This window comes from Massilia sp. FBCC-B171 (assembly GCF_059134155.1).
The window spans coordinates 4,442,210-5,364,955 of record NZ_CP101443.1; the positions used below are offsets into that span (position 1 = coordinate 4,442,210).

The following is a 922,746-nucleotide window of genomic DNA, read 5'->3' on the forward strand; positions in this document are numbered from 1 at the left end:
ATCGTCATGGCGTAGCCCACGCGTTACAACATCGGCGTGATCGAAACGCCTCAGGCCGGCGGCAGGTCGCCCTTCTGCACCACGATCGGATCCCGCGTCCCGGTCCATTCGCTCATGAGCGAATAACCGACCGCCAGCAGCACCGGCCCGATGAACATCCCCACCACGCCGAACGCGATCACCCCGCCCAGCACGCCCAGCAGCGTCAGCAGGAAGGGCAAGCTGGTGCCGCGGCTGATCAGCATCGGCCGCACCACGTTGTCGACGCCGCTGATCAGGAAGGTCCCCCAGATCACCATGAAGATGCCCCAGCCGGTACTGCCCTGGCCGAACAGCCAGATCGCCGCCGCGCCCCAGATCAGCGGCGGACCGAACGGCACCAGGGAGGTCACGAACACCATCACCGACAGCAGCGGCACTGCCGGCACCCCGGCCAGCGCGAAGCCGATCGCCGCCAGCAGCGCCTGGGCCAGGGCCGTGCCGAGCAGGCCGTACATGACGCCGCGCGTGGTCTGGCTGACGATGTCGGCGACCGACTCGGCGCCCTCGCCCATCACCTTGGTCATCATGCTGGACGTCACGGCGATCAGCGAGTGGCCGTCGCGGTAGACGAAGAAGCTGACAAAAGCGGCAAGACTCATCTGAAGCACGCCCGTGCCCAGCACCAGGCCACCCGTCATCAGCGCATGCCGCGCCGGCTCGAGCATGCGCTGGGCCAGCGCCAGCATCTGCTCGCGGCTGGCAATGAGTTCGCGCAGATAGGTATCGATGGAGCCGCCGATGAAGGGCAGGTTGCGCACCCAGCCTGGGGGCAGCAGTTCGCCATGCTCGAGCGCGTAGCGCATTTGGCCGAAGGTGGTGGCGACGTCGTCGGCCAGGTTGTAGGCGACGGTCGCGAGTGGGATGATCACGAGCAGCGTGAGCGAGAGCGTCATCGTCAGCGCCGCCAGCGTGCGGCGCCCGCGCATGGCGCGCAGCAGCCGCAGGTAGAGCGGCCAGGAAGAGATGACGACGGCGACCGCGAACAGGATCGCCGGGAGAAAAGGCTTGAGGACGAACAGGCAGCCCAGCGTCAGCAGGACGACCGTGGCGATGCGGGTGTAGTTTCTGCCGGCGCGTGGTTCCATTCCAGGCGTGATGAGTTGTCTTTACAGGACAATCATAACAGCTGGCGCAGGTCGTGGACGATCGGCGCGGGACCTTGTCCATGACGCAGGAACAGACGCACGCGTCCATCCTTGTCGAACACATAGCTGCCGGCCGTGTGGTCCACCGTATAGCTGCCCGGCTCCTTGCCCGGCACCTTGGCGACGAAGACCTTGAATTCCTTGGCGGTGGCCGCCGTCTGTTCCGGCGTGCCGCGCAGGCCGAGGAAGCGCTTGTCGAACGCCGGCACGTAAGACGCCAGCAGTTCCTGGGTATCGCGCTCCGGGTCGAGCGTGACGAACAGCACCTGCACTTCGCTTGCGGCCGGTCCCAGTTCCTTGAGCACGGCGGCCATTTCGGCCATCGTGGTCGGACACACGTCCGGGCACTGGGTGTAGCCGAAGAAGAGCACCACCAGCTTGCCCTTGAAGTCGGCCAGGGTGCGCGCCTTGCCGGTATGGTCGGTCAGCGAAAAGCCCTTGGCGTAGTCGAGACCGGTCAGGTCGGTGTTCTGGAAGGCGGCCGGCTTCGAGGAGAGCTTGTCGCAGCCGGCGGCCAGCAAGGCCAGCGCGAGCATGCCGGCGGTGATCAGTCGTTTCATGTCGGACCCTGCGAATTAAAACCGAAAATAATGGTCGACCAGGAGCGCCGCGAACAGCAGCGACAGATACAGGATCGAATAGGCAAAGGCCTTACGCGCGGCCTGGTCGGAATAGTGCTTGTGCACGCGCCAGCTATGGCGCAGGAACAGCAGGTTGAGGACGATCGCCGCCGCCAGGTAGATCAGGCCGCTCATGCGCACCGCAAAGGGCAGCATGGTGGTCGCGAACAGGGCCAGCGAATACAGCCAGACCTGCTGGCCGGTATAGTCCATGCCGTGCGTGATCGGCAGCATCGGCAGGCCCGAGCGCGCGTAGTCGTCGCGCCGGTACATGGCCAGCGCCCAGAAATGCGGCGGGGTCCAGACGAAAATGATCAGGACCAGCAGCCAGGCCTGCATCGGCACTTCGTTGGCCACGGCCGCCCAGCCCAGGGCCGGCGGCATCGCGCCGGACAGGCCGCCGATGACGATGTTCTGGGGCGTGGCCGGCTTCAGGTAAATCGTATAAACCACGGCATAGCCGACGAAGGTAACGAAGGTCAGCCACATCGTCAGCGCGTTGACGAAGGCGTACAGCACGAACATGCCCAGGCCGCCGATGATGGCCGAGAAGACCAGGGTCTGGTTGCGCGTCAGTTCGCCGCGTGCGGTGGCCCGGCGTGCGGTACGCGCCATGCGCGAGTCGATCTCCGCTTCGATCAGGCAGTTGACGGCAAAGGCGGCGCCGGCCAGCAGCCAGATGCCGGCCGTGCCGGCAATGAGCACGCGCCAGCCGGGGAAGCCGTCGGTTGCCAGGAACATGCCGATGATGGCGCAAAACACGGCAAGCTGGGTCACCCGGGGCTTGGTCAGCGTCCAGTACTGGGAGATGCGGCTCGTCGGTTGGAGGGCGGTCTGGGTGGTCATCGATACGAATTCGCGGGAGCGTGGACTTGCGCGGGGGTGCGCTGCGACACGTCGAGCAGGTGCTTGACCTTGTAGTTTAACATGGTCACCAGCAGGACGAGGAGCGCCGCCCCTGCGTTATGCAACACAGCAATGGCGAGCGGGAAGTCGAAAAAGACCGTCGCCACGCCCGTGAACAGCTGGGCCAGCAGCACCAGCGCGATCAGGCCGCCGGTGCGGCGCAGCGCCGGCTGGCGGCTGGCGCGCCAGGCAGCCAGGCCCAGCACCAGCGTCACCACAATCGCGAAATTGCGGTGCACCCAGTGGATTGCCACCAGCGCCGAGAATTGCAGGTAGTGGCCGGCCGCCGTCTTGCCCAGTTCGCGCCACAAGGTGAACCCGTGTTCGAAGTCCATCTCCGGGATGAATCTGCTGTCGCACAGGGGGAATTCGTCGCAGGCCAGGGTCGCGTAGTTAGTGCTTACCCACCCGCCGAGCGCGATCTGCACGGTCAGTACCACGGCGGCGACCAGCGCCAGCGTGCGCAGCGCGCGCAGGCCGGCCAGGTCCGTGCCCGGCGCCGGCGGCTTTAGCAGGAAGTCCTCGCGCCCGCCGAGCCAGGCAAGCATCGCCAGCAAGCCCATGCCCAGCAGCAGGTGGATGGTGACGATCACCGGCTGCAGTTTCAGGGTCACGGTCCAGGCCCCGAAGGCGCCCTGCACGCAGACGAACAGGAACAGGGCTACCGGCAGCGCCGGCGCAAAGGCCTCGCGGCGGGTCTTCTTCCACTGGCGCAGCGACTGGAACATCAAGGCCATGATCAACACGCCGATGCCCATCGCCAGGTAGCGGTGGATCATCTCGATCCAGGCTTTGACTTTGGTGACCGGCCCGGTCGGCATCAGGGCCTCGGCCGCGGCGATCTGCTCGTGCGCGATGAAGGGATTGGCCGCGCCATAGCAGCCCGGCCAGTCCGGGCAGCCCAGGCCCGAATCGGTCAGCCGCGTGAAGGCGCCGAACACGATCAGGTCGAAGGTGAGGAAGGCCATGATCCAGACCAGCTTGCGGTATTTGTTGGCGTCCGACGACAGCCAGACCATGGTCAGCGGAATGCTGGCGATGAAAATACCCATCAGCGCCAGCTGGAACAGGGTCGACGCGTTCATGTTCATGGTTTGCTCACCCTCGGCTCAACCGATCGCCGAGGCGCGCAGCAGCTTGGCCAGGTCCTTGTGCACCTTGCGCGGGTCCGGGTCCTTCGGGAAGCGCATCATGAGGTTGCTGCGCGGGTCGATCAGGAAGATGTGGTCGTCGAGCTTCGTGCCGATTTCGACCGGCAGCCAGCGCGAGAGCTGCTCGCGCGGCACGCGCAGCATGTGCATGTCGTCGTACTGGCGGACGACCATGGTGTCGACCGGCTCGTTGTCGGTAATGAGCCAGACACGCTCCACCCGTTCCATGTTCTTGCCCTGCATGGTGCGCAGCTGGCGCATCGCGAACAGCTGCTTCAGGCAGGCTTCGTCGCAGGCACCACCGCCCACCTTCACCATGATCCACTTGCCGGCGTAGTTTTCCAGGGTCTCCGGGCGGCCGTCGAGCGTGGTGCTCGTCATCTTCGGCATCGGGTGCGCGCGCTGGTCGATGAAGGCGCCGTAATTGGTGCGCCCTTCCGGCTTGATGACGTAATAGGTCACGTACGATGCAATGATCGGCGCCGCGCATATCAGCAGCAGGACCAGCAATTTGAGACGCCCATGCCAGCGGGTCTTGTCCGACACTCCCTTAACCACCTTGTTTTCTTCCACTTCGAAATCCCGTAATCACAAAAAATAAGGCGGCCATCAATGCCAGCGCATACCACTGGAACGCGTAGCCGCGGTGTTTGTCGACGCCCGTCGCCGGGGCCGGCCAGTCGCGCACCAGGCCGTCGCCCTGCTCCGCTCCCGACTGCTGCACGAAGAAAGGCTGCAGCGCCAGGCCGCTGGCCTGCGCCACCTCATCGACAGTCAGGTTCTGCACGAGCGCACCTGGTTTCAGCGCACCCGGCGTACCGAGCTGCATCACGTGACCGGCGCTGAGCGTGGCCACCCCTTCGATCGTCGTCGGCCCGGCCGGCGTCGCGAAGTCCGGCAGCTTCCCGTACTCGCGCGCATCGCGCGGCAGCCACCCGCGCAGCACCAGCACGTTCTGGTTGGCGCCTGCTATTTTAAACGGCATCGCCAGGATGAAACCGGCCCGTCCATTCAATGGCCGGTTATCGAGGAACAGCGGCCAGGCCGCGACCCACTCGCCGGTCACCCGCACCCGCCGATATTCGATATCCACCGGCAAACCACCACCGCTCCCCAACACCACCGGCGCGATCGCTCCACGCTCGACCAGGCGCGCGGCGATGCTCAATTTTTCCTCGGCCCGCCTCGTCTGCCAGTTCCCCAACAAAACCCCGAGCACGACCAAGGCGACCGTCGCCACAAATGGTATGACCCTGAACCGGAACGCCATTACAATTAACCCTTACTCCACTGCCGGCCAGAACATGAAAATCTTCGTCGCCATCGCCTTCATCCTGATCATCGCCAGCCTCGGCTCGGCGCTGTTCTTCCTGATGAAAGACAAGGGCCGCAGCAACCGCACGGTGCACGCGCTGGCGATGCGCGTCGGCCTGTCGATCACGCTGTTCCTGATCCTGCTGGCTTCCTACAAGATGGGCTGGATCCAGCCCACCGGTATTCGCTGATCACTTAATCCTCAGATGTGACAAGGGACAGCCACCGGCTGTCCCTCGCTATCCCAGCCTGAATCAAATTACAGCCAGTACACGACCACGTACAAACCCAGCCACACCACGTCGACGAAGTGCCAGTACCAGGCGGCGCCTTCGAAGCCGAAGTGGTGGTCCGCCGTGAAGTGCCCGCGCAGCACGCGGTACAGGATCACGGACAGCATGATCGCGCCCAGCGTCACGTGGAAGCCGTGGAAACCGGTCAGCATGAAGAAGGTCGAGCCGTAGATGCCCGAGGTCAGCTTCAGGTTCAGTTCCTGGTAGGCGTGCATGTATTCATAGACCTGGAAGCCCATGAAGATCGCGCCCAGCAGGATGGTGGCGAACAGCCAGAACGCCGTGTTGCGGCGGTGGCCGGCGCGCAGCGCGTGGTGCGAGATCGTCAGCGTCACGCCCGACAACAGCAGCAAAGCCGTATTGATGGTCGGGATCGGGAACGGGCCCATCGTATTGAACGAATCGACCACGCCGGCAGGACCCGTGTTGCCCCAGTGGCCTGCGAAGTCCGGCCACAAGACCTTGTGGTCGAGATCGGCCAGCCAGGGCATCGAGATCGCACGGGCGTAGAACAGCGCGCCGAAGAAGGCGGCGAAGAACATCACTTCCGAGAAGATGAACCAGCTCATCGACCAGCGGAAGGACGAATCGATGTTACGGCTGTACTGGCCCGATTCCGACTCCTTGATGGCGTCGCCGAACCAGAAATACAGCACCACCAGCATGGCCACGATGCCGGCCAGGCAGACAGCAGGTCCCCAGGAGGCGCTGTTGACCCAGCCGGAGGCGCCCAGCATGGTCACCAGCATCGAGATGCCGCCGGCCATCGGCCACATGGAGGGGCCCGGCACGAAATAATGCGGCGCGGTCTTTGACACACTCATCTTCATCTCCTGGATCGTTTTTCTAATGCGTTAATTTAAAAGCTAAAACTTCTACTGCGAGACTGCCAATTTCACCAGGAACAAAAGCACGCCGATGAAAATCGCCAGGCCCAGCAGCGCCGCCACAATGACGTGGAACGGGTTCAAATTGACTGCGTCGTCCTCGTAATCGCGCCGCTTGCGCACGCCGAAGAAGGACCAGAACACTGCCTTCATCGACGATAAAAACGAGGCCTTTCTTTTCGGCGGCTCATTCGCTTCCATCAGTTCGCCGCCACCGCGCCCGAAATTTCGAAGAAGGTGTACGACAGCGTGATGTTCTTTACTTCCCTCGGCAGCTTCGGATCGATGAAGAATACCACCGGCATCTGGCGCGCTTCGTTCGGTTTCATCATCTGCTCACGGAAGCAGAAGCACTCGACCTTTTTAAAATGCGGCGTCGCCGACTGCGGCGCGTAACTCGGGATCGCCTGCGCTTTCACGGCGCGCGCCTGGGTATTGACCACCTCGTACACGACGGTGGCCAGTTCGCCAGGATGCACCTGGATCGAGCGCGTGGTTGGACGGAAGCGCCATGGTCCCTGCGCATTGCCGTCCAGTTCCACCGTGATCAGGCGCGTCTTGTCGACCTGGGTATTTTCCGGACGCTCGACCGTGCCGTCCTGCTGCGTCAGCACGTTAATCCCGAGCACCTCGCACATCTGGCGATAGACCGGCACCAGCGCATAGCCGAAGCCGAACATCGCCACCGCCACCACCACCAGCTTGCCGAGGGTGGAGCGGTTCAGGCGCAGGCGCTCATTTGGCGAATAGCTCATTACATGAACCAGAGCCGCTTGACGATCACCGCCGCGAAGAAGAAGGCGGCGATCACGCACAGGGCCAGGGCAAGCTTGCCGTTGTTTGGACCCTGATTCTTCTTGTGCGCGTTCATCACTTCACCAGCGGCGGGTTCTCGAAGGTGTGGAACGGCGCCGGGCTCGGCACGGTCCACTCCAGGCCTTCCGCGCCTTCCCATGGCTTGGCGTCGGCTTTCGGGCCGCCCTTGATGGTCGGCAGCACGACTGCGAACAGGAAGTACACCTGCGACAGGCCGAAACCGAAGGCGCCCACCGAGACCAGCATGTTGAAGTCGGTGAACTGGATGGCGTAGTCGGCGTAGCGGCGCGGCATCCCTGCCAGCCCGAGGAAGTGCATCGGGAAGAAGGTGATGTTGAAGGTGATCAGCGACAGCCAGAAGTGCATCTTGCCGCGGCCTTCCGGATACATGTGGCCGGTCCACTTCGGCGCCCAGTAGTAGAAGCCGGCGAACAGCGCGAACAGGGAACCGGCGACCAGCACGTAGTGGAAGTGCGCCACCACGTAATAGGTGTCGTGCACGATGATGTCGATCGGGGTCACAGCCAGGATCAGGCCGGTGAAGCCGCCCATCGTGAACACGAAAATGAAGCCGACCGAGAACAGCATCGGGGTCTCGAAGGTCATCGAGCCCTTCCACATCGTGGCGACCCAGTTGAACACTTTCACGCCGGTCGGCACCGCGATCAGCATGGTCGCGTACATGAAGAACAGCTGCGAAGTCACCGGCATGCCGGTGGTGAACATGTGGTGCGCCCAGACGATGAAGGACAGCACGGCGATCGAGGCGGTCGCGTAGACCATCGAAGCGTAGCCGAACAGCGGCTTGCGCGCGAAGGCCGGCAGGATCTGCGAGACGATGCCGAAGGCCGGCAGAATCATGATGTAGACCTCGGGGTGGCCGAAGAACCAGAAGATGTGCTGGTACATGACCGGATCGCCGCCGCCGGCGGCGTTGAAGAACGAGGTGCCGAAGTGGCGGTCGGTCAGGGTCATGGTGATGGCGCCTGCCAGGACCGGCATCACGGCGATCAAGAGGAAGGCGGTGATCAGCCAGGTCCAGCAGAACATCGGCATCTTCATCAGGGTCATGCCGGGCGCGCGCATGTTCAGGATGGTGACGATGATGTTGATCGAACCCATGATCGACGAGGCACCCATGATGTGCATCGCGAAAATCGCCATGTCCATGCCCGGGCCCATCTGGGTCGACAGCGGTGCGTACAGGGTCCAGCCGGCTGCGGTGGCGCCGCCCGGTGCAAAGAAGGAACCGGCCAGCAGCAGGGCCGCAGGCGGCAGCAGCCAGAACGAGAAGTTGTTCATGCGCGCAAAGGCCATGTCCGACGCGCCCACCTGCAGCGGGATCATCCAGTTGGCGAAGCCCACAAACGCCGGCATGATCGCGCCGAACACCATCACCAGGCCGTGCATGGTGGTGAGCTGGTTGAAGAACTCGGGACGGAAGAACTGCAGGCCGGGCTGGAACAATTCGGTGCGGATCATCAGCGCCAGCACGCCGCCCGAGAGCAGCATGATGAACGAGAACCACAGGTACAGGGTACCGATGTCCTTGTGGTTGGTGGCAAACAGCCAGCGGCGCGCGCCGGTCGGCATGTCGTGGTGCGCGTGGTCGTGGCCGTGATGGTCGTCGTGGGCGTGGTCGAGAGTGCTGGTAGTCATGTCAGTATCCTGGAATTCCGTTACTTGCTACGTGCAGCCAGAATTTCGGCCGGTTGAACGATGTTTTCCGCAGCCTTGTTCGACCAGGTATTGCGGGTATAGGTGATCACCGCTGCAATGTCCGAGTCCGACAGCTGCTTCCAGGCCGGCATGGCGCCCGGGTAGGCCGGCGTATCCTGGCCCTTGAGCAGGACGTCGATCTGGTGGACCTTGTCGCCGTTGACGACTTGCGAACCGTCGAGCGGCGCGAACGCGTTCGGCACGCCCTTGCCGTTGGCCTGGTGGCAGGCCACGCAGTTGGCGGCGTAAACGGCTTCGCCCTTGGTTTTCAGTTCGTCGATGGTCCAGACCTTGGTCGGATCGTCGGCCAGCGCAGCCATTTTCTTCTTCTCGCCCGTGACCCAGGCAGTGTAATCCTCGGCGGAGACAACGCGCACGACGATCGGCATGAAGGCGTGGTCCTTGCCGCACAGCTCGACGCAGTTGCCGCGGTAGACGCCGATCTTGTCGGCCTTGAACCAGCCGTCGCGGACGAAACCGGGAATCGCATCCTGCTTGATGGCAAAGGCCGGAATCGTCCAGGCGTGGATCACGTCGTTCGCGGTCAGGACCATGCGGATCTTCTTGCCGACCGGGACGACCATTTCGTTGTCGACTTCGAGCAGGTAGTTTTCGCCGCGTTTTTCGGTATTGACGACGCCGGGCTCGCCGATCTGGCTGCGCGGGGTCGACAGGTTCGACAGGAAGCTGATGCCCTCGCCTTCGCCTTTCAGGTAGTCGTAGCCCCATTTCCACTGCATGCCGGTGGCCTTGATGGTGATGTCGGCGTTCGAGGTGTCTTTCAGTGCCACGACCGTCTTGGTGGCAGGCAGGGCCATGCCGATGACGATCAGGAAGGGAACGATGGTCCAGGCGATTTCGACAGCGGTCGATTCGTGGAAGGTGGCCGGTTTGTGGCCGAGGGATTTGCGGTGCTTGAACACCGAGTAGAACATGACGGCGAAGACGCCGAGGAAGATGACGATGCAGACCAGCATCATCGCGTTGTGCAAGCCGTAGATGTCAGCGCCGATCCCAGTCACCGGAGTTTGCATGTTCAACTGGTGTTCCACCGGCCGCCCCGTGATTTCCGGCGCTGCCAGTGCCGGGATGCTGGTCAATACTGCCAGACCGAGCACCATGGCGTGAAGTCGCTTTGCATATGTCATGAATTGTCCCCAACCACCCAAAATAAGAATATTTTTAAACGGTCAGCAATTTCCATGAACGAAACGCCGCCGCTCCGAAACCAATGCAAGCTGGTTCCCGGCGGCGCGGCTTGTAGACGCGCAACGGGTTGAAACCATGCTCGCCCACCAGCAACTGCAAAAACACACTGGGGGGCGCGAAACTTGCTGATGTTGCTTTTCTTTCTAATTGTTCCATCTTTACGCCCCGTTTTTCAACGCTTATAGGGCCTGGGACGAAAAAATAGTTATTGATTATACTCAAATCGCTAATTTTTATTCAAGGAAAATCCTTGCCACGGCTGTGTTGTTTCGTGCGTTATGGCATCGAGCGTTGCTGTAAAGGCCTTGCTGTGGGAGCAACACCGTGCTAGCACACTTGTTGCCGATGGCACCGGATCGGCATCACGTGCACGTCCCCTTAGGGTGGACGACCGTACCATCGCCGTGTACACGGCCACACGTTTGAACCAGATCAGCATACGTAACTGCTGAGAAAGCATCATTTTTCATTCTACGAAAAGGTGAAAAATGAACAAACGTGATGCTTTTGTGGCACTACTTGCATCCCTGGCTTGCTCCGCCTCCGCCCAAGTTGGGTTCGCTCCAACAAAACCAGAACCAATACCACCAGGGAAATCGGGAGCTTCCAAGCTCACTCCCGCGCCAACGCCCATCGCACCTGCGCCAGGGTCGATCAAATTTCGGGGGGTCTGAAAGGCTGAAACCGAAACCAAGACCACCCATCTTCAACTATGCACCGCAGCTGGGTGTCGCACCTGACAGCAGCAAGCTGTTTGGCGCCATGGCTCCTCCTTGGAAGCATGCTCGAAAACCGGCTCCTGCATCCGGCGTGCCTTGCCGAAGCAGACGGGCAAGCCGATTGCCATCACCAGAGGCCGGTTCCTCGACGAACGACTGGCTCCGGTTAGCGCAGTCGTCGTGTCCAACAGGCGTTACAGCTTGTGCTACCTGCCGACCTTGAAGAACACTGCGGCGTTTGAATGCTTCCCGATCAAAGCACCGATCATCAAGGGAGGCCGCATCAAGGCCATCGAGAACCCGAAGCTCAAAACATACCTCGATATCACCATCGACGACAAGTACCTCAAGTCGATGAAGCCCGGGCAAGCGCAGGCTGCGACTGCAAGCTTCATGCGAGCACTGGAAGAAGCACAGACCAGAGCTACTAAGCTACTATCGCAGCGCGCCATTCGCCACACGGCAATCAACGCGGCTGCCAAGAAGCAAGGCGGCAAAGCGACGCTCGGCCTCCAACGGCCCATGCTCGCTGACAGCGGAGGTGGTGACGGCTACTGCCACGACTACGGTTATTGCGAAGGCGGCGCCGGCGACAGTGGCGGAGGTGGCTACTGGCCCGACGAAGTTCCTGCGCCAGACGACGGCAGCGGAGACGACTGGGGAACTGAATCGGGAGAAACATTCCCTGATGGTAGCGCTGATGGCGGCGGGTATCCCGATACTCCCGATGCGGTTCCAGTACCAGGCCCCGGCGGAATTCCGATCCCGATTCCAGTTCTGCCAACGCCCGGGGGCTGGAATTGCTGGGGTGAACCTGGCGCGCAGATCTGCGAAGGCACGGCCCCAGCGCCGGATCCGAACACCACTGACCCGGAAACGGGACAGCGGCTGCCGCCGAGCCAGCCGCCTACTTCGATATGCGACTATGCGCCATTCAGCTGGGTCTGTGGCCGGTTCGAGCCGGCGCCGGCGCCCGTGGCGCCACCACCGCTGGAAATCATCGACCCTCCGGTCCGGCCTGATCCCATCACGCGTGATGCATGGGAGGAGAAGCAGTATCAGATGGACCTCGACGACTGCGACGCCGACAAAATGCGTGACGAGGATCAGCTCTGCGGCCTCAGATACACTCTTCACGGCGGGTCTATCCACGACGACATGGTTGAACAGGGGGTAAAGTTAACCCCGGGCGAGCGCAAGAAACTCAAGGATGCCAAGAACGAGTACAGCGCCTGCCTGAAAAAAGTAGCACAAGAATGGTCAAATTGCCGCGGAAGGGCCGCAGCGAAGTGGCCCTGATCGCACATTAACTTTTACGACAAGGAGATTGCCATGCGAGAAGGAGTACCGTACATCGCTTTCCACTTCGAGGAAGGTGATGATGCTCTGCATATGACCTTGCTTGACCGAGGTCGTCTGGCGCGTGGCCTGGTATTCGAGGACACTTTCGGAACGCTCGAATCTTTCAATGAGAGAGGATTGGAGGAATCAGCAGCCATGATTGGCAAGATGGTGCTCGGGGTGCTGCAGCGCTCGAACACCGAAAAGTTCGCGGCCTACCCGAACCTCATCATCGAAACACGGCCGATGTCGCCAGAACGTATAGCGGCGATTCTGGCCGAGGTCGAGGCGGATGCAAAGGCCGAGGCCGACGGCCGGGAGAAGGATGACAAAGCGTAAGTCGTAAGCACAGGCAGAAGGGAGTTTGGCTTCCTCCTACTTTCGTTACGCCGTCACGGTTTGCGCGGCCGGAATTGCACGATGGACTCCCCTGCCGCCGTCGTTTTCGGCACCGGCCGGAACGCGTGTCCATAAATTACCTCGAAAGTCAGCGCGATCTTGCCGTCCGCGCCGCGCGTCGCCTCCAGCGCGTCAACCATGCGCTGCCAGGCCGCGCGCCCGATCAGGCCGCGGCGGCGCGTGGCCAGCGGATTGCCGCCGATTGCGCGCACGTCCGCCAGCAAGGCCTCGACCGTGCCGTAGGTCACCGTGATGCGCTCGGCATCCATGACGGGCGTCGAAAAGCCAGCTTCCACCAGCTGGTCGCCGAAGTCGTGCATGTCCACAAAAGGCAGGGTATGCGGCGTTTCGTCGAGCGCGGCGAAGGCCGTGCGCAGCTCCTTGAAAGTGTCTGGTCCGAAATTCGAGAACATCAGCAGCCCGTCGACGCGCAGCACGCGGCGCCATTCGGCGAACACACGGTCGGGCTGGGGATGCCAGTGCAGCGCCAGGTTGGACCACACCAGGTCGATCGAGTTCGGCCCGAACGGCAGGGTACCGAAGTCGCCGCACAGAAGATCGACGCCGGCCTTGGCCGGCATCAGGCGGCTGAGCATCTGGTTGAGCGCACCGAGTGCCGGCGCCGCGGCCCGGGCGCCGGCCAGCATCGCGCTGGAGGCATCGAGCCCGACGATCTGGGCCGCCGGATAGGTCTTTTGCAGGGTCCCCAGGTCGGGCCCGGCGCCGCAGCCGGCGTCAAGTACGCGCTGCGGCACGATTTTGACCAGGCTCAGGCGCTCATGCATGCGTTCGGCGACCTCGCGCCGCAGGAAATCGGCGCCTGCCACGCGCTGTGCTTGCGCAAACAGCGCGCGCACGCGCAGCGCGTCGATCGGCGCGCTCATTTTCGATGGAGTCGAGGGAGAAGCCATTGTTCAGTTGCGTTCAAATGAGATAATGGCGGGAGTGTACATGTTCGCGGAGACTTGAGCCGATGGGATCGTTCACGCTGCACTGGCCGCGCGCGCTGATGCGCACGCTGCTGCCCTCGCTGTTGCCGTCGTCCTGCGCGCTGTGCGGCGAGCTGGCGCATGAGGCCGTGTGTGCGCCCTGCACGCTGCGCTACGCCGGCGCCGGCGGGCCGCGCTGTCCCTGTTGCGCCAACCCGCTCGGCCTGGGCGAAAGCGCCGGACAAAGCTGCGCCGCCTGCCTCGCCGCCGCGCCCGCTTTCGAGGCCACGGTGGCGGCGGTGGACTACGCCGCGCCGCTCGACGGCCTGGTGCTCGGCCTGAAATTCGGCGCGCGGCTGCCGCTCGCGCCCTGGTTCGCGGGCCGCATGCGCGACGCCCTGCTGGCGCAATCGAACTGGCCCCTGCCCGAGTTGCTGTGCCCAGTCCCGCTGGGGCCGCGCCGGCTCGCCGAACGCGGTTTCAACCAGGCGCTCGAGATTGCCCGGCCCCTGGCGCACATGACCGGCCTGCCCCTGCAACCGCGCCTGGCCGTGCGCGCGGTCGAGACGGCGGCCCAGTCGGGCGTCACCCCGCACGAACGGGCCCGCAACATCCGCGGCGCTTTCGCGCTTTCGCCCGGCATGGCGGAACTGATCGAAGGCCGTCACGTCGGCGTCGTCGACGACGTCATGACGAGCGGCCACACCCTGAACGCGCTGGCCGCGACACTGAAGGCGGCCGGCGCGGCGCGCGTGTCGAACCTGGTGTTCGCGCGCACGCCGCCCCACTAACGCGCCTGACAAAACCACCATGGCTGCGTTGCAACGCCTCGCCGTACCAATGTACTGTCTTCGGCGTTGCGCCTTGCCCTGACAATTTTGTCAGGCGCTTTACAATGAATGGAGTTTGAATGTTTCACGTCGTATTGGTCGAACCGGAAATCCCGCCGAATACCGGCAACGTCATCCGCCTGTGCGCCAACACGGGCGTGCAGCTGCACCTGATCGAGCCGCTCGGCTTCCCGCTCGACGACGCCAAGATGCGCCGCGCCGGGCTGGATTACCACGACTACGCGACGATGAAGGTGCACAAGAACTGGGAGGCGTTCATGGCCGATACCCAGCCCGACCCGGCGCGCATGTTCGCGCTGACCACGCATGGCTCGGCGCCGTTTGCCGATGCCGCTTTCGAGCCGGGTGACGTGTTCGTGTTCGGCCCGGAGTCGCGCGGGCTTGCGCCGGCCTTCCGCGAGACGTTCCCGCCCGCGCAACGCATCCGCCTGCCGATGATGCCGGATAACCGCAGCCTGAATTTGTCGAACACGGTGGCGGTGGTGGTGTACGAGGCCTGGCGCCAGAACGGGTATGCAGGCGGCGTGTGAGCGGGCAAGGGTCGGTTAGCTGGAAACGCATGGCGGTCGGAAAATCGGCATACTGTCGGACACCACCCTATCATCGATGCGTCCGCATGCCTGGCACGGGCACGTCATCACCACGTTCAAGAAGGATTAAACGATGCGCTCCTACCCGCCGGACAGCCCGCAAGCCGTATCCCGACTACTCGTTCTGACCGTCATTGCCGACGGTGGCGGCTCGCCGCTCGAGATCGCCGCCTCTTACCGCCTGGGCATTCTCGACCAAGCGGGCATTGCGGAAGAGGTGTTCGACCAGGTGCTGCATGAGATGCGCGCCGATCTGATGACGACCCCCGACGGTCTGCTGAAGGTCGAGAAGGAAATGATCGACCAAATGCTGGCCGAGATCGTGCAACCCGACCTGCGCCTTCGCGTCTGGAAGGCCATGTGGCAAATGTCCTACGCGGACGAGAAGCTGGCCGATGGCGAGCTCGCATTACTCCTGCTGGCAACGAATACCTGGGGAATCAAATCGGGCGCTGACGGGGTGGCGACAATCGGCTGAGAAGCCGTCACACCTGTTGGCCGCCCGCCAGGCAGCAACAACAAAACGGCCGATCAAACGATCGGCCGTTTTGCATTGCAGGACGATGGCTTACACCATCGGCGGATCGGTCTCGCGCGCGAACGAACGGTGGCCCGCCAGCGCTTCCTTGAAGGCATCCAGGCTGCCGTCGATCAGCAGCGCCGGATCATCCGAGCCATCCGGCAGCGTTGCCGGAACCATCGCCTTGGTCAGCAAATCGGCGCCGCTGCCCAGGGCCAGGATCGGCTTGCAATGGCGATACTGCTCGCGCAGGAAGTCGATTGCCTGGGCATTGCGCGCCAGCAGGTCGGACGACTTGTCGCCATCGGGCACGATCACCGCGTCATACATCACCGACGGACCGGCTTCGAGCGAGATCTCGACGTCCAGCGGGTCGCCCGCGCTGGTTTTCACTTTGCCCAGCATGTTGCCGACCAGGCGAGGCACGGCGCCATCCTTCAGGAGCGCCGAGTACAGCTCGCGCACTTTCTTGCCGTCGACACCATGCGCCACCAGGATCGCGACGCGGCGGGTACGGATGCCGGTTTCGCCTGGACGCGCCAGCAAGGACAGCGCCGGCGACGGTTCGTAGGCCGGAATCGGGTTCGGGCTGGCCAGCGGCAGCGGCGCCGGCACGTCCATGCCCAGGCCTTCGGCCACTTTCGCCACCAGCCCATCGTCGACATTGGCCAGCAGGGCCAGCACACGCTCGCGCACGGCGAGCGTCTGCACCCGGCTCAACTCGAAGCGGAAGGCGTTGGCGATGTGGGTCTGCTCGGCTGCGCTCTGGCTGTGATAGAACAGGCGCGCCTGGCCGTAATGCTCGGCGAACAGTTCAGGATTGCCGCGTACCTTGTCTTCGCTGGCGAAGGTTTGCGGGAAACTGGTGAAGCCCATTTTTCCGGCCTGGAACGGGCAGCCGCCACCGAGCGAATTCGGCTCGTAATTGACGCGGCCGCGGTTGATGGCCTGGCGGTGCATGCCGTCGCGCTGGTTGTTCTGGACCTGGACGATCGGCGAGTTGATCGGGATTTCGTGGAAATTGGCGCCGCCCAGGCGGCTGATCTGGGTGTCGAGGTAGGAGTGATTCCGGCCCTGCAGCAGCGGGTCATTCGAGAAATCGATGCCCGGCACGATATGGGCGGTACAGAAGGCCACCTGCTCGGTTTCGGCGAAGAAGTTGTCCGGATTACGGTCCAGCACCATGCGGCCGATCGGGGTCACTGGCACCAGTTCTTCCGGGATCAGCTTGGTCGGGTCGAGGATGTCGAAGGGGAAGGATTCGGCCTGCTCTTCGGTGAAGACCTGGAAACCGAGCTCCCATTCCGGGAAATTGCCCGATTCGATGGCTTCCCACAGGTCGCGGCGGTGGAAGTCGGAGTCGGCGCCGGAAATGCGCACCGCTTCGTCCCACACCAGCGAGTGCGTGCCCTGCTTCGGCGTCCAGTGGAACTTCACGAAGCGCGACTCGCCGGCTTCGTTGATCAGGCGGAAGGTGTGCACGCCAAAGCCCTGCATGGTGCGGTAGCTGCGCGGGATGGCGCGGTCCGACATCGCCCACATCAGCATGTGCGCGATTTCCGGCGACAGCGAGGCGAAGTCCCAGAAGGTGTCGTGGGCAGTGGCGGCCTGCGGCATGCCGTGATGCGGTTCCGGCTTGGCGGCGTGCACCAGGTCCGGGAATTTCATGGCGTCCTGGATGAAGAAGACCGGGATGTTATTGCCCACCAGGTCCCAGTTGCCTTGTTCGGTATAGAACTTGACCGCAAAGCCGCGCACGTCGCGCGCGGTGTCGGTCGAACCGCGTTCGCCGGCAACCGTCGAGAAGCGCACGAAGACCGGGGTGCGCTTGTCCTTGGCGGAAAACAGGGTAGCGCGCGTCAGCTCCGAGAAATCGCCATACGACTCGAAGAAGCCGTGTGCGGCCGAACCGCGCGCGTGCACGACGCGTTCGGGAATGCGCTCGTGGTCGAAGTGGGTGATCTTTTCGCGCAGAATGAAATCTTCCATCGCGGTCGGTCCGCGCAGGCCGATTTTCAGCGAATGCTGGTTGTCGGCAACCGGCACGCCCTGATTCGTGGTCAGCACCTGGTTGCTGGAGTCGACGCGCACGCGGTCGAGCGGCGCCGCGCTCGGATTCTGGCCGACCGGCGGCTCGCCGCTGCCGACTTTGTCGGAGGCGATGATTTCGGTGCTGGTGCTGCCGGTAGCGGCCGGCGTGGACGGCTGGTGATGGTCGCCTTCTTGCGGGGTGCGCGACGCGTCGCCGTACTCGCCCGGCTTGTTCGGATTGAAGGGCGCGGCGGCGGCCAGCTGCTTTTCGGCGCTGGTTTTTTCCAGCAGGCGCTCGGGCACTGCTTCCTTGCTGCCAAGGGTGGAAGGCGGCGTGCTGACGGACGGCCCTGCCACGGTGCTCAGTACGGAGCCGGCGCCATCGGTGGAACCGGGTTTGTTTTTGCTTACAGGCATTCTATCCTCGCTGGTTGATCAATTGTCTTGAATTCAACAAAGACCTTAACCGACCAGCGGCGGGCGCTACGTTAGCCAACTAACAGAAACCAAGAGGTACCGATCAATAGTGCCTATTCCAGCGATAGCGTTTCGCTAACACGCGGAGCCATCGGCGCGCAGGCCGCCGCGCTCGTCCGCTTCCTGCCGCCACATCACGCGATTCCTCCCGCCCTGTTTGGCTCGGTACAGCTGCACGTCGGCTGCCTCGAACAGCGCGGCCGAGCTCTCGGGTTGCGCCGGGTCGAGCGTGGCGCCGCCGATGCTGGCCGTGACGACGGCGGCGGCGCTCGATCCGGCGTGCGCGATCATCAGCTGGGCCACCGCTTCGCGCAGCGTCTGCACGATCGTTTGCGCCTGGAGGGCGTCGGTGTCGGGCATCAGCAGTACCAGTTCTTCGCCGCCGTAGCGCGCGGCCAGGTCAGCCGGGCGGCGCATGTGCGTGCTGGCCAGGCGCGCGACGGCGCGCAGGGCGCGGTCGCCGGCCGGGTGGCCGTACAGGTCGTTGAACTGCTTGAACGAGTCGATGTCGAGCAGGGCCAGCGACAGCGGCTGGCCGCTGCGGCGCGCACGCTGCCATTCGAGGTCGTAGACGTCGTCGAAACGGCGCCGGTTGGCCAGCTCGGTCAGGCCGTCGACGTGGGCCAGGTGTTCGAGCAGGCGGCGCTGGCGTACCAGCTGCAGGTGCAGCGCCACGCGCGCCAGCACCACGGTCGCATTGAAAGGCTTGGCGATGTAGTCGGAGGCGCCCATCTTGAGGCCGGCCGCCTCGTCCTCGGGATGGTTCAGGCCCGAGATGAAGATCACCGAGATGTGCTCGGTCGGGGCGGCGGCGCGCAGGCGGCGCAGCACGTCGAAGCCGCTCATGTCGGGCATCATCACGTCGAGCAGGATCAGGTCGGGCACATGGCGCGTGGCGCGCTCGATGGCCTGGGCGCCGTTTTTCGCCAGCAGCACGGTGTATTCGGGCTGCAGCAGCTCGCACAAGACATCGCGGTTGATTGCGTCGTCGTCGGCGATCAGGACTTTCTGCGGTTCGGCGGGCGTCATGCGGTTTCCTCCAGGTTCAGGCCGAGCTGGCGCGCCAGTCCTTCCAGCGGCGCGACGGCGGCCGCGTATTCGAGCTCGCCCACGGCATGCGCGACCTGCGCCAGCAGCGCGCCATGCGCGCTCTCCGGCAGCAGCGCTTGCAGCTGCGCCAGGGCGTCGCAGGCGCGCGCATCGTCGGCCGCCAGGTAGGCGGCCAGCCGTTCGAAGACGGCCGGCAGTGCATCCGTTGATACCGGCGGCAGGCCGCGCGCGGCGGCCAGCGGCGCGATGCCCGCCAATACCGTATCGAGCGCGGCGATCAGGCCGGGCACCAGGGCGGCCGCCTGTCCGTGCTCACCGGCGCGGAGTAGTTCTTCGAGTTGCTGCGCATCGGCTGCCAGCGCGTGCGCGCCGATATAGGCCGCGCTCGACTTCAGGTTGTGCGCCAGAGCCAGCAGAGGCGCGGTGTCGGCGCAGGCCAGCGCCGCGGCCAGCTGCCCGGGCGCCGCGCGGTATTCCTGCACGAAGCTGCGCACGCGGCGCAGCAGGCGCGCATGCTGGTGCTCGACGCCGAGCAGCGCCGCTTCCCAGTCGACGCCTGCCACCTGCGGCAGCAAGAGCGTGTCAGGGCCAGGGGATGCCTGCGGATCCGGCGCCGGCACGGCGCCTCCGGCCAGGCGTGCCGGGTCGATCCAGGCCAGCAGGGTGCGGAACAGGACATCCGGGTCGATCGGCTTGGCGATATGGTCGTTCATGCCGGCGGCGAGGCTGCGTTCGCGGTCGCCCGCCATCGCGTAGGCGGTCATGGCGACGATCGGCAGCGCAGCGCGGTCCTGCATGGCGCGGATGCGGCGCGTGGCGCTCAGGCCGTCGACCTCGCTCATCTGGATGTCCATCAGGACCAGGTCGTAATCGAACTGCCGCACCATCTCGACCGCTTCGCCGCCATGGGTCGCGACGTCGACCTGGACCGGCGCCGCGGCCAGGAAATCGAGCGCCACCTCGCGGTTGTTGGCATTGTCCTCGACCAGCAGGATGCGTGCGCCGCGCAGGGGCGCCAGGCGGCGCGCTTCGAACTCGCGCCAGCCGGGTGCGCCGCGCTGCGCACGTTCCGGTGCGGCCAGCACGCCGGGCGCGCCCTCCTCCTGCCCCAGCGTGACGCTGAAGCTGAAACTGCTGCCCATACCGGGTGTGCTGGCGACCGCGATCGCGCCGCCCATCAGTTCGACCAGCTGCTTCGAGATGGCCAGGCCCAGGCCCGTGCCGCCGTACTTGCGCGTGACCGAGTCGTCGCCCTGGCTGAAGGACTGGAACAGGCGCGCCAGCTGGCCGGCGTCCATGCCGATGCCGGTGTCGCTGACGCAGAAGCGCAGGGTGACGCCGCCGGCGCCGCGCGCGCCCACGTCGACCGCGACGGCGATCTCGCCGCGCTCGGTGAACTTGACGGCATTGCTGGTGAGATTGATCAGCACTTGCCCCAGGCGCAGCGGATCGCCGACCAGGCGCGCCGGCACGTCCGGTCCCACCCGGAACACGAGCTCGACGCGGCGCGCATCGAGCTTGAGAGCGGTCAGGCTGGACAAGCGTTCGAGCAATTCGTTGAGGTCGAAGCCGACCCGCTCGAGGCGCAGCTGGCCGGCTTCGATCTTCGACACGTCGAGGATGTCGTTGACGATGCCGAGCAGGTGCTCGCCCGCACCCAGGATCTTGCCGAGGTAGTTGCGCAGTTGCGGCGCCGGGTCGGCCATCAGGCCCAGGCGGCTCATGCCGATGATCGCGTTCATCGGGGTGCGGATTTCGTGGCTCATGTTGGCCAGGAAGTCGGACTTCAGCCGCGTGGCCGCTTCGGCGCGCAGCATGGCGGTGCGGATTGCGCGCGTGCGCAGGCCGAGCACGCGCATGAAAATCACCATGTCGATCGAGGTCGCGAACTGCAACGCGTGCATGGTCCAGAAATTGGCCGGCAGCGCGCCGGCATAGGTGCGGCTCAGCACCAGCGAACCCACGAAGGTGAGCGCCCATCCGCCGAGAAAATAAAAGCCGACCGGGTCGCCCCCGCGCGCGCGCTTCCAGGCCCCCGGCAAGCCGAGCAGCATCGGCATGATGCCCAGGGTGCTGGCGACGGCCACCATCTGCGCGCCGTCGATCGCATCGCACCCGAAGGCCAGGGCAGCGAGCGCGCAGAGGGCGGCGCCGGCTTTCATGAGGCGGCTGAAGGTGTGGTCCTTGCCGGGTCGCGCCAGCGCCTGTTCGACGAAGAGGTAGGCGCCGCACGAGGACATCAGCGCGGCCAGGCCGCCGGCATGCAGGTTCAGCCAAACGTTGTTGCCCCAGGCGTACTGGCTGCCGACCCCGAAAACCTCGGCCGACAGCAGGGCCATCCCGACCAGCATCAGGGCATACTTGGCGAACAGCGGCTCGCGCAGGTTGACGGCCTGGCCCAGGCTGTAGAGCAGCAGGCACAGGGCCAGGCCCAGCAACAGGCCCTGCAGCATCTGCTCGTGGACGGCTTCGGCGTGAAAGACCGAGGGCGTCGAGAAGCGCAGCGGCAGCACCATGGCGCCGCTGGTCTCGATGCGCAAATAAATCTCGTGCCGGCCCGGCGCCAGGTCGAGCAGCATGGCCGGCGTGCGCACGCGCTGCACGTTCGGCGCCACCGGCTGCAGGTTGCCGGCCAGCGCGCGCTGGCTCACGCGGCCAGCGCGCGTGACAAACAGCTCGACCTTGTTCAGCAGTGCGTAGTCGATGTGGAGGATCCAGGCCCCCGGACCGCCCTCTGCCACCGTTACCGGAATGCGCAGCCAGACCGGATGGTGCTGCACGCCGAGCGTGGACCGGGCCGAGGCAGGCGCGGCAAAGCGCTGCGGGGCCGCCAGCATGGCCTCGATGCCGAGCGTGCCGCCGGGGTCGGCCAGCATGGTCAGCGCGGGCCAGGCTTCGACGCTGCCGGTGCGCGCGTCCAGCACCAGCGCTGCGGAAGCGGCGGCTGAGCGCGGCAGGAGCGCCAGCAGCAGCGCGAGCAAGACGAAAGCGCAGGCTGCGCGCAGCCCGGCAAACGCCTTTGTCAGCATGCAGCCGCCGCGCCCGTGCCGCCTTTTGCCGGCTGCGGCCTGAAGCGGCGTTCGATGGCCCTGACCCAGCGCGGAGCCTGTGCATCGCTGTCCCAGTCGCGCACGGCGGCGTCGACCTGGCGCAGCAAGGCGTCGGGCAGCTCGAGCGGACGGGCCGGATCAAGCATGTAGCGCTGTGCCAGGCGGTAGCCGAGGATGCGGCCGGCCAGGCGCCCGGCCGACAGTCCAGGGACGACGCGCGCCGCCGCCATTCCTAGTGCGAACAGGGCGCGCGCACGCATGCTCACCCGGCCGTCCAGGCCGAGGATGCGGGTCGTCGCCGGACCGCACAGGCGGCGCGCCAGCAGGATCGGAACCGCTTTGCGCGAGCGCGTGCCGATCTCGTCCTGCAGGGCGTGCATCAGGCTTGCGCCAAGCGCCGGGCGCGGGTCGGCGATTTTTCCGTAGGCCGGCGCCGCGCCCTTGCGTGCGGGGGCCGCGTAGCGGGCAGCGGCGCTGGCCTGCGCCTTGTGCTGCAGGCGCGCGAACTGGGTCGCCGCGTCTTTCATTGTGGCGCTCAGCAGCGCCTCTTCGATGCCGAGCAGGTGGCCGGCCACGTTCCAGGCATGCAGCCAGGCGCCCTCCTCCTGTTTATTCAGGCCCAGGCCCAGGCGGCGCAGGCTGCGCAGGAACACGTAGTGGCAGGTGAGCAGCGCATAAGCCTGCTCCTGCTGGTTGCGCGGCAAGCCGTTGGCGCGCACGTTCCAGCCCTGCGCGAACAGGACGCGGTAACGCTGCGGGCCTTCGGGCAGCAGCGGGTGGATCGCCGCGCCATGCGCCAGCGCCTCGGCCGGGTTGCCGCGCACGACCAGGTGGCGGATCAGGGCATTCGTGAGGCGCGCCTTGAGCAGCTGGGCCAGGCCGGCGCCGGCAGGGTCCAGCATGCCGCCCTGCAGCAGCACTGCACACTGCAGCGCCATTGCCGCGCGCAGCCGCTCGTCGAGCGATTGCGCCAGCGGGTCGACGGCGACATCGGCTTCGGGCAGGACGGCGCAGGCCAGCAGCGTGGGCGAGAGCAGGCCGATCTCGGCGAACACCGCCTCGGCGCAACCGATCTTGCCGGAGTCCGCCCAGGCGGGCAGCTGGCGCGCCTGGCGCACGTAGTGTTCCAGTGCCGCGGCGATCGGCAGCGGCGTGCCTTCGGCGGCTGTCCAGCCATCGAGCGCGGCGTTGGTCGTCCAGCTGGCCAGCGCATCCTCGACCAGGGCGACGGCTTCCCAGCGCGGCAGCAGCAGCGTGCCGGCCGTCTCGCCGAGAATGCGGTCGATCGTGTCGTCGGCCAGCGGATCGGCGCGCAGGCGCGGGTCGGCGGCGGAGGGTTCCGCCATGTCCGCGCTCACGCCGGCCTCGCCGGACGCGGTGCTGCCGCGGCAGCGCTCCAGACGATGGTTGCGACGGCAACCGCCAACGACGTGCGGTTCGACCGAACCTGGCGGTTGGACATGCATTCCCCTATTTATTCGATGTAGACGTTAACTGAAGAGTTTATCAGTTCGTGCCTCGGGGAAACAGTCTCTTGAAGCGATAGCGTGGGCGGCGAACAACTGTTCAGCGTGTGCGATATGAATGTAATAAGGCTTTATTCGCTATGCATGAATGCGGTGCATAACGCTACCGCGCCCACTGCAGCGCCTGGATATACGCGGCGCTGTCCGAGATCGAGTTGTGCCCTGCCCTGGCGATCACCGTCCGGGTCGCAACGCCTTGCCTGAAGCGCGCGAACAGCCGCGCCGTGCTGTCGGCGGGAATGATCTCGTCGTGTTCAGCCGCCACGATCAGGGTCGGGACTTTTATTTGCGGCGCATGGCGCAGCGAGTCGTAGCGGTCTTGCAGCAGCCAGCGCACGGGAAAATACGGGAACTGGCTGGCCGCGAGCGCCGCCAGGCTGTCATAGGGGGTGACCAGCACCAGCTTGTGCACAGGCCGCTGGCTGGCCACCTGCAGGGCGATGCCGGTGCCGAGGCTGCGGCCGATCACGAGCACCTCGGCGTGCTGGGCGGCGACGCGGTCGAACAGCAGCAAGGCGTCGGCCACCAGCGCCTGCTCGCTCGGCTTGCCGGTGCTGCCGGTGTAGCCGCGGTAGTGCAGCAAATAGAGGGCGTGCTCGGGGAAGGCTGCGTCCAGCAGGGGCAGGCTCATGCTCACGTCTTCGCCGTTGCCGCCCAGGTAGACGATGGCCTTGCTGCCCGGGTGGGGGCGCTCGGACACTTTTACGACTGCCCCGGGTACCGCCATGGTCGAGGTGTTTGGTGCCTGGATCGCGGCCGTGGCGGGAGGAAAATAGATGAAGCTGCGTTGCGCGAGGAACAAAGCGAGGCAGGCGCAGGCGTAGACGGCCAGGATGAAAAAGAGGAAGCCGAGGTTTTTTTGCATCGCCTTGGCAGGACTGCTGCGCTTCAGCTTTCGCCGTCGTAGTAGAACTCGCGCAGTTCCTGTGCACAGCGGCATGCCGCAGCCAACTTCGCCGCCCAGTGAACGGCAGCTTCCCTGGACGGCAGTTCGAGGACGCAAAAGCCCCCGTCAAACTCTCTCGTCTGGCGGTAGGTCTCCGTTCGGATACTTCCGTCCGCGGCAACCATGACCGGCGCGATGCCGGCGTTGATTCCGCCGCCAAACACATAGACGCCGGCCGCTTTTGCCTCCCGAATCACCGCGCGCGAAGCGTCGCTCACGGCTGGCATGTCCTCGGCCGGAACCTCCATGGCACTGGCCGGAAATGAAATGAGAAATTTTGTCATGATCGATCGCCTCAGGCTGTCGGCGCCGTCCACACCAGGTTCCACAGGTGGCCATCCAGGTCTTCGAAACCCTGGTCCACCATGAACCCGTGGTCCTCGAGCGGATGGGGAATGCGGGCGCCGGCGGCGGCCGCCCTGGCGATCAGGCTTTCGAGCTCCTCGCGGCTCTCGCAGCTAAGGCACAGGACCAGTTCGTTGGCTTGCCTGGCCGGCATGAGCGGCTTGTCGATCAGCGACTGGAAGAAGGGCTCGGTCGTGAGCATGACGTGGATGCTGTCCTGCGCAATGATCAGCATGGCCGCGTGCTCGTTGCTCACTTGCGGATCGAGCCGGTAGCCGAGCGCGGAGAAAAAGGCCTTCGATTTGTCCAGGTCCTGGACGGGCAGGTTGATGATGATTTGTTTGTTCACGGTATCTCCAGGTCGAATGAATGGGCTGTCCCATCCTGACGACGATCGACGGCATCCAAAATCGACACGGCGACTACAATTTCACAATCACCCTGCCCGCACCTTGGTCAACAGCTTGGTCGTCGAGCGGTCATGCTCGAAATCGATCGCAATCGCCTGGCCGCCGTAAGCGATGACCGCCTGCCCTTCCGGAATGGCGCTCATCTCGTAGTCGCCGCCCTTGGCATAGATTTCCGGACGCGCCTCGAGCACCGTTTCCAGCGCAGTGTCTTCGTCGAATTCCACGACCAGGCTGACCGATTCCAGCGCCGCCAGCACGGCCATGCGGTCGTTCAGCGTGTTCAGGGGCCGGTCATCGCCCTTCCCCAGTCGCTTGACCGAGGCATCGGTATTCGCGGCAACCACCAGCGAAGCGCCCAGCTCGCGCGCCTGGGCCAGGTAGGTCACGTGGCCGCGGTGCAGGATGTCGAACACGCCGTTGGTCAGCACCACGGGTTTCGGAAGAGCGGCGACGCGCGCCTTGAGCTCGGCGCGCGAGCAGATTTTATTTTCGAAATTCGGCATGGTGGTTCAAGTTGGGTTGGCGGGATCCTGCGGCTCTTCTTCGAGCATCATCGACAGCTCCGACGTGTTGGTGGCGCGGCCTTCGTCGAGCTCGCGCCGTTCGCCCGACAGCTTGATCTGCAGGCGCAGGCCGTTGGCCGAGTCGGCATTGCGGATCGCTTCGTCGTAGCTGATATGCCCATTGTTGTAGAGCTCGTACAGCGCCTGGTCGAAGGTGCACATGCCCAGTTCGCGCGACTTGTGCATGATCTCCTTGATGCTGTGGAAATTCCCCTTCAGGATCATCTCGCTGATGGTCGGGGTGTTCAGCAGGATTTCGATCGCGGCCTTGCGGCCCTTGCCATCCTCGGTGCGCACCAGGCGCTGCGAGACGATGGCGCGCAGGTTGGCCGACAAATCCATCAATAACTGGTTGCGGCGCTCTTCCGGGAAGAAGTTGATGATCCGGTCCATGGTCTGGTTGGCGTTGTTCGCGTGCAGCGTGCCCAGGCACAGGTGGCCGGTCTCGGCAAAGGCGATCGCGTGCTCCATCGTCTCGGTGTCGCGAATTTCGCCGATCAGGATCACGTCCGGCGCCTGGCGCAGCGTGTTCTTCAGGGCGTTGTGCCAGGAATGGGTGTCGACGCCGACTTCGCGGTGCGTCACCAGGCAATTCTTGTTCTTGTGGACGTATTCGACCGGGTCTTCCACCGTGATGATGTGGCCGGCCGAATTGCTGTTGCGGTAGTCGATCATCGCCGCCAGCGTGGTCGATTTACCGGACCCCGTGCCGCCAACGACCAGCACCAGGCCGCGCTTGGTCATGACCACGTCCTTCAGTACTTCGGGCAGCTCGAGCTTTTCGAAGTTCGGAATTTCCGAGGCGATCGTGCGCACCACCATGCTGACGCTTTGCTGCTGCACGAAAACGTTTACGCGGAAACGGCAAACGTTCGGCAAGGAAATGGCGAAGTTGCACTCCATCTGCGCTTCGAACTCGGCGCGCTGGCGGTCGTTCATCAGGGACAGCGCGAGCGCGCGCGTGACTTCGCCCGTCAGGCGCTGCTGGCTCATCGGTTTCATCGCGCCCTGGTGCTTCATGCTGGGCGGGAAGTCGGCGGAAATGAAGAGATCCGATCCGCCCTGCTGGTGCATCACGGTGAGCAGTTTCTGGATGTAGGCGAGGGCTTCGGCCGGGCCAAAGGGTGTAGACATGCAAGCCTTTCTAATCGGGCAGGCGATTATTCACTGTCGATATCGCCCGCGAGGCAATTATATCGACTAAGATTCTGGTTAAAATACTATTTCTCGGCTGACCACGCCGAGCATGGCAGGATTATTATTGCACCGTTGCAATTTAACTGACCATCTTCCTATGACACTCACCGAGCTGAAATACATCGTCGCCGTCGCGCGTGCCAAACATTTTGGCCACGCCGCCGAATCGTGTTTTGTTGCGCAACCTACCCTCTCGGTCGCCATCAAGAAGCTCGAAGACGAGCTCGGCGTGACCTTGTTCGAACGCGGCGGCTCGGAAGTCTCGGTGACGCCGGTCGGGGCCCAGATCGTGGCCCAGGCCGAACGCGTGCTCGAGCAGACGGCCGCGATCAAGGAGCTGGCCAAGCAAAACAAGGATCCGCTGGCGGGTCCTTTGCGTTTGGGCGTCATCTACACGATCGGCCCCTACCTGCTGCCGCCCTTGGTGAAAAACCTGATCGACAACGTGCCGCAAATGCCGCTCATTCTTCAGGAAAATTTCACCGTCAAATTGCTGGAACTGCTGCGCCAGGGAGAACTCGACGCCGCCATCATGGCCCTGCCCCTGCCCGACCACGGCATGATGATGCAGACGCTGTACGACGAACCCTTTGTGGTCGCCACGCCGCGCACCCATCCCTGGTCGAAACGGCGTGAAATCCCGGCCGACGATTTAAAAGCGGAAACCATGCTGCTGCTGGGCAGCGGCCACTGCTTCCGCGACCAGGTGCTGGAAGTCTGCCCGGAAATGGCGCGCTTCTCGTCGCCGGGCAATGGCATGCAGCGTACCTTCGAAGGCTCGTCGCTGGAAACGATCCGCCACATGGTCGCCAGCGGCATCGGCCTGACCGTGCTGCCGCGCGCCTCGGTGCGCGACATGGAAGATCCGCACGGGCTGCTCGCCTTCGTCCCCTTCGCGGCGCCGGCCCCGTCGCGCCGCGTGGTGATCGTCTGGCGCAAGAGTTTTACGCGACGCGCGGCGATCGAGGCGGTGTGCAATGCGGTGGCGCAGTGCGATTTGCCGGGGGTGGATATGCTGGCGCTGGACAAGGCGGCCTGATTTTTTGATGGGCGCCTCTCACGCCTGACGCATCTGGAGGGACGTAGGGTGGGCGGGTCTCCCGCCCACGCGTTCAACGGGCGCTACGTTACTGCGATGTGTGCCACTGCGCTGGCTACACTGAACGCGTGGGCGGGGAACCCGCCCACCCTACATCCGGTAAAATCGCTGTCTTGTACACAATAATTCTTGCGCGACAAGAAGCGACTCATGAACAAGCTGGCGCTCTACTTCCGGCTGGTCCGCGCTGACAAGCCGATCGGCATTCTCCTCCTGCTCTGGCCCACCCTGTGGGCGCTGTGGATGGCCTCCGGCGGCAAACCCGATCCGATGATTGTGGTGATCTTCGTGCTCGGCACCGCCCTGATGCGCTCGGCCGGCTGCGCGATCAACGACTACGCCGACCGCGATTTCGACAAGCACGTCAAGCGCACGGTCGACCGGCCGCTCACCTCCGGGCGCATCAGGAGCTGGGAAGCAGTCATGGTCGCGGTCGTGCTGGCGCTCGTTTCCTTCCTGCTGATCTTGCCGCTGAACACGCTCACCAAGCAGCTGTCGGTGCTGGCCGTCATCGTCGCCGGCACCTATCCCTACTTCAAGCGCTTCTTCGCCATTCCCCAGGCCTATCTCGGCATCGCCTTCGGCTTCGGCATTCCGATGGCTTTTGCCGCCGTGCAGGACACGGTGCCGGCCGTCGCCTGGTGGCTGCTGGCGGCGAATGTCTTCTGGGCCGTGGCCTACGACACCGAATACGCGATGGTCGACCGCGACGACGATATCAAGATCGGCATCCGCACCTCGGCCATCACCTTTGGCCGTTTCGACGTTGCCGCCGTCATGCTGTGCTATGGCGTCGCCCTCGCAATCGACCTGGTCTGCGGCTGGCTGCTGGGCCTGCGCTGGTGGTTCGTTGGCGGCGTCGTCGTCGCGGCGGGCATCGCGCTCTACCACTACACCCTGATCCGCGACCGGGACCGGATGCGCTGCTTTGCGGCGTTTCGCCACAACAATTGGTTGGGTGCGGCACTATTCTGCGGTGTCGCGTTAGACTATGCATTAGGATAATATTGTCCGAAATGCACGACCTGTTGCGGCCGCGTGGCCGCGACCCACACTCACATGAAGAGGACCACCCCATGATGGAAAAAATCCCGACCCAGACCGGCGCCCGCGATCAACTGATGGCCGACCTGAAAACCGTCATCCAGGACGCCGAAGCCTGGCTGCGCCACGGCAGCTCGCTGACCGGCGAAGAGCTGAAAAACGCAAAAGCCAAGTTCGAAGGCGCCATCACCAGCGCCAAGGAAGGCCTGGCCAACCTGGAAGTGGTCGAAAAGTCGAAAGCCGCCGCCAAGGCCACGGATACCTATGTCAAGGACAATCCGTGGAAGGCAGTGGGCATCGGCGCCGCCGTCGGCGTCGTGCTGGGCATGCTGATCAATCGTCGCTGATGGTGCTCACCGAGACGGTCGGCCGCATCGGCTCGACCCTGGTCGCCATGGTGCGCACGCGCCTGGAGCTGGCTGCCGTCGAGGCGCGCGAGGAAGCGCAAGCAGTGCTGGGCTATGCGGCCTGGACGCTGCTGGCGGCCTTCCTCGGCGCCTTTGCGTTCCTGCTGGTTGCCCTGTTCGTGATCGTGCTGTTCTGGGACGAACACCGGCTGCTCGCCATTGGCGCCATGGCCGGCGTGTTCGCGCTGGCAGCGCTGCTGATCCTGGCGAAGGTACGTGCCGGCTTTACGGCACGCGGCCCGATGCTGGCCGCCACGCGCGCGGAACTGGGCAAGGACATCGCCTTCATCCAGGGCACGGGAGCGCAGCATGAACAGTGAAACGACGCCTTTGGCGGTACGCCGTGCCCACCTGGTAGCCGAATGCGCGCGCCAGCGCGGCGACCTGGCCGATGAACTCAATCTGTTGAAGGCGCCGGTGGAACGGATCAGCGGCGCGGCGGGCTTCATGCGTACGCACCGCAAGTCCCTGCTGGCCGGCGCCGGCGTGGTGCTGGGCGTGATGATTGCGCGGCCCAAGCCGGTGCTCGCCGTTGCCGCCGCCGGTACCTCGCTGTGGCAGCTTGCGCAGCGCGCGCTGCCGATGGTGCAGAGGATGCTGCCGACGGTGCAGCGGATGCTGCCGATGGTCAGGGAGCGGCTAGGAAGATGATCGCAGGGTGGACGGGTCCCTCGTCCACCCTGGCTACTCATCCTTTCCTAACTCGTCGCCAAGCTCGCGGCCACGTGCAGCGGCCGCCTTCATCGCCGCGACGATCGATTCCTTTACCTGTGACGCTTCCATGCTGGTAATCGCAGCATGTGTCGTGCCGCCCTTCGAGGTCACGCGCTGACGCAACACCTCCAGGGATTCGCTTGACTGCGCCGCCAGCTCGGTGGCGCCGGCAAACGTGGCCAGTGCCAGCTGCTTGCCCTGCTCCGCGCTGAGACCCATCTCGATCGCCGCCGCCTGCATCGCTTCCAGAAAATAGAAGACATAGGCCGGGCCGCTGCCCGACACCGCCGTCACCGGATCGATCAGCGCTTCATCATCCAGCCACACGGTCTGCCCGACCGCGCGCAGCACGCTGTCGGCAGCGGCGCGCTGCGCTTCGCTCACGCCTTGCAAAGCCACCAGCCCGGTCACGCCCATGCCGATCAGGGCCGGCGTGTTCGGCATCGCGCGCACGATCGCCTGGTGCCCGCCCAGCCAGCGCGCCAGGTCGACGCCGCGGATGCCCGCCGCGATCGACAGCACCAGCGGCCCGCCCTTCAAATGCGGCGCCAGCTCACCTGCGACTTCGCGCATCTGCTGCGGCTTCACGGCCAGCACGATGACGTCGGCGCCGGCCACCGCAGCGTCGATGGCGCCGGCAGTCGTGGCGCCGTAGTCGGCGGCCAGGCGCGCCAGGGCGTCCGGATTGCGGTCGACGACGTGCACCTGCGTGCCTGAACCATCCTTGACCAGCCCGGCGATCAGCGCCGTTGCCATATTCCCGCCGCCGATAAATGCGATCTTCATGTATGTCCCTTAGTCGTAATTCCGTGCACCGAAAATGGCGCTGCCGACGCGCACGATGGTCGCGCCTTCCAGAATGGCCGCTTCCATGTCGCCCGACATGCCCATCGACAGCGTGTCGATCTTCAAGCCACTCGCACGCAGCGCGTCGGCCAACGCGCGCAGTTTGGCAAAGGCGGCACGCTGCAAGGCCGGGTCGGATTGCGCTTCGGGGATCGCCATCAGCCCGCGCAATGCCAGGTTCGGCAGCGCCGCGACGGCGCGCGCCAGCTCAGGCAGTTCGGCGGGCGTGGCGCCGCTCTTGGTCGCCTCGCCGCTGATATTCACCTGCAAGCAGACGTTCAGCGGCCCCAGCTCGGGCGGACGCTGTTCGGACAGGCGCTGGGCGATCTTGAGGCGCTCGACGGTGTGGACCCAATGAAAACTGGTGGCGATCGGCCGCGTCTTGTTGCTCTGGATCGGACCGATGAAATGCCATTCGACGGGGGTTTCCAGCTGCGCCGGTTGCGCGCGCGCCACGGCGGCGATCTTTTCGACGCCTTCCTGCAGATAGTTTTCGCCAAAGGCGCGCTGCCCGGCGGCGATGGCTTCCAGTACATCCTCCATCGGGAAGGTCTTCGATACGGCAAGCAGCTGGACGCCCGAACGGGGCCTGCCGGCGGCCTGTGCGGCGGCGGCGATTGTCGCTTCGACAGCTTGCAAGTTGGCGGCGATTGTGGACATAATCGTTTTCTATGGGAAATATTCGAGGTGGCGCGAGGAAGCGCCCTTCACCGCTAAGGGATTATAAATGGACATCTCCGAATTACTCGCCTTCTCGGTGAAGAACAAGGCTTCCGACCTGCACCTGTCAGCCGGCCTGCCGCCGATGATCCGCGTGCACGGCGACGTGCGCCGCATCAACCTGCCGCCGCTGGAGCACAAGGACGTCCACGCCATGATCTATGACATCATGAACGACGGCCAGCGCAAGCAGTTCGAAGAGATGCTCGAAATCGACTTCTCGTTCGCCATTCCCGGTCTCGCCCGTTTCCGCGTCAACGCGTTCAACCAGGAACGGGGTGCGGCCGCCGTGCTGCGCACCATCCCGTCGAAAATCCTCTCGCTCGAAGAACTCAACGCCCCCAAAATCTTCGCCGAACTGGCGCTGCGTCCGCGCGGCCTGGTGCTGGTCACGGGCCCGACCGGCTCGGGCAAGTCGACGACCCTGGCGGCGATGGTCAACCACCTGAACGAAACCGAATACGGCCACATCCTGACGATCGAGGACCCGATCGAATTCGTGCACGAGTCGAAAAAATGCCTGATCAACCAGCGCGAAGTGGGCCCGCACACCCTCTCCTTCAGTAATTCGCTGCGCTCGGCGCTGCGCGAAGACCCGGACGCCATCCTGGTCGGCGAGCTGCGCGACCTCGAGACCATCCGTCTCGCTTTGTCGGCGGCCGAAACCGGCCACCTGGTGTTCGGCACCCTGCACACCTCGTCGGCGGCAAAAACCATCGACCGTATCGTCGACGTGTTCCCCGCCGAAGAAAAAGAGATGGTGCGCGCGATGCTGTCCGAGTCGCTGCAGGCCGTCATCTCGCAGACCCTCCTGAAAACCAAGGACGGTTCCGGCCGCGTGGCCGCGCACGAGATCATGCTCGGCACCCCGGCAATCCGCAACCTGATCCGCGAAGCGAAGATCGCCCAGATGTATTCGTCGATCCAGACCGGCAGCAATGTCGGCATGCAGACGCTGGACCAGAACCTGACGGACCTCGTGCGGCGCAATGTCATCTCGGCCGCCGCCGCCAGGTCCGCCGCTAAAATTCCTGAAAACTTCCCGGGTTAAGCCATGGAACGCGACCAGGCTTCAAAATTCATGTTCGACCTGCTGCGCCTCATGGTCAGCAAGGGCGGCTCGGACTTGTTCATTACCGCGGGCTTCCCGCCGGCGATCAAGATCGACGGCAAGATGACGCCGGTGTCGAACCAACCCCTGACCGCCACGCACACCTCGGACCTGGCGCGTTCGATCATGAACGACAAGCAGACCGCCGGCTTCGAGCTGACCAAGGAAGCGAATTTCGCGATCAGCCCGGGCGATCTTGGGCGCTTCCGTGTCTCGGCCTTCGTGCAGATGAGCAGCGTGGGCATGGTGCTGCGCACGATCACGACGCAGATCCCGAAATTCGAAGACCTGGCCCTGCCCTCCGTGCTGAAAGACGTGGTCATGGCCAAGCGCGGCCTGGTGATCATGGTCGGCGCGACCGGCTCGGGCAAATCGACGACGCTCGCCGCCATGGTCGGCTACCGCAACGAGAACAGCTACGGCCACATCATCACGATCGAAGACCCGGTCGAATTCGTCCACCCGCACCGCAACTGCGTCATCACCCAGCGCGAAGTGGGTGTCGACACCGACAGTTTCGAAGCAGCTTTGAAGAACTCGCTGCGCCAGGCGCCGGACGTGATCCAGATCGGCGAGATTCGCGACCGCGAGACGATGGAGCATGCAATCGCATTCGCCGAGACCGGCCACCTGTGCCTGGCCACGCTGCACGCGAACAGCGCCAACCAGGCGCTCGACCGCATCATCAACTTCTTCCCCGAAGAGCGGCGCCAGCAGTTGCTGATGGATTTGTCGCTGAACCTGCGCGGCCTGGTCTCGCAGCGCCTGATCCCGAAGAAGGAAGACAAGGGCCGCGTCGTGGCGATGGAAATCATGCTCAACTCGCCGCTGATCTCGGACCTCGTCTTCAAGGGAGAGGTCCACGAGATCAAGGAGATCATGAAGAAGTCGCGCGAGCTGGGCATGCAAACCTTCGACCAGGCCCTGTTCGACCTGTACGAGGCGGACAAGATCAGCTACGAAGATGCGCTGCGCAATGCCGACTCGGTGAACGACCTGCGCCTGAACATCAAGTTGAACGGCAAGAACACGAAGGACCGCGATTTCTCGAGCGGGACCGAGCACCTCGGCCTCGTTTGACGCGCGTGCGGGGTGATACCAGTTGTCTTGGTATCATCGCTGCATGAACGTTTTCGACTTCCAAGCCACGGCGCTCGACGGCGCCCCCACCGACCTGGCGCGCTACCGCGGCAAGGTGCTCCTGATCGTCAACACCGCCAGTGCCTGCGGCTTCACGCCCCAGTACAAGGGGCTCGAAGCGGTGTACCGCCAGTTCCACGAGCGCGGCGTCGAAGTGCTGGGCTTTCCCTGCAACCAGTTCGGCCAGCAGGAGTCCGGCAGCGAAGTAGAGATCGGCGCCTTCTGCGAAAAGAACTACGGGGTGAGCTTCCCTCTGTTTTCGAAAGTCGACGTCAACGGCGCGAATGCGCACCCGCTGTTCCGGCACCTGAAAAGCGAAGCGCCGGGCCTGCTCGGCACGCAGCGCATCAAGTGGAACTTCACCAAATTCCTGGTCGGGCCCGATGGCCACGTGCTCAAGCGCTACGCGCCGCAAACCAAGCCCGAGGCGATCGCCGCGGATATCGAGCAGCTGCTGGCGCACTGAAAAACAAAAAGCCCGCACGAGGCGGGCTTGTTCGGCATGGCCGGGCTTACTTGGTCTGGGCAGTTGCCGAGACGGTGGCGCCGTGGGTGCCGGTGTGGGCTTCGGCTGGCGGCTTGACCGACGACTTGACTGGCACTTTCGTTTCCGCCGCGGCGTCGGCTTTCACTTCGGCCTTGGCAGCGTCCTTGGCTTCCTTGTCCGCTTTCGCAGCCGCCTTGGCGTCGGCCTTGCTGACCTTCTTGACCAGCTTGCCATCGGTCTGGGTGCTGGCCTTCAGGTCCTTGTTATCCACGAACGCGGCTTTCGGCGTCTTGGCATCCACGCTCGCTTGCGCGGCTGGGGTTGCCGAGACGGCAGGCGTTGCAGACGTTGCCGACGTGGTGGTGGTTTGTGCGAAGGCAGCGGTAGCGAACAGGCCGGCGATCAGGGCAGCGGTGATTTTCTTCATGGTGTAGCTCCTCGTTTGGTTCTCGGTGGTTGTCTGGCAGTGCACGTCTTGCATGTCACTAAGCCTTCAACGCCGACCGTCCCCAAGCTGTTGACGAACTTAACAATCCCTTACATTCGTGGCATTTGCTTACAAGTAAGGCAACGCTTCACGCTTGCGCGGCAGCGGCCTACGCCACGTTCACCCCCATCGCCCGCACGATCTCGGCGGCCTGGCGCGGCGAGATGGTCGCGCCCGCGAACAGCCTGGCGTTGACGAGCTTGACGCCGCCGAGGTCGGCCTCGCGCAGGTCGGCGCCTTCGAAGCGCGTGTCCTTGATGTGGGCTTCGCGCAGGCTGCCGCCTTCGAAGACGGCATCGCGGAAATCGCAGCCCGACAAATCGGCATCGGCGAAATCCAGGCCCACCAGGGTCAGCTTGCGAAACGACATGCGGCGCAGGTCGGCGCCGATCAGCAGCGAGTCTTCGAAGGCCAGGCCGAGGTAGCTCACCTGCTCGAAGGCTGCGCCGGTGAGTTTGCAGCTGCGGTACAGGCAGGAAGCGAGCTTGGCGCGGCGCCAGCTGGTGTTGTTCAGGTCGGAGGACTCGAAGCGGGCGTCGACCAGGTCGGCCGACTCGAAGTCGGCGTGGCCGGCGCGGCAGCGCTGCCAGCGCGTGCGCGACAGGTTGGCGGCATAGAACGAGGTCTCGCCCAGGGCGCAATTGAGAAAGCTGCTCTCCTGCAGGTCCAGGCGCGAGAGGTCGGCGCCGGACAGGTCGCAGTCGTCGAAGACGAGCATGGCGCCGTCCTTCAGCAGTTGTTCGATGCGGGCGCGGTCAATCGACTCGCCGCTCAAGGTGATGGTGGGGCGTGTCATGGGTAGTTTGAAGAGGATCAGCGCGTCTGGATCTCGGCCGATGCGTGGACGACGCAGCCGCGGTTGACGTTTTCCAGGAAGCGGATGGCCTCGGCCATCAGGGCCGACGCCGGCACCAGGCGGTTCAGGCCAGGTTCGCTCGCCACGCGGTCGAGGCCATAGGCAAGCGCGCGCGAGACATCGCGGCCCTGGCGGCCGTCGCTGTTGTAGAGCGCATCGTAGACGCCGACTTCTTCCCACAGCGGGACGAAGCCGGGGGTGGTGGAGTCCTCGAAGACGACGACCGGCTCAGGGCCTCCTTCGTCGCGCACGAGGCGGAAGACTGAACTCATTAAGTGTGCGGGTGGATTGGGTGGGACGAAATGCTATCACGGGTGGGCGAGACGCGTCGTCACCCCACCCGAGCGCCCTCTAATCCCGCAATGCCCGATCAATCAACTCGATCCAATGCGTCACCGGCGTCTCCGTCCCCGACTGCAAATGCGTCATGCACCCGATATTCGCCGAGACGATCTGTTTCGCCCCCGTCGCCTCCAGGTTGGCCAGCTTGCGGTCGCGCAGTTCGTGCGCGATCTGCGGCTGCAGCACCGAATAGGTGCCGGCCGAGCCGCAGCACAGGTGGCTGTCGGCGCACAGCACGACGTCCACGCCCGCTGCGCGCAATACGCCTTCGACCTTGCCGCGGATTTGCTGGCCGTGCTGCAGGGTGCACGGCGGATGGAAGGCGACGCGCTCCGTGATCTTGCCGCGCATCGCAACGCCCAGCTGCTCCTCGAACTCGGGCAGGATCTCCGACAGGTCGCGCGTGAGCATCGAAATGCGCCCCGCTTTCGCCGCATAGGCCGGGTCGTGGGCCAGCAGGTGGCCGTATTCCTTGACCGTCACGCCGCAGCCCGAGGCCGTCATCACGATCGCCTCGACCTGTTCCACATACGGCCACCAGGCGTCGATGTTGCGGCGCATGTCGTCCAGCCCGCCCGCCTGGTCGTTCAGGTGATAGCGCACGGCGCCGCAGCAGCCGGCTTTCGGCGCCAGCACCAGCTGCACGCCGAGCGCGTCGAACACGCGTGCGCTGGCCGCATTGATGTTCGGCGCCATCGCCGGCTGCACGCAGCCGTCCAGCACCAGCATCTTGCGCGCGTGCGACCGGGTCGGCCAGTGGCCGGCCGGGCGCGCGCGCTGCAGCTTGTCCTGCAGCTCTTTCGACAGCAGCGGGCGCAGCGCGGTGCCGGTTTTGAACGCCGGCTTGAACAGGCTGGTCCTCGGCAGGAATTCCTTGAGCATCGTCCGCTTGATGCGGTCCCCGGCGGGGCGCGGCACGCGCTCGTCCACCACGCGGCGCCCGATGTCGACCAGGCGGCCGTACTTCACGCCCGACGGACAGGTCGATTCGCAGTTTCGGCAGGTGAGGCAGCGGTCCAGGTGCAGCTGGGTCTTGCGGGTCGGCTCGGCGCCTTCGAGCACCTGCTTGATCAGGTAGATGCGCCCGCGCGGGCCATCGAGCTCGTCGCCCAGCAGTTGATAGGTCGGGCAAGTGGCGGTGCAGAAGCCGCAGTGCACGCAGGCGCGCAGGATCGCTTCGGCCTCGTCGCCGTCCGGGGTGCCCTTGATGAAATCGGCCAGATTGGTTTGCATGCTAGAACATCCGTCCAGGATTAAAAATGGCCGCAGGGTCGAAGGCCGTCTTGAGGCGCTCGTGGATGCGGGCGACGGCGGGCGCCAGCGGCTGGAACACGCCGCCAGTCTTGTCGCCGCCGCGGAACAGGGTCGCGTGGCCGCCGGCGGCGCGCACGCTGCTGCGGATGGTATCGGCTTCGCCGGCGGGCGCACGCAGCCAGCGCTGTGCCCCGCCCCATTCGATCAGCTGGTCGCCATTCATCACGATGGCGCTGGTGGTGGACGGCACCGACAGGCGCCACAGGGGCGCATCGCCCGCGAAAAACGCGTGGCGCTGCTCGCGCAGATCGGTCCAGAAGCCGGCAGCATCGGTTACCACCTGCCCGCCGAGCGAACGCACGGCGGCGTCGACCGCGGCGCGGGCGCCGGACAGGCGCAGGGTGAGCACGCCCTGGTGCCAGCAGCTGCTTGACACCGGCAGCGGCTGGCCGCCCCAGACGTTGAGCATGCGGATTGCCTCGATCTCGCTGGTCTCGAAGCGCAGCGTCGCTTCCAGCACGGGACGCGGCAGCACCTTGACGGACAATTCCAGCATCAGCCCGAGCGTGCCCATCGAGCCGGCCAGCAGGCGCGACACATCGTAGCCGGCCACGTTCTTCATGACCTGGCCGCCGAAGTTCAGTACTTCGCCCTGCCCGTCCATGATCTTCGCGCCCAGCACAAAGTCGCGCACGCCGCCGCTGCTGGCGCGGCGCGGCCCGGACAGGCCGGCGGCGATGGCGCCGCCCAGCGTTGCGCCCTCTCCGAAATACGGCGGCTCGAAGGCCAGCATCTGGTGCTGCGCGGCGAGCACGGCCTCGATCTCGGCGAGCGGCGTGCCGCAGCGCGCCGTGATCACCAGTTCGGTCGGCTCGTAGTCGACGACGCCGGCGTGCGCGCGCGTGTCGAGGATTTCGCCCGTCAAGGGCCCGCCGTACCAGTCCTTGGTGCCGCCGCCGCGGATGCGCAGCCCCGTTTTATCGGCAGCAGCCTTGCGGACCTGCTCCCTGAATTGTTCAATCGCCTGCATGGTATGAAAACTTTCTAGAAGCGCGGAAGGTCCGGGAAGGGTACGGCCCCGTGGTGCACGTGCAGCTTGCCGAATTCGGCGCAGCGCTGCAGGGTCGGGATCGCCTTGTCGGGGTTGAGCAGCATGGGCACGTCGAAGGCCCGCTTCACCGCGAAGAACATGTCCAGTTCCGGGCGCCCGAACTGCACGCACATCGAATTGATCTTTTCCATGCCGACGCCATGCTCGCCGGTGATGGTGCCGCCCACTTCGACGCACAGCGCCAGGATCGCCGCGCCGAAGGCTTCGGCGCGATCGAATTCGCCGGGCTGGTTCGCATCGAACAGGATCAGCGGGTGCAGGTTGCCGTCGCCCGCGTGGAACACGTTGGCGCAGCGCAGGCCGTAGGTCGTTTCCATCTGCTCGATCCCGGTCAGCACCTTGGCCAGGTGCTTGCGCGGGATGGTGCCGTCCATGCAGTAATAATCGGGCGAAATGCGCCCCGCCGCCGGGAAGGCGTTCTTGCGGCCGGACCAGAAGCGCATGCGCTCGGCCTCGGTTTGCGAGACCGCGATCGCACTGGCGCCGGCCGCTTCCAGCACTTGCGTCATGCGCTCGATCTCTTCGGCCACCTCCAAAGGCGTGCCGTCGGCCTCGCACAGCAAAATCGCGGCGGCGTCGGTGTCGTAGCCGGCGTGCACGAAGGGCTCGACCATGCGCGCTGAGGTGCGGTCCATCATTTCCAGGCCGGCCGGGATGATGCCGGCCGCGATCACGCTGGCCACCGCATTGCCGCCGGTGACGACGTCATCGAAACTGGCCATGATCACCTGGGCCGCCGCCGGCTTCGGCACCAGCTTTACCGTCACCTCGGTCACGATGCCGAGCATGCCTTCCGAGCCGATGAAGACGGCCAGCAGGTCCAGGCCCGGCGCGTCGAGCGCTTCGCTGCCCAGTTCGATGATCTCGCCCTCGATGGTGGCCACGCGCACGCGCAGCACGTTGTGCACCGTGAGGCCGTATTTCAGGCAATGCACGCCGCCCGAGTTCTCGGCCACGTTGCCGCCGATGGTGCAGGCGATCTGCGAGGACGGGTCCGGCGCGTAATACAGGCCGTACTGGGCCGCCGCCTCCGAAATGGCGAGATTGCGCACGCCGGGCTGCACGACCGCCGTGCGGGCGTAGTCGTCGACGCGCACGATCCGGTTCAGGCGCGCCGTCGACAGCACCACGCCGTCATGAATCGGCAGCGCCCCGCCCGACAGGCCGGTACCGGCGCCGCGCGGCACGATCGGCACCTTCAGTTCGCGGCAGACGTCGAGGATCGCCAGCACCTGCTCTTCGTTCAGCGGCAGCGTGACGACCATCGGCAACTGGCGGTAAGCGGCCAGGCCATCGCATTCGTAGGGACGCGTGTCTTCCGGATCGGACAGGACAACGCCCTCCGGCAACCGTGCACGCAGGGCAGCCGCCACTTGCCGGCGGCGTTCGATGGGGACTTCAAGGAGGGCGCTCATCCTCCGATTGTAAGCACAATCACATCGATTTGTCGTATCCTCGGGCTATCTTTTTTTCAAGGCAGGACATCATCATGGGTAATCGACTCTCCAAAATCGCCACGCGCACCGGCGACGACGGCAGCACCGGCCTCGGCGACGGCAGCCGGACCGGCAAGGACAGCGCCCGCATCCACGCCCTGGGCGAAGTCGACGAGCTCAATTCCTTCGTCGGCCTGCTGCTGTGCGAAGACATGCCGCTAGAGCTGCGCGAAGAGCTGGTCTCGGTCCAGCACGACCTGTTCGACCTCGGCGGCGAGCTGTGCATCCCCGGCTACCAGATGATCAAGGACGAGCACGTCGCGCGCCTGGACGGCCTGCTCGAGAAGTACAACGAAGACCTGCCGGTACTCAAGGAATTCATCCTGCCGGCCGGCTCGCGCGCAGCTTCGACCGCCCACGTCTGCCGTACCGTCTGCCGCCGCGCCGAGCGCGCCATCGTCGCGCTGTCGAAAGAAGACACCATCAACCCGCAGCCGCGTCAATACGTGAACCGCCTGTCGGACCTGATGTTCGTGCTGGCGCGCGTGCTGAACCGCTTCGCCGGCGGCAGCGACGTGCTCTGGAACCACGAGCGCCAGCGCGGCTAGGGCGTGCCGATGCCAGGCAGTACCAGCAGCACGACCAGCACCAGTACCGTCTTCGGGGTCCGTTTCTACACGGCGGGCAGCAAGTGGCCGACCAACCCTTTTCGCTTTCGCGGCGAGGGCGAGCTCGCCATCGAGCCCGATTTCGTGTTCGTGCGCGGCGCCAGCCAGCGCTCGTTCCGCATGCCCCTGCGCGAAGAGCACAAGCTGCGCCGCGTCGACATCGTCAACGCCTATGCGAGCGGCCAGGATGTCTGGTTTGACGTGCTCGGCGTGAAGGGCGACATGACGATCGGCTTTTCCGCGCCTGACCGCGAGACGGCGGCGCGCATCGTCAGCCTGCTGCCCACGCGCCAGCTTGAAGCCTTCGTGCGCGAGCACGAGGAAAACGAAGTCTTCCACGACCGGATCGATTACTGGAGCCCGTCCACGCCCGTGATCTGGGGCCTGCTGGCGGCGAACATCGGCATTTTCGTGCTGATGTGGCTCGCCCTCAAGCACTTCAAGTCCGAACTGGTGGGGCCGCTGCGCCAGTTGTTCGCGCTGCAGCCGAACGCGTCGGCGATCCTGCACGCGCAGCAGTTGGTCGAATGGGGCTCGAACGTCGGGCGCCTGACGCGCGGCGGCCAATGGTGGCGCCTGGTCAGCTCGATGTTCCTGCACGGGAGCTTCTGGCACCTGCTGTTCAACATGCTGGCGCTGTGGCAGGTCGGGCGCCTCACCGAGCGCATCTTCGGCAGCACGCGCTTCGCCGCCCTCTACCTGATCGCCGGCGTCTCGGGCAGCATCGCCAGCGTGCTGTGGAATCCGCACGTGAACAGCGTCGGCGCCTCGGGCGCGATCTTCGGCATCATCGGCGGCCTGCTGGCCTTCCTCTCGCGCCCCAACAGCGGGGTGCCGCCCACGGTCGTCTCCGAACTGCGCTCCTCGCTCGTGCCGTTTTTGCTCTTCAGCCTGTGGATGGGCTTCGTGTATCCGCACACCGACAATGCGGCCCACATCGGCGGCCTGGTCGGCGGCTGGCTGGCGGGGCTGCTGCTGGCGCGGTCGATTCATTTGCCGGAACAGCGGCAGGGCTAAGACCCGTAGGGTGGGCGGCTGTACCTGGACGTATGCTGCCCGCTGCTTAAACGCCGCCCACGCGTTCAACCACATATTGAAACCCCGCGACGACTCGCATGCTGGTTGAACGCGTGGGCGGCGCTTGCGCCGTTGATAAACTGGCCGTTGGGTATAGCCGCCCAGCCTACACGTCTGTGCATCGCCAGCGGCAGAATGAACGCTGCCACACCTCCCCTCCCCAATCATCGAAAATTTCGATTGAACATCCGCAAATATTCCGTTTTCCATATCGTTTGGAGCCGGACATAATGACTCCATCGCATCAACGACGACGCAGCACCGGGCAGCAAGCGCACGCCTGACTACTTCGACGCCTTCGATGCTTCAGCTAAATGGGGAGCGAAGAATGTACCTGATTTCACTTGGCGCCGGCATCCTGGCCGGCCTGCTCTACGGCCTGATCAACGTGCGTTCGCCGGCGCCGCCGGCCATTGCCCTAATCGGTTTGCTGGGCATGCTGGTCGGAGAACAGATCGTGCCGGTGGCAAAACGCATGATCGATGGCGCGCCACTGACCAGGGCCTGGTTTGCCGGCGAATGCCAGCCGAAGATCACCGGCGTTCCCCACGATGCCAAAGACGATGCCGCCAATGACCGCGGTCACGGCTGAACCGATATTTCACCCGCCGCGGGATGCGCGGCCAACTACCTGAAGGAGCACACCATGAACAACCCTAAACTCGAAGTCCTGACCCCGCATAACTCGCAGCTGATCATCATCGACCATCAGCCGCAAATGGCCTTCGGCGTGCAATCGATCGACCGCCAGACCCTCAAGAACAACGTGGTCGGCCTGGCCAAGGCCGCGAAAGCCTTCGGCATCCCGACCGTGATCACCACCGTCGAGACCGACTCCTTCTCGGGTAAAACCTATCCCGAAATCCTGGACGTCTTCCCCGACCACCCGATCCTCGAACGCACCTCCATGAACTCCTGGGACGACCAGAAAGTGCGCGACGCGCTGGCCGCCAACGGCCGCAAGAAGATCATCGTCGCCGGCCTCTGGACCGAAGTGTGCAACACCACCTTCGCCCTGTGCGCCATGCTCGAAGGCGAGTACGAGATCTACATGGTGGCCGACGCCTCGGGCGGCACCTCGAAGGATGCGCACGATTTCGCGATGCAGCGCATGGTGCAGGCCGGCGTGGTCCCGGTCACCTGGCAGCAGGTACTGCTGGAATGGCAGCGCGACTGGAAGAACCGCGACACCTATGACGCCGTGATGAAGATCGTCACCGAGCACTCCGGCGCCTACGGCATGGGCGTCGACTACGCCTACACGATGGTGCACAAGGCCCCCGCCCGCAACCAGGGCAGCAACGAAGTGCTGGCGCCAGTCCCTGCACCCGTTCGCTGAACACCACGAGGAGCGAACATCATGCAAACCCAGTCCACCCCGAACAGCGCGCCGGCCCTCATCCTCATCAACGGCAAGTTCGCCACGCTCGACCGCGAACAGCCGCAGGCCACTGCGGTGGCGATGAAGGATGGCCGCTTCCTCGCCGTCGGCGACGTCGAGCACGTGATGCGCTTACGCGAAGCGGGCAGCCAGGTCATCGACCTGAACGGCCGCACCGTGATCCCCGGCCTGAACGACTCGCACATGCACCTGATCCGGGGTGGACTGAACTACAACCTCGAGCTGCGCTGGGAAGGCGTGCCCTCGCTCGCCGACGCGCTGCGCATGCTCAAGGACCAGGCCGAGCGCACCCCGCACCCGCAATGGGTGCGCGTGGTGGGCGGCTGGAGCGAATTCCAGTTTGCAGAGCGGCGCATGCCGACGCTCGAAGAAATCAACGCTGCCGCGCCCGATACGCCGGTGTTCATCCTGCACCTGTACGACCGCGCCCTGCTCAACCGCGCCGCCCTGCGCGCCGTCGGCTACACGAAGGACACGCCGAACCCGCCGGGCGGGGAGATCCAGCGCGACGCTGCCGGCAATCCGACCGGCATGCTGATCGCCCGTCCCAACGCGATGATCCTGTACGCGACCCTGGCCAAGGGCCCGTCCCTGTCGCGCGACTTGCAAGTGAACTCCACGCGCCAGTTCATGCGCGAGCTGAACCGCCTGGGCCTGACCAGCGCAATCGACGCCGGCGGCGGCTTCCAGAACTTCCCGGACGACTACGCCGTCGTCGAAGAGCTCGACCGCAACAATCAGCTCACCATCCGCATCGCCTACAACCTGTTCACCCAGAACAAGGGCCGCGAGCTGGAAGACTTCCAGCGCTGGACCGGCATGGTGAAACCCGGCGAAGGCAGCGATTACTATCGCCACAACGGTGCCGGCGAAATGCTGGTGTTTTCGGCCGCCGATTTCGAAGACTTCCTCGAGCCGCGCCCCGAACTGGCGGCCGGCATGGAAGACGAACTCGAAAAAGTGGTGCGCCACCTGGTGGAAAACCGCTGGCCTTTCCGCTTGCATGCCACCTATGACGAGTCGATTACGCGCATGCTCGACGTCTTCGAGAAGGTCAATCGCGAGATCCCATTCAATGGCCTGCACTGGATGTTCGACCATTGCGAGACCATCAGCGAGCGCAATATCGAACGCGTGAAGGCGCTTGGCGGCGGCATCGCGATCCAGCACCGCATGGCCTTCCAGGGCGAGTATTTCGTCGAGCGCTACGGCGCGCAAGCGGCGAGCGCCACGCCGCCGGTGAAGCACATGCTGGCCAGCGGCGTGCCGGTCGGCGCCGGCACCGACGCCACCCGCGTGGCCAGCTACAACCCGTGGACGGCGCTGTACTGGCTGGTGTCGGGCCGCACGGTCGGCGGCCTGCCGCTGTATGGCGAGAACGGTTTGCTGGCGCGTGAGGTCGCGCTGGAGCTGTGGACCTCGGGCAGCGCCTGGTTCTCGAACGAGCAGGGACGCAAGGGCCGGATCGCGCAAGGCATGCTGGCCGACCTGGCGGTGTTATCAATGGATTTCTTCAGCGTCGACGAGGAGGCGATCAAGTCGATCGAATCGGTGCTGACGGTCGTCGGCGGCCAGGTCGTCTACGGCGCCGCCGAGTACACGAGCCTGGGGCCGCCGCCGATTCCGGTGCTGCCCGAATGGTCGCCGGTGCAGAAGGTGCCCGGCCACTACCGCGCGGCCGCTCCGCAACAGCACATCGCCCTGCCGCACCAGTGCAGCGGCCCGTGCGGCGTGCACGCGCACAGCCACGACCGGGCCCGCAAATCGACTGTTCCGGTACGCGACTTCGGCGGTTTCTGGGGTGCTTTCGGCTGCAGCTGCTTCGCGTTCTGACCATGAAGACCCCACAATTCCAGCGCCTGCAAGGCGCCAGCCTGGGCTTCCTTGCGGGCTATGTTGACACCCTCGGCTTCATTGCCCTGTTCGGCTTGTTCACGGCCCATGTCACCGGCAACTTCGTCCTGATCGCGGCGGCCCTGGCCGATCCGGCGCAGACACCGTCGCTGCTGAAACTGCTGGCCTTCCCCGCCTTCATCTTCGGCGTGGCCGCGGCCAGGCTGGTGGTGGCCGGCTGCGAGGGACGCGGCACGCCGGCCATCCGGCCGGTCTACCTGCTGCAGCTGGTCCTGCTGCTGGGCTTTATGGCCTGCGGCATGCTGGCCGAGCCGCTTGGCGGCCAGACCGGATCGCTGGCCTTCGCCTCCGGCCTGCTGGGCGCCGGCGCGATGGGCGCCCACAGCGCAGCGAGCAAGCTGCTGCTGGCCAACCTGGCGCCGACCTCGATGATGACCGGGAACGTCACCCAGCTCGTGATCGACACCGTCGACCGCCTGCGCGGCACCGCCGATGCAGCCACCCGTGCGCGCTGCGCCAAGTTCTTCTGGCCGGTGCTGGCCTTCGCCCTGGGCTGCGCCGCCGCCGCGTTTGCCTACCGCGCCTTCGGCTTCGCCGCGCTGGCCCTGCCCTGCGCGATCCTGTTCTGGCACATGTGGCTGCCCGAGCCGGAACCAGCATGAACAAGAACCGCCTGGAAGCCTTCAGCGACGGCGTCATCGCGATCATCATCACGATCATGGTGCTGGAACTGAAGCCCCCGCATTCGACCGACGCCACCGGCCTCGCCGATGTCCTGCCCGGCTGGCTGCGCTACGCGCTCAGTTTCGTCTACGTGGGGATCTACTGGGTCAACCACCATGCGCTCCTGGCGCGCGTGGCGAAGGTCGACCACGCCGTCCTGTGGGCCAACCTGCACCTGCTGTTCTGGATGTCGCTGATCCCGTACGTCACCGCCTGGGCCGGCGAGCATCCGATGGCGCCGGTGCCGGTCGCGCTGTATGGCGTCGTGCTGCTGCTGTGCTCCGTGTCCTTCCTGCTGCTGTCGTGGCGGCTGAACGCGGAAGCGGGGACAGGTCATGCGGTCAGCTGGGGGAGCCGCAAGAATCGGGTGTCGATTGGGTTGTATGCGTTGGCGGTGGGGCTGGCGCTCGTGTATCCGCCGCTGGGGGCGGTGGTGCACGTGGTCTTGGCGGCGATTTGGCTGATGCCGGAATCGGGCAAGGAAGGCGGCTAGCGGCGATTCGGCGTGCTGTATGCAGCCGACCGATATCCGCTATGTGTCACCGCCCCTCCAGGACATCCAGGGTGTGCCGGGCGATCATCAGCTCTTCGTTCGCGGGTACCACCCACACTGATACCGCGCTCCTTGGCGCGCTGATGCGCGCAACGCCCCTGCCCGGATCCGCATTTGCCGCCTGGTCGAGTTCCACGCCCAGCCAGCGCGCGTCGCGGCACACGGCCGCACGCAGCGCGACGCTGTTTTCGCCTATGCCGCCGGAGAACACCAGTGCGTCAAGGCCACCGAGCGCCGCCGCCATCGAACCGAGCTCGCGTCCGATCCGGTACACCATCAGGTCGATCGCCAGCCTGGCGCGCGGCGAGTCGCTTGCCTCAAGCTCCCGCATGTCGGCCGAGATGCCGGACACCCCCAGCAAACCAGAGCGGAGGTAAAGCAGGTCCTGGACCGCCGCCACATCCATCCCGAGCTGGTCGATCAGATAGAGCACCACGCCCGGATCGACCGCCCCGCAACGCGTCCCCATCGGCAAGCCGTCAACGGCAGTGAATCCCATCGAGCTGGCGACGCTGCGCCCTGAATCCATCGCGCACATGCTGGCGCCATTGCCGAGGTGCGCCGCCACGACTTTGGCGCCGGCCAGCGCCGTGTCTGCCTCCGGCAAGCGGCTGGCTATGTATTCATACGACAGGCCGTGGAAGCCATAACGGCGAATACCACGGTCGGTGATGTCGGGCGGCAGCGCAAAGGCTTGCGCGAGCGCGGGTTGCGAGCGGTGGAAGGCGGTATCGAAGCAGGCAACCTGCAACACCCCTGGCGCCATCTGCATCGCCGCCCGGACCGCCGCCAGGTTGTGCGGCAGGTGCAAAGGCGCCAGGGGAATCAGCTCCTCCAGCTCGGCAAGGACCGACTCGTTCAGCTCGACCGGTCCGCTGTACACGGAGCCGCCATGCACGATGCGATGCCCGACCGCGCGCAGACCCTCTCCGCTGCTCCTGGCATCGAGGAAGGCCAGCAAGGCCGTCATGCCCGCAGCGTGATCGAGCGCTTCCGGCCAGGACTGTTCGTGAACGGGGCGCTGCGCTGCGTCCTGGACCAGGAAACGTGTCGGCCCGCTGAACAGGTTCTCGATGCGTCCCTTGAGCAGCAATTCGGTCGCGCCGCTCCCGAACAGGGAGAACTTGATGCTGGAAGAACCCGTGTTCAGTACGAGGATGTGGTCGGCGGCCATCGCGTCAGGCGCCCAGCAGACGTTCGCCCGCCAGCTTTCGATGTGCGACCAGTACCGCGACCGCGCACGAAGCGAGCCGGGTGGCCACCGAGTCCGAGCGGCTTGCCAGGATGATCGGCACGCGGGCACCGAGCACGATGCCGGCGGCGCCCGCCCCGGCCATGAAACTCAGGCTTTTCGCCAGCATATTGCCGGCCTCGAGGTCAGGGGTGACCAGCACGTTGGCACGGCCGGCGACAGGCGACACCAGGTTTTTGATGGCAGCCGCTTCAGGGTCGATCGCATTGTCCATCGCCAGTGGCCCGTCCAGCAGGGCGCCCGTGATCTGCCCGCGATCGGCCATCTTGCACAGCGCCGCAGCGTCGAGCGTGGCCGGCATCTTGGGATTCACCGTCTCGACCGCTGCCAGGATGGCGACGCGCACTTCTGGGAACCCCAGCACATGGGCCAGGTCGATGGCGTTTTGCACGATGTCGACCTTGTCGGCAAGGGTGGGAATGATGTTTACCGCCGCATCCGTGATGATCAGCGGTTCTTCGCGCCCCGGCACCTCCATCACGAAGCAATGGCTCAGGCGCCGCGCGGTGCGCAGGCCGGTAGCGCTGTCGACCACGGCGCCCATGAGCTCATCCGTATGCAGGCTGCCTTTCATGAGCGCCTCTGCCTGCCCTGCCCTGATCAGTTCGACGCCACGCGCGGCCGAGGCGTGACTGTGCGGCGTATCGATCAACTCGAGCATACCGATGTCGAGCTTGGCCTCGTCCGCGGCGCGCAGGATGCGGGCGCGCGGCCCGATCAGGACGGGAACGATGAGTCCGATTTTGAAAGCGTCCAGCGCAGCTTCGATCGACGACCTGTCGCAGGGATGCGCTACGGCGACGCGCACGGGTCCGACGCGGCGTGCTGCGTCGATGAGGCGGTCGAACTGAGGGTGCGGATTCGTCATTGATACTCCCAAGGGTATGAATGGCGAGGATAACAGTAATGCTGACACAGGCATGGCTGCAGTGTGCCGTACGAGGCCCGGAAAGCCCGGAGTCAGAGGCCCGAGGTCAGGCCTGATATTTGGACACGACGCGTCTTCACCTCCCGGCGTCAGCAGTTGGTTGAATGCGCAGCCGGAAGCAGACGCTCGCCCCTGAGCCCATGCAGTCGCTATAAGCGTGGCGATGCAAGGCTTACAATACGGGACGTGACCACAATCTCGCTACCGAGTGCCAACTCCTCAACCCGCCTGGTTACTGTCTCAAGATCCTGTTCCGATGCACCTCCCTCAAACTGGATCTCGAGATTAACGGAACCATGTTCTGCTGTGGAAGTAACCTCAGATACCCGAGGAAGCGTAACAAGAATGCGTTCCAGCGGATCGATCACGGCCTTTTCCAGACGTTCAGGAAACTGTTCAGTTACCAGGTAGCGAACAGCCACAACAGCGGGCTTTGGCTGATCTGCATACGCGCTTCCACCGCCCGCCAGCATTGCCGCAGTCAAAACAGACGTTGCTTTTAATTTCATTGAACACCTCACATAGATGGTTGAATGTCCGATCATGGCCGCTTCTGCTAATTCGGTAGCGTCCGCTTGCGACCCGAAGCGGACCTTCAACTGCCGAATAATGAGGTGATATCTCGCCACCGGATTGTCTGAGGAAGCTCGTGACCTTGCAAGAATGCGATAAAAGCTTCAATGACAAGCGGGGCAGATATCCACTCGTCGGCTCGGAGCTCTACTTGGCCACCACTGAAGGCAAGGATGGTACCGTCCGGATGTATGCCGCGTGGCGTTTCCAGATATGCCCGGAAGTGCTGCGCACTTGCCACAGCTCGCCTTTCAAGCAGACAGGTTAGCCCTCCGCCGGCAACCTGCAGGTAATTCCCGTGCTCATCGGTGAGCGACGCAAAAGATGACGGGCCATAGGAGCGCAACTTTGTGATCGCAGCGCTTACCTGAGCCGTAGTTGGGTCTTGCTTGGGGGCCTTTTTCTCCACTTCAAATAACACGACACCTCCTACAAACTGTTCGACGCCAGCGTCCGCTTCTGGCCGATACCCGACGGTCAGAATGCCTCAGTGTATGGCGATGTTACTCACAGGACAAGCAAGAAGTGCTGTTAGACGCAGCCCTGGTTCGTTTCGGTCGCAAGCACGTAGATTGTCGGTGTACAGACTGTCACAAGTTGACCATCTCGTGCATGAATTAGTGCTGGCCGGTGAAATTGGCCTCGGCGTAATCGTCGAGGAAGCAAGACTGGTGAAAAATCGATGCTGCCGTTTGGCGCCATCGCGCAATTCTGCGCCTGGAACGGCCGGTAGCGCCGGTTGAACACGCGCACGCGGGCGTAGTCGATGGCATCGCGAAACAGTAGCGAGGCCATGGCGATTTCACCTGCGGTGGGGGGGCGCCAGCGCTGCACATGCAGGCGGCGAACAGGTTCTGCATCCATCGGTTACTTTTGCAAAGTCGAGAGGCTTGGCAAGCTTCACTCAGATTGCGCGGATACCGTTTGAAAAGCTTCTTCGAGAACACTACCGCGTCACAGACGCCCTTCATAAAGAGTGTTGCGCTCACCGGTTGAATTCGCAACCCAAAGCGGACGGACTACGGACAACCCAACAAAGCCCGGAACTACTCAACATCCACATGAGCCCTCAATAGGGATACGTTTGCTTGCTGAGGGCGTCGATACCACTAACGTACCCGCATAGGCAGCTCCCTCACATTCGGACTCTGCCATGCAATCTCTCGTCAGCTGCTTACACGAGACCGTCGCGATGATTCCCTGTCTTTCAAAAATCCATACGGCCGTATCGCCGACCCCGTTCGCACCCTTGAGCCGTTTATCACGTTTTGCCGACAGTGGAATACGCTCGGTGATCCCATTAATCTTTATGTAAGCGACCTCTTCCGGCAGCGCCCAGGCGATCACCGAAGCAATATGGCCTTGCGATCGCGTAGTTTGCTCGAACGAACAACTACACCCCGCCAATTCCTCATCGAAATGAGAAGGCAATACGGATATCAGAAGTGGATTGGAGGCTGAGGTCGGTTGCGCGGCGGCCAAGGTTGAGAACAGTAGAGAAACCACGATTCCTGCGAGGATCAACATAGCGTCTGTCTCAAAAAAATTTCGAAGTACCGATGTCTACTCTTGGCCGGTTGCAGACGCTACCAAGATTACTACAAACCTGCTGCTCTCCTCAGTCGTGGCCGAGCGCGCGTCCAGGGCAGGTTGAGGCGGAATTGTCTACTGCGCAAAAATTTCAATGGTAGCCTGGTCGTCAAAGCGCCTTGTCCCGTCTGGCAGCGTGACCAGGCTGCCCCGGATGAGGACGTACTCGTTGCTCTCTTCCCACTTCGAAATCTGCTCATTCGCCTGTTCCGAAATCTGCCAGCCATAGCGGATCGGATAATACTCGTTACCATTTACAAAATCGGTCCTACCTCCAGCCGCGTCGTGGCCGAATTCAAGGCGACCAGTCAACTCCACTTTGTGCCGGGTTGTGCCACTCAGCTTTTCCATTGCCGATTTTTCTGTCGCCTCCGCTGAAATAGTCAGCACCGGCCTTGCAAGATTCGGCTTGAAGGGCGGTAATCCTCGAAGACAAATTGAACCACGTGCCCTAGGAGAGGTTTGATCGGATGGGGTGGTGATATGAGCCATTCGCTAACATCAGCGTGGGGTTCCACATCTCCGATAGGCGGAATATTCACTATGCTCTCCTGATGGGTACTCTAGATTCTCTGGACGTATGGCCGCTTCTGGCCGAAAGTAGAAGTCGGTTGCAGCCCAGTGTACGAGTAATCTCAGCCTCACGACCAGCCATAGTTTTGTTAGCAATATGGCGTTCAGGACCCCGACCATCCCTTTTTAATACCCCAGCAAATTCTGCCGAATCCTCACCAAATGCTCCATCATCAATAACCGCCCGCGCTCCTCATCGCGGTCCTTCAGCGCATTCACCAGCGCCCGGTGCTCCTGCTCATACACCTCGCGCCGCTGCGGCGTCAGGCTCTTCATTTTCAGCGATCCCCAATCCCCCTGCTCGCGCACCTTGTTCATGAGGTGGAAGACCTCCTGAATGAAGGTGTTGTGGGTAGCGTCGGCAATCGCCTGGTGCAGTGCTCCGTCCCAGACCTCGAACTGCTCCATCGAGTCGGCCTGTTCGGCGCGGGTGCAGCACTCTTCCATGCGCAGGAAATCGGCGCTGGTGCCGTTGCGCACGACCAGCTGGGCGATCATGGGTTCGATGACCATGCGCGCTTCCATCAGCTCGGCCGGGCTGGTGTGCATGCCGGGCGCCTCGGTGGGAGTGGCTGCGAGCAGCGCGCCGGCTTCCTTCGATACATAGGTGCCGCTGCCGACCGTCTGGGTGATCAGGCCGCGTTCCTTGGCTTCGGCCAGGATCTGGCGCACCGCGGCGCGGCCGATCTGGTAGGTCTCGCTCAGGGCGCGTTCGGTCGGGAGCTTTTCGCCGGCACGCCAGTGGCCGGAGCGCATGTTCGCCAGCAGTGCTGTACGGAGCGCAAGGGCGCCATTCGAATCTTTCATCAGGTCTGCTTTACGGTGTCGATTGGTTCAATTTTAAACCAATTTTTCCTTTGACGGGTGCCTATCTCTCGTTGTAAATTGGTTTTAGAGACAAACCATTTAAAACCAAAGCGAGGATCAAATGCGCATAGCAACCATCGAAGTCAACGACGAATCCCGGGTCGTCATCGTCGACGAGGCCGGCGAACAGTATCAGGAGATTGCCGGGTTCAAGGGCGACATGCTCGACCTGATCAAGGCCATGCGCGACCCGGCCAAGCAGCTCAAACCCGTCGGCGCGGCACAGCCGCTGGCAGGCATGCGCCTGAAGGCGCCCTTGAGCCGGCTCGACCGCAACCTGTTCCTGGTCGGGAAAAACTACCACGAGCATGCCAAGGAATTCAGCGGCTCGGGTTTCGATTCGTCGGGCCAGGTCACGCCATCGGCGCCGAACGTGTTCACCAAGCCGGCCAGCACCATCGTCGGGCCGCATGACGACATCCAGTCCCACCCGGCAGTGACGCAGCAGATGGACTACGAGGCCGAACTGGCCGTGGTCATCGGCGAAGGCGGCCGCGGCATCCGCAAGGAAGACGCCTATTCCCACGTCTGGGGCTACACGGTCGTCAACGACGTCACCGCGCGCGACCTGCAAAAGCTGCACGGCCAGTGGTTCCTCGGTAAGTCGCTCGACACCTTCTGCCCGATGGGCCCGTGGATCGTCACGGCTGACGCCATCGATCCGGCCAATACGCGCGTGCAGTGCTGGGTCAACGACGAACTGCGCCAGGATGCGAATACGGCCGACCTGATCTTCGACATTCCCACCCTGATCGAAACCATCTCCGCCGGGATCGAACTGCACCCGGGCGACGTCATCGTCACCGGCACGCCGGTCGGCGTGGGCATTGGTTTCAAGCCGCCCAAATTCCTGAAGGCCGGCGACGTGGTGCGCATTTCGATCGACGGCATCGGCACGATCAACAACACGGTCCGCTGAGCCCAGCGCCGCTTGAACCAACCGAATTCAAAGTGAGAGCACGATGAAAAAAATGCACTTCATGAAAATGCCAGTCCTGGTCGCCGGATTACTGTGTGGCGTCGTTTCGAACCTGGCCGGCGCCGCCGATGCCTGGCCTTCCAAGACCATCACGATGGTCGTCCCCTTCCCGCCCGGGGGCGTCGCCGATACCGTGGCGCGTCCCGTGGCCGCGGCCATGGAGCGCCATCTGAAACAAAGCATCATCATCGAAAACAAGGGCGGCGCCGGCGGCGCGATTGGCATGGGACAAGTGGCGCGCGCCACGCCGGACGGCTATACCATCCTGCTGGCGCTGTCCTCGATCTCGATCATTCCCGAAGCCGACAAGATCACCGGCCGCAAGCCGCTGTACCAGATGGCGCAGCTCAAACCCGTCGCCCGCTTCACCGCCGACCCGACCGTGCTGGTGGTGCGCGCCGACAGTCCGTGGAAAACGATCGCCGAGTTTGTGGCCGCCGCGCGCAGCAAGCCGGGCGCCTACAGCTTCGGCTCCTCGGGCAACTACGGCACCATGCACGTGCCGATGGAGATGCTCAAGTCGGAAGCGAAGCTGAACCTGCTCCACGTGCCCTACACGGGCGCCGCGCCGGCTGTGATGGCGCTGCTGAGCGGCCAGGTGAATGCCTTATCGACCGGGCCGGCCAGCGTGGCCCAGCACGTCAAGGCGGGCAAGCTGCGCGTGCTGGGGCATTGGGGCAACGAGTCGCTGGCCGCCTTCCCTGGCGTGCCGAGCCTGAAGGAGGCGGGCCATCCGGTCGAATTCGCGCAATGGTCCGGCTTGTTCGTGCCGGCCGATACGCCGGACGCGGTGGTCGCCAAGCTGCGTGAAGCGGCGCGCGTGGCCGCCAACGATCCGCAGGTGCGCCAGACCATCAGCTCGGCGGGCAGCCCGCTGCAATACCTCGACACGCCGGAATTCCAGGCCTATATCGCCGAGGATTCGAAGAAGCTCAAGGAAGCCGTGCACAAGATCGGCAAGGTCGAATAGGCCTCAAAGCGAAAACACCCCGCAAGTCTCGCGACTTGCGGGGTGCACGGTGATCACTGCATTGAGCGCAGGCTTGCGCCGGCGGTCAGGCAAACACCTGCTTAGAACTTGGTGTTGTACTCCACCGTGAAGCGGCCATACCGTGGCGTCTGGGTCGACAGGACACGGTGGTAGCTGTCCAGCAGGGTCTGGGTCGAGCCGCTGTTGAGCTGTTCCTGGATCGACTGCGGGGTCTGGCGATTCGCGATGTTGAACACGTCGATTTTCGCAGACAGGCCTGGCACGAAGGCCGGCATGTAGGCCACGTTCAGGTCGACGCGGGTCGTCCATGGCAGACGGCCTTCCGAACCGCGTGGAGCAGGACGGCCGAAGCAGGTGTCGTAGTACGAACCATAGCTGTGTGCGGCCGGCACGGTCGGGTCGGCGCCGAGGCAGTTCTTCGGACGGCCCGATTGCGCCAGCATGTTACCGCCCACCATCCACTCAGGCGTGATCTGGTAGAAACCAAACGCCTTCAGCTGGTGGGTGCGGTCGTTCGGCAGCGGGCCGTACTTGCCGCGCATCAGCTCAGGCTTGTCCCAGCTGACCGTGTGCGACACGTCGAGCTGACCGATATCCGACTGGGTCTGGCCTTCGGTGTTGCCGTAGTTCTTCGACCAGGTGTAGTTCACCTTGCCGTACCAGCCATTGCGCAGCGGGTGCTCCAGGAACACGTCCACGGCCTTGTAGGTACGCTTGGTTTCGTCGAAGCCCAGGTCGGCTTTGCTCAGCTTGACTTCCGTCAGGTTGGTGCCGGTGTTGGCGAAGTCGACCAGGAAGGTGTTGTCCTCACCCGGATTGAAGGCCGCGCAGCCGAAGCCGGTCCACTTCGACGTGTTCACGCCCGGGTTACGTGCCAGCCAGGCCAGGAATGGACGGTTGTCGCACATGTCGTCGATGGTCGACTTCAGGGTGCGGTAGGTCGCACGAACGCCGAACGAGAGGTCAGGCGTGAGCGCGCGCTCGAAGCCCAGCGTCAGCTCGTCCTGGTAGGTCGGCTGCAGGTTTTGCGCGGCGACGGTCTGCGGATGCTTGACCTGGAAGTACTCGTTGTTGGTCGAGAACGGGGCCGGCACCAGGGCCACCAGGCCTTGCGGGGCGCCGGTGGCTGGGTCGACACCGGTGTAGGTGAAGCTCTGGCTGGTGAACAGCGAACGCGATGCGCCACGCACCGAGATATTGGTCGGCACCTGCACGAAGTAGCGGCCGGCGCTGCCGAACACTTTCATCGATGCGTCGCCGTTGACGTCCCAGGCGGCCGAGAAGCGCGGCGCGATCTGGTCCTTCATGTCCATGAACTTCTGCTTGTCGCCGTTGCGGTTCTCGAACTGCTCGTTACGCAGGCCCAGGGTCAGCAGCAGGTTCGGGGTAGCTTGCCAGCGGTCTTCGATGTACTGCGCCGACTGGTCGGAATAGGCATCGGTGATCGAGGTGAACTTGGTTTCGGTCACGTAGTAACCCTGGGCGCCGTAGCCGCCGCCGCTGGCCGGTGCGACGACCACGTTTTGCAGCGGAATCGCGGTGGTGGCCGGCTGCGAGCTGCGGCCGTAGGCCCACAGCCCGCCGCCTGCGCGGAACAGGCCGGCGTCTTCGGAACTGAGTCGGTTCTCGTCGATACCGGCGCGAATCGTGTGGCTGCCCAGCTTGTATTCCAGGTCCAGACGTGCGGACTCGACCGTATCCTTGCCGCCCGTTACTGGAACGTTGCCGCTGACAGGATTCGGATTCACATAGTTGGCGGCGATGGCGGGGACGCGGTTCGCGGGCGCGGACGTCACCTGGTACACGTTCGGGTTCACGCCGGCGTAGCTGCCGTAGCGGTTCTCGTGCTTCGTGGTCGAGCGGCCATACAGGGCCAGCAAGGTCAGGTTCTCGGTCAGGTTGCCGGTGTACTTGGCGATGTTGACGATGCCGCCGACTGGCGTTTCGTTCTGGAAGTTCTTGTAGTGTTCGCTGGCGCCGGTGGTGCCGTTGCGCGCACCGTTGGCGTAGTTGAAGCCGGACAAGAATTTATCCTTCTTCGACGTGTCGCCGAAACCGGTGTACTCGAGGCGGTGGTTATCGTTGATGTTCCAGTCGAGCTTGACCAGGTAGCGGGTGGTATCGGTCTGCGAATTTTCCCAGCCGCGGATGCCCGACGAGGTGTTGGTACGCAGGCCGTTGACCGCATTCGTGCCCTCGAAGTCGGTGCGCGACGACTCCAGCGAGCCGAAGAAGAACAGCTTGTCCTGGACGATCGGACCGCCGACGCTGACGCCGACCAGCTTGCGATCGGTCTCGTTTTGCGAGCGCAGGCGGTACAGGGTCCCGTCCGTCGCAACCGTGTTGCTGCCGCCGACGACCGGATAGCGGATGTCTTCCTGGCTGGCCGACAGCTGTTTCGGCTCCCACTGCACGACGCCGCCCACTTCCCAGCGGTTGGTACCGCTCTTGGTGGTGATGTTGGCAACGCCGCCGACCGAACGGCCGAATTCCGCGCCGAAGCCGCCGGTCAGGATCTGGGCCTGGCCGATCGCGCCGAAGGGCAGTTCCATGTAGCCCAGCTGGGTCAGCGGGTTGGTGACCGGGAAGCCGTTGACGTAGTACGAGTTTTCCGACACCGCGCCGCCGCCGAAGCTGTTGGCGCCGCCCGGGTAGCGGTTGTCGCCCTGGGTCGTGTTCGGCGCAATCAGGACGATCGATTCGACGTTGCGTGCGATGGGAAGTTTTTGCAGCTGGGCGGCAGTAAAGGTGGCGCCGTTGTTGGTATTGGTGACGTCGATCGCGCGGCGGCGGCCGGTAAACCTGGACTTTCTGGGTTGTGAAGGCAGCTTCGGCGCCCTGGCCGATCAGCACCTCAACTTTGCGGGTATCGATCACCTTACCGTCGCGCACCAGCTGGACCGAGTAGCGGCCAGGCGGCAGCGAGGTTGCCTGCTAGCGGCCGTTGTTCTCGACCGAGGTCGTACGGCGCAGCTTGGTGTCCAGGTTCTCGATGACGACCGTCGCGCCGGCAGGGCTGTCCACCGCGCCGAACACATTACCTGTCGTATTCGACTGGGCCAGCACCGTCGAACTCATTCCCAAGCTCAGTGCGGTCACGCCAAACGCCAGCGTGAGCGCACGAGCCAGTTTTGTCTTTGCTGCCATAAAAATCATCTCCCAATATTTTTTTTGAGCCAGCCGACAAGTCGGCAGACAGTCTCTTTTTCCCCAGGCCTGCCCCACGCGTATGCATGACACAAGGGAATAAATAATTGTATTTACAAAATGCACTAAAAACCACAAGGTTTAGAAGAAGGAAATATTTTTGAGTGAGTATGTGTGATGGGTATCGGCGTAGTTGTTTGTATATACGTGGTCATTTACGTATCGATCGCAGCGTTTTCGCCGAAAATCACACCGGGCGGGCGTATTGACACGCCGGCGAAAGCGTTGTTCTTGCGCAACATATTGATGGCATATTGTTATTTTATTGCTGAGTTTTTCGGGGAAATTGACGCAAGCACTGGACAGCATCAGCCGGGCCGGCCCGACCTGCCAGCAGGTACACTGTTGAGCGAGAAATGAACAGAAGCGCACAGCGTAAAGGATCAGCCTTGAACGACTTCATCGGCATCTACGACGATGCCCTCACGCCGCAGCAATGCGACGCCATCCTGGCCCGCTTCGAGGCCAGCGACAAGGTCGCGCGCGGGCGCACCGGCAACGGCGTCGACACCGGCAAGAAGGACAGCTGGGACCTCACCATCGGTCCCCACCCCGAATGGCATGACGTGGGCAACCTGATGATGGGCGCCGTGGCGCAGCATCTCGCCACGTATATCGACCAGTACCGCGCGCTGGTGCTGGGCGCGCTGGCGCCGATGGTTGCGCATCCGCAGACCGGGCAGCCGGTGGCGCTGTCGCTGGAGAATTTTGACGAATGCGGCAGGCCGCACCTGGCGGCGCTCTTGCAGTCGATGTACCGTTGCGGCCCCATCAACCTGCAAAAATACCTGCAGGGAACCGGCGGCTACCACCACTGGCATTCCGAGATTTATCCGCAAAACGCCAGCTGCGAGACCCTGCACCGCGTGCTGCTGTTCCAGTTCTACCTGAACGATGTGCGCGAGGGCGGCGAGACCGAATTCCTCTACCAGGAGCGTAAGGTGGCGGCGCGCAAGGGGCGCCTGATCATCGCGCCGGCCGGCTTCACGCATACCCACAAGGGGCATGTGCCGGTCAGCGGCGACAAGCTGATCGCGACGTCCTGGATCCTGTTCCGCCGCGCCGAAGAATTGTTCGGCAAGCCAGCAGGCTGAGGGCGGCAGGCAGGTTTGCCGTTTCCCAATGAAAAAAGCCGGTCAGCTTCGCTGACCGGCTTTTTCCGCTGCCCACTGTCGTTAGACAGGGCCAGCAGTATGCGAAGCCTGATTACGCCTTGGTAGCGCGCTTGCGGCTCACGACGCCGGCGCCCAGCAGAGCGATACCGAACAGGGCCAGCGAACCTGGCTCTGGCACTTCAGCCAGCTTGAACTGACCGTTGTTGCCAACGAAGAAGTGACGCGGGGAATTCGTGCCTGCATCAGCTGCGCAGTAGCCGCTGAATTCGCAAGCGATTTCCGACACCTGGTTCGCGGTCGGCTGCGAGATGGTGTTGGCGTTGGTGAAAGCGAAGGCCAGGATCGATTCCATCGACAGGTCGTCGCCGTTTTCACGGAAGAAGTAGCCCGAATCCAGCGAACCCATGTCGGCGCGTGCCAGCACGGTGACTTGACCGTTGTTGGTTGGCGAGCCGCTTGCATCGACCATGCCGCCGCCGCCAGCCATCACGGTGAAGGTAGCGATTTCGTTGCCCAGGTTGGCGCCGTACATGCCGGTGGTGCTGCCGTACTGGCCGTTCGTTGGGTTCTGGTACATGCGGATGGTACCGCTGCTGAACGTGAAGGCGCCGCTGAAGTTACCGCTGCCGGTCGCTTCGAAGGTTGCGGTGATGTTGCCGCCAGTGAAGTTCACTGGGAACAGCGCGCCGTTGCTGTCAGCCTGGACGATGTTGAAGGCAGCGTGCTCGGTGAACGAGAAGCTCGAACCGCCGGTTGGGTTGATCTGGATGAAGGCGCTGCCGTTCACGTCCAGGTATTCGTTGACTTGCTGACCAGCGGAGAAACCGGTGCCGACTGGATTGAAGACCCAGTCATTCATCACGGTAGCAGCGTTAGCGGCGCCAGCGAAGGAAACAGCAACAGCAGCGGCGCAAGCAAGTTTTTTCAGAAATTTCATATTAAGCTCTTATTCGTTAAAGCGATTGAGGGGACAAGTAAGCATGTATTAGCAATATGCGTGCCACATACAACAATCTCTTTAAAATCAAAGACTTAACTAAATAATATATATTGCATTTGAGTATTATGTAAAGAATCCCGATTAATTTATCCTATTAACCGATGATAATTCAGTAATTAAAGTGTCCCAATGCAATTAAACATTTCCCTGATTAATTAAGAAATGCATCCCAATCCGGCGTATCGCCGATTCTTTCGAGCAAGTAATCGATAAACACGCGGGTCTTTTGCGGCAGGAAGCGGTTCTCCATATAGATAGCGTAGAGCCGGTCGCCGAAAGGACCGAGCGGCGCGGCCTCCGGCAGCAGGTGCACGGCGGCCCCGCCGGCGATATCGTCGCCGACTATATAGGTAGGCAACAACGCGATGCCGACGCCGCCCAGCATCGCCATGCGCAGCGACTGGCTGCTGTTGGCCGTCAGGGCGCTCTCGAAGCGCAGCTGCTGCTTCGCGCCGTCGATCATGAAATTCCAGCTGCCCGCCCGCGACTCGCCGAAGGCCAGGCAGCGGTGTTTCTCCAGCTCGGCGATCGACGCCGGCCGGCCATGCCGTGCCAGGTAGGCGTTCGAGGCCACCAGCACGTGCCGCAGGCGACCGACCGGGCGCGCCACGGCGCTGTTCAGGGTCACTTGCGGCGTCAGGCGCAGCGCGACGTCCATGCCCTCTTCCACCAGGTCGACCACGCGGTCGGACAGGTGCAGCACCACGTTCACTTCCGGGTAGCGTTCCATGAAGCCGGGCAGCAGGCGCGCCAGCTGGGTATTCCCGAAGGCCATCGAGGTCGTCACGCGCAGGGTGCCGGCCGGGCCGTTCTGCATGCCGGCGATCGCCGCTTCGATGGCCCGGCCCTCGTCGATCATGCGCACCGCGTGGCGGTAGATCTCGAGACCGGCTTCGGTCGTGCCGAGGCGCCGCGTCGAGCGGTTCAGCAGCTTCGTTTGCAGGGCGCGCTCGAGGCGGGTGAGCTGCTTGCTGATGTTGGCCTTGGTCGTGCCCATCTGGCGCGCGGCCTCGGAAAAGCTGCCGCTGTCGACAATGCGCACAAAAGCCCAGAGGTCGCTGAAGTCGCGGGGCTGTAGTTCTCTCATGCTAGTTCACTCATGGTATCCAATCCGGAAACAATGTATTGCTCAGTTGGCACATTGTATCCAATTCGCCAACGGACTAAGCTCGAACGATCGACAACGAGAGAGACCACCATGACCACCCTCAGCCTTCCCGCCACGCGCAACCTGCGCGCCGGGCTGTTTTCCTTGCCCGTCCTGTTCGTGCTGCTCTGGAGTACAGGCTACGTGGTCGGCAAGATCGGCCTGCCGTATGCCGGCCCCTTCACCCTGCTCTTCCTGCGCTTTGCGGTGGCGGCGCTGGTGCTGCTGGTGGTGGCGCTGATCACGCGCGCGCCCTGGCCGTCCAGCGCGGCCCAGGTCGGCCACCTGGTCGTGGTCGGCCTGCTGTTCCAGGCCTTGCAGTTCGGCGGCTTGTATACAGGCTTGAAGCTGGGCGTCGGGGCGGCCGTGTCGGCCCTGATCGTCGGGACCATGCCGATTTTTACGGCGCTGGGCGCCAGCGTCTTCCTCGGCGAGCGCACCGGCGTGCGCCAACGCATCGGCCTCGCGGCGGGCCTGTGCGGCGTCGCGCTGGTGGTAGTCGAGCGGATCGGGACCGGCTCGGCGGGCCTTGCCGGCTACGGCGCCTGCGTGCTGGCCCTGGCCGGCATCACGCTCGGCACGCTGTACCAGAAGAAGTTCTGTACCGGGATGGACTTGCGCACGGGGAGCTTCGTGCAGCTGACGGCGGCCAGCGCGGTGGCCCTGGTGCTGGCCCTTGGCGTCGAGGATTTTGCGGTGCGCTGGACGCCTGGGCTGCTGTTCGCAACGGCCTGGCTGTCGATCGTCAATTCGATCGGAGGCTTTAGCCTGCTGTTCGTCATGATGCGCAAGAACGAGGCGAGCAAGGTGGCGAGCCTGTTCTACCTGATTCCGGGCGTGACCGCCTTCATGGGGTATGCGGTGCTGGGCGAGCGGCTGGGGTGGCTGTCGGTGGCGGGATTCGTGGTGTGTGCGGGGGCGGTGTATGTGTGTACGCGGGGGCGGTGACACGTAGGGTGGGCGGGTTCCCCGCCCACCCTACGTCCCTTCGTTTACGTGTTGTTGACTACAAGCCGTGGCTCCCCCGCCGCGCCGAAGCGCGCGCGGATCGATGCGGCGATGCCCTTCGCATCCAGCCCGACCGAGGCCAGCAGCGCCGCAGGGTCGCCCTGGTCGATGAACTTGTCGGGCAAGCCCAGGATCAGCAGCGGCTTGACGATGCCCGCAGCGGCCATCGCTTCGGCGACGGCCGAACCGGCGCCGCCCATGGTCGTGCCCTCTTCCACGGTGACGAAGCAGGCGTGGTCCTCAGCGAGCTTCTTCACCAGTTCGACGTCGAGCGGTTTCACGAAGCGCATGTTGGCGACCGTCGCGTTCAGGTCGGCGGCTGCGCCCAGGCTCGGCGCGACCATCGAACCGAAGGCGAGGATGGCGATGTCCTTGCCCTGGCGTTTGATTTCACCTTTACCGAGTTCGATCGAGCTAAGCTCTTCGACGATCGGCGTGCCGACGCCGGCGCCGCGCGGATAGCGCACCGCGGCCGGGCCGGGATAGTGGTAGGCAGTCGTGAGCATCTGGCGGCACTCGTTCTCGTTCGACGGCGCCATGACGACCATGTTCGGGATGCAGCGCAGGAAAGGCAGGTCGTAGTTACCCGCGTGGGTTGCGCCGTCGGCGCCGACCAGGCCGGCGCGGTCGAGCGCGAAGGTCACGTCCAGGTTTTGCAGGGCCACGTCGTGGATCAGCTGGTCGTAGCCGCGCTGCAGGAAGGTCGAGTAGATCGCGACGACCGGCTTCATGCCTTCGGTGGCCAGGCCCGCGCCGAAGGTCACCGAGTGCTGCTCGGCGATGCCGACGTCAAAGTAACGCTCCGGGTACTGCTGGTGGAAGCGCACCATGCCCGAACCCTCACGCATGGCCGGCGTGATGCCGACCAGGCGCGGGTCGATCGCAGCCATGTCGCACAGCCAGTTGCCGAAGACTTCGGTGTAGGTGATCTTGCTCGGGCTGGTGGCCGGGATGATGCCCTCGGTCGGATTGAACTTGCCCGTGCCGTGGTACAGGATCGGCTCCGCCTCGGCCAGCTTGTAGCCCTGGCCCTTTTTGGTGACCACGTGCAGGAACTGCGGGCCCTTGAGCTTCTTGATGTTTTCCAGCGTCGGAATTAACGAGTCCAAGTCGTGCCCATCGATCGGGCCGATGTAATTGAAACCGAATTCCTCGAACATCGTGGCCGGGACCACCATGCCCTTCGCGTGTTCTTCCAGGCGGCTGGCCAGTTCGCGCAAGGGGCCGGGCAGCACGCTTTTGCCGACCGTCTTGGCGGCGGCGTAGAACTGGCCGCTCATCAAACGCGCCAGGTAGCGGTTCAGGGCGCCGACCGGCGGCGAGATCGACATGTCGTTGTCGTTCAGGACCACCAGCAAATTGCAGTCTTCCTCGACGCCCGCATTGTTCAGCGCTTCGAAGGCCATGCCGGCCGTCATCGAGCCGTCGCCGATCACGGCGATCGCGTGGCGGTGCTCGCCCTTGATGCGGGCGGCGGCGGCCATGCCGAGCGCCGCCGAAATCGAGGTCGACGAGTGGGCGGTGCCGAAGGTGTCGTATTCGCTTTCGTCGCGCTTCGGGAAGCCCGACAGGCCGTTCAGCTGGCGCAGGCTGCCCATGCGGTTGCGCCGGCCCGTGAGGATCTTGTGCGAATAGGTCTGGTGGCCCACGTCCCAGACGATGCGGTCGTGCGGCGTCTCGAACACGTAGTGCAGCGCGATGGTCAGTTCGACCGTGCCCAGGTTCGAGGACAGGTGGCCGCCGGTTTTCGAGACCGAGTCGAGCAGGAACTGGCGCAGCTCGCTGGCCAGGGGCGTGAGCTGGCTGCGCGAGAGCTGGCGCAGGTCGGACGGGTCGTTGATGGTTTCTAGCAGTTTCATTTATGCCTTCCGCTGCACGATCAGGTCCGCGAGTTCGCGCAGCCGCAGTGCTTGTTCTCCAAATGGCGCCAGCGCATCATGCGCGTCGCGCCGCAATTGCTGCGCCAGTGCTTGTGACTCTTCCAGGCCGAGGATCGACACATAGGTCGGCTTGTTGTCGGCCGCATCCTTGCCGGCGGTTTTGCCCAGCGTGGCCGAATCGGCCGTGGCGTCGAGAATGTCGTCGACCACCTGGAAGGCCAGTCCCACTGCCTTCGAGTAGGCGCCCAGGGCTTCGAGTTCCGCTGTGCTCAAATCCTTGCCGCACATCGCGCCCAGCAGCACCGCGGCATGCAGCAGCGCGCCGGTTTTCAGCTGGTGCATGCGCTCGAGCTGTTCCAGGTTCAGCGCCAGGCCGACGCTGTCCAGGTCGATCGCCTGGCCGCCGCACATGCCGCCGGAACCTGCCGCTTGCGCCAGCAGGCGCAGCATGGCGACCAGGCGCGCCGGGGGCAGCGACGCGCCGTCCGCCAGCGTTTGAAATGCCTGGGCCTGCAGCGCGTCGCCGACCAGCAGGGCGGTCGCTTCGTCGTAGGCCACGTGCACGGTCGGCTTGCCGCGGCGCAGGGCGTCGTCGTCCATGCAAGGCATGTCGTCGTGCACCAGCGAATAGGCGTGGATCATCTCGAGGGCGCAGGCGGCACGCGCCAGCGCAGCGGCGTCGGCATTGAACAGCGCGCCGCTGGCATACACCAGCAGCGGGCGCACGCGCTTGCCGCCGCCGAGCACCGTATAGCGCATCGCTTCGTGCAGCTTGAACGGCACCTGGTGCGCGGCCGGCAGGAAGCCCGACAAGGCATCCTCGACTTCGGCCTGCACGCTCGTCATCCAGGCTGCGAACGGCAGCATCTCCGTCATTGCATCGCCTCGCCTGCGCCGTCGGCGCTGAAGGGTTTGAGCATGTCGCCCTCGAGTACCTTGACCTGGGACTCGACTTTTTCGAGCTGGGCCGCGCAATACTTCACCAGCTCCGAACCGCGCGCATAGGCAGCGACCGAGGCTTCCAGCGGCAACTGGCCGCCTTCCATCTGGGTGACGAGCTGGGCCAGCTCGGCCATTGCCTCTTCAAAAGAGGCTGGGGCCGTCGCCGCTCCCGCGTTAGTAATATTTGCCATAATGTCTTATTCTGTTGGGCTGGCGATTCCCATATGCGCTTAGGGTGCGCCGCAGGGGAATCTAATCGCGTATTTTAAAACAATCCACACTCCAGGGGTGGCCTGCGCGAATGCAGAGTTTCTTAATAGGTAAGTTCCTCTACATTCCAACTGTCTGCATTTCCATGAAAACGATGCGATTTCGGCACGACCTGTGCCATTCCTCCCCACAATCTCGCGACGGACCGCGACGCTAGAGCTCGTCAGGAGATATAATCTCCGGTTCTGTCCGAAATACCGTATTTCCTTAACTAAAAATACTGGTCTTTGGATTCTTTCTCTTCCTTGCGGTGATGCTTTTATAAAGGGGGGTTGGGATGTCCGATCTGGCTACCCACGCCAAGCTGGCGCGCTCCTGCGCTCAGCTTCCGGTAAATGTATATTTTGACAATGCGCTGTTGCAGCGCGAAATCCAGCAACTCTTCCAGAAGGGCCCGCGCTACGTCGGCCATGAACTGATGGTGCCGGAGACTGGCGATTTCGCGACCCTGCCTTCCGAAAACGAAGGCCGTATGCTCGTGCGCAACGCCAACGGCATCGAGGTGCTGTCCAACGTCTGCCGTCATCGCCAGGCGCTGATGTTCAATGGCCGCGGCAACGCCAACACCATTGTCTGCCCGCTGCACCGCTGGACCTACGACCTCAAGGGTGAGCTGATCGGCGCCCCGCATTTCGCGGAGACGCCCTGCCTGAACCTGTCGAAGACGCCGCTGCAAAGCTGGAACGGCCTGCTGTTCGAGCAGAACGGCTACGACGTGATGGACAAGTTGAATAGCATGTCGGTCACCAAAGACCTCGACTTCTCGGGCTATCTGTTCGACCACGTCGAAATCCACGAGGTCGATTACAACTGGAAGACGTTTATTGAAGTCTACCTGGAGGATTACCACGTCGAGCCCTTCCACCCGGGCCTGGGCAACTTCGTCAGCTGCGAAGACCTGACCTGGGAATTCGGCCGCGACTACAGCGTGCAGACCGTGGGCGTGAACCGCGGCCTGCAGAAGGCCGGCTCGCCGACTTATAAAAAGTGGCAGGAGCAGGTGCTGAAGTTCAACGGCGGCCAGGCGCCGAAACAGGGCGCGATCTGGCTGACGCTGTATCCGAACATCATGGTCGAGTGGTATCCGAACGTGCTGGTGGTGTCGACCCTGTGGCCAATGGGGCCGCAAAAGACGCGCAACGTGGTCGAGTTCTATTATCCGGAAGAGATCGCCCTGTTCGAGCGCGAACTGGTCGAAGCCGAACGCGCGGCCTACATGGAAACCTGCGTCGAGGACGACGAGATCGCCCAGCGCATGGATGCCGGACGCAAGATCCTGTTCGACCGCGGCGTCAACGAAGTCGGCCCTTACCAGTCGCCGATGGAAGACGGGATGCAGCACTTCCACGAGTGGTACCGCAGCAAGATCGATTTGTAGGCGACATGCCGACGCGTGGCCCCGACCGGGGCCACGCTGCATTTCGGCGCCCGCGCTTCCCTGCTTTCCGCCCCCCGGCCCTGCGCGCCACCGCAAGCTGCTGTATCGTCTATCCAGTTTTTCAGTCACCCCAGGAATGTAATGCCTTCACTTTGGATGCTGTTCGCCAGCTTCGCGTTTGCCGCCATGGGCGCCGGCGTGAAGCTCGCTTCCGAGTTCTACACCACCTCCGAACTGCTGTTCTACCGCGGCCTGATCGGCGCCGTGATCCTGTTCGCCCTGGTGCGCCACCGCGGCGGCACCTTCCGCACCACCTTCCCGAAAGAGCACCTGTTCCGCAGCGCGGTCGGCGTGACCTCGCTCTGGCTCTGGTTCTTCGCCATCGGCAAACTGCCGCTTGCTACCGCCATGACGCTGAACTACATGGCGCCGATCTGGATGGCCGCCGGGCTGTTCGTCGCCGGCTGGTGGTCGCGCACCAGTACCGTCGAATGGCCGCTGGTGCTGGCCGTGGGCGCGAGCTTCTTCGGCGTGACGCTGGTGCTGCAGCCGGCGGTCGAAAGCAACCAGTGGCTCGGCGGCCTGGCCGGCGTCTGCTCCTCGGTGATCTCGGCGATGGCCTATATGCAGGTGCGCAAACTCGGCCAGATGGGCGAGCCCGAATACCGGGTCGTGTTCTATTTTTCGCTGACGACCATGCTGGCGGGTCTTGCCGGCGTGCTGGCCGGCGACGGCCAGGCAACCGGCATGCCCTTCCATGGCCACACCACAGGCAGCGCCCTGCTCCTGCTGGGCATCGGCGCGGCCGCGCTGATGGCGCAGATGGCGATGACGCGCGCCTACCGGGTCGGCAAGGTGCTGGTGGTGGCGAACCTGCAGTACACCGGCATCGTGTTTTCCAGCCTGTGGGGCCTGGCGCTCTGGGGCGACCGCTTCAACTGGACCGTCTGGGTCGGCATCGGCGTGATCCTGGCGTCCGGCATCGCGGCGACGTTCTACAATACGCGCAAAACGGCGCGCGGCGCCGCGCTGGAAAAGACCGACCCGATCGCAAGCGAACTGTGAGGAGCAACATGTACACGACCTTGATTTCCGCCCCTGACCTTGCCACACACATCGACGACGCCGGCTGGGTGATCGTCGACTGCCGGCACGACCTGGTCAACCTGGCCTTCGGCCGCGAAGCCTACGCCGCCGGCCACCTGCCGCATGCCGTGTTCGCGGACATGGAAACCGAACTGTCCGGCGCCAAGCGTGGTGAAGACGGCGCCTTCCGCGGCCGCCATCCGCTGCCGGAAAAGGAAGCGCTGGCGGCGGTGCTGCGGCGCTGGGGCGTCAACGACGGCACGCAGGTTGTCGCTTACGACGCCCACGGCGGCATGTACGCGGCGCGCCTGTGGTGGCTGCTGCGCTGGCTCGGGCATGAGGCCGCGGCGGTGCTCGACGGCGGCCTGCCGGCCTGGCAGGCGCTGGGCCAGCCCCTGTCGTCCGATCCGCCCGAGCCGCGCAGCGCCGGCACCATTACCGTGCGCGCGCCTTTCGTGCCGACGGTGACAGTGGCCGAGGTGCTGGAAAATATCGAGACCGAACAGCGCACCGTGGTCGACGCCCGCGCGGCCGACCGTTTCAGGGGCGAGAACGAAACGATCGATCCGGTGGGCGGCCATATCCCGGGCGCGAAGAACCGCTTCTTCAAGGACAACCTGCACAACGACGGGCGCTTCAAGGCGCCGGAGCAGCTGCGCGAGGAGTTTGCAGGCGTGATCGATGATCCGAAGGACGCGATCATGCAGTGCGGCTCGGGGGTGACGGCTTGCCACAACTTGCTGGCATTGGAGGTGGCGGGGATGCCGGGGGCGGCCTTGTATCCGGGGTCGTGGAGCGAGTGGAGTGCGGATCCGAAGCGGCCGGTGGCCAGGGGCGAGGCCTGAGTCATGGAACGAAACACGCGACAGCGCAAGGCAGTCCACCAGTGCATCCTCGATGCCGGGCGTCCACTCGCCCCGCAGGAAATCCTCGAACACGCGCAAGGCGTGGTACCGGGCATCGGCCTGGCGACCATCTACCGCAGCATCAAGTCGATGCTCGAGGCGGGCGAGATCATCACGGTGTCGCTGCCGGGCAGCAGCGACCGCTACGAGATCGCCGGCCACCATCACCATCATCACTTCCATTGCCGGTCCTGCGACCGCGTTTTTGAAGTGCACGCCTGCCCTGGCGACATGCGAAAGCTGGCGCCGGACGGCTTCGCGCTGGAATCGCACGAATTGACCTTGTACGGCCTGTGCAGCGATTGCCGGCCCGGAGCCGCATCGGCCTAGTGGCCGCTTGCGCAGCGCCTGCAGAAGGCGTGATTGCGCCGGTGCGCCGCCAGCAGCAGCAAGCTGCTGGCCACCGCAAGCGCCGTCTCGAAGGCATGACCCAGGCGCGGGCCGGCCACCAGCACTGCCACCAGGAAGATGGCCAACCCGCTGCCGCCCAGCAGCAGGGGTGCCGGATCGCGGTGGGCCAGGTAGCCCGGCACCAGCGCCAGCAGTACCGGCACGGTGACGCCCAGCAACAGCGCGTCATGCAAGGCGTGGTGCTCCCCACCCAGCCCGAGCAGGGGAAATGCCGCCAGCAGCAGCGGCATGGCCAGGCAGTGCACCAGGCACAAGGCCGACGCCGCCATGCCGGCGTAATCGGCGACGCGGATCAGCCCTCGCATCAGAAGATGAAGCGCACGCCGGCCGTCAGGTTACGTGCCGTCAGGGGCGCCGCGCGCTTGATGAACGAGGTGTGGCTGAAAGCCAGTTCGTCGGTCAGGTTGTTCAGGCGCGCATAGAGCTGGGCCGGCACGCCGCCGATGCGGGTCGTGTAGTGGGTTCCGATATTGAGCATGTTGTAGCCCGCCGTCGGCGTTTCGAAGGCGGCCACGTCGTCCTGGGTGCCGACGCGGTACAACTCGGCCATGCCGTGCCAGGCCTGCCAGTGCGCATTCACGCGCGCGCCGATGCGGTGCGGCGCGATGCGCGGGATGTTGCGGCTGCCGGCGCCGCCGTCGACACCCTGGTCGAAGCGCGCGCGCACATAGTCGCCGAACAGCGTCGCTTCCAGGTTCGGCGAGAACTTATGGCGCACCTCCCCTTCCAGGCCGCGGAAAGTAGCGTCGCGCTGCGCGTACTCGACCAGCTGGAAGCCGTCGTGGTTGTCGAGCGTGCTGGCGTAGATGTAATCGCCCATCTTGTTGTGGAAGGCGCTCAGCGAGAAGGTCGTGGCGCCGGCGAACTTGCGCAAGGTGAGGTCGAGGTTGTTCGAGGTTTCCTTGTCCAGGTTCGGGTTGCCGATCTCCCAGGTGCTGGTGGCCAGGTGGGCGCCGTCCGCGTACAGCTCTTCGGCCGTCGCCAGGCGGTGGCTGCGCGCCACCGAAGCGCGCAGCGAATAGTCGGGGCTGAACTTCCAGACGGCGCCCAGGGCCAGCGAGGTGCCGCGCGCGCTGGTATCGCTCTGCGATGGGCTGTCGACGGCGATCTTCTGCCACTCGTGGCGCGCGCCGGCCTCGAAACGCCAGTCGCCCAGCTTGTACTCTTCGGTGAGGAAGACGGCATGCTTTTTCGTGACCGTCGGTGGCACGTAGGCTTCTTCGCCGGCGGTATTGAAATCGCGGTGCGAGCTCTGGGCGCCAAGCACGCCGCGCCAGCCGCCGAGCGGCACGTGTTCCAGTTCGACGCGCGCGTCGCGCCCCTTGTTGAAGAAGCTGGTGGCGATGACGCCGTCCTCGATTTCGTCGTGGCGATAATCGGTCAACGATACACGCAGGCGCGCCCTGGTAATGCCGGGGACCGGATTGCGCAGTTCGCCGCGCAGGTCCCAGCGGTCGCTGTCAAGCTTGACGATCGGGACGTCTTCGGTCCCGTGCTCATGCCCATGCTCCTCGCCTTCATGGCCGTGTTCCGCCTCGTCCCCATGGCCCCCGCAATGCAGGTGGTCGCCATGCGGGTGGCAGCTTCCGAATTCGTGATTGTGGCCCGGGATGCCGTATTCGTTACGCTCCTTGGTAAACGCCGCGCCCAGGAAGCCGCGCTCGCCCACCCAGGACAGGCCGACGCTGCCCGACTCGGATTGCTTGAAACTGCCACCGACGCGGCGCCCCTCTTCCCAGCCCTCGCCGACACGGTAGGCGCCGGCGTCGCGCTTGACGCCCTCGGCATGGATCGCCAGGTTGCGGCCAAGCGCCCCGGTCGCCTCGAAGGCGCCGGTCTTTTCGCGGGCGGCCGAATTGGCGCGCAGTTCCATGCTGCCTTCGAACGCCTTGTCCGGCTGCCGGGTCGGGATCTTGCGGTCGATGATGTTGACCACGCCGCCCACCGCCCCGCCGCCATAGGCCAGCGCGGACGGACCGCGCAGCACCTCGATCCGTTCGGCCAGTACCGGCTCAAAGGCCACGGCGTGGTCGGGGCTGATCGTCGACGCGTCCTGGATCTCTGCTCCGTCCGACAGGATCTTCACACGCGGGCCATCCATGCCGCGAATCACCGGGCGGCTGGCGCCAGCGCCGAAATGGCTCGAGGTGATGCCAGGCTGGTTGTTCAAGGTCTCGCCCAGGGTCGATTCACGTGCCCGCACCAGCTCGCCTCCGGAGAGCGAGGTGACCGGCGTGATCATGTCGTCTTCCAGCAAGCCGAGTGCACTGGCCGAGATCACCACCGTCGGAATGCTGTCCGGATCGGTATGCGGCCTGGCGGTGCCCGACTGGGCGTGGGCGAGCGGCGCGCCGAACGCGCACAGGAGCGCCAGCGTGAGGGGAGTCGGTTTGCAGGTAGGAAGGGGCATGTTGAAGGTCCTTGTCGTGGAGAGTTGCGCATGGCGCCGGCAAAAGCACATGGCCGCGGCCGGATTTGATAATGATAATCCATTATCATTAGACGCTCAAGAGCTGTTCTGCCCGCCTGCGGCTGCCGCATGCCGGCCGATGATCACGTTGTTGGAGCCTGGAGATGACCCGTCTTGTATTTACCGGTGCGCACGCGCACCCGCACGGCGCCGGATACGCGCACGCGCACGCCATGAGCGACCTGCAGCAAGAAGTTATTTGGTGGACAATACTGGCTTATCTGGCGCTGTTCGCCGTGGCGATCGGCGCGCTGCATTGGCAGGCAAGGAAAACCGCCAGGAAGAAGCCGGCCAAGCGCCGGCGTGGGAGGAAACGCCGCTGATACGTCGTGGCAGGCTGGACGGGCAGCCTGGCGCCTAGCGCGCGGTCAGGAACAGGACGATGATGACGCCCAGCGCGATCAACAGCACCTGCGGCACCGAATCCTTCACCGTCGCCCTTCTCTGCATCTGCGGCATCAAATCGCTCACCGCGATATAAATGAACCCCGACGACGCGAACACCAGCACGTAGGGAATCAGCCCGCTGGCGCGATCGAGCGTGTAATACCCGAGCAAGCCCCCCGCCACCGACAACAGGCTGCACAGCAGGTTGAACACGTAGGCGCGCATGCGCGAGAAGCCGGCGTTGAGCAGCACAATGAAATCGCCGATCTCGGTCGGGATCTCGTGCGCGACGATCGCCAGTGCGGTGACGATACCGAGCTCCGGGTTGGCCAGGAAGGCCGCCGCGATCAGGATACCGTCCGTAAAATTGTGCATCCCGTCGCCGATCAGGATCATCCAGCCCGATTTGCCTGCCTCGCGCGCATCGTGGCCGTGGGCGTGGTGGTGGCCGTCGCCCTCGTGATGGTGCGAGTGGCGCAGCAGCGCCAGCTTCTCGAGCAGGAAGAAGGCCAGCAGGCCGGCGAGCAGGGTCGCGAACAGCTTGTGCGTGTCGGCGCCCGATTCGAAGGCCTCGGGCAGCGCGTGCAGCAGCGAGGTCGAGAGCATGATGCCGACCGACAGGCTCACCAGCCGCTCCACCATTTTGGAGAGCAGCGTGAACGAGAATACAGCCGCGGCCGAGATGCTGAGCGCGCCGGCGACCAGGGTCGCCAGCAGGATGGAGATGAGAATCGGGTCGATGTGAAGCCTCTTGTTCTTCTGGGCGTGGCAAGCCGGGCATTGTACAGCGCCCGGCTTGCTTGCGCGCGTGTGCGCTTTGCTTACACGACGCCGTGCGTCCGGAACCAGTCCAGGGCGCGCCGCCAGCCATCCTTCGCGTCAGGCTCGTTGAAACTCGGACGGTAGTCCGCGTGGAAGGCGTGGCCCGAATTCGGATAGACCTGGAAGGCGGACCCGCTATTGCCCTTATCGAGCGCGGCGCGCATCTTCTCGACCGAGTCAAGCGGGATGCCGGTGTCCTTGCCGCCGTACAGACCCAGCACCGGCGCCTTCAGGTTCTGCGCGATGTCGATCGGGTGCTTCGGCGAATTAGGGGTAGATTCGCCCACCAGGCGCCCGTACCAGGCCACGCCGGCCTTGACCTTCGGGTTGTGCGCCGCGTACAGCCAGGTGATGCGGCCGCCCCAGCAGAAACCGGTGATCCCGAGTTTTTCGGTGTCGCCGCCGCGCTGCTTGGCCCAGCTGACGACGGTGTCGAGGTCCGACATCACCTGCGCGTCCGGGGTCTTGCCGACGATGTCGCGCATCAGGTCGGCGATGTTCGGTACCTTGCTTGCATCGCCCGCGCGCACGAACAGGTCGGGCGCGACGGCCATGTAACCCTGCTTGGCCAGGCGCCGCGCCACGTCCTTGATGTATTCGTGCACGCCGAAGATCTCGGAAATCACGAGGATCACCGGCGGATTGGTTTTACCTTCGGGCTGGGCGCGGTAGACCGGCACGTCCTGGCCGTTGACGACGATGATGTGGTCTCCGCTCGACAAGCCCGTGACGTCGGTCTTGACCAGGGTTTGCGCCTCGACCGGCAGCACCGCGGCCGCGAAGCCGGTGCCGATCGCCGCCTTCAGGAATACACGGCGGTCGACGCCGTCTTCGAAGCGGCTGGCGCCTGCCAGGCTGCCGCCGTCTTGTACGAGATCCTTCATGTGCATCCCTCCGGTCGTTAATTATCAGGATGATTATCTTACCGCGACATCGTGCCCTGCGCATGGGCTCACTGGTGCGTCGACGCGGCGAATGAGAATTCGATTGCCAAGGCGGTGGTATGGGCTGAAAATCGGGTGCACGAGTAACGCTACCATTGAGCTCCTGGAACGGAAGGTCTGCCATGTTTGAAAGCTTCAAACACTTTTTCGCACACGACAGCGGGCACGATGCCGCCACCCTGGCGCCCTTCGACGAAGACGAGGTCGTGCTGCTCGATGCCGAGGACCTGGCCGACGGCGGCATCCTGCAGGCCTTCGAACAGCTGCATCCGCAACTGCGTCAATACAATGCGGCCGATATCGACGTCGCCGAAGAATACGACGCCGAGACGGGTGCCTACACCGTGCTCGCCGACGGCAAAAGCTATGTCATCCGCGGTCCCCAAGCGCGCGGCGACCTCTGGGTGCTGGCCACGATCGCCTTCTTCGACATCGTCAATGCCGGCCTGGCGCAGGCGGACCACAAGTTCTACGCCCTCTACGGCGGCAACGACCTGGCTGGCGTCTTCCTGTCCGACGAGCAGTTCCATGCGGCGCGCCGCAGCATCGAGCGCCACGCGCACTGGCCCTGGATGCCGGTCAACCGCGCCCCCGATTACGGCTTCCCCTACGACGAAGACAAGCCGGACTGAGTCACCACTTTCTCCCGTTTCATGCTGGCCACATTGTTTCTTGATTTATCGCAATATTTTGTGACCTGCGGTAAGATCGATCCAAACAATAAATACACCGCTGGCATAATAATTCGGGGGACAGGATGCGTTTTTTCAAGCCGCTCACAGCGCATATCAATGCGCTGGCAAGGCAATTGCACGGCCAGTTGCCGGGCGCGGTGACGGTCGATCACGCGCACAGCATCGACATCAAGGGAACGCCGACGCCGGTGCTCAGGAGCGGCTCCTCCGTCCTGAACCTGGATTTTTCGCTGCCTGACGCATTTCAAAAGAAAACAGGCGCGACCTCGACCTTCTTTGTCCGCGTGGCGCAGGACTTCGTGCGCGTCACCACCTCGGTCAAGCGCCCGAACGGCGAGCGTCCCCTCGGCACCCCGCTCGACCGCGCCCATCCCGGCTACAAGGAACTGATGGCCGGCCGCGCCTATGTCGGCTACGCCACCTTGTTCGGCACCCAGTACATGACGCATTACGACCCGATCTTCAACAACAGCGGCAGCGTGATCGGCGTGCTGTATGTCGGCGTCGACGTGGGCGGGATGCGCCAGCTGCCGGTCTCGGTCAAGCTGGCCCTGATTGCCGCGCTGGCGGCCGGCGCTGCCGGTGCCGCCGGCATCTGGCTCATGACGGCGCAGGCCCCGGCCATGGAGCAGGCGGGACTGCGCCTGCAGTACCTGTTGACCATGCTCTGGCCCCTGCTCGGGCTGGGCGTGCTGGTCGACCAGTGCGTGCGGCGCATGGTGACCCGGCCCTTGGTCCAGGCGCGCGAAGCGGCGCAGAAGCTGGCCCAGGGCGACCTCTCGGCCCAGATGCACGTGGCGCGGCGCGACGAGATCGGCCAGCTGATGCAGGCCATCAATGGCATCAGCCAGGGACTGGCCGACATCGTCGGCAAGGTACGCAGCAGCTCCGACAGCATCGCGCTGGCCACCGGCGAGATCGCCAGCGGCAATGCGGACCTGGCCACGCGTACCGAAACCCAGGCCGGCGCGCTCGAGGAGATCGCATCGAACGTCGAGACCATCGTGGTGGCGGTGCGCGCGAACAGCGAGCGCTCGTCCCACGTGACGGCCCTGTCGACGTCGGCGGCGGACGAGGCGGCGGCGGGCGGCAAGGCGGTGGCGGAAGTCGCCGGCAAGATGACGGCGATCCGCCAGGCCTCGGCCAATATCGCGGACATGATCGGCACCATCGAGGCGATCGCCTTCCAGACCAATCTGCTGGCGCTGAACGCCGCGGTCGAAGCGGCGCGCGCCGGTGAACACGGGCGCGGTTTTGCGGTGGTGGCCTCCGAAGTGCGCGCCCTGGCGCAGCGCAGCGCCACAGCCGCGCGCGATATCGGCGCCGTGATCAAGGTCTCGGTGGCCGAGGTCGATAAGGGCAGCAAGCTGGCCGACCAGGCAGGCGTGGCCATGACCAGCCTGTTAGAGTCGGTAAGCAGCGTGGCCGGGATCATGGCCGAGATGAGTGCGGGCCGCCAGGCCCAGACCAGCAGCATCGAAGAATTGAACCAGTCGGTCGGCAGCCTCGACGACATGACCCAGCAGAATGCCGCACTGGTCGAAGAAGCGGCGGCGGCCGCCGAAAACCTGCACCGCCGCGCCGACGAATTGTCAAACGTGGTGCAGGTCTTCAAGCTGGGGCGCTGACCAAACTGATTACGGGGTCAGCGTGAAGTTCACCGCCGTCTGGTTCTGCGCAGCGATGCTCACCGCATCGACACCCTTGGCGGCGTAGCCAGTGGCCGATGCTTCGACCCGGTAGCTGCCCGCGGTGACGCCGGCGGCAGGCGCCAGCACCAGGGGACGGGCTGCGCTGTAGGCCACATACTGCGGCGCGGCGACAGGCAGGTTGGCGATCGTGTAGGCGCCGCCGGCCAGGTCCGCACCCTGGTATTTAATCGTCACCGGGCCGGCGCCCACGGTCTGCTTCGCTGCGACATAGGCGACTTCCGTGGCGCTTGGCGGCGTCATGGTCACCGTGCCGCCGATGCTGCCCATGGTGCCGGCGGCGAGCGTCAGCGGTGCGGCGGCAGTCGAGAGCGAGGTGGTGCTGGTGGTCGATGCGACCGGCACGGCGCCGATCACGGCGGCGGCGCTGTTGTCGGCCGTGATGACGACGTCGTAATTGCCCGGCGCCAGGCGCGACAGGAAGAATTCGCCGGTGCTGGCGTTCGGCGTGGTCGCGCTGACGATGGTGCCGTTCTGCTGCGCCGATACCGTCACGTTGCTGCCCAGGAGCGTCGGGCTGATCACGCCCGAAATGCCATTGATCGCGCTCGGCAGCATCTTCACGACGGGCTTGAGCGCAAAGGCGCCCTTGCCGCGCGTGACGACGGATTTGCAGGCGTCGAAGTCGATCACGACGTCGGCGCGCGCGCCCGCTTCGACAGTGAAATTCCCCACCAGCTTGATGCCGCTCTGGAGCGCGCTCGGTGTTTCCAGCGCCTGTTCGGTTTTCGCGCCGCTGACGACGACGGTGTTGGCCGTGCCGCTGGTGTTGGCGTCGAGCACCAGGCGCAGCTGGTTGTACTGGCCGGCTTCGAGCGTCGTCTGGCCCAGCGTTTCAAGCACGCCGTTGGTCAGGTTCAGCAGGTTGACCTTCTTGGGCGTGGCCAGCGTGATGTCGGTCCAGCCGCCATCGCCCTCGCCTGCCGTGCCGCTCTTGTTGACGCGCACCTTGGTGACGGTGACGTTGACGGCGTCGAAGCCGCAGGCCGGCGCGTCGGTCATGGCCACGCTCAAGGTACCCATGGTCGACGCCGGCGCAGGACCCGCAGCGCTGCCGCCGCCGCCTCCGCCGCCGCAGGCGCTCAGGCTTGCCGCGACGATGGCGCCGCCAAGAAGAAGATGGGAACGGATGGACGTGGAATGCATGGAAGACCTTTCAGAAAATGGACCGCCCGGTGGGGCGCTGAAAGGACAATAACATTCCACATGGCAACATTATGTTAGCCAGCCAACCTTGAAACGTTTCATTACAACTGAAACATTTAACCGTTGTCTTTACGCAACTTTACAATAGACCATTAATCGCCGGCACTGACCGAGCCGATCCCCTGCACCGATTTATTGACGGTGCGCGGCTTGCCGTAGTAACTCAGGCTGCCCATGCCCTGCACGTTCGCATCCAGCCTGTCCTTGGCATACACCTTGACGTCGCCCACGCCCTGGAAGCGGATGTCGGCGTTGTTGGCGATCAGGGCCTTGGTATCGACTTCGCCGACGCCTTCGGCCGTCATCTTGAGCGACTTCACCTGGCCATTGACTTCCATGCGGCCGGCGCCGCGGTAGTTGACGTCGAGGCGCTCGCCGCGCACGTTATTGAGCAGGATTTCGCCCGCGCCTTCGGCATCGAAGGCGCGCAGCTGGGCCACCTTGATGACGATGCGGTTGTCGCCGACATTGTTGTTCAGGGTCTTGTCGCGCATGCGCAGGCGCAGTTCGCCGTTCACGACTTCGCTCGTCAAACCGTTGATGAACTTGTCGCTGCCGCGTACCAGCACCGACTGCTGCCCCGCGCCGGCGTCGACCGTCACGCTGAACGGGCCCTGCGCCTTGATCGAAGTGAAGGGTGCGGCATTGCGCACCTGGTCGGCGCCATGGGCGGCGCCGGCGGTCAAGGCGAGAGCGAGAACGACTGGGAGGACGGGAGTGAAAGTGCGCATGGTGATTTCCTTTCGTGAGAATGAAACCATCCTAGCGCCAGGTGCGCCGCAAGGGGGCCGTTTTGCGATGGACTGCAATATTGGCCCCCTGGACGCGCGATTCGCGGGTCCCTTGCCTCAAGCCTCGGCGGCGAGCAGCGCGGCGATCGCCTGCCCGACTTCGCCCGTGCTCGCGCTGCCGCCCAGGTCCGGCGTGCGCGGACCGTTCACGAGGCAGGCTTCCATGGCGCTGACGATGGCGTCGTGGGCGGCGGTGTAGCGCGCATCGCCCTGCCCCAGGAAGTCGAGCAGCATCGCACCGGACCAGATCATCGCGATCGGGTTGGCGATGTTCTGGCCGTAGATGTCGGGCGCCGAGCCGTGCACCGGCTCGAACAACGAGGGGAAGGTGCGTTCCGGGTTCAGGTTGGCCGAGGGCGCGATGCCGATCGTGCCGGCGCAGGCCGGGCCGAGGTCCGACAGGATGTCGCCGAACAGGTTCGAGGCCACCACCACGTCGAAGCGTTCCGGCGAGAGCACGAAGCGGGCCGCGAGGATGTCGACGTGGTACTTGTCCCATTTGACGTCGGCATAGTGTTCGCCCATGGCGGCCACGCGCTCGTCCCAGTAGGGCATCGAGATCGCGATGCCGTTCGACTTGGTCGCCGCGGTCAGGTGCTTTTTCGGGCGGCGCTGGGCCAGGTCGAAGGCGTACTTCAGGATGCGGTCGGTGCCGTGGCGGGTAAAGACCGCTTCCTGCAGCACGATCTCGCGGTCGGTGCCTTCGAACATGCGCCCGCCGACCGAGGAGTACTCGCCTTCGGTGTTCTCGCGCACCACATAAAAATCGATGTCGCCCGGCTTCTTGTTCGCCAGCGGGCAAGGCACGCCGGGCATCAGGCGCACCGGGCGCAGGTTCACGTACTGGTCGAACTCGCGGCGAAATTTCAAGAGCGAGCCCCACAGCGAAATGTGGTCGGGCACGGTGTCGGGCCAGCCGACGGCGCCGAAGAAAATGGCTTCGAAGCCGTCCAGCTGGGCCTTCCAGTCATCCGGCATCATCTTGCCGTGCTGCGCGTAATAGTCGCAATCGGCCCAGGCGAAGGTGGTGAATTCGAGATCGATGTCGAAACGGCGCGCTGCTGCCTCCAGTACGCGCAGGCCTTCGGGCATGACTTCCTTGCCGATGCCGTCGCCGGCGATGACTGCGATTTTATGGGTTTTCATGGGGCTGTCCTGTGTGGTCTGAATGGATAGCGTCAGGATAACCAATTACAGCGCGTTTATAATCATGCCAAATGTAGTCTCAGACAACACGAATCATGATGAATCAACTGGAAAACGCCGACCTGAGCGTCTTTGTCACCGTCGTACGCACGGGCAGCTTCGCCGCAGCCGCCGAAGCGCTGGGCATGTCGCCGGCCTATGTGAGCAAGCGCATCGGCATCCTGGAGGAGACGCTGGGCGTGCGCCTGTTCCAGCGCACCACGCGCCGGGTCGTCATCACGGGCGAAGGCGAACAGGTATATGCGCGCGCCCTGGCCATCCTCGACCAGCTCGACGAACTGTTCGATGAAGTCTCGCAGCAGCGCCGCGAGCCGAGCGGCCAGGTGCGCATCTGCAGCAGTTTCGGCTTCGGCCGCAACCTGGTCGCGCCCGTGATTGCCAAGCTGGTCGCGGCCTATCCCGGCCTGCAGATCCGCTTCGAAGTCTTCGACCGCCTGGTCGACACCGTGGCCGAAGGGTTCGATCTCGACGTGCGCGTGGGCGACGAGATCGCGCCGCAGCTGATCGCGCGGCGCCTGCTGGCCAACCACCGGATCCTGTGCGCGGCGCCCGCCTACCTGGCGCGCCATCCGGCACCGAAAAACCTGCAGGACCTCGCCGGCCACCAGTGCCTGCCGATCAAGGAGCGCGACCATCCCTTCGGCGTCTGGCGCCTGCGCGGCCGCGACGGCGAGGAAACGGTGAAGGTATCGGGTGCGCTGTCAACGAATCACGGCGAGATCGCCCTGCGCTGGGCCCTGGACGCCGCCGGCATCGTGCTGCGCTCGCGCTGGGACGCCCAGCCCTACCTGGACGCGGGCACGCTGGTGCAGGTGCTGCCGGAGTACACGCAGGAAGCCAATGTGTGGGCTGTGTATCCGCAGCGTTTGGCCAGTTCGGCCAAGGTGCGGGTGTGTGTGGAGTTTTTGGAGAAGCACCTGGGAGGGACGTGATGTCGCTCCGCTCGGGCGCGCGATGATGCGTCTGTGCGTTGAACGCGTGGGCGGCGTCCCCGCAGCGTGGCCGCAAACATGCGAGTGGAGCCGCCCACCCTACGTCCCTCCGGCACGAGACGATGGTTTTCGTAGGGTGGGCTCTCCGAGCCCACGCGGTACACCATCCCCGCCATCGAAACGCCCGACCTAGTGCGCCTCTTCCCAATTGCCGCCGACGCCCGTCTCCGCCACCAGCGGCACCTTGAGCGTCGCCACGCCCGCCATCAACTCGGGCAGCTTCGCCTTCACCAACTCCAGCTCCGACTCAGGCACTTCCAGCACCAGCTCATCGTGCACCTGCATCACCATGCGCGTGGCCAGCTTGTCGGTCTCGAGCCAGCCTTGCACCGCGATCATGGCCAGCTTGATCAGGTCGGCCGCCGTGCCCTGCATCGGCGCGTTGATCGCGGCGCGTTCGGCGCCGGCGCGGCGTGGGCCGTTCGGGGAGTTGATCTCGGGGAGCCATAAACGGCGGCCGAACACGGTCTCGACATAGCCGCGGGCCTTGGCGGCCACGCGCGTCTCGTCCATGTACTGCTTCACGCCCGAGAAGCGCGCGAAATAGCGCTCGATGTAGCTGGCGGCGGCGGCGCGTTCGATCTGCAGGTTCGCGGCCAGGCCGAAGGCGCTCATGCCGTAGATCAGGCCGAAGTTGATGACCTTGGCGTAGCGGCGCTGCTCGGAATCGACTTCGTCCGGCGCCACGCCGAAGATCTCGGCGGCGGTCGCGCGGTGGATGTCGACGCCTTCGGCAAAGGCGCGCAGCATCGCTTCGTCGCCCGAAATATGGGCCATGATGCGCAGCTCGATCTGCGAATAGTCGGCCGAGACGATCTTGCAGCCCGGTGAGGCGACAAAGGCTTCGCGGATGCGGCGCCCCTCTCCGGTGCGCACCGGGATGTTCTGCAGGTTCGGATCGTTCGAGGCCAGGCGCCCGGTAATCGCCACGGCCTGCGCATAATTGGTGTGCACGCGGCCCGTGTTCTGGTTCACCATCTTCGGCAGCTTGTCGGTATAGGTCGACTTCAGCTTCGACAGGCTGCGGTGTTCCAGCAGCACCTTCGGCAGCGGGAAGTCCTCGGCCAGCTTTTGCAGCACTTCCTCGTCGGTCGACGGCGCGCCGGTGGCGGTCTTCTTGATCACGGGGAGCTGCAGCTTGCCGAAGAAGATCTCGCCGATCTGCTTGGGCGAGCCGAGGTTGAACGGGCCGCCGGCCATCTCGTAGGCCTTGGCTTCGAGTTCGACCAGGCGCGCACCGAGTTCGCGCGACTGCGCATTGAGCTTTTCGGCGTCGATCAGCACGCCGTTGCGCTCGATCTTCTGCAGCACGATCTGGGTCGGCAGCTCGATGTTTTTATAGATATAGGTGAGGCCCGCATCCTTTTCCACGTGCGGCAGCATGGTCTGGTGCAGGCGCAGGGTGATGTCGGAATCCTCGGCCGCGTATTCGGTCGCGCGTTCGAGTTCCACCTGGTCGAAGCAGATCATGTTGACGCCCTTGCCGCAGACGTCCACGAAGGGAATCGTCGTATAGCCCAGATGGCGCATCGCCATCGTGTCCATGTCGTGCGGCTTGTGCGACTCGAACACGTAGGACTGCAGCAGCGTGTCGTGGACGATGCCTTGCAAGGTCACACCATGGTTGTTAAAGATGTGCATGTCGTACTTCAGGTTCTGGCCCAGCTTCGGCTTGGCGGGATTTTCCAGCCACGCGCGCATGCGCTCCAGCACCTCTTCGCGCGGCAGCTGCTCCGGCACGCCGGCATAGCGGTGCGCGACCGGGATGTAGGCGCCCTTGCCAGCCTCGACCGAGAGTGAAATGCCGACCATCTGCGCCGTCATCGGGTCGAGCGAGGTCGTTTCGGTGTCGACCGAAGTCAGCTCGGCCGCTTCGGCCAAAGCCAGCCATTTGTCGAGCTGCTCCCAGGTCGTCACCAGTTCGTAGTCGCCCTTGATGATCGGCATGCCAGGCAGCGTGTCCTGGGCGCCTTCCGGCGAATTCATGGCCGGGCCGCCGTTCGGAGCGCCGCCCTGGGACAGTTCGCGCAGCATCGTCTTGAAACCGTAGCGCGAGAAGAAGTCGCGCAGGGCGTCCTTGTCTTCCGGGCGGGCGACCAGGCTTTCCTCGATCGAGACGAGATGGCCCATCAGTTCGCAGTCGGTTTTCACGGTGATCAGCTGGCGGCCCTGGGGCAGCCATTCGAGCGCCGTGCGCAGGTTTTCGCCGACCGCGCCGCCAATGCTGTGGGCGTTCTCGATCACGCCGTCGAGCGAACGGTGCAAGGCCAGCCACTTGAGGGCCGTCTTCGGGCCGCATTTGCTCACGCCCGGCACGTTGTCGACGGTGTCGCCGATCAGGGTCAGGTAGTCGATGATGCGGTTGGGCGGCACGCCGAATTTCTCAAGCACGCCGGCTTCGTCGAGCTTTTCGTTGCTCATCGTATTGATCAGCATGACCTTGTCGTTCACCAGCTGGGCCAGGTCCTTGTCGCCGGTCGAGACGATGGTGTTCATGCCCTTGGCGGCGGCCTGCACGGCCAGGGTGCCGATCACGTCGTCCGCCTCGACGCCTTCGACCATCAGGATCGGCCAGCCCATGAGCCGCACCACCTCGTGGATCGGCTCGATCTGCTTGGACAGATCGGTCGGCATCGAGGCGCGGGTTGCCTTGTACTCGGGGTACATGTCGTCGCGGAAGGTTTTACCCTTGGCGTCGAACACGCAGGCGATGTAGGCAGCCGGATAGTCGGCGCGCAGGCGGCGCAGCATGTTGACCATGCCGTGCATCGCCCCGGTCGGGTGGCCATCCGGACCGCGCAGGTCGGGCAGCGCGTGGAAAGCGCGATAGAGGTAACTGGAACCGTCGACGAGCAGCAGGGTATTTTGCATAGGAATGTTGGGTGAAGCCGGCAATGAGCCAAAGTGACAGGCATTATCGCAGAATCCGGCATGGAAAAAGCACAAGGCAAGCGCGGCGCGCCGGGTCAATATGGCGTCGCGGGGCGAAGATGACCAGCACACTTTTCACAGCGAAGCACTGTGTTTGTTACAATGGTTCAAACGATCCTAGGTGACCATCATGCTGCGCACATTCCCCCGCTTGACCCTGTCGATCGCGCTGCTTTCCGGCGCGGGTGCAGCGTATGGACAAACGACGGCGCCAACTGCGCCGCAACCGGCGCCGCAAGCCGCGCCCACCGGGCAGACGCCGGCGACCGAACGCATCGAGCCGCAAAGCGAAACGCCGGCCACGGCCATCGAATCGCGCCGTGGCACGCAAATCCGCGAAAAGCGCGACAACCGCGGCCAGGTCACCGAAGTCGAAGTCCAGAGCGGCGCCAGCCGGTATGTCATGAAATCGGGGCAGCCGGTCGGCAATGCGCAGGCGGGCGACGCCCAGAGCAGCGGCATCCGCGCGCCGCAATGGCAAGTCATGGAATTCGACCTGAACGGCAAGAGAAAAGCGGCGGCCGATGCCGAAGCGGCAGCAGCCGCGGCCGCAGCGGGCGCCACCCCTGCCGCGCCGGTCACTGCGTCGGCGAACGCTGCGGCTGCGGCGAATCGGGCTCCTGCTACGGGCAATATTCCCGCAGCAACGGTCCCGATGACGAAGCGCGCCGACATTCCGCCACCGCCGCCAATGCCGTCCACCCGCTAACCGCCGACCAGGCCGCCGCCAGGCGGGCGCATGCGCCCGCACGCCCAGACCCCTCACCGATCCCCGCATAATGGCAGTTTTCACCGCAGTCACACTGGATGAGCTCACCCAGTGGATGGAGCAGTTTCCCCTTGGCCAGGCAGTGGCGCTCCAGGGCATCGCATCCGGCATCGAAAACAGTAATTTCTTCCTGACGACCGAGCGCGGCGAGTATGTGCTCACCGTCTTCGAGAACCTGAGTTTCGAACAGCTTCCCTTCTACGTGCAACTCATGCGCCACCTGGCCGAGCGCGGCATCCCGGTGCCGGCGCCGGTGGCGAGTGCCGCGGGCGAGCTGGTCGTGTCCCTGCACGGCAAGCCGGCGGCCATCGTCAGCAAACTCGACGGCTGCTCGCAGATGGACCCGCAGCCGGCGCATTGCGCCGAAGTCGGCGCGATGCTGGCGCGCATGCACCTCGCCGCGCGGGACTTCCCGCTGCAGCAGCCAAACCTGCGCGGACTCGACTGGTGGCAGGCGACCATGCCGCAGGTGCTGCCGTATTTGTCGCCCGAGAATACGCGGCTGTTGCAGGACGAGGTGGCGTTCCAGACCGCATTTGCTGCCGGCCCTGTCTATGCGCAGTTGCAGCGCGGCCCGGTCCACGCCGACCTGTTTCGCAATAACGTGATGTTCGTCGGCGAACGCCTGACCGGCTGCTTCGACTTTTATTTTGCCGGCGTCGACACCTGGCTGTTCGACCTGGCCGTGACGGTCAACGACTGGTGCATCGACCTGGCCAGCGGACAATTGATTGAGGCGCGAGTGAATGCGCTGCTGGCGGCCTACCGCGCGGTGCGGCCGTTCACGACTGAAGAAGAGCACGCCTGGCAGCCGATGCTGCGCGCCGCGGCGCTGCGCTTCTGGCTGTCGCGCCTGTATGACTTTTACGTGCCGCGCGAAGCAGAAATGCTCACGCCGCACGATCCCACCCATTTCGAGCGCATCCTGCGCGAACGTATTGCCACACCGGCACCGAGTCTGGCTCACCAAGAATGAATAACATGCCCGCAATTACCGGCTGGAACTGGCTGAAGGAAGGCACCGGCCTGTTCCGCAAACAGCCTGCCGCCCTGACCACGCTGCTGTTCGCCAATATCCTGTTCAGTCTTTTGATCAGCGCCGTGCCCTTTCTGGGCAAGATGGTGGCCGTGGTCCTGATCCCGTCGTTCTCGATGGCCTTCATGAAGGCCTGCCTGATGATCGAGAACGGCGAGCGCGTGACGCCCGCCGTGCTGCTGACGGGATTCAAGAAGCCCGTGTTCCCAGCCCTGGCCAAGATCGGCCTGATCTATCTCGGCGCTTCGCTGCTGCTGACCATGCTCACCAAGGTGGCGATCGACCCGAGCTTCTGGCAGCAAGTGTCGCAGCCGGTCGATCCAAACGCGCCGCCCCAGGTGCAAGCCTCCGACCTGCTGGCCATGCTCGGCATTTTCATCCTGGACGTGGCGGTGCTGATCGCGCTGGCCTTTGCCGCGCCTCTCACCTACTGGCAGAAGATGAGTCTGGGCAAGGCGACCTTCTACAGCTTCTTCGCCGTCCTGAAAAACGCACGCGTCTTCATCGTGCTGCTGCTGGCGTGGTTTGCGATCTTCTTCGGGGTATGCTTCATCGTCGCGCTGGTGCTGGGCGGCTCGAGCATGGCGCGGGTGGCGATCATGTGGCTGATCTTCCTGTTCGTGCTGCTCTTGCAGTGCGCGATGTATGCGGGGTATCGGCAGATTTTTGGCAAGCCGGTGGATGTGGGTAGCGGCAAGGTCAACCTCAACAAGTAGGGTGGGCACTCCGTGCCCACGCGAAACGCGCCGCCGTGTTAACGGTGTTAAAAACGTTTCGGGTCGATCATGGCACGCCGCATCACAATGCGTACCGATCAGCCAAAATTCCGCCAACACAGCGCATCGTTCCGCGTGGGCACAGGGTGCCCACCCTACGAAGCCTACCGCGAAATCCGCTCCAGCTTCGCCACCGACAAATCCAGCACCTTCATCCCGGCCGCGCCGAAATTGATCTGCGCACGCGCCGCCCCTGCCCCGCCTTCGATATTCACGATCACGCCTTCGCCGAACTTGGCGTGCGCGACGGACTCGCCGATGCGCCAGCCGGAGCCGTTGCCGCTTGATTTCTGCGTGATCTGCTGGGCGATCTTGTTGTCGCTGCCGGCGTTGCGGAAAGTGGCGTCGTCCCAGGCGGTGGCCGACTTCTTGTTGCCGAACCAGTGGCTCTGCACGCGCGGCGACAGCCATTTCAGGGCTTCTTCCGGCAGCTCGTCGAAGAAGCGCGACTTCATGTTGAAGCGGGTCTGGCCGTGCAGCATGCGCTGCTGGGTAAAGCTCATGTATAAACGCTTGCGCGCGCGCGTGATCGCCACGTACATCAGGCGCCGCTCTTCGTCGACGCCGTCAAGCTCGCGGGCGCTGGTTTCGTGCGGGAACAGGCCTTCTTCGAGTCCGGTAATAAAGACTGCGTCGAATTCCAGGCCCTTGGCCGAGTGCACCGTCATCAGCTGCATCGCGTCCTGCCCGGCCTGGGCCTGTGCGTCGCCCGCTTCCAGCGACGCGTGCGCGAGAAAGGCGGACAATGGCGACATCACCGTCGGCAGCGGCGCGTCGGCATCCATGATTTCGATGCCGTCCTGGTAAACAACCGCCTCGCCTGCCTGCACCGTCGCGGCCGGCCCGAGGTGGGCGGGCGCGAACTGTCCGAAACCTTCTTCCTGCACGAACTGGGTGGCCGCGTTGACCATCTGCTCGAGGTTTTCGATGCGGTCGGCGCCTTCTTTTTCGTTGCCGTAGTGCGTGAGCAAATTGCTGCGCTCGAGCACGACGCGCACCATTTCAGGCAGCGCCAGCTGCTGGGTCTCGAAACGCGCGCCTTCGATCAGCTTCACAAAAGCGCCGAGCGAAGTGCCGGCCTTGCCCGTCATGTAGGGCACGGCCGCATACAGCGAGACGCCATAGGTGTCGGCCGCCATTTGCAGCTGCTCGATCGAGCGCACGCCGATGCCGCGCGTCGGGAAATTGACCACGCGCAGGAAGGCTGAATCGTTGTGCGGATTGTCCATCAGCTGCAGGTAAGCAATCGCGTGCTTGACCTCGGCGCGCTGGAAGTAGCGCAGGCCGCCGTAGACCGTGTAGGGAATGCCGGCAGCGAACAGCGCGTGCTCGATGACCCGGCTCTGCGCGTTCGAGCGGTAGAGGATGGCAATTTCCTTGCGCGCCAGGCCTTCGCCCATCAGGCTCTTGGCTTCCTCGATGATCCACTGCGCTTCTTCGAGATCGGACGAGGCTTCGTAGATGCGCACCAGTTCGCCCTGCCCCGCATCCGTGCGCAGGTTTTTACCGAGGCGCTTCGTGTTGTTGGCAATCAGGTAGTTCGCGCTGTCCAGGATGTGGCCATGCGAGCGGTAGTTCTGCTCGAGCTTGATCAGGTTCTGGACGCGGAAATCGCGCTCGAAGGCCGACATGTTGCCGACGTTCGCGCCGCGGAAGGCATAGATGCTCTGGTCATCGTCGCCGACGGCGAATATGGCGCCGCCGACCTGCTCGCCATGGCCGGCCAGGAGTTTCAGCAGGTTGTATTGCAGGTCGTTCGTATCCTGGAACTCGTCGACCAGCACATGCTTGAAACGCATCTGGTAGTGCTGGCGCAGCGGCGCATTGCGCGACAGCAGCTCGTAGGAGCGCAGCAGCAGCTCGGCGAAATCGACCACGCCTTCCTTCTGGCATTGCTGGTCGTAGAGCTCGTACAGCTCGACCATCTTGCGTTCGATCGGGTCGTAGGCTTCGACCTGGCTGGCGCGCAAGCCCTGGTCTTTTGCGTTGTTGATGAAGTACATCAGGTTCTTGGCCGGATATTTTTCATCGTCAACGTTCGCCGCTTTCAGCAGGCGCTTGATCATCGACAGCTGGTCTTGCGAGTCGAGGATCTGGAAGGATTGCGGCAGCGCGGCGTCGCGGTAATGCGTGCGCAGCAGGCGGTTGCACAGGCCGTGGAAGGTGCCGATCCACATGCCGCGCGTGTTCACGGGCAGCATGGTCGACAGGCGGGTCAGCATCTCCTTCGCCGCCTTGTTGGTAAAGGTCACCGCCATGATGCCGGCGGGGCTTACCTGCCCGGTGGACAGCAGCCAGGCGATGCGGGTGGTCAGTACGCGGGTCTTGCCCGAACCGGCGCCGGCAAGGATCAGCGCGCTTTGCGAGGGCAGCGTAACAGCTGCCAATTGTTCGGGATTAAGGTTGTGAAGGAGATTCATGCGGCCATTATACCGCCGGGATTTACTGTATGCCCATCCAGTCTCGCGCAGAAAGTCTGCAGTGGTGAAAGAAAATTTCAGAAACAATAAATGGGTGAAATATTATTTCATCGAATCAGCCTGGCTAATGTCGGCCTCCCTTCTCGTCCCGCAGCGCATCGATGCCGACCCCGGCAATTTTATGCTGATCGAATATCGTCTAATTTCCATCTAAAAATTAGCAACCACATCCCATCTTGCGGCAATTACCAGTAACTCATCAGTATCCTAGCGTGCGTCACCCGTTCAAAAATTCGCTTAACTTATAGACAAATATCGGCGCCGCAGTGCGCCTATGTCGATGCGTACTTCAAGCCAGCGGTGCCATGCACGCTGTTGTGGCGTGTACGCCGCCTCATTGTAAAAGGAGAAATCTATGTTGAACCGAGTCGTGACTGTCGCCGCACTTGCAGTTGGCGGAATGATGCTGTCGAAACAAATGAAGAAGAACCGCACCCAGAATGGTGACTCGTCGATCATCGAATCGATCGAACTCAACGTTCCGGTGCGCACCGCCTACAATCAGTTCACCCAGTTCGAAGACTTCCCGCAGTTCATGAAAAGCGTGAAGGAAATCCGCCAGCTCGATGACAAGCGCCTGCACTGGAAAGCCAATGTCGCCGGCGAAGACAAGGAATGGGATGCGGAAATCACCGAGCAGATCCCGGACAAGCGCATCGCCTGGCGCAGCATCGGCGGCGTGCACAATGCCGGCGTGGTGACCTTCCACAAGATTTCCGACAACGTCACCCGCGTGACCCTGCAAATGGATTACCAGCCGGACGGCGTGCTGGAAACCATCGGCGACGCGCTCGGCGCGGTGCGCATGGAAACGCGCGCCAACCTGACGAATTACAAGGAAATGCTGGAGAAGCGCGGCGCCGAAACCGGCGGCTGGCGCGGCAAGATCGACCAGCACTGATCTGCGTCGCGACGTAGAGCGTGTGAAAAAAACGCCAGGGCAAGGCGCATCGTCGAAGACAGTACACTCGTACGGCGAGACGATGCAACGCAGCCATGGCGGATCTTTTCACATGCTCGTAGGGTGGGCGGCTCCACCCTACCCTTAGCACAGACGTAAAGTGCGCGCCGCCCACGCGTTCAACGCACGTATGAGCCGGCGCAAAGTTTCACAAGATCACGCCGCTTCCCTTACCAAACCCGGCAACGCTTGACCGCCGCCATCGGCTGCCCCGGCTTGCAGCTGAACGCCTTTTCGAATTCCGGCATGTTCACCACCACCCCATTGACCCGGTACTTGCCCGGCGAATGAGGATCGGTCACGGCCGTCACGCGCAGGTTTTCCGGACGATCGTTTTCGCAAGCCCATTGCGCGTAGCCGACAAAGAAGCGCTGCTCGGGCGTGAGGCCATCGCGCAGCGGCTGGGCCTGCTGGGGCATGCTCGCCATCTGCGACTGCCAGGCCATCCAGCCCAGGATCACGCCACCCAGGTCGGCCACGTCCTCGCCCAGCGTCAGCTTGCTGTTGATCTTGATGTTGTCGACCACGGTGTACTTCGCATACTGGTCGACGATGCACTGGGCGCGTTCCGTGAATTCCTTGCCGTCCTTCTTGGTCCACCAGTCCTTCAGATTGCCCTTGGCATCGAACTGGCGCCCCTCGTCATCGAACGCATGGGTCAGCTCGTGGCCGATGGTGCCGCCCGTGTTGCCATAGCCGGGCGCGTCATCCATCTTCGGGTCGAACAGCGGCGGCTGCAGCACGCCGGCCGGGAAATTGATGTCGTTCATCTGCGGATTGAAATAGGCATTCACCGTCGGCGGCGTCATCAGCCATTCGCTGCGGTCGAGCGGTTTGCCGATCTTGGCCAGCTGGCGCCGGTTCTCGAACAGGGTGCCGCGCACGACGTTGGCCGCGAAGTCGTTGCCGCGTACGTCGTATTGCGAATAATCGCGCCAAGTGTCCGGGTAGCCGATCTTGTTGACGATGGCGTCGAGTTTTTCGCGGGCGCGCTTCTTGGTCGCCGGGCTCATCCAGTCGAGCGATTCGATATCCTTGGCCATCGCCTCTTCCACCTGGCGCGTCATGTGCAGCGATTTCGCCTTCAGTTCCGGAGAAAAAGCGCGGCTGACGAATTCCTGGCCCAGCGCTTCGCCCAACTGGGCGTCCACCAGCTGCACGCAGCGTTTCCAGCGCGGCTGCTGTTTCTCGACGCCGCGCAGGGTCTTGCTGAAGAAAGCGAAATGCGGCTCGTCGAACTGGGGCGACAGGGCCGGCGCCATGGCCTCCAGCACATGCCAGCGCAGATAGGTCTTGATGGCGGCGAGGTCGGCAGTGGCCAGCTGCTTGCCGAAGGCGCGGAAGAATTTGGGCTCGGTGACATTAAAGGTAGTCAAGCCCGGCTGGCCGATCTCGGCCAGGTAGGTCTTCCAGTCGAAGCCCGGCGTCATGCGCTGCAAGGCGTTCAGGTCGGCCTTGTTGAAGAGTTTATACGGGTCGCGCTTCTCGACGCGCGTCAGCGTGGCCTTGGCCAGCGCCGTCTCGATGCGCAGCACCGTGGCCGCCGAACGTTTCGCCACCCGCGGCGATTCGCCGATCAGGGTGAACATGGTCGTGATGTGGGCCAGGTATTTGGCGCGCAGCTGCTTCGAGCGCGCATCGTTCTTGAGGTAGTAGTCACGGTCCGGCAAGCCCAGGCCGCCGCCGCTGGCAAAGGCGATCACGCGGGTCGAGTCGGCAAAGTCCTGGTTGGCGCCGAAGCCGAAGAAGAAATCCTCGCTCGACAAGGTCAGGTGCAAGGCAGCGAGCAGGCGCGGCAGTTCGCGCTTCGAGCCCAGCGCATCGATCTGCTCAAACCAGGGCTGCATCGGCGCCGCGCCGCGCTGCGCGATCGCGCCTTCGTCCATGCAGGCGCCGAAATAGTCGCCGATCTTTTGCTGGGTGCTGCTGCGGCCTTCCCTCTGTTTCGCCAGGCCGTCCAGGATGCCCCACAGGTAGCGCTGGTTGTCCTGGGCCAGCTTGCTGTAGACCGACCAGCGTGCCTGGTCGGCCGGGACCGGGTTGTTCTTCTTCCAGCCGCCGCAGGCGTACTGGTAAAAGTCGACGCAGGGGTCGGCCTTCTTGTCCATCGCGTTGACGTCCAGGCCCGGGGTGTAGGGGAAAGTCGTGGCCGGGCGTTCCGGCGGGGTGCTTTGGGCGGCAGCGAAGGTGGCGGCGCAGGCGAGCGCGCCCGAGACGGCAAGACGGGTGATCTGGTGCATGGATGAGCTTCCGGAAAGTGATGCCCCATGCTGACATAGAAGCATTGCCGAAGGCAATACAGATCAGCGCGGGCGAAGCTGAGCTCGCTTCAAGTATCATCGGGCAACCATCACGCAAGCCACGCCATGCCGCAACTGATCAAACTCACTTTCCTGTTCGCCCTCACGGCCCTGGCCGAGATCGTCGGCTGCTACCTGCCCTGGCTGGTGCTGAAGCAAGGCAAGTCGCACTGGCTGCTGCTGCCCGCCGCCCTGTCGCTGGCGCTGTTCGCCTGGCTGCTGACCCTGCATCCGAGCGCCGCCGGCCGCACCTATGCGGCCTATGGCGGCATGTACATCGTGGTGGCGCTGCTGTGGCTGCGCTTTGTCGACGGCGTGAGCCTGAGCCGCTGGGACGCGGCCGGCGCCGCGCTGGCGCTGGCCGGGATGGCGGTGATTGCCCTGCAGCCCCGCGCTTAGTCGCCGGGCCCTTCGCCGGGCATGGTGTCGGCCATCAGGCGCAGTTCTTCCGGGGTCAGGTCTTCCGGTTTCTTGTTCGACAGGCCGTCGAAGCCGTCGTGCGACGCCGGCCCGCCCTGCTCTTGCTGTTGATCGTCCTGCGTGATTTTTTCTGTGCTCATGCGCTGCTCCTTTGCCATGGATTGAACGCGCCCAGTCTGGCACAGGCGCGCTTTCCATGGCGCCGCACAGCCCGTTTAGAAACCTGGACCACCCGGCCCGCCACCGCCGCCGCCGGGACCGCGCATGCCCGGTCCGCCGCCCTGGCGCATCTGGCGCTGGCCGTTGCCGCCGAAACTGCCAAAGCGGTAGGACAGGCCGACGAACACCGTGCGTCCGTCGAAGCGGCGGATGCTGGTCTGGCGCAGGCGGTCGGTCTCGGTGATCACATCCATCTTTTGCGAATCGAAGATGTCGTTGACGTTGACCACCAGCGACAGCGCCGGCGTCAAGGTACGCCGGTAGTTGACATCCGCCGTGGCCGAGGGCTCGCGATAGCCTTCGCCGAGCAGGGTCTTGCCCTGGGCATTGAGCATCAGCTGGAACTGGTTGTTGCGATCAAACTGGTAGCCGATGCGGGCGCGGCCGCTGAGCGAGGTCGCGGAGCGCTTGTCGCCGCCGGTGGTGCCGAGCACGGTCTGTTCGGAATAACCGAGGTTGCCGCTGGCGTTGAGGCTGAGCTTTTCGCTCAGCTTGCCGCCGAAGGAAAATTCCAGGCCGCCGGAATTGCTGCTGCCGGCGTTTTCGCGCGTGGTCAGCAGGACGTTGTTATCCAGGAAGTAGCGGCGCTCCGAGATCAGGTCGGTATCGCGCCGCGCGTACAGGCGCACATTCGTGTCGACCTTGCCGAGCTTGGTCTCCATGCCGAGCTCGAGCGAATCCGAATTGCTCGGCTCCAGGTCCGGGTTGCCCGAGGAAACGTTGAACTCGTCCTGGTAAATGACGAAGGGATTCAGGTCCCCTGCACCGGGACGGCGGATGCGGTGCGCGTAGCTCAGGCGCCAGGTGGTGTCGTCCGACCAGCCATAGGTGATGAAGGCGCTCGGAATCGCGTCGAGATAGTTGGTGCGGGCACGCAGATTGGTGGTCGCCTGGAACATGTCGACATCGGTGTACTCGGCGCGCAGTCCGCCCAGCACGCCCCACTGGCTGTTGATGCGCCACTGGTAGGAGGTGTACAAGGCGGCGGTCGTCTCGTCGAGTTCGAAGCGGTTGGTGCGCCCTGTATTGATGCGTTCGGCCAGCGTGGCCGCGTCGACGTCGAGATAGGCGTTGTCGAACACGCTGCTGGTGCGCGCCAGCTTGTAGCCCATTTTCAGGATGCCGCTCCCGCCCGGCAGCTCGTAGTCGCCGGTCAAGTCGGCGATCCGGGTCTCGGTCAGGTTGTCCTGGCGCGTGCGGGCGGCCTGGGCATTGAACGGGCGTACCGCGTAGTCGGTGGCGTTGCGGCTGTCGCCCTGGTTTTCCGCGCTGGACAGGCGCAGGTCCATCTTGAAGACTTCGCCCTGCGTATCGCCCTTGTGGTCGAGCCGCGTCGACAGGCTGTAGTTGCGGTTGCTGCCCTCGCGCCGGGCCATGCGCAGGTAGTCGCTGTCGACGATGTTGGCGGTGTTCGTGCCCCGATAACGCTCGCTGGAGACGGCATCGTTCTCGCTGCCCGATGCCATCAGCGCGACGGCCACCACATCCTTGTCGCCCAGGTTGTAGCTGAGCGATCCATTCACGCCGACGGTCTTGTTTTCCGTTTCGCTGCTGGACGCCTGGGTGCTGCGCGCCACGGCGCCCGTGACCGGATCGATGCGCTCGCGCACCGTCTCGCCGGTCGAGCCGCGCTGGTCGCTGCGCACGAACACGCCGCCCTGCGCGCTCATGCGCCCGGTCGTGTAGCTGCCGAAGCTGTTGGCGTTGTAGCGGCCCTCGGTGCCCAGGTTGGCATTGACCGAGCCGAAGCCGCCGGGCGTGCGGTCGCGCCGCATCACCAGGTTCAGGATCGGCCCGCCCCCGCCCTCGTTGCCGAACTGGGCGCCCGGATTGTTGATGACCTCGACCGATTCCAGGTCGGCCGCCGGCAGCGCGCTGATGGCGGCGGCACGGTTATCGCCCTGCATCATGGCCGAGGGCTTGCCGTCGACATAGATCTGGACATTGCTCTTGCCGCGCAGCGTCACGCCGCCGTCGGCATCGACCGCCACCGACGGCACCTTGTTCAGGGTGTCGGCCACGGTGTCGTTCGAGCTGGCCGGGTCGGCTTTCACGTCGTAGACCTGGCGGTCGATCCGGTTCGAGTTGCGCTTGGTGGTGACGGTGACGGTGGCCGGGGTGTCGGGCGTGGACTGGCTTTGCTCCGGCGCCGGAACCTGCACCGGGGCTGGCGGCGTTTGCTGCGCCGCGGCCGAGGCGGAGACGATCAGGGTTCCGAGAACGAGCGCATGCAGGGGATGGAGGCGCGGCAGGACAGGCGAGAACGATGAACGTTGGTGGGCGGGCATGAGGGCGTCGGCATTGCAGAGTTGATCAACTGCAATTGTCGCACGCCGGGCCGCGCCGAATGTCTTGATTGTGGTAACAGCTTGTTTCAGGCGGCGCCGCTCAGGAGACGGTAGCCGACCCCGGTTTCGGTGAGCAGATAGCGCGGCTGGGCAGGATTGTCTTCCAGCTTGTGGCGCAAGTGGCCCATGTAGATGCGCAGATAATGCCCATCCTCGGCATGCGACGGTCCCCACACCGAGCGCAGCAGCTGGGGCGCGGTCAGGACCCGGCCCCCGCTTGCCGCCATGACCGCCAGCAGGCGGTATTCGGTCGGGGTCAGGTGCACCGCCACGCCCCCTTTCGTGACGCGCCTGTCCTTCAGGTCGAGCGTTACGTCGCCGAAGTGCAACAGTCCCGCGTTGCCGGAATCGGGCTGGCGCCGGCGGCGCAGGGCCGCCCTCACCCGCGCCTGCAGTTCACCGACGCTGAACGGCTTGGTCAGGTAGTCGTCGGCGCCGGCGTCGAGGGCGCCGATCTTGTCGGCTTCGCCCGTGCGCGCCGACAGCACGATCACCGGCACGCCTGACCACGTACGTACCTCGCCGATGAAGTCGATGCCATCGCCGTCGGGCAGGCCAAGGTCGAGGATGACCAGGTCGGGCTTGCGCGTCCCGGCGTCGATCAGGCCGCGCTTGACCGTGGCCGCCTCGTGCACCTGCCAGCCCTCCTCTTCAAGCGCGGCACGCACGAAACGGCGGATCTGCGGCTCGTCTTCGACCAGCAGGGCCAAGGGTGCGGAATCTGTCATGAAAGCGTGTCCGGTTCGATGTCGAGGTCGGTCGTGGCGGGTGGCTGACCCAAAGGAAGCATGATGATAAACGAGGCGCCGCCAAGCGCCGACCTGGCGTAGCTGATCCGGCCGCCATGCGCCTCGACGATGGCGCGGCAGATCGCCAGTCCCAGTCCCACCCCGGTCCGCGCCGACTCGCTCTCGCCGCGTGTGAATTTATCGAACATCTCTTCTTCGCGTCCCGGCGGGACACCAGGGCCGTCGTCGGCCACCGTCAAGGTGGCCCAGTCCCCGTGCAGCGCGGCCGCGATGTCGATGGCCGAGCCGGGCGGCGTATACTTGGCGGCGTTCTCGAGCAGGTTGCACAGCACCCGTTCGAGCAGCACGGCATCGAAGCGCACCAGCGGGAAGTCCGCCGGAATGGCGGTCGTGACCGTGTGGCCGGCCAGCGGCGCGGCGCACAGGCGCAAGGCCGTGCCGACGGCCTCTTCGAGCGCCTGCCACTCCAGGTTCAAGCGCACCGGGCCGCTCTGGAGGCGCGCCATGTCGAGCAGGTTGGCCACCAGGGCACCCATGCGCAATGCCTCGTCGTGCAGCGCCTGGGCCAGTACCAGCTGCGAATGCGGCAGGGCCGGCTTCGCGCGCGCCAGCGATTCGGACAGCCCGACCAGCAGGGTCAGGGGCGTACGCAGGTCGTGCGAGAGCGCCGCCAGCAGGGAGTTGCGCAGGCGTTCGGTTTCGATATTGACCAGCGCTGCTTGCGCCACATCGATGTAATGCACCCGTTCCAGCGCGATCGCCGCCAGCGCAGCGAAGGTGTCGAGCTGCTCGCGTTGCTCCGGAATGAGGATCCAGCGCTGCCTCTCGGGCGCGATGGCCAGCACGCCCCGGGTGCGCATTGGCGCCACCAGCGGCAGGTAGAACAGGGGGCTGGCCGGCAGGGTGCCGGTGCCCAGCCCCGCACTTTCGGCGTGATCGTAGGCCCATTGTGCGATCCCAAGGTCGGGCGCGTCCATACCCGTAGCAGGCGCCGGCGCCTGCAGCCGGTCGTCCGGCCCCGGTACCAGCAGGAGCGCCTTCGCGCGGAAGGTGCGCCCGACGAAGTCGCGCGTGGCCTCGACCACCTGCTCGGTCTGCAAGGCCCCGGACAATTCCCTGGCAAATTCGTACAGCGCGCGCGAGCGCCGCTCGCGGTGCGCCGCGACCTGGGCCTGGAAGCGCAGCCCCGCCGTCAGGTGGCCGGTGATCAGGCCGACCGCCAGCATCACGCCGAAGGTCACCAGGTACTGCAGGTCGGAGACGGCAAACGAAAAACGCGGCTGAACAAAGAAAAAGTCGAAGCAGGCCACGCCGACGCAGGTAGCCACCACCGAGGCCGCGCGCCCGAGACGCACCGCCACCAGCACCACGACCAGCAGGAACAGCATCGCGATATTGGCCAGGTCGAGGTAAGGCAACAGCGGCGTGGCCAGCAAGGCCGTCGCCAGGCTGGCGGCGGCAGCGGCGGCGGCGGCGCTCCATTGACGCCGGCCCCAGCGCGGCGCCGGCGCGGCGGCCGCCGGCGCGGCGCGCACGGCCGCGCCGGACACCGCGCCGACTTCGATCAGGTCGATATCGGGCGCCATGGCCGCAATGCGCCGTCCGTGCGGCTTGCGCCAGTGCCAGACGGCGCGGCCACCGCCGCGGCCGAGGACGAGCTTCGACAGGTTGTGCTCGCGCGCGTAATCGACGATGGCAGCGCCGACGTCGGCCCCGGCCAGCACCGCGGTCCTGGCCCCCAGGTCCTGGGCCAGCTTGAGCGTGAGGAGCGTGCTTTCGCGCCGGCCGGACGGCAGGCGCGAAAGCGGCGGGGTTTCGACATAGACCGCATGCCAGTCGACGCCGAGCTGCCCGGCCAGGCGCGCGGTCGCGCGCACCACATGCTCGTTGCCGGCTCCCGGACCGACGCAGGCGAGCAAGGCGCCGGCGGTCTTCCAGACCGTGTCGATCGACTGCTCGACACGGTAGGCGCGCACGTCGTCCTCGATGCGGTCGGCGGTGCGGCGCAGGGCCAGTTCGCGCAGCGCGATCAAATTCCCCTTGCGGAAGAAGTTGCGCGCCGCCCGTTCGGCCTGGGGCGCGCCATACACTTTGCCGCCCTTCAGGCGCGCCAGCAGTTCGTCGGCCGGGATATCGACAAGCACCACTTCATCGGCCGCGTCGAAGACGGTATCGGGGACGGTCTCGGCAACGCGGATGCCGGTGATGCCGCCGACCGCATCGTTCAGGCTTTCCAGGTGCTGCACGTTGACCGTGCTGAACACGTCGATGCCTGCGTCGAGGAGTTCCTCGACGTCCTGCCAGCGCTTCGGATGGCGCGAGCCGGGCACGTTCGAATGCGCCAGTTCATCGACCAGGATCAGCGCAGGACGCCGCGCGAGGGCGGCGTCGAGGTCGAATTCGGCAAGCGACTTGCCGCGGTAGCCGATCTGCGCCAGCGGCAGCAGTTCCAGCCCGTCGAGCATGGCGGCGGTATCGGCCCGGCCATGGGTCTCGACCACGCCGACCAGGGGCGGCCGTCCTTCAGCCTGCAGCTTGCACGCGGCGGCCAGCATCGCCCAGGTCTTGCCGACCCCGGCCGAGGCCCCGAAGTAAATGCGCAGGCGCCCGCGCGCACTCCTGCGTTCCTGGTCCTGTACCTGGGCCAGCAGCGCATCCGGATCGGGGCGTCCGTCGTCGTTCGGGGTCATCGGCAGCTTGCTCCTTGGGAGGTCAACGCGTCTCCAGCGGCTCGCCGTCGAGCGCCAGGTTCAGGGCCAGGACATTGACCCGGGCTTCGCCGAAGAAGCCCATGACCTGCCCGGCCGTGTGTTTCGCCACCAGTTCGTCGATCTGGGCACGTGGCATTTTACGCGCTGCCGCGACCCTGCCGGCCTGATAGCGGGCGGCGGCCACGCTGATCTCCGGATCGAGTCCGCTGGCCGAGGACGTGACCAGGTCGACCGGCACCGGCGCCGTGTTCCCGGGATCGAGCGCGCGCAGGGCGGCGATCCGGCCCTCCACGGCTGTCTTCAGGGCCGGATTCAGCGGCCCCTGGTTGGAGCCGGAACTGCCGGCGGCGTTGTTGGGCATCGGCCCGGTGGCCGACGGCCGGCCCCAGAAATAGCGCGGCGATGTGAACGACTGGCCAATGAGCGTGGAGCCGACCACCTTGCCGCCCCCCGCGACCAGGCTGCCGGCGGTTGCTTCGGGAAAGGCGACGCGGCCGATGCCGGTGACCGCTCCCGGATACAGGCCGCCGACGATCAGCGTGAGCGCGCCGAACAGCACCAGGGCGGGACGCAATAGGGATGTCATGATGGTCTTCCTTTAAACGAGATGGAGTGCCGACAGGACCATGTCGATCAGCTTGATGCCGGCGAACGGCAGCACGATGCCGCCCACGCCGTAGATGAGGATGTTCCGGCGCAGCAGCGCAGCCGCGCCGATGGCGCGGTACCGTACGCCTTTCAGGGCAAGCGGAATGAGCACGATGATGATCAGGGCATTGAAGATGACGGCCGACATGATCGCCGAGTCCGGGCTGCTCAAGCCCATGATGTCGAGCGCTTTCAGCTGCGGGTAGGTGCCCACGAAGGCGGCCGGAATGATCGCAAAATACTTCGCGATGTCGTTGGCGATCGAGAAGGTGGTCAGCGAGCCGCGCGTCATCAGCATCTGCTTGCCGATTTCGACGATCTCGAGCAGCTTGGTCGGATTCGAATCGAGGTCCACCATGTTGCCCGCTTCCTTGGCGGCCTGGGTGCCCGAATTCATCGCCACCGCGACGTCAGCCTGAGCCAGGGCCGGCGCGTCGTTGGTGCCGTCGCCGGTCATCGCGACCAGCCGGCCCTCGCCCTGGTAATCGCGAATCAGCTTGAGCTTGTCTTCGGGCGTCGCCTCGGCCAGGAAATCGTCGACGCCGGCTTCAGCGGCAATCGCGGCCGCCGTCAGCTTGTTGTCGCCCGTGATCATGACCGTCTTGATGCCCATGCGGCGCAGCTCGGCGAAACGCTCCTTGATGCCGCCCTTGACGATGTCCTTGAGTTCGACCACGCCCATCACGCGGGCGCCATCGGCCACCACCAGCGGGGTGCTGCCGCGGCGCGACACATCGTCGACCAGGCGTCCCATCTCGGCCGGATACGGCATGCCGAGCGCTTCCACATGCTTGCGCACCGAGTCGGCCGCACCCTTGCGCACCTGGCGTTCGCCGATGTCGACGCCGCTCATGCGGGTATTCGCGCTGAACGGGATGAATACGGCATGCAGCGCGCCCATCTCGCGTTCGCGGATATTGAAACGCTGCTTGGCCAGCACCACGATCGACCGGCCCTCCGGCGTCTCGTCGGCCAGCGAAGCCAGTTGTGCGACATCGGCCAGCTGCTGCTCGGTCACGCCGGGCGCCGGGAAGAAGCCGGCGGCCTGGCGGTTGCCGAGCGTGATGGTGCCGGTCTTGTCGAGCAGCAGGACGTCGACGTCGCCGGCCGCCTCGACCGCGCGGCCCGAGGTGGCGATCACGTTGGCGCCCATCATGCGGCTCATGCCGGCCACGCCGATCGAGGACAGCAAGGCGCCGATGGTGGTCGGGATCAGGCACACCAGCAGCGCGATGAGGACCGTGACGCTGACGGGCGAACCGGCGCCGGCCGCCGCGACGCCGAACAGCGAGAACGGCAGCAGGGTCACGGTCACGACCAGGAACACGATGGTCAGGGCCACGAGCAGGATGGTCAGCGCGATCTCGTTCGGGGTCTTCTGGCGCTTGGCGCCTTCGACCATCGAGATCATGCGGTCGAGGAAGGTTTCGCCTGGATTGACGCTCACGCGCACGACCAGCCAGTCCGACAGCACACGGGTGCCGCCGGTGACGGCGGAAAAGTCGCCGCCGGACTCGCGGATGACGGGCGCCGATTCGCCGGTGATGGCGCTCTCGTCGACCGAGGCCACGCCTTCGATGACCTCGCCGTCGATCGGGATCACGTCGCCCGCTTCGACCAGGATGACATTGCCCTTGCGCAGATCGGTGCCGGGCGCCGGCAACCAGGGCGTGCCGTGCTTGGGCGTGGCCAGCTTCTTGGCCATCACCGCCGTTTTCAGGCCGCGCAGCGACGCGGCCTGGGCCTTGCTGCGTCCCTCGGCCAGGGCCTCGGCGAAATTGGCGAACAGGACGGTGAACCACAACCAGACCGAGATCGCCAGGATGAAGCCGCTGTCGGCCGCACCGGGGCCGGCCAGCGACAGGACAACCATCAGCGTCGTCATGATACTGCCGACATAGACGACGAACATGACAGGGCTGCGCGCCTGTGTGCGCGGATCGAGCTTGCGGAAGGCGTCGCCGATCGCCGGCCCGACCAGGCTGGCGTCGAACAGGGTCAGCGCCTTGCGTGGCGCGGCTGCCGGCGGCAGGCTTTTTGCTTGGGACATCGTGGACTCCGGGGCCATGTATCGTTACTCCGTGTAGAGCTGCAGGTGTTCCACCACCGGGCCCAGGGCCAGGGCGGGAACGTAGTTCAGTACGCCGACGAGCAGCACCACCCCGACCAGCAAGCCGATGAAGACCGGTCCGTGGGTCGGCATGGTGCCCGGGTTGGCGGCCAGGCGCGGCTTGGCGGCGAGCGCACCGGCGATCGCCAGGATCGGCACGATCACCGCGAAGCGCCCGAACCACATGGCGATGGCCAGCATGGTGTTATAGAAAGGCGTGTTCGCGGACAGGCCGGCGAACGCGCTGCCGTTGTTGTTGGCGGCCGAACTGAAGGCGTACAGGATCTCGGAAAAGCCGTGCGCACCGGGATTGGCGATGCCGGCCTTGCCGGCGTCGAGCGAGACGGCGATCGCCGTGCCGGCCAGCACCAGTACCGGCGTCACCAGCACCGCGATCGAGGTCATCTTCATCTCGTAGCTGCCGATCTTCTTGCCCAGGTATTCCGGGGTGCGCCCGATCATCAGGCCGGCGATGAAGACGGCCAGGATGGCGAACACCAGCATGCCGTACAAGCCCGAGCCGACTCCGCCAAACACGACTTCGCCCAATTGCATCAGCAGCATCGGCACCATCCCGCCGAGCGGCGTGAAGGAGTCGTGCATGGCGTTCACGGCCCCGCACGAGGCAGCGGTGGTGACGGCGGCGAACAGGCTCGATGCCGAAATCCCGAAGCGCGTTTCCTTGCCTTCCATGTTGCCGCCGGCCTGGAACGCGCCGGCCGCCTGGTCGACGCCGAGTGCCGCCAGTTGCGGATGAACGCTTTGCTCGGCGCCCATCACGGCCAGGGTGGCGGCGACAAAGATCAAGCCCATCGCCGCCAGCACGGCAATGCCCTGGCGGATATCGCCGACCATGTGCCCGAAGGCGAAGCACAGCCCTGCCGGAATGAGGAAGATCGCCAGCATCTGCGCGAAGTTCGACAGCGGGGTCGGGTTTTCGAACGGGTGGGCCGAATTGGCATTGAAGAAGCCGCCGCCATTGGTGCCGAGCAGCTTGATCGCTTCCTGCGAGGCGACCGGGCCCATGGCGATCGACTGCGTGGTTGCGACGGTGCTCTGCATTACGGGCGCGCCCTGCGCATCCTTCACGGCCTGGCCATCGGCGCCGGTGGCGGGCACCGAATAGGTGACCGGCTCGACCAGCTGCACTTCCTGGTAGGCCGAGAAATTCTGGATCACGCCCTGCCCCATCAGGAAGACGGCCATCAGCAGCGACAGCGGCAACAGGACATACAGCGTCGAGCGGGTCAGGTCGACCCAGAAGTTGCCGATCGTGCTGGCCGAGCGCGCGGAAAAGCCGCGGATCAGGGCAAAAGCGACGGCCATGCCGGTGGCGGCCGAGAAGAAATTCTGGCCGGTCAGGCCGAGCATCTGGGTCAGGTAGCTCATCGTCTGTTCGCCGCTGTAGCCCTGCCAGTTGGTGTTGGCGACAAAACTGACCGCGGTATTGAACGAGGAATCCGGGCTGACGTTGCCGAGCGCCTGGGGATTGAGCGGAAGCCAGGCCTGCAGGCGCTGGAGCGCGAACACGAACAGCGCGCCGATGCCGTTAAAGACGAGCAAGGCAAGGGCATAGCCCTTCCAGCCCATGGTCGATTCGGGTGCCACGCCGGCAGCCCTGTAAAGCAGGCGCTCGATGCGCGCCAGCCAGTGCAGGCCCGGCACGGCGCCGCCGTCGCCGACGCGCGCAAGAATCCGGCCCAGCGGCCAGGCCAGCGTCAGCAGCACGGCCAGGAAGGCGCACAGCAGCGCCACGGATTGCATGGTCATCACAGCTCCTCCGCTTTCAGCAAGGCGCGGATCAGGTAGGCCAGCAGGCCGGCGGCAACGAACGCGCCGATGTACAGGATGTCCATCACTTGCCTTTCAACTTGTCGCAGCCGGCCGCGAAGGCCCAGGTCAGTGCGAAAAACAGCGCCAGCGCGCCGATAAAGATTGCGTCCATTTCACCCCTCTTGTGTGATGTTCTGCGATACGGCAAGCCTAGCGCTCGCCGCCTAAAGATTTTGTAAAAATGCGCGCGGCCGATGTAAACGCGGCGTAAAAATCAGAAGGTTTTGCTAAGCGTGACGACCAGGGCCGACTTGCCGAGGAACTTGCCGTTGGCAGGCGACGCATACGCCGTCTTGCCGGCATCGGTGCCGATGTAGGCGAGCGCGCCGGTCAGCACGCCGAAATCGCGGGTCAGGCCAATTTTCCAGTCGGTGTAGCTGGCCGCGGCGTTGTTGGCCACGCGCTGGTGCCCGGCATGCAGGTTGACGACCAGGCTGCCGCCGGCCTCGACATTGGCCGCCAGGTCGAGGTAGCCGCTGTTCTTGCTGTCGACGAAGCCGAACAGGTTGGTGACGGCTTGCGAATATTTGAGCAGGGCCGGACCGAAGGACAGCTGCGCATACAGCTCGGTCGTGTCGGCGCTGGCGAAACCTGGCACGCCCGAAAGGCCGTTCGAAGGATAGACATAGGTCAGCACCCCAATGTCGTAGCCGACGCCCTTGCCCAGGTCGCCGCGCTTGCCCGCGTACAGGTCGATCTCGATATCGCCGTCGCCGCCCGCATCAGTGGTCCATTTGATCGTCGAGGCCCAGGCGCCGGCATACAAGCCGGACGCGTTGTGGACGAGGTCGGCGCCGGCCTGGAGGGCAGGCCCAAGCCGGGTTTGCGAGATGCCGCGGTAGCGGTAGTCGCTGGTGAGAGCGGCATTAAAGCTCAGGTCCGTCGCTGCCTTCGCTTCGTCGGCCAGCGCATGGCCGGCGGCAAAGAAGGTCATCAGGATTGCAGCGGGTAAGGTCGTTTTCATGAAGAGACTCTCTAACGTACATGTTGAGGAAACCGGGTTTTTCGGCCAGAACTTGTTCGAGCGGAGCATCGCCAGCCGGCGCAAGGGCGTGAGGCAGCAGGCGTCCTTCGGGGATGTCTGATCGACCCGGAGAAGCGTATCAAGCCAGCCGTAAAAATTTTCTAAAAAGCCTGGGGGGAGATGTAAACGCGGCGTAAAAATGGCGCCCGGTGCCGGGCGACTGGCCAGGTTGATTGCGCCGTCAAAGAGCGCAGGTGCGGAAGCCCGCGAACACGTCGTCGCGCCCGGGCATGAAGAAATTGCGGAAATGGGCAGAGCGCAGGCGTGCTGGCGTCGCGAACGAGGCGCCGCGCAGGCCCTGGCAATTGCCGAACGACGGCGCCGAGTATTCTCGGTAGCGGTCGGCAGCGAAACCGGCATACGGCAGGAAGCGCGAGGCCGTCCACTCCCATAGCTGGCCCCAGGAAAAGCCGGGGGCGCCCGACACCGCAGCATATTCCCACTCGTGTTCCAGCGGCAGGCGCCGTCCGGCCCAGCGGCAATACGCTTCGGCCTCGTACAAGCTGACGTGCTGCACCGGCGCGGCGGGATCGAGTGCGACGGGGCTGCCGAAGCGCAGCGTCGTCCATTCTCCTTCTGTCACGTCCTGTTCCCAGTAGCGCGGCGCAACGCGCCGGCTGTGCGCCAGCCATGCACGGCCGGCTTCGCTCCAATAGCGTGGGCTCTGGTAGCCGCCCTCGCGCACGAAGGCAAGATAGGCCGTGTTCGACACCAGGCCGGCGTCGATCGCGAACGGGGCGACATGGCAAACGGCCGGCTGCCGCTCGTTGTCGAAGACAAAACCGCGCGACTGCTCGCCGCCGAGGAGCAGGCTGCCGCCGGCAAGGGCGATCTCGCCCGCGCTCCCGACGCCGCCTGCCGCACCGGCCGTGAGCGCGCCGGATACGGGCGGCGCGGCGCCGAGGGTCTGCAAGGTGTACAGCAGGGCTTCGCCGTGCATGTCTTCGTGCGCCAGCACCAGGCGATAGGGGTAGAGCGAGGCGTCATCGTCGCCGCTGCCGGCAAGACGGGCGCGGATCGCGTCCAGCACCTCGCGGCAATAGGTTTTGAGCGCGCTTGTGGCGGGAAGATCGAGCGTCCAGCGCGCCTCGTGCGGCACCGTGCCGGAGTCGAACCAGTCGTCCGCGTGCGCAAGCCGCGACGGGCCGCTGGCCTCGTCCCGCTGGGTGCCGCTGGCCTCGCGCAGGACGAACCACTCGGCGAACCAGGCGATATGCCCCAGTTCCCACAGGGGCGGGTTCAGGATGGCAAGACGCGGCAGCCGGACCGGCTGGTCGTAGCCGGCCGCCGCCAGGGCGTCGTACAGGGCCAGCGTACGCTGCCGCGCGTCCTGCAAGGCGGCATCCAGGGCGCGAGGCCCCATCCGGCGAAACGATGCATGGTGATCTTTCATGCACCTATTTTACGGCCTGGACAGCTGGGGTCAGGTCTGACATTTAGACACGAGCTCTGCAGCATGTACGCTTCAGGCCGTGTCCGAATGTCAGACCTGACCCCTGCCCGCGGCCCCATCCGGCGAAACGATGCATGGTGATCTTTCATGCACCTATTTTACGGCCTGGACAGCTGGGGTCAGGTCTGACATTTAGACACGAGCTCTGCAGCATGTACGCTTCAGGCCGTGTCCGAATGTCAGACCTGACCCCTGCCCGCGGCCCCAGGGCGCGCGGCCCCATCCGGCGAAACGATGCATGGTGATCTTTCATGCACCTATTTTACGGCCTGGACAGCTGGGGTCAGGTCTGACATTTGGACACGAGCTCTGCAGCATGTACGCTTCAGGCCGTGTCCGAATGTCAGACCTGACCCCTGCCCGGGAGGCGTGAAGATCAGCTGCGTTTCGGCGCCGGCCGCGCCTTGCCGCCGGCGAGGGCCTCCGTGATGATGCCGCGCGTGGTGCGGTCGGCCTCCTTCTGCTGGGCTTCCATGTGCTCGCCCAGCGCTTCGATCTTCTTGCCCAGCGCTTCCATGGGCTTGCCGGCCTCCTCCATCTGCTTGCCGAGGGTTTCCATCTTCGTGCGGTTCAGGGTCACCGAGGCCAGCGCCATCTGGTTGCCGTACTTGCCCATGACTTCGCCATGGCGGCCCATTTCCTTGCCGTGCTTTTCCATCTCGGCGGCGGTCTTTTCCATCGGCGCCCAGGCCTGGCGCACGCGCTCGAGCAGCGCTGCGTCCTGCACGATGTATTCCTTGCCGTCCTTGCGGAACCAGAAGAATTCGCCCTCCACGGCGCGCTTGATGGCCGCCATCTCTGCCTCGCGCACGTTGTTGCCGCTGATGTCCAGGCGTGAACCGGCGCGCACCAGGGCGTAAGGGTCGCCGCCTTCGACGCGGTGCATGCCGCGCACGGCCTGCACGCCGTCCGACGGCGGCGCGGCGTGCACGCTGAGCAAGGGGGCGACGCAGGCGGCAGCAGCGGCGCTCAGCAGGAGCGCGTTACGGATGGTGTGGGATGCGAACATGGTGTCCTCCAGAAGCCGATTGGCGATGGAGTGACTGTAGAAGAACAGAGTGCCGCCTGCCCGCCCGATGCGACGAACGGTCGCTTTCGCGGAACAGGCGACAAAAACAACGCGGATTACTTAATAGACCACGACCGAGCGAATCGACTCGCCCGACTTCATCAGATCAAAGCCTTCGTTGATGCGTTCGAGCGGCAGGTGGTGGGTGATCAGGTCGTCGATGTTGATCTTGTTTTCCATGTACCAGTCGACGATCTTCGGCACGTCGGTGCGGCCGCGCGCGCCACCGAAAGCGGAACCCTTCCACACGCGGCCCGTCACCAGCTGGAACGGACGGGTCGAAATTTCCGCGCCCGCCTCGGCCACGCCGATGATGATCGACTGGCCCCAGCCCTTGTGGCAGCACTCGAGCGACTGGCGCATGGTGGTCACATTGCCGATGCATTCGAAACTGTAGTCGGCGCCGCCGTCGGTGATCTGGACAATGCTGTCCACAACGTTCTCCACCTGGCTCGGATTGACGAAATGCGTCATGCCGAACTTGCGCGCCATCGCTTCGCGCGCCGGGTTCAGGTCGACCCCGATGATCTTGTCGGCGCCGACCATCTTCGCCGCCTGGATCACGTTCAGGCCGATACCGCCGAGGCCGAACACGACGACGTTGGCGCCCGCTTCCACCTTGGCCGTGAAGATCACGGCGCCGATGCCGGTCGTGACGCCGCAGCCGATGTAGCAGATCTTGTCGAACGGCGCGTCGCTGCGCACCTTGGCCAGCGCGATCTCCGGCACCACGATGTAGTTCGAGAAGGTCGAGGTGCCCATGTAGTGGTAGATCGGCTTGCCGTCGATCGAAAAGCGCGAGGTGGCGTCCGGCATCAGGCCGCGGCCCTGGGTCGAGCGGATCGCCTGGCACAGGTTGGTCTTTTGCGACAGGCAGAATTTGCACTGGCGGCATTCCGGCGTGTACAGGGGGATGACGTGGTCGTCTTTACGCAAACTGGTCACGCCCGGGCCGACGTCGACGACGACGCCCGCGCCTTCATGGCCGAGGATGGCCGGGAACAGGCCTTCCGGGTCGGCGCCCGAGAGCGTGTAGTAATCGGTGTGGCAGATGCCGGTGGCCTTGACTTCGACCAGTACCTCGCCGGCCTTCGGGCCTTCGAGCTCGACTTCTTCGATCGTGAGCGGCTGGCCCGCTTTCCACGCAATGGCTGCCTTGGTTTTCATGGGGTTTCCTGTGAAGTGGTATGAAAAGTGTTTGCCATCATACCAAGCGCAGGAAAACAACGTCGCCTATGCACTCCGCAAATTTGCTGCACATGCACAATGCCCGGGGCCAAAAATATATCACTAAATAAACCACCTATACCGTTTTCAACTGTGCACGTGTGCAACATTGCAACACGGCTGAGCACGGTTGATTTGTCAATTGCCCATACATACATTCCGTGACTACACTGATCTCAGCCGGTGCAGTTGCCTCACCCACGGCGAACAATGCGTTTATAAAAAACGTGCACGCGAGCTCAGAATCGCGGCATTTCAATAGGCTTTTATACGGAGAAGTAAACATGGTTCAGCGTACCGCTCGTGCTTCAAAGACCTTCCGCCTCTGCCTCGCCGCTGCCGCGGTCGGGATTCTCTGCAATACCGCCAGCGCCGCTCCTGTGGTCGATTCGGACACCACCCGCGTCATCGTCAAATTCAAGAAGGGCCAGAAAGCGCTGCTGAAATCGCTGGTCGGCAATCTCAAAGGCAAAGTGAAGCATGAGATCTTCAATGAAGATGCCATGGCGATCGAAGTGCCGCGCGCGGCCCTGAAAGGCCTGGAAAACAACCCGAACGTCGAATACATCGAAGAAGACGCGAAGCGCTACCCGCTGGCCCTGACCAGCCCATCGACCGGCACGCCCTACACCGCCGGCCAGCTGGTCCCATACGGCATCAAGCAGGTGCAGGCCGACCTGCTGAGCGACTCGGTCGCCGCCAACCGCAAGGTCTGCATCATCGACTCGGGCTACGACCGCAACCACGAAGACCTGTCGGCCAATAACGTCACCGGCGAGTACGACGCCGGCACCGGCTGGTGGTACACCGACGAGAACCACCACGGCACCCACGTCGCCGGCACCATCGCCGCGATCAACAACAGCGGCACCGGCGTGGTCGGCGTGAATTCGAACAAGCAGCTCAAGCTGCACATCGTCAAGGTCTTCGGTCCGGACGCCTGGGCCTATTCGTCGAGCCTGGCCTCGGCTGCCAACAAGTGTAAAGCGGCAGGCGCCAACGTGATCTCGATGTCGCTGGGCGGCTCGATGTCGAACAACACCGAGAAGAACACCTTCGCTTCGCTGGAAACGGCCGGCATCCTCAGCATCGCCGCCTCCGGCAACGACGGCAATACCCGTGCCTCCTACCCTGCCGGCTATGCCAGCGTGGTCTCGGTCGGCGCGGTCGACGAGAACAAGGCCTGGGCCACCTTCTCGCAGTACAACAGCAAGGTCGAACTGGCCGGTCCCGGCGTCGGCGTGCTCTCGACCGTCCCGATGGGCAGCGGCCAGGAAGCGGTCCTGTCGGTCGGCGCCAGCACCTATGCACCGGGCGCGATGGAAGGTTCGCCGGTCACCACCGCGACCGCGCCGCTGGCCGATTTCGGCATCGGCGACAAGGTCAACACCGCCGTCTCGGGCAAGGTCTGCCTGATCGCCCGCGGCACGGTCGACTTCGCGGTCAAGGTCAGCAACTGCCAGAACAGCGGCGGCGTCGGCGCCGTGGTGTACAACAACGTGGCAGGCGCCTTCGGCGGCACGCTGGGCACCGTCGTGACCAACATCCCGTCGGTCACCGCGACCGATGTCGATGGCACCGCGATGAAGGCGCAGCTCGGCCAGAGCGCCACCGTCGGCATCAAGGCATCGAACTACGCTTACTTCGACGGCACCTCGATGGCCACGCCGCACGTGTCGGCCGTTGCCGCCCTGGTGTGGAGCTACTTCCCGACCTGTACCGGCAAGCAGATCCGCACCTCGCTCGGCAAGAGCGCGCTGGACCTGGGCACCGCCGGCCGCGACACCAAGTACGGTTTCGGCCTGGTGCAGGCGAAAGCTGCTTACGACCGCATCAAGTCGCTGGGCTGCGGCATGTAATGCGGTAGCAGGTGGAATGTAGAAGAGGACGCCTCGGCGTCCTCTTTTTTTTATGGCGGCGACAGCGCCTTATTTCGACGACGGCTGCATCGTCAGGCCGATCAGGCGCGCCACCACCGAGGCCAGGTACATCAGGCCGACGAACATTTCGATGCTGGCCAGCGAACGCGCGTGCACGGTGAGCGGAATGACGTCGCCGATGCCGGTGGAGGACAGCAGCGCGAAGCTGAGGTAATTGAGTTCGGTCCAGGTGCGCGGCAGTTCGGGGTTCACCGCCGCGCCGAACGAATGCGGCGCCAACGCCTGCACCACCATGTACAGGTGGGTGAAACCCCAGGCCAGCAGCGTGAACGTGGAGCCGGCGGCGTACAGCTCGTCGGTGGTGACGTGGCGGTCGGCCAGCATGTAGGCGATCAGGCTCGCCGCGGCATAGAAATAGAAGACAGCCTCGATCGCCGAGGACCAGACCTGCAGGTAAGGCAAGTCGAAGAACATCTGCGCCGTCAGAAGGGCGACGATCGGAATAGCCATCGCCACGCTAAACCAGGTATGGCCAGGCGTGCGCCGCACCATGCGGATGGTGAAGGTCAGGATCACGATGCCGAAGGCGTTGAAGGCCACGTGACCGAAACGGGTCTGTTCGAGGAAGGGATACAAGAGCATGCCGAGCAGCTGGGCCAGCAACAGGATGGCCGACGGGTGGCGCCGGGTACGGACGATCAGGCGAAGCAGGCGCATCGTTGTCTCAATAAGAATGGTCGATCCGCTATTGTATGCACAAGCGCGGCGCGCGCGCGGCACGCAGGAGCCTGGCATGAAAAAACCCGCCTCGCGGGCGGGTTTCAGGGGGCGGCGTTGCGCAGCGTTCTCAGGCTGCTACCGCGTCGATGACGCCCATGTCTTCCGACGACATCAGGCGGTTGATGTCGACCAGGATGATCATGCGTTCGTCGACCGTGCCCAGGCCCACGACATAGTCGGTGTTCAACGAGGTGCCCATGTCCGGCGCAGGCTTGATCTGCTCGGCGGTGAGCGTGATCACGTCGGAGACCGAATCGACCACCATGCCCACCACGCGGTCCTGGATGTTCAGGATGATCACGACGGTGAACTGGTTGTAGGTCGGCTCGCCGAGCTTGAACTTGATGCGCATGTCGACGATCGGCACGATGGTGCCGCGCAGGTTGACCACGCCCTTGACGTGTTCCGGCGCGCTGGCGATGCGCGTCACCGATTCGTAGCCGCGGATTTCCTGCACCTTGAGGATCTTGATGCCGTATTCCTCGTTGCCGAGTTTAAAGGCGAGCGCTTCGAGCACGCCGTCGTTCATCAGCATGTTGTCCATGGTAGTGAGTGAGTACTAAAGAAGAGAATACCGGGATTATATATTTTTGCCGTACAGCAATAAATAGCGAAGCGTCCCGAAAGCCTGTTTTGTCTCGCTCCTGCAACGAGACCTCATGCTGGCCTTGGTCGGTCGAACAAGGCCTTCATCCTTCGCGCTGCGTCTTCCGGCGCCGGGTCGGCATAGATGCTGGTGATGGCCGCCACCATGTCGGCCCCGCGCGCCACCAGCGGCCCGGCGTTGGTGGGCGTCATGCCGCCAATGACGACCAGCGGCAGCCTGAGTGCCGCGCGCGCCGTCTCCAGCAGCGCCGGCGGCGTGACGAAATCATAGCGTTTGACGGGAGAAGGATAAAAGCCGCCGAAGGCTGCGTAGCTGGCGCCCGCCGCCTGCGCGGCCTGGGACAGCGCCAGGTCGCCGTAGCAGGAGGCGCCGACGATTTTTGTGGGGCCGAGCGCCAGGCGTGCCTGCGCCAGCGCGGCGTCGGCGGCGCCCAGGTGCACGCCGTCGGCGTCGATGCGCATGCACAGCTCGACGTGGTCGTTGATGACCAGCCGGCGGCCGTAGCGCCGGCACAGCGCCAGCAGCGCCGTGGCCTGCTCCAGGCGCAGGCCGGGCGCCGCGTCTTTCTGGCGGTACTGCACCAACACCGCGCCGCCGCGCAGGGCGGCGCCGGTTGCATCGAGCAGGCGGTCGGTATCGACCCAGTTCGGGGTGACGAGGTATAAGCCGCGCATGGTGTTCCTTACAGGGTGGGTTGAAGGAAGCGGCGCGGAATGCGCTGCCCCGCTGCGATCGCGAACGACTGGGCCAGCGCGGCATGGCAATAGGCCTGGGCCGCGCCGAGGGCGCCGAGCATGTCCTCGCCCAGCGCCAGCCGTCCGGCCAGGGCGGCGGCCAGGGTGCAGCCGCTGCCGTGGAACTGGCCCGGCAGGCGCGGCCAGCGCCAGCGCTGCACCAGCTCGCCGTCGCAATACCAGCGGTTGACGACGAAGCTGCCTTCGCCATGGCCGCCGGTGATCAGGAGGTGGCGGCACGGAACCTCGCCGATATCGCAGGCTTCCGGTTCGTTCGGCAGCGCGATCGTGGCCAGCGCCAGCAGCGTGTGCACGCTGCCCAGCGGGTCGCCGGTGCCGAGGGCGTCGCCGCGGCCGCTGGCCAGGATCGGGTCGAGCACGATCGGCAAATCCGGATCGCGCGCACGCAAGCGCTGCAGCAGGCCGGCGATGGCGCGCGCATTCTCGCCGCTGCCCGGAATGCCGATCTTGACCGCGCGGATGTCGCACACGCCCATCAAGGCCTCGGCCTGGCGCAGCACGAGGGCGGTGTCGACCGGGGCCACGGCGTGCACCCGGTTGTTGTCCTGCACCGTGAGCGCGGTGGCCACCGGCATCGCATGGGCTCCTTGCGCGGCGACCGCCAGCACGTCGGCCGCCAGGCCCGCCCCGCCGCCGGGATCGAGCCCGGCGAAGACCAGTACGCAAGGCGTGCTCACGTCACCGTCCCTGCGACCGGCGACGAAGGCGAGGCCGCGAAGCGCCTCGGCATGCGCCCGGCCAGGCGGGCTTCGCGCCCGGCCTGCACCGCCAGCTTCATCGCGCGCGCCATCCGCACCGGGTCTCCGGCACTGGCGATGGCCGTGTTCATCAGCACGCCGTCGCAGCCCAGTTCCATGGCGATGGCCGCATCCGAGGCCGTGCCGACGCCGGCGTCGACCAGCACCGGCACCGTGGCCTGTTCGATGATCAGCGACAGGTTCCACGGATTGAGGATGCCCATCCCCGAGCCGATCAGGGAAGCCAGCGGCATCACGGCCACGCAGCCGATCTCCTGCAGGATGCGCGCCTGCACCGGGTCGTCGCTGCAGTAGACCATCACGTCGAAACCGTCGCGCACCAGCGTCTCGGCCGCGCGCAGGGTTTCCGGCATGTGCGGGAACAGGGTTTGCGGGTCACCCAGCACCTCGAGCTTGACGAGCTTGCGCCCGCCCAGCAGCTCGCGCGCCATCTGCAGCGTGTAGACGGCGTCCCTGGCGTTGTAGCAGCCGGCGGTATTGGGCAGGATCGTGAAGCGATCGAGCGGCAGCACGTCGAGCAGATTCGGCACGCCCGGGTCCTGGCCGATGTTTACGCGCCGGATCGCCACCGTCACGATCTCGGCTTCGGCGGCCAGGGTCGCTTCGCGCGTTTCGTCGAGGTCGCGGTACTTGCCGCTGCCGACCAGCAGGCGCGAACGGTAGGTCTTGCCTGCGATGGTGAGTAAGTCGTGGTTCATTGTCGTCTCCAGTTAGCCGCCGCCGATGGCGCGCACGATGTCCACCCGGTCCTGGCCCGCCAGCAGCCGCTCGCTCCACTGCTGGCGCGGCACCACCTGGCGGTTCACGGCCAGCGCCAGCGCCTGGCTCCCCATGCCGAGCGCACGCACCAGGTCTTCCAGCGTCTGGCCTTGCGGCAGGCGGTAGGGCGCGCCATTGAGTTCGATGTCGAGCATGGTCATACCTCGCGGTACAGCTTCGCACCGCCGCGCACGAACTCGATCGCCTTTTCCTGCATGCCCTGCGCCAGCGCCTGGTGTGCGTCGATTCCCCCTGCTGCGGCGTAGGCGCGCACTTCCTGGGTGATCTTCATCGAGCAGAAATGCGGGCCGCACATCGAGCAGAAGTGCGCGACCTTGCTCGATTCCTTCGGCAGCGTGGCGTCGTGGAAGGCGCGCGCCTTGTCCGGGTCGAGCCCGAGGTTGAACTGGTCTTCCCAGCGAAATTCGAAGCGTGCTTTCGACAAGGCGTTGTCGCGGATCTGCGCACCCGGATGGCCCTTGGCAAGGTCGGCCGCGTGGGCGGCGATCTTATAGGTGATGATCCCGTCTTTCACATCGCCCTTGTCGGGCAGGCCGAGGTGCTCCTTCGGCGTCACGTAGCACAGCATGGCGGTGCCGTACCAGCCGATGTGGGCCGCGCCGATGCCGGAGGTGATGTGGTCGTAGCCGGGCGCGATGTCGGTGGTCAGGGGCCCGAGCGTATAGAACGGGGCTTCTTCGCACTGTTCCAGCTGCAGGCGCATGTTTTCGCGGATCAGGTGCAGCGGCACGTGGCCGGGTCCCTCGATCATGGTCTGCACGTCGTGCTTCCAGGCGATCTGCGTGAGTTCGCCGAGCGTTGCGAGTTCGGCCAGCTGGGCTTCGTCGTTGGCGTCGTAGATCGAGCCGGGCCGCAAGCCGTCGCCCAGGCTGAAGGCGACGTCATACATTTTCATGATGCCGCAGATCTCTTCGAAATGCGTGTAGAGGAAGGACTCCTTGTGGTGCGCCAGGCACCACTTGGCCATGATCGAGCCGCCGCGCGACACAATACCTGTCAGGCGTTTCACCGTCATCGGCACATACGCGAGGCGCACGCCGGCGTGGATCGTGAAGTAATCGACGCCCTGCTCGGCCTGTTCGATCAGCGTGTCGCGGTAGATCTCCCAGGTCAGGTCCTCGGCCTTGCCGTTCACCTTTTCCAGCGCCTGGTAGAGCGGCACGGTGCCGATCGGGACCGGGCTGTTACGGATGATCCATTCGCGCGTCTCGTGGATATGCTTGCCGGTCGAGAGGTCCATCACGTTGTCGGCGCCCCAGCGGATCGCCCAGGTCATCTTTTCCACCTCCTCGCCGATCGAGGAGGTCACGGCCGAGTTGCCGATGTTGGCGTTGATCTTGACCAGGAAATTGCGGCCGATGATCATCGGCTCGCTTTCCGGATGGTTGATGTTGGCCGGGATGATGGCGCGCCCGCGGGCCACTTCCGCGCGCACGAATTCCGGCGTGATCTCGCCGGGAATGGCGGCGCCGAAGGACTGGCCAGGATGCTGGCGGCCCAGCAGTGCGGCCGTGCGCTGTCCCATCGGCCCGCTTTCCTCCAGCTGCGCCAGGTACTCCTTGCGGCGCAGGTTTTCGCGCAGGGCGACGAATTCCATCTCGGGCGTAACGATCCCCCGGCGGGCGTAGTGCATCTGGGTGACGTTGGCGCCCTCTTTCGCGCGCCTCGGCTTGCTCTGCAGCTCGAAGCGCAGGGCGTCGAGGCTGGCGTCATTCAGGCGCGCAGCGCCGAAGTGCGAGCTCGGACCAATCAGCTGTTCGGTGTCGCCGCGCTCGGCGATCCAGTTGGCCCGCATCGGCGCCAGGCCGCGCCGGATGTCGACCTGCACGGCCGGATCGGTGTAGGGACCCGAGGTGTCGTAGACAAAGACCGGGGGATTGGCCTCGCCGCCGAAACTGTCGGGCGTGTCGCTCTGCGCGACGGCGCGCATCGGCACGCGGATGTCGGGGCGGCTGCCTTCGAGGAAGACCTTGGTCGAATTGGGAAACGGTGCGATGGCGGCCAGGTCCACCGTGGCGGTGGCGGCGTCGAACTTCAGTGGTGCATTCATGCGGCTCCTTTGGGCAGGAGCCAGCAAAGGAGTCGGAGAAGACCGGCGACGCATGCGCGCCGCCGGTGGAACATCTCGAAGCTTCCCTTCGCTGGCATTATCCAGATCAGGTTCAGAGGGTATTTCTCACCCGCGCATCAAACGATGCGCAGGACCCCTAGCGTGTGCTGCCATTTCGGCAACGGGCGAATTATAGCCCGTGCTGCGGTTTTGGCAACCCCCCACGTCCGCATACCCGCCCTCCTCCTCTATAATGGTCCTTTCGTACATTCAAACGCCATCACATCATGGAATTAGCCAAGTCTTTCGAGCCCGCCGACATTGAACAATACTGGCGCGCCGAGTGGGAACAGCGCGGGTATTTCGCCGCCACCATGGACGCCGACAAGCCGGCGTTCAGCATCCAGCTGCCGCCGCCGAACGTGACGGGCACGCTGCACATGGGCCACGCGTTCAACCAGACCGTGATGGATGGCCTGACCCGTTACTACCGCATGCGCGGGTTCAATACCGCCTGGATCCCGGGCACCGACCACGCCGGCATCGCGACGCAAATCGTCGTCGAGCGCCAGCTCGACGCCCAGAAGATTTCGCGCCACGACCTCGGCCGTGACGAGTTCATCAAGAAGGTCTGGGAGTGGAAGGAACAGTCGGGCAACACGATCACCGGCCAGATGCGCCGCCTGGGCGCCTCACCCGACTGGCAGCGCGAATACTTCACGATGGACGAGACGCGTTCCAAGACGGTGTCGGAAGTCTTCGTGCGCCTGTACGAGCAGGGCCTGATCTACCGCGGCAAGCGCCTGGTGAACTGGGATCCGAAGCTGGGCACCGCCGTCTCCGACCTGGAAGTCGATTCGGTCGAAGAAGACGGCTCGATGTGGTACATCCAGTACCCGATGGCCGACGGCTCCGGCAGCCTGACGGTGGCCACCACCCGTCCTGAAACCATGCTGGGCGACGTGGCCGTGGCGGTCGACCCGACCGATGAGCGCTATATCCACCTGGTCGGCAAGATGCTCAAGCTGCCGCTGACCGGGCGCGAGATCCCGATCATCGCCGACAGCTACGTCGACAAGGAATTCGGTACCGGCTGCGTGAAGATCACGCCGGCGCACGACTTCAACGACTACGCCGTGGGCCAGCGCGCGGGCCTGGCGCCGATCACGATCATGACGCTGGACGCCAAGATCAACGAGAACGGCCCGGCCCAGTACCAGGGCCTGGACCGTTTCGCCGCGCGCAAGCAGATCGTCGCCGACTTAGAGGCGCTCGGCCTGCTCGAGCAAGTCAAGCCGCACAAGCTGATGGTGCCGCGCGGCGACCGTACCGGCGTCGTCATCGAGCCGATGCTGACCGACCAGTGGTTCGTCGCCATGACGAAACCGGCGCCGGAAGGCACCTTCAATCCCGGCAAGTCGATCACCGAAGTGGCGCTGGAAAAGGTCGCCAATGGCGAGATCAAGTTCGTGCCCGAGAACTGGAGCACGACCTATAACCAGTGGCTGGGCAACATCCAGGACTGGTGCATCTCGCGCCAGCTGTGGTGGGGCCACCGCATCCCGGCCTGGTTCGACGAAAGCGGCAACATCATCGTCGCGCGCGACGAGGAAGAAGCGAAAGCCAAGGCCGCAGCACAAGGCATCACCGGCGAACTGCGCCGCGACGAAGACGTGCTCGACACCTGGTTCTCGTCGGCGCTGGTGCCCTTCTCGACCATGGGCTGGCCCGAAGAAACGCCGGACATGAAGATGTTCCTGCCCTCCTCGGTGCTGGTGACCGGCTTCGACATCATCTTCTTCTGGGTCGCGCGCATGGTCATGATGACCGCGCACTTCACGAATAAAGTGCCGTTCGAGACCGTGTACGTGCATGGCCTGGTGCGCGATTCGCAGGGCCAGAAGATGTCCAAGTCGAAGGGCAATACCCTCGACCCGATCGACCTGATCGACGGCATCGACATCGAGTCGCTGGTGGCGAAACGCACCGCCGGCCTGATGGACCCGCGCGCCGCCGAGAAGATCGCGAAAGCCACGCGTAAAGAGTTCCCGACCGGGATCCCGGCCTTCGGCACCGACGCCGTGCGCTTCACGATGGCGAGCTACGCTTCGCTCGGCCGCAACATCAATTTCGACCTGGGCCGCGCCGAGGGCTACCGCAACTTCTGCAACAAGCTGTGGAACGCGACCCGCTTCGTGATGATGAACACGGAAGGCAAAGACTGCGGCAAGCCGGATGACGCCGACCTGTCGCAGGCCGACAAGTGGATCATCTCGCTGATGAACCGCGCCGAGCTCGAAGTGGCGAAAGGCTTTGCCGACTACCGCTTCGACAACATCGCCAGCGCCATCTACAAATTCGTCTGGGACGAGTACTGCGACTGGTACCTGGAAGTGGCCAAGGTCACGGTCCAGCAAGGTACGGAAGCCCAGCAGCGCGCCACGCGCCACACCTTGCTGCGCGTGCTGGAAGTGATCCTGCGCCTGGCGCATCCGATCATTCCGTTCGTGACCGAAGCCCTGTGGCAGGCGATCGCGCCGATGGCCGGCAAGACAGGCGACTCGATCATGCTGCAGCCCTACCCGATCGCCAACGAAGCGCTGATCGATGAAGGCGCCGAAGCCTGGATGGCGCAGCTCAAAGACCTGACCAATGCGACGCGTAACCTGCGCGGCGAAATGAAGCTGTCGCCGTCGGTGCGCGTGCCGCTGATCGTCGAGCCGGGCAACGACAGCGACCGCGCCAACATGCAGGGCTTTGCGCCCTTCATCGCTTCCCTCGGCAAACTGGCGGAAGTGCAGATCGTCGAGGCCTTGCCGGAGTCGCCGGCGGCCGTGTCGATCGTCGGCACGACCAAGCTGATGCTGAAGGTGGAGATCGACGTCGCCGCCGAACGCGAGCGCCTGTCGAAGGAGATCGCGCGCATCGAGGGCGAGATCGCGAAAGCCAACGGCAAGCTCTCGAGCGAAAGCTTCGTCGCCCGCGCGCCGGCGGCGGTGGTCGCGCAAGAGAAGGAACGCCTGGCGAACTTCTCGGCCACGATCGAGAAGATGCGCGAGCAGCTGGGCAAACTCGCTGCGGGCTGATCCCGCTGCACACGAAACGCGGCCCACTGGCCGCGTTTTTTTTGACCTGACCTTATCGGGAGGAACACCATGATCCGGGACCACATGTACGTGCTGGCCGTCCACGACCTCGACGTGTCGGAGGCGTTTTACCGCGACGCCCTCGGCTTCACGGCCCAGGACATGGGCGACCCGGGCTGGCGCATGTTCGTGCGCGATGGCTGCCGCATCATGGCGGGCCGTTGCGAGGACGCCATGCCGCCGGCCGAGACCGGTTTTCATTCCTGGTTCGCTTATCTCGTGGTCGAGGACGCCGATGCGGAGCATGCGCGGGCGGTGGCGGCCGGCGCCGAGATCACGAAGGCGCTGCGCGACGAACCCTGGGACATGCGCGAATTCGGCCTGCGCACGGCCGATGGCCACCGCCTGATGGTCGGTCACGAGCTGCCGGCCGCCTGAAACATCCGGCAACGTTTTTATCGCCAAGGAGCACGCAGGGTTTGCTACACTGGCCCTAACGCAACCACAACAACGGAGACACACCATGCGAATTCTGATCAAAGCCGGCCTGCTGGCCACCATGCTGTTCGCTGGCGCCGCCTGGGCGCAAAATACGTCGCCGATCGGCCTCTGGAAGACCATCGACGACGAGAGCGGCAAACCGAAGGCGCTGGTGCGCATTACCGAGGAAAACGGCGCTCTGCAGGGCAAGATCGAAAAGCTGTTCCGCGGCCCGAACGAAGACCAGAATCCGAAGTGCGGCGAGTGCAAGGATTCGCGCAAGGACCAGCCGCTGGTCGGCATGACCATCGTCTCCGGCCTGAAAAAGGACGGCAACGACTACACCGGCGGCGAGATCCTCGACCCGGCCAAGGGCAAGGTCTACAAGAGCAAGGCGACCCTGCGCGACGGCGGCCAGAAACTCGAAGTGCGCGGCTATATCGGCGCCCCGATGTTCGGCCGTTCGCAAGTCTGGCAGCGCGAGCAGTAACCAGTTCCTGATCCATCGAAGCGGCCCGGGTGGCCGCTTTTTTTATTTCGCTATTTCGATGACCCTATTCCAAAGCTATCTGTTCCTGGGCCTGGCCATCGTGGTCGAGGTGATCGCCACCACGGCCCTGAAAGCCACCGACAATTTCACGCGGCTGTGGCCAAGCGTGCTGACCGTCGTCTGCTACGCCGCCTCGTTTTATCTGCTGACCTTCAGCCTGAAGGTGCTGCCGACGGGGATTGCATACGCAATCTGGTCGGGCGTGGGGATCGTCCTGATTTCGATCGTCAGCTGGGTCGTCTACCAGCAGCGCCTGGACCTGCCGGCCCTGCTCGGGCTCGCGCTGATCATCGCGGGAGTGCTGGTAATTAACCTGTTTTCCAAAAGCGTCGACCACTAGCGCTAGACGATCCGGGTGATTTTCGTCATCCGGATCGTGTGCTGCTGCTCCTTGCCTTCGGCCTGCCAGCGCTGGAGCGCTTCCAGGGTCGATTCGTCGATGCGGCGCCAGCTGAAATGGCTCGGTGCGTTGACCGGTTCGAAGTCGGCGAAGTCCTTGCCGATGCGCGTGGCGCGCCAGGTGAAGTCGCCCCAGGTCGAGCGCACCTCGCCATCCTGGAAGGTGATGTGGCTGCCGTCGGTATGCTGGTCGAATGCTTCGTCCGGGAAGCGGCGCGAGCGGAACATGCCCGGCTCGGGGCGGTCGTACTGTTCGTAGAATTCGGTGCCGTCGGCACTCGTTCCCTTCCAGTAGCCTTCAAGGAAATGAAGCTGGGCGAAATCGTCGAAGCTGAACATGGGGGTCTCCCTGGTGGCAATTGGCGTCAGCCGTCCGGGCGCGGCGCGCGGCGCCGGTCGCAGGTACGCTGCTGGGCCGGCGAACATAACACCCGCAGTGCCACCTTGCGCGGTACCCCGACGAGCTGCATGAACTCGAGCGCGGGGGACATGCCATCCGTGCTGAGCAACTTCAAGGCGTCGTCGACCCGCGCTGCCAGATAGGCATTCGCGCGCGGATCGGAATTGGCGCTTCCAGACATTCAATAGCCTCGCTACATCCACCTACTAGCGGCATCCTAGCAAACGACGGCGGACGTGGCGCGCGCTTGGCGTGCGCGAAAGAGTTTGGCGCGCCTCAAGCCGAGCCGGCTTGCGTCTCGTCGCCAGCAAAGCCGACGGGCATGCGCGGCATGGTCACCGTGAAGGTCGTGCCCTCGCCCTCGGTCGATGTCAGGCTGAGCTTGCCGCCGTGGGCATGGATGATTTCGCGTGAGATGAAAAGGCCGATGCCAAGGCTGGTGCGTTCGGTGTAGTCGCCGCTGGCACTGCTGACGTTCGCCGCGATGCGTACCATCGGATCGAAAATGCTCGACAGTTTGTCGGCTGCGATGGCCGGGCCCCGGTTGTTGACCGCGATGGCGAGGTCGCATTCGTCGGCCGTGACCTGCACCGTGACGGGCGTGTCGGGACAGCCGTACTGGATCGCATTGCCGACCAGGTTGGACAACACCTGGGCGATGCGGCTGTCGTCGAAGATGGCATCGAGCTGCGGCGGCACCAGCAGGTCGATCTGCTGCTCCGGATGAAAGGTGCGCAGTTCGTTGACCATCTCTTCGCAGACGGCCACCAGGCTGCCCTGCTTGACCCGGATCGGAATGCCGGGTCCCAGGTGGGTGCGCGTGAAATCGATCAGGTCGTTGATCAGCTTACTCATGCGCTTGCCGCTGTTGAACATGCGCGTCGCAACGAGCACATATTTTGGCGGGATGTCGGTGGCCTGCATCAGGAAACTCGATCCGGTCACCACCGTGCCCAGCGGATTGCGCAGGTCGTGGCCGAGGATGGCCAGGAACATGTTCTGGGACTGCTTGACCATGTATTCGTAGCGCGCCACCGACTCGGCGAGGGCCTGGTCGACCGCTTCGTTAAAGCGGGTCACGTCGGCCAGGTGCACGGGCTGGGTATCCCCGATATCGGCGGCCCAGAGCGTCAGCACGCTGGTGCGCAGGGCGCGGTATTCCGAGACCAGCTGCACGACGGTATAGCCCGACAGCAGGCGCGCTTCGGCGTGGGTTTCGGCGGCGGTGTCGTTCTCGCCCCGCTTGCCCAGGCCCTTCGACTTGGCGGCGCGTTCCGGCGCCGATTGCGAGGTGCCCAGGTCTGCCGCAAAAGCGGCCAGCATCTGGCGCGCATGGTCGCGCAATTCAATATCGTCCATCGTCAGTGCCGGCGGCTCGATGGTGCGCGCGAAATCTTCCCAGGCCTGGAGTATTTTCTCCATATTGTCGTGGATAAAGCTGCCGAGTCGGGATGTTTTCATTGTCATTAAAACCTTTGCGTTTTCCGCTTCAACGAAATTCGCATCGCACGGCTTCCGGATACTAACAGCCATTCCGGCTTATTTATTCTTGACCCCGTAAACACGACGCTTGAAATTAAATCCGAAATCATTAGGATATTTGGAAAAAGCCCTGTATCTTCCATCTCGCACTACATCAAGTCGTTGTTATTGTTGGTCTTTCTCTCCCGCATCGCCTCTCGGCAGCCTGTTTGATTTCCTCCCGTTACACCCTCTCTGGTCGAATGTGCATCCCGGGCGCTGTTGCCCATGCAAATTTAAAGGAAATGTAAATGACTACTCAAACCGGCACCGTCAAATGGTTCAATGATGCTAAAGGCTTCGGCTTTATTACCCCTGACGCAGGCGGCGGCGATTTGTTCGCGCACTTCCAGGATATTCAATCCGAAGGCTTCAAAAGCCTGGCCGAAAACCAGCGCGTCTCGTTCGTGCGCTCGACCGGTCCTAAAGGCGAAAAAGCCGGCAGTATCTGCGCTATCTAATCGACACGATTAAATAATCGGCGCGCACCACGCAGATAGCGCGGGCGAGGCTGAAGCAAAAAACCCGCCATCGGCGGGTTTTTTGCGTTGGGGCTGGGCGATTCACTCGGACAGCTTCTGCATTTCGAGGGCACGAACACGGTCAGCAGGAATGAAATGGACGCCCCCACCTCTACCGCATAGGCGAAGTCCGCGAGTCGGTAGGTTTGGCTGACGGGTGAACCACCGGCAGCCGGTGGTATCTGAAGCTGTTCCAGGGGAAGCATTCCGCTATCCCGTTGAGCCGGAGGGGCCAGATCATGAAAGCGACGGACAAGCAGGTGGTCGGTGTCGACATCGCCAAGAACGTGTTCCAGGTGTACACGGTAGACAAGGGGACCGGGGAGGTGTTCAACAAGCAGATCAAGCGCGCAAAGTTCCTGGAGTGGTTCGCCAACCGCGCGCCCTGCCTGATCGGGATGGAAGCATGCGGCGGGTCCCAGCATTGGGCGCGCCAGCTCCAGGAGATGGGACACGAAGTGAAGCTGATGGGCGGCAAAATGGTCAAGGCGTTCGTCTGCGGGAACAAGAACGACGCGGCCGACGTTTATGCAATCTACCTGGCCGTGCAGCAGCCGGGCATAAAAGCTGTGGCGGTCAAGACCGAAGGCCAACAGGCGATCCTGGCACTGCACCGCATCCGCGAAGGCCTGGTGAAGGCGCGTACGGCGACGATCAACGCGTTGCGCGGCCTGCTGGCGGAATACGGCGAAGTGTTCGGGAAGGGACGAAAATCGTTCGACGAGGGCATAAAAGAGGCGCTCGAACGGCTGGCGGAACGGCTGCCGGCGCCGCTGATCGATGCGCTGCGCGACCAGTGGAACGAAGTGGCCCGGCTGGACGAGCGGATGGCCAATATCGAGCGATCGTTGCAGGGATGGATGCGCCAGGACTCCGCCGCGAAGGCCATCGCCGACATCCCAGGTGTCGGCTTGATCACCGCTACCGCGGCGGTGGCCACCATGGGCGACGCCAAGGCGTTCCGGTCTGGCCGTGAGTTTGCGGCCTATGTCGGCCTGATACCTGGCCAGACCGGGAGCGGGGGCAAGGTGAAGTTGCTGGGCATGAGCAAACGTGGCGACACCTACCTGCGCAAGATGATCATAAACGGCGCGCGGTCGGTGGTCGAGCACAGCAAAACACCGAGTCCGTGGCTGCAGCAGATCAGCGCGCGACGGCCATACAACGTGGTCGTCGTGGCCGTGGCCAACAAGATCGCGCGCACGATCTGGGCGATGCTGGCCCACGGGCGCAAGTACGACAAGGAATATGTCAGCTCGATGCCGCAGGCAGCGGCAACGACGTGAGACGAATCGATTTTTTGAAAGGATGGCACGTCACCAGTTGCGACAGGTGTAGACAGCGATGACAGACAGGTTAGACCGGGACCCATCAAGCCTGACGAACCGTCTGGGCTAACAGCCCGCAGCAGGAATGAGGCGTGGGTCAGCGGATTTCATCGGGGCCAGCGGCGTCCGCCGTGCAAGGCCGGATATAGAACTGCGACTTTCCTCGTCTGAACAAAGCTGAAAATACCTTGCAAAAGGGGGGGCGTCCATATAGACGGTTCGGGGCAGGAAGAGAACGCTGCACACTTCTGCGCACGTTTTCGATAGCAGCACTTCCAGCGTCCCCAGGCTTCATCGCGCGCTTAGGCGTCGCCGTTATTCCTGGCCGTGCTGCGCACCAGCGCCAGGATCACCAGCGCAAACAGGGCGCTCACCACCGCGGTCGCTTCGCGTCCCATGCCGGCGGCAATGCCGACGGCGGCCGTGAGCCAGACGCTGGCGGCGGTGGTCAGGCCTTTGATGTCGTTCTTGTTGTTTTGCTTGAGGATGGCGCCGGCGCCGAGGAAACCGATGCCTGCCGTCACGCCCTGCAGGACGCGCGACAAGTCCTGGATGCTCATGCCGGCCTGCAGCGGAATAAGCACGAACAGGGCCGAGCCGAGCGAGACCAGCATGTGGGTGCGCAGGCCGGCCGAGGCGCCGACCGACTCGCGCTCATAACCGAGGATCCCGCCCAGCGTGATCGCCACCAGCAGCCGTACCACCAGCCGGGTGATCGATTCGACGTCGCCCAGGTCCGAGAATTCCTGCTGTATTGTCATCCAGCTTTGTTGCCACCACACGTAGTCGCTCCTGTCAGATTTCCGAAGATCATGACAGATTAGCGGGCTCGGCGGCGCACGGGGCGGCCCGGCGCCCGATCTCAGCTTGGGGTCTTGCGCGGCGCGTGGCGCGCCAGGTGGCGGTCGAGCGAATTCGCGAACTGCTGGCGGTCGGACTGGCTGAAGGCGGCCGGGCCGCCGGTGTCGACGCCGCCACTGCGCAATTCCTCCATGAAGGCGCGCATCGTCAGCTGCTGGGCGATGGTGTCCTTGGTATAAAAATCGCCGCGCGGATTGAGGGCGAAGCCGCCCTTCTCCAGCACCAGCGCCGCCAGCGGGATGTCGCCGGTAACGACCAGGTCGCCCGGGTTCAAGCGCTCGACGATCTCGGCATCTGCCACGTCGGCGCCGCTGGGCACCTGCACCGAGCGGATGAATTTCGAACCCGGTACGCGCAGCAGCTGGTTCGCCACCAGCGTCACCTGGATTTGCGTGCGTTCGGCGACGCGGTAGAGGATGTCCTTGATGACGGCGGGGCAGGCGTCGGCGTCGACCCAGATCTCCATCACCGCAGCGGGTCCCACAAGTCCCCGGTCGGGCTGATGCGCGGAGCGGCGACGCCGAAGTGCATGTACGCCGCCGGCGTGGCGATGCGCCCGCGCGGCGTGCGCTGCAGATAGCCCTGCTGGATCAGATAGGGTTCCAGCACGTCTTCGATGGTGTCGGCCGCTTCGCCGATGGCCGCGGCCAGGTTGCCGATGCCGACCGGCCCGCCGCCGAATTTAAACAGCACCGCTTCCAGCAGCTTGCGGTCCATGACGTCGAAGCCGACCGAGTCGACGTCGAGCATGATCAGGGCCAGGTCCGCGATCTCTTTCGTGATCTGTCCATTGCCCTTGACTTCCGCATAGTCGCGCACGCGGCGCAGCAGGCGGTTCGCGATACGCGGCGTGCCGCGCGCGCGCAGGGCGACTTCATGCGCGCCCTCCTGATCGATCGGGGCTTCGAGCAGCGCCGCGCTGCGGGTGACGATCTTGGTCAGCTCGGCGACGTTATAGAACTCGAGGCGGGCGACGATGCCGAAGCGGTCGCGCAAAGGATTGGTCAGCATGCCGGCGCGCGTGGTGGCGCCGACCAGGGTAAAGGGCTGCAGGTCGAGTTTTACCGAACGCGCGGCCGGCCCTTCGCCGATCACGATGTCGATCTGGTAATCCTCGAGTGCCGGATACAGGATCTCCTCGACCACCGGCGACAGGCGGTGGATCTCGTCGATGAAGAGCACGTCGTTCGGTTCGAGATTGGTCAGAATGGCGGCCAGGTCGCCCGGGCGCTCGAGTACCGGACCCGAGGTCTGGCGCAGGTTCACGCCCATCTCGCGCGCAATGATGTGGGCCAGCGTGGTTTTACCCAGGCCCGGCGGGCCGAACAGGAGCGTGTGGTCCAGCGCTTCGCGCCGTTTGCGGGCAGCGGAAATGAAGATTTCGAGCTGGCTGCGAATCTTTTCCTGGCCGACGTATTCGTCGAGCTGCTTCGGGCGCAAGGCGCGCTCGATCGCCTCCTCGTTGGGCGAGCTTGGGGCGGCGTCGATGACCCGCTGCTCGGTGAAATTGTCGGTCTGGATGCTCATGGATTATCTTTGTAAAACAGGTCAGGCCTTGGACAGCGCCTTCAGGGCAAACTTGATGCCGTCCGACACGGTCGAACCGGCCGGCAGGTTCTTGATGGCCAGCAGTGCTTCCTTGTCAGAATACCCCAAAGACTGCAGTGCGTTGAGCACGTCGGACTGGGTATCGTCGCGCGGCGCGCCGCCGACGATGCCGAGGTCGGCGCCGATCTTGCCCTTCAGTTCCAGCAGCAGGCGCTCGGCGGTCTTCTTGCCGATGCCGGGCACTTTCACCAGGCGACCCGATTCCTGCAAGGTCACGGCTTGCGCCAGGTCGGCCACCGTCATGCCGGACAAAATCGCCAGCGCCGTGCGCGCACCGACGCCGGTGATCTTGATCAGCTGGCGAAACAGCGCGCGCTCGCTGGCGCTGCCGAAGCCGAACAGCAAATGCGCATCCTCGCGGATCGCCTGGTGGGTGAACAGCACCACCTTTTCGCCCGTATGCGGCAGGTTATAAAAGGTGCTCATCGGCACGTCGACTTCGTAGCCGACGCCCTGGCAGTCCACCAGCAGTTGCGGCGGGTTCTTTTCCAGCAGAATTCCGGAGATGCGACCAATCATGGTGGACCTTTCTTTTAATTAGACGAGACGGCCGTTCTTCATGCGCAGCGTGGTCTTTTGCGGGCTGAGCACGTTGAGCAGCGCCAGCGTGTCGTGCGTGTGGGCGTGGCAGATGGCGACACCGAGCGCGTCGGCCGCATCGCTCCCGGGCAGCCCCGGCAGTTTCAGGAGGCGCGCGACCATGTCCTGCACTTGCGGTTTGGCGGCCTTGCCGGTGCCGACGACGGATTGCTTGATCTGGGTGGGCGAATATTCCGCGACTTCGAGATCGGCGCCGACCAGCGCGCAAATCGCCGCACCGCGCGCCTGGCCGAGCAGCAGGGTCGACTGCGGGTTGACGTTGACGAACACTTTTTCGATGGCCGCGCACTGCGGGCCATAAATGGCGACCACTTCACGCACGCCGTCGAGAATGATCTTCAGGCGCGGCGGCAAGGCGCCTTCCAGGCCGGACTTGATGGTGCCGGAGGCGATATAGCGCAGTTTGCTGCCGTGTTTTTCAATAACCCCAAAGCCGGTGGTGCGCAGGCCCGGGTCGATGCCGAGGATAATCATGGACGAATGTTATACCGGCCAGCAACGTTCGTGGGAAAAATACTGTGTAAAAACACAGGTAGGGTGGGCACTCCGTGCCCACGCGGAACGATGCGTCGTGGTAACGCGACAATGATTGACTCGATAACGCATCGATAATCGGTCTGCACGATTATCACACGTGCGTTGAACGCGTGGACGGGGAACCCGTCCACCCTACAAATCAATGACGGAAGTGACGCGTGCCCGTGTAGAGCATGACGACACCACGCTCGTCCGCCGCGTCGATCACTTCCTGGTCGCGCATCGAGCCGCCCGGATGAATGACGCAGGTCGCACCGGCATCGACCACGACATCGAGGCCATCGCGGAACGGGAAGAAGGCATCCGACGCCACCGCAGAACCGGCGAGCGACAAGCCGGCGTTCTGCGCCTTGATCGACGCGATGCGGGCCGAATCGATTCGGCTCATCTGCCCTGCCCCGACGCCCAGCGTCATGCCGTTAGCGCAGAAGACGATCGCGTTCGACTTCACGAACTTGGCCACGCGCCAGGCGAACATCATGTCCTGCAGCTGCTGCGGGGTCGGCTGCTTCTTGCTCACCACGCGCAAGTCGCCAATGCTGACGTTCTTCGCGTCCGGCGCCTGCACCAGCAAGCCGCCGCCGACGCGTTTGACGTCGTACGGGTTCTGGCCCTTGCCGAGCGAAATCTCCAGCAGGCGCACGTTCTGCTTGGCCGCCATGATTTGGCGCGCTTCCGGCGTGAACGATGGCGCGATCAGCACTTCGACGAACAGCTTGGCCAGCGCTTCGGCCGCGCGGCCGTCGACTTCGACGTTGAAGGCGATGATGCCGCCAAAGGCCGAGGTCGGGTCGGTCTGCAGGGCGCGGGTGTAGGAATCCAATGCGTCGGTGCCGATGGCCACGCCGCACGGGTTGGCGTGCTTGACGATCACGCAACCAGCAGGTTGCGCAAAACCGCCCAGCGATTTCACACACTCCCAGGCCGCATCGGCATCGGCGATGTTGTTGTACGACAGTTCCTTGCCCTGCAGCTGGCGGTAATTCGCCAGTGCGCCATCGACCGTGACGATGTCGCGGTAGAACGCCGCGCCCTGGTGCGGGTTCTCGCCGTAGCGCATGTCCTGCACTTTTTCAAAGGACATGTTGATGGTTGCCGGATAGCTCGAGCGCGTCGCGTGCTGCTTGTCTTCGCCCAGGCTGGTCAGGTAATTGGTGATGGCGCCGTCGTATTGCGCGGTGTGCGCGAAGACTTTCTTGGCCAGGCGGAACTTGGTGTCGTAGCTCACCGCGCCGGCGGTCGCGCCCGTGCCCTTCATTTCGGCCAGCACCACGCCATAGTCGCTCGGATCGCACACCACGACCACGTCGCGGTGGTTCTTGGCGGCCGAGCGCAGCATGGTCGGGCCGCCGATGTCGATGTTCTCGATCGCGTCTTCCAGCGAACAGTCATCCTTGGCGACGGTCGCCTGGAAGGGATACAGGTTGACCACGACCATGTCGATCTGCGGAATGCCGTGCTCTTGCAGCTTGGCCACATGCTCAGGGAAATCGCGGCGCGCGAGGATGCCGCCGTGGACCTTCGGGTGCAGGGTCTTGACGCGGCCATCGAGCATTTCCGGAAAGCCCGTGTAGTCGGCCACTTCAGTCACCGGCACGCCATTGTCTTGCAAGAGCTTGGCGGTGCCGCCGGTGGACAGGATATCGACGCCGAGTGCGGACAGGGCGCGCGCGAAATCGAGCACGCCGGTCTTGTCGGAGACGGAAATAAGAGCTTGTTTGATCATGGGGTGGCCACAGTTGATGAGAATTCGGTACGGATTCCCGGCGCGCCATGTTGGCCGCGCCCACGCGGCCACGCGTGCCGGTGAAGCTTAGAGCAGTCCGTGCTCTTGCAGTTTCTTGCGCAAGGTATTGCGGTTGATGCCCAGCATCTGGGCCGCATGCGACTGGTTGCCGTCGGCGCGCGTCATCACCACTTCCAGGATCGGCTTTTCGACCGTCATGACCATCATGTCGTAGATGTTCGTCGGCTTTTGCTCGCCCAAGTCGTTGAAATAGTCCTCGAGGCTTTTCTGGACAACTTCCTGGATACTCTCTTTGCTCATGTCTGCTGCTTCATCCTGGTTAGTGATTGCTCCGCCAGTTGTGCCGGCGGTGTCCCCAAATCGTTTTTGTAGTTTTACGTGCTTTTGTTATTTACGCTGCCATCGGTTCGACGGCAGGAACTGCGGGCCGGTATTGTAACCGTTCGCCATGACGAAGTTGCGATTCAAAAAAATTATCGACGGCCGCGAGCTGCTCGGCGGTCGTTTCCAGCAGGTTCATCCGCTGACGGAAAACTTCTCCGCCCGGCAAATCCTCGACATACCAGCCTATGTGCTTGCGCGCGCTGCGCACGCCGATGTAGTCGCCATAAAAGGCGTAATGCGCCGGCAGGTGTTCGTTCATGAGCGCGCGCACTTCTTCCACCATGGGCGCCGGCAGGTGTTCGCCGGTGCGCAAATAATGGTCGATCTCGCGGCAGATCCAGGGCCGGCCCTGAGCCGCGCGACCGATCATGATGGCGTCCGCACCCGTGTAGTCCAGCACAAATTTCGCTTTTTCCGGCGTCGTGATGTCGCCATTGGCGACGACCGGAATGCCGACCGCCGCCTTGACGGCGCGGATCGTGTCGTATTCGGCCTCGCCCTTGTAGCCGTCCGCGCGCGTGCGGCCGTGCAGGGTCAGCATCTGGATGCCGGCCTGTTCGGCCATGCGCGCAATGGTCAAGGCATTCTTGTTTTGGCGGTCCCAGCCGGTGCGGAATTTCAGCGTCACCGGCACGTCCACCGCCTGCACCACCGCGTTCAAGATGCGCTCGACCAGGTCTTCGTGCTGCAGCAAGGCCGACCCGCACCAGCTGTTGCACACCTTTTTCACGGGGCAACCCATGTTGATGTCGATGATCTGGGCGCCGCGCTCGACGTTGTGACGTGCGCAGTCGGCCAGGTCTTGCGGGTCGGCGCCGGCGATCTGCACCGCTTTCGGCTCCATCTCGCCCTCGTGGTCGGTGCGGCGGCTGGTCTTTTCGCTGGCCCACAGGCGCGGATTGGAGGCGGCCATCTCGGACACGGCATAGCCCGCTCCGAGCTGTTTGCACAGCTGCCGGAACGGACGGTCGGTCACGCCCGCCATGGGGGCGACGAAGACGTTATTGCGCAGTGTATAGGGGCCGATTTGCACAGCGGAACCAGGTAAAGAATGGATGGGAACCCGCTATTTTACCTGAACTACTGCTCAAATTAAGGGCAATATTTTTCCGAAACTGTCGCGCACGGGATAATCCGGTGTGGACAGAAGGGAAAGGAATGCTTTAGGGGCTTACCCGGCAGGCATGCGCAGACCGGGGAATCGGCTGCGCATGCGCGGGGTTGCGTTCAAATATCGTCGAGGACGGCTGGCTGCAGATGAGCCACTTCGCCCCAGCTGACCAGTTCGAATTGTCCGTCGCGCACGATAAACCGGTTGATGCTGGCATTGAGCACCTTGAAGTCGCGCGGGGTGTCCAGGGACAGGCCGAGCGCGGCGCGGTAGATGCACTCGAGCACGCCGCCATGGGCGACGATGGCCAGCGATTGTCCAGGATTGTCGGACGCCCAGCCAAGGATGGCGCTGGTGACCCGCTCGTAGAATTCCCGGAAGCTTTCGCCGCGGTTCTGCCCTGGCGGCAGCTGGGCGTCGACGTCGCGCGCCTGCCAGGCAGCAAACTCTTGCGGGAAACGCTCGGCAATGTCGGCGTACAGCAAGCCTTCGAAGCCGCCGTAGCAGCGCTCGCGCAGGCGTCCATCTATATAGAGGGGCAGGCCGCTGACCTCGCCGAGCGCCTTGGCGGTCTGGCTGGCACGCGACAGGTCGCTCGAGACGAGCAGGTCGAAGTGTTCGCCGGCCAGGCTGGCGGCCAGGGCGCGCGCCTGGCGCTGCCCTTCTTCGTTCAAATCGATATCGAGGTGGCCCTGCAGGCGGCGCTCAAAGTTCCAGGCAGTTTCGCCATGACGGATCAGTACGATCCGGGTCGGGGTGTCGTTGTGCATGCGTTTTCAAAATCGCCCGCGGCTGCGGGCGTAATCATGTGGAAAGCGTGGGCGCGATCGCGGGATTGAGCGAATAAACCCCGAAGATCTGCGCTTCGTCGAGGATGTGGCCGGTCAGCGCCAGCCGCGCTTCGGCGCAGCTGAAGCTGCCGTCGAGCGGAAACTCGGGAATGTCGAGTGCGTAGATTGTAAACACATAGGTGTGAACGCGCTCGTCGTTCCATGGCGGACACGGCCCGTCGTAGCCGAAATACTCGCCGGCCATGCCGGGGTCGGCTGCGAACCAGCCGGTATAGTCGTTCACGCCCTGGCGCAGCTGGTGCTCGGTACCGTTCTTGACGAGGAAGGACACGTTCGGACCGCTCTTGCCGCCGGGTGTGACCTTGTCGGAGAACTGGCCCTCGCTGATGGACTTCAGGCTGGCCGGGATGTCGACCAGCGCCCAGTGATGGAAATCGGCGCGCTTGAGCGACTCGGGCACGCTCCTGCCCTCCTTGTTGACGTCGGTGCCGTCAGTGGGGGCGTCGACGTCCACGCAGAGGATGACGAGCGACTGGGTGCCGGCCGGCACGTCGTCCCAGGCAAGGTGGGGATTGCGGTTGCTGGACAGGCGCACATGCGCCGCCGGATCGATGACCGCGAACGCACACTCGGGTGGAATCGCCCCGCCCTCGGTAAACGAATCACTCCAGATCTTCATCTTCGACTCCACTGGGCCTCCCTCTTAAGTATTGACCGCGCGCTGCGGTACGGGTTTCAACGCGAAACAACGACAGGATCAACACGCAGCCAGATGGTGACCGGACCGTCGTTGGTCAGGCTCACTTTCATGTCGGCGCCAAATTGACCGGTTTCAACTTTGCCATGTCGCGCCCGCGCCTGGCGCACGAAATAATCGAACAGGCGGCGGCCATCGTCGGGACTGGCCGCGGGCGAAAACGAAGGACGGGTGCCGGAGCGGGTATCGGCCGCCAGCGTGAACTGAGGCACGAGCAGTAGCGCGCCTTCCGTATCGGTGACGCTGCGGTTCATCTTGCCGGCCTCGTCCGAAAACACGCGGTAGCCGAGCAGCTTGGTGAGTAAAGCGTCGGCCTCGCGCTCGGTGTCGCCCTTTTCGGCGCACACCAGCACCATCAGGCCGGCGTCGATCGCGCCGACCGTGGCGCCGTCGACCACGACGCCGGCGTGGCTGACGCGTTGCAGCAGGCCGATCATCCGGTGAAATTCACGCGGGCGAACTTGCGCTTGCCAACCTGCATCACGAAACTGCCCGCTTCGACCTTCAGGTTTTTGTCCGACACCACCTCGCCGTCGATGCGCACGCCACCCTGGTCGACCATGCGCATGGCTTCCGAGGTCGAGGCGCACAGGCCGGCCGCCTTCAGCAGCTGGGCCACGCCCAGCGGCGCGCCGGACACCGCCACTTCCGGCACGTCGTCCGGGACGCCGCCCTTCGAGCGGTTGACGAAGTCGGCCAGCGCGTCGGTGGCCGCCTGCGCCGAATGGAAGCGGGTCACGATTTCCTGGCCCAGCGCCACTTTGGCGTCGCGCGGGTTGGCGCCGCCTTCGACGGCTGCCTTCAATGCCGCGATGTCCTCGAGCGAACGGAACGAGAGCAGCTCGAAATAGCGCCACATCATCGTGTCGGAAATGCTCATCAGCTTGGCGAACATGGTGTTCGGCGCTTCGGTGATGCCGATGTAATTGTTCTTCGACTTGGACATCTTCTCGACGCCGTCCAGGCCTTCCAGCAGCGGCATGGTCAAGATGCACTGTGGCTCTTGCCCGTAGTCCTTCTGAAGTTCGCGTCCAACCAGCAAGTTAAATTTCTGATCCGTTCCACCTAGCTCAAGATCCGATTTCAAAGCGACCGAATCGTAGCCCTGCATGAGCGGATACAGGAACTCATGCACAGCAATGGGAGTCCCACTCTTGTAGCGCTTGGTGAAGTCGTCGCGTTCCATCATGCGGGCAACGGTGTAGCGCGAGGCCAATTGAATCATGCCGCGCGCGCCGAGCGGGTCGCACCATTCGGAGTTGTAGCGCATTTCGGTGCGCTCGGCGTCGAGCACGAGGGAAGCCTGACGGAAATAGGTCATGGCGTTTTCCTCGACCTGTTCGCGGGTCAGCGGCGGGCGCGTCACGTTGCGGCCCGACGGATCGCCGATCATTGAGGTGAAGTCGCCAATCAGGAAGATCACCTGGTGGCCCAGGTTCTGGAGCTGGCGCAGCTTGTTCAGCACCACGGTGTGGCCCAGGTGCAGGTCGGGTGCGGTCGGGTCCAGGCCCAGCTTGATGCGCAGTGGGGTGCCGGTCTTTTCCGAGCGCACCAGCTTGTTTACGAATTCGCTTTCGATCAGGAGTTCGTCGACGCCGCGTTTGGTGATGGCGAGCGCTTCCTGGACCTTGTCCGACAACGGCAGTTGGGTCTTGGAAACAGAGTTGTTAGTACTGCAAGACGCGGAGTCTGTCATAAATTCTTTGTAGGAGTTTGGCTAAAACGGTTGTAGGACGCGATATTTTGGTACAATGCTCGATCCCATCAATCTTGCCGCATGAAAACTTTTTAAAACAACAAGAAAAATAGTGGTCCTAAGTTCAAGCGGTAAATTTTAACTGATTGCATGAACCCAATCCAAAAAATCACCAATAGCAGCCTGTCCCGCCTGACGAATATGAGTCGCAAGACCCGTGTCGTCAGCGCCGGCGCCCTGACCCTCGCACTGTGCGCTTTCGGCGCCGTTGCGACGGCGCCAGTCGCCCAGGACGACAGCGACGTCAACGTCGTGTCGGTCGCGGAGACCCTGGCCCTGCCCAACCTTTCCGACCAGATCGCCGCCCTCCAGCAGGACGAGCAGGAATTCATTCACGAAGAGCGCGTCCGTTCGGGCGACTCGGTGGGCACCATGCTCAGCCGTCTCGGCGTGAACGATGCCCAGGCGCAGAATTTCATCCGCTCCGACAAGCTCGCCCGCCGCATCCTCTCGCTGAAAAACGGCAAGCGCCTGCAGGCCGAGACCGACGAGAACGGCCAGCTGCTGTCGCTGCGCGCCACCCTGGCCGACAAGAATAGCGCGCCGATGACGCTCACCATCGCACGCGATGGCGACGGCTTCAAGGCTTCCCAAGCCCCTGCCAAGCTCGAGCGCCGCGTCGAAATGCGTTCGCGCGAGATCAAGAGTTCCTCGCTGTACTCGGCCACCGACGCGAACGTCGACGGCGGCTCGATCCCGGATTCGATCGTCGGTGAAATCGTGCAAATGTTCTCGACGAACATCGACTTCCGCGGCGACCTGAAACGCGGCGACCGCTTCAACGTCGTCTACGAAACCTTCTGGCTCGACGGCGAACTGGTGAAGACCGGCCGCATTCTGGCAGGCGAATTCATCAACCGCGGCACCAGCCACCAGGCCGTGTGGTTCGAAGACCCGGTCACCAAGCAAGGCGGCTACTACAGCCTCGACGGCAAATCGCTGAAAAAAGCCTTCCTCAAGTCGCCGCTGGAATTCTCGCGCGTCTCGTCGGGCTTCTCGAACCGCGTGCACCCGATCTCCGGCCAGTGGAAAGCGCACAAGGGCATCGACTACGCAGCCTCGACTGGCACCCCGATCCGCGCCGCAGGCGACGGCACGGTCGAGTCCGTCGGTGTCTCTGGCGGCTACGGCAACATGGTCGTCATCAAGCACTGGTCGAACTACAGCACCGCCTACGCCCACATGAGCCGTTTCGGCAGCGGCCTGCGCAAAGGCGCCAAGGTCAGCCAGGGCCAGGTCATCGGCTATGTCGGCTCGACCGGCTGGTCCACCGGCGCCCACCTGCACTATGAGTTCCGCGTCGCCAATGTTGCACGCGATCCGAACACGCTGAAGAACCTGATGGCCGCACCGCTGACCAACGGCGAAATGGCCCGCTTCAAGATGGCTGCCGCGGAAATGAACCACCGCTTCTCGCTGATGACCCCGGGCGGCAACGCCATGGCCGCCCGCTAAGCGCACCCTGCTCCCATCAACGCCTTCCGTTGCTTAACCGCACGGAAGGCGTTTTTACGTGGGTCTCGATTATGATGGGCACATGATGACTTCTTCCCTCTTTATTGGCCTGATGTCGGGCACCAGCCTCGACGGCGTAGACGGCGTCCTGGCCGATTTCGCAGGCGGCGCGATCCGCACCCTCGAAGCCGCCTTCATCCCCTTCCCGCCCGCCCTGCGCGCCGAACTGATGGCGCTGCAGGCAAGTAGCCCCAACGAGATCGAACGCGAAGCCATCGCCGCGAACGGCCTGGCGCAGGCCTACGCCGCCTGCGTCGAGGCCTTGACGCTGATCGCCCCGGGTCCGGTGGCGGCCGTCGCCGTGCATGGCCAGACCGTGCGCCACCGGCCCGAACTCGGTTTTACGCGCCAGACCAACAACCCCGCCTTGCTGGCCGAACTGACCGGTATCGACGTCATCGCCGACTTCCGCAGCCGCGACGTCGCCGCCGGCGGCCAGGGCGCGCCGCTGGTACCCGCCTTCCATGCGGCGGCCTTCGGCGCCGCCGGCACGACGCGGGTGGTGGTCAACATCGGCGGCATCGGCAATATCAGCGTGCTGCACGGCGACGGCCGCGTGACGGGATTTGACACCGGGCCGGGCAATGTCTTGCTCGACGGCTGGATCGGGCGCCACCAGGGCAAACAATACGATGCCGACGGCGCCTGGGGCGCGAGCGGGACGGTCGACGCCGGCTTGCTGTCGGCACTCATGCGCGAACCCTATTTCCACCAGCCAGCACCGAAGAGCACGGGACGCGACCTGTTCCACATGGAATGGCTCGATGCCCACCTGGCTGGTTTTACCCACGTGGCCGCGGCGGACGTGCAGGCGACGCTGACCGCGCTCACGGCCGAGACGATCGCACGCGCCGTTCTCGACGAGGGCGTGGCGGTGGATGCGGTCTATGTCTGCGGCGGCGGGGCCTATAACGGCGCCCTGCTGCGGGCGCTGGCGGCTGCGCTCGGCGGGCAGGTGCCGGTGGAATCGACGGCGGCGCTGGGGATTGCGCCGAACCGGGTCGAGGCGCTGGCCTTTGCCTGGCTGGGATACCGGTTCACGCAGCGCCAGCCGGGGAATATGCCGGCGGTGACGGGAGCGAAGGGCCCGCGTATTTTGGGCGCACTCTACCCCGCCTGAAACGCCGTTCGTAGGGTGGGCACTCCGTGCCCACGCGGAACGACGCACCGCCATGAGCGCGGTTCCTGAGGCGCTATCCCGTCATCAGGTCACCCGTCTCGGAAGGCGTACATAGCGGTAGAAGTAGCGTTAACACGACGCTGACTTTCGCGTGGGCACGGAGTGTCCACCCTACCTCGACGTCAGGGGCTAGGACTCGGCCAATAGGTCCAGCGAATCCGTCCCGTACGAGTTATCGATCACGCACAGCCAGTTCCCATCGGATTCACAGCGGAAAACATAGGTCGCACGGCGGGCGACGTGGACGCTCTCGCCCTGCTCGTCGCGGTAGTCCAGCAGCGTTTCCATGATCACCAGGGCCGTGCCGGCCCCTTCGACCACCTCCATCCTGCCCTGCTTCACCACCAGCGTGTGGCGGAAATGCGCGGCAATCCTGATGAAGGCCTGGCGGATGTCGTCCCTGCCGCGCACGCTCAAGCCCGGCTTGATGACCAGCGTGGCGTCGTCGGCATAGAAATCCATCAGGGCGTTGAAGTTGCCCGCCGTGATGGCGGCATCGGCGGACTGGATCAGGGCTGCGAGGGGGTGGGATGGCATGCTGGTCTCCTGTGTGAATGAAGAGACGGGCATGCAGCAGAACCCGCCTCGTGGGCGGGTCGCTGATGAACGAGCTAAGCCGCCATTGCTGGAATGGCGGCAATCATGCGAGTCGAGGACAGGCGGCGCTTGTTCATGAATAAATAGTAAAGCAGCCCAACGCCGGCAGCAAGCGCACAAAAAACAAATCCGGGCATGGCCCGGATCTGATCTCAACGCCCGGTCAAGCCGGGCTGTACGTCAACTTATGCCGAGAACGACGAACCGCAGCCGCAGGTGCTGGTGGCGTTCGGGTTCTTGATGACGAACTGGGCGCCTTCGAGGTCGTCCTTGTAGTCGATTTCGGCGCCGACCAGGTACTGGTAGCTCATCGAGTCGATCAGCAGTTGCACGCCGTTCTTCTCCATGGTGGTGTCGTCTTCGTTGACGATTTCGTCGAAGGTGAAGCCGTACTGGAAACCCGAACAGCCGCCGCCCTGCACGAAAACGCGCAGTTTCAGGTCGGGATTGCCCTCTTCTTCAATCAATTGCGCCACTTTTTGAGCGGCGCTATCGGTGAAGACGATGGGGGTCGGGATGGTGTCAAAGTCAACTACTTCGGCCACTGCAGTCATGGATAAACTCCTGATTGGATTCAAATTTATTCCATTATAGACTGTTAGTGACGGTCACGCTTCCGATGCCTCCGCCACTGCCAGGTGAAACACCGGTTCGCCGCTCGGCTGGTGTGTCAGCTTGCCGGTTACCAGGGCCCCGCCATGCATTTCCAGCAGTTTGTAATGGACATCTCCATGAATGCGGCCTTTCGGCTGTAATTCAAGCAGTTCCGTCGAATGGACCGACCCGGCGATGAAACCGTTCACCACCAGGTTGGCGCAGCGCACTTCGCCCTCGATGCGCGCATGCTCGGAAACGATCAGCACGCTGTCGTTGCCCTCGCTGGCGATCACGTTGCCGTGTACTTCGCCATCGATGCGCAAGCCGCCGCTGAAGCACAGGTCGCCCTCGATCCGGGCGGCGATGCCGATCAGGCTGTCAATTTCGCTTTTCGCGTTGCGACCAAACATGGTGGCACCCCTGTGAGATAGATGAATTGATCGTAAAAACCGATCAGCGCACCGGTCAATTTACCGTTCTCAACGGTTGCCACCTTGATCTAGCTCTTATCAGACAATGCACAAAGGAAACTTCAGAAGGCGCCTGTTTTTCGCGTAGTCGGTTTCCTGCAACGCCGCTTACGGCAACAGGGCAATCTGCTGCAAACCAGTGGTCTCGTCAAAGCCGAACATCAGATTCATGCACTGCACGGCCTGGCCGGACGCACCCTTCACCAGATTGTCCTGCACCACCAGGATCACGACGGTGTTACCGCCATCCGGACGGTGGAGCGCCAGGCGCAGCATGTTCGAGCCGCGGGTGGAGCGCGTTTCCGGGTGCGAGCCGAAGGGCATGACGTCGACGAAAGGCGCATCCTTGTAGGTTTCCTCGAACAGGGCCTGCAGCTGGGCGTCGTCGACGTCCTTGGTCAGGCGTGCATACAGGGTCGCGTGCATGCCGCGGATCATCGGCACCAGGTGCGGGGTGAAGATCAGGCTGACTTTGTCGTCCGTAAACCGCTGCAGCTGGGCCGAGGTTTCCGGAGTGTGGCGGTGGCCGGCCACGCCGTAGGCCTTGAAGTTGTCGCTCGACTCCGAGAACAGCGTGCCGATCTCGGCCTTGCGGCCGGCGCCGGACACGCCCGACTTGGCGTCGGCGATCAGGCTGCCGGCGTCGATCAGGCCGGCCTTGAGCAGGGGGACGAAGCCCAGCTGCATCGTGGTCGGGTAGCAGCCCGGATTGGCGATCAGGCGCGCCTTCTTGATGTCCTCGCGGTTCAGTTCCGGCAAGCCATACACGGCTTCCTCGATCAGTTCGGGCGCCGTGTGCTCGATCTTGTACCACTTTTCAAAGCTCGCACGGTCCTTCAGGCGGAAGTCGGCAGCCAGGTCGATGACCTTCACGCCGGCTGCCAGCAGGGCCGGCGCTTGCGCCATGGCCACGCCGTGCGGGGTGGCGAAGAACACGACGTCGCATTGCGTCAGGTCGGCCTTGTCGGGCGCCGAAAAGGCGAGGTTCACGCGCCCGCGCAGCGACGGGAACATGTCGGCCACCGGCAGGCCGTCTTCCTTGCGCGAGGTAATCGCGGTCAGCTCCACGCCGGGGTGAGTTGCCAACAGCCGCAGCAATTCCACGCCCGTGTAACCGGTTCCGCCAACGATGCCAACTTTGATCATGTTCTTTCCTTTGAATATGGTGATAGTAAAACGAGGTGCAATTTTAACAGTCTGACCAATAACCGGTGCCGGGGACGTGCTGCCCGGCCCATGCAAAGAATATTTGCATCGCTGGCCAATCTTGCAAATATTCTGTGCAAGCCGGACAGGCGTAAAAAAAGCCACCCGAAGGTTAATGCCAGTCAGTTAAGCTGACTGGCATTTTTCATTGGAAACTTGGATCTGGGCTGTTTGACGACTCTGGGATAGGAGCGCCTTCGGCGTTCTGGCAAAAGATAAGCGCGTGCCTGCTCACGCAGCCATGCCAGGCGCCTGGGGAAGGTGCCTGGCGTTTGCAAAGGCCAGTGATACAGGGCCGTGGTGATGGCCAGGGCCAGCCACTGGAAACTCAGGCGCTGTGGCGGGACGTGCAGTTCGTCGGCCATCTGGGCGATTTCATGACGTAGCAGGTTGTAGGCGATGAGCGTGCCCCAAACTTCCTGGCGTACCAGCGTAGGCAATCTGCTACGCAGGGTCGTCATGTTCTTTTGCATGCCCTGCTTAATTTCCCTGAAGCCCAGTTCAATCTCCCAGCGCTGCGTGTAATGCGCCACGATCTCGCGCGCCGGAAAGCGGTGCGCATCGCACAGGGAGGTAAGGTACTGCCGCGGCTCTCCGCCGACCATGCACTTGATGAGCCGCGCTTGCCAATGCGACGGCAGGTCCGGCCGTTGCCTGCGTGCCTGTGGCGACACTGAAAAGCTCACCAGACAGTCGTCGGGGGCAAATTGGCATATCACCTCATAACGCAATCCCGCTCTGGCCCGCATAAGCCAATGCCTTTGTTCACCTGCATGCTGCCAGTCCAGAAGAAGGGCTGCAGAGAGATAGGCACGATCGAAAATCGTCAACGATTGATCCGGTACCTTGTGCATGAGTGACTTGGCAAAGCTCACCTCCCCCGTACCGTAATCACCAAACTCGGTTGCGCGGATCAGATGGGTGTAGGTATCCATCAAGCAGACTGCACGTAATTGAGGCCAGGCGCCATTGCTCTTGTCGTTGAAACCCCGCCCAAATTTCTCACAGTTGGCCGGCGTATCGGGAAGCGACCACACGACACCATCAACGGCATAGCTTCGCAGCCCATGAAAGAGACCATGTTCAGGTATGGCAGCGCTTGTCCAGCAGCTTGCCAAGCGTTCGAATAGCCATGCCATCGGTGCTTCACCCAAGCGTTCGCGGCCTGCCACTGCGGCACTGGGAACGGGTGCATTTGGCATTGGCCCATCGGCCAGATCAAGTTGCTGGACGATATGCCAGATTGGTTCGTTACGAAACAGGGCCAGGCCGATGACCAGCCAAACCATGCGCTCAGCCGGCAGGCGCCGTCGGCGCAACGACACGGTTCCGGTTTGTTGCAAGGCTTCGTCGATCCAGGCCGGATCGATCAGGCTGGCGAAACGCTCGAACTCATGCGGTGCCAGCTCAGCCGCATAGTCCATGTCAAATTGAAGGGCCATAATAAAAAACGGATTCACGTTGATCGTGAATCCGTTTTAGCTCAAACCGCCGGCTGGTCAATGCCTTAAGTGACTGGCATTAACCCGAAGGTGGCTTTCTTGTCCAGCAGTAAGCAGTCCGTAGACTGCTTGAAACGAATTAACGCTTCGAGAACTGCTTCGCGCGACGTGCTTTACGCAGGCCGACTTTCTTACGCTCGACTTCACGGGCGTCACGGGTAACGAAGCCGGCACGTGCCAGATCGCCCTTGAGGCCTGCGTCGTAGTCGATCAGAGCGCGGGTGATGCCGTGACGGACGGCGCCAGCCTGGCCCGACTCACCGCCGCCGTGCACGTTGACCTTGATGTCGAAACGCTCGACGTTGCCGGTCAGTTCCAGCGGCTGGCGAATGACCATCAGGCCGGTTTCGCGCGAGAAGTATTCGTTCGCAGGCTTGCCGTTCACGATGATCAGGCCAGAGCCGGCTTTGATGAACACGCGAGCGACTGCACTCTTGCGACGGCCGGTGCCGTAGTTGTAGTTACCGATCATGTCAGTTCCTTAGAGGGTCAGTGCTTGTGGTTGCTGAGCTGCGTGTGGGTGCGAACCTTCCGCGTACACTTTCAGCTTCTTGATCATTGCATAGCCCAGTGGGCCCTTCGGCAGCATGCCTTTGACAGCTTTTTCCAGGGCACGGCCCGGGAAGCGCTGTTGCATTTTCAGGAAGTTGGTTTCGTAGATACCGCCCGGGTAGCCCGAGTGACGGTAGTAGGTCTTGTTGGTGGCTTTCGTGCCGGTCACACGCAGTTTGCCTGCGTTGACGACGACGATGTAGTCACCGGTATCGACGTGCGGAGTGAATTCTGGTTTGTGTTTGCCGCGCAGTCGGAGTGCCACTTCGCTGGCAACACGTCCGAGGACCAAGTCCGTCGCGTCAATCACGAACCAGTCGCGCTGGACTTCATGGCCCTTAGCGGAAAAAGTTTTCATGTTGACTTCCTAATAGGTAAATTGCTCAAATGGTGGTTCCGCAATGGTTACTGCGGACTCTGCCTTATTGTCTTTTCCAGAGCAAATGGAAAGCCAGCGATGATACTGCATTTCACTGCCATGGGTCAAGGCGCCGCTGCGAGTCCTGTCGCATCCGCACCCGGCTGTTCAGTATTTCAGGCCGCTGAGATGACATGGAACAATCAATCTGTTGCGTACGAGGCTAGACTCGGCTCAATCATTCTCAAACGAAACGAGTTGTTGACCGGCGAAACGGTAGCAAATTACTATTGGTCAACTATCTGAGGAGTCTTCGTGAAAACACGTTTCATCCCGCCCGCCCTGCTGGCGCTGCTGTTTTCGGGCGCCGCCGCAGCCGCCGCTCCTGCGGCACCGTCCGCAGCCCGTACCTGCCACCTGCCCGGGACCGAAGGGGCACTCAATTGCCACTCCGTCCCGGTGCCGCTCGACTACGCCAGGCCCGCCGGCGGCAGCCTGAAGATCCACGTCGCCGTCGCGCCGGCGTTTCGCGAAGGCGCACGGGGCGATCCGCTGTTCGTGCTCGCCGGCGGCCCCGGCCAGGGCGGCAGCGAAGTGATCCGGCTGCTCTCGGCCGCGTTCAGCCGCGTGCGCGCCACCCGCGACATCGTCTTCATCGACCAGCGCGGGACCGGCTTGTCGGGCAAGCTCGAATGCAAGGACGTGCCCGGCCAGGAGACCATGAGCGAGGCCGCACTCGAAGCCGAGGCGCATCGCTGCATCAGCACCAGCAAGGTCAACTTCGCCGCCTACACCACGGCCAACGCCGCACGCGACCTCGAGGCGGTGCGGCGCGCGCTCGGCTACCCCAAGGTCAACGTCTACGGCGTCTCCTACGGCACCCGGCTCGGCCAGGCCTATGCGCGCGCCTACCCGGGCAGCGTGCGTTCGCTGATCCTCGACGGCGTGGCCGCCCCCGACCAGGTCATCCCGGCCGGCGGGCGCGATGCCCAGGCCGCGCTCGACAAGCTGTTCGACCACTGCGCCCGCGATGCAGGCTGCAAGAAGGCCTATCCGAACCTGCGCGCCGACTTCGAGAACCTGGCCGCGCGCGCCGAATCGGGCATCAAGCTCTCGCTCACCGACCCGCGCACCGCGCAGCCGCTCAGCTTCACCATGAGCGGCGCGCGCTTTAACGGCACCGTGCACAGCATCTTGTATTCGCCGGCCGACGCGCGCCGCCTGCCCTTCCTGATCCACAGTGCCGCGCAAGGCCGCTGGGAGCCCTTCGTCGCGCGCCAGAACGTGGTCGGCGACTTTGCCGGCGACGGCGGCAATGCGACCCTGCTGTACCTGGCCATCGTCTGCGCCGAGGATGTGCCGCGCATGACCCCGAGCCTGATGAAGGACGACGCCGCCATGCTCACGCGCCCGCTGGTCGACCGCATTCCGGCCATGTGCAAGCACATGAAGGTACCCGCCGTCCCCTGGGTCGCGCCGACCATGATCGAGGCGCCGGCCCTGCTGCTGTCGGGCGCGCTCGACCCGATCACGGCGCCGCGCCGGGCCGAAGCGGCTGCGCGCCACATGCGCAATGCACGCCACCTGGTCGTCGCGAATGCCGGCCATAACGTGTCGCAGCTCGGCTGCACGCCGCGCCTGCTGCGCACCTTCCTCGACAACCCGGGCGCCGCGCTCGACGCCAAATGCCTGGCCGAGATCCCGCCCCCGACCTTCCAGCTCGGCAGCGCCGGGCCGCAACCCTGAATCGAGCCTCCCCATGATCGAAGTCCACGATGTACGTAAACAGTTCGGCGAGGTGCAGGCGCTCGGCGGCGTCAGCTTCAGCGCGCGCGACGGCCAGATCACGGCCCTGCTCGGGCCGAACGGCGCCGGCAAGACCACCCTGCTGCGCACCCTGGTGGGCCTGCTCAAGCGCGACCACGGCAGCATCGCCGTCGACGGCGTCGACCCGGAAACCGATCCGCTGGCGGTGCGCCGCAACATCGGCTTCCTGACCGACCAGTTCGGCCTCTACGAGCGCCTCTCGACGCGCGAATACCTGAGTTATTTCGGTGAACTGAACGGCATGGGCGGCGCCGCACTGAAGGCGCGGATCGACGAAGTCTCGGAGCTGCTGTCGATGGACGACATCCTCGAGCGCCGCACCAAGGGCTTCTCGCAGGGCCAGCGCATCAAGGTGGCGCTGGCCAGGACGCTCCTGCACCGCCCGCGCAACCTGCTGCTGGACGAACCGAGCCGCGGCCTGGACGTGATGAGCACGCGCGCGCTGCGGCGCGCCCTGACGGCGCTACGCGCCGACGGCTGCTGCGTCATCATGGCCACCCACGTGATGCAGGAGGTGACCGCCCTGTGCGACGACGTGATCGTGATCGCCAAGGGCCACACCGTGGCCCAGGGCACGCCGCTCGAGCTGTGCCGGCGCACCGGCATCGAAAACCTGGAAGACGCCTTCGTCAGCCTGGTGGGCGAAGAAGGGATTGCCGCATGAAGCCAGCATTTGTCACCATCTTCATCAAGGAAATGCGCGAGACCCTGCGCGAAAAGCGCACCATCGGGCTGCTGCTGCTCGTGACGCTGATGTACCCGGTCCTGACCGGCTTCCTGATGCAGCACCTGATCGACCGCTCGACCCGGGCCGAGCGCGAAGGCATCGAGCTGACCGTCATCGGCGCGCAGAAGGCGCCCACGCTGATGGCCCAGCTCAAGCAGAAGAACATCACCGTCACCGAGAGCGCGGCGCTGGACGATGCGGCCATCGAAGCCCTGCTCCACAAGGGCAAAGTGGCCGGCGTGCTGCGCCTGTCGGACAAATTCACCGACAACTACACGGCGATGCGCCCGGCGCGCGTCGAGCTGTGGTACGACTCCGCGGCCGAGAAGAATGCGCAGCGGCGCGAGGTCGAGGAAGTGCTCGACGCCTATGCCGCCAACGTCGCCAGTGCGCGCCTGCTGGCGCACGGCGTGTCGCCGGCGGCGCTGGCGCCGATCGAAGTGCAGCGCTACGACACCGGCACCAACGCCTCGCGCTCGGCCCTGTTCATCGGCAGCATGCTCAGCATGCTGTTCTTCCCTGCCTTCTTCTGCGGCATGTCGGCCGCGGTCGACAGCACCGCCGGCGAGCGCGAACGGCGCTCCATGGAAGTGCTGATGGCGCAACCGGCGCGGGCCTGGGAAATCGTGGCCGGCAAGTGGCTCATGGCCGGGGCGCTCGCCATCTTCGGCCTGACGCTGGAACTGATCCTGATGCACCTCGTGCTGTCCTGGATGCCGCTCGAGGAACTGGGCATGTCCTGGGCCCTGACCTGGTCCGACGTGGCCATGGTCTGCATCGTCGCACTGCCGCTGTCGCTGCTGGCGGCGGCCCTGCAGATCGCGCTGGCGATGAACGCGAAGTCGTTCAAGGAAGCGCAAAGCCTGCTCAGCATCGTGCTGATGCTGCCGCTGCTGCCCGGCGCGGTCGTCTCGATGATGGACCTGAAAACCGCGACCTGGATGTATGCGGTGCCGATGCTGTCGAACCAGACGCTGCTGCGGGAAATATCGAAAGGCGTGGAGATCAGCGCCCTGCCCTACGTGCTCACCTTCTTCAGCGCGGCGCTGCCGGCGCTGGCCATCGTGGCTTTTGCCAGCTGGCGCATGAAGAGCGAGCGCTACGTGCTGGCGGTGTAAACGCAGGCAGCGATGGCGCCCTGACGAAAACAGCCCTGCCCGGCGAACCGGTCAGGGCTGTTTTACAATACCTGCCAACCTGTCACCCGCGGAGAATCACACATGGAAGTCAAAGTCAGCTGGAACGGCCCCTCGGGCATGAGTTTTCGCGCCCAGACCGGGTCCGGCCACATGGTGGCGATGGACGGCGCGCCCGAGGGCGGCGGCCACAACCTGGCGCCGCGGCCGATGGAAATGGTGCTGCTCGGGACCGGCGGCTGCACCGCCTACGACGTGGTTTTGATTTTGAAGCGCGGACGCGAGGACGTGATCGGCTGCGACGTCACGCTGCAGGCCGAGCGCGCGGAGGTCGACCCGAAGGTGTTTACCAAGATTCATTTTCACTTCATCGTCACGGGCCGCAAGCTGAAACCGGCGGCGGTCGAGCGCGCAGTGAAGCTGTCGCACGAGAAGTACTGCTCGGCCTCGATCATGCTGGCGGCAACCGTCGAGATCACGCATTCGGTTGAGATCGTCGAAGCGGCGTGATCGCGGTTTTACAACCCACGACGGCCGCGTTTATAAATAATACGCCGTCGTCGTCATCACCTTCGACATCGCCCGCATCGCCAGCTTGACCGGCACCGGCATCTCCGCCGCGCCCAGCGCCTGGGCGGCGTTACCGTGGGCGACTTCATCGACCCGCATCTGCTCGACGATCGCACGCGACTTGGCGTCCCCGGCGGGCAGCTGCTCGAGGTGGGCGTTCAGGTGGGCTTCGACCTGGCGCTCGGTCTCGACCACGAAGCCCAGGCTGCGCGCGTCGCCCAGTTTGGCGGCCACGGTACCCATCGCATACGCGCCGGCATACCAGAGGGGATTGAGCACGCTCGGCTGCGAGCCGAGTTCGGTCAGGCGCTCTGCGGTCCAGGCCAGGTGGTCTTCCTCTTCGCGGCCGGCCTGCTCGAACTGGACACGCATGCCAGGGCTCTGGGCGTGGCGCGCCTGCGAATCGTAGAGCGCCTGGGCGCAGACTTCACCGACGTGGTTCACGCGCATCAGGCCGGCGCTGTGGCGCTGCTCGCGCTCGTCGAGCTGGCAGTCGACCGCGTGCGCCGCCGGGTTGGCGCGGGTGGCCGAGGCCACGCCGCCGACCACGCGCAAGGCCTTGTCGAAGCCGACGATCAGGTCGTCGAGTGGACTGATGAAACGGTTGGCTCGCATAGGATCCCTGAATAGTCGCGGTAAAACCACATTATATGCGCCGTGCAGGCGGGTTGCCGCGCGCCTGCTGGCCCGGGCCGGGCGTCGCGCCCTGTTCCCGCTTTTCGACACCCTGGCCGGCGCATCGCGCCGTGCGTCGCACCGGACAGCCCGAGTCAGCCATTAGGGCATACAATGCACTCGTCAAAAAAGGCTTGGCGGAAATGAAAGTAATCGCCATGCAAAAGTTCATCTGGAGTCCGCATGGAATTACGCATCCGCAATCTGTCCAAGACTTACGCCAACGGTGTCGTGGCGCTGGACAAGGTCACGCTGAACATCCCGCCCGGGATGTTCGGCCTGCTGGGGCCGAACGGCGCCGGCAAGTCGACCCTGATGCGCATCCTCGCCACGCTGCAGGAATGCGATGCCGGCTCGGTCTTCGCGGGCGACATCGACGTGCTCGACGAAAAGGACGAGGTGCGCCGCATGCTCGGCTACCTGCCGCAGGATTTCGGCGTGTATCCGAAGGTCTCCGCCTACGAACTGCTGGACCACTTCGCCCAGCTGAAGGGCATCGCCGGCAAGGGGCGGCGGCGCGAAGTGGTCGACGGCCTGCTGCAGCAAACCAACCTGTTCGAGGTGCGCCACCAGAAGCTGGGTACCTTCTCGGGCGGCATGCGCCAGCGCTTCGGCGTGGCGCAAGCCCTGATCGGCGACCCGCAACTGATCATCGTCGACGAGCCGACCGCCGGCCTCGACCCGCAGGAGCGGGTGCGCTTCCATAACCTGCTGTCGGACATCGGCGCCGACAAGACCGTGCTGCTGTCGACCCATATCGTGTCCGACGTGGCCGACCTGTGCGCCAACATGGCGATCATCCACAAGGGCCACGTGCTGCTGTGCGGCGAGCCGGCGCGCCTGATCGACGACATCGAAGAACACATCTGGGCGCGCTTCATCGACAAGGCCGACCTGCCGCTGTTCCAGAAGCAGCACACGGTGATCTCGACGCGCCTGCGCGCCGGCCGCACCCTGATTCACGTGTATGCCGAGGGCGACCCGGGCATGGGCTTCGAGGAGACCCGCGCCAGCCTCGAAGACGTGTACTTCGCCACCATCGCCGGACGCCACGACTTCCAGGCCGGGAACGGCTGACCGATGCAGGCGCTTCTTTCCATTGCCCGTTTCGAGCTGAGCGGGCGCTCCAGGCAGGTATCGACCTGGGTCTGCTTCTTCGCCTTCGCCGCCCTGACGGTGCTGTGGACGGCTGCCGCCGGCGGCGTTTTCAAGGATACCGTCGTCGCTTTCGGTTCGCGCGTGCTGATCGACGGGCCGCGCCAGGTGGCCCTGTCCGTGGCCTTCCTCGGCTGCGCGGCGGTGGTGGTAGTGGCCGCGATCATGGGCCGCGCCGTGCAGCAGGACTTCGAGCACGGCATGCACCACTTCTTCTTCAGCGCCCCGATTCCGAAGTACAGCTATGTGTTCGGACGCTTCCTGGGCGCCTGGATCACGCTGGCCTTCGTCTTCGCCGCCATTCCGCTGGGCGCCTGGCTGGGCAGCCTGCTGCCGGGGATCGATCCCGACCGCGTGGGCGCGGCCAGCCTGCACGTCTATCTGCTGCCCTGGCTGTTCACGCTGCTGCCGAATTTGTTCATTTTCGGCGCCATCTTCTTCGTGCTGGCGGCGCTGACGCGGCGCATGCTGCCGGTCTACGTGGCCAGCATCGTCCTGATGGTGGGCTATACGGTCGCGCCTTCGCTGGCGCGCGACTTCGACTACAAAACCCTGGCCGCGCTGATCGACCCCTTCGGCACCACGGCGCTGGTGCGCCTGACCGAATACTGGCCGACCGCCGAACGCAACGCGCGCCCGGTGCTGCTCGAAGGCGTCTACCTCGCCAACCGCCTGATCTGGTGCGGCTTCGGCCTCGTGGTCCTGCTGCTGGGCTACTGGCGCTTCCACCTGGTCGGCCTGCTGGAGACGCGCGGCAGCGACCCGCGCGGCCAGGGCGAGCCGGCGCCGACACTCTCGCAAACGGCGGTCAACACGCGCGAGCAACCCGACTTCGCGCGCCGCAGCCTGGGCGCGCTCCTGGTGCGCGAAGCGGCGCTGCACCTGCGCCAGTCGGTGGCAACGCTACCCTTCGCGCTGATCGCGCTGGTGGGCATGGCCCTGCTGGCCGTGAGCAGCTTCGACCTCGGCCAGCTGCACGGCGCCTTCACCTGGCCGCAAACCTGGCAGATGCTGGAGCTGATGCGCGAGGTGTTCGCGGTGTATATCCCGGTCGTCACCATCTTCTACGCGGCCCAGCTGGTCTGGCGCGAGCGCGATGCGGCGACCTACCAGCTGTTCGACGCGCTGCCGGTGCCGGGCTGGCTGGCGCCGCTCTCGAAAACGCTGGCGCTGGTGGCGCTGCAGGCCCTGCTGCTGTTCCTGGCCATGCTGACGGCGATGCTGTGCCAGCTCGTGCGCGGCTATTTCGCGCTCGAGCCGGGACTCTACCTGCAAACCCTGTTTACGATCCTGCTGCCGGAATACGCCCTGCTGGCGCTGCTGGCGATCGCGGTGCAGGCGCTGTGCAGCCGCAAATACCTCGGTTACGCGGTGTTCGTGGCGATCGGCGTGGCTTCGTTCGCGCTGCGCGGGCGCGGCTTCGATCATCCGCTGCTGCACTACGCCGCCTTCCCCGAGCTCGACTATTCAAACATGAACGGCTATGGCCACCACCTGCTGCGCGAGCGCATGCTGGCGCTGTACTGGGGCGGTGCGGCCCTGATGCTGCTGGTGCTGACGGTGGTCCTGTGGCCGCGCGGCGTGAACGCCGAACTCAAAAGCCGGCTGCGCATGGCGCGCCGCAACCTGACCCTGCCGGCCCTGGGCGCTTTCGGCGCGGGCCTGCTGGTCTTTGGCGCGACCGGCGCCCTGCTGTGGTACGAACTGGACGTCGCCGGCAACTACCGCAGCGCGCACGCCGAGGAGCTGCGCCGCGCCGATTACGAAACGCGCTACCGCCGCTTCGCGCAGCTGCCGCAGCCGCGCGTGACCAACGTCGACCTGCAGGTCGATCTGCATCCGCGCAGCCGCGTGCTGGCCGTGCAGGGCCACTATCAGCTGCAAAACCAGACCGGCGCAGCGCTGTCGGACCTGATCCTGCACCAGCAGCCGGGCGTCGACCTGGTCACCCGCCTGTCGCAGCCGGCCCGGCTCGTGAGCGCCGACCGCAAGCGCGGCTTCTTCCACTACCGCCTGGCCACGCCCCTGGCGCCGCAGGCGCGCATCGCCCTGGCTTTCGACCTGAGCGCCGCGCCGGGCGGCCTGCTCGGCATCGGCAGCGATACGCCGGTGGCCGGCAACGGCAGCTTCTTCACGCACGAAGCGCTGCCGCGCATCGGCTACCAGAATGCGGTCGAACTGACCGATACGCGCGACCGCCGCCGCCACGGGCTGGCGCGGCGCGCGCCGCAGCCGGCCGCGCCGATCGAACGCATCGCCTTCAGCGCCATCGTCAGCACCACGCCCGACCAGGTGGCCGTGGCCCCGGGCACCTTGGAGCGCGAGTGGATCGCCCAGGAGCGGCGCTACTTCCATTACCGCTCCGAGGGCGCGGTCCCGAACGAGTACGCGATCGCATCGGCGCGCTATGCGGTGCGCAACGAGCGCTGGCAGGACGTCGCCATCGACGCCTATTTCGACCCGGCGCATGCCGACAATGCCCAGCGCCTGGTGCGCGGCGCCGGCGCCGTCCTCGACTACGGCACGCGCCAGTTCGGCCCCTACGGCCAGCACGACCTGCGCCTGGTCGAGACGCCGCGCGGCACGGGGCCGTCACGCGGCTTCCCCGGCATGCTGGCCCTGCCTGAAAACGGCGCCTTCATCGCGCGCTTGGACCCAGGCGCGGGCGGCAGCGCCCGCGGCAGCATCGATTACCCGTTCTACATGGGCGCCTGGACCACCGCGCACCAGTGGTGGAAGCGCCAGCCCGGCGGCGCCCTGCTGGCCGATACCCTGGCCGAATACACCGCGCTGATGGCGGTGCGCGCCAGCAGCGGCGCGCCCGCGATGCGGCGCTACCTGCGCGAAGACCAGCGTGCCTACCTGCTTGGCCGCGCGCTGGCCACCCGGCGCGAACAGCCCCTGACCGGAACCGTGGACGAGCCCTGGCTGCGCCAGCGCAAGGGAGGACTGGCGCTCTACCTGCTGCAGGACCTGCTGGGAGAAGAGCGCGTGAACACGGTGCTGCGCGGCCTCGTCATGCAGGCCGGCGCCCGGGCGCCCGACATGGCGGCGCTGGCCGCCGCCCTGCGCGCGGCGGCGCCGCCCGACAAAGCCTATCTGGTGCGCGACCTGTTCGAGGACATCGTGCTGTACGAGAACCGGGCCGATAGCGCCAGCGCGCGCCTGCGCCCGGACGGCAAGTACGAAGTCACGCTGCAGGCCAGCGCCGCCAAGGTGCGCGCCGGCGCCCCAAACGAGCAAAACCTGGCGCTGGCCGACTACATCGAGTTCGGCGTCGACGACCGCGCCGGCAACCCCTTGGCACGCGAACGGCGGCGCGTAAGCAGCGGCGTGCAGACCATTACCTTCGTCGTGGCGGGCCGTCCGGGACGCGCCGGCATCGATCCCGACTATAAACTCATCGACAAGAAGCCGACGGATAACATGGTAGTAGTCGACAACCGTTAAAACTCACGATATCATCGAGTTACTATTTCAGTGGGGTTTATCGATGTCGACCATGCTTGCCGAAGTTTGCGAAAAAATTCAGCTCCTCAATGCCGAGGAAAAGCATGAGGTGCTGCGCGTCCTGCTCCAGGATATCGACGGTCTTGCCGACCAGGATGCCGACGAGGCCTGGCGCGACGAAGTCGTGCGCCGCGTGAAGGCGATCCGTAACGGCGAAGCCGCTATCCGCGCCCTGCAAGACTGGCAGGAGTGAGCTGCGGCGGCGTACGCGCCGCTTGCACGCTGCCAGCGCTACCCTGATCGGGTAACGGTATAAACCGAATACCAGGTAACCGAGCATAAAAAAACCGCGACCCGAGGGCCGCGGTTTTTTTCGTTGGGGACCGCAGTCTCCCGCGGTATCCCCTATATTACTTCTTCGCGGCTGCGCGCTTGGCCGGCGCTTTCTTCGCCGCCGGCTTGGCTGCGGCTTTCTTCGCGGCCGGCTTCTTCGCTACCTTGGCCGCCACGGCGACGTCGCCGCCCTCGCCTTCAGGCGCGGCCTCAAGGGCTGCGGCCTTGCCCTTGGCGGGCGCCTTGGCCTTGCGCTCCTCGAACTCGAAGCTGATCTTGCCGTCCTTGGCGCGCGCCAGGTAGGCCTTGAACGAGCGGCGCGTGCGCTGCGACACGAAGCCCGGCAGCAGGTCGGTCTTGCCGTCGTTGAGCAGCTTGGCCATCTGCTCGGGCAGGATTTCCTGCTGCAGGATGATGCGCCCGCTACGGAAGTCGCAGGTCTTCGGCTTGGCCACGCTCTTTTCGCAAACATAGGCCAGCGGCATCTCGTAGACGCCGCCGAAGCATTTCGGGCAGGGGCCGAGCGCGGTCTGGCCGGTGAAGTCGACGCCCTCGCCGTCTTCTCCGCCTTCCTGATCCTGGCCGAAGTCGAATTCGAGCTTGAAGTTGCTGATGTCTTCATCGCGCACGATGCGCAGGATGGCCGCGAACGGACGCCCCATTTTCGAGCGGAAGCCCTGCAGCGGTCCGATGGTGCGCTTTTCCAGCAGTTCTTCGACCTCATGGATCTCGAACTGGCGGCTGCCCGGCGTCTTGCTCATCGAAAATTCGCACTTGGTGCAGGCGAAGCGGCGGTAGTTTTCCTTGACCACGCCGGCGCAGTTCGGGCACGGCGTCGTCAAGGTGGCGTAGTCGCCCGGAATCGTATCGTTGCTGTACTCCTTGGCGCGCTTGACGATGATTTGCGTCATCTGCGCAATTTCGAGCATGAACTCTTCGCGCGAGATTTTGCCCTTCTCCATCTGCGACAGCTTGTATTCCCATTCGCCGGTCAGTTCCGGCGCGGTCAGCTCGTTCACGCCCAGGCCGCGCAAGAGCGTCATCAGCTGCGACGCCTTTGCCGTTGGAATCAGCTCGCGTCCTTCGCGAATCAGGTATTTCTCGGTCAGCAGGCCCTCGATGATGGCCGCGCGCGTGGCTGGCGTGCCGAGGCCTTTACCGGCCATCGCATCGCGCAGCTCGTCCGAGTCGAGCAGCTTGCCGGCGCCTTCCATGGCCGACAGCAAGGTTGCCTCGCTGTAGCGCGCAGGCGGCTTGGTGACCAGGCCGTTGGCGGTGATTTTATCCGTCAGCACCTTCTCGCCCTTTGCGACCGGGACCAGCGTGGCGCCATCCTTGTCGTCGCCCGTGGTGTCCTTGCCGTAGACGGCGAGCCAGCCCGGGTTGGTCATGACCTTGCCTTCGGTCTTGAACTGGTGGCCCGTCACTTCGGTGAAGCGGGTCGTGACCAGGAACTCGGCCGGCGGGAAGAACACGGCCAGGAAGCGGCGCGTGACCAGGTCGTAGAGCTTTTGTTCCGGCTCGGACAGGTTTTTTGGGGCGACACCGGTCGGGATGATCGCAAAGTGATCCGAGATCTTGGTGTTGTCGAAGATGCGCTTGTTCGGCTTGACCCAGCCGTTCTTGCTGACCTGCTTGGCGAATTGGTTGTAGTTATTGGTGTCGGCCAGCGCGGTCATCGTTTCCTTGACGGTCTGGATGTAGTCTTCCGGCAGGTGGCGCGAATCGGTACGCGGGTAGGTCAGCACCTTGTGCTTCTCGTACAGGGCCTGGGCCAGGCCCAGCGTGTTCTTGGCCGAGAAGCCGAAGCGGCCGTTGGCCTCGCGCTGCAGGCTGGTCAGGTCGAACAGGGCCGGCGCCATCGAGGTGGTCGGTTTCGATTCTTCGGTGACCACGCCCTGCTTGCCGCGGCAGGCGGCGGCGATCGAGTCGGCGGCGAGCTTGCTCCACAGGCGCTCGGCGCGCTTCTCGGGATCGTTCTCGTCCTTCTTGAATTTCTGGTCGAGCCAGCGCCCTTCGTAGACGCCGGCGGCGCAGACGAATTCGGCGCGCACTTCCCAGTAGTCGCGCGAGACGAACTTCTTGATCTTCTCTTCGCGCTCGACCACGATCGACAGGGTCGGCGTCTGCACCCGGCCTACCGTGGTTAAGTAGAACCCGCCCTCTTTCGAGTTGAACGCGGTCATGGCGCGGGTGCCGTTGATACCGATCAGCCAGTCCGCTTCCGAACGGCAGCGCGCGGCGTCGGCCAGCGGCAGCATCTCTTCGTCGGTGCGCAGCTGCTTGAAGCCTTCCTTGATCGCGTTGGCCGTCATCGACTGCAGCCACAGGCGTTTCACGGGCTGCTTGGCTTTCGCATTCTGCGCGATCAGGCGGAAGATCAGTTCTCCTTCGCGCCCCGCGTCACATGCGTTGATGAGGGCGGTGACGTCCTTACGCTTGATGAGCTTGTTCAGCACCTTCAGGCGCGACTCGGTCTTCGCGATCGGGTTCAGCGCGAAATAAGGCGGAATCATCGGCAGGTGGGTAAAGCTCCACTTGCCGCGCTTGACGTCGTATTCCTCGGGCACCGCGATTTCCAGCAGGTGGCCGACGGCGGACGAAAGGACGTATTCGTCGGATTCGAAATACTCATCGTGCTTGGTGAAGCCGCCCAGCGTCTTGGCGATGTCGTTCGCGACTGACGGCTTCTCGGCGATGATGAGGGTTTTGGTCATAGGGTTTCTCGTCGTGCTTATATATTAGGTGTTTGGCCTGCGCATCATACATGCTTTGGCGGCGGGGCCGTGGCCATGGCCAAGTGTCTTAGTGGTAACAGTCCTGAATGAGCGGCCAATGATAAGCGCGTTATTGTGCTGTTCGCAAGTAGCCTCTGCACCTGCGTTGTGCGGCGCGACATCGACAGCCTCACGATTGCACGGTCGTGGCGCATGCGCAACGATGCGTTTCTCACGTCCAGCAGCGTGTCCGTCGCGCGCATCGCACATGAATCGCTTGCAATTAGATAGCGCACGACATAAAGTGCGCCCATGACAAGCAAATCCGCCAAGACCGACGCCCTGCTGCGCCTCGACAGCCAGCTGTGCTTCGCCCTCTACTCGGCCAACCTGGCCATGACCAAGGTGTACCGGCGCCTGCTGGCCGACCTGGGCCTGACCTATCCGCAATACCTGGTGATGCTGGTGCTGTGGGAAGCCGATGGCGTGACGGTTTCGGCACTGGGCGAGCGTTTGTTCCTCGACTCGGCCACGCTCACGCCCCTGCTCAAGCGCTTGCAGGCAGCCGGCCTGGTGCTGCGCGAACGCGGCGTGGACGACGAACGCCAGGTGCTGGTCAGCCTGAGCGAGGCCGGCCGTGCACTGCGCAGCAAGGCGCGCGCCGTGCCGGAGAATGCGTTCTGCGCCACGGGCTGCAAGCCGGACCAATTGCAGGCGATCCGGCGCGACCTGGAACAGTTACGGGCGCGCCTGGCGGAACATACGTAACGTAGGCAGTGCATCTATTAATTAACTGAACTTATGAAATACGCGCATTTATATAGTGCGCGATTTAATCGACAGCGATCTATCGTGGTAAGGCGCTGTCCTCTTGTTCCCACGACCTTGGAGAAAAACATGTCCCTCGAAAAAACCTTGTATGTCGCTCACGCAACTGCCACCGGTGGCCGGGACGGCCGCGCCGTCTCGTCCGACCAGCAACTCGATGTCGCACTGGCCACGCCGCGTGAACTCGGCGGCGCGGGCGGCGCAGGCACCAATCCGGAACAGCTGTTTGCGGCCGGCTATGCCGCCTGTTTCATCGGCGCATTAAAAGTCGTGGCAGCAAAAGAAAAGGTGGCGCTCCCGGCGGATACCTCGATCGCGGCCGATGTCGGCATCGGTCCGATTCCAAACGGCTTCGGCATCGAAGTGACACTCAATGTCTCAGTTCCAGGCCTGGCGCGCGAGCTGGCCGAATCGCTGGTGCAAAAAGCGCACGTGGTCTGCCCGTATTCGAACGCCACGCGCGGCAACATCGACGTGACGCTCAATATTGTTTAAAAGATTTTGACTGCGGGCATTACTACAACCGCGGTGCACGAAAAAAAACCTGCCGCAATCGGGCAGGTTTTTTTATTGTCCTTGCCGGCGGGCGGCAGGTGCGATTCTTTAATGCAGCTGACGGGGAATCTGCTCGTCGTCGGAACCGAACAGGTCGTCGAAGATCAGTGCGTCCGGCTCCTTGTTCTGGCTCCACATCATCATCAGGACAATGATCTTCAGCTTGCTCAGGGTGACAGGCGATTCGTCCACTGCCAGTGCGCGCTCGATGACGATCTCGCGCTGCAAAGGCGTGAGCAGCTTGGCGCTCTCGAGGAACTGGATGAAGCCGATCGCGGCGCTGCCGAGTTCGTTATATTCCTCGTCCACGTAATAACGCGTGCCGGTAGAGGCGACCACGTCTGCCAGCTCTTCGCCGGCCATTTCGGTAAGACCCGTAAGCCAATCGATGGCCTCGCAGATCTCGAAGTCGTCGAAACCGACGGCGGAGAGTTTGCGTGCCAATGCAGCCGGCTCGGGGCAGGCTTCGGGACGATAGTACGTCTCGTAGAGGTAGACCAGGATGTCGAACATAGTGACGCTACTGTAGCAGCTAAGCTCGTACAGGTACAAGCTTGCTGCGTGCGTGCGCAAGCGGGGAACAGAAATCGTCGTTTTTCGGCCTTATCGGTTCATATAGGCTTGTGAGTAATTATCGATATGATGCGCTTTTTTAACATCCCATTCATCTGGCATATAAGCGCCTGAGAAAGCCCTCAGGCAAGGCGCATCGTCGAAGACAGTACGCCAGTACGGCGAGACGAATGCAACGCAGCATGAGGGCTTTGTCAGGTGCTTTAAGTGTGAACGCGCTGCACTTTTCCGCCTGGTAAACGCTCGATCATGCCCGCCATTTCAAGTGCCAATAAGCCCATGCTTAATTGACCGATATTGCTGCCGCTGCGTTCCAGTAATTCGTCGACATCGAGCGGTTCGTGTCCGAGTTGCATGAGCAAATCGGTGCAGTCTGTTTCAGTTGGCAATGCATCAGGTGATGCAGCCGATGACGGCGGCAGGAATATCAATGGCGACACGTGCATCGCTTCGAATATTTCGCCCACTGTTTCCACCAGCCGCGCACCATCGCGGATCAATTGGTGGCAGCCCTTGGCCAGCGGCGCATGGATCGAGCCGGGCAAGGCGAACACCTCCCTGCCCTGTTCGCCCGCCACGCGTGCGGTGATGAGGGAACCCGATTGCGCCGCCGCCTCGACCACCAGTACGCCTGAAGACAGTCCGCTGATGATCCGGTTGCGGCGCGGGAAATTGCCGCTGGTGGGAGGCGTGCCGAGCGCGTATTCGCTGACGATGCAGCCCTCATTGGCGATGCGTTCGGCGAGCAGGCGGTTGCGCGCCGGATAAGACAGATCGGCGCCGGTGCCGACCACGGCGATCGTCGAGCCCGCACCACGCAATGCGCCCTCATGCGCCGCAGCATCGATGCCAAGCGCGAGGCCCGACACCACGCACACGCCGGCATGCGACAGCGCTGTCGCAAAGGCCTGCGCATTGGCTTTTCCCTGCACCGTGGCATTGCGGCTGCCGACGATGGCCAGCGCCGGGCGCGCGAGCAGATCGATGCGCCCTCTTATATAGAGGAGCAGGGGTGGATCGGGAATATTCGCAAGCGCCTGCGGATAGGCGGGGTCGCCCAGCACCAGCACATGGTGCGAAGGGTCGTCGAGCCAGGCAAGCGTGGCGTCGATCAGTGCGCGTGTGGTGCTTGACGGCGGCGCAGACAAGCTGCATGCCAGTGCGGGGCCGGCGTGGGCGGCCAGCGCCGCATGGCCGGCTTGAAAGATGGCGCGCGGCGAGCCGAAGGCGCCGAGCAGCAGGTGCGCGGTGCGCAGCCCCACCCCGCGTGCGGCCTCGAGGCGCAGCCAGTCGGTGAGATGGTTGACGCGGCTGGCGGGGATGGGGTCCGTGTCCTGCACGGTGGATTTACTCCGGTGATTTCGCCACGTCGCCGACTTCCACCGGCGCCGTCACTTGCATGATCAGGCCGTACGAAACGCGCCCGAACACTCGGAAGATGAACAGGCTGCCATACTGCTCATCGGGTAGCTTGATGGTCGGTTGCTTCATGCCGAAGAAGCCTTTCCTCGCTCCCGGATCGGCCACCGTCTTCCCGAAATGATAGAGCTGCAGTACCGAGCCGACATCGAGTCCGTCAATCGAACCGCGGTTGACAGTGACGACCTGGCTCTGTCCGGCGTGGGTCACGCCGGCGTAAATCGACATCACGCGCGCGTCAATGACGGAAGCCGGCGCATGCGGCATGTAATTGCGCACGGCCGGCGGCGGCGCCGGGATCAGGCGGTCGCCGACACCCATTTCGGTCACAGAACTCGAGACCAGCATGGTGTGCACGTCGACGCCGGGTACCGCCGCCTTGACCAGCTTGGCGGTGCCGACATAGGTGGCCTCGTGCGCCAGCACGGCGCCGGTCGTTGGGTCGCGCAAGGGACCGCCCGGACGGAAGACCTGGAATTCGGTTGCGCCCTGCAAGTTGCCACGCACATACACCTTGTCGCCGGTGCCCAGATACAGGCGGCTTTCTCCGGAGGCGGCGATGCGCGGCGCGCCTTCGAGGGCATCCTTTTCGACCACCAGCGGCTGGGTAAGGAAAGGTTCGATCACGTTCGCGGGAATCGTGTCGATCGCGCCGCGCTCCAAACCTTCGCTCCTGACCTGGGGCGACAGGCGCAGCACGGGCAGCCCGCCGTCGCCATCGCCGCTGCCGGGTTTGGTCAGCGAGAGACGGCCGCGCACGCGGTCGAAATACACGATCTGGCCCGGATAGATCCAGTGCGGATTGCGGATTTCTTCGCGGTTCATGCCCCAGACCTGGGGCCAGCACCAGGGGTGCTCGAGGAAGGCGCCGGAAATATCCCACAGCGTATCGCCCTTGACGACGCGATGCTGGTCAGGGGCATTTGGCTTGAAGCTGCATTCAGCGGCCTGGACGGGGCCGGCCACAACACACGCGAAGAGCGCCGCGGCTGCAGCGCGGGTCGCGACTGTGCTAAAATTTTTCATTGAAGACGTCCGTAAAATGCGGCATTGACAACGGAATTGCTGGCTGTGCCCGTCATCCTGGCCAGCCGCGGCGCAAGAGAACAGCACGATGGTCACTCCCTTCCCGCACTGCGGATCGAAAAGGGTTGCCCTACTGAATCAAATTCTGCACATAAATCCACGAACTAGCAAGACAAACCGCGTCTTGCCAGTTGGGCGATGTGTTGCATTCCTGCTCCTCTGCCGTGCTCAATTGGCCGATCTACGGCACGTTCCCAGACAAACCTTATATAACTATTACTGAACACGCTGATATGGCCCTCCTGAACATCCTGCGCTATCCCGATCCTCGCCTGCACAAGGTCGCCGTGCCGGTCACCGAATTTGGCGAGCGCCTGGCCACGCTGGTGGCCAATATGGCCGAGACCATGTACGACGCGCCCGGCGTCGGCCTGGCCGCGACCCAGGTCGACGTGCACGAGCGCGTGGTCGTGATCGACACCACCGAAACGCATGACGAGCTGCTGGTGTTCGTCAATCCCGAAATCACCTGGGCCAGCGACGAAAAGCAGGTCTACGACGAAGGCTGCCTGTCGGTGCCGAACGTCTACGACGGCGTCGAGCGCCCGGCGCGCGTGAAAGTGCGCGCCCAGGATGTCAAAGGCGCATTCTTCGAGCTTGAGTGCGAAGGCCTGCTGGCCGTCTGCATCCAGCACGAGATGGACCACCTGATGGGCAAGGTCTTTGTCGAATACCTGTCGCCCCTGAAGCGCAACCGCATCAAGGCCAAGCTGCAGAAGGAAGAGCGCGGCCTGGAACGCGAAGCGGCCCTGAAGGCCGCCGGCCGCCGCTACTAAGGCGCCGATGAAAGTCGTTTTCGCCGGCACGCCGGAGTTTGCCGCCTGCGCCCTGCGCGCCCTGATCGATGCCGGCATCAAAGTCCCGCTGGTACTGACCCAGCCCGACCGCCCGGCCGGGCGCGGCATGCAGCTGCAGGCCTCCGCAGTCAAACAGGTCGCGCTGGAACACGGCATCGAGGTGCTGCAGCCGCTGTCGCTGCGCACCGACAGCAAGGATCCGCAGCGCGCGCTCGAGGCCAGTGCCGCGCATGAACGCCTGCTTGCGCTCGACTACGACGTGATGGTGGTGGCGGCCTATGGCCTGATCCTGCCGCGCAGCACGCTCGACATCGCGCCCTGCATCAACATCCATGGTTCCCTGCTGCCGCGCTGGCGCGGCGCCGCCCCGATCCACCGCGCGATCGAAAGCGGCGACGTGGAGACGGGCGTGACGATCATGGGCATGGAAGAAGGACTCGATACGGGCCCGATGATGCTGATCGAACGCGTGGCGATTGCCGACCTCGACACCACCGGCAGCCTGCACGACAAGCTGGCCGCGCTGGGAGCGGGCATGATCGTCGAGGCCCTGCGCCGCCTGGAACAGGACGCGTTGCCGTCCGAGCCGCAGCCGGAACAAGGCGTGACCTACGCGGCCAAGATCAGCAAGGAGGAGGCGAAGCTCGATTTCACGCTGCCGGCAGTCGATCTGTGGCGCAAGGTGCGTGCTTTCAATCCCTTCCCCGGTGCCCAAGGCAGCGTGAACGGGACCGTGATCAAGATCTGGGAAGCGCAACTGGCCGAAGGCAGCGGGCAGCCGGGGCAGGTGTTATCGGCCGATGCGCAGGGCATCGTGGTTGCCTGCGGCATGGGTGCGCTCCGTCTGCAGCAGTTGCAAAAACCGGGCGGCAAGCGCCTGGCGGCGGCGGAGTTCCTGAAAGGATTCCCGCTGGAAGGTCTCAGCTTCGCTTGATCAGTAATGAAAAACGCGCCCATCGGGCGCGTTGTCACAACTGGCGCAGGGTTCAGTCCCCGTCCAGCTCCGCCGTGCGCTGGGCATCCATATGCTCACGCAAGACCTGGTTGATGCGGGTCTGGTATCCCGGGCCGGCGCCCTTGAACCATTCCAGCATGTCGACGTCCAGGCGGATCGTCACGATCTGCTTGGCGCCCGCCGGCACTGCTTTTGGCTCTGCAACCATGGTATGGCTCTGCATCGAAGACTGGTCCCAATCTGGTTCGTACTCTTTGTTCATGCTATCCATCCCGTTCAAATCTGCCACGTTCTCATGGCCTGTGCTTTTATTGTCGTCGCTGTATGTATCCGTAAAATTGCTAAACGGGCAGGTTTTGTAACGCCGTGTAACAAGGGGATGCATAAACACATAACGATACAATCTTCCCAGGCTTGACCCAGGCGGGCGGGATAGCACGGCATTGACGTATAATTTCAGACCGCCCTTCCCGTGCCAGCGCCTTGCGCACACCTCTTGCCCGCATCCAGAAAGTGACCGATGACTGCCCCCACCTCCTCCCCATCCCCGATCGAAATCCAGCTGCGCGAGATCCTGGCGCGCCGCATCATGATCCTGGATGGCGCCATGGGCACCATCATCCAGCAATACAAACTCGATGAAGCCGCCTACCGCGGCGGCCCCGCGGGGCGCTTCGCTCACTTCGCCGCGCCCGCGGACAGCGGCGCGCGCGAGCTCTTCGTCAAGGGTAACAACGAGTTGCTGTCGCTGACCCAGCCGCAGATCATCCAGGAAATCCACGAGCGCTACCTGGCGGCCGGCGCCGACCTGATCGAAACGAATACCTTCGGCGCCACCAGCGTGGCCCAGGACGATTACCACATGGGCCACCTGGCCCATGAGATGAACCTCGCGTCCGCCAGGCTGGCGCGCGCCGCCTGCGACAAATACACCAGCGCCGACAAGCCGCGTTTCGTGGCCGGCGCCCTCGGCCCGACCCCGAAGACGGCCTCGATCTCGCCCGACGTCAACGATCCGGCGGCGCGCAACGTCACCTTCGACCAGCTGGTCACGAGCTACCACGAGCAGGTAGCGGGCCTGGTCGAAGGCGGCGTTGACGTACTGCTGGTCGAGACCATTTTCGATACCCTCAACTGCAAGGCGGCGCTGTTCGCGATCGACCTGTACTTCACCGAGCACCCGGGAGTGGTGCGCAAGCCGATCATGATCTCGGGCACCGTCACCGACGCCTCGGGCCGCATCCTGTCGGGCCAGACCGTGCCCGCCTTCTGGAATTCGGTGCGTCACGCAAAGCCGCTGACGATCGGCCTGAACTGCGCACTGGGCGCGGCGCTGATGCGCCCCTACGCCGAAGAGCTGTCGCAAATCGCCGATACCTTCGTTTGCATCTACCCGAACGCCGGCCTGCCCAACCCGATGAGCGACACCGGCTTCGACGAGCTCCCTAGCGACACCTCCGCGCTTCTGCGCGAATTCGCCGACGCCGGTTTCGTGAACATCGCCGGCGGCTGCTGCGGCACCACGCCCGAGCACATCGCGGCCATTTCCGAACTGCTGTCGACGGCCAAGCCGCGCGCCCTGCCGGAAATCCCGACCGCGCTGCGCCTGTCGGGCCTCGAGCCCTTCACCGTCGACGAATCGTCGCTGTTCGTGAACGTCGGCGAGCGCACCAACGTCACCGGTTCCAAGGCCTTCGCCCGCATGATCCTGAACGAGCAGTTCGACGAGGCCTTGTCTGTCGCACGCCAGCAGGTCGAGAACGGCGCCCAGGTCATCGACATCAACATGGACGAGGCGATGCTCGACTCGCAGGCGGCCATGACGCGCTTCCTGAACCTGATCGCCTCCGAACCGGACATTTCGCGCGTACCGATCATGATCGACTCCTCCAAATGGAGCGTGATCGAAGCGGGCCTGAAATGCGTGCAAGGCAAGGCCATCGTCAACTCGATTTCGATGAAGGAAGGCGAGGAAGAATTCCTGCGCCAGGCGGGCCTGTGCCGCCGCTACGGCGCCGCCGTGATCGTGATGGCCTTCGACGAGCAGGGCCAGGCCGACACGTTTGAACGCAAGATCGAGATCTGCGCGCGCGCCTACAAGGTGCTGACGGAACAAGTCGGCTTCCCGCCGGAAGACATCATTTTTGACCCGAACATCTTTGCCATCGCCACCGGCATCGAAGAACACAACAACTACGCGGTCGATTTCATCAACGCGACGCGCTGGATCGTGCAGAACCTGCCGTACGCGAAAGTTTCGGGCGGCGTCTCGAACGTGTCGTTCAGCTTCCGCGGCAACGACCCGGCGCGCGAGGCCATCCACACGGTGTTCCTGTACCACGCGATCCAGGCCGGCATGACGATGGGGATCGTGAACGCGGGCATGGTCGGCGTCTACGACGACCTGCCGGCGGAACTGCGCGAACGCGTCGAAGACGTGGTGCTGAACCGCCGCGACGATGCCACCGAACGCATGATCGAGATTGCCGGCAGCCTGAAAGCCGGCGGCGGCAAGCAGGAACAGAACCTCGAATGGCGTAACGGTCCCGTCGAAAAACGCCTGGCGCACGCGCTGGTGCACGGCATCACCCAGTGGATCGTCGACGACACCGAGGAAGCGCGGCAGGCCGTATTAAAAGCCGAAGGCCGCCCTATCCACGTGATCGAAGGCCCGCTGATGGACGGCATGAACATCGTCGGCGACCTCTTCGGCCAGGGCAAGATGTTCCTGCCGCAGGTGGTCAAATCGGCGCGCGTCATGAAGCAGGCCGTGGCCCACCTGATTCCCTTCATCGAAGAAGAAAAGGCGCGCGAAGAAGCGCGCACCGGCATCGTCGCCAAACCGAAGGGCAAGATCGTCATCGCCACAGTCAAGGGCGACGTGCACGACATCGGCAAGAACATCGTTTCCGTGGTCCTGCAGTGTAATAACTTCGAGATCGTGAACATGGGCGTGATGGTGCCCTGCTCCGACATCCTGGCCAAGGCCAAGGCCGAGAACGCGGACATCGTCGGCCTGTCGGGCCTGATCACGCCTTCGCTGGAAGAGATGGCCCACGTCGCGCGCGAGATGCAGCGCGACCCGTGGTTCCGCGAGCGCGGCATTCCGCTGCTGATCGGCGGCGCTACCACCAGCCGCGCCCACACGGCCGTGAAAATCGCGCCGCATTACGACGGCCCGGTGATCTATGTGCCGGACGCCTCGCGTTCGGTCGCGGTCGGGCAGTCGCTGCTGACTGAGGAATCGCGCCACCAGTACATGGCCGAGATCAAGCTCGACTACGAACGCATCCGCGAGCAGCACGCCAATAAAAAGGCGCTGCCGATGCTGACGCTCGAGCAGGCGCGCGGCAACAAGGCCAAGCTGGCCTTCGCGCCGAAGAAACCGAAGTTCATCGGGCGCCGCGTCTTCAAGAATGTCGAACTCGCTACGCTCGCGCGCTACATCGACTGGGGTCCGTTCTTCCAGACCTGGGACCTGGCCGGCCCCTATCCTGCCATCCTGAGCGATGACGTGGTCGGCGAAGCGGCCTCGAAAGTGTTCGAGGAAGGCCAGGCCCTGCTCAAGAAGATCATCGACGGACGCTGGCTGACGGCCAATGGCGCGATCGCCCTGCTGCCGGCCAACAGCGTGCGCGATGACGACATCGAGATCTATACCGACGAATCGCGCGAGAAGGTCGCCTTCACCTGGCACGGCCTGCGCCAGCAGGGTGTGAAGCCCGTGGTCGACGGCGTGCAGCGTCCGAACCAGTGCCTGTCCGACTTCATCGCGCCAAAAGAATCGGGCGTGGCGGACTACATCGGCATGTTCGCCGTCACGGCGGGCCTCGGCATCGAGAAGTACGAGCAGCGCTTCGAAGAGGCGCACGACGACTACTCGTCGATCATGCTCAAGGCCCTGGCGGACCGCCTGGCCGAAGCCTTCGCCGAATACCTGCACGAACGCGTGCGCACCGACCTGTGGGGCTATGCCGCCGGCGAAGAGCTGAGCAACCCGGATTTGATCGCCGAAAAATACGTCGGCATCCGCCCGGCGCCAGGCTACCCGGCCTGCCCGGAGCACACGGTCAAGAAGGAGCTGTTCGAGACGCTGCAGGCCGAGGAAATCGGCATGCAGCTGACCGAGTCCTACGCCATGTACCCGGGTGCGGCGGTGTCGGGCTTCTACCTGGCCCATCCGGAATCGAAGTATTTCGTGGTCGGCAAGATCGGCGACGACCAGGTCGTCGACATGGCCCAGCGCCGCGGGATGGACAAGAGTGAAGTCGAGCGGCACCTGGCGCCGAATTTGTCGTAAGGGTTAGCGCGCCGCTGTACGCATTGTCGTAACGTTCGCAGCAGGCCGTAGGGTGGGCGGGTTGTTCAGCACAGGGACATAGGTAACACTTGTCTAGAGACATAGGTAACACTTTTATGATCATTGCACAGCCTACAAATGGAGTGTGCGATGCCCTGGAAAGAGAGTAACCAAATGTCTTCTCGACTCGAGTTTGCGATGTTGGCGGCAGAGCCCAACACGGACATGCAGGCCCTGTGCCTGTCTTTCGGCGTCAGCCGAAAGACAGGCTACAAGTGGCGCAATCTCTACCTCGAACACGGCAAGGAGGGCCTGAACGACCGTTCCAGGCGTCCGTTATCAATGCCCCGACGCTGCAGCGCCAGAGTCGAGGAACAGGTATTGGCATTGCATAAGAGGTACCCGTGCTGGGGAGCGCGCAAGTTGCGTGCCTTGCTGCCTGACGACATTGCGCCGCACCCAAATACGATTGCCGCGATCCTGCGTCGGCATGGTTGCCAACTGGTGCCGCAATCCGATCGAACCAGGCCGGCAACGAAGCGCTTCGAGCATGAGGCGCCTAACCAGCTTTGGCAAATGGATTTCAAAGGTCATTTCGCATTGACCGATCCACGTGCCGGCCGTTGCCACCCGCTGACTGTTCTGGACGACTATTCGCGCTTTTCCATCGCATTGACTGCCTGCTCGGGCGAGACTGGCGACGAGGTGCGCAGCGCGCTGACGCGGGCATTTCAGTTGTATGGGCTACCCGAACGAATTACCTGTGATAACGGCCCGCCATGGGGAACGTCAGGACACGAGACCTTATCGCGCCTGGAAGTCTGGCTCATTCGTCTTGGAATTCGCGTCAGCCATAGCAGGCCGCTTCACCCGCAAACCCAGGGCAAGGACGAGCGCTTTCACCGTACGCTCAAGCGCGACTTGCTCGCACGCTTCGGCTTCAATTCGATATCGGCATGCCAGGTCGCTTTCGATGAATGGCGTGACCAGTACAACCTGATACGCCCCCACGAAGCCTTAGGACAGAAACCACCGATTACGCGATACCATCGCAGTGCCAGGGCTCTTCCGGCTCAGCCACCGGCTATTGAATACGACCATGAAGACATCGTGCGCCGGGTCCGGCAACATGGCCAGCTCACCTTCAAAGGACACGACTACTTCGTCGGCGAGGGTTTAACAGGTGAGCACGTAGCCATCCGTCCAGCCAACGAAGACGGGCTCTTCCAAGTGATTTTCTGTAACCGAGAGGTCACCCAAATTCAACTTACAAGGCGCTAAAATTTAACCCGGCAGTGTCACCTATGTGTCTAGACACCTGTTACCTATGTGTCTGTGCTATACACGGGTTCCCCGCCCACGCGTTCAACCAGTACCAGAACAGCCGAGCGGGCATTTCAAACGTGATTTGAACGCGTGGGCGGGGGACCCGCCCACCCTACGTCCCTCCGGCGAGCGCTCTGTCCGTTTACACCATGAACTTCCTGCCTGCGCCATTGCCTAATTCACATGGGATTTGTCCCATATTGAAGGAGACAGTCATGGCTATGCATCTCTCGACCCGGCGCTGGCAGGACCAGGTCATCCTGCTGCTCGGCGTGTGGCTTTTCGTGTCGCCCTGGGTGATGGGTTACCCGAGCGATTCGCCGCCCGCCGTCAACGCCTATATCGCAGGCGCCATCATGGCGGTGCTCGCCGCCTTTGACCTGTACAAGACCTATGCCTGGGCCGTGTTCCTGAACATCATCGTCGGCGTCTGGGTTGCGGTCTCGCCATGGCTGGTCGACGTCATGCGCGACCTGCCGATGAGCGCCAGCCTGCTGATCGTCGGCCTGCTGACCGTCGTACTCGGCTTGTGGGAACTGCGCACCGACCCCGACCTGCATCAGCAGTGGGCCGGCACATCGTAAGTCACATCGGCGCGCCGGACCTGGCTTGCCCGGGTCCGGTGGTGTGAAGGGCCGATCCGCCTACAGCGCGCTGCGGACGACCTGTCCGCTCCATTCGAAGGCGGCCATTTCCAGCTCCACCAGGTCGTCGCCGCTGTTGGCCAGTTCCGACAGGGCCGGCAGCATGTCGTCGCCCTCTTCCATCCGCTCGAACGATTCGGCCAGGCGCAGCAATTCGCCGAAGAAGCCGCTGCGCCGCAGCAGCGCGCTCGACACTTCGTCGCTCACCGGAATTTGCTCGACCAGGTCGGCCATCGGCACGCAGAACAGCGTGTCCATCAGCGACATGATGCCGACCGTGAAGGCCATGTCGGCCACGTGGCGCTGGCCCGGACGCAGGCGCCCGGCGAGCAGCTCCATCAGGCGCGCACGGGTACTGGCCAGCATCAGGAGCGGGGTCTGGGTGTGGCCGTGGTTGCCCGGTTCGGCATACAGCATGATCTGCAGCCAGCGCTGCAGCTGGCGCCGGCCGACCACGATCAGGGCCTGGCTCAGCGAATCGATGCGCTGGCGCAGGCCGGCGGCCGGGGTGTTCACGATGCGCAGCAAGTTGATCGACAGCGTCACGTCGCGCTTGATCGCACGCTCGATCGCGCTGTTCTCGGCGTCCGACATGACCATGTTCATCAGGTCGACGACGGCCAGCTGCGAGGGCGACAGCTTGCGCCCCGCGATGACCGACGGGCGCGCAAAATAAAAGCCCTGGAAGTAGTCGAAGCCGAGGTCGAGGCAGGTCTTGTATTCGGTCTGGCTCTCGACCTTCTCGGCGATCAGGCGCTTGCCTGTTCCGCGCAGGCGCGGCACCAGCGACAACATCGTCACCACCGGCATGGCGCGCAGGTTCACTTTTACGTAGTCCAGCAGCGGCAGCAGGCGGCCCAGGCGGCTGCCGTGGGCGGACGCTTCGGCGGCGAATTTGAAACCGTGGCCAGACAGTTCCGCCAGGCGCCAGAGCACCGGTTCCGTCGCTTCGACCGAGCCGACCAGTTCGAGCACGGTGTTCTCGCGCGGCAGGAAGGCGAAGATATCGCTCATCAGCACTTCGGTGTCGACGTTCAGGAAGGCGACCGCATCGCCCACCGCGCGCGGCAAGCCGAGCTGGGCCGCGTGGGCCAGCACGGCGGCCGTGGCCGACAGGTCCGAGTCGATCTCGGCGCGGTTATCCGTCGTATGCCGGAACAGCAGCTCGTAGGCAAACAGGGCCTGGTTGCGGTCGAGCATAGGCTGGCGCGCAAGATAGAAATTACGCAGCTGCAAAGGCTGGGATGCCTGGTCTAGGCTGGCGGTATCGGTCATCGCGGTCCCGTGGTCACGTTCAAGCCGCCCACTCTACTCCATTCTCAGCAATTAGTGGATTTTCGGCATCACTTTGTCGCTAAAAAAGATGCCTAGAAGCTAAAAAGGTGCACCGTCGATGAATACCAGCAGTTCGCCGGGCGCAAAAGCGGTCCAGGTCTCGTTGGTGGTCAGGGGTTCGGTCACGATGATGGCGACCCGGTCCTTCGGTGTCGTCACCTGGGAAAAATCGACCGACAGGTCTTCGTCGGACAGGCGGGCGGTCACGAACGGGTACTGGCGCACCACGTAACTGAGCTTGGTCGAGCAATGCGCGAACAGGGCCGTGCCGTCGGAAAGCATCATGTTGAAGGTGCCGTAGGCAGCGACGGCGCCCACCAGTTCGCCCAGCGCCGCGCGCAGGGCCGGCAGCGGCGGCGGACTGTCGCCGAAGCGGCGCCGCAGTTCCTGCAGCAGGAAGCAGAAGGCATGCTCGCTGTCGGTGGTGCCGACCGGGCGGAAGGCGCCGTCGAGCTGCGGCTTGAATTCCTTCAGGTCGCCGTTGTGGGCGAACACCCAGTAGCGGCCCCACAGCTCGCGCACGAAGGGATGGCAGTTCTCGAGCGCGACATGGCCCTGGGTGGCCTTGCGGATATGGGCAATGACATTGGTCGACTTGATCGGATAGCGCTTGATCAGCTCGGCGATCGGCGAGTCGATCGCGGCCTGGTGGTCAACGAAATGGCGCACGCCGGCGCCTTCGAAGAAGGCAATGCCCCAGCCATCGTGATGGGTATCGGTACGGCCGCCGCGGTGGGCGAAACCGGTGAAGGAAAACACAATGTCGGTTGGGACATTGCAGTTCATTGCGAGGAGTTGGCACATGGCAGGAAGCTTACCATGCCGCCGGGGTAGAACGAGGCGCAGGGCGGACGCAGCACAGGCTAATGCCCGTGCCTGCATCCTGTTGTGTCCCTGGCCGTCTGTTGGATTAATCCTCCAGCTAAAAGGATGGGCTTAGTGCAGCACCACCGGCTGGTTCATCATCGTGTCGTAGGAGCCGAGGAAATCGTCGATTTCTTCCATGGTGGGCTCGCTGGCGATGAGGTTGTTGACGTCGCGGCGGAACGATTGCGCCAGTTTGCCGCCAATGAACGCTTCGCGGCGGCCGGCCTTGTCGACGATTTCGTAACCGCCGAAGCGCAGGGCTTCGAGGTCGCGATCGACGCCAAATTCGACCACGCTGTATTGTTCGCTGTTGTAGATCATGTTCATGGTGACTCCTTCTCTCTAGCAGAGTGTGTACCGATCGCGCGGCGGCGGGCGACTGGCTTTAACTTAGTGAAGAGGTGGGGCTCGCCGGACCAATTTCAAGAGTGCAGGTCGGGCGTGAAAGCCAGCAGTTGATCGTATGGCGGGCTGGTTAACCATGATCGCAACTGATCCAGATGCGCAGTGTCCGCGACGCCGATGAAGAGGCGCGCCGGCCGCTGGCGCAACAGACGATTTAATGTAACACGCATCACCAGATTTCCCGCGCAGCACAGGCAACCGGGCGCGATGCGCGAGATCAGCAGTTTGTCGGAATTTTCCAGGACCAGCTTGCCGTCCGGGAGGCCCTCGAGAATGATGGCGGCGCCGTCGTCACGGGGCGTAGCGGGGTCTTGCAGGGCACGGGCGATGGCCGCCTCGCGCGCTGCCGCGCTGGGGCCAAGCACGAGTGCCGTAGGAATTGGATGACGCAAAGAGGAGCCGGATGAGAACGGTCCGGCGCCCCCGGGGGACGCCTGACCAGGCTGGTTCATCCGCCGCGCTTGCCGAGCTTGCCCGGTTCGACGCCGAGCTGCTTCAGCTTGCGGTACAGGTGGGTGCGCTCGAGGCCCGTCTTTTCGGCCACGCGCGTCATGCTGCCGCCTTCGCGGCCCAGGTGGTGTTCGAAATACATGCGCTCGAAGGCATCGCGCGCCTCGCGCAGCGGCAGGTCGAACGAGAGCGTATAGCCCTGGGTTTCGCCATGGCCGATGACGCCCACGCGCGCGCCGTTCAGGGGCGCCGGCACGGGCTGGGCCGCGTACATCGGGTTGCTGATCGGCGCCGCCTCGACGACCGGCGCCGGCATCGCCGGACGCGGCGGCGGCACTGGGGCGCGCGCCACTTCCTGGGCACGCGTCAGGCCCTGCTGCACGGCCTTGAGCAGCTTTTGCAGGGCGATCGGTTTCTCGAGGAAATTGAGCGCGCCGATGCGGGTGGCCTCGACGGCGGTGTCGATGGTGGCATGGCCCGACATCATAATCACCGGCATGGTCAACAAGCCATCGCGCTGCCATTCCTTGAGCAGCGTGACGCCGTCGGTATCGGGCATCCAGATATCGAGCAGGACCAGGTCAGGTGCGCCGGCGGCGCGCGCTTCGCGTGCCTGTTGTGCATTTTCGGCCAGCGTGATTGCGTGGCCTTCGTCTCCCAGAATTTCCGAGAGTAGCTCGCGGATGCCCATTTCATCATCAACTACGAGTATGTTTGCCATCGTTTTCTTCCGTCTCCGCCCGCGTTTAACAGTTCACTGCAGTTGTGATTCGAGTCGTGATTCTATGCCTGATTTACAGTTCAGCCAAGTTTGCCTCTTGTGCTAACTTTAACAGCAAAATGAATACCGACGCGCCACTTCCGTCCGGACGGTTCTGAACATCAATCCGGCCGCCGTGCTCGTCGATAATCTTCTTCACCATCGGCAAGCCGAGACCCGTGCCGCGCGCCTTCGAGGTGACGTACGGTTCAAACGCCCGCGCCAGGATTTTCGGCGCGAAACCGGGGCCGTTATCGAGGATCGCCAGGCGCACGGCCTCGCCTGCCGTGCCGTCGGCGCCGGTGTAGCGGATGATCTCGGTGGCCACATCGATGCGCGGCGCGCCGGCATCCGGGCCGCGGTCCACCAGTGCATCCTGCGCATTCTGCAGCAGGTTGTGGATCACCTGGCGCAGCTGGGTCGGGTCGCCCATCACGTGCGGCAGGTTCGGCGCCAGCCTGGCGTGGATGATGTCGGAGGCGTCCTCGGCCAGGTAGAGGGTCAGGATTTCGCCGATCAGGGCATTCAGGTCGAGCGGTTCGAGCACGGCCGGCGGCGTGCGCGCGTAGTCGCGGAAGTCGTCGACCATGCGCTTCATGGCGTCGACCTGGTTGACGATGGTGGTCGTGGCGCGCGCCAGCAGGGCCGCGTCCGGCGCGTCGAGTTTGCCTTCCAGTTTCATCTGCAGGCGTTCGGCCGACAGCTGGATCGGCGTCAGCGGGTTCTTGATTTCGTGCGCCAGCCGGCGTGCAACCTCGCCCCAGGCGACCGAGCGCTGGGCCGAGATCACGTCGGAGATATCGTCGAACACCACGATGAAGCCGCTGCCCACCCCCACCGGCAAGCGCGAGCCGCGCGCCAGCAAGGTGGTGTCGTGGTCCTCCCCTGCCGCGCGGCGCGGGATTTCGATTTCCTGCTGCCAGTGGGTGCGCTGGCGCGCGGTGCCGGCGGCCGACTGCGCGCTTTGCGTCGAGAAGGCGCGCGTGACGGTGGCGGCGAAATTTTCCAGGCCCTCGATTTTCGACAGCGGCCCGTTCAGCTGGCACTGCTCCATCTGCAGGATGCGGCAGGCGGCGTCGTTCGAATTGACCACCGTGCCTTCGGCGTCGAGCACCAGCACGCCGGCCGACATGTTCGCCAGCACCGACTCCAGGTGGGCTTTGGCGCTTTGCAGCGCGGCGCGGTTGCGCTCGACCGCACTCCTGGCCTCGAACAGCTGGCCGGTCATGGCATTGAAGGACTGGGTCAGCGTGCCCAGTTCGTCATTGGTCTCGACGATCGGACGCGGAGAGAGGTCACCCTCGGCCACCGCCTGCGTGCCTTCGGCCAGCACCAGCAGCGGCTGCGCCAGGTTCCCGGCGATCAGCACCGCGCTGCCGATGGCGCCGAAAATGGCCAGCAGCAGGGTCAAGGTCAGGGTTTCGATGTACATCCGGCGCAGGCCGGTGCGCGCCACCGAGCGCTGCTGGTATTCGCTGAAGGCGCTCCGCAGCACCTCGGCGTTCGAGGCCAGGTTCACCGGCACCGTCTGCATCAGCTGCAGGTAGCGCGGCGCGGCGCCGGGCGGTTCGGGCACGGCCATCACCACGCGCAGGCGCAAGCCCGTGGCGGCGTCGAGCGCACTGGAGTTGGCGCCGTTTGAATTCTCGCGGAAGTCGAGTTCGATGCCGCCCTCGGCACGCGCATAACCGCCGGGCATGACGGCCTGGCGCACCATCTGCGGGTTCGGCAGGTCGCTGGTGAGGTCGGCGCGCCGGTCCTCGCTGGCGCTGGCCACGAGCTTGCCGGTGGCGTCCAGCAGGAGCGCGCTTTGCATGCCGTCGGTGGTCGAGACCAGCTGCGAGAGCGTCAGCTGGGCGCCGCTGTCGTCCTGGCCGGACAGGGTCGCGGCCACGGTCTGGCTTTTCGCGGACAGTTCGGCCAGCGACTCGTCGAGCGCCGCATGGCCCAGGTTCAGGCCCGATTGCAGGGCCGCCTCGATCTTCACGTCGAACCAGGATTCGATCGAATGCGAGACGAACTGCACCGACACCATGAAGATGACCAGGCCCGGCAGGATGCCGATGCCGGCGAACAGCAGCACCAGTCTCGCCATCAGGCGCGAGCCGAAGCGCTTGGCCTTGTAACGGGAATACAGGCGGCCGAGGGCCACCACCACCAGAATCAGCAGCAGGAACGCGATCGTCGCATTCAGGCCGAGCAGCCAGGAATAGTAGCGGTCGAAGAAGCCGGAGTTGTCGGAGGCCGAGGCAAGCAGGAACAGCAGGATCGAGACGACCGCCCCGCCGACTACCAGCGCATAGCGCATGGCCTGATTCACGCCTTACTCCGCACGGTAGGTGAAGGTCTTCTTGTTCGAGGCGAGGTGCCAGTCGGAGTTACTGAACGCGTTGACCTGCAGCGGCTTTTGCAGCAGGTCGCGGTTCATGTACATGCGCAGGGTGACTTCGTAGCTTTCGCCGTGTTTCAGCGCGCCCTTCGGGGCGATCACCCAGCGCCCGGGGCGCCGGATCTGGAACATCGCTTCGTCCAGGGTCTGGAAAGTCTGCTGGACGCTGCCGCCCATCGACACGTAGTACTGGCGCAGCAGCACGTCATAGGAAATGCTGACGGTGCGCTTGGACGACACGGCGCGGTCGTCGCGCCACCACCAGCGCGGGCGCGTGAGTTCGATTTCGGTCGTGAAGTAGAGCTTGACGCCATGCTGCAGGGCGTCTTCCAGGTCGCGGTTCAGGTCGAACGCATAGTTGGCGCCGAGCCGGTAGCCCTCGTCGGTAGACTCGATTTTCGCCAGCGTGATATCGATCCCGTCGGCCGCCTGCGCCGTTGCGCACGCGAAGACCAGCAGGAGCTGGCAAGCGAGGAGGCGGAAAAATCGTAAAGTCACAAGGGGCCGGAACCTAAGTAAATTGAGCTATGGTGCGATGAGCATATTGTGCGGGAACGTTACGCCGGTCTCTTCTGGAACAGAGCGTAAAACAGTCCATCATGATCGAGCCCGGCGCCGCTGGAGGGAAGCAGCTGCCCTGGCGCATCGAGGCGGACGGCGTCGTTGTGGCGCGCCGCGAACGCGGCCGCCTGTGCCTCCGATTCCTGGGGCCAGAGCGAACATGTCACAAACAACAATTTACCATCGGCGCTTAGCATCTGCCAAAGATTGTCGAGTATCTCACTGGAAAGTGTTGTAAGTTGGCGTGTGTCGGTCTTGCGGCGCAGCCAGCGAATGTCGGGGTGGCGCCGCACGATGCCGGACGCGGTGCACGGCACGTCGGCCAGGATGCGGTCGTACAGCTGGCCGTCCCACCAGTACTGCGCCTGCGCCGTACCCGTCACCAGCGTGGCCGAGAGGCCGAGCCGGCCCAGGTTGTCGCCCACGCGCGCCAGCCGCTGCGCATCCGAGTCGACCGAGGTGAGCTGGACATCGGCCATTTCCAGGATATGGCCGCTCTTGCCGCCCGGTGCGGCGCAGGCGTCGAGCACGCGCATGCCGTCTTTCAGGTCCAGGAGCGCAGCCGCCAGCTGGGCGCCGGCGTCCTGTACCGACACCAGGCCTTCGTGGAAGCCGGGGATCTGCGCCACGTTCGTCGCCTGCTTCAGGCGCAAGGCTTGCGGGCCGACCAGGTCGGCCGCGATGCCCGCCTCTTCCAGCAGGCGCAGGTAATCCTCGACGCTGGTCTTGCGCGTATTGACGCGCAGGGTCAGGGGCGGCTGGCGGTTGCCGGCCGCGAGGATCGCTTCCCAGTCGCGCGGGTAGGCCGCGCGCGTGGCGTCGATCCACCATTGCGGATAATTCCACTGCGCCAGCGGCTGCTGCAGGGCCGTCGCCACGAGCTCCTCGCGCTCGCGCAGGAAGCGGCGCAGCACGGCGTTCACCATCGCCTTGGCGTGGGCCAGGTCAGGGTGCTTGCTTGCCGCCGTGACGGCCTGATCGACGACGGTGAACGGTTCGTAAGTCGCCTTGTCGCCCTCGGGCGGATCGAGCAGCACCAGCGCGCACTGGATCAGGCCGACCAGCATCGGCACGTCCGGCGCCTTGGTCGTCATCAGGCCGAGCAGCGTCTCTGCGCGGCCAAGGCCACGCATCGTGCGGTAAGCCAGGTCCTGGATCGCGCCGCGGCTCTGCGGCGTCACCTCGAAGGCGGCAAACACGTTCGACAGGGCCTGCGGCAGCGCGGTGCCGGCGCCCACCTGCGCCACGGCGCTGGCTGCGCCCAGCATGGCCAGGGCCAGCGAGTCGCCCGGCAGGTTAGGCTTGAACGCCTGCTGGAACTGGGGCTTGACCTCGTGGGCCGGGCGCGCGGCCGGCGCGCTCTGGCGTGGCGCCGGCTTCGCTTCAGGCTGCCGCTGCGGCTTGGCCGCCGGTTTCGCCTGCGCCTTCGGCCGGGCGTACTGGGCAGCCGGATTCCCGGCGGGCTTGGCTGGCTTGGGGCTGGCGGCCTTGGGGGCGATGGAGAGCGTGCGGCGCTTGTCGGTCATGATGGCGGTCGTGCAGGAAGAAAGTGCGCATTCTACCGGTTACGCCTTTGGCCGAGCTTAAAAGCGTCTGAGAAACCGTCATGGCGGCGTTGCATCGTCTCGCCGTACTAGCGTACTGTCTTCGACGATGCGCCTTGCCCTGACAGTTTCTCAGGCGCTTTACACTACGGCGCAGCCGCTGCTGCCGGGCCGTGTTCGGCGCTGCAGCAAACCAGTATAATGAAGCTCTGTTTTCCCGTGGCCGCGCCACCGCCTCACCGAACTTACCGAATACACCCATGCTCGCTCAACAAAAACAAGAGATCGTTGCCCTCTTCCAGGCCGCCCTCGCGCCGATCGTCGCCGGCACCGATCTGACCCCGAATATCGTTTTGGAGCGCCCGCGCGACCCGAGCCACGGCGACGTCGCCTGCAATATCGCCATGCAGCTGGCCAAGCAGCTCAAGACCAACCCGCGCGAACTGGCCACGCGCCTGGTCGCGGCCTTGCTGGCCGACCCGCAGGCCGCCGGCCTGGTGGAAGCGGCCGACGTTGCCGGTCCCGGCTTCATCAACCTGCGCGTGGCCGCCGGCGCCAAGCAGGCGGTCGTGCACACCATCCTGCAGCAGGGCGAGGCCTACGGCCGCGGCAGCGCGGGCGAAGGCCACCACGCGATCATCGAATTCGTCTCGGCCAACCCGACCGGCCCGCTGCACGTCGGCCACGGCCGCCAGGCGGCCCTCGGCGACGCGCTGTCCTCGCTGTTCGAAGCGCAAGGCCATCAAGTCACGCGCGAGTTCTACTACAACGACGCCGGTGTGCAGATCGCCACGCTGGCCAACTCGGTGCAGGCGCGCGCACGCGGCTTCAAGCCGGGCGACGCGCAGTGGCCCGAGTCGGCCTACAACGGCGACTACATCGCCGACATCGCCAACGATTTCCTGGCCGGTAAAACCGTGTCCGCCAGCGATGGCGAGCCGGCCACCGCCAGCGGCAACGCCGACGACCTCGAATCGATCCGCCGCTTTGCCGTGGCCTACCTGCGCAACGAGCAGGACCAGGACTTGCAAGCCTTCGGCGTGAAGTTCGACAATTACTACCTCGAGTCCTCGCTCTACGCCGACGGCAAGGTCGAACACGCGGTCCAGGCCCTGGTCGACGCCGGCGTCACCTATGAACTCGATGGCGCGCTCTGGCTGAAAACCACCGACTACGGCGACGACAAGGACCGCGTGATGCGCAAGTCCGACGGCACCTATACCTATTTCGTGCCGGACGTGGCTTACCACATGCAGAAGTTCCGCCGCGGCTTCGACCAGGCCATCAACATCCAGGGCAGCGACCACCATGGCACGATCGCGCGCGTGCGCGCCGGCCTGCAGGCGGTGAACATCGGCGTGCCGCAGGGCTACCCTGATTACGTGCTGCACAAGATGGTCACCGTCATGAAGAATGGCGAAGAAGTCAAAATCTCCAAGCGCGCCGGTTCCTACGTCACGGTGCGCGACCTGATCGAATGGTCGGGCAATGGCGACATCACGCGCGGACGCGATGCGGTGCGCTTCTTCCTCATCTCGCGCAAGGCCGACACCGAATTCGTGTTCGACGTCGACGTCGCCCTGAAAACCTCGGACGAGAACCCGGTGTATTACGTGCAGTACGCCCATGCGCGCATCTGCTCGGCGCTGGCCAACTGGGGCGGCGATGAAGCCCAACTGGCGAACGTCGACCTGTCGCTTCTGAACACGCCGCACGAGGCGAGCCTGCTGTCCAAGCTCGCCGCCTACCCGGAAGTGCTGCAGCGCGCCCAGGCCGAGCTGGGACCCCACCAGGTCGCCTTCTACCTGCGCGAACTGGCCGGCGAACTGCACAGCTACTACTTCGCCCACAAGTGGCTGCTGGACGACGACGAAGCCCTCAAGCTCGCACGCCTGGCCCTGGCGACCGCTACCCGCCAGGTGCTGCGCAACGGCCTGGCCCTGATCGGCGTCTCGGCGCCGAACAAGATGGAACGCGCTCCCGCCGACGTACAAGACGAACCCCAAGCATAAGCCAGGTAACCATGACCGCCATCCTTCGTTTCCCTTCGCGCCAGCGCGGCAGCACCCTGACCGGGATCATCATCGGCCTGATCATCGGCCTGGGCATCGCGGTCGTCGTGGCGCTGATGATCACCAAGGGCGCTTCGCCCTTCACCGACCGTTCGAACAAGATGGGCCGTCCGGCCGACCTCGAACCGAGCCTCGCGAACGACCCGAACAAGCCGATGTACGGCAACCGCGACGCCGCGCGCGAAGCGGCCAAGCAGCTGGCCGAGCGCGAAGCGAAGAAGGCGGCCGACCAGGCCGCCGCTGCCGCGGCACCGCGCGCACCGGCGCGTGCGCCTGCCGCAGACGTCGATCCGCTGGGCCAGGCGATCGCCGGCATGAGTGCTGCGAGCGAGCCGAAACAGGCCGCCGCGCCTGCCGCGCCGGCGCCGGCCGCGGCCCCTGCCGGCGCACCGGCCGCGCCCGCCGCATCTGCGGCCGGCGGCGACGACAAGTACATCTACTACCTGCAGGCCGGCGCCTTCCGCGAAATGTCGGACGCCGAGAACACCCGCGCCAAGCTGGCCCTGCTCGGATTTGAAGCCGCGATCAGCGACCGCGCCAGCGACAGCGGCACGCTGCACCGCGTGCGCCTCGGGCCCTTCAGCCAGGTCGAAGCCGTGAACAAGGCGCGTGCCAAACTCCTCGATAGCGGCATCGATGTCGCTATTGTCCGTAACCAGAAATAAGGAAAATTCGATGCAACTCGTCCGCCGTTTGCTGTGCACTGCTGCCCTGTTGACCTTGAGTGGCGTGGTCTGTGCCGCACCTGTCGCGCCGAAAGAAGGCGTGCACTACCAGGTGCTGCCGCAGAAACTCGAGACCCCGAGCGGCAAGCAGGTCGAAGTCATCGAGTTCTTTGCGTATTCCTGCCCGCATTGCAACGTGTTCGAGCCGCTCCTGGCCGACTGGGTGAAAAAGCAGGGCAATAACATCGTGTTCAAGCGCGTCCACGTGGCGGGCGGCGCGCGCGCGCTGCCGCAGCTGCGCCTCTACAGCACGCTCGAAGCGCTGGGCCTGGTCGAGCAGTACCACACTAAACTGTTCGCCGCCATGCACCAGCAAGGCGTGCGCTTCGCCGACGACGAGGAAGTGCTGAACTGGGTCGCCAAGGCCGGCATCGACCGCGCCCGTTTCACGGAAACGTATCGCTCGATGGGCGTGCAGTCGCGGGTACGCCGCGCCGCCAGCATGATGAACGACTACAAGATCGATCATTGGCCGATGGTCGCCATCGATGGCCGCTTCATCACCTCGCCTTCGATGGCGAACCCGGAAGAGTCGCACAGCCATGGCCCGGGTGGGCACAGCGAACTCGAACAGCAGCAAGTGGCCCTGCAGGTGATGGACGCACTGGTGGCAAAAGCCAAAGCGGACAAAAAATGACCGCGGCGGCTCAAGCCGACCGGGTCTTCATTACGGGCGCCTCGAGCGGCATCGGCGCGGCGCTGGCGCGCGAATACGCGCAGCGCGGCGCGATCCTCGGCCTGGCCGCACGGCGCGGCGAGCTGCTCGAAGCGCTGCGCGCTTCCCTGCCCCATCCCGAACGTCACCGCTGCTATGCGGTCGATGTGTTGGACCATGCCGCGCTCGCCGCGGCGGCGCGCGATTTCCTCGCTACTACCGGCGGCGCCGAGATCGTCATCGCCTGCGCCGGCATCTCGCACGGCACCCTCACCGAGCGGCCTGAAGACCTGGCCGTGTTCGAATCCGTGTTCGCCACCAACGTCAACGCCACCGTCGCCACCTTCGCCCCCTTCATCGGCCCCATGAAAGCGCAAAGCGGCAGGCGCCGCCTGGTGGCGATCGGCAGCGTCGCCGGTGTGCGCGGCATGCGCGGCGCCGGCGCCTATTGCGCTTCAAAAGCGGCGGTGCACGCCTACTGCGAATCGCTGCGGCTCGAACTGAAATCTTCCAGCATTCGCGTCGTGACGATCGCGCCCGGCTATATCGATACGCCCATGACCCGCAACAACCGTTTTCCCATGCCCTTCCTGATGCCGGCCGAGCGCTTTGCCGCCAGCGCGGCGCGCGCAATCGCACGCGGCGACAGCTACCGCGTGCTCCCGTGGCAGATGGGCGTCGTCGCCAAGCTGCTGCGCGCCCTGCCCAACAGCGTCTTCGACCTGCTGTTCGCACGCGCGCCGACCAAGCCGCGCAAGGAGGCCGCATGAACGGCGCCGCGATTGCCGCGCTGGCGAACGTGGGCGTCGACGTCGAGGTCGTTGAAGAAACCGGCTCGACCAATGCCGACCTCTTGCAACGCGCCGCGACGCTGGGCGCGCCGCTGCTGCTCGTCGCCCGCAACCAGACCGCCGGGCGCGGGCGGGCCGGGCGCAGCTGGCTGTCCTCGAGCGAAGGCTCGCTCACCTTTTCGCTGGCCTGGAAATTTGACGGCGGCCTGCCGCGCTTGAGCGGCCTGCCGCTGGCGGTCGGCGTCGCACTGGCCGAGACCCTGGAGCGTCTTGGCGTGCAGGTCGGCCTGAAATGGCCGAACGACGTGCTGCGCGATGGCGACAAGCTGGCCGGCATCCTGATCGAAACCCAGGCGGCGCCCGCCGGCGGCGTGTGGGCCGTGATCGGCATCGGCCTGAACCTGGTGATGCCGGACGAACTCGAAGCCCAAATCGGGCGCAGCGTGGCCTCGCTCCCCTGGCTGGCACGGATGGACCGCGATGCCCTGCTGGCGGCACTGCTGGCCGGCCTGGCCGGCGCGCTGCGCGAATTCGAACACGCCGGCTTTGCCGCCTTTGCCGCGCGCTGGAACCGGCGCCATGCCTGGCAGGGCGAGCTGGTCACCATCCTCGATGGCGGCGCCGTGCTGCACGAGGGCAGTGCCGCCGGGGTCGACGACGCGGGCCGCCTGCTGCTCGATACGCTTGACGGGCGCATCGCGGTGCTGGCCGGCGACGTGTCGCTGCGCGTGAAAGGCGCATGATGCTGCTCCTGATCGATGCCGGCAATACGCGCGTGAAATGGGCCCTGGCGGCGCCAGGTGCGCCTGCCGGCGAATGGCTTTCTGTTGGCGCGGCCCTGCATGCCGAGCTCGACGCAGCCGCCGCCGGCTGGCACGGCCAGGGCGTGACCAATGCGCTGGTCTCGAACGTGGCCGGCGCGGCCGTGCGCGCGCGCCTGGCCGCCCTCCTGCAGCCGATTCCCACCGAGTGGTTTGCTTCGAGCGCCCGGCGCGCGGGCCTTAGCAACGGCTACCGCGAACCCGAGCGCCTGGGCTGCGACCGCTTCGCCGCGGCGATCGGCGCGCGCGCGCTGGCGCCGGGCCAGGCCCTGGTCGTGGCCACCTGCGGCACGGCGACCACCGTCGATGCGGTATCGAACGACGGCCGCTTCATCGGCGGCATGATCCTGCCCGGCCTGGCGCTGATGGCCGGCGCACTGGCAAGCAATACGGCGCAGCTGCCGCAGGCCCTGCCCGGGGCCGCGCCGCCGCCGCAGTTTGCCGACAATACGCATGATGCGATCGTGTCGGGCTGCCTGTCGGCCCAGGCCGGCGCGATCGAACGTGCAGTCGCCGCCCACGACGGGGCGCTGTGCATCCTGTCGGGCGGGGCCGCGCCGTATATCGCACCGGCGCTCAAGTGCGCCTATCAATTGGCCGATAATATCGTGCTGGTCGGGCTGCACGCGGTAGCGCTGACGGAGACGCCAATGGGAGACACCACTTGTTGAGATTCGTATTCTGGGCTTTGCTGTGCGCGAACGCGCTGCTGTTCGCGTATGGCCGGGGCATGCTGGGCAGCCTGGAGCTGGAAACGCGCGAACCTTCGCGCCTGCGCAACCAGCTCGCCGCCGACAAGCTCGTCCTGATGACGGGCGCGCAGGCGCAGGCGATTGCGGCAGCCGCCGCGCCGGCCGAGGCGGCGCTGGAGGCGCCCGTGGCTGTACTGCCGGCGGTCCCGGCGCCGGCGGCGGCCTCGCCCGCCGTGGCCTGCGTCGAAACCGACGCGTTTACCGCCTTCGATGCGCGCCGCTTCGAAACGCGCCTGGCGCGCCTGGACCTGGGCGCGCGCCAGACGCGCCTGACGGTGCCCTTCCAGGAAGTGAGCAGCTATATGGTCTACCTGCCGCCGCAGGGCGGCAAGGAAGGCGCCGACCGCCGCACGCTCGAGCTGCGCGAACGCGGCATCACCAACTCCTTCGTGATGCAGGGGGAGTCGCCCTTGCGCTGGGCGATTTCGCTGGGCGTGTTCAAGACCGAGGCGGCGGCGCGCACCGAGCAGGCGCGCCTCGCCAAACAGGGCGTGGCCAATGCGCGCATCCTGCCGCGCGGCCCGCAATCGCAGCGTTTTGCTTACCGCTTCCGCGACATCGATGGCGAGCTGCGCAACCAGATCGTCGAGGCCGGGCGTGGGATGCCGGCGGCAGTGCTGCATATTTGCCGGTGAGGGTTTCCGGCGCTTGCTTCCCACGGGCGCCATCCAAAGGGACGTAGGGTGGGCCTCGGCGGCCCCGCGGCCTCCCGCCCACGCGTTCAACAGGCGTTAATTCACCCTACCGCTTCACTACAATCGGCTTCAACCCAAGACCCGACGGCAGCGCCTTCGCCGCCTGCTGCGCTTCCGCGCGCGACCCGAAGGGCCCGCCATACAGGCGATGCACCGAGCCCGACGGCGCGACTTCGAGATTACCGACTGCGACACCCGCGTCGGCCAGCAAACGGCTCATTTCCTGCGCCTTGTCGGCACGGCCGTAGGCGCCGAGCTGCAGGTAAAAGCCAGCGGCGGGCGCGGTCTGCACCACGGCCGCGCTATCGCCCTGCACCCGGTCCTCCAGCATCAGCGAAGCAATGTCCGGCGGCGCCGGCGTCACGTTCAGCGTTTGCGCCTGCGACGTGGCGGCGCGGCGCACGGTGGCGAGGCGGCTCGGGTCGTTCGGGAACAGGCGCTCGAGCTCGACTTCGTGGCTGCCCTTGCCGAGCAGGCCGAGTTTCAGGGCCGCCGTGTACGAGACGTCGACGATGCGGCTGGCGTGGAAAGGCCCGCGGTCGTTGATGCGCACGATGACCGACTTGCCGCTGGAGACGCTGGTGATGCGCGCATACGACGGGATCGGCAGCGTGGGGTGCGCGGCCGTCATCTTGTACATGTCGTAGGGCTCGCCCGAGGAGGTGCGCTGGCCGTGGAATTTCACGCCATACCAGCTGGCCACGCCGCGCTGCGTAAACGGTTCTTCGTGCAGGATCGGGTTGTAGGTCCGGCCGAACACGGAATACGGGCGGTTGGCCCACTTCGCGTAGGGTTCGGCGCGCACGATGGCGTCGGGCACCAGTTCCAGGCCGGGCGGAATGTTGCGTCCCGGGCCGTCGTCCTTGTAATAGCCGCCGCGGCCGGAGCCGGCCGCCGGCAGCGCCACGTCGTCGTGCTTGGCCGTGACTTTATGGTTCCAGGGCAGCGGGATCAGGCTTTTGTGTTCGCCAGTCGATCCGCATCCGGTCAACAATGCCGCAAGGGCAATGACCGCTGGGAGATGTCTCGGAGCGGTCATCGCATCCTACTCCTATCAAGTCTGCACCAGTTTCCGGTGCCGTTGTATGCTCATCAATATACCAGTGCCGAGACCCAGCGTGATGAACGCGGTACCGCCATAGCTCATGAAAGGTAGCGGAACTCCCACCACGGGCAGGATCCCGCTCACCATGCCCATGTTGACGAAGGCATACGTGAAGAAAATCATCGTGATCGCGCCGGCCAGCAGGCGCGAAAACATGTTCGGGGCATTCGCGGCAATCATCGCGCCGCGCCCGATCAGCAACAGGTAGATTACCAAAAGAAATAGGTTTCCGACCAGCCCAAATTCTTCCGAGTACACCGAGAACAGGAAGTCGGTGGTCTGTTCGGGCACGAATTCAAGCTGGCCCTGGGTGCCCTGGGTATAGCCCTTGCCCGTCACGCCGCCCGAGCCGATCGCGATCACCGACTGGATGATGTGGAAGCCCTTGCCCAGCGGGTCCGAGGTCGGGTCGATCAGGGTCATGACGCGCTCGCGCTGGTAATCGTGCAGCATCGACCAGGCCACCGGCATGCTGGCCGCGGCGGCCACCGCCAGCCCGATCAGCACTTTCCACGACAGGCCGGCCAGGAAGATCACGTAGAAACCGGAGGCGCCGACCAGCAGCGCGGTGCCGAGGTCGGGCTGTTTGGCGATCAGCACGAACGGAATCAGGAGCAGCACGGCCGCCACCAGGAAGGACTTCCACTCGCCGACCTTGGCGCGCTGCTGGAAGTACCAGGCGATCATCAGCGGCGTGGCGATCTTCATGATCTCGGACGGCTGGATGTCGATGCCCAGGTGCAGCCAGCGACGTGCGCCCTTCTTGATGATGCCGAACATGGCCACCGCGATCAGGAGCGTGATGCCGACTGTATAGATCGGCACCGCCAGGCGCATCAGGGTCTGCGGCGGGATCAGCGAGGCCACCCACATGACGACAAAGGCCAGCATGAAGTTGCGCATCTGCGATTCGACCCGGCCCGGGAACTCGGCGCCGGCCGAGGACATGGTGATCAGGCTGGTGGTGGCGAGCATGAACAGGATCATCGCCAGCGGCCAGTCGAAAACGGTGAAATACGGCTTCAGGCGGCGGCTGAGGGAACGCCGCTCGGGATAATACGCCATCTTCTGACTCCTAGTGATGGGCCGGTGCGGCCGGCTTGACGGGAACGGCGCCGGGTTTCGGCGGCACCGGACGCTTGCCGAGCAGGTAGTAGTCGAGCGCCTTGCGTGCGATCGGCGCCGCCGAGGCCGCGCCGAAGCCGGCGTTCTCGACTACCAGCGCGATCGCGATGCGCGGCTTGTCGGCCGGTGCGAACGCGGTATACAGCGCATTGTCGCGGTGCCGCTCGTCGATCGCGCTGGCGTTGTACTTCTGCCCTTTCAGGCCGATGACCTGGGCCGTGCCGGTCTTGCCGGCCGAAACATACCCGGCGTTGGCGAAGGCGCGGCGGCCAGTGCCGTTGGCATCCTGGGTCACGCCGACCATCGTGCTCTTGATGAAGTCGATATTCGCCTGCTGGAGCGGAATGCGGCGGCTTTCCTTCGGCACGGTCAGGGTGCGCTGGCGCGTGGCGCCGTCCTCGATCAGCTTGACCAGGTGCGGCTTCATGACCACGCCGTTGTTGGCCAGGTTAGCCACCGCGTGCGCCAGCTGGATCATCGAGTAGTTGTTGAAACCCTGGCCGATGCTGACCGAGATGGTGTCGCCGCCTACCCACTTCTGGGCCGCGCGGTTACGCTTGAAGCGGTTCGCCTTCCACTCTTTCGAAGGCAGCACGCCGGTCTTTTCGTGGTCCAGGTCGATGCCGGTCGGCTCGCCGAAGCCGAATGGGCGCATGAAGGCGGAGAGCCGGTCGACCCCCATCTCGTTGCCGAGCTGGTAGTAATAGGTGTCGCAGGACTCAACCACCGACTTGTACATGTCGACGAAGCCATGCCCGCCCGGCTTGTCGTCGTTGAAGCGGTGCCCGCCGAGCATGAAGAAGCCCGGGTCGCGGATCCCATCGGACGGGCGACGCAGGCCCAGCTCGAGCGCCGCCAGCGCCATGAAGGGTTTGAAGGTCGAGCCGGGCGGATAGGTGCCCGACAGCGGACGGTTCATCAGCGGCTTGTCGAGCGAGGTATTCAGTTCGTTCCAGCTCTGCGTGTCGATGCCGTCGACAAACAGGTTGGGGTCGAAGCCCGGACGCGACACATAGGCCAGCACGTCGCCGGTTTCGGGCTCGATCGCGACGAAGGCGCCGCGCTGGTCGCCGAAGGCTTCCTCGACCACCTTCTGGAGTTCGATATCGATCGACAGGATCAAATTGCTGCCCGGGACAGGCGGGCGGCGCGCCAGCGTGCGGATTGCGCGCCCGCCGGCCGAACGCTCGACCTGCTCGTAGCCGGTGGTGCCGTGCAGGTGGCGTTCGTAGCGCTTTTCCAGTCCTTCCTTGCCGATGTGGTCGGTGCCGTTGTAGTTGGCGGCATCGTCGCCTTCGGCCAGGACTTCGGCTTCGCGCTGGTTAATGCGGCCGATATAGCCGACCACGTGCGAGGCGACTTCACCCAGCGGGTACTGGCGGAACAGGCGCGCCTGGACTTCGACGCCCGGGAAGCGGAAACGCTGGGCGGTGAAGCGCGCGACCTCGTCGTCGGTCAGGCGGGTGCGCAGCGGCACGCTGGCGAAGGTGCGCGACTCTTCCATCAGGCGCTTGAAACGCTTGCGGTCCTTCGCCTCGATCACCACCAGCTTGGCCAGCTCGTCGATCACCGAGTCCATGCTGGCCTGCAGTTTCGACGGCGTGATCTCGAGCGTATAGGCCGAGTAGTTGCGCGCCAGGACGACGCCGTTGCGGTCGACGATCAGGCCGCGGTTCGGCACGATCGGCACCAGCGCGATGCGGTTGTCTTCGGCCTGGGCGTGGTATTTGTCGTGCTGGATCACTTGCAGCCACACGAAACGGGCCACCAGGATGCCGAAGCAGACGAACACCAGCACCAACAGCACCGTCAGGCGCAGGCGGAAGTGGTGGATCTCGCGGTCGCTGTCTTTAATTTCGGTCATTGCACTGCCAGGGACATCAGATCGGGCGCGTATGGTCGCGGTCGACAGCGCGGCGCTGCGGCGCCAGCAGCAGCCAGGTGATCACCGGCCACAGGGCGACGGCCACCGCGCTTTCGATGAAGTGGAGCCAGCCGGTGAAACGGCCGGTGGCGACGACATGGACCATGGACTGGATCGCCTGCGCCAGCAGCAGCAACGGGAACACATGCATGGCCTGGGTCAGCACCGGGAACCACAGCACGCGGCGGTGGATCATCGTGGCGACATACGACAGCAGCGTATAGGCCAGCGCGTTCTCGCCCAGCAGCGTGGCGTCGTGCACGTCCATCAGCAGGCCCATGCAGAAGGCGACGCCGATGCCGACTTTGCGCGGCTGGTGGATGCCCCAGAAGACCAGCACCAGCGCCACGAAATCGGGAGCGCCGGTCCACTGGCCCCAGGGCAGCAGGTTGAGCATGAAGGCGCAGGTCAGGCTGAAGGTGATGAACAGCGGGCTGACCGGCAGCAGGATGTAGTTCGGACGTCCGCGCATCACGCGTCCTCCTTGCGGGGTGCCGGTGCGGCCGGCGGGGTGATGGCGGCCGCGGGCGGCGTTGCCGGGCGCGCGTTGCGGGTAGTGGCAGGCGGCGTACCGGCGGCCGGCGCTCCGGCGGCCGGCGTTCCTGTGGCCGGTGCTGCGGCAGGCTGCGTTGCGGCTGGCGCCGCTCCGGTTGCAGCCGGCGGATTTACAGCCGGCTGCGCACCGGCGCCGGCGGGACGTACGGCCGGGGTGCCTGCGCCATTGACAGCTGCGGCGCCGGTGCCGGCCGGCGTGTTGGCGCCCGGCTGGGTCGGCAAGCCTTGCGCCGGCAGCGGCGAGGCCGCGAGCGGCGGCGCCGGCACCGGTTCCATCTTCGGCAGGTTGCGGCGGCTGGCGCCATGCGCGGGCGGCGCCGGCGGCTCGGCCGGACGCGGTGCGCGCGCCACGGTCGACATCACGATCAGGAGCTGGCGGTTGCGGTCGACGCCGCCGAGCGGCTGGCAGACCACGCGGCCAAAGGCGCCGGCCGCGACTTTCTCGACCTGGGTGACCTTGGCCACGGCCAGGCCCGCCGGATACATGCCGTCCAGGCCCGAGGTGACGATCACGTCGCCGACCTGGATGTCGGCGTCGGGCGCGACGAAGCGCAGGTCGAGCAGGCCCGAGCGGCCGCGCCCATAGGCGATGCTGCGCAGGCCCGAGCGCAGCACCTGCACCGGAATGGCCTGCTCCTTGTCGGTCAGGAGGGTGACTTCGGACGTGAACGGGAACACGCGGGTGACCTGGCCGATGACGCCGGCGTTATCGATCACCGGCAGGCCGAGCTGCACGCCGTTACGCAGGCCGCGGTCGAGCACGATGCGGCGGGTCGAGGGGTCGCGTGCGTCGTACAGGATCTCGCCCATGATCGACTGCACCGGCAGGTGCTCGCGCGCGTCGAGCAGGCGCCGCAAGTGGGCGTTCTCGGCCATCTGGAGCTGGGCCTGCTGCATCGATTGCGCCTGCGCCACCTGGTGGTTCTTCAGGTCGCGCAGTTCGTTCTGCAGGCTCGAGAGCGAGGAAAAATAGCCGCCCATGCTCGACACCGCATCGCGCGGCATGAGCGCCGCCATTTGCAGCGGATAGAGTACGGTGGCGGCGACCTGGCGGACGGTGCCGAGGACATGCATGCGCGCGTCGACCAGCAACAGCAGAAGCGAGACCAGCGCGAACACCGTCACCTTCACCCGCGCGGAGGCGCCCTGTTTGAAAAGCGGCGGAGGACTGTAATCCATGAATTTCAGTGTTGACGGCGTGAATACGAGTACTTAAGCCGCGGACAATCAGCGCAGGCAGGCAGCCGGCATTGCACCGGCCACCCGCCCAGGGTCTTTCACCAGAGGGCCGTGGACTGTTTTATTCGTACGAGAAGATCGAGCCCAGCTTGTCATTGTGTTCCAGCGCCATGCCCGAGCCGCGCACCACGCAGGTCAGCGGGTCTTCGGCCACCAGCACCGGCAGGCCGGTCTCTTCCATCAGCAGGCGGTCGAGGTCGCGCAGCAGCGCGCCGCCGCCGGTCAGCATCATGCCCTTCTCGGCGATGTCGGCGCCCAGTTCCGGCGGGGTCTGCTCGAGCGCGTTCTTGACGGCCGAGACGATGTTGTTCAGCGGGTCGGTCAGCGCTTCGAGGATCTCGTTCGACGAGATCGTGAACGCGCGCGGAATGCCTTCGGACAGGTTGCGGCCCTTGACTTCCATTTCCTTCACTTCCGAACCAGGGAAGGCCGAACCGATGGCCTTCTTGATCGCTTCGGCGGTCTGCTCGCCGATCAGCATGCCGTAGTTGCGGCGGATGTAGTTGACGATGGCTTCGTCGAACTTGTCGCCGCCCACGCGCACCGAACCTTTGTAGACCATGCCGCCCAGCGAGATGATGCCCACTTCGGTCGTGCCGCCGCCGATGTCGACCACCATCGAGCCGGTTGCTTCCGACACCGGCAGGCCGGCGCCGAGGGCCGCGGCCATCGGCTCTTCGATCAGGAAGACCTGCGAGGCGCCGGCGCCGAGCGCCGACTCGCGAATCGCGCGGCGCTCGACCTGGGTCGAACCGCAAGGCACGCAGATGATAATGCGCGGCGACGGACGGAAGAATTTCGAGTCGTGCACCATGCGGATGAACTGCTTGAGCATCTCTTCGGTGACGGTGAAGTCGGCGATGACGCCATCCTTCATCGGGCGGATCGCCTCGATATTGCCCGGCACCTTGCCGAGCATCTGCTTGGCTTTCTTGCCGACCGCCTGGATCGTCTTCTTGCCGTTCGGGCCGCCCTGCTGGCGGATCGCGACGACCGATGGCTCGTCCAGCACGATGCCCTGGCCGCGCACATAGATCAGCGTGTTGGCGGTACCCAGGTCGATGGCCAGGTCGTTCGAGAAGTAACTGCGTAAAGAACCAAACATGTGTGTCCTGATGCGCGAAACCGCGCCTAAACTATTGATCGGGAGTCCTCGCCGCGTCGGCCCTGCCTGCGCCCGGCGGTCTTTTAGTACAACCTGTCTGGGACAGGCTCTTGGTGCAGTGGCCGCGCTCATTCGGCGCCGACCACGCATTAGCCCGCCATTCTACCTTATAATTTGCCGATTAAACGCTGAAAACAGGGGGTTTTACCCCCTAGTTCATGAAGCGAGATCGACGGTATTAGCAAGGTTTTATCGACCGTAGCACGCTGTTCAACAGCGCGTACCGCCATTCCGTTATTCGCACAACCACATTTTGAACGCGGCGCGCGCCGCGCTGATTGCCATGTCCCTGACTCTTTCAGACGTAAAACGGATCGCCAACCTGGCGCAGCTCGATATGGACGAGGCCCACGCCGAGACCGCGCTGGGTGAATTGAACGGCATCTTCGCCCTGGCCGAACAGATGCAGGCGGTCGACACCACCGGTGTTGCGCCGTTGTCGCATCCACTGGCCGCAATCCTGTCCTCGCTGCCGCTGCGCCTGCGCGAAGACGTGGTCACCGAAGAAAACCGCCGCGACGACTACCAGGCGCCTGCGCCGAAAGCCCAGGACGGCCTGTACCTGGTGCCGAAGGTCATCGAGTAACCCCGCCTCCACGAGACGCATTCACGAAACGTAAGCACCATGCATAACAAGACCATCAAAGAACTGTCGGCGCTGCTGCATTCGAAGCAGGTGTCGAGCGTCGAACTGACCCGCCACTTCCTCGACCGCATCGCCGCAAGCGGCCACAACGCCTTCCTGCACGTCGATCCGGCCCTCTCGCTGGCCCAGGCCGCGGCTGCCGATGTGCGCCTTGCGGAAGGCACGGCCGGCCCGCTGACCGGCGTGCCGATCGCCCATAAGGATATCTTCGTCACGCGGGACTGGCGCACGACTGCCGGCTCGAAGATGCTGGCCAATTACGTCAGCCCCTTCGACGCCACCGTCGTCGACCGCTTCAACGCGGCCGGCATGGTCACGCTGGGCAAGGTCAATTGCGACGAATTCGCGATGGGCTCGGCCAACGAGAACTCGGCCTTCGGTCCGGTGAAAAACCCGTGGGACGCGCTGGCCGTGCCGGGCGGCTCGTCGGGCGGCTCGGCCGCCGCGATCGCCGCGCGCCTGGCGCCCGCCGCGACCGCCACCGACACCGGCGGCTCGATCCGCCAGCCGGCAGCGTTTTGCGGCGTCACCGGCATCAAGCCGACCTATGGCCGCGTCTCGCGCTTCGGCATGATCGCCTTCGCCTCCTCGCTCGACCAGGGCGGCCCGATGGCCCAGACCGCCGAAGACTGCGCCCTGCTGCTGAACGAAATGGTCGGCCACGACGAGCGCGACTCGACCAGCCTCACGCCTGACCAGGGCAATCTGCACGAAGACTTTACGCGCGACCTGGACAAGCCATTGAACGGCCTGCGCATCGGCGTGCCGAGCGAATACTTCGGCGAAGGCCTGGCCGCCGACGTCGAAGCCGCCGTGCGCGCCGCGCTCGAGCAATTCGTGGCCCTGGGCGCGGTGCTGGTCGATATTTCGCTGCCGAAGACGGCGCTCTCGATCCCGACCTATTACATCATCGCTCCGGCGGAGGCCTCGTCGAACCTGTCGCGCTTCGACGGCGTGCGCTACGGCCACCGCGCCGGCGAGTACAAGGATCTGCAGGACATGTACAAGAAAACGCGCGCCGAAGGCTTTGGCCGCGAAGTCCAGCGCCGCATCATGGTCGGCACCTATGTGCTCTGCCATGGCTATTACGACGCCTACTACGTGCAGGCGCAAAAGATCCGCCGCCTGATCGCCGACGAGTTCCAGGCCGCCTTTGCCGGCAAGTGCGACGTGATCATGGGCCCGGTTGCGCCCACCGTTGCCTGGGACGCGGGCTCGAAGACGAACGACCCGGTCGCCAACTACCTGGCCGACATCTTCACGCTCTCGACCAGCCTGGCCGGCCTGCCCGGCATGTCGATCCCGTGCGGTTTTGGTGCCGGTGACAAGAACGGCAAGCGCCCGGTCGGCCTGCAAATCATCGGCAATTATTTCAGCGAAGCGAAGCTGCTCAACGTCGCCCACCAGTACCAGCTGGCGACCGACTGGCACCAACGCGCCCCTGACGGGGTCTAACGTCCACGCGCGCACAGAATACAAAGAGAGAACACCATGCAATGGGAAGTCGTCATCGGTCTTGAGAACCACGTCCAACTCACGACCAATTCGAAAATCTTCAGTGGCAGCTCGATCCAGTTCGGCGCCGAGCCGAACACGCAAGCGAGCCCGGTCGACCTGGCGCTGCCGGGCGTGCTGCCCGTGATGAACAAGGGCGCCGTCGAGCGCGCGATCCGCTTCGGCCTGGCAGTGGGCGCAACCATCGCCCCGCAGTCCGTCTTCGCGCGCAAGAACTATTTTTACCCCGACCTGCCGAAGGGCTACCAGATCAGCCAGTTCGAAGACCCGGTGGTCCAGGGCGGCACGATCACCTTCGGCTACGAGAAGGATGGCAAGCTGGAGACGAAGACCGTCAACCTGACCCGCGCCCACCTGGAAGAAGACGCGGGTAAATCGCTGCACGAAGACTACGCCGGCATGACGGGCATCGACCTGAACCGCGCCGGCACGCCGCTGCTCGAGATCGTCTCCGAGCCGGAAATGCGCAGCGCCGCCGAAGCGGTCGCCTACGCAAAAGCCATGCACTCGCTGGTCATGTGGCTGGGCGTCTGCGACGGCAACATGCAGGAAGGTTCCTTCCGCAGCGACGTCAACGTCTCGGTGCGCCCGGTCGGCCAAAAGGAATTCGGCACACGCTGCGAAATCAAGAACCTGAACTCCTTCCGCTTCATGGAAGAAGCCATCCACTACGAAGTGGCGCGCCAGATCGAGCTGATCGAAGACGGCGGCAAGGTCCAGCAAGCGACGCGCCTGTGGGACCCGGACCGCAAGGAAACGCGCTCGATGCGCTCGAAAGAGGATGCGCAGGACTACCGCTACTTCCCCGACCCGGACCTGCCGCCCCTGATGATTTCGGAAGACTGGATCGAGCGCGTGCGCGCCGACATGCCGGAACTGCCGGCAGCGATGCGCGCACGCTTCACCGGCGACTACGGCCTGCCGGAGTACGACAGCCTGATCCTGACCTCGTCGCAGCCGATGGCGAACTACTACGAAGCCGTGGTGGCGAAAGCCGGCAAGGAAAATGCGAAGACCATCGCCAACTGGATGATGGGCGACGTGTCGTCGACCCTGAACCGCGAAGGCGTCGAGATCACCGAGTCGCCGGTCGAGGCGTCGCAGCTCGCGCTCTTAATCCGCCGCATCGCCGACGGCACGATCTCGAACAAGGCCGGCAAGGAAGTCTTCGCCGCGATGTGGGAAGCCAAATCGCTGGACGAGAACCTGGCCGACCTCGTGATCGAACAGAAGGGCCTGAAGCAGATTTCGGACACGGGCGCTCTGGAAGCGATCGTCGACGAGGTGCTGGCCGCGAACGCCAAATCGGTCGAGCAGTACCGCGCCGGCAAGGAAGCGGCGATCAACGCGCTGATCGGCCAGGCCATGAAAGCCTCGAAGGGCAAGGCGAATCCGGCGCAAGTGACGGAGCTGCTCAAGAAGAAGCTGGCGGGTTGATACAGTCTGGCTGAACAAGAAACCGGAGCATGCTCCGGTTTTTTATTCGCAGGCGCATAGTGCATTTTTGCCTATTTCGGAATATCAGAAAATTCAAGAAATCAAGTCGTGATAAGCTCAATGTTTCGTAATTTAAGAAATTCGTGACATTCCTTAGTGTTTTTAGTGAAAATTTCGGAATTTCGGAAATATCTTAATGTCGGTGCGTATAATCGATTATATTTTCTGAATTTCCGAAACAAGGCCACCATGGAATCGACGCCTACCCTTCTAACAGCGCCGCATACACTAGGACCAATAGTACGTCAGCGCCGACGTGCACAGCATTTGCGAATCGATGACGCCGCAGGACTTCTTGGCGTGTCGGTCGACCTGATGTCGCGGCTCGAAAATGGCCAAGGTAGCGTCCGTCTGGACAAGGCAATGGCTGTCCTTGACGGGTTAGGCTTGGCGTTGCTCGTCGTACCAAAGGAGCATCCCTGGGCGCGCCGCTCCCACGCGATGCCCGTGCCACGGGCATCTGGAGAAACCGAGTGAACCTGGTGCTCGAAGTCTTCGCTGGAGAGCGCCCAATGGCGACCATTGGACATGATGCAATTCCGGATACGTGGTCTCTGACTTACCTCGATAACTGGCTTGAGGCTCCCGACGCTTACCCCTTGTCGCCGTCGTTACCGCTGACCCCAGGCGAGCGCGGCTACGATTCACATTCGATCAAGCGCTTTATCGAGCACTTGCTGCCTGAAGGGAATGCACTCGATGTCGCCATCAAGGCCAATGGGCTAGCGAAGTCCAACGTGTTCGGCCTGATCCATGCGCTCGGCACGGAAACCGCCGGTGTATTGCGCTTTCGAGACGCGCAGGCTGCGATGGACGCCCATGTCGCGCATGAGATGCGGGAAATCCCGGTTGAGGAACTCGATGCGCGCATTGCCGGCCATGACATACCGTTCATGGTCTGGGACGGCAAGGTCCGCATGTCGGTCGCGGGCGTGCAGGACAAGCTTCTGGTCTATATCGACGCTCCGCTCGACCAAGGAGGGCGCGTGTTCCTGGTCCAGGGCCCACGCCTTGCATCGACGCATATTCTCAAGCCCGACTTTGGTCATCCGAAAATGCCGCATCTCGCGATAAACGAAAACTTCTGCATGACGCTTGCGCGCCGCATTGGCTTGCCGGCCGCCGAAGTCCAATTACTGCGCACGCCTCGTCCGGTGCTTGTCGTCCGCCGTTTCGATCGCATCCTCCACACGCAGGATAACGACGTGCGCGTCGAGCGGCGACACATGATCGACGCTTGCCAGGCCTGCGATCTGCCAGTCAGTTTCAAGTACGAGCGTAATTATGGGAAAGGTGAAGCAGTACGCGACATTCGAGAAGGCATGAGCTTCGAGCGACTGTTCGGTCTTGGCGAACTGACAGGCAATAAGGCTCAGGCAAAGCTGACGATGCTGCGCTGGGCACTCTTCCAGTTCCTGATCGGGAACAGCGATGCGCACGGCAAAAACTTCTCGTTTTTTGTCGGTCCTGGGGGCTACCTCGAACCAACACCCTGGTATGACCTGGTCAGCGCAGTCCAGTATGCGCATTTCGATACCGACCTGGCAATGGCATACGGCGATGCGTTCACCTACGACGAGGTCACGCCATTTGCTTTGGCCGACTTTGCCATCCGCTGCGGCATCGACCGCAGACTGATGCAGCGCGAGGCACAACGCATGGGAGATGCTGCCTCCAGGGTGGCTATCGAACTGGCGTACGCCAGTAACTACCGAGACGAGGAACTTGCCTTTGTCGTCCTTAATCTGGTGGAGCTCGTCCGCCGCCAAGCGAAGCGCCTGGCGGAACTTGCGCGCGCAGCGGTGAAGGTTCCTGCCGAGTTACTTTGATCGCTTTATGGAGTGCAATCAGATCCCGTAGCGCGCCCGATACGCTGACACCGCATCCTTGTGCTGCCCCAGCTCCGCGCCCGCGCCCTCACCCGACAGATAGGTGAACAGGTCGTCCAGGTTGGCGATCGAAATGACGGGAATCCCGAATTCTTTCGCCACCTGCTGCACTGCCGAGCCCTCCGACAGCGCGCCCTCCTGCCCCGAGCGCTCCATGCGGTCGATGGCGATCAGCACGGCGGCCGGTTCGGCGCCGGCGGCGCGGATCAGGTCGACCGATTCGCGCACCGAGGTGCCGGCCGAGATCACGTCGTCGACGATCACGACCTTCCCCTGCAGCTTGGCGCCGACAATGGTTCCGCCTTCGCCGTGGTCCTTGGCTTCCTTGCGGTTGTAGGCGTAGGAGGTATTGCGGCCCTTGCCGGCCAGCGCGACAGCGGTGGCGCTGGCCAGGGTGATGCCTTTATAGGCCGGGCCGAACAGCATGTCGAATTCGACGCCCGAGTCGAGCAGGGTCTGGGCATAGAATTGCGCCAGCTGGCCCAGGGTGGCGCCGTCGTGGAACAGGCCGGCGTTGAAGAAGTAAGGCGACTGGCGCCCGGCCTTGGTGGTGAACTCGCCGAACTTGAGCACTCCCGTCGAGACCGAAAAAGCGATAAACTGTTGGCGCAAATTGTTCACGATGACCCCACATTAAAAAAGTGGCTGTATTTTAATCCCCGGACACCGCCAGCGCCATCGCCGCGTCCGCCGGGCCGCGCCACCCTTCTCTTCGATCCCATGCCACGAATTATTTCCGCCAACCTGAACGGCATCCGTTCGGCCCACAAAAAAGGCTTTTTCAACTGGCTCGCCACGGTCGACGCCGACTTCATCTGCGTGCAGGAACTCAAAGCAGTGGAAGCCGACATGACCGAGGAATTCCTGCGTCCGCACGGCTACCACGGCCATTTCCACTACGCCGAAAAGAAGGGCTATTCGGGCACCGGCGTCTACAGCCGCGTAGCGCCCGACAACAAGCGCATCGGCTTCGGCTGCCAGGAATTCGATGCCGAGGGCCGCTACACGCGCTGCGACTTCGGCAACCTGACCGTGATCTCGGTCTACTGCCCGTCGGGCTCGTCCTCGCCCGAACGCCAGCTGGCCAAGTTCCGCTTCATGGAAGTCTTCCTGCCGCACCTGCAGGAATTGAAAGCCGAAGGCCGCGAAGTCGTCATCTGCGGCGACTGGAACATCGCGCACAAGGAAATCGACCTGAAAAACTGGAAGAGCAACCAGAAGAACTCGGGTTTTCTCCCTGAAGAACGCGCATGGATGACGCGCCTGTTCGACGAGCTGGGCCTGGTCGACGTGCACCGCGTGGTGGCGCCGGATGCGGCAGATTACACCTGGTGGAGCAACCGCGGCCAGTCATGGGCGAAGAACGTGGGCTGGCGCATCGATTACCACGTCGCGACCCCTGGCATTGCAGCCAAGGCGCACACGGTGGCGGTCTACAAGGATGAGCGTTTTTCGGACCACGCGCCGCTCATCATCGATTACCACCTCTGATCGCTAGGGCCAGTCCAGCGTGCGTTCGCTCGTAAACGTGCGCTGTGCACCCGTCAGCGGATCGTCAAAACTGATCGAGCGCGCCAGCAGCTGCAGCGGCGCCGAAAAGTCGTCGCCCTTGCAGGGCAGCGCGACCGGATAAAACGCGTCGTTCAAAATCGGCGCGCCGAGCGAGGACAAATGCAGGCGCAGCTGGTGCTTGCGGCCGGTATGCGGGTGCAGGCGGTAGCGCACGATGTCGCCGCGCCGTTCGAGTACCTCGATCAGGGTCTCCGAGTTCGGCTCGCCCTCCTCTTCCGTCATCACAAAGAACTTGTCGCCGTCGACCATCCGGCTCCTGTAGGTGAAGGGGAAGTCGCGTCCGGCAATCGGGCCGGCCAGCGCCTCGTACACTTTTTTCACGACGCGCTTCTGGAACATCGACTGGTACTTACCGCGCGTCTCGACATTGTGCGAGAAGATCACGACGCCTGCCGTTTCGCGGTCGAGGCGGTGGATCGGGGTCAGGTGCGGCAGTTCGAGCTGGGCTTTCAGGCGCACCAGCAGCGTCTCGTGCAGGAAGCGCCCGGTCGGGATCATCGGCAGAAAGTGCGGCTTGTCGACCACCAGCAGGTGGTCGTCCTGGAACAGGATGCGTTCCTTGAACGGGATCGGCGTCTCGGACTCGTCGAGCTCGCGGTAATACCAGATGCGCATGCCCTGGCGGACCTGGCTGTTGGCCGTCAATGGCGTGCCGGTCGCGTCGACCACTTCGCCGCGCTGCAGTCGCGCGGCCCAGGAATCCGCCGGCACGTCCGGGAAGCGCTCGGCCAGGAAGCGCAGCATGCCGCCGGGGCGCGTCTCGGTCAGCCACAGGTAGCTGGGCGCGACGCCGCCGCGTACCGGCAGCGGCACGAAAGCATTCGCGTCTGCCTGCCGTCCCATTTATCTCAGTGCGACGTTGGTGCGATATTCCGGCAAGCGGTTCACCGTGGTGCCCTTGGCGCGCGCGTACAGCGGCAGCAGCACGTTCATGTGCTTTTCCATGTCCCTGATGCGGGTTTCGCCGCCCGGGTGGGTCGACAGGAACTCGGGCGGCGCGCCCTTGTTCAGCATCGCCATCTTGCGCCACAGCGCAATGCCGGCGCGCGGGTCGTAGCCAGCACGGGCGGCGATGTCCAGGCCCACCAGGTCCGACTCGCGCTCTTCGTCGCGCGAAAATTTCAGCACCACGCCCTGGCCGATCATGCCGGTGACGGTATTCGTGATGCTCGGGTCGACCCCGAAGATGGCCGAACCGAGCGCACCGGCCACGCGCGCGACGCCCGAGGTAATGCCGGACTTGGCCATGCGCTCGCGGCCATGCTCGCGCAGCGCGTGGGCGATTTCGTGGCCCATGATGGCGGCCATTTCGTCGTCGGTGAGTTTCAGCTGGTTGATGATGCCGGTAAAGAAGCCGATGCGCCCGCCTGGCATGCAAAACGCGTTGACCTGGGGATGGTCGACCAGGTTGACCTGCCATTTCCAGTCCTTGGCCGAGGCGTTCCAGCGCGGCGTGTGCGGAATCAGGCGCTGGGCTACGCCGCGCAGGCGCTTGACCTGCGGATCGGTGGCCGGCACCAGCGCGCCCTTTTGCTGGGCCTGCGACATCATCTGCTGGTACTGCTGGGCCGCAGCCTCGTTGAGCTGCGCCTCCGGAACCAGTACGCGCACGCGCGAGAGCGGCTTCACGACGATGCCGTCCTGGACCACTTGCTCCTTCTGCGCGTGTGCCTGCTGCAGCGGCATGGCGCCGAGGGCGGCGATGACCGCGATGGACGCGGCAAGTTGTTTCATGTTTTTCATGTGAGTGGCCGGTGTGCTGTTTTTGTCAACAACATCGTCGCAGAAAAGGGCGGATGGGGTACGCACGATATGGGGGAATCGCAGTATCAGGCGCGCCTGGCCTTCTTGCGCAGCCTGAACACCGCCAGGCTCCCGCGCAGATTCGGCAGGAAGGTCACCGGCTTGCCGTCGGCCAGCGCCACATATTCGATTACCTCGAGCCCGCACTCTTCCGCCAGCTCCTTGAAGTCGACAATGGTCGCGCAGCGCACGTTCGGCGTGTCGTACCACTGGTAGGGCAGCGAGCGCGACACCGGCATCCGGCCCTTCAATAGCGCAACCCGGTGCGGCCAGTAAGCGAAGTTGGGGAAGGAGACGATGGCCTCGGCGCCCACGCGCACGATGTCGCGCAGCAGCGCTTCGACGTGCTGCATCATCTGCAGCGAGGACAGGCAGAGCACCGTGTCGAAGGAGTTGTCGCCAAACAGGCCCAGGCCCTGCTCCATGTCGTGCTGGATGACGTTGATGCCGCGGCGGGTGCTCTCCAGTACCTTGTCGTCGGCGATCTCGATGCCGTAGCCGGTGCAGCGCTTGCCCTTTTCCAGGTAGCGCAGCATGGCGCCGTCGCCGCAGCCCACGTCCAGTACGTGCGCGCTGTCGCCTACCCAGTGGGCGATGAAGGCCAGGTCGGGGCGCAAAGCGTTCAGGTCGTCGAAATTCATGCCGTCTCCCCTGCAGTGGCTTCCCAGATGCGGTCGTAATAAGCCCGCACAACGCCCATGTAGCGTGCGTCTTCCAGGAGGAAGGCGTCGTGCCCGTGCGGCGCGTCGATCTCGGCATAGGTCACCTGGCGCCGGTTCGAAATGAGCGCTTCCACGATCTCGCGGCTGCGCTCGGGCGAAAAACGCCAGTCGGTACTGAAGGAGGCGATCAGGAACTGGGCCTGTGTGGTTGCCAATGCGCGGGTCAGGTCGCCGCCGTGCTCGCGCGCCGGGTCGAAATAGTCGAGCGCCTTGGTGATCAGGAGGTAGGTATTGGCGTCGAAGTATTCCGAAAACTTGTCGCCCTGGTAGCGCAGGTAGGATTCGATCTCGAAGTCGACGCCGAAGTCGAATTTGTAGTCGTTCGTCTCGGCGGCATTGCGCAGTTTGCGGCCGAATTTTTCCGCCATGTCGTCGTTCGACAAATACGTGATGTGGCCGACCATGCGCGCGACCTTCAGGCCGTTCTTCGGCACGGTCTTGTGCTCGTAAAAATCGCCGCCGTGGTAGTCCGGGTCGGTGAGAATTGCCTGGCGCGCGACGTCGTTGAAGGCGATGTTCTGGGCCGAGAGCTTGGGCGTGGAGGCGATCACGATGCAGTGGCGCAGGCGCTCGGGAAACTTGATGCTCCACGAAAGGGCCTGCATGCCGCCGAGCGAGCCGCCCATCACGGCGGCGAATTGGTCGACGCCGAGGCGGTCGGCCAGGCGCGCCTGGGCGCTGACCCAGTCTTCCACTGTCAGCACGGGGAAGGCCGCGCCGTAGGGCTTGCCGGTAGCAGGATTGACGTGCATCGGGCCCGTCGAGCCGAAGCAGGAACCGAGGTTGTTCACGCCGATGACAAAGAAGCGGTCGGTGTCGACCGGTTTGCCCGGTCCCACCATGTTGTCCCACCAGCCGAGGTTTTTCGGCGCATCGGCATAGGTGCCGGCGACGTGGTGCGAAGCGTTCAGTGCGTGGCAGATCAGCACCGCGTTCGAGCGCTCTGCATTCAATGTGCCGTAGGTTTCATACATCAGCGTGTAGTCGGCAAGCTGCGCGCCGCTTTGCAGCAGCAGCGGCTCGGCGAAATGCATCGCTGATGGTGAAACGATTCCAATGGATCCCATGAGACTTTCTTTGACTGTGTAGATGGCGGCACGCCCGGCCGCGCTGGTACTGAATTTCTGCTAATTGCGCTGGAGCTGTTCGACCGCTTCGAGGATCTCGCCCGGCTCCATCGAGCGCATGATGCGCCGCATTCGGGGCGCGATCCGGGTCAGGTCGGCGTTCAGGATTTCCTGCTTCACCGACAGCAGCTGGGCCGGATGCATCGAGAACTCGCGCAGGCCCATTCCCAATAACAAGCGCGTCAGCCTGGTGTCGCCCGCCATCTCGCCGCATACCGCGACGTCGATGCCCGCCTTCCGGCCGGCCTCGATCGTCATGCCGATCAGCTGCAAAATCGCCGGATGCAGCGGGTCGTACAGGTGCGCCACTTCGTAATCGACGCGGTCGATCGCCAGCGTGTATTGAATCAAGTCATTCGTGCCGATCGACAGGAAGTTCATGCGCCGCACGAACATCGGCAGCGCCAGCGCGGCGGCCGGGATCTCGATCATGGCGCCCACTTCCACCGCTGGGTCGAACTTGATGTCCTGTTCGCTCAGCTGCGCCTTTGCTTGCTCGAGCATGTTCAGGGTCTGGTCGATCTCGAAGGCGTGCGCCAGCATCGGGAACAGGATGCGCACCTTGCCGAAGGCGGACGCGCGCAAGATCGCGCGCAGCTGGGTCAGGAACAGCTGCGGCTCGGCCAGGCAGTAGCGGATCGCGCGCAGGCCGAGCGCCGGGTTCAGGGCCGTGTGCTCGGTCGGGTCGAGCGGCTTGTCGGCGCCGACGTCGAGCGTGCGGATCGTTACCGGGCGGCCCTTCATCGCCACCACGGCGCGCCGGTACTGCTCGAACTGTTCGTCTTCGTCGGGGATCTGCAGGCCGGGGGCGCCGCGGCCCATGAACAGGAATTCGGAGCGGAACAGGCCGATGCCGGTCGCGCCGGCGTCGAGCGCATGCGGGCAGTCGTCGGGCAGCTCGATGTTGGCCATCAGCTTGATGGCGGTGCCGTCCTTGGTGACGGCCGGCGTCTTCTTCAGCTTCTGCAGGCGCTTCCTGGCCTTGGTCAGCGCGAGCTGGCGCGCGCGGTACTGCTCCAGCACCAGCGGGCTCGGATTGCAGATCACGACGCCGGCGTCGCCGTCGACGATGATCCAGTCGTCCTGCTCGATCAGGCGCGAAGCCTGGCTCATGCCGACCGCCGCCGGGATGTCGAGCGAGCGCGCGACGATGGCCGTGTGCGAGTTCTGGCCGCCGACGTCGGTGACGAAACCGATGAAGGAACGGTCGCGGAAGGCCAGCATGTCGGCCGGCGAGATGTCGTGGGCGACGACCACCATTTGCGGCGCATAGCCCTCGTCGCCGGCCAGCAGCGGCGGCACCGACAAGGCGGTGCCCATCAGGACTTTCAGCACGCGCTCGGCGACCTGCTGGATGTCGTGCTTGCGCTCGCGCAGGTAGGCGTCTTCGATCTCGTCGAACTGGCTCGACAATTCGTCGATCTGGGTCACCAGCGCCCACTCGGCGTTGTAGTGGCGCGTGCGGATGATGTCGAGCGGCGCTTCCGAAATCATCGGGTCGGACAGGATCAGCGCATGGACGTCGATGAAGGCGCCCAGTTCGGTCGGGGCGTCCTTTGGCAGGTCGGTCCACAGCTCCTGCAGGTTGCGGTGCACTTCGGCGATCGCGTCCTTCAGGCGTTTGACTTCCGCTTCGATCTGCTCGACCGGAACCAGGTAGTGCTTGACGTCGAGCGCGGCGGGCGTGAGCAGGTGCGCGCGCCCGATCGCGATCCCGCGCGAGACGGGGATGCCATGGAGCGTGAACGACGCCATCGAGGGTCCCGAACGGTAGCGGCCCGATTCCGGCATTACTCGCCTTCGCCGAACTTGTCGTTGACCAGGCCCGAGAGCGCCGTAATGGCGTCGTTCTCGTCCGGACCATCGGCTTCCAGCGTGACTTTCGCGCCCTTGCCGGCAGCCAGCATCATCACGCCCATGATCGACTTGGCGTTGATGCGGCGGCCATTGCGGGTGAGCCAGACTTCGCTTTTGTACTTCGCAGCCAGTTGCGTGAATTTGGCGGAGGCGCGGGCGTGCAGGCCCAGTTTGTTGATAATTTCAAGTTCTTGTTGAATCATGTTCTCGTTTTCTTTTCAATCGTCAGAACTGCGCGTCCCACTACAATCCGGTGTGGAGTGCCTGAAAAAGCCCTCAGGGCAAGGCGCATCGTCGAAGACAGTACGCTAGTACGGCGAGACGATGCAACGCCGCCATGAGGGGTTTTTCAGACACTCCTAACCGGGGCCTACTCTGATCCTGTTATCGACGCGCACCGCGCCATTCTGGGCGCCCGCCAGCGCCATCTCCACCACCACGTCGAGCGTGTCGCGCCGGTAGGTGATCGCGCGCAGCAGCATCGGCAGGCTGATGCCGGCGATGACTTCGACGCGCCCGGCAACGGCCAGCGAATTGCAGCAATTGGCCGGCGTGCCGCCCTTGATGTCGGTGATCACCAGCACGCCGTCGCCGTCGTCCAGGCGCACGATCGCGTCGCGCGCGCGCAGGTTGACGGCCTGCGTGTCTTCATCGGCCGCAACGTCGATCGCTTCGAAGCGCTCGGTCGGCCCGCGAAACACGTGGGCCACTGCCGCGATGAATGCCTGGCCCAGCGGTGCGTGGGTCAGGAGCAAAATACCTACCATGTTATTTCCCTGTTGCCTGCTCGACCGCGTCGATGAACATCGCCGCAACGTCGAAACCGGTCTGGTCGGTGATCTCCTGGAAGCAGGTCGGACTGGTGACATTCACCTCGGTCAGGAAATCGCCGATCACGTCCAATCCTACCAGTAAGAGGCCTCGCTCGGCCAGCAGTGGCCCGAGGGCCTCGGCGATCTCGAGGTCGCGCTCGGTGATCGGCTGGGCCACGCCGATGCCGCCGGCCGCCAGGTTGCCGCGCACTTCGGTTCCCTGCGGGATACGGGCCAGCGCGAACGGTACCGGCTTGCCGCCGATGACGAGGATGCGTTTGTCGCCCTTGACGATCTCAGGAATGTATTTTTGCACCATAATGGTGCGTTTTCCGTTGTCGCTCAGCGTTTCGATGATCGCGCCCAGATTCATCGCGTCCGATTTCACGCGGAAGATGCCGGTGCCGCCCATGCCGTCGAGCGGCTTGAAAATCACGTCGCCGTGCATGGCGTGGAAGGCGCGCAGGCGCTTTTCCGACGAAGTGACCAGGGTCGGCGACGTAAACTGGCTGAACTGGCCGATCGCCAGTTTTTCGTTATGGTCGCGAATGGCCGACGGGCGGTTGAAGACGCGCGCGCCCTGCTTTTCGGCGAGCTCCAGCAGGTAGGTGCCGTAGACATATTCCATGTCGAAAGGCGGATCCTTGCGCTCGATGATGGCGTCGAAGCTGGACAGGCGCAGATCGCGCGCTTCGTCGGCCCGGTACCAGACATCCTGCTCGCCGGTGAGATGGATGCGCGCCACCTCGGCGCTGACCACGCCCATCTCCAGCGCCATGTGGCGCTGCTCGAAGAAGTAGAGCTCATGGCCGCGCCGCGCCGCTTCGCGCATCATTGCGAAGGTCGAGTCCTTGTAGATCTTGAAGCCATCGAGCGGATCGGCGAGGAAGGCGATTTTCATGGAGGGTCCTGTCTGGGTAATGCCCTTGATTTTAGCCGGAATCCCATATTCGCGCGGGCGGCGGGCCCGGCCGGATGATTCCTGCAAGCACATAGTGCTGATGAGCAAATTGCGCGCGATCGTCGAAACGCCTGAGCGTCCGCAAACCGGGGCGCGGTTGCCTGGGCGACGATTCTGCCATGAGCGCTCAATTCGACCAAAAAGCGGAACAGGACCGCATCGCCGGCGTGTACCGCGGCTGGCATAGCGGCGCCGCCCTGGCCCGCTATGCCTGGCACCGGCCCGACATCGTGTACCAGCACGCCATGCGCATGCGGGTGCTCTCGCGCGTGCTGGCCAGCACCGTCGGCACCGATCTCGGCAAGGTGCGCGTGGTCGACGTCAACTGCGGCAGCGGCGCCTTCCTGCGCCAGCTGATCGACTGGGGAGCAACGCCGGCGCATCTCACCGGTACCGAAATGCAGCAGGAGCGCCTCGACCTGGCGCGCCCGCGCTCGGCGCCCGAGGTGAAATGGCATTGCGGTTCGCTGAGCTCTCTGCCGGCTGCCAGTGCCGACCTGGTCAGCGCGCACACCGTGCTGTCCTCGCTATTGGAGCCGGAGCTGCGCCAACGCCTCGCGGCCGACATGTGGCGCGTGCTCAAACCCGGCGGCTGGTGCCTCGTGGTCGACTTCCGCTACAACAACCCGCGCAATCCGCACGTGCGCAAGGTGACGCGCGCCGAGCTCCACGGCTACTGGCCGGGACACCGCCCGCACTACCAGACCATGCTGCTCGCACCGCCCGTCGGCCGCGCACTGGCCGCCCTGCCCGCGCTGGTGAGCGAAGCGCTGGCCGGCCTGGTGCCGCCGCTGCGTTCGCATTTCATTTATATGGTGCAGAAGGAGCGTTGACCGCGGGGACGGGCCTGAAAAATCGTGTGCGTGCTTAGTGGGGCTGTTGCCTGTGCGGCTAACGGGGTGTTTGATCCGCGTGGGCATTCATGCCCACGCGGAATAAAGAAACCATCAGCCGCACAGGCGACAGCCCCACCAACCCAAAAGAAAAGGGACCACTTGGCCCCTTTCCCTGCATCCGCCACCCGCAGCGGCAAACAATCAATAGACTTCCGGGTTCGGATCAGTGCGTTCCATCTCCAGCGAAGCCGCCAGCAAACCCAGGCGCGCCACGACGCCGTACACATAGAACCGGTTCGGCGCCGCCGTGCCCGGTTTCGCCTTCAGGTCCGGCACCGCGTGCTGCTGGGCAAACGCCAGCGGCACGTATTGCGAGCCCGGCGCGTTCAGGTTCTGGTCGATGCCGCGCTCGGCGTGCACGCGATAGAAACCGCCGACTACGTAGCGGTCGATCATGTAGACCACCGGCTCGGCCACCGCGTCGTCGATCTTTTCGAAGGTCGGCACGCCTTCCTGCACGATCAGGTCGGTTACGGCCACGCCATCCTTGATCACCGACATTTTCGCGCGCTGCTTCAGGGACAGGTCGCGTACTTCGCTCGCGTCCTTCACCGTCATCACGCCCATGCCGTAGGTGCCGGCGTCGGGCTTCACGATCACGAAGGGCTTTTGCTCCTTCATGCCGTATTCCTTGTACTTCTTCTTGATCTTCGAGAGCAGCGCCGAGACCGCGTCAGCCAGCGCTTCGGTGCCCTGGTCGTGCTCGAGGTCGATCTCGCCCACCTTCGCATGCAGCGGATTGACCAGCCATGGGTCGATGTCGATCAGCTTGCCGAACTTCTTGGCCACCTCGTCGAACGCCTTCAGGTGGTTGCTCTTGCGGCGCACCGCCCAGCCGGCGTGTACGGGCGGCAGCAGCGACTGTTCGTGGATGTTTTCCAGGATCGAGGGAATGCCCGCCGACAGGTCGTTGTTCAGCAGGATCGTGCACGGATCGAAGTCGGCCAGGCCCAGGCGGCGGCCGTTGGCGGAGCGCACCAGGGGTTCGACCACCAGCATGTTTCCGTCCGGCAGCGCCAGCGGAGTCGGCTGGGTGACGTCCGGCGACAGCGAACCGAGGCGCACGTGCAGGCCGGTCTGGCGGAAGATCTGCATCAGACGCGCCACGTTTTGCAGGTAATGCGGATTGCGCGTGTGCGTTTCCGGAATCAGGAGCAGGTTGCGCGCGTCGGGACAATACTTGTCGATCGCCGCCATCGCCGCCTGCACCGTCAGCGGCAGCATCTCGCTGGCCAGGTTGTTGAAGCCGCCCGGGAACAGGTTGGTGTCGACCGGCGCCAGTTTATAGCCGGCATTCCTCAGGTCGACCGAGCAATAGAACGGCGGCGTATGCTCCTGCCACTCGAGGCGGAACCAGCGCTCGATCGCCGGAGTGGCGTCGAGGATCTTTTTTTCTAAATCGAGCAGCGGGCCGGTCAAGGCGGTGGCGAGGTGCGGAACCATGAAAGTGGACGTCCTTATTGGCTTCTTGGCGATGAATGCCCGTATCTTGGGGCAACGAGCCCTATTTTAAAGGCTTCTGCTGCACTGCAAAAACAAAAAAGGCGCCCCGCAGGGCGCCCTTTTATGCTGAACGGGTCGCGGTGTTACGAATGGTACGCCGATTCGCCGTGGCTGGTAATATCCAGGCCCTCGCGTTCCTGCTCTTCCGGCACGCGCAGTCCGATCACGATATCGACCAGTTTGAAGGCGATGAAGGCCACGACCGCCGACCAGACGATGGTCACGCCGACCGCCTGGGCCTGCACCCAGACCTGGTGGCCGATCGAATACACGTCAGCCGAGGGTTTGTTGGTGACGTAATCCCAGATGCCCTGCCCGCCCAGTTGCGGCGCGGCGAACACGCCGGTCAGCAGTGCGCCGACGATGCCGCCGACACCGTGCACGCCGAACACGTCGAGCGAATCATCGACACGCAGCAGGCGTTTCAGGCCATTCACGCCCCACAGGCAGACGATGCCGCCGACCAGGCCGATCACCAGCGCGCCCATCGGACCGACGAAACCGCAGGCCGGGGTAATGGCCACCAGGCCCGAGACGGCACCCGAGGCGGCGCCCAGCATCGATGGCTTGCCCTTGGTGATCCACTCGCCCATGGTCCAGGAGACGGTCGCGGCAGCGGTGGCCAGCAGGGTGTTGATGAAGGCCAGCGCGGCGATGTCGCCCGCTTCCAGTGCCGAGCCGGCATTGAAGCCGAACCAGCCGACCCACAGCAGCGAGGCGCCGATCATGGTCATGGTCATCGAGTGCGGGGCCATCGATTCGCGGCCGTAGCCGACGCGCTTGCCGATCACATAGGCGCCGACCAGGCCGGCCACTGCCGCATTGATGTGCACCACGGTGCCGCCCGCGAAGTCGAGGGCGCCCTTCTGCCACAGCCAGCCGGCGTCGGCGGTCACGGTTGCCAGGGTGGCGGCGTCGGTGATCGCATCAGGACCGGCCCAGAACCAGACCATGTGGGCGACCGGGATATAGCCGAAGGTGAACCACAGCACCACGAAGGCCAGCACCGCGGAGAAGCGCACGCGCTCGGCGAAGGCGCCGACGATCAGGGCGCAGGTGATGGCGGCAAAGGTGCCCTGGAAGGCGACGAAGATGAACTCGGGGATCATCGTCTCCTTGCTGAAGGTGGCGGCCATGCTGAACACGCCCGCGGCCGGATCGTAGATGCCGTTCAGGAAGGCGCGGTCGAACCCGCCGATGAAGGCGCTGCCGCCGGTGAAGGCCAGCGAATAGCCGTACAGGCACCACAGCACGATGATGATCGAGAACACCATGAAAACTTGCAGCAGGATCGACAGCATGTTCTTGGCGCGCACCAGGCCGCCGTAGAACAGGGCCAGGCCCGGGATCGACATCATGATCACGAGCAGGGTGGCGACGAACATCCAGGCGGTATCGCCCTTGTTGATGGAAGGGGCGGCCCAGGCCGGCAGTGCAAGACCCAACGCCAGTGCGGCGCCCAGGATTTTTGTCATTGTTCGATTCATTTTGAAATCCCCTTACAGTGCGTCGTTGCCGGTCTCGCCGGTACGGATACGGATGACCTGGTTGAGGTCGGACACGAAGATCTTGCCGTCGCCAATCTTGCCGGTGCGCGCGGCGCTCTGGATGGCGTCGATGACCTGGTCGACGACGGCGTCGTCGACGGCCGCTTCGATCTTGATCTTCGGCAGGAAGTCGACCACGTACTCGGCTCCGCGGTAGAGCTCGGTATGGCCCTTCTGGCGCCCGAAGCCTTTGACTTCGGTGACCGTCATGCCCTGCACGTTAATTTCCGACAGCGCCTCACGCACTTCGTCGAGCTTGAAGGGCTTGATAATGGCGGTAATCAGTTTCATCGCATGGCCTCTTTCAGAAAGTTTTTGAGATGGAAATCACTGCCGCCGATTTGCCCAGGTTGCGGCCGGTTGGGCTCAGATACGCGTCGGTGTCAGCCTTGACCCAGGCCAGCGCGACGCTGGCAAAGCCCAGGTCCTTGGTCAGGCCGATCTTGTAGTCGTTGTATGACAGGGCGCCATTGTTCTTCACGCGCTGGCGGCCGGCATGCAGGTTCAGGGTCAGTCCCTCGACGGCCGTGATCGGCAGGTTCAGGCCCACGTCCAGGTAGCCGCTCTGCTTGCTGTCGACCGTGCCGAACAGGTTCGTGGTCGCATGCGAATACTTCACATAGGCAGGACCGAAGCCGAGCTGGCCGTAGAGCTCGAAGGTGTTCGCGTTCGGATTGAGGTCGTTCGATGGATACCAGTAGTACAGGCCGCCGACGTCGTAGCTGATCTCGCTTGTCAGCTGCCCGCGCTTGCCGGCGTAGACGTCGACTTCGACATTGCCGTCGCCGCCCAGGTCCTTGGTCCACTTGATGGTCGAGAGCCAGGTGCCGACATACAGGCCGCTCGGGCTGTGGGTATAGTCGGCGCCGCCTTGCAGGGCCGGGTCGAAGCGGGTCTGCGACAGGCCGCGGTAGCGGTATTCGCTGGTCAGCGCCGCGTTGTAGCTGAGCTGGTGCTCGGGAGCCGGCGTCTCTTGCGCCTGCGCGCTGCCCATCATTGCCAGCGCTAACGCTGCACTACCTGCAAACTTGCTCTTCATGACGATTCCCCTTGTTTGGATGGATGTGGTGTCTCGGTTAGCCTGAGTTGCAGCTTTATTCATCCTGTAGCAGAATGCGTGCCAGCTCACAGGGGCATCTCATGTGCTTGATTTTTCGCCCACCTGCCCCACTTTCGTAGGTAATCAACAAAATTGAGTGCGCGGCGCCGCGAAAACCGGCCGCCATGCACTAAACGAGGTCGCCGCGCACCACCGTGGTGCGCCGCCTCGCTGACCAGGACTGATGGACATGAATAATTTCTTCAATGACTTGCAAGGCAAGATCAACCAGGCGATGGACAGCGCGCCTGCCAAGGACATCGAGAAGAACGTCAAGGCGATGATGACCCAGGGCTTTTCCAAGCTCGACCTGGTGACGCGCGAAGAATTCGACATCCAGGCCCAGGTGCTGGCAAAGACGCGCGCAAAGCTCGAAGCGCTCGAGCTGCGCGTGGCCGAGCTGGAAGCGCGGCTGACGGAGACGGCTCCCAAGCTGTAATTGCGCTGCCGGTGTAGTCTCTTTAGAGGCGGCGCCATGAATGCAACAGACAAACTGCTCGGCACGGTCATGCCTCCACAAGAGGTCTCGATTGACGTGCTGCGCGAGAAATATGCGAAAGGCGACGAAACCACGGTCGCCGACGTCCGCCTGCGTGTAGCCCGCGCCCTGGCTGCGCGCGAGGCGCCCGAACGCCGCGCCGAATTTGCCGAGCGCTTCCTCTGGGCCCAGGAACAGGGCTTCGTTCCCGGCGGGCGCATCAACTCCGCCGCCGGCCTCGACCTCAAAGCCACCCTCATCAATTGTTTCGTCCAGCCGGTGGGCGACTCGGTCACCGGTGTCGAGGATGGCCTGCCCGGCATCTATACGGCGCTGGCCGAGGCGGCCGAGACGATGCGCCGCGGCGGCGGGGTTGGCTACGACTTCAGTGCCATCCGCCCTTTCGGCGCCGTCGTCCACGGCACCCGTTCGCGCGCTTCCGGCCCGGTCTCGTACATGGAACTGTTCGACGCCTCGTGCCGCACGGTCGAATCGGCCGGCGCCCGGCGCGGCGCCCAGATGGGCGTGCTGCGCATCGACCATCCCGACATCGAACGCTTCATCGCCGCCAAGGACCGCGGCGCCCTCTCCAATTTCAATATCTCGGTCGGCGTCAGCGACGCCTTCATGCACGCGCTGGAAGCCGATGCCCAGTTCCCCCTCGTGCACCGCGCCGAACCTGGCGAAGAACTGATTCGCGCCGGCGCGCGCCAGACCGACGACGGCCTCTGGGTCTGGCGCGAGGTGCGCGCGCGCAGCCTGTGGGACAGCATCATGGCCTCGACCTATGACCATGCCGAGCCGGGCGTGCTGTTCATCGACCGCATGAACCTGGAAAACAACCTCTGGTACTGCGAGCAGCTGCGCGCCACCAATCCCTGCGGCGAACAGCCCCTGCCCGCCTACGGCTGCTGCGACCTCGGCTCGGTGAATCTCACCTGCTTCGTCGACCAGCCCTTTAGCGGCGACGCCCGTTTCGACTTCGAACGCATGCGCGAGGTCGCCGCCGTCGCGGTGCGCATGCTCGACCTGGTGCTGGACGCGACCGAATGGCCGCTGCCGCAGCAGGCGGCGGAAAGCCAAGCCAAGCGCCGCATCGGCCTGGGCTTCCTGGGCCTGGGCAGCGCCCTCGTCATGCTGGGCCTGCGCTACGACGCGCCCGAAGGACGCGCGCTGGCCGCGGCGATCGCGCAGCACCTGCGCGACGCCGCTTACGCCGCCTCAATCGACCTGGCGCGCGAAAAAGGCGCCTTTCCCCTGTTCGATCCCGAGCGCTACCTGGAAGGCGGCTTCGTCACGCGCTTGCCGCAGGCGCTGCGCGACGCGATCCGCCAGCACGGCATCCGCAACTCGCACCTGCTTTCGATCGCGCCGACCGGCACCATCGCGCTGGCCTTCGCCGACAATGCCTCGAACGGCATCGAGCCGGCCTATTCCTGGACTTACCAGCGCAAGAAGCGCATGCCGGACGATTCGATGCGCGCCTACGAGGTGCAGGACCATGCCTGGCGCCTGTACCTGCGCCTGTATCCCGAGGCCAGGCCTGGCGGCCCGCTGCCGCCGCCCTTCGTCACCGCCCTGCAAATGAGCGCCGACGACCACCTGCGCATGCTCGAAGCGGTCCAGCCTTTCATCGACACCTCGATTTCGAAGACGGTGAACGTCCCCGCCGATTATCCGTACGCCGATTTTCGCGGCCTCTACCTGGAAGCCTGGCGCGCCGGTTTGAAAGGGCTCGCGACTTACCGTCCGAATACGGTGCTGGGCAGCGTGCTCGGTATGGTGGCCGCGAACGACAACCCCGGCGGCCCCGATGAAGACCCGCTGCGCAAGCGCTTCGAGGGCCGGCCGCTGGGCGAACTCGATTCGGTCACCTCGAAAGTCGAGTATTCGACCCAGGAAGGCCGCAAGACCCTGTACCTGACGGTGAGCTTCATCCGGGCCGCGGGCGTGGCCGACGGCCTGCCGGTGACGATCGAGCGCCCCTTCGAATTCTTCATGCCGGCCAACCAGCGCAGCGACGGCCAGCAGTGGATCACCTCCTCGATGCGCCTGCTGTCGATGCTGGCGCGTGCCGGCGGGCCAATCGCCAAAGCCCTGGCCGACATGCGCGAGGTGGTCTGGGAAAAGGGACCGGTACGCTGCGGTTTTCTCACCCGCGAGGATGGCATCCAGGTGCCCGTGTTCCACGATTCGGAGGCGGCGGCGGTCGGCTTCATGCTGCAGCGGATTCTGATCAAGCGTGGTTTCCTCGACGCGCAGGGGAACGGGGTGCCGGTAGCGCAGCTGGCGCGCCAGCTGGCCGCGCGCAGCGCCCTGGTGGACGCCACCCCCGCCGATGGGCCGGCCATGCCTGATGTTGCGCAGCCCACGAGCGTGGGCGCGAAATGCCCGGAATGCGGCGCCCGGGCGCTGCACAAGGCGGAAGGCTGCACGCGCTGCGACAACTGCCAATATGTCGGGGAATGCGGCTGAGTTGTCGTTCCAGCGGGCCGGTGCGGTGATACCATCATGGGATCCGCCGACCACTACCGATGTAAATGACGACCGACCAAATTTCCTGCGCCCCCGGCAGCGCCAGCAATGAAGACCTGATCGCGCTGTTCGAGCACGAGGGGGTGACCGACCTGCTGGTGTTCGATGGCGCGAGCTCGGTGGCGGACGCCGACTATGTCGACCCGGTGCAAGGCGACGTCGCCTGGTTCGTGCAAGCCTTCGCCGCGGCGCTGGCGCAGGCGATCGCGCCCGATGTCACGCAAGGCAGCGCGGTGCGCATTGCGGCCGATTCCGTGCGCCAGGCTTGGGATGCGCAGGCCGGCGCGGCGGCGGTTCCCCTGTACGCCCATCCGCTGGCCGCCCTCACCTGGATCCGCATTCACGAGAACGGCGACCATCTCGCGCTGTCGCTTTACTGCCTGGGCGACTGCAAGGTCTTTGCCCTCGACGCCGATGGCGCCGTGCACGACCTCGATCCGTATGTGAACCCGCACGAAGCGGTGCTGCTGGAAGCCATGGCCTCGCTGGGCCTGGCGAGCGTGAGCGATCCGGTGCTGCGCCGCGCGCGACTGCTGCCGATGCTGCGGGCGCGGCGCGAGTTCCAGCACGGCGCGGCGGCGCCGGAAGTGCTGTGCCTGGCGCCGCAGGGCGCGTTCAAGGCGCGCGAATATCGGCTGCGCCTTGCGCGCGATGCGTCGGTGCTGGCGATGACCGATGGCTTTTACCGGCTGGTCGATCCCTATGGCCTGCATTCGATCGAACAACTGGCGCAGCGCTGCCGCAGCGAAGGGCTGGCCGTCCTGATGGACGAGTTACGCGCCTTCGAAACAGCGCGCGCATGCGGCACGAGTGCGGTAAAAAGCGCCGACGATGCCTCGGCGGTATTATGGACAGGCCGTCCTATCACTGAAGGAAACACATGATGTCGTTTGATTGGCGCAGCGCGCGCCGATATCGCCTTGCGGCCGCGGCCTGCTGCGCGCTGGGCCTGGCCCTGCCCGGTGCCGCCCGTGCCCAGGACACCGGCCAGGCGCTCGAAGCGCGGGTCGTCGTCGTCAATGTCGAGCGCCTGCTGGTCGACTCGAAGCGCGCCCGCGCGTCGGCCGCGAAGATCGAGGCCGAGTTCGCACCGCGGCGCCAGCAGGTCCAGGCGCAGTTGCGCCAGTTGCGCGAGATGTCGGAGAAGCTGGCGCAGGATTCCCCGCGCCTGGACGACCGCGAGCGCCTGCTGCGTTCGCGCGCCGTCGGTGAACTCGAACGCACCGTGCGGCGCGCGCAGGAGCGGATCAAGGACGACTTCGCCGAACGCAGCGCATCCGAGCGCGCCGCCCTCGCCACGCGCATCCACAACATCGTGCAGAGCCTTCCCGCCCGCCAGGGTGCGGACGTGGTCCTGACGCGCACGGTCTGGCACCGCGCGCAGATCGACGTCACCGACAAGGTGGAAGCGGTGCTGGACCGGTAAGCGTGGCGCCTCGCGCCTATTTTTACCCGGATATTATTGCGCTTTTATTTTTATCCGGGTAATATCTCCGCATGCGCTGCCATTCGGATGCGCGACTTCAGGAGAATTCCATGCTGCCGAGCCACTGCATTGCCTTTGCCGGAACCGAGCTGCTGGCCAAGGGCGAACTCGTCGACGTTGTACGCGCCGTCAAGGCGGCGCTCGACCAGGGCACCGACCGTTCGGTCGCGCTGCTCGATGCCGCCACCAGCCGCCCCGTCGAGATCAATTTCACCGGTACCGAAGAGGAAGTCTTGCAGCGCATCCCGCGCCCCCCCGTGCGCAGCGCCGGCCGCCCCAAGCTGGGCGTGGTCCCGCGCGAAGTGACGCTGCTGCCGCGCCACTGGGAATGGCTGGCCGGCCAACCCGGCGGGGCCTCGGTGGCGCTGCGCAAGCTGGTCGAACACGCCTCGCGCGATGCCCGCGATGCCGACACCATGCGCGAAGCGCGCGATGCGGCGTATCGCTTCATGCATGAACTGATGGGCGATGCGGCGGGCTTCGAGGAGGCATCGCGGGCGCTGTTTGCGGGCGATGGCGAACGCTTTGCCACGCTGGTGGCGGATTGGCCGCCTGGGGTGCGGGAGCATTTGCTGGCGCTGGCCGGGCCGGCGTTCGGCGCCGCGCACGCCCCATAAAAAAACGCCCGGCCAATGACCGGGCGTTTTGCATGACGCAGGTGCGGCCGCGTTTTACTTCACGCCGCTGCCTTCCTTGCCCGCCTTCTCGAAGTCGCCCGCCGCAATGAAGGAGACCGCCGATGGCTTGATGAACTCGCGCATCGCTGCGTTCACCTGGGCCAGCGTGAGCTTGCGTACCTGCTCTTCGACCGCGCCATCGAAGGCCATGGTGCGGCCCAGGGTCAGGTAGTCGGCCAGGGCGCCGGCAAGGGCTTCGTCCGAGGTGCGCGAGACTTCCTCGCCCTGCAGCCAGCCCTTCTTGGCTTCGGCCAGTTCCGCTTCGGTAAAGCCCTCGCTGACGGCGCGCTGCAGTTCTTCGCGCAGCACCGCTTCGACCTTGGCCGTGTTTTGCGGGGCGCTCATCGCGTACGCAATCCACACCCCGGCTGGATCATGCTTCGGCACGCTCAGCTGCGAACCGACGCCATACGACAGGCCTTCCTTCTGGCGGATGCGGTCGGCCAGGCGCGAACGCAGCGCGCCTCCGCCGAGCATGTAGTTCGCCATCACCAGCGCGGGATAGGCTTTGGCATCGTCCTTCATCGGCATCGGATGCACCGCCAGCAGGAAGCTGCTCGCCTTGTCCGGCGTGTCGAGCGCCAGCTTCTGGCCAGTCACCAGCTTGACGCTGCTCGGCACGCGCACGAACTTCTGCTGCGCCTGCCAGCCGCCGTACAGGCGTTCGACCTGCGCCTTGAGCGCGGCCGGATCGAAGTCGCCGACCGCGGCGAAGGTGGCGTTGTCCGCGCCGTAGAAGGCGGCGTGGAAGGCCTTGACCTCGTCGACCGTCGCCGCTTTTTGCGCGGCCAGCCGCTCCTGCAGCGTCAGCGCATGCTTGACGTGGCCTTCCGGCGTCGTGTCGAGCAGGCGCGAGAGCGCGGCGCTGGCCTGCGGCGTCGGCTCCGGGATCGACTGCTCGGTCGCATTCACGTTCGCGCGCTGGTACTCGCCGAATTCAGTCGCCGCAAAAGCAGGCTTCTTGAGCATTTCCGCCACCAGGTCCATCACGGCCGGGAGATTTTCGCGGGTGGTCGTGACCGATGCGCTGAGGTGTTCAGCGCTGCCGGAGATGCGGTGCTGGGCCTTGAGCTTGTCGAACATGTCCTTCAACTGCTGGCGCGATTTGTCCTGGGTGCCATAGCTCAGCAGGCCGGCCGCGAAGTTGCCGGCGGTGGCCTTGTTGCGCAGCGCTTCTTCGGTGCCGAAGCGCAGCCGGATCGTCGCCGTCACGAGACCGCCCTTGGTCTTCTTCGGCAGCAGTGCGCCCTTCAGGCCATTAGCCAGCTTGAAGCGCTGGGTACGCGCTTCGATGTTGGCAGGGCTCGGGTCGAACACTTCGCCCTGCGCCACCACTGCCCGGCCCTTGTAGTCCTTGACCAGGGCCGCGACGTCGGCCGTGCCAGGCACCGTGGTGCGGTCCGCGCCATCGGTCGGGACAAACACGCCCAGGGTGCGGTTCGAGGCCTTCAGGTATTTTTCGGCCGCTGCCTGCACGCCCTTGGCATCGGTCTTTTCGACCTGGTCGCGGTTCACGAAGAACAGGCGCCAGTCGCCGGCGGCCATGGCTTCGGTCAGGGCGATCGTCAGGCGCGCGCTGTCGTTCATCGCCAGCTCGATGTTCTTGCCGATCGCCTGGCGCGCGCGCGCCACTTCTTCTTCGGTGACGGGATTGGATTTCAGGTCTTCCAGCACCTTGAGCAGCGCTTCCTGGGTCGGCGCCAGCGGCTGGCCCTTCGGCACCACCGCGCCGAAAATGCGGTAGCCGGGTTCGAGGTTGCTGACGGCGGAGACGTCGAGGCGGGTCGCCAGCTTGCTTTCGACCAGGGCCTTGTGCAGGCGGCCGGACGGCGCATCGACCAGCACGCGGGCCAGCACTTCGAGCGCCGCGGCGTCCGGGTGCCCGCTCGGCGCGACGTGGTAGCCGGCGCCGACGAACTGGGTGCCGCCGGAGCGGCGCACGGTGACGGAGCGTTCGCCGTCCTGTACCGGTTCGAGCGTGTAGGTCGGCTGGATCACGCGCGACGGTTTTGGAAGCTTGCCGAACAGGGTGTTCACCTGGGCCAGCACCTTGGCTTCGTCGAAGCGGCCGGCCACGATCAGCACCGCGTTGTCCGGCTGGTAGTAATGCTTGTAGAAGGCGCGCAGGCGCGGAATGTTCACCTGTTCGATGTCGGAACGGGCGCCGATGGTCGACTTGCCGTAGTTGTGCCAGTCGTAGGCAACAGCCTGCAGGCGTTCGGTGGTGACGTTGATCGGATCGCTCTCGCCGATCTCGAACTCGTTGCGCACGACCGTCATCTCGCCCTTGTTGGTCTTCGTATTCCACAGGTCGTCCTGCGAAATCGGGGCATTGACCATGCGGTCCGCTTCCAGCGCCAGCATGGTGCGCAGGTTGGCGTCGTTCGCCGGGAAGGTGGCGTAGTAATTGGTGCGGTCGTACCAGGTGGTGCCGTTGAAGTCGGCGCCCAGCCCGTTGAGCACTTCGACCGGGCTTTGCGTGCCCTTCTTGACGCCGAAGTTATTCGTCGGCTTGAACAGCAGGTGTTCCAGCAAGTGCGCCATGCCAGTCTCGCCGTAGTTCTCGTGACGCGACCCGACCATGTAGATCATGTTCGTCGTCAGGGTCGGCTTGGAGGCGTCCGGGAACAGCAGCACGCGCAAGCCGTTGGCCAGGCGGTATTCGGTAATGCCCTCCACCGATGCGACCCGGGCCGGGCCTTGTTGGGTGGCGGATTTGGCCTGGACCGGCTTGGATGCGGCGGTCGCTCCTGCAGCAAATACCGGCGACAGGATGCCGGCACTGATCATCAACGCAACGAGAGTTTTCAATTGTTTGTATCCCGATTTATTTATACATATGTAGAAAACGGTTAGTACACCGTTTATTCTTTTATGGATCGGCGGAATATGCATATATGCGATGCACATAGGCATAACCGTCCCGCTCCCTAATTTGAATTTGAACAATGAAGCCCGGCTTACTGGAAGTCAATATCAAATTGAACTATGCGAATGGGCTTACAAGAAAGATACATCGACGCCAGCAGCGTGGCGATTTGGTGGATGGTGGTTACAACGCTTGAATATGGCCGGTCGTTACGTGCCGAAATGCGATTGCTGCCTTTATTTGACAGCACCGCCCTGCTCGCTCGCGTCGTCCTGGGCAGTGAAGCGTCTGACGTAATCCCTGGCCCGCATTTCCGCCTCAGTCACCCTGTCTTCCGGCAGCCGACCCAATACCCGAATCATGTCGTTTCTCGCACGCGTCATCACGGCCCTGTCTTCCTCGTCCTGCGCTTCGGACTGCATGCCAGCCACTGCACATCGATACCACGCGTAGGCTTCCACGACATCGCGCTCGGGCGGTAGGCATATACGCCAAGGTTGTATTCGGTTTCGCTGGACCATGCCGGTCCTTGCAGCATCAGGAAGCCGGCCAACAGTACGACACATCTTTTCCAGGCTTGCATGGTCGGGCTTTCCGCGACGTGGATATTGACGAGCATGATGCCTCAGTCGCCAGGCGCTTGGCAATCGGCCATCCTTCGTCGATGCGCCCTGGCCTGATGCGGCACTTTCATGGCCTTGGTCCATCGCCCTGCGCACGCCTGCTCAGCCTCAAACCGCAACCGCATCCCCGCCCTACCATGTGGCCTTGCCTCCTCCTGCAAAGGCCCCAGATGAGTTTAGCCGTCCTGAGAAGCCGCGCCCTGGCCGGCATGGAAGCGCCCGCCGTGAGCGTCGAAGTGCATCTTGCCAACGGCCTTCCCGGCTTAACGATCGTCGGGCTACCTGATGCCGAGGTGCGCGAAGCGAAAGACCGGGTGCGCGCCGCCTTGCAGAACGTCGGCTTCGAGATGCCGTCGCGGCGCATTACCGTCAACCTTGCGCCGGCCGACTTGCCGAAGGAATCGGGCCGCTTCGATTTGCCGATCGCGCTGGGCATCCTGGCCGCGTCCGGCCAGATTCCCGCCAAGGAACTTGATTGCTACGAGTTCGCGGGCGAGCTCTCGCTTTCCGGACAATTGCGTCCGGTTCGCGGCGCGCTGGCGATGACCTTTGCGATCGGGCGCGGCAGCGTGGACAAGCCGCGCGCCTTCATCCTGCCGCGCGCGAATGCCGACGAAGCCGCGCTGGTGGCCGACGCCGCCATCTACCCGGCCGACACGCTGCTGCAGGTGTGCGCCCACTTCGCGGCAAGCGACGCTGGCGCGCGGCTCGAGCGCTACCGCAACGAGCGGCACGGGCAAGCGGCGCGCTATCCCGATTTTTCCGACGTGAAGGGCCAGCAGCATGCCAAGCGGGCTCTCGAGATTGCCGCGGCCGGCAACCATTCGCTCTTGCTGATGGGGCCGCCTGGTGCAGGCAAGAGCATGCTGGCGGCGCGCTTTCCCGGCTTGCTGCCGCCGATGACGGACGAGGAAGCACTCGAGGCTGCCGCCGTACAATCGCTCAACGGCAGCTTTTCAGTCGAGCGCTGGCGCGTGCGGCCGTTTCGCAGCCCGCACCACACGAGCTCGGGCGTGGCCCTGGTGGGCGGGGGCGGGGTTCCGCGTCCCGGCGAAGTCTCGCTCGCGCATTGCGGCGTCCTGTTCCTGGACGAATTACCGGAGTTCGACCGCAAGGTCCTCGAGGTGTTGCGCCAGCCGCTCGAATCCGGGCGCATCACCATCTCCCGGGCGGCGAACCAGGCCGATTTTCCGGCGCGCTTCCAGCTCATCGCCGCGATGAATCCCTGCCCTTGCGGCTGGCAGGGCCATCCATCGGGCAAGTGCCACTGCACCAATGAGACTGCCCTGCGCTACCGCGACCGTATTTCCGGTCCTTTGCTCGACCGCATCGACATGCAGATCGAAGTGAACGCCATGTCGCCGGACGCGATGAGTGCGCGTGCCGACGGCGAGAGCAGTGCCGGCATTGCCGAGCGGGTGGCGCGTGCCCATGCCAGGCAGCTCGAGCGCCAGGGCAAGCAGAACGGGCGCCTGAACACGCACGAGATCGAACGCCATTGCGCGCTCGACCCGCTGGGCGAGCGGACGCTGCGCTCGGCCATGTCGCTGATGAACTGGTCGGCGCGCGCCTATCACCGCGTGCTGAAGGTGGCGCGCACGATCGCCGACCTGGCCGGCGCGCCGGCGATCGGGGGCGCGCACATGGCCGAAGCGGTGCAGTACCGGCGCGGCTTGCAGGAACGCTGAGATGTGCTCAGCTAGCGCCCGGGCAGCCGCCCTGCTACCATCGATCCATGCAAAAACGATTATTTTGTGCGCTGCCGTTTGCTGTCGCGCTGTTTCTCTCCGGCTGCAACCCGACCTATAACTGGCGCGACTACAGCAGTACCGATGCGCCCTACCGGGTCATGTTCCCTGCCAAGCCGGCGACGCACACGCGCAGCGTCGACCTCGATGGCATGCAGGTGGACATCACGATGACGGCCGCCGAGGTCGAAGGCGTGATCTTCGCCGTCGGCACCGGGGTCGCACCCGACGCGGCGCGTGCCCAGGCGGCAGTCGGCGCCATGAAGACGGCACTCGTGCGCAACATCGGCGCCAAGGTCGAGCGCGAAAGCGCGGCCGCCACCGGCAGTGACGCCGCCGTCGACGTCGATGCAGTGGGTACCGCGAATGGCCAGCCGATGAAGCTGCGCGGCCATTTCGAGGCGCACGGCACGCGCTTCTACCAGGTGATCGTGATGGGCAAGGCGAATGCCATGTCGTCCGAACACACCGACCAGTTCATTTCGTCGTTCAAACTGCTGTGATGGCGGCGGGTCCTGCGCTGGTACTGACCGGGCTGAGCAAGCATTTCGGACGGCCGGCAGTCGATGGCCTCGACCTGACCGTGAAGCGCGGCGAGTTGTATGCGCTGCTCGGGCCTAACGGTGCGGGCAAGACGACGACCTTGCGCATGGTTGCCGGTTTGCTGGCGCCCACTGCGGGCCGGATCGAGGTGCTGGGTATCGACCTCGCGCTCGACCCGGCTGCGGCCAAGCGCAGGATGGCGTATTTGCCGGACGACCCGATGTTGTATGGGAAGCTCAAGCCCGTCGAATACCTGGAATTCGTCGCCGGACTGTGGGGCGTCGATGCCAGCTCGGCCGAGCCGCGTGCGCGCGAGCTGCTCGCCTGGCTCGACCTGGACAAGCACGCACATGAACTGACCGAAGGCTTTTCGCGCGGCATGAAGCAAAAGCTGGCCCTGGCAGGCGCGCTGATCCACGCGCCGGAGCTGCTCATTCTCGACGAACCATTGACCGGGCTCGATGCCGGCGCCGCGCGCCAGGTAAAGGATCTGCTGCTGTCCCACGTGGCCGGCGGGGGCACGGTGATCCTGACGACGCATATCCTGGAAGTAGCCGAGCGGCTGGCGCAGCGGATCGGCATCATCCAGCATGGGCGGCTCATTGCCGAGGGCACACTCGACGAGTTGCGCGTGGCAACGCCCGGCGCGACGCTGGAAGAGACCTTCCTGCGCCTGACGGGGCCGGGGTGAAGCTGCGGCCCGGCTCTACGCTCTGGCTGCTGCGCCACGAACTGCGCTTGTTCTGGTTCACGACCCTGGCTGCGGGCAAGGGAGGCGCGCCGCGCAAGGCGAACTGGCGCGTGCTGGGCGGCGCCCTGCTGGTCTGGCTCGGCCTGCACGCCGCGGTATTCGCCCTGCTGCGCGCCGTCGGCCCGGCCGGCGGTCTCGCGCCGCAGCAGTTCGTGGTTGTGGTGAGCGCGCTCCTGCTGACAACCTTCCTGTTCATGTTGTCGAGCGCCTTGAAGGCAAGCGTGGAGACCCTGTTCGACCGGGGCGACCTTGACTTGCTGCTGTCCTCGCCCCTGCCTTCGCGCAGCATCTTCGGCGTCAAGCTGGCCGGCATGGCCTTTGGTGTGGCCGGCTTCTACCTGTTCTTCCTGACACCCTTCGCGCACGCAGGCCTGGTGCTGGGACAACTGCGCTGGCTGTCCATCTATCCCGTCCTGTTCGCCATGGCGGTGCTGGCGGCCTCACTGGCGATGCTGCTCACGCTGACGCTGGTGCGCCTGCTTGGTGCGCGCCGCACCCGCGTCGTGGCCCAGGTGCTTGGCGCCCTGGCCGGGGCCTTCCTGTTTCTGCTGTCGCAAGCCGGAACCCTCATGTCGCAGGAGAACGGTCCGGCGACCTCGGCCATGGCGCGCGTAATGGCGGCAGCGCAGTCGCTCGATGCGGGCAGCGCGCTGCTGCTGCCGGCGCGCGCGGCGCTGGGTGACGCGGCCGCGGTTGGCGTCATCGCAGCCATGGGCGTGTTCGCGGCGCTGTTGACGGTTCACTCGACGCACCGTTTTTTCGTGCGCGGCCTGCAGCTGGCGGCGGGCAGCGCGCGCGTGTCCAGGCGCACCGGCGCGGTACCCTATCGCTTCGACCGCAGCCTGGCGGCGGCCGTCATCGTCAAGGAGTGGCGCCTGGTCCGGCGCGACCCGCACCTGATCTCACAAGTACTGCTGCAGCTGCTGTACCTGCTGCCGCTATCCCTGATCGTGTTCCGGAAGGATGCCGTGCAGCTGTGGGCCGTTGCGGGCGGCTTGACGATGCTGGCCGGCTCGCTCAGTGCCTCGCTGGCCTGGATTATCTTGCTGGCGGAAGATGCGCCCGACCTGCTGCAAGGCGCGCCGGCAAAGGCCGGCACGGTACGCAGGGCGAAACTGGCCGCCGCCGTGCTGCCGGTGTTTGCACTGCTTGCCCTGCCGCTGCTGTGGTTGACGGTGCGCGCGCCACTGGCCGGCGCCTTGACGGTGGCGACCGTCTGCGGCGCCGTGCTGGGCGCGGCGCTGGTCAATAGTTGGACGGGGCGGCCGGCAGTGCGTGGTGAATTCAAGAACCGCAACAGCCGCAGTGTTTCGACGCGCCTGCTCGAACTGTGCAGTCTGCTCTCCTGGGGGGCGCTGGCGCTGCTCCTGCCGCGCGCGTTCACTGCCGCACCGATCGGTATCGGCCTTGCCGGCGGCCTGGGCGCCGCCGCAGCGCTTGCGCTCGGGTCCCTGGTCCTGGCCTGGCTGCTGCGACAACGCATGCGCTAATAGCGTGCGCAAGGTGACCGCACTCCCCACTCGTGTTATCGTTTAGTTATGACGAAAAACCACGAGGCCTCATTATGTTAATCACTTTCAAAAGTAGAGCGTCCCCCGACGTGATGATGTACCAGGATCACGCGAAGCGCATTCTGGACCTGCTCAACAAGGCGCCGGAGATGGGTGTCATCACCTCGGCGGAAGCCGAGCGTGCCGTGGCATTGCTCGAGCACGAGATCGAAGAAAGCCGCAAGCACGCGCCGACTGAAGCAGTCGAGCAGGACATCAAGGCGCATCGCGGCGAGGACGACGACGATCCGGATCACGAGCAAGTGCAAATGGTCACCTTCTCGACGCGGGCTTACCCGATGCTCGAGATGCTGCGTGCTGCGCGCGACCACAAGTGCGACATCCTCTGGGGTGTGTGACCCTCGTCCCATCGGTGGAAGCAGCTCCTGATTACTTCCATGCCCTCACGATCGTGACGGCCGCTACATGACGAAAAGCCCGCCAGCGCAGTGAACTGACCCCCAAAAGTTGGACACAACTTTTGGGGGTTTTTCATGACGAAATACGATGAGCAACTCAAGCTCAAAGTCGTCCGCGAGTATCTGCACGGGACGATGGGGTATCAGCGGCTGGCCGAGTTGCACGATGTCCCACGCAAGAGCCTGGAGACTTGGGTGAAGCTGTACCGCGCCCATGGGGCTGATGGGCTGAAGAAGAAGTTCAGCCATTACAGTGCACAGTTCCGACTTGAAGTGATACAGCGCATGCGGGCCGATGAGCTTTCTAATGCGGAGGCTGCTGCGTTATTCAATATTCGCAGCGCTGGATGCATCGGACGATGGAAGCGCTGTTATGATGCGGGCGGTCTAGAAACGCTGACGCCGCGCAAGCGCGGCCGTTCAAAGAAAATGCCTCAAGTGCCGGATACAAAAACAGAAGCGCTGCCTGATGCAGCTGGCCGTACCCATGAAGAGTTGGTCGCTGAGGTGAACCAGCTGCGCATGGAGGTAGCTTACCTAAAAAAGTTGAGAGCCTTGGTTCAAGCGCAGCAACAGCAGCGGACGACAACGCGCAAAAAGCGCAAGTAGTCATTGAACTGAGGCGACACTTCCCTCTTGCCGGCCTGCTGAAGCTGGCTGGTTTGGCGCGCAGCACCTTCTACTATCAACAGAAAATAGCTCAGACGGGCGATAAGTACGAAGCCTTGAAAACGCAGATCGGTACGCTCTTCGCCCGCCACAAAGGGCGCTATGGCTACCGGCGCGTGACGGCAGCCATTCGACAGCTTGGTACGAAGGTCAATCACAAGACGGTGCAAAGCCTGATGGGTAAGCTCGGCCTGAAGTCACTGGTTCGACCCAAGAAATACCGCTCGTACAAAGGAGAAGTGGGCAGTGCTGCGCCAAATGTTCTGCAAAGGCGCTTCGAGGCCACGTGCATCAATCAGAAATGGGTGACTGACGTCACCGAGTTCAATGTGGCCGGCGAAAAATTGTATTTGTCCCCGGTCATGGATTTGTACAACGGCGAGATCATCGCTTTCGAGACCGCCAAGCGGCCTGAATTTAGCCTGGTAGGCAGCATGCTCAAAAAGGCGCTGAAAAAGCTCAACCCGGGAGACCAGCCGATCTTGCATTCGGACCAAGGGTGGCAGTATCGAATGTCGGCCTACCAACGGGCCTTAAGGCAGAAGAGCGTCGAGCAGAGCATGTCACGCAAGGGGAACTGCCTGGACAACGCCGCCATGGAAAGCTTCTTTGCCGTGCTGAAGTCGGAGTTTTTCTACCTGAACAAATTCAGCAGCGTCGACGAACTGCAAACCGGTCTCAAGAACTACATCCGCTACTACAATTACGACCGCATCAAGATGAAGCTAAAAGGGCTGAGTCCTGTTCAATACAGAACCCAGCCCTTTGCAGCTGACTAGATTTAACCGTCCAACTTTATGGGGTCAGTTCACAGCTGCCGGGCTTTTTTCACGTCACCTGCCATGCGGACACCAGCACACGTCCACGGTGCGCTGCACAGCCCTACTCTTGCCGCTGCTGTCGGTGACGGTAAGCTTGACCGTGTACTTGCCGGCTTTGCGGTACACGTGCTGGCCGCTCACGCTGCCGCTTCCATATTTTTCGCTCACGGCGCCCGTTTCCTGGCTACCGTCACCCCAGGACCAGCTGGCCTTGTGGACATCGTTGCGGTCGACGTCCGTGAAGTTGGCCGAGAAGGAGAGCAGGCCGTTAACGCAGGCGGTTCCAGTCGAGGTAAGCGGGCCCAGCACCGGCGCCTGATGGGAAGCGGGCGCGTTCGGCACCAGCAGGACCAATCCCGCGTTCGAGTTGGCAACGATCGAACCGTTGTCGGAGATGACGCGTGCCTCGAACGCCCTGAAGCCTGGAGGCGCATCGGAAATGCGGGTATTCAGGTCGACGACGCCAGTGGCGCGCGTCCACACATAGGCACTCGAATCAATGCGGCCGACCACCTGGCCGTGCGCATTCACGTCGTTGGCGTTGGCGCTGAACAAACCGAGCCCGATTTCAATGAGGCCGTGCTCCCGGGTCCAAACGAAACCATGCGTGAAGAAAGCGCCACTCATTCTGCCGACGATGTTGCCGATGACCGTTCCCTTGTCGTTAATGTGTGTGGCGTTCGAGCGAATGCCGGTGCCGGTGCCGAGGTCATGCAACCCTGTTTTGGGTGTCCACAAAAACGCATGCTCGGGTCCGCCCGGCACAAGCGGCGTAGCGCCGACGATATATTCCCGCCTCATTCACGTCGTTCGCTTGCGAAGCCGCGCTCGGCAAGGTGCCGAGCGGGCGCATTCCCTCGGCCGCCGTCCACCTGAACGCAATACTCATGGTGTTATCCAGCCCTGGACCAGTGCGCGAAAAGCCAACCACTGTGCCGGATTCATTGAGTGCAAGGGCGCGTGACCGTCCGCCGAGATTGCCGAGATTGACCAGGCCGGTTCGCGAAGGCCACAAGACGGCGTAATGTTGATTGCGCTCAACGTCTAGCAAGGCCTCGCCGGCGATTTGCCCCTTTTCATTGATCGCGAGACCGAAAGAACTGCCCTGGGGCGATGTATCAAGGTTGACCAGGCCGGTCGCCAGGCTCCAGCGGAATGTGCGGTCTTGAGACCGGCCGGTGACCTGTCCGCGATCGTTGAGCGCCTGGGCATCGGTATCTGGTCCGCCAATGTCGTGAAACGTATTACCGTCGTAGAATCTGGCACGCGAGACATTCGTGAACTCCGTGAATGCCACCTGCCCTTTGGCATTGATAGCGAGTCCGAAGACGAGTTCATTCGATAAGGGGATCACCCTATACGTTGTCGCCGGTAAAACAGGCGACGTAGAGGGGGCCGCCATTGCCGGCGCTGCCAGCGCTGCCAGGGCGTAGCTGAACAGCGCAGTAAGTAAATGCACGAGGTTTCGCTGCCAGAAATTGCCTTTGGCGCGAATGCCGGTATGTATGCACATACCTTCCTCCGTAGTTAGCACAGGACACATTTTCGACCTGGATTTATTGGAGAAGACCAGGCAAATGTGTAAGCCCAGACTATGCCGAAGGCATAGCCGGCCACTGGCTTAGCTCAACAGCCATGCAGGCATGGGCGTCTTTCGAGCGCGATTTTTACGGCAGGCGGGAAGGATGCTGATGAAGTGGATCTCAAACATGAAAACGCCATGCGAAGTCCACTACTGGAATTTCATTTCGCTATCTGTACTTGGAGCAAGCCAAAAAAAATCCATGCACCAGAAACCATGAGGCGAAAAAAAACCCCCATCTGCACTATGCGCGATCTTGAGCGCGCATAGGCTGGTGGGGGTTTTTCTCTACAACATATAACTAGCCTGACGATAACCTACTTTCACACTGGTTGCAGCACTATCATCGGCGCAAAGTCGTTTCACGGTCCTGTTCGGGATGGGAAGGGGTGGGACCGACTTGCTATGGTCATCAGGCATAACTTGTACGAGCTGTGTTCGCTGGTGCGAACAAGGCTCTGAATCTGGAAGAAGTAGGTTTTTGGTAGTCGTGCATATCAACAAACAGCACTGTAATCTTACTTTTATAACCTGCTAAGGTTATAGGGACAAGCCGTACGGGCAATTAGTACTGGTTAGCTTAATGCATTACTGCACTTCCACACCCAGCCTATCAACGTCCTGGTCTCGAACGACCCTTCAAGGAGCTCAAGGCTCCGGGAAATCTCATCTCAAGGCAAGTTTCCCGCTTAGATGCTTTCAGCGGTTATCTCTTCCGAACTTAGCTACCCGGCAATGCCACTGGCGTGACAACCGGTACACCAGAGGTTCGTCCACTCCGGTCCTCTCGTACTAGGAGCAGCCCCCTTCAAATTTCCAACGCCCACGGCAGATAGGGACCAAACTGTCTCACGACGTTTTAAACCCAGCTCACGTACCACTTTAAATGGCGAACAGCCATACCCTTGGGACCGGCTACAGCCCCAGGATGTGATGAGCCGACATCGAGGTGCCAAACTCCCCCGTCGATATGAACTCTTGGGAGGAATCAGCCTGTTATCCCCAGAGTACCTTTTATCCGTTGAGCGATGGCCCTTCCATACAGAACCACCGGATCACTATGTCCTACTTTCGTACCTGCTCGACTTGTCGGTCTCGCAGTTAAGCACGCTTATGCCATTGCACTATTAGCACGATGTCCGACCGTACCTAGCGTACCTTCGAACTCCTCCGTTACACTTTAGGAGGAGACCGCCCCAGTCAAACTGCCTACCATGCACTGTCCCCGATCCGGATAACGGACCAAGGTTAGAACCTCAAACAAACCAGGGTGGTATTTCAAGGATGGCTCCACGAGAACTGGCGTCCCCGCTTCAAAGCCTCCCACCTATCCTACACAGATTGGTTCAAAGTCCAATGCAAAGCTACAGTAAAGGTTCATGGGGTCTTTCCGTCTAGCCGCGGGTAGATTGCATCATCACAAACATTTCAACTTCGCTGAGTCTCGGGAGGAGACAGTGTGGCCATCGTTACGCCATTCGTGCAGGTCGGAACTTACCCGACAAGGAATTTCGCTACCTTAGGACCGTTATAGTTACGGCCGCCGTTTACTGGGACTTCAATCAAGAGCTTGCACCCCATCATTTAATCTTCCAGCACCGGGCAGGCGTCACACCCTATACGTCCACTTTCGTGTTTGCAGAGTGCTGTGTTTTTATTAAACAGTCGCAGCCACCAGTTTATTGCAACCCGTTCATCCTTCCACAGTAAAGTGGTCAAACTACAAGGGCGTACCTTTTCCCGAAGTTACGGTACCAATTTGCCGAGTTCCTTCTCCCGAGTTCTCTCAAGCGCCTTAGAATACTCATCTCGCCCACCTGTGTCGGTTTGCGGTACGGTCTCGTATGACTGAAGCTTAGAGGCTTTTCTTGGAACCACTTCCGATTGCTTCGCAGCATAAAGCCGCTCGTCCCACTCCCTTGAATTCCGCGCCCGGATTTGCCTAAGCGCCTTCTATGAAGCAGAAACTGACTATTCCAACAGTCAGACAACCTTCCGCGATCCGTCCCCCCATCGCATCATACGACGGTGCAGGAATATTAACCTGCTTCCCATCAGCTACGCATCTCTGCCTCGCCTTAGGGGCCGACTCACCCTGCTCCGATGAACGTTGAACAGGAAACCTTGGGCTTACGGCGTGGAGGCTTTTCACCCCCATTATCGCTACTCATGTCAGCATTCGCACTTCTGATACCTCCAGCATCCTTCACAAGACACCTTCGCAGGCTTACAGAACGCTCTCCTACCATATCCAATAAAGGATATCCGCAGCTTCGGTGACTGGCTTAGCCCCGTTACATCTTCCGCGCAGGACGACTCGATCAGTGAGCTATTACGCTTTCTTTAAATGGTGGCTGCTTCTAAGCCAACATCCTGACTGTTTTAGCCTTCCCACTTCGTTTTCCACTTAGCCAATCTTTGGGACCTTAGCTGGCGGTCTGGGTTGTTTCCCTCTTGACGCCGGACGTTAGCACCCGACGTCTGTCTCCCAAGCTCGCACTCATCGGTATTCGGAGTTTGCAATGGTTTGGTAACTCGCAATGAGCCCCTAGCCATAACAGTGCTCTACCCCCGATGGTGATACTTGAGGCACTACCTAAATAGTTTTCGGAGAGAACCAGCTATTTCCAAGTTTGTTTAGCCTTTCACCCCTACCCACAGCTCATCCCCTAATTTTTCAACATTAGTGGGTTCGGACCTCCAGGGCGTGTTACCGCACCTTCATCCTGGCCATGGGTAGATCACTTGGTTTCGGGTCTACACCCAGCGACTGTCGCCCTGTTCGGACTCGATTTCTCTACGGCTCCCCTATTCGGTTAACCTCGCCACTGAATGTAAGTCGCTGACCCATTATACAAAAGGTACGCCGTCACGGAACAAGTCCGCTCCGACTGTTTGTATGCACACGGTTTCAGGATCTATTTCACTCCCCTCCCGGGGTTCTTTTCGCCTTTCCCTCACGGTACTGGTTCACTATCGGTCGATTACGAGTATTTAGCCTTGGAGGATGGTCCCCCCATGTTCAGACAGGATTTCTCGTGTCCCGCCCTACTTGTCGTACGCTTAGTATCACCGTTCGGATTTCGTGTAAGGGGCTATCACCCTCTATGGCCAACATTTCCAGGTTGTTCCACTATCCAATCGACTATCACGTACAGGCTCTTCCCATTTCGCTCGCCACTACTTTGGGAATCTCGGTTGATTTCTTTTCCTGCAGCTACTTAGATGTTTCAGTTCGCCGCGTTCGCTTTGCATGCCTATGTATTCAGCATGCAATGACCTAAAAGGCCGGGTTTCCCCATTCGGAAATCTGCGGATCAAAGCGTGTTTGCTCGCTCCCCGCAGCTTATCGCAAGCTACTACGTCCTTCATCGCCTGTAATCGCCAAGGCATCCACCATGTGCACTTATTCGCTTGTCCCTATAACGTTAGCTCCTGGCGACTAACCAGGAAGCGTTTATAAGAATAAGAGTACAGCTTGTTGCATGTTTGCTGATTTGTACTACTACCCTGAGCACGCGCTGTCGTGCGTACTCAATAAAACTTTACTTCTTCCAGATTGTTAAAGAACAGAACAACAGTTAATCTCGAAAAGACTAAACGTAAATCTAACGACTTAAGTTTAGGCTTTTGGTGGAGGATGACGGGATCGAACCGACGACCCCCTGCTTGCAAAGCAGGTGCTCTCCCAGCTGAGCTAATCCCCCTTGGGTATGCCAATAACTTGGTAGGGCTGGTTGGACTCGAACCAACGACCCCCGCGTTATCAACACGGTGCTCTAACCAGCTGAGCTACAGCCCCGAAACTGTGTTCTTTGTTCAACAGTCGATAAGTGTGGACGTTTAATGATGAGACTTTCGTCTCCGGTGCTACTCTAGAAAGGAGGTGATCCAGCCGCACCTTCCGATACGGCTACCTTGTTACGACTTCACCCCAGTCACGAATCCTACCGTGGTAAGCGCCCCCCTTGCGGTTAAGCTACCTACTTCTGGTAAAACCCGCTCCCATGGTGTGACGGGCGGTGTGTACAAGACCCGGGAACGTATTCACCGCGACATGCTGATCCGCGATTACTAGCGATTCCAACTTCACGCAGTCGAGTTGCAGACTGCGATCCGGACTACGATACACTTTCTGGGATTAGCTCCCCCTCGCGGGTTGGCGGCCCTCTGTATGTACCATTGTATGACGTGTGAAGCCCTACCCATAAGGGCCATGAGGACTTGACGTCATCCCCACCTTCCTCCGGTTTGTCACCGGCAGTCTCATTAGAGTGCTCAACTGAATGTAGCAACTAATGACAAGGGTTGCGCTCGTTGCGGGACTTAACCCAACATCTCACGACACGAGCTGACGACAGCCATGCAGCACCTGTGTTACGGTTCTCTTTCGAGCACACCTCGATCTCTCGTGGCTTCCGTACATGTCAAGGGTAGGTAAGGTTTTTCGCGTTGCATCGAATTAATCCACATCATCCACCGCTTGTGCGGGTCCCCGTCAATTCCTTTGAGTTTTAATCTTGCGACCGTACTCCCCAGGCGGTCTACTTCACGCGTTAGCTGCGTTACCAAGTTAATTAAAACCCGACAACTAGTAGACATCGTTTAGGGCGTGGACTACCAGGGTATCTAATCCTGTTTGCTCCCCACGCTTTCGTGCATGAGCGTCAATCTTGACCCAGGGGGCTGCCTTCGCCATCGGTGTTCCTCCACATCTCTACGCATTTCACTGCTACACGTGGAATTCTACCCCCCTCTGCCAGATTCAAGCCTTGCAGTCTCCATCGCAATTCCCAGGTTGAGCCCGGGGCTTTCACGACAGACTTACAAAACCGCCTGCGCACGCTTTACGCCCAGTAATTCCGATTAACGCTTGCACCCTACGTATTACCGCGGCTGCTGGCACGTAGTTAGCCGGTGCTTATTCTTCAGGTACCGTCATTAGTAGGAGATATTAGCTCCCACCGTTTCTTCCCTGACAAAAGAGCTTTACAACCCGAAGGCCTTCTTCACTCACGCGGCATTGCTGGATCAGGCTTGCGCCCATTGTCCAAAATTCCCCACTGCTGCCTCCCGTAGGAGTCTGGACCGTGTCTCAGTTCCAGTGTGGCTGGTCGTCCTCTCAGACCAGCTACTGATCGTAGCCTTGGTAGGCCTTTACCCTACCAACTAGCTAATCAGATATCGGCCGCTCCAGGAGCATGAGGTCTTGCGATCCCCCACTTTCATCCTTAGATCGTATGCGGTATTAGCGTAACTTTCGCTACGTTATCCCCCACTCTTGGGTACGTTCCGATATATTACTCACCCGTTCGCCACTCGCCGCCAGGTTGCCCCGCGCTGCCGTTCGACTTGCATGTGTAAAGCATGCCGCCAGCGTTCAATCTGAGCCAGGATCAAACTCTTCAGTTTAATCTCTGTTTGTTGGCATTGCTGCCACCGCTATTGCTAGCGGGTCGCTCACTCAAAATACTGACCGCTATCTCATTGCTGAGACAACGTATTTCTTTTTTTGTGAACATTTGATAATTTAAGTAATCAGTGACCGAAGTCACTGGCACCTTCATCAAACGCCCACACTTATCGACTGTTAATTTTTAAAGAACTTGTTTGGAACTGCCTTGCTGTGTTCTGCGAATCGTTTTGTTCGTCAGCAGCAGAGGAAGAAGAGTATGAAGCTTTTCATGATTCTCGTCAACCTCTTTTTTGCTACACCGCAGAATTTTGCGGTTCCTTCTGTCAACACAACTACTTGATTTCGTTGTCGTTTTCAGCAGGAGGCGAACTATAGCAAAAGCGATTGCATTTCGCAAGAGGGCTGCGACGATCCCTTACCCTGCTCCTGTTCGCGCGCCATCCGGTGGGTGATGTCGAGTCCGATACCGCGGTAGCCGGCGAATGCGCTGGCACTGTCGAAGATCGGTTCGCAGCTCACCTGCATGTACTGGACGCTGCCGTCGCTCAGCGTGCGGCTGTAAATGAAATCGAGGAAGGGCTCGCGATTGGCGATTTTTTCACCCAGCTCGGCGCGCTGCTGCACATTCCAGCCGGCCGCCTCGAGCTCCTCCACCGTCGCGTTGTGGCCAATACCAAGCATCTCTTCGACCGGACCGGAGAACTGGGTCAGCTTGCCGCTGGCATCCTGCTCCCAGTACCAGTCGGACGACAGTTCGGTAAAGCGCTGGAAACGCTCCATGCTCTCGCGCAGCTCGGCCGTGCGCTCGAGAACCTTTTGCTCGAGCACGAGGTTGTGGTCGCCGAGCTTGCGATACAGCACGCGAACCTCGAGCATGTTGCGAATGCGGGTCTGTATTTCCACAAAGTCGAAGGGCTTGCTGACGAAATCCTTCGCGCCGGCCTGGAGGGCGCGCAGCTTGTGGGCCGGCTGGGCAGTCAGCACCAGCACCGGGAGATAGCTTTCGGCCTTATCCTTCTTGAGCGCCTCCATGACTTCGAATCCGTCCATCTCCGGCATTTGCAGGTCAAGCAGGATCAGATCGAACTGCTTCTCCGCATGCAGGCCGGCCACTTCACGCGGCTCCTGCGTGGTCGTAATGTTGGTATAGCCCTCATTGCGCAGCATCAGTTCAAGCAGCGTGACATTGGCTTCCTGATCGTCGACGATCAGGATGCTGGCGTTGAGTAACTCGGAGACTTCTATCATGGCGTTTCCTCTGTGTGCTGGGGTACTGGGCTAGCCAGTCGTGCGGGTCGACCTGAGTCGTGTTCGGCTGCGTGATGCAATGCGACGTCAAGCGCGTCCATGAACTCGCGTACACGGATAGGCTTGGTGAGATAACGGAAGAACCCTGCCTCGAGCCCCTTTTCAATATCGCGCGGGACCGCGTTGGCAGAGAGCGCCAACACAGGGATATGGGCTGTCAAAGGATCGTCGCGCAATACCTTGAGTGCGCCATAACCGCTCATGCCGGGCAGGTTGATGTCCATGAGGATCACATCGGGCAAGTAGGCGCGGGCCAGTTCGATGCCGAGGTAAGCATCGATCGCCGTGACCAGTTTCAGGTCGCCGCGGCGTGCGATCAGCTGTTCGATCAGGGCCAGGTTGGCGGGATTGTCTTCGACGTATAACAGCGTCGGCTGTTCGTGCGCGTCAGGCGTCAGCAACTGGCGGCGCTCCAGCACCGCTTCCTCGATGTTTTCAAGTGCCGGCACCTGCGCCGACGCGAACTCCACCCAGAACACCGTGCCGACTCCGACCGCGCTCTCGACGCCAATCTGCCCACCCATCAGTTCGACGAGCTGCTTGGTGACGACCAGGCCGATGCCGGTACCCTCCTCGCCGCCATCTTCCTGGCCGAGTCGGTTGAAAGGCTGGAACAGCAGCGCCAGCTGGTCCGCCGACAATCCCGTGCCCGTGTCCTTGACGCAGATGCGGACACGGTCGCTGCCGCGCGCCATGCACTGGACGATGACACTGCCCCCGCTGGCGTTGTACTTGATCGCGTTGGACAACAGGTTGATCATCACTTGCTTGACGCGCGTGCGATCGGCGTGGATGTAGAAGACCTTGTCGAAACTCGGGAAGGTCATGGAGATGCCACGCTTGCTTGCCTGGGGCTCGATCATTCCCTTGCAGTCCTGCAGCACGTCGGTCATCGACATCGGCTCCTGGGACATCGTCACCTTCCCCGACTCGATCATCGCCAGGTCGAGAATTTCGTTGATCAGGCGCAGCAAGTACCAGCCGCCTTTCAGGATCTGGTCGATCGAACGCTGCTGGCGCGCCGGTGGCGCCGGTACTTCGGACGCCATCAGCTGGGCAAAGCCCAGCACGGCATTGAGCGGCGTACGCAGCTCATGGCTCATGCTCGACAGGAATTCGGACTTGGCGCGGTTGGCCTTCTCGGCCGCTTCACGCGCGGCCTGCAGCTCGGCATTGGTCTCCTGTTGCGCGTGTTCGAAGTGCTTGCGCTCGGTAACGTCGCGGGCGGCGGCAAACACACCCTGCAGTTTGCGGTCGCGGTCGTGAAAAGTGGTGGCATTGAACGACACCACGGTTTGCTTGCCGTCGCGTGCCAGTGCCGTCAGTTCGTAGTTGGTTACTTTGCTTTCGTGCAGTACCCGCGTGATCGCTTCATCGGCACGCTGGGGCTCGGTAAAACAGCTCATGAAGGGCGCGCCGATGAGCTCGTCCCGGGTGCGCCCGGTCAGCATTTCCATTTGCTGGTTGACGTCGCTGATGGTGCCACGCGGATCCGTCGTGATCAGCGGGTCGATATTCGATTCGATCAGCGAACGGGTATAGAACTGCTGGTCGCGCAGGCGCTGGTCGAGCAAGGCCTGTTCGGCTTCCACCTGCTTGCGCGCCGTGTTGTCGGTGCCGATCAGCAGGAAGCCGATCAGCCGGCCATCCGGGCCATGCAAGGCCGTGACCGATACCAGCGCGGGCAGGCGCGTGCCGTCTGCGCGCAGATAGGTCAGGTCGTAAATGTCTTCGATACCGCGCATGGCCTTGTACACCAGGGCTTCGAAGCCGGGACGGATCGTCGTGGTGAACTCGTCGCTGAGCGCTCCCGCCCGCACGATCAGCTCCTGGGCATCCGAAATATCGGCAGGCGTGAGCTTGTCGACCACGTCGGCGGCGCGATAGCCCAGCATGCGCTCGGCGCCGACATTGAAGATCTGGATCACGCCCTGCGCATCGGTCGCGATACTTGAAAAATTCACGCTGTTGAAAATCGCGTCCTGCAAGGCGCCGGCTTTCATCAGCGGCACTGCCGCCGCTTCCCGTGCCGCCTGCAGGCGTGCCTGGCGCTTCGCGAGCAGCAGCAAGCCGCTCAGAAAGCACAGTAACAAGCCGATGCTGGAAAGGATGAGCACAGCGAGGCGATCGCCGCTGTCCTCGTGCAGGAGGGCGAGCACACCGACCCACAGCAAGACCAGCAAGGTCGCGGAGAAGCCGATCGCGACCAGCCGCTCGCTCGAATAATTTTTAATGACCGACATGACCTTGATCCGATGATCGAACAATGAGCGCCACCCTGGCGCGACAGGTGGCGGCGAGCCGCGCCTCAGGCCGTGCGGGCAGCAAGCGGCGCAGGCTGGCGATTGCGGACGTCCGACAGCAGGCGGCCAAACTCTTTCTTCACCACGCCGTAGCATTCGCACACATGCTGCTCGAGGCCGGCGCGGTCGAGCACCGTGATGTGGCCGCGCCGGTAACTGATATGGCCACGTGCCTGCAGGCGCCCGGCGGCTTCGGTGACGCCCTCGCGGCGCACGCCGAGCATGTTGGAGATCAGTTCCTGGGTCATGGTCAGTTCGTGCGACCCCAGGCGGTCGAGCGTCAGCAGCAGCCAGCGGCACAACTGCTGTTCCACCGTGTGGTGGCGGTTGCATACCGAGGTCTGCGACATATGGGTCAGCAGCGCCTGCGTGTAGCGCAGCAACAGGCGCATGACCGGGCCGGCGCGGTTGAATTCTTCCATCAGGATGCGCACCGGCAGGCGATAGCCATAACCGCCGGTCTGGATCACGGCCCGGCTTGGGGTACTGCCGCCGCCCATGAAGAGTGCCACGCCCAGCATGCCTTCGTTGCCGACGCCGGCAACCTCGGACGAACCGCCGTTTTCCAGCAGGTAGTGAAGCGAGATGATCGCCGTCGTCGGGAAGACAACATAGTCCAGTGTGCCGCCGGATTCGCACAGCACATCGCCGAGGCGCAGCGGTATCGATTCAAGATGAGGAGAAAGGCGGTCGAACTCGGCGTCGAGCAAGGCAGCGAGCAGGTGGTTTTGGTTTGGGTCTTGCATATGTGGCATTTGGTAATTTTCTTGCTGACTCGCTGCAGATAGCCGGAAAGGGTAGCACGGTTAGATGTAAACATTTTTTATATCTTGCGCTCTGGAAAATATCTGTCGCAATGCGTTGTGTATCGGTTGCTATGCGCGCTACCGAACGGAGTGCGAGATGCCGAACGGTAATAGTTCATCCCGGAAGCGCTGAGGCATGCGCCCTCCCATGTTTTTACCTGTCTGCATAAACCCATGCGGGCAAGCGGCGAAAACGGTACCCAACACGAAAGTAAAAGATGAATATCTTGAAACGCTACACAAACATACTGCTCTGCTCCGCCGGATTTATCGGCGCCGCGCTCGTCGCCGGTTGCGGCGGCGGCGACCAGGGCCGTGATCCTATCCTCGGGGTTCCTGCTGCGAACCTTGTCAGCATCGCGGTAACGCCTGCAGCCCCGTCGGTGGCAATTGGCCTCACCCAACAATTTACTGCAACCGCCGCCTATTCCGACGGCTCGGTGCGCGATGTGACCCGCAGCGCTGCCTGGACCTCGGCAACGCCTGCAGTCGCTACTGTCAACGCTGCCAGCGGGATCGCTGTCGGCGTCACCCAGGGCAGCGCGGCCATCGCGGCTGCCTTCGAAGGCAAGACGGGCAACACAACCCTGACCGTCGTTCCTGCGGCACTCATGTCGCTGGCAGTCACGCCGGCAACGACGACCTTCCCCGCCGGCGCCACACGCCAGCTGGCTACGTTCGGCACCTATTCGGACGGATCGGTGCGCGACGTGACGGCCAGCAGCGCGTTTGTGTCCGCCACACCGGCGCTGGTTGCCGTCGGCAGCACCGGCCTGATGACCTATGTGTCTCCGGGTACCTCCACCATCACCGCCACGTTTGCCGGCAAGACCGCGCTGGCGACGGCCACGACCAACACTGCCACCCTGTCGAGCATTGCGGTGATACCTGGAAACGCCTCGGTTGCCATCGGCGCCGCGCAGCAGTTTGTCGCGATCGGTACCTTCTCGGATAACTCGAACGTGGTCATTACTAACACCGCTACCTGGACCTCGGCAGATACCGGCATTGCTACCGTGCTGGGCACTGGTGCGGCAACCGGCGTCACTGTCGGCACGACCACCATCACGGCCAGCAGCCGCGGGCAATCTGCCAGCGCAAACCTGACGGTGACGGCGACTGCGATGCCACCGGTCTCGGCATCGATCGACCTGCGCAGCGCAGCGACCTTCGGCGTGCTGGCTGGTACCTCGCTGACCAACAATTCGGGCGGCACGACCTTTGTGACCGGCGACGTCGGTTCGCCTTCGCAGACCACCGATCCTGTCCAGGCGGCTGGTTTCACGAACTACAAGTCGGGCGCCGTGCTGGCCAACGCACTGGCCGACCTGCAGACCGCGATTACCGATGCCGAAAGCCGCATCTGCGACGTCACTTTCGCCGGCGACATCGACCTCGGCGGCCTGGTGCTCGCTCCAGGCGTGTATTGCTACAGCGGTGCGATCAGTGTGACCGGAACGCTGACCCTGAACGGTCCAGGCTTGTTCCTGTTCCGTACGGCACTGACGCTCAACACCACGGCCAACTCGACCATTGCCCTGACCAACGGTGCGACCGCCGACAACGTGATCTGGGTGCCGGTTGGCCCAAGCACGCTGGGCGCCAACAGCGCCTTCAAAGGTTCGATCCTGGGCAAGTCCGCCGCCATTACGGTGGGCGACAACACCACGCTGCTGAACGGCCGCGTGCTGTCGGGCGCTGCTGTCACCCTGCGCAATAACCAAATCACAAAATAATCCGGCTTATCCGAGAAAAACAGGATCATGAAAACTTCAATCAAACTCGCGACTCTGGTCGCCCTCGCCTGCGCGACCATGATGACGGCCCAGGCGGCAAGCCCGGAGACGGCACCCGCAGATGCAACTTTCATCAATCCCGACTGGGCCAACAGCGCCTGGTACATGGGTGCAGGCGTGGGCCAGTCACGCGCGAATATCGATGAGGCGCGCCTGCGCCGCAGCCTGAGCGCAAACGGCGCCAGCGTGACCAGCTTTACTGCTGACGAGCGCGAACTGGGCGTCAAGTTGTTCGCCGGCAAGCAACTGAACCGGTATTTCGCGGTTGAAGCCGGATATTTTGACCTCGGCAAGTTCGATTTCGCAGCGACGACGTCCGGCAACGGCGTACTGCGCGGCGAAGCCGGGTTCCGCGGTGTGAACCTGGACCTCGTTGGCCAGCTGCCGCTGACCGAACGCCTGTCGCTGCTGGGCCGCGCGGGTGTGCAGTATGCAAGGACTACTACGCACTTCAGCGGTAACCGCCTCAATGCGGTCAGCAATCCGAATCCGGCGCGTGAAAGCCGGGGCAACGCGAAGGTCGGGCTGGGACTGGAATACAAGCTGAGCGAAGCATTGGCAGTGCGCGGGGAAGTCGAGCGCTATCGCCTGAATGACGCGGTCGGTAACCGTGGCGAGGTCGACCTCGCCTCCGTCAGCCTGGTCTACAAGTTTGGCCGTCCTCCGGCCAGGGCCTACATTGCACCGGCGGCGCCGGTCGCTGTCCAGGAAGAAGCGCGCGTTGTTCCGGCAGCCCCTGTCGCGCAACCGACGCCCGTGTCGGAAAAGGTGTCGTTCGCAGCCGAGGCGCTGTTCGATTTCGACAAGGCGGTCGTCAAACCGGATGGCAAGGCGGCGCTCGACGATTTGATGGCGAAGCTGCAGGGCATGAACACCGAAGTCATGATCGCCATCGGACACACCGACTCGGTCGGCTCGAACGCCTACAACGAGAAGCTGTCCTTGCGCCGTGCCGATGCGGTCAAGGCTTACCTGGTATCGAAAGGACTGGACCAGGCGCGCTTGTACACCGAAGGCAAGGGTGAAGCCCAGCCGATCGCCGACAACACCAGCGCCGAAGGCCGCGCGAAGAACCGCCGTGTGACGATCGAAGTGGTCGGCACCCGTACCGTTACCCGTTAAATCAGCCTTCCTTCAAAAAACCGCCCGGCGCAAGCCGAGGCGGTTAATGAGATGGTCACCCTCCACCCTATAAGTTACTAGACTTGTAGGGTGTTGTTCTTTCTGGACGGAGGCCATCATGCAAGACGTCACGCTCATCGGCATCGACCTCGGCAAGCACAGCTTTCATGTGCATGGCCAGGATCGCCAAGGTAAAGCCCTGCTGCGCAAGAAATTCAGCCGCAAGCAGCTGATCGAGTTCCTTGCCAAATTCCATGTTTGCACAGTCGTGATGGAAGCGTGCGCCGGCGCCCATCACATGGCCCGGTTGCTGGCTGGTTACGGCCATGAGGTCAAACTGATCTCGCCGCAATTCGTGCGTCCCTTCGTCAAGAGCAACAAGAACGACTTCATCGACGCCGAAGCTATCTGCGAGGCTGCCTGCCGTCCTTCCATGCGTTTCGTGACACCGAAAACCGAATCCCAGCAATGCCTGTCGGCACTGCACAGGGTGCGCGAAACGCTGGTGCGCGAGCGCGTCAAGGCAAGCAACCAGATTCATGGATTTCTTCTCGAGTTCGGCATTAGCCTGCCGGTCGGCCATGCCGCGATTCGACATCTGCCTTCCGCGCTGGCGGAGCAAGCTCTGCCAGCGCGGCTGGTGGCCTTGCTCGAGCGGCTACACAGCCATTTCAAATATCTCGACGAGCAGATCGCCGATATCGAGAAGGAGCTGGGCCGGCAACTGCAGGACGACGACCTGGGGCAGCGCCTGATGTCGATACCGGGCGTGGGTCCGATCACGGCCAGCGTACTTGCTGCCGAAGTGGGCGATGGCAAGCACTACCACTGTGGCCGCGACTTCGCCGCATCGATCGGCTTGGTGCCGCGGCAGTACAGCACGGGTGGGAAAAATAGCCTGCTCGGCATCAGCAAACGCGGCGACAAGAACATCCGGCGCCTGCTCGTGCAATGCGCCCGAGCGTACATGCAGCGCCTGGAGCGCCAGACCGACCGCATGGCGCCTTGGGTACGCTCCATGCTGATGCGTCGGCACTCGAATGTCGTTGCCTGCGCCCTGGCCAACAAGCTGGCGCGCACGGCCTGGGCGATCGCTGCACATCACACGGAATTTAAACGACAAGAGGCCGTCATGCCATCATGACGGCCTCTTGCACTTGCTTTTGAACACCTACCTGGTTTTGCGACTGCTGAAATTGGATGACGTGAACGGCACACCGGCCTGACGGATAACCTGACGAAAAATCCGGCTCTTGCAAGCCGAGCGGTTTTTTAGGACCGACAGGCGCGACTCTCATCGTGGCGCGGAGCAAGTCTCCAAACAGACGCCGGATAGATTTGAGCAAGCCACTACATCATACAAAAATCAGGGTTGCAAAAAGGAGGGTGACCATAGATTTTTACGTCGCCAGGAAACAGATAGTTTTTATTTATCGAAACAGTAAAATCAATTTGCTTTCGTGCGCGGATGAGAATCACTATCATTGGCTCCTGAGTGTCGAGGACGGGAGCAGTGATGATTACCGCAGCAAAAAGAGTCAGCCAGGTTGCCACCCACATGGGCATTGCCTATGCGCTTGCCTACGCGCTGACCGGGTCGGCAGCCTTGAGTGGCCTCGCAGTGCTGGTCGAACCGGTGATTAATGTGTTGCTGCTGCCCCTGCATGAAGCGGCGTGGGCGCGATGGGGCGGCAAGGCAGCCAATGCAGGCGCGCGTTACCTGGTCCTCGCGGCCGAAAAATTCAGCCAGACGGGACTGCATGCGGGCGTCGCCTTCGGCGTCATGTATGTCGCGACCGGATCGGCAGCGCTGGGTGGCATCGCCGCGCTGCTCGAACCGGTGTGCAATGTGCTCGTGTTGCCGGTACACGACCGCCTGTGGGACAGCTTCGCACGCGGCGTCCAGGCCAGTGGCTGCGCCCCTATCGCCACATGACGAAGGGGAGCATTCCCCACGCGGCAAGCACGATCGTCCATTGCGTCACAGCGAGCAAGGCGGCGCAGTCGAGCGCCGGGCGCCGGATCGTCGCGGGCCGCATCAAGAGCCGTACTTGGCCATACACCATGGCTGGAAGCAGCGCAGCGGTAGCAAAGGCAAGCAGTCCGCTCGCCATGGTCAGGTCGCCCAGGGCCAGGAAGGACTGGCGGAGAAAGAATGGGATAGGAACGAACAGCAGGAGCGCTGCCACCAGGGGCAGGCTGAGCGTGCTCGTTGTCCGTAAGCGGCCGCGCACCAGCAGCCACCCTCCCCTCACCAGGACATACAACAGGCCGGCGACGCCCAGCGCGGCGCTGCTCCACAGCCACAGCATCGTTGCGAGCGGCACCTTGCGGTAGGTGCGCAGGCCGTCGCTGAGCCGGCGTTCGCCGTCGACGGTGAACAGGACATGCGAAGGCGCGATCCGGCCGCCGGCCTGGAACAGCATGCCGCCGGCCGGGCGCAGACTGGCGTGCTTGCCCTGCAGCGGCGCGAGCTGGAGCAGCTTGCCGTCCCAGCGTACGTCGACAGTGTTGAACACGGTATCGACCCAGGCCAGGCTGGCCACCGCATTCCATGCGGGCACGTAGATGCCGTTCCAGTCCGCGATTCCGTCCGGCGGTGGCGGCGCAATACCCGGCTCCCCCGGCCGCGCCAGCCGCAGCGCGCCGATCAGGGGTTGGTTGAGCTTGTCGTAATCGGCTTCCTCGACGTCTGCATTCACCGCGACAAAAAATGCCTTGCGCTCGCGTGGATACAGGCAAAACATCGCGCGAAAGCCGATGCTGGTGCCGGGGTGGCAATCGCCGATGACCTGATGGCGGTCGCGCGTCGCCAGCGCGAGGCCGTGCCCGACAGGCAAGCCGGCACGCGCGGCGTCGGTACCATGTGCGCCGCCCAGCAGGGCCAGCAGCTGGGCGGCGATGAAGGGCCGGCCTGCGACTGTGCCGTCGCCCATCAGAAATTGCGCCAGGCGTCCCATGTCGGCCGCGGTCGTCGTGAACTGGACAGGTGGCCGCGCGTAAATCGGAACGGCCGGCTGGGCAACGCCATTCTCGAAATGCCCCATCGCCAGGCGCGGATCGGCGCCAGGGCCGGTCTGGACCGTAAACGCGAAGGTACTGTCCGTCATTCCGAGCGGCTGCAGCAGTTCGGTATCGAGATGGTGTTCGTAGCGGCTGCGCGTCACCGCCTCGATCACCATGCCCAGCAGGTGGTAACTCATATTCGAGTAGGCGTAGCGCGCTCCCGGCCGCGAGCTGATGGTCAGCGGTGATGCGCCCAGCGCTGCCGACAAGGGCGTGTCGGCACCTGCGCGCAAGGTGAACATCTGATAGAAGCGGAAGTTTTCGACGCCCGCCGTGTGCTCGAGCAAATGGCGCACGCGAACCGGATCTGTCGCCGACCACGGATTATTCAACTGTAGCGCCGGCAGCAGGGTCGCAAGCTCGGCGTCGAGCGAGAGCTTGCCGGTGCTAACCAGGCGCAGCACGCCGGTGGCCAACACGGTTTTCGCCACGGAGCCGACGTGGACGCGGGCCGTGCGCGTCATCGCCTGGCCCGTGTCGGCGTGTTTCACGCCTGCGGCGCCAGTCAGGATGCCGGCGTCGGGCGTCACCAGTGCCCACACCGCGCCATTGAGTTTTTCTGACTCGAGTTGATGGGCCATCTCGGCTTGCAAGGTCCCGCCGGAATCCAGCTGACTGGCCGGACCGGCGGCTGCGGCGCGTGCCGGCCAGGCGGCCCCGTGTACCAGCAGCGTGAGCAATAATGCGGTGAGCAATGCGCGACCTGCCGCTCTGGTGGACATGCTGTTCCTTATCTCGTCTTCAAGCCTGCAATCCTAAGGCGATGAGCGAAAAAGGGAACGGTGTTTACGATGAAGCGCAGAATGGCGCGGCTGAGATGCGGCTGGGCATGCAGGCCTGAATCGGCCGCCCAAAGCAAAAAACCCCACCAGGATCACCTGGTGGGGTTTTTCTTATAACTAGCCTGACGATAACCTACTTTCACACTGGTTGCAGCACTATCATCGGCGCAAAGTCGTTTCACGGTCCTGTTCGGGATGGGAAGGGGTGGGACCGACTTGCTATGGTCATCAGGCATAACTTGTACGAGCTGTGTCCGCTGGTGCGAACAAGGCTCTGAATCTGGAAGAAGTAGGTTTTGGTAGTGGTGCGTATCAACAAACAGCACTGTAATCTTACTTTTATAACCTGCTAAGGTTATAGGGACAAGCCGTACGGGCAATTAGTACTGGTTAGCTTAATGCATTACTGCACTTCCACACCCAGCCTATCAACGTCCTGGTCTCGAACGACCCTTCAAGGAGCTCAAGGCTCCGGGAAATCTCATCTCAAGGCAAGTTTCCCGCTTAGATGCTTTCAGCGGTTATCTCTTCCGAACTTAGCTACCCGGCAATGCCACTGGCGTGACAACCGGTACACCAGAGGTTCGTCCACTCCGGTCCTCTCGTACTAGGAGCAGCCCCCTTCAAATTTCCAACGCCCACGGCAGATAGGGACCAAACTGTCTCACGACGTTTTAAACCCAGCTCACGTACCACTTTAAATGGCGAACAGCCATACCCTTGGGACCGGCTACAGCCCCAGGATGTGATGAGCCGACATCGAGGTGCCAAACTCCCCCGTCGATATGAACTCTTGGGAGGAATCAGCCTGTTATCCCCAGAGTACCTTTTATCCGTTGAGCGATGGCCCTTCCATACAGAACCACCGGATCACTATGTCCTACTTTCGTACCTGCTCGACTTGTCGGTCTCGCAGTTAAGCACGCTTATGCCATTGCACTATTAGCACGATGTCCGACCGTACCTAGCGTACCTTCGAACTCCTCCGTTACACTTTAGGAGGAGACCGCCCCAGTCAAACTGCCTACCATGCACTGTCCCCGATCCGGATAACGGACCAAGGTTAGAACCTCAAACAAACCAGGGTGGTATTTCAAGGATGGCTCCACGAGAACTGGCGTCCCCGCTTCAAAGCCTCCCACCTATCCTACACAGATTGGTTCAAAGTCCAATGCAAAGCTACAGTAAAGGTTCATGGGGTCTTTCCGTCTAGCCGCGGGTAGATTGCATCATCACAAACATTTCAACTTCGCTGAGTCTCGGGAGGAGACAGTGTGGCCATCGTTACGCCATTCGTGCAGGTCGGAACTTACCCGACAAGGAATTTCGCTACCTTAGGACCGTTATAGTTACGGCCGCCGTTTACTGGGACTTCAATCAAGAGCTTGCACCCCATCATTTAATCTTCCAGCACCGGGCAGGCGTCACACCCTATACGTCCACTTTCGTGTTTGCAGAGTGCTGTGTTTTTATTAAACAGTCGCAGCCACCAGTTTATTGCAACCCGTTCATCCTTCCACAGTAAAGTGGTCAAACTACAAGGGCGTACCTTTTCCCGAAGTTACGGTACCAATTTGCCGAGTTCCTTCTCCCGAGTTCTCTCAAGCGCCTTAGAATACTCATCTCGCCCACCTGTGTCGGTTTGCGGTACGGTCTCGTATGACTGAAGCTTAGAGGCTTTTCTTGGAACCACTTCCGATTGCTTCGCAGCATAAAGCCGCTCGTCCCACTCCCTTGAATTCCGCGCCCGGATTTGCCTAAGCGCCTTCTATGAAGCAGAAACTGACTATTCCAACAGTCAGACAACCTTCCGCGATCCGTCCCCCCATCGCATCATACGACGGTGCAGGAATATTAACCTGCTTCCCATCAGCTACGCATCTCTGCCTCGCCTTAGGGGCCGACTCACCCTGCTCCGATGAACGTTGAACAGGAAACCTTGGGCTTACGGCGTGGAGGCTTTTCACCCCCATTATCGCTACTCATGTCAGCATTCGCACTTCTGATACCTCCAGCATCCTTCACAAGACACCTTCGCAGGCTTACAGAACGCTCTCCTACCATATCCAATAAAGGATATCCGCAGCTTCGGTGACTGGCTTAGCCCCGTTACATCTTCCGCGCAGGACGACTCGATCAGTGAGCTATTACGCTTTCTTTAAATGGTGGCTGCTTCTAAGCCAACATCCTGACTGTTTTAGCCTTCCCACTTCGTTTTCCACTTAGCCAATCTTTGGGACCTTAGCTGGCGGTCTGGGTTGTTTCCCTCTTGACGCCGGACGTTAGCACCCGACGTCTGTCTCCCAAGCTCGCACTCATCGGTATTCGGAGTTTGCAATGGTTTGGTAACTCGCAATGAGCCCCTAGCCATAACAGTGCTCTACCCCCGATGGTGATACTTGAGGCACTACCTAAATAGTTTTCGGAGAGAACCAGCTATTTCCAAGTTTGTTTAGCCTTTCACCCCTACCCACAGCTCATCCCCTAATTTTTCAACATTAGTGGGTTCGGACCTCCAGGGCGTGTTACCGCACCTTCATCCTGGCCATGGGTAGATCACTTGGTTTCGGGTCTACACCCAGCGACTGTCGCCCTGTTCGGACTCGATTTCTCTACGGCTCCCCTATTCGGTTAACCTCGCCACTGAATGTAAGTCGCTGACCCATTATACAAAAGGTACGCCGTCACGGAACAAGTCCGCTCCGACTGTTTGTATGCACACGGTTTCAGGATCTATTTCACTCCCCTCCCGGGGTTCTTTTCGCCTTTCCCTCACGGTACTGGTTCACTATCGGTCGATTACGAGTATTTAGCCTTGGAGGATGGTCCCCCCATGTTCAGACAGGATTTCTCGTGTCCCGCCCTACTTGTCGTACGCTTAGTATCACCGTTCAGATTTCGTGTAAGGGGCTATCACCCTCTATGGCCAACATTTCCAGGTTGTTCCACTATCCGATCGACTATCACGTACAGGCTCTTCCCATTTCGCTCGCCACTACTTTGGGAATCTCGGTTGATTTCTTTTCCTGCAGCTACTTAGATGTTTCAGTTCGCCGCGTTCGCTTTGCATACCTATGTATTCAGTATGCAATGACCTAAAAGGCCGGGTTTCCCCATTCGGAAATCTGCGGATCAAAGCGTGTTTGCTCGCTCCCCGCAGCTTATCGCAAGCTACTACGTCCTTCATCGCCTGTAATCGCCAAGGCATCCACCATGTGCACTTATTCGCTTGTCCCTATAACGTTAGCTCCTGGCGACTAACCAGGAAGCGTTTATAAGAATAAGAGTACAGCTTGTTGCATGTTTGTTGATTTGTACTACTACCCTGAGCACGCACTGTCGTGCGTACTCAATAAAACTTTACTTCTTCCAGATTGTTAAAGAACAGAACAACAGTTAATCTCTAAAAGATCAAACCTAAACCCGATGGCTTACGTTTGCACTTTCAGTATTTCGGTACCGAATGAATGGTGGAGGATGACGGGATCGAACCGACGACCCCCTGCTTGCAAAGCAGGTGCTCTCCCAGCTGAGCTAATCCCCCTGGGTGTGACTGGTAGGGCTGGTTGGGCTCGAACCAACGACCCCCGCGTTATCAACACGGTGCTCTAACCAGCTGAGCTACAGCCCCGAAACTGTGTTCTTTGTTCAACAGTCGATAAGTGTGAGCGCTTGATGACTGGTCAGTTAAGACCGGTGCTACTCTAGAAAGGAGGTGATCCAGCCGCACCTTCCGATACGGCTACCTTGTTACGACTTCACCCCAGTCACGAATCCTACCGTGGTAAGCGCCCCCCTTGCGGTTAAGCTACCTACTTCTGGTAAAACCCGCTCCCATGGTGTGACGGGCGGTGTGTACAAGACCCGGGAACGTATTCACCGCGACATGCTGATCCGCGATTACTAGCGATTCCAACTTCACGCAGTCGAGTTGCAGACTGCGATCCGGACTACGATACACTTTCTGGGATTAGCTCCCCCTCGCGGGTTGGCGGCCCTCTGTATGTACCATTGTATGACGTGTGAAGCCCTACCCATAAGGGCCATGAGGACTTGACGTCATCCCCACCTTCCTCCGGTTTGTCACCGGCAGTCTCATTAGAGTGCTCAACTAAATGTAGCAACTAATGACAAGGGTTGCGCTCGTTGCGGGACTTAACCCAACATCTCACGACACGAGCTGACGACAGCCATGCAGCACCTGTGTTACGGTTCTCTTTCGAGCACACCTCGATCTCTCGTGGCTTCCGTACATGTCAAGGGTAGGTAAGGTTTTTCGCGTTGCATCGAATTAATCCACATCATCCACCGCTTGTGCGGGTCCCCGTCAATTCCTTTGAGTTTTAATCTTGCGACCGTACTCCCCAGGCGGTCTACTTCACGCGTTAGCTGCGTTACCAAGTTAATTAAAACCCGACAACTAGTAGACATCGTTTAGGGCGTGGACTACCAGGGTATCTAATCCTGTTTGCTCCCCACGCTTTCGTGCATGAGCGTCAATCTTGACCCAGGGGGCTGCCTTCGCCATCGGTGTTCCTCCACATCTCTACGCATTTCACTGCTACACGTGGAATTCTACCCCCCTCTGCCAGATTCAAGCCTTGCAGTCTCCATCGCAATTCCCAGGTTGAGCCCGGGGCTTTCACGACAGACTTACAAAACCGCCTGCGCACGCTTTACGCCCAGTAATTCCGATTAACGCTTGCACCCTACGTATTACCGCGGCTGCTGGCACGTAGTTAGCCGGTGCTTATTCTTCAGGTACCGTCATTAGTGGGAGATATTAGCTCCCACCGTTTCTTCCCTGACAAAAGAGCTTTACAACCCGAAGGCCTTCTTCACTCACGCGGCATTGCTGGATCAGGCTTGCGCCCATTGTCCAAAATTCCCCACTGCTGCCTCCCGTAGGAGTCTGGACCGTGTCTCAGTTCCAGTGTGGCTGGTCGTCCTCTCAGACCAGCTACTGATCGTAGCCTTGGTAGGCCTTTACCCTACCAACTAGCTAATCAGATATCGGCCGCTCCAGGAGCATGAGGTCTTGCGATCCCCCACTTTCATCCTTAGATCGTATGCGGTATTAGCGTAACTTTCGCTACGTTATCCCCCACTCTTGGGTACGTTCCGATATATTACTCACCCGTTCGCCACTCGCCGCCAGGTTGCCCCGCGCTGCCGTTCGACTTGCATGTGTAAAGCATGCCGCCAGCGTTCAATCTGAGCCAGGATCAAACTCTTCAGTTTAATCTCTGTTTGTCGAGGACACTGCTGCCCTCGAATCCGTCCCACTGGTCCGGATTCGCTCACTCAAAATACTGACCGTTATCTCATTGCTGAGACAACGCTATTTCTTTTTTGTGAACATTTGATAATTTAAGTAATCAGTGACCGAAGTCACTGGCACCTTCATCAAACGCCCACACTTATCGACTGTTAATTTTTAAAGAACTTGTTTGGAACTGCCTTACTGTGTTCTGCGAATCGTTTTGTTCGTCAGCAGCAGAGAAGCGAGAGTATGCAGTGTTTCGTTTGCGTCGTCAACTTCTTTTTTTTCTACTTCGTTGCTGTTAGCAAAGAAATTACGTATCTAACACCTTGATTACGTTAACCTTTTGCAGACAGCGCCGAAGCGGACGCGAATTATAGCCAAGGCCTATCCGGCTTGGCAAGTGCTTTTCACCGCGCATGCATAATGTTTCTCTCCCGCCTCAAAAACGATAACGACCGGCAAAAAACGGGCGATCACTGCGGCATTCGTTTCCGCATGCGACGACACCGTTGACGCGGTAAAACTGCCACCGCCCGCCAGGGCCATCGGCAACATCAGCTGGTCCGCCAGGTGTTCGCCGACCGCCGCATCGGAGGCGCGATATTCCAGCGCCTGGCCGATCGCCTCCTGCGCAACGGCCTCCGCCCTTAGCGCCTTGGCGCCGAATCCTGCAAACACTTCGGTGACCTGTTCATGCTCGAGCGTGATCAGCACTGCGTTGCCCGCCCCCTGCTCACCGGCGAGGCGATGCATGCGCAGCTGCGCTTCTTCCCATCCCATCGCGGTGCCGATGCAGCCGAGTTCACGCGTGCCGACACTTGGCGGCAGCCCTGCGACAAAAGCGTCGGCGTATCCGGCGACGAGCCGGCCCCGCTCGTTTAATACGATCTGCCGCAGCTGCGCACAGGGCTTGACGGTCGCGACAACTTCGCCTCCGCCTGCCGGATAGAAGCCATAACGAATTAATTTGACGTCGACCTCCGCACCCATGCGCGCCAGCAGTGGAAGATATGCCTGCTGCAGGAACTGGACCGGGGGCGCCATCACATTGTGGGTGCCGCCTGTAATGCGGATGGTCGATGGCTGCTCCGCATACAGCAAGGCCAGCACGATCGTTTGCAGCACAAGCGTGCAGCTGCCGGCCGTGCCGATGGCGAAATGGTAGTCGCCGCCCTTCACGCGGCCCGGAATGAAACCCAGTTCCGATGAACCGAGTTCCGCCCCCGTGACCGTCGCACCGGATATCCGGGCGGCCGCCTGCACCGCCACCAGGTGCTGCCGCATCAGTCCTGGTTTCGCGCGGTTCGCACGGATGCGGGTGATCCGGAATGGCTGCCCGGTGATCATCGACAGCGCAAGCGCGCTGCGCAGGATCTGGCCGCCGCCTTCGCCGGCGGCGCCATCGAGTTCGATCATCGTCCCTCCTTCTTCTTGTTATTTTTGGGTGCGCAGGGATCAGCCCTTCACGCACACTACCTGCTTGAGCGTGTGGACGACTTCGACCAGGTCGCGCTGCGCGTGCATCACCGCATCGATATCCTTGTAGGCCATCGGGATCTCGTCGATCACGTTGGCGTCCTTGCGGCACTCCACGCCTTCGGTCGCCTTGACCTGGTCCGCCAGGGTGAAACGGCGCTTGGCTTCGGTGCGGCTCATGGTCCGGCCCGCACCATGGCTGCAGCTATTGAAGCTCTCCGGATTCCCTTTACCGCGCACGATAAAACTCTTCGCGCCCATCGAACCCGGAATGATCCCCAGCTCGCCGGCACGCGCCGAGACCGCACCCTTGCGGGTGACCAGCACGTCCTTACCGAAGTGGCGCTCCTTCTGCACATAATTGTGGTGGCAGTTCACCGCTTCCACATGCGTCTCGAAGGGCTTCTTGATTACCGTGCGCACGGCGGCGATCAGGTTCTGCATCATGACCTCACGGTTCATGCGCGCGAACTTCTGCGCCCAGCTCACCGCTTCGATGTAGTCGTCGTAATGCTGCGTTCCTTCGGACAGATAGGCCAGGTCGCTGTCGGGCAGGTTGACGAAGTGACGGCGCATGTCCTCTTTGGCCAGCTCGATGAAATAGGTGCCGATTGCGTTGCCGACGCCGCGCGAACCCGAGTGCAGCATGAACCAGACGAAGCCGACTTCATCCAGGCAGACTTCGACGAAGTGATTGCCGCTGCCGAGCGTTCCGAGATGGCGGTAGTTGTTCGTGTTGCGCAGCTTGGGCGTCTTCAGGCAGATCGCATCGAACTCGCCTTTTAACTGGGTCCATGCGGCATCGACCGGCGCCGGCGGGTTTTGCCAGGAGCCTTCGTCGCGGCCGCGGTGGCCGCGCGTCTTCGGCGACATCCCGTGCGGAATGGCGCGTTCGATCGCGCTACGCAGGATTCCCAGACTGTCCGGCAAGTCGTTTGCGCTCAGGGTCGTCTTCGCGGCCATCATGCCGCAACCGATATCGACGCCGACCGCCGCGGGAATCACCGCGCCGAGCGTCGGCACGACGGTGCCGATGGTCGAGCCTTTGCCGAGGTGGACATCCGGCATGACGGCGATGTGCTTGTACACGAAGGGCATCTTCGCGGTATTGGCCAGCTGCTGCTTGGCAGACTCTTCCACCGGCACGCCTTGCGTCCACATTTTCACGCGGCTTCCGTCGGGGATATCCATGACATCGTAGGTTTGCTTGTTCATCGTTTTCATTTTTCTGAAGTGGAATGGCCGCGCCATCGGGTTCATCATCGTCTCGTTGCTGCCTACTCTATTGCAAGCGGCGTGCCAGGAGCGGCGGCTTGCCTGCAGCTTGCACCAAGTGGCTGATTTCGCGGGGATTTACGACATTTGCGGAATTTTCTCCTCGTCTCGACCGGAATACGATTTGCTGATAAGTTATCCAGCTATATAAATATTTATATGAATATGAAAAAGAAGAAAATCGTCGTCCTCGGTTTCATCGGTACCAAGCTCGACAATTACCGCGGCCAGTCGCGCTGGGACAAGTGGCGGCCCAGCATCGCGTTGACCCAGCAGCCCGATGTCTCCATCGCCCGTTTCGAGCTGATGTACAACGGGAATGTGGAGAGTCTGGTGAACCAGGTCGCTGCCGACATTGCCGCGGTGTCGCCGGAAACGCAGGTCGTCGCGCATGCGCTCGAGATGCGCGACGCCTGGGATTTCGAGGAAGTGTATGGCGCGCTGTTCGACTTCGCAAAAGCCTATCCCTTCGATCCGGACAACGAGGATTACTGGATCCACATCACGACCGGCACCCACGTGGTCCAGATCTGCCTCTTCCTGATGACCGAAGCGCGCTTCTTTCCCGGCCGCCTGGTGCAGACCTCGCCGCCGCGCTCACCGGGTGCCGGCACGGCCGGCAGCTATGCGCTGATCGACCTCGACCTGTCGCGCTACGACCAGATTGCCCAGCGTTTTACGCGCGAGCAGATGGAGGGCGTGGCCTTCCTGAAGTCGGGCATCGCAACCCGCAATCCGGATTTCAACGCCATGATCGAGGAGATCGAGCGCGTTGCGATCCGTTCGCGCGCGCCCATGCTGCTCATGGGCCCAACCGGCGCCGGCAAGTCCTTCCTGGCGCGCCGCGTATATGAACTGGAAAAAGGCGCGCCACCAGGTCGACGGCCGCTTCGTCGAACTCAATTGCGCGACCCTGCATGGCGACGGCGCGGCGTCGACCTTGTTCGGACATATCAAAGGGGCGTTCACAGGCGCGGCCTCGGATCGGCCAGGCCTGCTCAGGAGCGCGCACAAGGGCGTGCTCTTTCTCGACGAGATCGGCGAACTCGGCGCGGACGAACAGGCGATGCTGCTCAAGGCGATCGAGGAGAAGCGCTTTCTGCCGGTCGGCAGCGACAACGAGGCGCAAAGCGACTTCCAGCTGATCGCCGGCAGCAACCGCGACCTGGCGCAGGAAGTCGTGGCCGGGCGTTTTCGCGAAGACCTGTACGCGCGCATCAACCTGTGGACCTATGCCCTGCCCGGCCTGCGCGACCGGGCCGAGGATATCGAGCCGAACCTCGATTACCTGCTTGCCCAGTACGGCGCGGAGAACGGCCAGATGGTGCGCTTCAACCGCGAAGCGCGCGCACATTACATGCGCTTCGCCCGTGCCCCCGAAGCGCTGTGGACGGGGAACTTCCGCGACCTGTGGGCATCGGTCACGCGCATGGCGACCCTGGCGCAGTCGGGGCGCATCACCGAAGCGATCGTCGACGACGAGACCGCGCGCCTGCAGCGCTTGTGGCGGCCGCATGCGGGACGTAGCGGTCCGGACGAGGTCGTGCTGGAAGACTTGATCGGCGCGGAGGCGGCCAGCCGGCTCGACCTGTTCGACGCCATGCAGCTGCAGGCAGTGGTCAAGGTCTGCCGCCAATCGAAAAGCCTGTCGGATGCGGGCCGCAAGCTGTTCGGCGTATCGCGTGGCGCCAAGAGCAAGCCGAACGACGCGGACCGGCTCAAGAAATACCTGGCGCGCTTCGGTCTCGGCTGGGACCAGCTGTTCGCCTGAGAGGAACTGCCGCGTTTTCTGACTGTCGTATGGTAGCCAGCAGTATGTGCGGGCGCGACGAACATGCCAGAACTGGGCGGCACTTGTCCATCCGAGGTTCCGTTAATCGGGGGGAATGCGAGGACGGCGAGTGCTCGCCCAGCCCATAAGCAAAAGCTCGAGACGAAAAAAAACCCCCATCTGCACTATGCGCGATCTTGAGCGCGCATAGGCTGGTGGGGGTTTTTCTCTACAACATATAACTAGCCTGACGATAACCTACTTTCACACTGGTTGCAGCACTATCATCGGCGCAAAGTCGTTTCACGGTCCTGTTCGGGATGGGAAGGGGTGGGACCGACTTGCTATGGTCATCAGGCATAACTTGTACGAGCTGTGTCCGCTGGTGCGAACAAGGCTCTGAATCTGGAAGAAGTAGGTTTTTGGTAGTGGTGCGTATCAACAAACAGCACTGTAATCTTACTTTTATAACCTGCTAAGGTTATAGGGACAAGCCGTACGGGCAATTAGTACTGGTTAGCTTAATGCATTACTGCACTTCCACACCCAGCCTATCAACGTCCTGGTCTCGAACGACCCTTCAAGGAGCTCAAGGCTCCGGGAAATCTCATCTCAAGGCAAGTTTCCCGCTTAGATGCTTTCAGCGGTTATCTCTTCCGAACTTAGCTACCCGGCAATGCCACTGGCGTGACAACCGGTACACCAGAGGTTCGTCCACTCCGGTCCTCTCGTACTAGGAGCAGCCCCCTTCAAATTTCCAACGCCCACGGCAGATAGGGACCAAACTGTCTCACGACGTTTTAAACCCAGCTCACGTACCACTTTAAATGGCGAACAGCCATACCCTTGGGACCGGCTACAGCCCCAGGATGTGATGAGCCGACATCGAGGTGCCAAACTCCCCCGTCGATATGAACTCTTGGGAGGAATCAGCCTGTTATCCCCAGAGTACCTTTTATCCGTTGAGCGATGGCCCTTCCATACAGAACCACCGGATCACTATGTCCTACTTTCGTACCTGCTCGACTTGTCGGTCTCGCAGTTAAGCACGCTTATGCCATTGCACTATTAGCACGATGTCCGACCGTACCTAGCGTACCTTCGAACTCCTCCGTTACACTTTAGGAGGAGACCGCCCCAGTCAAACTGCCTACCATGCACTGTCCCCGATCCGGATAACGGACCAAGGTTAGAACCTCAAACAAACCAGGGTGGTATTTCAAGGATGGCTCCACGAGAACTGGCGTCCCCGCTTCAAAGCCTCCCACCTATCCTACACAGATTGGTTCAAAGTCCAATGCAAAGCTACAGTAAAGGTTCATGGGGTCTTTCCGTCTAGCCGCGGGTAGATTGCATCATCACAAACATTTCAACTTCGCTGAGTCTCGGGAGGAGACAGTGTGGCCATCGTTACGCCATTCGTGCAGGTCGGAACTTACCCGACAAGGAATTTCGCTACCTTAGGACCGTTATAGTTACGGCCGCCGTTTACTGGGACTTCAATCAAGAGCTTGCACCCCATCATTTAATCTTCCAGCACCGGGCAGGCGTCACACCCTATACGTCCACTTTCGTGTTTGCAGAGTGCTGTGTTTTTATTAAACAGTCGCAGCCACCAGTTTATTGCAACCCATTCACCCTTCCACAGTAAAGTGGTCAAGCTACAAGGGCGTACCTTTTCCCGAAGTTACGGTACCAATTTGCCGAGTTCCTTCTCCCGAGTTCTCTCAAGCGCCTTAGAATACTCATCTCGCCCACCTGTGTCGGTTTGCGGTACGGTCTCGTATGACTGAAGCTTAGAGGCTTTTCTTGGAACCACTTCCGATTGCTTCGCAGCACAAGGCCGCTCGTCCCACTCCCTTGAATTCCGCGCCCGGATTTGCCTAAGCGCCTTCTATGAAGCAGAAACTGACTATTCCAACAGTCAGACAACCTTCCGCGATCCGTCCCCCCATCGCATCATACGACGGTGCAGGAATATTAACCTGCTTCCCATCAGCTACGCATCTCTGCCTCGCCTTAGGGGCCGACTCACCCTGCTCCGATGAACGTTGAACAGGAAACCTTGGGCTTACGGCGTGGAGGCTTTTCACCCCCATTATCGCTACTCATGTCAGCATTCGCACTTCTGATACCTCCAGCATCCTTCACAAGACACCTTCGCAGGCTTACAGAACGCTCTCCTACCATATGCTTACGCATATCCGCAGCTTCGGTGACTGGCTTAGCCCCGTTACATCTTCCGCGCAGGACGACTCGATCAGTGAGCTATTACGCTTTCTTTAAATGGTGGCTGCTTCTAAGCCAACATCCTGACTGTTTTAGCCTTCCCACTTCGTTTTCCACTTAGCCAATCTTTGGGACCTTAGCTGGCGGTCTGGGTTGTTTCCCTCTTGACGCCGGACGTTAGCACCCGACGTCTGTCTCCCAAGCTCGCACTCATCGGTATTCGGAGTTTGCAATGGTTTGGTAACTCGCAATGAGCCCCTAGCCATAACAGTGCTCTACCCCCGATGGTGATACTTGAGGCACTACCTAAATAGTTTTCGGAGAGAACCAGCTATTTCCAAGTTTGTTTAGCCTTTCACCCCTACCCACAGCTCATCCCCTAATTTTTCAACATTAGTGGGTTCGGACCTCCAGGGCGTGTTACCGCACCTTCATCCTGGCCATGGGTAGATCACTTGGTTTCGGGTCTACACCCAGCGACTGTCGCCCTGTTCGGACTCGATTTCTCTACGGCTCCCCTATTCGGTTAACCTCGCCACTGAATGTAAGTCGCTGACCCATTATACAAAAGGTACGCCGTCACGGAACAAGTCCGCTCCGACTGTTTGTATGCACACGGTTTCAGGATCTATTTCACTCCCCTCCCGGGGTTCTTTTCGCCTTTCCCTCACGGTACTGGTTCACTATCGGTCGATTACGAGTATTTAGCCTTGGAGGATGGTCCCCCCATGTTCAGACAGGATTTCTCGTGTCCCGCCCTACTTGTCGTACGCTTAGTATCACCGTTCAGATTTCGTGTAAGGGGCTATCACCCTCTATGGCCAACATTTCCAGGTTGTTCCACTATCCGATCGACTATCACGTACAGGCTCTTCCCATTTCGCTCGCCACTACTTTGGGAATCTCGGTTGATTTCTTTTCCTGCAGCTACTTAGATGTTTCAGTTCGCCGCGTTCGCTTTGCATGCCTATGTATTCAGCATGCAATGACCTAAAAGGCCGGGTTTCCCCATTCGGAAATCTGCGGATCAAAGCGTGTTTGCTCGCTCCCCGCAGCTTATCGCAAGCTACTACGTCCTTCATCGCCTGTAATCGCCAAGGCATCCACCATGTGCACTTATTCGCTTGTCCCTATAACGTTAGCTCCTGGCGACTAACCAGGAAGCGTTTATAAGAATAAGAGTACAGCTTGTTGCATGTTTGCTGATTTGTACTACTACCCTGAGCACGCACTGTCGTGCGTACTCAATAAAACTTTACTTCTTCCAGATTGTTAAAGAACAGAACAACAGTTAATCTCGAAAAGACTAAACGTAAATCTAACGACTTAAGTTTAGGCTTTTGGTGGAGGATGACGGGATCGAACCGACGACCCCCTGCTTGCAAAGCAGGTGCTCTCCCAGCTGAGCTAATCCCCCTTGGGTATGCCAATAACTTGGTAGGGCTGGTTGGACTCGAACCAACGACCCCCGCGTTATCAACACGGTGCTCTAACCAGCTGAGCTACAGCCCCGAAACTGTGTTCTTTGTTCAACAGTCGATAAGTGTGGACGTTTAATGATGAAGCTTTCGCTTCCGGTGCTACTCTAGAAAGGAGGTGATCCAGCCGCACCTTCCGATACGGCTACCTTGTTACGACTTCACCCCAGTCACGAATCCTACCGTGGTAAGCGCCCCCCTTGCGGTTAAGCTACCTACTTCTGGTAAAACCCGCTCCCATGGTGTGACGGGCGGTGTGTACAAGACCCGGGAACGTATTCACCGCGACATGCTGATCCGCGATTACTAGCGATTCCAACTTCACGCAGTCGAGTTGCAGACTGCGATCCGGACTACGATACACTTTCTGGGATTAGCTCCCCCTCGCGGGTTGGCGGCCCTCTGTATGTACCATTGTATGACGTGTGAAGCCCTACCCATAAGGGCCATGAGGACTTGACGTCATCCCCACCTTCCTCCGGTTTGTCACCGGCAGTCTCATTAGAGTGCTCAACTAAATGTAGCAACTAATGACAAGGGTTGCGCTCGTTGCGGGACTTAACCCAACATCTCACGACACGAGCTGACGACAGCCATGCAGCACCTGTGTTACGGTTCTCTTTCGAGCACACCTCGATCTCTCGTGGCTTCCGTACATGTCAAGGGTAGGTAAGGTTTTTCGCGTTGCATCGAATTAATCCACATCATCCACCGCTTGTGCGGGTCCCCGTCAATTCCTTTGAGTTTTAATCTTGCGACCGTACTCCCCAGGCGGTCTACTTCACGCGTTAGCTGCGTTACCAAGTTAATTAAAACCCGACAACTAGTAGACATCGTTTAGGGCGTGGACTACCAGGGTATCTAATCCTGTTTGCTCCCCACGCTTTCGTGCATGAGCGTCAATCTTGACCCAGGGGGCTGCCTTCGCCATCGGTGTTCCTCCACATCTCTACGCATTTCACTGCTACACGTGGAATTCTACCCCCCTCTGCCAGATTCAAGCCTTGCAGTCTCCATCGCAATTCCCAGGTTGAGCCCGGGGCTTTCACGACAGACTTACAAAACCGCCTGCGCACGCTTTACGCCCAGTAATTCCGATTAACGCTTGCACCCTACGTATTACCGCGGCTGCTGGCACGTAGTTAGCCGGTGCTTATTCTTCAGGTACCGTCATTAGTAAGAGATATTAGCTCCCACCGTTTCTTCCCTGACAAAAGAGCTTTACAACCCGAAGGCCTTCTTCACTCACGCGGCATTGCTGGATCAGGCTTGCGCCCATTGTCCAAAATTCCCCACTGCTGCCTCCCGTAGGAGTCTGGACCGTGTCTCAGTTCCAGTGTGGCTGGTCGTCCTCTCAGACCAGCTACTGATCGTAGCCTTGGTGAGCCTTTACCTCACCAACTAGCTAATCAGATATCGGCCGCTCCAGGAGCATGAGGTCTTGCGATCCCCCACTTTCATCCTTAGATCGTATGCGGTATTAGCGTAACTTTCGCTACGTTATCCCCCACTCTTGGGTACGTTCCGATATATTACTCACCCGTTCGCCACTCGCCGCCAGGTTGCCCCGCGCTGCCGTTCGACTTGCATGTGTAAAGCATGCCGCCAGCGTTCAATCTGAGCCAGGATCAAACTCTTCAGTTTAATCTCTGTTTGTTGGCATTGCTGCCACCCTTATTGCTAAGGGGTCGCTCACTCAAAATACTGACCGTTATCTCATTGCTGAGACAACGCTATTTCTTTTTTGTGAACATTTGATAATTTAAGTAATCAGTGACCGAAGTCACTGGCACCTTCATCAAACGCCCACACTTATCGACTGTTAATTTTTAAAGAACTTGTTCGGTACTGCCTTGCTGTGTTCTGCGAATCGTTTTGTTCGTCAGCAGCAGAGGAAGAAGAGTATGAAGCAATTTCTGTTTCTCGTCAACTTCTTTTTTGCTACACCGCAGAGTCTGCGGCCCTCGTTGCATCTTCAACTACTTGATTTCGTTGTCGTTTTTCCGAGGAGGCGAATTATAGCGAACCGGGTGCGATGTTGGCAAGGCCCGTTCTGAACTTTCTACAACAGCCAGTCAATGGGCAGGATGGACAGGATCTTCACCCCTGCCCGCTTCCAGATGCTGGTTCCCGGTTCCGCGTCATGGCGCAGGGTTTTACCGTCGGCGCGCTCGATCCAGAACAGCCTGCCCGCTTCATCGAGGCGCACCTCGTAGGCCCGTTCCGGTATGCGGGTGTCCAGCACCTGGCTTAATTGCTGCGCCATGCGCGGGCTGTCGATCACGAAGCCCATCTCGGTATTCAGGTCGATCGAACGCTGGTCCATATTGAACGAGCCGACAAAGACACTGCGGCCGTCGACGCCGAAGGTTTTGGCATGCAGGCTCGACGCGGAACTGCCAAAGCGCCCGCGCCCGCTGTCGGGAAGGTCGGCGCCCCAGCTGCGCCGCAGCTCGAACAGGGAAACACCGGCGCGCAGCAGGTCGTGACGCCATTTTGCATAGCCGGCATGAACCACAGCGACGTCGGTCGCCTCCAGCGCATTGGTCAGCACACGGACCCTGGCGCCGCTACGGGCGAGATCGACCAGGGCTTGGGCGCCGTCTTTACCCGGCACGAAATACGGCGACACCAGGTCGAGCTGATGCGCGGGCCTGCCCCACAGGCGCCGCAGCTTTACTGCCAGGCGGTCCTCAGGCCTGGAGGTGCCGGCCGCTTTGGCCGGATCGTCGCTGACGAGCCTGACCGTGTTCCACTCGAGTGGCGCCTGTCCCGCGTTGATCTGCGCGACAAACGCGGAGCTGCGGATCGCCTCGATATAGCGCTGCGCTTCAGCCTGGCCGCGCAGTTGCGCCGCGCGCCCGGCCAGAGCGCCGCCCGGCTCGGCGTCGCGGGCGTCGACCAGGTCTGCTACCGGATAGGCGGAGGCGCTGTTCCAGTAGCGATCGAAATCGCGCGAGGTCTCAGGCACCACCGGCCCGACCGCGAGCACGTCCAGGTCGACAAACAGCACGTCGCCCGCCGCGCCGAAATACTCGTCGCCGATATTGCGGCCGCCGACGATCGTCGCCTGGTTGTCGGCCGTGAAGGATTTGTTATGCATGCGCCGATTCAGGCGGCTGAATTCGAACACGAAGCCCAGGCTGCGCCAGGCACGGGTGCTGAACGGGTTGAAGAGCCGGATCTCGATATTCGGTTCGGCATCGAGCGCGGCCAGCATGGGATCGAGCCCGGCGGTGTTGTTATCGTCCAGCAGCAGCCGCACGCGCACCCCGCGCGCCGCCGCGCTGCGCAGCTCGTCGAGCAGCAGCACGCCGGTGAGGTCATCGCGCCAGATATAGTATTGAACGTCGAGACTGCGCTCGGCGCTGCGCGCCAGCAGCACGCGCGCGGCAAAGGCGTCGCGCCCGTCGGGCAAGGACAGCACACCCGAGCGTTCCGGATGCGCCGCGGCCAGCGGCGCGATCGCCTGCCCCAGCCGGGTGCTGCCGGTGTCGGCCAGCGCCTGCGTGACGGTGCGCTCCCCTGGCGGCGGCAGGGAGACGCAGCCGGCGCCTGTCGCCACGACGATGACGAGCGCCGCGCCCCCTCTCGAGAAGGCCCGGGCGCGCATCGCTTACATGCCTTCGAAGTTGGCTTTGCGCTTGGCGAGGAAGGCGGCCATCCCCTCCTTCTGCGCGGGCGTGCCGAAAGCGGCGTGGAAGAAGCGGCGCTCGTAGCGCACGCCTTCGGTCAGCGTCGTCTCGAACGCGCGGTTCACCGAATCCTTGATCGCCATCGCCACCGACACCGGCATCTCGGCAATGGTCGCCGCTACTTTCAGGGCCTCTTCCATCAGCTGCTCGGCCGGGAAGATGCGCGACACCAGGCCGGTGCGTTCCGCTTCCGCCGCATCGATCATGCGCGAGGTCAGCAGCATGTCCATCGCTTTCGATTTGCCGATCGTGCGCGGCAGGCGCTGGGTACCGCCCGCGCCTGGGGTCACGCCGACCTTGATTTCGGGCTGGCCGAACTTGGCGCTGTCGGCGGCGATCAGGAAGTCGCACATCATCGCCAGTTCGCAGCCGCCACCCAGGGCATAGCCGGCGACCACGCCGACGACAGGTTTGCGCACGTTCAGGATGTGTTCCCAGTTGCGGCCGATGTAATTGCCCGGGTAGGTGTCGGCATACGTGTAGTTGGCCATGGCCGCGATGTCGGCGCCTGCCGCGAAGACCTTGTCGCTGCCGGTCAGGACGATGACATTGACCCCTGGGTCGGCATCGAACTTGTAGAGCGCGTCGCCCAGTTCGTTCATCATGTTGTCGTTCAGCGCGTTCATCGCCTTCGGGCGGTTCAGGCGAATCACGGCTACCTTGCCGTGGTTTTCGATCAGCAGGTCTGCGTATTCCATGGGGCACCTTTATATATAGGGATTGATCAGTGCCGCGATTGTAGCGCCAACCCGGCCAGGAAAGGCAGGTATCATTGCGTTTTAAGCAAGTTCGCAACGAGTCCGCCATTTCGACCCTCCGCCACACATTGATTCGCATGACGGCAGACGGGCTGCTGCGCAGCGCCGACTTCCGCCGCCTGTGGCTGAGCAGCACGCTGACCCAGTTCGGCTCCCAGATCACGCTGCTCGCCCTGCCGATCTGCGCGGTGTTGCTGATGCATGCGACACCAGCCCAGATGGGCACCCTGGCGGCGCTCGAATCCCTGCCCTTCCTGCTGCTCGGCCTGCCCTCGGGCGTGCTGCTCGACCGCTGCCGGCGCCTGCCGATCATGATGTTCAGCGATGTAATGGTGGCCACCGCCCTGGCCAGCGTGCCCCTGGCCTGGTGGATGGATGCGCTGACCATCCACTGGCTGTACGCCGTCGGCTTCGTGCTGGGCACCGGGCTCGTCGTCGGCGGCAGTGCCGAGCAGGTGTTTCTCACCTTTGTCGTCGGACGCGAGCGCCTGGTCGATGCCCACGCCAAGATGGCGGGCACCGAATCAGCCGCGCGCCTGCTCGGGCCCGGCATGGCGGGCGCCATGGTGCAGCTGCTCGGCGCGCCGGTCGCCATCCTGTGCAACGTGGCCGGCTTCGTCGTCTCGCTGGCGAACCTGCGCCGGATCCGCGCGCGCGAACCGCAGCCCGTGCCGTCGAACACCCACCCCCTGATCGATATCCGTGAAGGCCTGGCGTTTGTGTGGAACCAGCGCGTGCTGCGCACGCTCGCCTGGACCGCGGGCAGCTGGCATTTCCTGTTTTATGGCTACCTGGCCCTGCACGTGCTGTTCGCGACGCGCGTGCTGGGCATGACGCCCGGCGTGATGGGAACGGCGCAAATGCTGGGCGGCGCCGGCATCCTGGCCGGCTCGATCCTGATCAAGCCGCTCTCGAAGCGCTACGGCACCGGACGCGCGATCCTGGTCGGCCTGTGCGTCTCCGCATTGGGCTTCGCGCTGATGCCGGCCATTCCCGCCAGCCTGTTCGGCAGTCCGGCGCTGACCGCGCTTGCCTACGGCATCGTGGTCTTCCTGCTCGACTGCGGCGCGACCCTGTTCTTCGTTCCCTACATCGCCCTGCGCCAGCGCGTCACGCCCGACGCCGTGCTGGGCCGGATGGTGGCGACGATGCGCTCGCTGACGGTGGCGACCGCCCCGCTCGGCGCACTGGCGGCCGGCGCGCTGGCCGAGCGTTTCAGCGTGCGCACAGGGCTGGTGTGCGTGGCGGCAGGCGCCGTTCTGCTGGCGGTGGCGGCCGTGGCCGGCACCCGCCTGCGCCATGTAAACGATTGAGCGCGTTTATTTAGGCAGCAGCACCCAGGTCGAACCACGCTGCTTCATGCGCCCCGCATACTCGGCCGCATTGCCGCCAAAACCAAAGAAGAAATCGGCGCGCACCGCGCCGCGGATGGCGCCGCCGGTGTCCTGCGCCATCATCAGGCGCTGGATCGGGGCGCCGTCGGACGGATGCGTGGTCGACAGGAACAGCGGCGCCCCGAGCGGCACGATCGTTGGGTCGACCGCCACCGAGCGCTCCGGCGTCAAAGGCACGCCCAGCGCGCCCTTCGGCCCCACGTTCGGGTCGGGCAGGCGCTCTTCGCGGAAGAAGATATAGCTCGGGTTGACGTTCAGGAGTTCCTGGCGCCGCGCCGGATTGGCCGCGATCCAGGCCTTGATGCTTTGCGCCGATACGCCATCGGCCGGCAGCTGGCCCTGCTCGACCAGCCAGCGGCCGATCACTTTATACGGATGGCCGTTCTGGTCGGCGAAGGCGATGCGCACGGTCTCGCCGCTCTCGTCGATACGCACCCGGCCCGAGCCCTGCACCTCGAGGAAGAAGGCTTCGACCGGATCGTCGACCCAGACCAGCTCCTTGCCGGAGAGCGGCGCGCGCTCGATCTCGGCGCGGGTGCTGTACGGGACCACGGTCTTCCCGACCAGGCGCCCGCGCAGGCGCATGTTCTTCAAGTTCGGATAGGCCGACGCCAGGTCGACCGTAATCAAATCGTCCGGCACCCGGTACAGCGGGGTCTGGAAAGCGCCGCCGCGTTTGCGCGCGCCGCGCAGCATCGGCTCGTAATAACCCGTGATCAGGCCGGTGTCGGCGCCATCGGGCATGCGCATCTGGTTGGGTACGAAATACGTCTCGAAATAGCGGCGAATGGCGGCGCTATCGCCCGTATCGACACTTGGCGCCGCCGCGCAGGGCGCCGTCCACTGCGGCTTTTTCGCCAGCACGCGGCAGGAGGCCATGAAGGCCGGCCAGGCCTGGCGCAGGTCGTCCTGCTGCCAGCCGGGCAGCGATTCGAAGGAGACCGGGGTCATCGGCGGCGTTGGCGGGGGCTTCGGCAAGTCGGCAGGAATGCCGACCGGGCCGACCGGCGGCGGCATCACGATGTCGGGCTGTTTCGACGGCTCTGGAACAGGCTGGGGCTTGGGGGACGGTGCAGGCGGCGGCGTGCCGCAGGCGGCCAGCAACAGGGCCACAAGAGAAAGCGAAGCAGGTACACTGCGGCGTATCGTTTGCATAAGGAAGTCTATGTGGATCTTGATGTTGGAAGCGGGCGTGGCATTCTTCCTGCTCGTGTTTATCGTCTGGTGGACGATGTTCCATGGCCGTCCCGAGGAGCGCAAGCGGCCCCTGCGCGAGGAAAAAACGCAGCAGCAGGAGCCACCGCGCGAGCCATAAACATTAATGCAGCATGCTCGGCACGTTCAGGACAAACTCCGGAATCTTCACCTCGAAGCGGTGCCCGTCCTCGGCCACGCAGAAGTACTCCCCGTGCATCGAACCCTGGGGCGTGGCCAGCGGCGTGCCGCTCGAGTATTCGAACTGCTCGCCCGGCTTCAACAGCGGCTGGTGGCCGACCACGCCCAGGCCCGCTACTTCCTGCGTGCGGTTGCTGGCGTCGGTGATCACCCAATGGCGCGAAATCAGCTGAGCCGGGACCTCGCCGGTGTTCTTGATGTTGATTGTGTAGGAAAACAAATATTCGTCCTGGTCCGGCTTGCTTTGCTCGGCCAGGTATTTGGTGCGGACGGTGACAGTAAAATCGTAGGCAGCCACGGCTTCCCTCTTCTATTATTGGTAGTGACGCGTATGCGCAATGAGGCATGATACCCCGTGCGGCAAAAGCGGGCTGCGCGCCTCCATCGCGGCTCGGCGTAAAATAGCGGCTTCAACCCAACCGCACGGCCACTTCATGACCACCTACCGCATCGCTCCCAGCATCCTGTCCGCCGATTTCGCCCGCCTGGGCGAAGAAGTCCGCAACGTCGTCGAGGCAGGCGCCGACATCATCCACTTCGACGTGATGGACAACCATTACGTGCCGAACCTGACCATCGGCCCGCTGGTTTGCCAGGCGATCCGCCCGCACGTGCAGGTGCCGATCGACGTCCACCTGATGGTGAAACCGGTCGACCGCATCATCCCCGACTTCGCCAAGGCCGGCGCCAACATCATTACCTTCCACCCGGAAGCGTCCGAGCACATCGACCGCACCCTGCAGCTGATCCGCGACCACGGCTGCAAGGCCGGCCTCGTGTTCAACCCGGGCACGCCGATGCACTATCTCGAGCACGTGATGGACAAGATCGACATGATCCTGATTATGTCGGTCAACCCGGGCTTCGGTGGCCAGTCCTTCATCCCGGAAGCGCTGAAGAAGATCGCGATCGCGCGCCGCCTGATCGACGAATCGGGCCGCGACATCATGCTGGAAGTCGACGGCGGCATCAAGGCCGAGAACATCGCAGCCGCCGCCGCCGCAGGCGCCGACACGTTTGTGGCCGGCTCGGCCATCTTCGGCAAGCCCGACTATAAAGCCGTGATCGACGCCATGCGCGCCGAACTGGCCACGGTCGGGAAGTAAGGGTGCGTCCCGGCGCCGCGGCGATCAAGGCCGCCATCATCGATCTCGACGGCACGATGCTCGACACCGTGCCGGACTTTGAACTGGCCCTGAACGGCATGCGCGCCGGCTTTGGCCTCGCGCCGATCACACAGGACGTCATCACGCCCATGGTGGGTAAAGGCTCGGAAAAGCTGATCCGCGACGTGCTCGCGCTCGACTTCGGGCAAGAGCGCATCGATGCCGTCTTTGACGAGGCGATGGCCGCCTACCAGCGGCATTACCTGGCGATCAATGGCGAGCGCAGCGTGCTGTACGCGGGCGTGATCGAGGGACTGGAAGCCATGAAAAACATGGGCCTGCGCCTGGCCTGCGTGACCAACAAGCCGATCGCCTTTGCCACGCCGCTGCTGGCGCAGAAGGGCCTGGCGCCCTACTTCGAGCTGGTCTATGGCGGCGACTCGCTGCCGAGGAAGAAACCGGACCCGATGCCCCTGCTGCAGGTCTGCGCCGATTTCGACCTGGCGCCGCCGCAGGTGGTGGCCATCGGCGACTCCTCGAACGACGCCGAAGCAGCGCGCGCAGCACGTTGCTTTGTGCTCACAGTGCCATATGGTTATAACCACGGAAGGCCTGTGCAAGACATCGATTCCGATGGTATAGTTAATTCGCTACTAGATGCTGCCGAGCTCGTTCGTGCGCACAACAGCACCGAAAACTAACTCATCTATACATGTTCTCCATTAAAAAACTCTCCGTCAACCAGACCGGCGCCCCTGAGGCCTGGGTCTGGCGACGCTGGCAATCCTGGGCTAACTGAACCCACTCGATTGCTGCCGGCTGCACACGCATCCGGCAGGTTTTTTAGACTACCGCCGCCCATCCTCCAACTCGAACGCTGGCGGCCCGGAGAAGAACATGACCGAACTCGAATTCAAATCGCTGGCCAACCAGGGCTATAACCGCATTCCGCTTATCGCCGAAGCCTTTGCCGATCTCGAAACGCCGCTGACCCTGTACCTGAAGCTCGCGCAATCCCAGAACACCGGCAAGAACACCTTCCTCCTCGAGTCGGTCGTCGGCGGCGAACGCTTCGGACGCTATTCCTTCATCGGCCTGCCGGCGAAAACCCTCTTGCGCTGCAGCGGCAACCTGACCGAAGTCGTCACCAACGGCTTTGTCGTCGAAAGCCATGAAGGCAATCCGCTCGACTTCATCGAGTCCTTCCAGGCGCGCTTCCGGGTCGCCCTGCGCCCTGGCCTGCCGCGTTTCTGCGGGGGCCTGGCCGGCTACTTCGGCTACGACACGGTGCGCCACATCGAGCGCAAGCTGGCCGGCAAGGCACCGAAGGACACGCTCGGCCTGCCCGACATCCAGCTGATGGTGACCGAGGAACTGGCCGTCATCGACAACCTCTCGGGCAAGCTCTACATGATCGTGTATGCCGACACGGCGCAGCCGGAATCGTTTTCGAAAGCACGCCAGCGCCTGAAGGACTTGCGCGTCATGCTGCGCCGTAGCGTCGACGCGCCGGTGACGACTGCTTCGGTGCGTACCGAAGCCGTGCGCGAAACCTCGAAAGAAGACTACCTGGCGGCGGTGGCCAAAGCCCATGAGTACGTGATGGCCGGCGACCTGATGCAGGTTCAAATTGGCCAGCGCATCCGCAAGCCCTATGTCGATTCGCCGCTCTCGCTGTACCGCTCGCTGCGTTCGCTGAACCCGTCGCCCTACATGTATTACTACAATTTCGGCGACATGCAGATCGTCGGCGCCTCGCCCGAGATTTTGGTGCGCAACGAGACTTCGCCCACGGGCGAACGCAAGGTCACGCTGCGCCCGATCGCCGGCACCCGCCCGCGCGGCGCGACGCCGGAACGCGATACCGAGCTGGCCGCCGAGCTGCTGGCCGACCCGAAGGAAATCGCCGAGCACGTGATGCTGATCGACCTGGCGAGGAACGACATCGGCCGCATCGCCGACACCGGCACGGTGAAGGTCACCGACCGCATGGTCATCGAAAAATACTCGCACGTGCAGCACATCGTCTCGAACGTCGAAGGCGCCCTGAAAGGCGGCATGTCGAACCTGGACGTGCTGCGTGCGACCTTCCCGGCCGGTACGCTCACCGGTGCGCCGAAAGTGCGCGCCATGGAAGTGATCGACGAACTCGAACCCGTGAAGCGCGGGATCTACGGCGGCGCCTGCGGCTATCTGTCGTTCGGCGGCGAGATGGACGTGGCCATCGCGATCCGCACCGGCGTGATCAAGGACGGCAACCTGTATGTGCAGGCCGCGGCCGGCATCGTTGCCGACTCGGTACCCGAGCTGGAATGGCAGGAAACGGAAGCCAAGGCGCGCGCCGTGCTGCGCGCGGCCGAGCAAGTGCAAGACGGTCTGGATGGGGAGTTCTGACATGCTGCTAATGATCGACAACTACGATTCCTTCACCTACAACATCGTCCAGTATTTCGGCGAGCTTGGTGAAGAGGTGCGTACGGTGCGCAACGACGAAGTCACGATCGAGGAGATCGCGGCCATGAAACTCGACCGCATCTGCATTTCGCCCGGCCCGAAAGCGCCGGTTGACGCGGGAGTGTCGGTCGAGGTCATCAAACATTTCCAGGGCAAGCTGCCGATCCTCGGCGTGTGCCTCGGCCACCAGGCCATCGGCGAAGCCTTTGGCGGCAAAATCGTGCGCGCCAAGCAGGTCATGCACGGCAAGACCTCGATGATCGCGCACACCGGCGAAGGCGTCTTCAAAGGCTTGCCGAGCCCGTTCACGGTGATCCGCTACCACTCGCTGGCGATCGAGCGCGCCTCGCTGCCGGCCTGCCTCGAGGTGACCGCCTGGACCGACGACGGCGAGATCATGGGCGTGCGCCACAAGGAGTTCGACATCCAGGGCGTGCAGTTCCACCCCGAGTCGATCCTGTCGGAACACGGCCACGCGCTGTTCAAGAACTTCCTCGAAGGCTGCTGAGCGTCGTAGCGGCGCGCCCTCGGGCGCTACGCGAAGACGCGGCCCTGAATCCACCATTATTGGAACCACCATGCCGATCACCCCACAAGAGGCGCTGCTGCGCTGTATCGAACACCGCGAGATCTTCCACGACGAGATGCTGTCACTGTTCCGCCAGATCATGTCGGGCGAGATGTCGCCGACCATGGTCGCGGCCCTCACCATGGGCCTGCGCGTGAAGAAGGAAACCATCGGCGAAATCACGGCCGCCGCGCAAGTCATGCGCGAATTCTCGACCAAGGTGCCGATGGCCGACACCACCCACCTGCTCGACATCGTCGGCACCGGCGGCGACGGCGCGCACACCTTCAATATTTCGAGCGCGGCGATGTTCGTGGCGGCAGCGGCCGGCGCGCGCGTGGCCAAGCACGGCGGGCGCAGCGTCTCGTCGTCCTCGGGCAGCGCCGACCTGATCGAAGCGCTTGGCGCCAACATCGACCTGAAACCCGAGCAGATCGCGCAGTCGATCGCCCAGACCGGCATCGGCTTCATGTTCGCACCGAACCACCACGCGGCCATGAAGCACGTGGCGCCGGTGCGGCGCGAGCTGGGCGTGCGCAGCATTTTTAATATTCTCGGGCCGCTGACCAATCCGGCCGGCGCGCCGAACATCCTGATGGGCGTGTTCCACCCCGACCTGGTCGGCATCCAGGTGCGCGTCCTGCAGCGCCTCGGCGCCCAGCATGCGATGGTGGTCTGGGGCCGCGACAACATGGATGAGGTCTCGCTCGGCGCCGGCACCCTGGTCGGCGAACTGGTGAACGGCGAAATCCGCGAATACGAAATCCACCCGGAAGACTTCGGCATGCCGATGATCGCCAGCCGCAACCTGAAAGTGGCGAACACCGAGGAATCGAAGGCGCGCGTACTCGAAGCCCTGCGCGGCGAGCCGGGACCGGCCTGCGACATCGTGGCCCTGAACGCCGGCACCGCCCTGTATGCCGCGGGCGTGGCCGCATCGATCGAGGACGGCCTGGCGAAAGCGCGTGCGACCATCGCGTCCGGCGCGGCCCTGGCCAAGCTCGAACAATTCGTCAACGTCACGCGCCAGCTGGGCGCGAGCGCATAAGAAGCTTAAATATGTCCGACATCCTGAACAAGATCCTCGCCGTCAAAGCCGATGAAGTAGCGGCCGCCAAAAAATACCGCGACCTGGCCAGCCTGCGCCGCGAAGTCGAAGGCGATGCCGTGCTGCGCGCCGACATCCGCGGTTTCGAAGCGAGCCTGCGCAAGACCATCGCCGCCGGCCGCGCCGGCGTGATCGCAGAAATCAAGAAGGCCTCGCCCTCGAAAGGCGTGCTGCGTGCGGATTTCAAGCCGGCGAACATCGCCGAAAGCTATGCCGAAGGGGGCGCTGCCTGCCTGTCGGTACTGACCGACGTGAACTTCTTCCAGGGCAGCGTCGACTACCTGAAGCAGGCACGTGCGGCCGTCGAGCTGCCGGTGATCCGCAAGGACTTCATCATCGACATGTACCAGGTGTACGAAGCGCGCGCGATGGGGGCCGATGCGATCCTCCTGATCGTCTCGGCGCTCGATCACGGCCTGATGGCCGAACTCGAAGCCTGTGCTCAGGAACTTGGCATGGATGTGCTGGTCGAAGTACATGACGGCGATGAGTTGACCGCGGCCCTGAAACTGAAAACGCCGCTGGTCGGCATCAACAACCGCAACCTGCGCACCTTCGAGGTGTCGCTCGACACCACCATTGGCCTGTTGCCGCGCATCGGCAGCGAGCGGCTGGTCGTGGCCGAGTCGGGCATCCTGGGGGTGGAAGACGTAGGGCGCATGCGCGAGGCGAACGTGCACGCGTTCCTGGTGGGCGAGGCGTTCATGCGAGCGCCGGACCCTGGCGCCGAACTTCGACGATTATTCGACTGACATGACAACCACCATCCGCACCCGGGCCGCTCTCCTCCTTCTACTGGCAGCCTTGGGCGGATGCAGTGTTGTCCAGCCCGTCGCTTCCTCGGCCAAGCGCCTCGTCACCGCCATTCTCCCTACCCCCAAAACCGAAGCGCCCGTGGCGCCGCCCTCGGCCAGCCTGGACGCCTACAAGGCCGCAGTGGCGCAGCACGTCATGCGCGCCAACAGCGGCCAGACCTTCAGCGGACAATTGCCGCCCATGCTGCCGGCGATCGTGGTGGTGAATATCACGGTGGGCGAAGATGGGGAGTTGCAGGATGTCGCCGTGCAGCGCTCGCGCGACCCCGATGCGTCGAAGGTGGCGCTGGCATCGATGCGCCGCACCGGCCGCCTGCCGCGCCCGGAGAGCCTGCTGGCCACGAACATGAATGCGCTGACGTTTTCGGAGACCTTCTTGTTTGATCACCAGTACCGGTTCCAGTTGCGGAGCCTGGCTGGGCCGCAGTGAATGGGTCGTCGCCGTTAGTGGGGCTGTTGCCTGCACTGTTCGTGGGGCCTTGAATCCGCGTGGGCACGGAGTGCCCACCCTACGGGATACGTGGCGCCAGCGTAACGTAGGGTGGGCACCTGTGCCCACGCGAACGTTTGCACCGTGTTGACCGATAAACGCGGCGATGACGCCATCACCCCGGACACGTTATCGCGGATCATCCGCACACGGTGCCATGTACGCAATCAACCCGCGCTCGGCCGCGGCAAGGCCGACGACTTCTTCCCCGCCACCGCCTGCGACAAGGTCACGCCCGGCACCCGGTCGCCCTGCAGCGTGAGGTCAAACGCCATCAGCTCGTCGCGCCGGAAGGCGTGCACCGTCAGCTTGTCGCCCACGCGGTAGCGCGACAGCAGCGCGTCGACATTGGCCGGGTTGCCGTTCACGCGCAGGCCGTCGATGGCGATCAGGATGTCGAGTGCCGACAGGCCGGCCTGGTGCGCCGCGCCGCCTTCGTGCACTTGCGTCAGTTTGGCGCCGAGCGGGTCGCGCCCGATGCCGGCGTCCAGCGAAGGCTTGCCGCTCTTGCGCTCGTCCGCCAGCTTCACACCAAACGGCGCGAACAGTTTAGCCAGCGGCAGGTCGTCCGTGCCGCGCACGAATTTGTCGAACAAGGGGCGCAGCTTCAAACCGCTAACTTCGTCGAACAGCGCTTCGACTTCCTGCTCGGTGACGCCGCGGCCGGCGCTCGGATAAAAATCGCGTCCGTAGCGCTGCCACAGCGCGCGCATGACGTCGTCCAGGGTCTTGGCGCCGCCGGTCCTGGCGCGGATCGTCAGGTCAAACGCCAGCGCGATCAGGGAACCCTTGCTGTAATAGCTGATGATGGCGTTCGGCGAATTCTCGTCCTGGCGGTAGTACTTGCTCCAGGCGTCGAAGCTCGAATCGGCCACGCTCTGTTTCAAACGCCCGCTGCCGCGCAGCACGCTGCCGATGGTTTTGCCGAGCAGCTTGAAATAGGTCGGCTCGCCGATGATCCCAGCGCGCACCAGCATCAGGTCGTCGTAATAGCTGGTAAAACCTTCGAACAGCCACAGCAGCGGCGTATAGCCCTCGACCTGCAAATCATAGGGTGCGAACACGGCCGGCTTGATGCGCTTGACGTTCCAGGTGTGGAAGTACTCGTGGCTGCACAGGCCCAGGAATTTCAAATAGCCCTCGCCCGGCTCGCCTGGCTGCGGGGTCGCGCTGCACGGCAGGTCGGCACGGGAGCAGATCAGGGCGGTCGAGGCGCGGTGTTCCAGGCCGCCGTAGCCGTCGCCCACAGCCATCGTCATGAAGACATAGCGATCGAGCGGCGCACGGCGCGTTTGCGGCTCGAAGAAGGAAATTTGCGCTTCGCAGATCGCTTTCAGGTCGGCCTGCAGGCGCGCCATGTCCAGGTTCGGCACGCGGCCGGTGATGACGATGTCGTGGGGGATGCCATGCGCCTTGAAGCTGGCCAGTGCGAAGTCGCCCATTTCGACCGGGTGGTCGATCAGTTCGTCGTAATTGGCGGCGACATAGGTGCCGAAGCCGTAGCGCTTCGCACCCAGCTCCTGCATGGCGGTGGCCACGCGCCAGGTTTTGGCGGCCGGGTCGCCCGGGCGCTGGATGTCGACTTCGTGCGCGCCCTCTTCCTGGCCGAGCACGCGCAGGAAGACGCTGGTGCCGTTGAAGAAGCCATGGGTCTGGTCGAGATGGGCGGCGCGCACCGACAAGTCCCAGGCATAGATTTCGTAGTGCAGGGTCAGCGGCGCGTCGACGGGCGCCGCCTGCCACGAGTGCTTGTCGAGTTTGGTGAGCGCCACCGCGGCGCCATTCGACTCGGCCCGGATGCGCACGATGTTGCGCGCGAACTCGCGGATCATGTAACTGCCCGGGATCCAGGCCGGCAGCGCGAACACCTGGCCATCCTGTGCCGGTGACGGCACGGTGACGGTCACGTTGAACAGGTGGCCGGCCAGGTCTTTCGGGACGATGGTGTAGTGGATCGCGGGCTGCTTTTTCTGGGCTGTTTTTTTCATGATGGCGAAGTGAGTCGGGCGATTCTCGTAGTGTAACGGATTCGCTCTCGTTAAGACCCATAGGGTGGACGGCTCCACCCGGATATGCGGACAGACGCAGCTCGGACGCCGCCCACGCGTTCAACGCACAGTTGCATTGTCGCGAGGATGCCGGAGCCGGTTGAACGCGTCGGCGGCGCGAGGTGTCGCACCTGATCGAATATCCAGGTGGAGCCGCCCACCCTACGGGTACGCCGGATGCTATGCCAGGTCGGCTGGGGTGTCGATATCGCGCAGGATGCCGGGGTCGTTCACGGCGATTTCCGTCACCGGCGCCGACTTGAGCAAGGCACGCGCGCCGTGTTCGCCGCGCAGCGCCAGCAGGGCCGGCAAGTGAGCGGCGCCAAACGCAACCGGATTGCCGCGCCGCCCTTCGAATACCGGTGCGGCGATGTCCGCGCCGCTGCCCAGCGCATTGAGCAGCGCGCGCAGCGTCGCCGGCGCCACATACGGCATGTCGCCCAGCGCCACCAGCCAGCTGTCTGCCTGCGGGAGCGAATGGGTAATGGCCTGCACCAGCGAGGCCGCCATGCCGCTGTCGGCATCCTCGCACAGGGTGACTTCGCAGCCGAGCGCGCGCAGGGCCTGCGCCACGCCGCCATCCTGCGGCGGCACGACGGCGATCACACGGGGAAGCACGGCCAGCAGATGGCGCGCGCTGGCCACGACAACGGGTTCGCCGCCGGCGAGCGGCTGCAGCAGCTTATTGCGCTGGCCGAGCGGATCGAAGCGGCGCCCGCGTCCCGCCGCCAGCAGGATGCCGACGGCATTCATGCGCGGGGACCCGGCTCAGGCAAGCGTACTGGCCGCATCCTTGATCGCGGCGCGGATGCGCTGGTAGGTGCCGCAGCGGCAGACGTTGCCGCTCATGGCGTTGTCGATGTCGGCGTCGCTCGGTGCGCGGTTGGTGCGCAGCAGCGCGGTGGCGCTCATCACCTGGCCGCTCTGGCAATAGCCGCACTGCGGCACGTCGTGGCGGATCCAGGCCTCCTGCACGATCTTGCCGACCGCATCCTCGCCGATGGCTTCGATGGTCGTGATCTTCAGGCCGGCCGCACTCGAGATCGGCGTGATGCAGGAGCGCACCGGCGCGCCGTCCAGGTGCACGGTGCAGGCGCCGCACAGGGCGGCGCCGCAGCCGAACTTGGTACCGGTCAGGTTCAGGTGATCGCGCAGCGCCCACAGGATGGGCGTGGCCGGGTCGGCGTCGACCTGCGTAGCGCGCCCGTTGATGTTCAGCTGGACCATGGCCGTGGGTTTATTTGATCGAGTCGAGCTTGGCTTCCAGCGCCGGCAAATCGACCGCGCCCGGGATGCGGGTGCCGTCGGTGAAGAAGATCGCCGGCGTGCCCTGGATTTTCAGTTTCTGGCCCAGTTCGACGATTTTCTGGTTCGGGGTCTCGCAGTTGGCGGGCGTCGCTGCCGGCACCTTTCCGTTGATCATCCAGTCGTCCCAGGCCTTGACCCGGTCCGGTGCGCACCAGATGTTCTTCGACTTCGTGAACGAATCCTCGGACAGGATGTTGTACATGAAGGTGTAGATGGTGACGTTGTCGATGTCCTTGAGCGTGGTCTGGCGCAGGCGCTTGCAGTAACCGCAGTTCGGGTCTTCGAAGACGGCGATCACGCGCTTGCCGTCGCCCTTCACCTGCTTGAGCGCGGAGGCCAGCGGCAGGTCGGAGAACTTGATCTTGTTCAGGTCATCGATGCGGGCCTTGGTGATGTTGCGCGAGGTTTTCGCCTCGTAGACCTGGCCGATGAACAGGAATTCGCCCTTCTTGTCCGCATACAGGATGTCGCCGCCGATGCGCAGTTCGTACAGGCCGCTGTAGGGCGTGGCGGTGATCGTGTCGATCTTGGCGCCGCCCAGGCGCGGCTCGATGTTCTTGCGGATATTTGCTTCGACCGTATTTTCGGCCCCAACGCACGACGCCATCAGGCCGGTCGCCGCGAGCACGGCGATCTTGGTTTTCAACATCACTATTAATTCCTTAAAGATTACGGACGACCGAGCGCGTGCGCCATCAGGCGACGCTTAACGAAGGGCAACTTATCGAGCAAGTTTAATCCCAAATTGCGGGCAACGCGCAAGGGTTCGAGGTTGGCGCCGAACAAACGCTCGAGTCCGTCGGTCGCCAGTTGCATCAAAAACACATCTTCCTTGCGGGCACGTGCATAGCGCGCCAGCACCCGCTCGTCGCCGATGGCGCGGTGTTCCTCGCGCCCGGCCACCACGCGCAGCAGGTCGACCACGTCGCCGAAGCCGAGGTTCATGCCGTGTCCCGCCAGCGGGTGCACCGCGTGCGCGGCGTCGCCGATCAGGGCCACGTGCGGGGCGGTCAAGGCATGCGGGCGCACCAGCGCCAGCGGCACGGCCTTCACGGATTCAGGCTGCAGGGGTTTCAGGGTGCCGAGCGCCTCGTCGGCATATTCGCCCAGGCGCACCGCGAGCTCGCCCATCGATTCTTCGATCAGGGTCGCGGCCAGGGTTTCCGGCGCCGACCAGACCAGCGAGACGCGCTGGCCCGGCAGCGGCAGCAGCGCGATGATGCCCTCGCTGCAGGTGAACCACTGGTGGGCGACGCCATGGTGCGGCTTTTCGCAGGAAAAATTCGTGACGATGGCTTTCTGGTGGTAGGGCCGGTAGTCGATCCCGATGTCGCACTGCCCGCGCACCCAGGAATCGCGTCCGTCGGCGCCGATGACGAGGGCCGCGTCGATCCGGCGCCCGTCTTCCAGCGTGACCGCCGCCCCTTCCGGGCCACAGGTCAGGCGCGTCCCGCAGCCTTTGACGATCTCGACCTTGTGGGCGAATTTCAGGGCCGCGTCGAGCGCGCTGTTCAGGTTGCTGTCCTCGACGATCCAGGCCAGCGCGCCGGTATGCGCGCCGAAGGCGTCGAAGCCGAGGCTGCCCCCATTCTTGCCGTCGCCATTGACCGCCATCGCATCGACCGGCGCCACGCGGCTTGCATCGAGCGCATCCCATACCTTCAGCGCGCCCAGCAGGTCGCGCGCGGTATGGTTCAGCGCGTACACGCGCACGTCCCAGGGGCGTTCGCCGCCAGTGGCAGCGGCGCCCTCGTTCTGCGCGGCGGCCGGGTTGGGAACCAGCAGCGTGACGCTATGCCCGGCCTGGGCGAAGCCAAGCGCCGCCGTCTTGGCGATGGCGCCATTGCCGACGATGCAGACGTCGCTTGTAGTGTGTGCGGTGGAGGAAGTGGAGGTCGTCATACGAGGCATTATAGCGGCATGTCCTGCACCTATTTGGCTTGCGCGGAACGCAGCGCCGGAAGAAAGTTGCAGCCGGGACTTGCAGAGCCGCCGCCGGCTGGCTATAATCGTGCCTCTCTTGGCCTGGTAGCTCAGTTGGTAGAGCAGAGGATTGAAAATCCTTGTGTCGGTGGTTCGATTCCGCCCCGGGCCACCAAGAATTCAGTAATACATCAAAAACGCCAACCCATGCAGGTTGGCGTTGTCGTTTCCGGACTCCACAGTCCTGATGTCCATCCAATTTGACTCTGCAGTGGAGCCCGGCGATACTCGCTGCTCCTCGATTGCTGAGCTGCACGATGCACGCCCTCCATCGGTCCTGATCCGAAATAAACCTGGAGTCAGCATGCCCCCTGTATCAGTTCCCATGATTACGAACGATGCCGTCATCCTCGGCATGATTGCCGTCATTCTCGGTAGCGTGCTGTGGACCGCATCGCGCCCGGATGGTTTCTGGAAAAAGTTTTACAGCTATGTACCGGCCCTGCTGCTGTGCTACCTGTTGCCTTCGCTGCTCAACACGCTGGGCGTGATCGACGGCGCGGCCTCGAAGCTCTACCCGATGGCGCGCGACTACCTGCTGCCCAGTTCTCTCGTGCTGCTGTGCGTCGCGATCGACTTCAAGGCGATCGTGCGACTTGGCCCAAAAGCGATCATCATGTTCCTGACCGGCACCGTGGGCGTCATGCTCGGCGCCCTGGTGGCGTTCGAGGCAATGCGCGTGATCCATCCGGAATCGGTGGCTGGCGACACCTGGCGCGGCATGACCACGGTGGCCGGTGCCTGGATCGGTGGCGGCGCCAACCAGGCCGCCATGCGCGAAGTGTTCAACGTAGAGGCGACGATGTTCGGCCAGTTTGTGGCGGTCGATGTCCTGGTGGGCAATCTGTGGACGGCGGTGTTACTGTTCCTTGCCAGCCGTTCACAGGCCTTCGATCGCTGGACTGGCGCCGACCTCACGGCGCTGAACCGCTTGCGTGACAGCATCGAACAATACCAGGCGCAGCACGCGCGCATCCCGACCGTGAACGACATCATGGTCATCCTGGCGATCGGCCTGGGCGCGACCGGCCTGTCGCATTTCCTGAGCCAGCTGCTGGTCGGGTGGATTTCATCGCTGCCGGCCGAGTGGCGCCTGCAGGACTACAGCCTGACCTCGGGCTTCTTCTGGATTGTCGTGATCGCCACGACCATCGGCCTGCTGCTGAGCTTTACGAAGGCCCGCACTTTTGAAGGTGCCGGTGCCTCACGCATCGGCTCGGTGATGCTGTACGTGCTGGTCGCGACGATTGGCATGCAGATGGACCTGAGCGCCCTGGTCGATCGTCCCTGGCTGTTCCTGCTGGGCCTGATATGGATTGCTTTCCACGGCGGACTGATGATTCTGATGGCCAAATTGATCCGCGCACCGCTGTTCATGATGGCGGTCGGGTCGCAGGCGAACATCGGCGCGGCTGCCTCGGCGCCGGTGGTTGCCAGCGCCTTCCACCCTGCCTTGGCGCCAGTCGGCGTGCTGCTGGCCGTGCTCGGGTATGCGCTGGGCACCTACGGCGCCTACATTACGGGTATCTCCCTGCGGGCGATTGCCGCCGGTTGACCGCGTCACCGTCCGCATTGCCGCACTGCATGCGACCGACGCGTGACCGGAATCTACTGCAGCGGCGCGCTTTGGTACACTCCCGGGCCTTGGCCTGGTAGCTCAGTTGGTAGAGCAGAGGATTGAAAATCCTTGTGTCGGTGGTTCGATTCCGCCCCGGGCCACCAGGAATGTCTAAAAAAAACGCCAACCTTGCAGGTTGGCGTTGTTCATTTTCACTCCTGTTTCATGTGCCTGCCCCCCGGTCAGCCCGCGGCCGGGTAGCTATAGGTCGAGCCGATCCCGAGTGGAATATCGAGTGCCCAGAAGCCGAGCAGGAACAAGGTCCAGACCACCAGCAAGCTGAGCGAGTACGGGAGCATCAGCGCGATCAGGGTGCCGATGCCGGTCGACTGCACATATTTGCGGCAGAAGACGATAATCAGCGGGAAATAAGGCAACAGCGGCGTGATGATATTGGTCGAGGAATCGCCGACCCGGTAGGCGGCCTGCGTCATGTCCGGCGACACACTCAGCTCCATGAGCATCGGCACCATGACCGCGCCGATCAGGGCCCACTTGGCGGAAGCCGAACCGATGAACAGGTTCACCGTGCCCGACAGGAGCACGATGCCCGTCAGCGTCACACCCATCGGAAACGCCATCTCCTTAAGCCACAATGCGCCCTTGAGCGCGATGAGCGCCCCCAGGTTCGACTGGCCGAAGGCATAGATGAACAACGCACAGAAGAAGGCCATGACGATGTAGTAGCCCATGCCGCTCATGGCGTGGCTCATCCCCTTGACGATGTCGCGGTGGCTTTTCGCGGTACCGGCGGCGTAGCCGTAGACCACCCCGGGAATCAGGAAGAAGATGAAGATGAGCGCGACGATCGACTGCATCAGTGGCGCCGAGGAATGCGTCAGTTCGCGCGTGTCCGGCGAGCGCCAGGCCGAACCTTCCGGCAGGACGGACCACACCAGCAGCGCCAGGCTGGCCAGCATGGCGACACCGGCCCAGCGCAACCCCTTGATCTCATTCGGCTGCAAGGCATCCATCTTGGGCAAGCCGGCAGGATCGCCGTCGACCAGCGTTTTTTTCAGGCGCGGCTCGATGACCTTGTCGGTCAGGACCCAGCCGACAAGAATCACCAGGAAGGTCGACGCCGTCGTGAAATAGTAATTGTTCAGTGGGTTGATCACGATCGACGCGGCGGCCGGGTCGGACGAGAGACGTGCGGCAACTTGGGTCAGGCCGGCCAGGAGCGGGTCCAGGCTCGACGGAACAAAGAAGGTGGCGGAAAAGCCGCCGGACACGCCGGCAAAGGCAGCCGCGATACCGGCCAGCGGATGGCGTCCCGCGGCATAAAAAATCACGGCGCCGAGCGGGATGACCAGCACGTAACCGGCATCGACGGCGACATGGCTCAGTATGCCCACGCCGATCAGGACCGGGGTGAGCAACACCTTCGGAGTGACCGCCAGGATCTTGCGCAGGCCGGCATTGATGAAACCCGTATATTCCGCCACGCCCAATCCCAGCATTGCCACCAGCACCACTCCCAGCGGGGGGAAGGTAACGAAGATGTTGACCATTTTTGCCGTGAATTCGGTCAGTGCTCTGGGCGCCAGGAGGTTTTTGACCTGGATCGCCGCGCCCGTGCGCGGATCGATCTCATGGAAAACCAGGCCGGACATGGCCCAGGAAAGGGCCCAGACCAGGGCCAGCAGCAGTGCGAACAAGATCGCCGGATCGGGCAGCTTGTTGCCGGCCCTCTCGATGAAATTCAGGATCCGGTTCAATCCGCCCGGTTTCTGTGCAGTCACTTGTGTTGTCATCATATCCTTTGCGTGACAGACGCGTCCTGTCGGCAGTTCGCTCGATCGCAGCAGGCAGGCGGCGCCGAGGCACAGCCGCTCTGCTGTTACTTTCTGAACATATGTTACTCACAAGCTGTGCTAACGCAAAGCTTTCTTACAACGCAAGCAGCGGCCGGCCCAGCCGGTCCACCCCCGGTCGCGAAAATGAGCGGGGATGGCGTTGTTGTTCTGGACGAGGATTCCTAACGAACGCAGTCGTTGTGCCCGCTGCGGTAGGCTTGCACCATACGCACGCCCGTGCGATAGGAGGATCGACCATGCATCACATTCGTTGCGGCACCGGCAAGCCTTTGCTACTACTTCATGGCCTTGGCGGCCATTGGCAGAGCTGGAATCCCATTCTGGCTGATCTCGCCACAAAACGCGAAGTCATCGCGGTCGACCTGCCCGGCTTTGGCCAGACGCCGAAATTGGCCGGTGAAACCTCGATCCGCACCCTGGCCGATGAGACCGCCGCCTTCCTCCATGCCCAGGGCTTGAGCGGCATCGATGCAGTCGGCAGCTCGATGGGTGCGCGGCTGGCGCTGGAGCTGGCGCGGCGCGGTGGGAGCGTCGGCGGCGTGGTAGCGCTTAATCCTGGTGGTTTCTGGCAGGGGTGGGAGCGTCACGCGTTCTTCAGCTCGATCTACCTGTCGATCCGGCTGCTGCGCCTGCTGCGGCCGATATTGCCGGCGGTCTGCGCCAATCCGCTTGGCCGCGCTTTGTTGCTGGCACAATTTTCCGCCAGGCCGACAAAGCTGGACCCAAGCACCGTGAGCGATGAATTGTGCAGCTATGTGGCCTCGCCGGCCTTTGATGAACTACTGGCCCAGCTCGCCTACGGTGAGGAGCAACTAGGGGCGCCGCGCAACAGCATCGCGCATCCGCTCGTCATCGGCTGGGGACGGCGGGACAGGGTCTGCTTCCCGCGCCAGGCCAGGCGCGCGCTGGCCTTGTTCCCGGATGCCAAGCTGCACTGGTTCGATCGCTGTGGCCATTTTCCGCACTGGGATGCGCCACGGGAGACCGCACAGCTGATTCTGAGTGCGCTTGCCGGTGCGTCAGTCGGGCTCTCGCACGAGGTCCATGGAGATCTTCCCGAACAATCCTCAAGCCTGCTGCTGCCAGCATCCACCGGCCTGGCCTGCTAGCCTGTTCGATCGTACGTAAAACAAAAACGCCAACCCATGCAGGTTGGCGTTTTCGTTTCTGTCATTCTTTTCTTTCCCTGAATTCGCCCTCAATCACCGTGTCGTCAGCACGTTGGGGAGGCTGTTTGCCAGTGAATTTGAAAACGGACGACAAGATTCGATCGAAAATCTTGCGCCTCAGCCAAGGGAAAGTGAGAACAAACGCCGTCACGAAACCTGTAAATGCCGCGGGCACATAGTCGCCTTGCGACAGGAAATGCAAGAGGCAGAGTGCGAGGATGCTGACGATGAGCGGCCGGCGCACAGGTTTCGGCAACAGGCCCACAAGGCGCAGCTTGCCATTGCGGATCGCGGGAAATCGCGCGAAAAGAGCGCCGAGCAGCAGTCCGGCGATGAAGCGGCTGGTGCCGAGATATTCAGCCAACACGCCGATGACAAGGAAACCGGTGTAGGTCATCGTGCTGGCCAGGGCTGCCAGCACCAATACGACGACTGCCAAGGTCAGCCTTGGCATACGCAAGGCCGCTGTGATTAGGTAAGGTAGGATTTGTGTACTCCTGCAAAAATGGGACGGGAAGGCTGCTGCGAATTCTAACAGCGCGCTCCCCTGCCTTAGTTTCCACCCTGCGCCTGCGCCATCTCGAGTGCGGGCAAGGTCACGGTCAGGAAAGACGACACTTGCCCGATCAGGTCGGCGGCTTGCTGGCGCACCTGCCCCATCTGCAAGATCGACAGCTCCGCCTGGCGCACCGCCTGCTGGATCAGTGTGCGGCGCTGAATGAGCGCGTCCGACACCGTCACGTCCAGCGCGCCGCCGGCGAGTTTCGCCACCACGGCCAGCACCGCCCCATGCAGGCTCAGGTTCCGCGCCGACTCTTCCAGCTCGCGCATGGCAACTTCGCTGTCGGCCATGAGCTGCAGGAGCTGGGCCCGGCTAGCGGTCAGTGCCGCCTTGAACTGGGCCGGCGAGGTCTTGCGGCGCAGCAGCCGATCGAACATGCCCGTCGGCGCCCGGGTGCTCTCGAGCGCGTCGTCGAGCAGGGCCGGCACCGCCATCTGCGCAAATTTCAAGACCAGCTCGGTGATCGGCTCGAGCAGGGCGGCCTGTTCCATCAGGGGCGCCTCCGCCCACCCAGTCACCAGCGCCAGCCTGACCGGCAGGATGCGGCGAAACAGGGCAGCCAGGCGCTGCTCGGCGTGTTCGAACAATACGGGATAGTCGACGGCGGCCGTCGCCAGGGCATCGCGCACCGCCGGATGGTCCTCGCTCTCGAACAGCGCTTTGGACACGGTTTTCGGGGTGACGCCGGCGAGGTCAGGCGCTGCGGGCAGCGCGTCGAAGGACAGCGGCTTGGGCGCGCTGCTGCGGGCCGGCGGCGGCGCGGAATCCTGCGCGTCGCCGAAGTCGAACACCCGCGGCACGGCCGCACGCTCGCCTGGCGCGGGAGCAGGCTCCGGCTCCGCGCCGAAATCGAAGGCCTTGGGCGTCTGGTTCGTCATCGCTTGGGCGGCCGTGGGCGCCGGGCTGCGCGGCAGGAGCGCCTGGCCGTTCTCAGACGGTGCCGCCGAGTTTACGGATGAAGGTCGCCAGGTTCAGCTTGAAGCCGGCGCCGACGGCCTGGAAGCGCCACTCGCCATCCTTGCGGTAGAGCGAGCCGAACTGTAGCGCGGTCTTGTCCGAATAGTCTTCGTCCAGGTCGTACTGGGCGATCACTTCGCCGGTGTCGTCGTTGTACACCTTGACGTAGGCATCGGTCACGCGGCCGAAGGTCTGCTTGCGCGCTTCGGCCTCGTGGATGGTGACCACGATCGGCATTTCCACGACGGCCGCGTCGACCTTTGCCAGGTCGACGGTGATGACTTCGTCGTCGCCATCCTTGTCACCCGTGCGGTTGTCGCCCGAGTGCACCACTGCCCCATCGGGCGAAGTGGTGTGGTTGTAATAGACGAAGTGGGCGTTGCTGATCATGAGCGGATGGTCGCTCGCATCCTTCTTGCACAGGAATACCGACGAGTCGAGGTCGAAGGCCTGGCCTTCGGCCGCGTTGACCTTCCATCCGAGACCGATACGAACACGCTTCAAGCCCGGGGCGGTTTTTTCCAGATTGATGCGATGGCCAGTTTCGAGCGTCGTCGACATGGACTTTCCTTGTATGGTGAGAATGGTATTTTACGATGCAGACGGCGAGAAGCGCTCGATGAGCTCGCGTTCCAGCGCCTGCAGTTTCGGCAGCTCTTCCTTGCGGCGCTGCTGGCCTTCGTTCGAGATCTGCTCGAGCTTGTCGAAGGCGGTAATGAGCTGCGTCTGGACGTGCTGGGCGGTTTCCAGGCTGACCAGGGAACGCTGCTTGGCGCGCGCCACGGTCTCGGTATTTTCCAGCAGCATGTCGGCCTGGGCGCGGAAAGCCGCGTCGGTGGCGTCGTAGGCGGCATTCGCCACCGCCGCGCTCTGCTTGGCTTCGAGTTGCAGCAAGTACAGCGAGAAGACGTTGCGCCAGGCCGGAATCGACACATTGACGATGTCGGTGAACGTGTCCGTCAGCGCCCGGGCATTGTCCTGCGACAGGCGGATTTGCGGGACCATTTGCGTGGCCATCAGCATGGCCCGGCGCAGATCGTCGATGCGCTTTTCGAGACGCTCGAGTCGGCGCTTGAGTTCAGTCGACTGCTGCGCCTCGAAGGCATTGCTTGGGGCCGTCTGCTGCGCGACCGCCTGCCGGAGTTTCTCGGCCCAGGCTTCGCCCTTCTTCACATCGGCGTCCAGTCCCTGGTAATAGATTTCCAGGCCCTTGAACATCTCGTCGAAATCCTGGATGCGGCCGCGGTGCACGCCAGCATGACGCGTCATTTCCGACACCAGCGTGTCCATCCGCGATTCGACCACCTGGTACTGCGACAGCATCTTTTCCTTGACCGAGCCGAACATGTTCGTGACGCGCGAGAGCAAGCCGCCCGAACGCAGCTTGGCCGGGTCCAGGCCCTTGGAGGTGGCGATCAGTTCGTTCAGCTGCGTGCCGAACACATCCGCGTCCGAAGCGCGCACGGTGCCGAGCAGCTTGGCCGACACCTTCGCCACGGCCGCGCCGGTGTTGCCGCCCAGGGTCTCGATGGCCTTGTCGTCGATACCGGAGATATCGGCACGGACCAGGGGAGCCGCGCTCGCTTCAGGACGCGCTGCCGGCAGCATGTCCGGCGTCAAGGCAGGGTCGAGCAGCGGCGCCATGGCAGGCGCGGGCGCCACAGGCTTCGTGGATGCTGCGTTCGCTTCTTCGTCGGAGGAGAACAGCGGTTTCATGAGATTCTTTCAGGTTGAAGTATCAAAAGCTTACCACTGAACAATCTTTCTGAGCGAGTAAGACATCGCCGCCACGGCTGATTTTGACAAGGCCGCGTGACCTGCGTTCAGTATAACCAATCCCACATCGCCATTTCATGTGAACCGGAAGGTGCAGCCACCGCCGCACAGCCGATGCGCCCACGGAAGCAGGATGCACCGGCAACAACGCCACCGCGGGGGTGGCGTTTTTTATGCTTACTTGGTGACGACCTTCAACTGCTTAACCTCGAAGCTCGATTCGCCAAAGGTCTCCTTGTCGAATTCCCCGGTCAGTTCGACCAGCGTGTTGTGGTCGACGGTCACGCCCGCCGGGAAATGCTCGGCCTCGATTTCGACGGAGATCTTGCCGCTGGCGTCGGCAAATTCATAGTCGTCGCCGCCCTTGTGGCTGACCAGCTTGCCCTGGAGGCGCGCGTACTGGTCGTCCTTGCCCTTGTCCAGCAAGTCCTTCGCCTTCATCAGCGGCACGCTGGTCGGGCCGGTATAGCCGGCCGGGGCCGCCTTGTTCGACGGTCCCGTGTAGGCGCCGGTCTGGGCGAGGGCGAAGCTCGATGCGATCAAGAGGGTCGTGATGCCGGAGATCTGGAGGATGCGTTTCATGGTCGGTCCTTTGTCGTGATGGGTGGATGTCCGCGCGGTTGACCGCAGGTACAGACGCATTACACCTCCCGGACATTAACCCGATCTTAAGGCCAGTCGAGCGTTACTCCCAGCCCGCGCCCATCGAGTCCGGGACCGAAGGCAAGCGCGATACCGTGCAGGTCGGCGATGCGCTGGACGATCGACAGGCCCAGTCCGCTGCCGCCCTCTTCCTGCCCCAGCACCCGGAAAAAACGTTCGGTCAGGCGCTCGCGGCTGGCGGCGTCCACGCCGGGGCCATCGTCGCGCACGGCGATCCGGTCGTGGCCGGCATGGCGGCGCGCTTCCAGCACGACCCGGCTGCCCGCGGGACAGTAGCGCAAGGCATTGCCGAGCAGGTTGCGCAGCATGATGCCGAGCATCTGCGGGTCGGCCCGCAGCTCACCCAGCTCGCAGTGAAGGGACAGGGCGATGCCGCGCTGCGCCGCCTCAGCGGCATATTCATCCTGCAATCGCGCGAACAGGGGCTGCAGCGCCACCGTTTGACTGCCCAGCTGGGCGCGCGCCAGCGGATCGAGGCGCGCCAGCGTGAGCAGGCTGTCGACCAGCGCCGTCAGGCGGCCGATGTCCTGGCGCAGCTTCTGGAAGGGCTCGGCCAGTGCGGGGTGCTGGCGCTGCAGCAGCTGCACATGCATGTGCAGGCCGGCCAGGGGCGTACGCAGTTCGTGGGCGGCGTCGGCAGTAAAGCGGCGTTCGGCCTGCAGCGCCGTGTCCAGGCGCCCCAGGACATCGTTCAGGGCGCCGACGATGGGCAGCAATTCGCGCGGCTGCCCGAGCGTCTCGACCCGGGCCAGGTCGTCCGGGGTCTTGGCGCCGATCGCCGCCGCCGTGCGGCGCAGCGGTTTCAAAACGTGTCCGATCAGCCACCAGCACACCAGCGCCAGCAGCAGCAGGAAGCCCAGCGCCGGCAGCCACAGCACTTCGGCCAGCTCTTCCAGGATCTCGAAGCGCTTATCGGCTTGCTGGCCGACCTGCACTTCGAAGCGGCGCGCCTCGTCGCGCACGACGAACACGCGCCAGCGCTCGCCCTCCACGTCGAGATCAACAAAGCCATGCTCGTCGTCGAAGCCGCTCACGAAGGGATCTGCCGGCGCGCCGCTACTGCGCTGCAGCACCCGGCCGGCGGCCACGACCTGGTATTGCATGTCGACCTTGCGCACCTCGTCGCCCCCGGGCGGCGGCAGCGGCGCCAGCAGGCCGCGCGTGTCGAGGTCGGTAGTGGCGGCCATCAGCATGTAGGCCGATTCTTCCAGGGCATCGTCGAAGACCTCGCCCGTTTCCTGCCAGGCGATCACGGTCAGCGTTCCCAGGCTGCCCAGCCACAGCACCGTGCTGGCGGCGAGGATGGCGGCCAGCAGGCGCCGCCGCAGCGACCAGGGCGCCGCCTCAGGGCGCTGCATCTTCTCTCAAACGGTAGCCGAGGCCGCGCACGGTGACGATGCTGTCGCTGCCGAACTTCTTGCGCAGGTTATGGATATATACCTCGATGGCATTGCTTTCGACCTCTTCGCCCCAGCCATACAGACTTTCCTCGATCTGGCTGCGGGTGACGATGCCGTTCTTGCGCAGTAATAAAGCGTAGAGCACGTGGTATTCGCGGGCGGTGAGCGCCACCGGCGCGCCATGCAGGCTGGCCTGGCGCGTCTCCACGTCCAGCGCGATGCCGGCGTGCTGGAGCGCATTGCTGGCCTGGCTGGCGCCGCGCCGCACGGCGGCCCGGATGCGCGCCGACATCTCTTCGAGTTCAAACGGCTTGACCAGGTAGTCGTCGGCGCCCAGGTCCAGCCCTTCGACCCGGTCGGCCAGCGCATTGAAGGCGGTGATCAGGATCACCGGCACCGTATTGCCGGCCTTGCGCAGTTCAGCCAGCAGGGCGTCGCCCGACAGGCCGGGCAAGCCGCGGTCGAGCAGCACGCAGTCGTAATGGTGGGTCAGCAAGGCGCTCTGGGCCGAATCGCCGCGGCGCACCCAGTCGACCGCGTGCTGGTCCAGGCGCAGCCAGGCGAGGATGGTTTCGCCAAGGGAGGTGTCGTCTTCGACCAGAAGGATGCGCATTTTTTTATGTCCGGACAGGGGCGGTCAGAAGCCGCCAGTCTGCACCGGCAAAATGAAGCGCATCTTAAAGTCAGGCCTTTTTCAGCGCACCGGCCTTGTGCGCCGCTTCCGCCCCGGTATTGTCGCTGACAACGAGGTATTCGGGATTGTCCTTCGAAGCGGCGACGTGGTGGCCCTTGATCTCGGTGGGCGCGGTGAGTTTCTTCTTGACCGTGCCGTGGACCGTGCCTTGCGGCGAATGCCATTGCACCTTGTCGCCGGCCTTGAATGTGTCCGTCATGCTGCTCTCCTTGAAAAAGGCCGGCGCCTTACCACATCAAATCGTCCGGAATCTTGAAGGCTGCGTACGGATCGTCCTCCGCAAGCGCGGCCTCGTTCTTCTTCACGCGCACCACCAGCGCGGCATCGCGTTCGGCGATCTTGTCGGCAATGATGCGCGGCACCAGCTCGGTCTTGTCGCCCAGGCGCACGATGACCAGGCGCCCGGCCATCAGGTGCTCCTGCACCGCGTTCGAGACGTGGATGCGCTCGATTTTCGTGCCGTGCGTGAAGTTATAGGGAACATCGCCATTGCCCTTGCTCTGGCGGTTCTTCTGCACCAGGTCCACGATCTGCGCCATGATCGCCTTCTGCCGGGCGGCGGCGTCGCGCTGGGCGTTCAGTTCGCGCGCACGTTCGGCGTTCTTGCGCTGCAGCTCGGCGGCGGCCAGCTTGGCCTCGTCGACGCTCTCGGTGCCGGTGCGGCGGTCGATCTTCTGCTGTTTGGTCTTGTCCTGCTGAAGCTGTTTTGCCTTGTTCTTGTTCACCAGGCCGGCTTTGAGGAATTGGTCCTGCAACGATGCCATTGTCGGCGCTCCATAATAGTAAGGGCGCCGGAAGTGGCCGGCGCTGATCATCCGAAGCATAGCAAGGCGCGGCACGGCCTGCCAGCGCCGGGCCACATTCTCTTTCAGTTGCGCGGCGGCGGCAGCGGCAAGCCGTCGGCAATCGCCAGCGTGGTCAGCGCGCCTTCCAGCACCATCCGCGCCTGGCCCGCCGCCAGTTCGAGCTGGGCGTGCAGGCGGGCGTCTTCGGGATTGCGGTTGGCGCACTGGGCGCTGTAGCGCTCGAAGCTGCCGACCATCAAGAGCAGTTCGGTCAGGTGGCGCGGGCATTCGCAGGTGATGCGGGTGCCCGCGGCCGCGATGGTGGCCAGCGCCTCTTCGTCGAAACGGGGCGGCGCAACCGTCGCTGCCGTTGCTTCCTGCATCGGCAGGCGCTGCCCGGCCAGGGCCGAGCGGCACAGCAACGCCAGTTCGCCGAGATCGGCCAGCACGCGCGCCACCAGGCAGCCCATCGAACGCAGTGCGCGGATGGTGGCGCTGGGGCAGAAGCGGTACAGCACGACGGTGGCCGCGACACCGGCCGCCTCGCGCGCGGCCGCCAGCAGCGGCAAGGCGTTGTCGTCAAGTTCCGACACTTCGACCACCAGCACCTGAGCCCCGCTCGGCGTGGCCAACTCGCTCACCTGCTCGAGCCGGGCGCAGCTGGCGCGCACGTCCAGTCCCAGTCCCTGGCGCTCGGCCTCCACGCGCCGCCCCAGGCTCGGCCCCACCAGCATGATCCGCACCGGCGCGCCGGATGCACGGGCGTCGCCCGCACCGGCCGCCAGCATGGCCTGCAGCTGTTCGCGCGCCAGGCCCGCCAGCACCCCGATCGCATGACCCTGGTCGACCAGTTGTTTCAACAAACCCAGCCGCGCGACCTGCTCGGCCGAGTAGAGGCGCTGTCCGTGCTCGGAGCGCTCGGCGTCCGACAGGCTGTAGCGGCGCTCCCAGATGCGCAGGGTTTCCACCGGCAGCCCAGCCAGCCTGGCGGCCGCGCCACTGCGGTACATGATGCGGTCCTGCTCGGTTTTTAGTGGTGAGTTCACGGCTTATGTCCCTGTATTGTCCCGTCGATGTCCAATTATATAGCGACAAACCTTAGACAGCGCAAGCTATTACGCCTAAATTACGCTCATACCGGTTCAATACTGAACCGGCCTACCACTGCCAGGAGTCTCACATGAAAAAAATCTTGTTCGCACTTCCCCTCGCCTTCGCCATCGGTTCGTCCCAGGCCGCCGACATCGTCGACACTGCCAAAGCGGCCGGCAGTTTCAATACGCTGATCGCCGCCGTGCAAGCCGCCGGCCTGGTCGATACGCTCAAGGGCCCGGGCCCGTTCACGGTGTTCGCGCCGACCGATGCCGCCTTCGCCAAAATTCCAAAGGCCAAGCTCGATGCCCTGCTGAAGGACAAGGCCGCGCTGACCAAGGTCCTCACTTACCACGTCGTGCCGGGCTCGGTGATGGCTGCCGACGTCAAACCGGGCATGGTGAAGACCGTTGAAGGCAGTTCGTTCAAGGTCAGCACCAAGGGCAGCACGGTCATGGTCGACAAGGCGCAAGTCGTCAAAACCGACATCGCGGCCGATAACGGCGTGATCCACGTTATCGATTCGGTAATTATGCCGAAGTAACCCGATGCGGGTTGCACGCGCTGTGCAACTGACTTAGGCTCTTTGAACGCTGCCGCTCCGCATTCCGCGGGCGGTGGCGTTTTCCATTTGCTTGGGCCACTACTTTTTTCACACTTGATTCCACGAGGTTCGCATGCCGCATCTTGGCCTGGTCTGCATTACCGTTTCAAAAGACATCCGCTATCGCACCGTCACGCGCACGCGCCTGCATGCGCAATCGCCCGAGGCCCAGGCAAAGATCCTGGGAGACATCTACCGCGATAATCTCCAGACGTTCGACGGCGCCCTGCGCTATTGCGTCCAGAACGGCATTTCGCTGTACCGCATGCCGTCCTCGATCTTTCCCTTCGCCGATACGCCGGAAGGCCTGGCAATCCTGCGCACACTGTCCACCAGCCTGGAACGCTCGGGCAAGCGCGCCCTGGAAGCCGGCATCCGCCTGGTGATGCATCCGGACCAGTTCGTCGTGCTCAGCTCCGATTCGCCCCAAGTGGTCGCCAACAGCATCACGATCCTGCAGATGCACGCCGACATCATGGATTTGCTGGCCCAGCCGCGCTCGCCCTGGGCCCTGCTCGAAATCCACGGCGGCAAGTCAGACCGGGCCGATGCACTCGTCAGGTGCATCACCACCCTGCCCGACGCGATCCGCTGCCGGCTGGGCCTGGAGAACGACGAGTACTCGTACAGCGCGGAAGAAATCCACGCCATCTGCCTGCGCAGCGGCGTGCCGATGGTGTTCGACGCCCACCACCATATCGTCCATGAAGACCTGGCCAGCTACGATGATCCGAGTGTCGAAGAAATGCTGCGCAAGGCCCGTGCAACCTGGGCCGAGCCTGCCCATCAGCTGGTGCATATCTCGAACGGGCGCAGCGGTTTCAATGACCGCCAGCATGCCGATTTGATCGATACGATGCCCGCCTGTTACGCCGCTGCGCCGTGGATCGAGATCGAAGCGAAGTCCAAGGAAGAGGCCATCGGTGGACTGCAAGACTGGTTAAAATCGTTAAATAAACCACTTCCGAACATCACACAGTTATAATTTTTGCACCAAATTGGTGCGAAATGTAATTACATGTCGAGTTTTTGTCGAATTTTGTCGAAAATTCTTACATGTCTTCATCAAAATTTTCACTGAGAAAATATTCTCCTTGGAAATCAACCACATAGTTTTCTGGCACGCAAAATGCATGTGGCCCGTTGTCGGTGAGCTAATTGCCGCGAAATATTGAGGTAGCGCAAAACACGAATTAAAAGCGCTGCCACAACGTCTAAAACTTTGGAGGGCGGATCAGATGATGAAGAAAGCACTTGTTGCACTGGCAATTTCCAGCATGGCCTTGTCGGCACAGGCCGGCGACGTGATGTTGCAGGAAGGTTTTGACAATGTATTCAGCTTGCCAGGCAAGGGTTGGGTATTCACGAATGCCAGCACCACCGGCGGCGCGACCGATGGCTGGACCCAGGGCACGACGGCGGCCTTCAGCGCCCAGCAGGGCGACTCCACCAGTTTCGCCGGCGCCAATTACAGCAGCGCCGCTGCCGGCGGTACGCTCAATGCCTTGCTCATTACGCCAGAGTTCACGACGACCTGGGGCAACACTATTTCGTTCTGGCTGCGTGGCGCTGCCGACGACACCTACAGCGACCAGATCGCCTTCGGCATCAGCCAGGGCGGCACCGCGCTGAGCGACTTCACCTTCCAGTCCGCCTTCGTCGTCCCACAGGGCGAATGGACCGAATACATCTATAACGTCGCCTTCCGCGAAGGCACGGCCCGTTTCGCATTCCAGTACACGGGCGCGGCTGATATGTCGAATTACGTCGGCCTGGACAGCCTGGTCATCTCCGACGTTCCGGAACCGTCGACCATGGCGATCCTGCTCGCCGGCGCAATGGGCCTGGCAATGTCCCGCCGCCGCAAGCGCAGCTGATCAAGACACGTTTTCGCAAGCCAGAGCGCATAGCGCTCCGTATATCCAATACCAGGAGATAGTCATGTCCCAGAAACATCAGTCCGGCCAGCGCCTGCTGCGCGCCGCCGGCATTACCCTGGCCCTGCTGGGCCTCGTCAGCCAGAGCGCCGTCGCCCAGGAGGCGCCAGCACCGTCTAACGATTCGCTGACCGTGGTGCGCGATGCCGAAACCGGCAAACTGCGCAATGCTACTGCTGCCGAGCACGCCGCGTTGCAAGCGCAAGCGTCGAGCAAGATGCGCGCAGCGCGCGTCGCGCCGGCACAGGCCCCACAGGAGAAGTTCCACGCCAAGGGCGCCCGTGGCGTGCGTTTGACCGACGAAGCCATCAGCTCATCCGTCGCAGTGCGCAACCCCGATGGCAGCATCGGAATGCAGTGCTTTGAATCGCACGGCGCGGCCAATTCGGCCGTCGCAGCCGGTCACGTCCACAACACCAAGGTTGAAACGGAGTAAACATGCGCACCACTCAATTTTCGCGTACCGCCGTGCGCTCGCTGATCGCTGCCGCCTGTGCCCTGACCTGCCTGGCTGCAGAAGCGGCCACCATCAAGATCCAGAGCCGTGACCCTGCCGGCTACGGCTTCGACGACAAGACCCCGGTTCAGCCAGTGGGCGGCAACATGGGCACCACGCTTGGCGAACAGCGCATGATCGTGTACCGCCACGTTGCCGACATCTGGGAAAAGAACCTCAACAGCGATATCGAAATCGTCGTCTCGGCCGGCTGGGAAAACCTGACCTGCACCGCGAACTCGGCCACCCTCGGCAGCGCCGGCGCCTGGAACATCTGGCGCGACTTCCCGAACGCCAAACCAGGCACCTGGTATCCACAGGCGCTGGCCAACAAGCTTGCTGGCGAAAACCTGAGCGCCGGTCAGCCGGATGACGGCTCCGGCTTCGGCAACGTCGACATCAAGACCCAGTTCAATGCCCGCCTCGGTCAACCGGATTGCCTCGCCGGATCGACGTTCTATCTCGGACTGGACGGCAATGCCGGCAGCAACGTGAACTTTGCGGCGACCCTGCTGCATGAACTGGGCCACGGCCTGGGTTTCTCGGTACTGACCGTCAGCACCTCGACGGGTAACCGCTTGTATTCCGGCCTGCCGAGCATCTGGGAAGGCTTTATGTACGACAATACGGCCCAGAAGAGCTGGCTGGAGATGACCGCTGCCGAGCGCCGCGCCTCGGCGATCAACCCGCTGCAACTGGCATGGACCGGCAAGAACGCGGTTGCCGGCGCCGCCATGCTGCGCAACCTGCCAGTCGTGAAAACCAGCAGCCCGGCTGAACTGCTGCCGACAATCACCTACAACGCGTCGGCCTTTGGTCCTGCGGTGCCAGCGACCGGCAACCTCGGCACCCTGGCGAACATCGTTGACCAGGCTGGTCAAACCGGTCCTGGCTGCGAGCCGTTCAATGCAGCCAATACCGCTGCTGTCAAAGGCAAAGTTGCGCTCATCAGCCGCGGTGTTTGTGGCTTCGCCGTCAAGGTGAAGAATGCGCAAAACGCCGGCGCAGTGGGTGCGGTACTGGTCAATAACGTGGCCGGCGCCATTGCCCCAGGCGGCTCGGATCCGACCGTGACGATCCCGTCGATCGGCGTCTCGCTGGCAGACGGCACGCGCCTGAAGGCAGCCGTCGAGAAGGCCAAGCCATACGGCACGCGCAGCGCGCCTGGTACGGTGCTCGCCACGCTGATGGTCGATCCGAACAAGAAGGCTGGCGCCGACATGGCTGGCCGTCCGCTGCTGTACACGCCGAACCCGCTGATCGGCGGTTCGTCGGTCTCGCACTGGGACGTGTCGGCTTCGCCGAACCTGCTGATGGAACCAAACATCAGCGCCGACCTGACCCTGGAAGTGGTGCCGCCGAAAGACCTGACGCTGCCACTGTTCAAGGATCTGGGCTGGTAATCGACAGCATCGGGTAGGCAATACTTTGAGCCGGGCGGATGACGCAAGTCACCGCCCGGTTTTTTATTGCGCGCGCTCCTCAGCCGCTGCGCTTGACGATCACCGCCTCCAGGTATTCCGACGGCACCACCATCGAGGCATTGCCGGCGATGTTGTAACGATCGAGCAGCGCCAGGATCTCTTGCTCGAGCAGGGCCTGGCCATGGCTGTCGAGCGCACCGAAGGCCTTGTTCACCGGACCGTAAAAGTCGCGGAACACCTGCAGCCAGTGGGCGCCGGACTTGTAGCGGAAATAAAAGTTGCGGCGCGTGGTGCGGATGTCGCTCGACGCGTCGCCGAACAATTCGCCCAGGTAGGCCTCGGTTCCCCACAACGAGGGCGACATCAGGCCCGCCGGCGGCGGCACCGCCTTGCCGATCACCTTGAACAATTGGCCGATGAAACTTTCGGGTGTCCAGCTTGCCAGGCCGATGCGTCCGCCCTGGCGCACCACGCGCAGCAGTTCGCCGGCGCAGCGGCCATGGTCGGGCGCGAACATTACGCCGAAAGTCGACAGGGCGACGTCGAAACTGCCGTCCGCGAAGGGCAGGTTCTCGGCGTCGGCCTCGCGAAATTCGATGTCCAGCCCCTCGGCGGCGGCGCGGGCACGGCCTTTTTCCAGCAGGGCCGGCACATAGTCGGTCGAGGTCACGCGCGCCATCCGGTGCGCCGCCGCCAGCGAGGCGTTGCCGTTGCCGGCGGCGACGTCGAGGACGGTCTCGCCGGCGCGGATGTCGGCCATCTCGGCCAGCGTCTCGCCGACGATCTGCAAGGTCACGCCAACGATGGCGAAGTCGCCGCTGGCCCAGGCCGCCTGCTGGCGCGCCTTGATCGCGGCATAGTCCGGCTGCGCCGCGCTGCGCGCGCTGGCTGCGGCCGGGCCCGATTGCGTTGTTTTGTCCATGGTGTCATCCTTCCAAATACAGGATTGAAGATTCGAGCATCCCAGACTTTGAGTATGGTGCGTGCGGCCGCAGTCCGCTTGACCGGGCGTCGGCGCGCTTTGCCCGCGCATCCTGAACAAGATGCAGACCGACACCCTCTCCGATGTGCTGCGCTCGGTACGCCTGCGCGGCGCCGTCTTTTACCAGATCAGTTTCCCGGCGATCTGGTCGGTCGAGGCGCCGCCGATGCGCGAGCTTGGCCGCCTGCTGTTTCCCGACGCCGAGCACGTGATGGAATACCATGTGCTGACCAGGGGCGACGGCTGGGCCCGCGTCGCCGGCATGGCGCCGGTACGCATGCGCACGGGCGACGTCGTCATCCTGCCCCATGGCGACGCCCACGTGCTCTCGAGCGACCCGGCCCAGCAGCCGGCGCGGATCGATCCGGCCTGGGTGGCGCACACGCGCGACGCGCCGAAACCGATCCCCATCGTATTCCATTCGCAGTACGAATTTTCCTGGGGCGAACACGCGCCGGCGGGCGACACGGAACTGGTCTGCGGGTTCCTGTCCTGCGACCGTCACCCCTTCAATCCCCTGCTCGATGCCCTGCCGCGCCTGCTGCACCTGCCGGCCTCGTCCAGCGCGGCCGCGCACGGCGAACTGGGCCAGCTGGCCCTGCGCGCCGACCGCGGCCAACCGGGCGCCGCCGCCCTGCTCGAGCGCGCCAGCGAAACCATGTTCATCGACGCCTTGCGCCGTTACCTGGAGTGCCTGCCGGCCGGCAGCACCGGCTGGCTCGCCGGCCTGCGCGACCACCAGATCGGACGCGCCCTGGCCCTCATCCACCGCGCCCCGGCCCGCCCCTGGACCATCGACGACCTGGCACGCGCTTCAAACCTCTCGCGCTCGAGCTTCTGCGCCCGCTTCCTGCGCCTGCTCGGCCAGCCGCCGATGCAATACCTGGCGCGCTGGCGCATGGAAGCGGCCGCCGGCCTGCTGCGCGGCGGCCGGGCTCCGGTGGCGTCGGTGGCGCTGGAAGTGGGCTACGAATCGGAAGCGGCCTTTGCCCGCGCCTTCAAGCGCGAAACCGGCACCTCGCCTGCGCGCTGGCGCCGCATGCAGCACGCGAGCTGACCGCTTCTGCGCTCAAAAACTATGGACGACCAAGCACTTCATGCTAAAATCGCCGCCTTGGCCTGGTAGCTCAGTTGGTAGAGCAGAGGATTGAAAATCCTTGTGTCGGTGGTTCGATTCCGCCCCGGGCCACCAAGAACATACTTTAACCAACGCCAATCCATCGTGATTGGCGTTGTCGTTTCTGGGGTTCGCCGTCCTCGTGTCCGGACTATTTCCGCTGGCACCGCCCCGAACATCTGCATCCATGACCGAAGTGGCGCTTCGGACCGACCATGCGGCGATTTCTGCCTTCACCTCAAATCAAGCGCTGGTCGCGCTGTATGAACGTTCCAACCCACCGACGCAGCCCGAACTGGTGGAATGTCCGAGCATAGTTGTGTCATTCAGGCCCAGCGTTTCGATCAGCGTAGCGAAGTCGTCGGCGTACGTACCCATGCCCTTACCGTCCCGGGCTGGAGCGATCGACCGTGGCCCCGCCGGTCATGACCCGATATTCCCCTGGTGCTTTTCAGCGTGAATCGAACAGGTAACGAATTGCGAATCCCGGTTCGCTTTTGCCTATCTGGAGGGATGCGGATGCAGTGCGTCCTCGCCGAGAAAAGCGCGGAACAACGCGGCCGCCCGCGCCGGCTGCTCCAGCGTCGGCAAGTGACCACATTGCGACATCAGTTCAAAGCGCGCTTGAGGCATCGCTTGCGCGAGCTGCTGCCCGCACGCCGGTGGTGCTATCGGATCTTCGTCACCCGACACGATCAGCGCCGGCATGCGCAGCTCGCCCAGCCTGGACCAGATATCGTCCCGGCTGCCCAGCGCACGCGCCTGCGCCGCGCCTGCCGGCGCGCCGACGCGGTGCGCCATGGCTTTGAAGGCGGCACTTGCTGCGTGATCAGCCGGGCGTACGACGATTCCTGCCAAAAACTCGACGATCGCGTCTGGCGTCGCTGCGAGTCCGGCTGCAAGATCGGGCCCGCCGGCGGCCGGGGCGCTGGCGTCGCAGCCCATCAGCCAGAGTGAGGAAACCCGTTCCGGCGCGGCGAGGGCAATGGCAAGCGCCAGATTGGCGCCGTAGGAGGTGCCGACCAGCGCAAACGTGCGCGGCGCGCGCGCAAGAATATCGGCGACGCTGTCGGACAGACTCGCTTGCGGCGACATCAAGACTTGCGGTTCGATGACGTCGCCAAGCGCGGCGATGACATCCCGGTACAGCATTTCGTCGCACAGCAAGGCAGGAATGAAGACCGTGGGCAGGCGTGGTGACATGGGTGGTCCATTAAGTAGAAGAAGTGGTATCGGCAAGCAGCAGATGCGCCTGGTTCAGTATTGTCAGTAGCTCCGGTGCCGGCCGGCCGGCCTTGCGCAGCGTGATGGTGCCGAGCACCAGCGCCAACAAGGCAGCGGCGCGCGTTTGCGCCAGCTCCGGGGTCAATCCGGCCCGCTCGAGCAAGCCAACGACCAGCGCACCGGTGCGGGCGACGTGATGCTGACCGAAGGCGGCCAGTGCCGCATCGTGCGGTGCAAGTTCCGTCACACAATTGACGAAGAAACAGCCACGGCGGCCCGCATCGACTCCTGCTATCGCCGCCAGTACGGCGTGGACTGCCTCGACGGGAGGCATGGACGACGCCATGGCCTCGAGCCTGGCAAATAGCTCATCGGCGTAGAGTTCGACCGCCGCCATCATCACGGCGTGCTTGGAACCGAAGCAGGCGTAAAAACTCGACCGGCTCAAGTGCATGGCAGCGGTCAGATCATCGAGAGAGGTGGCCAGGTACCCTTTTTCCCAAAACACTTCCAGTGCATCCCTGAGTGCTTCGGCAGGCACGAATTCGCGTGGGCGCCCCATCACCGGGGAGGAAGGCTGCGTGTGGCTGTGTGCTGATTGGCGTGGAGGTCTGGACATGGTTATAATTATAGATCAGTTAGTCCACATGTACGTTTGACCCCGAAGGGAATCCGCAATGACCACGCAATCCACGTTCGAACTGTATGCTTACTGGCGCACGTCGGCCACTTACCGGGTGCGCGTCGCCCTCAATCTGAAGGGGCTGACGGCGCACGAACGGATTGTCAATATCGATGCCGGGGAGCAGCGCGACGAGAAATTTTTGAAGATCAATCCACTTGGCGCGATCCCAGCTTTAGTCGAGACCGGACATGCGCCGCTGACGCAGTCGCTGGCAATCCTGGAATTTCTGGACGAATTCCAGCCAGCGCCGCCATTGCTGCCGCCGGACCTGCATGGGCGCGCCCGCGTCCGCTCAATCGCCGCAATGCTCGCTGCCGATACGCATCCGCTGATCACAGGGCGCGTCAAAAAATACTTGACTGCCAATACTGGAATGGACGACGCGGCCTGGCGTGCATGGCAGATCCAGTGGTTTGGAACCGGCTTGGCCGCGCTCGAGCAACGTCTTGCCACTGAGCCTCAGACCGGCGTGTTTTGTCATGGCGACACGCCGACGATGGCCGACATCTGTCTGGCCAGCATTGTGGAGATGGTGAGAATTTTTAAGATTACGATTCCGAATACGCCGACGATCGACCGCATCATGGCAGCCTGCGATGCGCATCCGGCGTTCATCGAAGCGACCCCGAGCCGTCAGGCAGGTGCTCCAGCCTGAGCACGCTGGCCAACTTGTCTTTTGCCGGTTTTCTGCATGATTCCCGGCGAAGGATGGGACGAGGGCCAAACCATCACGTTGGGAAGATACCTCGTCCCAGTAGCGGAACCTTGGTCCGGCAAACGATGGTGTAGCAGCAGGCGCCGCGCCAAGATTGAAAATCCTTGTGTCGGTGGTTCGATTCCGCCCCGGGCCACCAAGGACATGGTTCACGCAACGCCCACTCATGCAAGTGGGCGTTGTCGTATCAAGGAGCCGTTGCCTGCGGCTGCGGCACAAGTGTCGGCACGATGGCGTCGATCATGCTCGCCGAATACACATCGCCTTTGGTTTCCGACGTTTCCATCATCGCGCGCCACAGCGGCACGATCGGGACGCCGAACTTGTTGAAACGGACCAGGCCGCAAGCGTAGATGCCATCGTACGAGTCCACCGCATTGCCGAGCTTGTCGCAGACGGCCAATTTCTGCTTGTTAAAAGCCGCCACCGCTTCCTGGGTCCATAGTCCTGTCTGCAGCAGGCCATCGAGCGCCATCGCCTCGGCGCCTCCTTCGTGGATCCAGGGATCGTCCGGGCCCACGCCGCCACGGGCAAGGCTGAATTGCCAGATATGCGCCAGTTCATGCGCGACCAGTTGGGCCAGATATTCGCGGTATTTGGGGAGATCGGCGAGCGTCGATTTGCCATCGAAGCGGTAGCTCAGCTGACCCGTGACCGCACCGCCTTTCATGGAGAATTCAGGCAAGTCGGCTCCCGACATGGACAACATGATGAGCAACTCGTCCGTCAAAGGGCGCTGGTAGGCTCGTTGATAATAGGCGGACACCTTTGCCCCTGCATCCAGGAAGGTTTCGCGCATCCATGGCGGGGTGGCCGGATCGATCAGAAATTCGGTCGCACCCGAGCGCACGGCGCGGGCCGGTCCGAAGTACGCGTAGCCGCGTTCGCCGCCTGGCAAACGCTTGTTCGGTGGAGGTGCGATCACGTTTTCCTGCGCGAGGCCATGCAGGCGGATATCGGCCAGCATCGGAAGCTGACGTTTCCCCCGCTGCGCCTCCCCTTGTAGAAAGCCCAGGAAGAATGCCGTTCCCCCATCCGAGAAGCGGTTGAAGGGCGCATAGGCCTTCGGTTCCAGGCCGTCGAAGGTGCGGATCTCGATGCTGGACGACCTGAATGGCTTGCCGACGGCATCGACGATGTCATGGTCGGGTCCAGGCTTCATGCGCATACCGGGCGTACGCACTTTCCAGGCTTCCTTGCGCATTTCGCCAACCGAATCAAACTTGACGGCGGTGACCGGTTCGGCGAATCGGTAGTCGACGCGCCACCTGTCTTTTGCGACATGATGCACGTCGATCCTGACCGCCAAGCCGGGCGGTGTCTTGGCGTTGAGGAAAGGGGAAACACAGCACAGCAAAAGCACGGCGCACAGTCCGATCATACGTTGACGCATCAGGTGTCCCTCTTGTTCGCGTTTTATGGATCCCGTTCGGACCTTGAGCCTTGTGCTCGACGGTGCAGAAGAGGGTTGCATATTTGCAAAGTGTGCGATGAAACCGAGCGGTAGTCAATAAAAGCCGCGCAGTCGAAGAATCGCACGCAGCTTGGTCTTTTTATTCATGTCCCGGCCAGCACATGCCATGCGCCCTGACAGGATGTCGCAGGCGACCTTTCCGGTATATGATTTACCGACCCTCCACACCGCCAAGCGCCTTGCCATGACACATCGCGTTTCCCCCGTCCAGAGCGGCGCCCGCCTGCTGGCTGGATTGCCGGCCCTGCTGCTGGCAATCCTGCCCGCCACAGGCAATGCGGTCGAAGAACCTTCGTATATCGTCCTGCGTACCTTTGCGACCTTCGAGATCCGCCAATACGCGCCCTACACGGTAGCCGAGGTGCTGCTGCCGCCACCGGCAAGCGACGCCGGCAACCGCGCCTTTCCCATCCTTGCCGGCTATATCTTCGGTAAAAACAAAGGCGAGCGCAAACTCGAGATGACCGCGCCGGTGACCCAGACCCCGGTCCCCGTCAAGCTCGAGATGACGGCGCCGGTGACCCAGCAGATGGGGAGCGAGGGCGTGCTGGTGCAGTTTGTCCTGCCGAACGATATCAATATGCAGAATGCGCCGCAGCCGCTCGATCCGCGCGTCATGCTGCGCGAGGTGGCGTCCAGGCGGGTGGCGGTGATCCGCTACTCCGGCTTCTGGACGGAGGCCAATTACAGCAGGCACCTGAACCTTCTCCAGGAAGGATTGCGCACGGCGAACATCGTCTGGAAGGGCGAGCCTGTGCTGTCGCGCTACAACAGCCCGATGACGCCCTGGTTCATGCGCCGCAACGAGATCTGGCTGGCCCTCGATTGAGCACGCGCCGCGCTTAGCGCGGCGCCTGCATGCGCCGCCACTGGCGCAGGCCGAGGGCTGCGAACAGCAGCGCAAGGCCGAGCAGCGCTGCCAGTTCGGTGCGTACTTCGTGCAGCGAGGCACCCATCTGGTTGGTGGCGATGAAACCCTGGATCGCCGCGGTCGAGGGCAGCAGCCAGGCCAGCAATTGCAGCGGCGCGGGAAGCGCGCTGGCGGGCCAGGTCAGGCCAGATAAGAACATGATCGGCAGCGAGCTTGCCACCAGCAACTGCATGCTGCGTTCGCGCGTGCGGAAGAACATCCCGATCAGCATGCCCAGCGCGGCCACGCTGTAGGCGAACAGCAGCGTCAGCACGGCGGTGCCGGCCAGGTTGCCGCCGCGCGGATAATCCTGCCACCAAAAGACGAAGCCGAAAAAATACATCGCATTCAGGGCCACCACCAGTGCAAACGCGCTCAAGGCGCCGCAATAGGCGGCCGCGCCGCGCGCATACGGAAACGCCTGCGTGCTGAACCAGCTGCCAAACAGCAGACCGATGCCGAGCAAGAAAGTCTGCTGCATGATCAGCACCACCACGCCCGGCACGATGTAGGAGGCATAGCCCTCGCGCACGTTAAACAGGGGAATGGCTTCCACGCTCAGCGGTTGGCGCGCTCCTTCCGCCTGCGCCGCCGACGGCGTAGCCGCGCCCAGGCGCTTGAGTTCGACGCCGGCCGACAGGGTGCCGCCGACTTCGGCCAGGCCGTTCAGGATCACCTTGTTCAGCAGCGGATAGGAACCGTGGCCGCCGACCTCGATTTCGGGTACCTGCCCGGCCAGGATCTTGCGGCTGAAGTCTTCGGGAATGAGCAGCGCGCCGGCCGCCTCGCCGCGCCAGATCATGTCCTGTACGGCATCAAGCCGGGTGCTCACGCCGGCTATCACGATGCCGGGATGAGCGCCGGCGTAGCGGATCAGCTGGCGCGACAGGGCCGACCCGTCCTGATCGAGCACGGCCACCGGCACCCGGCGCACCGTCTCGGCGCTGTAGGGCAGCGGATAGAAGAACGAATAAATGATCCCGGAAATGAAGAACAGCAGCAGTGCGGCCTTGTCGCGCAGGATCGCCTGCCAGGTCTGGACAAAGGAGCGCGCCGCCGCGCGCAGCGCGCTCATGACTGGCCCCAGCTGTCCGGCTGGCGCACGCGGCGCGCCAGGCGCAGCCAGGCGGCGGCGCCCAGCACCAGCGTGAAGGCCAGCAGTACCGCCAGCGCGCCCAGGCTGAAACGCAGCGGCGCGCCCGCCACCCAGGTGTTGTTCAGCAGGCGCAGGTAGTGGGTCAGCGGCAGTGCCTCGGCCCAGATGCGCGCGCCCAGCGGCATGGACAGCAAGGGAAAGCCCTGGCCGGCAAAGGCAAAGGCCGGGGCCGTCACGAAGGCGCAGGCCGACAGGGCCGCGCGCAGCGACGACGTGAAGGCAACAATGAAAGCGCCCAGCGCCAGGTAGGCCGTGATGAACAAGGCGGTGCCGGCCAGCATGGCGGTGGCGCTGCCCAGTACCGGCCAGCCCAGCAGCACGCCGAAGAGCAGGAGCAGCAGCAACGCATGAACGGCGAACACGGCCGCGGGTATCAGGAGCTTGCCGAGCAGCGCCGGGCCGAGCCGGCCGCCGGCGGCCGCCAGCCAGTCTGGCACGCTGGCGGCCCGCAGTTCGCGCCCGATCGCGGTAACCGCCGCCAGCGTGACGAAGATATGCAGCAGGCTGAAGGCCACCGGCAGCGCCAGCGAAGGGATGTAACTGCCGCTTTCGTTGAACAGGGTCGTGGTGCGCGTGCGCACCGGTTCGACCTGGGCAGCCGCCTGCCTCAGTCCGGCGCCGCGTTTCGCGCGCGCCTGCGCTTCGATGCCGGCTGACACCGTCGCCACCACGGTGCGCACGTCGCGCGTCATGGCGCCGGCGTGCGAGGCAAACTGGGCGTTATAGACCCATTGCACGCGCGCGGCGCCGCCGGCCTGCACGGTTTGCTGGAAATCGGCGGGTATCGTCACCAGGCCGAAGGCGTCGCGCGCGCGGATCAGGCCAAAGGCCTCGGTCTCATTCTGTACCGCGCGCACCACCTGCAAGCCGGGCGAGGCGTCGAGCATGCGCACCAGGCTGCGCGAGAGCACCGACCCGTCGCGGTCGTGCACCACCAGCGGCAGCTCGCGCGCCACGCCGCTCGAAAAAATCCACCAGGTCAGCAGGTACAGGGCCAGCGGGATGGCGCCCAGCATGGCCAGATCCCAGGGATCGGCGCGCAGGCGTCGCCATTCGCGCTGCAGGGATGAGCGGGTCCAGCGGCGCATCGCGAACGCTCAGCGCGCGAAGACGACCGTCATGCCGGGCCGCAGCCCGGGCACGGCCGCGGTCGGGCGCAGCCTGACCTCGAAAGTACGCAGGTCGGTGCCGCCCGGACGCGCCGCGCGCCAGGTGGCGAACGCCGGCAGCGCCGACACCGCGCTGACCTTGAACTGCGCCTTGACGTTCAAGGCCGGAATGCTGGCCTGGTGCAGCGTATCCTTGGCGAAGGGCTTGAACTCGTCTTCGCGCACCGCCACCACCGCCCAGATGTCGGACAAATCGACCAGGGTAATCACAGGAAAACCCTGCGGCGCCAGCTCGCCGGCCTGGATCGCGACCTTGGTCACCTCCCCCGGTCCGGGCGCCGTGATGCGCGTTTCGCCCAGCGCGGCATCGGTCTCGGCCACCACCCCGGCCACCTGGCGCACCTGGGCCGCGGCGGCCTGCTTGTCCTCGCTGCGCGCGCCCTGGCGCGCCAGCTCGTACTGGGCGCGCGCGGCGGTGGCAAGTTCAGTGGCGGCGCGCGCCTGGGTGTCGGCGTCGTCGCGTTTCTGGCGCGCCACCACGCCTTCGCCGTACATCGCCCCGATGCGCTGCGCGGTCAGGCGCGCGAGCCGGGCGCCGGCCTCGGCGCGTTCCCAGTTGGCGCGCGCCGCGACGATTTCCTGCGGCCGCGCACCGGCCTCGGCTTTTTCGCTGGTGGCGCGGGCGGCGTCGCGCGCGGCTTCGGCCTGCGCCACCTTGGCCCGTACTTCCGGGCTGTCGATTTCGAACAGCAGCGCGCCGCGCGCGACCGTCTGCCCAAGCTCAACATGCACCCGGCCGACCCGCCCCGGCACCTTCGAGGCCACATTCACTTCCTGCGCTTCGATCTGGCCCTGCACCGGGTCGCGCGTGGGCTGGAAGGCCTGGTACACGCCCCAGCCGAGCAGGCCGAGGACGATGGCGGCGGCGGCAAGCGCGAACGGGCGTTTGGAGGAAGAGGTGGCCATGGTGCTCAGTCTTTCGTGAGGTCGACGACGTAGGTCGCGTTTTTTGACAGCGCATAGAGCCGGTCCGGGTCGCCCGTGGTGGCGAGCAGGCGCGCCAGCGCCAGCACGTACTCGTAGGCCGCCTGGGCGCGCTCTAGCGCCGTCTTGGTGTAATTGAGCGAGGCGTCAGCTACCTCGGTCGAAGTCGCCTGGCCGTTCTGGAAGGCGACCTGCGCCAGGCGCCGCGTCTCGAACGCCAGTTCGATCGCCGAATCCATCGACAGGTAGCGCAGGCGCGCGTCTTCCATGGCGCGCCACTGGCTCTCGGCCAGCGTCGGGATGTCGCGCCCGGCCTGCTCGGCGGCTGCCTCTACCCGCTGCTGCTCGAGGCGCGCGGCCGACTGCATTTTCGCGCGGTCGATGCGCTCGACCAGGGGCACGCTGACCGAGACGCCGACCAGCCAGTTGGCGCGCGCCGAGCTGCCGCGGTTGAGGTTGTAGTTGGCGATGCCGATCACGGTGGGGCTGAAGGCCTTGCCTTGCAGCTGCAAGGCGCCCGCGGCCTGCTTGCGCTTGCTCTCGATTTGCTTCCAGGCCGCGTTCGAGGCCATCGCCGCATCGACAAAGGCGGCCAGCGATCCGGGCGCCTCGGCATGCACGAACAGCGGCGTCGTCGGATCGATGGCTGCGGGCGCGTCGAGCAGGCGGCGCAAGGCCAGCTGCGCGAGCTCGAGGTCGCTGCCGGCCTTGGCCGCTTCGCGCTGGGCGTTGTCGACGGCGACGTCGGCCTTCAGGCGTTCGACCTTGGCGATCAGGCCGGCGCCTTCCATCTTGCGCGCCGCGCGCTGGTGTTCCCTGGCCACGTCGACCGCGGCGCTACGCAATTGCGCCGCCTTGCGCGCCAACTGGACCGTGAAATAGCGCTGCGCCAGCTGGGTGGCGGCTTCGTCCTGGGCCGCCTGCACGGCGGCGCCGGCCTCGTCGGCGCGGCCGGCGGCGATCTGCTTGACCGCGTCCAGGCGCCCGCCGGTGTAGATCGGCCAGACCGAGCTCACGCCGAGCGAACGCACGTCGAACACGCGGTCCACGGTCAAGGCCGGCGGAATGTCCGGCAGGTTCAGTCCCGGCAGCGGCGGCAGCGAATCGAGCACCGGATTGACCAGCTGCGCGACGTTGCCGGTGTCCACGCTGAGGGTGGTCGAGACGCGCCCGGCAAAGCCGGACAGGCGCACGTCCGGCCCATCGATGCGGCGCAGCGCCTCGGCTTGCAAGGTCTTGGCCTGGGCGTCGAGGCGGGCGCCATTCACGGCTCCCGAACTGGCGCGCGACTGGCGCAGGGCCTGCGCGTAATCGACGCCGGCAGCGCCGTGGGCGGCCTGGGCCAGCATCGACAGCGCGCCGGCCGCGGCCAGCCAGGCGTGGATCAGCTTTACCCTCATACCTCACTCCCAACCAAAAAACGTACTGTAAATACCCTGATCGCATCATAACGTTTCTAAAACGACATTGCCCACTCTGTTTGCGCTTGGCAAACGGGCGCAATTTTGACATCCAAGACGACTGGTCTAATTATGCGTTATACTGCTTCCATGAGCACTGACCAGCACAGCGTACGACAACACATCCTCGACACCGGAAAAGTCATCCTCACCGGCAAGGGTTACTCGGCCGTGGGGCTGAACGAGATCCTGTCGGCCGCCGGTGTACCGAAGGGTTCGTTCTACCATTACTTCAAGTCGAAGGAACTGTTCGGCGAGGCCTTGCTCGACGATTATGTCGGCGCCTACCTGACGGAACTCGATGCGCTGCTGGCCGCCGACGGCACCCCCGCCAGCGCGCGGCTGATGCGTTACTGGGATAGCTGGCTGACGCTTTCGGCCGATGGTTGCGCCGGCAGCAGGTGCCTGGTGGTCAAACTGAGCGGTGAAGTGGCCGACATGTCGGCGGCGATGCGCGACGTACTCTTGCGCGGAACTAACCAGATCGTGCAGCGGCTGGCCGCTTGCATCGAGGAAGGCGTCGCCGACGGCTCGATCGCCGCCGGCGCCGACCCGCAGCACAGCGCCCTCGCCTTGTACGAAATGTGGCTGGGCGCCGCCCTGCTGACCAAGCTGCGGCGCGAGCCGAGCGCCCTCCAGGGCGCCCTGCGCGCCACCCGCGCCATGCTCGGCATGCCGGCGGCGCATTGAAGAACACCAGCGGCGCCTGGAAAACCTGCGCCGCGTTTTTTAACACAATTTCTAGACGACCAGTCTAATACAGGAGAACCCATGCTGAATTTCGACTTCTACAATCCGACCCGTATCGTCTTTGGCGAGGGCACCGTGGCCCAACTGGCGCAGCTGGTGCCGCCGGCGGCCCGCGTGCTGATCCTGGTGGGCGGCGCCAGCGCCGAGAAGACAGGCACCCTGGCCGAAGTGCGCGCCGCCCTGGGCGAGCGCAGCGTGAGCGTGTTTTCCGGCATCGAACCGAATCCCAGCTACGAAACCCTGATGCGCGCAGTCGGTCAGGTCCGTGATGACAGCATCGACTTCCTGCTGGCCGTCGGCGGCGGCTCGGTGATCGACGGCGCCAAGTTCGTGGCGGCCGCCGCCCACTATGAAGGCGACCCGTGGAACATCCTGGAAACCGGCGGCGCGCAGATCACCAGCGCCCTGCCCTTCGGCGCCGTGCTGACGCTGCCGGCGACCGGCTCGGAAATGAACAACGGTTCGGTGGTGACCCTGAAAGCCACCCAGAGCAAGCTGCCATTCCGTAGCGTCCATGTGTTCCCGCAATTTTCGGTGCTGGACCCGACCAAGACCTACACCTTGCCGACGAAACAGGTAGCCAACGGCCTGGTGGACGCCTTTGTCCACATCACCGAGCAATACCTGACCTACCCGGTACAGGCGCTGGCGCAGGACCGCTTTGCCGAAGGATTGCTGCAAACCCTGGTCGAGATCGCGCCGCAAGCGATCGCCGCGCCTGAGGATTACGCCACCCGCAGCAACCTGATGTGGACCGCCTCGCTCGCCCTGAACGGCCTGATCGGCGCCGGCGTGCCGCAGGACTGGGCCACCCACATGATCGGCCATGAATTGACGGCCCTGTACGACATCGACCATGCGCGCACGCTGGCCATCGTGCTGCCGGCCCTGCTCGATGTTCAGCGCGACAAAAAACGCGCGAAACTGCTTCAATATGCGCAACGCGTATGGGGCATCGATGCCGGCAGCGACGACGAGCGCATCGACGCCGCGCTCGCCGCCACCCGCAATTTCTTTGAAAGCCTCGGCATCCCGACCCGCCTGGCGGCCTACGGTCTGGGCACGGCGGCCGTCAACGACGTCGTCGGCCAGCTCGGCGCGCACGGCATGACCCGCCTCGGCGAACACGGCGACATCGATCTCGCCGTCAGCCGCGCCATTCTCGAAGCAGCCCTTTAATCGACAAGGAACAGACCATGCCACAAACCGCCAACGTTAATCGCAGCCTGGTGCTGCAACAGCGCCCGCACGGCGCTCCGGATGCCAACACCTTCCGCATGACTGAAACACCGGTGCCGCAGCCGCAGGAAGGCCAGGTGCTGCTGCGCACCCTGTACCTGTCGCTCGATCCGTACATGCGCGGACGCATCAGCGAAGCGAAATCGTATGCTGCGTCGGTCGAACTCGGCGCCGTGATGGTGGGCGGCACCGTTTCACGCGTGGAAGCGTCGCGCCACCCGGATTTCCAGGTCGGCCAGCTGGTGCTCAGCTACAGCGGCTGGCAAGACTACGCGCTCTCGGACGGGACCGGCCTGAACAAGCTCGACGATGATCCACGGCTGGCCTCACGCGCCCTCGGCGTGCTCGGCATGCCGGGCTTCACCGCCTACATGGGACTGCTCGACATTGGCCAGCCGAAAGCGGGCGAAACGGTCGTGGTGGCCGCCGCCAGCGGCGCGGTCGGCTCGCTGGTCGGCCAGATCGCCAAGATCAAGGGCGCGCGCGCGGTCGGCATCGCCGGCGGCGCCGACAAGTGCCGCTACGTTGTCGACGAGCTCGGTTTCGACGCCTGCATCGACCACCGTGCCCCCGACTTCGCCGCGCAGCTGGCGGCGGCCTGCCCCGACGGCATCGACGTGTACTTCGAGAACGTCGGCGGCGCCGTGTTCGACGCGGTGCTGCCCCTGCTCAACACCAAGGCGCGCGTGCCGGTTTGCGGCATGATCGCCGACTACAACGCCACTGCCCTGCCCGCCGGTCCCGATCGCCTCGGCCTGCTCGCGCGCACCATCCTGACCAAGCGTATCCGCATGCAGGGCTTCATCATTTTCGACGACTACGGGTCGCGCTACGGCGAATTTCATGCACAGATGAGCGCATGGCTCAAGGAAGGAAAGATCAAGTTCCGCGAAGACATCGTGGACGGTCTAGAGAACGCCCCGCAGGCATTTACCGGTCTTCTCGAAGGCAAGAACTTCGGCAAGCTCGTGGTTCGCGTCGCCGAATAATCAACATTCACCACAGGAGAATCGCATGAACGTATTGATGGTTTTGACCTCGCACGACCAATTGGGCGACACCGGCAAGAAAACCGGTTTCTGGCTGGAAGAGTTCGCCGCGCCGTATTACACCCTCAAGGATGCCGGCGCCAGGATCACGGTGGTCTCGCCGCGGGGCGGCCAGCCGCCGCTCGACCCGAAAAGCGACGAACCGGACGCGCAGACCGAAGCGACCAAGCGCTTCAAGGCCGACACCGACGCGCAAGCCGTGCTGGCCTCGACCGGCAAGCTGGGCGAGGTCGACGCGGCGGCCTTCGACGCCGTGTTCTACCCGGGCGGCCATGGACCGCTGTGGGACCTGGCCGAGGACAAGGACTCGATCGCCCTGATCGAAGCGATGGCCGCCGCCGGTAAGCCGGTGGCCACGGTCTGCCACGCCCCAGGCGTGCTGCGCCACGTGAAAGCGGCCGACGGCAGCCCGCTGGTCAAGGGCAAGCAGGTGACGGGCTTTACCAACACCGAAGAGGAAGCGGTTGGCCTGACCAAGGTCGTGCCCTTCCTGGTCGAAGACATGCTCAAGGCAAACGGCGGCGTGTACTCGAAAGGCGCCGACTGGGCTTCCTACGTGCTCACCGATGGCAAGCTTGTTACCGGGCAGAATCCGGGTTCGTCGGAAGCGGCGGCGAAGGCGCTGGTCAAGCTGCTGTCTTGACCAGCGCTCCGAAACGCAGCGCTTGCGCAGTGCAATTCGCCTATAAATCCTGGAAGTCCTGACTTATACTTCCAAGAGGGCACGCGCCCTGCGCACCAGGACGCCGACACCCGAGGGGGCGTTATGAGACCGCGAATCGTATTACGCGTCGCTTCCGGCGCTGCAGCGTTCGTACTGCTTGCCGTGCCATCCACGCAGGCCCAGCGCGCCCCCACACCCACGGCCTTCGATCCCCTGTTCGCCGGCAACAGCCTGTGCGCTCCGGCACAGGCCGGGCGCCCGCCGCTGCTCGAGAACCTGGTACTGGCGCAGGCGGAAACCAAGCCCTTCCAGCCGAGCCAGCAGCCGCCCGCCAAGGCGCCGCCGGCCAAGGCCGGGCCGCCTCCGCTGTACGAGGACCTCGGCACCCTGCAGGTGCCGGTCACGACCAAGAACTCCAAGGCGCAGGCTTATTTCAACCAGGGCATGCGGCTGACCTTTGCATTCAACCACGCTGAAGCGGCGGCGTCGTTCCGCGCCGCGCAGGCCCTCGATCCCGCGTGCGCCATGTGCTATTGGGGCGAAGCCCTGGTGCTGGGGCCGAACATCAACGCGCCGATGTTTCCCGAGGCGGTCGCACCGGCCGTCCAGGCCGCTGCCAGCGCCATGCGGCTGGCGGACAAGGCCGCACCAGCCGAGCAGGCATTGATCCGCGCGGTGTCGCGCCGCTACAGCGCCGACCCGAAGGTGGAGCGGCCCGAACTCGACAAGGCCTATGCCGACGCGATGACCGAGGCGGCGCGTGCGCATCCGAACAACGACACCATCCAGGTGCTGTTCGCCGAATCGCTGATGGACCTGGCGCCCTGGGATTACTGGGCTCCCGGCGGCACCCAGGCCAAGAACCGCATGGCCGAAGCGGTCGATGCGCTCGAGCGCGTCCTCGAGCGTAACCCCAGCCATCCGGGCGCGGCCCACTATTACATCCATGCGATGGAAGCCTCGGCCTATCCCGACAAGGCCCTCCCCGCCGCGCGCGTGCTGGCGCGCCAGATTCCCGGGGCCGGGCATATCGTGCACATGCCTTCCCACATCTACTACCGGCTCGGCATGTACCGCGACGCGCTGCAGTCGAACGTGCAGGCGGTCGCCATCGACGAGAAGTATTTTTCGGCCTCTCCGAGCGACCCCGTCTACCGCGGCGCCTACTATCCGCACAATATCCACTTCGTGCTGGTGTCCGCGCTGATGGGGGGAGACGGCAAGACGACCCTCGAGGCCGCGGGCAAGCTCGACAAGGCGGTGCCGGCCGATGCGGTCAAGGCCATCGGCGCGCTGCAGCCGGTCAAGTCGGCGCCCTATTTCGCCCACGTCCAGTTCAGCAGCCCCGACGTGCTGGTGGCGCTGCCCGATCCCGGATCCGATTTCGTGCTGGTCAAGGCCATGTGGCACTACGCGCGCGCCATCGGCCATGTGCGCAAAGGGGCGCTTGATGCCGCAAACCGCGAGGTGGCGGCCATCGAGCGCATCGAACGCAGCGCCGATTTCAAGCCGCTTACCGACTGGGCGATTCCGGGGAAAGAAATTGTCCAGACCGCCAAGGCGGTGGCGCGCGGCCGCATCGCCGACCTGCAGGGCAAGCAGCAGGAGGCAATTGCCGCCTACCGCGAAGCCGTGGCGATCCAGGACGCCCTGCCCTACATGGAACCGCCCTACTGGTATTACCCGGTGCGCCAGTCGCTCGGCGTGGCGCTGCTGCGCGCCGGCCAGCTCGACAACGCCGAGCAGGTCTTCCGCACCTCGCTGGCGCGCACCCCGAGCAACGGCTGGGCGCTGCGCGGGCTGATGGAGGTGTACCGCGTCCGTGGCGACAATGCCGCGCTGGCCGCTGCCCGGGAGCGCTTTGCAACCACCTGGCTGGGCAAGCCGGAGGGGCCGGCCCTGTCGTCGCTTTGATCGCTGTGCTTATTGACCCTGGCGATCGACCTGCTCGATCAGGCTTGCCATCGCCGCCGACAGGTCCTGTGGACGCTCACGCAAATACCCCGCCAGACTGGCACGGTCGGCGGGCGTGCGTTGCTGGCTGGTGAACCATTTTCCGACCAGCCTGCGGATGGGGATTTCGATGCCGATCAGGTGCGTGGCCGCTTGCCGCACGAAGTCCACGGGCGCTTCGTCGAGACTCCATGGCTGCGCCTGGCGGGATTCGTTCTGGGCGGTCAGCGCGGCGAGGTGCTTCAGCATCCAGGTTTCATCGTCGACAATACGCGGTGTGCCGTAGGCATGGACCACCGCAAAATTCCAGCTGGGCAGCACTTTCTTGCTCTTCTGACCGGCGACATACCAGCGCGGCGAGATATACGCGTTCGGTCCCTGGAAAACCGCCATCGCTTCCATGCCCGGGATCAGGCTCTTCCACACTGGATTGCTGCGCCCGAAGTGGAAACGCAGCGTGCCGAACTCGCCGCAGGACGTATCGACCTCGATGGGAAGACTGTTGGCTTCCATTCCATCGGGCGTCATGAAGGTCACCGAGCCGAGAGAATAAGCTTGCATGAGTTCGTGCATGACCTGTGCACGTGTTTCTTGAAACAGCGTCTGTACGTGCATGAACCATCCCGAACTGAACGATATGAGTGCGGACCATTTTACCCTGATCGAGTAGGGGACGGGGTCACCCCCGTCGCCCTCTCACACCACCGTACGTGCGGTTCCGCATACGGCGGTTCATTTAACAAGCTGGAAGCGCTGCTGGGTCTCCAGCAGCGAAACCAACCCGAGCACGTCGAACGAACTCTTCGGATACGCAGCGTTCATATGGCTCGCTCCGGCGTTCCACCATGGGCCACGACCATTGCTTGCCGATTTCCACGCCCGCGCCGCATCCAGTCCGCGGGTTTGCAGCCGCTTGTTACGTGTCGACGGGTACTTCCATTGACGCCACAACAGGCAGCGAAGTTTGCGGCGAATCCATCCATCCAAATCCTGTAGCGCACCCTTCACCTCGGTCAGCCGGAAGTACGATGTCCAGCCACGCAGCACAGGGTTCAGTTCGTTGATCGTGGCGACGAGGTTGCGCGAGGCGTTCCCAACGACGATGTCCCGAACCTTGTCTTTCAGTCGCTTCAAACTGCTGTCGGCGATTTTCAGACGAGCCTGCTTATGCCAAGTGAAGCTGTGACCGAGGAACTTCCTGGCCCAGGGTCGCGCTACGGCGCTTTTCTCCCGATTCACTCGAAGCTTGAGTTTCCGCTCCAGATAATCGGTGATCGCAGCCATCGCGTGTTGCCCTGCTATTTCGCTCCTGACGTAGATATTGCAGTCATCGGCGTAACGGCAGAACAGGTGGCCCCGACGTTCCAGTTCGCGATCCAAGTCAGTCAGCAGGATGTTCGACAGCAGCGGCGACAGCGGCCCGCCTTGCGGCGTGCCCTCCGTCCTCGCGCTGACGATCCCGTCAGACATCATGCCCGCTTCGAGGTAACGCCGGATCAGTTTTAAAACCCGTTCATCCTTGACCTTGCGCGCTATCCGCGACATCAGAATGTCGTGGTTAACACGATCGAAGAACTTCTCCAGATCGAGGTCAACCACCCAGCGGCGGCCTTCCCAAATAAAGCCTTGCGCTCGTTGCACCGCTTGCCATGCATTGCGGCCCGGTCGGAACCCGTAGCTATGCTCGGAGAATTCAGGTTCGAATTCTGGTTGCAGAATTTGCAGCAGCGCTTGCTGGATCAAACGGTCCAGTACCGTCGGGATGCCCAGTGTTCTTACCCCGCCATTCGGCTTCGGTATTTCCACTTTGCGAATCGCCATTGGCATGTAATCGCCCGCTAGCAATGCTGCCCTGACGCTTGGCCAGTGCTGTTGCAGCCATGCCTTGAATTCGGCCACGGTGAGTCCGTCGACTCCTGCCGCACCCTTGTTCCGCATGACTCGCTCATACGCTCGCCACAGGTTGTTACGTTCAACCACGGCATCCATCTGCCGCAGTCCTTCCGCTTTCGTTTGCCCATCCGCCGCCGTGCCAACCTCGGCACCAGGCACAGCCATTGACGACATCCGGCCGCCTCTTTCCGTATCTGGCGCAGTTGCCTGCCTTGTTGCGTCGTCGATTTGCATCGAGGTCGAATGTCCTAATCGCGTTGTTCAATGTTCAGGCCTTCGGTCGGGTTCTCTTCGGCTCACCGCCTTGGCCCAACCTACTATGCCGTCTGCTGACTTCTGCATGCACATCCCAACACCTCTCGATGTCGGTAGCACTAGGCATGCATGCAGATCTCCCCGGGTATTGCGCACTCACCTTCACGCTTATGCCTGTCGGATCTACGTCGCAGCGTTCCGTGCAAGTATTGGGCTTTGATGATTTTGGACATCTCACCCCGCCGCGCCGCCTCATCCGCTTCCTGTTCGTCAGGCCAGCGCTTTGCTTCCGGCTTCCTCCAGATTCGCAGTCGCCCACGACACCCTTGCCTTCCGCTAACTCTTCCCCTTGCCGGGTGAGTAGAGGACTTTCACCTCCAAGTAAGTGCGCCCTGCCGGGCGCACCAGAAAAAACGCCAGCCCATGCAGGCTGGCGTTTTCGCTTTGCAGCTTCTTTTTATGCGAGGTCGAAACGGTCGAGGTTCATCACCTTGGTCCAGGCAGCGCCGAAGTCGTCGACGAATTTCTGGCCCGCACCGGCGCTCGCATACACCTCGGACAGGGCGCGCAGCTGGGCGTTCGAGCCGAACACCAGGTCCACACGCGATGCCGTCCACTTTTGCTGGCCAGTCTTGCGGTCGAGGCCCGTGAAGCGCTCATTGGCCTCCGTTGCCGGATGCCATTGCGTGTTCATGTCGAGCAGGTTGACGAAAAAGTCGTTGCTCAAGCTGCCGGGCTGGCCGGTGAACACGCCCTCCTGCCCACCGTCGGCATTCGCGCCCAGCACGCGCAGGCCGCCAATCAACACCGTCATCTCGGGCGCCGTCAGGGTCAAGAGCTGGGCACGGTCGACCAGCAGGGCTTCGGCCGGGACGCTGTAGCGCGTCTTCTGGTAATTGCGGAAGCCGTCGGCGATGGGTTCGAGCTGAACGAAGGCCGGCACGTCGGTCTGCTCCTGCGATGCGTCGGTGCGTCCCGGGGCGAAGGGAAGCGCGAGCGTATAGCCGGCCTTGCGGGCCGCCTCTTCGACGCCGGCGTTACCTGCCAGCACGATCAGGTCGGCGATCGACACCTTCTTGCCACCAGGCTGGGCCGCATTGAAGTCGTCGCGGATCTGCTCCAGGGTTGCGAGCACCTTTGCCAGCTGCGGGGGCTGGTTGACGGCCCAGTCCTTCTGCGGCTCGAGGCGCAGGCGCGCACCGTTCGCGCCGCCGCGCTTGTCGGAACCGCGGAAGGTGGAGGCAGAGGCCCAGGCCGTCGATACCAGTTCAGGCACCGTCAGGCCGGACGCAAGCACCTTGCCCTTCAGGCTGGCGATGTCCTGGTCGTCGACCAGCGCATGGTCGACTGCCGGCACCGGGTCTTGCCAGATCAGTTCTTCGGTCGGGACCTCGGGGCCGAGGTAGCGCGCACGCGGGCCCATGTCGCGGTGGGTCAGCTTGAACCAGGCGCGGGCGAAGGCATCGGCAAACTCGTCGGGGTTGGCCATGAAGCGCCGCGAGATTTTTTCATAGATGGGGTCGAAACGCAGGGACAGGTCGGTCGTCAGCATGCGCGGACGCTGGCGTTTGGCCGGGTCGAAGGCATGCGGGATCACCCCGTCGCCGGTAGTGGCTTCCCATTGCTGCGCGCCGGCCGGGCTTTTCGTCAGTTCCCAGTCGAAGCCAAACAGGTTCTCGAAGTAATCGTTGCTCCATTGCGTGGGCTTGCTGCTCCACGTCACTTCAAGGCCGCTGGTGATCGTGTCGGGGCCTTTACCGCTGCCGAAGCTGTTCTTCCAGCCGAAGCCCTGCGCGTCGAGACCGGCCGCCTCGGGCTCTTCGGCCACGTGCTCGCTGGGCGCCGCGCCATGGGTCTTGCCGAAGGTGTGGCCGCCCGCGATCAGCGCCACGGTTTCTTCATCGTTCATCGCCATGCGGCTGAAGGTTTCGCGGATATCGACGGCGGCGGCCAGCAGATCGGGCTTGCCGTCCGGGCCTTCCGGGTTAACGTAAATCAGGCCCATCTGGACTGCCGCCAGGGGATTTTCGAGGTCGCGCGAGTGCGGCACTTCACTGTCGTCATCCTTCGAGATCACGCCATGCCCTTGCACGCCGGGCGAGCCTTGCGAATAGCGGATGTCGCCGCCCAGCCATTTGGCTTCGCGGCCCCAGTACACGTCGTTGTCCGGTTCCCAGACGTCAGGGCGGCCGCCGCCGAAGCCGAAGGGCTTGAAGCCCATGGTTTCCAGGGCAACGTTACCGGTCAGGATGATCAGGTCGGCCCATGAGATCTTGTCCCCGTATTTCTGCTTGATCGGCCAGATCAGGCGGCGCGCCTTGTCCAGGCTGACGTTATCGGGCCAGCTGTTGAGGGGGGCGAAGCGCTGCTGGCCGCGCCCGGCGCCGCCGCGGCCATCGCCGATGCGGTAGGTGCCTGCGGCATGCCAGGCCATGCGGACGAACAGGCCGCCGTAATGGCCGAAGTCCGCCGGCCACCACTCCTGGGAATCGGTCATCAAGGCGGTGAGATCCTGTTTCACCGCTGCCAGGTCCAGGCTTTTGAATGCCTCGGCGTAATTGAAATCCGGTCCCATCGGGTTTGACTTGGAGGAATGCTGATGCAGCAAATCCAGGCGCAACTGATGCGGCCACCAGTCACGGTTGGTCCTTCCAACGCCGGCCGCCGCGCTGAAAGGACATTTCGCTTCGGCTTGTACTGTATCCATGGCGAGCTCCTGTTTAGTGAGAATTTAACAACCACAAGCGCAGATTATCAAACTTTGAATTGCCGCTGGATTGACATTCCTTATTGCTGCAATAGCTTTATCTGCGCATCGGCGTATTTCAGCTACCCGATAATCGGTATCAATTGCCTGCGGATTAAATACGTATTGCATTAATCGGATGGCTGAGCAATCGGCCTTTTGTCTTCAGTTCTCGCGACCCGGCAGCCTGCGGACGCGCCATTCCCACTGCCAAAACGGCGTTTCACAATGTGAACTGGGCAGTAAAAAACTGGAGGCCTGCGGTTCCATTTTCCGAAAAATAATTTCATATCATGGAATTAAAACTGTAAGCCGTTGAATTTGATGTGAAAAGTTTGTGTTATATGTCTTATATAAGACATACCCAACCCGGGCAATTCAGGTATGATTTATCCATGTCGTTGTGCTTTGTGTAGCGGTCTTGCCCCTGAGGTCATGGGCAGACCCGGCGCTGAAACGAAACGCTTTTTTTTATTCGCTTACCTCCAGGAGATTTACATGTCACAGTACCAAGACGATATCCAAGCCATCGCTGCACTCAAGGACAAGGAAGGCAGCGCCTGGAACGCAATCAACCCGGAGTCCGCCGCCCGCATGCGCGCCCAGAACCGCTTCAAGACCGGCCTGGACATTGCCCGCTATACCGCGAAGATCATGCGCGACGACATGGCGAACTACGACGCCGACTCGTCGAAATACACCCAGTCGCTGGGCTGCTGGCACGGTTTCATTGGTCAGCAGAAAATGATCTCGATCAAGAAGCACTTCAACAGCACCGACCGCCGCTACCTCTACCTGTCGGGCTGGATGATCGCCGCCCTGCGTTCGGAATTCGGCCCGCTGCCTGACCAGTCGATGCACGAAAAAACCGCCGTCGCCGGCCTGATCCGCGAGCTGTACACCTTCCTGCGCCAGGCCGATGCGCGCGAACTGGGCGGCCTGTTCCGCCAGCTCGACGCCGCCGAGGGCGCCGCCAAGGCCGCGATCCAGGAGCAGATCGACAACCACATCACCCACGTCGTGCCGATCATCGCCGACATCGATGCCGGTTTCGGCAATGCCGAAGCCACTTACCTGATGGCCAAGCAGATGATCGAGGCGGGGGCCTGCTGCATCCAGATCGAGAACCAGGTGTCCGACGAAAAGCAGTGCGGCCACCAGGACGGCAAGGTCACGGTGCCGCATGAAGACTTCCTCGCCAAGATCCGCGCTGTGCGTTACGCATTCCTGGAGCTGGGCGTCGAAGATGGCCTGATCGTGGCGCGTACCGACTCGCTCGGCGCCGGCCTGACCAAGCAGATCGCGGTTACCCGCGAACCGGGCGACCTGGGCGACCAGTACAACTCCTTCCTCGATGTGGAAGAAGTGTCGCTCGAAGAAATGGGCAACGGCGACGTCGTGCTCAAGCGCGACGGCAAGCTGCTGCGTCCGAAGCGCCTGCCGAGCAACCTGTTCCAGTTCCGCGCCGGCACGGGTGAAGCACGTTGCGTGCTGGACTGCATCACCTCGCTGCAAAACGGCGCCGACCTGCTCTGGATCGAAACCGAAAAACCGCATATCGCCCAGATCGGCGGCATGGTCAACGAGATCCGCAAGGTCATCCCGAACGCGAAGCTGGTGTACAACAACAGCCCATCGTTCAACTGGACCCTGAACTTCCGCCAGCAGACCTACGACCAGATGCAGAGCGAAGGCAAGGACGTGTCAGCCTACGAGCGCACCAAGCTGATGAGCGTCGAGTACGACAACACCGAACTGGCGATTGCGGCCGACGAAAAAATCCGCACCTTCCAGGCCGATGCTGCGCGCGAAGCAGGTATCTTCCATCACCTGATCACGCTGCCGACCTATCACACGGCTGCGCTGTCGACCGATAACCTGGCCAAGGACTACTTCGGCGAACAGGGCATGCTCGGCTATGTCGCCGGCGTGCAGCGCAAGGAAATCCGCCAGGGGATCGCTTGCGTCAAGCACCAGAACATGTCGGGCTCGGACATCGGCGACGACCACAAGGAATACTTCAGCGGCGAAGCGGCCCTGAAAGCCTCGGGCAAGCACAACACGATGAACCAGTTCTAATCCGGCATCGGAAAACGACAACGCCACCTTCGGGTGGCGTTTTTTATTTGAAGAAAGATTGCACTAGCTTTCATAGACCAAGATCGCGGCGGCCAGGTCTTCCAGCGCGGTGCCGACCGATTTGAAGACGGTGCGCCCCTGCTCTCCTTCCCTTCTGCCGCCCTGCCCGCGGCACAGCGACGCAAGGGTGCCGGCGACATCGTCCGCGGCAAACACGCCGCGCGACATCGGTCCCAGCAGGTCCCCGGATTTCTGCAGGGCTTCCACGGTGTCGACATACAGGCGGCTGCCGGCGAAGCAGGCGTCATCCGCTTCGCGCATCGCCGGGGTAAAGCCGCCGATCAAATCCAGATGGCTGCCGGGCGCCAACCATTCTCCCTGGATGATGGGTTCGGTCGCCAGCGTTGCGCAGGAGACGATGTCGGCCGCGCACACGGCCTGCGCCAGGCCTGCGCTGGTCTGCACGCTGCATCCCGGCAGGCGCAGTTCACCGGCCATGCGCTGCGCGGCGGCATGGTTGCGGCTCCAGACCGTCACCTCGTCGATCGGCAGCACCGCCCGGTAGGCTTCCGGAATCAGGCTGGCGACGCGTCCGGAACCGGCCACGACCAGCCGCCGTGCGCCCGGCCGCGCCAGGTATTTCGCCGCCAGCGCGGAGGCGGCCGCGGTCCGGCGCGAGGTGATCTCGTTGCCGTCGATCTGGGCCAGGGGTTCGCCGGTCGCGGCGCTGTACAGGACATAGGTGGAGAACAGGCCCGGCAGGCCACGGGCGGCGTTGCCAGGGAAGATGTTGACCGTCTTGATGCCCATGTAGCCGCCATGCCAGGCCGGCATGATGAGCACCGTGCCCTGTGCGCCCTTGCCGTCGCCGACCGTGTGCACGTGGCGCGGCGGCACCTGGCAGCCGCTGGCGAACATGCGTTCGAGCGCGTCGATCAGGTTATCGAAAGGCAGTGCTGCGCGGGTGCTGGCGCTGTCGATGATTTTCATTTAGCGCGGCAGAGGCCTGGTGCTGAGGTCCATGATCATGCGCGTCAACAGGTAGAGCCGGGGCGCGATGCTGTTCAGTTCCGCGTACTCTTCCTCGGAGTGGATCGCGCCGCCGACAATGCCGAAGCCGTCGAGCGTCGCCGCGCCGGCACCGCTGGCGAAATTGGCGTCGGCGGCGCCGCCCGAGCCTTCCATCGTCAGCTTCAGGCCCAGCTCGCCATAAATGGTTTGCGCGCGCGCGGCCAGCGCTTCGGTGCGCGGCGTGACCGGCATCGGCGCCATGCCGCGCACCAGGCTGCTCTTGACCTCGGTACCTGCGATCAATTTCGTCTCCGCCAGGCGCGCCATTTCCTTCTCGACGCGGTCGAATTCGCTCACGTCGGTAGCGCGCATGTCGCCGCGCACGAGGGCGGCGTTGGGAATCACGTTGGCACGCTCGCCCGACTTGATGACCGTGAAATTGACGGTGGTTTGCTTGGCGCTGTCGCCCAGCTTCGACATTTGCAGCATTTGGTGCGCCGCCTCCATGGCCGCGTTGCGGCCGGCTTCGGGCGCGACGCCGGCGTGCGAGGACTTGCCCTTGACGTCGATCGCCAGGTCGGCAGTGCCCTTGCGCCAGACCACGAGGCCATCGGCGGCGCGTCCCGACTCCAAGCTCAGGGTAACGTCGTGCTGCTTGGCCAGCGACTCGATCAGGGGGAAGGTCCCCTTCGAGAAGGTCTCTTCGTTCGTGTTGACGAGCAAGGTGATCTGCTTGAAGTCGGTAAATTTCATTTGCTGCAGCAGCTTGATGGCAAACAGCGCCGCCACGATGCCGCCCTTGTCGTCGACCACGCCGGGGCCATAAGCACGATCGCCCTGGATGCGGAAGGGCCGGGCCGCCGCTGTGCCGTCGGGGAAGACCGTGTCCATGTGGGCCATCAGCAGGATCTTCGCCTTGCCCTTCCCTTTCAGGGTGGCCACGAGATTTTTCCCGGCCGCCGGGGCCGCCGATGACAATTCCACCTGCATGCCGAGCTTTTTCGCCTCATCGGCAATCATGGCGCCGACCTGGTCCAGGCCCTTTTCGCTGCCGGTGCCGGAATCGATGTTGACCATGGTCTCCAGCATCTTGATCAGCTCGGGCTTGGCCTGGCCGGCGCGCTCGTACAAATCCTTGTTGACCGGACCGGCAGCCAGTGCGGCGCCATTGAACAGCAGCGCGGCGGCGAGCGCCAGGCTGCATTTCGTCATCGTGCGGGAAGCGGACATCGCCATGGCTATCCTTATAAAATGGTGTAAATGATATTGCCCGGCCCAGCTTAGCACAGCGCTGCCAACCGATTCTCCAATAAAAAATGCCAGCCGGCGGAACCGGCTGGCACTTGTCTGCGCGCGAACGACATTCAACTTTCGATGCATTCCTCCTGTGCTTCGACCATGGCCACGGCCGCCGGCGTGGCGCGCCGGAACGGCTGGGTGCCGCGGCCGGATTTCAGAAAATACAGCGGCCGCTTCTTGCTTTCGTCGAACATGCGCGCCAGGTATTCGCCAATGATGCCGATGCTGAGCAGTTGCACGCCGCCGAGGAAGAGGACAATCACGACGAGCGAGGGATAGCCGGGCACGGGATTGCCCAGCAAGAGGGTGCGTACCGCGAAATAGGCGCCATAGCTGAGCGCGCCCAGGGCGCTGACCAGGCCGGCGTAGGTGGCGACCTTCAGCGGGCCGCCCGTGAACGAGGTGATGCCCTCCAACGCGAAATTCCACAGCTTCCAGTAATTGAATTTGGTGGTGCCGGCGAAGCGCCCTGCGCGCCGGTAGGGCACGGCCTTTTGCGGATAGCCGATCCAGGCGAACAGGCCCTTCATGAAGCGGTGCTGCTCGCGCAGCTGCTTGATGGCGTCCACCGCGCGCCGGCTCAGCAGGCGGAAGTCCCCCGTGTCTTCGGGAATCGCAACCCGGCTCATCTTGCGCATCAGGCGGTAGAACAGGAAAGCGGTCGCCTTCTTGATCACGCCTTCGCCGTCGCGCTGGCTGCGCTTGGCGTAGACCACGTCATAGCCGTCCAGCCAGTGTTCGATCAGTTCCGGGATCAGTTCCGGCGGATCCTGCAGGTCGGCGTCGATGACGACGACGGCGTCGCTGTCGGCATGGTCGAGGCCGGCGGTCAGCGCGATCTCCTTGCCGAAGTTGCGGCTCAGGTCGACCAGCTGCACGCGCGCCGCCTGCGCATCGAGCGCGTGGATGACGTCCAGCGTGGCGTCGGTGCTGCCGTCGTTGACGTAGATGAGCTGGCAGTTCATGTCGAGCGTGGCGAGTACCGCGCACACGCGCCGGTGGAATTCGGGCAGGACTTCCTGTTCGTTATAGACCGGCACAACCACCGACAGCGACCGCCTGGTGTCATGGTATTTCAGTGTTTCGCGCATCATGCCGTGTCCTTTCCGTAAGAAACCGATCGCTGCGCCCGGAAAATCCGCTGCGCGCCGACGAAATTGCAGACCACCACCGCACCGATTGCCGCCAGCTGGACCATCAGATAATTCAATCCCAGCCATTCCACACCGAGCGCCATGACGGCCCCGTTGACGCAAAAGCCCAGTGCGCTAACGAGAAGAAATTCCGGCAAGGCCCGGCCATGCGGGGCCGTGCTGTGAAAGGTCCAGGCCCGGTGCAGTACATAATTTTCGATGACCACCAGCAGGAAGGCGCAGCAGCTTGCCGGCAAGACCGGCCAGCCCAGCAGCTCGACCATGGTCCAGAGCAGCGCGAAATACACCAGGCTGCCGGCCAGGCCCACCAGCGCGAAGCGGGCCAGCGCCGCCTTCATCGCCAGGAACCTAAGCCGCGCGGGCGACGTAATACTGCGTCCATAGCAAACCGCCGGCCACGGTGCCGCGCACTTTGCGCTCCAGCCACTGCTCCAGCCGCAGCGCGCCCGCGCCGCCAAATTCGGCCAGCAGCGGCAGGTACATGCCCGACTGGTGCTGTTCGCGCACGGCGAATCGCGCCTCGCGTAACTGGCGCTGCACGGTGCGCGCCGTCATTAAATTGATGTGGCCGGTTTCCAGCACCGGCTCCTTGTAGATGCGCCGCACGATCTCGATCACGCCCGGAAGCAATGCGATCCTGGCAGCCTGTTCGAGCGGGCTGTAGCGCTGCGGGGTCGACAGCACCAGCACGCCCCCCGGTTTGAGCAGGCGGCGCATGCCGCGCAGCGCGGCGGCGGAATCCGCGATGTGTTCGACCACCTCGGTGCAGAGGATGAGGTCGAAGCTCGCCGGCGGCAGGGCCGTGTCGCAGATGTTGTCCAGCGCCAGCTGCAGATTCGGCAGGCTGTGGCGCAAGCTTGCGGCATGCTTCAGGTAAGCAGCTTCGACGTCGGTGGCCATCACCTCATCGAACAGGCGCACCAGCACCGGCAGGTAGATGCAGGATCCCGGGCCCACTTCCAGGGCCCGCGCAGGAGGGGCCGGCGCATGGCGGCGCAAGGCGTCGATGATCCATTCGCGCCGGGCGCAATGCAGCGCGCGGCGGGTCGGATTGCTCGAGCGGTACAGGGTTTCCTGCAGCGCGACCAGTTCGCTTTCAGAGGCCATGGCCGGCCTCCTGCTGGTCGGCGCGGCTCAGGGCCGCCCGCTGCGGCACGCTACGCAGCAGCACGGAGTGCCGCTCGTCGTGAAAGGCTTCCCTGAAACTGCCGTCGGCCAGCAGCAATTGCCGGATCGGCGCGTCCCTGTCGAGGATGGCGAAGTCGATGGCGAGCCGGTCGAATTTGTCTTTCCAGCCGGCCGCGCCGAAGTACACATCCCGGTAGTCCTTGAAGAAGGCATCGCCGTAGACATCGACACGGCCATCGATCAATACCTTGCGCTCTGGCCCGAGCCGGTAGATCAGGTAGCCGCCATCGCCGAAGACGTTGAACATGTTTCCCTTGATCCCATGGGCGATCACATAATCCGCTGCGGCCGCAGGCAGCAGTGCGGCCTGCTTTTCCGCGTTCGCGCGCAGCAGCGGCTGGAACAGCGCCAGCACAAGGGCGATGGCAAGCAGCAGGAGCCAGTTCAGGCCTGCTTCCACGCCCGCGCTCAGTTGCGTGCCGCTCCCCGCGGCATTGGCGTACCTGCGCCCGAGCGTCGAGCCCTTCCACCATGCGGCGCAGGCCGCCGCAGGGCCGCGTGCGAGGGCCAGAGCGATGAAGGGCATGAGCGTGAGCGCTGCCAGCGGGACGTGCCGGATCGAGATGAACCCGTTGAACAGGAAAAACCCGGGAATCAGGAGTTCGGTGAAGTCGGGCTTCGGCCTTGCGTGGATATAGGACAGGACGAACAGGCCGCACAGCAGCAGGTAGATCCTGGGGCCGTCCCCATGGAAGTCCGGGCTCTGCCATTCCTGGATCGCCCGGTTCGCCTCCATGCCGAGGACCTGGAACGGATACAGCCAGTGACCGGCGAATTCGGGATTGGCCAGGCTGGCCAGCATGGTGGCGGCGGCACTCCAGCTCAGATGCACCAGGCCTTCCTTGCGCGCCGCCGTGCGCGCCGCGCCGAACCGGTAGTTGAGCCATTCGGCGCCGGTGAACAGGAAAGTGAGCGCGATCCCGATCAGGTAGCCGCCATGCGCATTCACCCACACCACCATCAGCAGCGGCAGCGCGAACAGGGCGCGCCGGGCGCCGTCGTATTTGAAGCGCAGCAGGATCGACAGGAACAGGGCGAAAAAGAGATAGGTGGCCAGTTGCGGACGTGGCGCCCACCCGCTGGCGAACACGAAGCCGCCGCAGCCGGCAAGAATGAAGGCCACGGGCGCCGATTGGCCAAGGCGCCGCATCAGGGCAAAGATCACGCCGAGGGTGGCCATGGCCAGCAAGGCCGTCAGCAGCTGGACGCCGAAAGTCCCCCAGCTTGAATACGCCAGGAACAATACCGCCTCGAACAGCCATTCATGCAGCACCCAGGGCTGGCCTGCGCGGGTGAAGGAAAAGACGTCGCCTGTGGGCAGCGCGCGATGCGTGACGATGTATTCCCCGGCCTTGAGGTGCCAGAAGTAGTCGGGATCAACCAGCGGCAAAGCGAGGGTCACTACCATCAACAGCGCCAGGAATGCCAGCCTGGTCTTGGTGAGCCGTGCGGCAGCGGTGAGCAGCATGGGATGTCCAGGGAAAAGTAACAAGAAACAATGTACGTGGAGTGAGGCTGGAAGTAGTTGACGTTAGGCAATATTTAAAACCTGTCCATTGCTTCCCTCTCCGATGCCGTTACACAACACCCTCCTGCCGATCTCACGACAGGCGGGTGCTGTTCCGTTACACTGATGCTGTGCAGAAATTTTTGGTGCTAATTTGCAATGCACCGCTGGCGATCCGAAGGCATTGCGTGGCCCCCCTTACCGATATTGCGCACTGGCGCACCCATATTTTTTCCCGGCTACTGACGATCGTCCTGGTGCTGGGCATCGGCACGGCCATTCCCAGCATTGCGCTCGCCGCCCAGCAAGGCCTGTGGCCGCTGGTGGCGGTCGACCTCGTCGCCATCGGCTGGCTGGTCGCGATCTGGCGCCTGCGCAGCTGGTCGTACCAGGTGCGCGTCTGCAATTTCATTGCGATCGTGTTCCTGGTCTCGGTGGGCATGATCGTCAACGTCGGCCAGGTGGCCCAGATCTACCTGATCGCGCCGCCCGTCTTCGCCACGGTCCTGCTGGGCCGGCGCACGGCGCTCGCCGCGCTTGGCCTGAGCGCCCTGCTGGTGTTCGGCCTCTCCGTCAGCGGCCACGTGAGGACGGAAATCGGCGCCTTGCCGGGCCAGTCCCTCGCGTCCTCGTTGATGGTCGCGCTCAACTTCCTGTTCGTCGGCGCCCTGATCACGGTCTCGTGCAGCACCCTGCTGCAAAAACTGGCCACCTCGTTTGGCGAACTGCACGGCATTGCCCGCTCGCTCGAAGACGGCAAGGACGCGCTGGACACCCTGAATGCGGAATTGCGCCTGAGCGCTGCCGCGGTAGCCCAGCTCAACGACATGGTGATCATTGTGGCGAATACGGGCACGCCTGGCGGCTCCTGGCCGATCATCTTCGCCAACGACGCCTTCGTGCGACTCACCGGCTACGCGCGCGAAGCGGTGCTGGGACGCGGCATGATGATGTTCAGCGGGCCCGAGACCGACCCGGCCGTCGCCGCGCGCCTGGCCGATGCCATGCGCCGCGGCGAAACGGCCAGCGCCGAGATCGTCGCCTATACCAGCAGCGGCACGCGCTGCTGGATCGAAATCGAGATCGTGCCTTTCATCGACGAATGCGGCGCCCACACCCACTGGGTCGTGGTGGCGCGCGACATCGGCGAGCGCAAGAAAGCGGCCACCGCGATTCACCGGCTCGCGTATTACGACGTGCTGACCGACCTGCCGAACCGGCGCTACCTGCTCGAGCGCCTCGAGGTGCTGCTGGCCGAGGCACGGGCCGGACAGGACTGGGGCGCGGTCGTCTTCATCGACCTCGACCATTTTAAATACGTCAACGACGCGCGCGGCCACGCCACCGGCGACGCCCTGCTGCGCAGCGTGGCGTCTCGCCTGTTGGGCATGATGCGCGAAGGCGACACGGTGGCACGCATCGGCGGCGACGAATTCGTCGTGCTGCTGCCGCGCATCGGCATCGATGACGCGAGCGCCGCGGCCACTGCCCTGGCCAGCGCCGACCGCCTGCGCCAGGCCCTGCTCGAGGCGGTCGAGGTCGACGGCAACCGCTACAACGCCTCGGCCAGCCTCGGCGTGACGCTGCTGTCGCCGTCGGGACGCAGCGCGCACGACCTGCTGCGCGAGGCCGACACCGCCATGTACCACGCCAAGGCGGGCGGACGCAATGGCGTGGCCCTGTTCGAGGCGACCATGCGCGCCGAAGTCGAGCAGCGCCTGACACTGGAGCGCGACCTGGGCGGCGCCATCGAGCGCGGCGAGCTGGCGCTCTACCTGCAGCTGCAATGCGACACCCGCGGCAAGCCGGTCGGCGCCGAAATGCTGATGCGCTGGCAACGCGCCGACGGCCGCTTCGTGCCGCCGGACGTGTTCATCCCGATCGCCGAGGCGAGCGGCCTGATCGTGCCGCTGGGCCAATGGGCGCTGCACCAGACCTGCCTGGCCTGGCTGCGCCTGGACGCGGCCGGCCACCCGCTGCCGCTGTCGGTGAACGTCAGTCCCCTGCAGTTCGGCCAGAGCGACTTCGTGGCGCAGGTGCGCGCCGTGCTGGCGCAGACCGGGGTGCCGGCGAATCAGCTGATCCTGGAACTGACCGAAGGCCTGCTGATCAAGGACCGCGACGCGACGATCGCCCGCATGCATGCGCTCGCTGCGATCGGCATCCGTTTTTCGATCGACGATTTCGGCACCGGCTATTCGAACCTGGGCTACCTGAAACGCATGCCGCTCTACGAGCTCAAGATCGACAAGAGTTTTATCCGCGATACGCCGGACGGCGCCGATGGCGACGCCATCGTCTGCTCGATCCTGGCGATGGCCGCCCACCTGCGCCTGCGCGTCGTGGCCGAAGGCGTCGAGACGCGCGCACAGGCCGATTTCCTCGATGCCAACGGCTGCCCGGCGATGCAGGGCTACCTGTTCGCGCGCCCGCAGCCCTTGGAACAGCTGCTGGCCAGCCTGGATGCAAGGCTGGCGCCGGCGGCCTGACAAGGCTCAGGCGTTCAGGCGTATCTCCAGGCGCTCGATGACCTGCTGCACATGTTCCGGCGGCACCGGCGGGCTGAAGTAATATCCCTGGCCGACATGGCAGCCATGGGCCACCAGCCAGTTCATCTGCTCGCGCGTCTCCACCCCTTCGGCGACGATCGTCATCTTCAGTGCAATCCCCATGGCGACGATGGCCTGGGTCAGCTTTTCCGCGTTCGGGTCCTGCAGCATGCTGTGGGTGAAGGATTGATCGATCTTCAGGCATTGCAGCGGCAACTGGCGCAGGTAGCTGAGCGACGAGAAGCCCGTGCCGAAATCGTCGAGCGCGGTCGCAATGCCGCTTTCGTTCAGCGCGCGCAGCACGTGTTGGGTTTCCTCGAGTTCGCGCATGAAACAGGACTCGGTCACCTCGACTTCCATGGCCCCCGCCGGCACCTGGAATTCCTCGAGTAAATCGCCGAGGTAGGCCACCAGGTTGGGCGAGAGGATATCGGCGATCGACAGGTTGATCGCGATCGGCAGGTGCGTCTGCCCATGGCTGCGCCGGCGCGCCTGCTCGGCGATGGCGCTGCGCATGACCCAGCGGTCGATGCGGATGATCTGGTCGCTGTTCTCGGCAATCGGAATGAAGGCGCCCGGGCTGTTCTGCCCGCGCGTCGGGTGGTTCCAGCGCACCAGCGCTTCGAGGCCGATCACCTTGCGGGTAATGAGGTCGACCTTGGGCTGGAACACCAGCGACAGCTGGTTGCGCTCGACGGCCTCGTCGAGGTCGCGCTCGAGCAGGTAGACGTCGCGCTGGCTGGCCGCCATCGCCAGCTCGAACACCACGCTGCGCCCGCGCCCTAAAGACTTGGCCTGGTACAGCGCCAGGTCGGCGTGGCGCAGCAATTCGCTGACGGTGCGGCCGTGGCCGGGCGGGATCGCGATGCCGACCGAAATCCCCAGGCGGAACTGCTGTCCCTTGATGTCGAACGGCGCGGCGACCGACTGGTGCAGGCGCTCGGCAAAGGTCAGCGCCGTGGCGGCATTCGGATGCGGCAGCTGCAGCAGGAGCATGAATTCGTCTCCGCCCAGGCGCGCCAGCAGGTCGAATTCGCGCATCACCGCTTTCAGGCGCAGGCTCAATTGCTGCAGTACCAGGTCGCCCGTTTCATGGCCGTAGGTGTCGTTGATTTTTTTAAAATGGTCCAGGTCGAGCAGCATGAGCGCGGTGCTGTACTGGCCGTCGTCCAGGCGCCGCGACACCTCGTCTTCCATGGCCCGCCGGTTGTACAGGCCGGTCAGATGATCGTGGTGGGCGCGCCAGTGCAGGGTTTCCTGCATCTTGCGGTTCACCTGCAGCTTGTTCACCTCGCTCAGGATCCGCAGCAGGTTCTGCAAGGCCTCGGCATCAGTCGGGAGCCAGGCGTTCGAATGGCCTTTCACCGACTGCTGCCAGACCGCGAAGGAGCGGCGCGGCTCGAGCCGGACCCGGCCATTGGGAAGTTCGACCACGTCCTTCACCGGCTCGCCGCCCCAACGCACCTGCCGCACCACTTCCTGCCGCGTCATGAAGCAGAAAATGATGTCCTCGTCGTAGCGCTGCGCCAGCAGCAAGCCGGCCGCTTGCGGCAGGAAGATCAGCGAGCGCTTCCTGGAGATCAATAAATCGTCCCACATGTGGACGTTCGGGCCCGGGTCCTCCAGGTCCAGGCGCGCGCTGACCTCGTCGAGTATCTGGTGGCTCGATCCCTGTCGCGTGCCCGGTCCCCCGACGATTGCGAGCGTACCGATCTGCACGCCGAAGGAGTTGGCGTCGAAGGCCGGCAACAGCCTGGGGAGCCACAATTCCAGCACCGTGGGAATATCGCCGTCCTGAATCAGGGCCTGGTGAAATTGATTCAACAAGCGGTCCATCATCAGCCGGTGTCCCACCGCTTCGAGATGGGTCAGGGCCTCGATGCGCATGTTGGCGATTTCCGCCAGCAGTTCGGCGACCTGCCGCATGCCGTCCCGAATCTGGTGCGGGGGCGTGCGCGGGCTGTGGTGGTGACAGGCGATCAGCCCCCACAGCTTGCCTTCGCAGACGATCGACAAGGTCATGGTGGCGCGCACGCCCATGTTACGGAGGTAGGACAGGTGCACCGGGGACAGGCCGCGCAGCATGCATTGGCTCTGGTCGAGTGCTTCCCCGCCCGGCAGTTGCGGCGGCACCAGCGTATCCATCGGCGCTTCGACATCGGCCAGCACGCGCAGGCTGTTGGTCAGGTAGAGCTTGCGCGCCTGGGCGGGAATGTCGGTAGCCGGAAACCGCAGTCCCAGGTATTTTCGCCGGTAGCCCTTCGCGGTATGCTCGGCCACGATTTCGCCGCAGCCGTCGGGCATGAAGCGGTAGATCATCACACGGTCGTATGCGCTGACTTCCTGGATCACCTTCACGCACTCGCGAAAGAAGGCGTCGAGGCCCTCCGCCCTGCGCAAGCGGGCAATGACTTCCGCGAAATCGGCGAACACCTGGTGTTGCCGCTGCAACTCGTCGGCGCTGGCGTTGACGGGCAGCCATTCGAGCACCGCCAGGCGGCCGCTGCGGTGGCCCAGGCATTCCCACGGCGCCGCGGCGGCCGCCGGCATGGCGCAGGTCTGCTCGAAGCGCAGGCGCCAGGGCAAGGCCAGGCGGTGCGACGCGGGCAGCGCGGCGATATCGAGCGTATCGATTTCTTTGACGGCAACGGCCCAATCGGCCAGCGGCTGCCCGATCAGGGCGGCGGCGTCGGGCAAGCCCGGCCAATGGCGCACGATCCCACTGGAGACCTGGACAATGCGGCGGGTGGCGAGGTCGACCACCATCAGGAAGCCATAGGCTTGCACGCTGCCGAGCAGGTGGATCGGCTCCTGCGCACAGGTTTTCTCCAGTTCCGCCGAAATAGTGTCGTCGCGCCCACCCGGACTCATTCGTTCCAACTCCTCGCCAACATGCCGCAACTCACCGTGCCTGCATCCAAGCCACTCAGACTTGAGACCTGCGCAAAGATGCTTGGTTCCAGCGCTGCGTCAATCAGGCTGGCGCCGGAACACGAACCGATCGCGGCGGTGCGGGTCTGAACCATCTGGACAACCACTTTTACCCAGGAGACGATGATGAGCGAGCAGCAAAACACCGAGCTGGTCCAGCAAGCCTATGCCGCCTACGGACGCGGCGACGTCGAGTACGTGTTGGCCTGCATGGCGCCCGACATCGACTGGGAGATCCCGGCCGTACCCGCCCTGTCCTTCACCGGCAAGCGGCACGGCTGCGACCAGGTGGCGGAATACTTCCGGCTGGCCGGCGAACAGCAGGCGCTGCGCGAATTTACGCCACGGGAATTCATCGCCGCGGGCGACAAGGTCATCGTGCTCGGGCATGGCGCCTGGACGGCGAAGGAAACGGGCCAGGATTTCGACAGCGACTGGGTGCACGTGTTCACGGTGCAGGACGGGCGGATCGCGGCCTTCCGCGAATTCATGGACGTGCACGTTGCGGTCGAAGCCTTCCAGTGCTATCCGCTCGCGGGGAAACAGGCGGCAGAGGCCTCAGCCCCGCACTGACATCACGCCGCCACGATGCGGTTGCGGCCGGTTTGCTTGGCCTGATACAGCGCCTTGTCGGCGCGGCTGATGACCTCGGCGGACGGTTCGCCTGCACGGCGTGCGGCCAGTCCTGCCGAGAAACTGATGCGCCCGCCATCGAGGCCCGGCACCGTCATGGCATGCACGCGCTCGGCCATGCGTTCCAGCACGGCGCGCGCGTCGTCGGGGGCGGCGTCCGGCAACAGCAGCAGGAATTCCTCGCCGCCCCAGCGCGCCAGCACGTCGTCGGCGCGCAGCGAGGAGCGCGCGGCGGCCGAGAAGCAGCGCAGCACGGCGTCGCCGGTCGCGTGGCCGTAGCGGTCATTCACCTGTTTGAAAAAATCGATGTCGAGCAGGGCGATGCAGGTGTCCGCGCCAAACGCGTGGCGACGCTCCTCGGCCTCCAGCACTTCGTTCATGTGGCGGCGGTTCACCAGCGAGGTCAGCTCGTCGACCGTCGCCAGCACCCGGATGGTTTCCAGTGCATCGGACAGCTCGCGCTTCTGGCGCTTCATGCGCGAGCGCAGTTTGCTCATCTCGCCGCTCAGGAGCGCAGTCGAGATCAGTGCGCCGACCAGGTAGCCGAAGGTAATGGCTTCGGTCTCGGGCGGGAAGCGCAGCGGGTCGTGGGCCTGCATCCACCACATGGTCGCCCCCATGCCCAGCAGGGCAAAGGTCGACAGCATCAGGGTCTGGCGTGGACGCAGGGCGAACATGCAGAACACGATGATCACGGCCGTCATCATCAGCATGGCCGCGCGCAGCGGTCCGCTGATGGCATAGGCCCAGAAGGCGCAGGTCAGCGAGAACACGGCCTGCGCCACCGCCAGCTGATCGGGCGCCAGCGCCAGCCGCGCGTTCGCCCGGATCAGCACATAGAATGCGAGCGCGCCGCATGCGCCAAAGACGCTCAGGGCCTGCGCCGCGGCGGCCTCGCTCACGCCCTGCTCGACCTGCACCAGCAACAGGCCGATGCAGACCACGTACAGCACGCAGGTCGCGGCCCAGTACTGGAGCATGCGGTGCAATCCGGGATCGGTACTGCACAGCAGGACGGCGAGACGGCGCAACATCTTCATCGCGACTCCCCGCGCGCCGACGCAGGGACTGGCGTCTCCGGCAATGCATGCGGCTGATCTTGAAGCGTCTGGTACGTCATCGTGTTCGCAAAATGGCCAGGCGCCGCCTGGGCGCCACGCTGCGCGCATGAGCATGCGCAACGGCACAAACTTTACCGAAGAGGTGTTCCGAAGTCGAGATATTTACTTGCGGAAATGAAACTCGGACGACGGTTAGTTGCAAGGTGGCAACTCACGGTAGATGCCGCTTTCCCGCCAGTTCATCGGAACAGGCCAAAACGCGCGCCTTTGCTAGAGTAGTCACTTCCTGACGCCGCACCGTCATCCAACAACAGCACGCCAATAAAAGGAATCCGACATGAACATCCTGATGGTATTGACCTCGCACGACCAGCTCGGCGACACCGGCAAGAAAACCGGCTTCTGGCTGGAAGAATTCGCCGCGCCCTATTACACGCTCAAGGATGCGGGAGCAACACTGACGCTGGTGTCGCCGCAGGGCGGCCAGCCGCCGCTCGACCCGAAAAGCGATGAACCCGACGCCCAGACCGAAGCGACCCGCCGCTTCAAGGCCGATCCCGAGGCGCAGGCGGCGCTCGCCTCCACCGGCAAACTGGCCGGCGTGTCCGCGAGCGAATTCGACGCCGTCTTCTATCCCGGCGGCCACGGCCCGCTCTGGGACCTGGCCGAAGACAAGGCGTCGATCGCGCTGATCCAGGACATGATCGCCGCCGGCAAGCCGGTCGCGGCCGTCTGCCATGCGCCGGGCGTGCTGCGCCATGTAAAAGGTGCTGACGGCAAGCCGCTGGTCAGCGGCAAGAAAGTCACCGGCTTTACGAATACCGAGGAAGAGGCGGTCGGACTGACGAAAATCGTCCCCTTCCTGGTCGAAGACATGCTCAAGCAAAATGGCGGCATGTATTCGAAGGCGGGCGACTGGCAGCCGTATGCCGTCACCGACGGCTTGCTGGTGACCGGCCAGAATCCGGCTTCGTCGGAAGTGGCGGCCGAGGCGCTGCTCAAGCTCCTGGCCTGATCAGCGTAGTACCTGCAATTTCACCTTCTGTCCCTTGCGGAAGGTGTACAGCGTCAGCGCGGCGTTGCGCAAATCCCCTTTCGGGTCGAACGCGATGCTGCCGGTGACGCCCTCGTGCTTGACGGCGGCCAGCGCCGGCAGGTACTTTGCCGGGTCGCTTGAATTGGCGGCCTGCATGGCCTTGGCAAATACCATGACCGCATCGTAGGCATAGGGCGCATAGGTTTGCACGGGCATCTTGTAGCGTTGCTGATAGCGCGCGTTGAATGCGTTCAGGCCGGCTTCCTGCGCCGGGCCGACGCCGCCCGCCACCACGCAGTACACTTTGTCGTCTCCCAGCGCGTCACCCGCCAGCAGCGGCATTTTTTCCGAGCAGACGCCGTCGCCCGAGACCAGTTTCGCGCGCAACCCGAGCGCCTTCATTTGTTTCAGCATCGGGCCGGCCACGGCATCCATGCCGCCATAAAAAATCACGTCCGGATCGCGTGCGCGGATCTGGGTCAGGATCGCATTGAAGTCGGTGGCCTTGTCGCTGGTGAACTGGCGGCTCACCACCGCCGCGCCCGATCCGGCCTTCTTGACGCCCTTGGCGAATTCGTCGGCCAGGCCCTGTCCAAATGCCGTGCGGTCGTCGATCACCGCGATCTTCTTCGCCTTCAGGGTGCCGATCGCATAGGTGGCCAGCGTGCGCCCGACCAGGTTGTCGTTGGCGACCACCCGGAACGCCGTCTTGAACCCCTGGTTCGTGTACAGCGGCGTGGTGGCGGCGGGCGAAATCTGCGGAATGCCGGCATTGGCATAGATTTTCGAGGCCGGCACCGTGGTGCCCGAATTCAGGTGGCCGACCACGGCCGCCACTTTCGCGTCGACCAGTTTTTGCGCCACAGCCGCGCCGGTTTTCGGGTCGGCGGCGTCATCCTCGGGCTGCAAGACCCACTGCAGCTTGCGCCCGCCCAGCACGATGCCCTTGGCGTTGAGATCGTCGATGGCCATGCGCGCGCCGTTTTCGATGTCCTTGCCCTGGTGGGCGCCGGTGCCGGACAGCGGCGAGGCGGTGCCGATCTTCACTTGAAGGGCCTTGGCGCTGGACGCGGCGGCAAGGGCGAACAAGGAGACAGCGGCGATGGCGGGAATATGCATGGCGGGTTTTCCGTGAACGGGGCGTTCGATTGTACTGCCGAGCGCTGCGATGACGAAAAAGCAATCGTGCATCGAATCGACGGACGTAAAAAAGCCAACCCGCAGGTTGGCTTTGTATATGGCGGCGTGTGAGGCTTACGCCGCCTGGTCCAGCGTCGGGTAGTCGATATACCCTGCTTCGCCCGGCACATAGAAGGTCTGCGGGTTCGGCGTATTGAACGGCGCATTCAACTTCAGGCGCTGCACCAGGTCCGGATTGGCGATGTAGGCGCGGCCAAAGGCGACAGCGTCCGCCCTGCCCGACTCCACCGCATCGAGCGCCATCTGGCGGTCGTAGCCGTTGTTGGCGATATACGTGCCCTTGAAGGCCTGGCGGGCCCAGGCGAAATCGAAGCCAGGCACATCGCGCGGTCCGCCCGTGGCGCCTTCGACGAAGTGGATGAAGGCGATGCCGCGCTTGTCCAGTTGCTCGACCAGGTAGCCGAACACGGCTTGCGGATTGCTGTCGGCCAGGTCGTTCGCCGGGGTGACGGGCGAGAGACGGATGCCGACCCGGCCGGCGCCGATTTCCGCCACAACCGCGTCGACCACTTCCAGTGCGAAGCGGGCGCGGTTCTCGATCGAACCGCCGTATTCGTCCGTGCGCTTGTTGGCGCCGTCGCGCAGGAACTGGTCGATCAGGTAGCCGTTGGCGCCATGCAGTTCGATACCGTCGAAGCCGGCGCGGATCGCGTTCGCGGCGCCGCGGCGGTATTCGGCTACGATTTCCTTGATTTCAGCGAGATCGAGTGCGCGCGGTTCCGGCGCCTCGACCTTGCCGGCGTGGGTGTAGGCAGTTACGTTCGCGGCCACGGCCGAGGGGGCGATCGGCTGCACGCCGCCGGTCAGGTTCGGGTGCGTCACACGGCCGACGTGCCAGATCTGGGCCACGATCTTCGAGCCGGCATCATGCACGGCCTGGGTGATCGGCTTCCAGCCTTCGACCTGGGCGTCCGAATAGATGCCGGGCGTGGCCATGTAACCCTTGCCGACCGGCGAGACTTGCGTGCCTTCGCTGATGATCAGGCCGGCGTTGCTGCGCTGGCGGTAGTACTCGATGTTCATCGGGCTGCCCGGGATGTCGCCTGCGGCCTCGTCGGCGCGGCTGCGGGTCAGGGGAGCCATCACGACACGGTTCGCAACCTCGATGTCGCCGATGCGGGTGGGCTCAAAAAGTTTGTGCGTCATGTTCGATCCGTTTCTATTCAAGAGATGGGAATTTCCGGGCCGCCGGTCGCTGAGCTGTCAAACGAGCCATCGCCGGCGGCCGCTACAGGAGACACTATAGGTATTCCTGGCGCGCGCGGGTAGCCCGCACGAATGATATGATTTATTCCTGACAGGAATGGATGGCGGGAATCATGGATCGGCTGCGCTTGATGGAAACCTTTGTGCGGGTAGTGGAAACCGGAAATTTCTCGGCCGTTGCGCGCGAGGAGCGCAGTACCCAGTCGGCCATCAGCAAGCAGGTGCAGGCGCTGGAAACCATGCTGGGCGCGAAACTGCTGGTGCGTTCGACGCGCAGCCACTCGCTGACCGAAGCGGGCAAGCGCTATTACGAACGCTGCCTTCAGGTACTCGACACGCTGGAGGAAGCGCGCGTCGAAATCCAGCGCACCGAAAACGAAATCTCGGGCGTGCTGCGCGTGGCCGCGCCCGTCTCCTTCGGACGCCTGCACATCGTTCCGCGCCTGAAAGCCTTTTTTGCCCGCTACCCGCAGCTGAAAATCGACCTGCAGCTGGATGACGGTTTCGTCGACCTGGTCGTCGGCGGCATCGACGTCGCCTTCCGCGTCGGCGAGCTCAAGGACAGCCGCCTGATCGCGCGCCGCATCGGCACCGCCCACCGCGCGGTGCTCGCTTCGCACGATTACCTGGTCCAGCACGGCGAGCCGCAAACCCCTGCCGAACTGAGCGCGCACCAATGCATCCTCTACACAGGGCTGGCAACGCGCAACGAATGGCGCTTCGAGGACGAAGACGGCGGCCAGCAGACGGTGCGCATCAATGGCCACCTGCAATCGAACAGTTCGGAAGCGATCCGCCAGGCGGTGGTCGAGGGCCTGGGGATCTGCTACACGCCGCAATGGGTATATGGCGACGACATCCGCGCTGGCCGCGTGAAACCGATCCTGACGCGCTACCGCCTGCCGCCGCTGCCGCTGAATGTCGTATTCCAGCCGGCGCGACGGCCCTCACTGAAAATCAGCCATTTCGTTTCCTTCTTTGCCGAAGAATTTGCGCGCGATCCGGATATCTCGCCGATGCTGGCGGCGGACGGCGCGCCGCATGCTGCGCTGGGCAAGCTGAGCGGCAGTTATTCGGCGGCACCGAGGACGTAGCGAATCATGGGGTCAGGTCTGACATTCAGACACGGCCTCAACTGCAAAGAAGCTGATCAAGGACGAGCTCGTGTCCAAATGTCAGACCTGACCCCAGCCCTTGCCTCCTCGGCAATCCCACGATGGCTGCCCATGTGATAAATTCCTTGGGATCAACAGCACCCATCCGCGCACACCATGAAAAGAACCGCCCTCGCCAGCCTGTCCGTCCTGTTGACGGCCTGCGCCACCCAGTCTCCCCTGACGGACTACACCGTCAACAGCGGCGCCGAGCGCAGCAGCGAGCAGCAGGCGCTCGAGTTCGAGAAAGCCGATCTAAAGCTGCGCATCGAACCGGCCAGCCGCAGCATCCGCGGCGACGCATTGCTCACCTTCGGCACCCGCGCACCGCTGCGGCAGATCGAGCTGGACCTGGACCGTAACCTCCCGATCGATGGCATCGAGGTCGATGGCGAGCGTCTGGCCGCCAGCGCGTGGCGCAATCCCGAAGGCAAGCTGACCATCGCCCTGCCGCGCCTGCTCGAGCCAGGCAAGCTGGTCACCGTGCGAGTGCGTTACCACGGCAAACCGCACGTGGCCAAAAAGGCGCCCTGGGATGGCGGCTTCGTCTGGTCGCAGACGCCGGATGGCCAGCCCTGGGTCGCCAGCGCTGTGCAGGGCGAAGGCTGCGACCTGTTCTGGCCCTGCATCGACCACCCGACCGGCAAGGCCAAGCTGCTCGACGAGCACATCAGAGTGCCGGCCCCGCTGGTCGTCGCGGGCAATGGCATTGCCATGGGCATGGATGAGGCCGATGGATGGCGCACCTATCACTGGCGCACCAAGAATCCGAGCACCTACGCCATTTCGGTCAACGTCGGCCCCTACAAGGAACTGACGGGCAGCTACCGCAGCCGCTTCGGCAACGCGATCCCGCTGCAGCTGTGGTATCTGCCCCAGAACGAAACGGGTGCGAAGGAACTGTTTACCGAGTTTCCGAAGTTGCTCGACTTTTTCGAGACCGTGATCGGCCCCTACCCCTTCGGCGACGAAAAGATGGGCGTGGTCGAGACCCCGCACAAGGGCATGGAGCACCAGACCGTGAACGCCTACGGCAACAAGTACGCCAAGACGGCCTACGGCTACGACGACCTGCTGCAGCACGAGTTCGCCCACGAATGGTTCGGCAACCAGCTCACCAACAGCAACTGGGACGACATGTGGCTGCACGAAGGCTTCGGCACCTACATGCAGCCGCTGTACATGCAATACCTGCACGGCGACCAGGAATATTTCGCCTCGCTGATGCAGCTGCGCTCAGGCATCCAGAACAAGGCGCCGATCGTGTCGGGCAAGCCCAAGCTGGAAGAAGACGTGTACGACACCAAGCGCGGCGGCCCCGGCCAGGACATCTACAACAAGGGCGCGCTGATCCTGCACACCTTGCGCGCCCTGGTCGGCGACGAAGCCTTCTTCCGCTCGGTGCGCGAGCTCGTCTACGGCACCGACACGCCACGCCCGGGCGGCTTTGCGCCACGGTATGGCACCACGCCGGAGTTCATGGCCATCGTCAAGCGCGCCAGCGGACGCGACCTGGACTGGTTCTTCCAGGCCTACCTGTACCAGGCGGCGCTGCCGGAACTGCAAGCGACAAAGAGCGGCACGACGCTGCAGCTGGCCTGGAAAACGGAAAAGAACACGCCCTTCCCGATGCCGGTCGAGGTGCGGGTCGGCAGCCGCACCGTGACCGTCCCGATGGCGGACGGGCGCGGCAGCGTCGACCTGCCGGCAAATGCGGCCGAGGGCGCGGACTATACGCTGGATCCGCAATCGAAACTCCTGCGCCGCCAGGTGCGGATCGAGCGCTTCCATCAGTACCAGGAAGAGCAGAAAAAGGCGCGGACGAAAACCGGCGTTTGAATGAGGCTGGAGGGCGCCAAGGTTCTGGATTTTTGGGAAGCAGCGCCTGACAGTACCTCCACTTACTGGTTTTTTGTCGCTACCGAACTGAGTCAATGAAAAAAAAGACCCTGGTAATCGCGGCGTTAGCACTAGTCACGGTGTATTGGGTAACAAGGGCACTTGTCACCGTGTTTTTGGTAACAAGGGCGGAGGCCGCTGGAGTAGAGTTCACGCTTAGCAATGCAGGATCTGAAGCGCTCCACGCGGTCATTGTCGACGTTACCGGCAGATCATATAAGCTCGGCGACCTGCCTTCGGGCAGCAGCAAAACGGTCAAGCTGAATGCTCTCGGTGATTCGCACATCGAGCTGCGGTTTTCAAATGACCACCGTCTGATCATCGATTGCTACCTTCAGCCCGACTACATCGGAAGCATCAAAGTACAGGTCACGTCACAAGCTGTTTTGGCCGTTGAAAATGACGTAAGGCCGGCGCCCTATTAATGACAATTTGACACAACCTCAACCGTACAGCGAACAGTTACGCAGGTGACTAATCTCGAGGTCGTGTCTGAATGCCAGACCCGACACCGGGTAAGCTCTTGCTATAACGTTGCTTATCAGGCGCCCCAAGTGAGCGACTCGAGCGCAAGGGCTGACGAGTTAACATTTGATCACAGGATTGAGAATGCTCTGCTATTTGAGATGGATATCGATCGTCGGGGTGTGGTTACCGATCGCAGTTCTGGCAATGTGGGCGGGCGTCTCGTGGGGTGTCGGCGCGCTCGTCCCAGATGCTGGCTGGGGTCTGGTTGTGATCGGCATGTTTCTTACATTCGCCTTCAGCCACGCACTCGCAGTCTCGTCGCTTGTTGGAATCGGTTTGCTCATCACCCGACAGGCTGCGTGACCCGCTTTCACACTAATCAGTGCCATTGTCGGTGCACTGGCCTCGGCGTTTGTGTTGTTACGTATTTATTTTGACATGGCCATGTAGGTCCCTCTTCCTGCCCAGTTAACTGAACTGATCCTCCCAGGCCGCAATGGCCGCCGGAATCGCGCCCGCCCTTCACGCTCAGCGCTGTTGCAGCAAGCGATCGAAAATGAACAGGCACATGCGGTACATCAAGCCTGATCGCCGGGCCATTCCGGCGTTTATTCCGCATCAAGAGTAGAGCGAAGCCGGCGGGTAGCCTCAAAGCGCCTTGCCACTTCCCGGTACCCTTCCATGACTGCTGACTTTACCTTTTGGGGGCATAACTGCTTCCTGATCGACACCGACAACGAAGCTTTGCTGATCGACCCATGGCTGAGCGATACCGGTGCCTTTTTCGGCAGCTGGCACCAGTGGCCGCCGAATAGCCACCTGCGCGGCGCCGTGCAGAAACGCTGCGCCGAGAAAGTGCTGAGCATTTTTCTCACCCACGAACACCAGGACCATTTCGACCAGGCCACGCTCCGGACCTTGTCGAGCCGGGCGGAATGCACGGTCTACATCCCCGCGTACAAAGACAAATTCCTGCTCGAAGCGCTGCGCGGCATGGACCTGTCCGTGGTCGAATTGTCCGAAGGCCAGACGATGGGGTCAAGGATCCGCTTCCGGATCTTCATCGACGACAGCGGCATCAACCACGACAGTGCCATCTTCGTCGCCGCGCCCGGCTTTACCTTCTTCAACCAGAACGACTGCAAGCTGTTCGACCGGCTGCCTTTGCTGGCGAAGGAACTTCCCTCCATCGACTACTATTCGGTCCAGTTTAGCGGTGCCAACTGGCATCCGGCCTGCTTCGAGATGCCGGAGGAGCAGCGCCGGCTGGAGGCGAGGAAAAAGGTGGCGAGCAAGCTGCGTAATGTGGTGGGCGGCGCCCGCTTGCTGAAACCCCGCTACTTCATACCGGCTGCCGGGCCGGCATTCTTTCCCTTCCTCGACCCGGCCCTGAACGCCGGCGCCGGAACGATTTTCGTCCACCAGGACGAGCTCGAAAAATTCTTCAAACAGAACCGGATGAGCAATATGCTGTGTCCGCGGCCTGGCGACCGGATCGACGAGGAGACCAATCGCACGCCGATCGTTGGCCCGACTGCGGAGCAAGTCCAGGCCTACCGCGCATCCCACCGCAACATCTGGAACGAGCTCGACGATACTTTTACCAAGGCGCGCTTTGCGCAAACGTTGCAGCGCCGGCTCGACCTGATCGCCGACATCGCCGTGCCGGCAGGGACCCCGACGCTTGCCTTCAACTGGGGCGACAAGGACGACGACTGGCTGCTGGTGGACCTGGTAAAAAAATCGGTCACGGCCTCGAGCGCGACCGAGGCGCCCTGCCTGACCGTCAAGGCCAGCACCCGGTATTTTTCACTGATGTGCGGGCAAGAGCGCTGGCAGGACATTGCGCTGAGCATGCAGGCGAGCGTACGGCGCGAGCCCGAGGTGTACAACACCATCGCCAACATCTATTTGTTCGCCGATGAATCGAACCTGGCCGATTCGCTGGTCCAGAACCTGAACCTGCCGAACGAACGCATCGTCATCGAGCACCGGAACGAAAAATACGAGATCAACCGCTATTGCCCGCACCAGGGTGCGGACCTGTCCTACGCCATCATCGACGAGGACATGAACGTGGTCTGTCCGCGCCACAGTTGGCGCTTCGACCTGGCCTGCGAAGGCCAATGCAAGACCTCGGGTGCGAGCATCAAGGCGCTCAAGCTCGCAAGCGTTGACTCAGAGGTCTAGCCCTGCCGTCTGATCAGTTACCCGATACGCGGCTGTAGCTGCGCGAGGACGATCCCAGCACGGCATGGCCGCTGTCGGCATCGACAGGACGCAGCTCGAGATTGCGCGACAGGACAAACAGCAGCTTGTCGGATTCGGCGTACAGCGGCTCCCACTGGCCCGGGCGCATGGCAATTATCAGCTGGCCGTCGCGCTCGGCGACATGGAAGTCGCCCAGGCTTGAAATCTTGTACTGGCCGACCAGGGCCTGGCGCGCCTGCGCCGTGAGGGCAACCGAGGAACGCACCAGGGTCTGGTTGCCAGTCCACTTGTATTCATGGGCGATGGCGCGCAGCAGAGCAGCGGCAATCTCGCTGCCATTGTCGCCGTTGGTCAGGATCACCGCGCCGTTGCCCCCTTCGATGAAGGCGACCAGCGAGGACTTGAAGCCCATGTTGCTGCCGCCATGGGCGAAGGCCTTGCCCTTGTCCTGGATTTGCAGGCCCAGCGCGTAGTCGTTCATCACCGGCGTGAGCATGGTGCGCGTCATGTTCGGCGTCAGTACGCCGTTGGCGCGTCCCGCCGCCCCCTGCTGGATCGCGATCGCGAACTTTGCCAAGTCAAGCGGCGTGGTCCACAGGCCGGCTGCGGCCTGCTCGGGATGAGTAAAAGCGCCGCCCGGGAAGGCCTTGCCGTCGCGGTCGTGCGGGAGCGCCGCTTTCGCCGCCAGCGCGGCCGGCAGCGGTTGGGCGAACGTACTGTCCTTCATGCCGAGCGGTCCCAGCACCAGTTCGCGCGCCAGCACATCGAAGGGCTGGCCGGCGCGGTCGATCATGGCTTGCTGCAGGACCGTGTAGCCGCCGCCCGAATAGCGGAAGGCGGCCCCAGGCGCGGCATCGACCCGGATCGGCGCGGTGTTGGCCGGCTCTGTGCCATCGAGCACCTGGACCAGCGCAGGTACCGGCTTGCCCGCGGCGTAGCCGGGGAAGCCGGACACGCTCATGCCGCCCGTATGCGACAGCAGTTGTCGAACGCTGGGCTTGCCGGCGCCGGCGGGCAGCTTCCAGCTGGTCAGCGCGGTCTCGACGGGGGCATCGAGCCCAAGCTTGCCTTGTTCCACCATGCGCAGGGCCGCCATGGCAGCGACTGGTTTGCTGACTGACGCCGCCTGGAACAGGGTGCCCGGCGTGACGGCCGGTCCGCCGACCCAGGCGACGCCATAGCCGCGCGTCCACGCCACTTTGCCGTCGCGGATCACGGCGACGCTCACGCCCGGCACGTTCAGGCGCGCCATCACGCTCTGCAGGCTCTCGGTCTTGACCGGCGCATCGGCCAGCGCCACCACCGGGCGCAGGCCGGCTTCGATACGGGCAATGGCAGCACCGTCGTCGGCATGCGAGAAAGCGGGGACCAGCGCTGCCAGGCAGAGAGCGAAGCGGAAACTGAGGGGAAGCCGAGGCGGTGCAGGCTGACTGGAACGCATTTCTTACTCCCTTGATATTTGCATATTGGAAACAAGTATAGAGATACCCGACAGGCCCGGCAAGGAGAAACAGGTTCGTACTTACACCTTGAAACTTTACTTACAGTCAATTGCCAGCCTTTCTAACTTTTCGCTGACACACTGTGGTCATGCGAACAGAACAGATCGGGGTCCCGAGATACTCTGGATCACTAATTCAATCAAGGAGAAACAAATGAGAATTGCTAAACAACACATCATGCGCATCGCTGCCGTTCTGGCCCTGACTGCTGCGACCAGTTCCGCCTTTGCCCAGAGCGCCGACTACCGCCGTGGTTACGAGGATGGTTACGCAGCCGGCCAGCGTGACGACCGCGACGACCGTGGCGGTCCGGGCAGGGATAGCCTGCGCATTCTTGAAGCGAACTATGGCGTGCGCGGCTCCACTTGCAACGCGCGCCGCTCGGTACGCGATTCAATGGAGCGCAATCGCGGTGTCGTCGTCGCCAATGACAAGCTCTGTGGCGATGCCGCTCCCGGTAAGGTGAAGCGGCTGCAGGTCGTCTACCGTTGCAGCGATGACGAGCCGCAGCGTGCTGTCGCACGCCAGGGCGACACGATGCGCCTGAGCTGCCGCCGCTGATTATTTCAGGGCTAGGTCATGGCAAAACAGCCGCGCACTTCACAGTGCGCGGCTGTTTTGCCATTTGCTCGATGCGATCCGGCTGGCCGGTCTCAGGCGGCAGCCGCCACCACCAGCACTTGCGGCGCCATCGGTGCGTTGGCGCCGCTACTGCCCGGTTCAACTGCCGGCCGCTCGAACTGATACCCGTTCGCCTCGTGCACCTCCCAGGCGCCCTCGCCCTTGAGCTGCAGCACATGGGTGTGATGGCGCAGCACCGCGGCGCGGTGGGCGATGCTGATCAGGGTCGTGCCGTTTTCGCGCAGGCGCGCGTACAGGGACGCTTCGTTGCCGCTGTCGAGCGCACTGGTCGCTTCGTCCAGGATCACGATGCGCGGCGCGTGGACCAGCACGCGGGCAAAGGCCAGGCGCTGCTGCTCGCCGACCGACAGCATTTTTTCCCAGTCCTGCACGGCGTCCAGGCCGCCAACGCGCTCAATCAGGTCGGGCAGATGGACCTGCTCGAGTATGCCCAGCAGCTGCTCGTCGCTCAGGCTCGACTTCGCGCTCGGGTAGATCAGTTGGCTGCGCAGCGTGCCATGCTGCAGGTAAGGCTGCTGGGGCAGGAAGAAGAAGTCTTCCAGCGGCGGATGCTGGATCGCGCCGCTGCCGGTCTGCCACAAGCCCGCGATCGCCCGCAGCAGCGAACTCTTGCCGCAGCCGCTCTCGCCGGTAATCAGGAGCGCGTCGCCCGGTTTCAGCACCAGGCTCAGCTCCTTGATGAGCACCCGTTCCGACTGCGGCGGGTGCAGGGTCAGCGCGTCCAGTGCGAGATGCTCGCCTGGCCGCCTGTCGATGCGCGGATGCGCCTTGCCGGGCGCCGGATTCGAGTCGGTCTCCGGCAGCACCAGCCTGGACAAGGCCTGCAGGCGGTCGATGCCCGCCACGAAGCGGCTCAGGCTCTCGAAATTATCGACAATCACGCCCACGGCGCCGAGCACGGCCGTAAATGCCCCGGCGGCCTGGATCGCCCGCCCCACTTCCAGCTGGCCCGACAGCACGCCCTCGGCCAGGATCACGCCCGGCAGCACCAGGGTCAGCTGGCTGAAGGTGCGCTGGAACAGGTTGAGCGAGCGCTGCTTCTTGATCAGCCTGGCGAAGTTGTGGATCACCTTGTCGAACTTGCTGTCGATGTGGGCCCGCTCCTGTGCTTCGCCGCGGTAGAAGGCAATCGATTCGGCGTTTTCGCGCAGGCGCATCAGGCTGAAGCGGAAATCCGCCTCGCGCCGCAGCTGCCAGAAATTCAGGTGGATCAGCGGGTTGCCGAAGACCCAGAGGGCGACCACGGTGCCCGTCAGCGCGTACACCGCCAGCACCCCGACCAGCACATGCGAAATCGACCACAGCACGGCGCTGAAGGCGACCAGCTGCATGATCGAGCCGAGGAAGATCAGCAGGAAGTGGATCGAGCGGCCCGTGAAGGTGTTGATGTCTTCGCTGATGCGCTGGTCCGGGTTGTCGATCTCGCTGTTCGATCCCAGCTCGTAGTACTTGCGCCCTTTCAGGTAGCTGTCGAGGAAGCGGCTGGTGAGCCAGCGCCGCCACTGGTTGGCGAACAGGTCGCGCATGTAGTAATAGAAGGCGTAGATCGGTACCGCGAAGGCCAGGATGTACAGGCAGGCCCGCACCGAGGTCCAGAAACGGTCGCCATCCTTGCCCGCCAGCGCCGAGGTCATCTCGCCGGCCTGGTTGTTGAGCATGACGGCGAATTTGGTCTCGGCCAGCATCAGCACGATCAGGAGCGAGAGCAGGAACCACGCCTTCTTCCTTTCCTCTTCCAGCCAATAGGGTTTCGCCACGTTGACGAATTGTTTCCATGCAGCGAGCGACAAGGGCGGAGCGCGGCGTCGTTTTTTGGGTGGCGCCGTCGCCTCAGCGGTTGCGGAGGCGGTGGTATCGGAGGTGGGCGTGTTCATGTTCTGTCGCTTGCGGTCGGTGGCTCGGGTACGAACTGAGCATACGACTCGGCACGAGACCGTTCGGTGCGGAAACGGACATAACGGCAATTCCCTGCATTTTCCCTGCCCGGACGCAACAGATGCCACCATCCTCAGTTGTTAGCAATGGCAACCAGGGCAGCAAGCGCGGCGCCAGGCGGGTATGCTGTGGGCGACCCTGTTTCCACCCTGCCGCCGATGCCACGTTTCAGCCTCATACCCCTCCTCGCCCTTGCCGTCTTCTCCCTTGCCGGCGGCGCGCAGGCGCAAAACGACAGCGGCCTGGTTGCGCTGGTGAATGCCTATCGTGCGGCGCCGGGCGAATGCCGGGGCCTTCGTGCCATGCCGGCGCCGCGCTTGACGACGCAAGCGGCGCTGGGACGCGTGCGCATCGGCGCCGGGACCTTTCCCGAATTTGCACTGGAACGCGTCGGCTACCATGCGGCCCAGGTCGAGATCATCAACACGCGCGGCGCGCTTGACGCGGCCGGCGTGATGGACCTGATCCGCCTGCCCTACTGCCGCGTGCTGCTCGACAGCGCCTACCGCGACATCGGCGCCAGCCGCCAGGGCGACGAATGGACGATCGTGCTGGCGCGCCCGCTGCCGGCGCTCACCCTGCCCGCGCCCGACCTGGTCGGACGCGAGATCCTGGACGCCGTGAATGCCGCGCGCGCCGTTGCCCGCAGCTGCGGCGAGCGTGCTTTCGGCGCGGCCCCGCCGCTGGCCTGGAACGACGCCCTCGGCGCGGCGGCGCTGGCGCACAGCCGCGACATGGCGGCGCAGCGGCGTTTCGCCCACCAGGGGTCGGACGGCAGCGACGCGGCGGCGCGCGCCACGCGTGCCGGTTATGGCTGGCGCCTGGTCGGCGAGAACATCGCGTCCGGGCAGACGTCGGCGCAGGAAGCCGTCGCCGGCTGGATCGACAGCCCGGGCCACTGCGCCAACCTGATGAATCCCGCCTTTACCGAGATGGGCGCGGGCTACGGCATCAGCCGCGCGCGCATGCCGGGTTTTGTCTACTGGACGCAAGTCTTCGGCGCACGGCGCTAAGTACTCAGCCTGAAATAAATGTGAATTTTGGCAACAGAATCGGATGCGGTGCAAGGCGGCGAGTGCGCCGCAGTGCGAGCACTGCAAGCGCGAGCCAACGCCGCACCGCGCCGGTTCTGGCAGCCAAAAACACATTTATTTCTGGGTGAGTACTTAGCGCTTATTTGCCCGCCTGGCGCGCGGCCCAGTCGCCAATCAGCGCGAGCACCTGCGGCGACACCGTTTCCTCGATCGCCGCCACCTCCGACGCCAGGCCGGCCAGGAGAAGCAGGCAAACCAGGCCTGCCAGGATGCGCTGTCGGCTCGTGTTCATGCGGGGTGGGTAGGAATGAAAACGCCAAGCCTGGCATCCGCCCGGCAGACAAAAAGGCGCGGATTGTTTGAGGCAGGCCCGCCGCCGATCGAGTAGGGGACGGGGTCACCCCCGTCGCCCTCTCACACCACCGTACGTGCGGTTCCGCATACGGCGGTTCATTTAACAAGCTGGAAGCGCTGCTGGGTCTCCAGCAGCGAAACCAACCCGAGCACGTCGAACGAACTCTTCGGATACGCAGCGTTCATATGGCTCGCTCCGGCGTTCCACCATGGGCCACGACCATTGCTTGCCGATTTCCACGCCCGCGCCGCATCCAGTCCGCGGGTTTGCAGCCGCTTGTTACGTGTCGACGGGTACTTCCATTGACGCCACAACAGGCAGCGAAGTTTGCGGCGAATCCATCCATCCAAATCCTGTAGCGCACCCTTCACCTCGGTCAGCCGGAAGTACGATGTCCAGCCACGCAGCACAGGGTTCAGTTCGTTGATCGTGGCGACGAGGTTGCGCGAGGCGTTCCCAACGACGATGTCCCGAACCTTGTCTTTCAGTCGCTTCAAACTGCTGTCGGCGATTTTCAGACGAGCCTGCTTATGCCAAGTGAAGCTGTGACCGAGGAACTTCCTGGCCCAGGGTCGCGCTACGGCGCTTTTCTCCCGATTCACTCGAAGCTTGAGTTTCCGCTCCAGATAATCGGTGATCGCAGCCATCGCGTGTTGCCCTGCTATTTCGCTCCTGACGTAGATATTGCAGTCATCGGCGTAACGGCAGAACAGGTGGCCCCGACGTTCCAGTTCGCGATCCAAGTCAGTCAGCAGGATGTTCGACAGCAGCGGCGACAGCGGCCCGCCTTGCGGCGTGCCCTCCGTCCTCGCGCTGACGATCCCGTCAGACATCATGCCCGCTTCGAGGTAACGCCGGATCAGTTTTAAAACCCGTTCATCCTTGACCTTGCGCGCTATCCGCGACATCAGAATGTCGTGGTTAACACGATCGAAGAACTTCTCCAGATCGAGGTCAACCACCCAGCGGCGGCCTTCCCAAATAAAGCCTTGCGCTCGTTGCACCGCTTGCCATGCATTGCGGCCCGGTCGGAACCCGTAGCTATGCTCGGAGAATTCAGGTTCGAATTCTGGTTGCAGAATTTGCAGCAGCGCTTGCTGGATCAAACGGTCCAGTACCGTCGGGATGCCCAGTGTTCTTACCCCGCCATTCGGCTTCGGTATTTCCACTTTGCGAATCGCCATTGGCATGTAATCGCCCGCTAGCAATGCTGCCCTGACGCTTGGCCAGTGCTGTTGCAGCCATGCCTTGAATTCGGCCACGGTGAGTCCGTCGACTCCTGCCGCACCCTTGTTCCGCATGACTCGCTCATACGCTCGCCACAGGTTGTTACGTTCAACCACGGCATCCATCTGCCGCAGTCCTTCCGCTTTCGTTTGCCCATCCGCCGCCGTGCCAACCTCGGCACCAGGCACAGCCATTGACGACATCCGGCCGCCTCTTTCCGTATCTGGCGCAGTTGCCTGCCTTGTTGCGTCGTCGATTTGCATCGAGGTCGAATGTCCTAATCGCGTTGTTCAATGTTCAGGCCTTCGGTCGGGTTCTCTTCGGCTCACCGCCTTGGCCCAACCTACTATGCCGTCTGCTGACTTCTGCATGCACATCCCAACACCTCTCGATGTCGGTAGCACTAGGCATGCATGCAGATCTCCCCGGGTATTGCGCACTCACCTTCACGCTTATGCCTGTCGGATCTACGTCGCAGCGTTCCGTGCAAGTATTGGGCTTTGATGATTTTGGACATCTCACCCCGCCGCGCCGCCTCATCCGCTTCCTGTTCGTCAGGCCAGCGCTTTGCTTCCGGCTTCCTCCAGATTCGCAGTCGCCCACGACACCCTTGCCTTCCGCTAACTCTTCCCCTTGCCGGGTGAGTAGAGGACTTTCACCTCCAAGTAAGTGCGCCCTGCCGGGCGCACCAAAAAAAAACGCCACCCGAAGGTGGCGCCTTGTTCTCTGCGACGCTGGGTCAGCGCAGATTGATGGCGAACAGGCCGCCGCCCGCCGTCACGATATACAGCACGCCGCGGTCCGACAGCGCCAGCTCGCCGCCGACGGGCGTGCTCCACACCACCTGGCGCGTTGCGAGGTCGACCGCCAGCGTCTTGGCCGGCCCGCTGACGAAGGCCAGGTTGGCGGTGACGATCAGGCGCTTGCTGTCCGATGAGGCCGAACTGGTGAACAGCTTCTCCGTCTTCCATTGGAGCACGCCGGTGGCGGCTGCACGCGCTTCGAGCACCATGCCGTACTCGCCCAGCGAATACACGGTGCCATTGGCCAGCACATGCTGGCCAACGGTGCTGCTGTCGGCGGTCCAGGTGCGCGCGTGCGACTGCAGGTCGATTCCCAGCAGTTTGGAGCCGATCTTTGCCACCGCCAGGTTAGCGTCCACCACCAGCGACTTCGGCTCGCCGGTCGTCCCCACGATGGCGGGATCGGTCACGCTGAAAGCGACGCTGCCGTCAGCGGTATCGAGCGCCACCATCTGGCCCTGCAGGAAGGCGTAGGCGCGGCCGTTGTCCACCACAGGCGTCCAGCCGGCGCCAACCAACGGCATGCTCTCGTTCTTCCATTCGATCAGGCCGGTCGCCGCATTGAACTTCTCCATGCCGCCAGAGTGGCCCAGGTAGACCGTGTCGCCGACAACCGAGGGCGCCCGGTGCAGTTCAGGGGGCTGCCTGAGGCGCGTCCTGCCGGCCAGCTGGCCGGTGGCGGCGTCGAAAGTCCACAGGTATCCGCCTTCCGGGGCCAGCACGCGCGCGTACACACGGCCATTGCCTGCTGCCAGCGCATTGATGCCGGTCTCGGCGCCGATCTCGACCTGCCACAGCTGCGCGCCGCTCGCTTCGCTGGTGGCCGACAGTTCCCACTTGCCGGCGCTGCTGCGGATGACGAACACGCGGCCATTCTCGATGACCGGCGCACTGACCGTCGTGCCGGCCGTCGCAGGCTTGTTCCAGCGCCGGTTGAAGGCTGCCGGATCGAAGCTGGCGGGCAGCCAGGCATTTTGCGCGGCGTTGCCGTTGGTGGTGCTCCAGGCCGACAGCGAAGGGATGGTGGCCAGGGTGCTGAGGTTGGTCGACGCTTTCACGGCAAGCTTGACCGGCACGCGCCAGGGCGAGCCGCTCACGGGAGAACGGCAAGTGCGCGGATCGTCGAGGCAGACGCGCACTTCGAGCGAGGCCGCATGCTCGCCCACGGCCAGCGTGGACGCGGTGGCCAGGTCGGCGCTGAAATGGCCGACGGGCAGTTCACGCATCGTCACCGGCGCGGCCAATACGCCGCTGCTGTCGAAGACACCGACCTGTACCGCCTGCGGGAAGGCCGAGGTGGCGCTCGCGACCAGAGAGAACGCCGCCGGCTCGCCCTGGTAGGTGACCAGGCCGAATGCCGCGGGCGAGAACTTCAGGCGTTCCTGCGCCTGCGTGGCCGTCGCCACGGTGAAGGTGACCGGAACCTGCCATGGCGAGCCCGCCAGCGGCGTGCGGCACACGAGCGGATCGTCCTCGCACAGGCGCACCTGCAGGTCGGTCGCATAGGTGCCTGCCACCGCGGCATTGGTGCGCAGTTCGACCGCGTACTCGAGGTCGGAGATTTTAGTCACGGTGATGTTGGGCGCCACGACGCCCTTGCTGTCGATGACCGCCACGTTGAAGGGCTTGTCGAAGGTTCGGCTGGACTTGGCCTTGACCTGGAAGCGGACACTTTCGCCCTCATAGGATTTGACTGCCACCGGGTTCGGGGTCAGCGTCAGCCAGCTCCCGCTGGCCGGGGCCGAGACGACGCCGCCGGTTGCCGGCGCAGTACCCGTACCGCCCCCACCGCCCCCACCGCCGCCGCCGCCGCAGCCCGTCACGAGTGCCGCGCCCAGCAGGGTGGCCATTGCCGATGTTACGAAACGCATGTCTCCGCCTGTTATTTGTTATTGAAAAAAGATAACAAAATTATATAGGCGAAATAAACTTTCCGATAACAAATATTCCACTGGGTGCAATGGCGCAACAGTGCCGCACCGCCCCAGCTTGCCCGCAAGACGGCGCGTGCACGGGGCCGGCGAGGGGTGCGTCGGGGTAGCGAACCCCGGTGCTATACTGAATTTACGCGACGATCGAATGCAGATGAATCGCGTTACGCTGATCGGGCCGCTGGCCGTTTTCATCGACGGTCATGCCCGTCCGTGCCCCGCCCACCGTCACGGCGGCCGGTTGGCCGATGTGCTGCGCAGTGCCCATGCCGGGTGTGCGCGCAAGTTGGCCAGCCCTGACAGGACTCATCTGTATGCGATCGCCAGTCTCTTGCGTTTGCCCTCGCGCCAGGCCTACATTGCCTGGCGGCGCGGGCGAACATCATTCACGCTTCATTATTGACAGGGGGTAGCATGCCAACAACCTGGATTATCACGGCCAATGCAGGCCGGGCAAGGTTCTTCTCGGAGGACGGTCCAGCAGAGCCACTGCAAGAATTGGAAGACATGGTCAACAACGGCGCGCGCCTGCGCGACCAGGACATCAACACCGACCGGATCGGCGCGCTGGCGGCGGGCAAGAGTGGCCACGCCATCGGCGGTGCGCAAGGCGGCGGGGCACAGCACAATGCCAACGCCGGTGCGCCCAACAGCGGATACGAGCCGAACCAGACGCCGGCCGAGCACGAGACCGAGCTGTTTGCGAAGGACCTCTCGCAATACCTGCTCAAGGCGCAGCAGGAAGGCCGCTATCAGAGCCTGGTCATCTCGGCGTCGCCGCAGTTTCTCGGCACCCTGCGCAACAACCTCGACTCGCACGTCAAGGCGGTGATCAAGCAGGAGTTCAACAAGGACTACACCCAGGTTCCCGTCCACCAGCTGCGCGAACAGCTGCAGGCGGCCCAGGCCAAGTCCGCAGAATAAGGCCGCACCGGGCCAGGCCCGTCAGGCCAATCCGCAAGGGTTGGCTTTTTTTCGCCTGCGCGCGCGGCCCGGCCGGATGATTCGTGCGGCCGCGTTCGCCGTTGCGCCCTACCATGGCGGTATCGATGAAAGAGGAACTACCATGAACAAGCGCCTGACCCCGACCCTGATCAAGGGCACCCTGCTGGCATCCGTCGTGCTGATCGGCATGAAGGCCTGGGCCGCCAGCAATGAGGCGAACCCGCGCAGCGACCTGGCCACCATCGCCTCGCTCGACTTGCCGCGCTACCTGGGCGAGTGGTACGAGATCGCCAAGTTCCCGAACCGTTTCCAGCGCAAGTGCGCCGGTTTTACCAAGGCCACCTATACCGCCCTGCCCGACGGCCGGGTGCAGGTGGAGAACCGCTGCCGCCTGGCCGACGGCGGCGTCGACGTCGCCATCGGCGTGGCGCGCCAGGTGGGCCCCGCCAATTCGCCGCGCCTGAAGGTGCGCTTCGCGCCGGCGCTGCTCTCCTTCCTGCCGATGGTGTGGGGCGACTACTGGATCATCGACCTGGACCGCGATTACGGCCTGGCCGCCGTCAGCGAACCGGGCCGCGAGTACCTGTGGATCCTGTCGCGCACGCCGACCGTGAGCAAACCGGCTTACGATGCCCTGGTAGCGCGCCTGTCGGGACAGGGTTTCGATGTGCGCAAGCTGGTGCGTACGCCGCAGGAATAATCACCCCCGGTGATAGTCACCGAACAGGTATTTACGTGATCAATAACCGGACTCCTCCATGATCGTGCGCGACCGACCCAATGGGCTGCGCCTGTTCCTCATCATGCGCGGCTCGGTCCTGCCGAGCATCTGGAAAAGCATCACGATCACGACCCTGCTCGCCGTTGCCGTCACCTGGACCCACGGCCAGCTGTGGGACCACAAGATCAAGCTGACGATCATCCCGTTTACGCTGATGGGTTTGCCGCTGGCGATCTTCCTCGGTTTTCGCAACAATTCCGCCTACGACCGCTACTGGGAAGGCCGCAAGCTGTGGGGCGAGCTGGTTCTGCGCAGCCGCAATTTCGCACGCCAATGCCTGAGCCTGGTCGACGAGGGCGCGGCCGCAGGCGACGCCGGTATGCTGCGCGATCGCATGATCCGGCGCGCCATCGCCTATGCCCACGCGCTGCGCCACCACCTGCGCTGCAGCGATCCGGCGGCCGACGTCGCGCCCCACCTGGCGAGCGCCGAATGGACGGCCTTGCGCAGCCGCCCCAACCTGATCCACGCGCTGATGCTGGAAATGGGCGCCGACCTGCTGCGCTGCCGCCGCGCCGGCATGCTCGACAGCGTGCGCGCCGCCGCCCTCGACGCCACGCTGTCGGCCATGGTGGCCACTGCCGCATCCTGCGAGCGCATCAAGAACACGCCGGTGCCGTTTTCATACACGCTGTTGCTGCACCGCACCGCCTACCTGTACTGCTTCCTGCTGCCCTTCGGCCTGGTCGATTCGATCGGCTACCTGACGCCGCTGGTGGTGGCAATCGTTGCCTATACCTTTTATGGCCTCGACGCGCTCGGCGACGAGATCGAGGAGCCATTCGGCGTGTTGCCCAACGACCTGCCGCTCGACGCCCTCTGCCGCGCCATCGAAATCGACCTGCGCGATGCGCTCGGGGACGCCGACCTGCCGCCCCCGCTACTGCCGGTCCAGTACTGGCTGCGCTGAACTCTTCGTTGCCTTGAGGCTACATATCGCGCCGAATTTGCCTTCCGGCAACGATTAAAGGCCTGGCTGGGCGTGATCGAGACGAATGCCACCAGCACCCTGGCAGTGGCCAAGCTGAGCGATCCGGCCGCCGAGAAATTCTTCCTCGATGCGATGACCGTTTCCTCGAAGCGCGCCGACGACTTGCAGGCTGCGATCAAGGACAGCGTCGCCGGCGATCCAGACGCCGCCGCGCTGTTTGGCAATGTGCTGACTAGCCGCGAAGCCTATCGCGAGGCGCGCAAGACGGCGTTCAAGCAAAAGGCCGACGGCCAGGCCGAGGCCGCCGCCGCCTTCTTCACCACCGACATGGTGCCGAAGGTCAATGCCTACGTCGCCAGCCTGCAAACCCTGCTCGACTACCAGCTGCGCACGGTCGCCGCCGACACGGCGCACATCGCCGACGGTTTTGCCGCCGGCCGCCGCCTGCTGCTCGGGCTGGCCGCGCTGGCGCTGCTGGCGGGCACCGGCTTTGCCTACTTCATCGGCCGCGCCATCGCGGTGCCGCTGCGCACGGCGGTGTCGGTGGCGCAGACCGTCGCCAAAGGCGACCTGAGCAGCCGCATCACGCCGCAGGGCAGCAGCGAGACCGGCGTGCTGATGGGCCCACTGAAGGACATGAACGACAACCTGGTCGGCATCGTCAGCCAGGTACGCAGCGGCACCGCGACGATCGCCGATGCGGCCGACCAGATCACGGCGGGCAACCTGGAACTGTCCTCGCGCACCGAGCAGCAGGCCAGCGCCCTCGAAGAAACCGCCTCGTCGATGGAAGAACTGACCGCGACCGTGCGCCAGAACGCCGAACATGCACGCGAAGCGAACCTCCTGGCGCAATCGGCCTCCAGCGTGGCCGGGCGCGGCGGCGATACCGTGGGCCGCGTGGTCGAGACCATGGATGCGATCACGGAAGCGTCGAAAAAGATCACCGACATCATCGGCGTGATCGACAGCATCGCCTTCCAGACGAATATCCTGGCCCTGAATGCGGCGGTCGAAGCGGCGCGCGCGGGCGAACAGGGACGCGGCTTTGCCGTTGTCGCATCCGAAGTGCGCGTGCTGGCCCAGCGTTCGGCCGGCGCCGCCAAGGAAATCAAGGCCCTGATCGGCGACTCGGCCGGCAAGGTCGAGCAAGGCAGCCGCCTGGTCGCCGACGCCGGCGCCACGATGAGCGAGATCGTCGACAGCATCGGGCGCGTCACCGCCATCATGTCGGGCATCGCCCTGGCCAGCCAGGAACAGTCGGCCGGCATCGAACAGGTGAACGTGGCCATCGCCCAGATGGACCAGGTCACCCAGCAAAACGCGGCCCTGGTCGAAGAAGCGGCGGCGTCCTCGGAAGCCCTGCGCGAACAGTCGCGCGCGCTGTCGGCGCTGGTGTCGACCTTCCGTTTTGAGGACGGCGCCGCGCCTGCCGCCGCGCCAAGGCGTGCCGCACGCGGCGCCCCGGTGCTATCCCTGCGCCACGCTTGACCGACGCAAACCGCTGCTCCCCCACGGCGCCCCAGGGCGCCGTTTTTACGCCGGCCAGGCATTGGGGCGATATACTTGCCCTTTCTCTTTTGCGCCTTCCCCATGAGCTCCCTGCCGCCCTGCCCCACCTGCCACTCCGCCTACACCTACGAGGACGGCCCCAACCTGGTCTGCCCGGAATGCGGCCACGAATGGTCGGCCCAGGCCGGCGCCACCGAGACGGCGCGCGTCTACCGCGACGCCTCCGGCACCATCTTGCAGGACGGCGACACGGTCACCGTCATCAAGGACCTGAAACCGAAGGGATCGGGCGGCGTCATCAAGCAGGGAACCAAGGTCAAGAACATCCGCCTGGTCGACAGCGACCACGACATTGATTGCAAGATCGAGGGTTTCGGGGCCATGAGCCTGAAAACGGAATTCGTGCGCAAGGTGTAAGCCTCAGACACGGTGACATAAAAAAACACCAGCCCGCGGGCTGGTGTTTTTGTTTGCACGCACGAGGCGTGCTGCGGATACGGGATCAGCGGCCGCTGGTGCCCGTCGTGGTGGTGCCGGTGCCGGTGGTGCCCGTCGTGCCGGTGGTTCCGGTCGTCCCCGAGGTGCCGCTCGTACCCATCGAGCCGCTGGTGCCCGAGCTGCCGCTCGTTCCCGTCGGATCGGTGGTGGTGCCCGTGCTGCCGCTGGTGCCGGTACCGGTCCCCGTGCCCATCGAACCGCTGGTGCCGCTCGTGCCGCTGGTGCCGGTACCCATCGAACCGCTGGTGCCGCTTGCGCCGCTGCCCATCGAACCGGTGGCTCCGGTCGTGCCGGTCGTGCCGCTATCCATCGAGCCGCTGGTGCCTGAGGTGCCGCTGGTGGTGCCGCTGGCGCCGCTCGAACCGCTGCTGCTGTGCGACTTGCTCTTTTGTTTCTTCTGCTTCTTGCTCGAACTCGTGGTCCCGCTGGTCGAGCTGCCCGAGGTCTGGTCGCTCGCCTGGGTGCCGCTTTGCGAGCTGGTCTGGTCGGTGGTGCTCGTGGTGCTCGTGGTTTGCGCGCTGACGTTGAACGAAGTCGCCATTGCAGCGGTGATGGAAGCGGCCAGCAGGCCCTTCAAGAGTTTATGCATTTTCATGTTCATCTCCTAATGTTTGGGGGCTTTGGGACGCCTTGGCAAGACGGATCTTGTTCGGGCGTTCCAGTAAAGCTCAACAATATCAATGACATAATTGAGGTGGCCGAGTGTAGAGATGTCGCTCCGGGAGCAGCGCACGCTAGCCTGTCGGAAAGATATCCGACACCGTCAAGAGGCCGGAATTTCCAGTCCCGCCGCCCGTGCCGACAGGGTGCCGAGCGCGTCGTAGAGCTCGAGAATGCTGGCCTGGTCGTCCGGATAGACGCGGTTCGACAGCAGGACATAAAACGTGCGCGACCCGGGATCGATCCACAGGACGCAGCCCGTGAATCCCGTGTGCCCGTAGCTGCCGACCGGGAATACACGGCCGCGCGGACGCTGGGCGAAAGGCGAGTCGATGTCCATGCCGAGCCCGCGCAGGGCGCCGATACCCGGCGGGCTCTGCACGGTGGTGAGCAAGCGCACGCTGGCCGCGGACAGCACCCGCACGCCGTCGAGCTCGCCTTCGCCAAGCAGCATGCGCGCGAAGCGGGCGACGTCGCCGACGGTGCTGAAGACCCCGCTCGAGCCGGCCACGCCGCCGATGCGGCGAGCAGTCGGGTCGTGCACCTCGCCTTGCAGCAAGGCCCCGGCCTGGATGTCGCCGTGCGCGCCCGGTGCTTCGCTGCCCCGGCTCGCCCGGTGCGTCGGTGCAATGCCGTCTGCCGCCATGCGGCGCAGCGGCAGGTAGCCGGTCTGGTCCATGCGCAGCGGCGCGAACAGGCGCTGCTGCGCAAACGCGTCCAGCCCCATGCCGGACACGCGCCGCACCAGCTGGCCAAGCAGGATGTAATTGATGTCCGAATAGCGGAAATAAGTGCCCGGCGCGTCGGTCACCGTTTGCGCGCAGGCCCTGGCGTGGGCCGCCTCGATGCCCTGCCAGGCAGGTTTGCCCGGCAGGCCGGCGGCCAGGCCCGAGGTATGGGTCAGCAGGTGGCGGATGGTGATGGCCTCCTTGCCGCCGCCGGAGCATTCGGGAAAATAATCGACCAGCTTGCCTTCCAGGTCGAGTTTTCCCTCTTCCGCCAGCAGCAGGATCGCCGGCGCCGTCGCCAATACCTTCGACAGCGAGGCAGCGTCGAACACGGTGCCGGTGGTGACCGGCGCCGCGCCGGCCTCGTAGGTGAAGCTGCCGTAGGCGCGCTGGTAGATGGCGCCGCCGCGTTCCAGGTGAAACACTGCGCCCGGCAATTGGCGCTTGGCGAGCGCCGAGTGCATGGCCGCGTCGATGCGGCTGAACTGGGCGCTGTCGAGCCGGGCGGACGGGTCCGCTGCTTCCGGCAGCGGTGCGCAGGCGCCCGCCAGCGCGGCCAGGCAGACCGTGCCGGCGCCCCGCAGCGCGCCGTTTTTCGGCCGCGCCCAGCGAGAAAATATCCTTCGGCGTATCATGAAACGCATGATTCCATTCTCCATACTCGACCTCTCGCCCATCGCCGAAGGCAGCGATGCACGTGCTTCTTTCCACAACTCCCTCGATCTCGCCCAGCATGGCGAGCGCTGGGGTTTCAACCGTTTCTGGCTGGCCGAACACCACGGCATGCCGGGCATCGCCAGCGCCGCCACCTCGGTGCTGATGGGCTATGTTGCAGCCGGTACCTCGACCATCCGGGTCGGCGCCGGCGGCATCATGCTGCCGAACCACGCGCCGCTCGTCATTGCCGAACAGTTCGGCACGCTCGAGTCGCTGTTCCCGGGACGCATCGACCTGGGCCTGGGCCGCGCGCCCGGTTCCGACCACATCGCCGCGCGCGCATTGCGCCGTAACCTGGCGTCGGACGCCGACGAATTCCCGCAGGACGTGCTTGAACTGCAGGATTATTTTGCCGATTCGCCGCGACGCCAGGTGCGCGCCATTCCCGGCGCCGGCCTGAACGTGCCGCTGTGGATCCTGGGCTCGAGCCTGTTCGGCGCCCAGCTTGCCGCCCACCTCGGCCTGCCGTATGCGTTCGCCTCGCACTTCGCGCCGCAAATGATGATGCAGGCGATCGAACTGTACCGCGCCAATTTCAAGCCGTCGGCGCAATTGGACAAGCCGCACGTGATGTTGGGGTTTAATGTGTTCGCCGCCGACACCGACGACGAAGCGCATTTCCAGGCGACGTCGATGCAGCAAGCCTTCGTGAACCTGCGCAGCGGCCGTCCGACGCGCCTGCAGCCGCCATTACGCGGCTACCTCGAGGCGCTCAGCCCGAGCGAACGCATGATGCTCGATTCGGTACTGTCGTGTTCGGCGATCGGCTCACCGGAGACGGTGGCGGCGCAATTGAAGGCCTTCGTGGCGCATACGAAGGCGGACGAGCTGATGATCACCTCGCAGATTTTCGATCACGCGGCGAGGTTGCGGTCTTACGAGATTACGGCGCAGGTGCGGGACGCGGCGTAAGGCATTCGAAGGCGATGCGCCGCGTGGCGCGCGTTACGCCTCGCCCGTCCCCGCCTGCAGCGCATCGATCAACTCGGCTGTCGTCCTCACCTTGCCCATCACCCGGAAGGTGTTCTTGCACGCAAATTCGTGCGCCTCGGCCGTGATCCCGCTCATCGCATCTTCGGCAAACACCAGCGCATAGCCGCGGTCATGGGCCGCGCGCGCCGTCGATTCGACGCCGAAATTCGTGACGATGCCGCCAAGAATGAGCGTCTTGATGTGGCGCCGCCGCAGCAGCTGGTCGAGCTCGGTGCCATAGAAGGCGCCCCACTGGCGCTTGGTGATCACGACATCGGTCGCTTCCACCCCGGCATCGAGCGCCAGATGGGAAGCGTCGGGTGGCGGCGCCGGCGCGCCCGGTGCGCGCAGCGGCGCGTCGGACGGCGGCATCTGCAGCTCGTTCATCAGCACGCGCACGAAAATCACCATGCCGCCGCGCTGGCGCATCTCCTGCGCCAGCAAGACGCAGTTGCCGAGCACGGCCTGGCTCGAATACGGCGCCAAGTCGCGCGCCATGTTGCCGTTTTGCAGGTCAATCAGCACCAGGGCCGTGCCCGCCAGATCGATCGAAAAGTCGTCCATTGTTGCCTCCTTGTGCGACCGAGTATCGGCGAATCGCCGCTGCCGCGGCGCACGGCCGCGGCAGGCAGGCGAGGACCGTCAGGACTTGTCCGGCACGATGCGCAGGATGCGCGCATCGTCCTCGTCGGTGAGCACATACAGGTGGCCGTCCGGCCCCTGGCGCACGTCGCGCACGCGCTTGCCGATGTCGAGCTTTTCCTGGCGCACGGCCTTGCCGTCCTTGTCGAGTTCGACGCGACGCAGGTCCATCCCGGCCAGGCTGCCGCTGAACAGGCTGCCGCGCCACTGCGGGAAGGCCGTACCCGTGTAGAGCGCCAGGCCCGAGGGCGCCGGCGAGGGCGACCAGACCACCAGCGGATCGACCATGCCCGGCACGCTGCCCTTGCCGACCGGTTCGCGCGTGCTGTAGTCGAGGCCGAAGGTCTGGAGCGGCCAGCCATAGTTCTTGCCGCCTTCGACGCGGTTGATTTCGTCGCCGCCGCGCGGTCCATGCTCGCTGGCGAACACGCGTCCCGCCGCATCGACCACCAGGCCTTGCACGTTGCGGTGGCCGTAGGACCAGATTTCGGGCAGCGCACCCGGGCGCGCGGCCAGCGGATTGCCGGGCGCCGGCTTGCCCTCGCTGGTGACCCGCAGGATCGAACCGTTGTGGCTGCCCAGGTTCTGGGCCTGGTCGCGCGCCAGCATGTTGCCCACGCGCTGGGGCGGATTGCCGCCATCGCCAATGCTCATCAACAGCGTGCCGTCCGCCAGCCAGGCCAGGCGCGAGCCGAAGTGCTGGCCGCCGCTTTTCGAAGGCGAGGCGCGCAGCAAGGTCTTGATGCCGCCGAGCTTCTTGCCGTCAAAATTGCCCTGCACCAGGATGGTCCGGTTCTCGCTGCTGCTGCCGTTGGCCAGCGTCATGTAGACGCGGACATTCGGTCCCTTGTCCGCCGGGTGGATGGCGATGTCGAGCAGCCCGCCCTGCCCGCTTGCGAAGACGGGCGGCAAGCCTTCCATCGGCACTGCCTGCACCTTGCCGCCCGTGACCAGGTGCAGCGTGCCCTCCTTGCCGGTGACGAGCATGCGCCCGTCGGGCAGCCAGGCCATGGCCCAGGCTTGCGGCAGGGCGTCGGTCACGGTGTCGGCGCGCCAGCCTTTGACCGAAGGCGGCTCGCCCGTGGGCTGGACCTGGGCAATTGCCGGCACGACCGCGCCGGCCAGCAACGCCAGAGTTGACATTGTGCGTTTGATACGCACCTGTTGACTGAATTGCATGCAAACCTCCTGTAAAAGCTGTTAATTAACCTTCATCGTGGCGCAAAAGTCGCGCGCAAACTGCAAAGATAGCGAAATCGGGGTATACTCGTTGTTTCTGACCTTGCGTAAGGATGATCAATGAACCAGCGACGCTCTTTCCTCAAAAGCTCTGTTGTGCTCGCATCCGCAATCGGCATGCCGGTCCTGGCCAAAGCTGCCCAGGCCGCTCCCGCCGAACGCACCCTGCGCCTGTACAACACCCACACTGGTGAAAGCCTGCGTAGTGTTTTTTGGGCCGAAGGCCAGTTCATTCCCGATGCACTGAAAGATATCAACAAGCTGCTGCGCGACCACCGCAACGACAAGATTGCGGAAATGGATCCGAAGCTGATCGTCCTGCTCAACGACGTCAGTGACAAATTCGGCGCCGGACAAACGCTGCACATCATTTCCGGCTACCGTTCGCCGGAATCGAATGCCAAGCTCGCTGCCGCTTCCGGCGGCGTGGCCAAGCACAGCATGCACATGGACGGCAAGGCGATCGACATCCGCATGCCCGGCAAAAACCTGGCCCAGCTGCACAAGGCGGCCATGGCGATGAAGGGCGGCGGCGTCGGCTATTACCCGGACTCGCAGTTCGTGCACATGGACACCGGCCGCGTCCGTTACTGGTAATGCGCGTCCTCCTGAGCTGCCTCCTCCTCGCCATCGCCGCATTGCCGGCGGCGGGTGAGGTTGCAGCGCAGGAACCTGTTACTCGGGTCAATGTCTCCACGACACGCGACCCCGTCGACAAATCCTACCGCAAGATGATCAAAGGCATGGAACGCTTCGAACGCGAGCATGCCTTGGCTCCCAACGCCCCCCTGCGCTTCCAGTTGCTTCCCCGCACACCTGACCTCGCCATGACCGGCATCACGCTGCGCGTGGCCGGCGACACGGTCTCGGTGCCGGTACCGATCGGACCGGACAACAGCTTCGTCCTTCCCCGCAACGAGCAGGCCCTGCGCGAAGACGCGGCCGTGCTGGCCAACCGCAAGACCACCAGCATGACCTGGCGCGCGATGATCCGCACCCCGGGCCTGCCGCTCGATACGCGCCGCCTCGGCGACCTGCGCCTCGAATGCCGGGTCGGCACCGAAGCCGGGCTGGTGTCGAACAATTCCCAGATGTTCGCCTGGCTCTCGAATGCGCTGCTGAGCGCCGAGCAGGTCTGCAATAGTCCCGAAGGCAACTACCTGTTCTTTGCCGACCGGGCGCTGTTCGGGGTGCGCCTGCGCTCCGGCGAGCGGGTCGAGGACCTGCCCTTCAAGATGCTGTATGCCGGCGGCGAACAAACGCCCGACATGCTGCGCTTTTGCGACTGCCAGGTGCTGCTCGACCGCACGTATTACGCGCCGCTCTGGGACAAGGCCTGGCCCGACGATACGCTGGTCGAGTTTTCCTACATGACGGACGCGCCCCCGGCGGCGCAGGCAAACCCATGAAGCTCCCCGCCCTGCTTCTTGCCAGCCTGGTGCTGGCCGGCTGCGCCACCGGCCAGGCCACGCAAGGCACCCAGGTCGCCGCCGAGCGCTTGGCAAGCACGATCGTGCCGGGGCGCACCACCAGGGCCGAACTGCTGGCCACCTTCGGCAAGACCAAAAGCGTGGTGTTCGACAGCGGCTACGAGGCCTGGCTCTACCAGGCACCCGCGGGCGGCGGGCGCTTTTCCGAATTCGTCGTGCTGATCGATCCTGCCGGCGTCGTCGCCAGAACACGCCAGCGCGCTCCGACTACTCCCTGAGATAGTAAAACGCGCTCGCGTGCGCGGCCTGCTCAGCATCGCTGGCAGAATCTACCTCACAGACGTTCCGTTTCCTGTGGGGGCCCATCATGCTGGTCGATCGCGTACGGATGCTCATCGTTTCCCTGCTGCTGCTCCTGCTGGCCGCCTGCAGCGGCGGCGGCGGCGATCCGGGTACGCTGTCGCCCCCGCCCCCGCCTGCGGCCACCACCGGTTCGCTGCAGGTGGCCGTCAGTGCCCTGCCGGCCGGCGTGAATGCCAGCGTGCGCGTTACCGGTCCAAACAATTTTTCGCAAGATCTCACAGGCTCGCAAACGCTGGCCAGCCTGGCGCCCGGCAGTTACAGCGTGGCCGCCTCCAACGTCAATGCCAGTGGCATCCTGTACACGCCCACCCCCGCCATCCAGAGCGCGGTGGTGACGGCGGGCGCCAGCGTCACGGCCAGCATTGCGTACGCCAGCGGCGACTTCGCGCTGGCGCTGGCCGATATCGGCCCCACCTTTAACAGCCCGACCTTCGTGGCCGCGCCGCCTGCCGACGAGCGCCTGTTCGTGCTCGAGCGGCGCGGCGTGGTCCGCGTCGTGCTCAATGGCGTGACGCTGGCGCAACCCTGGCTCGACATCAGCGCGGACGTGTTTACCGGCGGCGAAGGCGGCCTGTTGTCGATGGCCTTCGATCCGGGTTTTTCCGGCAACGGTTTGTTCTACCTGTATTACACCGACCTGAACCAGAACATCGTCGTCGCGCGCTACGCCAGCTCGCCCACGCCGAACGTGGGCGACCCGTCGTCCGGCTTGATCATCCTGCGCATCCCCCATCCGCAGTTCACCAACCACTTCGGCGGCCTGGTCGCCTTCGGCCCGGACGGCATGCTGTATGCCGGGACCGGCGACGGCGGAGGCAGCGGCGACCCGTCCGTCAATGCCCGGAACCCCAATGTCCTGCTCGGCAAACTGCTGCGCGTCGACGTGCGCGCGGCCACCAACCAGCAGCCGTATACGATTCCGCCGACCAATCCATTTGCCAGCCAGGCAGCCGGCGCCGAAGTCTGGGCGCTCGGCCTGCGCAACCCGTGGCGCTTTGCCTTCGATGGCGAGCAGCTGTATATCGCCGACGTCGGCGAGGCGACGCGCGAGGAAGTCAATCTTGTCCCGGCCAGCCAGGGCGGCCTGAACTACGGCTGGGACGTCATGGAGGGCACGGCCTGCTTTGGGGCCAGCTCCTGCAACCGTACCGGCCTGACGCTGCCGGTCTTCGAATACGAGCATGGCGCGAACGACGTGAACGGCTGCTCGATTACCGGCGGCTATGTCTATCGCGGCACGGCGCTGCCGGAACTGACGGGACGCTACCTGTATTCGGATTACTGCCTCGGCTTCATCAGGAGTTTCTTCGCCAGCACTGCAGGCATCAGCGAGCAGCGCGACTGGAACCTGACCGCCGGGCAGGTCGTCTCCTTCGGGCGCGACGGCGCAGGCGAGCTGTATGTCGTCAGTGCCGGCGGCCGCATTTTCCGGCTGGTGCGGGCTGGCGAAGCCGGGACTGCGGCAGCTGCCAAGGCACTGTAAAATCAGGGAATGGCACGCTTACACCTCCACTTTCCTGAAGACCAGTATTACTATTCCACGCCGCTGACGGTGCGCGTGACCGACATCAATGGTGCGAACCACCTCGGCAACGACTCGATGATCTCGATGATTTCCGAGGCGCGCGCCCGTTTCCTGTTCGAGTTCGGCGTCCCCGAAACCGAGCGCGACGGCACCGGCATCATCGTCACCGACCTGGCCACCACCTACCGCGCCGAAGCGCACGCGCGCGACCAGCTGCTGTTCGAAGTCGGCGTCATGGATTTCAACAAGTACGGCGGCGACATCACCTTCCGCATCACGCGCCCGAAAGACAAGGCCCTGGTCGCCATGGCCAAGTCCGGTTTCGTGTTCTACAACTACAAGACCAGCCAGGTCGTGGCCATGTCGGACGAGTTTCGCAGCAAGTTCGAGCGGGTGAACTGGATCGACTGAGAAATAGTTGGAACTTTTCGCGTCCCTTGCCGGGATATGGGTGAGAGACGACCATGACCATCACCCCGACCACTTCCGACGACGAATTGCTGCGCCGCATGCGCGCAGGCGACGCCCAGGCCTTTGGCGCGCTGTACCGGCGCCATCAGGGTCCCGTCTACCGCTTCGCCCTGCTGCGCTGCGGCTCGGCCGATACCGCCGCCGACACGGTGCAGGAAGCGTTCATGGGACTGCTCACCGGGCGCCTTGCCTTCGATCCCCTGCGCGGTTCGCTGCCGAACTTCCTGTTCGGGGTGGCGCGCCTGATGATCCTGAAACACGAAGAAGCGCGCCGGCGCGACACGCCCCTGCCCGAAGAAGACGAGATGGATGCCGCGCCGGCGCCGGACGACGCCTGTCCGCTGTCGCGGGTGCTGGCCGGCGAGGCAGTTGAGGAGGTGCGCCGCGCGCTGGCCCGGCTGGCGCCGCATTACCGCGACGCCGTCATCCTGTATGAAATGCACGGCCTGTCCTATCTCGAGATTGCCGCCATCTGCGCGGTCGACCTCGGCACCGTGCGTTCGCGCCTGGCGCGCGGGCGCGCCGCCCTGGCCAAAGCCCTGCGCGCCCACGCGCTGGACGCCCACTAGCATGGACCCGATCATGGACCACGAACCCACTCCCGACCTCGACGCCCGCCTGGCGCAGCTGCGTACTTCGCTCGCCGGCGTCGACACGCCGCGCTGCGTCGAAAAGGAATTGATGCAAGCGTTCAGCAAACAGTTCGCCCGCGAACGGCCCTGGTACCGCCGCCTCGGGCTGCTCGAATGGAGCGCGGCCGGCGTGGGCGCTGCCGTCACCGCGGGCGTGCTGGGGCTGCTCTTGATGCCGCCCCAGCTGGCCGACGGCCTGCCCGGGGCCAGTCCCCTGGTGCGCATCGACAATGGCGCCGCCTTCATCGCCCTCGATTCCTTCGAGCGCATCGACGAAGAACCTGCCCCGCGCCTGGTCGAGACCAGCGTGCCGCGCACCATGCTGGCCGCCTTCGGCCTGCCGGTCACGCCGGAAAACGCAGGCGACGCGGTACGCGCCGAAATGCTGGTCGGTTCGAGCGGCGAGCCGCTTGCGCTGCGCCTGACTTCCATCGATTGATCACCCACCACGAGGACACCATGAACCCGAACCGCCTGCTGCTTGCCGCCCTGCTCGCCTGCCTGCTGCCGCCCGCCCTGGCCGAGGAAGCCCCGGCGCCGGCCCCTGCCCCGGCGCCGCACGCCACCCTGCTCCACGGCCACGGCGACGCACTGCGCGTCATGCACCGTGGCCATGCCCAGCCCATCAAGAATGCGCCCTACAGCGCCAGGGCCGTCTCGGAGCGGCTGCAGCAACTGCCGGATGGCAATCAGATCGAGCGGCGCACGCAGTCCGCCAGCTACCGCGACAGCGCCGGCCGCACGCGTCACGAAGTGAGCAACGACAAGGGCGAATTGCGTACCGTAACGATCAACGATCCGGTCGCCGGCATGGTCTGGATCTTGAATCCGCAGGAACGCACGGCGCAGCGCCTGCCCTCGCGCGCCGAGCTGGCCCGCATCGCCCAGGACGCGCGCGACAAGGCCCGCGTCCACGTCGAGCGCATGCGCAGGGACGGCCGCCTGCCGGCCCTGGAGCGCCAGGCGGGGGATCGTGTGGCGATCGATGTCGAACGCAGTATCGATGTCCGGCGCGAGGGCGAGCGCAATGGCGAACGAGAAATCGTGCGCGTGATCCGCGCACCGCGCGCGCCTGGCGCGGATGGCGCCCCGATCGGCCCCGTCTCGCCGCTCGGCCCCATGATTGCCGGCGCCGTCTCCGGCGCCCTGGGCGACATGAAATGGGCCAGCAAATCGGTCAGCCGCGATCTCGGCACGCGCGAGTTCGACGGCGTCAAGGCCGAAGGCAAGCTGCGCAGCTATGAGATCCCGGCCGGTGAAGTTGGCAACCGCAATCCGATCGTGGTGGCCGACGAGACTTGGTATTCGCCGGAACTGCAGGTGACGCTGTATTCGAAACACAGCGACCCGCGCAGCGGCGACTACGTCTACCGCCTCGAGGGCATCAAGCGCGGCGAACCCGACGCGGCGCTGTTCGCGGTGCCGTCGAATTACCAGGTGCGCGAGCTCGGCAGGCGTGCGCCGGGGAAAAGCGGGGAATAAAAAAATGCCGGCAACGGCCGGCATTCCCATCAGCGCCGCGCAGCCCGTTCGCGCGGCGCGATGGTCGAATAAAACCATTCGTCGATCATCTGCTTTTCGTAGCGCAGGCTGTCGCCATCGGAATAACGGCCAATGTGCTGCATGAAGGCCATGTCGCGCAACTGCGCGTCGCCGCTGCGCACGACCTGGCCGTTGCTTTCGATGGCGTAATGCAGGTCGATCCGCGGCCACTCGGCCCCATCGCGAATCACGCGCAGGTCCTGGCCACGGCGGCTTGGATACATACGGCCGGCAAGGTCGACATCCTTCACATCGATGCGCAGGTTTTGCCCCGGCGGCAACCTGGCGCCAAGCTTGGTGAAATGCTCGGTCAGCTCCTTGAGCACTTCCTTACGGTCCCATTCCGTGAACGGCAAGTCGGTAAAGCGTCCGGGCTCGATAAAATTGACGCCCACCTCAGCCGAGGCGGCGCCGGCGGCCAATGCCAACAGGCCGCTCACGGCCAGTTTTCGCATGACGTCCTTCATGGTGATCCCTCACTTTCGTTAGCTTGATTACATTGTTCAAATATACGCCGCTTCGATCGGGGCAGCATCTACGGCAAGTAAATTTTGTATCCGATTGTTAGTGGCTACTGGTCTGTTTCTTCCATGCTCTGTTAGTCATGGCACAGCCGTCGCAGCTATGCATACGCACACTTGCCTGCAAGGACGATCGACCGTGCCAGAAGGACCGTCACTCGTCATCTTGAAAGAAGAAACAACACGCTTCGTCGGCCAGCAGATCGTCGAGGCCGGCGGCAATACGGGACAGCTCGACCCCACGCGCCTTCTCGGCCAAAGCATCGTGTCGCTGCGCACCTGGGGCAAGCACTTCCTGATCGAGTTGCCGAACATGGCGATCCGCATCCACTTCCTGCTGTTTGGCACCTACGGGTGAACGAAGAACGCGAGGGAAAGCCACCGCGCCTCTACCTGTGCACCGCGGAGGGCGAGGTCCTGAACTTCTATGCCTGTTCGGTGCGCGAAATCGAAGCCGAGCTCGACAGCCAGGACGACTGGCGCGCCGACGTGATGGGCGATGCCTAGGGTCAGAAACGCTATACCTGACGAAATGTGACTCATCCACCCAACATTCTGTAATCATTGCATTGCGTCCCAATATATTGCCTGTTGTTAATGCTGCTTCACCGTAATACAATCGATTCAGGCTTGAATGTTTAAGTAGTTTCCCCTAATCGCTTGAATCGACCCATTACGGTATCGGAAGCACCATGTCTTTTTTGTCCTCCGCCACGCCCAAGCTCGCGCCCTGGAAAGTCTTGCTCGTCGATGATGAGCCGGACATCCACAACATCACCAAGCTGACGCTGAACCGCTTCCGCCTCGACGGGCGGGCCTTGAGCTTCCTGCACGCCTACAGCGGCGCCGAGGCCAAGGAGATCCTGAGTCGCGAGAAGGATATCGCGCTGGTCTTCCTCGACGTGGTGATGGAACGCGAAGACAGCGGCCTGGAAGTGGCGCGCTGGATGCGGCAGGACCTGGACAACCAGTTCAGCCGCATCGTGCTGCGCACCGGCCAGCCGGGCCAGGCGCCGGAAGAGCGCGTGATCGTCGACTACGACATCAACGATTATAAGGAAAAGACCGAGCTCGACCGCACCAAGCTGTTCACCACGACCTTCGCCGCGCTGCGCGCCTACCGCGACATCATGAAGGTCGAGGACGCACGCCGCGTGCAGGTGAGCTACCGCGAAGGCCTCGAGCGCGTGCTGGCGGCCTCGTCGCACATTTTCAAGCAGCGCAACCTGAAGGACTTTGCCAGCGGCCTGCTGCAGCAAGTGGTCGCCCTGCTGCGCCTCGAACAAAGCATGCTGCTGCGCCTGAAAGGCGCGAGCATGATCAGCGGCGAGAGCCAGTACGAAGTGCTGGCCAAGATCGGCGAATTCGGCGACGGCATCGATCCGGCTCTGCTGGCCCAGCTCGACGAGGCGCGCCATAACAGAATCTCGAAGCTCTACGGCGACACCTATGTCGGCTACTTCCCGAACAACAGCGGCAAGGCTTCGCTGCTGGTGCTGCAGGGAGTCGAGGAAATTTCCGACATCGACGCGCAGCTGCTGGAAGTGTTCTGCTCCGGTGTCGCCATCGCCTTCGACAACATCCTGCTGAACCAGGAAATCACCGACACCCAGGCCGAGCTGATCCTGCGCTTGGGCGACGTGGTCGAGTCGCGTTCGAACGAAGCGGGCAACCACGTGCGCCGCATGGCGCAGGTCTGCCACCTGCTGGCCCAGGCCTCGGGCCTGCCGGAAGACGAAACGGCGGTGCTGATGCACGCCGCGCCCATGCACGACATCGGCAAGATCGCCACGCCCGACGCCGTGCTCCTGAAACCGGGACGCTTGAGCCCGGAAGAATGGGAAGTCATGAAGCAGCACCCGACGGTCGGCCTGCAGATCCTGGACGGCTCGAGCCGCCCGATCCTGAAGGCGGCCGCCGTCATCGCCCACCAGCACCACGAGAAATACGACGGCACCGGCTACCCGCAAGGTTTGAAGGGCGAAGACATCCACCCGTATGCGCGCATTGTCGCGGTGGCCGATGTGTTCGATGCCCTGAGCCATGCACGCGTCTACAAGGACGCCTGGCCGATCGCGCAGGTGACCGACTACCTGCGCGAAGTGGCGGGCCACCATCTCGATCCGGTGTATGTCGATTTGCTGATCAAGAATATGGACAAGGCGGTGGAGATCAATCGGCAGTGGCCGGATTGATCCGCTGATCTTCGCACACCCGGGTGTATGAACTCGGGACGTAGCGTGGGCAGGTTTCCTGCCCACGCGTTCAAACATCACCAGAAACTTCGCGACGAACCTGTGCTGGTTGAACGCGTGGGCGGGAGACCGCGGGGCCGCCGAGGCCCACCCTACGTCCTGCTAATCACGCCGCCAGCTTCTCCGCCCGCCGGCTGCGCGGGAAACTCAACGCATACCGCAAGCCTTCGCCCGGCGCACTTTCAACGTGCACGCTGCCGCCCAGGGGTCCCGTCACCAGGTTGTACAGGATGTGCGCGCCGAGACCGCTGCCGCCATTGCCGCGCTTGGTGGTGAAGAAGGGGTCGAACAGTTTATCCAGCGTGTCCTTGTCCATGCCGGCGCCATCGTCGGCGTAGGAAAGCGCGACGACGTCGCCGTCGAGCGCGGCCCGGATCGTGATCGTACCGGCTTGCTCGCGCTCCTCGAAGCCGTGCACCAGCGAATTCATCAGCATGTTGGTGACGATCTGCGAGACGGCGCCCGGATAGCTTTCCAGCACCAGGTCCGCCGGACAGTCGACTTCAACCTTCACCGGCCGCCCCTTGAGCTTCGGCTGCAGCGAGAGCAGCACTTCGTTCAGGTAATTGCGCAGGTTAAAACTGCGGATGTCGTCCGAGGACTGGTCCACCGCCACCTGTTTGAAACTGCGCACCAGGGCCGCCGCGCGCTGGGTGTTGGTGGTCATGATGCGCAGCGACTGGTCGATGATGTCAAGGAAGGACTCGAGACTGTCCTCGGTCATCTCGCCGGCCGCCAGTTCCTCGCGCGTCAGGCGCAGTTCTTCCACCAGGTGGCTCGTTGCCGTCACGCAGATGCCCAGCGGCGTGTTGATTTCGTGCGCGACCCCGGCCACCAGGCGCCCCAGCGAGGCCAGCTTTTCCTGGCGCACCAGTTCGCCCTGGGCTTGCTGCAGCTGGGTCAGCGCCGTGCCCAGTGCGGCATTCTGCTCCTGCAGCATGTCTTTCGTCTTGCGCAGCCGATGGTCGGCCTGCATGCGCGCCAGGGCGACGGCGACGTGGCTGGCCATGAAGGCGAGCAGGTCGAGGTCGGCCTTGGTGTAGACCACGGCCGGATCGTAGCTCTGCACGACCAGCACGCCGTAGGGCTTCTCGTGCACCAGCATCGGCGCGCCCATCCAGCTGGCGATGTCGGCATTGCCGAGGGGTTCCTGGACCAGGCCATTGGCGACCAGGCGCGCATAGCTGCCGGCGTCGTGCAATTGCGCCTGCTTCGAGGCCAGCACGTAGGAACACATCGCTTTACCGTAAGGAAAACGCGTGACCGGCGCCTTGGCGTCCTTCTGGTCGACGAAATACGGGATGCTGATTTCCTGCGATTCCGGGTGGTACAAACCGATCAGGAAATTTTCCGCCACCATCAGTTCGCCGATGATGCGGTGCAGGCTCGTCGTCAACACATTGGTATCGGCCGCGCTGGCCGACAGGGACGCGATCTGGTACAGCGCGTGCTGCACCTGCTCGGCGCGGCGCCGTTCGGCCACCTCGTGCGCCAGGCGCGCGGTGCGTTCCTGGACGGCGCGTTCCAGCCGGTCCATGCTCTGCAGGCTTTGCAGCGCCACCGAGACGTGGTTCGCAATCACGCCGAACAGGGCCTGGTCCTCGGCGCCGTAGGTGTTGTCCCGGCTATAGCTCTGAATCACGATCGCGCCCAGCGGCAAGTGCTGCTGGTCGAGCAGCGGGCAGCCCATCCAGTGCTCGGCCGCGCTGCCGGCGCCGAAGTTCGACCCCTGCGCTTCGCGCGCCTTGAAATCGGCGGCGGTGACGATCAGGGTCTGACGGTTCAGGATGACCCAGGCGGTGGGCGACTCGTCCGGCGAGGCAAGCTGGACGGGATGGTTCAGCGGCGGGCCCTCGTCGGATTCGTCGACGAAGTACACGAAGCGCACGGTGCCTTCGTCGCGGTCCGACAGCGCCACATAGAAGTTCGCCGCATACATGATGCGGCCCAGCGCGCGGTGCACGCCGCGGATGAATTCGGTGATGTCGCTGCAGCTGGTCGACGTCTGCCCGATTTCGAGCAGCATTGACTGGACCGCTTCCAGCCGGTCAAGACGTTCCATGGCTTCCCTTGAAATTAATTCCCAGGGGAAATATTAGCAGCGGGCGCGGTGAAACGCACGCGCCATGGAGGAAACTGTGGTGTTTCCGTAGGGAAGCGGCAGATTACGAGCGCGGCGCCTTGAAATCGTTCTCGATCCAGGCCGTCGCCGTGCTCGGCGACAGCTTGAAGCTGGCTGCCACGCGTACCTGCGCCACCTGTTCGCTCATCTGGTCGGTCGCGGTCAGGATCGCATACGGATCGTCGTCATCGGGTTTGATGTCGAGCGTGACCTTCAGTTCGCCCGTGGCTTCGGTCCAGACGTACAGGCTCTTGTGCAGGATCGCGTGCAGGTGCTGCTCGTGGCGGCGGATGACTTCCGAGGCCGTCTTGATCAGCGTATTGAAGGCGTTCACGTCGAGCGGCTTCGGGTTCTTCTTGTCGCGGCCCATGGTCCAGGGACCGACCAGCGCCGGCTCCGGTTCGCCATCCTTGTACATGGCGACCGCCCAGCCTTCGTCGTCATCGTTCTTGATCACCCGTGCGGTCCAGCCATTGCCTTGCCACAGGCGCGGTTCCTGCACCGGCCCATCGTCGTCGCCCGATTCCAGGTTCGTTACGTCGTCGTTCATTGCTCGCTACTTCCTTCTGCCAGGCTCTCGCCTAAAGACAAGATCATAGAGGAAATTGCCGCAACTCGGCGATAGCAGACGTATAAGAACGCTGCATTGTTTTGCACAAAGCGTAGAGCGCTTCAGATGCGCATGCCAGGCAGCCCTGGCGGGCGAACCGGGGGTGGCGGCGGCGCGCGGTGCGGGTCGATGATGCGCTGCTTCGGCGCTTCGCGATCGAACGGATTGATGATGATGGGCGGGATGGCAGGCGGGGCCGATGGCGGTCCCTTCGGTCCTCCACCTGCCCGGCGCGGCAGTGGTGCGCTTCGATGCACCTTCATCGTTGAGCTGACGACATGCATGAGGGTCCCTCCTACAACAGAGCAGGCTGTCAGTATAGGCGGCGCTGGGCCATTTGCAAGGTCGGAAAACGGCCGGTGTTCGTCGGCCCCCATTGCGCTCCGGCCCGCCAAAACTGCCGCCCGTCGCACACGGCTGGCTCGCGAGGGCAAGCATGCCTACAGTAAAGCCATCCCATCACGACACCGAGAACCTGCCATGAAAAAGTTTGCTCCCTACCTCGTCCTCTTCCTGTGCGCCCTGCTGCTGTGGGACATGCTCTTCAGCTTTGGCGACGCCAGCTTCCACATCGACGGTGAAGAATTCGACGGCCCGCTCGGCGCCCTGTTCGGCCTCGTGCTCGCCGGCGGCGGCACGCTGCTCGGCCTCCTGGTGACGCTGGTGGTGGGTGCGGTGCTGGCGGTGGTGTTCGCCGGGGTCGGCGTGGTCGTGATCGGCGCGCTCGCGTTCGCCAGCCTGGCCGTCGCGGCAGCCATCGTGCCCTTCCTGCTGCCGCTGCTGTTGCCGCTGGTGCTGGTCTGGTACCTGGTCAGCCGGGCACGCCGCAACCGCGTGCTGCAGAAGGCGGCTGTCTAGGCAGCCTTTTCAGCCGCGAATTGCGCGTAGCCGCGTGCGCGCAATTCGCAGGCCGGGCAGGTGCCGCAGCCATAGCCCCAGTCGTGGCGCGCGCCGCGCTCGCCCAGGTAGCAGGTGTGCGTTTCAAAGCGCACCAGGTCGACCAGGGCCGTACCGCCGGCCTGCTCGGCCATCTGCCAGGTTTGTTTCTTGTCGATCCACATCAGCGGCGTCTCGACCTTCAAACGCGTCGCCATGCCGAGGTTGAGGGCCACCTGCAGCGCCTTCATCGTATCGTCGCGGCAATCCGGGTAGCCCGAGAAATCGGTCTCGCACATGCCGCCCACCAGCACCGTCAGGCCACGCCGGTAAGCCACCGTCGCCGCCACCGTCATGAACAGCAAATTACGGCCTGGAACAAAGGTATTCGGCAACCCGTTGGCCTGCATTTCGATGGCCACATTGCTGGTGAGCGCGGTATCGGAAATACGCGCAATCAGCGACAAGTCGATCATGTGGTCTTCGCCCAGGCGCGCGTCCCAGTCGGGCGAAAGCGCGCGCATCTGTTCCAGCACGGCCGGGCGCACGGTCAGTTCGATCGCGTGGCGCTGGCCATAGTCGAAACCGATGGTCTCCACACGCGCATAACGCTGCAGCGCCCAGGCCAGGCAGGTGGTCGAATCCTGTCCTCCACTGAAGAGAACGAGGGCGGTGTCGGGAGCGTGCATGTGTTGTTTTCCAGAAGTTAAACGTTCGCCATCATTTTTGCAATTCCGTTAAGATTCGCCCAGCTTTTATATTGGGACAGAGACACATGGTTCTCGCAACATCTAGACGGACCGCAGTGGCGGGGCCGGGGCAATCACGGATTTTGGCACAAATCATGCTGTCCGTGTACGCCCTGCTGGGCGCGCAAGCCGCCTTCGCCCAGGCCCCGGAGGTACAAACAACCAGCCCCAAGGGCATCAATTACACCGTGCGCATCGACGCGCCCGGCCAGCTCGACGACCTGCTGGAGGACAACCTCGACCTGCTGCGCTGGCGCGGCAATCCGCGCGTCGACCTCGAACAGCTGCAGCGCCTGGTGAAAGACGCGCCGGACGAAGCCAAGACCCTGATTGCCACCGAAGGCTATTATTCGCCCAAGATTACCGCCGGCCTCGACACCAGCGGCGGCACGCCGGTGGCGCGCATCGTCGTCGATCCCGGCCAGCCGGTGCTGGTGAGCGACCTCGACCTCGTGCTGCAAGGTTTCGTGCCCTTCGAACAAGGCGGCGCGCCCTACGATGCGGCCGCCTTGCGCAACCGCTGGTCGCTGCCGGTCGGATCGCGTTTCCGCCAGGGCGACTGGGAAGCGGCCAAGCGCGACCTGCTGCGCGAAGTGATGCAGTCGCGCTTCCCGCGCGCCCAGCTGGTCGAATCGAGCGCCACGGTCGATCCGGAAGCCTACAAGGCTTCGCTGCGCGTGGTGATCGACAGCGGGCCCGAAATGCGCTTCGGCGAACTGCGCATCCGCGGCCTGAAGCGCTATCCGCGCAACGTGGTGACCAACCTGAACAGCATCAAGCCGGGCGACATGTACAGCGAAACAGCCCTGCAAGCCCTGCAGGCCAAGCTGCAGGAAACCGGCTATTTCGCCACCGTCGAAGTGAGCGCCGACATGCGCGCCGTGCTCAATGCGGAGCTGCAGGAACTCAAGGACGACGACGGCGCGGCGCCAGCCGACCAGGCCGCGGCAGGCGCCGAAGCCGTCCCCGGCCAGGCCACGACCGGCGTCAAGCAGCCCACGGCCCCCGGCCCGACGGTGCTGCCGGTGCTGGTGCGCGTGACCGAGAACAAGCAGAAAAACGTCGAGGTTGGCGTCGGCTTCTCGACCAATACCGGCGGCCGTGCCTCGCTTGGCTACGATGACTTGTCCGTCTTCGGCAAGCGCATGAAGAGCGACCTGATCTACGAACAGAAGCGCCAGTCGGCGCGCGCCGATTTCTACTGGCCGACCACGCCCGACGGCTACAACGACAGCGTCGGCGGGGGCATCGAACGCACCGACGTGCGCGGCGAACTGACCACGGCCGTGAGCGTGGCCGCACGGCGCGCCTGGGGTACGCCCGAGCTCGAGCGCAGCCTGACGCTCGAAGTGCTGACCGAACAACGCGAAGTCGAGGGCGTCGAAACGACGCGCAGCAAGAGCATGCCGCTCACCTACGCCGTCACCCGCCGCAAGCTCGACAACCTGTTGTCGCCGACGCGCGGCTATGCGCTCAACTGGCAGGTCGGCGTGGCGCCGCTGCCCGTGCTGACGGACGAAAAATTCATTCGCGCCTATACGCGCGGCGTCTACTACCGCCCGGTTGGAACGAGCGGTACACTGGTCCTGCGCGGTGAAGCCGGTGCCCTGGCCTCGAAAGAAAAGATCGGCGTGCCGAGCACCTTCCTGTTCCGCGCCGGCGGCGACCAGTCGGTGCGCGGCTACGGCTACCAGCAACTCGGTGTGCGCGAAGGCGATGCCATCGTCGGCGGACGCTATTTGCTCACCGGCGGCGCCGAATACCAATACTGGTTCCGTCCGCCATGGGGCGTGGCCTTCTTCGTCGACGCCGGTAACTCGGCCGACAAGGTCAAGGACCTGAAACCGGAATACGGCGTCGGCGTCGGCGCGCGCTGGCGCAGCCCGGTCGGACCGATCAATGTCGACCTTGCCTATGGCGAGGCGGTGCGCAAGGCGCGCCTGCACTTCTCACTTGGATTCACGTTCTGATGGACGATCAAACCACCACCACTCCTACCCCGGCCAAGGCGCCCGCGCCAAAAGCGCGGCGCTGGCCGCGCCGCGTCGCCATCGGCCTGGCCGCCACCGGCCTTGTCGTCGGCGGCGCGCTCTGGTACCTGGGGCGCGAAACGACGTTGCAGATGATCGCCGAGCGCGTCAGCCGTTCGACCGGCGGCAAGCTGACCATGACCGGCATCCGCGGCTCGATCTACGGCGCCATGCACATCGACCGCATCGTCTGGCGCACCGACGAGCAGCTCGCCATTGCCACCAGCATCGACCTCGAATGGTCGCCGCGCCAGCTGCTCTCGAAAGGCATCGAGGTCAACAAGGTGCACGTTGCCGACCTGCGCATGGAAACGCTCAAGGAAAGCAAGGAGCCTTCGACGATGCCGGTTTCACTGGCCCCGCCTTTCCGCATCATGCTCGACGATGCGCGCCTGGCCAAGGCGACCTTCGTGAACAAGGGCGCCGCCACTGAAATCACGAATGTGCGCATGCGCCTGTTTGGCGACAAGGTGCAATGGCAGCTGCGCGAGGCCGTCGCCGGCACGCCCTGGGGCCAGGTCGCGGCCGACGGCAAGATCGGCGCAACGCGGCCGTTCAAGCTGGACGCGAATGCGAGCCTGTCGCAGGCCAAGGTGGGCCCGGGCGCCACACCCGCAGCCTTGAAACTGCGCGCCGGCGGCGACCTGAATCTCACCACACTGAACGCCACCGGCAATGCCGGCCGCGCCGGCGGCGAAGCACAAATGACGCTCTCTCCGTTCGCGCCGATCCCGCTGCGCACGCTGAACCTCAATGCGCGCAACATCGACCCGGGCTTCTTCAATCCTTCGCTGCCGACGGCCGACCTGACGCTGACGATCGCCGCCAAGCTGGACGACCAGCGCGCCATTTCCGGCAACGTCAACCTGGTCAACGACGGCCCCGCCGGCACCATCGACCAGCAGCGCCTGCCGCTGCGCGCCTTCCGCGGCCAGCTGGGCGGCGACCTGGACGCCATGCGCATCAGCGACGTGCTGCTCGACTTCGGCGCGGCCGGCCGCTTCACCGGCAGCGGCAGCGTCCAGCGCGGCAAGGACGAAAAAGACCCCGGCACCGCCAGCTTCGCGCTGCACACCGACCGCTTCGATTTAAAAGGCATCCACGCCAGCATGAAGCCGACCAAAATCGCCGGCGACATCGCGGTGGCCAACGTCGGCAGTGTGCAATCGCTCGACGTGCGCCTGGTCGAAGCCGGCCTGCGCCTGACGGCCAAGGCCAAGCTCGAAAACAATGTGGTCGATATTTCGGAAGCGCGCCTGGCGGCGGGCAGCGGCACCGTGGCCCTCACCGGCAACATGAAGCTGGGCGAGGACAAGGCCTTCAAGGTCACTGCGAATGCCAGCCGCTTCAATCCTGCGGCACTGGGCGACTACCCGCAGGCCGACATCAATGCCGTCGTCAACGCGAATGGCGTGCTGGCCCCGGCCTGGAAAGTGAACACCGATTTCGCGCTGCGTCCGAGCCGCCTGTTCGACCAGCCGCTGTCGGGCAAAGGCAAGCTCGCCGCCGATGCAAAACACATCAGCGGCGTGGACGCCAGCCTGGCCCTGGGCCAGAACACGGTCAAGCTGAACGGCGCCTTTGGCGCGCCGGGCGAACGTTTGGCCTGGCGTCTCGACGGAGGCAATCTCGCCACGCTCAAGGCCGACCTGTATGGTGCCGTGAATGCCAGCGGCGTCGTCACCGGCACCATGGACAATCCACGCACCACGTTTGTCGCGGACGCGAATGGCCTCGGCTGGATCGCGGCCCAGCGCAAGGCCAACAACAGCAACCTGCATGTGAGCGGCGAAGCCTGGCTGGCCGGCACGAAAGAAGCACGCTTCGTCGAGGCCAAGGCCAGCGGCAACATGGCGCGCTTCAATCCGGCCGCCTTCGGCAGCCCGCTTCCCGGCTCGATCAACGGCGCCTTCGACGCCAGCGGCCGCTCCGGCGCCGACTGGCGCGGCGCGCTCGACCTGAAGCTGGCCGAATCGACGCTGGCCAAGTCGCCGCTCTGGGGCCATGCGCGCCTGGCGGCCGACAAGCGCCACGTGTCAGGCGCCGACGTCGACCTGCACGTGGGCGCGAACGTCATCGCCGCCAAGGGCAGCTTCGGCGCCGCCGGCGACCGCCTCGACTGGCGCCTCGACGCGCCGCAGCTGGGGGCCTTCGGCCCCGACTACGGCGGCGCCTTGCGCGGCGCGGGCAGCGTCAGCGGCACGATGGACACGCCGTCGCTCACGGCCAGCCTCGAAGGCCAGAACCTGCGCCTGCTCGGCACGCATAACCTGAAGTCCTTGCGTGCCAACGCGAATCTCGGTGCGGGCCGCGGCGGCGCCGATCCGCTGGTGGCCGACATCCAGGTCCTCGAGTACGCCAGTGGCGAAACCCGGATTGCGGCCGCCAGTTTGCAAAGCAGCGGCACGCGCGCGGCGCATACGCTGCGCGCGGCGGCGCGTGGCGAAGACTTCGACGCCCTCACGGAAGTGCGCGGCGGCTGGAGCGGCAACGCCTGGGCCGGCACCCTGGCCGCTTTGCAGAACAAGGGCCGCTATGCGATGACCCTGGCCCAGCCGGTACCGCTGCGCATCGGCGTGGCGCCTGGCGCCGGCATCGCCGGCCTGGCCAAGCCCGAGTCGCTCGCCTTCAATGGCGCCGTGATCCGCCTGCCTGCAGGATTGGTGCGCATCGATACGCTGACCAAGACCGGCGCCCGCTGGAACAGCCGCGGCGCCGCAGCCGGCGTGCCGCTGAACTACCTCGGCCAGTTTTCGGCGGCGCTGCGCGAGAACGTGCAGGGCAACCTGACGCTGGGTGCGGACTGGGCGCTCGACCTGCGCAACGGCGCCGGCGCCGCCCCTGCCCTGGCGGGCACCGTGCACGTGTTCCGCGAAGGCGGCGATGCGCTGGTGGGCGCCGGCACCCCGGTGGCGCTGGGCCTGCGTACCTTCGACATGCGCGCCGACGTGCAGGGCAGTTCGCTGCGCACCCAGCTCGTGCTCGACGGCAGCCGTACCGGCAGCGCGGGCGTCGACGGCACCGTGCAGATGATCGGCGGGCGGGTCAACCGCGACAGCCCCCTGCGCATGACGGCCAATGCCGACATGGCCTCGATCGCCTGGCTCGCGCCTTTCGCCGGCCAGCGCGACCTGGAACTGGACGGCAGCCTGAAGCTTGCCCTGACCGGCGCCGGCACCATCGGCACGCCCTCCCTGAATGGAACGGTCAATGGCGACGCGCTCGCCGTGCGCTGGCCGGAACAGGGCGTGCGCCTGCAGGGCGGCCAGCTGCGCGCCCAGCTCGCGGGCGACCGCCTGGTGCTGCAGCGGCTCTACCTGCAAGGCGTGTCGGGCAGCGCTACCGCCGACGGTTCGATCCGCTTCGGCGCGGGCGACCCGGCCATGCAGCTGAACCTGGTGGCGGACAAACTGGAGGCCCTGTCGCGGCCGGACCGCACCGTGATCCTGTCGGGTAACGCCGCCGTGGTGCGCGACGCCAGCCGTTTCTCGCTCGAGGGCCGGGTCAAGGTCGACCGCGCCCTGATCGAGTTCGCGCCGCAAGGCCGCCCGACGATGTCGGACGACGTCATCGTGCTCGGCCGCGGCAAACCCATGCCGCCGCAAAAGAAGGATGCCGAGGTGCCGCTGTCGGTCGACCTGCGCGCCGACCTTGGCGACAACTTCCACCTGCGCGGCCTCGGCATCGACGCCATGCTCGAGGGCAGTGCCCGGGTGCGCATGGTCGGCAATGCCGCGCCACGCGTCAACGGCTCGATTCGCGTCGCCAGCGGCAATTACGCCGCGTATGGCCAGAAGCTGGCGATCGAGCGCGGCGTCATCACCTTCGCCGGCCCTTACGATAACCCGACCCTCGACGTCCTGGCGGTGCGCAAGCAGCCCGAAGGCGAACAGCTGAGCGAGACGAATGTCGAAGCCGGCGTGCAGGTGCGCGGCACGGCGCGTTCGCCGCAGGCCAAGCTGGTATCGACGCCCACCGTGCCGGACAGCGAGAAGCTGTCCTGGCTGGTGCTCGGTCACGGCATGGAAGGCACCAGCGGCAACGAGAAAGATGTGCTTAGCGCCGCAGCCGGGGCCCTGCTGGGAGGCAAAGGCGGCACCGGCGGCATCCAGTCGAAACTGGCGAATTCGCTCGGCGTGGACGAACTGGGGATCGGCCAGGGTCAAAACACCGAGGCCGAGGGCCTGGCCAATACGGTCGTCACGGTGGGCAAGCGGATTTCCTCGCGCGCCTATGTCAGCTTCGAACAGGGTGCGACCACAGCCTCGAGCCTGGTGCGCCTGCGCTACAAGCTGACCCCGAAGTTCACGCTGCAGTTCCAGGCAGGGACGAATACGGCGCTCGATGTGCTGTATGCCTGGGCCTTCGACTAGCCACGCTATTGGAAACCTGGAAACGAAACGAGGTCCCCGCGGGGACCTCTTTTTTTTGTACTCAGTGCTTAGTGCAGGCTGGGCTTCGGGTCCGGCACCGGCTCTTCGTTCTGGGGCGTGTGGACCGGGTGATGCCCCGGATGGTGGGGCGCGTCGAAGGGTTCCGGCAGGGGCTCGTCTGCCGGCACGGGATCGGGCGCGCGGTGGGCGTGCACGGGGATGGGGATGGCTGCAAACATGGGTCGGGTCTCCTGAAAACGGTGTTGTCACCTTACCATGGCGCGCCCGCGCCTGACGCCCGGTTACAATGCCCGCTTCACTCAACCAGCCTTCCGCGCCGATGACCATCACCACGCTCGCCCTGCTCCTGCTCACGCCCATCCTCGTCTGGCGCATCTACACGCGCCTGAAGACGCAGATGGCGCGCCAGCGCTCGATCATGTCGCGCCATTACACGGGCGTGCTGGTCTTCGCCGGGATGATCCTGGTGTCGCTTTCGGAAGTGCTGAGCCGGCCCGCTGCGCTGGGTGCACTCGCGGCCGGCACGGCGCTGGGCGTGTTCTGGGGCGTATTCGCGCTGCGGCGCACGGTATATGAAGACACCGAGGGCGGCTATTTCTTCACGCCGCCGATGCGGCTCGGGATCGTCATGGCCATGATCCTGGTGGCGCGCGTGCTGTATCTGGGGGTTGAGATCTATGCAAGCCAGCAAGGCAGCAATGTGCCGACGCCGAAGTTTACCGATAGCCCGCTGACCATGCTGTGCGTGGGGCTGAGCGCCGGGTATTTCGCGACGTATTCGGTGGGCTTGCTGCTGTGGCGCAGGAAGCTGCGCCAGGCGATCGAGAAGGCGTAAGCGCTGCCGGGATCGTAGGGTGGGCGGGAGACCCGCCCACCCTACGTATAGAAGATGCATCCGGCAGGTCAAAGCGACACCAATAAAAAAGGGACCCTCGGGTTAATGCCAGTCACTTAAGGCATTGACCAGCCGGCGGTTTGAGCTAAAACGGATTCACGATCAACGTGAATCCGTTTTTTATTATGGCCCTTCAATTTGACATGGACTATGCGGCTGAGCTGGCACCGCATGAGTTCGAGCGTTTCGCCAGCCTGATCGATCCGGCCTGGATCGACGAAGCCTTGCAACAAACCGGAACCGTGTCGTTGCGCCGACGGCGCCTGCCGGCTGAGCGCATGGTTTGGCTGGTCATCGGCCTGGCCCTGTTTCGTAACGAACCAATCTGGCATATCGTCCAGCAACTTGATCTGGCCGATGGGCCAATGCCAAATGCACCCGTTCCCAGTGCCGCAGTGGCAGGCCGCGAACGCTTGGGTGAAGCACCGATGGCATGGCTATTCGAACGCTTGGCAAGCTGCTGGACAAGCGCTGCCATACCTGAACATGGTCTCTTTCATGGGCTGCGAAGCTATGCCGTTGATGGTGTCGTGTGGTCGCTTCCCGATACGCCGGCCAACTGTGAGAAATTTGGGCGGGGTTTCAACGACAAGAGCAATGGCGCCTGGCCTCAATTACGTGCAGTCTGCTTGATGGATACCTACACCCATCTGATCCGCGCAACCGAGTTTGGTGATTACGGTACGGGGGAGGTGAGCTTTGCCAAGTCACTCATGCACAAGGTACCGGATCAATCGTTGACGATTTTCGATCGTGCCTATCTCTCTGCAGCCCTTCTTCTGGACTGGCAGCATGCAGGTGAACAAAGGCATTGGCTTATGCGGGCCAGAGCGGGATTGCGTTATGAGGTGATATGCCAATTTGCCCCCGACGACTGTCTGGTGAGCTTTTCAGTGTCGCCACAGGCACGCAGGCAACGGCCGGACCTGCCGTCGCATTGGCAAGCGCGGCTCATCAAGTGCATGGTCGGCGGAGAGCCGCGGCAGTACCTTACCTCCCTGTGCGATGCGCACCGCTTTCCGGCGCGCGAGATCGTGGCGCATTACACGCAGCGCTGGGAGATTGAACTGGGCTTCAGGGAAATTAAGCAGGGCATGCAAAAGAACATGACGACCCTGCGTAGCAGATTGCCTACGCTGGTACGCCAGGAAGTTTGGGGCACGCTCATCGCCTACAACCTGCTACGTCATGAAATCGCCCAGATGGCCGACGAACTGCACGTCCCGCCACAGCGCCTGAGTTTCCAGTGGCTGGCCCTGGCCATCACCACGGCCCTGTATCACTGGCCTTTGCAAACGCCAGGCACCTTCCCCAGGCGCCTGGCATGGCTGCGTGAGCAGGCACGCGCTTATCTTTTGCCAGAACGCCGAAGGCGCTCCTATCCCAGAGTCGTCAAACAGCCCAGATCCAAGTTTCCAATGAAAAATGCCAGTCAGCTTAACTGACTGGCATTAACCCTCGGGTCCCTTTCTGTTACGCGGCTTTCGCCTCGTCCTTCCTTCGCTGCAGCACGAAAATCGGCTGCGCCCACTGCGTGTCCTTCTTCTTCTTGCTCGTAATGAGCGTCAGTTCCGAAGGATCGTAGACGTCGGTATTGTGCGTCAGCGGCGTCGTCATCAGGTACTGGGCGTCGGTATTTTTCAAGAACTCGCCGACCAGCTGGATATTCCGAATATCCAGGTGCGCGAACGGTTCGTCGATGAACACGAAACCGCCCGAACCTTCTTCCGATTTCAGCAAGCCAATCAAGAGCACCAGCGACTTCATCACCTGCTGGCCGCCCGAGGCTTCGCCGTCGTTCATGCCGATCTGGTCCTTGCCGTCGAACTTGAAGCGCACGTGCAGGCCGGCTTGCGCCAGTTGCACGTCGTCGTTTTCGAGGCGCACCGGGTCGGCCTGGACGTCGATGCCCGCCAATTCTCCCAGGTCCTTGATGTTCTTCGAATAGGTCTTGATCGTGTAGCGCAGGCGCTCGATGTAGGCGCCGCGCGCGTTGCTGGTGGCTTCGATCGCGCGGTTGTTCTGGTAGCGGCGTTCTTCCGTTTCCACCTGGCGCCCGGAAAGCTGGTCGTTCAGGCGGGCGTACTGGTCGATCACCGTTGCGTCGAGTTCCCAGTCGTCGCGCGCCAGGGCGTGCTCGAGCGAGGAGGCGCGCAGGTTGACCTGGTGCGCGTTCTGGTGCTGCGCGACCAGCGCCGCGCGCCGTGCCGGGCGCTTCCACGCGGCCGGGATGTTGCGCCAGCCGCGGCGCAGTTCGATCAGTGCCTTGGCATGCTCGCCGCGCTGCTCGATCTGGCGGCGGTAGTTCAGGCGCAGGCCCGCTTCCGCTTCCGACAGCGCCATGCGTGCGTTCTGCCAGACGGTGTCGGCGCGGGTGCGCGCAACCGTCGCGTTCTTGGTCAGCGTCTGCAGCTCGCCCAGGCGGGCGCCCACTTCCAGGCGCTCGGCCTTGATCGGGGCGATCGAACGCGCTGCTTCCTCGAACTCGGCCTGGCGTGCCGCCAGTTCCTTGGCCGCGTCCACACCGGCGATGCGTGCCTTCAGGGCGCCGACCTCGGAAGCGAGTTTGCTGATCGTCAGGGTCAGCGCGTCTTCCTTCGCTTCCAGGCTTGGCAAGGACTTCTGGATCGCTTCCAGGCGCTGGGTCTTGCCGGCGGCACCGAAGCGGTAGCGCGAGGGCTCGACGAAGAGCGAGCGGCCACCGCGGCGTTCGCGGTGATAGGCGTCCGGCGTGATCCATTCCTCGGTGCCTGATTTGAAGCCGGCATCGACCGAGTCGACGCGGTCGATGCGCGCCAGTTGGTCGATCAGCCAGCCAGGGGCCGGCGCAGAGAAGTTCACGACCGACAGCAGGCTGTCGTCCTTCTTTTTCGGTGCTTCGATGCAGTCGGGGACGATGAAGTGGCGATAGCGTTCTTTTTCGGCCAGGCGATATGCGGCCGGCGCATCCTTGGCGCGCTCGAGCAGCACGACCGAGGCGTAGCCACCCAGCACACCTTCAACCGCGCCCTGCCATTTCGGGTCCGTCACTTCGACGATATCCGACAGCATCGCGTGCGCAATCCCCTCGTCGCGCAGCGCGCGGCGCATCAGGCGCTGGGCTTCGGGTTCGGGCATGGCGCTCTTGCCCTGCAGCGCGGAGATGGTCGCCATTTCGGCGGCGATCTTTGCGCCCAGCGCATCGCGTGCGGCCTTCTGGCGCGCCAGTTCGGCTTCTTTTTCTTCCAGCTGCGTAGCCACTTCCGCCAGGTCGGCGCCAGCTTCCGCCGCCAGCTTTTGCAGGCGCTCCTTCTGCTCGACCAGGTTTTCCAGCGGCTTGATGCGGCTGTTGATTTGCGTGAGGCGGCTGGCCAGCACGGTGCCCTCTTGCTCGAGCAGGGTTTCCTGCTGCTGCGCTTCGGTCAGCGCGCGCTGCTGGGCGGCCAGCTGCTGGCGTTTTTCGGCCAGCTGGCTGTCGACCTGCGCCATCGGTTTGCGCTGCTCGTGCAGGGTGCGGCTGATGTTCGCCGCCTTTTCGCGCGCCTCGTGGTATTCCAGGCTCGGCAGTACTTCTTCCTTCAGGTCGCGCCTTTCCTTGTGCAGGTCTTCCCACTGGTGGTAGTTCGCCACGCGCAGGCGCAGGCCCTCGAGGTTGATGCGCGAGGTTTCCAGCTCCGCTTCGAAGCGTTTCAGTTCGGTCTCGGTATCGCGCTGGTGGCGCTTGGCTTCGTCATAGGCGTCCAGCACTTCCTTGTCGCCAAAAACTTGAAAGACCAGGTCCAGCAGCTGGCGCGGCGCGTATTCGCACAGTTTATCGGTCTCGCCCTGCTCCAGCGCCAGCACCTTCGACATGGCCGGCGACAGGCCTGCCGATGCCAGGCGTTTCCGGTAGTTCTCGACGCCGAGCCAGTCGGTCGCTTCGGTGACTTCCTCGATATTGACGTTCCCCGGGCGCATCAGGTACTGGCGCTTCCAGTCGCCGCCGTTCTTCTGCACCTGGCAGAAGAGCGTCACTTCATCGTCGGCGAAAAAGCCGGAATGGCGGAACGGGCGGTTCGACAGCTGGCGGCCGACTGCCTTGTTGTCGACCACGGCGCGAATCCACGCGCTTTGCTGGCCCGAGTGGCGCGCATAGTGTTTATAGGTGCGGCCCATCGAGCAGTCGAGGCCGAACAGCGTCCTCAAGGCGTCGAGCAGCGTGGTCTTGCCCGAACCGTTCTGGCCGGCGATGGTGATGATCTTGGCGTCGAGCGGGATGTTCTTGATGCGCTGCCAGTAATCCCAGTGGACCAGCTCGAGTGATTTAATGTGGAACATAGTGTCTCAGTTCGGTGAATCCATTGGTTCAACTGCATCGGCGGCGTCGTTGGCGGCATCGACCTTGCGCGGCACGGTGGCCAGCGGGGCGCGTTTGAACACGTCGGACAGGGCGCCGTTGATGATGCGTTCCTTGAGCACGTCGGTGTCCATCATCAGGTCGAGCAGCGGGCCCTCCAAAATGACGTCGCCGCGGCGCTCGATGAAGCCGAGCTTCGAGAGCTGACCCAGGTTCATGTCCATGCGCGTCTTCTTGCCGAGTTTATCGCCGAAGTCCGACAGCAGGGCCGTGTAGGAGATGCCGATCGAGGTGTCTTCCGCGCGCGGGATCGGGCTGTCCTTGTCGAACAGGTCGTTCTGGTCGTCCGCCACCGTGACATGGGTTTCCTGGCGCTCGCGCTTGGGCAGGATGATCTGCGCCCACAGCACGACCAGCAAGGCCACGCCGTCGCGCGTGAGGCCGAAATTATTGTTTTGCCAGATGTCCTTGGCGCCGAAAATCTTCGGCTCGACATTGCGGTGCAATGCGATCGTGACGTGGTCGGCATACACGTTGTCGAGCAGCTTCATGCCGCATTCGAGCAAGCGCTTGTCGACTTCGATGCGGAACTGCTCGTCCGACAGGGCGCGCTTGACCATCTTGTCGTCGCGGCGCAGGGTCTGGTGCGTCAGCAGGCGCGCGATCAGGATTTGTGCGTCGTCATTCATTGTCCGGTTCAGCTTCCAGGTTCAGTGAGAGGGTTGCAAACGACATGGCCGATACCTCGGGATCGTCCAGCAGGACCAGTTCGTCGGTCGGCTCGAAGCGGATCGGCAGCCGTGCCAGTTCGGCGGTGGCGCCCTGCAGGCTCGCTTCGCTGGCGTCGCCCAGCAGCGGCAGCAGCGAGGCGCGGTAGGAGGCCAGGGCAAAGCCGGCCGGCAGCAAGGATTCGTGCAGCTGCACCTTCTTCGGGCCGGTTTCCGAGAATTCCGGGAAGTTGCCGAGGTTGGCGAAGTCGGCCAGCTTGTTGATCCAGTCGTTCAATTCGCCCTGCATCGCCGGGTTGTCGTTGATCGTCAGGGGCGCGTCTTCGCCGCTCGGCAGGCCCTTGGGCCCGACGACAATGGCGCGTTCGGTCAGGATTTCGGTTTCGGCCACGTCGATCATCTCGGCCGGCGTGCCGAACAGCGGCACCACCGGGCGGTCAATCGCGCCTTCGGCCAGGCTCGCCAGGTCTTCGTGCGCCAGCAGCCAGCGTTTCACGTCGGTCGTCGACAGGCCGGACTGGCCCAGGTGCACGCGCTGGCGTTCGATCTGGTTCAGGGCGCGCGAGAACATGCCCTGCATATTTAACAGGGCGCTCTGGGCGCGGCCGATCGCCTGCGCCGCCTTGTGCGTGGCGGCGTCGGCGCGTTCGTCCGAGGTGATGGCACGCAGGATGACCGAGCCCTTCTCGACCCAGTCGCAGGCCATGTGCCACTTCGCCTGCGAGGTGCGCAGCTTGAATTCGGAGCCCGAGGCGATCGCGTCGCGGAATTCTTCGGTCAGCTCGATCAGGCGTCCCAGCAGGTGCCGCAGCTGCTCGACCGTGATGCCGCCGACCGCCTGGGCGCCGGCCACCTGCGACAGCAGGAAACCCATTTCGGCGTCGTCTTCTTCGGGCTTGGCCAGCGCGATCAGGGTGTCGAGCGCGGACAGCACATTGCGAGCAAGGGGGGTGATGCGGTAGACGGCCGACGGCGCGTCCCAGGCCAGCAGGCCATGGGTGCGCAGGCGGTTCAGGACCGTCTCCAGGCTTTCCGGGATCAGGTAGGCGAGCTTGGTATTGATGTCGGCGCGCGAAAACGCCGAGCTGCCGGTGTCGGCGGCCAGTTCGCGCAGCACCAGCAGGCGTACCAGCACGCCGTCCTGGGTGCCGTGGAACAGCGCCGTGAACGCGGACAGCATCGGCTGCGCGCGTTTCAGGTGGAAGACCTGCTCGATTTCGTCCGGAGCGATGCCGTGCTGGAAGTGCACCGCGAGCGGGTCAAGCTCGTCGTGTGCCATGCCATGGGGTTCCGCGCCGAGTGCCGCGGCTGCCTGTAAGTCGATCATGTGGGATACCAGTTTTGCAAGCGCGGAACATCAGGCAGGCTGGGTCTGCCTATCCGCGAGGGCGCCAAGTATAACAGTTAAGAACCGGCAACTAGGAGGGGATTGGCGCCGGACGGCGGCCGGCTTGGGGATAAAAATTTTTGCGTGATGCAATATCGACAAGCCTGCATCACGCCAGCAATCACTTGCGCGTGATCTTGGTGACCGTCTGCTCGATCGTCTCGCGCTCGTCATCGCGGAAGCGCAATTTCACCGGATACCACTCCTGGCGTGGCGCCAGCCAGATGTCGACGCCCTCGTTCCTGCCGTCGCTGCGCGGCTCGCGCGTCACCAGCAAGGTATCGAGTTCGCCCATGGCAGTCTGGATCTTTTCGCGCTTGACCACCTTGAAGGTCCAGGGCTCGGCATCGCGCCGGCCGGCGACGACAAAACTCCACTCGCTGCCCGGCTTGAAACGCGCCTCCCCGGCCGCGCGCGCCACCGAGGCCAGCTGCCAGGTCACTGAGGCGCGGTCCTGCTCGCCGCCCTTCATGGCGTAGGGCTCTTTCGCCTCAGTCAAGGCGATGGTCTTGGCGTCGCGGTCGAAGCGGGTCGTGGTCGCGTCCTTGCGGTAGCGCTTTTCGTAGAACTCGTCCGGCGCCAGGCCGAAGCTGTCGATCACGCCGTGGCTGCGGTATTCGGTGAGCTTGCCGAGCAACTGCACGCGCGCTTCGACGTTCACGTCGTACTTGCCGTCGCCGGCGCGCCAGGCGATCAGGGCATCGCCCTTGAGGGCGATGCCGCGGTGCTGGGCATTGAGTTCATAGGCGATGTCGGCCGGCGGCGGCAACTCGACCGCGCGCTTGGCGGGGGCCGCGGCCTGGGCGAAGGAACCCAGCGCCAGCACGGCAGCCAACAGGCTGCCCTTCAAAAGATTGATTCGCATTATCATTTTCCTGTATCGGTAAGGCTTATATTATTCACGGTTTGCGTGGTCACTGCACCGTTGGCTTCCGTATTGCGAATCTGCACCGGATACCAGCCCCGGCCTGGCGCCAGCCAAACGTCAAGGCGCGAGCGGTAGGATCCCTCTTTCGGCGGGCGCGACAGGTGCACCGTCTGCAGCTTGCCGAGTTTGGTGTCGATTTCTTCCTGCCCCACCACGACGAAGCGGAACACGACGGCGTCGCGGTCTTCGCCCACCTGCAGGTCGATGTCGCCCGCCAGCTGCGCCGGGTCGCCACGCGCGATGGCGGCCAGCTGCAGCGGCACGCTCGCCTTGTCCTGGGCGCCGGCGAGCAGGGGTACCGTCTTTTGCGAGGACGAGAAGGTGATCTTGTCGTGCTGCCAATCGAAATGGGTGGCGGTCAGCGCGCGCCCGCGCCGTTTTTCCGTCATCTTGACGGGCGCGAAACCGGTGGCGGCCACAGCCCCTTCGCTGGTCAGCACGGCCAGGTTGACGCGCGTGAAGACGATGCGGATGCCTGCTTCGAATTCGATCCGGTAGCTGTCGTCCCTGAAGCTCCAGGCCAGCTGCGCTTCGCCGTTCCAGCGCGTGCCGTCGGCGTCCGTTCTGGCGACGTCCAGCGTGATCTTCGCCGCGGGCGGCATGTCGACCTTGTAGCGGCGCGCTTCCGGCACTGGCGGCGGCGCCGCTTCGGCCGGCGCCGGCGCCGGCGGCTCGACTGCGGCCACGGGCGCGACTGCCTGCGGCGCCGGGTCTTCGCCAGTACCGCCGCTGCCCGCTTCGAGCGCGGGGCCGATGGCGTCTTCGCTCAAGAACGGCGCGCTGTCCTGGGCCAGTACCGGCAGGGGCGGCAGAGGCAGGGACGCCGGCTTCGGCAGCGGCAGCGGCGCAGGTTCGGCAGGCGGCGGCGCCGGTTCGCGCAGCAAGCGCGTCTGCACGAAGTCCGTACCGTTCGACGCGGGCATGCGCGGCAAGGCAACCGTCCCGCTGATGAACGAGAACAGCGCAATGTGCAGAAGGACAATCAGTGCACCGAGCACAAAGGCGCGGCGTTGCCTGGCAATGGTGGAAAGGATACCCATTCTCCTAGTGTACCCGCCCACGTGTACGCCTGCCGTCCAGCAGAGTCGAGCCTCGCTTCTAACGGTGTTAATTATCTGCTACGCTAGGACGACAATTTAATGGAGACTTCACCATGCTGAAACCACCCTCGCAGAATGTACCCGGCATGACGGATACGCTCGAGTTCGTCAAGAACCTCTGGGGCGGCATGGGCGTGCCCGGCATGGCCGCCTTGAACACGCCCGGCCTGGGCGCGCCCGCCATGTCGACCGAAGACCTGGACAAGCGCATCACCGACCTGAAGGCCGTCGAAAGCTGGCTCAACCTGAACCTGACGATGCTGCGCACCTCGATCCAGGCGCTGGAAGTGCAGCGCGGCACCCTGGCCGCCCTGAAGTCGGTGAGCGATAGCATGGCCCAGGCGATGGGCCAGAAAGGCGAGCAGACCGCCGCGCTGCCGCCCTTCTCCGCCTTCTTCAATGCCGCCGGAACCCAACAGGGCGGCACCGCTCCGGCCCCGGGCGCTGCCCAGCCCGGATTGGAGGGCATGGGCGCCGATGCGGCCATGCCGGCTGCCATGGCCTGGTGGAACTTGCTTCAAGACCAGTTCAGCAAGGCAGTCGCCAGTGCCATGCCGGCCGATGGTGCGCCGGCCGGCAAGGAGACGGCCGACAAGCCGGCCGACAGCCCGCCCAAGGCCGCAGCCCCGGGCGCGGCCGGCGGTGGCGACACCGGCGGCACGCCAGGTACTTCCTCGCAGAAACCTCCTCGGACAAAATCAGACAAAGCTTGATTCCCGCGCAAATAAACTGCCCTACCGAGCCCATGTCTTGATTTGACGGGCATCACACCCGCCCCTGCCGTGCTGAACTTGAGAGCGCGGCGGGGCATCCCGCCGCCGTGTTCCCCTGTTGGAGACCGGCATGTCCACTCTCAATTTCTCCTCGCTCCAAGCGGAGCAGGTGGCCGATGTGCGGCGCAAGCTCGAGAGCGCCGGCTGCCCGGTGCCGCCCAGCGCCGACCGCCTCGATGAACTGGCCGGCGCGATCGCCGCCTTTCGCAGGCAACAGGGCCTCCCGGGCGGCGGCGCGCTCGACGAGGCCACCTGGCGCCGCCTGAACGCCTGCAGCGGCAGCGTCTTCAGTGAAGTGTTCCAGAACGAGCTCGGCCTGCTGCGCCCCGGCCCGGGCGTGGCCACCGGCGGCCCCGAGGACGTGCAGCCGGCCGCCACCTGCGCCCTGCTCACGCGCGCCCACGGGGCGCAGCTGGCGGGCCTGGCCCTCTCCGGCGGCGGGGTGCGCAGCGCCACCTTCAACCTCGGCGCCCTGCAGGCGCTGGCCGAGCTGCGCCTGCTGCGCGACTTCGATTATTTGTCCACCGTCTCGGGCGGCGGCTTCATCGGCGGCTGGCTCTCGAAATGCATCCGCGAACGCGGTGGCGACGTGGCCGCCGTCGAAGCCATGCTCACGCCCGGCGCGGCCGGCCAGGCGGTGGCCGCCGAACCGGTCGAGATCCAGTTCCTGCGCCAGTACAGCAACTACCTCTCGCCCCGCAGCGGCACCTTCAGCGCCGACACCTGGACCCTGATCGGCACCTATGTGCGCAACACCTGCCTGAACCTGGCCATGCTGGTGGCCTGGCTGTGCGCGCTCCTGATCCTGCCGCGCTTTGCCGTCTGGGCAGTGCACCGGGTGGTCGGGCCGGGCGGCCCCTGGGCGGGTTGGGCGGATGCGATCTGGCTGGCAGGCACACTGCTGTTCCTGTTCGCCGTGTTCTGCATTGCGCTGTCCATCTCGAGCAAACCCGAAAGCTCGAACGGCCTGCGCCGCTTTCCGCTGCAGCAGGGCGCGGTCCTGCGCTGCATCAATCTGCCGCTGCTGGCAGCCGGCTTTTTGGTCAGCATCGGCCTGTGGCGCCATGGCGGCGCATTGCCGGTGCTGTGGGAAGAAGGCTTGCCGCCGCGCTTTCATGGCTGGGGCGCGGCCTGGCTGCTGGTGCCCGGCCTCGTGTACTTCATCGTCTGGGCCAGCGGCTGGTACCTGGCGCACGACCGCACCAGCGCCTACCGCGCGGCCGGCTATGTGCTGTGCGGCGCGGGCGCGGCCTTTGTCCTCACCCTGTCGCTGTCGGCGGCGCTCGAATTCGCCCCCGGCGCGGTGGCCCACCTGGCCTCGATCGAGGCCGCGCAGCTGCTGGCCTGGCGCATCTGCCCGGCGCTGACCGCCCTGCTGGCCGTGTACGGCGCGGCACTCGCGCTAGAACAGCGCCTGCGCCGCCACCGCCCCACGCCCGACATCTCGCGCGCCGAACTCGTCGAGGGCCTGAGCCACTTCGTCTGCGCCATCGGCGCGCTGGCCGCCGGCACCCTGCTGCTGCTGGCGGGCCTGGCGCTGCTGCCCAATCCGCAGGAACACCCGATCCTGAACAACGCCCTTGCCCTGGCCACCTTCGGCATGCCGCTGATGATGACCCTGTTCTCGGTGACCATGACGCTGATGATCGGCCTGATCGGCCCCCTGTACAGCGACGCCAGCCGCGAATGGTGGAGCCGGCAGGGCGCCTGGTCCTCGATCTTTTCCCTGGCCTGGCTGATCATGTTCGGCGTCGCCTTCTTTTGCGCGCCGCTGCTGCACTGGGCCTGGCTGACCTACGAGCCGATCGCCAACGCCGGCACCGCGATTGGCTGGCTGGTGATGACCTGGATCGGCTTGAAAGCCGGCAGCGGCAGCGCCACCGGCTCGCGCGAGGGCAACTGCGCCAAGCGCGAGATCGCCGCGCGCCTGGCGCCCTATTTTTTCACGGTCGGCATCTTCGCCCTGTTATCGAGCCTGGTGCAGCTGGTGGTCGCCACCCCGCGCGTGGCCTGCCCGGCCCCGATCTCCCTGCCCTGCGTGTATGCCGCCCACGCCAACGCCACGCTGGCCAGCGACGGCAGCACGCTGCTGATCGCCTTCTGCTGCTTCCTCGGCGCGGCGCTGCTGCTGGGCTGGCGCGTCGACATCAACAAGTTTTCACTCTACATGCTGTACCGGAACCGCCTGGTGCGCGCCTATTTCGGCGCCAGCAGCGCGCGCCGCAAGCCGCACCCCTTCACCGGCTTCGATCCCGAAGACGACCCGCAACTGGCCGAGATGGAAAACCAGCGCCCCTACCACATCGTCAACACGGCCCTGAACCTGGTCAGCGGCGAAGAGCTGGCCTGGCAAACAAGGAAGGCCGCCTCGTTTGCCTTTACCCCGCGCTTTTGCGGCTTCGAGATGCCGCTGATGCCGGCGCAGGGCGCGAACGGCGGCCTGCGCGACGCCCAGCGCGGCGTCTACCGCCCCACGCGCGAGTACGCGTCGGGCAAGCGCAGCGGCGACGACGACGCCACCGTGCGCCTCGGGATGGCGATCGCCCTGTCGGGCGCGGCGGCCAGCCCGAACATGGGTACTCACTCCTCGCCCCCGCTGAACTTCCTGATGACGATGTTTAACGTGCGCCTCGGGCGCTGGTGCCCGAACCCGCGCAAGGCCGCCTGGACCCATTCCTCGCCAGCGATTGGCCTGTTCAGCCTGATCGCCGAGCTGTTCGGCATGACCAATGCCGACGCCAACTACGTGTATTTGTCCGACGGCGGCCACTTCGAGAACCTCGGCATCTATGAACTGGTGCGCCGCCGCTGCCGCCTGGTCGTCGCGGTGGACGTGGCCAGCGACAAGCAGATGGCCTTCGAGGACCTGGGCAATGCGATCCGCAAGTGCGCCACCGACCTGCACATCAGCATCGACCTCGACGTCTCGAAGATGGACCTCATGAAGGACACGGGCCTGTGCGGCTGCAGCTGCGCGGTGGGGGCGATCCGCTACAGCCATGTCGATCCGGATGGCCAGGACGGCACCCTCCTCTACATCAAGCCGGCCATTGTCGGCTCCGAAAACGCCGACGTGCTCAATTACCGCAAGGCCAATCCCGCCTATCCGCACCAGAGCACGGCCGACCAGTGGTTCGACGAAGCCCAGTTCGAAAGCTACCGCGCGCTCGGCTACCACATCACGAAGGCGGCGCTGGCCAAGGCGGCCGCGGCTTCGGCGAAAGCGGGCGGAGGGCATGACGTGGTGACGCTGTGCGAGACGCTGCTGCGTGGGCATGGGATGGAGGTGCCGGCATCGCCTGCACCGCCGCAAGCGCCGGCGAACGCCGGCGGCAGCGTCCAGGATGTGCGTGAACAGTATCGTTAGCCGCGGCGCGGCGGCCGGCGCGTGTTATGCCGTCGTATCAACGGCCGGCGCGTCCGCTTCCGGCGCCTCGGGCTGCGGCACCAGTTCGGCCAGTTGCCCCATCAGCTGCGCGAAGCGCTGCTGCCCCGGCTGCAGGCGGTCGACATGGGCCAGCACCTCGCGCGCTTCGAGCGCCAGGGCGTCGTCATAGCCTTTTTCGCGCATGTGCGACACCAGCACCTGCGCCGCGTTGAACAGGATGCGCTGGTTGTTCGGCAGTTTGGCGCGCGCTTCGCGCATCCAGTCGACGGCCTGTTTCAGCTTGCCCGTCTTCCAGAGCAGCACGCCCTGGTTCATCAGGTCCGAGGCTTCCTTCTTCGAACTGCGGATCAGGTCCCCGCCTTCCTCGGTCAGGCGCGCTTTATCGAAGATGGCCTGCACTTCGTCGAGCAGCAGCGCGTTGTCGTGGTTGTTGCGGATGAGGTAGCAGAGCAGATCGCTTGGCGCTTCCTTGACGCCGACCGCGAACAGCAATGTCGCCATCTCGAGGCAGGTCGCGGTGTCGGGCCGTTCCTCGCGCGTGCCGAGCAGGCTTTCCAGTTCGTCGCCCGCCTTGCGCGCACGCCGGTAGTCTCCGCTCTCGTGGTACACCAGGCCCTCGGTGATCTTGGCGCGCAGGTCGATGTCGGGATGCGCCTCGCCGCTCAGTTCACCAAACATGCGCTGCGCCGCCTGCAGCCAGGCCAGCGCTTCCTTCGTTTCGTTCTTCAGGCCGCACACGCGCGCCAGTCCCAGGAAGGCGTCCGGCGTGCGCCGCACCGAGTATTCGCCGATCGCGATGCATTTGCGGAAGGCTTTCTCGGCCATGCCGACGTTGCCGAGTTTCAGGCAGACCTGGCCCAGGTTGCGCTGGCGCGGCACCGAGTTGGGCGACAGTTTGGCGGCGCGTTCGAGGATCGAGCAGGCCTCTTCCAGCTTGCCCATGCCCTGGTAGGCCAGCGCCAGCTGGTCGTAGGCGTCGATGTAATAGCGGTTCTCGGCAATCACGCCCTGGAACATCTGGCGCGCCTGTTCGAATTCGCCGTTCGCGAGGCGGATCTTGGCCAGGCCCGCGCGCGCCCACTGGTATTCGCGCTGGGCCAGCACGCGCTCATAGGCTTCGCGTGCCTTCTCCGGCTCGCCGCTCTTTTCCATCAGGCGCGCCTTCATGCGCAGCAGCTCGACTTCGTGCACGCGGCTCGCTTCGATCTGCTCGTCGCACAGGCGCGCGGCGCGCAGGTAGTCCTTCTCGGCGTAGGCCTGGTCGATCGGGCGGAACACCTGCTTGCGGTGCCAGGCGCGGTTCAGGCGCGTGAGCAGCACGCCTTCGGTGATCGGTTTCACCAGGTAGGCGTCGGGCTGGTGCTCGGCCGCGCCCATCACGGATTCGACGCTTTTCTCGGCCGACACCATCATCCACACGGAGGACGGCAGCAGCAGGTTGCGCACGCGCGCTTCTTCCAGCACCTGCTGGCCGTTCTTGCCGTCGCCCAGGTTGAAGTCGCACAGCACCACGTCGTAGCGGATCTTGGCGAGCAGGCCGATCGCTTCGCCGCCGCTGGCCGCCTGGTCGATGTTGCGCGCGCCCAGGCTGCGCAGGCTTTCGCGCAGCAGCTGGCGCACGCCGATGAAATCGTCGACCACCAGGTAGTTCTTGCCGGCCCAGTCGATCGGCTCGGCCTTGGATTGAACGAGCGCGTTCATGGCAGGCTCAAAACGAAACAGCCGCCGCCCAGCGCGCCGCCGTTTTCCAGGCGCACGCTGCCTTCGCGCCCGCGGTGGCGGTGCATGCGCGCCACTTCGCGCGAAAAGTACAGGCCCAGGCCCGCGCTGTTATTGCGGAAATCGATGCCGCTCGAGACACCCGACAGTCCTGCTGCGCCGGCCGCCAGCATTGCCTGCGGATAGCCCGCGCCATTGTCCTCGACCCGGATCTCGAGCAGTCCGTCACGTTCGGCCAGCGCCAGGCGGATGCGGTCGCGCGTGTAGTGGGCGGCATTGTTGACCGCGTGCGACACGACGCCGACGATCAGGTCTTCGTCCAGATGCCAGATCAGGCCGGGATCGACCTCGACCTCGAGCGTGATGCCCTTCGCGTTGAGCAGCACCTGGCCGAGCGCGACGACCTGCTCGCACAGCTGTCCCGCTTCGATCGGCTGCTCGTCGAACGGGTAGTCGGGCGTGCCGACCCGTTTATACAGGGCCAGCAGCTGCATCAGGTTGTCGTTCAGGCGGCGCGTCTGGTACAGCATCTGCGCCATCTGCGGATAGGCCGCCTCGTTCTGCGGGCCGGCCGATACCAGCAGGCTCTCCAGGGTTCCGGAGAGCACGCTGATCGAATTCTTCATGTCGTGGGCCGTCGAGGCCAGGAACAGGAGCAAGTCCTGGGAGTGTGCGGTGTCGTCTACGGGTGTCATCATGCGCCGCGCCATCGGTGGCGCAAAAAGTTTCCGTGAGTTAATTATACGCCCGCAGTTGGCGGCAATTTGGCCTGTCCGGGTGTGGACCCGCTTATTCCGGCGCAAAGGGCGTTTGAATACGCCCAGTGCGGCGTGCGCGCAACACGAAGCGCGCCGGATCGAGCGCGTCGACCAGCGTGGTCTCGAGCGGCAGCGGTGCATTTTCCAGGCGCGAGACCAGCAGTTCGGCGCACAGCGGCGCCCAGATCAGGCCGCGCGAGGCGTACCCGAGCAAGCCGTACAAGCCCGCATGGCGCGGCACGTCGCGCAGGCGCTCGGTGCCGCCGGCGGCATCGACATCGGGCAGCGCGCCGACCAGCGGCAGCCGGTCCGGCGCCACGCAGCGAAAGCCCACGCGCCCGGCCAGCGGCGCTTGCACGCCCGCCTCCGGGTCGGAGACCAGCGCCCGTAAACGCTCCAGGTTTTCCTGCTGGCTGGACGCGCGCAGGCGCGGGTCGGTGTCGAGGTCATAGGTGGCGCCGGCGCAGGCAATGCCGCCCGCCGCCGGGGTCAGGTAGGCTTCGCGGCACAGCACGAAGGGCAGCTGCGGCAGCGTGGCGGCGTCGAGGTGGGTCACCTGGCCGCGCAGGCTCGAGAGCGGCAGGCGCGCCGCCTGGGCGATGCCGATCGAGTCAGCGCCGCCCGCCAGCACCACGGTGGCGGCGCGGGCGATCGCACTGCCGTCGGCGCCGCGCACTTCCCATTCGCCGCCGACGCGCGCCAGGTGCACGCTGCCGGCGCCGAAGCGCTGCGTCAGGCGTTCACCACACGCGGCGAGCATGGCCTCGCACACGCTGCCCGGACGCGCCCAGCCGCCCTGGCGAAACAGCCAGGCGCCATCCGGTGCGGGCAGGCCGAGCAACCGCGCCGCCTGCGGCGCTTCCAGCCATTGCGCAAACGCCGGCGGATAGTGGCCGGCGGCGGCAATCGCGCGCGAAGCCTCGGCGTGGGCCGCGTCGCGCGCCAGCTGCATCACGCCGCAGGCGGCGCCTTCGATCGCCTGGCCGACGCCGCCCAGGGTGTCCCAGTAGCGCAGCGCGTACAGGTAGGCGGCGCGCGTCAGGCGGGTCGGGATGTTATCGTCTTTCGAGAGCAGCGGCATGAAGATGCCGGCCAGGTTGCCGGAAGCCTCCGACGCGACCTTCGGGTGGCGTTCGACCAGCGTGACTTCCCAGCCGCGCGCGCACAGGCGTTCGGCCGCCGCGCACCCGGCCAGTCCCGCGCCGATGACCACCGCCTGGCGCGCCGGCACCGGGGCTAAAGGCTGGCGCGGCTTGCGGCTGGCGAAGCGCGCCCCGCCGCCTTCGAACACGAAGCCCTGCGCCATCAGGGCCGCGACCTGTTCGGCTTCCAGCCAATCGAAGGCAAGCCGGGCGTCGCTTGCCGCCAGACGCGCCAGCCCACGCGCAAAACCGGTGTTCGGCCCGCGCAGGCCATGCAATTGCACGAAGTCGATGCGCGCGGCCAGCTGGGCCAGCGCCGTGTCCAGCGGCGCACTGACCAGGTCGAGCGTGACGGCGGGATCGACCTGCGGGATGCGGTGTACGCCCGGCAGCAGGCCATCGGCCAGCGCCACAATGTGCAGGCTGGCGGGACGCTCCGGGTCGGTGCGCCATGCCTCGATCAGGGCCGCCGCGCGCGCGCCCTTGCCGTAGGCGGTGTCGAACACCGTATAGCGTTCGCGGCCCTGCCAGAAGCGTGCCGGGTTCACACCGTTCCTGTAAACCGGAAGCAGCGCGGATCGTGGTCGTCGACCATGCCGATGCCCTGCATGTAGGCGTAGATGATGGTCGAGCCGACGAACTTGAAGCCGCGTTTGGCCAGGTCTTTCGAGAGCCGGTCCGACAGCGCCGTCTTGGTGGGGCGGGTGCCATCCGGCCATTCTCCCACCAGTGGCTTGCCATCCACGTAGCCCCACAGGTAAGTGTCGAGCGTCTGGCCTTCCGAGCGCAGCGCCAGATAGGCGCGCGCATTGGTAATCGCGGCCGCCACTTTCAGGCGGTTGCGCACGATGCCGGGATTGGCCAGCAGTTCGGCCACCTTGGCGTCGTCGTAGCGCGCGATCTTGTCGGCGTCCCAGTCGTCGAAAGCGGCGCGGTAGGTCTCGCGCTTGTTGAGGATGGTTTCCCAGGACAGGCCGGCCTGGGCGCCCTCGAGGTTGAGCATCTCGAACAGGCGCCGCTCGTCATGGCAGGGGACGCCCCACTCATGGTCGTGGTAAGCGAGGTAGCGGGGGTTGGCCGGATTGGCCCAGCTGCAGCGGTGGGTAGTCATGCTGCGAAGTATACGTCAGTGCGCGCCTGCCTAAAAAAACGCGCCCCGGAATTGCTTCCGGGGCGCGTCTTGGAACGCCGTGGCGCCCTTGTCAGCTTATTGACTGGCGATTACTTGCCCGAGGTGGTGCCCGGCTTGGCAGCCGGCATCTGCTGGGCAGCCTTGAGGTGCTGTTCCACGGTCGGCTTCATCTTCGTTGCCAGGCCCTTGACGTCGGCATCCTTGGCATTCTTTTCGTTCTTGTTCAACATGGCCAGCGCTTCCTTGTGGCCGCCCGTTCCGCCCATTTTCATGTATTCGCGGTCGAACTTCTCGCCCTCGAGCTTGGCCAGCTTGGCAGCCATTGCCTTGTGTTTGGCGTCGAGTTCGGTCGGCAGGGTGATGCCCTTGGCTTGCGCCACGGTCTGCACTTCGGCCAGGCCCTTGGTGTGGTCGTCGATCATTTGCTGAGCGAAGGTTTTGACTTCGGCATTCTGGCTCTTGCTCTGTGCCATCTTGCCCATTTCGACTTCGGCCATGTTCACCATCGCCATGTCCATGATCGCCTTGCTGTCGGCTTTGTTCATTTTCATGGTGCCCGCCGCGGTTCCGGACATGCCGGTGGCGCCGGTGCCGGTGCTGCCGCTCATGCCGGCGCCGCTCTGGCCGACCTTGTTCGACGGAGTCGCATCCGTCATCTTCTGGGTGCTCGGATTCTGGGCGATGCCAGTGCTGCTGGTACTGGCGCTCATGCCGGCGCCGCTCTGGCCGTGGGCCATATGGCCGGCCATGCCGGCGGTGGTGCCGGTGCTGGTCTTGCCAACCTGGGTCGACGGATTCGCGTCCGTCATCTTCTGGGTGCTCGGATTCTGGGCAGTGGCGGTCTGTGCCTGGACGCCGAAGGTGGCGAACATGGCGGCTGCAGCCGAAATGGCGAGCAGTCCTTTCAACGCATTATTGTTTTTCATGATGCTCTCCTGGGGATTGTGGAAGGAGCCGGCATCATGTCTCCGATGCGCCGCTCCTGTTCGATATGCTTCGGCTTGCCTGCGCGCCGGCCTCGCCGTGTCCACAGCAGGAAACTGGCTGCGCATTGTCAAGCCAACAATCAGTGTACCGTCGCGTTCCATATCCCAGCGCGCGGTAGCCTTTTGGCAACATTGATGAATTATTGCGGCATGAAAAGGCCGGTATGGCATTCCCGCGCACGCGCGCCAGGCGCCGCCCAATGCGCGTAGAGTCGGTGCTGCGGGTGGCATAACCGCAGATGCAGGAGGCCATATGTTGAACGAGCCGAACCCGGGCACCGCGTTTCGCGGCCTGCCCCTGAGCGTGCAGCAGGAACGCGAAATCACCCATTTCATCGAGGCGCGCCAGCGCGCCGGCCTGGAATGGGATACCCCGGAGCTGGCCGCGCTGATTCGCGACATGCTCCATCCGCCCGAGCTGGGCGACGAGGATGGATTTGACCTTGTGGAGAGCATGGCGGCGGAACGCTTCACGGCCACGCACGAGGAAGCAAACGACGACGAGCGCGAGCACGACGTCGGCGGCGCGCCCTGACGGGCTAGCTTGGCTCGCCTGCCCTGCTGGCTGTTGCGGCCTCGCCTGCCAGCCGTTGGCGCAGGGCCGCCAGCGGCAGCGGCCGCGCAAAGTGGTAGCCCTGCGCCTCGTCGCAGGCGGCCGATTGCAGGAACTGCACCACCTCCGCCGTTTCCACGCCCTCGGCCACCACGGCCAGTTTCAGGGCATGCGCCATGTCGACGAAGGCCTTGACGAAGTCGAATGCGCTGATGCGCTCGTCTTCCTGCAGCACGAAGGAGCGGTCGAGTTTCAGCACGTCGATCGGGAAGGTGCGCAGGTAGGCCAGGCTTGAATAGCCGGTGCCGAAATCGTCGACCGCCAGTTTCACGCCCAGTTCGTGCAGTTCGCGCAGCATCAGTGCGGTGCGCTCGATGTCGGCGATCAGCGCGCTTTCCGTCAGTTCCAGTTCCAGGCAATGCGGCGCGATGCCCGATTCGCGCAAAGCTTGCCGCACCTCGCCGGCAAAGCTCGCATGCGCCAGCTGGCGCGCCGAGACGTTGACCGAGACGCAGATCTCGCGCCCGAATTCGCGCATCAGGCGCTGGGTCTGCATGCAGGCTTCGAACAGCACCCAGCGCCCGATCGGCACGATCAGGCCCGTCTCTTCGGCGATCGGAATGAACTGGGCCGGCGAGACCAGGCCACGCTCGGGATGGTTCCAGCGCAGCAGCGCTTCCACGCCGACCATTTCCATGCTGCGCAGGTTGATGCGCGGCTGGTAGTGCAGTTCGAACTCGCCGCGCGCCAGCGCCGGACGCAAGGACGTTTCCAATGCCATCCGTTCGCGTGTGGCGAAGGCCATCTCCGGCTCGAAGAAGCGGTAGCGGTTGCGCCCGGCCGCCTTGGCGCGGTACATCGCCGTGTCCGCAGCCTGGAACAGCTGCTCCTTGCTCTTGCCGTCCGACGGGTACAGGCTGATCCCGATCGACGCGCCGATGATCACGTCGTGGCCGGCGATCGTGATCGGGGCGGTCAGGACGTCGAGCAGCTTCTCGCCGATGCGCGCGGCCGCATTCTTGCCGTTGGCGCAGTGGGCCGCGATCACGAATTCGTCGCCGCCGAGGCGGGCGATGACGTCGGTCGGGCGGATCACCCGGCGCAGGCGTGCCGCCACTTCGCACAGCAGCACGTCGCCGAACTCGTGGCCGAAGGAATCGTTCACTTCCTTGAAGCGGTCGAGATCGAGGAACATCGTCGCCACCGTCGCATCGGCGGGGCAGGTATCGAACAGGCGCTGCACGCGCTCGCCGAGCAGCGCGCGGTTCGGCAAACCCGTCAGCGTGTCGTGGGTGGCCAGCTCGCGCAGGCGGTTCTGGGTTTCCTCGTGCTCGGTGACGTCGCGGATCAGGGCCTGGAAGTATTCCTTGCCGCCATCTTCGAAGCGCGAGATGTGGACGTCGGCCGGGAAGGTGCTGCCATCCTTGCGCCGCTTGGTGATGCGCAGCAGCTGGGTCTGTCCATCGGCCAGCGCCAGTTCCAGGTCGGGCGTATAGAGGTAGCTGCCGCTGTCGATGTCGGGCACGCGCAGTTGCAGGAACTCGGCCTCGGTATAGCCGAAATTGCTGCAGGCGCGGCCGTTGGCGGCGACGATGCGCAGCTCGCGGTCGGCAATCACGATGCTGTCGGCGGCCTGCTGGAAGAGGCTGCGAAAGCGCTGCTCGCTTTTCATCAGCGCCTGGCTGGCATGGTGCTTGAAAGTGATGTCGTGAAAATACACCGCCAGCCCGTCCTCGCTCGGATAGGCGCGCACCTCGACCCAGGTGCTGGACGGCTCCCAGAAGGTTTCGAAGGCGCAGGCGACGCCGCTTTCCATGGCCTGCTGGTAAAACGCGAGCGCCGGCGACCCGTTCAGGTCGGGCGCGACCTCGAGCAGGTTGCGGCCGATCGCCAGGGTGGCGTCGACGTTGACGAAATTACCGGCCTTGCGATTGGCGTAGGTGACACGCCATGCGCGGTCGACCGCGAAAAAGGCGTCGCCTATGCTCTCGAGCATGATTTGCATCTGTTGCTGCGATTTCGACAGCGCCTCGCGCGCGGCATGCTCTTCGGTCACGTCGCGCGCCGTCGCATACGTCACCTGCGTCAGCGCGCACCAGCGCACCGAGATCGACACCATCACCGCCCGCCCATCCTTGCGCAGCCAGCGGTGCTGCAGATCGCGCCGCACCGATTCGCCGGAGCGCAGCTCGGCGCGCAGGGCCTGGAAGCGTGCCAGTTCTTCCGGCCCCACCAGTTCGCAATAGCGGCGCCCGACCAGCTCTTCGGGCCGGTAACCGAGGATGTCGAAGGTCGCCGCGTTCAGGCGCAGGAAGCGGCCGTCGGCATCGATCAGGGCAATCAGGTCCAGCGAGTTTTCAATCAGGGCGGTGTTTTCCTCGGCCAGCCGCGCCAGGTAGGCCGTGTTTGTCATGTCGTTCAAAATCAGTTCCCATGTACCGCTGCGTCCGCCCGCCGAATGCGGCGAGACACTCAGGTTAACGCACTTGCACACAGAAACTAAATGGCGTTCTAATAACCTATACGAAATATATTTTTCTTTGTAGAAATTTTGAGACGTCTGCTGGTGCTTTTATCTTCATGCCGGCGCCAAGTGTGTTGGCACGCAAGCGGGGGCCGGCGTAGACTGCCCGTTCAGATGGAATGCCGAGAGAGACCGCAAGTGCAAGCCGACAGACGAAGCGTTGAACGACCCAGGATCGCGCTGGCCGCCATCACGCGCGAAAGCGTACGCGCGCTGGTCGAAACCGAAGCCGAGCACCTGCAGAAGGCCGTGACGAACGGACGCAACCGCTACCAGGTGCGGCTCGACCAGCACGACCAGATCGTTGCCTACATGGCCACGCTCAACCCGCTCGACCTCGAACGTTTTTCCACCCTCTACGAACAGGAGGCAGCCGCGGCCCGCGCCGCTGCCCCCAAGCGCGAGGAGTGGCGCCCGCTCAGCGGTCCGCTTGCGGTGCAGGCCGGGCAGTCCGGCGAGATCATGCGCATCGGACCCTGGGCGCTGGCCGCGGCCGGCGTGGTCGCCGCCACGGCGACCTTCATCCTGCGGCGCTAGTGCCGCGCCTGCATGCCTTTCCAGGCGTGCTCACCATGACGGAAGGCAAACCATTCGGCATTCTGGCTGTTGCGTCCTTGCGCCAACCGTTAGTTGCCGGAGGGAAAGTTAATGCGAGCTGAGCTGTCGCCGTGTAGACTGGCTCACTTGTATTTTTTTCCAACATGGCGGGTGAGTTTCTCCCGCTGAGCTATCGGGTTTGCCATGTCGCTTGGCCATTACGAACCAACCCTAGTCGTTGTGTCGATCCTGGTGGCGATCTATGCCTCCTACACCGCCCTGAGCCTGGCCGAACGGGTGCGCCACTCGCATGGCCGCGCCACCTATTGGTGGATGACCGGCGGGGCGTTCGCCATGGGCAGCGGCATCTGGGCCATGCACTTCATCGGCATGCAGGCTTTCCGCCTGCCCTTCCCGGTCGGCTACGATACGGCCATCACCTTCGTTTCCTGGCTGCTGCCGGTGCTGGCCTCGCTGCTGGCGCTGTCTCAGATCAGCCGCCCGGCCCCGCAAGCGAGCCATTTCATCGCCAGCGCGGTGCTGATGGGCATCGGCATCAATGCCATGCACTACACCGGCATGGCGGCGATGCGCATGCGTCCCGGCATCGAATACGACCCGCTGCTGTTTGCCATCTCGGTCCTGATCGCCATCGGCGCTTCGGCCGGCGCCCTGTGGCTGGCCTTCCATTTGCGCCACCGCATGCAGCACGGCAAGCTGGCCCAGCTTGCCGCCGCCGTCGTCATGGGCTTTGCCATCGTCGGCATGCACTACACCGGCATGGAAGCGGCGCATTTTTCGCCAGGCAGCATCTGCCTGGAAGCGAACGTCGGCATCAGCCAGGATTTATTGGCCGGCATGGTGACGGTCACGGCCCTGCTGCTGCTGACGATCGCCACCCTGGTCGCCGTCTACGATTCGCGCCTGGAAGACCGCTCGCGCATCCTGGCAGCGTCGCTGGCCACCTCGGCCGAACGCCAGACCCTTTACTTGCACGAACAAAAAGCGCGGGTCGAAGCCGAGCGCCTGTCGGACATGAAGGACGAATTCCTGTCCACCCTGTCGCATGAACTGCGCACTCCGCTCAACGCAATGCTCGGCTGGGCGCAACTGCTGATGGACGGCGGCAAGGACGACAAGATGCTGCGCCGCGGCCTGCAGACGATCGAGCGCAACGCGCGCGCCCAGTCGCAGCTGATCGAAGACATGCTCGACATGAGCCGCCTGATCGCCGGCAAGGTCCGCATCGAGATCGGCCGCACCTGGCCCTCCGATTTCATCGCCGCCGCCGTGGAAACGGTGCGCCCCACCGCGCTGGCCAGGAACGTGCGCCTGGACATGCTGATCGAAAGTCACGCCGGGCCGCTGGCAGCCGACGCCGGCCGCCTGCAGCAGGTAATGACGAACCTGCTGTCGAACGCGATCAAGTTCACGCCCACTGGCGGCATCGTGCGCGTCAGTTCCAAGCGCGTGAAAGACAGCATCGTGATCGAGGTCAGCGACAACGGGATCGGCATCGAGTCCGCCTTCCTGCCCCATGTCTTCGACCGCTTCCGCCAGGCCGACGCCTCGTCAACGCGGCGCCACGGCGGCCTGGGCCTGGGCCTGTCGATCGCGCAGCAACTGGTCGAACTGCAAGGCGGCCAGCTGACGGCCGCCAGCGCCGGCGAAGGCGAAGGCGCGACCTTCACGCTGACCATGCCGCTCCCAAGCCTCGATTCCGACGCACAGGCCACCCCCGACTGCCTGGTCAAGCCGCACGACCTCGATGCCGTGCGCGCCAGCCGCGGCGCCCTCGCCGGCCTGACGATCCTGGTGGTCGACGACGAACGCGATTCGCTCGACATCGTGCATTACGTGCTGGCCGACATGGCCGCCACCATCGTCTCGGCGTCGACCGCCTACGAGGCGCTGCGCATGATCGACCAGCTCAAGCCCGACCTGATGGTGAGCGACATCGGCATGCCCGGCATGGACGGCATGGAATTGATACGCCGCATACGCGCATCGGGCAACCCGCGCGTCGCCACCGTGCGCGCCCTGGCGCTGACGGCCTTCTCGCGCCGCGAAGACCGCCTGCGTTCGCTCGAGGCGGGCTTCGACGAATACCTTTCCAAGCCGGTAGCGCCCGCGGAACTGGTGCGCGCCGTGCTGACCCTGTGCGACAACCGGCTGCAACGGCCGGTGCCGGTGCCGAAGCGGGTGTAAGTGCCGGCAAGCTCTTAGACAGACGTCAAGCGCCTGTCACATTCATGCGCGAAGATGGTGTCGTTCGCAAGAACACGGCAGCGCTGCTGCCCTACCGGCGCCGGCGGTCGGGAAACATACCGGCACCAGATTCCCTCCTGCAAGCACGCCGGCCGCTTCTCCGGCCGCGTGCGTCGCGCCGCACCACTCCGTACGATATCTAACCGAAGCCTGCCGCGCGGCAGGGTAATGTCGCGAGACACTTGCCCATCTTAGGCATCCTTGTCCTCGGTTTATCTTTTATTGGAGTTTTCATGCAACGACATCAAGCCGCCATGCTGGGCGGAATAATTGCAGGGGTCGTGACCACGGCCGTCATGGTGACCGGCCGCAAGAGCGGCGTGCTGACCAAAACGCTCGACCGCGACGCCGTCGACTGGATCGACAGGATGACGGGTTCACGCGCCATGATCGGCGACACCGGCACCAGCATCGTCGAATTCACGAATCACCTGGGCGCCTCGGCGGCGTTCGGCGCCGCCCTCCCGGCGCTGCGGGATCTTGCGCCTTCCCTGTCTCCGGTCGCACTCGGCACGCTCTACGGCACGGCCCTGTACGCCGTCAACATCGGCGCCATCGCACCGGTCCTCGGGATCACCGAGGGCGAATTCAAGGCCGGTCCGCGCAAGGCCGGCGAGCGCTGGGCGATTCACGTCCTGCAGGCGGTCGTTACCGCACTCGTCGCCGAGCGCCTGACCACGCCTGCCTGGAAGCGTTGAGCGCCCAGCCGGCGGCCTCGCTCAGTCGAACTTGGAGAAGTCCGGCTTGCGCTTCTGGAAGAAGGCCGTAAACGCTTCCTTCGCTTCGGCGCCGACCAGCATCGCGCCGAACTGCTTGTTCTCTACGCCCATGGTCTCGGCGACGATGGCGGCACGCGGGCGGCGCATCAGGGCCTTGGTGGCGCGGATCGAGGCGGCCGGCAGGGCCACCAGCTTGACGGCCTGGCCCTGCGCGAACGCAAGCAATTCCGCGGCCGGCAGCACGCGTGCCACGATGCCCATCTCGAAGGCTTCCTGCGCACTGAACGCTTCGCCCAGCATCAGCTTTTCGGCGGCGCGGGTGTAGCCGGCGCTTTGCGCGACCAGCAGCGAGGAAGCGAATTCCGGACACAGGCCGAGCTGCGTAAACGGCATCGAGAACTTGGCGTTGTCGGCGGCATAGACCAGGTCGCAGTGCATCAGCATCGTGGTGCCGATGCCGACCGCGGCGCCGGCCACTGCGGCGACGACCGGCTTGGTGCAGCTTTCCAGCGCTTTCATGAACTGGAAGACAGGACGGTCTTCGGTCATGGCGCCGTCGCCGGCGTTGTTCAGGAAATCGTCGAGGTCGTTACCGGCGGTGAAGATTTCGGGCTTGCCGGTGATGAGGACGGCGCGCACTTGCGCGTCTTGTTCGGCGTCCAGCAGGGCCTCGGCCATCGTCGAATACATGGCGCCGGTGATGGCGTTCTTGCGTTCGAGGCGGTTGAATTCGATGGTGAGGATGCCGTTTTCTTTGTTGGTCTGGATCGTCATGTCAGGTCTCCGGGTGTTTGGGGGCACGAAAGACCGCGTGGGCACGGAGTGCCCACCCTACGATGTGCGAACGCCGTAGGGCGGGCACTCCGTGCCCACGCGGTGATACGTGCAGGCCGCATCAACGCAGAGGCTGACACGGCCACGATCAAAAATTAAACGCGCTCGATGATACCAGCCGCGCCCATGCCGGCGCCGACGCACATCGTCACCATGCCGTACTTCAGGTTATTGCGGCGCAGTGCGTGCACGACGGTCGCGGCGCGGATCGCACCGGTGGCGCCCAGCGGGTGGCCGAGGGCAATCGCGCCGCCCATCGGGTTGACCTTGCTGGTGTCCAGGCCCAGGTCGCGGATCACGGCCAGCGCCTGCGCGGCAAACGCTTCGTTCAGCTCGATCCAGTCCAGCTGGTCCTGGGTGATGCCGGCGGCGGCCAGGGCTGCGGGAATCGCGAACTTCGGACCGATGCCCATGATCTCCGGCGGCACGCCGCGCACGGCGAACGACGAGAACTTGGCCAGCGGAGTCAGGTTGTGCTCGCGCAGGATTTTCTCGCTGACGACGATCAGGGCGCCGGCGCCGTCCGACATCTGCGACGAGGTCGCAGCGGTGACGGTGCCCTTGGCGGCGAAGACAGGCTTCAATTTCGCCATGCCTTCCATGCTGGCGTCGGCGCGCGGGCCTTCGTCGGCATCGACCGTGCGGCGCTTGACCGAGATTTCGCCGGTGGCCAGGTTCGGCGTGCGGGTGGTGATCTCGACCGGGGTGATCTCGTCCTTGAAATAGCCGGCCTGCTGGGCGGCAATCGCCCGGCGGTGCGATTCCAGGCCAAAGGCGTCCTGGTCTTCGCGCGAGACTTTCCACTGCTGGGCGACCTTTTCAGCGGTCAGGCCCATGCCGTAGGCCAGGCCCACGTTCTCGTCCTTGAACGTATCCATGTTGATCGATGGATGGTGGCCCATCATCGGCACCATCGACATCGATTCGACGCCGCCGGCGATCATCACGTCGGCTTCGCCGACGCGGATGCGGTCCGCCGCCATGGCCAGGGCGGTGATGCCCGAAGCGCAGTAGCGGTTGACGGTCACGCCGCCGACGGTGTTCGGCAGGCCGGCCAGCACCACCGAATTACGGGCGATGTTGAAGCCCTGCTCGGCTTCCGGGAAGGAGCAGCCGATGATGGCGTCGATGATCAGTGCCGGGTCGAGGTTCGGCACGGCGGCCATCGCACCGCGGATCGCGGCGACCAGCAGGTCGTCCGGGCGGGTCGTCTTGAACATGCCGCGCGGCGCCTTGCCGATTGGGGTGCGGGTTGCTGCGACGATGTATGCGTCTTGAAGTTGTTTGCTCATGTCAGTCGTCCTTGATTAGTTCCGCACCGGCTTACCGGTCTGCATCATGCCCATGATCCGCTCTTGCGTCTTCGGGTTGTTCAGCAGTTCGATGAAAGCTTTACGTTCCATGTCGAGCAGCCACTGCTCGGACACCACGCTGCCCTGGTCGACGTCGCCGCCGGTCACGATCTCGGCGATCATGTCGCCCAGCTTGTAGTCGTGGGCCGAGATGAAGCCGCCGTCGCGCATGTTGACCAGCTGGCCGCGGATCGTCGCCCAGCCGTAGCGGCCAGTGACGGTCACAGGGCGCTGCAGCGGTGCGCGGTAGCCGGCGTCGAACATCGCGCGCGCCTGGACTTTCGCCACGTGCAGCAGTTCATACGTGTTGAAGACGATGATGTCGTCTTCCTTCAGGTAGCCCATCGCCTTCGCTTCGAGTGCCGACTTCGACACTTGAGCGGTGGCCGCGTTGGTGAAACCGGTCTTCAGGAATTGCAGGATGTCGTTGCCCTTGGCTTCGGTGAAAGCGCGCACTGCCGCTTCCTTCAGGCCGCCGCCGGCCGGCACCAGGCCGACGCCGACTTCCACCAGGCCGATGTAGGACTCGATCGAAGCGACACGCTTGGATGCATGCAGGGCCATCTCGCAGCCGCCGCCCAGCGCCAGGCCGGCAACAGCGGCGACGACTGGCACGTTCGAGTACTTCATCTGCATGAAGCAGTCCTGCAGTTCCTTGACGATCGGGTCCATCGCCTTCGCGCCGCCGGCCATGAAGGCTGGCAGGGCCGATTGCAGGTCGGCGCCGGCCGAGAAGGCGCCGCCTTCGGTGGCATCCGCATTCCAGATCACCAGGCCTTTGAAATTCTTGCCGGCTTCTTCCAGGCCGCGTTTCAGGCCTTTGATGACGCCGTCGCCGATGACGTGCATCTTGGTCTTCAGCGAGATGACGAGGACTTCGTCGTCGGAGTGCCACAGGCGGACCGACTCGTCCTCGAACACGGTGGTACCAAACGTTTTGGCATCAATGCCGCCGGCGCCCAGCACCGGTGCACGGAAGGCCTGGCGCTCGTAGACGGCCAGGGTCGAACGTGGAACATAGCTGTTCGAGGAAGCCGAGTACGAACCTTCAGGCGTGTGCACGCCCTTCTCCGCAACCTGGCCATCGAAGACCCATGCTGGCAGCGGGGTGTTGGTCAGTGCCTTGCCGGCGTCGATGTCTTCCTTGACCCATTGTGCGATCTGGGTCCAGCCTGCGGCTTGCCAGGTCTCGAACGGGCCAACGCTCCAGCCGAAGCCCCAGCGCATGGCGAAATCGATGTCGCGCGCGTTGTCGGCGATGGTGTCGAGGTGCACGGCGATGTAGTGGAAGGCGTCGCGGTAGATCGCCCACAGGAACTGCGCCTGTGGGTTGGTCGATTCGCGCAGGGCCTTGAACTTCTTGACCGGATCCTTTTCTTTCAGGATGCGTGCGACGATGTCGGCCGCTTTCGCGCCGCCCGCCACGTACTCGCCGGTGGCGAAATCGAGGCGCTGGATGTCCTTGCCGACCTTTTTATAGAAGCCGCCGCCGGATTTCTGGCCCAGGGCGCCCTTCTCGATCAGCTTCGCCAGGACGTCAGGCGTCTTGTACAGGGCGAAGAACGGGTCGTCCTGCAGGGTGTCCTGCATGGTCTTGATGACGTGGCCCATCGTGTCCAGGCCGACGACGTCGGCGGTACGGAAGGTACCCGACTTGGCGCGGCCCAGCTTGGCGCCGGTCAGGTCGTCGACCACGTCCACCGACAGGCCGAATTTTTCGGCTTCGTGGATGGTGGCCAGCATGCCGAAGATACCGACGCGGTTGGCGATGAAGTTCGGGGTGTCCTTGGCGCGCACGACGCCCTTGCCCAGCACCGAGGTCAGGAAGGTCTCGAGCTGGTCGAGGATTTCAGGACGGGTGCCCGCGGTCGGGATCAGTTCGACCAGGTGCATGTAGCGCGGCGGGTTGAAGAAGTGGACGCCGCAGAAGCGCGCCTTCAGTTCGTCGTCAAAGCCTTCGGCCAGCTTGTTGATCGACAGGCCCGAGGTGTTGGACGCGAAGATCGCGTTCGGTGCAATGTGCGGCGCGACCTTCTTGTACAGGTCGTGCTTCCAGTCCATGCGCTCAGCGATCGCTTCGATGATCAGGTCGCAGCCAGCCAGCACGTCGAGGTTGTCTTCGTAGTTGGCGATCTCGATCAGCGACGCGTCATCCTTGTTGCCCAGCGGGGCCGGCGACAGCTTCTTCAGGTTCTCGATGGCGCGCAGGACGATGCCGTTCTTCGGGCCTTCCTTTGCCGGCAAATCGAACAGCACGACAGGCACCTTGGCGTTGACGCAGTGCGCAGCGATCTGCGCGCCCATCACGCCTGCGCCCAGCACGGCGACTTTCTTGACGGTGAAATTGGTCATGGTTTTATCCTTGCGTTCTTAGAACAGGTCGGCGTCGAGCGCCATCAGGTTGGCGGAACCCGAGCGTGCCTGGCGGATCAGCATCGCGGTTTCCGGGTACAGGCGGGCAAAATAGAAGCGTGCCGTGGCCAGCTTCGATTCGTAGAACTTGTCTTCCGAATCCTTCTTGGCCAGGGCGATCTTTGCCATCTGCGCGAAGAAGTACGAGAACACCAGGTGACCGACGACGCGCAGGTAAGGCACGGCGGCAGCGCCGACTTCATCCTGGTTGGTGAAGGCCTTCATGCCGATTTCCATGGTCAGCTTGCCGACCTTGTCACCCAGTTCGCCCAGCGGGGTCACGAATTCGGACATCGACTCATCGAGACCGTTCTCTTCGACGAAGGCTTTGATCTTCTCGCCGAAGGCGCGCAGCTTGGCTCCGTTGTCCATCAAGATCTTGCGGCCCAGCAGATCGAGCGACTGGATCGTGTTGGTGCCTTCGTAGATCATGTTGATGCGCGCGTCGCGCACGTACTGCTCCATGCCCCACTCGCTGATGTAGCCGTGGCCGCCGTAGACCTGCATCGCTTCCGAGGTCGCGATCCAGCCGTTGTCGGTGATGAAGGCTTTCACGATCGGGGTCAACAGCGTGATTTCGCCGTTGGCTTCCTTGCGCACTTCTTCGTCAGGGTGGTTCAGTTCGCGGTCGATCTGCAGCGCGATGTAGGAGGTCAGGGCCCGCGCGCCTTCGGCATAGGCTTTGGCGGTCAGCAGCATCCGGCGCACGTCCGGGTGCACGATGATCGGATCGGCTGGCTTGTCCGGTGCTTTCACGCCCGACAGTGAACGCATCTGGATGCGGTCCTTTGCGTAAACCAGCGCGTTCTGGTAAGCCACTTCGGTCAGACCCAGCGACTGCATGCCCACGCCCAGGCGGGCGGCGTTCATGAACACGAACATCGCGTTCAGGCCTTTATGGGGCTGGCCGATCAGGGTGCCGACGGCGCCGTCCAGGTTCATCTGGCAGGTCGAATTGCCGTGGATGCCCATCTTTTCTTCGATGGCGCCGCAGAAGATCGGGTTGCGCTCGCCGATCGAACCATCCGCGTTCGGCAGGAACTTCGGCACCAGGAACAGCGAGATGCCTTTCGAGCCTTCCGGTGCGTCCGGCAGGCGCGCCAGCACCAGGTGGATGATGTTTTCGGAAACGTCGTGCTCGCCGGCCGAGATGAAGATCTTCGAGCCGGTAATCTTGTAGGTGCCGTCGCCCTGCGGCTCGGCCTTCGAGCGCAGCAGGCCCAGATCGGTGCCGCAATGCGCTTCGGTCAGGCACATGGTGCCGGTCCACTCGCCCGACACCAGCTTCGGCAGGTAGAACTTCTTCTGCTCGTCGGTGCCGTGTTCCTTCAGGCATTCGTAGGCGCCGTGCGACAGGCCCGGGTACATGGTCCAGGCCTGGTTGGACGAGTTCAGCATTTCGTAGAACGAGTTGTTCAGCGAAACAGGCAGGCCCTGGCCGCCGTATTCCGGATCGCAGGCCAGCGCTGCCCAGCCGCCTTCGACATACTGTTTATACGCTTCCTTGAAACCCTTCGGCGTCGTCACGGTCTTGGTGGCGGCATCGTAATGGCAGCCTTCGCGGTCGCCCGAGTGGTTCAGCGGGAACAGCACTTCCTGGGTGAATTTCGCGCCCTCTTCCAGCACCTGGTTGATGATGTCGGCGTCGATTTCCTGATAGGCAGGCAGGTTCTTGAACTCTTCGGTGACGTTGAGGAACTCGTGCAGCACAAACTGCATATCCCGGATTGGCGCGACGTACTGACCCATGGTTTTCTCCTGACGAAGGTAAGATGTATTTTGAAACTGAAGAGCTGGCGTGAGGCCTGCTTTGTTAATTGCTTTGAACGGGATTGCGGTAATTCTCGATCAGCCGCGCGAAGCCGCGGTTGGCGCGGTCGATCGCGCCGGGGACGCGCAGGAAACGCGCATCGTGGTGCAGGGCCAGGATCAGCCCGTACATCTCGTAGACCAGCTGCTGCGGGTCGGTGCCCTCTTGCAGCGCGCCGCAGTCGACGCTCTGCTGCACGGCGCGCAACAGCGCACCTTGCCAGGCACGCACCATCGACACCAGCGATTCGCGAATCGGGCCTGGCCGGTCATCGTACTCCACCGCGCCGCTGATATAGATGCAGCCCGACGCGATTTCGACCGATACCCGCTTGACCCAGCGCGCAAACATCGACTCCAGGCGCGGCAAGCCGCGTTGCTCTTTCACGCTGGGGAAAAACACTTCCTGCTCGAAACGGTGGTGGTAAAGCTTGAGCACTTCCATCTGCAAATCTTCGCGCGAGCCGAAGTGGGCGAAGACGCCCGATTTGCTCATGTTCATGCGATCCGCCAGCAAGCCGATGGTCAGGCCTTCGAGGCCATTACGGCTGGCCAGCTCGAGCGCAACGTCGAGAATCGCCGCCCGCGTCTGCTCGCCCTTGCGCATGAATTTTGCTGAAGTGTTGATACGTTTCCCCTGCGTGAATCGAAAAATCCGAACGAGCGTACTATTATCTATCGGGCGGTGAATGTCAAACGGGAACTTAGAGGTGCGATTCTATTGTGGGAATGGGGGGTGGCGCTGCTGCGCAGAGGTCGGTTGAACGCGTGGGCGGGAGACCCGCCCACCCTACGTTGGCTCGCGGAACGATATCGGTAATCGGAGGGCCGTAGGGTGGGCGGCTATACCTTGGGGGGCGCATCCACGCGCCGTGTGCGCCGCCCACGCGTTCAACCAGCCCCAGCTAAGCCGCGACAAACTACCCCGCCGCCTTCGAAATCGCCCGCCGGTCCCGCTTGGTCGGCCGCCCCTTGATCGTACTGCCCGGCTCGGGAAACAACCTGCGCGCCTCCGAATCGTTCTCGCGCTTCTCGATGCTCTCCTGCGTCTCGCTGTACAAGGCACGCGCAATCGGCGCCGCCCCGCGTTTGTCCGAAATGCCGAGCACCACCACTTCCCAGCGGTCCGAGCCGTTATCGATCACGATCCGGTCGTCGAGTTTCACGGCGCGCGCCGGCTTGACCGGTTCGCCGCCGATGCGCACCCGCCCACGCTCGACGGCGTCGGCCGCCAGCGAACGTGTCTTGAAAAAGCGCGCCGCCCACAGCCACTTGTCGATGCGTACGTTCTCCATGTGTTGCTCTTCCTTATGCGTAACCAATTGCAAAAATGCGCATGGCCAGTTTATACAGAAGGTAAGCCATTTCATAGCGCATCCGGCGTACCCATCCCATGCCCTCGAACTCCTCCATGTGCACGATTTCGCCATCGTCGATCCCGCGCTCGATGTGGGCGCGCACTGCGCGCGCAAACTCGGCGTTGCGCACGACAATATTGGCTTCCTGGTTCAGGAACAGCGACAGGCCATCGCAATTGCTCGAGCCCACCGTCGCCCAGTCGTCGTCGACCACGGCGATCTTCGCGTGCAGCTGGGTCTTGCGGTATTCGACGACCTTGATGCCCGCAGCCAGCAGCTTCGGGTAGAAGGAGCGGGCCACCGCATCCTGCATGCGAAATTCCCCGACCCCGATCAGGAGCGTGACCGACACGCCGCGCCGCGCGGCCTGCGCCAGGGCTTCGCGGAACTTGCGGCCCGGGGCGAAATAGGGATTGGCCAGCAGCACGCTTTTCCGGGCCTGGCCGATGGCCTGCAGGTAGGCGCGCTGGATGGTTCTGCGGTTGCGCAGGTTGTCGCGCACGACAAAGGCGGCGCGCATGGGGCGCGCGCCTTCGGTCGGCGGGCTGCGCCGCGTTTCGCGGTAGAGCTCGATGCGGCTGAACAGGTCGAGGCGTCCGGCGCGCATCCATTGCGCCTTGGCCTCGAAGTGGATCTGCGCCACCAGCGGACCCTGCACGCGCACGGCGAAATCCCAGCGCGGCGCGGGCAAGGGCCGGTGCGGCTCGTAGTCGCACAGCATGTCGTCGTTGATGTTGATGCCGCCGACAAACGCCGTTTCGCCGTCGACGACCGTGATCTTGCGGTGGGTGCGGGCGATGCCGCGCTTGAACCAGGGATTGAAGACGCGGTAGTGCACGCCGGCCACGGCGAAGGCTTCGGCACGGCGGCAGCAGGCGCGGTGGCCGGTGCCGAACCAGTCGACCAGCACGCGCACCTTCAGGCCGCGCCCGGCGGCGCGGATCAGCGCCTCTTCGATGCCGCGCGCGACTTCGTCTTCGGCAAAGATATAGGTTTCGAACAGGATGTCGCTCTTGGCCGCATCGATGGCTTCGATCATTGCCGGGAACAGCTGTTGCCCGGATTCAAGCAGGGTGACGTCGTTGTTCGCTACATAAGTAACGCTGCGCATCGCTCAGGCCAGCTGCAATTCAGCGACGATGGGCGCGTGGTCGGACAGCTTGGCCCATATCGGGCCGGCCATCACCTGGGCATTATCGATCTTGAAACCGCGCACATAGATGCGGTCGAGGCGGAACCACGGCAGCGCGGCGGGAAAGGTACGTGCCGGCGCCAGGCGCGGCTGGCGGCCGGCCCAGCCGCGCACCATGTCGCCCAGGGCCGATTTCGGTCCCAGCTCATCGAATACCTCGACTACACCCAGCGCATTGCGCAGGCGGTCGCTGAGCGTATTGCGCCAGTCGTTGAAGTCGCCGGCGATGATCACCGGTTCGCCGTTGGGCGCAGACTTGTTGACCGCCTCGATCAGCTGCTCGGTCTGGCGCCCGCGCCCGCCTTCGAACAGGCCCAGGTGCACGACATAGCAATGCACCTTGCCGGCTGCCGTCTCGAGCACGCAGTGCAGGATGCCGCGCTGCTCGTAAGCATGGTCGGAGACATCATGGTTATGGCTGTTTTCGATAGGAAAACAGCTGAGCAAGGCATTGCCGTGGTGGCCGTGGTCGTAGATCGCGTTCATGCCATAGGCCGAATGCGAGTGGTGCGACTCACCGGCGAAGTACTCGTACTGGGTGGCTTCCGGCCAGATGCGGGTGGCGTGCTTGTGCTGCCCGTAACGAGCGTGATGGCGATCATGGCGTCCCTGCACTTCTTGCAGGAAAACGATATCGGCGTGGAACTCGGCAATCGCCTTCTTAAGCGCCAGCACCCGGGGGGTACTGCGCAATGAGGTGACACCTTTATGGATATTGTAGGTTGCGACACGAATCTTCATGGGAACATTCTAACCCCATCAGTCCGTGTTCATTTTTATAAGCTTTCCCAATCGTGCGGCACGGGGTGCGGCCTCTGGGAGCTGCTACCCCGCTGGCAGCTTATTCAAACGCGGGGGCTGCTTCCCAGTGCTGGCGCAACGCGGCATTGCGGGGCGACGCCAGGTTCTCAGCCTCGGACAAGGGAACGGAAACCAGGCGCGGCCCGGCCAGGCGCAGGCCGCAGAGCAGATCGATATAAAAACAATCATCGTCAACGCTTACTGCTTTCACTTTTTCCTCGTGCTTCGGTTCGAATTGTTCCATATTTTTTTCTCCCAGAATCCTTGGTTGGACGTGTTGCAGTTCACAAACTCGCTCGACGCGAACCGCTGAAGATAGGCGAGTGGTTTCTGATTGTCAAACGCCGTTTCTATTGTGCGCCAGCTAACATAGCAAATTTCCTTAGGTAATTTTTCCTCAGGCAACTTGTTTCAAGTTGTAACAGATATTGTTGCCGTAGATAATTTGTTGACCCTAAGCGGCTATTTGTATCAATTTGTATGCATATTAGCCGAGGTTTCCCGACAGTCTGACGAACTTTCGTTGAGTCATTTATCACTATTGGTGGCTTTTTGCGGACTTTTGTTCTCGATAGAAATCATTTGTACGTATGGATGAAGCTGGCTTGTAGGACAAACGGCGGGAATATGTTGTATTCACGCCTACAAACAAATTCTTCTTGACCTATCGATTATTTCGAATTAGGCGTGTCAAAGCCGAGTCAAGACCATATATCTGTTGCACCCAAGAAAAAATTTCGCACCTTCAGATCTTAAGGTGCGGCAACGGAATTTCCATTAATTAATACCTGCACCGCTCTTTGGAAGAAGCGGGAGTTCCCGTCTATAAGGTATTTCTCATCTGCGCCTGCGTCACGTTACTGCCCGGCTCCACGCTTTGCGTGAGCCAGACATTGCCGCCGATCGTGGACCCGGCCCCGACCGTGATGCGTCCCAAAATGGTGGCGCCGGCATAGATGACGACGTCGTCCTCGACGATCGGATGGCGCGGCGCGCCTTTGACCAGCGCACCCTTGTCGTCGGTCGGGAAGCGCCGTGCGCCGAGCGTGACGGCCTGGTACAGGCGCACATGGCGGCCGATGATCGTGGTTTCTCCGATCACGACCCCGGTACCGTGGTCGATGAAGAAGCTGGCGCCGATCTGCGCGGCCGGGTGGATGTCGATGCCGGTCAGCGTATGGGCAATGTCCGCGGCCAGGCGCGCCAGGAAAGGCGCGCCGAGGCGGTGCAGGCAGTGCGCCAGGCGGTGATACAGCACGGCGATCGTGCCCGGATAGCAGAGCATGATTTCGGCCACCGAGCTGGCGGCCGGGTCGCCGGCCAGCGCCGCCTGCACGTCCGACACCAGCAGGCCGCGAATTTCCGGCAGGCTGGCGGCGAACTTGCGCGTGATGAGGCGCGCACGCCCGGCCAGCTCGGGCTCGGCGATGTTCTCCAGCTCCGGATTGAAGCGCAGCGCACGCCTTACCTGCTCGACCAGGCGATCCAGCGCGACGTTCAGGGTATCGCCGACGAAATAGTCGATGCTCTCGTCGTTCAGGTCCGGGCGCCCGTAATGCGTGGGAAACAGCGCCGCACAGATCCCCTCGATCACCTGGCGCAGCACTTCGCGCGACGGCAGCTCGCGTACGCGCCCCTGGTGGCGGATGTTGTGGGTCGACTCGCGCGAGGTGCGCAGCGCGTCGATGATGGGGCCGAGGTGCCAATGGCTGGAGCCGGCCTGCTCCGTGTCGTAGTTGTCCATTTGACCAGACTACTCCAAGCGACGGGGAAAGCGAACGATTTAAATCACACTTCCTTATATCGGACTGACGCTGCCAGCCGGCATGGCCGGCATGGCCTGCCTGGCAGCCAATTGGGCATGGCTGCAGCCTCTGTGCAATTTAACGCGTTCTTAACGCGCCGTTAACACCACAACCATGCATATCCGTTTAGCATAGCCTTCCGGCGTTGTCCGCTGACAGCAGTGCCCTGGCCTCGGAAAAACGGTGCCGGGCAGCTCGTCCCCCCCCCCAGCAATCCAGGTATTTTTAAACGGTATATATGGTCGTTAGCGCATCCGGCATCAGCATCACATTCCAATCCTGTGCGACCCGCCTCGCACGCCTCACACGCTGGGCCGGGCCCTATGCCGGAATCCTGCAGATGCTGCTGATCGGACTCGTTCTCCTGTCCCTGTCGCGCATCGGCCTTGTCATCTGGCAGTGGGAGCGGGTACAGGTGACCGGCATGGCGGTTCCGATGTTCGTCCAGGGCCTGCGCGCCGACCTGATTCTGCTGGGCTATTTCGTCGCAATTCCGCTTCTGATCGCCCCCCTCGTTGCGCACCAGCGCTCCGCCGCATTCTGGAAAAGCGCGGGCGTGCTCTGGGGCACCTTTGCCCTGATCTTCATTCTCTTTATGGAAATGTCGTCGCCGCAATTCATTGCGCAGTACGACATCCGTCCGAACCGCCTCTTCATCGAATATCTGTCGTACCCGCGCGAAGTGTTCGCCACCCTGTGGAATGGCTTTCGTACCGCGTTGATTGTTGGTGTCGGGTTGACTGTCCTGCTCGGCACGGCGATTTTTCAGCTGCTGGGCCGCGCGTCGGACCATATGCGCATGTGGCGCAGCCGGAAGCTGCTGCTGGTCTGGCCCTTGTGCTGCCTGGCTGTGTTCATGCAGATACGCTCGACGACAGGACACCGCCCCGCCAACCCGGCCATGTTCGCCCTCTCGAGCGACGCGATGGTCAATTCCCTGGTCATCAACTCGGGATGGTCGGTACTTTCCGCCATGAACTCGATGCGCAATGAGGCGGTTTCATCCGAAATCTACGGCAGCATTCCGCGCGCACAGGTCATCTCGGAAGTGACATCGGCGCCCTGGCTGCGCGGCGCCCGCTTCGACACGCCGAGCCTGCCGACCCTGCACCGGCAGCAAGCCGCGGTCGCGCGCGCACGGCCGCTCAACCTGGTGATTGTCCTGCAGGAAAGCCTGGGGGCGACTTTCGTGGAATCGCTCGGCGGCCTGCCGGTCACGCCCGAACTCGAAAAGCTCAAGCACGAGGGATGGTGGTTCGAGCAGCTGTATGCCACCGGCACCCGTTCGGTGCGCGGCATCGAGGCGGTCGTCGCCGGCTACGCGCCGACGCCGGCACGCAGCGTCGTCAAGCTGTCGCTGGCCCAGCAAAATTTCTACACGCTGGCGGCGGGTCTGGGCCAGCAGGGCTACAACACGGAATTCGTGTATGGCGGGGAAGCGCACTTCGACAATATGCGCAGCTTCTTTACCGGGAACGGCTTCCAGAAAATCGTCGACAGTGCCGACATGCGGCCCGTCTTCACGGGGAGCTGGGGGGCGTCGGACGAAGACTTGTTCGACAAGTCGCTGGAACGCCTCTCTGCCCTGCATGCCGAGAAGAAGCCCTTCTTCAGCCTGATTTTCACCTCGTCGAATCACGAACCCTTCGAATTCCCGGACGGGAAAATCAAGCTTCACGACCCGGCCAAGCAGACGGTGAACAACGCAGTCAAATACGCCGATTTCGCCTTGGGAAAATTCATTCGTGAAGCGAAGAAGCAGGACTACTGGAAAGACACGGTCTTCCTGATCGTGGCCGACCACGACAACCGGGTGTACGGCAACAGCCTGGTGCCGATCAAGAAATTCCATATCCCCGGCTTGATCCTGGGCGCCGACATCCAGCCCAAGCGCATCAGCACCATCGCCAGCCAGATCGATCTCGCCCCGACCCTGCTGTCGCTGCTGGGCGTCTCGAGCGAGCATCCCATGATCGGCCGTGACTTTGCCCAGGACAGCACGACGCCTGGCCGCGCCTTGATGCAGTTCGATAATTATTTCGCCTGGCTCGAAGGCAACTCGGCCACCATCCTGCGCCCGGGGCAAGCACCGCTGCAGGCGAACTACAACGCCGCAACTGGCGTGCTCGATGAAAAGGCAGGCATCCCGAGTCCCGAGCGCGTGTCGAAGGCAATGGCGCATGTGATGCTGCCGTCGCTGCTCTACCGCGAGCAGCGCTACAAGTTGCAGCAGTAAGGGCAGCAAAGCTGGGGTCAGGTCTGACATTCGGACACGAGCTCAACCGTTCGTTCAAACTTGGCTGCAGCCAAATGGTGACAGCGTTCCAGAATTCACAGGTTGATGGATTACGGCCGAGGCCGTGTCCGAATGTCAGACCTGACCCCAGCTGTCTACCTGCCGCGGCAGCTGTAACACCGCCTCCGCGTTCGACGACGAAAAGCAGCGGTCCGCCGCTTCCAATAATGGCAGCCATGCATATTGCAAGTGCTCGCGCGGACTCAGGGTAATGGAAATATCGCGCCGCACGCACACCGAAAACACGTGTTCGGTGTTGTGCGTGACGCCAGGCGCGTAGCGATGCCGCCAGGTCGGATAGATTTCGTAGATATTCGACAGTCCCCAGTCATGCAGGCGAATCTCGACGCCGTCAGCCACGATCCCCGTCTCCTCGAACAACTCGCGCCGCGCGGTCTCCAGCAGCGGTTCATCGGGTGCATCGAGCGAGCCGGTCACCGATTGCCAGAACCCCGGCCGATCCGCACGCTCGATCAGCAGCACATCCAGCTCCACCGTGTGAATGACAACGAGAACCGACTCAGGAATCTTGTGCACGCTAGGCTTCTCCGAAACAAATAAAAAGGGCCGGAGCATCGTCGACGACGACACTCCGGCCCCTATTCTACCCAGCCATGCAGCTGAGTGCTTAGCCTACCTTCGGCTCGTTACGCAGGCGGATATGCAGTTCTTTCAACTGCTTCTCGTCCACTTCCGACGGCGCATTGGTCAGCAAATCCTGCGCGCGCTGGGTTTTCGGGAAGGCGATCACGTCGCGGATCGATTCCGAACCCGTCATCAGCGTGACCAGGCGGTCCAGGCCGAAGGCCAGGCCACCGTGCGGCGGCGCGCCGTATTGCAGGGCGTCGAGCAGGAAGCCGAATTTCAGCTGCGCTTCTTCGGCGTCGATCTTCAGGGCGCGGAACACTTTGCTCTGCACTTCTTCGCGGTGGATACGGATCGAGCCGCCACCCATTTCCCAGCCGTTCAGGACCATGTCGTAGGCCTTGGCGACGCAGGCGCCTGGATTGGTTTCCAGCATGTCTTCATGGCCGTCTTTCGGGGCCGTGAACGGGTGGTGGGTCGCGGTCCAGCGGTTCGCTTCTTCGTCGTGCTCGAACATCGGGAAGTCGATCACCCACAACGGCGCCCAGGTCTCTTCGAACAGGCCGGCCTTCTTGCCGAATTCCGAGTGGCCGATTTTCACGCGCAGCGCGCCGATGGCGTCGTTGACAACCTTGGCCTTGTCGGCGCCGAAGAAGATCAGGTCGCCATCCTGCGCGCCCGTCAGTTCCAGGATCTGCGCCAGGACCTCATCCGAGATGTTTTTCACGATCGGCGACTGCAGGCCTTCGCGGCCCTTGGCCTTCTCGTTGACCTTGATGTAGGCCAGGCCCTTGGCGCCGTAGATCGCGACGAACTGGGTGTAGGCGTCGATTTCCGAACGCGGCATCGAACCACCCTGCGGCACGCGCAGGCCGACCACACGGCCGCCAGTCATGTTGGCGGCGCTGTTGAAGACCTTGAACTCGACCGACTTCATCAGCTCGGTCAGTTCGGTGAACTCGAGTTTGACGCGCATGTCCGGCTTGTCCGAACCGTACATGCCCATGGCGGTCGCAAAATCCATCACCGGGAACGGGTTCGGCAGGTCGATCTCGGCGGCGTTCTTGAAGACGACGCGCATCATGTCTTCGAACAGGTCACGGATTTCCTGTTCGGTCAGGAAGGACGTTTCGCAGTCGATCTGCGTGAATTCCGGCTGGCGGTCGGCGCGCAGGTCTTCGTCGCGGAAGCACTTGGTGATCTGGTAGTAGCGGTCGAAGTTCGACACCATCAGGAGCTGCTTGAACAGCTGCGGCGACTGCGGCAGCGCGAAGAAATTGCCCGGGTTGACGCGCGACGGCACCAGGTAGTCGCGTGCGCCTTCCGGGGTCGACTTGGTCAGCATCGGGGTTTCGATGTCGATGAAGCCCAGGTTGTCGAGGTATTTGCGCACTTCCATCGTGACTTTGTAGCGCAGGCGCAGGTTGCGCTGCATCTGGCCGCGGCGCAGGTCGAGAACGCGGTGCGTCAGGCGCGTCGTTTCCGACAGGTTGTCGTCGTCCAGCTGGAAAGGCACCGGCACCGACGGGTTCAGCACTTCGACCGAGGTCGCGTTCAGTTCGATCTTGCCCGACTTCAGGTTGGTGTTGACCGTGCCTTCCAGGCGGTTGGTGACGGTGCCGGTGATGCGCAGGCAGTACTCGTTACGCACGTGCTCGGCGGCCTTGAACACATCGGCGTTATCCGGATGGCAGACGACCTGCACCAGGCCTTCGCGGTCGCGCAGGTCGATGAAGATGACCCCGCCGTGGTCGCGGCGGCGATGTACCCAGCCGCACAGGCTGACGGTTTGGCCCAGCAGTTCTTCGGTGACGAGGCCGCAGTAATGAGTACGCATGGAGGACATATTTTCTCTATTCCAGGTTGGTATATCGGGTTGCACCGCCCGCGGGCGGCCTTGATGCATGCTTGTATTGTAGTTATTCCGGGGCGACGACGCCCATCGAAACGATGTATTTGAGCGCCGCGTCGACCGACATGTCCAGCTCGACGACCTTGCTGCGTTCCATCATCAGGAAAAAGCCCGAGGTCGGGTTCGGCGTCGTCGGCACGTAGACGCTGACGTAGTCGCCGACCAGATGGTTCTTCACGTCGCCGCCGGGAGTGCCGGTCAGGAAAGCGATGGTGTACGAATCGGCATGCGGATACGGAATCAGCACCGCCTGGCGGAAGGCATTGCCGGACGACGAAAACAGGGTGTCGGACACCTGCTTGACGCTGCCGTAGAGCGAGCTGACGACCGGCACGCGCTTCAACAGCCGCTCGCCCAGGCGCACCACGTAGTTGCCGACCAGGTTGTTCGTCAGCAGGCCCGTAATGAAGACGATGGCAATCGTCAGGATCGCGCCGATCCCGGGAATGTCGAAGCCGAACAGGGTCTTCGGCTGCCAGCGGTAGGGAACGAACATCAGCGACTGGTCGAGCGTGCCGATGACCATGCTCAGCACCCAGGCCGTGATGGCCAGGGGCACGAGGATCAACAAGCCAGTCAGGAAATATTTGCGCATCAAACTCTCATTGTTCTTATTGCTGCGGCCCAGGGACCGCAGGGAGGCATCAGGATGCGCTCGTGTCGCTCTTCGGCGCCGGGGCAGGCGCCGCGGCTGCCGGCGTGCTACTTTCGGCAGTCGTGCTCGGCGCGGCCGGGGCGGCGCCGGCGCCATCGGCTGCCGTCGTCGACGGCGCGGTGCCGGTCGGCGGCGTCTTGCCGCCACGGAAGTCGGTCACATACCAGCCGGAACCCTTGAGCTGGAAACCGGCTGCGGTGATCTGCTTCTTGAACGCGGGTTTGCCGCAGGACAGGCAGGTCGTCAAAACCGGGTCGGAAATTTTTTGCAGTACATCTTTGGTAAAACCGCATTCATCGCAGCGGTAAGCGTAAATCGGCATTGTGATACTCCGCAAAAATCTTCAAAACCCTGAATTATAAAGGTTTTAGCGGGCTCTGACGGATTGATGCCATGCCGGGCCAGACAGGCGATTGCTCACGAAAGCAGCAAGGCGATGAACTGTTGTTTTTATTCAGCATTTCTGAGCGTTTCATTTGCCGAAAATCAACTCACCTGTTTAAATAGCATCTTCGACAGCGCATGCTGCCGCGGTGAAAGCCAGCGGGACTAGGTCTAAGAAACAGAAGTTGGCGCGATGTCTCATCGCCGCATGGCCGTACAAGAATGCTGCAGTTAAAAGCCCGCGAATGCGGGCTTTTTTTTGCCTGGCGAATGCGGGGCATGCATTTTCCGGGAACGGCGTACAGACCTGTAGGGTGGGCGGCTATACTCTAAGGCAAGCGGTTCGGCAGCATTTGCGCCGCCCACGCGTTCAACCGGCGGAGGAGTCGTTGCGAGGGTTCATATTGTGGCTGAACGCGTGGGCGGCACCCAGGCCATCGTGACGCATACACCCGGGTGCAGCCGCCCACCCTACGGGTCTGTGCGTCGCTCCCACACCATCCAGCGCTCCAGTCCGGCGAACACCGGGAGCGAGTCGGCGACCTCCCCTTCTTCGACCAGCGCAAAGTGTGGGGTCAGCAAGGCTTCCAACGCGCCGCGCGCGATGCCGAAGGGTGGACCTTTCGGCGAGACCCCAAAAAAGAAGAACCCGGCGAGCAAGCCGCCCGGCGCCAGCAATTGCGCCCAGCGCGCCGCAACCTGCGGCCACATGGCGGGCGGCATGGCGCACAGGAAAGCACGCTCGTAGATCAGGTCAAGCTCCTCGGACGGCTGCCAGGTGAAAAAGTCGGCCTCCACCACGCGCGGCGCCCACTGCCCTAGCTGCGCACGCGCGCGGCTGACCGCGGCGGGAGAAAAATCGATCGCCGTGGCATCCCAGCCGGCCTCCATCATGCAGGCCAGTTCGTAGCCATTGCCGCAGCCGGGAATCAGGACCGTGCGCGGCGCGGGATCGCGCGCGATAAAATCGCGCAGCCCCTGCGGCACGCCCTTCAAATCCCAGGGCGTGAAGTCGCGCTCGAACCGTTCGTCCCAGAAGGCCGGTGCAAGCGGGTCGCGAAAGGCGAATTCAGGCATGTCAGAAGGTGTGCCCGTAGTGCACCAGCACGGCGGCAACGATGATGCCCGACGCGACGCCGCCGACCAGCCAGGCCAGGAAGCCCAGCATCCGGTTGCTGCGCCGCACTTCGACCAGCAGCTGGGTCATCATCTCGTGATTGGTGGCCGAATGCGGATGCGCCTGATGCTCCAGCGCCTGGTGCATGAGGCGCGGCAGTTGCGGGAAGATGTGGGCATAGCGCGGCGCTTCGGCTTTCAGCCGTTCGACCAGGCCGCGCCAGCCGACCTGCTCGCCCATCCAGCGCTCGAGATAGGGCTTTGCGGTCTTCCACAGGTCCAGGTCCGGATCGAGCTGGCGGCCGAGTCCTTCGATATTCAGCAAGGTCTTTTGCAGCAGCACGAGTTGCGGCTGCACCTCGACATTGAAGCGGCGCGAGGTCTGGAACAGGCGCAATAAAATCTGGCCGAAGGAGATGTCTTTCAAGGGACGGTCGAAGATCGGCTCGCAGCAGGCGCGCACGGCCGATTCGAGTTCGTCGACGCGGGTGTTCTTCGGCGCCCAGCCCGATTCGATGTGGGCCTCGGCGACGCGCTTGTAGTCGCGCCGGAAGAAGGCCAGGAAGTTCTGTGACAGATAATCTTTATCGAAATCGTTCAGCGTGCCGACGATGCCGAAGTCGAGCGCGATGTAGCGGCCAAAGGTTTCCGGCTCGACCGAGACCAGGATGTTACCGGGGTGCATATCCGCGTGGAAGAAGCCATCGCGGAAGACCTGGGTGAAGAAAATCTCGACGCCGTCGCTCGAGAGTTTTTTCAGGTCGACGCCTTCGGCTGCCAGGCGGTCGATCTGCGAGACCGGGATGCCCCTCATGCGCTCCATCACAATCACGCTGCTCGAGCAATAGTCCCAGTACATTTCCGGGACCATCAGCAAGTCGGAATCGGCGAAATTCCGGCGCAGCTGGCTGGCATTCGCCGCCTCGCGCATCAGGTCGAGCTCGTCGTGCAGGTATTTGTCGAACTCGGCCACGACTTCGCGCGGCTTCAGGCGCCGGCTTTCCGCCCATACCTTTTCCAGCAGCGCAGTCGCCAGCTGCATCAGGGCGACGTCTTCGTCGATCGTCTTCTTCATGCCCGGACGCAACACCTTGACCGCTACCTCTTTCCCGTTCTTCAGGGTCGCGAAGTGGACCTGGGCGATCGAGGCGGAGGCCACCGGCACCGGATCGAAGCTGGCGAACAGCTGGTCGGGATGGGCGCCGAGCGAGAGGGTGATCTGGGCGATTGCCTGGTCCGACGGGAATGGCGGCACGCGGTCCTGCAGCCGCGCCAGCTCGTCGGCGATATCGGGCGGCATCAGGTCGCGCCGGGTCGAGAGCACCTGGCCGAACTTGATGAAGATCGGGCCGAGTTCCTCGAGCGCGAGGCGCAGGCGGATGGCGCGCGGAGTCGTGATGCGCCTGCGCCAGAAAAACATCCCGCTGACAAACCGTGCGGTGCGGGGGGCATCGAAGCCGGACATTGCGATTTCATCGAGGCCGTACTTGGTTGCGACCGTGAAGATTTTAAGCAGGCGCAGGAATTTCAATATCATCAGCTATCCAGGGTGGAGTCCCCGCTCGGGCGGGTTGTCGGAATAAGGGCAGTGGGCGCCGGCTTGTGGGCCAGGCCTTGCTCGAGCCGGGCGATGCGCTTGGCGGTGCGCTCGACGTCGTCGCGCAGGCGCACTACGTCGGCGCCGAAGGACGCGACATCGCCTGGGCGCGTCAGCACCGGGCGTTCTTCGACCAGGAATTCGGCCAAATTCTCGGCCAGGCGCCGGCCCGTGGCATTCACGTTGGCGACGACACTGCGCGCGCCGCCCGCAAGACGGGCCGCGCCGATCGGTCCGAACAGGCGCTCCAGGTCGTGCTCGGGTTCCCAGCGCAGGCCGCGGCTCAGCTGAGAAATGGTGTTGGCGAACTCGGCGTCGCCCTCGATGCGCACGTAGGAAAACGCGCGGTCGCGATGTTGGGCGATCAGCGGCAGGTCGGCCAGCTTGACGTGGATGGTGACGTTCGGCACGGCGTCAGGCGTGCCCGCTTCGAGCAGGCCATCGGCGCCGATGCGCAGGCGCAGCGCCAGATGGCCGGTGTCGATTACGGCCAGCTTGCCGGCATGGCGCTGCAGCGATGCGCGCGCCCAGGCCTCGTCCGCCAGCAAGTGGTTGATCGTGGCGACGGCGGACGTCGTCAGGGCGCGCTGCGGCGACAGGAATGAGGAAGGGCTTGGGAACATGAATGGGTCGCTAAAAAACAAAACCGCCCGGTGTGACGCGGGCGGCTTTGATCTTACCAGTTTGCCGGGCCTAAACCCGGGTGCACGAGAAAGTTTGCAAAAAACAATTACGCCAGCTGTTGAATACCTGCGAGAAGCCAGCCGGTATTGCCCGACAGCGGCTTTTCCATGTTCCAGACTTCAGCGAAGGGCTCGGCCGGCGCATTCGGCGCGGTGCGGATCATGCCGTTGAACTGGACGCTGGCGAGGTAATCGCTGGCGGTCGTTTCGATGCCGAGCAGTTGGGCGTCGATCGAGACGACATCGGTGAAGTCGGCGTTCGCGCCGCGTTCGGTGATCTGCATCTTGAGTTCGGCGAACACTTCCGGCGTGGTGAATTCGCGCAGGTCGGCGACATCGCCCTTATCCCAGGCTGCCTGCATGCGGATGAACGAGGACTTCGCGTGGCGCAGGAAGGCCTCGGTATCGAAGTCGCCCGGCACGCCCCATGGCGTATGGCCGGCTGCGGCAGGCGCGATCGGCGCGCCCTTGTTCAGCGACACGCTGGAGGCAGTGCCGTGGCCCTGATAGGCCTGCGGCTGGTACTGGTTCAGGCCGGAGCCGATGTCAGGCGTGGCGCCGGCCGGCACCGGCTGGTTGAAGCCGCCCTTGAACTGGGCATTGGCCGGGGTGTCCTTGCGGCGGAACATGCGCACGATGAACATCACGGCGAACGCCAGCAGCGCGATCATCAGGATGGTCGACAGCACCGAGGCCATGGCGCCGCCAATGCCCAGGTGCGAGAACAGGGCGCCCAGGCCCAGGCCGAGCAGCGCGCCGCCCAGCAGGCCTTTCCACATGCTCGGTTTGGCTGCCTGCGCGGCCCGTGCGCCGGCGGCGCCGGCAGCGGCGCCGGCCACCGGTGCGGCAGGCGACGGCGTTGCCGCCTGGCGGTTCATCGGCGTCATCGGGGCTGGCGCCGGCGCCGGCATCTGGCGCACCTGCTGCGACTGGCGCCCGATCGAACGCTTGCTGCCCATCGGACGCGCGATCGCTTCCGAAATCATTGCCGTGGTGGTCAAAGCCAGCACCATCGTGACCAGGAATTTTTTCATCGTCATGCCTCTTAAAGTTTGATACCCGTATGCAGCGCCGCAACGCCAGCCGTCAGGTTGAAATACTGCACACGCTCGAGCCCTGCGGTTTCCATCATGGTTTTCAGCGTTTCCTGGTCCGGATGCATGCGGATCGATTCAGCCAGGTAACGGTAGCTTTCGGCGTCGCCCGCGATGCGCTGGCCCAGCCATGGCAGCACCGAGAACGAATACACGTCGTACGGCTTTTGCAACGGTGTCGCCACTTTCGAGAATTCGAGCACCAGCAGCTTGCCGCCCGGTTTCAGCACGCGGCGCATTTCCGCCAGCGCCTGGTCCTTGTGCGTCATGTTACGCAGGCCGAAGGCCACGCTCACGCGGTCGAAATAATTGTCCGGAAACGGTAACTTTTCGGCATCACACAGCAAGGTGGGGGTAACGAGACCCTTATTCAATAGACGGTCGCGCCCGACGCGCAGCATCGACTCGTTGATATCGGTCAGCCAGACCTCCCCGCTCGGCCCCGCCTGCTTGGCGAAGGCCTTCGACAGGTCGCCCGTGCCGCCGGCGATGTCGAGCACCTTGAAGCCCGGACGCACGCCTGCCTGGGCGATCGTGAAGGTCTTCCAGATGCGGTGCAGGCCGCCGGACATGAGGTCGTTCATGACGTCGTACTTGGCCGCGACGGAATGGAAAACCTTGGCGACTTCGTGGACCTTCTCGTCCTCGGAAACGGTCTTGTAGCCGAAATGGGTGCTCTTGGTCATATGAAGATGGCTGTTTGATCTTGCCACATTATACAAGCGACATGCACGGGGGCGCCCGGCGCGGTCTGCGCTATCGGACAGGCCCGGATTGGGGGGAGTCGAGCAGCAAAATATGCAAGACACAAGATTGATGGGCTAGCAAGGAGCACGCGCGACTGTTGTGTACGCGACACGGTGCCGGAAAATATTTTCTCGGTTTTTCCCGGCAAAAACCGGTGCGCCCGCGCTGGGAGAAAAGCCTGGCGAGCATCTAAAAAAGGCGCAGCCGCAGCCTCGTTACATTCTCACCGAATTTCACGGAATTGTTATTTTCTGGGAAATCTTGAAACAAAAAAACTTGTGACGCATAAATTATTTCCAACCCAAAACAAATGTCACAGAATATCTCTTTTGAAATTTCACATTAACAATTTTTTCAAATCAATTTTACATTTCTTAAAGAATTTATTTATCCACCATTTAAATCCTTGCGGGAAATGAAATTACCCCATAGCTTCATTTGGTTTTCATAATTGCAATTAATGCGGTTGAGTACCATTGTTTCAAATGCTAGCCTTTGATTTCTCTCAACCAGAAGGCTTCATGCGAAACCACTTCACTTCATCGCTTCAATTGCGTCTGCGCAAGCCGCGCAAGCAATCCGGTCAAGGCATGACCGAGTACGTCATCATCGTGGCACTGATCGCGGTCGCGGCGATCGCAGTGACCCAGCTGTTCGGCACCACGGTGCGCACCCAGATGGGCGCCATCGCCAGCGAAGTCGGCGGTAACAACGCGTCGGCGGACATCACCAAGGCCAATGTTGCCGGTGCAGCGGCCGCTACCGCAGCAGCGAAGAAACGCTCGCTGTCGACTTACGGCGACCAGGTAACGACTGGCTCGGCCGGCACCCAGTAAGCGATCGCGCCGATTGCGCCACATCGCACTCCGTCATGGCGTTCCCGGACGCCATGACGGCCCCGGTACCGCCTGCTCCATGATCGACTTCATCTCGCCACAGCGCCGTCCGCGCCTGCCGCTGCGGCAGCGGGGTCAGGCACTCATTTTCGGCATCGTGGTGCTGCTTGGCGCGGCCGTCGCCACCTTTTTCCTGTTTAACACCGGCCAGATGACTGCTGAAAAAACCAGGCTCGTCAACACCGCCGATGCCGTCGCCTACAGCGCCGGCATCATGCATGCGCGCGCCTTGAATTTCGATGCCTATACCAACCGCGCCCTGATCGCCAACGAAGCCGCCATCGCGCAGATGGTCAGCATTTCTTCGTGGCTGCAATATGCCCAGGGCCATGTCCGGAACGTACGGCCGCTGGCCTGCTATAGCCAATATTCGATCCCCGTCGGCCTGGCCACGCTCGAGTACATTCCCTTGTGCTATGCGCTGTCCTATCCCGTGGGCGCCGCTGCGGTGAATTATGCGAATACCGCCTTCAACGGCGCCAACGTCGGCGCTGCCATCGTCCTGCGGGCCGAGGTCGCCAAGGAGCAGCTCAAAGCCATGCAGCTGGCGATGTCCCTCGGTTTTACGATCGCACGCACCGACCTGATGCGCGATGTCGCCAACGCCAACTACAACGGCGACGGCAGCGTCTCCGTCGATACCGTGCCCTTGAAGGACGACTGGAACATATTCGAAGGCGGTCCCTTCATCGCCAAGCGCCGCACCAACGGCAACGAGCGCGAGCGCATGGCCGAGGTCATTCGGACCAGCGTGGCACGCGACGATTTCGTCCACGACCGTTCCTGGGATTCCAAGTCGCCATGGCCGTGCAGCATTCCAATCGGCGAAGCCACGCGCACCGGCCGAACGCGGCTCAACGGGTACAACCGCTGGGAGGCAGAGGATCAGGCCAACTTCAAGGTGCGCCAGTGGCGCCTCAGCGGCTTCAGCTTCGGCTGCAGGACCACCAGGACCTACGGCCTTGGCACCGGCCAGCGCCGCACCACGTCAGCGGGCGCATGGCGTTACAGCGGCGTGCCGGAATTCTTCGAACTGTCGAACAAGGCGCTTGAGTACACGCCTTCGAATGCCGACCCGGCCAAGCGCGAGCCGCGCGTCCAGTTCGCGATCCGCCTGACGCGCGCGAACGGCCAGACCAAGACCTCGGCCGGCACCTCGGGCATCAAGCCAACCGGGCGCCTGGACATGTTCGACGGCGCCCCCGCCGGCGGGGTGCTGGCCGCGGTGTCGACCTCGGAAGTGTATTTCGACCACCGGCGCTCGGACGGCTCCACCGAACTGGGCAGTCTGTTCAACCCATATTGGCAAGTCCGCCTGGTCGGCAATTCGGCCGCGTCCGTGGCGGCCGCCGTTGCGCTGCAAGGAGCAACACCATGAATTATCCCCGCCCGTATGCAGGCAAGGTCCTGATCCCGCTACTTGCGCTGGGCCTGTCGCTGGCGACGGCGCCGGCATCGGCCGTAACCGCCGTCGAACGGCGCGTCGATACGGCATCGGCGCCGCACCTGGCGCTCAAGCAGGGGGCCAAGCCGGTCACCGTCCATTACGCCCACCTGAAGGACGATTACCGCGACAGCCCGGGATTCAAATCCCATCTCGCGGACCTGAAACAGAAGGTGGCATTCTGCGTGGCGACCAATCCCCGCCTCGGCCGGCCGGTGCGCGCGCCTGCCGAGTTCCCCGATCAATTCATGCGCGTGAATGAGTTCGAATATTCGGCGCCGAACCGGAGAATCGTTTATTCGGTCGCCTACGTCGTGCAGATGGCCGAAGACTGCAGCCTGGTGGAAACCGAAGAACGCCGCGCCGTGCTGCGCTCGGCCAAGGGCGAATGCGACATCGACCTGGTGGGCAAGACGGCGCGCGGCGTGTGCGATCCCCGCGGCCACGCCGATGCCCTGACCCATCCACCCGCGCCGGGACGCGGCCAGCAGGACAAAACCAGGGCCGCGCTCGAGGCCGATCCGCGCCTGGCCGAACGCATGGCGGTACTGCGCCGGCTGACCGGCGGACCGGCCCCGGCGGGTGGCCCGAAACGCAGCATTGCCGGCCATGAATGCGAGATGGTTCAGGGTACCGCCGGCATCCAGGGCTGCGTCAGCAAGGCCGGCAGTTTTATCCCGGCGGTCGGCGTCGAAGGGGTGACGCTGCAGCGCAGCGTCGGCAAGGAAAGCGCGACCGCGGTGGAAGCGAAGCTGGACATGAAAACCGATCCGGCCATCTTCGCGCCCTACCTGAACGGCGGCTATACGATCACGGCGGAGCGCACATGACGGCGCGCCGCCCTTCGCTTGCAGGAGCCGCGCGCGGCCAGGCCCTGGTCGAGTTCCTGGTGCTGGCGCTGGTCCTGATCCCCTTCCTGCTGCTGCTGCCGATGATCGCCAAGTACCAGGACATCGCGCACGCGACCGAGATGGCGGCGCGCTACGTGGCCTTCGACGCGACGATACGCAACGATGCGACGGGCGGCTGGAAGCCGAACGGGCAGCTCGCCGGCGAAGTGCGGCGCCGCTTCTTCAGCAATGCGACGGCGCCCGTCAAGACCAACGACACGCCGGGCGACTTCAAGGCCGACCAGAACCTGTTCTGGCGCGACCCGCGCGACAATGCGCTGATCCGCAGCTTCGACGACGACGTGCGCATCAGCTTCGGTGAAAGCGCGAGCGCCGACCGCGGCGCCGGTTTCCGCGGCGCAGCCGACGGCAGCCCCTTCATCCGTCACGAGGCGATGGACCTTGGTGCGCGCGGCATCTTCCGCGGCAACGTCAGCGTCAGCGTCGCCAACCTGCCGGACTCGCTGACCGGGCCGACCAAAAGCTATGAACGGCTGAAGTCGCTCGACCTGGTGATCCGGCGCCACCTGGACCTGGTGCCGGACGGCTGGACCGCCGCCAATGCCGACCAGACCGCCAGCCGCATCGACAGCGCCGAAATCAACGCCGGATCGACCTTCAATCTACCCGTGTTCAATCTCGTGCCGCCGGTCGTCGAGGCCGCGGTCGTGTTGATGGAGATTCCCTCCGGCTGCTTCTCCAACTGCGGCCCGAAGCTCGGCAAGCTCGACTACTGGAAAGAAGTAGTCCCGGCCGACCGTATCGTGCGGCCAGGCCAGGGGCAGCCATGATGCGCTTCCTCCGCCCGGCGCTTGCTCCCGTGCATGGCCTGGTTCTCGGGTGCGCCTTTGCGGCCCTGCTGGCCACGGCCTTGCCTGCGCGCGCGGCCCCGGCCGCATCCTGGCCGAGCGTTGCGCTCCCGTCCGGCGCCACCGCCTACCCGATCGGCGAACAGATGTCGGTCGATGGCTTCCCGATGCGCCTGCAGGGTTTCGTCACCCGCGGCGCGCCGCTGGAAACCGCAGCCTGGTTTCGCAACAAGCTGGGCCAGCCCCTGGTCGAGAACCACCTGCTCGGCAAACTGGTGCTGGGCAGGGCCCAGGGCGATTATTACGTCTCGGTGCTGCTCGAAGCGCTACCGGGAGAAAGCGGCGGCACGCGCGGCACCGTCACTGTCTCGAACCTGGCATCGGCCTACGAAAAACGCGAGGCCACGCGCGTCCTCAACGAGCGCATGCTGGCGCGCCTGCCCAATGGCAGCCGCCTGATCAACCAGCTCAGCTCCACCGAACGTGGCCGCGCCACGGCCTACGTGCTGGCCGAGAACGGCCACAGCCAGCAACTGAACCGCGACCAGCTGGTCCGGCGCCTCGAAGCCGAAGGCTATCTCCTCGAACGCGAAGCCATGCCCGATGCGAAGCAGGCGCGCGCCCTGCCGGCGCAGATGGCCGCCGGCCGCATCCTTTTCTTCAAGGGCAAGGACAAGGAAGCCATGGCCGTCATCCGTCCCGCCGAGGAAGCGGGCAGCACCATCGTGATCCAGACCGTCAACCTCGTGCAGGAGCTCAAATGAAGCAGCACCCTGGCCCTGGCCCGCGACGCGCGCGCCAGCGTGGCCAGTCGGCGATGGAATACGTCGTCGTCTGCGCCGCCCTGGCCCTGGCCCTGTTCTTCCCGGTCCCCGGCAGCGGCGATGGCGGCGGCGCGCGCAGCGTGGTCGAGATCCTGTTCGACGGCTTCCAGAAGGCCTACCAGCGGTTTACCCATTCCATTTCCCTGCCCTCGTAACCAGGAATTCGAGCATGAACCTCAGCGCAAAAGCCACCGCCAGCGTCACCCAACTCCGCCGCCTGCGGCCCAACCGCACCTGGGCGCTGCTGCTGATCGCCCTGGCCATCGGCGGCCTGGCCGCAATGTCGGCGCGCAGCTACCTCACCCGCCAGATGGAGGCCATCGAGGCCAGCGCCAAGGGCAAGACCGTCACCGTCATCGTGGCCAAGCAGGATATCCCGAAGGGCGAACTGCTCTCGGCCGACAACATGGCGCTGCGCCCGATTCCCGCCGAATTCGCGCACTCGGTGGCGCTTTCTCCCGACGATTTCGAGCGGGTCGACGGGCAGCGCCTGGCCTATCCGGTCAAGGGCGGCGAGATGATCCTGTGGGGCCTGATGGAAACGGCGCGCGTGCCGACCTTCTCGGCCCACGTCGCGGCCGGGCGCCGCGCGATGACGGTGCCGGTCGACGAGATCAATTCGATCTCCGGCATGCTCGAACCCGGCGACACGATCGACCTGCTTGCGACCATCGACCGCAATGGAAAAAAATCGACCTTTCCGGTCATGCAGAACGTGTCCGTGATGGCCACCGGCCAGCGCTCCCAGAACGATCCGAAATCGGGCGACGCACGCCAGTATTCGACCGTCACCATCGACACCACGCCCGAGCAGGCCAGGTACCTGATCGCGGCGCGCGACGCCGGCCGCCTGACCGCCCTGCTGCGCCACCCCCAGGACAAGGCGGCGATCGCCGGCCAGTACGACGTGGCCGCGCTGCTGGGCCTGGGCGGGACGGCGCCGGCGGGCGTGCGCCGCGTGCGCGCAGCGCGCCAGGTGCCGGTGCTGTACGGCGGCACCCTGAACTCGGCGCCGCCGGGCGCCCTGCGGCTCGGGCGCCAGGCGGCGCCGGAATCTCCCGAGCCACCAGCAGCGGCACCCGCGGCGCCCGCCGCACCCGCCGCGCCGGCCACCCGGCCCGTCGTGGCCCAGGCCAATGCCGCTTACTGATTCCGGGCCGCGGCCGGGCAGCACGGCCGCGGCGATCACTCTCATTCACCCGCCCCTTATGACATCGACCATCCTGATCATCACCCGGCCATCGGGCGCTCCGCTGCGCAGCGTCCTGGCCGCCTGCCTGGCCCTGGCTTGCACCGGCACTTCCTCCGTCTCCACGGCGCAAGCGGTCGCGCCCCAGGCGGCGCCCGCCCCCACAGCCGTGACGGCAAGCGCTGCGATGGCGCGCCGCGACACGGCCGGCGAGATCCTGCGCGCCAGGCCGGGAGCGCGCCGCGACGCGGCGAGGAACACGCCCTACGCGCCGGTCAAGAAGCTCGATGACGACAGCCAGATCCCGGAAATCGACATGTTCGTGGGCGAGTCGCGCGTGTTTCCGACACCGGGCGTGGCGCGTATCGCGGTCGGCAATGGTGGGATCCTGTCGGCCGCCGCCCTCGACGGAAAGGAAACCATCCTGTTCGCCAACGGCCCCGGCACCTCGACCCTGTTCATCTGGAACGAGGACGGCCGCTACCAGCGCATCAAGGTCAACATCGTGCAGGGCGATACCACCCGCGTGGCGCGCGAAGTGGCGTCCTTCATGGCGAGCATTCCAAATGCCAGGACCTCGATCGTCGGCGACAAGGTCATCGTCGAAGGCAATGCGCTGTCCGACGAGGACCGCGAAAAGGTGGCCGAACTGGCCAAGCGCTATCCGCAGATCGTCAATTTCACCAGCGCGATCGGCTGGGAAAAGATGGTCATGATGGACGTCAAGGTAGTCGAGTTCCCCAAGTCCGAGCTGCGCGAGATCGGCCTGAAATGGACCGCCAACGGCGGCGCCGCGCTCGCCGCCGTCTGGGCCCCTTTCCGGCGCGGCAATGACGGCCCCTATTCGATCGGCATCCCGGGCAGCGGCAACGGCTTGCCGATCTCGGACGCCCCGCCGCCGGGCTCGGGCGGCAGCGGCAGCGGCAACGGCACGGCGACCCTCCCGAGTTCCCTGAACATCCTGAGCGGGGTCAACCTGGGCCTGTCGGCCCAGCTCAACCTGCTCGAGCAGAACGGCACCGCCAGCATCCTGGCCGAGCCGCAGCTGTCGGCGCGCAGCGGCGTCAAGGCCAGCTTCCTGGCCGGCGGCGAGTTCCCGTATTCGGTGGCGAACCAGAACGGCGTCACGATCCTGTTCAAGCAGTACGGCATCAAGCTCGACATCGAACCGCGGGTGGGACGCGACGGCATCATCCGCGCCGTGATCGAATCCGAGGTCAGCTCGATCGACCCCTCGGTCTCGACCCCGGCCGGACCGGCCTTGCTGACGCGCCGCACCAAGACCGAATTCAATACCCGCGACGGCGAGACCATGGTCCTGGCCGGCCTCCTGCAGCGCAATATCAGCAGCGACGTCGACAAGGTGCCCTTGCTGGGCAGCCTGCCGGTGCTGGGCCCGCTGTTTCGTTCCAAGCGCTACCAGAACCGGGAGACCGAACTGGTGGTGTTCGTGACCCCGACCGTGGTCGATTCGCGCAGCCCTGGCCTGGTGGACCGGGTCGAGAAAACCACCGGGCGCCTGTCGGAACGGCTGGACCGTTCGCCCTACCTGAGCGATCCGCTGCAGCCCGGCAGCGACTCGCAGCGTCCCGGCAGCATGCCGCCGGCCGCCGCGCCGCGCACGGCGCCATAAGCCGAAGGAGAGACCATGCTGCAAATCGAAATCACGGATCCCGACGGCACCCAGCGCCTGCTGCAGGCGCCGGACGACTGCGTCATCGGCAAGGGCCGCGACAACGAGGTCCGGCTCGACAGCTGGCGCGTCGGCCGCGAACATGCGCGCCTGTTCCGCACTCCCGGCGGCGTCCTGCTCGAAGACATGGGCGCCTTCGGCGGCGTGTTCGTCAACGAGGAACGCATCGACGCCCAGCACGGGCCGCTGCGCGGCGCCGACATCATCGGCGTCGGCCCCTACAAGCTGCGCGTGCTGGAACAGGAGCACGGGGTGCAGGTGCAAGCCGCCGCGCCCGGATCGCGCTCGAACGCCGCGCCGCACCGCAACCAGCAGGCCACCGATGCCGTGAACGGCTCGCGCGCCATCGCCACGCAGGCGCAGGAAGCGGCCTTGCGCATGCGCGCCGACATACCGGTGCGCGACGGCTACCCGGTGGTGCTGTCCGCGACGCCGATCAAGGAGCTCGAATTCGAGTGGCGCAAACGCATCCACAACAAGCTGCTCGACGCCATCGACCTGCGCCGGCGCGACGTCTCCGCCATGACCGATGCCCAGCTGCGCAGCGAAACGAGCACCCTGATCGCCGAGATCATGGGCGAACTCGGCGCCGAACTGCCGCGCGAGCTCGACCCGGCCCTGCTGAGCCGACAGGTGCTCGACGAAGCCATCGGCCTCGGCCCCCTCGAGGAACTGCTGGCCGACGACAGCATCTCCGAGATCATGGTCAACCGCTACGACCAGATCTATGTCGAACGCAACGGCCGGCTGCAGCGCCATGCGCTGACCTTCACCGGGGACCGCGCGGTGCTCGGCGTGATCGAGCGTATCGTCGCGCCGCTGGGACGGCGCATCGACGAATCCTCGCCGATGGTCGACGCGCGCCTGAAGGACGGCTCGCGCGTCAACGCCATCATCCCGCCGCTGGCGCTGAAAGGCCCGACCCTCACGATCCGCAAGTTCGCCAAGCGCAAGCTGACCGCCGCCGACCTGGTCGACTTCGGCGCCCTGAGCCCGGACATGGCCGCCTTCCTGCAGGTCTGCGTCGAGTCGCGCAAGAACATCATCGTCTCGGGCGGCACCGGCTCGGGCAAGACGACGCTCCTGAACATCCTGTCGAACTTCATCCCGAGCGGCGAGCGCATCATCACGGTCGAGGATGCGGCCGAGCTGCAACTGCACCACGAGCACCTGATCAGCCTCGAATCGCGCCCGGCCAACGCCGAGGGCAAGGGCCAGGTGGCGATCCGCGACCTGGTCAAGAACACGCTGCGCATGCGGCCCGACCGCATCGTGGTCGGCGAATGCCGCGGCGCCGAAGCGCTCGACATGCTGCAGGCGATGAACACCGGCCACGAAGGCTCGCTCACCACGCTGCACGCGAACACCCCGCGCGACGGCCTGGCGCGCCTGGAAACCATGGTGCTGATGGCCGGGATGGACTTGCCGCTGACGGCCATCCGCGAGCAGATCGCCTCGGCGGTCGACCTGGTCGTGCAGCAGACCCGCTTCGCCTGCGGTTCGCGCAAGGTGACCTGCATCACCGAGATCACCGGCATGGAAAGCGGCAAGATCCAGCTGCAGGACGTGTTCCGCTTCGTCCACAAGGGCTATGCCGGCGAACAGGGCGAGCACAAGGTGCAGGGCTATTACACCGGCTGCGGCATGGTGCCCACCTTCTACGAGGAGCTGCGCGCCGCCGGCAACGCGCTCGACATGAACCTGTTCACGCAGCACCCGAACGAACTGGCGGCTGTGCGCGGCCATGACGAGGTGCGGCGATGATGAGTTCCACCGTCCTGCTGTCGTACACCGTCGTCGTCGCCCTCTCGAGCGCGGTGCTGGCCTGGTTCCTGATCGACATGGGCACCGTCACGCTCAAGCGCTACCGCACCAGTTTCACCAAAAGCGCCGGCTTCAAGGCGCGCGAATTCTTCCTCTTCGTCGACCCGCGCAAGCTGTTCGCCGCCAACCTGGCCGGCATGGCGCTGGTGCCGCTGCTGGTATCGATCCTGACCGGCAGCGCCGTGCTCGGCATACCCGTGCTGCTGATGATGGCCCTGTTCCCGCGCGCCCTGTACGCCTGGATGCGCAAGCGGCGCATGCGCCAGTTCGAGGAACAGCTGCCGGATGCGTTGATGATGCTGGCCGGCGGCATGCGCGCCGGTATCGGCTTGAACGCCGCCATGGCCCAGCTGGTGGCCGAGGCGCCGGCCCCGCTCGGCCAGGAATTTTCGCTGCTGCTGCGCGAGCAGCGCCTCGGCCTGCAGCTCGAGCAAAGCCTGTCGAACCTGGCGCGCCGGGTGCCGACCCAGACCACCACGCTGGTCGTATCGGCCATGCGCATCGCCACCGAAACCGGCGGCGGCCTGGCCGAAACGCTGGAACGCACCGCGCACACGGTGCGCAGCCGCCTGCAAATGGAGGGCAAGATCGGCGCCCTGACCGCGCAGGGCAAGCTGCAGGCCTGGGTGGTCGGCGCCCTGCCGCTGGTGCTGATGCTAATTCTGAACAAGATGGAGCCGGAAGCCATGTCCTACCTGTGGCACGACCGCATCGGCTGGGCCACCCTGGCGGTGATCGGCGTGCTCGAATTCCTCGGCGTCTACGTGATCCGCCGGATCGTCGCCATCGACGTATAAGGGCCGCCATGCAAAACTTCCTGTTTGCCCATTCGGATACCGTGTTCATGCTGCTGGCCATCCTGATCGGCCTGGCCGCGGCGCTGCTTGGCTGGCTGGCGACCCGCGCCGTGGCGAGCGTGCCGCGCGAGGACCGCGCCTACAAGGACCCGCCGCCGCTCGGCTTTCGCCTGATGTGGTGGCCGATTCACGCGCTCGCCCATTTCCTCGACCCGCTGATACCGGACAAGGCGCACCGCCAGGCGCAAACCAGGCTGCGCAAGGCCGGGCTCGACTTTTCCCTGACGCCCAGCCAGTTCCTCGCGGCGCGCCTGGTCGCCGCCGTGCTGCTGGCGCTGCTGTTCTGCTGGATTCTGGGCTCCTTCGACCGGCCCGGCGGCCTCGCGCACGGAGCCGGCCCGGGTGCCTACCTGTGGGCCGCCTGCGGCGGCGCCCTGTGCGGCTACGGCTATCCCGCGATCTGGCTGCGCGACCGCCTGGTCAAGCGCCGCAGCGAACTGCTGAAAAGCCTGCCGTTCTACCTCGACATCATCACCCTGTGCGTGGAAGCCGGCCTGAACCTTCAGGGCGCCCTCAGCCAGGCCGTGAACGGCGGTCCCAAGGGCGTGCTGCGCGACGAGGTCCAGCGCGTGCTGCGCGACATCCGCGCCGGCAAGAGCCGCGCCGACGCGCTGCGCGGCATGGCCGAGCGCCTCAACGAACCGGGCGTGACGACCTTCACCGGCACCGTGATCCAGGCCGAAAGCATGGGCATGAACCTGGGCCCGGTGCTGCGCGCCCAGGCCGACCAGCGCCGCAGCGAACGCTTCCTGCGCGCCGAAAAGCTGGCGATGGAGGCGCCCGTGAAACTGCTGTTCCCGCTGATCGCCTTTATTTTTCCCTGCACCTTCATCGTCCTGTTCTTTCCGATCGCGATGAAGTTCATCCACGACGGCCTATGAACCGGATCTTCCTGCACACCGCCAGCGGCGCCCACCCCATGCGGGTGGCGCTGGCCGACGGCTTTTGGACGCGCCTGCGCGGCCTGATGCTGGCGCCGCCGCTGGCGCCCGACGCGGGCCTGCTGCTGACCCGCTGCGCCAGCGTGCATTGCGCCTTCATGCGCCAGGCCATCGACGTGGTCTACCTTGACGCCGCCGGCACCGTGCTCAAGTGCGTGCCGCGGCTCAAGCCCTGGCGCGCCAGCGCTGGCCCTGGAGCACGCCACACGCTGGAACTGGCGGCCGGCGCCATCGAGCGCCTCGGCGTCAAGCCGGGCGACCGCTTCGATCACCCGAGCCTGGCGCGCCGCACGCCGCGGGTATGCGCACATGCTCAGGGCGGCCTGGCGATGGTCGAATTCGTCGTGGTGGGACCGATGCTGGCCCTGATCGGCCTGTCCATCCTGCAGTACGCCATGCTGTTCTTCGCCAAGAACCAGATCAACCATGCCAGCTTCATGGCGGCCCGTGCCGGCAGCCTGGGCCATGCCAACCTTGGTACCGTCGAGACGGAATACACGAACGCGCTGATTCCGCTGTACGGCGGCGGCACGAATACCGCCGAGCTGGCCGAATCGCGCGGCAAGGCGTTCAAGGCCGTTAGCGCAAGTCACATCGAGCTGCTGAACCCGACCGCCGAGAGCTTCCAGGACTGGAACGACCCGAACCTGCAGGCCAAATACGACACCAAAGGCAAACGCGTGATCCCGAACGCCAACCTCGCCTTCAAGGACCAGACGGTCAAGGGCAATTCCGGCCAGAGCATCCAGGACGCCAACCTGATCAAGCTGCGCATCGTCCACGATTACACCCCCACGATCCCCCTCGCCAGGACCGTGTTCAGCGCCTATCTGAAAGCCAGCGACCCGGGTAACGATGCGCAGTACACCAGGATCGTCCAGGCGGGCCACATCCCGGTGGTCACGAACGTGACGCTGCACATGCAGTCCGACGCCATCGAAGGCAGGACCGTCAGTGCGCCGGGCGCCGGCAACAACGGCAACCCGACCAATCCGGGCGACCCGCCGGTGAGCAACAACCCCTCGCCGCCTTGCACGGGGATTGCCTGCAACCAGGAAGTGCCGCCAACACCGGTAGATCCGAATGCGCCCTGCACGGGGCCAGATTGCCCGATTTGCCTCGATGGTCAAGGAGGATAGACATCCATGCGCCACTCATCCCTGCGGCAGCTTGCCGCGCTCGTAAGCTGGTGGCTCCTGTCGATTGCGGCAGCACCCGCGCACGCGGAACTCCCGCCTATCGGTACGCCGGGTTGCCCGCCGAACAGCAGCTGCGCGCCGGGCACACCGCCGGGCACGCCGCCCAGCGCGCCCGGCACCTGCGGCCCGGGCCCCGGCGGCGCGACCTGCGGTACAGGCGGCCCGGCCTCGACCGGCAGCGCAACCGGCATCAATGTCGGCGCCGGCAACCCGATCAACATCATCAACGGCAACAAGTACCAGCGCGAAGTCGACATGGCGCCACTGCCCGGTACCCTCGGCCTGGAGATCGTCCGTCACTACAACAGCTCGCTCAGCCGGCCGGGGTCATCGACCAACCTGGTGGGACGCGGCTGGAAGCTGTCGTATGAGACGGCGCTGTACGTAACGGGCCGCACGCTGCAGGTGGTCCAGGCCGACGGCAGCCGCATCATCTTCAACCGCGACCCGCGCGACCCCAGCCTGTGCGCCAGCGCCGATCCGGCCAACGGCACCATCAGCATCGTCAAGACGCGGCGAGGCGACGAATACCTGTGGCGCTGGACCAATGGCCGCCAGCTCAGCTTCGATAGCAAGGGCAAACTGGTGCAGATCCTGGCGCCGGGCGGCCAGTTCGTCAGCCTGCGCTACGACCCGGCCGGCCTGCTGACCCGGGTAACCGATCCGCAAGGCCGCAGCCTCGAACTGCGCTATCCAGGCAAGGAGCAGGCACGCTCCCGCGACGCCTTCCGCGGCGTGCAAAGCATCGCCAGCCCGGTCGGGCGCTTCACTTACCACTACGGCAGCCCCACACCCGCTGACGCCACCATCGACAAGCGCCTGCTGCTGGCGAACCTGGTCAAGGTGGACATGCCAAGCGGCGCCCGCACCTACCATTACGAACAGGCGGATCAACCAACGCTGCTCACCGGGATCAGCGAACTGGCCAACGACAGCCAGGGCAAGCCGGCGTGGCAACGCATCGCCACCTATGCCTATGACGGCAACGGCAAGGCGAATCTCTCCGTGCGCGGCTGGCCGGCCCGGCTGGCGCGCGGCGCCGACGGCAAGCCGCTGCAGCCCGCGCGCCTGGTGGACGGAACAGGCATCGGCCAGGTGACGCTCGACTACGAAGCCGGCCAGACGGTCGTGGCCAACAGCACCGGCCGCAAGACCTTTTACCGCCATGCGATCCTGGCAGGCGAGTATCGCCTGCTCGAAGTGCGCGGCGCCGGCTGCTCGGGCTGCGGCGAAGCCAATGTGCGCTACGACTACGACGACCTGGGGCGGCTGCAGACGACGACGCGCCTGTCGGCCGACGGCGCGCCCTTGTCAGGCGAGCGCCAGGAATACGACCGGCGTGGACGCCTCGCGGAGGTCAGCGACATCGCCTATGCACGCGGCAAGGCGCTGCCCGCGCGCCTGAAACTGGGCTACGAATACGAAGGCGACAGCGCTTATCCGGCACGCATCCTGCGCCCCAGCGTGGTGCCGGGACGCCTGTATGTGACCTCCTTCAAATACGCGGAAAACCCCGCGCTCGCCGGCTTGCCGGTCGAGGTCGGCGAGCAGGGCTACATGCCGACGCTGGAAGGAACCGGATCGGCCGGCACGATCGAACGCACCATGCGCTACCGCTACGACCATTACGGCCAGCGTGTCGAGATCGACGGGCCGCTGCCGAACGCCCCCTCAAAACCCGGTCCGGCCAACAGCGACATCACCTTGACCCGTTACGATGACCGGACCAAGCTGCCGGTGCGTACCGAAATGCCCGGCGGCGGCGTGAGCGAAATCCTGGAACGCGATGCGGCCCTGCGCCCGACCGCGACGCGCTTTACCGATGGCGCCGGCGTTCATGTGGTGCGCGCGCGGTATAACTGGCGTGGGCAACCCGAGGAATTGCGCGTCGAGGGAACGCCGGCGGACGGCGGCCCCGCGCTGTCGCAAACCATACGCTACATCTATGATCTCAACGGCAAGCTCATGGGGGTTACGTCGCCAGATGGACAGGTCACCCGCTTCGCCTACGATGCGGCTGGGCGCATGACGCGTAAGCTGCTGGCCGATGGCAGCAGCATGGCGGCGATCCATGACACGGAAGGACGACGCACATCCGCGGCCCTCTTCGACAGCAAGAACCACCGCACAGGTGCCACGCAGTTCCGCGTCGACGAAGCCGGCCGCGTGGCAGGCATGGCTGACGATCTCGGTATGGTGGCGCAGGCGGCCTTTACTCCCGCGGGTGCCGTTGCCAGGATCACCAACGCACTCGGCATCACGACCCGGTTCGACTACGACGACACCGGCGTGCTTGCGGGCCAGACCAGCGCTCCCGACACGCCGGACGCTGCATCGATCGGCTTTGCCTACGATGCGCATGGCCGGCGAATTCAGCTGACCGATGCCAACGGCGTGACGACCTTGCGCCGCTTCGACGACTTTGGCCGTCCCGTGATGGAAGTGAATCCCGATCGCGGCGTTACCCTGTATTTCCACGACGCCGCCGGCCGCATGCTCGTGCGTTCCGATGGACGCGGCACCGATACCCGTTACCGCTACGACTTGCAGAATCACCTGATAGCGGTGGGCACCTCCGCCATGCCGGAATTGACCCGCTTTCGCTACGCCGGTCCGCATCTGGTCGAGATCCTGGCGACACGCGACGGCAAGCAAGAACACGCTACCGAACGTACCAGCTACCGCTACGATGCGCTGGGCCAGGTACTCGAAGAAAAACGCTGGTTTACGCGGGTGGACGCCAAGGGCGCCGGACCAGGCCTGAGCTTCGTCACCACCAACACCTACGATGAGAACGGTCGCCTGAGCACGCGGATACTGCCGGACGGACACCGGCTGGAGTACAGGTATGCCGCGGCGGGCGGTGGCCTGGCGGGGATCCTGTTCGACGATGAACCTGTCGTGTCAGGCATTCGCCATGGTGCCGCGGGCGCGGTCGCCGGATTCACGAGGAGCAATGGCGTCAACGAGCTGATCGAACGCGACCTGCGCGGCCGGATCACGGCGGTGCGGGCGAGTGGGTCGCCGGCGCCCGCGCGCGGCTGGCTTGAGCGGCTGCGCGTCTGGTTCGGCGGCAAGGCAAAGTCGGGTGCGCGTACCATTTATGCGCAAGGCAATCACTACGATGCGGCCGGGCGCTTGACAAAGATCGGCCGCGAACTCGGCCAGGCCGGCGCCCTGGCTTCGCGCCCCGTTGTGGAAAGCTATGGCTACGACGTAATCGGCCGGCTCACGCAGGTGCAGGCAAGCGATGGTCCGCATATCCGCTACGCCTACGACAAGGGCGGCAACCGTACGCTCGAAACGCGCACACCCATGCCCGCACTGGCAAAAATTTCCTCCAATGCCTCGCCCAACAGCGGTACACGCAGTTATCTATACGCATCAGGCACCAACCGGCTGATCGGTCTCACGCACACGGCGCCGGACGCCGCTACCGGCAGCAACGCAAACCATGCAGTCGATCTGACGGACAGCCGCTTCGACAGCGCCTGGCTGTACCGCGCGGGCGGGGCCCCGTTCGCACGCATCGGGTTCGCGGCGCCCAGATCCGCGGCAGCCGCCCCACAGCAGGGCCCGGACAGCCGGCACATCGTCTACGACGGCGCCAATCGCGCGCTCGCCGTCTACGACGCCAACGGCCGTCCGGTCGCCGCGTATGCGTACAATGCCCAGGGTGAGCGTTTCGCCAAGACGGTGTTCACACATGCGCAACCCGTAAACGGACCGGTCCGAACCGTCGTGGCCGACGCGGGCAAAGGCACGACAACCTATAGCCTGTACCGCGACCGGCGCCTGGCGGCCGAAGCCGATGGCGAAGGCCGGATTGTCGCCCACTACATCTACCTCGACGGCAAGCCCGTGGCCAGGATCGACATGACGCAGGATCACAGCCTGACCGGACGGCTATGGCAAGCCATCCGCGCCGTCGGCGCTACGCCAGGCCAGCAGCCCCCTGCCTCGGCCAGCGTCGCGACGATTCATGCGATTCACACCGACCACCTGGGCACGCCGCAGGCAGTAACGGATGAACACGGGGACATCGTCTGGCAAGCCCGTATCTCGCCGTTCGGCCAGGCGACGGTCGCGCATGCCAGCCTGTCTGTCGCCACTGGCAGGGCGTTCGAAATGAGGCTGCGCCTGCCCGGACAGGTGTTTGACGCTGAGACCGGCCTCAGCCAGAACTATTTCCGAGACTACGATCCGGAGCTGGGACGTTATACGACGCCTGATCCGATGGGCCTGGAGGGCGGCCTGAATCCTTATCTGTACGCCGATGCGGACCCGCTCTCCAAGGCGGATCCCCTGGGGCTGTATTCGGTCGATGTGCACTACTACATGACCTTGTTCCTGGCACGCGTTGCCGGTGTCGACCTGCAAACCGCGTTGACAATGGCGCAGGCGACCCAGCACATCGACGAAAATCCCGACACTTGGCCCCTGGATGCAGACCACCCAATTGAAAGCAACAATCCGCTCACCAGCGACGCCAGGAACAAGTTGTCGAAATACCATTTCACCACTTCCAGCGAGGACTGGTATAACCCTTTCGATTACGATCCTTCCCGCACATTCGCCGAACAAGCGTATTTCCTGGCGTTCGGCACTGAAGCGCAAAGCTATATCGAGAGACGCTACAAGAACCCGACCAATCCTCAACTGACCAGGTTGATGAATGCCTCGACGAATGCGCCCACGCCCTGTGCGCGAGCCCAGTTTTTTGGCGAATTCCTGCATGCGTTCGAAGATTCGTTTACGCACCGTAACCAAACCAACGAGCCCATACGGCTGAATGCGAATACCGGCCATTTGGCGTGGGGCCACAGCCCGGACCTGACGTACAACCACGTCGTCACTTTTTCTCCCTTCGTGGCTTCGATAGGAACCTGGAACCAGAACGAAGCGCGCACCTACCAGATGGAATACGAGGTCTTTGTCAAAATGCGCGAGTTCGGCGGAACCACTGGCAAGAACATGCATACAGGCCAGCCGATCCGCTTCAGGGATATCGCGGATTTCCTGCAAGACTGGAATAAAATCCATGACGAAGGAGCCAAGATCAGTGCGCTCCGCGCCAAGCTCGACAGCTTTGGCCTGGGCCCCTTGCCTACCTTCGACAACGTATGCGCCACCGTCAAGCGCCAGGCCTATCTGGGTGGATTAAATCAAAGCAGTTACGACGGCACCATATTGCCAAGCCAAACGGCGACGCAAGCGCAGGTTGCCGCTGCGTGCAGATAGCGGACCGCGAGACGCGAAACGCCAACGTCATACACCACCTGAACAAACAGCAAACGATGCAAGCAACCCCCAAGACCTTGTTGATTTCAATGCCGGTTGGAGTGATTTTCCCGCTCTACCTGTTTGTAGCGTATATCGCAATCCCTGCCGGCGCCCACCCCTCGAGCCACGACAACGTCGGCAATGAACTCGTCGGGGCGGTATTTTTCAGCTACATGTCATTTATGTCATCATTGTCAATCTATGCCGTGCCAACGATGTACACCTTATATGCCTATGTGGCACTGGCAAGGCTGAGGCGCGTTGGCCTGATCCTGTTTGCACTGCATTACGGATTTGCAGCCCTGGTCGCAGTTCCGTCATACCTGAAAAGCATTCCGGGCCTGCTTGACGTGACAAAGCGGCAGATGGGTATGCTGGCCGAGCGGCCGGGGACAATACTGTTCTGCTTCGGGCCATTTATTATTGCCAACATCTGGTATGTGGCACGCCTGTTGAGGAATAATGAATAACGACCGCTATTACGTATTCTTTTCCGCTGTTCTGGCAAGCCTTCCCTGCCTGGCGGGCGACACCCTCCGCCTGCCCACGCTTCAAGAAGGGGAATGGACCATGTCCACCGTCGCCGTTACCAGCGACGGCCAGACTTTCAGGACGCCTGAATCGGCCATTGCCTGCATTCAGCCGACACGCAACATGCAACGCGACCTGGCGCAGTTCGAGAAACGCGGCTGTAAGACGGTGCCGGTTTCATCTGCCGACACCGAAGTGCGCTTCACGGTGAGCTGCCCGGCAAGACGCGGTATCGAGGAAATGAACGTGACACTTATCGTTCCGAATCCCTACAGCTACCGCCAGTTTATCGTCTCGCCACTCGGCACCAATGAACTGAAGGGGCGCCGACTGGGCCCGTGCAAGGCGGAAGTGAAGCAGCACTTCGATCGTCATCTCGACGACTAATTCGCCATGCAAAGAATTGCCCGTTATTCGACGGTGGCCCTGCTCGCCCTCGCCAGATCCTTGACGCAAGCACAGACCTTGCAGCTGACGACCGACATTCCCGCATGCCGTACTTTTCCTGGGTCACGAAGCGGCAGACGGGGATGCGTACCGACCGGCCCGGGACAATGCTGTTCTGCTTCAGGCCATTCATTATTGCCAACATATGCTTATCCAAGATATTGTTGGCTCTGCTTACCGCAGGCTCTGCCTCAGCTAATGTCGGCGCTGTAGAAAATGCGCTAGTTATCAACGGAAGGCAACTGACGATGGCAAAGCCAGTCAAGTGTATAGGCTCGCATCGTTCAGGAAAGGAACTGGCTAAATATCTGATTCAATATGACGCTACTCATGATCCGAAGGAAAACAGTACGGACGAAACGCCGTGGGCACCAAACGAAATTCAGGCGATTAAAAAGGGGCTCGTTGAAGATGGTTTTCATTACCCGGATGGTCAGGACAGCGTCGTGACCTGGATGGATTTTGACGGCGACGGCATCTGTGACTTTACTGCTTCTGCTGGCATCGGAGGGATGAAGTCAGTTGACCGCATGTTCCTGTTCCGTGGCCTGCCAAGAGGGGAGTTTCGCCTGGTAGATGCGTATCGTAACTACATGGAGGGAAGCACTGTTGTGGTGCCTTATATTCCGCTCACGGTATCTGGCGAAAATCGGCCCGTCTTGGCAAGCCAAGACACCATGATGCAATGGCAGAATAAGCTCAAGGAGTTCGCTACGTGTGAGTCGATCAAGTACGGACTGCAGGTATCGGAGCATCGCGCTGCGGCGTCAGTTTTAGTGAGGCTGTGTCCGCAAGCGTGGAATATATACGACTGGGCTGCGAAGCAGTTGCCAAATCAGAACGAGATACCCTACTGAAATAGCAAAAAGGAAGCCGGTGTGCACGTGAGATTTTCAAGTTGCTGTCATCCGCAACAACCACTTCATCTTCAAAGGCCCGGCCGGGAAGGCGCCAGCGGCGATCCGATCGATCGATTCGCACAACGTGCAGTTGGAAGGAAATACCTTTGAAGGTTTCAGTCAGGTTGTGGAACAGACGGGCAAGAGCTCGTATAGCAACAAGAAATAAAGAAATGTGCTGCAGTCGTTGAAGCGGCACGGCGATACCATCACGCTCACTCTTCCATGACGGAGCCAGCAATGAAAGCAGATCGCATGCGCAGGCGAATCCTGTACACGATTGGATTGGCAGGTGTGCCTGCGTTGGACACATGTGGCGCACTGTCTGTCGACATCCGGGAGAGGCCGGCAGACAAGGCGACCGGGTTCGGCACACTCAGGCTCGACGCCAATCCCGAAAAAACCTTTGTCGTCATTTATGACGACAAAGGCCGGCAATTCGCCGGCGCGGCGCGGCTCAATAAACACGTCGTCGTGAACGACCATGGCGGGTCACGCGCCATACCGCGCTCGATCCGGGCAACGTGGCGCACTGGCCGGCCTTACCTCACCAGGCAGGGCACCTGGACGGGCGGCACCGTCATGGGCGAGTACACCGCTACGGTCGCGGACCGCATTCCGACCGAAGTCTTCGACTACATGCGCCGTCACGGCGGCTCGCTGCGCCTGAAGCTCCGGGTGGTGGACGGCGCCGTGCTGGTGGCCTGGGATGTCGAGAAATACGTCCCCGTCGAAGGCTGGAAGCCGGGCGACGGCGACAGCGGCTTTCACTACGCCATGGTCGGCGGCGACTTCCGCGAGGACAAGGTTTACAACGGCAAGATCGTGGAGCCAGGCTGGGAACGGAAACCGCCGGCGGCGTCAGGTACGCGCCAGGAAAGCGAATAACACTGGTGAAAATTAATAAAGCGCGGCCGCACATTTTTCACCTGCTTGGCCTGTTCAGCCTTTGCCTGCCGAGTGCATGTGCGGTGCCCGCTTCCGGCACTGGTCAGGAGCCCGGCCAGCATCCCGGGTTCGGCACGCTCAGGCTGGATGCGAACCCCGAAAAAACAGCCGTCACGATCTACGACGAAAAGGGAGCGCGATTGGCTGCGGCGGCAGTGCTCAGCAAGAAAGTAAGCGGAACGATCAGCACCGGCTCACGCGCCATTCCGCGATCCATCCGGGCCACCTGGCGCACCGGCGAGTACCGTCTTGCAGACGACGGCACCTGGACCGGAGGCGGTGTCATGGGCGACTACACTGCGACGGTCGCCGAACGCATCCCACACGAAGTCTTCGACTACATGCGCCAGCACGGCGGTTCGCTGCGCCTGAAGCTCCGTGTCGTGGATGGCGCCGTGCTGGTCGGCTGGGATGTCGAGAAATATGTCCCGGTCGAAGGCTGGAAGCCGGGCGACGGCGACAGCGGCTTTCACCACTACATGGCCGGCGGCGACTTCCGCGAGGACAAGGTTTTCAACGGCAAGATCGTGGAGCCAGGCTGGGAACGGATACCGCCAGCGGCGTCAGGGTCACGCAAGGGGAGCGAATGACACGGGTAAAAATGCGGCCGCACATTGTTCACTTGCTTGCCCTGCTCAGCTTTTCCCTGCTGATCGGCATCGACGTCCAGGCAGCCCCTGTCCCGGACGACCTGGTCCTGGCCGACGCGACAGCCTGCAGGAAGCCACACCTGTCGCCACCGCCGCCTGTCAAGGAGAGTTACGAACGCTACAAGTTCCAGAGGCGCTACATCGACCTCGATGGCAGCGGCGCCTGCGTGCTGATGGATTTCTGGGTCGAGCGGCTGAGCGGTAGCGATTCGCCCGGCATGCGCACGCTCAATCACCGATTCCTGCGCGCCGTCGGCAAAAGATGGGTGCCTTTCAATCCCAGTTTGCGACTTCCGCCCTTCCTGCTCCGTTCGCCTGGCACTGGGGAGGCTTACCTCGTCGTCGCTCCCGATAAGGACATCGATATGATCGCCGGCGCGATCAGCCCAGAGGCTTATGTGCGCGGCGGATGGCTGGCCGATGACCCCACCAGCATGTACAGCTACTCGCTGCTGCCGGTCAGCGAAGGAAAAAGCCGCATCTTCCGCGCGCTCGCCGCCCAGCTGGCGCAAGGTACACCGGCGGACGAGCAGACGTCAGCAGAGCGTCACCGCATCCGTTCCCTGCTCTTCGAAGCTGCCGAGCTGGACGAGCGTATCCCGCCGCCGCCTCACCACTGAATATACTATTCACCATGCAAAAACTACATCGTTATTCCGCAGCGGCCCTGCTCGTCCTGGCGAGCGCCCTTGCACAAGGCGAGGCCCTGCAATTGACGACCGACGTGCCGGCATGCCGTCCTTTTCCCGGACCCGTCCTGCCAGAAAAATACGTGAGGCTGGCGAAAACCCAGAAGGGATATGCCTGGTTGGCAAACATAAAACCTGGCGACGATAGCGTCAGCGGCAAGGGCGGAGAACGTGCAGACGGATCCGAGATGTACAGCTGGCTCCATTTCTACCGTACCGATATCGACAACGATGGCTACTGCGACTGGTATCTCAATGCCAGCGCACCAATGTCGACAGGGGGCGATCGCGATTCCATCAACACGATCTATCTCGGCCGCAAGAACGGCTGGCTACGGATTGGCGCAGCGGTACCAGGCAACCGGCCAGACGAACTTGGCTTTGGCAAGACGATGGAGGAACAAGAGCGATACTTGTTTGGCGAGGATATTTCTGTCATCCACAACGCGGCCAGCAACACCAACTATTTCATCACGGCGTTCTATAGCCGCCACGTCAGCTACCCATCCATGCCGGGCTATCGGATCATGGTATGGGATGCCAACAAGCGCAACCTGCGCCTGCTGGACAAATGGGAACCCGGATCCAGGGCCGCCGGCGTGTATGCTTTTTTCAGGCAGCATGGCGCCCGCAGGCCGGCAATGAAAGCGGATAAGCCGAGCGACACCCTGGAGCAGTTCGATTCTGATACCGAAGCGCAAGAGATCTCGGAGGCATGTGACTCGACGGAGACGCCGCGCACGCAATCCGAAGGCGGCTTCCTGTCCCGGCACCTGCTGGCGCGCTGCAAACGCTAACCAGGCGAACGCTTGTCGACCAGTCGCACGCCGAGCTCGCCTGCAGGAAACAGGTTCAGCGGTGCAACTGAATTTTGTTGCATCTTGTATAATCTATTCCTCCTCGAGATATTTCCCCACTGGCAATAATCATTTCAATGCGAACCCGGACCCGCTTCCTGTTGCTTGTGCTGTCCGTACTGGTTCCCTCCTTTATCGCAGCGGCACTGGCAGTCGCCTACGTCTATCACGACGCACAGAAGGCCCAGAACCGCAGCATGGCGGAAACCTCGCGCGCCCTGGCAATGCTGGTGGCCAACGAACTGGAGAAGAAGGAAGAAGTACTGCGTGCGCTGGCGGCTTCCCCGGCCGTGGCAGGAGGGCGCATGCTCAACTTTTACGAACATGCCAGGACGGTCGTGCCGCCGCCAAACGCGACCGTCGTCCTGTTCGACCTCGAGTCGCGCCAGCTGTTCAACACGCGTCGTCCTTTCGGCAGCGTCCTCCCGACAAGCACCGCTTCGAACGTGGCAGCCTTGCGCAAGCAATACGGCCCCACGCGCGCCGTTGTGTCCGATCTGTTCATTGGAAGCGTCGCAAAGCGGCTTGATTTCGCGATCCAGGTCCCCGTCACGATCGACAATTCGGTGCGCTACATGCTGGCCATGGGCGTCGGCGCCGACACCATGCAGACGCTGCTCATGCGCCAGCACCTGCCTGCGGACTGGCTGGCCACCGTGGTCGATCGGAACGGGGTCGTCGTCGCCCGTACCCGTCACCCCGAGCGCTTCGTCGGCAAGCCGATGCTGGCGGCATCGCGCCGCTTGATCGGGGACGCCCGCGAAATCGTCTACGAATCACGCACACTCGATGACGTGCAGTCGCGCGTGTTTGTCAGCACGGTGCCGGGGGCGGAGTGGAAGGTGCTGCTCAGCCTGCCCGTGGACACGCTGCGCGAAGCGCCGCGCCGCGCCGCCGCCTTGCTCGGCGCGCTGATCGCGCTCTTGCTCCTGCTGGGGCTGGCCGCCGCACATCGCTTCGCCAACCGCGCCATTGCACCAATCGAAGCCCTAGGGCGCAGCGCCAAGGCGCTCGGCGACGGGGCCGAGGTGGCCTATGCCCCCGCCGGCTGGGCCGAGCTCGACAGCGTGGCGCATCACCTGGCCGACGCCAGCACGCGCATCCGCCACAGCCAGACCGAGATGGAAGCGCGCGTGGCCGCGGCGATTGCCGCCACCGAACGGGCCCAGAGCGCGCTCTTGAAGAACCAGAAGCTCGAAGCACTGGGACGCCTGACCGGCGGCATCGCCCACGAATACAACAACCTGCTGCAGACCTTGACCACGGCGCTCCAGCTGGCCGCGTTTTCCACGCGCGAGGAAAAGGTCAAGAGCCTGATCCAGACCTGCCAGCGCACGGTGGCGCGCGCGACCACCCTTACCGGCCAGCTCGGCTCCTTCGGCCGCCTGCAGGAAGCGCGCGTCACGACGGTGGAGGTCTGCGATCAGCTGCGTAGCGCCGTGCAGCTGATGAAGGGCTCGCTGCGCGGCGACGTCGCGGTCGAGGTGCATTGCGACGAAGACGTGTGGCCGGTCACGCTGGAGCCGCTGCAGTTCGACGTCGCCCTGCTGAACCTGGCGCTGAACGCGCGCGACGCCATGCCCACGGGCGGCTCGTTGCGCCTGGAAGCGCGCAACGTCGCCATCGACGGCGCCGACGGTCACTTGGCGCGCGGCGACTACGTGCTGGTAAGCATGATCGACAGCGGCAGCGGCATGAAGCCGGACGTCATGGCGCGCGCCCTCGATCCCTTCTTCACGACCAAGCCGCCAGGCCAGGGTACGGGCCTGGGCCTGCCGCAAGCCTATGCTTTTGCGGTGCAGGCCGGCGGCACGCTCATCCTCGACAGCATTCCCGGCATCGGCACGCGCGTCGACCTGTACCTTGCGCGCGCCCAGGCCGCCGTCGCGGCGGCGCCGGGGCTCGACGCCGACACGCCGTTGGTGCAAGGCAGCGGCACCGTCCTGTTCGTGGAAGACGACGCCCTGGTGCGCGAAGCGGTCATGCGCGCGCTGCAGGAAAGCGGCTTCGAGGTGCTGGTCGCGGAAGACGGGGAAGCGGCGCTGCGCCTGCTGGAGGACGGCGCACGCCGGCCGGATATCGTGTTTTCCGACGTCGTCATGCCCGGCTCGGTCAGCGGTATCGACCTGGCCCACATCCTGCGCCAGCGCTATCCCGGCCTGCCGGTAATCCTGGCGACGGGTTATACCGAACAGCAGATTTCCGTGCCCGGTGTGCAGGTGCTGGCCAAGCCGTATGCGATCGAGCGCCTGGTGGCGGTACTGTCGAAAGCGGTGGGCGGCGTCTCGTCGGTTTGACCTTGCATCGCTAATCGCCCGCGCATGCGTGTTCCAGGCGGAGAGAATCATTGCCGAAAAGCAGCGTCAGCTGAGGATATTCTGAGCCATGGACAACATTCATTGCGGGCCAGAACGAAGGCTGCGTTAAATGGACTGGGGCATGTCGTTTCGGGCCAACTCAACAGTAAATACTGCAGTTAATGTGCTTCACGAAGACAAATTTCTGCCTATAATAATTTCGCTTTGTTAAGACAGTCGCTGGCGTCATTCGTTTTCTTCACCGACAGGCCGAAACAAGGCACATTAAAATAACTTTTGGGGAATAAAAATGACGACTGGCACTGTTAAGTGGTTCAACGATGCAAAAGGTTTTGGTTTCATCACGCCTGACGGCGGCGGTGAAGACCTGTTCGCGCACTTCTCGGCAATCAACGCACCGGGCTTCAAGTCCCTGGCTGAGAATCAGCGCGTGAGCTTCGAGATCACCACTGGCCCGAAGGGCAAACAGGCTGCCAACATCCAGCCGCAGTGATGTTCGGACTGCGCGGCCGCTTCGGTGGCTGACGTGACCTGATCAATAAAAAAGCGCCCTTCGCAGGCTGTGTAAATAGTCTGCGTCGAAGGTAAACCAACAAAGCCTCCCGAGGTCAAACTCGGGAGGCTTTGTTCATTCCGGGGGGGGGGCAGATGGCACATCGAAGAGGTGAAAGCAGGACACAGGCGGCGTTGTTTCCCGTCATGCTCGATGATCTGGTAGGGCCCGATGCGCTGGTACGGGTTATCGACGCCTGGATCGGGCGCCTGAATCTGACGGCGCTGGGCTTTTCGAAGACCCAGGCACAGCGCATGGGCCGTCCACCCTATGATCCGGCTGATCTGCTCAAGCTGTACGTATGCGGTTACCTCAATGGTGTGCGCTCGTCCCGTGCTCTGGAACGAGAGTGCCATCGCAACGTCGAAGTGATGTGGCTTCTTGGCCGACTGGCCCCGGATCACAAGACTATCGCAGAATTCCGGCGCGAGAACAGTGCCGGCCTGGTCGCCGTGTCGGCCTCTTTCGTCCAGTTCGCACGCCAGGCACGACTCATCCAGGGAGAGTTGGTTGCGATCGATGGCAGCAAGATTCGTGCAGTAGCATCGAAGAAAGCCCTGGCCCGCAAGGTCGATTTGCAACGCACGCAGCAGGCCATTGCCGAGGAGATCGCCGGCTACCTGTCGCGGCTGGACAATACAGACCAGGACGAGCTCGGTGAGACAACGGACCGCAAGGCTGTGCAGGCTGCCTTGACGCGACTGCAGCAGCGACAAACGGAAATCCACGGCGAGATCGACCGGATGGACGGCAGCGAGTCGACGCTGTCGGTGCAGGGTGAACCGCAGGCACGGGCCATGAAATCGTTGCACGGGGCTCCCGGCTACAACCTTCAAACGGCGGTTGACGCCCACAGCCATCTGATCGTGCATCACGAAGTGTGCAACGACACATCCGACATCAAGCAACTCGCTCCGATGGCGCAGGCAACAACACAGGTGCTGGACGCTGTTCCCGCAGTGGTAGCCGATGCCGGCTACGCTAACGCAGACCACTTGCAATTGCTGGACCAGGCTGGCCAAAAGGCATTCGTCGCTACGCTCGAGAGCGGCAATCCCCGGGGCAAAGGACAATACTACCGCCTCGAGACCTTCAGTTACGACCGCGAGCGCGACTGCTATGTATGCCCAGCCAACGAACTCTTGCAGCGCAGACAGGTCTTGCGCAAGGAGAAAACCGTGGTGTACGCAGCCCCGGCCGAACGCTGCAGGGTCTGTATCCTCAAGCCGCAGTGCACTGGCGCCAAGCAGCGCTTTGTATCGCGGTTACTCAATGCTGATGCCGTCGAGGCCAATGCACGCCGTGTCGCACAGCAACCGGAAATGATGAAGCTGCGCCGCCGAACCGTCGAACACCCATTTGGCACCATCAAACACGAAATCCTGCGCAACGCGCGCCTGTTGATGCGAGGTCTGAGCGGCGCTAAAGGCGAACTGAGCCTGGCGGTGCTTGCATATAACCTGAAACGCGTGACCAACTGGAAGGGCGCTGGTTGGACCCTGGCTGCCATCAGGGCCTGAGGGCTTTTACGTCTCCCCAAAAAAACAATGCCCCGCAAGACGCGGGGCATTGTTTTTTACTGCTCGTCACTCTGCAGACTATCTACACAGCCTGTGGAGAGCGTTTTAAGAGGCCGAGTGTCGCCGGCGTGCTGCCCGTTTTGCGTTTTTACACAGCCTGTTCGGGGCGCTTTTTTTATTTGTTTAATCGACGTTCGTGGCGCTGTTGCGTGAGACCTTATTGGGTGGTTGAATCCGCGTGGGCACGGGGTGCCCACCCTACCAATTCGGGTTTCGTATGATCTCGCCGATAACGGTACCCGTATCTATGGACTCCACCCGTTTTGCAAGAAGAAGATTGAATTTCTGCCGTTAGGAAGAGTTGCGTGTATCTATTCGGCCTGTTCGGTGAGCGCTCTTCGTGCTCTGGCCCTGATGTGATACGCGCGTCGGGATCCATATAGGGTGCCGGCCTTGAGGGCCGTTACGGTTCTCGGATTCGCCCGACGCCGGTCCGACCTGTTGGCATCATTCGTTCTTCATCATCGCAAACTTGGCGGTATTGCTCCTTCTATTCGTTCGGTATTTCAGACCGGTCTGGTCGTGATGTTCGACCAGACCGGAACATAGCTTCGACCATGTGCCAACAGTGCCCAGATCACCCTGGCCATTTTGTTGGCCAATGCAACTGCGGCCACATTGAAACTTCGACGCTCGGCGACTTTCCTGGCCCAGCAAAGTTGGCGATCAGGCTTGTTAGCCGCGCTGCGCAGCGCACTACGCGCGCCATGGATTAAGAACGTTCGTAGGTGACTGTCGCCCTTGCACGTGATGCCATACAGGCGCTGCTTTCCTCCGCTGCTGTGCTCGCGTGGCACCAACCCCAGGTTCGCTGCAAAATCGCGGCCGCTACGGAAGTGGTGCGGGTCAGCCACGCTGGCAATCACTGCCGTCGCGATAATCGGACCGACGCCCGGTATCTCCATCAGTTTTTGAGCCGTCTCCGCTTTGGCTGCCTGGTTCAACCTGCGTTCGTACGCCAGGATCCGTTGCTCCTTGTCGTCGAGTTGTTCCTTCAGTTCCCGAAACGTCGTCAGCGCCGAGCCGGACAGGCCGTTCTCGGGATCGGCCAGCCAAGCCATGAGCCCATCGCGGAACCTGGCAACACCCTTTGCAAATACCTGGCCGTACTCGCCGGCGAAGGCGCGAAGGCGGTTGATCAACGCGACACGCTCCGTCATCAGCGCACTGCGCGCACGGTGCAGCATCTGCAAATCCTGCTGGGCCGGGGTATTGATCGGGACGTACTTGGTCGAGCTACGCGATCGGGCTTCAGCAATTGCAGCAGCGTCGTTGGTGTCATTCTTGTTGCCAGTCACGAAGGCCCGGGTGTGCTGGGCAGCGATCAGCTTGACGTCGTGTCCCAGCGCGATCAGTTCCCGGGCCCAATAGTGGGAACCTGCGCATGCTTCGATACCGACTGCCATCGGCGGCAACTCCCTGAACGCCCGCAGCACCTCGCTGCGTTTCCACTTGCGCTGCCAGATCCGTTTGCCGTTACGGTCCTGCGCCACCGCGACAAATACGTCCTTGGCGATATCCAAGCCAGCTACTTTTGCGTTAGCATTCACAGTGACTCCCCCTCTTGTCTTTGCTTGCCAGCCCAATCTGGCACGCTTGGCACAATGATGCCGTTAGCAGGAGGGTGGAGTCCATCACATTAGGGTGGGCACTCCGTGTCCACGCGGATTGCACGCACCGATAACAGCGCGCCTGCAGGCCCCGCGGCGTTAATGACTATGGCCGCTTCCGCAAACACCACCACGCACCAATGCACCCGGCAACACCGTACCCGTCTCGCGCCCGCTATCGCCTGCAAAGCCGGCCGCTTGCAGCCGATTCATATAATCCAGCCACAGCGCCTGCTGCTCGCTACCGAGCTTGTAGAGATAATCCCAGGTAAAGATGCCGCTCTCGTGGCCGTCGGTAAACAGCGGCTTGACCGCATAATTACCGACCGGCTCGACACCCTTGATGCCGACTTCGCGTTTTCCCACTTGCAGGGTTTCCTGGCCCGGGCCGTGGCCCTTCACTTCGGCCGAGGGCGAGTACACGCGCATCAGTTCGAAAGGGATCGAGAAGGCGCTGCCGTCATCGAAAGCGATGTCCAGCAGGCGGGACTTCTGGTGAACGGTCAGTTCGGTCGGAATCGGCATGGTGACTCTTTATCCTTGGTTCATGCGCCGCGCGATGGCGTCGGCGAGTTGCGGCAGCAGCGCCCGGCGCGCTTCGAGCACGCCAGCCTGCGTTTCGCGCACCGCGCCGGCCCACACGGGCGACGGGAAGTGCGCGTCGTCAGTGTAGCGCGGGATGACGTGCCAGTGCAGGTGCGGCACGACATTGCCCAGGCTGGCGACGTTGATCTTATCGGGCAGCATCGTCTCGCGCACGGCCTGCTCGACCTGGTACACGGCCTCGTTCAGCAGCAGACGGTCTTCCTGGTCCAGGTCGCTCATCTCGCGCACGTGGTCGCGCCAGATGACGCGGCAGAAGCCGGGGTAATTCGCCTCGTCGGCGAAGATGACCGAGAACTTTTCGTTCGCGTGCACCGTCGACGCGGCGAACTGGCACAGCTCGCAACCCTGGACGATCGTCATACCAGCACCCGCTCGATGCCGCCGTTATTGGCGCGCGCCACGTAATCCGGCAGCCAGTTCTCGCCCAGCAGGTGCTTCGCGATCTCGACGACGATGTAGTCGCTCGTCGTGTTGGCGTCGCCGTCGTAGCGCGACAGGCCCTGCAGGCAGGACGGGCAGCTGGTCAGGATCTTGACGTCGCCCTTGAAGCCGTCTTCGCGCAGTTTCGCCGCGCCCTTCTCCATCTCGCTCTCCTTGCGGTAGCGGACCTGGGTCGCGATGTCCGGACGCGTCACGGCGAAGGTGCCCGACTCGCCGCAGCAGCGGTCGTTCTTTTCGATCTTGACGTTGTCGATGGTCGAAACCAGGGCGTTGACGGTCTTGATCGAATCCTGCATCTTCATCGGCGTGTGGCAAGGGTCGTGGTACATGTAGCGCGTGCCTTCGACGCCCTCCAGCTTCACGCCCTTTTCCAACAGGTATTCATGGATGTCCATGATGCGGCAGCCCGGGAAGATCTTGTCGAACTCGTAGGTCGCGAGCTGGTCGTAGCAGGTGCCGCAGGAGACCAGCACCGTCTTGATGTCGAGGTAGTTCAGGGTGTTCGCCATGCGGTGGAACAGCACGCGGTTATCCGTCATCATCTTGTCGGCCTTGTCGTACTGGCCGGCGCCGCGTTGCGGATAGCCGCAGCACAGGTAACCCGGCGGCAGCACGGTCTGCACGCCCACTTCCCACAGCATGGCCTGGGTCGCGAGACCGACTTGCGAGAACAGGCGCTCGGAACCGCAGCCAGGGAAGTAGAACACCGCTTCGCTGTCGGCGTTGGTCGCCTTCGGATTGCGGATGATCGGGATGACCTTGTCGTCCTCGATATCGAGCAGCGCGCGCGCCGTCTTCTTCGGCAGGTTCCCCGGCATCTTCTTGTTGATGAAGTGGATCACCTGCTCGCGCACCGGCGCCTTGCCGGTGGTCGGCGGCGGCGCGGCGGTCTGGTCTTTCGCGAATTTGCGCAGCAGCTGGTTGCCCAGGCGCTGGGCTTTGAAACCGACGCCGACCATCGCCTTGCGCGTGGCGTTGATGGTGGTCGGATCGGTCGCGTTCAGGAAGAACATGGCCGCGCGATTGGCCGGCTTGAAGCTGCGCTTGTCCATCTTGCGCAGCAGATTACGCATGTTCATCGAGACGTCGCCGAAGTCGATGTCCACCGGGCAGGGCGTGAGGCATTTGTGGCACACGGTGCAGTGGTCGGCGACGTCCTCGAATTCTTCCCAGTGACGGATCGAGACGCCGCGGCGGGTCTGCTCTTCGTACAGGAAGGCTTCGATCAGGGCCGAGGTGGCGAGGATCTTGTCGCGCGGCGAATACAGCAGGTTCGCCTGCGGCACGTGGGTCGTGCAGACAGGTTTGCACTTACCGCAGCGCAGGCAGTCCTTGATGCTGTTGGCGATCTCGCCGATATCGCTTTGCTGCATGATCAACGACTCGTGGCCCATCAGGCCGAAGGACGGCGTGTAGGCGTTGCGCAGGTCGGCGTGCGCGCCTTCCAGGTTCAGCAGCTTGCCCTTGTTGAAGCGCCCTTCCGGATCGACGCGCAGCTTGTAGTCGCGGAATTCCTGGATCTCTTCGTCCTTCAGGAATTCCAGTTTTGTGATGCCGATGCCGTGTTCGCCCGAGATCACGCCGTCCAGCGAACGCGCCAGCTTCATGATGCGCTCGACCGCTTTATGGGCGTCCTGCAGCATCGCGTAGTCGTCCGAGTTTACCGGCAGGTTGGTGTGGACGTTGCCGTCGCCGGCATGCATGTGCAGCGCCACGAAGACGCGCGAGCGCAATACCCGTTTGTGGATCGCGGTCGTCTCGTCGAGGATGCATTTATAGGCCGCGCCGTTGAAGATCTGGCGCAGCGGCGCGCGCAGGTCCTGTTTCCAGGAGACGCGCAGCATGTGGTCCTGCACCACGTCGAAGAGAAGCGCGTCGGGCTGGTTGCCGATGCGCAGATCGAATGCGCTCGACAGATGGCCCAGGCCCAGTTCATCGAGCTTGTGATGGACGTCGACCAGCTTCTGGTCGAGGTTCGCCAGCACATAGGTCCAGCGCGCCTGCACGGCGTCGACCAGGGCCACGGCGGCTTCCTGCCGGTCGCCCATGATCTCGTCGCGTGCGACGCTGTCGCTGTTGCCGGCGTCGTCGCTCTTTTCCAGCGGCAGGTGGCCGCCCGAGAGATAGGTGCGCAGTTCGCCGGCCAGCTGCAGTTTATTTTTGATCGACAGCTCGACGTTGATGCGCTCGATGCCGTCGGTGTATTCGCCCATCCGGTTCAGTGGAATGACGACGTCTTCGTTAATCTTGAAGGCGTTGGTATGGCGCGCGATGGCCGCGGTGCGGGCACGGTCGAGCCAGAATTTTTTACGCGCTTCCGCGCTGACGGCCACAAAACCTTCGCCGACGCGCGTGTTCGCAATCCGCACCACTTCGGAGGCGGCGATGGCGACGGCGTTCTCGTCGTCGCCGACGATGTCGCCGAACAGCGCCATTTTAGGCAGCGTGCCGCGCTTCGATTTGGTGGCGTAACCCACGGCGCGCAGGTAGCGCTCGTCCAGGTGTTCCAATCCCGCCAGGCGCAGGCTTTCGAACTCGGGCTTGCCGCTCTTCGGCAGGCCGTCGAGGTAATCCTTGATCTCGACGATCGATGGAATCGCGTCGCGCGCCTGGCCGAAGAATTCCAGCGCCACGGTGCGCGTAAACTTCGGCATCTTGTGCAGGATCCAGCGGCCGGACGTGATCAAGCCGTCGGTGCCCTCTTTCTGGATGCCCGGCAGGCCGGAGAGGAATTTGTCGGTGACGTCCTTGCCAAGTCCCTCCTTGCGGAATTTTTTGCCCTCGATGGTCAGCGTCTCGGTGCGGAACGGCGCGCCCTTCGGCGCACCTTTCGTGGCCGGATGCGTCCATTCGAGTTTGAACACAGCCGTCGGCGCATCGTGGATCTTCGACAGATTGTGGTCGATGCGCGTGACTTCCAGCCAGTCGCCGTTCGGGTCGACCATGCGCCAGGAGGCCAGGTTGTCGAGCGCGGTACCCCACAACACGGCCTTCTTGCCGCCTGCGTTCATGGCGATGTTCCCGCCGATGCAGGAGGCGTGCGCCGAGGTCGGGTCGACCGCGAACACGAAGCCGGCCTGCTCTGCCGCCTGCGAGACGCGCTGGGTGACGACGCCGGCGCCGGTGTGGATGGTCGCGTAGTCGCGGTCCAGGCCCGGCAGGCGCGTCATTTCGACTTCGCCCATGCCGATCAGCTTTTCGGTATTGATCACGGCCGACATGGCGGTCAGCGGAATCGCGCCGCCGGTGTAGCCGGTGCCGCCGCCGCGCGGGATGATGGTCAGCCCGAGTTCGATGCAGCCTTTCACAAGGCCTGCCATCTCCTCTTCGCTGTCCGGCACCAGCACCAGGAAGGGGTATTCGACGCGCCAGTCGGTGGCGTCGGTCACGTGCGAGACGCGGTGCATGCCGTCGAAGCGGATGTTGCGTTTATCCGTGTAGGCGCCCAGCACGGCGCGCGCCTTTTTGCGCAGGTCGTACATCTCGCGGAACTCGCGGCCGAAGTCGTCGACGGCCTGGGTGGCGGCAGCGAGCAGCTGTTCGACCGCGCTGCTGCGCGCGGCGACCGTGGCCTCGTCGCCGGCATCAAGGGTGTCGACCGTCATCCGGCGTTTGTCCACTTCGGCCAGGCGGTGATGCAGCGCGTCGATCAGCTTCTGGCGCCGCTTCGGGTTGTCCAGCATGTCGTCCTGCAGGTAGGGGTTGCGCCGTACCACCCAGATGTCGCCCAGCACCTCGTAGAGCATGCGTGCGGAGCGCCCGGTCTGGCGCGCACCGCGCAGCTGGTCGAGCAGTTCCCACGAGGATTCGCCGAGCAGGCGGATCACGATTTCGCGGTCAGAGAACGAGGTGTAGTTATAGGGGATTTCGCGCAGGCGCGCCGGTGCGTTATCGGCGAGCAGGGTCTGGATGTGTACTGGGGCGTTCATGGATGATCGACGTTTGGACTGGCCCGAAGGACAACCATTCTAGCTTATTGCGCCGCACAACGCTGGGGCGGACGAATTCGCAAACGGCCCACTAAGCAACAAAATTTGCAGTGGAGCCTGTCTATGCAAATTACGTTTGCATAAAACGGCCTGCAGGCACAGAAAATCTGCCTGCAGCCGATCCCATCCAAATCGAATGACGCGCCAGGCTCAGCCGGTGATGCGCGTGATCATCTCGCCCAGGTTACGCCAGAAATCGTCCGGTACATACAGCAGCACCAGGGTCATGGTGAGATAGCGCCCGAACTTCCCGATCATCATGTAGCCCACGCTGGGCCAGAACGGCAAATGCAGCCAGCCGGCCAGCGTGCAGAGCGGGTCGCCGATGCCCGGCAGCCAGGACAGCAGCATGGTCTTGGCGCCGTATTTGGCGAGCCAGCCGAACCAGCGGCTCTGGCGCTCTTTGGCAAACGCGATCTTTGCGCGGTAGCCGAGCAGGTAGTCGACCGCGCCGCCGAGCGTGTTGCCGATGGTGGCGACGATGATCGCCGGCCAGAACATGGCCGGGTTGGCCTTGATGACGGCGAACACGGCCGGCTCGGAGCCGAGCGGGACCAGGGTGGCGGAGACGAAGGCGATGACGAAGACTGAGGTGAGCCCGACTGTGGGGGCGGCGAGAACCTTGAGCAGCCAGAGAACAGCGGTTTCGATCATCGGTGAAGGTTCGAGAGGAGAAGGCGTCCATTATAATGAGGAAAACACATCGCCCCGACACGATACGATGAGCTTGCAACCCAGGCTCCTTCGTATGCACTGCAGCCCGGTCATCCGCCAAGGTTTACAGTCTCACGTCACAGGAACCAGGACACTGGCCACACACCCTCCTCTCTTGATCATGACCACCGACTACCTGAAGAAAATCCTGACCGCCCGCGTCTACGACGTCGCCCAGGAAACGCCGCTCGAACTGGCGCCGACCCTCTCGCATCGCTTCGGCAACCGCATCTATTTCAAGCGCGAAGACATGCAGAGCGTGTTCAGTTTCAAGCTGCGCGGCGCCTACAACAAGATGGCGCACTTGTCCGCCGAAGCCCTGAACCGCGGCGTGATCTGCGCCTCGGCCGGCAATCACGCGCAAGGCGTGGCGCTGTCGGCCGCGCGCCTGGGCTGCCGCGCCCTGATCGTGATGCCGACCACGACCCCGCAACTTAAAATCGATGCGGTCAAGGCGCGCGGCGGCATCGCGGTGGAGGTCGTGCTGCATGGCGACTCGTACACCGACGCCTACAACCACGCGATCACCCTCGAGCGCGACCAGAAGCTCACCTTCGTGCACCCCTTCGACGATCCCGACGTGATCGCCGGCCAGGGCACGATCGGCATGGAGATCCTGCGCCAGCACTCGGGCCCGATCCACGCGATCTTCATCGCCATCGGCGGCGGTGGCCTGATCGCCGGTATCGGCGCCTATGTGAAAGCGGTGCGGCCGGATATCCGCATCATCGGCGTGCAGTCGATCGACTCGGACGCGATGGCCAGGAGCCTGAAGGCCGGCGAACGCGTCACGCTGCCGGACGTCGGCCTGTTCTCGGACGGCACCGCCGTGCGCCTGGTGGGTGAAGAGACCTTCCGTGTGGCCCAGCAAGTGGTCGACGAGATCATCCTGGTCGACACCGATGCGATCTGCGCGGCGATCCAGGACGTGTTCCAGGACACGCGCAGCATCCTTGAGCCAGCCGGCGCGCTGGCCATCGCCGGCGCCAAGGCCTATGTGGAGCGCTCGCAGATGAACCGCCAGCCGGTCAAGAACGAGACCCTGGTGGCCGTGGCCTGCGGCGCCAACATGAATTTCGACCGCCTGCGTTTTGTCGCCGAGCGCGCCGAACTGGGCGAAGCGCGCGAAGCCGTGTTCGCGGTGACGATACCCGAGCAGCGCGGCAGCTTCAAACGTTTCTGTTCGCTGGTCGGCGCGCGCAATGTCACCGAATTCAACTACCGCATCAGCGACGCGCGCGAGGCGCACGTGTTCGTCGGCGTGCAGGTGGGCAGCCGCGGCGAGTCGGGCCTGCTGGCCCACACCTTCGAGCAGCACGATTTCCGCACGCTCGATCTGACCCACGACGAACTGGCCAAGCTGCACATCCGCCACCTGGTCGGCGGCAAGAGCGCGCTGGCGCAGGATGAGCTGCTGTACCGTTTCGAATTCCCCGAGCGCCCGGGCGCCCTGATGCGCTTCCTCGACAGCATGGCGCCGAACTGGAATATCTCGCTGTTCCATTACCGGAATCAGGGCGGGGACGTGGGGCGCATTTTAGTCGGCTTGCAGGTGCCGGCGGGCGAGATGGATGCCTTCCGCGAGTTTTTGGCGACGCTGGGGTACCGGTATTGGGATGAGACGGCGAATCCGGTTTATAAGCTGTTCTTGTAATCTGGTTGGTGAGGACGTGCGTTGAACGCGTGGGCGGCGTTCAAGCCGCGTTTGATCGTATTGCCGGGTGGAGCCGCCCACGCGTTCAACCAGCCCCGGAAACCTCGCGACAATCCCCCAAGCGGACCGAGCGCGCACACCCCTGCGGAAAGGTGTACGATACGCCGCTTTGCCGCCGCCGGCCCGGCATTCATAGCGATCAAGAGATCCTGTCGCGCAGCGCCGGCGCTTTGAGACGAGATTATGAACAATACCCCCGATCAATCGCCACTGGGCAAATCCTCGGCCTACCAGACCGAGTACGCACCCGAGTTGCTGTTCCCGATTCCGCGCCAGCAAAAGCGCGACGAGTTGGCCATCACCGGCACGCTCCCCTTCTTCGGCATGGACATCTGGAACGCCTACGAATTGTCGTGGCTGAACATGCGCGGCAAGCCGCAAGTGGCGATCGCCACCATCAGCGCGCCGGCCGATTCGCCCAACATCGTCGAGTCGAAGTCGTTCAAGCTCTACTTGAACTCCTTCAACCAGACGCGCGTCGCTGGAATCGAGGCCTTGCAGTCGCTGCTGCGCGAGGACTTGTCGAACGCGTTCGGCGCGCCGGTCCACATCACGATCGTTGAGCCAGAAAATTTCGGCAAGCTGAAAATGGGCGAACTCGAAGGCCGCTCGCTCGACCGCCTGGACATTGAAGTCGACGATTATTCGCCGGCGCCGCACCTGCTCACCGCCAACTTCAATGAAGCGCCGGTTGAGGAAACGCTGATGTCGAACCTGCTGAAGTCGAATTGCCTGGTGACTGGCCAGCCGGACTGGGGCAGCGTGCAGATCGAGTACGTGGGCCCGCAGATCGAGCAGGAAGGCCTGCTGCGCTACCTGATCGGCTTCCGCGAGCACAACGAATTCCACGAGCAATGTGTCGAGCGCATCTTCATCGACATCCTGCGACAGTGCAAGCCGAGCAAGCTCGCGGTCTACGCGCGCTATACCCGGCGCGGCGGGCTCGACATCAATCCATGGCGTGCGAATTTCAGCACCGGGCGTCCGCACAACCTGCGCGGCGCGCGTCAGTAAATTCGCCGCCCTGGGCTGTACCTTTCCAGCCACAGAAACTGACGGAAAAACAACAGTGAACCCATGCTGCAGAGCTGCATGAATTTTAGGCAAAGACGGGGAAAGCACGGAAAACATGGCCTCCCTCCCCCGTTTCGTTTAGGGCGCATTGATTTTCGTTACAGAAATTGCGCGAACTCTTGTGGAAGCGCAAACAGCGCTCACGACACTGCTGGCTAGGGCTCGAAATGTGGCGATGACAAGCGTAGGATTTTCGACGCGAATCGAATTACAGGGCCAGGAAACAGGCCTATAATTCCGCACCGCAAGTCGGCCCGGTGCCGCAATATGAAAAGCGTGAAATGACCAACCTCAGCAAAATTCTTTCTCTCGAAAACGTCCAGCTCGACATCGAAGTGTCGAGCAAGAAGCGGGCCTTTGAACAGGCCGGCTTGATTTTCGAGAACAACTGCGGGATCGCACGTTCGACCGTCTCCGAAAACCTGTTCGCGCGCGAGCGCCTCGGTTCCACGGGGCTCGGGCATGGCGTGGCCGTGCCACACGGCCGCATCAAGGGAAGCAAGAGTTTAAAACAGCCGATCGCCGCCTTCGTGCGCCTGAAAGCGCCGATTCCGTTCGAGTCGCCGGACGGGCAGCCGGTCAGCCTGCTGTTCTTCCTCCTGATTCCCGACCACGTGACCCAGCAGCACCTGGAAATCCTGTCGGAAATCGCCGAACTGTTCTCGGACGAAGCGATCCGCACGGCACTGGCCACCGACCGCGACCCGCGCTCGATCCACGAACGCATTATCAACTGGCAACCTAGCCTGCAGGCCTTGGGTTAAACTCGGGGGAGTTCCCTCCCCCTTATTTACTCACGCCATGCTGCAGACTCCGCTTACCATCCAACGGCTGTACGACGATAACCGCGACAGCCTGCAACTCGGTTGGTTCGCCGGCTTTCCCGGCGGCGAACGCCTCATTTCCGGCGACGTCGCCTCGGCCGCCGACCAGGTCGGCCACCTGAACCTGATCCACCCGGGCCGCATCCAGGTCTTCGGGCACCAGGAACTGGATTACTACCACCGCCTCAAATCGAGCTCGCGCAGCCACGTCATCAGCGAACTGATCGGTGGCGGACCGCCGGCGCTGATCATCGCGCAAGGCCTGGAAACGCCCCCCGACATCCTCGCCATCTGCGACGAGCAGAACATCCCCCTGTTCTCGACCCCGCTGCCGGCGGCCCAGGTGATCGACTTCCTGCGGGTCTACCTGTCGAAAAAACTGGCCCAGCGCGTGATCATGCACGGCGTCTTCATGGACGTGCTCGGCGTGGGCGTGCTGATCACCGGCGACTCCGGCCTCGGCAAGAGCGAGCTCGGCCTGGAACTGATCTCGCGCTCGCACGGCCTGGTGGCCGACGATGCCGTCGAATTCTCGCGCATCGCCCCGAACATGATCGAAGGCCGCTGCCCGCCGCTGCTGCAGAACCTGCTGGAAGTGCGCGGCCTGGGCCTGCTCGACATCAAGGCGATTTTCGGCGAGACGGCGGTGCGGCGCAAAATGCGGCTCAAGCTGATCGTCCACCTGGTCAAACGCGGCGTGCTCGACGAAGAAGTCGAGCGCCTGCCCTTCCACTTCCCGACCGAGGAAGTGCTGGGACTGCCGATCCGGAAAGTCGTCATTCCGGTGGCGGCCGGCCGCAACATCGCGGTGCTGCTCGAGGCCGCGGTACGCAATACCATCTTGCAGCTGCGCGGGATCGATACGCTGCAGGAGTTCATGGAGCGGCAGAGACAAGCGATGAGCGGGGATTGAGTGTTCCAAACAGCCTGAATAAAACACCCCGGCATTCCCCTGCAACAGGCACGATCGGAACGTAATGACGCTGAACCCGCCGATTCTGGCAAGGCACCGACGACAAGGAATGCCCTGTTGCGGTATCATCGGGGCATGCACATTGTTCTCATCACCGGTATCTCCGGCTCGGGCAAGTCGGTTGCCCTGAATGTCCTGGAAGACGCGGGTTACTACTGCGTCGACAATCTGCCGCCGGCCTTGCTGCCGCAGCTGGTTGATTCCGTCTCCGGCACCACGGCCAAGCTGGCCGTCGCGGTCGACGCGCGCAGCGCCGAATCGCTGGCCGAGCTGCCCGTCACGGTGCGTACGCTCAAGGATGAAGGCCATCAGGTCAAGGTGCTGTTCCTGACCTCGAGCACCCACTCGCTGGTGGCGCGTTTTTCGGAAACGCGGCGCAGCCATCCGTTGTCGCACACCCTGCTGCCAGGCCAGAATCCGGCCGCGCGCCGCACCCTCATCGAGTGTATTGCCGAAGAGCGCGAGCGCCTCGGCGCGATCGAGCAGCTCGGTCACGTGATCGACACCTCCGAAGCCTCGGCGAATAAGCTGCGCGCCTGGATCAAGGAACTGGCGGAAGTCCAGCACGCACCGCTGACCCTGTTCTTCGAATCCTTCGCCTTCAAGGTCGGCGTGCCGCTCGACGCCGACTTCGTGTTCGACGTGCGCGCCATCCCGAACCCGTACTACGACCTCGCCCTGCGCCCGCTGACCGGCAAGGACGCCCCCGTCATCGCCTTCCTCGACGCCCAGCCGAGCGCCACCGAGATGCTGCAGGATATCTGCAAGTTCGTGGAAAAGTGGCTGCCCTCGTTCAAGACCGATAACCGCAGCTACCTGACGGTGGCGGTCGGCTGCACGGGCGGGCAGCATCGCTCGGTCTACATGGCCGAGCGACTCGCCGCTTATTTCAACGAGACCGAGCGCGTGGTGCTGAGGCATCGCGAGCAGTCGTAACGACCCACCGTGCCATTTTGGGTTGGGTAGGGTGGGCACTCTGTGCCCACGCGGTACAACGTTCGCGTGCCGGTCAGGGTGATTTTTTCAGGCGCCGCGTGTTGGATGACGGCGGGGCCGCGGGCCGTAAGGTAGCGCCCGTACCGCGTGGGCACTCCGTGCCCAACCGACGTTCAATCCAAATGCCGCAGCGGATGCGCGTGATCCGGCCACACCGGCGCGAAAAACTGGTCCACCATCTCGGGCGTCACCTCTGCCAGGCTGGCAGGCTTCCACTGGGGCGCATTGTCCTTGTCGATCACCAGCGCGCGCACGCCCTCCAACACTTCGCCGTGTTCGAAATTGCGGCGCACCAGCGAGCGCTCCATGCGCAGGCAGTCGGCCACGTTCATCGCGGCGCCACGCAGCAGCATCTCGCGCGTCACGCACATCATCAGCGGCGAACGCTGGCGCATCGCCGATAAGGCCTTCTGTGCGAACGGCGTCTCGTCGCCTTCGAGCGAGGTCATGATGGCGGCTACCGAAGCGGCGCCGAAATGACTGTCGATCGCAGCGCGCTGCGTCTGCAATACGCTCTCGCCCGCATCGGCGGCAAAGCGTGCGCCAAACGCGCGGATCGCGTCCGCCAGCTGCGCACCCGGCGTCGTGTCGATCAGCGCGTTCAGTTCGGGAACCTGCGCGCCCGGCACGAAGACGTCGGCCAGGCCCACATACAGCGCGTCCGCCGCGCTGATCGTCAAGCCCGTCAAGCCAAGGTAATTGCCCAGCTGCCCAGGCGCGTGCGACAGGAAATAGCTGCCGCCGACATCCGGGAACAGGCCGATGTTCACTTCCGGCATGGCCATCTTCGTGCGCTCGGTCACGATGCGCAGGCCCGTCTCGGGACCGCCCTGGGCGATGCCCATGCCGCCGCCCATCACCACGCCATCCATGAGCGAGATATACGGCTTCGGATAGAAGTAAATTAAATGGTTCAGCGCGTATTCTTCGGTGAAGAAATCTTCCAGCAGCGCGCTGCCGCCGGTTGGCGTGGCGTGGCCGGCTTCGTGGAAGAAGCGGATGTCGCCGCCCGCACACAGCGCTTTTTCGCTGCTGCTGGTGAGCACAACGGCGGCCACCGACGCGTCGTCGCGCCAGGCCAGCAAAATCTCGGTCAGGCGCCGCACCATCGCCAGCGACAGCGAATTGAGGGCTTTCGGACGGTCAAGGGTGATGATGCCGGTGCCGTTGGCAACGCGGGTCAGGACGTGATCGGTCATGGTGGGTAGCATGGTTGAAGAGACATGCATTTTACCCGCACGCGCAATTGAAAAGGGCGCCTTGCGGCGCCCTCGTTCAGACGGTGCTCAGTGCTGATCAGAACGCAGCAGCGGCCTCTCCGCCTTCAGGACGGCGCTTGAGCGCCTCGTGACCATGGTCTTTCAGAATCGACTTGTACTTCATCACCTGACGATCCAGCCTGTCCATCAACAGGTCGATGGCGGCATACAGGTCGTGCGCCACACTTTCCACGTGCACCATCTTGCCGGACAGGCGCAAGTTAATCTCGGCTTTTTGCCTTTTGTCTTTTTCGGTGAGATTGTCGATGGCGAGGATCACGTGGGAATCGATCACTTGATCGAAATGGCGGGTGATGCGTTCGAGCTTGTTCTGTACGTATTCACGAATGGCGGGGGTGACGTCGAGGTGGTGGCCACTGATGGTGAGATTCATACACACTCCTTAGATAAATGCGCGGCGCCGCATTCGCGCTTGGGTCGCGCCTGGGGCCGCTGTTACAAGGATTTGCGGAGACTGACGGGAGGAATCTTGAGTGCCTCGCGGTATTTGGCAACCGTGCGGCGCGCAATGACCATGCCTTGTTCCCCGAGCATTTCCGCGATCTTACTGTCGGATAATGGGTTCTTTGGGTCCTCTGCTCCTGTCAGCTGCGCGATAAGCGCCCGTATCGCCGTAGACGATGCTTCGCCCCCCGCTTCGGTGGCGACGTGGCTTCCGAAGAAATACTTCAGCTCAAACATGCCGTGCGGGGTCAGCATGAATTTCTGAGTTGTTACACGAGAAATGGTGCTCTCGTGCAGACCCAGTGTATCAGCAATCTCGCGAAGCACAAGGGGACGCATCGCAACCGCGCCATGGCTGAAAAAGTTGCGCTGACGCTCCACAATTGCCTGCGAAACACGCAGGATCGTGTCGAAGCGCTGGCGCATATTCTTGATCAGCCACTTCGCTTCCTGCAGCTGCGCGCTCATCTGGCCTTCGCCTTTTCCGCCCTTGAGCAGGTTGGCATACACGTTGTTCACGCGCAGGCGCGGCATGACTTCGTTGTTCAGCGTGACGGCCCAGCCGCCCTTCGTCTTGCGGACAATAACGTCCGGAACGACATAGCCCGACACGCTCGATGCAAAGGCCGCGCCGGGATGCGGATTGCACTGGCGGATCACCGCTTGCGCTTCGCGCAGGTCTTCGTCGTCGCAGTCGAGCGCCTTTTTCAGCTTGTTGAATTCGCGCTGCGCGAACCAGGTGAGATAGCCCTCGACGATTTTCAGGGCCATGCGCCGCGTCACCAGCGGCACGCCCGGCATGCTGCGGATCTGCAGCGCCAGGCATTCGGAGGCGCTGCGCGCACCGACGCCGACCGGATCGAGGCTTTGCACCAGCGCCAGCGCGCAGCGCAGCTCATCCATCTCGATCTCGAGTTCCTCGGGCAGGCGCGCGTGGATCTCATCCAACTGCTCTTCCAGGTAGCCGTTGTCGTCGATGGCGTCGATCACCAGCTCGGCCAGCACGCGGTCGCGGTCGGTCACGCCCGTCACCCGCACCTGCTCCATCAGGTGCTCGCGCAGCGTGACGCCGATGCCGCCCAGCTGCGGGCGCCCGTCGTCGTCGTTCTCGCTGCCGGCGCTGCGCGTGCCCTCGCCCCAGTCGGCGTCGGCGTCGGCGCGTTCGACCTCGCCGCCGCCCTCCGCGCCTTCGCCCGCGTCCGGCGCGGGGGGCGCGTCTTCACCGTTGGGCGCGGGCGCTTCGGGCGCCTGCGGCGGCGCGTCGTTGATCGCGCCGTCGGCCAGCAGGCGCACCGAGTGGTCGAGCGGATCGTCGAGGCGCTCGAGCAGCGGATTGTCGGACAGGATTTGCTCGATCTCCTGGTGCAGTTCGAGCGTCGACAGCTGCAGCAGCCGGATCGACTGTTGAAGCTGCGGCGTGAGCGCCAGGTGCTGCGAAGTCCGGAGTTGCAGGGATTGTTTCATGGCCCGTTCGTAGACTACATGCGGAAGTGTTCGCCCAGGTAGACGCGCCGTACCGACTCGTCGGCGATGATGTCGTCGGGACGTCCCGACGCCAGCACCGCGCCCTGGTTGATGATGTAGGCGCGGTCGCAGATGCCCAGCGTCTCGCGCACGTTGTGGTCGGTGATCAGCACGCCAATGCCGCGCTCCTTCAGGAAGCGCACGATGCGCTGGATCTCGATCACGGCAATCGGGTCGACGCCGGCGAACGGTTCGTCGAGCAGCACGAAGCGCGGGTTGGTGGCCAACGCACGCGCGATCTCGACGCGCCGGCGTTCACCGCCCGACAGCGACAGCGCCGGGTTCTCGCGCAGCTTTTCGATCTGCAGTTCGCCCAGCAGCGAATCGAGCCGCTCGTTGATCGCCGCCTTGCTCAAGGCCTTGCCGTTCTCGTCGTGCTGCAGTTCGAGCACGGCGCGGATATTGTCTTCCACCGTCAGCTTGCGAAACACCGAGGCTTCCTGCGGCAGGTAAGACAAACCCATCACCGCGCGCCGGTGGATCGGCAGGCTCGAAATGTCGGCGCCGTTGATCTCGATGGTGCCGGCGTCCGACGGCACGAGGCCGACGATCATGTAGAACGAGGTGGTCTTGCCGGCGCCGTTGGGGCCGAGCAGGCCGACGACTTCGCCGCAGCCCACTTCCAGCGACACGTCGCGCACGACCAGGCGCTTGCCGTAGCTTTTTTGCAGGCCACGCACGACCAGGGTGCTGCGGGTGTCGGCAACGTCTTTCATCATCATTGCTTGCCCGCCGCTGAAGTCGAAGGGGCAGCCGCCCTCGGCGCCGGCGTGGCGGCCGCGGGAGCGGCGGCCGGCGCGGCGGCGGGCGCCGTGCGGCGCGGTGCGATGATCAGGGTGCCGCGTCCGCCGCCAACCTTGCTCTCGCCGCTCGGGTCGTTGCGCACGCTCGCCACTTCGCGCCGGCTGTCGTAGGAGATGTAGGCGCCATCGAGTTCGTTGGTCAGGCGTCCATTTTCGAGCTCTTTCACCACCGCCTTCGAGAACAGCTTGACCACTTCCACGCGCTCGTCGTATTCGATGCGTTCGGCTTGCCCTTCCATCCACAGGTCGGGACCGCCGTCGCGCTTCTGGCGGAAGGTGGCGACGCGGCCCGGGCCCGCGGTGAGCGTGACGCTCATATAGCCTTCCGGCGTTTCTTTCACCAGCGCGCGGTCCGACTTCATGGTCAGCGTGCCGCGCGTGAGGATGACGTTGCCCGTCAGGATGCGCGTCTGCGTGACTTCGTCGACGTCGAGCGAATCGAAGGAGATGACGGCTTGCTTGAGCGAGTCGGCACGCTCGGCGGACGCCGACAGCGACAGCAGCGAGAAGAAAGCGGCGGCGACGATATTGTGAAAGCTGTTTTTCATTGAGCTCGTTCCTGTTATTTGGGTGGCGCCTGCGCTGGACGCGGCGGATAGACGATCTGGCCGCGCCCGCCGAGGTGCAGCTTCTGGGTCGGGTTCTCGGCAACCATGCCGATTCCGTTGGCCGTGGCCGCGCCCAGGGTCATCTGGACCGGACGGTCGGTTTTCACGATCTCTTCGTCGGCCAGCAGGGTCAGCGCCTCGGTGCGCGCGTGCAGGGCCTCGCTTTTCGGCGTGGCCGGACGCTTGATGTCGACATTGCCCATCAACTCGACGCGGTTCTCGCCATGGTAGACCTGGCCCCGGTCCGAATGGATGGTCATGCGCGGACGGCTGGGGTCCATGCTTTCGACGATCGGCTTCGAGACATCCGAAACATCGTTTTCGGGATGGTGGGCCAGGCGCGCGCCCGACATCACATAGCGCGGCACGCCCTTGTCCGTCATGCGCACGAAACTGAAATTCTCGACGATGTAATCCGGCTCGTTCAGGCTGCTCCCAATGCCCGGCGTGTCGTCGGAATCGAAGGCCTGCAGCAGCCAGAAGCTGCCGAAAGCGAAGAACACGGCCGTGAGCATCAGCGCCAGCGTACGCCAGCGGTGCGCGGTGCGTTTGTTCACGTAGGTCGCCATGCGGTCATCACGCGAAGTAAGGCGCAAGCGCCTGTTCGTACGTGCCCTGAGCGCGCATCACCATGTCGCACACTTCGCGCACGGCGCCGCGTCCGCCGCCGGCCTTGGTGACGTAATGCGCGCGGTGCTGCACTTCCGGGTGCCCGGTCGGCACCGTCACGGCAAAGCCGACCTTGGAGAGCAGCGGCATGTCGATCACGTCGTCGCCGATGTAGCCGCACTGCTCGGCGGTCAGGCTCAGCTGCGCCAGCAGTTCGGCGAAGGCGATGCGCTTGTCGTGGAACCCCTGCCAGACGTGGGTGATGCCGAGGTCTTTCGCGCGCGCGACCACGATCGGCGATTTACGGGCGCTGATGATGGCGGTGGCCACGCCCGTCTTTTGCAGCAGCTGGATGCCCAGGCCGTCGAGCACGTTGAAGGTCTTGGTAATTTCACCGTCCGGGCCATACGTCAGGCTGCCGTCGGTCAGGATGCCGTCGACGTCGAAGATCATGACCTTGACGCGCGCGGCGCGTTCGATGTGGGCCAGGGGCGTGACGAGGGTGGTTGCTGAGCTGCTCATCAGATCACCTTGGCACGGGTCAGGTCGTGGATGTGCAGCGCGCCGACCAGCAGGCCCGCTTCGTCGACCACCAGCATCTGGTTGATGCGGAATTCTTCCATGATCGCTACCGCATCGACCGCCAGCTGATCGGGATGCACGGTGCGCGCGCCGAGGTGCATGACGTCGCGGATGGTAAGGTTCGAAAAATCCTGCACGCGCTCGATCAGGCGGCGCAGGTCGCCGTCGGTGAACACGCCGAGCGGCTTGAAGCCAGGGTCGACCACGGCCGTCATGCCCATGCCCTTCTGGCTGATTTCGAGCAGCGCGCGCGTGAGCGGCGTGTCCGGCGTGACGGCGGGAATGGCGTCGCCGCTGCGCATCACGTCGCGCACGTGGGTCAGCAGGCGCCGTCCCAGCGCGCCTCCCGGATGCGAGCGCGCGAAGTCTTCTTCACGGAAGCCCCGTGCGTCGAGCAGGGCCACGGCCAGCGCATCGCCCAGGGCCAGCGTGACGGTGGTGCTGGCGGTCGGCGCCAGGTTCATCGGGCAGGCTTCCTTGGCCACCGAGATGTCGAGGTGGACGTCGGCCAGCTGCGCCAGGCGCGATTGCGGCTTGCCGGTCATGGCGATCAGGGGCGCGCCCATGCGCTTGACGACCGGCAGGATGTCCATCAGCTCCGACGATTCGCCGGAATTCGAGATGGCGATGAAGACGTCTTGCGAGGTCACCATGCCGAGGTCACCGTGGGCGGCTTCGCCGGGGTGCACGAACATGGCCGGGGTGCCGGTCGAGGCCAGGGTCGCGGCGATCTTGCGCGCGATGTGGCCGGACTTGCCCATGCCCGAGACGACCACGCGGCCGGTGCAGGCGTACAGCACGGCGACGGCCCGTACCAGGCTGTCGTCATTGCCGAGGCGTGCATGCAGGGCCGAAATCGCATCGGCTTCGATCGCGAGGGTCTCGCGCGCCAGTTCCAGCACGCGCCCCGCCTGGTTCTCGTCAAAACTGTTCAGCATTGTTTTTTCATCGGTTACACTCATCCCGGAAGTATAAACGAATTGAGAAAGCAAAAAACTTGCCAGACGCATCAAACAACGCTCGGTTCGCAGAATTTACCTTTGGTTACTCCTACGCATGGCATCTGGCCTTGAACTGACCCTTCTGCTGCTCGGCAGCGCCGTCCTCGGCGTGGTCGTTTTCCGCAGCCTGCACCTGCCGCCGATGCTGGGCTACCTGGCCGTGGGCGTCCTGATCGGCCCGCACGCGCTGGGCCTGGCGGCCGAAACCGGCTCGACCCACGCGCTGGCCGAATTCGGCGTCGTCTTCCTGATGTTCTCGATCGGCCTCGAATTCTCGCTGGCCCAGCTGCGTTCGATGCGGCGCATCGTGTTCGGCCTCGGGCTGGCGCAAGTGGTGCTGACCATCGTCGCCACCATGCTGGGGGGCCTGGCGATCGCGATGTGGGCGCCGCAGCTGCGCATCAGCTGGCAGGCCGCCTTTGCGCTGGGCGGCGCGCTGGCCATGTCGTCGACCGCCATCGTCGTGAAACTGCTGACCGAGCGGCTGGAAATGGAAAGCGAACATGGACGGCGCATCATCGGCATCCTGCTGTTCCAGGACCTGGCCGTGGTGCCGCTCCTGATCCTGATTCCCGCCCTGGCGAAAGACCCCGAGAACCTCGTCAAAACCCTGGCCTGGGCCGGCGTAAAAGCCGCGGCGGTGCTGGCCCTGCTGCTGTTCTTCGGCCAAAAGCTCATGCGCAGCTGGTTCACCCTGGTCGCCAAGCGCCGCTCGCAAGAGCTGTTCATGCTGAACCTGCTGCTCGTCACCTTGGGCGCGGCCTGGATCACCGAGCGCGCCGGGCTGTCGCTGGCGCTCGGCGCCTTCGTCGCCGGCATGCTGATCTCCGAAACCCAGTTCAAGCACCAGGTCGAAGAAGACATCAAGCCCTTCCGCGACGTGCTGCTTGGCCTGTTTTTCATCACGATCGGCATGCTGCTGAACGTGCAGCTGGTGCTGCAGCACTGGTGGCTGGTGCTGCTCCTGCTGGCGGTGCCGGTGCTGCTGAAATTCGCGCTGATCGCGCTGCTGGCCAAGATATTCGGCTCCTCCGACGGCGTGGCGATGCGCACGGGTCTCGCGCTGGCGCAGGCCGGCGAATTCGGCTTCGTGCTGCTGAACATGGCCTCGGGCTCGAAACTGATCGACCCCTTCCTGATGCAGCTGGTCCTGGCCTCGATGGTGCTGTCGATGCTGGTTGCGCCCTTCGTGATTGCGAAATCGGACCAGATCGTGATGAAGATCGCCGCCAACGAATGGATGATGCAGTCGCTCCAGCTGACGCAGCTGGCGAGCCGCACGATGGCCGCGCAAAAGCACGTGATCATTGCGGGCTTCGGGCGCAGCGGCCAGAGCGTGGCGACTTTGCTGAGTGACGAAAAGCTGCCCTGGTATGCGCTCGACTTGGATCCGGAGCGGGTCCAGGAAGCGCAGGCGGCCGGCTCGAGCGTCTCGTATGGCGACGCCGGGCGGCGCGAATCGTTGATCGCGGCCGGCATCAACCGGGCAAGTGCCCTGGTCATTACCTTTGCCGACACGCGCGCGGCCTTGAAAGTGCTGCACCTGGTGCACGAGCTGGCGCCTTCGCTGCCGGTGATCGTGCGCAGCCACGACGACAGCGACCTGGAACTGCTGCGCCAGGCCGGCGCCACCGAAGTGGTGCCGGAAGCGCTCGAGAGCAGCCTGATGCTCGCCTCGCACGCGCTGGTCGTGGTCGGCGTGCCGCTGCGCCGCGTCGTGCACCGCGTGCAAAGCGCGCGCGACGAACGCTACGCTTCGCTGCGCGGCTATTTTCATGGGGCCAGCGATTTGATCGACGATCCCGAGCACATGTATGTGCGGCTGCACTCGGTGGTGCTGGGCGAGGAAGCGCAGGCGGTCGGACGGCGCATCGACGAACTCGGGCTGGAGGAATTGCAGGCCGAGGTCAGCGGCATCCGGCGCGCGCGGGTGCGGATCGAGCCGGTGCCGGAGACGGTGCTGCTGGCGGGGGATGTGGTGGTTCTGCGCGGGTCGGGGGACGCGGTGACGCGGGCCGAGGGGCGGTTGTTGTGATGGGCGTTACTTAACGCTAATCGGAGGGACGTAGATCCTATGATGAAAAAAAAGTGAGCCGATTTGCAGATCGAGTCCTAACCTGAGAGTTCGAAACGCAGATTTAGGAGAACGACATGCAACCGGCTCACACTCAGGATATTACGCTCACCCACCAGACGCTGACAGCCTCGCTCGAACTTGCGTGCAAGAACTGGAAAGTGGCGTTGCAGGACGATGCGCACGAGCGGCCCTCAGTGCACAACACGAAGCAGGCAAGCGCCTCTAACCGGTTAGCCGAATTGATTGGGCTAATCGAAGCAGAACGAGGGAAATGGGGCTTGCCCCCAGACTGTCGCGTCGTGGTGTTGTATGAGGCAGGCCAGGACGGGTTCTGGATTTGCCGGGCCTTGCAGAAACATGGATACGAAGTCGTGGTCGCCGATCCAGCGAGCATTCCCGTGGAACGCCACGCCCGGCGCGCCAAGACCGACCGACTCGACGCGTTGCGCCTGCTGTCGTGCCTGCGCGGCTGGCTGCGCGGCGAGCGTGACCGGCTGCGGGCAGTATCGGTGCCGGCGGCTGAGGACGAAGCGACGCGTCACCTCGTACGCGACCGCGGCCAGTTGCAAAAGGAAATCACGCAGCACCGGGACCGCATCACGAAGTTGCTGCGTACCGTCGGCTGCTGGATGGAAGTCGGACCGAAGTTTGCCGAACAGCTCGGACGCAACGAAATCATCTGCCATGACGGCGTTGCGCTGCCGCAGTGCCTGCGACAGCGCCTGATGAGGGAATGCGATCGGCTGGCGCTGGTGACCCAGCAATTTCACGAACTGGAAGCCCAGTTGCCCCGGCTGTTACCCCCCGCTGCGGCGTCCTCGGCCGCCACGCTGCAGAAGCTGCGCGGTGTCGGCCCGGTCGGCGCGCAGCGCCTGGTCCTCGAACTGTTCTGGCGCCAGTTCGACAATGCCCGCCAGGTCGGCAGTTGCGTGGGACTGGTACCTCAACCGTACGACAGCGGGCAACGCCGGGTCGACCAGGGCATCAGCAAGCAGGGCAATCGCCGGGTGCGCGCCTTGCTCGTCGAGATGGCCTGGATGTGGCTGCGCCACCAGCCCGACAGTGCGCTGGCCCAGTGGTTCAAGCGACGAACCAACAGCGGCACCGACGCCCCTTCGGCGGGCAAGCGTGGCCGGCGGGTCTGCATCGTGGCTGTGGCCCGACGATTGGCCATTGCCCTCTGGCGTTACCTGAAGGACGGCGTGATGCCCGACGGCGCTGAGCTCAAACCAAGGACTGGCAAGATAATCGAAGCGGCAGTATGACGAGCAGGAAGTTTTGCAGTGTGAAGCTTGCAAGCCCGTGGCCCACCCTGGCTGTCAACCAACAGCCGACGCTAGTAGATGGGGCTTGCCTTAACGAGGTCACCTGAGCGCAACGCGCATGCAGGATTCAGTTGGACAAACAGCCCAACGGATAGAAGGTGGTGAGACGCCAATGTCTCACGGACAGATGACCAAGAGCTTTACGACAGCAGCATCAACCAGATAGCTACCAGGAGAGGCAAGATCGCACACGCTCCTTGACAGTCTTCATAGAAGGGTGGGCGGGTCTCCCGCCCACGCGTTCAACCATCGCAAGAATAGCCGTGCGGCCTGCATCTGCCGCTTGAACGCGTGGGCGGCAGAGCCGCCCACCCTACGTGTCTACTCGCCACTCTCAGTGAAATTAAATTTCATCGAACCGCCTACAGTGAAATTTTATTTCACGCCGCCGTGACGACGCGATTACGCCCCGCTTCCTTCGCCTGATACAGCGCCCCATCTGCCGACGCCACCAGCTGCTGCGCCACGCCCTCGATCGCATGGTCGCGCGCGTAATCGTCGAGCGCGGCGACGCCGATCGAGACCGAGACGTTCAGGTACTGCCCGCCCGCGAGGTCGAACGGCTTGTCGGCCACGCCGGCGCGGATGCGGTCGGCGACTATGGCGGCCGAGGCCAGGTCGGCATCAATCAAGAGCACCACGAACTCTTCGCCGCCGAAACGCGCCAGTGCATCGGACACGCGCAATTCCATCTTGATGCGCGCCGCGATTTCGCGCAGCACGTCGTCGCCGGCCTGGTGTCCCACCTTGTCGTTGACCTGCTTGAAGTGGTCGACGTCGATGAACATGAAGGAAATCTGGTAGCCCTGGCGCCGCGCGCGGGCGATCTCTTCGACCAGGCGGCGGTCGATGTAGCGGCGGTTGTAGATGCCCGTCAGCGGATCGGTCAGGCCGATGTACTTCAGCATCTCGTTGCTGATCACGTTTTCCAGGCAGATCGCGATGATCGAGGCCATGTGCTCGATGAAATCGGTGCCATGCGCCGGCGTAAAGCGCTGCGGGTCGTGGCTGCCCAGGTTCAGGCTGCCGATCAGGCGTTTATTGCGCAGCAGCGGCACTTGCGCCACGCTGCCCAGGCCCTCGGGCGGATGCGGGAACACGGCGCCGTGTTCGGCGCGCGAATACGGTCCCAGGCGCGGGCGCGGGCACTCGCCGGCATCGAAACCGAGTTCCACCGCGTGCTCGCAGAACAGCAGGTCGGGCAGCGTTTCGAAGTCCACGCCCAGCTTGTGCATGACGGTGTAGATGTCGGCGTCGGTGTCGACCAGCGACAGGGTCACGCTGTCGAGATCGGAAATGACGGGCAGCAGGCGGAAGATCGTGCCGACCAGTTCCGGAAAATTCGAGGCGCCGACGATCTCGAGGTCGAAGGCCTGGTGGCGGCACATGATCTCGTGGTTGCGCTGCGCCTGTTCCATCACATAGCCGATCCGCGCGCGCAGGGCTTCGTTCTCGGCAGTGAGGCCGCGCAGGTCAGGCGATAGCGCATCCGGCTGGTGCATGGGAATTCCTTTTAGCAATACCCGTTACATTACGTGATCTTTACACGCTTGAAAACGGGATTGCCGATTTTTTCATTCCCGGCCCCTGCAGCGCGGCCTTAAAACGACAGGCTGAGCGCCAGCGGCTGCCCCACGCGCAGGATGCCCCCTGCCCCGCCCGCCACGATGCAATTCATGCCGACGCACACCGCGCCGTCCAGGATCGCCCTGGCGCGCCAGGATTGCAGGATGTCGAGCGGATCCGGCCCCGGAATCCCGGTGGCCTGGTCGATGGCCGGAATCGGGCAGCGCGCGCAGGGTTTCACGGGTTGGATGACGATGTCGCCGGCCGTGAAGGACGCGGTGTAATCCTCGTCGAAGGCTTCCAGGCCATCGACCACCAGGTTCGGGCGAAAGCGGTCCATCGGCAGCGCGTCGCGCCCGGCGGCAAGCATGCGTTCGTTGATCTCGTCGAGCGAGGCTTGCCCGATCAAGAGCAGCGGATAGGCGTCGGCAAAGCGGGCGCTTGACGCCGCGCCGCCGGTCCACTTTTCGCTGGTCGGGCGCGCCGCATCGGGCGGGCAACGCACCAGGCGGCAAGCCGTGCCGAGCGCCTGCCCGAACCAGGCTGCGGCCGCGTCGCCGCAGTCGATGGCCTCGACCAGGTCGTCCCAGATCTGCACGCGCATCGTGTGCGTGTCCGCCTGTGCCGCCAGCGGCAGGCGCAGCGGCGGCATCGCGGGCGCAGTGACGAGCAGCGTATCGCCGGCGACGCGCGGCACGATGGTCGCCATGTGCGGAAATTCGCGCTGGGTCAGGAACTGGCCCTCGTTCGTGACCAGCATCCATTCGCGGTCGTGCACGCCGTGGGCGGACAGGCCGGAGACAGTGGCCATCGCCTCCTCGACCGGCATCGCGGCGCAGGATTTGATGGGATAGAGGATGAGGTGGGAGAGCGTGGGCATAGGGGCGACAGTATCGCACCAATCGGCCCGCGTGAGCTCGTAGGGTGGGCTCTCGAGCCAGTGTTTTAAAGGTCAGTTTCTGTAGCGCAGCTGCAATAGCGTGGCACTATTATCGGTCGATGGCATCCAAGGGGTACGGGAGGAATGTGCCATGTTGATGAACGAGTTAATAGAGCATTGCGCCAAGGGCAGCCCAGTGACCGTGATGGCACGACTGGCGCTGCAACATGCGTTGGAGCCGGCCTGGCTCAATGACTTATTCAAGCGCAAGCGTGGGACACAGCATGAAAGAGAGCTGTTGTTCTCCACAACAGTAGAACTGATGTCGTTGGTGGCGCTTGGAGTGCGGGCCTCGTTGCATGCTGCGGCCAAGGAATGCCCAGGGTTGCCGGTGTCGATACAAGCACTCTACGACAAGGTCAACCATACCGACCCGCACCTGGTCCGCGCATTGGTCACTGAAAGCGCGGCCCGTCTTGGCAACGTGCTGGCGCCGATAATCAAGGACAAGCCGCCCATGGTGCCGGGCTACCGCCTGCGGATCGTCGATGGCAGTCATTTGCCAGCGACCGATAAGCGGCTCAAGCCATTGCGTGGCTTTGGTGGTGCATCTCTGCCGGGCCACTCCTTGGTGGTCTACGATCCCGACCTGGAAATGGTGATCGATATTGAGCCGTGCGAAGACGCTTATACGCAGGAGCGGGCCGTGATGTCGTCATTGCTGGAGCGAGCAGAGCCTGGCGAGTTATGGATCGCGGACCGCGCTTTCAGCACCCGACCTATCCTGGGTGAATGGGATCGCCGCGGTTGCAATTTCATCGTGCGTGAGCACGGCAGCACGCCCAATCCGACTGCGCTCGGAGAGACGTCTTATCAAGAGCAGATTGAAACAGGAGCCGTGTACGAGCAAGCGGTCGAGTTCGTAGACGAAGCAGGACGTACGCTAACGCTACGGCGCATTGAACTGCACTTGGATGGGGCGACCGGCAGTGGCGAGAAGATCATCCGGATCCTGACGAATTTACCCAAGGAAGAACAGACGGCAGGTGCAATAGCGCGTCTCTATCGGCAGCGCTGGAAAATCGAGTCGATGTTCCAGCGTCTTGAATCCATTTTGCACAGTGAAGTCAAAACGCTTGGCCATCCCCGCGCAGCCTTACTGGCTTTCGGCGTGGCGATCATGGCCTATAACGTTCTCTCCATGCTGCACGCCGCGGTCTCGGCAGCGCATGATTTATATAAGAGTGGCATTGCGCTGTCAGCGTTTTATGTCTCCTTTGAAGTGAAGAGCACTTACCCCGGCATGATGATGGTGACCACCGCCGCCGCATGGACGCCCTATGACGCCATCGACGCCCCGCAGCTAAGCCGCCTCCTACTGGAAATCGCAGCGAACGCCAGAATCAAGTCGCTGCGCAAGAACCCATGGAGCCCCAAAAAACCGAAGGGCAAATCCACCGTGACGGCCGCTGAAAAGCGCCGCCATGTATCGACAGCGCGTGTCCTCAAGGCTGGGTTCGTTAGCTGACCTTTAAAACACTGGCTCTCGAGCCCACGCGGCACACCCTCAATGACGACGCACCATTACGCCTTGGCCAACTTCGTCTGGCTCAACTCCCCCGTCAAATACCCCACCGCCGCCCCGAACTTGTCCTTGTAATTCGCCCGCACCAGCGGATCGAGCGTCGGCTTGACCACGTTGTGGATCGAACCCCAGTCCCCCGCGTGCTGGAAATTGCTCATGATGTAGGTCCAGCCATTGAGCTCGTCGACCGCATGCAGCCCGGTCGACTCGCCGCCCGCCGGAATCGACATCAGCCGCGACAGCACTTTCGTGTCGACGTTGTACGCCCACAGGAAGTTGTTCACGTGCTGGCCGCTGTCTTCGCCGATGAAGAGGGTGCGCATCTTCTCCGAGAATTTCAGGTTGTCGGGATTACCGATGCGCTCCGGATTGGCCGTGTTGCCGAGGGCGTCGGCGGCGATGTCTTCGCCGGTAATGAGCGCCTTCAGGTCGACCGGCATCCATTCGCTGTTGATCGCCACGCCGCCCAGGTCCTTCTGGCCGCCCGCCAGTTTCAGGGCCATCACGGCGCCGGCATTCAGGGCCTTCGGGATCGAGACGCCATTGCCCGCCACATTCAGCGCATTCCCCGCCACCATCGAGCTCTGGCAGTTCTGCAGCGCCGAGTAGGCGATCTTGTCCTTCGCGTTGACGGTCGTGCCTTCCATCTTGGTAAAGCCCATCGAGGCGCCGACCAGCGACGCGTAGCGGTGCGTTTCGAGGAAGGCGGCGGCCTTTTCCATGCCGGGTTTGAGCTTGATCCACTCGATGGCGCCGTTCGCCGCGACCTTCGTGAAGCTAGGGTCGAGCGGGTCGCTTGTCCTCACGTCCATGATGTCGAGGGGCTTTACCGAAGCGGCCAGTGCGCGGATCTCGGCGCTGGTGGCCGAACCGAGCTTGATCCAGCTGAGCGGCGCGGCGGCCGCAGCCGGGTCGAGCGAGAAGCCGGCGCCCACCTTGGCCACGTACAGGGTGCCGCTCGACAGATCCTTCGCCTTGTCGGCGACGAACACAAAGTAGCCGCTGTTGGTGGCGTCGTCGCCCATCAGCACCGTGCGCTCGTCCGGCATCACCTGCACCAGTTCGTGCGAGATGCGGCCCATGCAGTAGTGCTTTTTAATCGAGGCGGTGCCGTCCGGGTTGACCATCACTTCCGGCATGTGACCGTAGTTATAAGGATTGGCCGCAGTCTCGCTGCCATACAAATTCTTGCTGAAGGCTTTGAACTGGGCGTCGCTGGCGGCCGTGAAGGCGTTCGGCTCGTATTCCTCGCTCGACAAATGGGTGCCCCAGGGCGACAGGCTGGCGCCGCAGGTAATCCACAGGCCTTCCACGCCCGAGGTATCGACGTTGTGGTATTTCACGAGGGTGAGTTTGCCGGTCGCCTGGTCCTGGTCCAGGGTCAGCACGCCGATCGGCGACGGCAGGCGGCCGTACATCCCGGTCTTGCCGTCCTGGGCAAAGGTCGTGTACTCGAACTGCACCACAGCGAACACCGGTTTGCCCTTCACGCCCGGCACGCTCGCAATCGGGACCGTCAACAGCGAGGTGCCGTCCGGCGCATCCGAAAAGAACTGGCGCTCCTTGCCCGGCACGGTGGCGTCGACAATCGGCTGGTTGCGGATATCGAAATAGCCGCCGGCCAGGACCGTGCCGCCGCTGCCGTTCGGGACCATGTCGCCAGTGATGAAGAAAGCTTGATAGGCCAGCTTGAAATCGAGTTTGCTGCTGTCGCTGAAGTTCACCGTCATGGTCGAGCCGACCGTGTTGGTCGCCATCGCCGCGGCATTGGCCAGGTTGGGCGCGGCCATCGAGCTGAAACTGACGGAACTCAGGGTGGCGACCGGTGCGACCGGGGCCACCGCGCTTGATGAGTCCTTGTCGCTGCCGCCACCGCAGGCGCTCAGCAGCGACGCGGCGGCGACGCTACCCAGGGGCAGCATCGGGGCGGCGCCCAGCATGCGTAACAGGCGGCGGCGGGACAGTTCAGGGGGCATCGGGTTCATGCGTCGTCTCTCCAGTGAAGATCAGCCACGGCGGTTGCCGCGTTCATGGAGGCGCAGAATAGCTGGGCCATATGTCGTCTTGATGACAGCCTGGTACGATACAAATTGCGCATCGTCGATTTTTTCTGTGTGGCAATATCACAGAGGTATTGGTGAATCGCCTCCCCATCGATTCCACCCATCCTTACCATGGCCAGTGCCCCTGACACCTCCTCCGCTGCCCCCTTGTCCAAAGTATTGGACCTGCTCACTAAGACCACCGTCATCGTTGCCTGCATTACCGGGGTGTGTGCGTACTTCGCCACCGAACAGCGCGATGCGGACCAGTCGACGGACAAGAAACGGGAGTTGCATCAGAAGGACACCGACCTGTTCTACAAGCAGAGCGACATGCAGCGCGCCAGGGAAGCAGCGAAAGCGGATTTCCTGCAGAAGAACATAGCTCTGCTGACCTCGTCCGAACCCGGTGCGATGCGCGAGGCGGAAGCCTTGATCGATGCCAGCTTCACAACAGGAGACGACGCGCTCGACGTCAAGAACAACGCCCGCCACATCCACGACAGCGCAGCTGAACCGCCGGAGACCAGCGCAGGTGGCGCCCAATTCGACTACAAGGCACAAGGCTTCCAATATGCGGAGGCCCGCTACTACGCCGAGGGGGCACCGAGCTTCGGCGATGCCAACGCGCTAACACCCAACGATGCCCAAGCCTGGAATGCACTGGCCTAGGCACGATTGCAGCAAGGGAATACAGACGATGCGTACGCCAGCATCAGCCGGGCCATTGAACTCAGGCCAGCGGATGCAAGATTCGCCAGCCTCGTCATGCTGAACGCAATCAATATCCTGTGCACACAGGGTGAATGGGAGAAGGCGCGCACTTATTTGAATGTCGCCGTGCGCTTGAACGCGGAGCTCCTGCCTACTGTCAAAGATGATGGCGAATTAATACGCCGATGCGAGTTTACGTTTAGATAACTGCTGAGGTGCTGGTGTGGCGCGTCAGCAGGCAGCCTGCAAAAAAAATGCCTTGCACCATAAGATGCAAGGCATTCTTCGGTTGCCGGAATCTGCTGGAATTCGGGTGCCGAATCAGACCTTGAACAGGAAGTTCGGTCTGAAATCCGCCTCGCTTCCAGGCCATATCGTAAGATCGTACCCGGTTCTGTATCGGTTTTCTGATCAAAAGCGCAGACCTGTACTTGTCGCGCGCGCAGTGTGCGCGCCACATGCCCGGTACGTTTCTATTACATTGGAAGGACAAGAAAGAGAGCACGCACAGCTTGCTGAATTGAATGGCCACCTCAAGACGCATACCACGAAACATTCGCGGCAGCGATGGCCCACATGCTCACTTACTCCAATCCAACCGTTCAACGCTTTTATCTAAACCAGCAGCGCGCCATGTTGGTGGCCTACTTACCCCCTCCTGAGTAATTTACGCAGCGTGACCGTGCTCGGAAGGTATGGCGACAGGTCGACTGGCCTTGATGTGATGTCGGAATAGACGCCGGTAAGCATCGGTGCGAATGCTCCAGTCCCAACGTTTAATCCATTGCTGGTTCTCTTGTGAAAGCACATGTAACAAGTGCCGCTTTTTCACCAGTTCCTCAATGGCGTCAGCCAGAAGGACGGGATTGCGCTCCTTGAGAATGAAGTGCTTTTGTTGCGGACCGAATGCCTCGGACACAATGCCGACGTTGGTACTAATGACTGGCACACCGCAGGCCATCGCCTCGAGCACTGGATTGGGCGTTCCCTCGCCTTCGGAACAGCAGATTAGAATATCTAGTGAGTTGTAGTACTCCGGCATCCTAGCGTGCGATATCTGACGGATTTCGCGATCTGCAAAGTATTCTTCGACGACGACGCCCCGCGCTTTCAGCAGATCCAGTGCTGGCCGCAGGATAGTGTGGAAACCCTTTGGATCTCGAAGACGGCCTTCTTCAGTATGCGCATTCCACGCACTGTTACCAGCCCAGCCAACGCGCAGGGGCCGATGCTCGTTCCCAATGAAACGCGCCGTAGAAGCCGGCTTGAATTTCGTCAGATCGACTCCATCGGGTGTTTCCATATCCGGATCAGGATAGCCCTGGATGTCTTGATAGATGCGCTGCAATATGCGCGAACTGACGGTGTACCCCTTCGAAAGTTGCGTAAAGAGCGGGAGACGATGGGCAATCTCGGATTCGGTCAAGAACAAATGGTCGAAAACACTGAATGTGATCGGACGTGGCGAAATGACCTGAGACACAAAATCGTTCCAGCTGCCATAGAGCTGATCTATTCTATTGCGCTGCCACGGTTCAGAAATGCACGACAGAGGCTCGCGCCAAAGATAGTGGACCAAGTCGTAGTCCTTGGTCATTTCAAGCAGCAACATCGGCTGCTCCACATCACGAGATGTCAAGAGGTCGAACTCGAATTCATCCGAAACGTGCTTGATGATCTCACGGGCGATGTTCGCCAGAGCCCAACTATCGGAATCCACGATCAAGGCGACACGCGGTCGACGCGGACCTGACTCAGTGGAAACGGTGTTATTCTGGCGACCTTTGTGAACGTCCAATCCAAGCTCTCGCTCTCGTTGGCCCACCCAGGTGTCTACACCTTCCGTCCACACCCTGTACCCGTGTTTCTTCTCAAAGTGGGTAGCGGCAGCTTCGAGCCGAGCACGAGCAAATCGAGCTCGCTCGTAATCGATGTCGTCGGTGCTGTCCGGTTTCGGGTGATCGTGCACTAAAGCTCTGACATCGCTGGCTCCGACCTTTAACCCAGCGCGGAATAAGCGTACTGAAAATTCAAAGTCTTCGAATCCAACAAACATCCCCTCATCGAAACCTCCTTGCGCCAAAAACGTGTCCTTTCGGAACACTGATGCGCATCCCGACATGAAAGTGCCTAGATAACCTGGACCGTCCTGGCCAGTGTAGTTCTGACGATGGGCTGTACCGCCACCGATGATGAACTCATTCATGTCAAACGAAAGATAAAGATGCCCGCCTCGAATGAAATTGGTGGTGGCATCTTCGTTGAGCACGGCCATTGTCATAAAATGACAGCCGAGTATGGCCAGGTCGTTCTGGACGTCCGGAAGCGGATTCTTGATGAGATAGACGTCGTTATCCAAGCTCATCACCCAATCGGTGCGAACGTGGGGCATCGTCCTGTTCCGTCCGCCGGATACGCCGTAGTTCTGCCCAAGCATCTCGATACGCCAGCGGAATGGCATTCCCTCCAAGTAGCGACGAAGCGCGTCGAGTTCCTCTTCGCTCGATCCGTTATCGATGACGAGGACTTCGCCCTTGAAGTTTGGAATCTGATCAGCGATGGAACGACAGAGCTTGATGGACAGCTTGCTGCGATTCAGCGACAAGAACGTAATGGTGAGATGCTCACCATTTAGTCCGATGTTTGCCCCCTCTCTCCGTCCGGAGTCTGCATTCAAGAACTCGTGATACCGATGGGTGATGTAGGGCCTCGTTTCGAGACCGCTTTCCAGGTTGTGGATGTTATCTTGCATGGCGTCGACGGATAGAACTGAGTGCAGTACCGACAAAGTGAAGGATCGGGGTGGGAATGGCCTTGCGAATTAACCACCAGATTTTAATGACTTTCCAGGGCATTTGGCTGAGTTGCTTCCGTGCCAACTCAAGTTCGCCGCGTACAGCATCGAGCCTCGCTTGCATTTCCGAAGCTGCGTGCTCGTGTTCGCCGCATACAGCATCGAGCCTCGCTTGCATTTCCGAAGCTGCGTGCTCGTGTTCGCCGCATACAGCATCGAGCCTCGCGTGCATTTCCGAAGCCGCGTGCTCGTGTCGATAGATCGCCCTCCAAGCCAGCGCCACTTCAGCTTGCGCGGCACGGCGGGACATTCCCAAGCGCTCGACTTCCCTTTCTGTGAAATGCAGTTTCTCGCTGTAATTGGCGACGGAATCCGTCAGAACAGTCAACTTATTGTTTGTCACCACTTCTTGTGATTTCGCTTGCTCGAGTTGTTCCTTACTCGCAAGCAGAGCTGCATTCAGCGATTCGATTTCATCGATCAACGCCAGTTCCCGGCTGTGCGCATCCTGGAGCTTCTGAGCCTCCTCTTCCTTGGCAACAGATCGCTGGGGCGAAACATCACTCGCGTGGCTCGTTGGATCAGGTTTGATGGCCCAAACCCCATCCCGCGGGAAGAGTATTTGGCGCCCCAGATTCATTGATACCGGATATCCCGCGAAGATTGTCTTATTTTTCGCTTCTGCACCCCAGACGCCGACATAAAATGCCGCCTCTGCAGGAGTGACATCACTCTCGACCTGTGATGGAACATAAACGGCTGAATCGATAGGCTGGAATTCAAGCATTGCATCGAGTGGCGTCGTAGCGTCGCCGCTCAGCAATTTACCCCCATGCCCCGCGACAGAAAAGCCAATGCCTAACGTACCCAAATTCCAGGAATCAGCCTTACCAAGCACACTCTCGGCGAGAACTTGGAACTCTTCAAATGTGAATCGGCGTTTATGGAATTCATTCTGGCCACCGAGATCGTAGTACCAGTAGTCGTTCGGGGCAGAAATGATAATCGTTGCATTCGGAGCTGCAGCATCACGAATGTTTTTCAGGAACAGTTGCGGGTCGTCAACATGTTCAATCGTCTCCAATGAAATAATCAGATCAAATTTCTGCTCGGAAATTAATTGCGTCAATTGCTCCCCCGGACTCACAGCAAAACGTACGCGTTCGTTCGAAAAGCGCTCGTTTGCCGAGGCTACAGCGTTCGAAGATACATCGACGCCTAGGACAGACTGCGCCCCCCATTCAGCCATGAGCCAGGATCCATATCCTTCGCCACAAGCAATATCCAAAACCTTGCGGTCTGCGCAATGTTCTTTCGCAGTAAGATAGCGAGCGATGTGAATCGCTGCCTCGATCGCGACATAGCGGGACGAGCCGCCGAACTCTAAACGCTCCATGATTCTCTTTTGTATTAGTTAAACAAATGCGCTGAACGGCCTTATCGGGCAGTCTGCACAGCGGCTTCTTGACCAGCCAGTTTTCTCATTTCTTCGGACTCTGATTGCTTTGGCGAATCACGATCCGTTTCAGACACATAGCGGACTTTGAACGCGAAGAACGGTTTTTCAATTAAAACGTACGTCAGCCCGGAAAAGAGCAAGACAGCTGGCAACCCCATAAAGGTTGCCGTCATCAGCACGTTCAATGTCCAGTTGTCGGTAAAAGGAACAACGCCGATGTAGCGCTGGAGTTGTGGGAGCGCTACATACTGCATTACGTAGACCGAAAAGCTGGCTGCACCAAACTTGGCTAGTGTGTCTTCTAAGGATGCCGGAATACGCACGTTCCACGATAGATAAGTTACAGCAAACAACATCCACGCCAGCGCTTCGAGTGCCGGCCAGATAATCCATATCGGCGATCCGGCCGTGCCGCTGTACCCCCCCAATTTCAGATTGAATGCCGTCATCAGCCCCAACATCATAGCGGCGGCCAGCGGAAAAGAAACAACGCTACCAAAATAGCGATGCCGCTTGTTATAAACAATTGCACCAAGCATGCCAATGATAAACTGATCCATCCGGCCGAGGATGGTCCAGTATCCGAAGTCCCGGCCATCGCCGTACAAATTGAAATAGCAGCCCTTGATAAGAATGAAGAGGCCAAGCAGACCCAATAGGTAACGCGGACCACGCGTATTGGCAAATTTATTGAGAAAAGGAAAGATTGAGTAGAACTGAAATTCAACGCCTATAGTCCAGAGCTGTCCGAAATAAGGCAGTACCAGGGCCGAGTAGAAATTAGCTATCGGTAATGCGAACAACACGATGTCTAGCGGCTTAAAGTCCCAGCGCTTAGTGCTAAACGCGATGAACAGCGCAAAAATATAGAGGGGAAATATGCGGATGACACGTGCAAGAATAAATCGCCCGTACTTGATTTCTTTCCCACGACCGATATGTGCGAAGATGAATCCACTCAAAACCATGAACAACGCAACGCCAGTATGGCCGTCAGCGACAGTCGCGATTAGCGGATTGGCCGAGCGATATCCACTGCCAATAAAGTCGTGAAAGAAGTGATAGAGAACGACGAGAGCCGCCGCCATGAAGCGCAGATGATCGAGGCGCGAGAGATAAAGTGTATTAACTTGAGCGCCGTGGCTGCTCGCCCGCGCGGCTTGCCTGGGAAAGCCCCATTGCAAAGCCAGTAGCGCGATGCCAGCTACAACAATGAAGATTGCGACCGCCGCAGCGGCATTCGCAAACCCTATAAAGCTCGACCATGGCGCCAGTGACACCAACTTTATGGAGAAAGTCTTGCCGAATGGGTCATAAAGATCGAGATGGGTAAGCTTACCGTTAATGACAACATCCAGCGTTCCGCTCTTTGACGTGGCGGTAAGCATCAAATAGTCGAGCGAGAAGACAAGTCCGTCCCAACGCAGAGTCGGAGAATTTTCTTCGGTTGATGCGGATGTTGTAAATGTATTACCCGTACGATTCCACCCGTGCGCGACAACAGAATTGGCGACACTGACAGGCAACGTCACAGATATGTCATTGCCGTTAGAGAGTGAATTGCGATCGGTCTTCGCGATTAGCGCAACGTGTAAAGTGGGTTGCGCCGACGTTATGAGAAAAGCAAAACTCGCGAGCACAGCGAGTGAAACTGCTATACATAGCCGGAGGGAGCGGGTGAGGCCATCATACGTATTTCCGACTTGCATTTAAGACCATTCCGCCACTAAGGGCCGTCCGTTTTCAAAGCGTTCATTATAATTGAAATTTCCTCTTCGCAAAGCGTTATCCCCGCTGTCTTGGTCCGCTGGCGCTGCGGCATGCGTCTCTGCCACGGTGGGCAAAATCGCTGCTGCGTTCAGGCATCGCGCGGGTCAGAGCGGCGCGCCAGTCGAGCCGTGAGACATTGACCCAGCAATATTATCGGTCCACATGTCAGGACGCTGCTGCTCGATGAACTCGACCACGGCATGCCGCCGTCCTCCCATTAACGATCACCGATTGCGCCTGATCGTTGACCTTTTCCCATGCCAGACAGAGTCGCGCCTGCGTGGCATTGCCGCTATTGTCTGCCGCTCGCAAAGGCGACGGTTGCGCGCTTGGGCGAGCAGAGCGCGAAGCGATGGCAGATCTGGTCGAAGTCCTCTCCTGGCGCGACAGTGCGCTCCAGGCGTGGCGCAAGCTTTCTCAGGATCGGGACTAGAACGAGACACTCGCTGACATAAATTCATCCAAGTGCCTAATCCATAGGTTAAAATGCCACCCCTTGATCTATGGTCGTTGCATTCAAACAATGAATAACAGTCCTACTGGAAGCGCGTTGCTGGATATCGTTGCAGCAGCCAAGCGCATTTCGCTTGTCGGGGTGCTCGGCTGGCAGGACGTGCGCGCCCGTTACCGCCGCTCGGCACTGGGTCCGTTCTGGATCACGCTGAGCATGGGTATCATGATTGGCACCATCGGCATCGTGTTCGGGCAGATTTTCAAGTCTCCAATGCACGAGTTTCTGCCGTTCTTGACCGTTGGCTTGATCCTGTGGAGCTTCATCTCGGCCCTCATCACCGAAGGCGCAACTGGCTTCATCAACGCCGACAACATCATCAAGCAGTTGCCGATTCCGATGTTCGTGCACATCATGCGCATGATCTGGCGTAATCTGCTCATCCTTTTGCATAACCTGGTGATTTTTCCGATCGTGCTTCTTATTTTCGGCAAGCCGCTCGGCTGGATTGCACTGCTGAGCATTCCGGGCCTTGCGCTCGGCATTCTCAACCTCAGCTGGATCGCCCTGCTGCTCGCTATTGTTTGCGCACGCTATCGCGACCTGCCACAAATGGTGGCCAGCGTACTGCAGGTAATTTTCTACCTGACGCCGGTCATGTGGATGCCCGCGCTGCTGCCGAAGGATGCCGGCATCTATTTGCTTGACCTCAACCCGTTCTACCATTTGCTCGAAATTATCCGCGCTCCCCTGCTCGGCGTGGCGCCGAGTGTCACCAACTGGGTGGTTGCAGGTGCGTTGGTGGTCGTCGGATGGATCGTGGTGCTGTTCGTATTCGGCCGCTACCGGCGCCGTATCGCCTACTGGCTGTGAAGTGACTTATGGCTTCTATTGAATTCAAAGACGTTGCCGTCGATTTTCCGATCTACAACGCGAGTGGACGCTCACTCAAGAAGCGCCTGATCTCGGCCGCCACTGGCGGGCAGATTGGGGCAGACCCGCTTGGCCGCGTGGTCGTGCGAGCGCTCGAAGGGCTGTCCTTCACGCTTCGCGACGGTGACCGCGTGGGCCTGCTGGGCCACAACGGCGCCGGCAAGAGCACGCTGCTGCGCCTGCTCAGCGGCGTATATATGCCATCGCACGGCAGCGCCCGAATCGAGGGTGAAATCGGTTCGCTGATCGACATCTCGCTCGGTATCGACCCGGAAGCAACCGGCCGCGAAAACATCTATCTGCGCGGTGCCCTGCTGGGAATGGGCAAGGCGGAGCTGAAAGATCGCATGGAAGAGATTGTCGCGTTTTCCGAACTGGGTGACTTCATTGACATGCCGCTGCGCACTTACTCGAGCGGCATGCATCTGCGCCTGGCATTCGCGGTGTCGACCACGCTGCGGCCAGAGATCCTGCTGATGGACGAGTGGCTCTCAGTGGGCGATCAGGGCTTCAAGCACAAGGCCGAGGAGCGCATGCGTGAACTGGTCCAGGCCACCAACATCCTGGTCATTGCGAGCCACTCGCGCGAACTGGTGCTGGAGACGTGCAACCGGGCGATCTGGCTCGAGCATGGCAAAATCCGTATGGACGGGCCGGCTGAAGAGGTTGCCGATGCCTATTTCGGGAACTGAGCATGGAACGCATGTATCGCAGCGGCTTTGATCTCGATGTCGCGCCGGCGACGCGGCGCGCAGACTGCTAGCACCGCCAACGGAGGTGCCGAGCGAGCCATGATTGCCGAGTCCGTCGTGATACCGGAGGCGCCGATCTCGCACGATATGAAGCGCAAAGACGTGCGCAGCATAGTGAAACGCTTGCTGCGTTGCCCCGTAGTCGTGCGGACGGCGCTCTTGAATTCGAGGCTTAAGCCGGAGTACGGGCCGCTGGGACCGGACGTGAGCAGGACCGATATACTCCGCCTCATGCCCATCGCTGATACAGCCGGCCCATGCGTCCGCTGCACGAAGCGTGCTTGCTTGTGCACCTTGCCTCGATCCATAAATGTCCCGATATACAATCAACTTCTCATTCGTAATGCGAAGGTCACCAGTTCGATTCCGGTCAGCGGCACCAGTATTTCATCCCTAGATCCGTCCAAGTGATTGATTTGTTAGGAATTCAGGGAAGCCTTTCCAGCAAGAGTGGTCCACAAATGGGTATCACACCCGTATCATTCACGCTTGGCTGCACTATTCAGCACGTCTAGGATTTGTGCAGGCGCGATACTCTTGACAGGCAATGCTCCGATCTTCGGCAAGACCACTCGCGCCAACATATCTAAGCGGCGCACCTTCGTCGTATCTTCCCAGGCCTTCACGCCATTCGGCTTCCCCTCCAAGTACAGGCTGGTAGGATTGCAACGACCTCTGCCGGACAGAGATGGATAGAAAAAGCCCCGGCTCTATAGGGAAACCGGGGCTTTAGTTGTCCATCAGAATCCAGCGGATTCCGACCTCATGCTTAGACGTTGAACAAGAAGTTCAACACATCCCCATCCTTGACCACGTATTCCTTGCCCTCGGCGCGCATCTTGCCCGCTTCCTTGGCGCCGGCTTCGCCTTTGAGGGCGATGTAGTCGTCATACGAAATCGTCTGCGCGCGGATAAAGCCGCGCTCGAAGTCGGTGTGGATCACGCCGGCCGCCTGTGGGGCGGTGGCGCCGACCTTCACGGTCCAGGCGCGCACTTCCTTGACGCCCGCGGTGAAATAGGTCTGCAGGCCGAGCAGTTTATAGGCGGCGCGGACCAGGCGGTCCAGGCCCGGCTCTTCCATGCCCATGTCGCCCAGGAAGGCGGCCTTGTCGGCGTCGTCCAGGTCGGCGATTTCCGCTTCGATCGCGGCGGAAATCGCGACGATTGGCGCGTTCTGCTTCTTCGCGAACTCGGTCAGCTGGTCCAGCAGCGGGTTATTCGTGAAACCGGTGTCGGACACGTTGGCGACGAACATCGCCGGCTTGGCGGTGATCAGGTGCAGGTCACGGATCAGGAGCATCTCGTCGGCGTCCAGGCCCATGGTGCGCACCGGCTGGCCTTCGTTCAGGTGCGGCAGGATGCGCTCGCAGATCGCCACCAGCTTGGCCGCGTCCTTGTCGCCCGAACGCGCCTTCTTGTTCTCGCGGTGGATCGCCTTTTCGACAGCAGTCAGGTCGGCCAGGGCCAGTTCGGTCTGGATGACTTCGATGTCGTCGATCGGGCTGACTTTACCAGCGACGTGGATCACGTTGTCGTCTTCGAAGCAGCGCACCACGTTGACGATGGCATCGGTCTCGCGGATGTGCGACAGGAACTGGTTGCCCAGGCCCTCGCCCTTCGACGCGCCGGCCACCAGGCCCGCGATGTCGACGAATTCGACGATTGCCGGCACAACGCGCTCCGGCTTGACGATGTCGGCCAGCGCCTGCATGCGCGGGTCCGGCACCTCGACCACGCCGACGTTCGGCTCGATCGTGCAGAATGGGTAGTTCTCAGCAGGGATGCCGGCCTTGGTCAGCGCATTGAACAGGGTGGACTTGCCGACGTTCGGCAAGCCGACGATGCCGCATTGGAGACTCATGGGAATTCTTTCATTCGATGATGGTGGTGCCAGCTGCTGCGGCCCCGAAACCCGACATTGTAACCGGGGACGGGTTTGAATGCCGCAAAAACAGGCGCATGCGCGCGACCGGCGGGGACACGGCGCCACACCGGGCCAGCACGGATGAGCAGTTAGCGTGCTCAGGCCGTCCGGGCGTGTCTGCTACACTGATTTGTTCATTAAACAAGCATAGCGCACCCGATTGATCCAGCCTCCTGCCCCCGACGGCTTGCCGCCCGTGCTTGCCGGTCCTGTCCTGCGCCGCCTGGAGCCAGGCCGCCTGGTGCTCTGGCTGGTCGGCAGCGCGCCGCTCGAGCTGACCCTGGTGCTGGCGCCCACTGCCGGCGCGCCACGGCGCCTGGTGCTCGACGCGGGCCGCTGTCGTGTGATCCGCGTCGGCCGCCACGCCTGCGTGCACCTGATCGATGTCGCGCTGCCAGAACCGCTGCCGCAAGACACGATCATCGAATACGATCTGCTCCTCACGCAGGGCGATGGCAAGGAGGCCGGCATCGCGGATTGGGCGCCGCACCTGCTGCATACCGGGGCGACGCGGCCGAACCTGGTGCTGCGCAGCCGCAGCGACAATATCCTGTATGGCTCGTGCCGTAAGCCGCACCATCCGGCGCCTGACGGCCTGGCGCGCGCCGACGCCCTGGTGGCCGAGCACGTCGAACGGGCCGAGGAACGTCCCGCCATGCTCATGCTGTGCGGTGATCAGGTGTATGCCGACGATGTGGCAGGTCCGATGCTGGCGGCGGTCCACGCGCTGATCCGGCGCCTGGGCCTGTATGGCGAATGCCTGGAGGGCGCTGTCGTCGCCGACAGCGAGGCGCTGTACGGCCATCCTGCCAGTTACTACCGGCGCCAGGAGCTGCTGCCTGCGTTCAGGTCCAACGAAGCGCTGCGCGACCGCTTTTTCGGCGGCGCGGAAAAGCCGATTTTCACCACCGCCAATGCGCACAACCACCTGGTCACCCTGGCCGAGGTGATGGCCATGTACCTGCTGGTCTGGTCGCCCGTGCCATGGCAGCTGGTGGCCGATGCCCCGGCGCCCGCGCTGGAGCCCAGGCATCTGGAGCGCTGGCGGCGCGAGTCAAGCGTGCTGGCGGGCTTTTGCCGCGAACTGCCGCAGGCTGCGCGGCTGCTGGCGCACGTACAGACCCTGATGATCTTCGACGACCATGACATCACCGATGACTGGAACCTGTCGGCCAAATGGGAAACCACCGTCTACGAGCACCCGTTCTCGCGCCGCATCGTGGGCAATGCGCTGATCGCGTATATGCTGTGCCAAGGCTGGGGCAACTGCCCCGATGTATTCGCGCCGGCGCTGGATGAGTTGGCGGCGCTGGCCGTCACCGCTGCTCCTGACGACCGGCTGGACGCACCGAAGCAGGACGCGCTGATCAAGCGCCTGCTGTCTTTCCGCCAGTGGGGTTTCGTCGTACGCACCACGCCCACGATCATCGTGCTCGATACCCGCACCCGGCGCTGGCGCAACCGGCGCTGGCCCGGCCATCCCTCGGGCCTGATGGATTGGGAATCGCTGACCGAGCTGCAGCACGAGCTGCTGGACGAAACGGCCGCCGTCATCGTCTCGCCGACGCCGATGTTCGGGGTCAAGCTGATCGAGGTGGTGCAAAGGATCGCCACCTTCGCCGGCCTGGCCTTGACGGTCGACGCCGAGAACTGGATGGCGCATCGTGGCGCGGCCAGCTGCATGCTCAATATCTTCCGCCATTCGCGCACCCCGGGCAATTACGTGGTCCTGTCGGGCGATGTGCACTACTCGTTCGCCTACGATGTCGAAGTGCGCGACTCGGACCGCACGCCGCACATCTGGCAGATTTCCAGCAGCGGCATCAAGAACGAATTCCCGCGCCGCCTGCTCGACTGGCTCGACCGCCTCAATCGCTGGCTGTATTCTCCGCGCTCGCCGCTGAACTGGTTCACCCAGCGCCGCGATCTTGCCCTCACGCCCTATCTGCCCGACGCGCGCCAGCACGGTGAGCGCGTCTGGAACGGCGCCGGCATCGGCCAGGTATGGCTTGACGCCCAAGGGCGGCCAGTGCGCATCGTGCAGCACAATGCCGATGGCCGGCCGTCGACCCGCTTCATGGCGCCGGAACCGGGAGCATCCCCTGCGGCGGCTATCGCGCAGTCCTTGCGCAAGCGCTGATTCCGCAAGCCGCTTAAATGGCGCGCAGGCGCGACAGGTCAGGCCGCTCGATGAAGCCAGCCAGTTCGTCCCGCAAGCGCTGCCCTTCCCCCATCGCCTGCGACCAGGCCTTGATGCGACCATCGTGGTCCAGGCCGAAATGCTTGAAGTCGCTCCGGTCCGGCAGCTTGGCGCGCGGCAGCGTTTTAACGAAGGCCGGTGACGGCGCGACGATCAGCACGTTGTCGAGCCAGCCGCGGTTCGGCCCGCGCGCGCAGCGGCGCCAGGGCATCGCCTTGTCCAGCCAGCCCGGCACGATGTGCTCGTTGAAATGCGGGTAGAGCACGATCGCATCGGGTTCCTCGCGCTCCAGGCGGCAGTAAGGCAGCGCCAGGTGGTAGTCGATGATGCCGCCGTCCCAGTAGTGCCCGGGCGGCGCGCCCTCGATGCCGGTTACCGGCGGCATGATCAAGGGCAGCGTGCCCGAGGCGAGCAGGCTGGCCGCCAGGTTATTCGGCGTGAGCGTGGAAAAGTGGGTCGTAAAACCGTCGAAACCTTCGCGCAGCCAAGTGGCTTGATGCCTGGCGTCGGCGAGCACGACCCGCTCCAGGTAATGCGCCAGGCGCGCGCGCGAAGCGAAGTTGGTGAGCGCGGCGGCCGCGAAGCCGCGCATCTCGGCGCGCCGGTGCGCGGGTTCCGCCAGCGCGCCCTTGCCGCGCACGGCCAGCAGGTGCAGGCGGTGCTGGGGGTGCTTCAGGATGTCGTCTTCGTGGCCGCGGATGAATTCGTGCAGGAAGCCCTGCACCGTCTCGTTGATCTGGCGGGGACTCGGCTTGGTGGTGGTGTAGCGCTGGCCCGTATAGAGCTCGCCCAGGCGGGCAAAGGCGCGCGCCGGGTCGCGCTGGCAGGCGGCCGCCATGCGCCAGGCGCCGATCGAGGAGCCGATCAGGCTGCGCTCGCGCGGACTGGTGGGCAGCCACTCGCCGAACACGTATTGGTCGAGCGCCTGGAAGATCAGGCCCTTGGGACCGCCGGCGGCGGCGGGAATGACGGCGATGTCGGCGGCAGACAAGCCCTGCGCGCGGATACGGGCCAGCGCGCGTGGGCCGGCGTGGAAGGAAAGTGCACTCATGTGTTGAATTATGGCAGGACAGGCGCGGGCGTGCTGACAGTGCCCTTCCCCTGGCATGCACCGCAACGGTGCATGCCAGAAAAAATTGCGCTGAGCACTTTAATGCAGCGCAGAATTCAAGCTGGGCAATATCAAGGCCCGGTGCCGTTGCGCTTGTCTTTCTGCTCATCCGTTTCTAAGCTCGATGCATGCGTTGAAGTCGCGCCGCACCGATCCCGCATCGCGCCTTTCCTTTCGACAGGAGTCATCATGAAGCCGCGCCTCGCGCTGTTGTGCTCGCTGTTCTGCTGTTCCCTCGTGGCTTTCCTGTTCGGGTCTACGGCCCTGGCCGGCTCGCATCCGCCGATTGGCGGCGGGCCGCCCTACCAGACCCAGCCCGGCACGCGCGAGCTGCCGCCGCGCTACACGCCGCCGCCGGGCCCGAATGCGAAAGCGCGCCTGGCCTACTGGAACGAGCTGGCACTGCGCCTCAATGCGCTCGACCATACCGCGTCCATCGCGGGCACCGCGGCGCTCGACGCCGAGCAGCTCGGGCCGACGCGCACCAGCCGGGTCATGGCGATTGTCCAGATCGCCATCTACGACGCCCTGAATGCCATTCTCAGGCGCTATCCGGGCTATACCGGCCAGCTGCCTGCGCTTGCCGACAGTTCGCAGGATGCCGCCATTGCCCAGGCGGCGCACGACACCCTGGCCGCACTCTATCCGCGCCAGGCCGCGCGGCTCGATGCCTGGCTGCGCGAGGACCTGGCACGCCTGCCGGAAGGACGCACCAGGCTGGCCGGCATCGACGTCGGCCGGCGCGCAGCGGCGGCGATCCTGACATTGCGCGCGAGCGACGGGACTTATGACGAGGAGCCCGTCGTCGGCGAAGATTACGAAGTCGGCTATGTCCCGGGCGTGTGGCGTCCCGACCCGGTCAGCAACAGCCCGATCGCACTGGGCGCCTACTGGCAGCGGCTGACGCCGTTCGTGCTGCCCTCGATCGCCCAATTCCGGGTGCCGCCGCCGGCGCTGGCGAGCGAGGCCTATGCGCGCGCGTTCAACGAGGTAAAACAGCTGGGCGGCGATGGCGTGCGCACCCCTACCCGGCGCACGCGTGAGCAAACCGTTATTGGCATTTACTGGGCTTACGACGGCGTGGCCTGGATCGGCACACCGGTGCGCCTGTACAACCAGGTCGCCATGCAGCTGGCCCTGCGCCGCTGCAGCGACGCACTCGAACTGGCACGCGTGATGGCGCTGGTGAACGTGGCCATTGCCGACACGACCATGGCGGTCTGGCAGGCGAAGTACGACTACGATTTCTGGCGGCCGGTGACGGCGATCCGCGAAGCCAGTCCCGGCAGCGGCCCCACCGGCCTGGGCGACGGCAATCCGGCCACCCATGGCGATCCGGGCTGGACGCCGCTGGGCGCGCCGGCCAGCAACCTGATTGGTCCGGACTTCACGCCGCCCTTCCCGGCCTATGTGTCGGGCCACGCGGGCCTGGGCGGCGCCACCTTCCACATGCTGCGCCGCCTGTACGGCGACCGGGTGCCGTTCACCTTCGTGTCCGACGAGTTCAACGGCATCACGCGCGACAATGACGGCCGGGTAAGGCCGCGCCTGCCGCGCAGCTACGCCACGTTGTCGCAGGCCGAAGAAGAAAACGGGCAGAGCCGGATCTACCTGGGCGTGCACTGGCAGTTCGACATAACGCGGGGAGTGGCCTTGAGCCACCAGGTCGCCGACTACATCTTCGCACGCGGTCTGGTGCGTCCCGGCGCGGCGCCGGCCGGGGCGCCGTGAGATCCGGGTGCAAGCCTGCTTGCCCTGGTATGGGCTAACAATATGGTGGCACCCGCACTGCCGGGGAGTAGCCCGGAAAGCGCGGCGGCCGCGAAGCCGCGCATCTCGGCGCGCCGGTGCGCAGGTTCTGCCCGTGCGCCCTTGCCGCGCACGGCCAGCGGGTGCAGGCGGTGCTGCGGGTGCTTCAGGATGTCGTCCTCGTGTCCGTTGGCTATTCCTTCGCCGCCAGGAGCTGCAGGAACTCATCGGAGTCGAAGCCATTCTTCATCTGCTGGCCACGCACCAGCAGGAAGGGCGTTCCGTTGGCTCCGTAGGCGAGGAACTCGCGCTCGCACGCGGGCTGGATGCTCATGTTGCATTCCTTGAAGGCGAATCCATAGCCCGACAGCCAGGACTTGGCCTGGGCGCAGTACACGCACTCGGTGGTCGTGTACATCACGACCTCGCCCGGCCTGACCGTCGATGCCAGCGCGCTCAGGTCGTCCACGGTCGGCTCGGCCGCTGCCTGGGGCAGGGCGCGCCATGCCTGCTGGGCGTACCAGCCGCCCCATGCCAGCGCAGCGAGCAGGATCAGCTTGCCCCACGGGATAGCCCGGGGCTGCTCCGGTACGGCCGGCAGCACGCGCCGGACGGGTGCGCCCTGCCCGACCTTGGCATAGCAGACCCCGCAGGCCGGACATTGCCACTCCGGATTGTCGGCATGCGCGGGCCGCACGTGGTGGCACTTGGGGCAGATGGTAGGCATACGGATACTCCTCCTTATTTTTGGGGCGCGCTCAGAACCCGACCCGCAGGTCACCCTCGATGCGGTAGCGGTGCGCCGAGCCCACGGGATTGGTCGGCGTGTCGCGGTACAGCCGGAACACGATATAGTCGTTCTCCGGTGCCAGCCAGCTCTCCTTCTGGGCATCGACCGTGCGCCAGGTGCCGTCGAGGTAGAGCTGGGCCCAGTTGTGGTAATCCTGGGCGCGCGGCGCGGCATCGCGGCCGGCCACATAACCGCCGGCCATGCGGGCCGGGATGCCGTTGGCGCGCGCCAGCGCCACCACCAGGTCGGCGTATTCGGTGCAGTCGCCGCGCCGGTTCAGCAAGGCGTGCACGGCGCCGAAGTCGTCGGCCAGGTAGCCCGCGTAGTGCAGGTTGGTGCGCACCCAGTCGTAGATGGCGCGTGCGGTGCCGAGCTGCGCCGGCCGGCGCAGCTCGGCGGCAAGTGCGCGAATGCCGGCATCGTCCGACTCGATGTAGCGCTCTGCGCCCAGCCAGGCTTCGCGCCCGGCCAGCGCGTTGCCGGTGCCGGCCGCGCCTTCCGGTGCAAGCTCGACCTCGGCGTTCAGCGTGACCGTTTTTTGCGCCAGTGCCGGGAAGTGCTCGAAGGCCAGTGCCAGCACCTGGTGCCCGAGCGGGTCGCTGTGGACGGCGTGGGGCATCGATACCCGCATGCCCTGCAGCCGCTGCGACGGGGCCAGGCTCGCCGGCAGGTAGCACCAGAAGGCCTGGCGCTCGAGCGGACGGTCGAGCGGGTTGGAAAATGTCAGCGTGAAGCGCAGGCGGCGCGATGCGGCCGCAGCAAGCGCCGCCTGCGGCCAGGCCACGGCCGAGGCGATGCATCCGAGGAAGCGGCGCCGGTCCATTGCGTGCTACTGGCCGCAGCCGGGCTGTTTCGGCCCGCGCGCCTGCGCTGTCCAGATGGCTTTCTGGACCGCCATCTGCTGTGTGAACGCCTTGTGCGTATCGGTATAGATCAGCACCGGTAGCGGCTGCAGCGCGCGCCGGATCTGTTCGACCTGCTGCAGCGGGGTCGAGGCCTCGGCCACGACGATGACCGCGGCCAGCATCGTGTCCTTGTTCCCACCGGTGCGCTGCTTGACGGCCTTGCGCATCGCTTCCACGTCCAGCCGCGGCAGCACGACGGCCGAGGCGAGGTCGGTGCGCAGGGTCGCCTGTTCCGGGCTCAGGATGACCAGGTTGTCGCGGCTCTGGCTCTCCTGCCAGAATTCCGCAGCCGCCAGCCGCCCCAGTTGCGACGGCGCCGGTGCCTGGCCGAGCACGGGCTGGCTGGCCGCCAGCCAGGCCGGCATCCCGCCGCGCAGCACGCCGACGTCCTTGTAACCCATCTGCTTGAGCCGCGCGCACTCGGCATAGAGTTCACGCTCGGCCTTGCCATTGCCGACCAGGAGCGTCGTTTTCTCGCGCCAGTAGGGCTTGCTGTGCAGGTCTGCCAGGCTCGCCTGCATCGCGCCGTTGATGTGGTAGGCCTCGTAATCGGCAGCCGTACGCAGGTCGATCAGGACCGTGCCGGGCCGCTGCATCTTTTGCTGGACCGTGCTGACCTCGATCGCGCAGCGCATGTCGGGACGGGCCGGGATGCCGGCAGCCGCGGCGGCCGGCAGGTCGGCGCTGCGGCATGCCAACGACGCCTGCCGGATCCCTTTCAGCGCTTCGGGCATGGTGCCGCCCGGGTTGACTTGTCCGGCGGCGCCGGCGCCGCCCTGAAGGACCAGCATGGCCAGCGCGGCCAGCAGCTGGTGGCGGCGCGTGCCCGGGAGGGCAAATCTGTTCATCGGATTGAGTCCTTCTCGTCAGGTGACACCGGGAGTACTGCCGGTATTGCGGGAACAGCGGGCGGCAACGGCGCCTTGCCGTCGGCGGCCCCCGCCTCCGCCTGGACCATCAGGTTCGGCGGGTAAGTGAACAGCCATTCGGAATACTTCTGCTTGCCGCGGAAACCCGTATGCTCCGGCGCGAAGCCATCCTGCTTGACCGGCACCTCGGCCGACAGCGAATGCACGCCCGCGATGCGCCCGCCCACCAGCACCAGGCCCCATTCGCGGCCGCGGGTCATCGGGTCGACGAAGACCTTGCGCAGGTGGCGGCGCAGTCCCGGCACGCGCTTGTCCTGCAGCAGATCGTCGAGCGTGGCCGGATATTCCTTCTTGCCTGCGGTGAGCTGGCTCTCGTAATAGCGTCCCAGGGCGGTCTGGAACTGGCGGCCGATCGCCAGCAGCTCCCGTTCGCGCTCGCGCCGCGCCGCGGTGGAATCGATTTCGGCCGCCACCGTCAGGCCCAGTCCCAGCAAGGCCACCAGGAACAGCACCCACAGGTAGGTAAAGCCGCCCTGCCCCGCACGCCGGTGTCGGCCGTCAGAACGATTCATAGGCCACTCCGCCGCGGCTCGCGCCCGGCGCCCCGCTCTTGACGTCGGCGATGCCCTGCACGTCGCCGGCCGCCGGCACCAGGATCCAGGTCTGTGCCGACTCGGTGATGGGGTCGACCGGAACCGCACGCAGGTAATGCTGGGCGACCAGCTCGTCCAGCGTTTCCGGGAAGTGGCCCTTGTCGCCGGCGAACTTGTCGAGCGTGACGCGCAGCACCTGCAGGTTCTCGCGCAGCGCGGCCTCTTTCGAGTGGTGCAGCGAACCGAAGTAGCGCGGCACCGCGATGGTGAGCAGCAGGGCGACGATCGCCATCACCACCAGCAGTTCGATCAGGGTAAAGCCGGCGTGCCGGCGCAGGGTCGTGTCGGCCATCACCACTGCCGGTAAGGTATGCCGTTCAGGCCTTGCTTGTCCGAGCGCGAATAGACGTCGAACACGTCTTCCCCCTCGCTTGGCTCGTCCGGTGGCGATGCATAGCTGCGCAAGCCCCAGCTGTCTTCCGGCTCCTGGCCGCTGCCGGCCATCGGGTCGGCCGGAATGCGGCGCAGGAAATACATTTTTTGCCGGCTCGGGCTGCGCTGGTCGTCCACGCCTTCGACCAGCGCAGCCAGCGACTTCGGATAGCCCGATTCCCCCAGGCGCATTGGAATGCGGCCCTGGTCCGAGGCGCGTTTATAGGCGTCGAGCCCTTCGCGGATTTGCGCCAGCGCCGTGCGCAGGGCGTGCTCCTTCTGGCGCTGCATCGTCAGTTGCGCCAGCGGCACCGCCACCAGCACCATGACGCCCATGATGGCCAGCGTCATCATCAGTTCGATGAAGGTGAAGCCTGCAACGCGCGCGCGGACAAGCGGCTTCACGGCAGCACACGCACTACATGTTCGACCGGCAGGCCGACTGGCGTGGCCGGCGCCGGTTCGGGCGTGGCCGACAGCAGCTGCAGCTTGCCCGCGGGCGCCGCCTTGAGCGCCTTCAGGGTGACCGTCACCAGGGCGCCGCTGCCGTTGATCCCGGCATCATTGCCGGAAGCGCTCTGGCGCACCAGCGCCGTGAATACCTTGCCCTGGGCCGCATCGACGCGCTGGCTGAAGCTGGTTTTCGCACTGCCCTGCTTGAAGAAGTCACCCTCCTGCAAGCTGACCAGCTGGAACACCTGGGGATCGAAGCCGACCAGCGCCGGCAGCCCGCGCAGCGCCTGTTGGCTGTCCACGCGCAGTACCGCGCTGAACTGCTCGCCGACCTTGACCTGGGCCGGCCCCTGCCAGGCCAGGCGCACGCTGCCGCTACCGGGCACGGTGGTTACGCTGGCCGCGCTGGACACACCCGCAGCCGGCGGCGCCGCCACCGGCACCGTGACTGCCGTTCCGGAAGCCGGCGCGGCCGGAGCCGGCGCCGCAGGGGCGGCGCCCTCCTTCGTTTCGGCCGGCGCCGGCTCGGCATCCGACAGGCGCAGGCCGGCGCTGCCGATGCTGGTCTCGGTGCCCGAGTCGAATTCGGCATCGACCATGTCGGGACGGCCGATGCTGCGCACCACGTGCGGCGTGATCGACAACAGGATCTCGGTGCGCTGGGTGTCGTCCTTCTGGCTGCCGAACAGGCGCCCGGCGATCGGCAATTCGCCCACGCCAGGCAGCTTGTTGGCGGTGGAGCGGTCCTCGTCGCTGATCAGGCCAGCCAGCACCTGCGTTTCGCCGTCCTTCAGGCGCAGCACGGTGCTCGCGCCGCGGCTGCCGATCTGGTAAGCGAGCGTGCCCGAGCGGCTGACGATCTCGCGCACCAGGTTCGATACCTCCAGGTTGACCTTGATCGCCACTTCATCGTCCAGGTAGATGGTCGGCTCGACTTCCAGCTTCAGGCCGACATCGACATAGCTCACCGATTCGGAGACGAAACCGGTCGAGGTCGAGGTGGTCGTGATCACCGGCACCCGGTCGCCGATCTGGATCTTGGCCTTGTCCTTGTTGCGCACGCGGATGCGCGGGTTGGCCAGGATATTGCCGGCCTGATCTTCCTTGTTGGCCTTGATGACGGCGTTCAGCCCCGAGGCCTGGATCGTGCCGCTGTTCAGGCCACGCAGGTCGTCCAGCGTCAGCGGCACGCTGCCGATGGCCAGCGGCGACAGCGTGAGCTGGCTCGGCCACTGGATGCCGAGTTCCATCAGGCGCGAGCGCTTGACCTCCATCACCTCGACCTCGAGCATGACTTCGGAGTCGCCCAGGTCTTGCAGGGCGATGATGCGCTCGGCGATACGGATCGCTTCGGGCGTATCGCGCAGCATGATGATGCCGAGCCGCTCGTCGACCACCATGTCGCGCGTCTTGACCAGGGTCTTGATCGAATTCGACACCGCCTTGACGTCGGCGTTGGTCAAATAAAAGCTGCGCACCGCAAGGGTCTGGTATTCCTTGAGTTTTTGTGGCGTGTTCGGATAGATCAGGATCGAATTCCCGTTCAGGACCTTCTGCTCGAGCTGGTTGGTAACCAGCAGCAGCCGCAGTGCATCCTCGGTCGTCGTGTTCTTCGCGAACACGGTCGCTTTCAGGTCGGGGCGGATGTCCTTGTCATAGTAAAAATTCAGGCCCGAGACCTTGGCCACCACCTCCAGCACCGCCTTCAGGGGGGCATCGCGGAATTCGAGCGAGATCGGCTGGCGGAACTTCGCCGCCAGCTTCGTTTCCGCACGCGCATCCTTGGCGCGCGCCTCTTCCACACGCGCCTTCAGGTTCAGCGCTTCCTTCTGCTTCGGGTTTTCGGCAAGCACCGGGCGCAGCCTCTCGAGCGCATCGGCGAGGTTCGCCGTGCCGCCATTCTTCAGCAGGGACTCGGCATCGGCCACGACCTGGCGGTGGCGGCGCGCCGTCGCCAGCGACACCAGGCCCTGGCGCGCCATGACGTTGTCCGGGTCGATGGCCTGGACCTGGCGGTAGGCCTTCTCGGCATCCGTCAGGCGGCCGTCGCGGCGCGCCGTTTCGCCGGCCATCACGGACTGATTGACGAGCGAGCTACGCCGGCTCGCCAGGCCGATGCGGAACTCGGGATTCTTCGGATCGAGCCTGACCGCTTCTTCCAGCCTGGCCAGTCCCTGTTCCGTTTTCCCCTCCGCCAGCAAGGCATTCCCCTGGCGATAAGCCTGGGTGGCGCCGCAGCCCGCCAGGATTGCCGCCGCCGTTGCCGCCAGCAGGACTGTTCGCATCCACTTCATCAATGTTCTCACTTTTCGTTAAGCGTACGGCCAAGGTCGAGCGTCTGTACCTGTCCCAGCGGGAGGTAACGCAGTGTCAGGACGGCACCATCGAGGCGCTCGACCTTGTAGGTGTCTTCGATGGTGTCGCCCGCGCGCACCACGTGGTTGCGGTCGTTCTGCTGCAGGAAGACGACGCTTTGGCCGGCTTGCTCGTAACTGCCCAGTACCCGGAACGGCAGCGGCGGCGCCTGCACCGGGACGCTCGACTCCTGCGGCGCCGGCGCGGCGGCCGGGGCCGCTGCCGGCGCCGCCGACCACTGCGTCGAGCCGAACAGCTGGGCGTCTTCGGTATCGTCCGCCTTGCGCGGCCGGATTGCCAGCACCTCGACCGCGGGCGCGGCGGCGGCAGAGCGTGCCCGGGACGCACGGGCCGGCGCGGCTTCGCTGGTTGCCACCGCGGAACCGTCGTCGTCCGGCGCCATCCAGGCCGCACCCAGCGTCAGCAGCAGGGCGGCGCCGATGAGAAAACGGCGGGTACGCGGGGAGCTGCGCGAACTCATCGCAGCTCCCCGCGCGCGGCGTTACCGCCATGCGGCAGGCGGGTCAGCATGACCCACTGGATGCGTGCCTCGACGTCGGACGAACCGACATGGGCGCGCCTGAACTGCACGCTGTCGAGCGCGAGGTTGGCCTGCTTGAGCAGCGCGGCCTTCATGAAACGCTGGATCGCCGGCCCCGAACCCTTGACCGGGAAACTCATCTGGTAACGCATGAAGCCGCCCGCGATATCGGCCTGCGGCCGGTAGGTACCGCGCTGCATCGACAGGCCCTCCGCTTCGCCCAGCTCGAGCAGGGATTTCACGACGAAGGGAAGGTCTCCGTGCTGCAGCAGCTGGTCGTCGAACGCCTGCAGGCGCGCACGCGCCAGGTTGTCCTGCGTCGCCGGTGGCGTGTTTGCCGGGGTGGCGCCTCGTCCCGCAGCGGCATTGCTGGCCAGCTGCGCCGCCACACGGGCCTGCAAGGCATGTAATGCCGCCGCCTGCTGCCGCTCGGCCGCCAGCGCCAGCACGGCGCCGGCAGCGCACAGCAGGACGGCCCAGCCGGCGAACCCGAAGCGCCACGTGAAGCGGCGCACCGCCCGCCGCAGCTCGAAGCCGGCGCGCGCGAGCGCTTGCAGCATGCCGGGGCCAGTGATCAGTCGCTCCATGCGGCCTCCAGCGTGAACCGGTAAGGCCGTTCGGGCGCCGTCTCGTCGATCTCGTGCTCCACCAGGTAGGCTCCCGTGAACGGCTTGCGCTCGGCGAGGAAGGCGACATAGCGTGCCATCTCGGCGCCGGTGCGCGCTTCGGCCACGATCTTCACGCTCGACGCCTGCGTGCTCGAGCGGCTGGGGGCGGTGTTCACGCTCAGGACCGCGACGCGCAGCTCGGGCGGCGGCGCCAGCGTACGCAGGATCGCCCCGAACGGCAGGTTCAGTTCGCGGACCGCGACGTTGACCGCCTGCACCCGCGCCAGCTCCTGTGCGCTCCAGGGAAGGACGCGCGGCGCCTGGCGTGTGCGCGGCACGGCACGCGCCGCCGCTTCTTCCCATGCATGCACCTCCTGGCTCGTGCGCACTGCCTGCGCCGCCGCGCCCGCGGCCAGCAAGGCGGCACCTGCCACCAGCGCCAGCCGCGACATCGACACGGGGGGCGCGCCGGCCACAGCGTCCAGTGGATCGCGCAGATGCTGGAGCAGCGCAGCGAGGCGCAGGCCGGGCGGCACCGAAAGCGCGCCGGGGGCCGGCGGGACGGCGAGCGCCACGAACGGCAGCGGCGCCGGTGCGCCCTGCCCGGCCCGCACATCGAGCAGGCCGACATGGGCCAGCCTGCCCAGTTGCGGATCGCGCAGCGACAGGCGCTGCCAGAAGGCGAGCAAGCCGGCGTGGCCGGCCCCGGATCCGGCCACGCCGGCGCGCACGGTGAGCTCGTCGGGACAGGACCCCCCACGCACCAGCGCGAGCAGTCCGTCCTCGACCAGCGCCAGTGCCGCCAGTGCGCCATGACGCCTTGCCAGCGCCCAGCCGGCGACCGACAGCGGCAATACGGATACAAGACGGGCATCGAGGCGGGCAGCGCCCTGCGCCAGGGCGTTGACCAGGGCAGCCGGGTAATCGATCGTCAGCCGCGGCGCTCCGAACCGCGCCTCGGCCACCTTGATGGTATCGCCGCTGCCGGTATCGAAACCTGCCGCAGCCAGTTTCCCGCGCGCCGCCAGCATAAGCGCGTCGCGATCCTGCGCAGCCGGGTTCCACGGCATGGTGACGGCACCGAGCCAGCGGTCGGACACCAGGACCCGCATTGCCGTCCCGGCCGGCAAGGCCGGCAGGGCATGAAGGGCGCCAGCCAGCGCGGCCAGCGGCAGCGCCGCGCCATCGGCCAGGGCGATGTCGGCGCCTGCCAGGCTGTCCGGCTGCCACTGGCCCTGGCCGCGCACGACCGCGCAGTCGACGCGGCAGGCGCCGACGACGACCAGCAGGGTCGCGCCCGCCGGCGTGCGCCGTAGTCCGCGCAGCAAGCTAGCCGGCCACACGCAGCACCTCCTCGAGCGTGGTTTCACCGCAGGCGGCCCAGTGCAGGGCGCCCTCGCGCACCGGCTCCATGCCAGCCAGCGCGGCGCGTTCCTTGAGCGCCGAAATGGGCGCCTGGGCCACGATCATTTCGCGCAGGACGTCGTCCAGCAGCAGCACTTCGGCCACCGCGCGGCGTCCCTTGTAGCCGACGCCGCGGCAATGGCCGCAGCCGCGCCCGGCCTTGAAGGTCCAGCCCGCGACCTGCGCGGGGGTCAAGCCGGCTTCCTCCAGCTGGGCCGCGCCGGGCGTCACCGGCACTGCGCAGTGGGCGCAGTTCATGCGCAGAAGGCGCTGCGCCACGATACCGTTCAGGGCCGCGGCAAAGCTGTAGGCATCGACCCCCATGTGCAGGAAGCGTCCCAGCACGTCGAACACGTTGTTGGCGTGGACGGTGGTGAATACCAGGTGCCCGGTCAGCGCCGCCTGCACCGCGATCTGCGCGGTTTCGTCGTCGCGGATCTCGCCCACCATGATCTTGTCGGGATCGTGGCGCAGGATCGAACGCAGGCCGCGCGCAAACGTCAGGCCCTTCTTTTCGTTGACCGGGATCTGCAGCACGCGCGGCAGGCGGTACTCGACCGGGTCCTCGATCGTGACGATCTTGTCGCGCCCGGTGTGGATCTCGGTGATCGCCGCGTACAGCGTGGTGGTCTTGCCGGAACCCGTAGGACCGGTCACCAGCAGCATGCCGTGCGGCTTGGCCGCCAGCTTGCGGATAGCGGCGATCGGATGGGCGCCCAGGCCCAGGTTCTCGAGCCGCAGCGCCCGCGCCTCCTCGGTCAGCGACTGGCGGTCGAGCAGGCGCAGCACCGCATCCTCGCCGAAGATGTTCGGCATGACGGACACCCGGAAGTCGATCTCGCGCGCGTTCACGCGCACCTTGAAGCGGCCGTCCTGCGGGATACGGCGCTCGGCGATATCGAGCTCGGCCATGATCTTGATGCGCGAGATGACCTGCTCGGCCATGTCCTGCCCCTGCACCTGGGTGATCGCGACCAGCACGCCGTCGATGCGGTACAGGATGTGCAGGCAGCCGGCGTCGCACTCGAGGTGGATGTCGCTGGCCTGCAGCTTGAGCGCGTCGTAGATCGTCGAATTGACCAGCTTGACGACGGCGCTGGCATCGTCGTTGATGGTGGCCAGGGTAATGACGGCGGCCACCTCTTCGTCATTACTGCCGGCCAGTTCCGTTTCGAAGCCGTCCATCGCGCGCTGCAGGCGCTCCTGCTGGACCAGGCAGGCCTGCATGTCCTCGGGATGGGCCAGCGCGACCGTCGGCGCCGGACGCACGCCGGCGCAGCGGCGCAGCGCCCAGTCCTCGGCCGCGCCGTCGAAGGGATCGGACAGTACCAGGAAGAGTTCGCCGTCGCCGGTACGCGCCGCCAGCAGGCCGCGCTGCGCGCATTCGGTGTACGCGATGAGGTCGAAATCCGGCTGCAAGGCCTGCAAATCGTCCATCGCCAGTACCGGATAGCCGAACTGGCGGCCGACAATCGGCATCAGGACCGCCGCGGGCCAGCCGCTCACCTGTTGCAGGGCCGGCAGCAACGCTACATCCTGCTGTGCGCTGGCGGCGCGGGCCTGTTCCATCAATGCCGGCGTCAGTTCGAGCGATGGGGCGGCCTGGGTCATCGCAAGTGTCCGCCGAGGTCAAGAAGGAGTATGTGCATCAACACCACAACGATAACAATCAAGCGATTCATCCCCACCCGGGCCGTGCCACCTGGTCCACTGCCATCGCGGCGCCGGGTGAAACCTCGTCGTCGCCAATCCGGCCGTGACAGCGGATTGCGCAAACGACACAGCAACTGCAGTTGCAATATGTCAATAATAATAGAGCATCTTGCGTAATAACAATAGACAAAAACAGCGGTGGGCAACAACCTGTTGTTACCATCCGACCTTTACCGGCCAAGGCCCCGAGAACTTATGCCGGGCGGGTTATCGGGAGATATGCAGCGGCGCGCAGCGAGGATCATTGCAGGCTGCCGGCGAGGTCGAAAATCGGCATGTACATCAACACCACGACGGTGCCGACAACCAAACCGATCAGGACCATCAGCAGCGGCTCGAGCAGGCGCGATGCCCAGTCGACCCAGCGCGAGAACTCGTCGTCGGCGAAGCGCGCCGCGCGCTCGAGCATCTCGGCCATCTTGCCGGAGCGCTCGCCGACCTTCACCAGCGACTCGGCCACCTCCCCGGCCAGGCCGGCGTCGACCAGCGCGGCGGACAGGCTGTGGCCCTGTTCGATCGCCTGGCGGCATTCCAGCAGCGACTGCTGCTGCTGCGGGCCGAGCAGCCCGCCGACCATCCCCATCGCGCGCGGCAGCGCAATCCCCGAGGCCAGCAGCAGGCTCAGGGCGCGGTAGAAACGCGCCAGCCGGAATTCGCCGGCGCGCTGCGCCAGCCACGGCAGGCGCAGTACCTGTGCCAGCAGCCAGGAGCGGCCGCGTGCCTGGCCCAGGGCCCAGGCCAGCGCGGCGAAGCCGGTCACGAAGGTGGCCAGCCCCAGCTGCCAGTGCTGGTAGAGCACCTTTCCGAAGGCCAGCAACATGGCCGACATCCAGGGCAGTTCGCGTCCCGACGACTCGTACACGACCGAAAAGCGCGGCACCACATACCCGAGCAGGAACAGGGTCACGAAGCCGCCCACGGCCAGCAGCATGGCGGGATAGATGGCGGCCGACACCAGCTTCTTGCGCAGCGACTCGAACTGGGACTGGTAGGCGATGTAGCGCGCCAGCGCCTGCGGCAGGTCGCCGGTGCGCTCGGAGGCGCGCACAGTGGCCACGTAGACCTCGGAGAAGTGCTGCGGCGCGGCCGCCAGCACGTCGGACAGGTTGCGGCCTTCGCGCAGGGCCTGCAGCAGCCGGGCCAGCACCGCGCGCACCGCCGGCACCCGTTCCTTGGCGTGCAGCGTCGAGATGGCCTCGGCCAGGTTCATGCCGGCCTCGAGCAGGGCCAGCAGCTCCTGGCTGAACAGGATCAGCGGGAAGCGCGCATGCGCCGCCGAAGCAGGCGCTGCAGCGCGGGTGTCCGCCTCGACCGCCAGCACGCGCATGCCGCGCGCCTGCGCCTTGCGGGTGGCCTCGGCGGCGCTGGTGTCGGCAAACTCCAGCACCTGCACCTGTCCGTCCGCGCCCTGCACTTTCAGCCGCAAGCGCGCGGCGGCGCTGTCCGCCGGCCGATCCACACCCATCATTGCTGTTCCAATCCAGCCCTCGGGCTGCTCGAGCTTGCCGTCAGCCTCATGGCTGGACCACTACATTCCATTTGAAACCGATGCCCAGCTCGAACACCACCTGTGGCACAGGGAAGCGTGCGCGCACGACGATCGTGTCGGCCGTCTTCGCGGTGTCGCCCTCGCCGGTGGCGCCGAACAACAGCGTGTCGTCCACCGCCTGCATGCCCAGCGGCAGCTGGCGCAGCACCGCGCTGACACCGCCGACGCTGCTGCCCGCGTTGGTCAGGACCGCGCCCAGCGTGTACTCCCAGGTGCCGGCATCGACCTTGCGCTGGCTAGCCACCTTCAGCCCGCAGATATGCAGCTTCGGATTGTTGGTGGTATTGCGGAAGTCGGCATTGTCGGCATTGACCACGCTCACCGGCTTGCCCGACAGGCCGATATAGTTCGGATCGACCGACTGCGCCTTGCCGGACGTGACCTGGTAGGTCTCGTTGCCGTCGCGTGCGCAGTCGTTCTGTCCGGTGAGCGTCACCGCCTGGCTGACCGACCAGTTCTGCGGCGTGAAGGTCAGGCTTGCCGGCGACACCGTGCCTTCGCGCGGGTCGCTGCTCGACAGCGGCACCACCACGTCGGCGCTCGGGGCGCGGCCCAGGCGCAGGTTGAAAGCGGCGGTCTTGCCCTCCTCCGACGTGCGCAGGTTGTTGCCGGCGGTGACGACAATGCTGCCCGACTGCACCGCCGCAGGAATCACCACGGCGCCCGGCGCATAGGCCTTGCCCACGCCCTTCGCGTTGTAGATCACCGCATACACGTAATACGCGCCCGGCGGCAGGATCGTCACGTCCCACACGTAGCTGCCGCTCTGCCTGCCGGCGGCCTGGCGCAGGCCGTCGACGATCAGGCTGCCGGCATAGCCCGACTGGCTGGCGCTGTAGTACAGCGCCACGGTCGGCTCGATGTTCGGGTCGGTACCTTCCCAGCGGATCGTGACCTGCTTGCGCTCGCCCACCAGCTCCGGCACCATCGGCACCGCCGGCGCGGTCACCGCGATGGTCGGATCCTGGAACGGCGCGGTGCTCACGTACAGGACCGCCGGGGCGCTCCAGGCACTCTGCGCCTCATGCACGTCGAGTGCCCGCACGCGCCACCAGTGGGTCGTCTTGTCGGCCAGCTGCACCGGCACAATCAGGCCCGTGTTCGGGGACACCGCGTCGGCCACCTTGTTGCGCAGGCCGTCGTCGGTGTACACCTCGAACTGGTAGCGCACCGCTTCGTTCTCGGGATCGAGCACCGGGTTCGCTTCCAGGCCAGGCTGCTGGGCCGCGCTCCAGGCACCGTTGCCGGGATTGCGCACGGTTGGCGCCGGCGGCGCATCGTTGACCGCGTTCATCAGGAACTCGCCCACCACCCAGGCCGACTCCGCGCGGCCATCCTGCGCCTTGACGCGCCACCAGTAGCGTTTGTTCTCCACCAGCGCCGGCGTGACCCAGCGCGTGTTGCCGGTGCCGCTGCCGATCACCTGGCCGGAGCTGCGCTTGTCGCCCGAATCGAAGGTGTTGACGGTATCGATTTCGAACACATAGGTCAGCAGGTCGTTGTCGGCGTCGACGCTGTTCTGCAGCACCAGCTCCGGCGTCAGGGTGGTGCTCTGCCCTCCAATCGCCGGATTCAGCAGGATTGGTGCCGACGGCGCGACGTTGCCGGTGTTGACAATGAAGGGGCGCGCCGGCGTCGGGGTCTGGGCGCCGAGTGCGTCAAGGGCGACGACGCGCCAGAAGTACTTGCCATGGTTCGTCAACGCCACCGGCACGGTCCAGCCGGTCGACCCCGACGGGTCCTCGGCCAGGCCGGCGGCCTGCGCCACAACCTCGGTCAGCGCCTCATTGCCGAACACGGTCACGGCATAGGTGATGGCGTCCCCGTCCTTGTCGGCACTGTTGGTCCAGCCCAGCACCGGGTTCAGGCTCGCGGCTTCCGCGTTCGGCGCCGGGCTGGTGAGGTTGAAGGCGTCCGGGGCGTCGTTGAAGGTGTTGACGAAGAAGTGCGCGTTCACCCATGCGCTGTACAGGCTGCCGTCGAAGCCGCGGGCACGCCACCAGTAGCGCGTGTTGTCGTTCAGGTTGTCGGGCAGCGTCCAGCGGGTTGGCGCCACCGTCGATCCGTCGCTGCCAGGCGCCGGTCCGGCGCGGTCGACCATGGCACTGGCCACCAGCTGGGTACCCGCCTCGTCGGCGTAGACCTCGAACTGGACCTGGGTAGTCGGGTCCTGCGGCGCGGTCGGGGTCTGCACCGACAGTTCCGGCTTCAGGCGCGTGACCTGGGCGCCGGCCAGCGGCGCCGCGATGGCCGGCATGCCCGGTCCTGGCGGCGGCTTCGCGACTTCCACTTTGATGTTCGCGGCGCGCACCGCGCCCAGGGTGCCGTCGTTGGCGGAATAACTGATCATGTAACTGCCCGCCATGCCCTTCGCCGGCGTCCAGTCGAAGACGGCGCGCGTCAGGCCGGGCGCCTGCGGATCAGCCGCCTGCTGCGTGAAGCGGGCGCCGGTCGGCAGCGGCGCCGCCGACAGCGTCACCGGCCGGCCGTCAGGGCTGCTGGCTTCGACGATGAAGGACACCTGCTTGGTCTCTTCGGTGACATGCTCGGGAATGAATTGCAGGACCGGCGGCCGCGGGGCGGACGAGGGCGCGGTGAACTCGGTGGCGTACACGCCGCTGGAATTGACGTCGAACAGGTTGATCCAGTATTCCCACTGCTTGGTTTGCTCATTGCGCGTGCGCGAGAGCCAGACGTTTTCGCCGGCCAGCTGCTTGGCGTCGGAGCGGGTTATCTTGCCGAGTGCCTTGGTGCCGTTGAAGGGATCGCGCAGCTTGACGTAGGCAAAGCCGGCGGTGGGCGGGAAAGCCAGGCGGTAGTTGCCGGTCGCCGGGTCGACAGCGAGCGTGGCGACGCCGCTGCGGTCGATCACTTCGGTGTCGGCGCCGTCGGACTCGTAGACACGGACGACGTCGCCGTCGCGCGCCAGGAAGTCGCGTACGAAGTCGCGGCCCGGCAAGTCGACCCGCACGTCGCGGATCAGGAAGTGGGCATTGGTGGCCTGCAGGATCGAGGTCAACGCACCGCCGAGTTCATCGGCATGGCTGAAGCGCGCGGTGAATTCGGTGAACTTACCTGCCAGGGTTGTTTCCATGTTCCAGCGGCCCATCTTGCTGGTATTGCCGGCAATGTCGCCAAAATTAATGAGCAGCGAATTTTGCGTGGGCGCGTCGTTGAGATAGCTGCCGGTCAGGGTGAAATTGATCAGGAGACCCTGGTTGTTTTCGACGATTTTCGGCTGCGCGGAATCGATCTTCAGGTTTTTTGCGGTCGCCAGGCCATTGTTCTTGACGCGCACGCCCAGCGTGAACGGCTCGACCGGCTCGATGGCCGCAGTCAGCGGGTCGTCGGCCAGCACGTCCTGCGTCAGGAAGTAGTCGAGGGTGAGCAGCGGCAGCGGCTTGACCGTGATGACGTCGGGCGCCACGTCCAGCACCGACTCCTCGCCGCCGTACTTGTACTTGAGGGTGGCGCCGACCAGGTATTTCTTGCCCAGCGGGTTGACGCCGGCCGAACCGGGCGCCGGGATCAGGAGCCAGTTGATGATGCTGGTGGTCTTCGGGTTGACGGTACCGGTGCCGGTCACGTCCGAGATGTTCTGCTTGTTCGACAGACGCACGAAAAACTTGGCCGAGGTGTCGTTCGGATTGTCGCTGACCACAACCGGGGTGCCGTTCTCGTCGGTGACCTTGACCACCACCGAGACGTTTTCGATGACGCCGGTATCGGTGGTGTTATTGATGCGCATTTCGGCATCGAAGGCCTGGCGTTCGAGCGTCAGCTCCTGCTTGATCTCGATCTTGACCTTGGCGCACACGGTTTCCTGGGCCTGGACGGTCGGCAGCGCGAGCGACAGCAGCAAGGTGGCCGCCAGCCGCCGCGCGGATTGGAAACTGGCGCGGGCACTGCGCTTCGTGGTGGGCATCGTTGTCGTCATCATCGCTCGTCCGTATCGCTCAATTCATTCGTCGTTCCAGGGCGCCTGCGCCTGCCGCGCCCAGGCGGCATCAGCACTGGTCATCGTCGGGGCAGGCGTGGCGGTCTTCGCCCTCCTGGACATGCCAGGTCCCGTCATCCAGTCCGGCCTCGATGATGCGCCAGGCGGCATCCGCGTCGACCTCCCCCGGAATATGCACCGCCACCAGTTGCTCGCCGTCCATCGGATTGCTTTCGTAGCTGCAGCCGATGCCGCGCAGGCTTTCCAGCAGCGCCTGCGCGCGGGCCGCGTGCGCGTTTTCGAACAGCACCCGGTACAGGGAATGGGGCGACTTGGCGACCGTGCGAACGTACTGGTAGATGCCCGGCGAGACCGGCGTGGCCTCGACCAGGTCGCCGAAATTCACCCCCTTCAGGAAAAATGGGTAGTTATCGAGCACGAAGCCGCCGGGTACGGGCGTGGCCCACAGGCCCTCGGTGCCCTCGTCCGATTCGAACATTACTTTCACTTGTGTCATCACAGTCCTTTTTTCTGGCGGTAGGCGTCGTCGCTCAAGCCGCCCTTGTCGAGATTGCAGGCCTGGCAGGTCGTCTGCAAGTTGCCTGCATCGTTGCCGCCGCCGTCCTTCACCGAGGTCTTGTGGTCGCCGTTGTAACGGTTCGGCTGCGGCTTCTGCGACCTGACGGTCGGAACGCCACAGTACACGCAGTCCGGATTGGCGAGATGGTTATCGTGATTCATCTTACGCGGGAACTCGACGCCCTTGCCGCGACCGCAGTTGTGGACCAGTTGCCCGTCGTCGCCCGCGAAGAAGGTATGCGCGTTGGCGACTTCGATGTTGAAGACGCGGATGACCTGCTGCTCGGTGCGCACCGACAGGATCCGCACGGTCTTGCCGGCCGGCGCGTCGGGGTCTCCCTTGAGCAGCAGCTGGCCACCCTTCTTGAGCAGGATGGCATCACGCCAGCCTTCGGTGGTACGGAACGGGTGACCCTGGGTCGCGGTGAGCGTCTGGCCATTGGCCAGCGTCAGGTGCACCAGCGTATGCGATTTCAGGCTGGTGAAGACGTCGGTCACCTTTTCGTAGCTCAGGCGCTGGTCATGGCGCGCCTGTCCCCCCTTGTCCTTCCACTCGGAGAAGGCCAGCACCTCGTCGCCCACCTTCAGTTCGCTGATCGCCTTGCGTTCGCTCCTGGCGGTCATGGCCAGCTCGTCGGCCGCGCCCAGCGGCTTGACGTGCACCACGGTGTCGGCCGGGAAGCTGTTGAAATTGCAGGCTGCGTCCTTGGCGCGCTTGCCCCAATTGCCCATGCGTCCCAGCGGGCCGAGCACGCAGCTCATCGCGCAGCCTTTGGCGCTGTCGCCGAAATTGTTGCAGTCTCCGGTCAGCGCATTGACGGCCACGTCTTCCAGCATGCACTCGGCCACGCAGACGGCATACGCCGCGCACATCGGGCATTCTCCGGTTGGGTCGCTGAGATTGACCGGGTTCGCTTCGGCATAGCGGTACTTGTTATTGCCACCGGCGATGCCGAGCGGGTCCTGCGTCGTGTAGCGGCCGGTGGCCGGATCGTAGTAACGGCGGTAGTTGTAATGCAGTCCGGTTTCAGGGTCTTCGAACTGGCCCGGCAGGCGCAGGCTGCTCTCGATGGTCGGCGCGTCGGCGCTCGCGGCCGGGGTCGTGATCGTGGCACGGCCGTAGGCGTCGTAGACGGCGGCCCAGACCACCCTGCCGGCCTTGTCGGTCGCCTGCAGCGGCGTACCAAGCCCATCGTTGTGATAGTAGGCGACGCTGGCGGCACCATTGCTGTTCCTGGTCTTGACGAACAGCACGCCGCTGCTGAATTCGGCATCGGGGCGCAGGCCGTACTGCGTCACCAGGGCCGGACTGCTGCCGGCGGCGACACTGCCGTCGTCCGCGAGGGCGATGTCCTGGGTCGCTTCGGCCACCAGTCCTTCGTCGGCGTACAGGTAGAAACTGCGCTTCGCTTGCGCGAGGGCGCTGCCGTCCCTGGCGCGGAACTGCTCGCGCCAGATCCTCCGGTCCAGCGGGTCGTAGCCGTAGCGGGCCACCAGGTTGCCGGCGCCATCGGTCACCTGCGCCAGCCGGTTCTGGGTATCGTATTCGTAGCGCGTGATCCTGTTGCCCGGCTCGGTCATCTGGACCAGGTTGCCGGCGGCGTCGTACTGGTAGGCGGTGGCGGCGGCGCCGCTGCCGCGCTGGACCAGGCGGTTGTTGGCATCGTAGACCCAGGCGCCGCTGATCTTGCTGTGCTCGATCCGGTTACCGAGCGCGTCGAGCGTGAAGGTTTCGGTGTCGTTGCCGAAGACTGCGCCGGCCGTGCTGGCGGCCTCGGTCAGGCGGGTGGCTGCATCGTATTTGAAGGTGGTCGACTTGCCGTTGCTGACGCCGCCCGCAGTGTCGGTGCGTGCACTGGTCTTCAGCTCGAGCACCTTGCCGTAGGTATTGGCCAGGTCGAGTACCGTCTGCTGCTCTGCCGTCTTGACCCGCAGGGCTTCCAGATTGAGCATCCCGTCCAGGGTGCGCTCCTGGATCGCGCCGCCAGGCAGCTGGACCGTGGCCGGAGCGAGCCACTTGAAGGCCGTCACGGCCAGATTGCCCTCGCCGGGAATCGTCACGTCCTGCAGTTCGTTGTGCGCACTGTAGCCATAGCCGATCCGCATGCCGTCGGGCCAGGTGATCTCGAGCTTGTTGCCGGCCGGGCTGTAGGTGTAGCCGTAGCTCAGGCTATAGCCGCCCGGGTAGGTCACAGTTTCGGCGGTCTTGCGGCCGGCGTCGTCGAACACCCGGCTATTGCCGCTGGTCTGGGCGCGCTCGTGGTCAGTGTCGGTCCAGGCCTGCAGGTTGTCTTCCGCGTCCCAGGTATAGGTGGTGGTACGCGCGAGCATGTTGCCCTGCCGATACTGGCGCGCCTCGGTGACCCGGTTGGCGCCGTCATAGGTCAGCACCAGCCGCGCTCCGTTGGCGCTGACGCGTTCGCTCAGGTTGCCCGCTTCATTGAACGCATAGGTAGTGGCCTGTCCCAGCGGCAGCACTTCCTTGACCATCTGGTCGTTGCGGTTGAATTCGAACTTGTTGACGTTGCCCTTGGCATCCGTGATCTGGATCAGGTTCCCGCGCAAGTCGTACAGTCCGCGCGTCTTGTTACCGAGGCTATCGGTCCACTCGGTAAGTTGTCCCAGTGGGTTATAGACGAAGAAAGCCGTCTTGCCGTTGGCGTCGGTCTGGCTTTGCACTTCACCGCGCCTGGTGTACTCGGTTCCACTGACCAGGCCTTCGGTGCCCTGGCTGTTCGGATTGAGCACGGTATCGGTCGTGGGCCGTTCGCGCTGGTCGTAACGCTGGCGCTGGATGAACGTCGGGTAGGCGATCTCGGTCGGGTCCTGCAGCGAGCCGAGCGCCCCTGCGGCCGAACCGTCGGGCAGGTTGTAGCTGAAACGGGTGACGTTGCCCATGCCGTCGACCTGTTTCGACAGGCGCAGGAAATTGTCGAATTCGGCAATGCTCGTCCGGCCGTCTTCGTCGGTCTCCGAAACAGGCAGGCCCTGTCCGTTGTACTGCACCCGGTAGACCCCGCCGACGGCATTCACCGTCCGCAAGTGCCGGTTCATCGCGTCGTAGCTCGACTGGACGACCTTGGCACGTGCATCCGTGATCGTGACGACGTTGCCGACCTTGTCGTACTGGTACGTACGGGTGCGGCCGAGCGCATCGATCGCGGCGATCATGTTGCCGCCCGCGTCGAGCTGGTATCGCGTGGTGAACCCGCGCGGATCGGTAAAGCTCACCAGGTTGCCGGCGTGGTCATACGCGTACTGGCGCACCGCGCCTTCCGGGTCCGTCGTCTTCTTCAACTGGCCGAGCGCATCGTATTCGATCTTCCAGGTCGCGTCCGGCGTGACGGTGCCGTTGGCCTCGGTGCCGCCCTTGCGCGTGACTTGCACCACCTGGCCAAGTCCGTTGCGGGTGTGCTCGGTGATCCGCTCGACCGGGGTACCGGCCGCCTGCACCAGGCGGACCAGGTTGCCGCGGGCGTCGTGCTGGTACTGGCTCTTGTACCCTAGCTCGTCGATCGTTTCGGTCAGGCCAAGGTGTTGCGCCGAATACACCCGCTTGCGGGTCGAACCGTCGGGCAGCACCACCTCGACCACCTGGTCGAACTCGTTGTTCGTGATCCGGGTCGCGAAGCCGCGTGCGTTGGTCTCGACGCGGGTGCGCGCGGCGGTGTCGTAGCGCACCTCGATGTCGGGGCGGCCGTTGGTCAGCACGCGCACCAGCTTGCCCACGCGGTTGTGGGTGAAGTCTTCGACGCGGCGGCCGGCGGCCGTTTCCGGGCCGGTGATCTTGCTGACGAACTGCTTATTGGTGTCGTCGTAGTCGAAGACGTAATCGGTCACCGCGCCGTCGGGCGTGGTGCGTTTTTTCACCATCTCGCCGGCATAGGCCAACTGCTCGACGCGCCCTTCGGGGTCGGTGATCCTGACGATCCGGTTGGATGCGTCGTACTCGTATTTCGTGAGGTTGCCGCGCGCGTCGGTGACCTCGGTCAGCCGGTTCGCCGTGTCATAGGTGTACTTGACCACGTGGGCCTGGTCGTTCGAGCCGGCGGCGTAGTCGCGTACTTCGGTAATCAGGTCGCCTGTGTAGTGCAGGCTGTAGACCACGCGGCCGTTGGCATCGACCACGCCGCGCAGTACGCCGTCGCTGTCGCGCAGCATCCAGACGATGTTGTCGTTCTTGTCGCCCCAGGCGGCAACCAGGCCCTGGGTGTCGTAGTCGATCCAGTCGCCGCCCTTGTCGATCCAGCGGAAGCCCTTCTGGTTGACCACCGGTGCCAGCGCGATGCTGCCGGCGGCCAGGCTGGCGTACTGGCTGGCCGCGGATGCTGGCGGCAGCTGGCGGATCGCGCGCTTTTCCAGGATCGCGCGGTTGCTGAACGCGTAGCGGCCCTCTTCGCCCAGGTACAGCTCGTTGGCGCGGCGGATGCCTTCGACGTCGCGTACCGCGCTGGCGCCGCTGCTAGAGCTGCCTGCGCACAGGCTGGCATAATCGACCGACACCCGCTGCGCCGGCGCGTAGTCGCTGCGCGACTCGCCCATCGTCCGGTTGAACGGCGTGGTACGCACCGCCATCATCGGCCCTGCCTGCGGCACGCCGCTGATCGTGGTCGTGCCAGCCGTCGGCTGCCAGTTCTCGTCGACCCAGACCCAGCAGCCGCCATCGCTGCCGCTGCCGCCGCTGCTGACCAGCGTACCGCCGCTACCGGCGCCGGTCGCGCTGCCCAGCGTGGTGTCCGCGGTCTGGCTCCCCGTCATATTCTTCCACGACTGCGACAGGCTTTCCCATTGCGGGTTGAACTTCCACTCCTGGCCGTCCCAGACGCGCATCCAGCGCACCATGCCGGCTGTGCTGGCGACCCGCAGGTCGTCCTGCGCGATGTTGGCGTAGCCGTTCGGCACCGTCACGGCGGCGCCGGTGCGCACCACCCCGGCCGCAGCCGGCACCAGGATGGCGATTGCCGACAGGGCCAACGCCAGCGGGCGGAGCGCGCGCGCCAAGCGTTTTCCGATGGCGCCGTTCGAACCGGCGCCGCCCACGACAGGAGTATGCAGTTTATTCATCGGTTTTTTTATCAGTCGCATTTGGTTCCGCCCTTGGGCACGTACACGCATTTCTTTTCCGGCAGCTTGATCGTCGTGCTGCCCGAGCCGCCGCTGCTGCCACCGCTGCCGCCCCAGCCGGCCCAGCCGCCCCAGGCACCACCACCGCTGCCCGGGCAGGAGCTGTTACTGGCCGAGAACCAGGCGGTGGAGGCGCCGCAGCCGGAAGTCGAACCGTTGGCGCAACGGAAGTCGCAGGTCACGCGCAGCAGGTTGCTGTAGTTGTAGCAACCGCCGCCCGAGGCATTCGCGCTGCTGCTGCCGTCGAGCGCCTGCAGGGCGACCACGCGATACGGCACCGTGATGCGCTGCTTGGCTGCCAGTACCGGCGGCACGTCCACCAGGAATTCGTAGCGGAACATGCCGTCGCTGGTCGGCAGCTGCTGCTTGACGTTGTCGGCGCGGATCAGGCCATAGTTGGTCAGGGTCAGCTCGCCGTAGTAGACGTCGCCGACATTCATCTTCGGCAGGTTGACGCTGGCCGGCTGCATGACCACCACGGCAGCCGGTACATCCGTCTCGAAGGTCGCGTTGAGCGTGATCTCGTAGCGGTCCTGGATCGAGATCTCGCGCACGCTCCACTCCACCGTGATCAGGTTGTAGTCGATGAACAGGGACTGGTTGGCCGTGATGCCCGGCTTGATCAGGAGGCGGCCGCCAGCCTCCTGGTGATTCGTGGCGCGGGCGCGGAACTTGTAGCTGCCGGCCGGGATGTTCTGGAACAGTGCCTCGCCCAGGCTGTCGGTCACGAGTTCGTGGCTAATGGTCGGCACGTCCTCGTTCTGCAGCGTGATGCTGGCACCGGCCAGGCCGGCGATCAGGTTGCCGTCCTTGCCCACGGTGGCGGTATAGATGTCGGCCGCCTTGAACAGCACGCTGCCCTGCCCGCTCTGGCTGAGGCTGACGTAGACGTTGATGGCCTGCGGCGGCAGGTTGTCGCCTTCGACATTGAGCCGGAATTCGTACACCCCGGCGGCAAGGTCGGCCGGCGGCATGAAGTTCAGGTCGACCGGGCGGCTGGCGCCGATGTCGAGCGTGCCGTTGGCCTGGCTGGCGATCGCCGCCCAGGCCGGCGTCGGGCTGCCGTCGGCGCGGCTCAAGCTCAGGCGCAGGTTCAGCGCCTCTTGCAGGCCATTGTTCTTCAGCGTGACCGTCTCGACCTGGGTACTGCCCTGCGCCAGGCCGGTTTCGACGAAGCTCGGGGTGCTGACCAGGAAAGGCTTGGCTTCCGACAGCTGGTAGCTGAGCGTCACCTGGCCCAGCGGCGACGTCGGATGCTCGGCGCTGAGCACATTGAAGATCAGGCTGCCCGATGGCTGGGCGTCGTTGTTGGCGCTGAAGACCACCGGCACGTTCAGCGTTTGGCGCTCGGCCAGCGTGACCGGCGGCGGCAGCTGGACGTTGATGCCGGCCGGGATCTGGCCGGTCGGCTGGCTAGCCGCGTCGAGCGTCAGGCGCAGGTCTGTGGCGGCAGTGCCGGCGCCGGCCTTGGCCGTGAACGGCACCGTGAACGGATAATTCTTCGGCACGTCGATGCGGAACGGCGTCGGGCCGATGGTGACGCGGTTGATCGTGAAGGCCTTCTGCTCCGGGCGGTCGGTAATGCTCGGGTGTACTGCGCTGACCTTGTACAGGCCGGCGTCGGTGACGGTCGGCTTGAAGGTGTAGACGAAATTGCCCGCACCATCAGTGATCACCTGGAACGAGCGCTCGAAGCCCTGCTGGTTGAGGATCAGCTTCAGGCGGGTATTCGGCAGCGGCGCACGGCCGGTGCGGTCGAGCGCGCGTCCCGTGATCACCACGTCCTGGTCGCCGAACGAACTGATCGGGCTTACGTCGGTCACGTCGCCGACGTAGGCGGTGTCCACCAGCGACACACTGCGCTCCGACCCACGTCCCGCAATCTGCACTTCGTCCGGCTGGCCGCTGTGGTAGCGCAGTTTGTCGACGTCAAGCCTGACGCGGATGCCGGCCGGGCTCGAGGCCGGCACGTTCACTTCGAACACGTCCGACACATAGCTGCTGCCGGCCGGGATGCGGGCCACGGTCTGGCCGTTCGGCAGGGTCACGACGTTGGCGCCGAATACCTGCTTGTACGGCTGGGTCGCCAGCACGTTGCCGTCGGCGTCGAGCAGCTTGAAGCGCAGCTCGCTCGAGTTACCGGCGCCATTCGCAGTCGCGGTCAGCAGTTCGATATCCACCTCGCCGGTGTTCTCGATCGTCAGCTTTACTTTGCCGGTGCCGCCGCGGGTGAATTCGTCGGTCGCCATGCCGACCACCAGGGCGCCTTCGGTTACCTCGACGCTCTGGCTGGCGGCAATGCGGACCAGGCCATCTTCATCCGGCACGATCTCGACCCCAACCTGGGCCAGCGGCGCGCCGGCCAGCTCGGCATAGCCGCCGACGATCACCGGCACCAGGCGGGTTTCGTTCGGCGCCAGCGCGAACGGCTCCGACTTGTGGTCCTTGAACTGGGTAGCGTCGCGGTCGATCGGCAGGCGCACCACGACCCGCACTTCGGCCAGCGCGGCGCCGGAGGTGTTGGCCACTTGCAGCTGCAGCTTGTTCATCATGCCGCGCTTGATCGGCAGGCCGGCTGCAATCTGGGTGCCGACACGCGGCAGCACGACGCTGCGCGGCAGTTCCACCCCGTTGGCGTCGACCGATGCCACCGTATAGCGCCGCTCGCCGGCCGTGTAGCCGGTATCGGTCAGGGTCGTGGCGCCGATCGGATTTGGCGTCAGCTTGACCTTGGCGTTGTCGGGGCCGACATACACGAGGTAGCCGGCGACGTTGCCGTTCGGCGCGCTCCAGCTGATCACCGGCAGCGCATTGCCGATCTGCTCGACCTTCAGCTGGCGTACCGGCAGCAGGCTGGCGTTCAGGTAGGCCGAGTTGGAGATGGCCGACTCGTTGCCCGCGGCGTCGACCGCGGTTACCACGTACGCGCCTTGCGCAGGCGACGGGCTGGTGTCGTAGGCAACCGGGTTCTTGATGCGGGTCTTGAGCGGCGTCAGGCCGTCGATGCTGGTGATGCTGCTGCCGCTTGCACGGTACAGGTTGTAGTAGTCGACGTTACTGGCGAGCGGCGCCTGCCAGGTGGCGTAGATACCCTGGCCGGTCACCTGCAAGGCCAGGTTTTGCGGCGCGCCGGGGCCGTTGGCGATCGCGGTCGCTTCGACCGGGGCACTTTGGCCCGAGACCGATTCCTGGCCGTTCGAGGTACGCACGGTGGCGATCGTGTATTTATGCAGGCCGTCGCGCGGAGTCTGGTCGACGTAGTCGACGCCGCCGGTGCGGGCCAGCGTCTGCAGCGTGTCCTGGCCCGGGGCCTGGCGATAGAGCTGATAGCTGGCCGCCTCGTCGACGGCCTGCCAGGTGAGCTTGATTTTTCCGCCCGGCTGGGCTTTGGCCGTGAGGGCAAACGGGACGTTCAGCGGTGGCAGCTCGCCCTGGTAGACCTGGAAGCGGTTGAAGGCCGGGACTTTGGTCGAGACATTGTCCAGGTCGTCGCGCGCCTGCATGCTGAAGCTCAGCGACTCCGGGCTGCCCAGGCCCGCGTCGGCCGGCAGCGTGAAGCTGGCGGTGTAGGTGGTCGGGTTGACTTGCGCCAGCGCGCCCACGGCCACGGGCGTACGCACAGGGCCGGAAAGCAGGTAGCGCACCTGCGGCGCGGCGGCCGGCGCCTTGCTGAAGGTGAAGGTAGCGGTGACGGCTTGCGCGCTGTCGTTGCGGATCGGCGCCACCGGATTGATGACGATGTTCGACAGCGCCGGTCCATCCGTTTCGATCTTCAGCGTGGCGCCGGCATTGATGTCGGTGCCGCGGTTACCGACCCCGTCGCGGGCCGAGAACAGCGCATTGGCCGTGCCCGATGGGGTGTTCGCATCGATCAGGAAGCTGCCGGCATAGGTGGTGTCGCCCGTCTTGCTCAGCTCGACAGGGATCGGCGTGCCGCCTTGCGGGACGATCGACAGGTAAGGCGGCACCAGCAAGGGTTCGCTCAGCGTCGCGACCAGGTCCACGCGGCCCTGGCCCATACGGCCGGTGGCCGGATCGGTCCTGCCCAGCGAGGTGTAGACGATCGAGAGCGCGCGCGGCGCGGTCGAATCTGCACTGCCCTGCACGCTGTTGGAGAAGGTACTGAGCGTGCCCAGGTCGTTGACGGAGGCGACGCGGTAATAGTAAGCGCCGTCGGCAGCCGGGATGTCCTCGAAACTGGTGGCGCCGGCCGCGGTCGTGCCCAGGCGAATGGCCTGCGCCGCCGAGTCGAACGGCGAAGCCGAACGGTACACGGCATTGCCGACCGAGGCCGCGTCGGCCGAAGCGCTCCAGGTCAGGCGCACCTTGCCCTGGGCTTGCGAGACCGCATTCAGGCCGGTCGGGCCATTCGGCTTCGATGTATTGAGCGTGACCAGCAGCTCGGCGCTCTGGACGCTGGTGCCGCGGTTGTTGCGCACCACTGCGCTGATGCGGTTGGCGCCTTCGCTGAGTGTCAGCGGCGCCGTGAAGCGGCCGTTGGCCACTGCCACCCACTCGCCCTGCGCCACGCCGTTGAGCAATAACTGCGCTTCGGTACCGGCCGGCGTGCTGCCGCTGACGGACAACACAGGCTGGTTGGTGCGCAGGTTGGGAGTCGGCGCGGTAATGCTTGGTGCGGCGGGCGGCGGCAGGCTGATGACCACCTCGAGCTGGGCACTGGCTTCGTTGCCCGCCGTGTCCTTGCCCGTCACGACCAGCACATAGGTGCCATTCGCGTAGAGAAGCGGGTCGATCGTCAGCTGGTAGCTGCCGTTGCCGAGATTACTGAGCGCAATCGCCTGTCCGGAGAGGGTGGCGGCGAGCGATTGCAGGTCGTTGGCGTCGCTGGCGGTGAACGACAGCAGCGTGTTCTGCAGCACCGAGAGCGTGGCGCCGGCCGGCAGCCCGTTGACGGCCAGCGGGCCGATCGCCGGGACCGTGACGTCGGGCGTGACCGTCACTACCTTGGTCGCTTCGGTAACGCCGCCCACCCCGGTGGCGCGCAGCACCACGGTATAGGTGCCGGGCTGGCGGAAACGCAGCGCCGGGCTGGCCGCGGTGCTGGTGCGGCCATCGCCGAAATTCCACAGGTAGGCCGTCGCGGTCCCGGTCGTCGTGTTCTGGAACGTGACGTCCAGCGGCGCTTCCCCGCCCAGCGTACTCGGATTGAAATCCGCGCTCGGTGGTGGCAGAACCAGCAGGTCGACGGCAGCGGACTCGATCGTGTTGCCGGCCTTGTCGGTCACCCTGATGCGCCCGTACAGCCGCTGGCCGGGAACGGCGCCGGCATAGGTATAGCTGGTCGAACCGGCGGACAGCACCTGGTCGAGGACCAGGTTGTCGAAGGCTGCGCTGGACGCTACCTGCAGGCGGATGGTATCGACGCCGCTGAGCGCATCGCTGCCGCTGAAGCGCCACTCGACCGAGGTCGGCCCGACCTGCAGCGCGGGGAATATCTGCCCGGCCGGAAGGACCTGGTCGATGGTGACGGCTTGGCTCAGTCCCGACCAGAGCTCCCAGGTGCCGCCATTGTTCACGCTGCCCCTGACCCGGGCACGGTAGGTCTTGCCGGCTTCAAAACCCTCACTCCACGTGTAGGAGCCGACGTCACCGATGGTTTCCGTGCGCACCAGTTCGCCCGCGTCGGTCTGGATCTCGATCTGGTACGTCGTCAGCTCGGGGATGCGCGCCCAGCTCCAGCCTGGCGCCGTCTTGACGAAACGGGCGATGACCGATGGCGGCTCGGGTGTCAGACCCGAGATGTCGATGAAGTCGTAGGGGGCGGCCGTGTTCATCTGGTAGTTCTGGCCGGTGGCGTCCGGCGTGAACGACACCGCCTGCTCCGGCGCGATTGCATTGGCGGTGTTGCATCCCAGCTGGACCGACTGCAAACCCGCGCCCTGGATGCCGATGGTGGCGCTGCCGCCGGTGCTCAGCGCTTCGCGCAGGTAGCGGTACTGCAGCTTGATTTCGTTGGAGCCTTCGAACAGGACTACCTGGAACGTGCCCATCGGCAGGTTCGAACCGTAGAAGAACTGGTTGGTCCACTGCACCACCAGCTTGCGGTTGGGCGCGACGCCGATGGTCTGGTACTCGATCTTGCCGCTGGGCTGGCCGCTGACGTCGGTGCGCAGGTCGTCCCAGAATGCCAGGATCGTGTTGGGCAAGCCTGGCAGGCAGCTGTTCGAGTAGGCATTGGTCGGCGAACCGAATTGCAGCAGACCGTTGGTGGTGGCGTAGAACTGGGTCCGGGTGGTGCCGTAATAATTGAAGGCAAAGCCGATCGGGAACGGACCGGCCGCCACGTCGTCACCGACCAGTCCGGTATTCACACCCGCAGCCGCCGGCAACTGGACGCAAAGAAGGACAACGAGCATTACCCGCCGGCACATCGCGATGAGTCTGCCAACGAATCCCGGATTGGCCGGTACGAGCAAGTATTGTTCGAACCGGGCGGCGCTTGTGTCCATAGATCGATGCATCCAAATAAATTAAAGGAATTGCACCTGATCAGGTGCGGTGGTGATGCCCTGGTAATACCCAGGCGCTAGCCTTAATACTTGATCCGATGCTTGCTGCCACTCTGTTCAATGCATGTGTGGTGCTGGTAATGCGTGCGGCATAATCTGGGCAGCGGAATGCGAATTACCGAAAGCGCGCTGCCAGTCACTGAATCTCGATTCTTCGTTCTTATTGGCCGGGGCCTGGCGCGCAAGCGACGGCTTGGGTCTTTTTTCGCTTTGGAATAAATATACGAAGGAGTATATATTTACAATAAATTTCCTGTCAACAAAACATTTCTTATTAGAAAGCGCGCTGTTTTAACCCCCAGCGAGCTCCGCGGGACGGGAACGACGTCCGTAGTGTCGAAATGCAAGCAGGCAGCTTCCTCCCTCTGTGCAGCGTACCGGCGCGACCGGCCACCCCGGACCCGGCGCGGGCCGCCGACCGAAGGTCCGGTCACGCCTTGAACGGATTGGCAAGCTGTTCTTTTTGCTAGGGGAGCGCGTCCGCCGTGTTTGCGGCAATTTCGCAGGCTAAAGAGCGTCTGACTAACCCCTCAGGGCCAGGCGTTGCAACGCCGCCATAACGGTTTTATTAGGCGCTCCAAAGCCGGTTACCCGAAACGGGTAATAACAACGCACACGCTATTAGTGCTACGGCAGGATTAATTCACGCATTTATGTCGGCTGATGAAACAAATGCGGCGCCGTGGCCGTCCTGCTTCACATTGAATGGATCCTGCCGTTTATGGCCACCGATAATCGGCGGGCATTGGCAGGATAATGCAGCGGAAGAATCGTGAAACGGAGGTGGCAGTTGCCGGCTATCGAACCTTTGTTTCATGCTGGGTGCATTAGGTCGACGTGGCGATATTGCAGCAATGAGACTGGTGTCGAGCACTTTAACGCAGCGCCGAATTGGCACTGGCAGTTCGACAAGACCGGCGGCTGCACGCCGCGCCACGAGGTGATGGATTACGTGTTTGCCCAGTGCGTCCGGGCGCGCCGACGAAGCGTGCTCCGTCTACGGCGCAGGCCGGGTCCCTGGCCTCAGGCCGTGTGCAGCTGCATGGTTGCCGTATCGAGTTTGCCGTCGACGACGAGCGGAATGATGCGCAGCGCCTTGTCGATCGATTCCTCGATCAGCGACTGCTCGTCCTTGCGCGGGCGGTGCAGCACGAAATCGGCCACGCCCTGCTGCAGGCTCAGGCTGCGCGGGTGGCCGATGCCCAGGCGCAGGCGCCAGTATTCCTGGGTGCCGAGGGCTGAGGTGATGTCCTTTAAACCGTTGTGGCCGCCCGAGGAGCCACCCTTTTTCAGCTTCGCCACGCCCGGCATCAGGTCGAGCTCGTCGTGCACGACCAGCACTTCGTCCGGGTTGATTTTATAAAAGCGCGCCAGTGCGCCGACCGACTGGCCGGAGCGGTTCATGAAGGTCAGGGGCTCGAGCAGCCAGACTTCGTTGCCGCCAATCGAGGTTTTCGCCATCAGCGCATTGAAACGGCTTTCGCGCTGCAGGCGGCAGCCCGGCAGGCTGTTGGCGAGGTTGTCGACCAGCCAGAAGCCGGCATTGTGGCGGGTTTGTTCGTAGTCGGGGCCAGGGTTGCCGAGGCCGACGATGAGGCGGATAGACATTAGCGGTCGCGTCAGGAAAAAGAGGATTATCGCCGAAAGCGCCAGTGAGCGGGCGTTGTCGGCCAGTGCCTGTGAACGAGGTAAGGCCGGCAAGTTGATGTATCCTGAAAGCAATTCATTCCTGCCGATGACGATGAAACGCACCCTCACAGCAATCACGCTCTGCCTTGCAAGCTCGCCTGCCCTGGCCGGGTGGTATCAGGTGACGAATTACGAAGGCATGCTGGGAAGCTACCCGATCCACGTGTCGATCCAGGCACGTAGCTGGAGCGACCCCCAGGAACGCGGCAAGGTGGTCGGAAGCTATTACTACGACGCCCGGCGCATCCCGATAGCGCTGCACGGAACGCAGCAGCCGGACGGCAGCCTGCGCCTGTGCGAGGTACAGGACCTGCGCTTGATCACCGGACACAATCCGGATATGAACAAGGCGCTGCGCACGGATCCCTGCCCGTTCGCCCTGAAGCCCGTCCCCGGTGGCCTCGGGGGCACTTGGCGGAACGGGAAGGCAGGCTACGAGGTGACGCTCAAGACAGTGGGCAGGATGGACAACACCGGCAAGGAAACGCTCACCGGCAAGATGGAGGTGCCGATGTGGCAGCACAGCGAGCGCCACATGTATCTCGGCATCTATGAAATGGATGAGGAACGCGTACTCATGCGCCGGATCCAAGCAGTGAATATTACGACCGGAAAAGTGGAGCGGGCGGCCGAGCTGAGCTGTCCGGCCGACGACTTCTGCGAACCCGGCGTGCTGTATACGGACGTATATATGAACGTAAGCAAGACCGGCAAGCCCTCGACAGTGTGGGTCGGGCTTGGGGGCGCCAAAATGGGCTCCGATATGGAAGTGAAACTGGTTCCCGTGCGTTAAGCAGGGCCGGGCGCCGCGCTGGACAAAAAAAGAAAAGCCCCGGCACCACAGTGGTGACGGGGCTTTCTATCGCCGCTTGCGCGGCGAATGAAAAATTACTTCTTCTCTTCGGCCTCAGCAGCGTCAGCAGCAATGGCGCCGCGTGGGATCGACGAGGTGACGATGGTCAGGTTCTGGCCGTGGGTCAGCGCGGTCACGCCTTCTGGCAGCTTCAGGTCATCGCTGTGGATCGACTGGCCGGCTTCCAGGTTGGCCAGGTCGACTTCGATGAACTCAGGCAGCTTGCCTGGCAGGCAGGACACGTCCAGCTCGTTCAGCACGTGCGAGATGACGGCTGCGCTCAGCTTGACGGCTGGCGAGGTCTCGGCGTTGATGAAGTGCAGGGCGACCTTGGTGTGGATCGGCTGCGAAGCGTCGACGCGCTGGAAGTCAGCGTGCAGGACCAGTTGCTTGTATGCGTGCATCTGGAAGTCACGCAGCAGGACTTGCTGGGTGGCGCCGTCGATTTCGAGGTCCAGCACGGAACCGTGGAATGCTTCTTTCTTGAGCGCGTGCCACAGGGCGTTGCCGTCCAGGGCGATCAGGACCGGGGCAGCGGGGCCACCGTAGATGATGCCTGGGGTCTGGCCAGCCTTGCGCAGGCGGCGGCTCGCTCCGGTGCCCTGCAGGGTGCGGTTGAATGCAACTACTTTCATGTGAAACTCCATAAGTTTGGGATCGCATGCAGGACGTTCCTGCCCGATTTCCCGGTGGTGCCCGCCCCCGCGACCAGGGGCTGGCTTGGCTGAGCGCTACATTACGCACTCAAGAAAAAACGAATTCTTCGAACGGTACAACGGCGCGCCGGGCTGGGAGCCGGGCGCGCCGCTTGCTAATGCTTGTCTTGCTTAGTCGACGAACAGCGACATCACGGAGTCGCCCTTGACGATACGCTTGAACGTTTCGGCCAGCAGCGGAGCACAGGTCAGCTGGCGGATCTTGCCGCAAGCCTGGCCTTCGGCGCTCAGCGGGATCGTATCGGTGACGACCAGCTCGTCCAGCGGCGAATTCGAGATACGCTCGATGGCCGGGCCCGACAGGACCGGGTGCGTGCAGTAAGCAACAACCTTCTTGGCGCCGCGCTCTTTCAAGACTTCGGCGGCCTTGCACAGCGTGCCGGCGGTGTCGACCATGTCATCCATGATGACGCAGTTGCGGCCTTCGACTTCGCCGATGATGTTCATGACTTCCGACACGTTCGCCTTCGGGCGGCGCTTGTCGATGATCGCCAGGTCGCAGCCGAGGCGCTTGGCCAGGGCACGGGCACGCACCACGCCGCCGACGTCGGGCGACACGACCAGCAGGTCGTCGTAGTTGCGCTTTTGCAGGTCACCCAGCAGCAGAGGCGATGCGTAGATGTTGTCGACCGGGATGTCGAAGAAGCCCTGGATCTGGTCGGCGTGCAAGTCCATGATCAGGACGCGTTCGACGCCGGCTTCTTCGAGCATGTTGGCAACGACCTTGGCCGAGATGGCGACACGCGCCGAGCGTGGGCGGCGGTCCTGGCGGGCGTAACCAAAGTATGGGATGGCGGCGGTGATGCGGCCGGCCGAAGCGCGTTTGAGGGCATCGACCATCAGCATGATTTCCATCAGGCTGTCGTTGGTCGGAGCACAGGTCGACTGCAGGACAAAGACGTCCTTGCCGCGCACGTTCTCATTGATTTCGACCATGACTTCGCCGTCCGAGAATTTCGAGACGACTGCCTTACCGAGAGGAATACCGAGGCTTTTTGCGACCCCTTCTGCTAGCGCCGGATTAGCGTTGCCGGTAAAAACCATCAGGTTTTCGTAAGCCATGGGAGTCCTGAGAGAAGAGCGTTGAAACTTTTGAAAAACAATCAGCCGGCTGTACCGGCTGACTATGCGTTTAAAGGCTGGACCGCGAGAGCGGCTCGCCCGATTCGTCCGCTGGATACATACGCATCGACAGGTCGGACAAAACGAATGGCAGGGGAACAAGGATTCGAACCTTGGTATGCTGGAATCAAAATCCAGTGCCTTAACCAGCTTGGCGATTCCCCTACGCAACTTACAGCTTGCTGCAACATTCAACTCATCGTCAAACCCTGCAACAGGCAAAATTTTATTCTACAACTCATTGTTTTGCAAGAGCGATTTTAGCGGATGCCGCTGCAAGGACCGGGCTTTCCACGCTCGCCAGGTTGAAGGAACTTGCCCCATTACCCGATCCGCCTGTGCCTCATCCGGTACCGCGCAAAACACGCACGCTCCCGAACCAGTCATCCTTGCCGCACCGTGCTGATCCAGCCATTCGATCGCCTCTGCTACCGGCGGAAATAAACGGGACGCCACTGCTTGCAAATCATTTTTCCCAAACTCACTTAATAAGTGTGCTGCAGGAAAGTCCGCTATTCTAACGGGCTTCGTGTCGCGCGTCAAATCCTCTGCCGTAAAAATTGCAGGGGTCGGCACCGAGACGCCCGGTTCGATCACGACATACCAGCAGTCGGGTCCATCGACCGGCTGCATCGCCTCCCCCACGCCCTCGACGAAGGCCGTGCGGCCATAGATAAAGAAGGGAATGTCGGCGCCCAGCGGCAGGCCGATCGCCATCAGCTCCTCATCGCCGAAGCCGGCATCCCACAGGTGGTTTGCCGCCATCAGGGCGGTCGCCGCATCGGACGAACCGCCGCCCAGCCCGCCGCCCATCGGCAGGATTTTGTCGACAGCGACGTCGATGCCGGGCGCCATGCGGCCGTGGCGCTGTTCGAACGCATCGGCCAGGCGCCGCAGCGCGCGCACGATCAGGTCCGATTCTTCCGGCACGCCCGCTACCTCGTTGGTGCGGCGGATGCGGCCGTCGTCACGGACATCGAAATGCAGGGTGTCGCCGCGCTCGATGAGTTGAAACACGCTTTGCAGCAAGTGGTAGCCGTCGGCGCGGCGGCCAACGACGTGCAGGAACAGATTCAGCTTGGCCGGGGCCGGGCAATTGTGCAACGACCGCATCTTCACGCGGCCGGATCGATGATGATGCGCAAGGCCAGCTCGTCGCTGTTGGCGGTGGCGCTGCGTTCGGCCACGATATTGCTCGGCATCGCAACGCCGTCCTTGCCGTTCTGCCAGGACACGAAGCGCAGGCGCCAGCCGTCTTGCGTAAAGACGCTGTTGTTGGCGGGCGTGGCGGCGAAGCGCTTGCCGGCGGCGTCGGTCGCGTAGCCCTGCAGCCAGTCGCGCAGACCGGAGACCGGCAGCGACCAGCCCAGTGCCTGGCGCGTCAGGGCGTCGATGTCGGCGGCGCTGCGCGGTGCGCGCCCGGCTTCGGTCAGGGTGGCCTGCTGCGGCGTGACGCTGATCGTCGCCACCGTCTGTTTTAGAGGATTGAGGAAGGCGACGTCCACCTGGCCGGGACGCTGCGACCACTCGAAGCCGCCATTCATCGAGTTCGGCTGGCCATCCTTCTGGTAATTGACTTGCAGGCGGCCGGTGAGCTCGATGGTGTCGCGGTAAGCGGCGGCGGCCTGGGCAGCAACGCCAGGAGCGGCGCCGGTCGAATCGGTCGCGGTGGTGGCGCAGCCGGCGAGCGCGGCGGCAAGGACGAGGAGGGATAAGCGATTAATGATCGGCATCGGTCTGGAATGGAAAAATGAAAAAGGCGGCCAATAAAAAAGGCGACGCCCGCCCGTGTTATTCGACCATTATTTCACAGCGACAGGCGCAGGCGCGCCAGCGTGCTGCGCAGCGTGTCGTTCTGCGGGTCTTTGGCGCGCGCTTCGCGCCACAGCTTCTGGGCGTCGGCCTGCTTGCCCTTCTGCCACAGCACTTCGCCCAGGTGCACCGCAATTTCCGGATCGCGGCGCAGGCCGTAGGCGCGGCGCAGGTGGGCTTCGGCGGCGTCGAGGTTGCCGAGGCGGTACTGCACCCAGCCCATGCTGTCCATGATGAAAGGATCTTCCGGCGCCATGCCCAGCGCCTTTTCGATCAGGGCGCGCGCTTCTTCGAGGCGCACGTTGCGTTCGGCCAGCGAATAGCCGAGGGCGTTGTAGGCATGGTGGTTGTCGGGCGCCAGGCGCATCACGTCGCGCAGGGTCTTTTCCATGACCTCGAGGTGGCCGGTCTTTTCGGCCAGCAGGGCGAAGTCGTAGAGCAAGTCCGGGTTGGCCGGGAAGCGTTTGGTGGCGTCCTGCATCAATATGAATGCCTGCTCGGCCTGGCCGGCGTCGCGCAGCACCTGCGCTTCGGCGGCCAGCACCTGGGCCTGGGCGCCCGGATCGGCCGGTTTCAGCGAGGCGAGCAGGCGGCGCGCGGCCGGCAGGTCGCCGCCCTTGCCGAGCAGCTGGGCGCGGCGCAACTGGGCGCCGAAAGCGGATTTTTCGTCGCCCTCGGGCAGCTTGTCGAGCCAGCCGACGGCGGCCTTGATGTCGCCGCGTTCTTCGGCCAGCTGCGACAGGATGAACAGCGCCTTCGACGGATCGCGCTCGTCCTCGGGATTACGCCCGAGCACGTCGACGAAGCGCGTGAAATAGCGCTCCGCGCCCGCCGGGTCGTTCAGCTGGGTCGACAGCACGCCGAGCGCGTAGAGGGTGGTGACGTTGTCGGGTTGCTGGCTGTCGAGCAGCAGGAATTCGGTGCGCGCGGCCTCGAACTGCTTTTCGTTGACGAGCAGGCGCGCATGCGCGGCCCGCACTTCGCGCGCATTCGGATTGGCGGCGATGAACTTCGCCAGCATGTCGCGCACCTGCGTTTCGCTTTCGCCGGCCTGGGCCAGGGTCAGGATGGCAATTTCGGAGTCGGGTTTCAGGGCCAGTGCCGCGCGCGCCTCGCGCGTTGCGCCTGCCTTGTCGCCGCGGGTGAGCGCGCCCTGCGCCAGCACCACATGCCCCTCGAAGGTGCCTCGGTAAGGCGCCACCACACGTTCCAGCATGGCCGCGCCCGCTTCCTTGTCCTTGGCGCGCGAGAGCAATTGCTGCACCTGATAAAGCACGATGCCGCGCATCGGCGCCGGCGCGCCCTCCAGGCGCTTGCGGAAAATTTCTTCTGCGTCCGAGATATTGTCGGACAGGATAACCATCCCCAGATAGTACTGCGTCGCTTCGTCCGATTGCGGATCGATCTGGCGCCACTGGCGCACGGCGGCCAGGGTGTCTTCGGGCTGGCGCGCGGCCAGCGCCATTTCGGCGGCGCGGCGTGCCAGGCGCGGATCGCGCGTCTGCTGCGCCAGGCTCATCATCGTCAGGTAGGGGCCCTGCCAGTCGCCGCGGCGGAAGGCGAATTCGGCGCGCAGCAGCTGGTTCAGCAAGGTGCTTGTCAGTTCGACTTTCGGCAGGCGCGCCTGTTCGGCCTCGCTCGCGGCTTTTGCGTCGAGCTCGGACTTGGCCTGCGCATGCTCCATGGCCTCGGCCTGCGCCGCAGCCGTCTGCGCCGATCCTGCAACAGGCTGCGGTTGGGGCGCCACAGCACACGCCGACAGCAGTCCGGAGAGGGTTACAATGACGAAAGCGTTTTTCAAGGCAAGTCCAGGGTGTGGAATGATGTTCGATTCTACGCCCAAGCCCCGTCGCGCGTGCGCAAGCCCACCACGATTTACAAGAATTTTGTCAAATTTTCATGCCTGAACTCCCCGAAGTAGAAGTGACCCGGCGCGGCGTCGCGCCCCACCTCGAAGGCCGCGTGGTCGAACAGGTCGTGTTCCGGCGCGAGGGCCTGCGCTGGCCCTTCCCGGCCCACCTGGCCGTCTCCCTGGCCGGCCAGCGCATCACGCAGGTCGGCCGGCGCGGTAAATACCTGTTGATCGGTTTCGACGCAGGCACGCTCATCATCCACCTGGGCATGTCGGGCCATTTGCGCGTGCTTCCGCTCGGGACCGAGCTGAAGAAACACGATCACTTCGACCTGGTCGTGGGCGACGGCGCGCAATCCCAGGTACTGCGCCTGCACGACCCGCGCCGCTTCGGCGCCGTGCTCTGGCACGCCCATGACGATGGCGACATCGACCAGCACGTGCTGCTGCGCGGCCTCGGCGTCGAGCCGCTGGAAGACGCTTTTTCAGCCGCCCTGCTGCACAAGGCAACGCGAAAACGCAGCGCGCCGATCAAGCAGGTGCTGCTGGCGGGCGATATCGTCGTCGGCGTGGGCAATATCTACGCCTGCGAAAGCCTGTTCAAGGCCGGCATCAGCCCGAAAACGCCGGCCTCGCGCATCAGCCGCGCCCGCTACGACAAGCTCGCCGACGCCATCCGCGAGATCCTGGCCGCCGCCATCGTGCAGGGCGGCAGCACACTGCGTGACTTTATTGCCGTGAATGGTCAATCTGGCTATTTCCAGCAGACGTATTTCGTCTATGATCGTGCAGGAGTGCCTTGCAGAAACTGTGGCGCGCCGGTGCGCCAGATCAAGCAGGGGCAGCGGTCGACGTTCTACTGCGCCACCTGCCAGCGCTAAGGCCAGACGCTATATTTTGAAAGCAGGCGGACCCATGCAAGACATCAATGAATACGGCGCCTGGCGCGCATCGATCGCTGCAAAGCTGGACGACTACCGCGCCGCGCTCACCAGCTTCGACGTGTCGGACGCGGCGACCACCCAGCGCGCCGCCCAGGCTGCTGCCCGGGTGCGCGACGACCGTCTGTCGGTGGCTTTTGTGGCCGAATTCTCGCGCGGGAAATCCGAGCTGATCAACGCGATCTTCTTTGCCGACTACGGCCAGCGCATCCTGCCCTCTTCCGCCGGCCGCACCACCATGTGCCCGACCGAGCTGCTGTACGACGCCGCCTGGGAACCCTGCATCCGCCTGCTGCCGATCGAAACGCGCGCGCAGCAGCTCTCGACCAGCGATTATCGCGACGACCCTTCCGCCTGGACCGTCATTCCGCTCGACCTCGACGCCCCCGACCGCATGACGGAAAGCTTCCGCCAGGTCAGCATGACGCGCCGCGTGGCGCCCGAGGAAGCGCAGCGCTACGGGCTGTACGACCCGGAAGACCCGGAGCTCGCCGACGCGCTGGGCCAGGACGGCCTGGTCGAAATCTCGCAGTGGCGCCATGCGATCATCAACCTGCCGCATCCGCTGCTGAAACAGGGCCTGGTCATCCTCGACACGCCGGGCCTGAATGCGATCGGCACCGAACCCGAACTGACGCTGAACCTGATCCCGAACGCGCATGCGGTGCTGTTCGTGCTCGCCGCCGAAACCGGCGTCACGCGCAGCGACATCGAAGTCTGGCGCACCCATATCGGCGCCGGGCCGGGCCGCATCGTGGTCCTCAACAAGATCGACGCGATGTGGGACGCGCTGCGCAGCGAGGCCGAAAACGAAGCCGAGATCGCGCGCCAGCAAAGGAGCGTGGCGCAGCAGCTTGGCTTGACGCCGGAGCAGGTGTATCCGGTGTCGGCGCAAAAGGCGCTGGTCGGCCGCATCCAGGGCGACATGGATTTGTTCGAACGCAGCCGCCTGGGCGAACTCGAAGCGGCGCTGCTGCATGGCCTGATCCCGCAAAAGAAAGCGATCCTCGGCAGCGCCCTGCGCGACGACCTGGCGGCACTCGAAAGCGCGCAGGCTAGCGCCCTGGCTGCGCGCGGCCGCGGCCTGGTCGAGCAGCTGCAGGAACTGAAAAGCCTGCGCGGCAAAAACCAGAACGTGCTGGCCCACATGATGCGCCGCATCGAGGCCGAACGAAAAGATTTCGATGCGGGCCTGATGCGCCTGCAGGGCGCGCGTACGCGCTTTGCCAGCCTGTCGACCGAACTGTATTCGACGCTCGACATGGATGCCGTCGCGCGCCAGGCCGAGACCGTGCGCCTGGCGCTGCAGGCCTCGCGCTTTGCCACCGGCATGCGCGCGCCGGTCCGCGCCTTTTTCGACAATGCCCGCATCAGCCTGGAGGCCGCCAGCGAACAGGTGGCCGAGATCGGCGTCCTGATGGACACCATGCTGCGCGGCTTTGCCGCCGAACACGGCTTGAGCATGCCGCCGCCGCTGCCGCTCTCGCTGACCCGCTACCGCGACGAGATCGCCGCGGTCGAGGCGCTCTACGTCAAGCAGTTCGGCACCGCGACCCTCTTCATGACCAGCCGCAGCACCCTGCTGGAACGCTTTTTTGACTCCATCGTCTCGAGCGTGCGCCGCAGTTTCCGCGCCGCGAACGCCGATGTCGAGGCCTGGCTGAAGGTGATCATGGTACCGCTCGAGACGCAGATTCGCCAGCACAAGGAGCAGCTGCGGCACCGCCTGTCATCCATCGAGCGCATCCACGACGCCACCGACAGCCTGGAGCAGAAGATCGCCGCTTTCGAAGGGAGCCAGGACGAACTCGAGCAGCAGCGCCGGCGCCTGCTGGCACTGAACGGCGCCGTCGCCGCCGCACTGGGCGAACCGGCGCTGCGGGAGGCTGCGTGAAGCGCTTGACGGAATTCGATGAGCTGATCGATCCGAGCTTTTCAAGCGCCGTCATCGACTGGCAGCGCGCGCACGGACGCCACGCCCTGCCCTGGCAGAACACGCGCGACGCCTACCGCGTCTGGCTCTCCGAGATCATGCTGCAGCAGACGCAGGTGGCGGCAGTGCTCGGCTATTACGCGCGCTTCCTTGAGCGTTTTCCGACCGTGCAGGATCTGGCTGGCGCGCCGATCGAGGACGTGATGGCGCACTGGAGCGGGCTCGGTTACTACACGCGGGCGCGCAACCTGCACGCCTGCGCGAAGCGCGTTGTCGATGAATACGGCGGCCAGTTCCCGGCCGACCCGGCGCTGCTGGCCGACCTGCCCGGCATCGGCCGCTCGACCGCCGCGGCGATCACCGCCTTTTCGAACGGCACCCGCGCCGCCATTTTGGATGGCAACGTCAAGCGCGTGTTCGCGCGCGTGTTCGGGGTCGAGGGCTATCCCGGTGAAAAGCGCATCGAAGACGGCTTGTGGCGCCGCGCCGAGGCACTCCTGCCGCTCGATGGGGGCATGGAAGCCTACACCCAGGGCCTGATGGATCTGGGCGCGACGCTGTGCACGCGCTCGAAACCGGACTGCCCGCGCTGCCCGTTGCAGGCGCGCTGCGTGGCCTATGCCACCGGCCGCACCGAGGAACTGCCGGTGCGCAAACCGAAGAAAGCCACGCCCGAGAAGCGCGCCGAGATGTTAGTGGTCGTGCACGACGGCCATGTGCTGCTCGAGCAGCGCCCGGCGAGCGGGATCTGGGGCGGCTTGCTGTCGCTGCCGGAAGTCGATGGACACGTCGGCATCGAGACCGCGCGCGATGGCGGCGTGGCGCTGGCGGCTTGCTTGCAGGGGTTTGGCGAGGTCGAGGAAGTGCAGGCGCTGCTGCCGCTGGTGCATGTGTTCACGCACTACAAACTGCATATCTATCCGCACAAGGTGGTGCTGGCCGCGCGCGGGGTCACGCCGGAGCGCTACGTGTGGGTGAAGCTGGCGGAGGTCGGTGATGCCGCCCTGCCCGCGCCAGTGAAAAAGCTGCTCGTCGACCTGGCGCGGCCAAGCTTGTTCAGCTGATGCCATCCGGCTCGCGGCCGGCGAACATTTCTATACGTAGGGTGGGCTCTCGAGCCCACGCGGTAGAGCGCGTGATTGGTCGAAACGTGTCCGCACGACGCCGAAACGATGATCGACCGCCGTACCGCGTGGGCACGAGTGCCCACCCTACAACATCCAATCCTTACAGCTCATCGAGCGAAAAAATCCGCTTGTGCTCGCGGATCGCATACCGGTCCGTCATCCCCGCAATGTAATCGGCAATCTTGCGCGCCTGCTTGTGCACGTCGCTTGATGCCACCTGGTAGTCCGGCGGCAGCAGCACCGGATCGGTCATGAAAGCGTCGAACAGCTCGCGCACGATGCGGCTGGCCTTGACGCGCATGCGGTTGACCTTGAAGTGGCGGTACAGGTTCGCGTACAGGAAGCGTTTTAACGCTGTCGTCTCGGCGCGCATCGTGTCGGAAAAGCGGATCAGGGGCGGCGCGGCGCGCACGTCGTCGATGCTCAAAGGCGCGGCATCGACCAGCAGCGCGGCCGAGGTCTCGACCAGGTCGGCCGTCATCGCGGTGATCATCAGGCGGATCGTTTCGTACAGCGCGCGCCGGCCCGGCAGGCCGGGGTACTGGGCCTCCACAGCCCGGCGGTGGCGCGCGAACAAATCCACTTCCATCATCTGCTCGGTCGTCAGCAAGCCCGAACGCAGGCCATCGTCGATATCGTGGTTGTTGTACGCGATCTCGTCGGCGAGATTGGTCAGCTGCGCTTCCAGGCTGGGCTGGGTCTTGTCGAGGAAGCGCTGGCCGAGCTCGCCGAGGGTGCGCGCATTGTTCAGCGAGCAGTGCTTCAGGATGCCTTCGCGCGTCTCGAAGGTGAGGTTCAGCCCGTCGAAAGCGCCGTAGTGCTCTTCCAGGTGGTCCACCACGCGCAGGCTTTGCAGGTTGTGCTCGAAGCCGCCGTAATCCTTCATGCAGTCGTTGAGCACGTCCTGGCCGACGTGGCCGAAAGGCGTGTGGCCGAGGTCGTGCGCCAGGGCGCAGGCTTCGACCAGGTCTTCGTTCAGGCGCAGGCTGCGCGCCAGCGTGCGGCCGATCTGCGCGACCTCGATCGAATGCGTCAGGCGCGTGCGGAACAGGTCTCCCTCGTGGTTCAGGAAGACTTGCGTCTTGTATTCGAGGCGGCGAAAAGCGGTGGAGTGGATGATGCGGTCGCGGTCGCGCTGGAATTCGCTGCGCGAGCCAGGCGCCGGCTCATCGAAACGGCGCCCGCGCGAACCCTTCGAATGCGCGGCATACGGGGCCAGGTGGGCGTCGAAATCGATCATGCGCGGCTCCTCACTGTTGGACGCAGGCTTCCAGGGTGGCGTGCAGCAGCTCGAGCGGCACGCTGGTGATGCTCGGGCTGCCCAGGGGTTTGAGGAGGATGAACTTGATCGCCCCGCCCTCGTTCTTCTTGTCCACTTCCATCAGCTCGATCCAGCGCGCGATGCCGAGGTCGGGCGCCACCACCGGCAGGCCGGCCGCCCGCACCAGCGCGCGCACGCGCTCGAGCGCCGCGTCGTCGATGAAGCCGAGCCGGCGCGACAGGTCGGCCGCCATCACCATGCCGCAGCCGACCGCTTCGCCATGCAGCCAGGCGCCGTAGCCCAGGCCCGCTTCGATCGCGTGGCCGAAGGTGTGGCCGAAGTTCAGCACGGCGCGCAGGCCGCCTTCGCGTTCGTCCTTGCGCACGACGTCGGCCTTGATCTCGCAGGAGCGCGCGATCGCATGCGACAGCGCAGCCGGGTCGCCCGCCATCAGGCGTTCGATGTTCGCTTCGATCCAGTCGAAGAACTCGGCGTCGAGGATGGCGCCATGCTTGATCACTTCGGCCAGGCCCGCCGACAGCTCGCGGCTTGGCAAGGTCGACAGGGTGCTGGTATCGGCCAGCACCGCGCGCGGCTGGTAGAACGCGCCGATCATGTTCTTGCCCAGCGGGTGGTTGATGCCGGTCTTGCCGCCGACCGAGGAATCGACCTGCGCCAGCAAGGTGGTGGGAATCTGCACGAAGGGCACGCCGCGCATGTAGCTGGCGGCCGCATAGCCCGTCAGGTCGCCGATCACGCCGCCGCCCAGGGCGATGAGCGTGGTCTTGCGGTCGCATTTGTTGGCCAGCAGCGCGTCGAAGACCTGCATCAGCGAACCCCAGTGCTTGTGCTCTTCGCCGTCGGGAAGGATGATCTCGACCACCTCGCGGCCGGCCGCGCGCAGGGGCGCGGCGACCTTGTCCAGGTAGAGGGGCGCGACCGTGGTGTTGGTGACGATCGCCACCTTGTTGCCGCCGATCTGGCGCGCCAGCAGCGCGGCGTCGTCGAGCACGCCCGGGCCGATGGCGATCGGGTAGCTGCGCTCGCCCAGTTCGACGTTGAGATTGATGTTTGCTGTTTGATTCATCGATGCCGCCCTTGCACGCCGCGAACGCGCCGTGTTGAGCGCGTCGAGCTGGTCCAAAATTGTCTGAACCATCGATTGTACGTTAGGACGGCCGGTATCGATGACGAGGTCGGCAATCTCGCGGTAGAGCGGCTCGCGCTGGGCCAGCAATTCCTCGAGCTTCCTGCGCGGGTCGGCCGTCTGCAGCAGCGGGCGGTTCTTGTCGTGCGAGGTGCGTTGCAGGATGCTGCCGATGCCGGCGCGCAGGTAGACGACGGTGCCGCGTTCGGCGAGATGGGCGCGGCTGGCGGCGTCGAGCACGGCGCCGCCGCCGGTGGCCAGCACGATGCCGCGCTGGCTGGTGAGTTCGCGGATCATGTCCGCTTCGCGCCGGCGAAAGCTCGCCTCCCCTTCGATTTCAAAGATCCACGGGATCGTGGCGCCGGTGCGCGCCTCGATCGCATGGTCGGAATCGACAAAGCGCTTGCCCAGCCGGCGCGCCAGCATCCGGCCGATGGTGGTCTTGCCGGACCCCATCAGTCCGACAAGAAACACATTTTCGGATTTCACATCAGTTTGCAGTGAACGGTAACTGCGTAATATTACCCTTTGGCGTCTTCACCTGGAGAGTAAAGTCGCCTGCAGCGCAGCTCGCGTCCGGTTTCACGGTCATGAAGTGGATGGTTCCGCCCACTGCGGTGGTGGAATTGACCACGTCCGGGAACACGGCGTCGATCGCCACCTTGTTGACCGCCGCGGCCACCATGGTGGTCCCGGCAGGCAGCGGATTGTTGTTCACGTCAGCGATGCGCACGGCCAGCTGCTTCGAGGAGCAGCCCGGGCCGCTCAGGCCGGCGATGTTCAGCTCCGCGCCGTCGGCGGGGGTCCAGTCGCGGCAAGTGACGCCGCTGCAGACCTGGCGCTTGAACGTGGTGGCGAAGCTGCCGCTGAAGATGACTTCATTCGTTGCGCGGATATAGTTCAGGCCCCACTTGCCGTCGCCGGCCGCTGCGTAGCTGCTGCGGTTGTACGGAATCGGCAAGTCGTTCTGGGCCGCCTGGTAGACGCCGTCCAGATTCGTGTCGAGGAAAGGATCGCCCATGTCGGTGTAAGGCTCGCCATTGCTGCGGCAGGTGTCGATCAGCGGACGGTAGGAAGCCGGCACCTGGCCGTTGGGGTCGACGAAATCGGTACAGCTGTACTGGCCGTTGCCGTCCAGGTCGACATAGGTTTCGAGGCCCTGGGCATAGGCCAGGAAGCTCACGCGGCCGTTCGCCGGACGGAAGTCCTGGCTGCGCAGGACCACCTTGCATTCGCCGCCCACGGTGGTACAGGCGCCCTGCGCCGCGGTGCCGATGGCGCCGCCTTCGGTGACGAAGTTGACGGCCACCTGGTCCGACACGGGATTGCCGTATTCGTCGGCCAGCAGGACGCTGACGGTGGTCGTTTCGTTGTCGTACTGCAGACCTTCGATGTTGGCGCTGCTGGTACTCATCGACATGAAGCGCTGCAGCGGCAAGCCGGTCGAGACGGTCAGGGTATCGGACAGGCCGGTCATGTTCACGCCGTTGCGGTTGGCCGAAGCCACCACGCGCACCGGGGTCGGGATCGTGCCCGAAGAAACCATGGTGCTGACATTGCCCGAGCCGTCGGTGGTGGCGCGGGTCGGGCTGACGGTCAGGCCGCCGGTATAAGTGGTGGCGCTGAAGTCGACGTCGACGCCAGGCAGGCCATTGCCCTGCTGGTCGACCACGCGGAAGGTGACCTGGGCCGATTCCGAGCGTCCCTGGCCGCCGGAACCCTTGCGCACGATCGAGATACCGCTCGAACTGGTGCTGGCGAACTGGATCGAGCCGATGTTGGCGGCGCCGACGTCCAGGCCGATGGTCTGGCTCGAGCTGCCGATCGAGGCGGTGATGACGTCGCGCCCGCGCACGCAGCCGTTGTTGGTATAGGTCGCCAGCTGGACCCCATTGCTCATCGCGCCCAGCACCAGGGTGGCGGTGCCGTCGCCTTCGCACAGCGAGCTCAGATTCATGCCGGTCGATGCGGTGGCAGCCTGGCCGTTGCTGGTGACGGGAATGTTCAGCGACAGCGTGCTGAAGGCTGGCAGGCGGCCCGCAGGCGCCGGCACGAAGGCCAGCTGGCCCACGGTCAGGGGCGCCGCGCCGATTTCGATGCCCACCGAGTTCGAACCGGTCTTGCCGTCGACCACCGCGGTGGCCGTCATCGCCAGGGCGCCCGAGGCGGAATAGGTTGCCGGCTTGATGGTCACGACCGCCACCCCGCTGGCGTTGGTCAGCGCCGAACCGGTGCCCGGCGTGAAGGCGACCAGGTCGGCCGTCGCCGCGGCGAACTGGACGATCGCTCCGGCGGCGGGCGTGCCGGCCGGCGTGAGCACGGTGGCCCTGAGCGTGGCGCTCTGGCCGCCCGAGAGGCTGGTGAGCGTCTTGCCGGTGCCGTCGACCATCACGACCGTGACCCTGGTTTCGGTCGCGACAGGCGTGGGGGTGGTGCCGGTGCCGGTGCCGGTGCCCGTACCTGTGCCGGTACCCGTGCCCGTGCTGCCGGAAGCGGCCGGCACCGCGCCGGGATCGCCGCCGCCCCCGCCGCAGGCGGAGAGGACCGCCGCGGCGATCAGGGTCAGGATGGCCGTGCGTCCAAACGAGGCCGAAGGAATGCGTGTCGATTTCATACAGGTCCAGTTCTTGTTAATTGTTGGGGTCTTCATGCAAACGGCATCGTTTGCGGACGCTGAAACGACACAGCGACGCGCCTTGCGGTGCGTCGCTGTGGTTTCCAGTGGCGGTAATGCGTTAAGTGGCGCTTCCTGGCAAGGGGCTCAGCGTCCGGCCGCAACGCGGTCGGCGACGATCTTCGGCGTGATGAAGACCAGCAGTTCGGTCTTCGTGTTTTCACGTCCCTGGGTCTTGAACAGGTAGCCGAGCACCGGCACGTCGCCCAGCAGCGGCACCTTCGAGACGTTGCTGCGCTCGGTCTGCTGGTAGATCCCGCCCAGCACCACCGTGCCGCCGTTTTCGACCATGACCTTGGTCTTGACGTGCTGGGTGTTGATGGCAAAGCCGGCGCGCGTTTCTTCGCCTTTCGAATCCTTGCTCACGTCCACTTCCAGCACGACGTTGCCGTCGGGCGTGATCTGCGGCGTGACTTCCAGGCGCAGGTTGGCTTTCTTGAACTCGATCGCGGTGGCGCCGCTGGACGAGGCCATCAGGTAGGGCAGTTCGACACCCTGCTCGATCACGGCCACCATCTTGTCTTCGGTGACCACGCGCGGGCTGGAGATGATCTTGCCTTTGCCGTCCGCTTCGAGTGCCGACAGTTCCAGGTTCAAAAAGCGGTTGTCGGCCGATGAGAACAGGGAAAACGCGATGCTCGAGGGGGAGATGCCGCCCAATGCGGCTGCCGGCAGGTTCACCATCGTAGTATTGGTGTAGCCGTCGCCCTTGTCCGGGGTTTGCAGCGTGTCCTGGCCGACGCCAAGCAGGTTGCCGCCGATGGCAACGCGGTTGTTTCCGCCGATGCCATATCCCTGGTCGCCGCCGCGCAGGGCGCGCATGTCGTTAAAGCCAATCTTGGCGCCGAGGTTGCGCGAGAAGCCGTCGTTCGCTTCAACCAGGCGCGCTTCGATCAGGACCTGCTTCGAGGCGACGTCGGTCTTCTGGATCAGCAGCCGGATGTCTTCGAGTTTCGAGACGATGTCGGTCACGAACAGCTGGTTGGTGCGCGGATCGATGATCGCGCTGCCGCGCTTGGACAGCACGCGGTTGCCGGTATTCGTGGTTGCCGCGCCGCTTGCGTCCAGGCCGAACACGGTGCGGAAGGCTTCGGCCTTCTGGTAGTTCAGCTGGAAGACTTCCGACTTCATCGGCTCGAGGTCGGAAATCTGGGCGCGCTGTTCGAGTTCCAGCTTTTCCTTGGTCAGCAGTTCTTCTTTCGGCGCGATCCAGATGACGGTGCCGTTCTTGCGCATGTCCAGGCCCTTCGATTGCAGGATCACGTCCAGCGCCTGGTCCCAGGGCACGTCTTTCAGGCGCAGGGTGAGGCTGCCGGACACCGAGTCGCTGGCGATGATGTTCAGGCCCGAGATGTCGGCCACCGCCTGCAGCGCGGCGCGCACTTCGATGTTCTGGAAGTCGAAGCTGATCTTCTCGCCGCGGTAACCCTGCGTGCCTTGCACCAGCTTGTTCGGGTCTTCCTTGACCGGACGCACGGCCACCACCAGCTGGGTATCGCTCTGGTAGACCGACTGTTCCCACTGGCCTTGCGCTTCGATGATCATGCGTACGTTGGCGCCATTGGTGCTGGTCGTCACGCGCGAAACCGGCGTGCCGAAGTCGGTGACATCCAGGCGCCGCCGCAGGGTTTCAGGCAGGCCGGTGTTCATGAAATCGACCTGCACCTTGTTGCCGAGCTGGCGCACGTCGACCGGCACCGCATTGTTCGGCAGGTCGACCACGATCCGGCCTTCGCCGTCCTTGCCGCGGCGGAAATCGAGGTTGCGCAAGACCTGGCGGATCGCCGGGACGTTGGGCGCAGCCTGGGCTGCCACCGGTGCGCTCTGGGCGGCGACGGCGGCGCCGGCCACCGTCACCACGATCGACTTGCCGTCGATCGCCGTGGAATAGCTGGTCGGGCGTTTCAGGTTCATGACCAGGCGCGTACGTTCGCCGGCCTGCACCAGGTTCAGGCCGCGCACTTCGCCGAGGTTGACCTCCTGCGTGTTCTTGCCGGTGGCGTTGCTCGTGGCGCCGAAGTCGAGCGCGATGCGCGCCGGATTGGTGATCGCAAAGCCGAGCGGCAGCTTGGCCGGCGGATTTTTCATCGCGATGTTGACCACCACGTCCGCGCCCTGCTGGTTGGCGCTGATCGACTCGATGGCGTTATCGGCCGACTGCACCTGCGCCTGGGCGGCGCCGCCGAGCGCCAGTAATACCGGCACCAGCAGCACCTGGACCGCGCGCTTCAGGTTATTCGTTGCGAATGGGGTCATTTTCCGATCTCCTTACTTTCCTGCAATTCCAGCTTCGATATCCGCTCGACCCAATCGCCGCCTGCGTCCTGTACCATTTCCCGGATTTCCAGCGCAACCGGGGTCACGCGCGTCACCTGGCCGAAGTTCTGGCCGAGGCGCTGTCCTGCCCGCACGCGGTAGACACTGCGTTCGATTTGAACCAAGGCAAAGCTGACGCCGCCTTTTTGCATCATACCGACCATCCGCATGGTGTCGAGCGGAAAGCTTTCCAGGGCTTCACGCGGACGGTTCAGGTCCGGCTGCGCCGTGTTCTGCTGCGGCGCCATCGTGCCCGGCCCCGCCATCTTGGCGTCGGAAAACGGATCGGTCGCCTGCGCCTGGTTGTAGGCGTAGGGCACGAATTCCTTTGGCGCCGGCAAGGGTTTCACCGCCGGTTTCGTTTGCGCCTTGGTCTCTTCCATCCAGGTGCGCACTTCGCGCACGTCGCTGTCGCCGCAGCCGGCCAGCAGCAGGGCCGCCAGCGCCAGCAGCGCACTGTTTTTCTTGGTCATCATGGCGTGCTGCCCTCGGCTTTCTTCTTCTTCGCCTTCAGGCGCGCCGCTTTCTGCGTCGCCAGTTCGTCGGCGTCGAGGTAGCGGAAGGTTTTCGCGATCGCTTCCAGGCTCAGGCTGCCGTCTTTCTCGGCTTTCAGGCGCATGTTGTTGAGCGTGACGATGCGCGGCAAGTGGGCCATGTCGGCGGCGAACGCGCCCAGGTCGTGGTAGTTGCCGGTCAGCTTGATCGCGATCGGCAGTTCAGCGTAGTAGTCGCGCACCACGATCTGGTCGGGGCGGAACAGTTCGAACGCGAGGCCGCGCCCGACGCCTGCCTGGTTGATGTCCGACAGCAGCGCGGCCATTTCGGATTTGCTCGGCAGCTGCTTTTCCAGGCGCTCGACCGACTGGTCGACCTGGATCTTTTGCGCCTGCAGTGCTTCGAGGTTGACCGCCTGCGCGATTTTCGTGCGGTATTCCTCGCGCAGCGTTGCTTCCTGGCCGGCCAGGGTTTCCTGGGTTTCGAACTGGCCGCTCCAGTACAGGAAATAGCCGAGTACGACCACAAGCGCCATCACGCCGGCCGCGCACAGCAGGCGCGGCGCCAGCGGCCACAGGCCCGGTGCGCGGCCCTGCAGGCCCTGGAATTGGGCCGACAGGTCGGCAAAGGATTGTTTCAGGTCGATGTTCATGGGGCGTTCCCTCCCGCCTTGATGCTGCCGGCCAGCGGGTTTTTGACTTTGCCGTCCTTGCCGTCCTCGCCTTCTTCGCTTTCGCGGGCGCGCTTGATGGCCACGGCCAGCGTGAACTCGACCGCCTTGCGCACGACCTTGTTCTGGGTCAGCGTGGCCGACTTCACTTCGGTCAGCTCGGGACGCTCGAGCCAGGGCGAATTGCCCGACAGGTTGCGCAGCAGCTCGGCCACGCGTTCCTGCGACTGGGCGTAACCGTTCAGGATGACCTTCTGGCCGTTCTGCTCGAAGGACTTCAGGTACACGCCTTCCGGCGCCTGGCGCACCAGTTCGTCGAACAGGTAGACCGGCTGGTTGCGGTCGCCCTGCAAATCTTCGACCGCCTGCTGGCGCGATTTCAGGGCGTTGATTTCTTCCTTCAGGGTGGCGATGTCCTTGATCTTCTTGTCGAGTTCCGCGTTCTCGGTGGAGAGGACGGCGTTCCTCTGTTCCTGGATCGCGATGCGGCTGGCGTTCCAGCCGCCGACCGCCAGCACGATGGCCACGCCCAGCAAGCCGCCGAGCACCAGCATGGCGATGAAGGCCGCCTGCTTCTGTTTGCGTTTCGCTTCCCGGTGCGGGAGCAGGTTAATGCGAATCATCAGCCGAACCTCCGCAGGCCGAGGCCGCAGGCAACGAGGTAGGACGGGCCTTCAGCGCGCAGCTGCGCTTCGCGCAGGCCGGGCGCCAGCAGCATGTTGTCGAACGGCGCCACCTGGGCCGTCGGGATGCGCGTGCGCCCGCCGATCAGCTCGACCAGGCCGGGCAGCTGGGCGCTGCCGCCGGCCAGCCAGATCTGGTCGATGCGGGTGAACGGGGTCGACGTAAAGAAGAACTGGATCGCGCGCGTGACTTCCATCGCGGCGCTTTCCAGGAAGGGCGTGAGCACGTCGGCGCGGAAGTTTTCAGGCAGGTCGCCCGACTTCTTGCGCGTTTCCGCTTCCTCGTAGGCCAGGCCATAGGTGCGCACGATGTCCTGGGTCAGCGTGTTGCCGCCGAAAGGCTGCTCGCGCTCATAAATCGTGTCGCCATTCTGCAGCACCGACACGTGGGTCATGCCGGCGCCGATCTGGAACAGGGCGACGATCTTGTCGCTGCCGCTCGGCGCTGCCCTTTCCAGGGCGGCGCGCGCGGCATACGATTCGATGTCCATCACGGTGGCGGTGAGGCCGGCCGCTTCGGCGATCGCCACACGGTCCTCGACCTTTTCGCGGCGCGCCGCGGCCAGCATCACTTCCATGTCTTCAGGCGAGTTGGCGGCCGGGCCGACCACGTCGAAGTCCAGGCTCACTTCGTCGAGCGCGAACGGGATGTACTGGCTCGCTTCGGATTCGACCTGCACTTCGAGCTGGTCTTCGGCCATGCCGGCCGGCAGGATGATCTTCTTGGTGATGACGGCGGCCGGCGGCATGCCGAGCGCGACGTTGCGGGCGCGGGTGCCGCTCTTCTTCCAGATGCGGCGCACGGCCTCGGCGACCTGGTCGAAATTTTCGATGTTACCATCGGCGACGGCGCCGCGCGGCAGCGCCTCAAAGGCGTAGCGCTCCAGGCGCAGCACGCCCTTGCCGGCATCGGCCAGTTCGACCAGGCGCAGGCCCGAGGTGCTGATGTCGAGTCCGGCGAGCGGCGGGCTCGTTTTTCCGAACAAGGAACCTAGATTGATCACGCGCGTACTCCTCAGCTGCGGCCCGCATGACAGGCCAATGTGTTCCAACGCCCGCGTGCGGGAAAAATCTTCTGCAAAAAAATAAACTGGGTGCTCATATATGAGGCAGTACATCAAATCGTAGCGATAATAGTGCGCTCCGACAAGATATTTCTGCATTGGAACATTACAATCGCACGGGGACACCACACTCTGATACTTCATTGGTAATACCCCTTGTCATGCAGGCTACAAACCCTGCGCTTTCCATGCTTGCGGCTGAGTCTGCGCCACCATGGAAGGGGGTGCCTTATAATGAGGCGGATCAACACTGCGAATCCCAGAATGAAATCTTCCCAAACGACGAATACGCCGGCGCCGAACAAGTTCAGCCCGAAACGCCTGCTGCTGTGGGCCTTCGGCGCGCTCGCCGGCCTCGCCCTGGTTGGCGTGCTGCTGGTGGTGTTTGCCCTGGCGATGGCTTACCCGAACCTGCCGGCACTCGACACCATCACCGACTACCGCCCGAAGATGCCGCTGCGGATTTTTACCGCCGATAACGTCCTCATCGGCGAGTTCGGCGAAGAGCGCCGCACCCTGGTGCGCTTCAAGGAAATCCCGGACGTGATGAAGAAGGCGGTGCTCTCGATCGAGGACGACCGTTTCTATCAGCACGGGGGTGTCGACTATTGGGGCGTGCTGCGCGCGGCCCTGCACAACGCCACCAGCGGCTCGCGCCAGGGCGCCTCGACCATCACGCAGCAGGTGGCGCGCAACTTCTTCCTGTCCTCCGAACAGACTTTGAAGCGCAAGGCCTACGAGGCGCTGCTGGCCTGGAAGATCGAGAAGAACCTGACCAAGGACCAGATCCTCGAGGTCTACATGAACCAGATCTACCTGGGCCAGCGCGCCTTCGGCTTCCAGTCGGCGGCCCAGATCTATTTTGGTAAAGACTTGCGCGACATCACGGTCGCCGAAGCGGCCATGCTGGCCGGTCTGCCGAAAGCGCCGTCGGCCTACAACCCGGTGGTCAACCCGACGCGCGCGAAAACGCGCCAGCAGTACATCCTGCAGCGCATGCATTCGCTCGGCTACATCACGCCGGCCCAGTTCGAGACCGCGAAGAACGAAGAGCTGGTCATCAAGACCGACAGCACCGCCTTCGGCGTGCACGCCGAATACGTGGCCGAGATGGCGCGCCAGCTGGTGTACGAGCAGTTCAAGGAAGACACCTATACGCGCGGCCTGAACGTGTTCACCACGATCACCAAGGCTGACCAGGACGCGGCCTACCTCGCCGTGCGCCGCGGCGTGATGGATTACGAACGCCGCCATCCCTACCGCGGTCCGGAATCGTATATCGAGATCCCGAAGGACAAGCTTGATGCCGACGAGGCGATCGAAGCGGAACTGGCCGAGAAGCCCGACAGCGACGACATCGTGGCCGCCGTCGTGCTGCAGGCATCGCCTACCGGCGTCACCGCGGTGCTGGCCTCGGGCGAAGAGATCAAGATCAGCGGCCCTGGCCTGTCCTTCGCCTCGAGCTGGTTGTCGGCCAAGGCCGCGCCGAACCGCCGCATCCGCCGCGGCGCGCTGATTCGCGTCATGCAGGACAGCGGTTCGGACTGGAAGATTACGCAGATGCCGCTGGTCGAATCGGCCTTTGTCTCGGCCAGCACCGAAGACGGCGCGATCCGCGCGCTGGTCGGCGGCTTCGACTACAACCGGAATAAATTCAACCACGTGACGCAAGCCTGGCGCCAGCCGGGTTCCTCGTTCAAGCCGTTCATCTATTCCGCTTCGCTCGAACGCGGCCTGTCCCCGGCGACCATGATCAACGACGCGCCGATCTCCTTCGACGCCGGCCAGACCGGTGGCCAGGCCTGGGAGCCGAAGAACTACGACGCCAAATACGAAGGCCCGATGACGATGCGGCGCGGCCTGACCAAGTCGAAGAACATGGTCTCGATCCGCATCCTGAACCGCATCGGCGCACGCTACGGCCAGGAATACGCGACCCGCTTCGGCTTCGATCCGGAAAAGAACCCGCCTTACCTGACGCTGGCGCTGGGCGCGGGCGCGACCACGCCGCTGCAGATGGCCGGCGCCTACGCGGTCTTCGCCAACGGCGGCTACCGCGTCAGCCCTTACCTGATTTCGAAGGTGACCGACAGCGCCGGCAAGGTGCTGTCGGAAGCGCGCCCCGACCGCGCCGGCACCGAAGCGACCCGCGTGATCGATGCGCGCAACGCCTTCCTGATGGACAGCATGCTGCGCGACGTGGCGCGCTACGGCACGGCCGCCAAAGCCTCGCAGCTCCTCAAGCGCAACGACATCGCGGGTAAAACCGGCACCACCAACGACTCGATCGACGCCTGGTTCGCCGGCTACCAGCCGAAGGTGGTGGGGATTGCCTGGATGGGCTACGACCAGCCGAAAAACCTGGGCAACAAGGAAACCGGCGGCGGCCTGGCGCTGCCGATCTGGATCGGCTACATGCAGACGGTCCTGAAGAACGTGCCGGTCGAGGAACGCACGGTGCCGCCGGGGCTGATCATGGCCAATGGCGAGTACTACTATGCCGAGAATCCGCCGGGGACCGGCGTGCAGTCGCTGGATGTGGGAACGACGCCGGCGCCGGCGCAGCAGAAGGAGCAGGACGCGGTAAGGAATGAGTTGTTCTGATTGATGTGAAAGAATATTTCACGGATGCTCATCCGGTGAAATATTCTTTCATTGTTCGATGCGCGTTACGTCTGCATTACCCCAACTTGACCGGCGCCCCGCCCTGCTGCGTCGCGATATCCGACAAGGCAGTAAAGAACTCGGAATCGTCGCGCGTATTGCGCCACTCGTCGCCCACGCGCTTGTAGTGAAAGCCACCCGAGCGCGCCGCCATCCACATTTCCTGCAGCGGCGCCTGGCTGTTGACGATGATCTTCGAGCCGTTGTCGATGAACTCGATCTCGAGCACGTTGCCGTTGCGCTTGCACTCGACGTCGACCACGTCCTGGTCGTTCAGGTTGTCGAAACAGGTCTCGATGCGATTCAGGGTCGAATCGGCCAGGTCCAAAAATTCGGATTCGGTCATGCTACACTCCAAGGTCTTAATCAAACCGTGATTCTAATCGTGAAGTCACCTACCGCGTTTCTTTCAGCGCCTCCTGCTGTGCTTGCCCTCATTTTGCTGGCCCTCGCCGGCTGCGGCCAGACCGGCCCGCTCTACATGCCGAAACCGCCCGCGAAACCTGCCGCGGCGCCTGCAAAACCCGTGACGCCCGTGGTCGCGCCGACCTCGGAAACCGCCCCCGTGCCGGCCCAGACCCTGGTCCCCGCTCCCGCCCCCGTTCAATAAGAAATTCATGTCGCACTTTTCGTACCAAGACGGCGTCCTGCACGCCGAGCGCACCCCTTTGTCCAACATCGCCGAGACCTTCGGCACGCCGACTTACGTCTACTCGAAAGCGGCGCTGCTGGAAAACTTCGCGGCCTACAGCGACGCCTGCCAGGGCCGCGACGCCCTGGTCTGCTATGCGATGAAGGCCAATTCGAACCTGGCCATCCTCGACCTGCTGGCACGCGAAGGCGCCGGATTCGACATCGTCTCTGGCGGCGAACTGCTGCGCGTGATCGCGGCCGGCGGCGACCCGGGCAAGGTGATCTTTTCGGGCGTGGGCAAGACCGAGGACGAGATGCGCCTGGCGCTCGACAAGGGCATCCTCTGCTTCAACGTCGAGTCGATTCCGGAACTGCACCGCCTGAACGACGTGGCGGCCAGCATGGGCAAGCGTGCGCCGGTCTCGCTGCGCGTGAACCCGAACGTCGACGCCAAGACCCACCCCTACATCGCCACCGGCCTGAAGGCGAACAAGTTCGGCGTGGCCTTCGACGATGCGCTCGATACCTACCGCGCCGCCGCCGCCCTGCCGAACCTGGACGTGACCGGCATCGACTGCCACATCGGCTCGCAGCTGCTGGACGACGCGCCGCTGCTGGAGGCGCTCGATAAACTGATCGAACTGATCGACACCCTGGACGCCGAGGGCATCCACATCCACCACCTCGACATCGGCGGCGGCGTCGGCGTGAACTACGGCGCGCCCGGCGAAGAGCCACCGGTGCCGGTGGGCGACTATCTGAAACGCCTGTTCGCGCGCATCGACGCCTGGCGCGCCGAGCGCCACGACGGCCGCGCCGTGAAGGTGATTTTCGAGCCGGGCCGCTCGATCGTCGCCAGCACCGGCGTGCTGCTGACGAAAGTCGAATTCCTGAAGCCGGGTGTCGAGAAAAACTTCTGCATCATCGACGCCGCCATGAACGACATGATGCGCCCGACCCTGTACGGCGCCTGGATGGACATGAAGGCGGTGCAACTGCGCAGCGAAGCGCCTGCCCTGTACGACATCGTCGGCCCGATCTGCGAGTCCGGCGACTGGCTGGCGCGCGAGCGCGCCCTGTCCGTGCAGCCCGGCGACCTGCTGGCGATGATGAGCGCCGGCGCGTACGGCATGACGATGGCCTCGAACTACAACACGCGCGGCCGCGCAGCCGAAATCATGGTCGATGGCGACCAGGTGCATGTGATTCGCCAGCGAGAGAATCCGGCGGAGCTGTTTGCCCTGGAATCGATGATCAGGTAGGCGCATTGCCCTGGTGTGCCGCCTGAACAAAAACCGCGCCCTCTCCCGACGGCGCGGTTTTTGTTTTCAGGGCGATGGCTTCGTTACCGGGTGCATCGATCCATCACTTGATTTAGAGACAAATTCACTCTTACACTGGTCGCTGGTCGACGTTTCTTTCGGCCAAGCGAGACGACCACACCAATAATGCAGATACGAACAATAGGTGATTACAAGATGCCCCGTTTGATGTCACTTGCACTGTGCGTGCAGCTTGCATTTCTTACTCCAGACGCTCAATCGGCGGAGTCTAGCATTACTTCTCCGTTGCACCTTGCAGTCACAGATGCACCGGCCGAGGACGGCAAAGGATTGAACATGTTTGATCGCCTGGTCGCGCTCGCCGAGACTGGGAACGCTGATGCGCAATACAACCTTGGCATGTTCTATAACAATGGAATCGGGACGCAGCGTGACACTGCCTCCGCCTTTCGATATTTCTCTAAAGCGGCGCAAGCCGGGCACTTGCTCGCCTCGTACAAGGTCGGTTGCTATTATGCTGGGCAGTTTGGGAGTGTCGTCCCACTGGATGAGCAAGCCGCGTTAACTTACAAGCTCCGTGCAGCCGAGGCTGGCTACGATCTAGCTCAGCACGACGTAGGAATGCATTTTGCAAAAAATGGGGACATGGACAAGGCCTCGTTCTGGTGGGCGAAGGCTTCACAGCAGGGCTACACGCCATCGACTGCTTATCTGGCAAATTATTTGTCACGGGCCGGCACCAGCGACAAGGTAAGAGGACTGGCTTTGCTTCTCGTCTTGAAAGATCAAGCGTCTAAGATGACGGAAGAGTTGTCGGAGCGACTGGCTGGGGCACAGGCTACTCTATCGGAGGACGATAGGCTGAAGGCGGAACGTGTCCGGGCTGCCTGGTCAAGCACGCGGACACCGCTTTCCACCATAGCACGTGCAGGTATTTCTGCAGTGCCGGCCTTGCTGCAATCGGCAGCAAGGCCATGAGCTTGGCGTGGCACGCGCGCCCCTCCGCTGAACATCCCCCTTGGACCGGGGGCAGTCGCGCGCGAACGTTCAGAACCGGACACCTCATAACCATTTTTTTCCAGTGTGACTATGTGCGTATTTTTCCATTTCATTGGCTGGTATTCTTGCAACGATGACCCACACAAAAACAGTTATAACTGCAAACGTTCTCATGCTATTGGGGATAATTCCTCTGATGATTACCATCTACTGGATAGTTTCTAGCTTTGTTACCACAGACCACAACCATAAGCGGGAAGTGGCCGATCTCGTCACGGTATACTGTTTGCCGGCAAAGTGTTCAAAGGTTTAAGTGTTGTAAGTACTAGTACCTTGATCACGAAGGTCAACGAAAAAGCGGCTATAAAAGTGCAGGTAGGCGGAAGCCGCGATCCGTAAAACTGACTATTGTTGCTTCCCCAAAGCCTTAGCCGGTTTCCGCGCTAGCTGACCCTTCGCTTCCTAGCTCCTGCTTGGCTCTCTCAGGATGAGATCAGGCGCAACAGCGTGCCCCCCTGTACTCCTGCATCTCGACCATTAAGAACAACTGCTGCGCACTCTCGTAGCCTGAACATTGAAAATTTTTATGAAAACCATCTGGTCAGCTTTTACTTCTTTCCTTCTGCTTTTGCTGGTGCTAATGTTCGCCGCATTTGGATTTGTCTCTACCAAGCCTTTGCCAGTAAAGCTTTTCGCAATCGTAATGGGGCTGCATTTCTTAATCACGTTTATCAGTGCGACTTGGCCAGAACGGCAAACCGCAAACAGACTCGTGAAAATCTTTAATTTCTGTGCCGGCGCCTTGACCCTGGCAGCGGTGCTCCTGGTGCTGCAGCACTATTTCAACACTGTTCCCATGAGATGATGAATGGAGCAGGCCCGGTGGCATAGATCCGCAATCGGCCGTGGACATTACAGCAGTCCCTGGCACCCGGACCAAACCTTGGCCACCTTGGCGCTGTAACAGTATCTACACATGCTTTCACCCACGGCCGACGCGCCGCTCGTACGCTAACCGGCCAATCGGCGCCGCATATGCGAGACACGTACGAATCGCGTGGTCACGGAGTACCCACGCTGCGGCATGCGAAAAAGCCGTGCCATCTTCCGATGGCACGGCTTTTGTTTTTACGGCGGTGGCTTAATTGCTCAGCAGGATCTGGGCAATGATGCCGGTAGCAACTGCGGCGAGCACGTAGTCGTTGCCGGCCTGGACCCAGTGATGGCCACGCGGCGGCGCGCTCAGGCGGCGGGCGCGCCAGTCGCTGACCACGTAGCGGTTGCCACGGTATTCCTGGCTCAGGCGCTGGCCGCGGCGCAGGTCGTGGCGGGGGCCGCCGCCGCGGTAGTCGTCGCGCCGGAAGTTCTGCGCGTTGTAGTAACGGCCGTTGCGGTCATTGCGGTCGTGACGGTCGTAGCGGTCATTGCGGTCGTGACGGTCGTAGCGGTCATTACGGTCACCGCGGTCATTGTCGCGCTGCTCGGTCCTGCCGTTGCGGTCGTTATCGTAACGATCGTTGCCGTAGTCGCCGCGTTGGGCGAAAGCGCTGCCGCTGGCGGCCATGGTCAGGGCGATCAGTACGGATGCGATCAGTTTGGTTTTCATGGTGCTTCCTCTCGATGTCGCGGTGGGACTGCAGTGAGGCCATTACACCGTGAATCGGACTCAACAGGTCACTCACACCGGTAAGGAATGCTACTAAACGTTTCCGCGTGTATGTATAAGCCAGCCGCCCTAGGCGCGCACTACCCATGTGCCTTGACCCGGCTCCAGTACACCCGCATCCCCAGCAGCATGATCACGATCGCCGCGAACAGCGCCGGCTGCGCCAGGTTGTTCTTGGCCGCCTTCATCCACCAGAAATGCAGCACCACCAGCGGCGCGATCAGGTAGATGAGGCGGTGCAGCCATTGCCAGCGCTTGCCGCCCAGGCACTTGATCATGGCGTTGGTGCTGGTCGCAGCGAGCGGGATCAGGAGCACGAAGGCAGTAAATCCGACCAGGATGAAGGGCCGTTTGGCGACGTCAACCAGCATGGCGGCGACATCGAAAAAGTGGTCGAACCAGAGGAAGGCGATGAAGTGCAGCAGCGCATAAAAAAAGGTGAACAGCCCCAGCATGCGCCGCAGTTTCACCAGCCAGTTCCAGCCAGTCAGGCGGCGCAGCGGCGTCACGGCCAGCGTGATGCACAGCAAATACAAAGCCCAGTCGCCCGTTTCGTGGGTGATGTATTCGAGCGGATCGACCGGCACCTGGCGCAGCACCAGCCACAGGCCCCACAGAAAAGGCAGCAGCGCCGCGATGAACACGGCGCTCTTGATCAATGAGATTTGCTTGGGCGAAGGATTGAACGCCATCGTTCAGAAGAACTTTTTCAGGTCCATGCCCGCATACAGGGACGCGACTTCCGGGTAGCCGTTGAACATCAGGGTTGCGCGCTTTTTCTTGAAGAAGCCGTCTTCGCCGATCCGGCGTTCGCTCGCCTGCGACCAGCGCGGGTGGTCGACCTGCGGGTTCACGTTCGAATAGAAACCGTATTCGGAGGGGGCCGAGACGTTCCAGGCCGTTTTCGGCTGGTCGCGCGTAAAGCGGATGCGCACGATCGACTTGGCGGATTTAAAACCGTATTTCCAGGGCACGACAAGGCGCACAGGCGCGCCGTTCTGGTTCGGCAGCACCTGGCCATACATGCCGACGGTGAGCAGCGCCAGCGGGTGCATGGCCTCGTCCAGGCGCAGGCCTTCCACATAAGGCCAGTCGAGCACGGGACTGCGCAGGCCGGGCATCTGTTTCGGGTCGGCCAGGGTCGTGAATTCGACGTATTTCGCGTTGCCGTTCGGCTCGACGTGTTTGATTAAATTCGACAGCGAATAGCCGACCCAGGGAATGACCATCGACCAGCCTTCGACGCAGCGCAGCCGGTAGACACGCTCCTCGAGCGGCGCCAATTTTGTGAGGCTGTCGATATCGAGCCGCATCGGCTTCTTGATCTCGCCTTCGATCGACACCGTCCAGGGCCGCGTTTTCAGGGTATGGGCGTTGTCGGCCGGGTCGCCCTTGTCGAGGCCGAATTCATAGTAATTGTTGTAGCCGGTCGCATCCTTGAATGCGGTGCGTGGCTCTTTGGTCGACAGGGCGGGATTGGCACGTGCCGCGAGCTTCTGCCCTGCCGGGGTCTGGGCGAAGGCTTCACGGTTGGCCATTTCCCACAGGGCGCTGCCGGCGGCGGCACCCAGCGCCATGCGGGCGATGAACTTGCGCCGCTCTTCGTACACCTCGCGCGGCGTGATTTCGGACGACGACGGGGGATTGACCCCGTCGCGGGAGGATTTGATGAGCATCGCTAACTCCAGGCAATTGACTAGTCAAAGATACACGATTTCGTCAAATTGGCTTGCCCGGGATGCGCCTTTTTACATCACGTTACAGTTCGCCGTAGGAATGCAGGCCCGACAGGAACATATTCACGCCCAGGAAGGCAAATGTGGTCACCAAGAGGCCGATGACCGACCACCAGGCCGCCACACGCCCGCGCAGGCCGGACATCAAACGCATGTGCAGCCAGGCCGCGTAATTGAGCCAGACGATCAGGGCCCAGGTCTCTTTCGGATCCCACGACCAGTAGCCGCCCCAGGCTTCGGCCGCCCACAGCGCGCCGAGGATGGTCGCCACCGTGAAGAAGGCGAAGCCGACCGAAATCGACTTGTACATGACGTCGTCGAGCACTTCGAGCGGCGGCAGGCGGTCGGCCAGGATGCCGTGCGATTTCAGCAAATAAGCCGTTCCCACCATCGCGGCCAGGGCGAAGGTGCCATAGCCGATGAAGTTGGCCGGCACGTGGATCTTCATCCACCAGCTTTGCAGGGCCGGCACCAGCGGCTGGATGGCGGCGGCGTCGCGCGAGACCGTGTACCAGAGCAGGAAGGCCACCGCCGCGCCGATGATCAGGAGGACAAACGCGCCCAGCTGGCGCGTGGCGTAGCGCTCTTCGTAATACAGGTAGAACAGGGCCGTGATCATCGCGAACAGGATGAACACTTCATACAAATTCGAGACCGGGATGTGGCCGACGTCGGCGCCGATCAGGTAGCTTTCGAACCAGCGCACCATCATGCCGCTAAAGCCGAGCACCACGGCGGCCCAGCACAGGCGCGAACCGATCGCCGTGCCCGCGTCGGAGCGTGCCAGCAAGCCGATCCAGTAGAACACGGTCGAGAAGGCGAACAGCGCGCTCATCCACAGGATGGCGGACTGGCTCGAGAGCATGTATTTGAGGAAAAACTTTTGTTCGGCAGCGGCCAGCGAACCGCCGTACAGGGAAATGGCCCACAGCGACAGCAGGGCCACGACCGGGATCAGCCAGCGCACCGGCTTCCAGTGCCAGCCCAGCGCGGCGAAGGTCGGGGCTGTGAGCAGCAGGATGGCGCGCTCGTAGCCGTCCATGTAGCCGGCGTAGCGGTTCAGGGCGAACAGCACCGCGGCCAGCAGGCCGGCGCCGAAGAGCCAGTCGATTGCCGTCAGGCGGCGGAAATAGCCGGGCGCTTCCTTGTAGATCGCGCCTGGTTTCGGTTGGGTTGCTTCCATGCTTAGTCTCCAGTACCTTTGTTGTCTCGGCAGCGCTGCCAGCTTACGCCGATTGCGGCAGCTTGGCTGCCAGCTCGGCGAACTCTTTTTCGAAATCCAGCGTCTTGCGCTGGGTACTCATTGCCATCAGGGCGTGCGCGCCGCCCTCCTGATTGCGCACCCAGACCCACAGGCGCCGCTCGCGAATATAGAACATCGCAAAGATACCCGCGATCAGCAGCACGCAGCCAAGATAGACGATCTTCTTGCCGGGCGAACGCGTCACCTGCAGCACCGAGGCTTTGACTTCAACAAATTCGTCGAGCTGCAGATAGACCGGTGCGCCGTAGAAGAAGCTGTCCGACAAGGCATTCGTCGCCAGTTGCAGGAAGCGCGCATGGGTGTCGTTGCCTTCGATCGGGGCCTGGCCATCCTTGGCGCGCGCGGCCTGCCACAAATCCCACAGCACGCCGTTGAGCATCTTGATGAAGACGGCCGCCGCCTTTTCCTGCTCGGCCGCCGGAATTTTTTCGAGGAACTGGGCCACCGCGACAAAGCCGCCCGGCGTGCCGTCGCCGGCGAACATGCCCAGCGTGCGCTCGGCCGATTCGCGCAGCTGGTCGGCAAAGCCCGCCCCGCCCTGCTGCCCCTGCGCCATGGTGCGTGTGGCATAGCGGCGCGCCGCCTCGGCACGCAAGGCCGGGTCGGCGAGGGCCGCGCGCAGGCGCATCCATTCGCGCACGCCATAGGTGTCGTCGGCCGGAATGCGCAGGAAGCGGAAGGCCTCCGAAGGGCTGGTGCGCACGCCGGCCAGATACACCTGGGAACCTTCGAGCGTCACCGGCTGCATGTAGTTCAGGAATTCTTTCGCCTGGCCCGTCTGGTCGCGCAATTTGTACTGCACGCTGGGGCCGACGTTTTTCAGGTCCTTGTTGTCGGCGTGCTTGCCGGCCGAGCCGGAAGCCTTGCCCAGCGTCGCGCTCAGCTGCTCGTTGAGCGACTGGGCCTTGGTGACCGCGCGCACGTCGTTGCCGGCGATGTTCTCGACGTTGAACGGGCGGAAGCCGGACCATTCGACGGAATACGTGGTGCCGGCCGCTTTCAGTTCGGTGGCGCCATTGACTTCGCCGGCAATCGGAAAAGCCTTCATCTCGCTGCCCGCCATCGGGAAGCCGGTCAGCTTCATGCGGCTGCCGCCATCCTCGAAGCTCGACTGGTAGACGGCCACGCCCTTGTAGATCAGCGGCTCGTTCACCTTGATCGTGGCCGGGAAGGTTTTATTCTCCTCGCGGTCGTGCACGACGACGTCGCTGGCGAACAGCTTGGGCATGCCGGTCGAATAGAACTCGATGTGGAATTTCTTTAACTCCAGATCGAACGGCAGTTCCTGCAGCAGCGTGCCGCTGGCCTGCGCGATCGAAGCCACGCGTCCGGTCTGCCCTTCGGCCAGCAGGATATTGCCGCGGTAAGTCGGGTTGTTGACGGAGAGGCGGTGCTGGACGGGCACGGCCGAAATCAGGCCGCCGCCGCTGTAAGGCGTTTTGCCGAGGAACCATTGCTGTAATTTGATCGGCAATTCGGAATCGAGCATGCCGCCCAACAGGATGACGATGATGGCCGTGTGCGCGAAGATATAGCCGAACTTGTTGCCGGCGCCCTTCTTGGCCGCCACCAGGATGCCGTGTTCCTTTTCGACGATTTTGACTTTATAACCGTCATGGCCCAGGCGCAGCGCGCTTTGCTGGGCCAGCGCGGCGGCGTCGAGCGGCGCCGTCCACTCGCTTTTATGGTGGAAATTACGCAGGGATTCTTCGCGCACCGAATCGCGCCAGCTGCGCATGTCCTTCATCATTTTCGGCGCGTTGCGGATCAGGCACAGGCTGGTCGAGACGATCAGCACCAGCAGGATCGCCAGGAACCACCAGGTGGTGTACACCGTGTACAGGCCGAATTTGCGGAACACTTCGTACCAGAACGGGCCGAACTGGTTCACGTAGTTCGGCATGATGTCGCTCTGGCGCAGCACGGTGCCGATGATGGCGGCGATCGCCAGGATCATCAGCAGGCTGATCGCGAAGCGCATCGACGAGATCAGCTCGACGAGGTCGGCCAGGCTGCGGCGGCGGGTCTTGAGTTCGATTCCGGTGGTGCTCATGGTTCTGCCAACTTCCAGCAAAAAGGGCGCCAGCTTGCGCTGTCGCCCTTCGGGTACTTAGGTCAAGCCGATAATTTAACGCAGGCCGGCGATGTAGTCGGCCACGGCTTTCATCTCGGCGTCGGACATGCGCTGGGCCAGCGTCGTCATCTGCGCGCTGTTGGTGCGTCCGCCTGCGCGGAAGGCCATCAGCTGGGCGGTCGTGTAATCCTGGTGCTGGCCGGCCAGGCGCGGGTACTGGTTCGGAATCCCGTTGGCAGCGGCGCCGTGGCAGCTGGCGCAGGCGGCAACGCCCTTCTCGGCAAGGCCGCCACGGTAGATCTTGCGGCCCAGTTCGACCGTGTCCTTGTTCTTGGCGGCGCCCTGCTTGGTTTTCTGCACGGCGAGATAGGCGGCGACATTGCGCTTTTCCTCGTCGGTGAGCATCTTGGCGTAGGTGGTCATGACCGGATTCACACGCTGCGGCGTCGTGAAGTCGACCAGCTGCTTGTGGGTATAGGCTTCGATCTGGTTCGACAGCTTGGGATTGGCCGCCATGGTCGAATTGCCGTTGGCGCCGTGACAGGACAGGCAGGCCGGCAAGCCGCGTGCGGCGTCGCCGCTGTCGTACAGGGTGGCGCCTTTGGCGGCGTCGGGTTTTGCGGGGCGCTGCGCTTCGGCCGCGCCGGCAATGCCGCCCAGCGCCAGGCTTGCAACCAACAACGATTTCACGAACACCGCGTTAGCGGACGAAACAGACACACGATTCATTCGAGCACCCTGAAAAAGTCGAAAACAATTTGATATATAGCGGCCTACTAACGCCCTTGACAACCCCTTATTGTACAATAGCTTTGTTTCCTTATTGCTTCATTTCATTGCCTTTTTCACCTCTCCCCCATGTCCAAACTCTGGCAAGCCCGCTTCTTCACGACCGTCAATCAACTGCGCGATCTTCCCAACACCGTCGTGCCCGAGATCGCCTTTGCCGGCCGTTCCAACGCGGGCAAGTCGACCGCGATCAACATTCTCACCAATCAGAAGGGTCTGGCGTTCGCGTCCAAGACCCCTGGCCGTACCCAGCACATCAATTATTTCTCGATCGGCGGCGCCCATGTGGGCCAGCACCGCAAGGACCCGACCATCGTCGATGAAATCCGCTGCCTGCTGGTCGACTTGCCGGGCTATGGCTATGCCGAAGTGTCGGGCAATGCCAAGCTGCACTGGCAAAAGCTGCTGGGCGACTACGTCCAGCGCCGCGAGCAATTGGCTGCCCTGGTTCTGATCATGGACTCGCGCCGCCCGTTTACCGACCTCGACACGCAAATGCTCGAATGGTTCGCCCCGACCGGCAAACCAATCCACTGCATCCTCACCAAGGCCGACAAGCTCAACCGCAACGAGCAGGCCAATGTGCTGCGCGAAGCCAAGGGCGTGCTGGAGAGCTATGTCGATGAGGATGGCGAAGGCTTCCCGTTCACGGTGCAATTGTTCTCGGCCTTGAAACGCATCGGCATCGAGGAAGCGGACGCCAAGATCCAGTCGCTGGTGGGACTCGATATCGAAGAGCCGGAAATCGACGATGCGACCGATGGCGGCAGCGACGAACAACAAGAACCTGACGACAGCAGCAGGGCCCCCGACCAATCCTGAAAGAAAGCGACCACGATGTCTTCCATCATTACCGGCCAGTACCCCGCCACCCGCATGCGCCGCATGCGCCGCGACCCGTTCTCGCGCGCCATGATGCGCGAAAACACCCTCACCGCCGCGGACCTGATCTATCCGGTCTTCATCCTCGACGGCGAGAACCAGCGCCAGCAGGTGGCGTCGATGCCGGGCGTGGAACGCGTGTCGGTCGATATCCTGATGGGTGTGGCCGAAGAATGCGTGGCGCTCGGGATTCCGGTGCTGGCGCTGTTCCCGGTGATCGATGCGTCGCTGAAAACCTATGACGGCATCGAGGCGACCAATCCCGACGGCCTGGTGCCGCGCGCCGTGCGGGCCTTGAAGAAAAACTTCCCGCAGCTGGGCATCCTGACCGACGTCGCGCTCGACCCGTTCACGACCCATGGCCAGGACGGCTTGCCGGACGAAAACGGCTACATCGTCAACGAAAAGACGATCGCCATGCTGATCAAGCAGGCGCTGGCCCAGGCCGAAGCCGGCGTCGACATCGTCGCCCCATCCGACATGATGGATGGCCGCATGGGCGCGATTCGCACTGCGCTGGAAGAACGCGGTTTCATCCACACGCGCCTGATGGCCTATTCGGCGAAGTATGCCTCGGCCTTCTACGGCCCCTTCCGCGATGCGGTCGGATCAAGCGCGAACCTCGGCAAGGCCGACAAGAACACCTACCAGATGGACCCGGCCAACAGCGACGAAGCCTTGCGCGAAGTGGCGCTGGACCTTGCCGAGGGCGCCGACATGGTGATGGTCAAGCCCGGCATGCCCTACCTGGACGTGGTGCGCCGTGTAAAAGACGAGTTCAAGGTGCCGACCTTCGCTTACCAGGTCAGCGGCGAGTACGCGATGATCAAGGCGGCCGCGCAGAACGGCTGGCTCGATCACGACAAGGTGATGATGGAATCGATGATGGCCTTCAAACGCGCCGGCGCCGATGGCGTGCTGACCTATTTCGCGCTGGACGTGGCACGCAAACTGAAGGCTGGCGGCTGAGTTTTTATCGTTACCAGGGGCAGCATTTCGTAGGGTGGGCACTCCGTGCCCACGCGGTAAGTGCCCCAAAAAAACCGTGCCGAGGCACGGTTTTTTTACGCCTGCGGAGACTCAATACACCTCGACGTTCACCCCCACCAGTTCGACCGCACCGGCGTCGCCCATGCCGTGATGCCCCATCGCCGCGTGCAGCGGCAGGATGCGCACACGCAGCGTGCCGTCGCTGCGCTGGGTGCTGGGGCCGCTCAGCTTCTGGCCCAGCGGCAGCGCAAAGGTGAGCGCGCCGCTGTGGCGGTGGTGGCCGAACATCATGATGGTGCCGAGATAGAACGGGCTCGAGGCATCGATCTCGTGCAGTTCATCGGGGCCGTTCAGGACCACCACATACGGGTCGTGCGCCATCTCGTGGAAGTGCAGCGTGATGTTGGCCACCAGCGTGGCGCCGGTCGAGACGGCATCGCCCAGCGTCGCGGCCGGCACCGCCACCGTGGCGCTGGCCGGCTGCTCGCGCGCCAGGTGCCGCTGCATGATCTTGCCCGGGAACACGCGTGGACCGGCGGGACGCGAACGCGGCCGCGTGTTCGTGCGCGGCACCGCCTCTTCGCCGGAACCGGGCTCGTAGTCGTAGTTGAACGCCGCCATCGAGGCGTAGTCGCCGGCCGCGGTCTTGGCCACCGGCGCCCCTTTACTGTCGACGAAAAAGAGCAGCGGCTCGCGTGCCCAGCGGTAGTAGTCGGTCGCCTTTTCCTCGGCCGATTTCTTGTCTTCCGGCAGGTCGGTGCGCAGCTCGACGCCGGCGGGCAGCGTCGGCTGGCCGAGGCGCTGCTGCTTGCGCTCCCACACGTCCCACAGGCGGTCCATGTTGCCGTGATGAAGGAAGAAGATCGGGTCGACCGGCGACAGCATGTCGGTCATGAAGCCGCGCGCTTCGACGAAATTGCAGTCGCGCGAACCGACGCAGCGGTGCACCGAATTGTGCGGCTTGGCCTCCAGAATGCCGAAGCCGGCGGAGGTGCCATGGTTCGAGCTTTTCGGGCTGGCGAAGGTCGGGTAGTCGGGCGCGGCGAGCGCGGCCAGGATCGTGGCCTTGCCCACCGAATCGGTGGTGGCGGCGTTGAACTCGGGACGCTCGCGGCGCAAGCCGCGCGCGCCCGGCTGCTCATAAAACAGGCGGCCCGAGGGATCGTCCAGGATGTCGAACATCAGGTCTTGCTCGAAACGCACGCTGCGCCCGAGCAGCTGGGCATACTGCGAACGCCGGTTGAAGACGCCGCCGGGCGAGGTCCAGTAGCCGGAGTTGGCGATCGCCGCGCGCAGGCGGTTGTCGAAGTCGGCCGCCGTCGGGATGTAGGCCTCGTGATTCGGATCGAGCACATCGTCGAACATCGCGTCGGGCACCTTCGGCTCCGCGGTCCAGTCCCAGTAGGGCAAGGCAAAGTGCGGGTAGCCGCTCAGTTCGCGGCAGATCTGCTCGAACCAGCCGAGGTAGCCGCGGTGCCAGGGCAGGAACCACCAGTTGCCGTGCGGGCAGTCGAGGGTGTGAACGATAGCGTGGCGATACCAGTTGCGCGGATCTTCGGGCGGCAGCGCCAGCATCGCGCGCACGGCCTTCGCGTAGAACTTGAGCATCTTCTTGCCTGCGGGACTCGAGGCATTGTAGCGCCGGTAACTGCGTGGGCGATGCGCGGGGAGGACTTGCTGTGCCGAAGAAAAGCCGAGCGGCAACATGGTGGCGCCGAGGGCAGCGCCGGTCTTGATCAGGGTGGCGCGGCGTGAAGGATCGAAGGCAGGAGGCAGCTTCTTGGTCATGGGATACTCCGCAGAGGATCGCCCCGCCTGCACCCGGGGTGGGCACGAAGGGCTGGGCATGTGCTCCCAGCCTAACGCGTCAATACAGCTCATCCATGGCGCACCGCAAAGGTGCACGCCGCGTCGGCGACATTATATTCGTGATGTTTTTACGAGGAAAAAAAAGGCCGCGATGGCGGCCGTGATGCGTGACAGTGCCGGCGGGAATGCCGGTCAGCGTGGCGGCGGTGGCGGCCTGTACTCCGGGAACATTTCCCTCATCAAGAAGGCCTGCAACTCCGCCGTATCCTTCACCCGCGCGCTCATCGTGATCACCTTGCCCATGCGGTGGGAATCCCATTCGAAGTCGCCGGTCTTCTCGCGACGGATCAGCTCGATCATCTTCTTGACCACGGCCGTTTCCACGTCCGGCTCGCTACCCTGCTCCACCGTCACCGAGGTCAGCCAGCGGCGCTTGAAGTTCGGGTTCCAGCCACGGAATTTCAAATCCATGCTGTGGAAGGTTTTGTTCGAGATCGAGAACACGCCGCCGCTTTCGTTGGCGTCGTCCTGGCCGCGCCGGTTGACCGCCGCGATGTTGGCCAGCGCAGTGCGGGTGCCGCGTGCGGACTCGCTTTCTTCGGTCGAGGTGCTCGGGTCGGTCGCACCGCGTGCGGCGCGGCGTTTGGCGATGTATTCCGCCATGTCCATCTCGGGCGGAATTTCCTCGCGCTTGGCTTCCGGCTTCGGCGGCTCTTTGGCGATCTCGACCGGCTTTTCGTCAGGCAAGGTAATCGTGTCGGGCAAGCGTTCGACACGCGGCCTCGTCGGGCGCGGGGTCGTCTTCGATGGTTTCGTAGGGGTGCGCGTGGCGGATTTTTGCGGCGGCGGCTGGGCCGGCTTGGAAAGCGGCGCCACATAAACGACTTCGCCGCCATCGGGCGGGCGGGCTTTTTTCTCGGGCTTTTCCGGCTGGTAGAAATACAGCGCCACCAGCAACAGGTGGAGCAGGACCGTGACGGTCAGGCCAATGCGGCTCGTGCGCTTGTCGCCATACTGCGGCACGACGCGATCAGGCAGGGGCTGGCCGCAGTGTGCGCAGACATCGCTGTCGTTGGTGCAGGTATGGGGATCGTCACGCAAGTTCAATAGCACTTCCTGGAATTAAAATCGGCGAACGGCTGCCAGTGCGGAAGTCTACCCGGTTTAGGTCCCTCCCGCACAGCCGCGTTGAAGGGAGCCCTTGCAACCTACTGCGCGTCGGATTTTTGGCTTGCGATGCTCGCTGTACTTTCGTACAGCTGCGCTTCTCAGCCAAAACTCCTTCCGCTCGCTACGGTTGCCAGGGCTCCCTTTTCGCCGAGCTTACAGGTGCAGTGTCCTGACAGTTGTTACAACTTGTTTCAGACAGCCCGTGACGAGTGCTTCACGGCCTCGTGCGGCGCGTGCTGCGCCAGGCCCGTTTCGGCCGCCGCCACGTCGTCGTCGGTCATCGGTCCGGTGCCGCTGTACTTGTCGAGATACAGGTAGATGACTGGCGTGATGTAGAGCGTGATCACTTGCGAGAAGATCAGGCCGCCCACCACGGCCAGGCCCAGCGGCTGGCGCAGTTCGGCGCCGGCGCCGATGCCGAGCGCGATCGGCAGCGCGCCCATCATGGCCGCCAGCGTCGTCATCAGGATCGGACGGAAGCGCAGGATACAGGCTTCGCGGATCGCTTCTTCCGGTTTCATGCCGGCATTCCTCTGGGCGTCCAGGGCGAAGTCGATCATCATGATTGCGTTCTTTTTCACGATACCGATCAGCATCAGGATGCCGATCATCGCGATCAGGGTCAGGTCCTTGTCGAAGATCCACAAGGTGAGCAGCGCGCCCACCGCGGCCGACGGCAAGCCGGCCAGAATCGTCAACGGGTGGATATAGCTCTCGTACAACACGCCGAGCAGCACGTAGATCACGCCGATCGCGGTGATGATCAGGATGAGCTGGCTCGACTGGGTGTCCTGGAACACGGCCGCGTCGCCGCCATACTGCGTAATGACCGAGGCCGGCAGCTTCATGTCGCGGCCCATCTGCTCGATGGCGGTGGTGGCGTCGCCCAGCGGCACGTCGGGCGCCAGGTTGAACGACAGCGTGATTGCCTGCAATTGCCCCTGGTGGTTGATCGCGATCGGACCGACCGTGCGGCGCACATTCGCAAAGCTCGACAGTTTGACGAGCGCGCCCGTGTTCGAGCGCACCGACACCTTGCCCAGCGCATCGTCGAAATAGCGGTCGGCTTCAGCCGCTTCCAGGATCACGTAATAGCTGGCCGCACTCGAATAGATGGTCGAGACCTGGCGCTCGCCGAAGGCCGCGTACAGCACCGTGCGCACGTCGGCCATCTCGACGCCGAGCAGGGCCGCCTTGTCGCGGTCGATGTCGAGCGTGGCTTGCAGGCCGCGGTTCTGCGAGTCGCTGGTGACGTCGCGGAACTTCGGATCGGCGCGCATGCGCTCGAGGAACTGGTCGGCCCAGCCGCCGATCTCTCCGCCCGACACGCTTTGCAGCGAGTACTGGTAGCGGCTCTTGCTCTGGCGTCCGCCCAGTTGCAGGTTCTGCACCGGGGCCATATAGACCTGCACGCCGGCGATGTTGCGCGTGGCCTTGCGCAATTCGTCGAGCACGGCCGGCATGGCCGGACGCTCCGAGCGCGGCACCAGCACCAGGAACATGCGGCCGGTGTTGCCGCCGCCGGTGAACGAGGTCACGTCCTGCACGTGCTTGTTGGCGCGCATCACGTCCACGACCTTGCCCTGCAGTTCCATCAGCTTGGCCGAGGAAGTGTCTTCCGCCGCTTCGACGGTGATGCGCAGCTGGCCCAGGTCTTCTTCGGGGAAGAAGCCTTTTGGCATGGTCGAATACAGCACGCCGGTCAGCACCAGGGTGCCCAGGGCCAGCATCAGTACCAGGAAGCGGTGCCGCAGCGCGCGGTCCAAGCTGCGCGCGTAGCCGTTGCGCACGCGCATGAACATGGCTTCGAAGCGGCGCCCGATCCACGACATTTCATGCGGCTCGAGATGGCCGCCGCCCTTGAGCAGGCGCGAGCACAGCATCGGCACCAGGGTCAACGAGACGAGCGCCGAAACCAGCACGGCCAGGCCGACAACCACCGCGAATTCACGGAACAGCAGGCCGATCACACCCGGCATGAAGAAGATCGGAATGAACACGGCCACCAGCGAAATCGAGATCGAGATAATCGTAAAACCCATCTCGCGCGAACCGACCAGGGCTGCATGGAAGGGTTTTTTACCCAGCTCCATGTGGCGCACGATGTTTTCCAGCACCACGATCGCATCGTCGACCACCAGGCCGACAGCCAGCGTGATGCCGAGCAGCGAAATGTTATCCAGGCTATAGCCGAAGGCATACAACAGCGAGAGCGCACCGAGCAGCGAGATCGGCACGGTGACGGCCGGAATCAGGGTGGCGGTCAGGCGGTGCAGGAACAGGAAGATGACCAGGATGACCAGCACGATGGTGCCGGCCAGCGTCAGGTTGACGTCGTGGATCGCTTCGCGGATCGAGATCGAACGGTCGTTGACCAGGTGGATCTTGATCGAGGCCGGGAGTTGCTGCTCGAATTTCGGCATCAGCGCGCGCACCGAGTCGACCACCTGCACGGTGTTCGCGTTCGGCTGGCGCTGCACCATCAGCACCATCGAGCGTTCGCCGTTCAGGCTGCCGGCCGCTTTCACGGACTGGTAGCTGTCTTCCACGTGGGCCACATCCTGCAGGCGCACGGGTAAACCGTCGCGGGTGGCGACGATCAGTTTGGCGAAATCGGCCGCCTTCATGAGCTGGGCGCCGCCCTGGATGGTGAGCGTCTGGGCCGGGCCGTCGAGCACGCCCAGCGGGGCGTTCGAGTTGGCCGCGCGCAGGGCCGTCGCCAGTTCATCCATCGAGATATTGCGCGCGTTCATCAGGTCGGAACGGGCACGCACGCGCACGGCGAAACGTTTCTGGCCGTTAACCGTGACCTGGGCGATGCCCGGCAAGGTCGAGATCGCCGGCGAAATCATGTTCTCGGCGTAATCGTTCAGTTCGGCCAGGCCCATCGAGGGCGAGGTCATGTGCATGAACAGGATCGGGGCGTCGGCCGGATTGACCTTGCGGTAGGACGGCAAGTCGGTCATTTCCAGCGGCAACTGGCGCTGGGCGGCCAGCAGTGCGGCCTGGACGTCGACGGCGGCCTTGTCGACATCGATCTTGGTATCGAATTCGAGCGTCAGGTTGGTGCTGCCCTGGGTGCTGGTCGAAGTGATCAGCTTGATGCCGGCGATGGTGGAAAACTGTTTTTCCAGCGGCAGCGCGACCGACGAGGCCATGGTCTCGGGGCTGGCGCCCGGCAGATTGGCGCTGACGTTGATGACCGGCGTGTTATAGCTCGGGAGCGCGGCCACCGGGATGTGCATGTAGGCCAGCACGCCGACCAGCACCATGCTGATCGACAGCAGCACCGCCATCACCGGGCGGCGGATACACAGTTCGGACAAATTCATGCCGCTTTATCCTTTCCCGCCGCAGGCGCGCCTGGCGCACGCTGGGGTTTGGCGCCAGCGAGGCGCACCTTGCCGCCCGGACGCAGGTTCTGCTTGCCTTCGGTAATCACCTGCTCGTTGCCGGCAAGACCGGTCACGGCGGCATTCAAACCAAACGCATGCTGGCGTGCAATCGGCACCTGGCGCGCGGTGCCATCCTTCTCCACCACGTAGACGAAGGTGCCCTGGGCGTTGATGATAATCGCATTCTGCGGAATGACCACGGCGTTCGGGATCGTGCGCACGGTCACGCGCGTATTCACGTATTGCCCCGGCCACAGCAAGCCGTCATTGTTGCCGAACTGCGCTTTCACCCGGATCGTGCCGCTGGTCGGGTCGACTGTGTTGTCGACAAACGACAATTCGCCCGTGACCGGCTTGGCGTCGCCGCCGGTCGTCGCTTCGACAGTCACCTTGCCCTGCTTCTGGGCGGCCAAGACCGAGCCGAGGGTCGATTCCGGCAAGGTAAACGCGACGTCGATCGGGTCGAGCTGGGTGACGGTGGTGAGCGAGGTGGCCGGCTGCACCAGGCTGCCGGGGTAGACGTTGATCGCGCCCACGCGGCCGGACATCGGTGCGCGGATGCTGGTGTAGCTGGCGCTGACCTGGCTGGCGCGCACGGCGGCGCTGCTGGCGGCCAGGGCGGCGCGCGCGCCTTCGACCTGGCTGCGCAGGGTGTCGACGGCGCTCTGGGCGAGGAATTTCTGGGCAACCAGTTCCTGGCTGCGCTTGTACTGGCGTTCGAGGTCGGCCAGCGTGGCGCGGCCGCGCGCCACTTCCGCTTCGGCCTGGGCCACGCTGGCGCGGTCGCTGCGGTCGTCGAGCGAGAACATCATCTGGCCGGCTTTCACGAACTGGCCTTCCTTGATATGCACTTCGCGGATCGTGCTGGTCGTTTGCGGGCGCAGGTCGACGGTGCGCTGCGGCGTGACGGTGCCGTTGGCGGCGACGTCGACGCCCACGTCCTGGCGGGTCGGGGTGATCACGTTGACGGTCGTCGGCGGCTGCGCGCCGCCCTTGCCGCCTTGTCCGCCTTCCGCGGTTTGCGCTTCGGCGCCCCCCTTCATGTACCAGGCGCCGCCGGCGCCTGCGGCCACGAGGATGGCGATCACAGCAAGAGTATTCTTTTTCATTCAAGTCCCGTACCGCCCGTGCCGGCGGCTTTATCGATTAAATCAGCGAAATAAAATTCAGTATGCCAGTCGCATATGACGGCGTCATTTACCGGGGTAGTACTCCGGCAGCATCAGGGTCACCTCGAGGCCGCCATCGGGATGGTTGGCCAGCGCGATGCTGCCCCCATGCTGCTCGGCGATGTTGCGGGCGATCGTCAGGCCCAGGCCGGTGCCGCCCGATTCGCGCGAACGCGAGGTTTCGACGCGGTAGAACGGATCGAACACGCGCGTCTGTTCCGACGGCGGAATGCCGGGGCCGCCGTCGCGCACGCGGATGCGCGCCGCGCCATTGACCCGGTCCACCACGACGTGCGCCTGCTGGCCGTATTTCACCGCGTTGTCGATCAGGTTGCCGAGGCAGCGGCGCAGGTCGAGCGGACGGCCCAGCAGCGCCATGCCGGAGCGGCCGGCCAGCGTGACGGCCTGGCTGGCGTCGGCGGCGTCGTCGCAGCTGGACGCGAGCAGCGAATCGAGGTCGATGACCTGCATGCTTTCGGTCGTGTCCATGCTGCGCGCCAGGTCGAGCCCTTCGCGCACCATCGCCTGCATGGCCGAGAGGTCGCCGATCAGGCGTTCCTGGAGTTCGTTATCCGACACTTTTTCCAGGCGCAGGCGCATGCGCGTGAGCGGGGTCTGCAGGTCGTGGGTGATGGCCGCCAGCATCTGCGTGCGCTGGAAGATGTATTGGCGGATGCGCGCCTGCATCGCATTGAAGGCGGCGCTGGCCTGGCGAATTTCGCTCGCGCCGGTCAGGTCGAGCGGGGCCCGGTTGATGTCGTTGCCGAGGTCTTGCGCGGCTTGCGCGAGCTGCTTGAGCGGACGCGTGGTCATGCGCGCGACCAGGTAGGCGAGGATGGCGATACTGAAGAAAAACAGCCCGAGCACGGCGCGGTAGTCGGTCTCGGCGGCCACCAGGGAGCGCGGCGGCAGCACCGCGAGATGCAGCTGTTCGCCGTCGCGCAGGCGCACGTTCAGGTTTTCGCAGGCGCCGTGCCATTCGGCGCTGAGCAGGCCGTACAGCAGCGGCATGCGCGGCGGATGGGCACAGGCGTCCGGCGCGTTGGCGGCGGCGCTGATCTGGTAATGCTTGCCCAGCCGGTCGGACAAGGTCTTGACAAAATTGGTCGACCTGGGCGCCAGCGGGTGCGGCGGCCCGGCCTCGAGCTGCAGGCCAGGACGGTTGGCCACGCCCAGGTAAGCGCGCCGGCTCGAGGCCGGCACGATCTCGGTCGCCATGATGAGTTGTTCGGCGCGCTCGATCAGGGTCTGATCGCGCTGGCGCTCGAGCACGCGCTTGCGTTCGACGTCAGCCAGCCACTGGGTCAGCGCCGCCGAAATGAGAATACCGAGGAGCAGGGTCGCAAAGACACGGCCCGTCATCGAGCCGAGGAAGGCTTTCACGTTGCGGGCTCCACGGTGACCTGGCCGGCGAGCACATAGCCGCCGTTGCGCACGGTTTTGATAATTTGCGGCATGCGCGCGTCTTCGCCCAGCTTCTGGCGCAGGCGGCTGATCTGGATGTCGATCGAGCGGTCGAAGGGATCGGCGTCGCGCCCTTGCGTGAGGTTGAGCAGCTGGTCGCGGTTGAGCACCCGGTTCGGGTGTTCGAGGAAGACGCGCAACAGGCGGAACTCGGCACCCGAGAGCATGATCACCATGCCGTCGGGATTGAGCAGGTGGCGCGCGGTCAGGTCGAGCGTCCAGCCGGAAAAGCGCATCTGCTGCACATTTTCCGCCGGCGCATTCGACGGCATCGCGTGCGAGCGGCGCAGCACGCTGCGGATGCGCGCCAGCAGTTCGCGCGGCTCGAACGGTTTCGGCAGGTAGTCGTCGGCACCCATCTCCAGGCCCAGGATGCGGTCGAGCGGCTCGCTGCGGGCGGTGAGCATGATCACCGGCAGGCTCGAAGTCGCGCGCAGCTTGCGGCACAGCGTCAGGCCATCGTCGCCAGGCAGGTTCAGGTCGAGCACGATCAGGTCGGGGCGCGCCTCGTCGAGGATCTTCCACATGGCGACGCCGTCGCCGGCGGCGAGCGCACGGTAGCCGTTCGCCTCGAGGTAATCGGCCAGCAACTGGCGGATGTCACGGTCGTCGTCAACAATGAGAATGGTAGATGGATTGTCCATGGCAGCGATTATCCTTGCTTACATGGGGCATGAACAGCGCATTTGTATCCGTATGTATATGAAATAACAGGGGAAACATATTGATACAAAGTGCTTGGCAGAGGACACGCTGGGCTTACATTTTGTGTCCATGATGGGTCCTGTGCAGCGAGCAGTTCAGATGCACACGCCAACTGACTCACACACTACAAGGGACCTGAAATGAACATCCTCCGCAAGAACGTTTTCATCGCCCTGACCGCGCTCGGCATCGCCGGCACCGCCATCGCCCAGACCGCCGCCGTGCAGGCGCCGGAAGGCCGCCATGGCCACGCCGTCAGCGTCGAGCAGCGCGCCGCCCACAAGGCCGAGCGCCAGGCCAAGCGCGCCGAACGCCAGGCCCAGCATGCGGCGAAACTGCGTGCCGAGCTCAAGCTCACGGCCCAGCAGGAGCCGGCCTTCGCCGCCTTCCTGGCGGCCGGCAAGCCGATGCAGCGTCCGGACGCCCGCAGCGGCGAGCGCGCCAGCCTGGCCGCCCTGCCCGCACCGCAGCGCATGCAGCAGCGCATCGAGCGCCAGAAGCAGCGCACCGCCCGCATGGAAGCGCGCCTGGCCGCCCTGAACAACCTGTACGCCGTGCTCACGCCGGAGCAGAAGCAGGTGTTCGATACCAAGGCCATGCGCTTTAACGGCAAGCACCGCGGCCATCGCGGCGGCCATGGCGGCCACCACGGCCAGCGTGGCGCGGCCATGCAAAGCTAAATGGTTTAGCTGATATGAAAAGGGATGCCTCGCTCGGCATCCCTTTTTTTTGGTTCATCACGGATTTCCGGGAAACGCGGCTTTGATCTTGAGGAAGAAGAAGTCGCTATCCCGGTAGCCGTAGGCCATCCGTTTCATTACTTTGATACGGTTGTTGATGCCTTCGAGCTGGCCGGTATGCATCGGCCAGCGCAGCCGTGCTGCGATGCCTCGCCAGTAAGGCTTGAGCTTTGCTGCAAACTTTCTGAGCGGTTCGATTCCGCTGTCGCGCGCCATCTTGAGCCAGTTGCGCCAGGCGAGAAGCCACCGCCAGCCGCCCGATGTCTGCCAGAGTTCCTTGAGTGCTGTCTTCATCACGTACACCGTCATTAAGGCCTGGTTGGCGGCAAGCAGCTCGTCCAGATTAGCCTGCTGGGCTGGCGGGACGTTTTCCCGGTTGCGCAGCAAAAGCCAACGAGAGCGCTTGACGACTTTGCGCTGAGGGCGGTCGTCGCGCAGGCGGTTTGCCTCGTCGACCCGTACCCGGTCGATCACCTCACGGCCGTACTTGGCAATGACGTGAAACAGATCGTAGACCACGCGCGCCTTCGGGCATTGCTGCTGTACTTCCAGGTCAAAAGCGGTATTCATGTCCATTGCGACGGCTTCGATGTTGGCGCAGCGGTCGGGGCCGAGCCATTCGAAGAACGGACGGATGGCCTCGCGGCTGCGGCCCTCGCCGACCCACAGTACCCGCCGGCTGTCCGCATCGAGCACGACAGTGGCGTAACGATGCCCCTTGAACAGCGCGAATTCATCCATGACAAGCCGCGTTGGCTGCGCTGCGGGCAAAGCAGCCAGTTCACGTTCGAGCTTGGCAAGCTCGATAGTGCGCACCGTCTCCCAGTGCAGCTGCGCCAGTTTGCACACGTGGGCAACTGGAAGCTTCTCGCACCACAAGCCGACAAACTCGGCCAGGGAGCGGGTCACCCGGGCATGGCGATCGAGCCACGCCACGCGCTCGACCCTGGTGCCGCATGTGCTGCATTTCAGACGACGCAGTGGCACCCGCAGCCGTACCGGCTTACCCTGCATCGGCAGCTCTCGGATGATGCGCGTCGCGCCATCGTGCACCTGGTAGCAATGCACGCCGCACCCGCCACAGACCATCGCTGCGCTCGCATCCCGCCGCAGCGTAATCCACACGACATCGTCCTTCACATCCAATTTGGTAGCGGTAAAGCCTTCCCAGAACGGGAGGCTGAGACTATGATCTGGCATGAGAGCGGTAGGTTGAGTTGGTTGGGTTTGGTCGCACAAACACAATAACTCTTCCTTACCGCTCTCTTGCGTTTACAACACGGTCATCCCGGAAATCCGTGATGAACCTTTTTTTTTGCTTCTTGGGCGTGGCCCCTGCTATTCCAGCTTCTGCAGCGATCCCAGGAATTTGGTCGCGTTCTGGTAGCCGATCACCCGGCTGTCCGGAATCTCCGCACCGTTACGGTCGAAGAAAATAATCCCCGGCGGCCCGAACAGCCCGAAGCGTTTCAGCATGGCCTTGTCGTGCGCATCGTTGGCCGTGACGTCCACCTGCAGCAGCACCGTATCGGCCAGCTTCGCCTGCACCTTTGGCTCGACAAACGTCAGCTTTTCCATCTCCTTGCACGAGACGCACCAGTCGGCGTAAAAATCGAGCATGGCGGTCTTGCCCTGGTTGGCGGCGAGCACGGCGTCGAGTTCCGCCACGGTTTTCACGCGCTTGAAGTTCAGCCCATGTTGCGGCGTGCCCGTCAGGTGCGCCAGCGGCGCCAGCGCATCGCGCCCGCCGGTCGCAGCACCCACCAGCTGCAGCGCGCCAAGGATGCCGAACACGGCGCCGAAGGCGAGGTTCGCCCAATGCCCGCGCCGGCTCGCCAGGTACGCGCCATAGCCCAGCAGCAGCGCCGCCCACAGGAGCATCTGCACCTGCGGCGGCAGCACCGGCGACACCAGCCACAGGGCCATGGCCAGCATCAGCACGCCGAAGAAGCGTTTCACGGTTTCCATCCAGGCGCCGGCGCGCGGCAGCAGTGAGCCGGCCGAGACGCCGACCAGCAGCAGCGGAATGCTCATGCCGACCGCCATCGAGAACAGCGCCGCGCCGCCGATGAGGACGTCGCGCGTCTGGCTGATGTAGACCAGGGCGCCGGCCAGCGGCGCGGCCACGCAGGGGCCGACGATCAGGGCCGAGATGGCGCCCATGGCGAACACGCCGGCCAGCTTGCCGGAGGCCTGGCGGTTCGAGGCGCCCGCCAGTTTGCTTTGCAGGGCAGCAGGCACCTGCAGCTCGTAGAAGCCGAACATCGACATCGCCATCGTGACGATCAGCAGGGCGAATGCGCCGAGCACCCATGGGTTCTGCAATGCCGCGGCCAGGCCCTCGCCGATCAGGCCGGCGGCCACGCCCAGCGCCGTGTAGACGATGGCCATGCCGAGCGAATACGTCACCGACAGGATCAGGCCGCGCGAGCGTTTCGTCTTGCCGCCCTCACCCACGATGATCGAGGACAGGATCGGGACCATCGGCAGCACGCAGGGTGTGAATGCCAGGCCCAGGCCGAGCAAGGCGAATGCGGGGACGATGGCGAGCAGGCGGCCGCCTTGCAGGATGGCGTCGATGCCGGCCAGTTCGGACGGCGCGCTGGCTGGTGCGGCCTGTGGAGCGGCGGCAGGCGCAGCGATCGGCGCCGCTGGATTTGCAGGCCCTTCGCTCATTGGCGTCGACGACAGCGCAATCGTCGACGGCGCCTGGGCATTGGCGCCGAACGGAATGCCGGGCGCCGCCGTGCCGCCGCCCGCGCTCAGGCGGGCGCTGTGTTCCTGCGGCGGATAGCACAGGCCGGCGTCGGCGCAGCCCTGGCTGGTCGCATTCAGGGTAAACGCGGCACCGCCTTCGACCGGAATGCGGATCGTCACGACGCCCTTGTAGGTCTCGACATCTTTTTCGAAGGTCTGGTCGTACTTCACTTTGCCGGGCGGGATCTGCGGCTCGCCCAGTGTGGCGCCGTCGGCCTTGAAGGCGAAGCGCTCGCGGTACATGTAGTAGCCGTCGGCGATCGTGTAGGTGACGACGGCCGTGCGCTCGCCCTCCATGCGCGCGGAAAATTTGAAGGCGACGGCGGGGTCGAGGAAGTCTTCGGCGCGCCCTGGCGCGGCCAGCAGCAGGCAGGCGGCGAACAACAGCATCAGCGCGGCCAGCGAGCGCGCGGAGACTTCACGAATACGGGTGATGAACATGACTTCCTTTGATGGCGACAACGTAGCAACTGCGCAGCAGAATGGTACACCGCCTGCGCACGGCCGCGTTATGCCCCGCTTAAATGCTCAGCCGGCGCGATCGTCGAGGCGAAAAAAAACCAGGCACATGGCCTGGTTTTTTCGTTCGCACGAAGCGATTACTCAGCGGTCGGAGCGTCGTCAGCCGAGGTGACTTCCGGACGATCCAGCAGTTCGACATACGCCATTGGCGCGTTGTCGCCTACGCGGAAACCCATTTTCAGGATGCGCAGGTAGCCGCCGTTACGGTTGGCGTAACGTGGGCCGAGTTCAGCGAACAGCTTCAGGACCATCTCGCGGTCGCGCAGGCGGGCGAATGCCAGGCGCTTGTTGGCCAGCGTGTCGGTCTTGCCCAGGGTCAGGATCGGCTCGATGACGCGACGCAGTTCCTTGGCTTTTGGCACGGTGGTTTTAATGGCTTCATGACGCAGCAGGGAAACGGTCATGTTGCGCAGCATGGCGAGACGGTGGGACGAAGTACGGTTCAGCTTGCGAAGGCCGTGACGGTGACGCATGGTAATTCCTTTCGAGGTTTTTAATTCCAGCTCTTCGATCGTTCATGCGTGATGCATGACCGCGGGCCGGTTCTTATGGGTTAAAACTGCCCGGACAACATTGCCCAGGCAGGTGGTACAAATTACTTTTCCAGGCCGGCAGGCGGCCAGTTTTCCAGCTTCATACCCAGGGTCAAACCGCGCGAAGCCAAGACTTCCTTGATTTCGTTGAGCGACTTGCGGCCCAGGTTCGGCGTCTTGAGCAGTTCGTTTTCCGAACGCTGGATCAGGTCGCCGATGTAGTAGATGTTTTCTGCTTTCAGGCAGTTGGCCGAACGGACGGTCAGTTCCAGGTCGTCGACTGGACGCAGCAGGATCGGATCGACCAGCGGAGCACGCGATGGTGCTTCGGCGGCGGCTTCCGTGCCTTCCAGGGCAGCGAACACGTTCAGCTGGTCAACCAGCACGCGTGCTGACTGGCGAATCGCCTCTTCCGGGGTGATGACGCCATTCGTTTCGATGTTGATGATCAGCTTGTCGAGGTCGGTACGCTGTTCGACGCGGGCCGATTCGACGGCGTACGAAACGCGGCGCACTGGCGAGAACGACGCGTCCAGGATGATGCGGCCGATCGTCTTGTTCGTGTCTTCCGACAGGCGACGGACGTTGCCTGGGACATAGCCACGGCCTTTTTCGACCTTGATCTGCATGTCCAGCTTGCCACCGGCGGTCAGGTGAGCGATCACGTGATCCGGGTTGATCAGTTCCACGTCATGCGGCAGATCGATGTCCGATGCCAGGACGGCGCCTTCGCCTTCCTTTTTGAGGGTCAGGGTCACGGAGTCACGGTTGTGCACCTTGAACACGACGCCCTTCAGGTTCAGCAGCAGGTCGACGACGTCTTCCTGCACGCCGTCGAGCGACGAGTACTCGTGCACGACGCCGGCGATGGTGACTTCGGTCGGCGCGTAGCCGATCATCGACGACAGCAGGACGCGGCGCAGGGCGTTGCCCAGCGTGTGGCCATAGCCGCGCTCGAATGGCTCCATCACGACTTTGGCGTGACCGGCACCGAGTGCTTCGACATCGATGATACGTGGCTTCAACAAACTATTTTGCATGAAATGTCCTTTTCAATACCCTCGGCTCGTTACACCGATAAGGCTGATGGCATGGTGATATGAGGTAAAACAAAGCACAAACGCCCGCTCGGATTCCGAGCGGGCGAATTTACAAGCTTCTATTAACGCGAGTACAGTTCGACGATCAGTGCTTCGTTGACGTCAGCAGCGATTTCGTTACGCTCTGGGAACGAACGGAAGGTGCCTTCCATCTTCTTGGCGTCAACCGACACCCAGCTCGGCATGCCGATCTGTTCTGCCAGCGACAGCGCTTCGACGATACGCACTTGCTTCTTCGCCTTTTCGCGAACGGCGATGACGTCGCCGGTCTTGACAGCGTACGAAGCGATGTTCACGACGTTACCGTTGACGGTGAAGGCCTTGTGGCTCACCAGCTGACGCGCTTCAGCGCGGGTCGAGCCGAAGCCCATGCGGTAGGTGACGTTGTCCAGGCGCGACTCCAGCAGCTTGAGCAGGGTTTCGCCGGTGTTGCCCTTGCGGCGCGACGCTTCTGCGAAGTAGCGGCGGAACTGGCGCTCGAGGATGCCGTACATGCGCTTGACCTTCTGCTTTTCGCGCAGCTGGTTGCCGTAGTCCGAGGTGCGGGCACCCGACTTGACACCGTGCTGGCCTGGCTTGACGTCCAGTTTGCACTTCGAGTCGAGCGAGCGGCGTGCGCTCTTGAGGAACAGGTCAGTGCCTTCACGGCGCGACAGTTTTGCTTTTGGTCCGATATAACGTGCCACGTTGAATCCTTTGATGTATTAATCACGCCCCAGAGGCATCCCGAGGATGCGGCAGGCGCTAGTCCGACCCATTAATGAGCGGACGTGGCTAAAAAAATGACGCCGCGAGAGGAGCGTCTAACAAAGCCCTCAGGGCAAGGCGCATCGTCGAAGACAGTACGCTAGTACGGCGAGACGAATGCAACGCAGCCATGAGGGTTTTGTTAGACGCTCCAGGCCGAGGCGACAACAGCCGGGCAGTATACCCGAAATCGGATAACTGCACCGGCGTTTACTACTCACGACGCTGTACCGATACAACCGGGCCACCGAGGCAGCCCAGTCGAATTTAGATACGACGACGCTTTGGAGGACGGCAGCCGTTGTGCGGCACTGGCGTCACGTCCTGGATCTCGGTGATCTTGATGCCGAGGTTGTTCAGGGCGCGGACAGCCGATTCACGGCCTGGGCCTGGGCCCTTGATGCGCACTTCCAGGTTCTTCACGCCACTTTCCTGAGCGACCTTGCCGGCTGCTTCAGCAGCGACCTGAGCCGCGAACGGAGTCGATTTACGCGAGCCTTTGAAGCCTGCGCCACCCGACGTCGCCCACGACAGGGCATTGCCCTGGCGATCGGTGATCGTGATGATGGTGTTGTTGAACGAAGCGTGGACGTGGGCGATGCCCTCAGCCACGTTCTTCTTGACTTTTTTACGGACGCGCGCTGCTGCTGCGCTGCTTTGTTGCTTGGCCATGGTCGGTTCCTAGATTATTTCTTCAGCGATTGAGCGGCCTTGCGCGGGCCCTTGCGGGTACGAGCATTGGTGCGGGTACGCTGACCGCGCACTGGCAGACCCTTACGGTGACGCATGCCGCGGTAGCAGCCCAGATCCATCAGACGCTTGATGTTCATGGACAGTTCGCGGCGCAGATCGCCTTCCACGACAAACTTCGCGACTTCGTCACGCAGCTTCTCGAGTTCGTTATCGTCGAGGTCCTTGACCTTCTTGTTGGTCGCGATTCCGGTCGCGTCGCAGATCTTCTGCGAGCGTGGACGGCCAACACCGTAGATCGCCGTCAGGCCGATAACAGTGTGCTGATGATTTGGGATGTTAACCCCTGCAATACGTGCCATTCGTTATTCCTCTTAACCTTGACGCTGCTTGTGACGCGGCTCGACGCAGATCACACGGACCACGCCCTTGCGCTTGATGATCTTGCAGTTGCGGCAGATCCGCTTGACTGAAGCATTAACTTTCATTTTGTACTCCTGGTGAGTTTACTTAATATTTTTTACTTGGTGCGGAATACGATGCGCGCCCGGGACAAATCGTACGGCGTGAGTTCAACCGTTACCTTGTCGCCCGGGAGGATGCGGATATAGTTCATCCGCATTTTACCCGAGATATGCCCCAGGACCACATGTCCGTTTTCCAGCTTCACACGAAATGTCGCATTTGGGAGATTTTCGAGAATCTCGCCCTGCATTTGGATGACGTCGTCTTTTGCCATTCGGTTTCTGCACCTTCCGCTTATCGCGTCGGAATTCCGCCCTTGAAATTCGCCTTGCGCAGCAGTGATTCATATTGCTGCGACATGACGTAGTTCTGCACTTGTGCCATGAAGTCCATCGTCACCACCACGATGATCAGGAGCGACGTGCCACCGAAGTAGAAAGGAACTTTCCACACCGACTGCAGGAACTCCGGCACCAGACACACGAGGGTGATGTACACCGCACCAGCCAGGGTCAGGCGCATCAGGATCTTGTCGATATAGCGAGCGGTCTGGTCACCTGGACGAATGCCAGGAACAAACGCGCCGCTTTTCTTCAAGTTGTCCGCCGTTTCCTTGCTGTTGAACACCAGCGCGGTATAGAAGAAGCAGAAGAAGATGATCGCCACCGCATACAGCAACGCGTGGATCGGCTCACCGGTCGTCAGCGAAGCAGACAGGTCTTTCAGGAACCCGATGAACGGGTTACTGGCGTCCTTGCCTTTTGCAAACCAGTCAACGATCGTCGCCGGGAACAGGATGATCGACGAGGCGAAGATCGGCGGGATCACGCCGGCCATGTTCAGCTTCAGGGGCAGGTGGCTGGTTTGGCCACCGTACACCTTGTTGCCGACCTGGCGCTTGGCGTAATTCACGAGGATCTTGCGCTGTCCGCGCTCAACGAACACCACGATGTACGTAACCGCAGCCACCAGGATGACGATTAAGATCGCTGCAAAGCTTGGGATCGAACCGTTCGAGACCAGGGTGAACAAGCCACCCAGTGCCGACGGCAGACCGGCTGCGATACCGGCGAAAATAATGATCGAAATGCCGTTGCCGAGGCCGCGTTCGGTGATCTGCTCGCCCAGCCACATGAGGAACATGGTGCCGGTCAAGAGGGTCACGACCGTGACGAAGCGGAAGGCCAGGCCTGGATCGTTCACGAGGCCTTGCTGGCCCTCGAGTGCGACGGCAATGCCGAACGCCTGGAACAGAGCCAGTCCAACCGTCAGATAACGGGTGTACTGGGTGATCTTGCGGCGCCCTGCTTCGCCTTCCTTCTTCAGCGCTTCCAGCTGCGGCGAGACGATCGACCCCAGCTGCATGATGATCGAAGCCGAAATGTAAGGCATGATCCCGAGGGCAAACACCGTGAAGCGTTCGAGAGCGCCACCCGAGAACATGTTGAACATGCCCAGGATGCCGGTCGAATTCTCCTTGAACAGCGACGCCAGCGCCGTCGGGTCAATCCCGGGAACCGGGACGTGAGCACCGAGGCGGTACACGACCAATGCGCCAAGCAAAAACCACAAGCGACTCCAGGGGAAGCCGGCAGCGGCGCTTTTACCAAGTTGTGAATTAGTCGCCAATTTTTGCTCCGATCAGGCAGCGGCCGCTTTAGGCGACCGAACCGCCAGCTGCTTCGATGGCCGCTTTCGCGCCCGCGGTCGCCTTCAGGCCCTTGAGGTTCACCGCTTTGGTGATCTCGCCCGACAGGATCACGCGCACATCGCGCGCCACCACCGACAGGATGCCTGCTTGTTTGAGCACCAGGATGTCGACATCGCCGACGGCCAGGTTGTTCAGGTCCGACAGACGCACTTCAGCCTTGAACGTTGCGTTCAGCGACTTGAAGCCACGCTTTGGCAGACGGCGCTGCAGAGGCATCTGACCGCCTTCGAAGCCGACTTTGTGGAAACCGCCCGAACGCGACTTCTGACCCTTGTGACCGCGACCGGCGGTCTTGCCCAGGCCGGAGCCGATACCGCGGCCGACGCGGCGCTTGTAGTGCTTGGCGCCGTCAGCTGGTTGAATGGTATTCAATTCCATTGTTTTCTCCGTTACGTAAGCCCGAAGGCTTACGCGACTACTTTAACGAGGTACGAGACTTTGTTGATCATGCCACGCACCGACGGGGTGTCCTGCAACTCGGAAACCGAGTTGACGCGGCGCAGACCCAGACCACGCACCGTAGCGCGGTGATCTTGACGGGTGCCGATCAGGCCCTTGACCAGTTGTACTTTGATGGTGTTTGCCATTGTATTCACCTTAGCCCATGATCTCTTCGACCGACTTGCCGCGCTTGGCGGCGATGTCGGACGCGGTGCTCATCTTCGACAGACCGTCGAGGGTAGCGCGCACCAGGTTGTAAGGGTTCGACGAACCGGTCGATTTAGCGACCACGTCAGTCACGCCCATCACTTCGAAGATAGCGCGCATTGCGCCACCAGCGATGACGCCGGTACCAGGCTTAGCTGGCGACATCATGACGCGCGAAGCGCCGTGACGACCGGTGACGGTGTGGTGCAGGGTACCGTTCTTGAGGGGCACCTTGATCAGGTTGCGGCGGGCTTCTTCCATTGCCTTTTGCACGCCGACAGGAACTTCCTTCGACTTGCCTTTACCCATGCCGATGCGGCCATCGCCGTCACCGACAACGGTCAGCGCTGCAAAACCCATGATACGACCACCCTTGACCACTTTGGTCACGCGGTTGATCGCGATCATTTTTTCGCGCATGCCATCATCCGGCTTGTCGCTTGCCATTTTCGCTTGCATTTTTGCCATGACGATTCTTCCTTAGAACTTCAGACCGGCTTCACGCGCGGCTTCCGCCAGCGCCTTCACACGGCCGTGGTAACGGAAACCGGAGCGATCGAACGCTACTTCGGTGATCCCTGCTTTCAATGCCTTCTCTGCGACGCGCTTGCCAACCAGGGCAGCAGCGGCGGCGTTGCCGCCCTTGCCGCTTTGACCTGCCAGTTCGGCGCGCACATCTGCTTCCAGCGTCGAAGCCGAAACCAGGACCTTCGCATCCGGGCTGATCAGGTTCGCATAGATGTGCAGGTTGGTGCGGTGAACCGACAAACGGTTCACGCCTTGCTGCGCGATCTTGATGCGGGTTTGGCGTCCGCGACGCAGACGCGATTCTTTCTTGTCCATCGTCAGCTCCGATTATTTCTTCTTGGTTTCTTTAAGCTTGACCACTTCGTCCGAATAACGGACGCCCTTGCCCTTGTAAGGCTCAGGGGAGCGGTAAGCGCGCACTTCTGCAGCAACCTGACCAACCTTTTGACGATCGATACCCTTGATCAGGATCTCGGTCGGGGTTGGGGTCACTGCGGTGATGCCTTCTGGCATCGCGTGCAGCACCGGGTGCGAGAAGCCCAGGGACAGGTTCAGGGCGTTGCCCTGCACTGCTGCCTTGTAGCCCACGCCGACCAAGTTCAGCTTCTTCTCGAAGCCCTTGGTCACGCCGGTCACCATGTTGTTCACCAGAGCACGCAGGGTACCCGACATGGCGTTCGATTCACGGGAATCGTCTGCCACGGCGAAGGTCAGCGTGCCGTCGTTGTTTTCTACTTTAACCTGGCCGGTCAACGGCTGGGTCAAGGTGCCCAATGGGCCTTTTACCGTAATCGCTGCTGCAGTGATCGCCACTTCGGCGCCAGCTGGAACTGCGATTGGCATCTTAGCTACTCGAGACATCGTCTACTCCTTAAGCTACGTAGCAAATGACTTCGCCGCCGACGCCAGTGGCGCGGGCTTTGCGGTCAGTCATCACGCCTTGCGGGGTCGAGACAATCGCCACGCCCAGGCCGTTCATGACGGTTGGGATCTCGTCTTTGCCTTTGTAGACACGCAGGCCAGGACGGGAGACGCGCTCGATGCGCTCGATAACCGGACGGCCGGTGTAATACTTCAAACCGATTTTCAGTTCCGACTTGCCACCTTCGGTGGACACGGCGAAATCTTCAATGTAACCCTCGTCCTTGAGGACGTTGGCAATGGCAACCTTGACTTTCGACGACGGCATTGCGACCGTGGTCTTTTGGACAGTTTGTGCGTTGCGAATGCGGGTCAGCATATCGGCGATAGGATCGCTCATACTCATTGCATATTCTCCTATTACCAGCTGGCTTTGGTCATACCCGGAATTTCGCCCTTCATGGCGAATTCGCGGAGTTTGGTACGGGCGAGGCCGAATTTACGGAACGTGCCACGTGGACGGCCGGTGATTGCGCAGCGGTTACGCTGGCGGGTCGGCGCCGAGTTACGCGGCAGTGCCTGGAGGGCCAGGCGTGCTTCGTATTGCTCTTCTGCAGACTTCGACTGGTCGTTGATGATCGCTTTCAGAGCTGCACGCTTTGCGGCGAATTTCTCCACCAGGTCTGCACGCTTCTGTTCGCGGTTAATCAGTGCAAGTTTTGCCATTGCTCTTAGTTCCTGAACGGGAATTTGAAGGCGGCGAGCAGCGCTTTGGCTTCATCGTCGGTCTTAGCGGTGGTCGTGATCGAGATGTTCATGCCACGCAGCGCGTCGATCTTGTCGTAATCGATTTCAGGGAAGATGATCTGTTCCTTGACACCGATGTTGTAGTTGCCACGACCATCGAACGATTTGCCGTTCACGCCACGGAAGTCACGCACGCGCGGCAGGGCCACGGTGATGAAACGATCCAGGAACTCGTACATGCGATTGCCACGCAGGGTGACCATCGTACCGATCGGGTAGCCTTCACGAATCTTGAAACCCGCGATTGCCTTGCGCGACTTGGTGGTCACTGGCTTCTGGCCGGCGATCTTGGTCAGGTCGCTGACAGCGTGCTCGAGCACTTTCTTGTCGGCGATCGCTTCACCAACACCCATGTTCAGGGTGATCTTGGTCAGGCGCGGCACTTCCATCACCGACTTGTAGCCGAATTTCTCGGTCAGGTCAGCGACGACTTTTTCTTTGTAAAACGATTGTAGACGGGCCATGATCTTAAACCTTCACTTCTTCGCCGGAAGACTTGTAGACGCGGACTTTCTTGCCGTCCTGGTCTTTGAAGCCTACGCGGTCAGCCTTGCCGGTCGCGGCGTTGAACAGCGCGACGTTGGAGACGTGAATCGGCATCGTCTTGTCGACGATACCACCTTGAACGCCAGTCATCGGGTTAGGCTTGACGGCCTTCTTGGCGACGTTCACACCATCGACGATGAGGTGCTCGGCGTCGACGCGACGCGAAACCACGCCACGCTTGCCCTTGTCTTTACCGGCCAAGACGATGACTTCGTCGTTTTTACGAATCTTATCCATTACGACTCCTTACAGAACTTCAGGTGCCAGGGACACGATCTTCATGAACTTTTCAGTGCGCAGTTCGCGCGTGACTGGTCCAAAGATACGGGTGCCGATCGGTTCCAGCTTGGCGTTGAGCAGCACGGCGGCATTGCCGTCGAACTTCACCAGGGAGCCGTCTTGGCGGCGCACACCTTTAGCGGTACGCACAACCACAGCGTTATAAATTTCACCTTTTTTGACACGGCCACGTGGCGCAGCAACCTTGATGGTTACTTTGATGATGTCGCCAATGCTCGCATAACGGCGCTTGGAGCCGCCCAACACCTTGATGCACAAAACTTCTTTGGCACCAGTGTTGTCGGCCACTTCGAGCCGGCTTTCAGTTTGAATCATAGTATTTTCTTTCCCAACTTAAGCCGAAGAAATCCCACGGAAAACCGTAGGCCTGCGGTCAGTCTTGGTCCCGCCGCACCGCCCCTGCTGGAGCAATACGATTGGGTGATTGGACTTTCCAATTACTTCGAACAGGCCGCATTTACCGAGGGGGACAAACTGCGGCAACACATGAACGAAGCCCGCTAGTATCTCAGATACCAGCGGGCCACGCAAGACAAATTTTAGTGCTTACAGTACCTGTGCAACCGTGACAACGCGCGTCACAGTCCAAGCTTTCGTCTTCGAAATCGGGCGACCTTCCGCGATCTCGACCGTGTCACCGGTCTTGGCCTGGTTGGTTTCGTCGTGCGCGTGATACTTGTTCGAACGCACGATGATTTTGCCGTACAGCGGGTGCTTCACGTGACGTTCGATCAGTACGGTCACCGTCTTGTCCATTTTGTCGGACACGACTTTGCCGACCAGCGTACGCTTCAGCGCCGTTTTAGTGGTGTCGTTCATTTGGCTTCCTTCTGGTTCATCACAGTCTTCACACGCGCGATGTCGCGACGCACTTTCTTGAGCTGCGCGGTGTTGCCCAGCTGCTGGGTAGCGATTTGCATGCGAAGGCCAAACTGGGCCTTCAGCAGCTCACTCAGCTCCTTTTGCAGCGCTTCCTGGTCCTTGCCGCGGAGTTCCGTTGCTTTCATATTCAACTCCTGTTATTGGCCGACCTGGCGCACGACGAACGTGGTAGCCAGTGGCAGTTTGGCAGCGGCCAGGCGGAATGCTTCGCGCGCCAGTGTTTCGTCGACGCCGTCCATCTCGTACAGGACTTTGCCTGGCTGGATTTCAGCGACGTAGTATTCTGGATTACCTTTACCGTTACCCATACGGACTTCGGCCGGCTTGTTCGAAATCGGCTTGTCCGGGAAGATACGGATCCAGATACGACCGCCACGCTTGATGTGACGGGTCATGGCGCGACGTGCAGCTTCGATCTGGCGTGCAGTGATACGGCCGCGGGCAACTGCCTTCAGACCGAATTCACCGAACGAGACCGCGGTGCCGCGGGTGTGCGAAATGCCGGTGTTACGGCCTTTCTGCTCTTTACGATACTTCCTGCGCGATGGTTGCAGCATGCTTATTCTCCTGCTTTCTCAGCTGGTGCAGCAGCGGCCGGGGTCGCCAGCTTGACGGCTGGACGCGCACGGACGGTTGGTGCAGCAGTGGCTGGACGGGCGCCGCCGGCTGGACGTGGGCCGCGCGATGGCTTGCCGTCGTCGCGACGTGGGCCGCGTGGCTTCTTCTCATCCGGCGGGGTGTCGATGACTGGCGCTTCGCCGGTGACCGAACGGTCGCCCTTGTAGACCCAGACCTTGACGCCGATGATGCCGTACGTGGTCGATGCTTCGCTGGTGCCGTAGTCGATATCGGCGCGCAGGGTGTGCAGAGGCACACGGCCTTCACGGTACCATTCGGTACGTGCGATTTCGATGCCGTTCAGGCGGCCCGACGACATGATCTTGATGCCGACGGCACCCAGACGCATGGCGTTTTGCATGGCGCGCTTCATCGCGCGGCGGAACATGATGCGCTTTTCGAGCTGTTGCGAGATCGAATCGGCGATCAGCTGCGAATCGATTTCCGGCTTGCGGATCTCTTCGATATTGACGTGCACAGGCACGCCCATGATCTTCGTCAGCGCCGTCTTCAGCACTTCGATGTCTTCGCCTTTTTTACCGATCACGACACCTGGACGCGACGAGTAGATGGTGAAGCGCGCGTTCTTGGCAGGACGCTCGATGACGATGCGGCCGACCGAAGCGTTCTTCAGCTTCTTCTTCAGGTAAGCGCGGGCCTTCAAGTCTTCGTTGAGCATCTCAGCGAAGTTGCCGTTGCCGGCGTACCAGCGCGACGCCCAGTTACGGGTGACGGACAGGCGGAAGCCTGTTGGGTGAATCTTCTGTCCCATCGTGTGACTCCTTAGTTACCGACAGTCACGTAGATGTGACAGGATTGTTTAGAGATGCGATCGCCGCGGCCTTTGGCACGTGCCGTAAAGCGCTTGAGGATCGGGCCTTTTTCAACGTAGATCTGAACGATCTTCAGCTCGTCGATGTCAGCACCGTCATTGTGTTCCGCGTTGGCGATGGCCGACTCGAGAACCTTCTTGATGATGGTGGCACCTTTCTTCGGGCTGAACTGCAGAATGTTGAGTGCTGCATCAACTTTCTTGCCGCGGATCAGGTCAGCAACGAGGCGACCTTTTTGTTCCGACAGGCGCACGCCTTTGAGGATAGCTTTAGTTTCCATTATTTTTTCGCCTTCTTGTCAGCGGCGTGGCCCTTGAACGTACGGGTCAGCGCGAATTCGCCGAGCTTGTGGCCAACCATGTTCTCGGAGACGTACACCGGCACGTGCAGCTTGCCGTTGTGAACTGCAATCGTCAGACCGATGAAGTCAGGCGTGATCGTCGAGCGGCGCGACCAGGTTTTAACTGGCTTTTTGTCTTTGTTCGCTTGCGCGGCTTCGACTTTTTTCACCAGGTGGGCGTCAACGAACGGCCCTTTTTTCAATGAACGAGTCATTTAGTTATCCCTTATTTCTTGCCGCGGCGCGAAACGATCATCGAAGAAGTGCGCTTGTTCGAACGCGTCTTCTTACCCTTCGTCTGTTGGCCCCAAGGCGACACTGGATGACGACCAGCTGCGGTTTTACCTTCACCACCACCGTGCGGGTGATCGACCGGGTTCATGACCACACCGCGAACGGTAGGACGAACACCGCGCCAGCGCATCGCGCCAGCCTTACCGATCTTGCGCAGGCTGTGTTCGGCATTGCCGACTTCGCCAACGGTAGCGCGGCACTCGATGTGCACGCGACGAACTTCACCCGAGCGCAGGCGGACCTGGGCGTAGGTGCCTTCGCGGGCCATCAGCACGACGGCGGCGCCGGCGGTACGGGCCATCTGGGCACCCTTACCTGGCAGCATCTCGACGCAGTGCATCACGGTACCGACCGGGATGTTACGGATTGGCAGGCAGTTACCCGACTTGATCGGCGCTTCCGAGCCGCTCATGACGCTGTCGCCGACAGCCATGCCTTTGGTGGCGATGATGTACGCACGATGACCATCCGCGTAGCACAGCAGAGCGATGTGCGCGGTACGGTTTGGATCGTATTCAATACGCTCGACCTTGGCCGGAATGCCGTCCTTGTCGTTGCGCTTGAAGTCCACCATACGGTAGTGATGCTTGTGACCGCCGCCGATGTGGCGGGTGGTGATGTGACCGTTGTTGTTACGGCCAGCAGTCTTCGATTTCTTCTCAACCAGTGCTGCGAACGGACGGCCCTTGTACAGGCCTTCGGTCACAACTTTCACCATGCCGCGGCGGCCTGGGGAGGTTGGCTTCATCTTAACGAGTGCCATTATTTAGCCTCCTCGACAAAATTGATTTCCTGGCCTGGCTTCAGGCACACGAAAGCACGCTTGGTGTGGTTGCGACGACCGTTGAAACGGCCCGAACGCTTTTGTTTACCTTCGCGGTTCACGGTTTGCACCGATTCCACTTCGACCTTGAACAGCAGTTCGACGGCAGCCTTGATTTCCGGCTTGGTCGCGTCTGGCAAGACCTTGAAGACGATCTGCTCGTTCTTTTCCGCGACGAAGGTAGCTTTCTCGGAAATGACCGGAGCCATCAGCACCTTCATCAGGCGCTCTTCGCTAAATTTGATTGCGGTGCTCATGCGTACATCTCCTCGATCTTGGCCAGTGCAGCTTTGGTGACCAGGACTTTCTTGTAGAACACCAGCGACATCGGGTCGGCTGCTTTCGGCTCGACAACCAGCACGTTCGGCAGGTTACGCGATGCCAGCAGCAGGTTTTCTTCGATGGTGTCGGTGATCACCATGACCGATTCCAGGCCCATGCCCTGCAGCTTTTGCGACAGCAGCTTGGTCTTTGGGGCTTCGATCGACAGGTTCTCGATAACAACCAGACGGCCTTCACGGGCCAGCTGCGAGAAGATCGAGCAGATACCTGCACGGAACATCTTCTTGTTCACTTTGTGGGTGAAGTTTTCGTCAGGCGAGTTCGGGAAGATACGGCCACCGCCGCGCCACAGTGGCGACGACGACATACCAGCACGAGCGCGGCCGGTACCTTTTTGGCGCCATGGCTTCTTCGTGGTGTGGCTGACTTCTTCACGGTCTTTCTGCTTGCGGTTACCGCTACGTGCGTTGGCAGCGTAGGCGACCACGACCTGGTGAATCAGGGCTTCGTTGTACTCGCGACCGAAGACTTCGTCGGTAGCTGCAACGTTGGCGCCGGCTTGACCTTGCTCATTCAGGAGCTGAAGTTCCATAATTAAGCTCCTTTCTGTGCTTTGGTTTTGACGGCTGGCTTGACGATCACTTGACCGTTCTTCGCGCCAGGAACTGCACCCTTGACCAGCAGCAGTTGACGCTCAGCGTCGATGCGGGCGATTTCCAGGTTCTGGGTGGTGACGGTGACGTCGCCCATGTGACCGGTCATGCGCTTGCCTGGGAACACGCGGCCTGGATCCTGCGCCATACCGATGGAGCCTGGAACGTTGTGCGAACGCGAGTTACCGTGGGTTGCACGGCCCGATGCGAAGTTGTGACGCTTGATGGTACCGGCGTAGCCTTTACCGATCGAGGTGCCTTGCACGTCGATCTTCTGGCCCACTTCGAACAGCGAGACATTGACTGCGTCGCCCGTTTTCAGTTCGGCTGCCTTGGCAGCGTCAACGCGGAATTCGCGCAGCATGGTGCCAGCTTCGACGCCTGCTTTTGCGTGGTGACCCGCAACTGCCTTGGTCACGCGGGAAGCGCGACGTTGACCGAATGCGACCTGGACTGCGGCGTAGCCGTCAGTTTCAGGAGTTTTGATTTGTGCGACACGGTTGTTCGACACGTCGAGCACGGTAACTGGGATCGAGTCCCCGTCATCCGTGAAGATGCGCATCATGCCAACCTTGCGACCGAGAAGGCCCAAGCTCATTTTTTCTCCATTCCCACCTACGATTGGGCGGGGGTAGTTGAACTACTAAAACGTACGGACTCTGAAACGACGAGTCCATACCGAAGCCGGCTAGTATAACGTGCAAAAGGGCTTGACGCAACAAGTTAATCGGGGGTATGTCGATACCTGTTGCGAGTTCATCGCAGTGTCTTGGAGAGAGAGGAATCTGGCCTGGCTGGCCAGCACAGAAAAGGCACTGGTGCGCCTTTTCTCTACAGAATCACATGATGGATTCTGCGAATAATTTGAAGTGTGTCTTTGGTGGGCGGTGCAGGATTCGAACCTGCGACCCCTTGGATGTCGACCAAGTATTCTAACCAACTGAACTAACCGCCCGGGGAGCCGCATTATGCCAAGGGTTCGGGAGGTTTGCAATAGCTGAGTTGGTTTGGGTGTGCTGGTGGGCGTGGGGCTGTTGCCTGTTGGGTTATCGGTGCGCGTGATCCGCGTGGGCATGGATGCCCACCCTACGGATGAGGCCGCTGACTGGGTTCAGCGACCGCCAGTCCGTGGCGCCTCCCGTAGGGTGGGCTCCCCGAGCCCACGCGGATCATGCACACCGATACCGGTGCAGGCAACAGCCCCACCTCCCCTCGCCCCTCTTGCCCAAGCCCCAGCCTAAGTCTTCCATAAGCCCACCTGTGTAAAATTAGTCAATTAGCGCTATATTCACTCCAGCGCATTCGCCGCGGCCACACGCCGCGCCCCACGACCCGTTTCAATCACGAAAGGAGCTGCAATGGCAATCAGTCTGCAAAAAGGTGGCAACGTCAACCTCAGCAAGGAAGCACCGAATCTCACCAAGGTCACCATCGGCCTGGGCTGGGATCCGCGCTCGACCGATGGCGCCGCCTTCGACCTCGACGGCTCCGCCTTCCTGCTCAAGTCCGATGCCAAGGTGCGCGGCGATAACGACTTCATCTTCTATAACAACCTGAAGTCCTCGGACGGCTCGGTCGTTCACAACGGCGACAACACCACCGGCCAGGGCGACGGCGACGACGAAACCGTCACCGTCGACCTCGCACGCGTCCCGGCGGACATCGACAAGATCTCGTTTTGCGTCACCATCCACGAAGCGGAGACCCGGCGCCAAAGCTTCGGCATGGTCGGCAAGGCCTTCATCCGCTGCCTGAACGCCAACGGCAACGCCGAGCTGGCGCGCTACGACCTGTCCGAAGACAGCTCGACCGAAACGGCCATGATCTTCGGCGAACTATATCGCGCCGGCACCGACTGGAAGTTCCGCGCCGTCGGCCAGGGCTATAACGGCGGCCTCGGCCCCCTCGCACGTTCGTTCGGCGTCAACGTCTGAGCGGCGGCACACCCGTCCTTTGTCCCGCCGCCCGCCGGCGGGACCCTCTTACCCCTGCAACAGAAAAATCTTCATGCGCGTCTGGTTCAACCGTAGCTTCTCGTCCGTCAACACTGCGATCGACCTGATCCGCCAGGCTGATACCGCCCGGCGTTTCACGATCATCCACAGCAATCCGAATCCGAAGTCGCCGGCCGCCCGCCTGGCCCACGAATTCCAGATCGAACCGACCGGCCTGTCCTCGCACGACTACATCGACTGGTGCGTGGACTTCTGCCGCCAGCACCGGGTCGACATCTTCGTCCCGGGACGCGAAGCGACCGCGATTGCCGGCGCCCACGCGCGCTTCGAAGCGATCGGCACGCGCGTCCAGAGCGCGGGCTCGGAAGCGGCCCTGCTGTTCATTCACGACAAGGCGCGCTTCTACGCCGAGACCGACCTGCCCGGCGCGCCGGTGGCCGAGTTCCGCCACTTCGAGGACGCCGCCGGTTTTGAAGCGGCCTACGACGCGCTGCGCCGGCGCCACGCGAAACTGTGCGTGAAACCCTCGCACTCGATCTACGGCCTGGGTTTTGCGGTCCTCGACGAAGAACGCAACAGCGCCGAACTCCTGATGGCCGGCGCCGAATACCACGTCTCGCTGGCCGACTTCCGCGCCGGCCTGGCGAAACTCGGCACCTTTCGCAGCATGCTGCTGATGGAATACCTGGAAGGTCGCGAATACAGCGTCGACTGCGTGGGCGACAACGGGCGCCTGGTGACGGCCGTGGTGCGCCGCAAATCCAGCCAGGCCGGCGCCGGCCAGCGCATCGACCAGCGCGCCGACATCCTCGATGCGACCGCCCAGCTATGCCGCACGCATGGCCTGAACGGCATCTTCAATGTCCAGTTCCGCGAAGCCGGCGGCCATCCGCGTGTGCTCGAGATTAACCCGCGCATGTCGGGCGGCATCGGCATGGCCTGCGTGGCCGGCCCCAACCTGCCCTGGATCGCCCTGTGCGGCTTTGCCGACGGCTACGAAGGGCTCGAGATCGCGCCGGTACGCAACGGCATCCGGGTCGCGGAAGTGGCGCGCGCCGTGGAGCTGGCATGAACGCGCGCGGCGACAGCCTGCCGCTGTCTTTTACCAAACAGCTGCCCACGGGCGCGCTCGAAGTCGAACTGCACGCAGGCGCCGATGAACTCGACGAGCTGCTCGGCTTTGCCGCGCGCGCGAACGCCAAGCGCGGCTTCCTTTTTGTGAGCAAGGTGCTCGGCAAACACTGGCCGGTGCGGCCACGCGGCATGCTGGCGGTTCACGCCCGCCTCGCCGCCGGCGTGCCCGAAGCCCCTGGCCCGGTCCTCTTCATCGCCATGGCGGAAACGGCCGTGGGCCTCGGCCAGGGCGTATTCGAAGCCTGGCTGCGCGCCCATCCCGGCCAGGAAGCGCTGTACCTGCAGACCACGCGCTACCGCGTCGGCACGGGCCCCATCATCGAATTCGAGGAAGCGCACAGCCACGCGCCGCGCCAGTTCCTGCACCTGCCTGCGGACGCACACGAACAGGCGCTGCTGCGGAACGCCCGCACCATCGTGCTGGTCGACGACGAAGCCAGTACCGGCAACACTTTTGTTAACCTGACCCAGGCCTGCCGGCGCTTCAATCCCGCCTTGGCGCGCGTGCACCTGGCGGTGCTGGCCAACTTCATGGGCGCCCCCGCCACGAAGGCCTTGACGGCGCGCTTCGGCCTGCCGACGACGATGGGCGCCCTGATCGAAGGCGCCTACCGTTTTACGCCTGCCGATTGCCCAGTCGACGCCGCCCCGGCGCAGCGCTACGACGCCCAGGCCGAACGCGGCGCGAGTACCGCCTTCGGGCGCCTGGGCCTGGCCCGTGCACTGCGCCGGCCCGAGGCGCTGGCCGACCGGCTGGCCACGACAATCGCGCCGGGCGACAAGGTGCTGGTACTCGGCACCGGCGAATTCATGCACGCCTCGACCCTGCTGGGCGCCGCCCTCGAAGCGCGCGGCCTGGACGTCGTCGTGCAGTCGACCACCCGTTCGCCCATTCTCACCTGGGGCGCGGTACAGCACGCCCTCACCTTCCCGGACAACTACGGCGAAGGCATCCCGAATTTCATCTACAACGTCGCGCCCGGCCAGTACCAGCACGTGCTGGTCTGCCACGAAACCCCTGCGGGCGCGGCCCTGCATGACTTTGCGCGCTCGCTGAATGCGCGCCTGTTCCACTACCTTACCGAGGACGATGTTGAAGAAGTTCCTGTTCGCTGACCTGGACGACACCCTGTTCCAGACGCTCGAGAAATGCGCAGTGCGCGAGGCGCTCGAGCCGGCCGCCTACTACAGCAATGGCAGCATCTGTTCATACACTACGCCCGCCCAGCGCGCCTTTTTCGCCCTGGTCAGCGAAGGCATGACGGTGATCCCGACGACGGCGCGCAGCCTCGACGCGTTCTCACGCGTGAACCTCGGCTTCAGCAGCTATGCGATCCTGAACTTCGGCGGCATCATCCTGCAGCCGGATGGCGCCATCGACCAGGACTGGCAGGGTCGCATGGATGACCTCATGCAGATTGCCCTGCCCGGCTTGCAGGAGATCGCTGCACACATCGAAGACTGGTGCGCGCAAACCGGTTACGGCGGGCGGCCACGCCTGGTGGAAGATGCCGGCACGCCTTTCTTCGTGGTCGTGAAAGACCCGGACAAGGTCGCGCTGAACCTGGAGCGCGTCGAACGCGAGGTGGTGCTGCCCTGGCTCGCCGACGACGGCAACGACTACTGCGTGCACCGCAACGGCAACAATCTCGCGATTCTTCCGCGCACGCTGGACAAGGCCGAGGCGGTCGCCTGGATCGCCCAGCGCCTTCGCCGCGAGCATGGCGAGATCGTCACCTTCGGCATGGGAGATTCCCGCTCCGACGCGCGCTTCATGGCCGACTGCGACTACGCGATCATCCCGCGCCGCACCCAGTTATCAAAACTGACGGTGGAGACGCTTTGACTCTGTCCTCGAGCTTCGCCGGCAGCTATCTGGACGCGGATGTCCGGTTCCTGCTCAAGCGCCTGGCGCTGGCCGATTTCGTCGACGTGGCGGACAAGGAGGCGCTGATCCAGTCGGGCCGGCGCCATTACAGCGAAATGCTGTCGCCTGAACGTGCGCCCTCGGCGCGCTACCTGGCCCTGTTCGACGAGGCCTGCCGCGTCAACGGCGAGCGCATGGCGCGCGACTGCCTGCGCCTCTCCAGCCTGATCGCGGCGCGCCGGAGTAGCGCGGTCACGCTCGTGTCGCTGGCGCGCGGCGGCACGCCCATCGGCGTGGTGCTCAAACGCCTGCTGGAGACGGTGCACGCTCGCGAAGCGACGCATTATTCGGTCTCGATCGTGCGCGACCGCGGCATCGACGCCAATGCCCTGCGCCATATCCTGGCGCAAGGCCACGCGCCGGAATCGATCGTGTTTGTCGACGGCTGGACCGGCAAGGGCGTGATCGCCCGCGAGCTGGCGGCGTCGGTCGCGCGCTTCAATGCCGATACCGGCGTGGCGCTCGACGCCGGCCTGTACGTCCTGTCCGACCTGGCCGGCGCCGCGGCCTGCGCCGCCTCCTGCGAGGACTACCTGATCCCGTCGAGCATCCTGAACGCGACCGTGTCGGGCCTGATCAGCCGTTCGGTATTGAACGAGGCCATCGGCCCCGATGATTTCCACGGCTGCGTGCTGTACGATCAGTTTGCAGCCGAGGACCGCTCGCGCAGCTTCGTCGACCTGTTGGCAGGCCTGGCGCTGGCCCAGGTCGACACCGGCGCCGCTGTGCAGGCGGCGGACACGTGCGCTGCCGCGGAACGTTCGCGCGCGTATATCGAGGCCGCGATGCACCGCTACGGCATCAATGACGTCAACCTGGTCAAGCCCGGCATCGGCGAAGCCACGCGCGTGCTGCTGCGCCGTGTGCCGCGCAGGCTGCTGCTGCGCGACCCGCATGATCCGGCCGTGGCGCACCTGCGCCTGCTGGCCGAAGAAAAGAAGGTGCCGGTCGAGATCGACCCGGCATTGCCCTACCAAGCTGTATCGCTGATCAGGAGTGCATCGGATGCATAAATCGATGGGCGCGTCGCTGTACGTGCCAACAACCCATAAAGACCTGCTGCAGGTTGCCAATGGCGAGAAACTGCCGCAGGCCCGCTCGCTGATCCTGTGTACCGAAGATTCGGTGGCCGACCGCGACCTGGGCTGGGCGCTGTTCAACCTGTCGGTGGTGCTGCAGAACATGCTCGAGGAGATCCCGGCGGAGCGTTTTGTCCGCGTGCGTAGCCCCGAAGTGCTGGCGCGCGTGCTGGCCATGCCGGGCGCCCATAAACTGACCGGCTTCGTGATCCCAAAAGCCACGCGCCACAATTTCGAAACCTATTACCGCCTGGTGCGCGACACCGACCACGCCTTGATGCCGACGCTGGAAACGGCCGACGTGTTCAGCGAGCGCGAGATGGAAGCCTTCCGCGACCTGCTGCAATCCCCGGGCGTACGCAGCCGCATCCTGGCGCTGCGCATCGGCGGCAACGATTTACTGGCCCTGCTCGGCCTGCGCCGTCCACGCGGCATGACGATCTACCGCACCCCGCTCGGGCCCGTCATCGCGCGCCTGGTGACGATCTTCCGCCCGCACGGCTTCATGCTCACCGCGCCCGTGTTCGAACACCTCGACCTGCCCGAACTGCTGGACCAGGAAGTGGTCGAAGACATCGCCTACGGCATGGTCGGCAAGACCGCGATCCACCCGAGCCAGATCCTGCCGATCGAAGAGCACTACAAGGTCAAGCCGCACGACCTGGCAGTAGCGCACGCGATCCTGGACGAAAACAGCCCGGCGGTCTTCAAGATGCACGAGTCGATGTGCGAAGTGGCCACCCACCGCGCCTGGGCCGAGCGCCTGGTCGCACAATCGCATATGTTCGGCGCCCATGGCGCCGCCCTGATGAAACCTTAAAAGGAAACCAGATGACGCAATTCGCACGTGGCCAGAAGGGCAAGCTCGCCGAGCTGGGCGTCGGCAGCAGTTTCGCGGTCGACCTCGACATCCAGGCGCCCGGCATGTCGCTCGACGTGTCCTGCTTCGGCCTCGACGCGCAGGACAAGCTCTCCGACGACCGCTACATGGTGTTCTATAACCAGCTGGCCAGCCCCGGCGACGCCGTGCGCCTGGACCTGCGCCAGGGCGGCGCGCGCTTCAACGTCAACCTCGATGCGCTGCCGAACACGATCGCCAAGCTCGTCTTCGTCGCCGCCATCGACGGCGCCCAGACCATGCGCGCGCTCGGTGCTTCGAGCCTGAGCGTCGGCAGCGCGCTGCGCTTCCCATGGTCGGGCGCGGACTTCGGCGACGAGAAGGCGGTAATCGTGGCCGAGATCTACCGGCGGGACGGCCTGTGGCGCTTCGGCGCCGTCGGCCAGGGTTTCAATGGCGGCCTGGCGGCGCTGCTCGAGCACTTCGGCGGCACGCAGGCGGCGCCGTCGGCGTCGTCCACTCCGCAGTCTGCGCCCGCACCGGCGACACCAAAAGTCTCGCTGTCGAAAGTCACGCTCGAAAAGCGCGGCGACAAGGTATCGCTCGACAAGCGCGGCAGCGCCGGATTCGGCCGCATCCACGTCAACCTGAACTGGAACCGTTCGGGCACGGCGCAGGCCCCTGCGCCGGCGCCGGTCCCGGAAAAGACCGGCCTGCTGGGACGCCTGAGCGGCGCGATGAGCGGTGCCATGGGCGGCGCAATGGGTGGACGCCGGCGCTCGGGCGGGATCGACCTCGACCTGGGCTGCATGTTCGAACTCGCCGACGGCCGCAAGGGCCTGGTGCAGGCGCTGGGCAATGCCTGGGGCGAATACGAGGGCGCGCCCTGGATGAAGCTCGATGCCGACGACCGTACCGGCGCCTCGCACAACGGCGAGAACCTGTACATCAACGGCGACCAGTTGGTGCAGATCCGGCGCGCGATCATCTTCACGTTTATTTACGAGGGTGTGCCGAACTGGTCGGCCACCGATGGCGTGGTCACGATCGCGGTGCCGAACCAGGCGCCGATCGAAGTGCGCCTCGATGGCGGCGGCAGCCAGATGATGTGCGCGATCGCCATGCTCGAGAATCAGGGCGGCCAGCTGCAGGTGACCAAGATGACCGAGTATTTCGAACAGCAGGGCCAGACCAGCGCCCACGAGATGATGGACCGGCGCTACAACTTCGGGCTGCGCTGGAAGACCGGCCGCAAGGATTAACGAACGTAAATGAAAAACCTGGGGTCAGGTCTGACAATCGGACACGGCCTCATCATTAAAACCATCGTTTTGCCAAGGATGGTTGAGCTCGTGTCCGAATGTCAGACCTGACCCCAGCGGTTGGTTGCTGGAAGACCGGCCGCAAGGATTAAAGAGCGTAAACGGAACCGGGGCCGGGAAGGTTCGCCAATTGGCGGCCCTCCCGGCCCCGATTTTATTTCGGCACGCGGATTGCTCCGCGCCAGCCTGAAAAAATTACTGCAGCTTGATTTCGACGTCGACGCCAGCTGGCAGGTCCAGCTTCATCAGTGCGTCAACGGTCTTGTCGGTTGGGTCCACGATGTCCATCAGACGCTGGTGCGTACGGATTTCGAACTGGTCGCGCGAGGTCTTGTTCACGTGTGGGGAACGCAGCACGTCGAAACGCTGGATGCGGGTCGGCAGTGGGACTGGGCCCTTGACGACGGCGCCGGTACGCTTGGCGGTGTCGACGATTTCCAGTGCGGACTGGTCGATCAGCTTGTAGTCGAACGCTTTCAGGCGGATACGGATTTTTTGATTTGCGGACATGCGATTTCCTTGGAAAAGAGCGAACCGGTTTGAGGCCGGCAATGATTTGTCAGGTACTACGGTGCAGCAAAGGAGCGAGAGTATAGCATCGATCCGCGTTACGCAGAGAGGGCAGAACCGGAATTCTGCCCCCTTCTGTTGTGCCGGCGGAACGCTGTCCCGCCGGCGATCTTGGCTAATTAGGCCAGGATCTTGGCAACAACGCCGGCGCCGACGGTACGACCGCCTTCACGGATAGCGAAGCGCAGGCCTTCTTCCATCGCGATCGGGTTGATCAGCTTGACGGTGATCGACACGTTATCGCCTGGCATGACCATTTCCTTGTCCGCTGGCAGCTCGATCGAGCCGGTCACGTCGGTGGTACGGAAATAGAACTGCGGACGGTAGTTGTTGAAGAATGGCGTGTGACGGCCGCCTTCATCTTTCGACAGAACGTAGATCTCGCCGGTGAAGTGGTTGTGCGGCTTGATCGAACCTGGCTTTGCCAGGACCTGACCACGCTGGACATCTTCACGCTTGGTGCCGCGCAGCAGCAGGCCGACGTTGTCGCCAGCTTGACCCTGGTCCAGCAGCTTGCGGAACATTTCCACGCCGGTGCAGGTGGTCTTGACGGTGTCGACGATGCCGATGATTTCGATTTCTTCGCCGACCTTGACGATACCGCGCTCAACGCGACCGGTAACGACGGTGCCGCGGCCCGAGATCGAGAACACGTCTTCCACTGGCATCAGGAAGGCGCCGTCCACAGCGCGCTCTGGCGTCGGGATGTAGGTGTCGAGTGCATGCGCCAGAGCGATGATGCAGTCTTCGCCCATTTCGCCCGGCTTGCCTTCGAGGGCCATACGTGCCGAACCCTTGATGATTGGCAGGTCGTCGCCTGGGAATTCGTACTTCGACAACAACTCGCGCACTTCCATTTCGACCAGTTCCAGCAGTTCTGCGTCGTCGACCAGGTCGCACTTGTTCAGGAACACGATGATGTATGGAACGCCAACCTGACGCGCCAGCAGGATGTGCTCGCGGGTCTGTGGCATTGGGCCGTCGGCGGCCGAGCACACCAGGATCGCGCCGTCCATCTGGGCAGCACCGGTAATCATGTTCTTGATGTAGTCGGCGTGGCCTGGGCAGTCAACGTGCGCGTAGTGACGGTTTTCCGTTTCGTACTCGACGTGCGCGGTGTTGATGGTAATGCCGCGTGCCTTCTCTTCCGGCGCTGCATCGATCTGGTCGTATGCTTTTGCTTCGCCGCCGAATTTCTTCGACAGGACGGTTGCGATTGCTGCGGTCAGCGTGGTCTTGCCGTGGTCAACGTGTCCGATGGTACCGACGTTGACGTGCGGCTTGGTCCGCTCGAATTTACCTTTTGCCATTTTGATCTTCCTTTAAAAGAACGATTTATTGTGTTTTTTAAGCGTCGGCGCGGACCGTGAGGTCCGCGCCAGAACGCAATTACTGATTACTGAATTACTTCGACTTGGCGGTGACGATCGCGTCGATCACGTGCTTAGGCGCTTCCGAGTAGTGCTTGAATTCCATCGTGTAGGTTGCACGGCCCTGGGTCGCCGAACGCAGCGAGGTCGAGTAACCAAACATTTCCGACAGTGGCACTTCGGCTTTGATGATCTTGCCGCCGCCGCCTGGGATTTCGTCCATGCCCTGCACCATACCGCGACGCGACGACAGGTCGCCCATCACGTTACCGGCGTAGTCTTCCGGCGTTTCCACTTCGACCGACATCATCGGCTCGAGGATGACTGGCGATGCTTTGCGGCAGCCGTCCTTGAATGCCATCGAACCGGCCATACGGAACGCGTTCTCGTTCGAGTCGACGTCGTGGTACGAACCGAAGGTCACGGTGACTTTGACGTCAACGACCGGGTAGCCAGCCAGCACGCCGCTGGTCAGGGTTTCGCGCACACCCTTTTCGACTGCAGGGATGTATTCGCGAGGAATCACGCCGCCCTTGATGGCGTCGACGAATTCAAAGCCCTTGCCCGGCTCTTGCGGCTCGATGGTCAGCACGGCGTGGCCGTACTGGCCGCGACCGCCCGACTGCTTGACGAACTTGCCTTCGACGTCGGTGACCGTCTTGCGGATGGTTTCGCGGTAGGCAACCTGTGGCTTGCCGACGGTCGCTTCGACGCTGAATTCGCGCTTCATGCGGTCGACGATAATTTCCAGGTGCAGCTCGCCCATACCACCAATGATGGTCTGGCCCGATTCTTCATCGGTACGCACGCGGAACGACGGATCTTCCTGTGCCAGGCGGTTCAGGGCCAGGCCCATCTTTTCCTGGTCAGCCTTGGTCTTCGGCTCGACAGCCTGCTGAATGACCGGCTCAGGGAAGACCATCTTTTCCAGGGTGATGATCGATGCTGGATCGCACAGGGTTTCGCCCGTGGTTGCATCTTTCAGGCCGACCGCAGCGGCGATGTCGCCGGCGTGGACTTCCTTGATCTCTTCACGCTGGTTCGCGTGCATCTGCAGAATACGGCCAAGACGTTCTTTCTTGTTCTTGATCGGATTGTAGACGGTGTCGCCCGACTTGATGGTGCCCGAGTAGACGCGGAAGAAGATCAGCTGGCCGACGAACGGGTCGGTCATGATCTTGAATGCCAGCGCCGCGAACTTCTCGTCGTCGGCTGCGCGGCGGGTGACCGGCTGGTCGTCCTCATCGGTACCGCCGACTGGCGGGATGTCGATTGGCGATGGCAGGTATTCGATCACGCCGTCGAGCATGGCTTGCACGCCCTTGTTCTTGAACGCGGTGCCGCACATCATCGGGACGATTTCCGACGCGATGGTACGCTGGCGCAGAGCGGCCTTGATCTCTTCTTCCGAGAGGTCGCCTTCTTCCAGGTACTTGTTCATCAGCTCTTCGTTCGCTTCAGCAGCGGTCTCGACCAGCTTCTCGCGCCATTCGTTGGCTTGATCAACCAGTTCGGCCGGGATGTCGCGGTAGTCGAACTTCATGCCCTGGGACGCGTCGTCCCAGAAGATGGCCTTCATCTTGACGAGGTCGACCACGCCCAGGAAGTTCTCTTCCGCGCCGATCGGGATCTGCAGAGGAATCGGGTTTGCCTTCAGGCGAGCGCGCATCTGGTCATAGACCTTGAAGAAGTTCGCACCGGTACGGTCCATCTTGTTGACGAATGCCAGACGTGGGACTTTGTACTTGTTAGCCTGACGCCACACGGTTTCCGACTGTGGCTGCACGCCGCCGACTGCACAGTAAACCATGCAGGCGCCGTCGAGCACGCGCATCGAGCGTTCGACTTCAATGGTGAAGTCGACGTGGCCCGGGGTGTCGATGATGTTGATGTGGTGCGGCTCGAAATTGTTGGCCATACCTTTCCAGAAGCAGGTCGTCGCTGCCGAGGTAATGGTAATGCCGCGTTCCTGCTCCTGCTCCATCCAGTCCATCGTCGCGGCGCCGTCGTGCACTTCGCCGATCTTGTGGTTCACGCCCGTGTAGAACAGGACGCGTTCGGTGGTGGTGGTCTTACCAGCATCGATGTGAGCGGAAATACCGATATTGCGGTAGCGCTCAATGGGGGTCTTGCGTGCCATAATTTTTCCTAAATCTTTTAATGGACAAAACCGGGCGGCATCTTGGTATCAAAATGTGCCCGGCCTGAACAACAACTACAACTTTTTGCTTAGAAGCGGAAGTGCGAGAACGCCTTGTTCGCTTCAGCCATACGGTGGACTTCGTCACGACGCTTCATGGCGCCACCGCGCATTTCAGCCGCTTCCATCAGTTCACCGCCGAGGCGTTGTGGCATGGATTTTTCGCTGCGCTTGTTTGCGGCTTCGCGCAACCAACGCATGGACAGCGCCATACGACGAACCGGACGAACTTCCACTGGCACCTGGTAGTTGGCACCGCCGACACGGCGGGACTTAACCTCGACCATCGGCTTGGCGTTGTTGATCGCGGCTGCGAACACTTCCAGTGGGTCCTTACCCGATTTCTGCTGGATATGTTCAAACGCACCGTAGATGATGTTTTCAGCGACCGACTTTTTGCCGGACAGCATCAGAACGTTGACGAACTTGGCGACATCCGTGTTGCCGAATTTTGGATCTGGCAGGATCTCGCGCTTGGGTACTTCACGACGACGTGGCATTTCAATTCCTTTATCTTCAGTTGAGTGCTGATTCAGCACTCGCGAGGGCCATCATGACCACTCACTTACTCGGCCTGACGGCCGGCTCAACTTAACGTTTAAATGTGACCCCGGTATGACCGAGACCGCAGATGATTACTTCTTCGCAGCCTTGGCACGCTTCGCGCCGTACTTCGAGCGAGCCTGCTTACGGTCTTTGACGCCCTGGGTATCCAGTGCACCGCGAACCATGTGGTAACGCACACCCGGCAAATCCTTGACACGACCGCCGCGCAGCAGGACAACGCTGTGCTCTTGCAGGTTGTGGCCTTCACCGCCGATGTACGAAATGACTTCGAAACCGTTGGTCAGGCGAACTTTGGCGACCTTACGCAGAGCCGAGTTTGGCTTCTTTGGGGTCGTGGTGTACACACGGGTGCAGACACCGCGCTTTTGCGGGCAGTTTTCCAGTGCCGGCGACTTGCTCTTCACAACCGCGGCAACGCGCGGCTTGCGAATCAGTTGATTGATGGTTGGCATCGTTCCTAATCCAACAAAGTACTACAGTTGATAACCCGGACAAGCCTGCCCAGGGACTGAAACCTAGTCCCGAAAGTCCCACAGCGCAGGCGCCGAAAGCCACTCACCGAAGGAGCGGCTGCGAATGCGTATACGTTGTGCAGAATAAATCGAGAACTCGCGAGTATAGACTCCTCGCAATCCCAGGTCAACCAATTTGCTGATTTAACGGGCAACGCCGGCGCCGAAGAGGCGAACTGCTGTGGTAGTCCTGACACATACGGCGAGGAGCCCAGCCGGGCTCGCTCTGCAACAATTAGCGTAAAAGGAAATAAAAGCCGGATAATGGCCGGCTTACCTCCGCCCACCTTTCTCGATGCAAACTCTGCTGCGCCCGGCCCACCTCGTCCTCGTGCTTACTTACCTGGTGCTGTCGGTGGTCCCCGTCTTCCCGCTGGCGCTCGGCCTGCCCCTTGCCCGCCCGGCCCAGCTGGCCGGCATGGCCGTGTTCGCCTGGATCGCGGCCTGGGCCCTGTTCAAGCGTCCCGCGTATTTCCACTGGCTGCTGCTGCCGGCCTTCATCGCCCTGCCGGCGGAACTGTACTTATATCTGTATTACGGCCAGGGCATCTCCACCCACCACCTCGGGATCATGGCCGAAACCAGTCCGCTCGAGGCCATGGAATTTTTGGGGGCGCGCGCCTGGCTGATGCTGGGCGTGATGGTGGGTGTCGTGGCCTGGTGGGCGGCGACCTGGAAGATCGCATTGAAGACGCGCGAACTCGACTGGAACGACCGCTCGCGTTTTTTGGTATTGGGGATCGTGCTGGCGGCCGCCGGCTTGTTCGCCTATGGCCAGAAGGTCGGCGTCACCGGCGCACCGGCCAAGCCGGACCCGGCAGCAAAAATGCGTTTCGCGGCGCTCGGCAGCAAGCCGCTGGTGCCCGTTTCCAGCCTGCCGCGCCTGCCGCACTGGGCGCAGCCCCCCTTCGACATCAAATCCTTCGCCCAGTCCTGGCCCTTCGGTGTGGTGGCGCGCGGGCTCGACTTCTATAAAGAGCGCGTGTATCTGGCCGATTTGCACGAGCGCAGCGCCGCGTTTCGTTTTAACGCGACCCAGGCCGATCCGGCCAATGCGCCGGATGTCATCGTGATGGTCCTCGGCGAATCGGCGCGCTTCGACCGCTGGAGCCTGAACGGCTACGCGCGCCCGACCAATCCTTTATTGATGCAGGAAGCGAACCTGGTGACGATGAAAGACCTGATCACCTCGGTCTCGGCCACGCGCCTGTCGATCCCCGTGATTATTTCGCGCAAACCGGCAATGCAGAGTTTGAAGGACGGCTTTACCGAAAAATCCTTCCTCACCGCCTTCAAGGAAGCAGGCTACAAAACCTTCTGGCTGTCGAACCAGATCTCGTTCGGCAAATTCGACACCCCCGTCTCGGTATTCGCCAAGGAAGCGGACCAGGTCGAATTCTTGAACCTGGGCGGCTTTACCGACAATTCGAACTACGACGAAGTGCTGTTCAAGCCCTTCGCCCGCGCGCTGGGCGATCCGGCGCCGAAAAAACTCATCGTCCTGCACACGCTGGGCAGCCACTGGAATTACGCGCACCGCTATCCGGCCCGTTTCGACCAGTGGAAACCCTCGCTGGTGGGCGTGCATAAGCCGGTGCTGACCGATACCGCGATCAAGCCGCAACTGAACAACAGCTACGACAATTCGATTCTGTATACGGACTGGTTCCTGGCCCAGTTGGTGACGCGTTTGAAAACAGGCGGCCAGGCCGCAGCGCTGATGTACGTGGCCGATCACGGCCAGACCCTGTTCGACGGCGCCTGCCGCCAGGTTTTTCATGGCCACAATAACCAGCACGAATTCCACGTGCCGGCCTTCGCCTGGTATTCGGATGCCTATGGCGCGCGCTTCCCGGCCAAGGTTGCCCAGTTGCGCGCGCACAGCGCCGCGCCTCTGTCGACCGAAAACATCTTCCATACCCTGGTCGACCTGGGCGACATCCGCTATCCGGGCGAAACCCTGGAGCGCAGCATCGCCAGCGCTCAACTGACACGCCATAAACGCTATGTCGACAGTTATGGCTGGGCCGATTACGACAATGCGCGCTTCAAGGGCGATTGCCGTGAGGTGATTGATAAAGGGATACCGTTGCCGCGCAAGTGAGTATGGGCAGAAGCAGAGGCCGCAGAAGTAAATCCGTTTGTTCGCGGGGCTGTTGCCTGATACGTTAATGGTGTTTTGAATCCGCGTGGGCACGGGGTGCCCACCCTACGGGCACCGATAACGGCGAGATCATACGAAACCCGGATAGGTAGCGTGTCCCGTACGGGGTCACGGAGGCCAATGGCCTCCGTGACGGATTCACCGGGCACCCCGTGCCCACGCGGATCATGCACACCATTACCGCCACAGGCAACAGCCCCACCCTGCTCGCACACCGCCACTAAAAAACCGGACACGCCCGTGTCCGCGTACGTACGCCCTCCCCACCCCGGACACGCCGGACACCCCGTCCGCGCCCGCGGTCATCAATCAAATCAACCACTTACCTCCTGGCACGGATCCTGCGATAAGGCCCCCATTCACGTCGTTATCGAAACCACCATGATCCGCGATACATCCTCACAAGACGCCGTCCTGGCCGCCCCGCCAGGACAAAAAACCCGGCGCCGCGCCGTCATGATCGGCGGCGCCGTCGCAGTGGCAGCCGTCGCCGCCCTGCTGTTCTCGAGCTGGAACAACAGCGCCCACTCCGTCAACGCCAGCCGCCTGCGCATCGCCGAAGTCGGCCGCGGCACGCTGGTGCGCGACGCCTCCGTCAACGGGCGCGTGGTCGCCGCCGTCAGCCCGACCCTGTTCTCCACGGCCCCCGCCACCGTCAACCTGAAAGTGGCCGCAGGCGACACCGTCAAGAAGGGCGACGTGCTGGCCGTGCTCGAGTCCCCCGACCTGTCCGACGCGCTGAAACGCGAGCAGTCGACGTATGAACAACTGAAAGCCGAAGTCGCGCGCCAGCAGATCCTGTCGCGCAAACAAAAACTCCTGGCCCAGCGCGAAGCCGACGTTGCCGAGATCGACCGCCTGTCGGCCCAGCGCACGCTGGAGCGCTACGAGAGCGTGGCCCAGGTCGGCGTGATCGCCAAGATCGATTATCAAAAGGCGAAGGACGCCCTCAACTCGGCCGGCATCCGCGCCAAACACGCCACGCAGGCGGCCAGCCTGGAAGGCGACGACGTGGCCCTGGCGATCCGCACCAAGAGCAACGAGATGGAGCGTGCGCGCCTGTCGATGGCGAACGCCCAGCGCCGCGTCGATGAGCTCACCGTGCGTGCGCCGGTCGACGGCTTCATCGGCACCCTGAACGTGCAGAACCGCATGGTGGTCGCGGCCAACGCGCCCCTGATGACCCTGGTCGACCTGTCGCGCCTGGAAGTCGAACTCGAAGTACCGGAGACCTATGTGTCCGACATGGGCCTGGGCATGAGCGCCGAAATCACCCTGCCCTCGGGCACGGCCGCCGGCAAGCTGGTCGCCCTGTCGCCGGAAGTGGTGAAGAACCAGGTGCTGGCGCGCGTACGCTTCAACGGCGAGCAGCCGAAGGGCCTGCGCCAGAGCCAGCGCGTCACGGCGCGCCTCCTGATCGAAGAAAAGCCGAACGTCCTCATGCTGCCGCGCGGTCCCTTCGTGGAAAGCGAAGGCGGACGCTTCGCCTATGTGGTCAAGGATGGCATCGCGGTACGCACCCCGATCCAGCTGGGCGCCACCAGCATCGCGGCCGTCGAAATCGTCTCTGGCTTAAAGCCCGGCGACAAGGTCGTCGTCGCCGGCACCGACAGCTTCGAGAACGCGGATCGCGTCTCGATCAATTAACAATCCGAACAAAAACCTGAAAGGACATCCCATGCTGCGCATGACCAACCTCTCCAAGGTGTACCGTACCCACATGATCGAGACCCACGCGCTGCGCGGCTTCGAGATCCAGGTCAACCAGGGCGAATTCGTGACCGTCACCGGCCCCTCGGGTTCCGGCAAGACCAGCTTCCTGAACATCGCCGGCCTGCTGGAAGAATTCACCAGCGGAGAGTACGTGCTCGACGGCGTCAACGTGAAGGGCATGAATGACGACGCCCGTTCGCGCCTGCGCAACGAAAAGCTCGGCTTCATCTTCCAGGGTTTTAATTTGATCCCCGACCTGAACCTGTTCGACAACGTCGACGTGCCGCTGCGCTACCGCGGCTTCAATGCCGCCGAGCGCCGCGAACGCATCGAAGACGCGCTGGCGAAAGTCGGCCTGGCCTCGCGCATGAAGCACTTCCCGGCCGAGCTCTCGGGCGGGCAGCAGCAGCGCGTGGCGATCGCGCGCGCCCTGGCCGGCTCGCCGAAACTGCTGCTGGCCGATGAACCGACCGGTAACCTCGACACGCAAATGGCGCGTGGCGTGATGGAACTGCTGGAAGAGATCAACGCGGCCGGCACCACGATCCTGATGGTCACGCACGACCCGGAACTGGCCGTGCGCACCACCCGCAACGTGCACATCATCGACGGCCAGGTGTCGGACCTGGTGCGCAAGGGTCCGACCCTGGCCGCCAGCAGCGTGGCTGCCGTTAAATAAGGGAGCGGCCATGTTCAGCTACTACTTCAAGCTCGGCCTGCGCAGCCTGCGCCGCAACCCGGCCCTGACCGCCCTGATGGTGCTGACGCTCGCCATCGGCGTGGCCGCCAGCGTGTCGACGCTGACGATCCTGCACATGATGTCGGGCGACCCGATCCCGCACAAGAGCGACCGCCTGTTCGTGCCGATCTTCGACGTGGCCCCGGTCGACAACTACAAGCCGGGCGACAAACTGCGCGAAAGCCAGGTCACCTACCAGGACGTGATGAACCTCCTGAAAAGCGGCCAGGGCGTGCGCCGCACCGGTCTGTACGGCATCGCAGCGCCGATCGAGCCTCCGCGCAAGGATCTGCCCGCCTTCTCGGCCCAGGGCGTGGCGCCGACCCGCGACTTCTTCGGCATGTTCGATGTGCCCTTCATCCGCGGCCAGGCCTGGAGCGCGCAGGACGACGAGCGCGGCGCCGATGTGGTGGTGCTGAGCCGCGCGATTGCCGAAAAACTGTACGGCGAAACGAACCCGGTCGGGCAGCGCATCAACGTGATGGGCTTTCCGTTCACCGTCGTCGGCGTGATCGACAAGTGGACGCCGCAGCCGCGCTACTACAAGCTGGTGGGCGGCGAACAGTTCGGCAAGGGCGAGGAGTTCTTCATTCCCCTGGCGAGCGCGATCCGCCACGAGACCACCCATAACGGCGGCATGAACTGCTCCGAACGGTCGGACCCGGGCTTCCAGGGTACCCTGCGCTCGAACTGCACCTGGATGCAGTTCTGGTTCGAGACCGCGTCCAGCGGCGAGCGCGCCCAGCTGCAGAGCTATATCGACAGCTATGCCGCCGAGCAGCGCAAACTCGGCCGCATGAAGCGCGCCGCCCCCAACCACCTGTTCAACGTGAACGAATGGATGGAAGAGCGCAAGGTCGTCGGCAAGGACACCAAATTGTCGGCCTGGCTCGCCTTCGGCTTCCTGCTGCTCTGCCTCGTCAACACGATCGGCCTCCTGCTGGCGAAGTTCTCGGTGCGCGCCGCCGAAGTCGGCATCCGCCGCGCGCTGGGCGCCTCGCGCCGCGAGATCTTCCGCCAGTTCCTGATCGAGAGCGCGGTGGTGGGCCTGGCCGGCGGCGTGCTGGGCCTGGTGCTGGCCTTTGGCGCGCTGGCCCTGATCGCGATGCAGAGCAGCGAAGTGGCGGTGGTCGCCCACATGGACCTGACGATGCTTGCCTTTACCTTTGCGATGTCGGTGTTCGCCGCGGTACTGGCCGGGCTGCTGCCGACCTGGCGCGCCTGCCAGGTCACGCCGGCCCTTCAACTCAAGTCGCAATAAGAGAGAGAACACATCATGGAAATCCGTCCTATCCTGTCCGCGCTCCTGCGCAACAAGACCGGTGCGCTCCTGGTCGCACTGCAAGTGGCTTTGAGCCTGGCGATCCTGGCCAACGCGCTGCACATCGTCAGCGAGCGGCGCCAGGCCGCGGCGCGCCCGAGCGGCGTCGCCCACGAGCAATCGGTGTTTTCGCTCAGCGTGCGCAACCTGTCTTCCGGCGGCCCCGAGCAGCAGCTGGCCACCCAGAAGCGCGAAGCGGAAGTCATTCGCGCCGTGCCCGGCGTGGCGGCGGTCGCCAACGTCAACCAGGTCCCGCTGTCGCAATCGGGCTGGAACAACAGCGTCGCGGTCGACCGCAAGCAGATCGACGAAACGGCGCCGTCCTCGTTCTACTTCTCGCCCGATTCGCTCGTCAAAACCTGGGAGCTGAAACTGGTCGAGGGGCGCGACTTCCTGCCCAGCGAATACATGGACATCGACGCCAATACCGACCTCCACCCGAAACACGTGATCGTGACCAAGGCACTGGCCGAGAAGATGTGGCCGGGCGTGCCGGCGACCGGCAAGACCATGTACTTCGGTACCGGCGAGGACGCGATCGAAGTGCGCGTGGTCGGCGTGGTCGAGCGCCTGCAGACCCAGAACGCGGAAGTGACCGAACGCGGTGAATTCTCCAGCATTGCACCGATGCGCATGTACGGCGGTTATCCGGGCGCGCTGTACACCGTCCGCGCCGAAGCCGGCCAGCGCGAGCGCGTGATCCGCGACGTCGAGGCGGCGCTGCGCAAAGCCTCGCCGACGCCGGTGATCCTGGAATCGACCACCCTCGACCAGCACCGCAAGGAGCGCTACCGCGCCGACGTGGCGCTGTCGTGGATGCTCGTCACCGTCAGCGTGCTGCTGCTGTTGATCACCGCCAGCGGCATCGTCGGCATGGCCAGCCTGTGGGTCACGCAGCGCCGCAAGCAGATCGGCGTGCGCCGCGCCCTCGGTGCGAGGAAGACCGACATTCTGCGCTACTTCCTGACCGAGAACTTCATGATCACCAGCGCCGGCGTGGTCGCTGGCGTGCTGCTCGGGGTGGCGCTGAACCAGCTGCTGGTGTCCAAGCTCGAGATGTCGCGCCTGCCGCTGGAATACCTGGTGGCCGGCGGCCTGATGTTCTGGGCGTTGGGCGTGATCGCCGTCTACGGGCCGGCCTGGCGCGCGGCGAGCACCTCGCCGGCGCTGGCGACCCGCAGCGCTTGAGCTTGTCTAAAAGCAATCAAGCAATGGTATCCTGACGGCCATGCCTACTGTACTTATCATCGACGACAACGCCGCCGTCGGCATCGCCCTTGACGTGCTGTTCTCCCTGCACGACATCGCGGCGCTGCATGCGGCCTCGCCCGAGGAGGGGCTGGCCGTGCTGGCCAGCAGCCCGGTCGACCTGGTGATCCAGGACATGAACTTCACGGCCGACACCACTTCGGGCGAGGAAGGCGTGGCCTTGTTCCGGAGAATCCGGGGCCTGTACCCGGACCTGCCGGTGATCCTGCTGACGGCCTGGACCCACCTCGATGCGGCGGTCGACCTCGTGAAAGCGGGCGCCGCCGACTACCTGCCGAAACCCTGGAACGACGAGCGCCTGCTCGCCACCGTGACGAACCTGGTGGAACTGGGCCAGGCGAACCGCGCGCTGGCGCAGCGCGTTGGGCGCGAGCGGCGCGAACGGCGCGAGCTCGAACAACAGTACGATTTACGTAACCTGGTTTGGGCCGACCCGGCCACCGAGCGCGTGCTGCAGCTGGCCTGCCAGGTCGCACGGGCCGACGTGCCGGTGTTGATCACTGGTCCGAACGGGACCGGCAAGGAACGCATCGCCGAGATCATCCAGGCCAATTCGCAGGTGGCGAACGGCCCCTTCGTGGTGCTCAACTGCGGCGCCCTGCCGTCGGAACTGATCGAGGCGGAGCTGTTCGGCGCCGACGCCGGCGCCTACACGGGTGCTTCGCGGGCCAGGGAAGGCAAGTTCGAAGCGGCCGATGGCGGCACGCTGTTCCTGGACGAGATCGGCAACCTGCCGCCGGCCGGCCAGATGAAACTGCTGCGCGTGCTGGAGACGGGCCGCTTCGAGCGCCTCGGCTCGAACCGCGAGCGGCAAGTAAAAGTGCGGGTAATCAGCGCCACGAATGCGGATCTGCCCGCGATGATCCGCGCCGGCACCTTCCGCGAAGACCTGTTTTATCGGCTGAACGTGATCGAGCTGCGCCTGCCGCCATTGGCCGCGCGTCCGGACGACATCCTGCCGCTGGCCCTGAATTTTCTCGCGCCCGGCAAGCAGCTCGACCCGGGCAGCGAGGCCGTCCTGCTGGCGCATGCCTGGCCGGGCAATGTGCGCGAACTGAAGAACGTGATGGCGCGCGCCAACCTGCTGGCGCAAGGCCCCATCATCCGCGCGCCCGACCTCGGCCTGCCGGCTGCGGCGGCGCCGCCGCAGGCGCCCGAGGCCGAGCCGGACCGCGAGACCATCGCTGCGGCCCTAAGCCGTGCCGGCGGCGTCGTCTCCCAGGCCGCCGCGGAACTCGGCCTGTCGCGCCAGGCTTTATACCGCCGCATGGAGCGCCTGGGCATCGGCCGCGCCTGAAGCCGGACGACCGCGATGCGCCTGTCCCTCGTCACCCGCTTCTCCGCCCTGGTCGGCACCCTGCTCACGGTCGGCATCATCATCGCGCTTGCGCTCGACCACTTCCTCCCGGGCCGACCGCTGCTGGCGGCCGCGCTCTGCCTGGCCTGCGTGGTGCCGGTCGCCATAATCACGATTCGCTCGCAGGTCCAGCCGATCCTGTCGCTGTTTCGCGCCCTGGAGGGCACGGTCACCAGCTACCGCGACGGCGATTTTTCGTTCAGCCTGCACTGGCCGCAAAACGACGAACTGGCCGACCTGATCCGCGCCCACAATGACCTGGGCAATGTGCTGCGCGAGCAGCGGCGCGACCTGGTGCAGCGCGAACTGCTGCTCGACACGATGGTGCAGAACACCCCGGTGGCGATGCTGCTGGTGGCCGACGTGCCGCAGCGGGCCGGCGCCGTCGTCTACGCTAACCTGGCCGCGCGCCAGCTGCTGGCGGACGGGCGCAAGCTGGAAGGCCACTCGCTCGACGAACTGCTGGCCCAGGCCTCGCCCGCGCTCGGGGAAGCGCTGGCGCGCGGCGGCGACGGCCTGTTCACGGCCGGCGAAGGCGAAGACGAACAGGTCTACCACCTGGCGCGCAGCAGTTTCAGCCTGAACGGGCGCAAGCACGAGCTGCTGCTGCTGCGCCACCTGACGGCCGAACTGCGGCGCCAGGAAGTGCAGACCTGGAAAAAGGTAATCCGCGTGATCAGCCACGAATTGAACAATTCGCTCGCACCCCTCGCCTCGCTGGCGCACTCGGGCGCGGAACTGGTGCGGCGCGGCCAGACCGAACGCCTGCCGCAAATTTTAGAGACCATCGGCGAGCGCACGCGCCACCTGGAGAGTTTTATTCTTGGCTACGCACGCTTCGCCAAGCTGCCGACGCCGCGCCTGGAACGCTGCAACTGGCAGGGTTTCGTCGCCCGCCTCGCTTCGCAGATCCCCTTCCGCCTGGAGGAAGACCTGCCGCTTGAAGCCTCGCTGCTGGACCAGGCCCAGCTCGAACAGGCCTTGCTCAACCTGCTGAAAAATGCGCACGAATCGGGGTCGGCCCCGGATGCGGTCGAGCTGCAGGTGCGGCGCGTGCAGGACCTATTGCGCATCGAAGTGCTGGACCGCGGCAGCGGCATGAACGAGGCGGTGCTGACCAACGCCCTGGTACCCTTCTATTCGACCAAACGCAGCGGCACCGGCCTGGGCCTGGCGCTGGCGCGCGAAATCGCCGAAGCGCACGGCGGCCGCATTTTATTGTCGAACCGCGAGGGCGGCGGCCTGGCGGTGACGATGATCCTGCCCGCACTCACCGCAAGCTGAAAGGACGCCATGCTGAAGATTATCGGCAATCCCACCTCGATCAACGTGCGCAAGGTGCTCTGGACCTGTGTCGAACTGGGCCTGCCTTTTACGCGCGAGGACTGGAGCGACGAACACGCGCCGCTCAATCCGAACCGGATGGTGCCGGTGCTGGTCGATGGCGACTTCGTGCTGTGGGAATCGAACACGATCTGCCGCTACCTGTGCCGGCGCGCAGGAGACGCGGCCCTGCTGCCGCCTGAGCCGCGCGCAGCGGCACAGGTCGAGCAATGGATGGACTGGCAAGCCACGGAACTCAACAACGCCTGGCGTTATGCCTTCATGGCGCTGGTACGCGGCAGTGCCGCCCATGCCGACCCGGCGCAGGTCGCAGCGAGCGCCGGCAACTGGAACCGCCACGTCGGCATCCTCGACGAACGCCTTGCCGCCACCGGCGCCTATGTCGCGGGCGAGCGTTTTACCCTTGCCGACATCGTCATTGGCCTGTCGCTGAACCGCTGGTCGATGACGCCGATGGCGCGGCCGGACTACCCGCAGGTGGCCGCCTACCTGGCGCGCCTTGCCGAGCGGCCGGGCTACCGTGAATGGTGCGCCAACGGCGTGCCCTGAACCGCGGCGGAGGCGGCGCTCTGGTAAGATCGCCCCGCCATGTCCTCTTTCGATCCCCGCTTCAGTCAACCCGGCCACCCGCCGGCCACCATCACCGAATTCGACGGCGTGCGCTCGCTGCACCTGGGCACCTCGTGGGAGCAAGGCGCGATGCGCCTGTCCCGTCCCGACGCGATCGAGCTTGAATACGTGCAGATGATGATGGCCTGGCACTTGTTCCAGTCTGCGCCCAGGCACATCGTGCAGCTGGGCCTGGGCAGCGCGGCGCTGACCAAATTCTGCTACCGCCGCTTTCCGGAGTCGCGCGTCACGGCCGTCGAACTGAACCCGAACGTGATCGCCATCTGCCGCGCCCTGTTCGAGCTGCCGCCGAACGACGCGCGCCTGGACGTACGCGAGATGAACGCGCTCGACTTCGTGCTCGACCCACGCAACCACGCCAGCGCCGACGCCCTGCAGGTCGATCTGTACGACCAGGACGCGCGTGGCCCCGTGCTCGACACGCCGGAGTTCTATCAAGGCTGCTTCGACTCCCTGCGCGAGGGCGGCATCATGACCGCCAACGTGTTCGGGGAATTCGGCAACTACGACAAGAACCTGGCCGCGATGACGGACGTCTTCGACGCTGTCGTCTGGCTGCCCGAGGTACACGATGGGAACATCGTCGTCATCGCCTTCAAGAATGCGCCGCAGATCGATTTCTCGCTGCTGTACGAGCGCGCGGGGGAGATCAAGCGGCGCCTGAACCTGCCGGCCAAGAAGTGGGTGGAGGGGTTGAAGGAGTGGATGCGGGATCAGCAAGGCTAACGGCTGGGGTCAGGTCTGACATTCGGACACGACCCCAGCCGTGGCCCCGCACATCCCGCCCGCCCAAGGCAACTGACTGCCCGGTTGCGGGCCAGGGGCGAAAGTATGGTTGAGCTTGTGTCTGAATGTCAGACCTGACCCCAGCTTTACCAGCTTTACTTTTACCCAGCCTGGGGAGCCGCCTGCATGCGCCGCGCCACTTCCTGCTTCAGCAGAATCATGTAATCGGCGCCGTATTTCTTCTTGAGCAGGGGCTCCGCGATCGCGTTGTAGCCTTCGGCGAACCGGGGCAGGCTTGAGTCCGGAATGCAGCCGGTGCTGGAGTTCTTCGGTTCGATGCCCTTTTCGTACAGCAGCGCGACGAACAGATCGCGCTCCCGTGCCAGCACCGGATCATCCGGGCCGTTCGGCATGTTCGAATACCAGTGAAAATACCAGCCGCCCCGCCCTGCGGCAAAATCAGCTTTTGCCACAGCTTCCCCGCGCGCGAAATCGGCATCCACAGCCCGCGCGGCGGGAGGCGCGCTCGCCTTGCCGGCGAGGACGGCGCCGCATGCGCCTGAGAGGCAGGCGGCCATCAGCAGTGCTTTCACCATCAGCGGCAATCCTGCGGCAGCGCCGCCGGCCGTATCCCCTCGGCCGTGCAGGCCCAGGCGATGCGCTTGTTCTCGTCCATCGACGGCTCGAACACCAGCACGCCCGCGCCTTTGTCGCCGTCGATGCCGGTGACCGCGCGCAGCACGGCGGTGTTCGCATCGATCGACACCTGGCGCACGCTGCCGCTGCTGCTCGCCACGCCGGCCTGGGCCAGGGTCGGGATCTTGCCCTGCTCGGCCAGGTAGCGTTCGACCTTGGCGCTGGCATCGACGCCGGCCGAATAGGCACCGGCCACCGCCGCCTTCTGCTGATAGTCCTGGTAGGCGGGAACCGCCACCGCCGCCAGGATGCCGATGATGGCAAGCGTGACGATTGCGCCGCCGCCGCCGAGGCGCGGCACGAACAGCGCCAGCAGCGTTGCCAGCATGTGGCGGCGCGGCTGCTCGGCTTCGCGCCCGGCCGCCAGCGCACGCACGGCCGCCATGCGCTTGACCAGCCACGGGTAGTCGCCTACCAGTTCATGGAAGGACATCCAGAAACCCTCGGTCTCGCGCGCCTGCTCGATGAAGGCGCTTTTATTCATCGTGCGCCAGCGGCGGCCACCGGCAGCCAGCGCGGCCAGGCCGAATTCGGCGTTCAGCGGCTGCTCGCAGGCGGCCAGGCCGTGGCGGTCGCAGGTGTATTCGCGGGCGCGCGAATAGGCGGCGCCGACCAGCGGCAGCATCGAGGCCGGCAGCAGTACCGTGCCCCAGTTCAGGTGCTTGCGCTTGATGTGGCCGATCTCGTGGCCGATATAAAAATTCAGGGCGTCCGGGTTATCGTGCAGTCCATCGACCACATCCGAATACAGCACCAGGAAGTCGCGTCCCAGGAAGCGGGTAGCGAAAGCGTTCAGGGAGCCGCCCATCTGCATCAAATATGCGTCCGGCTCCTTTTGCAGGCCGAGCTTGACGCAGCAGGCCGCGATCTGGCGCTCGAGATCGGGGAACTGTTCGTGGGTGATGCGCACGCCCGTGCCCTTGATATACGAAATCAGGGCGGACTGCGCGAAACAGTAGAACAGGAAAAACGCCAGCGCATAGCCAAATACCGCCAACCCCATGCCGGCCACCAGTGCGGCCCAGGCCAGCAGCGATAAAACGAGCATCAGCGCGAACAGCGTTTTCTCGTTCTTGTAGACCAAATCCATATTCTCCCTTTCAATATCTATTTTTTATTTCAATATAGAAACTGTACATTATTGACGCGGGGAAATATACCCTCATTTCAGGTAGGTGCGTTTAGTTATTTGAATGCAAATAATATTTGCATAATATGCAAAAGAGCCGAAGGGTATTAGCCGCAATAATAAAAGTGCCTGAGGACTGAAATGCACCATGCCGTCGATCCCATGGCGCATGAAGGTAGCCGAGGCTTATACGCGTCCTCCCTGCTTTAGTGTTGCCGACTAGATACATGCAGAGCGGTGTTCCCGGCGGTCTTGACGCCGCGCAAGTCCGCAAGAGTTACGCCGGGCAAGATTCGTCAATCACTGACACTCTTCAACGGGAACCACGATGATGCACAAGACGCTGCCATTAAGTTTGCTTGCCGCCGCGCTGCTGGCGGCCTATCCCCAGGCCCGGGCGCAGGTAAGCGATGAAGAAGCGGCGCAGAAAGTGGTCGTGGTGGGTTCGCGCGGCGCCGCCCGCTCCGCCCTCGACACGGCGGTGCCGGTTGGCCTGGTGAGTGCCAAAGACCTGACCTCGACCGGCACGCTGGAACTGGGCAAGGCACTGCAGGAACTCGACCCCTCGTTCATCTTCAGCACGACCTTCATCAGCGACGGCACCGACATCATCCGCCCCGCCACCCTGCGCGGCCTCGGCCCGGACCAGCTGCTGGTGCTGGTCAACGGCAAGCGCCGCCATCAGCAAGCGCTGGTCAACGTCCAGCAAACGGTGGGCCGCGGCTCGGCCGGCACCGACATCAATGCAATCCCGATGTCGGCCATCGACCGCATCGAGGTGCTGCGCGACGGCGCCGCCGCCCAGTACGGGTCCGATGCGATCGCCGGCGTCATCAACATCGTGCTGAAAGAAGGGCCCGGCCGTGGCCTGGCCGGCGTCAGCGCCGGCACCACGGCCGAAGGCGACGGCGATACCTACGGCGCCAGCGCCTACCGCGGCTTCGCGCTGGGCGCGGACGGCGGCTTCATCAGCCTGGCCGTCGAGGGCCGCCGCCGCGGCGAGACCAACCGCGCCGGGCTCGACACCGCGCGCGTCAACCCGCCGCGCATCACCCAGCGCATCGGCGACAGCCTGGCCAAGGATGCCTACCTGTGGACCAATGCCGTGCTGCCGGTTGGCCATGGCGGCGAGCTGTACCTGTTCGGCGGCGCGTCGAAACGCACGGGCGATGCAGCCGGCTTCTTCCGCCCGCGCGAGGACGCGCGCAGCGTGCCCGCCGTGTATCCGGACGGCTTCCTGCCGCAGATCCGCACCGAAGTGCGCGACGCTTCGCTCGCCTTCGGCTACCGCGCCGATCTGGGCGGCGGCTGGAAATTCGACACCAGCTTCAATCACGGGCGCAGCGAACTGGTATTCAACGAACGCAATTCGATCAACGTCAGCTACTGGTACGAGCCCGCCTGCCCCTGCCACGTCAACGGCGAATCGCCGCGCGAGGCCTATACCGGCACCCTCGGCTTCCAGCAATCGACTTTTAATCTCGACCTGAAGGGCCAGGTGTATTTCATGGGCCAGCCGATTTTCGTCGCCACCGGATTCGAATACCGGCGCGACAGTTATCGGATCGAAGCGGGCGAGCCGGTCTCCTACCAGTATGGCCGCACGAACAACCCGGCGATCGTCATCCGCGACCAGCTCGGCGGCATTGCGCAGGCGGGCATCCAGGGCTTCCCCGGCTACACCCAGGCCACCCAAGTGGATGAGGGGCGCCACAACACCGCCTTCTACCTCGACACCGAACACCGCTGGAGCGACCAGCTGACGCTGGGTTCGGCCCTGCGGCGCGAGCGCTATTCCGATTTCGGCACCACCACGACGGGCAAGCTGATCGCCCGCTTCGATCCGAGCCGCGCCTTCGGCGTGCGCGCCAGCGTCTCGTCCGGGTTCCGGGCGCCGTCGGTGCAACAGAAGTTCTACAGCTCGGTGTCGACCAACTTGAACAATGCGGGCGAGCTGACCGAGACTCTGACCGCGCGTGAAGGCAGCGCCGTCACCCGGGCTTTCGGGATCGCCCCGCTCAAGGATGAGACCTCGCGCAGCGCCAGCATAGGCATGGTGCTGCGTCCCGTCTCCAACTTTTCGGTGACGGCGGATCTGTACCGCACCGACATCGATGACCGCATCGTCTTCTCCAGCACGGTCACGCCGGAAGCCGGCGCCGGCCCGATCCGCGCCATCCTCGACCCGCTGCGCGTGGGCCAGGCGCAGTTCTTCACCAACGCGATCGATACGCGCACGGTGGGCCTGGACGTGGTGGCGGAGCACACGACCCGCCACCTGGCCGCGGGCACGCTAAAGCTGTCGGGGCAGCTGGGCCTGAACCGTACCCGTGTGAAAGCGCGCCGTTCCTCGTCGCCGGTCTTGAGCGGCGCCCAGCTCTTCGACGACGCCCAGGTAACCCTGATCGAACGCGGCCAGCCGCGTCAGCACCATGTGGTGGCGGCCGACTACGCGCGCGGCGCCTGGGGCGCCAACCTGCGCGCCAATTATTATGGCCAGGTGCAGGGCCAGGGGTTTACCGCGCCCTTCGTGCAGACCTGGGAAGGCAAATGGCTGATCGACCTGGCGCTGCGTTACGCCTTCACGCGCAGCCTGAGCCTGAGCGCGGGCGTGGACAATGCGTTCGACCGCTACCCGACGCGCTGGGACACGACGGGCGCGGCGCCCTTCCCGCAGCGGGGCTTTACGCATTGCTGGGAGACCTGTCCGTTCGGGGTGAATGGGCGGACGATGTATGCGCGGGCGGAGTATGCGTTTTAGGCGGGGACCGGCGGCGAGTGGGTGCTGCTTCTGGTGAGCTAAAGCTTGGGCACTTCGAAGTAGGCGCAGTTGCCGACCTAGTGGGAGCGTTCGTTATCGACCCGAAGCGGACGCCTCACATAGTTGATGTCATGCCCGGCTTGCCGAACCGAAGTAGTCGGCGAATACAGCTTGCGCTTCCTGTTCACTCACTACGTGTGCCTCGCGGACGTTGAACTGCCACCACGAACCACATCGTTCGCACCTGTACAGGCCCGCTTGTGCTTGGATTGAACGGTACATAAATGTCGGAGGGCTTAACTCTTGTCCATGCCGCGTTGCCACATCTGACGAGTAGGCCCCGGACAGGACTCCGCTCCTACATGAGGAACATCCAGACTTCATCCAGTCGCTCATTTGCCGCTCACAGTTGTCTATAGTTTTAGTCCGCTCCTGGCGACCCATTGCGGACATTGCTGCATGCGCCGCCGATCTTTGAATCAAGGTGAGTCGATGTTTCCATAGGAAATCTTGGTCCAAACAAGAACGACAGCGAGCAGAGCAGAAATAACCACGCCGACGATCCCAACCTTTGACAGGCGCTTTTGATATGCATACCAAATCGACACGACAAAAGCGATCACACTAAACAACATGTACGCATCCACAGCTAGCTTGACCCTTACGTGGGCGTACTCGTAGCCGCATGCGAATTCTTTGCTACCAGGCTCGATGAGTGCGCACCAATATGAACTAGGAATAAGTTGAATTAGCGCTAATCCCAAGATCGGTATCCATGCCAAGAGTGTGCGCTGCATTCGGATTCGTGACTCCAAGTAATATCGCTGCTCGATGACAGCTCAGTAACGGATTACCGACCGGTTTTGAAGAGTTTGCATAACTGAGGCGCCAGCCTCAATTCCGACGTCAAGCGTTCACTTCTGGCCGATAGCGACCGTTCGTTAATGCTCAGTATATGAGGTTTGGTGCTATTCAGGACGAAGGATCTCTGCTGGTAGTGCTAAGCCTGCAAGTGCGCGCAGTTGCTCCTCCAAACGGGCGATTTTAAGGTTTTTACATTCCACCAGACCCTCTGGCCCATCATGGACCGGAGTGCCTTATGTCTTAACCGCTCAGTTTAAAATCGTTTCCGCCTCCTGGGTAACTCTCGTTCATCAGCACCTTACATCTGTCATCAGACAACCTACGTCATAGTATAATGCGCACGAAATCACCACCCCCAAACACTCCTTCGACGCCGGCGTTCATGACTTCTCAGCCCTTCCCCCTGGTTCCGCCGAAAAAGCATCGCAACCTCGCCCAAGGCGTGGTCGCGCACCTGAGCGACAGCATCCGCGACGGGTCGCTCGAGCCGGGCGACAAGCTGCCGACCGAGTCGGAGATCATGCGTTTGCTGGGCGTGAGCCGCACCGTCGTGCGCGAGGCGATCTCGCACATGCAGGCGGCGGGCCTGGTCGAAACGCGCCACGGCATCGGCACCTTCGTGCTCGAGCCGGCCGCTGCGAATACCCTCGGCCTCGACCCGAATACCGTCATCACGGTGCGCGACCTGGTGGCCATCCTCGAGCTGCGCATCAGCCTGGAAACCGAAGCGGCCGCGCTGGCCGCCAGCCGCCGCAGCGACGACCAGCTGGCACAATTGCGCGCGGCGCTCGACAGCTTCCAGGCCAGCGCCCGCAGCGGCGATGAAACCGTGCCCTCGGACCTGCAGTTCCACCTGCTGGTCGCGCAGTCGTCGGGCAACCGCTACTTCCACGACATCCTCAGCCACCTCGGCCTGAACATCATCCCGCGCTCGCGCGTCAATTCCGCGCGCCTGGCAAAGGACGATCCGGTCGCCTACATGGAGCGGGTGATCAACGAGCACGAGGATATCTACAGCGCGATTGCCCGCAAGGATCCGGAATCGGCGCGCGCCGCGATGCGCACCCATCTCAGCAACAGCCGCGAACGCCTGCGCCGGGCGCAGGAACTGATCGAAGGCACTGTCCAATAAGCCTGCCGCCCCGCGTGCGCCGGGGCTGTCGTTTCTTTTGTAGATGTCGAACTGGGCGGTTGCGATCACTTATTTTGTGTTGTATGATGACTGATAACTGGTGAGGTTGTCCATTGACTGCTTTGCCCTTCCTCGACATCAACAATGGCGGACCCGACATGTTTACTCCTAACGACCTGAAACAGATTCTCTCTTCCGGCCTGCTGTCCTTCCCGATCACCGACTTCGACGCCAAGGGCGATTTCGTCCCGGCCGCCTATGCCGACCGCCTCGAGTGGCTGGCGCCCTACGGCGCCTCGGCCCTGTTCGTCGCCGGCGGCACCGGCGAATTCTTCTCGCTCACGCCCGAGGACTACACGCAAGTGGTCAAGGTCGCTGTCGAGACCTGCCGCGGCAAGGTGCCGATCCTGGCCGGCGCCGGCGGCCCGACCCGCACCGCGATCGCCTACGCCCAGGAAGCCGAACGCCTCGGCGCGCACGGCATCCTGCTGATGCCGCACTACCTGACCGAAGCGAGCCAGGACGGCCTGGTCGAGCACGTTGCCGCTGTCTGCAACTCGGTGCAATTCGGCGTCGTCGTCTACAACCGCGACCGCTGCAAGCTCAACGCCGCGTCGCTCCTGAAACTGGCCGACCGCTGCCCGAACCTGATCGGCTTCAAGGACGGCATCGGCGAGATCGAATCGATGGTCTCCATCCGCCGCAAGCTGGGCGACCGTTTCACTTACCTGGGCGGCCTGCCGACCGCAGAAGTCTATGCGGCGGCCTACAAGGCGCTCGGCGTGCCGGTGTATTCGTCGGCCGTGTTCAACTTCATTCCAAAGACCGCGATGGCGTTCTACGAAGCTGTTCGCACCGACGACTTCGCCACCCAGGGCCGCCTGATCGACGATTTCTTCCTGCCTTACCTCGACATCCGCAACAAGAAAGCGGGTTACTCGGTGAGCATCGTGAAAGCCGGCGCCACCCTGGTCGGCCACACGGCCGGTCCGGTACGCACGCCGCTGATCGACCTGAACCCGCAGGAATGCGAACAGCTCGATGCGCTGATCAAGAAGCTCGGCCCGCAATAAGCCACGCGGCATCCTTGTCGGCGCGCCATGCACTCCCGCTGGCGCGCCGTTCCCGCATCAAAAGAGGTACACGCTATGACGACCACACTCACCGGCCAGCTCCTGATCGGCTCCTCTGCCCAGGCAGGAACCGCCGCACCATTTCGCGCCGTCGATCCGGCCACCGGCCGCGAGATCGAGCCGGCTTTCGGCACCGCCACCATCGACGACGTCGAGCGTGCCTGCGCGCTTGCCGACCAGGCCTTCGACACCTGGCGCGCAACGAGCCTCGAACAGCGCGCCCAATTCCTCGAACAGATCGCCGAGAACATCCTCGCCATCGGCCCGGCGCTGATCGAGCGCGCGACGCTGGAATCGGGCCTGCCGCAGGCGCGCCTGGAAGGCGAACGTGGCCGCACCGTGAACCAGCTGCGCCTGTTCGCCAAGGTCGTGCGCGATGGCCGCTGGCTCGGCGCCGCGCTCGACGCGGCCCTGCCGGAACGCGCCCCGCCCCGCCCCGACCTGCGCCTGCGCAAGATCGCCCTGGGCCCGGTGGCCGTCTTCGGCGCCAGTAACTTCCCGCTCGCCTTCTCCGTCGCCGGCGGCGACACCGCCTCGGCCCTGGCGGCCGGCTGCCCGGCCGTGGTCAAGGCGCACGGCGCCCACCCCGGCACCTCGGAACTGGTCGGCAAGGCCGTCCAGGCGGCGGTTGCCGCATGCGGCCTGCCCGAAGGCGTGTTCTCGATGCTGCATGGCGACGGACGCACCATCGGCCAGGCACTGGTGTCGCATCCGGCCATCAAGGCGGTCGGCTTCACCGGTTCGCGCCAGGGCGGCCTGGCGCTGGTGCAGGCCGCGGCGCGACGTGCCGAACCGATTCCCATGTATGCGGAGATGAGCAGCATTAATCCGGTCTTCCTGCTGCCCGGCGCCCTGGCCGAAGGCGCGGCGCGCATCGCCGCCGGCTTCGTCGATTCGCTGACGCTCGGCGCCGGCCAGTTCTGCACCAATCCCGGCCTCGTGATCGCGCTCGAAGGCGAAGACCTGAACACTTTTACGAGTGCGGCCGCCGCGGCCCTGCAGGGCAAGGTCGGCGCCACCATGCTCACGCCCGGCATCCACAGCGCTTTCAATAGCGGCGTCGAGAAGCTCGGCAAGGAATGAACTGACCCCCAAAAGTTGGACACAACTTTTGGGGGTTTTTCATGACGAAATACGATGAGCAACTCAAGCTCAAAGTCGTCCGCGAGTATCTGCACGGGACGATGGGGTATCAGCGGCTGGCCGAGTTGCACGATGTCCCACGCAAGAGCCTGGAGACTTGGGTGAAGCTGTACCGCGCCCATGGGGCTGATGGGCTGAAGAAGAAGTTCAGCCATTACAGTGCACAGTTCCGACTTGAAGTGATACAGCGCATGCGGGCCGATGAGCTTTCTAATGCGGAGGCTGCTGCGTTATTCAATATTCGCAGCGCTGGATGCATCGGACGATGGAAGCGCTGTTATGATGCGGGCGGTCTAGAAACGCTGACGCCGCGCAAGCGCGGCCGTTCAAAGAAAATGCCTCAAGTGCCGGATACAAAAACAGAAGCGCTGCCTGATGCAGCTGGCCGTACCCATGAAGAGTTGGTCGCTGAGGTGAACCAGCTGCGCATGGAGGTAGCTTACCTAAAAAAGTTGAGAGCCTTGGTTCAAGCGCAGCAACAGCAGCGGACGACAACGCGCAAAAAGCGCAAGTAGTCATTGAACTGAGGCGACACTTCCCTCTTGCCGGCCTGCTGAAGCTGGCTGGTTTGGCGCGCAGCACCTTCTACTATCAACAGAAAATAGCTCAGACGGGCGATAAGTACGAAGCCTTGAAAACGCAGATCGGTACGCTCTTCGCCCGCCACAAAGGGCGCTATGGCTACCGGCGCGTGACGGCAGCCATTCGACAGCTTGGTACGAAGGTCAATCACAAGACGGTGCAAAGCCTGATGGGTAAGCTCGGCCTGAAGTCACTGGTTCGACCCAAGAAATACCGCTCGTACAAAGGAGAAGTGGGCAGTGCTGCGCCAAATGTTCTGCAAAGGCGCTTCGAGGCCACGTGCATCAATCAGAAATGGGTGACTGACGTCACCGAGTTCAATGTGGCCGGCGAAAAATTGTATTTGTCCCCGGTCATGGATTTGTACAACGGCGAGATCATCGCTTTCGAGACCGCCAAGCGGCCTGAATTTAGCCTGGTAGGCAGCATGCTCAAAAAGGCGCTGAAAAAGCTCAACCCGGGAGACCAGCCGATCTTGCATTCGGACCAAGGGTGGCAGTATCGAATGTCGGCCTACCAACGGGCCTTAAGGCAGAAGAGCGTCGAGCAGAGCATGTCACGCAAGGGGAACTGCCTGGACAACGCCGCCATGGAAAGCTTCTTTGCCGTGCTGAAGTCGGAGTTTTTCTACCTGAACAAATTCAGCAGCGTCGACGAACTGCAAACCGGTCTCAAGAACTACATCCGCTACTACAATTACGACCGCATCAAGATGAAGCTAAAAGGGCTGAGTCCTGTTCAATACAGAACCCAGCCCTTTGCAGCTGACTAGATTTAACCGTCCAACTTTATGGGGTCAGTTCAGGAAGCGGGCGTGGAACTGCTGGCGCGCGGCGCGTGCGGCACGGGCGCATGCGCCGGCCAGCCGGCGCTGTTCTCCACCGATGCCGCCACCTTCCTCGCCAATCCGGCGCTGGAAGACGAAATCTTCGGTGCGGCCTCGCTGCTGATCCGCTGCCGCGACAGCGCCCAGTTGCGCGAGATCGCCGAGCACCTCGACGGCCAGCTGACCGCGACCCTGTTCCTCAATGAGACCGACCGCGACGCGGCCCTGGCGCTGCTGCCTGTCCTCGAACGCAAGGCCGGCCGCGTGCTGGCCAATGGTTTCCCGACCGGGGTCGAGGTCGCGCACGCGATGGTTCATGGCGGCCCTTTCCCGGCCACTTCGGACAGCCGCAGCACCTCGGTCGGTGCGGGCGCGATCGACCGCTTCCTGCGCCCGGTCAGCTACCAGGATTTGCCAGCCTGGCTGCTGCCGCCCGAGCTGCAGGACACCAACCCGCTGGCACTCTGGCGGGTAAGGGACGGCGCATTGACGCAGGCTTGAACCGGAACAAAGTGCAATAGAATTACAAACAGGCCATCGGCCACCACAACCAGGAGACAGCATGACCAAGACCATCATCGCCGCAGCAGCCCTCGCACTCATTACCGGTGCGGCCCATGCGCAGACCAACGTCACCATCTACGGCATCGTGGACGCCGGCGTGCTGCACGAACGCGGCGGCGTGGCCGGCAGCGTCACCAAGATCGGCAGCGGCATCGGCTCGGCCTCGCGCATCGGCTTCCGCGGCACCGAGGATCTGGGCAACGGCATGACGGCCCTGTTCACCCTGGAGAACGGCACCAAGATCGACACCGGCGAAGTCGATGCGGCCGGCACCATGTTCAACCGCCAGGCCTTCGTCGGCATCAAGGGCAAGGCCGGCATGGTCACCATCGGCCGCCAGTACACGCCATGGCACCAGGCGCTGGCCCAGGTCGGCGATCCGTTCAATACCGGCTATGCAGGCGGCTCGAAGAACGTGTTCCCTGACTTCGGCGCCAACGTCCGCACCAGCAATACCGTGATATACACGACGCCGACCGTCAGCGGCTTCACGGCCGATATCGCCTACGCCTTCGGCGAGCAGGCCGGCGACAGCGAGGCCGGCCGCAACATGGGCGCATCGGTGGGCTATGTCAAAGGGCCGCTGAACGTGCGCGCGGCCTACAACCACAAGAACTCGGACGTCGTTGCCGCCCCCGGCGTGCCCGCGGTCGTGCGCGGCAACGCCAGCAACAAGCTGATCGCCGCGAACTACGACTTCAAGATCGTCAAGCTGTATGCCGCCTTCAGCGCCGACAAGGGCTTCAATGCTTCGCCGCTCGGTAACGCCAACAATCCTTACGGCTTCCGCAGGCCGACGGCGTCGACCGACGGCAACGAGGTCCTGCTGGGCGTGATTGCGCCTGTCGGTCCTGGCAATGTCGTCGCCACGGTGATGCGCAAGGACGACCGGACCAGTTTTGACCAGGATGCGCGTTCTTGGGGCATCGGCTACCTGTACAGCCTGTCGAAGCGCTCGTCGATCTACACGGTCTACGGCCACACGGTGAACAAAAACGGCGCCGGCTATACGGTGGCCAACAACACCGACGCCGGCACCGGCGACCGGGCGTTTAACATGGGTGTGCGTCACACGTTCTGAGTTGTCGCCCACATGAATGACGGTGTACGGCGTATGCAGGTCGAAAACGCGTATCGATTTGCGAGCGTTGCACCGCGTGGGCACAATTGCCCACCTACGAAAGGCGCAATAAAAAACCACCGGGGCGACCCGGTGGTTATTTCATTCAGCCATGCAGCCCGAATCAGCGCACGAAACTCGGCCGCTTGTTATCGAACTTCCAGCCCGGGAAAATGAACTGCATCGCCTGCGCATCGTCGCGCACGCCCAGGCCCTTGCTGAGGTAAAGCTGGTGCGCAGCCTCGAGCGCCTCCATGTCGATATCGACGCCGAGGCCCGGCTTGGCCGGCACCTCGATCATGCCGTCGACGATCTGCAGCGGCTCCTGCGTCAGGCGCTGGCCGTCCTGCCAGATCCAGTGGGTGTCGAGCGCGGTGATCTTGCCCGGGGCGGCGGCGCCAACCTGGGTGAACATGGCCAGCGAAATGTCGAAGTGGTTGTTCGAGTGCGAGCCCCAGGTCAGGCCCCAGTCCTTGCACATCTGCGCCACGCGCACGGAACCGGCCATAGTCCAGAAATGTGGGTCGGCCAGCGGAATGTCGACCGACTGCAGCTGGATCGCATGGCCCATCTGGCGCCAGTCGGTCGCGATCATGTTGGTCGCCGTTTCAAGGCCGGTGGCGCGGCGGAACTCGGCCATGACTTCGCGGCCCGAATAGCCGTTCTCGGCGCCGCACGGGTCTTCCGCATAGGCCAGGATATGGTCCTTGCCGCGGCACAGGCGGATCGCCTCGGCCAGCGACCAGGCGCCGTTCGGGTCGAGCGTGACGCGCGCATCCGGGAAGCGCTCGGCCAGGGCCGTCACCGCTTCGATCTCTTCGTCGCCCTGGAACACGCCGCCCTTCAATTTGAAATCCTTGAAACCGTAGCGCGCATAGGCCGCTTCGGCCAGGCGCACGACGCCCTCCGGCGTCATCGCCTTTTCGTGGCGCACGCGCAGCCAGTCGTCGGCCTGTTCGGGCTCGCTGGCGTAGTCCAGGTTGGTGAGCTTGCTGTCGCCCACATAGAACAGGTAGCCCAGCATCTCGACGTGGGTGCGCTGCTGCCCTTCGCCCAGCAGCGCGCAGACCGGCACGCCGAGGAATTTGCCGAGCAGGTCGAGCAGCGCCGACTCCACCGCCGTGACGGCGTGCACCGCAATGCGCAGATCAAACGTCTGCAGGCCGCGTCCGCCCGCATCGCGGTCGGCGAAGGCGGCGCGCATCGTGTTCAGCACGCCCTGGTAGTTGCCGATCGACTGGCCGACGATGAGTTCGCGCGCGTCTTCCAGCGTCTGCCGGATCGGTTCGCCGCCAGGCACCTCGCCCACGCCGGTATTGCCGGCGCTGTCGGTCAGGAGCACGATGTTGCGGGTGAAATAAGGCGCGTGCGCGCCGCTCAGGTTGAGCAGCATGCCGTCGCGTCCCGCGACCGGCACGACGCGCATCCCGGTGACGACGGGTGCGCCCTGGCGCCCTGCTTGCTGGTTGATGTCGGCCATCTCATGTCTCCGTTAGTTATCAGTCGTCGTACAACACGACTTGAGTATAAGGTGGGATGAAGGGGAATGCAACCTCCAGGCGGCGCTTTCGTTTCAGGCGGGATCGATGAAATAGCGCGTCACACGTGGCGCGTCGGGACCGAGGTGGTAGGCGAACTTGCGGTCGCGCAGGGCGACGTCGGCGCGGCTGACGCGGTCGAAACGGCGCAGGTGCTCGGTCCACGATTCGTCGACGATGCATTCGATATAGCGCCCCGGGTCGGAGGCGTCATGCAGCAGTTCCCAGGCGAGCGCGCCCTGGCGCAAGCGGGTACGCCGGCTCTCCTGCATCACCGCATGGAACTCGGCGGCGCGCGCCGGATCGATCTGGAATTCGATCATCACCTGCAACTTGCCGGGACGCGGCGGCGCCGCGGCCACCGGCGCCTTGAGTTCCTTCGAGGGCGTGAAGTCTTCTTCGATGCTGCGGTCGTCCCCCAGCCAATGCACCAGCAGCATGCCGATCACGGTGCTGGTGGCCGACACCAGGAGACTGGTCCGGATATCGGCGCTGGTGGCGAGCTGGCCCCAGGCCGCGGCGCCCGCGGCACTGGCGCCCATCATCGCCATTTGAAAGATCGACATGCCGCGTGCCCGCACCCAGTCGGGCAGCGCCAGCTGGACCGAGACCGTCAGCGCATTGGCCGCGATCAGCCAGCCCATCCCGGCCAGGAACATCGCCGGCAAGGCGAGCCACAGCGAAGCGGCCAGTGCGACAGTCGCCACGCAGGCCCCCAGCAGCAGCGCGCCGCACAGCACCAGTGCGTCGTTGGTCAGGCGCAGGCGCATGCGCAGCCGCGGCAGGACCAGGGCGCCCAGCAGCGAACCGGCGCCCATGCTGGCCAGCAGCAGCGTGAAGGTGCTCGCAGCGCCGCCGGCGTAGCCGCGCGCCACCAGCGGCAGCAGCGCCAGGATCGAAATAGAACTGAAATAAAAAACGATGGTGCGCACCAGCGTCAGCTTCACGCGTCCGGACTGGCGCACGAAGCCGATGCCGACCCGGATCGCGCTGCGCAGCCGCTCGCGCCCGAGGGCGCTGGGCACGTGTTCGCGCCGCCAGCGCATCAGCATCACGGCCGACCACACCGACAGCAGCGCGTTGAGCACGAAGACCCAGACGCTGCCGGCACTGGCGATGAGCGCACCGGCGATCAAGGGGCCGGCGATGCGCGAGGAATTCATGGCCACGCCGTTGAGCGCGAGCGCGGTCGGCAGCTGGGCACGCGGCACCAGCTCGGGCACCAGGGCGGCAAAGACGGGAAAGCGCATCGCCAGGCCGATGCCGTTGGCGGCGGTGAGCGCCAGCAGCAGCGGCGGCGTGATGACGTCCGTCAGCACCGCAAGGCAGAGCAGCAGTGCGACGGCGGCGACCCAGCACTGGGTGGCGATGAAATAACGGCGCCGGTCGAGGATGTCGGCCATGGCGCCGCTCGGCAGGCCGAGCAGGAACATCGGCAGCGTGGAGGCGGTCTGCACCAGCGCCACCCACAGCGGCGAGGTGTTCAGCGAGGTCATCATCCAGGCCGCCGCCACGTCGTTCATCCACATGCTGACGTTGGCCGCCAGCCAGATCGTCCACAGCTTGCGGTAGGCGGGAATGGCGAGCGGCGCAAAGGGCGAAAGCGAGACCGCGCCCGGCGCCGGCGCAGGTTGCGGCGGCGGTGAATCGGGCGGAGCGGCGTCGCGGGTCATGCCCCTAGTCTAGCTGGAATGCCCGCGCTATGCAGGGGCTCAGTCAGCAGTGATCTTGCCCACTTCGATCACGTTCTTCCAGCGCGCCGATTCGGCCAGCTGGAATTTCTCGAACTGCTCCGGCGCGTTGGCGACGACCTCGAAACCCTGCTCGACCAGCTTGGCCTTGATGTCCGGCTCGTTCAGCGCGGCCACGATGGCGCCGTGCAGCTTGGCTTTGACGTCCTTCGGCAGGCCCTTCGGCGCTGCGATGGCTTGCCACGAATAGATGTCGACGCCGGCGATGCCCGCTTCGGCCAGGGTCGGCACCTTCGGCAGGATCGCCGCGCGCTGTTCGCCGGTGACGGCCAGCACCTTCAGCTTGCCGGCCTTGATGTAAGGGAGCGCCGCGTTGATGTTGAAGAAGGCGACGTCGGTCTGGCCGCCGAGCAGGTCGGTCATGGCCGGCGCGCCGCCCTTGTACGGCACGTGCAGGCCGCTGGTGCCGCTCTTCTGCCAGAACAGTTCGGAGGTCAGGTGGTCCGAGCTGCCGTTGCCCGAGGAAGCGAACGAGGTCTTGCCTGGGTTTTTCTTCAGGTGGGCGATCAGTTCCTGCACCGTGTTGACCGGCACGTTCGGATTGGCGACCAGCACGTTCGGCGCGCGCACGGCCACCGTCAGCAGGTCGAAGTCCTTCGACGGATCGTAGGTCAGGCCCTTCTGCAGCCACGGGTTCATGGCGTAGACGCCGATCGACGCGACCATGATGGTGTAGCCGTCGGGCGCTGCGCGCTTGACCATCGACGCGCCGATGGCGCCGGTCGCGCCGGGGCGGTTGTCGACGATCCACGGCTGGCCGAAGCGGGCCACGATCTTGGGACCGATCGCGCGGGCGATCGCATCGGTCGAGCCGCCCGCCGGGAAGGGCACGACGACGGTGATCGGTTTTTCAGGATAGGCCGCTTGCGCGCCCAGCGCGACCGACATCCCGACTGCAAGTCCCAACAACAGTTTCTTAGCGTTCATTCTTGTCTCCTGGCCTGTTTTATCTGCTTTTCGTCGTCAGTCGTCTGATGACTGACATTAGTATAGCAATTTGCGCGGAGAGGGCAATCAGAATTTTTGGCTGTGCAGATGGAGGTGCAGTGTAGGTCCTGATTCACCGCCTGCCCTGCTGCTTACTCGTCCGCCAGGGGAAGCTCGTTTTCACGCAAGAGCTGGATGGATTTTTCGTAACATCGCCCGGCGGATTGCCGCAGCCAGAATATGGCTTGCTCTTCATCCTGCGCGGTTCCATCGCCATCAATCAGGAGAATGGCGTACACATACTGCGCGGCAGGATCGCCGGCATGCGCGGCATCGACGATGTAATGGACGGCCTTCGTGGCATCCCGTATCAGGGATTTTCCGTCGAGATAGGCGCCACACAGCACGATGCTCGCTTTCGAATTTCCGTTGTTGTGCGCGCGGCGCAGCCAGAACAGGCCTTGCGTGGCGTCCTTGTCCATGAAGTGCCCGTGCAGCAGGGCGGTGCCAAGCACTAGTTGTGCGGCGGGGCTGCCGCGTACTGCATAGTCACGGGTGAGGTCTTGGGAAGCACTCCCGGTCGAGGTGACCACCAGCTTCAGATACTGGGCATCGAGTTCGCCGCACTGTTGATCGATCAAACTGCACGCCAGCGCAACCGCTTCGTCCTCGTCAAGGCTGCGCAGCTGTTCCTTGAGATTGAAATAGGCGTCGTTCGCGCTGGCGCTCATGTGCGTGCTTCCTTTTTCTTCGTCAGGTCATTCAGCGCCGTTCGCGCCACCATAGCGCGAGCATCGCGAGCGCGAACAGCACCGCGAACGGCCATTGCGGCAGCGTGCGTTGGGTGATTGTCGCCGGCGCCGGGGTGCGCGCCGCATAGTGCGCGGTCGCCTCGCGGCGCTCGGCGGCTTGCCACAGGGGCCAGTCGGAGGGCGCATGCACATAGAGTTGGGTGCTGGCCGGTTTCGCAACCTGTGGCTCGATCCGCAGCCAGCCTGACGCACGCGGCCAGACGGCGACGCAGGACGCATCGACCCGGTCGCTGCGGCGCTGCCATTCCAGGGTCTGTCCCAGCTCCGGGAAACGCACCTTGCCGCGCACGCCGCGTGCGCACACTTCCAGGCGCTGGCCGGGGAGCGGCATCTCGCGCGGCGCCAGCCATTCGACGTCTTCACTGCGTTCGATGCGCACCGTGTCGAGCACCTCCTGCCACCACAAGGCCAGCGCGCGCGGCTCACTGATCGCCAGGCGGTGCCAGTCCGCCGCGCCGAGCCAGCCGATGCGACCCTGCCCCCACTGGCGCGCCCAGACGCCGGCGTCGTTGCCGCTCCAGGCGCCGGCCTGGCGCGTAGCCGGGTTGAGGGGCGCCACCGGCAGCGGCAGCGGGCCGCCGGTGAGCTTGTCGGCAGACTGGGCTTGCAGCGGCAACTCCACACTGCGCGACCAGACGCCGGCATCGTTCGCGTTCGCGCCCAGCACCAGCAGGGAGGCGCCCGCCTTCACCTGCGCCAGCAAGGCCGCGCGTGCGGGTGCCTGCGCGCGCTCGAACCAGCCGGCGTCCACCACCACCAAATCGGGTTGTTCGACCTTGTCGCGGGCGCTTTCGCTGCGGGTGACCGTTTTGCCGAGCGTGACCTGCCAGTCGACCAGGGCGCGGCTCTGGACCAGTACATCGTTCAGCACCCGGATGTCGAACGAGGGCGCACTAAAGCGCCCGCGCACCGACAGGGGCCGCGTGTCGCTGACGACCACCGGCAGCGGCCCTTCGGCCAGCAGCGTGTCCCTGTCGTCCAGCAGGCGCGCTTTAAGCAGCAGCGTCTCGGCCAGCGGCGGCAGCCAGGACACGGTCAGGTCGCCCTTGCCGCGCGTCTCGGCCAGCACCTGGCCATTCTCGGCCAGCAGCTGCAGGCGGCCGGGCATGTCCCCGCCACGGCGCACGGTCAGCGCGAACAGGCGCCCGAGCGCCAGCCGGCGCGGAAAATCGAGACGCAGTGTCTCAGTTTCCGGGACCGTCCAGGACAGCGGCCGGGCCGGCAGGTCTTGCCACTGCGCGGCGCGCAAACCATCTCCCTTCAGGCTCAGGCTGCGCACGCCGTCGAGCGACAGCGGACGGTTTCCCGCATCGATCGCCAGCGTGCTGCCGGATTCGCCCGGCATGGCGAGATTCGAGGCCAGCAGCGCCAGCGCCACAGTGGCCGCCAGCGCCAGCAGCGCGTCGAGGAAGCGGCGCCGCCACAGGTAAAGCAGCACGCTGGCCGCGCCGATGAGGACAATCGCAAGCATCATTTGCCGTCTCCTGCACGCCAGGCACGCGTGAACGGCGTGCTGGTGACCGGTTGCGCCTGCAGCAGCACCGGCGCCTGTTCGATACCGGCGCGCAGCCAGGCACGCAGCGCGGGACGGCAGCGCAGGCAGCCGTCCGCCACGTCCTGGACCGCGCGCTGTGCAGCCAGGCGCTGTTCGTCATCCTTCAGGCGCGCGCGCACCCAGTCGTGGGCGGTGCGCGTCCACAGGGCCGGCAGCGCGGCCTCGCCCGAGAGCGCCGCCACCAGCTCGCGCAACTGAAGCGGAATCGCTTCGTCCGCCCCGCCCTGCTCCCTCGCATAGCTGGCCGCACCGACGACATCGCCCGTCATGCGCAGTTCTTCCCTGATCGGTGGCGGCACGAACGCGGTCTTGTGCAGGTAGATGCGGTCGGCCTGCTGCAGCTCCTTGATCGCGGCCAGCGCCTTGTACTCGGGCGCGAGCGCCGATTTCGGGGTAATCGCACGCAGGGATTTTTCGGCATCCCACATCGCCACCAGGGCGCGGCGCAGGATTTTCTTCGTGCCCTCGTCGTACAGGGTCGCGTTCTCCGCTTCGTCGTGGGCATGGCCGAACTGGTGCAGCACATCCATCTTTCCGCCTTCTTCCTCGGCGTGGTCGTCTTGCTCCTCGCCGCCGAACAGGCTTGACTCTTCGCCCAGGAACTGGCCATAGCGGCGCCGCAGCTGGCCCTGGTCGGCAGCGATCGATTCGCTGCGCTCGCGCACCAGCGCCGCGCTCATGCGGGTCGACTTCATGTCGGCGACCAGCTGTTCGGTGTCGATGATGATCTGGCGCTGGCTGCGCAGGCTCTGGGGTTTGACCAGCATCGGCATGGCCGCCGTCTCCTCGCTGTCCTCCACCTCAAGCGCCGGCAGGCGCAGCGTGTAGGTCGGCGACTGCACCGCGTGCGGGCGCGCCGCATTGTCGAGCGCGCGCACGAAGAAGTAGAGCTCGTCGCCCGGCTCCATGCCCAGCTCCGCGAGGGTCCAGGTTTTCGCCCAGTTGCGCAGGCGCGGATTGTTCGAGGCAGGCAGCGGCATTTCGCGCTCAAGGAACTTGATGTTCTCGCCGCTGCCGCGCGCCAGGGTCAGGTGCAGGGTGGCGCGCTGCACCCGGTAGTCGTCCTGTACCGAGAGCGCCATGGCGGCGCTGGTGGCGTTAATGTTCAGTTCCTGGATCATCTGGGCCGGCTTCGAGACCGTGATGACCGGCGGCGCGTCCGGCGTCACCTTCACCGTGTAGCGCACCCCGCGCCAGCGCCAGAACAGCGATTCACTGGCAACGAGCGTCGCGCATTGTTCATTCACCTTCAGCGTGCGGCCGTCGCTCAGTTCCAGCGTGGTCTCGCCGGCCTCGGGATTCGTCAAGCACCAGGACAGCAGGCCGCCTTCGGGCAGGCTGATGTCGCGCGGGGCGCCGGCGGTGCGGGCCGCGCCCGTGTAGCTTGGCGGCGTGGCGGTGACGCTCAGTTGCGGGATGAGCGGCGCCCCGGCTGCCTGGATGGCGGGCGCCGCAGCGCGGGCGGGGACAGCGCTCTGCTGTCCGGAGAACCAGGCAATCGCTGCCAGCGCCAGCCAGGGCAGCAGCCAGCCCAGGCCGGTGCCGACCTGCGGGTGCACCGTGCGCTTGATGGCTGGTTTGTCCAGCGCAGCATCGAGGCGCGCCAGCAGGCGGCTGCGCTGCAGCGCGGCCAGCGGCGTGTCCGCTTCGACCAGCAGTGCGCTGCTGTCCTCCATGCCCGGCACGGCCGCGTCGAGCCAACTGGTCCAGCCGCGCGCGACCTGCTGGCGCAGGCGCGCCGCATCCCACAGGCACCAGGCGCCCCAGGCGAGCAAACCCGGCAAGAGACGCAGCGTCAGCCAGGGCAGCATGCCCAGCACCCACAGCGGCAAACGCCGCAGCAGGGCCGCACGCCACAGGCGCCGCACGATATCAGCGTCGCCGTGCATGGGTCATGATCCTCTCGAGCGCAAACAGGGCGATCAGCGCCCACATCAACATGGTGCGCAAGGCGCCACTGGGGGCGCTGCGCGCGGCAGTATTCGAAGCCGCAAACGTCTGCGCGGGCGCGGTGTAGGGAACGGGCGCATAGTGCAGCGCGCGCCAGGTCTCGAGCAGGGTGCGTGCGGCGCTTGGGTCGGCCGGCGGCCAGGCGTTCGAGGCCCAGATGCGGCCACGGGCGCCGTCGGCGTAGCGGATACCGCCGATCGCCTTCGATTGCGCCAGTTCCGTGAAGGCGCCGGCGTCGGTCGTCCACCAGAGCGGCGCACGCATGGTTGCCGGTGGAGCGTCGGGCATGTCCCAGACGATCAATTCGGTCTTCGGTCCCGGTGCATCGTCGACGACTACGCGCAACGGACCGTCGAGCGCTGCGAACATGCGGCGCCATTTTTCGGGCCGTGTGCTGACGATCGCCACCCGGGCGTCAAGGCGCGGCGCCGGTTGTGCGACGCTGCGCAGCACGACCGGACGCCGGAACTCCGGCTGCACAGCCGGCATCGGAATATCGCCCAGCACCAGCAGCCGTGCGGCGGGTTTGAACTCGCGCTCGTGGGCGCGGATCCAGGCCAGCGCTGCGCCGGCCGGCAGCGGCATGCGCGCCGCTTCCACAAAGCCGGCCGCCTTCGCTTCGCGCTCGGCCCACTGCGCATCGGTTCCCTGTGCAACCACGACCGTATCGCCGCGCCACGGGAACACCGGATCGGCCAGCCAGGCGATGGCGCAGGCCAGCAGCAGGCAGCGCACCATCAACAACAGGATGTCGGACCAGCGCCAGACGCGCATCTGCCTCGGCTCCGTGCGCGGCAGGAAGCGCGCGCTGGCGAGCGGCTCGGCCTCCACTTGCACGCGCTTCTTGCGATGCCACCAGATCGGCAGCAGCAGGGTCGGCAGCGCCAGCCACCAGAGGCTGTTCATCGGCGGCCCCTCGGACGCAGCCATTCGCGCAGCACGTCGCCTGGCGCCTGCTCGATGCGGGCGGCCACCTGCAGCACGTCGCTCGCGCGCAGGGCCGCACTCACTTGCGAGAAATGCGCCTCGCGATTGCGCAAATACGCCTCGCGCAGGTCGGCGCCGAAGCGAAACACGGCCGTGTCGCGCTCGGGGTCGCGGTAGGCCGGCTTGCTGTCGAAACTGCCCTCGCACTCGGCCTCGGTCTGCAGGCAGGCGGCGCGCACGTCATGGCGCATGTGGCGCAGGCGTACCAGTGCCTCCGACAGGGAAGACGGCCAGTCGAGGAAATCGGAAGCGGCAAAGATGAGGGAAGGCGATTGCGTGAAGCGCAGGCCGGTGCGCAGCACATCGGCATCGGGCAGCTCGCCCTCGGCCTGTACCTTTTTCAGCTTTGCCAGCACGCGCTGCAGCTGGCGTGGCCCGCGCGCGGCCGGCAGGAACTGGACCCGGCCAGCGGACAACACCGCCAGTCCGAAGGCGTCGCCCTGGCGCTGTGCGATGGCGGCGATGCAGGCCAGCAGCGTGCGCGCATAGGCCCGCTTGTCGAGGGCCGCGATGCTGCGGCTCGGTTCGGCCATCGAGGCGCTGGCGTCGAGCAGCAGCCAGACCGCCACATGGCTGTCGCGCTCGGCCTCGCGCACGTAATAGCGGTCGGCGCGCGCCAGCAGCTTCCAGTCGACGCGGCGCCATTCGTCCCCGGGCGCATAGGCCCGGTACTCGGAGAACTCGACGCCGGCGCCGCGTTCGCGGCCGGCGTGCACGCCCTGCCCCAGGCCCGCCAGCACATGCCGGATGACGAGCTCGAGGTCGGTGGTGTGCGCGAGCAGCGCGGAGCTAACCAAAGCCAACTACTCGACCCGGATCTCGGCGCGAATCGCCTTCAGGATGTCGGCCATGGCCACGCCATCGGCTTCGGCTTCGAAATTGCGCAGCACGCGGTGCGCCAGTACCGGCAGCAGCATGGCCGCGATGTCCTCGCGCGTGACGGCAAGGCGCCCGGCCATCAGCGCACGCGCCTTGGCCGCCAGCACCAGCGCCTGGCCGGCACGCGGCCCCGCGCCCCAACCGACGTGTTTTTTCACCGCCGCCACCGTCGACTCCTGCGGACGGGTCGCGCGTACCAGGCGCGTCGCGTAACGCAGCAGGTGCTCGCCAATCGCAATGTCGCGCACCAGCTGCTGCAGGCGCAACAGGCTTTGCAGGTCCATCACCGGTTCGGCGTCGCCCAGGCCGGCGTGCGTGGTCTTCGAGACCATCATGACTTCTTCGTCTTCGCTCGGATAGGCGACGTCGATGCGCAGCAGGAAGCGATCGAGCTGGGCCTCGGGCAGCGGATAGGTGCCGGCCTGCTCGATCGGGTTTTGCGTGGCGAGCACGAAGAAGGGGCGCGGCAGCATGTGGGTGAGGCCGGCAAAGGTCACGGACCTCTCCTGCATCGCTTCCAGCAGTGCCGATTGGGTCTTGGGCGGCGCGCGGTTGATCTCGTCGGCCAGCAGCACTTGCGTGAACACCGGGCCCGGCTGGAAGCGGAAGGAGCGCTGGCGCGTGGCAGCGTCTTCTTCCAGGATCTCGGTGCCGACGATATCCGAGGGCATCAGGTCGGGCGTGAACTGCACGCGCCGGAACTGCATGTCGGTCGCCTGCGCCAGCGATTTCACCAGCAGGGTTTTACCCAGGCCCGGCACGCCTTCGACCAGCGCGTGGCCGCCGGCCAGCAGGCAGGTCACGAGCAGGTCGACCACGTCTTCCTGGCCGATGATCACGCGCGCCATGCTGTGTTTGAGCGCCGCTACTTTTGCCACCAAATCGGCTACTTCCGACTCGCTCCAGGCTGCTGCATCTTGCTCTGCCACTTCATGCTCCCAACGCGTATTGAATGATGTTCACCGCAAAGCGGGTATTGTCCACTGCCAGAAAACGTTTATTGCGAAAGTCGTAATCCCACTCGCAGCCGTAATCCTTGTTCGAGTACAGCACGCGCACGCGCCCGCCTATCTCGATGGCTTTCAGGTATTCGTGTACCAGGTCGTCGCCCCAACCGTTCAGTTCCACCGAGGTGTTGGGCGGGCCGTCGAATTTGAAAAAGCTCGAATACACCGGATGGTTGTTCGGGATTTTTCGTAATGCCGAGCCGCCGAAGATCTTCGCCATCTCGGCCTCGAAACTTTTGGCGAACAGGCCGTCGACGTCGTGGTTGCAGTCGTCGACGAAGACGAAGCCGCCGCCGCGCACGTAGCGCTCGAAGTTCTTGCGTTCGGCAGGCGTAAACTGCACCAGCTTGTGGCCGGCCAGGTAGCAGAACGGCGCTTCGAGCACCTTCGGATCGCTTAGCGCGATCATCCGCTCGGCCGGGTCCACGCGCAAGGTCGTGTACTCGACGAGCGAATTGAGCACATTGCTGGGCATGCGGATGTCCACATCCCAGTCACCCGACTCGTACAGCAGGCGGGTGAAGTAAAAGTCATACCGCGCCATTTACACCGCGTCGGACAAGGACGTGAAGTTAAAGTCGCGCACCTTCATCGGCGGCAGCACCATCTGGTAAGGCACTTCATCGCCGCCAATGACCTGCGGCTTGCCGAGTTCATCGACATTGTTCAGGATCGTCACCGGGCTCTCGTTGAAGCGGAAATTCTTGATCGGGTATTTGATCTTGCCGTTCTCGACATAGAAGGTGCCGTCGCGCGTGAGGCCCGTCAGCAGCAGCGACTGCGGATCGACCATGCGGATGTACCAGGTGCGCGTGACGACCACACCCTTCTTGGTCGAAGCGATCAGCTCCTCCAGCGATTTCGTGCCGCCTGCCATGATCATGTTGCCGTGGCCGGCGGTAGCGGCCACGCCCTTCTTCTGCGCCCAGTAGCGCGAATAGTCGAGCGATGCAATGCGGCCGTTCTTGATGATGTCGGTGCGCTGGCGTGCTTGCATGGTCTGGCCGTCCCAGGGTGCGACCGGCACGTCCGGATTCCACGGGTCAGCCCAGACGTTGATCTTCTCGTCGAACAGCTTGTCGCCCAGGCGGTTCTTGCCGCCGGCTTTGGTAAGAAAACTGCGGCCCTCGTCGGCGTCGCGCGCGTCGAAACTGCTGAACATATTGCCCAGCACTTCGGAGGTTGCCGCCGGTTCCAGGATCACCGTGTAGCGGCCCGGCTCCAGCGCCTTCGCCTCCACCGAACGCAGCGCCTTTTCGATTGCCACGCCGGCCGCTTCACGCGCGTCGAAGCGGTTGGCGTCGGTGGCCGAGCGCGTCACCCAGCCCGAACCGCGCCCGTCTTCGGTGCGCACGGTGCAGGTATAGGCGAGATCGGTGAGTTCCTGGAAGCCGAACACCCCGTTCGAATTCGCGATGGCCTCGAAGCGCTTGCCGTCATTGAAGAAGCCGGCCGCGACCAGCCCCGCCTTCTTTGCTGCCTCGATGCTGTAGGCTGCGACCTGGGCGCGGTATTCCGGATCGATGTCGGCAGTCGCCCGCACGAAGGTGGGCGTGGCTTTAAAATCCTGCTTGCCGATGGCGGGCATGAATTCCGGGTTTTCCGGCGCCAGGCGCGCCAGCTCTTCGGCGCGACGCACCGCCTTTTCCAGCGACTTGTCGTCGAACTCGTTCAACTGGGCGATGCCGGCCTTCTTGCCGAACGCGACGCGCACGCTCAAGGTCATGTTCTCGTTCAGGCCCGCGGTCGAGATGCTGTTGCGCGCGAAGCGCACATTGCCCTCGCGCTTGCCGTCGATCGACACGCTGCACTCGTCGGCCTTCGAGAATTTGATGACGCGTTCGCAGATGCGTTTGGCTTCTTCCTGGTTCAGCTGTTTCATGTTTTTCCTCGTCTATACCCTAAGCGATCTTGCGTGCGGTGTTGATCACATTGATGCCGTTGAAGCGCGCCGTGCTCGAGCCATGCGAGACCGCGCTGACCTGGCTCGGCTGGCCCTTGCCGTCGAAGAAGGAGCCGCCCATGCGCCAGTCTCGCTCGTCGCAAATGGCGCTGCAGGCATTCCAGAATTCCTGGGTGTTCGACTGGTAGGCCACGTCTTCCAGGGGATTCGTGATCTTGCCGTTCTTGATTTCGTAGAACAGCGTGCCGCCGAACTGGAAGTTGTAGCGCTGCTGGTCGATCGAGTACGAGCCGCGGCCGACGATATAAATGCCCTTCTTGACGTCCTTGACCATCTCGTCCGGGCTCAAGCGTGCTTTACCAGGCGCCAGCGACACGTTCGGCATGCGCTGGAACTGGACGCTGCTCCAGGAATCGGCATACGAGCAGCCGTGCGATTCCTTCTCCCCGATGATGTGGGCCTGGTCGCGCGTGGCCTGGTAGTTCACCAGCACGCCGTTGCGGATGATGTCCCACTCCTTGGCGCGCACGCCCTCGTCGTCATAGCCGATCAGGCCCAGCGATCCCGGGTTGGTGCGGTCGGCAATGAAATTCACGCGCTCGGCGCCGAACTTGAATTTTTTAGACTCCCACTTGTCGAGCGTGGCGAAGCTGGTGCCGGCGTAGTTGGCTTCGTAGCCGAGCACGCGGTCCAGCTCCGTCGGGTGGCCGACCGCTTCGTGGATGGTGAGGAAGAGGTGTTCCGGCGCCAGCACCAGGTCGTACTTGCCCGGCTCGACGGATTTGGCGGAGAGCTTTTCGCGTGCCTGCTTGCCGGCCAGGCGCGCGTCTTCGACGACGTCGTAGGACTTGGTATAGAGCGTGGTGACGCCGCCGGCGGCTTTCACCTTGCCCCCTGCTGCCACGTCGAAGTATTCGTAGCCCATGCTGACGGGCGCACCGAGACCGCCGCGCGAGCGGAACTTGCCGCTCGCCTTGTCGACGGCGGTGGCGTTGATCGGCGCCCACAGGCGGTGGATGTCCTGGTCGATGTAGGAGCCGTCGGTCGAGGCAAAGTACTTTTGCTGGTTGATCTGGAAGAGGTTCGCCGTCATGAAGCTGGCGCCCGCTTCCAGGCCGGCTTTGTTTGCGGCGATCAGCATCTCGGCCTTGTCCTTCACCGGCACCGCGCGCCAGTCCTTCTTGATCGGCGTGGCCCAGGCCACCTCGCCCACGCCCTTCACCGGCGCCAGCTGCACCGGTTCGAGCTGCAGCCTGGCGTTGGCCTTGGCGATCGCGACTGCCTGGCGCGCCGCGGCGGCGATCGCATCCGGGGTCATGGTGTTGGTGGCGGCAAAACCGTAGGCGCCGCCGGCGATCACGCGTACGCCGACGCCGGTCGACTCGGTATTCGTGATGTTCTCGACGTTCAGGTCGCGCGTCGTGATGAACTGGTTCAGGTAGCGGCCGATGCGCACGTCGCAATAGGACGCGCCCGCGCCGGTGGCGGCGTTCAGGGCGGCGTCGGCCAGGGATTTTTTGAAGGCGACAGCCATGGGGCTGAGCAGGTCTTCGGCGGCGATCGCGTTGCCGAACACCGGAATGACCATGGCGCCCGCCGTGCCGGCGCCGATTTTCAAGAAGCTACGTCGTTCCATTGTGTCTCCATTGCGCGGTTAAATCATCCGCGCGGTATGCCGTGACCCGTAGCGTGGGCGGATTCTCCGCCCACGCGTTCAACAATAATTTGGTCACCCAGACACGTGTTTCGACATGCGAGCGTGCGTTGAACGCGTGGGCGGGAGACCCGCCCACCCTACGGGTATATCTCTTAGACTGCGTCCGACAAGGACGTGAAATTAAAATCCCTGACCTTCATCGCCGGCACCACCATCGGGTTCGGTCCCTCGTCGCCACCGAGCACCACCGGCTTGCCGATCTCTTCGATATTGTTGAGCATCGACACCGGGCTCTCGTTGAAGCGGAAGTTTTTAATCGGGTGCTTGATCTTGCCGTTCTCGACATAGAAGGTGCCGTCGCGCGTCAGGCCGGTCAGGGCCACCGATTGCGGGTCGACCATGCGGATGTACCAGGTACGGGTGACGAGCACGCCCTTCTTGGTGCTGGCGATCAGCGCTTCGGTCGTCTTGTCGGTGCCGGCCATGATGAAGTTGCCGGCGCTGCCGATGGCGCGCTTGTTCTTCTGCTTGGCCCAGTACTGCGAGTACTCGAGATCGGCCACTCGGCCATCCTTGATCCAGTGCTGGCGCTCGCGCGGCAGCATGGTGGCGTCCCACGGCAGCACCGGCACCAGCGGGTCCCACGGATCGGACCAGATGTTGACCTGGCTATCGAACAGCTTGTCGCCGACGCGGTTCAAGCCGCCCTGCTTGGAGAGGAAACTGCGGCCCTCGTCGGAGCGGCGCGCATCGAAGCCGTTCATCATGTAGTTCATCAGGTCGCTGGTGGCGGCCGGCTCCAGGATGACGGTGTAGCGGCCTGGTTCGAGCGCCTTGGCGTCGACCGAGCGCAGCGCCTTTTCGATGGCGACGTCGGCCGCTTCGCGCGGATCGAAACGCGCCAGGTCGCGCGCCGAGCGCCGCACCCAGCCCGAACCGCGCCCGTCTTCGGTGCGGATGGTGCAGGTGAAGTCGAGCGAAGTCAGGGCCTGGTGGCCGAACACGCCGTTCGAATTGGCCACCGTCTGGAACGAGGTCGAGTCGCTCAGGAAGCCGGCGCTGACCAGGCCCTTCTTGCGGCAGGCCTCGATCGCGTAGGCGGCGGCCTGGGCGCGGATCTCGGGGTCGATGTCGGCGGTCTTCTGGACAAAGGTATTCGAGGCCTTGTACTGCTGCTTGGCGACGGCCGGCATGAACTCCGGGTTTTCCGGCGCCAGGCGCGCCAGGTCCTCGGCGCGGCGCACGGCTTTTTCCAGCGACTTGTCGTCGAACTCGTTGATGCTGGCGGTGCCCTGGCGCTTGCCGAAGGCGACGCGCACGGTGAGCGTGGTGTCGTCGGTCAGGCCGGCGGTGGAGACGGCGTTGCGCGCGAAGCGGATGTTGCCGTTGCGTTCACCGCCGATGCTGACGATGCATTCGTCGGCTTTCGAGAGCGACAGCACGCGGTCGCAGATGCGTTTGGTTTGTTCCTGGGTCAGGATGGTCATGAGGAGTCCTTAGCCGATCTTGCGGGCAGTGTTGATCACGTTGATGCCGTTGAAGCGCGCGGTCGAGGAACCGTGCGAGACAATGCTGATCTGCGGCGGCTGTCCTTTGCCGTCGAAGAAGGAACCGCCCATGCGCCAGTCGCGTTCGTCGCAGATGCCGGCGCAGGCCGTCCAGAATTCCTGGGTGTTGGCCTGGTAGGCGACGTCCTCGAGCATCTGCCCGATCTTGCCGTCCTTGATTTCGTAGAACAGCTGGCCGCCGAACTGGAAGTTGTAGCGCTGCTGGTCGATCGAGAACGAGCCGTCGCCGACGATATAAATGCCCTTCTTGATCCCCTTGACCATCTCGTCCGGGCTCAGCTTCTTCGTGCCCGCCGCGAGCGACACGTTCGGCATGCGCTGGAACTGCACGTTACTCCACGAGTCGGCGTAGGAGCAGCCATGCGACTCCTTCTCGCCGATGATGTGGGCCTGGTCGCGCGTGGCCTGGTAGTTGACCAGGATGCCGTCCTTGATGATGTTCCACTCCTTGCAGCGCACGCCTTCGTCGTCGAAGCCGACCGCGCCCAGCGAACCCGGTTTGGTCTTGTCGGCCACGATGTTGACGATCGGCGCGCCGTACTTGAAATTCTTCGATTGCCATTTGTCGAGCGTGGCGAAGCTGGTGCCCGCGTAGTTGGCCTCGTAGCCGAGCACGCGGTCCAGTTCCGTCGGGTGGCCGACCGATTCGTGGATGGTCAGGAACAGGTGTTCCGGCGAGAGCATCAGGTCGTATTTGCCCGGCGTGACCGATTTGGCGGTCAGTTTGCGCTTGGCGTCGCGGCCGGCGGCGCGCGCGTCCTCGATCATGTCGTAGGAATCGCTGTAGAGCGTGGCGACGCCGCCGGCGGCCTTGATCTTGTGCTCCGGACGCGCGTCCAGGTATTCGTAGCCCATGCCCACTGGCGAGCCGAGCCCGTTACGCGAACGGAATTTGCCGCTGGCCTTGTCGACCGCGGTGGCGTTGAAGGGCGCCCACAGGCGATGCAGGTCCTGGTCGATGTAGGAGCCGTCGGTCGACGCAAAATATTTTTGCTGGTTCACCTGGAACAGCATCGACTGCATGAAGTTGGCGCCGTTGTCCATGCCGGCCTTGTTTGCGGCGATGAGCAATTCGGCCTTGTCCTTGATCGGGACCGTGCGCCAGTCCTTCTTGTAGGGCGTCGCCCAGCTCACTTCGCCCACGCCCTTGACTGGTGCGAGCTGCACCGGTTCGGACTGCAGCTTGGCGTTGGCCTTGGCGATGGCGACGGCCTGGCGCGCCGCGTTGGCGATGCCGTCCGGCGTCATGTCGGAGGTGGCGGCGAAGCCGTAGGCGCCGTTGCAGATCACGCGCACGCCGACGCCGGCCGATTCCGTATTGACGACGTTCTCGACATTCAGGTCACGGGTGGTGACGAACTGGTTCAGGTAGCGCCCGATGCGCACGTCGCAGTAGCTGGCGCCGGCCTTGGTGGCGGCGTTCAGCGCCGTGTCGGCCAGCGCTTTCTTGGCCGCGACGGCCATGGGGCTCATCAATTCCTCGGCGGCGATCGCTCGCCCGGCGACGGGGATGAGCATCGAGCCAAAGGCCAGGGTGCTGATGTTGAGAAAGGTACGACGTTCCATTGTGTCTCCTGAATTCAACCTGCTTCGGGGGCGGCGCAGCCGCATATATGTATATGGTCAGTTCCTGATGCCATCGCGAGCCAGCCACATGGCAAACCGTCCAACATTATCAGCAACCAAAGCGTTTGAACAGGCAATCTTCATACCAGGCCCGCCCTGCCGGCATGGCCCGTGTGCCGGCTCCTTTTAGACTGCATAACGGCTGTCCAGGCACTGTCCGCGTGTCCGCTGCGGACACCGTGCGGACAGTGCATATGCGGGACAGCCCCCCGGATTCGCTTGACGCGCCGGGGTGCTTGTTCGATCATCGGCGCGGCGGTCCCGCACAGCCGGGACCATTCGACACCCACGGACTACGGAGAGATCGACTTATGAAACGACTGATACTGGCCGCCCTGCTGGCCGCGAGCGCCGCCGGCGCCGTGCAGGCCGACGACGCCCTGAAGGCCGTCATCGCCGGCGAGCACCGCGCCACCAACGCCGCCCGCGACGGCGCGCGCCATCCGTACGAGACCTTGAGCTTCTTCGGCATCAAGCCGACCATGACGGTAGTGGAACTGGTGCCGGGCGGCGGCTGGTACACCGAGATCCTCGCGCCCTACCTGCGCGACAAGGGCAAGTACATCGCCGCCGGACAAGCGCCCGAGAAAAAAGGCGCGATGGCCCTGCGCACCAAGCTCGACGCCAATCCTGGGCTGTACGGCAAGGCGGTCATGAGCGTGTTCGAGCCTCCAAGCCGCTACGAGATCGCGCCGGCAGGCAGCGCCGACATGGTCCTCACCTTCCGCAACCTGCACAACTGGGTCGGCGACGGCGAGGCGGCCCTGAAGACGACCTTCAAGGAAATCCATAAAGTCCTGAAACCGGGCGGCGTACTGGGCGTGGTCGACCACCGTTTGCCGGTGTCGATGAAGCAGGACGAGAAGGCCTCGAGCGGCTATGTGCACGAAGCCTATGTCATCAAGCTGGCCGAGAGCGCAGGTTTCAAGCTGGCGGCGAAGTCGGAAGTGAACGCCAATCCGAAGGACAAGGCGGATCACGAAAAAGGCGTGTGGACGCTGCCGCCGGTGCTGGCGAATAAAGACAAGGACCGCGAGAAGTACCTGGCGATCGGAGAAAGCGACCGCATGACGCTCAAGTTCGTGAAACAGTAAGCGTCGTCAATAAAAAACGGGCCGCTTGATGCGGCCCGTTTCTTTTACTGCTTCGCTTTCGGCGGCTTCACCGGCGTGAACAGCAGGTCGTGGAAGTCGTAGCTGAAGTCGGTCTCGGTGGACACCGCCTTCATTTTCACATGCTCGATGCTGCCGTCATGGTCCAGCGCGAAGGTGACGTAGGCGTCGGCGTTGAAGTTACGCTCTTTCCAGCGCACGATGAAGGTGTCGTGCTGGAAGTGTTCCATTTCGCCGGTCAGGTCCGGCGTGCGGGTAAACGACAGGATCATCTTCGCCCCGACACGCTTGATGTTCATCGCGCCATACCACGGGTCGGTGTACTGGCCTTCGTAGGCGGCGAGTGCCAGCGAAGGCTTGGAGCTGGCCACGCGGGTGGTCGAGGCGCCCTTCAGGCGCGCCAGTTCCTTCGCGTGCGCTTCGTCCTCGAGGTCGGCGATGGCCTTGATCCAGTCGGTCGGCGCGCTGCCCGTCATGTACTGGTCGAGCAGGCGGTATTGCAGCGCGCTCAGGGCGCCGCCGCTTTCGGCGTTGGTCAGGATGGCCACGCCCAGTTTCGACTCCGGCACCAAGAGCACGCGTGAATAGAAGCCCTGCAGCGCGCCGCCGTGCATGGCGACCAGCTGGCCCTTGTAGTCGCGCAGCTGGAAGCCCAGGCCGTAGGCGTAGAAGTTCGGCTTGGTCGCCGCCAGCGGACCCTTCGGCGTGCTGATCTTCATCGGTGTCTGCGCGGTCCACATCTCGCGCGACTGCGCTTCGCTCCACAAGCGCAGCTCCTTGCCGTCCGCGCCCTTCGCTCCCTCGATGCGCCCGCCGTCGAGCAGCACCTTCATCCAGCGCGCGATGTCTTCGGCACTCGTGTTGATGCCCACCGCGCCGACCGCGTTATCGACCGGCATCGACTTCACCGCCGCGATCTTGTCGTTGATCTTGCTGTGCGCATGCGAGGCGTTCGCGTTGCCCGCGTTTTCCGCCAGGCTGGTGGTGGTCGTGTTCATGCCGACCGGCTTGAGGATGCGCTCGCGCACCGTGTCGCCCCAGGACTTGCCGGATTTTTGCGCGATGATCTTGCCGGCCACGATGTAGAGCAGGTTGTCGTAGGCATAGCTGTTGCGGAAACTCGTCGCCGGCTTCACGAAGCGCAGGCGCTCGATGATTTCGTCAGTGCTGAAGTTCGTCGTCGGCCACCACAGCAGGTCGCCCGCGCCCAGACCCAGGCCGCTGCGGTGGGTCAGCAGGTCGCGCACCGTCATCTCGCGCGTGACATAGGCGTCGTACATCTGGAAGTCCGGCAGGTGTTTCACGACCGGGTCGTCCCATTTCAGCTTGCCTTCGTCGACCAGCATCGCCAGCGCGGCAGCGGTGAAGGCTTTCGAGTTGGAGGCGATCTCGAACAGGGTCTGGCCATCGACCTTCGCCGGCGCGCCGAGCTTACGGACGCCGAAGCCGCGCGCGGCGACCACTTTGCCATCCTTGACGACGGCGATCGCGATGCCCGGCACGTCGAAGGCTTTCATGACGCGGTTGACGTCCTGCTCCAGATCGAAGGCCGATGCTGCGGCCGGTGCAGGGCTTGCTACGGTCGGCGCCTGGGCATACGCGCCGGTGGCGGAAAACGCGATCAGGATCGCGGCTGCAATGCGTTTCATGTGGTGCACTTTCTGGTTCCTTTGCTGGTCTGGCCGTCTCCCGGCCCTGGTGTTTATTTCGACTTCATCGCCTTGTCGACACCGACTTGCGTCTCGGGGTGATAGCGATTGCGCGCCGCCTTGTAGACGGTTTCCGCCCATGCGCGGTCGGCGCTATTTGCACGCAGCGCCGTGTACAGCGGCACCACGAACTTCTTGCGGCCCACGCTCATCAGGAAAGCCTGCATCTGCGGGCGAACCTCGCGGTAGCCGGCATGGGCGGCGGCGCGGTAGAAGCGGAAGGCGACTTCGTTGTTGCTGCTTTTGGCCAGCGCGAAGGCGGCGTCGAGCTCCTTCAGGCGCGCGGCGTCGGCCTTGTTGTCGATGTCGTTCAAGAACTTCATCCACTCGAGCGCGGTCCAGCCCTTGGTATCAAGCTGCGCCGTGGCCAGCTCGCCCTTGAGCCAGGCAGCGGTGGTCGCGTCCAGGGCCACCAAACGCTGCGACTTCGCATATTTTGCACTGGCCGGGATGCCCGGGCCGTACAGCCATTCGTCGAGTTCCGCCTCGCTCATCACCTGCGGATTCTTTGCCAGCAGGTTCGTGCGCAGGTAGGCCACGAACTGCTCGGTCGTCACGCTCTGGAAGGCGTGGCCGTCGAACCAGCCGCGCAGGAAAGGATCGAACGCAGCGCGTCCGGCACGCTCTTCCAGGGTGCGCAGCAGCCAGGCGCCCTTCGGATAAGCCAGGCCTTCGTCGGTGTAGCTGTTTGAGGAGGTATCCGCGTCGCGCGTGAGCAGCGCCTGCTTCGCCAAGGGCAGGTCCTTCAAGGATTCGATCGCCTCTTCCTGCTCGAGCTGCAGGTTCATGGTCGCGACCTCTTCGCCGTACAGCTTTTCCAGGATGCGCGTCGTCACATAGGTCGTAAAACCTTCGTTCAGCCACCAGTGCTTCCAGGAGGCGTTGGTGACCAGGTTGCCCGACCAGCTGTGCGCCAGCTCGTGCGCGATCAGGTCGACCAGGCTGCGGTCGCCCGCAATCATGGTGGGCGTCAGGAAGGTCAGGCGCGGGTTTTCCATGCCGCCGATCGGGAACGAAGGCGGCAGCACCAGCATGTCGTAGCGCCCCCAGCGATACGGGCCGTAGAGCGATTCGGCGGCTTCCACCATCTTCTCGGTATCGGCCAGCTCATAGGCGGCGGCCTCGATGCGCTTCGGTTCGGCGTAGACGCCGGTGCGTCCGCCCAGCGTGCGCGCCTCGAGTTCGCCGATGCCGATCGCCAGCAGGTAAGAGGGAATCGGCTGCGGCATGTTGAACTTCCAGCCGCCCTTCCCGGTCGCCTTGGGATCGTTGTCGGCGCTCATGACCACGCGCAGGCCGGCGGGCGCCTCGATGCGCGCCGTGTAAGTGAAGCGTACCGAAGGCGTGTCCTGCACCGGCGCCCAGGAGCGCGCGTTGATCGACTGCGACTGGCTGAACATGAAGGGACGCTTGCCCGACAGGGTCTGCGCAGGCGTCAGCCACTGCAGGGCGCTGGCGCTGGGGGCGGTGCGGTAAAAGATGCGCACCTTCGGCGCCTGGGTCGGCAGATTGACGTGCAGGGCCTGGCCCTTCTCTTCGTCGAATTTGTCCAGCGTGTATTTAACGGGCGTCCAGCGTCCGCGCGCGTCTTGCGCTTCGATCTTCGAAATGGCCAGTTCGCGCGTGTCGAGGTCGAGGCGGCGCGCGTCTTTGTCGAGCCAGTCGAGGGTCAGTTCGGCGTGGCCGGCCAGCGTCTTCTTCGTGAAGTCGGCTTTCAGGTCGAGGTGCAGGGCGCGTGTTTTGACCTGGTCGTAATTGGCATAGCTGAGCGGGTCGAGTGCAAAAGCGGCGGCGCCGTGCAAGCCGAGAAGTGCGCAGGCAGTGGCGCGCAGGAGGAAGCTGGTGTGCATGTGTGTCTTGAAGGCTGAGCGGAAGGCGCGAGAAGAATAGCACTTAAAGAAGAGCCGGGAAAGCGCGCCTGCGCAGGGCGTATTGACGCGAACGCGACAGCGACTCTGCTATGATCCGCGCTCCGCTTTCTTCTGCCTCGTCCGCTGCTCCCCATGGATGCCTTTCTTGTCGCAACCGGCATCGTCGCCCTCGCTGAAATCGGCGACAAGACGCAGCTCCTCGCCTTCCTGCTCGCCGCCCGCTTCCGCCGCCCGCTGCCGATCATCCTCGGCATCTTCGTCGCCACGCTCCTGAACCACGCCTTTGCCGCCGCCGTTGGCGCGCTGGTGAGCGAACTGCTGGGCCCCGCCGTGATGCGCTGGGTGCTCGGCCTGTCCTTCCTCGGCATGGCGATCTGGGTCATGGTCCCGGACCGTATCGACGAGAGCGAAGCCTCGCTCGCCAAGTTCGGCGTGTTCATGACGACGCTGCTCGCCTTTTTCCTGGCCGAGATGGGCGACAAGACGCAGGTGGCCACCGTGGCCCTGGCCGCGCGCTATGCCGAGATGGCGATGGTGGTGGCCGGCACCACGCTGGGCATGATGATTGCGAACGTACCGGCGGTGCTGTTCGGGGAGCGGATTGCGAACCGGATTCCGCTGGGGCTGGTGCACGGGATCGCGGCGGTGATCTTTATGGGGTTGGGGATGGCGACGCTGATGGGGGCGGGTGCCAGCTACGGATTGTAGGGTGGGCGGGTCTCCCGCCCACGCGTTCAACGCACGGGTCGATATCGAAAGGCGCGTTTTATCGAAGGTTCGTTGAACGCGTGGGCGGGGAGACCACGGGGCCGCCGAGGCCCGCCCTACGTCCTTCCTTGAATTACCGCCAGCGCGTCATCCACTGATCGTAAAACCCCAGGTCGCGCGGCACGGCGCCGGGAATCGCGCAGATCGCGCCGGCGAATTCGTTGGCGCGCGCCAGCGTCAGTTCCAGCTCCCAGCCGCGCGCGCGGCCCAGCAGGAAGATCGCCGAGAACGCATCCCCTGCCCCGACGGTGTCGATGACGAAGGCGGGCGACGGCGTGTCGCGCGTGTCGATCGTGACGCCGCCCGCGCCGAAATACACCGAGCCGCGGTGGCCGAGCGTGACGATCAGCGCCTGGAGCCCGAACATCTGCAGCAGCGCGGCGCAGGCCGAGCGGGTTTCGGCGGCAGCCATCGGCGGGTCGTTGGGCCCAAGCTGGAAGTACCAGCCGAACAGCGCCTGCAGCTCGTCCTCGTTGACCTTGGCGATGTCGGCCGCGTGCAGCGAGTCGGAGATGATGCGCTCATCGACCTGGCCGTCGCGCATGTTCACGTCGAGGAAGCGCGTGCCGCTCGTGCTTGACAGCAGCGCCTTGAGGGTGCTGCGCGAACGCTCGCCGCGCTGGGCCAGGGTGCCGAAATAGAAGGCGCCGGCCTCGAAAGTCTTCGTGGCCGCCAGCGCTTCTTCGCGGGCGATGTAGTCGTAGGCCTGGTTCGGCACGATGACGAAGCGGTGGCCGTTCGGGCCGCGTTCGACGATGACGCGGCCGGTCTCTTCGATCGTGTCGCGCTGCAGGCCGGCGCGCGCCATGGCGAAGCGCTCGAATTCGCCCTCGATGGTTTCGCCGTTGCGGTCGTTGCCGACGCGCGTGATCATCAGTTGCGGCGCCATGAAGGCGGCCAGGTGGCGCGCGACGTTGAAGGGCGCGCCGCCGACGACCTGCTCGGTGGCGAAATCGTCGACCAGGGCTTCGCCGAAGACGATGGTCGCGCCGGTACTGTTCGGCCAGCTCATGCTTCGAAGGGCGCGGTGTCGCGGAAGGAGGGGCGTTCGCTCAGTTTATCGAGCAGCTTCGCCAGGTTCGGATAGTCGCCGCGCCAGTCGATGTCGGGGAAGCGGAAGCTCATCCAGCCGAGCGTGCAGCCGACGGCGACGTCCGCCAGCGTGTAGGCCTTGCCCATGCAAAAAGCCTGCTCGCCGAGTTTTTCCGACATGACGGCGAGGCCCGCATGCACCTTGCCCAGCTGGCGCGCCATCCACTGCGGGCTCTGCTGCTCTTGCGGGCGCAGGGTCTTTTCCAGGCGCACCAGAATGGCGGCATCGAGCACGCCGTCGGCCAGCGCTTCCCACACTTTGACATCGGCGCGGTCGCGCCCGTTGCCATTGGCCGGCAACAGCTTGCACACGGGGGTGAGGGTGTCGAGGTATTCGGCGATCACGCGCGAGTCGTAGAGGGCGCTGCCGTCTTCCATGACCAGGCAAGGCACCTTGCCCAGGGGGTTGGACTGGTGCACCTGGGTCTCGGCGCTCCACACGTTGTCGAGCTCGAAGGAGTAGTCGAGCTTCTTTTCCGCCATCACGACGCGGACCTTGCGCACATAGGGGCTGGTGTTCGAACCGATGAGTTTCATAGATGCTCGAAGTAGGGATTTAATAAGAGTATAACATCGGCCCGGCTGCCGAAAACGGCCATGCAGGCCCGTTTCGCTCTGCCCGCAACAAGGCCTCGAATGCGCTGCGGTGGTAAAATCCGCGTTTTTGCACGGACCGCCCGCCATGACCGCTACCGCCCCACTTTCTTCCCTGTCGGCACTGTCGCCGCTCGATGGCCGCTACGCTTCCAAGACCGACAAACTGCGTCCGATCCTGTCCGAAGCCGGCTTCATGCACCACCGCGTCATGGTCGAGATCGCCTGGCTGCAGGCGTTGGCACAGGCGGGCTTCGACGAGATCAAGCCATTCTCGAGCGAAGCGAGCGCCCACCTTGATGGCATCGCGGCCGGTTTCGACGAAGCCGACGCGGCCCGCATCAAGGAAATCGAAGCGGTCACCAACCACGACGTGAAGGCGGTCGAATACTGGCTCAAGGAACAGGTCAAGGACGTGCCGGAACTGGTGGCGGCAAGCGAATTCATCCACTTCGGCTGCACCTCGGAAGACATCAACAACACCTCGCACGGCATGATGCTCAAAGCCGCGCGCGACACCGTGATGCTGCCTTCGCTGAACGCCATCATCGCCAAGCTGACCGAGATCGCCCACACCAACGCGGCGCTGCCGATGCTCTCGCGCACCCACGGCCAGACGGCCAGCCCGACGACGCTCGGCAAGGAATTTGCCAACGTGGTCGCGCGCCTGCAGCGTGCGGTGAAACGCATCGCCGACGTGGAAGTGCTGGGCAAGATGAATGGCGCGGTCGGCAATTACAACGCCCACCTGTCGGCCTATCCCGGCTTCGACTGGCCGGCGTTTTCGAAGGACGTGATCGAGTCGCGGCTTGGCCTGACGTTTAATCCGTACACGATTCAGATCGAACCGCACGACTACATGGCCGAAATGTTCGACGCCATCGCGCGCGCCAATACCATCCTGCTCGATTTGAACCGCGATATCTGGACCTATGTCTCGCTGGGCTATTTCAAGCAGAAGCTGAAAGCCGGCGAGATCGGTTCGTCGACCATGCCGCATAAAGTCAACCCGATCGACTTCGAGAATTCCGAAGGCAACCTGGGCCTGGCGAATGCCGTGCTGCGCCACATGGCTGAAAAACTGCCGGTCTCGCGCATGCAGCGTGACCTCACCGATTCGACCGTGCTGCGCAACATCGGCGTCGCCTTCGGCTACACCCTGCTGGCCTACGACAGCTGCCTGCGCGGCCTGAACAAGCTGGAAGTCAATGCGGCGAAACTCGAGTCGGACCTGGATGCGAACTGGGAAGTGCTGGCCGAGCCGGTGCAGACGGTAATGCGCCGCTATGGCATCGAAAATCCCTACGAGCAGCTGAAGGAACTCACGCGCGGCAAGGGCATCACCAAAGAAGCGCTGCGCGAATTCATCGGCACGCTGGCGGTGCCGCAGGAAGCGAAAGACTTGATGCTGCAAATGACGCCGGCGAATTACACGGGTCTGGCGGCGGAATTGGCAAAAGCGATTTAAGTCGCATTACTATAAAAAGCCCGCGCCGGAAATGGTGCGGGCTTTTTTATGGTTCATCACGGATTTCCGGGATGACCGTGTTGTAAACGCAAGAGAGCGGTAAGGAAGAGTTATTGTGTTTGTGCGACCAAACCCAACCAACTCAACCTACCGCTCTCATGCCAGATCATAGTCTCAGCCTCCCGTTCTGGGAAGGCTTTACCGCTACCAAATTGGATGTGAAGGACGATGTCGTGTGGATTACGCTGCGGCGGGATGCGAGCGCAGCGATGGTCTGTGGCGGGTGCGGCGTGCATTGCTACCAGGTGCACGATGGCGCGACGCGCATCATCCGAGAGCTGCCGATGCAGGGTAAGCCGGTACGGCTGCGGGTGCCACTGCGTCGTCTGAAATGCAGCACATGCGGCACCAGGGTCGAGCGCGTGGCGTGGCTCGATCGCCATGCCCGGGTGACCCGCTCCCTGGCCGAGTTTGTCGGCTTGTGGTGCGAGAAGCTTCCAGTTGCCCACGTGTGCAAACTGGCGCAGCTGCACTGGGAGACGGTGCGCACTATCGAGCTTGCCAAGCTCGAACGTGAACTGGCTGCTTTGCCCGCAGCGCAGCCAACGCGGCTTGTCATGGATGAATTCGCGCTGTTCAAGGGGCATCGTTACGCCACTGTCGTGCTCGATGCGGACAGCCGGCGGGTACTGTGGGTCGGCGAGGGCCGCAGCCGCGAGGCCATCCGTCCGTTCTTCGAATGGCTCGGCCCCGACCGCTGCGCCAACATCGAAGCCGTCGCAATGGACATGAATACCGCTTTTGACCTGGAAGTACAGCAGCAATGCCCGAAGGCGCGCGTGGTCTACGATCTGTTTCACGTCATTGCCAAGTACGGCCGTGAGGTGATCGACCGGGTACGGGTCGACGAGGCAAACCGCCTGCGCGACGACCGCCCTCAGCGCAAAGTCGTCAAGCGCTCTCGTTGGCTTTTGCTGCGCAACCGGGAAAACGTCCCGCCAGCCCAGCAGGCTAATCTGGACGAGCTGCTTGCCGCCAACCAGGCCTTAATGACGGTGTACGTGATGAAGACAGCACTCAAGGAACTCTGGCAGACATCGGGCGGCTGGCGGTGGCTTCTCGCCTGGCGCAACTGGCTCAAGATGGCGCGCGACAGCGGAATCGAACCGCTCAGAAAGTTTGCAGCAAAGCTCAAGCCTTACTGGCGAGGCATCGCAGCACGGCTGCGCTGGCCGATGCATACCGGCCAGCTCGAAGGCATCAACAACCGTATCAAAGTAATGAAACGGATGGCCTACGGCTACCGGGATAGCGACTTCTTCTTCCTCAAGATCAAAGCCGCGTTTCCCGGAAATCCGTGATGAACCTTTTTTATGGCCGTCAGTTCTGCCAGACCAGCTTTACCCCCACTTCGCGCCCCAATTCCGCACGGGTCGCGATCGGCCCATATTCCCCATGGCCCCCATTCAGATTACGCCCGGTCACCGACAGCTCGAGATTGCGCTGCAAGCGCCAGCCGAAGCGCGCGTCGAGCGCCCAGTAATGCGGCACCGCCGGATTTTCCAGCGCCGCCACCTTGCGCAGCGCCACTTCGAATTCGCGCTGGTCGTCGAAGCTGTAGTTCGAACGCAGTTGCAGCGTGTGCGCCGGATTTTTCCCGGTGTTGTCTGGCCCGGCGGCATCGTTGCTGCCCGGTTTCAGGCGCAGGTTCTCATGCAGGGCCGTGTAGCCGGCCGACATGCGCCAGTCCTCGCTCAGTTGATAGCTGCCCCACATCTCGATGCCGGTCGCTTCGCCTTCCATCAGGCTGCCGAAGGTGATGAAGGTGAAGCTCGGGTCGATTTCCTGGGTGCGCAGGTGGTCGTAGTCGTTGTGGAACAGCGTTGCCGAATACGAGAGCCCGGGCAGCGGCTGGCCGCGGTAGCCGAGCTCGAACACCTTCGCCACTTCGGCGCGCACTTGCTGGCCGCCGCGCAGCAGATACGGCGGACGGCCCGGGATGTAGGCATCGACGTCGAGCCGGGTCGGTGCGCGCACGGTGCGCGACAGCGCGGTCCACAGCGCGTGGCGCGGGCTCAGGCGCCACGACAGGCGCGCCGTCGGCAGCAGTTCGTTGCCGGTGTAATCGTTGCGCTCGATGCGCGCGCCCAGCGTCAGGGACAGGTCGGGGCGCAGCGCGATTTCATCCTGAGCGAACAGGCTGGCCCAGGTTTGCTCGTCCCTGGCCGGCAGGAAGGCGATGACCTCGCTGTTGGTGACGTGGTCCCAGCTGTGCCGGTAATTCGCGCCCCAGACCAGGCTGTGCGCGCCCCAGGCCGGCAGCGTGTGCTGGAACTGGAGGTCGGCGATGTCGAGCGACTCGGTGAAGGTCGGCGGCACGTCGCGCCGCGTGTGGTCCAGGTAGGCTTGCACGCTGAGGCGGCCGCCATTGGCCAGCACGCGTTCCCAGCGCCCCGTCAGGTTGGCGCCGTGGGTGTCGATGTCGTCCAGGACCAGGTCGAAGCCGGTGACGGAGATGGCGCCCGGCTCGGGTTGTTCCGGCTTGCCGCGGTAGGCATTGCCGTTGAGGCTGAAGACATCGTTGCCGCGCTCCCAGTCGGCCCGGAATCCCACCTGCGCCTGCTTCCAGGCATCGTTCACGCGCCCGCCCGCCGCCGTCTCGCCGTGTTCGTGGCTGAACGCCTTGCCGTAGACGCGCCAGCTGGCATCGCCGCTGCGCCCGCCCTGGCGGAAGGCGAGGCCGCCGCCGTCGCTGGCGCCGTGCACGACCGCCAGGCTGCCCTGGGTCGCATGCGCCGAGCGCGTCGTGATGTTGATGACGCCATTAACCGCGTTCACGCCCCACATGGTGCCGCCCGGTCCGCTGATGACCTCGATGCGTTCGACGTCTTCCAGCATCACGTCCTGCATGTCCCAGAACACGCCGGAAAACAGCGGCGCATACACGGAGCGGCCATCGATCATGACCAGCAGTTTGTTCGGGGCGCTGTTGCTCGAGCCGTTCAGGCCGCGTGCGCTGATCGCATAACCGTAGCTGCTGCTCTGGCCGACGTGCAGGTTGGGCGCCAGGCGCAGTGCGTCCGGCAGGTTGCGGCTGCCGGCGCGGCGGATGTCGTCGGCGGTGATGACGAAGACGGAGGCCGGCGCATCGAGCAGGCGTTCCGGCTTTTTCGATACCGACGTCACCTGGATGTTCGCCAGCTCCTCGATCGACAGGTCGGCGAAATCGGCCGTCTGCGGATCGGCGGCGCGGACCTCGGTGTCAATCGTCGCCAGCGCGGTGGCGAGCAACAAGACCAATGGAGGAATGCGTGGCCGGCTTGGGAAACAAGTGTACATACGACTCCTCGACAGGGAAACTGGCCCGCTTTTATTGTGAACGCGCTCTGCTTACGATTTTACATTCACCCGGGATGCTGCTGTGCACGTTTAACATTCCATGCTAGTGTGCAAAAAGAAACATGCAGCCGGCGAGCGCCCTTTCCCCTTTTTTGCTATAGTTTAGTTCTAATCAGTACTAACACTTTACGGTCACCATGCAGCGTTACTCCCTTCCCGCGATCGTCCTGCACTGGCTGCTCGCATTTCTGATCATCGGCACGTTTACCTTGGGCCTGGTCATGACCGACATCCCGGGACTGACCCCGACCAAGCTGCGCTATTTTTCCTGGCACAAATGGGCCGGCGTGACGGTGCTGGCGCTGGCCGCCCTGCGCCTGCTGTGGCGCCTGCGCCGCACGCCGCCGGCCTACCCCGCCAGCATGCCCGCCTGGCAAGGCCGCGTTTCGCATTTGCTGCATGGCCTTTTATATGTGTTGATGTTCGCCGTGCCGCTGTCCGGCTATTTCTACAGCCTGGCCGCCGGCGTTCCGGTGGTGTATTTCGGCCTGTTCCCGCTGCCGGTCTTCATCGCGGCCGACCCGGTCCTGAAACCCGTGCTCGGCGCCCTGCACTACTGGCTCAACATGCTGCTCGCCGGCCTGGTTGCGGTGCACGTGCTGGCCGCTTTTAAACATTTGCTGATCGACCGCGACGGCATCATGGGGCGCATGCTGCCCTTCTCGACCAAATAAGGAGTTCTATCAATGAAACCTCTGCGCGTCCTGATCGCCGCTTCCCTGTTTGCCAGCGCCCTGGCCGGCGCTGCCGTCCTGAAAACCGACCCGGCGAAAAGCAGCGTCGCCGCCGTCTTCAAGCAGATGGGCGTGCCGGTCGAAGCGAGCTTCAAGTCCTTCACGGCCCAGATCGACTACGACGCCGCCCGCCCGGAAGCAGCCAAGGCGGCCGTCGACATCAATACCGCCAGCATGGACTTGGGCGACGCCGAATACAATCGCGAGGTTGCCAAGAAGGAGTGGTTCAATACGGCGCAATTCCCGAAAGCGAGTTTTGTCTCGACCGCGATCAAGGCGGCCGGCCCAGGCAAGCTGAACGTGACGGGCAAGCTCACCATCAAGGGCCGCAGCGCCAACGTGAGCTTTCCCCTGACGGTCAAAACCGATGCTGGAAAACAAGTTTTTGAAGGACAGTTGCCGATTCGCAGGCTGGCTTTTAATATCGGCGAAGGCGAGTGGAAAGACACGAGCATGGTCGCCGATGAAGTTGTCATCAAATTCCGCGTCACTGCGGGCCAATAATCAATTAAATCATCTACCAAGGAACCCCATGAAACTGAAGCTTCTGATCGCCGCCACCCTCGCCACCAGCGCCAGCCTCGCCTGCGCCGCCGCCGACACCTATAAAATCGAGCCGAACCACACCTACCCGAGTTTCGAAGCCGACCACATGGGCATCTCGGTCTGGCGCGGCAAGTTCACCAAGACCGACGGCACCATCGTGCTCGACCGCGCCGCCAAGACCGGCAGCTTCGACATCACGGTCGACATGAACAGCATCGATTTCGGCCACGAAAAAATGAACGCGCACGCGAAGAAGCCGGACATCTTCGACGTCGCCCAGTACCCGACCGCCACCTTCAAGGGCAACAAGCTGCGTTTCGAAGGCGAGAACCTGGTCGCCGTCGAAGGTAACTTCACCCTGCATGGCGTCACGAAACCGCTGACCCTGAACATCGCCAAGTTCAAGTGCATCCAGCACCCGATGCTCAAGCGCGAAGTCTGCGGCGCCGACGCGCACGGTTTCTTCCTGCGCAGCGATTACGGCGTCAACTTCGGCCTGCCGAATTTCTCGCCGGAAGTGAAGCTGGCGATCCAGGTCGAAGCCGTCAAGCAGTAATTTTTACCGCGTAATAAGAAAAGCCCCGCTGCCTTTCGGCAGCGGGGCTTTTTACTTTGCAAGGCTTAACAGTCGGGATTAACGGCCGTCACGGTCGAAGTCGCCCGGAATGGCGCGCTCGACTTTATGCCAGGCGGCACGGCTGGCCGACTTGGCCTGGTCCCACGACAGGCGCGAGGTGCCCTTGGTGGTGTTCCACTCGTCGGCCAGATAGGACTCGTTCTGGTCGTAGCTGCCTGGGTAACGGCTCTTGCCGTTGTAGCCCAGCGCATAGGCAGGCTGGTAGTCGTCGTAGGTGTAGCCAGGGGTGTATTCCGGCTGGGTCTGGTACGTGTTGCGCCAGTGAGCATCTTCCACGGCTGGGTTAACCAGGCCGCCGACGCCCTTGCCGGCCATGCCGCCTACGGCTGCACCGACACCAGCACCGACCACCATGCCGATCGGGCCGCCAACGGCGCCGATGGCTGCGCCAGCTGCCGCGCCGCCGCCAGCGCCAACGCCTTTGGCCAGGTTGTGGTCGCTACGGTCGTCGTCAGGCTTCGAGTTGACGACTTCGCCAGCGCCCTTGCCTGCAGCACCGCCGGCCAGGCCGCCGATCACCGCACCTGCCGCCATGCCGACCGGGCCACCGACCGCACCGATGGTTGCACCAGCAACCGCACCGCTTGCGCCGCCGACGCCTTGCGCCAGGTTATGGTCGTTCAGGTCGTCGTTGCCCTTCGGGTTCACGACTTCGCCAGCGCCACGGCCGGCAGCGCCGCCCGCCAGGCCGCCGACAATAGCGCCCGCAGCCATGCCAATCGGGCCGCCGACGGCGCCGAGTGCGGCGCCAGTGGCTGCACCGGCGGTGGCGCCAGTGCCCTTGGCCAGGTGGTGTTCGGCGAGGTCGTCACCAGCTTTCGGGTTGACGACTTCGCCAACGCCCTTGCCGGCCATGCCGCCGGTGATGCCGCCGATGGCGGCACCTGCGACGGTACCGATCGGACCGGCAACCGAACCGATGGCTGCACCGGCCAGCGCGCCGCCGACAGCACCGACGCCGGTGCCGATCACGTGCGAACCACCGTGGTCGGTCCACGAACGTTCGATGTGGGCAGCGTCTTCATCCGAACGGGCGTTCACGCCCATCAGGATGCCGCCGCTCTTGATGCCTTCTTCATAGTGTGCTGCGCGTTCTTCAGGAATGCCTGCACCGATCAGCGCGCCGATCAGGCCGCCGGTGATGCCGCCGGCGCCGGCGCCAGCCAGGGCTGCGGCCAGCGGGCCGGCCACCACCAGGCCGACGCCTGGCAGCACGAGGGTGGTGCCGACGGCGGCGATGCCTGCCAGGACGGCGCCAATGGTGCCGCCGATACCTGCGCCGATGCCGGCGCCTTCAGCGGCTTTGCTGCCGAGTTCAGTATCGGTGTCGCCGAAATGGGTCTTGCGGGTCGAATCCGACATCATCAGGTTGACGTCGTCCTTGCTATAGCCACGGTCCGAGACCGAGCTGTACGCGCGCTCTGCGCTGGCGCGGTCCGGGAACAGGCCGGTGACCATGCGCGAATTTTGCTTATTGGTGTCGTAGCTCATGATGTATCCCTTTCAAAGGTATCGTGTAATGCGTTCAGGTCTTGCAACATTGCGTTGCCAGTGGTTTAACAATAGGCGTCGCATCCACACTCTTCTGTACGCTGACGCACTCACTTCAGGACATTCCAAATGGCAATGCAATCAAGAATAAAAATCGGGGTGCGGAACACGATTTACAGATTCATCGTCTAACGTTCGTTGCCGCACCGACCTGCCCTGTTCTCGGTCTGTAGACTTTTTTACATGGTCAACGCAGTCAATTGGCCTCGGGTAGGTTTCTATTACTATGAGGAGGAATGAAAATGCTATTTATTATCTGGATCGTCGTCGGTGGTATCCTTGGTTGGCTGGCAAGCATGGTCATGAAGACGGATGCTGAGCAAGGCATGATTCTGAACGTTGTGGTTGGTATCATCGGCGCCTTCCTGGGCGGCTGGTTGCTCTCCCCACTGTTCGGTTCCGGCACCATTAATTCGGATGATTTCAGCGTGTCGTCGCTGCTGGTTTCGTTCCTGGGCGCTGTGATTCTGCTGGCTATCGTCAACCTGCTGCGTCGCGGCCGCGTTCGTTAATCAGTGGTATGCCCCACATAACCAACGCTTCCACGCGTTGGTTTTTTTTCGCCTGAAATTTCTGTGAGTATCTTATGAGCACCAATAAAGTCGGCGTCTCCGTCATCACCTGCGTCCTGACGCTCGTCGTCGGCTTTTTGGCGCTCAATTTCATGCCGAGCGAAAAGCAGATCGAGACCCAGCTGACACGCCAGTACGATATCCACGATGCCCAGTTCCGGCGCTCGATGGGCGTGCTGCTGGGTCCGCCCATCATCGAAGGCAACAAGGTCGAGACGCTGCTCAACGGCGACCAGATCTTCCCGTCCATGCTCGCGGCGATCCGCGGCGCGCAAAAGACGATCACCTTCGAGACCTATATCTACTGGTCGGAATCGATCGGCGAAGAATTCTCGGCAGCCCTGATCGAGCGCGCGCGCGCCGGCGTCAAGGTGCACGTCATGCTCGACTTCATCGGCAGCATGAAGATGAACGACGAGGCGATGCAAAAAATGCGCGATGCCGGTATTCAGCTGCAGCGCTATCACAAGCCGGTCTGGTGGAAATTGGCGCGCCTGAACAACCGCACCCACCGCAAGCTCCTGATCGTCGACGGTAACGTCGGCTTCACAGGCGGCGTCGGTATTGCCGACCAGTGGCGCGGGAATGCATCGAACGACAAGGAATGGCGCGATACCCATTTCCGTGTCGAAGGCCCGGTCGTTGGCCAGATTCAGGCCGTGTTCGCCGATAACTGGACCAAGTCCACCGGCGTCGTGCTCGACGGCCCAGACTATTTCCCGGCTCACAAAGCAGTTGGCAGCATGCCCGCCCAGATGTTCTCGAGTTCGCCCACCGGCGGCAGCGAAAGCATGCACCTGATGTACCTGATGGCGATCACTGCCGCCCGCACCTCGATCAACCTGTCGGCTTCGTATTTCGTGCCCGACGACCTCACCATGCGCGCCCTCGTCGCGGCCGCCAAACGCGGCGTGAAAGTACGCATCATCACGCCCGGCAAGGAAATCGATGCCGGCCTGGTGCGCCTGGCCTCGCGCGAACGCTGGGGCGACATGCTCAAGGCCGGGATCGAAATCGCCGAATACCAGCCGACCATGTACCACGTGAAGGCGCTGATCGTCGATTCGCTGATGGTCTCGGTGGGCTCGACCAATTTCGACAACCGCTCGTTCAGTATCAATGACGAGGCCAACCTGAACGTGCTCGACGCCGATTTCGCGCGCGCCCAGGACGCGATCTTCGACAATGACTGGAAACTGGCGCGCCGCATGACCTTCACTGCCTGGAAGAACCGGTCCTGGACCGAAAAAATCGGCGGCGAGTTCGCGGCCATGTTCGGCTCGCAACTGTAAATACCGTTTGCACGCCGCAGCACGCACGCAGGAAATATCGGTTGACGAGCTGGTGAGGGATTAACGATACTCTCGGGATGCTCTTTTCGAGCACACGTATCCGATAACCCTTCTGATCGATCGCGAATGAAAAAGACTCTCCTCTCGCTGGCCATCCTGACCAGCTTCGCCGCACAAGCGGACGAAGGCATGTGGATGCCGCAGCAGCTGCCACAAGTAGCCAAGCAACTGAAAGCCGCCGGCCTCGAGCTCGATCCGGCAGCACTGACCAAACTGACCGAATTCCCGATGGGCGCGATCGTCAGCCTGGGCGGCTGCTCGGCCTCGTTCGTCTCGCCGCAGGGCCTGGTCGTCACCAACCACCACTGCGTGTACAACAGCATCGCCGTCAACTCGACGCCGCAGAAAGACCTGCTGGCCAATGGCTTCCTGGCCAAGACCCTGGCCGAAGAAGTGCCGGCCTCGCCTGGCAGCCGTGTGTTCGTGACCGAGGAAGTGGCCAACGTCAGCGACCAGATCATCGACGCGAAAGTGGCCAAGCTGACCGGCAAGGCACGTATCGATGCGATCGAAAAGAACCAGAAGGAAATGGTTGCCGCCTGCGAAAAAACGCCGGGCTACCGCTGCACCGTGGCCAGCTACTACGGCGGCCTCGAGTTCTACCGCCTGAAACAGCTGGAAATTCGCGACGTGCGCCTGGTGCACGCGCCACCGTCGGGCGTGGGTAAATTCGGTGGCGACACCGACAACTGGATGTGGCCGCGCCACACCGGCGACTACGGTTTCTACCGCGCCTACGTCTCGAAAGACGGCAAGGCCGCCGACTACTCGACCGACAACGTGCCGTACGCACCGAAACATCACCTGAAGATCGCTACCGAAGGTTCCAAGGAAGGCGATTTCATCATGGTGCTAGGCTACCCAGGCCGTACCAACCGCCACCGCCTGCCGTCGGAAGTGCAGTACACCTTCGACTGGAACTACCCTGCATTCGTCGCCGCGTCGGGTGACGTGCTCGCCATCATCGAGCGCGAGACCAAAAACGATCCGGCCGCCAAGCTGAAGTACGCCGGCCAGATCGCCGGCGTGAACAATTACTACAAGAACCGCAAGGGCATGCTGACCTCCTACGAGAACAGCGATTTCCTGTCACGCAAGACCGCGGAACACGCCGCCTTGAAGGCCTGGGTCAACAGCGACGCCGCGCGCAAGAAGCAGTTCGCCAGCGACATCGACGCCGTCGAAAAACTGATCGCCGACCGCGACAGCAACACCAAGGAAGGCTTCTACCTGGGCTACGCCCAGCCACGCTTCCTTGGCTCGGCACGTACCCTGTACCGCCTGGCCAACGAGCGCACCAAGCCGGACGCGGCGCGTAAATCGGGCTACCAGGAACGCGACATGGCACGCATGACCTCGGTCATCACCGGCCAGGACCGTACCTACGACGAAAAAGTCGACAAGGCACTGGTGCTGCACTTCCTGACCAAGTACCTGGCCCAGCCGGCGAAAGAACAGGACACGGCCTTCAATTCGGCCCTCGGCATTCGCGCAGGCATGAGCCAGGATCAGCTGAAAGCGGCGATCGACACCATGTACGCCGGTTCCAAGCTGGCCAACAAGGACGAGCGCAGCGCATGGCTCAAGAAGTCGCCAGCCGACTTCAAGGCCAGCAACGACAGCTTCATCAAGGCAGCCGTTGCCATGTATGAAGCCGACCTGAAGGACGAAGCCAAGAGTGAAGAACTCGGCGGCAAGATCCAGAAGTCGTACTCGGGCTACATGAAGGCAAAGATCGCCTACATGAACAGCAAGGGCCAGGCTGTGTATCCGGACGCCAACGGCACCCTGCGCGTGACCTTCGGCAAGATCGCCGGCCGCGATCACGGCGCCGACGGCACCGGCGCCTGGACCGCGTTCACCACCGTCAAGGGCGTGGTCGCCAAGCACACCGGCGAAGGCGAGTTCAACGCCCCAAGCGCCCAGCTGGCAGCGATCAAAGCCAAGGACTTCGGCAAGTATGTCGACCCAGCCCTGAAGACCGTGCCCGTGAACTACCTGGCCACGCTCGACATCACCGGCGGCAACTCGGGTTCGGCAGCACTGAACAAGCGCGGCGAACTGATCGGCCTGGCCTTCGACGGCACCCTGGACTCGATCATCTCGGACTGGGACTTCAATGCGGCCAACACCCGCGACATCCAGGTCGACGTGCGCTACATGCTGTGGAACATGAAGCATGTGGACAAGGCGGACAACCTGCTCAAGGAAATGAACGCGCTGTAATCAGGCACGTTTGAATTGGAAAGGCCACGCTGCCGCAAGGCGCGTGGCTTTTTTTTCGCCTGCCTGCAATTGTGTCATGCCGCTTATCGATAATTTCAATATGTTCTCTTAATGCAATAAATGCAGTTATACTCGCCGATTTGCAATTCATAGAAATGACCGTGAGAGAACAGCGAGCGTATGTTCGGAAACTGATGCAGGAACAGGCCTTCCTGTCGGATGCGAACGTCAGCTCCTGGGCGCCCGTCCTCCTGCTTGATATCTCGCTGCATGGCCTCAGCTTTGCCACCCCCGCAGTGGTACAGGAAGGCGAAATGCGCGAGCTGCGCTTCAGGCTGCCGGGTAGCCCACGGTTGCACCACGCCAGCGTCCACATCGCGCACCAGACGAGCGCCGGTGTGCCGGTGGGCTATAAAGTGGGCGCGCGGTTCGAGAACATCGATGCCCTCACCACGAACGCCATCACGGATTTACTGGGCGCGCCCGCGCAGCCTTAGCCGGAGCGCACCGCCGCGCCTGCAAAAACGCCGCGTCAAGCGCGGCGTTTTTTTTAAGAGTCCGTGGCTGTTCAAGCCTTCTTGTTCAGCCGGCTATGCCGCACGCTGTACAAGAAATACGTCGCCACCGCGGCCGCCATCCAGATGAAGAACACGCGGAAGGTCGCCAGCGGGAGATCCTTCATGATGTACAGGCAGGCGGCAATCGACAGGCCCGGAATCACGTAGGGGCCGAAGGGCACGCGGAAACCCACCTCGGCATTCGGCCCCTGCTTGGCGCGGATCACCGGCACCGCGATCGACACGACAATAAACGCCGTCAGCGTACCCATGCTGACCATGTCCCACAGAAAGGTCGAGTCGACCAGGCCGGCGATCAGGCCCACCACCAGGCAGACGATCAGCGTGTTGCTCACCGGTGCGCCGGTGCGCGGGTTCACCTTCTGGAAGGTCTTCGGGATCAGGCCGTCGCGGCTGATCGCGTACAGGATGCGGGTCTGGCCGTAGATCGTTACCAGGGTCACCGAGAACACTGACACCACGGCGCCGGCCGACAGCACCAGCGCCGGCCAGGTTTTGCCGGTGACGTTCTGCAGGATCACCGACAGCCCGGCCTGCTGGCCTTCGAACAGGTGGGCGGGCTGCGCACCCATGGCGGCCAGGGCGACCAGCAAATAAAACACGGTGACGATCACCAGCGCCGCCAGTATGCCGATCGGCACGTTGCGGCGCGGATCCTTCACTTCTTCGCCGGCGGTGGCGATGGTGTCGAGGCCGATGAAGGAGAAGAACACGGTACCGGCAGCGGCCGTCACGCCGGCCATGCCGGCAAAGCCCTTGCTGTCGTCGGTATTGAAGAAAGGCTGGAAGTTGGCGGCGTCGAACCCGGAAAATGCGATCGCCGCAAAGAAGGCGAGGATGGCCAGCTTGATGACCACCATCACGGCATTGGTCGTGGCCGACTCCTTGGTGCCGCGAATGAGCAGGATGCAGCACATGATGATCAACAGCACCGGCGGCAAATTGAAATTGCCCGACTGGACCGACAGGTTGCTGTGGTCCGACACAAACATGGGCGAGCGCAGGTGGGCAGGGATTTCCCATCCAAAGGCGTTTTGCAGGAAATTGTTCAGGTAATCCGACCAGCCGATCGCCACCGCGCTCCCGGCCAGGCCATATTCGAGCAGCAGGCAGGCGGCGACGACGAAGGCGGCGAATTCGCCGACGGTGGCGTAGGCGAAGGAATAGGACGAGCCCGAAGCCGGCACGCGTCCAGCCAGTTCGGCGTAGCACAGGGCCGTCAGGCCGGCGGTGATCGCGGCGATCAGGAAGGACAATATAACGGCCGGGCCGGCCTTGGGTACCGCTTCGACCATCGTGAAGAAGATGCCGGTGCCGACGGTAGCGCCGACGCCGATCATCGTCAGCGGGAACAGGCCCAGTGTGCGGTTCAGGCCGCCACCATGGGCTGCCTGGCTGTCTTCGTGCGCGCGCTCAGCCGGTTTGGTACGAATCAGCTTCTGGCCCAGTGTTAGATTCACGGATGATTCCTTTGTCACTAAGAGCGCGTAACGCTCTAAAAATAGAGAAATGGCTGAGCTCGAAACGCCGCCAAAGTTCGCGATTATAGGGCCGATTCATAGAGCCGTTCGGCGTTGTTGAGAAAATAGTTTGGGCTAAATAGGTATATCTTATGCCTGTTTTCTGCGCTACAATCGCCATGTTCTTTCCTAACGACATCTTATGCGCCTGACCCGCTTTTCCGACATTGGTTTGCGTGTGCTGATTTATCTCGAGCGCGCCGGCGAACGGCCGCATCCGGTCACGGCTGCCGAGATCGCCTCGCAATTCGCCATCCCGCACAACCATATGGTCAAGGTGGTCGGCCATCTGGCGCGTGCCGGCTGGGTGCGTGCGCTGCGCGGACGCAATGGCGGCCTGCGCCTGGCGGCCGATCCGCATCTGCTGACCGTCGGCCAGGTGCTGCGCGAACTCGAAGGCGACGACGAGCTCGTCGACTGCGAAGCGACCCGCTGCGCACTGAGCCTCGATTGCCAGCTGCGCGGCCTGCTGAAAGCCGGCATACGCGCGTTCTATGCGGAGATGGACCGCCACAGCCTGGCGTCGATCACCGGCGGCAGCACCGGCGAGCAGATCGTGCGGATGCACAAGATGTTCTGGAGTGGAACGACAGCTGAAATGGCCTGAGCTTTCAACTCTGGCGCGCCCGCCCTGCGGGCATTTTTTAACACTTTAAAGTTGCATAAAAAATGCATCAAATGAGGAATACACAATGATTTCTGCCGCGTCCCGTCCCTACATCGATGCCAGCGTGCCTGTCCTGCGCGAACATGGCCTCGCCATCACCACCCTGTTCTACAAGAACCTGTTCGCCGAATACCCCCAGCTGACGCGCCTGTTCAATATGGGCAACCAAGCCAGCGGCGCGCAGCAGCAGTCGCTTGCCTCGGCGGTGTTTGCCTACGCGGCCAATATCGGCACCCCGGAAGCGCTGGGCCCGGTCGTCAAGCGCATCGTCCATAAACACGTCTCGATCGGCATCCGCGCCGAGCACTACCCGATCGTCGGCCGGCACCTGCTGGCGGCCATTTCGCAGACCCTGGGCGAGGCCGCGACCCAGCCGCTGCTTGACGCCTGGGCCGAGGCCTACGGTTCGCTGGCCAAGCTGCTGATCGAAGCGGAAGCCGAGCTCTACAGTACCGCAGGCATCGAACCGGGCGAAACGCGCCCGATGCGCGTGCTCGAGGTAAAACGCGAAAGCGCCAATGTGCTGTCGATCCGTTTCGTCGCTGCCGACGACAAGCCGCTGCCGCCCTTCCAGGCCGGCCAGTACGTCAGCGTTGCGGTCGACCTGCCGGACGGACGCCACCAGCTGCGCCAGTACAGCCTGTCCGATGCGTCCGGCAAGGACAGCTTGCGCATCTCGGTCAAGCGTGAGGATGCGCTGAACGCGTCGCCGGCCGGCGAAGTCTCGAACTGGATTCATGCGAACGTGAAGGCGGGCAGCGTGCTGCAGGTGACGCATCCCTTCGGCGAATTCACCCCGGACACCGAATCGGAAGCACCGATCGTGCTGCTGTCGGCCGGCGTCGGCATCACGCCGATGGTATCAAGCCTGAACCGCATCGCCATGGTCCACCCGCAGCGCCGCGTCATCTTCGCCTACGCCGCGCGCGACGCAGCGCACCACCCGCTGCAGGAGGACCTCGCCGCCGCCCAGGCAGCGATGCCGAACCTGCACGTGGTGACCTTTTATGAAGACGTGGGCGCCGCAGCCGGCGTGCTGGCCGGACGCATGGAGATCGCGCGCCTGCCGCAGTGGGACCTGGAGCAGACCGACGTCTGGCTGTGCGGCCCTTTGACCTTCATGCAGGCGCAGTGGCTGGCCCTGCTCGACGCAGGCGTGCCGGCGGCGCGCCTGCACCGCGAAGTATTCGGGCCGGATCTGCTGGACCACTTGCTGTAAGTGCGGGGCGGGCGCCGCGCGCCCGCCTCACAGCATCTGCACGCCGCGCCCGCTGGTATTGCGCTGGGCCGGCTGGCCATACACCCGGATCGGGCCGGAACCGCTGGTCTGCGCAAAGACCGACTGGCGCACCGTGGCCGAGATGCCGCCCGAGCCGCTGCTCGTCAGCTCGCCCTGGTCGGTGCTCAGGCCCGCCAGGTCGGCACTGCCCGAACCGCTCACCCGCACGTTCAGCGTGCGCACCACGCCCTTGGTCTGGACCGTTCCCGAACCAGTGATCTTGACGCGCGCGTTGTCGCCGTTCACCTGGCCGAGAACCATCCCGCCGGACCCGCTGACCTCCACATTCAGGCTGCGCGCACGCAGTTCGCCCGCTTCGATCTTGCCCGAGCCCGACACCTTGGCGTCCAGCTCCGCCACCTCGCCCGACAAACGCGTCACACCCGATCCGCCCAGGCGCACCGACAGCGGTTCGCCTTTCAGGTCACGCACCGTCACATGGCCCGAGCCGCCCAGGTGCAGGTGGCTCAGGCTGGGCACCGTGTAGGTGATCTTCAAAGGCGTCGTGCTGCGCAGGCGGCTTTCGGTCCCGATGTACAGGCTGCCGCCGCGCGCCTCGGTCGTCACGTGGGACAGCAAATTGCTGTCCCCCTCGACCACCAGCGATGGCGCAGCGCCGACGCGCACGTCGACGATCATCGAACCGCCCACGTCCAGCCCGGGCAGCGAAGCCACGCTGCGCGTATCGCGCGCAGGCACGCCGTTGCCGTCGACGGTGGTGCCGCTGAAGGGCGTATAAACCTGGAAATCCTTGCCGTTGCTGCCGGACGGGTTGGCAACGATGACGCAGCCGCCGAGGGCGGCGACACAGGCGAGGGCGAGCACGGTACGCATGGGAGGGACCTTTTCTATCGTGGTTTGGATGATGCCACTCTAGTCCGGGTCCAGCGATCCGTCCTGCCCGCTGCGACAGGCTGCGCATTTCGCAGCCCGAAGCGTGAAATTGAACGGATCAGCGCTGGCCGAGCCGTGTCTCGCCGAACAGGGTCTTGAACTGGCGCGGCTGCGAGCGCCAGTATTGCGGCGGGGCCGCCACCTGCGCGCCCAGCTCGGCCGCCGCATGCCATGGCCAGCGCGGGTTGTAGAGCATCGCACGCGCCAGCGCCACCATGTCGGCCTGGCCGGACTGCAGGATGTGCTCGGCCTGCTGCGGCTCGGTGATCAGGCCCACGCCGATGGTCGGCATCGTCGTCTCGCGCTTGATTCGTTCGGCAAATGCGATCTGGTAGCCGGCGCCGACCGGGATCTTCTGCTGCGGCGACACGCCGCCACTCGACACGTGGATGAAGTGGCAGCCGCGCTTTTCCAGTTCCTGGGCAAAGCGCACGCTCTGTTCGATGTCCCAGCCGCCTTCGACCCAGTCGGATGCCGAGATGCGCATGCCGACGCACATATTTGGCACCGCCGCGCGTACGGCGTCGAACACCTCGAGCGGGAAGCGCATGCGGTTCTCCAGCGAGCCGCCGTAATCATCCTCACGCTGGTTGGACAACGGGGACAGGAACTGGTGCAGCAGGTAGCCGTGGGCGCCGTGCAGCTCGATCGCGTCCAGGCCCAGCGCCTCGGCACGCAGGGCGGCGGCGACAAAGCCCTGTTTGATGCGCTGCAGGCCGGCGGCGTCCAGCGCCAGCGGCACGGATTCGCCTTCGGCATGCGGCACGGCGGAGGGCGCGACCGTTTGCCAGCCGCCCGCTTCATCGGGGGCGATGTTGGCGCCACCTTCCCAGGGCACGGCGCTCGAGGCCTTGCGCCCCGCGTGGGCCAGCTGGACCGCGATCTTGATCGGAGAATGGCGGCGCACTGCGGCAATCACCGGTTCCAGCGCTGCGCGGTGGGCATCGGACCACAGGCCCAGGTCGCCGGCGGAAATGCGGCCTTCCTGGGTGACGGCGGTCGCCTCGATGATCAACAATGCTGCGCCGGACAGGGCCAGCTGGCCGAGGTGGATCATGTGCCAGTCGGTGGCCAGGCCTTCGTCGGCCGAGTACTGGCACATGGGGGCGATGGCGATGCGGTTGGCCAGTTCCATCGGGCCCAGCGCGTAGGGGGAAAAGAGCTTGCTCATGCGGACTCCGGAGTGATCGGGTTTTGTAGGGTGGGCACTCCGTGCCCACGCGGAATGCGGCATTGTGGCACGCCGGGAACGAACCCGGGAACGTCGCGTACATGCCACGGTGGTACCGCGTGGGCACAAGTGCCCACCCTACGTCGCCATAAAAAAAGGTTCATCACGGATTTCCGGGATGACCGTGTTGTAAACGCAAGAGAGCGGTAAGGAAGAGTTATTGTGTTTGTGCGACCAAACCCAACCAACTCAACCTACCGCTCTCATGCCAGATCATAGTCTCAGCCTCCCGTTCTGGGAAGGCTTTACCGCTACCAAATTGGATGTGAAGGACGATGTCGTGTGGATTACGCTGCGGCGGGATGCGAGCGCAGCGATGGTCTGTGGCGGGTGCGGCGTGCATTGCTACCAGGTGCACGATGGCGCGACGCGCATCATCCGAGAGCTGCCGATGCAGGGTAAGCCGGTACGGCTGCGGGTGCCACTGCGTCGTCTGAAATGCAGCACATGCGGCACCAGGGTCGAGCGCGTGGCGTGGCTCGATCGCCATGCCCGGGTGACCCGCTCTCTGGCCGAGTTTGTCGGCTTGTGGTGCGAGAAGCTTCCAGTTGCCCACGTGTGCAAACTGGCGCAGCTGCACTGGGAGACGGTGCGCACTATCGAGCGTGCCAAGCTCGAACGTGAACTGGCTGCTTTGCCCGCAGCGCAGCCAACGCGGCTTGTCATGGATGAATTCGCGCTGTTCAAGGGGCATCGTTACGCCACTGTCGTGCTCGATGCGGACAGCCGGCGGGTACTGTGGGTCGGCGAGGGCCGCAGCCGCGAGGCCATCCGTCCGTTCTTCGAATGGCTCGGCCCCGACCGCTGCGCCAACATCGAAGCCGTCGCAATGGACATGAATACCGCTTTTGACCTGGAAGTACAGCAGCAATGCCCGAAGGCGCGCGTGGTCTACGATCTGTTTCACGTCATTGCCAAGTACGGCCGTGAGGTGATCGACCGGGTACGGGTCGACGAGGCAAACCGCCTGCGCGACGACCGCCCTCAGCGCAAAGTCGTCAAGCGCTCTCGTTGGCTTTTGCTGCGCAACCGGGAAAACGTCCCGCCAGCCCAGCAGGCTAATCTGGACGAGCTGCTTGCCGCCAACCAGGCCTTAATGACGGTGTACGTGATGAAGACAGCACTCAAGGAACTCTGGCAGACATCGGGCGGCTGGCGGTGGCTTCTCGCCTGGCGCAACTGGCTCAAGATGGCGCGCGACAGCGGAATCGAACCGCTCAGAAAGTTTGCAGCAAAGCTCAAGCCTTACTGGCGAGGCATCGCAGCAAGGCTGCGCTGGCCGATGCATACCGGCCAGCTCGAAGGCATCAACAACCGTATCAAAGTAATGAAACGGATGGCCTACGGCTACCGGGATAGCGACTTCTTCTTCATCAAGATCAAAGCCGCGTTTCCCGGAAATCCGTGATGAACCTAAAAAAAGCCGCGGAGTCCGCGGCTTCGTTTTAATTCACACGCACCACCATCAAGCCGGCGCGCAGCCCTATCCTCACGTCGGGATTCGGAAACACCACCATCTCCTCTTCATGGAAGACCGAGTACACGGTCTCACCATCGGTGGCAATCACATCCCCCCGCTTGAGCGAAGCAAAATTCGGCGTCTCGCGGCTGAAGCCCATCTTGAAATCATCGGACAGCTTGATGATCTCCTGCGCCACCTTGAACACGTGGGGTTCGGTCATCGCCTCGGCCTGTTCGCCGCGCAGCAGCGCGTCGAGTGCGCGCGATGCGTCGACAAACTGGGCCATGTTGTTGCGGCCCAGCGTGCCCACCCTGCCCAGTTCCACCGTGCTGCCGGCAGCGGCGTGGTGCTCGGCCGAGTAATAACTGTAGGTGCCGGCCGACTTCGGGTTCATGACGATGGCGCCAATGGCCGCCTGCCCCAGCCAGTCGATCAGCGCTTCCTTGCCGTGGTCGGCGATCAGGTCCGGCACGATCGCGAACATCGGGTAGTGCGAGGCGCGGATCGCCGTGTGCAGGTCGAGGTGCCAGCGCACCGGCCCGGTGCCGGCAAAGAAGGCATCGGTGGCGGCGACCATCTCGTCGGCCCGTGCCGCTTCCGCGGTGCCGGCCAGCGCGCCGCGGTCCGGCTTGAACATGCGGTTCAGGTCGGCGTCAATAAAGCGCTTGCCGGCGGCAATCGCTTCGATGTTGCCGACGCAGAGCATCAAGTCCACCTGCAATGCCTGCGGTGCGCGCGACAAGGCTTCGATCACGTGCGCGACCATTTCGATCGGCCCGGTCTCGTCGCCATGCACGCCCACCGACAGCAGCACCGCCGGCCGGGTCACGCTCTGCACACCCTTCACCGTCAGGATGCCCCTGGCAGGCATCCCGACGACGAAGCCGGCCTCGCGGAAGCGCTGCGCGACCGTGCCGAAATCGGCCTCGGCCAGCGCGCGCACCGCGTCAGGCACCACGGGGGTCAGGGGTGCGCTCATTGCCTCAAGCCGCCAGGCGTTCCGGGTTCGAACCTTCCGACAGCGACCAGACGTTCAGCATTGCCTGTTCGAGGTCGGTCGCCGGTGCGTAGCCCGTGAGGCCCATGTCGCGGGTGACGGCATCGACCGCCGCCAGCGCGTCGCCGCTGCCGGCACGCTCGATCACCTGCAGCAGCAGGCGCTGCTGGGTTCGGCGCAGTGCCTGCATCGCGTAGTTGCGCAGCTGTTCCTGCGACTTGGTCTGCGGCGGCAGCTTCAGGCCGCGCTCGAGCGTGTCGATGCCGGCGCGCTCGCGCAGCGCCATGCCGACCTGCAGGAACTGGGCCAGCGACATGCCCGCGGGACGCTGCACCGAGACGGCTGCGAACAGGAAGGTGGCCAGCGACTCGATGGTTTCGACCGACTTCCAGGCCTGCACGAAGGCTGCGTTCAGGCCGGCGTGACCGTCGGCTTCCGACTTGGCCGGCATCAGCTGGCGTACTTGCTCGCTGTTGGCAAACAGTTGCGACAGTTCGGCCATGCCATCGGTCCCTTGCGGCAGCGACAGCACGCCTTCGATCACGGCACGCAGCAGTGCACGGGTGCGGGCATCGACCGCGATCGAGACTTCACGCGGCACGTTCAGGGCATCGGCGTCGAGCGCGTCGAACACCGGCGCCAGGTTCAGCGCCGACCAGGCGCGGCCCCAGGCTTTGACCACTTCCGCTTCGTCGACGCGGTGTTCGGCAGCCAGGTCGCGGATCATCAGCGGGCCGCAGCGGTTGACCGCTTCGTTGGCCAGCACGGTGGCCAGGATGGCGTTGGCCAGCGGATGATCCAGCGGATCGCGGGTGGCGACCAGCTGCGCCGGGAAGTAAGGACGCAGCACGGTCTCTGCCCATGGCTCCTCGGTCAGCGGCAGCGCAGCCAGCACGCGCTTGAAGCGGTTCTTGACGTTGGCAACCACCACCGCCAGTTCCGGTGCGGTGAGACCGGCGCCCATTGCCTTGCGGCGCTGCAGTTCGGTGTCCGTCGGCAGCTGTTCCAGTTCGCGCGACACGGCGCCCTCAGCTTCGAGGCTCGTGATCAGGGCCGCATAGCTGTCGACGATGCCGCCGTTCGTTTGCGCCTGCACTTCGCGCGTCAGCAAATGGGTCTGCTGCGTGTTGTCGCGCAGGACCAGCTCCTCGACGTCGCCGGTCATCTCGTTGAGCACGCGGTTACGGTCGGCTTCAGGCAGCTTCCCGGCGTTGACTTCGGTGTCGAGCCAGATCTTGATGTTCACTTCGTGGTCCGAGCAATCCACGCCGGCCGAGTTGTCGATCGCATCGGTGAAGATGCGGCCACCGGCGAGCGCGAACTCGATACGGCCGGCCTGGGTCGCACCCAGGTTGCCGCCTTCGGCCACCACCTTGCAGCGCAGTTCATTGCCGCTGACGCGGATGTTGTCGTTGGCGCGGTCCTTCACTTGCGCGTGGGTCTCGGTCGAGGCCTTGATATAGGTGCCGATGCCGCCGTTGTAGAACAGGTCGACCGGCGCGAGCAGGATGCGGTGCATCAGCTCTTCCGGCGCCAGCGAAGTCTCTTCGATGTCCAGCGCAGAACGAACTTGAGGCGAGAGATCGATCGAACGAGCCGAACGGGGGAAGACGCCGCCGCCCGCCGAGATCAGGCTCTTGTCGTAGTCTTCCCACGACGAGCGTGGCAGCGCGAACATGCGCTGGCGCTCGGCGAAGGAGACGGCGACGTCCGGTGCCGGATCCAGGAAGATGTGGCGGTGATCGAACGCGGCCAGCACCTTCAGTTGACGCGACAGCAGCACGCCGTTGCCGAACACGTCGCCCGACATGTCGCCCACGCCGACCATGGTGATCGGGGTGGTGCTCATGTCGTGGCCGATTTCGTAGAAGTGACGCTTCACGGCTTCGAAGGCGCCCTTGGCGGTGATGCCCATCTTCTTGTGGTCGTAGCCGTTCGAGCCGCCCGACGCAAACGCGTCGCCCAGCCAGAAGCCGCGCTGCACTGCGATGCTGTTGGCGATGTCGGAGAAGGTAGCGGTGCCCTTGTCGGCGGCAACCACCAGGTAAGGATCGTCCTGGTCGTAGCGCACGGTATTGCTTGGCGCGACGATGGCGCCGCGCACGCGGTTGTCGGTCACTTCCAGCAGGCTGGCGATGAACAGGCGGTAGACCGATTCGCCTTCATGGGCGATGGTCTCGCGCACGGCGTCCTTCGGCATCTGCTTGCAGACGAAACCGCCCTTCGAGCCGGCCGGCACGATGACCGCGTTCTTGACCATCTGCGCCTTCACCAGGCCCAGCACTTCGGTGCGGTAGTCTTCCATGCGGTCCGACCAGCGCAGGCCGCCGCGAGCGACCGGGCCGCCGCGCAGGTGCACGCCTTCGAAGCGGCGCGAGAACACGTAGATCTCGCGGTAAGGACGCGGTTCCGGCGCCAGCGACAGGTTGCTGGTGTCGAACTTGAAGATGATTTTTTCACCCGCGTTCTGGAAGTAGTTGGTGCGCACGGTCGCCAGCGCCAGCTCGACCAGGGCGGCCATGATTTCTTCGGTGTCGGCGTGGTTCACGCTCGACAGGCCGGCCTTGAGCGAGGCCAGCTTCGCGCTGCCGGCGTCACGCTCGGATTCGCTCAGGGCAGGATCAAAACGCTGGGCGAAGCCGGTGACAAATTCTTTTACCAGGGCCGGCTGCGCGCGCAGGGTTTCGGCCATGTAGCGCACCGAGAACTTCGAGCCGAGCTGGCGCCAGTAGCTGATGTAACCGCGCACCAGCTGCACTTCGCGCATCGACAGGCCGCCTTCGACCGTCAGGCCGTTCATGCGGCCGTCTTCGGCTTCGTTGTTGAACAGGGCCGTGAACAGCTCTTCGGCCACCGGGGCGATGCCGGCCTTGACCAGCTTGTCGCCGCTTTCGTCGTCCACCGCCAAGGCGGTGACGTGGTGGCGCACGCCGTCGGCGGTCGTGATCGACCAGGTCTGCTCGCGGTCGACCGCGATACCGGCATTCGCCAGCGCCGGCAGAATGCGCGACAGCGACAGCACGTTCTCGCCCGAATACAGGCGGATCGAAGCGTCACGGGCGGCGTTGCCAACGCCGGTGCCAGGTTCGACGCGTACGGCGACGCGGTCGGTCTGGCCGATGTTGAGCATGGCCTGCAGGTCGCGGAAGGCGACGTCCGGCGCGGTCGCGGTGACAAACGACACCGGCAGGTTGGCGCCGAGTTTACGCAGGTTGCTGCGCTGCGTGTGGTCTTCGACGCCATTGGTCATGGTGGCGAAGCGGTCATGCCAGCCGTCCAGCACTGCCAGCAGCGGCTGCTGGATGTCGGTTTCCAGGTCGAGCGGGTTGCGCGCGCCGTGGGCGATCAGGTAGACGCGGGCCAGCGGACCGTCGGCCACCAGGGTGAAGTAACGCACGTCACGTGCGCCCGAGCTGTCTTTCAGGGCCTGGGCCAGGCTTGCGGCGACGGCGGCGCTGTAGCGCTCGCGCGGCAGGTAGACCAGCGCGTTCAGGTGACGGCCGTACACGTCGCGGCGCGCAAAGACTTTTGGACGCGGCTGCTTGTACAGCGACACGACCGAGCTGCACACCTGCGCCAGCCATTCCGGATCGGCTTCGACCGCTTCGGTACGCGGGAGCGACTCGAGGATCTCGAGGAATTTCTCGGCGCGGAAGCCTTCCTGGCGCACACCGGCCAAGCCCAGCACTTTGGCGACACGGCCGCGCGCGAACGGCAGGCGAGCCAGCGGGGTCGAGGTGGCGGCGCGGGTGAACAGGCCGACGAAGCAGTGCTCGCCCAGGATGTTGCCTTGTGCGTCAGTGTGGCGCACGCCGATGAAGTCGAGCGGCTGGTCGCGGTGCAAGGTGCCTTCGACGTCGGCCTTGACGATCGACAGGTCTTCGGCGCGGCCGGCCAGGGTATTGAGTTCGCCCGGGATGTTGGCCAGGCAGGTGCCATACACAGGGTGCGAAGTGTCCTTCAGCACGCCGATGCGGCTCGGGATGTCGCGTGCCAGTTCGGTCTGGCCGGGCTGGACGACATAATAGGCGTAGCCGAAGGGTTCGAAACCTTCGTTCTTGGCCCACTCGAGGAAGGCGGCCACTTCCTGGCCGGCCGGGGTGCCGGAGGCAGCTGCTGCGGCAGCCACTGCGGTCATGCGGTCGCCCATGGCCACGGCATCGCGGTGCACGGTGGCGGCGTCGCTGGCGACCATGCGGATGCGCGCGGTGAGTTTATCGAGTTCGTCGAAGGCCAGTTCGTCGTTCAGCAGCACCAGCACATAGGACTCGAGCGGAGCACCGGCGGTGCCGACACTGGTGACGACGCCGTTCGCATCGCGCTGAACCGGCAGCACGGCGTTCATCACGCCGGCGGCCAGGACGCGCTCCTTGCGCAGGGCCATGACGAAGGAGTCGACCAGGTAAGGCATGTCTTCATTGAGAATCAACAACGCAGTGGCCATGCCGCCCTTGGTGTCGGTATAGCGCAGTTGCGCGATCTGGCAACCGGCGCTGGTGCGCTTGGCGGTCTGCATGAAGCCGTCCCACAGCACAGGGGCCAGGGCGGTCGGCGCGGTACCGGCCAGATCTTCTTCGTCGAGCGATCCGAGCCAGGCGCTGATCAGGGCGCGCACCTGTTCGGTCGCGCCAACGGCTGGTTGGCTGGTCACCAGGTTCAGGGTCTGGGTACGCAAATCTTGCGGCATGTCTTTCATTGTTGCTTCTCCAAAGCGAATGTTTGTCGCCCGTGCGCGCTGCGGCTTGTGGCTTTGCGCGTACAGCGGTTTTATTGGGCAGGGTTGTCCCGTCCAAGGTCCTTGGCTTCCTTGTCCCGGAAGCGTGTAACTCGTTGTGTTCAACAGGTAGCGCGTTGTGCGCTGCCCTCTTGGTTGCGGCGCTTTCGCGTGCCGCGATAACTTGTTTCTACTGCCGTACCGCGTGGGCTCAAGAGCCCACCCTACAAAGGCGGTGCACCGTAGGGTGGGCACTTGTGCCCACGCGGTACACCGTTTGATCATCCAAAATCGTATAACCCTGGCAAGCCCAGAATGCGCTCCAACGCTTCCAGCGCCGCCGTGCATTCGATCGCCAGCTGCGGATCCGCCAAATCCTTCGGCTCCACATGATCGCGGTAGTGTTTTCCGACCCACTGAACCAGCTGGGCATACAGCGCCTCGGTCATGATCACGCCCTGGTGCATCGCCCCCGCCTGCTCGTCGGTCAGCGCCACGCGCAAACGCAGGCATGCAGGACCGCCGCCGTTGCGCATGCTCTGGCGCAGGTCGAATTCGAGCAGTTCGTCGATCGGGCCGCCGCTGGCGACCAGGCCGGCCAGGTAAGCCGCCACCGCAGCATTCTCGCGGCATTCGTGCGGCACCAGCAGCGCCATCTTGCCGTCCGGCTTAGTCAGCAGCTGGCTGTTGAACAGGTAGCTGGCCACCGCATCGGCCACCGGCACCATGCCGCCGGCAACGCGCACCGGCAGGAACTCGGCGCCGACGCCGGCCACCGAGCGCCGCAGCGCGTCGATCGTCGACGACTCGTCGGCAAACGCTTCCTCATGATAGAACAAGACGTTGCCGTTGCCGACTGCGATGACGTCGTTATGGAACACGCCCTGGTCGATCACGTCCGGGTTCTGCGCCGCGAAGACGGTGCGCGCCGGATCGAGGCCATGCAGGCGCGCCACCGCCTGCGAGGCTTCCAGGGTCTGGCGTGCCGGGTATTTTTTCGGGAACGGCGCCGACGGGTCGAACTCGACGCGGCCGTACACGAAGAACTCGACACCGGACGCGCCATGGTCCGCGGCGAAACGGGTGTGGTTTGCCGCGCCTTCGTCGCCAAAAGCCGGCGTCGGCGGCAGCGGGTCGTGCACGACAAAATGATCGTGGTTCGCAAAAATCGCGCGCAGCGTGCGCGTGGCCTGCACGTGCTCTTCCGAGCGGTGCAGCTTGTTGTTCAGGTTCGCCGCGGTGAAGTGCACGCGGCCGTCGCGCGTGTCGGCCGATGGGCTGACGGTGGCGGCGTTCGCGGTCCACATGGGCGCGGCCGACCAGGCGCAGGACAGGATCACGGGCGCATCGCGCCAGGCTTGCGCCAGCACGTCGGCGTCGGTCCCCGAGAAGCCCAGGCTGCGCAGCAACCGGAAATTCGGACGCGCCTGCGGCGGCATCACCGCTTGCGCAAAACCGCGTGCGGCCAGGTCGCGCATCTTGGCCAGGCCCTGCAGCGCGGCCAGGCGCGGATTGGAGGCGCTGCGCACATTGCTGAACGAAGCGACGTTGCCGAACGAGAGGCCGGCGTAGTTATGGGACGGGCCAACCAGGCCGTCGAAATTGTATTCGCGAGCGTTACGCATAAGTTAAATATTCAGCTTTAGAAGCGCAGTCCCGGCGACAGCTTTGCCGGCATTTCGAGTTCGGCCGTCTCGATCGAGGCGACCGGGTAGGCGCAGTAATCGGCAGCATAATACGCGCTTGGGCGATGGTTGCCCGACTTGCCGACGCCGCCGAACGGCGCCGAACTGGCCGCGCCCGTGGTCGGACGGTTCCAGTTGACGATGCCGGCACGCGCGCGCACCGCAAAGCGCTTCCACAGTTCTTCCGACGGCGACAGGAGCGCCGCAGCCAGGCCGAATTCGGTGGCGTTCGCCGCGCGCAGGGCTTCGTCGAAACTCTTCACGCGGATCACCTGCAGCAAGGGGCCGAACCACTCTTCGTCCGGAATGCCTTGTGCGTCAGTCACGTCGACGATGCCGGCCGTAACAAAACCTGCGTTCGGGTCGAGCTGGCGCATCTGCAGCAGCACCTTGCCGCCCTTGGCGGCCATTTCGGCCTGCGCCTGCACCAGGCGCGCTGCCACGGCTGCGGAGACGACCGGTCCCATGAAGGGCTGCGGCTCGGCCTTCGAGGCGCCGACCTGCAGTCTGGAGGCGACTTCCACCAGGCGATCGATAAAAGCCTGGCCCTGTTCGTTGTCCTGCACCACCAGGCGGCGCGCACAGGTGCAGCGCTGGCCGGCCGAGATGAAGGCCGACATCACCGTGTGATGCACGGCGGCGTCGATGTCCTGGACGTCCCAGACCACCAGTGGATTGTTCCCGCCCATTTCCAGCGCCAGCATCTTGCCCGGCTGGCCGCCGAACTGTTTATGCAGCGCGGCGCCGGTCTGGCTGCTGCCGGTGAACAGCACGCCGTCGATCAAGGCATTCTGGCCGAGCGCAATGCCGGTCTCGCGGCCGCCGTTAACCAGGTTCAGCACGCCCTTCGGCAAGCCGGCCTGCTCCCACAGCTGCACCGTTTTGACGGCAGTACGCGGCGCGTACTCGCTTGGCTTGAAGACCACGGTGTTCCCTGCGATCAGGGCCGGCACGATGTGGCCGTTCGGCAGGTGGCCCGGGAAGTTATAGGGACCAAAGACGCCGAACACGCCATGCGGGCGGTGACGCAGCACGGCGTTGCCGTCGGCGACCTTGGCTGCGGATTCGCCCGTGCGGGCGCCGTAGGACTGGACAGAGATGTCCACTTTATTCGCCATCGTCGCCGCTTCCGTGCGTGCTTCCCACAGCGGCTTGCCGACTTCTTCGGCGATGATGCTTGCCAGTTCTTCCGCGTTTTCCTTCAGCAGGTCGCGAAAACGCGTCGCCACGCCGATGCGCTCTTCCAGCGGCGCCAGGGCCCAGGCTTCGAAGGCCTCATGGGCGGCTTGCGCGGCGCGGGCGACGTCGTCCGCGGTGGACTCCTTGCTGCTCCAGGTCTGGCGGCCGCTGGACGGGTCGATCGTGACCAGTTCCGCGCCGCTGCCGGCAATCCACTCGCCGTTAATAAAATTCGACAGGTTAGCCATTATTCTTCCTTACGTTGAGTGACAGCGTGCGCACCGGCTCGCCCGCCTGGATGCGCAGCAGCGCCAGTTCCTGCGCCGACAGCGCAATCTCGGCGCCATCGAGCGGGGCCTGGGCCAGCACCATCCTGAAATCGTCCAGCTTCGTGTTCGACACCAGCAGGCATTCGGTCTCGCCGACTGCCCTGCCCTCGACCGCCACGCGCAGCACGCTGTCGCGCACCGAACGCAGCTCTTTGACGCGGCCTTGCAGCACGGGGCCGGCGTCAAAAATGTCGACATACCCCTCGTAATGCATGCCTTCCTGCTCGAGCAGTTTGCGCGCCGGCAGGGTCGAACGGTGCACCTGGCCGATGACTTCGCGCGCCGACTCGGGCAGGTAGTCCACGTACAGGGGCTGGCGCGGCATCAGTTCGGCGATGAAGGACTTCTTGCCCAACGCGGTCAGGCCGTCGACGTGGTCGAAATCCATCTTGAAGAAGTGGCGGCCCAGGCCTTCGTAGAAGGGGCTGGTGCCGTCTTCCAGCAGGTAGCCGCGCATCTCGGCGATGATTTTTTCGGTGAACAGCTGCTGGAACTGGGCGATGAACATGAACCGGCTTTTGGACAGCCACTTGCCGTTGTAGCCCTTGCGGTAGTCCGGCTGCAGGAACAGCGAGCACAGTTCGCTGGCGCCGGTCAGGTCGTTCGACAGGTAGAGCGTCTCCATGCGAGAGAACACATTCAGTTCGCGGCTGGAGTGCACCAGGGTGCCGATGCGGTAGTTATAGAACGGTTCGTTCAGGCCGACCGCGGCCTTGATGGCGCACACCCCGGCCAGTTTGCCGGTGTCGGTGTCTTCCATCACGAACATGTAGTCGCGTTCTTCGGGCGGGATGGTGCCCTGGAACGAGGCCACGGCGCAGGCGACGCGGTCGCCCAGCATCTTGCGGTCCGGTTTCAGGGTGGTCATGCCGCCGCCGACTTCGCGCGCCATGTCGATGAGCGGGTCGAGGTCCGATGCAGCTATGGAGCGAATGACGAGCATGGTGCCTCTCTCAGATTCTGACGCAGACGACGCTGTCGCCCGGCGCGACACCGAGCGCCTCTTGTGCGGCCAGAGGCAGGCACAGGGCGTCGGAGGTGTCGCAAGGTGGACAGGCCACGGTAATGGCGCGGAAGCGCTCGGCATTCGTCGCCACCGCATAGGTAACGAGATTCTCAGGCATGACTTGCGGCGCGTTCTCGACGCGGCGCTGCTGCGAGCCGCAGAACGAGCGCAGCGACATTTTATGCGCCGCCAGGATCGGGCCGCCGTCGAAGATGTCGACATATTCGTCCGCTTCGAAGCCTTCGGCCGTCAGCAGGTCGAACGCCAGCTGGCCGCTCGGGTGAATTTGTCCCATCGCCGCCTGGGCGTCGCCCGGCAGCAGCGGCACGTAGACCGGGTAGTGCGGCATCAGCTCGACGATCATGGTGCGGTTGCGCGAACCGCCAATCACGCGTTCGGCATCCAGAAAATCCATCTTGAAGAATTTGCGGCCCAGCGCATTCCAGAACGGCGACTCGCCGTTGGAGTCCGTCACGCCGGCCAGCGGCACGAAGAACCGGTCGCCGAAGCGGTGCGGCGCCAGCACCGCGAACAGCAGGCGCGCACGGGACAGCAGGGCCGCTTCGATGCCGGCGGCGGCGCGGTCGCGCAGGTGAAAACCGGCCAGCTGCGAGCAGGCCGTCAATTCCGAGCAGAGCGTGAGCGCATGCACGCTGTGCGAGATGTTCAGGTCGCGCGAGACCTGGGCGATGACGTCGTTGCGGAACGCAAAATACGTCCCGTTCGAGCCGGCCGAGGCGTGGACGGCGGCCGTGCCGACGACGTCGCCGCTAGTTGCATCTTCGAGCACGAACAGGTAGGACTCTTCGCTTGGGATATCGACTTGCGCGGCGAACGAGGCGATCGAACGCTCGACGAACGCGGCGATCGTGTCGCGCGTGCGCGGCAGCGTGTGCACGCCGGGCGTCATCACGGCGGCCAGGTTCTCCAGCGCGCCGATATCCGCAAGTTCAACCGGACGGACAACAAACATGTGTACTCCCTTGAAGGGTCAGTGCGAACGAATCCCGGCCGCGCACGAGGCGACAGGCCGGGATGCTGCAAGCTTCTTAAGCGGCGGCGAGGAACTCGTCGACTGCGGCGCGCAGGATGCGGTCCGCTTCCGCGATCTGCGCGTCCGACACGATCAGCGCCGGCGCCATGCGGATGACGTCCGGGCCGGCGATCAGCAGCATCAGGCCCATCTTCTCGGCGATCTTGGTGATGTCCTTGGCCTTGCCCTTGAAAGCGTCGGCCAGCGGGAGGCCGATCAGCAGGCCCAGGCCGCGCGCCTTGCCGAACAGCTGCGGGTAGTCGCCGGTCAGCTTTTCCAGGTTCGCGAAGATCTTGCTGCTCGCTTCTTTTACACGCGCGAGGAAGGCAGGCTGGTTGATCATGCCGACCACGTTCAGCGCCACGGTCGCCGCCAGCGGATTGCCGCCGTAGGTGGTGCCGTGCGAGCCGACGTTGAAGTGCTGGGCGATTTCTTCGGTCGTCAGCATGGCGCCGATCGGGTAGCCGTTACCGAGCGCCTTGGCGCTGGTGAGGATGTCCGGAACGACCGGGGTATCCATGTAGGCGTAGAAGGAACCGGTACGGCCCACGCCCGACTGCACTTCGTCGAAAATCAGCAGCGCGCCGGTCTTGTCGCACAGCTCGCGCAGCGCCGCCAGGTAGTCGGCATTGCCCGGAATGACACCGCCCTCGCCCTGGATCGGCTCGACGATCACGGCCGCGACGTCATCGAGGATCGCAGCGCGCGCCGCTTCGATGTCGTTGTACGGCACGTGGTTGATTTCCTGCGGCAGCGGCTCGAAGCCTTCGGTGTACTTCGGCTGGCCGCCGACCGAGACGGTGAACAGGGTACGGCCGTGGAAGGACGACAGGCAGGAAATGATGCGCGACTTGTGCGGGCCGAACTTGGTGTGCGCGTACTTGCGGGCCAGCTTCAGGGCCGCTTCGTTCGCTTCCGCGCCCGAGTTGCAGAAGAAGGCGCGGTCCGCAAAAGTAGATTCGACCAGCGCCGTGGCCAGGCGCAGCACCGGCTCGTTGGTGTAGCCGTTACCGAGGTGCCAGAGGGTGTTGATCTGCTTGGTCAGCGCGTCGACCAGCACCGGATTGGCGTGGCCCAGGCTCGAGACGGCGATGCCGGAGGTGAAGTCGAGGTAATGCTTGTCTTCCTGGTCCCACACGTCCAGGCCCGACGCGCGCACCGGCACCATCGCAGCCGGGGCATAGGTCGGGACGAGGACTTCGTCGAAGGTCTGCCGAGTGACAGGCCGCGTTGTGACACCCGAATCAAGCTTTGCGTTCATGACTTTTCCTCATCCAATGTTAGTGACTGGCGCGCCGGGACACGGGCGCCGAACCTGGACATTATAGGGAGGGGGGCAGGCAAGTTCTTGCGGAAGTGCGACGGGGATTTTCATTTTTGGCCGGGACTGGATTGATTGACAATGTCCTCACCAGAACGCCCAAAAAACCGAGCTTGCCATCTGAGCAACAGATTTCGTACACTAAGCCTGCAGACGTTTTCGATTCGCCAGAATCGGCGTTCTGTACCGGGATGAGCACACCCGATAGCGCATTGGAGGAAATGAATGACGCCGAAATACATTGTTGAGGCCTTCGGTCCGCCGATCCCTCGGCTAGGAAATTCAGATCTGTGCGACCTGTCAGTTGGATTCTCTGGCCTGCGTGCCGCGGTTCACTTGGAAGAGAACGAACAGGGAAATGATCGATTCGTCGAGATTGTTTTCACAGCCCCGAGAGGGTTCAGATACCTTGACGAAGGGGATTTGCTGCCATATTGGAGGAGCAAAGCCTTCGATACCACCAACTATCTGGTGTTTGAAATCAAGGCTGGCGGCTGGTTTGCGCAAGAAGAACAGAGTGGCATGTTGAATGTCACTAGTGCGGTCGGCACCTATCGAGAGTGGTTCATCGTCAGCTCGAACGCATGTCTCAACGTGATTTCCGAAGCCGAACCCCTTGTCCGTTATCTGTAGCGTCTGCATGGGAATCGGCAGGTTCCCGCATTCGAACACAGTATATTGATCAGGTCACTCGACATGACCGAACGATGCTAATTGTTGACTAACAACTTCTGAGCAGCAATCAAAAAGATGAACAACCCGCGTGAAGATGTTGTGACCCGTTACGCCCGCTTGAAGAGCCTGCATGTCGGCATCCTTGTATTCCCTGACGTCGAGGTCCTCGACTTCGCCGGCCCCTTCGAAGTGTTCTCGGTCGCCGCCCGTGTCTGCAAACGCGACCTCGGCATCGAGCAGGCATTCAGGGTCTCGCTGATTGGCGCTGACCGCGAACCCATCGAAGCACGTCACGGCATGCGAATCCTGCCGCACTTCGGTTTTGACGATGCGCCAGAGGCGGACCTGTTGATTGTGCCGGGCGGCCTGATGGCCCAGCCACTGGCCTGTCAAAAAACGCGCACCTGGGTGACGCGAATGAGCTACGAGGCGGCGCTGATCGCCTCGGTCTGCACCGGCGCTTTCCTGCTCGCCAGCCTGGGCATGCTCGAGGGCCGTCCTGTCACTACCCATTGGGAAGACATCGACGACCTGCGCGCGCAATTTCCCCAGCTCGAGGTCAAAGAAAACATGCCCTTCGTCGATACCGGGCGCGTGGTCACGTCGGCAGGCATTTCGACGGGCATCGGTATGAGCTTGCACTTGGTACAGCGCGTACTGGGCGCCGGGATAGCCGCTGCTACCGCGCGTCAGATGGAATACGACTGGGTGCCTTCGGCCTGATGTTTGCGTGCAAGCTGGCGCTATCCGCAGCACGTTGGGAGTAAGGTACCTACCTAACCCAGGGAGGCGGACATGCTCGCAAACACGGATGCGATCGCGACGGTCGGCGTACGCGATATCGATGCCGCACGCAGATTCTACGGCGAGGTGCTGGGACTGGAGGAAGACAGCGCCCGGAGCCTGTACCCGGATGTTGTCACCTACCCCAGCGGCGCCACGGCGGTGCTGGTCTATCAATCGACGTTTGCCGGAACCAACCAGGCAACCGCAATTACCTGGGATGTCGGCAACCGGTTAGAGTCCATCGTCGCCGCGCTCGCCGCCGGGGGCGTGCGCTTCGAACATTACGATATGCCGGGCATGCGGCTGGAAGGCGATATCCACATTGCCGACGGCATGAAGGTGGCCTGGCTGAAGGATCCGGACGGGAATGTGCTGAACCTGAACGGCGTCTAGACAGGGTCCCGTCTTATTCTAGACCGTGGGCATGGTGCCGCCATCGATCACGAACTCGGCGCCATGGACCGAGGCGGCCAGCGGCGACAAGAGAAATGCCACCAGCTCGGCGACCTCTTCCGGCTTTCCCGGGCGGCCAAGCGGAATGCCGCCCAGGGATGCCATCAGCAGCCCTCGCGCCTCTTCTTCGCTGCTTTCGCGGTGCGCCGCCATTCGTTCGATCAGGGCCTGTGCGGCAGTCGTTTCAATAAACCCGGGCGCGACGCTGTTGACCCGGATCCCGTGCGGGCCGAATTCGTTGGCCAGCGATTTGCTGTAATTCGCCAGCGCAGCCTTGGCTGCGGCATAGGCCACCGTCGCGTCGAACAGCGGCAGGCGCCGCTGGATCGAGGTGATATGGATGATCGCGCCGGTACGCCGTTCCAGCATCGCCGGCAGGAAGGCGCGGTCGATCCGCACGGCCGACATCAGGTTGACCTGGATCGCCGCATCCCACATCGCATCGGTCAGTGCGAGCGCGCCGCCGCTGGGGGCGGAAGAGCCGCCTACATTGTTGACCAGGAAATCCAGGTGGCCGAATTCGCGCTTCACCACATCGGCCACATAGTCCACCCCGTCGGCGCTTCCCACGTCCGCCTCGAGATAACGGACCCCGGCCAGCGGCGCCTGCGGCAGATGGCGGGCTGTCGCGATCACCGTGGCACCGTCCTGCGCCAGCCTGCGGACGATGGCCTCGCCCATGCCCTTCGTGCCGCCGGTAACGAGCGCATGCTTGCCTGCGAATGGATAGGCGCTCATGGCGCGATCTCCAGCGATTCGATACCCGTGGACGCGAGCCGGAAGTCGAAGTGCAGGGTAACCGGGCTGCCCGGGAAGGTGCCCCGCACGGCCGCCCGCAGCCTGTGCCGCCCGCCGGCTTCTTCCAGGTCGATGGGTTCGATGACGGCTTGGTAGCGCGCACCGGTTTCATGGGCCCACGCTTCGATCTCGTCACGGCCGCGGTGCAGGGCGTGTTCGTCGGCGACCGTGGCATCGGGCGTAAAGCAGGCGGCAAGGCGCTGCGGCGCCTGCGCATTCGCGGCATCGATATAGCCTGCAATAAGCTGCGGTAATTTGTTCATGTCCAATCTCCTTGAGGTAGGAGGCCAGTGTAGGTTCAGGCATCATCGAGAAAAATCAGGTTAATGGACATGGGTTATGAACCAATGGTTCATAATGAAGAGACATGGGCTCCTACGATCTGATCCGACTTTTCCTGGCCGTGGCGAATGAGCGCAGCTTCACGCGCGCCGCCATGCGGCTGAACATTACGCCGACAGCGGTCAGCAAAGGCGTGCGCGCGCTCGAGAAGACGCATGGTGTGTCATTGTTTGTCAGGACGACCCGCAGCGTGTCGCTGACAGAGGCCGGGGCAAGCCTGCTGGCTGCCCTCGCGCCGGCAGTGAGCCAGATCGACGACGCGTTCAAGGAGCTGGCGCACTACCAGAGCCGCCCGTCCGGTCATGTGCGTCTCACGGCGCCACGCAGCTTTGGATTTCTCGTGGCGCGATTCCTGGTGCCGCGCATGCGCGCCGCCTACCCCGACATCAGCTTCGAACTGTCGCTCGACGATGGCCTGGTCGACCTGGTGGCCTCCGGCATTGACGCCGGCATCCGGCTGGGACAGGCGATTGCCCAGGACATGGTGGCAGTCCGGCTCAGCCGTCCCCTGTCCTGGTCGATCGTGTCCGCGCCCAGCTATTTCGAAGAAGCGGGTATCCCCGCCCTGCCGCAGGACTTGCTGCATCATCAAACGCTGCGTTACCGGTTCTCGACCTCCGGCCGCCTGCCTCCGTGGAAATTGCGTGGCGCCGAAGGGGAGCTGTTATTCGATACCAAAGCCCTTCTCACCGCCAACGATACCCAGATGCTCGCCGAGTGGGCACGGCAGGGCATGGGGCTCGCCTACCTTCCGGATCTGGAAATCGAGGAAGACGTGCGGTCCGGACGCCTGGTCCGGGTGCTGACGCAATTCGTCCCGGACACCTCCGGCCTCTTCCTGTATTTCCCCATGCGCACCCAGAACCAGCCGAAAATGCGCGCCGTGATCGAACAGGTATCCCGGCTTGCGTCCGAGGGCGTGCTCGACGTCAGCTGCAGTCGCTAGCCGGCGCTGGTAAACTCGCGTGCTTCACACCGAAAAATCCGTGACCAAGAAATGAAAAGCAGCTCAAACAGCAGCCTCGTCTATTCCACCGACAGCGGCCGCATGTGCCCCGAATGCCGCCGTCCCCTGGCGCAATGCACCTGCAAGGCCAAGGCCATGATCACGGGTGACGGGGTCGTGCGGGTCTCACGTCAAACCAAGGGCCGGGGCGGCAAGTGCGTCACGCTCGTCAAAGGACTCGCGCTCGATGCCACCGCACTGGCCCTGCTGGGAAAACAGTTGCGCACGGCATGCGGTTCAGGTGGAACCGTGAAGGATGGCGTGATTGAAGTGCAGGGCGACCACTGTGACCTGGTCATGGAGGCGCTGCGCAAGCACGGCCATGATCCGAAGCGCGCTGGCGGCTAAAGCGTTGACGATAGAAATTACTCGGCCAGCCGGCGCTGCCGCTCCTCGCGTGGGGTATTCCCAAACAAAGCCCCAAACGCCGTCGAAAAATGCGACCCCGACGAAAACCCGCACATCAGCCCCACCTGCACGATCGAATTGTTCGTATCGATCAGCAACTGCCGCGCCCGTTGCAGGCGCAGTTCCAGGTAATAGCGTGACGGCAGGCTGCCGAGATATTGCTTGAACAAGCGCTCCAGCTGACGCCGCGAGACCCCCGCCAGCTGGGCAATCTCATCCGTCGACAGCGGCTCTTCGATGTTCGCCTCCATCAGCGTCACCGCCTCGGTCAGCTTCGGCTGCAGCGTCCCGAAGCGCGCCTGCAAGGCCACGCGTTGCCGCTCCTCCCTGCCCCGCACGCGGTCGACGCACAGCAGCTCCTTCACCGGCGCCTGGACGTTGGAACCGAAAATGATGTCGATCATGGTCAGCGCGAAATCGACGGATGCGGCGCCGCCGCAGCAGGTCAGCCGGTTGCCGTCGATTTCGTATAAATGCGGCGTGAACACGGCCTGGTCGGCGCGGCTGTCGGCGTCGGCATACAGGGACCAGGGCAGCGCGGTTTTCACGCCATTTAATGCGCCCGCTTCGGCCAACCACAGCACGCCGGCGCCGACGCCGCCCCAGAAGGGCGCTGCGCGGCAGCGTTCGACCAGGGCGCGGAAGTTGGCGGGTTTTAATCCTGCCTGCGCTTCGTCGGCGGCCAGCAGTACCAGGTGCCAGTGGCGCTGGGCGTCGCTGGCGAATTTGTCGGGGCTGCGCACGTCGACGTGCAGGCGTTCGGGGCCGAGGATCTTGGCGGCCTGGCGCAAGGGTTGCACCAGGCCCGACCAGGAAAGCGTGTCCGGTTCGCCCGCATTCACGAGCAGGATGCGCAGCGGCCGTTCCTGCGCCAGGACGGACAGTTCAGGTTGCGGCATCGCAGCGGATTGGGAAGCTCATCACTCGGGGGCAAGGGCGGCGGCGGGCCGCCGTTCGGAATTCCATTGGCTGACTATCATACCGGAGATCAATAGCAAGCCTCCAAGCCAGCCACGTGCCGTCATGGCTTCGCCCAGCCAGAAATAGGCGAAGAAGGCGGCCGCAGCCGGCTCAAAGGCGTAGACCACGGCCGCCTCATTGGCCGTGGTGCGCGACTGGCCCCAGGTTTGCAGCGAGATGATGGCGGCGGTGGCGACCACGCCGAGGTAGGCGAAGTTCCAGCCGTGCTGGCCGATGCCTTTGACAACGTCGTCCAGCCAGGCGGCGCGCACGGCGGCCTCGCCCGGCATCTCGCGCGCCAGCAGCCAGATCAGCGCGCACAGGGCAACCGTGAAGATCTGGGCCGCGGTGACGGTGAGCAAGCGCGTCGCGCGCCGGGTGCGCACCTCCATCACCTTGACGTACACGCCAAAGAACAGCGCGGCCATCAGGGCGAGCGAGTCGCCCAAGCCCCAGGCGCCGCCGTCCCAGCACAGGAAGGCAAGACCGGCGATCGACATGATCAAGGCCAGCACGATGCGGCGTTCGGGCAGTTTCCCCGCCAGCACGCCGAGCAGCGGCACCACCAGGACGTTCAGGCCGCAGATGAAGGCGTTGCGGTTGGAACTGGTCAGCGCAAGGCCCTCGACCTGGCACACGAAGCAGAAGAACAGCAAGCCGCCGAGGATGGCGCCCGAACGCAGGTCGTCCAGTTTTGCGCGCCACAGGAAAGGTGCCAGGATCACGACCGCCAGGGCGAAGCGCACCAGCACGATCCACACCGCCGAGAAATGCCCGGTCAGGTCTTTCATGGCCGGGAAGGTCGTGCCCCAGACCAGGGTGACGAGCAGCAGGGCGAGGATGCCGTGGAGGTGAGGGTTCATGAAAGCGGATGAGCAAAAGCGTTTATGGTACGCGCCTCGACCATAAGAGGCGAACCGCGGCCGGCCAGGTGAGCTTGCAAGCTCACCCTTCGACGATGGCGGCCAGCGCGGCCGCGAGTTGCGTGCACTCGTCGTCGGTGCCGATGCTGATGCGAAGATAGGCCTCGATGTCCGGGGACTTGAAATGGCGCACCAGGATTGCGCGCTCGCGCAAGGCTTGCGCCAGATCGGCTGCGCGGTGCGCCGGATGGCGCACGAACAGGAAATTCGTGGCCGACGGGAGCACCTCGAAACGCAGTTGCCGCAGCTGCTCTGCCAGCTGCTCACGCGTGGCAATGACCTGCGCCCGGCGTTGCTGGAAATAGTCCTCGTCCTCGATTGCCGCCACGGCGCCGGCGATCTCGAGCCGGCCCAGGGGATAGGAATTAAAGCTGTCCTTGACCCGCTCCAGGCCTTCGATCAGGTGCGACTGGCCGATGGCGAAACCGACGCGCAGTCCCGCCAGTGCGCGCGATTTGGAGAATGTCTGCACCACCAGCAAATTTGGATACGTGCGGACCAGCGAAATGGCCGATTCGGCACCAAAGTCGACATACGCCTCATCGACCAGCACGACCCGGTCTGGCTGCGCGCGCAAAATCCGTTCGACCTGTTCGAGCGACAGTGCAATGCCGGTCGGCGCGTTCGGATTGGCGATGACCACGCCGCCGCACGGTGTTCCGTATTGGTTCGGATCGATCCGCATTTTTTCATCGAGGGGGACCAGCAGCGCCTCGATTCCATACAAGCGGCAGTACACCTGGTAAAAGCTGTAACTCACCGTCGGCATCAGGATCGGCGCGTCCTGCACGAAGAATGCGTGAAAGGCGTGGGCCAGGACTTCGTCGGAGCCGTTGCCCACAAAAACCTCGCCTGGTGCGACACCGTGATACGACGCGAGCGCCTGTTTCAGCGCGGTCGATTGTGGATCGGGATACAGGCGCAACCCGTCCCCGGCTTGCGCGGTGATGGCGGCAATCACCCTGGGCGACGGCGGATAGGGATTTTCGTTGGTATTCAGTTTGATCAGCTGCTCGATGCGCGGCTGTTCGCCGGGGACATACGGCGTCAGATTGCCGACGTGGCGGCTCCAGAATGGGTTCATTGTCGAGCAAACCGATCAATTATGTGGAACCGGCAACTATAGCAGAGCCACCTGGCGGACGTGACGGGGGCCGGCATTCCTCGGCCTGCCCCGTCGCGCGCGCGTGTCGGGAGGGTTTGTCAGGCGTACCACCCTCCCGGGCAGCTATAATTCCACCCCATGGGGGAACGATATTTAAAGAGTGTCCGTTTGCTGGCCGAATGCCTGCAAGGCTTCGAGCGGTATTCGGGCGAATCGGTGCGGCAGTACGGTTTGACACACGCGCAATTCGACATCATTGCCACGCTCGGCAACACCGACGGCATGAGCTACAAGGAACTCGGCGAGCGCACCCTCATCACCAAGGGCACGCTGACGGGCGTCATCGACCGCCTCGAGCAAAAGGGCATCGTTCTGCGCGAGCGCAGCAGCGACGACAAACGCTCCTTCCACGTCCGCTTGAGCGCCGAGGGGGAGGCCGTGTTCCGCGAGGTGTTCCCGAAGGTGATCGCCCACGGCAAGCAATTGTTTGCGGGGTATAGTGAAGCCGAATTCGACGAGATGGATGACGCACTGCGCAAATTGCGCGAGCGCATCAGCCAGGCCGGGCGCCCTTCCCCGCATCTTTCCCCGTCATTACCTCAACAAAAGGAAGAATCTTGAAAACCACCCTGCTCGAAGGCATGACGCCTGCCCATTTCGACAAGCACATCATCGGCAATATCTTGCTGGAAGTCGCTCCGGTCGACGAAGTACGCCAGCACAAGATGCTGATCGGCGTGCGCAACGAGGCTGGCGACATCTACCGCCTGATCGGCGCGGCCAAAATCAACAGTTTCATGAACGCGGTCGAGGAACTGGCTGACCTGGGCCTGGTCGACGAACTGGAAGACACGGAAGAGCCGAAGGATGGCTGCGACGCCATCTTCAGCGAGCCCTGATCGTCTCTCCCCGGCCGTTGTAAAAGTGCCCCAGAGCAAACTTTGCCTGGGGTAGGTCTGTACATGAGAGTATAATTTTTCGATGGACAGACTCGACGCCCTTAAAAGTATCGCGGCCCAGGCCATCCGCGGCGAACTCAGCTTTCCGACGAATGTCGATGCCACGCTCCGCCTGCAGCAGGCCCTGAGCGATCCCGAATGCCACGCCGACATGGCGGCCCGCCTGGTCCAGGCCGAGCCGCTGCTGGCGGCGCGCACCGTTGCCATTGCCAATTCCGTTACCTATAACCGCTCCGGCAACGACGTCACGAACGTGCGTGCGGCGGTCCAGCGCGTGGGTTTCCGCACGTTGGGCGCGCTGGCGGCTTCCGTCATCGTGCGCCAGCTGAGCAGCGAAATTACCGATCCCGACCTGCGCAAGCGCGCCGACGCCCTGTGGCGCCACTCGGCCCACGTGGCCGCGTTGGCGCAAGTCATCGCGCGCCGGGTGTCGTTTGTCGATCCGGAAACGGCGATGTTCGCCGGCATCGTGCATGAGGTCGGCGGCTTTTACATGCTGTCGCGCGCGCATGAGTTTCCGGGACTGCTCGATGGCGACGCCGACGAGTGGCTGGAACATGGCGAAGTGGCGGTCGGACGCGGCGTCTTGCTGCGCCTGGGCGTACCGGCGCCGGTGATGGGGGCAATCGAGGCGATGTGGAATGGCATGCGTGCCTTGCCGCCGGAGACGCTGGGCGACACTTTATTGCTGGCGAACGATTTGTCGCCGGTATCGTCTCCCCTGCTGGAGCGCCCGGGCGCGACGACGGCAGCGGCGGCCGCGACGATCGATTTCGCGGTGGGCGACGGCACGCTGGCGCGCATCATGGAAGAGTCGGCGCATGAGGTGCAGAGTTTGACCACGGCCCTGATATAAGCTGGTTTCCCTTAGCGTTTGCAGCAGGACGTAGAGTGGGCGGCTCTGCCGCCCACGCGTTCAACTACAGCGTGTTCAACCCGTGCGCATTCGAGCACGATGACCGTTACACCCTATTCATTATCTTGCTTGTGCGGCAGCGCTTGCGTGCGTTGAACGCGTGGGCGGGTGACCCGCCCACCCTACGTCCCTTCGGCGCGCATTTGCGGCCATCTACTATTGAACTGGCAAAAAAAATGCCCGCTCAGGGAGCGGGCAAAGTCCAAAACTAGGGATGTCCTGAAAGAGACAGCTCCATATTAGTTCCCGGTTCCCGCACACTCTGTGCGCCAGTTCACACTTGTGACATTTAATGGGGCCGCTTTGTTTTCGACTGATCCAAGCAAAAAAAAACCCGCTCCGAAGGGGAGCGGGTGAAGTCCAAAACTAGGGATGTCCTGAAAGAGACAGTTCCACTATAAGGTTCCGCCCTCCCCGTTCTCTGTGCGTTAACTCACACATCAGAACGAATTGTCACATCAGGGCAATATCCTTTGTGAAAATCGACACGGCGCCGGGAGACCGACGGCCCATGAATGCAAAATGCCGCCCGGTTGAAAGCCGGGCGGCATTTTTTTTGGAACCGCAGGCGTGCCAGGCACGCCCTGCACCATCAAACGACGGCGCCGTCCGTTTCGTCCTTTTCCTTGATCGGCTTGATCAGGTCTTCCCGCTTCACGCCAAGCCACATCGCAATTGCCGCGGCCACGAAGACCGACGAGTAGATACCGAAGCAGATACCGATCGTCAGGGCCATTGCGAAGTGCTCCAGCGACGGGCCGCCGAAGAACAGCATCGAGAGCACCATCATCTGGGTCGAGGCATGGGTGATGATCGTGCGCGAGATCGTGCTGGTGATCGCGTGGTCGATGACTTCGGTCACGCTCATCTTGCGCTGCTTGCGGAAGGTTTCGCGGATCCGGTCGAAGATGACGACCGATTCGTTGACGGAGTAACCCAGCACGGCGAGCACCGCCGCCAGCACCGTCAGCGAGAATTCCCATTGGAAGAAGGCGAAGAAGCCAAGGATGATGACGACGTCGTGCAGGTTCGCCAGGATCGCTGCGACGGCGAATTTCCATTCGAAGCGCACGGCCAGGTAGATCACCACGCCGACGATCACCATGATCAGCGCGTTCAGGCCGTCGGTGGCCAGTTCCTCGCCGACCTGCGGGCCGACGAAGTCGACGCGCTGCAGCGTCACCTGTTCGGCACCGGCCGCGTTGGCGCAGCTGGTGCGCGCCACTGGCTGGCCCTTTTCCATCACGGTGACCTGCTTGGGGGTGCCGCCTTCGGAGGCGCAGATGGCATTGAAGGCTTCCGACGACACAGTGGCGCCGGCGGCGGTTTTGACCGGCGGCAGGCGCAGGATGATGTCCTGGGCGGTGCCGAAGCTGGCCACTTCCGGCGCTTCATGGCCAATCGAACGCAGCGTGGCGCGGATCTTTTCCTGGTTGGCCGCATGCGGGTAACGCAGTTCCATCACGGTGCCGCCCGTGAACTCGACCGAGAAGTGCAGCTGCTTGGTCACCAGGAAGTACACGGCAGCGACGAAGGTCAGCGCCGAGATCACGTTGAAGATCAACGCGTGGCGCATGAACGGGATGTCCCGCTTGATTTTGAAAAATTCCATGACGATTCCTAGTCTTTATTTCTTTTCAGCGGGCAGGCCCGGCGTCCAGACGGTGCCCACCGACAGCTTGGTGAGCTTCTTGCCGCGGCGGCCGTACCACAGGTTGGCGATGCCGCGCGACACGAACACTGCCGAGAACATCGAGGTCAGGATGCCGAGCGTGTGCACGACGGCAAAACCACGCACCGCGCCCGAGCCGAAGATCAGCAGCGCCAGGCCGACGATCAGGGTCGTCACGTTGGAGTCGAAAATCGTGTCCCAGGCGTGGCTGAAGCCGTTCGTGATCGCCATCTGCGGCGTGGCGCCCGCACGCAATTCCTCGCGGATGCGCTCGTTGATCAGGACGTTGGCGTCAATTGCCATACCGAGTGCCAGCGCGATTGCCGCGATACCCGGCAAGGTCAATGTGGCTTGCAGCATCGACAGCAGGGCCAGCAGGAACATCACGTTGGCGGCCAGCGCCAGCGCGGAAAAGACACCGAACATGTGATAGTAAAGGATCATGAAGACCGCGATCGCCACGAAGCCCCACACCGTCGAATGCAGGCCGCGGCTGATGTTCTCGGCGCCCAGCTGCGGGCCGACCACGCGTTCTTCGATGAATTCCATCGGTGCCGACAGCGCGCCCGAGCGCAGCAGCAGCGCCAGTTCGTTCGCGTCCTCAATCGTGCCGATGCCGGTGATCTGGAAGGTCGAGCCGAGTTCGCCCTGGATGGTCGGGGCCGTCGGTACCGTATATTTACCCTTTTCTTTCAGCAGAATCGCCATGCGCTTGCCGATGTTCTCGCGGGTGGCCAGGCGCACCTTGCGGCCGCCGTCGCCGTTCAGGTCGAGCGAGACGGCAGGCTGCTGGTTCTGGTCGAAGGTAGCAACCGCGCTGGAGATGTAGTCACCGGTAATGATGATGTCTTTCGATACCACGACCGGGGCGCCGCGGCCTTCGGTGAACAGTTCCGAGTTCAGCGGAATGGCGGCCGACAGTTCGGTGCCTGGCGTGATGGTCGAATCGACCATGCGCATTTCCAGCGTGGCGGTGCGGCCGATGATGTCTTTCGCGCGAGCAACGTCCTGCACGCCCGGCAGCTGCACGACGATGCGGTCGGCGCCCTGGCGCTGGATGACCGGCTCGGTCACACCGAGTTCGTTAATGCGCTTCGACAAGGTCGTGATGTTCTGGTTCACGCCTTCTTCCACGGTGCGCTTGAGCGCTTCCGGCTTGAGGGTGACCAGCAATTTCAGGTCGGTACCGTCGGCTGCGTCGGCGAACGTCAGGTCCTGGACCTGGTTCGACAGCGCGGAGCGGGCGGCGTTGCGGGTGGCTTCGTCGCGGAAGGTGACTTCCACGGTGTTGCCGCTACGCTCGATGCCGGCGTGGCGCACGTTCTTGTCGCGCAGGATGCTGCGTACGCTTGCTTGCGTCCCTTTGACCTTGGTATCGAGCACGGCCTTCGCATCGACCTGCAGCAGGAAGTGGACGCCGCCGCGCAAGTCGAGGCCGAGGTTCATCGGCAGCGCGCGCAGGGATTGCATCCAGGCAGGGGTATTCTTGACCAGGTTGACGGTGACGATGTAGTCGGGGTCGGCCGCATCGCGGTTGAGCTGGCGCTCGAGCGCGAGCTTGGCTTTGAACTGGGCATCGGTCGTGCCAAAGCGCGCGCGCACGGCCGACGAGTTGCCCGAGCCATCCAGGGTGACCTGGTTTGCTGGAACACCTTCGCGTTTGAGCACGTCCGCGACCTGGGTGGCGGTGTCGCTCGTGATCTTGACTGTCGTCTTGCCGGTCGTAATCTGCAACGCTGGCGATTCGCCGAAGTAATTAGGCGCCGTGTACAGCGCGCCCAGCAGGAGCGCGACAGCGATCAGTATGTATTTCCAGACGGGATAGCGATTCATAGTGTTCCAGCGTTGGGTGTTGAGCGACAACGGCCCTCTTGATAGGAGGGCCGCGGCGCGGGCTTACAGGGACTTGAGCGTACCCTTCGGCAGCAGCGTGGTGACTGCGTTCTTCTGCACGATCATCTCGGTGCCGGCAGCCACTTCGATGGTGACATAGGCGTCTTTCACTTGCACGACACGGCCCAGGATACCGCCGGCGGTGACGACTTCGTCGCCCTTGGCCAGTGCTTCCATCATCGCCTTCATTTCTTTCTGGCGCTTCTGCTGCGGGCGGATCATCAGGAAATACATGACCACGAACATGATCAGCAATGGCGCGAAGGTCGTCAGGTTGCCCATCAGGCCAGGATCGGCAGCGGTGGTAGTTTGCGCGTACGCGTTGGAAATGAACACAAGGACTCCGATTGTGAGATAAAAAAAACTGCGCTGTATTCTAGCACCGGCGAACAGCCAGCGGCCATTTGCGGTAGATGGAGTTGACAAGAATGAATTGCAAGATGGAAATTGTGATATTTCAGGGTATTTCATCGCCCTGAACATTCATGCGCGCGCGCAAATAAGCCACCGCCCGCGCCGCCCGCGCCGACAGGGGCCATTCGGCGCGGTGGATCAGCCACAGGCTGTCGCGCACAGGGATGGCCTGCGCTACGACACGAATCGCGCCCGGGTCGGAAAAAGCCTGGCGCGCATGGCGTGGAATCACGGTGAAGCCCAGGCCACGCGCCACCGGTTCCAGGATCAGGCCGATCTGGTTGACGAAGCCGCTGCAGGGCAGGCGTCCCACCCCGGGGCCGTCTGGCCAGGCACGGCTCAAGAGACGGGTGGCCATCGCCTGGCCGTCTGGATGATCGATGAAACCGATGCGCGCGAGGTCATCCCATCCGGCCACCGTTTCGGTGGCCGGCACCACCAGTTCGAGCGGTTCTTCGGCCAGCAAGCATGCCGCCAGGCGAGCGTCGTCGGGTTTCAGGGTGACCACGCCAAGTTCGCAACGATTGGCCAGCACTGCCTCGCGGACCTCGGGATCGGGTGCGAAGCGGTGGCGGATCGCCAGGCCGCGGTGTTCCTGCTGCAAGTCGAGCAGCAGCGGATAGAGCGCCAGCCCGACACTGCCGGGCGTCGCCAGGCTGATTTCGCCGCTGGCGTCGTTCGGGTCGGACAGGCGCGCCTGCAGGCGCCGATCGGCCTGGGCCAGTTCGGCGCAGTAATCGCCCAGGGCGCGCCCGGCCGGCGTCAGTTCGAGCGCGCGCGGACGCCGGATCAGGAGCGGGCCGAGCTGGTCTTCGAGATGGCCGATGTGCTGGCTGACGGCGGCCTGGGTCAGGTCGAGCCGTTCCGCCGCGCGGGTAAAACTGCCAAGTTCCGCCACCTTGACGAAGGTGCGTAGCCATTGCGGATTAAGCATCACGATCTCTTATGGATGGGATAAGGATCCATTAGTTTACATCATGCGGAGACCGTCCTAGACTGGCTTTTTACGTCCAGGAGGTACGCATGCTGAACACTTATCCCCGCAACTTTTCCCACATCGGCCTCTCGGTCACCAACCTCGAGGGTGCCGTCAAGTTCTACACCGAGGTGCTCGGCTGGTACCTGATCATGGCGCCGACCACGATCCACGAGGACGACAGCGCCATCGGCGTGATGTGTACCGACGTCTTCGGCGCCGGCTGGGGCTCGTTCAAGATCGCCCATTTATCGACCGGGGACCGGGTCGGCGTCGAGATTTTCGAATTCCCGAATGCAGAAAAACCACAAAACAATTTTGAATACTGGAAGACGGGGGTGTTCCACTTCTGCGTGCAAGACCCGGACGTCGAAGGCCTCGCCGCAAAGATCGTGGCCGCCGGCGGCAAGCAGCGCATGCCGGTGCGCGAATACTTCCCGGGGGAAAAGCCGTATCGCATGGTGTATATGGAAGATCCGTTCGGTAACATCCTCGAGATCTACAGCCACAGCTACGAGCTGACCTATTCCGCCGGCGCCTACGAATAAGGTGCTTACACCCCGCGCGCGCGGTCGGCGGCAAAACGCAGGCGGAAGGCGTGAAAACCGTCGGCGTCGATCGCGTCGCGCATTTCCTGCATCAGGTTCAGGTAATAGTGCAGGTTGTGAATCGTGTTCAGGCGCGCACCCAGGATCTCGTTCGAGCGGTGCAGGTGGTGCAAGTACGCGCGCGAGAAATTCTTGCAGCAGTAGCAGTCGCAGGACTCGTCCAGCGGCCCCATGTCTTCCTTGTAGCGCGCGTTCTTGATCTTTACATCACCAAAGCGCGTAAACAGCCAGCCGTTGCGGGCGTTCCGGGTCGGCATCACGCAGTCGAACATGTCGACGCCGTTGGCCACGCCTTCAACCAGGTCTTCCGGCGTGCCGACGCCCATCAGGTAATGCGGCTTGTTTTCCGGCAGGCGCGGGCCGACGTGGGCCAGGATGCGCTTCATGTCTTCCTTCGGCTCGCCCACCGACAGGCCGCCGATGGCGAGACCCGGGAAGTCGATGTCTTCCAGCCCGGCCAGCGATTCGTCGCGCAGGTGCTCGTACATTCCGCCCTGGACGATACCGAACAGCGCGTTCGGATTCTCGCCGCCCTTGAATTCGTTCATCGAACGCTGGGCCCAGCGCAGCGACATGCGCATCGACTTCGCCGCTTCTTCGCTGGTTGCGGCGCGGCCGTCGATTTCATAAGGCGTGCATTCGTCGAACTGCATCACGATGTCCGAGTTCAGCGCGCGCTGGATCTGCATCGACACTTCGGGCGAGAGGAATCTGCGCGAGCCGTCGATCGGCGAGGCAAAGGTGACGCCCTCTTCCGTGATCTTGCGCATCGCGCCCAGCGAAAACACCTGGAAGCCGCCCGAGTCGGTGAGAATTGGTTTATCCCAGCCCATGAAGCCGTGCAGGCCGCCGAACTTGTTGAACACTTCCACGCCCGGGCGCAGCCACAGGTGAAACGTATTACCGAGGATGATCTGGGAGCCGACGGTTTTCAGTTCGACCGGGTCCATCGCCTTCACGGAACCATAGGTCCCGACCGGCATGAAGATCGGCGTTTCGATGGTGCCGTGGTTGACTTTCAAACGGCCGCGGCGCGCGTGCGACAGGCCGCTGGTATCTTTTTTGAGGAGCGTAAATTCGAGCATCGGGAATTATTGACGTGATTGTGTGGTGAGCAGCATGGCGTCGCCGTAGCTGAAGAAGCGGTATTCGTTGGCGATCGCATGGGCATAGGCCTTGCGGATCTCGGCGTAACCGGCGAAGGCCGACACCAGCATCAAGAGGGTCGACTTCGGCAAATGAAAATTGGTGATCAGGCGCGTCACCGTCTTGAATTTGTAGCCGGGCGTGATGAACAGGGCCGTGTCGGCGCTGCCGGCCACCAGTTCGCCCGTCTGCGAAGCCGATTCCAGCGCGCGCAGGCTGGTGGTGCCGACGGCGACCACGTCGCGGCCAAGCGCCTTGGCGGCGCGCACGGCGTCGACCGTCTCCGGCGGAACCGTGTACCACTCGGTATGCATCTGGTGGGCGGATAAATCTTCCACGCGCACCGGCTGGAAAGTGCCGGCGCCCACGTGCAAGGTCACATACGCGAAATTCACGCCCTTGGCGGCCAGTTTATCCAGCAGTGGCTGATCGAAATGCAGGCCGGCGGTGGGCGCGGCGACGGCGCCCGGTTCTTTCGAATACACCGTCTGGTAGCGCTGCTCGTCGAATTCGTCGGCCGTGTGCTCGATATAGGGCGGCAGCGGCAGGCGGCCGTGCGCTTCGATCAGATCGAACACGTCGCCTTCGAAGTGAAGCGTGAAGAACTCGCCGGCGCGTTCGCCTGCGGTGACATCGAAGGCATCGGCCAGGCGGATGCGGTTGCCGGGTTTTGGCGACTTCGAGGCCCGCACCTGGGCCAGCACGGTGCGGTTGTCCAGGACACGCTCGACCAGCACCTCCACTTGCCCGCCGCTTTCCTTGACGCCGAAGAAGCGCGCTTTCAGTACGCGCGTGTTGTTCATCACGAGCAGGTCGCCCGCTTGCAGCTGGTCGAGGATGTCGGCGAAATGGCGGTCAGTGATCTGCTCGCCATCGAGCTGGAGCAGGCGCGAGGCGCTGCGGTCCGGCAGGGGCAGTTGCGCGATGCGCTCGGGCGGCAAATCGAAATCGAAGTCGGAAAGCGAATACATTCTGGTCAATTCTGGGAAAATAGGTGCTGGCAGCCTTACAATATGGCCCCAAGTACGTGCGGCGAACCCTCTATTTTACGCTGAAGCCCGCCAAACTGCTGCATCTATGCCCGCTCCCAAGACCCCACCCGCCCCGAAAACGACACAAACCAGGCTCGCCAAGCTCGGCCTGCGCAGCGACATGGACCTGATCCTGCACCTGCCGCTGCGCTACGAGGACGAGACCAAGATCGTGCCGATCCGCGAGGCCTGCCTGCGCGGCGGCCATGTGTCGCAGGTCGAGGGCGTCGTCATCAAGAACGAGATCAGCCTGAAACCGCGGCGCCAGCTATTGGTGACGATCGCCGACGACAGCGGCGAGCTGCTGCTGCGCTTCATGAATTTCTACGGCAGCCAGGTCAAGCAGCTCTCGGAAGGCGTGCGCGTGCGCGCCCGTACCGAGATCAAGCACGGCTTTTTCGGCGCCGAGATGGTGCACCCGACTTATAAAGTGGTGAACGAAAACGCGCCGCTGCCGACTTCGCTCACGCCGGTGTATCCGTCGGGCGAAGGCCTGTCGCAGCCGATCCTGCGGCGCGCGATTGCGGAGGCGATGCGGCGCGTGGACTGGACCGACACCGTGCCGCCCCTGATCCGGCGCCAGATGGACCTGATCGACTTCGAGCCGGCCGTGAAACTGCTGCACTATCCGCCGGTGGATGTGGACGAATACGCGATGATGGAAAAATCGCATCCGGCCTGGACACGCATGAAGTTCGACGAGCTGCTGGCCCAGCAGCTGTCGCTGAAACGCGCCCAGCGTGCCCGCCGCGACAAGGGCGCGCCCCACCTGCGCGCCATCGGCCACATGACCGAGGGCCTGCTCGGCGCCCTGCCCTTCAGCCTGACCGGCGCCCAGCAGCGCGTGCTGCAGGAGATCCGCAAAGACCTGCGCGAGGGCTATCCGATGCAGCGCCTGCTTCAAGGCGACGTCGGCAGCGGCAAGACCGTGGTCGCGGCGCTGGCCGCCGCGCAGGCCATCGACAGCGGCTACCAGGCCGCCTTGATGGCGCCGACCGAGATCCTGGCCGAGCAGCATTTCAGGAAGATCGCGGCCTGGATGGAGCCGCTGGGCGTAAAAGTCGCCTGGCTGACCGGCAGCCTGAAAAAGAAGGACAAGCTTGCTGCCAACGAGATGGTCGAATCGGGCGAAGCGAGACTGGTCATCGGCACCCACGCGCTGATCCAGGACACGGTGCAGTTCGCGAAACTGGGCCTGGTCATCGTCGACGAACAGCACCGCTTCGGCGTAGGCCAGCGCCTCACCTTGCGCAACAAGGGCAGCGACGGCCTGGTGCCGCACCAATTGATGATGTCGGCTACGCCGATCCCGCGCACGCTGGCCATGACCTATTACGCCGACCTCGAAGTGTCGGTGATCGACGAGCTGCCGCCTGGCCGCAGCCCGATCGTCACGCGCGCCATCGACCAGAACCGGCGCGATGAAGTCATCGAGCGCGTGCATGCGGCGGCGCTCGAAGGCCGGCAGGTGTACTGGGTCTGTCCGCTGATTGAAGAATCGGAAGCGCTGCAGCTGCAGACCGCCACCGAGACCTACGAAACCCTGGCCGAGGCCCTGCCCGACCTGCAGGTGGGGCTGGTGCACGGACGTATGAAGCCGGCGGAAAAACAGGCGGTGATGGATGCTTTCACGGCGGCCGAGGTCCACGTGCTGGTGGCCACCACCGTCATCGAGGTCGGGGTCGACGTGCCGAATGCTTCGCTGATGGTGATCGAGCATGCCGAGCGTTTCGGCTTGTCGCAGCTGCACCAGCTGCGCGGACGCGTCGGCCGCGGTTCGGCGGCCAGCGTCTGCCTGCTGCTGTATCAGAGCCCGCTCGGGCAGGTTGCCAAGCAGCGCTTGCTGACGATGCGCGAGACGACCGACGGTTTCGAGATCGCACGGAAGGACCTGGAGATTCGCGGACCGGGTGAGTTTTTGGGCGCGCGCCAGTCTGGGCAGGCGATGCTGCGGTTTGCGGATCTGGAGACGGACCAGTGGTTAGTCGAGCACGCGCGCGATATCGCGGCCAGTTTGCTGGAAAACGAGGTGCCGGCGAACATCGCGATCGTCGATGCGCACCTGGCGCGCTGGCTCGGTGGCAAGGAAGAGTTTTTGAAGGTCTGAACCGCGGCGCTGTCGTAGGGTGGGCACTCCGTGCCCACGCGGAAGCGCGCATATCGGTAACGCGTCGCCGTGCCACGCTAACGGCTCACTGTTGGAACCTGATCAATGATCAGCCGCCGCCTCTTCAAGGTGGCCAACACAGTGCATCGTTCCGCGTGGGCACGGAGTGCCCACCCTACGAAAAGCTCCCGTCTACTCAATCGACCCGGGTCAACTCCACCCCATCGACCGTCATCTTCCACTTGTCGCCCACACGATGCGGCGGCTTGCTGACAACGAAGGTGGAACGCACGAGCATGACGCCGACATCGAAATTGTCGCCATTAAAACCCTGCAGGTCGACGCTCAGGTCGAGCTTCTTGTTCGGTTGATCGCGCTTGTACTTGACCTTGCCGTCCTTGGCCAGTTGAATGCGCATGTCCTTGCCCTGCCAGTCGCCGACATAGGCCATTTTTTCAGCGGGAACGGGAACCGGCGCGGCTTGCGCGGCAAAAGGCAGGAAACAGGCGGCGAGGATGGCGGTGCGCAGCATATGCATGGGAGGCTCTCGGTAGACAGTGAATGCGGAACGGCCCGCCGAGTATTCGCCTGACACGATGTGTTGTCAACATGCATACAACTGTACAACTGGGGTCAGGTCTGACATTCGGACACGGCCTCGGCATTAGCCGCACAGATCTCGCCAATCAAGGTTGAGCTCGTGTCCGAATGTCAGACCTGACCCCAGCTGTTATTCCGCGTGATCGGCTGCGTAGGTCAGCCCGATCTGGCGCCGGATCTCGTCCATCACCTCCATCAGCGCCAGGGTTTCGGCATGCGTCATGCCGGGACTTTCGATCAGTCCTTCCCTGAAACAGCGCTGGGCCTCGAGCACTTCATGCACATAGCCGTTGCCGAGATAAGGCGTGTCGATCGTGCGCGTGCTGCCGTCGTCCAGCGCCACCGTGATCGAACGGGCGCGGTGGAACATGGTGTTCATGCGGATGTGGCCGCGCGACCCCGATACCGTCAGCTCGCCGGGCGTGCGCGCCTGGAAGGAGCAGTTGCAGACCGACATGCCGCCGCCTGCGTGCTTCAGGGTGAACCCGGTCTGCACGTCGACGCCGGTCGGCCCCATCTCCGCTTGCGCCTTGACATCAAGCACAGGACCGAGCAGGCTGGCGGCGATCGAGAGCGGATAGATGCCGAGGTCGAGCAGCGCGCCGCCGCCCAGTTCGGGATTGAAGACGCGGTGCTCGGGGCCGAAGCTGGCCGTAAAACCGAAGTCGGCCACGACCTGGTGCACGCTGCCGATTTCCCCGGCGGCGATGAGGCGTTTGACTTCGGCGAGGGCCGGCATGAAGCGCGTCCACATCGCCTCCATCAGGAACAGCTTTTTCGAACGCGCCAGGTCGATGACCTGCTCGGCTTCGCGTGCATTCATCGTAAAAGGTTTTTCGCACAGCACGCCCTTGCCGGCGCCGAGCGCCAGCAGTGCGTTGGCGGCATGCTGCGGATGGGGTGTGGCGACGTAGACCAGGTCGATGCCGCCGGCGCCAGCCAGTTCTTCGTACGAACCATAGGCCGCGCCGCCCTGGAACTCGGCGGCGAAGGCCTCAGCCTTGTCGAGGCTGCGCGAGGCGACGCCTGCCAGCACGGCATCGGGCACTTCCTGCAGCGCGGTGGCAAACGCGCGCGCGATCTTGCCGGTGCCGAGGATGCCCCAGCGGATTGGTTCAGGCATCGCTATTCCTTTCAAGCCGCGCTTGGCACCCGCTTCGGGCGAAAGACGGTTGTGTCCATGTAAAAGGCATGGTCCTGCCCGGGCCACCAGCCCGGCACGCCGAGCACCGGCAGCGGCGTGAAGCTCGCCGTGCTCAAGCCTTCGTCGCGCAGCAGCTGGGCCACGGTGGCGTCGATCCATGTGCGCTGGGCGGCGCGGTCGAACGTGAAGTAAGCGTCGGGGGCGAACACGACGCGGGTGTGGGCGGTGATCGCCTTGCGCGGCGCGACCAGCTTTTCCATCAGCGCGTGGCCGAACAGCCAGAGCTGCGCATCAGGGCCGAACATGCCGCGCTTTTCGAACAGCGCCGCCTCCCAGCAGTGGGCGCGCAATTCGTCGACCAGCGCCCGCCCTTCGGTCGAAGCGCGTACCAGCAGCAGCGCCGCGTTTTCATCAAAAATGGTGGCGGCATCGCGCGCCGGGCCGCGCGCCTTGCTCGTGTCCCCGGCCGCTTCGATCTGCGCCGCCTGCAAGGCATTGAGTTCCCGTTTGATCAACGGGAAGCTCTGCCACACAAGGCCGTTGAAGAAGTCGTGCAGGTTGTCGCGCGTGGGCACCTGGCCGGTGGCGCTGATGAAGGCCTCGTAGGCCGTCCCCTCGGGCAGCGCCTCCTGCGGCACGAAGCTGAGCGGCGCATCGCGGTGGTTGCGCAGCGCCAGCCGCGCGGCCTGGCGGTTGAAGGCATCGACGAACTGCTCGCCCTCCAGGCCGAGCGCCTCATACGCCGGACGCACGGCCTCGTACCAGGGACGGGCCCAGTCGATCTGCAGCAGCTCCACCGCCACTTACAGCATCTTCCAGTCGATTTTTTCGCCGGCGTTCAGCGGCACCAGGTCGTTCTCTCCCATCGCCACCGTGGCCGGCAGTTCCCACGATTCGCGCACCAGCGTGATCGTGCCTTCGTTCCTCGGCAGGTTGTAGAAGGCCGGGCCATTGAAGCTGGCGAAGGCTTCGAGTTTATCCAGCGCGCCGGCTTGCGCAAACGCTTCGGTGTAGAGCTCCATCGCGTGCAGGGCCGTGTAGCAGCCGGCGCAGCCGCAGCTCGACTCTTTCGCGCCGATCGCGTGCGGGGCCGAGTCGGTGCCGAGGAAGAAGCGCTCGTCGCCACTGGTGGCGGCCGTGACCAGGGCCAGGCGGTGCTCTTCGCGCTTGAGCACCGGCAGGCAGTAATAGTGGGGACGGATACCGCCGCGGAAGATCTCGTTGCGGTTGTAGAGCAGGTGGTGCGCGGTGATGGTTGCGGCAATCGGCCCTTCGGCCTCGGCCACGTACTGGGCCGCGTCCTTGGTCGTGATGTGCTCGAAGACGATGGCCAGCGCCGGCATGTCGCGGCGCAGCGGGCGCATGACGCGCTCGATGAAGACGGCTTCGCGGTCGAACAGGTCGATGTCCTGGTCGGTGACTTCGCCGTGCACCAGCAGCGGCATGCCCACTTCCTGCATCACTTCCAGCACCTTGTAGCAGTTGCGCAGGTCGGTCACGCCGGCATCGGAATTGGTGGTGGCGCCGGCCGGGTAGAGCTTGACCGCATGGATGAAGCCGCTGTCCATCGCACGCCGGATCTCGTCCGGATCGGTATTGTTGGTGAGATAAAGCGTCATCAGCGGTTCAAACGCCATGCCCTCCGGCAGCGCGGCCAGGATGCGGTCGCGGTAGGCGGCCGCCGCCGCGGTCGTGGTGACCGGCGGTTTCAGGTTCGGCATCACGATCGCCCGCGCGAACTGGCGCGCGGTGTGCGGCAGCACGCTGGCCAGCGCCGCGCCGTCGCGCAGGTGCAGGTGCCAGTCGTCTGGACGGGTGATGGTGATGGATTGCGGGATCTCGATGGTGGACATGGCGGCTCTCGGATTGCGGGACGGCGTCATTTTACCTGTATAGGGAATGTCGCACCGCCTTGGCGAGCGCGCTTGCACCGACGTCTTGAATATGGGAGACTGCATCGCAATTGCAATGCATTTCGGAGCTGATGATGAAAACCTCGACGATTCCTTCTCTCCGGGTCAAACCAGAGCTGCGCAGCGCGGCTGAAAGCGTGCTGCAGGAAGGCGAAACCTTGTCCGGTTTTGTCGAGCAGTCGCTGCGCCAGAATATCCAGCGCCGGCAAGCCCAGCAGGAATTCATTGCGCGCGGCCTGGCATCGGCTGCGGAAGCCGAGCGTACGGGCGAGTATTTCGATTCCGACGACGTTTTGCGCGAACTGGATGTCGTGCTCGACGAGGCGACGAAAGCGCAAAAATGAGCTACAAGGTCCGCTACACGCGGGCAGCCCGTGAGGACTTGCAGGAGTTGTACGCATACCAATTGAATCACAGCCTGCCTACTGCAAAGCGGGCACGCGACACCATTGCGAAAGCGACTGAGGTGTTGAAGGAGTTTCCATTCACCTGCCGCAAGGCGGATGCGGGTAATCCATTCCTGCGCGAGCTGGTGATTCCGTTTGGCGGCGCGGGATATGTGGCCTTGTTCAGCATTGACGACAAGATTACGGTGACGATCTTGGCGGCGCGGGATCAGTGCGAGGATGATTATTTGTAGCGATGCACGACACTGGCAGGCAACGTCGCCCCGGCCGCGGCCGGCCGCCCCCGGTGCTGCAGGCGCCCGACCAGGCGCGACAAGGCGTAACACATCACGAAATACACCACCGCCACGAACAGGTACATCTCCACCAGCCGTCCGTCGCGCTGCGCAACCTTGCTGGCGGCGCCGACAAAATCCGGGATGGACAGCACGTACACCAGCGACACGTCCTGGAACAGCACGATGGTCTGGGTCAGCAGCAGCGGGAGCATGTTGCGAAACGCCTGCGGCAGCACCACGTGGCGCATGGTCTGGCGGTAATCCATGCCCAGCGCCTGCGCCGCCCATACCTGCCCGCGCGGCACGGAAGCAATGCCGCTGCGCATGATCTCGCAGTAGTAGGCCGCCTCGAACAGCGTAAACGTGACCAGCGCCGACCAGAAGGCCCCTACCCTCACCGGCTCGTCGGCGCCGATCGCCCACGCCGCCATGTAGGGCACCAGGAAGTAAAACCAGAAAATCACCAGCACCAGCGGCACCGAGCGCACCAGGTTCACGTAGGCGCCGGCCGCGATCGCCAGCGGCCGGATGCGCGAGGTGCGCATCAGCGCCAGCAAGGTGCCCAGCACCACGCCGCCCAGCATGGCCAGCGCCGTCAGTTGCAGCGTGAAGACCATCCCGACCTGCAGCAGGTAGGGCCAGGAGCGCGCGATGACGTCGAAGTCGAAGTCGGTGAACATGTCAGGCGGCCCCGGTCCCGGCCGCGGGCAGCGCGGCGCGGCGCTCCACCGCGCGCATCAGCGACAGCGCCAGCAGGTTGACGAACACATAGATGAGGGTCGCGGCGCTGAAGGCTTCGAACACCTGGAACGAGAATTCCTGCACCGCGCGCGCGCTGGCCGTCAGCTCCACCAGCCCGATGGTCAAGGCAACCGAGCTGTTCTTGATGATGTTCAGGAATTCGCTGGTCAGCGGCGGCAGGATGATGCGCAAGCTGAGCGGCAAGAGGACCAGCCGGTACACCTGCCCCAGGCCCAGCCCCAGCGCGAGGGCGGCCGACCTTTGCCCGCCGGACAGGGCTTCGATGCCGGCCGACACCTGCACCGCCACGCGCGCCGACGTGAAAAAGCCCAGGCACACGACGGCGGTGACGAACGGCGCAACGGGCAAGGCCTTGAGCCAGTCGCCCACCGGCGCCGGCAGCAGCTCGGGCAGCACGAAAAACCACAAGAACATCTGCACCAGCAGGGGAATGTTGCGAAACAGTTCCACGTAGGCGTTGCCGAGTGCGCGCAGCGCGCGCTGCGGCAAGGTGCGGACGACGCCCACCGCAATGCCGAGGATGAGCGCCATGACCCAGGCCGACAGCGCCGTGGCGATCGTCCAGCCGAGGCCGGCGAGCAGCGTCTCGAGGTAGGTATGGGTACCGTCGGGCGACATCTGCCAGAAGATGTTCCAGTTCCAGTTGTAGTTCATCGGGCACCGGGCATCGCTTTATCTCCTCGGCGGCAGCGGCAATTAATGTGTCATTTAAGCGCGTACGCCGCCGGGTCGCCGGAATCGATGGGCTTGGCGATCACGGCCTTCAGCTCCGGCGACATGGGGAAATTGAGGTTGATGCCCCGTGGCGGAATCGGGCTCGTGAACCACTTGGCATAGGTGGCCGCCAACTGGCCGGACTGATAGAACTTGTGCAGCGCGCTGTCGACCGCCTGTTTGAACTGCGGGTCGCCGCGCCGCATCATGATCGCGTACGGCTCCACCGACATCGCCTCGGCCGAGATCTGGTAGTCGCCCGGCGCGCGCGCGCCGGCCACCTGCGCGGCGAGCAGGACATCGTCGTTGGCGAAGGCCTGGGCGCGCCCGGTTTCGAGCATGAGGAAGGATTCGGGATGGTCCTTGCCGACCACGATCTTCATGCCCAGCTTGCGCTGCGCGTTCAGGACCGTCATGAGCTTCTGGCCGGTGGTGCCCGCGGTGACGACCATCGCCTTGCCCTTCATGTCGGCCAGGCTGCGGATGCCGGAGGATTTCTTCGACAGCAGGCGATTGGCAACGACGAACATGGTCGGCGCAAAGGCGGCCTGCTGCTGGCGCTCGAGGTTGTTGGTGGTCGAACCGCATTCGAGGTCGATGGTGCCGTTGGCGATGAGCGGGATGCGGTTGGCCGAGGTGACCGGGTTCATCGCCACCTTCAGCCCGGGTAGCGCCAGTTGCGCGCGCAGCGCATCGACCACCTTCAGGCACAGGTCGACCGAGTAGCCGATGTAGCGCTGCTGGTCGTCGAGATAGGAAAAAGGCACGGACCCGTCACGCACGCCGAGGGTAATGGTGCCGGTTCGTTTGAGCTTGGCGAGGGTGCCGGTCGATTCCTGGGCGCCTGTATTGGGGATGGCGGCGGCCCCCAGCAGCGCCAACAGAGCAGTGAAAGCGATTCGTTTCATGATGTCCTCGGTCCAGGGTGGAAAGAGCGGTCATGACGTCCAGAGCAGTCGGATCGATCATATCACTGGAATTGCACGATGCACGAAAAACAACTTAACGAATAATCTTGGCCAGGAACTCGCGCGCCCGTTCCGAGCGCGGCGCGCTGAAGAACTCCGCGGTCGGGCTGTCTTCGACGATCCTGCCATGGTCCATGAACAGGATGCGGTCGGCCACCTTGCGGGCGAAGCCCATCTCGTGCGTGACCACCATCATCGTCATGCCTTCCTCGGCCAGCCCGACCATGACGTCGAGCACTTCGGTGATCATTTCCGGGTCCAGCGCCGAAGTCGGTTCATCGAACAGCATCGCGATCGGGTCCATCGACAGTGCCCGCGCAATCGCCACGCGCTGCTGCTGGCCGCCCGAGAGCTGGGCCGGGAATTTGTCCTGGTGCGCCAGCAGGCCGACCCGGTCCAGGTATTTCAAACCGCGCTCGGTGGCTTCGGCCTTGGTCCGCCCCAGCACTTTTATCTGCGCCAGCGTCAGGTTCTCGCGCACCGACAGGTGCGGAAACAATTCGAAGTTCTGGAACACCATGCCGATCTTCGCGCGCAGCTTGGGCAAATCGGTGTGGCGGTCGGTCACCGTCACGCCATCGACCCGGATCACGCCCTCCTGCACCGGCTCCAGGCCGTTGACGGTCTTGATCAGGGTCGATTTGCCGGAACCGGAGGGCCCGCACACCACGACCACATCGCCCCGGGCCACGTGCGTGCTGCAATCGGCGAGTACCTGGAAGGCGCCGTACCATTTACTGACCTTGTCGATTTCGATCATTTTTTGCCACACCTTTCCCACACCTGTGAGCGTGCTTGACAGCACTAACAGCCCCTAGGATACTGCGGAACTTGCCAATATACTCAGAACGCACTTGGCCGACCACAGGAAGCAGTCAATGGACAAACGAAACCGCCTCACCACCTACATCCTGATCGGCCTCGCGCTGGGGATCGTCGTTGGCTACATCGCCAACACCAACCTGGCCGACCCCAAGGGTTTCGCCGAGACGATGTCGCTGGTGACGACGCTGTTCCTCCGCCTGATCAAGATGATCATCGCACCCCTCGTCTTCGCCACCCTGGTGGTGGGCATCGCCAAGATGGGCGACGCCAAGGAAGTGGGCCGCATCGGCGTCAAGGCGCTGGGCTGGTTCATCATCGCCTCCGTCATCTCGCTGTCGCTGGGCCTGGTCCTGGTGAACCTGTTCCGTCCGGGCGACGCGATGGCGGCGCTGGGCAACCTGCCGCCGGTCGGCGCCGACTCGGGCATCGTCACCTCGGGCCTGACCCTGAAGGAATTCATCACCCACCTGGTGCCGTCCTCGATCGTCGACGGCATGGCCAAGAACGAGATCCTGCAAATTGTCGTGTTCTCGCTGTTCTTCGGCACCGCCGCCGCCGCCGTCGGTGCGCGCGCCACGCCGATGATCGACGCCATCGACGGCGTCGCCCACGTCATGCTCAAGCTTACCGGCTACGTCATGAACTTCGCGCCGATCGCCGTCTTCGCGGCAGTGGCCGGCATCATCGCCAAGAGCGGCCTCGGCGTGCTCTCGACCTATGGCGTCTTCATGGCCCAGTTCTACTTCGGCATCGCGCTGCTGTGGGGGATCCTGATCCTGATCGGCATGGCCTTCCTCGGCCCGCGCGTGCTGCGCCTGATCGCCGAACTGCGCGAACCGACCCTGCTGGCCTTCTCGACCGCTTCCTCCGAAGCAGCTTTCCCGAAAACCTTGGAAGGACTGGAGCGCTTCGGCGTCAAGAACCGCCTGGCCGCCTTCGTGCTGCCGATCGGTTACTCGTTCAACCTCGACGGCTCGATGATGTACTGCACCTTCGCGACCGTGTTCATCGCCCAGGCCTACGGCATCGAGATCCCGCTGTCGACCCAGCTGATGATGATGCTGGTGCTGATGCTGACCTCGAAAGGCATGGCCGGCGTACCGCGCGCCTCGCTGGTCGTCATCGCAGCCACGCTCGGCCAGTTCAACATCCCGGAAGCGGGCCTGCTGCTCCTGCTGGGCATCGACCACTTCCTCGACATGGCGCGTTCGGCCACCAACGTGATCGGCAACGGCATCGCCACCGCCGTCGTGGCGAAGTGGGAGGGCGACCTCGAGGAGACTGTACCGAACAAGGACGTTGCCGTCTCGCCGCTGCGCTGACAGCCAGGGAAAACGAAGACAGGGCCTTCCAGCGATGGGAGGCCTTTTTTTCATAAAAATGGAGACAGGAAGATGAAACAGCTGGCCGCGGCAGCGATGCTGCTTGCATTGAACAGCGCCCAGGGCGCCACCCAGACGGTCGATTGCGGCCGCCTGCTCGACGTGAAAAGCGGCACCTGGCGCGAGCGCGTCAGCATCGTGATCGAGAACGGCAGCATCGTGTCGGTCGGTCCGATGACGCCGGGCGCCGGCCATATCGACCTGTCGAACAAATCCTGCCTGCCGGGCCTGATCGACATGCACGTGCATCTCACCGGCGAAACCGCGCCGGCGATCGACGCCTACCGCGACCGCCTCACGGCCGATCCGGCCGACCTGGCCTACCGCTCGGTGAAGTATGCCGCGCGCACGCTGATGGCCGGCTTTACCACCGTGCGCGACCTGGGCGCGCAGGACGGCCTGAACGTGTCGCTGAAACGCGCGATCGCCGCCGGCGCCGTGCCTGGCCCGCGCATGTTCACGGCCGGGAAATCGATCGCCACCACCGGCGGCCACGCCGACCCGACCAACAACCTGTCGCACTTCCTGAACGAGAAGATCGGCACGCCGGGCCCGGAGCAAGGCGTGATCGACAGCCCGGAACAGGGCCGCCAGGCCGTACGCGCCCGCTACAAGGAAGGCGCGGACCTGATCAAGATCACCGCCACCGGCGGCGTGCTGAGCCAGGCGGCCAACGGCCAGAACTCGCAGTACACCGAAGACGAACTGCGCGCCATCGTCAGCACCGCCAAGGATTACGGCTTCCGCGTGGCCGCGCATGCGCACGGCGCCGAAGGCATGAAGCGCGCCTTGCGCGCCGGCGTCGACTCGATCGAGCACGGCACGCTGATGGACGACGAGACCATCGCCCTGTTCAAGAAGACCGGCCACTGGTACGTGCCGACGATTTCGGCCGGCCGCTATGTCGCCGACAAGGCGAAGGACCCGAATTATTATTCGGCCCTGGTGCGCCCGAAGGCGGCCGCGATCGGCCCGCAGCTGCAGGCGACCTTCGCGCGCGCGCACAAGGCGGGCGTGAAAATCGCCTTCGGCACCGACGCCGGCGTCTTCCCGCATGGCGAGAACGCCAAGGAATTCGGCTACATGGTCGAAGCGGGCATGAGCCCGATCGAGGCGATTCGCGCCGCGACCGTGCACGCCGCCGACCTGCTCGACCAGCCCCAGCGCCTGGGCGCGGTGGCGCCGGGCTTTGCGGCCGACATCGTGGCCGTCGACGGCGACCCGCTGCGCGACATCAAATTGCTCGAACAAGTGAAATTCGTGATGAAGGACGGCGTCGTTTACAAACAACTGTAAAGACGCTGTAGTTAAAGGAGATATATATGCTGTTCCAAAAGACCGCTCGCTCGGCCACCGCGCTGTTCGGCTTCCTGTTCTGCCTCGCCTTTGCGGCGCAGGCCCAGAGCCAGGCCGCCGCTGTCAAACTGCCGAACGTGACCATCCTCGCCACCGGCGGCACGATCGCCGGCACCGGCGCCACCAGCACCACCACGGTCGGCTACACGGCCGCCACGGTCGGCATCCAGACCCTGATCGCCGCGGTGCCGGAAATGACGAAGATCGCCAACATCAGCGGCGAGCAGGTGTTCCAGATCGCCAGCGAGAACATGGGCAACGAGCACTGGCTGGCACTGGCCAAGCGCGTCAACACCCTGCTGGCGCAGCCGACGGTCGACGGCATCGTCATCACCCACGGTACCGACACGCTGGAAGAAACGGCCTACTTTTTGAACCTGGTCGTCAAGAGCAGGAAGCCAGTGATCCTGGTCGGCTCGATGCGCCCGTCGACCGCGCTGTCGGCCGACGGTCCGGTCAACCTGTACAACGCGGTGATGCTGGCCGGCTCGCAGGAGGCCATCGGACGCGGCGTGCTGGTTGCGATGAACGACCAGATCAACGGCGCGCGCGACGTCACCAAGTCGAACACGACGACGACCGACACCTTCAAGGCCTCCGAACTGGGCATGCTCGGATATATCCAGGGCGGCAAGCCCTACTTCTATCGCACGGCGATCCGCCGTCACACGGTGGAAACCGAATTCGACGTGATGAATCTGTCGGTGCTGCCGCAGGTGGAAGTGGCGTATGCGCATGCGAACGTGGGACCGGTGGCGATCGAGGCGCTGGTAGGGTCGGGCGCCAAGGGCCTGATCCATGCGGGCGTGGGGAATGGCTCGTTGCCGGCGAAGGTGCGTCCTGCCTTGTCGGCTGCCCGTAAAAAAGGCGTGATCATCGTGCGCTCGGCGCGGGTTGGCCAGGGCATCGTGGCACGCAATGGCGAAGCCAATGACGATGAGCTGGACTTTGTGGCGGGGGATAACCTGTCGCCGCAGAAGGCGCGCATTTTGTTGATGCTGGCCTTGACCAAGACGACCAATACGCGGGATATTCAGAAGATGCTTTCGACGTATTAAAAGCGGTGCGCACCGGTACGGGGGGCTGTTGCCTGCTCTGGTATCGGTGTTTTGAATCCGCGTGGGCTCGGAGAGCCCACCCTACGGGATACGCCATGTATCCGGTTTCGTAGGGATCTCGCTTCACTCTCCCTGCAATTCCAACGGCGGCGACGCCAACTCTTCATCGGGGCGCGCTTGCTGGCGCTCCCACATCTGCGCATACAAACCCTGCGCCGCCAACAAACTCTGATGGGTGCCGCGCTCGACGATCTTGCCGTGGTCGAGCACGATGATCTGCTGCGCGTCGGCGATGGTCGAAAGGCGGTGCGCGATCACCAGCGTGGTGCGGTTGCGCGCGATTTCCTTCAGCTGCGCCTGGATCGCCTGCTCCGACTTCGAATCGAGCGCCGACGTGGCCTCGTCGAAGATCAGGATCGCCGGGTTTTTCAGCAGGGTACGGGCAATGGCCACGCGCTGCTTCTCGCCGCCCGACAGTTTCAGCCCGCGCTCGCCGACCATGGTCGCATACCCATCCGGCAGGCTTTCAATAAAATCGTGGATCGAGGCTGCGCGCGCCGCCGCGACGATGTCTTCCTTGCTCGACCCCGGCTTGCCGTAGGCGATGTTGTACTCGATGCTGTCGTTGAACAGCACCGTATCCTGCGGCACGATGCCGATCGCCGAGCGCAGCGAGGCTTGGGTGACGTTGCGGATGTCCTGGCCGTCGATGCTGATCGCGCCCTTGTTCACGTCGTAGAAGCGGAACAGCAGGCGCGACAAGGTCGATTTGCCCGAGCCGCTGTGGCCGACCACGGCGGTGGTGGTCCCGGCGGGAATGGCGAAGTCGACGTCGAACAGGATCTGGCGTTTGCTCTCGTAGCTGAACTCCACATGCGAGAACTCGACGCGTGCGCCCTTCGTCGCCAGGGGCTGCGCGCCCTTCGAATCCGCCACTTCGCGGTTCTGGTCCAAGAGGCCAAACAGGCGCTCCATGTCGGCCAGCGCCTGCTTGATCTCGCGGTAGATCACGCCCAGGAAATTGAGCGGAATGTACAGCTGGATCATGAACGAGTTCACCAGCACCAGGTCGCCCAGCGACATGGTGCCGGCGATCACACCCTCGGTCGCGCGCCACAGGATCAGGGTGACGGCGGTCGCAATGATCAGCGACTGGCCCGTGTTCAGGACCGAGAGCGAAGTCTGCGAGCGCACCGCGGCGTTCTCGTAGCTCTGCAAACCCTGGTCGTAGCGCTTGGCTTCGTAGTCTTCGTTGCCGAAATATTTGACGGTCTCGTAATTGATCAGCGAGTCGATGGCCTTGGTATTGGCTTTCGAGTCGAGGTCGTTCATGGTGCGGCGGAAATGGGTGCGCCATTCGGTGACGACCACCGTAAACACGATGTAAGTGACCAGCGCGACGGCCGTGATGATCGAGAACCACTTGTCGTAGTTGAGCACCAGGTAGCCCAGCACCAGCGTGATTTCGACCAGGGTCGGCAGCACGTTGAAGAGCGAATAGGAAATGAGCGAATTCACGCCGCGCGTGCCGCGTTCGATATCGCGCGTCATGCCGCCGGTCTGGCGGTTCAGGTGAAAGCGCAGAGACAAGGCGTGCAGGTGGCGGAACACCTGCAGGGCGATGGTGCGCACGGCGCGCTGCGTGACGCGCGCGAACAGGAATTCGCGCAGCTCGGTAAAGATCGTGGTCGACAGGCGCAGCAGGCCGTAGGCGACCAGGGCGCCGAGCGGCAGCACCAGCAGCGCCTTCGGATTGGCCGGGTCGATCGCGAGCTGGTCGATCAGCTGTTTCAATACCAAGGGCACGCCGACGTTGGCCATCTTGGCGCCGATCAGTGCGCCGAGGGCGGCGATCACGCGCCATTTGTAGACCCAGAGGTAGGGAAACAGGGTTTTCAGTGTCGCCCAATCGGTGCGCTGCCGGCCTTTCGCATCGGGAGGCGGAGGAGGTGTCGTGGAATGGCGTCGCATGGCAGGGATCCGGGATCTATGGTTCAATTCGGGACGATTGTAGCTTTTCACGAGAAAACAAGATGACCACGCCAGAAAACACCGCTTCCGTCCCCACCAACCGTCTGCCGGAAGGGAAAATGCCGCAGCTGCGCGTGATGCCCGGCCCGCCTGACGCGAACGTGTATGGCGACGTCTTCGGCGGCTGGATCATGGCCCAGGTCGACATCGCCGGCTCGCTGCCGGCCACACGCCGCGCCAACGGCCGCGTTGCGACCATCGCGGTGAACTCCTTCCTGTTCAAGAACCCGGTGTTCGTGGGCGACCTGCTGTCGTTTTACGCCGATATCGTCAAGGTCGGCAACACCTCGATCACGGTGTACGTCGAGGTCTATGCCGAGCGCAACCGCCTGCAGTCGCACATCGTCAAGGTGACCGAAGCGACGCTGACCTATGTCGCTACCGGCCCGGACCGCAAGCCGCGCCAGCTGCCGCCGATCGAATCGCTGATCTCGCATCCCTAATTGAACACGCGCCGCAGCTTCCTGTTCGACGCGGCCCGCCTCGCGGCCGCGGCCACGACCGGTGCTGCCTTCAGCCAGGCTGCGGGCGCAGTCGAAAGAGCGTATCCATTTTCGCTCGGCGTCGCCTCCGGTTCGCCGCTGCCCCATTCGGTCATCCTCTGGACCCGCATCCTGCCCGATCCGCTTAACGCGGCATCGGTGTCGGCCATCGCGCTGACGGTGCGCTGGGAAGTGGCCGAGGACGAGGCGTTCAGAAAAGTCGTCGCGCAAGGCAGCGCGGTCGCTGCGCCCGAGCTCGCGCACAGCGTGCACGTCGATGCGGCGGGACTGCGGCCGGCACGCTGGTACTGGTACCGCTTCATGCTGGGCGACGCCGTCAGCCCGGTTGGGCGCACGCGCACCGCGCCCGCGGCCGACGCCCTCCCCGCCATGCTGAAACTGGTGGTCGCCTCCTGCCAGCACTGGGAATTCGGCCACTACGCCGCGCACCGCCATATCGCCGCCGCCGCGCCCGACCTGGTCGCCTTCCTGGGCGACTACATCTACGAGTGGGGTCCCTACCAGCTGCGCCATCCGCAGAAGGCGATCCGCAGCGACGAATCGTTCACGCTGGCGCAGTACCGCGCGCGCTATGCACAATACAAAAGCGACCCGGCCCTGCAGAGCGCGCACCATGCCGCGCCCTGGCTCGTCACCTGGGACGACCACGAAGTGGCGAACGACTACGCCGGCGACGTCGACGAGCGCTTATCCAGCGATTTTGCGGCGCGGCGCGCAGCGGCCTACCAGGCCTTTTACGAACACATGCCGCTGCGCCTGGCGCCGCCGCCGCGCGGCCGCTTCGGCAGCCTGCGCATGTACCAGCGCCACGACTGGGGACGCCTGGCGCGCTTCCACGTGCTCGACAACCGCCAGTACCGCTCGAAGCTGCCCTGCTCGAAGCCGGGACGCGGCGGCTCGAACGTGGTGCTGGCGCGCGCCTGCGCCGAGCTGCGCGATCCTTCACGAACGATGCTCGGCGGCGAACAGGAAGCCTGGCTGGCGCAAGGCCTGTCCTCGTCGCGCGCGCAGTGGAACATCCTGGCCCAGCAAACGCCGATGGCGCAGTCGAGCGGCGTGCCGGTGCAGTCGCCGCAAGACGGCCGCTTCTGGACCGATGGCTGGGATGGCTATCCGGCGGCGCGCCGGCGCCTGCTGGACACACTGGCTGCAAGCGGCGCGAAGAACCCGCTGGTGCTGGCCGGCGACGTGCACACCTTTTATGCGAGCGAATTGCGGCGCGATTTCGGCCGGCCGGCGTCAAAAAACAATCCGATCGTCGCCGCCGAATTGTGCGGCACCTCGGTGACCTCGAGTTCGCGTCCGCAGTACCGCACCCAGGAAAACGTCGAGCGCAATCCGCACATGCTGTACGGGCGCAGCGACAAGCGCGGCTACATGCTGGTGGAAGTGAAGCCGCAGTCGGCGCAGGCGCGCTTCATGGCGCTCGACGACGTGCACGATGCGCGCTCCGGCCAGGCGCAAGTGGCCGCATTCGCCATGACAGACCGTCTTGCCGGCGTGCGGCGGGCCTGAAACATCGCGTAAACTTCCGCTCATCCGCAATTTCAGCAAATTCGCGTATCGACATCAACTTCGCTTAGAATATGATGTCGTTTTTCCATCATTTTCCAGAAAATCTCAGTCGCTATGTCCTCACTTTCCTCCTCGCCGCCAGCCTTGAACGATGACCTTGGCTGGCTCGCGGGCGGTGGCGAGATGGGTACCCTGATCCGCTCGATGGACTGGTCGGCGACACCGCTCGGTCCCCTCGAAAGCTGGCCACAAAGCCTGCGCACCTCGGTCAGCCTGTGCCTGTCCTCGACCTTCCCGATCCTGGTTGCCTGGGGGCCGGACGACATCCAGATCTACAACGACGCCTACCGCCCGATCTGCGGCGACCTGCATCCGCAGGCGATGGGCGCGCCATTCAAGGAAATCTGGGCCAGCGCGCTGCCGGTGGTGGGCGATGCCTTCGACCGCGCGCACAAGGGCGAAGGCGCCTACATCCGCGACCAGCGCATGTTCCTCGACCGCCTGGGCTATCTCGAAGAGGCCTTCATGACCTTCTCGTTTTCGCCCATCCGCGACGAGTCGGGCGAAGTGGGCGGCATCTTCCACCCGATCACGGAGTCGACGCCGACGGTGCTCAACGCACGCCGTACCCAGGGCCTGCGTGACCTGAGCGTCGACATTGGCGATGCCCGCACGCTCGATGAGATCAGGCGCGGGATCGCCGCCCAGCATTCGCACATGATGCTCGACCTGCCCTTCCTGCTGGTCTATCAGCTCGACGCCGACAGCGGCATGCTGTCGCTGTGCTGCGGCGTAGGCCTCGACGGCCACCCCGCCCTGGCCCCGGCCAGCCTTCCTCTGGACGACGCCTGCTGGCCGTTCGCGCAAGCCGCGCGGCTTGGCACCGCGCAGCGGATCGACGCCCTGGCGCCACGCTTCGGCGCCCTGCCCTGCGGCGCCTACGAGGCACCGCCTGACGCGGCCATGGTGCTGCCGATCTCCCTGCCGGGCGAGGAAACGCTGTTCGGTTTTGCGGTAGCAGGCGTCAGCGCGGCACGTGCGCTCGACGCCGACTACCTGGGCTTCTACGAGCTGCTGGGCGCGGCCATCAATACCGCGGTCGGCAATGTCGTCGCTTACGAAAAGGAGCAGCGCCGCGCCGAGGAGCTGGCGCAGATCGACCGCGCCAAGACCGCCTTCTTTTCCAACGTCTCGCACGAGTTCCGCACGCCGCTCACCTTGATCCTCGGTCCGCTCGACGATGCCCTGAACGACTGCTTCGAGCCGCTCGGCGCAGTCCAGCGCCAGCGCATCGACGTCACCCACCGCAATGCCCTGCGCCTGCTGAAGCTGGTCAATTCGCTGCTCGATTTTTCACGCATCGAAGCGGGCCGGGTACAGGCGACTTACGTAGCGACCGACCTGGCGCGCCTGACCGCCGAACTGGCCAGCGTGTTCGAGTCGGCCATGGCCAAGGGCGGCCTGCGCTACGAACTCGACCTGCGCGATCCTGGCGAGCCGGTCTGGGTCGACCGCGACATGTGGGAAAAGATCGTTTTCAACCTGCTCTCGAACGCCTTCAAGTTCACCCTGGACGGCAGCGTTTGCGTGTCGCTCGGCCGTCATGGGAACATGCTGCGCCTCTCCGTACGCGACACCGGCAGCGGCATCCCGGAGAGCGAACTGCCGCGCGTGTTCGAACGCTTCCACCGTATCGAAGGCACGCCCGGCCGCACCTACGAAGGCACCGGCATCGGGCTGGCGCTGATCCAGGAACTGGTGCGCCTGCATGGCGGCGTCATTGCCGTGCACAGCGTCCTGGGCGAAGGCACCCGCTTCGACATCGACCTGCCGTTCGGCCGTGCGCACCTGCCCGAGGACCGGATCGTCGACGGCGACGCTACCCCGCCGGCTGCGCCACGGCGCATGGGCGCCGCATTTGTCGAGGAAGCGCTGCGCTGGCTGCCGGACGAACCGGCGCAGGCCGGCGCGCGCCTGCCCGCGCCGCCCTCCCTGATGCAGCCGGCCGCACCGCTGCCGCGCATCCTGATTGCCGACGACAACAACGACATGCGCGCCTACCTCAAGGCGCTGCTCGATCCGCATGCCGACGTGACGGTGTGCGCCGACGGCGAGGCCGCATTCGCATGCCTGCAGCGCGAGCGGCCCGACCTGCTGCTGAGCGACGTAATGATGCCCAAACTCGACGGCTTCGGACTCATCGCCCAAATCCGCGCGCACGCGACCCTGCGCGACCTTCCGGTGATGCTGCTGTCGGCGCGCGCCGGCGAGGAAGCCAAGGTCGAGGGCCTGCAGTCGGGCGCCGACGACTACCTGGTCAAGCCGTTCGCCGCCGGCGAATTGCTGGCGCGCGTACAGCGCCAGCTGCACCAGGGCCGCGAGCGCCGCCTGCAGCTGCAGACCGTGGCCATTCGGGAATCGTATTTCCACACGCTGGTCGACGTCGCCCCGGTGATGCTCTGGACCACCGACGAGAACAATCTGTGCACCTACCTGAGCCGGCGCTGGTACGAATACACCGGCCGCACCTGGGAGCAGGACCAGGGGCTGGGCTGGCTCGAGAACGTCCATCCGGAAGATCTGCCGCGCACACGCGATATCTTCCTGGGCGCCGCCGCCGCGGGCGAAGCCTTCAGTATCGATTACCGCCTGCGCCGCCACGACGGCGTGTACCGCTGGTTCATCGATGCCGGCACGCCCCGTTTCGACGATGACGGCCGCCCGAACGGCTATGTCGGCACCGTCACCGACGTGCACGCGCGCACCGAGGCCGAGGAAGAACTGCAGCGCATGGCGCAGGCGCTGGCCGAGAAAAACCGCATGCAGAGCGAGTTTCTGTTCACGCTTGCGCACGAGCTGCGCAACCCGCTGGCGCCGATACGCACCGGCCTCGAACTGATGCGGATGAACCCGTCCGTGGCGCAGTCCGGCAATGTGCAGGGCATGATCAAGCGCCAGGTCGACCACATGGTGCACCTGGTCGACGATTTGCTGGACATGGCGCGCCTGTCCGAAGGCAAGGTCGAGCTGCGTCGCAGCCATGTACGGCTCGACGAGGTGGTCAAGGACGCGGTCGAGATGAGCATGCCGCTGGTGAACGCCGGCGAACACCAGCTGTCGCTGGCGCTGCCGGCGCTGCCGGTCCTGCTCTACCTTGACCGGCACCGCATTGCCCAGGTGCTGAGCAACCTGGTTAACAACGCGGCCAAGTACACCCCGCGCGGCGGCCGCATCGAGGTGGCGGCGCAGTTGGAGGGCGGCGAGGTGGTGCTGTGCGTGACCGACAACGGCATCGGCATCGCCGCCGGCATGTTGCCCGTCATTTTCGACATGTATGCGCAGGTCCACGACAACGCCGGCATGGCGCAAGGCGGCCTGGGTGTCGGCCTGAACCTGGTCAAGCGCCTGGTCGAACTGCATGGCGGGAAGGTGCGCGCCGAAAGCGCGGGCCTGGCGCAAGGCAGCCGCTTCACGGTAGCGCTGCCGCTGGAGGCCATGCAGGCGCCGCGCCACGAGAACGCAGATGCAGCCGCGGTGGCGCCCGATGCGCCTGAGGCGGCCGGCCTGCAGATCCTGGTGGTCGACGACAACGTCGATGCGGCGCAGATGCTGCGCGCCCTGCTGGAGATGAACGGCCACGCGGTGGCGCTCGCGCACGATGGCGCCACCGCCCTTGCGCAGGCAGCGCAGGGACGCCCCGACGCGGTCTTCCTCGACATCGGCCTGCCCGACCAGAGCGGCCTGGATGTGGCGCTGGCGCTGCGCCGGATCGAGGGCATGGGCCAGGCGGTCCTGGTCGCGCTGACCGGCTGGGGGGCAGCCGAGGACCGGCAGCGTTCGTCCGCCGCAGGGTTCGACGCGCACCTGACGAAACCGGCGAAGCTCGAAGACGTGCACGCCATCCTGCACGAAGTGACAGCGCGGCGCAACGCGCACCCGCTGACGGCGGTGCCACCGGGATTCATCGGCCCGACTGATATTTCACCAGGCTTTATCAGCTAAGCTTATGGATCGGATACGGGCGGCTCCCGCCCCACGTCCGCGTCGCAGCGCTTGCCGCGCACCTCGAAGCGGCTGGCGGCAACCGCCTTGCCGGCGCCGTCGACCAGCTCGAGCAGGTGCGCGCCCGCGATCAAGGACCAGGCAGCCGGCGCGTCCGCCGCTCCCATCCGGGCGCCATCGAGACGCCAGAACAGGCCCGCGCCCGCTTCCGCGCGCAAGACGATGCGCTCACGCTGCGCGGGAATATCCGGATCGATCGCGATGATGCTGCCCTCGGGCGGATACGCGATCCGCGGCGCGCGCCGGGCCGGCGGCACCGCTTCGACCAGGGCGGTGTCGGTCCCGGCCAGGAACCATTCCAGCCGCGGCGCTTCGTGCGAGGGCTGGAAGCGCACCTCGCGCCGCACCAGTGCGCGCGGCGCCGCCCCTTGCCGGCCCGGACGGTCGCGGTGCAGGTAATCCATCACGTCGCGCCAGACCGGCGCGGCGCCCGAAACGCCGGAGACGTCCCACATCGGCTGCCCGTCGAAATTGCCGACCCAGACGCCGACCGTGTAGCGGTCCGAATAGCCGAGGCACCAGTTGTCGCGCATGTCCTTGCTGGTGCCGGTTTTGACCGCGCTCCAATACGCGGTCGCGAGGTCGCTGCGCAGTCCGAAGGTCGGGCTGCGCGCGCCGCGGTCGGCCAAAATGTCGCCGACGATGTAGCTGGCGCCGGCATCGAGCACGCGCCGCCCGCTCTCAGGCGCACGCGCACGCAAGGTGACGGCGCCATGCACGCCGCCGTTGGCCAGCGTGCGGTAGGCGTTGGCCAGCTCCAGCAGCGAAACGTCGGCCGAGCCGAGCGCCAGCGACGGGCCGTAAAACTGCGCATCCTCGGTCAGCGAGCTCAGTCCGAGGTCCTGCAGGCGCGCATGGAAGCGCTCCAGGCCCGTGTTCATGAGCGTGCGCACCGCCGGGATGTTGAGCGAGCTGGCCAGGCTGGTGCGCACGCTGGCATAGCCCCGGAACTGGCGGTCGTAGTTCTGCGGCACGTACATTCCCGCGCCCGCGGCGATGTCGAGCGGGCTGTCGTCGAGCAGCGAGGCCGCCGTCAACAGGCGCCGTTCGATCGCCAGCTGGTAGAGAAAGGGTTTCAGGGTCGACCCGGCCTGGCGCAGTGCGCTCACGCCATCGATTTCGCTGCGCCCGCTGTTGCCCACATAGGCCAGCAGTTCGCCGCTGGCGTTGTCGATCACGACCAGGGCGCCATCGCCGGCATTACGTTCGGCCAGCGCGCGCAGGTGGCGCCGCAGCGACTCGAGGGCGAAGCGCTGCAGGCCTGCATCGAGCGTGCTGCGACCTGACAGGCCGCCTTCGCCCAGCAGCTTGCGCGCCGCCTGGCGCGCGCCCGCGTCCACAGGAGATACCTGCGGCCTGCCGAGCGCCACCTCGGCCTGCCATTCGATGGCGGCGCAGGAGCTGGGCGATTTCAGTTCGCGCGCCAGCGCGCAGGCACGCCGCGCCACCGCGCTCGGCGCGGCCCCGGGCGCGCGCAAGAGTGCGGCGAGAATGGCCGATTCGGCGCCATCCAGTCCGGACGGCGCCTTGCCGAACAGCGCGCGTGCGGCCGCGCCCACGCCTTGCAGTTCGCCCCGGAACGGCGCCAGGTTCAGGTAAGCCTCCAGGATCTGGCCCTTGCTCCAGCCGGCTTCGATCTCGCGGGCGGCAAGCGCCTGGTTCCACTTCTGCCCCCACGAGCGGCCAGCACCCTTGGTGCGCAATCCGGGATCGAGCAGGCCGGCCAGCTGCATCGTGATCGTCGAGGCGCCGCGCGGTCGCGCACGAAACAGGTTGTCCCAGGCAGCCTGGCCGGCCGCGCGCAGGTCGACGCCGCCATGCGCCATGAAGCGCGCGTCCTCGGCCTGCAGCACTGCCGCCCCGAGCGCCGGCGAGATGGCCGCCAACGGTGTCCACGCCATCCTGCGCACCTGCATGTCGATGCGCACGGCGTCGATCGGCACGCCGTGGCGGTCCAGCAGTTGCGCGTCCGATGCGCGCCAGGCCGCCTGCACCTGCGCCGGCGTCGGCACTGCGGCCGCCGCCGTCCCGCAGCACATGGCGACCAGGAGCAGGACGCGCCGCATCAGCGCCCCACCACCACCGCCGGATTGGGCGCTTCGCCGAACATCTCGGGACTGTACATCGCCTCGACCCGGGTCGGCGGCAGGCTGAATCTGCCCTCGTTGTTCAGGCGCACCGTGTACTCGATGCTCCACTTGCCTTTCGGGACCCAGGCGTAATAGGCGCGGAAGGCGCCGCTGGTGCGTTCCTCGTAGTCCGGCTGGACCCAGCCGCGCCGCGCTTCACCCTGCGTGGCGATCTGCGCGTCGCGCCCCAGTCCGGTGCCGAGGATGCTGGCGCTGGCGGGGATCGGGTCATCGACCACGACCCAGCTCATGTCGGCCTGCGCCTCCAGATCGAGCCTGACGCGGTACACGTCGCCGCGCGACCAACTACCGGCCCTCGCCTGCTCGACCGGCGTGACGCTGCGCGCAATGCGGTAGCCCGACGACAGCGGCGCCGTCAAGGGTACGGCGGCCAGGCTTTGCACGGTCGCCCACGGCTTGCCGCCGCCCTCGTGGCGCAGCGTCAGCTGGGCCGGACCCGGCGGCCAGGCCTGCAGCACGCTGCCCGGCGTGGCGTCGCCCCAGCGCACAGATTTGCCCGCGCCCGCCAGCTGCACGACGCTGTTGCCGGTCACCGGCTGCGCTTCGAACTTTGCCGAGAACTTGTCGAGCGCGAGCGTGCCCCAGGCGTTGGCCAGGGTCGTACCCCAGCGTCCCTTGCGCTGGCGCCCGAGCGTGCCGCGCGCGAGGCGCCCCATGTCGGCCTGCCAGGCCGGATTGTCGAGCATGGCCAGCAGCAGGCGGTTCGCGTTCACGTCGGGCGAGGCCATCAGCCACCACCAGTCGTCGCTGCGTTCGGTCGAGAAGCCCATGGTGCTGCCTTGCAGGTTCAGGCGCGTACGCAGGAGCTGCTGCGCCTGCGCCAGCAGGGCCTCTCGGTTCGCCAGCTCGGGCGAGCGCTCCAGCACCAGGTACCAGTCGATGAGGGCCGAGCTTGGCCACAGGGCCGGTGCGACCGTGAACGATTCGAGCCAGGCACCGCGCACCGGCGCAATGCGCGACAGCGCTTCGAGCGCCGCCAGCTTGCGCACCGCCAGTTCCCCGGTGCGCAAGCTGGCGCCGCGCACGGCCTTGCCTTCGACGAAAGCGATCAGCCCGGCCTGCATGCGCTCGCGCTGTTCGGGCGCGATCGCAAAACCCGCTTCGCTCGTGACCGACAGCACATAGGCCGTCAGGCTGTCGCTGCCCTCGTTCATCGATGCGAAATATTTAATGAGGCCGTCGCCGTCGAGGTGCGCGGGCAGCGTGGCGGCGACACCCTGCCAGGCCTGCGCGTCGCCCAGCGCCACCGCGCGCGACGTGCGCTGTTCGAAACAGGTGTACGGATAGGCCGCCATGTAGTCGCGCACGCCCGCCAGGCTGCCGCCAAGGCTGGCACTGAAGGTGGTGCGCACGCCGCCCTGGCCGGGCAGGGCGTCCGGCGGGCGCGCCACCGGCAGCGTTTTCGGTGCGTCGAGCTGGAGCAGCGTCGCCTGCAGCGTGCGCACCGGCACCGCGGCGCCCACCTGCTGCTCGACGCGCAGGCTGTCGCTGGCGCCGCTGGCGCGCGCGTCGACCTGCCAGCGCAGGGTGCGCGCCTGCGGCACCACGAGGTCCCAGCCCACTTCGCGCGATTCGCCGGCGGCGAGCGAGAGCGACTGCGCGGCCAGCGTTTGCGGCGCGCCGGCGTCGGCGCCCAGGCTTGCACTCAATTGCACCTGCTGCGCGCGCTCGGATGCATTACGCAAGGTAAAGCCGGCGCGCAGGCGGTCGCCCTCGCGCACCAGTTGCGGCAGGCCCGACATCAGCATCAGGTCCTGCGTGCTGCGCACCTCGAGCGCGCCGCTGCCGAACAGGCCGGCGCCGGCGCTGGCCACCGCCACGATCCGGAAACTGCTCAGGGAATCGTTGAGCGGCACCGCGATCTCGGCCTCGCCCCTGGCGTCGAGTTTGACCTTGCCCTGCCAGAGCAGCAGCGTGTCGAACAGTTCGCGGCTGGCGCCACGCCCGCCGCCGCCGCCGTGGGCGACGGCCTTGCGCCCGAAATGGCGTTTGCCGACCACCTGCATCTGCGCGGTCGCCGTCTGCACTTGCAGTCCGCGCTCGCTCATCATCGTCTCGAGCAGCTTCCAGCTGTCGTTCGGCTTCAGTTCCAAGAGGCCTGCGTCGACCGCGGCCAGTGCAATCTCGGCGGCGGCCGGCAGCGCCTTGCCGTCGGCGCGCGTGACCTTGACCCGGACCGTGGCGCGCTCGCGCACCTTGTAGACCAGCCTGTCGCTGGCGACCTGCACCTTCAGCTCGTGCGCATTCCATCCGACCCGCACCGGCGCCATGCCGAGCTTATAGGCCGGCTTGCCAAGGTCGACCAGCGCCGTCGGCTGCACGCCGGCCACGCGGCCGCGCACCACCAGCGCCGAGACGAAGACGTTGGGCGCATAGCTCGCCTTCATCGGCAGGCTGATGGTCGGGTCCTGCGCCGTGATGCGGCGCACGAAGGTGTCGAGGATGCCTTCACGCTCCACCGTCACCAGCACGGTGGCCGAGCGGAAGGGCATGCGCAGCTGGAAGCTGGCGTTTTCTCCGGGTTCGAAGCGCGGTTTGACGGGGAGCAGGTCGATGCGGTCATTGTCCGACGCCTCGAACCAGGCATCGCGCCGGCCGGCGACCCAGACCTCGCTGCGCGTCACGCTCGTGCGCCCTTCGGCGTCCTGGACGCGCGCACGCAGGATCAGGTTGCCCTCGGCCGGGGCTTTCAGTTCGCACAGCAGCAGGCCGCGCGCGTCCGTCGCGCCGGCGCAGGCGGCGCCGACGCGTTTGGTCTCGCTGCTGTTTTCATAGGCGTAGAAGCCGCCCACCAGGCGCCGCCGATGGGCATAGCTCACGCGTTCGAACACGTCCACTTGCGCCTGGATACCGGCGGCCGGCTTGCCCTTCACATCGAGCACCGCGACCTGGAATTTCAGCGTGTCCTTGCTGATCCAGCTGTCCTGTTTGATGCCGACGACCAGATGCGCCGGCCACAAACGCACACGGGTCGATGCCGTCAGCGTTTCGCCGTTCGCATCCTGGTAGCTCAGCTCCGCCAGCAGGGCGCGTGGCCGGTCCACGGGCGGCAGCTCGGGCACCGTGATGCGCGCGCCGCCGGCACGGTCCAGCGCCAGATGCTGGGTGCGCGCCGGCTCCGCGGCCGCGCCGCCCTCCCCGGCCGCCTCGTCCTCGTCAGCCCAGTCGCCGTCCTGGTCCTGCGCTCCTTCCTGCTCGACGCCTTCCTTGACGTCGCCAGTGGCGAAAGTAAAACCGTCGTATTCGTCGAAGCCGACCGCGGCCGGCTCCAGCAAGGTACGCAGTTTGACGGGCGCCAGTCCCGCCGCGCCGCCCGACAGATAATTGACTTGCGCATCGAGGGTGATGCTGCGCGGCGCCACGACGGGTTGCGCCGGTCCCTTCAGCACCGCCTTCATGGTCGGCACCCGGAACTGCTCGACACGAAAGGCGCCGGCGACCTGGCCGCCGATGACGACGTCGTACTGTCCCAGCTTGGAATCAAGCGGGATCGTCCATTCCCCGTGCGCCTGGCCGGCCGCATCCCATGCCAGCCTGAAGGCGAGCTTGTCGCCGCTGCCCTGGTGCAGCAGCCAGCCTTGCGCCGGGCGCGGCGCCTTGTCGGCGGCGGCCTCTTCGACCGGCCAGGACGGCACATTGCGCGGCGCCGCGTCGCGCGCGCCCACCAGCGCGAGGCCGGCGCCAACCCGGCGCCGCAGGAAGTGCTTCATGTGAACCGTCTCGCCGGCGCGCAGCAGCGTGCGGTCGAACACCGTGGCCACGACCCGGCTGTCCTTCTCGAGCGGCTCGGTATTGAGCTTGAAGCGCCAGGGCTCGATTCCCTGCTGCCACTCGGACAGCGTAAACGTGAAGTCGTCGCCGCTGCGCGCGCTGACGAAGTAACCGCCGCCGCCACGGCAGGAGGACGGCGCCAGCGCCTTGCCGATGCGCGCCACCCCATTGCCGTCGGCGGCGCCGCTCCACAGCAGCTTGCCGGCGCAACTGCGCACCGCGACCTGGGCGCCTGCCACGGGCCGTCCCTTGTCGAGCGAGGTCACCCAGACCAGAGACGATTCGGCGCCATGCTTGAAGTGCGCCGCCAGGTTGGTCACCAGCGCCGTCGAGTGCACGTAGGCGGTGCGGCCCTTGTCGTTGATGGCGCGGCCCAGCTGCGGGCTGCTCAGCTCGACGACGTAAAAGCCGGGCCGGCGCAGCGGGATGCCGATGACCTCGAAGGCGCGCCGCCCGTTCGGCTTGGGCAGCGCGAAGCGTTCGATGGCGCCGCCTGCATGCTGGCCCAGCACCTGCTTGTGCAGGGAGGCGCCGTACTGCTCGGGCGGGGTCGAGACCGCGCCGCCATAGCGATTGAGTTTGCCGAGCCAGGCCATGACGTCCTGCTCCTGGGTAAGGCGCAGGCTGGCGCCGCTGCTGCGCACGGCCGTGGCCAGCCTGGCTTCGACATTGCGCACCGTGACCGGCAGCAGGCGTTCGCCGCGCGCTTCGATGATGCCGAAGGGCGCGGTGAACTTGACGAGCGGCGGCTGGCGGTCGACGCGCAGCGCCAGCGCAGACGCCTTGCCGATCGTGAGCGCCCTGCCCGCATCGTCCTGCAAGCCGGCCGGCACCCGCAGCTGCAGGCTCGCCAGTTCCGGGAAGGGGCCAGGGAAATTCATCTCGCTGACAAAGCCGCTTTTCGCTTCGTCGCCAAGGGCCGCTTCGAAGCGCTGCTTGTCCGGTCCCTCGAGGTGGATCTTGCGCGCCTCGGCCAGCGGCACCGGCGCGCTGAAATCGAGGCGCACCGGCAGGAAGGGCACGCAGCCGGCTTTCGCGTTGACGCGGTCGCAGCGCAGCGTCAGGTGAAAATCGGGGCGCGTGCGGTAGGCCAGCTCCTGGTCGGCTTCGACGGCGACGCCGTTGGACGCGGCGATGCCTTTGCCCCAGACCAGCGTCACATCCGTATCGGCCGGCAGCGTGCGCCGGCATTGCAGGGCGACGATGGGGAGGCTGTCATCGCGCTTGTTGACTGGCGCCGATGCGCTCCAGGCCTGGCCACGCGCGCGCCAGTAAATGGTCAATTGACGGTCGACGAAGTCGCGGCGCAGCGCCAGGATGCGTTCGCGCTCTTCCCCGGCAAGCACGCGCACGCCGATCTTTTCGTTGATGCCGCCGGCGCGGCATCAGGCCTGGCTTTCGATGCTGGCCGCGCGCGCCGGCGCATCCAGCGCAAGGAGGAACACCTGCTGCTCGTCGAGCTGCCTGCTGCCCTCGTGCGGGAGGCTGCGCAGCACCGACGGACCACCCGTGTGGAAGGCGAAGGCCTGCTTGCCGGCCAGCGCCTGGCCGGCAAGGTCGCGTGCCTCGGGGCGCAGCGTGAAGCGGCAGGCGACGGCGCCCGGCAGGTCGCGCTCGAAGTCGTAGCTCCAGGTCGTGCCGTCGACCCAGCGTCCTGTGCCCTTCTCGGCGCAGTCGACGGCGAAGGGGTCGGGCGCGCGCGGTTCGCCGAAGGCCACCATCGGGCTGGTGAAGCGCGCGGTGACCTGGCGTACCCGCTTGACCGCGCCTTCAGGGGAAAACGCGAGCACGCCGGTTTGCGCCATCGCGGCCTGTGCACCCAGGGTCAGGAACAGCGCGGACAACACTCGGTACAAGGGACGCATCGGCAGCTCCACGGAAGGGAAGCTGCCAACCTACGGCGGCGCGCAGAAGGCGCGTCTGGCCCAAGTCAACAGCGCATCGAGTGTTGCAAAACCGTGCGAATGTGTCAACGCATCAGCGTGGAAAGAGCGAAAATGCCGACGGCGCGCTTCATTGGGGCGGTCACGGAAAGATTACGCGACGCTGGCTACCTTCAATGCGGAGACGTCGTGGGGCTGTTGCCTGCGCGGTTAGTGGCGCTTTGAATCCGCGTGGGCACGGAGTGCCCGGTGAACCCGTCATGGAGGCCATTGGCCTCCATGACCCCGTACGGAGTACGCTTGTGGCCGCTGTGCGGAAGGGCGAAGGACCTGCCGCGGCGCGTAAAAAAGGCCCCGTCAGGGGCCTTGGTACAAGGTAGCGCGGCGACTCAAGCCGGCTGCTTCTCGTCGCGCAGCTCGCGCCGCAGGATCTTGCCGACGTTCGTCTTCGGCAGCGTGTCGCGGAACTCGATCATGCGCGGGCGTTTATAACCGGTCAGCTCGTCCTTGCAGAACTCCATCAGGATCTCGACGGTCAGCGCCGGGTCCTTCTTCACCACGTAGAGTTTCACCGCTTCGCCCGAATGCTTGTCCGGTATGCCGACGCAGGCCACTTCCAGCACGCCCGGGTGGGCGGCGACGACGTTCTCGACTTCGTTCGGGTAGACGTTGAAACCGGAGACCAGGATCATGTCCTTCTTGCGATCAACGATGCGCGTGTAGCCGCGTTCGTCCATGATGCCGATGTCGCCGGTCTTCAGGAAGCCGCCGGCGGTCATGACCTTGGCCGTTTCGTCGTCGCGCTTCCAGTAGCCGGCCATGACTTGCGGGCCGCGGATGGCGATTTCTCCGGACTGGCCGAAGGGGACAGGATTGTCCGCATCGTCGACGATCAGGATTTCGGTCGAGGGCAGCGGCAGGCCGATGGTGCCGGTGAAATCGGTGATGTCGCAGCGATTCGCGGTGGCGACCGGCGAGGCTTCGGACAGGCCATAGCCTTCGACGATCGGGGTGCCGGTAATTTTGAGCCATTTGTCGGCCACCGCCTGCTGCACCGCCATGCCGCCGCCCGGGCAGACCAGGTAGCTCGAGTGGTCGAGGTTCGCAAACGCCGGCTGGTTCACCAGGCCGTTGTAGAGCGTGTTCACGGCCGGGAAGACGTTGATCTTGTACTTGCCCAGTTCCTTGATGAAGCCGTCCATGTCGCGCGGGTTCGGGATCAGGAGGTTCATCGCGCCCAGGCGCATGCCCAGCAGGCCGCAGACGGTCAGCGCATAGATGTGGTACAGCGGCAGCGCGCACATGAATTGCAGCTGCTCGCCGGCCTTGGCGCGGCCCAGCGAGGGCGCGAACCAGGCTTCGTTCTGCAGGACGTTGGCCAGCACGTTGCGGTGCAGGAGCACGGCGCCTTTCGAGACGCCCGTGGTGCCGCCGGTGTACTGCAGGAAGGCGATGTCGTCATGGCCGAGTTTCACCGGCTTGAAGGTCAGGCGTGCGCCTTCGGCCAGCACCTTGTTGAAACCGATCGATCCCGGCAGCGACCAGGCCGGCACCATCTTCTTCACCTTGCGCACGACGAAGTTGACGATCGTGCCCTTGACGCCGCCCAGCAGGTCGCCCATGGCGCCGACGATGACGTGCTTCACCGGCGTATTCGCAATCACCTGCTCCACCGTGTGGGCGAAGTTTTCCAGCACCACCAGCGCTTCGGCGCCCGAGTCTTTCAATTGATGCTGCAGTTCGCGCGGGGTGTACAGCGGGTTGACGTTGACGATGGTGTAGCCGCCGCGCAGGGCGGCCGCCATCGCCACCGGGTATTGCAGCACGTTCGGCAGCATGATCGCCACGCGCGCGCCCGGCTGCAGGCCGCGGCTCTGGAACCAGGCCGCCATCTGCGCCGACATGCGGTCCAGGTCAGCGTAGGTGATGGCCTTGTCCATGCAGGCAAAGGCGTTCTGGGCCGCGTACTTGCGGAAGGACTCTTCCAGCAAATGGGTCAGGGAGCGGTACTGTGTCGGGTCGATCTCCGCCGGTACGCCAGCCTGGTACGACTTGAGCCAAAACTTGTCCATCTATGCCTCGCCTTCTGAATAACGGTGTGTTCAATAAATGCAAAACCGCCCGGAAACCCGGGCGGTTCATACTCAGGACGGAGCACACGTGCTGCGACTAGCGCATCAAGCTGCTTCCTTGTCCTTCTTTGGTTGCTGCTGTTCGTCGCGCAGCGCGCGCCGCAGGATCTTGCCGACGTTCGTCTTCGGCAGTTCGTCGCGGAATTCGATGAACTTCGGTTTCTTGTAGCCGGTGAACTGCTGCTTGCAGTAGTCCATCAGCGCCGCTTCCGTCAGGGCCGGGTCCTTGCGCACCACGAACACCTTGACCGCCTCGCCCGAGTGCTCGTCCGGCACGCCGACGACCGCGCATTCGAGCACGCCCGGGTGGCCGGCGATCACGCCTTCGAGTTCGTTCGGGTAGACGTTAAAGCCCGACACCAGGATCATGTCCTTCTTGCGGTCGACGATTTTCACGTAGCCGCGTTCGTCCATGGTGCCGATGTCGCCCGACTTGAAGAAGCCGTCGGCGGTCATGACCTTGGCCGTTTCGTCCGGACGGTTCCAGTAGCCGGCCATCACCTGCGGGCCACGGATCGCGATTTCGCCGCGCTCGCCGAGCGCAACCGGATTGCCGTCGTCGTCGAGGATCGCGATGTCGGTCGACGGCACCGGCAAGCCGATGCTGCCGGTGAAGCCGGCTTCGTCCGAGCGGTTGCAGGTGGCGACCGGCGAGGTCTCCGAAAGGCCGTAACCCTCGATGATACTCTTGCCGGTGATCTGCTTCCACTTGTCGTTGACCGCCTGCTGCACGGCCATGCCGCCGCCATTGGCCGTTTTCAGCTGCGAGAAATCGACGCTGGAAATGTCCGGGTGGTTGACCAGCGCGTTGTACAGCGTATTCACCGCCGGCAGCATGTTGATCTTGTACTTGCCCAGTTCCTTGATGAAGCCCGGGATGTCGCGCGGGTTCGGGATCAGGATGTTCATGGCGCCGGCGCGCATGCCCCACATGGCGCAGGCCGTCAGCGCGAAGATGTGGTACAGCGGCAGCGCGCAGACGATGGTCTGGAACTCCACATGCGGCGGCTGCGAGTTCGCAGGCTCGGCCCAGGCTTCGACCTGCAGCACGTTGGCGATGACGTTGCGGTGGGTGAGCGTGGCGCCTTTCGAGACGCCCGTGGTGCCGCCGGTGTACTGCAGGAAGGCGACGTCCGACGAGGTGATCGCGACCGGGCTGAACGGCATTTTGGCGCCCTGCGCCAGCGCATCCTTGAAGCGCACCATGTTCGGCAGCGCGAAGTCGGGCACCATCTTTTTCACGTTGCGCACGACGAAGTTGACCAGCATGCCCTTGGCGCCGCCGAGCAGCTCGCCCATGCTGGCCACGACCACGTGGCGCACTTGCGTGTTCTTGAGCACCTGCTCGACCGTGTGCGCGAAGTTCTCGAGCACGATGATCGCTTCGCTGCCCGAATCCTTGAGCTGGTGCTCGAGTTCGCGCGGGGTGTAGAGCGGGTTGACGTTAACGACCGTGTAGCCGGCACGCAGGATGGCGGCGATCGCGACCGGGTACTGGAGGATGTTGGGCATCATGACGGCCACGCGCGCGCCCTTGGCCATGCCGCGGCTTTGCAGCCAGGCAGCCAGGCGCTTCGAGCACGCATCGAGCTCGGCATAGGTCATGAACTTGTCCATGCACACGTAGGCGTTGTTCTGTGCGTACTTCTGGAACGACTCTTCCAGCAGTTGCACCAGCGATGTGTACTGGTCGGGATTGATCTCGGCAGGTACGCCAGGGGGATACGACTTCAGCCAAATTTTGTCCATCAGGTGCCTCTGTCTCCAATAGGTCGTTATCGTCCATGGCGCCGCATAGCGAAATCCATGGCGTGCTTATGCCTTTGCTATTGCTGCATGTGATGCTATCGGGCAGCGCCCGCATAAGCAAGCGCTTTTGGAGAGATTGGAAGGGGCACTCTACGGCATGGCGGTATTGGTGCGCTGCACCATGAAATTTGCCGGGGGCGAAGCGACGTCGATCAGCCGCAGGGCTTGCTGGCGTTCCGTCTTGTCGAGTTTCGCCAGGCGGTTCACCTTGCGGTAAAACGCCCCGAAACTTTTCTCTTTGCGCAGCATCGCGCGGAAGGCCGGCACGTAGTCGTTATAGGTGGCGATCGAGGCCAGGTGGGCGTTCGAGAGCGGCTCGGCGAAGAAGCGGTCGTAGCCGGCATAGCCGCCCCAGTTCGCTTTCAGGACCTGGTACTCCTCCTTCAAGGCGATGAACAGGCGTGCCTTGCCGATGCGCTTCTGCTCGTCCGGGACGATGGCGGCATAGGTGCGCTCGAGTTCCTTGCGATACTTCAGCAGCAGCGCCAGGAAATCCTTGCGCCGCACCGAGTAGCGCGCATAGCCCTCGCGCATCGCCGGATTGCCGTAGCGCTCCAGCCACAGCTCGACGCCGGCCTCCTCGACCGCGCTGGCGAAGGACTCGTTGAAACGCGAGTCGCCCTGCACATAGGTCACCTGGTGCGCCAGTTCGTGGAAGATCAGGCGCGCCAGTTCGGCGTCGGGATAATTGATAAACGTGGAAATCAGCGGGTCGCTGAACCAGCCGAGGGTCGAATAGGCGCTCACGCCCCCCACTTCGACGTCGCGCCCTTGCGCACGCAACTCGTTCGCATAGGCATGGGCCTCGTCCTTGCTGTAATAGCCGCGGTAGTTGACGCAGCCGGCCACCGGGAAGCACCACTGGAGCGGCTTCAGGGACAGTTCCGGCGTGGCGACGACGTTCCACAGCACGTACTGGCGTTTCAGGGCCGCGTAGTTCTTGTAGCTGTCGTTGTCGGGCAGGCCCATCTGCTGGACCGCGAAGCGGCGGATCTGGCGCGCCGCTTCCAGGCGGTGGCGCAGCGAGGTGTTGGTGGCCGGGTCGGCCAGCCATTCATCGATGGGTCGTGCGTCGGAGAGGAGTTCGAGTTGGCCCTGGGCGGCCTGGGTGTAGTAATTCAGAGTAGAACAACTGGCAAGTAAGGAAGCGACGGCGCCCATGGCGAGGGCGCGCCGGAACAAACGGGGAAGTTTAGGGGAGGGATTTTTCATGTCCGGGTCGCGGTGTGGCCTTTTCGACCTGCACCAGGGTGTCGTAGAAAGTGGGCGCCCGACCCATGTCGGTCAGGCGCTGGCTGGTCACTTCGTTGGCGTTCTTGCCATCCTTGGAAAGCTTCTTCCACCAGATCGACAGGCCCACCACGAGGCCAATACGCGCTTTTTCGGTCACGCGCGCCTTGGCAACAAAAGAGCCGCGGTCGTTAAAAATACGTGCCATGTCACCATGTTCGATGCCGCGCGCTGCGGCGTCGTTCGGGTGGATGTCGAGGTGCGGCTCGCCCTCGGTTGCACGTAGGCTCTGTACATTGACAAAAGTCGAGTTCAGGAAGTTCCGCGCCGGCGGAGAAATCATCGCCAGCGGATAGCGCTTTGCCAAGACCGGATTCGAGGCCACCGACTCGTAGGGGGCGATATAGGCCGGCAAAGGATCGAGGCCGTCCTTCGCCATCGTGGCGGAATAGAACTCGCATTTGCCCGAGGGCGTAGGAAAACCGCCTTCGGCAAAGGGCGCGTCCGGCATGTTCAGTTTTTGCCAGCCCTTTTGTTTGAGCGACTCCCAGTCGAAGTGGATCGCGCGGGTGTGGGTCTTGTCGAAGGCTTGCGCGGCCAGTTCGTCGTCGGACTCGAGGAAGCAGGGATCGGTCAGCCCCATGCGCGCAGCGAGCAGGCGGAAAATTTCGCTGTTCGGTTTCGCTTCGCCCATCGGCGCAATGGCGGCGTTATTCGCCATCATGTACAGGTGGCCATAGGCCAGGTGCGCATCGACGTGCTCGAGCTGGGTCGTGGCCGGCAGCAGGATGTCGGCGTAATCGGCGCTGTCGGTCTGGAACTGTTCCAGCACCACCGTAAACAAATCTTCGCGCTCGAAGCCTTGCTGCACCTTGGCCGAATCGGGGGCAATCGCCAGCGGATTGGCGTTGTAGACAATCACCGCTTCCACCTGCGGGCCGAATTCCGGCGATGCAGGTTTTAGCAGATCGTCGCCGATCGTCGTCATGTTGATCGTGCGCGGCGTGCGGCCGGCCAGAAGATCGGGGCGCTGCAGCGCCGTGCGGTTGGCCGGGAAGGAACCGGAGGTCGACAACTGGATGCCGCCGGCCGCGTGGCGCCAGGCGCCCACCAGCGCCGGCAGGCAGCTCATGTTGCGCACCGCCATGCCGCCCCCGCGCGCACGCTGCACGCCGTAGTTGCAGCGGATCGCGACCGGCGCGCCACCCAGCGCAGTACTGCCGTACAGGCGCGCCAGGTCGATCACTTCCTGTGCGCTGATGCCGCAGGTAACGGCGGTATGTTCCGGCGTCCATTCGGCCGCGCGTTCTTTCAGCTCTGCGAAGCCGAGCGTGTGCTGGGCGATGTAGTCGTGGTCGAGCAGGTCTTCCTTGATCAGCACATGCATCAGGCCCAGCGCCAGCGCGGCGTCGGTGCCGGGCAGGAGCGCGATGTGCTGATGACATTTTTCGGCCGTCAGCGAACGGTAGGGATCGATGGCGATCAGGGTGGCGCCGCGCCGCTTGGCTTCCTGGGCGCGCATCCAGAAGTGCAGGTTCGAGGCGATCGGATTGCCGCCCCAGATGATGATCAGCTTGGCATCCTGGAACTGCTCCATGTCGGTGCCGATCGAAGCGCCGACCGTGTACTTGTAGCCGGTAAAGCCTGCGGTGGCGCAGATGGTGCGGTCGAGCAAGGACGCGCCGAGCTTGTTGAAGAAGCGCATCGACATCGCCTCACCTTGCACCAGGCCCATCGTGCCGCAATAGCTGTAGGGCAGGATCGCTTCCGGATCGCGGGCGGCGATCGGTGTCAGTTTTTCCGCGATTTCGGTCAGCGCGGCGTCCCAGCTGATGCGCTCGAATTTTCCTTCCCCCTTCTTGCCGACGCGGCGCATCGGGTACAGCAGGCGGTCCGGCGAATAGGTGCGCTCGACGTAGCGCGCCACTTTCGTGCAGAGCACGCCAGCCGTGGTCGGATGCTCCGGATCGCCGCGGACTTCCGTCGCCACGCCGTCTTCGACGGTGACGAGCAAGGCACAGGTATCGGGGCAATCGTGGGGGCAGGCGGCGCGGACTTGGGTGATGGACATCGGGTTCAATTCTCGGGAAAAACGTCGATAAACCAATACTTTAGCTGATTCGGCCGGGTCTGGTGAGCGACCCCGTTACCGGGAATGGATTTCGCATGCTGAGGCGGGCTACAATGGTTTACATACTTGTATGACTATCCATGCACACCGGGAGAACAAGATGAGACTCGTGGAACCTATCCTGGCATTCCAGACCGAACTGGAAGCAATCCGGCGCGACCTGCACGCCCATCCGGAACTCTGCTACGAAGAACAACGTACCGCCGACGTCATCGCCGCGCGCCTCGAAGACTGGGGCATCCCGACCGTGCGCGGGCTGGGCAAAACCGGCGTGGTCGGCATCATCAAGAACGGCACATCTACCCGCGCCATTGGCCTGCGCGCCGACATGGATGCGCTGCCGATGCAGGAGCTCAACACATTTGACCATGCGTCGCGCCACCCCGGCAAGATGCATGCATGCGGCCACGACGGACATACTGCGATGTTGCTGGGTGCAGCGCACTATTTGTCGCATCATCGCAACTTCGACGGTACCGTCTACCTGATTTTCCAGCCGGCCGAAGAAGGCGGCGCCGGCGCGCGCCGCATGATGGAAGATGGTCTGTTCGACCAGTTTCCGATGGAAGCGGTCTACGGCATGCACAACTGGCCGGGCCTGCCGGCGGGCAGCTTCGGCGTGATTCCGGGGCCGATGATGGCGTCCAGTAACGAGTTCCGTGTCGTGGTGAAGGGTAAAGGGGCGCACGCGGCGCAGCCGCACCGCGGCATCGATCCGGTGATGGTGGCGGTGCAGATCGCGCAGGCCTGGCAGACCATCGTCTCGCGCGAAAAGAATCCACTCGAAACGGCCGTCCTGTCGATCACGCAAATCCACGCCGGCAGCGCCACCAACGTGATTCCCGACGAGGCCGAAATGATCGGCACCGTGCGCACTTTCTCGACCGAGGTGCTGGACTTGATCGAACGCCGCATGGGGGAGATGGCGAGCGGCATTGCCGCTGCTTTCAATGCGAGCGTCGATTTTGGCTTCAAGCGCAACTATCCGCCGCTGATCAACCATCCGGAAAAAACCGCCTTCGCGATCGAGGCGATGCGCGCGGTGGTTGGCGCTGCCAACGTGAACACCGAGGTCGAACCGACCATGGGGGCCGAGGATTTTGCCTTCATGCTGCAGGCCAAGCCTGGGTGCTATGTCTTTATCGGCAATGGCGACGGCGAGCATCGCTCGGGTGGACATGGGCTCGGACCATGTCAGTTGCATAACGGAAGTTATGATTTCAATGACCAGCTGTTGCCGATCGGGGCGAGTTATTGGGTGAAGCTCGTTGAAACCGGATTGCCGGTCGCAGCTTGATCGAAGGCGCTTGATGTTCACAGCGTGAACGCGTGGACACAGGTGTCCACCCTACGATCCGTTGCTATTCGTAGGGTGGACACCTGTGTCCACGCGGTCGTACCCATGCATACCGCAATGCCAATTACGGCAACACGTCCGGTGCCGTTCCCACCCGCTGCCCCGGATTGATCCGCTCCAGCGCCAGCAGCGCCGCCGCGTGATCGGCGCCGCCCAAATCCGCCTCGATCGATGCGTAGCTGCGCTCCGCCGCCGCCGTCAGCGGCAGCACCAGCCCCGCCTCCCCCGCTGCCGCCAGCACATTGCGCATGTCCTTCAACTGACTTTTAACCTGCCCGCCGGGAATGAAGTGTCGGTCCAGCATGCGCTGGCCGTGCAGCTCGAGGATGCGGCTGCCGGCAAAGCCACCGCGGATCGCCTCGCGCACCGCCGCCGGGTCGGCGCCGGCCGCCTGCGCCAGCAATAAGGCTTCGGCCACGATGTTGATGGTGGCGCCGACGATCAATTGATTGCACAACTTGGCAACCTGGCCACTGCCGTTCGGCCCCACCAGCTGCGCACTGCCGAGCGCGGCGAACAGGGGCGCGGCCGCGTTGAAGTCGTGCAGGCTGCCGCCGGCCATGATGGCCAGCGTCCCCGCTTCAGCGCCGCCCACGCCGCCCGACACGGGCGCATCGAGAAAGCGCATGCCCTGCCCGGCCAGCCGCGCATGAAAGGCGAGCGCCTCATCGTGGCGGGTCGAACTCATGTCGATCCAGAGCGTCCCCTTCTCCATGGCGGGCAGCGCGGCGTCGATCGTCGCCCCGACGGCCGCTCCCGCTTCCAGCATCGAGATCACGACGCCGGCGCCGGCCACGGCTTCCTCTACCAGCGCACAGGGCAGCGCGCCCGATCCGGCCAGCGCCTGCGCCTTGGCAAACGTACGGTTCCAGACGCGGGGCGCAAGGCCTGCCGCGGCCAGGCGGGCTGCCATCGGACGGCCCATCAGGCCGATGCCAAGGAAGGCGACAACAGGATGTGGCATAGGTTCCCTCGTTAGTTTTGATGAGAATTAGGCTGCGTGGCGCGCGTTTTTGTTGATACTAGTACAATTATTAAACGCGCCTGCATAGACCGGCGCTTTCTTATGAAAGCAATTATGTCCTCTAATCAAAAAATCGGGGCCCTCGTGGGCCTCGCGCTTGCCCTGCTGACGGGCCAGGCCAGCGCCGGCGACAAGGGCTGGATCGACTCGGCCTCGGTCGAGTACGGCACCAGTTCGAAGTTGCGCATGGCCCGCGTGGCGGTGCAGAAAAACTGGGATGCCCAGTGGCTGGCCTCGAACGGGCGTCACCTGTCGGGCTATTGGGACCTGTCGGCTGCTTACTGGCGCGGCGACGCCTACCGCAACGTGCCGGGCGATCACCAGAACCTGGCCGTGGTCGGTATTACGCCGGTGCTGCGCTACCAGCGCGACGACAAGCTCGGCTGGTATGCCGAAGGCGGCATCGGCGCCAACCTGTTTTCCGAGCTGTACGACAACAACGACGACAAGCTGTCGACCGCCTTCCAGTTCGGCGACCACCTCGGCATCGGCTATGTCACGCCTGGTAAATGGGATCTCGCCCTGAAGTTCCAGCACTATTCGAACGCCAGCATCAAGCGCCCGAACAGTGGCGTCAATCTCCTTATTGTGAGCGCTCGCTACCAGTTTTAAGGCGTTACCAGCGGCAGCGGCGGCGCCGTATGGACGGCGTCCGCTTGAAATTCGGCATCGCATGATTTATGTGACAATCCAGACAAGCATGCGCAACCGCGCTCTGGTAAGGATGAGGCCCGTTTGGATAGTTCCACCGTCAAGACCTATTTGCCCTGGCTGGTTGCCACTGCCCTGTTCATGGAGCAGCTCGACGCCACGGTCGTCAATACCGCCATTCCCAGCATCGCCGCGAGCCTGAACGTCACGCCCTTGAGCCTGAAGTCGGTCGTCACCAGCTATATCCTGGGCCTGGCCGTCGGCATCCCCGTCAGCGGCTGGATGGCCGACCGCTTCGGCACGCGCCGCGTGTTCCTGATCGCCATCGGCATTTTCACCCTGGCCTCGGTCCTGTGCGGGCTGGCGCCGAGCGCCGAACTCATGACGGGCGCGCGCCTGCTGCAGGGACTGGGCGGCGCCATGATGATGCCGGTCGGGCGCCTGGCCATCGTGCGCACCTTCCCGAAATCGGAACTGCTGGGCGCGATGAACTTCGTCATCATCCCGGCCCTGATCGGTCCCCTGCTCGGCCCGACCGTGGGCGGCCTGATCGTGCACTGGACCTCGTGGCGCGCGATCTTTTTCATCAACGTGCCCTTCGGCCTGATCGCGATGTACCTGGTCTGGCGCCACATGCCGGACTACCACGGCGACGCGCGCCGCCCGCTCGACGTGGTCGGCCTGATCCTGTTCAGTTCCGGCACAGCCATCCTGTCCTGGCTGCTGGAAGTATTCGGCGAACACACCCTGAGCGGGTTGCGCATGGCCTTGCTGCTGGCGCTGTCGCTCGGCCTGCTGGCCGGCTATGCCTTCCACGCCAGCCGCATCAAATTCCCGCTGCTGCGCCTGGCGCTGCTCAAAGTGCGCACCTTCCGCATCTCGGTGGTGGGCGGTTTCGTTACGCGCCTCGGTGTCGGCGGCCTGCCCTTCCTGCTGCCGCTGCTGTACCAGCTCGGGCTCGGCTTGCCGGCCTGGCAGTCGGGCCTCTTGATGATGCCGTCGGCGGCTGCCGCCATGGGCATGAAGCTGATCGCCCCCAAGGTGCTGGCGCGTTTCGGCTACCGCCAGGTGCTGGTCTTTAATACCCTGTTCATCGGCGTGACGATCGCCCTGTACGGCATGGTCGGGCGCGACACGCCGCTGGCCTTTATTGTCTGCATCAGCCTGATGCAGGGTTTCTTCAATTCGCTGCAGTTTTCCAGCATGAACACGCTGGCCTATGCCGACATCGACGCGGGCGACACCAGCATGGCCAGCACGATGTCGAGCTCGTTCCAGCAACTGTCGATGAGTTTTGGGCTGGCGGCGGGCTCCCTCGTCACCGGCTGGTTCCTGGGCCGGGTGCCGCAAACGAACCAGGTCATGGTGACCAGCGCCCTGCACTACGCGTTCTGGGCGCTGGCCATCATGACGGTGCTGTCGGCCGGGATTTTCTGGCGGCTGCGGCGCCAGGACGGCGACAGCATCAGCCGCGGCCGTGCAGTCGCCAAAGAGGCTGAGCCGGTGGCCCAGTAAGGAGCGCCTAACAAAACCGCCATGGCCGCGTTGCAACGCCTCGCCGTACCTGCGTACTGCCTTCGGCGCTGCGCCTTGCCCTGACGATTTTGTTAGGCGCTCCAGGGCTTCAGGTGCCGGTGGCCTGCGGCGCATCCACAGTCAGTCGCGCCAGCAGCTTTTCGCGGTTGTTCATCACGAAGCTGACGAAGCTGTGTTCCTTGATGGCCAGGCGCAGGATCCCGGGCAGCAGCGGGTAGCAGAAGGTGGCGACCTTGCGCACGGCTTCGTCGTTGGCCAGGGCCACCCGTGCCGTGGCGCCACTACCGCCCAACATGGGCATGAGCGAGGCGCGGTGGCGCGACACGATGGCATTGAAAGGGGCAGCCAGCTTGTCGCTCAGGCCGGAATCGTCGGTCGCATGCATGGGATTCTCCAGGGAAGGTCAGCTGTAAAGTTTGCCCCCTGGAAAATATTATGCGCTGAGCTAAAGCAAGCCGCCAGCGTCTTCGACGGCCGCGCACGCAGGCGTTGCCTTCCCGCGCCACAGCGCTTGCCATTGCAACACGGCGACGAGCGCCAGCACCACCGCGCAGGCTAACCAGATCGACCAGAGCGTATGGGTCAGGAAATGGGCGCCGCGCAGTTGCTGCATCCACCCCACCAGGCCGCCGAACAGCAGCGCCCCCAGCGCCGCGCGCCGTGCCAGGCCGGGTTGCGCCGGCAGCCACACCACGCCCAGCGACACCAGCCACAGCGCGCTGGATGCATGGCCGGCCGGCAGGCAATGGCCCGCCGCCACGCCGGGGGGCAAGGCCTCGAACAGGCGCAGATAGGGTTCGCTGCCGCCATAGCGCGCCAGGTCCCAGGGACAGTGGGCAACGCTGGCCTGCTTCAGGGTGCTGATCACGAAGGGCACCAGCAGGGCCGAGAGGGCGACGACGCGCAGGCGCAGGCGATCCAGGGCAAGGCGTGCGGGGCGCGGGCGCAGCGTGTCGGCAATGGCGGCGAGCATGAAAGTGCCGCCGGCCAGGGTCAGCAGGCCTTTCAGGATCGTGTGATTGAAGGTCTCGGCCAGCCAGGCGTGGCGCCAGGGGAAACTGCGCGTGGCGACATCGTAGACGGCGTCGGCCAGCAGCAGGTCGATATCGGTGGCCCGCCCGAGCCAGAAGATGACGGCGGCGGCAGCGGCCAGCCAGGCGCACAGGACGAGCGCCTGGCGCGCCGCGAGCAGGCGCGGCGCGGTAGCGAACGCGGCCCGCATCAGGCGGGATCCCGGGTGCAGGCGCGGAACAGGTCGAGCTTGGGATTGAGCACCGCCGTATTCACGTCGAGCATGCCGAGCACCGAGTGAAACACGTTATCGTGCGACATCGGCTGGTCGCGGCGCGCCCTCAGGCAGGTGCGGTCGATGCCGAAGCGGCGGCTAAAACCATCCGACATCCACAGCATCATCGGTACCCGGGTCTGTTCGGCGGGCGCGAACATATAGGGCGCGCCATGCAGGTAGATGTTGTTCTCGCCGAGCGATTCGCCGTGGTCGGAAAAATACAGCATGGCCGTGTCGACGCCTTCATCGAGCGCGCTCTGGCGCAGCAGGTCGATCGTTTTACTCAAAAAATAATCGGTGTACAGGATGGTGTTGTCGTAGGCCGCCACGATCGCATCGCGCGAACACTGTTCGAATTCATTGGTCGTGCAGACCGGGCCGAAGCGGCCGAAACCGCTCGGATAGCGGCGCGCATAGGCCGGGCCGTGGCTGCCCTTCTGGTGCAGCACGACGACCAGGTCGCCGCTGCTTTTTCGTATCAATTCCGGCAGCCCGGCGAGCAGGCGCTCGTCGCGGCATTCGTCGCCATCGCACAAGGGCTCGCCCGGCGCGGCCTGGGACAGGTCTTCGAAACCGACCCGGGCGCAGACGCCCTTGCAGCCCGAATTATTGTCGCGCCACAGCACCTGGAAGCCGGCATGCGCGAGCACGTCGAGCAAACCTTCCTGGCCGGACGCCTTCACTTCCGAATAATGCTCACGGCCGAGGGCCGAAAACACGCAGGGGACCGAGACGGCGGTCGCCGTGCCGCACGAAGACACCTGCGAAAAATTAATCAGGCCCGCCTGGCGCGCCAGCAGCGGATTGGTGTCGCGCGCATAGCCGTTCAGCGAAAAATTCATCGCGCGGGCGGTCTCGCCCACCACCAGGATCGTCACGGTGCGGCGTGCCTGGTGCGCCCAGGCCGGCCCCTTGATGGCATCGCGTCCGAAAGGCGTCACCACCTGCGGCGTGCTCCACTTGCTGCGCAGGTAGCCGTGCAGGGCCTGGATCGTGTTGGTCGGCGTGAGCAGGAAGCGCAGTTCGCGGTGCTCGCGCACGGCGGGGGCCAGGCTTTTGAAGAACAGCATCAGCAACAGCGCCGCCACCAGCAGCGAGCCGCCGGCGATGCCTGCGCGCGTGAACAGGCCGCGCAGGCCCTGCGGAAAACCGACTTCGACGCGCGCGATCAGGACCGAGGGCAGCAAGCCGAGCAGGCTGACGCTCACCACCATCTGCCAGCTGAACAGCTCGAAAGCTTCGTGGGAGTCGGTTTCGAACACGTTCTGGATCATGGCCTTGTCGATCACCACGCCGTAGTGGGCGATGAAATGGCTGGCGCTTGCTGCGACGATGACGAGGGCGATCAGGACCGGCTTGGCGACGAAGCGGAAACTGGCCAGGGTCAGGCAGGCGTTGAAGAACAGGACCACGATGAGGAAGGCGCCGGCCAGCTGCGGCAGGCTGTGCAGCGTTAGGCCGCCGGCTGCGCGGGTGAGCGTGCTCCAGAACGTGAGGTTGCCGGCGCAGGCCAGCAGCAGGGCCACGGCCAGCGTGAGGAAAGGCGCGCTGATGCGCCGCATGAGTAGTTTGTCCAACTGCGATCCAGGCAAGCCGCGGCCGGAGTGGCCACGTATGCAGCGAGGATAGCGAGGACGGTGTCAGGCCCCGGTCAGGGCGGCGTTAAGGGCGCGTGAACTCGTTATTGAACGCGATCGTGAAGCGGCTGCCGCCTTGCGCGCGCTCTTCGTAGCCGAGCGTGGCGCCCAGGTATTCGCAGATGCGCAGCACCAGCGACAGGCCCAGTCCCGTGCCGTTCGAGCCGCGCGAGGGCATGGCGGAAGGCAGGACGCCTGGGCGCGCCAGGGTCGCGCGCACCGCGGCGGGCAGGCCGGGGCCGGTGTCCTCGACCACGATACGCCCTGGCGCCAGCGCTACCGTGATGGCGCCCTGCTCGGTGTACTGGCAGGCATTGCGCACCAGGTTGCCGATGGCGGCGGCGCACAGTTCGGCCGGCGCCTGGATCGCGAAGTCGGGGCCGCCCAGGTAGTCGAGCGTCACGGCCTTGCCGGCCCCCAGGGAGCGGTAACGTTCGGCCTCGCGCGCGGCAATGGCGGACACTGACACCGGCGGCAGGCAGCCCAGCTCGGGCGAGCGCGCCAGCAGCAGCAGGACCGTGACGCATTCGGCGGCCTCCTGCGCGGCGCGGTAGATGCGCTCGGCTGGAGCACGGGTAGTTTCGCCCTCCGCATTCGTCATCAGGATCTCGGCCGCGCCCATGATCACGGTCAGCGGGCTGCGCAGCTCGTGGCTGACGTCGCCCGTGAACAGGCGTTCGCGCTCGAGGAAGACGCGCAGTTCGGCGGTATGCGCTTCGAGTGCGCGCGCCAGCAGGCCGAGTTCGTCACGGCGCTCCTGCAGCGGCAGGGGCGATCGTCCGTGCGCCACCGCGTCGGCCAGTTCGCTCATCGGATTGACGACGCGGCGCGCGACGAAGCTGCCGAGGGCGGCGGCCAACACCAGGAAGCCGATGAAGAAGGCGACAAACATCGAGTACACGACCAGTTCGACCTTCTCGTAATCGCTTTCGTGGTCGACCACGGCATACGGTCCGGAAGCGTCGACGCCCGACAGCACGTGCAGCCCGACGCCGTCGACCTCGACTTCGCTCACGCCCGGCGGCAGATTGCGCAGCGACAGCGGGATGGCGTCGCCGCGGTGGAAGCGCAGTCCCGCCGGCAGGTCCACGCCCAGCCCGGCCGCCTGGCGCGGCAGCGCCCAGTGCGCGGTTTCGGCCAGGCGATTGTCGACCAGGTGCACTTCGATGCCTTCGACCGCGACCGCGGCCATCACCGCAAAGAACAGCGACAGGACGATACCGAAGGAGACGAAAGCGACGACGATGCGCCGGCGCAGGGAGTCACTTGGCCGCATCGGGGAGCACCAGCCGGTAGCCGGCGCCGGGAACGGTGAGCAGCATGGCATGTTCGAAGGGTTTGTCGAGGGCCTGGCGCAGCGCGTGGATATGCGTGCGCAGCGCGTCGCTGTCGGGGCGGTCCTCGCCCCACACGGCCTGCTCGAGGGTGTCGCGCGAGACGATGCGCGGCGCGGCGCTCATCAGGGCGCGCAGCAGGATGTAGCCGGTGCGGGTCAGGTTGACCGGGCGGCCTTCGCGGCTGGCTTGCTGGGTATCCGGATCGAATACCAGCTCGCCGACACGCAGCTTGCCGCTGCCGGCGTGGCGCCCTTCCGAGCGGCGCACCAGGGCTCTCAGGCGCACCTCGAGTTCGACCAGCGAAAACGGCTTGACCAGGTAATCGTCGGCGCCGCTGTCGAAGCCGGCGACCTTGTCGGCCAGGCTGTCGCGCGCCGTGAGCATCAATACCGGCGTGGTGACGGCCAGTTCGGTGCGCAGCTTTTCGCACAGTTCGAGGCCGTTCAGGCCGGGCAAACCGATGTCGAGCACGATCACATCATAGCTGTGCTCCGAGGCCAGGCCCAGGGCCGCATAGCCGTTGCGGGCCGCGTCGAGCACATGCCCTTTCGGCTCGAGGAAGCCGTACAGGTTGGCCAGGATGTCAGGATGGTCTTCGACGATGAGGATGCGCATGCCGCTATTGTAAGGCCAGCTGCCGCCTGGCCCGGGTGTCTAGTAAGGATGGGGAAGCTGCGACAGGGCGTGGCTGCTGGCGAGGAAGCGCTGGAGCATGCGCCAGTCGTCGGCATCGGCCAGGTTCAGGCGCCGGGTCCGCACCGGAGGGTGCTCGCCTGGCAGCTGGCGCCGCGTCTGCAGCGGCACGATACGCGCTATGCCATGCTCGAATGCCAGGACCTCGGAGCGGGCCGTATTGCTATTGACGTCGATTGCGTGAACGCGTCCCTGGTATAGCGGCTGGATCTGTTCGACCAGGGTATGCCCGACGACGATCGTCTCCACACCGAAGCGCCTGAGCGCCGCGTCCACCTGGGCAGGCGTCGCACGCACCTGCTCCTTGGCCGCATTCTCGAAGTAACCGCGGTACTGGGTAAGGCCGGCGGGTCCCATGACGGCGTCGAGTGCCGCCGACGGTGTTCTGTCTCCCTGCCAGTAGCGCCGCTGCGCCGCGTTGAGCTGGGCGACCGACAGGCCGCTCGCCGCCACCTGCGGGCTGACGCCGCCGTGCGTGATGAGCACCTTGCCCACCTGCAGAACCACAGGCTGGCTGCGCAGCCAGGCGCCGAGCACGGTGTCGGCGCCGAAGGCCCTGGCGGCGCCGCCCATGCGTTCGAGCGTATGAATGTGTTCGCGGTTGGCGCGCGTACCATTCCCGCGCAGCAGATACTGTTCGTGGTTGCCGAGCAGGACGTGGACTGCGCCGCCCTGCTGTCCGGCCTGCAGGCTCAGCGCGTAGAGGCGCCACAGCACGGCGAACACGTCGCGGCCGCGGTCGACCGAATCGCCGGCGATGACGAGGTGGCCGCGGCCATACGACCAGCGGCCGTGCGCATCGAGCACGCCGAGTTCGCGCAGTGCACCGTCGAGGAAGGCGGCGTTGCCTTCGATATCGCTCAGCACGACCATGTTGGCGGGCGCTGCGATCGTATCGGCGGGGACCACGGCCGCGGCGCGTACCGGATAGCTGACATTGCTGCCGCCGCAAGCGATCTCGAGCAGGTCCGTGCTGCCGGTTCGTTCGTGCACCCTGTCTTCGCAAAACCAGGTGGCCTGCCATTCGCCGTTCTGGCGTGGGCGAACCACGGGACCGTCGAGAAAGCGCGGCAGGCGCGGTGCGTCGCCGCTGCCGGCATACAGGTGAACGCCGATATTGGCCTGGGGGCCGACGGGCACGAGCAGGCGGGTATGGACACCGTTCGGCGTCATTTCAAGGCGCGACAGGCCGAGCAGTACCAGCGGCGCTGCGAGCAGCAGCAATGGGGCGCCGATCAGCAGATATTTCCATTTTCTCGCCACGCCCATGCCCGGTCTCCTGTTTGAATCGATCAGGAATCCTAATGCGGCGTCGAATGGCGAGCTGGGGATTTGAGATGAAATGCAGAAAAACGCCGCTGAATTGCGGATTTTGCGCCCAAAGCAAAAAACCCCACCAGGATCACCTGGTGGGGTTTTTCTTATAACTAGCCTGACGATAACCTACTTTCACACTGGTTGCAGCACTATCATCGGCGCAAAGTCGTTTCACGGTCCTGTTCGGGATGGGAAGGGGTGGGACCGACTTGCTATGGTCATCAGGCATAACTTGTACGAGCTGTGTCCGCTGGTGCGAACAAGGCTCTGAATCTGGAAGAAGTAGGTTTTTGGTAGTGGTGCGTATCAACAAACAGCACTGTAATCTTACTTTTATAACCTGCTAAGGTTATAGGGACAAGCCGTACGGGCAATTAGTACTGGTTAGCTTAATGCATTACTGCACTTCCACACCCAGCCTATCAACGTCCTGGTCTCGAACGACCCTTCAAGGAGCTCAAGGCTCCGGGAAATCTCATCTCAAGGCAAGTTTCCCGCTTAGATGCTTTCAGCGGTTATCTCTTCCGAACTTAGCTACCCGGCAATGCCACTGGCGTGACAACCGGTACACCAGAGGTTCGTCCACTCCGGTCCTCTCGTACTAGGAGCAGCCCCCTTCAAATTTCCAACGCCCACGGCAGATAGGGACCAAACTGTCTCACGACGTTTTAAACCCAGCTCACGTACCACTTTAAATGGCGAACAGCCATACCCTTGGGACCGGCTACAGCCCCAGGATGTGATGAGCCGACATCGAGGTGCCAAACTCCCCCGTCGATATGAACTCTTGGGAGGAATCAGCCTGTTATCCCCAGAGTACCTTTTATCCGTTGAGCGATGGCCCTTCCATACAGAACCACCGGATCACTATGTCCTACTTTCGTACCTGCTCGACTTGTCGGTCTCGCAGTTAAGCACGCTTATGCCATTGCACTATTAGCACGATGTCCGACCGTACCTAGCGTACCTTCGAACTCCTCCGTTACACTTTAGGAGGAGACCGCCCCAGTCAAACTGCCTACCATGCACTGTCCCCGATCCGGATAACGGACCAAGGTTAGAACCTCAAACAAACCAGGGTGGTATTTCAAGGATGGCTCCACGAGAACTGGCGTCCCCGCTTCAAAGCCTCCCACCTATCCTACACAGATTGGTTCAAAGTCCAATGCAAAGCTACAGTAAAGGTTCATGGGGTCTTTCCGTCTAGCCGCGGGTAGATTGCATCATCACAAACATTTCAACTTCGCTGAGTCTCGGGAGGAGACAGTGTGGCCATCGTTACGCCATTCGTGCAGGTCGGAACTTACCCGACAAGGAATTTCGCTACCTTAGGACCGTTATAGTTACGGCCGCCGTTTACTGGGACTTCAATCAAGAGCTTGCACCCCATCATTTAATCTTCCAGCACCGGGCAGGCGTCACACCCTATACGTCCACTTTCGTGTTTGCAGAGTGCTGTGTTTTTATTAAACAGTCGCAGCCACCAGTTTATTGCAACCCGTTCATCCTTCCACAGTAAAGTGGTCAAACTACAAGGGCGTACCTTTTCCCGAAGTTACGGTACCAATTTGCCGAGTTCCTTCTCCCGAGTTCTCTCAAGCGCCTTAGAATACTCATCTCGCCCACCTGTGTCGGTTTGCGGTACGGTCTCGTATGACTGAAGCTTAGAGGCTTTTCTTGGAACCACTTCCGATTGCTTCGCAGCATAAAGCCGCTCGTCCCACTCCCTTGAATTCCGCGCCCGGATTTGCCTAAGCGCCTTCTATGAAGCAGAAACTGACTATTCCAACAGTCAGACAACCTTCCGCGATCCGTCCCCCCATCGCATCATACGACGGTGCAGGAATATTAACCTGCTTCCCATCAGCTACGCATCTCTGCCTCGCCTTAGGGGCCGACTCACCCTGCTCCGATGAACGTTGAACAGGAAACCTTGGGCTTACGGCGTGGAGGCTTTTCACCCCCATTATCGCTACTCATGTCAGCATTCGCACTTCTGATACCTCCAGCATCCTTCACAAGACACCTTCGCAGGCTTACAGAACGCTCTCCTACCATATTGATCAAGTGATAAATCACGAGAAAAATATCCGCAGCTTCGGTGACTGGCTTAGCCCCGTTACATCTTCCGCGCAGGACGACTCGATCAGTGAGCTATTACGCTTTCTTTAAATGGTGGCTGCTTCTAAGCCAACATCCTGACTGTTTTAGCCTTCCCACTTCGTTTTCCACTTAGCCAATCTTTGGGACCTTAGCTGGCGGTCTGGGTTGTTTCCCTCTTGACGCCGGACGTTAGCACCCGACGTCTGTCTCCCAAGCTCGCACTCATCGGTATTCGGAGTTTGCAATGGTTTGGTAACTCGCAATGAGCCCCTAGCCATAACAGTGCTCTACCCCCGATGGTGATACTTGAGGCACTACCTAAATAGTTTTCGGAGAGAACCAGCTATTTCCAAGTTTGTTTAGCCTTTCACCCCTACCCACAGCTCATCCCCTAATTTTTCAACATTAGTGGGTTCGGACCTCCAGGGCGTGTTACCGCACCTTCATCCTGGCCATGGGTAGATCACTTGGTTTCGGGTCTACACCCAGCGACTGTCGCCCTGTTCGGACTCGATTTCTCTACGGCTCCCCTATTCGGTTAACCTCGCCACTGAATGTAAGTCGCTGACCCATTATACAAAAGGTACGCCGTCACGGAACAAGTCCGCTCCGACTGTTTGTATGCACACGGTTTCAGGATCTATTTCACTCCCCTCCCGGGGTTCTTTTCGCCTTTCCCTCACGGTACTGGTTCACTATCGGTCGATTACGAGTATTTAGCCTTGGAGGATGGTCCCCCCATGTTCAGACAGGATTTCTCGTGTCCCGCCCTACTTGTCGTACGCTTAGTATCACCGTTCGGATTTCGTGTAAGGGGCTATCACCCTCTATGGCCAACATTTCCAGGTTGTTCCACTATCCGATCGACTATCACGTACAGGCTCTTCCCATTTCGCTCGCCACTACTTTGGGAATCTCGGTTGATTTCTTTTCCTGCAGCTACTTAGATGTTTCAGTTCGCCGCGTTCGCTTTGCATGCCTATGTATTCAGCATGCAATGACCTAAAAGGCCGGGTTTCCCCATTCGGAAATCTGCGGATCAAAGCGTGTTTGCTCGCTCCCCGCAGCTTATCGCAAGCTACTACGTCCTTCATCGCCTGTAATCGCCAAGGCATCCACCATGTGCACTTATTCGCTTGTCCCTATAACGTTAGCTCCTGGCGACTAACCAGGAAGCGTTTATAAGAATAAGAGTACAGCTTGTTGCATGTTTGCTGATTTGTACTACTACCCTGAGCACGCACTGTCGTGCGTACTCAATAAAACTTTACTTCTTCCAGATTGTTAAAGAACAGAACAACAGTTAATCTCGAAAAGACTAAACGTAAATCTCACCAAACAATGGCTGACTTATATTTAGACTTTGGTGGAGGATGACGGGATCGAACCGACGACCCCCTGCTTGCAAAGCAGGTGCTCTCCCAGCTGAGCTAATCCCCCTTGGGTATGCCAATAACTTGGTAGGGCTGGTTGGACTCGAACCAACGACCCCCGCGTTATCAACACGGTGCTCTAACCAGCTGAGCTACAGCCCCGAAACTGTGTTCTTTGTTCAACAGTCGATAAGTGTGGACGTTTAATGATGAGTTCAGTTTTGAGGCTGACTCCGGTGCTACTCTAGAAAGGAGGTGATCCAGCCGCACCTTCCGATACGGCTACCTTGTTACGACTTCACCCCAGTCACGAATCCTACCGTGGTAAGCGCCCCCCTTGCGGTTAAGCTACCTACTTCTGGTAAAACCCGCTCCCATGGTGTGACGGGCGGTGTGTACAAGACCCGGGAACGTATTCACCGCGACATGCTGATCCGCGATTACTAGCGATTCCAACTTCACGCAGTCGAGTTGCAGACTGCGATCCGGACTACGATACACTTTCTGGGATTAGCTCCCCCTCGCGGGTTGGCGGCCCTCTGTATGTACCATTGTATGACGTGTGAAGCCCTACCCATAAGGGCCATGAGGACTTGACGTCATCCCCACCTTCCTCCGGTTTGTCACCGGCAGTCTCATTAGAGTGCTCAACTGAATGTAGCAACTAATGACAAGGGTTGCGCTCGTTGCGGGACTTAACCCAACATCTCACGACACGAGCTGACGACAGCCATGCAGCACCTGTGTTACGGTTCTCTTTCGAGCACACCTCGATCTCTCGTGGCTTCCGTACATGTCAAGGGTAGGTAAGGTTTTTCGCGTTGCATCGAATTAATCCACATCATCCACCGCTTGTGCGGGTCCCCGTCAATTCCTTTGAGTTTTAATCTTGCGACCGTACTCCCCAGGCGGTCTACTTCACGCGTTAGCTGCGTTACCAAGTTAATTAAAACCCGACAACTAGTAGACATCGTTTAGGGCGTGGACTACCAGGGTATCTAATCCTGTTTGCTCCCCACGCTTTCGTGCATGAGCGTCAATCTTGACCCAGGGGGCTGCCTTCGCCATCGGTGTTCCTCCACATCTCTACGCATTTCACTGCTACACGTGGAATTCTACCCCCCTCTGCCAGATTCAAGCCTTGCAGTCTCCATCGCAATTCCCAGGTTGAGCCCGGGGCTTTCACGACAGACTTACAAAACCGCCTGCGCACGCTTTACGCCCAGTAATTCCGATTAACGCTTGCACCCTACGTATTACCGCGGCTGCTGGCACGTAGTTAGCCGGTGCTTATTCTTCAGGTACCGTCATTAGTAGGAGATATTAGCTCCCACCGTTTCTTCCCTGACAAAAGAGCTTTACAACCCGAAGGCCTTCTTCACTCACGCGGCATTGCTGGATCAGGCTTGCGCCCATTGTCCAAAATTCCCCACTGCTGCCTCCCGTAGGAGTCTGGACCGTGTCTCAGTTCCAGTGTGGCTGGTCGTCCTCTCAGGCCAGCTACTGATCGTAGCCTTGGTAGGCCTTTACCCTACCAACTAGCTAATCAGATATCGGCCGCTCCAGGAGCATGAGGTCTTGCGATCCCCCACTTTCATCCTTAGATCGTATGCGGTATTAGCGTAACTTTCGCTACGTTATCCCCCACTCTTGGGTACGTTCCGATATATTACTCACCCGTTCGCCACTCGCCGCCAGGTTGCCCCGCGCTGCCGTTCGACTTGCATGTGTAAAGCATGCCGCCAGCGTTCAATCTGAGCCAGGATCAAACTCTTCAGTTTAATCTCTGTTTGTCGAGGACACTGCTGCCCTCGAATCCGTCCCATTGGTCCGGATTCGCTCACTCAAAATACTGACCGTTATCTCATTGCTGAGACAACGCTATTTCTTTTTTGTGAACATTTGATAATTTAAGTAATCAGTGACCGAAGTCACTGGCACCTTCATCAAACGCCCACACTTATCGACTGTTAATTTTTAAAGAACTTTATTCGGTGCTTCTTGCTGTTTAGCGCGAATCGTTTTGTTCGCTGCAGCAGAGAGATGAGATTATGCAGTGTTTCGCGTTTATCGTCAACTTCTTTTCTTTTCGTGCACCGCGTTTTCCGCGGCTTCTGCTGTCCACACAACACCATGTTTCGTTGTCGTTTTCAGCAGGAGGCGAATCATAGCAAAGCCCCCTGCGGGCGGCAAGGCCTTTTTGCGGACCGGGTACTGGCATCGACCTTGCTAAGTCAGCAGATAGCACCCAAGCGCCGTCCCTGCCGCCCCGCAGCCTGTGGGGCAACTGCCTATTGTTTGTTCAGTTCCAGGACAGGTGATACATTATGGGACAGTCAAGTTCCAGCACGAGAGCCGCCGGCCAGGGCCACAAAGGAGACATGGAATGATGCATCGCGATGCAGCTTCAGGGCTGGGCGGTACAGGTGCGCCTATGCCCGGCGCCAGCTGGAACGGGGACATGGCCGCGGCCATCGAAACCTCGCGCCGACGTTCCGAAGGTTATGGCCTGTGTCCCGGCGCCCGTCCGGACTACGATCCGCTGGCGCGCAAGGACCTGTCGCTGCTGGTCGAACAGAACCGCATGCTGCATGCCCATGCGGTGCCGGCCATGGAAACGCTGTATCAGCAGATCGTCAACACCCATAATATGGTGCTGCTGACGGATGCCCAGGGCGTCATCGTGCATTCCCTGGGCGACGCCGACTTCCTCGAGAAAGCCAACCGCGTCGCCCTGACGCCGGGCGTGGCCTGGTCGGAAGAGCGGCGCGGCACGAATGCGATCGGCACCGCCATCGTTGAAAAAGCCCCTGCCCTGGTCCATGCGGACCAGCACTTCCTGGCCGCGAACCATTTCCTGACCTGTTCGGCCGCGCCGATTACCGATCATCAGGGCCGCGTGGTCGGCGTGCTCGATGTCAGCGGCGACCAGCGCAGCTACCACAAGCACACGATGGCCCTGGTGCGCATGTCCGCGCTGATGATCGAGAACCAGCTGTTCTCGGCCACTTTCGAGCATGCGATCACCCTGCACTTCCACGCGCGCCCCGAGTTCATCGGCACCCTGATGGAAGGAATCGCTTCCTTCAGCCCGGGCGGGCGCTTCCTGGCGGCGAACCGCAATGGCCTGTTCCAGCTCGGCCTGTCGTATGCGGCGCTGCAATCGCATACCTTCAGCTCCCTGTTCGGGCTCCCGGTCGCGGCCCTGTTCGACCATTACCGCACTGCCGCCCCCGGCCTGCTCGACCTGTGCATGCACAACGGCGTGCGGGTGCGCGGACGCGCCGAGCTGCGCCTGGGCAGCGGCGTGCATGCGCTGACCAGCCCGAACGAGGCTGCGGCGCCGGTAGTCGCAGCGGCGTCGTCCCCCCAACGGCCGCGCCGCCTGTCCGGCCTGCGCTACCTCGACACCGGCGACCCGCAACTGGCGCAAGTCATCGCCAAGGTGAACAAGGTACTCGGGCGCGACATACCGATCCTGATCATGGGCGAGACCGGCACCGGCAAGGAATTGCTGGCCCAGGCGATCCACAACGATTCGCCGCGTGCGCAAGGGCCGTTCGTGGCCGTGAACTGCGCCTCGATCCCGGAAACCCTGATCGAGTCCGAACTGTTCGGCTATGAGGAAGGCGCTTTTACGGGCGCGCGCAAGAAGGGCGCGGTCGGCAAGATTTTGCAGGCGAACGGCGGCACCCTCTTCCTCGACGAGATCGGCGACATGCCGGTCGGCCTGCAGGCGCATCTGCTGCGGGTGCTGCAGGAGCGGATGGTGACGCCGCTCGGCAGCGGCAAGTCGGTCCCCGTGAACGTCGAACTGATCTGCGCGACCAACCACAACCTGCGCGAGCGCATTGCGCGCGGCCTGTTCCGCGAAGACCTGTATTACCGCCTGAACGGCCTGGTGGTGAAACTGCCGCCGCTGCGCGACCGCACCGACCTCGAGACCGTGGTGCGCAAGATCCTTGCCCTCGAGTCGGACGGCGGGCGCTATGCAGTATCCGACGAAGTGCTGCGCCTGTTCCGCCAGCATAAATGGCCCGGCAACTTCCGCCAGCTGACGAATTTGCTGCGCACGGCCGTCATCATGGCCGGCGACGAGGAAGAAATCGGCCTGCGCCACATGCCCGACGACTTCCTCGACGATATCGACCAGACTATCCCGGCGGCGCCCCTGGCCGCCGCCGAACGATTGATCGCGAACGGCGCCAACCTGGAAGAGATGGAGCTGAGCGCCATCGTGAAGTCGCTCGAAGCGCATGGCGGCAACGTGTCGGCCACCGCGCGCGCGCTGGGCGTGTCGCGCAATACCATCTACCGCAAGCTGCCGCACCTCAAATAAAGGGTTCATCACGGATTTCCGGGAAACGCGGCTTTGATCTTGAGGAAGAAGAAGTCGCTATCCCGGTAGCCGTAGGCCATCCGTTTCATTACTTTGATACGGTTGTTGATGCCTTCGAGCTGGCCGGTATGCATCGGCCAGCGCAGCCGTGCTGCGATGCCTCGCCAGTAAGGCTTGAGCTTTGCTGCAAACTTTCTGAGCGGTTCGATTCCGCTGTCGCGCGCCATCTTGAGCCAGTTGCGCCAGGCGAGAAGCCACCGCCAGCCGCCCGATGTCTGCCAGAGTTCCTTGAGTGCTGTCTTCATCACGTACACCGTCATTAAGGCCTGGTTGGCGGCAAGCAGCTCGTCCAGATTAGCCTGCTGGGCTGGCGGGACGTTTTCCCGGTTGCGCAGCAAAAGCCAACGAGAGCGCTTGACGACTTTGCGCTGAGGGCGGTCGTCGCGCAGGCGGTTTGCCTCGTCGACCCGTACCCGGTCGATCACCTCACGGCCGTACTTGGCAATGACGTGAAACAGATCGTAGACCACGCGCGCCTTCGGGCATTGCTGCTGTACTTCCAGGTCAAAAGCGGTATTCATGTCCATTGCGACGGCTTCGATGTTGGCGCAGCGGTCGGGGCCGAGCCATTCGAAGAACGGACGGATGGCCTCGCGGCTGCGGCCCTCGCCGACCCACAGTACCCGCCGGCTGTCCGCATCGAGCACGACAGTGGCGTAACGATGCCCCTTGAACAGCGCGAATTCATCCATGACAAGCCGCGTTGGCTGCGCTGCGGGCAAAGCAGCCAGTTCACGTTCGAGCTTGGCAAGCTCGATAGTGCGCACCGTCTCCCAGTGCAGCTGCGCCAGTTTGCACACGTGGGCAACTGGAAGCTTCTCGCACCACAAGCCGACAAACTCGGCCAGGGAGCGGGTCACCCGGGCATGGCGATCGAGCCACGCCACGCGCTCGACCCTGGTGCCGCATGTGCTGCATTTCAGACGACGCAGTGGCACCCGCAGCCGTACCGGCTTACCCTGCATCGGCAGCTCTCGGATGATGCGCGTCGCGCCATCGTGCACCTGGTAGCAATGCACGCCGCACCCGCCACAGACCATCGCTGCGCTCGCATCCCGCCGCAGCGTAATCCACACGACATCGTCCTTCACATCCAATTTGGTAGCGGTAAAGCCTTCCCAGAACGGGAGGCTGAGACTATGATCTGGCATGAGAGCGGTAGGTTGAGTTGGTTGGGTTTGGTCGCACAAACACAATAACTCTTCCTTACCGCTCTCTTGCGTTTACAACACGGTCATCCCGGAAATCCGTGATGAACCAAATAAAGGCCTCATCCGGGGAAGCCGGGCGAACGCCGCAGCGCGCCGCGCTTGTCGATCGTCAGCAGGTCGACACCCGGCAGCCGTGCGGCCAGTGCGTGGGCGGCGCGGCTGCCCAGCACCATGAAAGCAGTCGACAGTCCGTCCGCCTCGATGCCGCTCGGCGCGAGCACGGTAACGCTGGACAGCTCCAGAGGCGAGTCGCCGCTGGCCGGATCAAAAATGTGGTGGTGTACGTGGTCGCTCGAGAAGGTGGCTTCGTAGTCGCCCGAGGTGGCGACGCAGCGGCCGTCGATCCGCAGCGCCGCCGCCATGCGGTGTGGCGCGCGCGGATCGGGCACGCCCAGCTGCCAGGGGCGCTCGCCCGCATTGCCGCTGGCGGCGAATTCGCCGGTGTCGAGCAACGCGTGCCGGATGCCGCGCGCCTGCAGCGCGCGCAGCGCCAGGTCGGCCGCATAGCCCTGCGCCAGGCCATTCAAGGTGATGCGCATGCCGGGCTTGCGCAGCACCACCCGTTCTGGCGCGGCGTCGACCAGGTTCCAGCCGAGCAGCGCGCGGGCATCGGCACGTTCGCGCGGCGAGAGCAGCATGGCCTGGTCGGCGGCGCGGCGGCTGGCCTGCCACAGCGGCTGCACGGTGATGTCGAAGGCGCCGCCCGTCAGTTGCGAGAGAGCGCGCGCATGGCGCAGCACGGCCAGCAGATGCGGGTCGGGCCGAGCCAGGCGCCCGTCGCGATTCAGGCGAGCCAGTTCGCTGGCCGGATCATAAATACTCATCAAGCGCTCGACCATCCGGGCCGCAGCCAGCGCGTCGGCAATGGCCAGGCGCGCCAGCTGTGCGTCCGCATGGCGCACACTCACGCTGACCGTCGTGCCGAAGGCCAGCGCCGCCCCGCTGTGAAGGGGCGCGTGGTCCGCGCTAAAGCTTGGCGCCACGAACACCGTGCCCAGGCTGGCTGCCAGAAAGCGCCGTCGCTTCATCTTCTTCTCCCTCACACGGCAGGCACGATCGGAATCGAACGCGCCCGCTTCTTTTCCAGGATGCGCGGCGCGCACAGCGCATCGCTCTCGTAAATGGCCACGCAATCGAGGCACTGAAAGCATTCGTCGTACTCGATCTTGCCGGCGGGGTCGATCGCGCCATAGGCGCAGCGGTGACGGCAGGTCTGGCAGGGCGTGCCGCACTCGGCACGGCGCGCGATCCAGTCGAACCGGCGCAGCTTGCCGAGCAGCGCCAGCGCCGCGCCGAAGGGGCACAGGTAGCGGCAAAAGAATTTATAGGAGACCATCGACAGCGCCAGCAGTCCCGAGGCCCAGGCCACGAAGGGCCAGGCGCGCACAAAGGCGAGCGTGATCGCGGTTTTGAAGGGTTCGATCTCGACCAGGCGGTCGCACAAGGCCGGCGCGAACAGGCTGGCGAGCACGATGGCCGCCAGCACGCCGTACTTCACGCGTTTGAATTGCAGGTCGAGACGGCGCCGGATGCGCAGTTGCGGCAGGCGCAGGAGCTTGCCGGCGAAGGATGCCAGTTCCTGCAGCGCGCCGTAGGGACAGAGCCAGCCGCAAAAGCTGCCGCGGCCCCAGATGAGGAGCGTCAGCAGCACGACCCCGGACAAGGCCAGCGTCATCGGGTCGAACAGCATGAAGCCCAGGCTGCGTCCCGCGCGCAGCGCCTGCAGCACGCCGGTGATGTTGACGATGGAGAGCTGGGCCTGCGCGTGGTAGCCGATGAAGCCGACGGTGAACAGCAGCCAGCCGCGGCGCAGCCAGGCCAGGCGCCTGACATTGCGCGCCATCCGCCGCGGCAAGGCCAGCGCCACGCCGAGCAGGGCGAGCGCCACGCCCAGCACGAGCAAATCGATCCGCCTCTGCTGCCAGCTGGCCTGCCAGGCCGGCGCGGCGGGTTCCGGCGTCACATAAAAGCGCGCGGGCAGTTGATAGCGCAGGCGCAGTTCGCGCGTGATCTTTTCCGGATACACGATGCCCTTGCTGCGCGTGATGGGCAGCGCGATGTCGAGCGGCTGGGCCGGATCGAGCCCGGCCTGGGCGATGACGCGCAGCGCAACGAGTTCCGTCACCGGCAGCGGCGCGCCGGGCGCCAGCTTGAGCTCGAGATCGAGGTCGCGCAGTTCGAGCGGCAGCCGGTCCTGGCGCAGCGCGATCCGGCCCGGCACGCTGCCGCGCACGAAGTCCTCGCTCAAAATGCCGTGGCGGCCGGCGCTCATGACCAGCAGCGCATGGTCGCCCGGGTCGAGGCGGTTGGACAGGCGCCGCCAGCTGGGCGTGTCGAGCAGGTTGCGTCCCGCGCTGGGTACCGAGGCCAGGGCCAGGGTCAGGTCGATGAAGACGCCGTCCGGCTGCGCCAAGGCATCAGGATCGAGGCCGGCGCCCGCGCTGCCGGAAAACAGCGCTTCGACATCGCGGTTCAACACACGCACCTGCGCGAGCAGGCCGGCCGCGCGCAGGGCCGTCAAGTCCATGGCCTCGAAGCGGTCGCTGCGAATGCGGGCGCTGCGGCTCGGATCGCGCCCGGCCGCAAAGCCAAGCTTTGCGCGCGCCACCATCAAGGCCGCCGACAGCACGCTCTGGTTGATGATGCGCACCGAGGCGGTGGCCTTGGCGACGCCGTCGAGCCGCACCCGGTTTGCGCCGCCCGGACCGCCGACCTCGATGCTCTGGCCCAGCGCGGCGCCCTTGTACTGGCTGACAAAGGCGAACAAGGGCGCTTCGCCCAGGCCGTCGAGGAAGACCGGCTCGTGCTGCGAGAGCACCGCGACATCGAGGAAGACGCCCTGCGGATCGATCGCGACGAGCAGGTTGATCGGCACGCCGGCGAAACCGGGGATCGGCGCCAGGTCGGCCGATTCGAAGACATAGCCCACCAGTTCGGTGGCGGTGCCGTTCTGTTTGAACAGGGGCCAGGCCGGGAGTTCCGGGGCGCGCTCGCCGACCGTCAGGGGTGCGGGAAAGCGGCGGGCGAGGTCGTCGCGGGACAGGACGCCCGCAAGCGCGGGCGGCGCCAACAGCGCCAGCATCCACAGCCAGAGCAGTAAGCGCAGGGTCGACAATGGTTTCACAATGCGTTCAAGAATGCGCAAAAAAAGCCGGCAGCCGCAGCCGCCGGCAAAGGCACCACATGGGACGCGGCCGTTGGAGGTCGGCCGCGCACGCCATCAGATCCGGGTTGGCAGCTTGAAGACCCAGACCGAACCACCCTGTTCGAGGAAGTTGACCTTCTTCGCCACTTCGCCGCCCCACAGCGGCACCGCGCCGCCCCAGCCCGAGACGACCGCGATGTACTGCACGCCGCCCTCTTCCCAGGTGACCGGCGGCGCCACCACGCCGGAGCCGGTCTGGAACTTCCAGAGCTCCTTGCCGGTCTTCGCGTCGAGCGCCTTCAGATAGCCTTCGGGCGTGCCGTAGAAGACCAGGCCGCCGGCGGTGGTCATCACCCCGCCCCAGAGCGGCGCGGTGTTCTTTGCTTCCCAGACGATCTTGCCGGTCTTCGGGTCGACCGCGCGCAGGGCGCCGATGTAGTCGTCGTTCAGCGGCTTGATGGTGAAGCCGGCGCCGAGGAAGGCGCCGCCCTTCTTGTACGAGATCGGCTCGTTCCAGATGTCCATGCCCCATTCGTTGGCCGGCACGTAGAACAGGCCGGTCTGCGGGCTGTAGGCCATCGGCATCTGGTTCTTGGCGCCGAGGAAAGCGGGTGCCGAGAAGACGGTCGACCCCTTCTTGCCGTCGCCATTGCCCTTGGTCGGGTCGCTCGGGCGGTTCGCGGCGATGAAGTTCGGGCGGCCCGTCTTCAGGTCGATGCTGCTGGCCCAGGTGATTTTTCGAACGAACGGGAAGGCGTTCTGCAGCTTGCCGTCCTTGGCGTCGATCACGTAGAAGAAGCCGTTGCGGTCGGCCTTGCCGCCGTAGCGCTTGCCGTTCATGTCGAAGGTGACGAACTCGTTGGCGCCATCGAAATCCCAGGAGTCGTTCGGGGTGTTCTGGTAGGCCCATTTGATCTGGCCGGTCTTCGGGTCCAGCGCCACGGTCGACGAGGAGTACAGGTTGTCGCCCGGGCGCAGGTGGCTGTTCCAGGGCGCCGGGTTGCCGGTGCCGAAATAGGCCAGGCCCGTGCTGGCGTCATAGGTGCCGCCCATCCAGGTCGAGGCGCCGCCGGTTTTCCACAGGTCGCCGGGCCAGCTCTTGTTGACGGTGCCGGTGACGCCGTTCTCGATCGGCTTGCCCTCCTTGTCGTAGCGGTAGCCCATGTGGCCTTCGACGGTCGGGCGCATCCACAGCAGTTCGCCCGTCATCGGGTTCCTCGCCTCGACCCGGCCGACCACGCCGAACTCGCCGCCCGAGACGCCTGTCATCAGCATGCCGTTGGCAATCAAGGGCGCGGCCGTCATCGAATAGCCGGCCGCGTAGTCGTCGACTTTTTCCTTCCACACTACCTTGCCGGTCTCCTGGTCGAGCGCGACCAGCTGGGCGTCCAGGGTGCCGAAGATGACCAGGTTGCCGTACAGGGCGGCGCCGCGGTTGACGACGTCGCAGCAGGGCATGATTCCGTCGGGCAGGCGGTGCTCGTACTTCCACAGCTTGGCGCCGGTTTTCAGGTCGACCGCGAAGATGCGCGAGTAGGAGGCGGTGACGAACATCTTGCCGTTGTGGATCAGCGGCTGCGATTCCTGGCCGCGCTGCTTTTCGCCGCCGAAGGAAAAGGACCAGGCCGGCACCAGCTGCCTGACGTTGCGGGTGTTGATGTTGGTGAGCGGCGAATAGCGCTGCCCTTCGGTGCCCATGCCGAAGGAGAGGACGCTTTTCGTGTCTTTCGCGTCGGCGGCGAGCATGGCATTGGTGACGTCGAGGGCGTAGGCGGGGCCGAGCGCCGTCAGGCCGGCAAGCAGCCAGAGGATGAGGTGTTTCACAGTGTGTCTCCCTGTTGTTGTGATGGGTGCTGCGGTCAGGCGGAGGGGCGCGGCGGCTGCGAGCGCAGCAGCGCGCATTCGTCGTCGGTAAACAAACGCGAGCGGGTCAGGAAGCGGCGGCCGGTGCCGTTATCGAGCGAGAACATGCCGCCATTCCCGGCGACGACGTCGATGATCAGCTGGGTGTGTTCCCAGTAGCCGAACTGCTCGATTCCCATGTAGAAGGGCGTGCCGCCCAGGTTGCCGAGATAGACGTCGCTGTCGCTCAAATTGAATTCCCCGGCCGGGTAGCACATCGGCGCGCTGCCGTCGCAGCAGCCGCCGGACTGGAAGAACATCAGCGGGCCGTGACGCCCGCGCAGCTCCTCGATGAAATCCAGGGCGGCGGGCGTCGCGGTCACGCGCTCGAGCGTAGTCGTCATGGCATACCTCCGAAACCGTATTAAATTAACTCCGAAATCGTAGCGATTCTGGCATCGCGGGATGCGCCGGTCCTGGGCCCTGCCGCGCAGGCAGGACCCGGACCGTGTTGCTACTCCGCTGGATGCTTAGAAGAACCCGAGCGCTTTCGGGCTGTAGCTGACCAGGAGGTTCTTGGTCTGCTGGTAGTGGTCGAGCATCATCTTGTGGTTTTCGCGGCCGATGCCCGACTGTTTATAGCCGCCGAACGCGGCGTGGGCCGGGTACAGGTGGTAGCAGTTGGTCCAGACGCGCCCGGCCTGGATCGCGCGGCCCATGCGGAAGGCGCGCGAAGCGTCGCGCGTCCACAGGCCGGCGCCGAGGCCATACAGGGTGTCGTTGGCGATGCGCAGCGCGTCGGCTTCGTCTTTGAAGGTCGTGACGGAAACCACCGGCCCGAAGATCTCTTCCTGGAAGACGCGCATCTTGTTGTCGCCCTTGAACACGGTAGGCTGCACGTAATAGCCGTCTTTCAGGTCGCCATCGATCGCGTGGCGCGCGCCGCCCGCGAGCACCTCGGCGCCTTCCTGGCGGCCGATATCGAGGTAGGACAGGATTTTTTCGAGCTGCTCCTGCGAGGCCTGGGCGCCGATCATGGTGCTCGAATCGAGCGGGTTACCCTGCTTGATCGCCGCCACGCGCGCCAGTGCACGTTCAATAAAACGCTCGTAGATCGATTCCTGGACCAGCACGCGCGAGGGGCAGGTGCAGACCTCTCCCTGGTTCAGCGCGAACATGGCGAAGCCTTCCAGGCATTTGTCGAAGAAGTCGTCATCCTCGTCCATCACGTCGGCGAAGAAGATGTTCGGCGATTTGCCGCCCAGTTCCAGCGTGACTGGGATCAGGTTCTGCGCCGCATAACCCATGATCAGGCGGCCCGTGCCGGTTTCGCCGGTGAAGGCGATCTTGGCGATGCGCTTGTTCGACGCCAGCGGCTTGCCCGCCTCCAGGCCAAAGCCGTTGACGATGTTGACCACGCCCGGCGGCAGCAGGTCGCCGATCAGTTCGAACAGCACCATGATCGAAGCCGGCGTCTGCTCGGCCGGTTTCAGCACCACGCAGTTGCCGGCGGCGAGGGCCGGGGCCAGCTTCCAGACCGCCATCAGGATCGGGAAATTCCAGGGAATGATCTGGCCGACCACGCCCAGCGGCTCATGGAAGTGGTAAGCATAGGTTTCGTGGTCGATCTGGGCGATCGAGCCCTCCTGCGCGCGGATGGCGCCGGCGAAATAGCGGAAGTGGTCGATCGCCAGCGGAATGTCGGCCGCCATCGTCTCGCGGATCGGCTTGCCGTTGTCGATGGTCTCGGCGGTGGCGATCATCGCCAGGTTCTGCTCGATGCGGTCGGCGATTTTATTCAGGATGTTGGCGCGCTCGGCGGGCGAGGTCTTGCCCCAGGCTTCCTTGGCTTCGTGGGCGGCGTCCAGCGCCAGCTCGATGTCTTCGGCGCTGGAACGGGCGATCTCGCAGAAGGGCTGGCCGGTGATCGGCGTGATGTTCGGGAAATACTCGCCCTTGACGGGTGCGACGAACTTGCCGCCGATGTAGTTGTCGTAGCGCTGCTTGAACGGGTTGGCGACGCCGAGCTTGCTGATGTCTGCGAGATTCATGTCATCCTCTTTTCATGATGGTTGTATGACCGTTGGCAACGGGTGTGTCGAAGCACCCCTGGGGTTTCGCAAGCGCCGTGCCAGCCCGCTTGCCCGGGAAAGCCGGTGCCCAGCCCGTTCGCGCCGCTTGTTTCTGGTACACCTGCTCCAGATTGGAACAGCACAACTGGTCAGCGAATCAGCACACCCCAAGGCAGCGACCCGACTGGAATATCGGCCACGCGCGTGCTGCTGGCCGTATCGATCACCGAAACGCTGTCCGAGCGGCCATTGGCCACGTACAGGCGGCTCCCGTCTGGCGTAAGCGCCATGTTCCAGGGGCGCTTGCCGACCGGAATCGTGGCCGTGACCTTGTTGGTTGCACTGTCGATGACGCTGACCGTGCCGTCGATGCCATTGCTGGCATACACCTGCTTGCCGCTGGGGTGGACCGCAATTCCGGCCGTGTTGCGCCCGGCCGCTATGGTGGCCAGCGTGCGCCGCGCCGCCATGTCGACGACATACACGGCGCCGGCCAGTTCGCAGGCGATGTAGGCGCGCGCCCCGTCCGGGGAAAAGCCGATGCCGCGCGGACGCAGGCCGACCGACACGCTGCCCACCTGGCGCCGCGCGCCGACATCGATCACGTCGACCTGTTCGGCATCCTCGGCGCTGACCAGCAGCCAGCGCCCGTCCGGGCTGAATACTGCGTGCTCGGGGTTGCGCCCCTGGACCGGGATCTCGGCCAGCACGGCGCGCGTGGCGGCGTCGACCAGCACCACGCTGTTGCTCTCCTCGACGGCGACGGCCAGCAGGCGCCCGTCGTTCGAGGCGCTGACGCCCTCGGGCGACTTGCCGACCGCGACGCTGGCAAGGAGCGCGCCGCTGGCCGCATCAAACGCCAGCAGCGCGCCGTCGCCGGCATCGGTGACCCACAGGACGCGTCCGGCCGGATCCGCAGCAATGCCGCGCGGACGCTTGCCGGCGGCAATCTCGCGAACCACTTTGCCGCTGGCGGTGTCGATCACGCTGAGGGTGGCCGATTTTTCGTTCGGCACGTAGCCAAGCGGGGCCGCGCCGGCACAGGAAACGGTGAGCGCGGCCGCAAGGGCGAGTAAGCGGCGCAGGGAGCGCAGTTGCATGGTCGACGTCCTTTCTGTTCATGCGCGGGGTGCGCAGCTGGTGAAGGAAATGCAAGCGCCATGCCACCGGGGTGTGGGCGTGTTTTTTGCATGGCAGGTATATTGCTTATTGAATCATCACTGCCCTGCGCTCAGGGCGCGACAACAACAATGGAGAAACGATGACGCACCATGCATTTCGCTTGAACGCGATCGCCGCCCTGTGCGCCTGCTGGCCACTGGCGGCGCTTGCTGCCGGCAACCCAACCCCCGAGTCGGCAGATGTGCCGCAGGGCCCGATGAACGTCGTCGTGGTCACCGGTAGCCGCAGCGAGCACGCCAGTTTCGACCTGCCGGCCGCCATCGACGTGATCGATGCGGCGCAGATCCGCGATACCCAGCCGCGCGTGAACGCCTCCGAGGCGCTGGCCGCCGTGCCCGGCCTGGTCGCACGCGACCGCCAGAACTATGCGCAGGATTTGCAGATCTCCTCGCGCGGCTTCGGCGCCCGCTCCGCCTTCGGCGTGCGCGGCGTGCGCCTGATCGCCGACGGCATCCCGGCCACCATGCCCGACGGCCAGGGCCAGGCCGCCACGTTTAATCTGGACATGGCCGAACGCATCGAAGTGCTGCGCGGGCCCTTCTCTGCCCTGTACGGCAACCATTCCGGCGGCGTGGTCCAGCTGTTTACGCGCGAACCGAAAGGGCCGGCCTCGGTCGAGACGAGCGTCTCGGCCGGCAGCTACGGCATGCGCAAGTTCGATGTCAACACCCAGGGCAATACCAACGGCATCGGCTACCTGATCGACGCCTCGCGCTTCGATACCGACGGCTACCGCGACCATGGCGCCGCCAGGCGCGACCAGGCCTATGCCAAGCTGACCATGGCGACTTCCCCGACCGGCAAACTGGTGTTCACCGCCAGCGGCCTGGAGCAGAACGACACGCAGGACCCGCTCGGCGTCACCTGGGCGACTTACCAGCGCGACCCGCGTGCCGGCGAGATCGACACCACCGATCCCGTCTCGCCGCAGCGCACCCTGGCCGAGCGCTACAACACCCGCAAAAGCATCGACCACAAGCAGCTGGGCGTGACCTGGGAGCAGCGCTTCGGCGCCAACCGGCTGCAGGTGACCGGCTATGGCGGCAACCGCCGCGTGGTGCAGTACCAGTCGTTCTCGCGCGGCTTCCAGGCCCCGCCCACCCATTCGGGCGGCGTGGTCGACTTCGATCGCGACTTCCTCGGCGTCGACGTCAACTGGCGCGACGTGCGCGATTTTAACGGCGGCACGCTGCGCACCACCGTCGGCATCGATACCGGGCGCTCCACGGACAAGCGCCAGGGCTTCGAGAATTTCATCGGCAACGAGTTCGGCGTACGGGGCAACCTGCGCCGCGACGAAGAAGACGAGGTCGGCAACGTCGATCCCTATCTGCAGGCGGAATGGGAACGCGGCGAATGGGTCGTCACGGGCGGCCTGCGCCACAGCCGCGTGAAGTTCGACGTGGCCGACGATTACCTCTCGAACGGCAACGACAGCGGCAAGGTGCGCTACAGCCACACGACGCCGCTGGTGGGCGTCCTGTACAAGCTCACGCCAACCCTGAACGTGTACGCCAGCGCCGCGCGCGGCTTCGAGACGCCGACCCTGAACGAACTGTTTTATTCGGGCAGCGGCGCCGGTTTCAACTTCAACCTGCAGCCGGCCACCAGCACCCACCTGGAAGCGGGCATCAAAACCTTCATCGGCAGCGGCATGCGCGTGAATGCCGCGCTGTTCCAGGTCAAGACCCAGGACGAACTGGTGGTCGACGTCTCGAGCGGCGGACGCACCAGCTACCGCAACGCCAGCGCCACGCTGCGCCAGGGCGGCGAATTGTCGCTCGACGCCGACCTCGGCGGCGGCTGGGGCGCCAAGCTGGCATTGTCCGCACTGCGCGCGATCTACGACGAAGGTTTTGGCACGGTCCCGCGCGGCAACTACCTGCCGGGCGTGCCGAAGACCAGCATGTACGGGGAGTTCGGCTGGAAGGAAGCCAACGGCCGCTTTGGGGCTGCACTGGAGACGATCGCCAACGGCCGCGTGTATGCGGAAGACACCAACACGGCCCAGCCGGCGCCGGGCTATGCGATCTTCAATGTGCGGGCGCAGGCCAGGCAGGAATGGGGCGGGTGGACGATCAAGCAGTTCGTGCGCCTGAATAACCTGTTCGACAAGCAGTATGTGGGGTCGGTGATTGTGGGGGACGCGAACCGGCGGTTTTATGAAGGTGCGCCGGGGAGGAATTGGGTGGCGGGCGTGAGTGGGCAGTATCAGTTTTAGGGATGCGCCGCTGATGGTTGAACGCGTGGGCGGCGAAGCCGCCCACCCTACGGCCCTGCGCTTAACGCCAACATGAATCAAAGGGACGTAGGGTGGGCGGGTTCCCCGCCCACGCGTTCAACAGCAGCCTGAATATCGCGCTGCCTGGTCAAAACCGATACCGCACCCCCGCATTGAACGTGCGTGGCGCCCCCGGCGCCACGAAGCGCGCATGCGCCGGCTCCACCGCCCCCGCATGCGGCTGCAGCAGGCGCCCTTCGGGGAACATATCCACCGCAATCGCCCCGAAACTCTCGTAGCGCCGGTCCAGCACATTGTTCACCCGCGCAAAGACTTCCCAGCCCGGCGCCGGGCGCCAGCGCGCATGCAGGTTCAGCACGGCGTGCCCGCGCACGCTCCAGTCGGCGCGGCGGGCCTCGTCATCCTCGTCGGCATCCGCAATCAAGCCATCCTCGTTCCCCTGCACCGCCGCATGCGATACCGCCTGCAGGTCGGCTCCCAGCACCAGGCCGGGGCGCAGGTTCCAGTCCAGGCCCAGTTTCGCCGTATGGCGCGGCAGGCCCGCGATCGGCGTGCCCGGTCCGACCGTTACCGTGCGCGCGCCGGTGAACAGCGTGCCATCGGCATCGTAGGTCGCGCGCAGGTAGCTGTAGTCCGCGCTGACGCGCCACGCGCCGCGCTGGCCATGCATGCCGAGGTCCATCCCCTCATGGCGCGTGCGGTCGAAATTCGAAAAATAGCCGGCGCGCGAGAGTCCGGCGCGCCCGAACAGAATGTCGTCGCGGTTCACCGTCCGGTACAGGGTGGCGCTGAAGCCGTTGCGCTCCCCGCCGCCGCGCAGGCCTGCTTCCACCGTGCGCGAGACGACCTGTTTCAGGTAGGGATCCGACTGCAGCCCGACCGGCAACCGGCACGGTTCCTCCGGATCGGCGCACCCGAGTTCGATCACGGTCGGCACCCGGTTGCTTTGCGCGGCGTTGGCGAACCAGGTCAGCGTGCCGCGCGCGTGGGTGATGCCGAGCGAGGGATTCCAGCGCTTGTAGGTAAACGTTTCGGCCGGCTTGGGCCCGTCTTCGGTGGTGAGGGTATTGCCGACGCGCGCGTGGTTGTAGCGCAGCGACGCCGTCAGGTGGGTGGCGGGCGCCAGCGCCAGGGTGCCTGCCGCATACAGGCCGTAGGCGTTCGCCGTGCCCGTGACCGACGACATCGGCTCGCGTTCTTCCTCCTCGTCGGCCTCGACGCCGCGTTCAAGGGTAAAGAAGGCTTCCTGCTCGAACTGGGCGAAACGCACGCGGCTGCGGTCCCAGGTCGCGCCCAGGTTGAACAAGTTGCTGCCCACCGTCTGCGCCAGGTTGATGCTGGCGCCATGCCCGCGCTGGCGCGTGCTGGTGGTGTTCAGGCTGGCCGGGTGCAGCGCTTGCCCCTCCTCGCGCGTAACACCGCATTCGTCCGCGTCGACGGGAGAACCGTCGGCCAGGAAACCGTCGGCGCAATCCTCGACGTAATCGCCATACTCGTCGCCGACGTCGCCGCCGACGGTGTCGCGCCGGCTGCTGCGCGCATAGGTCGAGGCGGTCAGCTCGCTCCCCGGTCCCAGCCGCTGCGTGAGCCGGAAGGCCGCCTGCAGCAGGCGGTTGCGGGTGCGGTCGGGGAAGGTGTAGACGGCGCGCCGGTCGTCTTCGTACAGGCCCGGCTCGATCTCGCCATCCTCGTCACGGTAGCTCGGCACCAGGCCGTTGCCCAGCATGCGGCTGCGCCCGCCCAGCAGCGTGAACTGCCAGTCGGTGTCGCGCCCTTCGCGCCCCGCTTTCACGAACAGGTTGCCGAGCCGGCCGGCGGAATGGTCGCGCCAGCCGTCTTCGTCGAACAGGGTAGCTGCCGCAAAGCCATGCCAGCCATCCTGGCCGCGCACGCCATAGGCCAGGTCGGCGCGGCGGCGTCCGTGTTCGCCGAACGAGAGCGCGGCTTCCACCCCAGGGTCGGCCAGGCCCGAACGGGTCTCGAGCGCGATCGCGCCGCCCAGCGTGTTCAGGCCATATAAAGGATTCGAGCCCGGCACCAGCCAGAGGCGCCCGATCGCCGCTTCCGGCAGCATGTCCCAGTTGACGACGTCGCCGAAGGGTTCGTTGACGCGCACGCCGTCGAGATACACGGACAGCCCCTGCCCGGTCCCGAGCAGGGGCGACGCACGAAAGCCGCGGTAAGTCAGGTCGGTCTGGAAGGGACTGCCGATGATCTCGTTGACGTTCACCCCATGCAGGCGCCGCGCCATGGTCTCGACCAGGTTGCCGCCCCCTGCCGCGCGCAAGTCCTCGCGGTCGAGGGTTTGCACGGCATACGGCAGCAGGCGCGCCTCGCTGCCGCCGCCGGCAAACGGCACGACGCCGACCACTTCCACCCGCGCGATCGGCGGCCCCTCGTCGTCCAGCCCGGGTGCGGCCGCCGCTTCTACTCCCAGCGCCAGCAGCGCGCTGCCCGCCACGAGGCGCGCGCTCATGGGGTCACCACTTGCACGCCGTGGCGCGCGAACAGGGTTTTCAATTCGCCGCTCGCTTTCATGTCGTTGAGGGCCGCCTGCAGGCGCCGCCCGAGTTCCTCGTCCTCCTTGCGCACCGCCATGCCGACCGCCCAGCCGGAACGCGGCAGGCGCTGGAAGCTCGCCTCGGCCAGGGGGAAGGCCGGATCGCCGCGCAATACCGCCTCGATCTCGGCGCGTTTGGCCAGCACCGCATCGAGTTCGCCCTTCTTTAGCGCCAGCAGCGCCTCGCCGGCAGTGGGGAAGATGCGCACCTGGTCGCGAAAGCGCCCATTGCCCTCGCCCAGCATCAGCATGCCGGCGATCGATACTTTTTCCACGCCGATGCGCTTGCCGATCAGGGCGTCGAGATCGTCGAAGCGCGGGATGCTGCGCTCGGCGCGCACCAGGCGCAGGCTCTCGACGTGATACGGCGCGAAGATGCGCACCTGCGGGTTATCGGCGATCAGGCGGTTGTCGACCGGGACGTGCAGCATCACGTCGGCCGGTCCGTAGCCGAGGTAATGGCCCTTCCACACCATGTTGCGCAGGTCGTCGGCCACCTCCTCGTCGGCCGGGAAGGGCATCAGGTTCAGCTTCAGGCCGAGGCGCGCGGCGAGCGCCTGCGCCAGGTCGACGTCGATGCCGGCGCCCTTGTCGGAAAACGGGGCGAACTCGTTATATACCGCGACCTTCAGGGCGCCGCTGCCCTGGATCTTGTTCCAGTCGGCGCGCGCCGGCGACAGCGCGGCAAACATCAGGAAGGCGGCCACTACGCGGAACATATACAAACGGGATGGGTGCATGCGCTCGGCTTTCAGGTGAACTACGTCAGTTAGTGTCGCGGCGCGTGTCGAGCCAGGTCTTGATCGCCCACATCGCTTCCTGATTGAACACGCCCTCGAAGGGCGGCATGTAGACGGCCCCGTTGCGCACCTTTCCCTGGCGTACGCTGGCCAGGTAATAGTTGTCCATTTCCTTGAAACAGGCGGTCTTCTTGGCGGCATTTTTCAGGCCGACGCAGTCGCGGTCGAGCTGGCGCAGGTCGGGCGCGATGCCGCCCGAGACCGCTTCCAGGCCATGGCAGCGCGCGCAGTTCTGGTTATAGGCCGAGGCGCCGATCTTCTGGGCCAGGGCATTCGTGCGGTAGGGATTTTCGTCGCGCCATTTGTCGCCGAGGACCGGCAAACCGCGCGTGTCGACGCTTTGCGGGGTGACGTTGCCGTGGGCATGGGCCAGGGCGGGGATCAGGATGGCGGCGCACAGCGCGAGGGCGCCGCCGGGGATGCGGAATGGGTGCTTCATGGTGTCTCCTGCTGGTTATCGAATTCTAGTGATTACCAGCATGAGCAAACGGCGTGCCATGGCCCAACAGCGCCTGTGAAGCGCCCACCTGTATCAAAATGGAACAGGTGTCACACGGCGGCGGGCAATTCCTTGGCCGGCAGCGCAGCAGCGGCGCCCGGGTACAGGCGTTCCAGCGTGGCATCGGCCGCTGCTTTGACCAGGGCGAAGACGCGTGCGCTGGCGGCGGCCAGGTCGGGCGCGGCGCGCACTTCCTGCCACAGCGCCGCCGGCGGCGTGCCCTGGGCGGCGAGCGCCGCCTCGACCTCGGCCTGCCAGAAGGCGGGGGCTTCGCTCTCGACATAATTGCCGCGCCCGCGCCCGAAGTGGGCCACCGCCAGGTAGCGCAGCACGGCGCCCACCAGCAGCGTTTGCAGGAAGGCGTCGGCGAATTGCACGCCGGGCTTCTCGCTGTCGCTCCTCTGATTGAATCCCCAGGCCGCGCCGGCCGCCGTCAGGCCGCCGACCAGGGCCCCGAGCAGCGCCCCGCCGCCCAGCGTCAGGCCGCCCGCCATCAGGTCGGCCGACAGGCCGGTGGCAGCACCCGAGACCACGGCGCCCAGCAGCCCGGCTTGCGCCTTGTCGATCGGCGCGTGCACGGCAAAATTTTCGCGCACGCGGGTGTTCACGGTACGTGCTTCGCCCGGATCGACCTTGTGCAGCACCAGCATGCGCATCGTCGCCTTGTTGAGTTCTCCATTCAGGCGTTCGACCAGGGCCGCCATCGCCGCTTCCTGGCGCCCCTGCTGGTCTTTGCTCAGGCCGACCGCTTTCAGGGCGCTGCGCATGAAACCGCCGCCCGTGTCAAACACCGGCTGGCTGTCGCGCGCAGCCGCCGCCACCTGTTCGGCGCTGATGCGCAGGGCGCTGAGGTAGCGCTGGCGGTTATTCGTTTCCCAGGCCGTGCGCAGGCGCGTATAGCCCTCCTGCTTTTCGGGCGGGATGAGGGGCGCGACCGCTTCGTAGAACACGTGCTCGTGCACCCAGCAGCGCGCAAACGCGTCCAGCGCCAGCACCTCGCGCACGACGCCGAAGCGCGCCAGGTGCTTTTTCCACTCCTGCTGTTCCAGCCCTTCCGCGGCGCCCGGGCGGGGCGGCCCCATCTGGTTGAGCAGCACCACCACCGGTTTGCCGAGCCACTCGAGGATGTTCATTTCGGCCGGCAGATAGCCGGCGTCGCCGGGCGCCTCCGAGGAATTGACCAGGTAGAGCACGACGTCGGCTTCGTCCTTGGCCGCGCGCAGGGCCTGCTGGCTGAGCCAGAAGGGACGGTCGCGGTAGCGGTCGAACACTTCGCGCAGGAACCAGCCGATCGGGTTGCCCGCCAGCGCCAGGCGCTTGAGCAGCCGCACCGAGTCGCCGAAACCGGGCGTGTCCCACAGCAGCAGGGTGTCGCCTTCGGGCGTGGTCTGCAGCGGGTGCGCTTCGGCGAAGGTGGTCACGTGGGCGGCGTCGCGCACTTCACCCACGTCGGCCCCGACCAGGGTGCGTGCCAGGGTGGTCTTGCCGTTGTTCGTGTGCGAGACCAGCGCGAACTGGATTTTTACCGGGAGGTGGACTTCGCTCATCGCAGCTCCGGCAAGGCGAGACCCGCACCCAGTTCAATCGGGTGTTTATCCGGCTCGACCAGGTTCACCAGCGTCGCGGCCGTGCCGTGAAAACTGCAGAACTGGCGCCAGAGGGCGACGCGTTCGTTGACGCGCGCGTCCAGCCCGGCCTGGCCGGCGCCGCGTTCGGTCATGCTCGATTCGTCGAGCAGCACGGCCACGCCGCGGCGGCTGTGCTTGACGAGGTAGTCGAGGAAGGCGCCGTGGTTTTCCTTCTCGGGCGTGGCCGCCAGGCTGAACAGGGCGGCGGTGACGGTCACGCCGGCTTCATCAGCCGCCGTGTCGCCCAGCGCCTCCTTCGGCTCTTCGCCATACGGCACCGTCGGGCGCAGCAGCACCCGGGCCTGGGCGCCGAGGGCCATGGCGGCGACCGTCCACAGGCCGCGGTCGCGCGCTTCGTCGAGGGTAAAGCTGTAGGGCAGCACGCGCAGCACGGCGGGCATGCCGGCGCCGATGCTGTCGGCCAGCTTGCGGAAATAAGGGTGTTCGAGTTCGAGCGGGAAGCGCCGCGCCAGGCGCCGCGCGCGCAAGCCCTGGAAAGCTGCCAGGACCAGGCGCGGCAGCACGACCAGCAGCAGGATGGTCGCGCCATACAAATGCACCCAGCGCTCGCCGCCGGCGCCCGATGTGCCGGCAATGGCGGTGTTGGTGCTGAAGCGCAGCGATTCGATGTCGGCCAGCGAAAAGCCCTGTAAAAACGGGAACAGCAGCAGCACCGGGGCGAACAGCCAGGACAGCAGGGTGTGAACTTGCTGGGCGTCGAGGAAGGTGCTTTCCCAGCCGGCCACGTACTGGGTCAGCATGCCGCGCGCATACAGCGACAGCACGGCGCCCAGGGCGAAGGCGGCCGCCGACAGGTGCACGGTGCGCGAGAGGCGCGCGCGCGTGAGCGGTTCGCTCAGCACGGCCCACTCGGCCATGAAATTGGTCATGCCGGTGGAGAGCGCGCCAGGCAGTTTGCGCGGCAGGGCCGCCTTGCCGACGCTCAGGCGGCTCAGCAAGCCCTGCCCGGCCCAGCCGGTCTTGCGGCCCGGGATGAGCGCCCAGACCAGCAGCACCAGGTAGACCAGCAGATTCCAGCCGATGATCAACAGCAGCGGCGCCGACAGCAGGTCGACCCGGTGCGGATCGGCGATGCGGTCGAGCAGCGCCCCGGCGACCAGGGCGAATACGGGCAGCGCCGCCCAGAAGCCGGGCAGGCCGAGGCCGCGCCGCTGGAAGCTGGCGAAGGCCGGCGTGCGCTCGGACAGGCGTTTGATGATCTGCTCCGAGCGCTGCTCGAGAAAATGTTCCTGGGTGGCCGCGGCCTTGCTGTCGGCCGCCTGCCAGGCAGCCAGCTCGCGCGCGCTGCGGCTGGCGTACTTGCGGTCGTCCTCGCTCAGCACCTGGTGGCCGGTATCGGCGCTTTCGATCGCGCGCACCAGCACGACCCGTCGTGCAACCTGTTCATTCATGCTCGTCCCGTGTTTTATTCATTTGGCAATATCACAAACGTGATTGTGCACCAGATTCGCCTCCTGCCCCAGCACGCCACCCAGTCCGTAATAAAACTACGCGGACACGATTGACTTCATGCGAACTCGGGAGTAGCTTCACCTCGCTGCACTGATGAGCCACCCGCATGAGGTAGCGAAAGTACAGTCTATTAAAAATATAAACACAATCGGAGACCGACATGCCATTCCAACAGAAACTGCTGGCCGCCCTGATCACGGGCGCCCTGCTCGGCGCCCCCGCCTGGGCCGCCATCAATCCCAACAAACTCGGCGCTGCCTACGACGCCACCAAGGCAAACGTCACGTTCAAGGTGTATTCGGGCAAGGCGACGCGCATCGAGCTCTACCTGTACAGCAGCGCCACCGGCACGGCCGAAAAGGCGCGCTATGTGATGACCAATTCCGGCGGCGTCTGGAGCGTGACCCTGCCGACCGCGACCCTGAGCGGCCAGGGCCTGAGCGGCACCCTGTACTACGGCTACCGCGCCTGGGGCCCGAACTGGCCCTACAACGCCAGCTGGACCAAGGGCTCCAGCCTCGGTTTCATCAGCGACGTCGATGCCGCCGGCAACCGCTTCAATCCGAACAAATTGCTGAGCGACCCGTATGCGCTCGAGCTGAGCCACGATCCGACCACGCCGACCATGACCAACGGCACCATCTACGCCAGCGGCGCGGCCTACCGCGCCATCGACAGCGGTTCGTCCGCGCCGAAAGGCATCGTGCTAGCCGGCGACACGCAAGTAACCGGCACCAAGCCGACCCGCGCCTTGAAGGACGACGTCGTCTACGAAGCCCATGTGCGCGGCCTGACGATGAACGACGCCGGCATCACCGCCGCCTACCGCGGCACCTATAAAGGCGCGGGCCTGAAGGCGGCGGCGCTGGCGGCGCTGGGCGTGACGGCGATCGAATTCCTGCCGCTGCAGGAAACCCAGAACGACACCAACGACAACGATCCGGCCACGACCACGGGCGACAATTATTGGGGCTACATGACCCTGAACTATTTTGCCCCGGACCGCCGCTATGCCTACGACAAGACCCCGGGCGGACCGACCCGCGAGTTCAAGGAAATGGTCAAGGCCTTCCACGACAACGGCATCAAGGTGCTGGTCGACGTCGTCTACAACCATACCGGCGAAGGCGGCGCCTGGTCGCCGACCGACAAGACGACCTATAACGTGATGAGCATGCGCGGGCTCGACAACCCGACCTATTACAGCCTGACGTCCGACTTCCAGAATTCCTGGGACAACACTGGCGTCGGCGGCAACTACAACACACGCAACACGGTGGCCCAGAACCTGATCATCGATTCGCTCGCCTACTGGCGCGACAAGCTCGGCATCGACGGCTACCGTTTCGATCTTGCCTCGGTGCTCGGCAACAGCTGCCAGCACGGCTGCTTCAACTTCGACAAGATGGATGCCGGCAATGCCTTGAACCGCATCACCACCGAACTGCCGCCGCGTCCGGCCGCCGGCGGCAGCGGCGTCGACCTGATCGCCGAACCCTGGGCGATCGGCGGCAACTCCTATCAGGTCGGCGGCTTCCCGAGCGGCTGGGCCGAATGGAACGGCGCCTACCGCGACGTGGTGCGCCAGGCCCAGAACAAGCTCGGCAGCGTAGCGATCACGACCGGCCAGATGGCGACGCGCTTCGCCGGCTCGAGCGATCTGTATGGCGACGATGGCCGCAAACCCTGGCACTCAGTCAATTTCATCACCGCCCACGACGGCTTTACCTTGAAAGACCTGTACAGCTGCAACAGCAAGAACAATGGTCAAGTCTGGCCGTATGGCGTCAGCGATGGCGGCGAGGACAATAACAACAGCTGGGACCAGGGCGGCATCGCGGCCGACCAGCGCAAGGCCGCGCGCAACGGCATGGCCTTGATGATGCTGTCGGCCGGTGTGCCGATGATCGTCGGCGGCGACGAAGCGCTGCGCAGCATGAACTGCAACAACAACCCGTACAACCTCGATTCCTCGGCCAACTGGCTTAGCTGGAGCCGCACCACGGACCAGAGCAATTTCCAGGCATTTACGAAAGCGCTGATCGCCTTCCGCAAGGCGCACCCGGCCCTGCGTCCGGCGAACTTCTACGCGAGCACCGATACCAACGGCAACGTGATGGAGCAATTGCGCTGGTTCACTCCGACTGGCGCCGTGGCTGATGCAGCGTATTTCAATAATGCGGCCAATCACGCGATCGCCTGGCGCATCGACGGCACCGAGTTCGGCGATACGGCGTCCGCCATCTACGTGGCCCACAATGCCTGGAGCGCGCAGGTGAACTTCACGCTGCCGTGGCCGGGGGCCGGCAAGACCTGGTACCGCGTCACCGATACCTGCGGCTGGGCCGAGGGCGCGGCGCAGGTGCAGGCGCCCGGAACCGAGGTGCTGGTGGGCGGCGAAAACACCAGCTACGGCGTGTGCGGCCGCGGCACCCTGCTCCTGATCGCGAAATAGACCTCCAACCTCGGCCGATGTTCCCGACAATTACAGGCCGGCTGATGCCGGTCTGTAGTTCTTCATGTGGTCCGCATAGCGCACCACCGCGTGTTCAAAAATAGTGGAAAGTGACCGACAATCCGACGGTTGATCGGTGTATTCTGCACAATAGATGGGGTGTCAATCTCACAAAACAGTCCACAAACGATAGTTGCCGGGCTAAGAGCCCCTAACAAAACCGTCAGGACGAGGCGCTGCAACGCGGCCATGACGGTTTTGTTAGGGGCTCTGAACGGTACACCTTGCGGACGTAGGAGACAGCATGTCGAAGTTTGCCGTGGAACACGTCAAGCGCGTCCATTCGGTCGTCCACGACCGCATTGGAAGCGACCGCATTGGATCCGGCAACCGGATCACCCGCTCCTGGATCCGTTGCCTCAACGAGTACCAGCTCAATCCCGACAGCTGCGCCGAGCCCGAAGTCGTCGCGCCCTGCGAACTGCAGGAACGCCAGGAACGCCTGGCCGACGTGCAGGCCGTCGCCAAGGTCGAAATGGCGAACCTGTACCAGCAGCTGGCCGGTTCCGGCTACGCCATCATGCTGACCGACCGCGAAGGCGTGCTGCTCAATTATTTCGGCGACCCCGCCTTCACCCATGCCGCATCCAAGACCGGCCTGATGCAGGGCGCGGTCTGGAGCGAGCGCGTGCAGGGCACCAACGGCATGGGCACCTGCCTGGTCGAACGGCGCCCGCTCACCGTGCACCAGGACGAGCACTACCTGTCCCGGAATATCGGCCTCAGTTGTGCGGCGGCCCCGATCTTCGACCACGAGGGCGAACTGGTCGGCGTGCTCGACGCCTCGGGCGAATCGCGCCTGGCCCAGCAGCACACGCTGGCCCTGGTCAGCATGTCGGTGCAAATGATCGAGAACCGGGTCTTCCTGCACCAGTTCCGCCACGATTTTATTTTGCGCTTTCATAACCGGCCCGAATTCGTCGGCACCCTGAGCGAAGGCGCCATCGCGCTCTCCGTAACTGGCACGGTGCTGGCGGCCAGCCGCGCGGCCCTGTCCCTGCTCGGCTACACGGCGCCCGCCGAGATTGTCGGGCGCGACGTCTGCGAACTGTTCAACATCACCTTTTCCGGCCTGGTCGACAGCAGCGTGCGGCGCGCCTACCACCCGGTACCGATTTTCGAAGTGCGCAGCAATGCGCGCTTTTTCGCCGTCGTCTACCAGCCGGTGGCGACGATCGGCGCGCGCCGCCCAAGCCGTGCGGACAACACGCTGGCGCTGCCCGCCGCCTGCGCACTCGACGCCCTGCACCTGGGCGACCCGGCGATGCGCGCCAACGTCGAGACGGCCAAGCGCGTCATGGAGCGCAACGTCGCCATCGTGCTGCTGGGAGAAACCGGCAGCGGCAAGGAGCGCTTTGCGCGCGCCATGCATTTGTCCGGCAGCCGCGCCACCCGTCCCTTCGTTGCGATCAATTGCGCCTCGATTCCCGAGTCCCTCGTCGAAAGCGAACTGTTCGGCTATCGCGCGGGCGCGTTCACTGGCGCCAGCAAGGAGGGGCAGCGCGGCAAGCTGCTGCAAGCCAATGGCGGCACCCTCTTCCTCGACGAGATCGGCGACATGCCGGTCGCCCTGCAGGCGCGGCTGCTGCGCGTGCTGGAAGAACGCGAGGTGGTCGCGCTGGGCGGAGAAGCGCCGGTCAAGCTCGACATTCGCCTGATGAGCGCCACCCATTGCGACCTCGAGAAAAAAATCGAAAGCGGCGCCTTCCGCGAAGATTTGTATTACCGCCTGCAAGGCGTGACCTTCACCCTGCCGCCGCTGCGCGAGCGGCATGACCGCGCCGCACTGATGCGCCAGCTGGCCCTGGAAGAGAGCGACCCCGGTTCTCCGGTCGAACTCGACGATGGCTTGCTGGCCCTGCTCGAGCGCCAGCGCTGGCCCGGCAACCTGCGCCAGCTGCGCCACCTGCTGCGCACCATGATCGCCCTGCGCGAAGCGGACCGCCTCACCGTGCATGACTTGCCGCCCGAATACCGGCACACCCTGGCGGACCTGGCGCCGGCCGCGGGCGCGCCAGTGGCCGGCACTGCGCCGCCCGCCGCTACGCCGGGGGCCGGTGCCCGGCGCGATAGCGGCCTGAATGCCTTCGAATGCGCAGAACGCGAGGTGCTGCTGCAGGAATTGCAACGCCACCAGTGGAACCTGAGCGGCGTCGCCCGCGAGCTCAATATCAGCCGCAATACGCTGTACCGCAAATTGCAGCGCCTGAACATCGAGCATCCCGATAAATCGCTGTTTCATTAGAGCGTTTTTATGACCGCACGCTATACCGCTACCGCGATCGCCCTGCACTGGCTGATCGCACTGCTGCTGCTCGGCCAGTTTGCCTTCGGCCTCGCGCTCGAAGATATTCCGCGCGGTACGCCCGCACGCGGCTATTTCGTCAACCTGCACAAAAGCAGCGGCATCCTGATCGGCCTGTTGATCCTGGTGCGCCTGGGCTGGCGCCTGACGCACACGCCGCCACCCCTGCCGGCGTCGACGCCGCGCTGGCAGCGGCACGCGGCCAGGCTCAGCCATATTCTGCTGTACGCCTGCATGCTGGCCTTGCCATTGTCCGGCTATCTCGCTTCGAATTTCAGCAAGCACGGCGTGAAATTTTTTAATGTCGTGCGCTGGGCGCCCTGGGGACCGGACGACAAGACGCTGTATGCCTTCTTCAATGGCGCCCATCACTTGTTCGCGCTGCTGCTGGCGCTGCTCGTTGCGGTCCACGTGCTGGCCGTGGCCAAGCACATGCTGATTGACCGCGACGGCCTGCTGCTGCGCATGTGGCCGCAGCGCGGTGCGCGTCCCGGCCGGGTAGCCGGCCGCCATCCTGTGGAGAACCGATGACCAACCCGTCCTTGCGCCGTCTTGCCGCCGCCCTCGCCTTCGCGGCGGCACTGCCCCTGCCGCTATTTGCCGCGCCGTTTGCCTATGTGCCCAACGAGGGGTCGGGCACGATCTCGGTGATCGACACGGCCCTTGACCAGGTCGTGGCCGAGCTGCCCGGCGGCTCCAAGCCGCGCGGCCTGGCCGTGGGCGTGGACGCGCGCTGGCTGTACGTCAGCGACCAGCCGAACAACCGCCTGCAGCTGGTGGAACTCGGCACGCGCAAACTCGGCGCCACGGTGGCGCTGGGCGAGTCGCCCGAAGGCGTGTCGATCTCCCCGGACGGGCGCTGGGTGATCGCGGCGCTCGAAGGCAAGAACGAGATCGCCGTCCTCGACACGACAACCCGCGCGCTGGCCTTTTCGATCCCCGTGCGCGGCAAGAATCCCGAGCACGCCGTGTTCAGCCCGAACGGACGCCTGGTGTTCGTCAGCGCCGAGGAAGGCGACGCCGTCGACATTCTCGATTTTACGAGCCGCAAGCAGCTGGCCCAGGTGGCTGTCGGTGCGCGCCCGCGCGGCATCGGCTTTTTGCCGGACAGTAGCCGCGCCTATGTGGCGACCGAAAACGCCAACGAAGTCTTCGTCATCGACACCACCAGTTTTGCCATCGTCGCGCGCATCAAGGCCGGGCTGCGCGCCAACGGCATCGCCGTCCACCCGAACGGCAAATTCGTCTACGTGTCGAACGGCGGCGACGCCAATGTGTCGATCATCGACACGGCCAGCAACCAGGTCGTGGCCACCGTGCCGGTAGGCCAGCGGCCCTGGAACATGGCGCTCACGCCGGACGGCAAAAAGCTGTATGTCGCCAATGGCCGCTCCGGCAACGTGAGCGTGATCGACACCGCCAGCCGCACCAAGCTGCGCGACATCGCCGTCGGCAAACTGCCCTGGGGCGTGGTGATCCGCTAAAGCCGGGGCCGCCTGCCAGCCGCTTCCCCCGGTTCGATCAACCGTCGGCGCCCGGCGCGAAGCTGGCGACGTCGACGCTGACCGTACGGCGTCCGGCGGGCGGCGCCGGCATGGCCGCGGGTCCCTTGAGCAGGTCGATCACCAGGCCGGCCGGGTTGCAGCCGATCGAGGCATGCAGCCCGGCATAGGCCGTGGTCAGGCGCGGATTGACGTCGATGACCACCGCGCCGCGCTCGCCGAGGATGATGTCCACGCCCACATAGCCCCACAAGGTCGGCAGGGCGGCGGCCACCTGCTGGGCCAGGCGCTCGAGCGCGCCGTCGGGGTCCGGCAAGCCGTTGACGGTGGTGCCCAGGAAGTGAAACCGGTTGTCGCGCACGGCCACCCGTTCCTCGTTGCGCGCCAGCAGCCGCGCCGCGCCGTCGCAGCAGATCAGCGACAGGCTGCCCAGCTTGCCCGCAACGAAGGGCTGCAGCACATAGCCCTGGGCCGCGCTGGTGCGGATCCAGGCCAGGGCGGCGGCGCGATTGCTGAACAGGCGGGTGTCGAGGCAACCGGCGCCATGTTCGGGCTTGACCACCCATGCGCCCTCCCCGTCCGGCAAGGCGGCATGCGGGCGGTAGGTCGGCACGGTGGCGACGCCGCCCTCGGCCAGCGCCCGTGCCACCTTGAGCTTGCTCCCCGCGACCCGCACCGCCCCCGGCGCGCTGCCCAGCAGGATGCGTTTGCCACGCAGGATGTCGCGCGACAGGCCCTCAAGCACCCCTTCCGATTCCGGCGCCAGCGGCCAGACCGCGTCCGCCGCCTGCACGCAGCGTGCGAAGCGCTCGGCAAAGGACTGCACCGGCAAGATGCCGGCATCAAGCGCGCACAGGGTCGCCATCGTGCACACTTCGACCTCCGGCAAGGCGGCCAGGTCGGCCAGCAAGGCATCGAACAGCATCGCGCCCTGCTGCGTGAAGGCATGCGGCAGCACGCGCGTCGTCCAGCCGCCCTCCATCACATAATCGAAAGCAAACACTTTCAAGGGCGCCATGTGTGTCTCCCGCTGATTCCTTGTCCAGCAGCTTCTACTAGCGGGCTCAGCGCCGGGGAGCGACCACCTTGACCAGGGTGAGCGTCTCCTCGATGACCGGTATGACCTTACCCGGGGCCGCCGTGCCGGGTTGCGCTGTAGCAGGCGCGGCGGCGGAGACGGGCGCACCGAGCCCCGGGGCCGCGGTGCGTGCCACCACCGTCCCGGTTGCCGGCCGGCTTCCTTCGGTATTCGCCAGCGAGGTGCTCACCTGATACAGCCCGCCCGGCACCTTGTCGCTCAAAATAAAGGTATAGGTCTTGCGCACGTAGTTCTCGAAGCGCGCGTGCAGGGGATCGTCGAAGTAGGGCTGGACGCGCACCATCTTGGCTTCCACCGTCTTGCCCTGGTAGGTAATGCGTTGCGCTGTCACCTGCGCCGTTTCGGCCAGCGCCATCCGGATGCGCTTGCGGAAATAGGTGACGGAGCCGCCGGTCAGGCGCTTCATCTCGGCGATGTCATGCTCGAGAAAGCCGAGCACGACCGGATTGCCATGGGCGTCGTTCACCTCGGGCAGGTCGCGCCGGCGCTTGCCGCTGAAGAAGTGCAGCGCGGCATGCACTTGCCCCTTGCTGCGCGAGACATCGAGCTCGACGCTGTCGGTGAATGCGGGTTCGACATTGCTGCGCTTGCTATATTCATAGACCAGGGTGGCGGGCGCCTCGGTCGTCGCGAGATGGTCGGTCTCGAACAGCAAGACCTCGGCGAGCGACACCGGCTGTGCGCCGGCCGTGCCGGTGCACAGCGCGGCGAGGACGTTGAAGGCAAGGCACACGGCCGCCGCGCGCGAGACCGGGCGGCCTGGCAATAGGCGGCTCATGGCGACTTCGCCGCTGGTGGCGCCGCTGATGCTGCCGCGGGTGCTGCCGATAGGGAGGCCACTTGCGCTTCGAGCAGCGGCACGCCGTATTGCTCGAGGATCGCATGGATCTTCGCTTCGTTGGCGAGGATCAGCTGATCGATGCGCTGCCTGAAATCCTTGTCGGCGTGGCGCACCGCCATCGCGATCTCGAAATCGAATTTCATGCCCGGCTTCGATGCCAGGGGAATGGCGGCAATCGGCGCGGAGCGGGAACTTTTGGCGAAATAGCCGGCGATCGGGCCCCAGGCAAACGCGATATCGATCTTCCCGCTGGCCAGGTCTTTTTCGATGATTTCGCCGGGATACTGTTCGGCGTCGCCGGTCTGGCTCTGGTACCAGGCGACTTGCTCCATCAGGTTATTCTGCAGCAGCCACTCGGTGACGGGCGAGCCGGCGAAGGCGCCGAAGCGCAGTTTCTTGCGTTGTTCGGGATCGAGCGCCATGACGTCGTCGAGGCTGCGCACCCGGTCCAGCCCCTCGCCCTTGACATAGGCCATGGCATAGCTGGAGCGGTAATACGGCCGCGTGGTGGCCGCCATGTCGAAGCCCTTGGGAACACCCGTGACCAGGTCGCACTTGAAATGGTCGGCATGCTCCTCCTTGGCGCGCAAGGTATTGCGGATAAAGCCCATTCGTTGCGGGAACCAGGTGTGTTCCAGCTTCCAGCCCAGTTGCTGCGCAAACAGCGCGGCAATCTTGTTCTCGAAACCGGCCAGCGCCTGGTTCGACAGCGGCAAATTATTCGGGTCCTGGCAAACCCGAAGCACCTTGTCGAATCCGGGTGCGGGCGTGGGCTGGGCGATGGCCGCGCCCCCGAAGAATGCGAGCACGCAGGCCCCGCCCGCCAGCAGCGGCTCCCACTTGGGGCGCCACCTCATTTACCGATCTCCTGCAGGCGGCCAGGTTCGATGGCGCCATCCGAGCGCCCCTTCAGATAGGCATACAGGTTGTCGATGTTTTCGCTTACCATCTTGCTGCTGTCGAAATTCGGCATGCCCTTCTCGATGCGGCCCTTGAGCACGATCGCCTTGAACTCGTCCTTGCTCAGCACCCGTAAACTGTTGACCAGCGAGGGGCCGACCATGCCTTCCTGGGCGGCGCCGTGACAACGCTCGCAGGCCATGGCGCGCCAGGTCTTCCAGCCGCTCAGGGTTTGCGCATCGACCTTGTTGCCCTCGGCGACCTTATAAGGCGCCGCATCGGCGGCCAGCGCGGATGCGGACACCAATCCGGTCATCACCGCCACGCTCCAGCATGCGGCGACGATGACTGCTTTCTTCATGAGTCTGTTCATATCCATTCCTGGCAAGCGAGGGTCGGCCGCGGGCCGTGGCCGGCGACCGCCCTCTATTCAGTTACACAGCATCGATCATGCGTGGCGCTTAGGGGACCTTTAACGGTCAGGCAGGGCGAATACGGTCAGCACGCCGCCGAGCTCGGTGTACTTGGCCAGGTCCTTGTAGCCGCCCACCGCGCCCAGGCCTTCGGTACCCTTGGTCAGGCCGGCCGCGAGCCCGATCCCGGCCCAGCCGCCGATCCCCGACAGCACGCCGATGTATTGCTTGCCCTTGTATTCCCAGGTGTGGACGTTGCCGATGATCCCGGATGGGGTCTTGAATTTCCACAGCTCCTTGCCGTTCAGGTCGACCGCCTTGAGGTGGCCTTCCAGGGTGCCGTAGAACACGACGTCGCCGGCGGTCGACAATGCGCCGCTCCAGACCGAGAATTTCTCCGGTTTCGACCAGACGATTTTTCCGGTGCCGGCGTCCCAGGCAACGAAATTACCCAGACCGCCATGGCTGTTCGGCGCGGCGTACATCGAGAGGGTCGCGCCGACATACGGCTGGCCCGCGGTGTACTCGATCTGGAAGGGCTCGTAGTCCATGCACACGTGGTTGGTCGGGACGTAGAACAGGCCGGTCTTGCGGTTGTAGGTGGCCGGCTGCTGGTCCTTGGTGCCCAGTGCCGAGGGGCAGATGCCCTTCGAATTGAAGTCGGGCCCGTTCTTGTCGGTGCTGTACTTGGCCACCACTTGCGGACGGCCGCTCTTCATGTCGACGTGGGTCGCCCAGTTCACTTTCGGATCGAATTTTTCAGCCACCAGCAGTTCGCCGCTGACGCGGTCGAGCGTGTAGGCGAAGCCGTTGCGGTCGAAGTGCACCAGGGCCTTGCGCGGGGTGCCCTTGACCTTGATGTCGGCCAGGATCATTTCGTTAACGCCGTCATAATCCCACTCGTCGTGCGGCGTCATCTGGTAGACCCATTTCGCCATTCCCGTGTCGAGGTCGCGCGCAAAAATGGTCATCGTCCACTTGTTGTCGCCGGGACGCTGGCGTGGATTCCAGGTGCTCGGGTTGCCGGTACCGTAATAGACCAGGTTGGTGGCCGGGTCATAGCTGTACCAGCCCCAGGTCGTGCCGCCGCCCAGCTTCCACTGGTCGCCCTTCCAGCTTTTCAGCGAAGAGTCGGGGCCGATCGGCGCCATTTTGCCGTCGGTCCAGGTCATGGTTTTCGCGGGATCGACGATCATCTCGTTGTCGGGGCCCGTGCTGAAGGCCTTCCACAGCACCTTGCCGGTGTTCATGTCGTGCGCCGTGATGCGTCCGCGCACGCCGAACTCGCCGCCGCTGATGCCGGTCAGTATCTTGTCCTTGAACACGTGCGGGGTATTGGTCGTGGTTTCGCCGATCTTCGGATCGCCCACCTTGTTTTTCCAGAGTTCGGCGCCGGTCTTCGCATCGAGGGCTACCAGGGTGGTGTCGGCCTGCTGCAGGAAGATCTTGCCGTTGGCGTAGGCGACACCACGGTTCACCGTGTCGCAGCACATCACAGGGATCACGGTCGGATCCTGTTTAGGCTCGTACTTCCAGCGGATGCTCTGGTCTTCCAGGGAGATGGCAAACACCTTGTTCGGGAAGGGGCTGTGGATGTACATGGTGTCGCCAATGACGAGCGGGCCGCCTTCGTGGCCGCGCAGCACGCCGGTCGAGAAGGTCCAGGCCACCTGCAGGTTTTTGGCGTTCTTGCTGGTGATCTGCTTGAGTTCGCTGTACCGGTGGTTTGCCATGTTCCCTGACTGCATGGCCCAGTTTTTGGGATCCTTGGTCAGCTGTTCGACGTCGGAACTGGCAGCAAATGCGGGGGTGGCCGCCAGCGCCAGGCACGGCCACCAGCGGATGAGTCTTTTGGTAAATGACATGGTTAAGTCTCCTTTGGTTTTATATGCGGTGCGACCTGGTCCAGCGCTCTTCAACTTTCCAATGACGACAGGCGGGTAGCCCCACCATCAACACAGCACTTAGCGTGCCAGTGCGTCCGGCTGGGCCGGCCGTGCCGCGCTGCCCCTGGACCCGCCGGTGCTGCGTGACAGCGTGTTCAGGATTCGTGACAGTGGTTCTGCAACCTGTGCCATCCGTGGCGCAGCGCCCGGCGGCACACCGGTCTCAGCGTTCCGGCACACGGCAGGCCTTGTTGGCGCTGTCCTGCAGCGCCTTGTACTTGCTGGCCATTTCCTTGACCGGCGCCGGGTCGCGGAACAGCGCGCCCCGTTCCCCCGACAGGGTCTGGTTGCGCAAGGCGGTCGACATCGTCACGTACTCGTCATAGGGCATGTGTTTGGCGATGTGGTCGATGGCGCAGGAACATTTGTAGAGGTACTCGTACTTGCTCTCATGTTTTTGCATGCACTCGAGCACGTACTCGACCCGGCCGCTGGTCGGGAAATCGTTGGCCTGGGCAGTGAGTGGCGCGATTGAAACAGCCAACAGCAGAAGGTGTCGCTTCATCTTGTCTCCATGTTGCGGGCAAGCGGTCCGGCCTGCGGACCGCCCTTGCCGGCGGCGCCGGCGTATGCGTCAGGCGTCTTTCAACACGCCGCGGGTTTTGGCGACATGGGTCGAGATCGCATCCATCAGGGCCGGCGACAGGGCGTCGTAGGGAGGCAGGCCAATCTCGTTCAGGCGCGCGCGGATTGCACCCATCTGCTCGGGACGTGCGCCCCCTTCGATGGCCGACGAGACGAAAGCGGCGAACTCGGGCGCCGCCCAGCCGCGCTCCTTCGACAGCTCGGTATGCACGAAGTCCAAGCCATGGAAGGCGTGGCCCGTGTTTTCGATGCGGCCGTACATGTGCACGCCACAGTCGCGGCAGGCATGGCGCTGGATCGTGGCGCTCTCGTCGACCACTTGCAGCTTGTCTTCGTTGGCGGTGACGCGGACGTTTTCGCGGCCGACCACGGCGACCTGGGAAAACAGGGCGCCGGCCGGTTTCCAGCATTTGGTGCAGCCGCATACGTGGTTGTGCGCGACCTGCCCCTTGATCTCGACCGTCACCGGATTGCTGGCGCACAGGCAGGACAAGGTGCCGCCTGAAAAACCGGCCTCTGCCCGCTTGATGCCGTCGACGGCCGGATGGATGTTTACTGCTGTGCTCATGATGCCTCCCTGGTTGGTTAGTACAGCACTACCGAGCGGATCGACTGACCGCTCTTCATCAGCTCGAAGCCCTCGTTGATGCGATCGAGAGGCAAGGTATGGGTGATCAGGTCGTCGATATTGATCTTGCCGTCCATGTACCAGTCGACGATCTTCGGCACGTCGGTGCGGCCGCGTGCGCCCCCGAAAGCGGAACCTTTCCACTGGCGCCCGGTGACCAGCTGGAAGGGCCGGGTGCTGATTTCCTGGCCGGCGGCGGCGACGCCGATGATGAAGGATTGGCCCCATCCCTTGTGCGTGCACTCGAGCGCCTGGCGCATCAACTGCGTGTTGCCGACGCATTCGAAGGAAAAGTCGGCGCCGCCGTCGGTCAATTGCACGATGTGGTCGACGATGTTGCCGACCTCGTTCGGATTGACGAAATGGGTCATGCCGAATTTACGGGCGATCTCGACCCGGCCCGGGTTGATGTCGACGCCGATGATCTTGTCGGCGCCCACCATGCGCGCGCCCTGGATCACGTTCAGGCCGATGCCGCCCAGGCCGAACACGACGACGTTGGCGCCGGCCTCGACCTTGGCCGAGAACACGACCGCGCCCACGCCGGTGGTCACGCCGCAGCCGATGTAGCAGGCTTTATCAAACGGCGCGTCCGGCCGGATCTTGGCCAATGCAATTTCCGGGACAACGATGTAATTCGAAAAGGTCGAGGTGCCCATGTAGTGGAACAGGGGTTGGCCATCGAGGGAGAAGCGCGAGGTGGCGTCGGGCATCAGGCCGCGGCCCTGGGTCGAGCGGATCGACTGGCACAAATTGGTCTTGCGCGACAGGCAGAATTTGCATTGCCGGCATTCGGGCGTGTAGAGCGGGATCACGTGGTCGTCGCGCTGGACCGAGGTGACGCCCGGGCCGGTTTCGAGCACGACGCCGGCGCCCTCGTGTCCGAGGATGGAAGGGAAAATGCCTTCAGGATCGGCACCGGACAAGGTGTAGTAATCGGTATGGCAGATCCCGGTCGCCTTGATCTCCACCAGTACCTCGCCGGCGCGCGGTCCTTCCAGGTCAACTTCGGCAATGGACAGGGGGGCTCCGGCCTTCCACGCAATGGCTGCTCTCGTTTTCATGGCATCTTTCTGGTCGATGAGGTCCACCGTGCTGGCGGACTGGTTGGAAACAAGTGTGCCGTGGCGCGCTGTCGCTCCGAAACTGCAACACTGCTGCGTCGCTTGTTCCAATCGGGGGACAGTGGTGTTCCGCCGTCTGCGTTGACGCATGGTGCGGACGGCGCCTGGCACACGCAGAAGGGGGAGAATGCAAGCGGCGTGCCACGCGGCTCGCAGGGCTGGCCGGTATGCGGTAAGTGCGGGAAGGAATGCCTGAGGTGCTAGCGCGGCGTGTCAATGCCGGCCGCGGCCGTGCCACCCGCCATGCCGGTAGCCGCCATGGTGGCTGCGGTGACCGCCATGATATCGGCCGTGGTAGCCGCCATGGTGACCGTGATGGGAATGGTGATGATCGAAATAGCTGAAGCCGAGACTCAGCGAGACAGGCGGTCCGACATAGGTCGGATAGCCGTAATAGCTGTAGCCGGCGTAATAGGGGTCGTAGGCGGCGTAGGGCGCGTATGCGCAGCCTCCAAGTCCGAGAGCGAGCAGCAATGCGGCAACGAACCGGATTGCCCCGCGTTTACATTGCGTGTCCATGATCAGTCCATTCCGAACTGGGAACATGGGTTCAGTCTAGTCGTCAGGACAAAGTTTTCAACGTAACTTCAGGTAGCGTGGCGCCTGGCTCAGGTACAGGATCGGCCGCCCAAAGCAAAAAACCCCACCAGGATCACCTGGTGGGGTTTTTCTTATAACTAGCCTGACGATAACCTACTTTCACACTGGTTGCAGCACTATCATCGGCGCAAAGTCGTTTCACGGTCCTGTTCGGGATGGGAAGGGGTGGGACCGACTTGCTATGGTCATCAGGCATAACTTGTACGAGCTGTGTCCGCTGGTGCGAACAAGGCTCTGAATCTGGAAGAAGTAGGTTTTGGTAGTGGTGCGTATCAACAAACAGCACTGTAATCTTACTTTTATAACCTGCTAAGGTTATAGGGACAAGCCGTACGGGCAATTAGTACTGGTTAGCTTAATGCATTACTGCACTTCCACACCCAGCCTATCAACGTCCTGGTCTCGAACGACCCTTCAAGGAGCTCAAGGCTCCGGGAAATCTCATCTCAAGGCAAGTTTCCCGCTTAGATGCTTTCAGCGGTTATCTCTTCCGAACTTAGCTACCCGGCAATGCCACTGGCGTGACAACCGGTACACCAGAGGTTCGTCCACTCCGGTCCTCTCGTACTAGGAGCAGCCCCCTTCAAATTTCCAACGCCCACGGCAGATAGGGACCAAACTGTCTCACGACGTTTTAAACCCAGCTCACGTACCACTTTAAATGGCGAACAGCCATACCCTTGGGACCGGCTACAGCCCCAGGATGTGATGAGCCGACATCGAGGTGCCAAACTCCCCCGTCGATATGAACTCTTGGGAGGAATCAGCCTGTTATCCCCAGAGTACCTTTTATCCGTTGAGCGATGGCCCTTCCATACAGAACCACCGGATCACTATGTCCTACTTTCGTACCTGCTCGACTTGTCGGTCTCGCAGTTAAGCACGCTTATGCCATTGCACTATTAGCACGATGTCCGACCGTACCTAGCGTACCTTCGAACTCCTCCGTTACACTTTAGGAGGAGACCGCCCCAGTCAAACTGCCTACCATGCACTGTCCCCGATCCGGATAACGGACCAAGGTTAGAACCTCAAACAAACCAGGGTGGTATTTCAAGGATGGCTCCACGAGAACTGGCGTCCCCGCTTCAAAGCCTCCCACCTATCCTACACAGATTGGTTCAAAGTCCAATGCAAAGCTACAGTAAAGGTTCATGGGGTCTTTCCGTCTAGCCGCGGGTAGATTGCATCATCACAAACATTTCAACTTCGCTGAGTCTCGGGAGGAGACAGTGTGGCCATCGTTACGCCATTCGTGCAGGTCGGAACTTACCCGACAAGGAATTTCGCTACCTTAGGACCGTTATAGTTACGGCCGCCGTTTACTGGGACTTCAATCAAGAGCTTGCACCCCATCATTTAATCTTCCAGCACCGGGCAGGCGTCACACCCTATACGTCCACTTTCGTGTTTGCAGAGTGCTGTGTTTTTATTAAACAGTCGCAGCCACCAGTTTATTGCAACCCGTTCACCCTTCCACAGTAAAGTGGTCAAGCTACAAGGGCGTACCTTTTCCCGAAGTTACGGTACCAATTTGCCGAGTTCCTTCTCCCGAGTTCTCTCAAGCGCCTTAGAATACTCATCTCGCCCACCTGTGTCGGTTTGCGGTACGGTCTCGTATGACTGAAGCTTAGAGGCTTTTCTTGGAACCACTTCCGATTGCTTCGCAGCATAAAGCCGCTCGTCCCACTCCCTTGAATTCCGCGCCCGGATTTGCCTAAGCGCCTTCTATGAAGCAGAAACTGACTATTCCAACAGTCAGACAACCTTCCGCGATCCGTCCCCCCATCGCATCATACGACGGTGCAGGAATATTAACCTGCTTCCCATCAGCTACGCATCTCTGCCTCGCCTTAGGGGCCGACTCACCCTGCTCCGATGAACGTTGAACAGGAAACCTTGGGCTTACGGCGTGGAGGCTTTTCACCCCCATTATCGCTACTCATGTCAGCATTCGCACTTCTGATACCTCCAGCATCCTTCACAAGACACCTTCGCAGGCTTACAGAACGCTCTCCTACCATATCCAATAAAGGATATCCGCAGCTTCGGTGACTGGCTTAGCCCCGTTACATCTTCCGCGCAGGACGACTCGATCAGTGAGCTATTACGCTTTCTTTAAATGGTGGCTGCTTCTAAGCCAACATCCTGACTGTTTTAGCCTTCCCACTTCGTTTTCCACTTAGCCAATCTTTGGGACCTTAGCTGGCGGTCTGGGTTGTTTCCCTCTTGACGCCGGACGTTAGCACCCGACGTCTGTCTCCCAAGCTCGCACTCATCGGTATTCGGAGTTTGCAATGGTTTGGTAACTCGCAATGAGCCCCTAGCCATAACAGTGCTCTACCCCCGATGGTGATACTTGAGGCACTACCTAAATAGTTTTCGGAGAGAACCAGCTATTTCCAAGTTTGTTTAGCCTTTCACCCCTACCCACAGCTCATCCCCTAATTTTTCAACATTAGTGGGTTCGGACCTCCAGGGCGTGTTACCGCACCTTCATCCTGGCCATGGGTAGATCACTTGGTTTCGGGTCTACACCCAGCGACTGTCGCCCTGTTCGGACTCGATTTCTCTACGGCTCCCCTATTCGGTTAACCTCGCCACTGAATGTAAGTCGCTGACCCATTATACAAAAGGTACGCCGTCACGGAACAAGTCCGCTCCGACTGTTTGTATGCACACGGTTTCAGGATCTATTTCACTCCCCTCCCGGGGTTCTTTTCGCCTTTCCCTCACGGTACTGGTTCACTATCGGTCGATTACGAGTATTTAGCCTTGGAGGATGGTCCCCCCATGTTCAGACAGGATTTCTCGTGTCCCGCCCTACTTGTCGTACGCTTAGTATCACCGTTCGGATTTCGTGTAAGGGGCTATCACCCTCTATGGCCAACATTTCCAGGTTGTTCCACTATCCAATCGACTATCACGTACAGGCTCTTCCCATTTCGCTCGCCACTACTTTGGGAATCTCGGTTGATTTCTTTTCCTGCAGCTACTTAGATGTTTCAGTTCGCCGCGTTCGCTTTGCATACCTATGTATTCAGTATGCAATGACCTAAAAGGCCGGGTTTCCCCATTCGGAAATCTGCGGATCAAAGCGTGTTTGCTCGCTCCCCGCAGCTTATCGCAAGCTACTACGTCCTTCATCGCCTGTAATCGCCAAGGCATCCACCATGTGCACTTATTCGCTTGTCCCTATAACGTTAGCTTCTGGCGACTAACCAGAAAGCGTTTATAAGAATAAGAGTACAGCTTGTTGCATGTTTTCTGATTTGTACTACTACCCTGAGCACGCACTGTCGTGCGTACTCAATAAAACTTTACTTCTTCCAGATTGTTAAAGAACAGAACAACAGTTAATCTCGAAAAGACTAAACGTAAATCTAACGACTTAAGTTTAGGCTTTTGGTGGAGGATGACGGGATCGAACCGACGACCCCCTGCTTGCAAAGCAGGTGCTCTCCCAGCTGAGCTAATCCCCCTGGGTGTGACTGGTAGGGCTGGTTGGGCTCGAACCAACGACCCCCGCGTTATCAACACGGTGCTCTAACCAGCTGAGCTACAGCCCCGAAACTGTGTTCTTTGTTCAACAGTCGATAAGTGTGGACGTTTAATGATGAGTTCAGTTTTGAGGCTGACTCCGGTGCTACTCTAGAAAGGAGGTGATCCAGCCGCACCTTCCGATACGGCTACCTTGTTACGACTTCACCCCAGTCACGAATCCTACCGTGGTAAGCGCCCCCCTTGCGGTTAAGCTACCTACTTCTGGTAAAACCCGCTCCCATGGTGTGACGGGCGGTGTGTACAAGACCCGGGAACGTATTCACCGCGACATGCTGATCCGCGATTACTAGCGATTCCAACTTCACGCAGTCGAGTTGCAGACTGCGATCCGGACTACGATACACTTTCTGGGATTAGCTCCCCCTCGCGGGTTGGCGGCCCTCTGTATGTACCATTGTATGACGTGTGAAGCCCTACCCATAAGGGCCATGAGGACTTGACGTCATCCCCACCTTCCTCCGGTTTGTCACCGGCAGTCTCATTAGAGTGCTCAACTAAATGTAGCAACTAATGACAAGGGTTGCGCTCGTTGCGGGACTTAACCCAACATCTCACGACACGAGCTGACGACAGCCATGCAGCACCTGTGTTACGGTTCTCTTTCGAGCACACCTCGATCTCTCGTGGCTTCCGTACATGTCAAGGGTAGGTAAGGTTTTTCGCGTTGCATCGAATTAATCCACATCATCCACCGCTTGTGCGGGTCCCCGTCAATTCCTTTGAGTTTTAATCTTGCGACCGTACTCCCCAGGCGGTCTACTTCACGCGTTAGCTGCGTTACCAAGTTAATTAAAACCCGACAACTAGTAGACATCGTTTAGGGCGTGGACTACCAGGGTATCTAATCCTGTTTGCTCCCCACGCTTTCGTGCATGAGCGTCAATCTTGACCCAGGGGGCTGCCTTCGCCATCGGTGTTCCTCCACATCTCTACGCATTTCACTGCTACACGTGGAATTCTACCCCCCTCTGCCAGATTCAAGCCTTGCAGTCTCCATCGCAATTCCCAGGTTGAGCCCGGGGCTTTCACGACAGACTTACAAAACCGCCTGCGCACGCTTTACGCCCAGTAATTCCGATTAACGCTTGCACCCTACGTATTACCGCGGCTGCTGGCACGTAGTTAGCCGGTGCTTATTCTTCAGGTACCGTCATTAGTAAGAGATATTAGCTCCCACCGTTTCTTCCCTGACAAAAGAGCTTTACAACCCGAAGGCCTTCTTCACTCACGCGGCATTGCTGGATCAGGCTTGCGCCCATTGTCCAAAATTCCCCACTGCTGCCTCCCGTAGGAGTCTGGACCGTGTCTCAGTTCCAGTGTGGCTGGTCGTCCTCTCAGACCAGCTACTGATCGTAGCCTTGGTAGGCCTTTACCCTACCAACTAGCTAATCAGATATCGGCCGCTCCAGGAGCATGAGGTCTTGCGATCCCCCACTTTCATCCTTAGATCGTATGCGGTATTAGCGTAACTTTCGCTACGTTATCCCCCACTCTTGGGTACGTTCCGATATATTACTCACCCGTTCGCCACTCGCCGCCAGGTTGCCCCGCGCTGCCGTTCGACTTGCATGTGTAAAGCATGCCGCCAGCGTTCAATCTGAGCCAGGATCAAACTCTTCAGTTTAATCTCTGTTTGTCGAGGACACTGCTGCCCTCGAATCCGTCCCATTGGTCCGGATTCGCTCACTCAAAATACTGACCGTTATCCCATTGCTGAGACAACGCTATTTCTTTTTTGTGAACATTTGATAATTTAAGTAATCAGTGACCGAAGTCACTGGCACCTTCATCAAACGCCCACACTTATCGACTGTTAATTTTTAAAGAACTTTATTCGGTGCTTCTTGCTGTTTGGTGCGAATCGTTTTGTTCGCTGCAGCAGAGAGATGAGATTATGCAGTGTTTCGCGTTTATCGTCAACTTCTTTTCTTTTCGTGCACCGCGTTTTCCGCGGTTTCTGCTGTCCACACAACACTGTGTTTCGTTGTCGTTTTCAGCAGGAGGCGAATCATAGCAAAGCCCCGCGCCGGCGGCAAGGCCCGCCGCACACTTATTTCGCCGGGACCAGTTCGATTGTCTGCTGCGCAGCCTTTTCGACCGCACTGCGCGAATACAGCAGCGGGAAATACTTGCCCTCTGACCAGCTCTGAGCGAGGTCGCGGTAATGGGGACTGGCCGGATCGCCCGACTGTCCAGGCGTATTGATCGCCCGCGAATTGTCCCAATTGCCGACGTCGAGCACCATGCGGAAGGACGGGCCGTGGGCCTGCCAGAAGTTCTGCGGGTGATAGCCGGACACGTTCACCGTATAAGCGCCGCCGCCCCGCGGCAGCGGCCCGACGTTCAATAGGGAACGGCTGGCGTGGTCGAGAATGGGCGCCATCGGATGGACGAAATAGCTGAACTGCATCTTGCCCCATTCCCAGCGTTTTGCATCCGCTCCCTGCAAGCGCTCCATGTCCGCCCAGGCGGCGCCCAGGCTGGCCAGCAGCAACGCGTCGCGTTTGGCAGGCGCGTCCGTACCGAAGCGCGGCGCCGGCTGCTCGAGCGTTTGCACCAGCACACTCGCATGCGGCGCATCGACAGCCTGGGCCGCCTGCGGCGTGAGGATTTTTTCCAGGAACATCCTGCCCAGGTGACGCGACCACCACACCTCATACAGCGCAGCTGCGGCCGAGCCCGCACCCTCTTCCCCGTTCCACCCCTGCAGCAGGGTCAAGGCCGCCTGCGTTTTCGGGTCGCGCGAAGACAGGGGTTTCAATAAGGCCACCAGGCGTTGCGCGGTCAGCGAGACCACGTCGTTCTGCAAGCGCTGCATGTCCTCCAGGCTGGCCTTGGGCGTGCGCGACAGCACGTCGGCGATACGCCGCGCCCGTGCATTGTCCGGCCACTCGAAGCCGAGCTTGTGCTCTTTATACGGAAAGCTCCCCGGCAGGTTCATCTCGTTGGCCGAGGCAAACCAGCCCTGCTTCGGATTGAGCACGTAGGGCAGCTTGCTGCCGTCGAGGAAACCCTTCCATTCGTAGCGGCCGTCGCCCGGCACCGGCATCAGCCCGTCCCAGTTCGGCCGCACCGGCGCCAGGCCTCCGGTCACCCAGCCGATGTTGCCGGCGGTGTCCGCATAGGCCTGGTTCTCGGTCGGCGCGCCCCAGCGCGTCATCGCCTTGCGGAACTGCGTGAAATCCTGGGCCTTCATGTAGTCGATGCTGCCGAAATAAGGCGCCATGCCGGGCGCATTCCAGGCGGTGCGTACCGCGAGCGCGCGGCGCTTGTCTGGATCCGTATAGATCACGGGCCCATGCCGCGTAAAGCGCAGTTCGACCGTGACCGGCCGCTTGCCGCGCACCGTGAGCTTTTCCTTCACCACGCGGAACGTCTCCCATCCCCCCTGGTAACGGTACTGCATCGGATTGGCCGGGTTGGTCTCGTAGACGTACAGGTCTTCCTGGTCGATGCTGAAGATGGTCAGTCCAAACGCCACCTTGCCGTTATGCCCGATCGAGACGCCCGGCAAGGCCGGCTCGCCGGCGCCGATGACGTTCAGGCCGGGCGCGTTCAGGTGCACGATGTAGCGCAGCGAGGGCGCACCATAGGCGCGGTGCGGATCGTTGGCCAGGATCGGCCGTCCGGTACTGGTGCGCGAGGGAGCGATCACCCAGTTATTGCTTCCTTCGAGCGTCTCCGCATTCGGCGCGGCGCGCGCAAGCTGCACGGCCTCGCGGCTGAAACGCACGTTGTCGGTCGCGCGCGTAAAAACGTCGAGCGCTTCGTCGGGCAGGCAGGGGTCGAGCCCTTCCGGCACGCGCGTGGTCCAGGCCGGGGACAACTGCGCGCGGATGGCATCGGCGCCCAGGCCGGCGCGGCACACGACATGCGCGCGCTCGAACTCCTGGGTGAGGTTGCGTGTGAGGCCATGGCTGCGAATGCGCACCACGTCTTCCGCGCGCCATTTCGCGGGCTTGTAGCCGAGCTGACGGAATTCGAAGGGCAGCAGTTCGGGCTTGCGCCCGATGTAATCGATATAGGCATTGATGCCGGCGACGAAGCGGGTGCTGGTGTTGCGCGCGTCGGCGCCGTAGGCCTTCCACTCCGCGTTCATGTCGCCCCGGTACAGGAACAGCCGTGTGGCGCGGTCCTGTTCCACATACGATTCACCGAAGACGGAGGACAGTTCCCCCAGGCCGCGGCGGCGCCACAGGTCGATCTGGAACAGGCGGTCGCGCGCCGCATTGAAGCCCTGGACAAAAAAGACGTCGTCCTGGCTCGCGGCATAAATATGGGGCACGCCCCAGGTGTCGACCAGGATACGCGCCGGTTGCAGCAGGCCCGCCGTTTTGATCGGCTGCGCCGCCGCGGGCAGCGCAGCGCCCAGCAGCAGCGCGGCTGCCACAACCCGGAAACGCGACGTCAAGCCGGCGTCCCCGCTGCCGTCAGCGGCGCGGCGGCCTGCAGGCGCATCGGCGGGATGGTCCAGTAGGTCACCGCGCGCCAGAGCCATTCCATCGGTCCATAACGGAAGCGGGCGAGCCAGAAGTGACTGAAGGCGATCTGCAGCACGACGACGACGGCGACGAACAGCATCTGGTCGACACGCGACAAGCCCCAGTTGCCGAAGCCGTAGCCGAAGAAGAAGAGCGAGGCGATCAGGGACTGCGACAGGTAATTGGTGAGGGCCATGCGGCCGAACGGCGCAAGCACGCTGATCTTGCTGAAGGCACTGGCACTGTGCAGCATCAGGATCACCAGGCTGACGTAGCCGAGCGAGGCAGGCAGATTGCCCAGCATGTGCAGGCCCGACGCGAGTTGCCAGCCGTCGGCGCCGTTCGAGCCGGGTATCGGGCGCACGGCAATGGCCGCGCCGAGCACACTCAGTCCGATGCCGAGCGGTATCCCGACCATCGCCAGCTTGCGGAACAGCGGCAAGTGGGCGCGTGTATTTTCCATGATGCCCGAGCGGACGAACCAGCTGCCCATCAGGAACATGCCGATCAGGACCGTGGCGAAGCCGACTTCACCGGGCGCATGCTTGACCCAGCGCTGGGCACGCAGGGTAACGGCTTCGCTGTAGGTGCCGGTGGTCAGGACCTGGGTCTCTTTCTGGATTTCCGCGTTGCGTTCCTTGCGCATCTTGGCGCGCTCGGCCGTACGTTCCTGGGCTTTCTTCGCTTCGGCTTTGGTGACCACGGCTGCCGGCTTCTCGGGGAAGAAATACATCGATGCGCCGGCCGCGGTCATCATGAAGAAGGAGAAGCAATAGATGCCGACACCGAGGCGCCATGCGCGGGCCGGTTTGTCGTGATGGTATTTATTGGTGAAGTAGCCGAGCAAGCACAGCGCAATACCGAATATCGGGAGACCGAAGCGTGCTTCAGGCGGCATGCCGGGGAGAATCCACATGACCACGCCCGCGATCATTGCGATGACGCCAACCAGCAGCAAAATGAAACCAATGACCGGCGTGCGGCCAAAACGTTTTTTGAAGCGCTGGTCTCCGCGCAGCCACCAGCCAGCCAGGCTGAAGAAGGCCAGGCCGCCGGCGATGCCGAAGGACCAGTCCATGCCGGGGATGAAGCCGCAACCGACAGACACGGCGATTGCCGCCATGATCCACCGAGGCCGGCCGTACAGGACGATCAGCAGGGCGACGGCCGCGACCGCGTAGCTGAACAGGATGTCGCCCGACCAGAGGAAGATACTGTGCAATGCGCCGAACACAGCGAGAGCGGCGATGCGGCGCAGGTAGGGTACGAGGAAGCTGCGGCCCGCGCGCTCGGCGCGGGTGAGCATGACGGCGAAGCCCATGCCGAACAGGAGCGAGAAAATGGTCCAGAACTTGCCGACCACGAAACACTGGACGAAATAGCTGACCCACAGGTTGGCGCCGGTCAGGCCGCTCTGCATGCCGGAACCGAGCTGCGATATCGCCCGGTTGAAAAACTCGACGTTCATCAGCAGGATGCCGATCAGGGCGAAGCCCCGCACGACATCGAGCGCTTGAATCCTTTCATTTGCGACCACGGGCGTCAAAGGCGCTCGCACGGCAGGTGTGTCCATCGCAGTCCCCTTTTGGTTTTTGATCAAGCGATCCTAGGCCCGAGGGGGATGGCCGGCGCGCCGTTTGCGACGAAATGCCGAAAAACGCACCTGAGCTGCAGTTTCGCTGTTCAATATGTTCAGGGCATCAGCGCTTGCCTTTGTTGGCAGGCATATATTCCATGCTCAGCGCATGCGGTGCAGCGCCGTTGGCGACCGGCCTGTTGACCAGGTAGGCCAGTCCCGCGCGATCGCTCTTCAGGTAACCGTTCAGGAAATTGAGGATATACCTGGCCCCGAGGCTGTAGGCGAACGATACTTCTTCAGCCGTGTATTCCTTGTATTCGGCGGGATCGTCCAGCCGGTTGTAAGACGATCCGAAATTGACATGCCCCATCGGATACATCGTCAGCAGGTAGACATCTGCATTGGTCATGCCGCTGATGAAGCTTCCGCTCATGTCTTCCTTGTCGCGGATATTGGTTTCCATCGACGCCGGACTCTGTGCGAGGAAGAGCAGTGGCGTTGTGAGCTTTTCGGGCTGGGCGTACTTCGCCTGCATCATGACGGAATTGTAGTAACGTACCGCGCCGTCGATGCACACCAGCGCTTTGATGCGCTCGTCTTTCGCCGCGGCCAGTATATTGCTCAGTCCGCCCCAGCTGAATCCCGCCACTGCGACACGCGTCATGTCGGCCTGCGGCAGGGTCCCCGCATAATCGATCAGGAAGCGTATATCGGCGGCCTGCAGTTCTGCGTGCTTCAGGTCGCGCTTGATCCAGCGGCTGGTTTCGCCGACGGTGGGACCGGCAATCACGATATAGCCATGGCTGGCCAGGAATTCGGCGATGTCGGCATTTTCGAATGCCGTGTTGTTGACGCTGGGTGCGTAGATCACCACCGGAAACTTGCCTGCTTTCGGCAGCGCGTCCTGCACTGCCCACATGGGTTTGCGCCGTTCGGACTCGACCTGCGCAGGACGCTTACCCTCGGTGACCATCTGCAGCCAGGCATCTACCGTCCGCGCTTGCTCGCGCGGCGAACGTTCAAAATCGGTTTCCCATCCGACCAGTTGCAAGTAGCTGTCATACGTAATGCCCTGGCCGCCCTTTTCGGCCGGATACCAGATGACTGTTTGAATGGGCCGGCCCCGATTTTCCGTCTTCGAGAACGCGCTAGCCAGGACACCGCGCTGCGGCGCATACGATCGGGTGTAGTCGTACTGCTTGAGGGTGCGGACACCGACTCCGTGGATGCCCGGCGTGTTCGAGAATTTAAACAGGCTTTCGGCGTGGGTCGCCGTCGAAGCCAAGAAAATGATTATGAAGAGAACGCCGCGCATGCCTGTCCTTGAAAGTGGAGGGTTTTGGTGACCCCTTTCCGGACATTAGCATTTTGATCATCGAAGGTCGATTTTTTAGTGACCAACAACACAAATCATGGGACGAAAAAAAACTAGGACGGCACATTTAGCTTGTCACAAGCTGACTCTAGTTTAGTCAGATAGGCCGCAGGGTTTTTCCTGAAACGGAACCGCAGGCAGCGTGACTGGCGGCGACGTTCGAGCGCGGCGCGTTCGCTGTACCAGCGGGCATGCGACACGGCAGCCAACATGTCCTGTGTCACCGTGCGAGTACGAGTAAAAACGGCAGCGGCCATTCGCACACACCCACTGAGTACCAGGGACGGCGAAGCGACCTTGCGGCCGCTGGCGCGGCGGTCGTGATAACGCAAGCTGCCAAAAGCTTGTTCGAGGGCGTTGTTAGTGCGCGGCAGGCCCGGGATCCGGTAGCAATGGAAAAGATCCAGGCCATACCCGCGGGTCACTCTGATGAAATGGGAAGCGGCCTCGCGCAGTGCTGCGGACAGACCGGCAGCGCTACTTTCCAGTTCCAGGCGGCCGATCCAGTCCTGATAGCGCCCCGCGACAAGGTCGGCTGGCAGTGCGTCACTATTGGCGAGGATGGACGATGCTGCGTGCACCCAAGAAGCGCCCAGCTCAACGTCGGGCCACAAGGTGGCAGTACGTTGAAGCGCCCGCTCCAGCATATCGCGCAGGCGCCTGAGCGCCGTCAGCGCCCCTTTTTTTCGGCGCTTCGCCGCACACTGGCATGGATATCAGTGAGATGTCGATGCAGGCGCAATCCTGCAAACACCAGTGGCGGATGCGCGTCTTCGGTCATCGCACTGCGCACGGCGGCGCAGTAGCCGGTCACCACATCGGCTGCTGCGCCGCCATCAGCGGCGGCGCATTCGAGCGGGCGTACCCCCCGTACCAGTTTTTTCAGCTCTTTCTTGGCATGCCGATCTGCCTCCCACAAAGGGCTGGCTGCCTCTCGTAGATAGTGGAATTGGCATAGTTGGTGTGCCACACCCGGCAGGGCAGCGGCGACAGCGTGCCGAACACTGCGCTGACCGTCGGATACCACGGCAATCACCGGGACCGGCAGCGCCCGAGCCACTTGCTCGATCAACGGTTGCAGTTCCGATTTGGCCGACGACAAAAGGCTGCGTGCGCAAAGCACTTCGCCCGACAGCACTTCGCGCACCACCCATAACACTTCATGGCCGACATCGGGCTGCAAACCATCGATCGCCAAAATGGCGTGTCCCTGTGCCGCCAGCTTCGCGCCGCGCTCGGGAAGCGTGTCCAGAGAGAGGCTGAGTAATATGTCGTAGTGCGCCAGCAAATTGGACACGCTACGCTCGCCCAGCGTCACGCCGTCCTGCAGCAAGCGTTGATGGATTTCGGCACGGGATCGGTGTTCCCGGTATCGCAGCTGCCCGACACGCAGCACGACATCGAGACCGAATTCCTGATCAGGCAATGCCCAGCTCCCTTCAGCTTCGGGATGGCACACTTTGTGGAATCGTTCACAAGAGCTGTTTTGACAGCGGCGAATCTGCAGCCGAAGCAGAACCAACCCGCTCATCGTCATCAGCTTGCGCGTCTTGGTGTACGCCACTGGCATCGCATGCCCGCATGCAGCGCAGTGGGTCAGGGTAACCGGGAGCCGGTGCTCACTTTCGGCGTTATCACGAGCAATGCGTCCAGACATGGCAACTCTCCTTCATGCATGTCCGTTTGACCACGGTCGGGAGAGAAAAGTCCGGCACAAGCGGAATGTGCCGTCCTAGAAAAAAACCCGCTCAGATCACTGAGCGGGTTTTTTCATTATAACTAGCCTGACGATAACCTACTTTCACACTGGTTGCAGCACTATCATCGGCGCAAAGTCGTTTCACGGTCCTGTTCGGGATGGGAAGGGGTGGGACCGACTTGCTATGGTCATCAGGCATAACTTGTACGAGCTGTGTTCACTGATGCGAACAAGGCTCTGAATCTGGAAGAAGTAGGTTTTTGGTAGTGGTGCGTATCAACAAACAGCACTGTAATCTTACTTTTATAACCTGCTAAGGTTATAGGGACAAGCCGTACGGGCAATTAGTACTGGTTAGCTTAATGCATTACTGCACTTCCACACCCAGCCTATCAACGTCCTGGTCTCGAACGACCCTTCAAGGAGCTCAAGGCTCCGGGAAATCTCATCTCAAGGCAAGTTTCCCGCTTAGATGCTTTCAGCGGTTATCTCTTCCGAACTTAGCTACCCGGCAATGCCACTGGCGTGACAACCGGTACACCAGAGGTTCGTCCACTCCGGTCCTCTCGTACTAGGAGCAGCCCCCTTCAAATTTCCAACGCCCACGGCAGATAGGGACCAAACTGTCTCACGACGTTTTAAACCCAGCTCACGTACCACTTTAAATGGCGAACAGCCATACCCTTGGGACCGGCTACAGCCCCAGGATGTGATGAGCCGACATCGAGGTGCCAAACTCCCCCGTCGATATGAACTCTTGGGAGGAATCAGCCTGTTATCCCCAGAGTACCTTTTATCCGTTGAGCGATGGCCCTTCCATACAGAACCACCGGATCACTATGTCCTACTTTCGTACCTGCTCGACTTGTCGGTCTCGCAGTTAAGCACGCTTATGCCATTGCACTATTAGCACGATGTCCGACCGTACCTAGCGTACCTTCGAACTCCTCCGTTACACTTTAGGAGGAGACCGCCCCAGTCAAACTGCCTACCATGCACTGTCCCCGATCCGGATAACGGACCAAGGTTAGAACCTCAAACAAACCAGGGTGGTATTTCAAGGATGGCTCCACGAGAACTGGCGTCCCCGCTTCAAAGCCTCCCACCTATCCTACACAGATTGGTTCAAAGTCCAATGCAAAGCTACAGTAAAGGTTCATGGGGTCTTTCCGTCTAGCCGCGGGTAGATTGCATCATCACAAACATTTCAACTTCGCTGAGTCTCGGGAGGAGACAGTGTGGCCATCGTTACGCCATTCGTGCAGGTCGGAACTTACCCGACAAGGAATTTCGCTACCTTAGGACCGTTATAGTTACGGCCGCCGTTTACTGGGACTTCAATCAAGAGCTTGCACCCCATCATTTAATCTTCCAGCACCGGGCAGGCGTCACACCCTATACGTCCACTTTCGTGTTTGCAGAGTGCTGTGTTTTTATTAAACAGTCGCAGCCACCAGTTTATTGCAACCCGTTCACCCTTCCACAGTAAAGTGGTCAAGCTACAAGGGCGTACCTTTTCCCGAAGTTACGGTACCAATTTGCCGAGTTCCTTCTCCCGAGTTCTCTCAAGCGCCTTAGAATACTCATCTCGCCCACCTGTGTCGGTTTGCGGTACGGTCTCGTATGACTGAAGCTTAGAGGCTTTTCTTGGAACCACTTCCGATTGCTTCGCAGCATAAAGCCGCTCGTCCCACTCCCTTGAATTCCGCGCCCGGATTTGCCTAAGCGCCTTCTATGAAGCAGAAACTGACTATTCCAACAGTCAGACAACCTTCCGCGATCCGTCCCCCCATCGCATCATACGACGGTGCAGGAATATTAACCTGCTTCCCATCAGCTACGCATCTCTGCCTCGCCTTAGGGGCCGACTCACCCTGCTCCGATGAACGTTGAACAGGAAACCTTGGGCTTACGGCGTGGAGGCTTTTCACCCCCATTATCGCTACTCATGTCAGCATTCGCACTTCTGATACCTCCAGCATCCTTCACAAGACACCTTCGCAGGCTTACAGAACGCTCTCCTACCATATCTATTGCTAGATATCCGCAGCTTCGGTGACTGGCTTAGCCCCGTTACATCTTCCGCGCAGGACGACTCGATCAGTGAGCTATTACGCTTTCTTTAAATGGTGGCTGCTTCTAAGCCAACATCCTGACTGTTTTAGCCTTCCCACTTCGTTTTCCACTTAGCCAATCTTTGGGACCTTAGCTGGCGGTCTGGGTTGTTTCCCTCTTGACGCCGGACGTTAGCACCCGACGTCTGTCTCCCAAGCTCGCACTCATCGGTATTCGGAGTTTGCAATGGTTTGGTAACTCGCAATGAGCCCCTAGCCATAACAGTGCTCTACCCCCGATGGTGATACTTGAGGCACTACCTAAATAGTTTTCGGAGAGAACCAGCTATTTCCAAGTTTGTTTAGCCTTTCACCCCTACCCACAGCTCATCCCCTAATTTTTCAACATTAGTGGGTTCGGACCTCCAGGGCGTGTTACCGCACCTTCATCCTGGCCATGGGTAGATCACTTGGTTTCGGGTCTACACCCAGCGACTGTCGCCCTGTTCGGACTCGATTTCTCTACGGCTCCCCTATTCGGTTAACCTCGCCACTGAATGTAAGTCGCTGACCCATTATACAAAAGGTACGCCGTCACGGAACAAGTCCGCTCCGACTGTTTGTATGCACACGGTTTCAGGATCTATTTCACTCCCCTCCCGGGGTTCTTTTCGCCTTTCCCTCACGGTACTGGTTCACTATCGGTCGATTACGAGTATTTAGCCTTGGAGGATGGTCCCCCCATGTTCAGACAGGATTTCTCGTGTCCCGCCCTACTTGTCGTACGCTTAGTATCACCGTTCGGATTTCGTGTAAGGGGCTATCACCCTCTATGGCCAACATTTCCAGGTTGTTCCACTATCCAATCGACTATCACGTACAGGCTCTTCCCATTTCGCTCGCCACTACTTTGGGAATCTCGGTTGATTTCTTTTCCTGCAGCTACTTAGATGTTTCAGTTCGCCGCGTTCGCTTTGCATACCTATGTATTCAGCATGCAATGACCTAAAAGGCCGGGTTTCCCCATTCGGAAATCTGCGGATCAAAGCGTGTTTGCTCGCTCCCCGCAGCTTATCGCAAGCTACTACGTCCTTCATCGCCTGTAATCGCCAAGGCATCCACCATGTGCACTTATTCGCTTGTCCCTATAACGTTAGCTCCTGGCGACTAACCAGGAAGCGTTTATAAGAATAAGAGTACAGCTTGTTGCATGTTTGTTGATTTGTACTACTACCCTGAGCACGCACTGTCGTGCGTACTCAATAAAACTTTACTTCTTCCAGATTGTTAAAGAACAGAACAACAGTTAATCTCTAAAAGATCAAACCTAAACCCACGGGCTTACGTTTGCACTTTCAGTATTTCGGTACCAAATGAATGGTGGAGGATGACGGGATCGAACCGACGACCCCCTGCTTGCAAAGCAGGTGCTCTCCCAGCTGAGCTAATCCCCCTGGGTGTGACTGGTAGGGCTGGTTGGGCTCGAACCAACGACCCCCGCGTTATCAACACGGTGCTCTAACCAGCTGAGCTACAGCCCCGAAACTGTGTTCTTTGTTCAACAGTCGATAAGTGTGGACGTTTAATGATGAGTTCAGTTTTGAGGCTGACTCCGGTGCTACTCTAGAAAGGAGGTGATCCAGCCGCACCTTCCGATACGGCTACCTTGTTACGACTTCACCCCAGTCACGAATCCTACCGTGGTAAGCGCCCCCCTTGCGGTTAAGCTACCTACTTCTGGTAAAACCCGCTCCCATGGTGTGACGGGCGGTGTGTACAAGACCCGGGAACGTATTCACCGCGACATGCTGATCCGCGATTACTAGCGATTCCAACTTCACGCAGTCGAGTTGCAGACTGCGATCCGGACTACGATACACTTTCTGGGATTAGCTCCCCCTCGCGGGTTGGCGGCCCTCTGTATGTACCATTGTATGACGTGTGAAGCCCTACCCATAAGGGCCATGAGGACTTGACGTCATCCCCACCTTCCTCCGGTTTGTCACCGGCAGTCTCATTAGAGTGCTCAACTGAATGTAGCAACTAATGACAAGGGTTGCGCTCGTTGCGGGACTTAACCCAACATCTCACGACACGAGCTGACGACAGCCATGCAGCACCTGTGTTACGGTTCTCTTTCGAGCACATCTCGATCTCTCGTGACTTCCGTACATGTCAAGGGTAGGTAAGGTTTTTCGCGTTGCATCGAATTAATCCACATCATCCACCGCTTGTGCGGGTCCCCGTCAATTCCTTTGAGTTTTAATCTTGCGACCGTACTCCCCAGGCGGTCTACTTCACGCGTTAGCTGCGTTACCAAGTTAATTAAAACCCGACAACTAGTAGACATCGTTTAGGGCGTGGACTACCAGGGTATCTAATCCTGTTTGCTCCCCACGCTTTCGTGCATGAGCGTCAATCTTGACCCAGGGGGCTGCCTTCGCCATCGGTGTTCCTCCACATCTCTACGCATTTCACTGCTACACGTGGAATTCTACCCCCCTCTGCCAGATTCAAGCCTTGCAGTCTCCATCGCAATTCCCAGGTTGAGCCCGGGGCTTTCACGACAGACTTACAAAACCGCCTGCGCACGCTTTACGCCCAGTAATTCCGATTAACGCTTGCACCCTACGTATTACCGCGGCTGCTGGCACGTAGTTAGCCGGTGCTTATTCTTCAGGTACCGTCATTAGTAAGAGATATTAGCTCCCACCGTTTCTTCCCTGACAAAAGAGCTTTACAACCCGAAGGCCTTCTTCACTCACGCGGCATTGCTGGATCAGGCTTGCGCCCATTGTCCAAAATTCCCCACTGCTGCCTCCCGTAGGAGTCTGGACCGTGTCTCAGTTCCAGTGTGGCTGGTCGTCCTCTCAGACCAGCTACTGATCGTAGCCTTGGTAGGCCTTTACCCTACCAACTAGCTAATCAGATATCGGCCGCTCCAGGAGCATGAGGTCTTGCGATCCCCCACTTTCATCCTTAGATCGTATGCGGTATTAGCGTAACTTTCGCTACGTTATCCCCCACTCTTGGGTACGTTCCGATATATTACTCACCCGTTCGCCACTCGCCGCCAGGTTGCCCCGCGCTGCCGTTCGACTTGCATGTGTAAAGCATGCCGCCAGCGTTCAATCTGAGCCAGGATCAAACTCTTCAGTTTAATCTCTGTTTGTCGAGGACACTGCTGCCCTCGAATCCGTCCCATTGGTCCGGATTCGCTCACTCAAAATACTGACCGTTATCCCATTGCTGAGACAACGTATTTCTTTTTTTGTGAACATTTGATAATTTAAGTAATCAGTGACCGAAGTCACTGGCACCTTCATCAAACGCCCACACTTATCGACTGTTAATTTTTAAAGAACTTGTTTGGAACTGCCTTGCTGTGTTCTGCGAATCGTTTTGTTCGTCAGCAGCAGAGGAAGAAGAGTATGAAGCTTTTCATGATTCTCGTCAACCTCTTTTTTGCTACACCGCAGAATTTTGCGGTTCCTTCTGTCAACACAACTACTTGATTTCGTTGTCGTTTTCAGCCGGGCCGCGTAGGCGGAGGCGAATTATAGCGAAGGCTCCCCACGGTCCGCAAGTGCTTTCTTGCGGACCGCGTTTTTACGACAAGGCCGCTCCTCAATCGGCCTTGAGCGTCGTCGTCCGGTACATCGGATCGGCCTTGATCTTGTCCTCCGCAAACGGCAGCACCGGCCACTCCTTGCGCGAAAACACGGCAGTCTGGTCGGCATAGTGCGGCGACTTCGGATCGGTCGACTGGCCATAGGTCAGCATGGCCTGGGCCACCGGCCCCTGGTCGTCGAACGTCACCGTCTGTATATAGCTCTGCCCCCAGTGCACGCCGTTATACCCGGTCGCGCTCAAAGGATTGCGCATGGTCAGCGAGTTATAGGAGCCGTCGATGTTGCCGATGCCGCCATGCAGCGGGATGCGCACCGCATTCTTGGTTTCGGTCTGATAACTGCCCAGCGGGGCGTCGACTGCGATACCGAGGCCCTGCAGCTTGAGCGCGGCGGCCTTGAGGGCGGCGAGCATGGCCGGCACGGCATTCGGTGCGACGCCATGCGGCGTGTTCACGGGGTCGGCCGGGTTGAACGGTACCGCCCACTTGTTGGGGATGGCGGCGGCGCTGTTCCAGAACTCGCGGAACAGCACGGCGCCGCGGCTGTCGATGTTCACGCGCCGGTCCCAGGCGGCAAGCGCGGTGCAGGCCTGGAGCAGGACGACGTCGCCGCTGCCGGTGCAGGCCGGCAGTAATTGCGGCAAGACCAGCTCGGCTGCGTGCAGGCGATTCGCAAAGGCCAGCGCCTGCATGTCCGGCAGCGCGATCTTTTTGGTCGACGCCATCTCCTCGAACTGGAGGAAGCCGATCCGCGTACGCAGGCTCTGCTCGACGCCGGCGCGGCCGTACAGCGGCGAATAGCCGAAGGGCGCCGGCCCGGTCAGCAGGGCCTTCGGATTGTTCAGCCAGTAGCTGTCGTTCGAGTTGCCGACGTAATCGGTGCGGATCGTCCAGGGACCGTTGACCGGCGAATAGATCCCGGCCGGGGCATTCGCATCCTGGCCCCAGGCGCAACTGCTGCGCGAACCGTCGAACAGCAGGGCCGCCTGCAGCAGCAAACACCCGTTGCCGAACTTCTGGGCGCCCATGTGCGGCACCACGCTGGCGTCGGCAAACAGCACGTTGCCGTCGCGGTCGGCGGCCAGGGTATTCACCCAGGGCAGGCCGATCGTCTTGTCGAGCGAGGCCTTGATGGCCTGCACATTGTTCGCCCTGCCGATGCCGAGCCATTGCTCGAGCATGCGGGTGTTGTTGCGGTTCGGGTCGGCCAGCACATAGGCGGCGTTCGCCGTCCAGGTCATGCCCGCCTCCGGCTTGACGATCACCGCGCCCTGCTGGCTGAACCAGAAGGTCTTGCTGCGCTTGACAAGCGTGCCGTCGGCCTGCAACAGGTCGACCGAGACCGTTTTAGAACTCATCTTGTTCGACGCGCCGTCAACCATATAAGTGGTGCCGCTCGTGTCGGCCGGGTCGAGCGCCAGGCGGAAGGTGGTGAAGTGCAGCGCCGTGGTCACCGTATGGCTCCAGGCAATATCGCGATTAAAACCGATCACGATTGCGGGAATCCCGCCGATGATCACGCCCATCGCATCATATTTGCCGGACACGGTCAGGTGGGCCTGGTAGAAGCGGTCGGCCGAGGTCCAGGGATAATGCGGGTTGCCCAGCAGGAGGCCGCGTCCGTTGGCGGAAAGCTCCTTGCCGACGGCCAGCGCATTGCTGCCGATTCCCTGGGTATGGAGTTTATTCAGCCGCGCTACCAGGAAGGCAGGATCGAACTTGCGCGCGCTCCTGGCGGCGACCGTCGCGGCGGCCGTCCTGCCGGCGGCCACGAATTCTTTGGCAAATACCTGGCCGGTCGCGTGCAGGGCTTTCTCGGCCATGATCAGATACATGTCGTCGACCGTGATTGCGCGCACCCACTTGGCGTTATTGCAGGCGGCCGGATACTGGCCGGCGAAAGTCTTGATATAGCGGTTGTAGCCTTCGACATAGCCTTCGACCAGTTCGCGCGGCTCGGCGGCACCGGCCGCGTAGTTGGCGCGCAGCTGCTCGATGTCGAGATAGCCGCGGAAGAAGAAGTCGCTGTCTTCGTTTTTCAAATCCATGAAGCCGCTGGCGGCGCCGTATTCGTCGCCGCTGCGCTGCGGTGCGCGCTTCTCTCCGCCGAAGAATTGCGAGCGCTCGCCGCGCACCGTCAGCACGGTATCGGCGAACATGCAGACATTGTCCTGCGCATAGGCGTAGGCCAGGCCATACCCGAGGCTGCGGAAATCCCTGGCGCGCACGTGCGGCACGCCATGGGTAGTGCGGGCGACGTCGACGTCGATGCGCGAGGCGGTGGTCACCGGAGGCGGCGTGGCCGGCGCCTCGCCGTCGGAATGATTGCTGTTGCAGCCGGCCAGCGCCAGCAGCAGCGTGATTGCGGCGCCATGGCGCAGCGCAGGAAATGGATGGAATGGGACGTACTGACGTTTCATGTGGGCGCTTTCTGCGGGATCCCCGCCTGGCGAAATGAAAGACAAATGATTCCTCGATGGCAGGCACGGCCATCTTGACTGGGGGAACCAGTTTGAACGTCAGGCAATACCAGGCAAGCTGGCAAAGTTGATGGGTTCGGCTTATTTCGGAAAGGCCAGGGGTAACACCGCACCCGTTTTCATCCCGGCCCGGCTGGCAGCGCTTCGGATGGCCTCGATGCGCGCGCCCATTGCCGGATGCGAGGTGAAATAGTGGGAACCGGGTAGCGCGTCCGCATCTTTTGCGCGCAGTGCCTCGAAGAACTCGGTTGCGGCGCCCGCATGGCCGTAGCGACAGGCCAGGACCCGCAAGGCCATGGCGTCGGCCGCCGACTCGCGCGCCCGCGAATAGCTGGCCTCGCCCAACTGCTGCACGGGGGCCAGCACGCCGCCCACCGCTGAACCGTCGCCGGTCAGCAAGGCGGCCAGCCCGAACAGCACGACAACCCGTCCCAGGGCGCGCAGGTGGTCGCGGTGCGACAGGTGCGCCATCTCATGCGCCAGTACGAAGGCCAGGCCGTTTTCCGAGCGCACCTGGTCGAGCAGTCCTGAAAAAACGTAAATGGTCCCGCCGGGTACCACCATCGCGTTCGGCACCTGCGACACGGTCCAGCGCACATTCGCCGGCCCACTGAATCCGGCGCAAGGCCGCAGGCTGTCGACCAGCTGCTGCAGGCGGGCGACCCGCGCGCCCTCCAGCCCGCCAAGCACGGGTGGCGTGCTGGGGGCAACGATGCGCGTCAGCGAGGCCTCGGTTTCCGGCCCCATGCGATCGACCACTGCATCGACCAGGAAGCCCAGCAGAAAAAACCCGAGCAGCGCCAACGCCGCCAAAGCGCCTAACAGCCACAGAAAGTCCTTGAGCGGATGCTCGCGGCTGACGTTGTCGTTCTGCGGGGGCAGCGAGGGCGCGTATTTCATGCCGCCGGAGCGACCCAGATGGCGGTGCCGAAGGCGAATACCTCGACGGCGGCCACGCCACCCTCCGTGCTTTTCGCGAGCGGGGCCGTCTCCAGGCGCAGGTTCACGATCTCGTGGGCGTCAGGACAGCTTTCCTTCAGGCGCAGCACCGCTTCGCGCTTGGCGCGGTCGAGCAGGCTTTCATAGGACTTGACCGGGCCGCCCACGAAGCTGCGCAGGGCTGCGGCGGCGCGCTTGAAATGGTCGACCGAGACAACCACGCTGCCGGTCACGAGTTCGCAGCGCAGCGCCTGGCCCGGCAAGATCGGAAGCCTGGCGGCGGTCGTCGGCAGGTAGAGCATGACCTTTTCGCGCGCGTGGATCGAACGGTAGTGGCGTTTTTCGGCCATCTGCCCGAAGACGAAGCCCAACAACATCGGCACGATCCATATCAGGAACAGGAAAATTTCCATGTCAGTCGACCGTCACCGCCGTGCCGTACACATAGATCTCGGCGGCGCCCACGGCCACCGACGAGGTGGAGAAGCGCACGTTGACGATGGCGTTCGCCCCCATTTGCTGGGCCTGGGATTGCATGCGCGCGATCGCCTCGACGCGCGATTCTTCCAGCAGTTCGGTATAGCCGCGCAGCTCGCCACCGACCATGTTCTTCAGGCTGGCCATGATGTCGCGCCCGACGTGCTTGGCGCGCACGGTGCTGCCCGAGACGATGCCGTGGCTGACCGAGATGGTTTTGCCGGGAATGATTTCAATATTACTCATCAACATGGTGAACGTCCCTTCCTGATCGAAGATGCATTCTAGTCATGCCTGAATAATAATTACAATGAGGAAAGCATAAAGACACTGGCGAAAAAAAACCCGCTCAGATCACTGAGCGGGTTTTTTCTTTATAACTAGCCTGACGATAACCTACTTTCACACTGGTTGCAGCACTATCATCGGCGCAAAGTCGTTTCACGGTCCTGTTCGGGATGGGAAGGGGTGGGACCGACTTGCTATGGTCATCAGGCATAACTTGCTGGGAGGCTGTTCCACAACTGGGCAACAGATCCCTGAATTCCGAGCCGTATTCTAGCAGGCAACAACGGGAAGCGCCAGCACGGATTGCGCGCGGGCGCGTAAAATGGTCCCTTTGCCCGAAACGCTGCCCGCCATGACCATCCTGTTGTCCACCCTGAACGCCCGCTATACCCACGCCTCGCTGGGACTGCGCTACCTGCTGGCGAACATGGGCCCGCTCGGCCCGGACACCCGGATCCAGGAATTCGTCATCGGCGCCAAGACGACGGAAGTCGTCGAGCGCCTGCTGGCAAACCACCCGCGCATCATCGGTTTCGGCGTCTATATATGGAACGTGGAAGAGACCACGCGCGTGGTCGCCATGTTGAAACGCGTCGCGCCCGAGGTGACGATCGTGCTGGGCGGGCCGGAAGTATCGTACGAGACGAACGAGCAGGCGATCGTCAAGCTGGCCGATTACACCGTCACCGGCTGGGGCGAAGTCACCTTCCCCAAGCTGTGCGCCGAGATCCTGCAAGGACCGCAGCCCCTGATGAAGGTGCAGGCCGGCGTGCAGCCGCCGGTGGCCGACCTCGTCCTGCCCTACTCTTTATATAGTGACGAAGACATCGCGCACCGCACGCTGTACGTGGAAGCTTCGCGCGGCTGTCCTTTCAAATGCGAGTTCTGCCTCTCGTCGCTGGATAAAACGGCCTGGCCGTTTCCGCTGGAGGCTTTTCTCGCGCAGATGGAATCGCTGCATGCACGCGGCGCGCGCCTGTTCAAATTCGTCGACCGCACCTTCAATTTGAACGTCAAGACCAGCATGAAGATCATGCAGTTCTTCCTCGACAAGCTCGAAGCCACTCCGGAGGACCCGGTCTACGCCCACTTCGAGCTGGTGCCCGACCACTTGCCGGAAGCGCTGAAGGAGATGATCGCGCGCTTCCCGGCCGGCGCCCTGCAGTTCGAGATCGGCATCCAGAGCTTCAATCCGGAGGTGCAGGCCCTGGTGAGCCGGCGCCAGGACAATGCCAAGGCCGCGGACAACATCCGCTGGCTGTGCCAGCACTCGCAGGCGCACCTGCACGTCGACCTGATCGCCGGCCTGCCGGGCGAGGACATCGCCAGTTTTGCGCGCGGCTTCGACCAGCTGGTGGGCCTGGGCGCGCACGAGATCCAGTTCGGCATCTTGAAACGCCTGCGCGGCACGCCGATCATCCGCCACACCGAGCCGTATAAAATGGTGTACGACCCGTATCCGCCCTACACCGTGCTGGCAACCAGCCTGATCGACTTCCCGGCCATGCAGCGCCTGGTGCGTTTTGCGCGCTACTGGGACCTGGTGGCGAACTCCGGGCGCTTCGCCAACACCACGCCGGAACTGCTGGGCGTGCGCCCGTTCGAGAACTTCATGGCCTTCTCGGACTGGATCTATACCAAACTTGACGCCACCCACCGCATCGCCCTTGAGCGGCTGGCCAAGCTGGTGGCCGAGTGGCTGCAGGTGACGGGGATGGCGCGCGAACGCGCACTGGCCCTGGTGGCGAGCGATTATGCGGGCAGCATGGACGGCGCCGGCAAGAAGGAACGCCCTGTCAATACAGGCGCCGTGGCGGCGCCGGCCAGGCAGGTGCGCCACCTGGCCGCCTGAGCACGCGAATTCCTCCTGAATGGCAGAGACCGCAAATTCCTTTTACACTGCAACAATGCAGATTGAAAATACGCCAACATTAACCATCGAACACTCCGCCGGCGGCGCGGCGCAATCTGTCATGGCAAGCGGGGTCTGGCAGGTGCATGCGCTGAGCCAGAAGGGCATGCTCAAGAAGATCAACCGCACCCTGCTCGGCCTGAAGAAGAAGCCGAACCTGGCCTGGGACCTGAGCGGCGTCGAGAGCATCGACCACATCGGCGCCCAGATGTTCTGGAACGCCTGGGGCAAGAAGCGCCCCGCGCAGTTGGTGCTCGACCCGCGCCAGGAAGAGCTGTTCGCGCGCGTCGAAGAGGCCAGCCGCCATACCCTGCCGCGCCACAAGGTCAGCCCCCTGAACTGGATCATCGTGCTCGGCGCCGGCCTGATGAGCTTTTTCGAGCACCTGCACGGCTTCATTGAACTGATCGGGCGCCTGATCCAGGACCTGGGCCGCTTCATCCGCCGCCCGAACACGGGACCGTGGCGCGAGATCTCGGCCAACATCTATCACTCCGGCTTCCAGGCGCTGGGCATCACGGCGCTGGTCGGCTTTTTGATCGGCGTGGTGCTGTCCTTCCTGTCGGCCCAGCAGCTGCGCCAGTTCGGCGGCGACATCTACCTGGTCGACATCCTCGGCATGAGCGTGGTGCGCGAGCTCGGTCCCCTTCTGGCGGCGATCCTGGTCGCCGGCCGCTCGGGTTCTTCGATTACGGCGCAGCTGGGCGTGATGCGCGTAAACGAGGAACTCGACGCCATGCTGGTGATGGGCATCTCGCACGGCTACCGCCTGATCATGCCGAAGGTGGTGGCGCTGGCGATCGCCATGCCGCTGCTGGTGGTCTGGACCGACGCCATGGCGCTGCTGGGCGGCGCCATCTCGGCGAAAATCGAACTGGGCCTGTCGCTGCGCTACTTCCTGCAAAAGCTGCCGGACGCGGTGCCGCTGGTGAACTACACGATCGGCCTGTTGAAAGGGATGACCTTCGGGATGCTGATCGCGCTGGTGTCCTGCCATTTCGGCCTGCGCATCAAACCGAACACGGAAAGCCTGGGGCGCGGCACCACGACCTCGGTGGTCACCTCGATCACGGTCGTGATCCTGGCCGACGCCGTGTTCGCAATCGTCTTCTCCGGGGTGGGATTCTGATGGCCGAACACCAGCGCGCAGCTCAGCAACTGAACCTCAAGCCGGAAGAAGACGTCGGCCCGCCGGTGGTCGACATCCGCGGCCTGTGGACCAAGTTCGGCAAGACCGTGATTCACCAGGACCTGAACCTGGAGATCTATTCCGGCGAGATCCTGTCGATCGTGGGCGGTTCGGGCACCGGTAAAACCGTGCTGCTGCGCCAGATGCTGGGCCTCGAACACCCGTCGCGCGGTTGCGTGCGCGTGTTCGGCGAAGACATCAGCGAAGCGGGACCGGAGCAGCTGCAGCGCATGCGCAACCACTGGGGCATGCTGTTCCAGCAGGGCGCGCTGTATTCGGCGCTGACCGTGTTCGACAACATCGCCCAGCCGATGCGCGAGCTGCGCGCCCTGCCCGAGGACGTGATCCGCGACGCCGTGCTGCTGAAAATGGACATGGTCGGCCTGGGCGCGGAACACGCCAACAAGATGCCGTCCGACCTGTCGGGCGGGATGACCAAGCGCGCCGCCCTGGCACGCGCGCTGGCGCTGGAACCAAGGCTGCTGTTCCTGGACGAGCCGACCGCGGGCCTCGACCCCGATGCGTCGGACGCATTCGTGACGCTGATCCAGGCCCTGCACCGGGAACTGAAACTGACCGTGGTGATGGTCACCCACGACCTCGATACGCTGTTTGCGCTGTCTTCGCGCATCGCGGTCCTGGCCGACAAGCACGTGCTGGCCGTCGGGCCGTCGCGCGACGTGCTGCGGGTGGACCATCCGTTCATCAAACATTTCTTCCTCGGCGGACGCGGGCAACGGGCACTCGAAGTGCTCGACGAACGCGACGAGGAACGCGACGAAGCCGCCGAGGAAAAACAAAAGGAGTGACATGGAAAATCGATCGTATGCACTAATGACGGGCATCTTCACGATTGCCCTGCTGGTGGCCACCATCCTGGCCGGCCTCTGGCTGAACCGCGACAAGACCGAGCGCTCGCCCTATGAGATCGTCACCACCCAGTCGATTCCGGGCCTGAACCCGCAGGCGACGGTGCGCTACCGCGGCCTGGAAGTGGGCCGTGTGGAAGAAATCGTGTTCGACCCAAAAGTAACGGGCCAGATCCTGATCCGCCTGTCGGTCGAAGACGGCTCCCCGATCACGACCACCACCTTCGCCTCGCTCGGCTACCAGGGTGTGACCGGCATCGCCTTCATCCAGCTCGACGACGACCGCACCGGTTCGCCCCTCCTGAAAACCGACCCGGATCACGTGGGCCGCCTGCCGCTGCGTCCGGGCCTGCTGGACCAGCTGGAAAAGCGCGGCATCGCCATCCTCGACCGCACCGAGCAGATCACGGCGCGCATCAACAACCTGATGAGCGACGAGAACCAGAAGACGATCATCGGCGCCTTCGACAACATCAGCAAGGCGGCCGCCGCCTATGGCGCGATTCCGGAAAAACTCGGTCCGACCATCGACCGCCTGCCGGCCCTGGTCGAGAAGGTTGACCGCAGCGCCGACGCTTTCGGCGCCTTTTCCAACAGCGCCAAGGCGACCGCCGACAACTACAACAGCCTGGCCACCAGCCTGCAGGCACCGGACGGCCCGATCAACCGCCTCAATGGCGCGATCGGCTCGCTGCAGGGCGTGACCAGCGACCTGGAAGCGGAAACGCTGCCGCACCTGACGCGCATGACGGACGAAGCGCGCAACGCATTGCGCTCGGTACGGCGCACCGCCGATTCGCTGTCGGACCGCCCGCAAGGTATCCTGTTCGGCAATCCGAACATCCAACCCGGCCCCGGCGAACCGGGCTTCGTCGCCCCGACCAAATGAGGATCACCTTGAACACCAATTTGCACCGCTTCCTTGGCGCCGCCGCCCTTGTCCTGCTCGTAACCGGCTGCGCCTCGGGCAGCAAGAACGGCGCCCTCAATACCCAGTTCGATTTCGGCCCGCTCGGCCCGGCATCGGCTCCGGTGGCGCAGGCGCCCCTGGCGGCGATCATCGTGATGGACGCCACCGGCTCGCCGACCTTCGAGAACGAGCGCATGGTCTACCGCCTGAACTACAACGACCCGCTGCAGGCGCGCACCTATGCCAACAGCCGCTGGAGCGCGAACCCGCTGCTCCTGGTGACGCAGCGCGTGAAATCGCGCCTGGCCCAGGCCGGCGTCAAGGTGCTGTCGGCCACCGACTCGAGCCCGAGCATCCCGGTCCTGCACATCGAGATCGACGACTTCTCGCATGCCTTTGCCAGCGCCAGCGCCAGCGAAGGCCAGGTGATGCTGCGCGCCTCGCTGTTCAATGACCGCGCCCTGCGCGATCAGAAGACGTTTACGCGCATCACGCCGGCGCCAAGCGCGGATGCCACCGGCGGCGCACGGGCGCTGGCCACCAGCACCGACGCCGTCGCCGCCGACATCATTGCCTGGCTCGCCCTCAACAACCGACCACGATGACCGGATCGGACGCGCACGGGGACCGTCACGGCGCAGCAGGAGCGAACGAAGCGCCGCGCCGCGGCTCGCCTGTCGCGCGCGCGGCGCTGCTGGCCTACCTGCTGCTGATCGTCTACGCCAGCTGGTACCCGTTCACGGGCTGGCGCAGCAACGGCCTGCCGCTGCTGTCGTTCATGAACCTGGTCAAGCAGCGTTACTTCACCGGCTTCGACGTGATGGTGAATATCGTCGGCTATGTCCCGCTCGGGATCCTGCTGGCGCTGGCGCTGTATCCGCTGGTGCGCGGGGTGTGGGCGGCGCTGCTGGCGACCCTGCTCGGTTTTCTCGTCACCGGCACCATGGAAACCGTGCAGAACTTCCTGCCCAGCCGCGTCCCGTCGAACCTCGATTTGCTGACCAATGCCGCCGGCTGCTTCATCGGCGCCTGCATCGGTCCCTTCATGGCAAAGAGCCTGCTCGACCAGGGCCGCCTGTACCGCGTGCGCAAGCGCTGGTTCGCGCCGCACGCCAGCCAGGGCCTGGTGCTGCTGGCCCTGTGGCCGCTGGCGCAAATCTATCCGCAGAGTTTCCTGTTTGGCCACGGCCAGGTGCTGCCGATTATCTCTGGTTGGTTATCCAGCTGGTTCGAAGAAGACATCGACCTGATCGCCATGCTGCGCCCGGGACCGGCCATGAGCGTCGAACAGTACTGGCTGTCGGAGACCATCATCACCGCCTGCGGCATGACCGGCGCCGCCCTCACTTTGCTGTGCCTGCTGCGCCGCGGTGCGCCGCGCTACACGATCATGCTCCTGATGCTGGGCGCGGCGCTGGTGATGAAGACCCTGGCCAGTTCGCTGCTGTTCCGGCCCGATAACGCCTTTGTCTGGGTGACGCCGGGCGCCGAGGGCGGCTTCCTGATCGGGCTGATCATGCTGGCGGGCCTGGCGTTTGCGCCGCAGATCGCGCAGCGCCGGCTGGCGGTGGTCACGCTGGTGCTGAGCCTGATCGTGGTGAATACGATTCCGGCCAACCCGTATTTCACGCTCACGCTGCAGGGCTGGGTGCAGGGTAAATTCCTGAACTTTAATGGGGCGGCCCAGTTTTTATCGCTGTTGTGGCCCTTCTTCGCCCTGTGGTTCCTCTTGCTGCCCTCCCATAAACTCAATCGTCATTAAGAACGCGTATCATTGCGGTTGACCACGTCACGGATAGCGAGACCCGACATGAGCGACACCAAACCGTATTACGAGCACCACGTGTTCTTCTGCATGAACGAACGCGATGGCGAGAATTGCCGCCAGAGCTGCGGCAAGTCCGGCGCCGAAATCGCGCAGAAACATGCCAAGAAGCGCATCAAGAAGCTGGGCCTGAGCGAGCCGGGCAAGGTACGCATCAACAAGGCGGGCTGTCTCGAGCGTTGCGAAGAAGGCCCGGTCGTCGTCATCTACCCGCAGGGCATCTGGTACACCTATGTCGATACGGACGACATCGACGACATCATCGACACCCACATTCTCGGCGGCCAGATCGTCGAACGCCTGAAAATCTGACCGCTTTCGCACCATGAACAAGTTTTCGAAACGTTTTACCCTGGACGGCCCCGTCGGCAAGATGGAATGCATGCTCGACCTGCCGGAAGGCGCGCCGCACGGCATCGCACTGGTCGCCCACCCGCATCCGCTGTATGGCGGCACGATGGAAAACAAGGTCACGCAAACGCTGGCGCGCACCTTCGTCACGCTCGGCTACGCGACGGCGCGCTTCAATTTCCGCGGCGTCGGCCAGTCGGAAGGCGAGCATGACCGCGGCCACGGCGAAGTCGACGACATGGCCTTCATGCTGGAACACATGCAGGCCGAGTACCCGGGCCTGCCGGTGGCGCTGTCCGGCTTTTCCTTCGGTACTTTTGTGCAGGCCCAGTTGCATGCGCGCCTGGTGAACGAGGGCAAGCCTGACGCCATCGAGCGCCTGGTGCTGGTCGGCTGCGCCGCCGGCAAGTGGCCGATGCCCAACGTCCCCGAAGACACCATCCTGATCCACGGTGAGCTGGACGACACCATCACCCTGCAGATGGTGTTCGACTGGGCGCGGCCGCAGGAAATTCCGGTGATCGTGATCCCGGGCGCGGACCATTTCTTCCACAAGCGTCTCAACCCGATCAAAAATCTTGTCGTCCAAATGTGGCGGCGTGACAATTGAGCGCGGCACTGGCCTATAATTAGGCACTTCAATGAATCCATGCCGTTGGGCAATGCTTTATGCACCCCTGCGGCATCCGCACCACCCCTACTGACTCACATTCTGCTCCCATGAAAAAACTGATTGCGGCCGTCGCCGCCAGCCTGCTGGTGATGTCGGCCAGCGCGCAAACCGTGCCTGCCCCACAGATCGCGGCAAAATCGTGGCTGCTGCTCGACGCCACCAGCGGCCAGGTCATCGCCGCCCAGGACCCGAACGCGCGTATCGAACCAGCATCGCTGACCAAGATCATGACCGCCTACGTCACCTTCCAGGCGATCCGCGACAAGAAGCTGGCCCTGAACACCATGGTCAATGTCTCTCCGCGTGCCTGGAAAGTCGACTCGAGCAGCTCGAAGATGTTCATCGACCCGGCCACCCCGGTCAGCGTGGACGACCTGCTGCACGGCCTGATGGTCCAGTCGGGTAACGACGCGGCCGTGGCCCTGGCCGAAGCCGTCGCCGGCGACGAAGGCACCTTTGTCGTGCTGATGAACCGCGAAGCCCAGCGCATGGGCCTGAAGAACACGAAATTCGCCAATCCGCACGGCCTGCCGAGCCCGGACAATTTCTCGACCGCGCAAGACCTGGCGCAACTGGCCACCAATGTGATCCGCGACTTCCCCGAGTTCTACAAGATCGACTCGGTCAAGCAGTTCACGTACAACAAGATCACCCAGCAGAACCGCAACCGCCTGCTGTGGCTGGACCCGACCGTCGACGGCATGAAGACCGGCCACACCGAATCCTCGGGCTACAGCATGATCGCCTCGGCGCGCCGCCCGAACGGCGCTTCGGGCCAGCGCCGCCTGATTTCGGTCGTCTCGGGCGCCAGCTCGGACGGCGTGCGTACCCAGGAAAGCCAGAAGCTCCTGAACTGGGGCTTCCAGAACTTCGACACCGTCAAACTGTATTCGAAGGGCCAGGCGATCGCCACGCCGGAAGTGTGGAAGGGTGCGCAAGGCACCGTGAAGATCGGCTTTACCAATGACGTGCTGGTGACGGTGCCGAAGGGCGTCGCCGGCAAGCTCAAGCCTGTGCTCGAGCGCAAGGACCCACTGGTCGCCCCGCTGCCGCGCAACGGCCGCGTCGGCACGCTGCGCATGATGGTCGACAACAAGCCGCTGCTGGTGCTGCCGGTGGTCGCGCTGGAAGAAGTGCCGGAAGCGAGCATCTTCGGCCGCACCTGGGATTCGATGCGCTTGATGATCAAGTAAGCATCGGCTTCGGCTGATCGACAATGCCCGCCCGGCTCGCGCCCGGCGGGCATTTTTTACGGGCATACCGAAACCGATATTGCCGACAAGGGACGTAGGGTGGACGGCTACACTAATGCAGCATGCGTACCTGCAGCGTTGACGCCGCCCACGCGTTCAACCAGCGGGAGATGCCTCGCGAAAGATCTCCAGCCGGTTGAACGCGTGGGCGGCGAACGAGGCAGCAAGCTTGCAGGCGCCTGGGTGGAGCCGCCCACCCTACGGGTCTGTGCTTCGTTCGCGGCAGATCGAAATCCTATTGCACCGCTATAATGCAGCGTTACTTTTCAAGCAAGAAAGCCCCGCCATGACCGCCTCCTCTCCCCTCGCCTGCCCCCGCGTCGCCACCCGCAAGGATGGCCTGGTGCTCTCGCGCGTCGTTGCCGGCATGTGGCGCCTGGGCGAATGGGATATGTCGGTCGAGCAGCGCATTGCCTTCATCGAAGACTGCATCGCGATGGGCGTCACCAGCTTCGACCATGCCGACATCTACGGCGATTATGGCGTCGAGGGCCTGTTCGGCGAAGCGCTGCGCGCCCAGCCGTCGCTGCGCGCCCGGATGGAAATCGTCAGCAAGTGCGGCATCAAGCTGGTTTCCCCAAGCCGACCGGCGCACACGATCCAGCATTACGACACCAGCCAGGATCACATCGTCGCCTCCTGCGAGGCCTCGCTGCGCGCGCTCGGCACCGACCACCTCGACCTGCTGCTGATCCACCGCCCCGATCCGCTGATGGACTTCGACGAGGTCGCCGAAGCGTTTACCCGCTTGCAGGCGGCGGGCAAGGTGCGCCATGTCGGCGTGTCGAATTTCACGCGCCACCAGTTCGAGTCGCTGAATCGCCGCGTGCCGCTGGCAACCAACCAGGTGGAATTTTCGCCCCTCTACACGGCGCCGATGTTCGATGAAACCTTCGATGGCATGCAGGACCTGGCGATTGCGCCCATGGTCTGGTCGCCATTCGGGGGTGGCCGCCTGTTCAGCGCCACGGACGATCACAGCGTCAACTTGCGCGCCGTCATCCAGGAAGTCGCCGACCGCCTGGGCCAGTCGTTTGCGAGCGTCGTCTTCGCCTGGATCATGATGCTGCCGAGCCGGCCGCTGCCGCTGACCGGCAGCGGCAAGATCGCCTCCGTCGCCGCCGCCGTGGCCGCGACCGGCTTCACGCTCGAGCGCAGCGACTGGTTCGCGATCCTGCGCGCGGCGCGCGGTCACGAAGTCGCATGAGGACTGCCATGGCCGAGCCGCTCAAGATCGTCGAGGGAACTGCGCTGACGCCGCAGCAGAAGAAGGATTTATTGAACCGCCTGGCCCGCATCGAGGGCCAGTTGCGCGGGGTGCAGAGGCTCGTCGCGCTCGCGGCCGAGCCGGCCGATTGCGAAGCGGTGGCCCAGCAGATGGCAGCGGCGAGAAAAGCGCTCGACCGCTCGTTCGTTCAACTCCTCACCGCCACTGTCGTGACCCACAGCGAAGGCGCCGAAGACCTCGACGGTGCACGTGCGGTGGCTGCCAGATTGGCAGCGCTGCTCGACAAATTCGCCTAAATTTCTTCCTCGTCCGCGTAGACCAGCGGCGGCGCCACCCCGCGCCAGCCGGAACGCCATGCAATGTTCAGCAGCAGCGTGGCGCAGATGTACAACAGGAAGAACAACACGAAAAAGCGCGTCTGTAATATGACGAGGAGCAGAACGGCCACGCCAATCAGGGCTAATATCCCCTTGCTCAGCTTTTGCTTGCTGCTAGGAAATCGTACGGTCGACACCATCAGCGTGCCGACGGCAACCATCAGCGCCATCACGGCAAAGGCCTGGGTCATGTTGACCACCGGATCCGGCCAGGCGAGCACGACCGCGGCGACACAGGCGGCGCCGGCCGTGATCGGCATGCCGACGAAATAACGCGGGTCGGTGCGTCCGACCGAGATATTGAAGCGCGCCAGGCGCAGCGCGCCGCAGGCGACAAAGATGAAGCAGGCCAGCCCGCCCATGCGCACGATGGTGGGATGTGCAGCAGTCATCTGGGCGAAACCGTAGCAGTACAGCAGCAAACCGGGTGCGCAGCCGAAATTCATGACGTCGGCAATCGAATCGAGCTGGACGCCGAAGTCGGACTGGGTGTTGGTGGCGCGGGCAATAAAGCCGTCGAGCGCGTCGAACACGCCGGCCAGCACCAGCAGAATCGCCGCGAGGCGGAAGTCGTCCGGTGCGCCGACCTGGGCATTGTCGACCGAGATGACGATGCTGCCGAAGCCGCAGGCGATCGACAGCAGGGTCACGAAACTCGGCAGGGCAAACTTGGCACGTGCGAGGCGCGCTGGGCGGGATCGGTTCAATTCGGGTCCGGGCTAGAGAAGGTGGCCCTATTCTACAGTGCGCACGGGTACGGTCGCGCACGGACCCTGCCATCGTGCATATTCGATTTACCCTAGAATGTGCCTTTTTGATGTTGATTTGAATCAGGAGTAACGGATGAGCGAATTGCTGCGCGCGAGGATGATGGTGGCGGGATGCGTCACCGCCCTGGCCCTGGCCGGTTGCGGTGGAGGCGGCGGCGGTAGCAGCGCCAGTATCGCCGATCAGGTCCCGGCCGTCCCTGCGCCGCCAACGCAAGGCCCCACCTCGCCGGTCATCCCTGATCCGCTGACGCCGGTCACGCCCGCGCCTGATACCCCAGCCATCCCCGGCGCGCCCGCCGTCACCGGCAATATCGCCGTCGATGGCCGCGAGTGGCTCAATTTCCGCCGCGGCCAGGTCGGCATGTCGACGCTCGTGCACAACACGGTCATCGACATCGCCGCCAAGGGACACTCCGAGTACCAGCGCATCCACGGCATCACGCACGACCAGGTGCCGGGCAAGGAGGGCTTCACCGGCGCCACGGTCGCCGACCGCCTGACCGCCGCCGGCTACCGCTTCAATACGATGGCCTCGCGCGCCTATGGCGAAGTCATTTCGGCGACCAGCAACGCGTCGGGGCAGTACATGGCGGAAGAACTGATCACGGCGGTCTATCACCGCTTCGTCATCTTCGAACCGGTGTTCAAGGAAATCGGCACCGGCGCGTCCACCACTGCCCAGGGTTACAACTACTTCACGGCCAATTTCACCGCTAATAACGGTTATGGCATCGGCCTGCCGAGCGACCAGCTGGCCGTCTGGCCCTTCAATGGCCAGACCCTTGTGCCGCGCAATTTTTTCAGCAATACCGAACAGCCCGATCCCGTGCCTGACCGCGATGAAGTCGGCTATCCGATCAGCGTGCATGCGAACATCGACATGCTGATCCAGGTGACGAGTTTCACGGTCCGTCCACGCGGCGGCGCGGATATGGCAGTTAGACTGCTGAGCAATGCCAACGATTCCCACACCGGGACATCCTCGGCCGCCATCGTGCCGCTGACGCGGCTGGCGCCGAACACGGTCTACGACGTCAGCTTCAGCGGTTTCACAGGCCGTACCGGCACCACGCCGGTCTCGCGCACGTGGTCGTTCACGACCCGCTGAACGGATGACCCGGCACGACCTCCCAGCGCTGCCGCCAGACCCGCACACGGTGCAGGTGCTCGATACCGAAGCCGGGATCGAACGCCTGATGGGCAACCGCGCCCTCTATCTGCGCGTCCTTGCGGGTTTTCGCAGCGATTACCGCGGCAGTGCCGGTGCGATCCGGGATGCGCTCGAAGCCCATGACACGGACCTGGCGCAGCGCCTGGCGCACACGCTCAAGGGCGCGGCCGGCATGATCGAAGCGCAGGCCCTGCATGCGGCGGCGCTGGCGCTGGAAGATGTCCTGCGTGGCGGCAAGCGCGACGCGCAGTCACTGCTGGCGCCCCTCGACGCCGCGCTGGCCGGGGTACTGCGCGCACTCGATGCGATGGCGTGGGAGACACAGCCAACGCCAGCGCCCGCGCCGGTGCCGGCGCCGGACAACGCGCTGGCGGACCTGCGCGCCATGCTCGACATCGGCGACGGCGCGGCGGTCGAACTGGCTGCCGCGGCGCACAGCGAACTAAGCATGCATCTGGGGGAACGGGGATATGCGGCCTTGCGCGCGGCGGTAGCGGATTTCGACTACGAACGCGCCCTCGAATTGCTCGACCAGCCGCGCAACTAGGCTAGCAAGCAACGCACCGGCAGGCGCTCAGCGCGTAAATTCGGCTTCTTCGTCAAACGCGTCGGTGCAGTCCTTGCCGCAGAAACGGCGCACGCTGTCGACCGGTTTGTCGCAGTACCAGCATGAGCCTTTCGGCGGCAGGCTGACGCGCGACGGCCTCGTTTGTGCGGTGGCGGCGGGCGACGCATCGGAGGCCCCACCGTCGTTCATCACACTGTCTTGTATCGTTTCCAAGGTCCACCCCCTACCGGCAGCACATCAAGTCGTCAAGCAAGATTACTGTAGTGGAACATCCCGGACATGAGCAATCGCAATGGGGGTGTTCCGGTGCAGCAGCGCTGCCACAGCCGTTCTGGAGATCCAGTGTGCGCCCAACCCGGCGCTGCCGCAACGGCGTCGTCGATGGCACACACCCGTTGCGGCAAGCCTGCAACAGATCGTCAGACAGCGCGCAGGCAGCCGTGAAAGGCGACGTCATCTGCGGAAATCATAGCAGTATTGACAACGCATTCCAGCAGCATTCCAATCGTGCGGGGTTGGTTCAGGCGGGGGATTTTGTAACAGGATGCAAGGCGACCTAGCGTGGTGCTTCCGGCTCCAGCGAGACGCGCAGCCCCGTGGCGGTGGTGGTAATCCGGGTCGGCACATACTGCACGCCCGCGTAGCGCAGCTCGTCCATGCGGAAACTGTAGACCGGAATATCGAGGAGCGCCTGGTCGAGCAATCCGTTCGCCGCGCGCGACAGCTGGCGGCTCACCGACTCGTCGAGCCCCGTGATGGAGAAGCGCTCCAGGCGCGGTTCGGCCAGGAAGACGCCGGTCTTGGCCTGGTCGATATACAGCCGCCCCGAGAAGGCCAGGCTGCCGGCGAAGGGTGTGCGCAGTAGGGATTGGGCGACCCTGGCTTCCACGGTGAGCGCGATGCGGTCGTCCGGCAAGATTGCCAGCTGCGGGCGCGACAGGCGCACGTCGAACAGCGCGAGCAGGCGGTTATCGACGGGGAAGCGGCGGTCGAGGCCCGACTGAAGTTTCGACAGCGGGATATCGACGTCGCGCGGGCCGACCAGGCTGGCGCAGGAGCTCAAGGCTGCGGCCGCCACCAGGCCAGATGCGATGATGAAAGCGCGCCGCGCGCGGAAAGCTCGTTGATCAGCCATTCTTGCTCCTTGGGTTCAGCTCAAGGGTAGCATGGCCGGCCCCTATTTCCCGATACAGAACCGGCTGAAAATCACCCCCAGCAAATCGTCCGGCGTGAATTCCCCGGTAATGCTGGAGAGCTGCTCCTGCGCCAATCTCAGCTCTTCGGCGAACAGGTCGAGCGACTGGTCGTCCTGGGCCGCGTGCTGGGCCGCCACGTCGAGGTGCTGGCGCGCAGCGCGCAGGGCGATCAGGTGGCGTTCGCGCGCCAGATACAGCGACTCACCCGTCTGCTGCCAGCCGGCGATGCGCAGCAATTCGGCGCGCAGCAAATCGATGCCGAGCATTTCGTTGGCCGACAAATAGATGTGGGTCGCGTCGGCCGCGCCTTCGACCACTGCGCGATGGCCGGACAGGTCGATCTTGTTCCAGATGCGTACCACCGGCACCCCGATTGGAAAGGCGGCGACGATGGTCTCGTCGGCCGCACTCGGGCCGAGATTGGCGTCCAGCAGGTGCAGGATCACGTCGGCCTTGCCGACTTCGCCCCAGGTGCGCTCGATGCCGATGCGTTCGACGACGTCGATGCCCTCGTCGATCGCGCGGATGCCGGCGGTGTCGATGATATTCAAGGGAATGCCCTCGATCTGGATCGTCTCGCTGACCTTGTCGCGCGTGGTGCCGGCGATCGGCGTGACGATCGCCACCTCGGCGCCGGCCAGCGCGTTCAGTAGCGAGGACTTGCCGACGTTCGGCTGCCCCACCAGCACCACATTCAGGCCCTCGCGCAGCAGCGCGCCTTGCGCGGCCTGGCGGAACACGTGTTCGAGCGAGTCGATGATGCCGGCCAGCTGGCCGCGCGCGTTCGATTTTTCCAGAAAATCGATTTCCTCTTCGGGAAAGTCGAGCGTCGCTTCGACCAGCATGCGCAAATTGATCGTCTGCTCGACCAGCCGGTGCACGACCTGCGAAAAGGCGCCGGACAGGGACTGCGAGGCGGATTTGGCCGCCGCTTCGGTCGAGGCGTCGATCAGGTCGGCCACGGCTTCGGCCTGGGCCAGGTCGAGCTTGTCGTTGAGGTAGGCGCGGCGCGTGAACTCGCCGGGTTCGGCCAGGCGCAGGCCATGTTCGCGGCCCGCTTCCAGCACCCGCGCCAGCAGCATCTGCAGCACGACCGGGCCGCCGTGGCCCTGCAGTTCGAGCACGTCTTCGCCGGTATAGGAATGCGGTGCCTTGAAGAACAGCGCGAGGCCCTGGTCGATGACGGAACCGTCGCCCGATGTAAACGGAATATAGGTTGCGTGGCGCGGCGCCAGCTTCGCGTCCGGGAACAGCGAGGCGATCAGGGGCGCGAGCGATTTGCCGGAGGCGCGGACCACGCCGATGCCGCCGCGGCCAGGTGCGGTGGCAATTGCCGCGATAGGTGAGGTGTCTAGCTTCATGCGCGAATTGTAGATGATTTAAAGCAGGAACCTGCCTGCGTGGATATTCTCGTAGGGTGGGCACTCCGTGCCCACGCGAAATGGCGCGGCATGTTGGCGCTTTTCGAAGCGCGGATGACGAGCCGCATTGACGCTACCCGATGCGTCGACGTAAAGCGCGCGCATCGGCATATGGGCGCGCTAACGTGGTGCCTCATTCCGCGTGGGCAAGGATTGCCCACCCTACAGTAAACTATAAAAAAAGCCCGTGGAATCCACGGGCTTTCGTCTGCTGCGCGGAGACGCTTACTTGGTCGCCGGCGCGTAACGCTTGGTGATCACCCACTGCTGCGCGATCGAGACCAGGTTGTTGACCACCCAGTACAGCACCAGGCCCGACGGGAAGAAGACGAACATGACCGAGAACGCCAGCGGCATGAACAGCATCATCTTGGCCTGCATCGGATCGGCCGGCTGCGGGTTCAGTTTCGCGGTGACGTACATCGAGATCGCGTACAGCACCGGCAGGATGAACCACGGGTCAGGCTGGGTCAGATCCTGGATCCAGCCGATCCACGGCGCGCCGCGCATCTCGACCGAGGCTTGCAGCACGTAGTAGAGGGCCAGGAACACCGGCATCTGCACCAGGATCGGCAGGCAGCCGCCCAGCGGGTTGATCTTCTCGGCCTTGTACAGCTCCATCGTGGCCTGCTGCATTTTCACCGGGTCGGCTTTGTAGCGCTCGCGGATCGCCTGCATCTTTGGCGTGACAACGCGCATCTTCGCCATGCTGCGGTAGCCGGCAGCCGACAGCGGGAAGAAGGCCAGCTTGATCAGGATGGTGAAGGCGATGATGGTCCAGCCCCAGTTACCCAGCAGCTGGTGGATCTGGTCGATGATCCAGAACAGCGGCTTCGCGATAATCGCGAACATGCCGTAGTCCTTGACCAGTTCCAGGCCCGGGGTGATCTTTTCCAGGGTCTTCTCGTCCTGCGGGCCCGAATACAGGCGCGCGCTGTTCGACACGGTGGCGCCAGGCGCAACCACGCCCAGCGGCTGGACGGTACCGATGGCGTACAGGTTCGTCGCCAGCTTCTTCGTGAAGATTTCACGCGCGGTGTTCTCGAGCGGAATGAAGGCCGACACGAAGAAGTGCTGCGAAATCGCCACCCAGCCGCCGTTCGCCTTGGTCGAGTGCTCGGCCTTGCCCTTTTCGATGTCTTCGAAGGTCAGCTTCTGGTACTTCTCGGTTGGCGTCCACAGGGTCGGACCGGTGAAGCTCGGGGTGAACCACGAGTCGCCCGGCGGCTTGTTGCCGTCGTGCTGAAGCTGCATGTAGAGCGAAGGCTGCACGGGCGCGGCGGTCAGGTTGGTGACGTCATGGCGCACGTCGACGACGTAATCGCCGCGTTTGAAGGTCAGCGTCTTGGTCAGCTTGACGCCACCCTGCTCGGCGTCGAGCACCACTTGCACGGTGTTGCCGCCGTCGAGGCTGCGCAGGCCGGGACGCGCCACGAATGGCGTGTTGTGGTTCGGCAGGACGCCCGCAGGGGTCGAACCGATCAGGCCGGTCTGGCCCAGGTAGGTGTTATTGCCCGACACGTCGAACAGCACCTGGTTCTTCGTCTTGTCGAAGTGGTCCGGGTATTTCAGCAGCTCGAGGCGGCGGATCACGCCGCCGACGGTGTCGATCTCGGCTTTTACGACATCGGTCGTGACGACGATGCGTTCGGCGCGCACGGGCGCAGGCGCGGCCGGCTGGCCGGGTACCGCACCCGGGACGGCGCCTGGCACCGCACCCGGCTGGGCGGCGGCGGCAGGAACGCCGGTGGTCGTGGTGGTGGCGTTCGCCGGTGCCTGCGCAACTTTGGCCGGTGGCGTCGGCGAGAACATCGATGGCTTACCGGTCGAGATCATCCAGTTGTTCCACAGGACGACAAGCGAGACGGCGAAGACAATCCACAGAATGGTACGTTTATTGATTTCCATTGAGGTATTGATCAGGAGTGGTTGCAACCGCAAGCGGCTGAGTGGGAATCTTTGTGCCCGCGTGGGGGCACCGGATCGACGCCGCCCGCGTTCCAGGGATGGCAGCGGCCGAGGCGGCGCGCGGCCAGCCAGCTGCCGCGCAGCGCACCATGGGTCTGGAGCGCCTCGATGGCATAGCTGGAACAGGACGGATAAAAGCGGCAATTCTGCCCGAGCATCGGCGACAGTACGAGCTTGTAGGCACGCACGATCCAGATGAGCAGGGTTTTCATGGCGACGGCGGCGCTGGTGCCGGCCCTGTAGGACGGCGTGGACGCTGCGAAGCGAGCAGGCGCGACAGTTCGGCGTGCAGCAGGCGCTTCAAGGCGCTGTTCGTTGCCGGACCCGCCTTGGTATTCACCGGACGCGCCAGGCGGACGATGCAGTCGACCGACTGGATCTCGTTCGTGCGGAACAGTTCGCGCGTGATGCGCTTGATGGTATTGCGGGTGACGGCGCGCGGCGCGAAGCGCTTGGCCGCGACGATGCCCAGCCGCGCATGGGGCAGCGGGCTGGGACGTGTGTACAACACGAAATGCGCGGATTTTTGCGTTGGCCGCAAACGAAAAACGGATGAAAACTCATCCGTTTTTAAAATGCGCCGAGCGCGCGCGAAGTCGTGCGAACCTTCGCCTGTCATGGCCGACCGCAGGAAAGCAGGCGAACTGGCTTAGACAGCCAGACGCTTGCGGCCCTTGGCGCGGCGTGCGTTCAGGACTTGACGGCCACCACGGGTAGCCATACGTGCGCGGAAGCCGTGCGTGCGCTTGCGACGAACGACGGAAGGTTGGTAAGTACGTTTCATGGTGGTCTCGCTTAAAGCAAAATAGGATGCAAAATCGGGTCTGACGTCTCTCGTCAGGAATCGGCGCAATGACAGTTCGCAGTCGTTAAGCCAGCGTCACGCCACAGCTAAGTCCGCATTTTCTCAACCATCAATTGCTTGGCTGACAGGTAGGCGGACAGGGAACCCTGAATTAGACTCGATTTCAACCCGAACTGTCAAGGCGACTGTTGTTTCCGGTCGCCGCGTGACGTATGGATAACTTCGTCTTTATCCCCAGCGCCGCCGAAAAACTTGGGGCAACCTGTGGATAACTTACGCGGAGACAGGTAAAATAGCGTGTTACGTATCACGAAGCCGCACAAATGGAAAATTTTTGGCAGACCGCCTCCGCGCAACTGGAGCTCGAGCTGACGCCGCAACAATACAGCGCGTGGATCAAACCGCTCGTCGCCCTCGATTACGAGGACGGCAAGCTGCGCATGGCTGCGCCCAATCGGTTCAAGCTCGACTGGGTGAAGTCGCAGTTCGCCAACCGCATCACGGCGCTGGCCTGCCAATACTGGGAAGCCCCGGTCGAGGTGCAGTTCGTGCTCGACCCGAGCCAGAACAAAAAACTGCCGGACGCCGTGCGCCCTGCCCCGACCAGCCACGTCGAACCGGGCCAGCTGCGCCCCTCCGTGCCGGCCGAGCCGCAGCAGAACCTGAACATCGCCAATTCGCCGAAGCGCGAACAGAGCCGCATCAACCCGGACCTGACCTTCGACAGCTTCGTGACCGGTAAAGCCAACCAACTGGCGCGCGCCGCCGCGATCCAGGTGGCGAACAACCCGGGCGTGTCCTACAACCCGCTGTTCTTCTACGGCGGCGTCGGCCTGGGTAAGACCCACTTGATTCACGCCATCGGCAACCAGGTGATGATCGACAATCCTGGCGCGCGCATCCGCTACATCCACGCCGAGCAGTACGTGCGTGACGTCGTCACCGCCTATCAACGCAAGGGCTTCGACGACTTCAAGCATTACTATCATTCGCTCGACATGCTGCTGATCGATGATATTCAGTTCTTTGGCGGCAAAAGCCGCACGCAGGAAGAGTTCTTCTATGCGTTCGAGGCGCTGATTGCCGCGAAGAAGCAGATTATCATTACCAGTGATACTTATCCGAAAGAGATCACTGGCATGGATGACCGCCTGATCTCGCGCTTCGACTCCGGCCTGACGGTCGCGATCGAACCGCCGGAACTGGAAATGCGTGTCGCGATCCTGCTGAAAAAAGCGCAGTCCGAAGGCGTCACTTTGTCGGACGACGTCGCGTTCTTCGTAGCCAAGCACCTGCGCTCGAACGTGCGCGAGCTGGAAGGCGCGCTCCGTAAAATCCTGGCCTACTCGCGTTTCCACGGCAAGGACATCACGATCGACGTCGTGAAGGAAGCCTTGAAAGATTTGCTGTCGGTGCAGAACCGCCAGATTTCGGTGGAAAACATCCAGAAAACGGTCGCCGACTTCTTCAACATCAAGGTCGCCGACATGTATTCGAAGCGGCGCCCGGCGAACATCGCCCGCCCGCGCCAGATCGCCATGTACCTGGCCAAGGAACTGACGCAAAAGAGTTTGCCGGAAATCGGCGAGCTGTTCGGCGGCCGCGACCACACCACCGTGCTGCACGCGGTGCGCAAGATCGCCGGCGACCGCCAGAAAAACCCGGAGTGCAATCACGAATTGCACGTGCTGGAACAGACCCTGAAGGGGTAATCCGGACCAGCTCAGCCGGGGGTGGCAATTACCCCCGGTACACGGCAAAATAGTAGTAGCAACACTTTCAAGTATTAACCCTTCTGAGGACAAATATGCAATTGGTCAAAACCACCCGAGATACCCTTCTCCGGCCACTGCAGATCGTGAGCGGTATTGTCGAGCGTCGGCACACCATGCCGATTCTGGCCAATATCCTCATCCGCAAGGACGGCGAAAGCGTCTCTTTCCTGTCGACCGACACCGAAGTGCAGATCACGACGCTGGCCAACATCGGCTCCGGCGACGACGTCACCGGCACCACGGTGGCCGCCCGTAAATTGCTGGACATCCTGCGCGCGCTGCCGGAATCGGGCGATGTGACGATGACGCTGGCCAATAAACGCCTGACGGTACAGAGCGGCAAGTCGCGCTTTGCGCTGCAGACCCTGGCCGCCGAGGAATTCCCGACCGTCTCGGTCGCGGACACCTACAACGCCACCGTCACCCTGCCGCAAAAGACCCTGAAGCACCTGTTTAACATGGTGCACTTCTCGATGGCCCAGCAGGACATCCGCTACTACCTGAACGGCCTGCTGCTGGTGCTGGACGGTAACAAGGTGATTGCGGTCGCCACCGACGGCCACCGCCTCGCCTTCTGCCAGGTCGAAGCCGAGCAGGAATTCGCGCGCCAGGAAGTCATCATCCCGCGCAAGACCATCATCGAACTGCAGCGCCTGCTGGAAGAAAGCGACGAAACCGTCCAGCTCGACATCGCGGCCTCGCAAGTCAAATTGACCTTCGCCGACATCGAACTGGTGTCCAAGCTGGTCGAGGGCAAATTCCCCGACTATACCCGCGTGATCCCGAAGGGTTATAAAAACGACTTCACGATCAGCCGCGACGAACTGCTGCGCTCGCTGCAGCGCGCCGCGATCATGACCAGCGACAAGTTCAAGGGCGTGCGCTGCATCATCACCCCGGGCAGCATGAAGATCAGCTCGACCAATGCCGACCAGGAAGAAGCGGTCGAAGAACTCGAGATCGACTACGGCGGCGACCAGATCGACATCGGTTTCAACGTCACCTACCTGCTCGACGTGCTGAACAATTTGAAATGCGACCAAGTGAACATCGCCCTGGGCGACTCGAATTCGTCGGCCCTGATCTCGATTCCCGAGAATGGCGACTTTAAATATGTCGTCATGCCGATGCGGATTTGATCGCGCCTTGTCGTGAAGTGTGTGGATCCCCGGACTGGCCTGTGCCTGCTTCGGGGATTATGCAGTCTGAATACATAGTTTTTTGAGAAAGCAGTCCATGTCCGATACCACCAATGAAATGCCCCAATCGCCGATGATGTCGGACGATTACGGCGCCGCCTCGATTCAAATTCTGGAAGGCTTGGAAGCGGTGCGCAAGCGGCCGGGCATGTACATTGGCGATACCTCGGACGGCACCGGCCTGCACCACCTCGTCTTCGAAGTGCTGGATAACTCGATCGACGAATCGCTGGCCGGCTATTGCACCGAAATCCATGTCACGATCCACGCCGACAATTCGATTTCGATCGCCGACAACGGCCGCGGCATTCCGACCGGCGTCAAGATGGACGACAAGCACGAGCCAAAGCGCTCGGCCACCGAAATCGCCCTGACCGAACTGCACGCCGGCGGCAAGTTCAACCAGAACTCCTATAAAGTGTCGGGCGGCCTGCATGGCGTGGGCGTGTCCTGCGTGAATGCACTGTCCAAACTGCTGCGCGTGACCGTGCGCCAGAAGGGCAAGATTCACCAGATGGAATTCGTGCGCGGCGTTCCCCAGGACCGCCTGATCGAAATCGTCGACGGCTTCGAAGTCTCCCCGATGAAGGTCATCGGCGACACCGACAAGCGCGGCACCGAAGTCCATTTCTGGGCCGACGAGGAAATCTTCACCCACGTCGAATTCCACTACGAGATCCTCTCGAAGCGCATCCGCGAACTGTCCTTCCTGAACAACGGCGTCAACATCCGCCTCTCCGACCACCGCAACGGCAAGGAAGAAATCTTCGCGTTCGAAGGCGGCACCCGCGGCTTCGTCGAATACATCAACAAGACCAAGACCGTCCTGCACCCGACCGTGTTCCAGGCCACGGGCGACCGCCTGTCGGACCAGAACACGAATATCTCGGTGGACGTGTCGATGCAGTGGAACGACGCCTACAACGAGCAGGTGCTGTGCTTCACGAACAACATCCCGCAGCGCGACGGCGGCACCCACCTGACGGGCCTGCGTGCGGCAATGACGCGCGTGATCAACAAATACATCGACGAGCACGATTTCGCCAAGAAGGCGAAAGTCGAAATCTCGGGCGACGACATGCGCGAGGGTCTTACCTGCGTGCTGTCGGTCAAAGTGCCTGAGCCGAAATTCTCGTCGCAGACCAAAGACAAGCTGGTGTCGTCGGAAGTGCGCGGCCCGGTCGAGGAAATCGTCGCCAAGACGCTGACCGACTTCCTGAACGAAAAGCCGAACGACGCGAAAATCATCTGCGGCAAGATCGTGGAAGCCGCGCGCGCCCGTGAAGCCGCACGTAAAGCGCGCGACCTGACGCGCCGCAAGGGCATCATGGACGGCCTGGGCCTGTCCTCGAAACTGGCCGACTGCCAGGAACGCGACCCGGCGCTGGCCGAACTGTACATCGTCGAGGGTGACTCGGCAGGCGGTTCCGCCAAGCAGGGCCGCGACCGCAAGTTCCAGGCCATTTTGCCGCTGCGCGGCAAGGTGCTGAACGTGGAAAAGGCGCGTTTTGAAAAGATGCTGTCGTCGGAGCAGATCACGACCCTGATCGCCACCCTCGGCACCTCGATCGGCCCGGACGAATTCAACGTCGACAAGCTGCGCTACCACCGCATCATCATCATGACCGATGCGGACGTCGACGGCGCCCACATCCGCACCCTGCTGCTGACGCTGTTCTATCGCCAGATGCCGCAGCTGGTCGAGCGCGGCCACATCTACATCGCCCAGCCGCCGCTGTACAAGGTGAAAGCCGGCCGCGACGAGCGTTATTTGAAAGACGACGTCGAAGAAGCGAGCTACATGATGATGGTGGCGCTCAATGGCGCCTCCCTGATTCCGCGCGAAGGCGCCGAGCCGATCGTCGGCGACGCCCTGGCCGAGCTGGTGCGCCAGTACAACCTGGCCAACGCCATCATGATGCGTTTGACCCGCGTGATCGACCGCGCCGCGCTGACCGCGATCATGAGCGGCACGACGCTCGACATGGCAACGCTGGACGCGGCCGAAGCCTCGGCCAAGGCGATGGAAGCCGCGATCGGCGACCCGGCCGTGCGCGTGGTGGTGCGTTCCGACGACCTCAGCGAAAAGCATTCGCTGCGTATCGAGCGCATGCGCCACGGTAACGTGTACGTGACCTCGATCGACGCCGACTTCGTGCTCAGCAACGACTACGCCGTGCTGGCCAACGCCGCAGCCACCTTCCAGGGCCTGATGGGCGAAGGCGCCATCATGCGCCGCGGCGAAGGCGAGAAGATGAAGGAATTCGCCGTGCGCGAATTCCACGAAGCGATGATCTGGCTGCGCGAAGAAGCCGAGCGCGGCGTGTCGAAGCAGCGTTACAAGGGTCTGGGCGAGATGAATCCGGAGCAGCTGTGGGAAACCACGATGGACCCGAAAGTGCGCCGCCTGCTGCGCGTGCAGATCGAAGACGCGATTGCCGCGGACCAGATCTTCACCACGCTGATGGGCGACGACGTCGAGCCGCGCAGGAACTTTATTGAGTCGAATGCGCTGCAGGCGGGGAATATTGACGTTTGATCAGATTCCAACGTAAATAGCTAATTTTTTTACAAAAATACTAGCGGCCGTTTAGACGGCCGCTTTTTCATGGCAGTTAACTTTGTGCTGTTCGCGCAGCACTGCCAAATGACTAAAATTAATAACCCAGATTGGGTAAAAATTATTCATTATTAGCAAAAGAAAAATCTCCCAGCTTGCTCCTCAGTTGGCATCACGCTCTCGTGATGGTAACATTGCCTCCTCCGATCCAAACCGCAAATAGAAGAGGCCAGCTTTGCGCATTAAAAAAGTTAACGTTGCAGGTTTCCGAAATTTCGCTAATTCAGAAATCAATTTTGCGGAAAAGTCCCTTATCATAGGCTCGAACGATATCGGGAAAACAAACCTCATTGCGGGACTACGTAAACTTCTTGATCGTGGATTATCGGAACTTGACATCGAGCCGACCGAATCTGACTTCCACATCAACGAGAGCGGTGATATTGCTGCGGAATTCTCTATTACGATCCATTTCTCCGAAATTTCAGAAGATTCTGTCTTAGCGACGTTCCCGGGAAAGATAACGGCGGGCGGAGAAATGCTACTTGCGCTCAAAGCAGTGCGCAAAGACCTTACATATAAGGTATTGGCCGGCCGCAATGATACCCATTTAGAGGAACTTCCTTCTCGTTTCTATCTGAGACATTTATGCATGAAGGTGGTTGACTCTCGTCGCGACCTGACAAAGTTCATTCAATCTGAGAAAAAGTATCTTCTTAAGATTGCACAAGAGCTCCGGACAACTGTCGAGGCAGCTGCTGACGAAACGACAATGCAGAGCTTGTCGTCGAAGCTTGACGAAGTCAACGCATTAGTTAGCCAACTTCATTATGTCGCAAAAGCCACAAACGAAGTAAACACCGAACTTAAATCGTTGGCTCACCATAACGTCAATTATGCTGTAAGCCTAAACAGCACAGCCATCGATGTTACGCAATTTGTCGAAAAGCTGGAGCTATCGGGCACAACCAACGGCTCCACCGTTAGCTTGGGTGGCGATGGGCGAAACAACCAAATTTTGCTGGCTCTCTGGAAAGCCAAGGCTACCAGAGAATTCGATCAAGAGAATGAGGTAGTGATTTACTGTGTAGAAGAACCAGAAGCGCATCTTCATCCTCACCAGCAAAGGAAATTGGCAACGTATCTAACGTCTACGTTAAAAGGTCAAACGATCGTTTCTACGCACTCTCCCCAGATCGTTTCAGGTTACTCGCCAGATTCAATTATCCGATTAAAGCGCACTCTGCAGTCCACTGTAGCTGCCTCAGGCGGCGCATCAGATTGCATAAGCGACGCTTGGGATAACATGGGCTACCGGATGAGCATTCTTCCAGCAGAAGCATTTTTCGCGAGTGCCGTGCTACTCGTCGAGGGCCCGTCTGAACTACTTTTCTATCGGGAATTGGCTAGACAGCTAGCCATCGACTTAGACTATTACAATGTCTCGATACTATCTGTGGATGGTGTTTCGTTCGAAGTTTACGCGACCATTTTGAAAGCAATGGAAATCCCCTTTGTAGTTCGGACGGATAACGACATTTCAGATATCGCGACCGGTGGGAAAAAATCTCCGGAAACAAAGCGGCAATTAGCCGGGCTTAATCGATGCCTGAGTTTGATCGGAAAAAAGCCATTGCCACACCGTAGCGCTCCCTATACTCAAACGGAATGCCTAGCTGACGGGACACGAGCCTCAGTAACTAAATTGATTGAACCAAATGGCGTTTTTATCGCTCGGATTGACCTTGAAAACGATCTGGCGCATGAACTCGAAGCGCAATTTGTAGATTTTAAAGGTTCTGTCTCAGCAACCATAAAATATCTTCAAGGAAGTAAAGCGTTACGTATGCGCGAATTTTTGGCAAAATATTATAAAGATCTCCCTATATTGAAATCAGGCGAGCTTATTCGACCTTTAAATTGCAGTGTCGATTTTGCAAAAGCCGAGGTTGTTGCATGAGTACGTTCAATCCCACCATGGAACAGAAAAATGCAATTGAAAATGACGTTTCCATGGTAATTACAGCATGTCCTGGCAGCGGCAAGACAGCAGTTGTAAGTGCGAAGGTAAGGCGCATTCTACCAAGCCTTCCCGAGTATAAGGGTGTCATCGCAATTTCGTACACGAACAAGGCGAGCGCAGAACTGAAAAAGCGCTGCACGCAAGACGCCAACGACGTTAAACGATCATTTTTCGGGACGATTGATAAATTCTGCATTTCCGAAATTATCATTCCATTTTTACCACATTACTTCGACGGCACCCCAATAGCTGTTGATGTAATAAGGCGGTCATTACTTAGCTCTGCTGAAGGTGCGATATATGATAATGGATCAGGTGACAAGGACGCTTTTGTCGCCAATACTATTGCACTTTATAAAAGCGGGAAATTGGTCCTGGAATCAGTGGGCGATATCGCGTATGAAATCGTGTCCTCCTCGACGGCGTGCCGTGCCTACCTACGTGCTCGCTACTCTCACGTTTACATTGACGAGTACCAAGATTCCGGCGCTGCTCAACACTTGCTATTTCTAGCACTTAAAGATCTGGGACTTATAGCAACGGCAGTGGGCGATGCTAGACAGTCAATTTATGCATTCGCACAAAGAGATCCGAAGTTCTTACGTGAATTGTGTGAGCCGGGTAGCGGCTTTACGCATAAGGAGTTGACGCAAAATCATCGATCACATTCGTCGATTATCAACTATGCGAACAGGCTTCTGGATAAAAATGCGGAGCTGCTATCTTCCGAAAAACTGCAGGTATATCGTAAAACCGTCTCTGGTGACCCTGCGGCGATTGCAGAATGGCTTGACAAAAATATAGAAAAGATAAGTAGCGTTTTCAAAGTATCAGACTTACGTGACATCGGCATACTAACGAAGACATACGCAACGGCATCGGCTATTCAGGAAAACCTAGAAACGCCGTCAAAAATACCGGTAGACTCATTGCTAGACAACTCGCCGGTGCGTGCCGCAGCTCAAATCGCCTCAATCCTGCGGATGCGTTTCGACAAGTCGTCGACGGTTCAAGGGCTGCTCGACGAAATTTCCTTCCAAGGGGACAGAGCGAACAAAACCCTGCTTCGCCATTATCTAAAGCAATGCAAGGTCGGGCCGGCCAAGTCGCTCACAGCAGCTGTGGCGGGGGCAATGAATATTATTCATGGAAGTCCTCTGACTTCGGACGCACTAACAGAGCTAGCTGCAGTCCTCAACGACCAGAAGCAAATAGAAGCCCTTTCACCGCCAACCAACGACGAATTGCAACTGATGACTCTTCATAAATCCAAGGGTTTAGAGTTCGATGTCGTTATTCACCTTGATCTGTATGACTGGGTACTCCCGAAGCGTACTTTCGTCCAAGGGAACTACGACGAACACTTCGAAAATTGGGAGCAATGTCTGAACCTCCATTATGTCGGTGTAACGCGTGCGAGGAAAGCATGTGTTCTCGTCACGTCAACGGAAAGAATCAACTCAAACGGCGAGACTAAGCAGGGCCGGCCGTCGCAATTTCTTGCTCTGCCGGGTCTCGACGGGTTATATAAGGTATTGTAAAAGTCGCCGAGCATGAAGTGGGCGCACGTAGGCGGTACATTGAAAGGCGGTCGATACACACCACGCGGCTGCACCAAGCCCGTGTTATTTTCCTGTCCTAGGGAATTTATAAAGCTTGCTCTTTCTCTGGGATCGCCCGAACAACTAAGAACTGATACGCCATTGCCCCGCAGAAGGCAATGCCGGCGCCCGTGAGCAAGGCCGGCACGAAAGACCAGGTCTGCGCAATAAAACCGGTGAGAATGGGCGCGAGCGCGCCGCCGATAAAGCCGCCGAAGTTCTGGATCGCGCCCAACGAGGCAATCCGGCTGCGCGGCGCCACCACGGTCACGAGCGACCAGGAGCAGGCCGAGGCCGCATTGGCAAGGAAGATCACGATCGAAATGCAGGCAATGGCAACCGTATTGCTCTCGACCAGCGCTGCCGGAATCGTGAACGCCACCATGCCCAGCATGGCCACCACGACCGCGCGGCGCCGGCCGGACAGGGGCGACGCCGAACTGCGGGCCACGCGGTCCGAGGCCCAGCCCGCGATCAGGGCACCGGCGAAGCCGCAGGCGAAGGGAACCGAAGCTGCCAGCCCGGCGTAGGCTACGTCCATGTGGCGCTCGGTGCGCAGATAGCCCGGCAGCCAGGTCAGATACACCCAGTTCAAATAGACCGAGCCCGAAAAGCCAAACAGCATGCCCCAGGTGGCGCGGTGCCGGAACAGCGCGCGCCAGGAGGCGAAACTCGTTGCCGGCGCCGCCTCGGCGCTCTGCCCCGCGTCGAGATAGGCGATCTCGTCCGCCGACATCTGGCTGCGCACCGGATCGCGGTACAAGGCAACCCAGATCACCGCCGCCACCAAGCCCATGCCGCCGGTTACGAAGAAGGCCCAGTGCCAGCTGGTGGCGGCGATCAGCGGCGACAGGAGCAGGGGCGCGAGCGCGACACCCAGCGGCGAGGCCGAGTTGTAGACACCGGTTGGCGTACCGCGCGCCCGCAATGGAAACCAATTACTGACGACCCGCGCCGCTGCCGGGAACTGCGGTGCCTCGCCGATCCCGAGCAAGATCCGCGCGACCACGAACCAGCCGAAGGTCGAAACCAGCCCGCCCGCAGCCTGTGCCAGCGACCACACGACCAGCCCCATGCCGAGCAGCCAGCGCGGACCGATCTTGTCGACCAGCGCGCCGACGGGGAGCTGGCAGAGTGCGTAGCTCCAGGAGAAGGCCGATAGCAGGAGGCCCATCTGGCCGAGCGACAGGCCGAGGTCGGCGCGGATGAATTCGTTGGCGACGGCCAGGGTGGCGCGGTCAAGGTAGTTGATGACGCCGGTGAGGACCAATAGCACGAGGGCCAGGGTTTGACGGCGGCGGATGCGGGGAGGGATAGTTTCGTAGTCGGAGGTAGCGTTCATGGCGAGATGCTACCAAAGGAACGTTGTAGGGTCGAAAGAAATTCTAGGTCTAGGTCAATTTCCCATAAGCAATATGATCCAGCTACTTGGAGCAGTTGAACATTGCGTCGACGCTGTTAATAAAGGTCTAGGTAAGCTGCTCCAAAGCGGCGATACGAAGGATATCGACTAGGAAGTGTTCCGCAGCATCCGGATTGAAGAATTTCATATATGTGCGACCTCGTACAGACGCGCCACATGTCCTAATCCATCCTCCTATCACCATACATACCGATAATCATTTTCCCCGCCGCACTGTTTCAAATCAAATGGATCGCTTAAATTCAGAACGTCGTAGCGACTTAATGCGTAAGGTTAAACGTCAAGATACGGGACCAGAGAAAACTGTTCGGTCTTTACTTCATCGTTTAGGTTACCGCTTCCGACTACATCGAAAAGATCTTCCCGGAACGCCAGACATCGTACTACCCTCGAGGCATTTGGCTATTTTTGTGCATGGATGTTTTTGGCATGGGCACGGCTGTCCTATTGGTCGCCTCCCAAAGTCTCGCCTTGATTACTGGATGCCAAAAATACAGGGAAATAAAGATCGAGATAGCCGGAGGGAAGTTGAACTCACGGATCTAGGTTGGAAAGTGGAAAATATTTGGCAATGCGAGCTTAAAGACATGAATGCATTAGAAGAAAAACTTAAAAAAATTCTTTCTTCACCACCAATATAAGAACCTTTAGTCGCATCAACCTAATTTTCCTCCAAAGTGTAAGAACGCCATTTCACTCGAGTTATTACTCTTCCGTGGCAGCGTACATCTTCAAATCATCCGCGCTGATGGAGGAGGCTGACACCAATTGATAGTGCTTTTCATCGACAACTTTTACCCCGCCATCCTGAACCACAAATTCAAACATCGCGATTTTACCTCCCGCCATAAACTGCGCCGAAACAGCCCGGCACATTAATTCAGGAAATTTTTGTCTGCAACAAAGTATGTCCTGCTGCGTCTGAACTACAGCATGCTTATCGCTCCCGCCTTTCGCTTGGACAGGCACCACAAATTGACGACCGCTTCGGCTAATCCCGACATATATTTCATCAATCTCAATTTGTCCGACGCCAGTTACGGTAGTTCGCAAGTGATTTTGCAATGAATATGCAGTTATTCCTAAAAATATATCGATAAGCCTGTTATAACGGACTTTTGCGAGCAGGGCCTGCTCGTCGCTCAATGCATAAGCGGCGATAATCTCCGGCGTAGAATCAGGTATTTTTATTGTAACGAGATTTTCCCTCGGCACAATACGGTTCAGCTGAACCTGTTTAAATCGATATCGCGCATGACCTGCGCCTTCAATAATCCACTCATGTCCGTTTAACGCAGATGCGGTAATTACGCTAGGAAGTTCCGTCCGGTAGCGAAAAGAATAAATCACATCACCCAAGTTCTTTGGCAACTGAATCTTTAAAATCTCAGCAGTCTCAACAACCTCATCGCGACTGAACTCGAACTCCATAATGTTTTCGGTATGGTGGTTAAAGAAGATTTCCGCGATGATTGCCTGATATCGATTTAACTTTTTTGTCATGAAATATTTAATGAAGCCCTGTGGCGACCTGATGTCAAATTAGACGCCAAGCTCATCAAGTCGCCAGATTAGAAGCATGAATACTATACCGCGAACAAATCGGGAAGAGTTAAATCATCTCGCAATGTTTGCTTCCGCGCTCGCTGTGCAATGACGTTCTTGGCAACTGAAAAATAAGCAGCTGCCTGGCCCATGTTCATACAGAGCAAGCTCGGGTCCCCAGGCTCAATTGGTATTTGCGGTTTTACAGGATTTATTCCGAGTGCACGCATGACGTATGAAGCAACTTCTCTTCCAAGCAGAGGTGGAACACTGTTGCCGATTTGTCGAAATCCATGCCACTTTGTTGCATGGAGTCTAAACCAGTCGGGATAAGAATGCAGTCGTGCTGCTTCACGCACTGTTAGAACACGCGCGTAGAAAGGATGAATTGGACGCGGCGATGTGTGAGCGCCGCGTGCACTATCAGTACCAGCGCGGAGCGTATTGCAAACTCCTGCGGGATCTAGCCGAAGAAAACGGCTAATTGGCTCTGTTTTCCCTGGCGGAGTATCAGCAAAACGGTTCTTCGATTTTTCCGTATGCTCAGTTACAAGGCTACACGTCAACAAATTATAGTTGAAATACCTCTTATGGCTATAGTCCTTTGGATCATCCAATAAACCACGTAATCGCTGAGCATATTGAGATTTAGTTTCCCATTGCACCTCAACGCAGTCGAGCTTTTTCAATACGTCGAAGTCATCGGCATTTGGCAAATCCGCAATTGCGTCACTGACAGAGACAGAGGCATTCTGCGGAGGCTCGCCATACTCAGGAAGTTTCTGGTCGCTACGTGCTGCCATCAGAAAAAGACGTTCCCGTGCCTGAGGGACGCCAAATTTAGCGGCATTTAGTACCTTGTATGGCAACGATACACGGTAGCCAGCATGACCTAACGCTTCTATGAGTTCACTTAAGAACTGCGCGTGCTTACCGAGAGTAAGCCCTTTTACGTTCTCAAAAACACAATACTTTGGCTGAAGTTCTTTCACTAGACGTACATAGTGAAACACCAACTGATTTCGTTGATCGTCAAAAGCACGTTTTCCGATCATTGAGAAACCTTGACATGGCGCGCCACCGAAAACCACGTCAATTTCCTTATTATCCAAACTAGCTAATGATCGAATTTCTTTACCAGTAAGATCAACAACACTCGCACATATGGTTTTTGAGTTCGGAAAATTATACTCATGTGTCGCGCAATGAATTGGATCGATTTCGACCGCAGCCGCAATATCGAAGCCAGCCTGCTCAAACCCTAACGATAGCCCACCTGCTCCTGCGAAAAGGTCTATTCCGACGGGACGTGTCATATTATTTCTCCGAAAAACTAATTCATCAGCTCCCCCGCGTTTAAGCGTAGCCAACAAAGCAGATTTAAATCTTCTAAGCGATGGTGACCCTGGAAGTGGGAGTACGTAAGCGAAAGTACTGTATATGCATCCAGTATACTGTCCTTTTGCGCGCCCGACCAGGTCTGCTGTCTGCTGCTTGACTCATCACAAAGAGGCTAAGCAATCGGACAACAAAAACTCAACTCAAAACGATGAGGCCAGAAATTCTATCCGTAGTTGCGGTAACGATGAGATATTTCTTTTCGGAACAGCAGGCGCACAGGTCCCGTGCCCAGGTGTGTTGTAGGGGAGACACATCGAGGAAGCACAGCGAACCACAAGTGACAAATAAACAATAGTCACGTTTTGCTGTGCTGGGTGAACGCTCGGGCGCAGGATGAAAAATGACCACGTCAGGTAGGCCCAAGCCCATGCCGGCACGGCCAGCAGTTCACGTATGGTAACGACAATGCTCCCGTAACCCGTGTCTGGGTTGGTCTCCCATTGCCCTATCTCGAAAGACCGCATGCTATGTCGTTCGCCAAGAGGTTTAGCCTAGTCGTTGCAGCCACCTGATATGAACATATGCATGGCCAATGCCCAGCTAGACTACGCGAATCTTCATTCGCGATGTCAGGCATGTTGTCTTGTCAAAATACTGTGTCATCCTGCGCCCTTCACGCTTGTGATACACATTTAACTGAGGCCTTCTCGGTCATCGCATAGGCCTGGGGTGAACCTGCTGCATGAACACTAACCGCTTGGAATGTAAAGAAGAATGTCACGCGGCCGAGTGGTTTTTCGACCCAATGGAAGAAAACTGCGCCACATCCCACACTACCAACCCAAGCCAACAGCATGCCGAAGGCATAGAAGTGCGGCGCTATAGCTATATAGCGAATAAACAACGCAGTCACCACAAGACACACCGGAAAGTGCACAAGAAAGATGGAATACGAATTCTTCCCCAGCCAGTTCGCCACCGCCCACCCAGCCCCTGACCGCACCCTTACCCGCCCCAGCAACATCAACACGCACGCCACACTCAGCGCCACCGCAATCCGACTACGAAAGTCGAGCGTCAACGCAAGAAGCGCCGGCACCGCCATCATCAAAAACAGCAACACCACCGCCCGCGGCCGCCGCGCCGGATCCCCCGCCCACCAGGCCAGCATGCCGAGCCCATAGCTGCCAAAGAAATACGGCGCCCACACATCCCAGTCCGCATCGCGGTTGAAGTAAAACAGCGACGACACAACCACAACCATCGTGAAAACCGGCGCCAGCCAAGGCCGCTGCACGCCGCCAGACAAGCGCCCGCACAGCCACAGCAGCAGCACGGAACCCGCATACAGCTGGAAATCGATGGCGACATACCAGGCGCCTGCGGACAGGGATTCGTAGCCGAGCACGCTATGCAGCAACAGCACGTGCGCGGCCAGCTGGGGGACGCTGGGTGCGGCGGAGATCGAATCGTGCGTCATCCACATGGATGCAATATAAGACGCCCCGGCTGCGAGCAGGGTCGCGACGATGAAGGGAGGCGCTAGTTTCACGTAGCGGCGCCACACGGTGCCGAGCGGATTGCCCGGCCTGGCAAGGCCATCCGGCGCCAGCGATTTGGCGGCAAGGAAGCCGCCGATGACGAGGAAGATTTGGACGGCAATGCGCGCGTCGCCCGCGAGCCAGTCGAACAGGTCGGGCATCAATACCCGCGCGTGGTCCGCCATCGGCCCATAGAAAGCCAGGTGGTGCAGGACAATCAGCTGCGCCGCGCCCGCCTTCAACAGATTGATCAGACCGAATTGTGTTTGTGGCGCTCCCACCAGGGGAGGCATTGTGCGACTACCTGCTTGCATCGACATCCCATACCAACAACCATGCTTCCGACCCTACCGAAGCAAAATTGCCATGGATATTGCCGACCGGGCGCCATCATAGCCGAGCTTGTTTGATTGTTACCACTCTCTATACAGTTTGAAACATTTGAGGCCGTGGGGAAGCAAAAATCGGCTCTTCTTTACCTATGGTAACCTGCGCCTTTCCGATGCCCTTCCCGCCGCCGGCACTGCCGCACGCGGAATGCGGTCTATCCACGCCATTTCGCCGGCTGCATTCGATGAAATTTGAAACAAAGATCAAGGTCGCCGCCACTGCGATCATTCTCGTCATGTCGACCGTGGCTGCGCTGCCGATGCTCGTCAACCGCCAGGTGACGCTGGTGATGTCGGAATTGCGCAGCGCCTCCAGCGTCGAGCGCCTGCACCTGACGCTGCTCGACATGCTGCTCAATGCGGAGACGGCGCAGCGCGGCTTCGTCGTGACCGGCGACGAGCGTTTCCTCGATCCCTACCACTCGGCCGTGAACGGCATTCCGGCGACCCAGGAAGCACTGCGGCGCGAGATGGCCAGTTCCGAAGAGGCTGTGCGCGCCGCCGCCATCGAGCGTGCCAGCAGCGCCAAGATGCAGACCGTGGCGCGTACCATCGAACTGCGCCGCGCGCAGGGTCTGGCAGAGGCGTCGCGCTTCATTGCCGGCGGTACCGGCAAGGCGCAGATGGACCTGCTGCGCGACCTGATCGGCAAGGAGCTGGCCATCTATGCGCAGCAGCGCAACGACCTGGGCGACCAGTTGCTGGACACTTCGAACTCGGCGGCCACGGCCAGTTTGGTGGCGACGCTGACGAATATCCTGTTCCTGGGCGGCGTGCTGGTTGCGGCGTTGAGCGTGCTGCGCCAGCGCGACGCGGCCGAGCACAAGGCAAAGGCGGCGGCCCTCGAGACCCACCAGACGAACGAGCGCATCTCGCTGCAGAACGATTTATTGTTCCGCAGCGCCGAGCTGATGCACGCGCTGGAGCTGGCCGAGTCCACCGACGAATCGGCCGGCGTGATCGCCAGCTACCTGCCGCGCCTGCTGCCCAACCTGTCGGGCAGCCTGTATTTGTACAACAATTCGCGCGACATCCTCGAGCGCAAAGCCGGCTGGGGCAGCGTCGAAGGCGAGCCAATCGTCATCGAGGCGCTCGACTGCTGGGCGCTGCGGCGCGGCAGTCCGCACGCATTTACGGGCGGTGACGGCGGCCTGGCCTGCCGCCACGTGCACAATCTCGACATGGACCGCCTGTGCCTGCCGCTGGTGACGCAGGGCGACGTGATCGGCTGCCTGACCGTCACCGGTCCCGGCCTCGTGCACGGCGCCGAGGACCAGCGCGCCTGGATCGGCCAGCTGGCGGAACAGCTTGGCCTGGCCCTGAGCAATGTGAGACTACGTGTCTCACTTCGGCAGCAGTCGATCATCGATCCGCTGACCCAGCTCTACAACCGGCGCTACATGGACGAAGTGCTCAAGCGCGAACTGGCGCGCTCGAGCCGCAACGGCGCGCCCTTGTCGGTGCTGGTGCTCGACCTGGATCACTTCAAGCGCATCAACGACACTTTCGGCCACGAGGCTGGCGACGCCATCCTGCGCAAGGTGGCGCTGACGCTGCGCGAAAACATCCGCTCCGGCGACGTCGCCTGCCGCATGGGCGGCGAAGAGATGGTGGTGCTGCTGCCCGAATGCGGTGTCGAGAACGCGATCAAACGCGCCGAAACGCTGCGCCTGGCGATTGCCGCCAACGACGTGCTGCACCAGGGTAAACCGATTGGCGCCACGGCCTCGATCGGGGTGGCTTCGTATCCGGAGCATGGCAGCAGCATACAGGCGCTGGTGCACGCGGCCGACCTTGCGCTGTACGAGGCAAAGCACGGCGGCCGCAATTGCACACGGGTGGCGAAGTGCGATCCGCAGCACATGCCGGCGGCGAACGCGCAGGACGACGCGGCCGGGATCTGAAGCGGCCCTACAGAATAAAACGGTCGATGCCGACGATGGCGGATACCGCGAGCGAAGCCACCACATAGCACAGCAGGTGGTCCTTCCAGGTCAGATTGAAGCGTCGGGCGCCATGCAGCGCCAGCGCGATCAGGCCGGCCGCCACCAGCACCGGCAAGGTCCACTTGCCCAGCCCCAGGTACATGCTCAGGCGGGCCTCGTCGTTCGGATGCATCACACTCACCAGGCCCGCCACCAGGCGCATGAAGGCCGCCGCATACAGGAAGGCGAAGGCCTTGAGGGAAGCGCTGCGCTGGACGACGACATACGCAATGATGGCCTGTACGATCGTCACCAGCGGCCCGCCGCGTCGGCCAGCGCCCTTTGCCAGGCTTCGGTAGCCGACAGGTAGGGCACCCCGTTCAGGCCGAAGCGCACGTCGATGCCGAGTGCCGTGCCCATCAGCCAGTGGCCGGATTCGTGCAACAGGTTGGTGATCAGGAAAGCGAGAACGAACCACAGGTAGAACGGTGCTTTGAGTTTCATGGGGCGGCAAGTTGGACAGCGATCGGATGAGCGGCGTGCGCCCTCCAATGTACTGTACTCTTGGTAACTTTTCCAGCCCCTACATCCGGTCCAGCAGCTGCAACGAGGCCCGGTCGCTCATCACCAGCACCAGCTTCAATCGCGCGCGCGTCATCCCGACAAAGAGTTTGCGCAGCACCAGATCGGTCATGTCCTCGAAATCGATCTCGGTAAAAATCAGCGCCGGCGCCGACTGGCCCTTGAAGCGATACACCGATTCCGCCAGCAGCCCGCCTTCGCGGAACACCGGATTGCCGAACAGGTCGTAGGCACCCGTGAACGAGCGCAGCGTATGGGCGTCGCTCAGTTTGTCGAGGTTCAGGATGGCGGATTTTTCGCGTCCGCGAAACGAACAGAGTGCGATGTCGTGGCGCCCGAAGCCGGCCGCCAGGCAGGAAGTCACCGCGCGCCGGGTCTGCGCCAGCATCGCTTCAAGGTCGCCTTCCGGATAAGTCAGCTCCTCGATGTCGCCACCTTTAAAGGGGCTGCCCGCCTCCACCGGGTCGCGCGCGGCGCCGATCGATTTCAACATCTGCACGATCTGGCGCGGGCTGCGGTAGTTGGTGTCGGAGTGCAGCTTGACCCAGCCGGGCAGCGCCACCATCGGGCGGCCATATAAATTCTGGTCGGGGTCTTCCAGCCAGACCGCGCGGCCGTTCGGCTTGACCATGCCGAGCACGATGTCGCGCCAGGCGGTCGAGAAATCCTGGCCTTCGTCGACGATCAGCACGTCGTACTGCCAGGTTTCGGGCAGGCTGACCGCGGCCAGCGCCTTTTCGATGTCGTCCCAGACGTCTGGCGAGGAGTAATCGGGCGTCACGTCCTGGGCGCGCATGTAGGCGTCGCACAGCATGTGGAAGGTCGAGACGCGTCCACCCGGCGGCACCAGCTGCTCGATGTGGTCGGCCAGCGGACGGTTGAAGCAGACATATAACGGGCGCAGGCCGGCGTCGATCGCAGCCGTGTATTCGGCCAGCGCCAGCTGCGTCTTGCCGCTGCCGGCAGTACCGACCACGCGCAGGCGGAAGGGTTCGAATTCGAGCCGGCGCGCCCAGGTGGCCAGGCCCCCGGATAGGCGCGTCACCATTTTGGTGGCCGAGCCGATCATCGAACTCGGGTCGGGCCGTAAACTCAGGGTGTCGCCCAGGAAGCGCGTCACCTTGTCGAAGTCGTCGGTTTTATCGGTGATGGGCAGCGCTTCGCGGATGATTTTGCCGAGCCGCCCCTTGTTGGTGGCGTCGATGATGTGGCTTGGGTCGATGCCGGCCAGGTGCGGATCGCGCACCGTGTAGTCCGGGCAGTACAGCAGGTAGTCGATCGACAGCTCGCCGTTGTAGCGCCTGGTCAGCCCCTCGATCGTGTGCAGGATGTGGGCGCGTATTTTTCGTGGTTTGCCCTGGAAGTTCTTCAGCAGCCCGTCCGCCGTCTCGTTGAGGAAACCCGCGACCTGCTCGATCAGCAGCATGCGCCCGTTCGGGGCGAGGATGATGAAGTCGACGTCGCCGTACACCGAATACCCGTTTTCGACATTGGTCCAGTGGACGCCGTGGTAGATGCTGTAGGGCGCGTCGGAAAGGCGCTGCTCGAGCAGGGCCAGCGTTTCGATCTCGCGCGCGGCATTTCCGGTGACGGACATCTCGCGCCAGCCGGCAGGATGGATCTGGGCCATGGGTCGGGGCTTCACAAGATATAAAGGTAGCAAGATTGTAAGGCCGTTCACCCCGAATAAACGCACTATTGAACGAGGCGCCGCGCGAAAACAAATAAAGCGTTTCGTGCAGCGCGCCATATTTTGTACTATCATAAGTTACATGAGACCCGATTCCCGCCTTTCCTCCGTCCTGCACCTGCTGCTGCACATGGCCCACAGCGACCGCCCGCTTACGTCGGAGGAGCTGGCCGGCTTCCTGCACACGAATGCCGTGCTGGTGCGGCGCACGCTCGCCGGCCTGCGCGAGCGCGGCTATGTCGGCTCGGGCAAGGGCCATGGCGGCGGCTGGACCGTCACGGCCGACCTGCGCCAGCTGTCCCTGCGCGACATCTACGAGGCGGTGGGTTCCCCTACCGTCTTCGCCATGGGTAACCGGGTCGACCATCCGTCCTGCCTGGTCGAGAAAGTCGTGAACCAGTCGCTGGCGAGCGCCTTCGACGAAGCCGAGGCCCTGCTCGTCAAACGCCTGGGCGACGTCTCGCTGGCCGAACTGTCCGAACGCTTCAATGCGCAGTACGCGCAGCACCTGGGAGAACACCATGCACACCGCAGCGACACCGGCGTTTGACGCCATCATCATCGGCGGCAGCTATGCCGGCCTGTCCGCCGCCACCCAGCTGGCGCGTGCCCGGCGCCGGGTGCTGGTGATCGATGCCGGCCAGCGCCGCAACCGCTTCGCGCAGCACTCGCATGGCTTCCTGACCCAGGACGGCACGGACGCATCCGCCATTGCCGCCACCGGCCGCGCGCAACTGCTGCAGTATCCGAACGTGACCTGGGCCGAGGGCCTCGCTGCCGGCGTGCACGCGCAGGACGGGGGCTTTGCGGTGACGCTGGCCGATGGCAGCCGCTTCCACGGACGCACGTTGGTGCTGGCCACCGGCGTGACCGACGAATTGCCGCCCGTGGAAGGGCTGGCCGAACGCTGGGGGCGCAGCGTCTTTCATTGCCCTTACTGCCATGGCTACGAGCTCGATGCGGGCCAGATCGGGGTGCTGGCGGTCGGGCCGCTGTCGATGCACCACGCGCTGATGCTGCCAGACTGGGGCACGGTGACTTTCTTCCTGAACGACGCCTTTGCGCCGGATGCGGACCAGCTGGCGGCCCTGGCTGCGCGCGGCGTCAGGATCGAGCGCAGCGCGGTGGCGCGCATCGCCGGCACTGCCGACGTCGTGCTGGTGGACGGACGCGTGCTGCCGATGGCGGGCCTGTTCGTGGCGAGCACGATGCACGCGGCCAGCCCGATCGCCGGCCAGCTCGGCTGCGCAATGGAGGACGGCCCGATGGGGTCGTTCGTGCGCACCGACGCCATGAAGGCGAGCAGCGTGCCCGGCGTGTTCTGCTGCGGCGACATGGCGCGCGGCGCCGGAAATGTCGCTTTCGCGGTGGCCGATGGCGCCATGGCGGGCGTGGCGGCGCACCGCTCCCTGATCGAGGCGCTGCAGCAGGCTGCGTAACAAGGAAACGCGGGCGGTGCGCCGCTCCCTGCGCTAGAATCGGGCTCTACGATACTCATGGCGCGCACACGATGAAGTCCCCACCAGCAGGACGCGATTTCGACGGACTACGACACATCCTGTCGGATGCCGTACGTGGCGCGTCCTACGACGTCATCCTGCAAAGCCTGCTCGACGAAGCGCGCCTGCTCATCAACGCGCAAAGCTGGGCCTCGGTCTACCTGATGGACGAGGCGGGACAGCACTTGCGCCTGGCGGCGGCCACCGGGATTCCGGCGGCGCTGACCGAGGCGCTGCGGGAGCTGCCGGTCGGCCCGGCCGGCCCGCCGTGCGGGCGCGCCGCCCACGCCGGGCGCATCGTCATCGTCGAGGACCTGCGCAACGAGCCGCTGATGGGGCCTTATCTTCCGATCGCCGAGGCCCACGGCATCCGCTCGTGCTGGTCCTTCCCGCTGCATTCGGCGGGCGGCAGGATCCTCGGCACGCTCGCGTTCTTCCATGCGAACCAGCTTGCCCCGAGCGATGAACTGGTCGGCGAGATCGGCTATTTCACCGACTTGCTGGCCCTGCTCACCGAACGCCACCTGCGCGAACAGGAAAACGCGGTGCGCCACGAAGAGGCCGCGCGCGAGCTGGCCGCCATGGCCGGCGACTCCGAACGCCAGCGCCGCCTGTACGAAACCGTGTTGTCGAATACCCCCGACCTGGTCTACGTGTTCGACCTGGCGCACCGGTTCACCTATGCCAATGCGGTGCTGCTGAAAATGTGGGGCAAGACCTTCGAGGAAGCGGTCGGTAAAACCTGCTGGGAACTGGGCTACGAGCCCTGGCACGCGGCAATGCACGACCGCGAAATCGAGGAAGTGAAGGCGACCAGGGCGCCGATCCGCGGCGAAGTGCCCTTCGATGGCGCTTTTGGACGGCGCATCTACGACTACATCTTCGTGCCTATCCTCGGGCCCGACGGCGAAGTCGAGGCGGTGGCCGGTACCACGCGCGACGTCACCGACCGCAAGCGTTTCGAAGAGGAGCTCAAGGACAGCGAGCTGCGTTTTCGGACGATCACGAATGCGATGCCGCAGATGGTGTGGACGGCTCTCCCCGACGGTACGGTCGATTACCACAATGAGCAGTTCGACCAGTTCATCGGCTGCGAGGCGGGCGTGGCCTCGGGGGCGACCTGGGCGCAAGACCTGGTGCATCCGGACGACCGCCAGTGTGCACTCACCCGCTGGGTCCACAGCATGACCACCGGCGAACCCTACGAAATTACCCTGCGCATGCGCCACCACGCGGGCGGCTACCGCTGGGTGCTGGCGCGCGCGCTGCCGCTGCGCAGCGAAAGCGGCGAGATCGTCAAATGGCTCGGCACCGATACCGACATCCACGAAGCGAAGCTGAACGAAGAGGCGCTGCAGGCGGCCAACCACCGCAAGGACGAATTCCTGGCGATGCTGGCGCACGAGCTGAGAAATCCCCTGGCGCCGATCAGCGCCGCGGCCCAGGTACTGCGCCTGGCGCCGAACAACGCGGATAAAGTGCGCCAGTACAGCGAGGTGATTTCGCGCCAGGTCAGCCACATGACGACGCTGGTGAACGATTTACTCGACGTCTCGCGCGTCACGCGCGGCATGGTGCAGCTGGAAAAGGCACCGGTCGACGTGAAGGCGGTGGTTACCAGCGCCGCCGAACAGGTGCACCCGCTGGTCGAAGCCGGGCGCCACACGCTGGCGCTGCAGCTCGGCTCGGCCCCGGCCTGCGTGCTGGGCGACCGCGCGCGCCTGATCCAGGTGACGGCCAACCTGCTGGCCAATGCCGCCAAGTACACGCCGGCCGGCGGCCAGATCACGCTGGCCATGGATGTCAAGGAAGGCAGCGTGCGCATCGCCGTGACCGACAACGGCAACGGCATCGAGCCATCCCTGCTGCCGCATGTGTTCGACCTGTTCGTGCAGGGCAAGCGCACGCCGGACCGGACCCAGGGCGGCCTCGGTCTTGGGCTCGCGCTGGTGAAAAACATCGTGCAGATGCATGGCGGCCAGGTGGCCGCGCACAGCGCAGGGCCAGGTGCGGGCAGCACGTTTACGGTGGAACTGCCGGCCGTGGCACAGTTGCCGCGTCCCGCCGCGCCGGCGCCAGGCTTCGAGGCATCGAAGCGCGCGCTGCGCATCATGCTGGTCGACGACAATGTCGATGCGGCTTCCACCCTCTCGGCCCTGCTCGATGCGGCCGGCCACGCGGTACAGACGATCAACGACCCGCGCGAGGCGGTAGGGGCGGCGCTGGCTGCGCCGCCGGACGTGTTCATCCTCGACATCGGCATGCCGCTGATCGACGGCCACGAACTGGCGCGCCAGCTGCACGGGCAGCCGGCGCTGGCCGGCGCCGTGTATGTCGCGCTGACCGGCTACGGCCAGACCAGCGACCGCGAATCGTCGCGCCAGGCCGGATTCGATCACCACTTCGTCAAGCCGGTCGAGGCGGCGCGCCTGCTTGCCGCGCTCGATGCACAGCCCTTAACGTTAAGTCCTTAATGCGCGAATCAAGCCTGTTCAACAACCTCACCGCCAGTTCGGTCGTCACCGCCACCTGCATCCTGGGCCTGCTGTATTTCGGCCGCGACGTGCTCGAACCGCTGGCCCTGGCAACCATCCTGAGCCTGGTGCTGGCGCCCCTGATCCGCTCCCTGCGCCGCATCGGCCTGCCGCGCCTGCCGGCCACGCTGGTGTCGGTGCTGCTGGCCGGTACCTGCGTGGTGGGCGTCGGCACCATCCTCGCGTTCCAGCTAGTCGCCGTGACGCGCGATTTGCCGGAATACCGGGCCGCGATCCGTTCGAAGATCGAGCGCGTGCGCGAAATCACCGAGCGCCCGTTCGCGCGCCTGGAGGCTGAACTGAGCGCGGTGGCGCCGCAATCTCCACTGCCGCCGCCACCGCCCGTCACCGTGCGCCGCGGTACGCTCACCACCGGCGCGAATCAACCGCTGCCGGTCGAAATCCGGGCACCGCGCGCAACCACCCGCGACACCCTGTCGCGCCTGTTCGCCATGGCCTGGGGGCCGATCGGCGAAACCGGCCTGGTGCTGGTGCTCCTGATCTTCATCCTGCTCGAACACGAATCCCTGCGCGACCGCGTAATCCGCCTCGCCGGCCAGGCCGAGGTCAGCCGCACGGTGCGCGCCCTGTCGGACGCGACGCGCGGCGTGTCGCGCTTCTTCCTGACCCAGTTTGCCGTCAACCTCACCTTCGGGGCGCTGGTCGGGGTGTTGTTGTGGGCCTTCGGGGTGCCGCATGCGGCGCTCTGGGGCGCCCTGTCCGGGCTGCTGCGCTTCGTGCCCTACCTCGGCATCATGGTGGCGGGCGTCCTGATCGCGATTTTTGTCGCCGCCATCGATCCGGGCTGGTCGATGGCGCTGTCCTGCCTGGCGCTGTTCGTCTCGCTCGAACTGGTGGTGGCGCATGTGGTCGAACCCAAGGTGTATGGGCACAGCTCGGGCCTGTCTCCGCTGGCGGTGATCGTGTCTGCCTTGTTCTGGGGCGCGATGTGGGGGCCGGTCGGGCTGCTGCTGTCGACGCCGCTCACGCTGTGCCTGGTGGTGGCCGGGCGCCACGTGCGGGCGCTCGAGCCGGTGACGATCCTCTTGGGCGACGTGCCGAACGTGAACGTGGCGCAGCGCTTCTACCAGCGCGTACTGGCAGGTGAGACACACAGTATTATTTCCGACGCGCGCACCTATCTCGATCGCCACAGCTTCGCGCGCTATTGCGACCAGATCCTGCTGCCGGGGATCTCGATGGTGGCCGCCGAGCAGCGCACCGGCCAGCTGGAGAATGCGCAGGCGGCCCACATCCGCAGCACGATCGCCGAGGTCGCCGCGACGCTGACGCCCGTATCGAGCGAACCGATGAGGAAGCGCCGACGCGGGCGGGTGTCGCTGCTCGACGCGAATGTGGGCGCCCACCTGCGCAAGATGCGCGAAGCGCGCCTGGGCCGCTGGCAGGGCTCGCTTGACGTGCCCTCGCACTCGATCGTGCTGTGCGCGGGCCTGGGTACCGAGCGCGACGACCTGCTGACGGAACTGCTGGTGCGCTCGCTGCGCGAACTGGACGTCGATGCGCGCAGCGTGGTGACCGGCGCCGACCAGGACAATCCGGGCCCGGACAAGGCCGACCTGATCTCCACCGTGTTCCTGATCTATCCGGTCGAATCGACGCTGGAGCAGTGGCAGCGCGTCGCCGACGAGCTGCGCGCGGGCCTGCCGAACGCGCTGCTGGTAACGATCAGGCTGCCGTTCGGCGAAACCGCGGCCAACCAGGACGTGGTGCAGGAACACGTCGACATGGTGCTGCGCTCGTTCGAGGAAAGCCTGGCCTTCGTGGTACCGGAGCGCGCCGCCGCAGCTTGACACCACCGGTGATCGAGCGTTTTCTCAGCTTGTGTATCATCGGGACCCATGCGCTACCGCCTCGCCATCTTCGACTTCGACGGCACCCTCGCCGATTCGTTCCCGTTCCTCCTCAGCGTCTTTAACCGGATCGCTGACGAGCACGGCTTTCGGCGCATCGACCTGGCCCACGTCGAACGCCTGCGCCACTACGGTGCGCGCGAGATGATGCGCCATGTCGGCATGCCGCCCTGGAAGCTGCCGCTGGCCGCCGCCAGTTTCAAAACCTTGATGCGCGAGAACGCCGGCCAGGTGCGCCTGTTTCCACAGGTCGACACTGTCCTGCGCGAACTTGCGCGCGGCGACATCCAGTTGACCATCGTCTCGTCGAACGCCGAAGACAACGTGCGCCAGGTGCTGGGGCCGGAACTGTCCTGCCTGATCAGCCAGTACGAATGCGGGATGTCGGTCTTCGGGAAAAGCGCGCGCATCCGCAAAGTCTTGAAACGCGCAGCCGTCGCGCCCGACGCCGCCTTGTATATCGGCGACCAGGCGCTCGACGCCGACGCCGCGCGCCGCGCCGGGGTTGCCTTTGCCGCCGTCCACTGGGGCTATGCGCCGATCGAGGTGCTGCGCAAGGCCGATCCGGACCACGAGTTCGACTTGCCGGCCTCGCTGGCGGAGATCGCGACGCTGTAGCACAGTTGCACGGCTGGAAAGCCGCGTTCTATACTGGCCCCGGCGCGGCAAGGGTCGCGCCCCAACCTGGAACCCCTGCATGCGCCCACTTCTCCTGCTCGCTCCCCTGCTGCTCGCCGGCTGCGTCGACTCCTCGGCCACCTATTACATCGACGGCAACCAGCACGCGCTGACGGTGCGCGCGATGCAGGAGTATTTCTGGAAGAAGGAAGTCACGCTCGACCTGCTCGCCTCGCGCATGCCCGACTGCCAGCGCCGCATCCCGCTGGGCCAGCTGCCGATCGCGGACGTCGACATCGAGCTGTTCGCGTCAGGCGAGAACACCTACACGCTGCGCGCCGGCGACCAGGCCTGGCGCGTCGAGACGGATCGCTGCAGCGAACTGGAGGCGCCGGAACAGGTGACTGGCCAGCCTCTTGGGCTGTATCACTTCGACGAGAACAAGAAACTGGTGTTTGAAAAGGCGGAACCGGAAACGCCGAAGCAGTGAATCAGGGCCGTAACCAGCCGCGGGCAATCGGCGCGGCCAATACGCGCCGGTAGACGGTCTGCATCATCGCCACCAGCATGACCGCCAGCGCCTCCCCGGCGCGGGTGTGAACCAGCAGCGCAGCCACGGCCGACACCATGAAGGCGGCCGCCATATCGAGCGGCCAGTGCACGCCCAGGAAGACGCGCGCCCAGGCCACCACGGCGCCCAGCACCAGCAGCGCCTGGCCGAAGCGGCGCGCCTCGCGCAGGCGGCTCAAGGCCAGCGCCAGCGCCACCGAGAACATGCTGGTCGCATGATCGCTCGGGAAGGAGCTGTCGGGTGCATGGTGCAGGAAGGTCTGTCCGATCTCGACCATGAAGGGACGCGGATGGAACCAGATCAGGCCGATCACTTTGCTCATCGTCAGCGCCACGACCGCGGCCAGGAAGGCGTGCACGGCCGCTTCGCGCCGGTCCGCCACGCCGTTCGTCCACATCAGCACCAGGCCGACCGGCACCACCAGGATCACCCATTCGGCGGCGAAGATCGCCCCGTGCAGGCGCCAGCCGGCCAGGCCGGGCGCTGCGTTGAACAGGGAAAACAGGTAATGGTTCAGGTAGTCGAACATGGCGCCGGGATGAAAAGAGAACAATCTCCCAGCGTAGCTCAGCTGTTTGACGCGCACGATTCGAAATCGCAACAGATTGTGACAAGACGTAAGGGGTAACGACGAATGCCTGCTCAGTATCAGTCCCCCTCACTGGCAGGACTGAACTTTTTGCTTAAACGTCGCACAAACGCGTCAGCGCGGGCGCAGCAGGCGGTGTAGCTGGGCCAGTTCGACATCGCGTCCCAGCTTGTCGAGCGTCTGCTCGAGCAGGGTGCGTTCGCCGTCGCGCAACATGGTCCACTGGGTAAAATATTCGTGGACGGTGCGCCAGGGAGGAAAGTCGCGCGGCAGGCTGCGCCAGGCCGCCCCCGTGTGCAGGAAATACAGCACCGCGCAGTACACGTCATAGAGATCGTGCTTGCGCGGACGCGTCTTGCGCCGCGCCGCCTCGAGCATGCCGCGCACGAGCTCGAAATGCTCGCGACCGATGTCGCTGGGGAATTCGGGCCTGGCCATGTGGTTCTCCCCAAATTAGCTTTGAGGGGAGAGTTCCGGAACAGGTTCCCGGCGGGTGTTGACTAAGGGTCGATCAGTCGCGTGCCAAAGCGAGAAACTCGGTACGTAGCGCCAGGTTCGGCTGCAATTCGCCCAGCATGCAGGACGTGATCGTTTCCTCGCCCTGGGTGCGGATGCCGCGGCTTTCCATGCACATGTGGCGGCATTTCACCACCACGCCGACGGCTTTCGGCTCCAGCACTTCCATCAGCGCGTTGGCGATCTGCATCGTCATGCGTTCCTGCACCTGCAGGCGCTTGGAAAAGATGTCGACCAGGCGGGTCAGTTTCGACAGGCCGACAATCTTCCCGTTCGGCAGGTAGCCGATGGTGGCTTTCCCGAAGAAGGGCGCCAAATGGTGCTCGCAATGGCTGTAGACGGGGATGCCGCGCACCACGATCAGTTCGTTGTACTGCTCGGCGCCGTCTTCAAAGGCCTTCAGCACCGTCACCGGATCCTGGCCGTAGCCCGAGGTCCAGTGTTTCCAGGCTTTCGTCACGCGCGCCGGCGTTTCGTGCAGGCCGGGACGGTTCGGATCTTCACCCAGGCTGGCCAGCAAACGGCGCCAGTCGTTCTCGGTAAATTCTTCTTTGTAAGACATGGGAGAAGCCCTAAAAATACGATTGCCGCCAGTATATAGAAAATGGACGAAGAGGGCCGGGAGCTGCTCCTTTCTTGAGCAAACCAGACTCATCTGTTGTAGCGATGCGCTAGCGTGGACTCGCTCACTACTCGATGGAGGCGGCCTATGTTCGGAAGCTCGGTACTGGAACTGGCAATCGGTCTGACGTTTTGTTACGGCACGGTGGCGCTGATTGTGGCGACCGTCCAGGAAGCGCTGGCGGCGGCATTTCGTCTGCGTGCCAACACCCTGCTGGCAGGGATCAAAAGCATGCTCAACGATCCGCGCTTCACGGCGCTGGCGCAGATGGTGTATGCGCACCCGCTGGTCAATCCGCACAGCGACGGCAAGGCGGCCGACGAGCGCACGCTCGCCAGCAAGCCATCGTATATCGAACCGGGCTATTTTGCGATCGCGCTGATCGACAGCATCCAGCACATCCCCGGCAATTTCGCGCGCCTGGGCCTGGATATCGACGCGGTGGCCGACCCGCAGGTGCGGCGCGCCTTGCAGGGTTTATATGCCCGCGCCGGGGGCGACCTGGAGCGCTTCCAGCACCTGATCGCCGGCTGGTTCGACAATGCGATGCAGCGCCTTTCCGGTAGTTATAAACGGCGCCAGCTGCTGATCTCCTTCCTGATCTCGCTGCTGCTGGCGATCCTGTTCAATATCGACAGCATCGCCCTGTTCCGCACCCTCTGGCAGCAGCCGCAGCTGGCGGCCCACATCGGTGCGGTCCCGACTGCGCTCGACGCCGACACCCTGCGCCAGCTGTGGGCGCTGCCGATCGGCTGGCAGGCTTTCCCGCCCAGGCTGGACGCCGCCTTTGCCCTGCAGGCGGCCGGCTGGATCGTCACGGCGTCGACCACGCTGTTCGGTGCGCCCTTCTGGTTCGACCTGCTGCAGCGCGCGGTTCAGCTGCGCAGCACGGGCACGCGGCCGGACGACGGCGCGCATGTGCAGGTGGCGGCATCGTCGACGGGTCCGGCAGCGATCGAAGTGCGCACCACGCCGGCGCTGCCGGCAGCAATCAATTAACTTACCTGCCCGCCGGCCGGTGCGCGTCCACTAATACACTCGAGACCGAGATGTGCGGCACGCGCTCCGGCCATTCGTCGTTGGGGCCGAACCAGCGCGCTTCGGCGATCTCGAGCGGGTCGACGCGGATCTCGCCGCCGGCGTAATCGGCCGTAAAGGCGATCATCAGCGAGTGCGGGAAGGGCCAGGACTGGCTCGCGAAATACTGCAGGTTCGTGACCTGCAGCCCCACCTCTTCGAACACCTCGCGGTGCACCGCTTCCTCGATCGACTCGCCCGCCTCGAGGAAACCGGCCAGCGGCGTAAACCGTTTGCTCGGCGAGGCCACGTGCATCGCCATCAGGAAGGCGTCGCCCTTGCGGATCAGGACCATCATCGCCGGAGAAATGCGCGGATAGGCCAGGTGTCCGCAGCTGCCGCATTTAAAACTGCGCTCGTGCGCCACGCGCGCCATCGGCTGGCCGCAGGCGCCGCAGAAGCGGTGCGTGCGCGCCCATTCCGCAATCTGCGCCGCGCGTCCGGCCAGGCCCAGCATCGATTCGTCGAGCTCGAACAGCAGCGAACGCAGGCCGCGCCAGGCATAGCCTTCCGGTAGCGCATCGCTCTCGATCCAGCCTGCCTGGCAGTAGCGCTCGCCCAGCAGCCCGACCGGCTGCACCTTGGCCGGGTCGAGCTTGACCGCGGCCAGGGCGGCGGCATCGGGCAAGGCAAGGTCGTGTTCGCGCAGCAGCAGGCGCCCGCCATGGAAGACGAAGGTGAGCGGGTCGGCATGGTCCTGCGGCGCCATCAGCGGCGTGAAGGTCGGAGGCGTTTTCAGCATCGTCGGGTCGCGGTAAAAGTAGAGGGCCCATCATACTCCGGCTGGCGCCGCCGGGCGCAAAGGCCGCGGCCGATCCACGATTGGCCGCATTGTTGACCCCGCCACATTCCCTCAGACCCTTTTCGGGCGCCGAGGTTTCCTGATTCGTCAGCAGATCCAACCTGCGTCAGCCGCGTTCAGCGTGCCGAACTAACGGCAACTCATCCTGCTCAAAGAGGGACGATTCGCTCCTTCGCTGCGCCAGAACAGGAGAAGACGATGAACGCGGGATCCGTCATGCGCGGCACCACCTTGAGCCGGCGCGTCGTACCGGGGCGGCCATGATCAGCGCCTATCCCGGCCGCGCCAGCGTGCTGCCCGGCGAGCGCCTCGTGCTCCATGTCGCCACCAGCAGCCGGCGCTTTCGCGTGCATTTCTACCGCTGGGGCGATGGCCCCACCGCCATGCACAGCTCGCCCTGGCACCCCGGCGAACGCGCGCGCGAAAAAGGCGCGGGCGAGGACTGGGACTGGCCGGCCTACGAATTTTCCATTCCCGCGCACTGGACCTCGGCGGTCTACATCGCCCATCTTGAAGAAGCCGAGGGCGGACCGGCCTTCTCGCCCGCACTCGATTCGGCGGCGGTGCTGTTCGTGGTACGCGGCGCGCGCCACGGCGGCATGCTCTATAAACTGCCGCTCGCTACCTGGCATGCCTACAACCTCAGCGGCGGCGGCTGCTTTTACGCCAGGCCGCCGCAATCGACCGCGCCGCCCGGCGCACGCGTGTCGCTGCTGCGTCCCGGCGGCGGCATCGGCGGCCCGGTTTGGGGCGCGCCCGATTACTACGATGCCGCCAGCCGGCGCCACAGCTTTGCCCATTGGGATGCGCGCTTCATCGGCTGGCTGGCGCGCCAGGGCTATGCGCCGGAGTTCTGCACCGACCTCGACCTCGACGCCGATCCGGCGCTGCTGCTGCGCTACCGGCTGCTGGTCGCTGCCGGGACCGACGAATACTGGACCGAAGCCGCGCGCGAGGCGGTCGAGGATTTCATCGCCGCCGGCGGAAATGCCGCCTGGTTCGCCGCCAGGCTGTGCCGCTGGCGCGTGCACCTGGTCGACGGCCGCTTCCTGGTCTGCCACCAGGGCGGCGCGCACGGCGCATTCGATCGCTGGTGGCCCGCCGGCGGCGCCGGGCGGCCCGAAGACCGGATCACGGGCGTGAGCCATCGCCACGGCGGCGCCTGGTGGGAGGGCGCGCGCCAGACCCGCGGCTTCATCGTCCAGCAGCCGGACCACTGGGTCTTCGCCGGCACCGGCTTGCGGCGCTTCGAGGCCTTCGGCGCCGCCAGCTGGCCGCCGCTAGCCGGCTACGCCTGCGACGGCGCGCCGCTCGACACGTTCGATCACGCCAGCGGCGAAGCGCTTCTATCTGCCTGGGCCGACGGCGACGGCACGCCCGACGGCTACCAGCTGCTCGCCGCCTGTCCCCTCGACCGCCGCTGGCAGGCGCTGCCCGCCCGCGCACGCCATGCGGCCGGCGAAGGCAAGCACGCCGCCACGCTTGGCCTCTACGAACGCGGCGGCACCGTGTTCGCGGCCGGGACCAGCGACTGGGCGCAAGTGCTGGCGGACGGGCGCGACCGCCAGGTCGAACGCATCACCCGCAACGTCCTCGACCGCCTGCTGCGCCACTAGCGCCCTTGCAGCCATGGCAGCCGTTCTCCGACCTCACCCCATGGAGGAAACCATGTCCCGGCGACCGCTCCTGCACCGGCTCGATATCGCATCCGTCGTCGTGTTCCGCGCGCTGCACCTGGGCGACATGCTGTGCGCCGTGCCGGCCTTGCGCGCGCTGCGCGCCGCGCTGCCGAAAGCGCGGATCACGCTCGTCGGCCTGCCCTGGGCGCGCCAGTTCGCGCGCCGCTTCCAGCACTACGTCGACGACTTCGTATCCTTTCCCGGCCACCCCCTGCTGCCCGAACAGGAAACCCGCCACGAAGAGCTGAGCGCCTTTTATGGCGGCCTGTGCGCGCGCCGCTTCTCGCTGGCGCTGCAACTGCACGGCAACGGCGCGGTCACCAACGAAATCGTGGCCGGCTTCGGCGCCCGTGCGATGGCAGGCTACTGCGACGGGAAAGCGGTCGCGAGCGAGCGCACGGTCCTGTTCCCGTATCCGGAGGTGGGGGCCGAGCCGGACCGCCTGCTGCGCCTGCTCGAGCGGCTCGGCGCCAGCGCCGCCGGCGACCATCTCGAGTTTCCCATGGCGCCGGAGGACAGCGAAGAGCTCGAGGCCAGCGGCATTGCCGCCGGCCTCGTCCCCGGCAATTACATCTGCGTTCATCCGGGGGCCAAGAAGCGCGACCGGCGCTGGCCGCCGCAGCGCTTCGCCGAAGTGGCCGACCGCCTGGCCGCCGAATTCGGCGTCGGCATCGCGCTCACCGGATCGGCCGACGAGGCGGACCTGGTCAGCGAAACGGCGAGCCACATGCAGGCGCGCGCGGTGCATGCCGCCGCGCCGCTCTCGATCGGGGCCATGGCGGCGCTGATGAAAAACGCGCGCCTGCTGGTCTGCAACGACACCGGCGTGTCGCATATCGCGGCCGGCCTGCGCCTGAAAAGCGTGGTCATTTTCAGCCGCGCCGACATCGCGCGCTGGGCGCCGCTCGACCGCGACAAGCACCGCTGCATCTGGGACCCCGACGCCCAGCGTTCGGCGGCCGTGCTGCAGCATGCGCGCGCGCTGCTGGCCGGCACCGACCCCAGCCGGCAGCGCAGGGCCGGCTTGTGGCCGTATTTGTAGGTTTGAAAACGCGTGTCGTAAGCGGGCGACACCTTGAATATTCGCCGTGCATAGGGTGTACACTTTTATGCAAGGCGCAAAACAAACAGCAGTCCCCTCCACCACAGGTTTCACCCATATCATGCGCAGCGATGACACCCCGAGCACGCTCCATCCGCGTCCGCAGATGGTGCGCCAGCAGTGGGCCAGCCTCGACGGCTGGTGGGAGTTTGCCTTCGACGATGCCAACGCCGGCTTGTCCGAACGCTGGTTCGACGGGCGCGAACTGCCCCAGCGGATCCTGGTCCCTTTCCCCTACCAATCCAGCACGTCCGGCATCGGCAGCCGCGAGATCCACGAAGTCATGTGGTACACCCGCAGTGTCGAGGTACCCGAAGGGTGGGACAGCGGCGCCCTGCTGCTGCACTTCGCCGCCGTCGACTACCGCGCCGACGTCTGGATCAACGGCCGCGTGGCGGGCCGCAACCGCGGCGGCCACGTGCCCTTCTCGTTCGACATCGCGCCCTACCTGAAGCCCGGCACCAACCGCGTGACGGTGCGCGTCGAAGACCGCCAGGACCCGTACCAGCCGCGCGGCAAGCAGTCTTCGTCGGGCACGCCGGTGCGCATCTATTATTACTGCACCAGCGGGATCTGGCAGAACGTCTGGCTCGAACCGGTGCCGGCGCTGCGCATCGATTACCTGCGCATCACCGAGTCCCGGCCCGACGGTACGCTGGCCCTGAACGTGCACCTGCACGGGCCCTCGAGCGACTGGGAGGCCGAACTCGACGTGCTCGACGGGCTCGAATCAGGGCAGGTCATCGCCCAGGCCAGGAGCCGCAGCAGCAGCGCCTGCATCGAACTGCGCACCCAGCTTGCCGACCCGCGTCCCTGGTCGCCGAAGGACCCGCACCTGTATCCGCTGCGGGTGCGCCTGCTGCACCGCGGCCAGTTGATCGACAGCGTCGAGTCGTACACCGGCCTGCGCTCGATCGAACTGAAAGACGGCTGGTTCCACCTGAACGGCGAGCGCATCTTCCTCCTGATGGCGCTCGACCAGGGCTACTGGCCCGATACGCTGCTGGCCGCGCCCGACGACGCGGCCTTGCGCGAAGACGTCCTGTGGGCCAAGCGCTTCGGCTTCAACGGCGTGCGCAAACACCAGAAGATCGAGCACGAACGCTGGCTCTACTGGTGCGACCGGCTCGGCCTGATGGTATGGGAAGAGATGCCGAACGCGCGCTCCTGGTCCGAGGAGTCCGAAGAGCGGCTCGAGATCGAATGGCTGCGCGCCGTCACGCGCGACGCCAACCACCCGTCCATCGTGGCCTGGGTACCGGTGGTGGAAAGCTTCGGCTTTCCCGAACTGGTGCGCCATCCGCACCAGCACGACTTCCTCGAGCGGATGGTGGCGCGCACGCGGATGGTCGACGCAACCCGTCCCGTCATCGACAACGACGGCTGGCAGCATACCGACGTCACCGACGTCTGCACCATCCACGACTATTCGCATCCGGTCGAGGCGCTGCTGGAACGCTATGCCAGCACCCGCCTGTCCGGCCTGCCGCCCGACACCGGCTGGCACAAGGGCAAGGCCCTGTTCCTGAAAGGGGCGCAGTACCGCGGCCAGCCGATCGTGTTTTCGGAAGTGGGCGGCTACCTGCTGGCGCCGGACCAGCCCGAGCGCCGGCGCGACCGCCTGTACGACGCCTACGGCAACGTGCGCAACGAAGACGAACTGGCGCAGCGCTACCGCACCTTGATGGAAGGCCTGGCCTCGCTGCCCTTCCTCGCCGGGCTGTGCTACACCCAGCTGACCGACGTCGAGCACGAACAGAACGGTTTACTGACCGCCGGCCGTGTGCCGCGCCTGCCCCCGGAACAGGTCGCGGCGCTGCACCGCCAGCTCTGGCCGAATGCGTGACTATGCCCACGCCCTCAACAATTTCGTCAATTCTCTTCCTAAAAAATAGCAAATCGTCCAGAATAGGCTGCCAATCCTCAATAATGGAGCTTATGGACAAGATCTCGTCGCTGGTCGGCCGCTATTCGTTTCGGGCTCAGGTATTTTTTAACGGAGACTTTTGCGATTCGAACGCCTTTGCCGAAGACAAATCGGCCGGGCAGCTGCACCTGGTGCGCAGCGGCCCGGTGGTATTTCGCCATGACGGCGCCCCGGCGCTGCGGGTGAACCAGCCGGCGATGGTGTTTTATCCGCGCGGTACCGCCCATGTGCTGGAGATTCCGGAAGGCGCCAGCGCCAGCCTGCTGTGCGCCCACATCCGCTTCGAGGACGGCGGCGACAATCCGCTGGCGCGCGCCCTGCCCGCCTGCCTGCACCTGCCGCTGGCCGGCATGCCCGCGCTCGAGCACACCCTGGAGTTATTGTTCTCGGAAGCGGCGGCCAAGGGACAGGGGCGCGACGTGATCCTCGACCGCCTGTGCGATGTCCTGATGATCCAGGTGCTGCGCCACGAATTCGAGACCGGGACCTTGTCGGTGGGCTTGTTGGCGGGACTCGCCGACCGCCAGCTGGCGCCCGCCCTGGGCGCAATCCACGCGCGTCCGCACGAACCCTGGCAGCTCGAGACGCTGGCACGCGAAGCCTGCATGTCGCGCGCCCGGTTTACCGAGCACTTCCGCAACGTGGTCGGCATGCCGCCGGGGGAATACCTGACCCGCTGGCGCATCGGGATGGCGCAGAATCTACTCAGGAAGGGGATGCCGGTGAAAGTGGTCAGCAGCCAGGCCGGCTATACCAGTGCGCCCGCATTTACGCGGGCGTTTACGGCGATGGTGGGGGCGTCGCCGCGGCAGTGGTTGAAGGAGGCGGCGGCTCCGGCCTGACGCGCGTGCGTTCGTGGGGCTGTTGCCTGCACTGTTAGTGGTGGGTTGAATCCGCGTGGGCTCAAGAGCCCACCCTACGGGACACGCTACCTATCTAAGTAGGGTGGGCACCCGTGCCCACGCGGATCAAACCAACCACTAACGCCCCACGCAACAGCGCCACGTCCGCCAAAATTACTTCAATAAACGCGTCCGGCTCGCCACAAACGCAATCACCAGCGACAGCCCACCCACATACCCAATCGCCATTTGCATCCCGACATGGTGGGCAATGGCGCCGATCACCGGCGGCCCCATCAGCGTGCCGCTGTAGGCCATGCTGGCCACACCGGCCAGGGCCACCGGGCCCTGGGCGCCGGCGGCGCTGAACACGAAGGGGAACAGCAGCGACAGGCCGAGGCCGGCAATTGCGAAGCCGCCCAGGGCCACATAGGCATTCGGCGACAGCACGGCGAAGAACAGGCCGGCGCTTGATACCAGCGCGCCGGTGCTTACCAGGCGCTGGGCGCCGAAGCGGGCCTTGAGCTTGTCGCCCACCAGGCGCGAGATGAGCATCATCGCCGAGAAGCAGGTCAGGGCCAGCGGCGCCAGGCCGTCGGTGGCGCCGAAGTGCTCTTTCAGGAACACGCCGCTCCAGTCGGCGATGCTGCCTTCCGACATCGAGCCGAGGAAGCCCAGCAGACCGAGCAGTGCCATCGGACCGCGCGGCAGGGCAAATTTCTTCTTTTCGACTTTTTCGACAGCGTCATCGGCGTCGAGCATCGTGTAGGCGCCGTACAGGGCCAGTGCCAGCGGCATGGCGACCATCACGAAATGGGTGGCCGGGGCGATGTGCAGGCTGCCCATCAGGCTGCCGAGGGTCGCGCCGGCCAGGCCGCCTGCGCAGGCCAGGCCGTGCAGCATCGACATTTCCGATTTGCCGGTCTGCTTTTCGTGCTTGGCTGCGGCGGCGTTCATGGCCACGTCATAGGTGCTGGCGGTAATGCCGAGCATCAGCACGGCCATCATCAGGCGCGAGACGGTTGGCGCCATGCCGATCGACACCAGCACGCACAGCAGGGCCAGGCCCGAGATCAGCAGCGATTTACGGGCGCCGAACTTGCCCATCAGGAAGGAGGACACCGGGAAGGACATCAGAGCGCCGACGCCGCCGCACAGCAGCACCATCGACAGGGCCGAGTGCGAAACGCGCACGCCTTCGGCCAGGGCCGGAATGCGGCCCGCCCAGGAACCCATGATCACGCCAAACAGGGCGAACATGATGGGCAGGGCATATTGTTGAGCTTGAACGAGAACCGGGCTGCGCGACGAAGAGATCGGGGCGGATACAGCAGGTACAGTGGTGTGCATTATTTTCAAATCGAAATAAATAAGCCTGTGCTTCAGTGCGTCCGGGAGGCTCCACTCGTCGGGATCGCGTTGGAACGGTGGCGTCTTTGCGACTGCTCGTGCCGTTCTTGACTGATTGCTACAGGGGGTCTGAAAAGCAAACGCCAACCCTAGTGGCTGGCGTCAAGAAATGATGGGTGGCAATTTTACGCAAACGAATCGGGCTTTTCGCTTTCCACACGGAAAAAATTTATGCACGTTGCGTCAGGTTCACAGTCGAAATACCAAGTAATTAGCAGGGCCATATCGACTATGGTCGCCCTTGCATGTCGACAATTAATTTTCGTTAGGAAAGCGAAAATGAACGGGTTACCGAGTGTAAAAATGATTGTTGAACGTGCGCTGGCTCAGGAAATTCGGAAGCCTCTCTCATAGATAAATTGCGCCATCTCACCACCGGGCAAAGCCGCTCGCGTTAGCGTTAAAGCTTCCATTCGGAAACTTTTCGAGGAGACTGCGATGCCCCGTGCGTATTGGCCTTATTTATTTGCGAGCCTGCTTGCCGGCGCCGCCCAGGCTGCGCCTTATCCGAACGTCTACGGTGCACCGCCGGAAGTGCTGCGGAGTGCCGACTGGTATCGCCAGTGCCTGCGCGTAAAAAACGAAAAGCCGCGCCAGGCGCCGCCCGCCGCGGCGAGCGCGAAGGGACGCTGCGACGCCTCCGCCATGTACTACGACACCCTGAACCAGCCGGACGCGGCCAACGCCGACTGGCAGCGCGTGCATGCCTGCGCGGCGCGCACGAATGCGCATGGCGTGCTGATGATGCTGTATGCGAACGGGGCCGGGACGATTCCGCAGTTCGACCTGGCCCTGCGCCACGCCTGCAGCATCCAGAGCCCGGTCGACGAAATGAAGAGCCGGGTCCAGCACCTGCGCCGGCGCGCCAGCGGCGACGACCGCGCCGCGGTCGATGTCTGCGACGACGCCAGCGCCGGCATGCGCGGCGAATGTGCGGCGATGCGCGAGCGCCAGCGCGACAAATCGCGCGGCGCCCAGCTCGCCGACCTCACACGCGGCTGGAATGCGAAGGAACAGCTGGGCCTGGAAATGGCGACCAAGGCCGCGCATTATTTTGCCCAGCACCGGGTCGACTACGAAACCGACGCCAGCAGCGCGTCGACCCGCTCGCTGCAGCTGGACGTCCAGGCCTTCGAGCTCGACCAGTTCGCGGCCGATGTGCTGGAGGCCGAAGCCGGCAAGGCGCCGCGCTACTCGGAAGCCGAGTTCGATAGCCTGGAACAGAAAATGAATGCAACTTACAGCCAGTTCATGCAGAACCGCCCGGCCAGCACCTCTTACCTCGGCACGATCCGCAAGGCCGGCGTGGAAAAGGCGCAGCGCGCCTGGCTGGCCTACCGCGATGCGATGGAGTTATATGGGGCCATCCGCCATCCGCAGGTGCCCGGTTCCGGCTGGCGCGCCCTGCTCACCGCGCGCCGCCTGAAACAGTTGACCGAGCTCGATAACGCGGCGGCCGGACGCTGATCGCTCCGAGCGCAACAGCGGCGCCAGCACGCGTGCGCGGCGTGCGGTAGGATAGTTCTTTACGCCACCATGAGGACTGACCGCATGAGCACGCTATTCGATATCCCGCTGCACCGCCTCGAAGGCCAGGACGCCACCCTCGGCGAGTACCGCGGCAAAGTCATGCTGATCGTAAACGTCGCATCGCAATGCGGCCTCACGCCGCAATACGCGGGCCTGGAAAAACTGTTCGAGCGCTACGAAGAGCGCGGCCTGGTCGTGCTGGGCTTTCCCTGCAACGATTTTGGCGCCCAGGAACCGGGCAGCGAAGCGGAGATCGCCGATTTTTGCCAGCGCAACTACGGCGTGCGCTTCCCCATGTTCGAAAAAGTCGAAGTCAACCGCGACGCACGCCACCCGCTGTATCGCGAACTCATCGAAGCCCAGCCGCAGGCGCGCCAGGCCGACGGCAGCACGTTTACGGACAAGCTGGCCCAGCACGGCCTGAGCCCGAAGAATGCGTCCGACGTCACCTGGAATTTCGAGAAATTCCTGGTCGGACGCGACGGGCAAGTGATTGCCCGCTTTGCACCGGACGTGAAACCGGACGATCCTGCGCTGGTGGCGGCGATCGAGGCGGCGCTGGGCTGAGCCAGCGGCCCGGTCGGGCTAACGCGTTGCCGTCTTTGCCACAAAACAGGTAAAGTAGCTGGGTTTGAGTCCTGGACCTGGTGGAGGCGCGCGTGAACGACAGCATTGATGCGACAGGGTTGCCAAGATCGCTGCCTGCGCCCCCGCGTCCGGGTTGATGCCGATGCTGTCCCTGCTCGTCCTGCTCCCCTTTGTCGGCGCCCTGATCGCCGCCTGCATGCCGTCCGGATCGCGCAACCGCCCGGCGGCGGTGGCCGGCATCGTCACGCTGGCTGCCCTGGCGCTGGCCATTCGCGCGTTTGGCGCCGTGAGTACCGGCGAGATCCTGCGCGAGCGCCACGAATGGCTGCCCGCCTTCGGCCTGGACCTTGCACTGCGCATGGATGGCCTGGCCTGGGTGTTCACGGTGATGGTGCTGGGCATCGGCCTGCTGGTCTTCCTGTACGCGCGCTACTACATGTCGCGGCGCGACCCCGTGGCGCGTTTCTTCGCCTACATGCTGGCCTTCATGGGATCGATGCTGGGCGTCGTCCTGTCGGGCAACCTGATCCAGCTGGTCATCTTCTGGGAACTGACCAGCGTCACCTCCTTCTTGATGATCGGCTACTGGCAGCACCGCAACGACGCCCGCCGCGGCGCGCGCATGGCGTTTACGGTGACCACCATCGGCGGCCTGTGCCTGCTGGCCGGCGTGCTGATCATCGGCCACATCGCCGGCAGCTACGACCTCGACACCGTGCTGGCCGCGGGCGACCAGGTGCGCGCCCATGCCTGGTACCTGCCGGCGCTGGTGCTCGTTGCGCTGGGGGCGCTCACCAAGAGCGCGCAATTCCCCTTTCACTTCTGGCTGCCGCATGCGATGGCCGCGCCGACGCCGGTGTCCGCCTTCCTGCACTCGGCGACCATGGTCAAGGCCGGCGTCTTCCTCCTGATCCGCCTGTGGCCGACCCTGTCCGGCACCGAGGAATGGACCTGGATCCTCGGCACCGCAGGCGTCTGCACCTTGCTCATCGGCTCGTTCTTCGCGATCTTCCAGCACGACATGAAGGGCCTGCTGGCGTATTCAACGATTAGCCACCTCGGCCTGATCGTCGTGCTGCTCAGTATCGGCTCGCCGCTGTCGGTGGTCGCGGCCATCTTCCACACGATGAACCATGCGATCTTCAAAGCTTCGCTCTTCATGGCCGTCGGCATCATCGACCACGAGACCGGCACCCGCGACATGCGCCAGTTGCGCGGCCTGGGCCGGGCCATGCCGTATACCGCCGCGCTGGCCGTCGTCGCCAGCGCCGCCATGGCCGGGGTGCCGCTGCTCAATGGCTTCCTGTCGAAGGAAATGTTCTTTGCCGAGACCATGCAGGTGGGCGGCACCGAAGACTGGTCGATGTCGTATGCGGCCGTCGCCATGGGCGTGTTCAGCGTCGCCTATTCGCTGCGCTTCATCAGCGTCTTCTTTGGCCGGCTCGCGACCGACCTGCCGCAGCACCCGCATGAGCCGCCGCGCTGGATGCGCTTTCCGGTCGAATGCCTGGTGGTGCTGTGCATCGCCGTCGGGGTGATGCCCGAACGTGCGGTCGGCGAGGTGCTGGCGGTGGCGGCGCAATCGGTGCTGGGTGGCGCGCTGCCGGAATACAACCTGGGCATCTGGCACGGTTTCAACCTGCCGCTCCTGATGAGCGTGGCGGCGCTGGCGGGCGGCCTGCTGTTCTACGTGCTGCTGCGGCGCTATGCGGGCCTGTCTGGAGCGGACCGGGTGCCACTGCTGCACCGCCTGAACGGCGCCCAGATGTACGAAAATGCCCTGCTGGCGCTGTCGCAGGCCGCCGCCTGGCTGCTGCGCTGGACCGGCACGCGGCGCCTGCAGCTGCAGCTGATGGTGCTGATGGCGGCGATGGTGGCCATCCCGCTGCTGCTGGTCGACCCGCTGCCGGCCATGCCGCCGCTGCGCGCGACCGACCTCGATCCCCTGTTTGCGCTGCTGTGGCTGATCGGCGCGGCCTGCGCGCTCGGTGCCGCACAGCAGGCGAAATACCACCGCCTGGTGGCCCTGCTGCTGGTCGGCGGCGTCGGTGTCGTGACCAGCCTGACCTTCCTCTGGATGTCGGCGCCCGACCTGGCGCTGACCCAGCTGATGGTCGAAACCGTTACCACTGTCCTGATCCTGCTCGGCCTGCGCTGGCTGCCGCCGCGCTTGCCCCCGCCTGGCCTCGCGCAACGCGTGCCGCTCGGCAGCTGGCTGCGGCGCGGCCGCGACGGCATGGTGGCCGTGGCCGGCGGCCTCGGGCTGGCCGCCGCCACCTACGCGCTGCTGGCGACCGAGGCCCCGCCCACGATCAGCGACTTCTTCATCGAGCGCGCCCTGCCCGAAGGCGGCGGCGCCAACGTGGTCAATGTGCTGCTGGTCGACTTCCGCGGCTTCGACACCCTGGGCGAAATCACGGTGCTCTCCGCCGTCGCGCTGACTGTGTATGCGCTGCTGCGCCGCTTCCGCCCGGCGCCGGAAAGCGTCGCCATCCCGGTGCAGCAGGCCAGCGATGTCGATCCGGCCGTCGCCCAGACGCCGTTCCAGCAGGCCACGACCGGCTACCTGATGCTGCCGGCCGTCTACCTGCGCTTCCTGCTGCCCTTCATGGGCATCATCGCCGTCTACTTCTTCATGCGCGGGCATAACCTGCCGGGCGGCGGCTTTGTCGCCGGGCTGATCTTCGCCACCGCCATCATCGTCCAGTACATGATCGCCGGGACCGACTGGGTCGAATCGCACCTGCGCCTGCGGCCGCACCGCTGGATCGCCTGGGGCCTGGCCACCGCCTGCGTCACCGGGCTCGGCGCCTGGCTGTTCGGCTACCCCTTCCTCACCAGCCATACCGCCCACCTCGACTTGCCGCTGCTGGGCAAGATCCACGTACCGAGCGCCTTTGTCTTCGACCTCGGGGTGTTCCTGGTCGTGGTCGGAACCACCATGCTGATCCTCGTCGCCCTGGCCCACCAGTCGCTGCGCAGCCACCGTGCACCGCCCGGCGCCACCCGCGCCGCCCTGCCACCGGCCGAGGAGATCGCCTGATGGAACTCGTACTCTCGCTCGCCATCGGCATCGTGTTCGGGGCCGGCATCTGGCTGTTGCTGCGCCCGCGCAGCTTCCAGGTGCTGACCGGCCTGATGCTGATGTCGTATGCCGTCAACCTGTTCATTTTCATCATGGGACGCGTCTGGCTCGACGAGCCGCCGTTCACGCCCGCCGGCAGCCTGCCCGACGCGCGCATCCTGGCCGACCCGCTGCCCCAGGCGCTGGTGCTGACCGCGATCGTGATCGGCTTCGCCACCACGGCCCTGTACCTGGTGGTGATGATCGGTGCGCGCGGCATGACCGGTACCGACCACGTCGACGGCGAGGAGCCCGAGCTATGACGCCGCAACACCTGGTCATCCTGCCGATCCTGCTGCCGCTGTTGTGCGGCGCGGTACTGGTACCGCTCACCCAGGGCCGGCACCGCTTCACCTTCGCGCTGAGCTATGCCTCGGTGCTGGGCCTGCTGGTCACGGCCTGCGCCCTGATGGTCAATGCCGACGGCGGCGCCTGGCCGGAGGGCATCGGCGTGTACCTCGCCGCCAACTGGTCCGCGCCCTTCGGCATCGCCCTGGTCGCCGACCGCCTGGCGGCGCTGATGCTGCTCCTGACCGCCTTGCTGGCGCTGGCCTCGCTGCATTTTGCGATGGGGCGCTGGAGCCGGATCGGCGTGCATTTCCATTCGCTGTTCCAGTTCCTGCTGATGGGCATTAACGGCGCCTTCCTGACCCACGACCTCTTCAACCTGTTCGTGTTCTTCGAAGTCATGCTGGCCGCCTCGTATGGACTGGTCCTGCACGGCTACAACGCCGAGCGCCTGCGCGCCAGCATGCAGTACATCGCCGTGAACCTGGCCGCCGCCCTGATGTTCCTGCTCGGTACCGCGCTGATCTACGCCACCACCGGCACCCTGAACATGGCCGACCTGGCCCTGCGCATCGCGGCCATGACGCCAGACCAGGTCGGCCTGCTGAAAGTCGGCGTCGCCGTGCTGGCGCTGGCCTTCCTGGTCAAGAGCGCGATGTGGCCGCTCGGCTTCTGGCTGCCGACCACCTATGCCGCCGCCTCGCCCCCGGTGGCGGCGATGCTGGTCTTGATGACCAAGGTCGGCGCCTACGTCATCCTGCGCCTGTGGCTGCTGCTGTTCGGCGACGAATCAGGCGCCGCCGCCGGTTTCGGCTACGACGCCCTGGTCTGGGGCGGCATGGCGACCATCGTGTTCGGCGCGGCCGGCATGCTCTCGACCGATTCAGCCGGGCGCATGGCCGGCTACAGCGCCGTGGTGTCCTCGGGCACCCTGCTGGCCGTGATCGGCTACGGCCAGCCATCCCTCATCACGGCCGGACTGTATTACCTGATCGGCTCGACCCTGGCGGTGGCGGCCTTCCTGCTGCTGATCGAACTGATCGACCGCATCCGCACCCCGGGCGCGGCGATCCTGGCGCTGACCATGGAAGCCTGGGCCGTCGAGGACACCCCGGACGAGCCGCGCGGCAAAGGCGTGCCGGCGGCGATGGCCTTCCTGTCGCTCGCCTTTACCGCCTGCGCCCTGATGATCGCCGGCCTGCCGCCGCTGTCCGGTTTCGTCGCCAAGTTCAGCATGTTCCACGCGCTGCTCAATCCGGAGCCCGGCAGCGGCGCGATCGGCGCCACCGGCTGGACGCTGATGGTCCTGGTATTCGCCTCCGGCCTGATCGCCATCATTTCGATGCTGCGCTTCGGCGTGCGCACCTTCTGGGCCGCTGAAATGGTCACGCCGCCGCGCCTCCAGATATCGGAAGTGGCGCCGGTGACGGCCTTGTTATTGCTGTCGCTGGCGATGACGGTGCAGGCGCGCCCGCTGTTCGACTACCTGGGACGCGCCAGCGCCGACCTGCACGAACCCGGCAAGTACGCGCGCCGGGTACTGGGCGAGCCGGTGGTCCCGGGTCCCGCCAGCCGGCCGGAGGCGCCATGATGCGTTATTTGCCTTACCCCGTCGTGTCGTTGACGCTGTGCGGGCTGTGGCTGCTGCTGAACCAGGCCTTCGACGCCGCCAGCATCCTGCTCGGCGCCATACTCGGCATCGCGCTGCCGCTCCTGCTGCGACGCCTGCAGCCGCGCGGCTATCCGCGCCTGCATGCGCCCCTGACGCTGCTGCGCCTGCTTGGCATGGCTTCGGTCGAGATCGTCCGCTCCTGCTTCAACGTCTGCCGCATCATCCTGTTCACGCGTCACAGCGCCGTCAAGTCGGAATTCATCCGGGTACCCCTGACGATGCGCGATCCGTACGGGCTGGCCATGCTGTCCTGCCTGATCAACATGACGCCGGGCACGGTCTGGGTCGAGATCCTGCCCGAGCGGCACGAACTGTCGCTGCATGTGTTCGACCTGCACGACGAGCAATGGTGGATCGACACCATCCAGACGCGCTACGAGCGCCCTTTGATCGACATTTTTGAACCTGGGAGTACCCGTGGCGACCTTGCTTGAACTCTCGATAGGCTATGCACTGGTGTGCGTGCTGGTGGCGATGGTGCTGTGCGCGCTGCGCCTCTTGATCGGCCCATCCGCGCACGACCGTGTACTCGCCCTCGACACCTTATGGATGGCCGGCATGCTGCTGGCGCTGGTGCTGGGCATCCGCTTCGGCACCCAGGTGTATTTCGAAGTGGCGGTGCTGATCGCGCTGGTCGGCTTCGTGTCCACGATCGCGATGGCGAAATTCCTGATGCGCGGGGAGATCATCGAATGAGCGGGATCGCCGAGCTGCCGGCCTGGGCCGCGCTGATCGTCGCGCTGCTGCTGTTTGTCGGCGCTTCCATCATCCTGATCGGCGCCCTGGGCCTGCTGCGCCTGCGCACTTTTTACCAGCGCATCCACGGTCCCGCGATCACGATCACGCTGGGCGCCGGTTGCATCCTGATCGCATCGATGCTGTACTTCACGGTGGCGCAGGCGCGCCTGGTCATTCACGAAGTCATCATTGCCGCTTTCCTCCTGATGACGGCGCCCGTGGTGTCGATGCTGATCATGCGCGCCGCGGTCTACCGAGATTTGCGCGCCAGGAAGAAGGACGCCGGCGCCACCGCGGGCGGCGTGTACACGATCGTCGAAGAGGAAACACCGTCCAGTCCGGCGCCTGGCAAGCAATAAGGAATTTTGCGTCGTTGTCGAGGTCTCATCTCTACCCATTTAAAAAGGAGCTAGACTCTGGTCGCCAAGGAAGTGCTCAAAGGTGCTCGAAAGTGGTTTGAAGGTACACAAACTATTCCAGCTGCGGTCGAACCGTCTGCGCCCGCGGTAGTCGAACATCGATTCACCGACGCCACCCCGACATGCTCCTGACCCATCGCATCCGCCTCGCTGCCACTCCGGAACAGTGCGAATACTTCGCACGCGCGGCAGGGACCGCACGCCGGGTCTGGAACTGGGCCCTGGCCGAGTGGCAACGGCAGATTGCCGCTAACCTGCGGCCCAATGCGATGGCATTGAAAAAGCAGTTCAATGCAATCAAGTATGCTCACCCCGACTGGCTCGATAGCGAGGGCCAGCCCTGGCTGCGCACGATCCACCGCGACGCCCACGCGCAGCCATTCGCGCACCTGGCCAAGGCATGGACCCGCTATTTCACGGCGCGCAAGGCAGGCCAGCCTGGCCACCGGCCCCGCTTCAAGAAGAAAGGCCGTTGCCGCGACAGCTTTTATGTTGCCAACGACAAGTTTCGCGTCGAGGGCAACAGCGCCGTCCTGCCGAAGGTCGGGCGGGTGGCCCTCGCCGAGGCGCTGCGGTTTCCCGGCAAGATCATGGGGGGCAGTATCTCCCGCGAGGGCGACCACTGGTTCCTCGCGGTTCAGGTAGAAGTGCCCGACGGGGTCGCACTGACGTGTCGCACCGGCGACGGGGCGGTGGGCGTCGACCTGGGCGTGACCGCCGCGGCCACGCTGAGCACGGGCGAGAAGATCGCAGCGCCGCGCCCCTTACGCTCGGCGCTGCGCCGCCTGCGCATTCGTTCGCGCCGCCAGTCGCGGAAAATGAAAGCGGCCAAGGCCGCTGCAGGGTTCGTCGGCGCCATTCCGAAGGGAACACGCCTGTCGAGATCCATCAACCAGACCAAAGGCGCGCGTAGTCTCGCACGCCTGAATGCGCGCATCGCCCGGGTGCGCGCCGATTTTATTCACAAGCTCACCACGCGTCTCTGCCGCGAAAACCAGGCGGTGGCGATCGAGGATCTGCACGTCAAGGGAATGCTGGCCAATGCGCGCCTGGCGCGCAGCATTGCCGATGTCGGCTTTCATGAGATCCGGCGCCAGTTGCAGTACAAGGCCCGACGCTACGGCACGGTGATCGTGCTGGCCGACCGCTGGTATCCGTCCAGCAAGCTGTGCTGCGCCTGCGGTCGGAAGAATGGTTTGCTAGTGTTAGCCGAACGCGTGTGGACCTGCAGTTGCGGCGTACGGCACGACCGTGATGTGAACGCGGCCATCAATCTACAACGGCTCGCAACCGGCGCCCTTGCGGCGCGCACTGCGCTACCCGTGGCGAGTCCGGCGGCAACGCCGGGCACTGCTGCCGGAATGGTTCCGGCAGCAGGCGGGAAAGTCACGCCTGTCAGGCACGAACACGGTCAGCAGGGCGGTTCGGGACAGGAAGAGAGCGGTGCGTACTTTTGCGCACGTTTTTGATAGCAGAACAATCATGGCGTATGTCGATGGTTTTGTGATTCCCGTCCACAAGGACAAACTCGAGGCTTACCTGGACATGTCCAGGAAATGCGCGGCCATCTGGCGCGAACTTGGGGCGACCGAATTCCGTGAATGCGTCGGCGACGACGTGAAACCCGGCAAGCTCACCTCTTTCCCCCAGAGCGTGAACCTGGAAGACAACGAACTCGTGATCTTTTCCTGGATCGTCTACCCCTCGCGTGCCAAGCGCGACGAGGTCAACGACAAGGTCATGCAGGACCCGCGCATGGCCGAGTACATGAAGCCGGAAAACATGCCCTTCGACGGCAAGCGCATGATTTATGGCGGGTTCGAGATGAAGGTGGATATGTAGGGACGAAAAAAAACCCGCAGCCGAGGCTGCGGGTTGTCGGTCGGTGCGCGTGCTGATCAGAACGGGATGTCGTCATCCATGTCCGAGAAGTTCGGTGCCGGACGCTGCGGCTGTGGACGTGCTGCCGGGGCTGGTGGCGCCTGGCGTGGCGCCGGACGCTGCTGCTGCTGTTGTGGCTCGTAGCCGCCGCCGTCGTCCATCCCCATGCCGCCGCTGTCGCCGCCCATGCCCGCACGGCCGCCCAGCATCTGCATGTTTTCAGCGATGATGTCGGTTGCGTAGCGCTCGATGCCGTCCTTGTCCGTGTACTTGCGGGTCTGCAGGCGGCCCTCGACATAGACCGAGGAACCCTTCTTCAGGTACTGGCCGACGATCTCGGCCAGGCGGCCGAAGAACGAAATGCGGTGCCATTCGGTCAGCTCTTTCTGCTCGCCGGTATTCTTGTCTTTCGACTTGTACGAGGTGGCGACCGCGATGTTCGCGATGGCGTCGCCGCTCGGCATGTAGCGGATTTCCGGGTCGCGGCCGAGGTTGCCGACGATGATGACCTTGTTAACTGATGCCATGGTGGTACTCCTTCAGGATGGTGTGAGCCCTGGCTCTGCACGTTTCTAAGCGCCAGGGAACTAGGTGATACAGCACGATATTATGGGGCCGAAGCGGCGCCACTCAAAGCAGATTTTGTTGGGATCAGTCAGCATTCCGGGCGGCGCAAAAACAGCAAATTCTTGTCGCCGAATACACCCTACGCCCCGCCGCAAAATTTATTTTCGGATTCTGAACGGTTTGACATTGAAGCCTGGGCCAAACGGCTCACATAGGGACGAAACTGATATTGTCGACTTCAATGCACGTGTCGGAACAGCATATCAGTCTGGCATCGCTGGTACACAAGAGTACTGGATGAATGTACAGCCGCAACAAAAACGCGTTAAACTAGCAGATTCCCCCTCGATTGGCCCGCCAACGCGACAGTATCGTGCGCCGGCCCCGCAAACTTATTGAAAGCCTGCCAAATTTAATGGAAGAAATTCGTATTCGTGGTGCCCGCACTCACAATCTGAAGAACATCAATCTCGACCTGCCGCGCAACAAGCTGATCGTGATTACCGGCCTGTCGGGCTCAGGTAAATCCTCGCTTGCCTTCGACACCCTGTATGCCGAAGGCCAGCGCCGCTATGTCGAGTCGCTCTCGGCCTACGCGCGCCAGTTCCTGCAGCTGATGGAAAAGCCGGACGTCGACCTGATCGAAGGCTTGTCGCCGGCCATTTCCATCGAGCAGAAAGCGACTTCGCACAATCCGCGTTCGACCGTCGGCACCGTCACTGAGATCCACGACTACCTGCGCCTCCTGTACGCGCGCGTCGGCACGCCCTATTGCCCGGACCACCCGCACGAGCCGCTGGCCGCGCAAACCGTCTCGCAGATGGTCGACACCGTGCTGGCCATGCCCGAAGGCACCAAGCTGATGATCCTGGCGCCGGTCGTGGCCGGCCGCAAGGGCGAGCACAGCGATTTGTTTGCGGGCATGCAGGCCCAGGGCTTTATCCGCTTCCGCATCCAGAGCGGCGTCAATCCGGCCAGGATCTACGAGATCGACGAACTGCCGAAGCTTAAAAAGACGGAAAAGCACTCGATCGACGTGGTCATCGACCGCATCAAGGTGAACCCGGAGATCAAGCAGCGCGTGGCCGAGAGTTTCGAAACCGCCCTGCGCCTGGCCGATGGCCGCGCCGTCGCTTTCGAAATGGACACCGAGCAGGCGACCGTGTTCTCGAACAAATTCGCGTGCAACGTCTGCGGCTATTCGCTGCAGGAACTCGAGCCGCGCCTGTTCTCGTTCAACAACCCGATGGGCGCCTGCTCTGAGTGCGACGGCCTGGGCCACATCGAGTTCTTCGATCCGAAGCGCATCGTCGCCTTCCCGAACCTGTCGCTCGCGTCCGGCGCCGTCAAAGGCTGGGACCGCCGCAACCAGTTCTATTTCACGATGCTGTCGAACCTGGCGACCCATTACGAATTCGACCTCGACAAACCCTTCGACCAATTGCCGAAACCGGCGCAGGACGCCGTCCTGTTCGGTTCCGGTAAAACATCGATCCCGTTCACCTATGTGAACGAGCGCGGCCGCACGGTGATTCGCGAGCACACCTTCGAGGGTGTCGTGAACAACCTGCAGCGGCGCTACCGTGAAACCGATTCGATGGCGGTGAAGGAAGAACTCTCGAAATTCATCAACGAGAAAAAATGTCCTTCCTGCGACGGCGCGCGCCTGCGCACCGAAGCGCGCTTCGTGAAAATCGGCCAGGGCGCCCAGCAGCGCGCGATTTACGAGGTGTCGGATAAACCCCTGCGCGACACGCTGGAATTCTTCGAGACCCTGGTGCTCACCGGGGCCAAGAAGGAAATCGCCGAGCGCGTGATCAAGGAAATCATCGCGCGCCTGAAATTCCTGAACAACGTCGGCCTCGATTATTTGTCGCTCGACCGCAGCGCCGATACCCTGTCGGGCGGCGAAGCGCAGCGCATTCGCCTGGCCTCGCAGATCGGTTCCGGCCTGACGGGCGTGATGTATGTGCTCGATGAGCCGTCGATCGGCCTGCACCAGCGTGACAACGACCGCCTGATCGGCACGTTGAAGCACTTGCGCGACATCGGCAACAGTGTATTGGTGGTCGAGCACGACGAGGACGCGATCCGTACCGCCGACTATATCGTCGACATGGGTCCGGGCGCGGGCGTGCACGGCGGCCAGATCATCGCCGAGGGTACGTTAGAACAGATCATGGCCAACGAGCATTCGATCACCGCCCAGTACCTCGACGGCCGGCGCAAGATCGTGGTGCCGAAGAAGCGCACCAAGTCGAACCCCGAGCGCCAGCTGGTGATCACGAACGCCACCGGCAACAATCTGCGCGGCGAGACCCTGCACCTGCCGGTCGGCCTGATGACCTGCATCACCGGTGTCTCGGGCTCGGGCAAATCGACGCTGATCAACGACACGCTGTACCCGGCCCTGTCGCGCCACCTGTATGGCTCGCAGACCGAACCGGCGCCGCACGACGCGATCTTCGGCCTCGAGCATTTCGACAAGGTGATCTCGGTCGACCAGGCGCCGATCGGGCGCACGCCGCGTTCGAACCCGGCGACCTACACCGGCCTGTTCACCCCGATCCGCGACCTGTTCGCGACGGTGCCGACGGCCAAGGAACGGGGTTATTCGGCGGGCCGCTTCTCGTTCAACGTCAAGGGCGGGCGCTGCGAAGCCTGCCAGGGCGATGGCGTCATCAAGGTCGAGATGCACTTCCTGCCGGACGTGTATGTGCCGTGCGACGTCTGCCACGGCAAGCGCTACAACCGCGAGACGCTCGAAGTCCACTACAAGGGCAAGAGCATCACCGAAGTGCTGGAGATGACGGTCGAAGATGCGCACGAGTTCTTCAAGCCGGTGCCGGTGATCGCGCGCAAGCTGCAAACCCTGCTCGACGTCGGCCTCGGCTACATCAAGCTGGGCCAGAGCGCGACGACCCTGTCGGGCGGCGAGGCGCAACGTGTAAAACTGTCGCTGGAACTGTCGAAGCGCGATACGGGCCGCACCCTGTACATCCTGGACGAGCCGACCACCGGCCTGCACTTCGCCGACATCGACTTGCTCTTGAAAGTGATCCACCGCCTGCGCGACCAAGGCAATACGCTGGCGATCATCGAGCACAATCTGGATGTGATCAAGACGGCGGACTGGATTGTCGACCTCGGCCCCGAGGGCGGCGCCGGCGGCGGCAAGATCGTCGCCACCGGTTCGCCGGAAGAAGTGGCGGACAATCCGGCCAGCGTGACGGGCAAGTACCTGAAGCCCTTGCTGGTGCAATAAGCGTCTGCATGGATGGACGAAAAAAGGCAGCGCCGCGGCTCTGCCTTTTTATTTTTGTGGGGTGAATCCGGATGCGCTAGAGTAGGCACACCTCCACCGCCGAGCCGCCATCATGACCGACCTTGCCCTTGCCATCGTCCACCACCTGATCGTCTTCGGCCTGGCGGCCGTGCTGGCTGCGGAACTGGCCTTGATGCGTCCCGCCGCCATGTCGCCGCAAACCGTCAAACTGCTGGGTCGCTTCGACGCCGCTTACGGTTTTCTGTCGCTGGCGATCCTGGCCGCGGGGGCCATTCGGGTCATGTACGGCGCCAAGGGCGCGGATTTCTACCTGCACAACCACGCGTTCTGGGCCAAGATCGCGGCGTTTGCCGTGGTCGGCCTGCTCTCGATCAAGCCGACCATGCGCATCGCCGCCTGGCAAAAAAGCTTGAAGGCCGATGCCGCCTTCATGCCGCCGCTCGAGGAAGTGGGCAAGCTGCGCAAGACCCTGCTGATCGAGATCCACGCGTTCGCGCTGATCCCGATTTTTGCGGCGATGATGGCGCGCGGCGTCGGTTACGGGGCAGGCTGAGTACGCTGCAGCGATTGCATCGCCGCCCGGATGAATCCGATCATGCGCTCGTCCACCATGCCCGGCTGCTTCAGTTCCTGCTCGTTCTCCAGCGCCTGGCGGATCTTTTGCTGGGTCGCAGGATTGTCGCCGGCGAACGAGCGGAACAGGTCGAACCATTCCCGTGCGAGCGCCTGCGCTTCGGACGAATCGGGCGCCCTGCCCTCGTCCATGGCCGTGCGCACGCGGGCGATCAGCGGCGGCCATTCGGCGTTGCGCTTGCCGAGATTGGCGCGCACGAATGCGAACTCGTCGGCATCGAGGTAGCGCGCGTAGACTGCCAGTTGGGTTTCCTTGGAGGCGGCCAGCACGAAGGCCATCACTGCCGAGGTGACGCCAGTGCGTTCCTGCACCGACGGTTCCTGTTCGTGCATCGCATTCAGTTTGGCGAACAGGACCGGATTCGATCCGGTATCGCGCGCCATCGTCGCCATCCATCGCTTTGCCAGCGAGCGCGAGCGTTCATCGGCAGGATCGGCGCCGGCGCCGATCAATTGGTGCGCCTCGGTGACCAGGGTCCGCCATTCGCTCTCGACCTCCTCTGCTTTCGTGTACAGCGGCAGTTCCTGCAATTCTTGTTGCGTAAAATATTTTTCGTACATGGTCATGTGCTCCAGTGTAATCAGCCAGTCGGCCGGATCCGGTTGCCGCTCCTCAATCAGCTGCCCGCGCAGGCGCGCGAGACGGCTGGGCAAGGCACTGGCCTGCTCGATCTGGCGATCAAGCATGCCGATCTGGCGCTCGACGAGCTCCGTCAGCGGCAGGTCCGGTCCGGTGAGATAGGTTCCGATCTCGGCCAGCGTCATCCCGAACCTGCGCAGCGCCAGGATGCGGTGCAGCCGGGCGATGTCAGCTTCGTTATAGAGCCGGTAGCCGGCATCGGAACGCGCCGAAGGAGACAGGAGCTTGACGTCGTCGTAATGGTGCAGCGTGCGCACGGTGAGTCCCGTCCGTTTTGCCAGTTCGCCGATTTTCAGCAGCATCGTGTCCTCTCTATCTTCATGCGTGCAGCCATGCTGGAGCCTGACGCTGCGTGAGGGTCAAGCTTTACTTTAAAACGGCTAATATTAATACTTCGTGGAAATTGGATCCAAACGATATGCGAATACTCATCATGGGCAACTCGGGTTCCGGCAAGTCCTGCCGTGCCCGCGCGCTGGCGGCGCAGCACGGCCTGGTGCACTTGGACCTGGACACCATCGTCTGGGAGCCGGGGAAGATCGCGGTGCCGCGCCCGCCGGAACAGGTGCGCGCCGAGCTGCTCGCCTTCGTGACCGGCAATGAGGCCTCGGTGGCGGAAGGCTGCTACGGCGATCTGGTGGAAGCGGCGCTGCCGTATTGCTCGGAGCTGGTGTTCATGAACCCGGGACGCGAAGTGTGCCTGGAGAACAATCGCAGGCGCCCGTGGGAACCGCACAAATACGATTCGATGGAAGCGCAGCAGAGCAAACTCGCTTTCCTGCTCGACTGGGTCGGTGGATATTACGAGCGCGACGATGCGATGTCGTATGCGCGGCACCGGCGTTTATTCGATGGGTTTGGCGGCAATAAAACCGAAGTCACGGTACTTGAGAGCAAAGAATCGTAGGGTGGGCTCCGCCCACGCGGTAAAGCGGCTGAGCAGCCGCACCGTTGAGCGCTGACGCAAGCTGTTCCACACAAAAAAGGGCAGCGCCACACGGCACTGCCCTTTTTACGCGCAGCCGTTATCAAACGGCCGCCCTCCTCAGAAACGTTACGACGCCAGCTGCTGTTCCAGCTTTTGCTTGGTTTCCACCAGCTCTTGCGGCAGGCGGTAGGCCAGCTTCTCGAACAACTCGGTGTGCAGTTTCAGCTCTTCACGCCAGGCGTCGCCGTCGATCGATGTGATCTGCTGGAATTGCACTTCGGTGAACTCGATGCCTTCCCAGTTCAGGTCGGCGTAGTTCGGCGAGCTGCCGAACAGGTGCGGGGTACCGGCGGCAGCCTTGCCGTCGGCGCGCTCCAGGATCCATTTCAGGACGCGCATGTTGTCGCCATAACCAGGCCAGACAAAATTGCCCGACTCGTCGGTACGGAACCAGTTGACGCAGAAGATTTTTGGAAGCGCCTGCGGGTTCTTGGCTTCGACTTTCTTGCCGAGATCCAGCCAGTGCTGGAAGTAGTCGCTCATGTTGTAGCCGATGAACGGCAGCATCGCGAAAGGATCGCGGCGCACGACGCCCATCTGGCCAGCAGCGGCAGCGGTCGTTTCCGAACCCATGGTCGCGGCCATGTAGACGCCTTCGACCCAATTGTTCGCTTCGGTGACCAGCGGCACCGTGGTCGAGCGGCGGCCGCCGAAAATGAAGGCCGAGATCGGCACGCCGGCCGGATCGTCCCAGGCCGGGTCGATCACCGGGTTCTGGGTGGCGGCGACGGTAAAGCGCGCGTTCGGATGGGCAGCCTTGGTGCCCGAGGCAGGCGTCCAGTCTTTACCTTGCCAGTCGATCAGGTGGCTTGGGGCTTCTTTCGTCATGCCTTCCCACCAGACGTCGCCATCGTCGGTCAGCGCGACGTTGGTGAAGATGACGTTTTCGCGCAGCGAGGCCATGCAGTTCGAGTTGGTCTTGTCGTTGGTGCCCGGTGCGACGCCGAAATAACCCGCTTCCGGGTTGATCGCGTACAGCTGGCCATCAGGACCCGGCTTGATCCAGGCGATGTCGTCGCCGATGGTCGTGACTTTCCAGCCGTTGAACGAGGTCGGCGGGATCAGCATGGCGAAGTTGGTCTTGCCGCAGGCCGAAGGGAAAGCGGCGGCGACGTACTTCTTGGCGCCTTCAGGCGACTCCACGCCCAGGATCAGCATGTGTTCTGCCAGCCAGCCGGTGCCGCCGGCTTGAGCTTCCTGGTAGCCCATGTTCGAGGCGATGCGCAGTGCGAAGCACTTCTTGCCCAGCAGCGCGTTGCCGCCGTAGCCGGAACCGAAGGACCAGATTTCGCGGGTTTCCGGATAGTGGACGATGTATTTGGTGGGGTTGCATGGCCAGGCCACGTCCTTCTGGCCGCTGGCCAGCGGTGCGCCGACGCTGTGCACGCACGGGACGTAATCGCCATCGGTGCCCAGCACGTCGTACACGGCCTTGCCCATGCGCGTCATGATGCGCATGTTGACGGCGACATAAGGCGAATCGGACAGCTCGACGCCGATGTGGGCGATCGGCGAACCCAGCGGGCCCATCGAGAACGGCACCACATACATCGTGCGGCCGGCCATGCAGCCGTCGAACAGGCCGTTCAGGGTCGTGCGCATCTCGGCCGGGTCGGTCCAGTTGTTCGTCGGGCCGGCCTGCTCTTTGGTAGCCGAGCAGATATAAGTGCGGTCTTCGACGCGCGCCACGTCCGACGGGTCGGACTGGGCCAGGTAGGAATTCGGGCGCAGTGCAGGATTGAGACGCTTCATCGTGCCGGCTTCGACCATCTGTGCGCACAGGCGGTCGTACTCTTCTTCCGAGCCGTCGCACCAGTAGATGGCGTCAGGCTTGGTCAGGGCGGCAATGTCTGCCACCCAATTGATGAGCTTCTGGTGTTTGATGTGGGCGGGAACGTTCAGGGCGGCGACACCGCTCATCACGGGCTGGTTCATGGTACCTCCAACAATTAAGAATTCTGTGTGGTCCCGGCATGGGCAGGATCGTCGTAGGTGCATGGGACTGCGCTATGGAATCCCTGGCTCACTGTGGAGCGGCGGTACGGCGGTCGTGTCGACGGCCTCATTCACGAGGCGTTGGAACGGGGGTGAAGCCTGGTCTGTTATACACTTCCGTGCTGTCAAACGCTTAATATTCGGGCGATTGTACACCCCCTAAACTGCGATTCAAGCTCTTCGGATCGAAAAATGTAGGAAATATAGTTGACTAATATAGTAGGCTACTTGGATTCTGCGGGAACGCGTTATTCCTTTACGTGCCCATCAATAACTTCGTCCAACTCCGATGAAAATTGCCATTCTTGACGACTACCAGAACGCGGTGCCGGCGCTCGACTGTTACAAAATATTGGACGGTCACGAGGTCAAAGTGTTCAATAATTCTGCGCGCGGCCTCGGCCAGCTGTCGATCCGGCTCGCGCCCTACGAGGTACTGGTGCTGATCCGCGAGCGGACCAGCCTGTCTGCCGCCCTCCTGAACAAGTTGCCGAATTTGAAATTAATTTCGCAGACCGGCAAGGTCAGCGGGCATGTCGACGTGGCCGCCGCCAGCGCGCGCGGGATTGCGATTGCCGAAGGCACCGGCTCGCCAGTCGCGCCGGCCGAATTGACCTGGGCGCTGATCATGGCCGCCAGCCGCAAGATCGTGCCGTATGCCACCGGCCTGAAAGAAGGCGCGTGGCAGACGGCGTCCGTGAATCCCCAACTCAACGGACTCGGCCGCGTGCTGCGCGGACGGACGCTGGCGATCTGGGGCTACGGCAAGATCGGCAAGCTGCTGGCCGGTTATGGCAAGGCCTTCGGGATGCGCGTGCTGGTCTGGGGAAGCGACGCCAGCCGCGCCGCGGCGGCTGCCGATGGCTGCGACATGGCCGCGTCGCGCGAGGCCTTCTTTGCCGAGGCCGATGTGCTCAGCGTGCACCTGCGACTGGCGGACGCCACGCGCGGGATCGTCACCGCCGCCGACCTGGCGCGCATGAAGCCGGATGCCTTATTTGTGAACACGAGCCGTGCGGAACTGGTGGAACCAGGCGCGCTGGAGGCGGCGCTGCATGCCGGGCGGCCCGGAATGGCGGCGCTGGACGTGTTCACCGAGGAACCCCTGGGGGTTGATGCGCCGCTGCTGCGCATTCCCACGGTGCTGGCGACGCCGCACCTGGGGTATGTCGAGCAGGACAGCTACGAGATGTATTTCAGGGCGGCGTTCGAGAACATTGCCAATTTCGCGGCGGGCAACCCGACGAATATCCTGAACCCTGAAGCGTTAGGGTCGTAGGGTGGACAGGTTTCCTGCCCACGCGTTCAATCCGAGCAAGATCTGTCGCGCAGGCCGATCGGACATGATTTGAACGCGTGGGCGGGAGACCCGCCCACCCTACATCCTGTGCAGCGTGATCGATCCGTTCAACGCAACTCCGGCTCACCCGTCAGATTGATTTTGCGCGCCGGCATCACGTGCGAACGCGTCCACATGCCGGCCCAGCCCGGCGGCCAGCCGATTTCCGGTCCGGCATACGCGGGCAAGCCGGCCCGCACTGCCACCACCGGCACCGGCGGCGCCTCGATCAGCCCGCCTCCCGGCGGGCGCTCGACGTTCAGGCTGTACATGTAGCCCGGCAGCAGCGCCTCGCAGGTGTCGGCGAACCAGGCCGTGTGGTCCTCGTCGCGGCCCAGCGCTTGCGCCAGGCCTTGCGGATCGAATTTCGCCAGCGCGTGGATCAGCTCGTCGGTCGTGGCGCCGGGCGTGTCGCCCCATCCCATGACGGGATTGTTGTTGTACTCGGCGCCAGAGCCGTACCAGCCTTCGCGCCAGGAGCGCTGCATCCAGTTGCGCTGGCCGGTGAACAGATGCCAGCGCCAGTGCAGCCCGGACGGCTTGGGCCAGGAATACAAATACAGCTTCTGGTAGCCGGCCTGGTGCAGCGCGCGCACGGCGGCCATCAGGCGCGCATGCGGCATGCGGTCGGGCGGCGCGCGCCTGAAAAGGATGGGTTCGCCATCGGCGTGCTGGACTTCGTCGCTCGATAAATTCAGGTCGAGCGTGCGCGCTTCGTTGCCGAAGCGGGCGGAAATCCAGCCGGTCAGCAGGTTGACATGGGTGATCACGCCATACCCGCGGTGGCGGTGGAAAATAACGGTTCCTGGAGCAAGGGCTTTCATACAATTCTGTTGGGCTTGCTTGAAAAAGAGATCAGTCTACTCATCCGATCCAGCCGATTCTAGCGCAGTCACATATGGATACACACCCGTTTGGCGCTATGATGACCCACCTTTTTTTTCTGCGTTTATAAACCGATATGACTTTGCGACTCATCGCCACCGGCGGCACCTTCGACAAACATTACAACGAACTGACGGGCGTACTCGGCTTTTCCGAGAGCCACATGCCGGACGTCGTCAAGCGCGCGCGCCTGACCATTCCGGTCGAGCTGCAAGTGCTGCCGCTGCTCGATTCGCTCGACATGCAGGATGCCGACCGCCAGCGCGTGCTGGAGGCCTGCCAGGCTGCCGCTGAAAAAGCAATCGTCATCGTCCACGGCACCGACACCATGCCGCAGACGGCTGCCGTGCTGGGCGCCGCAAACCTCGGCAAGACCATTGTCCTGACCGGCGCGATGATCCCCTACGAAATCGCCAATTCCGACGCACTTTTCAACCTCGGCTTTGCCTGCGGTGTGGCGCAAACGCTGGCGCCCGGCGTGTATGTCGGCATGAACGGACAAGTGTTCGCCTGGGATAATGTGACGAAGAATCGCACGGCGGGGGTGTTCCAGCCGCTGTAATGAAAACGGACCCAGCAGGGTCCGTTGTTATATCGATGGCAAGGTGGCCACCACAGGCCGATCAGGCCTTCGCTTCGCCGCCCAGTGCTTCCACCAGGTCGGCCAGCATCTTCGCCAGCTCGCCGGTCATCAGCATGATGTCGTTGTCGAAACGCTCGTCGTCGCTGTTGGTGACGCTCTCGCCTTCCTTGATGACGTCCAGCGGCTTGACGCCCTTGATCGCCAGCGATTCGGTCAGCACGAAACTGACGCGGCTGTTCCAGGTCATCGCCAGGCGCGTGCACTGTTTACCGGCGGCGATGTGGCGGCGGATGTCGTCCGGGTCGAGCGAGTGTTTGACGTAACGCACGGCGGCGCGGCTTTCGCCGGTGGCGCGCAGTTCCGTGTCCTGGTCGATCGTGAAGTTGTACGGCGCTTCATCGGCTTCCAGCCAGCCGGTCATCACGGCCACTGGCGAACGCTGCACGCGCAGCGACTCGAGCGGCATGCGGTCCACGCCCTTGAGCAGCAGTTTCACCACTTCATCGGCCTTCGCCGGGCTGGCGGCGTCAACGACCAGCCAGCCGTTGACCGGGTCGATCCAGGTCCAGGTGTTGCTGCGGATCGTGAACGCGCGCGGCAGCAGTTCTTCGGCCACGCGTTCCTTCAGTTCTTTCATCGCCTTTTTACCTGGCGGGAAACCTTGCGCCTCTTCCATCTCGGCAGCCTTGGCCTTGGCGACCTGGTTGATGACCGAGCTCGGCAGCAGCTTCTTTTCGGTGCCCAGCATCATCAGCATCTGCTTGTTGACGACGTGAACCAGACCGCCGTTCGGACGCGGCGCATCCCAGCCCTGGCGCAGCAGCTCATTGCTGTTGGCAGGCGTGAAGGCCATCGGCGCCAGCGCCGCTTCCATCTGTTCAGGGGTAAAGGCCCACGGTGCGGGCAGACGGTAAATCTGAAGATTCTTGAACCACATAGTTGCTTTCTGTTGTCTCAGTATTTCAGGGGAACGACATTTTACACGCTGCAGCCCCCGTATTTTCGGGTGGCAACAAACGCTTTTTTAATGTGTTGCGTGTTCGTCAAACAGGCGCAGCTGTTCGACATATTCGGTATCGCCCAGCCGCACACCCACACCCAGCAGGCGCACGGGGCGGCTGGCGCGCAGCCAGCCGGTTTCCATCAGCCGCGCGAAGGTGGGCAAGTGCGGCGCGTACCCGACGCACTCGACGGTGGTCTGCTGAAAATCCGAAAATTTAATTTTGACGAATAACTTGTTGATGAATTTTTCGGCACTGGCACGTTTGATCCGGCCCAGCAGGTGTTCATATAAATCGGGCAGCAGCGCCAGGCAGGCCGCCAGGTCCGGCACGTCATTGGTATAGGTTTCCTCGGTGCTGACCGACTTGCGTTCGCGCTCCGGACTGACTTCGCGGTTGTCGATGCCGCGGCATAAGTCGTGCAGGCGCGCGCCGAAACTGCCGAAGTGGTGCTGCAGCTCCTGCATCGTCCAGCCGCGCAGGTCTTCGCAGGTTTGCGCGCCCAGCTTGTTCAGCTTGGCCGCCGTCACCTTGCCGACCCCGTGCAGTTTTTTCACGGGCAGCGCCGACACGAAGGCATCGACTTCTTCCGGCCGCACCAGGAACAGGCCGTCGGGCTTGTTCCAGTCGCTGGCGATCTTCGCCACGAATTTGTTCGGGCCGACGCCGGCCGAGGCCGTGATGCCGACCGTCTCCACGATGCGGCGCCGGATTTCCTGCGCGATGAGTGTCGCACTGCCCTTGCAGTGCGGCGAATTCGAGACGTCGAGATAGGCTTCGTCGAGAGACAACGGTTCGACCAGGTCGGTGTAGTCGGCGTAGATCTCCATGATCTGGCGCGAGGCGATCCGGTATTTTTCCATGGCCGGCGGAATGACGATCAGTTCCGGGCACAGTTTCATGGCCTGGGCGGTGGCCATCGCCGAATGGATGCCATAGCGGCGCGCCTCGTAATTGCAGGTCGCCACCACGCCGCGCTGGTCGGCGCGCCCGCCGACGGCGAGCGGACGCCCGCGCAGCGTTGGGTCGTCGCGCATCTCGACCGACGCATAGAAGCAGTCGCAATCGCAATGGATGATTTTACGTGCGGGGGCGTTCACTCTGGCGGCGGCCGGGGGCCGACTACTGTAATTCCGTACAGTATCTCGTCAATTCGGATTTGGTGCAAGGGCAAGCGCAAGACAAAAAAAGACGCGCGGCAAGCCGCGCGTCAGATCAAGCGAACTACAAAAACCGCTGATTACCAGTTCAGTTTCAGCGTGTACTTGCCATTGGTCGCCCCCGTGCCGCCGCCGTAGTACTTGACGCGCACATAGCGGGCCGCAGTGGCGGTGGTCGTGTTCGACACCGAAGCGGAGTCGGTCGCGCCGGCGCCCGCTTCGCTCAGGGCCAGCTGCGTACCTGCACTGTTGTAGATGTACAGGTCATAGTCGGAGGTCGACAGGCCAGGGGTCAGCGTTGCCGACAGCGTCTTACCGGCTGGCAGCTGGAGCACGAAGTAGTCGTTGTCGGTCGAGGCGCTCATGGTGCCGTTGACGGTGGTGCCGGTGGTGCTGATGGCGTTCGCGGTCGAGATCGTGTTATTCGACTCGGTTTCCGAGATCGTCGGGCCGACCGGGGTCACGCTGGTGGCCGAAGCCACTGCCGCTGCCGCGTCGACGATACCGGTACCGCACTGCGAGCAGGTGCCAGGGAAGGCGCGTGCCGTGCTTTTCAGCTTAGCCTCGATCTGGTCCGGGGTCAGCGCGCTGTTCTTCGCCAGCATCAGCGCGGCCACGCCGGCGACGTGCGGCGTCGCCATCGAGGTGCCCTGGTAGCCGGCGTAGTTGTCGGCGCCCGGACCGGCGGTGCCGGCGTTGAGCGTCGAGAGGATGTAGCCGTTGGCGTCGCCGCCTGGGGCTGCGACGTCGACCACGGTGCCGTAGTTCGAATACGGTGCGCGGGCGCCGTTGCGGTTGGTGGCAGCGACCGTCACGACGCCGGCGCAGTTGGCCGGATTCGAGTTACTGGCGTTCATGTTCTCGTTACCGGCCGCGACGATGACGACGGTGCCGCGCGAACGTGCGCTGTTGATCGCGTTCTGGGTGGTGGTGCCGCAGGCGCCGCCGCCGCCGAGCGACATGTTGATGACCTTGGCCACGTTGGCATTCGCCGGCACGCCGGAGACGGTACCGCCCGAGGACCAGATGATGGCGTCGGCGATGTCCGAGGTGTAGCCGCCGCACTTGCCGAGCACGCGCACCGGAACCACGCGGGCGTTATAGGCAACGCCGGCCACGCCCAGGCTGTTGTTGGTCTTGGCGGCGATGGTGCCGGCCACGTGGGTGCCGTGCCAGCTCGAGGTCGACGACGGTTCGCCGGCGGCGCACTCGTTGGCGGCGGTCCAGTCGCCCGGATCGCTTGGATCGGCATCGCGGGCATTGCCGTCGTTACCGATGGCGGCGTCGGAAATGAAGTCATAGCCGCCGACGTACTGGCCGGACAGGTCGGCGTGTGGACGGATGCCGGTGTCGATCACGGCAACCTTCACGCCGGTACCGGTCGAGCTGTCCCAGGCGGCCGGCAGGCGCAGGCCGCCGGTGGTTTCGGTGTAGTGCCACTGCTGGGCGTACATCGGGTCGTTGGCCGTGGCCATCTTGGTCATGATGCGGTCGGGCTCAGCGTATTCGATCGTGGCGTCGCGTGCCATCATCTCCTTGGCCAGCGCATCGGCCTCTTTTACCGAGACCTTGCGGTCGATCTTGAACACGTGCGCGCCGGTGGCGGTCGTGCGCAGCGCCTGCAGGCGCAGGCCGAGCTGCTGGCCGGCACGGTCGGCGATGGCCTGGCGGCCGGACGTCATCGCGGTCGCGACACGGGCCTGGGCGCCGCCCACATTGGCGTCCTTGTACTTGACGATCAGGCGGTCGGTATTGAGGATGAACTGGGAGGTGCCCGCTGCCTGTGCTTCAGGAGCGGTGCCAGCGGCGGAGGCGGAAGCCAGCGAACCGGTGGCGATGGAGACTGCTACAGCGACTTTCAACAAACATGGGTGAATCGAATGCGTCGACTTCATGTTGAGCCCTTTGTGTAGTTTTCCGTCAAGGCAATGCCTTGGTTTATGGTCTTCGGGATAAGTCCGAAGTGCCCTCGAACTGGCGGCTCGGAAAATGTACTGCGGAGAAAAAATGTTTGTCGGGTATTTCGAATCAAGTGCGGCAATTCTGCAACGTTTTGAACCGCTGTTTTAACAAAACCATCGTTTATTTGCACGGTTCGTATGTACACCAAATAACGTACGGCAAGATTTCATTATCATCGTCACAACAACCATTACTTTGCATATAAGGCAAGACTTAACTTTATGAATCACGCATGAAAAAGACCGTGCAGGGGGGCGTTCGTTCGGCTGTGCTTGCAGTTTTTGACATTGAATTGTGTTTTGTCAGCCTCCTGTAATTAATAGTTACTCTAAATTCCCCACTGCCGGGCTCTCTCGGCAGCTGAATCCGGAAAATACGCCGGAAACGGGTTTTGCATATTTTCAGAAAAACTCTTGCACATTCGCGAAGCCTTACGCTATGATTCGGGCCTCTTCAGACGCAGTGACAAGCGTCAGACGAACAGAATACGGTGAGCCGGGCGCTTAGCTCAGTTGGTAGAGCGGATCCCTTACAAGGATTAGGTCGGGAGTTCGAGCCTCTCAGCGCCCACCAGATTCAGTTCGAAGCGAGGAACCGATCAGTAAAAACGGAGCGGTAGTTCAGTTGGTTAGAATACCGGCCTGTCACGCCGGGGGTCGCGGGTTCGAGCCCCGTCCGCTCCGCCAGCATTAAAGAAAAAAGGTCCGACTTGTCGGGCCTTTTTTCTTTTTCCGCGCAGGAGTACTCCCCCTGCGGGGAGTACGGTTTGGGGCTCGAAGGGATTCCCTTGCAAGGGAATCCGCGGCCCGCGGAACGTGGGCGAGCCCCGTCCGCTCCGCCAGCATTAAAGTTAAAGGGTCCGATTCGTCGGGCCCTTTTTCCATTCCGTTTCACTTTTCCTGCTTCGTGTGCGTGGACGTTACCAAACGAACAGTCAGCCTTTGCCTTCCATGGTATTGGTAAGCTTCTCAGCATTCACGATGCCCTCCCTGGCCCACTAGACGCTTCCCGCATGCAGCAATACGCCGATACCTCTCCCCTCCTCGATACCAACGCCCTTGGGCTGCAACTGTTCGAAAGCAGCCCTGACTGCCTCAAGCTGCTCAGCACTGACGGCAAGGTCGTGGCGATGAACAGGAACGGCATCTGCATCATGCAGATCGACGATTTCACCCGCTTTGCAGGCAGGCTGTGGAGCACGTTCTGGCCCACCGAAAGCCGGGACGCGGTCGAGGCCGCGATCGCGCTGGCGAACAGCGGCGGCACTGGCCAGTTCAAGGCTTTCTGCCCGACCGCCAAGGGCACGCCGCGCTGGTGGGACGTCATCGTCACCCCGGTATATGCCGACGACGGCCGGGTCCAGAACCTGCTGGCGGTGTCGCGCGACGTGACCGCGGCGCACGAGGCCGATGTGCAACGCGAGCGCCTGCTCAAGGAACTGCAGGCGGCCAATGCGCGCATGAGCGACATCTTCCGCCAGGCGCCGGCCTTCATGTGCGTCCTGAACGGGCCGGAGCACCGCTTCGAGCTGGTCAACGAGCGCTACCTGCAGCTGGTCGGCAACCGCGACCTGGCCGGCCAGACGGTACGCGAGGCGCTGCCCGAAGTCGAGGGCCAGGGATTTTTCGAACTGCTGGACGGTGTCTACCAGACGGGCGAACCTTTTTTCGGCACCGACCTGCCGGTGACGCTGCAGCGCCATCCCGGCGCGCCGCAGGAACAGCGCTTCGTCGACCTGGTCTACATGGCCCTGCGCGATGCCGACGGCAAAATCACCGGCCTGCTCGCCCATGGCGTCGACCAGACCGACCGCAAGCTGGCCGAAGTCAAACTCTTCGAAAGCCGCGAACGCTTCGCGAAAATCGTCGGCCAGGCCGCCACCGGCGTGGTCGAGATGGATCAGCAGGGCCGCATCACCCTGGTGAACCAGAAGTATTGCGACATGCTCGGCTATACCGAGGCCGAGCTGATCGGCGCGAGCGTGGCCGACGTGACCGCACCCGATTCGCTCGAGCAGAGCCTGCTCCGGATCGGCGACCTCAAGGCGGGCGGGCCGGGCTTCGTGATCGACAAGCATTACCTGCGCAAGGATGGCTCGCTGATGTCCGCCACCAGCAGCGTCAATGCGCTGCGCGGCCCCGCCGGCGAATTCCAGGGCCTGGTCGCGATCGTGCTCGACACCACCGAAAGCCAGCGGGCCGCGCAGGCGCTGCGCTCGAGCGAAGAGCGCTACCGCGCCCTGTTCGAGTCGATGGACCAGGGCTTCGGCATCATCGAGATGATCTTCGACGCCGACGGACAGCCGGCCGACTACCTGTTCGTGGAAATGAACGCGATGTTCGAGCGCCACACGGGCCTGGCCGGCGCCACCGGCAAGACGGCGCGCGAGCTGGTGCCCGATCTCGACCGCTTCTGGTTCGATACCTATGGCCGGGTCGCCTCGACCGGCGAAGCGGTGCGCTTCGAAAGCGAAGCGCCGGCCATGCAACGCTGGTTCGACGTCTACGCCACGCGCATCGGCGGCAGCGACAGCCGCAAGGTGGCGCTGCTGTTTACCGACATCACCGCGCGCCGGAATAACGAAGAACAGCTGCGCCAGCTGGCGGCCGACCTGTCCGACGCCGACCGCCGCAAGACCGAATTCCTCGCCACCCTCGCGCACGAGCTGCGCAACCCGCTGGCGCCGATCCGCAGCGGCCTGGGCGTCATGCGCCTCGCGGGCGACAACGCCAACGCCGTGCGCAAGGTGCGCGAAATGATGGAGCGCCAAGTGGGCCACATGGTGCACCTGATCGACGACCTGCTCGACGTGGCGCGCATCAGCGGCGGCAAGCTCGAACTCAAGCGCGAGCGGGCCGACCTCAAGCGCATCCTGGCCAGCGCGGTCGAGACCAGCGCGCCCCTGATCGACGCCGGTCGCCACCAGCTGCACCTGACGCTGCCCGACGCCGCCCTGAACATCGATGCCGACGTGACCCGCATCGCCCAGGTCGTGGCCAACCTGCTCAACAACGCCGCCAAGTACACCCCGGCCGGCGGGCGCATCGACCTGTCGGCGCACGCGGAAAACGGCATGGCCGTCATCACGGTAGCCGACACGGGTGTCGGCATCCCCGCCGATTCCCTGAACAGCGTGTTCGACATGTTCAAGCAGGTCGACCGCCACATGGAACGCGCCCAGGGAGGCCTCGGGATCGGGCTGTCGCTGGTGCGGCGCCTGGTCGAGATGCATGGCGGCGCCGTGCAGGCCAGCAGCGCCGGCGCGGGCCAGGGCAGCAGCTTCGAAGTGCGCCTGCCGCTGGCGACGGGCGAGGCCTTCGAGGCGGCCCAGCACGACCCGTCCGGGCGCGGCGCGGCCTCGAACCGGGCGCAGGGACTGCGCATCCTGGTGGTGGACGACAACGTCGATGCGGCGCTGACCCTGTCGATGATCCTCGAGGCCGACGGCCATGCGACGCGCGTGGTCCACGACGGCATCGCCGCCCTCGCCGCTGCCCGCGAATTCCTGCCGCAGGTTGCCTTCCTCGATATCGGCATGCCGGGCCTGAACGGCTATGAAACGGCCAGCGCCATGCGCCGCATCGCCGGCCTGGAAGCCATGACCCTGGTCGCCCTGACCGGCTGGGGCGCGGAAGGCGACCGCATGCGCTCGAGCGATGCCGGCTTCGACCACCATCTCACCAAACCGGCCCAGCTGAGCGCGGTGCAGGACTTGCTGGTGGGCGTGGCGTACACACAGAACTAGTTCTAGGCCCGGCGCCGGACCGCGGTACCCACTTCAATACGATTGCGCCCGTTTCGCTTGGCTTCATACAGGGCGTGGTCGGCGCGTGCCAGCGCGGTGGCCAGGTCTTCGTCGGGGTCGACCAGCACCAGGCCGATACTGACCGTCATCGTGTAGTGGTTGCCGCAGGTGAGCAGGCGGGTGTCGACCACGCCCTGGCGCAGGCGCTCGGCCACGTGCAGGGCGCCGTCGAGGTCCGTTCCCGGCAGCGCCAGCGCGAATTCCTCGCCGCCCAGGCGCCCCAGGATATCGTGTTCGCGCAGCGCGTCGTTGCAGGTGGCGGCAAATTTGACGAGCGCCTCGTCGCCGGTGGCATGGCCGAAGCGGTCGTTGAGCTGCTTGAAATGGTCGATGTCGAGCATCAAGAGCGTGATCGGCTGGTCCAGGCGCAGCGACAGCAGGCGCGCCGCCTCGGCGCGGGCGAAGAAGGCGCGCCGGTTCAGGAGGCCAGTCAGATCGTCGGTGGTGGCCAGGCGCTGCATGCGCGCGTCGTCGCGCTGTTTGCTCATCAGGATGAAGCCGAAACCGTTCACGATCAGCAGCAGGTAACCCGCAACATAGGCGACGGATTCCATCGCCGGCGTGATGCCCGACCCGAGGATCTCGATCAGCGCCCACACGGCGAGGATGGCGCCGCAGCCCATGTCGTTCGCGCCGATCAGGCGCTGCAGGGCGGTCGCACCCGGCAAGCGCGGATGCATCAGGATGGCGCCGGTCGTGAACGCGCCGAGGCCCATCGTCAGCGACACGTAGACGATCAGCTGCGTGCGCGGCAGGCCGTTGAGGAAGGCCGCGCAGGCCAGCAGCACGCCCAGCGAGGCCATCGGCACCAGGTAGCGCCGCAGCTGCGGATAACCGAAGAAGATGGCATACGCCGCCGCCTCGAGCGTGAGGCCGGCAACCCAGCCTGCCGATTCGATGATGGCGAGCAGGGGCAGGCCGGCCTCGGGGCGGGCCCAGGCCAGCAGCTGGGTCGCGCCGAACGCCATGCGCGCCCACATCCACATCGGCAAACCGGGAGTTGAACTGGCGCCGCGCACATAGGCGACCATCAGCACGGCAAACGCAATGTTGCCGATGCCGACTGCCAGCATAAAAGTAGAATGTTCAATCACTGCGTATTCCTTGTGGGCTGCGGCGGCGCTTGGCGCCGGCTATTTTTCTCCAACCCGGATATGCGATTGAAATGTTATTAAGCAGCTAACAGGTGTTTCCCAAAGGAATTATCTTACAGTGTTTCGTCAAATACGTTCGTACCTACCATTCGATTAGTGGGTATGCTCGGTAAGCAAAACAACAGAGCCGTGCAAGGCAGACAATGTTACGTCGTCAATGTGCAACAAGACATCGTTGACGAAAAAAAGCCGGTCCCGGCATTGCTGCGGGGACCGGCTTTTTGCCGAACTTGACGATGCGGGATTACTTGCGCACGCCCTTCGGCTTGGCCTTGATGGTCGACAGGATCGACGGCCGCGCGCGTTCCGGTGCGGCGGCGACTGCAGCGCGCCCGGCGCCGGCAGGACCACGTGCCGGGGTGGCGCGCTTGGCCGCGGCGATCTGGTGCGGCTGCGGCGCCGGCATGCCGCCCTGGCGCTTGCGGTCGCCCGCGATTGCCGTCCCGTTGTCCTCGGACGCGTTCCAGGCCGGCACCAGGTGGCGCTCGCCATTGCCGATCAGGTCGCCACGGCCCATTTTCACCAGGGTCTCGCGCAGGATCGGCCAGTTTTCCGGGTGGTGGTAGCGCAGGAATGCCTTATGCGCCTTCCGCATCTTGCCGCTGCGCGCCGTTTCCACGACTTCGGAATCCTCGGTGACTTTTTTCAGCGGATTCTTGCGCGTGTGGTACATGGTCGTCGCCATCGCCATCGGCGTCGGCGTGAAGGTTTGCACCTGGTCCAATTTAAAATTGTTCTTCTTCAGCCACAGGGCCAGGTTCAGCATGTCCTCGTCGGTCGAGCCCGGGTGGGCGGCGATGAAATATGGAATCAGATACTGCTTCTTGCCCGCTTCCAGCGAATACTTGTCGAACAGGCGCTTGAACTCATCGTACGCCCCGATGCCCGGCTTCATCATTTTCGAGAGCGTGCCCGCCTCGGTATGTTCCGGCGCGATTTTCAGCAGGCCGCCCACGTGGTGGGTGACCAGTTCCTTGACGTACTCGGGCGAGCGCACGGCCAGGTCGTAGCGCAGGCCGGAACCGATCAGGATCTTTTTGACGCCCGGAATCGCGCGTGCCTTGCGGTACAGCTGGATCAGCTTGCTGTGGTCGGTACCCAGGTTGCTGCAAATGGTCGGGTACACGCAGGACAGGCGGCGGCAGGATTCCTCGATCGTCTTGTCCTTGCAGGCCAGGCGGTACATGTTCGCGGTCGGGCCGCCGAGGTCGGTAATCGTGCCGCCAAAATTCTTGGTCGTGTCGCGAATCAGTTCGATCTCGCGCAGGATCGACGGCTCCGAACGGCTCTGGATGATGCGCCCTTCGTGCTCGGTGATGGAGCAGAAGGTGCAGCCGCCGAAGCAGCCGCGCATGATGTTGACCGAATAGCGGATCATTTCCCAGGCCGGGATGTGGGCCTTGCCATAGCTCGGATGGGGATTGCGCGCATATGGCAGGTCATACACATTGTCCATCTCGTCCATGGCCAGCGGCAGCGGCGGCGCGTTCAGCCAGACGTCGCGGTCGCCATGCGACTGCACCAGCGCGCGCGCATTGCCCGGGTTCGACTCGAGGTGGAACACGCGCGAGGCGTGCGCATACATCACCGGGTCTTCGCTGACGGTCTCGAATGAGGGCAGGCGCACCACCGTTTTCATCGCTTTTTCGCGGGCGGCGGCTTGCCGCTCCTCGCGCGTCATGATGATGACCGGTTTCAGCACCGGCTCGGGCTGCGCATTTTCAGTCGCGCAGGCCTTGACGTCTTCCTGGGCCATGGCGTACGGGTTCGGCTGGACGTCGATGCGGCCCGGCACGTCCACGCGCGTGGAATTGTGGACCGACCATTCGGCGTCCGGCAGCCAGCCCGGCTGCACCAGGAAGGCGGTGCCGCGGATGTCGCGGATCTCCTTGATCGACTCGCCGGCCGCGATGCGGCGCGTGACGTCGACCAGCGCGCGTTCGGCATTACCGAAGATCAGCAAATCCGCCTTCGATTCGAACAGCACCGAGCGGCGCACTTTGTCGGACCAGTAATCGTAGTGGGCGATGCGGCGCAGCGAGGCCTCGATCGAACCGATCACGACCGGCACGCCCGGATAGGCTTCGCGCACGCGCTGGGCGTAGACGGTCACCGCACGATCCGGGCGTTTATTCGGCTCGGCGTTCGGGGTATAGGCGTCGTCGGAGCGGATTTTACGGTCGGCCGTGTAGCGATTGACCATCGAGTCCATGTTGCCGGCGGTGATGCCCCAGTACAGATTCGGCTTGCCCAGCGCGCGGAAGGGCTCGGCCGAATGCCAGTCCGGCTGGCTGATGATGCCCACGCGATACCCTTGCGCCTCGAGCAGGCGGCCGACCAGCGCCATGCCGAAGCTCGGGTGGTCGATGTAGGCGTCGCCGGTGACGAGGATCACGTCGCACGAATCCCAGCCCAGCGCGTCCATTTCGGCGCGGGTCATGGGAAGGAAAGGCGCGGCAGGAGCGCGGCTGGAGCGTTTTGCGACGCTCGCGAAGAGGTTGGCTGGGGTCATTGGCCGACATTTTACCGGAAAACGGTGTGGACGGCTGCCGGCCCCTTGAAAAATTGCTTACATTTCAATGACTTGTGGATGAGCAGACACTTTAAATGCCCATGCTCGATAGCATGTTGCCAAGCTCGCGCAAGGCCGAGGCCACGTTCGGGTGCCGGGCTGTGAAACGGGCGCTCAGCTCCTGGGTGCGCGAGCCGAGGCCATAGGTGTTGGCGTCGAGGTCCTGGTCGGCGCGGCGCTCGAGCACCTGCTTGATGTCGCCGTCGAGCTGGCGCAGCAGCATTTGCAGTTCTTCATCGACGGCATCGGTCTCGGACAGGCTGCGGTGCAGCGTTTTGAGGTGCGCCTTCAGGTTCGAATCGTTCTCGTTCAGCATGTCGGTTCTCACTTAGTTGGTGAAGCGGGTGTCGAGGTACAAGGCCTCGACCTGCTCACGCGCCCACGGGGTGCGGCGCAAAAACTTCAGGCTCGACTTGATGCTCGGATCTTTTTGGAAACAATTAATGTCGATCCGGCGGCCGAGTCCCTCCCAGCCATAGTGCTCGACGAGGCGGGTTAACAGGGATTCTAAAGTAATACCTTCAAGGGATTGAACACTCATCGTTTATAGAGAATTTTGAGAATGGGATCAGGTGCAGTTTATACACCGGATGGAGGAGATGGTGGGGTGTGCTTGGACACAAAAACGCGTGGAGTCAGGACTCCACGCGTTACAACGTTTGATTACTCTAGACGCTTACTGCCCCGTCAACCCACGCCGCTCCAGCAGCGGCTGCACTTGCGCATCGCGTCCGCTGAAATTGCGGTACATCTGCATCGCATCGAGCGTACCGCCGCGCGAGAGCAAGGTCTTGCGGAAGTGGTCGCCATTCTTGCGCGTCAGGCCGCCATTCTCCTTGAACCAGTTGACGGTATCGGCATCGAGCTTCTCCGCCCACAGGTAGCCGTAATAGCCCGACGAGTACCCGCCCGAGAACACGTGCGAGAAATAGGCCGTGCGGTAGCGTGGCGGAACCGGTGCGAAATCGACGCCCGCCTTCTTCAGCGCAGCCGCTTCAAAGGCCAGCACGTCGGCCGGAATCTGCGATGCGCTCAGCTGGTGCCAGCTCTGGTCGAGCAGCGAGGCGGCCAGGTACTCGGTGGTGCGGAAGCCTTCGTTGAACTGCTGCGAGGCCTGCACCTTGTCCAGCAGCTCCTTCGGCATCGGCGCGCCGGTCTGGTAGTGCTTCGCGTAGTTGGCCAGCACTTCCGGATACGCCATCCACATCTCGTTCACCTGCGACGGGAACTCGACGTAATCGCGCGGCACGCGCGAACCCGAGAAGCGCGGGTATTTCACGTTCGAGAACATGCCGTGCAGCGCGTGGCCGAATTCGTGGAAGGTTGTGCGCACTTCGTCGTAGGTGAGCAGGGTCGGTTCGCCGGCGGCCGGTTTCGCCACGTTCAGGTTGTTCGCGATGACGGGCTTCGTGCCCAGCAGCGTGCTCTGGCCCACCAGGGCATTGGCCCAGGCGCCGCCGCGCTTGTTCGAGCGCGCGTACGGGTCGAACGTGAAGATCGCCAGCTGCGAGCCGTCGGCGTCGAACACGTCGAAGGTGCGCACGTCTTCGTTATAGGTTGGCAGGTCCTTGCGTTCCTTGAAGGTGATGCCGAACTCTTTGGTCGCTGCGAAGAAGACGCCGTCGACCAGCACGCGGTTCAGTTCAAAATAGGGACGCAGCTGCGCGGCGTCGAAGGCGTAGCGCTGGGCGCGCACCTTGTCGCTGTAGAAGGCCCAGTCGTGGGCGGCGAGCTGGAAGCCCCCCTTCTCGGCGTCGATGACTGCCTGGATCTCTGCCGCTTCCTTCTTCGCGTTGTTCACGGCCGGCTTGGCGAATTCGGCCAGCAGGCTGTTGACCGCTTTCGTGTTCTTCGCGGTCTGGTCTTCCAGCATGTAGGCCGCGTGGTTCGGATAGCCCAGCAGGGCTGCACGTTCGGCGCGCAGCTTCGCGATTTTCAACACTTCTTCGGTGTTGTCGAATTCGCCGCCGCGCGCGCCGCGCCCGAGCGAGGCCGCCAGCAGTTTTTCGCGGGTGGCGCGGTGGGTCAATATCGACAGGCCGGCCTGCTGCGTCGTGTTCACGACAGGAATGGCGAACTTGCCGTCCATGCCGCGCTTCTTCGCTTCCGCCGCGGCGGCGTCGATCTGTTTGTCGGACATGCCGGCCAGCTCGGCGCGCGTGTCGACGATCAGGGCCGAGGCGTTCGATTCGTTCAGCACGTTTTGCGCGAAGCTGGTTTGCAGGCTTGCCAGTTCGCTGTTGTAGGCCTTGAGCTTTTCCTTGTTCGCGTTCGACAGCTTGGCGCCGGCGCGCACGAAATCGGTGTGGTAACGCTCGAGCAGGTACACCGACTCGGCATCGAGTTTCAGATTGGTGCGCTTGTCGTACAGCGACTTGATGCGCGCATACAGTTTCGGATTCAGGCGGATCGCGTCGCCGTGGGCGGACAGCTTGGGCGCCATTTCCTTGTCCAGGGCTTTGAGCGCGTCGTTGGTGTACGAGCCGGACAAGGTGCCGAAGACGATGCCGACGCGGCTCAAGAGCTGACCCGAGCGCTCCATGGCGACGATGGTGTTCTCAAAAGTAGGCGCGGCCTTGTTATTGGCGATCTTCTCGATCTCGGCCGCCTGCTGGCGCATGCCCTCCATGTAGGCCGGGGCGAAGTGTTCGTTCCTGATTTTGTCGAAGGCCGGGTATTGCAGCGCCAGCGTGCTCTGGGCGGCGAACGGGTTGGACGCGTCGAAGGGCATGGCCGACTGGGCGTGGGTGGCGGGCATGGCTTGCGTGGCTGGCTGGGCGTAAGCCAGGTTGGCCATGGCGACGCTGGCAGCAAGTAGCAGGAGGTGGGGACGGTTCATGGAGTCTCTTTAATTTTTGTTGCAGAAGTGCGCAGGGACGCGGCCTGCGCGGACAAATGGTTGGCTGACGCTGTGCAGCATTACGCGTGGGCACTCGTGCCCACGCGTTCATCAATTACCGGTCAACCCGCGACGCTCCAGCAGCGGCTCGATCACAGGATCACGTCCGCGGAAATCGCGGAACAGGTTCATCGCCTCGGTGGTTCCGCCGCGCGAGAGCAGGGTCTTGCGGAAGTGGTCGCCGTTCTTGCGCGACAGGCCGCCGTTTTCCGTGAACCACTGCACCGTATCGGCGTCGAGCTTTTCACTCCACAGATAGGCGTAGTAGCCGGCCGAGTAGCCGCCGTTCATCGAGTGCGAGAAATAGGTCGTGCGGTAGCGCGGCGGCACCGGCGCAAAATCGACGCCGGCATCCTTCAGGGCGGCTGCTTCGAAGGCCAGCACATCGGTCGGGATCTGCGCCGGGGTCAACTGGTGCCAGCGCTGGTCGATCAGGGAGGCGGCCAGGTATTCGCTGGTCATGAAGCCCTGGTTGAATTTTTTCGAAGCGACGACTTTATCCAGCAATTCCTTCGGCATCGGCGCGCCGGTTTTATGGTGCTTGGCGTAGTTCGACAGCACCTCCGGCCAGATCGCCCACATCTCGTTGACCTGGGACGGGTACTCGACGAAATCGCGCGGCACGCTGGTGCCCGAGAAGTGCGGGTATTTCACGTTCGAGAACATGCCGTGCAGGGCGTGGCCGAATTCGTGGAAAGTGGTGCGCACTTCGTCGTAGGTCATCAGCGTCGGCTCGCCCGCGGGCGGCTTCGGAATGTTCAGGTGGTTGCCCACGACCGGATGCTTGCCCAGCAAATGCGACTGCGACACGTATTCGTTCATCCAGGCGCCGCCCTGCTTGTTCGAGCGCGCATACGGATCGAACAGGAAGATCGCCAGCTGCTTGCCGTCGTTATCGATCACGTCGAAGGTGCGCACGTCCGGGTCGTACACCGGCAAGTCCTTGCGCTCCTTGAAGGTGATGCCGTATTCCTTGGTCGCGGCGAAGAACACGCCGTTCACCAGCACGTTGTTCAGTTCGAAGTAGGGACGCAGCTGGTTTTCGTCGAAATTGTACTGCGCCGCACGCACCTTGTCGGTGTAGTGGGCCCAGTCGTGGGCGGCGATCTGGAAGCCCCCCTTCTCGGCGTCGACGATCTTCTGCATCTCGGCCGCTTCGCGTCGCGCGTTGCCGATCGCCGGCTTTGCCAGCTCGGCCAGCAGCTTGTTCACGGCCGCCGGGTTCTTCGCCGTTTCCAGCTCCTGCGAATAAGCAGCGTAGTTCGCGTAGCCGAGCAGGGTCGCGCGTTCGGCGCGCAATTTGACCAGTTTTAGCACCAGCTCGCGCGTGTCGAATTCGCCGCCGCGGCTGCCGCGGTTCATCGATGCGGCCTGCAGGCGCTCGCGCACCGAACGGTTGGTCAGGCTGGCCAGCGGCGCCTGGATGGTGGTGTTGGCAATGCCGATGACGTACTTGCCGTCCAGGCCGCGCTTTTTCGCTTCCGTCGCGGCGGCCGTGATCTCGGCCTCCGACATGCCCGCCAGTTCGGCGCGGGTGTTGACGACCAGGGCCGAGGCATTCGCTTCTTTCAGCACGCGCTGCGAGAATTCCGACTGCAGCGAGGCGATCTGGCCGTTGTAGCCCTTGAGTTTTTCCTTCTCAAGCGAGGACAGCTTGGCGCCGGCGCGCACGAATTCCTTGTAGTAGCGCTCGAGCAGGAACTTCGCTTCCGCATCCAGGCCCAGCTTGCCGCGCTTGGCGTGCAGGGTTTCGATGCGCTTGAACAATTTCGGGTTCAGGTAGATGGCATCGTTGTGCGCGGCCAGCTTCGGCGACATCTCGCGGTCGACGGCGTCCAGGCGGTCGTTCGTGTTCGCCGTCTGCAGGTTCGAGAACACGGCGGACACGCGCGAGAGCATCTGGCCCGAGCGCTCCATGGCCACGATCGTATTCTCGAAGGTCGGCGCTTTCGGGTTATTGGCGATGCTGGCCGCTTCGCGCAGCTGCTCGCGCATGCCGGCGGCATAGGCAGGCAGGAAATGCTCGTCCTTGATCTTGTCGAAGGCCGGGTAATTGAACGGCAGCGCGCTCGGCTTGGCGAAGGGATTGGATGCGTCGAGAACGGTGCCGGATCCGGCAGGGGCTGCGAAAGCCGCGCCGGCGAAGGCCAGGCTGGCTGCGATGATAAGCAATTGTGGGCGTTTCATGGTCTCTCTCACGGACACGCAAAAAAGGCTGCCCGCGGGATCGCCGCCGGCAGGTCGCGCCAGATCATAGCAGGCTTATTGTTGTGCCAGCACAGCGAAAAGCGACAGGCGAATTGTATGCATGCGTCGCCGTGCCCGCCCGCCGCCAGCACGTCTTTACAGGTGCGCGCGCGTGCAACACACAGGAGCCGTTATCATGAAGTGCTACCGCTCGATTGACGCGGCCCTCTACCATCATGAAAGAACCGACCATGACCGTGCACACTGAAACCACCATCCTGGCAGGCGGCTGCTTCTGGGGCATGCAGGACCTGCTGCGGCGCCGGCCCGGCGTGCTGTCCACCCGCGTCGGCTATTCCGGCGGCGACGTACCCAACGCGACCTACCGCAACCATGGCACGCACGCCGAAGCGCTTGAAGTCGTGTTCGACCCCGAGCAGATCAGTTTCCGCCAGATCCTGGAATTCTTCTTCCAGATTCACGACCCGAGCACAGCCAACCGCCAGGGTAACGACCGCGGCCTCAGCTACCGCTCCGCCATTTATTATCTCAACGACGAGCAAAAGCGCGTGGCCGAGGACACCGTCGCCGACGTCGACGCCTCCGGCCTTTGGCCCGGCAAGGTCGTGACCGAAATCGCGCCCGCCGGCCCATTCTGGGAAGCCGAGCCAGAGCACCAGGATTACCTGGAACGGATTCCGAACGGCTATACCTGCCACTTCGTACGGCCAGACTGGAAGCTGCCGCGTCGGGCCTGATGCTCCCCATTTTCCGGTCCTCGTATGATGCGGTCGTCGTCGGCAGCGGGCCCGGCGGCGCCAGCACGGCGCGCACGCTGGCGCAAGCCGGGATGCGCGTGCTGGTGCTGGAACAGGGCGGCGCCGACCCCTTGAAGGGCACCATCGGCCAGATGGCAAGCATGGCGGCCGTGCCCGGCAAGGGCGCCTACCTGCACCGCGACGCTTCCCTGCTGGTGGCCGGCATCACGGCGGGCGGCAGCTCGGCCATCAATTTTGCCACCGCCGCCGCGCCGCCGACCGCGCTGTTCGCGCGCTACGGCATCGATCTGGCACCGGCGCTGGCGCAGCTGCGCGCCGAACTGCCGATGGCGCCGCTGCCCGACGAATTGATCGGCCCGATGGCGGCGCGCATGGCGCAGGCCGCGCGCGCCCTCTCGCTCGACTGGCAGAAACTCGACAAGATGATCCGTCCCGACACGTGCCGCAGCGGCTGCTGGCGCTGCGTGTACGGCTGCCCCTTCGGCGCCAAGTGGACGGCGCGCGATTTTCTCGACGAGGCCTGCCGCCACGGCGCGCAGCTGGTCGACCGTGCCCGCGTGCAGCGGGTGCTGGTGGCCGATGGCCGCGCGGCCGGGGTCGAGGTGGAGGTGGGCGGCAAGCTGCGCAGCATTGCCGCGCCCCTCGTCGTGCTGTCCGGCGGCGGCCTGGGCAGCCCGCGGCTGCTGCACGCCTCAAGCCTGGGTCCGCGCGAGTCTCCCTTCTTCAGCGACCCGGTGGTGGCGGTGATGGGCAGCGTCGACGACATCGCGGGCGGCGCTGAGGTGCCGATGGCGGGCGGCCTGCACCTGCACGAGGAGGGCGTGGCGCTGGCCGACTTGACCCTGCCGCAGCCGATGTACCAGGCCTTTGCGCTGCAGGTCGGGCGCGTCGACCGTTTATTTGCGCACGGGCGCACCCTGTCGATGATGGTCAAGATCCGCGACCAGATCGGCGGCCGCATCGGGCCGCGCTGGGCGGACAAGACGCTGCAGGCAAGCGACCGCCAGAAGTTGAAGCATGGGGTCGGGATGGCGAAAGCGATCCTGCGCGAAGCGGGGGCGCATCACATCTTTAAATCGTGGCACTTCGCGGCGCATCCGGGTGGCAGCGTGCGCATTGGGGAGGGGGTGGATGCGGATTTGCAAACGTCCACGCCGGGGCTGTACGTGTGCGATGCGTCGGTGATTCCGGAGCCGTGGGGGCTGCCGCCGACTTTGACGCTGCTGTGTCTGGGCAAACGGCTTGGGGCCTATTTGGCTACTGCCGCTGGCAAAACCTAACGCATTTTCGACTTGCACACGCCGCGCCGCGTGGGCTCAAGAGCCCACCCTACGGTTCGATGCTGTTCAGGCACCGTGGCTCAATAATGCGGCGGCCGCTCGTTCACCGGCGTCTGGCGCCCCATCTCGCGCTGCGCGCGCAGGTGCTCGGCCAGCTGCTGCACCATGGCTTCCAGTTGATCGATACGGCGCGCCTGCTGGTAGACGGTCTGGTTCAGCGAGTCGACCAGGTCTTCCATGTGCGCCAGCTTGATTTCGATATCGACAAAACGGTCTTCGTGTTCCACGGCGGTTCCTGGCAGGTCTTCTTGAATGGGCGGCATTATGACATCAGCTTGCCGGCATCCGGCTTCGGTGTGTTCAGCAGCGCCTTCAAACTCGCCAGCCGGTCCTTCGGGCTGATCACTTCCGATTCCAGCGGCACCGCGATGCCCTCGTCGAGCGCCATCTCCTTGATGAAGCGCGACGGGTCGCAGTGCACCAGCTCCCCGGCGCGCTTTCTCTTCTTGCACCAGGTGACTTGCAGGGTGCGCTGGGCGCGCGTGATCCCGACGTACATCAGGCGCCGCTCTTCCTGGATGCGCGCGGCGATCTTTTCGATCGGGTCGTCCGGGTCGCCCTTGTGCGGCAGGATGCCCTCTTCCACGCCGACCAGGAACACGTGCGGATACTCCAGTCCTTTCGAGGCGTGCAGGGTCGACATGCGCACCGCGTCCTGCTCTTCGTCCTGGCCTTCGAGCATCGACATCAAGGCCACCATTTGCGTCAGTTCCAGCAAATTCTTTTCTTCGCCGGTGCCGTCGCGCCCGCCCTTGCCGCGTTCCTTCAGCCAGTTGGTGAACTCCATCACGTTCTGCCATTTCGACTGGGCCGCGCGGTCGTCGAAATTCTCGTACAGGTAATGCTCGTAATTCATCTCCTTCATCATGTCGTCGAGCACCTCGGCGGCATTTTCGCCGCTGCCCGACGGTCCCGGGCGGCTGGCGCGCGATTCCAGGTCATTGATGAAATGGCAGAAATCGCGCAGCGGATGCAGTTGGCGATCCGCCAGTTTGCCTTCGATCCCGCCTTTCAGGGCCGCCTCGAATAGCGAGCAATTCCACTGCTTCGAAAATTCGCCCAGCACCTCCAGCGTGGCCATGCCGACCCCGCGTTTCGGCGTCGTCACGGCGCGAATGAAGGCCGGATCATCGCCTTCGTTGGCGATCAGGCGCAGGTAGGCGATGATGTCCTTGATCTCGGCTTTATCGAAAAAGCTCTGGCCGCCGGAAATCGTGTACGGAATGCGTTCCTTGCGCAGCGCCTGCTCGATGATGCGGGCCTGGTGGTTGCCGCGGTACAGGATCGCGTAATCGGTCCATTTATTTTTGCGCTGAAAATGGTCGGCCGAAATCATGATCGCGATCTGGTCGGCTTCCTGCTCGTCGCTCTGCATCCCCAGCACTTTGATTGGCTCGCCCAGCCCGTGTTCCGACCAGAGCGATTTTTCAAAAAGCTTGGGGTTGTTGCCGATCACGGCATTCGCCGCCTGCAGGATGCGCGTCGTCGAACGATAATTCTGCTCGAGTTTAATCACGCGCAGGTCGGGGAAATCGGTCTGCAGCGTCTTGATGTTTTCGACCGAGGCGCCGCGCCAGGCGTAAATCGCCTGGTCGTCGTCGCCGACGGCGGTGAACATCGGCTTCTTGCCGATGCCCGTCACCAGCAGTTTTACCAGTTCGTACTGGCAGGTATTCGTGTCCTGGTACTCGTCCATCAGCAGGTAGCGCAATTTTCTCTGCCAGCGGTCGCGGATCGGATCGTTGTTGCGGAACAGTTCCACCGGCAGGCGGATCAGGTCGTCGAAGTCGACCGCCTGGTAAGCGGACAGGGTTGCCACATAGCTGCGGTAGATGCGCCCGGCCTGGGCTTCGTCTTCGTCCTTGGCCTGTTTGATCGCGTCCTCCGGATCGACCAGGCCGTTCTTCCACAGCGAAATGGAATTCTGGATGCGGCGGATTTCCTGCTTGTCGGTCGTCAGGCCCAGGTCGGAGACGATCGTGTAGCAGTCGTCGCTGTCCATGATCGAAAACCGGTCCTTTAATCCAACGCCGGCCGCTTCCTGGCGCAGGATTTTCACGCCCAGCGAGTGGAAAGTCGACACAGTGAGTTGCTTCGCCTGCTTCGGCTGTTTCAGCAGCTTGGCGATACGCTCCTGCATCTCGAGCGCGGCTTTATTTGTAAACGTCAGGGCGGCGATCGTGCGCGGATCGTAGCCGCAATGTTCGATCATGTAGGCGATTTTTTGCGTGATCACGCGCGTCTTGCCCGAGCCGGCACCGGCCAGCACCAGGCAAGGGCCGTCCAGATACAGCGCGGCTTCGCTTTGCGGCCCGTTCAGGCCGAACTTTGGTGCATTGGACATGGGAATTATTCTGGAAGACAGCAGAGCATTGTAACGAGCGGGAGCGAAAGCAGCCACGCCCCGCGCTACAATGTTCATCATGAAAAAATTGCTAATTCTGTTGCTGGCGGCCACCTTGTCGATGCCGGCGCTGGCGCGCCCGCTGCTGGTCGCTGCCGCCAGCGATCTCGGCTATTGTATCGATGAACTGGTTGCCGCGTACCGGAAAACCGCACCTGGCGTCGAGCCGAAGGTCTCGCTTGGCGCATCCGGCAACTTTTTTGCACAAATTCGCAACGGTGCTCCCTTCGAGGTTTTCCTGTCGGCCGACATGGACTACCCGCGCCAGCTGATCAAACTCGGCGCGGCCGAGAGCGCCACCCCTGTTCCGTATGCCATCGGCCGCATCACCCTGTGGTCGCTCGACCCGCAGATCGATCCGGCGCGCGGCCTGGCCGCCCTGGTGGCCGACGCGCGCGTCAAGCGGATCGCGATCGCCAATCCGGTCACGGCGCCCTACGGCCGCGCGGCCAGGGCGGCCTTGGCACGCGATGGGCTGTGGGACAAGGTCCAGCCGAAACTCGTGGTTGGCGAAAATATTGCCCAGACCGCGCAATTCGTCCAGACCGGCAACGCCCAAGTCGGCATTATTTCCTTCGCCACCCTGCACGCGACCAAATTAAAAGGCGTCGGGCGCCATGCGCTGGTGCCAAGCACCGGCCTGGCGCCGATCGAGCAAGGCGCGATCGTCACCAAGGCCGGCGCCGGCAATCCGCACGCAAGCGGCTTCGTGCGCTTCCTGGCCTCGCCCGAAGCGCGCGCAATTCTTGCCCGCAACGGTTTCAGCCTGCCCGCGGGCGCGGCCGAATGACGGAGTGGCAGTTTCCGCCCGAACTGTGGGACGCGATCGGCCTGACGCTGCGCCTCGCCGCCGTCACCTCGGCAGTGCTGCTGGTCGTCGGCATTCCGCTGGCCAATTGGCTCAACAACAGCAAGATGCGCGGCATTATCTTTGTCGAAACCCTGGTCAGCCTGCCGATCGTGCTGCCGCCCACGGTCATCGGCTTTTATTTGCTGATGCTGATGGCGCCGCAGCAACCGGTCGGCGCGGCCTGGATGTCGGTCTTCGGCCATCCGCTGCCGTTTTCGTTTGCCGGCCTGGTGGCGGGCTCGGTACTGTACAGCCTGCCATTTGCCGTACAGCCCTTCCAGGCGGCGTTTCGCGGGGTCGGGCGCGACCTGGTGCAGTCGGCGCTGGCGCTCGGCCTCACCAAACGCCAGACCTTCTGGTCCATCGTGCTGCCGCTGTCGAAACACGGCATTTTGACCGGCGTGTCGCTCAGCTTTGCGCACACGATGGGCGAATTCGGCGTCGTGTTGATGCTGGGCGGGAACATCCCGGGGCAGACCCGGGTGGCCTCGATCGCGCTTTATGATGAAGCGCAGAAGTTGAATTATGGGACGGCGCACGCATATGCGTTGGTATTGCTGGCGATTTCGTTCGCCATCCTGATCGGCATTGCCTTCCTGCAGCGCCGGCAGAACGCGATCCTGCTGTCCAACTGACCGCTGCCAAATCGGCTACCATCGCCCCCTTACACTACGCTACGAGCACGCCACAATGAAATTTGAACACCTGATCGAAGTAAACGACCCGCTCAATCCCCTGATGGATACGCTCACCCGCGAGCAGGTATGGCGCGGCCTGGTGATCCGCGCCGAGTCGCCGAAGCTGTTCATCCCGCACCTGGACGACTGCGACATCAGCGCGCGCGAAGCCGGCAGTTTCAAGCGCCGCCTGCGCTATGGCGACCTGGTGGTCGAAGATACCGTCGTCCTGAGCCCGCTGCACGAAGTGCGCTACGAGGTTCCGGCCCAGGGCGAGATCAGCGCTTCGCTGCTCACCATGACGATCGAAGCGCCGTCCGAGCACATGCTGTACGTGCGTTTCAGCTACGACGACGGCATGGAAGAGTCGACCGACGGCGCGACCAAGATGTACGAGGAATTCAAGAAGTCGGCCTACCAGGAAGCCGATATCGACACGATGCGCATCGTGCGGCAGATGGCCGAGCAGGGGAATCTGGATGCGAGTTATTTGAACTGATGCCACAGATGGTGTGCCGTTCGTAGGGTGGGCTCCGCCCACGCGGTATCACCCTACGAACAGACGCGGCCTACGTCCCCGGCTCCGAATCGGCCGCATCGGTGTGATTCGTTGCATTGGCCAGGTTCGCCGCCAAATCGCGCAGGGCGGTGCGCACGCCCTCTTCGATCACGGGATGGTAGAAGGGCATGTCAAGCATCTGCGGCACCGTCAGGTTCGCCTGCACGGCCCAGGCCAGCAGGTGCGCGATGTGCTCGCAGCGTGGGCCGATCATCTCGGCACCGAGGAAGCGGCAGGAGCCGTACTCGGCATACACGCGCAGCATCCCCTTGTTCTGCAACATCACGCGGCTGCGGCCCTGGTTCTCGAAGGAGACCTGGCCGATCGCGAATTTCGGCCGCCCGCCCTCGCACAGCGTCTTATAACTTTTACCGAGCGTGGCGATGTTCGGCTCGGTGAACGCGATGCCGAGCATCGTGCGGCGCAGGCCTGGACGCACGTCCGGATAGCGGCCCGCGTTCTCGCCGGCGATCTTGCCGTGGTCGGCCGCTTCGGCCAGCAGCGGCAGCTCGTTGTTGGCGTCGCCGGCGATGAAAATATGGCTGGTCCCGCACTGCATGGTGCGGCTGTCGAAGTCGGGCACGCCGTTGGCCGCCAGTTCCAGGCCGGTCTCTTCCAGACCCATGCCGTGCACGTTGGGCGAGCGGCCGGTGGCCAGCAGCACGTACTGGTAAGACTCGCTGGTCTCCTTGCCGAGTGCGTCGCGCGTGGTCAGGAGCACCTGCTCGCCCTGCTGCTCGGCGCGCACCACTTCGGTCTGGAAGCGCAGGTCGAGTTCCTGGCTGAGCGTGCGCCGGGCGGCATTCAGTACCTCGGGGTCGCTCAGCTGGGCGACGCTGCCGCCGCGCGCGAAGACGCTGACCTTGACGCCCAGGCGGCTCAGGGCCTGGCCCAGTTCGAGCCCGATCACGCCGCTGCCGATCACCGCCACCGACGTTGGCAAATCGTCCCAATAAAACACGTCGTCGCTGGTGACGATGCCGGGACCCACGTCCTGCAATTGCGGCAGGATCACCGGCGTCGAGCCGGTGGCGATCACGATGCGGGCCGCTTCGATCTCGGTATGGTCGTCGATCTGCAGGGTGTGCGGGCCGGTGAAACGGGCATGGCCGCGGATGCGGTCCTCGATCGGAAAACTCTCGACGCTTTCCAGCACGAAGCCGACGAAGCGGTCGCGTTCACCGCGCACGCGCGCCATCACGGCGCGCCCGTCGATGCGTTTTTCTCCGGGATGCACGCCAAAGCCCGGCGCGAGGTCGAGCATGTGGGCGGCGTCGGCGGCGGCAATCAACAGTTTGCTCGGCATGCAGCCAACCCGTGCGCAGGTGGTGCCGTACGGGCCGCTCTCGATGACGACCGTGCGCGCCCCTTGGGCGACCGCGGCGCGATAGGCCGACATGCCGGCTGTGCCGGTGCCGATGACGGCAACGTCGACTTGCAATTTCTTCATGCTGTTCTCCATAAAATGCTACCGAGACGATACGCCGTTTGCGATTTAAATGTCGAGCGGGTCCACTTCCAGCGACCAGCGCACCCGGCTCTTCATCGCGCGCAGCAGCGCCAGCCATTCTTTCAAAAACGCCTGCAGCGCCGGGCGCGAAGGCGATTCGACCAGCAGCTGAGCGCGGTCGACGTTATGCACGCGCGTCATCGTCATCGGGATCGGGTCGTTGATGGTCACGCTCTCGAAGGGCAGGATGTCGCGCGCTTCTTCGAGAAAGGCAATGGCCGTCGCCAGTTCCGGCGCCTCGGCGCGCAGCAGCGCCTGGTACATGTAGGGCGGCAGCGCGGCCTGGCGCCGTTCCTCCAGCAGGGTCGCGGCGAAGCGGTCGTAGTCGTGGCGCACCACGGCCGAGTACAGCGGGTGCGCGGCGTAGCGGGTCTGGATCAGCACTTCGGAGGCGAGACCGGCACGCCCGGCGCGCCCCGCCACCTGCATCAGCTGGGCGAACAGGCGCTCGCTGGCGCGGTAGTCCTGCGAGAACAGGGCCGTGTCCGGGTTCAGGATGCCGACCAGGGTGAGCTTTTTGAAATCGTGGCCCTTGGCGACCATTTGGGTGCCGATCAGGATGTCGACTTCGCCGCGGTGCACGGTGTCGAAGGCTTCCTGGGCGCTGCCCTTCTTTCTCGTGGAGTCGGCATCGATGCGCAGGATGCGCGCCTCCGGGAACATCGCCGACAGCCCCTCTTCGAAGCGCTGGGTGCCGCGTCCGAGCGGCTGCAAATCCACGTTGCCGCAGGTCGGGCAGTGGCGCGGAATGCGCAGCTCGAGGCTGCAGTGGTGGCAGCGCAGCCGGTGCTCGGGCTTGTGCAGCACCATGAAGGAGGTGCAGCGGGTGCAGTTGCTGATCCAGCCGCATGCCTCGCAGGTGATCACGGGCGCATAGCCGCGCCGGTTCAGGAATAACAAGGACTGCTCGCCGCGTTCCAGGCGCTGGCGGAGTGCTCCCAGCAGACCGGCGGTGAGGCCGTCCTTCGGCTTGTCGCGTTCCATGTCGAGCAGGCGCACGGTCGGCAGCACGGCGTCGCGCACGGCGCGCTCGCGCAGTTGGAGCTTGCGGTAACGGCCAGTCGAGGCGTGGTGCCAGCTTTCCAGCGAAGGCGTGGCCGAGCCGAGCACGATCGGAATGGCCAGCTGGCGCGCGCGCCAGACCGCCAGGTCGCGTGCCGAGTACCTTAAGCCTTCCTGCTGTTTGTAGGAGGGGTCGTGTTCCTCGTCGATCACGATCAGCTGCAAATGCGGCAGCGAGGCCAGGATCGCCAGGCGGGTGCCGAGCACGATGCGCGCCTGGCCCTGGTGCGCCGCCAGCCAGTGCAGCATACGCTCGCCTTCGGACAGGCTGCTGTGCAGGGTCGCCAGCATCAGGCCCGGGAAGCGCGCGCGGATATTCCCTTCGAGCTGGGGCGTGAGGTTGATTTCGGGGACCAGGATCAGGATCTGCGCCTGCGGATCGCGCGCCAGCAGCTGGGCGCAGGCCTGCAGGTAGACCTCGGTCTTGCCGCTGCCGGTGACGCCGTACAGCAGCAGCGGCGTGAAGCCCACCGCGCCGCCGATGGCGTCGGCCGCTTCCTGCTGTTCCCGGTTCAGCGGCGGCATGCCGGTCGGCGCCGGATCGCCGGGCGGCGCCAGCTTCGCCATTTTTTTCAAGGCGCGGTCGAGGGCGACAGTGGTCGAGACCCGCAAATTTTTCGGCATGCCGGGCAGCGCGACTTCGCCCAGCGGGCGCTGGTAGTAATCGGCCGCGAAGCCGGCCAGCGCCAGCCATTGCGCCGACAGGGGTGACAACTGGCTGCGCACGGCGATCGCGTTTTTCAGTTTGTCCGCCGGGACCTCGGTGTCGTGCGCGATCTCGACGATCAGGCCGACGGCTTCGCGCCGTCCGAAACTGACCAGCGCCAGCTGGCCGACCTCGGGCGTGGCGCCCTCTTCATGCGGCCAGCCATAGTCGAACACGCTGTTGAGCGGTGTATCGAGGGCAATCCGAAGGATGCAGTGCGCCAATGTCTAACCTTGTCTGAAAGCTGTGGAAAACTTTGTGGAGAATGATCCGCTTGACCGGTGGAGAAGTTTACGTTAAGTCAAATGATGTACGGATCAGTCAAAATCAAGCCAGAATAAACCATTTGTATTCAATGACTTGCGAATAAGCGAGTAGTCCACAGCAACTCGTTTCCCGCAGTGCAAGGATTGTGTATAAGTGCGTTTTTTCTTTTTGTAAATCCTTGAGCTGCATGAGGATTTAAACAAGACTCTGCGATGGCGCACGTAAGTGCTTGTCGGTACAGGAATTTTTATCCTTGAGCCAGCTCAGCCTGTGCATAACTTTGTGAACAAGGCGCGAGGAACTGCGATTTCTATGCAGGAAGAATAGCTTCCAGTTGGTCATGTGCCCACGGATTTAAAGATAAATCCCAGCAATTTCAACCACTTACAATTTCCCCGCCGGCACTGTACCTGTCCACAGGTCCAAATTGCACTGTTTCGCAAGATGTGAACAAGTGTGAGATTGCTCGGGCGTTTGCTGCGTTTGCCGGGGCGCCGCCAGTGCGGCGCCGCAGCATTTTCACTCAGGCGGCGCGTTGCTGGCGGCTGAACGTGTGGACAGCTTCGACCATCGCCGTGACCGACTCCGGCGGCGTGAATTGCGAAATGCCGTGGCCCAGGTTGAACACGTGGCCCGAGCCTGCCGAGGGCGCGCCATAAGCCGTCAGCGAGCGCTCCACTTCAGCGCGGATCTGCTCGGGCGCGGCGAACAGGATGGCCGGATCGAGGTTGCCCTGCAGGGCGACGCGGTCGCCCACCAGGGCACGGGCGCGGCCCAGGTTCACGGTCCAGTCCAGGCCCAGCGCGTCGGCGCCGCAGTTTGCCATCTCATCGAGCCAGATGCCGCCGCCCTTGGTGAAGACGATGGCGGGAATGCGCACGCCGTCCTTTTCGCGCTGGAGCTGGGCCAGCACGCGTTCCATGTAGCGCAGCGAGAATTCCTGGTAGGCGCCGTCGGCCAGCGCTCCGCCCCAGGAATCGAAGATCATGACGGCCTGGGCGCCGGCGTCGATCTGCGCGTTCAGGTACTGGGCGACGGCGGTGGCGTTGATGTCGAGGATGCGGTGCATCAGGTCCGGGCGCGCGTACAGCATCTTTTTGATGGTGTGGAATTCGCGCGAGCCCTGGCCTTCGACCATGTAGCAGGCCAGCGTCCACGGGCTGCCGGAAAAGCCGATCAGCGGCACGCGGCCGTTGATCTCGGTGCGGATCTGGGTGACGGCCTTGAACACGTAGTCGAGCGATTCCATGTCCGGTACGTTCAGGGCCATCACCTCGGCCTCGGTGCGCAGCGGGCGCTCGAACTTCGGTCCTTCGCCATCGGAGAAGTACAGGCCCAGGCCCATCGCGTCGGGTACCGTCAAGATGTCCGAGAACAGGATCGACGCGTCCAGCGCGAAGCGGTCGAGCGGCTGCAGCGTCACCTCGGTGGCGTAGTCGGGGTTCTTTGCCAGGCCCAGGAACGAACCGGCGCGCGCGCGCGTGGCGCGGTATTCCGGCAGGTAGCGCCCCGCCTGCCGCATCAGCCAGACGGGCGTGTACTCGGTCGGCTGGCGCAGCAGCGCACGCAGGAAAGTGTCGTTCTTGAGCGGAGCAAATTGTGGCATGGCTGACAATAGTGGACGTCGGAGGACGGCTATTATCGCATCCTCCGGACGCGCCGGGGACTGGCGCGCCCGGCAGCGTGGCGAGGCCTTTCCGCGCGCCGCCATGGCAGTCCTGACAGGCGCTCTTAGGCCCAAAGTCCTATTTGAGCTGGCGGGCGCGCGGCATATGCTGACTTACCGCTGATCCGCGCAAGCGGCGGTGTCCGCGCGCGGCCCGAACTTCCCAACAAGCCGAGGTGTCACGATGAAGCCGCTCTATCTTCCCGTTCTTGCCGCCCTGCTCGCCGTTGCGCCATGCGCGCCGGCACAGACTACCGGGGCGACCGCCACCGTGACCACGGCGCCCGGCGCGGCGCAGGCCATGCAGTCGACTAAAACAAGCGCGACAGTCTCCGCCATCGATCCGGCCAATCGGGTCATCAGCCTGAAACGGGCCGATGGGCGGATTGTCGATGTCCGTGCGGGCGAGGAGGTGAAAAATTTCGACAAGATCAAGGTGGGCGACAAGGTGACGGCCGAATACAAGCAGGCACTGGCGCTGGAATTGAAAAAAGGGCCGGCCGGCGCGGCCAAGCGTATCGAGTCGCCGCCGACCGTGTCGCGCACGCCAGGCGATCCCAATCCAGGCGCGACGATAGGCGCAGCGGTGACGGTGGTGGCCGATGTGGTCGCCGTTAACCGAAAAACCCAGTCGGTCAGGCTGCGCGGGCCGGAGGGAAAGCTGGTCGATCTCAGCGTACCGGATCCGGAACAGCTCAAGCTGGTCAAGAAGGGGGACCAGGTGCAGGCGGTGTACACGGAGGCCCTGGCGTTGAAGGTGGAGCCGGCGCAGGCATCGACGGGAAAATAAAAGCAGGCATGGCTAGGCAGCCGCGTATGGCGCGATCGGTTCGGCACGCGCCAGCGCGGCTCTGCCTGCGCGGCGGCGCTCTTATAATACGGTTCCCCTCTTCGAGAATGCCGACGCCATGACCCAGCCGACCCGCAAGCAGGCCGCCCCCAGCGGCACCTGGACTTCCCCGATCAGCGCCGCCGTGGTGGCGGCCGGCGCCGTGCCGCTGTCGCAGATCGCGCTCGATGGGCTCGACGTGCTGTGGCTGGCGGGCCGCGCCAGCGAAGCGGGCCGCACCACGCTGCAGCGCCTGCGTGACGGCGCCACCGAGGAACCGACGCCAAGCCCGTTCAACGTGCGCACCCGCGTGCACGAGTACGGCGGCGGCGCGTATGCGGTCGATGGCGGCACGGTCTGGTTTTCGCACTTCGCCGACAACCGTATCTATCAGGTCGAAGACGGCGGCGAGCCGGTCGTCATCACGCGCGAAGAAGCCGTGCGCTACGCCGACTTCGTGCCGGACCGCGCACGCTCGCGTTTGATCGCGGTGCGCGAGGATCACCTGGCAGGCGAAGCCCATCCCGTGAATACCATCTGCGCGGTCGGCTTCGACGGCAGCGAGACCGTGCTCGTGGACGGCAACGATTTCTATGCAGCGCCGCGCCTGTCGCCGGATGGCCGTCACCTGGCCTGGCTGTGCTGGGACCATCCGCGCATGCCGTGGCAAGGCACCGAATTGTGGGTCGCGGACGTGCTGGAAGACGGCAGCCTGGTCGATGGCCGCCTGGTCGCCGGCGGCATGGACGAATCGATCTGCCAGCCGGAATGGTCGCCCGGCGGCCTGCTGCATTTTGTTTCGGACCGCAGCGGCTGGTGGAACCTGTACCGCTTCGAACACGGCGTCGTGCATCCGCTCTGCCCGCGCGACGCCGAGTTCGGCGGGCCGCAGTGGAACTTCGGCGGCTCGATGTACGGCTTCCGCTCGGAAGACGAAATCATCTGCACCTATATCGAGGACGGCATCAGCCGCCTGGGACGCCTCTCCACGCGCGGCTGCAGCTTGAGCCCGATCGAGACGCCCTACCAGGAGATCAAGGAGTTGCGCGTCTCGCCGGAACGGGTGCTGGTGCTGGCCGGCTCGCCGACGATCGCGCTGGAGCTCGCACTGATCGACCCGGACACTGAAAAACGCACCATATTGGTGCAATCGATCGCCGAGCTGCCGGACGAAGCCTATCTGTCGGTCCCGCAAAGCATCCGCTACCCAAGCATGAAAGGCCGCACCGCCTATGCGTTTTACTATGCGCCGGCGAATCGCGAGGTCGAACTCCCGGCCGGCGAACTGCCGCCCCTGATCGTCATCGGCCACGGCGGACCGACCAGCATGGCCACCAGCACCTTGAAGCTCGCCACGCAGTTCTGGACCAGCCGCGGCTTCGCCGTGCTCGACGTGAACTACGGCGGCAGCTCCGGTTTCGGGCGCCACTACCGCGACCTGTTAAAGGGCCAGTGGGGCGTCATCGACGTCGAGGATTGCGTGGCCGGGGCGCGCCACCTGGCCGAACAAGGCCTGGTCGACCCGGAACGCCTGCTCATTCGCGGCAGCAGCGCCGGCGGCCTGACGACCCTGTGCGCCCTCACCTTCCACGACGTCTTCAAAGCCGGCGCCAGCTATTACGGCGTGTCCGACCTGGCCGGGCTGGACGCGGACTCGCACAAGTTCGAATCGCACTACAACGAATACCTGATCGCCCCCAAGGCAGAGGCGCAAGCCGTCTACCGCGAACGCTCGCCGATCCACCATACCGATGCGTTGAAGCGTCCGATGATCTTCTTCCAGGGCCTGGACGACAAGGTCGTGCCGCCGCAGCAGTCCGAGACCATGGTCGACGCCCTGCGCGCAAGCGGCGTGCCGGTGGCCTATCTCACGCTGGAAGGCGAAGGCCACGGCTTCCGCAAGGCGGACAGCGTGGTGCGCACGCTGGAAGCGGAGCTGGCGTTTTATTTGCGCGTGTTCGGCATCGCGCTGCCTGAGGGGCTGCCGCGGCTGGAGATCGAGAACCTGGCTGCATGAGCGACGCATCCCTGCTTCATCAGTTCGAGCAATGCTCGGCGGTCCCGAAGACCATCCTTGCCGTGCTGGCGCTGGCGGGCGAGCCACTTGGCCGCACCCGCCTGGGCGAGCAGCTCGATGCGCTCAGCGTGCTCGATTCGGATCAGCACTTTGCCGACTGCCTGGCGATCCTGCAGGAGCGCGGCCTGACCAGCATGGTGACCGGGCGCGGCACCATCATCAAGCCGGAGGCCGCGTGGCCCGCGATCGAGTTCCTGCTGCGTAGCGGCCGTTTCAATGAAATGCGCGAGATCTACGAGGTCTTCAACCCGCTCCGGCGCGACTGGCAAGGCGGCCCTGTGCTGCGCAGTTATCGCCAGGGCGTGGCACTGCTGCGCATGGCGTTGATCGGTGGCGACGGCCCGAAATCGATCGCGCCGCTGTTGAACGCCTGCCTGCGCTGCCACGAAGCGGCCTACCTGCACCCGCTGGTCGATATCTGCGCCCGCCCATTCGAGCCGGACCTGATTGACCACATCAATCCGGCGCTGCGCGACGAGGTACTGTCGGTATTGATCAACCACGCCCAGCGCGAACCTGCGGCAGCACCGGCAGTCCGCGCCTACGCCGAAGCCCTGGTGGCGCAGGGCGGCGCGTCGATGGAGTTGCGGGTCGCCCTGGCCGAACATTTGATCCTGTGTGGACGCCTGGACGATGCAGGCGTTCTACTGCAGGACATGGACGACTCGGCCGCGCTGTTCTACCGTAGCGTGCTGCTGCTCCTGCGCGACCACATCGACGAGGCCCTGGCCGGCTTCGACGCGGCCTTGAAACTGCTGCGCCGCGAAACGGGTAAGCGCAAGCAGGTGTTCGCGGGGATCGGCGGCCACCTGTACGTCGCCGCCCTGCTGCGCCGCGGCGACCCCAAGCACCAGAAGGCGGTCGAAGGCTACCTGGACAGTGCCACGCGCGCCGTGCAGAGCCACGACACGGCGGTCTATCAACAACTCTCCATGCTGCGCCAGATCCGCGGCGGCACGGTCGACGCCGAGGTGCTGCCCTCGCGGAACTGGGAAACGGCGCTGCAGCCGGTGCTGTTCCGCGCCCTGCTGCACTGGTGGCTGGGCATGCCGCAGCTGTCCAGCCAGCGCGCCCGGCTGGAAGAAGCACTGGCGCAGTCGGAAGCGGCCGGCTTCGATTTCCTGAGCGCCCAGCTGGCCGGCCTGCTTGGGCAACTGGGCGGCATCAGCTTTGAGCAGCGCGCGATCGCCCTGCGCCAGCAGCACCGTTTTACGGACATGACCCACTGGTTCGAACGCGAGCAGCCGTGGGAGCGCCAGCTGAATGCCCTGATCAACCTGCAGCCGGCCGTGAACGTGGAAGTGGTGAAAGAGTCGCGCCTGGTCTGGCTGATCCGCTACGATGAACACCTGGGCGTGCAGGAGCTGGAACCGCGCGAACAGAAGCGCGACGCGCAAGGCGCCTGGAGCCGCGGCCGTCCGATGGGCCTGAAACGCCTGACGGAAGATGCGGCCACGCTCGATTTTCTCAGCGCGCAGGACGTGCTGGCGGTATCGAACATCGGCGCTTCCCGCCAGTACTACGGCAGCGGCCTGCGCTACGAATTCGACATCGGCAAGACCCTGGCCGCCCTGATCGGCCACCCGCTGCTGTTCTGGTTCGACGCGCCCGGCACCCGGGTCGAGCTGCTGCCGGGCGAGCCGGAACTGCTGGTGAAAGCGGCGCGCGAGCACGTGACGATTTCGCTGCGCCCGCCGATCCATGAAAACAGCGGCGACGTGGTCGTCTCGCGCGAAACGCCCACCCGCCTGCGCGTGGTGCGCGTGCGCGACGAGCACCGCCGCATCGGCGCGATCGTGGGCGAAGCCCTGGTGGTGCCGCTGGAAGCGGAGGTACGCGTGCTGCAGGCGATCGGCGCGATTTCCTCGATCGTCACCGTGCAGTCGGACATTGGCGCGAGCGCCGCCGACATCGAAAAAATCGCCGCCGACGCGCGCCTGCACGTGCACCTGCTGCCCTACCAGCACGGCCTGCGCATGCGCATCCTGGTGCGTCCGCTGCCGGAAACCGGCGCCTATTACACGCCGGGCAGCGGCGCCGAACGCGTGA

At 63.7% G+C, this 922,746-nt stretch carries 782 protein-coding genes, 19 tRNA genes, 19 rRNA genes, 4 pseudogenes and 1 riboswitch (2 of these 825 only partly in view); of the genes and pseudogenes, 329 read left to right on the forward strand and 495 right to left on the reverse strand.

From position 1 onward, the window contains the following. Position 1: a 1-nt sliver of a hypothetical protein gene (locus NMB41_RS20100; RefSeq protein ID WP_494379565.1), read on the forward strand. 326 nt of this gene lie to the left of the window's left edge; only 1 of the gene's 327 nt is visible here; the start codon falls outside the window, past its left edge; the stop codon is cut by the window's left edge — 1 of its three bases falls inside, at position 1. 49 nt (positions 2-50) lie between these two features. Here NMB41_RS20100 and NMB41_RS20105 read toward each other — a convergent pair whose 3' ends face one another. From NMB41_RS20105 to NMB41_RS20130, 6 genes are read right to left on the reverse strand one after another with little or no spacing between them, the layout of a single operon-like run. Beyond that, positions 51-1,127 (reverse strand): AI-2E family transporter, encoded by a 1,077-nt coding sequence (locus NMB41_RS20105; protein ID WP_494379566.1) that lies wholly within the window; start codon positions 1,125-1,127, stop codon positions 51-53. Between the two features lie 32 nt (positions 1,128-1,159). Further along, positions 1,160-1,747, reverse strand: coding sequence for an SCO family protein (locus NMB41_RS20110; protein WP_494379567.1), 588 nt, complete (start codon positions 1,745-1,747; stop codon positions 1,160-1,162). A gap of 15 nt (positions 1,748-1,762) precedes the next feature. After that, positions 1,763-2,653: a heme o synthase gene (gene cyoE, locus NMB41_RS20115; RefSeq protein ID WP_494379568.1), complete on the reverse strand. Its 891-nt coding sequence runs from the start codon at positions 2,651-2,653 to the stop codon at positions 1,763-1,765. Then, the gene (locus NMB41_RS20120) at positions 2,650-3,798 is read right to left on the reverse strand and encodes a COX15/CtaA family protein (protein ID WP_494382877.1); all 1,149 of its coding nucleotides are present in this window, start codon (positions 3,796-3,798) and stop codon (positions 2,650-2,652) included. The genes cyoE and NMB41_RS20120 overlap by 4 nt, the downstream gene beginning before the upstream one ends. 24 nt (positions 3,799-3,822) lie before the next feature. Further along, a complete protein-coding gene (locus tag NMB41_RS20125; RefSeq protein WP_494379569.1) occupies positions 3,823-4,410 on the reverse strand; it encodes an SCO family protein in 588 nt (195 codons plus the stop codon). A 4-nt stretch (positions 4,411-4,414) separates the two neighbouring features. Beyond that, on the reverse strand, positions 4,415-5,032 hold the full coding sequence (locus tag NMB41_RS20130) for an SURF1 family protein (protein ID WP_494379570.1): 618 nt from the start codon (positions 5,030-5,032) through the stop codon (positions 4,415-4,417). Positions 5,033-5,168: 136 nt separating this feature from the next. Here NMB41_RS20130 and NMB41_RS20135 point away from each other — a divergent pair, with 136 nt between their 5' ends. After that, entirely contained in the window at positions 5,169-5,369 is a 201-nt protein-coding gene (locus tag NMB41_RS20135; RefSeq protein WP_454164455.1) for a twin transmembrane helix small protein, read from the forward strand. Between the two features lie 68 nt (positions 5,370-5,437). On the opposite strand, the gene NMB41_RS20140 is transcribed toward NMB41_RS20135, so the two are convergent. The 6 genes from NMB41_RS20140 to NMB41_RS20165 all read right to left on the reverse strand — a co-directional run bounded on the left by NMB41_RS20140 (position 5,438) and on the right by NMB41_RS20165 (position 10,258). Beyond that, positions 5,438-6,295, reverse strand: coding sequence for a cytochrome c oxidase subunit 3 (locus tag NMB41_RS20140; protein ID WP_494379571.1), 858 nt, complete (start codon positions 6,293-6,295; stop codon positions 5,438-5,440). Between the two features lie 51 nt (positions 6,296-6,346). Continuing rightward, complete coding sequence (locus tag NMB41_RS20145) at positions 6,347-6,559, reverse strand: DUF2970 domain-containing protein (protein WP_494379572.1); 213 nt, start codon at positions 6,557-6,559, stop codon at positions 6,347-6,349. Then, positions 6,559-7,113 (reverse strand): cytochrome c oxidase assembly protein, encoded by a 555-nt coding sequence (locus tag NMB41_RS20150; protein WP_494379573.1) that lies wholly within the window; start codon positions 7,111-7,113, stop codon positions 6,559-6,561. Before NMB41_RS20150 ends, NMB41_RS20145 begins: the two co-directional genes overlap by 1 nt. Before the next feature lie 115 nt (positions 7,114-7,228). Further along, on the reverse strand, positions 7,229-8,833 hold the full coding sequence (ctaD, locus tag NMB41_RS20155; RefSeq protein WP_494379574.1) for a cytochrome c oxidase subunit I: 1,605 nt from the start codon (positions 8,831-8,833) through the stop codon (positions 7,229-7,231). A 20-nt stretch (positions 8,834-8,853) separates the two neighbouring features. Continuing rightward, positions 8,854-10,041 carry a cytochrome c oxidase subunit II gene (gene coxB / locus NMB41_RS20160; RefSeq protein WP_494379575.1) on the reverse strand — a complete coding sequence of 396 codons (1,188 nt, stop codon included), beginning with the start codon at positions 10,039-10,041 and terminating at the stop codon, positions 8,854-8,856. A 34-nt stretch (positions 10,042-10,075) separates the two neighbouring features. Continuing rightward, positions 10,076-10,258 carry a hypothetical protein gene (locus NMB41_RS20165; RefSeq protein WP_494379576.1) on the reverse strand — a complete coding sequence of 61 codons (183 nt, stop codon included), beginning with the start codon at positions 10,256-10,258 and terminating at the stop codon, positions 10,076-10,078. Positions 10,259-10,917: 659 nt separating this feature from the next. Between NMB41_RS20165 and NMB41_RS20170 the strand changes: the two genes are divergently transcribed. After that, the gene (locus tag NMB41_RS20170; RefSeq protein ID WP_494379577.1) at positions 10,918-12,120 is read left to right on the forward strand and encodes a hypothetical protein; all 1,203 of its coding nucleotides are present in this window, start codon (positions 10,918-10,920) and stop codon (positions 12,118-12,120) included. A gap of 33 nt (positions 12,121-12,153) precedes the next feature. Beyond that, positions 12,154-12,501: a hypothetical protein gene (locus NMB41_RS20175; protein WP_494379578.1), complete on the forward strand. Its 348-nt coding sequence runs from the start codon at positions 12,154-12,156 to the stop codon at positions 12,499-12,501. Positions 12,502-12,554: 53 nt separating this feature from the next. On the opposite strand, the gene NMB41_RS20180 is transcribed toward NMB41_RS20175, so the two are convergent. Continuing rightward, a complete protein-coding gene (locus tag NMB41_RS20180) occupies positions 12,555-13,445 on the reverse strand; it encodes a methyltransferase domain-containing protein (RefSeq protein ID WP_494379579.1) in 891 nt (296 codons plus the stop codon). An 89-nt stretch (positions 13,446-13,534) separates the two neighbouring features. Here NMB41_RS20180 and NMB41_RS20185 point away from each other — a divergent pair, with 89 nt between their 5' ends. The 3 genes from NMB41_RS20185 (at position 13,535) to NMB41_RS20195 (ending at position 15,409) form a co-directional block, all read left to right on the forward strand. After that, positions 13,535-14,281 carry a ComF family protein gene (locus tag NMB41_RS20185; RefSeq protein ID WP_494379580.1) on the forward strand — a complete coding sequence of 249 codons (747 nt, stop codon included), beginning with the start codon at positions 13,535-13,537 and terminating at the stop codon, positions 14,279-14,281. A gap of 119 nt (positions 14,282-14,400) precedes the next feature. After that, a complete protein-coding gene (trmL, locus tag NMB41_RS20190; protein ID WP_494379581.1) occupies positions 14,401-14,871 on the forward strand; it encodes a tRNA (uridine(34)/cytosine(34)/5-carboxymethylaminomethyluridine(34)-2'-O)-methyltransferase TrmL in 471 nt (156 codons plus the stop codon). A gap of 133 nt (positions 14,872-15,004) precedes the next feature. Next, positions 15,005-15,409, forward strand: a complete 405-nt coding sequence (locus NMB41_RS20195) for a TerB family tellurite resistance protein (protein WP_494379582.1) — start codon at positions 15,005-15,007, stop codon at positions 15,407-15,409. A 90-nt stretch (positions 15,410-15,499) separates the two neighbouring features. On the opposite strand, the gene NMB41_RS20200 is transcribed toward NMB41_RS20195, so the two are convergent. The 9 genes from NMB41_RS20200 to NMB41_RS20240 form a co-directional block, all read right to left on the reverse strand. Next, positions 15,500-17,899 carry a catalase gene (locus NMB41_RS20200; protein WP_494379583.1) on the reverse strand — a complete coding sequence of 800 codons (2,400 nt, stop codon included), beginning with the start codon at positions 17,897-17,899 and terminating at the stop codon, positions 15,500-15,502. A gap of 135 nt (positions 17,900-18,034) precedes the next feature. Continuing rightward, positions 18,035-18,988 carry a diguanylate cyclase gene (locus NMB41_RS20205; protein WP_494379584.1) on the reverse strand — a complete coding sequence of 318 codons (954 nt, stop codon included), beginning with the start codon at positions 18,986-18,988 and terminating at the stop codon, positions 18,035-18,037. After that, positions 18,985-22,038, reverse strand: coding sequence for a hybrid sensor histidine kinase/response regulator (locus NMB41_RS20210; protein WP_494379585.1), 3,054 nt, complete (start codon positions 22,036-22,038; stop codon positions 18,985-18,987). The genes NMB41_RS20205 and NMB41_RS20210 overlap by 4 nt, the downstream gene beginning before the upstream one ends. Beyond that, a complete protein-coding gene (locus NMB41_RS20215; RefSeq protein WP_494379586.1) occupies positions 22,032-23,405 on the reverse strand; it encodes an oxygenase MpaB family protein in 1,374 nt (457 codons plus the stop codon). Before NMB41_RS20215 ends, NMB41_RS20210 begins: the two co-directional genes overlap by 7 nt. 283 nt (positions 23,406-23,688) lie before the next feature. Continuing rightward, positions 23,689-24,450 (reverse strand): alpha/beta hydrolase, encoded by a 762-nt coding sequence (locus NMB41_RS20220; RefSeq protein WP_494379587.1) that lies wholly within the window; start codon positions 24,448-24,450, stop codon positions 23,689-23,691. Between the two features lie 23 nt (positions 24,451-24,473). Beyond that, positions 24,474-24,815, reverse strand: coding sequence for a YciI family protein (locus NMB41_RS20225; RefSeq protein WP_494379588.1), 342 nt, complete (start codon positions 24,813-24,815; stop codon positions 24,474-24,476). Between the two features lie 11 nt (positions 24,816-24,826). Next, the gene (locus NMB41_RS20230) at positions 24,827-25,225 is read right to left on the reverse strand and encodes a VOC family protein (RefSeq protein ID WP_494379589.1); all 399 of its coding nucleotides are present in this window, start codon (positions 25,223-25,225) and stop codon (positions 24,827-24,829) included. An 87-nt stretch (positions 25,226-25,312) separates the two neighbouring features. Further along, positions 25,313-25,789 carry an adenylyltransferase/cytidyltransferase family protein gene (locus NMB41_RS20235; RefSeq protein WP_494379590.1) on the reverse strand — a complete coding sequence of 159 codons (477 nt, stop codon included), beginning with the start codon at positions 25,787-25,789 and terminating at the stop codon, positions 25,313-25,315. 6 nt (positions 25,790-25,795) lie between these two features. Then, positions 25,796-26,983, reverse strand: a complete 1,188-nt coding sequence (locus NMB41_RS20240; protein WP_494379591.1) for a PilT/PilU family type 4a pilus ATPase — start codon at positions 26,981-26,983, stop codon at positions 25,796-25,798. Between the two features lie 160 nt (positions 26,984-27,143). Between NMB41_RS20240 and NMB41_RS20245 the strand changes: the two genes are divergently transcribed. The 5 genes from NMB41_RS20245 to NMB41_RS20265 all read left to right on the forward strand — a co-directional run bounded on the left by NMB41_RS20245 (position 27,144) and on the right by NMB41_RS20265 (position 30,247). Then, positions 27,144-28,085: a hydrogen peroxide-inducible genes activator gene (locus NMB41_RS20245; protein ID WP_494379592.1), complete on the forward strand. Its 942-nt coding sequence runs from the start codon at positions 27,144-27,146 to the stop codon at positions 28,083-28,085. Between the two features lie 210 nt (positions 28,086-28,295). Beyond that, positions 28,296-29,150 (forward strand): 4-hydroxybenzoate octaprenyltransferase, encoded by an 855-nt coding sequence (gene ubiA / locus NMB41_RS20250; protein WP_494379593.1) that lies wholly within the window; start codon positions 28,296-28,298, stop codon positions 29,148-29,150. Between the two features lie 71 nt (positions 29,151-29,221). Continuing rightward, positions 29,222-29,536 (forward strand): ElaB/YgaM/YqjD family protein, encoded by a 315-nt coding sequence (locus NMB41_RS20255; RefSeq protein ID WP_494379594.1) that lies wholly within the window; start codon positions 29,222-29,224, stop codon positions 29,534-29,536. Continuing rightward, entirely contained in the window at positions 29,536-29,916 is a 381-nt protein-coding gene (locus NMB41_RS20260; protein WP_494379595.1) for a phage holin family protein, read from the forward strand. Before NMB41_RS20255 ends, NMB41_RS20260 begins: the two co-directional genes overlap by 1 nt. After that, the gene (locus NMB41_RS20265; RefSeq protein WP_494379596.1) at positions 29,906-30,247 is read left to right on the forward strand and encodes a YqjK family protein; all 342 of its coding nucleotides are present in this window, start codon (positions 29,906-29,908) and stop codon (positions 30,245-30,247) included. Before NMB41_RS20260 ends, NMB41_RS20265 begins: the two co-directional genes overlap by 11 nt. Positions 30,248-30,280: 33 nt before the next feature. On the opposite strand, the gene proC is transcribed toward NMB41_RS20265, so the two are convergent. Further along, the gene (gene proC, locus NMB41_RS20270) at positions 30,281-31,096 is read right to left on the reverse strand and encodes a pyrroline-5-carboxylate reductase (protein WP_494379597.1); all 816 of its coding nucleotides are present in this window, start codon (positions 31,094-31,096) and stop codon (positions 30,281-30,283) included. 9 nt (positions 31,097-31,105) lie between these two features. Continuing rightward, positions 31,106-31,816: a YggS family pyridoxal phosphate-dependent enzyme gene (locus NMB41_RS20275; RefSeq protein ID WP_494379598.1), complete on the reverse strand. Its 711-nt coding sequence runs from the start codon at positions 31,814-31,816 to the stop codon at positions 31,106-31,108. Positions 31,817-31,883: 67 nt separating this feature from the next. Here NMB41_RS20275 and NMB41_RS20280 point away from each other — a divergent pair, with 67 nt between their 5' ends. The 3 genes from NMB41_RS20280 to NMB41_RS20290 are packed head-to-tail and all read left to right on the forward strand — an operon-like array spanning position 31,884 to position 34,593. Beyond that, a complete protein-coding gene (locus NMB41_RS20280; protein WP_494379599.1) occupies positions 31,884-32,927 on the forward strand; it encodes a type IV pilus twitching motility protein PilT in 1,044 nt (347 codons plus the stop codon). A gap of 3 nt (positions 32,928-32,930) precedes the next feature. After that, a complete protein-coding gene (locus NMB41_RS20285; protein WP_494379600.1) occupies positions 32,931-34,067 on the forward strand; it encodes a PilT/PilU family type 4a pilus ATPase in 1,137 nt (378 codons plus the stop codon). Between the two features lie 43 nt (positions 34,068-34,110). After that, positions 34,111-34,593: a glutathione peroxidase gene (locus tag NMB41_RS20290; protein ID WP_494379601.1), complete on the forward strand. Its 483-nt coding sequence runs from the start codon at positions 34,111-34,113 to the stop codon at positions 34,591-34,593. A 46-nt stretch (positions 34,594-34,639) separates the two neighbouring features. On the opposite strand, the gene NMB41_RS20295 is transcribed toward NMB41_RS20290, so the two are convergent. The 6 genes from NMB41_RS20295 to NMB41_RS20320 all read right to left on the reverse strand — a co-directional run bounded on the left by NMB41_RS20295 (position 34,640) and on the right by NMB41_RS20320 (position 40,079). Next, positions 34,640-35,041 carry a hypothetical protein gene (locus tag NMB41_RS20295; protein WP_494379602.1) on the reverse strand — a complete coding sequence of 134 codons (402 nt, stop codon included), beginning with the start codon at positions 35,039-35,041 and terminating at the stop codon, positions 34,640-34,642. Between the two features lie 169 nt (positions 35,042-35,210). Then, complete coding sequence (locus NMB41_RS20300; protein ID WP_494379603.1) at positions 35,211-35,897, reverse strand: pentapeptide repeat-containing protein; 687 nt, start codon at positions 35,895-35,897, stop codon at positions 35,211-35,213. Between the two features lie 17 nt (positions 35,898-35,914). Continuing rightward, positions 35,915-36,229 (reverse strand): hypothetical protein, encoded by a 315-nt coding sequence (locus NMB41_RS20305; RefSeq protein ID WP_494379604.1) that lies wholly within the window; start codon positions 36,227-36,229, stop codon positions 35,915-35,917. 79 nt (positions 36,230-36,308) lie between these two features. Next, positions 36,309-37,532 carry a glycolate oxidase subunit GlcF gene (gene glcF, locus NMB41_RS20310; protein ID WP_494379605.1) on the reverse strand — a complete coding sequence of 408 codons (1,224 nt, stop codon included), beginning with the start codon at positions 37,530-37,532 and terminating at the stop codon, positions 36,309-36,311. A gap of 1 nt (position 37,533) precedes the next feature. Then, positions 37,534-38,583, reverse strand: a complete 1,050-nt coding sequence (glcE, locus tag NMB41_RS20315) for a glycolate oxidase subunit GlcE (RefSeq protein WP_494379606.1) — start codon at positions 38,581-38,583, stop codon at positions 37,534-37,536. Positions 38,584-38,597: 14 nt separating this feature from the next. After that, positions 38,598-40,079: an FAD-linked oxidase C-terminal domain-containing protein gene (locus NMB41_RS20320; protein ID WP_494379607.1), complete on the reverse strand. Its 1,482-nt coding sequence runs from the start codon at positions 40,077-40,079 to the stop codon at positions 38,598-38,600. Between the two features lie 74 nt (positions 40,080-40,153). On the opposite strand from NMB41_RS20320, the gene NMB41_RS20325 reads away from it, so the two are divergent. The 7 genes from NMB41_RS20325 (at position 40,154) to NMB41_RS20355 (ending at position 46,317) form a co-directional block, all read left to right on the forward strand. Beyond that, positions 40,154-40,708, forward strand: a complete 555-nt coding sequence (locus tag NMB41_RS20325) for a cob(I)yrinic acid a,c-diamide adenosyltransferase (RefSeq protein WP_494379608.1) — start codon at positions 40,154-40,156, stop codon at positions 40,706-40,708. 9 nt (positions 40,709-40,717) lie between these two features. Continuing rightward, the gene (locus tag NMB41_RS20330; protein ID WP_494379609.1) at positions 40,718-41,785 is read left to right on the forward strand and encodes a rhomboid family intramembrane serine protease; all 1,068 of its coding nucleotides are present in this window, start codon (positions 40,718-40,720) and stop codon (positions 41,783-41,785) included. 388 nt (positions 41,786-42,173) lie between these two features. Beyond that, the gene (locus tag NMB41_RS20335; protein WP_494379610.1) at positions 42,174-42,437 is read left to right on the forward strand and encodes a XapX domain-containing protein; all 264 of its coding nucleotides are present in this window, start codon (positions 42,174-42,176) and stop codon (positions 42,435-42,437) included. 54 nt (positions 42,438-42,491) lie between these two features. Further along, positions 42,492-43,184: a hydrolase gene (locus tag NMB41_RS20340; RefSeq protein WP_494379611.1), complete on the forward strand. Its 693-nt coding sequence runs from the start codon at positions 42,492-42,494 to the stop codon at positions 43,182-43,184. A 21-nt stretch (positions 43,185-43,205) separates the two neighbouring features. Next, positions 43,206-45,080: an amidohydrolase gene (locus NMB41_RS20345; protein ID WP_494379612.1), complete on the forward strand. Its 1,875-nt coding sequence runs from the start codon at positions 43,206-43,208 to the stop codon at positions 45,078-45,080. 2 nt (positions 45,081-45,082) lie between these two features. Next, positions 45,083-45,763 (forward strand): YoaK family protein, encoded by a 681-nt coding sequence (locus NMB41_RS20350; protein WP_494379613.1) that lies wholly within the window; start codon positions 45,083-45,085, stop codon positions 45,761-45,763. After that, positions 45,760-46,317: a TMEM175 family protein gene (locus NMB41_RS20355; protein ID WP_494379614.1), complete on the forward strand. Its 558-nt coding sequence runs from the start codon at positions 45,760-45,762 to the stop codon at positions 46,315-46,317. The genes NMB41_RS20350 and NMB41_RS20355 overlap by 4 nt, the downstream gene beginning before the upstream one ends. A 46-nt stretch (positions 46,318-46,363) precedes the next feature. On the opposite strand, the gene NMB41_RS20360 is transcribed toward NMB41_RS20355, so the two are convergent. The 7 genes from NMB41_RS20360 to NMB41_RS20390 all read right to left on the reverse strand — a co-directional run bounded on the left by NMB41_RS20360 (position 46,364) and on the right by NMB41_RS20390 (position 52,100). Beyond that, the gene (locus tag NMB41_RS20360) at positions 46,364-47,551 is read right to left on the reverse strand and encodes an acetate/propionate family kinase (RefSeq protein WP_494379615.1); all 1,188 of its coding nucleotides are present in this window, start codon (positions 47,549-47,551) and stop codon (positions 46,364-46,366) included. Between the two features lie 4 nt (positions 47,552-47,555). After that, entirely contained in the window at positions 47,556-48,497 is a 942-nt protein-coding gene (locus tag NMB41_RS20365; protein WP_494379616.1) for a phosphate acetyltransferase, read from the reverse strand. Between the two features lie 209 nt (positions 48,498-48,706). Then, positions 48,707-49,102 carry a hypothetical protein gene (locus NMB41_RS20370; RefSeq protein ID WP_494379617.1) on the reverse strand — a complete coding sequence of 132 codons (396 nt, stop codon included), beginning with the start codon at positions 49,100-49,102 and terminating at the stop codon, positions 48,707-48,709. Positions 49,103-49,661: 559 nt separating this feature from the next. Then, positions 49,662-49,994 carry a hypothetical protein gene (locus tag NMB41_RS20375; RefSeq protein WP_494379618.1) on the reverse strand — a complete coding sequence of 111 codons (333 nt, stop codon included), beginning with the start codon at positions 49,992-49,994 and terminating at the stop codon, positions 49,662-49,664. Positions 49,995-50,180: 186 nt separating this feature from the next. Continuing rightward, positions 50,181-50,657 (reverse strand): hypothetical protein, encoded by a 477-nt coding sequence (locus tag NMB41_RS20380; protein WP_494379619.1) that lies wholly within the window; start codon positions 50,655-50,657, stop codon positions 50,181-50,183. Positions 50,658-50,795: 138 nt separating this feature from the next. After that, positions 50,796-51,212, reverse strand: a complete 417-nt coding sequence (locus tag NMB41_RS20385) for a hypothetical protein (protein WP_494379620.1) — start codon at positions 51,210-51,212, stop codon at positions 50,796-50,798. 207 nt (positions 51,213-51,419) lie between these two features. After that, the gene (locus NMB41_RS20390) at positions 51,420-52,100 is read right to left on the reverse strand and encodes a FadR/GntR family transcriptional regulator (RefSeq protein ID WP_494379621.1); all 681 of its coding nucleotides are present in this window, start codon (positions 52,098-52,100) and stop codon (positions 51,420-51,422) included. Between the two features lie 121 nt (positions 52,101-52,221). Here NMB41_RS20390 and NMB41_RS20395 point away from each other — a divergent pair, with 121 nt between their 5' ends. Together NMB41_RS20395 and NMB41_RS20400 are read left to right on the forward strand one after the other, a co-directional pair. After that, a complete protein-coding gene (locus NMB41_RS20395) occupies positions 52,222-53,079 on the forward strand; it encodes a fumarylacetoacetate hydrolase family protein (protein ID WP_494379622.1) in 858 nt (285 codons plus the stop codon). A 61-nt stretch (positions 53,080-53,140) separates the two neighbouring features. After that, the gene (locus NMB41_RS20400; protein WP_494379623.1) at positions 53,141-54,109 is read left to right on the forward strand and encodes a tripartite tricarboxylate transporter substrate binding protein; all 969 of its coding nucleotides are present in this window, start codon (positions 53,141-53,143) and stop codon (positions 54,107-54,109) included. A 101-nt stretch (positions 54,110-54,210) separates the two neighbouring features. Here the strand turns inward: NMB41_RS20400 and NMB41_RS20405 are convergent, their stop codons facing one another. Beyond that, entirely contained in the window at positions 54,211-56,748 is a 2,538-nt protein-coding gene (locus NMB41_RS20405) for a TonB-dependent receptor plug domain-containing protein (protein ID WP_494379624.1), read from the reverse strand. 316 nt (positions 56,749-57,064) lie between these two features. Continuing rightward, positions 57,065-57,277, reverse strand: coding sequence for a hypothetical protein (locus NMB41_RS20410; RefSeq protein ID WP_494379625.1), 213 nt, complete (start codon positions 57,275-57,277; stop codon positions 57,065-57,067). 177 nt (positions 57,278-57,454) lie between these two features. On the opposite strand from NMB41_RS20410, the gene NMB41_RS20415 reads away from it, so the two are divergent. Further along, positions 57,455-57,697 carry a hypothetical protein gene (locus NMB41_RS20415; protein ID WP_494379626.1) on the forward strand — a complete coding sequence of 81 codons (243 nt, stop codon included), beginning with the start codon at positions 57,455-57,457 and terminating at the stop codon, positions 57,695-57,697. 29 nt (positions 57,698-57,726) lie between these two features. Continuing rightward, a complete protein-coding gene (locus NMB41_RS20420) occupies positions 57,727-58,431 on the forward strand; it encodes a 2OG-Fe(II) oxygenase (RefSeq protein ID WP_494379627.1) in 705 nt (234 codons plus the stop codon). 112 nt (positions 58,432-58,543) lie between these two features. On the opposite strand, the gene pepA is transcribed toward NMB41_RS20420, so the two are convergent. Both pepA and NMB41_RS20430 read right to left on the reverse strand, forming a co-directional pair. Next, entirely contained in the window at positions 58,544-59,389 is an 846-nt protein-coding gene (gene pepA / locus NMB41_RS20425) for a flocculation-associated PEP-CTERM protein PepA (RefSeq protein ID WP_494379628.1), read from the reverse strand. A 214-nt stretch (positions 59,390-59,603) separates the two neighbouring features. Continuing rightward, the gene (locus NMB41_RS20430; RefSeq protein WP_494379629.1) at positions 59,604-60,539 is read right to left on the reverse strand and encodes a LysR family transcriptional regulator; all 936 of its coding nucleotides are present in this window, start codon (positions 60,537-60,539) and stop codon (positions 59,604-59,606) included. A 111-nt stretch (positions 60,540-60,650) separates the two neighbouring features. Between NMB41_RS20430 and NMB41_RS20435 the strand changes: the two genes are divergently transcribed. After that, positions 60,651-61,547 carry a DMT family transporter gene (locus NMB41_RS20435; RefSeq protein ID WP_494379630.1) on the forward strand — a complete coding sequence of 299 codons (897 nt, stop codon included), beginning with the start codon at positions 60,651-60,653 and terminating at the stop codon, positions 61,545-61,547. 44 nt (positions 61,548-61,591) lie between these two features. Here NMB41_RS20435 and dxs read toward each other — a convergent pair whose 3' ends face one another. From dxs to NMB41_RS20450, 3 genes are read right to left on the reverse strand one after another with little or no spacing between them, the layout of a single operon-like run. Further along, a complete protein-coding gene (gene dxs, locus NMB41_RS20440) occupies positions 61,592-63,466 on the reverse strand; it encodes a 1-deoxy-D-xylulose-5-phosphate synthase (RefSeq protein ID WP_494379631.1) in 1,875 nt (624 codons plus the stop codon). Continuing rightward, positions 63,467-64,363: a polyprenyl synthetase family protein gene (locus NMB41_RS20445; protein WP_494379632.1), complete on the reverse strand. Its 897-nt coding sequence runs from the start codon at positions 64,361-64,363 to the stop codon at positions 63,467-63,469. Next, positions 64,360-64,620, reverse strand: a complete 261-nt coding sequence (locus NMB41_RS20450; RefSeq protein WP_494379633.1) for an exodeoxyribonuclease VII small subunit — start codon at positions 64,618-64,620, stop codon at positions 64,360-64,362. The genes NMB41_RS20445 and NMB41_RS20450 overlap by 4 nt, the downstream gene beginning before the upstream one ends. A gap of 356 nt (positions 64,621-64,976) precedes the next feature. On the opposite strand from NMB41_RS20450, the gene NMB41_RS20455 reads away from it, so the two are divergent. The 4 genes from NMB41_RS20455 (at position 64,977) to NMB41_RS20470 (ending at position 68,398) form a co-directional block, all read left to right on the forward strand. Next, entirely contained in the window at positions 64,977-66,077 is a 1,101-nt protein-coding gene (locus tag NMB41_RS20455) for an aromatic ring-hydroxylating oxygenase subunit alpha (RefSeq protein WP_494379634.1), read from the forward strand. A gap of 141 nt (positions 66,078-66,218) precedes the next feature. Continuing rightward, a complete protein-coding gene (locus NMB41_RS20460) occupies positions 66,219-67,142 on the forward strand; it encodes a DMT family transporter (protein ID WP_494379635.1) in 924 nt (307 codons plus the stop codon). A gap of 8 nt (positions 67,143-67,150) precedes the next feature. Further along, entirely contained in the window at positions 67,151-68,008 is an 858-nt protein-coding gene (locus tag NMB41_RS20465) for a sulfurtransferase (protein WP_494379636.1), read from the forward strand. Between the two features lie 3 nt (positions 68,009-68,011). After that, on the forward strand, positions 68,012-68,398 hold the full coding sequence (locus NMB41_RS20470) for a Fur family transcriptional regulator (protein WP_494379637.1): 387 nt from the start codon (positions 68,012-68,014) through the stop codon (positions 68,396-68,398). On the opposite strand, the gene NMB41_RS20475 is transcribed toward NMB41_RS20470, so the two are convergent. Together NMB41_RS20475 and NMB41_RS20480 are read right to left on the reverse strand one after the other, a co-directional pair. Further along, positions 68,395-68,784 (reverse strand): MerC domain-containing protein, encoded by a 390-nt coding sequence (locus tag NMB41_RS20475; protein WP_494379638.1) that lies wholly within the window; start codon positions 68,782-68,784, stop codon positions 68,395-68,397. The two genes, NMB41_RS20470 and NMB41_RS20475, sit on opposite strands and share 4 nt — an antisense overlap. After that, a complete protein-coding gene (locus NMB41_RS20480; RefSeq protein ID WP_494379639.1) occupies positions 68,784-70,889 on the reverse strand; it encodes a TonB-dependent receptor domain-containing protein in 2,106 nt (701 codons plus the stop codon). The genes NMB41_RS20475 and NMB41_RS20480 overlap by 1 nt, the downstream gene beginning before the upstream one ends. Before the next feature lie 164 nt (positions 70,890-71,053). Between NMB41_RS20480 and NMB41_RS20485 the strand changes: the two genes are divergently transcribed. Beyond that, the gene (locus NMB41_RS20485) at positions 71,054-71,272 is read left to right on the forward strand and encodes a hypothetical protein (RefSeq protein ID WP_494379640.1); all 219 of its coding nucleotides are present in this window, start codon (positions 71,054-71,056) and stop codon (positions 71,270-71,272) included. A 34-nt stretch (positions 71,273-71,306) separates the two neighbouring features. On the opposite strand, the gene NMB41_RS20490 is transcribed toward NMB41_RS20485, so the two are convergent. Together NMB41_RS20490 and NMB41_RS20495 are read right to left on the reverse strand one after the other, a co-directional pair. After that, complete coding sequence (locus tag NMB41_RS20490; protein WP_494379641.1) at positions 71,307-71,978, reverse strand: ZIP family metal transporter; 672 nt, start codon at positions 71,976-71,978, stop codon at positions 71,307-71,309. A 179-nt stretch (positions 71,979-72,157) separates the two neighbouring features. After that, complete coding sequence (locus tag NMB41_RS20495; RefSeq protein WP_494379642.1) at positions 72,158-73,042, reverse strand: dienelactone hydrolase family protein; 885 nt, start codon at positions 73,040-73,042, stop codon at positions 72,158-72,160. Between the two features lie 182 nt (positions 73,043-73,224). On the opposite strand from NMB41_RS20495, the gene NMB41_RS20500 reads away from it, so the two are divergent. Beyond that, entirely contained in the window at positions 73,225-73,734 is a 510-nt protein-coding gene (locus tag NMB41_RS20500) for a hypothetical protein (protein ID WP_494379643.1), read from the forward strand. 125 nt (positions 73,735-73,859) lie between these two features. Further along, positions 73,860-75,425 (forward strand): methyl-accepting chemotaxis protein, encoded by a 1,566-nt coding sequence (locus NMB41_RS20505; RefSeq protein WP_494379644.1) that lies wholly within the window; start codon positions 73,860-73,862, stop codon positions 75,423-75,425. A 9-nt stretch (positions 75,426-75,434) separates the two neighbouring features. On the opposite strand, the gene NMB41_RS20510 is transcribed toward NMB41_RS20505, so the two are convergent. From NMB41_RS20510 to NMB41_RS20520, 3 genes are all read right to left on the reverse strand, one after another. Further along, positions 75,435-76,652, reverse strand: a complete 1,218-nt coding sequence (locus NMB41_RS20510) for a DUF4382 domain-containing protein (RefSeq protein WP_494379645.1) — start codon at positions 76,650-76,652, stop codon at positions 75,435-75,437. Between the two features lie 152 nt (positions 76,653-76,804). After that, a complete protein-coding gene (locus tag NMB41_RS20515) occupies positions 76,805-77,443 on the reverse strand; it encodes a GIN domain-containing protein (protein ID WP_494379646.1) in 639 nt (212 codons plus the stop codon). Positions 77,444-77,560: 117 nt separating this feature from the next. Beyond that, entirely contained in the window at positions 77,561-78,649 is a 1,089-nt protein-coding gene (locus NMB41_RS20520) for a tartrate dehydrogenase (RefSeq protein WP_494379647.1), read from the reverse strand. 98 nt (positions 78,650-78,747) lie between these two features. On the opposite strand from NMB41_RS20520, the gene NMB41_RS20525 reads away from it, so the two are divergent. After that, complete coding sequence (locus NMB41_RS20525; protein ID WP_494382878.1) at positions 78,748-79,641, forward strand: LysR substrate-binding domain-containing protein; 894 nt, start codon at positions 78,748-78,750, stop codon at positions 79,639-79,641. A gap of 189 nt (positions 79,642-79,830) precedes the next feature. On the opposite strand, the gene polA is transcribed toward NMB41_RS20525, so the two are convergent. After that, on the reverse strand, positions 79,831-82,572 hold the full coding sequence (gene polA, locus NMB41_RS20530; protein WP_494379648.1) for a DNA polymerase I: 2,742 nt from the start codon (positions 82,570-82,572) through the stop codon (positions 79,831-79,833). 190 nt (positions 82,573-82,762) lie between these two features. On the opposite strand from polA, the gene NMB41_RS20535 reads away from it, so the two are divergent. From NMB41_RS20535 to NMB41_RS20545, 3 genes are all read left to right on the forward strand, one after another. Further along, complete coding sequence (locus tag NMB41_RS20535) at positions 82,763-83,341, forward strand: hypothetical protein (RefSeq protein ID WP_494379649.1); 579 nt, start codon at positions 82,763-82,765, stop codon at positions 83,339-83,341. Positions 83,342-83,411: 70 nt separating this feature from the next. Then, a complete protein-coding gene (locus NMB41_RS20540; protein WP_494379650.1) occupies positions 83,412-84,377 on the forward strand; it encodes a homoserine kinase in 966 nt (321 codons plus the stop codon). Positions 84,378-84,382: 5 nt separating this feature from the next. Then, positions 84,383-85,153 carry a BPSS1780 family membrane protein gene (locus NMB41_RS20545; protein ID WP_494379651.1) on the forward strand — a complete coding sequence of 257 codons (771 nt, stop codon included), beginning with the start codon at positions 84,383-84,385 and terminating at the stop codon, positions 85,151-85,153. A 164-nt stretch (positions 85,154-85,317) separates the two neighbouring features. On the opposite strand, the gene NMB41_RS20550 is transcribed toward NMB41_RS20545, so the two are convergent. After that, complete coding sequence (locus NMB41_RS20550) at positions 85,318-87,633, reverse strand: UvrD-helicase domain-containing protein (protein ID WP_494379652.1); 2,316 nt, start codon at positions 87,631-87,633, stop codon at positions 85,318-85,320. On the opposite strand from NMB41_RS20550, the gene NMB41_RS20555 reads away from it, so the two are divergent. Beyond that, entirely contained in the window at positions 87,632-87,847 is a 216-nt protein-coding gene (locus tag NMB41_RS20555; protein WP_494379653.1) for a hypothetical protein, read from the forward strand. The two genes, NMB41_RS20550 and NMB41_RS20555, sit on opposite strands and share 2 nt — an antisense overlap. 201 nt (positions 87,848-88,048) lie before the next feature. Continuing rightward, complete coding sequence (locus NMB41_RS20560) at positions 88,049-88,594, forward strand: SRPBCC family protein (protein ID WP_494379654.1); 546 nt, start codon at positions 88,049-88,051, stop codon at positions 88,592-88,594. Between the two features lie 230 nt (positions 88,595-88,824). On the opposite strand, the gene NMB41_RS20565 is transcribed toward NMB41_RS20560, so the two are convergent. Next, positions 88,825-90,894, reverse strand: a complete 2,070-nt coding sequence (locus NMB41_RS20565) for a M13 family metallopeptidase (protein ID WP_494379655.1) — start codon at positions 90,892-90,894, stop codon at positions 88,825-88,827. Positions 90,895-91,020: 126 nt separating this feature from the next. Between NMB41_RS20565 and NMB41_RS20570 the strand changes: the two genes are divergently transcribed. Beyond that, complete coding sequence (locus tag NMB41_RS20570) at positions 91,021-91,353, forward strand: YnfA family protein (RefSeq protein WP_494379656.1); 333 nt, start codon at positions 91,021-91,023, stop codon at positions 91,351-91,353. Here NMB41_RS20570 and NMB41_RS20575 read toward each other — a convergent pair. The 13 genes from NMB41_RS20575 to NMB41_RS20635 form a co-directional block, all read right to left on the reverse strand. Then, on the reverse strand, positions 91,350-91,514 hold the full coding sequence (locus NMB41_RS20575) for a hypothetical protein (RefSeq protein ID WP_494379657.1): 165 nt from the start codon (positions 91,512-91,514) through the stop codon (positions 91,350-91,352). The genes NMB41_RS20570 and NMB41_RS20575 overlap by 4 nt on opposite strands. Before the next feature lie 75 nt (positions 91,515-91,589). Further along, positions 91,590-93,881 carry a TonB-dependent receptor domain-containing protein gene (locus NMB41_RS20580; RefSeq protein ID WP_494379658.1) on the reverse strand — a complete coding sequence of 764 codons (2,292 nt, stop codon included), beginning with the start codon at positions 93,879-93,881 and terminating at the stop codon, positions 91,590-91,592. An 86-nt stretch (positions 93,882-93,967) separates the two neighbouring features. Beyond that, positions 93,968-94,669 (reverse strand): two-component system response regulator KdpE, encoded by a 702-nt coding sequence (gene kdpE / locus NMB41_RS20585; protein WP_494379659.1) that lies wholly within the window; start codon positions 94,667-94,669, stop codon positions 93,968-93,970. Next, the gene (gene kdpD / locus NMB41_RS20590; RefSeq protein WP_494379660.1) at positions 94,666-97,380 is read right to left on the reverse strand and encodes a two-component system sensor histidine kinase KdpD; all 2,715 of its coding nucleotides are present in this window, start codon (positions 97,378-97,380) and stop codon (positions 94,666-94,668) included. Before kdpD ends, kdpE begins: the two co-directional genes overlap by 4 nt. A gap of 22 nt (positions 97,381-97,402) precedes the next feature. After that, positions 97,403-97,987: a potassium-transporting ATPase subunit KdpC gene (gene kdpC / locus NMB41_RS20595; protein WP_494379661.1), complete on the reverse strand. Its 585-nt coding sequence runs from the start codon at positions 97,985-97,987 to the stop codon at positions 97,403-97,405. A 12-nt stretch (positions 97,988-97,999) separates the two neighbouring features. Continuing rightward, complete coding sequence (gene kdpB / locus NMB41_RS20600; protein WP_494379662.1) at positions 98,000-100,099, reverse strand: potassium-transporting ATPase subunit KdpB; 2,100 nt, start codon at positions 100,097-100,099, stop codon at positions 98,000-98,002. A 24-nt stretch (positions 100,100-100,123) separates the two neighbouring features. After that, positions 100,124-101,929, reverse strand: a complete 1,806-nt coding sequence (gene kdpA, locus NMB41_RS20605) for a potassium-transporting ATPase subunit KdpA (RefSeq protein ID WP_494379663.1) — start codon at positions 101,927-101,929, stop codon at positions 100,124-100,126. Next, entirely contained in the window at positions 101,929-102,015 is an 87-nt protein-coding gene (locus tag NMB41_RS20610; RefSeq protein WP_494382879.1) for a potassium-transporting ATPase subunit F, read from the reverse strand. Before NMB41_RS20610 ends, kdpA begins: the two co-directional genes overlap by 1 nt. Continuing rightward, complete coding sequence (locus tag NMB41_RS20615) at positions 102,015-102,104, reverse strand: potassium ABC transporter ATPase (protein WP_494379664.1); 90 nt, start codon at positions 102,102-102,104, stop codon at positions 102,015-102,017. Before NMB41_RS20615 ends, NMB41_RS20610 begins: the two co-directional genes overlap by 1 nt. Positions 102,105-102,206: 102 nt before the next feature. Then, positions 102,207-102,956 (reverse strand): TorF family putative porin, encoded by a 750-nt coding sequence (locus NMB41_RS20620; protein ID WP_494379665.1) that lies wholly within the window; start codon positions 102,954-102,956, stop codon positions 102,207-102,209. Positions 102,957-103,197: 241 nt separating this feature from the next. Then, entirely contained in the window at positions 103,198-104,409 is a 1,212-nt protein-coding gene (gene senA, locus NMB41_RS20625) for a selenoneine synthase SenA (RefSeq protein WP_494379666.1), read from the reverse strand. 436 nt (positions 104,410-104,845) lie between these two features. After that, a complete protein-coding gene (locus NMB41_RS20630; protein WP_494379667.1) occupies positions 104,846-105,478 on the reverse strand; it encodes a hypothetical protein in 633 nt (210 codons plus the stop codon). Positions 105,479-105,598: 120 nt separating this feature from the next. Continuing rightward, positions 105,599-106,705, reverse strand: coding sequence for an S-(hydroxymethyl)glutathione dehydrogenase/class III alcohol dehydrogenase (locus NMB41_RS20635; protein ID WP_494379668.1), 1,107 nt, complete (start codon positions 106,703-106,705; stop codon positions 105,599-105,601). A gap of 344 nt (positions 106,706-107,049) precedes the next feature. Here NMB41_RS20635 and NMB41_RS20640 point away from each other — a divergent pair, with 344 nt between their 5' ends. After that, entirely contained in the window at positions 107,050-108,624 is a 1,575-nt protein-coding gene (locus NMB41_RS20640; RefSeq protein ID WP_494379669.1) for a S8 family serine peptidase, read from the forward strand. 69 nt (positions 108,625-108,693) lie between these two features. On the opposite strand, the gene NMB41_RS20645 is transcribed toward NMB41_RS20640, so the two are convergent. From NMB41_RS20645 to thiC, 7 genes are all read right to left on the reverse strand, one after another. Next, complete coding sequence (locus tag NMB41_RS20645; protein ID WP_494379670.1) at positions 108,694-109,362, reverse strand: ion channel; 669 nt, start codon at positions 109,360-109,362, stop codon at positions 108,694-108,696. Positions 109,363-109,492: 130 nt separating this feature from the next. Beyond that, positions 109,493-109,954, reverse strand: a complete 462-nt coding sequence (locus NMB41_RS20650; RefSeq protein WP_494382880.1) for a chemotaxis protein CheW — start codon at positions 109,952-109,954, stop codon at positions 109,493-109,495. 128 nt (positions 109,955-110,082) lie between these two features. After that, positions 110,083-110,706 carry a thiamine phosphate synthase gene (gene thiE, locus NMB41_RS20655; protein WP_494379671.1) on the reverse strand — a complete coding sequence of 208 codons (624 nt, stop codon included), beginning with the start codon at positions 110,704-110,706 and terminating at the stop codon, positions 110,083-110,085. 8 nt (positions 110,707-110,714) lie between these two features. Continuing rightward, positions 110,715-111,464 (reverse strand): bifunctional hydroxymethylpyrimidine kinase/phosphomethylpyrimidine kinase, encoded by a 750-nt coding sequence (gene thiD, locus NMB41_RS20660; RefSeq protein ID WP_494379672.1) that lies wholly within the window; start codon positions 111,462-111,464, stop codon positions 110,715-110,717. Then, complete coding sequence (locus tag NMB41_RS20665; protein WP_494379673.1) at positions 111,461-112,243, reverse strand: thiazole synthase; 783 nt, start codon at positions 112,241-112,243, stop codon at positions 111,461-111,463. The genes thiD and NMB41_RS20665 overlap by 4 nt, the downstream gene beginning before the upstream one ends. A gap of 12 nt (positions 112,244-112,255) precedes the next feature. Then, positions 112,256-112,459 (reverse strand): sulfur carrier protein ThiS, encoded by a 204-nt coding sequence (gene thiS, locus NMB41_RS20670; protein ID WP_494379674.1) that lies wholly within the window; start codon positions 112,457-112,459, stop codon positions 112,256-112,258. A 2-nt stretch (positions 112,460-112,461) separates the two neighbouring features. Beyond that, entirely contained in the window at positions 112,462-114,375 is a 1,914-nt protein-coding gene (gene thiC, locus NMB41_RS20675) for a phosphomethylpyrimidine synthase ThiC (protein ID WP_494379675.1), read from the reverse strand. A gap of 66 nt (positions 114,376-114,441) precedes the next feature. Then, a riboswitch (TPP riboswitch) is annotated at positions 114,442-114,544 on the reverse strand. Between the two features lie 118 nt (positions 114,545-114,662). On the opposite strand from thiC, the gene NMB41_RS20680 reads away from it, so the two are divergent. The 4 genes from NMB41_RS20680 to NMB41_RS20695 all read left to right on the forward strand — a co-directional run bounded on the left by NMB41_RS20680 (position 114,663) and on the right by NMB41_RS20695 (position 118,831). Further along, positions 114,663-117,461, forward strand: coding sequence for a valine--tRNA ligase (locus NMB41_RS20680; protein WP_494379676.1), 2,799 nt, complete (start codon positions 114,663-114,665; stop codon positions 117,459-117,461). Positions 117,462-117,530: 69 nt separating this feature from the next. Next, positions 117,531-117,899: a VOC family protein gene (locus NMB41_RS20685; RefSeq protein WP_494379677.1), complete on the forward strand. Its 369-nt coding sequence runs from the start codon at positions 117,531-117,533 to the stop codon at positions 117,897-117,899. Between the two features lie 85 nt (positions 117,900-117,984). Then, positions 117,985-118,431, forward strand: coding sequence for a DUF2147 domain-containing protein (locus NMB41_RS20690; protein WP_494379678.1), 447 nt, complete (start codon positions 117,985-117,987; stop codon positions 118,429-118,431). Positions 118,432-118,489: 58 nt separating this feature from the next. Further along, positions 118,490-118,831 (forward strand): SMR family transporter, encoded by a 342-nt coding sequence (locus NMB41_RS20695; RefSeq protein ID WP_494379679.1) that lies wholly within the window; start codon positions 118,490-118,492, stop codon positions 118,829-118,831. A 2-nt stretch (positions 118,832-118,833) separates the two neighbouring features. Here the strand turns inward: NMB41_RS20695 and NMB41_RS20700 are convergent, their stop codons facing one another. From NMB41_RS20700 to NMB41_RS20710, 3 genes are all read right to left on the reverse strand, one after another. Further along, on the reverse strand, positions 118,834-119,229 hold the full coding sequence (locus tag NMB41_RS20700) for a hypothetical protein (RefSeq protein WP_494379680.1): 396 nt from the start codon (positions 119,227-119,229) through the stop codon (positions 118,834-118,836). 26 nt (positions 119,230-119,255) lie between these two features. After that, positions 119,256-119,471: a hypothetical protein gene (locus NMB41_RS20705; RefSeq protein WP_494379681.1), complete on the reverse strand. Its 216-nt coding sequence runs from the start codon at positions 119,469-119,471 to the stop codon at positions 119,256-119,258. Positions 119,472-119,566: 95 nt separating this feature from the next. After that, positions 119,567-120,751, reverse strand: a complete 1,185-nt coding sequence (locus NMB41_RS20710) for an ATP-binding protein (RefSeq protein WP_494379682.1) — start codon at positions 120,749-120,751, stop codon at positions 119,567-119,569. Between the two features lie 311 nt (positions 120,752-121,062). On the opposite strand from NMB41_RS20710, the gene NMB41_RS20715 reads away from it, so the two are divergent. Next, entirely contained in the window at positions 121,063-121,272 is a 210-nt protein-coding gene (locus NMB41_RS20715) for a cold-shock protein (RefSeq protein WP_192053319.1), read from the forward strand. On the opposite strand, the gene NMB41_RS20720 is transcribed toward NMB41_RS20715, so the two are convergent. Continuing rightward, positions 121,269-121,538: a hypothetical protein gene (locus tag NMB41_RS20720; protein WP_494379683.1), complete on the reverse strand. Its 270-nt coding sequence runs from the start codon at positions 121,536-121,538 to the stop codon at positions 121,269-121,271. The genes NMB41_RS20715 and NMB41_RS20720 overlap by 4 nt on opposite strands. 33 nt (positions 121,539-121,571) lie before the next feature. Between NMB41_RS20720 and NMB41_RS20725 the strand changes: the two genes are divergently transcribed. Next, the gene (locus NMB41_RS20725) at positions 121,572-122,618 is read left to right on the forward strand and encodes an IS110 family RNA-guided transposase (protein ID WP_494379684.1); all 1,047 of its coding nucleotides are present in this window, start codon (positions 121,572-121,574) and stop codon (positions 122,616-122,618) included. A gap of 344 nt (positions 122,619-122,962) precedes the next feature. Here the strand turns inward: NMB41_RS20725 and NMB41_RS20730 are convergent, their stop codons facing one another. From NMB41_RS20730 to tyrS, 12 genes are all read right to left on the reverse strand, one after another. After that, the gene (locus NMB41_RS20730) at positions 122,963-123,421 is read right to left on the reverse strand and encodes an MgtC/SapB family protein (RefSeq protein ID WP_494379685.1); all 459 of its coding nucleotides are present in this window, start codon (positions 123,419-123,421) and stop codon (positions 122,963-122,965) included. 101 nt (positions 123,422-123,522) lie between these two features. Further along, on the reverse strand, positions 123,523-123,987 hold the full coding sequence (locus NMB41_RS20735) for a YaiI/YqxD family protein (RefSeq protein ID WP_494382881.1): 465 nt from the start codon (positions 123,985-123,987) through the stop codon (positions 123,523-123,525). Then, positions 123,987-125,048: a Holliday junction branch migration DNA helicase RuvB gene (gene ruvB / locus NMB41_RS20740; RefSeq protein ID WP_494379686.1), complete on the reverse strand. Its 1,062-nt coding sequence runs from the start codon at positions 125,046-125,048 to the stop codon at positions 123,987-123,989. The genes NMB41_RS20735 and ruvB overlap by 1 nt, the downstream gene beginning before the upstream one ends. A 21-nt stretch (positions 125,049-125,069) precedes the next feature. After that, positions 125,070-125,648 (reverse strand): Holliday junction branch migration protein RuvA, encoded by a 579-nt coding sequence (gene ruvA / locus NMB41_RS20745; protein ID WP_494379687.1) that lies wholly within the window; start codon positions 125,646-125,648, stop codon positions 125,070-125,072. 18 nt (positions 125,649-125,666) lie between these two features. Then, positions 125,667-126,203, reverse strand: a complete 537-nt coding sequence (ruvC, locus tag NMB41_RS20750; RefSeq protein ID WP_494379688.1) for a crossover junction endodeoxyribonuclease RuvC — start codon at positions 126,201-126,203, stop codon at positions 125,667-125,669. Positions 126,204-126,405: 202 nt separating this feature from the next. Further along, on the reverse strand, positions 126,406-127,992 hold the full coding sequence (gene purH, locus NMB41_RS20755) for a bifunctional phosphoribosylaminoimidazolecarboxamide formyltransferase/IMP cyclohydrolase (RefSeq protein WP_494379689.1): 1,587 nt from the start codon (positions 127,990-127,992) through the stop codon (positions 126,406-126,408). Positions 127,993-128,079: 87 nt separating this feature from the next. After that, complete coding sequence (locus NMB41_RS20760) at positions 128,080-128,313, reverse strand: helix-turn-helix domain-containing protein (RefSeq protein WP_056338842.1); 234 nt, start codon at positions 128,311-128,313, stop codon at positions 128,080-128,082. Between the two features lie 91 nt (positions 128,314-128,404). Continuing rightward, positions 128,405-129,430: a tRNA dihydrouridine synthase DusB gene (dusB, locus tag NMB41_RS20765; RefSeq protein ID WP_494379690.1), complete on the reverse strand. Its 1,026-nt coding sequence runs from the start codon at positions 129,428-129,430 to the stop codon at positions 128,405-128,407. A 194-nt stretch (positions 129,431-129,624) separates the two neighbouring features. Further along, complete coding sequence (locus NMB41_RS20770; RefSeq protein WP_494379691.1) at positions 129,625-130,278, reverse strand: histidine phosphatase family protein; 654 nt, start codon at positions 130,276-130,278, stop codon at positions 129,625-129,627. Between the two features lie 34 nt (positions 130,279-130,312). Continuing rightward, complete coding sequence (locus tag NMB41_RS20775) at positions 130,313-130,978, reverse strand: YbhB/YbcL family Raf kinase inhibitor-like protein (RefSeq protein ID WP_494379692.1); 666 nt, start codon at positions 130,976-130,978, stop codon at positions 130,313-130,315. Positions 130,979-131,034: 56 nt separating this feature from the next. Further along, positions 131,035-131,493, reverse strand: coding sequence for a D-aminoacyl-tRNA deacylase (dtd, locus tag NMB41_RS20780; protein ID WP_494379693.1), 459 nt, complete (start codon positions 131,491-131,493; stop codon positions 131,035-131,037). Next, positions 131,490-132,752 (reverse strand): tyrosine--tRNA ligase, encoded by a 1,263-nt coding sequence (tyrS, locus tag NMB41_RS20785; protein ID WP_494379694.1) that lies wholly within the window; start codon positions 132,750-132,752, stop codon positions 131,490-131,492. Before tyrS ends, dtd begins: the two co-directional genes overlap by 4 nt. 150 nt (positions 132,753-132,902) lie before the next feature. Between tyrS and NMB41_RS20790 the strand changes: the two genes are divergently transcribed. Both NMB41_RS20790 and NMB41_RS20795 read left to right on the forward strand, forming a co-directional pair. Continuing rightward, the gene (locus NMB41_RS20790; protein ID WP_494379695.1) at positions 132,903-134,267 is read left to right on the forward strand and encodes a M23 family metallopeptidase; all 1,365 of its coding nucleotides are present in this window, start codon (positions 132,903-132,905) and stop codon (positions 134,265-134,267) included. An 82-nt stretch (positions 134,268-134,349) separates the two neighbouring features. Next, positions 134,350-135,447, forward strand: a complete 1,098-nt coding sequence (locus NMB41_RS20795) for an anhydro-N-acetylmuramic acid kinase (protein WP_494379696.1) — start codon at positions 134,350-134,352, stop codon at positions 135,445-135,447. Between the two features lie 189 nt (positions 135,448-135,636). Here the strand turns inward: NMB41_RS20795 and NMB41_RS20800 are convergent, their stop codons facing one another. The 7 genes from NMB41_RS20800 to rplM all read right to left on the reverse strand — a co-directional run bounded on the left by NMB41_RS20800 (position 135,637) and on the right by rplM (position 140,789). After that, positions 135,637-136,044, reverse strand: coding sequence for a YybH family protein (locus NMB41_RS20800; protein ID WP_494379697.1), 408 nt, complete (start codon positions 136,042-136,044; stop codon positions 135,637-135,639). A gap of 245 nt (positions 136,045-136,289) precedes the next feature. Further along, positions 136,290-136,658 (reverse strand): iron-sulfur cluster insertion protein ErpA, encoded by a 369-nt coding sequence (gene erpA, locus NMB41_RS20805; RefSeq protein ID WP_494379698.1) that lies wholly within the window; start codon positions 136,656-136,658, stop codon positions 136,290-136,292. 54 nt (positions 136,659-136,712) lie between these two features. Beyond that, positions 136,713-137,111, reverse strand: coding sequence for a bactofilin family protein (locus NMB41_RS20810; RefSeq protein WP_494379699.1), 399 nt, complete (start codon positions 137,109-137,111; stop codon positions 136,713-136,715). Positions 137,112-137,279: 168 nt separating this feature from the next. Beyond that, a complete protein-coding gene (argC, locus tag NMB41_RS20815) occupies positions 137,280-138,317 on the reverse strand; it encodes an N-acetyl-gamma-glutamyl-phosphate reductase (protein WP_494379700.1) in 1,038 nt (345 codons plus the stop codon). Between the two features lie 182 nt (positions 138,318-138,499). Beyond that, positions 138,500-139,837, reverse strand: coding sequence for an IS4 family transposase (locus NMB41_RS20820; protein ID WP_494379701.1), 1,338 nt, complete (start codon positions 139,835-139,837; stop codon positions 138,500-138,502). A gap of 121 nt (positions 139,838-139,958) precedes the next feature. Beyond that, complete coding sequence (rpsI, locus tag NMB41_RS20825; RefSeq protein ID WP_494379702.1) at positions 139,959-140,351, reverse strand: 30S ribosomal protein S9; 393 nt, start codon at positions 140,349-140,351, stop codon at positions 139,959-139,961. Between the two features lie 9 nt (positions 140,352-140,360). Beyond that, positions 140,361-140,789: a 50S ribosomal protein L13 gene (rplM, locus tag NMB41_RS20830; protein WP_192053289.1), complete on the reverse strand. Its 429-nt coding sequence runs from the start codon at positions 140,787-140,789 to the stop codon at positions 140,361-140,363. A gap of 315 nt (positions 140,790-141,104) precedes the next feature. Here rplM and NMB41_RS20835 point away from each other — a divergent pair, with 315 nt between their 5' ends. The 4 genes from NMB41_RS20835 to NMB41_RS20850 all read left to right on the forward strand — a co-directional run bounded on the left by NMB41_RS20835 (position 141,105) and on the right by NMB41_RS20850 (position 144,989). Beyond that, the gene (locus NMB41_RS20835; RefSeq protein WP_494379703.1) at positions 141,105-142,535 is read left to right on the forward strand and encodes an alpha/beta hydrolase; all 1,431 of its coding nucleotides are present in this window, start codon (positions 141,105-141,107) and stop codon (positions 142,533-142,535) included. A 13-nt stretch (positions 142,536-142,548) separates the two neighbouring features. Continuing rightward, complete coding sequence (locus NMB41_RS20840) at positions 142,549-143,280, forward strand: ABC transporter ATP-binding protein (protein ID WP_494379704.1); 732 nt, start codon at positions 142,549-142,551, stop codon at positions 143,278-143,280. Next, positions 143,277-144,461, forward strand: a complete 1,185-nt coding sequence (locus tag NMB41_RS20845) for an ABC transporter permease (protein ID WP_494379705.1) — start codon at positions 143,277-143,279, stop codon at positions 144,459-144,461. The genes NMB41_RS20840 and NMB41_RS20845 overlap by 4 nt, the downstream gene beginning before the upstream one ends. Before the next feature lie 102 nt (positions 144,462-144,563). Continuing rightward, the gene (locus NMB41_RS20850; RefSeq protein ID WP_494379706.1) at positions 144,564-144,989 is read left to right on the forward strand and encodes an OsmC family protein; all 426 of its coding nucleotides are present in this window, start codon (positions 144,564-144,566) and stop codon (positions 144,987-144,989) included. Positions 144,990-145,019: 30 nt separating this feature from the next. Here the strand turns inward: NMB41_RS20850 and coq7 are convergent, their stop codons facing one another. Then, positions 145,020-145,664, reverse strand: coding sequence for a 2-polyprenyl-3-methyl-6-methoxy-1,4-benzoquinone monooxygenase (gene coq7 / locus NMB41_RS20855; RefSeq protein WP_494379707.1), 645 nt, complete (start codon positions 145,662-145,664; stop codon positions 145,020-145,022). A gap of 243 nt (positions 145,665-145,907) precedes the next feature. On the opposite strand from coq7, the gene NMB41_RS20860 reads away from it, so the two are divergent. Genes NMB41_RS20860 through NMB41_RS20870 form a run of 3 tightly spaced genes read left to right on the forward strand, consistent with a single transcriptional unit; the run spans position 145,908 to position 150,582 of the window. Then, positions 145,908-146,801: an ABC transporter ATP-binding protein gene (locus NMB41_RS20860; protein WP_494379708.1), complete on the forward strand. Its 894-nt coding sequence runs from the start codon at positions 145,908-145,910 to the stop codon at positions 146,799-146,801. 3 nt (positions 146,802-146,804) lie between these two features. Next, a complete protein-coding gene (locus NMB41_RS20865) occupies positions 146,805-150,329 on the forward strand; it encodes an ABC transporter permease/M1 family aminopeptidase (RefSeq protein ID WP_494379709.1) in 3,525 nt (1,174 codons plus the stop codon). Positions 150,330-150,372: 43 nt separating this feature from the next. Beyond that, entirely contained in the window at positions 150,373-150,582 is a 210-nt protein-coding gene (locus tag NMB41_RS20870; RefSeq protein ID WP_494379710.1) for an addiction module protein, read from the forward strand. A 157-nt stretch (positions 150,583-150,739) separates the two neighbouring features. Here NMB41_RS20870 and NMB41_RS20875 read toward each other — a convergent pair whose 3' ends face one another. Further along, a complete protein-coding gene (locus NMB41_RS20875; protein ID WP_494379711.1) occupies positions 150,740-153,379 on the reverse strand; it encodes a DNA topoisomerase III in 2,640 nt (879 codons plus the stop codon). Positions 153,380-153,691: 312 nt separating this feature from the next. Here NMB41_RS20875 and NMB41_RS20880 point away from each other — a divergent pair, with 312 nt between their 5' ends. Together NMB41_RS20880 and NMB41_RS20885 are read left to right on the forward strand one after the other, a co-directional pair. Further along, entirely contained in the window at positions 153,692-154,147 is a 456-nt protein-coding gene (locus NMB41_RS20880) for a MarR family winged helix-turn-helix transcriptional regulator (protein WP_494379712.1), read from the forward strand. Between the two features lie 129 nt (positions 154,148-154,276). Further along, positions 154,277-154,702: an organic hydroperoxide resistance protein gene (locus NMB41_RS20885; RefSeq protein WP_494379713.1), complete on the forward strand. Its 426-nt coding sequence runs from the start codon at positions 154,277-154,279 to the stop codon at positions 154,700-154,702. 108 nt (positions 154,703-154,810) lie between these two features. Here NMB41_RS20885 and NMB41_RS20890 read toward each other — a convergent pair whose 3' ends face one another. The 3 genes from NMB41_RS20890 to NMB41_RS20900 all read right to left on the reverse strand — a co-directional run bounded on the left by NMB41_RS20890 (position 154,811) and on the right by NMB41_RS20900 (position 157,780). Further along, the gene (locus NMB41_RS20890) at positions 154,811-155,275 is read right to left on the reverse strand and encodes a Smg family protein (RefSeq protein WP_136223162.1); all 465 of its coding nucleotides are present in this window, start codon (positions 155,273-155,275) and stop codon (positions 154,811-154,813) included. Positions 155,276-155,538: 263 nt separating this feature from the next. Then, on the reverse strand, positions 155,539-156,675 hold the full coding sequence (gene dprA / locus NMB41_RS20895; RefSeq protein WP_494379714.1) for a DNA-processing protein DprA: 1,137 nt from the start codon (positions 156,673-156,675) through the stop codon (positions 155,539-155,541). 7 nt (positions 156,676-156,682) lie between these two features. After that, positions 156,683-157,780, reverse strand: coding sequence for a LysM peptidoglycan-binding domain-containing protein (locus tag NMB41_RS20900; RefSeq protein WP_494379715.1), 1,098 nt, complete (start codon positions 157,778-157,780; stop codon positions 156,683-156,685). Between the two features lie 293 nt (positions 157,781-158,073). On the opposite strand from NMB41_RS20900, the gene def reads away from it, so the two are divergent. Both def and fmt read left to right on the forward strand, forming a co-directional pair. Beyond that, positions 158,074-158,616: a peptide deformylase gene (gene def / locus NMB41_RS20905; protein WP_494379716.1), complete on the forward strand. Its 543-nt coding sequence runs from the start codon at positions 158,074-158,076 to the stop codon at positions 158,614-158,616. A 7-nt stretch (positions 158,617-158,623) separates the two neighbouring features. Next, a complete protein-coding gene (fmt, locus tag NMB41_RS20910) occupies positions 158,624-159,571 on the forward strand; it encodes a methionyl-tRNA formyltransferase (RefSeq protein ID WP_494379717.1) in 948 nt (315 codons plus the stop codon). A 52-nt stretch (positions 159,572-159,623) separates the two neighbouring features. On the opposite strand, the gene NMB41_RS20915 is transcribed toward fmt, so the two are convergent. Continuing rightward, positions 159,624-159,854: a BrnA antitoxin family protein gene (locus NMB41_RS20915; protein WP_494379718.1), complete on the reverse strand. Its 231-nt coding sequence runs from the start codon at positions 159,852-159,854 to the stop codon at positions 159,624-159,626. Between the two features lie 258 nt (positions 159,855-160,112). Here NMB41_RS20915 and metH point away from each other — a divergent pair, with 258 nt between their 5' ends. The 3 genes from metH (at position 160,113) to NMB41_RS20930 (ending at position 165,802) form a co-directional block, all read left to right on the forward strand. Continuing rightward, positions 160,113-163,892: a methionine synthase gene (metH, locus tag NMB41_RS20920; protein WP_494379719.1), complete on the forward strand. Its 3,780-nt coding sequence runs from the start codon at positions 160,113-160,115 to the stop codon at positions 163,890-163,892. 174 nt (positions 163,893-164,066) lie between these two features. Next, on the forward strand, positions 164,067-165,173 hold the full coding sequence (locus NMB41_RS20925) for an IS481 family transposase (RefSeq protein WP_494379720.1): 1,107 nt from the start codon (positions 164,067-164,069) through the stop codon (positions 165,171-165,173). Between the two features lie 260 nt (positions 165,174-165,433). Beyond that, positions 165,434-165,802, forward strand: a complete 369-nt coding sequence (locus NMB41_RS20930; protein WP_494379721.1) for an SPW repeat protein — start codon at positions 165,434-165,436, stop codon at positions 165,800-165,802. Positions 165,803-165,862: 60 nt separating this feature from the next. On the opposite strand, the gene NMB41_RS20935 is transcribed toward NMB41_RS20930, so the two are convergent. The 8 genes from NMB41_RS20935 to rsmB all read right to left on the reverse strand — a co-directional run bounded on the left by NMB41_RS20935 (position 165,863) and on the right by rsmB (position 174,155). Next, positions 165,863-167,137, reverse strand: coding sequence for an EAL and HDOD domain-containing protein (locus NMB41_RS20935; protein WP_494379722.1), 1,275 nt, complete (start codon positions 167,135-167,137; stop codon positions 165,863-165,865). Positions 167,138-167,236: 99 nt separating this feature from the next. Further along, positions 167,237-168,001: a class II glutamine amidotransferase gene (locus tag NMB41_RS20940; RefSeq protein WP_494379723.1), complete on the reverse strand. Its 765-nt coding sequence runs from the start codon at positions 167,999-168,001 to the stop codon at positions 167,237-167,239. Positions 168,002-168,133: 132 nt separating this feature from the next. Beyond that, positions 168,134-168,391, reverse strand: coding sequence for a BTH_I0359 family protein (locus NMB41_RS20945; RefSeq protein ID WP_192053224.1), 258 nt, complete (start codon positions 168,389-168,391; stop codon positions 168,134-168,136). 95 nt (positions 168,392-168,486) lie between these two features. Beyond that, positions 168,487-168,921, reverse strand: coding sequence for a GTPase (locus NMB41_RS20950; RefSeq protein WP_494379724.1), 435 nt, complete (start codon positions 168,919-168,921; stop codon positions 168,487-168,489). Beyond that, a complete protein-coding gene (locus tag NMB41_RS20955) occupies positions 168,918-169,640 on the reverse strand; it encodes a response regulator (RefSeq protein ID WP_494379725.1) in 723 nt (240 codons plus the stop codon). Before NMB41_RS20955 ends, NMB41_RS20950 begins: the two co-directional genes overlap by 4 nt. 73 nt (positions 169,641-169,713) lie before the next feature. After that, positions 169,714-171,999 carry a sensor histidine kinase gene (locus NMB41_RS20960; RefSeq protein WP_494379726.1) on the reverse strand — a complete coding sequence of 762 codons (2,286 nt, stop codon included), beginning with the start codon at positions 171,997-171,999 and terminating at the stop codon, positions 169,714-169,716. Between the two features lie 3 nt (positions 172,000-172,002). After that, positions 172,003-172,566, reverse strand: a complete 564-nt coding sequence (locus NMB41_RS20965) for a DUF4390 domain-containing protein (RefSeq protein ID WP_494379727.1) — start codon at positions 172,564-172,566, stop codon at positions 172,003-172,005. A 59-nt stretch (positions 172,567-172,625) separates the two neighbouring features. Beyond that, on the reverse strand, positions 172,626-174,155 hold the full coding sequence (rsmB, locus tag NMB41_RS20970) for a 16S rRNA (cytosine(967)-C(5))-methyltransferase RsmB (protein WP_494379728.1): 1,530 nt from the start codon (positions 174,153-174,155) through the stop codon (positions 172,626-172,628). A 278-nt stretch (positions 174,156-174,433) separates the two neighbouring features. On the opposite strand from rsmB, the gene argS reads away from it, so the two are divergent. The 7 genes from argS to NMB41_RS21005 are packed head-to-tail and all read left to right on the forward strand — an operon-like array spanning position 174,434 to position 180,624. Then, the gene (argS, locus tag NMB41_RS20975; protein ID WP_494379729.1) at positions 174,434-176,185 is read left to right on the forward strand and encodes an arginine--tRNA ligase; all 1,752 of its coding nucleotides are present in this window, start codon (positions 174,434-174,436) and stop codon (positions 176,183-176,185) included. An 11-nt stretch (positions 176,186-176,196) separates the two neighbouring features. Then, positions 176,197-176,910 (forward strand): SPOR domain-containing protein, encoded by a 714-nt coding sequence (locus tag NMB41_RS20980; protein WP_494379730.1) that lies wholly within the window; start codon positions 176,197-176,199, stop codon positions 176,908-176,910. A gap of 10 nt (positions 176,911-176,920) precedes the next feature. Further along, a complete protein-coding gene (locus tag NMB41_RS20985) occupies positions 176,921-177,607 on the forward strand; it encodes a thiol:disulfide interchange protein DsbA/DsbL (RefSeq protein WP_494379731.1) in 687 nt (228 codons plus the stop codon). Then, on the forward strand, positions 177,604-178,395 hold the full coding sequence (locus NMB41_RS20990; RefSeq protein ID WP_494379732.1) for an SDR family oxidoreductase: 792 nt from the start codon (positions 177,604-177,606) through the stop codon (positions 178,393-178,395). Before NMB41_RS20985 ends, NMB41_RS20990 begins: the two co-directional genes overlap by 4 nt. Continuing rightward, the gene (locus NMB41_RS20995) at positions 178,392-179,159 is read left to right on the forward strand and encodes a biotin--[acetyl-CoA-carboxylase] ligase (protein ID WP_494379733.1); all 768 of its coding nucleotides are present in this window, start codon (positions 178,392-178,394) and stop codon (positions 179,157-179,159) included. Before NMB41_RS20990 ends, NMB41_RS20995 begins: the two co-directional genes overlap by 4 nt. Further along, complete coding sequence (locus NMB41_RS21000; protein ID WP_494382882.1) at positions 179,159-179,908, forward strand: type III pantothenate kinase; 750 nt, start codon at positions 179,159-179,161, stop codon at positions 179,906-179,908. The genes NMB41_RS20995 and NMB41_RS21000 overlap by 1 nt, the downstream gene beginning before the upstream one ends. After that, the gene (locus tag NMB41_RS21005; protein WP_494379734.1) at positions 179,902-180,624 is read left to right on the forward strand and encodes an SPOR domain-containing protein; all 723 of its coding nucleotides are present in this window, start codon (positions 179,902-179,904) and stop codon (positions 180,622-180,624) included. Before NMB41_RS21000 ends, NMB41_RS21005 begins: the two co-directional genes overlap by 7 nt. Before the next feature lie 106 nt (positions 180,625-180,730). On the opposite strand, the gene NMB41_RS21010 is transcribed toward NMB41_RS21005, so the two are convergent. The 6 genes from NMB41_RS21010 to NMB41_RS21035 all read right to left on the reverse strand — a co-directional run bounded on the left by NMB41_RS21010 (position 180,731) and on the right by NMB41_RS21035 (position 187,737). Beyond that, on the reverse strand, positions 180,731-181,723 hold the full coding sequence (locus NMB41_RS21010) for a septal ring lytic transglycosylase RlpA family protein (RefSeq protein ID WP_494379735.1): 993 nt from the start codon (positions 181,721-181,723) through the stop codon (positions 180,731-180,733). Between the two features lie 15 nt (positions 181,724-181,738). Next, positions 181,739-182,854 (reverse strand): rod shape-determining protein RodA, encoded by a 1,116-nt coding sequence (rodA, locus tag NMB41_RS21015; RefSeq protein WP_494379736.1) that lies wholly within the window; start codon positions 182,852-182,854, stop codon positions 181,739-181,741. A 10-nt stretch (positions 182,855-182,864) separates the two neighbouring features. Then, positions 182,865-184,778, reverse strand: coding sequence for a penicillin-binding protein 2 (mrdA, locus tag NMB41_RS21020; protein ID WP_494379737.1), 1,914 nt, complete (start codon positions 184,776-184,778; stop codon positions 182,865-182,867). A 16-nt stretch (positions 184,779-184,794) separates the two neighbouring features. Beyond that, complete coding sequence (gene mreD / locus NMB41_RS21025; protein WP_494379738.1) at positions 184,795-185,310, reverse strand: rod shape-determining protein MreD; 516 nt, start codon at positions 185,308-185,310, stop codon at positions 184,795-184,797. After that, the gene (gene mreC, locus NMB41_RS21030) at positions 185,310-186,572 is read right to left on the reverse strand and encodes a rod shape-determining protein MreC (RefSeq protein ID WP_494379739.1); all 1,263 of its coding nucleotides are present in this window, start codon (positions 186,570-186,572) and stop codon (positions 185,310-185,312) included. The genes mreD and mreC overlap by 1 nt, the downstream gene beginning before the upstream one ends. Positions 186,573-186,693: 121 nt before the next feature. Further along, positions 186,694-187,737 carry a rod shape-determining protein gene (locus NMB41_RS21035; RefSeq protein ID WP_494379740.1) on the reverse strand — a complete coding sequence of 348 codons (1,044 nt, stop codon included), beginning with the start codon at positions 187,735-187,737 and terminating at the stop codon, positions 186,694-186,696. 343 nt (positions 187,738-188,080) lie between these two features. Between NMB41_RS21035 and gatC the strand changes: the two genes are divergently transcribed. The 5 genes from gatC to NMB41_RS21060 all read left to right on the forward strand — a co-directional run bounded on the left by gatC (position 188,081) and on the right by NMB41_RS21060 (position 193,284). Next, positions 188,081-188,383: an Asp-tRNA(Asn)/Glu-tRNA(Gln) amidotransferase subunit GatC gene (gene gatC, locus NMB41_RS21040; protein WP_494379741.1), complete on the forward strand. Its 303-nt coding sequence runs from the start codon at positions 188,081-188,083 to the stop codon at positions 188,381-188,383. Between the two features lie 39 nt (positions 188,384-188,422). Next, positions 188,423-189,898 (forward strand): Asp-tRNA(Asn)/Glu-tRNA(Gln) amidotransferase subunit GatA, encoded by a 1,476-nt coding sequence (gene gatA, locus NMB41_RS21045; RefSeq protein WP_494379742.1) that lies wholly within the window; start codon positions 188,423-188,425, stop codon positions 189,896-189,898. A gap of 36 nt (positions 189,899-189,934) precedes the next feature. Next, complete coding sequence (gene gatB, locus NMB41_RS21050; RefSeq protein WP_494379743.1) at positions 189,935-191,395, forward strand: Asp-tRNA(Asn)/Glu-tRNA(Gln) amidotransferase subunit GatB; 1,461 nt, start codon at positions 189,935-189,937, stop codon at positions 191,393-191,395. A gap of 249 nt (positions 191,396-191,644) precedes the next feature. Next, positions 191,645-191,932, forward strand: a complete 288-nt coding sequence (locus NMB41_RS21055) for a helix-turn-helix domain-containing protein (protein ID WP_494382883.1) — start codon at positions 191,645-191,647, stop codon at positions 191,930-191,932. Further along, positions 191,929-193,284: a HipA domain-containing protein gene (locus tag NMB41_RS21060; protein WP_494379744.1), complete on the forward strand. Its 1,356-nt coding sequence runs from the start codon at positions 191,929-191,931 to the stop codon at positions 193,282-193,284. Before NMB41_RS21055 ends, NMB41_RS21060 begins: the two co-directional genes overlap by 4 nt. Positions 193,285-193,302: 18 nt before the next feature. On the opposite strand, the gene pyrE is transcribed toward NMB41_RS21060, so the two are convergent. Beyond that, positions 193,303-193,965 carry an orotate phosphoribosyltransferase gene (gene pyrE, locus NMB41_RS21065; RefSeq protein ID WP_494379745.1) on the reverse strand — a complete coding sequence of 221 codons (663 nt, stop codon included), beginning with the start codon at positions 193,963-193,965 and terminating at the stop codon, positions 193,303-193,305. Between the two features lie 99 nt (positions 193,966-194,064). Between pyrE and NMB41_RS21070 the strand changes: the two genes are divergently transcribed. Further along, positions 194,065-194,835, forward strand: a complete 771-nt coding sequence (locus NMB41_RS21070) for an exodeoxyribonuclease III (RefSeq protein WP_494379746.1) — start codon at positions 194,065-194,067, stop codon at positions 194,833-194,835. 3 nt (positions 194,836-194,838) lie between these two features. Here the strand turns inward: NMB41_RS21070 and NMB41_RS21075 are convergent, their stop codons facing one another. From NMB41_RS21075 to gshB, 8 genes are all read right to left on the reverse strand, one after another. Then, positions 194,839-195,759 carry a pseudouridine synthase gene (locus tag NMB41_RS21075; protein WP_494379747.1) on the reverse strand — a complete coding sequence of 307 codons (921 nt, stop codon included), beginning with the start codon at positions 195,757-195,759 and terminating at the stop codon, positions 194,839-194,841. Continuing rightward, positions 195,760-196,650 carry a M48 family metallopeptidase gene (locus tag NMB41_RS21080; protein WP_494379748.1) on the reverse strand — a complete coding sequence of 297 codons (891 nt, stop codon included), beginning with the start codon at positions 196,648-196,650 and terminating at the stop codon, positions 195,760-195,762. A gap of 95 nt (positions 196,651-196,745) precedes the next feature. Next, the gene (metW, locus tag NMB41_RS21085) at positions 196,746-197,360 is read right to left on the reverse strand and encodes a methionine biosynthesis protein MetW (protein WP_494379749.1); all 615 of its coding nucleotides are present in this window, start codon (positions 197,358-197,360) and stop codon (positions 196,746-196,748) included. Further along, positions 197,357-198,475, reverse strand: coding sequence for a homoserine O-succinyltransferase MetX (gene metX, locus NMB41_RS21090; protein ID WP_494382884.1), 1,119 nt, complete (start codon positions 198,473-198,475; stop codon positions 197,357-197,359). Before metX ends, metW begins: the two co-directional genes overlap by 4 nt. Before the next feature lie 93 nt (positions 198,476-198,568). Beyond that, a complete protein-coding gene (ptsP, locus tag NMB41_RS21095; RefSeq protein WP_494382885.1) occupies positions 198,569-200,323 on the reverse strand; it encodes a phosphoenolpyruvate--protein phosphotransferase in 1,755 nt (584 codons plus the stop codon). Between the two features lie 35 nt (positions 200,324-200,358). Then, positions 200,359-200,628, reverse strand: a complete 270-nt coding sequence (locus tag NMB41_RS21100; protein WP_494379750.1) for an HPr family phosphocarrier protein — start codon at positions 200,626-200,628, stop codon at positions 200,359-200,361. Between the two features lie 156 nt (positions 200,629-200,784). Beyond that, the gene (locus tag NMB41_RS21105) at positions 200,785-201,192 is read right to left on the reverse strand and encodes a PTS sugar transporter subunit IIA (RefSeq protein ID WP_494379751.1); all 408 of its coding nucleotides are present in this window, start codon (positions 201,190-201,192) and stop codon (positions 200,785-200,787) included. A 1-nt stretch (position 201,193) separates the two neighbouring features. Next, positions 201,194-202,138, reverse strand: a complete 945-nt coding sequence (gene gshB / locus NMB41_RS21110; protein ID WP_494379752.1) for a glutathione synthase — start codon at positions 202,136-202,138, stop codon at positions 201,194-201,196. Positions 202,139-202,317: 179 nt separating this feature from the next. Here gshB and NMB41_RS21115 point away from each other — a divergent pair, with 179 nt between their 5' ends. Then, positions 202,318-203,031, forward strand: a complete 714-nt coding sequence (locus NMB41_RS21115) for a class I SAM-dependent methyltransferase (protein WP_494379753.1) — start codon at positions 202,318-202,320, stop codon at positions 203,029-203,031. A 204-nt stretch (positions 203,032-203,235) separates the two neighbouring features. Here the strand turns inward: NMB41_RS21115 and gshA are convergent, their stop codons facing one another. From gshA to NMB41_RS21135, 4 genes are all read right to left on the reverse strand, one after another. Continuing rightward, a complete protein-coding gene (gene gshA / locus NMB41_RS21120) occupies positions 203,236-204,537 on the reverse strand; it encodes a glutamate--cysteine ligase (protein WP_494379754.1) in 1,302 nt (433 codons plus the stop codon). Positions 204,538-204,680: 143 nt separating this feature from the next. Further along, positions 204,681-206,072 (reverse strand): ammonium transporter, encoded by a 1,392-nt coding sequence (gene amt / locus NMB41_RS21125; RefSeq protein WP_494379755.1) that lies wholly within the window; start codon positions 206,070-206,072, stop codon positions 204,681-204,683. Between the two features lie 24 nt (positions 206,073-206,096). Next, positions 206,097-206,435: a P-II family nitrogen regulator gene (gene glnK / locus NMB41_RS21130; RefSeq protein ID WP_435762189.1), complete on the reverse strand. Its 339-nt coding sequence runs from the start codon at positions 206,433-206,435 to the stop codon at positions 206,097-206,099. 13 nt (positions 206,436-206,448) lie between these two features. Then, positions 206,449-207,183, reverse strand: coding sequence for a TorF family putative porin (locus tag NMB41_RS21135; protein WP_494379756.1), 735 nt, complete (start codon positions 207,181-207,183; stop codon positions 206,449-206,451). Between the two features lie 244 nt (positions 207,184-207,427). On the opposite strand from NMB41_RS21135, the gene NMB41_RS21140 reads away from it, so the two are divergent. From NMB41_RS21140 to NMB41_RS21160, 5 genes are all read left to right on the forward strand, one after another. Beyond that, positions 207,428-207,682: an accessory factor UbiK family protein gene (locus tag NMB41_RS21140; protein ID WP_494379757.1), complete on the forward strand. Its 255-nt coding sequence runs from the start codon at positions 207,428-207,430 to the stop codon at positions 207,680-207,682. Positions 207,683-207,718: 36 nt separating this feature from the next. Next, positions 207,719-210,196, forward strand: a complete 2,478-nt coding sequence (locus tag NMB41_RS21145) for an adenosylcobalamin-dependent ribonucleoside-diphosphate reductase (RefSeq protein WP_494379758.1) — start codon at positions 207,719-207,721, stop codon at positions 210,194-210,196. A 65-nt stretch (positions 210,197-210,261) separates the two neighbouring features. After that, positions 210,262-211,140, forward strand: coding sequence for a hypothetical protein (locus NMB41_RS21150; protein WP_494379759.1), 879 nt, complete (start codon positions 210,262-210,264; stop codon positions 211,138-211,140). Beyond that, entirely contained in the window at positions 211,137-211,682 is a 546-nt protein-coding gene (locus NMB41_RS21155; RefSeq protein ID WP_494379760.1) for an OmpH/Skp family outer membrane protein, read from the forward strand. Before NMB41_RS21150 ends, NMB41_RS21155 begins: the two co-directional genes overlap by 4 nt. Before the next feature lie 110 nt (positions 211,683-211,792). Beyond that, positions 211,793-212,359 (forward strand): DUF2239 family protein, encoded by a 567-nt coding sequence (locus tag NMB41_RS21160; protein ID WP_494379761.1) that lies wholly within the window; start codon positions 211,793-211,795, stop codon positions 212,357-212,359. A gap of 54 nt (positions 212,360-212,413) precedes the next feature. On the opposite strand, the gene NMB41_RS21165 is transcribed toward NMB41_RS21160, so the two are convergent. Together NMB41_RS21165 and NMB41_RS21170 are read right to left on the reverse strand one after the other, a co-directional pair. Then, entirely contained in the window at positions 212,414-215,230 is a 2,817-nt protein-coding gene (locus NMB41_RS21165) for a M16 family metallopeptidase (RefSeq protein WP_494379762.1), read from the reverse strand. A 294-nt stretch (positions 215,231-215,524) separates the two neighbouring features. Next, positions 215,525-215,710, reverse strand: coding sequence for a hypothetical protein (locus NMB41_RS21170; RefSeq protein ID WP_494379763.1), 186 nt, complete (start codon positions 215,708-215,710; stop codon positions 215,525-215,527). Positions 215,711-216,081: 371 nt separating this feature from the next. Between NMB41_RS21170 and NMB41_RS21175 the strand changes: the two genes are divergently transcribed. The 6 genes from NMB41_RS21175 to NMB41_RS21200 all read left to right on the forward strand — a co-directional run bounded on the left by NMB41_RS21175 (position 216,082) and on the right by NMB41_RS21200 (position 222,370). After that, positions 216,082-217,599, forward strand: coding sequence for a YifB family Mg chelatase-like AAA ATPase (locus NMB41_RS21175; protein ID WP_494379764.1), 1,518 nt, complete (start codon positions 216,082-216,084; stop codon positions 217,597-217,599). Positions 217,600-217,646: 47 nt separating this feature from the next. Further along, positions 217,647-218,162 (forward strand): hypothetical protein, encoded by a 516-nt coding sequence (locus NMB41_RS21180; RefSeq protein WP_494379765.1) that lies wholly within the window; start codon positions 217,647-217,649, stop codon positions 218,160-218,162. Then, positions 218,162-218,893: an ABC transporter ATP-binding protein gene (locus NMB41_RS21185; protein WP_494379766.1), complete on the forward strand. Its 732-nt coding sequence runs from the start codon at positions 218,162-218,164 to the stop codon at positions 218,891-218,893. The genes NMB41_RS21180 and NMB41_RS21185 overlap by 1 nt, the downstream gene beginning before the upstream one ends. Beyond that, on the forward strand, positions 218,890-220,443 hold the full coding sequence (locus NMB41_RS21190) for a putative ABC transporter permease subunit (protein WP_494379767.1): 1,554 nt from the start codon (positions 218,890-218,892) through the stop codon (positions 220,441-220,443). The genes NMB41_RS21185 and NMB41_RS21190 overlap by 4 nt, the downstream gene beginning before the upstream one ends. 74 nt (positions 220,444-220,517) lie before the next feature. After that, a complete protein-coding gene (locus NMB41_RS21195) occupies positions 220,518-220,862 on the forward strand; it encodes a DUF1840 domain-containing protein (protein WP_494379768.1) in 345 nt (114 codons plus the stop codon). A 135-nt stretch (positions 220,863-220,997) separates the two neighbouring features. After that, positions 220,998-222,370, forward strand: a protein-coding gene (locus NMB41_RS21200) for an IS3 family transposase (protein WP_494378262.1) whose coding sequence is annotated in 2 segments (ribosomal slippage) — positions 220,998-221,472 and positions 221,472-222,370 — 1,374 coding nt in all. Because the reading frame shifts where the segments join, the coding sequence is not laid out codon by codon here. A gap of 54 nt (positions 222,371-222,424) precedes the next feature. On the opposite strand, the gene NMB41_RS21205 is transcribed toward NMB41_RS21200, so the two are convergent. From NMB41_RS21205 to NMB41_RS21250, 10 genes are all read right to left on the reverse strand, one after another. After that, positions 222,425-223,129: a PKD domain-containing protein gene (locus tag NMB41_RS21205; RefSeq protein WP_494379769.1), complete on the reverse strand. Its 705-nt coding sequence runs from the start codon at positions 223,127-223,129 to the stop codon at positions 222,425-222,427. Beyond that, positions 223,122-223,925: a hypothetical protein gene (locus NMB41_RS21210; protein ID WP_494379770.1), complete on the reverse strand. Its 804-nt coding sequence runs from the start codon at positions 223,923-223,925 to the stop codon at positions 223,122-223,124. The genes NMB41_RS21205 and NMB41_RS21210 overlap by 8 nt, the downstream gene beginning before the upstream one ends. Positions 223,926-224,298: 373 nt before the next feature. Beyond that, positions 224,299-224,411 (reverse strand): 5S ribosomal RNA (gene rrf / locus NMB41_RS21215). Between the two features lie 127 nt (positions 224,412-224,538). After that, a 23S ribosomal RNA gene (locus NMB41_RS21220) occupies positions 224,539-227,414 on the reverse strand. 211 nt (positions 227,415-227,625) lie between these two features. Beyond that, positions 227,626-227,701: transfer RNA gene (locus NMB41_RS21225), tRNA-Ala, on the reverse strand. 18 nt (positions 227,702-227,719) lie between these two features. Continuing rightward, a tRNA-Ile gene (locus NMB41_RS21230) sits at positions 227,720-227,796 on the reverse strand. A gap of 77 nt (positions 227,797-227,873) precedes the next feature. Next, positions 227,874-229,406: ribosomal RNA gene (locus NMB41_RS21235) — 16S ribosomal RNA — on the reverse strand. Together the 16S, 23S and 5S rRNA genes with 2 tRNA genes alongside form the textbook arrangement of a ribosomal RNA operon. 373 nt (positions 229,407-229,779) lie before the next feature. Further along, the gene (locus NMB41_RS21240) at positions 229,780-230,658 is read right to left on the reverse strand and encodes a response regulator (RefSeq protein WP_494379771.1); all 879 of its coding nucleotides are present in this window, start codon (positions 230,656-230,658) and stop codon (positions 229,780-229,782) included. Beyond that, positions 230,655-232,961, reverse strand: coding sequence for a PAS domain-containing hybrid sensor histidine kinase/response regulator (locus NMB41_RS21245; RefSeq protein ID WP_494379772.1), 2,307 nt, complete (start codon positions 232,959-232,961; stop codon positions 230,655-230,657). Before NMB41_RS21245 ends, NMB41_RS21240 begins: the two co-directional genes overlap by 4 nt. 65 nt (positions 232,962-233,026) lie before the next feature. Next, positions 233,027-233,776 carry a Crp/Fnr family transcriptional regulator gene (locus tag NMB41_RS21250; protein WP_494379773.1) on the reverse strand — a complete coding sequence of 250 codons (750 nt, stop codon included), beginning with the start codon at positions 233,774-233,776 and terminating at the stop codon, positions 233,027-233,029. A 269-nt stretch (positions 233,777-234,045) separates the two neighbouring features. Here NMB41_RS21250 and NMB41_RS21255 point away from each other — a divergent pair, with 269 nt between their 5' ends. The 4 genes from NMB41_RS21255 (at position 234,046) to NMB41_RS21270 (ending at position 238,681) form a co-directional block, all read left to right on the forward strand. Then, the gene (locus NMB41_RS21255; protein WP_494379774.1) at positions 234,046-235,563 is read left to right on the forward strand and encodes an ice-binding family protein; all 1,518 of its coding nucleotides are present in this window, start codon (positions 234,046-234,048) and stop codon (positions 235,561-235,563) included. Positions 235,564-235,590: 27 nt separating this feature from the next. After that, complete coding sequence (locus tag NMB41_RS21260) at positions 235,591-236,745, forward strand: OmpA family protein (RefSeq protein ID WP_494379775.1); 1,155 nt, start codon at positions 235,591-235,593, stop codon at positions 236,743-236,745. A gap of 118 nt (positions 236,746-236,863) precedes the next feature. Continuing rightward, positions 236,864-237,889: an IS110 family RNA-guided transposase gene (locus NMB41_RS21265; RefSeq protein WP_494379776.1), complete on the forward strand. Its 1,026-nt coding sequence runs from the start codon at positions 236,864-236,866 to the stop codon at positions 237,887-237,889. A 372-nt stretch (positions 237,890-238,261) separates the two neighbouring features. Next, positions 238,262-238,681 carry a DUF2061 domain-containing protein gene (locus NMB41_RS21270; protein ID WP_494379777.1) on the forward strand — a complete coding sequence of 140 codons (420 nt, stop codon included), beginning with the start codon at positions 238,262-238,264 and terminating at the stop codon, positions 238,679-238,681. On the opposite strand, the gene NMB41_RS21275 is transcribed toward NMB41_RS21270, so the two are convergent. The 8 genes from NMB41_RS21275 to NMB41_RS21310 all read right to left on the reverse strand — a co-directional run bounded on the left by NMB41_RS21275 (position 238,668) and on the right by NMB41_RS21310 (position 248,550). Further along, positions 238,668-240,533: a serine hydrolase domain-containing protein gene (locus NMB41_RS21275; protein ID WP_494379778.1), complete on the reverse strand. Its 1,866-nt coding sequence runs from the start codon at positions 240,531-240,533 to the stop codon at positions 238,668-238,670. The two genes, NMB41_RS21270 and NMB41_RS21275, sit on opposite strands and share 14 nt — an antisense overlap. 180 nt (positions 240,534-240,713) lie before the next feature. After that, positions 240,714-240,826, reverse strand: a 5S ribosomal RNA gene (rrf, locus tag NMB41_RS21280). 126 nt (positions 240,827-240,952) lie between these two features. Next, a 23S ribosomal RNA gene (locus NMB41_RS21285) occupies positions 240,953-243,828 on the reverse strand. 233 nt (positions 243,829-244,061) lie between these two features. Continuing rightward, positions 244,062-244,137: transfer RNA gene (locus NMB41_RS21290), tRNA-Ala, on the reverse strand. Positions 244,138-244,147: 10 nt separating this feature from the next. Then, positions 244,148-244,224 (reverse strand) — tRNA-Ile (locus tag NMB41_RS21295). A 77-nt stretch (positions 244,225-244,301) separates the two neighbouring features. Further along, a 16S ribosomal RNA gene (locus tag NMB41_RS21300) occupies positions 244,302-245,834 on the reverse strand. A gap of 409 nt (positions 245,835-246,243) precedes the next feature. After that, positions 246,244-247,275, reverse strand: coding sequence for an RNA 3'-terminal phosphate cyclase (gene rtcA / locus NMB41_RS21305; protein ID WP_494379779.1), 1,032 nt, complete (start codon positions 247,273-247,275; stop codon positions 246,244-246,246). A gap of 39 nt (positions 247,276-247,314) precedes the next feature. After that, a complete protein-coding gene (locus NMB41_RS21310) occupies positions 247,315-248,550 on the reverse strand; it encodes an RtcB family protein (RefSeq protein WP_494379780.1) in 1,236 nt (411 codons plus the stop codon). A gap of 225 nt (positions 248,551-248,775) precedes the next feature. Between NMB41_RS21310 and rtcR the strand changes: the two are divergent. Next, a pseudogene (gene rtcR / locus NMB41_RS21315) lies at positions 248,776-250,381 on the forward strand (RNA repair transcriptional activator RtcR). Positions 250,382-250,626: 245 nt separating this feature from the next. Here the strand turns inward: rtcR and rrf (NMB41_RS21320) are convergent. From rrf (NMB41_RS21320) to NMB41_RS21350, 7 genes are all read right to left on the reverse strand, one after another. Further along, positions 250,627-250,739 (reverse strand): 5S ribosomal RNA (gene rrf / locus NMB41_RS21320). Positions 250,740-250,866: 127 nt separating this feature from the next. After that, a 23S ribosomal RNA gene (locus NMB41_RS21325) occupies positions 250,867-253,740 on the reverse strand. A 211-nt stretch (positions 253,741-253,951) separates the two neighbouring features. Continuing rightward, positions 253,952-254,027, reverse strand: a tRNA-Ala gene (locus NMB41_RS21330). Positions 254,028-254,045: 18 nt separating this feature from the next. After that, positions 254,046-254,122: transfer RNA gene (locus NMB41_RS21335), tRNA-Ile, on the reverse strand. A 77-nt stretch (positions 254,123-254,199) separates the two neighbouring features. After that, positions 254,200-255,732 (reverse strand): 16S ribosomal RNA (locus NMB41_RS21340). A gap of 418 nt (positions 255,733-256,150) precedes the next feature. Beyond that, complete coding sequence (locus tag NMB41_RS21345; protein ID WP_494379781.1) at positions 256,151-257,701, reverse strand: phospholipase D family protein; 1,551 nt, start codon at positions 257,699-257,701, stop codon at positions 256,151-256,153. A gap of 3 nt (positions 257,702-257,704) precedes the next feature. Then, positions 257,705-258,481, reverse strand: a complete 777-nt coding sequence (locus tag NMB41_RS21350; RefSeq protein WP_494379782.1) for an enoyl-CoA hydratase — start codon at positions 258,479-258,481, stop codon at positions 257,705-257,707. 137 nt (positions 258,482-258,618) lie between these two features. Between NMB41_RS21350 and NMB41_RS21355 the strand changes: the two genes are divergently transcribed. Then, positions 258,619-259,854, forward strand: coding sequence for an MFS transporter (locus NMB41_RS21355; RefSeq protein WP_494379783.1), 1,236 nt, complete (start codon positions 258,619-258,621; stop codon positions 259,852-259,854). 6 nt (positions 259,855-259,860) lie between these two features. Here the strand turns inward: NMB41_RS21355 and mltA are convergent, their stop codons facing one another. Next, positions 259,861-261,090 carry a murein transglycosylase A gene (gene mltA / locus NMB41_RS21360; RefSeq protein ID WP_494379784.1) on the reverse strand — a complete coding sequence of 410 codons (1,230 nt, stop codon included), beginning with the start codon at positions 261,088-261,090 and terminating at the stop codon, positions 259,861-259,863. A gap of 10 nt (positions 261,091-261,100) precedes the next feature. Here mltA and NMB41_RS21365 point away from each other — a divergent pair, with 10 nt between their 5' ends. Next, entirely contained in the window at positions 261,101-261,250 is a 150-nt protein-coding gene (locus NMB41_RS21365) for a hypothetical protein (RefSeq protein ID WP_494379785.1), read from the forward strand. A gap of 3 nt (positions 261,251-261,253) precedes the next feature. Here the strand turns inward: NMB41_RS21365 and apaG are convergent, their stop codons facing one another. After that, positions 261,254-261,628: a Co2+/Mg2+ efflux facilitator ApaG/CorD gene (gene apaG / locus NMB41_RS21370; protein ID WP_494379786.1), complete on the reverse strand. Its 375-nt coding sequence runs from the start codon at positions 261,626-261,628 to the stop codon at positions 261,254-261,256. A gap of 136 nt (positions 261,629-261,764) precedes the next feature. Here apaG and rpe point away from each other — a divergent pair, with 136 nt between their 5' ends. The 7 genes from rpe to NMB41_RS21405 all read left to right on the forward strand — a co-directional run bounded on the left by rpe (position 261,765) and on the right by NMB41_RS21405 (position 267,811). Beyond that, the gene (rpe, locus tag NMB41_RS21375; protein ID WP_192051504.1) at positions 261,765-262,436 is read left to right on the forward strand and encodes a ribulose-phosphate 3-epimerase; all 672 of its coding nucleotides are present in this window, start codon (positions 261,765-261,767) and stop codon (positions 262,434-262,436) included. Between the two features lie 56 nt (positions 262,437-262,492). Next, positions 262,493-263,137, forward strand: a complete 645-nt coding sequence (locus tag NMB41_RS21380) for an HAD-IA family hydrolase (RefSeq protein WP_494382886.1) — start codon at positions 262,493-262,495, stop codon at positions 263,135-263,137. Between the two features lie 196 nt (positions 263,138-263,333). Then, positions 263,334-264,830, forward strand: coding sequence for an anthranilate synthase component I (gene trpE, locus NMB41_RS21385; protein ID WP_494379787.1), 1,497 nt, complete (start codon positions 263,334-263,336; stop codon positions 264,828-264,830). Between the two features lies 1 nt (position 264,831). Then, a complete protein-coding gene (locus NMB41_RS21390) occupies positions 264,832-265,398 on the forward strand; it encodes an anthranilate synthase component II (RefSeq protein WP_494379788.1) in 567 nt (188 codons plus the stop codon). Between the two features lie 70 nt (positions 265,399-265,468). Beyond that, on the forward strand, positions 265,469-266,506 hold the full coding sequence (gene trpD, locus NMB41_RS21395; RefSeq protein ID WP_494379789.1) for an anthranilate phosphoribosyltransferase: 1,038 nt from the start codon (positions 265,469-265,471) through the stop codon (positions 266,504-266,506). A gap of 11 nt (positions 266,507-266,517) precedes the next feature. Then, positions 266,518-267,318: an indole-3-glycerol phosphate synthase TrpC gene (gene trpC / locus NMB41_RS21400; protein ID WP_494379790.1), complete on the forward strand. Its 801-nt coding sequence runs from the start codon at positions 266,518-266,520 to the stop codon at positions 267,316-267,318. A gap of 1 nt (position 267,319) precedes the next feature. Continuing rightward, positions 267,320-267,811 (forward strand): hypothetical protein, encoded by a 492-nt coding sequence (locus tag NMB41_RS21405; protein WP_494379791.1) that lies wholly within the window; start codon positions 267,320-267,322, stop codon positions 267,809-267,811. 227 nt (positions 267,812-268,038) lie between these two features. Here NMB41_RS21405 and NMB41_RS21410 read toward each other — a convergent pair whose 3' ends face one another. From NMB41_RS21410 to NMB41_RS21430, 5 genes are all read right to left on the reverse strand, one after another. After that, the gene (locus NMB41_RS21410) at positions 268,039-269,859 is read right to left on the reverse strand and encodes a M61 family metallopeptidase (RefSeq protein WP_494379792.1); all 1,821 of its coding nucleotides are present in this window, start codon (positions 269,857-269,859) and stop codon (positions 268,039-268,041) included. 240 nt (positions 269,860-270,099) lie between these two features. Continuing rightward, positions 270,100-270,672 carry a nucleotidyltransferase family protein gene (locus NMB41_RS21415; protein WP_494379793.1) on the reverse strand — a complete coding sequence of 191 codons (573 nt, stop codon included), beginning with the start codon at positions 270,670-270,672 and terminating at the stop codon, positions 270,100-270,102. 15 nt (positions 270,673-270,687) lie between these two features. Further along, positions 270,688-271,146: a (2Fe-2S)-binding protein gene (locus tag NMB41_RS21420; protein WP_494379794.1), complete on the reverse strand. Its 459-nt coding sequence runs from the start codon at positions 271,144-271,146 to the stop codon at positions 270,688-270,690. 10 nt (positions 271,147-271,156) lie between these two features. Then, entirely contained in the window at positions 271,157-271,876 is a 720-nt protein-coding gene (locus NMB41_RS21425) for a DsbC family protein (protein ID WP_494379795.1), read from the reverse strand. 20 nt (positions 271,877-271,896) lie between these two features. Continuing rightward, positions 271,897-273,129, reverse strand: a complete 1,233-nt coding sequence (locus NMB41_RS21430) for an FAD-dependent monooxygenase (protein ID WP_494379796.1) — start codon at positions 273,127-273,129, stop codon at positions 271,897-271,899. Positions 273,130-273,249: 120 nt separating this feature from the next. Between NMB41_RS21430 and NMB41_RS21435 the strand changes: the two genes are divergently transcribed. From NMB41_RS21435 to NMB41_RS21445, 3 genes are all read left to right on the forward strand, one after another. Beyond that, positions 273,250-273,325, forward strand: a tRNA-Phe gene (locus NMB41_RS21435). A gap of 210 nt (positions 273,326-273,535) precedes the next feature. After that, on the forward strand, positions 273,536-274,765 hold the full coding sequence (locus NMB41_RS21440) for a DUF819 family protein (protein WP_494379797.1): 1,230 nt from the start codon (positions 273,536-273,538) through the stop codon (positions 274,763-274,765). A 91-nt stretch (positions 274,766-274,856) separates the two neighbouring features. Further along, a tRNA-Phe gene (locus NMB41_RS21445) sits at positions 274,857-274,932 on the forward strand. A 78-nt stretch (positions 274,933-275,010) separates the two neighbouring features. On the opposite strand, the gene NMB41_RS21450 is transcribed toward NMB41_RS21445, so the two are convergent. Beyond that, positions 275,011-276,570: an AbgT family transporter gene (locus NMB41_RS21450; protein WP_494379798.1), complete on the reverse strand. Its 1,560-nt coding sequence runs from the start codon at positions 276,568-276,570 to the stop codon at positions 275,011-275,013. Positions 276,571-276,881: 311 nt separating this feature from the next. On the opposite strand from NMB41_RS21450, the gene NMB41_RS21455 reads away from it, so the two are divergent. Further along, entirely contained in the window at positions 276,882-277,754 is an 873-nt protein-coding gene (locus NMB41_RS21455; RefSeq protein ID WP_494379799.1) for an alpha/beta fold hydrolase, read from the forward strand. Positions 277,755-277,815: 61 nt separating this feature from the next. On the opposite strand, the gene NMB41_RS21460 is transcribed toward NMB41_RS21455, so the two are convergent. The 10 genes from NMB41_RS21460 to NMB41_RS21505 form a co-directional block, all read right to left on the reverse strand. Then, the gene (locus NMB41_RS21460; RefSeq protein WP_494379800.1) at positions 277,816-278,268 is read right to left on the reverse strand and encodes an FxsA family protein; all 453 of its coding nucleotides are present in this window, start codon (positions 278,266-278,268) and stop codon (positions 277,816-277,818) included. 98 nt (positions 278,269-278,366) lie between these two features. Further along, positions 278,367-279,254, reverse strand: a complete 888-nt coding sequence (locus NMB41_RS21465) for a hypothetical protein (protein ID WP_494379801.1) — start codon at positions 279,252-279,254, stop codon at positions 278,367-278,369. Positions 279,255-279,306: 52 nt separating this feature from the next. Next, complete coding sequence (locus tag NMB41_RS21470) at positions 279,307-279,894, reverse strand: TerD family protein (protein ID WP_494379802.1); 588 nt, start codon at positions 279,892-279,894, stop codon at positions 279,307-279,309. Between the two features lie 30 nt (positions 279,895-279,924). Continuing rightward, a complete protein-coding gene (locus tag NMB41_RS21475; RefSeq protein ID WP_494379803.1) occupies positions 279,925-281,049 on the reverse strand; it encodes a toxic anion resistance protein in 1,125 nt (374 codons plus the stop codon). Positions 281,050-281,286: 237 nt separating this feature from the next. Continuing rightward, positions 281,287-281,691 (reverse strand): YgiW/YdeI family stress tolerance OB fold protein, encoded by a 405-nt coding sequence (locus NMB41_RS21480; RefSeq protein WP_494379804.1) that lies wholly within the window; start codon positions 281,689-281,691, stop codon positions 281,287-281,289. An 86-nt stretch (positions 281,692-281,777) separates the two neighbouring features. Next, complete coding sequence (locus NMB41_RS21485) at positions 281,778-283,130, reverse strand: ATP-binding protein (RefSeq protein ID WP_494379805.1); 1,353 nt, start codon at positions 283,128-283,130, stop codon at positions 281,778-281,780. After that, positions 283,117-283,785 carry a response regulator gene (locus tag NMB41_RS21490; RefSeq protein ID WP_494379806.1) on the reverse strand — a complete coding sequence of 223 codons (669 nt, stop codon included), beginning with the start codon at positions 283,783-283,785 and terminating at the stop codon, positions 283,117-283,119. Before NMB41_RS21490 ends, NMB41_RS21485 begins: the two co-directional genes overlap by 14 nt. Before the next feature lie 70 nt (positions 283,786-283,855). Further along, the gene (locus NMB41_RS21495) at positions 283,856-284,065 is read right to left on the reverse strand and encodes a hypervirulence associated TUDOR domain-containing protein (RefSeq protein WP_494379807.1); all 210 of its coding nucleotides are present in this window, start codon (positions 284,063-284,065) and stop codon (positions 283,856-283,858) included. A gap of 28 nt (positions 284,066-284,093) precedes the next feature. Then, on the reverse strand, positions 284,094-284,630 hold the full coding sequence (locus NMB41_RS21500) for a DUF2058 domain-containing protein (protein ID WP_494379808.1): 537 nt from the start codon (positions 284,628-284,630) through the stop codon (positions 284,094-284,096). A 104-nt stretch (positions 284,631-284,734) separates the two neighbouring features. Continuing rightward, entirely contained in the window at positions 284,735-285,697 is a 963-nt protein-coding gene (locus NMB41_RS21505) for a MerR family transcriptional regulator (protein ID WP_494379809.1), read from the reverse strand. A gap of 134 nt (positions 285,698-285,831) precedes the next feature. Here NMB41_RS21505 and NMB41_RS21510 point away from each other — a divergent pair, with 134 nt between their 5' ends. The 5 genes from NMB41_RS21510 (at position 285,832) to NMB41_RS21530 (ending at position 290,183) form a co-directional block, all read left to right on the forward strand. Further along, on the forward strand, positions 285,832-286,287 hold the full coding sequence (locus NMB41_RS21510; protein ID WP_494379810.1) for a fasciclin domain-containing protein: 456 nt from the start codon (positions 285,832-285,834) through the stop codon (positions 286,285-286,287). Between the two features lie 133 nt (positions 286,288-286,420). After that, positions 286,421-287,332, forward strand: a complete 912-nt coding sequence (gene uvsE / locus NMB41_RS21515; protein WP_494379811.1) for a UV DNA damage repair endonuclease UvsE — start codon at positions 286,421-286,423, stop codon at positions 287,330-287,332. Positions 287,333-287,588: 256 nt separating this feature from the next. Continuing rightward, a complete protein-coding gene (locus tag NMB41_RS21520) occupies positions 287,589-288,224 on the forward strand; it encodes a choice-of-anchor J domain-containing protein (protein ID WP_494379812.1) in 636 nt (211 codons plus the stop codon). A 64-nt stretch (positions 288,225-288,288) separates the two neighbouring features. Next, positions 288,289-288,720, forward strand: a complete 432-nt coding sequence (locus tag NMB41_RS21525; protein ID WP_494379813.1) for a post-PEP-CTERM-1 domain-containing protein — start codon at positions 288,289-288,291, stop codon at positions 288,718-288,720. A gap of 2 nt (positions 288,721-288,722) precedes the next feature. Next, positions 288,723-290,183: a PA domain-containing protein gene (locus tag NMB41_RS21530; RefSeq protein WP_494379814.1), complete on the forward strand. Its 1,461-nt coding sequence runs from the start codon at positions 288,723-288,725 to the stop codon at positions 290,181-290,183. A gap of 79 nt (positions 290,184-290,262) precedes the next feature. Here the strand turns inward: NMB41_RS21530 and NMB41_RS21535 are convergent, their stop codons facing one another. Further along, positions 290,263-291,126, reverse strand: a complete 864-nt coding sequence (locus NMB41_RS21535) for a class I SAM-dependent methyltransferase (protein WP_494379815.1) — start codon at positions 291,124-291,126, stop codon at positions 290,263-290,265. Positions 291,127-291,247: 121 nt separating this feature from the next. Between NMB41_RS21535 and NMB41_RS21540 the strand changes: the two genes are divergently transcribed. Together NMB41_RS21540 and NMB41_RS21545 are read left to right on the forward strand one after the other, a co-directional pair. Further along, a complete protein-coding gene (locus NMB41_RS21540) occupies positions 291,248-292,243 on the forward strand; it encodes an AraC family transcriptional regulator (protein ID WP_494379816.1) in 996 nt (331 codons plus the stop codon). A gap of 59 nt (positions 292,244-292,302) precedes the next feature. Further along, a tRNA-Phe gene (locus NMB41_RS21545) sits at positions 292,303-292,378 on the forward strand. Between the two features lie 426 nt (positions 292,379-292,804). Here the strand turns inward: NMB41_RS21545 and NMB41_RS21550 are convergent. After that, a complete protein-coding gene (locus NMB41_RS21550; RefSeq protein WP_494379817.1) occupies positions 292,805-293,506 on the reverse strand; it encodes an alpha/beta fold hydrolase in 702 nt (233 codons plus the stop codon). Positions 293,507-293,516: 10 nt separating this feature from the next. After that, the gene (locus tag NMB41_RS21555; RefSeq protein WP_494379818.1) at positions 293,517-294,068 is read right to left on the reverse strand and encodes a TetR/AcrR family transcriptional regulator; all 552 of its coding nucleotides are present in this window, start codon (positions 294,066-294,068) and stop codon (positions 293,517-293,519) included. 136 nt (positions 294,069-294,204) lie between these two features. Between NMB41_RS21555 and maiA the strand changes: the two genes are divergently transcribed. Then, a complete protein-coding gene (gene maiA / locus NMB41_RS21560; RefSeq protein WP_494379819.1) occupies positions 294,205-294,867 on the forward strand; it encodes a maleylacetoacetate isomerase in 663 nt (220 codons plus the stop codon). A 247-nt stretch (positions 294,868-295,114) separates the two neighbouring features. Here maiA and NMB41_RS21565 read toward each other — a convergent pair whose 3' ends face one another. Continuing rightward, on the reverse strand, positions 295,115-296,320 hold the full coding sequence (locus tag NMB41_RS21565) for a hypothetical protein (protein ID WP_494379820.1): 1,206 nt from the start codon (positions 296,318-296,320) through the stop codon (positions 295,115-295,117). A gap of 265 nt (positions 296,321-296,585) precedes the next feature. Here NMB41_RS21565 and NMB41_RS21570 point away from each other — a divergent pair, with 265 nt between their 5' ends. After that, positions 296,586-297,230: an SOUL family heme-binding protein gene (locus NMB41_RS21570; RefSeq protein WP_494379821.1), complete on the forward strand. Its 645-nt coding sequence runs from the start codon at positions 296,586-296,588 to the stop codon at positions 297,228-297,230. A 13-nt stretch (positions 297,231-297,243) separates the two neighbouring features. Here NMB41_RS21570 and NMB41_RS21575 read toward each other — a convergent pair whose 3' ends face one another. Genes NMB41_RS21575 through NMB41_RS21590 form a run of 4 tightly spaced genes read right to left on the reverse strand, consistent with a single transcriptional unit; the run spans position 297,244 to position 301,960 of the window. Further along, entirely contained in the window at positions 297,244-298,386 is a 1,143-nt protein-coding gene (locus NMB41_RS21575) for an ABC transporter permease (RefSeq protein ID WP_494379822.1), read from the reverse strand. After that, positions 298,383-299,555 carry an ABC transporter permease gene (locus NMB41_RS21580; RefSeq protein ID WP_494379823.1) on the reverse strand — a complete coding sequence of 391 codons (1,173 nt, stop codon included), beginning with the start codon at positions 299,553-299,555 and terminating at the stop codon, positions 298,383-298,385. The genes NMB41_RS21575 and NMB41_RS21580 overlap by 4 nt, the downstream gene beginning before the upstream one ends. Positions 299,556-299,564: 9 nt before the next feature. After that, positions 299,565-300,542 (reverse strand): HlyD family secretion protein, encoded by a 978-nt coding sequence (locus NMB41_RS21585; RefSeq protein WP_494379824.1) that lies wholly within the window; start codon positions 300,540-300,542, stop codon positions 299,565-299,567. Positions 300,543-300,547: 5 nt separating this feature from the next. Continuing rightward, positions 300,548-301,960 (reverse strand): TolC family protein, encoded by a 1,413-nt coding sequence (locus NMB41_RS21590; protein WP_494379825.1) that lies wholly within the window; start codon positions 301,958-301,960, stop codon positions 300,548-300,550. A gap of 150 nt (positions 301,961-302,110) precedes the next feature. Here NMB41_RS21590 and NMB41_RS21595 point away from each other — a divergent pair, with 150 nt between their 5' ends. The 5 genes from NMB41_RS21595 to NMB41_RS21615 all read left to right on the forward strand — a co-directional run bounded on the left by NMB41_RS21595 (position 302,111) and on the right by NMB41_RS21615 (position 307,636). Continuing rightward, positions 302,111-302,710 (forward strand): TetR/AcrR family transcriptional regulator, encoded by a 600-nt coding sequence (locus NMB41_RS21595; RefSeq protein ID WP_494379826.1) that lies wholly within the window; start codon positions 302,111-302,113, stop codon positions 302,708-302,710. Positions 302,711-302,791: 81 nt separating this feature from the next. Further along, positions 302,792-303,949, forward strand: coding sequence for an iron-containing alcohol dehydrogenase (locus tag NMB41_RS21600; RefSeq protein ID WP_494379827.1), 1,158 nt, complete (start codon positions 302,792-302,794; stop codon positions 303,947-303,949). A gap of 17 nt (positions 303,950-303,966) precedes the next feature. Beyond that, entirely contained in the window at positions 303,967-304,998 is a 1,032-nt protein-coding gene (gene curA / locus NMB41_RS21605; protein ID WP_494379828.1) for an NADPH-dependent curcumin/dihydrocurcumin reductase, read from the forward strand. A gap of 25 nt (positions 304,999-305,023) precedes the next feature. Next, positions 305,024-305,701: a type 1 glutamine amidotransferase domain-containing protein gene (locus NMB41_RS21610; RefSeq protein ID WP_494379829.1), complete on the forward strand. Its 678-nt coding sequence runs from the start codon at positions 305,024-305,026 to the stop codon at positions 305,699-305,701. 123 nt (positions 305,702-305,824) lie between these two features. Continuing rightward, positions 305,825-307,636 (forward strand): tetratricopeptide repeat protein, encoded by a 1,812-nt coding sequence (locus NMB41_RS21615; RefSeq protein ID WP_494379830.1) that lies wholly within the window; start codon positions 305,825-305,827, stop codon positions 307,634-307,636. A 9-nt stretch (positions 307,637-307,645) separates the two neighbouring features. Here NMB41_RS21615 and NMB41_RS21620 read toward each other — a convergent pair whose 3' ends face one another. The 3 genes from NMB41_RS21620 to katG form a co-directional block, all read right to left on the reverse strand. Next, positions 307,646-308,290, reverse strand: coding sequence for an FMN-binding negative transcriptional regulator (locus tag NMB41_RS21620; protein WP_494379831.1), 645 nt, complete (start codon positions 308,288-308,290; stop codon positions 307,646-307,648). Positions 308,291-308,407: 117 nt separating this feature from the next. Next, positions 308,408-309,802 carry a group II intron reverse transcriptase/maturase gene (ltrA, locus tag NMB41_RS21625; RefSeq protein ID WP_494379832.1) on the reverse strand — a complete coding sequence of 465 codons (1,395 nt, stop codon included), beginning with the start codon at positions 309,800-309,802 and terminating at the stop codon, positions 308,408-308,410. Between the two features lie 478 nt (positions 309,803-310,280). Further along, positions 310,281-312,530, reverse strand: coding sequence for a catalase/peroxidase HPI (gene katG, locus NMB41_RS21630; protein ID WP_494379833.1), 2,250 nt, complete (start codon positions 312,528-312,530; stop codon positions 310,281-310,283). A gap of 537 nt (positions 312,531-313,067) precedes the next feature. Here katG and NMB41_RS21635 point away from each other — a divergent pair. Beyond that, positions 313,068-314,648 (forward strand): isocitrate lyase, encoded by a 1,581-nt coding sequence (locus tag NMB41_RS21635; RefSeq protein ID WP_494379834.1) that lies wholly within the window; start codon positions 313,068-313,070, stop codon positions 314,646-314,648. A 63-nt stretch (positions 314,649-314,711) separates the two neighbouring features. Here NMB41_RS21635 and lhpI read toward each other — a convergent pair whose 3' ends face one another. From lhpI to NMB41_RS21665, 6 genes are all read right to left on the reverse strand, one after another. Continuing rightward, complete coding sequence (gene lhpI / locus NMB41_RS21640; RefSeq protein ID WP_494379835.1) at positions 314,712-315,638, reverse strand: bifunctional Delta(1)-pyrroline-2-carboxylate/Delta(1)-piperideine-2-carboxylate reductase; 927 nt, start codon at positions 315,636-315,638, stop codon at positions 314,712-314,714. After that, entirely contained in the window at positions 315,639-316,889 is a 1,251-nt protein-coding gene (locus NMB41_RS21645; RefSeq protein ID WP_494379836.1) for a glutamate carboxypeptidase, read from the reverse strand. It abuts the gene before it with no gap. Positions 316,890-317,023: 134 nt separating this feature from the next. Next, on the reverse strand, positions 317,024-318,052 hold the full coding sequence (locus tag NMB41_RS21650) for a glycosyltransferase family 2 protein (RefSeq protein WP_494379837.1): 1,029 nt from the start codon (positions 318,050-318,052) through the stop codon (positions 317,024-317,026). Then, positions 318,049-318,450 (reverse strand): GtrA family protein, encoded by a 402-nt coding sequence (locus tag NMB41_RS21655; RefSeq protein ID WP_494379838.1) that lies wholly within the window; start codon positions 318,448-318,450, stop codon positions 318,049-318,051. The genes NMB41_RS21650 and NMB41_RS21655 overlap by 4 nt, the downstream gene beginning before the upstream one ends. Positions 318,451-318,460: 10 nt before the next feature. After that, entirely contained in the window at positions 318,461-319,219 is a 759-nt protein-coding gene (locus NMB41_RS21660; protein WP_494379839.1) for a class I SAM-dependent methyltransferase, read from the reverse strand. Further along, entirely contained in the window at positions 319,209-320,768 is a 1,560-nt protein-coding gene (locus NMB41_RS21665) for a hypothetical protein (RefSeq protein ID WP_494379840.1), read from the reverse strand. The genes NMB41_RS21660 and NMB41_RS21665 overlap by 11 nt, the downstream gene beginning before the upstream one ends. 227 nt (positions 320,769-320,995) lie before the next feature. On the opposite strand from NMB41_RS21665, the gene NMB41_RS21670 reads away from it, so the two are divergent. After that, the gene (locus tag NMB41_RS21670; RefSeq protein WP_494379841.1) at positions 320,996-323,296 is read left to right on the forward strand and encodes a putative bifunctional diguanylate cyclase/phosphodiesterase; all 2,301 of its coding nucleotides are present in this window, start codon (positions 320,996-320,998) and stop codon (positions 323,294-323,296) included. Positions 323,297-323,302: 6 nt separating this feature from the next. Here the strand turns inward: NMB41_RS21670 and NMB41_RS21675 are convergent, their stop codons facing one another. Then, positions 323,303-326,227 (reverse strand): bifunctional diguanylate cyclase/phosphodiesterase, encoded by a 2,925-nt coding sequence (locus NMB41_RS21675; protein ID WP_494379842.1) that lies wholly within the window; start codon positions 326,225-326,227, stop codon positions 323,303-323,305. 186 nt (positions 326,228-326,413) lie between these two features. On the opposite strand from NMB41_RS21675, the gene NMB41_RS21680 reads away from it, so the two are divergent. Continuing rightward, the gene (locus NMB41_RS21680) at positions 326,414-326,860 is read left to right on the forward strand and encodes a nuclear transport factor 2 family protein (protein WP_494379843.1); all 447 of its coding nucleotides are present in this window, start codon (positions 326,414-326,416) and stop codon (positions 326,858-326,860) included. A 2-nt stretch (positions 326,861-326,862) separates the two neighbouring features. On the opposite strand, the gene NMB41_RS21685 is transcribed toward NMB41_RS21680, so the two are convergent. Further along, positions 326,863-327,960 carry a GGDEF domain-containing protein gene (locus tag NMB41_RS21685; protein WP_494379844.1) on the reverse strand — a complete coding sequence of 366 codons (1,098 nt, stop codon included), beginning with the start codon at positions 327,958-327,960 and terminating at the stop codon, positions 326,863-326,865. Positions 327,961-328,318: 358 nt separating this feature from the next. Between NMB41_RS21685 and NMB41_RS21690 the strand changes: the two genes are divergently transcribed. Then, positions 328,319-328,996, forward strand: a complete 678-nt coding sequence (locus tag NMB41_RS21690; RefSeq protein WP_494379845.1) for a type 1 glutamine amidotransferase domain-containing protein — start codon at positions 328,319-328,321, stop codon at positions 328,994-328,996. Here the strand turns inward: NMB41_RS21690 and NMB41_RS21695 are convergent, their stop codons facing one another. Beyond that, positions 328,997-330,136, reverse strand: coding sequence for a branched-chain amino acid ABC transporter substrate-binding protein (locus NMB41_RS21695; RefSeq protein WP_494379846.1), 1,140 nt, complete (start codon positions 330,134-330,136; stop codon positions 328,997-328,999). Positions 330,137-330,271: 135 nt separating this feature from the next. Next, a complete protein-coding gene (locus NMB41_RS21700) occupies positions 330,272-331,363 on the reverse strand; it encodes an alkene reductase (RefSeq protein ID WP_494379847.1) in 1,092 nt (363 codons plus the stop codon). 173 nt (positions 331,364-331,536) lie between these two features. Between NMB41_RS21700 and NMB41_RS21705 the strand changes: the two genes are divergently transcribed. The 4 genes from NMB41_RS21705 (at position 331,537) to NMB41_RS21720 (ending at position 337,134) form a co-directional block, all read left to right on the forward strand. After that, positions 331,537-332,517, forward strand: coding sequence for a LysR family transcriptional regulator (locus tag NMB41_RS21705; protein ID WP_494379848.1), 981 nt, complete (start codon positions 331,537-331,539; stop codon positions 332,515-332,517). Positions 332,518-332,694: 177 nt separating this feature from the next. Beyond that, the gene (locus tag NMB41_RS21710) at positions 332,695-334,416 is read left to right on the forward strand and encodes a M1 family metallopeptidase (protein WP_494379849.1); all 1,722 of its coding nucleotides are present in this window, start codon (positions 332,695-332,697) and stop codon (positions 334,414-334,416) included. Between the two features lie 95 nt (positions 334,417-334,511). Beyond that, a complete protein-coding gene (locus tag NMB41_RS21715; RefSeq protein WP_494379850.1) occupies positions 334,512-334,901 on the forward strand; it encodes a hypothetical protein in 390 nt (129 codons plus the stop codon). 724 nt (positions 334,902-335,625) lie between these two features. After that, on the forward strand, positions 335,626-337,134 hold the full coding sequence (locus tag NMB41_RS21720; RefSeq protein ID WP_494379851.1) for a Rieske 2Fe-2S domain-containing protein: 1,509 nt from the start codon (positions 335,626-335,628) through the stop codon (positions 337,132-337,134). A 13-nt stretch (positions 337,135-337,147) separates the two neighbouring features. Here NMB41_RS21720 and NMB41_RS21725 read toward each other — a convergent pair whose 3' ends face one another. After that, on the reverse strand, positions 337,148-338,596 hold the full coding sequence (locus NMB41_RS21725; protein WP_494379852.1) for a serine hydrolase domain-containing protein: 1,449 nt from the start codon (positions 338,594-338,596) through the stop codon (positions 337,148-337,150). 214 nt (positions 338,597-338,810) lie between these two features. Here NMB41_RS21725 and NMB41_RS21730 point away from each other — a divergent pair, with 214 nt between their 5' ends. Continuing rightward, positions 338,811-339,218 carry a hypothetical protein gene (locus tag NMB41_RS21730; RefSeq protein WP_494379853.1) on the forward strand — a complete coding sequence of 136 codons (408 nt, stop codon included), beginning with the start codon at positions 338,811-338,813 and terminating at the stop codon, positions 339,216-339,218. 92 nt (positions 339,219-339,310) lie between these two features. Here the strand turns inward: NMB41_RS21730 and NMB41_RS21735 are convergent, their stop codons facing one another. Next, on the reverse strand, positions 339,311-341,173 hold the full coding sequence (locus NMB41_RS21735) for an ABC transporter ATP-binding protein/permease (RefSeq protein WP_494379854.1): 1,863 nt from the start codon (positions 341,171-341,173) through the stop codon (positions 339,311-339,313). Positions 341,174-341,392: 219 nt separating this feature from the next. Between NMB41_RS21735 and NMB41_RS21740 the strand changes: the two genes are divergently transcribed. Further along, a complete protein-coding gene (locus NMB41_RS21740) occupies positions 341,393-342,247 on the forward strand; it encodes a CAP domain-containing protein (protein WP_494379855.1) in 855 nt (284 codons plus the stop codon). A gap of 160 nt (positions 342,248-342,407) precedes the next feature. Here the strand turns inward: NMB41_RS21740 and NMB41_RS21745 are convergent, their stop codons facing one another. From NMB41_RS21745 to NMB41_RS21760, 4 genes are all read right to left on the reverse strand, one after another. Further along, entirely contained in the window at positions 342,408-342,560 is a 153-nt protein-coding gene (locus tag NMB41_RS21745; RefSeq protein ID WP_494379856.1) for a hypothetical protein, read from the reverse strand. A gap of 158 nt (positions 342,561-342,718) precedes the next feature. After that, complete coding sequence (ltrA, locus tag NMB41_RS21750) at positions 342,719-344,113, reverse strand: group II intron reverse transcriptase/maturase (protein WP_494379832.1); 1,395 nt, start codon at positions 344,111-344,113, stop codon at positions 342,719-342,721. Between the two features lie 476 nt (positions 344,114-344,589). Next, entirely contained in the window at positions 344,590-346,524 is a 1,935-nt protein-coding gene (locus NMB41_RS21755) for an outer membrane protein assembly factor BamB family protein (RefSeq protein WP_494379857.1), read from the reverse strand. Between the two features lie 193 nt (positions 346,525-346,717). Continuing rightward, positions 346,718-346,852, reverse strand: a complete 135-nt coding sequence (locus NMB41_RS21760; protein ID WP_494379858.1) for a hypothetical protein — start codon at positions 346,850-346,852, stop codon at positions 346,718-346,720. A gap of 146 nt (positions 346,853-346,998) precedes the next feature. On the opposite strand from NMB41_RS21760, the gene NMB41_RS21765 reads away from it, so the two are divergent. The 5 genes from NMB41_RS21765 (at position 346,999) to NMB41_RS21785 (ending at position 351,170) form a co-directional block, all read left to right on the forward strand. Then, positions 346,999-347,508, forward strand: coding sequence for a host attachment protein (locus tag NMB41_RS21765; protein WP_494379859.1), 510 nt, complete (start codon positions 346,999-347,001; stop codon positions 347,506-347,508). Between the two features lie 142 nt (positions 347,509-347,650). Continuing rightward, positions 347,651-348,229, forward strand: coding sequence for a lipocalin family protein (locus NMB41_RS21770; protein ID WP_494379860.1), 579 nt, complete (start codon positions 347,651-347,653; stop codon positions 348,227-348,229). A gap of 58 nt (positions 348,230-348,287) precedes the next feature. Further along, positions 348,288-349,220, forward strand: a complete 933-nt coding sequence (locus NMB41_RS21775; RefSeq protein WP_494379861.1) for a bestrophin family protein — start codon at positions 348,288-348,290, stop codon at positions 349,218-349,220. A 72-nt stretch (positions 349,221-349,292) separates the two neighbouring features. Further along, positions 349,293-350,732, forward strand: coding sequence for a methyl-accepting chemotaxis protein (locus tag NMB41_RS21780; protein WP_494379862.1), 1,440 nt, complete (start codon positions 349,293-349,295; stop codon positions 350,730-350,732). 102 nt (positions 350,733-350,834) lie between these two features. Beyond that, positions 350,835-351,170 carry a zinc ribbon domain-containing protein YjdM gene (locus tag NMB41_RS21785; RefSeq protein WP_494379863.1) on the forward strand — a complete coding sequence of 112 codons (336 nt, stop codon included), beginning with the start codon at positions 350,835-350,837 and terminating at the stop codon, positions 351,168-351,170. 85 nt (positions 351,171-351,255) lie between these two features. Here NMB41_RS21785 and NMB41_RS21790 read toward each other — a convergent pair whose 3' ends face one another. Both NMB41_RS21790 and NMB41_RS21795 read right to left on the reverse strand, forming a co-directional pair. Beyond that, positions 351,256-351,846 carry a hypothetical protein gene (locus tag NMB41_RS21790; protein ID WP_494379864.1) on the reverse strand — a complete coding sequence of 197 codons (591 nt, stop codon included), beginning with the start codon at positions 351,844-351,846 and terminating at the stop codon, positions 351,256-351,258. A gap of 168 nt (positions 351,847-352,014) precedes the next feature. Continuing rightward, complete coding sequence (locus NMB41_RS21795; protein ID WP_494379865.1) at positions 352,015-353,283, reverse strand: serine hydrolase domain-containing protein; 1,269 nt, start codon at positions 353,281-353,283, stop codon at positions 352,015-352,017. Between NMB41_RS21795 and NMB41_RS21800 the strand changes: the two genes are divergently transcribed. Continuing rightward, entirely contained in the window at positions 353,282-354,268 is a 987-nt protein-coding gene (locus tag NMB41_RS21800) for an LLM class flavin-dependent oxidoreductase (protein WP_494379866.1), read from the forward strand. The two genes, NMB41_RS21795 and NMB41_RS21800, sit on opposite strands and share 2 nt — an antisense overlap. 33 nt (positions 354,269-354,301) lie before the next feature. Here NMB41_RS21800 and NMB41_RS21805 read toward each other — a convergent pair whose 3' ends face one another. After that, positions 354,302-354,892, reverse strand: a complete 591-nt coding sequence (locus NMB41_RS21805; RefSeq protein WP_494379867.1) for an isochorismatase family protein — start codon at positions 354,890-354,892, stop codon at positions 354,302-354,304. Positions 354,893-354,970: 78 nt separating this feature from the next. Beyond that, the gene (locus tag NMB41_RS21810) at positions 354,971-356,113 is read right to left on the reverse strand and encodes a PQQ-dependent sugar dehydrogenase (RefSeq protein ID WP_494379868.1); all 1,143 of its coding nucleotides are present in this window, start codon (positions 356,111-356,113) and stop codon (positions 354,971-354,973) included. 156 nt (positions 356,114-356,269) lie between these two features. On the opposite strand from NMB41_RS21810, the gene mepK reads away from it, so the two are divergent. From mepK to NMB41_RS21850, 8 genes are all read left to right on the forward strand, one after another. Further along, positions 356,270-356,806, forward strand: coding sequence for a peptidoglycan L,D-endopeptidase MepK (mepK, locus tag NMB41_RS21815; protein WP_494379869.1), 537 nt, complete (start codon positions 356,270-356,272; stop codon positions 356,804-356,806). Continuing rightward, a complete protein-coding gene (locus NMB41_RS21820) occupies positions 356,806-357,618 on the forward strand; it encodes a hypothetical protein (RefSeq protein ID WP_494379870.1) in 813 nt (270 codons plus the stop codon). Before mepK ends, NMB41_RS21820 begins: the two co-directional genes overlap by 1 nt. Continuing rightward, on the forward strand, positions 357,615-357,917 hold the full coding sequence (locus NMB41_RS21825; RefSeq protein WP_494379871.1) for a hypothetical protein: 303 nt from the start codon (positions 357,615-357,617) through the stop codon (positions 357,915-357,917). Before NMB41_RS21820 ends, NMB41_RS21825 begins: the two co-directional genes overlap by 4 nt. 89 nt (positions 357,918-358,006) lie before the next feature. Continuing rightward, positions 358,007-359,485 carry a PQQ-dependent sugar dehydrogenase gene (locus NMB41_RS21830; protein ID WP_494379872.1) on the forward strand — a complete coding sequence of 493 codons (1,479 nt, stop codon included), beginning with the start codon at positions 358,007-358,009 and terminating at the stop codon, positions 359,483-359,485. 9 nt (positions 359,486-359,494) lie between these two features. Beyond that, positions 359,495-359,938, forward strand: a complete 444-nt coding sequence (locus NMB41_RS21835) for a thioesterase family protein (RefSeq protein ID WP_494379873.1) — start codon at positions 359,495-359,497, stop codon at positions 359,936-359,938. 53 nt (positions 359,939-359,991) lie between these two features. Further along, positions 359,992-360,567: an RNA polymerase sigma factor gene (locus tag NMB41_RS21840; RefSeq protein ID WP_494379874.1), complete on the forward strand. Its 576-nt coding sequence runs from the start codon at positions 359,992-359,994 to the stop codon at positions 360,565-360,567. 13 nt (positions 360,568-360,580) lie between these two features. Beyond that, positions 360,581-361,069 carry a hypothetical protein gene (locus NMB41_RS21845; protein ID WP_494379875.1) on the forward strand — a complete coding sequence of 163 codons (489 nt, stop codon included), beginning with the start codon at positions 360,581-360,583 and terminating at the stop codon, positions 361,067-361,069. A gap of 20 nt (positions 361,070-361,089) precedes the next feature. Further along, positions 361,090-362,112, forward strand: a complete 1,023-nt coding sequence (locus NMB41_RS21850; protein ID WP_494379876.1) for a hypothetical protein — start codon at positions 361,090-361,092, stop codon at positions 362,110-362,112. A 29-nt stretch (positions 362,113-362,141) separates the two neighbouring features. Here NMB41_RS21850 and NMB41_RS21855 read toward each other — a convergent pair whose 3' ends face one another. Then, a complete protein-coding gene (locus NMB41_RS21855; protein ID WP_494379877.1) occupies positions 362,142-362,627 on the reverse strand; it encodes a DUF3016 domain-containing protein in 486 nt (161 codons plus the stop codon). Between the two features lie 232 nt (positions 362,628-362,859). On the opposite strand from NMB41_RS21855, the gene NMB41_RS21860 reads away from it, so the two are divergent. From NMB41_RS21860 to NMB41_RS21870, 3 genes are all read left to right on the forward strand, one after another. After that, entirely contained in the window at positions 362,860-363,051 is a 192-nt protein-coding gene (locus tag NMB41_RS21860; protein ID WP_494379878.1) for a hypothetical protein, read from the forward strand. After that, complete coding sequence (locus NMB41_RS21865; protein ID WP_494379879.1) at positions 363,048-363,200, forward strand: hypothetical protein; 153 nt, start codon at positions 363,048-363,050, stop codon at positions 363,198-363,200. Before NMB41_RS21860 ends, NMB41_RS21865 begins: the two co-directional genes overlap by 4 nt. Positions 363,201-363,385: 185 nt before the next feature. Continuing rightward, entirely contained in the window at positions 363,386-364,888 is a 1,503-nt protein-coding gene (locus NMB41_RS21870) for an HD domain-containing phosphohydrolase (RefSeq protein WP_494379880.1), read from the forward strand. Positions 364,889-365,054: 166 nt separating this feature from the next. On the opposite strand, the gene NMB41_RS21875 is transcribed toward NMB41_RS21870, so the two are convergent. From NMB41_RS21875 to NMB41_RS21885, 3 genes are all read right to left on the reverse strand, one after another. Next, positions 365,055-367,010 (reverse strand): GAF domain-containing sensor histidine kinase, encoded by a 1,956-nt coding sequence (locus tag NMB41_RS21875; protein ID WP_494379881.1) that lies wholly within the window; start codon positions 367,008-367,010, stop codon positions 365,055-365,057. Positions 367,011-367,113: 103 nt separating this feature from the next. Next, entirely contained in the window at positions 367,114-367,620 is a 507-nt protein-coding gene (locus tag NMB41_RS21880) for a hypothetical protein (protein ID WP_494379882.1), read from the reverse strand. A 122-nt stretch (positions 367,621-367,742) separates the two neighbouring features. Further along, on the reverse strand, positions 367,743-367,964 hold the full coding sequence (locus tag NMB41_RS21885; protein WP_494379883.1) for a hypothetical protein: 222 nt from the start codon (positions 367,962-367,964) through the stop codon (positions 367,743-367,745). 196 nt (positions 367,965-368,160) lie between these two features. Between NMB41_RS21885 and NMB41_RS21890 the strand changes: the two genes are divergently transcribed. Then, positions 368,161-368,538: a hypothetical protein gene (locus tag NMB41_RS21890; protein ID WP_494379884.1), complete on the forward strand. Its 378-nt coding sequence runs from the start codon at positions 368,161-368,163 to the stop codon at positions 368,536-368,538. Here NMB41_RS21890 and queC read toward each other — a convergent pair. Beyond that, positions 368,535-369,245, reverse strand: coding sequence for a 7-cyano-7-deazaguanine synthase QueC (gene queC, locus NMB41_RS21895; protein ID WP_494379885.1), 711 nt, complete (start codon positions 369,243-369,245; stop codon positions 368,535-368,537). The two genes, NMB41_RS21890 and queC, sit on opposite strands and share 4 nt — an antisense overlap. A gap of 155 nt (positions 369,246-369,400) precedes the next feature. On the opposite strand from queC, the gene NMB41_RS21900 reads away from it, so the two are divergent. Together NMB41_RS21900 and NMB41_RS21905 are read left to right on the forward strand one after the other, a co-directional pair. Beyond that, positions 369,401-371,275: an autotransporter assembly complex protein TamA gene (locus tag NMB41_RS21900; protein WP_494379886.1), complete on the forward strand. Its 1,875-nt coding sequence runs from the start codon at positions 369,401-369,403 to the stop codon at positions 371,273-371,275. Continuing rightward, positions 371,275-375,708 (forward strand): translocation/assembly module TamB domain-containing protein, encoded by a 4,434-nt coding sequence (locus tag NMB41_RS21905; RefSeq protein ID WP_494379887.1) that lies wholly within the window; start codon positions 371,275-371,277, stop codon positions 375,706-375,708. Before NMB41_RS21900 ends, NMB41_RS21905 begins: the two co-directional genes overlap by 1 nt. Before the next feature lie 68 nt (positions 375,709-375,776). Here NMB41_RS21905 and NMB41_RS21910 read toward each other — a convergent pair whose 3' ends face one another. Continuing rightward, on the reverse strand, positions 375,777-375,947 hold the full coding sequence (locus NMB41_RS21910; RefSeq protein ID WP_494379888.1) for a hypothetical protein: 171 nt from the start codon (positions 375,945-375,947) through the stop codon (positions 375,777-375,779). Positions 375,948-376,015: 68 nt separating this feature from the next. On the opposite strand from NMB41_RS21910, the gene NMB41_RS21915 reads away from it, so the two are divergent. Then, complete coding sequence (locus tag NMB41_RS21915) at positions 376,016-376,564, forward strand: CcdC protein domain-containing protein (RefSeq protein WP_494379889.1); 549 nt, start codon at positions 376,016-376,018, stop codon at positions 376,562-376,564. 167 nt (positions 376,565-376,731) lie between these two features. After that, entirely contained in the window at positions 376,732-378,069 is a 1,338-nt protein-coding gene (locus NMB41_RS21920; RefSeq protein WP_494379701.1) for an IS4 family transposase, read from the forward strand. Between the two features lie 28 nt (positions 378,070-378,097). Here the strand turns inward: NMB41_RS21920 and NMB41_RS21925 are convergent, their stop codons facing one another. The 5 genes from NMB41_RS21925 to NMB41_RS21945 form a co-directional block, all read right to left on the reverse strand. Next, on the reverse strand, positions 378,098-380,920 hold the full coding sequence (locus NMB41_RS21925) for an ATP-binding protein (protein WP_494379890.1): 2,823 nt from the start codon (positions 380,918-380,920) through the stop codon (positions 378,098-378,100). A 6-nt stretch (positions 380,921-380,926) separates the two neighbouring features. Next, on the reverse strand, positions 380,927-381,628 hold the full coding sequence (locus NMB41_RS21930; RefSeq protein WP_494379891.1) for a hypothetical protein: 702 nt from the start codon (positions 381,626-381,628) through the stop codon (positions 380,927-380,929). After that, positions 381,621-382,994, reverse strand: coding sequence for a hypothetical protein (locus NMB41_RS21935; RefSeq protein ID WP_494379892.1), 1,374 nt, complete (start codon positions 382,992-382,994; stop codon positions 381,621-381,623). Before NMB41_RS21935 ends, NMB41_RS21930 begins: the two co-directional genes overlap by 8 nt. Before the next feature lie 181 nt (positions 382,995-383,175). Then, positions 383,176-383,919: a DUF3108 domain-containing protein gene (locus NMB41_RS21940; protein ID WP_494379893.1), complete on the reverse strand. Its 744-nt coding sequence runs from the start codon at positions 383,917-383,919 to the stop codon at positions 383,176-383,178. Between the two features lie 2 nt (positions 383,920-383,921). Further along, positions 383,922-385,022 carry a DUF3108 domain-containing protein gene (locus NMB41_RS21945; RefSeq protein WP_494379894.1) on the reverse strand — a complete coding sequence of 367 codons (1,101 nt, stop codon included), beginning with the start codon at positions 385,020-385,022 and terminating at the stop codon, positions 383,922-383,924. A gap of 113 nt (positions 385,023-385,135) precedes the next feature. Between NMB41_RS21945 and NMB41_RS21950 the strand changes: the two genes are divergently transcribed. Continuing rightward, positions 385,136-385,795, forward strand: coding sequence for a PhaM family polyhydroxyalkanoate granule multifunctional regulatory protein (locus NMB41_RS21950; RefSeq protein ID WP_494379895.1), 660 nt, complete (start codon positions 385,136-385,138; stop codon positions 385,793-385,795). A 130-nt stretch (positions 385,796-385,925) separates the two neighbouring features. Then, a complete protein-coding gene (locus tag NMB41_RS21955) occupies positions 385,926-389,222 on the forward strand; it encodes a peptidoglycan-binding domain-containing protein (protein WP_494379896.1) in 3,297 nt (1,098 codons plus the stop codon). Between the two features lie 24 nt (positions 389,223-389,246). Here the strand turns inward: NMB41_RS21955 and NMB41_RS21960 are convergent, their stop codons facing one another. The 5 genes from NMB41_RS21960 to NMB41_RS21980 form a co-directional block, all read right to left on the reverse strand. Continuing rightward, on the reverse strand, positions 389,247-390,944 hold the full coding sequence (locus NMB41_RS21960) for a tetratricopeptide repeat protein (RefSeq protein WP_494379897.1): 1,698 nt from the start codon (positions 390,942-390,944) through the stop codon (positions 389,247-389,249). After that, on the reverse strand, positions 390,941-391,660 hold the full coding sequence (locus NMB41_RS21965) for a sensor histidine kinase (RefSeq protein ID WP_494379898.1): 720 nt from the start codon (positions 391,658-391,660) through the stop codon (positions 390,941-390,943). Before NMB41_RS21965 ends, NMB41_RS21960 begins: the two co-directional genes overlap by 4 nt. A 91-nt stretch (positions 391,661-391,751) precedes the next feature. Beyond that, entirely contained in the window at positions 391,752-393,410 is a 1,659-nt protein-coding gene (gene mnmC1, locus NMB41_RS21970; protein ID WP_494379899.1) for an FAD-dependent 5-carboxymethylaminomethyl-2-thiouridine(34) oxidoreductase MnmC1, read from the reverse strand. After that, positions 393,407-393,973 (reverse strand): DNA-3-methyladenine glycosylase I, encoded by a 567-nt coding sequence (locus NMB41_RS21975; protein ID WP_494379900.1) that lies wholly within the window; start codon positions 393,971-393,973, stop codon positions 393,407-393,409. Before NMB41_RS21975 ends, mnmC1 begins: the two co-directional genes overlap by 4 nt. Positions 393,974-394,083: 110 nt before the next feature. After that, positions 394,084-394,920 (reverse strand): DUF4142 domain-containing protein, encoded by an 837-nt coding sequence (locus tag NMB41_RS21980; protein WP_494379901.1) that lies wholly within the window; start codon positions 394,918-394,920, stop codon positions 394,084-394,086. Between the two features lie 313 nt (positions 394,921-395,233). Here NMB41_RS21980 and NMB41_RS21985 point away from each other — a divergent pair, with 313 nt between their 5' ends. Next, positions 395,234-395,515, forward strand: a complete 282-nt coding sequence (locus NMB41_RS21985; protein WP_494379902.1) for a hypothetical protein — start codon at positions 395,234-395,236, stop codon at positions 395,513-395,515. A gap of 4 nt (positions 395,516-395,519) precedes the next feature. On the opposite strand, the gene NMB41_RS21990 is transcribed toward NMB41_RS21985, so the two are convergent. Then, on the reverse strand, positions 395,520-397,946 hold the full coding sequence (locus NMB41_RS21990; protein ID WP_494382887.1) for a sensor domain-containing protein: 2,427 nt from the start codon (positions 397,944-397,946) through the stop codon (positions 395,520-395,522). Positions 397,947-398,195: 249 nt separating this feature from the next. On the opposite strand from NMB41_RS21990, the gene NMB41_RS21995 reads away from it, so the two are divergent. The 3 genes from NMB41_RS21995 to NMB41_RS22005 all read left to right on the forward strand — a co-directional run bounded on the left by NMB41_RS21995 (position 398,196) and on the right by NMB41_RS22005 (position 401,560). After that, positions 398,196-398,594 carry a hypothetical protein gene (locus NMB41_RS21995; RefSeq protein WP_494379903.1) on the forward strand — a complete coding sequence of 133 codons (399 nt, stop codon included), beginning with the start codon at positions 398,196-398,198 and terminating at the stop codon, positions 398,592-398,594. A 204-nt stretch (positions 398,595-398,798) separates the two neighbouring features. Then, positions 398,799-400,802, forward strand: a complete 2,004-nt coding sequence (locus NMB41_RS22000; protein WP_494379904.1) for an MHYT domain-containing protein — start codon at positions 398,799-398,801, stop codon at positions 400,800-400,802. A gap of 293 nt (positions 400,803-401,095) precedes the next feature. Continuing rightward, positions 401,096-401,560 (forward strand): hypothetical protein, encoded by a 465-nt coding sequence (locus NMB41_RS22005; protein ID WP_494379905.1) that lies wholly within the window; start codon positions 401,096-401,098, stop codon positions 401,558-401,560. Between the two features lie 21 nt (positions 401,561-401,581). Here NMB41_RS22005 and NMB41_RS22010 read toward each other — a convergent pair whose 3' ends face one another. From NMB41_RS22010 to epsC, 10 genes are all read right to left on the reverse strand, one after another. Then, positions 401,582-402,355 (reverse strand): enoyl-CoA hydratase, encoded by a 774-nt coding sequence (locus NMB41_RS22010; RefSeq protein WP_494379906.1) that lies wholly within the window; start codon positions 402,353-402,355, stop codon positions 401,582-401,584. A gap of 155 nt (positions 402,356-402,510) precedes the next feature. Beyond that, on the reverse strand, positions 402,511-403,707 hold the full coding sequence (locus tag NMB41_RS22015; protein ID WP_494379907.1) for an acetyl-CoA C-acyltransferase: 1,197 nt from the start codon (positions 403,705-403,707) through the stop codon (positions 402,511-402,513). Positions 403,708-403,722: 15 nt separating this feature from the next. Beyond that, positions 403,723-406,119: a 3-hydroxyacyl-CoA dehydrogenase/enoyl-CoA hydratase family protein gene (locus NMB41_RS22020; protein ID WP_494379908.1), complete on the reverse strand. Its 2,397-nt coding sequence runs from the start codon at positions 406,117-406,119 to the stop codon at positions 403,723-403,725. Positions 406,120-406,137: 18 nt separating this feature from the next. Continuing rightward, entirely contained in the window at positions 406,138-407,928 is a 1,791-nt protein-coding gene (locus tag NMB41_RS22025; RefSeq protein ID WP_494379909.1) for an acyl-CoA dehydrogenase C-terminal domain-containing protein, read from the reverse strand. A gap of 64 nt (positions 407,929-407,992) precedes the next feature. Continuing rightward, the gene (locus NMB41_RS22030) at positions 407,993-408,595 is read right to left on the reverse strand and encodes a TetR/AcrR family transcriptional regulator (protein WP_494379910.1); all 603 of its coding nucleotides are present in this window, start codon (positions 408,593-408,595) and stop codon (positions 407,993-407,995) included. A gap of 313 nt (positions 408,596-408,908) precedes the next feature. Beyond that, positions 408,909-409,283, reverse strand: coding sequence for an RNA-binding S4 domain-containing protein (locus NMB41_RS22035; protein ID WP_494379911.1), 375 nt, complete (start codon positions 409,281-409,283; stop codon positions 408,909-408,911). Between the two features lie 13 nt (positions 409,284-409,296). Next, a complete protein-coding gene (gene clsB, locus NMB41_RS22040) occupies positions 409,297-410,457 on the reverse strand; it encodes a cardiolipin synthase ClsB (protein WP_494379912.1) in 1,161 nt (386 codons plus the stop codon). 3 nt (positions 410,458-410,460) lie between these two features. Beyond that, positions 410,461-411,279 carry an endonuclease/exonuclease/phosphatase family protein gene (locus NMB41_RS22045; protein ID WP_494379913.1) on the reverse strand — a complete coding sequence of 273 codons (819 nt, stop codon included), beginning with the start codon at positions 411,277-411,279 and terminating at the stop codon, positions 410,461-410,463. 100 nt (positions 411,280-411,379) lie between these two features. Next, positions 411,380-411,583 carry a hypothetical protein gene (locus NMB41_RS22050; protein WP_494379914.1) on the reverse strand — a complete coding sequence of 68 codons (204 nt, stop codon included), beginning with the start codon at positions 411,581-411,583 and terminating at the stop codon, positions 411,380-411,382. A gap of 579 nt (positions 411,584-412,162) precedes the next feature. After that, a complete protein-coding gene (gene epsC, locus NMB41_RS22055; RefSeq protein WP_494379915.1) occupies positions 412,163-413,083 on the reverse strand; it encodes a serine O-acetyltransferase EpsC in 921 nt (306 codons plus the stop codon). 401 nt (positions 413,084-413,484) lie between these two features. Between epsC and NMB41_RS22060 the strand changes: the two genes are divergently transcribed. Continuing rightward, complete coding sequence (locus NMB41_RS22060; RefSeq protein ID WP_494379916.1) at positions 413,485-415,380, forward strand: LTA synthase family protein; 1,896 nt, start codon at positions 413,485-413,487, stop codon at positions 415,378-415,380. Positions 415,381-415,515: 135 nt separating this feature from the next. Here NMB41_RS22060 and nudB read toward each other — a convergent pair whose 3' ends face one another. From nudB to ubiE, 9 genes are all read right to left on the reverse strand, one after another. Then, positions 415,516-416,016, reverse strand: coding sequence for a dihydroneopterin triphosphate diphosphatase (nudB, locus tag NMB41_RS22065; protein WP_494382888.1), 501 nt, complete (start codon positions 416,014-416,016; stop codon positions 415,516-415,518). A gap of 52 nt (positions 416,017-416,068) precedes the next feature. After that, the gene (gene aspS / locus NMB41_RS22070) at positions 416,069-417,862 is read right to left on the reverse strand and encodes an aspartate--tRNA ligase (protein ID WP_494379917.1); all 1,794 of its coding nucleotides are present in this window, start codon (positions 417,860-417,862) and stop codon (positions 416,069-416,071) included. 82 nt (positions 417,863-417,944) lie between these two features. Beyond that, positions 417,945-418,532, reverse strand: coding sequence for a DUF502 domain-containing protein (locus NMB41_RS22075; RefSeq protein WP_494379918.1), 588 nt, complete (start codon positions 418,530-418,532; stop codon positions 417,945-417,947). A 49-nt stretch (positions 418,533-418,581) separates the two neighbouring features. After that, positions 418,582-418,914 (reverse strand): FmdB family zinc ribbon protein, encoded by a 333-nt coding sequence (locus tag NMB41_RS22080; protein ID WP_494379919.1) that lies wholly within the window; start codon positions 418,912-418,914, stop codon positions 418,582-418,584. A gap of 533 nt (positions 418,915-419,447) precedes the next feature. Next, a complete protein-coding gene (locus NMB41_RS22085) occupies positions 419,448-420,053 on the reverse strand; it encodes a methyltransferase domain-containing protein (RefSeq protein ID WP_494379920.1) in 606 nt (201 codons plus the stop codon). A 1-nt stretch (position 420,054) separates the two neighbouring features. Further along, on the reverse strand, positions 420,055-421,629 hold the full coding sequence (ubiB, locus tag NMB41_RS22090) for a ubiquinone biosynthesis regulatory protein kinase UbiB (protein WP_494379921.1): 1,575 nt from the start codon (positions 421,627-421,629) through the stop codon (positions 420,055-420,057). Further along, entirely contained in the window at positions 421,629-422,312 is a 684-nt protein-coding gene (locus NMB41_RS22095) for a ubiquinone biosynthesis accessory factor UbiJ (RefSeq protein WP_494379922.1), read from the reverse strand. Before NMB41_RS22095 ends, ubiB begins: the two co-directional genes overlap by 1 nt. Before the next feature lie 107 nt (positions 422,313-422,419). Then, complete coding sequence (locus tag NMB41_RS22100; protein WP_494379923.1) at positions 422,420-423,412, reverse strand: Tim44 domain-containing protein; 993 nt, start codon at positions 423,410-423,412, stop codon at positions 422,420-422,422. A 5-nt stretch (positions 423,413-423,417) separates the two neighbouring features. Then, complete coding sequence (gene ubiE, locus NMB41_RS22105) at positions 423,418-424,152, reverse strand: bifunctional demethylmenaquinone methyltransferase/2-methoxy-6-polyprenyl-1,4-benzoquinol methylase UbiE (RefSeq protein ID WP_494379924.1); 735 nt, start codon at positions 424,150-424,152, stop codon at positions 423,418-423,420. Positions 424,153-424,803: 651 nt separating this feature from the next. On the opposite strand from ubiE, the gene NMB41_RS22110 reads away from it, so the two are divergent. The 23 genes from NMB41_RS22110 (at position 424,804) to NMB41_RS22220 (ending at position 451,474) form a co-directional block, all read left to right on the forward strand. After that, complete coding sequence (locus NMB41_RS22110; protein ID WP_494379925.1) at positions 424,804-425,049, forward strand: hypothetical protein; 246 nt, start codon at positions 424,804-424,806, stop codon at positions 425,047-425,049. 79 nt (positions 425,050-425,128) lie between these two features. Further along, positions 425,129-426,487 (forward strand): Tad domain-containing protein, encoded by a 1,359-nt coding sequence (locus NMB41_RS22115; protein ID WP_494379926.1) that lies wholly within the window; start codon positions 425,129-425,131, stop codon positions 426,485-426,487. Continuing rightward, positions 426,484-427,383, forward strand: a complete 900-nt coding sequence (locus tag NMB41_RS22120; protein ID WP_494379927.1) for a hypothetical protein — start codon at positions 426,484-426,486, stop codon at positions 427,381-427,383. The genes NMB41_RS22115 and NMB41_RS22120 overlap by 4 nt, the downstream gene beginning before the upstream one ends. Beyond that, positions 427,380-428,234, forward strand: coding sequence for a hypothetical protein (locus NMB41_RS22125; RefSeq protein WP_494379928.1), 855 nt, complete (start codon positions 427,380-427,382; stop codon positions 428,232-428,234). Before NMB41_RS22120 ends, NMB41_RS22125 begins: the two co-directional genes overlap by 4 nt. Next, positions 428,231-429,016, forward strand: a complete 786-nt coding sequence (locus NMB41_RS22130; protein ID WP_494379929.1) for a hypothetical protein — start codon at positions 428,231-428,233, stop codon at positions 429,014-429,016. Before NMB41_RS22125 ends, NMB41_RS22130 begins: the two co-directional genes overlap by 4 nt. Continuing rightward, the gene (locus NMB41_RS22135) at positions 429,013-429,231 is read left to right on the forward strand and encodes a hypothetical protein (protein ID WP_494379930.1); all 219 of its coding nucleotides are present in this window, start codon (positions 429,013-429,015) and stop codon (positions 429,229-429,231) included. The genes NMB41_RS22130 and NMB41_RS22135 overlap by 4 nt, the downstream gene beginning before the upstream one ends. Before the next feature lie 14 nt (positions 429,232-429,245). Next, positions 429,246-430,226 (forward strand): Flp pilus assembly protein CpaB, encoded by a 981-nt coding sequence (gene cpaB, locus NMB41_RS22140; RefSeq protein WP_494379931.1) that lies wholly within the window; start codon positions 429,246-429,248, stop codon positions 430,224-430,226. 58 nt (positions 430,227-430,284) lie between these two features. Next, the gene (locus NMB41_RS22145) at positions 430,285-431,898 is read left to right on the forward strand and encodes a type II and III secretion system protein family protein (RefSeq protein ID WP_494379932.1); all 1,614 of its coding nucleotides are present in this window, start codon (positions 430,285-430,287) and stop codon (positions 431,896-431,898) included. Between the two features lie 15 nt (positions 431,899-431,913). Next, the gene (locus NMB41_RS22150; RefSeq protein ID WP_494379933.1) at positions 431,914-433,722 is read left to right on the forward strand and encodes a TadA family conjugal transfer-associated ATPase; all 1,809 of its coding nucleotides are present in this window, start codon (positions 431,914-431,916) and stop codon (positions 433,720-433,722) included. Further along, positions 433,719-434,579: a type II secretion system F family protein gene (locus tag NMB41_RS22155; protein ID WP_494379934.1), complete on the forward strand. Its 861-nt coding sequence runs from the start codon at positions 433,719-433,721 to the stop codon at positions 434,577-434,579. Before NMB41_RS22150 ends, NMB41_RS22155 begins: the two co-directional genes overlap by 4 nt. Before the next feature lie 8 nt (positions 434,580-434,587). Then, positions 434,588-435,520, forward strand: a complete 933-nt coding sequence (locus tag NMB41_RS22160; RefSeq protein WP_494379935.1) for a type II secretion system F family protein — start codon at positions 434,588-434,590, stop codon at positions 435,518-435,520. Continuing rightward, entirely contained in the window at positions 435,517-436,719 is a 1,203-nt protein-coding gene (locus NMB41_RS22165) for a DUF192 domain-containing protein (protein ID WP_494379936.1), read from the forward strand. Before NMB41_RS22160 ends, NMB41_RS22165 begins: the two co-directional genes overlap by 4 nt. Before the next feature lie 6 nt (positions 436,720-436,725). Further along, the gene (locus NMB41_RS22170) at positions 436,726-442,020 is read left to right on the forward strand and encodes a DUF6765 family protein (RefSeq protein WP_494379937.1); all 5,295 of its coding nucleotides are present in this window, start codon (positions 436,726-436,728) and stop codon (positions 442,018-442,020) included. A gap of 56 nt (positions 442,021-442,076) precedes the next feature. After that, entirely contained in the window at positions 442,077-442,532 is a 456-nt protein-coding gene (locus NMB41_RS22175) for a hypothetical protein (RefSeq protein WP_494379938.1), read from the forward strand. Then, positions 442,525-442,980, forward strand: coding sequence for a DUF3617 domain-containing protein (locus tag NMB41_RS22180; protein ID WP_494379939.1), 456 nt, complete (start codon positions 442,525-442,527; stop codon positions 442,978-442,980). The genes NMB41_RS22175 and NMB41_RS22180 overlap by 8 nt, the downstream gene beginning before the upstream one ends. A 143-nt stretch (positions 442,981-443,123) precedes the next feature. Further along, on the forward strand, positions 443,124-443,897 hold the full coding sequence (locus tag NMB41_RS22185) for a hypothetical protein (RefSeq protein WP_494379940.1): 774 nt from the start codon (positions 443,124-443,126) through the stop codon (positions 443,895-443,897). A 297-nt stretch (positions 443,898-444,194) separates the two neighbouring features. Continuing rightward, complete coding sequence (locus NMB41_RS22190; protein WP_494379941.1) at positions 444,195-444,827, forward strand: hypothetical protein; 633 nt, start codon at positions 444,195-444,197, stop codon at positions 444,825-444,827. Between the two features lie 5 nt (positions 444,828-444,832). After that, positions 444,833-445,477: a hypothetical protein gene (locus tag NMB41_RS22195; RefSeq protein ID WP_494379942.1), complete on the forward strand. Its 645-nt coding sequence runs from the start codon at positions 444,833-444,835 to the stop codon at positions 445,475-445,477. Continuing rightward, positions 445,474-446,157 carry a hypothetical protein gene (locus NMB41_RS22200; RefSeq protein ID WP_494379943.1) on the forward strand — a complete coding sequence of 228 codons (684 nt, stop codon included), beginning with the start codon at positions 445,474-445,476 and terminating at the stop codon, positions 446,155-446,157. Before NMB41_RS22195 ends, NMB41_RS22200 begins: the two co-directional genes overlap by 4 nt. Before the next feature lie 14 nt (positions 446,158-446,171). After that, positions 446,172-447,023 carry a hypothetical protein gene (locus NMB41_RS22205; protein ID WP_494379944.1) on the forward strand — a complete coding sequence of 284 codons (852 nt, stop codon included), beginning with the start codon at positions 446,172-446,174 and terminating at the stop codon, positions 447,021-447,023. 137 nt (positions 447,024-447,160) lie between these two features. Continuing rightward, positions 447,161-449,380 (forward strand): hybrid sensor histidine kinase/response regulator, encoded by a 2,220-nt coding sequence (locus NMB41_RS22210; protein WP_494379945.1) that lies wholly within the window; start codon positions 447,161-447,163, stop codon positions 449,378-449,380. Between the two features lie 310 nt (positions 449,381-449,690). After that, a complete protein-coding gene (locus NMB41_RS22215) occupies positions 449,691-449,894 on the forward strand; it encodes a cold-shock protein (RefSeq protein WP_435760705.1) in 204 nt (67 codons plus the stop codon). A gap of 206 nt (positions 449,895-450,100) precedes the next feature. Further along, complete coding sequence (locus tag NMB41_RS22220; RefSeq protein WP_494378564.1) at positions 450,101-451,474, forward strand: IS1182 family transposase; 1,374 nt, start codon at positions 450,101-450,103, stop codon at positions 451,472-451,474. Positions 451,475-452,040: 566 nt separating this feature from the next. Here NMB41_RS22220 and NMB41_RS22225 read toward each other — a convergent pair. The 5 genes from NMB41_RS22225 to NMB41_RS22245 form a co-directional block, all read right to left on the reverse strand. Continuing rightward, complete coding sequence (locus NMB41_RS22225; RefSeq protein ID WP_494379946.1) at positions 452,041-453,057, reverse strand: IS110 family RNA-guided transposase; 1,017 nt, start codon at positions 453,055-453,057, stop codon at positions 452,041-452,043. A gap of 186 nt (positions 453,058-453,243) precedes the next feature. Then, positions 453,244-453,669: a gamma-butyrobetaine hydroxylase family protein gene (locus NMB41_RS22230; RefSeq protein ID WP_494379947.1), complete on the reverse strand. Its 426-nt coding sequence runs from the start codon at positions 453,667-453,669 to the stop codon at positions 453,244-453,246. A gap of 9 nt (positions 453,670-453,678) precedes the next feature. Further along, on the reverse strand, positions 453,679-454,110 hold the full coding sequence (locus NMB41_RS22235) for an HIT family protein (RefSeq protein WP_494379948.1): 432 nt from the start codon (positions 454,108-454,110) through the stop codon (positions 453,679-453,681). Further along, the gene (locus NMB41_RS22240) at positions 454,107-458,120 is read right to left on the reverse strand and encodes a DUF3683 domain-containing protein (protein ID WP_494379949.1); all 4,014 of its coding nucleotides are present in this window, start codon (positions 458,118-458,120) and stop codon (positions 454,107-454,109) included. The genes NMB41_RS22235 and NMB41_RS22240 overlap by 4 nt, the downstream gene beginning before the upstream one ends. Before the next feature lie 210 nt (positions 458,121-458,330). Beyond that, on the reverse strand, positions 458,331-458,834 hold the full coding sequence (locus NMB41_RS22245; protein WP_494379950.1) for a YqaA family protein: 504 nt from the start codon (positions 458,832-458,834) through the stop codon (positions 458,331-458,333). Between the two features lie 181 nt (positions 458,835-459,015). On the opposite strand from NMB41_RS22245, the gene ilvA reads away from it, so the two are divergent. The 5 genes from ilvA (at position 459,016) to rapZ (ending at position 464,415) form a co-directional block, all read left to right on the forward strand. Further along, positions 459,016-460,548, forward strand: coding sequence for a threonine ammonia-lyase, biosynthetic (ilvA, locus tag NMB41_RS22250; RefSeq protein ID WP_494379951.1), 1,533 nt, complete (start codon positions 459,016-459,018; stop codon positions 460,546-460,548). 243 nt (positions 460,549-460,791) lie between these two features. Then, positions 460,792-461,622, forward strand: coding sequence for an NADPH-dependent 7-cyano-7-deazaguanine reductase QueF (gene queF, locus NMB41_RS22255; RefSeq protein ID WP_494379952.1), 831 nt, complete (start codon positions 460,792-460,794; stop codon positions 461,620-461,622). 341 nt (positions 461,623-461,963) lie between these two features. After that, entirely contained in the window at positions 461,964-462,446 is a 483-nt protein-coding gene (locus NMB41_RS22260; protein WP_494379953.1) for a PTS sugar transporter subunit IIA, read from the forward strand. 37 nt (positions 462,447-462,483) lie between these two features. Then, the gene (hprK, locus tag NMB41_RS22265) at positions 462,484-463,419 is read left to right on the forward strand and encodes an HPr(Ser) kinase/phosphatase (protein WP_494379954.1); all 936 of its coding nucleotides are present in this window, start codon (positions 462,484-462,486) and stop codon (positions 463,417-463,419) included. Positions 463,420-463,554: 135 nt separating this feature from the next. Continuing rightward, positions 463,555-464,415 (forward strand): RNase adapter RapZ, encoded by an 861-nt coding sequence (rapZ, locus tag NMB41_RS22270; RefSeq protein ID WP_494379955.1) that lies wholly within the window; start codon positions 463,555-463,557, stop codon positions 464,413-464,415. 173 nt (positions 464,416-464,588) lie between these two features. Here rapZ and NMB41_RS22275 read toward each other — a convergent pair whose 3' ends face one another. The 8 genes from NMB41_RS22275 to NMB41_RS22310 form a co-directional block, all read right to left on the reverse strand. Then, positions 464,589-465,674 (reverse strand): enoyl-CoA hydratase/isomerase family protein, encoded by a 1,086-nt coding sequence (locus tag NMB41_RS22275; protein WP_494379956.1) that lies wholly within the window; start codon positions 465,672-465,674, stop codon positions 464,589-464,591. A gap of 97 nt (positions 465,675-465,771) precedes the next feature. Next, positions 465,772-466,128, reverse strand: coding sequence for a ribosome hibernation-promoting factor, HPF/YfiA family (hpf, locus tag NMB41_RS22280; protein WP_494379957.1), 357 nt, complete (start codon positions 466,126-466,128; stop codon positions 465,772-465,774). 62 nt (positions 466,129-466,190) lie between these two features. Next, positions 466,191-467,663, reverse strand: a complete 1,473-nt coding sequence (locus NMB41_RS22285; protein ID WP_494379958.1) for an RNA polymerase factor sigma-54 — start codon at positions 467,661-467,663, stop codon at positions 466,191-466,193. Positions 467,664-467,677: 14 nt separating this feature from the next. Next, a complete protein-coding gene (gene lptB / locus NMB41_RS22290) occupies positions 467,678-468,439 on the reverse strand; it encodes an LPS export ABC transporter ATP-binding protein (protein ID WP_494379959.1) in 762 nt (253 codons plus the stop codon). Between the two features lie 2 nt (positions 468,440-468,441). Further along, positions 468,442-469,074, reverse strand: coding sequence for a lipopolysaccharide transport periplasmic protein LptA (lptA, locus tag NMB41_RS22295; protein WP_494379960.1), 633 nt, complete (start codon positions 469,072-469,074; stop codon positions 468,442-468,444). A gap of 14 nt (positions 469,075-469,088) precedes the next feature. Next, positions 469,089-469,691: an LPS export ABC transporter periplasmic protein LptC gene (gene lptC, locus NMB41_RS22300; protein WP_494379961.1), complete on the reverse strand. Its 603-nt coding sequence runs from the start codon at positions 469,689-469,691 to the stop codon at positions 469,089-469,091. Positions 469,692-469,710: 19 nt separating this feature from the next. Then, a complete protein-coding gene (locus tag NMB41_RS22305) occupies positions 469,711-470,265 on the reverse strand; it encodes a KdsC family phosphatase (protein WP_494379962.1) in 555 nt (184 codons plus the stop codon). Next, on the reverse strand, positions 470,265-471,287 hold the full coding sequence (locus NMB41_RS22310; RefSeq protein ID WP_494379963.1) for a KpsF/GutQ family sugar-phosphate isomerase: 1,023 nt from the start codon (positions 471,285-471,287) through the stop codon (positions 470,265-470,267). The genes NMB41_RS22305 and NMB41_RS22310 overlap by 1 nt, the downstream gene beginning before the upstream one ends. 94 nt (positions 471,288-471,381) lie before the next feature. Here NMB41_RS22310 and NMB41_RS22315 point away from each other — a divergent pair, with 94 nt between their 5' ends. Together NMB41_RS22315 and NMB41_RS22320 are read left to right on the forward strand one after the other, a co-directional pair. After that, a complete protein-coding gene (locus tag NMB41_RS22315) occupies positions 471,382-473,361 on the forward strand; it encodes a monovalent cation:proton antiporter family protein (RefSeq protein ID WP_494379964.1) in 1,980 nt (659 codons plus the stop codon). Positions 473,362-473,477: 116 nt separating this feature from the next. Further along, entirely contained in the window at positions 473,478-474,668 is a 1,191-nt protein-coding gene (locus tag NMB41_RS22320; protein WP_494378481.1) for an IS110 family RNA-guided transposase, read from the forward strand. Between the two features lie 440 nt (positions 474,669-475,108). Here NMB41_RS22320 and NMB41_RS22325 read toward each other — a convergent pair whose 3' ends face one another. Both NMB41_RS22325 and NMB41_RS22330 read right to left on the reverse strand, forming a co-directional pair. Next, complete coding sequence (locus NMB41_RS22325) at positions 475,109-476,230, reverse strand: GGDEF domain-containing protein (protein ID WP_494379965.1); 1,122 nt, start codon at positions 476,228-476,230, stop codon at positions 475,109-475,111. 98 nt (positions 476,231-476,328) lie between these two features. Further along, positions 476,329-477,174, reverse strand: coding sequence for an MOSC domain-containing protein (locus NMB41_RS22330; RefSeq protein WP_494379966.1), 846 nt, complete (start codon positions 477,172-477,174; stop codon positions 476,329-476,331). Positions 477,175-477,379: 205 nt separating this feature from the next. Here NMB41_RS22330 and NMB41_RS22335 point away from each other — a divergent pair, with 205 nt between their 5' ends. Next, the gene (locus NMB41_RS22335; protein WP_494382889.1) at positions 477,380-478,702 is read left to right on the forward strand and encodes an IS4 family transposase; all 1,323 of its coding nucleotides are present in this window, start codon (positions 477,380-477,382) and stop codon (positions 478,700-478,702) included. A 56-nt stretch (positions 478,703-478,758) separates the two neighbouring features. Here NMB41_RS22335 and NMB41_RS22340 read toward each other — a convergent pair whose 3' ends face one another. Beyond that, entirely contained in the window at positions 478,759-480,744 is a 1,986-nt protein-coding gene (locus NMB41_RS22340; protein ID WP_494379967.1) for a PhoX family protein, read from the reverse strand. 225 nt (positions 480,745-480,969) lie between these two features. Between NMB41_RS22340 and NMB41_RS22345 the strand changes: the two genes are divergently transcribed. Beyond that, entirely contained in the window at positions 480,970-481,473 is a 504-nt protein-coding gene (locus NMB41_RS22345; protein WP_494379968.1) for a hypothetical protein, read from the forward strand. A gap of 709 nt (positions 481,474-482,182) precedes the next feature. Here NMB41_RS22345 and NMB41_RS22350 read toward each other — a convergent pair. Genes NMB41_RS22350 through NMB41_RS22360 form a run of 3 tightly spaced genes read right to left on the reverse strand, consistent with a single transcriptional unit; the run spans position 482,183 to position 487,477 of the window. After that, positions 482,183-484,267, reverse strand: coding sequence for a glycosyltransferase (locus NMB41_RS22350; protein ID WP_494379969.1), 2,085 nt, complete (start codon positions 484,265-484,267; stop codon positions 482,183-482,185). Further along, complete coding sequence (locus NMB41_RS22355; RefSeq protein WP_494379970.1) at positions 484,257-485,705, reverse strand: class I SAM-dependent methyltransferase; 1,449 nt, start codon at positions 485,703-485,705, stop codon at positions 484,257-484,259. The genes NMB41_RS22350 and NMB41_RS22355 overlap by 11 nt, the downstream gene beginning before the upstream one ends. Positions 485,706-485,746: 41 nt before the next feature. After that, positions 485,747-487,477: an acyltransferase family protein gene (locus tag NMB41_RS22360; protein ID WP_494379971.1), complete on the reverse strand. Its 1,731-nt coding sequence runs from the start codon at positions 487,475-487,477 to the stop codon at positions 485,747-485,749. Between the two features lie 584 nt (positions 487,478-488,061). Between NMB41_RS22360 and NMB41_RS22365 the strand changes: the two genes are divergently transcribed. Next, entirely contained in the window at positions 488,062-488,862 is an 801-nt protein-coding gene (locus NMB41_RS22365) for an ABC transporter permease (protein ID WP_494379972.1), read from the forward strand. Positions 488,863-488,870: 8 nt separating this feature from the next. Continuing rightward, entirely contained in the window at positions 488,871-489,614 is a 744-nt protein-coding gene (locus NMB41_RS22370) for an ABC transporter ATP-binding protein (protein ID WP_494379973.1), read from the forward strand. 539 nt (positions 489,615-490,153) lie between these two features. Here the strand turns inward: NMB41_RS22370 and NMB41_RS22375 are convergent. Together NMB41_RS22375 and ychF are read right to left on the reverse strand one after the other, a co-directional pair. Then, positions 490,154-490,258 carry a hypothetical protein gene (locus NMB41_RS22375; protein WP_494382890.1) on the reverse strand — a complete coding sequence of 35 codons (105 nt, stop codon included), beginning with the start codon at positions 490,256-490,258 and terminating at the stop codon, positions 490,154-490,156. Between the two features lie 185 nt (positions 490,259-490,443). Further along, entirely contained in the window at positions 490,444-491,535 is a 1,092-nt protein-coding gene (ychF, locus tag NMB41_RS22380) for a redox-regulated ATPase YchF (RefSeq protein WP_494379974.1), read from the reverse strand. Positions 491,536-491,794: 259 nt separating this feature from the next. On the opposite strand from ychF, the gene NMB41_RS22385 reads away from it, so the two are divergent. Further along, on the forward strand, positions 491,795-493,738 hold the full coding sequence (locus tag NMB41_RS22385; RefSeq protein WP_494382891.1) for a metallophosphoesterase family protein: 1,944 nt from the start codon (positions 491,795-491,797) through the stop codon (positions 493,736-493,738). A gap of 13 nt (positions 493,739-493,751) precedes the next feature. On the opposite strand, the gene NMB41_RS22390 is transcribed toward NMB41_RS22385, so the two are convergent. Continuing rightward, the gene (locus NMB41_RS22390) at positions 493,752-494,849 is read right to left on the reverse strand and encodes a patatin-like phospholipase family protein (protein WP_494379975.1); all 1,098 of its coding nucleotides are present in this window, start codon (positions 494,847-494,849) and stop codon (positions 493,752-493,754) included. A gap of 249 nt (positions 494,850-495,098) precedes the next feature. Between NMB41_RS22390 and NMB41_RS22395 the strand changes: the two genes are divergently transcribed. Further along, positions 495,099-496,640 carry a vanadium-dependent haloperoxidase gene (locus NMB41_RS22395; protein ID WP_494379976.1) on the forward strand — a complete coding sequence of 514 codons (1,542 nt, stop codon included), beginning with the start codon at positions 495,099-495,101 and terminating at the stop codon, positions 496,638-496,640. 211 nt (positions 496,641-496,851) lie between these two features. Here NMB41_RS22395 and NMB41_RS22400 read toward each other — a convergent pair whose 3' ends face one another. The 17 genes from NMB41_RS22400 to pth all read right to left on the reverse strand — a co-directional run bounded on the left by NMB41_RS22400 (position 496,852) and on the right by pth (position 526,648). Continuing rightward, positions 496,852-497,385 carry a glutaredoxin family protein gene (locus tag NMB41_RS22400; protein ID WP_494379977.1) on the reverse strand — a complete coding sequence of 178 codons (534 nt, stop codon included), beginning with the start codon at positions 497,383-497,385 and terminating at the stop codon, positions 496,852-496,854. A gap of 31 nt (positions 497,386-497,416) precedes the next feature. After that, positions 497,417-498,271, reverse strand: a complete 855-nt coding sequence (locus NMB41_RS22405; RefSeq protein ID WP_494379978.1) for a transglutaminase-like domain-containing protein — start codon at positions 498,269-498,271, stop codon at positions 497,417-497,419. 6 nt (positions 498,272-498,277) lie between these two features. Next, positions 498,278-499,201, reverse strand: coding sequence for a rhodanese-like domain-containing protein (locus tag NMB41_RS22410; RefSeq protein ID WP_494379979.1), 924 nt, complete (start codon positions 499,199-499,201; stop codon positions 498,278-498,280). After that, positions 499,198-499,794: a type II secretion system protein gene (locus NMB41_RS22415; protein WP_494379980.1), complete on the reverse strand. Its 597-nt coding sequence runs from the start codon at positions 499,792-499,794 to the stop codon at positions 499,198-499,200. Before NMB41_RS22415 ends, NMB41_RS22410 begins: the two co-directional genes overlap by 4 nt. Next, entirely contained in the window at positions 499,781-500,167 is a 387-nt protein-coding gene (locus NMB41_RS22420; RefSeq protein ID WP_494379981.1) for a type II secretion system protein, read from the reverse strand. Before NMB41_RS22420 ends, NMB41_RS22415 begins: the two co-directional genes overlap by 14 nt. Beyond that, positions 500,167-500,652: a prepilin-type N-terminal cleavage/methylation domain-containing protein gene (locus tag NMB41_RS22425; RefSeq protein ID WP_494379982.1), complete on the reverse strand. Its 486-nt coding sequence runs from the start codon at positions 500,650-500,652 to the stop codon at positions 500,167-500,169. The genes NMB41_RS22420 and NMB41_RS22425 overlap by 1 nt, the downstream gene beginning before the upstream one ends. Further along, entirely contained in the window at positions 500,649-502,985 is a 2,337-nt protein-coding gene (locus NMB41_RS22430) for a secretin GspD/PilQ domain-containing protein (protein WP_494379983.1), read from the reverse strand. Before NMB41_RS22430 ends, NMB41_RS22425 begins: the two co-directional genes overlap by 4 nt. A gap of 17 nt (positions 502,986-503,002) precedes the next feature. Further along, positions 503,003-503,536, reverse strand: a complete 534-nt coding sequence (locus tag NMB41_RS22435; RefSeq protein ID WP_494379984.1) for a hypothetical protein — start codon at positions 503,534-503,536, stop codon at positions 503,003-503,005. Further along, positions 503,533-504,183, reverse strand: a complete 651-nt coding sequence (locus NMB41_RS22440) for a hypothetical protein (protein WP_494379985.1) — start codon at positions 504,181-504,183, stop codon at positions 503,533-503,535. Before NMB41_RS22440 ends, NMB41_RS22435 begins: the two co-directional genes overlap by 4 nt. Continuing rightward, positions 504,171-505,547, reverse strand: a complete 1,377-nt coding sequence (locus tag NMB41_RS22445) for a hypothetical protein (RefSeq protein ID WP_494379986.1) — start codon at positions 505,545-505,547, stop codon at positions 504,171-504,173. Before NMB41_RS22445 ends, NMB41_RS22440 begins: the two co-directional genes overlap by 13 nt. Next, positions 505,534-507,219, reverse strand: a complete 1,686-nt coding sequence (locus NMB41_RS22450) for a GspE/PulE family protein (RefSeq protein ID WP_494379987.1) — start codon at positions 507,217-507,219, stop codon at positions 505,534-505,536. Before NMB41_RS22450 ends, NMB41_RS22445 begins: the two co-directional genes overlap by 14 nt. Positions 507,220-507,562: 343 nt before the next feature. Further along, positions 507,563-508,789: a type II secretion system F family protein gene (locus tag NMB41_RS22455; protein WP_494379988.1), complete on the reverse strand. Its 1,227-nt coding sequence runs from the start codon at positions 508,787-508,789 to the stop codon at positions 507,563-507,565. 46 nt (positions 508,790-508,835) lie between these two features. Further along, entirely contained in the window at positions 508,836-512,807 is a 3,972-nt protein-coding gene (locus NMB41_RS22460) for a fibronectin type III domain-containing protein (protein WP_494379989.1), read from the reverse strand. Positions 512,808-512,877: 70 nt separating this feature from the next. Beyond that, on the reverse strand, positions 512,878-513,306 hold the full coding sequence (locus tag NMB41_RS22465) for a DUF4265 domain-containing protein (RefSeq protein ID WP_494379990.1): 429 nt from the start codon (positions 513,304-513,306) through the stop codon (positions 512,878-512,880). Between the two features lie 17 nt (positions 513,307-513,323). Next, positions 513,324-518,450, reverse strand: a complete 5,127-nt coding sequence (locus NMB41_RS22470; RefSeq protein WP_494379991.1) for an RHS repeat-associated core domain-containing protein — start codon at positions 518,448-518,450, stop codon at positions 513,324-513,326. 11 nt (positions 518,451-518,461) lie between these two features. Beyond that, entirely contained in the window at positions 518,462-524,842 is a 6,381-nt protein-coding gene (locus NMB41_RS22475) for a PKD domain-containing protein (protein ID WP_494379992.1), read from the reverse strand. A 1,221-nt stretch (positions 524,843-526,063) separates the two neighbouring features. Next, positions 526,064-526,648 (reverse strand): aminoacyl-tRNA hydrolase, encoded by a 585-nt coding sequence (gene pth / locus NMB41_RS22480; protein ID WP_494379993.1) that lies wholly within the window; start codon positions 526,646-526,648, stop codon positions 526,064-526,066. Between the two features lie 133 nt (positions 526,649-526,781). On the opposite strand from pth, the gene NMB41_RS22485 reads away from it, so the two are divergent. After that, on the forward strand, positions 526,782-527,522 hold the full coding sequence (locus tag NMB41_RS22485; RefSeq protein ID WP_494379994.1) for a hypothetical protein: 741 nt from the start codon (positions 526,782-526,784) through the stop codon (positions 527,520-527,522). Positions 527,523-527,617: 95 nt separating this feature from the next. Here NMB41_RS22485 and NMB41_RS22490 read toward each other — a convergent pair whose 3' ends face one another. The 6 genes from NMB41_RS22490 to NMB41_RS22515 all read right to left on the reverse strand — a co-directional run bounded on the left by NMB41_RS22490 (position 527,618) and on the right by NMB41_RS22515 (position 532,979). Continuing rightward, complete coding sequence (locus NMB41_RS22490; RefSeq protein ID WP_494379995.1) at positions 527,618-528,217, reverse strand: 50S ribosomal protein L25/general stress protein Ctc; 600 nt, start codon at positions 528,215-528,217, stop codon at positions 527,618-527,620. A 192-nt stretch (positions 528,218-528,409) separates the two neighbouring features. After that, positions 528,410-529,360: a ribose-phosphate pyrophosphokinase gene (locus tag NMB41_RS22495; RefSeq protein ID WP_494379996.1), complete on the reverse strand. Its 951-nt coding sequence runs from the start codon at positions 529,358-529,360 to the stop codon at positions 528,410-528,412. 148 nt (positions 529,361-529,508) lie between these two features. Beyond that, positions 529,509-529,585 (reverse strand) — tRNA-Gln (locus tag NMB41_RS22500). Between the two features lie 66 nt (positions 529,586-529,651). Beyond that, positions 529,652-530,533: a 4-(cytidine 5'-diphospho)-2-C-methyl-D-erythritol kinase gene (gene ispE, locus NMB41_RS22505; protein WP_494382892.1), complete on the reverse strand. Its 882-nt coding sequence runs from the start codon at positions 530,531-530,533 to the stop codon at positions 529,652-529,654. A gap of 2 nt (positions 530,534-530,535) precedes the next feature. Continuing rightward, complete coding sequence (lolB, locus tag NMB41_RS22510) at positions 530,536-531,153, reverse strand: lipoprotein insertase outer membrane protein LolB (protein ID WP_494379997.1); 618 nt, start codon at positions 531,151-531,153, stop codon at positions 530,536-530,538. Between the two features lie 74 nt (positions 531,154-531,227). Beyond that, positions 531,228-532,979: a tetratricopeptide repeat protein gene (locus NMB41_RS22515; protein WP_494379998.1), complete on the reverse strand. Its 1,752-nt coding sequence runs from the start codon at positions 532,977-532,979 to the stop codon at positions 531,228-531,230. 152 nt (positions 532,980-533,131) lie between these two features. Here NMB41_RS22515 and mutM point away from each other — a divergent pair, with 152 nt between their 5' ends. Genes mutM through mutY form a run of 3 tightly spaced genes read left to right on the forward strand, consistent with a single transcriptional unit; the run spans position 533,132 to position 537,022 of the window. Continuing rightward, positions 533,132-533,965, forward strand: coding sequence for a bifunctional DNA-formamidopyrimidine glycosylase/DNA-(apurinic or apyrimidinic site) lyase (gene mutM, locus NMB41_RS22520; RefSeq protein WP_494379999.1), 834 nt, complete (start codon positions 533,132-533,134; stop codon positions 533,963-533,965). Between the two features lie 34 nt (positions 533,966-533,999). Then, positions 534,000-535,919 carry a dynamin family protein gene (locus tag NMB41_RS22525; RefSeq protein ID WP_494380000.1) on the forward strand — a complete coding sequence of 640 codons (1,920 nt, stop codon included), beginning with the start codon at positions 534,000-534,002 and terminating at the stop codon, positions 535,917-535,919. Next, positions 535,916-537,022 carry an A/G-specific adenine glycosylase gene (mutY, locus tag NMB41_RS22530; protein ID WP_494380001.1) on the forward strand — a complete coding sequence of 369 codons (1,107 nt, stop codon included), beginning with the start codon at positions 535,916-535,918 and terminating at the stop codon, positions 537,020-537,022. Before NMB41_RS22525 ends, mutY begins: the two co-directional genes overlap by 4 nt. A 163-nt stretch (positions 537,023-537,185) precedes the next feature. Here the strand turns inward: mutY and NMB41_RS22535 are convergent, their stop codons facing one another. The 8 genes from NMB41_RS22535 to NMB41_RS22570 form a co-directional block, all read right to left on the reverse strand. Continuing rightward, positions 537,186-538,325 carry a deoxyguanosinetriphosphate triphosphohydrolase gene (locus NMB41_RS22535; protein ID WP_494380002.1) on the reverse strand — a complete coding sequence of 380 codons (1,140 nt, stop codon included), beginning with the start codon at positions 538,323-538,325 and terminating at the stop codon, positions 537,186-537,188. A 10-nt stretch (positions 538,326-538,335) separates the two neighbouring features. Continuing rightward, entirely contained in the window at positions 538,336-539,949 is a 1,614-nt protein-coding gene (gene aroKB, locus NMB41_RS22540; RefSeq protein ID WP_494382893.1) for a bifunctional shikimate kinase/3-dehydroquinate synthase AroKB, read from the reverse strand. A gap of 34 nt (positions 539,950-539,983) precedes the next feature. Then, positions 539,984-542,107, reverse strand: a complete 2,124-nt coding sequence (locus tag NMB41_RS22545; protein WP_494380003.1) for a hypothetical protein — start codon at positions 542,105-542,107, stop codon at positions 539,984-539,986. Between the two features lie 147 nt (positions 542,108-542,254). Further along, positions 542,255-544,423: a type IV pilus secretin PilQ gene (locus NMB41_RS22550; RefSeq protein ID WP_494380004.1), complete on the reverse strand. Its 2,169-nt coding sequence runs from the start codon at positions 544,421-544,423 to the stop codon at positions 542,255-542,257. Further along, positions 544,420-544,959 (reverse strand): pilus assembly protein PilP, encoded by a 540-nt coding sequence (locus NMB41_RS22555; RefSeq protein WP_494380005.1) that lies wholly within the window; start codon positions 544,957-544,959, stop codon positions 544,420-544,422. The genes NMB41_RS22550 and NMB41_RS22555 overlap by 4 nt, the downstream gene beginning before the upstream one ends. After that, a complete protein-coding gene (locus NMB41_RS22560) occupies positions 544,956-545,630 on the reverse strand; it encodes a type IV pilus inner membrane component PilO (protein ID WP_494380006.1) in 675 nt (224 codons plus the stop codon). Before NMB41_RS22560 ends, NMB41_RS22555 begins: the two co-directional genes overlap by 4 nt. Continuing rightward, positions 545,627-546,271: a PilN domain-containing protein gene (locus NMB41_RS22565; protein WP_494380007.1), complete on the reverse strand. Its 645-nt coding sequence runs from the start codon at positions 546,269-546,271 to the stop codon at positions 545,627-545,629. The genes NMB41_RS22560 and NMB41_RS22565 overlap by 4 nt, the downstream gene beginning before the upstream one ends. Continuing rightward, on the reverse strand, positions 546,271-547,335 hold the full coding sequence (locus NMB41_RS22570; RefSeq protein WP_494380008.1) for a pilus assembly protein PilM: 1,065 nt from the start codon (positions 547,333-547,335) through the stop codon (positions 546,271-546,273). Before NMB41_RS22570 ends, NMB41_RS22565 begins: the two co-directional genes overlap by 1 nt. Positions 547,336-547,659: 324 nt before the next feature. Between NMB41_RS22570 and NMB41_RS22575 the strand changes: the two genes are divergently transcribed. After that, entirely contained in the window at positions 547,660-549,999 is a 2,340-nt protein-coding gene (locus NMB41_RS22575) for a penicillin-binding protein 1A (protein ID WP_494380009.1), read from the forward strand. Positions 550,000-550,075: 76 nt separating this feature from the next. Here NMB41_RS22575 and cyaY read toward each other — a convergent pair whose 3' ends face one another. Beyond that, the gene (gene cyaY / locus NMB41_RS22580; RefSeq protein WP_494380010.1) at positions 550,076-550,405 is read right to left on the reverse strand and encodes an iron donor protein CyaY; all 330 of its coding nucleotides are present in this window, start codon (positions 550,403-550,405) and stop codon (positions 550,076-550,078) included. Between the two features lie 78 nt (positions 550,406-550,483). On the opposite strand from cyaY, the gene lptM reads away from it, so the two are divergent. From lptM to NMB41_RS22600, 4 genes are all read left to right on the forward strand, one after another. Further along, the gene (gene lptM, locus NMB41_RS22585) at positions 550,484-550,669 is read left to right on the forward strand and encodes an LPS translocon maturation chaperone LptM (protein ID WP_494380011.1); all 186 of its coding nucleotides are present in this window, start codon (positions 550,484-550,486) and stop codon (positions 550,667-550,669) included. Between the two features lie 7 nt (positions 550,670-550,676). After that, entirely contained in the window at positions 550,677-551,954 is a 1,278-nt protein-coding gene (gene lysA / locus NMB41_RS22590; protein ID WP_494380012.1) for a diaminopimelate decarboxylase, read from the forward strand. A gap of 357 nt (positions 551,955-552,311) precedes the next feature. Next, positions 552,312-552,953 (forward strand): tetratricopeptide repeat protein, encoded by a 642-nt coding sequence (locus NMB41_RS22595; RefSeq protein WP_494380013.1) that lies wholly within the window; start codon positions 552,312-552,314, stop codon positions 552,951-552,953. Positions 552,954-553,560: 607 nt separating this feature from the next. After that, positions 553,561-553,839 (forward strand): hypothetical protein, encoded by a 279-nt coding sequence (locus NMB41_RS22600; protein WP_494380014.1) that lies wholly within the window; start codon positions 553,561-553,563, stop codon positions 553,837-553,839. 276 nt (positions 553,840-554,115) lie between these two features. Here the strand turns inward: NMB41_RS22600 and NMB41_RS22605 are convergent, their stop codons facing one another. The 6 genes from NMB41_RS22605 to NMB41_RS22630 form a co-directional block, all read right to left on the reverse strand. Beyond that, on the reverse strand, positions 554,116-554,580 hold the full coding sequence (locus NMB41_RS22605) for an RcnB family protein (RefSeq protein ID WP_494380015.1): 465 nt from the start codon (positions 554,578-554,580) through the stop codon (positions 554,116-554,118). Positions 554,581-554,720: 140 nt separating this feature from the next. Beyond that, the gene (gene msrQ, locus NMB41_RS22610) at positions 554,721-555,332 is read right to left on the reverse strand and encodes a protein-methionine-sulfoxide reductase heme-binding subunit MsrQ (protein ID WP_494380016.1); all 612 of its coding nucleotides are present in this window, start codon (positions 555,330-555,332) and stop codon (positions 554,721-554,723) included. 3 nt (positions 555,333-555,335) lie between these two features. Beyond that, on the reverse strand, positions 555,336-556,316 hold the full coding sequence (gene msrP, locus NMB41_RS22615) for a protein-methionine-sulfoxide reductase catalytic subunit MsrP (RefSeq protein WP_494380017.1): 981 nt from the start codon (positions 556,314-556,316) through the stop codon (positions 555,336-555,338). Between the two features lie 82 nt (positions 556,317-556,398). Next, positions 556,399-557,559: a c-type cytochrome biogenesis protein CcsB gene (gene ccsB, locus NMB41_RS22620; RefSeq protein ID WP_494380018.1), complete on the reverse strand. Its 1,161-nt coding sequence runs from the start codon at positions 557,557-557,559 to the stop codon at positions 556,399-556,401. 43 nt (positions 557,560-557,602) lie between these two features. Then, a complete protein-coding gene (locus tag NMB41_RS22625; RefSeq protein ID WP_494380019.1) occupies positions 557,603-559,693 on the reverse strand; it encodes a cytochrome c biogenesis protein ResB in 2,091 nt (696 codons plus the stop codon). A 75-nt stretch (positions 559,694-559,768) separates the two neighbouring features. Then, the gene (locus tag NMB41_RS22630) at positions 559,769-560,443 is read right to left on the reverse strand and encodes a c-type cytochrome (protein ID WP_494380020.1); all 675 of its coding nucleotides are present in this window, start codon (positions 560,441-560,443) and stop codon (positions 559,769-559,771) included. Between the two features lie 129 nt (positions 560,444-560,572). Here NMB41_RS22630 and yihA point away from each other — a divergent pair, with 129 nt between their 5' ends. After that, positions 560,573-561,325 carry a ribosome biogenesis GTP-binding protein YihA/YsxC gene (yihA, locus tag NMB41_RS22635; RefSeq protein ID WP_494380021.1) on the forward strand — a complete coding sequence of 251 codons (753 nt, stop codon included), beginning with the start codon at positions 560,573-560,575 and terminating at the stop codon, positions 561,323-561,325. Positions 561,326-561,340: 15 nt separating this feature from the next. Beyond that, positions 561,341-562,354 (forward strand): porphobilinogen synthase, encoded by a 1,014-nt coding sequence (gene hemB, locus NMB41_RS22640; protein ID WP_494380022.1) that lies wholly within the window; start codon positions 561,341-561,343, stop codon positions 562,352-562,354. 111 nt (positions 562,355-562,465) lie between these two features. Here hemB and NMB41_RS22645 read toward each other — a convergent pair whose 3' ends face one another. The 6 genes from NMB41_RS22645 to NMB41_RS22670 all read right to left on the reverse strand — a co-directional run bounded on the left by NMB41_RS22645 (position 562,466) and on the right by NMB41_RS22670 (position 572,026). Continuing rightward, positions 562,466-564,163, reverse strand: a complete 1,698-nt coding sequence (locus NMB41_RS22645; protein WP_494380023.1) for a tyrosinase family protein — start codon at positions 564,161-564,163, stop codon at positions 562,466-562,468. A gap of 213 nt (positions 564,164-564,376) precedes the next feature. After that, positions 564,377-565,291, reverse strand: coding sequence for a hypothetical protein (locus tag NMB41_RS22650; RefSeq protein ID WP_494380024.1), 915 nt, complete (start codon positions 565,289-565,291; stop codon positions 564,377-564,379). 254 nt (positions 565,292-565,545) lie between these two features. Further along, a complete protein-coding gene (locus tag NMB41_RS22655; protein ID WP_494380025.1) occupies positions 565,546-568,686 on the reverse strand; it encodes an efflux RND transporter permease subunit in 3,141 nt (1,046 codons plus the stop codon). Beyond that, on the reverse strand, positions 568,683-569,858 hold the full coding sequence (locus NMB41_RS22660) for an efflux RND transporter periplasmic adaptor subunit (RefSeq protein WP_494380026.1): 1,176 nt from the start codon (positions 569,856-569,858) through the stop codon (positions 568,683-568,685). The genes NMB41_RS22655 and NMB41_RS22660 overlap by 4 nt, the downstream gene beginning before the upstream one ends. Positions 569,859-569,942: 84 nt before the next feature. Next, on the reverse strand, positions 569,943-571,301 hold the full coding sequence (locus tag NMB41_RS22665) for an ATP-binding protein (protein WP_494380027.1): 1,359 nt from the start codon (positions 571,299-571,301) through the stop codon (positions 569,943-569,945). Next, positions 571,298-572,026 (reverse strand): response regulator, encoded by a 729-nt coding sequence (locus tag NMB41_RS22670; RefSeq protein ID WP_494380028.1) that lies wholly within the window; start codon positions 572,024-572,026, stop codon positions 571,298-571,300. The genes NMB41_RS22665 and NMB41_RS22670 overlap by 4 nt, the downstream gene beginning before the upstream one ends. Positions 572,027-572,227: 201 nt before the next feature. On the opposite strand from NMB41_RS22670, the gene NMB41_RS22675 reads away from it, so the two are divergent. Beyond that, positions 572,228-572,767: a Spy/CpxP family protein refolding chaperone gene (locus tag NMB41_RS22675; RefSeq protein WP_494380029.1), complete on the forward strand. Its 540-nt coding sequence runs from the start codon at positions 572,228-572,230 to the stop codon at positions 572,765-572,767. A 57-nt stretch (positions 572,768-572,824) separates the two neighbouring features. Here the strand turns inward: NMB41_RS22675 and NMB41_RS22680 are convergent, their stop codons facing one another. The 31 genes from NMB41_RS22680 to NMB41_RS22830 all read right to left on the reverse strand — a co-directional run bounded on the left by NMB41_RS22680 (position 572,825) and on the right by NMB41_RS22830 (position 590,722). Continuing rightward, positions 572,825-574,027, reverse strand: coding sequence for an ISL3 family transposase (locus tag NMB41_RS22680; RefSeq protein ID WP_494382894.1), 1,203 nt, complete (start codon positions 574,025-574,027; stop codon positions 572,825-572,827). 138 nt (positions 574,028-574,165) lie between these two features. Further along, complete coding sequence (gene dsbD, locus NMB41_RS22685) at positions 574,166-576,025, reverse strand: protein-disulfide reductase DsbD (protein WP_494380030.1); 1,860 nt, start codon at positions 576,023-576,025, stop codon at positions 574,166-574,168. A 158-nt stretch (positions 576,026-576,183) separates the two neighbouring features. Continuing rightward, positions 576,184-576,579 (reverse strand): 50S ribosomal protein L17, encoded by a 396-nt coding sequence (gene rplQ, locus NMB41_RS22690; protein WP_091877231.1) that lies wholly within the window; start codon positions 576,577-576,579, stop codon positions 576,184-576,186. 122 nt (positions 576,580-576,701) lie between these two features. After that, positions 576,702-577,679: a DNA-directed RNA polymerase subunit alpha gene (locus tag NMB41_RS22695; protein ID WP_026354946.1), complete on the reverse strand. Its 978-nt coding sequence runs from the start codon at positions 577,677-577,679 to the stop codon at positions 576,702-576,704. A 122-nt stretch (positions 577,680-577,801) separates the two neighbouring features. Next, complete coding sequence (rpsD, locus tag NMB41_RS22700; protein ID WP_435760640.1) at positions 577,802-578,425, reverse strand: 30S ribosomal protein S4; 624 nt, start codon at positions 578,423-578,425, stop codon at positions 577,802-577,804. Positions 578,426-578,753: 328 nt separating this feature from the next. Next, positions 578,754-579,158: a 30S ribosomal protein S11 gene (rpsK, locus tag NMB41_RS22705; RefSeq protein ID WP_005663404.1), complete on the reverse strand. Its 405-nt coding sequence runs from the start codon at positions 579,156-579,158 to the stop codon at positions 578,754-578,756. 14 nt (positions 579,159-579,172) lie between these two features. Further along, positions 579,173-579,538 carry a 30S ribosomal protein S13 gene (rpsM, locus tag NMB41_RS22710; protein WP_056337616.1) on the reverse strand — a complete coding sequence of 122 codons (366 nt, stop codon included), beginning with the start codon at positions 579,536-579,538 and terminating at the stop codon, positions 579,173-579,175. A 12-nt stretch (positions 579,539-579,550) separates the two neighbouring features. Next, positions 579,551-579,664, reverse strand: coding sequence for a 50S ribosomal protein L36 (gene rpmJ / locus NMB41_RS22715; protein WP_005663407.1), 114 nt, complete (start codon positions 579,662-579,664; stop codon positions 579,551-579,553). 32 nt (positions 579,665-579,696) lie between these two features. Next, positions 579,697-579,915: a translation initiation factor IF-1 gene (gene infA / locus NMB41_RS22720; protein ID WP_005663428.1), complete on the reverse strand. Its 219-nt coding sequence runs from the start codon at positions 579,913-579,915 to the stop codon at positions 579,697-579,699. 20 nt (positions 579,916-579,935) lie between these two features. Continuing rightward, complete coding sequence (gene secY / locus NMB41_RS22725; protein WP_494380031.1) at positions 579,936-581,270, reverse strand: preprotein translocase subunit SecY; 1,335 nt, start codon at positions 581,268-581,270, stop codon at positions 579,936-579,938. A gap of 28 nt (positions 581,271-581,298) precedes the next feature. Next, positions 581,299-581,730 carry a 50S ribosomal protein L15 gene (rplO, locus tag NMB41_RS22730; RefSeq protein WP_137172335.1) on the reverse strand — a complete coding sequence of 144 codons (432 nt, stop codon included), beginning with the start codon at positions 581,728-581,730 and terminating at the stop codon, positions 581,299-581,301. 29 nt (positions 581,731-581,759) lie between these two features. Then, positions 581,760-581,939, reverse strand: a complete 180-nt coding sequence (gene rpmD / locus NMB41_RS22735) for a 50S ribosomal protein L30 (protein ID WP_073222594.1) — start codon at positions 581,937-581,939, stop codon at positions 581,760-581,762. 10 nt (positions 581,940-581,949) lie between these two features. Then, the gene (gene rpsE, locus NMB41_RS22740; protein ID WP_494380032.1) at positions 581,950-582,468 is read right to left on the reverse strand and encodes a 30S ribosomal protein S5; all 519 of its coding nucleotides are present in this window, start codon (positions 582,466-582,468) and stop codon (positions 581,950-581,952) included. A gap of 12 nt (positions 582,469-582,480) precedes the next feature. Then, entirely contained in the window at positions 582,481-582,843 is a 363-nt protein-coding gene (gene rplR, locus NMB41_RS22745; RefSeq protein ID WP_136219940.1) for a 50S ribosomal protein L18, read from the reverse strand. A 12-nt stretch (positions 582,844-582,855) separates the two neighbouring features. After that, complete coding sequence (gene rplF / locus NMB41_RS22750) at positions 582,856-583,389, reverse strand: 50S ribosomal protein L6 (RefSeq protein ID WP_494380033.1); 534 nt, start codon at positions 583,387-583,389, stop codon at positions 582,856-582,858. A 10-nt stretch (positions 583,390-583,399) separates the two neighbouring features. Beyond that, positions 583,400-583,795: a 30S ribosomal protein S8 gene (gene rpsH, locus NMB41_RS22755; RefSeq protein ID WP_192056827.1), complete on the reverse strand. Its 396-nt coding sequence runs from the start codon at positions 583,793-583,795 to the stop codon at positions 583,400-583,402. A 14-nt stretch (positions 583,796-583,809) separates the two neighbouring features. Continuing rightward, a complete protein-coding gene (gene rpsN / locus NMB41_RS22760; protein ID WP_494380034.1) occupies positions 583,810-584,115 on the reverse strand; it encodes a 30S ribosomal protein S14 in 306 nt (101 codons plus the stop codon). A gap of 5 nt (positions 584,116-584,120) precedes the next feature. Then, a complete protein-coding gene (gene rplE / locus NMB41_RS22765) occupies positions 584,121-584,660 on the reverse strand; it encodes a 50S ribosomal protein L5 (RefSeq protein WP_494380035.1) in 540 nt (179 codons plus the stop codon). Between the two features lie 4 nt (positions 584,661-584,664). Continuing rightward, complete coding sequence (rplX, locus tag NMB41_RS22770; protein WP_494380036.1) at positions 584,665-584,979, reverse strand: 50S ribosomal protein L24; 315 nt, start codon at positions 584,977-584,979, stop codon at positions 584,665-584,667. A 9-nt stretch (positions 584,980-584,988) separates the two neighbouring features. Continuing rightward, positions 584,989-585,357: a 50S ribosomal protein L14 gene (gene rplN, locus NMB41_RS22775; protein ID WP_182990707.1), complete on the reverse strand. Its 369-nt coding sequence runs from the start codon at positions 585,355-585,357 to the stop codon at positions 584,989-584,991. Between the two features lie 231 nt (positions 585,358-585,588). Then, entirely contained in the window at positions 585,589-585,861 is a 273-nt protein-coding gene (gene rpsQ, locus NMB41_RS22780) for a 30S ribosomal protein S17 (RefSeq protein ID WP_435760633.1), read from the reverse strand. Then, positions 585,858-586,049 (reverse strand): 50S ribosomal protein L29, encoded by a 192-nt coding sequence (gene rpmC / locus NMB41_RS22785; RefSeq protein WP_379724242.1) that lies wholly within the window; start codon positions 586,047-586,049, stop codon positions 585,858-585,860. Before rpmC ends, rpsQ begins: the two co-directional genes overlap by 4 nt. Positions 586,050-586,061: 12 nt before the next feature. After that, positions 586,062-586,481: a 50S ribosomal protein L16 gene (gene rplP / locus NMB41_RS22790; protein ID WP_145653055.1), complete on the reverse strand. Its 420-nt coding sequence runs from the start codon at positions 586,479-586,481 to the stop codon at positions 586,062-586,064. A 2-nt stretch (positions 586,482-586,483) separates the two neighbouring features. Beyond that, positions 586,484-587,314 carry a 30S ribosomal protein S3 gene (rpsC, locus tag NMB41_RS22795; protein WP_494380037.1) on the reverse strand — a complete coding sequence of 277 codons (831 nt, stop codon included), beginning with the start codon at positions 587,312-587,314 and terminating at the stop codon, positions 586,484-586,486. 11 nt (positions 587,315-587,325) lie between these two features. Beyond that, positions 587,326-587,658, reverse strand: coding sequence for a 50S ribosomal protein L22 (rplV, locus tag NMB41_RS22800; RefSeq protein ID WP_183555278.1), 333 nt, complete (start codon positions 587,656-587,658; stop codon positions 587,326-587,328). Then, entirely contained in the window at positions 587,655-587,930 is a 276-nt protein-coding gene (rpsS, locus tag NMB41_RS22805; protein WP_056337578.1) for a 30S ribosomal protein S19, read from the reverse strand. Before rpsS ends, rplV begins: the two co-directional genes overlap by 4 nt. A gap of 11 nt (positions 587,931-587,941) precedes the next feature. Beyond that, complete coding sequence (rplB, locus tag NMB41_RS22810) at positions 587,942-588,772, reverse strand: 50S ribosomal protein L2 (RefSeq protein WP_494380038.1); 831 nt, start codon at positions 588,770-588,772, stop codon at positions 587,942-587,944. Further along, the gene (gene rplW / locus NMB41_RS22815) at positions 588,772-589,089 is read right to left on the reverse strand and encodes a 50S ribosomal protein L23 (RefSeq protein ID WP_182990702.1); all 318 of its coding nucleotides are present in this window, start codon (positions 589,087-589,089) and stop codon (positions 588,772-588,774) included. Before rplW ends, rplB begins: the two co-directional genes overlap by 1 nt. Beyond that, complete coding sequence (rplD, locus tag NMB41_RS22820) at positions 589,086-589,706, reverse strand: 50S ribosomal protein L4 (RefSeq protein WP_494380039.1); 621 nt, start codon at positions 589,704-589,706, stop codon at positions 589,086-589,088. The genes rplW and rplD overlap by 4 nt, the downstream gene beginning before the upstream one ends. Before the next feature lie 2 nt (positions 589,707-589,708). Then, complete coding sequence (rplC, locus tag NMB41_RS22825; protein WP_494380040.1) at positions 589,709-590,365, reverse strand: 50S ribosomal protein L3; 657 nt, start codon at positions 590,363-590,365, stop codon at positions 589,709-589,711. 280 nt (positions 590,366-590,645) lie between these two features. After that, positions 590,646-590,722: transfer RNA gene (locus NMB41_RS22830), tRNA-Val, on the reverse strand. A 403-nt stretch (positions 590,723-591,125) separates the two neighbouring features. Here NMB41_RS22830 and NMB41_RS22835 point away from each other — a divergent pair. The 7 genes from NMB41_RS22835 to NMB41_RS22865 all read left to right on the forward strand — a co-directional run bounded on the left by NMB41_RS22835 (position 591,126) and on the right by NMB41_RS22865 (position 597,962). Beyond that, a complete protein-coding gene (locus NMB41_RS22835) occupies positions 591,126-591,701 on the forward strand; it encodes a TerD family protein (protein ID WP_494380041.1) in 576 nt (191 codons plus the stop codon). Positions 591,702-591,774: 73 nt separating this feature from the next. Continuing rightward, the gene (locus tag NMB41_RS22840; protein WP_494380042.1) at positions 591,775-592,794 is read left to right on the forward strand and encodes an ATP-grasp domain-containing protein; all 1,020 of its coding nucleotides are present in this window, start codon (positions 591,775-591,777) and stop codon (positions 592,792-592,794) included. After that, the gene (locus NMB41_RS22845; RefSeq protein WP_494380043.1) at positions 592,791-593,972 is read left to right on the forward strand and encodes a phosphoribosyltransferase domain-containing protein; all 1,182 of its coding nucleotides are present in this window, start codon (positions 592,791-592,793) and stop codon (positions 593,970-593,972) included. The genes NMB41_RS22840 and NMB41_RS22845 overlap by 4 nt, the downstream gene beginning before the upstream one ends. Beyond that, positions 593,947-594,702 carry an HAD family hydrolase gene (locus tag NMB41_RS22850; protein WP_494380044.1) on the forward strand — a complete coding sequence of 252 codons (756 nt, stop codon included), beginning with the start codon at positions 593,947-593,949 and terminating at the stop codon, positions 594,700-594,702. Before NMB41_RS22845 ends, NMB41_RS22850 begins: the two co-directional genes overlap by 26 nt. Next, positions 594,699-595,796 (forward strand): cysteine protease StiP domain-containing protein, encoded by a 1,098-nt coding sequence (locus NMB41_RS22855; RefSeq protein WP_494380045.1) that lies wholly within the window; start codon positions 594,699-594,701, stop codon positions 595,794-595,796. The genes NMB41_RS22850 and NMB41_RS22855 overlap by 4 nt, the downstream gene beginning before the upstream one ends. Further along, positions 595,789-596,682 carry an HpcH/HpaI aldolase/citrate lyase family protein gene (locus NMB41_RS22860; RefSeq protein WP_494380046.1) on the forward strand — a complete coding sequence of 298 codons (894 nt, stop codon included), beginning with the start codon at positions 595,789-595,791 and terminating at the stop codon, positions 596,680-596,682. The genes NMB41_RS22855 and NMB41_RS22860 overlap by 8 nt, the downstream gene beginning before the upstream one ends. 11 nt (positions 596,683-596,693) lie before the next feature. After that, the gene (locus NMB41_RS22865; protein WP_494380047.1) at positions 596,694-597,962 is read left to right on the forward strand and encodes a TerD family protein; all 1,269 of its coding nucleotides are present in this window, start codon (positions 596,694-596,696) and stop codon (positions 597,960-597,962) included. 255 nt (positions 597,963-598,217) lie between these two features. Here the strand turns inward: NMB41_RS22865 and rpsJ are convergent, their stop codons facing one another. The 5 genes from rpsJ to rpsL form a co-directional block, all read right to left on the reverse strand. After that, complete coding sequence (rpsJ, locus tag NMB41_RS22870) at positions 598,218-598,532, reverse strand: 30S ribosomal protein S10 (RefSeq protein WP_136219921.1); 315 nt, start codon at positions 598,530-598,532, stop codon at positions 598,218-598,220. 179 nt (positions 598,533-598,711) lie between these two features. Further along, positions 598,712-599,902 carry an elongation factor Tu gene (gene tuf / locus NMB41_RS22875; protein ID WP_494380048.1) on the reverse strand — a complete coding sequence of 397 codons (1,191 nt, stop codon included), beginning with the start codon at positions 599,900-599,902 and terminating at the stop codon, positions 598,712-598,714. A 94-nt stretch (positions 599,903-599,996) separates the two neighbouring features. After that, the gene (gene fusA / locus NMB41_RS22880; protein WP_494380049.1) at positions 599,997-602,102 is read right to left on the reverse strand and encodes an elongation factor G; all 2,106 of its coding nucleotides are present in this window, start codon (positions 602,100-602,102) and stop codon (positions 599,997-599,999) included. Between the two features lie 89 nt (positions 602,103-602,191). Continuing rightward, positions 602,192-602,662: a 30S ribosomal protein S7 gene (rpsG, locus tag NMB41_RS22885; protein WP_192052721.1), complete on the reverse strand. Its 471-nt coding sequence runs from the start codon at positions 602,660-602,662 to the stop codon at positions 602,192-602,194. 135 nt (positions 602,663-602,797) lie between these two features. Next, entirely contained in the window at positions 602,798-603,181 is a 384-nt protein-coding gene (gene rpsL, locus NMB41_RS22890) for a 30S ribosomal protein S12 (protein WP_091877422.1), read from the reverse strand. Positions 603,182-603,536: 355 nt separating this feature from the next. On the opposite strand from rpsL, the gene NMB41_RS22895 reads away from it, so the two are divergent. The 9 genes from NMB41_RS22895 (at position 603,537) to NMB41_RS22935 (ending at position 614,504) form a co-directional block, all read left to right on the forward strand. Then, positions 603,537-605,345, forward strand: a complete 1,809-nt coding sequence (locus NMB41_RS22895; RefSeq protein WP_494380050.1) for a phosphoethanolamine transferase — start codon at positions 603,537-603,539, stop codon at positions 605,343-605,345. A 441-nt stretch (positions 605,346-605,786) separates the two neighbouring features. Then, positions 605,787-607,052, forward strand: coding sequence for an efflux RND transporter periplasmic adaptor subunit (locus NMB41_RS22900; RefSeq protein ID WP_494380051.1), 1,266 nt, complete (start codon positions 605,787-605,789; stop codon positions 607,050-607,052). Positions 607,053-607,083: 31 nt separating this feature from the next. Further along, positions 607,084-607,797 (forward strand): ABC transporter ATP-binding protein, encoded by a 714-nt coding sequence (locus tag NMB41_RS22905; protein WP_494380052.1) that lies wholly within the window; start codon positions 607,084-607,086, stop codon positions 607,795-607,797. A gap of 10 nt (positions 607,798-607,807) precedes the next feature. Next, positions 607,808-609,118 (forward strand): ABC transporter permease, encoded by a 1,311-nt coding sequence (locus tag NMB41_RS22910; protein ID WP_494380053.1) that lies wholly within the window; start codon positions 607,808-607,810, stop codon positions 609,116-609,118. A gap of 15 nt (positions 609,119-609,133) precedes the next feature. Continuing rightward, entirely contained in the window at positions 609,134-610,366 is a 1,233-nt protein-coding gene (locus tag NMB41_RS22915; RefSeq protein WP_494380054.1) for an ABC transporter permease, read from the forward strand. 40 nt (positions 610,367-610,406) lie between these two features. Beyond that, entirely contained in the window at positions 610,407-611,744 is a 1,338-nt protein-coding gene (locus NMB41_RS22920; protein WP_494380055.1) for a sigma-54-dependent transcriptional regulator, read from the forward strand. Positions 611,745-611,759: 15 nt separating this feature from the next. After that, entirely contained in the window at positions 611,760-613,088 is a 1,329-nt protein-coding gene (locus tag NMB41_RS22925; protein WP_494380056.1) for a sensor histidine kinase, read from the forward strand. Positions 613,089-613,097: 9 nt separating this feature from the next. Further along, positions 613,098-613,697 carry a glutathione S-transferase family protein gene (locus tag NMB41_RS22930; protein ID WP_494380057.1) on the forward strand — a complete coding sequence of 200 codons (600 nt, stop codon included), beginning with the start codon at positions 613,098-613,100 and terminating at the stop codon, positions 613,695-613,697. A 39-nt stretch (positions 613,698-613,736) separates the two neighbouring features. After that, on the forward strand, positions 613,737-614,504 hold the full coding sequence (locus NMB41_RS22935) for a spermine/spermidine synthase domain-containing protein (RefSeq protein ID WP_494380058.1): 768 nt from the start codon (positions 613,737-613,739) through the stop codon (positions 614,502-614,504). Positions 614,505-614,665: 161 nt separating this feature from the next. Here NMB41_RS22935 and NMB41_RS22940 read toward each other — a convergent pair whose 3' ends face one another. Further along, entirely contained in the window at positions 614,666-615,100 is a 435-nt protein-coding gene (locus NMB41_RS22940) for a hypothetical protein (protein ID WP_494380059.1), read from the reverse strand. Continuing rightward, entirely contained in the window at positions 615,100-616,290 is a 1,191-nt protein-coding gene (locus NMB41_RS22945; protein ID WP_494380060.1) for a M48 family metalloprotease, read from the reverse strand. The genes NMB41_RS22940 and NMB41_RS22945 overlap by 1 nt, the downstream gene beginning before the upstream one ends. Positions 616,291-616,657: 367 nt before the next feature. Here NMB41_RS22945 and NMB41_RS22950 point away from each other — a divergent pair, with 367 nt between their 5' ends. Continuing rightward, complete coding sequence (locus NMB41_RS22950) at positions 616,658-619,090, forward strand: TonB-dependent receptor plug domain-containing protein (RefSeq protein ID WP_494380061.1); 2,433 nt, start codon at positions 616,658-616,660, stop codon at positions 619,088-619,090. Between the two features lie 479 nt (positions 619,091-619,569). Here the strand turns inward: NMB41_RS22950 and NMB41_RS22955 are convergent, their stop codons facing one another. Next, positions 619,570-619,887: a hypothetical protein gene (locus tag NMB41_RS22955; RefSeq protein WP_494380062.1), complete on the reverse strand. Its 318-nt coding sequence runs from the start codon at positions 619,885-619,887 to the stop codon at positions 619,570-619,572. Positions 619,888-620,336: 449 nt separating this feature from the next. On the opposite strand from NMB41_RS22955, the gene NMB41_RS22960 reads away from it, so the two are divergent. From NMB41_RS22960 to NMB41_RS22985, 6 genes and pseudogenes are all read left to right on the forward strand, one after another. Then, positions 620,337-621,086 (forward strand): FadR/GntR family transcriptional regulator, encoded by a 750-nt coding sequence (locus tag NMB41_RS22960; RefSeq protein ID WP_494380063.1) that lies wholly within the window; start codon positions 620,337-620,339, stop codon positions 621,084-621,086. Positions 621,087-621,244: 158 nt separating this feature from the next. After that, positions 621,245-622,159 carry a 5-dehydro-4-deoxyglucarate dehydratase gene (gene kdgD, locus NMB41_RS22965; protein ID WP_494380064.1) on the forward strand — a complete coding sequence of 305 codons (915 nt, stop codon included), beginning with the start codon at positions 621,245-621,247 and terminating at the stop codon, positions 622,157-622,159. 75 nt (positions 622,160-622,234) lie between these two features. Then, positions 622,235-623,290, forward strand: a pseudogene (locus NMB41_RS22970) (aldehyde dehydrogenase family protein); the annotation flags it as partial. Between the two features lie 53 nt (positions 623,291-623,343). Beyond that, a protein-coding gene (locus tag NMB41_RS22975) for an IS3 family transposase (RefSeq protein ID WP_494378262.1) occupies positions 623,344-624,716 on the forward strand; the annotation gives its coding sequence in 2 pieces (ribosomal slippage) (positions 623,344-623,818 and positions 623,818-624,716; 1,374 coding nt in all). 39 nt (positions 624,717-624,755) lie between these two features. Then, positions 624,756-625,271: pseudogene (locus NMB41_RS22980) on the forward strand (aldehyde dehydrogenase (NADP(+))); the annotation flags it as partial. Positions 625,272-625,332: 61 nt separating this feature from the next. Beyond that, positions 625,333-626,415, forward strand: coding sequence for a porin (locus NMB41_RS22985; RefSeq protein ID WP_494380065.1), 1,083 nt, complete (start codon positions 625,333-625,335; stop codon positions 626,413-626,415). 163 nt (positions 626,416-626,578) lie between these two features. On the opposite strand, the gene gudD is transcribed toward NMB41_RS22985, so the two are convergent. The 14 genes from gudD to NMB41_RS23055 form a co-directional block, all read right to left on the reverse strand. Further along, complete coding sequence (gene gudD, locus NMB41_RS22990; RefSeq protein WP_494380066.1) at positions 626,579-627,934, reverse strand: glucarate dehydratase; 1,356 nt, start codon at positions 627,932-627,934, stop codon at positions 626,579-626,581. Between the two features lie 93 nt (positions 627,935-628,027). After that, complete coding sequence (locus tag NMB41_RS22995) at positions 628,028-629,665, reverse strand: MFS transporter (RefSeq protein WP_494380067.1); 1,638 nt, start codon at positions 629,663-629,665, stop codon at positions 628,028-628,030. A gap of 39 nt (positions 629,666-629,704) precedes the next feature. Next, positions 629,705-630,670, reverse strand: coding sequence for a Bug family tripartite tricarboxylate transporter substrate binding protein (locus NMB41_RS23000; protein ID WP_494380068.1), 966 nt, complete (start codon positions 630,668-630,670; stop codon positions 629,705-629,707). A gap of 152 nt (positions 630,671-630,822) precedes the next feature. Continuing rightward, on the reverse strand, positions 630,823-631,401 hold the full coding sequence (locus tag NMB41_RS23005; RefSeq protein WP_494380069.1) for a tetratricopeptide repeat protein: 579 nt from the start codon (positions 631,399-631,401) through the stop codon (positions 630,823-630,825). A gap of 31 nt (positions 631,402-631,432) precedes the next feature. After that, the gene (locus tag NMB41_RS23010; RefSeq protein ID WP_494380070.1) at positions 631,433-632,956 is read right to left on the reverse strand and encodes a hypothetical protein; all 1,524 of its coding nucleotides are present in this window, start codon (positions 632,954-632,956) and stop codon (positions 631,433-631,435) included. Beyond that, positions 632,953-634,926, reverse strand: coding sequence for a hypothetical protein (locus NMB41_RS23015; protein WP_494380071.1), 1,974 nt, complete (start codon positions 634,924-634,926; stop codon positions 632,953-632,955). Before NMB41_RS23015 ends, NMB41_RS23010 begins: the two co-directional genes overlap by 4 nt. After that, positions 634,910-635,893 (reverse strand): BatA domain-containing protein, encoded by a 984-nt coding sequence (locus NMB41_RS23020; RefSeq protein WP_494380072.1) that lies wholly within the window; start codon positions 635,891-635,893, stop codon positions 634,910-634,912. Before NMB41_RS23020 ends, NMB41_RS23015 begins: the two co-directional genes overlap by 17 nt. Next, on the reverse strand, positions 635,890-636,771 hold the full coding sequence (locus tag NMB41_RS23025; protein ID WP_494380073.1) for a DUF58 domain-containing protein: 882 nt from the start codon (positions 636,769-636,771) through the stop codon (positions 635,890-635,892). Before NMB41_RS23025 ends, NMB41_RS23020 begins: the two co-directional genes overlap by 4 nt. 6 nt (positions 636,772-636,777) lie before the next feature. Beyond that, complete coding sequence (locus tag NMB41_RS23030) at positions 636,778-637,782, reverse strand: AAA family ATPase (protein ID WP_494380074.1); 1,005 nt, start codon at positions 637,780-637,782, stop codon at positions 636,778-636,780. 1 nt (position 637,783) lies between these two features. Continuing rightward, on the reverse strand, positions 637,784-638,404 hold the full coding sequence (locus NMB41_RS23035) for a DUF4159 domain-containing protein (RefSeq protein WP_379724321.1): 621 nt from the start codon (positions 638,402-638,404) through the stop codon (positions 637,784-637,786). Beyond that, positions 638,405-639,742: a TldD/PmbA family protein gene (locus NMB41_RS23040; RefSeq protein WP_494380075.1), complete on the reverse strand. Its 1,338-nt coding sequence runs from the start codon at positions 639,740-639,742 to the stop codon at positions 638,405-638,407. Between the two features lie 19 nt (positions 639,743-639,761). Beyond that, the gene (locus NMB41_RS23045; protein ID WP_494380076.1) at positions 639,762-641,399 is read right to left on the reverse strand and encodes a TldD/PmbA family protein; all 1,638 of its coding nucleotides are present in this window, start codon (positions 641,397-641,399) and stop codon (positions 639,762-639,764) included. Positions 641,400-641,572: 173 nt separating this feature from the next. After that, positions 641,573-642,907 carry a TldD/PmbA family protein gene (locus tag NMB41_RS23050; protein ID WP_494380077.1) on the reverse strand — a complete coding sequence of 445 codons (1,335 nt, stop codon included), beginning with the start codon at positions 642,905-642,907 and terminating at the stop codon, positions 641,573-641,575. Positions 642,908-642,916: 9 nt separating this feature from the next. Next, the gene (locus tag NMB41_RS23055; protein ID WP_494380078.1) at positions 642,917-644,554 is read right to left on the reverse strand and encodes a TldD/PmbA family protein; all 1,638 of its coding nucleotides are present in this window, start codon (positions 644,552-644,554) and stop codon (positions 642,917-642,919) included. Positions 644,555-644,925: 371 nt separating this feature from the next. Between NMB41_RS23055 and NMB41_RS23060 the strand changes: the two genes are divergently transcribed. After that, positions 644,926-645,708 carry a class I SAM-dependent methyltransferase gene (locus tag NMB41_RS23060; RefSeq protein WP_494380079.1) on the forward strand — a complete coding sequence of 261 codons (783 nt, stop codon included), beginning with the start codon at positions 644,926-644,928 and terminating at the stop codon, positions 645,706-645,708. A 44-nt stretch (positions 645,709-645,752) separates the two neighbouring features. Here the strand turns inward: NMB41_RS23060 and NMB41_RS23065 are convergent, their stop codons facing one another. Continuing rightward, complete coding sequence (locus tag NMB41_RS23065) at positions 645,753-647,375, reverse strand: serine hydrolase (protein WP_494380080.1); 1,623 nt, start codon at positions 647,373-647,375, stop codon at positions 645,753-645,755. Positions 647,376-647,428: 53 nt separating this feature from the next. Next, entirely contained in the window at positions 647,429-649,285 is a 1,857-nt protein-coding gene (locus NMB41_RS23070; RefSeq protein ID WP_494380081.1) for a M1 family metallopeptidase, read from the reverse strand. A gap of 153 nt (positions 649,286-649,438) precedes the next feature. Here NMB41_RS23070 and NMB41_RS23075 point away from each other — a divergent pair, with 153 nt between their 5' ends. Further along, entirely contained in the window at positions 649,439-650,014 is a 576-nt protein-coding gene (locus NMB41_RS23075) for a TMEM165/GDT1 family protein (protein WP_494380082.1), read from the forward strand. A 133-nt stretch (positions 650,015-650,147) separates the two neighbouring features. Here the strand turns inward: NMB41_RS23075 and NMB41_RS23080 are convergent, their stop codons facing one another. Next, positions 650,148-651,086 (reverse strand): PfkB family carbohydrate kinase, encoded by a 939-nt coding sequence (locus NMB41_RS23080; protein ID WP_494380083.1) that lies wholly within the window; start codon positions 651,084-651,086, stop codon positions 650,148-650,150. Beyond that, positions 651,083-651,703 carry a glutathione S-transferase N-terminal domain-containing protein gene (locus NMB41_RS23085; protein ID WP_494380084.1) on the reverse strand — a complete coding sequence of 207 codons (621 nt, stop codon included), beginning with the start codon at positions 651,701-651,703 and terminating at the stop codon, positions 651,083-651,085. The genes NMB41_RS23080 and NMB41_RS23085 overlap by 4 nt, the downstream gene beginning before the upstream one ends. A 145-nt stretch (positions 651,704-651,848) precedes the next feature. Here NMB41_RS23085 and purB point away from each other — a divergent pair, with 145 nt between their 5' ends. Together purB and NMB41_RS23095 are read left to right on the forward strand one after the other, a co-directional pair. Continuing rightward, positions 651,849-653,228, forward strand: coding sequence for an adenylosuccinate lyase (purB, locus tag NMB41_RS23090; protein WP_494380085.1), 1,380 nt, complete (start codon positions 651,849-651,851; stop codon positions 653,226-653,228). Between the two features lie 158 nt (positions 653,229-653,386). Beyond that, positions 653,387-654,589 carry an ISL3 family transposase gene (locus NMB41_RS23095; protein WP_494382894.1) on the forward strand — a complete coding sequence of 401 codons (1,203 nt, stop codon included), beginning with the start codon at positions 653,387-653,389 and terminating at the stop codon, positions 654,587-654,589. Positions 654,590-654,608: 19 nt separating this feature from the next. On the opposite strand, the gene NMB41_RS23100 is transcribed toward NMB41_RS23095, so the two are convergent. Further along, positions 654,609-656,567, reverse strand: coding sequence for a TOL_0244 family TonB-dependent receptor (locus tag NMB41_RS23100; RefSeq protein WP_494380086.1), 1,959 nt, complete (start codon positions 656,565-656,567; stop codon positions 654,609-654,611). Between the two features lie 197 nt (positions 656,568-656,764). Between NMB41_RS23100 and NMB41_RS23105 the strand changes: the two genes are divergently transcribed. The 3 genes from NMB41_RS23105 to NMB41_RS23115 are packed head-to-tail and all read left to right on the forward strand — an operon-like array spanning position 656,765 to position 658,463. Then, the gene (locus NMB41_RS23105) at positions 656,765-657,301 is read left to right on the forward strand and encodes a cytochrome b (RefSeq protein ID WP_494380087.1); all 537 of its coding nucleotides are present in this window, start codon (positions 656,765-656,767) and stop codon (positions 657,299-657,301) included. A gap of 12 nt (positions 657,302-657,313) precedes the next feature. Continuing rightward, the gene (locus NMB41_RS23110; RefSeq protein ID WP_494380088.1) at positions 657,314-657,865 is read left to right on the forward strand and encodes a YceI family protein; all 552 of its coding nucleotides are present in this window, start codon (positions 657,314-657,316) and stop codon (positions 657,863-657,865) included. Between the two features lie 28 nt (positions 657,866-657,893). Next, on the forward strand, positions 657,894-658,463 hold the full coding sequence (locus NMB41_RS23115) for a YceI family protein (protein WP_494380089.1): 570 nt from the start codon (positions 657,894-657,896) through the stop codon (positions 658,461-658,463). Positions 658,464-658,541: 78 nt separating this feature from the next. Here the strand turns inward: NMB41_RS23115 and NMB41_RS23120 are convergent, their stop codons facing one another. After that, the gene (locus tag NMB41_RS23120; protein ID WP_494380090.1) at positions 658,542-660,035 is read right to left on the reverse strand and encodes a hypothetical protein; all 1,494 of its coding nucleotides are present in this window, start codon (positions 660,033-660,035) and stop codon (positions 658,542-658,544) included. A 302-nt stretch (positions 660,036-660,337) separates the two neighbouring features. On the opposite strand from NMB41_RS23120, the gene NMB41_RS23125 reads away from it, so the two are divergent. The 4 genes from NMB41_RS23125 (at position 660,338) to NMB41_RS23140 (ending at position 664,742) form a co-directional block, all read left to right on the forward strand. Further along, on the forward strand, positions 660,338-660,607 hold the full coding sequence (locus tag NMB41_RS23125; RefSeq protein WP_091876165.1) for a GlsB/YeaQ/YmgE family stress response membrane protein: 270 nt from the start codon (positions 660,338-660,340) through the stop codon (positions 660,605-660,607). 74 nt (positions 660,608-660,681) lie between these two features. Next, on the forward strand, positions 660,682-661,959 hold the full coding sequence (locus tag NMB41_RS23130) for a phospholipase D-like domain-containing protein (protein WP_494380091.1): 1,278 nt from the start codon (positions 660,682-660,684) through the stop codon (positions 661,957-661,959). 126 nt (positions 661,960-662,085) lie between these two features. Beyond that, positions 662,086-664,245, forward strand: a complete 2,160-nt coding sequence (locus tag NMB41_RS23135) for a S46 family peptidase (RefSeq protein WP_494380092.1) — start codon at positions 662,086-662,088, stop codon at positions 664,243-664,245. Positions 664,246-664,406: 161 nt separating this feature from the next. Continuing rightward, on the forward strand, positions 664,407-664,742 hold the full coding sequence (locus tag NMB41_RS23140; RefSeq protein ID WP_494380093.1) for a PilZ domain-containing protein: 336 nt from the start codon (positions 664,407-664,409) through the stop codon (positions 664,740-664,742). A 71-nt stretch (positions 664,743-664,813) separates the two neighbouring features. Here the strand turns inward: NMB41_RS23140 and NMB41_RS23145 are convergent, their stop codons facing one another. Together NMB41_RS23145 and NMB41_RS23150 are read right to left on the reverse strand one after the other, a co-directional pair. Further along, positions 664,814-666,283, reverse strand: coding sequence for an APC family permease (locus NMB41_RS23145; protein WP_494380094.1), 1,470 nt, complete (start codon positions 666,281-666,283; stop codon positions 664,814-664,816). Continuing rightward, the gene (locus tag NMB41_RS23150; RefSeq protein ID WP_494380095.1) at positions 666,237-666,464 is read right to left on the reverse strand and encodes a hypothetical protein; all 228 of its coding nucleotides are present in this window, start codon (positions 666,462-666,464) and stop codon (positions 666,237-666,239) included. Before NMB41_RS23150 ends, NMB41_RS23145 begins: the two co-directional genes overlap by 47 nt. 21 nt (positions 666,465-666,485) lie before the next feature. Between NMB41_RS23150 and NMB41_RS23155 the strand changes: the two genes are divergently transcribed. Both NMB41_RS23155 and NMB41_RS23160 read left to right on the forward strand, forming a co-directional pair. After that, positions 666,486-666,950: an RrF2 family transcriptional regulator gene (locus tag NMB41_RS23155; protein WP_494380096.1), complete on the forward strand. Its 465-nt coding sequence runs from the start codon at positions 666,486-666,488 to the stop codon at positions 666,948-666,950. A gap of 85 nt (positions 666,951-667,035) precedes the next feature. Next, positions 667,036-668,229, forward strand: coding sequence for a globin domain-containing protein (locus tag NMB41_RS23160; protein WP_494380097.1), 1,194 nt, complete (start codon positions 667,036-667,038; stop codon positions 668,227-668,229). A gap of 27 nt (positions 668,230-668,256) precedes the next feature. On the opposite strand, the gene NMB41_RS23165 is transcribed toward NMB41_RS23160, so the two are convergent. Both NMB41_RS23165 and NMB41_RS23170 read right to left on the reverse strand, forming a co-directional pair. After that, positions 668,257-669,123 carry a head GIN domain-containing protein gene (locus NMB41_RS23165; protein WP_494380098.1) on the reverse strand — a complete coding sequence of 289 codons (867 nt, stop codon included), beginning with the start codon at positions 669,121-669,123 and terminating at the stop codon, positions 668,257-668,259. A 118-nt stretch (positions 669,124-669,241) separates the two neighbouring features. Next, positions 669,242-670,354, reverse strand: a complete 1,113-nt coding sequence (locus tag NMB41_RS23170) for an NADH:flavin oxidoreductase/NADH oxidase (RefSeq protein ID WP_494380099.1) — start codon at positions 670,352-670,354, stop codon at positions 669,242-669,244. 265 nt (positions 670,355-670,619) lie between these two features. Between NMB41_RS23170 and NMB41_RS23175 the strand changes: the two genes are divergently transcribed. Then, positions 670,620-671,822: an ISL3 family transposase gene (locus NMB41_RS23175; RefSeq protein WP_494382895.1), complete on the forward strand. Its 1,203-nt coding sequence runs from the start codon at positions 670,620-670,622 to the stop codon at positions 671,820-671,822. A gap of 37 nt (positions 671,823-671,859) precedes the next feature. Here the strand turns inward: NMB41_RS23175 and NMB41_RS23180 are convergent, their stop codons facing one another. The 7 genes from NMB41_RS23180 to astC all read right to left on the reverse strand — a co-directional run bounded on the left by NMB41_RS23180 (position 671,860) and on the right by astC (position 684,080). Then, positions 671,860-672,855: a succinylglutamate desuccinylase gene (locus tag NMB41_RS23180; protein ID WP_494380100.1), complete on the reverse strand. Its 996-nt coding sequence runs from the start codon at positions 672,853-672,855 to the stop codon at positions 671,860-671,862. Between the two features lie 4 nt (positions 672,856-672,859). Next, positions 672,860-677,569, reverse strand: coding sequence for an NAD-glutamate dehydrogenase domain-containing protein (locus NMB41_RS23185; protein WP_494380101.1), 4,710 nt, complete (start codon positions 677,567-677,569; stop codon positions 672,860-672,862). A gap of 299 nt (positions 677,570-677,868) precedes the next feature. After that, positions 677,869-679,212, reverse strand: coding sequence for an N-succinylarginine dihydrolase (gene astB, locus NMB41_RS23190; protein ID WP_494380102.1), 1,344 nt, complete (start codon positions 679,210-679,212; stop codon positions 677,869-677,871). A gap of 17 nt (positions 679,213-679,229) precedes the next feature. Then, positions 679,230-680,699, reverse strand: a complete 1,470-nt coding sequence (gene astD, locus NMB41_RS23195; protein WP_494380103.1) for a succinylglutamate-semialdehyde dehydrogenase — start codon at positions 680,697-680,699, stop codon at positions 679,230-679,232. Then, entirely contained in the window at positions 680,692-681,723 is a 1,032-nt protein-coding gene (gene astA, locus NMB41_RS23200; RefSeq protein ID WP_494380104.1) for an arginine N-succinyltransferase, read from the reverse strand. Before astA ends, astD begins: the two co-directional genes overlap by 8 nt. A gap of 10 nt (positions 681,724-681,733) precedes the next feature. After that, on the reverse strand, positions 681,734-682,759 hold the full coding sequence (locus NMB41_RS23205) for an arginine N-succinyltransferase (RefSeq protein ID WP_494380105.1): 1,026 nt from the start codon (positions 682,757-682,759) through the stop codon (positions 681,734-681,736). 76 nt (positions 682,760-682,835) lie between these two features. After that, positions 682,836-684,080: an acetylornithine/succinylornithine family transaminase gene (astC, locus tag NMB41_RS23210; protein WP_494380106.1), complete on the reverse strand. Its 1,245-nt coding sequence runs from the start codon at positions 684,078-684,080 to the stop codon at positions 682,836-682,838. 285 nt (positions 684,081-684,365) lie between these two features. Between astC and NMB41_RS23215 the strand changes: the two genes are divergently transcribed. The 3 genes from NMB41_RS23215 to NMB41_RS23225 all read left to right on the forward strand — a co-directional run bounded on the left by NMB41_RS23215 (position 684,366) and on the right by NMB41_RS23225 (position 685,994). Beyond that, a complete protein-coding gene (locus NMB41_RS23215; RefSeq protein ID WP_494380107.1) occupies positions 684,366-684,773 on the forward strand; it encodes a hypothetical protein in 408 nt (135 codons plus the stop codon). Positions 684,774-684,914: 141 nt separating this feature from the next. After that, on the forward strand, positions 684,915-685,538 hold the full coding sequence (locus tag NMB41_RS23220) for a DJ-1/PfpI family protein (protein WP_494380108.1): 624 nt from the start codon (positions 684,915-684,917) through the stop codon (positions 685,536-685,538). A gap of 72 nt (positions 685,539-685,610) precedes the next feature. Further along, positions 685,611-685,994 carry a VOC family protein gene (locus tag NMB41_RS23225; RefSeq protein WP_494380109.1) on the forward strand — a complete coding sequence of 128 codons (384 nt, stop codon included), beginning with the start codon at positions 685,611-685,613 and terminating at the stop codon, positions 685,992-685,994. Between the two features lie 18 nt (positions 685,995-686,012). On the opposite strand, the gene NMB41_RS23230 is transcribed toward NMB41_RS23225, so the two are convergent. Next, positions 686,013-686,792: an SDR family oxidoreductase gene (locus tag NMB41_RS23230; protein WP_494380110.1), complete on the reverse strand. Its 780-nt coding sequence runs from the start codon at positions 686,790-686,792 to the stop codon at positions 686,013-686,015. Beyond that, complete coding sequence (locus tag NMB41_RS23235) at positions 686,789-687,115, reverse strand: nuclear transport factor 2 family protein (protein WP_494380111.1); 327 nt, start codon at positions 687,113-687,115, stop codon at positions 686,789-686,791. Before NMB41_RS23235 ends, NMB41_RS23230 begins: the two co-directional genes overlap by 4 nt. A 104-nt stretch (positions 687,116-687,219) precedes the next feature. Here NMB41_RS23235 and NMB41_RS23240 point away from each other — a divergent pair, with 104 nt between their 5' ends. Together NMB41_RS23240 and NMB41_RS23245 are read left to right on the forward strand one after the other, a co-directional pair. Continuing rightward, on the forward strand, positions 687,220-688,140 hold the full coding sequence (locus NMB41_RS23240) for a LysR family transcriptional regulator (protein ID WP_494380112.1): 921 nt from the start codon (positions 687,220-687,222) through the stop codon (positions 688,138-688,140). A 51-nt stretch (positions 688,141-688,191) separates the two neighbouring features. Beyond that, positions 688,192-688,548, forward strand: coding sequence for a translation initiation factor Sui1 (locus tag NMB41_RS23245; protein WP_494380113.1), 357 nt, complete (start codon positions 688,192-688,194; stop codon positions 688,546-688,548). Positions 688,549-688,565: 17 nt separating this feature from the next. Here the strand turns inward: NMB41_RS23245 and NMB41_RS23250 are convergent, their stop codons facing one another. The 3 genes from NMB41_RS23250 to hisC all read right to left on the reverse strand — a co-directional run bounded on the left by NMB41_RS23250 (position 688,566) and on the right by hisC (position 691,575). After that, positions 688,566-689,507: a GlxA family transcriptional regulator gene (locus NMB41_RS23250; protein WP_494380114.1), complete on the reverse strand. Its 942-nt coding sequence runs from the start codon at positions 689,505-689,507 to the stop codon at positions 688,566-688,568. Between the two features lie 21 nt (positions 689,508-689,528). Continuing rightward, positions 689,529-690,431: a DMT family transporter gene (locus tag NMB41_RS23255; protein WP_494380115.1), complete on the reverse strand. Its 903-nt coding sequence runs from the start codon at positions 690,429-690,431 to the stop codon at positions 689,529-689,531. Between the two features lie 82 nt (positions 690,432-690,513). Further along, on the reverse strand, positions 690,514-691,575 hold the full coding sequence (gene hisC, locus NMB41_RS23260) for a histidinol-phosphate transaminase (RefSeq protein ID WP_494380116.1): 1,062 nt from the start codon (positions 691,573-691,575) through the stop codon (positions 690,514-690,516). Between the two features lie 159 nt (positions 691,576-691,734). On the opposite strand from hisC, the gene NMB41_RS23265 reads away from it, so the two are divergent. The 3 genes from NMB41_RS23265 to NMB41_RS23275 all read left to right on the forward strand — a co-directional run bounded on the left by NMB41_RS23265 (position 691,735) and on the right by NMB41_RS23275 (position 693,411). After that, positions 691,735-692,217 carry a MarR family winged helix-turn-helix transcriptional regulator gene (locus NMB41_RS23265; RefSeq protein ID WP_494380117.1) on the forward strand — a complete coding sequence of 161 codons (483 nt, stop codon included), beginning with the start codon at positions 691,735-691,737 and terminating at the stop codon, positions 692,215-692,217. Then, entirely contained in the window at positions 692,214-692,495 is a 282-nt protein-coding gene (locus NMB41_RS23270) for a hypothetical protein (protein ID WP_494380118.1), read from the forward strand. The genes NMB41_RS23265 and NMB41_RS23270 overlap by 4 nt, the downstream gene beginning before the upstream one ends. An 82-nt stretch (positions 692,496-692,577) precedes the next feature. Continuing rightward, a complete protein-coding gene (locus tag NMB41_RS23275; protein WP_494380119.1) occupies positions 692,578-693,411 on the forward strand; it encodes an HDOD domain-containing protein in 834 nt (277 codons plus the stop codon). Between the two features lie 652 nt (positions 693,412-694,063). On the opposite strand, the gene secF is transcribed toward NMB41_RS23275, so the two are convergent. The 4 genes from secF to NMB41_RS23295 form a co-directional block, all read right to left on the reverse strand. Next, a complete protein-coding gene (secF, locus tag NMB41_RS23280) occupies positions 694,064-695,083 on the reverse strand; it encodes a protein translocase subunit SecF (protein ID WP_494380120.1) in 1,020 nt (339 codons plus the stop codon). 15 nt (positions 695,084-695,098) lie between these two features. Further along, positions 695,099-696,976 carry a protein translocase subunit SecD gene (gene secD, locus NMB41_RS23285; protein WP_494380121.1) on the reverse strand — a complete coding sequence of 626 codons (1,878 nt, stop codon included), beginning with the start codon at positions 696,974-696,976 and terminating at the stop codon, positions 695,099-695,101. Between the two features lie 63 nt (positions 696,977-697,039). Next, positions 697,040-697,372, reverse strand: coding sequence for a preprotein translocase subunit YajC (yajC, locus tag NMB41_RS23290; RefSeq protein WP_494380122.1), 333 nt, complete (start codon positions 697,370-697,372; stop codon positions 697,040-697,042). Between the two features lie 121 nt (positions 697,373-697,493). Continuing rightward, a complete protein-coding gene (locus NMB41_RS23295) occupies positions 697,494-698,384 on the reverse strand; it encodes a LysR family transcriptional regulator (RefSeq protein ID WP_494380123.1) in 891 nt (296 codons plus the stop codon). 89 nt (positions 698,385-698,473) lie between these two features. On the opposite strand from NMB41_RS23295, the gene NMB41_RS23300 reads away from it, so the two are divergent. Continuing rightward, positions 698,474-698,974: a lactoylglutathione lyase family protein gene (locus NMB41_RS23300; RefSeq protein WP_494380124.1), complete on the forward strand. Its 501-nt coding sequence runs from the start codon at positions 698,474-698,476 to the stop codon at positions 698,972-698,974. A gap of 5 nt (positions 698,975-698,979) precedes the next feature. Here NMB41_RS23300 and tgt read toward each other — a convergent pair whose 3' ends face one another. Together tgt and queA are read right to left on the reverse strand one after the other, a co-directional pair. After that, the gene (gene tgt / locus NMB41_RS23305) at positions 698,980-700,119 is read right to left on the reverse strand and encodes a tRNA guanosine(34) transglycosylase Tgt (protein WP_494380125.1); all 1,140 of its coding nucleotides are present in this window, start codon (positions 700,117-700,119) and stop codon (positions 698,980-698,982) included. 6 nt (positions 700,120-700,125) lie between these two features. Continuing rightward, on the reverse strand, positions 700,126-701,151 hold the full coding sequence (gene queA / locus NMB41_RS23310; RefSeq protein WP_494380126.1) for a tRNA preQ1(34) S-adenosylmethionine ribosyltransferase-isomerase QueA: 1,026 nt from the start codon (positions 701,149-701,151) through the stop codon (positions 700,126-700,128). Positions 701,152-701,257: 106 nt separating this feature from the next. On the opposite strand from queA, the gene recG reads away from it, so the two are divergent. Next, positions 701,258-703,318 (forward strand): ATP-dependent DNA helicase RecG, encoded by a 2,061-nt coding sequence (recG, locus tag NMB41_RS23315; RefSeq protein WP_494380127.1) that lies wholly within the window; start codon positions 701,258-701,260, stop codon positions 703,316-703,318. A gap of 196 nt (positions 703,319-703,514) precedes the next feature. Here the strand turns inward: recG and NMB41_RS23320 are convergent, their stop codons facing one another. The 4 genes from NMB41_RS23320 to pyrC all read right to left on the reverse strand — a co-directional run bounded on the left by NMB41_RS23320 (position 703,515) and on the right by pyrC (position 706,915). Next, positions 703,515-703,856: a hypothetical protein gene (locus NMB41_RS23320; protein WP_494380128.1), complete on the reverse strand. Its 342-nt coding sequence runs from the start codon at positions 703,854-703,856 to the stop codon at positions 703,515-703,517. 192 nt (positions 703,857-704,048) lie between these two features. Continuing rightward, positions 704,049-705,041: a Gfo/Idh/MocA family protein gene (locus NMB41_RS23325; protein WP_494380129.1), complete on the reverse strand. Its 993-nt coding sequence runs from the start codon at positions 705,039-705,041 to the stop codon at positions 704,049-704,051. Between the two features lie 11 nt (positions 705,042-705,052). Then, positions 705,053-705,853 carry a DUF3025 domain-containing protein gene (locus NMB41_RS23330; protein ID WP_494382896.1) on the reverse strand — a complete coding sequence of 267 codons (801 nt, stop codon included), beginning with the start codon at positions 705,851-705,853 and terminating at the stop codon, positions 705,053-705,055. A 12-nt stretch (positions 705,854-705,865) separates the two neighbouring features. Beyond that, positions 705,866-706,915, reverse strand: coding sequence for a dihydroorotase (pyrC, locus tag NMB41_RS23335; RefSeq protein WP_494380130.1), 1,050 nt, complete (start codon positions 706,913-706,915; stop codon positions 705,866-705,868). Between the two features lie 134 nt (positions 706,916-707,049). Here pyrC and NMB41_RS23340 point away from each other — a divergent pair, with 134 nt between their 5' ends. Together NMB41_RS23340 and NMB41_RS23345 are read left to right on the forward strand one after the other, a co-directional pair. Beyond that, the gene (locus NMB41_RS23340; protein ID WP_494380131.1) at positions 707,050-707,319 is read left to right on the forward strand and encodes a YlcI/YnfO family protein; all 270 of its coding nucleotides are present in this window, start codon (positions 707,050-707,052) and stop codon (positions 707,317-707,319) included. Next, positions 707,316-707,615 carry a type II toxin-antitoxin system RelE/ParE family toxin gene (locus NMB41_RS23345; RefSeq protein WP_494380132.1) on the forward strand — a complete coding sequence of 100 codons (300 nt, stop codon included), beginning with the start codon at positions 707,316-707,318 and terminating at the stop codon, positions 707,613-707,615. The genes NMB41_RS23340 and NMB41_RS23345 overlap by 4 nt, the downstream gene beginning before the upstream one ends. On the opposite strand, the gene NMB41_RS23350 is transcribed toward NMB41_RS23345, so the two are convergent. The 4 genes from NMB41_RS23350 to NMB41_RS23365 all read right to left on the reverse strand — a co-directional run bounded on the left by NMB41_RS23350 (position 707,606) and on the right by NMB41_RS23365 (position 710,864). Continuing rightward, positions 707,606-708,340, reverse strand: a complete 735-nt coding sequence (locus NMB41_RS23350; protein WP_494380133.1) for an amino acid ABC transporter permease — start codon at positions 708,338-708,340, stop codon at positions 707,606-707,608. The genes NMB41_RS23345 and NMB41_RS23350 overlap by 10 nt on opposite strands. Position 708,341: 1 nt before the next feature. Further along, complete coding sequence (locus tag NMB41_RS23355) at positions 708,342-709,076, reverse strand: amino acid ABC transporter permease (RefSeq protein ID WP_494380134.1); 735 nt, start codon at positions 709,074-709,076, stop codon at positions 708,342-708,344. Between the two features lie 50 nt (positions 709,077-709,126). Next, positions 709,127-710,044, reverse strand: a complete 918-nt coding sequence (locus tag NMB41_RS23360; protein ID WP_494380135.1) for a transporter substrate-binding domain-containing protein — start codon at positions 710,042-710,044, stop codon at positions 709,127-709,129. 94 nt (positions 710,045-710,138) lie between these two features. Continuing rightward, the gene (locus tag NMB41_RS23365; protein WP_494380136.1) at positions 710,139-710,864 is read right to left on the reverse strand and encodes an amino acid ABC transporter ATP-binding protein; all 726 of its coding nucleotides are present in this window, start codon (positions 710,862-710,864) and stop codon (positions 710,139-710,141) included. Between the two features lie 118 nt (positions 710,865-710,982). On the opposite strand from NMB41_RS23365, the gene NMB41_RS23370 reads away from it, so the two are divergent. The 3 genes from NMB41_RS23370 (at position 710,983) to NMB41_RS23380 (ending at position 714,725) form a co-directional block, all read left to right on the forward strand. Then, the gene (locus tag NMB41_RS23370; protein ID WP_494380137.1) at positions 710,983-712,251 is read left to right on the forward strand and encodes a dicarboxylate/amino acid:cation symporter; all 1,269 of its coding nucleotides are present in this window, start codon (positions 710,983-710,985) and stop codon (positions 712,249-712,251) included. Between the two features lie 72 nt (positions 712,252-712,323). After that, the gene (locus tag NMB41_RS23375; protein WP_494380138.1) at positions 712,324-713,607 is read left to right on the forward strand and encodes a metal-dependent hydrolase family protein; all 1,284 of its coding nucleotides are present in this window, start codon (positions 712,324-712,326) and stop codon (positions 713,605-713,607) included. A 26-nt stretch (positions 713,608-713,633) separates the two neighbouring features. Continuing rightward, positions 713,634-714,725, forward strand: a complete 1,092-nt coding sequence (locus tag NMB41_RS23380) for a type II asparaginase (RefSeq protein ID WP_494380139.1) — start codon at positions 713,634-713,636, stop codon at positions 714,723-714,725. Positions 714,726-714,848: 123 nt separating this feature from the next. On the opposite strand, the gene NMB41_RS23385 is transcribed toward NMB41_RS23380, so the two are convergent. Then, a complete protein-coding gene (locus NMB41_RS23385; RefSeq protein ID WP_494380140.1) occupies positions 714,849-716,696 on the reverse strand; it encodes an ABCB family ABC transporter ATP-binding protein/permease in 1,848 nt (615 codons plus the stop codon). A 62-nt stretch (positions 716,697-716,758) separates the two neighbouring features. Here NMB41_RS23385 and NMB41_RS23390 point away from each other — a divergent pair, with 62 nt between their 5' ends. The 3 genes from NMB41_RS23390 (at position 716,759) to NMB41_RS23400 (ending at position 722,776) form a co-directional block, all read left to right on the forward strand. Further along, positions 716,759-717,199, forward strand: coding sequence for an acyl-CoA thioesterase (locus NMB41_RS23390; protein WP_494380141.1), 441 nt, complete (start codon positions 716,759-716,761; stop codon positions 717,197-717,199). Then, on the forward strand, positions 717,200-718,774 hold the full coding sequence (locus NMB41_RS23395) for an alkaline phosphatase D family protein (RefSeq protein ID WP_494380142.1): 1,575 nt from the start codon (positions 717,200-717,202) through the stop codon (positions 718,772-718,774). A gap of 144 nt (positions 718,775-718,918) precedes the next feature. Then, positions 718,919-722,776, forward strand: a complete 3,858-nt coding sequence (locus NMB41_RS23400) for an ATP-binding protein (protein WP_494380143.1) — start codon at positions 718,919-718,921, stop codon at positions 722,774-722,776. Positions 722,777-722,778: 2 nt separating this feature from the next. Here the strand turns inward: NMB41_RS23400 and pbpC are convergent, their stop codons facing one another. The 7 genes from pbpC to NMB41_RS23435 all read right to left on the reverse strand — a co-directional run bounded on the left by pbpC (position 722,779) and on the right by NMB41_RS23435 (position 737,882). Beyond that, entirely contained in the window at positions 722,779-724,902 is a 2,124-nt protein-coding gene (gene pbpC, locus NMB41_RS23405) for a penicillin-binding protein 1C (RefSeq protein ID WP_494380144.1), read from the reverse strand. Beyond that, a complete protein-coding gene (locus tag NMB41_RS23410) occupies positions 724,902-730,109 on the reverse strand; it encodes an alpha-2-macroglobulin family protein (protein ID WP_494380145.1) in 5,208 nt (1,735 codons plus the stop codon). Before NMB41_RS23410 ends, pbpC begins: the two co-directional genes overlap by 1 nt. Positions 730,110-730,142: 33 nt before the next feature. After that, on the reverse strand, positions 730,143-730,622 hold the full coding sequence (locus NMB41_RS23415) for a hypothetical protein (protein ID WP_494380146.1): 480 nt from the start codon (positions 730,620-730,622) through the stop codon (positions 730,143-730,145). Between the two features lie 407 nt (positions 730,623-731,029). Beyond that, positions 731,030-732,712 carry a long-chain-fatty-acid--CoA ligase gene (locus tag NMB41_RS23420; protein ID WP_494380147.1) on the reverse strand — a complete coding sequence of 561 codons (1,683 nt, stop codon included), beginning with the start codon at positions 732,710-732,712 and terminating at the stop codon, positions 731,030-731,032. 105 nt (positions 732,713-732,817) lie between these two features. After that, positions 732,818-734,521, reverse strand: a complete 1,704-nt coding sequence (locus NMB41_RS23425; RefSeq protein WP_494380148.1) for a long-chain-fatty-acid--CoA ligase — start codon at positions 734,519-734,521, stop codon at positions 732,818-732,820. 150 nt (positions 734,522-734,671) lie between these two features. After that, on the reverse strand, positions 734,672-735,793 hold the full coding sequence (locus NMB41_RS23430; protein ID WP_494380149.1) for an aminopeptidase: 1,122 nt from the start codon (positions 735,791-735,793) through the stop codon (positions 734,672-734,674). Further along, a complete protein-coding gene (locus tag NMB41_RS23435; RefSeq protein WP_494380150.1) occupies positions 735,774-737,882 on the reverse strand; it encodes a molybdopterin-containing oxidoreductase family protein in 2,109 nt (702 codons plus the stop codon). Before NMB41_RS23435 ends, NMB41_RS23430 begins: the two co-directional genes overlap by 20 nt. Before the next feature lie 160 nt (positions 737,883-738,042). Between NMB41_RS23435 and NMB41_RS23440 the strand changes: the two genes are divergently transcribed. After that, positions 738,043-739,239 (forward strand): M20 aminoacylase family protein, encoded by a 1,197-nt coding sequence (locus NMB41_RS23440; protein ID WP_494380151.1) that lies wholly within the window; start codon positions 738,043-738,045, stop codon positions 739,237-739,239. Positions 739,240-739,363: 124 nt separating this feature from the next. Here NMB41_RS23440 and NMB41_RS23445 read toward each other — a convergent pair whose 3' ends face one another. Then, complete coding sequence (locus NMB41_RS23445) at positions 739,364-740,263, reverse strand: NAD(P)-dependent oxidoreductase (protein WP_494380152.1); 900 nt, start codon at positions 740,261-740,263, stop codon at positions 739,364-739,366. A 114-nt stretch (positions 740,264-740,377) separates the two neighbouring features. On the opposite strand from NMB41_RS23445, the gene NMB41_RS23450 reads away from it, so the two are divergent. Together NMB41_RS23450 and NMB41_RS23455 are read left to right on the forward strand one after the other, a co-directional pair. Next, entirely contained in the window at positions 740,378-740,935 is a 558-nt protein-coding gene (locus tag NMB41_RS23450) for an acyloxyacyl hydrolase (RefSeq protein WP_494380153.1), read from the forward strand. Between the two features lie 180 nt (positions 740,936-741,115). Further along, the gene (locus tag NMB41_RS23455) at positions 741,116-742,489 is read left to right on the forward strand and encodes a DHA2 family efflux MFS transporter permease subunit (protein ID WP_494382897.1); all 1,374 of its coding nucleotides are present in this window, start codon (positions 741,116-741,118) and stop codon (positions 742,487-742,489) included. 109 nt (positions 742,490-742,598) lie between these two features. Here the strand turns inward: NMB41_RS23455 and NMB41_RS23460 are convergent, their stop codons facing one another. The 11 genes from NMB41_RS23460 to NMB41_RS23510 all read right to left on the reverse strand — a co-directional run bounded on the left by NMB41_RS23460 (position 742,599) and on the right by NMB41_RS23510 (position 754,039). Beyond that, a complete protein-coding gene (locus NMB41_RS23460; RefSeq protein WP_494380154.1) occupies positions 742,599-742,895 on the reverse strand; it encodes a hypothetical protein in 297 nt (98 codons plus the stop codon). A 60-nt stretch (positions 742,896-742,955) separates the two neighbouring features. Then, on the reverse strand, positions 742,956-743,732 hold the full coding sequence (locus NMB41_RS23465) for a phosphatase PAP2 family protein (protein ID WP_494380155.1): 777 nt from the start codon (positions 743,730-743,732) through the stop codon (positions 742,956-742,958). Further along, a complete protein-coding gene (locus NMB41_RS23470) occupies positions 743,732-745,375 on the reverse strand; it encodes a phosphoethanolamine transferase (RefSeq protein WP_494380156.1) in 1,644 nt (547 codons plus the stop codon). The genes NMB41_RS23465 and NMB41_RS23470 overlap by 1 nt, the downstream gene beginning before the upstream one ends. A gap of 85 nt (positions 745,376-745,460) precedes the next feature. Continuing rightward, positions 745,461-746,711 carry a sensor histidine kinase gene (locus NMB41_RS23475; RefSeq protein ID WP_494380157.1) on the reverse strand — a complete coding sequence of 417 codons (1,251 nt, stop codon included), beginning with the start codon at positions 746,709-746,711 and terminating at the stop codon, positions 745,461-745,463. Then, positions 746,698-747,387, reverse strand: a complete 690-nt coding sequence (locus tag NMB41_RS23480; protein ID WP_494380158.1) for a response regulator transcription factor — start codon at positions 747,385-747,387, stop codon at positions 746,698-746,700. The genes NMB41_RS23475 and NMB41_RS23480 overlap by 14 nt, the downstream gene beginning before the upstream one ends. Positions 747,388-747,426: 39 nt before the next feature. Then, complete coding sequence (locus NMB41_RS23485) at positions 747,427-748,734, reverse strand: metallophosphoesterase (RefSeq protein ID WP_494380159.1); 1,308 nt, start codon at positions 748,732-748,734, stop codon at positions 747,427-747,429. Positions 748,735-748,895: 161 nt separating this feature from the next. Then, positions 748,896-749,008, reverse strand: a 5S ribosomal RNA gene (gene rrf, locus NMB41_RS23490). A 127-nt stretch (positions 749,009-749,135) separates the two neighbouring features. After that, positions 749,136-752,027: ribosomal RNA gene (locus NMB41_RS23495) — 23S ribosomal RNA — on the reverse strand. Positions 752,028-752,249: 222 nt separating this feature from the next. Next, positions 752,250-752,325, reverse strand: a tRNA-Ala gene (locus tag NMB41_RS23500). Positions 752,326-752,343: 18 nt separating this feature from the next. Then, positions 752,344-752,420, reverse strand: a tRNA-Ile gene (locus NMB41_RS23505). Positions 752,421-752,506: 86 nt separating this feature from the next. Next, positions 752,507-754,039, reverse strand: a 16S ribosomal RNA gene (locus NMB41_RS23510). A 680-nt stretch (positions 754,040-754,719) separates the two neighbouring features. Between NMB41_RS23510 and NMB41_RS23515 the strand changes: the two genes are divergently transcribed. Then, positions 754,720-756,597, forward strand: a complete 1,878-nt coding sequence (locus tag NMB41_RS23515) for a sigma-54-dependent Fis family transcriptional regulator (protein WP_494380160.1) — start codon at positions 754,720-754,722, stop codon at positions 756,595-756,597. 8 nt (positions 756,598-756,605) lie between these two features. Here NMB41_RS23515 and NMB41_RS23520 read toward each other — a convergent pair whose 3' ends face one another. From NMB41_RS23520 to NMB41_RS23550, 7 genes are all read right to left on the reverse strand, one after another. Beyond that, positions 756,606-757,808 (reverse strand): ISL3 family transposase, encoded by a 1,203-nt coding sequence (locus NMB41_RS23520; protein ID WP_494382894.1) that lies wholly within the window; start codon positions 757,806-757,808, stop codon positions 756,606-756,608. Between the two features lie 119 nt (positions 757,809-757,927). Further along, on the reverse strand, positions 757,928-758,896 hold the full coding sequence (locus tag NMB41_RS23525) for an FAD:protein FMN transferase (RefSeq protein ID WP_494380161.1): 969 nt from the start codon (positions 758,894-758,896) through the stop codon (positions 757,928-757,930). Positions 758,897-758,907: 11 nt separating this feature from the next. Then, the gene (locus NMB41_RS23530; RefSeq protein ID WP_494380162.1) at positions 758,908-760,992 is read right to left on the reverse strand and encodes a 4Fe-4S binding protein; all 2,085 of its coding nucleotides are present in this window, start codon (positions 760,990-760,992) and stop codon (positions 758,908-758,910) included. 96 nt (positions 760,993-761,088) lie between these two features. Beyond that, positions 761,089-762,759, reverse strand: coding sequence for a methanol/ethanol family PQQ-dependent dehydrogenase (locus tag NMB41_RS23535; protein WP_494382898.1), 1,671 nt, complete (start codon positions 762,757-762,759; stop codon positions 761,089-761,091). Between the two features lie 113 nt (positions 762,760-762,872). After that, entirely contained in the window at positions 762,873-763,259 is a 387-nt protein-coding gene (locus NMB41_RS23540) for a DUF779 domain-containing protein (RefSeq protein WP_494380163.1), read from the reverse strand. 126 nt (positions 763,260-763,385) lie between these two features. After that, positions 763,386-764,906, reverse strand: a complete 1,521-nt coding sequence (gene adh, locus NMB41_RS23545; protein WP_494380164.1) for an aldehyde dehydrogenase — start codon at positions 764,904-764,906, stop codon at positions 763,386-763,388. A gap of 170 nt (positions 764,907-765,076) precedes the next feature. Then, positions 765,077-766,027 (reverse strand): beta-propeller fold lactonase family protein, encoded by a 951-nt coding sequence (locus tag NMB41_RS23550; RefSeq protein ID WP_494380165.1) that lies wholly within the window; start codon positions 766,025-766,027, stop codon positions 765,077-765,079. A 161-nt stretch (positions 766,028-766,188) separates the two neighbouring features. Between NMB41_RS23550 and NMB41_RS23555 the strand changes: the two genes are divergently transcribed. Continuing rightward, positions 766,189-768,330, forward strand: coding sequence for a TonB-dependent receptor family protein (locus tag NMB41_RS23555; protein WP_494380166.1), 2,142 nt, complete (start codon positions 766,189-766,191; stop codon positions 768,328-768,330). Positions 768,331-768,478: 148 nt separating this feature from the next. Here the strand turns inward: NMB41_RS23555 and NMB41_RS23560 are convergent, their stop codons facing one another. The 5 genes from NMB41_RS23560 to NMB41_RS23580 form a co-directional block, all read right to left on the reverse strand. Next, entirely contained in the window at positions 768,479-770,827 is a 2,349-nt protein-coding gene (locus tag NMB41_RS23560) for a TonB-dependent receptor (protein ID WP_494380167.1), read from the reverse strand. Beyond that, a complete protein-coding gene (locus tag NMB41_RS23565) occupies positions 770,824-771,651 on the reverse strand; it encodes a substrate-binding periplasmic protein (protein ID WP_494380168.1) in 828 nt (275 codons plus the stop codon). The genes NMB41_RS23560 and NMB41_RS23565 overlap by 4 nt, the downstream gene beginning before the upstream one ends. Positions 771,652-771,676: 25 nt before the next feature. Beyond that, positions 771,677-772,150, reverse strand: a complete 474-nt coding sequence (gene pedF / locus NMB41_RS23570; RefSeq protein ID WP_494380169.1) for a cytochrome c-550 PedF — start codon at positions 772,148-772,150, stop codon at positions 771,677-771,679. Between the two features lie 110 nt (positions 772,151-772,260). Further along, on the reverse strand, positions 772,261-773,757 hold the full coding sequence (locus NMB41_RS23575; RefSeq protein ID WP_494380170.1) for a GTPase domain-containing protein: 1,497 nt from the start codon (positions 773,755-773,757) through the stop codon (positions 772,261-772,263). Then, positions 773,754-775,250 carry a DUF2868 domain-containing protein gene (locus tag NMB41_RS23580; RefSeq protein WP_494380171.1) on the reverse strand — a complete coding sequence of 499 codons (1,497 nt, stop codon included), beginning with the start codon at positions 775,248-775,250 and terminating at the stop codon, positions 773,754-773,756. Before NMB41_RS23580 ends, NMB41_RS23575 begins: the two co-directional genes overlap by 4 nt. 221 nt (positions 775,251-775,471) lie before the next feature. Here NMB41_RS23580 and NMB41_RS23585 point away from each other — a divergent pair, with 221 nt between their 5' ends. From NMB41_RS23585 to NMB41_RS23600, 4 genes are all read left to right on the forward strand, one after another. Beyond that, a complete protein-coding gene (locus NMB41_RS23585; protein ID WP_494380172.1) occupies positions 775,472-777,766 on the forward strand; it encodes an alpha-amylase family glycosyl hydrolase in 2,295 nt (764 codons plus the stop codon). A 304-nt stretch (positions 777,767-778,070) separates the two neighbouring features. Further along, entirely contained in the window at positions 778,071-780,071 is a 2,001-nt protein-coding gene (locus tag NMB41_RS23590; protein WP_494380173.1) for a sigma-54-dependent Fis family transcriptional regulator, read from the forward strand. 9 nt (positions 780,072-780,080) lie between these two features. Continuing rightward, complete coding sequence (locus NMB41_RS23595; RefSeq protein WP_494380174.1) at positions 780,081-780,662, forward strand: cytochrome b; 582 nt, start codon at positions 780,081-780,083, stop codon at positions 780,660-780,662. Beyond that, positions 780,659-781,615, forward strand: a complete 957-nt coding sequence (locus NMB41_RS23600) for a beta-propeller fold lactonase family protein (protein ID WP_494380175.1) — start codon at positions 780,659-780,661, stop codon at positions 781,613-781,615. Before NMB41_RS23595 ends, NMB41_RS23600 begins: the two co-directional genes overlap by 4 nt. 37 nt (positions 781,616-781,652) lie before the next feature. On the opposite strand, the gene NMB41_RS23605 is transcribed toward NMB41_RS23600, so the two are convergent. The 28 genes from NMB41_RS23605 to rrf (NMB41_RS23740) form a co-directional block, all read right to left on the reverse strand. Further along, complete coding sequence (locus NMB41_RS23605) at positions 781,653-782,651, reverse strand: ATP-grasp domain-containing protein (protein WP_494380176.1); 999 nt, start codon at positions 782,649-782,651, stop codon at positions 781,653-781,655. 46 nt (positions 782,652-782,697) lie between these two features. After that, positions 782,698-783,510 (reverse strand): hypothetical protein, encoded by an 813-nt coding sequence (locus NMB41_RS23610; protein WP_494380177.1) that lies wholly within the window; start codon positions 783,508-783,510, stop codon positions 782,698-782,700. Beyond that, positions 783,507-784,430: a quinoprotein dehydrogenase-associated putative ABC transporter substrate-binding protein gene (locus NMB41_RS23615; RefSeq protein ID WP_494380178.1), complete on the reverse strand. Its 924-nt coding sequence runs from the start codon at positions 784,428-784,430 to the stop codon at positions 783,507-783,509. The genes NMB41_RS23610 and NMB41_RS23615 overlap by 4 nt, the downstream gene beginning before the upstream one ends. After that, positions 784,427-784,789 (reverse strand): c-type cytochrome, encoded by a 363-nt coding sequence (locus NMB41_RS23620; protein WP_494382899.1) that lies wholly within the window; start codon positions 784,787-784,789, stop codon positions 784,427-784,429. The genes NMB41_RS23615 and NMB41_RS23620 overlap by 4 nt, the downstream gene beginning before the upstream one ends. A gap of 156 nt (positions 784,790-784,945) precedes the next feature. Next, positions 784,946-786,751 (reverse strand): methanol/ethanol family PQQ-dependent dehydrogenase, encoded by a 1,806-nt coding sequence (locus NMB41_RS23625; protein ID WP_494380179.1) that lies wholly within the window; start codon positions 786,749-786,751, stop codon positions 784,946-784,948. A 244-nt stretch (positions 786,752-786,995) separates the two neighbouring features. After that, the gene (locus tag NMB41_RS23630) at positions 786,996-787,337 is read right to left on the reverse strand and encodes a hypothetical protein (RefSeq protein ID WP_494380180.1); all 342 of its coding nucleotides are present in this window, start codon (positions 787,335-787,337) and stop codon (positions 786,996-786,998) included. A 69-nt stretch (positions 787,338-787,406) separates the two neighbouring features. After that, positions 787,407-787,985: an S-(hydroxymethyl)glutathione synthase gene (gene gfa, locus NMB41_RS23635; protein ID WP_494380181.1), complete on the reverse strand. Its 579-nt coding sequence runs from the start codon at positions 787,983-787,985 to the stop codon at positions 787,407-787,409. A gap of 17 nt (positions 787,986-788,002) precedes the next feature. Next, positions 788,003-789,109 (reverse strand): S-(hydroxymethyl)glutathione dehydrogenase/class III alcohol dehydrogenase, encoded by a 1,107-nt coding sequence (locus tag NMB41_RS23640; protein WP_494380182.1) that lies wholly within the window; start codon positions 789,107-789,109, stop codon positions 788,003-788,005. Between the two features lie 273 nt (positions 789,110-789,382). After that, the gene (locus NMB41_RS23645) at positions 789,383-789,688 is read right to left on the reverse strand and encodes a hypothetical protein (protein ID WP_494380183.1); all 306 of its coding nucleotides are present in this window, start codon (positions 789,686-789,688) and stop codon (positions 789,383-789,385) included. 161 nt (positions 789,689-789,849) lie between these two features. After that, positions 789,850-789,962: ribosomal RNA gene (gene rrf / locus NMB41_RS23650) — 5S ribosomal RNA — on the reverse strand. A gap of 126 nt (positions 789,963-790,088) precedes the next feature. Then, a 23S ribosomal RNA gene (locus NMB41_RS23655) occupies positions 790,089-792,964 on the reverse strand. A gap of 211 nt (positions 792,965-793,175) precedes the next feature. After that, positions 793,176-793,251: transfer RNA gene (locus NMB41_RS23660), tRNA-Ala, on the reverse strand. Between the two features lie 10 nt (positions 793,252-793,261). Continuing rightward, positions 793,262-793,338: transfer RNA gene (locus NMB41_RS23665), tRNA-Ile, on the reverse strand. An 86-nt stretch (positions 793,339-793,424) separates the two neighbouring features. Further along, positions 793,425-794,957, reverse strand: a 16S ribosomal RNA gene (locus tag NMB41_RS23670). Positions 794,958-795,383: 426 nt separating this feature from the next. Further along, a complete protein-coding gene (locus NMB41_RS23675; RefSeq protein ID WP_494380184.1) occupies positions 795,384-797,831 on the reverse strand; it encodes a penicillin acylase family protein in 2,448 nt (815 codons plus the stop codon). After that, on the reverse strand, positions 797,741-799,387 hold the full coding sequence (locus NMB41_RS23680; RefSeq protein WP_494380185.1) for a DUF418 domain-containing protein: 1,647 nt from the start codon (positions 799,385-799,387) through the stop codon (positions 797,741-797,743). Before NMB41_RS23680 ends, NMB41_RS23675 begins: the two co-directional genes overlap by 91 nt. Before the next feature lie 127 nt (positions 799,388-799,514). Then, positions 799,515-800,708, reverse strand: coding sequence for an alpha/beta hydrolase family protein (locus NMB41_RS23685; protein ID WP_494380186.1), 1,194 nt, complete (start codon positions 800,706-800,708; stop codon positions 799,515-799,517). Positions 800,709-800,821: 113 nt separating this feature from the next. Next, a protein-coding gene (locus NMB41_RS23690) for an ISNCY family transposase (RefSeq protein WP_494382804.1) occupies positions 800,822-802,338 on the reverse strand; the annotation gives its coding sequence in 2 pieces (ribosomal slippage) (positions 800,822-801,462 and positions 801,462-802,338; 1,518 coding nt in all). A 212-nt stretch (positions 802,339-802,550) separates the two neighbouring features. Beyond that, positions 802,551-802,663 (reverse strand): 5S ribosomal RNA (gene rrf, locus NMB41_RS23695). Between the two features lie 127 nt (positions 802,664-802,790). Next, a 23S ribosomal RNA gene (locus tag NMB41_RS23700) occupies positions 802,791-805,666 on the reverse strand. A 233-nt stretch (positions 805,667-805,899) separates the two neighbouring features. Beyond that, a tRNA-Ala gene (locus NMB41_RS23705) sits at positions 805,900-805,975 on the reverse strand. Between the two features lie 10 nt (positions 805,976-805,985). Beyond that, a tRNA-Ile gene (locus NMB41_RS23710) sits at positions 805,986-806,062 on the reverse strand. 86 nt (positions 806,063-806,148) lie between these two features. After that, positions 806,149-807,681: ribosomal RNA gene (locus tag NMB41_RS23715) — 16S ribosomal RNA — on the reverse strand. A gap of 467 nt (positions 807,682-808,148) precedes the next feature. Beyond that, entirely contained in the window at positions 808,149-810,572 is a 2,424-nt protein-coding gene (locus tag NMB41_RS23720; RefSeq protein WP_494380187.1) for a penicillin acylase family protein, read from the reverse strand. Between the two features lie 141 nt (positions 810,573-810,713). Then, positions 810,714-811,532 (reverse strand): M48 family metallopeptidase, encoded by an 819-nt coding sequence (locus NMB41_RS23725; RefSeq protein ID WP_494380188.1) that lies wholly within the window; start codon positions 811,530-811,532, stop codon positions 810,714-810,716. Beyond that, positions 811,529-811,984, reverse strand: a complete 456-nt coding sequence (locus NMB41_RS23730; RefSeq protein ID WP_494380189.1) for a YbjQ family protein — start codon at positions 811,982-811,984, stop codon at positions 811,529-811,531. Before NMB41_RS23730 ends, NMB41_RS23725 begins: the two co-directional genes overlap by 4 nt. A 1-nt stretch (position 811,985) precedes the next feature. Then, positions 811,986-812,294, reverse strand: coding sequence for a YbjQ family protein (locus NMB41_RS23735; RefSeq protein ID WP_494380190.1), 309 nt, complete (start codon positions 812,292-812,294; stop codon positions 811,986-811,988). Between the two features lie 137 nt (positions 812,295-812,431). After that, a 5S ribosomal RNA gene (rrf, locus tag NMB41_RS23740) occupies positions 812,432-812,544 on the reverse strand. A 144-nt stretch (positions 812,545-812,688) separates the two neighbouring features. Here rrf (NMB41_RS23740) and NMB41_RS23745 point away from each other — a divergent pair. The 11 genes from NMB41_RS23745 to NMB41_RS23795 all read left to right on the forward strand — a co-directional run bounded on the left by NMB41_RS23745 (position 812,689) and on the right by NMB41_RS23795 (position 822,842). After that, on the forward strand, positions 812,689-814,188 hold the full coding sequence (locus tag NMB41_RS23745) for a B12-binding domain-containing radical SAM protein (protein WP_494382900.1): 1,500 nt from the start codon (positions 812,689-812,691) through the stop codon (positions 814,186-814,188). 55 nt (positions 814,189-814,243) lie between these two features. Then, positions 814,244-815,377 carry an MlaE family ABC transporter permease gene (locus NMB41_RS23750; RefSeq protein WP_494380191.1) on the forward strand — a complete coding sequence of 378 codons (1,134 nt, stop codon included), beginning with the start codon at positions 814,244-814,246 and terminating at the stop codon, positions 815,375-815,377. Continuing rightward, on the forward strand, positions 815,377-816,246 hold the full coding sequence (locus tag NMB41_RS23755) for an ABC transporter ATP-binding protein (RefSeq protein ID WP_494380192.1): 870 nt from the start codon (positions 815,377-815,379) through the stop codon (positions 816,244-816,246). The genes NMB41_RS23750 and NMB41_RS23755 overlap by 1 nt, the downstream gene beginning before the upstream one ends. A 1-nt stretch (position 816,247) precedes the next feature. After that, entirely contained in the window at positions 816,248-817,195 is a 948-nt protein-coding gene (locus tag NMB41_RS23760; protein WP_494380193.1) for an MlaD family protein, read from the forward strand. A gap of 8 nt (positions 817,196-817,203) precedes the next feature. Then, entirely contained in the window at positions 817,204-817,821 is a 618-nt protein-coding gene (locus tag NMB41_RS23765) for an ABC-type transport auxiliary lipoprotein family protein (RefSeq protein WP_494380194.1), read from the forward strand. After that, a complete protein-coding gene (locus tag NMB41_RS23770; protein ID WP_494380195.1) occupies positions 817,818-818,978 on the forward strand; it encodes a VanZ family protein in 1,161 nt (386 codons plus the stop codon). Before NMB41_RS23765 ends, NMB41_RS23770 begins: the two co-directional genes overlap by 4 nt. A gap of 48 nt (positions 818,979-819,026) precedes the next feature. Continuing rightward, complete coding sequence (locus tag NMB41_RS23775) at positions 819,027-819,353, forward strand: (2Fe-2S) ferredoxin domain-containing protein (RefSeq protein ID WP_494380196.1); 327 nt, start codon at positions 819,027-819,029, stop codon at positions 819,351-819,353. A gap of 13 nt (positions 819,354-819,366) precedes the next feature. Continuing rightward, positions 819,367-820,002, forward strand: a complete 636-nt coding sequence (locus tag NMB41_RS23780; protein ID WP_494380197.1) for an alpha/beta hydrolase — start codon at positions 819,367-819,369, stop codon at positions 820,000-820,002. 110 nt (positions 820,003-820,112) lie between these two features. Further along, entirely contained in the window at positions 820,113-821,258 is a 1,146-nt protein-coding gene (locus NMB41_RS23785; protein ID WP_494380198.1) for a D-alanyl-D-alanine carboxypeptidase family protein, read from the forward strand. A gap of 346 nt (positions 821,259-821,604) precedes the next feature. Continuing rightward, on the forward strand, positions 821,605-822,525 hold the full coding sequence (locus NMB41_RS23790; RefSeq protein WP_494380199.1) for an aldo/keto reductase: 921 nt from the start codon (positions 821,605-821,607) through the stop codon (positions 822,523-822,525). Continuing rightward, complete coding sequence (locus NMB41_RS23795) at positions 822,522-822,842, forward strand: metal-sensitive transcriptional regulator (protein ID WP_494380200.1); 321 nt, start codon at positions 822,522-822,524, stop codon at positions 822,840-822,842. Before NMB41_RS23790 ends, NMB41_RS23795 begins: the two co-directional genes overlap by 4 nt. Here NMB41_RS23795 and pssA read toward each other — a convergent pair. Further along, complete coding sequence (gene pssA / locus NMB41_RS23800; RefSeq protein WP_494380201.1) at positions 822,839-823,630, reverse strand: CDP-diacylglycerol--serine O-phosphatidyltransferase; 792 nt, start codon at positions 823,628-823,630, stop codon at positions 822,839-822,841. The genes NMB41_RS23795 and pssA overlap by 4 nt on opposite strands. A gap of 136 nt (positions 823,631-823,766) precedes the next feature. Between pssA and NMB41_RS23805 the strand changes: the two genes are divergently transcribed. Further along, a complete protein-coding gene (locus NMB41_RS23805; protein WP_494380202.1) occupies positions 823,767-824,801 on the forward strand; it encodes a CAP domain-containing protein in 1,035 nt (344 codons plus the stop codon). A gap of 4 nt (positions 824,802-824,805) precedes the next feature. Beyond that, positions 824,806-825,411 (forward strand): Hpt domain-containing protein, encoded by a 606-nt coding sequence (locus tag NMB41_RS23810; protein WP_494380203.1) that lies wholly within the window; start codon positions 824,806-824,808, stop codon positions 825,409-825,411. Between the two features lie 27 nt (positions 825,412-825,438). Here NMB41_RS23810 and NMB41_RS23815 read toward each other — a convergent pair whose 3' ends face one another. The 7 genes from NMB41_RS23815 to rpmH all read right to left on the reverse strand — a co-directional run bounded on the left by NMB41_RS23815 (position 825,439) and on the right by rpmH (position 830,801). Continuing rightward, positions 825,439-825,621, reverse strand: a complete 183-nt coding sequence (locus NMB41_RS23815) for a hypothetical protein (protein WP_494380204.1) — start codon at positions 825,619-825,621, stop codon at positions 825,439-825,441. A gap of 367 nt (positions 825,622-825,988) precedes the next feature. After that, the gene (locus tag NMB41_RS23820; RefSeq protein ID WP_494380205.1) at positions 825,989-826,567 is read right to left on the reverse strand and encodes a DUF1439 domain-containing protein; all 579 of its coding nucleotides are present in this window, start codon (positions 826,565-826,567) and stop codon (positions 825,989-825,991) included. 42 nt (positions 826,568-826,609) lie between these two features. Next, on the reverse strand, positions 826,610-827,989 hold the full coding sequence (gene mnmE, locus NMB41_RS23825; RefSeq protein WP_494380206.1) for a tRNA uridine-5-carboxymethylaminomethyl(34) synthesis GTPase MnmE: 1,380 nt from the start codon (positions 827,987-827,989) through the stop codon (positions 826,610-826,612). A gap of 285 nt (positions 827,990-828,274) precedes the next feature. Continuing rightward, positions 828,275-829,957 (reverse strand): membrane protein insertase YidC, encoded by a 1,683-nt coding sequence (yidC, locus tag NMB41_RS23830; protein ID WP_494380207.1) that lies wholly within the window; start codon positions 829,955-829,957, stop codon positions 828,275-828,277. Positions 829,958-829,968: 11 nt separating this feature from the next. Next, the gene (gene yidD / locus NMB41_RS23835; RefSeq protein ID WP_494380208.1) at positions 829,969-830,229 is read right to left on the reverse strand and encodes a membrane protein insertion efficiency factor YidD; all 261 of its coding nucleotides are present in this window, start codon (positions 830,227-830,229) and stop codon (positions 829,969-829,971) included. Further along, positions 830,226-830,558 (reverse strand): ribonuclease P protein component, encoded by a 333-nt coding sequence (locus tag NMB41_RS23840; RefSeq protein WP_494380209.1) that lies wholly within the window; start codon positions 830,556-830,558, stop codon positions 830,226-830,228. Before NMB41_RS23840 ends, yidD begins: the two co-directional genes overlap by 4 nt. A gap of 108 nt (positions 830,559-830,666) precedes the next feature. Then, complete coding sequence (gene rpmH, locus NMB41_RS23845) at positions 830,667-830,801, reverse strand: 50S ribosomal protein L34 (protein WP_040378179.1); 135 nt, start codon at positions 830,799-830,801, stop codon at positions 830,667-830,669. 344 nt (positions 830,802-831,145) lie between these two features. On the opposite strand from rpmH, the gene dnaA reads away from it, so the two are divergent. From dnaA to NMB41_RS23870, 5 genes are all read left to right on the forward strand, one after another. After that, positions 831,146-832,534: a chromosomal replication initiator protein DnaA gene (dnaA, locus tag NMB41_RS23850; RefSeq protein ID WP_494380210.1), complete on the forward strand. Its 1,389-nt coding sequence runs from the start codon at positions 831,146-831,148 to the stop codon at positions 832,532-832,534. 95 nt (positions 832,535-832,629) lie between these two features. Then, entirely contained in the window at positions 832,630-833,736 is a 1,107-nt protein-coding gene (dnaN, locus tag NMB41_RS23855) for a DNA polymerase III subunit beta (protein WP_494380211.1), read from the forward strand. Between the two features lie 97 nt (positions 833,737-833,833). Continuing rightward, a complete protein-coding gene (gene gyrB / locus NMB41_RS23860; RefSeq protein WP_494380212.1) occupies positions 833,834-836,335 on the forward strand; it encodes a DNA topoisomerase (ATP-hydrolyzing) subunit B in 2,502 nt (833 codons plus the stop codon). Between the two features lie 256 nt (positions 836,336-836,591). After that, entirely contained in the window at positions 836,592-838,316 is a 1,725-nt protein-coding gene (locus tag NMB41_RS23865) for an ATP-dependent nuclease (protein ID WP_494380213.1), read from the forward strand. After that, positions 838,313-839,920 carry a UvrD-helicase domain-containing protein gene (locus tag NMB41_RS23870; RefSeq protein WP_494380214.1) on the forward strand — a complete coding sequence of 536 codons (1,608 nt, stop codon included), beginning with the start codon at positions 838,313-838,315 and terminating at the stop codon, positions 839,918-839,920. Before NMB41_RS23865 ends, NMB41_RS23870 begins: the two co-directional genes overlap by 4 nt. A gap of 106 nt (positions 839,921-840,026) precedes the next feature. Here the strand turns inward: NMB41_RS23870 and NMB41_RS23875 are convergent, their stop codons facing one another. Then, complete coding sequence (locus NMB41_RS23875) at positions 840,027-841,322, reverse strand: MFS transporter (protein WP_494380215.1); 1,296 nt, start codon at positions 841,320-841,322, stop codon at positions 840,027-840,029. A gap of 344 nt (positions 841,323-841,666) precedes the next feature. Between NMB41_RS23875 and NMB41_RS23880 the strand changes: the two genes are divergently transcribed. Next, positions 841,667-842,044 carry a very short patch repair endonuclease gene (locus NMB41_RS23880; protein ID WP_494380216.1) on the forward strand — a complete coding sequence of 126 codons (378 nt, stop codon included), beginning with the start codon at positions 841,667-841,669 and terminating at the stop codon, positions 842,042-842,044. 64 nt (positions 842,045-842,108) lie between these two features. On the opposite strand, the gene NMB41_RS23885 is transcribed toward NMB41_RS23880, so the two are convergent. From NMB41_RS23885 to NMB41_RS23895, 3 genes are all read right to left on the reverse strand, one after another. Then, positions 842,109-842,906, reverse strand: coding sequence for a hypothetical protein (locus tag NMB41_RS23885; RefSeq protein WP_494380217.1), 798 nt, complete (start codon positions 842,904-842,906; stop codon positions 842,109-842,111). An 83-nt stretch (positions 842,907-842,989) separates the two neighbouring features. Continuing rightward, on the reverse strand, positions 842,990-844,264 hold the full coding sequence (locus tag NMB41_RS23890) for a DNA cytosine methyltransferase (protein ID WP_494380218.1): 1,275 nt from the start codon (positions 844,262-844,264) through the stop codon (positions 842,990-842,992). A 698-nt stretch (positions 844,265-844,962) separates the two neighbouring features. Next, positions 844,963-846,123 carry an acyltransferase family protein gene (locus tag NMB41_RS23895; protein ID WP_494380219.1) on the reverse strand — a complete coding sequence of 387 codons (1,161 nt, stop codon included), beginning with the start codon at positions 846,121-846,123 and terminating at the stop codon, positions 844,963-844,965. Between the two features lie 281 nt (positions 846,124-846,404). On the opposite strand from NMB41_RS23895, the gene NMB41_RS23900 reads away from it, so the two are divergent. Then, positions 846,405-848,123 (forward strand): diguanylate cyclase, encoded by a 1,719-nt coding sequence (locus NMB41_RS23900; RefSeq protein WP_494380220.1) that lies wholly within the window; start codon positions 846,405-846,407, stop codon positions 848,121-848,123. 7 nt (positions 848,124-848,130) lie between these two features. On the opposite strand, the gene NMB41_RS23905 is transcribed toward NMB41_RS23900, so the two are convergent. From NMB41_RS23905 to NMB41_RS23915, 3 genes are all read right to left on the reverse strand, one after another. After that, entirely contained in the window at positions 848,131-848,457 is a 327-nt protein-coding gene (locus NMB41_RS23905; protein WP_494380221.1) for a hypothetical protein, read from the reverse strand. Beyond that, positions 848,454-848,648, reverse strand: coding sequence for a hypothetical protein (locus tag NMB41_RS23910; protein ID WP_494380222.1), 195 nt, complete (start codon positions 848,646-848,648; stop codon positions 848,454-848,456). Before NMB41_RS23910 ends, NMB41_RS23905 begins: the two co-directional genes overlap by 4 nt. Positions 848,649-848,727: 79 nt before the next feature. Beyond that, positions 848,728-850,356, reverse strand: a complete 1,629-nt coding sequence (locus NMB41_RS23915; RefSeq protein ID WP_494380223.1) for an ATP-binding domain-containing protein — start codon at positions 850,354-850,356, stop codon at positions 848,728-848,730. A 142-nt stretch (positions 850,357-850,498) separates the two neighbouring features. Here NMB41_RS23915 and NMB41_RS23920 point away from each other — a divergent pair, with 142 nt between their 5' ends. From NMB41_RS23920 to NMB41_RS23945, 6 genes are all read left to right on the forward strand, one after another. Beyond that, positions 850,499-850,966, forward strand: a complete 468-nt coding sequence (locus NMB41_RS23920) for an Rrf2 family transcriptional regulator (RefSeq protein WP_494380224.1) — start codon at positions 850,499-850,501, stop codon at positions 850,964-850,966. Next, entirely contained in the window at positions 850,938-851,855 is a 918-nt protein-coding gene (locus NMB41_RS23925; RefSeq protein ID WP_494380225.1) for an NAD(P)/FAD-dependent oxidoreductase, read from the forward strand. Before NMB41_RS23920 ends, NMB41_RS23925 begins: the two co-directional genes overlap by 29 nt. A 71-nt stretch (positions 851,856-851,926) precedes the next feature. Further along, positions 851,927-854,389, forward strand: coding sequence for a hybrid sensor histidine kinase/response regulator (locus NMB41_RS23930; protein WP_494380226.1), 2,463 nt, complete (start codon positions 851,927-851,929; stop codon positions 854,387-854,389). Beyond that, entirely contained in the window at positions 854,389-856,260 is a 1,872-nt protein-coding gene (locus NMB41_RS23935) for an AI-2E family transporter (protein ID WP_494380227.1), read from the forward strand. Before NMB41_RS23930 ends, NMB41_RS23935 begins: the two co-directional genes overlap by 1 nt. A 48-nt stretch (positions 856,261-856,308) precedes the next feature. Then, positions 856,309-856,938, forward strand: a complete 630-nt coding sequence (locus NMB41_RS23940; RefSeq protein ID WP_494380228.1) for an HAD hydrolase-like protein — start codon at positions 856,309-856,311, stop codon at positions 856,936-856,938. A 79-nt stretch (positions 856,939-857,017) separates the two neighbouring features. Beyond that, complete coding sequence (locus NMB41_RS23945) at positions 857,018-857,428, forward strand: hypothetical protein (protein ID WP_494380229.1); 411 nt, start codon at positions 857,018-857,020, stop codon at positions 857,426-857,428. 1 nt (position 857,429) lies between these two features. Here the strand turns inward: NMB41_RS23945 and NMB41_RS23950 are convergent, their stop codons facing one another. From NMB41_RS23950 to folE, 3 genes and pseudogenes are all read right to left on the reverse strand, one after another. Further along, entirely contained in the window at positions 857,430-858,062 is a 633-nt protein-coding gene (locus tag NMB41_RS23950) for a phosphatase PAP2 family protein (RefSeq protein ID WP_494380230.1), read from the reverse strand. Positions 858,063-858,260: 198 nt separating this feature from the next. After that, positions 858,261-858,536, reverse strand: a pseudogene (locus tag NMB41_RS23955) (transposase); the annotation flags it as partial. 73 nt (positions 858,537-858,609) lie between these two features. After that, positions 858,610-859,176: a GTP cyclohydrolase I FolE gene (folE, locus tag NMB41_RS23960; protein ID WP_494380231.1), complete on the reverse strand. Its 567-nt coding sequence runs from the start codon at positions 859,174-859,176 to the stop codon at positions 858,610-858,612. A 147-nt stretch (positions 859,177-859,323) separates the two neighbouring features. Here folE and NMB41_RS23965 point away from each other — a divergent pair, with 147 nt between their 5' ends. Next, entirely contained in the window at positions 859,324-860,235 is a 912-nt protein-coding gene (locus tag NMB41_RS23965) for a hypothetical protein (RefSeq protein WP_494380232.1), read from the forward strand. A gap of 1 nt (position 860,236) precedes the next feature. On the opposite strand, the gene nudC is transcribed toward NMB41_RS23965, so the two are convergent. Continuing rightward, a complete protein-coding gene (gene nudC, locus NMB41_RS23970) occupies positions 860,237-861,055 on the reverse strand; it encodes an NAD(+) diphosphatase (RefSeq protein ID WP_494380233.1) in 819 nt (272 codons plus the stop codon). A gap of 320 nt (positions 861,056-861,375) precedes the next feature. Between nudC and NMB41_RS23975 the strand changes: the two genes are divergently transcribed. The 4 genes from NMB41_RS23975 (at position 861,376) to NMB41_RS23990 (ending at position 866,665) form a co-directional block, all read left to right on the forward strand. After that, entirely contained in the window at positions 861,376-862,731 is a 1,356-nt protein-coding gene (locus NMB41_RS23975; protein WP_494380234.1) for a N,N-dimethylformamidase beta subunit family domain-containing protein, read from the forward strand. Between the two features lie 52 nt (positions 862,732-862,783). Continuing rightward, on the forward strand, positions 862,784-863,836 hold the full coding sequence (locus NMB41_RS23980) for a glycosyltransferase family 9 protein (RefSeq protein ID WP_494380235.1): 1,053 nt from the start codon (positions 862,784-862,786) through the stop codon (positions 863,834-863,836). Positions 863,837-863,957: 121 nt separating this feature from the next. Beyond that, positions 863,958-865,742 carry a glycoside hydrolase family 2 protein gene (locus NMB41_RS23985; protein ID WP_494380236.1) on the forward strand — a complete coding sequence of 595 codons (1,785 nt, stop codon included), beginning with the start codon at positions 863,958-863,960 and terminating at the stop codon, positions 865,740-865,742. Between the two features lie 92 nt (positions 865,743-865,834). Next, positions 865,835-866,665 (forward strand): cupin domain-containing protein, encoded by an 831-nt coding sequence (locus tag NMB41_RS23990; protein WP_494380237.1) that lies wholly within the window; start codon positions 865,835-865,837, stop codon positions 866,663-866,665. A gap of 174 nt (positions 866,666-866,839) precedes the next feature. Here the strand turns inward: NMB41_RS23990 and NMB41_RS23995 are convergent, their stop codons facing one another. Further along, entirely contained in the window at positions 866,840-867,925 is a 1,086-nt protein-coding gene (locus NMB41_RS23995) for an MFS transporter (RefSeq protein WP_494380238.1), read from the reverse strand. A gap of 588 nt (positions 867,926-868,513) precedes the next feature. Between NMB41_RS23995 and NMB41_RS24000 the strand changes: the two genes are divergently transcribed. The 10 genes from NMB41_RS24000 (at position 868,514) to NMB41_RS24045 (ending at position 878,276) form a co-directional block, all read left to right on the forward strand. After that, a complete protein-coding gene (locus tag NMB41_RS24000; RefSeq protein WP_494380239.1) occupies positions 868,514-869,542 on the forward strand; it encodes a lysozyme inhibitor LprI family protein in 1,029 nt (342 codons plus the stop codon). A gap of 84 nt (positions 869,543-869,626) precedes the next feature. Continuing rightward, positions 869,627-870,172, forward strand: a complete 546-nt coding sequence (locus NMB41_RS24005) for a glutathione peroxidase (RefSeq protein ID WP_494380240.1) — start codon at positions 869,627-869,629, stop codon at positions 870,170-870,172. 157 nt (positions 870,173-870,329) lie between these two features. Then, positions 870,330-873,236 (forward strand): monovalent cation/H+ antiporter subunit A, encoded by a 2,907-nt coding sequence (locus NMB41_RS24010; RefSeq protein WP_494380241.1) that lies wholly within the window; start codon positions 870,330-870,332, stop codon positions 873,234-873,236. Continuing rightward, entirely contained in the window at positions 873,236-873,580 is a 345-nt protein-coding gene (locus NMB41_RS24015) for a Na+/H+ antiporter subunit C (protein WP_494380242.1), read from the forward strand. The genes NMB41_RS24010 and NMB41_RS24015 overlap by 1 nt, the downstream gene beginning before the upstream one ends. After that, positions 873,577-875,196, forward strand: a complete 1,620-nt coding sequence (locus NMB41_RS24020; RefSeq protein ID WP_494380243.1) for a monovalent cation/H+ antiporter subunit D — start codon at positions 873,577-873,579, stop codon at positions 875,194-875,196. Before NMB41_RS24015 ends, NMB41_RS24020 begins: the two co-directional genes overlap by 4 nt. After that, the gene (locus NMB41_RS24025; protein ID WP_494380244.1) at positions 875,193-875,711 is read left to right on the forward strand and encodes a Na+/H+ antiporter subunit E; all 519 of its coding nucleotides are present in this window, start codon (positions 875,193-875,195) and stop codon (positions 875,709-875,711) included. Before NMB41_RS24020 ends, NMB41_RS24025 begins: the two co-directional genes overlap by 4 nt. A gap of 40 nt (positions 875,712-875,751) precedes the next feature. After that, the gene (locus NMB41_RS24030; RefSeq protein ID WP_494382901.1) at positions 875,752-875,973 is read left to right on the forward strand and encodes a K+/H+ antiporter subunit F; all 222 of its coding nucleotides are present in this window, start codon (positions 875,752-875,754) and stop codon (positions 875,971-875,973) included. Then, positions 875,970-876,374 (forward strand): monovalent cation/H(+) antiporter subunit G, encoded by a 405-nt coding sequence (gene mnhG, locus NMB41_RS24035; protein WP_494380245.1) that lies wholly within the window; start codon positions 875,970-875,972, stop codon positions 876,372-876,374. The genes NMB41_RS24030 and mnhG overlap by 4 nt, the downstream gene beginning before the upstream one ends. Before the next feature lie 182 nt (positions 876,375-876,556). Then, positions 876,557-877,903, forward strand: a complete 1,347-nt coding sequence (locus NMB41_RS24040; protein WP_494380246.1) for an RNA-guided endonuclease InsQ/TnpB family protein — start codon at positions 876,557-876,559, stop codon at positions 877,901-877,903. A gap of 13 nt (positions 877,904-877,916) precedes the next feature. After that, on the forward strand, positions 877,917-878,276 hold the full coding sequence (locus NMB41_RS24045; protein WP_494380247.1) for a DUF1428 domain-containing protein: 360 nt from the start codon (positions 877,917-877,919) through the stop codon (positions 878,274-878,276). A 56-nt stretch (positions 878,277-878,332) separates the two neighbouring features. On the opposite strand, the gene ssb is transcribed toward NMB41_RS24045, so the two are convergent. After that, complete coding sequence (gene ssb, locus NMB41_RS24050; protein ID WP_494380248.1) at positions 878,333-878,842, reverse strand: single-stranded DNA-binding protein; 510 nt, start codon at positions 878,840-878,842, stop codon at positions 878,333-878,335. A gap of 455 nt (positions 878,843-879,297) precedes the next feature. Between ssb and uvrA the strand changes: the two genes are divergently transcribed. Continuing rightward, the gene (gene uvrA / locus NMB41_RS24055) at positions 879,298-882,147 is read left to right on the forward strand and encodes an excinuclease ABC subunit UvrA (protein WP_494380249.1); all 2,850 of its coding nucleotides are present in this window, start codon (positions 879,298-879,300) and stop codon (positions 882,145-882,147) included. Positions 882,148-882,259: 112 nt separating this feature from the next. Further along, positions 882,260-882,721, forward strand: coding sequence for a DUF2214 family protein (locus NMB41_RS24060; RefSeq protein ID WP_494380250.1), 462 nt, complete (start codon positions 882,260-882,262; stop codon positions 882,719-882,721). On the opposite strand, the gene NMB41_RS24065 is transcribed toward NMB41_RS24060, so the two are convergent. Beyond that, on the reverse strand, positions 882,706-883,743 hold the full coding sequence (locus NMB41_RS24065) for a MerR family transcriptional regulator (RefSeq protein WP_494380251.1): 1,038 nt from the start codon (positions 883,741-883,743) through the stop codon (positions 882,706-882,708). The two genes, NMB41_RS24060 and NMB41_RS24065, sit on opposite strands and share 16 nt — an antisense overlap. A gap of 116 nt (positions 883,744-883,859) precedes the next feature. Between NMB41_RS24065 and NMB41_RS24070 the strand changes: the two genes are divergently transcribed. After that, positions 883,860-884,348 (forward strand): P-loop NTPase family protein, encoded by a 489-nt coding sequence (locus tag NMB41_RS24070; RefSeq protein ID WP_494380252.1) that lies wholly within the window; start codon positions 883,860-883,862, stop codon positions 884,346-884,348. 147 nt (positions 884,349-884,495) lie between these two features. Here NMB41_RS24070 and NMB41_RS24075 read toward each other — a convergent pair whose 3' ends face one another. After that, positions 884,496-886,364, reverse strand: coding sequence for a phosphoenolpyruvate carboxykinase (GTP) (locus tag NMB41_RS24075; RefSeq protein WP_494380253.1), 1,869 nt, complete (start codon positions 886,362-886,364; stop codon positions 884,496-884,498). Positions 886,365-886,713: 349 nt separating this feature from the next. Between NMB41_RS24075 and NMB41_RS24080 the strand changes: the two genes are divergently transcribed. Next, complete coding sequence (locus NMB41_RS24080) at positions 886,714-887,703, forward strand: D-2-hydroxyacid dehydrogenase family protein (protein WP_494380254.1); 990 nt, start codon at positions 886,714-886,716, stop codon at positions 887,701-887,703. A 128-nt stretch (positions 887,704-887,831) separates the two neighbouring features. Here NMB41_RS24080 and NMB41_RS24085 read toward each other — a convergent pair whose 3' ends face one another. Next, positions 887,832-888,587, reverse strand: coding sequence for an L-asparaginase (locus NMB41_RS24085; protein ID WP_494380255.1), 756 nt, complete (start codon positions 888,585-888,587; stop codon positions 887,832-887,834). A 137-nt stretch (positions 888,588-888,724) separates the two neighbouring features. On the opposite strand from NMB41_RS24085, the gene NMB41_RS24090 reads away from it, so the two are divergent. Further along, a complete protein-coding gene (locus NMB41_RS24090) occupies positions 888,725-889,210 on the forward strand; it encodes an asparaginase domain-containing protein (RefSeq protein WP_494380256.1) in 486 nt (161 codons plus the stop codon). A gap of 61 nt (positions 889,211-889,271) precedes the next feature. Here NMB41_RS24090 and NMB41_RS24095 read toward each other — a convergent pair whose 3' ends face one another. The 3 genes from NMB41_RS24095 to NMB41_RS24105 form a co-directional block, all read right to left on the reverse strand. Next, positions 889,272-890,168: a recombination-associated protein RdgC gene (locus tag NMB41_RS24095; RefSeq protein WP_494380257.1), complete on the reverse strand. Its 897-nt coding sequence runs from the start codon at positions 890,166-890,168 to the stop codon at positions 889,272-889,274. A gap of 87 nt (positions 890,169-890,255) precedes the next feature. Next, positions 890,256-891,332, reverse strand: coding sequence for a DNA polymerase IV (dinB, locus tag NMB41_RS24100; protein ID WP_494380258.1), 1,077 nt, complete (start codon positions 891,330-891,332; stop codon positions 890,256-890,258). Between the two features lie 140 nt (positions 891,333-891,472). Continuing rightward, positions 891,473-893,254 carry a S8 family serine peptidase gene (locus NMB41_RS24105; RefSeq protein WP_494380259.1) on the reverse strand — a complete coding sequence of 594 codons (1,782 nt, stop codon included), beginning with the start codon at positions 893,252-893,254 and terminating at the stop codon, positions 891,473-891,475. A gap of 597 nt (positions 893,255-893,851) precedes the next feature. On the opposite strand from NMB41_RS24105, the gene NMB41_RS24110 reads away from it, so the two are divergent. The 3 genes from NMB41_RS24110 to NMB41_RS24120 all read left to right on the forward strand — a co-directional run bounded on the left by NMB41_RS24110 (position 893,852) and on the right by NMB41_RS24120 (position 897,099). Further along, positions 893,852-893,927, forward strand: a tRNA-Val gene (locus NMB41_RS24110). 36 nt (positions 893,928-893,963) lie between these two features. Continuing rightward, positions 893,964-894,040, forward strand: a tRNA-Asp gene (locus tag NMB41_RS24115). Positions 894,041-894,366: 326 nt separating this feature from the next. Further along, on the forward strand, positions 894,367-897,099 hold the full coding sequence (locus NMB41_RS24120; protein ID WP_494380260.1) for a PAS domain-containing hybrid sensor histidine kinase/response regulator: 2,733 nt from the start codon (positions 894,367-894,369) through the stop codon (positions 897,097-897,099). Between the two features lie 2 nt (positions 897,100-897,101). On the opposite strand, the gene NMB41_RS24125 is transcribed toward NMB41_RS24120, so the two are convergent. The 6 genes from NMB41_RS24125 to NMB41_RS24150 all read right to left on the reverse strand — a co-directional run bounded on the left by NMB41_RS24125 (position 897,102) and on the right by NMB41_RS24150 (position 905,971). Then, positions 897,102-898,253 (reverse strand): GGDEF domain-containing protein, encoded by a 1,152-nt coding sequence (locus tag NMB41_RS24125; protein ID WP_494380261.1) that lies wholly within the window; start codon positions 898,251-898,253, stop codon positions 897,102-897,104. A gap of 304 nt (positions 898,254-898,557) precedes the next feature. After that, positions 898,558-900,753: a YgiQ family radical SAM protein gene (locus NMB41_RS24130; protein WP_494380262.1), complete on the reverse strand. Its 2,196-nt coding sequence runs from the start codon at positions 900,751-900,753 to the stop codon at positions 898,558-898,560. 163 nt (positions 900,754-900,916) lie between these two features. Then, positions 900,917-901,201 carry a DUF4404 family protein gene (locus tag NMB41_RS24135; protein WP_494380263.1) on the reverse strand — a complete coding sequence of 95 codons (285 nt, stop codon included), beginning with the start codon at positions 901,199-901,201 and terminating at the stop codon, positions 900,917-900,919. 12 nt (positions 901,202-901,213) lie between these two features. Beyond that, positions 901,214-901,426: a VF530 family protein gene (locus NMB41_RS24140; RefSeq protein ID WP_091874356.1), complete on the reverse strand. Its 213-nt coding sequence runs from the start codon at positions 901,424-901,426 to the stop codon at positions 901,214-901,216. A gap of 135 nt (positions 901,427-901,561) precedes the next feature. After that, positions 901,562-903,724: a M3 family metallopeptidase gene (locus NMB41_RS24145; RefSeq protein ID WP_494380264.1), complete on the reverse strand. Its 2,163-nt coding sequence runs from the start codon at positions 903,722-903,724 to the stop codon at positions 901,562-901,564. Between the two features lie 111 nt (positions 903,725-903,835). Then, positions 903,836-905,971 (reverse strand): M3 family metallopeptidase, encoded by a 2,136-nt coding sequence (locus NMB41_RS24150; protein WP_494380265.1) that lies wholly within the window; start codon positions 905,969-905,971, stop codon positions 903,836-903,838. 251 nt (positions 905,972-906,222) lie between these two features. Here NMB41_RS24150 and msrA point away from each other — a divergent pair, with 251 nt between their 5' ends. After that, positions 906,223-906,729 (forward strand): peptide-methionine (S)-S-oxide reductase MsrA, encoded by a 507-nt coding sequence (gene msrA / locus NMB41_RS24155; protein ID WP_494380266.1) that lies wholly within the window; start codon positions 906,223-906,225, stop codon positions 906,727-906,729. Continuing rightward, on the forward strand, positions 906,729-908,030 hold the full coding sequence (locus NMB41_RS24160) for an FAD-dependent oxidoreductase (RefSeq protein ID WP_494380267.1): 1,302 nt from the start codon (positions 906,729-906,731) through the stop codon (positions 908,028-908,030). The genes msrA and NMB41_RS24160 overlap by 1 nt, the downstream gene beginning before the upstream one ends. A gap of 80 nt (positions 908,031-908,110) precedes the next feature. Here NMB41_RS24160 and NMB41_RS24165 read toward each other — a convergent pair whose 3' ends face one another. Beyond that, the gene (locus NMB41_RS24165; RefSeq protein ID WP_494380268.1) at positions 908,111-908,317 is read right to left on the reverse strand and encodes a SlyX family protein; all 207 of its coding nucleotides are present in this window, start codon (positions 908,315-908,317) and stop codon (positions 908,111-908,113) included. 35 nt (positions 908,318-908,352) lie between these two features. Further along, entirely contained in the window at positions 908,353-910,434 is a 2,082-nt protein-coding gene (locus NMB41_RS24170; RefSeq protein WP_494380269.1) for a UvrD-helicase domain-containing protein, read from the reverse strand. Between the two features lie 79 nt (positions 910,435-910,513). Between NMB41_RS24170 and modA the strand changes: the two genes are divergently transcribed. From modA to NMB41_RS24185, 3 genes are read left to right on the forward strand one after another with little or no spacing between them, the layout of a single operon-like run. After that, positions 910,514-911,284, forward strand: a complete 771-nt coding sequence (gene modA, locus NMB41_RS24175) for a molybdate ABC transporter substrate-binding protein (protein WP_494380270.1) — start codon at positions 910,514-910,516, stop codon at positions 911,282-911,284. Then, a complete protein-coding gene (gene modB, locus NMB41_RS24180; RefSeq protein ID WP_494380271.1) occupies positions 911,281-911,979 on the forward strand; it encodes a molybdate ABC transporter permease subunit in 699 nt (232 codons plus the stop codon). The genes modA and modB overlap by 4 nt, the downstream gene beginning before the upstream one ends. 55 nt (positions 911,980-912,034) lie before the next feature. Beyond that, positions 912,035-912,520, forward strand: a complete 486-nt coding sequence (locus NMB41_RS24185) for an SRPBCC family protein (RefSeq protein WP_494380272.1) — start codon at positions 912,035-912,037, stop codon at positions 912,518-912,520. Between the two features lie 70 nt (positions 912,521-912,590). On the opposite strand, the gene NMB41_RS24190 is transcribed toward NMB41_RS24185, so the two are convergent. The 3 genes from NMB41_RS24190 to hemE form a co-directional block, all read right to left on the reverse strand. Then, the gene (locus tag NMB41_RS24190) at positions 912,591-914,030 is read right to left on the reverse strand and encodes a dihydrolipoyl dehydrogenase (protein ID WP_494380273.1); all 1,440 of its coding nucleotides are present in this window, start codon (positions 914,028-914,030) and stop codon (positions 912,591-912,593) included. Between the two features lie 45 nt (positions 914,031-914,075). Then, positions 914,076-916,082 carry a primosomal protein N' gene (locus tag NMB41_RS24195; protein WP_494380274.1) on the reverse strand — a complete coding sequence of 669 codons (2,007 nt, stop codon included), beginning with the start codon at positions 916,080-916,082 and terminating at the stop codon, positions 914,076-914,078. A gap of 566 nt (positions 916,083-916,648) precedes the next feature. Further along, on the reverse strand, positions 916,649-917,731 hold the full coding sequence (gene hemE, locus NMB41_RS24200) for a uroporphyrinogen decarboxylase (protein ID WP_494380275.1): 1,083 nt from the start codon (positions 917,729-917,731) through the stop codon (positions 916,649-916,651). A 244-nt stretch (positions 917,732-917,975) separates the two neighbouring features. Between hemE and NMB41_RS24205 the strand changes: the two genes are divergently transcribed. From NMB41_RS24205 to NMB41_RS24215, 3 genes are all read left to right on the forward strand, one after another. Beyond that, a complete protein-coding gene (locus NMB41_RS24205) occupies positions 917,976-918,581 on the forward strand; it encodes a hypothetical protein (protein ID WP_494380276.1) in 606 nt (201 codons plus the stop codon). Between the two features lie 118 nt (positions 918,582-918,699). Next, on the forward strand, positions 918,700-920,637 hold the full coding sequence (locus NMB41_RS24210; RefSeq protein ID WP_494380277.1) for a dipeptidyl-peptidase 5: 1,938 nt from the start codon (positions 918,700-918,702) through the stop codon (positions 920,635-920,637). Continuing rightward, positions 920,634-922,746, forward strand: partial view of a DEAD/DEAH box helicase gene (locus NMB41_RS24215; RefSeq protein WP_494380278.1) — the 5' portion only. Its footprint extends 2,021 nt past the window's final position; only the first 2,113 of its 4,134 coding nucleotides appear in the window; the start codon lies at positions 920,634-920,636; its stop codon lies off the right edge, out of view. Before NMB41_RS24210 ends, NMB41_RS24215 begins: the two co-directional genes overlap by 4 nt.

Excerpts from the sequence above, each read along its gene's own strand:
- NMB41_RS20120 (WP_494382877.1), bottom strand. The coding sequence starts at position 3,798 with ATGAACGCGTCGACCCTGTTCCAGCTGGCGCTGATGGGTATTTTCATC.
- NMB41_RS22190 (WP_494379941.1), top strand. The coding sequence starts at position 444,195 with ATGCGCAGGCGAATCCTGTACACGATTGGATTGGCAGGTGTGCCTGCG.
- erpA (WP_494379698.1), bottom strand. The coding sequence starts at position 136,658 with ATGACTGCAGTGGCCGAAGTAGTTGACTTTGACACCATCCCGACCCCC.
- NMB41_RS24205 (WP_494380276.1), top strand. The coding sequence starts at position 917,976 with ATGAAGCCGCTCTATCTTCCCGTTCTTGCCGCCCTGCTCGCCGTTGCG.
- NMB41_RS23465 (WP_494380155.1), bottom strand. The coding sequence starts at position 743,732 with ATGCGGGCCGCGTTCGCTACCGCGCCGCGCCTGCTCGCGGCGCGCCAG.
- NMB41_RS21495 (WP_494379807.1), bottom strand. The coding sequence starts at position 284,065 with ATGACGGACACATTCAAGGCCGGCGACAAGGTGCAATGGCATTCGCCG.
- NMB41_RS21665 (WP_494379840.1), bottom strand. The coding sequence starts at position 320,768 with ATGCTGCTCACCGCTGCCGCACGGCTCACCAAGACCAGGCTGGCATTC.
- NMB41_RS21245 (WP_494379772.1), bottom strand. The coding sequence starts at position 232,961 with ATGTCGGTCATTAAAAATTATTCGAGCGAGCGGCTGGTCGCGATCGGC.
- NMB41_RS21250 (WP_494379773.1), bottom strand. The coding sequence starts at position 233,776 with ATGCCACATATGCAAGACCCAAACCAAAACCACCTGCTCGCTGCCTTG.
- NMB41_RS23680 (WP_494380185.1), bottom strand. The coding sequence starts at position 799,387 with ATGGACACACCTGCCGTGCGAGCGCCTTTGACGCCCGTGGTCGCAAAT.
- NMB41_RS21365 (WP_494379785.1), top strand. The coding sequence starts at position 261,101 with ATGTGGATCTTGATGTTGGAAGCGGGCGTGGCATTCTTCCTGCTCGTG.
- dnaA (WP_494380210.1), top strand. The coding sequence starts at position 831,146 with ATGGAAAATTTTTGGCAGACCGCCTCCGCGCAACTGGAGCTCGAGCTG.
- NMB41_RS21390 (WP_494379788.1), top strand. The coding sequence starts at position 264,832 with ATGCTGCTAATGATCGACAACTACGATTCCTTCACCTACAACATCGTC.
- NMB41_RS21840 (WP_494379874.1), top strand. The coding sequence starts at position 359,992 with ATGACCATCACCCCGACCACTTCCGACGACGAATTGCTGCGCCGCATG.
- NMB41_RS22080 (WP_494379919.1), bottom strand. The coding sequence starts at position 418,914 with ATGCCGATTTACGCTTACCGCTGCGATGAATGCGGTTTTACCAAAGAT.
- NMB41_RS23020 (WP_494380072.1), bottom strand. The coding sequence starts at position 635,893 with ATGAACAGCCTCTGGTGGCTGGCGCTGCCGACCCTGCTGCTGCCGATC.
- maiA (WP_494379819.1), top strand. The coding sequence starts at position 294,205 with ATGACCACGCAATCCACGTTCGAACTGTATGCTTACTGGCGCACGTCG.
- NMB41_RS21525 (WP_494379813.1), top strand. The coding sequence starts at position 288,289 with ATGTCCCAGAAACATCAGTCCGGCCAGCGCCTGCTGCGCGCCGCCGGC.
- NMB41_RS21475 (WP_494379803.1), bottom strand. The coding sequence starts at position 281,049 with ATGAAACCGCTGTTCTCCTCCGACGAAGAAGCGAACGCAGCATCCACG.
- NMB41_RS23985 (WP_494380236.1), top strand. The coding sequence starts at position 863,958 with ATGCGCAGCGATGACACCCCGAGCACGCTCCATCCGCGTCCGCAGATG.
- astD (WP_494380103.1), bottom strand. The coding sequence starts at position 680,699 with ATGGCTAACCTGTCGAATTTTATTAACGGCGAGTGGATTGCCGGCAGC.
- NMB41_RS20525 (WP_494382878.1), top strand. The coding sequence starts at position 78,748 with ATGAATCAACTGGAAAACGCCGACCTGAGCGTCTTTGTCACCGTCGTA.
- rplQ (WP_091877231.1), bottom strand. The coding sequence starts at position 576,579 with ATGCGTCACCGTCACGGCCTTCGCAAGCTGAACCGTACTTCGTCCCAC.
- mutM (WP_494379999.1), top strand. The coding sequence starts at position 533,132 with ATGCCTGAACTCCCCGAAGTAGAAGTGACCCGGCGCGGCGTCGCGCCC.
- ilvA (WP_494379951.1), top strand. The coding sequence starts at position 459,016 with ATGACCACCGACTACCTGAAGAAAATCCTGACCGCCCGCGTCTACGAC.
- NMB41_RS22485 (WP_494379994.1), top strand. The coding sequence starts at position 526,782 with ATGAAACGCACCCTCACAGCAATCACGCTCTGCCTTGCAAGCTCGCCT.
- NMB41_RS20865 (WP_494379709.1), top strand. The coding sequence starts at position 146,805 with ATGCAGGCGCTTCTTTCCATTGCCCGTTTCGAGCTGAGCGGGCGCTCC.
- NMB41_RS22550 (WP_494380004.1), bottom strand. The coding sequence starts at position 544,423 with ATGACCCCATTCGCAACGAATAACCTGAAGCGCGCGGTCCAGGTGCTG.
- rodA (WP_494379736.1), bottom strand. The coding sequence starts at position 182,854 with ATGGCGTATTATCCCGAGCGGCGTTCCCTCAGCCGCCGCCTGAAGCCG.
- NMB41_RS23420 (WP_494380147.1), bottom strand. The coding sequence starts at position 732,712 with ATGGACAAGTTTTGGCTCAAGTCGTACCAGGCTGGCGTACCGGCGGAG.
- NMB41_RS20700 (WP_494379680.1), bottom strand. The coding sequence starts at position 119,229 with ATGTTCAGCTTCGACGATTTCGCCCAGCTTCATTTCCTTGAAGGCTAC.
- NMB41_RS23515 (WP_494380160.1), top strand. The coding sequence starts at position 754,720 with ATGGCCGCGGCCATCGAAACCTCGCGCCGACGTTCCGAAGGTTATGGC.
- NMB41_RS23575 (WP_494380170.1), bottom strand. The coding sequence starts at position 773,757 with ATGAGCGAAGTCCACCTCCCGGTAAAAATCCAGTTCGCGCTGGTCTCG.
- NMB41_RS20900 (WP_494379715.1), bottom strand. The coding sequence starts at position 157,780 with ATGAAAAATTTTAGCACAGTCGCGACCCGCGCTGCAGCCGCGGCGCTC.
- NMB41_RS22835 (WP_494380041.1), top strand. The coding sequence starts at position 591,126 with ATGGCAATCAGTCTGCAAAAAGGTGGCAACGTCAACCTCAGCAAGGAA.
- NMB41_RS20635 (WP_494379668.1), bottom strand. The coding sequence starts at position 106,705 with ATGAAAACCAAGGCAGCCATTGCGTGGAAAGCGGGCCAGCCGCTCACG.
- NMB41_RS21835 (WP_494379873.1), top strand. The coding sequence starts at position 359,495 with ATGGCACGCTTACACCTCCACTTTCCTGAAGACCAGTATTACTATTCC.
- NMB41_RS22930 (WP_494380057.1), top strand. The coding sequence starts at position 613,098 with ATGCTGAAGATTATCGGCAATCCCACCTCGATCAACGTGCGCAAGGTG.
- NMB41_RS20775 (WP_494379692.1), bottom strand. The coding sequence starts at position 130,978 with ATGAAGATCTGGAGTGATTCGTTTACCGAGGGCGGGGCGATTCCACCC.
- NMB41_RS24005 (WP_494380240.1), top strand. The coding sequence starts at position 869,627 with ATGAGCACGCTATTCGATATCCCGCTGCACCGCCTCGAAGGCCAGGAC.
- rsmB (WP_494379728.1), bottom strand. The coding sequence starts at position 174,155 with ATGACCGACAAGCGCCGCACGCTCTCCATCGCCCCCAAGGCCGCCAGC.
- NMB41_RS21310 (WP_494379780.1), bottom strand. The coding sequence starts at position 248,550 with ATGAACAAGCAAACCTACGATGTCATGGATATCCCCGACGGAAGCCGC.
- NMB41_RS24145 (WP_494380264.1), bottom strand. The coding sequence starts at position 903,724 with ATGAACCGTCCCCACCTCCTGCTACTTGCTGCCAGCGTCGCCATGGCC.
- NMB41_RS23780 (WP_494380197.1), top strand. The coding sequence starts at position 819,367 with ATGAACAAGTTTTCGAAACGTTTTACCCTGGACGGCCCCGTCGGCAAG.
- NMB41_RS23620 (WP_494382899.1), bottom strand. The coding sequence starts at position 784,789 with ATGACCGGATTGGTGTCCGCATCCGCGCTGGCCGCCGATGCGGCGCCT.
- NMB41_RS21915 (WP_494379889.1), top strand. The coding sequence starts at position 376,016 with ATGCCCGCTTCACTCAACCAGCCTTCCGCGCCGATGACCATCACCACG.
- NMB41_RS21240 (WP_494379771.1), bottom strand. The coding sequence starts at position 230,658 with ATGATAGAAGTCTCCGAGTTACTCAACGCCAGCATCCTGATCGTCGAC.
- NMB41_RS22415 (WP_494379980.1), bottom strand. The coding sequence starts at position 499,794 with ATGAATCGTTCTGACGGCCGACACCGGCGTGCGGGGCAGGGCGGCTTT.
- NMB41_RS22490 (WP_494379995.1), bottom strand. The coding sequence starts at position 528,217 with ATGAAAGTAGTTGCATTCAACCGCACCCTGCAGGGCACCGGAGCGAGC.
- NMB41_RS21510 (WP_494379810.1), top strand. The coding sequence starts at position 285,832 with ATGAAAAAAATCTTGTTCGCACTTCCCCTCGCCTTCGCCATCGGTTCG.
- NMB41_RS22135 (WP_494379930.1), top strand. The coding sequence starts at position 429,013 with ATGAAGCAGCACCCTGGCCCTGGCCCGCGACGCGCGCGCCAGCGTGGC.
- kdpD (WP_494379660.1), bottom strand. The coding sequence starts at position 97,380 with ATGACCCCGAACGACGACGGACGCCCCGATCCGGATGCGCTGCTGGCC.
- NMB41_RS20105 (WP_494379566.1), bottom strand. The coding sequence starts at position 1,127 with ATGGAACCACGCGCCGGCAGAAACTACACCCGCATCGCCACGGTCGTC.
- NMB41_RS20165 (WP_494379576.1), bottom strand. The coding sequence starts at position 10,258 with ATGGAACAATTAGAAAGAAAAGCAACATCAGCAAGTTTCGCGCCCCCC.
- NMB41_RS20950 (WP_494379724.1), bottom strand. The coding sequence starts at position 168,921 with ATGAACCAGCCTGGTCAGGCGTCCCCCGGGGGCGCCGGACCGTTCTCA.
- NMB41_RS20430 (WP_494379629.1), bottom strand. The coding sequence starts at position 60,539 with ATGAGAGAACTACAGCCCCGCGACTTCAGCGACCTCTGGGCTTTTGTG.
- NMB41_RS21195 (WP_494379768.1), top strand. The coding sequence starts at position 220,518 with ATGTTAATCACTTTCAAAAGTAGAGCGTCCCCCGACGTGATGATGTAC.
- polA (WP_494379648.1), bottom strand. The coding sequence starts at position 82,572 with ATGCAAAATACCCTGCTGCTCGTCGACGGTTCCAGTTACCTCTATCGC.
- NMB41_RS20570 (WP_494379656.1), top strand. The coding sequence starts at position 91,021 with ATGCCGCAACTGATCAAACTCACTTTCCTGTTCGCCCTCACGGCCCTG.
- NMB41_RS22390 (WP_494379975.1), bottom strand. The coding sequence starts at position 494,849 with ATGAGTGCACTTTCCTTCCACGCCGGCCCACGCGCGCTGGCCCGTATC.
- NMB41_RS23900 (WP_494380220.1), top strand. The coding sequence starts at position 846,405 with ATGAAATTTGAAACAAAGATCAAGGTCGCCGCCACTGCGATCATTCTC.
- mreC (WP_494379739.1), bottom strand. The coding sequence starts at position 186,572 with ATGGATTACAGTCCTCCGCCGCTTTTCAAACAGGGCGCCTCCGCGCGG.
- astB (WP_494380102.1), bottom strand. The coding sequence starts at position 679,212 with ATGCGTAACGCTCGCGAATACAATTTCGACGGCCTGGTTGGCCCGTCC.
- NMB41_RS20500 (WP_494379643.1), top strand. The coding sequence starts at position 73,225 with ATGTTTGAAAGCTTCAAACACTTTTTCGCACACGACAGCGGGCACGAT.
- NMB41_RS23975 (WP_494380234.1), top strand. The coding sequence starts at position 861,376 with ATGATCAGCGCCTATCCCGGCCGCGCCAGCGTGCTGCCCGGCGAGCGC.
- NMB41_RS23250 (WP_494380114.1), bottom strand. The coding sequence starts at position 689,507 with ATGCCGCAACCTGAACTGTCCGTCCTGGCGCAGGAACGGCCGCTGCGC.
- NMB41_RS21620 (WP_494379831.1), bottom strand. The coding sequence starts at position 308,290 with ATGCACGTACAGACGCTGTTTCAAGAAACACGTGCACAGGTCATGCAC.
- NMB41_RS21785 (WP_494379863.1), top strand. The coding sequence starts at position 350,835 with ATGAGCTCCCTGCCGCCCTGCCCCACCTGCCACTCCGCCTACACCTAC.
- NMB41_RS20295 (WP_494379602.1), bottom strand. The coding sequence starts at position 35,041 with ATGAAGAAAATCACCGCTGCCCTGATCGCCGGCCTGTTCGCTACCGCT.
- NMB41_RS22365 (WP_494379972.1), top strand. The coding sequence starts at position 488,062 with ATGAATAACAGTCCTACTGGAAGCGCGTTGCTGGATATCGTTGCAGCA.
- NMB41_RS21735 (WP_494379854.1), bottom strand. The coding sequence starts at position 341,173 with ATGAACACGCCCACCTCCGATACCACCGCCTCCGCAACCGCTGAGGCG.
- mrdA (WP_494379737.1), bottom strand. The coding sequence starts at position 184,778 with ATGACCGAAATTAAAGACAGCGACCGCGAGATCCACCACTTCCGCCTG.
- NMB41_RS21675 (WP_494379842.1), bottom strand. The coding sequence starts at position 326,227 with ATGAGTCCGGGTGGGCGCGACGACACTATTTCGGCGGAACTGGAGAAA.
- gfa (WP_494380181.1), bottom strand. The coding sequence starts at position 787,985 with ATGAGCACAGCAGTAAACATCCATCCGGCCGTCGACGGCATCAAGCGG.
- NMB41_RS20870 (WP_494379710.1), top strand. The coding sequence starts at position 150,373 with ATGTCGACCATGCTTGCCGAAGTTTGCGAAAAAATTCAGCTCCTCAAT.
- NMB41_RS23430 (WP_494380149.1), bottom strand. The coding sequence starts at position 735,793 with ATGAAAAATCCCTCCCCTAAACTTCCCCGTTTGTTCCGGCGCGCCCTC.
- NMB41_RS22430 (WP_494379983.1), bottom strand. The coding sequence starts at position 502,985 with ATGCGAACAGTCCTGCTGGCGGCAACGGCGGCGGCAATCCTGGCGGGC.
- NMB41_RS23610 (WP_494380177.1), bottom strand. The coding sequence starts at position 783,510 with ATGAGCCGCCTATTGCCAGGCCGCCCGGTCTCGCGCGCGGCGGCCGTG.
- NMB41_RS21480 (WP_494379804.1), bottom strand. The coding sequence starts at position 281,691 with ATGAAACGCATCCTCCAGATCTCCGGCATCACGACCCTCTTGATCGCA.
- clsB (WP_494379912.1), bottom strand. The coding sequence starts at position 410,457 with ATGCGCAGCGTTACTTATGTAGCGAACAACGACGTCACCCTGCTTGAA.
- rplF (WP_494380033.1), bottom strand. The coding sequence starts at position 583,389 with ATGTCTCGAGTAGCTAAGATGCCAATCGCAGTTCCAGCTGGCGCCGAA.
- queA (WP_494380126.1), bottom strand. The coding sequence starts at position 701,151 with ATGTATTCGCTTTCCGACTTCGATTTCGATTTGCCGCCCGAGCGCATC.
- NMB41_RS22185 (WP_494379940.1), top strand. The coding sequence starts at position 443,124 with ATGCGTACCGACCGGCCCGGGACAATGCTGTTCTGCTTCAGGCCATTC.
- NMB41_RS20330 (WP_494379609.1), top strand. The coding sequence starts at position 40,718 with ATGCCAGGCAGTACCAGCAGCACGACCAGCACCAGTACCGTCTTCGGG.
- mnmE (WP_494380206.1), bottom strand. The coding sequence starts at position 827,989 with ATGAAGCTAGACACCTCACCTATCGCGGCAATTGCCACCGCACCTGGC.
- NMB41_RS22675 (WP_494380029.1), top strand. The coding sequence starts at position 572,228 with ATGAACATCCTCCGCAAGAACGTTTTCATCGCCCTGACCGCGCTCGGC.
- NMB41_RS24190 (WP_494380273.1), bottom strand. The coding sequence starts at position 914,030 with ATGAAGAAATTGCAAGTCGACGTTGCCGTCATCGGCACCGGCACAGCC.
- NMB41_RS20615 (WP_494379664.1), bottom strand. The coding sequence starts at position 102,104 with ATGGACGCAATCTTTATCGGCGCGCTGGCGCTGTTTTTCGCACTGACC.
- kdpC (WP_494379661.1), bottom strand. The coding sequence starts at position 97,987 with ATGACATCCCTATTGCGTCCCGCCCTGGTGCTGTTCGGCGCGCTCACG.
- lysA (WP_494380012.1), top strand. The coding sequence starts at position 550,677 with ATGTCGCACTTTTCGTACCAAGACGGCGTCCTGCACGCCGAGCGCACC.
- NMB41_RS22495 (WP_494379996.1), bottom strand. The coding sequence starts at position 529,360 with ATGGCTTACGAAAACCTGATGGTTTTTACCGGCAACGCTAATCCGGCG.
- NMB41_RS20790 (WP_494379695.1), top strand. The coding sequence starts at position 132,903 with ATGAACCCAATCCAAAAAATCACCAATAGCAGCCTGTCCCGCCTGACG.
- rpmC (WP_379724242.1), bottom strand. The coding sequence starts at position 586,049 with ATGAAAGCAACGGAACTCCGCGGCAAGGACCAGGAAGCGCTGCAAAAG.
- NMB41_RS22075 (WP_494379918.1), bottom strand. The coding sequence starts at position 418,532 with ATGCGCAAATATTTCCTGACTGGCTTGTTGATCCTCGTGCCCCTGGCC.
- NMB41_RS20980 (WP_494379730.1), top strand. The coding sequence starts at position 176,197 with ATGACCGCCATCCTTCGTTTCCCTTCGCGCCAGCGCGGCAGCACCCTG.
- glcE (WP_494379606.1), bottom strand. The coding sequence starts at position 38,583 with ATGCAGGCGATTGAACAATTCAGGGAGCAGGTCCGCAAGGCTGCTGCC.
- NMB41_RS21585 (WP_494379824.1), bottom strand. The coding sequence starts at position 300,542 with ATGGCCACCTCTTCCTCCAAACGCCCGTTCGCGCTTGCCGCCGCCGCC.
- NMB41_RS20110 (WP_494379567.1), bottom strand. The coding sequence starts at position 1,747 with ATGAAACGACTGATCACCGCCGGCATGCTCGCGCTGGCCTTGCTGGCC.
- gatC (WP_494379741.1), top strand. The coding sequence starts at position 188,081 with ATGTCCCTGACTCTTTCAGACGTAAAACGGATCGCCAACCTGGCGCAG.
- NMB41_RS20200 (WP_494379583.1), bottom strand. The coding sequence starts at position 17,899 with ATGCCTGTAAGCAAAAACAAACCCGGTTCCACCGATGGCGCCGGCTCC.
- NMB41_RS22395 (WP_494379976.1), top strand. The coding sequence starts at position 495,099 with ATGAAGCCGCGCCTCGCGCTGTTGTGCTCGCTGTTCTGCTGTTCCCTC.
- NMB41_RS22325 (WP_494379965.1), bottom strand. The coding sequence starts at position 476,230 with ATGCACCAGCCGGATGCGCTATCGCCTGACCTGCGCGGCCTCACTGCC.
- NMB41_RS22465 (WP_494379990.1), bottom strand. The coding sequence starts at position 513,306 with ATGTTCGAATCGGACGAGGGCACCGAGGGCCTGTGGGCCACGCCCGTA.
- NMB41_RS23810 (WP_494380203.1), top strand. The coding sequence starts at position 824,806 with ATGACCCGGCACGACCTCCCAGCGCTGCCGCCAGACCCGCACACGGTG.
- NMB41_RS21255 (WP_494379774.1), top strand. The coding sequence starts at position 234,046 with ATGAATATCTTGAAACGCTACACAAACATACTGCTCTGCTCCGCCGGA.
- NMB41_RS22660 (WP_494380026.1), bottom strand. The coding sequence starts at position 569,858 with ATGAAAAAGAATACTCTTGCTGTGATCGCCATCCTCGTGGCCGCAGGC.
- NMB41_RS22535 (WP_494380002.1), bottom strand. The coding sequence starts at position 538,325 with ATGATCGATTTCGACGCCCACCTGGCCCCGTATGCCGCGCATTCGAAG.
- NMB41_RS22145 (WP_494379932.1), top strand. The coding sequence starts at position 430,285 with ATGACATCGACCATCCTGATCATCACCCGGCCATCGGGCGCTCCGCTG.
- NMB41_RS22625 (WP_494380019.1), bottom strand. The coding sequence starts at position 559,693 with ATGAGCACCACCGGAATCGAACTCAAGACCCGCCGCCGCAGCCTGGCC.
- aspS (WP_494379917.1), bottom strand. The coding sequence starts at position 417,862 with ATGCGTACTCATTACTGCGGCCTCGTCACCGAAGAACTGCTGGGCCAA.
- NMB41_RS21715 (WP_494379850.1), top strand. The coding sequence starts at position 334,512 with ATGAAAAAAAAGACCCTGGTAATCGCGGCGTTAGCACTAGTCACGGTG.
- NMB41_RS21520 (WP_494379812.1), top strand. The coding sequence starts at position 287,589 with ATGAAGAAAGCACTTGTTGCACTGGCAATTTCCAGCATGGCCTTGTCG.
- argC (WP_494379700.1), bottom strand. The coding sequence starts at position 138,317 with ATGATCAAAGTTGGCATCGTTGGCGGAACCGGTTACACGGGCGTGGAA.
- thiC (WP_494379675.1), bottom strand. The coding sequence starts at position 114,375 with ATGAATGCACCACTGAAGTTCGACGCCGCCACCGCCACGGTGGACCTG.
- NMB41_RS23880 (WP_494380216.1), top strand. The coding sequence starts at position 841,667 with ATGCGTAAGGTTAAACGTCAAGATACGGGACCAGAGAAAACTGTTCGG.
- purB (WP_494380085.1), top strand. The coding sequence starts at position 651,849 with ATGACCGCTACCGCCCCACTTTCTTCCCTGTCGGCACTGTCGCCGCTC.
- NMB41_RS21345 (WP_494379781.1), bottom strand. The coding sequence starts at position 257,701 with ATGCGCGCCCGGGCCTTCTCGAGAGGGGGCGCGGCGCTCGTCATCGTC.
- NMB41_RS22945 (WP_494380060.1), bottom strand. The coding sequence starts at position 616,290 with ATGGATTTGGTCTACAAGAACGAGAAAACGCTGTTCGCGCTGATGCTC.
- NMB41_RS20275 (WP_494379598.1), bottom strand. The coding sequence starts at position 31,816 with ATGTCCACAATCGCCGCCAACTTGCAAGCTGTCGAAGCGACAATCGCC.
- NMB41_RS22905 (WP_494380052.1), top strand. The coding sequence starts at position 607,084 with ATGCTGCGCATGACCAACCTCTCCAAGGTGTACCGTACCCACATGATC.
- NMB41_RS22865 (WP_494380047.1), top strand. The coding sequence starts at position 596,694 with ATGACGCAATTCGCACGTGGCCAGAAGGGCAAGCTCGCCGAGCTGGGC.
- NMB41_RS21610 (WP_494379829.1), top strand. The coding sequence starts at position 305,024 with ATGAACGTATTGATGGTTTTGACCTCGCACGACCAATTGGGCGACACC.
- NMB41_RS24080 (WP_494380254.1), top strand. The coding sequence starts at position 886,714 with ATGAAAATTGCCATTCTTGACGACTACCAGAACGCGGTGCCGGCGCTC.
- NMB41_RS22155 (WP_494379934.1), top strand. The coding sequence starts at position 433,719 with ATGATGAGTTCCACCGTCCTGCTGTCGTACACCGTCGTCGTCGCCCTC.
- NMB41_RS21490 (WP_494379806.1), bottom strand. The coding sequence starts at position 283,785 with ATGCGCATCCTTCTGGTCGAAGACGACACCTCCCTTGGCGAAACCATC.
- modB (WP_494380271.1), top strand. The coding sequence starts at position 911,281 with ATGACGGAGTGGCAGTTTCCGCCCGAACTGTGGGACGCGATCGGCCTG.
- NMB41_RS22435 (WP_494379984.1), bottom strand. The coding sequence starts at position 503,536 with ATGAGTTCGCGCAGCTCCCCGCGTACCCGCCGTTTTCTCATCGGCGCC.
- NMB41_RS22210 (WP_494379945.1), top strand. The coding sequence starts at position 447,161 with ATGCGAACCCGGACCCGCTTCCTGTTGCTTGTGCTGTCCGTACTGGTT.
- NMB41_RS23725 (WP_494380188.1), bottom strand. The coding sequence starts at position 811,532 with ATGAAATACGCGCCCTCGCTGCCCCCGCAGAACGACAACGTCAGCCGC.
- NMB41_RS22150 (WP_494379933.1), top strand. The coding sequence starts at position 431,914 with ATGCTGCAAATCGAAATCACGGATCCCGACGGCACCCAGCGCCTGCTG.
- NMB41_RS23995 (WP_494380238.1), bottom strand. The coding sequence starts at position 867,925 with ATGTTCGCCCTGTTTGGCGTGATCATGGGTTCCTGGGCGGGCCGCATT.
- NMB41_RS23485 (WP_494380159.1), bottom strand. The coding sequence starts at position 748,734 with ATGGGCGTGGCGAGAAAATGGAAATATCTGCTGATCGGCGCCCCATTG.
- NMB41_RS23805 (WP_494380202.1), top strand. The coding sequence starts at position 823,767 with ATGAGCGAATTGCTGCGCGCGAGGATGATGGTGGCGGGATGCGTCACC.
- NMB41_RS23000 (WP_494380068.1), bottom strand. The coding sequence starts at position 630,670 with ATGAACGCTAAGAAACTGTTGTTGGGACTTGCAGTCGGGATGTCGGTC.
- folE (WP_494380231.1), bottom strand. The coding sequence starts at position 859,176 with ATGTCTTACAAAGAAGAATTTACCGAGAACGACTGGCGCCGTTTGCTG.
- NMB41_RS21420 (WP_494379794.1), bottom strand. The coding sequence starts at position 271,146 with ATGGTCCAGCTGAACATCAACGGGCGCGCTACGCAGGTCGACGCCGAC.
- NMB41_RS21410 (WP_494379792.1), bottom strand. The coding sequence starts at position 269,859 with ATGAAAAAAACAGCCCAGAAAAAGCAGCCCGCGATCCACTACACCATC.
- senA (WP_494379666.1), bottom strand. The coding sequence starts at position 104,409 with ATGAAAGATCACCATGCATCGTTTCGCCGGATGGGGCCTCGCGCCCTG.
- NMB41_RS22340 (WP_494379967.1), bottom strand. The coding sequence starts at position 480,744 with ATGAACCCGATGCCCCCTGAACTGTCCCGCCGCCGCCTGTTACGCATG.
- NMB41_RS20415 (WP_494379626.1), top strand. The coding sequence starts at position 57,455 with ATGGGTATCGGCGTAGTTGTTTGTATATACGTGGTCATTTACGTATCG.
- NMB41_RS22030 (WP_494379910.1), bottom strand. The coding sequence starts at position 408,595 with ATGCGCAAGGGCGAGCAGACGCGGGCGGCGATTCTCGACGTTGCGCTC.
- NMB41_RS20225 (WP_494379588.1), bottom strand. The coding sequence starts at position 24,815 with ATGACAAAATTTCTCATTTCATTTCCGGCCAGTGCCATGGAGGTTCCG.
- NMB41_RS23885 (WP_494380217.1), bottom strand. The coding sequence starts at position 842,906 with ATGACAAAAAAGTTAAATCGATATCAGGCAATCATCGCGGAAATCTTC.
- adh (WP_494380164.1), bottom strand. The coding sequence starts at position 764,906 with ATGAATCTCGCAGACATCAGCAAGCTCGGCGTCGCCAACCCGTTCAAG.
- mltA (WP_494379784.1), bottom strand. The coding sequence starts at position 261,090 with ATGCAAACGATACGCCGCAGTGTACCTGCTTCGCTTTCTCTTGTGGCC.
- NMB41_RS20560 (WP_494379654.1), top strand. The coding sequence starts at position 88,049 with ATGTTGAACCGAGTCGTGACTGTCGCCGCACTTGCAGTTGGCGGAATG.
- NMB41_RS23870 (WP_494380214.1), top strand. The coding sequence starts at position 838,313 with ATGAGTACGTTCAATCCCACCATGGAACAGAAAAATGCAATTGAAAAT.
- NMB41_RS23095 (WP_494382894.1), top strand. The coding sequence starts at position 653,387 with ATGCCAGATCATAGTCTCAGCCTCCCGTTCTGGGAAGGCTTTACCGCT.
- NMB41_RS23265 (WP_494380117.1), top strand. The coding sequence starts at position 691,735 with ATGGGGGAACGATATTTAAAGAGTGTCCGTTTGCTGGCCGAATGCCTG.
- metH (WP_494379719.1), top strand. The coding sequence starts at position 160,113 with ATGACTGCCCCCACCTCCTCCCCATCCCCGATCGAAATCCAGCTGCGC.
- NMB41_RS20140 (WP_494379571.1), bottom strand. The coding sequence starts at position 6,295 with ATGAGTGTGTCAAAGACCGCGCCGCATTATTTCGTGCCGGGCCCCTCC.
- NMB41_RS22370 (WP_494379973.1), top strand. The coding sequence starts at position 488,871 with ATGGCTTCTATTGAATTCAAAGACGTTGCCGTCGATTTTCCGATCTAC.
- ubiA (WP_494379593.1), top strand. The coding sequence starts at position 28,296 with ATGAACAAGCTGGCGCTCTACTTCCGGCTGGTCCGCGCTGACAAGCCG.
- NMB41_RS21580 (WP_494379823.1), bottom strand. The coding sequence starts at position 299,555 with ATGCGCCGCTGGACCCGCTCATCCCTGCAGCGCGAATGGCGACGCCTG.
- gatA (WP_494379742.1), top strand. The coding sequence starts at position 188,423 with ATGCATAACAAGACCATCAAAGAACTGTCGGCGCTGCTGCATTCGAAG.
- NMB41_RS22645 (WP_494380023.1), bottom strand. The coding sequence starts at position 564,163 with ATGACCAAGAAGCTGCCTCCTGCCTTCGATCCTTCACGCCGCGCCACC.
- rpsS (WP_056337578.1), bottom strand. The coding sequence starts at position 587,930 with ATGACTCGTTCATTGAAAAAAGGGCCGTTCGTTGACGCCCACCTGGTG.
- NMB41_RS23980 (WP_494380235.1), top strand. The coding sequence starts at position 862,784 with ATGTCCCGGCGACCGCTCCTGCACCGGCTCGATATCGCATCCGTCGTC.
- NMB41_RS20180 (WP_494379579.1), bottom strand. The coding sequence starts at position 13,445 with ATGAGCGCGCCGATCGACGCGCTGCGCGTGCGCGCGCTGTTTGCGCAA.
- NMB41_RS22320 (WP_494378481.1), top strand. The coding sequence starts at position 473,478 with ATGCAACCGGCTCACACTCAGGATATTACGCTCACCCACCAGACGCTG.
- NMB41_RS22050 (WP_494379914.1), bottom strand. The coding sequence starts at position 411,583 with ATGGAACAATTCGAACCGAAGCACGAGGAAAAAGTGAAAGCAGTAAGC.
- NMB41_RS23925 (WP_494380225.1), top strand. The coding sequence starts at position 850,938 with ATGCACACCGCAGCGACACCGGCGTTTGACGCCATCATCATCGGCGGC.
- NMB41_RS23555 (WP_494380166.1), top strand. The coding sequence starts at position 766,189 with ATGACGCACCATGCATTTCGCTTGAACGCGATCGCCGCCCTGTGCGCC.
- rplC (WP_494380040.1), bottom strand. The coding sequence starts at position 590,365 with ATGAGCTTGGGCCTTCTCGGTCGCAAGGTTGGCATGATGCGCATCTTC.
- NMB41_RS24135 (WP_494380263.1), bottom strand. The coding sequence starts at position 901,201 with ATGCTGAACGAGAACGATTCGAACCTGAAGGCGCACCTCAAAACGCTG.
- NMB41_RS21850 (WP_494379876.1), top strand. The coding sequence starts at position 361,090 with ATGAACCCGAACCGCCTGCTGCTTGCCGCCCTGCTCGCCTGCCTGCTG.
- NMB41_RS21160 (WP_494379761.1), top strand. The coding sequence starts at position 211,793 with ATGCTGCCGAGCCACTGCATTGCCTTTGCCGGAACCGAGCTGCTGGCC.
- ccsB (WP_494380018.1), bottom strand. The coding sequence starts at position 557,559 with ATGGAAGCAACCCAACCGAAACCAGGCGCGATCTACAAGGAAGCGCCC.
- NMB41_RS20555 (WP_494379653.1), top strand. The coding sequence starts at position 87,632 with ATGCGGCCATTATACCGCCGGGATTTACTGTATGCCCATCCAGTCTCG.
- NMB41_RS24090 (WP_494380256.1), top strand. The coding sequence starts at position 888,725 with ATGACTTTGCGACTCATCGCCACCGGCGGCACCTTCGACAAACATTAC.
- NMB41_RS23600 (WP_494380175.1), top strand. The coding sequence starts at position 780,659 with ATGACCAACCCGTCCTTGCGCCGTCTTGCCGCCGCCCTCGCCTTCGCG.
- NMB41_RS21685 (WP_494379844.1), bottom strand. The coding sequence starts at position 327,960 with ATGAAGATGTTGCGCCGTCTCGCCGTCCTGCTGTGCAGTACCGATCCC.
- NMB41_RS20720 (WP_494379683.1), bottom strand. The coding sequence starts at position 121,538 with ATGCTTCCCCTGGAACAGCTTCAGATACCACCGGCTGCCGGTGGTTCA.
- NMB41_RS20890 (WP_136223162.1), bottom strand. The coding sequence starts at position 155,275 with ATGTTCGACATCCTGGTCTACCTCTACGAGACGTACTATCGTCCCGAA.
- rtcA (WP_494379779.1), bottom strand. The coding sequence starts at position 247,275 with ATGATCGAACTCGATGGCGCCGCCGGCGAAGGCGGCGGCCAGATCCTG.
- NMB41_RS21100 (WP_494379750.1), bottom strand. The coding sequence starts at position 200,628 with ATGATTCAACAAGAACTTGAAATTATCAACAAACTGGGCCTGCACGCC.
- NMB41_RS21570 (WP_494379821.1), top strand. The coding sequence starts at position 296,586 with ATGACACATCGCGTTTCCCCCGTCCAGAGCGGCGCCCGCCTGCTGGCT.
- NMB41_RS24010 (WP_494380241.1), top strand. The coding sequence starts at position 870,330 with ATGCCGATGCTGTCCCTGCTCGTCCTGCTCCCCTTTGTCGGCGCCCTG.
- recG (WP_494380127.1), top strand. The coding sequence starts at position 701,258 with ATGCCCGCTCCCAAGACCCCACCCGCCCCGAAAACGACACAAACCAGG.
- NMB41_RS23920 (WP_494380224.1), top strand. The coding sequence starts at position 850,499 with ATGAGACCCGATTCCCGCCTTTCCTCCGTCCTGCACCTGCTGCTGCAC.
- tgt (WP_494380125.1), bottom strand. The coding sequence starts at position 700,119 with ATGCTCGAATTTACGCTCCTCAAAAAAGATACCAGCGGCCTGTCGCAC.
- NMB41_RS20945 (WP_192053224.1), bottom strand. The coding sequence starts at position 168,391 with ATGAACATGATCTACAACAGCGAACAATACAGCGTGGTCGAATTTGGC.
- NMB41_RS24030 (WP_494382901.1), top strand. The coding sequence starts at position 875,752 with ATGGTGCTGTGCGCGCTGCGCCTCTTGATCGGCCCATCCGCGCACGAC.
- thiS (WP_494379674.1), bottom strand. The coding sequence starts at position 112,459 with ATGCTCGACATCGAACTCAATGGCGCGCCCTACCGCCTGCCGCAAGGC.
- NMB41_RS23755 (WP_494380192.1), top strand. The coding sequence starts at position 815,377 with ATGGCCGAACACCAGCGCGCAGCTCAGCAACTGAACCTCAAGCCGGAA.
- NMB41_RS21535 (WP_494379815.1), bottom strand. The coding sequence starts at position 291,126 with ATGGACAAAACAACGCAATCGGGCCCGGCCGCAGCCAGCGCGCGCAGC.
- NMB41_RS21500 (WP_494379808.1), bottom strand. The coding sequence starts at position 284,630 with ATGGCATCGTTGCAGGACCAATTCCTCAAAGCCGGCCTGGTGAACAAG.
- NMB41_RS21425 (WP_494379795.1), bottom strand. The coding sequence starts at position 271,876 with ATGTTGAAAACCAAGATCGCCGTGCTCGCGGCGACCGGCCTGATGGCG.
- NMB41_RS22170 (WP_494379937.1), top strand. The coding sequence starts at position 436,726 with ATGCGCCACTCATCCCTGCGGCAGCTTGCCGCGCTCGTAAGCTGGTGG.
- NMB41_RS22085 (WP_494379920.1), bottom strand. The coding sequence starts at position 420,053 with ATGCCTGAATTCGCCTTTCGCGACCCGCTTGCACCGGCCTTCTGGGAC.
- NMB41_RS22275 (WP_494379956.1), bottom strand. The coding sequence starts at position 465,674 with ATGACCGATCACGTCCTGACCCGCGTTGCCAACGGCACCGGCATCATC.
- rplM (WP_192053289.1), bottom strand. The coding sequence starts at position 140,789 with ATGAAAACTTTTTCCGCTAAGGGCCATGAAGTCCAGCGCGACTGGTTC.
- yihA (WP_494380021.1), top strand. The coding sequence starts at position 560,573 with ATGTCCAAACTCTGGCAAGCCCGCTTCTTCACGACCGTCAATCAACTG.
- NMB41_RS20985 (WP_494379731.1), top strand. The coding sequence starts at position 176,921 with ATGCAACTCGTCCGCCGTTTGCTGTGCACTGCTGCCCTGTTGACCTTG.
- NMB41_RS23175 (WP_494382895.1), top strand. The coding sequence starts at position 670,620 with ATGCCAGATCATAGTCTCAGCCTCCCGTTCTGGGAAGGCTTTACCGCT.
- NMB41_RS21825 (WP_494379871.1), top strand. The coding sequence starts at position 357,615 with ATGAAGCTCCCCGCCCTGCTTCTTGCCAGCCTGGTGCTGGCCGGCTGC.
- NMB41_RS22035 (WP_494379911.1), bottom strand. The coding sequence starts at position 409,283 with ATGGAGAACGTACGCATCGACAAGTGGCTGTGGGCGGCGCGCTTTTTC.
- lptB (WP_494379959.1), bottom strand. The coding sequence starts at position 468,439 with ATGAAAGACGTTGCCGACACCCGCAGCACCCTGGTCGTGCGTGGCCTG.
- NMB41_RS23890 (WP_494380218.1), bottom strand. The coding sequence starts at position 844,264 with ATGACACGTCCCGTCGGAATAGACCTTTTCGCAGGAGCAGGTGGGCTA.
- NMB41_RS21880 (WP_494379882.1), bottom strand. The coding sequence starts at position 367,620 with ATGAACGACGACGTAACGAACCTGGAATCGGGCGACGACGATGGGCCG.
- pyrC (WP_494380130.1), bottom strand. The coding sequence starts at position 706,915 with ATGTCCACCATCGAGATCCCGCAATCCATCACCATCACCCGTCCAGAC.
- NMB41_RS23085 (WP_494380084.1), bottom strand. The coding sequence starts at position 651,703 with ATGAAACTCATCGGTTCGAACACCAGCCCCTATGTGCGCAAGGTCCGC.
- NMB41_RS21485 (WP_494379805.1), bottom strand. The coding sequence starts at position 283,130 with ATGCAGCGCCCTGAGGCGGCGCCCTGGTCGCTGCGGCGGCGCCTGCTG.
- ptsP (WP_494382885.1), bottom strand. The coding sequence starts at position 200,323 with ATGGCGTCGTTCACGCTCCATGGCATCCCCGTCTCGCGCGGGATCGCG.
- NMB41_RS23875 (WP_494380215.1), bottom strand. The coding sequence starts at position 841,322 with ATGAACGCTACCTCCGACTACGAAACTATCCCTCCCCGCATCCGCCGC.
- NMB41_RS20390 (WP_494379621.1), bottom strand. The coding sequence starts at position 52,100 with ATGAAAGATTCGAATGGCGCCCTTGCGCTCCGTACAGCACTGCTGGCG.
- nudB (WP_494382888.1), bottom strand. The coding sequence starts at position 416,016 with ATGCTCCGGCCCTTTTTATTTGTTTCGGAGAAGCCTAGCGTGCACAAG.
- NMB41_RS21725 (WP_494379852.1), bottom strand. The coding sequence starts at position 338,596 with ATGCGTTCCAGTCAGCCTGCACCGCCTCGGCTTCCCCTCAGTTTCCGC.
- NMB41_RS21980 (WP_494379901.1), bottom strand. The coding sequence starts at position 394,920 with ATGAAAAACAATAATGCGTTGAAAGGACTGCTCGCCATTTCGGCTGCA.
- queC (WP_494379885.1), bottom strand. The coding sequence starts at position 369,245 with ATGCACGCTCCCGACACCGCCCTCGTTCTCTTCAGTGGAGGACAGGAT.
- NMB41_RS23295 (WP_494380123.1), bottom strand. The coding sequence starts at position 698,384 with ATGCTTAATCCGCAATGGCTACGCACCTTCGTCAAGGTGGCGGAACTT.
- NMB41_RS20955 (WP_494379725.1), bottom strand. The coding sequence starts at position 169,640 with ATGGCAAACATACTCGTAGTTGATGATGAAATGGGCATCCGCGAGCTA.
- NMB41_RS22680 (WP_494382894.1), bottom strand. The coding sequence starts at position 574,027 with ATGCCAGATCATAGTCTCAGCCTCCCGTTCTGGGAAGGCTTTACCGCT.
- NMB41_RS23050 (WP_494380077.1), bottom strand. The coding sequence starts at position 642,907 with ATGACCATCCTGACCCAGGAACAAACCAAACGCATCTGCGACCGCGTG.
- NMB41_RS21705 (WP_494379848.1), top strand. The coding sequence starts at position 331,537 with ATGGATCGGCTGCGCTTGATGGAAACCTTTGTGCGGGTAGTGGAAACC.
- NMB41_RS21530 (WP_494379814.1), top strand. The coding sequence starts at position 288,723 with ATGCGCACCACTCAATTTTCGCGTACCGCCGTGCGCTCGCTGATCGCT.
- NMB41_RS20520 (WP_494379647.1), bottom strand. The coding sequence starts at position 78,649 with ATGAAAACCCATAAAATCGCAGTCATCGCCGGCGACGGCATCGGCAAG.
- NMB41_RS21775 (WP_494379861.1), top strand. The coding sequence starts at position 348,288 with ATGATCGTGCGCGACCGACCCAATGGGCTGCGCCTGTTCCTCATCATG.
- rpsN (WP_494380034.1), bottom strand. The coding sequence starts at position 584,115 with ATGGCAAAACTTGCACTGATTAACCGCGAACAGAAGCGTGCAGACCTG.
- NMB41_RS22165 (WP_494379936.1), top strand. The coding sequence starts at position 435,517 with ATGAACCGGATCTTCCTGCACACCGCCAGCGGCGCCCACCCCATGCGG.
- NMB41_RS20930 (WP_494379721.1), top strand. The coding sequence starts at position 165,434 with ATGGCTATGCATCTCTCGACCCGGCGCTGGCAGGACCAGGTCATCCTG.
- NMB41_RS21575 (WP_494379822.1), bottom strand. The coding sequence starts at position 298,386 with ATGAGCGCGCTGCGCGCGGCGGCGCGCTCCTTTGTCCAGACCTGGCAG.
- NMB41_RS22125 (WP_494379928.1), top strand. The coding sequence starts at position 427,380 with ATGACGGCGCGCCGCCCTTCGCTTGCAGGAGCCGCGCGCGGCCAGGCC.
- NMB41_RS21965 (WP_494379898.1), bottom strand. The coding sequence starts at position 391,660 with ATGATGACACCCGTAGACGACACCGCACACTCCCAGGACTTGCTCCTG.
- NMB41_RS22025 (WP_494379909.1), bottom strand. The coding sequence starts at position 407,928 with ATGGGTCAGTACGTCGCGCCAATCCGGGATATGCAGTTTGTGCTGCAC.
- NMB41_RS24160 (WP_494380267.1), top strand. The coding sequence starts at position 906,729 with ATGCTCCCCATTTTCCGGTCCTCGTATGATGCGGTCGTCGTCGGCAGC.
- NMB41_RS21440 (WP_494379797.1), top strand. The coding sequence starts at position 273,536 with ATGATTACGAACGATGCCGTCATCCTCGGCATGATTGCCGTCATTCTC.
- NMB41_RS22000 (WP_494379904.1), top strand. The coding sequence starts at position 398,799 with ATGTCGCTTGGCCATTACGAACCAACCCTAGTCGTTGTGTCGATCCTG.
- NMB41_RS23155 (WP_494380096.1), top strand. The coding sequence starts at position 666,486 with ATGCGCCTGACCCGCTTTTCCGACATTGGTTTGCGTGTGCTGATTTAT.
- NMB41_RS22245 (WP_494379950.1), bottom strand. The coding sequence starts at position 458,834 with ATGATCGAAACCGCTGTTCTCTGGCTGCTCAAGGTTCTCGCCGCCCCC.
- NMB41_RS20940 (WP_494379723.1), bottom strand. The coding sequence starts at position 168,001 with ATGTGCCAACTCCTCGCAATGAACTGCAATGTCCCAACCGACATTGTG.
- NMB41_RS21075 (WP_494379747.1), bottom strand. The coding sequence starts at position 195,759 with ATGGGACGGCAGGCAGACGCGAATGCTTTCGTGCCGCTGCCGGTACGC.
- NMB41_RS21155 (WP_494379760.1), top strand. The coding sequence starts at position 211,137 with ATGATGTCGTTTGATTGGCGCAGCGCGCGCCGATATCGCCTTGCGGCC.
- rpe (WP_192051504.1), top strand. The coding sequence starts at position 261,765 with ATGACCACCTACCGCATCGCTCCCAGCATCCTGTCCGCCGATTTCGCC.
- ltrA (WP_494379832.1), bottom strand. The coding sequence starts at position 344,113 with ATGCAAATCGACGACGCAACAAGGCAGGCAACTGCGCCAGATACGGAA.
- NMB41_RS21105 (WP_494379751.1), bottom strand. The coding sequence starts at position 201,192 with ATGGTAGGTATTTTGCTCCTGACCCACGCACCGCTGGGCCAGGCATTC.
- NMB41_RS23055 (WP_494380078.1), bottom strand. The coding sequence starts at position 644,554 with ATGGAACGTCGTACCTTTCTCAACATCAGCACCCTGGCCTTTGGCTCG.
- NMB41_RS23930 (WP_494380226.1), top strand. The coding sequence starts at position 851,927 with ATGAAGTCCCCACCAGCAGGACGCGATTTCGACGGACTACGACACATC.
- NMB41_RS23230 (WP_494380110.1), bottom strand. The coding sequence starts at position 686,792 with ATGAGCGCCTATCCATTCGCAGGCAAGCATGCGCTCGTTACCGGCGGC.
- NMB41_RS23450 (WP_494380153.1), top strand. The coding sequence starts at position 740,378 with ATGTCCTCTAATCAAAAAATCGGGGCCCTCGTGGGCCTCGCGCTTGCC.
- NMB41_RS20490 (WP_494379641.1), bottom strand. The coding sequence starts at position 71,978 with ATGGTGGAGCGGCTGGTGAGCCTGTCGGTCGGCATCATGCTCTCGACC.
- curA (WP_494379828.1), top strand. The coding sequence starts at position 303,967 with ATGCCACAAACCGCCAACGTTAATCGCAGCCTGGTGCTGCAACAGCGC.
- NMB41_RS21955 (WP_494379896.1), top strand. The coding sequence starts at position 385,926 with ATGTCCACTCTCAATTTCTCCTCGCTCCAAGCGGAGCAGGTGGCCGAT.
- NMB41_RS23745 (WP_494382900.1), top strand. The coding sequence starts at position 812,689 with ATGACCATCCTGTTGTCCACCCTGAACGCCCGCTATACCCACGCCTCG.
- NMB41_RS22015 (WP_494379907.1), bottom strand. The coding sequence starts at position 403,707 with ATGAGCAAACAACTTCAAGACGCATACATCGTCGCAGCAACCCGCACC.
- NMB41_RS23105 (WP_494380087.1), top strand. The coding sequence starts at position 656,765 with ATGCAGCGTTACTCCCTTCCCGCGATCGTCCTGCACTGGCTGCTCGCA.
- NMB41_RS23120 (WP_494380090.1), bottom strand. The coding sequence starts at position 660,035 with ATGAGCTACGACACCAATAAGCAAAATTCGCGCATGGTCACCGGCCTG.
- NMB41_RS21355 (WP_494379783.1), top strand. The coding sequence starts at position 258,619 with ATGACGGCAGACGGGCTGCTGCGCAGCGCCGACTTCCGCCGCCTGTGG.
- NMB41_RS22115 (WP_494379926.1), top strand. The coding sequence starts at position 425,129 with ATGATCGACTTCATCTCGCCACAGCGCCGTCCGCGCCTGCCGCTGCGG.
- queF (WP_494379952.1), top strand. The coding sequence starts at position 460,792 with ATGAACAATACCCCCGATCAATCGCCACTGGGCAAATCCTCGGCCTAC.
- NMB41_RS21985 (WP_494379902.1), top strand. The coding sequence starts at position 395,234 with ATGTTGAACGAGCCGAACCCGGGCACCGCGTTTCGCGGCCTGCCCCTG.
- mepK (WP_494379869.1), top strand. The coding sequence starts at position 356,270 with ATGAACCAGCGACGCTCTTTCCTCAAAAGCTCTGTTGTGCTCGCATCC.
- NMB41_RS20770 (WP_494379691.1), bottom strand. The coding sequence starts at position 130,278 with ATGCACAACGACACCCCGACCCGGATCGTACTGATCCGTCATGGCGAA.
- NMB41_RS23390 (WP_494380141.1), top strand. The coding sequence starts at position 716,759 with ATGACCACGCCAGAAAACACCGCTTCCGTCCCCACCAACCGTCTGCCG.
- NMB41_RS23605 (WP_494380176.1), bottom strand. The coding sequence starts at position 782,651 with ATGGCGCCCTTGAAAGTGTTTGCTTTCGATTATGTGATGGAGGGCGGC.
- NMB41_RS24095 (WP_494380257.1), bottom strand. The coding sequence starts at position 890,168 with ATGTGGTTCAAGAATCTTCAGATTTACCGTCTGCCCGCACCGTGGGCC.
- rplP (WP_145653055.1), bottom strand. The coding sequence starts at position 586,481 with ATGCTGCAACCATCGCGCAGGAAGTATCGTAAAGAGCAGAAAGGCCGT.
- NMB41_RS23915 (WP_494380223.1), bottom strand. The coding sequence starts at position 850,356 with ATGGCCCAGATCCATCCTGCCGGCTGGCGCGAGATGTCCGTCACCGGA.
- NMB41_RS21650 (WP_494379837.1), bottom strand. The coding sequence starts at position 318,052 with ATGATGCGCGAAACACTGAAATACCATGACACCAGGCGGTCGCTGTCG.
- NMB41_RS23520 (WP_494382894.1), bottom strand. The coding sequence starts at position 757,808 with ATGCCAGATCATAGTCTCAGCCTCCCGTTCTGGGAAGGCTTTACCGCT.
- NMB41_RS21975 (WP_494379900.1), bottom strand. The coding sequence starts at position 393,973 with ATGACTACCCACCGCTGCAGCTGGGCCAATCCGGCCAACCCCCGCTAC.
- NMB41_RS23160 (WP_494380097.1), top strand. The coding sequence starts at position 667,036 with ATGATTTCTGCCGCGTCCCGTCCCTACATCGATGCCAGCGTGCCTGTC.
- NMB41_RS22605 (WP_494380015.1), bottom strand. The coding sequence starts at position 554,580 with ATGAAAACCAAACTGATCGCATCCGTACTGATCGCCCTGACCATGGCC.
- NMB41_RS23080 (WP_494380083.1), bottom strand. The coding sequence starts at position 651,086 with ATGAGCTGGCCGAACAGTACCGGCGCGACCATCGTCTTCGGCGAAGCC.
- NMB41_RS22305 (WP_494379962.1), bottom strand. The coding sequence starts at position 470,265 with ATGAGCAGCTCAGCAACCACCCTCGTCACGCCCCTGGCCCACATCGAA.
- NMB41_RS23940 (WP_494380228.1), top strand. The coding sequence starts at position 856,309 with ATGCGCTACCGCCTCGCCATCTTCGACTTCGACGGCACCCTCGCCGAT.
- NMB41_RS23110 (WP_494380088.1), top strand. The coding sequence starts at position 657,314 with ATGAAACCTCTGCGCGTCCTGATCGCCGCTTCCCTGTTTGCCAGCGCC.
- NMB41_RS20195 (WP_494379582.1), top strand. The coding sequence starts at position 15,005 with ATGCGCTCCTACCCGCCGGACAGCCCGCAAGCCGTATCCCGACTACTC.
- NMB41_RS21655 (WP_494379838.1), bottom strand. The coding sequence starts at position 318,450 with ATGAAGGCGGCGCTGGCCCGCTTCGCGCTGGTGGGCCTGGCCGGCAGC.
- NMB41_RS20510 (WP_494379645.1), bottom strand. The coding sequence starts at position 76,652 with ATGCATTCCACGTCCATCCGTTCCCATCTTCTTCTTGGCGGCGCCATC.
- NMB41_RS21115 (WP_494379753.1), top strand. The coding sequence starts at position 202,318 with ATGAGCGCTCAATTCGACCAAAAAGCGGAACAGGACCGCATCGCCGGC.
- NMB41_RS20995 (WP_494379733.1), top strand. The coding sequence starts at position 178,392 with ATGAACGGCGCCGCGATTGCCGCGCTGGCGAACGTGGGCGTCGACGTC.
- ubiB (WP_494379921.1), bottom strand. The coding sequence starts at position 421,629 with ATGATATTGAAATTCCTGCGCCTGCTTAAAATCTTCACGGTCGCAACC.
- rpsJ (WP_136219921.1), bottom strand. The coding sequence starts at position 598,532 with ATGTCCGCAAATCAAAAAATCCGTATCCGCCTGAAAGCGTTCGACTAC.
- NMB41_RS20300 (WP_494379603.1), bottom strand. The coding sequence starts at position 35,897 with ATGACACGCCCCACCATCACCTTGAGCGGCGAGTCGATTGACCGCGCC.
- NMB41_RS20620 (WP_494379665.1), bottom strand. The coding sequence starts at position 102,956 with ATGAAAACGACCTTACCCGCTGCAATCCTGATGACCTTCTTTGCCGCC.
- cpaB (WP_494379931.1), top strand. The coding sequence starts at position 429,246 with ATGAACCTCAGCGCAAAAGCCACCGCCAGCGTCACCCAACTCCGCCGC.
- NMB41_RS23735 (WP_494380190.1), bottom strand. The coding sequence starts at position 812,294 with ATGAGTAATATTGAAATCATTCCCGGCAAAACCATCTCGGTCAGCCAC.
- gshA (WP_494379754.1), bottom strand. The coding sequence starts at position 204,537 with ATGGTTCCGCACCTCGCCACCGCCTTGACCGGCCCGCTGCTCGATTTA.
- NMB41_RS21660 (WP_494379839.1), bottom strand. The coding sequence starts at position 319,219 with ATGGCCTCTGAAAGCGAACTGGTCGCGCTGCAGGAAACCCTGTACCGC.
- dsbD (WP_494380030.1), bottom strand. The coding sequence starts at position 576,025 with ATGTTCATCACCCGTATTCGTGAAGTCTCCGCGCGCTCGCTGGCCGCG.
- NMB41_RS20360 (WP_494379615.1), bottom strand. The coding sequence starts at position 47,551 with ATGGCCGCCGACCACATCCTCGTACTGAACACGGGTTCTTCCAGCATC.
- rpsQ (WP_435760633.1), bottom strand. The coding sequence starts at position 585,861 with ATGAACGACACCACTAAAACGGCGCTGAAGCGTACGCTGGTCGGCAAA.
- astA (WP_494380104.1), bottom strand. The coding sequence starts at position 681,723 with ATGCTCGTCATTCGCTCCATAGCTGCATCGGACCTCGACCCGCTCATC.
- NMB41_RS21635 (WP_494379834.1), top strand. The coding sequence starts at position 313,068 with ATGTCACAGTACCAAGACGATATCCAAGCCATCGCTGCACTCAAGGAC.
- NMB41_RS23275 (WP_494380119.1), top strand. The coding sequence starts at position 692,578 with ATGGACAGACTCGACGCCCTTAAAAGTATCGCGGCCCAGGCCATCCGC.
- hprK (WP_494379954.1), top strand. The coding sequence starts at position 462,484 with ATGCTGCAGACTCCGCTTACCATCCAACGGCTGTACGACGATAACCGC.
- NMB41_RS24065 (WP_494380251.1), bottom strand. The coding sequence starts at position 883,743 with ATGCTGCTGAAAATCGGCGAACTGGCAAAACGGACGGGACTCACCGTG.
- NMB41_RS20150 (WP_494379573.1), bottom strand. The coding sequence starts at position 7,113 with ATGAGCTATTCGCCAAATGAGCGCCTGCGCCTGAACCGCTCCACCCTC.
- NMB41_RS23255 (WP_494380115.1), bottom strand. The coding sequence starts at position 690,431 with ATGAACCCTCACCTCCACGGCATCCTCGCCCTGCTGCTCGTCACCCTG.
- NMB41_RS20470 (WP_494379637.1), top strand. The coding sequence starts at position 68,012 with ATGGAACGAAACACGCGACAGCGCAAGGCAGTCCACCAGTGCATCCTC.
- NMB41_RS21455 (WP_494379799.1), top strand. The coding sequence starts at position 276,882 with ATGCATCACATTCGTTGCGGCACCGGCAAGCCTTTGCTACTACTTCAT.
- NMB41_RS20455 (WP_494379634.1), top strand. The coding sequence starts at position 64,977 with ATGTCCGATCTGGCTACCCACGCCAAGCTGGCGCGCTCCTGCGCTCAG.
- NMB41_RS23675 (WP_494380184.1), bottom strand. The coding sequence starts at position 797,831 with ATGGCTCTGGCGCGCGGTGACCTACTGGACCATCCCGCCGATGCGCCT.
- NMB41_RS20850 (WP_494379706.1), top strand. The coding sequence starts at position 144,564 with ATGGAAGTCAAAGTCAGCTGGAACGGCCCCTCGGGCATGAGTTTTCGC.
- NMB41_RS20515 (WP_494379646.1), bottom strand. The coding sequence starts at position 77,443 with ATGCGCACTTTCACTCCCGTCCTCCCAGTCGTTCTCGCTCTCGCCTTG.
- NMB41_RS22350 (WP_494379969.1), bottom strand. The coding sequence starts at position 484,267 with ATGCAAGATAACATCCACAACCTGGAAAGCGGTCTCGAAACGAGGCCC.
- NMB41_RS23815 (WP_494380204.1), bottom strand. The coding sequence starts at position 825,621 with ATGAACGACGGTGGGGCCTCCGATGCGTCGCCCGCCGCCACCGCACAA.
- rpmH (WP_040378179.1), bottom strand. The coding sequence starts at position 830,801 with ATGAAACGTACTTACCAACCTTCCGTCGTTCGTCGCAAGCGCACGCAC.
- NMB41_RS23595 (WP_494380174.1), top strand. The coding sequence starts at position 780,081 with ATGACCGCACGCTATACCGCTACCGCGATCGCCCTGCACTGGCTGATC.
- NMB41_RS22360 (WP_494379971.1), bottom strand. The coding sequence starts at position 487,477 with ATGCAAGTCGGAAATACGTATGATGGCCTCACCCGCTCCCTCCGGCTA.
- NMB41_RS22555 (WP_494380005.1), bottom strand. The coding sequence starts at position 544,959 with ATGATGACCAAGAAAAACAGTGCGCTGCTGGCGCTGGCGGCCCTGCTG.
- NMB41_RS22470 (WP_494379991.1), bottom strand. The coding sequence starts at position 518,450 with ATGAATAAACTGCATACTCCTGTCGTGGGCGGCGCCGGTTCGAACGGC.
- NMB41_RS22315 (WP_494379964.1), top strand. The coding sequence starts at position 471,382 with ATGGCATCTGGCCTTGAACTGACCCTTCTGCTGCTCGGCAGCGCCGTC.
- NMB41_RS23065 (WP_494380080.1), bottom strand. The coding sequence starts at position 647,375 with ATGAAACGCATTGCAGCCGCGATCCTGATCGCGTTTTCCGCCACCGGC.
- NMB41_RS24045 (WP_494380247.1), top strand. The coding sequence starts at position 877,917 with ATGGCGTATGTCGATGGTTTTGTGATTCCCGTCCACAAGGACAAACTC.
- trmL (WP_494379581.1), top strand. The coding sequence starts at position 14,401 with ATGTTTCACGTCGTATTGGTCGAACCGGAAATCCCGCCGAATACCGGC.
- NMB41_RS23125 (WP_091876165.1), top strand. The coding sequence starts at position 660,338 with ATGCTATTTATTATCTGGATCGTCGTCGGTGGTATCCTTGGTTGGCTG.
- glnK (WP_435762189.1), bottom strand. The coding sequence starts at position 206,435 with ATGAAACTGATTACCGCCATTATCAAGCCCTTCAAGCTCGACGAAGTG.
- NMB41_RS22455 (WP_494379988.1), bottom strand. The coding sequence starts at position 508,789 with ATGATGGGTGTGGATCGGCCGGCGGACAGCGCCGCCGCGCGCTTGCGG.
- NMB41_RS23215 (WP_494380107.1), top strand. The coding sequence starts at position 684,366 with ATGACGCCGAAATACATTGTTGAGGCCTTCGGTCCGCCGATCCCTCGG.
- NMB41_RS20760 (WP_056338842.1), bottom strand. The coding sequence starts at position 128,313 with ATGAGCAAAGAGAGTATCCAGGAAGTTGTCCAGAAAAGCCTCGAGGAC.
- NMB41_RS20550 (WP_494379652.1), bottom strand. The coding sequence starts at position 87,633 with ATGAATCTCCTTCACAACCTTAATCCCGAACAATTGGCAGCTGTTACG.
- NMB41_RS22850 (WP_494380044.1), top strand. The coding sequence starts at position 593,947 with ATGTTGAAGAAGTTCCTGTTCGCTGACCTGGACGACACCCTGTTCCAG.
- NMB41_RS20845 (WP_494379705.1), top strand. The coding sequence starts at position 143,277 with ATGAAGCCAGCATTTGTCACCATCTTCATCAAGGAAATGCGCGAGACC.
- NMB41_RS22330 (WP_494379966.1), bottom strand. The coding sequence starts at position 477,174 with ATGCCCACGCTCTCCCACCTCATCCTCTATCCCATCAAATCCTGCGCC.
- NMB41_RS21405 (WP_494379791.1), top strand. The coding sequence starts at position 267,320 with ATGACAACCACCATCCGCACCCGGGCCGCTCTCCTCCTTCTACTGGCA.
- NMB41_RS22960 (WP_494380063.1), top strand. The coding sequence starts at position 620,337 with ATGACTTCTCAGCCCTTCCCCCTGGTTCCGCCGAAAAAGCATCGCAAC.
- NMB41_RS21875 (WP_494379881.1), bottom strand. The coding sequence starts at position 367,010 with ATGGAACGTCTTGACCGGCTGGAAGCGGTCCAGTCAATGCTGCTCGAA.
- msrA (WP_494380266.1), top strand. The coding sequence starts at position 906,223 with ATGACCGTGCACACTGAAACCACCATCCTGGCAGGCGGCTGCTTCTGG.
- NMB41_RS20450 (WP_494379633.1), bottom strand. The coding sequence starts at position 64,620 with ATGGCAAATATTACTAACGCGGGAGCGGCGACGGCCCCAGCCTCTTTT.
- NMB41_RS22355 (WP_494379970.1), bottom strand. The coding sequence starts at position 485,705 with ATGGAGCGTTTAGAGTTCGGCGGCTCGTCCCGCTATGTCGCGATCGAG.
- NMB41_RS20465 (WP_494379636.1), top strand. The coding sequence starts at position 67,151 with ATGTACACGACCTTGATTTCCGCCCCTGACCTTGCCACACACATCGAC.
- NMB41_RS22095 (WP_494379922.1), bottom strand. The coding sequence starts at position 422,312 with ATGTTCCCAAGCCCTTCCTCATTCCTGTCGCCGCAGCGCGCCCTGACG.
- NMB41_RS20505 (WP_494379644.1), top strand. The coding sequence starts at position 73,860 with ATGCGTTTTTTCAAGCCGCTCACAGCGCATATCAATGCGCTGGCAAGG.
- epsC (WP_494379915.1), bottom strand. The coding sequence starts at position 413,083 with ATGGACAACTACGACACGGAGCAGGCCGGCTCCAGCCATTGGCACCTC.
- NMB41_RS20370 (WP_494379617.1), bottom strand. The coding sequence starts at position 49,102 with ATGATCGGACATTCAACCATCTATGTGAGGTGTTCAATGAAATTAAAA.
- NMB41_RS21460 (WP_494379800.1), bottom strand. The coding sequence starts at position 278,268 with ATGCCAAGGCTGACCTTGGCAGTCGTCGTATTGGTGCTGGCAGCCCTG.
- mnhG (WP_494380245.1), top strand. The coding sequence starts at position 875,970 with ATGAGCGGGATCGCCGAGCTGCCGGCCTGGGCCGCGCTGATCGTCGCG.
- NMB41_RS23750 (WP_494380191.1), top strand. The coding sequence starts at position 814,244 with ATGCAGATTGAAAATACGCCAACATTAACCATCGAACACTCCGCCGGC.
- lhpI (WP_494379835.1), bottom strand. The coding sequence starts at position 315,638 with ATGAAAATCATCGACAGCGCCAGCACCCGCGCAGCACTGCCTTTCGAT.
- NMB41_RS24185 (WP_494380272.1), top strand. The coding sequence starts at position 912,035 with ATGAAATTTGAACACCTGATCGAAGTAAACGACCCGCTCAATCCCCTG.
- NMB41_RS22840 (WP_494380042.1), top strand. The coding sequence starts at position 591,775 with ATGCGCGTCTGGTTCAACCGTAGCTTCTCGTCCGTCAACACTGCGATC.
- NMB41_RS20610 (WP_494382879.1), bottom strand. The coding sequence starts at position 102,015 with ATGGACATCCTGTACATCGGCGCGTTCGTTGCCGCCGGCCTGCTGGCC.
- NMB41_RS21925 (WP_494379890.1), bottom strand. The coding sequence starts at position 380,920 with ATGTTCCACATTAAATCACTCGAGCTGGTCCACTGGGATTACTGGCAG.
- NMB41_RS22175 (WP_494379938.1), top strand. The coding sequence starts at position 442,077 with ATGCAAGCAACCCCCAAGACCTTGTTGATTTCAATGCCGGTTGGAGTG.
- NMB41_RS20795 (WP_494379696.1), top strand. The coding sequence starts at position 134,350 with ATGATGACTTCTTCCCTCTTTATTGGCCTGATGTCGGGCACCAGCCTC.
- NMB41_RS21940 (WP_494379893.1), bottom strand. The coding sequence starts at position 383,919 with ATGCGAATCAATCTTTTGAAGGGCAGCCTGTTGGCTGCCGTGCTGGCG.
- ruvA (WP_494379687.1), bottom strand. The coding sequence starts at position 125,648 with ATGATTGGTCGCATCTCCGGAATTCTGCTGGAAAAGAACCCGCCGCAA.
- lolB (WP_494379997.1), bottom strand. The coding sequence starts at position 531,153 with ATGCCGATCATTAATCGCTTATCCCTCCTCGTCCTTGCCGCCGCGCTC.
- NMB41_RS23245 (WP_494380113.1), top strand. The coding sequence starts at position 688,192 with ATGAAAAGCAGCTCAAACAGCAGCCTCGTCTATTCCACCGACAGCGGC.
- NMB41_RS20215 (WP_494379586.1), bottom strand. The coding sequence starts at position 23,405 with ATGGCGGAACCCTCCGCCGCCGACCCGCGCCTGCGCGCCGATCCGCTG.
- NMB41_RS22400 (WP_494379977.1), bottom strand. The coding sequence starts at position 497,385 with ATGCCTACCATCTGCCCCAAGTGCCACCACGTGCGGCCCGCGCATGCC.
- NMB41_RS21690 (WP_494379845.1), top strand. The coding sequence starts at position 328,319 with ATGAACATCCTGATGGTATTGACCTCGCACGACCAGCTCGGCGACACC.
- NMB41_RS20325 (WP_494379608.1), top strand. The coding sequence starts at position 40,154 with ATGGGTAATCGACTCTCCAAAATCGCCACGCGCACCGGCGACGACGGC.
- NMB41_RS22220 (WP_494378564.1), top strand. The coding sequence starts at position 450,101 with ATGCTCGATGATCTGGTAGGGCCCGATGCGCTGGTACGGGTTATCGAC.
- NMB41_RS22130 (WP_494379929.1), top strand. The coding sequence starts at position 428,231 with ATGATGCGCTTCCTCCGCCCGGCGCTTGCTCCCGTGCATGGCCTGGTT.
- dnaN (WP_494380211.1), top strand. The coding sequence starts at position 832,630 with ATGCAATTGGTCAAAACCACCCGAGATACCCTTCTCCGGCCACTGCAG.
- NMB41_RS21265 (WP_494379776.1), top strand. The coding sequence starts at position 236,864 with ATGCAAGACGTCACGCTCATCGGCATCGACCTCGGCAAGCACAGCTTT.
- NMB41_RS21150 (WP_494379759.1), top strand. The coding sequence starts at position 210,262 with ATGACGACCGACCAAATTTCCTGCGCCCCCGGCAGCGCCAGCAATGAA.
- NMB41_RS21790 (WP_494379864.1), bottom strand. The coding sequence starts at position 351,846 with ATGAAAATGCATAAACTCTTGAAGGGCCTGCTGGCCGCTTCCATCACC.
- tyrS (WP_494379694.1), bottom strand. The coding sequence starts at position 132,752 with ATGACAGACTCCGCGTCTTGCAGTACTAACAACTCTGTTTCCAAGACC.
- NMB41_RS22450 (WP_494379987.1), bottom strand. The coding sequence starts at position 507,219 with ATGACCCAGGCCGCCCCATCGCTCGAACTGACGCCGGCATTGATGGAA.
- NMB41_RS22285 (WP_494379958.1), bottom strand. The coding sequence starts at position 467,663 with ATGAAACAATCCCTGCAACTCCGGACTTCGCAGCACCTGGCGCTCACG.
- cyoE (WP_494379568.1), bottom strand. The coding sequence starts at position 2,653 with ATGACCACCCAGACCGCCCTCCAACCGACGAGCCGCATCTCCCAGTAC.
- NMB41_RS22910 (WP_494380053.1), top strand. The coding sequence starts at position 607,808 with ATGTTCAGCTACTACTTCAAGCTCGGCCTGCGCAGCCTGCGCCGCAAC.
- rplR (WP_136219940.1), bottom strand. The coding sequence starts at position 582,843 with ATGGACAAGAAAGAATCGCGTCTGCGTCGCGGACGCCAAACCCGCATC.
- NMB41_RS22200 (WP_494379943.1), top strand. The coding sequence starts at position 445,474 with ATGACACGGGTAAAAATGCGGCCGCACATTGTTCACTTGCTTGCCCTG.
- rplO (WP_137172335.1), bottom strand. The coding sequence starts at position 581,730 with ATGGAATTGAATACCATTCAACCAGCTGACGGCGCCAAGCACTACAAG.
- NMB41_RS22595 (WP_494380013.1), top strand. The coding sequence starts at position 552,312 with ATGTTTGATCGCCTGGTCGCGCTCGCCGAGACTGGGAACGCTGATGCG.
- NMB41_RS22120 (WP_494379927.1), top strand. The coding sequence starts at position 426,484 with ATGAATTATCCCCGCCCGTATGCAGGCAAGGTCCTGATCCCGCTACTT.
- NMB41_RS22335 (WP_494382889.1), top strand. The coding sequence starts at position 477,380 with ATGGCACGACTGGCGCTGCAACATGCGTTGGAGCCGGCCTGGCTCAAT.
- NMB41_RS21960 (WP_494379897.1), bottom strand. The coding sequence starts at position 390,944 with ATGAACGCGCTCGTTCAATCCAAGGCCGAGCCGATCGACTGGGCCGGC.
- NMB41_RS20545 (WP_494379651.1), top strand. The coding sequence starts at position 84,383 with ATGCCCGCAATTACCGGCTGGAACTGGCTGAAGGAAGGCACCGGCCTG.
- NMB41_RS22060 (WP_494379916.1), top strand. The coding sequence starts at position 413,485 with ATGCTGCTGATCGGACTCGTTCTCCTGTCCCTGTCGCGCATCGGCCTT.
- NMB41_RS23965 (WP_494380232.1), top strand. The coding sequence starts at position 859,324 with ATGTTCGGAAGCTCGGTACTGGAACTGGCAATCGGTCTGACGTTTTGT.
- NMB41_RS23455 (WP_494382897.1), top strand. The coding sequence starts at position 741,116 with ATGGAGCAGCTCGACGCCACGGTCGTCAATACCGCCATTCCCAGCATC.
- NMB41_RS21810 (WP_494379868.1), bottom strand. The coding sequence starts at position 356,113 with ATGTCAACTCTGGCGTTGCTGGCCGGCGCGGTCGTGCCGGCAATTGCC.
- NMB41_RS21745 (WP_494379856.1), bottom strand. The coding sequence starts at position 342,560 with ATGAACACGAGCCGACAGCGCATCCTGGCAGGCCTGGTTTGCCTGCTT.
- NMB41_RS24070 (WP_494380252.1), top strand. The coding sequence starts at position 883,860 with ATGCGAATACTCATCATGGGCAACTCGGGTTCCGGCAAGTCCTGCCGT.
- NMB41_RS23415 (WP_494380146.1), bottom strand. The coding sequence starts at position 730,622 with ATGCGTCCCTTGTACCGAGTGTTGTCCGCGCTGTTCCTGACCCTGGGT.
- NMB41_RS21910 (WP_494379888.1), bottom strand. The coding sequence starts at position 375,947 with ATGTTTGCAGCCATCCCCATCCCCGTGCACGCCCACCGCGCGCCCGAT.
- NMB41_RS21415 (WP_494379793.1), bottom strand. The coding sequence starts at position 270,672 with ATGAATGCCGTCGGCATCCTGCTGGCGGCGGGACGCGGGCGCCGCTTC.
- NMB41_RS20665 (WP_494379673.1), bottom strand. The coding sequence starts at position 112,243 with ATGAACCACGACTTACTCACCATCGCAGGCAAGACCTACCGTTCGCGC.
- NMB41_RS21035 (WP_494379740.1), bottom strand. The coding sequence starts at position 187,737 with ATGTTTGGTTCTTTACGCAGTTACTTCTCGAACGACCTGGCCATCGAC.
- hisC (WP_494380116.1), bottom strand. The coding sequence starts at position 691,575 with ATGAACCCATTCTGGAGCCGCCACGTCGGCAATCTGACGCCGTATGTC.
- lptA (WP_494379960.1), bottom strand. The coding sequence starts at position 469,074 with ATGAAAAACAGCTTTCACAATATCGTCGCCGCCGCTTTCTTCTCGCTG.
- proC (WP_494379597.1), bottom strand. The coding sequence starts at position 31,096 with ATGAAGATCGCATTTATCGGCGGCGGGAATATGGCAACGGCGCTGATC.
- NMB41_RS20385 (WP_494379620.1), bottom strand. The coding sequence starts at position 51,212 with ATGGCTCATATCACCACCCCATCCGATCAAACCTCTCCTAGGGCACGT.
- NMB41_RS24120 (WP_494380260.1), top strand. The coding sequence starts at position 894,367 with ATGCAGCAATACGCCGATACCTCTCCCCTCCTCGATACCAACGCCCTT.
- NMB41_RS21615 (WP_494379830.1), top strand. The coding sequence starts at position 305,825 with ATGAGACCGCGAATCGTATTACGCGTCGCTTCCGGCGCTGCAGCGTTC.
- NMB41_RS23590 (WP_494380173.1), top strand. The coding sequence starts at position 778,071 with ATGTCGAAGTTTGCCGTGGAACACGTCAAGCGCGTCCATTCGGTCGTC.
- NMB41_RS23165 (WP_494380098.1), bottom strand. The coding sequence starts at position 669,123 with ATGCGTACCGTGCTCGCCCTCGCCTGTGTCGCCGCCCTCGGCGGCTGC.
- rpsK (WP_005663404.1), bottom strand. The coding sequence starts at position 579,158 with ATGGCCAAGCAACAAAGCAGCGCAGCAGCAGCGCGCGTCCGTAAAAAA.
- NMB41_RS23460 (WP_494380154.1), bottom strand. The coding sequence starts at position 742,895 with ATGCATGCGACCGACGATTCCGGCCTGAGCGACAAGCTGGCTGCCCCT.
- uvsE (WP_494379811.1), top strand. The coding sequence starts at position 286,421 with ATGCCGCATCTTGGCCTGGTCTGCATTACCGTTTCAAAAGACATCCGC.
- NMB41_RS22010 (WP_494379906.1), bottom strand. The coding sequence starts at position 402,355 with ATGACGATCCAGACCAACAAAGAAAACGGCATCCTCACCATCGAATTC.
- NMB41_RS22900 (WP_494380051.1), top strand. The coding sequence starts at position 605,787 with ATGATCCGCGATACATCCTCACAAGACGCCGTCCTGGCCGCCCCGCCA.
- NMB41_RS20810 (WP_494379699.1), bottom strand. The coding sequence starts at position 137,111 with ATGTTTGGTCGCAACGCGAAAAGCGAAATTGACAGCCTGATCGGCATC.
- NMB41_RS21765 (WP_494379859.1), top strand. The coding sequence starts at position 346,999 with ATGCCAACAACCTGGATTATCACGGCCAATGCAGGCCGGGCAAGGTTC.
- NMB41_RS23630 (WP_494380180.1), bottom strand. The coding sequence starts at position 787,337 with ATGAAGCGACACCTTCTGCTGTTGGCTGTTTCAATCGCGCCACTCACT.
- NMB41_RS22005 (WP_494379905.1), top strand. The coding sequence starts at position 401,096 with ATGCAACGACATCAAGCCGCCATGCTGGGCGGAATAATTGCAGGGGTC.
- NMB41_RS22630 (WP_494380020.1), bottom strand. The coding sequence starts at position 560,443 with ATGAATCGTGTGTCTGTTTCGTCCGCTAACGCGGTGTTCGTGAAATCG.
- coxB (WP_494379575.1), bottom strand. The coding sequence starts at position 10,041 with ATGACATATGCAAAGCGACTTCACGCCATGGTGCTCGGTCTGGCAGTA.
- NMB41_RS23645 (WP_494380183.1), bottom strand. The coding sequence starts at position 789,688 with ATGGACACGCAATGTAAACGCGGGGCAATCCGGTTCGTTGCCGCATTG.
- trpC (WP_494379790.1), top strand. The coding sequence starts at position 266,518 with ATGTCCGACATCCTGAACAAGATCCTCGCCGTCAAAGCCGATGAAGTA.
- NMB41_RS22310 (WP_494379963.1), bottom strand. The coding sequence starts at position 471,287 with ATGAGTGTAACCGATGAAAAAACAATGCTGAACAGTTTTGACGAGAAC.
- NMB41_RS20990 (WP_494379732.1), top strand. The coding sequence starts at position 177,604 with ATGACCGCGGCGGCTCAAGCCGACCGGGTCTTCATTACGGGCGCCTCG.
- NMB41_RS22670 (WP_494380028.1), bottom strand. The coding sequence starts at position 572,026 with ATGGACAATCCATCTACCATTCTCATTGTTGACGACGACCGTGACATC.
- NMB41_RS22375 (WP_494382890.1), bottom strand. The coding sequence starts at position 490,258 with ATGTTGGCGCGAGTGGTCTTGCCGAAGATCGGAGCATTGCCTGTCAAG.
- NMB41_RS23560 (WP_494380167.1), bottom strand. The coding sequence starts at position 770,827 with ATGAGCGCGCGCCTCGTGGCGGGCAGCGCGCTGCTGGCGCTGGGAGTA.
- fmt (WP_494379717.1), top strand. The coding sequence starts at position 158,624 with ATGAAAGTCGTTTTCGCCGGCACGCCGGAGTTTGCCGCCTGCGCCCTG.
- rplE (WP_494380035.1), bottom strand. The coding sequence starts at position 584,660 with ATGGCCCGTCTACAATCGTTTTACAAAGAAAAAGTCGTCGCTGACCTG.
- ychF (WP_494379974.1), bottom strand. The coding sequence starts at position 491,535 with ATGAGTCTCCAATGCGGCATCGTCGGCTTGCCGAACGTCGGCAAGTCC.
- NMB41_RS23115 (WP_494380089.1), top strand. The coding sequence starts at position 657,894 with ATGAAACTGAAGCTTCTGATCGCCGCCACCCTCGCCACCAGCGCCAGC.
- NMB41_RS23615 (WP_494380178.1), bottom strand. The coding sequence starts at position 784,430 with ATGAGGTGGCGCCCCAAGTGGGAGCCGCTGCTGGCGGGCGGGGCCTGC.
- NMB41_RS22240 (WP_494379949.1), bottom strand. The coding sequence starts at position 458,120 with ATGAACGCCCCAGTACACATCCAGACCCTGCTCGCCGATAACGCACCG.
- tuf (WP_494380048.1), bottom strand. The coding sequence starts at position 599,902 with ATGGCAAAAGGTAAATTCGAGCGGACCAAGCCGCACGTCAACGTCGGT.
- NMB41_RS23565 (WP_494380168.1), bottom strand. The coding sequence starts at position 771,651 with ATGCACCCATCCCGTTTGTATATGTTCCGCGTAGTGGCCGCCTTCCTG.
- NMB41_RS23010 (WP_494380070.1), bottom strand. The coding sequence starts at position 632,956 with ATGATGCTTGCGATTGTCCTCATCGGCGCGGCCAGCGTGCTGCTTTAC.
- NMB41_RS22845 (WP_494380043.1), top strand. The coding sequence starts at position 592,791 with ATGAACGCGCGCGGCGACAGCCTGCCGCTGTCTTTTACCAAACAGCTG.
- NMB41_RS22215 (WP_435760705.1), top strand. The coding sequence starts at position 449,691 with ATGACGACTGGCACTGTTAAGTGGTTCAACGATGCAAAAGGTTTTGGT.
- rplX (WP_494380036.1), bottom strand. The coding sequence starts at position 584,979 with ATGGATAAGATTCGTAAAAACGACGAAGTCATCGTCTTGGCCGGTAAA.
- NMB41_RS21145 (WP_494379758.1), top strand. The coding sequence starts at position 207,719 with ATGAATGCAACAGACAAACTGCTCGGCACGGTCATGCCTCCACAAGAG.
- metW (WP_494379749.1), bottom strand. The coding sequence starts at position 197,360 with ATGAATTTCGACGACCTGAACGCTTTGCGCCCCGACCTGGCCTTCATC.
- NMB41_RS24210 (WP_494380277.1), top strand. The coding sequence starts at position 918,700 with ATGACCCAGCCGACCCGCAAGCAGGCCGCCCCCAGCGGCACCTGGACT.
- NMB41_RS22205 (WP_494379944.1), top strand. The coding sequence starts at position 446,172 with ATGCAAAAACTACATCGTTATTCCGCAGCGGCCCTGCTCGTCCTGGCG.
- gatB (WP_494379743.1), top strand. The coding sequence starts at position 189,935 with ATGCAATGGGAAGTCGTCATCGGTCTTGAGAACCACGTCCAACTCACG.
- NMB41_RS20875 (WP_494379711.1), bottom strand. The coding sequence starts at position 153,379 with ATGACCAAAACCCTCATCATCGCCGAGAAGCCGTCAGTCGCGAACGAC.
- NMB41_RS20355 (WP_494379614.1), top strand. The coding sequence starts at position 45,760 with ATGAACAAGAACCGCCTGGAAGCCTTCAGCGACGGCGTCATCGCGATC.
- NMB41_RS23360 (WP_494380135.1), bottom strand. The coding sequence starts at position 710,044 with ATGAAACGAATCGCTTTCACTGCTCTGTTGGCGCTGCTGGGGGCCGCC.
- NMB41_RS24150 (WP_494380265.1), bottom strand. The coding sequence starts at position 905,971 with ATGAAACGCCCACAATTGCTTATCATCGCAGCCAGCCTGGCCTTCGCC.
- NMB41_RS21380 (WP_494382886.1), top strand. The coding sequence starts at position 262,493 with ATGCTCGACACCGTGCCGGACTTTGAACTGGCCCTGAACGGCATGCGC.
- NMB41_RS23300 (WP_494380124.1), top strand. The coding sequence starts at position 698,474 with ATGCTGAACACTTATCCCCGCAACTTTTCCCACATCGGCCTCTCGGTC.
- NMB41_RS23625 (WP_494380179.1), bottom strand. The coding sequence starts at position 786,751 with ATGTCATTTACCAAAAGACTCATCCGCTGGTGGCCGTGCCTGGCGCTG.
- NMB41_RS23100 (WP_494380086.1), bottom strand. The coding sequence starts at position 656,567 with ATGTACACTTGTTTCCCAAGCCGGCCACGCATTCCTCCATTGGTCTTG.
- NMB41_RS22655 (WP_494380025.1), bottom strand. The coding sequence starts at position 568,686 with ATGAATTTGTCCGAACTGTGTATCCGCCGCCCGGTGATGGCGGTGCTG.
- NMB41_RS20540 (WP_494379650.1), top strand. The coding sequence starts at position 83,412 with ATGGCAGTTTTCACCGCAGTCACACTGGATGAGCTCACCCAGTGGATG.
- NMB41_RS22565 (WP_494380007.1), bottom strand. The coding sequence starts at position 546,271 with ATGATTCGCATTAACCTGCTCCCGCACCGGGAAGCGAAACGCAAACAG.
- msrP (WP_494380017.1), bottom strand. The coding sequence starts at position 556,316 with ATGCTCATCAAATCCTCCCGCGACGGGGTCAATCCCCCGTCGTCGTCC.
- NMB41_RS23910 (WP_494380222.1), bottom strand. The coding sequence starts at position 848,648 with ATGAAACTCAAAGCACCGTTCTACCTGTGGTTCGTTCTCGCTTTCCTG.
- NMB41_RS21260 (WP_494379775.1), top strand. The coding sequence starts at position 235,591 with ATGAAAACTTCAATCAAACTCGCGACTCTGGTCGCCCTCGCCTGCGCG.
- NMB41_RS23990 (WP_494380237.1), top strand. The coding sequence starts at position 865,835 with ATGGACAAGATCTCGTCGCTGGTCGGCCGCTATTCGTTTCGGGCTCAG.
- rplN (WP_182990707.1), bottom strand. The coding sequence starts at position 585,357 with ATGATTCAAACTGAAAGCCGGCTCGAAGTGGCCGACAACACTGGTGCC.
- NMB41_RS23580 (WP_494380171.1), bottom strand. The coding sequence starts at position 775,250 with ATGAATGAACAGGTTGCACGACGGGTCGTGCTGGTGCGCGCGATCGAA.
- NMB41_RS20265 (WP_494379596.1), top strand. The coding sequence starts at position 29,906 with ATGAACAGTGAAACGACGCCTTTGGCGGTACGCCGTGCCCACCTGGTA.
- rplD (WP_494380039.1), bottom strand. The coding sequence starts at position 589,706 with ATGGAACTTCAGCTCCTGAATGAGCAAGGTCAAGCCGGCGCCAACGTT.
- NMB41_RS21135 (WP_494379756.1), bottom strand. The coding sequence starts at position 207,183 with ATGAAGAGCAAGTTTGCAGGTAGTGCAGCGTTAGCGCTGGCAATGATG.
- NMB41_RS21180 (WP_494379765.1), top strand. The coding sequence starts at position 217,647 with ATGCAAAAACGATTATTTTGTGCGCTGCCGTTTGCTGTCGCGCTGTTT.
- NMB41_RS20580 (WP_494379658.1), bottom strand. The coding sequence starts at position 93,881 with ATGCCCGCCCACCAACGTTCATCGTTCTCGCCTGTCCTGCCGCGCCTC.
- pth (WP_494379993.1), bottom strand. The coding sequence starts at position 526,648 with ATGTCTATCCGCCTCATCGTCGGCCTCGGCAACCCTGGCCCCGACTAC.
- NMB41_RS21275 (WP_494379778.1), bottom strand. The coding sequence starts at position 240,533 with ATGTCCACCAGAGCGGCAGGTCGCGCATTGCTCACCGCATTATTGCTC.
- NMB41_RS20380 (WP_494379619.1), bottom strand. The coding sequence starts at position 50,657 with ATGTTGATCCTCGCAGGAATCGTGGTTTCTCTACTGTTCTCAACCTTG.
- NMB41_RS22955 (WP_494380062.1), bottom strand. The coding sequence starts at position 619,887 with ATGCAGCGCACACTCTTGGCATGGATACCGATCTTGGGATTAGCGCTA.
- coq7 (WP_494379707.1), bottom strand. The coding sequence starts at position 145,664 with ATGCGAGCCAACCGTTTCATCAGTCCACTCGACGACCTGATCGTCGGC.
- rpsE (WP_494380032.1), bottom strand. The coding sequence starts at position 582,468 with ATGGCAAAAATGCAAGCGAAAATGGCAAGCGACAAGCCGGATGATGGC.
- rpsH (WP_192056827.1), bottom strand. The coding sequence starts at position 583,795 with ATGAGTATGAGCGATCCTATCGCCGATATGCTGACCCGCATTCGCAAC.
- NMB41_RS22420 (WP_494379981.1), bottom strand. The coding sequence starts at position 500,167 with ATGGCCGACACGACCCTGCGCCGGCACGCCGGCTTTACCCTGATCGAA.
- NMB41_RS21900 (WP_494379886.1), top strand. The coding sequence starts at position 369,401 with ATGCTGTCCGTGTACGCCCTGCTGGGCGCGCAAGCCGCCTTCGCCCAG.
- NMB41_RS21700 (WP_494379847.1), bottom strand. The coding sequence starts at position 331,363 with ATGACGCACAAACTTTTTGAGCCCACCCGCATCGGCGACATCGAGGTT.
- katG (WP_494379833.1), bottom strand. The coding sequence starts at position 312,530 with ATGGATACAGTACAAGCCGAAGCGAAATGTCCTTTCAGCGCGGCGGCC.
- NMB41_RS20495 (WP_494379642.1), bottom strand. The coding sequence starts at position 73,042 with ATGAAGGATCTCGTACAAGACGGCGGCAGCCTGGCAGGCGCCAGCCGC.
- rpmJ (WP_005663407.1), bottom strand. The coding sequence starts at position 579,664 with ATGAAAGTTAATGCTTCAGTCAAGCGGATCTGCCGCAACTGCAAGATC.
- trpD (WP_494379789.1), top strand. The coding sequence starts at position 265,469 with ATGCCGATCACCCCACAAGAGGCGCTGCTGCGCTGTATCGAACACCGC.
- NMB41_RS21870 (WP_494379880.1), top strand. The coding sequence starts at position 363,386 with ATGTCTTTTTTGTCCTCCGCCACGCCCAAGCTCGCGCCCTGGAAAGTC.
- NMB41_RS22525 (WP_494380000.1), top strand. The coding sequence starts at position 534,000 with ATGCAAGACATCAATGAATACGGCGCCTGGCGCGCATCGATCGCTGCA.
- NMB41_RS22985 (WP_494380065.1), top strand. The coding sequence starts at position 625,333 with ATGACCAAGACCATCATCGCCGCAGCAGCCCTCGCACTCATTACCGGT.
- NMB41_RS20210 (WP_494379585.1), bottom strand. The coding sequence starts at position 22,038 with ATGCTGACAAAGGCGTTTGCCGGGCTGCGCGCAGCCTGCGCTTTCGTC.
- NMB41_RS23130 (WP_494380091.1), top strand. The coding sequence starts at position 660,682 with ATGAGCACCAATAAAGTCGGCGTCTCCGTCATCACCTGCGTCCTGACG.
- NMB41_RS20335 (WP_494379610.1), top strand. The coding sequence starts at position 42,174 with ATGTACCTGATTTCACTTGGCGCCGGCATCCTGGCCGGCCTGCTCTAC.
- NMB41_RS22260 (WP_494379953.1), top strand. The coding sequence starts at position 461,964 with ATGACCAACCTCAGCAAAATTCTTTCTCTCGAAAACGTCCAGCTCGAC.
- msrQ (WP_494380016.1), bottom strand. The coding sequence starts at position 555,332 with ATGGCGTTCAATCCTTCGCCCAAGCAAATCTCATTGATCAAGAGCGCC.
- NMB41_RS20175 (WP_494379578.1), top strand. The coding sequence starts at position 12,154 with ATGCGAGAAGGAGTACCGTACATCGCTTTCCACTTCGAGGAAGGTGAT.
- NMB41_RS22440 (WP_494379985.1), bottom strand. The coding sequence starts at position 504,183 with ATGGAGCGACTGATCACTGGCCCCGGCATGCTGCAAGCGCTCGCGCGC.
- NMB41_RS23345 (WP_494380132.1), top strand. The coding sequence starts at position 707,316 with ATGAGCTACAAGGTCCGCTACACGCGGGCAGCCCGTGAGGACTTGCAG.
- rpmD (WP_073222594.1), bottom strand. The coding sequence starts at position 581,939 with ATGGCAAACACCATCAAAGTACAACTGGTCAAGGGCCTGATCGGCACC.
- NMB41_RS20445 (WP_494379632.1), bottom strand. The coding sequence starts at position 64,363 with ATGACGGAGATGCTGCCGTTCGCAGCCTGGATGACGAGCGTGCAGGCC.
- NMB41_RS22915 (WP_494380054.1), top strand. The coding sequence starts at position 609,134 with ATGGAAATCCGTCCTATCCTGTCCGCGCTCCTGCGCAACAAGACCGGT.
- NMB41_RS23480 (WP_494380158.1), bottom strand. The coding sequence starts at position 747,387 with ATGCGCATCCTCATCGTCGAAGACCATCCTGACATCCTGGCCAACCTG.
- NMB41_RS23525 (WP_494380161.1), bottom strand. The coding sequence starts at position 758,896 with ATGAAGCGACGGCGCTTTCTGGCAGCCAGCCTGGGCACGGTGTTCGTG.
- NMB41_RS24170 (WP_494380269.1), bottom strand. The coding sequence starts at position 910,434 with ATGTCCAATGCACCAAAGTTCGGCCTGAACGGGCCGCAAAGCGAAGCC.
- NMB41_RS22575 (WP_494380009.1), top strand. The coding sequence starts at position 547,660 with ATGAAATCTTCCCAAACGACGAATACGCCGGCGCCGAACAAGTTCAGC.
- kdpE (WP_494379659.1), bottom strand. The coding sequence starts at position 94,669 with ATGACAGATTCCGCACCCTTGGCCCTGCTGGTCGAAGACGAGCCGCAG.
- NMB41_RS20685 (WP_494379677.1), top strand. The coding sequence starts at position 117,531 with ATGATCCGGGACCACATGTACGTGCTGGCCGTCCACGACCTCGACGTG.
- amt (WP_494379755.1), bottom strand. The coding sequence starts at position 206,072 with ATGACAAAAATCCTGGGCGCCGCACTGGCGTTGGGTCTTGCACTGCCG.
- pepA (WP_494379628.1), bottom strand. The coding sequence starts at position 59,389 with ATGAAATTTCTGAAAAAACTTGCTTGCGCCGCTGCTGTTGCTGTTTCC.
- NMB41_RS21465 (WP_494379801.1), bottom strand. The coding sequence starts at position 279,254 with ATGACGAACCAGACGCCCAAGGCCTTCGATTTCGGCGCGGAGCCGGAG.
- NMB41_RS22545 (WP_494380003.1), bottom strand. The coding sequence starts at position 542,107 with ATGAAATCGACACGCATTCCTTCGGCCTCGTTTGGACGCACGGCCATC.
- NMB41_RS23005 (WP_494380069.1), bottom strand. The coding sequence starts at position 631,401 with ATGAGCGCCAGCGCGAACGACGCCTATTTCAATCTCAAGGAACAGCTG.
- NMB41_RS23535 (WP_494382898.1), bottom strand. The coding sequence starts at position 762,759 with ATGCTCGCCGCCGACGCGAAAGACACGAAAAGCGTCCTCTCCTTCGGC.
- NMB41_RS20840 (WP_494379704.1), top strand. The coding sequence starts at position 142,549 with ATGATCGAAGTCCACGATGTACGTAAACAGTTCGGCGAGGTGCAGGCG.
- NMB41_RS20695 (WP_494379679.1), top strand. The coding sequence starts at position 118,490 with ATGACCCTATTCCAAAGCTATCTGTTCCTGGGCCTGGCCATCGTGGTC.
- NMB41_RS23760 (WP_494380193.1), top strand. The coding sequence starts at position 816,248 with ATGGAAAATCGATCGTATGCACTAATGACGGGCATCTTCACGATTGCC.
- NMB41_RS21645 (WP_494379836.1), bottom strand. The coding sequence starts at position 316,889 with ATGTCCGCTTCCCGCACGATGACGAAATGCAGCCTGGCGCTCGCCGCC.
- NMB41_RS20135 (WP_454164455.1), top strand. The coding sequence starts at position 5,169 with ATGAAAATCTTCGTCGCCATCGCCTTCATCCTGATCATCGCCAGCCTC.
- NMB41_RS23180 (WP_494380100.1), bottom strand. The coding sequence starts at position 672,855 with ATGAGCGCACCCCTGACCCCCGTGGTGCCTGACGCGGTGCGCGCGCTG.
- pbpC (WP_494380144.1), bottom strand. The coding sequence starts at position 724,902 with ATGCGGCGCGTCCTGCTCCTGGTCGCCATGTGCTGCGGGACGGCGGCG.
- dxs (WP_494379631.1), bottom strand. The coding sequence starts at position 63,466 with ATGAAACTGCTAGAAACCATCAACGACCCGTCCGACCTGCGCCAGCTC.
- argS (WP_494379729.1), top strand. The coding sequence starts at position 174,434 with ATGCTCGCTCAACAAAAACAAGAGATCGTTGCCCTCTTCCAGGCCGCC.
- NMB41_RS22160 (WP_494379935.1), top strand. The coding sequence starts at position 434,588 with ATGCAAAACTTCCTGTTTGCCCATTCGGATACCGTGTTCATGCTGCTG.
- NMB41_RS20485 (WP_494379640.1), top strand. The coding sequence starts at position 71,054 with ATGACCCGTCTTGTATTTACCGGTGCGCACGCGCACCCGCACGGCGCC.
- NMB41_RS20350 (WP_494379613.1), top strand. The coding sequence starts at position 45,083 with ATGAAGACCCCACAATTCCAGCGCCTGCAAGGCGCCAGCCTGGGCTTC.
- NMB41_RS22995 (WP_494380067.1), bottom strand. The coding sequence starts at position 629,665 with ATGACCCGCGACGCCGCTCCGCCCGATTCACCGCCGCCGCAACCTGCG.
- NMB41_RS24130 (WP_494380262.1), bottom strand. The coding sequence starts at position 900,753 with ATGACCCGCGCCGAAATGGACGCGCTGGGCTGGGATTCGTGCGACGTG.
- NMB41_RS21540 (WP_494379816.1), top strand. The coding sequence starts at position 291,248 with ATGCAGACCGACACCCTCTCCGATGTGCTGCGCTCGGTACGCCTGCGC.
- NMB41_RS20410 (WP_494379625.1), bottom strand. The coding sequence starts at position 57,277 with ATGGCAGCAAAGACAAAACTGGCTCGTGCGCTCACGCTGGCGTTTGGC.
- NMB41_RS24025 (WP_494380244.1), top strand. The coding sequence starts at position 875,193 with ATGATGCGTTATTTGCCTTACCCCGTCGTGTCGTTGACGCTGTGCGGG.
- NMB41_RS22045 (WP_494379913.1), bottom strand. The coding sequence starts at position 411,279 with ATGAAGATTCGTGTCGCAACCTACAATATCCATAAAGGTGTCACCTCA.
- NMB41_RS23355 (WP_494380134.1), bottom strand. The coding sequence starts at position 709,076 with ATGAACTACAACTGGAACTGGAACATCTTCTGGCAGATGTCGCCCGAC.
- NMB41_RS20730 (WP_494379685.1), bottom strand. The coding sequence starts at position 123,421 with ATGACAATACAGCAGGAATTCTCGGACCTGGGCGACGTCGAATCGATC.
- NMB41_RS24040 (WP_494380246.1), top strand. The coding sequence starts at position 876,557 with ATGCTCCTGACCCATCGCATCCGCCTCGCTGCCACTCCGGAACAGTGC.
- NMB41_RS23790 (WP_494380199.1), top strand. The coding sequence starts at position 821,605 with ATGACCGCCTCCTCTCCCCTCGCCTGCCCCCGCGTCGCCACCCGCAAG.
- yidC (WP_494380207.1), bottom strand. The coding sequence starts at position 829,957 with ATGGAAATCAATAAACGTACCATTCTGTGGATTGTCTTCGCCGTCTCG.
- NMB41_RS20290 (WP_494379601.1), top strand. The coding sequence starts at position 34,111 with ATGAACGTTTTCGACTTCCAAGCCACGGCGCTCGACGGCGCCCCCACC.
- ruvC (WP_494379688.1), bottom strand. The coding sequence starts at position 126,203 with ATGATTATCCTCGGCATCGACCCGGGCCTGCGCACCACCGGCTTTGGG.
- NMB41_RS23375 (WP_494380138.1), top strand. The coding sequence starts at position 712,324 with ATGAAACAGCTGGCCGCGGCAGCGATGCTGCTTGCATTGAACAGCGCC.
- gyrB (WP_494380212.1), top strand. The coding sequence starts at position 833,834 with ATGTCCGATACCACCAATGAAATGCCCCAATCGCCGATGATGTCGGAC.
- NMB41_RS20460 (WP_494379635.1), top strand. The coding sequence starts at position 66,219 with ATGCCTTCACTTTGGATGCTGTTCGCCAGCTTCGCGTTTGCCGCCATG.
- hemE (WP_494380275.1), bottom strand. The coding sequence starts at position 917,731 with ATGCCACAATTTGCTCCGCTCAAGAACGACACTTTCCTGCGTGCGCTG.
- NMB41_RS20435 (WP_494379630.1), top strand. The coding sequence starts at position 60,651 with ATGACCACCCTCAGCCTTCCCGCCACGCGCAACCTGCGCGCCGGGCTG.
- NMB41_RS20220 (WP_494379587.1), bottom strand. The coding sequence starts at position 24,450 with ATGCAAAAAAACCTCGGCTTCCTCTTTTTCATCCTGGCCGTCTACGCC.
- NMB41_RS20645 (WP_494379670.1), bottom strand. The coding sequence starts at position 109,362 with ATGCGCCTGCTTCGCCTGATCGTCCGTACCCGGCGCCACCCGTCGGCC.
- NMB41_RS20400 (WP_494379623.1), top strand. The coding sequence starts at position 53,141 with ATGAAAATGCCAGTCCTGGTCGCCGGATTACTGTGTGGCGTCGTTTCG.
- NMB41_RS23440 (WP_494380151.1), top strand. The coding sequence starts at position 738,043 with ATGAGACTCGTGGAACCTATCCTGGCATTCCAGACCGAACTGGAAGCA.
- nudC (WP_494380233.1), bottom strand. The coding sequence starts at position 861,055 with ATGCTGAAAACGCCTCCGACCTTCACGCCGCTGATGGCGCCGCAGGAC.
- NMB41_RS20640 (WP_494379669.1), top strand. The coding sequence starts at position 107,050 with ATGGTTCAGCGTACCGCTCGTGCTTCAAAGACCTTCCGCCTCTGCCTC.
- NMB41_RS23045 (WP_494380076.1), bottom strand. The coding sequence starts at position 641,399 with ATGGAACGACGTAGCTTCTTGAAAATCGGCGCCGGCACGGCGGGCGCC.
- NMB41_RS21830 (WP_494379872.1), top strand. The coding sequence starts at position 358,007 with ATGCTGGTCGATCGCGTACGGATGCTCATCGTTTCCCTGCTGCTGCTC.
- NMB41_RS24075 (WP_494380253.1), bottom strand. The coding sequence starts at position 886,364 with ATGAACCAGCCCGTGATGAGCGGTGTCGCCGCCCTGAACGTTCCCGCC.
- NMB41_RS20710 (WP_494379682.1), bottom strand. The coding sequence starts at position 120,751 with ATGAAAACATCCCGACTCGGCAGCTTTATCCACGACAATATGGAGAAA.
- NMB41_RS23170 (WP_494380099.1), bottom strand. The coding sequence starts at position 670,354 with ATGAGCAAGCTCTTTTCCCCCTACGCGCTGGGCCCGATGGAACTGGCC.
- NMB41_RS21800 (WP_494379866.1), top strand. The coding sequence starts at position 353,282 with ATGATTCCATTCTCCATACTCGACCTCTCGCCCATCGCCGAAGGCAGC.
- NMB41_RS21950 (WP_494379895.1), top strand. The coding sequence starts at position 385,136 with ATGCTGAAACCACCCTCGCAGAATGTACCCGGCATGACGGATACGCTC.
- NMB41_RS22860 (WP_494380046.1), top strand. The coding sequence starts at position 595,789 with ATGCATAAATCGATGGGCGCGTCGCTGTACGTGCCAACAACCCATAAA.
- ispE (WP_494382892.1), bottom strand. The coding sequence starts at position 530,533 with ATGCGGTCGTTGCACAATTGCCCGGCCCCGGCCAAGCTGAATCTGTTC.
- NMB41_RS23365 (WP_494380136.1), bottom strand. The coding sequence starts at position 710,864 with ATGATCGAAATCGACAAGGTCAGTAAATGGTACGGCGCCTTCCAGGTA.
- NMB41_RS23035 (WP_379724321.1), bottom strand. The coding sequence starts at position 638,404 with ATGGCGCGGTATGACTTTTACTTCACCCGCCTGCTGTACGAGTCGGGT.
- NMB41_RS20395 (WP_494379622.1), top strand. The coding sequence starts at position 52,222 with ATGCGCATAGCAACCATCGAAGTCAACGACGAATCCCGGGTCGTCATC.
- NMB41_RS24020 (WP_494380243.1), top strand. The coding sequence starts at position 873,577 with ATGACGCCGCAACACCTGGTCATCCTGCCGATCCTGCTGCCGCTGTTG.
- NMB41_RS22410 (WP_494379979.1), bottom strand. The coding sequence starts at position 499,201 with ATGAACAGATTTGCCCTCCCGGGCACGCGCCGCCACCAGCTGCTGGCC.
- NMB41_RS21210 (WP_494379770.1), bottom strand. The coding sequence starts at position 223,925 with ATGTGCATACATACCGGCATTCGCGCCAAAGGCAATTTCTGGCAGCGA.
- NMB41_RS20880 (WP_494379712.1), top strand. The coding sequence starts at position 153,692 with ATGACAAGCAAATCCGCCAAGACCGACGCCCTGCTGCGCCTCGACAGC.
- NMB41_RS20535 (WP_494379649.1), top strand. The coding sequence starts at position 82,763 with ATGCTGCGCACATTCCCCCGCTTGACCCTGTCGATCGCGCTGCTTTCC.
- NMB41_RS20260 (WP_494379595.1), top strand. The coding sequence starts at position 29,536 with ATGGTGCTCACCGAGACGGTCGGCCGCATCGGCTCGACCCTGGTCGCC.
- NMB41_RS23895 (WP_494380219.1), bottom strand. The coding sequence starts at position 846,123 with ATGCCTCCCCTGGTGGGAGCGCCACAAACACAATTCGGTCTGATCAAT.
- NMB41_RS21185 (WP_494379766.1), top strand. The coding sequence starts at position 218,162 with ATGGCGGCGGGTCCTGCGCTGGTACTGACCGGGCTGAGCAAGCATTTC.
- thiE (WP_494379671.1), bottom strand. The coding sequence starts at position 110,706 with ATGCGCGGCTTATACCTCGTCACCCCGAACTGGGTCGATACCGACCGC.
- NMB41_RS20205 (WP_494379584.1), bottom strand. The coding sequence starts at position 18,988 with ATGACGCCCGCCGAACCGCAGAAAGTCCTGATCGCCGACGACGACGCA.
- cyaY (WP_494380010.1), bottom strand. The coding sequence starts at position 550,405 with ATGACCGAATCCGAATTTTTGGACCTGGCCGATTCGACCCTGAATCGC.
- NMB41_RS23070 (WP_494380081.1), bottom strand. The coding sequence starts at position 649,285 with ATGCACACCAGCTTCCTCCTGCGCGCCACTGCCTGCGCACTTCTCGGC.
- rpsI (WP_494379702.1), bottom strand. The coding sequence starts at position 140,351 with ATGATCGGTAACTACAACTACGGCACCGGCCGTCGCAAGAGTGCAGTC.
- NMB41_RS21795 (WP_494379865.1), bottom strand. The coding sequence starts at position 353,283 with ATGCGTTTCATGATACGCCGAAGGATATTTTCTCGCTGGGCGCGGCCG.
- NMB41_RS21890 (WP_494379884.1), top strand. The coding sequence starts at position 368,161 with ATGAAAAAGTTTGCTCCCTACCTCGTCCTCTTCCTGTGCGCCCTGCTG.
- NMB41_RS20280 (WP_494379599.1), top strand. The coding sequence starts at position 31,884 with ATGGACATCTCCGAATTACTCGCCTTCTCGGTGAAGAACAAGGCTTCC.
- NMB41_RS20735 (WP_494382881.1), bottom strand. The coding sequence starts at position 123,987 with ATGGAGATCTGGGTCGACGCCGACGCCTGCCCCGCCGTCATCAAGGAC.
- NMB41_RS24060 (WP_494380250.1), top strand. The coding sequence starts at position 882,260 with ATGACCGACCTTGCCCTTGCCATCGTCCACCACCTGATCGTCTTCGGC.
- NMB41_RS21590 (WP_494379825.1), bottom strand. The coding sequence starts at position 301,960 with ATGAGGGTAAAGCTGATCCACGCCTGGCTGGCCGCGGCCGGCGCGCTG.
- fusA (WP_494380049.1), bottom strand. The coding sequence starts at position 602,102 with ATGGCACGCAAGACCCCCATTGAGCGCTACCGCAATATCGGTATTTCC.
- NMB41_RS23325 (WP_494380129.1), bottom strand. The coding sequence starts at position 705,041 with ATGCCTGAACCAATCCGCTGGGGCATCCTCGGCACCGGCAAGATCGCG.
- ruvB (WP_494379686.1), bottom strand. The coding sequence starts at position 125,048 with ATGAGCATCCAGACCGACAATTTCACCGAGCAGCGGGTCATCGACGCC.
- NMB41_RS21600 (WP_494379827.1), top strand. The coding sequence starts at position 302,792 with ATGCTGAATTTCGACTTCTACAATCCGACCCGTATCGTCTTTGGCGAG.
- rpsL (WP_091877422.1), bottom strand. The coding sequence starts at position 603,181 with ATGCCAACCATCAATCAACTGATTCGCAAGCCGCGCGTTGCCGCGGTT.
- ubiE (WP_494379924.1), bottom strand. The coding sequence starts at position 424,152 with ATGACCAAGAGCACCCATTTCGGCTACAAGACCGTTTCCGAGGACGAG.
- NMB41_RS20925 (WP_494379720.1), top strand. The coding sequence starts at position 164,067 with ATGTCTTCTCGACTCGAGTTTGCGATGTTGGCGGCAGAGCCCAACACG.
- NMB41_RS20285 (WP_494379600.1), top strand. The coding sequence starts at position 32,931 with ATGGAACGCGACCAGGCTTCAAAATTCATGTTCGACCTGCTGCGCCTC.
- NMB41_RS21935 (WP_494379892.1), bottom strand. The coding sequence starts at position 382,994 with ATGATCGACTTACAGGCAGCCGCGGCACTCGGCGCGGAACCCCATGGC.
- NMB41_RS23060 (WP_494380079.1), top strand. The coding sequence starts at position 644,926 with ATGAAACGACTGATACTGGCCGCCCTGCTGGCCGCGAGCGCCGCCGGC.
- rapZ (WP_494379955.1), top strand. The coding sequence starts at position 463,555 with ATGCACATTGTTCTCATCACCGGTATCTCCGGCTCGGGCAAGTCGGTT.
- dtd (WP_494379693.1), bottom strand. The coding sequence starts at position 131,493 with ATGATCGGCCTGCTGCAACGCGTCAGCCACGCCGGCGTCGTGGTCGAC.
- NMB41_RS20630 (WP_494379667.1), bottom strand. The coding sequence starts at position 105,478 with ATGTTCGCATCCCACACCATCCGTAACGCGCTCCTGCTGAGCGCCGCT.
- NMB41_RS21885 (WP_494379883.1), bottom strand. The coding sequence starts at position 367,964 with ATGCATGTCGTCAGCTCAACGATGAAGGTGCATCGAAGCGCACCACTG.
- NMB41_RS22560 (WP_494380006.1), bottom strand. The coding sequence starts at position 545,630 with ATGAACATCGACCTGAAACAATCCTTTGCCGACCTGTCGGCCCAATTC.
- NMB41_RS20715 (WP_192053319.1), top strand. The coding sequence starts at position 121,063 with ATGACTACTCAAACCGGCACCGTCAAATGGTTCAATGATGCTAAAGGC.
- NMB41_RS22895 (WP_494380050.1), top strand. The coding sequence starts at position 603,537 with ATGCAAACTCTGCTGCGCCCGGCCCACCTCGTCCTCGTGCTTACTTAC.
- NMB41_RS23240 (WP_494380112.1), top strand. The coding sequence starts at position 687,220 with ATGGGCTCCTACGATCTGATCCGACTTTTCCTGGCCGTGGCGAATGAG.
- NMB41_RS23640 (WP_494380182.1), bottom strand. The coding sequence starts at position 789,109 with ATGAAAACGAGAGCAGCCATTGCGTGGAAGGCCGGAGCCCCCCTGTCC.
- uvrA (WP_494380249.1), top strand. The coding sequence starts at position 879,298 with ATGGAAGAAATTCGTATTCGTGGTGCCCGCACTCACAATCTGAAGAAC.
- NMB41_RS20860 (WP_494379708.1), top strand. The coding sequence starts at position 145,908 with ATGGAATTACGCATCCGCAATCTGTCCAAGACTTACGCCAACGGTGTC.
- NMB41_RS23685 (WP_494380186.1), bottom strand. The coding sequence starts at position 800,708 with ATGCGCGGCGTTCTCTTCATAATCATTTTCTTGGCTTCGACGGCGACC.
- NMB41_RS21855 (WP_494379877.1), bottom strand. The coding sequence starts at position 362,627 with ATGCGAAAACTGGCCGTGAGCGGCCTGTTGGCATTGGCCGCCGGCGCC.
- NMB41_RS23015 (WP_494380071.1), bottom strand. The coding sequence starts at position 634,926 with ATGCACGGCGACGCTGATATCGTGCGGCGCCTGTGGCGTGCGGCCCTG.
- NMB41_RS22460 (WP_494379989.1), bottom strand. The coding sequence starts at position 512,807 with ATGACGACAACGATGCCCACCACGAAGCGCAGTGCCCGCGCCAGTTTC.
- NMB41_RS23370 (WP_494380137.1), top strand. The coding sequence starts at position 710,983 with ATGGACAAACGAAACCGCCTCACCACCTACATCCTGATCGGCCTCGCG.
- NMB41_RS21070 (WP_494379746.1), top strand. The coding sequence starts at position 194,065 with ATGCCACGAATTATTTCCGCCAACCTGAACGGCATCCGTTCGGCCCAC.
- NMB41_RS21760 (WP_494379858.1), bottom strand. The coding sequence starts at position 346,852 with ATGGGCACTGCGCAGCACATCGGCCAACCGGCCGCCGTGACGGTGGGC.
- NMB41_RS21820 (WP_494379870.1), top strand. The coding sequence starts at position 356,806 with ATGCGCGTCCTCCTGAGCTGCCTCCTCCTCGCCATCGCCGCATTGCCG.
- NMB41_RS21695 (WP_494379846.1), bottom strand. The coding sequence starts at position 330,136 with ATGCATATTCCCGCCATCGCCGCTGTCTCCTTGTTCGCCCTTGCCGCC.
- ltrA (WP_494379832.1), bottom strand. The coding sequence starts at position 309,802 with ATGCAAATCGACGACGCAACAAGGCAGGCAACTGCGCCAGATACGGAA.
- NMB41_RS20690 (WP_494379678.1), top strand. The coding sequence starts at position 117,985 with ATGCGAATTCTGATCAAAGCCGGCCTGCTGGCCACCATGCTGTTCGCT.
- NMB41_RS22600 (WP_494380014.1), top strand. The coding sequence starts at position 553,561 with ATGAAAACCATCTGGTCAGCTTTTACTTCTTTCCTTCTGCTTTTGCTG.
- NMB41_RS22180 (WP_494379939.1), top strand. The coding sequence starts at position 442,525 with ATGAATAACGACCGCTATTACGTATTCTTTTCCGCTGTTCTGGCAAGC.
- NMB41_RS22940 (WP_494380059.1), bottom strand. The coding sequence starts at position 615,100 with ATGGTGAAAGCACTGCTGATGGCCGCCTGCCTCTCAGGCGCATGCGGC.
- NMB41_RS20365 (WP_494379616.1), bottom strand. The coding sequence starts at position 48,497 with ATGACGAATCCGCACCCTCAGTTCGACCGCCTCATCGACGCAGCACGC.
- NMB41_RS20565 (WP_494379655.1), bottom strand. The coding sequence starts at position 90,894 with ATGCACCAGATCACCCGTCTTGCCGTCTCGGGCGCGCTCGCCTGCGCC.
- NMB41_RS21990 (WP_494382887.1), bottom strand. The coding sequence starts at position 397,946 with ATGACAAACACGGCCTACCTGGCGCGGCTGGCCGAGGAAAACACCGCC.
- NMB41_RS23720 (WP_494380187.1), bottom strand. The coding sequence starts at position 810,572 with ATGAAACGTCAGTACGTCCCATTCCATCCATTTCCTGCGCTGCGCCAT.
- NMB41_RS20255 (WP_494379594.1), top strand. The coding sequence starts at position 29,222 with ATGATGGAAAAAATCCCGACCCAGACCGGCGCCCGCGATCAACTGATG.
- secF (WP_494380120.1), bottom strand. The coding sequence starts at position 695,083 with ATGGAATTTTTCAAAATCAAGCGGGACATCCCGTTCATGCGCCACGCG.
- NMB41_RS23820 (WP_494380205.1), bottom strand. The coding sequence starts at position 826,567 with ATGGCTGATCAACGAGCTTTCCGCGCGCGGCGCGCTTTCATCATCGCA.
- NMB41_RS20705 (WP_494379681.1), bottom strand. The coding sequence starts at position 119,471 with ATGTCTGGAAGCGCCAATTCCGATCCGCGCGCGAATGCCTATCTGGCA.
- NMB41_RS23445 (WP_494380152.1), bottom strand. The coding sequence starts at position 740,263 with ATGCCACATCCTGTTGTCGCCTTCCTTGGCATCGGCCTGATGGGCCGT.
- NMB41_RS23585 (WP_494380172.1), top strand. The coding sequence starts at position 775,472 with ATGCCATTCCAACAGAAACTGCTGGCCGCCCTGATCACGGGCGCCCTG.
- NMB41_RS23135 (WP_494380092.1), top strand. The coding sequence starts at position 662,086 with ATGAAAAAGACTCTCCTCTCGCTGGCCATCCTGACCAGCTTCGCCGCA.
- NMB41_RS21565 (WP_494379820.1), bottom strand. The coding sequence starts at position 296,320 with ATGCGTCAACGTATGATCGGACTGTGCGCCGTGCTTTTGCTGTGCTGT.
- rplW (WP_182990702.1), bottom strand. The coding sequence starts at position 589,089 with ATGAGCACCGCAATCAAATTTAGCGAAGAGCGCCTGATGAAGGTGCTG.
- secD (WP_494380121.1), bottom strand. The coding sequence starts at position 696,976 with ATGAATCGCTATCCCGTCTGGAAATACATACTGATCGCTGTCGCGCTC.
- rpsM (WP_056337616.1), bottom strand. The coding sequence starts at position 579,538 with ATGGCACGTATTGCAGGGGTTAACATCCCAAATCATCAGCACACTGTT.
- NMB41_RS20935 (WP_494379722.1), bottom strand. The coding sequence starts at position 167,137 with ATGACCGATACCGCCAGCCTAGACCAGGCATCCCAGCCTTTGCAGCTG.
- NMB41_RS24140 (WP_091874356.1), bottom strand. The coding sequence starts at position 901,426 with ATGAGTGTTCAATCCCTTGAAGGTATTACTTTAGAATCCCTGTTAACC.
- NMB41_RS21845 (WP_494379875.1), top strand. The coding sequence starts at position 360,581 with ATGGACCACGAACCCACTCCCGACCTCGACGCCCGCCTGGCGCAGCTG.
- NMB41_RS21740 (WP_494379855.1), top strand. The coding sequence starts at position 341,393 with ATGCCACGTTTCAGCCTCATACCCCTCCTCGCCCTTGCCGTCTTCTCC.
- NMB41_RS21755 (WP_494379857.1), bottom strand. The coding sequence starts at position 346,524 with ATGCGTTTCGTAACATCGGCAATGGCCACCCTGCTGGGCGCGGCACTC.
- NMB41_RS21930 (WP_494379891.1), bottom strand. The coding sequence starts at position 381,628 with ATGAATGACGACGCACAAATCCTGATCGCGCGCCTGCTGACGCACCAG.
- mreD (WP_494379738.1), bottom strand. The coding sequence starts at position 185,310 with ATGCGCGGACGTCCGAACTACATCCTGCTGCCGGTCAGCCCGCTGTTC.
- NMB41_RS23425 (WP_494380148.1), bottom strand. The coding sequence starts at position 734,521 with ATGGACAAAATTTGGCTGAAGTCGTATCCCCCTGGCGTACCTGCCGAG.
- NMB41_RS22935 (WP_494380058.1), top strand. The coding sequence starts at position 613,737 with ATGTCCTCTTTCGATCCCCGCTTCAGTCAACCCGGCCACCCGCCGGCC.
- NMB41_RS23550 (WP_494380165.1), bottom strand. The coding sequence starts at position 766,027 with ATGCAACTGCGCTCCCTGCGCCGCTTACTCGCCCTTGCGGCCGCGCTC.
- NMB41_RS23785 (WP_494380198.1), top strand. The coding sequence starts at position 820,113 with ATGAAAAAACTGATTGCGGCCGTCGCCGCCAGCCTGCTGGTGATGTCG.
- NMB41_RS21550 (WP_494379817.1), bottom strand. The coding sequence starts at position 293,506 with ATGTCACCACGCCTGCCCACGGTCTTCATTCCTGCCTTGCTGTGCGAC.
- NMB41_RS20240 (WP_494379591.1), bottom strand. The coding sequence starts at position 26,983 with ATGTCTACACCCTTTGGCCCGGCCGAAGCCCTCGCCTACATCCAGAAA.
- NMB41_RS23320 (WP_494380128.1), bottom strand. The coding sequence starts at position 703,856 with ATGCATATGCTGCGCACCGCCATCCTCGCCGCCTGTTTCCTGCCTTTT.
- NMB41_RS22695 (WP_026354946.1), bottom strand. The coding sequence starts at position 577,679 with ATGCAAAATAGTTTGTTGAAGCCACGTATCATCGATGTCGAAGCACTC.
- rpsC (WP_494380037.1), bottom strand. The coding sequence starts at position 587,314 with ATGGGACAGAAGATTCACCCAACAGGCTTCCGCCTGTCCGTCACCCGT.
- trpE (WP_494379787.1), top strand. The coding sequence starts at position 263,334 with ATGACCGAACTCGAATTCAAATCGCTGGCCAACCAGGGCTATAACCGC.
- NMB41_RS23235 (WP_494380111.1), bottom strand. The coding sequence starts at position 687,115 with ATGAACAAATTACCGCAGCTTATTGCAGGCTATATCGATGCCGCGAAT.
- NMB41_RS23040 (WP_494380075.1), bottom strand. The coding sequence starts at position 639,742 with ATGAAACAGCTGAACCAGGAAGAAGCCAAACGCATCTGCGAACGCGTC.
- NMB41_RS23385 (WP_494380140.1), bottom strand. The coding sequence starts at position 716,696 with ATGCGACGCCATTCCACGACACCTCCTCCGCCTCCCGATGCGAAAGGC.
- modA (WP_494380270.1), top strand. The coding sequence starts at position 910,514 with ATGAAAAAATTGCTAATTCTGTTGCTGGCGGCCACCTTGTCGATGCCG.
- pedF (WP_494380169.1), bottom strand. The coding sequence starts at position 772,150 with ATGAAGCACCCATTCCGCATCCCCGGCGGCGCCCTCGCGCTGTGCGCC.
- NMB41_RS22235 (WP_494379948.1), bottom strand. The coding sequence starts at position 454,110 with ATGACGATCGTCCAGGGTTGCGAGCTGTGCCAGTTCGCCGCGTCGACG.
- NMB41_RS21595 (WP_494379826.1), top strand. The coding sequence starts at position 302,111 with ATGAGCACTGACCAGCACAGCGTACGACAACACATCCTCGACACCGGA.
- NMB41_RS23540 (WP_494380163.1), bottom strand. The coding sequence starts at position 763,259 with ATGACGACTACGCTCGAGCGCGTGACCGCGACGCCCGCCGCCCTGGAT.
- NMB41_RS23770 (WP_494380195.1), top strand. The coding sequence starts at position 817,818 with ATGACCGGATCGGACGCGCACGGGGACCGTCACGGCGCAGCAGGAGCG.
- NMB41_RS20575 (WP_494379657.1), bottom strand. The coding sequence starts at position 91,514 with ATGAGCACAGAAAAAATCACGCAGGACGATCAACAGCAAGAGCAGGGC.
- NMB41_RS21680 (WP_494379843.1), top strand. The coding sequence starts at position 326,414 with ATGAGCGAGCAGCAAAACACCGAGCTGGTCCAGCAAGCCTATGCCGCC.
- NMB41_RS20145 (WP_494379572.1), bottom strand. The coding sequence starts at position 6,559 with ATGGAAGCGAATGAGCCGCCGAAAAGAAAGGCCTCGTTTTTATCGTCG.
- NMB41_RS21175 (WP_494379764.1), top strand. The coding sequence starts at position 216,082 with ATGAGTTTAGCCGTCCTGAGAAGCCGCGCCCTGGCCGGCATGGAAGCG.
- purH (WP_494379689.1), bottom strand. The coding sequence starts at position 127,992 with ATGATCAAACAAGCTCTTATTTCCGTCTCCGACAAGACCGGCGTGCTC.
- NMB41_RS22230 (WP_494379947.1), bottom strand. The coding sequence starts at position 453,669 with ATGCCGATTCCGACCGAACTGACCGTTCACCAGAAGTCCCGCCTGCTG.
- NMB41_RS23225 (WP_494380109.1), top strand. The coding sequence starts at position 685,611 with ATGCTCGCAAACACGGATGCGATCGCGACGGTCGGCGTACGCGATATC.
- NMB41_RS23475 (WP_494380157.1), bottom strand. The coding sequence starts at position 746,711 with ATGCGGCCAAGTGACTCCCTGCGCCGGCGCATCGTCGTCGCTTTCGTC.
- NMB41_RS23795 (WP_494380200.1), top strand. The coding sequence starts at position 822,522 with ATGAGGACTGCCATGGCCGAGCCGCTCAAGATCGTCGAGGGAACTGCG.
- NMB41_RS21270 (WP_494379777.1), top strand. The coding sequence starts at position 238,262 with ATGATTACCGCAGCAAAAAGAGTCAGCCAGGTTGCCACCCACATGGGC.
- NMB41_RS21730 (WP_494379853.1), top strand. The coding sequence starts at position 338,811 with ATGAGAATTGCTAAACAACACATCATGCGCATCGCTGCCGTTCTGGCC.
- kdpA (WP_494379663.1), bottom strand. The coding sequence starts at position 101,929 with ATGACCATGCAATCCGTGGCGCTGCTGTGCGCCTTCCTGGCCGTGCTG.
- NMB41_RS20800 (WP_494379697.1), bottom strand. The coding sequence starts at position 136,044 with ATGCCATCCCACCCCCTCGCAGCCCTGATCCAGTCCGCCGATGCCGCC.
- NMB41_RS22020 (WP_494379908.1), bottom strand. The coding sequence starts at position 406,119 with ATGACCAATTTCACCGTCAAGAAAGTCGCCGTGCTGGGCGCAGGCGTG.
- NMB41_RS20245 (WP_494379592.1), top strand. The coding sequence starts at position 27,144 with ATGACACTCACCGAGCTGAAATACATCGTCGCCGTCGCGCGTGCCAAA.
- NMB41_RS20725 (WP_494379684.1), top strand. The coding sequence starts at position 121,572 with ATGAAAGCGACGGACAAGCAGGTGGTCGGTGTCGACATCGCCAAGAAC.
- NMB41_RS23205 (WP_494380105.1), bottom strand. The coding sequence starts at position 682,759 with ATGTTTGTTGTCCGTCCGGTTGAACTTGCGGATATCGGCGCGCTGGAG.
- hemB (WP_494380022.1), top strand. The coding sequence starts at position 561,341 with ATGTCTTCCATCATTACCGGCCAGTACCCCGCCACCCGCATGCGCCGC.
- gudD (WP_494380066.1), bottom strand. The coding sequence starts at position 627,934 with ATGGCCGACATCAACCAGCAAGCAGGGCGCCAGGGCGCACCCGTCGTC.
- kdgD (WP_494380064.1), top strand. The coding sequence starts at position 621,245 with ATGTTTACTCCTAACGACCTGAAACAGATTCTCTCTTCCGGCCTGCTG.
- NMB41_RS20915 (WP_494379718.1), bottom strand. The coding sequence starts at position 159,854 with ATGAACAAAGAGTACGAACCAGATTGGGACCAGTCTTCGATGCAGAGC.
- NMB41_RS21945 (WP_494379894.1), bottom strand. The coding sequence starts at position 385,022 with ATGGGTATCCTTTCCACCATTGCCAGGCAACGCCGCGCCTTTGTGCTC.
- NMB41_RS20480 (WP_494379639.1), bottom strand. The coding sequence starts at position 70,889 with ATGCCCCTTCCTACCTGCAAACCGACTCCCCTCACGCTGGCGCTCCTG.
- NMB41_RS21710 (WP_494379849.1), top strand. The coding sequence starts at position 332,695 with ATGAAAAGAACCGCCCTCGCCAGCCTGTCCGTCCTGTTGACGGCCTGC.
- NMB41_RS20375 (WP_494379618.1), bottom strand. The coding sequence starts at position 49,994 with ATGGATGCAGAACCTGTTCGCCGCCTGCATGTGCAGCGCTGGCGCCCC.
- NMB41_RS23935 (WP_494380227.1), top strand. The coding sequence starts at position 854,389 with ATGCGCGAATCAAGCCTGTTCAACAACCTCACCGCCAGTTCGGTCGTC.
- NMB41_RS23730 (WP_494380189.1), bottom strand. The coding sequence starts at position 811,984 with ATGGAAATTTTCCTGTTCCTGATATGGATCGTGCCGATGTTGTTGGGC.
- infA (WP_005663428.1), bottom strand. The coding sequence starts at position 579,915 with ATGGCAAAAGACGACGTCATCCAAATGCAGGGCGAGATTCTCGAAAAT.
- ctaD (WP_494379574.1), bottom strand. The coding sequence starts at position 8,833 with ATGACTACCAGCACTCTCGACCACGCCCACGACGACCATCACGGCCAC.
- NMB41_RS22920 (WP_494380055.1), top strand. The coding sequence starts at position 610,407 with ATGCCTACTGTACTTATCATCGACGACAACGCCGCCGTCGGCATCGCC.
- NMB41_RS21430 (WP_494379796.1), bottom strand. The coding sequence starts at position 273,129 with ATGACGACCTCCACTTCCTCCACCGCACACACTACAAGCGACGTCTGC.
- NMB41_RS22950 (WP_494380061.1), top strand. The coding sequence starts at position 616,658 with ATGATGCACAAGACGCTGCCATTAAGTTTGCTTGCCGCCGCGCTGCTG.
- NMB41_RS22110 (WP_494379925.1), top strand. The coding sequence starts at position 424,804 with ATGACCGAGTACGTCATCATCGTGGCACTGATCGCGGTCGCGGCGATC.
- NMB41_RS22925 (WP_494380056.1), top strand. The coding sequence starts at position 611,760 with ATGCGCCTGTCCCTCGTCACCCGCTTCTCCGCCCTGGTCGGCACCCTG.
- NMB41_RS21080 (WP_494379748.1), bottom strand. The coding sequence starts at position 196,650 with ATGAAACAACTTGCCGCGTCCATCGCGGTCATCGCCGCCCTCGGCGCC.
- NMB41_RS21010 (WP_494379735.1), bottom strand. The coding sequence starts at position 181,723 with ATGACCGCTCCGAGACATCTCCCAGCGGTCATTGCCCTTGCGGCATTG.
- NMB41_RS23340 (WP_494380131.1), top strand. The coding sequence starts at position 707,050 with ATGAAAACCTCGACGATTCCTTCTCTCCGGGTCAAACCAGAGCTGCGC.
- NMB41_RS20345 (WP_494379612.1), top strand. The coding sequence starts at position 43,206 with ATGCAAACCCAGTCCACCCCGAACAGCGCGCCGGCCCTCATCCTCATC.
- NMB41_RS20185 (WP_494379580.1), top strand. The coding sequence starts at position 13,535 with ATGGGATCGTTCACGCTGCACTGGCCGCGCGCGCTGATGCGCACGCTG.
- NMB41_RS23380 (WP_494380139.1), top strand. The coding sequence starts at position 713,634 with ATGCTGTTCCAAAAGACCGCTCGCTCGGCCACCGCGCTGTTCGGCTTC.
- NMB41_RS23150 (WP_494380095.1), bottom strand. The coding sequence starts at position 666,464 with ATGGCGATTGTAGCGCAGAAAACAGGCATAAGATATACCTATTTAGCC.
- NMB41_RS21905 (WP_494379887.1), top strand. The coding sequence starts at position 371,275 with ATGGACGATCAAACCACCACCACTCCTACCCCGGCCAAGGCGCCCGCG.
- aroKB (WP_494382893.1), bottom strand. The coding sequence starts at position 539,949 with ATGGGGTCCGGCAAGACCACCATCGGCCGGATGCTGGCGCGCCGGCTG.
- gshB (WP_494379752.1), bottom strand. The coding sequence starts at position 202,138 with ATGAAAATCGCCTTCCTCGCCGATCCGCTCGATGGCTTCAAGATCTAC.
- NMB41_RS20320 (WP_494379607.1), bottom strand. The coding sequence starts at position 40,079 with ATGAGCGCCCTCCTTGAAGTCCCCATCGAACGCCGCCGGCAAGTGGCG.
- glcF (WP_494379605.1), bottom strand. The coding sequence starts at position 37,532 with ATGCAAACCAATCTGGCCGATTTCATCAAGGGCACCCCGGACGGCGAC.
- NMB41_RS21170 (WP_494379763.1), bottom strand. The coding sequence starts at position 215,710 with ATGCAGTCCGAAGCGCAGGACGAGGAAGACAGGGCCGTGATGACGCGT.
- NMB41_RS21720 (WP_494379851.1), top strand. The coding sequence starts at position 335,626 with ATGACTGCTGACTTTACCTTTTGGGGGCATAACTGCTTCCTGATCGAC.
- hpf (WP_494379957.1), bottom strand. The coding sequence starts at position 466,128 with ATGAATCTCACCATCAGTGGCCACCACCTCGACGTCACCCCCGCCATT.
- NMB41_RS24085 (WP_494380255.1), bottom strand. The coding sequence starts at position 888,587 with ATGAAAGCCCTTGCTCCAGGAACCGTTATTTTCCACCGCCACCGCGGG.
- NMB41_RS23945 (WP_494380229.1), top strand. The coding sequence starts at position 857,018 with ATGCGCCCACTTCTCCTGCTCGCTCCCCTGCTGCTCGCCGGCTGCGTC.
- NMB41_RS23350 (WP_494380133.1), bottom strand. The coding sequence starts at position 708,340 with ATGTTCACCGACTTCGACTTCGACGTCATCGCGCGCTCCTGGCCCTAC.
- NMB41_RS20235 (WP_494379590.1), bottom strand. The coding sequence starts at position 25,789 with ATGCCGAATTTCGAAAATAAAATCTGCTCGCGCGCCGAGCTCAAGGCG.
- NMB41_RS21055 (WP_494382883.1), top strand. The coding sequence starts at position 191,645 with ATGGAATCGACGCCTACCCTTCTAACAGCGCCGCATACACTAGGACCA.
- ssb (WP_494380248.1), bottom strand. The coding sequence starts at position 878,842 with ATGGCATCAGTTAACAAGGTCATCATCGTCGGCAACCTCGGCCGCGAC.
- NMB41_RS20885 (WP_494379713.1), top strand. The coding sequence starts at position 154,277 with ATGTCCCTCGAAAAAACCTTGTATGTCGCTCACGCAACTGCCACCGGT.
- NMB41_RS21350 (WP_494379782.1), bottom strand. The coding sequence starts at position 258,481 with ATGGAATACGCAGACCTGCTGATCGAAAACCACGGCAAGGTAGCCGTG.
- NMB41_RS24015 (WP_494380242.1), top strand. The coding sequence starts at position 873,236 with ATGGAACTCGTACTCTCGCTCGCCATCGGCATCGTGTTCGGGGCCGGC.
- NMB41_RS21140 (WP_494379757.1), top strand. The coding sequence starts at position 207,428 with ATGGACATGAATAATTTCTTCAATGACTTGCAAGGCAAGATCAACCAG.
- NMB41_RS20305 (WP_494379604.1), bottom strand. The coding sequence starts at position 36,229 with ATGAGTTCAGTCTTCCGCCTCGTGCGCGACGAAGGAGGCCCTGAGCCG.
- NMB41_RS23075 (WP_494380082.1), top strand. The coding sequence starts at position 649,439 with ATGGATGCCTTTCTTGTCGCAACCGGCATCGTCGCCCTCGCTGAAATC.
- NMB41_RS20340 (WP_494379611.1), top strand. The coding sequence starts at position 42,492 with ATGAACAACCCTAAACTCGAAGTCCTGACCCCGCATAACTCGCAGCTG.
- NMB41_RS21805 (WP_494379867.1), bottom strand. The coding sequence starts at position 354,892 with ATGGACGACTTTTCGATCGATCTGGCGGGCACGGCCCTGGTGCTGATT.
- metX (WP_494382884.1), bottom strand. The coding sequence starts at position 198,475 with ATGCATTTCGCCGAGCCGCTGCTGCTGCAAAGCGGCGCGCAGCTTGCC.
- astC (WP_494380106.1), bottom strand. The coding sequence starts at position 684,080 with ATGAACGCAAAGCTTGATTCGGGTGTCACAACGCGGCCTGTCACTCGG.
- kdpB (WP_494379662.1), bottom strand. The coding sequence starts at position 100,099 with ATGTCCCAAGCAAAAAGCCTGCCGCCGGCAGCCGCGCCACGCAAGGCG.
- NMB41_RS23775 (WP_494380196.1), top strand. The coding sequence starts at position 819,027 with ATGAGCGACACCAAACCGTATTACGAGCACCACGTGTTCTTCTGCATG.
- def (WP_494379716.1), top strand. The coding sequence starts at position 158,074 with ATGGCCCTCCTGAACATCCTGCGCTATCCCGATCCTCGCCTGCACAAG.
- NMB41_RS21000 (WP_494382882.1), top strand. The coding sequence starts at position 179,159 with ATGCTGCTCCTGATCGATGCCGGCAATACGCGCGTGAAATGGGCCCTG.
- NMB41_RS23435 (WP_494380150.1), bottom strand. The coding sequence starts at position 737,882 with ATGTCCATCACCCAAGTCCGCGCCGCCTGCCCCCACGATTGCCCCGAT.
- NMB41_RS22405 (WP_494379978.1), bottom strand. The coding sequence starts at position 498,271 with ATGGACCGGCGCCGCTTCCTCGGATGCATCGCCTCGGCCGTGGCCTGG.
- NMB41_RS20650 (WP_494382880.1), bottom strand. The coding sequence starts at position 109,954 with ATGAACGACGGCGTGCTCGAAGCGCTCGCCTTTAAACTCGGCAACGAG.
- rplB (WP_494380038.1), bottom strand. The coding sequence starts at position 588,772 with ATGGCACTCGTTAAGATGAAGCCAACCTCCCCAGGCCGCCGCGGCATG.
- rpsG (WP_192052721.1), bottom strand. The coding sequence starts at position 602,662 with ATGCCACGTCGTCGTGAAGTACCCAAGCGCGAGATCCTGCCAGATCCA.
- NMB41_RS20475 (WP_494379638.1), bottom strand. The coding sequence starts at position 68,784 with ATGCGAGGGCTGATCCGCGTCGCCGATTACGCCGGCATGGCGGCGTCG.
- NMB41_RS21470 (WP_494379802.1), bottom strand. The coding sequence starts at position 279,894 with ATGTCGACGACGCTCGAAACTGGCCATCGCATCAATCTGGAAAAAACC.
- NMB41_RS23185 (WP_494380101.1), bottom strand. The coding sequence starts at position 677,569 with ATGAAAGACATGCCGCAAGATTTGCGTACCCAGACCCTGAACCTGGTG.
- NMB41_RS22100 (WP_494379923.1), bottom strand. The coding sequence starts at position 423,412 with ATGACGATGAAAAAATTCCTGGTCACGATGGTGCTGGCTTTGACCACC.
- NMB41_RS20680 (WP_494379676.1), top strand. The coding sequence starts at position 114,663 with ATGGAATTAGCCAAGTCTTTCGAGCCCGCCGACATTGAACAATACTGG.
- NMB41_RS24000 (WP_494380239.1), top strand. The coding sequence starts at position 868,514 with ATGCCCCGTGCGTATTGGCCTTATTTATTTGCGAGCCTGCTTGCCGGC.
- NMB41_RS21770 (WP_494379860.1), top strand. The coding sequence starts at position 347,651 with ATGAACAAGCGCCTGACCCCGACCCTGATCAAGGGCACCCTGCTGGCA.
- yidD (WP_494380208.1), bottom strand. The coding sequence starts at position 830,229 with ATGAAAACCCTGCTCATCTGGATCGTGCGTGCCTACAAGCTCGTACTG.